General features: G+C 69.2%; 647 protein-coding genes, 1 tRNA gene and 3 pseudogenes (1 of these 651 running past the window's edge). 268 read left to right on the top strand and 383 right to left on the bottom strand.

What is annotated here, in order from left to right; translation table 11 throughout:
* The first annotated feature begins 22 nt into the window (after nt 1-22).
* The 3 genes from H4281_RS15205 (at nt 23) to H4281_RS15195 (ending at nt 2211) form a co-directional block, all read left to right on the top strand.
* Entirely contained in the window at nt 23-292 is a 270-nt protein-coding gene (locus H4281_RS15205; RefSeq protein ID WP_182891520.1) for a hypothetical protein, read from the top strand.
* A gap of 40 nt (nt 293-332) precedes the next feature.
* Nucleotides 333-947: a GPR1/FUN34/YaaH family transporter gene (locus H4281_RS15200; RefSeq protein WP_043840322.1), complete on the top strand. Its 615-nt coding sequence runs from the start codon at nt 333-335 to the stop codon at nt 945-947.
* Between the two features lie 61 nt (nt 948-1008).
* Entirely contained in the window at nt 1009-2211 is a 1203-nt protein-coding gene (locus H4281_RS15195; protein ID WP_182891519.1) for an NAD(P)/FAD-dependent oxidoreductase, read from the top strand.
* A 55-nt stretch (nt 2212-2266) separates the two neighbouring features.
* Here H4281_RS15195 and H4281_RS15190 read toward each other — a convergent pair whose 3' ends face one another.
* Together H4281_RS15190 and H4281_RS15185 are read right to left on the bottom strand one after the other, a co-directional pair.
* Nucleotides 2267-2899 carry an MBL fold metallo-hydrolase gene (locus tag H4281_RS15190; protein ID WP_182891567.1) on the bottom strand — a complete coding sequence of 211 codons (633 nt, stop codon included), beginning with the start codon at nt 2897-2899 and terminating at the stop codon, nt 2267-2269.
* Nucleotides 2893-3978, bottom strand: a complete 1086-nt coding sequence (locus tag H4281_RS15185; RefSeq protein ID WP_182891518.1) for an S-(hydroxymethyl)mycothiol dehydrogenase — start codon at nt 3976-3978, stop codon at nt 2893-2895. Before H4281_RS15185 ends, H4281_RS15190 begins: the two co-directional genes overlap by 7 nt.
* A 149-nt stretch (nt 3979-4127) precedes the next feature.
* Here H4281_RS15185 and H4281_RS15180 point away from each other — a divergent pair, with 149 nt between their 5' ends.
* The gene (locus tag H4281_RS15180) at nt 4128-5384 is read left to right on the top strand and encodes a LuxR C-terminal-related transcriptional regulator (protein ID WP_182891517.1); all 1257 of its coding nucleotides are present in this window, start codon (nt 4128-4130) and stop codon (nt 5382-5384) included.
* A gap of 36 nt (nt 5385-5420) precedes the next feature.
* Here the strand turns inward: H4281_RS15180 and H4281_RS45575 are convergent, their stop codons facing one another.
* Nucleotides 5421-5825, bottom strand: a complete 405-nt coding sequence (locus H4281_RS45575) for an integrase core domain-containing protein (protein ID WP_312872118.1) — start codon at nt 5823-5825, stop codon at nt 5421-5423.
* Nucleotides 5826-6602: 777 nt separating this feature from the next.
* On the opposite strand from H4281_RS45575, the gene H4281_RS15170 reads away from it, so the two are divergent.
* Nucleotides 6603-7013 carry a peptidase inhibitor family I36 protein gene (locus tag H4281_RS15170; RefSeq protein ID WP_043838119.1) on the top strand — a complete coding sequence of 137 codons (411 nt, stop codon included), beginning with the start codon at nt 6603-6605 and terminating at the stop codon, nt 7011-7013.
* A 235-nt stretch (nt 7014-7248) separates the two neighbouring features.
* Here the strand turns inward: H4281_RS15170 and H4281_RS15165 are convergent, their stop codons facing one another.
* The 4 genes and pseudogenes from H4281_RS15165 to H4281_RS15150 all read right to left on the bottom strand — a co-directional run bounded on the left by H4281_RS15165 (nt 7249) and on the right by H4281_RS15150 (nt 10475).
* A complete protein-coding gene (locus H4281_RS15165) occupies nt 7249-7686 on the bottom strand; it encodes a dihydropteroate synthase (protein WP_182891516.1) in 438 nt (145 codons plus the stop codon).
* Nucleotides 7687-7720: 34 nt separating this feature from the next.
* Nucleotides 7721-7996: pseudogene (locus H4281_RS46800) on the bottom strand (outer membrane protein assembly factor BamB family protein); the annotation flags it as partial.
* 617 nt (nt 7997-8613) lie between these two features.
* Nucleotides 8614-9855, bottom strand: coding sequence for an MFS transporter (locus H4281_RS15155; RefSeq protein ID WP_220507184.1), 1242 nt, complete (start codon nt 9853-9855; stop codon nt 8614-8616).
* 371 nt (nt 9856-10226) lie between these two features.
* Complete coding sequence (locus H4281_RS15150) at nt 10227-10475, bottom strand: hypothetical protein (RefSeq protein WP_246411781.1); 249 nt, start codon at nt 10473-10475, stop codon at nt 10227-10229.
* Nucleotides 10476-10704: 229 nt separating this feature from the next.
* Between H4281_RS15150 and H4281_RS15145 the strand changes: the two genes are divergently transcribed.
* From H4281_RS15145 to H4281_RS15125, 5 genes are all read left to right on the top strand, one after another.
* A complete protein-coding gene (locus H4281_RS15145) occupies nt 10705-10938 on the top strand; it encodes a hypothetical protein (RefSeq protein WP_182891515.1) in 234 nt (77 codons plus the stop codon).
* Complete coding sequence (locus tag H4281_RS46795; protein ID WP_237596784.1) at nt 10917-11255, top strand: hypothetical protein; 339 nt, start codon at nt 10917-10919, stop codon at nt 11253-11255. Before H4281_RS15145 ends, H4281_RS46795 begins: the two co-directional genes overlap by 22 nt.
* An 86-nt stretch (nt 11256-11341) precedes the next feature.
* The gene (locus H4281_RS15135; protein ID WP_182891514.1) at nt 11342-11548 is read left to right on the top strand and encodes a hypothetical protein; all 207 of its coding nucleotides are present in this window, start codon (nt 11342-11344) and stop codon (nt 11546-11548) included.
* A gap of 5 nt (nt 11549-11553) precedes the next feature.
* Nucleotides 11554-12621: a serine hydrolase domain-containing protein gene (locus tag H4281_RS15130; RefSeq protein WP_182891513.1), complete on the top strand. Its 1068-nt coding sequence runs from the start codon at nt 11554-11556 to the stop codon at nt 12619-12621.
* 25 nt (nt 12622-12646) lie between these two features.
* A complete protein-coding gene (locus H4281_RS15125) occupies nt 12647-13708 on the top strand; it encodes a serine hydrolase domain-containing protein (protein WP_182891512.1) in 1062 nt (353 codons plus the stop codon).
* A gap of 161 nt (nt 13709-13869) precedes the next feature.
* Here H4281_RS15125 and H4281_RS15120 read toward each other — a convergent pair whose 3' ends face one another.
* A complete protein-coding gene (locus tag H4281_RS15120; RefSeq protein WP_182891511.1) occupies nt 13870-14151 on the bottom strand; it encodes a hypothetical protein in 282 nt (93 codons plus the stop codon).
* Nucleotides 14152-14794: 643 nt separating this feature from the next.
* Nucleotides 14795-15202: a winged helix-turn-helix transcriptional regulator gene (locus tag H4281_RS15115; RefSeq protein ID WP_182891510.1), complete on the bottom strand. Its 408-nt coding sequence runs from the start codon at nt 15200-15202 to the stop codon at nt 14795-14797.
* Between the two features lie 62 nt (nt 15203-15264).
* On the opposite strand from H4281_RS15115, the gene H4281_RS15110 reads away from it, so the two are divergent.
* On the top strand, nt 15265-16164 hold the full coding sequence (locus H4281_RS15110; RefSeq protein WP_182891509.1) for an MBL fold metallo-hydrolase: 900 nt from the start codon (nt 15265-15267) through the stop codon (nt 16162-16164).
* Between the two features lie 17 nt (nt 16165-16181).
* Here H4281_RS15110 and H4281_RS15105 read toward each other — a convergent pair whose 3' ends face one another.
* On the bottom strand, nt 16182-16844 hold the full coding sequence (locus tag H4281_RS15105) for a TetR/AcrR family transcriptional regulator (RefSeq protein WP_182891508.1): 663 nt from the start codon (nt 16842-16844) through the stop codon (nt 16182-16184).
* Between the two features lie 124 nt (nt 16845-16968).
* Between H4281_RS15105 and H4281_RS15100 the strand changes: the two genes are divergently transcribed.
* From H4281_RS15100 to H4281_RS15090, 3 genes are all read left to right on the top strand, one after another.
* Nucleotides 16969-17469 (top strand): cupin domain-containing protein, encoded by a 501-nt coding sequence (locus H4281_RS15100; protein WP_182891507.1) that lies wholly within the window; start codon nt 16969-16971, stop codon nt 17467-17469.
* 907 nt (nt 17470-18376) lie between these two features.
* Nucleotides 18377-18541, top strand: a complete 165-nt coding sequence (locus H4281_RS15095) for a hypothetical protein (protein ID WP_093572809.1) — start codon at nt 18377-18379, stop codon at nt 18539-18541.
* Nucleotides 18542-18623: 82 nt separating this feature from the next.
* Nucleotides 18624-19268 carry a carbonic anhydrase gene (locus H4281_RS15090; protein ID WP_182891506.1) on the top strand — a complete coding sequence of 215 codons (645 nt, stop codon included), beginning with the start codon at nt 18624-18626 and terminating at the stop codon, nt 19266-19268.
* A 265-nt stretch (nt 19269-19533) separates the two neighbouring features.
* Here the strand turns inward: H4281_RS15090 and H4281_RS15085 are convergent, their stop codons facing one another.
* From H4281_RS15085 to dnaK, 8 genes are read right to left on the bottom strand one after another with little or no spacing between them, the layout of a single operon-like run.
* Complete coding sequence (locus tag H4281_RS15085; protein ID WP_182891505.1) at nt 19534-20919, bottom strand: glucose-6-phosphate dehydrogenase; 1386 nt, start codon at nt 20917-20919, stop codon at nt 19534-19536.
* Nucleotides 20920-20949: 30 nt separating this feature from the next.
* Nucleotides 20950-21282: a hypothetical protein gene (locus tag H4281_RS15080; protein ID WP_182891504.1), complete on the bottom strand. Its 333-nt coding sequence runs from the start codon at nt 21280-21282 to the stop codon at nt 20950-20952.
* Nucleotides 21279-22463 carry a PucR family transcriptional regulator gene (locus H4281_RS15075; RefSeq protein ID WP_182891503.1) on the bottom strand — a complete coding sequence of 395 codons (1185 nt, stop codon included), beginning with the start codon at nt 22461-22463 and terminating at the stop codon, nt 21279-21281. Before H4281_RS15075 ends, H4281_RS15080 begins: the two co-directional genes overlap by 4 nt.
* Before the next feature lie 22 nt (nt 22464-22485).
* The gene (gene clpB, locus H4281_RS15070; RefSeq protein WP_182891502.1) at nt 22486-25119 is read right to left on the bottom strand and encodes an ATP-dependent chaperone ClpB; all 2634 of its coding nucleotides are present in this window, start codon (nt 25117-25119) and stop codon (nt 22486-22488) included.
* Between the two features lie 2 nt (nt 25120-25121).
* Nucleotides 25122-25436, bottom strand: coding sequence for a chaperone modulator CbpM (locus H4281_RS15065; protein ID WP_182891501.1), 315 nt, complete (start codon nt 25434-25436; stop codon nt 25122-25124).
* Nucleotides 25433-26362, bottom strand: coding sequence for a DnaJ C-terminal domain-containing protein (locus H4281_RS15060; protein WP_182891500.1), 930 nt, complete (start codon nt 26360-26362; stop codon nt 25433-25435). The genes H4281_RS15065 and H4281_RS15060 overlap by 4 nt, the downstream gene beginning before the upstream one ends.
* Entirely contained in the window at nt 26362-26841 is a 480-nt protein-coding gene (locus tag H4281_RS15055) for a nucleotide exchange factor GrpE (protein WP_182891499.1), read from the bottom strand. The genes H4281_RS15060 and H4281_RS15055 overlap by 1 nt, the downstream gene beginning before the upstream one ends.
* Nucleotides 26842-26846: 5 nt before the next feature.
* Entirely contained in the window at nt 26847-28730 is a 1884-nt protein-coding gene (gene dnaK, locus H4281_RS15050; protein ID WP_182891498.1) for a molecular chaperone DnaK, read from the bottom strand.
* 460 nt (nt 28731-29190) lie between these two features.
* Between dnaK and dmpI the strand changes: the two genes are divergently transcribed.
* Nucleotides 29191-29379, top strand: coding sequence for a 4-oxalocrotonate tautomerase DmpI (gene dmpI / locus H4281_RS15045; protein WP_182891497.1), 189 nt, complete (start codon nt 29191-29193; stop codon nt 29377-29379).
* 88 nt (nt 29380-29467) lie between these two features.
* Nucleotides 29468-31045, top strand: a complete 1578-nt coding sequence (locus H4281_RS15040; protein WP_182891496.1) for an MFS transporter — start codon at nt 29468-29470, stop codon at nt 31043-31045.
* 85 nt (nt 31046-31130) lie between these two features.
* On the opposite strand, the gene H4281_RS15035 is transcribed toward H4281_RS15040, so the two are convergent.
* Nucleotides 31131-31787: a response regulator transcription factor gene (locus H4281_RS15035; protein ID WP_182891495.1), complete on the bottom strand. Its 657-nt coding sequence runs from the start codon at nt 31785-31787 to the stop codon at nt 31131-31133.
* A gap of 318 nt (nt 31788-32105) precedes the next feature.
* On the opposite strand from H4281_RS15035, the gene H4281_RS15030 reads away from it, so the two are divergent.
* The 11 genes from H4281_RS15030 to H4281_RS14980 all read left to right on the top strand — a co-directional run bounded on the left by H4281_RS15030 (nt 32106) and on the right by H4281_RS14980 (nt 43439).
* Entirely contained in the window at nt 32106-32858 is a 753-nt protein-coding gene (locus H4281_RS15030; protein WP_182891494.1) for an SDR family oxidoreductase, read from the top strand.
* Complete coding sequence (locus H4281_RS15025) at nt 32855-33874, top strand: phosphotransferase family protein (RefSeq protein ID WP_182891493.1); 1020 nt, start codon at nt 32855-32857, stop codon at nt 33872-33874. The genes H4281_RS15030 and H4281_RS15025 overlap by 4 nt, the downstream gene beginning before the upstream one ends.
* Before the next feature lie 19 nt (nt 33875-33893).
* Complete coding sequence (locus H4281_RS15020; RefSeq protein ID WP_182891492.1) at nt 33894-34349, top strand: nuclear transport factor 2 family protein; 456 nt, start codon at nt 33894-33896, stop codon at nt 34347-34349.
* A 156-nt stretch (nt 34350-34505) separates the two neighbouring features.
* Nucleotides 34506-35771 carry a beta-ketoacyl-[acyl-carrier-protein] synthase family protein gene (locus H4281_RS15015; RefSeq protein ID WP_182891491.1) on the top strand — a complete coding sequence of 422 codons (1266 nt, stop codon included), beginning with the start codon at nt 34506-34508 and terminating at the stop codon, nt 35769-35771.
* Nucleotides 35768-37474 carry a CoA-transferase gene (locus H4281_RS15010; RefSeq protein ID WP_220507183.1) on the top strand — a complete coding sequence of 569 codons (1707 nt, stop codon included), beginning with the start codon at nt 35768-35770 and terminating at the stop codon, nt 37472-37474. The genes H4281_RS15015 and H4281_RS15010 overlap by 4 nt, the downstream gene beginning before the upstream one ends.
* Complete coding sequence (locus tag H4281_RS15005) at nt 37458-38468, top strand: ketoacyl-ACP synthase III (RefSeq protein ID WP_182891490.1); 1011 nt, start codon at nt 37458-37460, stop codon at nt 38466-38468. Before H4281_RS15010 ends, H4281_RS15005 begins: the two co-directional genes overlap by 17 nt.
* Nucleotides 38469-38479: 11 nt before the next feature.
* A complete protein-coding gene (locus H4281_RS15000) occupies nt 38480-39964 on the top strand; it encodes an FAD-dependent monooxygenase (RefSeq protein WP_182891489.1) in 1485 nt (494 codons plus the stop codon).
* A 16-nt stretch (nt 39965-39980) separates the two neighbouring features.
* Complete coding sequence (locus tag H4281_RS14995) at nt 39981-40649, top strand: HAD family hydrolase (RefSeq protein WP_220507182.1); 669 nt, start codon at nt 39981-39983, stop codon at nt 40647-40649.
* Nucleotides 40650-40665: 16 nt separating this feature from the next.
* A complete protein-coding gene (locus H4281_RS14990; protein ID WP_182891488.1) occupies nt 40666-41646 on the top strand; it encodes an AfsA-related hotdog domain-containing protein in 981 nt (326 codons plus the stop codon).
* Nucleotides 41643-42665 carry a ketoacyl-ACP synthase III family protein gene (locus H4281_RS14985; protein ID WP_182891487.1) on the top strand — a complete coding sequence of 341 codons (1023 nt, stop codon included), beginning with the start codon at nt 41643-41645 and terminating at the stop codon, nt 42663-42665. The genes H4281_RS14990 and H4281_RS14985 overlap by 4 nt, the downstream gene beginning before the upstream one ends.
* Complete coding sequence (locus tag H4281_RS14980; RefSeq protein WP_182891486.1) at nt 42666-43439, top strand: SDR family NAD(P)-dependent oxidoreductase; 774 nt, start codon at nt 42666-42668, stop codon at nt 43437-43439. It begins immediately after the preceding gene.
* A gap of 92 nt (nt 43440-43531) precedes the next feature.
* On the opposite strand, the gene H4281_RS14975 is transcribed toward H4281_RS14980, so the two are convergent.
* Both H4281_RS14975 and H4281_RS14970 read right to left on the bottom strand, forming a co-directional pair.
* On the bottom strand, nt 43532-44740 hold the full coding sequence (locus H4281_RS14975; protein ID WP_182891485.1) for an acyl-CoA dehydrogenase family protein: 1209 nt from the start codon (nt 44738-44740) through the stop codon (nt 43532-43534).
* Nucleotides 44741-44857: 117 nt separating this feature from the next.
* A complete protein-coding gene (locus H4281_RS14970; protein WP_182891484.1) occupies nt 44858-45778 on the bottom strand; it encodes a zinc-binding dehydrogenase in 921 nt (306 codons plus the stop codon).
* A 214-nt stretch (nt 45779-45992) separates the two neighbouring features.
* Here H4281_RS14970 and H4281_RS14965 point away from each other — a divergent pair, with 214 nt between their 5' ends.
* The 5 genes from H4281_RS14965 to H4281_RS14945 all read left to right on the top strand — a co-directional run bounded on the left by H4281_RS14965 (nt 45993) and on the right by H4281_RS14945 (nt 50515).
* On the top strand, nt 45993-46406 hold the full coding sequence (locus H4281_RS14965; RefSeq protein ID WP_182891483.1) for a winged helix-turn-helix transcriptional regulator: 414 nt from the start codon (nt 45993-45995) through the stop codon (nt 46404-46406).
* Between the two features lie 161 nt (nt 46407-46567).
* On the top strand, nt 46568-48112 hold the full coding sequence (locus tag H4281_RS14960; protein ID WP_182891482.1) for a sensor histidine kinase: 1545 nt from the start codon (nt 46568-46570) through the stop codon (nt 48110-48112).
* Nucleotides 48105-48782 carry a response regulator gene (locus H4281_RS14955; RefSeq protein WP_182891481.1) on the top strand — a complete coding sequence of 226 codons (678 nt, stop codon included), beginning with the start codon at nt 48105-48107 and terminating at the stop codon, nt 48780-48782. Before H4281_RS14960 ends, H4281_RS14955 begins: the two co-directional genes overlap by 8 nt.
* 48 nt (nt 48783-48830) lie before the next feature.
* Complete coding sequence (locus H4281_RS14950; protein WP_312872117.1) at nt 48831-49688, top strand: amidase family protein; 858 nt, start codon at nt 48831-48833, stop codon at nt 49686-49688.
* Nucleotides 49685-50515, top strand: coding sequence for an LLM class F420-dependent oxidoreductase (locus tag H4281_RS14945; protein WP_182891479.1), 831 nt, complete (start codon nt 49685-49687; stop codon nt 50513-50515). The genes H4281_RS14950 and H4281_RS14945 overlap by 4 nt, the downstream gene beginning before the upstream one ends.
* Before the next feature lie 84 nt (nt 50516-50599).
* Here H4281_RS14945 and H4281_RS14940 read toward each other — a convergent pair whose 3' ends face one another.
* The 5 genes from H4281_RS14940 to H4281_RS14920 all read right to left on the bottom strand — a co-directional run bounded on the left by H4281_RS14940 (nt 50600) and on the right by H4281_RS14920 (nt 58240).
* A complete protein-coding gene (locus H4281_RS14940; RefSeq protein ID WP_220507181.1) occupies nt 50600-51358 on the bottom strand; it encodes a glycoside hydrolase family 75 protein in 759 nt (252 codons plus the stop codon).
* 158 nt (nt 51359-51516) lie between these two features.
* Nucleotides 51517-53049, bottom strand: a complete 1533-nt coding sequence (locus H4281_RS14935) for an eCIS core domain-containing protein (RefSeq protein WP_246411779.1) — start codon at nt 53047-53049, stop codon at nt 51517-51519.
* A 128-nt stretch (nt 53050-53177) separates the two neighbouring features.
* A complete protein-coding gene (locus H4281_RS14930) occupies nt 53178-54296 on the bottom strand; it encodes a serine hydrolase domain-containing protein (RefSeq protein WP_182891476.1) in 1119 nt (372 codons plus the stop codon).
* A gap of 112 nt (nt 54297-54408) precedes the next feature.
* Nucleotides 54409-55437 carry an alpha/beta fold hydrolase gene (locus tag H4281_RS14925; RefSeq protein WP_182891475.1) on the bottom strand — a complete coding sequence of 343 codons (1029 nt, stop codon included), beginning with the start codon at nt 55435-55437 and terminating at the stop codon, nt 54409-54411.
* A 91-nt stretch (nt 55438-55528) separates the two neighbouring features.
* Nucleotides 55529-58240, bottom strand: a complete 2712-nt coding sequence (locus H4281_RS14920; RefSeq protein ID WP_182891474.1) for a helix-turn-helix transcriptional regulator — start codon at nt 58238-58240, stop codon at nt 55529-55531.
* A 113-nt stretch (nt 58241-58353) separates the two neighbouring features.
* Between H4281_RS14920 and H4281_RS14915 the strand changes: the two genes are divergently transcribed.
* The 8 genes from H4281_RS14915 (at nt 58354) to H4281_RS14880 (ending at nt 65954) form a co-directional block, all read left to right on the top strand.
* On the top strand, nt 58354-59874 hold the full coding sequence (locus H4281_RS14915) for a tannase/feruloyl esterase family alpha/beta hydrolase (protein WP_182891473.1): 1521 nt from the start codon (nt 58354-58356) through the stop codon (nt 59872-59874).
* A 114-nt stretch (nt 59875-59988) separates the two neighbouring features.
* Nucleotides 59989-60477, top strand: a complete 489-nt coding sequence (locus H4281_RS14910) for a DUF6130 family protein (protein WP_220507180.1) — start codon at nt 59989-59991, stop codon at nt 60475-60477.
* Between the two features lie 45 nt (nt 60478-60522).
* Nucleotides 60523-61464 carry a LysR substrate-binding domain-containing protein gene (locus H4281_RS14905; RefSeq protein ID WP_182891472.1) on the top strand — a complete coding sequence of 314 codons (942 nt, stop codon included), beginning with the start codon at nt 60523-60525 and terminating at the stop codon, nt 61462-61464.
* Nucleotides 61465-61519: 55 nt separating this feature from the next.
* On the top strand, nt 61520-62068 hold the full coding sequence (locus H4281_RS14900) for an SCO family protein (RefSeq protein ID WP_220507179.1): 549 nt from the start codon (nt 61520-61522) through the stop codon (nt 62066-62068).
* Nucleotides 62068-63648 (top strand): linalool dehydratase/isomerase domain-containing protein, encoded by a 1581-nt coding sequence (locus H4281_RS14895; RefSeq protein ID WP_182891471.1) that lies wholly within the window; start codon nt 62068-62070, stop codon nt 63646-63648. The genes H4281_RS14900 and H4281_RS14895 overlap by 1 nt, the downstream gene beginning before the upstream one ends.
* The gene (locus tag H4281_RS14890) at nt 63645-64496 is read left to right on the top strand and encodes a fumarylacetoacetate hydrolase family protein (RefSeq protein ID WP_182891470.1); all 852 of its coding nucleotides are present in this window, start codon (nt 63645-63647) and stop codon (nt 64494-64496) included. Before H4281_RS14895 ends, H4281_RS14890 begins: the two co-directional genes overlap by 4 nt.
* 1 nt (nt 64497) lies before the next feature.
* Nucleotides 64498-65418 carry a VOC family protein gene (locus H4281_RS14885; RefSeq protein WP_182891469.1) on the top strand — a complete coding sequence of 307 codons (921 nt, stop codon included), beginning with the start codon at nt 64498-64500 and terminating at the stop codon, nt 65416-65418.
* 20 nt (nt 65419-65438) lie between these two features.
* On the top strand, nt 65439-65954 hold the full coding sequence (locus H4281_RS14880) for an SRPBCC family protein (protein WP_182891468.1): 516 nt from the start codon (nt 65439-65441) through the stop codon (nt 65952-65954).
* A gap of 60 nt (nt 65955-66014) precedes the next feature.
* Here H4281_RS14880 and H4281_RS14875 read toward each other — a convergent pair whose 3' ends face one another.
* The gene (locus tag H4281_RS14875; RefSeq protein ID WP_182891467.1) at nt 66015-66407 is read right to left on the bottom strand and encodes a hypothetical protein; all 393 of its coding nucleotides are present in this window, start codon (nt 66405-66407) and stop codon (nt 66015-66017) included.
* 284 nt (nt 66408-66691) lie between these two features.
* Between H4281_RS14875 and H4281_RS14870 the strand changes: the two genes are divergently transcribed.
* A complete protein-coding gene (locus H4281_RS14870) occupies nt 66692-67900 on the top strand; it encodes a hypothetical protein (RefSeq protein ID WP_220507178.1) in 1209 nt (402 codons plus the stop codon).
* A gap of 5 nt (nt 67901-67905) precedes the next feature.
* Here the strand turns inward: H4281_RS14870 and H4281_RS14865 are convergent, their stop codons facing one another.
* The 5 genes from H4281_RS14865 to H4281_RS14845 all read right to left on the bottom strand — a co-directional run bounded on the left by H4281_RS14865 (nt 67906) and on the right by H4281_RS14845 (nt 73730).
* Nucleotides 67906-68358: a hypothetical protein gene (locus H4281_RS14865; protein WP_182891466.1), complete on the bottom strand. Its 453-nt coding sequence runs from the start codon at nt 68356-68358 to the stop codon at nt 67906-67908.
* Between the two features lie 266 nt (nt 68359-68624).
* Complete coding sequence (locus H4281_RS14860; RefSeq protein ID WP_246411777.1) at nt 68625-70454, bottom strand: MFS transporter; 1830 nt, start codon at nt 70452-70454, stop codon at nt 68625-68627.
* A gap of 26 nt (nt 70455-70480) precedes the next feature.
* Entirely contained in the window at nt 70481-71383 is a 903-nt protein-coding gene (locus tag H4281_RS14855) for an NADP-dependent oxidoreductase (RefSeq protein WP_182891465.1), read from the bottom strand.
* Nucleotides 71380-72888 (bottom strand): carboxylesterase/lipase family protein, encoded by a 1509-nt coding sequence (locus tag H4281_RS14850; protein WP_237596815.1) that lies wholly within the window; start codon nt 72886-72888, stop codon nt 71380-71382. Before H4281_RS14850 ends, H4281_RS14855 begins: the two co-directional genes overlap by 4 nt.
* Before the next feature lie 125 nt (nt 72889-73013).
* Nucleotides 73014-73730: a TetR/AcrR family transcriptional regulator gene (locus tag H4281_RS14845; RefSeq protein WP_182891464.1), complete on the bottom strand. Its 717-nt coding sequence runs from the start codon at nt 73728-73730 to the stop codon at nt 73014-73016.
* Nucleotides 73731-74101: 371 nt separating this feature from the next.
* Between H4281_RS14845 and H4281_RS14840 the strand changes: the two genes are divergently transcribed.
* Both H4281_RS14840 and H4281_RS14835 read left to right on the top strand, forming a co-directional pair.
* Nucleotides 74102-74440: a CU044_2847 family protein gene (locus H4281_RS14840; protein WP_182891463.1), complete on the top strand. Its 339-nt coding sequence runs from the start codon at nt 74102-74104 to the stop codon at nt 74438-74440.
* Complete coding sequence (locus H4281_RS14835; RefSeq protein WP_182891462.1) at nt 74437-78432, top strand: nSTAND1 domain-containing NTPase; 3996 nt, start codon at nt 74437-74439, stop codon at nt 78430-78432. The genes H4281_RS14840 and H4281_RS14835 overlap by 4 nt, the downstream gene beginning before the upstream one ends.
* 52 nt (nt 78433-78484) lie before the next feature.
* Here H4281_RS14835 and H4281_RS14830 read toward each other — a convergent pair whose 3' ends face one another.
* Both H4281_RS14830 and H4281_RS14825 read right to left on the bottom strand, forming a co-directional pair.
* A complete protein-coding gene (locus H4281_RS14830) occupies nt 78485-79357 on the bottom strand; it encodes a cyclase family protein (protein ID WP_182891461.1) in 873 nt (290 codons plus the stop codon).
* Between the two features lie 21 nt (nt 79358-79378).
* Complete coding sequence (locus H4281_RS14825; protein WP_182891460.1) at nt 79379-79735, bottom strand: winged helix-turn-helix transcriptional regulator; 357 nt, start codon at nt 79733-79735, stop codon at nt 79379-79381.
* Nucleotides 79736-79821: 86 nt separating this feature from the next.
* Here H4281_RS14825 and H4281_RS14820 point away from each other — a divergent pair, with 86 nt between their 5' ends.
* On the top strand, nt 79822-81117 hold the full coding sequence (locus H4281_RS14820; RefSeq protein WP_182891459.1) for an MFS transporter: 1296 nt from the start codon (nt 79822-79824) through the stop codon (nt 81115-81117).
* Here the strand turns inward: H4281_RS14820 and H4281_RS14815 are convergent.
* From H4281_RS14815 to H4281_RS14805, 3 genes are all read right to left on the bottom strand, one after another.
* Complete coding sequence (locus tag H4281_RS14815) at nt 81101-82708, bottom strand: ABC-F family ATP-binding cassette domain-containing protein (RefSeq protein WP_182891458.1); 1608 nt, start codon at nt 82706-82708, stop codon at nt 81101-81103. The two genes, H4281_RS14820 and H4281_RS14815, sit on opposite strands and share 17 nt — an antisense overlap.
* 352 nt (nt 82709-83060) lie before the next feature.
* Nucleotides 83061-83477, bottom strand: a complete 417-nt coding sequence (locus H4281_RS14810; protein WP_182891457.1) for a Dabb family protein — start codon at nt 83475-83477, stop codon at nt 83061-83063.
* A 12-nt stretch (nt 83478-83489) separates the two neighbouring features.
* Nucleotides 83490-84332 carry an SDR family oxidoreductase gene (locus H4281_RS14805; RefSeq protein ID WP_182891456.1) on the bottom strand — a complete coding sequence of 281 codons (843 nt, stop codon included), beginning with the start codon at nt 84330-84332 and terminating at the stop codon, nt 83490-83492.
* A 112-nt stretch (nt 84333-84444) separates the two neighbouring features.
* Here H4281_RS14805 and H4281_RS14800 point away from each other — a divergent pair, with 112 nt between their 5' ends.
* Nucleotides 84445-87111 carry a helix-turn-helix transcriptional regulator gene (locus H4281_RS14800; protein WP_182891455.1) on the top strand — a complete coding sequence of 889 codons (2667 nt, stop codon included), beginning with the start codon at nt 84445-84447 and terminating at the stop codon, nt 87109-87111.
* Nucleotides 87112-87233: 122 nt separating this feature from the next.
* Nucleotides 87234-87677, top strand: a complete 444-nt coding sequence (locus H4281_RS14795; protein WP_237596820.1) for a hypothetical protein — start codon at nt 87234-87236, stop codon at nt 87675-87677.
* 145 nt (nt 87678-87822) lie between these two features.
* Here H4281_RS14795 and H4281_RS14790 read toward each other — a convergent pair whose 3' ends face one another.
* The 5 genes from H4281_RS14790 to H4281_RS14770 all read right to left on the bottom strand — a co-directional run bounded on the left by H4281_RS14790 (nt 87823) and on the right by H4281_RS14770 (nt 91163).
* Nucleotides 87823-88473 (bottom strand): response regulator, encoded by a 651-nt coding sequence (locus H4281_RS14790; RefSeq protein ID WP_182891453.1) that lies wholly within the window; start codon nt 88471-88473, stop codon nt 87823-87825.
* Entirely contained in the window at nt 88461-89702 is a 1242-nt protein-coding gene (locus H4281_RS14785; RefSeq protein ID WP_182891452.1) for a sensor histidine kinase, read from the bottom strand. Before H4281_RS14785 ends, H4281_RS14790 begins: the two co-directional genes overlap by 13 nt.
* A 65-nt stretch (nt 89703-89767) precedes the next feature.
* Nucleotides 89768-90013 (bottom strand): hypothetical protein, encoded by a 246-nt coding sequence (locus tag H4281_RS14780; RefSeq protein ID WP_312872115.1) that lies wholly within the window; start codon nt 90011-90013, stop codon nt 89768-89770.
* Nucleotides 90014-90045: 32 nt separating this feature from the next.
* Nucleotides 90046-90495 (bottom strand): hypothetical protein, encoded by a 450-nt coding sequence (locus H4281_RS14775; RefSeq protein WP_182891450.1) that lies wholly within the window; start codon nt 90493-90495, stop codon nt 90046-90048.
* Entirely contained in the window at nt 90492-91163 is a 672-nt protein-coding gene (locus tag H4281_RS14770) for a DJ-1/PfpI family protein (RefSeq protein ID WP_220507177.1), read from the bottom strand. Before H4281_RS14770 ends, H4281_RS14775 begins: the two co-directional genes overlap by 4 nt.
* Nucleotides 91164-91285: 122 nt before the next feature.
* Between H4281_RS14770 and H4281_RS14765 the strand changes: the two genes are divergently transcribed.
* From H4281_RS14765 to H4281_RS14725, 9 genes are all read left to right on the top strand, one after another.
* Nucleotides 91286-92245, top strand: coding sequence for a GlxA family transcriptional regulator (locus H4281_RS14765; RefSeq protein WP_220507176.1), 960 nt, complete (start codon nt 91286-91288; stop codon nt 92243-92245).
* A 98-nt stretch (nt 92246-92343) separates the two neighbouring features.
* Nucleotides 92344-93369 (top strand): ABC transporter permease, encoded by a 1026-nt coding sequence (locus H4281_RS14760; protein WP_182891447.1) that lies wholly within the window; start codon nt 92344-92346, stop codon nt 93367-93369.
* Nucleotides 93366-94331: an ABC transporter permease gene (locus H4281_RS14755; protein ID WP_182891446.1), complete on the top strand. Its 966-nt coding sequence runs from the start codon at nt 93366-93368 to the stop codon at nt 94329-94331. Before H4281_RS14760 ends, H4281_RS14755 begins: the two co-directional genes overlap by 4 nt.
* Nucleotides 94328-95335, top strand: coding sequence for an ABC transporter ATP-binding protein (locus H4281_RS14750; protein ID WP_220507175.1), 1008 nt, complete (start codon nt 94328-94330; stop codon nt 95333-95335). Before H4281_RS14755 ends, H4281_RS14750 begins: the two co-directional genes overlap by 4 nt.
* Complete coding sequence (locus H4281_RS14745) at nt 95335-96345, top strand: ABC transporter ATP-binding protein (protein ID WP_182891445.1); 1011 nt, start codon at nt 95335-95337, stop codon at nt 96343-96345. The genes H4281_RS14750 and H4281_RS14745 overlap by 1 nt, the downstream gene beginning before the upstream one ends.
* Nucleotides 96338-97282 carry a LysR family transcriptional regulator gene (locus H4281_RS14740; protein ID WP_182891444.1) on the top strand — a complete coding sequence of 315 codons (945 nt, stop codon included), beginning with the start codon at nt 96338-96340 and terminating at the stop codon, nt 97280-97282. The genes H4281_RS14745 and H4281_RS14740 overlap by 8 nt, the downstream gene beginning before the upstream one ends.
* Nucleotides 97279-98979 carry an ABC transporter substrate-binding protein gene (locus H4281_RS14735; protein WP_182891443.1) on the top strand — a complete coding sequence of 567 codons (1701 nt, stop codon included), beginning with the start codon at nt 97279-97281 and terminating at the stop codon, nt 98977-98979. The genes H4281_RS14740 and H4281_RS14735 overlap by 4 nt, the downstream gene beginning before the upstream one ends.
* 36 nt (nt 98980-99015) lie before the next feature.
* Nucleotides 99016-100086: a zinc-binding metallopeptidase family protein gene (locus H4281_RS14730; protein WP_182891442.1), complete on the top strand. Its 1071-nt coding sequence runs from the start codon at nt 99016-99018 to the stop codon at nt 100084-100086.
* Nucleotides 100087-100132: 46 nt separating this feature from the next.
* Nucleotides 100133-101158, top strand: coding sequence for a LysR family transcriptional regulator (locus H4281_RS14725; RefSeq protein WP_182891441.1), 1026 nt, complete (start codon nt 100133-100135; stop codon nt 101156-101158).
* Here H4281_RS14725 and H4281_RS14720 read toward each other — a convergent pair.
* The 4 genes from H4281_RS14720 to H4281_RS14705 all read right to left on the bottom strand — a co-directional run bounded on the left by H4281_RS14720 (nt 101126) and on the right by H4281_RS14705 (nt 104531).
* A complete protein-coding gene (locus H4281_RS14720) occupies nt 101126-101809 on the bottom strand; it encodes an ABC transporter ATP-binding protein (RefSeq protein WP_182891440.1) in 684 nt (227 codons plus the stop codon). The genes H4281_RS14725 and H4281_RS14720 overlap by 33 nt on opposite strands.
* A gap of 3 nt (nt 101810-101812) precedes the next feature.
* On the bottom strand, nt 101813-103120 hold the full coding sequence (locus tag H4281_RS14715; protein ID WP_182891439.1) for a bacteriocin-associated integral membrane family protein: 1308 nt from the start codon (nt 103118-103120) through the stop codon (nt 101813-101815).
* Complete coding sequence (locus H4281_RS14710) at nt 103117-104070, bottom strand: hypothetical protein (RefSeq protein ID WP_182891438.1); 954 nt, start codon at nt 104068-104070, stop codon at nt 103117-103119. Before H4281_RS14710 ends, H4281_RS14715 begins: the two co-directional genes overlap by 4 nt.
* A 113-nt stretch (nt 104071-104183) precedes the next feature.
* Nucleotides 104184-104531: a lactococcin 972 family bacteriocin gene (locus tag H4281_RS14705; RefSeq protein WP_182891437.1), complete on the bottom strand. Its 348-nt coding sequence runs from the start codon at nt 104529-104531 to the stop codon at nt 104184-104186.
* Between the two features lie 597 nt (nt 104532-105128).
* Between H4281_RS14705 and H4281_RS14700 the strand changes: the two genes are divergently transcribed.
* Complete coding sequence (locus H4281_RS14700) at nt 105129-105725, top strand: TetR/AcrR family transcriptional regulator (protein WP_182891436.1); 597 nt, start codon at nt 105129-105131, stop codon at nt 105723-105725.
* Between the two features lie 4 nt (nt 105726-105729).
* On the opposite strand, the gene H4281_RS14695 is transcribed toward H4281_RS14700, so the two are convergent.
* Nucleotides 105730-106299 (bottom strand): TetR/AcrR family transcriptional regulator, encoded by a 570-nt coding sequence (locus tag H4281_RS14695; RefSeq protein ID WP_182891435.1) that lies wholly within the window; start codon nt 106297-106299, stop codon nt 105730-105732.
* Between the two features lie 31 nt (nt 106300-106330).
* Between H4281_RS14695 and H4281_RS14690 the strand changes: the two genes are divergently transcribed.
* Nucleotides 106331-106768, top strand: a complete 438-nt coding sequence (locus tag H4281_RS14690; RefSeq protein ID WP_220507174.1) for a PaaI family thioesterase — start codon at nt 106331-106333, stop codon at nt 106766-106768.
* Here H4281_RS14690 and H4281_RS14685 read toward each other — a convergent pair.
* Entirely contained in the window at nt 106665-108104 is a 1440-nt protein-coding gene (locus H4281_RS14685; RefSeq protein ID WP_312872114.1) for an MFS transporter, read from the bottom strand. The two genes, H4281_RS14690 and H4281_RS14685, sit on opposite strands and share 104 nt — an antisense overlap.
* Here H4281_RS14685 and H4281_RS14680 point away from each other — a divergent pair.
* Complete coding sequence (locus tag H4281_RS14680) at nt 108066-108635, top strand: hypothetical protein (RefSeq protein ID WP_182891434.1); 570 nt, start codon at nt 108066-108068, stop codon at nt 108633-108635. The genes H4281_RS14685 and H4281_RS14680 overlap by 39 nt on opposite strands.
* Before the next feature lie 3 nt (nt 108636-108638).
* On the opposite strand, the gene H4281_RS46200 is transcribed toward H4281_RS14680, so the two are convergent.
* The 5 genes from H4281_RS46200 to H4281_RS46190 form a co-directional block, all read right to left on the bottom strand.
* Nucleotides 108639-108851, bottom strand: coding sequence for an SDR family oxidoreductase (locus tag H4281_RS46200; protein ID WP_255750829.1), 213 nt, complete (start codon nt 108849-108851; stop codon nt 108639-108641).
* A gap of 65 nt (nt 108852-108916) precedes the next feature.
* Entirely contained in the window at nt 108917-109276 is a 360-nt protein-coding gene (locus tag H4281_RS46195) for an SDR family NAD(P)-dependent oxidoreductase (RefSeq protein WP_255751379.1), read from the bottom strand.
* A gap of 92 nt (nt 109277-109368) precedes the next feature.
* Complete coding sequence (locus H4281_RS14670) at nt 109369-110013, bottom strand: O-methyltransferase (protein ID WP_182891433.1); 645 nt, start codon at nt 110011-110013, stop codon at nt 109369-109371.
* On the bottom strand, nt 110010-110591 hold the full coding sequence (locus H4281_RS14665) for a nuclear transport factor 2 family protein (RefSeq protein ID WP_182891432.1): 582 nt from the start codon (nt 110589-110591) through the stop codon (nt 110010-110012). Before H4281_RS14665 ends, H4281_RS14670 begins: the two co-directional genes overlap by 4 nt.
* 174 nt (nt 110592-110765) lie before the next feature.
* Complete coding sequence (locus H4281_RS46190; RefSeq protein ID WP_255750830.1) at nt 110766-110894, bottom strand: hypothetical protein; 129 nt, start codon at nt 110892-110894, stop codon at nt 110766-110768.
* 145 nt (nt 110895-111039) lie between these two features.
* Between H4281_RS46190 and H4281_RS14660 the strand changes: the two genes are divergently transcribed.
* Nucleotides 111040-111822 carry an AraC family transcriptional regulator gene (locus H4281_RS14660; RefSeq protein WP_182891431.1) on the top strand — a complete coding sequence of 261 codons (783 nt, stop codon included), beginning with the start codon at nt 111040-111042 and terminating at the stop codon, nt 111820-111822.
* A gap of 3 nt (nt 111823-111825) precedes the next feature.
* Here H4281_RS14660 and H4281_RS14655 read toward each other — a convergent pair whose 3' ends face one another.
* Together H4281_RS14655 and H4281_RS14650 are read right to left on the bottom strand one after the other, a co-directional pair.
* The gene (locus H4281_RS14655; RefSeq protein WP_182891430.1) at nt 111826-113121 is read right to left on the bottom strand and encodes a carboxylesterase/lipase family protein; all 1296 of its coding nucleotides are present in this window, start codon (nt 113119-113121) and stop codon (nt 111826-111828) included.
* A gap of 10 nt (nt 113122-113131) precedes the next feature.
* Complete coding sequence (locus tag H4281_RS14650) at nt 113132-114037, bottom strand: MBL fold metallo-hydrolase (RefSeq protein ID WP_182891429.1); 906 nt, start codon at nt 114035-114037, stop codon at nt 113132-113134.
* A gap of 102 nt (nt 114038-114139) precedes the next feature.
* Between H4281_RS14650 and H4281_RS14645 the strand changes: the two genes are divergently transcribed.
* Nucleotides 114140-114997: a helix-turn-helix domain-containing protein gene (locus H4281_RS14645; protein WP_182891428.1), complete on the top strand. Its 858-nt coding sequence runs from the start codon at nt 114140-114142 to the stop codon at nt 114995-114997.
* 27 nt (nt 114998-115024) lie between these two features.
* Here the strand turns inward: H4281_RS14645 and add are convergent, their stop codons facing one another.
* On the bottom strand, nt 115025-116062 hold the full coding sequence (gene add, locus H4281_RS14640; protein ID WP_182891427.1) for an adenosine deaminase: 1038 nt from the start codon (nt 116060-116062) through the stop codon (nt 115025-115027).
* 158 nt (nt 116063-116220) lie between these two features.
* Nucleotides 116221-116619 (bottom strand): hypothetical protein, encoded by a 399-nt coding sequence (locus H4281_RS14635; protein WP_182891426.1) that lies wholly within the window; start codon nt 116617-116619, stop codon nt 116221-116223.
* A 949-nt stretch (nt 116620-117568) separates the two neighbouring features.
* On the opposite strand from H4281_RS14635, the gene H4281_RS14630 reads away from it, so the two are divergent.
* From H4281_RS14630 to H4281_RS14615, 4 genes are all read left to right on the top strand, one after another.
* Nucleotides 117569-117799 (top strand): DUF397 domain-containing protein, encoded by a 231-nt coding sequence (locus H4281_RS14630; RefSeq protein WP_182891425.1) that lies wholly within the window; start codon nt 117569-117571, stop codon nt 117797-117799.
* A 158-nt stretch (nt 117800-117957) separates the two neighbouring features.
* Nucleotides 117958-118860, top strand: coding sequence for a Scr1 family TA system antitoxin-like transcriptional regulator (locus H4281_RS14625; protein ID WP_182891424.1), 903 nt, complete (start codon nt 117958-117960; stop codon nt 118858-118860).
* Between the two features lie 39 nt (nt 118861-118899).
* Nucleotides 118900-119769 carry an SAM-dependent methyltransferase gene (locus H4281_RS14620; RefSeq protein ID WP_182891556.1) on the top strand — a complete coding sequence of 290 codons (870 nt, stop codon included), beginning with the start codon at nt 118900-118902 and terminating at the stop codon, nt 119767-119769.
* A gap of 151 nt (nt 119770-119920) precedes the next feature.
* Nucleotides 119921-121501: a hypothetical protein gene (locus H4281_RS14615; protein ID WP_182891423.1), complete on the top strand. Its 1581-nt coding sequence runs from the start codon at nt 119921-119923 to the stop codon at nt 121499-121501.
* Here H4281_RS14615 and H4281_RS14610 read toward each other — a convergent pair.
* The 3 genes from H4281_RS14610 to H4281_RS14600 all read right to left on the bottom strand — a co-directional run bounded on the left by H4281_RS14610 (nt 121476) and on the right by H4281_RS14600 (nt 125562).
* Nucleotides 121476-123665, bottom strand: coding sequence for a hypothetical protein (locus H4281_RS14610; protein WP_182891422.1), 2190 nt, complete (start codon nt 123663-123665; stop codon nt 121476-121478). The genes H4281_RS14615 and H4281_RS14610 overlap by 26 nt on opposite strands.
* A gap of 150 nt (nt 123666-123815) precedes the next feature.
* Complete coding sequence (locus H4281_RS14605) at nt 123816-124451, bottom strand: response regulator (protein ID WP_182891421.1); 636 nt, start codon at nt 124449-124451, stop codon at nt 123816-123818.
* Nucleotides 124444-125562, bottom strand: a complete 1119-nt coding sequence (locus H4281_RS14600; protein WP_182891420.1) for a sensor histidine kinase — start codon at nt 125560-125562, stop codon at nt 124444-124446. Before H4281_RS14600 ends, H4281_RS14605 begins: the two co-directional genes overlap by 8 nt.
* Before the next feature lie 184 nt (nt 125563-125746).
* Between H4281_RS14600 and H4281_RS14595 the strand changes: the two genes are divergently transcribed.
* Nucleotides 125747-126307 (top strand): GlcG/HbpS family heme-binding protein, encoded by a 561-nt coding sequence (locus H4281_RS14595; RefSeq protein ID WP_182891419.1) that lies wholly within the window; start codon nt 125747-125749, stop codon nt 126305-126307.
* Between the two features lie 153 nt (nt 126308-126460).
* On the opposite strand, the gene H4281_RS14590 is transcribed toward H4281_RS14595, so the two are convergent.
* Nucleotides 126461-127039, bottom strand: a complete 579-nt coding sequence (locus H4281_RS14590) for a TetR/AcrR family transcriptional regulator (protein WP_312872112.1) — start codon at nt 127037-127039, stop codon at nt 126461-126463.
* An 81-nt stretch (nt 127040-127120) separates the two neighbouring features.
* On the opposite strand from H4281_RS14590, the gene H4281_RS14585 reads away from it, so the two are divergent.
* Nucleotides 127121-127894 (top strand): SDR family oxidoreductase, encoded by a 774-nt coding sequence (locus H4281_RS14585; protein ID WP_182891417.1) that lies wholly within the window; start codon nt 127121-127123, stop codon nt 127892-127894.
* Nucleotides 127895-127919: 25 nt separating this feature from the next.
* Nucleotides 127920-128252, top strand: a complete 333-nt coding sequence (locus H4281_RS14580; RefSeq protein WP_182891416.1) for a VOC family protein — start codon at nt 127920-127922, stop codon at nt 128250-128252.
* Between the two features lie 139 nt (nt 128253-128391).
* Here H4281_RS14580 and H4281_RS14575 read toward each other — a convergent pair whose 3' ends face one another.
* The 5 genes from H4281_RS14575 to H4281_RS14555 all read right to left on the bottom strand — a co-directional run bounded on the left by H4281_RS14575 (nt 128392) and on the right by H4281_RS14555 (nt 132903).
* On the bottom strand, nt 128392-128847 hold the full coding sequence (locus tag H4281_RS14575) for an NUDIX hydrolase (protein WP_182891415.1): 456 nt from the start codon (nt 128845-128847) through the stop codon (nt 128392-128394).
* The gene (locus H4281_RS14570) at nt 128847-129344 is read right to left on the bottom strand and encodes a nitroreductase family deazaflavin-dependent oxidoreductase (protein ID WP_237596839.1); all 498 of its coding nucleotides are present in this window, start codon (nt 129342-129344) and stop codon (nt 128847-128849) included. Before H4281_RS14570 ends, H4281_RS14575 begins: the two co-directional genes overlap by 1 nt.
* On the bottom strand, nt 129341-130540 hold the full coding sequence (locus tag H4281_RS14565) for an FAD-dependent monooxygenase (protein ID WP_182891414.1): 1200 nt from the start codon (nt 130538-130540) through the stop codon (nt 129341-129343). Before H4281_RS14565 ends, H4281_RS14570 begins: the two co-directional genes overlap by 4 nt.
* Nucleotides 130541-130556: 16 nt before the next feature.
* A complete protein-coding gene (locus H4281_RS14560) occupies nt 130557-131123 on the bottom strand; it encodes a TetR/AcrR family transcriptional regulator (RefSeq protein ID WP_182891413.1) in 567 nt (188 codons plus the stop codon).
* Nucleotides 131124-131508: 385 nt separating this feature from the next.
* Entirely contained in the window at nt 131509-132903 is a 1395-nt protein-coding gene (locus H4281_RS14555; protein WP_182891412.1) for a cytochrome P450, read from the bottom strand.
* Nucleotides 132904-132981: 78 nt separating this feature from the next.
* On the opposite strand from H4281_RS14555, the gene H4281_RS14550 reads away from it, so the two are divergent.
* The 4 genes from H4281_RS14550 to H4281_RS14535 all read left to right on the top strand — a co-directional run bounded on the left by H4281_RS14550 (nt 132982) and on the right by H4281_RS14535 (nt 135585).
* Nucleotides 132982-133575 carry a TetR/AcrR family transcriptional regulator gene (locus H4281_RS14550; RefSeq protein WP_182891411.1) on the top strand — a complete coding sequence of 198 codons (594 nt, stop codon included), beginning with the start codon at nt 132982-132984 and terminating at the stop codon, nt 133573-133575.
* A 210-nt stretch (nt 133576-133785) separates the two neighbouring features.
* Nucleotides 133786-134028 (top strand): hypothetical protein, encoded by a 243-nt coding sequence (locus tag H4281_RS14545; RefSeq protein WP_182891410.1) that lies wholly within the window; start codon nt 133786-133788, stop codon nt 134026-134028.
* Nucleotides 134021-134566, top strand: coding sequence for an RNA polymerase sigma factor (locus H4281_RS14540; RefSeq protein WP_182891409.1), 546 nt, complete (start codon nt 134021-134023; stop codon nt 134564-134566). Before H4281_RS14545 ends, H4281_RS14540 begins: the two co-directional genes overlap by 8 nt.
* Nucleotides 134563-135585 carry a hypothetical protein gene (locus tag H4281_RS14535; protein WP_182891408.1) on the top strand — a complete coding sequence of 341 codons (1023 nt, stop codon included), beginning with the start codon at nt 134563-134565 and terminating at the stop codon, nt 135583-135585. Before H4281_RS14540 ends, H4281_RS14535 begins: the two co-directional genes overlap by 4 nt.
* Before the next feature lie 26 nt (nt 135586-135611).
* Here the strand turns inward: H4281_RS14535 and H4281_RS14530 are convergent, their stop codons facing one another.
* The 8 genes from H4281_RS14530 to H4281_RS14495 form a co-directional block, all read right to left on the bottom strand.
* Nucleotides 135612-135989, bottom strand: coding sequence for a Rieske (2Fe-2S) protein (locus H4281_RS14530; RefSeq protein ID WP_182891407.1), 378 nt, complete (start codon nt 135987-135989; stop codon nt 135612-135614).
* Nucleotides 135986-136270: a hypothetical protein gene (locus H4281_RS14525; RefSeq protein ID WP_182891406.1), complete on the bottom strand. Its 285-nt coding sequence runs from the start codon at nt 136268-136270 to the stop codon at nt 135986-135988. Before H4281_RS14525 ends, H4281_RS14530 begins: the two co-directional genes overlap by 4 nt.
* Complete coding sequence (locus H4281_RS14520) at nt 136267-137535, bottom strand: amidohydrolase family protein (RefSeq protein ID WP_312872111.1); 1269 nt, start codon at nt 137533-137535, stop codon at nt 136267-136269. Before H4281_RS14520 ends, H4281_RS14525 begins: the two co-directional genes overlap by 4 nt.
* A 22-nt stretch (nt 137536-137557) precedes the next feature.
* On the bottom strand, nt 137558-138718 hold the full coding sequence (locus H4281_RS14515) for an ABC transporter ATP-binding protein (RefSeq protein WP_182891404.1): 1161 nt from the start codon (nt 138716-138718) through the stop codon (nt 137558-137560).
* A gap of 38 nt (nt 138719-138756) precedes the next feature.
* Nucleotides 138757-139872 (bottom strand): ABC transporter substrate-binding protein, encoded by a 1116-nt coding sequence (locus H4281_RS14510; protein WP_182891403.1) that lies wholly within the window; start codon nt 139870-139872, stop codon nt 138757-138759.
* 16 nt (nt 139873-139888) lie between these two features.
* The gene (locus tag H4281_RS14505; RefSeq protein ID WP_182891402.1) at nt 139889-141649 is read right to left on the bottom strand and encodes an ABC transporter permease; all 1761 of its coding nucleotides are present in this window, start codon (nt 141647-141649) and stop codon (nt 139889-139891) included.
* 160 nt (nt 141650-141809) lie between these two features.
* Nucleotides 141810-142859: a pyridoxal phosphate-dependent aminotransferase gene (locus tag H4281_RS14500; RefSeq protein ID WP_182891401.1), complete on the bottom strand. Its 1050-nt coding sequence runs from the start codon at nt 142857-142859 to the stop codon at nt 141810-141812.
* Between the two features lie 87 nt (nt 142860-142946).
* Nucleotides 142947-143627: a FadR/GntR family transcriptional regulator gene (locus H4281_RS14495; protein ID WP_182891400.1), complete on the bottom strand. Its 681-nt coding sequence runs from the start codon at nt 143625-143627 to the stop codon at nt 142947-142949.
* A gap of 167 nt (nt 143628-143794) precedes the next feature.
* Here H4281_RS14495 and H4281_RS14490 point away from each other — a divergent pair, with 167 nt between their 5' ends.
* Nucleotides 143795-144970, top strand: a complete 1176-nt coding sequence (locus H4281_RS14490; RefSeq protein WP_182891399.1) for a M20 metallopeptidase family protein — start codon at nt 143795-143797, stop codon at nt 144968-144970.
* Between the two features lie 356 nt (nt 144971-145326).
* Here H4281_RS14490 and H4281_RS14485 read toward each other — a convergent pair whose 3' ends face one another.
* Entirely contained in the window at nt 145327-146937 is a 1611-nt protein-coding gene (locus H4281_RS14485; RefSeq protein WP_182891398.1) for a thiamine pyrophosphate-binding protein, read from the bottom strand.
* Nucleotides 146938-147011: 74 nt separating this feature from the next.
* On the opposite strand from H4281_RS14485, the gene H4281_RS14480 reads away from it, so the two are divergent.
* Together H4281_RS14480 and H4281_RS14475 are read left to right on the top strand one after the other, a co-directional pair.
* A complete protein-coding gene (locus H4281_RS14480; RefSeq protein WP_220507172.1) occupies nt 147012-148163 on the top strand; it encodes a PucR family transcriptional regulator in 1152 nt (383 codons plus the stop codon).
* 55 nt (nt 148164-148218) lie between these two features.
* Nucleotides 148219-149595: an aldehyde dehydrogenase family protein gene (locus H4281_RS14475; protein WP_182891396.1), complete on the top strand. Its 1377-nt coding sequence runs from the start codon at nt 148219-148221 to the stop codon at nt 149593-149595.
* Nucleotides 149596-149654: 59 nt separating this feature from the next.
* Here the strand turns inward: H4281_RS14475 and H4281_RS14470 are convergent, their stop codons facing one another.
* The 10 genes from H4281_RS14470 to H4281_RS14425 form a co-directional block, all read right to left on the bottom strand.
* Entirely contained in the window at nt 149655-151265 is a 1611-nt protein-coding gene (locus H4281_RS14470) for an FAD-dependent monooxygenase (protein WP_220507171.1), read from the bottom strand.
* An 11-nt stretch (nt 151266-151276) separates the two neighbouring features.
* Nucleotides 151277-152239, bottom strand: a complete 963-nt coding sequence (locus tag H4281_RS14465; protein ID WP_182891394.1) for a flavin reductase — start codon at nt 152237-152239, stop codon at nt 151277-151279.
* 5 nt (nt 152240-152244) lie between these two features.
* Nucleotides 152245-152883, bottom strand: a complete 639-nt coding sequence (locus H4281_RS14460) for a 4-carboxy-4-hydroxy-2-oxoadipate aldolase/oxaloacetate decarboxylase (protein WP_182891393.1) — start codon at nt 152881-152883, stop codon at nt 152245-152247.
* The gene (locus H4281_RS14455; protein ID WP_182891392.1) at nt 152880-153527 is read right to left on the bottom strand and encodes an RraA family protein; all 648 of its coding nucleotides are present in this window, start codon (nt 153525-153527) and stop codon (nt 152880-152882) included. The genes H4281_RS14460 and H4281_RS14455 overlap by 4 nt, the downstream gene beginning before the upstream one ends.
* Nucleotides 153527-154195, bottom strand: a complete 669-nt coding sequence (locus H4281_RS14450) for an RraA family protein (protein WP_182891391.1) — start codon at nt 154193-154195, stop codon at nt 153527-153529. Before H4281_RS14450 ends, H4281_RS14455 begins: the two co-directional genes overlap by 1 nt.
* 2 nt (nt 154196-154197) lie before the next feature.
* Nucleotides 154198-155214 carry a DODA-type extradiol aromatic ring-opening family dioxygenase gene (locus tag H4281_RS14445; RefSeq protein ID WP_182891390.1) on the bottom strand — a complete coding sequence of 339 codons (1017 nt, stop codon included), beginning with the start codon at nt 155212-155214 and terminating at the stop codon, nt 154198-154200.
* 9 nt (nt 155215-155223) lie between these two features.
* Complete coding sequence (locus H4281_RS14440) at nt 155224-156225, bottom strand: amidohydrolase family protein (protein WP_182891389.1); 1002 nt, start codon at nt 156223-156225, stop codon at nt 155224-155226.
* Nucleotides 156226-156242: 17 nt separating this feature from the next.
* Nucleotides 156243-157697 carry a 4-hydroxyphenylacetate 3-hydroxylase family protein gene (locus H4281_RS14435; RefSeq protein WP_182891388.1) on the bottom strand — a complete coding sequence of 485 codons (1455 nt, stop codon included), beginning with the start codon at nt 157695-157697 and terminating at the stop codon, nt 156243-156245.
* 151 nt (nt 157698-157848) lie between these two features.
* Nucleotides 157849-159297 (bottom strand): aldehyde dehydrogenase family protein, encoded by a 1449-nt coding sequence (locus H4281_RS14430; RefSeq protein WP_182891387.1) that lies wholly within the window; start codon nt 159295-159297, stop codon nt 157849-157851.
* A 123-nt stretch (nt 159298-159420) separates the two neighbouring features.
* Nucleotides 159421-161031: a thiamine pyrophosphate-binding protein gene (locus H4281_RS14425; protein WP_182891386.1), complete on the bottom strand. Its 1611-nt coding sequence runs from the start codon at nt 161029-161031 to the stop codon at nt 159421-159423.
* 137 nt (nt 161032-161168) lie between these two features.
* On the opposite strand from H4281_RS14425, the gene H4281_RS14420 reads away from it, so the two are divergent.
* Both H4281_RS14420 and H4281_RS14415 read left to right on the top strand, forming a co-directional pair.
* Nucleotides 161169-162077: an SAM-dependent methyltransferase gene (locus H4281_RS14420; RefSeq protein WP_182891385.1), complete on the top strand. Its 909-nt coding sequence runs from the start codon at nt 161169-161171 to the stop codon at nt 162075-162077.
* A 360-nt stretch (nt 162078-162437) separates the two neighbouring features.
* A complete protein-coding gene (locus H4281_RS14415; RefSeq protein ID WP_182891384.1) occupies nt 162438-164132 on the top strand; it encodes a bifunctional diguanylate cyclase/phosphodiesterase in 1695 nt (564 codons plus the stop codon).
* Here the strand turns inward: H4281_RS14415 and H4281_RS14410 are convergent, their stop codons facing one another.
* Both H4281_RS14410 and H4281_RS14405 read right to left on the bottom strand, forming a co-directional pair.
* Nucleotides 164133-164654 carry a phosphoribosyltransferase family protein gene (locus tag H4281_RS14410; protein WP_182891383.1) on the bottom strand — a complete coding sequence of 174 codons (522 nt, stop codon included), beginning with the start codon at nt 164652-164654 and terminating at the stop codon, nt 164133-164135.
* Nucleotides 164655-164702: 48 nt separating this feature from the next.
* On the bottom strand, nt 164703-165101 hold the full coding sequence (locus H4281_RS14405; RefSeq protein WP_182891382.1) for a VOC family protein: 399 nt from the start codon (nt 165099-165101) through the stop codon (nt 164703-164705).
* An 84-nt stretch (nt 165102-165185) separates the two neighbouring features.
* On the opposite strand from H4281_RS14405, the gene H4281_RS14400 reads away from it, so the two are divergent.
* Entirely contained in the window at nt 165186-166184 is a 999-nt protein-coding gene (locus tag H4281_RS14400) for a helix-turn-helix transcriptional regulator (RefSeq protein WP_182891381.1), read from the top strand.
* On the opposite strand, the gene H4281_RS14395 is transcribed toward H4281_RS14400, so the two are convergent.
* Complete coding sequence (locus H4281_RS14395; RefSeq protein WP_182891380.1) at nt 166127-166546, bottom strand: MarR family winged helix-turn-helix transcriptional regulator; 420 nt, start codon at nt 166544-166546, stop codon at nt 166127-166129. The two genes, H4281_RS14400 and H4281_RS14395, sit on opposite strands and share 58 nt — an antisense overlap.
* Before the next feature lie 67 nt (nt 166547-166613).
* Here H4281_RS14395 and H4281_RS14390 point away from each other — a divergent pair, with 67 nt between their 5' ends.
* The 8 genes from H4281_RS14390 (at nt 166614) to H4281_RS14355 (ending at nt 176949) form a co-directional block, all read left to right on the top strand.
* On the top strand, nt 166614-167375 hold the full coding sequence (locus H4281_RS14390; protein ID WP_182891379.1) for an alpha/beta fold hydrolase: 762 nt from the start codon (nt 166614-166616) through the stop codon (nt 167373-167375).
* 346 nt (nt 167376-167721) lie between these two features.
* Nucleotides 167722-169800 carry a hydantoinase/oxoprolinase family protein gene (locus tag H4281_RS14385; protein ID WP_182891378.1) on the top strand — a complete coding sequence of 693 codons (2079 nt, stop codon included), beginning with the start codon at nt 167722-167724 and terminating at the stop codon, nt 169798-169800.
* Entirely contained in the window at nt 169797-171509 is a 1713-nt protein-coding gene (locus H4281_RS14380; RefSeq protein ID WP_182891377.1) for a hydantoinase B/oxoprolinase family protein, read from the top strand. The genes H4281_RS14385 and H4281_RS14380 overlap by 4 nt, the downstream gene beginning before the upstream one ends.
* Nucleotides 171510-171549: 40 nt before the next feature.
* Nucleotides 171550-172878 carry an MFS transporter gene (locus H4281_RS14375; RefSeq protein WP_182891376.1) on the top strand — a complete coding sequence of 443 codons (1329 nt, stop codon included), beginning with the start codon at nt 171550-171552 and terminating at the stop codon, nt 172876-172878.
* Nucleotides 172875-173426, top strand: coding sequence for a cysteine hydrolase family protein (locus H4281_RS14370; protein ID WP_182891375.1), 552 nt, complete (start codon nt 172875-172877; stop codon nt 173424-173426). Before H4281_RS14375 ends, H4281_RS14370 begins: the two co-directional genes overlap by 4 nt.
* The gene (locus tag H4281_RS14365; RefSeq protein WP_312872109.1) at nt 173423-174586 is read left to right on the top strand and encodes a glycine C-acetyltransferase; all 1164 of its coding nucleotides are present in this window, start codon (nt 173423-173425) and stop codon (nt 174584-174586) included. Before H4281_RS14370 ends, H4281_RS14365 begins: the two co-directional genes overlap by 4 nt.
* On the top strand, nt 174583-175377 hold the full coding sequence (locus H4281_RS14360) for an SDR family NAD(P)-dependent oxidoreductase (RefSeq protein WP_182891374.1): 795 nt from the start codon (nt 174583-174585) through the stop codon (nt 175375-175377). The genes H4281_RS14365 and H4281_RS14360 overlap by 4 nt, the downstream gene beginning before the upstream one ends.
* 84 nt (nt 175378-175461) lie before the next feature.
* Nucleotides 175462-176949: a CoA-acylating methylmalonate-semialdehyde dehydrogenase gene (locus tag H4281_RS14355; protein WP_182891373.1), complete on the top strand. Its 1488-nt coding sequence runs from the start codon at nt 175462-175464 to the stop codon at nt 176947-176949.
* Between the two features lie 44 nt (nt 176950-176993).
* Here H4281_RS14355 and H4281_RS14350 read toward each other — a convergent pair whose 3' ends face one another.
* Nucleotides 176994-177752: a GntR family transcriptional regulator gene (locus H4281_RS14350; protein ID WP_182891372.1), complete on the bottom strand. Its 759-nt coding sequence runs from the start codon at nt 177750-177752 to the stop codon at nt 176994-176996.
* Nucleotides 177753-177860: 108 nt separating this feature from the next.
* Between H4281_RS14350 and H4281_RS14345 the strand changes: the two genes are divergently transcribed.
* Nucleotides 177861-179006: a pyridoxal phosphate-dependent aminotransferase gene (locus H4281_RS14345; protein ID WP_182891371.1), complete on the top strand. Its 1146-nt coding sequence runs from the start codon at nt 177861-177863 to the stop codon at nt 179004-179006.
* 84 nt (nt 179007-179090) lie between these two features.
* Nucleotides 179091-179936 (top strand): SAM-dependent methyltransferase, encoded by an 846-nt coding sequence (locus H4281_RS14340; protein ID WP_182891370.1) that lies wholly within the window; start codon nt 179091-179093, stop codon nt 179934-179936.
* Between the two features lie 98 nt (nt 179937-180034).
* On the opposite strand, the gene H4281_RS14335 is transcribed toward H4281_RS14340, so the two are convergent.
* Both H4281_RS14335 and H4281_RS14330 read right to left on the bottom strand, forming a co-directional pair.
* Nucleotides 180035-181561, bottom strand: coding sequence for an MFS transporter (locus H4281_RS14335; protein ID WP_182891369.1), 1527 nt, complete (start codon nt 181559-181561; stop codon nt 180035-180037).
* Nucleotides 181562-181662: 101 nt separating this feature from the next.
* Nucleotides 181663-182301, bottom strand: a complete 639-nt coding sequence (locus H4281_RS14330; RefSeq protein ID WP_182891368.1) for a TetR/AcrR family transcriptional regulator — start codon at nt 182299-182301, stop codon at nt 181663-181665.
* A 96-nt stretch (nt 182302-182397) separates the two neighbouring features.
* On the opposite strand from H4281_RS14330, the gene H4281_RS14325 reads away from it, so the two are divergent.
* From H4281_RS14325 to H4281_RS45565, 5 genes are all read left to right on the top strand, one after another.
* Complete coding sequence (locus tag H4281_RS14325) at nt 182398-183027, top strand: DUF5701 family protein (RefSeq protein ID WP_182891367.1); 630 nt, start codon at nt 182398-182400, stop codon at nt 183025-183027.
* A gap of 54 nt (nt 183028-183081) precedes the next feature.
* Nucleotides 183082-183690, top strand: coding sequence for a CatB-related O-acetyltransferase (locus H4281_RS14320; protein WP_182891366.1), 609 nt, complete (start codon nt 183082-183084; stop codon nt 183688-183690).
* An 18-nt stretch (nt 183691-183708) separates the two neighbouring features.
* On the top strand, nt 183709-184548 hold the full coding sequence (locus tag H4281_RS14315) for an aminoglycoside adenylyltransferase domain-containing protein (RefSeq protein WP_182891365.1): 840 nt from the start codon (nt 183709-183711) through the stop codon (nt 184546-184548).
* Nucleotides 184549-184669: 121 nt separating this feature from the next.
* Nucleotides 184670-186100 carry a pyridoxal phosphate-dependent decarboxylase family protein gene (locus H4281_RS14310; protein WP_182891364.1) on the top strand — a complete coding sequence of 477 codons (1431 nt, stop codon included), beginning with the start codon at nt 184670-184672 and terminating at the stop codon, nt 186098-186100.
* Between the two features lie 116 nt (nt 186101-186216).
* Nucleotides 186217-186336, top strand: a complete 120-nt coding sequence (locus H4281_RS45565) for a VOC family protein (RefSeq protein WP_237596861.1) — start codon at nt 186217-186219, stop codon at nt 186334-186336.
* Between the two features lie 50 nt (nt 186337-186386).
* On the opposite strand, the gene H4281_RS14300 is transcribed toward H4281_RS45565, so the two are convergent.
* Nucleotides 186387-187724 (bottom strand): aminotransferase class I/II-fold pyridoxal phosphate-dependent enzyme, encoded by a 1338-nt coding sequence (locus H4281_RS14300; RefSeq protein WP_182891363.1) that lies wholly within the window; start codon nt 187722-187724, stop codon nt 186387-186389.
* A 78-nt stretch (nt 187725-187802) separates the two neighbouring features.
* On the opposite strand from H4281_RS14300, the gene H4281_RS14295 reads away from it, so the two are divergent.
* From H4281_RS14295 to H4281_RS46790, 5 genes are all read left to right on the top strand, one after another.
* Nucleotides 187803-188831 carry a DNA polymerase III subunit beta family protein gene (locus H4281_RS14295; RefSeq protein WP_237596863.1) on the top strand — a complete coding sequence of 343 codons (1029 nt, stop codon included), beginning with the start codon at nt 187803-187805 and terminating at the stop codon, nt 188829-188831.
* The gene (locus H4281_RS14290) at nt 188828-189313 is read left to right on the top strand and encodes a hypothetical protein (RefSeq protein ID WP_182891361.1); all 486 of its coding nucleotides are present in this window, start codon (nt 188828-188830) and stop codon (nt 189311-189313) included. Before H4281_RS14295 ends, H4281_RS14290 begins: the two co-directional genes overlap by 4 nt.
* The gene (locus H4281_RS14285; protein ID WP_182891360.1) at nt 189314-190219 is read left to right on the top strand and encodes a phosphotransferase; all 906 of its coding nucleotides are present in this window, start codon (nt 189314-189316) and stop codon (nt 190217-190219) included.
* Between the two features lie 171 nt (nt 190220-190390).
* A complete protein-coding gene (locus H4281_RS14280; RefSeq protein ID WP_182891359.1) occupies nt 190391-190876 on the top strand; it encodes an AraC family transcriptional regulator ligand-binding domain-containing protein in 486 nt (161 codons plus the stop codon).
* On the top strand, nt 190800-191270 hold the full coding sequence (locus tag H4281_RS46790) for a helix-turn-helix transcriptional regulator (protein WP_376771868.1): 471 nt from the start codon (nt 190800-190802) through the stop codon (nt 191268-191270). The genes H4281_RS14280 and H4281_RS46790 overlap by 77 nt, the downstream gene beginning before the upstream one ends.
* Here H4281_RS46790 and H4281_RS14270 read toward each other — a convergent pair whose 3' ends face one another.
* Complete coding sequence (locus H4281_RS14270) at nt 191271-192890, bottom strand: sigma-54-dependent Fis family transcriptional regulator (RefSeq protein ID WP_237600939.1); 1620 nt, start codon at nt 192888-192890, stop codon at nt 191271-191273.
* A gap of 183 nt (nt 192891-193073) precedes the next feature.
* On the opposite strand from H4281_RS14270, the gene H4281_RS14265 reads away from it, so the two are divergent.
* Nucleotides 193074-195410 (top strand): molybdopterin cofactor-binding domain-containing protein, encoded by a 2337-nt coding sequence (locus tag H4281_RS14265; protein WP_182891357.1) that lies wholly within the window; start codon nt 193074-193076, stop codon nt 195408-195410.
* 8 nt (nt 195411-195418) lie between these two features.
* Nucleotides 195419-195895, top strand: a complete 477-nt coding sequence (locus H4281_RS14260) for a (2Fe-2S)-binding protein (RefSeq protein ID WP_037817840.1) — start codon at nt 195419-195421, stop codon at nt 195893-195895.
* On the opposite strand, the gene H4281_RS14255 is transcribed toward H4281_RS14260, so the two are convergent.
* Entirely contained in the window at nt 195870-196838 is a 969-nt protein-coding gene (locus H4281_RS14255; RefSeq protein WP_182891356.1) for an EamA family transporter, read from the bottom strand. The genes H4281_RS14260 and H4281_RS14255 overlap by 26 nt on opposite strands.
* A gap of 187 nt (nt 196839-197025) precedes the next feature.
* On the opposite strand from H4281_RS14255, the gene H4281_RS14250 reads away from it, so the two are divergent.
* Nucleotides 197026-197505, top strand: coding sequence for a carboxymuconolactone decarboxylase family protein (locus tag H4281_RS14250; protein ID WP_182891355.1), 480 nt, complete (start codon nt 197026-197028; stop codon nt 197503-197505).
* 75 nt (nt 197506-197580) lie between these two features.
* Here the strand turns inward: H4281_RS14250 and H4281_RS14245 are convergent, their stop codons facing one another.
* The 8 genes from H4281_RS14245 to H4281_RS14210 form a co-directional block, all read right to left on the bottom strand.
* Nucleotides 197581-197814: a biotin/lipoyl-containing protein gene (locus H4281_RS14245; RefSeq protein ID WP_182891354.1), complete on the bottom strand. Its 234-nt coding sequence runs from the start codon at nt 197812-197814 to the stop codon at nt 197581-197583.
* A complete protein-coding gene (locus H4281_RS14240; protein WP_182891353.1) occupies nt 197811-198845 on the bottom strand; it encodes an alpha-ketoacid dehydrogenase subunit beta in 1035 nt (344 codons plus the stop codon). The genes H4281_RS14245 and H4281_RS14240 overlap by 4 nt, the downstream gene beginning before the upstream one ends.
* Before the next feature lie 23 nt (nt 198846-198868).
* Complete coding sequence (locus H4281_RS14235) at nt 198869-199849, bottom strand: thiamine pyrophosphate-dependent dehydrogenase E1 component subunit alpha (protein ID WP_182891352.1); 981 nt, start codon at nt 199847-199849, stop codon at nt 198869-198871.
* 89 nt (nt 199850-199938) lie between these two features.
* Nucleotides 199939-200676, bottom strand: coding sequence for an IclR family transcriptional regulator (locus H4281_RS14230; protein WP_182891351.1), 738 nt, complete (start codon nt 200674-200676; stop codon nt 199939-199941).
* Between the two features lie 80 nt (nt 200677-200756).
* Nucleotides 200757-202382, bottom strand: coding sequence for an ArnT family glycosyltransferase (locus H4281_RS14225; RefSeq protein WP_220507167.1), 1626 nt, complete (start codon nt 202380-202382; stop codon nt 200757-200759).
* A gap of 124 nt (nt 202383-202506) precedes the next feature.
* Nucleotides 202507-203463, bottom strand: a complete 957-nt coding sequence (locus H4281_RS14220) for a hypothetical protein (RefSeq protein ID WP_182891349.1) — start codon at nt 203461-203463, stop codon at nt 202507-202509.
* Between the two features lie 67 nt (nt 203464-203530).
* On the bottom strand, nt 203531-203875 hold the full coding sequence (locus tag H4281_RS14215) for a PadR family transcriptional regulator (RefSeq protein WP_199818003.1): 345 nt from the start codon (nt 203873-203875) through the stop codon (nt 203531-203533).
* 51 nt (nt 203876-203926) lie between these two features.
* Nucleotides 203927-204328, bottom strand: coding sequence for a RidA family protein (locus H4281_RS14210; protein ID WP_182891348.1), 402 nt, complete (start codon nt 204326-204328; stop codon nt 203927-203929).
* A gap of 92 nt (nt 204329-204420) precedes the next feature.
* On the opposite strand from H4281_RS14210, the gene H4281_RS14205 reads away from it, so the two are divergent.
* Complete coding sequence (locus H4281_RS14205) at nt 204421-205395, top strand: helix-turn-helix transcriptional regulator (protein ID WP_182891347.1); 975 nt, start codon at nt 204421-204423, stop codon at nt 205393-205395.
* A gap of 105 nt (nt 205396-205500) precedes the next feature.
* Nucleotides 205501-206808, top strand: a complete 1308-nt coding sequence (locus H4281_RS14200; RefSeq protein WP_182891346.1) for a lipase family protein — start codon at nt 205501-205503, stop codon at nt 206806-206808.
* Nucleotides 206809-206857: 49 nt separating this feature from the next.
* On the opposite strand, the gene H4281_RS14195 is transcribed toward H4281_RS14200, so the two are convergent.
* A complete protein-coding gene (locus tag H4281_RS14195) occupies nt 206858-207682 on the bottom strand; it encodes an LLM class F420-dependent oxidoreductase (protein ID WP_182891345.1) in 825 nt (274 codons plus the stop codon).
* 63 nt (nt 207683-207745) lie between these two features.
* On the opposite strand from H4281_RS14195, the gene H4281_RS14190 reads away from it, so the two are divergent.
* Nucleotides 207746-208309 carry a TetR/AcrR family transcriptional regulator gene (locus tag H4281_RS14190; RefSeq protein WP_182891344.1) on the top strand — a complete coding sequence of 188 codons (564 nt, stop codon included), beginning with the start codon at nt 207746-207748 and terminating at the stop codon, nt 208307-208309.
* 113 nt (nt 208310-208422) lie between these two features.
* Here the strand turns inward: H4281_RS14190 and H4281_RS14185 are convergent, their stop codons facing one another.
* The 5 genes from H4281_RS14185 to H4281_RS14165 all read right to left on the bottom strand — a co-directional run bounded on the left by H4281_RS14185 (nt 208423) and on the right by H4281_RS14165 (nt 216006).
* The gene (locus H4281_RS14185) at nt 208423-211161 is read right to left on the bottom strand and encodes a bifunctional YncE family protein/alkaline phosphatase family protein (protein WP_182891343.1); all 2739 of its coding nucleotides are present in this window, start codon (nt 211159-211161) and stop codon (nt 208423-208425) included.
* A 4-nt stretch (nt 211162-211165) separates the two neighbouring features.
* A complete protein-coding gene (locus tag H4281_RS14180) occupies nt 211166-212524 on the bottom strand; it encodes an ABC-2 transporter permease family protein (protein ID WP_182891342.1) in 1359 nt (452 codons plus the stop codon).
* Nucleotides 212521-213450: an ABC transporter ATP-binding protein gene (locus H4281_RS14175; protein ID WP_182891341.1), complete on the bottom strand. Its 930-nt coding sequence runs from the start codon at nt 213448-213450 to the stop codon at nt 212521-212523. Before H4281_RS14175 ends, H4281_RS14180 begins: the two co-directional genes overlap by 4 nt.
* 131 nt (nt 213451-213581) lie before the next feature.
* Nucleotides 213582-214583, bottom strand: a complete 1002-nt coding sequence (locus tag H4281_RS14170; RefSeq protein WP_182891340.1) for an MsnO8 family LLM class oxidoreductase — start codon at nt 214581-214583, stop codon at nt 213582-213584.
* Between the two features lie 28 nt (nt 214584-214611).
* Nucleotides 214612-216006 (bottom strand): APC family permease, encoded by a 1395-nt coding sequence (locus H4281_RS14165; protein ID WP_182891339.1) that lies wholly within the window; start codon nt 216004-216006, stop codon nt 214612-214614.
* 163 nt (nt 216007-216169) lie between these two features.
* Here H4281_RS14165 and H4281_RS14160 point away from each other — a divergent pair, with 163 nt between their 5' ends.
* From H4281_RS14160 to H4281_RS14095, 14 genes are all read left to right on the top strand, one after another.
* The gene (locus H4281_RS14160; protein WP_182891338.1) at nt 216170-216781 is read left to right on the top strand and encodes a TetR/AcrR family transcriptional regulator; all 612 of its coding nucleotides are present in this window, start codon (nt 216170-216172) and stop codon (nt 216779-216781) included.
* Nucleotides 216778-217845 (top strand): DmpA family aminopeptidase, encoded by a 1068-nt coding sequence (locus H4281_RS14155; RefSeq protein ID WP_182891337.1) that lies wholly within the window; start codon nt 216778-216780, stop codon nt 217843-217845. Before H4281_RS14160 ends, H4281_RS14155 begins: the two co-directional genes overlap by 4 nt.
* Before the next feature lie 770 nt (nt 217846-218615).
* Complete coding sequence (locus tag H4281_RS14150; protein WP_182891336.1) at nt 218616-220061, top strand: fumarylacetoacetate hydrolase family protein; 1446 nt, start codon at nt 218616-218618, stop codon at nt 220059-220061.
* Nucleotides 220049-220723 carry a GntR family transcriptional regulator gene (locus H4281_RS14145; RefSeq protein WP_237596881.1) on the top strand — a complete coding sequence of 225 codons (675 nt, stop codon included), beginning with the start codon at nt 220049-220051 and terminating at the stop codon, nt 220721-220723. Before H4281_RS14150 ends, H4281_RS14145 begins: the two co-directional genes overlap by 13 nt.
* 16 nt (nt 220724-220739) lie before the next feature.
* On the top strand, nt 220740-221684 hold the full coding sequence (gene dapA, locus H4281_RS14140; protein WP_182891334.1) for a 4-hydroxy-tetrahydrodipicolinate synthase: 945 nt from the start codon (nt 220740-220742) through the stop codon (nt 221682-221684).
* A gap of 2 nt (nt 221685-221686) precedes the next feature.
* Nucleotides 221687-223195, top strand: coding sequence for a 5-carboxymethyl-2-hydroxymuconate semialdehyde dehydrogenase (gene hpaE, locus H4281_RS14135; RefSeq protein ID WP_182891333.1), 1509 nt, complete (start codon nt 221687-221689; stop codon nt 223193-223195).
* The gene (hpaD, locus tag H4281_RS14130; protein WP_182891332.1) at nt 223192-224244 is read left to right on the top strand and encodes a 3,4-dihydroxyphenylacetate 2,3-dioxygenase; all 1053 of its coding nucleotides are present in this window, start codon (nt 223192-223194) and stop codon (nt 224242-224244) included. Before hpaE ends, hpaD begins: the two co-directional genes overlap by 4 nt.
* An 80-nt stretch (nt 224245-224324) precedes the next feature.
* The gene (locus H4281_RS14125) at nt 224325-225272 is read left to right on the top strand and encodes an AraC-like ligand-binding domain-containing protein (RefSeq protein WP_220507166.1); all 948 of its coding nucleotides are present in this window, start codon (nt 224325-224327) and stop codon (nt 225270-225272) included.
* A 395-nt stretch (nt 225273-225667) separates the two neighbouring features.
* Nucleotides 225668-226435, top strand: a complete 768-nt coding sequence (locus H4281_RS14120; RefSeq protein WP_182891331.1) for a MoaF C-terminal domain-containing protein — start codon at nt 225668-225670, stop codon at nt 226433-226435.
* 11 nt (nt 226436-226446) lie between these two features.
* Entirely contained in the window at nt 226447-226833 is a 387-nt protein-coding gene (locus H4281_RS14115) for a nuclear transport factor 2 family protein (protein WP_182891330.1), read from the top strand.
* Nucleotides 226834-226927: 94 nt separating this feature from the next.
* Nucleotides 226928-228106, top strand: coding sequence for an ABC transporter substrate-binding protein (locus H4281_RS14110; protein WP_237596884.1), 1179 nt, complete (start codon nt 226928-226930; stop codon nt 228104-228106).
* Between the two features lie 30 nt (nt 228107-228136).
* Complete coding sequence (locus tag H4281_RS14105; protein WP_182891329.1) at nt 228137-228997, top strand: branched-chain amino acid ABC transporter permease; 861 nt, start codon at nt 228137-228139, stop codon at nt 228995-228997.
* Entirely contained in the window at nt 228984-230702 is a 1719-nt protein-coding gene (locus tag H4281_RS14100; RefSeq protein ID WP_182891328.1) for a branched-chain amino acid ABC transporter ATP-binding protein/permease, read from the top strand. Before H4281_RS14105 ends, H4281_RS14100 begins: the two co-directional genes overlap by 14 nt.
* Nucleotides 230699-231394: an ABC transporter ATP-binding protein gene (locus H4281_RS14095; RefSeq protein WP_182891327.1), complete on the top strand. Its 696-nt coding sequence runs from the start codon at nt 230699-230701 to the stop codon at nt 231392-231394. The genes H4281_RS14100 and H4281_RS14095 overlap by 4 nt, the downstream gene beginning before the upstream one ends.
* Before the next feature lie 46 nt (nt 231395-231440).
* Here H4281_RS14095 and H4281_RS14090 read toward each other — a convergent pair whose 3' ends face one another.
* Both H4281_RS14090 and H4281_RS14085 read right to left on the bottom strand, forming a co-directional pair.
* Entirely contained in the window at nt 231441-231770 is a 330-nt protein-coding gene (locus tag H4281_RS14090) for a nuclear transport factor 2 family protein (RefSeq protein WP_182891326.1), read from the bottom strand.
* A 27-nt stretch (nt 231771-231797) separates the two neighbouring features.
* Nucleotides 231798-232553 carry an SDR family oxidoreductase gene (locus H4281_RS14085; RefSeq protein WP_182891325.1) on the bottom strand — a complete coding sequence of 252 codons (756 nt, stop codon included), beginning with the start codon at nt 232551-232553 and terminating at the stop codon, nt 231798-231800.
* A 64-nt stretch (nt 232554-232617) separates the two neighbouring features.
* Here H4281_RS14085 and H4281_RS14080 point away from each other — a divergent pair, with 64 nt between their 5' ends.
* Nucleotides 232618-233304: a TetR/AcrR family transcriptional regulator gene (locus H4281_RS14080; protein ID WP_237596887.1), complete on the top strand. Its 687-nt coding sequence runs from the start codon at nt 232618-232620 to the stop codon at nt 233302-233304.
* Here the strand turns inward: H4281_RS14080 and H4281_RS14075 are convergent.
* Genes H4281_RS14075 through H4281_RS14060 form a run of 4 tightly spaced genes read right to left on the bottom strand, consistent with a single transcriptional unit; the run spans nt 233296 to nt 235771 of the window.
* Nucleotides 233296-233757, bottom strand: coding sequence for a hypothetical protein (locus H4281_RS14075; protein WP_182891324.1), 462 nt, complete (start codon nt 233755-233757; stop codon nt 233296-233298). The two genes, H4281_RS14080 and H4281_RS14075, sit on opposite strands and share 9 nt — an antisense overlap.
* Nucleotide 233758: 1 nt before the next feature.
* On the bottom strand, nt 233759-234226 hold the full coding sequence (locus tag H4281_RS14070; RefSeq protein ID WP_182891323.1) for a hypothetical protein: 468 nt from the start codon (nt 234224-234226) through the stop codon (nt 233759-233761).
* Between the two features lie 15 nt (nt 234227-234241).
* On the bottom strand, nt 234242-235039 hold the full coding sequence (locus tag H4281_RS14065) for an SDR family NAD(P)-dependent oxidoreductase (RefSeq protein WP_182891322.1): 798 nt from the start codon (nt 235037-235039) through the stop codon (nt 234242-234244).
* A gap of 15 nt (nt 235040-235054) precedes the next feature.
* Entirely contained in the window at nt 235055-235771 is a 717-nt protein-coding gene (locus tag H4281_RS14060) for an SDR family NAD(P)-dependent oxidoreductase (protein WP_182891321.1), read from the bottom strand.
* A 142-nt stretch (nt 235772-235913) separates the two neighbouring features.
* Between H4281_RS14060 and H4281_RS14055 the strand changes: the two genes are divergently transcribed.
* Genes H4281_RS14055 through H4281_RS14045 form a run of 3 tightly spaced genes read left to right on the top strand, consistent with a single transcriptional unit; the run spans nt 235914 to nt 240198 of the window.
* Nucleotides 235914-237785 (top strand): primary-amine oxidase, encoded by a 1872-nt coding sequence (locus H4281_RS14055; RefSeq protein ID WP_182891320.1) that lies wholly within the window; start codon nt 235914-235916, stop codon nt 237783-237785.
* Between the two features lie 10 nt (nt 237786-237795).
* The gene (locus H4281_RS14050; protein WP_182891319.1) at nt 237796-238584 is read left to right on the top strand and encodes a molybdenum cofactor biosynthesis F family protein; all 789 of its coding nucleotides are present in this window, start codon (nt 237796-237798) and stop codon (nt 238582-238584) included.
* A 3-nt stretch (nt 238585-238587) separates the two neighbouring features.
* Nucleotides 238588-240198, top strand: coding sequence for an amidohydrolase (locus tag H4281_RS14045; RefSeq protein ID WP_182891318.1), 1611 nt, complete (start codon nt 238588-238590; stop codon nt 240196-240198).
* A gap of 51 nt (nt 240199-240249) precedes the next feature.
* On the opposite strand, the gene H4281_RS14040 is transcribed toward H4281_RS14045, so the two are convergent.
* Nucleotides 240250-241689 (bottom strand): GMC family oxidoreductase, encoded by a 1440-nt coding sequence (locus tag H4281_RS14040; protein WP_182891317.1) that lies wholly within the window; start codon nt 241687-241689, stop codon nt 240250-240252.
* Between the two features lie 142 nt (nt 241690-241831).
* Here H4281_RS14040 and H4281_RS14035 point away from each other — a divergent pair, with 142 nt between their 5' ends.
* Nucleotides 241832-243268, top strand: coding sequence for an aldehyde dehydrogenase family protein (locus tag H4281_RS14035; RefSeq protein ID WP_182891316.1), 1437 nt, complete (start codon nt 241832-241834; stop codon nt 243266-243268).
* 45 nt (nt 243269-243313) lie between these two features.
* On the opposite strand, the gene H4281_RS14030 is transcribed toward H4281_RS14035, so the two are convergent.
* From H4281_RS14030 to H4281_RS14010, 5 genes are all read right to left on the bottom strand, one after another.
* Entirely contained in the window at nt 243314-244288 is a 975-nt protein-coding gene (locus H4281_RS14030) for an alpha/beta hydrolase (RefSeq protein WP_182891315.1), read from the bottom strand.
* A complete protein-coding gene (locus H4281_RS14025) occupies nt 244285-245565 on the bottom strand; it encodes a hypothetical protein (RefSeq protein ID WP_182891314.1) in 1281 nt (426 codons plus the stop codon). Before H4281_RS14025 ends, H4281_RS14030 begins: the two co-directional genes overlap by 4 nt.
* Nucleotides 245562-249326: a serine/threonine-protein kinase gene (locus H4281_RS14020; RefSeq protein ID WP_182891313.1), complete on the bottom strand. Its 3765-nt coding sequence runs from the start codon at nt 249324-249326 to the stop codon at nt 245562-245564. Before H4281_RS14020 ends, H4281_RS14025 begins: the two co-directional genes overlap by 4 nt.
* 60 nt (nt 249327-249386) lie before the next feature.
* Nucleotides 249387-250742: a serine hydrolase domain-containing protein gene (locus H4281_RS14015; protein ID WP_182891312.1), complete on the bottom strand. Its 1356-nt coding sequence runs from the start codon at nt 250740-250742 to the stop codon at nt 249387-249389.
* A gap of 87 nt (nt 250743-250829) precedes the next feature.
* Nucleotides 250830-252017, bottom strand: a complete 1188-nt coding sequence (locus H4281_RS14010) for an amidohydrolase (protein ID WP_182891311.1) — start codon at nt 252015-252017, stop codon at nt 250830-250832.
* Nucleotides 252018-252169: 152 nt separating this feature from the next.
* Between H4281_RS14010 and H4281_RS14005 the strand changes: the two genes are divergently transcribed.
* On the top strand, nt 252170-253039 hold the full coding sequence (locus tag H4281_RS14005) for an oxidoreductase (RefSeq protein ID WP_182891310.1): 870 nt from the start codon (nt 252170-252172) through the stop codon (nt 253037-253039).
* Between the two features lie 192 nt (nt 253040-253231).
* On the top strand, nt 253232-253783 hold the full coding sequence (locus tag H4281_RS14000; RefSeq protein ID WP_182891309.1) for an HAD family acid phosphatase: 552 nt from the start codon (nt 253232-253234) through the stop codon (nt 253781-253783).
* A 48-nt stretch (nt 253784-253831) separates the two neighbouring features.
* On the opposite strand, the gene H4281_RS13995 is transcribed toward H4281_RS14000, so the two are convergent.
* Nucleotides 253832-254566, bottom strand: coding sequence for an SDR family oxidoreductase (locus H4281_RS13995; protein ID WP_182891308.1), 735 nt, complete (start codon nt 254564-254566; stop codon nt 253832-253834).
* Nucleotides 254567-254700: 134 nt separating this feature from the next.
* Between H4281_RS13995 and H4281_RS13990 the strand changes: the two genes are divergently transcribed.
* The 5 genes from H4281_RS13990 to H4281_RS13970 all read left to right on the top strand — a co-directional run bounded on the left by H4281_RS13990 (nt 254701) and on the right by H4281_RS13970 (nt 257858).
* A complete protein-coding gene (locus tag H4281_RS13990) occupies nt 254701-255567 on the top strand; it encodes an RNA polymerase sigma-70 factor (RefSeq protein WP_182891307.1) in 867 nt (288 codons plus the stop codon).
* A gap of 20 nt (nt 255568-255587) precedes the next feature.
* On the top strand, nt 255588-255950 hold the full coding sequence (locus tag H4281_RS13985; protein ID WP_037817763.1) for a DUF5313 family protein: 363 nt from the start codon (nt 255588-255590) through the stop codon (nt 255948-255950).
* Between the two features lie 41 nt (nt 255951-255991).
* Nucleotides 255992-256348 (top strand): metalloregulator ArsR/SmtB family transcription factor, encoded by a 357-nt coding sequence (locus H4281_RS13980; protein ID WP_182891306.1) that lies wholly within the window; start codon nt 255992-255994, stop codon nt 256346-256348.
* Nucleotides 256345-256848 (top strand): SRPBCC family protein, encoded by a 504-nt coding sequence (locus H4281_RS13975; protein WP_182891305.1) that lies wholly within the window; start codon nt 256345-256347, stop codon nt 256846-256848. Before H4281_RS13980 ends, H4281_RS13975 begins: the two co-directional genes overlap by 4 nt.
* A 212-nt stretch (nt 256849-257060) precedes the next feature.
* Complete coding sequence (locus H4281_RS13970; RefSeq protein WP_237596897.1) at nt 257061-257858, top strand: sigma-70 family RNA polymerase sigma factor; 798 nt, start codon at nt 257061-257063, stop codon at nt 257856-257858.
* A 51-nt stretch (nt 257859-257909) separates the two neighbouring features.
* Here the strand turns inward: H4281_RS13970 and H4281_RS13965 are convergent, their stop codons facing one another.
* Nucleotides 257910-258632, bottom strand: a complete 723-nt coding sequence (locus H4281_RS13965) for a TetR/AcrR family transcriptional regulator (RefSeq protein ID WP_182891304.1) — start codon at nt 258630-258632, stop codon at nt 257910-257912.
* A 51-nt stretch (nt 258633-258683) separates the two neighbouring features.
* Between H4281_RS13965 and H4281_RS13960 the strand changes: the two genes are divergently transcribed.
* Together H4281_RS13960 and H4281_RS13955 are read left to right on the top strand one after the other, a co-directional pair.
* Nucleotides 258684-260114 (top strand): DHA2 family efflux MFS transporter permease subunit, encoded by a 1431-nt coding sequence (locus H4281_RS13960; RefSeq protein WP_237596898.1) that lies wholly within the window; start codon nt 258684-258686, stop codon nt 260112-260114.
* 13 nt (nt 260115-260127) lie between these two features.
* Complete coding sequence (locus H4281_RS13955) at nt 260128-260934, top strand: SDR family NAD(P)-dependent oxidoreductase (protein ID WP_182891303.1); 807 nt, start codon at nt 260128-260130, stop codon at nt 260932-260934.
* Here the strand turns inward: H4281_RS13955 and H4281_RS13950 are convergent.
* Together H4281_RS13950 and H4281_RS13945 are read right to left on the bottom strand one after the other, a co-directional pair.
* Nucleotides 260928-262229 carry an IniB N-terminal domain-containing protein gene (locus H4281_RS13950; protein WP_220507165.1) on the bottom strand — a complete coding sequence of 434 codons (1302 nt, stop codon included), beginning with the start codon at nt 262227-262229 and terminating at the stop codon, nt 260928-260930. The two genes, H4281_RS13955 and H4281_RS13950, sit on opposite strands and share 7 nt — an antisense overlap.
* A 530-nt stretch (nt 262230-262759) precedes the next feature.
* A complete protein-coding gene (locus tag H4281_RS13945; protein ID WP_182891301.1) occupies nt 262760-266203 on the bottom strand; it encodes an indolepyruvate ferredoxin oxidoreductase family protein in 3444 nt (1147 codons plus the stop codon).
* 174 nt (nt 266204-266377) lie between these two features.
* Here H4281_RS13945 and H4281_RS13940 point away from each other — a divergent pair, with 174 nt between their 5' ends.
* Both H4281_RS13940 and H4281_RS13935 read left to right on the top strand, forming a co-directional pair.
* On the top strand, nt 266378-266836 hold the full coding sequence (locus H4281_RS13940) for an Lrp/AsnC family transcriptional regulator (RefSeq protein WP_182891300.1): 459 nt from the start codon (nt 266378-266380) through the stop codon (nt 266834-266836).
* Nucleotides 266837-266919: 83 nt separating this feature from the next.
* Nucleotides 266920-267537, top strand: a complete 618-nt coding sequence (locus H4281_RS13935; protein WP_182891299.1) for a cupin domain-containing protein — start codon at nt 266920-266922, stop codon at nt 267535-267537.
* A 4-nt stretch (nt 267538-267541) separates the two neighbouring features.
* On the opposite strand, the gene H4281_RS13930 is transcribed toward H4281_RS13935, so the two are convergent.
* A complete protein-coding gene (locus tag H4281_RS13930; protein ID WP_182891298.1) occupies nt 267542-268147 on the bottom strand; it encodes an acetate uptake transporter in 606 nt (201 codons plus the stop codon).
* Nucleotides 268148-268436: 289 nt separating this feature from the next.
* Here H4281_RS13930 and mftR point away from each other — a divergent pair, with 289 nt between their 5' ends.
* A complete protein-coding gene (gene mftR / locus H4281_RS13925; RefSeq protein WP_182891297.1) occupies nt 268437-269072 on the top strand; it encodes a mycofactocin system transcriptional regulator MftR in 636 nt (211 codons plus the stop codon).
* A gap of 388 nt (nt 269073-269460) precedes the next feature.
* On the opposite strand, the gene H4281_RS13920 is transcribed toward mftR, so the two are convergent.
* The 5 genes from H4281_RS13920 to H4281_RS13900 form a co-directional block, all read right to left on the bottom strand.
* Nucleotides 269461-270216 carry a vWA domain-containing protein gene (locus H4281_RS13920; RefSeq protein WP_182891296.1) on the bottom strand — a complete coding sequence of 252 codons (756 nt, stop codon included), beginning with the start codon at nt 270214-270216 and terminating at the stop codon, nt 269461-269463.
* Between the two features lie 182 nt (nt 270217-270398).
* On the bottom strand, nt 270399-271337 hold the full coding sequence (locus tag H4281_RS13915) for an AAA family ATPase (RefSeq protein WP_182891295.1): 939 nt from the start codon (nt 271335-271337) through the stop codon (nt 270399-270401).
* A complete protein-coding gene (locus H4281_RS13910) occupies nt 271334-272455 on the bottom strand; it encodes an NDMA-dependent alcohol dehydrogenase (protein ID WP_182891294.1) in 1122 nt (373 codons plus the stop codon). The genes H4281_RS13915 and H4281_RS13910 overlap by 4 nt, the downstream gene beginning before the upstream one ends.
* A 28-nt stretch (nt 272456-272483) precedes the next feature.
* The gene (locus H4281_RS13905; protein WP_101438301.1) at nt 272484-273983 is read right to left on the bottom strand and encodes an aldehyde dehydrogenase family protein; all 1500 of its coding nucleotides are present in this window, start codon (nt 273981-273983) and stop codon (nt 272484-272486) included.
* Nucleotides 273984-274046: 63 nt separating this feature from the next.
* Complete coding sequence (locus H4281_RS13900; protein ID WP_182891293.1) at nt 274047-275693, bottom strand: sigma-54-dependent Fis family transcriptional regulator; 1647 nt, start codon at nt 275691-275693, stop codon at nt 274047-274049.
* A 128-nt stretch (nt 275694-275821) separates the two neighbouring features.
* Between H4281_RS13900 and H4281_RS13895 the strand changes: the two genes are divergently transcribed.
* Nucleotides 275822-276391, top strand: coding sequence for a YdcF family protein (locus H4281_RS13895; RefSeq protein WP_312872107.1), 570 nt, complete (start codon nt 275822-275824; stop codon nt 276389-276391).
* A 111-nt stretch (nt 276392-276502) separates the two neighbouring features.
* On the opposite strand, the gene H4281_RS45180 is transcribed toward H4281_RS13895, so the two are convergent.
* Complete coding sequence (locus H4281_RS45180) at nt 276503-277534, bottom strand: TetR/AcrR family transcriptional regulator C-terminal ligand-binding domain-containing protein (RefSeq protein WP_312872106.1); 1032 nt, start codon at nt 277532-277534, stop codon at nt 276503-276505.
* Nucleotides 277535-277619: 85 nt separating this feature from the next.
* On the opposite strand from H4281_RS45180, the gene H4281_RS13885 reads away from it, so the two are divergent.
* The 11 genes from H4281_RS13885 (at nt 277620) to H4281_RS13835 (ending at nt 292089) form a co-directional block, all read left to right on the top strand.
* Nucleotides 277620-279086, top strand: a complete 1467-nt coding sequence (locus tag H4281_RS13885) for an FAD-dependent oxidoreductase (protein WP_182891292.1) — start codon at nt 277620-277622, stop codon at nt 279084-279086.
* A gap of 9 nt (nt 279087-279095) precedes the next feature.
* The gene (locus tag H4281_RS13880; protein ID WP_182891291.1) at nt 279096-279524 is read left to right on the top strand and encodes a MarR family winged helix-turn-helix transcriptional regulator; all 429 of its coding nucleotides are present in this window, start codon (nt 279096-279098) and stop codon (nt 279522-279524) included.
* 387 nt (nt 279525-279911) lie between these two features.
* Complete coding sequence (abc-f, locus tag H4281_RS13875; protein WP_182891290.1) at nt 279912-281534, top strand: ribosomal protection-like ABC-F family protein; 1623 nt, start codon at nt 279912-279914, stop codon at nt 281532-281534.
* On the top strand, nt 281531-283147 hold the full coding sequence (locus H4281_RS13870) for an ABC-F family ATP-binding cassette domain-containing protein (protein ID WP_182891289.1): 1617 nt from the start codon (nt 281531-281533) through the stop codon (nt 283145-283147). Before abc-f ends, H4281_RS13870 begins: the two co-directional genes overlap by 4 nt.
* Before the next feature lie 79 nt (nt 283148-283226).
* Nucleotides 283227-284351, top strand: coding sequence for a serine hydrolase domain-containing protein (locus H4281_RS13865; protein ID WP_182891288.1), 1125 nt, complete (start codon nt 283227-283229; stop codon nt 284349-284351).
* A gap of 65 nt (nt 284352-284416) precedes the next feature.
* Complete coding sequence (locus tag H4281_RS13860) at nt 284417-285598, top strand: SPFH domain-containing protein (RefSeq protein ID WP_182891287.1); 1182 nt, start codon at nt 284417-284419, stop codon at nt 285596-285598.
* 25 nt (nt 285599-285623) lie between these two features.
* On the top strand, nt 285624-286757 hold the full coding sequence (locus tag H4281_RS13855) for a TFIIB-type zinc ribbon-containing protein (RefSeq protein ID WP_182891286.1): 1134 nt from the start codon (nt 285624-285626) through the stop codon (nt 286755-286757).
* 173 nt (nt 286758-286930) lie between these two features.
* A complete protein-coding gene (locus tag H4281_RS13850) occupies nt 286931-288031 on the top strand; it encodes a methyltransferase (protein ID WP_182891285.1) in 1101 nt (366 codons plus the stop codon).
* 63 nt (nt 288032-288094) lie between these two features.
* Nucleotides 288095-289363 carry a sensor histidine kinase gene (locus H4281_RS13845; protein ID WP_182891284.1) on the top strand — a complete coding sequence of 423 codons (1269 nt, stop codon included), beginning with the start codon at nt 288095-288097 and terminating at the stop codon, nt 289361-289363.
* Nucleotides 289364-289662: 299 nt separating this feature from the next.
* The gene (locus tag H4281_RS13840; protein WP_182891283.1) at nt 289663-290034 is read left to right on the top strand and encodes a helix-turn-helix domain-containing protein; all 372 of its coding nucleotides are present in this window, start codon (nt 289663-289665) and stop codon (nt 290032-290034) included.
* 87 nt (nt 290035-290121) lie between these two features.
* Nucleotides 290122-292089: a tetratricopeptide repeat protein gene (locus tag H4281_RS13835; RefSeq protein WP_182891282.1), complete on the top strand. Its 1968-nt coding sequence runs from the start codon at nt 290122-290124 to the stop codon at nt 292087-292089.
* A 221-nt stretch (nt 292090-292310) separates the two neighbouring features.
* Here the strand turns inward: H4281_RS13835 and H4281_RS13830 are convergent, their stop codons facing one another.
* Nucleotides 292311-293525, bottom strand: a complete 1215-nt coding sequence (locus H4281_RS13830; RefSeq protein WP_182891281.1) for a hypothetical protein — start codon at nt 293523-293525, stop codon at nt 292311-292313.
* A gap of 191 nt (nt 293526-293716) precedes the next feature.
* On the opposite strand from H4281_RS13830, the gene H4281_RS13825 reads away from it, so the two are divergent.
* On the top strand, nt 293717-296695 hold the full coding sequence (locus H4281_RS13825; RefSeq protein ID WP_182891280.1) for an AfsR/SARP family transcriptional regulator: 2979 nt from the start codon (nt 293717-293719) through the stop codon (nt 296693-296695).
* A 309-nt stretch (nt 296696-297004) separates the two neighbouring features.
* On the opposite strand, the gene H4281_RS13820 is transcribed toward H4281_RS13825, so the two are convergent.
* Genes H4281_RS13820 through H4281_RS13800 form a run of 5 tightly spaced genes read right to left on the bottom strand, consistent with a single transcriptional unit; the run spans nt 297005 to nt 300079 of the window.
* Nucleotides 297005-297202 carry a ferredoxin gene (locus tag H4281_RS13820; protein WP_182891279.1) on the bottom strand — a complete coding sequence of 66 codons (198 nt, stop codon included), beginning with the start codon at nt 297200-297202 and terminating at the stop codon, nt 297005-297007.
* Nucleotides 297199-298305, bottom strand: coding sequence for an NADH-ubiquinone oxidoreductase-F iron-sulfur binding region domain-containing protein (locus tag H4281_RS13815; RefSeq protein ID WP_182891278.1), 1107 nt, complete (start codon nt 298303-298305; stop codon nt 297199-297201). Before H4281_RS13815 ends, H4281_RS13820 begins: the two co-directional genes overlap by 4 nt.
* 3 nt (nt 298306-298308) lie before the next feature.
* The gene (locus H4281_RS13810) at nt 298309-298872 is read right to left on the bottom strand and encodes a ferric reductase-like transmembrane domain-containing protein (protein WP_182891277.1); all 564 of its coding nucleotides are present in this window, start codon (nt 298870-298872) and stop codon (nt 298309-298311) included.
* A complete protein-coding gene (locus H4281_RS13805; RefSeq protein ID WP_182891276.1) occupies nt 298869-299795 on the bottom strand; it encodes an FAD:protein FMN transferase in 927 nt (308 codons plus the stop codon). Before H4281_RS13805 ends, H4281_RS13810 begins: the two co-directional genes overlap by 4 nt.
* Complete coding sequence (locus H4281_RS13800; RefSeq protein WP_182891275.1) at nt 299792-300079, bottom strand: hypothetical protein; 288 nt, start codon at nt 300077-300079, stop codon at nt 299792-299794. The genes H4281_RS13805 and H4281_RS13800 overlap by 4 nt, the downstream gene beginning before the upstream one ends.
* 104 nt (nt 300080-300183) lie before the next feature.
* On the opposite strand from H4281_RS13800, the gene H4281_RS13795 reads away from it, so the two are divergent.
* The 3 genes from H4281_RS13795 to H4281_RS13785 all read left to right on the top strand — a co-directional run bounded on the left by H4281_RS13795 (nt 300184) and on the right by H4281_RS13785 (nt 304936).
* Entirely contained in the window at nt 300184-301275 is a 1092-nt protein-coding gene (locus H4281_RS13795; protein WP_182891274.1) for a glycosyltransferase, read from the top strand.
* A gap of 491 nt (nt 301276-301766) precedes the next feature.
* On the top strand, nt 301767-303215 hold the full coding sequence (gene argG, locus H4281_RS13790) for an argininosuccinate synthase (protein ID WP_182891273.1): 1449 nt from the start codon (nt 301767-301769) through the stop codon (nt 303213-303215).
* A 119-nt stretch (nt 303216-303334) separates the two neighbouring features.
* Complete coding sequence (locus H4281_RS13785; protein ID WP_182891272.1) at nt 303335-304936, top strand: DUF885 domain-containing protein; 1602 nt, start codon at nt 303335-303337, stop codon at nt 304934-304936.
* Here H4281_RS13785 and H4281_RS13780 read toward each other — a convergent pair.
* Complete coding sequence (locus tag H4281_RS13780; protein WP_182891271.1) at nt 304933-305355, bottom strand: Fur family transcriptional regulator; 423 nt, start codon at nt 305353-305355, stop codon at nt 304933-304935. The genes H4281_RS13785 and H4281_RS13780 overlap by 4 nt on opposite strands.
* 117 nt (nt 305356-305472) lie before the next feature.
* Here H4281_RS13780 and H4281_RS13775 point away from each other — a divergent pair, with 117 nt between their 5' ends.
* Nucleotides 305473-305877, top strand: coding sequence for a Fur family transcriptional regulator (locus H4281_RS13775; RefSeq protein ID WP_051172835.1), 405 nt, complete (start codon nt 305473-305475; stop codon nt 305875-305877).
* A gap of 3 nt (nt 305878-305880) precedes the next feature.
* On the opposite strand, the gene H4281_RS13770 is transcribed toward H4281_RS13775, so the two are convergent.
* Complete coding sequence (locus H4281_RS13770; protein WP_182891270.1) at nt 305881-306720, bottom strand: NAD(P)H-binding protein; 840 nt, start codon at nt 306718-306720, stop codon at nt 305881-305883.
* A gap of 82 nt (nt 306721-306802) precedes the next feature.
* On the opposite strand from H4281_RS13770, the gene H4281_RS13765 reads away from it, so the two are divergent.
* From H4281_RS13765 to H4281_RS13755, 3 genes are all read left to right on the top strand, one after another.
* A complete protein-coding gene (locus H4281_RS13765; RefSeq protein WP_182891269.1) occupies nt 306803-307159 on the top strand; it encodes a winged helix-turn-helix transcriptional regulator in 357 nt (118 codons plus the stop codon).
* A gap of 72 nt (nt 307160-307231) precedes the next feature.
* A complete protein-coding gene (locus H4281_RS13760; protein ID WP_182891268.1) occupies nt 307232-308098 on the top strand; it encodes an alpha/beta fold hydrolase in 867 nt (288 codons plus the stop codon).
* Nucleotides 308099-308102: 4 nt separating this feature from the next.
* Nucleotides 308103-308696 (top strand): TetR/AcrR family transcriptional regulator, encoded by a 594-nt coding sequence (locus H4281_RS13755; protein WP_182891267.1) that lies wholly within the window; start codon nt 308103-308105, stop codon nt 308694-308696.
* 2 nt (nt 308697-308698) lie between these two features.
* Here H4281_RS13755 and H4281_RS13750 read toward each other — a convergent pair whose 3' ends face one another.
* The gene (locus H4281_RS13750) at nt 308699-310054 is read right to left on the bottom strand and encodes an NAD-dependent succinate-semialdehyde dehydrogenase (RefSeq protein ID WP_182891266.1); all 1356 of its coding nucleotides are present in this window, start codon (nt 310052-310054) and stop codon (nt 308699-308701) included.
* 237 nt (nt 310055-310291) lie between these two features.
* On the opposite strand from H4281_RS13750, the gene H4281_RS13745 reads away from it, so the two are divergent.
* Complete coding sequence (locus H4281_RS13745; protein ID WP_182891265.1) at nt 310292-310807, top strand: lytic polysaccharide monooxygenase auxiliary activity family 9 protein; 516 nt, start codon at nt 310292-310294, stop codon at nt 310805-310807.
* Nucleotides 310808-310862: 55 nt separating this feature from the next.
* On the opposite strand, the gene H4281_RS13740 is transcribed toward H4281_RS13745, so the two are convergent.
* The 5 genes from H4281_RS13740 to H4281_RS13720 all read right to left on the bottom strand — a co-directional run bounded on the left by H4281_RS13740 (nt 310863) and on the right by H4281_RS13720 (nt 320055).
* Nucleotides 310863-311660 (bottom strand): nuclear transport factor 2 family protein, encoded by a 798-nt coding sequence (locus tag H4281_RS13740; protein ID WP_246411766.1) that lies wholly within the window; start codon nt 311658-311660, stop codon nt 310863-310865.
* A 36-nt stretch (nt 311661-311696) separates the two neighbouring features.
* Entirely contained in the window at nt 311697-311939 is a 243-nt protein-coding gene (locus tag H4281_RS13735; RefSeq protein WP_182891264.1) for a PLD nuclease N-terminal domain-containing protein, read from the bottom strand.
* A 120-nt stretch (nt 311940-312059) separates the two neighbouring features.
* On the bottom strand, nt 312060-313175 hold the full coding sequence (locus H4281_RS13730; protein WP_182891263.1) for an FAD-dependent oxidoreductase: 1116 nt from the start codon (nt 313173-313175) through the stop codon (nt 312060-312062).
* A 1533-nt stretch (nt 313176-314708) separates the two neighbouring features.
* The gene (locus H4281_RS13725) at nt 314709-318059 is read right to left on the bottom strand and encodes a TM0106 family RecB-like putative nuclease (protein ID WP_182891262.1); all 3351 of its coding nucleotides are present in this window, start codon (nt 318057-318059) and stop codon (nt 314709-314711) included.
* Between the two features lie 1024 nt (nt 318060-319083).
* Nucleotides 319084-320055 carry an alpha/beta hydrolase gene (locus H4281_RS13720; protein ID WP_182891261.1) on the bottom strand — a complete coding sequence of 324 codons (972 nt, stop codon included), beginning with the start codon at nt 320053-320055 and terminating at the stop codon, nt 319084-319086.
* A 304-nt stretch (nt 320056-320359) separates the two neighbouring features.
* Here H4281_RS13720 and H4281_RS13715 point away from each other — a divergent pair, with 304 nt between their 5' ends.
* Nucleotides 320360-320890: a GNAT family N-acetyltransferase gene (locus H4281_RS13715; RefSeq protein ID WP_220507163.1), complete on the top strand. Its 531-nt coding sequence runs from the start codon at nt 320360-320362 to the stop codon at nt 320888-320890.
* 159 nt (nt 320891-321049) lie between these two features.
* Here H4281_RS13715 and H4281_RS13710 read toward each other — a convergent pair whose 3' ends face one another.
* The 7 genes from H4281_RS13710 to H4281_RS13680 all read right to left on the bottom strand — a co-directional run bounded on the left by H4281_RS13710 (nt 321050) and on the right by H4281_RS13680 (nt 327167).
* Nucleotides 321050-322267 carry an RNA polymerase sigma factor gene (locus H4281_RS13710; protein WP_182891259.1) on the bottom strand — a complete coding sequence of 406 codons (1218 nt, stop codon included), beginning with the start codon at nt 322265-322267 and terminating at the stop codon, nt 321050-321052.
* Nucleotides 322264-322587 carry a YciI family protein gene (locus tag H4281_RS13705; protein WP_182891258.1) on the bottom strand — a complete coding sequence of 108 codons (324 nt, stop codon included), beginning with the start codon at nt 322585-322587 and terminating at the stop codon, nt 322264-322266. Before H4281_RS13705 ends, H4281_RS13710 begins: the two co-directional genes overlap by 4 nt.
* A gap of 19 nt (nt 322588-322606) precedes the next feature.
* On the bottom strand, nt 322607-323227 hold the full coding sequence (locus H4281_RS13700) for a dihydrofolate reductase family protein (RefSeq protein WP_182891257.1): 621 nt from the start codon (nt 323225-323227) through the stop codon (nt 322607-322609).
* Between the two features lie 108 nt (nt 323228-323335).
* Nucleotides 323336-324163: a phosphotransferase family protein gene (locus H4281_RS13695; protein ID WP_182891256.1), complete on the bottom strand. Its 828-nt coding sequence runs from the start codon at nt 324161-324163 to the stop codon at nt 323336-323338.
* 16 nt (nt 324164-324179) lie between these two features.
* Complete coding sequence (locus tag H4281_RS13690) at nt 324180-325088, bottom strand: ribonuclease Z (protein WP_182891255.1); 909 nt, start codon at nt 325086-325088, stop codon at nt 324180-324182.
* Between the two features lie 148 nt (nt 325089-325236).
* On the bottom strand, nt 325237-326202 hold the full coding sequence (locus tag H4281_RS13685; RefSeq protein WP_182891254.1) for an NAD-dependent epimerase/dehydratase family protein: 966 nt from the start codon (nt 326200-326202) through the stop codon (nt 325237-325239).
* Nucleotides 326199-327167 carry a ScbA/BarX family gamma-butyrolactone biosynthesis protein gene (locus H4281_RS13680; protein ID WP_182891253.1) on the bottom strand — a complete coding sequence of 323 codons (969 nt, stop codon included), beginning with the start codon at nt 327165-327167 and terminating at the stop codon, nt 326199-326201. The genes H4281_RS13685 and H4281_RS13680 overlap by 4 nt, the downstream gene beginning before the upstream one ends.
* A 182-nt stretch (nt 327168-327349) precedes the next feature.
* On the opposite strand from H4281_RS13680, the gene H4281_RS13675 reads away from it, so the two are divergent.
* Complete coding sequence (locus tag H4281_RS13675) at nt 327350-327976, top strand: ScbR family autoregulator-binding transcription factor (RefSeq protein WP_182891252.1); 627 nt, start codon at nt 327350-327352, stop codon at nt 327974-327976.
* 345 nt (nt 327977-328321) lie between these two features.
* Here the strand turns inward: H4281_RS13675 and H4281_RS13670 are convergent, their stop codons facing one another.
* Nucleotides 328322-328939 carry a ScbR family autoregulator-binding transcription factor gene (locus H4281_RS13670; RefSeq protein ID WP_237596930.1) on the bottom strand — a complete coding sequence of 206 codons (618 nt, stop codon included), beginning with the start codon at nt 328937-328939 and terminating at the stop codon, nt 328322-328324.
* Nucleotides 328940-329215: 276 nt separating this feature from the next.
* Here H4281_RS13670 and H4281_RS13665 point away from each other — a divergent pair, with 276 nt between their 5' ends.
* Nucleotides 329216-329983 (top strand): AfsR/SARP family transcriptional regulator, encoded by a 768-nt coding sequence (locus tag H4281_RS13665; RefSeq protein WP_182891250.1) that lies wholly within the window; start codon nt 329216-329218, stop codon nt 329981-329983.
* A 154-nt stretch (nt 329984-330137) separates the two neighbouring features.
* Here the strand turns inward: H4281_RS13665 and H4281_RS45555 are convergent, their stop codons facing one another.
* The 11 genes and pseudogenes from H4281_RS45555 to H4281_RS13610 form a co-directional block, all read right to left on the bottom strand.
* Complete coding sequence (locus H4281_RS45555; protein ID WP_237596931.1) at nt 330138-330710, bottom strand: hypothetical protein; 573 nt, start codon at nt 330708-330710, stop codon at nt 330138-330140.
* Nucleotides 330711-330860: 150 nt separating this feature from the next.
* Nucleotides 330861-331688, bottom strand: coding sequence for an ABC transporter permease (locus H4281_RS13655; RefSeq protein WP_182891249.1), 828 nt, complete (start codon nt 331686-331688; stop codon nt 330861-330863).
* A complete protein-coding gene (locus H4281_RS13650) occupies nt 331688-332611 on the bottom strand; it encodes an ATP-binding cassette domain-containing protein (protein ID WP_182891248.1) in 924 nt (307 codons plus the stop codon). Before H4281_RS13650 ends, H4281_RS13655 begins: the two co-directional genes overlap by 1 nt.
* Nucleotides 332612-332715: 104 nt before the next feature.
* The gene (locus H4281_RS13645) at nt 332716-343116 is read right to left on the bottom strand and encodes an SDR family NAD(P)-dependent oxidoreductase (protein WP_376771861.1); all 10401 of its coding nucleotides are present in this window, start codon (nt 343114-343116) and stop codon (nt 332716-332718) included.
* 10 nt (nt 343117-343126) lie between these two features.
* The gene (locus tag H4281_RS13640; protein ID WP_376771874.1) at nt 343127-347815 is read right to left on the bottom strand and encodes a type I polyketide synthase; all 4689 of its coding nucleotides are present in this window, start codon (nt 347813-347815) and stop codon (nt 343127-343129) included.
* Nucleotides 347816-347856: 41 nt separating this feature from the next.
* A pseudogene (locus H4281_RS13635) lies at nt 347857-352872 on the bottom strand (type I polyketide synthase); the annotation flags it as partial.
* Nucleotides 352873-353090: 218 nt separating this feature from the next.
* Nucleotides 353091-353969: a nucleotide disphospho-sugar-binding domain-containing protein gene (locus H4281_RS13630; protein WP_220507162.1), complete on the bottom strand. Its 879-nt coding sequence runs from the start codon at nt 353967-353969 to the stop codon at nt 353091-353093.
* 100 nt (nt 353970-354069) lie between these two features.
* Entirely contained in the window at nt 354070-356622 is a 2553-nt protein-coding gene (locus H4281_RS13625) for an ABC transporter permease (protein WP_312872105.1), read from the bottom strand.
* Nucleotides 356619-357359, bottom strand: coding sequence for an ABC transporter ATP-binding protein (locus H4281_RS13620; RefSeq protein ID WP_237596938.1), 741 nt, complete (start codon nt 357357-357359; stop codon nt 356619-356621). Before H4281_RS13620 ends, H4281_RS13625 begins: the two co-directional genes overlap by 4 nt.
* A gap of 23 nt (nt 357360-357382) precedes the next feature.
* A complete protein-coding gene (locus H4281_RS13615; protein ID WP_116206740.1) occupies nt 357383-357613 on the bottom strand; it encodes a hypothetical protein in 231 nt (76 codons plus the stop codon).
* 111 nt (nt 357614-357724) lie between these two features.
* Nucleotides 357725-358144 (bottom strand): hypothetical protein, encoded by a 420-nt coding sequence (locus H4281_RS13610; protein WP_312872104.1) that lies wholly within the window; start codon nt 358142-358144, stop codon nt 357725-357727.
* 70 nt (nt 358145-358214) lie between these two features.
* Here H4281_RS13610 and H4281_RS13605 point away from each other — a divergent pair, with 70 nt between their 5' ends.
* Nucleotides 358215-358925, top strand: a complete 711-nt coding sequence (locus tag H4281_RS13605; RefSeq protein WP_182891241.1) for a TetR/AcrR family transcriptional regulator C-terminal domain-containing protein — start codon at nt 358215-358217, stop codon at nt 358923-358925.
* 110 nt (nt 358926-359035) lie between these two features.
* Here the strand turns inward: H4281_RS13605 and H4281_RS13600 are convergent.
* A pseudogene (locus tag H4281_RS13600) lies at nt 359036-368488 on the bottom strand (SDR family NAD(P)-dependent oxidoreductase); the annotation flags it as partial.
* A 248-nt stretch (nt 368489-368736) separates the two neighbouring features.
* On the opposite strand from H4281_RS13600, the gene H4281_RS13595 reads away from it, so the two are divergent.
* The 3 genes from H4281_RS13595 (at nt 368737) to H4281_RS13585 (ending at nt 371752) form a co-directional block, all read left to right on the top strand.
* On the top strand, nt 368737-369420 hold the full coding sequence (locus tag H4281_RS13595) for a PIG-L deacetylase family protein (RefSeq protein WP_182891239.1): 684 nt from the start codon (nt 368737-368739) through the stop codon (nt 369418-369420).
* Between the two features lie 64 nt (nt 369421-369484).
* A complete protein-coding gene (locus H4281_RS13590) occupies nt 369485-370777 on the top strand; it encodes a nucleotide sugar dehydrogenase (RefSeq protein WP_182891238.1) in 1293 nt (430 codons plus the stop codon).
* 15 nt (nt 370778-370792) lie between these two features.
* The gene (locus H4281_RS13585) at nt 370793-371752 is read left to right on the top strand and encodes an NAD-dependent epimerase/dehydratase family protein (protein ID WP_182891237.1); all 960 of its coding nucleotides are present in this window, start codon (nt 370793-370795) and stop codon (nt 371750-371752) included.
* A gap of 60 nt (nt 371753-371812) precedes the next feature.
* On the opposite strand, the gene H4281_RS13580 is transcribed toward H4281_RS13585, so the two are convergent.
* Nucleotides 371813-371977: a LuxR C-terminal-related transcriptional regulator gene (locus H4281_RS13580; RefSeq protein WP_182891236.1), complete on the bottom strand. Its 165-nt coding sequence runs from the start codon at nt 371975-371977 to the stop codon at nt 371813-371815.
* A complete protein-coding gene (locus H4281_RS13575; protein WP_182891235.1) occupies nt 371974-374562 on the bottom strand; it encodes a helix-turn-helix transcriptional regulator in 2589 nt (862 codons plus the stop codon). The genes H4281_RS13580 and H4281_RS13575 overlap by 4 nt, the downstream gene beginning before the upstream one ends.
* Before the next feature lie 288 nt (nt 374563-374850).
* Here H4281_RS13575 and H4281_RS13570 point away from each other — a divergent pair, with 288 nt between their 5' ends.
* The 3 genes from H4281_RS13570 to H4281_RS13560 all read left to right on the top strand — a co-directional run bounded on the left by H4281_RS13570 (nt 374851) and on the right by H4281_RS13560 (nt 377567).
* Nucleotides 374851-376206, top strand: coding sequence for an HNH endonuclease signature motif containing protein (locus H4281_RS13570; RefSeq protein WP_182891234.1), 1356 nt, complete (start codon nt 374851-374853; stop codon nt 376204-376206).
* A 271-nt stretch (nt 376207-376477) separates the two neighbouring features.
* Entirely contained in the window at nt 376478-377188 is a 711-nt protein-coding gene (locus H4281_RS13565) for a thioesterase II family protein (protein ID WP_312872102.1), read from the top strand.
* A gap of 109 nt (nt 377189-377297) precedes the next feature.
* Nucleotides 377298-377567, top strand: a complete 270-nt coding sequence (locus tag H4281_RS13560; RefSeq protein WP_182891233.1) for a hypothetical protein — start codon at nt 377298-377300, stop codon at nt 377565-377567.
* A 160-nt stretch (nt 377568-377727) separates the two neighbouring features.
* Here the strand turns inward: H4281_RS13560 and H4281_RS13555 are convergent, their stop codons facing one another.
* Nucleotides 377728-378330 (bottom strand): TetR/AcrR family transcriptional regulator, encoded by a 603-nt coding sequence (locus H4281_RS13555; protein WP_182891232.1) that lies wholly within the window; start codon nt 378328-378330, stop codon nt 377728-377730.
* Nucleotides 378331-378423: 93 nt separating this feature from the next.
* Between H4281_RS13555 and H4281_RS13550 the strand changes: the two genes are divergently transcribed.
* Nucleotides 378424-379236: an MBL fold metallo-hydrolase gene (locus H4281_RS13550; RefSeq protein ID WP_182891231.1), complete on the top strand. Its 813-nt coding sequence runs from the start codon at nt 378424-378426 to the stop codon at nt 379234-379236.
* A gap of 229 nt (nt 379237-379465) precedes the next feature.
* Nucleotides 379466-380449 carry a glycosyltransferase gene (locus tag H4281_RS13545; RefSeq protein ID WP_182891230.1) on the top strand — a complete coding sequence of 328 codons (984 nt, stop codon included), beginning with the start codon at nt 379466-379468 and terminating at the stop codon, nt 380447-380449.
* 43 nt (nt 380450-380492) lie between these two features.
* Here the strand turns inward: H4281_RS13545 and H4281_RS13540 are convergent, their stop codons facing one another.
* From H4281_RS13540 to H4281_RS13505, 8 genes are all read right to left on the bottom strand, one after another.
* Nucleotides 380493-385862, bottom strand: a complete 5370-nt coding sequence (locus H4281_RS13540) for a type I polyketide synthase (RefSeq protein WP_182891229.1) — start codon at nt 385860-385862, stop codon at nt 380493-380495.
* Nucleotides 385859-401626 carry a type I polyketide synthase gene (locus tag H4281_RS13535; RefSeq protein WP_220507161.1) on the bottom strand — a complete coding sequence of 5256 codons (15768 nt, stop codon included), beginning with the start codon at nt 401624-401626 and terminating at the stop codon, nt 385859-385861. Before H4281_RS13535 ends, H4281_RS13540 begins: the two co-directional genes overlap by 4 nt.
* Nucleotides 401627-401734: 108 nt before the next feature.
* A complete protein-coding gene (locus tag H4281_RS13530; protein WP_182891227.1) occupies nt 401735-402931 on the bottom strand; it encodes a cytochrome P450 in 1197 nt (398 codons plus the stop codon).
* Nucleotides 402928-404196, bottom strand: a complete 1269-nt coding sequence (locus tag H4281_RS13525; RefSeq protein ID WP_182891226.1) for a methylaspartate mutase — start codon at nt 404194-404196, stop codon at nt 402928-402930. Before H4281_RS13525 ends, H4281_RS13530 begins: the two co-directional genes overlap by 4 nt.
* Nucleotides 404193-404669 (bottom strand): cobalamin B12-binding domain-containing protein, encoded by a 477-nt coding sequence (locus H4281_RS13520; protein ID WP_182891225.1) that lies wholly within the window; start codon nt 404667-404669, stop codon nt 404193-404195. Before H4281_RS13520 ends, H4281_RS13525 begins: the two co-directional genes overlap by 4 nt.
* Complete coding sequence (locus H4281_RS13515; RefSeq protein ID WP_182891224.1) at nt 404666-405880, bottom strand: type III PLP-dependent enzyme domain-containing protein; 1215 nt, start codon at nt 405878-405880, stop codon at nt 404666-404668. The genes H4281_RS13520 and H4281_RS13515 overlap by 4 nt, the downstream gene beginning before the upstream one ends.
* Complete coding sequence (locus tag H4281_RS13510; RefSeq protein ID WP_237596950.1) at nt 405877-407346, bottom strand: AMP-binding protein; 1470 nt, start codon at nt 407344-407346, stop codon at nt 405877-405879. Before H4281_RS13510 ends, H4281_RS13515 begins: the two co-directional genes overlap by 4 nt.
* A 122-nt stretch (nt 407347-407468) precedes the next feature.
* Nucleotides 407469-408965, bottom strand: coding sequence for an AMP-binding protein (locus H4281_RS13505; protein ID WP_182891223.1), 1497 nt, complete (start codon nt 408963-408965; stop codon nt 407469-407471).
* 131 nt (nt 408966-409096) lie between these two features.
* Here H4281_RS13505 and H4281_RS13500 point away from each other — a divergent pair, with 131 nt between their 5' ends.
* Complete coding sequence (locus H4281_RS13500; RefSeq protein ID WP_037810574.1) at nt 409097-409342, top strand: phosphopantetheine-binding protein; 246 nt, start codon at nt 409097-409099, stop codon at nt 409340-409342.
* Here H4281_RS13500 and H4281_RS13495 read toward each other — a convergent pair.
* Both H4281_RS13495 and H4281_RS13490 read right to left on the bottom strand, forming a co-directional pair.
* Nucleotides 409335-410294 carry an ACP S-malonyltransferase gene (locus H4281_RS13495; protein WP_182891222.1) on the bottom strand — a complete coding sequence of 320 codons (960 nt, stop codon included), beginning with the start codon at nt 410292-410294 and terminating at the stop codon, nt 409335-409337. The two genes, H4281_RS13500 and H4281_RS13495, sit on opposite strands and share 8 nt — an antisense overlap.
* Nucleotides 410287-411219 (bottom strand): proline iminopeptidase-family hydrolase, encoded by a 933-nt coding sequence (locus tag H4281_RS13490; RefSeq protein WP_182891221.1) that lies wholly within the window; start codon nt 411217-411219, stop codon nt 410287-410289. Before H4281_RS13490 ends, H4281_RS13495 begins: the two co-directional genes overlap by 8 nt.
* Nucleotides 411220-411451: 232 nt before the next feature.
* Here H4281_RS13490 and H4281_RS13485 point away from each other — a divergent pair, with 232 nt between their 5' ends.
* Genes H4281_RS13485 through H4281_RS13475 form a run of 3 tightly spaced genes read left to right on the top strand, consistent with a single transcriptional unit; the run spans nt 411452 to nt 414497 of the window.
* A complete protein-coding gene (locus tag H4281_RS13485; RefSeq protein WP_182891220.1) occupies nt 411452-412714 on the top strand; it encodes a nucleotide disphospho-sugar-binding domain-containing protein in 1263 nt (420 codons plus the stop codon).
* Nucleotides 412705-413820 carry a sensor histidine kinase gene (locus tag H4281_RS13480; protein WP_182891219.1) on the top strand — a complete coding sequence of 372 codons (1116 nt, stop codon included), beginning with the start codon at nt 412705-412707 and terminating at the stop codon, nt 413818-413820. Before H4281_RS13485 ends, H4281_RS13480 begins: the two co-directional genes overlap by 10 nt.
* A 23-nt stretch (nt 413821-413843) precedes the next feature.
* Nucleotides 413844-414497, top strand: coding sequence for a response regulator transcription factor (locus H4281_RS13475; RefSeq protein ID WP_067580506.1), 654 nt, complete (start codon nt 413844-413846; stop codon nt 414495-414497).
* A 327-nt stretch (nt 414498-414824) separates the two neighbouring features.
* On the opposite strand, the gene H4281_RS45550 is transcribed toward H4281_RS13475, so the two are convergent.
* From H4281_RS45550 to H4281_RS13460, 4 genes are all read right to left on the bottom strand, one after another.
* A complete protein-coding gene (locus tag H4281_RS45550; protein WP_312872101.1) occupies nt 414825-414983 on the bottom strand; it encodes an acyl-CoA carboxylase epsilon subunit in 159 nt (52 codons plus the stop codon).
* The gene (locus tag H4281_RS45545; protein WP_246411764.1) at nt 414941-415084 is read right to left on the bottom strand and encodes a hypothetical protein; all 144 of its coding nucleotides are present in this window, start codon (nt 415082-415084) and stop codon (nt 414941-414943) included. The genes H4281_RS45550 and H4281_RS45545 overlap by 43 nt, the downstream gene beginning before the upstream one ends.
* A gap of 249 nt (nt 415085-415333) precedes the next feature.
* Entirely contained in the window at nt 415334-416902 is a 1569-nt protein-coding gene (locus tag H4281_RS13465; RefSeq protein ID WP_182891218.1) for an acyl-CoA carboxylase subunit beta, read from the bottom strand.
* Entirely contained in the window at nt 416895-417665 is a 771-nt protein-coding gene (locus H4281_RS13460) for a thioesterase II family protein (protein WP_182891217.1), read from the bottom strand. Before H4281_RS13460 ends, H4281_RS13465 begins: the two co-directional genes overlap by 8 nt.
* Nucleotides 417666-417828: 163 nt before the next feature.
* Here H4281_RS13460 and H4281_RS13455 point away from each other — a divergent pair, with 163 nt between their 5' ends.
* The gene (locus tag H4281_RS13455) at nt 417829-418671 is read left to right on the top strand and encodes an alpha/beta hydrolase (protein ID WP_182891216.1); all 843 of its coding nucleotides are present in this window, start codon (nt 417829-417831) and stop codon (nt 418669-418671) included.
* On the opposite strand, the gene H4281_RS13450 is transcribed toward H4281_RS13455, so the two are convergent.
* Nucleotides 418650-419336: a GNAT family N-acetyltransferase gene (locus tag H4281_RS13450; RefSeq protein ID WP_182891215.1), complete on the bottom strand. Its 687-nt coding sequence runs from the start codon at nt 419334-419336 to the stop codon at nt 418650-418652. The two genes, H4281_RS13455 and H4281_RS13450, sit on opposite strands and share 22 nt — an antisense overlap.
* 151 nt (nt 419337-419487) lie before the next feature.
* Between H4281_RS13450 and H4281_RS13445 the strand changes: the two genes are divergently transcribed.
* Together H4281_RS13445 and H4281_RS13440 are read left to right on the top strand one after the other, a co-directional pair.
* Nucleotides 419488-420210, top strand: coding sequence for a VOC family protein (locus H4281_RS13445; protein WP_182891214.1), 723 nt, complete (start codon nt 419488-419490; stop codon nt 420208-420210).
* Between the two features lie 37 nt (nt 420211-420247).
* Nucleotides 420248-420736, top strand: coding sequence for a GNAT family N-acetyltransferase (locus H4281_RS13440; protein WP_182891213.1), 489 nt, complete (start codon nt 420248-420250; stop codon nt 420734-420736).
* 7 nt (nt 420737-420743) lie between these two features.
* On the opposite strand, the gene H4281_RS13435 is transcribed toward H4281_RS13440, so the two are convergent.
* Nucleotides 420744-421175, bottom strand: coding sequence for an Lrp/AsnC family transcriptional regulator (locus H4281_RS13435; protein WP_037715277.1), 432 nt, complete (start codon nt 421173-421175; stop codon nt 420744-420746).
* A 161-nt stretch (nt 421176-421336) separates the two neighbouring features.
* On the opposite strand from H4281_RS13435, the gene pdhA reads away from it, so the two are divergent.
* The 3 genes from pdhA to H4281_RS13420 are packed head-to-tail and all read left to right on the top strand — an operon-like array spanning nt 421337 to nt 424688.
* Nucleotides 421337-422437 (top strand): pyruvate dehydrogenase (acetyl-transferring) E1 component subunit alpha, encoded by a 1101-nt coding sequence (gene pdhA / locus H4281_RS13430; RefSeq protein WP_182891212.1) that lies wholly within the window; start codon nt 421337-421339, stop codon nt 422435-422437.
* The gene (locus tag H4281_RS13425; protein WP_182891211.1) at nt 422434-423450 is read left to right on the top strand and encodes an alpha-ketoacid dehydrogenase subunit beta; all 1017 of its coding nucleotides are present in this window, start codon (nt 422434-422436) and stop codon (nt 423448-423450) included. The genes pdhA and H4281_RS13425 overlap by 4 nt, the downstream gene beginning before the upstream one ends.
* A complete protein-coding gene (locus H4281_RS13420; protein WP_182891210.1) occupies nt 423450-424688 on the top strand; it encodes a dihydrolipoamide acetyltransferase family protein in 1239 nt (412 codons plus the stop codon). Before H4281_RS13425 ends, H4281_RS13420 begins: the two co-directional genes overlap by 1 nt.
* 6 nt (nt 424689-424694) lie before the next feature.
* On the opposite strand, the gene H4281_RS13415 is transcribed toward H4281_RS13420, so the two are convergent.
* From H4281_RS13415 to H4281_RS13395, 5 genes are all read right to left on the bottom strand, one after another.
* Entirely contained in the window at nt 424695-425963 is a 1269-nt protein-coding gene (locus H4281_RS13415; RefSeq protein WP_182891209.1) for a glycosyltransferase, read from the bottom strand.
* Complete coding sequence (locus H4281_RS13410; RefSeq protein WP_182891208.1) at nt 425960-426133, bottom strand: hypothetical protein; 174 nt, start codon at nt 426131-426133, stop codon at nt 425960-425962. The genes H4281_RS13415 and H4281_RS13410 overlap by 4 nt, the downstream gene beginning before the upstream one ends.
* A 22-nt stretch (nt 426134-426155) precedes the next feature.
* Complete coding sequence (locus tag H4281_RS13405; protein ID WP_182891207.1) at nt 426156-427838, bottom strand: DUF2334 domain-containing protein; 1683 nt, start codon at nt 427836-427838, stop codon at nt 426156-426158.
* Nucleotides 427835-429028 (bottom strand): non-hydrolyzing UDP-N-acetylglucosamine 2-epimerase, encoded by a 1194-nt coding sequence (wecB, locus tag H4281_RS13400; RefSeq protein WP_182891206.1) that lies wholly within the window; start codon nt 429026-429028, stop codon nt 427835-427837. The genes H4281_RS13405 and wecB overlap by 4 nt, the downstream gene beginning before the upstream one ends.
* A 368-nt stretch (nt 429029-429396) precedes the next feature.
* Entirely contained in the window at nt 429397-429882 is a 486-nt protein-coding gene (locus H4281_RS13395; RefSeq protein ID WP_182891205.1) for a carboxymuconolactone decarboxylase family protein, read from the bottom strand.
* Nucleotides 429883-429928: 46 nt separating this feature from the next.
* On the opposite strand from H4281_RS13395, the gene pdxR reads away from it, so the two are divergent.
* From pdxR to H4281_RS13375, 4 genes are all read left to right on the top strand, one after another.
* Nucleotides 429929-431326, top strand: a complete 1398-nt coding sequence (pdxR, locus tag H4281_RS13390) for a MocR-like pyridoxine biosynthesis transcription factor PdxR (protein WP_182891204.1) — start codon at nt 429929-429931, stop codon at nt 431324-431326.
* A 90-nt stretch (nt 431327-431416) separates the two neighbouring features.
* Nucleotides 431417-431593: a CsbD family protein gene (locus H4281_RS13385; RefSeq protein WP_116198546.1), complete on the top strand. Its 177-nt coding sequence runs from the start codon at nt 431417-431419 to the stop codon at nt 431591-431593.
* Between the two features lie 111 nt (nt 431594-431704).
* Entirely contained in the window at nt 431705-432313 is a 609-nt protein-coding gene (locus tag H4281_RS13380; protein ID WP_182891203.1) for a TetR/AcrR family transcriptional regulator, read from the top strand.
* 18 nt (nt 432314-432331) lie between these two features.
* Nucleotides 432332-433867: an FAD-dependent monooxygenase gene (locus tag H4281_RS13375; RefSeq protein WP_182891202.1), complete on the top strand. Its 1536-nt coding sequence runs from the start codon at nt 432332-432334 to the stop codon at nt 433865-433867.
* On the opposite strand, the gene H4281_RS13370 is transcribed toward H4281_RS13375, so the two are convergent.
* Both H4281_RS13370 and H4281_RS13365 read right to left on the bottom strand, forming a co-directional pair.
* A complete protein-coding gene (locus tag H4281_RS13370) occupies nt 433839-434648 on the bottom strand; it encodes a class I SAM-dependent methyltransferase (RefSeq protein WP_182891201.1) in 810 nt (269 codons plus the stop codon). The genes H4281_RS13375 and H4281_RS13370 overlap by 29 nt on opposite strands.
* 23 nt (nt 434649-434671) lie before the next feature.
* Nucleotides 434672-435493 (bottom strand): class I SAM-dependent methyltransferase, encoded by an 822-nt coding sequence (locus H4281_RS13365; RefSeq protein ID WP_182891200.1) that lies wholly within the window; start codon nt 435491-435493, stop codon nt 434672-434674.
* A 36-nt stretch (nt 435494-435529) separates the two neighbouring features.
* Between H4281_RS13365 and H4281_RS13360 the strand changes: the two genes are divergently transcribed.
* Both H4281_RS13360 and H4281_RS13355 read left to right on the top strand, forming a co-directional pair.
* Entirely contained in the window at nt 435530-436960 is a 1431-nt protein-coding gene (locus H4281_RS13360; RefSeq protein ID WP_182891199.1) for a xylulokinase, read from the top strand.
* A gap of 13 nt (nt 436961-436973) precedes the next feature.
* A complete protein-coding gene (locus H4281_RS13355; protein ID WP_182891198.1) occupies nt 436974-437645 on the top strand; it encodes an alpha/beta hydrolase family protein in 672 nt (223 codons plus the stop codon).
* Here the strand turns inward: H4281_RS13355 and H4281_RS13350 are convergent.
* The 3 genes from H4281_RS13350 to H4281_RS13340 all read right to left on the bottom strand — a co-directional run bounded on the left by H4281_RS13350 (nt 437638) and on the right by H4281_RS13340 (nt 440100).
* Nucleotides 437638-438342 (bottom strand): anti-sigma factor family protein, encoded by a 705-nt coding sequence (locus tag H4281_RS13350; RefSeq protein ID WP_182891197.1) that lies wholly within the window; start codon nt 438340-438342, stop codon nt 437638-437640. The two genes, H4281_RS13355 and H4281_RS13350, sit on opposite strands and share 8 nt — an antisense overlap.
* On the bottom strand, nt 438339-438878 hold the full coding sequence (locus H4281_RS13345; RefSeq protein WP_182891196.1) for a sigma-70 family RNA polymerase sigma factor: 540 nt from the start codon (nt 438876-438878) through the stop codon (nt 438339-438341). The genes H4281_RS13350 and H4281_RS13345 overlap by 4 nt, the downstream gene beginning before the upstream one ends.
* Nucleotides 438879-439863: 985 nt before the next feature.
* Entirely contained in the window at nt 439864-440100 is a 237-nt protein-coding gene (locus H4281_RS13340; RefSeq protein ID WP_101438212.1) for a hypothetical protein, read from the bottom strand.
* A 128-nt stretch (nt 440101-440228) separates the two neighbouring features.
* Between H4281_RS13340 and H4281_RS13335 the strand changes: the two genes are divergently transcribed.
* Nucleotides 440229-441113 (top strand): hypothetical protein, encoded by an 885-nt coding sequence (locus H4281_RS13335; RefSeq protein ID WP_182891195.1) that lies wholly within the window; start codon nt 440229-440231, stop codon nt 441111-441113.
* An 18-nt stretch (nt 441114-441131) separates the two neighbouring features.
* Here the strand turns inward: H4281_RS13335 and H4281_RS13330 are convergent, their stop codons facing one another.
* Nucleotides 441132-441551 (bottom strand): DUF5709 domain-containing protein, encoded by a 420-nt coding sequence (locus tag H4281_RS13330; RefSeq protein ID WP_182891194.1) that lies wholly within the window; start codon nt 441549-441551, stop codon nt 441132-441134.
* A gap of 71 nt (nt 441552-441622) precedes the next feature.
* Between H4281_RS13330 and H4281_RS13325 the strand changes: the two genes are divergently transcribed.
* The 3 genes from H4281_RS13325 to H4281_RS13315 are packed head-to-tail and all read left to right on the top strand — an operon-like array spanning nt 441623 to nt 444716.
* A complete protein-coding gene (locus H4281_RS13325) occupies nt 441623-442696 on the top strand; it encodes a VanZ family protein (protein ID WP_182891193.1) in 1074 nt (357 codons plus the stop codon).
* A 50-nt stretch (nt 442697-442746) separates the two neighbouring features.
* Nucleotides 442747-444228: an AlkA N-terminal domain-containing protein gene (locus H4281_RS13320; RefSeq protein ID WP_182891192.1), complete on the top strand. Its 1482-nt coding sequence runs from the start codon at nt 442747-442749 to the stop codon at nt 444226-444228.
* A complete protein-coding gene (locus tag H4281_RS13315; RefSeq protein ID WP_182891191.1) occupies nt 444225-444716 on the top strand; it encodes a methylated-DNA--[protein]-cysteine S-methyltransferase in 492 nt (163 codons plus the stop codon). The genes H4281_RS13320 and H4281_RS13315 overlap by 4 nt, the downstream gene beginning before the upstream one ends.
* Before the next feature lie 692 nt (nt 444717-445408).
* Here H4281_RS13315 and H4281_RS13310 read toward each other — a convergent pair.
* Together H4281_RS13310 and H4281_RS13305 are read right to left on the bottom strand one after the other, a co-directional pair.
* Nucleotides 445409-446233: an isocitrate lyase/PEP mutase family protein gene (locus tag H4281_RS13310; protein ID WP_182891190.1), complete on the bottom strand. Its 825-nt coding sequence runs from the start codon at nt 446231-446233 to the stop codon at nt 445409-445411.
* Nucleotides 446234-446319: 86 nt separating this feature from the next.
* Nucleotides 446320-446952, bottom strand: coding sequence for a peptide deformylase (locus H4281_RS13305; RefSeq protein ID WP_237596966.1), 633 nt, complete (start codon nt 446950-446952; stop codon nt 446320-446322).
* Nucleotides 446953-447045: 93 nt separating this feature from the next.
* Here H4281_RS13305 and H4281_RS13300 point away from each other — a divergent pair, with 93 nt between their 5' ends.
* Together H4281_RS13300 and H4281_RS13295 are read left to right on the top strand one after the other, a co-directional pair.
* Nucleotides 447046-448242: a cysteine desulfurase-like protein gene (locus H4281_RS13300; RefSeq protein WP_182891541.1), complete on the top strand. Its 1197-nt coding sequence runs from the start codon at nt 447046-447048 to the stop codon at nt 448240-448242.
* On the top strand, nt 448243-448977 hold the full coding sequence (locus H4281_RS13295) for an enoyl-CoA hydratase-related protein (protein ID WP_182891188.1): 735 nt from the start codon (nt 448243-448245) through the stop codon (nt 448975-448977).
* Here the strand turns inward: H4281_RS13295 and H4281_RS13290 are convergent.
* Together H4281_RS13290 and H4281_RS45540 are read right to left on the bottom strand one after the other, a co-directional pair.
* Nucleotides 448974-449522: a TetR/AcrR family transcriptional regulator gene (locus tag H4281_RS13290; RefSeq protein WP_446680387.1), complete on the bottom strand. Its 549-nt coding sequence runs from the start codon at nt 449520-449522 to the stop codon at nt 448974-448976. The genes H4281_RS13295 and H4281_RS13290 overlap by 4 nt on opposite strands.
* On the bottom strand, nt 449422-450015 hold the full coding sequence (locus tag H4281_RS45540; protein ID WP_246411762.1) for a GNAT family N-acetyltransferase: 594 nt from the start codon (nt 450013-450015) through the stop codon (nt 449422-449424). The genes H4281_RS13290 and H4281_RS45540 overlap by 101 nt, the downstream gene beginning before the upstream one ends.
* 318 nt (nt 450016-450333) lie before the next feature.
* Here H4281_RS45540 and H4281_RS13285 point away from each other — a divergent pair, with 318 nt between their 5' ends.
* The 4 genes from H4281_RS13285 (at nt 450334) to H4281_RS13270 (ending at nt 453339) form a co-directional block, all read left to right on the top strand.
* Nucleotides 450334-450756 (top strand): hypothetical protein, encoded by a 423-nt coding sequence (locus H4281_RS13285; protein WP_116198529.1) that lies wholly within the window; start codon nt 450334-450336, stop codon nt 450754-450756.
* A 591-nt stretch (nt 450757-451347) separates the two neighbouring features.
* Nucleotides 451348-451902 carry an Rv1733c family protein gene (locus tag H4281_RS13280; RefSeq protein ID WP_237596969.1) on the top strand — a complete coding sequence of 185 codons (555 nt, stop codon included), beginning with the start codon at nt 451348-451350 and terminating at the stop codon, nt 451900-451902.
* A gap of 448 nt (nt 451903-452350) precedes the next feature.
* Nucleotides 452351-452800 (top strand): helix-turn-helix domain-containing protein, encoded by a 450-nt coding sequence (locus tag H4281_RS13275; RefSeq protein WP_182891185.1) that lies wholly within the window; start codon nt 452351-452353, stop codon nt 452798-452800.
* Entirely contained in the window at nt 452797-453339 is a 543-nt protein-coding gene (locus tag H4281_RS13270) for a toxin (RefSeq protein WP_037810612.1), read from the top strand. The genes H4281_RS13275 and H4281_RS13270 overlap by 4 nt, the downstream gene beginning before the upstream one ends.
* Before the next feature lie 423 nt (nt 453340-453762).
* On the opposite strand, the gene H4281_RS13265 is transcribed toward H4281_RS13270, so the two are convergent.
* Entirely contained in the window at nt 453763-457152 is a 3390-nt protein-coding gene (locus H4281_RS13265; protein WP_182891184.1) for an aminotransferase class I/II-fold pyridoxal phosphate-dependent enzyme, read from the bottom strand.
* Between the two features lie 107 nt (nt 457153-457259).
* A complete protein-coding gene (locus tag H4281_RS13260) occupies nt 457260-458201 on the bottom strand; it encodes an NAD-dependent epimerase/dehydratase family protein (protein ID WP_182891183.1) in 942 nt (313 codons plus the stop codon).
* Between the two features lie 265 nt (nt 458202-458466).
* Here H4281_RS13260 and H4281_RS13255 point away from each other — a divergent pair, with 265 nt between their 5' ends.
* Complete coding sequence (locus H4281_RS13255) at nt 458467-459597, top strand: MAB_1171c family putative transporter (RefSeq protein WP_182891182.1); 1131 nt, start codon at nt 458467-458469, stop codon at nt 459595-459597.
* Here H4281_RS13255 and H4281_RS13250 read toward each other — a convergent pair.
* From H4281_RS13250 to H4281_RS13230, 5 genes are all read right to left on the bottom strand, one after another.
* Nucleotides 459579-460229, bottom strand: coding sequence for a DUF998 domain-containing protein (locus H4281_RS13250; RefSeq protein ID WP_182891181.1), 651 nt, complete (start codon nt 460227-460229; stop codon nt 459579-459581). The genes H4281_RS13255 and H4281_RS13250 overlap by 19 nt on opposite strands.
* Nucleotides 460230-460308: 79 nt before the next feature.
* On the bottom strand, nt 460309-460617 hold the full coding sequence (trxA, locus tag H4281_RS13245; RefSeq protein WP_182891180.1) for a thioredoxin: 309 nt from the start codon (nt 460615-460617) through the stop codon (nt 460309-460311).
* Complete coding sequence (locus H4281_RS13240; RefSeq protein WP_182891179.1) at nt 460614-461006, bottom strand: MerR family transcriptional regulator; 393 nt, start codon at nt 461004-461006, stop codon at nt 460614-460616. The genes trxA and H4281_RS13240 overlap by 4 nt, the downstream gene beginning before the upstream one ends.
* Before the next feature lie 29 nt (nt 461007-461035).
* Entirely contained in the window at nt 461036-462235 is a 1200-nt protein-coding gene (locus H4281_RS13235; protein WP_182891178.1) for an FAD-dependent monooxygenase, read from the bottom strand.
* An 84-nt stretch (nt 462236-462319) separates the two neighbouring features.
* Nucleotides 462320-462775, bottom strand: coding sequence for a MarR family winged helix-turn-helix transcriptional regulator (locus tag H4281_RS13230; RefSeq protein WP_182891177.1), 456 nt, complete (start codon nt 462773-462775; stop codon nt 462320-462322).
* A 55-nt stretch (nt 462776-462830) separates the two neighbouring features.
* Between H4281_RS13230 and H4281_RS13225 the strand changes: the two genes are divergently transcribed.
* Together H4281_RS13225 and H4281_RS13220 are read left to right on the top strand one after the other, a co-directional pair.
* Nucleotides 462831-463646, top strand: a complete 816-nt coding sequence (locus H4281_RS13225; protein WP_182891176.1) for a class I SAM-dependent methyltransferase — start codon at nt 462831-462833, stop codon at nt 463644-463646.
* A gap of 80 nt (nt 463647-463726) precedes the next feature.
* Entirely contained in the window at nt 463727-465211 is a 1485-nt protein-coding gene (locus tag H4281_RS13220) for an alpha/beta hydrolase (RefSeq protein ID WP_182891175.1), read from the top strand.
* 60 nt (nt 465212-465271) lie between these two features.
* Here the strand turns inward: H4281_RS13220 and H4281_RS13215 are convergent, their stop codons facing one another.
* The 3 genes from H4281_RS13215 to H4281_RS13205 all read right to left on the bottom strand — a co-directional run bounded on the left by H4281_RS13215 (nt 465272) and on the right by H4281_RS13205 (nt 467781).
* Nucleotides 465272-465679, bottom strand: a complete 408-nt coding sequence (locus H4281_RS13215; protein ID WP_009082327.1) for a hypothetical protein — start codon at nt 465677-465679, stop codon at nt 465272-465274.
* A 65-nt stretch (nt 465680-465744) separates the two neighbouring features.
* Nucleotides 465745-467127: an aspartate aminotransferase family protein gene (locus tag H4281_RS13210; RefSeq protein ID WP_182891174.1), complete on the bottom strand. Its 1383-nt coding sequence runs from the start codon at nt 467125-467127 to the stop codon at nt 465745-465747.
* A gap of 168 nt (nt 467128-467295) precedes the next feature.
* Entirely contained in the window at nt 467296-467781 is a 486-nt protein-coding gene (locus H4281_RS13205; RefSeq protein ID WP_182891173.1) for an Lrp/AsnC family transcriptional regulator, read from the bottom strand.
* 188 nt (nt 467782-467969) lie between these two features.
* On the opposite strand from H4281_RS13205, the gene H4281_RS13200 reads away from it, so the two are divergent.
* Nucleotides 467970-469340, top strand: coding sequence for an APC family permease (locus H4281_RS13200; protein WP_182891172.1), 1371 nt, complete (start codon nt 467970-467972; stop codon nt 469338-469340).
* A 101-nt stretch (nt 469341-469441) separates the two neighbouring features.
* Here H4281_RS13200 and H4281_RS13195 read toward each other — a convergent pair whose 3' ends face one another.
* The 5 genes from H4281_RS13195 to H4281_RS13175 form a co-directional block, all read right to left on the bottom strand.
* The gene (locus tag H4281_RS13195) at nt 469442-469933 is read right to left on the bottom strand and encodes a GNAT family N-acetyltransferase (RefSeq protein ID WP_220507154.1); all 492 of its coding nucleotides are present in this window, start codon (nt 469931-469933) and stop codon (nt 469442-469444) included.
* Between the two features lies 1 nt (nt 469934).
* Entirely contained in the window at nt 469935-471002 is a 1068-nt protein-coding gene (gene rho, locus H4281_RS13190; RefSeq protein ID WP_182891171.1) for a transcription termination factor Rho, read from the bottom strand.
* Between the two features lie 308 nt (nt 471003-471310).
* Nucleotides 471311-472075 carry an ArsR/SmtB family transcription factor gene (locus H4281_RS13185; protein WP_237596978.1) on the bottom strand — a complete coding sequence of 255 codons (765 nt, stop codon included), beginning with the start codon at nt 472073-472075 and terminating at the stop codon, nt 471311-471313.
* Nucleotides 472076-472182: 107 nt separating this feature from the next.
* The gene (locus H4281_RS13180; protein ID WP_182891170.1) at nt 472183-473637 is read right to left on the bottom strand and encodes a M81 family metallopeptidase; all 1455 of its coding nucleotides are present in this window, start codon (nt 473635-473637) and stop codon (nt 472183-472185) included.
* Nucleotides 473634-474779, bottom strand: a complete 1146-nt coding sequence (locus H4281_RS13175; protein WP_312872100.1) for an ROK family transcriptional regulator — start codon at nt 474777-474779, stop codon at nt 473634-473636. Before H4281_RS13175 ends, H4281_RS13180 begins: the two co-directional genes overlap by 4 nt.
* 150 nt (nt 474780-474929) lie before the next feature.
* On the opposite strand from H4281_RS13175, the gene H4281_RS13170 reads away from it, so the two are divergent.
* From H4281_RS13170 to H4281_RS13145, 6 genes are all read left to right on the top strand, one after another.
* Nucleotides 474930-476726 carry a peptide ABC transporter substrate-binding protein gene (locus H4281_RS13170; protein WP_182891168.1) on the top strand — a complete coding sequence of 599 codons (1797 nt, stop codon included), beginning with the start codon at nt 474930-474932 and terminating at the stop codon, nt 476724-476726.
* 4 nt (nt 476727-476730) lie between these two features.
* Nucleotides 476731-477690, top strand: a complete 960-nt coding sequence (locus H4281_RS13165; RefSeq protein ID WP_182891167.1) for an ABC transporter permease — start codon at nt 476731-476733, stop codon at nt 477688-477690.
* On the top strand, nt 477687-478517 hold the full coding sequence (locus H4281_RS13160; RefSeq protein ID WP_182891166.1) for an ABC transporter permease: 831 nt from the start codon (nt 477687-477689) through the stop codon (nt 478515-478517). Before H4281_RS13165 ends, H4281_RS13160 begins: the two co-directional genes overlap by 4 nt.
* Nucleotides 478514-480139: a dipeptide ABC transporter ATP-binding protein gene (locus H4281_RS13155; protein WP_182891165.1), complete on the top strand. Its 1626-nt coding sequence runs from the start codon at nt 478514-478516 to the stop codon at nt 480137-480139. Before H4281_RS13160 ends, H4281_RS13155 begins: the two co-directional genes overlap by 4 nt.
* On the top strand, nt 480136-481053 hold the full coding sequence (locus H4281_RS13150; protein WP_182891164.1) for an ROK family protein: 918 nt from the start codon (nt 480136-480138) through the stop codon (nt 481051-481053). The genes H4281_RS13155 and H4281_RS13150 overlap by 4 nt, the downstream gene beginning before the upstream one ends.
* Before the next feature lie 226 nt (nt 481054-481279).
* Complete coding sequence (locus tag H4281_RS13145; RefSeq protein ID WP_182891163.1) at nt 481280-482224, top strand: MBL fold metallo-hydrolase; 945 nt, start codon at nt 481280-481282, stop codon at nt 482222-482224.
* Nucleotides 482225-482511: 287 nt separating this feature from the next.
* On the opposite strand, the gene H4281_RS13140 is transcribed toward H4281_RS13145, so the two are convergent.
* The 4 genes from H4281_RS13140 to H4281_RS13125 form a co-directional block, all read right to left on the bottom strand.
* Complete coding sequence (locus H4281_RS13140; protein ID WP_182891162.1) at nt 482512-482913, bottom strand: histone-like nucleoid-structuring protein Lsr2; 402 nt, start codon at nt 482911-482913, stop codon at nt 482512-482514.
* Nucleotides 482914-483212: 299 nt separating this feature from the next.
* Complete coding sequence (locus tag H4281_RS13135) at nt 483213-484838, bottom strand: phospholipase C (protein ID WP_182891161.1); 1626 nt, start codon at nt 484836-484838, stop codon at nt 483213-483215.
* 43 nt (nt 484839-484881) lie between these two features.
* The gene (locus H4281_RS13130; protein ID WP_182891160.1) at nt 484882-486078 is read right to left on the bottom strand and encodes a Dyp-type peroxidase; all 1197 of its coding nucleotides are present in this window, start codon (nt 486076-486078) and stop codon (nt 484882-484884) included.
* Nucleotides 486075-487244 carry an EfeM/EfeO family lipoprotein gene (locus tag H4281_RS13125; protein WP_237596984.1) on the bottom strand — a complete coding sequence of 390 codons (1170 nt, stop codon included), beginning with the start codon at nt 487242-487244 and terminating at the stop codon, nt 486075-486077. Before H4281_RS13125 ends, H4281_RS13130 begins: the two co-directional genes overlap by 4 nt.
* 298 nt (nt 487245-487542) lie before the next feature.
* Here H4281_RS13125 and H4281_RS13120 point away from each other — a divergent pair, with 298 nt between their 5' ends.
* Together H4281_RS13120 and H4281_RS13115 are read left to right on the top strand one after the other, a co-directional pair.
* Nucleotides 487543-488250: an RraA family protein gene (locus tag H4281_RS13120; RefSeq protein WP_182891159.1), complete on the top strand. Its 708-nt coding sequence runs from the start codon at nt 487543-487545 to the stop codon at nt 488248-488250.
* 362 nt (nt 488251-488612) lie between these two features.
* Nucleotides 488613-489005 carry an NUDIX hydrolase gene (locus tag H4281_RS13115; protein WP_182891158.1) on the top strand — a complete coding sequence of 131 codons (393 nt, stop codon included), beginning with the start codon at nt 488613-488615 and terminating at the stop codon, nt 489003-489005.
* Here the strand turns inward: H4281_RS13115 and H4281_RS13110 are convergent.
* The 5 genes from H4281_RS13110 to pucL all read right to left on the bottom strand — a co-directional run bounded on the left by H4281_RS13110 (nt 488983) and on the right by pucL (nt 493492).
* Nucleotides 488983-490083, bottom strand: a complete 1101-nt coding sequence (locus H4281_RS13110; RefSeq protein WP_182891157.1) for a glycerate kinase — start codon at nt 490081-490083, stop codon at nt 488983-488985. The two genes, H4281_RS13115 and H4281_RS13110, sit on opposite strands and share 23 nt — an antisense overlap.
* Nucleotides 490080-490457, bottom strand: coding sequence for an allophanate hydrolase-related protein (locus H4281_RS13105; RefSeq protein WP_009082380.1), 378 nt, complete (start codon nt 490455-490457; stop codon nt 490080-490082). Before H4281_RS13105 ends, H4281_RS13110 begins: the two co-directional genes overlap by 4 nt.
* A gap of 17 nt (nt 490458-490474) precedes the next feature.
* Complete coding sequence (locus H4281_RS13100; protein WP_182891156.1) at nt 490475-491917, bottom strand: NCS2 family permease; 1443 nt, start codon at nt 491915-491917, stop codon at nt 490475-490477.
* A 175-nt stretch (nt 491918-492092) separates the two neighbouring features.
* Complete coding sequence (locus H4281_RS13095) at nt 492093-492581, bottom strand: nucleoside deaminase (protein ID WP_182891155.1); 489 nt, start codon at nt 492579-492581, stop codon at nt 492093-492095.
* A 38-nt stretch (nt 492582-492619) separates the two neighbouring features.
* Nucleotides 492620-493492 (bottom strand): factor-independent urate hydroxylase, encoded by an 873-nt coding sequence (pucL, locus tag H4281_RS13090; protein WP_182891154.1) that lies wholly within the window; start codon nt 493490-493492, stop codon nt 492620-492622.
* A gap of 161 nt (nt 493493-493653) precedes the next feature.
* On the opposite strand from pucL, the gene H4281_RS13085 reads away from it, so the two are divergent.
* The 5 genes from H4281_RS13085 (at nt 493654) to H4281_RS13065 (ending at nt 498547) form a co-directional block, all read left to right on the top strand.
* Entirely contained in the window at nt 493654-495174 is a 1521-nt protein-coding gene (locus H4281_RS13085; protein ID WP_182891153.1) for a PucR family transcriptional regulator, read from the top strand.
* Nucleotides 495175-495354: 180 nt separating this feature from the next.
* Nucleotides 495355-495654: a YciI family protein gene (locus H4281_RS13080; protein ID WP_037815164.1), complete on the top strand. Its 300-nt coding sequence runs from the start codon at nt 495355-495357 to the stop codon at nt 495652-495654.
* 141 nt (nt 495655-495795) lie between these two features.
* Nucleotides 495796-496665, top strand: coding sequence for a dihydropteroate synthase (gene folP, locus H4281_RS13075; RefSeq protein WP_182891152.1), 870 nt, complete (start codon nt 495796-495798; stop codon nt 496663-496665).
* Nucleotides 496665-497477: a pyrimidine reductase family protein gene (locus tag H4281_RS13070; RefSeq protein WP_182891151.1), complete on the top strand. Its 813-nt coding sequence runs from the start codon at nt 496665-496667 to the stop codon at nt 497475-497477. Before folP ends, H4281_RS13070 begins: the two co-directional genes overlap by 1 nt.
* Nucleotides 497478-497491: 14 nt before the next feature.
* Nucleotides 497492-498547, top strand: a complete 1056-nt coding sequence (locus H4281_RS13065) for an amidohydrolase family protein (protein ID WP_312872099.1) — start codon at nt 497492-497494, stop codon at nt 498545-498547.
* On the opposite strand, the gene H4281_RS13060 is transcribed toward H4281_RS13065, so the two are convergent.
* Nucleotides 498544-499047 (bottom strand): GNAT family N-acetyltransferase, encoded by a 504-nt coding sequence (locus H4281_RS13060; RefSeq protein WP_182891150.1) that lies wholly within the window; start codon nt 499045-499047, stop codon nt 498544-498546. The two genes, H4281_RS13065 and H4281_RS13060, sit on opposite strands and share 4 nt — an antisense overlap.
* Nucleotides 499028-499783, bottom strand: coding sequence for a hypothetical protein (locus H4281_RS13055; RefSeq protein ID WP_182891149.1), 756 nt, complete (start codon nt 499781-499783; stop codon nt 499028-499030). Before H4281_RS13055 ends, H4281_RS13060 begins: the two co-directional genes overlap by 20 nt.
* A 93-nt stretch (nt 499784-499876) precedes the next feature.
* On the opposite strand from H4281_RS13055, the gene H4281_RS13050 reads away from it, so the two are divergent.
* The 3 genes from H4281_RS13050 to H4281_RS13040 all read left to right on the top strand — a co-directional run bounded on the left by H4281_RS13050 (nt 499877) and on the right by H4281_RS13040 (nt 502690).
* Entirely contained in the window at nt 499877-500701 is an 825-nt protein-coding gene (locus H4281_RS13050; RefSeq protein ID WP_182891148.1) for a LuxR C-terminal-related transcriptional regulator, read from the top strand.
* A complete protein-coding gene (locus H4281_RS13045) occupies nt 500698-501057 on the top strand; it encodes a VOC family protein (RefSeq protein WP_182891147.1) in 360 nt (119 codons plus the stop codon). Before H4281_RS13050 ends, H4281_RS13045 begins: the two co-directional genes overlap by 4 nt.
* 106 nt (nt 501058-501163) lie before the next feature.
* Entirely contained in the window at nt 501164-502690 is a 1527-nt protein-coding gene (locus H4281_RS13040) for an AMP-binding protein (protein WP_182891146.1), read from the top strand.
* On the opposite strand, the gene H4281_RS13035 is transcribed toward H4281_RS13040, so the two are convergent.
* Nucleotides 502687-502974 carry a DUF8617 domain-containing protein gene (locus H4281_RS13035; protein ID WP_512698986.1) on the bottom strand — a complete coding sequence of 96 codons (288 nt, stop codon included), beginning with the start codon at nt 502972-502974 and terminating at the stop codon, nt 502687-502689. The genes H4281_RS13040 and H4281_RS13035 overlap by 4 nt on opposite strands.
* The gene (locus tag H4281_RS13030) at nt 502941-503387 is read right to left on the bottom strand and encodes a MarR family winged helix-turn-helix transcriptional regulator (RefSeq protein ID WP_182891144.1); all 447 of its coding nucleotides are present in this window, start codon (nt 503385-503387) and stop codon (nt 502941-502943) included. Before H4281_RS13030 ends, H4281_RS13035 begins: the two co-directional genes overlap by 34 nt.
* A gap of 98 nt (nt 503388-503485) precedes the next feature.
* Here H4281_RS13030 and H4281_RS13025 point away from each other — a divergent pair, with 98 nt between their 5' ends.
* Entirely contained in the window at nt 503486-504700 is a 1215-nt protein-coding gene (locus H4281_RS13025; RefSeq protein ID WP_182891143.1) for an amidohydrolase family protein, read from the top strand.
* Nucleotides 504701-504750: 50 nt separating this feature from the next.
* Here H4281_RS13025 and H4281_RS13020 read toward each other — a convergent pair whose 3' ends face one another.
* The 5 genes from H4281_RS13020 to H4281_RS13000 form a co-directional block, all read right to left on the bottom strand.
* The gene (locus tag H4281_RS13020) at nt 504751-505296 is read right to left on the bottom strand and encodes a dihydrofolate reductase family protein (protein ID WP_182891142.1); all 546 of its coding nucleotides are present in this window, start codon (nt 505294-505296) and stop codon (nt 504751-504753) included.
* An 86-nt stretch (nt 505297-505382) separates the two neighbouring features.
* Nucleotides 505383-506420, bottom strand: a complete 1038-nt coding sequence (locus H4281_RS13015) for an LLM class flavin-dependent oxidoreductase (protein ID WP_182891536.1) — start codon at nt 506418-506420, stop codon at nt 505383-505385.
* Nucleotides 506420-506932, bottom strand: a complete 513-nt coding sequence (locus H4281_RS13010; protein ID WP_182891141.1) for an SRPBCC family protein — start codon at nt 506930-506932, stop codon at nt 506420-506422. The genes H4281_RS13015 and H4281_RS13010 overlap by 1 nt, the downstream gene beginning before the upstream one ends.
* 139 nt (nt 506933-507071) lie before the next feature.
* Complete coding sequence (locus H4281_RS13005; protein WP_182891140.1) at nt 507072-507578, bottom strand: winged helix-turn-helix transcriptional regulator; 507 nt, start codon at nt 507576-507578, stop codon at nt 507072-507074.
* 40 nt (nt 507579-507618) lie between these two features.
* The gene (locus tag H4281_RS13000) at nt 507619-508008 is read right to left on the bottom strand and encodes a cupin domain-containing protein (protein ID WP_182891139.1); all 390 of its coding nucleotides are present in this window, start codon (nt 508006-508008) and stop codon (nt 507619-507621) included.
* Between the two features lie 51 nt (nt 508009-508059).
* Here H4281_RS13000 and H4281_RS12995 point away from each other — a divergent pair, with 51 nt between their 5' ends.
* The 3 genes from H4281_RS12995 (at nt 508060) to H4281_RS12985 (ending at nt 511380) form a co-directional block, all read left to right on the top strand.
* Nucleotides 508060-509025, top strand: a complete 966-nt coding sequence (locus H4281_RS12995; protein WP_182891138.1) for a helix-turn-helix domain-containing protein — start codon at nt 508060-508062, stop codon at nt 509023-509025.
* Between the two features lie 217 nt (nt 509026-509242).
* Nucleotides 509243-510415, top strand: a complete 1173-nt coding sequence (locus tag H4281_RS12990; RefSeq protein ID WP_182891137.1) for a lytic transglycosylase domain-containing protein — start codon at nt 509243-509245, stop codon at nt 510413-510415.
* A 50-nt stretch (nt 510416-510465) separates the two neighbouring features.
* Nucleotides 510466-511380 carry an SDR family NAD(P)-dependent oxidoreductase gene (locus tag H4281_RS12985; RefSeq protein ID WP_182891136.1) on the top strand — a complete coding sequence of 305 codons (915 nt, stop codon included), beginning with the start codon at nt 510466-510468 and terminating at the stop codon, nt 511378-511380.
* An 8-nt stretch (nt 511381-511388) separates the two neighbouring features.
* On the opposite strand, the gene H4281_RS12980 is transcribed toward H4281_RS12985, so the two are convergent.
* Nucleotides 511389-512024 carry a LysE family translocator gene (locus H4281_RS12980; protein ID WP_182891135.1) on the bottom strand — a complete coding sequence of 212 codons (636 nt, stop codon included), beginning with the start codon at nt 512022-512024 and terminating at the stop codon, nt 511389-511391.
* Between the two features lie 48 nt (nt 512025-512072).
* Nucleotides 512073-512876 carry a TetR/AcrR family transcriptional regulator gene (locus H4281_RS12975; protein ID WP_182891134.1) on the bottom strand — a complete coding sequence of 268 codons (804 nt, stop codon included), beginning with the start codon at nt 512874-512876 and terminating at the stop codon, nt 512073-512075.
* A 118-nt stretch (nt 512877-512994) separates the two neighbouring features.
* Between H4281_RS12975 and H4281_RS12970 the strand changes: the two genes are divergently transcribed.
* The 4 genes from H4281_RS12970 to H4281_RS12955 all read left to right on the top strand — a co-directional run bounded on the left by H4281_RS12970 (nt 512995) and on the right by H4281_RS12955 (nt 516361).
* Nucleotides 512995-513411, top strand: a complete 417-nt coding sequence (locus H4281_RS12970; RefSeq protein ID WP_182891133.1) for a DnaJ family domain-containing protein — start codon at nt 512995-512997, stop codon at nt 513409-513411.
* Between the two features lie 207 nt (nt 513412-513618).
* Nucleotides 513619-514749, top strand: coding sequence for a metallophosphoesterase (locus H4281_RS12965; protein ID WP_182891132.1), 1131 nt, complete (start codon nt 513619-513621; stop codon nt 514747-514749).
* Nucleotides 514750-514868: 119 nt separating this feature from the next.
* Nucleotides 514869-515669 carry an alpha/beta fold hydrolase gene (locus H4281_RS12960; RefSeq protein ID WP_182891131.1) on the top strand — a complete coding sequence of 267 codons (801 nt, stop codon included), beginning with the start codon at nt 514869-514871 and terminating at the stop codon, nt 515667-515669.
* Between the two features lie 35 nt (nt 515670-515704).
* Nucleotides 515705-516361: an HAD family hydrolase gene (locus H4281_RS12955; protein ID WP_182891130.1), complete on the top strand. Its 657-nt coding sequence runs from the start codon at nt 515705-515707 to the stop codon at nt 516359-516361.
* Between the two features lie 367 nt (nt 516362-516728).
* On the opposite strand, the gene H4281_RS12950 is transcribed toward H4281_RS12955, so the two are convergent.
* A complete protein-coding gene (locus tag H4281_RS12950) occupies nt 516729-517181 on the bottom strand; it encodes an NUDIX hydrolase (protein ID WP_182891129.1) in 453 nt (150 codons plus the stop codon).
* Nucleotides 517182-517315: 134 nt separating this feature from the next.
* On the opposite strand from H4281_RS12950, the gene H4281_RS12945 reads away from it, so the two are divergent.
* On the top strand, nt 517316-517756 hold the full coding sequence (locus H4281_RS12945) for a DoxX family protein (protein WP_182891128.1): 441 nt from the start codon (nt 517316-517318) through the stop codon (nt 517754-517756).
* 27 nt (nt 517757-517783) lie between these two features.
* Here H4281_RS12945 and H4281_RS12940 read toward each other — a convergent pair whose 3' ends face one another.
* The 6 genes from H4281_RS12940 to kynU form a co-directional block, all read right to left on the bottom strand.
* Nucleotides 517784-518383, bottom strand: coding sequence for a GTP-binding protein (locus H4281_RS12940; protein WP_182891127.1), 600 nt, complete (start codon nt 518381-518383; stop codon nt 517784-517786).
* Nucleotides 518364-518738: a DUF742 domain-containing protein gene (locus tag H4281_RS12935; RefSeq protein WP_182891126.1), complete on the bottom strand. Its 375-nt coding sequence runs from the start codon at nt 518736-518738 to the stop codon at nt 518364-518366. The genes H4281_RS12940 and H4281_RS12935 overlap by 20 nt, the downstream gene beginning before the upstream one ends.
* The gene (locus H4281_RS12930) at nt 518735-519151 is read right to left on the bottom strand and encodes a roadblock/LC7 domain-containing protein (RefSeq protein WP_182891125.1); all 417 of its coding nucleotides are present in this window, start codon (nt 519149-519151) and stop codon (nt 518735-518737) included. The genes H4281_RS12935 and H4281_RS12930 overlap by 4 nt, the downstream gene beginning before the upstream one ends.
* Nucleotides 519151-521646 carry a nitrate- and nitrite sensing domain-containing protein gene (locus H4281_RS12925; protein WP_182891124.1) on the bottom strand — a complete coding sequence of 832 codons (2496 nt, stop codon included), beginning with the start codon at nt 521644-521646 and terminating at the stop codon, nt 519151-519153. The genes H4281_RS12930 and H4281_RS12925 overlap by 1 nt, the downstream gene beginning before the upstream one ends.
* Nucleotides 521647-522022: 376 nt before the next feature.
* On the bottom strand, nt 522023-522313 hold the full coding sequence (locus H4281_RS12920; RefSeq protein WP_182891123.1) for a hypothetical protein: 291 nt from the start codon (nt 522311-522313) through the stop codon (nt 522023-522025).
* 212 nt (nt 522314-522525) lie between these two features.
* A complete protein-coding gene (gene kynU, locus H4281_RS12915; RefSeq protein WP_182891122.1) occupies nt 522526-523716 on the bottom strand; it encodes a kynureninase in 1191 nt (396 codons plus the stop codon).
* 144 nt (nt 523717-523860) lie between these two features.
* Between kynU and H4281_RS12910 the strand changes: the two genes are divergently transcribed.
* Nucleotides 523861-525684: an AMP-dependent synthetase/ligase gene (locus H4281_RS12910; protein WP_182891121.1), complete on the top strand. Its 1824-nt coding sequence runs from the start codon at nt 523861-523863 to the stop codon at nt 525682-525684.
* Between the two features lie 47 nt (nt 525685-525731).
* Here the strand turns inward: H4281_RS12910 and H4281_RS12905 are convergent, their stop codons facing one another.
* From H4281_RS12905 to H4281_RS12885, 5 genes are read right to left on the bottom strand one after another with little or no spacing between them, the layout of a single operon-like run.
* A complete protein-coding gene (locus tag H4281_RS12905; protein ID WP_220507152.1) occupies nt 525732-526028 on the bottom strand; it encodes an HPr family phosphocarrier protein in 297 nt (98 codons plus the stop codon).
* Entirely contained in the window at nt 526021-527490 is a 1470-nt protein-coding gene (locus H4281_RS12900) for a PTS fructose transporter subunit IIC (protein WP_182891119.1), read from the bottom strand. Before H4281_RS12900 ends, H4281_RS12905 begins: the two co-directional genes overlap by 8 nt.
* A gap of 1 nt (nt 527491) precedes the next feature.
* On the bottom strand, nt 527492-527944 hold the full coding sequence (locus H4281_RS12895) for a PTS sugar transporter subunit IIA (RefSeq protein ID WP_182891118.1): 453 nt from the start codon (nt 527942-527944) through the stop codon (nt 527492-527494).
* Nucleotides 527941-528885 (bottom strand): 1-phosphofructokinase, encoded by a 945-nt coding sequence (pfkB, locus tag H4281_RS12890; protein ID WP_182891117.1) that lies wholly within the window; start codon nt 528883-528885, stop codon nt 527941-527943. Before pfkB ends, H4281_RS12895 begins: the two co-directional genes overlap by 4 nt.
* A complete protein-coding gene (locus H4281_RS12885) occupies nt 528882-529643 on the bottom strand; it encodes a DeoR/GlpR family DNA-binding transcription regulator (protein ID WP_182891116.1) in 762 nt (253 codons plus the stop codon). The genes pfkB and H4281_RS12885 overlap by 4 nt, the downstream gene beginning before the upstream one ends.
* Nucleotides 529644-529746: 103 nt before the next feature.
* On the opposite strand from H4281_RS12885, the gene H4281_RS12880 reads away from it, so the two are divergent.
* The gene (locus H4281_RS12880) at nt 529747-531345 is read left to right on the top strand and encodes a phosphoenolpyruvate--protein phosphotransferase (protein ID WP_182891115.1); all 1599 of its coding nucleotides are present in this window, start codon (nt 529747-529749) and stop codon (nt 531343-531345) included.
* Between the two features lie 13 nt (nt 531346-531358).
* On the opposite strand, the gene H4281_RS12875 is transcribed toward H4281_RS12880, so the two are convergent.
* Nucleotides 531359-532246, bottom strand: a complete 888-nt coding sequence (locus H4281_RS12875; RefSeq protein ID WP_182891114.1) for an SDR family NAD(P)-dependent oxidoreductase — start codon at nt 532244-532246, stop codon at nt 531359-531361.
* A 352-nt stretch (nt 532247-532598) separates the two neighbouring features.
* Here H4281_RS12875 and H4281_RS12870 point away from each other — a divergent pair, with 352 nt between their 5' ends.
* The 5 genes from H4281_RS12870 to H4281_RS12850 all read left to right on the top strand — a co-directional run bounded on the left by H4281_RS12870 (nt 532599) and on the right by H4281_RS12850 (nt 540844).
* Nucleotides 532599-533807 (top strand): MFS transporter, encoded by a 1209-nt coding sequence (locus H4281_RS12870; RefSeq protein ID WP_182891113.1) that lies wholly within the window; start codon nt 532599-532601, stop codon nt 533805-533807.
* A gap of 464 nt (nt 533808-534271) precedes the next feature.
* The gene (locus tag H4281_RS12865) at nt 534272-535636 is read left to right on the top strand and encodes a GGDEF domain-containing protein (protein ID WP_246411756.1); all 1365 of its coding nucleotides are present in this window, start codon (nt 534272-534274) and stop codon (nt 535634-535636) included.
* Between the two features lie 474 nt (nt 535637-536110).
* Entirely contained in the window at nt 536111-538282 is a 2172-nt protein-coding gene (locus H4281_RS12860; protein ID WP_182891112.1) for a phospholipase A2, read from the top strand.
* 164 nt (nt 538283-538446) lie between these two features.
* Nucleotides 538447-540129 carry an LCP family protein gene (locus H4281_RS12855; RefSeq protein WP_376771859.1) on the top strand — a complete coding sequence of 561 codons (1683 nt, stop codon included), beginning with the start codon at nt 538447-538449 and terminating at the stop codon, nt 540127-540129.
* A gap of 124 nt (nt 540130-540253) precedes the next feature.
* A complete protein-coding gene (locus H4281_RS12850) occupies nt 540254-540844 on the top strand; it encodes a helix-turn-helix domain-containing protein (protein ID WP_182891111.1) in 591 nt (196 codons plus the stop codon).
* A gap of 334 nt (nt 540845-541178) precedes the next feature.
* Here H4281_RS12850 and H4281_RS12845 read toward each other — a convergent pair whose 3' ends face one another.
* A complete protein-coding gene (locus H4281_RS12845; protein ID WP_182891110.1) occupies nt 541179-542639 on the bottom strand; it encodes a flavin-containing monooxygenase in 1461 nt (486 codons plus the stop codon).
* A gap of 71 nt (nt 542640-542710) precedes the next feature.
* On the opposite strand from H4281_RS12845, the gene H4281_RS12840 reads away from it, so the two are divergent.
* Both H4281_RS12840 and H4281_RS12835 read left to right on the top strand, forming a co-directional pair.
* On the top strand, nt 542711-543310 hold the full coding sequence (locus tag H4281_RS12840) for a TetR/AcrR family transcriptional regulator (protein WP_037815230.1): 600 nt from the start codon (nt 542711-542713) through the stop codon (nt 543308-543310).
* Between the two features lie 220 nt (nt 543311-543530).
* Nucleotides 543531-544016, top strand: a complete 486-nt coding sequence (locus H4281_RS12835; protein WP_182891109.1) for a hypothetical protein — start codon at nt 543531-543533, stop codon at nt 544014-544016.
* A gap of 376 nt (nt 544017-544392) precedes the next feature.
* Here the strand turns inward: H4281_RS12835 and H4281_RS12830 are convergent, their stop codons facing one another.
* A complete protein-coding gene (locus H4281_RS12830; protein WP_037358573.1) occupies nt 544393-544614 on the bottom strand; it encodes a DUF3618 domain-containing protein in 222 nt (73 codons plus the stop codon).
* 124 nt (nt 544615-544738) lie between these two features.
* Between H4281_RS12830 and H4281_RS12825 the strand changes: the two genes are divergently transcribed.
* Nucleotides 544739-544812 (top strand) — tRNA-Leu (locus H4281_RS12825).
* Between the two features lie 138 nt (nt 544813-544950).
* On the opposite strand, the gene H4281_RS12820 is transcribed toward H4281_RS12825, so the two are convergent.
* On the bottom strand, nt 544951-546165 hold the full coding sequence (locus tag H4281_RS12820; RefSeq protein ID WP_182891108.1) for a helix-turn-helix domain-containing protein: 1215 nt from the start codon (nt 546163-546165) through the stop codon (nt 544951-544953).
* A 29-nt stretch (nt 546166-546194) separates the two neighbouring features.
* Complete coding sequence (locus tag H4281_RS12815; RefSeq protein WP_182891107.1) at nt 546195-546686, bottom strand: NUDIX domain-containing protein; 492 nt, start codon at nt 546684-546686, stop codon at nt 546195-546197.
* Between the two features lie 133 nt (nt 546687-546819).
* On the opposite strand from H4281_RS12815, the gene H4281_RS12810 reads away from it, so the two are divergent.
* From H4281_RS12810 to H4281_RS12795, 4 genes are all read left to right on the top strand, one after another.
* A complete protein-coding gene (locus H4281_RS12810; protein ID WP_182891106.1) occupies nt 546820-547050 on the top strand; it encodes a hypothetical protein in 231 nt (76 codons plus the stop codon).
* The gene (locus H4281_RS12805; RefSeq protein ID WP_182891105.1) at nt 547051-547347 is read left to right on the top strand and encodes a hypothetical protein; all 297 of its coding nucleotides are present in this window, start codon (nt 547051-547053) and stop codon (nt 547345-547347) included. It begins immediately after the preceding gene.
* A gap of 5 nt (nt 547348-547352) precedes the next feature.
* Nucleotides 547353-547517 carry a hypothetical protein gene (locus tag H4281_RS12800; RefSeq protein WP_182891104.1) on the top strand — a complete coding sequence of 55 codons (165 nt, stop codon included), beginning with the start codon at nt 547353-547355 and terminating at the stop codon, nt 547515-547517.
* A 485-nt stretch (nt 547518-548002) separates the two neighbouring features.
* Nucleotides 548003-548431: a hypothetical protein gene (locus tag H4281_RS12795; RefSeq protein WP_182891103.1), complete on the top strand. Its 429-nt coding sequence runs from the start codon at nt 548003-548005 to the stop codon at nt 548429-548431.
* Between the two features lie 66 nt (nt 548432-548497).
* Here H4281_RS12795 and H4281_RS12790 read toward each other — a convergent pair whose 3' ends face one another.
* From H4281_RS12790 to H4281_RS12505, 59 genes are all read right to left on the bottom strand, one after another.
* Nucleotides 548498-548806, bottom strand: coding sequence for a hypothetical protein (locus tag H4281_RS12790; protein ID WP_182891102.1), 309 nt, complete (start codon nt 548804-548806; stop codon nt 548498-548500).
* Nucleotides 548803-549729 carry a glycoside hydrolase domain-containing protein gene (locus tag H4281_RS12785; protein ID WP_182891101.1) on the bottom strand — a complete coding sequence of 309 codons (927 nt, stop codon included), beginning with the start codon at nt 549727-549729 and terminating at the stop codon, nt 548803-548805. Before H4281_RS12785 ends, H4281_RS12790 begins: the two co-directional genes overlap by 4 nt.
* A gap of 3 nt (nt 549730-549732) precedes the next feature.
* Nucleotides 549733-550443 carry a hypothetical protein gene (locus tag H4281_RS12780; protein WP_182891100.1) on the bottom strand — a complete coding sequence of 237 codons (711 nt, stop codon included), beginning with the start codon at nt 550441-550443 and terminating at the stop codon, nt 549733-549735.
* Nucleotides 550440-550685: a hypothetical protein gene (locus tag H4281_RS12775; RefSeq protein WP_182891099.1), complete on the bottom strand. Its 246-nt coding sequence runs from the start codon at nt 550683-550685 to the stop codon at nt 550440-550442. Before H4281_RS12775 ends, H4281_RS12780 begins: the two co-directional genes overlap by 4 nt.
* Before the next feature lie 37 nt (nt 550686-550722).
* Entirely contained in the window at nt 550723-550980 is a 258-nt protein-coding gene (locus H4281_RS12770; protein ID WP_182891098.1) for a hypothetical protein, read from the bottom strand.
* A 12-nt stretch (nt 550981-550992) separates the two neighbouring features.
* Nucleotides 550993-551730, bottom strand: coding sequence for a hypothetical protein (locus H4281_RS12765; protein ID WP_182891097.1), 738 nt, complete (start codon nt 551728-551730; stop codon nt 550993-550995).
* Nucleotides 551731-551740: 10 nt separating this feature from the next.
* On the bottom strand, nt 551741-552892 hold the full coding sequence (locus tag H4281_RS12760) for a hypothetical protein (protein WP_182891096.1): 1152 nt from the start codon (nt 552890-552892) through the stop codon (nt 551741-551743).
* Nucleotides 552889-554088 (bottom strand): hypothetical protein, encoded by a 1200-nt coding sequence (locus tag H4281_RS12755; protein WP_182891095.1) that lies wholly within the window; start codon nt 554086-554088, stop codon nt 552889-552891. Before H4281_RS12755 ends, H4281_RS12760 begins: the two co-directional genes overlap by 4 nt.
* Nucleotides 554089-554100: 12 nt before the next feature.
* Complete coding sequence (locus tag H4281_RS12750) at nt 554101-555015, bottom strand: phage tail family protein (protein WP_182891094.1); 915 nt, start codon at nt 555013-555015, stop codon at nt 554101-554103.
* 10 nt (nt 555016-555025) lie between these two features.
* The gene (locus H4281_RS12745; protein ID WP_182891093.1) at nt 555026-558631 is read right to left on the bottom strand and encodes a hypothetical protein; all 3606 of its coding nucleotides are present in this window, start codon (nt 558629-558631) and stop codon (nt 555026-555028) included.
* On the bottom strand, nt 558624-558848 hold the full coding sequence (locus H4281_RS12740) for a hypothetical protein (protein ID WP_182891092.1): 225 nt from the start codon (nt 558846-558848) through the stop codon (nt 558624-558626). Before H4281_RS12740 ends, H4281_RS12745 begins: the two co-directional genes overlap by 8 nt.
* Nucleotides 558849-558931: 83 nt before the next feature.
* Complete coding sequence (locus H4281_RS12735; protein WP_182891091.1) at nt 558932-559519, bottom strand: hypothetical protein; 588 nt, start codon at nt 559517-559519, stop codon at nt 558932-558934.
* Between the two features lie 88 nt (nt 559520-559607).
* Nucleotides 559608-560078, bottom strand: coding sequence for a phage tail tube protein (locus H4281_RS12730; protein ID WP_446680386.1), 471 nt, complete (start codon nt 560076-560078; stop codon nt 559608-559610).
* A gap of 14 nt (nt 560079-560092) precedes the next feature.
* Nucleotides 560093-560338 (bottom strand): hypothetical protein, encoded by a 246-nt coding sequence (locus tag H4281_RS12725; protein ID WP_182891089.1) that lies wholly within the window; start codon nt 560336-560338, stop codon nt 560093-560095.
* A 3-nt stretch (nt 560339-560341) separates the two neighbouring features.
* Nucleotides 560342-560680, bottom strand: coding sequence for a hypothetical protein (locus tag H4281_RS12720; protein WP_182891088.1), 339 nt, complete (start codon nt 560678-560680; stop codon nt 560342-560344).
* 3 nt (nt 560681-560683) lie between these two features.
* On the bottom strand, nt 560684-561100 hold the full coding sequence (locus H4281_RS12715) for a gp17 family tail completion protein (RefSeq protein WP_182891087.1): 417 nt from the start codon (nt 561098-561100) through the stop codon (nt 560684-560686).
* The gene (locus H4281_RS12710; RefSeq protein ID WP_182891086.1) at nt 561100-561471 is read right to left on the bottom strand and encodes a hypothetical protein; all 372 of its coding nucleotides are present in this window, start codon (nt 561469-561471) and stop codon (nt 561100-561102) included. Before H4281_RS12710 ends, H4281_RS12715 begins: the two co-directional genes overlap by 1 nt.
* A gap of 16 nt (nt 561472-561487) precedes the next feature.
* Complete coding sequence (locus H4281_RS12705; RefSeq protein ID WP_182891085.1) at nt 561488-561889, bottom strand: DUF6093 family protein; 402 nt, start codon at nt 561887-561889, stop codon at nt 561488-561490.
* On the bottom strand, nt 561886-562470 hold the full coding sequence (locus H4281_RS12700; protein ID WP_182891084.1) for a hypothetical protein: 585 nt from the start codon (nt 562468-562470) through the stop codon (nt 561886-561888). The genes H4281_RS12705 and H4281_RS12700 overlap by 4 nt, the downstream gene beginning before the upstream one ends.
* Before the next feature lie 15 nt (nt 562471-562485).
* On the bottom strand, nt 562486-562914 hold the full coding sequence (locus tag H4281_RS12695) for a hypothetical protein (RefSeq protein ID WP_182891083.1): 429 nt from the start codon (nt 562912-562914) through the stop codon (nt 562486-562488).
* A 3-nt stretch (nt 562915-562917) separates the two neighbouring features.
* Nucleotides 562918-563937: a major capsid protein gene (locus tag H4281_RS12690; protein ID WP_182891082.1), complete on the bottom strand. Its 1020-nt coding sequence runs from the start codon at nt 563935-563937 to the stop codon at nt 562918-562920.
* Nucleotides 563938-563967: 30 nt separating this feature from the next.
* On the bottom strand, nt 563968-564681 hold the full coding sequence (locus tag H4281_RS12685) for a hypothetical protein (RefSeq protein ID WP_182891081.1): 714 nt from the start codon (nt 564679-564681) through the stop codon (nt 563968-563970).
* 45 nt (nt 564682-564726) lie between these two features.
* Nucleotides 564727-565836, bottom strand: a complete 1110-nt coding sequence (locus H4281_RS12680) for a VG15 protein (protein ID WP_182891080.1) — start codon at nt 565834-565836, stop codon at nt 564727-564729.
* Entirely contained in the window at nt 565820-567319 is a 1500-nt protein-coding gene (locus H4281_RS12675; protein ID WP_182891079.1) for a phage portal protein, read from the bottom strand. The genes H4281_RS12680 and H4281_RS12675 overlap by 17 nt, the downstream gene beginning before the upstream one ends.
* Before the next feature lie 10 nt (nt 567320-567329).
* On the bottom strand, nt 567330-568994 hold the full coding sequence (locus tag H4281_RS12670; protein WP_182891078.1) for a terminase large subunit domain-containing protein: 1665 nt from the start codon (nt 568992-568994) through the stop codon (nt 567330-567332).
* Complete coding sequence (locus tag H4281_RS12665) at nt 568978-569532, bottom strand: hypothetical protein (RefSeq protein ID WP_182891077.1); 555 nt, start codon at nt 569530-569532, stop codon at nt 568978-568980. The genes H4281_RS12670 and H4281_RS12665 overlap by 17 nt, the downstream gene beginning before the upstream one ends.
* 591 nt (nt 569533-570123) lie before the next feature.
* Nucleotides 570124-570360, bottom strand: a complete 237-nt coding sequence (locus H4281_RS12660; RefSeq protein ID WP_182891076.1) for a hypothetical protein — start codon at nt 570358-570360, stop codon at nt 570124-570126.
* Nucleotides 570361-570564: 204 nt separating this feature from the next.
* Nucleotides 570565-570777: a hypothetical protein gene (locus H4281_RS12655; RefSeq protein ID WP_182891075.1), complete on the bottom strand. Its 213-nt coding sequence runs from the start codon at nt 570775-570777 to the stop codon at nt 570565-570567.
* Nucleotides 570774-570989: a hypothetical protein gene (locus H4281_RS12650; RefSeq protein WP_182891074.1), complete on the bottom strand. Its 216-nt coding sequence runs from the start codon at nt 570987-570989 to the stop codon at nt 570774-570776. Before H4281_RS12650 ends, H4281_RS12655 begins: the two co-directional genes overlap by 4 nt.
* A complete protein-coding gene (locus tag H4281_RS12645) occupies nt 570986-571306 on the bottom strand; it encodes a hypothetical protein (protein ID WP_182891073.1) in 321 nt (106 codons plus the stop codon). Before H4281_RS12645 ends, H4281_RS12650 begins: the two co-directional genes overlap by 4 nt.
* Nucleotides 571307-571338: 32 nt before the next feature.
* The gene (locus H4281_RS12640) at nt 571339-571623 is read right to left on the bottom strand and encodes a hypothetical protein (RefSeq protein ID WP_182891072.1); all 285 of its coding nucleotides are present in this window, start codon (nt 571621-571623) and stop codon (nt 571339-571341) included.
* A gap of 92 nt (nt 571624-571715) precedes the next feature.
* Nucleotides 571716-571841, bottom strand: a complete 126-nt coding sequence (locus H4281_RS46180) for a hypothetical protein (protein ID WP_281390345.1) — start codon at nt 571839-571841, stop codon at nt 571716-571718.
* Nucleotides 571838-572518, bottom strand: coding sequence for a hypothetical protein (locus H4281_RS12635; protein ID WP_182891071.1), 681 nt, complete (start codon nt 572516-572518; stop codon nt 571838-571840). The genes H4281_RS46180 and H4281_RS12635 overlap by 4 nt, the downstream gene beginning before the upstream one ends.
* Nucleotides 572515-572748, bottom strand: coding sequence for a hypothetical protein (locus H4281_RS12630; RefSeq protein WP_182891070.1), 234 nt, complete (start codon nt 572746-572748; stop codon nt 572515-572517). The genes H4281_RS12635 and H4281_RS12630 overlap by 4 nt, the downstream gene beginning before the upstream one ends.
* Complete coding sequence (locus H4281_RS12625; protein ID WP_182891069.1) at nt 572745-572951, bottom strand: helix-turn-helix domain-containing protein; 207 nt, start codon at nt 572949-572951, stop codon at nt 572745-572747. The genes H4281_RS12630 and H4281_RS12625 overlap by 4 nt, the downstream gene beginning before the upstream one ends.
* Entirely contained in the window at nt 572948-573433 is a 486-nt protein-coding gene (locus tag H4281_RS12620) for a hypothetical protein (protein WP_182891068.1), read from the bottom strand. Before H4281_RS12620 ends, H4281_RS12625 begins: the two co-directional genes overlap by 4 nt.
* Nucleotides 573426-573731, bottom strand: coding sequence for a hypothetical protein (locus tag H4281_RS12615; RefSeq protein ID WP_182891067.1), 306 nt, complete (start codon nt 573729-573731; stop codon nt 573426-573428). The genes H4281_RS12620 and H4281_RS12615 overlap by 8 nt, the downstream gene beginning before the upstream one ends.
* A 171-nt stretch (nt 573732-573902) precedes the next feature.
* Complete coding sequence (locus H4281_RS12610) at nt 573903-574562, bottom strand: hypothetical protein (RefSeq protein WP_182891066.1); 660 nt, start codon at nt 574560-574562, stop codon at nt 573903-573905.
* A gap of 2 nt (nt 574563-574564) precedes the next feature.
* On the bottom strand, nt 574565-574876 hold the full coding sequence (locus H4281_RS12605; RefSeq protein ID WP_182891065.1) for a hypothetical protein: 312 nt from the start codon (nt 574874-574876) through the stop codon (nt 574565-574567).
* Between the two features lie 219 nt (nt 574877-575095).
* The gene (locus H4281_RS12600) at nt 575096-576379 is read right to left on the bottom strand and encodes a hypothetical protein (protein WP_182891064.1); all 1284 of its coding nucleotides are present in this window, start codon (nt 576377-576379) and stop codon (nt 575096-575098) included.
* Nucleotides 576372-576584, bottom strand: a complete 213-nt coding sequence (locus tag H4281_RS12595) for a hypothetical protein (protein ID WP_182891063.1) — start codon at nt 576582-576584, stop codon at nt 576372-576374. The genes H4281_RS12600 and H4281_RS12595 overlap by 8 nt, the downstream gene beginning before the upstream one ends.
* Nucleotides 576581-577327, bottom strand: a complete 747-nt coding sequence (locus H4281_RS12590) for a hypothetical protein (RefSeq protein ID WP_182891062.1) — start codon at nt 577325-577327, stop codon at nt 576581-576583. The genes H4281_RS12595 and H4281_RS12590 overlap by 4 nt, the downstream gene beginning before the upstream one ends.
* A gap of 63 nt (nt 577328-577390) precedes the next feature.
* Nucleotides 577391-577816 (bottom strand): hypothetical protein, encoded by a 426-nt coding sequence (locus H4281_RS12585; protein ID WP_182891061.1) that lies wholly within the window; start codon nt 577814-577816, stop codon nt 577391-577393.
* Nucleotides 577816-578313 (bottom strand): DUF6011 domain-containing protein, encoded by a 498-nt coding sequence (locus tag H4281_RS12580; protein ID WP_182891060.1) that lies wholly within the window; start codon nt 578311-578313, stop codon nt 577816-577818. The genes H4281_RS12585 and H4281_RS12580 overlap by 1 nt, the downstream gene beginning before the upstream one ends.
* Nucleotides 578310-579080: a DNA cytosine methyltransferase gene (locus H4281_RS12575; protein WP_182891059.1), complete on the bottom strand. Its 771-nt coding sequence runs from the start codon at nt 579078-579080 to the stop codon at nt 578310-578312. The genes H4281_RS12580 and H4281_RS12575 overlap by 4 nt, the downstream gene beginning before the upstream one ends.
* Complete coding sequence (locus H4281_RS12570) at nt 579077-579346, bottom strand: hypothetical protein (protein ID WP_182891058.1); 270 nt, start codon at nt 579344-579346, stop codon at nt 579077-579079. The genes H4281_RS12575 and H4281_RS12570 overlap by 4 nt, the downstream gene beginning before the upstream one ends.
* Nucleotides 579343-579714 (bottom strand): hypothetical protein, encoded by a 372-nt coding sequence (locus H4281_RS12565; protein WP_182891057.1) that lies wholly within the window; start codon nt 579712-579714, stop codon nt 579343-579345. The genes H4281_RS12570 and H4281_RS12565 overlap by 4 nt, the downstream gene beginning before the upstream one ends.
* A complete protein-coding gene (locus H4281_RS12560; protein WP_182891056.1) occupies nt 579711-580043 on the bottom strand; it encodes an HNH endonuclease in 333 nt (110 codons plus the stop codon). The genes H4281_RS12565 and H4281_RS12560 overlap by 4 nt, the downstream gene beginning before the upstream one ends.
* Nucleotides 580044-580126: 83 nt before the next feature.
* On the bottom strand, nt 580127-580750 hold the full coding sequence (locus H4281_RS12555; RefSeq protein ID WP_182891055.1) for an ERF family protein: 624 nt from the start codon (nt 580748-580750) through the stop codon (nt 580127-580129).
* Nucleotides 580750-581505 (bottom strand): hypothetical protein, encoded by a 756-nt coding sequence (locus H4281_RS12550; RefSeq protein WP_182891054.1) that lies wholly within the window; start codon nt 581503-581505, stop codon nt 580750-580752. The genes H4281_RS12555 and H4281_RS12550 overlap by 1 nt, the downstream gene beginning before the upstream one ends.
* On the bottom strand, nt 581502-581915 hold the full coding sequence (locus H4281_RS12545; protein ID WP_182891053.1) for a hypothetical protein: 414 nt from the start codon (nt 581913-581915) through the stop codon (nt 581502-581504). The genes H4281_RS12550 and H4281_RS12545 overlap by 4 nt, the downstream gene beginning before the upstream one ends.
* Nucleotides 581912-582127 (bottom strand): hypothetical protein, encoded by a 216-nt coding sequence (locus H4281_RS12540; protein WP_182891052.1) that lies wholly within the window; start codon nt 582125-582127, stop codon nt 581912-581914. The genes H4281_RS12545 and H4281_RS12540 overlap by 4 nt, the downstream gene beginning before the upstream one ends.
* A complete protein-coding gene (locus tag H4281_RS12535) occupies nt 582124-582390 on the bottom strand; it encodes a hypothetical protein (protein WP_182891051.1) in 267 nt (88 codons plus the stop codon). The genes H4281_RS12540 and H4281_RS12535 overlap by 4 nt, the downstream gene beginning before the upstream one ends.
* A gap of 155 nt (nt 582391-582545) precedes the next feature.
* Complete coding sequence (locus H4281_RS12530) at nt 582546-582842, bottom strand: hypothetical protein (RefSeq protein WP_182891050.1); 297 nt, start codon at nt 582840-582842, stop codon at nt 582546-582548.
* The gene (locus H4281_RS12525) at nt 582839-583165 is read right to left on the bottom strand and encodes a hypothetical protein (RefSeq protein WP_182891049.1); all 327 of its coding nucleotides are present in this window, start codon (nt 583163-583165) and stop codon (nt 582839-582841) included. Before H4281_RS12525 ends, H4281_RS12530 begins: the two co-directional genes overlap by 4 nt.
* Complete coding sequence (locus H4281_RS12520; RefSeq protein ID WP_182891048.1) at nt 583162-583449, bottom strand: hypothetical protein; 288 nt, start codon at nt 583447-583449, stop codon at nt 583162-583164. Before H4281_RS12520 ends, H4281_RS12525 begins: the two co-directional genes overlap by 4 nt.
* Nucleotides 583446-583859, bottom strand: coding sequence for a hypothetical protein (locus H4281_RS12515; RefSeq protein ID WP_182891047.1), 414 nt, complete (start codon nt 583857-583859; stop codon nt 583446-583448). The genes H4281_RS12520 and H4281_RS12515 overlap by 4 nt, the downstream gene beginning before the upstream one ends.
* Nucleotides 583860-583973: 114 nt before the next feature.
* Nucleotides 583974-584189, bottom strand: a complete 216-nt coding sequence (locus tag H4281_RS12510; protein WP_182891046.1) for a helix-turn-helix domain-containing protein — start codon at nt 584187-584189, stop codon at nt 583974-583976.
* On the bottom strand, nt 584186-584503 hold the full coding sequence (locus H4281_RS12505) for a helix-turn-helix domain-containing protein (protein WP_182891045.1): 318 nt from the start codon (nt 584501-584503) through the stop codon (nt 584186-584188). The genes H4281_RS12510 and H4281_RS12505 overlap by 4 nt, the downstream gene beginning before the upstream one ends.
* Nucleotides 584504-584715: 212 nt before the next feature.
* On the opposite strand from H4281_RS12505, the gene H4281_RS12500 reads away from it, so the two are divergent.
* From H4281_RS12500 to H4281_RS12490, 3 genes are all read left to right on the top strand, one after another.
* Nucleotides 584716-585132: a helix-turn-helix domain-containing protein gene (locus H4281_RS12500; RefSeq protein WP_182891044.1), complete on the top strand. Its 417-nt coding sequence runs from the start codon at nt 584716-584718 to the stop codon at nt 585130-585132.
* A gap of 234 nt (nt 585133-585366) precedes the next feature.
* Complete coding sequence (locus tag H4281_RS12495; RefSeq protein WP_182891043.1) at nt 585367-585636, top strand: hypothetical protein; 270 nt, start codon at nt 585367-585369, stop codon at nt 585634-585636.
* A complete protein-coding gene (locus H4281_RS12490) occupies nt 585623-586957 on the top strand; it encodes a tyrosine-type recombinase/integrase (protein WP_182891042.1) in 1335 nt (444 codons plus the stop codon). The genes H4281_RS12495 and H4281_RS12490 overlap by 14 nt, the downstream gene beginning before the upstream one ends.
* A gap of 211 nt (nt 586958-587168) precedes the next feature.
* On the opposite strand, the gene H4281_RS12485 is transcribed toward H4281_RS12490, so the two are convergent.
* The 6 genes from H4281_RS12485 to H4281_RS12460 all read right to left on the bottom strand — a co-directional run bounded on the left by H4281_RS12485 (nt 587169) and on the right by H4281_RS12460 (nt 591610).
* Nucleotides 587169-587738, bottom strand: a complete 570-nt coding sequence (locus H4281_RS12485) for a hypothetical protein (RefSeq protein WP_182891041.1) — start codon at nt 587736-587738, stop codon at nt 587169-587171.
* Between the two features lie 177 nt (nt 587739-587915).
* Entirely contained in the window at nt 587916-588272 is a 357-nt protein-coding gene (locus tag H4281_RS12480; RefSeq protein WP_182891040.1) for a MerR family transcriptional regulator, read from the bottom strand.
* A gap of 18 nt (nt 588273-588290) precedes the next feature.
* On the bottom strand, nt 588291-589046 hold the full coding sequence (locus tag H4281_RS12475; RefSeq protein WP_182891039.1) for an SDR family NAD(P)-dependent oxidoreductase: 756 nt from the start codon (nt 589044-589046) through the stop codon (nt 588291-588293).
* A 45-nt stretch (nt 589047-589091) separates the two neighbouring features.
* Nucleotides 589092-589682 (bottom strand): dihydrofolate reductase family protein, encoded by a 591-nt coding sequence (locus H4281_RS12470; RefSeq protein ID WP_182891038.1) that lies wholly within the window; start codon nt 589680-589682, stop codon nt 589092-589094.
* The gene (locus tag H4281_RS12465; protein WP_182891037.1) at nt 589679-590488 is read right to left on the bottom strand and encodes a metalloregulator ArsR/SmtB family transcription factor; all 810 of its coding nucleotides are present in this window, start codon (nt 590486-590488) and stop codon (nt 589679-589681) included. The genes H4281_RS12470 and H4281_RS12465 overlap by 4 nt, the downstream gene beginning before the upstream one ends.
* Nucleotides 590489-590545: 57 nt before the next feature.
* Nucleotides 590546-591610 carry an FAD-dependent oxidoreductase gene (locus tag H4281_RS12460; RefSeq protein ID WP_182891036.1) on the bottom strand — a complete coding sequence of 355 codons (1065 nt, stop codon included), beginning with the start codon at nt 591608-591610 and terminating at the stop codon, nt 590546-590548.
* Nucleotides 591611-591685: 75 nt separating this feature from the next.
* Here H4281_RS12460 and H4281_RS12455 point away from each other — a divergent pair, with 75 nt between their 5' ends.
* A complete protein-coding gene (locus H4281_RS12455) occupies nt 591686-592285 on the top strand; it encodes a TetR/AcrR family transcriptional regulator (protein WP_182891035.1) in 600 nt (199 codons plus the stop codon).
* Here H4281_RS12455 and H4281_RS12450 read toward each other — a convergent pair.
* On the bottom strand, nt 592272-593171 hold the full coding sequence (locus H4281_RS12450) for an MBL fold metallo-hydrolase (protein WP_182891034.1): 900 nt from the start codon (nt 593169-593171) through the stop codon (nt 592272-592274). The genes H4281_RS12455 and H4281_RS12450 overlap by 14 nt on opposite strands.
* 116 nt (nt 593172-593287) lie before the next feature.
* Here H4281_RS12450 and H4281_RS12445 point away from each other — a divergent pair, with 116 nt between their 5' ends.
* The 4 genes from H4281_RS12445 (at nt 593288) to bcp (ending at nt 595606) form a co-directional block, all read left to right on the top strand.
* Nucleotides 593288-594163 (top strand): LysR family transcriptional regulator, encoded by an 876-nt coding sequence (locus H4281_RS12445; RefSeq protein WP_182891033.1) that lies wholly within the window; start codon nt 593288-593290, stop codon nt 594161-594163.
* Nucleotides 594164-594194: 31 nt separating this feature from the next.
* On the top strand, nt 594195-594377 hold the full coding sequence (locus H4281_RS12440; protein WP_037358542.1) for a hypothetical protein: 183 nt from the start codon (nt 594195-594197) through the stop codon (nt 594375-594377).
* Nucleotides 594378-594574: 197 nt separating this feature from the next.
* On the top strand, nt 594575-595114 hold the full coding sequence (locus H4281_RS12435) for a DUF4352 domain-containing protein (protein WP_182891032.1): 540 nt from the start codon (nt 594575-594577) through the stop codon (nt 595112-595114).
* A 15-nt stretch (nt 595115-595129) separates the two neighbouring features.
* Nucleotides 595130-595606: a thioredoxin-dependent thiol peroxidase gene (gene bcp, locus H4281_RS12430; protein WP_182891031.1), complete on the top strand. Its 477-nt coding sequence runs from the start codon at nt 595130-595132 to the stop codon at nt 595604-595606.
* 50 nt (nt 595607-595656) lie between these two features.
* On the opposite strand, the gene H4281_RS12425 is transcribed toward bcp, so the two are convergent.
* The 10 genes from H4281_RS12425 to H4281_RS12380 form a co-directional block, all read right to left on the bottom strand.
* Nucleotides 595657-596235: a dihydrofolate reductase family protein gene (locus H4281_RS12425; RefSeq protein WP_182891030.1), complete on the bottom strand. Its 579-nt coding sequence runs from the start codon at nt 596233-596235 to the stop codon at nt 595657-595659.
* Between the two features lie 66 nt (nt 596236-596301).
* Nucleotides 596302-597135 carry a helix-turn-helix domain-containing protein gene (locus H4281_RS12420; protein WP_182891029.1) on the bottom strand — a complete coding sequence of 278 codons (834 nt, stop codon included), beginning with the start codon at nt 597133-597135 and terminating at the stop codon, nt 596302-596304.
* A gap of 33 nt (nt 597136-597168) precedes the next feature.
* Nucleotides 597169-598914 (bottom strand): sensor histidine kinase, encoded by a 1746-nt coding sequence (locus H4281_RS12415; RefSeq protein ID WP_182891028.1) that lies wholly within the window; start codon nt 598912-598914, stop codon nt 597169-597171.
* Complete coding sequence (locus tag H4281_RS12410; RefSeq protein WP_182891027.1) at nt 598904-599593, bottom strand: response regulator transcription factor; 690 nt, start codon at nt 599591-599593, stop codon at nt 598904-598906. Before H4281_RS12410 ends, H4281_RS12415 begins: the two co-directional genes overlap by 11 nt.
* Before the next feature lie 66 nt (nt 599594-599659).
* Nucleotides 599660-600268: an RdgB/HAM1 family non-canonical purine NTP pyrophosphatase gene (gene rdgB / locus H4281_RS12405; RefSeq protein ID WP_182891026.1), complete on the bottom strand. Its 609-nt coding sequence runs from the start codon at nt 600266-600268 to the stop codon at nt 599660-599662.
* On the bottom strand, nt 600265-601041 hold the full coding sequence (rph, locus tag H4281_RS12400) for a ribonuclease PH (RefSeq protein WP_182891025.1): 777 nt from the start codon (nt 601039-601041) through the stop codon (nt 600265-600267). Before rph ends, rdgB begins: the two co-directional genes overlap by 4 nt.
* Nucleotides 601042-601134: 93 nt before the next feature.
* A complete protein-coding gene (locus H4281_RS12395; RefSeq protein WP_182891024.1) occupies nt 601135-601902 on the bottom strand; it encodes an MBL fold metallo-hydrolase in 768 nt (255 codons plus the stop codon).
* Nucleotides 601903-601938: 36 nt separating this feature from the next.
* The gene (murI, locus tag H4281_RS12390; protein WP_182891023.1) at nt 601939-602739 is read right to left on the bottom strand and encodes a glutamate racemase; all 801 of its coding nucleotides are present in this window, start codon (nt 602737-602739) and stop codon (nt 601939-601941) included.
* Entirely contained in the window at nt 602736-603422 is a 687-nt protein-coding gene (locus tag H4281_RS12385; protein WP_370648124.1) for a rhomboid family intramembrane serine protease, read from the bottom strand. The genes murI and H4281_RS12385 overlap by 4 nt, the downstream gene beginning before the upstream one ends.
* 171 nt (nt 603423-603593) lie before the next feature.
* A complete protein-coding gene (locus H4281_RS12380; protein WP_182891022.1) occupies nt 603594-604916 on the bottom strand; it encodes an MFS transporter in 1323 nt (440 codons plus the stop codon).
* Between the two features lie 22 nt (nt 604917-604938).
* Here H4281_RS12380 and H4281_RS12375 point away from each other — a divergent pair, with 22 nt between their 5' ends.
* A complete protein-coding gene (locus H4281_RS12375) occupies nt 604939-605583 on the top strand; it encodes a TetR/AcrR family transcriptional regulator (RefSeq protein ID WP_182891021.1) in 645 nt (214 codons plus the stop codon).
* A 43-nt stretch (nt 605584-605626) separates the two neighbouring features.
* Here the strand turns inward: H4281_RS12375 and H4281_RS12370 are convergent, their stop codons facing one another.
* The 3 genes from H4281_RS12370 to H4281_RS12360 all read right to left on the bottom strand — a co-directional run bounded on the left by H4281_RS12370 (nt 605627) and on the right by H4281_RS12360 (nt 607336).
* Complete coding sequence (locus H4281_RS12370) at nt 605627-606577, bottom strand: PLP-dependent cysteine synthase family protein (RefSeq protein WP_009082493.1); 951 nt, start codon at nt 606575-606577, stop codon at nt 605627-605629.
* A 4-nt stretch (nt 606578-606581) separates the two neighbouring features.
* Entirely contained in the window at nt 606582-606860 is a 279-nt protein-coding gene (locus H4281_RS12365) for a MoaD/ThiS family protein (RefSeq protein ID WP_009082495.1), read from the bottom strand.
* A 68-nt stretch (nt 606861-606928) separates the two neighbouring features.
* Nucleotides 606929-607336, bottom strand: coding sequence for a M67 family metallopeptidase (locus tag H4281_RS12360; protein ID WP_043827849.1), 408 nt, complete (start codon nt 607334-607336; stop codon nt 606929-606931).
* An 81-nt stretch (nt 607337-607417) separates the two neighbouring features.
* Between H4281_RS12360 and H4281_RS12355 the strand changes: the two genes are divergently transcribed.
* Nucleotides 607418-607789 carry a hypothetical protein gene (locus tag H4281_RS12355; RefSeq protein ID WP_182891020.1) on the top strand — a complete coding sequence of 124 codons (372 nt, stop codon included), beginning with the start codon at nt 607418-607420 and terminating at the stop codon, nt 607787-607789.
* A 1-nt stretch (nt 607790) separates the two neighbouring features.
* Here the strand turns inward: H4281_RS12355 and H4281_RS12350 are convergent, their stop codons facing one another.
* Genes H4281_RS12350 through clpS form a run of 3 tightly spaced genes read right to left on the bottom strand, consistent with a single transcriptional unit; the run spans nt 607791 to nt 609642 of the window.
* Complete coding sequence (locus H4281_RS12350) at nt 607791-608828, bottom strand: P1 family peptidase (RefSeq protein ID WP_182891019.1); 1038 nt, start codon at nt 608826-608828, stop codon at nt 607791-607793.
* Nucleotides 608789-609346, bottom strand: coding sequence for a DUF2017 domain-containing protein (locus H4281_RS12345; RefSeq protein WP_037715369.1), 558 nt, complete (start codon nt 609344-609346; stop codon nt 608789-608791). The genes H4281_RS12350 and H4281_RS12345 overlap by 40 nt, the downstream gene beginning before the upstream one ends.
* Nucleotides 609343-609642 (bottom strand): ATP-dependent Clp protease adapter ClpS, encoded by a 300-nt coding sequence (clpS, locus tag H4281_RS12340; protein WP_037718267.1) that lies wholly within the window; start codon nt 609640-609642, stop codon nt 609343-609345. Before clpS ends, H4281_RS12345 begins: the two co-directional genes overlap by 4 nt.
* 74 nt (nt 609643-609716) lie before the next feature.
* Here clpS and H4281_RS12335 point away from each other — a divergent pair, with 74 nt between their 5' ends.
* Nucleotides 609717-611021, top strand: coding sequence for a nicotinate phosphoribosyltransferase (locus tag H4281_RS12335; protein ID WP_182891018.1), 1305 nt, complete (start codon nt 609717-609719; stop codon nt 611019-611021).
* Between the two features lie 10 nt (nt 611022-611031).
* Nucleotides 611032-611607 carry an isochorismatase family protein gene (locus tag H4281_RS12330; protein ID WP_182891017.1) on the top strand — a complete coding sequence of 192 codons (576 nt, stop codon included), beginning with the start codon at nt 611032-611034 and terminating at the stop codon, nt 611605-611607.
* A 133-nt stretch (nt 611608-611740) separates the two neighbouring features.
* On the opposite strand, the gene H4281_RS12325 is transcribed toward H4281_RS12330, so the two are convergent.
* Nucleotides 611741-612397 (bottom strand): choice-of-anchor P domain-containing protein, encoded by a 657-nt coding sequence (locus H4281_RS12325; RefSeq protein WP_182891016.1) that lies wholly within the window; start codon nt 612395-612397, stop codon nt 611741-611743.
* Nucleotides 612398-612584: 187 nt separating this feature from the next.
* Here H4281_RS12325 and H4281_RS12320 point away from each other — a divergent pair, with 187 nt between their 5' ends.
* The 3 genes from H4281_RS12320 to H4281_RS12310 all read left to right on the top strand — a co-directional run bounded on the left by H4281_RS12320 (nt 612585) and on the right by H4281_RS12310 (nt 615708).
* Entirely contained in the window at nt 612585-613175 is a 591-nt protein-coding gene (locus tag H4281_RS12320; RefSeq protein WP_182891015.1) for a biotin transporter BioY, read from the top strand.
* 91 nt (nt 613176-613266) lie between these two features.
* Nucleotides 613267-615318, top strand: coding sequence for an ATP-dependent DNA helicase (locus tag H4281_RS12315; protein WP_182891014.1), 2052 nt, complete (start codon nt 613267-613269; stop codon nt 615316-615318).
* Between the two features lie 57 nt (nt 615319-615375).
* Nucleotides 615376-615708, top strand: coding sequence for a hypothetical protein (locus H4281_RS12310; protein WP_009082506.1), 333 nt, complete (start codon nt 615376-615378; stop codon nt 615706-615708).
* Nucleotides 615709-615965: 257 nt separating this feature from the next.
* On the opposite strand, the gene H4281_RS12305 is transcribed toward H4281_RS12310, so the two are convergent.
* The 4 genes from H4281_RS12305 to ctaD all read right to left on the bottom strand — a co-directional run bounded on the left by H4281_RS12305 (nt 615966) and on the right by ctaD (nt 620663).
* The gene (locus tag H4281_RS12305) at nt 615966-616370 is read right to left on the bottom strand and encodes an OsmC family protein (RefSeq protein ID WP_182891013.1); all 405 of its coding nucleotides are present in this window, start codon (nt 616368-616370) and stop codon (nt 615966-615968) included.
* A gap of 51 nt (nt 616371-616421) precedes the next feature.
* Nucleotides 616422-617195, bottom strand: coding sequence for a peptidyl-tRNA hydrolase (locus tag H4281_RS12300; protein WP_182891012.1), 774 nt, complete (start codon nt 617193-617195; stop codon nt 616422-616424).
* Nucleotides 617192-618421, bottom strand: a complete 1230-nt coding sequence (gene serB / locus H4281_RS12295) for a phosphoserine phosphatase SerB (RefSeq protein ID WP_182891011.1) — start codon at nt 618419-618421, stop codon at nt 617192-617194. The genes H4281_RS12300 and serB overlap by 4 nt, the downstream gene beginning before the upstream one ends.
* 469 nt (nt 618422-618890) lie before the next feature.
* Nucleotides 618891-620663 carry an aa3-type cytochrome oxidase subunit I gene (gene ctaD, locus H4281_RS12290; RefSeq protein WP_182891010.1) on the bottom strand — a complete coding sequence of 591 codons (1773 nt, stop codon included), beginning with the start codon at nt 620661-620663 and terminating at the stop codon, nt 618891-618893.
* 135 nt (nt 620664-620798) lie between these two features.
* On the opposite strand from ctaD, the gene H4281_RS12285 reads away from it, so the two are divergent.
* A complete protein-coding gene (locus H4281_RS12285) occupies nt 620799-621629 on the top strand; it encodes a phosphotransferase (protein ID WP_182891009.1) in 831 nt (276 codons plus the stop codon).
* Here the strand turns inward: H4281_RS12285 and H4281_RS12280 are convergent.
* Nucleotides 621622-622359 carry an alpha/beta fold hydrolase gene (locus H4281_RS12280; protein WP_182891008.1) on the bottom strand — a complete coding sequence of 246 codons (738 nt, stop codon included), beginning with the start codon at nt 622357-622359 and terminating at the stop codon, nt 621622-621624. The genes H4281_RS12285 and H4281_RS12280 overlap by 8 nt on opposite strands.
* A 62-nt stretch (nt 622360-622421) precedes the next feature.
* On the opposite strand from H4281_RS12280, the gene H4281_RS12275 reads away from it, so the two are divergent.
* Nucleotides 622422-622934 (top strand): GNAT family N-acetyltransferase, encoded by a 513-nt coding sequence (locus H4281_RS12275; protein ID WP_237597028.1) that lies wholly within the window; start codon nt 622422-622424, stop codon nt 622932-622934.
* 306 nt (nt 622935-623240) lie between these two features.
* Here the strand turns inward: H4281_RS12275 and H4281_RS12270 are convergent, their stop codons facing one another.
* On the bottom strand, nt 623241-624770 hold the full coding sequence (locus H4281_RS12270) for an MFS transporter (protein WP_246411751.1): 1530 nt from the start codon (nt 624768-624770) through the stop codon (nt 623241-623243).
* Between the two features lie 65 nt (nt 624771-624835).
* On the opposite strand from H4281_RS12270, the gene H4281_RS12265 reads away from it, so the two are divergent.
* The gene (locus H4281_RS12265; RefSeq protein WP_237597030.1) at nt 624836-625330 is read left to right on the top strand and encodes a CGNR zinc finger domain-containing protein; all 495 of its coding nucleotides are present in this window, start codon (nt 624836-624838) and stop codon (nt 625328-625330) included.
* Between the two features lie 10 nt (nt 625331-625340).
* Here the strand turns inward: H4281_RS12265 and H4281_RS12260 are convergent, their stop codons facing one another.
* Together H4281_RS12260 and H4281_RS12255 are read right to left on the bottom strand one after the other, a co-directional pair.
* Complete coding sequence (locus H4281_RS12260; RefSeq protein ID WP_182891006.1) at nt 625341-625646, bottom strand: Rv1322 family protein; 306 nt, start codon at nt 625644-625646, stop codon at nt 625341-625343.
* A 376-nt stretch (nt 625647-626022) separates the two neighbouring features.
* Entirely contained in the window at nt 626023-627147 is a 1125-nt protein-coding gene (locus tag H4281_RS12255) for an alkaline phosphatase family protein (RefSeq protein WP_182891005.1), read from the bottom strand.
* 45 nt (nt 627148-627192) lie between these two features.
* Here H4281_RS12255 and H4281_RS12250 point away from each other — a divergent pair, with 45 nt between their 5' ends.
* Complete coding sequence (locus tag H4281_RS12250) at nt 627193-627396, top strand: FmdB family zinc ribbon protein (RefSeq protein ID WP_078870550.1); 204 nt, start codon at nt 627193-627195, stop codon at nt 627394-627396.
* A gap of 55 nt (nt 627397-627451) precedes the next feature.
* Here the strand turns inward: H4281_RS12250 and H4281_RS12245 are convergent, their stop codons facing one another.
* On the bottom strand, nt 627452-628564 hold the full coding sequence (locus tag H4281_RS12245) for a trans-sulfuration enzyme family protein (RefSeq protein WP_182891004.1): 1113 nt from the start codon (nt 628562-628564) through the stop codon (nt 627452-627454).
* Between the two features lie 59 nt (nt 628565-628623).
* Here H4281_RS12245 and H4281_RS12240 point away from each other — a divergent pair, with 59 nt between their 5' ends.
* Complete coding sequence (locus H4281_RS12240) at nt 628624-629139, top strand: Lrp/AsnC family transcriptional regulator (protein WP_037815315.1); 516 nt, start codon at nt 628624-628626, stop codon at nt 629137-629139.
* Between the two features lie 18 nt (nt 629140-629157).
* A complete protein-coding gene (locus tag H4281_RS12235; protein WP_182891003.1) occupies nt 629158-629592 on the top strand; it encodes a GNAT family N-acetyltransferase in 435 nt (144 codons plus the stop codon).
* On the opposite strand, the gene H4281_RS12230 is transcribed toward H4281_RS12235, so the two are convergent.
* The 7 genes from H4281_RS12230 to H4281_RS12200 all read right to left on the bottom strand — a co-directional run bounded on the left by H4281_RS12230 (nt 629586) and on the right by H4281_RS12200 (nt 636881).
* Nucleotides 629586-631352: a 3-hydroxyacyl-CoA dehydrogenase family protein gene (locus tag H4281_RS12230; protein ID WP_182891002.1), complete on the bottom strand. Its 1767-nt coding sequence runs from the start codon at nt 631350-631352 to the stop codon at nt 629586-629588. The two genes, H4281_RS12235 and H4281_RS12230, sit on opposite strands and share 7 nt — an antisense overlap.
* 115 nt (nt 631353-631467) lie before the next feature.
* Nucleotides 631468-632154, bottom strand: coding sequence for a dihydroxyacetone kinase phosphoryl donor subunit DhaM (gene dhaM / locus H4281_RS12225; protein ID WP_182891001.1), 687 nt, complete (start codon nt 632152-632154; stop codon nt 631468-631470).
* Nucleotides 632151-632774: a dihydroxyacetone kinase subunit DhaL gene (dhaL, locus tag H4281_RS12220; protein WP_182891000.1), complete on the bottom strand. Its 624-nt coding sequence runs from the start codon at nt 632772-632774 to the stop codon at nt 632151-632153. The genes dhaM and dhaL overlap by 4 nt, the downstream gene beginning before the upstream one ends.
* Nucleotides 632774-633775, bottom strand: a complete 1002-nt coding sequence (dhaK, locus tag H4281_RS12215; protein ID WP_182890999.1) for a dihydroxyacetone kinase subunit DhaK — start codon at nt 633773-633775, stop codon at nt 632774-632776. The genes dhaL and dhaK overlap by 1 nt, the downstream gene beginning before the upstream one ends.
* Before the next feature lie 79 nt (nt 633776-633854).
* Nucleotides 633855-634850, bottom strand: a complete 996-nt coding sequence (locus H4281_RS12210) for a DUF3558 domain-containing protein (protein ID WP_312872098.1) — start codon at nt 634848-634850, stop codon at nt 633855-633857.
* 47 nt (nt 634851-634897) lie between these two features.
* Nucleotides 634898-635173 (bottom strand): hypothetical protein, encoded by a 276-nt coding sequence (locus H4281_RS12205; protein WP_037815322.1) that lies wholly within the window; start codon nt 635171-635173, stop codon nt 634898-634900.
* 10 nt (nt 635174-635183) lie between these two features.
* Complete coding sequence (locus H4281_RS12200) at nt 635184-636881, bottom strand: sodium:solute symporter family protein (RefSeq protein ID WP_182890998.1); 1698 nt, start codon at nt 636879-636881, stop codon at nt 635184-635186.
* 285 nt (nt 636882-637166) lie between these two features.
* On the opposite strand from H4281_RS12200, the gene H4281_RS12195 reads away from it, so the two are divergent.
* Nucleotides 637167-637595: a hypothetical protein gene (locus H4281_RS12195; protein WP_182890997.1), complete on the top strand. Its 429-nt coding sequence runs from the start codon at nt 637167-637169 to the stop codon at nt 637593-637595.
* On the opposite strand, the gene H4281_RS12190 is transcribed toward H4281_RS12195, so the two are convergent.
* A complete protein-coding gene (locus tag H4281_RS12190; RefSeq protein WP_182890996.1) occupies nt 637584-638306 on the bottom strand; it encodes a TetR/AcrR family transcriptional regulator in 723 nt (240 codons plus the stop codon). The genes H4281_RS12195 and H4281_RS12190 overlap by 12 nt on opposite strands.
* An 89-nt stretch (nt 638307-638395) precedes the next feature.
* On the opposite strand from H4281_RS12190, the gene H4281_RS12185 reads away from it, so the two are divergent.
* Nucleotides 638396-638980 (top strand): flavodoxin family protein, encoded by a 585-nt coding sequence (locus H4281_RS12185; RefSeq protein ID WP_182891530.1) that lies wholly within the window; start codon nt 638396-638398, stop codon nt 638978-638980.
* Nucleotides 638981-638992: 12 nt separating this feature from the next.
* On the opposite strand, the gene nucS is transcribed toward H4281_RS12185, so the two are convergent.
* Nucleotides 638993-639652, bottom strand: coding sequence for an endonuclease NucS (nucS, locus tag H4281_RS12180; protein ID WP_101438079.1), 660 nt, complete (start codon nt 639650-639652; stop codon nt 638993-638995).
* A gap of 93 nt (nt 639653-639745) precedes the next feature.
* On the opposite strand from nucS, the gene H4281_RS12175 reads away from it, so the two are divergent.
* Complete coding sequence (locus tag H4281_RS12175) at nt 639746-640285, top strand: NUDIX domain-containing protein (RefSeq protein WP_182890995.1); 540 nt, start codon at nt 639746-639748, stop codon at nt 640283-640285.
* Nucleotides 640286-640345: 60 nt separating this feature from the next.
* Here H4281_RS12175 and H4281_RS12170 read toward each other — a convergent pair whose 3' ends face one another.
* Together H4281_RS12170 and H4281_RS12165 are read right to left on the bottom strand one after the other, a co-directional pair.
* Entirely contained in the window at nt 640346-641119 is a 774-nt protein-coding gene (locus H4281_RS12170; protein WP_182890994.1) for an enoyl-CoA hydratase-related protein, read from the bottom strand.
* A complete protein-coding gene (locus tag H4281_RS12165) occupies nt 641092-642090 on the bottom strand; it encodes a GlxA family transcriptional regulator (RefSeq protein ID WP_182890993.1) in 999 nt (332 codons plus the stop codon). The genes H4281_RS12170 and H4281_RS12165 overlap by 28 nt, the downstream gene beginning before the upstream one ends.
* Before the next feature lie 70 nt (nt 642091-642160).
* Here H4281_RS12165 and H4281_RS12160 point away from each other — a divergent pair, with 70 nt between their 5' ends.
* On the top strand, nt 642161-642718 hold the full coding sequence (locus H4281_RS12160; protein ID WP_182890992.1) for a cysteine hydrolase family protein: 558 nt from the start codon (nt 642161-642163) through the stop codon (nt 642716-642718).
* Nucleotides 642719-643046: 328 nt separating this feature from the next.
* Here H4281_RS12160 and H4281_RS12155 read toward each other — a convergent pair whose 3' ends face one another.
* The 4 genes from H4281_RS12155 to H4281_RS12140 form a co-directional block, all read right to left on the bottom strand.
* A complete protein-coding gene (locus H4281_RS12155; RefSeq protein ID WP_182890991.1) occupies nt 643047-645068 on the bottom strand; it encodes an ethylmalonyl-CoA mutase in 2022 nt (673 codons plus the stop codon).
* A gap of 50 nt (nt 645069-645118) precedes the next feature.
* On the bottom strand, nt 645119-645436 hold the full coding sequence (locus H4281_RS12150) for a DUF6191 domain-containing protein (protein WP_312872097.1): 318 nt from the start codon (nt 645434-645436) through the stop codon (nt 645119-645121).
* A 3-nt stretch (nt 645437-645439) separates the two neighbouring features.
* Nucleotides 645440-645973, bottom strand: coding sequence for a hypothetical protein (locus H4281_RS12145; protein WP_182890990.1), 534 nt, complete (start codon nt 645971-645973; stop codon nt 645440-645442).
* 66 nt (nt 645974-646039) lie between these two features.
* Nucleotides 646040-646588 (bottom strand): hypothetical protein, encoded by a 549-nt coding sequence (locus H4281_RS12140; RefSeq protein WP_182890989.1) that lies wholly within the window; start codon nt 646586-646588, stop codon nt 646040-646042.
* A gap of 122 nt (nt 646589-646710) precedes the next feature.
* Here H4281_RS12140 and H4281_RS12135 point away from each other — a divergent pair, with 122 nt between their 5' ends.
* Nucleotides 646711-647340, top strand: coding sequence for a LysE family translocator (locus H4281_RS12135; RefSeq protein WP_182890988.1), 630 nt, complete (start codon nt 646711-646713; stop codon nt 647338-647340).
* Between the two features lie 42 nt (nt 647341-647382).
* Here the strand turns inward: H4281_RS12135 and H4281_RS12130 are convergent, their stop codons facing one another.
* From H4281_RS12130 to H4281_RS12120, 3 genes are read right to left on the bottom strand one after another with little or no spacing between them, the layout of a single operon-like run.
* Nucleotides 647383-648573: an alpha/beta hydrolase family protein gene (locus tag H4281_RS12130; protein WP_182890987.1), complete on the bottom strand. Its 1191-nt coding sequence runs from the start codon at nt 648571-648573 to the stop codon at nt 647383-647385.
* Nucleotides 648570-649376 (bottom strand): NmrA family NAD(P)-binding protein, encoded by an 807-nt coding sequence (locus H4281_RS12125; protein WP_182890986.1) that lies wholly within the window; start codon nt 649374-649376, stop codon nt 648570-648572. Before H4281_RS12125 ends, H4281_RS12130 begins: the two co-directional genes overlap by 4 nt.
* Nucleotides 649369-649764 carry a nuclear transport factor 2 family protein gene (locus tag H4281_RS12120; protein ID WP_182890985.1) on the bottom strand — a complete coding sequence of 132 codons (396 nt, stop codon included), beginning with the start codon at nt 649762-649764 and terminating at the stop codon, nt 649369-649371. Before H4281_RS12120 ends, H4281_RS12125 begins: the two co-directional genes overlap by 8 nt.
* A gap of 93 nt (nt 649765-649857) precedes the next feature.
* Here H4281_RS12120 and H4281_RS12115 point away from each other — a divergent pair, with 93 nt between their 5' ends.
* Nucleotides 649858-650448, top strand: coding sequence for a TetR/AcrR family transcriptional regulator (locus tag H4281_RS12115; RefSeq protein ID WP_220507147.1), 591 nt, complete (start codon nt 649858-649860; stop codon nt 650446-650448).
* Between the two features lie 215 nt (nt 650449-650663).
* On the opposite strand, the gene H4281_RS12110 is transcribed toward H4281_RS12115, so the two are convergent.
* Both H4281_RS12110 and murA read right to left on the bottom strand, forming a co-directional pair.
* The gene (locus H4281_RS12110; RefSeq protein ID WP_246411749.1) at nt 650664-650927 is read right to left on the bottom strand and encodes a PDDEXK family nuclease; all 264 of its coding nucleotides are present in this window, start codon (nt 650925-650927) and stop codon (nt 650664-650666) included.
* A gap of 45 nt (nt 650928-650972) precedes the next feature.
* The gene (murA, locus tag H4281_RS12105; protein WP_182890983.1) at nt 650973-652247 is read right to left on the bottom strand and encodes a UDP-N-acetylglucosamine 1-carboxyvinyltransferase; all 1275 of its coding nucleotides are present in this window, start codon (nt 652245-652247) and stop codon (nt 650973-650975) included.
* Nucleotides 652248-652308: 61 nt separating this feature from the next.
* Between murA and H4281_RS12100 the strand changes: the two genes are divergently transcribed.
* Both H4281_RS12100 and H4281_RS12095 read left to right on the top strand, forming a co-directional pair.
* Nucleotides 652309-652875 carry a cob(I)yrinic acid a,c-diamide adenosyltransferase gene (locus H4281_RS12100; protein ID WP_182890982.1) on the top strand — a complete coding sequence of 189 codons (567 nt, stop codon included), beginning with the start codon at nt 652309-652311 and terminating at the stop codon, nt 652873-652875.
* On the top strand, nt 652857-653897 hold the full coding sequence (locus tag H4281_RS12095; RefSeq protein ID WP_182890981.1) for an alpha/beta fold hydrolase: 1041 nt from the start codon (nt 652857-652859) through the stop codon (nt 653895-653897). The genes H4281_RS12100 and H4281_RS12095 overlap by 19 nt, the downstream gene beginning before the upstream one ends.
* Here the strand turns inward: H4281_RS12095 and H4281_RS12090 are convergent, their stop codons facing one another.
* The 17 genes from H4281_RS12090 to H4281_RS12010 form a co-directional block, all read right to left on the bottom strand.
* The gene (locus H4281_RS12090; RefSeq protein ID WP_182890980.1) at nt 653898-654068 is read right to left on the bottom strand and encodes a hypothetical protein; all 171 of its coding nucleotides are present in this window, start codon (nt 654066-654068) and stop codon (nt 653898-653900) included.
* Nucleotides 654069-654157: 89 nt separating this feature from the next.
* A complete protein-coding gene (locus H4281_RS12085; RefSeq protein WP_037815359.1) occupies nt 654158-654592 on the bottom strand; it encodes a DUF2550 domain-containing protein in 435 nt (144 codons plus the stop codon).
* Nucleotides 654593-654619: 27 nt separating this feature from the next.
* Entirely contained in the window at nt 654620-654985 is a 366-nt protein-coding gene (locus tag H4281_RS12080; RefSeq protein ID WP_009082582.1) for a F0F1 ATP synthase subunit epsilon, read from the bottom strand.
* A 114-nt stretch (nt 654986-655099) separates the two neighbouring features.
* On the bottom strand, nt 655100-656527 hold the full coding sequence (gene atpD, locus H4281_RS12075) for a F0F1 ATP synthase subunit beta (RefSeq protein ID WP_182890979.1): 1428 nt from the start codon (nt 656525-656527) through the stop codon (nt 655100-655102).
* Nucleotides 656527-657459, bottom strand: coding sequence for a F0F1 ATP synthase subunit gamma (locus H4281_RS12070; protein WP_182890978.1), 933 nt, complete (start codon nt 657457-657459; stop codon nt 656527-656529). Before H4281_RS12070 ends, atpD begins: the two co-directional genes overlap by 1 nt.
* Before the next feature lie 11 nt (nt 657460-657470).
* Nucleotides 657471-659108, bottom strand: coding sequence for a F0F1 ATP synthase subunit alpha (atpA, locus tag H4281_RS12065; RefSeq protein ID WP_182890977.1), 1638 nt, complete (start codon nt 659106-659108; stop codon nt 657471-657473).
* Between the two features lie 54 nt (nt 659109-659162).
* Nucleotides 659163-659987: a F0F1 ATP synthase subunit delta gene (locus tag H4281_RS12060; protein ID WP_182890976.1), complete on the bottom strand. Its 825-nt coding sequence runs from the start codon at nt 659985-659987 to the stop codon at nt 659163-659165.
* A 6-nt stretch (nt 659988-659993) separates the two neighbouring features.
* A complete protein-coding gene (locus tag H4281_RS12055; protein WP_182890975.1) occupies nt 659994-660542 on the bottom strand; it encodes a F0F1 ATP synthase subunit B in 549 nt (182 codons plus the stop codon).
* Nucleotides 660543-660570: 28 nt separating this feature from the next.
* Entirely contained in the window at nt 660571-660825 is a 255-nt protein-coding gene (locus H4281_RS12050) for an ATP synthase subunit C-like protein (RefSeq protein WP_037815373.1), read from the bottom strand.
* A gap of 58 nt (nt 660826-660883) precedes the next feature.
* Nucleotides 660884-661669 carry a F0F1 ATP synthase subunit A gene (atpB, locus tag H4281_RS12045; RefSeq protein ID WP_182890974.1) on the bottom strand — a complete coding sequence of 262 codons (786 nt, stop codon included), beginning with the start codon at nt 661667-661669 and terminating at the stop codon, nt 660884-660886.
* Between the two features lie 384 nt (nt 661670-662053).
* Nucleotides 662054-662533 (bottom strand): Cg1360 family ATP-synthase-associated protein, encoded by a 480-nt coding sequence (locus H4281_RS12040; protein ID WP_182890973.1) that lies wholly within the window; start codon nt 662531-662533, stop codon nt 662054-662056.
* 51 nt (nt 662534-662584) lie between these two features.
* On the bottom strand, nt 662585-663742 hold the full coding sequence (locus H4281_RS12035) for a glycosyltransferase family 4 protein (RefSeq protein ID WP_182890972.1): 1158 nt from the start codon (nt 663740-663742) through the stop codon (nt 662585-662587).
* A 91-nt stretch (nt 663743-663833) separates the two neighbouring features.
* A complete protein-coding gene (locus H4281_RS12030) occupies nt 663834-664484 on the bottom strand; it encodes an L-threonylcarbamoyladenylate synthase (RefSeq protein WP_037815380.1) in 651 nt (216 codons plus the stop codon).
* 141 nt (nt 664485-664625) lie between these two features.
* Complete coding sequence (locus tag H4281_RS12025) at nt 664626-665822, bottom strand: hypothetical protein (RefSeq protein WP_182890971.1); 1197 nt, start codon at nt 665820-665822, stop codon at nt 664626-664628.
* 115 nt (nt 665823-665937) lie between these two features.
* Nucleotides 665938-667974, bottom strand: a complete 2037-nt coding sequence (locus H4281_RS12020; protein ID WP_246411747.1) for a M6 family metalloprotease domain-containing protein — start codon at nt 667972-667974, stop codon at nt 665938-665940.
* A gap of 513 nt (nt 667975-668487) precedes the next feature.
* Nucleotides 668488-669354 (bottom strand): peptide chain release factor N(5)-glutamine methyltransferase, encoded by an 867-nt coding sequence (prmC, locus tag H4281_RS12015; RefSeq protein WP_037815384.1) that lies wholly within the window; start codon nt 669352-669354, stop codon nt 668488-668490.
* Between the two features lie 75 nt (nt 669355-669429).
* Nucleotides 669430-669774, bottom strand: a complete 345-nt coding sequence (locus H4281_RS12010) for a MerR family transcriptional regulator (RefSeq protein ID WP_182890970.1) — start codon at nt 669772-669774, stop codon at nt 669430-669432.
* A 56-nt stretch (nt 669775-669830) separates the two neighbouring features.
* Between H4281_RS12010 and H4281_RS12005 the strand changes: the two genes are divergently transcribed.
* Nucleotides 669831-670568, top strand: a complete 738-nt coding sequence (locus H4281_RS12005) for an alpha/beta fold hydrolase (RefSeq protein ID WP_182890969.1) — start codon at nt 669831-669833, stop codon at nt 670566-670568.
* Nucleotides 670565-671338: a TIGR03619 family F420-dependent LLM class oxidoreductase gene (locus tag H4281_RS12000; RefSeq protein ID WP_182890968.1), complete on the top strand. Its 774-nt coding sequence runs from the start codon at nt 670565-670567 to the stop codon at nt 671336-671338. Before H4281_RS12005 ends, H4281_RS12000 begins: the two co-directional genes overlap by 4 nt.
* A 95-nt stretch (nt 671339-671433) precedes the next feature.
* Here the strand turns inward: H4281_RS12000 and prfA are convergent, their stop codons facing one another.
* Together prfA and rpmE are read right to left on the bottom strand one after the other, a co-directional pair.
* Nucleotides 671434-672504 (bottom strand): peptide chain release factor 1, encoded by a 1071-nt coding sequence (prfA, locus tag H4281_RS11995; RefSeq protein ID WP_182890967.1) that lies wholly within the window; start codon nt 672502-672504, stop codon nt 671434-671436.
* An 81-nt stretch (nt 672505-672585) separates the two neighbouring features.
* Nucleotides 672586-672810, bottom strand: a complete 225-nt coding sequence (rpmE, locus tag H4281_RS11990; protein ID WP_037364783.1) for a 50S ribosomal protein L31 — start codon at nt 672808-672810, stop codon at nt 672586-672588.
* A gap of 233 nt (nt 672811-673043) precedes the next feature.
* Between rpmE and H4281_RS11985 the strand changes: the two genes are divergently transcribed.
* Complete coding sequence (locus H4281_RS11985) at nt 673044-673568, top strand: hypothetical protein (protein WP_037817404.1); 525 nt, start codon at nt 673044-673046, stop codon at nt 673566-673568.
* A 160-nt stretch (nt 673569-673728) separates the two neighbouring features.
* Here the strand turns inward: H4281_RS11985 and rho (H4281_RS11980) are convergent, their stop codons facing one another.
* Nucleotides 673729-674416: the final stretch of a transcription termination factor Rho gene (gene rho, locus H4281_RS11980; RefSeq protein ID WP_182890966.1), read on the bottom strand. Its footprint extends 1337 nt past the window's final position; only the last 688 of its 2025 coding nucleotides appear in the window; its start codon lies beyond the right edge, outside the window — the gene reads right to left on this strand; the stop codon is at nt 673729-673731.

Below are 674416 nucleotides of genomic sequence, written 5' to 3'. Positions count from 1 at the left end.
ATCGGAACAGAAGGGAGTCGGCGTGGAAGTCCAGAACCCAGCCGCGGGCAGCACTTACGGCTCGTTGCTCCTGCAGGCCGCCGGAGTGCTGCGGCTGCGCTACGTGGAATGCCGGCGGGACACCAGCTTGTCCCCGGAGGCGGCGGCCGAACTCGCGACCGTCTTCGAGGCGCTCGCCCAAGGCGAGCCCGCGTTCGACCAGATCGACCCGAAAGAAGCGATCGCCTTGGCGAACCGGCTGATCGACGACGACCATCCGGAGCTTTCCCACCTGTGGCCCACGACCCGGTAACCCGTCCACGGATCATTCGCAACTCAACGAGGAGTACACGATGACGACTGCCGAAGCCACCGAAGCGCCCGCACGCACCATTCCCGAGGGGGATCCCGCTCTGATCGGCGTTCCGACCTTCATCGTCGGCGCCACCGCGCTCGGCCTGGTGCTGACCGGCTACGTCCCGGCCGGCGCCGTCGGGGCCTCGATCGCGATCATCCTGCCCGCCACCGGCCTCGGCCAGCTCGTCGCCGCGGTATGGGCCGCCGCACAGGGCCAGAGCGCCGTCGCCTCCGTGTTCGGCATCTTCGCCGGGTTCTGGCTCAGCTACGCGGTGCTGGTGCTCGGCCTGACCCACAACTGGTTCGGCATCCCCGCCGACGCCGCGGTGTCCACCCAAGGGCTGTTCCTGACCGCCTGGCTGGTCATGATCGTCCTGCTGACACTGGCCAGCCTGCGGCTGCCCGCCGCGTTCACCCTTCTCTTCGCACTGATCGACCTCGCGCTCGCACTCGTGCTGTTCGGCACCGTGAACGGCTCCGCGGGCCTCACCACTGTGGGCGGATACGTCGTGTTCGCGTTCACCGCGGTCGGGGTGTATCTCTTCCTCGGCGCGATGTCCGCGGCGACGGGCGGCCGCTCGCTGCCGCTGGGCCGGCCAGTACTGAGCTGACCCGGAACGGGGCGGCCGCCCGGCCGCCCCGTTTTCGCGTGTACCGCAAAGGAGTTGATCTGTGACCTCGCCGACCTTCGTCGTCATCGGAGCCGGACTGGCTGGGGCAAAAGGGGCGGAAGCGTTACGGGACAAGGGTTTCGACGGGCGGATAGTCTTGATCGGAGACGAGGAGCACCTGCCCTACGAGCGGCCGGCGCTGTCGAAGGACTATCTGTCCGGCAACGCCTCCCGCGACAGCCTGTACGTCCACGACGCGACCTGGTACGCCGAGCAGCGCATCGAGCTGCGCCCGGGTGTCCGCGCGACCGGCATCGACCGGGCGGCGCACGAGGTGCGGCTTTCCGACGGCACCAGCCTCAGCTACGCGAAACTGCTTCTGGCCACCGGTGCCAGCGCACGCACGCTCCCCGGTGCCACCGGGGTCCGCTACCTGCGCCGTCTTGAAGATTCCGATTGGCTCAAAGGCCTGTTCACCACCGCCGGCAGCATGGTCGTGCTCGGCGCCGGCTGGATCGGGCTGGAGACCGCGGCCGCTGCCCGCCGAGCCGGGCTCGACGTGACCGTTGTCGAACCACTCCCCCAGCCGCTGGTGCCCGCGCTCGGCCGCGAAGTCGCCGCTGTTTTCGCCGACCTGCACCTGCAGCACGGCGTCGATCTGCATCTCGGCGTCCAGGTCGACCAGGTCGAGCGAGGCAAGCGCGTCAAGCTCGCCGACGGCACCGTGCTCGAGGCCGACGCAGTCGTCGCCGGGATCGGCGCTCAGCCCAACACCGGCATCGCGCACGCCTGCGGGCTGCGAGCCGGCAACGGCGTGCTGGTAGACGCGAGCCTGCGCACCAGCGACCCCGACATCTTCGCCGCCGGGGACGTGGCCAACGCCTACCACCCGCAGCTGCGCCGCCACGTACGGGTGGAACACTGGGCGAACGCGCTCAACCAGCCCGCGGTCGCGGCCGCCGGCATGCTCGGCAAGAACGACGTCTACGACGAACTGCCGTATTTCTACACCGACCAATACGACCTGGGCATGGAATTCCTCGGCACGATCGACGGCTACGACCGCGTCGTGTTCCGCGGCGACGTGCCCGGCCGCGAGTTCATCGCCTTCTGGCTCAAGGACGACCGGGTCCTCGCCGGGATGAACGTCAACGTCTGGGAAGTCACTGAGCCGATCAAGGCGCTCGTCCGCTCCCGCCGCCCGATCGACCCGGACCTCCTCGCCGACCCCGACGTTCCGCTCGACCGCCTCGCGGCCCCCTGACCACGCGATGGCCGGGTTCCGTCCACCGTGGACGGAACCCGGCCTTCCGCTGTCCTCAATGCCCGCGGGCGATCCATTCCGACAAGTGCGGCGCCTCGTCGCCGATCGTCGTGGCGTCGCCGTGTCCGGTGTGGACCTTCGTGGCGGCGGGCAGTTCGAGCAGCCTGTCGCGGATCGACGAGACGATCGTCGGAAAGTCCGAAAAGGACCGTCCGGTGGCGCCTGGCCCGCCGGAGAACAAGGTGTCACCGGAGAACAACGCGCCTGCCTCGGGCAAGTACAGGCACACCGAGCCGGGCGAATGCCCCGGAGTGTGGACGACCCGCAGCTCCGTTCCCGCGACCGCGATCCGTTCTCCGTCCTGCACCGGCCAGAATTTCCGGTCCGGATGAGTCATCTCCCACAGCTCCTGGTCGCCGGGGTGCAGCAGCGCCGGCGCGTGGAGGTTCGCGGCCAGCGCCGGTGCGACGGTGACGTGGTCGTTGTGCCCGTGCGTGCACACCACGGCGACGACGTTCCGGCCGTCGACCGCGTCGGTGATCGCCTTCTCGTCGTGGGCGGCGTCCACGATCACGACCTCTTCGTCGTCTCCGACCAGCCAGATGTTGTTGTCCACCGCCCAGCTTCCGCCGTCGAGCTCGAAAACGCCGGAAGTGACTACACGCTCGATGCGCAGGCCGCTCACCAGACCACCACCGAGCGCAGCACGTCGCCGGCGTGCATCGCGTGGAAGGCCTTCTCGACGTCAGCGAGCCCGATGCGTTCGGAGACGAACTTCTCGAGCGGAAGCCGGCCCTGCCGATACAAATCGATCAGCATCGGGAAGTCGCGCTCGGGCAGGCAGTCGCCGTACCAGGACGACTTCAGCGCCCCGCCGCGGGAAAAGAAGTCGATCAGCGGCATCTCCAGCCGCAGGTCCGGCGTGGGCACGCCGACCAGCACGACCGTGCCGGCGAGGTCGCGGGCGTAAAACGCTTGCTGCCACGTCTCCGGACGGCCGACCGCGTCGATGACGACGTCCGCGCCGAACCCACCGGTGAGTTCCCGCACCGCCGCGACCGTGTCGGTTTCGGACGCGTTGACGGCGTGCGTGGCGCCGAGATCGCGTGCCCATTCGAGCTTCCGCTCGTCCCGGTCCACCGCGATGATCCTGGTCGCTCCCGCGAGCCGGGATCCCGCGATCGCCGCGTCGCCGACTCCCCCGCAGCCGATCACCGCGACCGAGTCGCCGCGGCCGACGGCGCCGGTGTTCACCGCGGCACCGAGGCCCGCCATGACCCCGCAGCCCAGCAGACCCGCCACGGCCGGGTCCGCGGACGAGTCGACCTTGGTGCACTGTCCCGCGTGCACGAGCGTCTTGTCGGCGAACGCGCCGATGCCCAGCGCGGGGGTCAGCTCGGTGCCGTCGGCGAGCGTCATCCGCTGGGCCGCGTTGAACGTGTCGAAGCAATACTGCGGGCGGCCGCGCTTGCAGGCCCGGCACTGGCCGCAGACCGCGCGCCAGTTCAGGACGACGAAATCGCCTGGCCGCACGGAGTCGACCCCGGCGCCGACGCTTTCCACCGTGCCCGCCGCCTCGTGCCCGAGCAGGAACGGGAACTCGTCGTTGATCCCGCCTTCGCGATAGGTCAGGTCGGTATGGCAGACCCCGCAGGCCGCCACCGCGACGACCACCTCGCCCGGCCCCGGATCCGGGATCACGATGTCCGTCAGTTCCACCGGACTTCCCTGCGAACGGGCGATCACCCCGCGTACCTGCTGTGGCATTCTTTCTTCCTTCGTGCCGAGCGACAAACCATGTGCCAGAGCGCATGCCGATCCCGACGCTAGTGGCGCGCCGGCCCGCCGCGACCCGGTCGTCCGGCGAGGAATTCCTGGTCTTTCGGCTAGGCACCCGACGGGTTATCCTGAGCCGGATGCCTGCCGACCCCCGCGCCGCCGTCGACCTGCCGGGGCTGCGCGACGTCGTGGACGGCCCGCTGCACGACATCGCCGGCCGCTTCTCCCGCTTCCTCGCCGAGACCTGGCCGCACTGCGCCCTCGTCATTTTCACCAAGGAGTGCACCGGTCGGCCCCGCAAGGTCGCCGGCGACGCGGAGACGACGGACAAGATCGCGATCGCCGAACTCGAAGCGCTGAAGGCGGCCGTGCATCCCGGCCGCGCGACGAGCACGACCGCGCAGCTCGGCGGTGCGGCCCGGCCGGTGTGGGCCGTGCACGACCCCATCGGCACGCTGCTGGTCCTGATCCCCCGGACCGCGCGGAAACCAGTCCCGCGTCCGGTGCCGCTCGCCGAACTGTTCGGCATCGTCGCGACATCCATCCGGCAGCAAGTCACGCAAGCGAGCCCCGATTACCTCACCGAGTCCCGGGCGGCGTCGAGCGAACGCGCGCGCACGATCGTCGAAATGGCCGCAACCCAGGAAAGAACCCTCGTCACGGTCCTGAACGCGCTGCGGTCGACCAAGCTGGACGCCGAGGGTGCCCGAGCCGCCGCCACCGACGCCGCCTCAGCCGCGCTGGTGGCTCTGCGGTCAGCCCACAAGACCGATCTCGCGCTGTCCGAAGAGCCGGTGCACACCGCCTTCGCCCGGCTGCGCCGGGAAGTACGGCAGGTTCTGCGCCACCACGACGCCGAACTGGAGTTCGTGGAGCCGCAGCCCGACACGCGTCCGCTGTGCGGAGAGCTCGCGCCCGCCGCGCGAGCCATGACCTGCACAGCGGTCCTGGCGTTCACCGCACAGCCGACGTTGACCCGGCTGCGCGTCGCGTGGTCCTGCGACGATTCTTCGCTGCGGCTGGACATCCGCGACCACGAGTCCGGACGCCTCGACGTCGACGCGCTGCACCTCCAGCTCGACGGACGCGCGAAGGCACTCGGCGGCAGCGTCGAGGTCGACGCGGTGTCGGGCTGGGGAAGCCGGGTCTCGATCGTCCTCCCCCGCTCTGTCGCCCGGGACAGCACGGACACGACCAGCCTCTCGAAACTCAACCGCCGAGAGCTGGAAGTCCTGCGACACGTTGCGCACGGCTTGCGGAACAAGGCGATCGCCGAGCGGCTCGGCATCACGGAGAGCACCGTGAAGTTCCACGTCGCTAATGTCTTGAAGAAGCTGAAGACAGGATCCCGAGGGGAAGCTGCGGTCCTGGCGTTGAATGCCGGGGTCGCATGACTGCGTCGTCGTATGGGTGCCGAAAACCGTGTCACATCACGCGACCTGCTGATATTCGTAGATCAGACCGCCAAGGCGACCGTGCCGACGTACCAATCCGGCATCACGCATCCGGACCGGAACCTGCCGTTCGGGCGGTCGTCGGCCCAAGGAGCGATGAGGACGACGGTGATTGACGTACTCGGCCAGGACCTGTTCGAGATGAGGCCGGTTGACGATAAACAGCCGATCCAGACACTCGCGGCGACCGCTGCCCACCCAGCCTTCAGCGATCGCGTTCGCCCGCGGCACCCGAACAAGACTGCGCAGGACGTCGATGCCGACCGAGGCGAATACCGCATCGAACGCGGCCGTGAACTTCGCGTCGCGGTCACGGATCAGAAACCACAAACTGTCCACTCGGTCGCCGAGTTCAACCAGCAGGTTCCGGGCCTGCTGCACCAGCCACTCCGCAGTCGGACGAGCCGGCGCAGCAACACCGTCTCTACGTGAAAGAAATCCATCGCCAGAATGCCGCTGGCCTGGACAGTGAGGAACTGCTTCCACGTCGGTCCCGGTCGGCGCGGTGGCGGGTCCACTCCCCCATCCTTGAGGATCTTCCACATTGTCGACGGCGCAATCGTGTATCCCAGCCCGACGAGTTCGCAATGGATTCGGCGGTAACCCAACCCGGATCGTCCCTCGCCATCTCCCCCACCAACCGGCGGATCACACGGCAACAGCCGGCCGACCCGGTCGACTCCCGTAGGTCCACCGACGTCGCACCAATGCCGTCAATACCGCACGATCAGCCCAGGTCAAACGCGGTCGCGACGCCTGACGCTGAAGCACCGCGAGCTGATGACGCAACACCAAAATCTCCGCATCCTTCGCAGCATTCGACCGCGAGCACAGCACCAGCCAACCGAACACCCGCGTCACCAGCAGATACAGAAACCTCATGACCACAAGTCGTGATCATCGACCACCAAGCAGCCACCCCATCAACCACCCGCCCACACGCCGCAACCAGCTGGTCGGCACTCATAACAACGTTGCCGGCAGCCACAGGGCCTCGTCAGCAGACACCGCGCGGTTCCGAACCTCCGCGGAGACGCGATTTCATCGGGCTGACCTGCGGGAGGACGGCGCGAGGACGAGACGGGGACGGTTCCCGGCAGCGTTGTACTCGTCCGGCCGCCCGCTCCGGTGGCGGCCGCTTCGAGGGGAGAAACCCGCATGCCCACGATCCGCTCCGCAGTGGCTCTCGCGGCCGCCGTGGCCGGTGCCGCCGCCGGCACCGTCCTTGCCGCGGCCCCGGCCTCCGCCGCCACCGCACCGTGTCCGGCCGGTTACTACTGCTTCTACCAGGACGCCAACTACAACCGCGGCACCACCGGTTGGCATCTCAACTACAACAGCACGCAGTCCGGGGACTTCAACAACCCGCCCGCGTCCAGCGGAAACAAGCGCAACCAGCTGTCGTCGATCATCAACAACGGCAACCGCACCATCTGCGTCTACAACGACGTCGTGCTCGCGCCCGACAAGCTGCTCATCAAGGTCCCCCCGTACGGGGACGTGCCGAACCTGGCCAACATCCCCGGCGCCAACGACAACGCCGACTACTGGAAGATCAACGCCTGCTGATGAAAGACGCGGGAGCCCTTGCCGAGCAGGGGCTCCCGCGTCTTTCATCAGCGACTTTCCGCCGCACCGGGCCAAAGCACCGATTCGGTGCCGAATCGGTCCGCAAGCTCCTGCGAGACAGCCTGACACCGATAACGCAACGGCACCGCCAGGACGGGATCCAGCGGTTCGTCCGAGGACAAGACTCTGGCCACCCTGAGAAACTGCGACGCAGCGGCGACATCGTGCACACAGGCTACCGCCCCGGCAGCCCGGCCAGCTGTGCAAGTGCCGCCAAAGTTCCCGGCACCCGTTCAGCGGGCGGCGACGGCGACAGCGCTCCGATGAAGTCCTTTCGGGAGATCGCGATCAGCAGCGGGAGCTTGAAGCTGGTCAGTGTCCGCAATCCGCGAAGCATCTCGATCGACTGCGGCGGCGTCTTCGCCAGGTCGATCCCCGGATCCAACCACACCCACTCGACCGGCAGGCCCGGTGCGGCGATTTCCCCCAGTTTGCCTTCGCAACCATGCGCTCGCCTCGTCGACGACATGCGTGTAGCCGCGGGGTCCAAGACTTTGTTCCTGACCCCGGCAGGGTTGTGTGTCAAGACAAGGTCGGCATCGCGAAGCCGGCCCGCCGCGAGATCGAACGCGCGAAGCGGCGTGTACCCGCGCCAACCGCCGACAAGCACCACGGTCGCTGAAACGACCAGATGCCCCGGGAATATCGGGAACGTCAGCGGACCAGATCGGCCGCCCGGTCGCGAGGTCCAAACAGGACAGTCGAGAGCGGTCCTGCGGGATCACCAGACAACGACCGCCGACGATGGCGACCGCACGCGGCCACGTATCGACCGGAGCATCCCACCGCACCGAACCATCCGCCGGATCAAGACTCACCAATCTCGTGCTGCGCTCGTGAACGACGACATGACCGCCCGTCACCGCAAGGCCCGAGACAACGCCACGCCGGTGCAGCGGCCGCTCCCACCCAATTTCGATCACCGCATCAGACCACCACGATCACGTGACCGTCAGCAAACACATTCGACGTACCACAGACAAGATTTTGCTGCGGCGAAATGCTTCTCGCGGGCCGCTCGACGTCTGATCCCCACCAGGACCCCGTCCAGTCACGTCGACCTCATCGCCGGCGTCGCACCCGTCTGGCCTCGACTCACCTTGCTCGCTGGTCGGACGACATCGACGTCCCCGGCGACGTGACTGCCGCAGGATCGACGCCCAATCCCCTGAGCCTCTGGCAGCAGGGCCGCGTGGCCACCGCTGATGATCTCTCCGCCCCGTTGCAACTCCTCGTCGGCCGCGAGGTCAGCGCGGTCTGCTTCGTCCGCGACTACGTCGAACTGCACTTCGACAGACCATCTTGCGCGCTCTCACCAACCCGTGCGTCGGACCAACTGTTCGTGTTGAGCGGATGCACGGGCTCGTGGCAGGGGAAAGTGAAGCCGACTGCGGCCAGGCTTCGCAGGCTCATACTCGCGCAACGCCGCGGTGCCGCTGCCGAAACCTGGTATGCGCCGCCGGGCATTTCAACCGCGAGTAGCGTGGCTAGCACCATCGTCCGCGGTCCTTGTTCAGACGATGCCCTCCAGTACAAACCATTAAGAACGCACAACTCGGCCGGCCGGTCGAGAGATTCTGCGAATGGGGCGGCTGAAGAGTCCGGCTGCGGCGCAGATGAGCAACGCGGCCGTACACACGAGGGTCCCGGCTTGAGGTCCGAGCGCGTGGGCAACCGATCCGATGATGTTGTTGGTCGCCAACAGGGTGACACTTTGCATCACCGAGAGGATTGCCTGGACACGAGCGAGATGAGTATCAGGAGCGGCACTGAGGAGCAGCGGGCTGAGGTGGCTGACGAACATGCCGCTCGCCGCGCCGACACCTATCGCGCCCGTGATGGCCATCGGCAGCGCCGGCGCGAGGCCGACCGCCAGTTCGCCCACGGCGACCACAGCCAGCGCGAGTGCGGCAACAACGCCGGGGCGGGCGAGGATCCCGCGGCGACTGATGATCAGAGTCGCGACAATCGTGCCCATGCTCTGGGCTCCGACCACAAACCCCGCACCGGTCGAACCCCATCCGTGCTCTCGCGCCAGCAGCGGGATCAGCAGAGAAACAAAAGGCAGCACAAACCCCGCCGCACCCGCCACGAGCAACAGTACGGGTCCCAGTCCGGAGGTCCTGCCCGCGACCTGGATCCCTTCCCACACCTCGCGCAAGATGTGCTTGCGCTGCGCGGGCGACGGCGGGGTGAACGGCGGCCGCACCATAACCAGCACGACCAGCACCACAGCGAAGGTGATCGCGTCGGCCCATGCCGCCGCGGAGAGCCCGGCGAATGCCACCAAGGCACCACCGACAGGAGCACCGACCAGACTAATCACCTGGGTTCCGCTCTGACGAAGCGCGACTGCCCGCGGGAGCAGTTCGGGCTCGACGAGCCGGCGGGGCATCGATCCGGACGAGGGCAGGTAGAAGGCATCGTTCGTGCCGACTATGAGAGCGGCTATCACGAGAATGGCCAACGGCGCCCCAGCCGCCCCCGACACGACAGCCAGTGTTACGGCGACAACCAGCATCACGGCGTCACCGACGATCATGACCTGTCGGGCTCCGAGCCGATCACCGACGGCACCGCCGAACAGGAGCAGAATCGTCCGCGGCAGCGCGACCGCCGACAGCACCCAACCGGCCGCCAAACCGCCGTGAGCCGATGCCGCCCAGCCCAGCGCGAAGTACAAAGCAGCGTCGCCGAGCTGCGACACCAGAGCACCGCCCAGCCAGACGTAGAAAATACGGGGAAGCACGGTTTTCTCCGCCGTACTGGACGATGGTGTCACCACGAATCTCCCCCACTGGCGCACGTGCGCCACCGGCAATCCGGCCGCCGCCCACAGCGTGCTCGACCTCGGCTGCAAATACCAAGAGCGACCGAGCATATCCACGGTGTGCGGACAGCATTACAGCGGATGGGCCCGGGTGGGCCGGTAGCCCAAACGGGGACTGTGATGCTTGGTCTGCCTTCGACGTTGGCAGGGATCGGCGTGCGTCGCTGTCGCGGGCCAACGCCAGTGCGTCGGAATTGGTCTGCACGACGGCGTGCAGCTTCGGATTGAGCTCGTCGACTCGCTTCAGGTAACCGCGGGTCAGCTGTTCCGCCGACAGGGTCGCCACCGCAAGCGTCTTCAGCTTGGTGGAAATGTGCATTCGACTACTCCCGAAGTCCGATGGCTTCAATAGGCTTGGCGCGCAAGGTGATGCGAGTGGACAGTCCGAGCGAAAGCAGGCTGAGCAGGAACGCGCCGCCGACGATTCCGACGAGCACCATCGGAGTCCCGGACGGCAACGGGGTTCCGCGCAGCGCGATGTTCAGCAGTGCCAGCGGAATCGTCCGCATGATCTGGCCTCGGGTGGTGCCGATCAGCCGCAGCAACGCGAATTCCCGCGCAGGCACCACCATGCGGTATGCACTGTCCTACTGGGACACTGTTCGGGTCAAGAAACGGCTTCGTTCGTGGCAGTCCGGCGTCTGGTACCTCACGATCGGGGCCGGCACCGGATCCTGCTTTTCTGCGAGCTGACGGTCGTCACGGCGATGGCGTTGACCGGTGTCAAGGCCCGGCGGTTCAGGTGGTGATAAAACTGCTCCGCTACCCGCTGCGGTCGAGCGGCGGCGGCTCGGCGAGCCGGTGCCGGAGCCCTACCTCAACGGCTCGCTGGTCCGGGATCCGGCGAGGCCGCGCAAACGCGGGCTGGCTGGCGCTGCACGGCTTGGCCGGGTTCTTCATCGGCGTTTCGCTTTCGCGCTGCCGCCGAGCGGGCCGCGGCAGTTGCTCACCGCCGCGGCCCGGTGGCTAGTACTGGGCGGCATTCCCCGCTCGACCACGTTCCAGGTGGACTCGTGGCCGAGCGCCGCGCGCTGACCGGGAGCAATGATCGCGCTCTCGCTCTGGGTCTCGCCGTTCGCGAACTGGCAGGCGAAGACCGCCAAGGCCCTGCTCGGCCCGCGCCCGATGTGAAGATGACCGACCCGATCGTCGAGCTGGCCGCCATCCGCTGGACGCGCTCACCGCGCAGGGTGCTCAAGCTGATGGCGGAAGGGTACGACAACGCCACCATCGCGGAACTGCTGGCGTCAGCGCCGGGACCGCACTCAAGCACATCCGCAGTATTTTCGCGAAGCTGGGACTGCCGGAGGACAACGGACGCCGGCGAGTGCCGGCGGTGCCAGCCTGTCTGAACGGCCGACGGTAGCGCTGGCGCTACCGTGTAGTCGGGGGTTTAAGGCATGGTGGCGGGGCACCGGCGGTCAGTAGCTTTCCCGGCATGGAAAAGGAAGTTTTGCGCAGCCGCCAGATCGGCGGCCCGGCAGTCACTAGCCTGCTCTGGCTGATCTTCATCGCCGGCGCCGCGACGAACTCGATCGGTGGCTTCACCGGGCTGGACCACACGTTCGGGATGATCGCGGGCGGGATCGCGGTGGTGTGCCTGGTGATCCTGGTCGTGCGGTTCGCCGCGCGGAACAAGGACTGACGCCGATGTTGCCCGCCATGCCGCTGGCGCTGGCCGCGTCGTTGCTCGCGCCCGCCGCGCCGGCTGCCGCCGTCGCGGACCCGGTTCGCACGCTCGCACAGGAGATCGTCTCCTCCGGCGCGACCGGCGTGCAGATCCGGACAGTCCACAACGGACACGCCCGTACCGTGACCGCCGGTGTGTCCGAATTGGACTCGCAGCGGCCGGTGTCGCCGACCGGACGATTCCGGATCGGCAGCGCGACCAAGATGTTCACGTCCACTGTGGTCTTGCAACTCGTCGCCGAACGCCGTCTCCAGCTCGACGCCCCGGTCGAGCGCTACCTGCCCGGACTGCTGCCGCACGGCAATGAGATCACCGTGCGGATGCTCCTGCAGCACACCAGCGGGCTCTACGACTACACCGAGTCCCTGCCTCTGCGCGGGGCGGACTTTCAGAAGATCCGGTACCAGCACCGTTCGCCGGAGTCGATGGTCGCGGTCTCGACCGGCAAGCCGCTGGACTTCCCGCCCGGCAGCAAACACGCCTACTCCAACACCAATTTCATCGTGCTCGGGATGCTGATCGAGCGGACCACCGGACACGCGTGGGGCGTGGAAGCAACGCAGCGCATCCTGGTCCCGCTCGGGATGCACCGCACGTCGGTGCCCGGCGACCGGACCGGGATCCCGGGGCCGCACGCGCACGGCTACCAGGAGATGGACGGGAAACTGGTCGACGTCACCGAGCTGAACCCGAGCATGGCCGGGTCGGCCGGCGAGATGATCTCCACCACCGCGGACCTGGACAAGTTCCTCTGCGCGCTGGCGGCGGGGCGGCTGGTGCCGCCTGACTTGCTGGCGCAGATGACCAAACCATGGTCCGCGACCGATCAGTACGGGCTCGGCTTGCGCACCCCGGCCACCGCGTGCGGCGCGCGGGTGTTCGGGCATTCCGGCGGGATTCCCGGGTTCCAGACCGTCGCGTTCACCAGCCCGGACGGCAAACAGCGTGTCGAGGCTTCGGTGACATTGGGCCGGGGCCTTGACCTCGACTTGAGGAGCGCCGTGCTCGACACAGTTTTTTGCCGCTGAATACCGATACGGAACGAGGAAACCGATGCTCACCACTGTGCCGTTTGTACTGACCGCTGCCCTGCTCGCCCCCGCTGCCCCCGCCACGACTGACCCTGTTCGCACGGTCGCGCAGGAAGCGGTTTCGGCCGGTGCCACGGGCGTGCAGATCCGCTCGGTCCGGGACGGACACTTCCGTACCGTGACCGCCGGAGTGTCCGAACTGGACTCCCGGAAGCCGCTCTCGCCGACCGGACGATTCCGGATCGGCAGCACGACCAAGTCGTTCGTGGCCACGGTGACCATGCAACTCGTCGCCGAGCACCGCCTCGGGCTGGACACCCCGGTCGAGCGGTACCTGCCCGGACTGCTGCCGCACGGCAATGAGATCACCGTGCGGATGCTCCTGCAGCACACCAGCGGGCTCTACAACTACCTCCGGACGATCTCGCTTGCCGGCACCGATCTGGAGAAGGTCCGCTACCAGCACTTTTCGCCGGAGCAACTGGTCGCCGTCGCGACCGCACAGCCGCTCGATTTCCCGCCGGGCAGTAAATACTCGTACTCCAACACCAACTACACCGTGCTCGGCATGCTGATCGAACGGACCACCGGGCACGCGTGGGGCGACGAGGTGGCCAAGCGGATCCTGCGCCCGCTCGGCATGCACGACACGACGGTGCCCGGCGACCGCACCCGGATTCCCGGCCGGCACGCACACGGGTACCAGGAGATGAACGGGAAGCTGGTCGACGTCAGCGAGCTGAACCCGAGCGTCGCCGGCGCCGCGGGCGAGATCATCTCCACGACCGCGGACCTGGACAAGTTCGTCGAAGCGCTCGCGACGGGGCGGCTCGTTCCGCCGGCGCTGCTGGGGCAGATGACCACCCCGCGATCGGCGATCGACGAGTACGGCTTGGGGTTGCAGACCCGGACCACGCCGTGCGGGATTCCGGTTTTCGGGCACACCGGCGGGATTCCCGGCTACGGGACGGTCGCGTTCACCAGCGCGGACGGGAAGCGCCGGGTCGAAGCCTCGCTGACGTTGGGTCGCGGCCCCGACAACGACACCTTTTATGCGCTGATCGACAAGGCGATCTGCGCCTGAGCCGGGACGCGGCGTGGGGTCCGGCCGGGGAAGCCGGCCCCCAAGCCGCGCCGGGTCAGGACACCTTGGGCGTCGCCCGCACCCCGAAGTGCAGGCACGGCTCGCCGGTCGCCAGCGGGCGAGCAAGATCGGCATCCAGAACCGCGCGCCCGGCGGCCGGATCAGGAACAGCGTGTCCGGCAACGGCACCAGGTCGTAGTTCTCCTCTTCTCCGCCACCAGTTCCGCCAACCCTCCGGTCACGGTGGTCTTCAGCCGCAGGCCGCCCGGGCTTTGCGAGAGCTCGATCCGCGAACCCGCCCGCTCGTAGACGCCGAGATGCCGGCTCGCGTCCACCTCCACCGGGACGGCCGGCGGCTCCGGCGGACGCGGCACCGCTACATCCGCCAGTTCGGCGTACCGGCCGCCGTCCGGGTACTCGACCACGCCGATCTCGTCGCGCACGGCGGAAGGTCCCCAGCCCGGAGTTGCGCTTCTTGCGATGGGCGGGTCAGACCGGGCGACCGCGACCAACGGCCCCGTCCCGAACTGCCGACGGCAAGATGTCATGCGCACAACCGGGGTCCGGACCGTCCACAACAGACTGGACTTCTGCGGCTGCGCGCCGAGATCACGACATTCCAGGGCGAGCAGATCGTCGACGAGGAGATCAGCGTCGAGACACCCGGACTGGCCTCACAGGTCGTGTGGTCGGCGAACGCCGACCGGGTTCGGCCGGGATCCGACCGATACGCGTGGGTGTCCGACGACCTCGACGTGATCTAACCCAACCGGCTGTTCTTCGCCCCCGTCAAGGATCTCGGCCTCGGCGGTCATATGGATTCGGTCATCACACCGGGGCCGGACGGCACCGCCGAGGTCGAGTTGCGTGCGCACGGCTTCAATACCTGACGCGCATCTGCGCTCCCGTCGCGGGAATCTCGTTCAGCGACAACTACTTCGATCTCCGCGACGGCGAACGGAAACGCATCGGGATCTCGGGGATTCCCGGCGGGTTCGACCCGCATCTGCTCGAGATCGCCACGTTCGCCGGGAATTGACGTTGCGGGGCAACGGGAATTCGCCTGACGGGCGAGCGACTCGCCCGTCAGGACCGGTGTCGTTTGTCGAATTCGCACTGTGCCGCCGCGACGCTGTCAAGATGACGGCTGGTCCAGTCGTAGAGCGCGCGCATCGGCTCGTAGAGACTCCGGCCGAGGTCGGTGAGGTCGTAGCTGACCGCCAGCGGACCGTCGGCCGCGATGTGCCGCCGCACGATTCCGTTGCGCTCCAGGCGCCGCAGCGTCTGCGTCAGCACCTTCTGCGTGATGCCGTCGACCCTGCGGCGCAGCGAGTTGAACCTGGCCGGCCCCTCGTCGAGAACGCTGATCACGAGGACCGTCCACTTGTCGGCCAGTTGATCGAGCAGGAACCGCGCCGGGCAGTCGCGGTACAGCGCCGACAACGGCGCCGGCCGAGCCTCTGCGGTTTCCCCGGGGATACCTGGTGACTTCATAGTTCCTATTTTATACCAAGTTTCCTTCAGATACCTTTGATAAGGCGAAAGGAGCAGCACATATGCCAGCTACCAGCCCAGGTGCCTACGCCAGCGCGGTCCACTGGACGATCGGCGACCAGACCCTGACCACCATCAGCGACGGGTACTTCGAGACTGACTTGTCGGTGGTGTTCCCCGAATTCGACAACGAAGAAGCTGCGCGGCTGCAACGCACCGCACACCGCCCTGCGACGCCGAGGATCACGCACAACATGTACGTCGTCCGTGGCCCCTGGCACGCGCCCGTGCTCATCGATGTGGGCATGGGCGACGGCTGGGGGCCGACGATGGGGCACGTTCCCTGCGCACTGGCGTCGATCGGCGTACTGCCCGAGGAGGTCGGCACGGTCATGCTCACCCATCTCCACCTGGATCACAGTGCCGGCCTGATCAACGCCGACGGCACCCCGCGCTTCCCCAACGCCGACGTCGTGATGCACGCAGAAGAGGCGGACTACTGGCTGACCGACACGCCGGACAAGATGCCGGTCGACGTCCCGCCGTGGGCCGAAGAGATCACCAGGTTCAGCGTCGCGAAGGCGGTCGCGCCCTACCGCCACAGCATCCGCACGTTCACCGGCGAGAGGGAGCTCGTCCCCGGCATCACGGCGGTGCCGCTGACCGGACACACGCCGGGCCATTCCGGCTACCGCGTCGGCACCGGCGAACGATCGGTACTGACCGTGGGCGACATCGTCCACCTGCCCGCCGTCCAGGGACCTCGCGCGGACGCGACCGTCGTGTTCGACGTCGACCCCGCCGCGGCGGCCAAAGCCCGCGAGGACCTGCTCGACGACGCCGCACGAAACGAGTATCTGATCGCGGGCGCACACACCGAATTCCCGGGTGTCGGCCGAGTCAGCCGGCAGGGCGACGGCTACGAAATCACCCCGGAGCTGTGGGTCGCCTCACTCGCCTGACCGAGGCGGCGCGATGGTCATCCGGCCGGGCTGCGGAGCAGGGCAGCCGACACCTGCGCCGCCAGCCATTCCTGCGTTTCGTCCCAGGTCCAGCCGCAGTCCGCGACGTAAAGCCGCCAGGACTGATGACCCAGGAAGAACCACAGGACATCGGTCGCGCGGTCCTGCGTCAGGCCCTCCCGCAAAGCCCGCAGGTCCCGCAGGCGCCCGGCGACTTCCGAGAGGGCCTCGCGGTAGAGGCGATCCGTCTGGACGAGGGTCTGCCTGGCGGCCTCGTCGACCGCGGCGCTCGTGACCAGCACCCGCAGGAGGCCGAAATGTCCTTCGTTGTCGACCCGCACGCCGTGCACAGTCACGGCTACCACCTGTAGCGGATCGCGCGAGGCACGGACCGCCGCGAGTGTCTGATCGACGACCGAGTCGCCGAGGCCCTTTCCGATGAGGCGCCTCAGGATCGAGGACTTGCCGCCGGTGCTCGCATACACGGTAGGAATGGCGGTCTCGGCTTCCCGTGCGATGTCGGCGACAGTGACCTTCGCGTAGCCGTGCTCGACGAACAGTCGCCTGGCGGCATCGAGGATGGCCGTCCGGGTCTCCTCGGCCGCTTTGGCTCGCCTGTCGGCGCGGTACGGGCGGCGCTCGACCTGGGGCTGGGAACTCATGGCTTCGTGGTCGGTCAAACCGCACCGCGTCCTTTCAATATGGGGACCCTATATCGAATATAGATACCCTGGATTATGATCCCGGGCACCCGGCGCCTGGGTGACAGCCGGTGCCCCCATCGTCTCTGAGGAGTCACGCACTATGAGCGTCTTCCCGCCGACCGCCGACGGAGCCTCGGCCCGCCAGTACGTCCTGGGACAGGAACTGCAGGTCACCATCCTCACCGCCGCCGCGGAGACCGAGGGCCGCCACGACGTCACCGACTCCGTCATGCCGGCTGGCGCGGCGACACCGCTCCACCTGCACACGCGATACGAGGAACGATTGTGGGTGGTGTCCGGCTCGCTGACCGTCTGGGCCGGGCCAGACACGGTGACGCTGCGCTCCGGAGATTTCTTCACCATTCCCAAGCACGTGGCCCACGCGATCAAATCCGGCCCCGAAGGGGCTCGGGCGCTCAACATCACCTCGCCGGCCGGGTTCGCCGAACTCATTGAGCGGGCAGGCACCCCGCTGGCTCTCGCGACGTCCGAGACCGAACTCGACGCGGAGCGGTTCGCCGCGGTGGCCGAGGAACTCGGCGACACCGTCCTCGGCCCGCCCGGCATGATCCCCGCCGACCTGGACCGCCCGGGCCGGTAGTCCTGCTTCCCTTCTGTCGGCGATACCGGCTGAAGGGAAGGGAGTGTCGCGACCGTGCGCATGTGTCCACAACGGAATAGCGTGCTGCACCGGATGGACGGACGGCCCCTGTGCCCGCCGCTCGGTTCGCCCCCGATCCCGCATGCCCTGACCGACTGGCCACGACGGCGGAAACCGGCGCAGCTCAGACAACTGCTATCGGAGCTGAGCCAGTCAGCACCTCCGCCGAAACCGGACGCTGATGCCGCGCTCGATGCTCCGAGCCAATCTTCCGAGACCGCTCCCCCAGACCTGGATCAAGCCCAGCGGTGCTCTCGCCCGGATTATCCGACGACACCCCATGTCGATCGTCCGCTGCCGCGGCAAGATGACCGCCGGCAGCGACGTGTGCGCCGGCGAGAGCGTGCAGAAGACCCGGCCCGACCTCAGCCCAACCGATCAGCGTCAGCCCACAACGATCCCCACCATGATGCTCACCGCCGAGACGACCGGATCACGCCGAGCACTCCGCCCGGTCACTTCGACCCCCTCACGATGCTGCGCCAGACCGGGAGTGGACCAGACAAACAACCTGGCATTCGCGAGTCCGAGACCTCCATCACACGACGACAGCAGCCGACACCGCACGACACCACCGAGGCCCCGCGACCACATGGAAGGTCTTGTCCGACATCACTACAGGTCGGCCGCGAACTCTTAACCAGCGGGTTCGGGGTTCAAGTCCCTGCTGGCGCACCCACCCTCCCCAGGTTCGAGAAGTTTCGGCCTGGGGATTTTTGGCGTCCGGACCCGATTGCCGGTTCCGCGGGGGGGGGGCTTCGCGGACGGACTGGGCCGCATAGACCGGCCGCGGCTGGGTATCCCTTCCGGAGAATCGCGGTTTCCCGGCGATGGTCAGGAGGGCTCCATGCTGGCACTGCTCGGTCTGCTTCTGGTGATCTGGCTGGTGTGCATCGTGCTCGGGGTGGTGATCAAAGGCCTGTTCTGGCTCGTCGTCGTGGGCGCCGTCCTGTTCCTGGCGACCGCCGCGGTCGGCTTCGTGAAACGGGCCGCGCTCGGACGGGGGCGCTAAACCGTCCGCGAACTGTTCAAACCTGAGCTCGGCGAGACGATCGCAACACCGCTTGCCGTCGCCGTCGGCTTAGGCTGAGGTCATGGCCGACACGACACCGCCGACTCCGCAAGAAGCGTTCGACCTGCTGATGGCAGGCAACCATCGCTTCGTCACCAGCGCCCCGGAACACCCCAACCAGGACGCTGCCCGCCGCGCGGCGATCGCGCCGAACCAGCACCCGTTCGCGGTCCTGTTCGGGTGTTCCGACTCGCGCCTCGCCGCCGAGATCATCTTCGACCGCGGACTCGGCGACCTGTTCGTCGTGCGCACCGCCGGCCAGGTGATCGGCGGGGAGGTCCTTGGCAGCATCGAGTACGGCGTCGACCTGCTCGACTGCCCGCTCGTCGTCGTCCTCGGCCACGACTCCTGCGGTGCCGTCGGCGCGGCTCGCGCAGCCCTCGAAGACGGGCTCGCGCCGGTCGGGTACGTCCGCGACGTCGTCGAGAAGGTGACGCCCAGCGTCCTCGCCGCACGGGCCGCGGGCCGGGTCGAACCGCACGAGATTCTGGCTGAGCACGTCAAGCACACCGTCGACCTGCTGCTGGACCGCTCCCGCGTGCTCGCGGACCGGGTCGCGGACGGGCGGGCGGCTGTGGTCGGTCTGCGTTACCGGCTGGCCGACGGGTCCGCTGAAGTCGTGGCCGCGCACGGTATCGACGCTTCTGCCGCCAAGTCGGTGTCCTGACTGCTGCGCAGGCGTTGCTGAGGAGGTTCGCCGAGGCCATCATGGCCTCGGCGAACCGAACTGGGTGGGTCGACACTGGGCGGCAGTGAATGCCCGAGCCGTCCTTCGTGGGACTCCAGCTTGAGGGCACGCTGTCGATCGAACCACCAGAGATCGCCTATGGTCAGTTTTCTGCACATGGAATGGGTTGGCGCGGACAAAATCTTCCTTGTCGCGGCGGTCGATCTGTCCGGCGACGCGCCCGAATCGGCGGTCGCGGCACGGATCAACGAGGTGCGGGCAGCCAGGGCGGCTGCCACGCCGGATACCCGTCCACCAGGTCGTCCGCGGCGGAAGGACCCCACGTTCCCGGTGCGTACCACCGTGCCGGGCGGGGATAAGCCAGCGCCGGCCGCAGAATTCGCCAGCTTTCCGCTACCGCGTCCTGCCAGGCGAAGAGCCGGTCGTCGCCCGCGAGGGCGTCCGCCAGCAGCCGTTCGTAAGGCGAACGCGGGGCGCCCAAGTCCCGTTCGAAGGTGGTGTCCAGGCGGACCGGACGCCATTGCCGCGCACTGTCCAAGCCGGACAGCCGGAGCCGGAACGCCGGGTCCGGCGAGATCCGCAGGACCAACTGGTTGGCCTCGACCTGTGCGGCGTCGGGCAGGAACCGCAGGCGTGGGGTGTGCTTGAAGATCAGCCGGACCTCGGTGGCGCTGGCGGGCAGGCATTTGCCCGCACGCAGGAAGATCGGCACTCCGGCCCAGCGCCAGTTGTCGATCGCCAGTTTGAGTGCGACGTAGGTTTCGGTGTTCGACCCGGGCGCCACCCCGGGCACGCCCTGGTAGCCCTCGTATTGTCCGCGCACGCAGTCGGCAGGCTCGACGGCCGGGATCGCCCGGAAGATCTCGAGTTTCTTCGCGCGCAGGTCCGCCACGCTCGACCCGACCGGCGCGTCCATCGCCACCAGCGCCAGCAGTTGCAGCAGATGGTTCTGCACGACGTCGCGCAGCGCCCCGACCTGGTCGTAGAACCGGCCGCGGCCGGCGACGTCCAGGTTCTCGGCCATCGTGATCTGGATGGCGGTGACGCTGTCGCGGTCCCACAGTTCGGCGAGCACGTGGTTCGCGAATCGCAGGTATTCGATTTCGGTGACCGGTTCCTTGCCGAGGAAATGGTCGACCAGGAGCACGTGCTGTTCGTCGAGGATCTCGTTCAGGCGTCCACGCAGTTCCCGCGCTGAAGCGAGATCGCTGCCGAAGGGTTTTTCCAGCGCTACGCGGGCGTCGGTCAGCAGACCCGCGGCGGCCAGGCGCTCCGCGACGGTGGCGAACAGCGAGGGAGGCAGCGCCAGGTAGTACAGCGGTCTGGCGGTCAGGTGCGAGGCAAGTGCTTGGTACAGCTCGGGATCGGTGGCTTCCCCGCTGAGGTAGGACAGCCGCCGGGACAGCCGGGCGAACACGGCGGGGTCGAAGTCGTCGACGGCTTTCTCGACGGAGCGGCGGGCGAGTTCGGTGAACTCGGCCCGGGACAACGAAGCGGTGGCGGTGCCGATGACCGGACAGTGCAGTTCGCCGCGTTGTTCCAGCCGGTAGAGCGCGGGAAGGGTCATTTTCGCCGCGAGATCCCCGGTGATCCCGAAAATCACCAGGGCGCCGGCGTTCCAGTCCGCCATCGGTTCAGTCCTGCCGGACCGGCGGGGTGGTCACAGCAGGCCCGCCTCGTCCGGGTCGATCTCGCAGGTGCGTTCGCGGCCCAGCGGTGCCGACACCGACGTGACCGTGCCGGTGCCGCAGCCGCGCCAGGCCACGGTGACGCCTTGCGGCTCGTCGTGGCTCGATCCGAGCGGGCCTTGCGCGGCGGTTTCGGCGGGGCCGGCGTGATACGTGCGGATGTCTTGGCCGGTGCCGTCGACCCGGGTGACTTCGTAGGCGAAGATCGCGACGCGCTGTCCGACGGCCGGGAAATCCGGCGGCCACGGGTTGTCGAAGAGCCCGCCGCTCGGGGTGCCGAGGGTTTTCGCGGTGATCTGGTTCATGGTCTATTCCTTTGAGAGTGGGTTTGCGTGTCGACGCGCAGTGCTTGCATCGCGGTGACCAGCTCGGCCAGGTCGCGAGGGTCGGTCAGCGACCGGTCGGTGAGTTCCCGGATCCGCCGCAGCCGGTAGCGGACGGTGTTGGCGTGGCAGTGCAAAGTCTGTCCGGCGCGTTCGGAGGAGCCGCCGCCGGCGAAGTAGGCCTCGATGGTCTCCAGGAGCAGATCTCGTTCGTCGGCGGGCAAATCCAGGACCGGGCCGAAGACCTGGTCGCCGAGCCGACGACCCTCGTCGGGGTCATAGGCGACGAGCGCGGCCAGCGGGCTGGGATCGAACGCGCGGACCTCGACGCGTTCGGGCGAAGCACCGGCCAGTGCGGTGCGCGCCAGGTGCAGCGCGCGCGGGGTGTCGGCGAGCGACGTGTACAGCGGGCTGACGCCGGTGCGGGTCAGCGCCACCTCGTTGAGCACGGCCAGCACCGCGCTGTATTGCTCGTCGCGCAACGAAACCAACCCGGCCTGCGAAACCGGAGTGAGCTGCCACGCCGACACGATGCCGAGCTGCCCGAGCCGCCGTTCGATGCCGACCAGGCTCTCCTCCGCCAACCCACGAGTCTCCGCCGCGACGACGGCGAGCTTTCCTTCAGGAGGCAGGCCGAGCAGCCGTCCGGCTTCCCACGGTCCGGCTTCGGAGAGGCGCTGGCCGGTGAACAGCGCCTCGGCCAGCGCGGAGCGACGTCGTTGCTGGGCAACGAGAAGCTCCGCGCTCGCGGTCCGGTAAGCCTCGGTCACGTGCACCGCGTGCTCGTCGGTGACCTGCCAGAGCAGACTTGCCGCGTCGATCAGCACCTCGGTTTCGCCGGTCTCGCGGGCGTGCGCGGCCAGGAGGTCCCACAGCATCGCGGTGCCGATCCGGTACACCTGCAGCACCTCCGGCAACGGCGCGCCCTGGTGCGCGCGCCGGCTGCCGGTCTCCTGCGGTGCGCCCTGGTCCGGGTCTTCGATCCCGCCGAGCGCGTCGACCAGGAACCGCACGTTGACCGCGACCGAACGGTGCAGGTCGGCGCGCGGCACGATCTTCTCGTCCCGGTAGAGGTCGATCCGTTCGCACGCCGCCGCGCAGATGTCGTCGATCAGCCGCGGCAGCCGCGGCTGGACCCACGCGGCGAGCCCGCCAGCAGTCATCGGCCCGCCCGCGAGGCCGCGATCATGCCGCTGCCTCTCGGTCCCGGCAGGTCACGGTGAGCACGCCGTCGTCGAGGCTGACGTCGACGACCGTGTTGTCGTGCGCTTCGCCGCCGAGCAGCGCGCGCCCGATCCGGGTCTCGACCTCCCGGGCGAGGAACCGGCGCAGCGGCCGGGCCCCGTACACCGGGTCGAAGCCCTGTTCCGCGATGAAGCGCAGTGCTTTGTCGGATACTTCCAGGGTCATGTTCTGCTCGGCGAGCCGTTTGCGCAGTTCGCCCAGCATCAGTTCGACGACCCGTTCGATCTCCGGCAGCGTCAGCGGTTTGAACAGCACGATGTCGTCGATCCGGTTGAGGAACTCCGGCCGGAAGTGCCCGCGCAGCGCCGCCATCACCTCGTCGCGCGCGGACTCGGTGATCTCGCCCTCGTCGTTCACCCCCTCGATCAGGAAGTGCGCGCCGATGTTGGAGGTCATGATGATGACGGTGTTGCGGAAGTCGACCGTGCGGCCCTGCGAATCAGTCAGCCGTCCGTCGTCGAGCACCTGCAGCAGAGTGTTGAACACGTCCGCGTGCGCCTTCTCGATCTCGTCGAACAACACCACCGAATACGGCTTCCGCCGCACCGCCTCGGTGAGCTGGCCGCCCTCGTCGTAGCCGACATACCCGGGCGGCGCGCCGACGAGCCGCGAGACCGTGTGCCGTTCCTGGTATTCGCTCATGTCGATCCGGACGATGTTGTCCTCGGTGTCGAACAGATCCGCGGCGAGCGCCTTCGCCAGTTCGGTCTTGCCGACGCCGGTCGGGCCCAGGAAGAGGAACGAACCGATCGGACGGCGCGGGTCCTTGATCCGCGACCGCGCGCGGATGATCGCGTCCGCGACCAGCTGCACCGCCTCGTCCTGCCCGATGACGCGCTCGTGCAGCAGTTCGTCCAGCCGCAGCAGCTTCGACCGCTCGCCCTCCTGCAGCCGGCTGACCGGAATGCCGGTCCACCGCGACACGACCGCCGCGATCTCCTCCTCGGTCACGACCTCGCGCAGCAACCGGGTGCCCGCCTGCCGCGTGGCGAGCAGTTCTTCTTCGCCCACCAGCCGTCGCTCCAGCTCGGGAAGCTTGCCGTGGCGCAGTTCGGCGGCCTTGTTCAGGTCGTAGGCGCGTTCCGCGGAGTCGGCGTCGCGACTGACCTGTTCGATTTCCTCGCGCAGCGCCTGAACCTTGTGCAGCGCGGACCGTTCCGCCTCCCACTGCGTCCGCATCCCGCTCGCCTCGGCGCGGAGGTCGACCAGCTCGCGACGCAGTTCTTCGAGCCGGGTCTTGCTCGCCGCGTCGGTTTCCTTCGCCAGCGCGGCTTCCTCGATCTCGGTGCGGGTCAGCCGCCGGCTCAGCTCGTCCAGTTCGGCGGGCATCGAGTCGATCTCCGTGCGCAGCATCGCGCACGCCTCGTCCACCAGGTCGATCGCCTTGTCCGGCAGGAACCGGTCCGAAATGTAGCGGTGACTCAGCACGACCGCGGCGACCAGCGCGCTGTCCTGGATCTTCACGCCGTGGAACACCTCGAGCCGCTCGCGCAGCCCGCGCATGATCGAAATCGCGTCCTCGACCGACGGCTCGTCCACCAGCACCGGCTGGAACCGTCGTTCGAGCGCGGCGTCCTTCTCGATGTACTTGCGGTACTCGTCCGCCGTCGTCGCCCCGATCAAATGCAGTTCGCCACGCGCCAGCATGGGTTTGAGCATGTTGCCGGCGTCGAGAGAAGACCCCGCACCTTCGGTGGCACCCGCGCCGACGACGGTGTGCAGTTCGTCGACGAACAAGAGGATCCGGCCCTCGGCCGCGGTCAGCTCGTTGAGCACGGCCTTCAGCCGCTCTTCGAACTCGCCCCGGTACTTCGCGCCCGCGACGAGCGCCCCGAGGTCGAGCGAGAACACCGTCTTGCCCTTGAGCCCTTCCGGCACGTCGCCGCGGTCGATGCGCTGCGCGAGCCCCTCGACGATCGCGGTCTTGCCCACGCCCGGATCCCCGGTGAGCACCGGATTGTTCTTCGTCTTGCGCGACAGGATCTGGATCACCCGGCGGATCTCCGCGTCCCGTCCGATGACCGGGTCCAGCTTGCCCGCCGCCGCGTCGGCGACGAGATCGCGGCCGTACTTTTCCAAAGCCTCGTAAGCGGATTCCGGCGTCGCCGAGGTGACCCGCTGGTTGCCGCGCACCTTCCGCAGCACCTCCAGGAACTTGTCCCGGGTCAAGCCCGCGCCGCGCAACAGCCGCCCGGCCGCGCTCGAACTGCCCTCCTCCAGCAATGCCGCGACGAGGTGTTCGACGGACACGTAATCGTCCTTCAGCCGTCCCGCTTCGCGATCGGCCGCGTCGAGCACGCGGGCCAGCCGGGCGGTCACGCGCGTTTCGCCGGGTGTAACGCCGGGTCCGCTTACCTTCGGGCGGCGTCCGAGTTCGGCTTCCAGCTCTTGCTTGAGCCGGGCCGGATCCGCGCCCGCTTCGGCGAGGAGCCGCGACGCGAGCCCGTCGGGCTGGTCGAGCAACGCGAGCAGCAGGTGTTCGCCGTCGACCTCCGGCTGGCCGTACCGCAGCGCGGCGGTCTGCGCGTCGTGCAGGGCTTCCTGGGATTTCTGGGTGAGCCGGTCGGGATCCATGGTCAGCCTCCGCTGCGTCGGGATCGGGTACGGAGGTCCGCTTCGAGGTCCGCGATGCGGTCGAGCAGGTCGGCGACCAGACCGACCGCGGCGTAGTTCAGCGAGAACCCGGCACGCAGCCGCTGGATCCGGGCCGCCGCCGACACCTGCGCGACCGGGTACCACCACTCGCCGCGCGCGTCCTCGACCGGTTCCAGCAGGCCCAGCACAGTGAACCGGCGGACCAGCTCCGGATGCAGGCCGGTCGCGTGCGCGAACGTCGGCAGGTCCAGGTGCGCCGCGGCAGGGTTGCGGCGCACGAGCGCGTAGGTGGTCATCGCGGCCTCCTCGGGTTGTCGTCGGTGGCCGCGGCCAGGTCCTCGTAGAGCTTCCGCTGCTCGTCGGTCAGTTCATTCGGCACGACGATCTTGACCGCGGCGTACAGATCGCCGGGGTTGCCGCGGGAATTCGGGATGCCGCGGCCGCGCAACCGCAGCTTGCGTCCGCTCGACGTTCCCGCCGCGATCTTCAGCTTCGCTTCGCCGCCGCCCGGGAGATCCATGGCCACGGTCGCGCCCAGTGCCGCTTCCGACGGCAGCAAAGGAAGATCGACGGTCACGTCCCGTCCGTCTATTTGGTACCGCTTGTCGTGCACCAGATGCACCACCAGGTACAGGTCGCCGCGCGGTGCGCCTTCGCCGCTGCCGTAGCCGCCCTGCCCCGCCAGCCGGATGCGTTTGCCGTCGATCACCCCGGCCGGGATGTTGACGTCGACGGTGCGCGCGCCCTCCGGGCCGTTGAGGGTGAACGCACGCCGTCCGCCCTGGTAGGCCTCGTTCAGGCTGATCTCGACGCCGGCTTCCTGATCGGCGCCGGGGACCGGGCCGCGCGGCTGACGCCCGAAGCCTTGGAAGCCGCCGCCGAACATGCCGCCGAAGAGGTCTTCGAAGTCGACTCCTTCGGCGCTCTGGAAACCGCCCTGAAAACCGCCGCCTGCCTTGGCACGGGCGTAGGTTTCCGGGTCCATGTCCGGAGGAACCTGCCGGAAGTCCTTGCCGAACGCGTCGTAGCGCTTGCGTTTCTCCGGTTCGGAAAGGACGTCGTACGCCTCGGAGACGGCTTTGAACTTCTCCTCCGCTCCCGGGTCTTTGTTCACGTCCGGGTGGTATTTGCGGGCGAGTTTGCGGTACGCCTTCTGGATTTCGTCCTGGCTTGCTGTCCGGGAGACGCCGAGCAGCTCGTAAAAGTCCTCGCTGTCGCTCATCAATCCGCCTTCGCGACCACGACCGCCGCGGGCCGCAGCTGGTTCTCGGCGTCGCCGTAACCGGGGCGCACGACCTGGACCACCGTGCCCGGCTTGACGCCCACCGCCGGAACGACCGATACCGCTTCGTGCAGCTGCGGGTCGAACGGTTCCCCCTGGTCGTCCCCGTACCGGGGGAAGCCGAGGTTGGACATCGCCAGGTCAGCCTGCGCACGCACCGCTTCTACCCCGGCGACGATGGTTTTGGGGTCTGCCTCGGCATGCCCGATGGCCAGGTCCAGATTATCCAGCACAGTGAGCAGTTCCTTGGCGGCCCGCTTGCGTTCCTGTTGCCGCACTTGCACGGTGTCCCGCACGGTGCGCTTGCGGAGGTTGTCCAGATCGGCCATCGCCGTGCGCCAGTTGTTCTCCAGCTCGGCGACCCGCGACTGGAGCCAGGAGTTGTCTTCCGGTTCGGCGTCTTGCTGCTGGTTCTCCATGGCGGTCAGGAGGTCGTGAACTCGGCGTCGACCACGTCGTCACCGTCGCCGCCGCCGCCCGGGGAACGCGCGCCGGGCGCGTCGCCGGCCGCGGTCGCGACCGCGGCCAAGCCGTGGAACAGCTGCTGGAGTTCCGAGGTCATCGACCGCAGCTTCGCCAGGCTCGGCTCGTCCTGGTCGAGGAGGTCCCGGGCATCCACGGCAAGGTTCTCCGCGCGTGCTTTTTCGTTGACCGGCACCGCGTCGCCGATTTCCGCGACGCTTTTCTCCACCTGGTAAACGGCGCTGTCCAAGGTATTGCGGGCGTCGACGATCTCCCGCAGCTTGGCGTCCTCGGCCCGGTGCGCCTCGGCGTCGGCGACCATGCGGTCCACGTCGGCAGAGTCCAAATTGGAGCTTTCGGAGATGGTGATGGCCTGTTCCCGGCCGGAGTTGGTGTCCTTGGCCGAGACGTTGAGGATGCCGTTCGCGTCGATGTCGTAGGTGACCTCGATCTGCGGCACGCCGCGCGGGGCGGGCGGGATGTTCTCGAGCCGGAACCGGCCGAGCACCCGGTTGTCCGCCGCCTTCTCCCGCTCGCCTTGCAGAACCACGACGTCCACCGCGGACTGGTTGTCCTCCGCGGTGGAGAAGGTTTCCTTGCGCCGGGCCGGGATCGTGGTGTTGCGGTCGATGACCTTGGTCATCACGCCGCCCATCGTCTCGATGCCCAGCGACAGCGGGGTGACGTCGAGCAGCAGGACGTCTTTGGCCTCGCCCTTGATGATGCCCGCCTGGATCGCCGCGCCGAGAGCGACGACCTCGTCCGGGTTGACCGTCATGTTCGGGTCTTTGCCGCCGGTCATGCGGCGCACCAGCGCCTGCACCGCCGGAATCCGCGTCGAACCGCCGACCAGGATCACCTCGTCGATGTCGTTCGCGGTGAGCTTCGCGTCGGACAACGCTCGCTCCACCGGCACCTTGCAGCGCTCGACAAGATCGGAGGTGATCTGGTCGAACGTCGAGCGCATCAACGTCGTGTTCAGATGCTTCGGCCCGGAGGCGTCCGCGGTGATGAACGGCAGGTTGATCGTGGTCTGCGTGACCGAGGACAGCTCTTCCTTCGCCTTGGACGCGGCCTCGAACAACCGTTGCAGCGCTTGCGGATCCTTGCGCAGGTCGATGCCATTGTCCTTTTCGAACTGATCCGCCAGATAGTCGACGACCCGGCGATCGAAATCGTCGCCGCCCAAATGCGTGTCCCCGGCCGTGGAACGCACCTCGACCACACCGTCACCGATGTCCAGCACGCTCACGTCGAACGTCCCGCCGCCGAGATCGAACACCAGCACCGTCTCGTGCTGTTTCTTGTCCAACCCGTAAGCCAGTGCCGCCGCGGTCGGCTCGTTGATGATCCGCAGCACCTCCAGCCCCGCGATGCGACCCGCGTCCTTCGTCGCCTGGCGCTGCGCGTCGTTGAAATACGCCGGAACCGTGATGACCGCCTCGGTGACCTTCTCCCCCAGGAACTTCGACGCGTCGTCCACCAGTTTGCGCAACACCAGCGCCGAAACCTCCTCCGGCGCGTACTTCTTGCCGTGCACGTCGAACCGCACCGCGTTGTCCGGCCCCGGCACGACGTCGTAGGACACCGCGTCGATCTCGCTGGCCACCTCGTCGTAGCGGCGCCCGATGAACCGCTTCGCCGACGAGATGGTGCCCTTCGGATTCATGATCGCCTGCCGCCGCGCGAGCTGCCCGACCAGCCGCTCGCCCGAATCGGTGTACGCGACCACCGAAGGAGTCGTCCGCGCGCCGTCCGAATTGGCGATCACCGCGGGCTGACCGCCCTCCAGCACCGCGATGACCGAGTTGGTCGTCCCCAGGTCGATGCCCACCGCTTTCGCCACGACGCCGTTCCTTTCCGGGTTTTATTTCCTGTCCGAGAGCCTCGGAACGGGAGAAGTTCGAGGTCTGGTGTACTGAAGGAGGAAAGGGGCGTCAAGGCGAAATGATCTTTGCTGGTGCGTTTTCCTGGGCAATTGCCTTGGGATTGTGGGAGGCGCCAAAGAATATTGTTTCGCGACACAATCGGACGGGTTCGCCGTGGGCCAACTGGTGCGTGCGGCTAGCCGGCATCCGACGGGACGCTCGCGCAAAACTGAACGGGATGCGATCTTCACCCTTGGGGCCCAGCCGCGCGAGTAGCATAGGAACCGCTCCGGCACCGAGCCGGTCACTTTCCGCCCGTTGGTTACCTCAAGGTGGCCTAGCCACTGTCAGGTGCCGTCTTCCTGGGGCGGGCTCCGATGAGCATCATGGATCCGTCCCCGATTCGAGGGATGACAATCCGCAACTGGAGGAGTGGCGATGCCGGTCGTGACGGTCCTGCAAGGACCTCGTGATGTCCAGCTCAAACGTGATCTCATCAGCAAGATCACGGACGCTTTCGTGGACGCGTACGGCATTCCGGCCGACACTGTGCAGGTGTGGTTCAACGAGGTGCCCGCGGACAGCTGGGGTGCCGCCGGCAAGCTGATCGCCGACACTCCGAAGTAGGCCGGGTTCCAGAGGCGAGGGAGCCGGCGGACTCGAATTCCGGCTCCCCCGCATTCTTTTCCTATTCTGGTTGACGAGGGGATTTCTCGTGTCCACGAATTCCGATTCGGGCACCGCCGTGAAGCGTCCGGGACTCGGGCTGTTCGTCATCGCGGTGGCCTGTGTTCTGCTGCCGGTGTCGCTCGCCGGGCCTTCCGTCGCTTTGCCGGAAATCGGTGAATATCTGCATGCGGACCTTACTTCGGTCCAATGGGTGATCAACGGCTACGACCTCACCTTCGCCGCCTTCATGCTCGCCAGCGGAAGCCTCGGCGACCTGGTGGGCAGGCGCCGGGTGTTCCGGATCGGCATGGCCGTGTTCGCAGGTGCGCTGCTGATCTCGGCCGTCGCGCCGAACATGCTGATCCTCGACCTCGCCCGCAGCGTCGCCGGAATCGGTGCGGCCGGCGTGCTCACGTGCGGAGTGGCGAGCCTTGCCGCGATGTTCGAAGATCCAGCGGCCCGGGCGAAGGCCTTCGGCGTGTTCGGCACCTCGGTCGGGGCCGGACTCGCGTTCGGCCCCTTCGTCTGCGGAACGCTGAACACCCAGTTCGGCTGGCGAGCGGTGTTCTATGTGCCCGCGCTGATCGGGATCCTTTTGCTGCTCGCCAGTTCCACGATCGGCGAGTCCAGGAACCCGCGCGCGGGCAAGATCGACTGGGCAGGCACGACGACGTTCACGCTGGCGTTGTTCGCGTTGATCCTCGGTTTGCTGGAGGGACCTCAGCTCGGCTGGGGCAGTGGGCTCGTGCTGGGCTGCCTGATCGCCGCGGTGGTGCTGCTGGGGTTGTTCGGCGTGGTCGAACGGCGCGTCGCGGATCCGATGTTCGACCTGTCGCTGCTGCTCCAGCGCCGCTATGCCGCGCTGTGCCTGGCTGTCCTCGCACTGGTCTTCGGGTTCACGCCGCTGCTGGTCTACCTGCCCGCGTACTACAGCGCGGTGGACGGGCTGAGCGCCGCGCAGGCGGGCCTGGTGCTCATGATGCTGACCGTGCCCACGCTCGTCTTGCCGCTGGTGACCGGTTACCTGGCGAAATGGGTTTCGGTCCGCGTCCTGGTGCTCACCACCGTCGTGCTGACCGGAGCCGGCGTCGCCTGGCTGACCGTCATCCATCCGGGAGCCGGTGCGCTGGCCGTGCTCGGGCCGTACCTGGTCGTCGGGATCGGGATCGGCATCTCGTTCGGGGTGATGGACGGGGCCGCGGTGAGCGCGGTCGACCCAGCTCGCGTCGGCATGGCCGCGGGAATGTTCAACACGGTCCGCCTCGGCGGCGAGGCGACCGGCATCGCCGTGGTCGGAGCCATGCTCGCGGGCGTCACCGGGGCGAAGATCGCGGGGCGGACCGGCGGTTTCGACACGCGTTATCGCGCACAGGAACTGGCGAACATGGTCAACCAGGGCGACATGGCGACGGCGACGAGTTCGGTTTCGCCGAGCGCCCGGCCTGCTTTCCAGGAGCTGCTCAGCGGCGCCTACACCAACGCGCTGCACATCGTTCTCTGGTCGCTTGCCGGTCTCTGCGCGCTTGCCGCGCTGATCCTGCTGGTCCTCGACCGCCCGGACAAGGCGGCGTCGACAGCGGGAGAAGGCGTTCCGGCCGGCGACCCGGCAGAAGCGCCCGCGTAACCGGTCGAAACGAAAGCCGGTCTCGGACCACTGCTCCCCGGTGGTCCGAGACCGGCTTTCGTTTCCCGGCAAGAAACCGGAGAGATCAGCAGACTCCGGCCGGAACAAGGCGATGGACAACATCGTGGTACTGCGCGCCGAAAGGGCTCGCGAACAACTCGGCCCTGCTGGCGAAGCCGAGCTTTTGCAGGGTCGAACTGACGTAGTTCTTCACCGTCTGCTTGGCCAGGTGCAGGCGGGCGGCGATCTCGTCGTTGGAGAAACGCAGCAGGACCAGCGAAAGCACCTCGCGCTCGCGGCTGGTCAAGTTCGCCATGGCCGATACCGCGGTCAGCGTTTCCCCCTCCTGGCGGCGGCCGGTCGCCCCTCCGCCGACAAACCAGATCGGCTGCCGGGCCTCGATCATCGTCGTGATCGCGACGACGACGACATCCGGGTTCGCACTTCGATGCACGAAGCTGTCCGCACCGCTGGAGACGCAATCCGCCACGATCTCCGGCGTGGTCACGCTGGACAGCACCAGCACCCTCGGCGGCTGCGGAACGCGCTTGATCTGGCGGCACAGCCTTATTCCGTCGTGGCGACCGGTCAAGTCGACATCTGTCACGACGATGTCGACGCGGCGCGCGGCGCATTTGGCGAGTGCCGTCTCCAAATCGCCGGCATGCTCCACGAAACCGGCTACCCCGCTTGCCGAGAGTAATCCGTCGAGCGCGTCGCGCAGCAACGGAAACGGATCCACCACCAGGATTCTCGGCCCGGCGGCGCTCTTCCTGTCGTGGACAGTCTCCCCCATGAGCATTCCCCCTCGTTCGGCGAACAGGGCGTACCTCGTCCTGAGCCTGAAGATAGACGGCTCGGAGGACGTTCCGGGTTTGTGTTCATATTGACGGAGCCGGCGCTTCGCGGAACATTCGATCCGGTACCCGCGGTACTCGTTGCGCGGCCGATTCCGGACGTGCGGTACGGCGGTGTCGCGCCTGCGCGTCGTTAGAGTCGGCCAGGTGCCGGAGATCGGCAATTCACCCAGCACTCAATTCGGATTCGGGGTCGAGGACGGATGAACCGGTTTGCCGGCCAGGTAGCCATCGTGACCGGAGCGAGTCGCGGCATCGGCATGGCAGTCGCGCGACGGCTGGCGAGAGAAGGAGCGGTCGTCTGCGCGACCGCTCGCAAGGCCGGGCAACTGGCCGCGGCCGTGTCGAGTATCGGGCCGCCGGGAAAGGCAATCGGCATCGCGGGCAATGCGGCCGAACCCGGGCACCAGGACGAAGTGGTCGCCAGGGTGATGGCCGAGTTCGGGCGCATCGACGTGCTCGTGAACAACTCCGCTGCGAACCCCGCGTTCGGGCCGGTGCTGGAACTCGAAGACGCGACGCTGCGGAAGGTGCTCGACACCAACCTGGTCGGCCCGCTCGGCTGGATCCGCAAAGTCGTCGCTGCTTGGCAAGGCGACAACGGCGGCACCGTGGTCAATGTCGCCGCCGTGGCCGGTCTGCGGCCGGTCCCGGGCATCGGAGGCTACGGCGCGAGCAAAGCCGCACTGATCCGCCTCACCGAACAGCTCGCAACCGAACTCGCGCCCACCGTGCGCGTGAATGCGGTCGCCCCGGGCGTGATCCGGACCCGATTCGCACAACGGCTGTACGAAGGCCGGGAGGCCGAGGCGGCCGCGGGCTATCCGTTGCAGCGCCTCGGCGAACCGGACGACGTCGCGGGGTTGGTCGCGTACCTGGCCTCGGCGGAGGCGTCCTGGGTGACCGGGCAGACGGTGGTCGTCGACGGCGGCCTGACCCTCGTCGCGAACGCGTGAGAACCGCGACGGACGCGCTCGACACCGGCCGGTTGATTCAGTGGCTGGCCGGGCCTGCGCCCGACTTCGATCCGTCCACGGCGTCGGTAAGCCTCATCTCCGGCGGCCGGTCCAACCTGACCTTCGAAGTCACTGACGGCAAGTGCGCACTGGTGGTGCGGAGGCCGCCGCTGGGCCACGTCCACGCGGCCGCGCACGACATGCGCAGGGAGTTCCGCGCCATGGTCGCGCTCGCCAAGACCGGCGTGCCGGTGCCTGAGGTGATCGGATATTGCGACGACCGATCAGTCCTCGGTGCGCCCTTCCTCGTCATGCGCAAGTCGCCGGGACGGATCTACCGGACCGACGACGACCTCGGCGAACTCGATCGCGTGCAGGGCACGCTCATCGCGCACGCACTGGTCGACACGCTGGCGAACCTGCATTCGGCGCCCTGGGCCAGCATCGGCCTTGCCGATTTCGGCCGCTCCTCCGGATATCTCGACCGCCAGCTCCGGCGCTGGGCCGCCCAGCTGGCCGGAGCGCGCGAACGCCCGCTGCCTGGCATCGACCGGTTGGCGGACCTGCTTGCCGAACACCGTCCGGCACCTCGTCCTAGCGTGCTTGTGCACGGTGACTATCGCCTCGACAACGTGCTGATCGGCACCGGCGGCGAAATCACCGCGGTGCTCGACTGGGAAATGTCCACGATCGGCGACCCGCTCGCCGACGTCGGCACGTTCTGCATGTATTGGGACGGCTTCGCCGACCTCGGCCTGTCCGTGCCGTGCTCTCCCGGTGTCCGCCACGGCTGGCCGGCGCGAGAGGAATTAGCACGCCGTTACACGGCCCGGTCCGGGAACTCGCTGTCCGACCTCGGATGGTACGTCGCGTTCGGCTATTACCGGATCGCCGTGATCCTCGAAGGCGTGCACGCGCGCCATCGGCGCGGGCTCACCGCGGGATCGGGATTCGACGGGGTCGGCGACGCCGTGCCGCAGATCGTGGCCCGCGGCCTCGAGGCCTGGGCCGAATGACATCGACAAGGGAGGAAGAATGGAACTGACTGTCGATCGGGTGGGCCTCGCGTTCGAGGCGCTCGCCTCGGGCGACCGGGGCAAGATGCTCGAATACTGGGACGAGAACGTCCGGTTCGAGATACCCGGGAACCACGGACACGCGGGCTGGTACGAAGGACTTGACGAGTTCCTCGGTTTTCTTGCCACGGTTGGCGAGTATTCCGCGGGAACGTACCGCGCGGAAAATGTGACGGTGCTGGTCAATCCGGACTCCGGCTATTCCGTGGACATCAACAAGAATTGGGCCGTCCGGGCGGGCGCGGACCACGACAGCACGTCTCCGTACGACAAGCTCGACGTCGACGCGCTCCACGTGCTTCGCTGGCGCGACGGGAAGATCGTCGAAGGGCGCGGAGTGCTGATGGGGGACGGCGGCACCACTTCCGCGCTGTGGTGGTCGCCGATCCGGGCTGACGGCACCCGGGCGCACTGAAATTCGCACATGTTTCCGTTGATCGGCCGCTGCCCGAACCGGCAGCGGCCGATGTTCTTTTCGGCTGCCTTTCCGAGTACGCCGAGTACTGATTACCAAGGGATCGAGTACCGGTTGTCCTGCGGTTTTCCGGCGTGGCACGGATAGCGTGGCAGCATGGTTGATTCAGATACCGTCGTGGTCACCGGAATCGGCGTCATGCTCCCTCATACGACAGATGTCGCCGAGTTCTGGGACAACATCGCCGGCGGCCGGTCGCAGGTCGGCAGGCTGACCAGGTTCGAACCCGGCGCCGCAGACCTGCCGGTGCGCGTCGCCGCGGAGATCGGGTCCTTCGACCACCACCGCTACCTGCCGGAACTGGCGGACGCGCACGCCGCCAAGTACTCGCGCGACGTGCTCATCACCATGTCCGCCGCCGCCGAGGCACGGCGGGACGCGGTCCTGGCAAGGGGCGACGTCGATCCGCGGCGGCTGAGCGTTGTGTTCTCCTCGTCCAGGGGGCCGCTCGGGTGGTGGCAACAGGCCATCCTCGGCGAGGATCCCGCCGCGTTCTCCGACAAAGGAGCCATGTTCCGCGGGCTGCCCGGCTCCCCGGCCAGTCTTTCAGCGATCTACCTCGGCGCGCAGGGATTGGTGACGACGATCAGCAACGCCTGCGTCGGCGGGCACCAGGCGATCGGCACGGCAGTGCGCGAACTGCGGAGCGGCACCAGCGACGTGGTGCTCGCCGGCGGGCACGAATTCCCGATCCTGCCCGAGGTGGCCAAATGCTACCTGGCGTTGGGCAAAGGGGTGCTGTCCGAAGAGGAAACCGACCCGGCCAACGCCGTACGCCCCTACAGCGCCGACCGCAACGGTTTCGCATTAGGCGAAGGCGCCGTCGTCCTGGTGCTGGAGCGGCTTTCGCACGCCGAGAGACGCGGGGCCACTCCGTACGCGACGGTGCTCGGCCACAAGTCGTTCAACGAGGCGGACCATCCGACCACAATGGACCTGAGCGGCAAGGTGACCGCAGGCGTCGTGCACGATCTCCTCGCCGAGGCGGGTCGTAAACCGGACGAGGTCGGCTACTTCTGTGCGCACGGCACCGCGACCCGTTACAACGATCTCGCGGAAAGCCGGGCGCTGCGGGCCCTCTATCCGGGCCGGCGGGTTTCCGAGTTGCCGCCGATCAGCTCGAACAAGCCGATCTACGGGCACACGTTCGGCGTCGCCGGCATCATCAACGCCGCGGCCACCAGCCTGATGCTGCGCCACGGCCGCATCGCGCCGACGATCAACCTGCGCCGCCCCGATCCCGAGTGCGACCACGACCACGTGGCTGAGGGAAGCCGCGCGGTCGACGCCGATCTCGCGGTGTCCATGTCATTCGCGTTCGGCAGCCAGACCTCGATGCTCGCGTTGGGAGCGCTGTCGTGAACCCGGTCATCGCGTCCGATGTGGACGACCTGGTCCGCCGGTTCGTGCGCCCCGGCGAACATCTGCACCTCGCGGCAACGCAGTCCCGGCCGAACGCGCTGACCTACGCGCTGTGCCGCCAGTTCGGGGCGGCGGGCCGGTTCACGATCAGCACGACCGCGATCCACACCAGTGCGCACGCGCTGACGATCGCCGGGGCTGTGCGCAAGGTGATCGCGGGCTTCGTCGGGGACACCTATCCTTCCCCCCGGCCGAATCCGCTCTACCGCGACCTTTCCGAGGGCACGCCGTTCGACTTCGAAGCGTGGTCGCTGCTCAGCTACGTGCAGCGGCTGATGGCCGGGGCGATGGGGCTGCCCTACGCGGTCACCGGATCGCTGGCCGGCACCGACCTCGCCGAAGGCAAGGGCTCCGACCTGCACCGAATCCCCGATCCAGCCGACCCGCGGCGGCAGCTCACGCTGGTGAGCGCGCTTCGGCCCGATCTCACCCTCGTCCATGGCGCCTGCGCGGACGAGGCCGGGAACGTGGTGCTGTTCCCGCCTCTCGGCGAAGGGCAGTACGCCGCCTACGCGGCCCGCCGAGGCGTGCTCGCGTCGGTCGAGCGAATTGTCTCCAGCGAGGAAATGGCCAGCCTTGCCGACCGGGTGATCGTTCCCGGCCAGCGGGTGCTGGGCCTGTGCGAAGCGCCGATGGGCGCGCATCCGCAGTCGCTGCGAGCCGCCGAGGCCCCGGGCGTCTCCGGCTATCTCGAGGATTACGAGTTCATCGAGGACATCGTGGACCGGTGCGCGGCGGAGGAACGCGGCCGGGACTGGTACCGGGAGTGGGTGCTCGACGTGGGCTCGCACGACGGTTACCTCGACAAGCTCGGTTCCGCACGACGTACCGCACTGCGCTGGGACGGATCCGCGCTTCCGAGCGCCGCGACGGACCTCCGCGAGCCCGCGAGCACCCAGGAACGGGTCATCGTGCTCGGCGCGCGGGCGGTCGCCGATCGCGTGCGTTCGGGCGGATACGACACGCTTCTCGCCGGCATCGGAGCCTCGCACATGGCCGCGTGGCTTGCCGCCGAACTGCTGCGCCGGGAGGGCTGCCCGGTCAAGATCGCCTCGGAACTCGGCGCGTACGGGTTCACGCCCGAACCGGGCGACGTATTCCTGTTCAGCCTCCGGCATGCCGAGCGGGCGGAAGGGCTCGGCGGAATCGCCGAAATCCTCGGCGGCATGGTCTCGGCGAATCCTCGGGCGCTCGGCGTGCTCGGCGCGGCCGAAATCGACCGGTACGGCACGATCAACACCAGCCGTTCGGCGAGCGGCCGCTGGCTCACCGGCTCCGGCGGCGCCAACGACATCGCTTCGAGCACCGACTGCGTGGTCGTGGCGCAGGCTTCCCCGCGCCGGTTCGTGCCGAAAGTGAGCTACCGCACCAGCCCCGGCGATCGAGTGGTCGAAGTGGCCAGCCAATTCGGCAGGTTCACCCGATCCGAGAGCACCGGAGAGTTCCGGCTGACGAATGTGCTCACCAGCGAACCGGCCGGCAACCCGATCGCGCTGGCGAAAGTCGCCGCCGAACTCGTCGCCCAGAACACCGGCTGGGCCGCCGCCGACCTGCCGCTGGGCGAAACGGCGGTGGAGGAACCGATCACCGGCGAGGAACTCGCCTTACTGCGCACGCTCGACCCCGATGGCCGTTACCGCTGACCCGCACCTGTCTCAGGAGGAAACGCTCATGTACGCACACGCGTCCCCGGCTTGGACCGGCTCAGGACTGAGCTTCACCGGTCTCGGCCATTACTACCCGCGCACAGTCGTCCGGCACCACGACGGGATCGAGGTCGCCGGGCGCACGTATCACCAGGAAGAAATCGACGAGCTGGGCGTGCACAGCCTGCACCGCGCGGAGGAAGACGAGACGGTCGAGTTCATGGCGGCGCGGGCCGCGACCGCCGCGCTGGGCAAGGCAGGCCGTGAACCGGGCGAGATCGACTTGCTGGTGCTCGCGAACTGGACCGACCGGCAATGGATCCCGGAACTGGCTCCCGCCGTGGCCGCCTCGATCGGGGCGGCGGAAGCGCTCGCCTTCGACGTTTGCGGCGCCTGCACCGGTTTCGTGCACGCGGTGCAGATCGCTTCCGCGATGCTCACCGCCGATCCGTCCGCCCGGCGCGCGGTCGTGGTGGCCGCCGACCGGTTCACCCGCAGGGCCCGGATCGGCACGCGCGGGCAGCTGGTGTTCGGCGATGCGGCCGGGGCGGTCGTCCTCGAGAAGGGCGATCCCGAAACCGGCGGGCTCCGTGATTCGATCCTGGCCTGCGACGCGAGCGAGGCGGACACCGTTGCCGCCCGCGACGGCTGGCTGCGGCCGAAGCCCGAGCTGATCGACCTCGCCGTGCGTTCCAGCCTGTCGGTCGCCGAACGCTTGCTGGAACGCAACCAGCTCAAGGTTTCCGACATTCAGTGGCTGGTGCCCCATCCGGGCAACAACGCCATCCACACCGGGGTGCGCGACGGCCTCGACCTGCCCGGGGAAAAGTTCGTCACCAACTTCGCGGACCGCGGCAACACGGGCTGTGCGTCGATCCCGATCGCGCTGTCCGAATACACCGAAAGCGGGCGGTTGCGGCCGGGCGATCTGGTGCTGTCCACCGCCGTCGGCTCGGGGTGGTACTACGGCGGGCTGCTCTACCAGCTGTGAAGGAGCGACGGATGACCGTGCTGATCGTCGGGGCCGGTCCGGTCGGACTGGTGCTGGCTTGCGAACTGCTGCGTCGCGATGTCGACGTCCGGGTGATCGACCGCTCCCGGACGCCGGTCGCGCAGTCCAAGGCGATCATCGTCTGGCCGCGGACCCTGGAACTGCTTGCGGGTACCGGAATCGCCGCGGAAATGGTCCGCAGCGGACACCGGCTCGACGGCGTGCGGTTCCACGCGGACGGTTCGGTGCTGGGTTCGGTCACCGTGGCCGACCTGCCGGACAGCAGGTTCAACCACGTGCTGATGCTCCCGCAATGGGAGACCGAACGGATCTTGCAGGACCGTTTCGCCGAGCTCGGCGGGAAAATCGAATGGGGCGTCGAACTGGTTCGGACGACCATGGGCACGGACGGAGCGGAGACCGTGCTGGCCGGCCAGGACGGCCGCGAAGAAACGACCACGGCTTCCTGGCTGGTCGGCGCGGACGGCGCGCACAGCACCGTCCGCAAGGCGCTCGGTGTCGGGTACGCCGTGCACACCCCGAACCTGACGTTTGCCATCGCGGACGCCCCGGTCACCGGGCCGATCGACGACCGGTACCTGCATTATTGCTATTCCGCGAAAGGAGCGCTCGGCATCGGCCCGCTCGGCGACGGCGTGTTCCGTTTCGCCGTGAGCGCCAAGGAAGGACAGCGAGCGAACCGCGAGTTGTTCCAGTCCGCGCTCGACGAACGCGCCGGAGGCATGGGGACCGTAGGCGAACCCCTCTGGAGCGCGTTGTTCCAGGTGCGATGCGCCACGGCGGAGCGATTCCGCTCCGGGCGGGCGTTCCTGGTCGGGGACGCCGCGCATGTGGTGAGCCCGGCAGGAGGGCAAGGCCTCAACGCTGGCATCCACGACGCGGTGAACCTCGGCTGGAAGCTGGCCGGCGTGATCAACGGCCTGCTGGCCGAGCGCGTGCTGGACACCTACCACGCGGAGCGGCACGAGGGGGTGCGCCGGGTCAGTGCGGTAACCGACCGGCAGACCCGATGGGGACTGCTCGTCGAGCCGAGGAAGGCATTGGCTCGCAACGTTCTGGTCAGAGCTGCCGCTGCGTCCGGGATCCTGCAGCGCTTCGGAGCCCCGTTGTTCAGCGGGACGGAAGCAACCTGCCGTCCGCGGCGGTTCGCCTGGGCAGCACTGCGCTATCCCGCGGTGCGGGTGGGCGGGCGGCTGCCGTTCCTTGCCGAGGAATGCGGCGCCGGGCCCAGCTCGCTGCCCATGCTCGTGCTCAGCCCCGGATCCGGGTGGAGCGCGATCCGCCGGGCGCTGCCGGCCGACCTCGTCGTGCACCGGCTCGGCCGGAATCCGCGAACCGCCGACGGCAGGCTGGTCGCTTTGCTCGGCCGCCGTCCGGTGGCGCTGCTCGTGCGTCCGGACGGCTACGTCCTCGCCAAGACGACCGGGGATCGCCCCGGCCCGTTGCTGCGCGCCCTGACCACGATTCGCCGATGAAAACTGGAGGAGATCGATGATGGAGACCGGAAACGGCCATACGCCGGAAATCGCGGTCTGGACCGACTTCGGCGGCGTGCTGACGCCGCCGGTCGCGGAGACGTTCCGCACCTTCGAACAACGTTTCGGCGTTCCTCGGCACGCGTTGCAGGAAGCCATGGCCGCGGTCGGCCGGGCCTACGGCACCGACGCGATGGGCCCGCTCGACATCCCGCTGGTCGACGAAGCGACGTGGGCCAAGGAGGTCGAGCAGGTGCTCGCCGACGAGTACGGCCTGGTCGCCGACCTCTCCGATTTCGGAGCCGGGTGGTTCGAAGGCCGTCCTCCCAATCATTCCTGGGTCGCCTGCCTGCGCATCCTGCGACGGCGCGGGGTGTTCGTCGGCATGCTGTCCAACATGCCGCCCGCGTGGGAGCCGCTCTGGCGGCGGATGGTCTCGGAGAGCGAGTTCGACGCCGTAGTGGTCTCGCATTTGGCGGGCAGCCGCAAACCGCAGCGGGAGATCTTCGAACTCGCCGCTCGAACCGCCGGGCTTCCGGGCGAACGATGCGTTCTCGTGGACGATCTCGAGCGCAACTGCGAAGGCGCGCGGGCCGCGGGGTGGCGCGCGGTGTGCTTCGCGAATGCCGCGCAGGCCGCGGAGGAACTCCAGCCGCTGATCACCGGTGCCACCGCCCGTTCCTGATTTCTCGAGGAGACCCATGACCACGCCCACCGCGCTGGAGCCGCTCGGCACCGCCGCCACGATCGATCGGAAGCTGGTCCACCGGACCGCGCTCGAAGAGGTCTTCCTGACCGGCTTCCGATCCCTGCCCGACGGCCGGTTCGCGGGCTCGGCCCGGCTGCCGCGCGCGCACCGGTACTACAACGACCACACCAATCACCCGGCGGTGCACGACCCCGTCGCGATTTTCGAATGCGTGCGCCAGATGCTGCTGTGCGCACTGCACCTGCACCATGACGCGCCTGCCGGGATGAAGGCCATCACGGCGGCTTGCCGGATGGACCTGACCGACCCGCTGGCGCTCAAGCTCGACAAGGGTTACGACCTCGATCTCCTCGGCACGGTCGCGATGCACAAGGAACGGGAGGGCGTCACTGTTCGTGTGCTGCACGAAGTCGAGGTTCGTCTCGGCTCGACGGTGCTCGGCACGATCGCCGTCGACACCGCGCAGAAGGACGAGCAGCGCTATCAGGACCTGCGCATGGCGTTCCGCGACACGAAGCCGCCTATGTCCGACGACCTTCTCGCGAGCGAACCGCTGTCGCGGGTGCCGCCCTATCTCGTCGGCAGGCAGGAGCGGGACAATGTGCTGCTGCTCGGCCCCGAGGTGAGGGACGGGACGCTGACCGGACGACTGCGCGTTCCGGTTTCGCACCCCGGCATGTTCGACCACCCGCAGGACCATGTGCCAGGCCCGGTGATGATGGAGGCGGCTCGCCAGGCGGGCACGCTGCTGGCAGGCGAACTCTTCGGGCAGGCATCGAGCAAGACTGTCCTGGTCGGACTCGACGCGGCTTACACCCGCTTCGCCGAACTCGACTCGGACATCCTGATCACCGCGACAGCGGGTTCGGGGGCGACCGAGCCGATCGCCGTGCGGTTCCTCCAGGAGGGGGAACCGGTCGCCGAGATGACAATCAGGATGGCAAACACCGTCGAGTATCGCCCCGCGTCATGAAGTATCCGGAATCGCTGTATCTCAGCAACCCGGCGGTGTATCTCGGCGAACGCGTTATGTCGGCAGAAGAAGCGGTGGCCGCCGGCTCCATCACCGGGCCGTCCGCGCGGAAGTACGGCTACGCCGAACTCCGCACGAGTGATCTCGCCCCCTGCGACATGGCCGTTCTCGCCGCGCACACGACGTTGACGGGTTCTTCCGCGGATCCGCTCGACCTCGGCGAGGTCCTCCATGCCTGGACTTACTTCCAGGGCCACGATTTCTGGTCGCCCGCGCACTACGTCGCGGCACGGATCGGCGCGGAGAACGCGGTGCCGATCGGCATCCAGCAAATGTGCAACGGCGGCATGGCGGCCGTCGACGCGGCCGCCGGGCACCTGCTTGCGGACCCGGCGGCAGGCCCGGCCTTGATCACCACGGGGGATCGGTTCGCTCCGCCGGGTTTCGACCGCTGGGGCAGCGATCTCGGCGTCTGCTACGGCGACGGCGCGACCGCTGTGGTGCTCGACCGCGTCCCGCGCGGCCGGGCTGTGCGGTTGCTCGCCGTGGAAACAGTGGCGGCGGCGCGGCTGGAAGCCATGCATCGCGGCAATCGGCCGTTCAGTCCCGTGCCGCGGGGCGGAACGGAAGTGCTGCGACCCGCGTTGACGAAGCGGCAGTTCGCGGCCGGGCCGTTGGCGGCGGACCTGGCCAAGGCGGCCTATTCGGCGATCGCCACAGCGCTCGGCACCGCTCTGGCAGCCGCGTCGGTCTCGCCTGACGATCCGCGACTCGCCGGGGTCGCGCTGCCAAGGCTCTCCCGCAACGGGCTCGACGAGGTGTACCGGCCGGTCGTCGAAGACAGCTGTTCAGCTCCGGTGCTGGACCTCGGAAGCCGCACCGGCCACCTCGGTGCGGGCGACGCGATGGCGAACCTGACCGACCTGCTGGCCGGGAACCCGGCTCCGGGTTCGGTGTTCGTGCTGATCAGCGCGGGTGCCGGCTTCACGTGGAGCACAGCCGTCGCGGAGGTGGTCTAGATGCGGCAAGCGGCGGAGCCGAATGAGCTGTTTTCCCTGGACGGGCTGGTCGGGATCGTGACCGGCGCGTCCAGCGGCCTCGGAGCAAGAGCGGCCGGGGTGCTGTGCCGGGCCGGCGCGCGGGTCGTGCTGGCGGCACGCCGCCGGGAGAGGCTGGAACAGGTCGCGCGGGATTGCCCCGGCAGCTTGGCGGTGCCGTGCGACGTGCTTTCCGCCGAGCAGCGGGCGCAACTGGTCGACACCGCGGTCGAGCGGTTCGGCCGGGTTGACATCCTCGTGAACAGCGCGGGAGCCGCCCGGGTGGCTCCCGCGCTCGAACAGGGAGTCGACGAGTTCGCCGAGGCGGTCTCGCTGAATCTCACCGCACCGTTCGCCTTGTGCCGTGAGGTGGCTCCGCACATGATCGCCGCGGGCGGAGGCGTCGTGGTCAATATCGCCTCGGTGTACGGGCTCGTGGCCAGCGGAAGCCTTCCCCAAGCCGGATACGCGGGCAGCAAGGGCGGGGTCGTGAATCTGACCCGCGAACTCGCGGCTCAGTGGGCGAGTGCCGGGATCCGGGTGAATGCGCTGTGCCCCGGCTGGTTCTACTCGGAGATGACAGCGTCGATGATCGACGACGAGAAAGGCCGCGCGTGGATCGAGCGGCGCACTCCGATGCGCCGGGTCGGCGAGCCCGGAGAACTCGACGGCGCGCTGCTCTTTCTGGCGAGCGCCGCGAGTTCTTACGTGACCGGCGTGGCATTGCCGGTGGACGGCGGCTACACGGCGGTGTGAGCACGAAGCCGCGGACGTCCGGGAGGAAGCAGATGCGGCCAACGCGCTGAAGGATGCCTTCAGCGCGTTGGCCGTCGTTGCCCGGTCCGGGTTCAGCGGTAGCGGGCGAGTTCTCGCCGAGCCAGCGAACGCCGGTGCACTTCGTCCGGCCCGTCCGCGAACCGCAACGTCCGGGTGTGTGCCCACAGCTCCGCCAACGGGAAATCCTGGCTTACCCCGGCGGCGCCGTGTACCTGGATCGCCTTGTCCACCACCCATTCCGCCATGCGCGGGGTCACGATCTTGATGGACTGGATCTCGGTGCGGGCGCCCTTGTTGCCGACTGTGTCCATCAGCCACGCGGTCTTCAGCACCAGCAGTCGCGCCTGGTCGATCCTGACCCGTGCTTCGGCGATCCATTCGCCGACAACACCTTGTTCGGCCAGCGGGCCGCCGAACGCCGAACGCCGCCATGCTCGTGTGCACATCAGGTCGAATGCCCGCTCCGCCATCCCGATCAAACGCATGGCGTGGTGGACGCGGCCGGGCCCCAACCTGGCTTGCGCGACGGCGAATCCCGCTCCCGGCTCGCCGAGCAGGTTCTCGCTCGGCACCCGGACGTCGGTGAACTCGATCTCCGCGTGCCCGCCGTGCGCGCCATGGTCATAGCCGAACAGAGTCATGCCGCGGACGACCCGGACTCCCGGAGCGTCGCGCGGGATCAGGATCACGCTGTGCCGGCGATGGCGCGGCGCGTCCGGAAAGGTCTCGCCCATGACGACCAGCAGGGCACAGTCCGGGCTCAAGGCCCCTGACGACCACCACTTCCGGCCGTTGACGACGTAATGGTCGCCGTCCGGCTCGATCCGGGTGGCGATGTTCGTGGCGTCGGAGGAGGCGACGTCCGGTTCGGTCATGCAGAAAGCGGAGCGGATCTCGCCGTTCAGCAACGGCGTGAGCCATCGCGCGCGCTGAGGTCCGGTGCCTGCCAGCGCCAGCAGTTCCATGTTGCCGGTGTCCGGCGCCGAGCAGTTGAGCGCTTCAGGGGCGAGACCCGGACTGCGCCCGGTGATCTCGGCGAGCGGGGCGTACTGGAGATTTGTCAGGCCCGCACCGGATTCGTGCCTCGGCAGGAACAGATTCCACAGCCCGCGCTCGCGGGCGAGTTTCTTCAGTTCGTCGACCACCGGCGGACGGGCCCATGGCTCGTCCGGATCCCGTTGTGCGGCGAAAATCCGCTCAGCGGGGTAGACATGTTCCTCCATGAACCCGGTCAACCGCCGGCAAAACTCCTCGGTGATGCCGTCCATCGCGAAATCCATTGCCGTCCTTTCCTCGCAATCCTTGCCCAAAACGGTAATTTGGCAAACACGCGACGGGAAATGACGACGGGTACCGAAAATCGCCCGGAACAGTACCTCAGGTACCGTTCCGGGCCTTCACGCCCCGATCCGGAGGACGGCTTTGCCGCGGATCCGACGTTCACGCAAATCGGTCAGAACGGCGGAAGCGTCCGCCCAATCGGCAATCCGGCCGATCTCCGGGTGCAGCCGCCCGGTTTTCACCAGGCGGACGAGCGCGGCGAGATCCGCGCCGTCTGGCGTGTCACTGTCGGCGTAGTGGAAGTGCCGGATGACGCCTGATTCGGGGCCGGGAAAGAACTCGAAAAAGCTGAACGTCGACGGCTGCCGACTCGCCTGCCCGAACCAGATGAACGTCCCCCGTTTGACGAGCTTCCGCAGCGCTTGCGGCGCGGAGGCGTCTCCCACGGATTCGAGCACGATGTCGAACGGGCCTCGCGCGTCGGCGACGTCGTGCACGACCTCGGCTCCGAGCTCGGCCAGCCGCGTTCCGCGCTCGGCGGTGGCGCTGACGGCGGTGATCTCGGCTCCCGAGGAATAGGCCAGCTCCGTGAAGTAGTGGCCGACTCCCCCGGAGGCGCCAGTGATCAAGATCCGTTTGCCTGCCACGCTTCCGGCCGCGCGCAGCAGCCGGATCGCGGTGAGACCGGCGAGCGGGAGCGCGGCCGCCGTCTCCGAGCCGACGCCGTCCGGCAGCTCCGCGAGGGCGGACGTGGCTACCGCGACCCGTTCGGCCCAGCCGCCCAGCGGTGGATGCGCCACGACGCGGGTGCCCGCCGCCGGCCCAGAGCCGTCCGCGGCCGCGGCCAGGACGCGCCCTGCGACGTCCTTGCCGGGGCGCAACCCCTCGCGCGGCCGCAGCAGCAAAAACATCTCGCCGCGGTTGACCGAGAACGCCTCGACAGCGATCACCGCCTGGTCCGGCCGAGGCTCGGGCTCCCCCACTTCGCCGAATTTCACGAGCTTGTCGTCCTGCCAGGTGGGCAGCAATGCTTTCACGTCGTCAACTCCCTGAAGATGGCTGCGGGTCAACCCGCGGCCAGGCTAGGAATCACTGCCCGGAGCGGAAAGACAGCACTTTCGGGTGCCTTGGGAACCCCGGGGAAACCCAGCCGGTCAGCTCTTCCGAGCATTTTCCCGCCGGTGATGCGGATCACACCTGGTTGCCGCGAAGCGGGACACCGCCACCACGGCGTTTGCTAGCATCGCCACTATGTCGGACCATGGCGTGCTCCGCTGGAACATGATGAAGTCGGCCTGCCCCACCCGGCAGGTGCTTGACCGGATCGCGAACAAATGGACCATGCTCGTGATCATGTCCCTCGAGGACAAAACGCTGCGCTTCTCCGAATTGCGGAGCCGAATTGAGGGCGTGTCGCAGAAAATGCTGACACAGACCCTTCGAGGCATGGAATCCGACGGTTTTGTGCTCCGGACCGTGTATCCGACGGTCCCGGTGACAGTCGAGTACTCGCTGACCGACCTCGGCGAGAGCCTCGCGAAGACAGTCGACGTCCTGCGGGGTTGGGCGTACGGTCACATGTCGGCCATCGAAGACGCCAGGAAAGAATACCTGGCGCGCACGGAAACCCTGCCTTCCGAAGCGCAGATGCGCGACGCTGGCTAATCCGCGATACCCGGGGGGATCGAACAGTGATCGCACGACAAGTTCCTACGATCGGTCGCGCCCGCACGGCTCGCCCGGACTGAGGCCGGGCCGTGCTGCCCGGCAGACCTCGCCGCACCTGGAGCGTGGCGAAGCAGTTGCTGGTACTTCAAGCGGTGCTTATGGCTGTCCTCGTCGCGAGCGGCGCCCTTCTGGTGTATCTCGACGAGTCTGGGAACCAGGAACGCGCCGCCACGGACACCGTGACCGCGCTCGCGGTCGAACTCGCCGGCCGGCCTGACGTCCAGGCGGGCTTCACCCTCGCGAATCCCGCCGGCGCGCTGCAGCCGCTGGCCGAACGCGTCCGAGCAGAGACGCACGTCGACTTCATCACGATCATGAATACGGACGGAGTTCGGTACAGCCACCCGAATCCGCAACAAATCGGGCAGCATTACCTGGGCAACACGGAGCAAGCGCGCGCGGGCCGGGTCTTTTCCGAGACCTACACGGGGACTCTCGGCAGATCGGTGCGCACGGTCGCCCCGGTTTTCGATGCGGAACGCACCGAGATCGGCATGATTTCGGTCGGCATCACGGTCCAGGCGATCGGCGCGCGGCTACAGCAGCGGCTCAGCCTGCTGGTCGGAACGGCGCTGCTGGTGCTCGGTGTCGGGATGACAGGCACCTGCCTGGTCACGGCCCGGCTGGGCAGGCACACCCGCGGCGTTTCTCCCGGAGATTTGTCCCGCATGTTCGATTACTACGAATCAACCCTGCACGCATTCCGGGAAGGACTGCTTCTGATCGACCGGGAGGGCCGGATCACGTTGTGCAACAACGCGGCCAGGGAACTGCTGGGAATCGGCGAGGAATCCCCTGCGACCGTGAGCGGCCTGAAAGTGCCCGAGGAGTTCTCCGCGGCCATGACGGACGGACGGACGAGGACGGACGAGGTGCACGTGACCGGTCAGCGCATCCTGGTGATCAACACGTCTCCGGTCTGTTCCAGGGGCGACGCGATGGGCACCGTGGTGACGTTGCGAGACCGGACCGAATTGCTGGAGCTGACGGACGAACTGAACTCCGCCCGCCGCATCGCCGACGCCCTGCGCGCATATGCGCACGAAGCCGCGAATCGTTTGCACACAGTGGTTTCCCTGGTCGAACTGGGACGTCCGGAACAAGCTGTCGAGTTCGCGACCACGGATATCACCACGGCTCAGGAGCTCGCGGACCGCATCCTCGAAGCAATGGCCGAGCCGGTGCTGGCCGCGCTGCTGCTCGGCAAGTCCGCGGAAGCGCATGAGCGCGGCGTCGCGTTGGCCATCAGCGAGGACACGGAATGGGACGGGCACTGCACCGTCGAACCGGGCGATCTGGTCACAGTGCTCGGCAATCTCATCGACAACGCGGTGGACGCGGCGTCGGCCAATGCCGGCTCGAGCACGCGCAAGCCGACAGTGACGGTGACCGTGCGGGCCTCGGGCGAGGAACTGATGATCCGGGTCGCTGACACCGGTGCCGGCGTGGACCCGGAATCCCTGCCCCAGCTGAGCTATCGCGGGTGGAGCACCAAGACCGTGAGCCGTGCGGGCGGCCGCGGGCTCGGTCTCGCATTGATCGGGCAGGTCGTGTTGCGCTATCGCGGGCACATCGAAGTCGCCAGGGACGACGGCGCGGTGTTCACTGTCCGGCTTCCGTTGCGCAGGTGCCTGGATGATTGACGTGCTGGTGGTCGAAGACGACCTGGCCGCACAAGAGATCCACGCCCAGGAGGCCCGCAAGGTTCCAGGGTTCCGGGTCGTCGGCGTGGCCGGTACCGCCCGAGACGCCCTGCGGTTCTGCGAGCAGCACCACGTCGACGTGATTCTGCTCGACTTCCGCCTGCCCGACGCGGACGGACTGAGCGTCTGCCAGGCCCTGCGCGCGGAGAACAAGCACATCGACGTCATCGCCGTGACGTCAGTCCGCGACCTCGCGACCGTGCGCGCGGCGGTCTCGCACGGGGTCGTGCAGTATCTGCTCAAGCCGTTCAGGCCGGCTTCCTTGCGCAACAAGCTGGCCAGCTACGCCGAGTTCCGCAGACAGGCGACCCGGCCGGGCGAGGTGACCGGCCAGGCCGAAGTGGACGCGATTCTGGGGACGTTGCGCAAGCCGGCGGCGACCACGCTGCCGAAGGGAATGAACGTCGACACGCTGAGCGCCGTGGTAGCTGTGGTGAAAGCGAATCCGGAGGGCTTGTCGGCGGCTTCCGCGGCAGCAGCCGCCGGGGTGTCCAGGGTGACGGCACGACGTTATCTGGAGCACCTCGTCGAGCAGCATGCGGTGGAACGAAGACATCGATACGGGAAGGTCGGCAGACCGGAGGTGATGTTCTACCCGTCGTCGAGGTAAGCGCTCCCGTTCCCCTGAAACTTGCGTGGTGCCAGCGCAGGGCACAGCGTGAGCGCAAGCAGTGCGGCCGGTTCGGTCCGCATCCCGGCCGCTTTCTGCGGGGTGGTGGGTTTCAAGCCCACACACGGGCGCATCCCGATGCACCCGCCCAGCGTCCTGGGCACCCTGGCGCACGCTGGACCGATGGCCCGTTCGGTCGCCGACGTCGCCGCGCTGACCGACCTCCTGGCTGCCCGGGACCACCGCGATCCCTCCTGGACACCGACGATCGGCGAGCCGGCGGACCCCGTCCGGATCGCGTTCTCGCCGGCGCTGGGTCGCGTGGACGTGCAGCCGGAGATCGCGTCACTTGTCGCGGACACCGTCGCCGCTTTGGCTGAGGCGGGCTTGCCCGTCGAGGAAGCCGATCCTGATTTCCCGGACCCCGCACGCGCATTCGACGTACTGTGGTCCGTCGGCGTCGCGCACATCGTCCGGCGCTACGGCGGCACGGAACCGCTCGATCCAGGGCTGCAAAGGTTGATCGAACGAGGCGCTCGGCATTCGACGGCCGACTATCTCGACGCGCAAAGCGAACTCGCCGCACTCGGCGTCGCCATGGGGGAATTCCACACCCGGTTCGACGTCCTGATCACGCCGGCCGTGCCGATCAAACCCTTCGCCGCGGGTTACGACGTGCCACCGGGCAGCGGACTGACCGACTGGCCACAGTGGACTCCGTTCACCTACCCGTTCAACATGTCGCGGCAACCCGCCCTGAGTGTCCCGGTTGGACTCACCTCGCGGGGCCTTCCGGCCGGCGTCCAGATTGCCGGGGCCCGGCACGCGGACTCGACAGTGCTCGCGGTCGGCGCTCTGATCGAGAAATTGCGACCCGCGCTCAGCTATCCGCAGGAGGACGCATGAAGTTCGGCGTCAACACTTTCGTCACCGACGAGAGCATCCGCCCGGACGCATTGGGCCGCGCCCTGGAGGAGCGCGGTTTCGAAACGCTTCTCGTCACCGAGCACTCGCACATCCCGGTCAAGCGGGAGACGCCCTGGTCCGGCGGCGGCGAACTGCCGCGCGAGTACTACCGCACCTACGATCCGTTCGTCGCCCTCGCCATCGCTTCCGCGGCAACGACCACGCTCACCCTCGGCACCGCTGTCGCCTTGCTGGCCCAGCGCGATGTGTTCCAGACCGCCAAGGAGGTCGCGACGCTCGACGTCCTGTCCGGCGGCCGAGTCCTCTTCGGAGTGGGAGTCGGCTGGAACCGCGAAGAAATGCGCAACCACGGCGTCGAACCGCGCCGTCGCGGTCCGCTGCTGAACGAGAAAATCGCCGCGCTCAAAGCGATCTGGACCGCCGACGAGGCCGAATTCCACGGCGAGCACATCGACTTCGACCCGGTCTGCTCGTGGCCGAAACCCGTGCAACGCCCGCATCCGCCCGTCGCGATCGGCGGCGAAAGCCCGGCCGCGCTCGACCGGCTCGTCCGCTACGGCGACGAATGGCTGCCCCGCGCCAAAACCCCGGTCGAGGACCTGCGCCGCGTCGTGTCTTGGCTCGCCGGCCAGGGCCGGGCCGACATCCGCGTAACCCTCTGCGGAGCGACCGGCGACTCCGATCTCGCCGCCTACGCCGAGTCCGGAGTGGACCGGGTGACCTTCACCCTGCCGCCCCTGCCGGACCGGGAAACGCGGCAATACCTGGACAAACTGGAGGACCACATCGAACGCCAGACGCGCTGAGGCCGAGGCAATGTCCGTGAAGGGCCCCTTGAGGGAATCCGATTCCCTCAAGGGGCCCTTCACGGACCTTACGGAGCGCCGAGATCAGATGCCCATGCTCGCACCGAGGCTGTCCAGCGCCTTGGTGACCATGCCCTGGGCAGTGGCGTTCAGGGTGGAGTTCGTGCCGTTCACGACCCAGTCCGAACCGGAGAAGATCACCACGGTCACGCCGTTGTCGACGCCGCCGTCAGTGCCGCTGCTGTTCATGCCGAGCAGCGAAGCCGCCTTCACCGACGCCTCGCCCAATTCGCGCGAGTCGTTGTCCGAAGTGTCCTGGTCGTTCGCGGTCTGCGTGTCGCCGAAGATCGCGCCGATCACCTTGCCCTGGTAGAACATCAGCGCGAACTGACGGCCCTTGATGCCGTGTTCCTTGTAGAAGAAATGCGGGCAGGGGCTCTTCTTGTCGTAGCAGTCGTCGCCGAGGACGTAGAACGGCACGTGGTGCGCGCCGAGCGACTTTCCGTTGCTGTCCTTGAAAGTCGTCGAACCCTGGTGGTCGGGATCGGGGTCGGGGTCGCTGCCGTCGGTGTCGACGGCCAGCCCGGAACCGTAGGCGTAGACGCCCTTCGCCACCTGGTAGACGTTGACGTTCTTGGCCCGCGTCATGGTGTTGATGTGCGGTTTGGAATTGACCTTGTTCGCGTCCGTGCTGTTCTTCTTGACGCCGGCCAGCACCTGCGCGGCCGTATAGGACTTTGCGGCGGCATCAGCGGTTTCCGCGTGCGCGGAGTTGACCGCGAGCGGCACGGCGAGCGCCAGAGCGGCGCCGACCACCGCGAAACGCCTACGGGAGGATGACATGACCGGGCGACCTCCAGCCTTCATTAGGAAAACTTCCTAACATAGTGAACCATCCGTGACCGGTCCATGTCACGAGGTGACCCGGAGAAAATCGGCGGCGGCCCCCTGGTGCTGGGAATCCACGCGGGACAGGTGCCGCTGACCGGAACGGCGCCGCGCTAATGCAGCTCGAAGCTGTACACCTGGCGTCCTTCCACCAGCAGATAAATCTGGACGACCTGGCTGGCATGGTGCGGCAGGGCATCGCGCATCGCGAAGAAGATCTTCTTCATCTCCTGGAAAAGCGCGGTGCGGTCTTTCACCGCCCGGTAACTCGCCGGGAGGTCCATGCGGACGCTGGATCGCTTGTTCTTCTGCGCGTCATCGAGAAGCGTCGCGACGGTGGTGGCGAACTCCGCCGGCAAGGCGTAGTCGCCTTCTCGCTCGGTACCGCGCGCCTCCGGTGGCGTCAGCACCAACCGGTCGAACTGCCGGGCCGCGGCCACGACAGCCGGACTCGGCGGAGCCGGCGCGAGGGCCGGTTTGGGCGGGTCTTTGCGAGGAGAGAAGTCGAACGGGATCGACGGGCCCTTGACGATTTGCTCGCCGGGCGCGGACGGAACCGGCGGCGCGATCGACGGCGGCACGATCTGCGCGTACGGACTGCCCGCTCCCTCCTGCTGGCGCTCCATCGGCTTGCCCGGCTGCTGTTTGATCAAGCCCGCCACGGCGCTGTGGATCGAGCCCCGCTCCGCATCGGTGATCCGTGCCTGCGCCATCGCCGTGTCGACCAGGTCGAGCAAACCCGAGGCGACCGCCGATTTGGCACCGTCCACGATGAGCTTCTTCAGGCCGTCGGACAGCTTCATCCGGCGGAGGATCGGCGCGAGGGTCGTATCGACGATCACCGCACCGGCCGCTTCTCCCGCGTTCTTCGGCCGCTTGTCCGCGTCCGGCTTCACCGGAGTACCGCGCACCTGCTCCAGCCGCCCCGCCGGGATGGCGGCGGGCAACTGCCGGACGACCGCGTGCGCGAAGCTCGCCGGCGTGCCGGGCACCGGCCCGGACAACCAGGCCTGAACGGACGCCATCCGCACCGGGTCGCCGGCGAACAGCGACAGGACCGCGAACTTCACCTGGTCGGTATTGTGCAGCGTCTGCCCGCCCTGGTCCTGCTGCACCTGCTGGAGGTAGGCGGTGAGCACCTTCTCGACCTCGTCACGGGTCGCGGCGGCTTTTTCTCCGGTGCGGTCGACCTGCCGCTGGATCGCTGCCACCCGCCCGCCGGGAACCGCCACCGCCCCCGCTTCGGCCGCCCGCTCGGCGGGATCTCGTGGGGAACTGACACCGGGCACGAGGCGGCTGGCGTGCCGCTGCTGCACCACGTGGGCCGCCTCGTGCCTCAGCAGGTGCTCGTCGGGATCGCCCGCCACGACGATGTCCTCGCCGGAGGTGTACGCGACCGCGCCCAGGTCCCGCGCGGTCCGGGCCGCCTCGGGACCGGTGTGCACCCGGACGCCGCCGAGGTCCTCGCCCCACCGTTCCTCCAGCCGGCGCCGCACCTCGGCCGGCAGCGGTACGCCAGACGAGTGCGCTGGGATATTACTGAAATCCGCGGCCGCGGCGGTCGGCGTCTCCTGGGCTTCCTCCGGCGCGACCCGGGGCGCCGGACCAGGCGAGTGCTTCCTCGGACGGTGGCCATGAGCCCGCATACCGCGCCTCGCTTCCGATCGCCTGACCGCGTTTTCGCTCCAGGATCGGACTGGCCCGTCACCGCGGCATCACGCTGGTGCCACTCGCCGGGCGGCCGCCCGCCTTCCCGGCCGGAACTCGACGAGGCTCAGGACGCGCAGTAGGCCTTCAGCGCCGCGTTGCCGAGCGTGGTCTGCCCCCGGGTCGCGGCTCCGGCCAGATGGTTCTCGTTGGCCGCGACCAGCACCTGTTTGCTGCCGTCGTCGCTGGTCAGCCACAGGTTGTAATATCCCAGCACCCCGCCGCTGTGATTCCAGGCCAGCCCGCAGGCCGTCGGCGACAGGCCGATTCCCAGCCCGTACCGGTTGCCCGCGTCGTCGGCCGGCACCGTCGTCTTCAGCTCGGCCTGCTGCTGCGGCGGCAGGAGTTTTCCGCTCAGCAGCGCGCGTTCGAAGGTCGCCAGATCGTCCTCTGTGGACACAATGGCGCCCGCGGTCCCGAACGCCTGCACATTCGAGACGGTGACGTCGTTGTAGAACGCGCCGAACGAGATGTAGTAGCCGTTCAGGTAGTTGCCGCTCAAGCCGGGATCGGCGGTCGGGAACGAGGTGTTGCGCAACCCGAGCGGTTCGAAGACGCGCCGCTGGATCTCCGCGGCCGGTTCGTTCCCGGTCACCGCCTTGATCACCATGCCGGCGAGGACGTAGTTGGTGTTCGAGTAGTGGAACGACGTGCCCAGCGACGGATGCGACGTCGCGATGTCCACCAGCGTCTGCGGCGGCCACGCCTGGCGCGGGTTGGTGTTGGCGACATAGGAGTTGAGGAACCGCGGGTCGCCCGCGTACTCCGGCAGCCCGGAGGTTTGGTGCAGCAGCTGCCGAACGGTGATCTTGGTTCCGTCGTTCCCGTTGGCGTTCACCGCGCCGGGCAGCCAGCGGGCGATCGGATCGTCGAGGGAAAGCTCGCCCTCGGCTTCCAGCAGCAGCAGGACGGCGGCGGTGAACGCCTTGGTGTCGCTGCCGATCCGGAACTGCGCTTTCGGGTCCGCCGGAGTCTTGGTGGTGAGATTTCCGTACCCGGCGTGGATGTATTGCGCGCTTTCGCCGTTCCGGACCAGCCCGATCACGCCGGGGTATCCGGCGCTGACCCCGGCCTGGGCGCCCGCTTGAAGGATTTCGGCGGGAGTCTCCGCGGAAGCCGGGCCGGCCAGACCGGTCAAGGCGGCGACGACAGCCACCGCGACGGCTCCGAAAGCTTTGCGTCTCATCGCACTCCTCGGTTCGACGGTCGCCGGGATTGCCGATTCCCCCACGGGCACAGCAGTTTCCGGCGAGAGGCGTGCGCACAGTATCCGCTCCCGATCAAACTTCGATGAATCGTCAGAGCTTCGCCGCGTCCGCGATCGCCTGTGCGAACGGCCGCGGCGCTTCCTGCGGCACGTTGTGCCCGATGCCGTCGAGGATCCGGTGCTCGTACTTCCCGGTGAACTTGGCGCGGTAGCCCTTGCCGTCCTTGGCCGCGCCGTCGAAGTCGCTGGCCAGGGTGATCGCCGGGACGCCGATGGTCGCGCCCGCGGCGAGTTTCTGTTCGTGCGCCTCGTACCGCGGTTCTCCGGGGGCGAGGCTGAGCCGCCAGCGGTAGTTGTGGATGACGATCGCGACGTGGTCCGGATTGTCGAACGCCGCGGCGCTGCGGTTGTACGTCGCGTCGTCGAAGTGCCACGTCGGCGAAGCCGTTTTCCAGATCAGCTTGTTGAAATCGTGCCGGTTCGCCGCGTAGCCCGCGCGGCCGCGCTCGGTCGCGAAGTAATACTGGTACCACCAGCCCAATTCGGCGGCCGGCGGCAGCGGCTGAAGATTGGCCTTGAGATTGGCGACGATGTACCCGCTCACCGGGACGACCGCCTGGCACCGTTCGGGCCACAACGCGGCGATCACCGCAGCCGTCCGCGAGCCCCAGTCGTAGCCGCCGAGAATGGCTTTGTCGATTTTCAGCGTGTCCATCAGCGCGACGACGTCGAGCGCGATGGCCGTCTGCTGCCCGTTGCGAACCGTGTCCGCGGACTTGAACACCGTCGGACCGAACCCGCGCAGGAACGGGACGATCACCCGGAACCCTTGCGCGGCCAGCAGAGGCGCGACATCGGCGTAGCTGTACGGGTCATACGGCCAGCCGTGCAACAGCAGCACCGGCTTTCCGTTGGCCGGGCCGAACTCCGCGTATGCCATCGAAACGACACCGGCGTCGGCGTGCTTGAGCGTGCCCAGCGAGGTGTGCTCGCCCGAACCGGCACGCAGGTCAACGCCAGCGGCGGCGGGCCGCGGGGCGGCAGGCGACGAGCAGGCGGCGAGCGAGGTCGCCGCCACACCGGCGGCGAACATCTGGGTGAATCGTCTCCTGCTGATCATCTGAACTCCTGTGCGCGAGACCGTGGGACGGCCTCGACGCTAAGGAGCCCGGCCGCCGCCCGCGCCCGTCGGATGACGCAACCGGGGTAAGTCAGTCGCCGAGGGCCTGCACCGCGTCGGCCAGCTCAGCGCGGGAGCTCACGCCGAGCTTCGGGAAGATCCGGTGCAGGTGAGTCCCGACGGTCCGGTGCGAAAGATAGAGCCGCTGCCCGATCTCGCGGTTCGTCAGCCCCTCGGCGGCCAGCTGCGCGATGCTCAGCTCGTGCGGGGTCAGCTTGTCGCGGGCGTCCGGGCTCCGGTTCGGGCTCGACTCCCCCGCACTGCGCAACTCGCGCCGCGCCCGCTCGGCCCACGCCGTCAGGCCGAGTGCGTCGAAGGTCTCCCGCGCGGTACGCAGGTGCGCCCGCGATTCGACGACCCGGCGCTGCCGCCGCAGCCACTCGCCGAACGCCAGGTGGATCCGCCCGCGTTCGGCAGGCCATCCGCTCAGGTCTGCTTGCGATGCCGCGGTGAACAGGTCTTCGGCGGTTTCCTTCGGTGCCAGCACCGCACGCGCGTACCGCAGCCCGATGTGCAGCGCCGGTGCCTCGGACACGGCGCCCAACGGCTCCAGCTCGGCCAGGATTTCGCGCATCGCGCCGGTTTGCCCGGCCCGGACGGCGGCTTCGGTCAGCTCCGTGACGCAGTAGGCGCGCAGGGCCAGCTGGTAAGCCGGATCGGCGGGGTCGAGCAACCGGCGCAGGTCGGCGAACGCGTCCTCGTACCGGCCTTCGCTCGACGCCACGATCCCGCGCGCGAGCTGGACCGTGGCCAGCACCGGACGCGCACCGGCGGCGAGCCCGGCGCGTTCGGCCTCGTCGGCGAGCGCGCTGGCCTGCTTGTGGTCACCGCGAAGCGCGGCGATCTCGGCTTGGACCGCCAGCGCCAGCCCGCCCATGAACGGCTGCCCGGTCTCCTGGGCGAGCCGGACCGCCTCCGCGGCGGACGGCGCCGCACCAGCCAGGTCGCCGAGCCGGACCCGGCTCCACGCCTGGACGGCCAGCGCCCGCGGCAGCAACCCGAGCCTGCCCTGCGCTCGCAGGCCCGGCACCGCGGCGGTCGAGAAGCGGGCGGCCAGGTCGAAAGCGCCTACCTGCAAGGACGCGCTGCCCAGGTACCGGTCGGTTTCCGGATCGGCTCCGGTCGCGCCCGCGAGCACCCGAAGCTGCTCCAGCACTGCGGTGCCGCGTTCGAACGGCGCGACGTACGCGGCGACCGCGATCAGGCGCGGGTCGTCGTCTGAAATCGGCAGGCCGGCCGCGACATCCAGGAGCGTCCGGCGAGCTGTCGCGCCGGGTTCGGCCCAGAAACACCGCATCGCCGCGCCCCACAGGATCCGCGTCGCCGCGTCGTCCTGACCGTCCGCGGCGACGGATTCGGCGAGCGCCGCCAGCTCCCCGATCCGGGCGGGATCCTCGCGGACGCCGTCCTCGAAACCGCTGAGCAACTGGCTCGCGGTCGCTTTCCGGCGCGCGGAAAGCGGCCCGTTCCGGGCTTCGCGCACCAGCCGTTCGGCGGTTTCGCGGCGACCGGATTCGACCGCCAGCTCGGCGGCCCGCAGCCACCGATCCGCCCGCGCGTCCGGGTCTTCGCTGAGCCGCGCCGCCTGCTCCAGCGCCGCGATCGCCGCCGCGGCCCCGCCTCGCCGCCGCGCTCGGTCGGCGGCCGTTTCCAAGGCCGCGGCCACGGTTTCGTCCGGACCGGCGGCCGCCCGGGCTTGGTGCCAAGCACGCCGATCCGGCTGTTCACGCACCGTCTCGGCCAACGCGAGCTGCGCCCGCCGCCGGTCGCCGAGCGTCGCCGCGGCGGGAATGGCCGACCGCATCAGCGGATGCCGGAAGCTCACGCAGCCGACCGCGAACTCGACCAGCCGGGCGTCGACCGCGGGGCTCAGCACGTCGGGCTCGACCGGCGTACCGAGCACAACCCCCGTCGCGGCAAGGGTTTCGGCGATCGAGCCGGTTTCGTTGAGCGCCGCGACCAGCAGCGCGGCGCGGGTGGCTTGGGGCAGCGTCGCGACCCGGGAGGCGAACGTCCGCTCGAGCCGTTCGGTCAGCGGCAGGACCGGATCGAGCACGTCGAGGTCGGCCACCGCCGCCGGAAGCTCGGTCAGCGCGAGCGGATGGCCCGCGGATTCGGCGAGCAGCCGGGTACGGACCATCGGGTCGAGCCTCGGCGCGACCGAGTCCAGCAGTTCCGCGGCGGCGTCGTCGGGGAGGCGGTCGAGCGGCATCGGGGCGAGCCCGGCGTCGAGCAGCGGGCCGGATCCGTCCCGGAGCGTCACGAGCAGCGCGACCGGTTCGGTCTCGATCCGCCGGGCGACGAAAGCCAGGACGTCCGCGCTGGCGCGATCGAGCCAGTGGGCATCCTCGGCGATGACCAGCACCGGCTTGGCAGCGGCAGTGTCGGCCAGCAGCGTCAGCGCGGCGAGCCCGACCAGGTACGCGCTGGGTTCCGGCCCCTCGGCGAGCCCGAGCGCGGTCTCCAGCGCCGTCCGTTGCGGCGCGGGCAGCCCGGCGACACCCGCGCGGACCGGATGCAGCAGCTGGTGCAGCCCGGCGTACGCGAGGTCCTGCTCGGCCTCGGCGCCGGTCGTCCGCAGCACCCGCGTCCCCGCGACCGAAGCAGCCGCGGCCGCCGCGGCGACGAGCGCGGACTTCCCGATGCCCGCCTCGCCCCAGACGAGGACGCCGACGCGTCCTTCCGGGCCGTCCACCAGCTCGGTCAGCTCCTTGAGCTCGGCGTCCCGTCCGTGCAGCGTCATGATCCCTGACGATACCGCGAGACGACGTACGTCAACGGCGTCGTCCGACGGGCGCGAAGGCCGCGGCGAACGCCTTAGTTTCGGGCGAAAGCGACCCTCCACAAAGGAAAGCGATGAGACGCACCCGAACACTTCTCCCGGCGTTGCCGCTCGCGGCGCTGCTGGTGACCACCGTCACCCAGCTCGCGCCCAGCGCCGCCGCGGCCGAAACCACCGCCTGCGCCACCGTGCCGGTCACCGCGCCCAGCGGCGCGAAGATCGAATCGGTCCAGGCCGAACCGAAGCCCGGCTACTGCGAAATCACCGTCACGCTGACCCATCCCGGGGCCGATGACCACGTCAAGGTCGGGGTGGCCCTGCCGCAGACGGGCTGGACCGGACGGCTCCAGGCGGTCGGCGGAAGCGCGTACGCCGCCGGGGACTTCGGCGCGCCGCTGGCCCAGGCCGCCAAGGACGGCTACGCGGGCGTGACCACCGACGCCGGCGTCCTGACCGGGCTCGACACCTCGTGGGCGCTGACCGCGCCCGGCAAGGTCAACCGGCCGCTGCTGACGAACTTCGCCACCCGCTCGGTGCACGAGGCCGCGCTGATCGGCAAGGACGTCACGCAGCGGTTTTACCACCGGCCGGTGACCTACTCGTACTGGAACGGCTGCTCGACCGGCGGCCGCCAGGGCTATTCCGAGGCGCAGAACTACCCCGGCGACTTCGACGGCATCCTGGCGAACGCGCCCGCGGTCCACTGGACGCAGTTCGCGGTCGCGACGCTCTGGCCGCAGATCGTGATGAACCAGGAGCACGACTTCCCGAGCGCCTGCGTCTTCACCGCGTTCCGGCAGGCCGCGGTCAAGGCATGCGACGCGAACGACGGCGTCCGCGACGGCATCGTCGACCGGCCGGACGAATGCAGCTACGACCCGCGGTCCCTGATCGGCACGAAGGTGCTCTGCGACGGCAAGGAAATCGCCGTCACCGCGAAGGACGCCGACGTCATGCGCAAGATCTGGGCCGGACCGACCGACGAACGCGGCCGGAAGCTGTGGGACGGCCTCCCGAAGGGCGCCGATTTCACCTGGCTGGCCGGAACCGGTGACAGCCCGTACGCCACCGGGTTCCCGGTCGCGGTCAAATGGGTCCAGTCGTTCCTGGCCAAACAGGCCGATTTCGACGTTTCGAAGCTCAGCTACTCCCAGTTCGCCCAGGTGTTCCGCCAGTCGGTGCGCGAGTACGACGACGTCATCGGCACCGCCGACCCGGACCTGTCGGCCTTCCGCCGGACCGGCGGCAAGCTGCTGACCTTCGTCGGCACGGACGACCAGCTCATCCCGCCGGGCGGCACCCTGCGCTACCGCGCCGAGGTCGAACGGGCGATGGGCGGCTCCCACCGGGTGAACGACTTCTACCGGCTTTTCCTGGCCCCCGGCGTCGAACACTGCGGCGGCGGGACGGGGGCGACGCCCACGAACCCGCTCGGCGCGCTGGTCGACTGGGTCGAACACGGCAAGGCCCCGGCCACTTTGGCGGCCGCGACCGCGGACGGGAAGCAGACCCGCGACCTGTGCGCGTATCCGCGGGTCTCGCGGTACAAGGGCTACGGCGACCCCGCCGTCGCGTCCAGCTACCGCTGCCGCTGACCTGTGCCGTGCGTGCCGACCCCAGCGGCACGCACGGCACTTCCCTCCCGACGTACAGCGATGAGGTCGTCCGACAGACGCGAAGATGATCAACGGCTGCCTAGTTTTCCTTCTATGCCTCATCTTCTTCGCACCACGATCCTCGGTTCAGTCGCTTTCCTGGCGACCGCGTGCTCCGCTTCCGCTGCCCCGCCGGTCGTCTCCGCCCCTCCTCCAGCCGCTTCGCCCGCCGCGGCTTCGGGTTGGCCGCCCGCCCCCGTCGTGCCGCTGCCGTCCCAGCCGCCGCCCGCGCTCGTCGTCGACGCGCCGCTTCCGGAGCAGCTCGCCAAAGGCCTGGTCGTCCTGCGCTACCGAGCGGAGAACCTGCGCATCGTCCCGGTCTACGGCCTGGCCGCGCTCGACGTCTCCCCGCGCATCGGCCACATCCACGTCACGGTCGACGACGCGCCGTGGCACTGGGCCGACGGCAGCGGCGAACCGCTGATCATCCAGGCGCTGCCGCCCGGCCCGCACAAGGTGTGGATCGGGCTGGCCGACCCGACGCACAAGGTCCTGGACAGCAAAACCGTCAGTTTCGTCGTGCCGGTGGGCGGCCACCACTGAGCGGACCGGCAGAATCGGCCGCATGCCAACAGCCGAGCGTTCCCGATGACCGACCTCGCCGACGGCAGGCTCAAGCTGCGCCATCTGCGCTACGTCGTGGCGATCGCCGAACAGGGTTCGCTGGTCGCCGCGGGCGAACGGCTGCACATCACCCAGCCGGTGCTGACCCGCGGGCTGCGCGAACTCGAATCGATCCTCAAGGTCGAACTGTTCGAACGCAGCCCGCGCGGGATGACGGCGACGCTGTTCGGCGAGGTCTTCGTCGACCACGCCCGGGCAGTGCTCGCCGAACTCCGCCAGGCCGGGCGACATCTCGAAGAGCTGGTCGACGGCCACGCCGGCACCGTCACGATCGGCACCTTCCTCGCCGGGGCGAGCGTGCTGCTGCCCCGCGCGGTCGCGCGAGTGAAGACTGTCGCCCCCGACCTGACCGTCGTCATCCGGCACGGCGGCCCGGAAGCGCTGTACGAGGCGCTGCTCGCGGGCGACGTCGACCTCGTGGTCGGCACGCTCGAACCGGCGAACAACGACCGGCTGCGCCAGCACCACCTCTACTACGAGCCCGCCCGCGTGGTCGCGCGCAGCCAGCATCCCGCGCACCGGCGGCCGGGGCTCACGATCGCCGACCTGATCGGCGAGCTCTGGTCGCTGCCGCCCGCCGACAACCCGCAGCGGCGGCAACTGGAGGAACATCTCCTGAGCCGCGGCCTCTCGACCCCGGCCAACCGCATCGAATGCGGGTCGTTCCTGGCCGTGCGCGCCATCGCGCTGGAAACCGACACGCTCGTCGTGATGCCGCAGCTGGTCGCCGAGACCGAACCGGAGCTGGCCGCGCTGCCGATCGACCTCGGCATCGTGGAATCGGTCGGCGTCACGCTGCCCGCGGGCAGGCAGCTCACCCCGACGATGCTGCTGATGATGCGGAAACTGGACGAGGCGGCGGCCGAGATCCGGGCCGCCATCACCAGCTATACCCAACCGGCATAGCCGCGCGCCAACGCGGCATTGGACGGGCATGACCGCGCCTCCTAGCGTGTGAGTCATGGAAATGAATTCCTCCTGCTGCACTCCTCCCGGATCCGGTTCGGCGACGATTGTGCGCCCGGTTCCGACAGTCGGCGGAAATTTCCGGCTGATCGACGATTCCGGAACTGAGGTCACCGAGCAGTCCTATTTCGGAAAATACCTGCTCGTCTTTTTCGGCTTCACGCGTTGCCAGACCGTGTGCCCGCCCGCGCTGGCCCGGATCGACCGGGTGCTCGACAAACTCGGCGAACTCGGGAATCGCGTGCAGGCCCTTTACGTGACGGTCGATCCGGAGCGCGACACCCCGGACGTCCTGCACGCTTTTCTCGCTGCCCGGCACCCGCGGATCACCGGCCTCACCGGATCCGCCGAGGAAATCGAGTCGATGAAGAAGGCGTATCACGTGCACGCCCGGCGGGTGGACGACCCGGACGGCTACCGGATGCCGCACAGCGCGTTCACCTTCCTCATGGGACCCCAAGGCGAATACCTCACACACTTCGCGGACACGGTGGACAGCAAGGACATCGCCGCCGCTGCCGAGCGATTCCTGGCGGTCCGGTGATGCTCCCCGCACCGGACATCTCGGGGTACCCCGCGCTCGACGACTTCCAGGCGGGACACGTCCAGCACGTGCGCAATCTCGTCGCCCAGCAGGACAACGAGTGGGCGAACATGGGCAGCATGCTGTGGGGCCAGGAATGGACCGACGCCTACCGCTACCAGCTGACCCAAATGGCCTACACCCTGGGTTTCGCGCATTTCCACCATCTTCCCGCCGCTCCCGGAGCGTTCCGTCCGGTCTTCGAAGAGATCATCCGGAAAATGCAGCTCCCGGAAGTGTGGGCGTACTGGCGCGAGACCAGCCGGGGCAGCATTCGCAACAATCCGGACAGCACCGCGTTGCGCGAGGGCTGGCGCGATCCGGTGATCAAGGAAAACATCATGTACAGCGGCCGCTTCTTCGCGATGCTCGGCATGCACAGCATGCTGTTCGACAGCGACCAGTACGACCGCGAAGGCGCGCTTTCCTTCCGCTGGGACCCGCTGTTCCAGGGCCTCGGCACGGAAATCTACGAGTACTCGCTCAGCTCGCTCGCCGACAACCTGTACTGGCAGATGGCCGACCAAGGCTGGTACGGCATCGTCTGCGAACCCAACTGCCTTTTCCTCGTCTGCAACCAGTTCCCGATCCTCGGGTTCCGGTTCCTCGACCTGCGCAAGGGCACGGCGGTCGCCGAGGAGGTCACCCAGTCCTACCAGGCGGCGTGGGACAAACGGGGCATCCTCAACGAATACGGCGAGTACTGGCGGCTCTGGCTGGTCGAGCAGAACCGCCCGGAAATGCCGCTCGAAGGCGGCGGCAACGCCTGGACGGCGCTGAACCTGAACGCCTGGAGCCGCGACCTGGTGCACCGGCTCTACCCGGACCAGATCCGCGACGAGATCCGGCGCACCCCGGACGGCCTGGTCACCCTCGCCGAGCCGACCGCGGCGCTGGAAGCCCGCAAGGCTCGCCTCGCCGGCCGCGAGCCGGAGTTCACCCGCGACCTGGATTTCGTCTGGCGCGCCCCGGCTTTCGGCTACGTCGCCGGATGCATGGCCGAGGTCGGCGACGAGGAGAACCTCCGCGGCCTGCTCGGCTACGCCGACGCTTATCTGAACCCGACCTGGGAGAACGGCGGGCTGTTCTACCCGCGCCAGGACCGTTCGTTCGACGAGAACGGCAACCCGGTCTTCATGGACCGGCTGACCGGGAACGCGATGCTCGGCTACGCCCGGCTGAACGTCCCGGACGGGCTCTGGAAGATGTACCACCACCCGTGGACCGCGGCGCATTTCCGCGAACCCCGGGTGACCGCGATCGACGGCCCGGCCGAGGTTCTCCGAGCCTGGTACGACCGGGAGAAATCGCTGCTGGCACTGACTTTGCGCCCGGTCGCCGGAAAACACGCCGACGTGACGCTGCGGATCGGCAACGCCGAAGCGCCCTGGACGCTGTTCCGCGACGACGTGTTCGCCGCCGATTCCGCCGGGGCGGGTACCCCGGGGCTCCGTGCCCGGCGCGAGGGGAACGACCTCGTCGTCAGCCTCCCGCTGCCGGTGCGGACCAATCTGACGCTCTGTTTTGAGGAGAAACCGTGAAACTGGCCAATGTGGACGGCCGGGCCGTCCTGCTCACCGCCGAGGACAAGGGAATCGACGTCGCCAAGGCGTCGGGCGGACTCTTCGGCCTCGGTTCCGTCTACCGGAACTGGTCCGAATTCCAGGTTTGGGCGGAGAAACTCACCGCCGAACCCGATGTCGCCTTCACCCGCGCCCAGCTGGGTCCGCCCTCCCCCGAACCGCGGCAGATCGTCGCGATCGGACTCAACTACGACGCGCACGCCGCGGAATCCGGCTTCGCCGCGCCGGACGGCCTTCCCCCGGTGTTCACGAAATTCGTCTCCGCGCTGACCGGCCCCGACGCCGAGGTCGTGCTGCCGCCCGGCGGAAACGTGGACTGGGAGGTGGAACTCGTCGCGGTCGTCGGCCGGACCGCCCATCGCGTCGACGAATCCGAGGCGTGGGACCGCCTCGCCGGGGTGACGATCGGGCAGGACCTCTCCGAGCGCGTCTCGCAGCTGGCCGGCCCGGCCCCGCAATTCAGCCTCGGCAAGTCCTTCCCGAACTTCGCGCCGGTCGGACCGTGGCTGGTCACCCCGGACGAGCTGGCGGATCGAGACGACCTGGCGCTGTCGTGCGCGATCGACGGCGAGACCGTGCAGGACGGCCGGACCCGCGAGCTGATCTTCCCGGTCGCGAAGCTGATTTCCGCTCTGTCGCAGACGATCACCCTGTATCCGGGCGATCTCGTGTTCACCGGAACGCCCTCCGGGGTCGGCGTCGGCCGTACGCCGCAACGCTTCCTGCGGGCCGGGCAGGAGCTGGTCAGCCGGATCGAAGGCCTCGGCGAAATGCGGCAGACCTTCGTCGCGGAACCGGAGGCGTGACATGGGGACGCACCGGCTGACCCGGGTCACGATGGGCGTGCCGAACGTCGCGGAAACCGTTGCCTACTACGCGGATTTCGGGCTGACCCACGTCGGCGACGGATCCTTCACCACCCTCGAAGGCGGCGAACAGCTGCGCGTCCGGCACGCGCCCTACCGGCAACTGCTCGAACTCGGCGTGGGAGTCGACGACACCGACGACCTCGCCCGGACCGCGGCGCGCCTGAACCGGCTCGGCGTTGTCAGCACCGAGTCCGGCACCGCCGTCTGCGCGATCGAACCGGTCTCCGGATTCACCGTGCGCGTGGAGATTTCACCGCGGATCACGCAGCGACCGGTCTTGGCCACGCCGTACAACGGACCCGGCCGCATCGAGCGGTCCGGCCGCGCGCCCGGCGTCGTGCGCACCGGCCCGGTCTTGCCCAAGAAACTCGGCCACTGCGTGGTGGGCACCACCGATCTCGACGCCACCATGCGCTTTTTCACCGAGGCGCTCGGCTTCAAGGTCAGTGACTACATCGGACACAAGGGCGCTTTCCTGCGCTGCTCGGTCGATCACCACAACGTCCTGGCGCTCGCGGCCCCGGTGAACTTCCTGCACCACACGTCGTGGCAGGTCGACGACATCGACGACGTCGGCCGCGGTGCCGCCGCGATGCTGAACGGCCATCCCGACCGGCACGTCTGGGGCCTCGGCCGCCATCACGCCGGTTCGAACTTCTTCTGGTATCTCAAAGACCCGGCCGGGAACTTCAGCGAGTACTACTCCGACATGGACTGCGTCCCCGAGGACGAGATCTGGACGCCGGAGGTTTTCGAAGGCGCGCAAGGCCTCTTCAGCTGGGGCCCGCCCCCGCCGCCGTCGTTCCTCGAACCGGACGACCTCGGCGCCCTCATGACCGGACAGCATTCCCCCAAATAACCCCGAAAAGGAGAGAAATCATGTCTGCAGCCCTCTACGTTCGGCAGATTCCGGACAACCTGAACATCCGCTTCGTCGAGAACCGCATCGTGGTCAACCGCCCGGCGCAGGAGGTCTACGACTGGGCGACCACCTGGTCTAACCTGCCGAAATGGCTGCCGATGGCGTCCGGCACCGAAGTACGCCGCGGCACCCCGGACGTCCCCGCGGAAATGGGCGACGTGCTGCTCGAGACCATCGTGCCGGACCTGAACGAAAAGCCGAAGCTGTACACCGTCGTCGCGCGGGTCCCGGGCAAGCTCTGGACAGTGGTCGGCCGCGACGTGCTCGACGACGGAACGCTAGCGCCGTCGATGCACGCGATCGCCACCTTCACCACCTTCGACCTCGGCGACGGGACGACGCTGTTCTGCCGCCTGTTCGAGCGCCTGGTCCCGCCCACCGAACCGGCGGGCCCGCACCCGGTCGAGGACCCGGCCCGCATCCAGCCCGGGCTGGAGCTGCTGAAGGCGCACATCGAGGGCGCCGCCGCGTAACACCCGGGTTCGCGAGGGAGCCCGGGGGGGAATCGGATTCCCCCAGGGCTTCCCTGCTTGCTATCGCGACACGGTGACCGTGGGGCCTTCCACCGTCTCGTAGGAGTAATTGTCTCCGACGAACTGGTGCTCAATCACATACTGGCCGAGCTGTGCGTTGGCGAAAACCCCGATCGAGAAAGTGAAGGTTTTGCTGCCGTTGACCGGGACGTCGCCCACGTCGTAGCGAATGGTGTTTCCGGCCTGGTAGCACAACGCGCAGGTGCTGACGTCGAAGAGCTGATTGATCGCGCCGTTCGCCACGCCGAGGCCCAGCTTGCCGCCTTTCAGCGGGTCGGCGTCCGCGTTCGACAGGGTTACCGAGAAGGTCACGGCCGCGCCTGGCGCGACGGTGGCCGGGGCGATGCTCACCGTGCTCGACGGCGCTGGATCGGCGTTCGCGACGGAACCCATCCCCAGCAGGGCAAGAACACACATCAGTGCGACAACAGCTTTTCTCATGACAGCTGATCACCCACTCCATGCTCGACAAAAGGGATTAGCCCGTCCCGGCCGCACCGCGCTCGCCCGGCCATTCGGAGCATTGCTGCTCATTCTTTCGGTCGCGCTTCTGAGCCAGACCACCGACAGTTCGACGTTAGCCCGGAAATGATAGCGGGAATCAAGCCGGTTGCGCGAGAACTGTTCGCCGATCACGGCTATCGTCGAAAACGGGACCAATCGGCGAAAGGGCCAGCATGGAGCGCAGTCCGCGGACGATCGCCTTGCCCGGCCAGATCTGGGGCGTGGCCGCGCCCGGTCCGGACGGCCCGCTCGTCGCCACCTCATATGACGGCGACGAGTTGTCCCGCACAGTGCTGACCGCGCTCGACTTGTCGGGGGCGGTGGTGTGGCAACACCGGGCTGACGGCCATCCGTACCCACCGCTGGTCAGCGCCAACGACACGGTGTGGATCGCCCGCCGGGACGCGCGCGGCTGCGTGCTGACTGAACTCGACCTCACCGGCAGGGTCGTCCGCTCGGTCGCGCTCGAACACGAACCGCACGAGCATCTCGGCGCGTTTGTCCTGCTGGCGAATGGTTTCTGCGGGTCGTGGCTGCCCGCCGACCCGTTCCGCGTCGTACCGCCCGATCACCTGCCGCGGGTCGCCCGCCACGACGAGCACGGCCGGACGCTCTGGTCCGCCACCATTCCGGTCGGCTCGCTGAAGCCGGCGGACACCGGCCCTCCCGAGACCCGCCCGAACGTGCCGCCGGAGCCCCGGACCCTCGCGGCGGCGCATTGGCAGCCGCTGCTGATTTCCGCGGACCGCGTCGCGGCCGGTTTCGCCGACGACGGCAGCGGGATCGGCGTGACCTTCTTCCTCGACCTCGCCGACGGGACCGTGCTCGCCCGGACCCCGCCGGGCCCGCGTTGCCGCTGCGCCATCGCGGCACCCGGCGAATTCCTGATCGGCGAACAGGGCTACGGGATCTTCCGCACCACGCGATACGACCGCGCCGGAACGGCCGTACAACAGTGGCCCAGTCACGCATTGCTGCTGATCGATCGAAATGGCGGCATCCGCGGTCCCGAATCCGAAAACATTCGCCGATTACGTTCGCGATTCCGCGGCCTGGCCGAGGACGGCACACTGTTCGGCGGACCGCTCTTGCGCGATTACTACACCACGTACCCGGCGCTGGACCGCAACGGCACGGCCGTGTTCTGGAGAGAAGGACAGCTCATCGCCGTCGATACGGATTTTTACCTGCGCGTGCTTTTCGCCAGCGAGGACGAGCGCGCGGTGATGAGCCGGGTCCTGCTGCTCGCGGACGGGCAGGTCGTCTTCAGCCTGGGCAGCGACCTGCTGATCTTCCGCGACACCGGGCTCGGCCCGCTGGACGACGGACCCTGGCCGTGCGACGGCGGAGGTCTCAACGGCAACCCGGTGAGATACCAGTAGCGCCGTCACCGAACCACGACGTAGTCGCCATCGCGCCGGGCCTCGGCGAGGTCGGCGTGGGTGGACGCGCTGGTCAGGAACCGCCCCCGGACGACGCGAATCCACGAACCGTCGAGCGGAAAGACGAGCGCGCCGTCAGTGCCGCGCAGCATCGCGCCCGTCCGCAGGTTGCCGAGAAACTCGATGATGTCGCGTTCGATCTCCGCAGCGAACTCGCGGTACTTGTCGTGCGAGATGTCGTAGAGATCGGTGTCGATGTCGTACGTGACAAGCTTGCCGGTCGCCGGGTCCCTCGCCTCGAACTCCACCCCCAGCCAGCGCCGTGGATCGACGATCACCGTGGCCTGCCAGGTCAATCCGCTGAGCTGCCATCTCACCGAGGCGTCGTCGACGGCCACCGGCCACGGGGTGGTCGCTCGCAGTTCGCGAAGGAAGGCTAGAAGCTCCTGGCCGGTCACGCGGTCCAGTCTATTGCGGCGGGCCGTCCCATCGGACCGTGAACTGTCCAGGCTTCTGGTGCTTCTGCTGAACCGGCGGTTCCGCAGGTTCGGCGGAGGACGCCGGTTCGGGAAGTGCACGGTCAGGCCGCCGGGATCCTGTCCGTGCACGGGCACTTCGAGTGAGTATCCGGCCGGAACCGCACCTCCCCCGGCATCAGGGACGAGACCGCGGTATACCGCTGCCAGGGACGGTACAACGTCTGTGTTTCCCTCACGACCCACGGCTAAGCAGACAAAGCTGGGAGCGCTCGGTCCATCAGCGCCGCCATCTCCGGGGCCGCGGCTCGTAGCCGAAAGCCGCCCGCAGACAGATCGGCGCGAGCACTGCATCGAAGACATGGCCGGCGGCTTGCTGCCCGCCTCCGCGACTCGGTCCGGCGCCCGCGGCGACTGCGCGGTTCGCCGCCGCAGGCGCCCGGCCGCATCGACGGCGGTCGGCTCGCCCCCGAGCGGAGAGATCGCCGCGGCCACGCGCGGAACAAGGCGCCCCTCGCGCACGGCGTTGTGCGCCGCCGCACGTACGGGCGGTACGGCTCCAGGACAGGTGTCTGCCCGACGACCAGGCGCTCGGCCGCCGGGTCAGCAGGCAACGGCAAGGGACCGCTGCGGAACAGCAGCGCGGACAGCACCGCGCTGCCGAGGAATACCGCCGACGCGATCCAGAACACCAGGTGATACCCGGCGAACGTCGCCTCGGCGAGGGTCCCGGTCGTCGGATGCGCAGCCAGGTACCCGGCGACCGCGGACGTCGCGAGCGAACTGAACACCGCGGTCCCGATCGACCCGCCGATCTGCTGGGCCGTCGTCACCAACGCGGACGCCACCCCCGCGTCATGCTCCCGGACGCCGCTGGTCGCGGCGTTCTGCACCGGACCGAAGATGAATCCGAAGCCGATCCCGGTGACGAGCAGGGCGGGCAGGATGTTCGCGGCGTAACTCGAATCCGCGCCGATTCCGGTGAGGACGGCCATGCCGGCGGCGGCGAGGAGACAGCCGAGCGGGACGATCGGCCGAGGTCCCCAGCGCGGCAGGAGCACCGCCCCGGAGAACACCGCTCCCGCCATGACCAGGCCGATCATCGGAAGGAACGCGACGCCGGTCCGCAGCGGGCCGAACCCCAGCGTGTTCGCGAGATAGAAGGTGAGGAACAGGAAAACCGCGAACATCCCGGTCCCGGTGATCCCCAAGGTCAGGTACGCGGCTCCGCGGACCCGGTCGAGGATCACCCGCAGCGGCAGGAGCGGACGGGCGGTGCGACGTTCGATGACGACGAACGCGGCGATGAGCGCGACGCCCGCGAGCACCGGTCCGAGCGTCCCGATGTCGTGCCAGCCGTTCCGTTCCGCGGTGCCGAGGCCGAAAACGATCCCGATCAGGCCGAACACCACCGCGGCCGTGCCCGCGACGTCGAGCCGGACGCGCTGCGGCCGATCACCGTCGCGCAGGAGAATCAGCCCGCCGACGAACGCGACCGCCGCGATGAACAGGTTGACGTAGAGGCACCACCGCCACGACAGGCCCTGTGTGAGGACGCCGCCGAGCAGCAATCCCACGGCGCCACCCGCACCGGAGATCGCGCCGAAGATGCCGAACGCGCGGCCGCGTTCCTTGGCGTCGTCGGCGAAAGTGATGGAAAGCAAGGACAATGCGGCCGGGGCGAGCATCGCGGCGAACGCGCCTTGGCCGACTCGCGCGGCCAGCAGCGTCGCGAAGTTCCCGGCAGCACCGCCGACAGCGGAGGCGACCGCGAACCCGCCGACGCCGACGAGGAACAGCCGCTTCCGTCCAAAACAGTCAGCGAGCCGGCCGCCGAGGAGCAGGAGGCTCCCGAACGCGAGCGCGTAGCCGGTCAGCACCCATTGCCGGTCATCGGCGGGGAATCCGAGGTCGTGCTGTGCGCTCGGCAGGGCGATGTTGACGATCGTGGAGTCGAGGATGTCCATCAGCTGGGCGAGGCTCAGCACGACGAGCGTCAGCCAGCGGTGCTGGGGTTTTCCGGGCGCGCTTCGGGGAGCCGGCCGGGCGATCCCGGTCGGCGAGAAGTCAGGATTCATGAGGTTCTCTCGAGTGAATTGGCCCGTCAACCGGGCAGAAGGACAAGCTTTCCGCGCACCCGGCCCGATTCACCGACCCGGTGCGCCTCCGCGACCTCGGACAACGGGAACGTCTGCCCGACAGGCAGGGTGAACTTTCCGGCTTCCACCAGCTCGCCGAGTTGAGACAGCACATAAAGCGCATGCCCGCCGTCACCGCGGCTGAAGCGCACGCCGTGTTCCTGGGCACCGGCGAAGTCGGCGACGGTGATGACGTGTTCCGGGCCGCCCGCGAGCACTATCAGCTCCGGCAGGACGCCGCTTCCGGCAACGTCCAGGGCCAGGTCGACGCCCTCCGGTGCGAGTGCACGGACCCGATCTGACATACCAGGTCCGTAGGCAACGGGTTCGGCGCCGAGCGAGCGCAGAAAGTCATGCGTGGCAGTGCTTCCCGTGCCGATCACTCGCGCGCCCCGAGCCACGGCGAGCTGAACCGCGGCACCGCCGACGCTGCCGGAAGCACCGTTGACCAGCACTGTGGTGCCGCTCTCGACGCCGAGCTGATCAAGCGCACGCGCGGCCGTCTCGGCTGCGGCGGGCAATGCGGCCGCCTCGGCGAAGCTGAGCGACGGCGGGATGGGCGCGTAGCAGAACAACACGGTCAATTCCGCTTGTGCGCCACCGGAAGCGGCGAAACCGAACACGCGGTCGCCGATCGCGACATCCGTGACGCCATCGCCGAGTCGATCCACGACGCCCGCCGCCTCGTGCCCCATGGTCTGCGGGAGTTCCTGGTCCATCAGGCCCTGGCGTTTCTTCCAGTCGCTCGCGTTGATTCCCGCTGCGCGCACCGAAATCCGAATCTCGCCAGGCCCCGGACGCGGATCCGGGAGGTCGACGAGTTCGAGGACTTCCGGGCCGCCGAAGGTGCTGAACCGGACCGATTTCATGAGTCAATCCCTTCCCGGCCCGGGGCCGAGGATCGAAGAGGCAGGCACGGGAAGTCGTGACCTGCCCACAGGTTCGCGGACACCTGCTCCGGATAGGACCGCACGATCGGGTCGGCGCCGATCACCCAGGTCGTCCACGCGGCGTCGAATTCGCCCCATCCGGGACCCGCGCCGCGGGCGAAGCCGGTCCACGCCGCTCTCATCGCCGCCGAGAGTGCGGTGAGTTCCGCATTCGGTTGCGGTCCCAGCATTTTCTCGACCAGCGGGCCCGTCAGATTGCCGAACGTCAACGCGACGTCGGCGCCGTGGCAAGCGCCGAGCGCCCCGCCGGATCCAAGTGCTTCGAGGACGAACTCGTACAGATACGAGCGGCCGGTGTGGTCCCGGGCGAGGTTCACCGAAGGCATGCGGAACAGCCAGTCGGAATGGAGGGTTTCGTAGCGCAGCTCTGGCGTCGCATCCGGGAAAGCCGCGCGGTAGCCGTCCGGTGCCAACGCGGCGAGTGCGCCTGTGGTCATTTCTTCGGTGACCCGGCCGAGCAGTCCGCGTCCGGCGAGCATTTTGCGGAATTCGTCGCGGGTGTGTCCGACGATCAGTTCGACGTCCCGGGAAGCCCCGTTCCGGAGCGCCTGCCAAGGCGTGGCAGGAAGAACGTCGCCGTCGACGACCGGCGAGAACGGCGTCACCCCGTACGCGAAAGCGCCCCAGCGGCCGGCGTGCTCTCGTATATCAAGCGCGTCGACTGCCGCAGTCAGCGAGATATCACGGAGCCCCTCGACGGTGGCCGTGGTCCCGGCACTCGCCGCGATCGTGGCCATGACATCCGCCGCCAACTCCGGCGAGACGAACGTGCCCAGCACGCTCTGCGCGATCGCCCGGTGGAACAGCCCGGCCGCACACGGCATCGCGAGCAGCGCGGCGACCCCGCCCGCGCCCGCGGACTGGCCGAAGACCGTGACCTGGCCGGGATCGCCGCCGAACGCGGCCACGTTGTCCCGGACCCATTCGAGGGCCGCGACCTGGTCGAGCAGCCCGCGGTTCGCCGGAGCCCCCGCGAGCTGCCCGAACCCTTCGACGCCGACGCGGTAGTTGAAGGTCACCACGACGACGCCTTCCTGAGCGAGGACCGCCCCGTCATATCCGGGATCGGCCGCGCTGCCCGCGAGGTAGCCGCCGCCGTAGATCCACACCATGACCGGGCGGGCGCCGGACAGATCGGCGGTCCAGACATTCACGGTGAGACAGCCGCGCCCGTCGTCGAACGGACTCGGCGGCGGCGCGACCGCGGACGAGGGCACCTCCGCTTGGACCGGGATCGGCCCGAATGCCTCGGCGTCGAGGACGTTTTCCCAGGCACGGGGCGGCTGCGGCGCCGCGAAGCGCAGGTCGCCCACGGGCGGCGCGGCGAAGGGGATGCCGCGGAAGACCGCGAGGGTTCCCTCGGCCGTGCCGCGCACCTGGCCGCGGGAGATCGTCGCCACCGGCCGCTCTGTCCGTGCTTCCACGAACACCGTTCTACCAACGAACAGTGTTCCTGTCAACGCGCACGAAACCCCGCCCAGGTGGGCAAGATGTGTTTTCAGCCGGTCAAAGAGGGCCCTGACCTGCGCCGGAACGCCTCCGCGTCCGCCTAGCGGCGCGCCAGACCGTCGATCATCACCTCGAGCGTGAAGTCGAACCGGTCATGTCCCTCACCGGCCGTCAACTCGACAGCATGGCTCGCGGTATACGGAAAATCCTCCGCCGGCAGCGAAGCGAGACGCCGCTGCATCTCGTCCCGCCCGACGACCCACACGGCGTCCTTCTCCTCCACTCGCCGTTGCACGATCGACGTCTCGAGGCAGTAAGCGGCCACGTAAAGCAGCAGGGAATCCACGCCCCATGCCGCGGCCTGCGCCGGGACGCCGCCGTTCAGCAGGATCGCCAGCATCCCCTCGTTGAGCCGCGCGGTCTCGAGGTCGGTGGGCGCCACCGCGAACGCCGCGCCGGAGATCCCGGGGTAGGCCAGGTACAGGTCGCGCAACTGCGCGCACACGTCGCGGATCTGCTCACGCCAGTTCGCGGCGTCCGGCTTCGGCAGGACGATTTTCGCGCACAGCCGCGCGATGAGCAGCTCATCGAGGTCGGTCTTGTTGACCACGTGCGCGTAAAGCGAGGCCGGACCGGTGTTCAGCGCGTCGGCCACGCGGCGCATGGACAACGCCTCGTACCCCTCGGTGGCGATGATCTCCAACGCCGCGTCGACAACCTGCTCGACGGTGATCGGCACCGTGCGCCGCCGGGGCTTCGGAGCGGTTCCGGGTTTCGGTGGCTGGTGCCGCGCCGCGCGTCGTTCCTTGGGGTCCACCGGTGCACCTTATCTCGGCGTGTTCGTTCGCCGAACACCGTTCGCCAGGAAGCCGGGCCTGGTCGTCAGCGGGAGATCCGAAGCGTGGCCCCGCTGGGCCCCTGCTCGGGGCGCGCGGCAAGAGTCGCGCCTCGGTGATCTTTGGTTCCCGCTGCCCTCACGATGACTGCTTCATTCGGCCGAGCCGTGGTTTCGCTGTACCGGGCCGCCTGCGGCTGTCCATTCTCCTCGGCCCGGTCGCGTGCTGCTTGCGCCTGCGCCGAACGCCCCGGGGCCGAACGCGGATTCTTCGATTCCGCCCTCCCCGGCCCGCCCGTTGTGCTTCACTGACCGGCACGAAGCGATCGCGGGTCCGAAGGGGTACCGAGGCCATGACGCAGTGGGTCAGAATGCCGGTCGGCGACGGCGACACCATTCTTTTCGAGACCGATCCCGCTGACGGCGGAAGCCGTGCGGCCAGCGGAAACCAGCCGGTCGGCCGCGGTCCGTCGGTCGAGCAGGCGTCCGAGTCGGTCCAGGAGGCGCTCCGGCGCGTCCGGCCCGCCGCCGAGGCCGTGCTCGCCGAGTTCCGGGCGATGGAGCAGCAACCGTCCAAGATCAGCCTGCAGTTCGGCATCAAGGTCACCGGCGAGGCGAACCTGGCGATCGCCAAAACCGCGGGCGAAGCGAACTTCACGGTCAGCATGGAGTGGACCGCGCCGTCGTCATGAGCGCTGATCCGCTCGTCGCGGCGGTCGTCCGGATCAGCGGGGCGGCGGGAGTCGGCGGGGCCGGTTTCCTGGTGGCTCCCGGCCGGGTCGCCACGTGTGCGCACGTGGTGGCCGACGCGCTCGGCGAACGCCGCGACGCCCCGCTCCTGGACAGCCTCGTACAGGTCGAATTCCCCTTGCTGGCAAAGGCTTCCCGGGTTCCGGCGCGCGTGGTCGACTGGCAGCCGGAGAGCGAGGACGGGGCCGGCGACATCGCGGTGCTCCGGCTCGAAGCGCCTGCCCCGCCCGGCGCGCTGCCCGCTCCTGCGCGGATCACCGACGACGTCCGCGGGCATTCGTTCCGCACGTTCGGATTCCCGTTCGACCAGGAAGCCGGGATCTGGATCGAGGGCAAACTGCTCGGCGCGCAGAGCACCGGCCGGATCCAGGTCGAGACCGACGCGCGGCAGTGGCGCATCGAGCCCGGGTTCAGCGGCGCACCGGTGTGGGACGACGACGCGGACGGCGTCGTCGGCATGGTCGTCACCCGGGCCAACCGCCACGACACCACCGCGCACCTCATCCCCGCCACCGCACTCGGCGACACCTGGACCGTCGCGGCGGAAAACCCTTACCGCGGGCTGAAACCCCTCGAAGAACGCGATGCCCCGCTGCTGCACGGGCGCGACGCCGAACTGGCCGGACTCGCCGGGCAGGCGGCCCGCGAGGACCTCGTCGTCGTGGCCGGTCCGTCCGGTTCGGGCAAGTCGTCGCTGGTCCGCGCCGGTCTGCTGCCGCGCCTGCGCAGCGAGGGCGTGCGGGTGCTCGACATCCGCCCGGACACCGCAACCGAACCGGTCGCCATGTTCGCCGCCGCGATCGGGCAACCGGTGGAAGACCCGCGAGCAGCGGCGAACGCGCTGGTCTCCGACGGTGCCGCAGTGCTTTTCGTCGACCAGTTCGAGGAGATCGTGGTCGCGGACCGCGACGGGGCGCGCCGGTTGCTCGAACTGCTCACCCGGATGATCGCGTCGCAACGACGAGAGCCGGGCCAACCGGCTCCGCTGCGGGTCGTGCTCACCTTGCGCGCCCGGTCCCTCGACGCGCTCATCACGCGCGAGACCGCGGGCCGGCTGAACAAGGCCGTCCGCTTCCTCGAGCCGATGTCCCGCGAAGAGCTGGCCGAGGCGATCACCGGGCCCGCCGCCGCGGTCGGCGGCCTCGCCTTTGAAGCCGGCCTGGTGCAGCGCATCCTCGACGACGCGATGGACCAGCCGGGAACACTGCCGCTGGTTTCGCTGGTGCTGGAACGGCTCTGGCAGAAACGGCACGGCGGCTGGCTCACCCACGCGGCGTACGAAGAACTCGGCCGGGTGCCCGGGGCGCTGGGCCAGGCCGCTGACGAAGCACTCGAAGCCTTGCGTCCGTCCGAAAAGGACGCTGCACGCAGGCTGCTCGTCCAGCTCGCGAGACCGGACGGCGAAGCGGGATTCGCCCGGCGTTCGGTCCGGTTGGCCGAACTCGACGCGGAACTCCAGGACATCGCGCACGAACTCGCTGCCCGCCGCCTCGTGGTGCTCGACGAACACCAACGCGCGGATCTGGTACACCAAGCGCTGATCGACTACTGGCCCCAGCTTCGGGGTTGGCTGGACGAAGACCGGGATTTCCTGGTTTGGCAAGCAGACCTGCGCCAGGACATCGACCAGTGGGAGCAGTCCGGCCAAGACCACGGCGGCCTGCTCCGCGGTGCGGCACTCGCCACCGCCCGGCAATGGCTCGCCCAGCGCGGCTCGGATATCACCGCGCCGCACAAGGAATACGTCGAACGCAGCTACGCCGCCGAACGACGCGGCATCCGGCGCTGGCGCATCGTCACCGCCGTCGCACTGACCTTGGCGCTGGCCGCGAGCGTGCTCACCGTGGTGGTGCTGCGCAACCAGGCGACGATCAACGACAATCTCCACACCGCCAACGCCATCCTCCTGGCCCAGGAATCCTTGCGCGACGCGAACGGCCAGGACACCTCGGCGTTGCAGATGGCGCAGGCGGCTTGGCGGGAAAACCCGCACAGCAGCGACGCCTATGGTGCGCTTTTGCAGCAGGAGTTGTATTGGCGGGGGATCGACCGGATCCTTCCGCCTCAGCACATCGCTCCGACCGACCGGATCCTGTCCACCGCGGACGGTCAGCGATTGATCATCAAATCCGCTGACCCGACGACCCCGGTCTCGCTCTGGCAAGGGCTCGCCGGTCCCGCGCCCCAGTCGCGCGCACTTGCCGTCAACCCCACCTCGTTTCTGGAGCTGAGCCCGGACGGCCGTCTGCTCGCCGAGTCCGGGAACGAACCCGGGGTCAAGATCTGGGATCTGGACAGCCCGGCCCCGCCGCTCGTCCTCCGTGCCGACGACGCGACAGCGTTCCAATCCGTCTCGTTCAGCGCGAACGGCCGGTACCTCGCGGGAGTGCCCAACGAGGTTGCCCGGCCCCGGCATCTCCAGATCTGGGATCTCCGAACCCGCCGCGCGGCCGCGACGACGCTGCCCGCCACCCTGGCGACGGGCATGGTGAACACGGTGTACCCGACCGACGACGGACGCCAAGTGGTCCTGTTCGAGCAGCCAAGCGATCCCAACGCCAAAACCGAGGCAGTAGTGCGCGACACCGCCACCGGTGCGCTGGTCCGGTCGCTCGGCCGCGGCGTCCTTCTCGACCACGGCCGGAAGATCGCCGCCTGCGACCCCGAAACAGCCACCCTCGTCGACCTCTCCGGCACCCGGCTGGGGCAGCTCGCGAGCGGCGTCGACTGCTCCAGCCTGGACACCGACCTCACCGGACAGTTCGTGCTCCTGAACAGACCGGGAGCGGGACCGCTGGGCGCCGTGCACTGGCCGGACGGGAAGCGGTACTTGTTCGCCGATCCCACAGTGACGGTGAACTGGGCGACCGCGAGCACCTCGCCGACCCCGGTCCTCCTCCCCGCCCCGGACGGCCGGCTGACCGCGCTGACCGTGCGGAACGGGTCGATGCAGCTCAGCACGGTGCCCACGACGGACGCCAAGCCCGCCGACACCACCTCGTGGAACCCGTCCGCCCGGTCCCCGGACGGCCAGCGCTGGGCAGCCCGCACCAAGACCGGAGAACTCGCTCTCCTGGACGCGCACCAGCAGGTGCTGAAGCAGGTCTCAGTGCCGTCGCCGACCGCGCTTTCCTTTGACGCCAGCGGAAAACACGTCCTGTCCGTCGGCAACGGCATGCTGCGGACCTACCGGGCGGACGACCTCGCCCTCGAACACGAAGCGCCGCTCCCCGGAGGCCCTTCCCCCAACGAGAACGGCACGGTCATCGCCGTCCCTGGCCAGAACGCGGTCGTCGTCTACGCGAAAACGGCCACGTTCTGGGACCCGGCCACCGGGCAGCAGACCGCGGCGCCACTGCCGCTGACCACGCAAGCCGATGTCGCCGAGGCGAAGGCCAGGCCAGGCCATCCCGGGCAGATCTTCGTCTACGGCGGGAAAACAGCCGCGGTCTGGGATCTCCCGAGCCGGAAAGCGGTCGAGACGTTCCGCTCGGACTTCTTTCCCGGCACCCCGGCCATCGACCCCACCGGCTCGTTCGCGGCCATGGTCAACGGGGTGGGCAGCGGCGTGGTCCTGCTCGACCTGAACGCGAACCGGATGCTGCCGACGATGCCCGCGTCGATGAATACCCTGCACGGCATCGACGGCGAGTACCTGTTCGGGGAAGCCACCCTGGACTTCCAAGTGTGGCATTGGCCCGACCACAAACTGGTGACCGACGCGAAGCTCGGCGATCTCGCGGAGCACCGGTCGGTCGAGAACGGGAAGCTGTTCCTGGACACCATACCTGGCCGCAGCCCTGCGGTCCCGCTCGACGGCGCCGCCTGGATGCGGCATCTGTGCGGCATCAACGACCGGGACTTCACTCCGGCCGAGAAGACCCGCCTGCCCGCGGGTGCGGAGCAAAGCCGTCCCTGCGCGCAAGGCTCGTAAGCAATGCCCTTCCAGCCAGCAGAATCTGACCGTCGGGGCACCGCGAACCCGCTCAGAAGACCGCGACCGGATTGACCGGCACTCCCGTCAGCCCGAGAATCCGCGGCGGTGCGGCCACGAACAGGAAGCTGTACCGCCCAAGCTCCGCGCAAACCGAGGCCAGTTCGTCGGCGTCCACGGCGTCGATCAACGGCATCCCCAGCCGCGGGAGGGCCACCCCGTGCATCGCGGGAGGGGAGCTCACCGGCGGGTAGGCGTCCGAGAGATCCCCGGCGTACAAGGACACCCCTCGCTCATGCATCCACCGCGCCGCGTCGAGGGTCATGCCGGGCATGGGGTTGCCGCGGTATCGGGTCCGCACCCAGCCGAACCGGGCGACGAGGGCGTCTCCGGGTTCGACGTGGACGGTGAAGCGTTCTTCCGCGGCCTCGAGGTCCTGTGCGGTGAGCGCGCGGTCGCCGGGAACCGGGCCGTCGGCGGCGAAATCCAGCAGGATGCCCCTGGTCACGATGCCTGCGGCGAAGGCAGTGGTCGATCCGTGCACGACGCCGCCCATCGTGACGCTCTCGTTCGCCGGGCGGCCGGGGTACACCTGCCCGTCTTGCGGGATGTGCGCCAGCGCGTCCAGGTGCGTGGACAGGGTGTGGTGGTTCGTCACGGTCAGGGCGTCCGCGTACGCGATCGCGGGGCTTCCGGTGTACAGCATCATCTGCTGGACCGGCGATTCCTCGGCGGTGCGCGGCGGGAAGGGACCGCTGAGCACCGGGGCCGGCTGGATCGGCACCGCCAGCGACACCGAGCGGCCGGTGCGGACTTCCCGCGCGGCTCGTTCCCGGACCTCGTCGGTGATCAGGTTCAGCGTGCCGAGTTCGTCGTCGGCGCCCCAACGGCCCCAGTTGCTCGGCAGGTCGTTCCGCTCGCTCATGGTCATGATCGTACGGAGAAACTACCGCTGCTCCGCGGCGTGCGAGGCGTAGGAACGGCCCCACGCCGCCATCGCGTTCAGCACCTCCTGCGCGTTCTCGCCCAGTTCCGTCAGGCTGTATTCCACCTTCGGCGGCACCTGCGGGTACACCACGCGGCGCAGCAGGCCGTCGGATTCCAGTTCGCGCAATTGGCGCGTCAGGACGCGGTCAGTGAGATCTGACAGCAGGCGCGAGAGTTCCCCGAAGCGCAGCACGCCGTGTTCGGCCAGTGCGTGCAGAATGCTCGGCTTCCACGCGCCGCCCAGCACCATCGTCGTGATTTCGGCGGCGCAGCTTGTTCGCCACGCTCGTACGGCCTTTTCCGTTTGCGGGCGCATCCGGCCTCCTCACTATCCATTCGGTGAGTACTGGACGGTAAAGTCCGTACTTGTCGATCGCGGGGGTGTCCGGACAGGATCGTCGCATGGCGTTGACCCGGGTGGAGCCGCGGCGCGGGCTCGTGCTGATTCCTTTGCTGGCTGGGGTCCTCGGCGGAAGTCTCGCCCTCGGCATGGTCAACACAGCGCTGCCGCGGATCGCGGACGAACTGCAGGTGTCGGCGCCGGCACGGGCATGGATCGTCGACGTGTACCCGCTCGCGCTGGCGGTCGCGATGGTCGGGGCGGCTCGCGCTGGCGACCGCTACGGGCGGAAGCGCGTGCTGCTGCTTGGTGTGAGTGCGATGGCGGTGCTGAACGCGGTGGCCGCGGCCGCCCCCAGTTCGGCGTTGCTCATTGTGTGCCGCGGATTGCTCGGGGTGGCCAGCGCGTTGATTCTCGCCGGGGTCGTCGGCACGATCGGATCGCTCTTTTCCGGGCGGGATCTCGCGTTCGCCAACGGTATGTGGGTCACCGTGCTGGGAGCGGGCAGCGCGCTGGGGCCGGTCGTCGGCGGAGTGCTGACGGAAGGGCCGGGCTGGCGCTGGGTTTTCCTCGCCCTGGTGCCGCTCGCGGTGCTTACGATCGCGTTGGCGGTGTGGCTGCTGCCCGAATCGGCCGGACAAGCGGCTGCCGGATGGGAGATCCCGAGTCTGCTGTGGTCGGTGACGGCGATCGGCGCGATTGTGTACGGGCTGCAGGAAACCACCGTCGCACCGGTACGCGGGGTGGTGTGCGTCGCGGCGGGCATGATCGCCGGAATTGTGTTTGTCCGCAGACAGCTTCGGCTTCGGCAGCCGTTGTTGCAGGTCCGGCTGTTTCTGCGGCCGGCTTTCGCGTCGGCGTTCGCGCGGATCGTCGTTTCCGCCGCGACGGCTGCGGCCTGTCTCTATCTCGTCAGCCTCGAACTCCAGCACGCACAAGGGCAAACGCCGATCGAGGCGGGTTTCGCGCTCGCTCCGCAAGCCGTCGCCACCGCGGTCGGCGGATTGGTCGCGCCGTTCAGCTTGACCTGGTTGCGCAGCCGGACAGCAACGTCCATCGCATTGGTGATGCAAGCTGCCGGACTAGCGGCGGTCCCGTTGAGCCACACGGTGTTTCCGGTCGCACTGGTCGGATTCGGGTACGGCGCGATCGGCACCTTGGCGACCACCGCGCTGTTCGAGGCCGCGACCGCCGAGCACGCCGGAGCGGCCGGGGCGACGCAGGAAGCGGGGTTCGCCATCGGTGCGGGCGGCGGGGTCGCGGTGTTCAGCACGATCGCCGATCTCGGCGGCGGGACGGGATTCGCCGCCGCGCTGATCGCGGCGGGAGCGGTCACGCTCCTCACCGCGATCCGCTGACCGTTGTTTCTTCCACAGTGGACCCGAGCTGCACCCACCTCGTCGCCCCGATCGTGCGCAGGAACGGGAGATCGTGACTGACCACGATCAGCGCGCCCGCGTACGATTTCAGTGCCTGCGACAGCTGCCGAACGCTGGCCAGGTCCAGATTGTTCGTGGGTTCGTCCAGCAACAGCAGCTGCGGCGCCGGTTCCGCCAGCAGCAATGTCGCCAGCGTGGCCCGGAAACGCTCGCCGCCGGAAAGGCTTCCGGCGGGCTGGTCCGCCCGGCTGCCGCGCAGCAGGAACCGCGCGAGCTGAGCGCGGATCTCGTTGTTCGACGCGGAAGGAGCCGCACGGGCCACGTTCTGCGCGGCGGACAGTGTGTCGTCCAGGACGTCGAGCCGTTGCGGCAACCAGCGCACCGGCACCGGGAGCTCGACCGTCCCCGATCGCGGTTCGATCGCCCCGGTGATCGTTTGCAGCAGCGTGGTTTTGCCGGAACCGTTCGGACCGACCAGCGCGATCCGTTCCGGTCCGCGCAGGGCGAGGTTCACCGCGAGCCCGTTGCGAAGCTCCACATCGGACAATGTGAGCACTTCTTTTCCGGACGGCACCGAGGTTTCCGGCAGCTCGATCCGGATCTCGTCGTCGGCTCGGATCGCTTCCTCCGCCTCCTTCACCCGGTCCTTGGCCTCCGCCACCTTGTCGAGATGCATCGTGCGGTGCTTGCCCGCGGCGATTTCCGCGTCCTCCTGCCGTTTGCGCATCCGCACTTTGGGCTCGCGCTTGTTCTCCCACTGCTTCCGGCCGTACCGGGCGCGCCGGTCCAGCTTCGTCCGCGCCTCGATCAGCTCGCGCTGCTGCCGTTTGAGATCCGACTCCGCGGCACGCAGCATCCGCGAAGCCGCCTCCTGCTGGACGGCCACCGCTGCCTCGTAGTCCTCCAGATTTCCGCCGTAGAAGGTCACCTCCCCGGACCGCAGATCGCCGATCCGGTCGACGTGGCGCAGCAACTCGCGATCGTGAGATACCAGCACCAGCACGCCTTTCCATGCCCGGACCGCCTCGCCGACCAGCCGCCGGGCCCGCAGGTCCAGGTTGTTGGTCGGTTCGTCGAGCACGAGCACGTCCGGCTGCCGCAGGAACTGCGCGGCGAGACCGAGCAGGATCAACTCGCCGCCGGACAGCTCCCCCGCCCGCGCGTCGAGGGCGACATGCGAGAGGCCGAGCTGATCGAGCGTCGCGCGGGTGCGTTCCTCGACGTCCCACTGGTCGCCGACGGTCGCGAAATGCCTCTCGTCAGCGTCCCCGCGCTCGATCGCGGCGAGCGCGGAGCGCACCTCCGCCACGCCGAGCACGTCGTCGACGCGGCGTTCGGCGCCGAGGATCAGGTTTTGCGGCAGGTAGCCGAGTTCGCCGGACACGCTGATCGAGCCGGCGGTCGGCCGCAGTTCGCCGGCGATCAGCCGGAGGAGGGTGGATTTCCCGGACCCGTTCAGGCCGATCAATCCGGTGCGGCCCTCGCCGATGGCCACGGAGAAGCCGTCGAAGACGACCTCGCCGTCCGGCCAGGCGAAACCGAGGTCCGCGCACACAATGGAGGAAGACATAGGCGTAACTCCCCGTTCGCGAGTGGACAAGAACGCGGAGACACCGCGGCGCGGCGAGGACGGATTCAGGGTGCCGTCATCCGAGGCCAGACGCGCGACGGGCGGAAGAGCCCGGGTTCGCGGTGTCTATACACCTCAGAAGATCAATGCACCTCTCCGATGAACGGCGACAACTGACGTCAGCTTACCCAGCGGGCCGGACCGCGCGCCAACGAATTAACGCAGCGGGCGCTGCCTCCTGCCCGCGTGGCTCTTCGGCTCCGCCGAGGTCCGTGAGGGAAACCCGGAGAGAGGCAGACTCCCTCAGGGTTCCCCGCACGAACATCCGCGGCGCAGGCCGCGTCGCTGTCGGTCAGTGGCCGTGCTTCCCCGGTGCCGCGCTGCCGGTGTACTCGGCGAGCCCGGAGACGAGGTCCGCGATGTCCGGCACCTTCTCGAACCGGATCCGGTGGACCTCGGCGATCTTCTCGCCGATCTCCGGGTCCGGGTCGTCAGTGATGTCGGAGGACATGAACTCCTCGACCAGCGGCAGCCCCAGCCGGTCCAGTTCGAGGTGTGCCGGATGGTTCATGTACTCCGCGTACCCCTCGATGTCCTCGACCACCAGGACGGCGCCCAATTCGTACTTCCCGCCGAAATCAGGGCCGACAACGCGTGCCTTGATCGCCGGGATCCGGTCGAACAGCTCGCGCATTTTCGCGGTGACCTCGGCCCTCTCCCGGGCGGTGACCTCGGGCTTGAGGACGAGGCGAATGCTGTGGTAGATCATCGGAATTCCCTTTCAGAGGGCCGCGAACGCGGCGGAGTAGTCGAGGGCGAAATCGGTGAGATCACGGGCGGGGCGGCCGGTGAGGTCGGCGACGGCACTGTGCACCTCGGCGGCCTCGCCGCGGGCGTAGTGGGCGTAGTCCTCGACCAGGCCGCCGATCTGCCACGACGGGAGCAACCCGTTGAGCGCGGCGGCGAACTGGTCGGCGGGTGCGTCGTGGAAGGCGATGTCCCGTCCGGTGGCGGCGGAGAGCGCGTCGGCGATCTGCGCGTGAGTCACGGCGCGCGGACCGGTGAGCGGGTAGGTGCGGCCGGAGTGTCCGTCCGTGGTCAGTACGGCAGCGGCGGCGGCTGAGATATCTCTGGTGTCGATCGCGCTGACGGCCGCGTCGCCGATGGGCGCGGCGATGAATCCCTGCGCGATGGTGGCGGAGAAGTTGAGCAACGCCTGCAGGTAGAGGTTGGGCCGAAGCACGGTGTAGTCGAGCCCGAGCTTCTCGACGTGTGCCTCGACTTCGGCGTGCCAGCGCAGGAAGCGCACCGGCGAATCGGCGCGGGCGGCGTACTGGGAGAGCAGCACGAGCCGGTGGACGCCGGCGTCGCGGGCCAGGTTCGCGAACTGGATCTGCAGCTCAGCGGCATCGGGCGCGGAGGGGCTGTTGAGGAAGACCGCGTCGACTCCCTTCAGTGCCACGGCGATCGAGGCCGGATCGCGCAGGTCGGCGATCACGGTCTCGACGCCGTCGACGGGGCGGCCTCTGGTCATGGCACGGACGGCGCTGCCGCGGGCTTGCAGAGCGGGAATCAGCGCGGACCCGACGGTTCCGGTCGCGCCGGTGACGAGCACGGTGTCCATTGTGGATTGTCCTTTCCTCAGGTGACCTGTCACCACCTTCGCCCGGGTGCCGCTGCGCTCGCGTCGGTGACTATCGCCTACTTCGCCTACGCGTTGTCCTAAGGTTCCGACCATGCCCACCACGTCCTCCCTCATCGGCCGGCCCGACGAGATCGACCGCCTCCTCGCGCTGGTCCGGTCGGCGGAGCGGGGCGAGGGCGGGGCGCTCGTCCTGCGCGGCGAAGCGGGCATCGGCAAGAGCGCGCTGCTGGACCACGTCGAGCGGACGGCGGAAGAGTGTCAACGGATCCGTGCGTCCGGTTCGGAGTTCGAGGGCGAGATGCCGTTCGCGGCGCTGCACCAGCTGTGCGTTCCCGTCCTGGCGCATCTCGACACTCTCTCGACGCCCTACCGCGACTCCCTGCTGATCGCGTTCGGCCTGGCCGACGGCGCGCCGGACCCGTTCCGCGCCGGTCTCGCCGCTCTCGAACTGCTGGCCACGGCCGCGGCGGAACGTCCGTTGCTGTGCGTGATCGACGACGCGCATTGGCTCGACGCCGCGTCGGCGCGGGCGTTGACGTTCCTGGCCCGGCGCATTTCGGCGGAGCCGATCGCGATGGTCTTCGCCGCCCGCGACCCCGAGCCGATCCCCGGGCTCGACGAACTGCCCGGGTTGACCGTCGGCGGGCTCAGCGACGCGCACGCACGCGAACTGCTGGCCGAGCAGAAGACCGTGATGCTGGACGAGCGGGTGCGCGACCGCCTGCTCGCCGAGGCGCGCGGCAACCCGCTGGCCCTGATCGAGCTGCCGAAAGCAGGCGGCTTCGCGCTGCCGACGCCGTCGCCGATCGCGAGCCGGATCGAGCGGAGTTTCCTCTCTCGCATGGCGGATCTGCCCCCGGACGCGCGGGAGCTGCTGATTCTCGCCAGCGCCGACCCCACCGGCGACCCGGGCCTGCTGTGGGCGGCCGCCCGGCAGCTGAACCTCGACGTGCCCGCCGCGAGCGCCGCGGCTGAGGCGTCCGGGCTGTTCCAGTTCGACACCCGCGCGCGGTTCTGCCATCCGCTGGCGCGCTCGGCCGCTTACCGCGCGGCTGAGCCGAAACAGCGGCAAGCCGCGCATCGGGCGTTAGCCGATTCGACCGATCCGGACACCGCTGGCGACCGCCGCGCCTGGCACCGTGCGCAGGCGACCGCCGGGCCGGACGAGGAGATCGCGGCGGAGCTGGAAGTGTCGGCGTCCCGCGCGCAGGCCCGCGGTGGCGTAGCGGCCGCCGCGGCGTTTCTCGAACGGGCCGCCGCGCTGTCACTCGACCACGGCAAGCAGGTCGAACGCACACTCGCCGCCGCAAGGGCAACGCTCGCCGCAGGCCGGACCGACGCGGCCGCAGACCTTCTGACCAGCATCGACACCTCGACGTTGGCGGTCCCGCAACGCGCCTCCGCCGACCTGCTGCGCGGGCAGATCGCCTTCGTCCAGGGCCCGGACGGGGCGGTTCGCGGTCCGGAGATCATCCTGCGGGCCGCGCAGCTGCTCGCCGACAGCGATCCCGGACGGTCGCGCGAGTTCTTGGTGGCGGCGCTGGAAATGGGCCTCGTCGTCGGGCGGGCCGCCGGCGTGCTGGACCAGGTGCTCGCCGCCGCGCCGCCGACCGGACCGCCGGACCTCCTCACCGCCCTGGTCCGCTTGACCGCCGAAGGCCACCGCGCCGGGGTTCCGGCGATCCGGCAGGCCCTCACTGGCGACGACGAGGGCTGGATCCGCACGCCCGCCTTGGCCACCGTGCTCGCGGGCGAACTGTGGGACCTCGACTTGCACCGGACGATCGTCGGCTGGCTGGAACGGACCGGACAGTCGACCGGATCGCCGATGACCGTCCGGCTCGGGCTGTCGCAGGCCGCGCTCTACGCGGTGTTCACCGGGAACTTCGGCCAGGCGATGGCCGCGATCGCCGAGGAAGAAGCGATCGCCGACGCACTCGGCGATCCGCCGCAGCTGTATCCGCGAGTGCACCTGGCGGCGATGCGCGGGCGCCGGCAGGAGGTGCTCGACCTGTTCGCCGAGGCCACGAGCCGACGCACCGGCCAGCTGACCGCGAACGCCCACTGGGCGATGGCCGTACTGCACAACGGCCTCGGCGAATACCCGGCGGCGCTTGAGGCCGCGACACACGCGATCGCGAGCGGCGACCTGTTTCTCACCGGCATCGCGCTGCCCGAGCAAATCGAAGCCGCCGTGCGGTGCGGGGAGGACGCCGTCGCCCGGTCTGCTTTGGATGCGTTGGCCGAGCGCACGGAACCCGCTGGGACCAACTTCGCCCGCGGCATCGCAGCGGGCGCACGGGCGATGGTCAACGACGCGGAGGACGAGTACGTCGCGGCGCTCTCGTATTTGACGGACAGCCCGCTTTCCGTGCAGATCGCGCGGGCGCACTTGCGGTACGGGGAATGGCTGCGCCGCGCTGGCCGTCGTCGAGATGCGCGCGAGCAACTGCGTGCGGCACATGAGCAGCTGTCGAAGATCGGGGTGGAGGCGTTCGCCCGACGGGCTGCTGACGAACTGCGCGCGACGGGGGAGGTGGCGCGCAGCCGTTCGTCGCATACCTATGACCGGTTGACCATGCAGGAAATGCACATCGCCCGAGAGGTCGCTGCGGGAGCCACGTCGAAGGAGGTGGCGACGCGGCTGTTCCTCAGTCCTCGGACGGTGGACGCGCATCTGCGAAATATCTTTCGCAAGCTCGGTATCACTTCACGGAGGCAGCTCAGAGATATGCCTGATCTCCGCGACGCGGATTAGCCGGCTCGAAGGTGTAGCCAGGACCACCGTCAAGTCGGATAGGAGCGTTACTGCCTCGGGCAAGCCGCGACGACATGCTGATGTCGTGCCCGAGGGGCGGGCACCGGAGGGAGTCAGGTGCCATGGCGAGCGGTGTCCCGCGGATCCTTCCGAAGACCGCGGCCGCTTCGGCGCTTCGCCGAGTGGCCACGGTTCTCACCGTGCTCGGGCTGGCGATGATTCCCTGGCTGGTCTACCTGCACACCGAACTGCCTGCTACCGCGCAGGCCTCGCACTGGGCCTGGACGTGGACGGGTCTGGACAGCTTCGAGGCGCTCGGCTTGCTCTCCACCGGACTGCTCCTCAGATGCGGCGACCGCCGGGCCTGCCTGAGCTCCGCCGCGACCTCGGCCCTGCTGCTGGCCGACGCCTGGTTCGACACCATGACGGCTGCCCCTGGCCCGGATTTCACGCTGGCGGTGCTGATGGCCGTCTTCGCCGAGTTGCCGCTGGCGGCGGCCTGCGCGGTTCTCGCGACCCGGGCCTTCCCCCGGCCGGGCCGCCGAGCGGAAGAGCTCACGGCGTGACCAGGAGCTCGCGGTCCAGTCCGTTTCGGGAAGTCCCGGCCTGCCACAACGACGGCTCACGAGCGGTTCGTTCGGCCGACGTCCGTGCGGAGCAGCCGACACCGCCTGGCACTCCAGCCGCAGATCGTGATCGCCGACGGGAAGGTCAGGACCGGGACGCTCCAAGGAACCGCAGCACGGCCAGCACCCGGCGATGGTCCGCGTCGGCCACCGGCAGGTCGAGCTTGGCGAAAATGCTGTTGATGTGCTTCGCCACCGCACTCTCGCTCACCACCAGCGCCTGCGCGATGCCGGCATTGGAGCGGCCCTCGGCCATCAGCCCGAGCACCTCCCGTTCACGGGGAGTCAGCCGCGCGAGCGGGTCGCTGTCGCGCCGCAGCAGCAACTGGGCGACGACCTGCGGATCCAGGGCCGTGCCCCCGCCGGCCACCCGCCGGACCGCCGCCACGAAGTCGGCGACGTCGGCTACCCGCTGCTTGAGCAGGTAGCCCACCCCGCTGGTGTTCGCGGACAGCAGGTCGGCCGCGTACCGCTCCTCCACGTACTGCGAAAGCAGCACCACCGGCGACCCCGGCCAGCGGCGGCGGATCTCCATCGCCGCCCGCACTCCCTCGTCGGTGAAGCCGGGCGGCATCCGGACGTCGATCAGGGCGAGTTCGGGCCGGTGCTCCGCCACCGCCGCCAGCAGCCCCTCCGCGTCGCCTGCTTCCGCGACGACCTGGAACCCGCCCGTCTCCAGCACCTTGGTCAGGCCGACCCGCAACAACACCGAATCCTCGGCGATCACCGCGCGCACGGCAGCTCCGCGGTGACGGTGGTGGGCCCGCCGGCGGGGCTGCTGACGCGGAAGGCCCCGTCGAGGGAACCGACCCGCTTGGCCAGCCCAGTCAGCCCCGTGCCGGCGGCGTCGGCACCGCCCAGCCCGTCGTCGGTGACGCGCACTCGCAGCACCTCGCCGACCTGACGGACGATCACCTCCGCACGCATCGCGTTGGCGTGCTTGGTCGCATTGGCCAGCGCCTCGGAGATCACGAAGTACGCGACTGACTCCACGGTGGGCGCCATCCGCTCCGCCAGATCGACCCGAAGCCGCACCGGCAGGGGCGTGCGGGCGGCCAGCCCGGACAACGCCGCGTCCAGACCTCGGTCTTCGAGTACGGCCGGGTGCAGCCCCCGCACCAGGTCGTCGAGTTCGGCGATCGCTTCCTTCGCCTCCAGGTGCGCCTTCTCGATCACCTCGCGGGCGTCGCTCGGCAGGTCCGGGCGGGTGGCGATGGCCAGACCCAGGTTGACCGCGAGGGACACCAACCGCTGCTGAGTGCCGTCGTGCAGGTCGCGTTCGATCCGGCGGCGCTCCGCGTCGACGGCCTCGATCAGCTCGGTCCGGCTTCCGGCCAGCTGATCGACCCGCTCCTGCAGCCGCTGCGCACGGCTGGGCCCGAGCAGGCCCGACGCCAGCCGCGTTTCGGCCCGGGCCGCTGCCCTCGCGGTCCAGGGCAGCGCGCACAGGAGGAGGAGCCCAGCCGCGGTGTAAGCCGGGAGCTGGGTCAGGTAGCCGAACCAGTCCTGGCGGATTCCGGTCGGCAGCGCCCATGCCCAGGCGTAGGAGGTGACGCCCGCCAGGCACGCCGCTGCCGCCGCGAGCACCAGCAGCTCCAGCAGCGCGAGCGGCGGACCCAGCAGGAGGTGGTAGCCGATCTTGCGCCAGGGCCGCGTCGCCGCGAGCCATCGGGCGGTCGAGGCCCACGTCCGCTGTTCCGGTGCGGCGGCGAGCCGGGGGACGTCCACGCCGATGAGCACCCGGTAGCGGGCGCGCTGAACGGCCGTCAGCACCGGGGAGCCGAGCAGGACCAGGGCGGCCGGCACGGAAACCGCGAGGAGCCAGCTCCCGGTCCTGGCGACGGTCGCCGCCGCCCAGGCCCACCCGGGGACCAGCGCCAGGTGCGGCAGCACCCCAGCGGCGAGAAAGCCGGTGTCCCGCCGCGCCCGGAGGACCGCACGGCTCAGTCCGGCGGGAATCTTCATGGCATGACGCTAAGGCACCGGGTGAGGACGGTGCCATGAAGCCCGTGCCCGGTCTCGTGGTGAACCTAGTGCCACCTGTCGCGCTCGGTTCCCTGACGCACGGGCGAAGCAGCCCGTGCCGCGAGAAGACCGCCGATTCCCGGAATCAGCGCCAGCAGCCAGGTCCGATGACGGCCTCCCATGACCAGCACGGCAGCGATCACCGTTGCCGTATAAGCCAATCCGTGCACCGGGCCGAGCACCTGCGAGACCTGCGGCTGATGCACGGTCACGATATTGCCCAGCATCAGCACCAGCGTCGTCAATTCCACCGCGCCGATTATCTCCAGAATCCGTCGCGGGCTCACAACCCGACTCCCGTCGTCGAGCCGGGACGGTAGATCATCAGTACGACCACCACCGCCCAGAGCAGATTGAAAACGCCGGTCGTCATTCCCAGGCGAACGGTCACCGGCTTCTCTGCCCCGAGTGCGTCGACTACGCGTTTCTGACCGGGCAGGATCACTGCGATCAGGATTCCGGCGGCGGCGACGGTCAGAATCAGCGAGACGATCAGCCACGTGTCCCCCAGCACGCCCATCCGGGCGCCGGTCGCGATACCGAACACCGGGACGAGCGCGCCGAGCACCGCGTACACGCGGGTCGTGCGGTGGAGAACCTGCAGCGTGGCAGCTTTTTTCGGGTCGTCGGTGGCGAGCCGGGCAGCGCTGGGGAACATGCTCGCGGCGACGGCGACCGGGCCGATGGCGAGAATGGCCGCTAACACGTGAATCGACAGCAGGAAAGCGTTCACTCGTTTTCACCGACACCGCTAGTGCTGCCCTGGAGTACACCGTCGCGCTCAGCTTTCCAAGCGGTACCCCGGCGTTCGTATTCGAAAAGCTCCTCGACGGCATGCGCGGCGTGCGAACCGAAATCGCGCTCCAGCACGTAAAGAGCCACATCAAGACCGGAAGTAACGCCACCGCCGCTGATCACATCGCCGTCGTCCACGACCCTGGCGCGGACGGCGTTCACTCCGGCGGCGCTGAGCTGGTCGATGCCGAGCACATGCGTCGTCGCGGTGCGGCCCTCGAGCAAACCGGCCATCGCCAGCGCGAGCGACCCGCCGCAGATGGTCACGACCGTGTTGTCCGGATTGTCGAACGCGCGCCGCAGCAACGGCTTCGCATCCCCCGAAGCGAAGCGCGACAACAGGGCCGGAATGGTCTCGACGCCCGTGTCGGGATCGCCGTCCACCGGGCCGGCGGCCCCGGGGATGAGTACGTAGCCGACCGCGTCCGGGTCGAAGGCGGCGGTCGCGGTGAGAGCGAGCCCGGGGACGCCGGAGCGCACGACGCCGGGGCCGTCCGCGCTCACGAGCTCGACGGCGAGTTTGCCGCTCGCCGCCAGCACTTCGAACGGAGCGACGACGTCGAGCGGGTCGAACCCGTCGAAGAGCACGAACTGGGCCCGCAGCATGGGTGGTTCCTTTCGATGGACGCTTTCGTCCATCGAAAGCCATCCGCGATGATCTCCACAATGGCTATCAGGACACCTCCCACCTATATCTGGCCACGTGGCAGATGCCTTACGCTCCAGGGATGTACACCACAGCGGTGCTCGCCCTCCCGGACTCGATCCCATTCGATCTGGCCACGCCGATCGAGACCTTCGGACGCGTCCGGCTCCCCGACGGCCGCCCGGGGTACCGCACGCTCGTCGCCGGTCCGGAGCGCGACATCGAGGCAGGCCCGTTGCGATTGGCGGTCGACGAGAACCTCGACGCCCTCCAGCGAGCCGACCTCGTCGTGGTGCCGGGACGGGAGAACCCGCTGGCACCCGCACCGCTCGCCGTACTGGAAGCATTGCGGGCCGCCGCGGACCGAGGCACCCGAATCGCGTCGATCTGCGTCGGGGCATTCACGCTCGCCGAAGCAGGATTGCTCGACGGCCTGGATGCGACCACACATTGGCTCGCCGCCGACGAATTCGCGAGGAAATACCCGGCCGTCCGTTTGAATCCCGACGTGCTTTACACCGACAACGGGAAAATCCTCACTTCCGCGGGCGCGGTCGCCGGAATTGACCTGTGCCTGCACATCGTCCAGAACGATTACGGAACCGCAGTCGCGGCCGACGCCGCCCGCCTCGCTGTCGCGCCATTGCACCGGCCAGGCGGACAGGCGCAATACATCGTCCGCAACCGCGCCCCCAGCCGTCCGGCCACGCTCGGCCAGATCCTGCCGTGGATCGAGGAAAACGCGTACCGGGACCTGGCGCTCGCGGACATCGCCGCCGCGGCCGGGCTGAGCGTGCGCACGCTCACCAGGCGATTCAAGGACGAAACCGGCCAAAGCCCCATGCAATGGGTCGCCGGAGTGCGCATCCGCCAGGCACAGGAACTGCTCGAAACGACCGATCACACCGTCGACCGGATCGCCGCGCAGACCGGATTCCCGACGACCAGCAACTTCCGTTCCCAGTTCGGCCAGGTGGTCGGAGTGACGCCCGGCGCGTACCGGAAAGTATTCCGGGCGGGGCCGCATCGCCCAGCCGATTAGGCCGTCTTATCGAATGCGATGCCGGTCTTCTTGCCGGAAAACGCGACCCTTCTCTAACTTTTGCCGACAGGAACGGTGAAATCCGAGGGGGTGGCCAGGTGACCGAGCTCCATGCCGCCGCGACGCGAGCGGAACCCGCACCCGGCGGCGGACCGTGGCGACGCGGCCTCCGCGCCCTGCTCGGCAACACCCGGGTCATGGTGTCCGCGGCGATCCTGGCCGTGATCGTGGCGCTGTGCCTGCTCGCGCCGCTGTACGCCAGCCACGTCTCCGGCACCGACCCGTTCGTCGCCGACCCGGTCGGCAGCACGGTGCTCAACGACGGAACCGTGGTGCCGCTGCTGCAACCAGCGGCCCAGGGCGTCGGCGTGCTGCCGATCGGTCCCACCGGACAGGCGCATTTCCTGCTCGGCGCGGACGGAGACGGCCGCGACGTCGCCGCCCGGATCCTCTACGGCGGCCGGAACACCCTGGTCATCGGAGTGCTCGCCGGCCTCGTCGCCTGTGCGGGCGGCCTGGTGGTCGGGCTGATCGCCGGATACGTCGGCGGGGCTGTCGACGGCGTGCTGTCCCGGGTCCTCGACGTCGTGTGGGCGTTTCCGGTGCTGATGCTGGCGATCTCGATTTCCGCGATCAGCTTCGCGTCCGGGATCAGCCTCGGTTTCGTCCGGGTCAGTTCCGGCAGTCTCGCACTGCCGGTCCTCATTATCGGTGTGGTCTATGTGCCTTATGTCGCGCGACCGGTGCGCGGCGCGGTGCTGTCCGTGCGCGCCGCGGACTACGTCGGCGCGGCGACGTCCTACGGCGCCGGGCACGGCCGGATCATCCGCCGGGAAATCCTGCCGAACGTGCTGTCCCGGGTGATCGTGCTGTTCCCGCTGATGGTGGCGACCGCGATGCTCCTGGAATCCGGCCTGTCCTTCCTCGGCATCGGCGTGCATCCGCCCGCCGCGAGCTGGGGCACGATCATCGAGGACGGCACGCAACTGCTGCGCAACCGGCCGCTGATGGCGATCGTGCCCGGCGCGCTGCTCGCGATCACCGTGTGCGTGCTGAACATCCTCGGCGACGCGATCCGGGACGCCTTCGACCCGAAGGCCGAACTGCGGATGCGTGCCCGGTGATCGGCTACGTCGTGCGCCGCGTGTTCTCCGCGGCGGGAGTGCTGATCGCGGTGAGCATTCTGGTGTTCCTGATCTTCTTCAAGACCCCGGGCGTCGACCCGGCGCGGCAGATCGCGGGCAAGCAGGCGACCCCGCAGGTGATCGCGCAGATCCGGACCGACTTCGGCCTCGACAAACCGTTGCCGGTGCAGTACTTCGCCATGATGAAGCGCCTGGTCATCGACCGGGACCTGGTCTCCTACACCGATCGCGGCCCGGTGCTCTCCCGCGTGGCCAAGGCGGTCCCGGTCACGCTGTCGCTGGTCGGCGGGGCCGCGGTGATCTGGCTGCTGCTCGCGCTCGGGGCGGGCACGCTCGCCGCCGTTTTCCGCGGCCGGGCGGTGGATCCGCTGCTGATGGGCCTCGGCCTGGCGGGCATGTCGCTTCCGGTGTACTGGCTAGGCGGCGTGGTTAATCTGCTCACCCAGGGCACCTGGCATGCCAGCGTCTTCAGCTGGTTGCCGGAACTGGGCTACACGCCGATCAACGTCGACCCGCTGAAGTGGTTCGGGCAGCTGCTGTTCCCGTGGATCACGCTCGCGATCGGCACCGCCGGACTGTACGCGCGCGTGCTGCGGGCCGACCTGATCGAGGTCGACCGGTCCGAGTTCGTGCTCACCGCGCGGGCGAAGGGGCTTTCCGAATCCCGGGTGCTGTTCCGGCACGTGCTGCGGAACTCGCTGATCCCGTTCGTCAGCCTGTTCGGCCTCGACCTCGGGGCCATGCTCGGCGGGGCCGCGGTGCTCACCGAGCAGGTGTTCGGCCTGCCCGGGGTCGGCAACCTCACCTTCCACTCGCTCAGCCGATTCGACCTGCCGGTGCTGATGGCGGTGACGCTGTACGGCGCGTTCGCCGTCGTGCTGGTGAACCTCCTGGTCGACCTCGGTTACGCGGCCCTTGACCCGAGGATCCGAGTGCGATGACGAGCCTGCCCGCGAAAGTCCTGTCCGCAGAAGGCCTGACCGTGGAGTTCCGCACGCGCAGCGGTTCGGTGCGGGTGGTGGACGACGTGTCGTTCGAGCTCCCTCAGGGCGAAACCCTCGGCGTGGTCGGCGAATCCGGGTCCGGGAAGTCGGTCACCATGCTCGCGCTGCTCGGCCTGATCCGCGACGGCAACGCGGTCGTCGGCGGCCGGGTGCTGTTCGACGGGCAGGATCTCCTCGCCCTCCCGCCGAAGCGGATGCGCGACTACCGCGGCAACCGGATCGCGATGATCTTCCAGGACCCGATGACGTCGCTGAACCCGGTGTACCGCGTGGGATGGCAGATCGCCGAACAGATATGCCAGCACCAGCGCATCGGCATGCGGGCCGCCCGCCGCCGCGCGGTCGAACTGCTCGACCTCGTCGGCATCCCGAGCCCGGGCGCACGCGCGCGGGACTATCCGCACCAGTTTTCCGGCGGCATGCGGCAGCGCGTGATGATCGCGATGGCGCTGTCCTGCGAACCCGACATCCTGATCGCCGACGAGCCGACCACCGCGCTGGACGTTTCGGTGCAGGCCCAGATCCTGCGCATCATCCGCGACCTGAGCGCGCGCACCGGCACCAGCGTCATCCTGATCACGCACGACCTCGGGGTGCTCGCCGGGATCGCGTCGCGGGTGCAGGTGATGTACGCCGGACGGATCGTCGAGCAGGCGCCGACCGCGCAGTTGTTCGCCCGGCCGCGGCATCCCTACACCGTCGGGCTGCTCGGCTCGATTCCCCGGCTGGACGCGCCGCGGCCGGTCCGGCTGCCGTCGATCGACGGCCTGCCCCCGCTGGCTGCCGACATCGGACCGGGCTGCGCGTTCGCGCCGCGCTGCCCGGAGGCGGAGGCGGTCTGCGTGCGGAAGCGGCCGGTACTGCTGCCCTCGGCGGTGGAGCATCTCGACGCCTGCCTGCTGCGGCACGCGTCAACGCCGGACGAAAAGAGAACCGCCTGATGTCCGCCCTCCTCAGCACCACAGACCTGGTCAAATGGTTCCCGGTACGGCGATACCGCCTTGGCCGCCCCGGTCGGCTGCACGCCGTCGACGGGGTCTCGCTGTCCGTGCGACGCGGCGAAACGCTCGGCCTCGTCGGGGAATCCGGCTGCGGCAAGTCGACGCTCGGCCGCTGCCTCGTCCGGCTGTACCAGCCGAGCCGCGGGTCGATCAATTTCGACGGCAGAGATATCAGCCGGACCGGCCGTCGCGGGCTGCGTCCCGTCCGCCGGTCGGTGCAGATGATCTTCCAGGACCCGTACGCCAGCCTGAATCCACGACGCCGGATCGGCGATTCGGTCGCCGAACCGCTGCGCGTGCACCGCCAGCCCGCGACGCGCTCGGACATCGCCGAACTCCTCGTCCTGACCGGGCTTTCCGCCGAACTCGCCGACCGGTTCCCGCACGAGTTGTCCGGCGGCCAGCGCCAACGCGCGGTGATCGCACGAGCCTTGGCGCTGCGGCCGCGGGTCGTGGTCGCCGACGAACCGGTCTCCGCGCTGGACGTCTCGGTGCAGGCGCAGATCCTGAACCTGTTCGACGATCTCAAGGAACGGCTCGGCCTCACCTACGTGTTCATCGCGCACGATCTCGGCGTCGTGCGGCACACCTCCGACCGGGTCGCGGTGATGTATCTCGGCCGGATCGTCGAACAGGCGCCGGTCGCTGAGATCTTTGCCGCGCCGCACCATCCCTACACCGCGGCGCTGCTGGCGTCGGTGCCGATCCCGGATCCGGCGGCGGGCGCGGGCTGGCGGGACACCACGCTGGCCGGGGACGTGCCGAGCCCGCTCACCCCGCCGAGCGGCTGCCGCTTCCACCCGCGCTGCCCGCGCGCCACCAGCGTGTGCCGGACTACGGAACCGGTGCTGGCCACGGAAACCGCGGGACACGACGTCGCCTGCCACCACCCGCTCGAGCCGGCGGTCCAGGCCGCGCCCGCCGAACCGGAGGCCGCTCTCGATGACTAGCGCCGAAACCGATCAATCCGCCCGCCCGACCCTCCCCCAGCTCGCCGCGCTGATCGCCATCTCCGCGACCGGTTCCTTCGCCGGCGCCGCCACCGCGCTGGGCTGCACCCAATCCGCGGTGAGCCAACGGGTCGCCAGCCTCGAACGCGGACTCGGCGTGCTGCTGGTGCACCGGTCCCGGCAGCAGCGCCGCGTCTCGCTCACCGAAGCGGGCGACACCCTGGTCGCCGCCGCCGAACAGGTCGGCGGGATTCTCTCGGTCGCGCTGAGCCAGGTGGAGACGATCCGCAAGGGGCTGAACGCGACCGTCCGGATCGGCTTGTTCACCAGCGCGAGCGAGCGGGTGATCCCGCCGATGATGGCGGCACTGCGGCGGCAGCCGGTCGACTACCGGATCGAACTGGTCGAACTGGATCAGCAAACCGAGGTCTCCCGGCTGGTGCGCAACGGGGACATCGACCTCGCCTTCGTGAAGCTGCCGATCGCCGATCCGGCGCTGCACACCGCGGAACTCCTCACCGACCCGTTCGTGCTGCTCATGCCCGCAGCCGCCGCACCGCTCCCGGCCGGACGGCTCGCCGGGCTGCCGTTGATCGGACTGCGCGGCCAGCGGGATCCGATGGAGGCCTGGGCCGCGTCCGTCGGCGCGGAGCTGAACTGGGTGCTGGAGATGGAAACCAACCACGCTGTCGAGGCGATGGTCGCCGCCGGGCTCGGCTACGGCGCGGTGCCGCGGCTCACCCTCGGCGGCCGGACCCCGAGCGTGCGAAGGATTTCCCTCGCGGGGACCGTCCCGGCGCGGACCGTCGGCATCGCTTGGCGGCGATATCACCCGCGGCTGGCGTTCATTCGCGGCGTCATCGACATCATCCAGCGGGTGTGCGCCCGTTCAGCGGAGATCCTGCCGCCGGTCGACAGTGAGGGACTGGCGCGATGAAGCGGAAATCAGCGGTGCTCGCGTCTTTGGTGCTCCTCGCCGCGAGCGGATGCGCCGTGGACGACACGCTGGACCTGACGTCGATCGCCCCCGGCGATCACGGACATCAGGGCGGGATCGAGGTCCTGCTGTCGTCCGGCAATGTCGGCACCGCGGACCCGATGGTCAACTTCTCGACCTCGTCCTGGACGCTTTTCACCGCGACCTACGACGGTCTCACCGCGTTCACCAAGTCCGGCCCGGAAACCGGCCAGCACGTGACCCCGGATCTCGTCACCGAAATCCCGAAGCCCACCGACGGCGGTCTCAAGTGGACGTTCACCCTGCGGTCCGGGATCCGGTTCAGCGACGGGCGCGAGGTCCGGCCGAAGGACGTCAAGGCGTCGTTCGAGCGGATGTTCAAGGTGCACGGTCCGACGACGTCCTCGCAGTTCGACGTCCTCGCCGGGGCGAAGGAATGCCTCGACACCCCGGAAACCTGCGATCTGTCGAAAGGCATCGCGATCGACGAGGCCACCAGGAAGATCGCCTTCACGCTGACCGAGCCGGATCCCGAACTCCCCCAGCAGCTCGGCCAGCCGCTCGCGTCGATCCTGCCCGCGGACACACCGCCGGCCGACGTCGGCTCGGACGTGTCGAAACTGCGCTCGACCGGGCCATATTACTGGGCGAGCTACGATCCGACCGACCGCGTCGTACTGAAACGCAATCCGTATTTCCGGTCGTGGTCGCCGCTTGCCGCGCCCGAGGGATATCCGGACCAGATCGTCCAGAAATTCGGCCTCGAACCGACCGACCAGATCACCGCGGTGATCAACGGACAGGCCGATCTCGCGGGCGACCAGCCGCCGCCGGACCGATTGAACGAGATCAGCCTCGACCATCCGCGGCAATTACACACCGACCAGCTCGGGCACGTCTGGTATTGGGCGCTGAACACCCGGATTCCGCCGTTCGACAATCTCAAGGCGAGACAGGCGGTGAATTACGCGTTCGACCGCAATTCGGCGGTGCTGCAGGCGGGCGGTCCGGGACTGGCCATCCCGACCTGCCAGGTCCTGGTGCCGAACATCCCCGGCTACCAGCAGTACTGCCCGTGGACGAGCAACCCGGGGCCGAACGGCCGCGGACCGTGGCGCGGACCCGATCTCGCGAAAGCGAAACGGCTGGTCGCGGAATCCGGCACCGCCGGGGCAGCCGTTTCAGTGGTACCGGGAAACAACCGGATGCATATCGCGATGGGCGAATACATGCAGACCCTGTTGACGGATCTGGGGTACCGTGCGACGCTGAAACCGATGGACGAAGGATTGCAGTACCCCTTTGTCCAGAATTCGGGAAACCGCGTCGAAGCCGCCTTGACCGACTGGTCCCAGGACTATCCGGCGCCGAGCGATTTCCTGAAAGTGCTGACGTCCTGCGCCGCGTTCGTGCCGAATTCGGACGCGAGCCCGAACGTCGGCGGATTCTGCGATCCGGCCATCGACGCCCGGATGACCGACGCGCTGCGGCTGGCGAACACCGACCCGGACGCGGCGAACGCGAAGTGGGCCGAGATCGACCGCGCGGTCACCGACCAGGCCCCGTGGGTCTCCCTGTACGTGCCGAAATGGATCGATTTCACCTCGGCGCGGCTCGGCAACTACCGGTTCAGCGGCCAGTTCGGCTTCCTGCCCGGCGTCGCCTGGCTGCGCTGACTTCTCCCGGAAATCCCCGTCCAGCAAAGGAGTGGCATGCCGAACCCCGACGGTTCCCCGCGATACGCGCCCGACGCCGCCACGTTGCGCAGGCGTCTCCTGCCGCTGCTCGCCGCGCGCGGGCCGTCGGGCTACGAGGAAGAACCAGTGCGCGCCTGGGTCGCGCTGGCGGGGGAATTCGCGGATGTGCACGTCGATCCGCTCGGCAGCGGGCACGCGGTGGTGAACCCGGGCAGCACTCCGCGGATCACCCTGATCGGGCACATCGACGAAATCGGGCTGAGCGTCAGCCACATCGACGACGCCGGACGGCTGTGGGCGGTCAGCATCGGCTGCTGGGACGCCGCGATCCTGTACGGCCAGCATGTCGTGGTGCTCGCCGAGAACGGCCGGGTGCCGGGCGTGATCGGCACCGCGCCGCCGCATCTGAACGACGGGGATTCCTCGCCCAAGATGGCCGATCTGTGGATCGACATCGGCGCCACCAGCCGGGCCGACGCGCAATCGGTGATCACCGTCGGCGACCCGGTGGTGTTCGGCGCGTCCCCGGTCGACCTGCGCAACGGCCGGATCGCCGCTCCGGCGCTGGACAACCGGCTCGGCGCGCTGGCGGTCCTCGAAGCGGCACGCGCGGCAGCAGCGGCGTCGGTCACCGCCGAGATCTCCGTGGTCGCCAGCGTGCGCGAGGAAACGAGCTACCACGGCGCGATGGGAGCCGTGTACGCGACGGAACCGAACTTCGCGCTCGCGATCGACACCACCTTCGCCAGCGACATCCCGGAGGACGGCATCGAACACAAAACCGGCGACCACCGGCTCGGCTCCGGCCCGGCGATCGGCCGCGGCGCCGTCACCGACGAACCCATGGCCCGCAGCCTGCGCACGCTGGCCAAGGAGCTCGGAATCCCTTACACCATCGAGGCGTACGGCGACGAAAGCGGCTCCGACGCCGACGCCATGGCCGCCGTCGCCGCCGGGATCCGGTGCGGCGTCATCAACATCCCGATCCGGCACATGCACAGCTCCGGCGAGGTGGCGGATCTCGCCGATCTGGCGAGCACGATCGAGCTCGCCACCGCGTTCTGCCTCGCCGGAGGGACCCGATGAGCCGCACGCGACGGGAAGCCTGAGTTCCTGGCAAGGAGGCCAGCCCATGATCGGCGCGGAACGACGGAACCGGCTCGGCCGGGTTGTGCTGGACGCCATCTGGTCCGACGGCGGCCGCCTCACGCTGCTGCAGCTGAGAGCGCTGTACGCGGTCGCGAACGAAGGCTCGTTCGCGGCCGCCGCGGTGGAGCTCGGCTGCAGCCAGCCCGCGGTCAGCCAGCGCATCGCGTCGATCGAACGGCGGCTCGGCGTCGTGCTGGTCCGCCGGACGTCCGGGCAGCGCCAGGTGCGGCTCACCGACGCCGGGATCGCGCTGGTCAACGCCGCCGAACAGGTGCAGGTCATCCTCCGCACCGCGACGAGGCACATCCAGGACATGCGCGACGGCCGCGAACCGACCGTCCGGATCGGCGTGTTCTCGAGCGTCGCGGTGCGGGTGATGCCGCTGGTGCTGGCCGCGATGCGCACCCAGCACCTCCCGTGCCGGATCAAACCCATCGAGGTCGACGACGACGTCCGCCTTCAGGAATTGCTGCGCTTCGGCGAGATCGACATCGCGTTCGTCATCTTCCCCCTGCAAAGCGGGGAAGCACACGGGCTGGAACTGTTCAGCGACCCGTTCATCCTGCTCGCGCCCCGGAACGCCCCGCTGGCCTCCGTCGACCGCGTCCGCCCGGCTGACCTGCGCGGTCTGCCCATGGTGTGCCTGACCAGCGAACAACTCGAGGTCGCCGCCGAGCTTCGCAGGCAGGGCATCGAGCCGAACTGGGTCTTCGACACGGACAAGATCCACGTCGTGGAACCGCTGGTCGCCGCGGATGTCGGGTATTCGATCGTGCCGCAACTGGCGTTGGGGCAACGGCATCCGGGCGTCACCCGGTTCTCGCTGAGCGAGATCGTGTCGCCGCGAGAGATCGGGATCGCCTGGCCGCCGCATCATCCGCGGCTCGGTTTGCTGCTCCGGGTCGCCGATGTCATCCGGGGCGTGTGCGCGGACCCGGCGCACATCCTGCCGCCGATCGACGCGCCCGGAGACGCCTCAGTGACCGCTGGCGACGCGCTCCTGCGTTGATTCCGCTGCGGGGCCGGAAAGATCCACCACCCGCGAACACCGCTCAGCCACCACCTCGTCGTGCGTCGCCACGATGATCGTCTTGCCCGCCTCGTTGAGCTTCTCCAGGAGATCCAAGACCCGGTCCCGGTTCCTGGCATCGAGCGAACCCGTAGGTTCGTCCGCCAGGACGAGATCGCACGGTTTGAGCAGCAGCCGCGCCACCGCGACGCGTTGCTGTTCGCCGCCGGACAGCGAGTGGATCTTCCGGTGTTCCGACCGGCGCAGCCCGACCTGCGCGAGCGCCTCCTTGACGCGGTCCCGCTTCGGCGTCCCCCGCTTGGCGTAGGTGAGCGCGACCTCCAGATTGTGCTCGACCGTCTCGCTGTCGATGAGCGCGAAATTCTGGAACAGATACCCCAGCCGGTTGCGGCGCAGCAGATTCGCCGCCCGCGAGCGCGGCCGCGGCGCGCGCTCGCCGAAAAGGCGGACCTCGCCTGCGTCAGGCGATTCCAGCAGGCCGAGCAGGTTCAGCACGGTCGACTTCCCGGCCCCGCTCGCGCCGGTCAGCGCGGTGAACTCGCCTGGCTCGACGCCGAGCGCGAAATCGTCCAGGACCGGGTGGAGATCGTACTGTTTCCGGATTCCGCGGAGTTCGCACAAGAATTCCATGGGTCACAGCTCCTTCAAGCGTTTGACCGTGTTCCGGCGCTCCAGGATCCGAGCGGTCACGACCACGAACATCGCCTCGATCGCCAGCGAGAGCACTGATACCGCGGTGAGTTCCGGAAGCCGGTCCAGCGGGCCCGCCGCGGCGTCGGCCGGCGACAGGGTGTTCATCGCCAGCACTGCCAGCCCGATCCCGGCCAGCACGGTTTGGCCCAGCCACGTTCCGCCCAGGGCGATCAGCAGTTCCCGGTACGAACGGGCGAAGCCGATCCCGTGGAGTCTGCGCACCGTGAGCCGTCGGCGCAGGCGGTCGGAGCCGATGAGCACGATCACCGCGGTCAAGGCGACCAGGACGAGCAGCGCCGCGCCGGCGAACACGGCGATCCGCGTGATCCCGCCGCGCACCTGGTCGAGCTGCGCGGCCATGGCCTCGTGCACGGTGACGAGATGCTGGAGATTGTCGTCGAGCTTGAGTTCCTTCAGTTTCGGACCGAGCGCGGCCAGTGTGCCCGCCGGATCGTCGCCGACGCGGACCTTCAGCCCGGTGTCCAAACCGCCGGTGATCGCGTTGAGCCGGTCGACGGCGAGGCTGTTGGCCGGGGTCATGATCTCGACGATCGGGTCGGTGATCAGGTTGCCGTGCCCGGGATTGACCTGCGGGTCGTAGCTGAACACGCCTTGCCCGGAGGCGGTCCAGACGATCCGGACGCGCTGGCTCGTGAACCGCGGCTGGTCGCCGGTGATGCGTTGTTCCGCTTGCGTCGCACCGGTGATTCCCGGACCGCCGGTGCGTGTTTCCTGAAGAAGCTGGCGGATCTGCGCTTCCCTCGGCTTGAATTGCTCGGGAACGGCGACGACCCACGCCGGGTCGTCGGCGGCGACCGTGATCGGCTTCCGCGCAGTGTCCAGGATCGGGTACTGCTCAAGGTAATGCGTGTTGACCCGGATCGGCGGCACCGGCCACCGCGACGTCGGGTCCGGCGGCGTGCCCGGCTCGTAGTTGGCGGCGTCGACGAAGAGCGCGCCTGCCCGGTCGAGCACCGGATAGAGGTCCCGGGCTTCCGCGACCGACGAGGCGTTGCCGCCGGTCTCCATTTCCTGCTGGTCGTTTCCGATCAAGCGCGGGTAGAAGACCCCGTAGCCCTGGACTTTCTCCCACGGAGACAGCAATTGCTGTTGCTTCGCCAGTTCGGAGAACTGCTGCCAGACCACCACGGCCAGCACCGCGAGGATCGCGCCGCATACCGCCTTGACCACGGCCGGTGCGGCGATCGCCAAACCGAACGGCGAACGGTGTCGCGTCCTGTGATTCACTGCAGACTTCCTTTGACGAGATCCGAAATGCGCACCCGGTGGACGACGAGCAGCCCGATGCCCAGCGTCGCCGCGAATCCGGCTGCCGTCACCGGCGCCACCGCGTACAGGAACGACGAGTCGACGCCGGGCACGACGAGGACGACCGCGGCGCACGCGCCCAGCCCCGCGAGAGTGGTACCGATCTGCATTCTCCCGACGACGTCGTACCAGATCCGCGTCGTCGGATGCCCGATCAGGCGGAGCACGCCCACCCGTTTTCCCTCGCGCAGCAACCGGAACGCAATGACCACAGTGGACGCGCCCGCCAGCAGATACGCCAGGATTCGCAACCCTGGACCGGTTTCCGACGGCTGCTCACCGCGGTTGGGCGGAGTCAGATCGGAGACCGTGACACCCGCTTCGGCCAACCGCTCGCGGACAAGTGCGAGGAAGCGGTCCGTCGCCGGTCCCGCGTCGACCACATACCGGCCGGAACTGGGCAAGAAATCGAACGCCTGACGCAGCGGCGCGAACGCGAGCTCGTACCGGTCCGCGAAAACCGCTGGGACACCAACGTTTCCACGGCTGCCCGACGTCGAAACCGTCGCTGCCCCGCTCCGCGACTCCACGGGACTCAGCCAACGTCCTTGCGCTAGAGCGAATTCGCTGAACAACGCCGTCCGATCGCCGCCGAGCAACACGTAATGCGTAATGCGCTTGCGGTCCGCTTGAGTGCTCACGGTGGTGCGCACAACCGTGGCTCCAGTCGCCTCCGCCGCTCCGGCGAGAATGCGCAGCGTCGTCTCCGGATCCGCGACCTGTGGGCGTTCCGGCCAGACGAAAGGCACTCCGACCCGGTCCGCCGCGGTCTCGCTGTGCGCTTCCTGCTCGAGAACCACGTCCATCAGGACGACCGCCGGAATGGCGAACAGGATTCCCGCGAAAAGGAGAGAGAGGATCAGTCGCACGGAAAGCTCGCTCTCGTCGCTGCTGCGTGCCTGCTGCGGTGGAGGTGCGGTGCCGGGACCCCGTCGGCCCGGCACCGCACCGTGGTGATCATGCCCGGAGCGTCAGGCCACGATCACGCGTTGGGGTTGTAGTACGTGTAGCAGGTGTAGGCCCAGCCCGCCCTGGCGTGCGCGTTGGACCAGGAACCCGCGGACGCGTACCGCTTGTCGTTGGCGGCGCCGATGGCCGCCGTCGAGCTGTGGTAGTTCCGCGGGTGGTTGTAGTTCGAGTAGCAGCCCTTCCAGACGCCGTCACGGCCGGAACCGTGGCACCAGGTGCCGCCGCCGGCGCTGCCGCAGCCCGCCGGGACAGCTTCCCGGGACGGCGACGCATTCGCGGCCGAAACGATTCCCGCGGACATGACGACCGCGAGCGAAGCGACCGAAGCCACCCTGGCGATCTTCAGAGACGCAGACCCCATTGTCATGATTTCCCCATTCTTTTTCCTGATTTCCCCTGAGCGGACCGCTCCCCTGCCCTGAGCGAAAAACATTCAGGTTCTGCCCTCGGCGCGGTAATGCGAGGACGGGAACAGCCGCGTCGTCCCCGCCGGCCCCCGACGCCGGCGGGACGTATGCGCCGGACCATTCCGGCAAGCAGGCACGGTCGGCCGGGACAGGTGCGCACGCACCCGCAGGCAACCCGCTGACCTGCGGAAACAGCTATTTCGTCACAGAGTTGTGCTCACCGAGTGCCGCGTCTCGTGCGCGGCGCGAAGAAAAACGGTGAAAACACCTGGATCCCCCTAGCGCTCGACTCCCCAATCTGACGCTGGAACAAAACACTACCGAACGTACCCGCAATCGGCCAAACGTCTTTCCGCTATGTCACTGAGATGGCGTAGCCGCTCCCGGAGCGTCGCCGGCGGTACTGCCACCCGGACCAGCCAGCGCCGCCGAATGCCGCCGCGCTCTTTCCTTCCCGGAATTCCGCGGATATCCCGCTCCCGTTTCGGAATACCGGCCGCCGCCGGACTGGTAGAATCGCCGGACAACCGCGGACAGGAAGGACCCGCGCGGTGTCACGCGCTGCAGAGCCGGAAACGCCCGTCGAGCGCCCCGGCGCCTACCGGAGCCGCTTCACCGGCGCGCTGGAGTCGCTGCTCGCGGAAAAACGCTTCCCGAAGATCACGATCGGCGACCTCGTCGGCCGCGCGCACACCTCCCGCCGCGGCTTCTACGAACAGTTCGATTCCAAGGAAGCCTGTTTGGTCGCCCTGCTCAAGGAAGCCGCCGCGACCGGCTCGGCACAGGCAGCCGCGGCGGTCGACCGCACCGCGCCCTGGCAGACGCAACTCCGCCAGCTCGTCACCGCGTGGATCGGCGTCGTCGACGCCCGGCCCGCCCCCATGCTGAGCTACATCCGCGACGTGCCGCTGCTGGACGCCCCGATCTCCGCGGACCTGAACCAGGACGCATACGTCAACGTCGCCCGCGCCATCTCGGCTGGTGCCGAATTCCGCGAGTCCGGCGGCGTTGCGCTGACGCGGACCCGCGCCCTGATCCTGTTCGGCGGCTTGGAAAAACTGGCCGAGGACGCACTGCAGCACGGTGCCGCGGTGCACGAGCACACCGAGGAAGCAGTGCGGGCCGCGATTCTTCTTGCCGCTGCGTGATATCTCAGTTCACCTGAACTGACACCGCGTCCACTAGCGTCCGATATACCTGCTGACACCGCCGAATCCGCACCGGACGCGGATCGTGGGCGATTTCCTGTCCCAGCGCGGTAAGCGATCCCAGCAACGCGACCGCGAGCTCTTCGGGACCGCCCGCCTCGCGCAGCAACGCGACAGCCGGTCCCCGCCACCACTGTTCGTCCAAGTTTCGCCACTTTTCCTGGCCCAGCACGGACGGACCGTCGACCAGCAGGATCCGCCCCACCGCCGGGTCCGCGCACCGGCGGAGAAAGAGCGAGCCGGACGCCTTGAGCCGATCGGCCGGCGTTCCCGTGCCACCGGAGCGGGCGGGCAACACCCGGTGCAGATCGGCGTGCACCTGCTCGACCACCGCGTGGAACAACTCCTGCTTGTTCTCCCAGTGGTGGTACACCGCGCCAGTGGTGGTCCCGGCCGCCGCGGCGATCTGGGCCAGCGAGGTGCCCGCGTAGCCGTGCTCGGCGAAGAGCCCGCGCGCGGCCTCGACCAGGTCGTGGCGAGTGGCCCGGGACCGTTCCTCGTTCGTTCGCCGCATCCACCTACCTAATCATGTTATGTTTCTGCGCGTGGACACGGTGCGGGCGCAGGAAATCATCGACAGCAGCCCGTTCGGGCCGTGGTGGGGTTTGGTGGTGAAGTCGGTCGAACCGGGCGTCGCGACCCTTTCCCTGCCCGCCCGTCCGGAGTTCTTCCGTCCCGGCGACGTTCTGCAGGGCGGCTGCGCCATGACGCTCGCCGACGTCACCTGCTGGATCGCGATCCTCTCCGCTCTCGGGCCCGAGGAACCGGCCGTCACGGTGAACATGACGACCGCGTTCCTCGGCGCGGCACGGTCGGATCTGACCTGCGAGTCGTCCCTGACCCGAACCGGCCGCCGGACGATCTACGGCACCGCGACGGTCACCGACGACGCGGGGCGGCAGGTGTCCCATCACACGCTGACCTACCTTCGTCCGGGGCGACAGCCGTCGACTCAGCCGGGCTCTCCCGAGCGAGCAGAGTGACAACCCCCGCGGCCACGAGCACCGCAGCGGTAACCAACGCCGTCAGCGGCCACCCGATCCGCTCAGCCGCGGTAGCACCGAACGCGGTGCCAAGGCTTCCCCCAGCGAAATACACCACCATGTAAGCACTATTGAACCGCGCAGGCGCACCAGGCTCGATCGCCAGCACCGTGCTCTGATTCGCCACCTGCGCGGCGAACAGCCCCGCGTCAAACAGCGCCAAGCAGATCAACGTCGAAACAGTGCTGGGCAAGGCAACGGCAAGCACCGCGCTGGAAACTCCAGCAAGGCCCAGCCCGCAAAGGACAACCCGACGGGCCCCCACGCGATCAGTCCACGCACCCGCGATTCGAGTGGCCAACATCCCGAGAATGCCAGCAAAAGCGTACAACCCGATCTGCTCGGCAGTATACGAAAAGGGCGGCCTGGACAGAGCAACCGCGATCCCAGACCACACCGCACAGAACGCGAAGAACCAAAGCGTCCCCCGAACCGCCGCGAGCCGAAGCACCGGATAGCGCAGGTATAGCCCCGGAATCGTGCGCAACGTGGCGAGGTAGCCACGATTGTTCCCACCGGACACCGAAGGAAGCACGAGCAGCACCGCCACCGCGACCACCGCGCATCCGGCAGCGAGAACGCCCAGCATCGCGCGCCAGCCAAGCAGGTCGGACAGCCAACCGCCGACGATGCGGCCCGCGAGGATGCCCGCTGAGATCCCAGCGGTGACGATTCCCAGCGCGGTGGCTCGCCGGTCCGGGCTCGCTAACCGAGCGGTCACTGAACTCAGCCCGGCGCCTGCCGACGAGCACGCACCGAGCACGCCGAGCACCAAGCCGAGCAACCAGACCTGGCCGACCATCGCGTTCAGCCCCAACGCGACCGCGAGCGCGCCGAACTGCGCCGACAGGACGTAGCGCGGCGGAAACTGGTCGACGAGCGGCACCAGCAACGCGAGTCCGCACAGGTAGCCGACCGGTCCGCAGGCGAGTGCGACGCCGACCGAGCCGAGCGACGTGCCGAGTGCTCCGCCGACCTCGGCGATCGCGGGCTGCAACGGGTAGATGGCCGCGGTGCCCAGCGCGGCGGCGAGTGAAATGAACCAGACGACGGGGCCGCGAATGTGATCCGAATGCACGGGTCGAGCGTAGAAAGGGCGGAGCGGGAAACGCTGGCGAAAAACCGCCATCACCCGAAGCACCGGACAAGGCGGCGCGGTTGTGGGACGATCGAGTTCCATGACGATCCCACCGCGGGCGCCGCGCTCCAGACAGTTGCCGAGCCGACCGGCCGGGTCATGACCGGCGAGCGGGCGCGGCAGATCGACGTCAGCCACCTTCCCAGGGACGTCGTGGACCTGATCGACGCGCTCGGGCCGGGCGAAAACCTGATCCTCACCAGGGACGGCGACCCGGTCGCGACGATCTCCAGCGCCGGCCGCGCGCCCGAACCGCCGCGGACGGACTACGACGACGTGACCGTGGTCGCCACCGCGATGAAGCTGTCGGCCTCGGCCCGGATGTCGCTGTCCGCCGAACTCGGCTCCGACTACCTCGTGCTGGACCTGCACTCGGCGCCGGCCACCGCCGACGTGCTGCTCGTGCCGCCGGTCAGCCCGCAGCTGATCGGCGGCCTCCGGGCGCAGTTCCCGAAGGCGCGGGTCGTGCTCGCCGAGGTCGAGGACGCGGAGCTGGGCGTCAGCTACCACGGACCGGTCCGGCGGCTGCTCGACGCCGGCGCGGAGACCTACCTGACCTCGGCGAACGTCCCGCATCTGGCGCGGCAGCTCGACCACGCGGTCACCCAGCGGCAGCAGCTCGCCGGCGGGGCGGCCGCGCCGCTGGAGATCAGCCCCGCGGACTCGTGACCGCTACCGGCCGACGCCGCCGGACACGTCGAGTTGCGTGCCGGCGATCCAGCGAGCGTCGTCCGAGGCGAGAAAGGCGACCGCGTCCGCGATGTCCTCGACCTCGCCGATGCGGCCGAGCGCGGTCCGGCTGAGGTTGTGTTCCAGGTTGTGCGGGACTTCCAGCAGCGCTGCTGTCAGGTCGGTCCGCGGGTAGCCGACCCCGACGGAATTCACCGTGATCCCGCGGGGAGCCAGGTGCTAGGCCAGGGTTTGGCTGAACATGTCGAGCGCGCCCTTGGTCATCGGATACGCGATGCCGTCCGGCGCCGTGACCCGGTGGCGACCGACGAGACGGCGATGATCCGCCCGCCGTCGCGCAGCCGGGGCAAGAGTCGCTGAGGCAAGAAGAACGGGGCTTTGACGTTGACCGCGAACATTTCGTCGAATTCCTCCGGGGTGAGGACCTCGATCGGCCGGTGCAGGAGGTAGCGGCTGGCGTTGTGCACCAGGATGTCGAGGTCTGTGTCCAGTGCGGCGGTGAGGGCCGCCGCGTCATCGGGAACGCCGAGCTCGGCACCCAACGGAAGGCCCGGTCGCCTGCCTCGTTGATCGCAGCGACCGTCTCCCCGGGCAGCGGTCTCGTTGCGGCCGTAGTGCACCGCGACCAAGGCGCCATCGCGAGCCAGGCGTCCGGCCGACGCCCCGGCTGCCCCCGGTGGCGAGGGCGACCTTGTCGCTGAGCTTCCCCATCTCAGCGTTCCCGCTCGGCTGCCTTGACGCACAGCTCGGTGCCGCCGTGCAAAGGCAGCGCGACCGACACGAATCCGTTAGCCGGGTCGCGAATCCAGGCGAGGAAATCGGGTTCGGCGTTGTCATTCAGCACATAGCCGCCGATCCGGAGGTGCGGTGCGACGAGTTCGATTACCTCGCGGGCAAGCGACGGCTCAGCGCCCAGCCACCCGTCGATCAGCGCGAAGTCGATCTGGCCGCCGAGGTCGCGCAACGTCACCCGGGCGTCGCCTTCCCGGATTTCGGCGTAGTCGGCCAGTCCGGCGTCGGCGAGGTTCCGGCGGGCCGCGGCGACCTTGGCGGGCACCAGCTCCGCACCGATCACCGTGCCTCCGCCGTTGTCGCGCACCGCGGCCGCGGCATAGAGCGTCGACAGGCCGACCGAGGTGGCGAATTCGACGGTGCGGGTGGCGCGGATGCCGCGGCACAACAGATAGATGAGGTCGCCTTGTTCCGGGGAGATCGAGAACCCGTAGTCGCTGTATTCGTGCGGGTCTCGTTCGAGGCCGTTGCGGGGGTCGCCAGCCGGGTATTGTTGAGCCGCGACGAGCTTTTCGATGACGGCGTTGACGGCCGGATCGCGGAGCGGACGGTGGATGCCAGTCATGCGGAGACTCCCGTCAACCAGGTGCGGCCTTCTCGGAGGATTTCTTGTTCCCGTTCGCTGAAGCGGGTTGGACAGGTAGCGGGCACTTGATGTCCGCTGTGTTCCAGCAGATATGCCAACGCGGCGTACTCGCGCGGATGAGCTAGTTCATCGGTGGGGCGAACCCCGAAGGGGTAGGTGAAGCCGCCCATGTCGTAAACGGAATCGCGACGCACGATGCGCCAGCTGCCGTTGCGCCGCTCGACCCGGTCGAGGAATCTGTTGTGGACGGTCACGCCGATCCCGAGTTCCAGGTGATCGGCGACAAGCATCGCATTGGTCTCCACGAAGGCACGATCGCCGACGGCCTCGATCACCGGAGCGCCGATGAAGTGCTTGCTGCGCAACGGTCCGCCGCTCATCCGGCGTGCCCCGTCGACAAAGTGCTCGGCCGGACCGGAAAACCAGAGGATCGTCAGGGTCGCGTCGCCGTGGAAGAGGTTCGCGAGCGCGTCCCAGTCCTCGCGATCGCGATGGATCCAGCCGGTCATCAAGTCGGCGATCGCCTGCCGGTCGGCGGTGGAAAGTTCCTCTGTCATCGGGGATCTCCTAGTCTCGGACGGACCCGAAGGCCCACCGGAACGGACTGCACGCACAGGTCAGCAGAGCCGGGAACGCGATGCTGAAACCGAGCCCCTGAGCCCGAGGCTGGTCCTCATGTCGTGCCGACGGCCGTGCCAAAGAGCCAGGCAGCCGAATCCAGCTGCGGTGACCTAGGCGCCGAGAACGAGCGTGGCGGCGGCACCGATCCGGGCGGCGAGGCGCCCGGCGGTGAGCGCGCCCAGCACCAGTTCCATCCGGACGCCGTCCTCGGACCGCTTTTCCCGCACCGCGATCGTCATTCGGCCCCCCTGCCTCAGCACGCTAATCCGGCTTTCCTGACCAGCATCGCCGGGCGGAGAATCCGCTGCCACCGCCCGCCGGACAGCCGATACCGGGATCCCGCCAAGATCACCGGCAGGCCGTCCGGCGGTATCCTGGGAGCCGATGCCGAAACGCCGCCACCTCTGCTGGTCGGGCGACGATCCCATCCAGGGCCGCTGGTCGCTGGCCCACGGGGAAGGGGTCGCCGCGCATCAGCACGCCCGGGGACAGCTGCTGTACGCGGCGAGCGGGCTGCTGGCCACCACCACCGAACGAGGCACGTGGGTCGCGCCCGCGGATCGCATCTCCTGGACGCCGCCCTCCTTCGACCACGGGCACCGCGCTTACGGCGAGACCGAGATCAGCATTCTCGAAGTGCCCGCCGAACTGTGTTCCGCACTCCCTGCCACGCCGACTGTCTTCACAGTGTCCGCGTTGCTGCGCGCCGCGGTCTTGAAACTGACCGGCGGCACGACCTTGCGGCCGGACGTCGGCGACCGGCTGCTCCGGGTGCTGGTCGACGAGCTGACCGAAGTCCCGGAGCAGGCGATCTACCTGCCCGAACCCGCCGACGACCGGCTCCGCGCGGTCACTGATCTCCTGCGCGGGAACCCGGCCGAGACGGCCACCCTCGGCGAGCTCGGCCGGGCGGCGGGGGCCAGCGAGCGGACACTCAGCCGGCTGTTCCGCGTCGAGCTGGGGATGAGCTTCTCGCAGTGGCGCTCGCAGCTGCGGATCCAGCACGCGCTGGTGTATCTCGGACAGGGCTGTTCGGTGACCGATACCGCGCTGCGCTGCGGATGGGCCAACCCGACCAGCTTCATCGAGACCTTCTCCGCGATCCTCGGCCAGACGCCGGGGAGTTATCAGGCTGATCTTCGACGCCGGGGCGCCACCGCTCGGTGAGGTTCAGCCGAATCGATGCGGTTCAGCCTCTGCCCAGCCTGGCTCGCCGGTCCGGGCGAACGCGACCCACGCACCATGCACCTCCGCCGCGAGACCGGCCGGAGCAGCGTCCGGTCCCAGCAGGCCGGTGTCGCCGTGCAGCCACGGTTCGTCCGCGAGATCGAAGACGAACGGCAGCTCGACGGTATGCGCCGCGCCGAGCCGTCCGTCCAGTGCCGTGGAGCGGTAGCTGAACGAATAGACATACGTGCGACCGATCTCACCGTGCGCCTGTGCCATCTCAGCGGTGCCAGCGCCGAACAACAACTCGCCCAGCTGGTCGGCGGCAGCGTCCGGCTTTCCTTGCGGCACGACGTAAAGCCGACCTTCCTCGGTGTTCGTGCCGATCAGCAGGTCGACGTCGCTGACCAGGCTGCCGGCGGGCTGCACCGGCAGAACCAGGCTGAACGGGCTGAGCCCGGCGAGCGGATCCGCAGCGGTCGCGGTGCGCAGGTCCAGCCCGGACAGCGCGGGCAAGATCTCGAGGAACCGCTCGTCGGAGATCTCCCCGAATGCCGCCGCAGTCGGTTCAGTACCCAATGCGGCGGCCGCGGCCGTGGTGACCCGGTGCGCTTGCTCCGGCGTGAACGCACCTGTGCCGTTTCCGCTTTGGACAATCGCGCGCCGGAACAATCCGGCGGCCTCCGGCATCGCGAGCAGTGCACAGGTGAGGGTCGCCCCCGCGGATTGCCCGAACACCGTGACGTTCCCCGGATCCCCGCCGAACGCGGCGATCGAGTCGCGCACCCAGCGGAGCGCGGCGAGGACGTCGAGCAGCCCGCGATTGTCCGGAGCTCCTTCCAGCGCAAGGAAACCGGGAATGCCGAGCCGGTAGTTCACCGTGACGAGGACGATTCCGTCGCGGGCGAACGCGCTGCCGTCGTAGAGCGCCGCACGGGTCGAGCCGGTGACAAACCCGCCGCCGTGCACGAAGACCATGACTGGACGGTTGCCAGCGTCCGCGGCTGGTGTGCGCACGTCGAGGGTCAGGTATTCCTCACCGGGAACCCAGCCCGGCCCGAAATACGGAGTCATGTCGAGCCGCCCGAAGTCACGCGTGGGCTGCGGAGCGGTCGGCGACGGCTGCGTGCCGTCGCGTACTCCGGACCAGCCCGGGTGCGGCTCCGGCGCGGTGAACCGGCCTGGACCGATCGGAGCCGCGGCGTAGGGAATGGCCCGGTAGAGCTCGCCCGCCTCGTCGCGAAGGCCGCGCACCGCGCCCGCTGCGGTCTCGATGACCGGATTTTCTTGCTGAGACACGAGAATCCCTTCAGGAGATCCGGGAGAACCCGGCCCACTTCTTGATGGCGAACTTCGACCCGTCCCGCTCGACCTCGGCCGCGCCGGAGCCGGGAAAGTGCGCGGGGAAAAGCAGTGCGTTGTCCTCCGCGGCCCGGCCGAGCAGGGTGCGCCGGGTCGCCCGCGCCTCCGCCGGGTCCTCGCAGAAGCAGGAGTTGGTCTCCGGCTCCGCGATCTGCAGCGGGGTGTGCACCAGATCGCCGACGAACAGCGCCCGGTCGCCGCCGGAGTCCAGCGTCAGCACGGACGAGCCGGGAGTGTGCCCTGGCGCGAGGTCGAGCCGCAGATTCCGGTCGATCCGGCAGGTCCCGTCCCACAACTGGACCTGCCCCGCCTGCCGCACCGGCGCGACGCTGTCCTCGAAGACGTTCTGGTTCCCGCGCCCGAGCACGGTCTCGTTTTCGTTGGCCGGATCCCAGAACTCGAAGTCCCGCAACGGCATGAGGTACGTGGCGTTCGGAAAGGTCGGCACCCAGGCGCGGCCGTCGAGGCGCGTATTCCAGCCGACGTGATCGATATGCAAGTGGGTGTTGATGACGACATCAACGTCCTCAGGTGAGATCCCAGCGGCGGCGAGGTGGTCGAGGTAGCCGGTGTCGAGGCGGCTCCACACCGGCGCGTACGGCCGGTCCTTGTGGTTGCCGACGCCGGTGTCGACGAGGATCGTGCGGCCCTCGCTGCGCAGCAGCCACGACTGGATCGCCGACTGGCACTCACCGGTCTCCGGATCCCAGAAATCGGGGGCCAGCCAGCCGCGATGCTCCTCCCACGAGCCCGCCGGACTGTCCGGGAAGAACTGGTCCGGAGTCATCTCCACCGAACCGGAGAACTCTTTGACGCGGGTGACCGTGACGTCGCCCAGCATGATCTCGTCCATGCGACCGAGCCTGCGCGGACCGGCGAGCCCGGACCACTCCCGCGTTTTCCTACCCCGCGCAGGGTGTGGCAGCGCTGTGCGCCGCGGCGGATAGTGGAGCCCATGACCGCTGGCCCGCTAGGAGACTTCCTGCACGCCCGACGCGCCCGGCTGCGCCCCTCCGACGTCGGCTTGCCGGACGTCGGACCGCGCCGCCGGGTCGCCGGACTGCGCAGGGAAGAGCTGGCGCACCTGGCCGGCGTCAGCGTCTCGTACTACACGCGGCTGGAGCAGGGTCTCTCGCGCGGCGCGTCAGCCGAGGTGCTCGACGCGATCGCCCGCGCCCTGCAACTGGACACCCACGAACGAGCCCACTTGGACCGCCTCGCCGACGCGGCCCGCCGCACGCTCAAGCCGCGCCGTCCACGCCCGGAGAAGCTCGCCGACGAAACGCGCGACCTCCTCCGCGCGCTCGACGGCGTCCCGGCGCTGGTGCTCGGCCGCCGGACAGACGTCCTCGCCTGGAACCCTCTCGGGCACGCCCTGCTGGCCGGGCACCTCGACCTGGCCCAACGCCCCAACCTGAGCCGGATGCTGTTCCTGGACCCGCACTGTCGCGAGCTGTACGCGGATTGGAAACGCAAGGCCCGCGCGGTGGTCGGCAACCTGCGCATCACCGTCGGAAAACACCCGGACGACCCGCTGCTCGCCGAACTGATCGGCGAGCTGACGATGAAAAGCCCGGAGTTCGTCTCCCTGTGGCGAGACCACCGCGTCGGGCCCTGCGATGCCGATTCCTACGAGCTGCGGCATCCGGTGGTCGGACGGGTGACGGTGACCCAGCAGACGCTGTCGGTGGCTCGGTCGCCGGAGCAAGTGCTGATTGTGTGCACCACTCCGGAAGGATCGGCTTCGGAGGAGGCATTGACCTTGCTTCGGCAGGTCAGCGACCGGAAAGCGACCCAGCCGGTGCGAGCCTGACCGGCCTTCGCAGCCGATCTCCTCCGGTCAAGCCTCGGCACCCGTTCCGCTCGCGACCACCTGATCGATCTCAGCCGCCATCGCCGCCTTGGCCGCATCTTCCAGGAACGAGGCCGCCACCGCGTTCTTCGCCAGCCGAGCCACCTCGGCCGCGCGCAGCCCGAGACTCGTCGCGACCGCCAGGTACTCGCCTTCGAGGGTCGCGCCGAACATCGGCGGGTCGTCAGTGTTGAGCGTGACGACCAGGCCGTGGTCGAGCATGCGCCGGACCGGGTGGGCGGCGATCGAGGGCACCTGGCGGGTCCGGACGTTCGACGTCGGGCACACCTCGACCGGGATCCGGTGTTCGGCGAGCCAGGCCAGCAGCGCCGGGTCCGCCGTGCAACTGGTGCCGTGGCCGATGCGTTCCGCGCCGAGGTCGTGCACGGCCGACCAGATCGTGGCGGGACCGCTCGTTTCCCCCGCGTGCGGCACGCTGTGCAGGCCCGCCTCGCGCGCGGCGGTGAAGAACGGTTCGAACTGCGCCCGGCCGACACCGATCTCCGGGCCGCCGAGGCCGAAGCCGACCAGTCCGTCCGGACGTTCCCGCAGTGCGAACACCGCGGTCTCCCGGCCGGCCCGGACGCCCTTCTCCCCTGGAATGTCAAAGCACCAGGCCAGTTCCACGTTGTGCTCCGCCCTCGCGACGGCGCGGCCCTCGACGAGTCCGGTGAGCAGTTCGTCGCCGGGCATGCCGTCGAGGAGGTGGTTGTACGGCGTGACAGTCACTTCGGCGTAGCGGACGTTCTGGCGCGCGAGTTCGGCGGCGAGACCGATCACGAGCGCACGGATGTCGCGGCGGTCTTTGAGCATCGATTGCACGGCCCAGTAGACCTTGAGGAAATGGTCGAAATCGCGGAATTCGAAGAATTGCTCCAGTTCCGCGCGATCCGCGGGCACGCCCGCTTCCGGATGGCGGCGGGCGAGGGCGAGAACCGTGTCCACGCCGGCGGAACCGACGAGGTGGACGTGCAACTCGGCTTTGGGCAGGGCATGGATGAACGCGCGCAGGCTTTCGCCGGGCATGAGGAAGCTCCCTGAATGGTGAAAAGTGTGCTGGAGGACGGAAAACGGGACGACTCAGGGAGCGAGGTCGCCACGGTCGAGGTCGGCTCCGTAGAGCGGCAGCTGAAACTCCGGCACGGGTTCAGCGTACCGGAGATCGGGCGGCTCGCGCCGGAAAGCTACCGGCGGTGGCTCGGCCGGGCCTGGTTGAACAGCACCGCGCTGCAGATCAGCACCAGCCCGGCGACCGCGACCCCGACCACCGGGCTGATCAGCAGCACCACCGCGCTGATCACGCTCGCGGCGAAGGACAGCTGCAAGCACCCCCACAACACCGGGGCCAGCCACGACAGCATTTCGGACGCCGCGCACACCCATCGGTCCCTCGCGACCGGCTTGCGGTGCCGTCCCGGACCGCGGCGGGCGAAGACTTTCGTGGCGGCGGCCAGCATCTCGTCGCGGGTCGCGATCCGTTTCCCGCCGCGGGCTGGGGCGACGGCGGCACCGAATTCGACGCGTTCCACCCGTCCGGCGCGGTCGTCGTCTAGCGGGCCGGTGTTCTCCAGCGGTAGAGTCATTTCGTCTGGTCCTTAGCCTCGAAGCGAGTTTCAGACATCCCCGTGGCCCCCTGTTCCCGCAGGGGGCCACACTTATCTCTCCGGGCGCGCGACCCAGTTCGATGCTTCTCATCTTGGCCACGAGCGCACACAGACCTCGATACCCACTGACGGTCGTCTCGCCGAGCGGCGGGCAGCGGTCGGTTAACGGCAAAGAGACACGAAGAACTACCGTGCGCAATATCGTCCGCCGGTTCTGCCCGACGGCACCGGTAACTTCAGCGAAAACGAACACCCCGGCCGAACTCCCGTTCGCCGCCGTCTCATCCCGCTCCGACCTGCGTCTACCTGCGCTAACAGGCACGGCGAAGCATTGCACGCAAGGCAATGACAGGGAGTGAAACGCTCATCGAGCCGAAAGTCGGCGGTGATTCCTAGCGCATCGGGAACAATCTTTCATCACTCACAAGAGTGGTAACATACGCTCGACGAGAACCGATCACCGAGAACTGCGACCGCAGCGCCACCAGACGCCACAGGGAGCTCTGACCAGTGATTTTCCCGAAAAAACCAGATCGGCGCCGAAAATTGACATTCAGCCAATCCGCCGCGAGGTTCTCCGTTCGTCGCATGCCCCACGGCATCTGCCGACTGGAATATGCATGCCTGCCCGGCCGAGACAGAATATTCTGACATGCCTTGCCCGCGCGGCTTCCGGCACCCCGGACACGACTCGCCGGAAAGCTGCCGATCAGCCAATAACGCTGAGGCGCTGGACAAATCCCGGCCAGGAAAAGGACAGCTTCCGCCGCCGCGATCACCGCCAGAAAACTGTCCCGACGCCAAACAGGTGAACCTATCGGCCCATTTCGGCATTGTGCAAGTCAGCGCCTTGCTTCGGCATATTCCATCCCCGATCCTGAGGTTTGAATATTCCGAAGAAAGTCAACGGCTTGACAAGGACGAAACCATGAGTTCTTACGATCCGAACACCGTGAGTTCCTCGCTCGACGACGCGGCCTGGCAGCGGCCTTCGGCGTGCGGCGGCAACGGCGGCGACTGCGTGGAGATCAATCTCAGCGATCCCGACGTCGTCGCGGTACGGGATTCCAAGATCGGCCGTTCTCCCGCGCTCGTCTTCGACAACCAGGAATGGGCCGCATTCGCGGGCGCGCTGCGCGAGGGGCAGTTCGACCGCTGATCGCGCACAGATCGCCCGCCCCGGTCCCCCATTCGGCACAACGTCCCGGACAACCGGGCGAACCCGTCCGTCTTGGCCGCCGGTAATGCGAGGGACTATCATGATTTCGTGCCCGGAAAAGGTGTGGTTTCCTCCCCTGATCGGACGGCTCGCGCCTCGTGAGCCGGCTTTCCGTCGAAGCCCAGCTTGTCGAACTGGGCAAAATTCTCGTCGCCGCCCGCGTCGAACGCGGGCAGACCCAGGGCGAACTCGGCGACGCCCTCGGCTACACGCAGCCGAACATCAGCAAGATGGAGCGCGGCAAGACCCGGATCCATCCGCATTTGCTCGACAAATGGATCGACGTCCTGGAGATCGATTCCGCCGACGCGGAGCGGATGCGCCGGTACAACCTCGCCGCCCGCGCCGACCGGGTGTGGAACGCGCGGCGCCTCGCGGCCAGCCCGGCCTGGTTCCATCCGGTGTTCGAGGCCGAGCAGGAGGCCGCGATCGTCCTGAAGTGGACCGGCGAGCGCATCAGCGGGATGCTGCAGACCGAGGACTACATGATGGAGCAGTTCCAGGCCTACGGCCGCACGGACGTGAGCGACGCCGTGCACGAGCGCAAACTGCGGGCGAAGCTCCTCGACGACTACCCGGACCGGACGTACAAGTTCATCCTCAGCGAAAGCGCGGTCCACCGGCTGACCCGGGCGCGCACGGACAATCCGTACGTCGCGCTCGGCCAGGTCCGGCATCTGCTGAACCTCGCCCGCACGCACCCCGCGGCGACGATCCGGTTCGTGCCGTTCGGCAACGGCCCGTTGCACGTCGGCCCCGATTTCACCATTTTGCAGTTCGTCAACAGCAAGCTCGACCGTTCATTCGCCGAAACGTCGAACGGCGTCCAGACTTTCATGAACGACACCGAAACCTACGACACCGATCTGCAATCGTGGGAATCCCTTTCGAGTGTCGCCCTTTCGGCGGAGGAATCAGCGATTCTGCTCGAAGAGGCCGAAGCGGATCTGATCAGCACCCGTCCGAATGCTGTCCGCGGGCCAGGAGAGCCGCTACGCTGATCCCGCGCCGTCGACCACGAGGAGAAACTGGTGACTGGCCTGGAGCACGAGTCTTTTCCGCCGCCGGGGATCGATCTCAGCAAGCCCAGCGTGGCCCGCGTCTACGACTATTACCTCGGCGGAACCGCGAATTGGGAAATCGACCGGCAGTTCGCCGAACGCATGCTGCGCGATTATCCGATGGTGCGCCCGATCGCACTGGCCAACCGCCGGTTTCTGCACCGGGTGGTCCGGCATCTGGTGCGCGCCGGAATCCGGCAGATCGTCGACCTCGGTTCCGGCGTCCCCACGATGGGGCACGCGCACGAAATCGCCGAGCAGATCGCGCCGGGCGAGGTGAAGGTCGCGTACGTCGACTGCGAACCGGTCGCGGTCGCGCATTCCACCAGCCTGCTGCGCGAAAAAGGCGACCCCGCCCGGCAGGTCGCCCTGCACGCCGACCTGCGCGACCCGCGTCGGCTGTGGTCCCTGCTCGCCGGTTCGGGCGTCATCGACGTCGACCGGCCGATCGCGCTGCTGCTCATCTCCGTACTGCACTTCGGACTGCCGCCCGCGCCCGGCAGCGAAAGCACCGCGGACCTCGGCCCCAGCGTCACCGCCGAGTACCGCGATCTCCTCGTCCCCGGCTCGTATCTGGCGCTGTCGCACGTCACCGACGAGGGTGTCCCGCCGCAGTGCGAGCGGTTGCTCGCCGACGCCAAGGAGCGGTACGCCGCCGCGGGCACCGACCTCGTCTATCGTCGCCGCGCCGAGATCACCGCGTTGTTCGGGGACTTCACCCTGCTCGAGCCCGGCGTCACCTGGACCCCGCTGTGGCATCCGGAGGAAGCCGGCCCGGACGACCGGACCGTCCCGCTCGACGCGGCCAACGAGTCGCTGCTGCTCGCCGGAGTGGCCCGCAAGGACTGAGCGCGGCATCCGCGACCACGGGCAGTGGTCACGGGCACTCCCTCGACCGGCCGGGCGCGGCAGGTAGGCTTCACCAGTGTTTCGCCAGGTGATGTGCCCAGTCTGATGGCAAATACCTACCCCCCCCGGACTTTTGTCACGGAGAGTGCCCGTGGATCCTGGGTTTGACCACTGGCTGACCGTCGGTTTCGAGCGCCGCGTCCTGGTGGTTGTGCGGACCGTGACGACGCTCAACCGGCTGCTCGACGTGCTCACGCTCTTCAGCGGAGACCACCGCGTCCAGACCGTTTTCACCTTCGACCGCGAACGTCCGGCCATCCTCGGGGCCGGGGTCCCCCGGCTGCTGGAACGCCTCGGCGCCGCGGTAATCCCGTGGCAGCAAGCGATCGCGACCGAGTTCGACCTCGCGATCGCGGCCAGCGAAAACGACGATCTCCACCTGCTTCGCGCCCCAGTCGTCCTGCTGCCGCACGGGATCGGGCACCAGAAGTACTATCCCGGCAGCTCAGTCGTCGCCGGCCTCAACCCGGAACGGCTCGTGCACCGCGGCCAGGTCGTCCCAGCGCTGATCGCCGTCGCCCACGCCGAGCAGCGCGATCAACTCCGCGCGGCGAGCCCCGAAGCAGCCGAGCGAGCGGAGGTCGTCGGCGATCCGTGCCTCGACCGGCTCGTGGCCGGTGCGCACCGGGCAGCCGAGTACCGCGCAGCGCTGGCCGGACCGGGCAAACAGCTCGTGACCATCGCGTCCACTTGGGGTTCGTCGTCGGTTCTCGGACAGCATCCCGACCTTCCGCTCCGGCTGGTCGCCGAACTTCCGGTCGACACCACGACGGTGTGCGCGATCCTGCATCCCGGCATCGCGGCGGCGCACAGCTCGTGGCAGCTCGACGCATGGCTCGCCGAAGCGAAACAGGCCGGACTGCTGGTGATTCCGTCCGAAACCGGGTGGCAGGCCGCGGTTACCGCATCCTCCTGCGTGATCGGCGACGAAAGCTCCGTGTCGCTCTACGCCGCAGCGCTGGACCGGCCGCTGCTGATGGCGGGATGCCCCTCTCCGGCAACGGTTCCCGGCTCTCCTGCCGCGATGCTCGCCGCGCGCACGGACACGCTTGCCGCCGGCCGTCCCTTGGCCGCGCAGATCGACGACGCGATCGACCGGCATGTTCCCGGCGGCTACGAACCTGTCGCCAAGCAAGCGGTCGCGGTTCCCGGGCAGTCGGCTGAACTGTTGCGTGCCGCGTGCTACCGCCTGATGAAGCTGCCGGAACCGAGTGGACCAGCGGAATTCACCAGCTACCCGGTCACCGCGCCGGCCCGGGCGGAACCAGTCGCGTTCGTCGCCGGCATCCGCGAACACGGGTCGACGGATGTGCTCGTCCGGCTGCCCGCGACCGACGTGCCGCAGCGACTGCACCATCTGCACGTGATCGCGCACCACACCCGCGCGTCGCTGCGGGAACTGTCGGCGGCCGCCATCGTGTTCACCGACGACGCCGAGGTCGACTTCCCCGACTGGGCCGCCGCCGTCCTCAAGCAGTGGCCGGACGCCCGATTCGCCGCCGCCCGGCTCGAAGACCGTTGCCTCGCCGCGGATCGGAGCGGCCGACGCTACGAACTGGTCCCGGACTCGCGTCAGGTCGATCCCTTGGCGGCGGCGTCGATGCTCTGCTTGGGACGGACCGACCTGGAGTTCGGACGGCACCGGGTCAGGGTAGCGATTCGAATTCGGTGACGTATTCGTTCGTCCGGGGATGACCGAGCTTCCAGGCGTCGCCGATCAGCTGCCCCCACGCCGTCCGCGCGGCCTCCGGCCGGCCTTCCGCGGCGAGGATGCGCGCCTCGATTTCCCGGACTTCCCACTGGTATTGGTCCGCGCCAGTGGATTTCAGCTCAGCGCGGGCGCGGCTCCAGCATTCCCGGGCGCGTACCAGGTCGCCCAGCGCGAGAAACGCTCGCGCAGCCACCATGTCCAGCCGACTGAGGTTGCGCCCGGTCGCGTGCTGACGCCCGCTCTCGATCTCGGCCATCGCTTCTGCGGGACGTCCCGCCTTGATCAGGACCGAAGCGAGCATCCGATGGTGGATGCCAAGCGCGTAGCCGTGTTCGAGGTGCTGGTCGAGCGCGATCGCTTTCCGCAGCCAGACTTCGGCTTCGGCGAGCAAGCTGGCGCGCTCCGCGGGGAACGTGTCGGCCCGCTCCTCGAAGAACCGCGCCCGGAACTCCGCCACGGACGATTGCAGCCGCTGCCGTCGGGCCGGACGGATGGTGACGGCCTCAGCCAGCTCCCAAGCCTGCTGAAGATCCGCGGCGGCGGTGTCGAAAGCCCTTGCCAGGAACCAGGTTTTGGCCCGCATGGACAGTGTCCGCGCGTAGAGCGCCTGCGGCTCGCCATCGGCCAGCGCCGCCGCCGCACGCACCGCGAGGTCGCTGATCTCGGCGTACTCGCGCCACAGCCAGCGTGCGGTGATCAGCACTTCCAGCGCACCGGCGAGCTGGCACACCTCCGCATGCCGTCCCCGCCGAGCCGCGGCGCGGACCACCTCGGTGATCAACCCCAGATGCCGGTGCAGCCAGTTGATCCGGTCCTCGGGAAGCGTCCACGACAGACCGGGCGGAACCACGTACTCGCGCAACCGCCCGGCATCCCCCGCGAGGTCCGCGGCGACCGCCCGATCCCGGACATGGCTCAACAGCCGCAGAAACGCCGCGTCCCGATCTGCCGAAAGCTTGGCCGCGTACTGAGACACCAGCGCGGTGAGCCGATGCCAGCCGCCGACCTGCTCGGTCAGCATCGCGCTGACGACCTCGTCGAAAACGTCGTCCGGCATCCCGAGGTAGGCCACCGCGGTTTCGCGGGTGAACCAATGCCCGGGAAATCCGGACAACAACGCGACCGCCTCGACGGTTTCCGGCGCGAGCGTGGCGAAAGTCTGCGCGAGCGAGTCATTGATGACGCCCTCAGCGTCCGTAATCCCGTCCGCCTGGTAGCGCGCGAGAAGCCCGCTGACCGGATACGGCTCCCCGCTGTGCCGCGCCAGGCTCAACCCCACCTCGCGAATCGCGGCCGGCATCCGGCCGGACATTTCCAGCAACGCGTCGGCCGCGTCGGGTTCCGCGTCGAGCCGGACCGCGCCGCAATAGTAGGCGAGCATTTCCCGCGCGCCCTCGAGTTCGAGCCCGCCCAGCAGAATCGGCGACGGATCGAGCGCGTCGAGGTCGCGGGTGCGTGCGGATGCGGTCGCCAGCACGAGGTTCATCCGGAACGGCCGGAACAGCTCGACTTCGCGCGCCGACACGACGTTGTCGAGGATGACGGTGAACAACCGGGTGGCCAAGACGGAACCGAACTGCTGGTCCAGACCAGCGTCGTCGGCAGCGATCTCGCCGCCGGGAATGCCGAGTTTCAGCAGCGCCTGCCGTTTGACGAGCGCCAGATCGACCACCGCGCCAGTACACGACTCCGCGACATCGATCTCGATCCAGCCGCCCGGAAACCGGTCCCGCACCAGCCCGGCGATCTGCCGGGCAAGCTCAGTCTTCCCGGACCCGACCGGCCCGTAAATGAGACAGGTCCCGGATTCACGCGGCGCCCGGAGATGCTCAGCATGATTGAAAAACGGCTCAACACCCTCGACGGCAGGCGGCCGCTGCCCGGCCGCGTTCAACACCGCGACGGCTTCCATCAGCTCAGCGCGAAACACCGGATCGTCCTGGCAAGCGGCCAGCACCCGCTCGCGAAGCTCCGCCACGGCGACCGGCCCGGAGCCGAATTTCGCCCCGAACTTGGCCCTGGCGATGCCCGCCAGCTGCCCCAGCCCCTTGTCGACCCGCCCGACCAAGGCGGTGGCCAGCAGTTTTGCCGCCTCAGTGGAAAACACCGCAACCGCGTCGATCAAGCCCCACCCCTAGTTCCCGGTACGCGCGAAACCACGCTAGCAGCGCGCGGTGTGCACGTCACCCCACGTCACACTCCCCTCGCCCCGATACGAAGCGCCCCTGCCCGTCAGCGCAATCAAGCTTCGGGGCGCCCCACTCAACCACGGCCATCAGGAAAGCAACCGCTGCTCCTTGGCCACAGCCACCGCCCCAGCCCGAGTATCCACCCCCAGCTTCTCGTAAATCCGCCCCAAATGCGTCTTGACTGTCGCCTCGCTGATAAACAACCGACGGGCGATCTCGCGATTCCCCACCCCCTGCGCCAGCTGTTCGAGAATATCCCGCTCCCGATCAGTCAACGCAGGCCGAGGCGCCCGCAACTGCGCCATCATCCGATCCGCCACCGGAGCCGACAGCGCGGTCCTCCCAGCCGCAGCAGCCCGAATAGCCGCATACAACTCATCCGCGGACTCAGCCTTCAGCAAATACCCCGTAGCCCCAGCGGCAATAGACCGAGTGATATCAGCATCAGTGTCATAAGTGGTCAACACCAGCACCCGAGGCGGCTCAGCGGCGGCCCGAATCCGCCGGATAGCCTCGACTCCGTCCATCCCGTCCCCGAGCTGCAAATCCATCAGAACCACGTCCGGCCGCAACGCGGCAGCGAGATTGATCGCTTCCTGCCCCGTCGCAGCCTCGCCGATGACCTCGATCCCGCCGGCGCCAGCCAGCAACGCGCGAAGGCCGGCGCGAACCATGGCGTGGTCGTCGCACAACACGACACGGATGAGCTGGTCGTCAGACATGGCTTGGCCCCAGCGGAATCGCGGCCGAGATGGCGGTGCCCTGTCCGGGCGCGGATTCGACGGTCAACCGGCCGCCGAGCTGCGTCGCCCGTGCGCGCATGGCGGGCAGGCCGTGGCCGCGGCCGTCGGCGGCCGGGGCGGCCGGGTCGAAACCGCGGCCGTCGTCGGTGATGTCCAGCACGACCTCATCGTCTAGGTAGGTGAGAGTGAGCGCCACTCCCGACGCGTCGGCGTGTTCGCGCGCGTTGGCGAGCGCTCCCTGCGCGATCCGCACCAAAGTGGACTGGACCCGGCCGGGCAGCGGCCGCGCGGGCCCGTCGACCTGCACGCGCACCGGCCGCGGTTCGCGTTCGGCGACGTTCCGGAGGGCTTCCTCGACCGAATGCCCGTCGAGGTCGGCGGGAGCCAGATCCTGGACGAGACCGCGGGCTTCGGCCAGGTTTCTGGTGCCGATCTGTTGTGCCGCATGCAAATGCTCACGGGCCAGATCCGGATCGGCCCACGCGCGGTCGGCCGCCTGGAGCAGCATCGCCTGGCTCGACAGACCTTGCGCCAGGGCGTCGTGGATCTCGCGCGACAGCCGCTGGCGTTCGTCCAGCATCCCCGCACGGCGTTCGGTTTCCCGCAGCCGCACCGCCTGCCGCCGCAGGTACGTGATCACCGCGGCGGTCACAGCGGCGACGGCCACCGGCACGATCGTCAGGTTCGGGTCGAAGCCAGTCGAGAGCCGGTTCTGCGAGAGCACCACGAGCGCGGTCACCAGCGTGACCAGCACCAATGCCGGCCCGGTCGGCAGTGTGCGCAGGCCGGTGACGAACAGCGGGACCGCACACCACGCGAAGCTCGGCGCGAGCAGCACCAGCACCACCCACAGCACGGTCACGACGGTCAGCCAGGCCAGATACGGCACGGTCACCTGCTCGGGACCGGTGATCCGCAGCACCAGGCCGACCGCGTAGACCGCCGCCAGGCAGCCGGTCAGCGCGATCACCCAGGGCGCGGCCGGTTCGCCGTGATGGTGGTCGAGGAAGCGCACGATCGACGCGACCAGCAGCAGGAAGAACGCCGTGTGCATGGTCGCGGCCAGCCACCGCGCGTCCCGATCGGTCATCGCCGCCCTCCGTTTTCCGGTCCGAGATGGAGCTTGACCTGTGCGAACCCGGGCGACATCAGCCGATCGGATGACATGAGTGTCGGCCGTTCCGCGCCGGGAGGCGAGCCGAGACTCCGATCCGGTGAAGGCGGTCCCGGACGCACGATGAATCCATCAAGCCGGACAAGCCGAGGAGCACCCGATGAAGAACTTCACCGCCAAGACCCGCATCGCCACCGTCGTCGGCGGACTCGCCGTGATCGGGGCCGCCACGACCGGCGCGCTGGCCGCGAACGCCGCCACCCCGGCGGCCGCCGCCGCGGCCGCCGCCGCTACCGCCCAGGCCGCGCCGAAGGGGCTGGTCCAGACCACGCACCTGTCGATCGCCGCCGCGCAGAAGGCCGCGCAGGCCGCGCTCAACGCTGCCGAAAAGGCAGGCCAGAAGGTGTCGGTCGCGGTGGTCGACCGCGACGGCAACACCATCGTGACCCTGCGCGGCGACGGCGCGGGCCCGCAGTCGTACTCGTCGGCCGAGGAGAAGGCGTTCACCGCGGTGGCGTGGAACGCGAAGACCTCGGAGCTGACCGGCCGGCTGCAACAGACCCCGACACTGAAGGACATCAAGGGCACCCTGTTCCTCGCCGGAGCGGTCCCGGTGGACGCGAACAACGCCCCGATCGCGGCGGTCGGCGTTGCCGGTGCGCCGTCGGGTGCACAGGACGAGACCTTCGCCCAGGCCGGAGTGGACGCGCTCGGCAAGTAAGACTCGCGCGAAGGCGGCCAGTTGGTCCGGCCCTGGCTCGGTGTGCCTCGTCGTTGACGGCGAGGCCCACCGGCAGGTCTTTGGCTGGAGCCGCCGATGTCGCTCGCTTCAGGTCCGGGTTTCGAGCCAGGCCGGATTCCCGAACCGGGCTGGTCACGAGGTCCGCACGGCCCCGTATCGCAGTCCGTCCAGGAGGATCTCGGTGATCCGGACCGCCTCGTCCTTCCAGCCCTCCGCGATGCGCATGCCGCAAATCCCGCCGAGCGCGCGCAGCACGGTGCGTCCGCCGATGTCAGCGCGGAGCGATCCGGCCGCGGCACCGGCTTCGAGCAACTCGTCGAGCGCACCCGCCATCTGTGCACGGGCGTCCTCGAACACTGGCGAATCCGTCGCCATGATGCTCTCCAGCGCGACCGCCATCCCCTTGCCGACGGCCGCGTGGTCCACCAACCGCAGCAGGAAATATCTCAACGCCTCGTCTGGCGTGTGCTGCGCAAGCAGTTGAGATGGCAGAGCGCACAGCTGATCGACCTCCTGCCGGTAAACCTCCTCCACGAGGGCTTCGCGCGTCTCGAAGTGCCGATAGAGCGTGCCGACCGCTACTCCGGCCCGCTTGGCGATTTCGTCGACATGCGCGTCGGCCTCTCCGGCGAGGAACGCTTCCCGCGCGGCAGCGAGGAGCGCATCGCGGTTGCGCCGCGCGTCGGCGCGCAGTGGGCGGGTGGACGGCACCAGCACCTCCATAAAGTGAGTCCGGTTCAGCTTAGTGTATCGTTTCCGGAGTCAGACTCACCTTAGTGCGGGAGCGATGCCATGACAGTTCCGGACGAGGGTCTCGCGGGCCTCCGCGTGCTGGTCACCGGCGGCAGCCGGGGCCTGGGCGCCGCGACGGTCCGCCGCTTCTCCGCCGCCGGCGCGACCGTGTTGACGGCTTCGCGCAGCGCACCGCCGGACGACCTGCCCGCGACCTTTCTCCCCGCGGACCTCTCGACCGAAGCCGGCGCGGCTGAGCTTGGCCGCCGGGTGACCGAAAGCGTCGGCGGAGTCGATGTCCTGGTCAACAACGCGGGAGCCGCGACCGGCCCGTCGCCGACGCTGAAGCGGACCGACGAATCCTGGCTCGCAGATCTTGAGATGAACCTGCTGAGCGCGGTCCGTCTCGATCGCGCGCTAGTGCCGGGGATGGTCGAACGCGGCTCCGGCGTGGTCGTGCACGTGTCGTCGATCGCGAGTCACCTGCCGCAGCGCGGTGAAGCTTCCTACGCAGCGGCGAAATCGGCGCTCAACACCTACAGCCGTTCGCTGGCGACGGAGGTCAGCGCACAGGGCGTGCGGGTCGTGTGCGTGTTGCCGGGGTTTGTGGTCACTGAGGGCGCGGCCGCGCATCTTCAGCGGATCGCGTCGCAGGAAGGCGTTGGGGCGGACGAGATTCAGCAGCAAATCGTGGACCGGCTGGACGTGCCGATGGGACGGCCGGGCGCCCCCTCGGACGTGGCGGAAATGATCGCGTTTCTCGCGTCCAGCCGGGCGAAATGGCTGACCGGTGCGGAGTTCCGCGTCGACGGCGGGATCATCCCAGCGGTCTGAGCGCGGAGACGGAAAGGAGTTCTCAATGAGCTTGAAGCTCGGCGCGGTGATCATCGACGCGGCGGCACTCGAAGAGGAAAGTACGTTCTGGCACCAGTTTCTCGGCGGTTCTGTCGCCGCGACGGAAACGCACCATTTCCTGTCCGCGGAAGGTTTTCCGACGCTGGTGATTCAGCACGCCGCCGGACAGGCGCCACCGGAGTGGCCGGACGGAGCGTCGCAGCAGGTGCACCTGGACATCACTGCGGCCGACCTCGCCGCGGCGGAAAGCCGGGCGGTGGAAGCGGGCGCGCGCCAGCTTTCCGGTCACGTGTACGCGAGCCCGGCGGGGCATCCGTTCTGTCTCCGGCAGGCTTGAAATCCCGATTCCCTCGCCATGGATTCGCCTGTCGGCCGCGGTGGGGCGCTCGACCGGCGAGGTCCTGGTCTCGGCAAGATCGCGAACAGGAACGGCGCGGAGCTCAATCAGCGAAAGCCGCGCACCCGGCACCGGCAACCTAGCCGCCGAACCGCTTCACGTAATCCTCGACGATGGGCCTTTCCGGCGCGATGATGTCGTCCGGAAGCCGGTCCAGCGGGAAGAACTCGTAGCCGGTGATCTCCGTGCCGTCCACGGTGACCTCGGTGTTCCCGACGGTCGCGGTGAACGCGGCGGTGACGTTGTGGACCTCGTCGCCGTGCGGGTACCGGTAGAAGTATTCCGGTCCGGAGTAGACGCCGAGCAGTTCGAGGTCCCGCACCTCCAGGCCGATTTCCTCCCGCACCTCGCGGCGGCCCGCGTCCTCGTAGGACTCGCCGGGGTCGAGGAATCCGCCGGGCAGTCCCCAGTCCTGGCTTTCCTCGCGGAACACCAGCAGCAGCCTGCCGCGCTCGTCGGCGATCAGCACTGACGTGCCGGGCAGGATCAGCGGACGGGTGCCGACAAGCTGGCGCAGTTCGGCGATGTAGTTCATCAGCGGTCAGTACCTTCTCGGTCGGGTTCGGCTCCGTCGCGGGGACGGAAGGCGACGATCGGCAATTGCCGGACCATCCGGTGCCGTGCCGCGTCGGAGCCGTCGTAGCGCCAGCCCAGCAGTTTGCTCAGCACCGGATGCAAAACCGGGCGCAGCAGCAGATTTCGGCGTTCGTAATCGGCGATCGCGTCGGCCGCTTCGGGTTCGTCGAGGGTGCGGTACGCGGGGACGAACTTCCGGCGGCCGATCACGACCTCCGCCGCGGGGGCCGCCTGGATGTTGCGGTACCAGTCGGACGACGGGCCAAGGCCCGCGATGGCCAGCACTTCGCCGGACTGGGGACGGAGGCCGATCACCTCCAGGACCGTCCGGTACTCGCGGCCGGATTTGCGGCCGACGTGGGTCAGGCACAGGAACCGCTTGCCCAGCAACCATCCCAGGTCGCGGTCGTACAGCTTCGCCGGCGCCTTGAAGACCGTGCGTGCGATCGGTTTCACGGTCGGGCTCCTTCCCTTGCCGAATGGTGCAGGTTCGTGATGAGCGCCGTGGATTTCCCGGTCAAACTCCCGGCCACGACTCGGTCAATTCCGGGCAACCGGGCGAGTTTGAGCGCGAGCCGCCGCAAGCAGAGCTGAGGTTTGCTGCCGGGGAGGAACCAGCGTGCGCCGTTGCGGGCCAACTGCTGTTTGCCGGCTGCGACGGGACGCCACAGCCGCTCGTATTCCGCCAGTCCTCCGGCGATCGACGACGCGCGGTTCAGTTGCTCAGCCAGCACGTACGCGCCCGCGATTCCGAGCGACGCACCCTGTCCGGCCAGCAGCGACACCGCGTACGCCGCGTCTCCGACCAGCGTGACGCGGCCCTTGCTCCACGCTGGCATCTCAATCTGGGCGACCTGGTCGTAGTAGATCTCCCCGGACGGCGGGCAGTGCCGCAACGCTTCCGGCACCATCCAGCCGAGCGAGCCGTAGGTGTCCAGCAGCGACTCCCGGAGGTCGCCGGGCAGGGCGGGATCGGGCGTGCGATGGACGGCGAAGGCGGCGACCGTTCCGGCGCGCAAGCCGTAGAAACCCATCTGCCTGCCGACGGTGTCGGTGAGGCAGAACCGTCCGTCCGCCACCGCGTGGATCTCGGGCGATCTGAACAGGAACGCCGCGGTGTGGAAGCCGAGGTAGCGCAGGAACCGGGATTCGTCTCCGAACACCAGCCGCCGGACCGTCGAATGAATGCCGTCGGCCCCCACCAGCAGATCGGCCTCGAGCACGGAACCATCCGAGAGGGTCGCGGCGACCCGGTCGCCGTCGTCCTCGACTGCGACTGTCCCGCTGTCGTACCGAAGCTCGACTTCGGCGGGCAGCGACGTGCGCAAGGCCCGTTCCAGATCCGGCCGCAGAAGGCTCAGCAACCGGCCGCCTACGGTGCGCGCGAACTGGCCGAACTGGATATCGGACCGACGCTTTCCCTGTGCGTCGAGGAGAATCGCTTCGGAAATCGGGTACGCCGCCTCCTTGATGGCAGGCAACGCGCCCATCGCCTCGGCCGCGTCGTAGCCGGGACCGAAGAAGTCGATCATGTAGCCCTGCGGACGCGGCCCGGGCGCGCGCTCAACCAGCGTGACCTCGTTGCCCAGCGCCGACAGCCGGTTCGCCGCGGCCAGCCCGGCGATGCCGGCGCCACAGACCAAGATCCTCATCGCACTTCTCTCCCCCCTAGGGCAGCGTGACCAGCCCGCGCAGGACGGCGGTGACCGCCGCTGGGTCTCCGCCGGGAGCGAGGCCGCGGTGCAGCAGCAGGCCGTCGACAGTCGCCACCAGCACCTCCGTGGTCGCCTCCGGATCCGGGAGGCCGCGTTCGGCGAGCCAGGTGCTGACCTGTGCGCGGAACGCCAAGAGCAGTCCCCCGATCTGGTCCCGCAGTTCGTCGTCGCGCCGGGCCGCCAGATACGCCTCGATGAACAGCACCGACAACGGGTCCACCCCGGTGTACGGCTCGACCGACCCGAACAGCGCGGACACCAGGTCAGCCGGGTTCTGCGTCGCGGCCAGCGCCGGTCCGACGCTTTCCAGCACCTCGCGCATCGCGTCGAGAACCGCCTCCCGCAGCAGCGCCTGCAGCGACGGGAAGTGGTAGTGCACGACGCTCGGCGTCACCCCCGCCCGATCCGCCAGCACGCGGGTGCTCACCGCCGCCCAGCCGCGTTCCGGCACCAGCTCCCTCGCCGCCGCCAGCAACCGCTGCCGCACGTCACGCCCTCGTGCCGCTGCCGGTGAGTTCATCCGCGTTTCTCCTGGCCGACCGTCCTGGGCAGTCGTTCAGGGCGATCGTCCTGTACGACTGCCCTGATAGTAGCGCGATCTCCAGTGACCGGGAAGCGGAGTGATCCACAAACCACCTGAAGGCGGGAGACGGCGGCGATATTCGACCTGCCCGCCAGCGTCGGCTTTTCTGCCTTTCCCGGAAAACGACAGGTGCCTCACCGGCGCCTCAGCACGCGCTGCCCTCGGCACGGCCGGTTCCGGGGATACCTGGCGTGCCGTTCGCGTTCGACACGCTCGGCCTGGTCGCGCCGTTCGCGTTCGCTCTGGTCGCGGTCATGGCGCTGGTCGCGTTCGGCACGCCGTGACCGGGGGCGCGGCGAGGCACCGGACGCTGTCCGGAAAACTAGCGGCCAGCTGAGGTCAGCTCCGCCGCCCGCTCCCGGATCCGCGGCCGGAGAGTGAACCCGCTCGGCTTCAGCGTCAGCGATTCGACGATCTTCAGCTCATACGCCGGATCTGCCTCGAAGTCATAGCGCTGCAACATGATTCCCAATGCCAGCACCGCTTCGTGCAACGCGAACTGGCGGCCGATACACGCGCGCTCCCCAGTGCCGAAGGGTTTGTACGCCTGAGCCGGACGCTTCCGCACCGCCGCCGGTTCGAAGCGGTCCGGGTCGAACTTCTCCGGATCCGGCCCCCACACGGCCGGATCGCGGTGGAGCATCGGCAACGGCACGATGATCGAATCGCCCTTGCGCATCGGATACTTCCCGCCCAGCACCAGGTCTTCGCGGGCTTCCCGCGAGTAACCGGGCGCAGTCGGCCACAACCGCATCGCCTCGTCGAGCACACGGCGGACGTACCGCAGCTTCGCGACGTCGCCGAAGGCCGGTTCACGATCGCCCCATACCGCATCGACTTCAGCGCGGGCCTTCTCCAGCAGCTCCGGATGCCGCGTCAGGTAGTACAGCGCGAACGACAGCGCGCCTGACGTCGTCTCATGGCCGGCGACCACGAAAGTGATGGCCTGATTGCGAATGTTCACCGGATCGAGGTGTTCCCCGGTCCTCGGGTGCCCCTCGGCGAGCATCAGCCCGAGCAGATCACGCGCCTCGCCGCCTTCCCGGCGGCGCGCCTCGATCACCTCGTCGACCAGATCCGTCATGGTCGCGATGTCAGCCTGATTCTGCGCGGACGACCCGGCCAGCGCACGCCGCACGAACGGCAGCTTGACGTTGTCCAGCTGCGCGAACCGCAACGCGCGAATCATCGCCGTGACGAACGGATGCGGCTCGGCCCGCTCGAACGACCCGAACCGATACCCGAACCCGGCGAGCCCGATCGTCTCGAGCGTCAGCCGAGTCATGTCGGCAGCGACGTCGACCGGGCCGGTCGCCCTGTCCCACGCCGCGGTCAGCTCGTGGGCGACCTCGAGCATCGTCGAGTGATACCGCCGCATCGCCTCGGCGGAAAACGCGGGCTGCAGAATGTCGTGCGCCAGCCGCCAGTTGGGCTCGCGCGTGTGCGCGGTGAACAGCCCGTCGCCGGCAACACCGCGCAACCGCTCGACGCCAAGCCCGACGTGCTTGCCGAACCTCGACTCGTCGTTCAGCTCGGTGACCAGGTCGATCCCGCAGGCGAACACGATCTCAAGGCCGAAGAACTTGCGCGTGAAAATCGGCCCGAGCCCGGCACCGGCCCGCATGGTGCTCTGCAGCGGCGTCCGCACATTGGTCCCGATCAGGTCCCCCAGCACCGGCAACCGGCCCGGCCGGTGCGGAATCGCGGTGGTGTCCACAGTTCGCTCCCTACTGAACCCACATCCAATAAGGTCACCATCCCCCGCTACTGAACCGGTGTCAAGTAAGCTGGGAGGATGCGGACGCGCCTGAGCACCGAACAGCGCCGCGAACAGCTGCTGACCATCGGAGCAGGCCTGTTCGCGGGCCGCCCGTACGACGAGGTGTGGATCGAAGAAGTAGCCGAAATCGCCGGCGTCTCACGCGGCTTGCTGTACCACTACTTCCCCACCAAAAAGGATTTCTTCGCCGCAATCGTGCGCGGCCAGCGCGACCAGCTGCTGGCGATGAGCGAACCCGACCCGGCGCTGCCGGTGGCCGAGCAACTGCGCGCGGGGCTGGAGGTATACCTGGAATTCGCCCGCACCCACCCCGACGGCTACCGCATCGTGCACCGCAGCGCGGGCGACGCGGACCGCGAAATCCGGGAAATCCGCGAGGCCGGGATGGCGGCGAACGCCGACCGCATCCTGTCCGCGGTGAGCTTGCTGCGGCCGGTGACTGCCACCACGCGGCTAGCGGTCCGGGGATGGCTCTCGTTCGTGGCGACGCTGATCCTGGACTGGCTGGACGAGCCGAAGATCAGTACGGAGGAACTGCGCGATCTCTGCGCGCGGACTCTTTTCGCGGCAGTAGACGTGGATCCCCACAACATTCCGAATCCGGCCTGAGCAAGCCAGGAGATTCCGGTTCCAGAACACCGATACCTGCGTCGGGGCGGATACCGTCACACTTCACGGTCTGCGAGCGTTGATAGTCCGGTGATGTGGAAGGGGCACAGCGACGCCTGAGCGTCCCGCTGAACCAACTGAAGTTCACGCCAGCAGCGCCGCCCGCCTCTTAACTTCCGACCGATGCCCCTCGCCCGGAAGCGAGCCGCCATGGATTCGATCACCACGCTGGCATCCTGCCTCGCCAGCGCATTGGCTGCGCTGTCGGCGCTGGCGCTGCGACTGCGCTGGCAAGCCGACTGGGAGCGACGACGTCAGGAAACCCTCGATGCGATCACCGCGCGACTCCCGCCGGACGGGGCAATCGAACTGGACGAGCTTCGAAGCGACGGCAGCCGCATAAAAATGCGGATCGTCGCACGGCAGACGGCCGCGGCGGACAACCATGCCTGAACGCAACCGCGCTCGTTCGTCCGCCGCGCCGACATCGGATACGAGCAGCGACTACTCCCGAAACGACGAGTTCAGCCAGTTCTACTACTCGACAGTCCGGGATCTGACCGGGTTCCTGATCATGCAGGGTGCGCGACTGGCAGACGCCGCCGACATCGCGCAAGACACGCTCTGCAGTGCCTACCGCCTGTGGTCCGCGATCAACAACCCGCGTGCCTGGTCGTATCGGACCGCCTCCCGTGCCCTGCTCCGCAGGCTCGTCAGCGGTCGAGAAGACCTGGTCGGCGAACTGCCAGAGCCAAGCCCGCTACTTCGCGCGACCGCCATCGACGGGTGGGAACAGCAGCAGGACATCGTGGTCCTGCTCGACCGGCTGCCGCCACGGCAACGGCAAGTCATGGCTTGGACGCTGTACGGATACACCCCGAAGGAGATCGCCGACGAACTCGGAATCAGACCGGAAGCCGTCCGCGCCAACCTGATGAAAGCTCGACGTGCGCTCGCCCAGCACCTACCGCGCGAGGAGGGAAGCCGATGACTCACCATCCAGAGCGAGAATTCGATCAATGGCTCGGCGAACGTCAGCGCGGGCTGAGCGATTCCCTCGACGCAGTGCTGAACCTCCACTCCGGGTTGCGCGACGCACTCCTCCCCGACCGTCGGGCCGATCTGGACCGCGCGCTCAGCAACGCGGTCGACCCCGGAGCGGGATTGGCCGCGATTCTGACCTCCCGACCGGAAACGGCCCCTCGGGCACCGGCCGCAGGTGGACCGGACGGCGGCGACCTGACCGCCTACTCGCTGGCCCTGATGGCGCGGCCGGAGCAAACAAGACTCGCTCTGCGCGCTCGAATTCCTTACAACGAGCTCAACGAGATCGACTCGGAACTGTCCTGGCAAACCACCTTCCGAGAGCTTGCCGATGACCTGAAGGCAATCCACGAGTCACTCCAGCTGAAAAATCCGGTCGAACCCGAACTTCGCCGCCAAGCTCTCGACCTCTTAAAGACCTCGGTAAAAGCCGTCGACCAGTACCGCATCGCGCCGCGCTACGGCCCTCTCAACGGACTAGTCCTTCGCGACAACGAGAAACTCGCCTACGCACGACGTCTCGCGTCCACTTGGATCAACCTGATCGAAGCCGACCGTCTCCACGACACCCGGCTCGACTTCATCGCGCGCCGTTTCGAATCGGCCGTCGATGCCGGGCTCTCCATCATGCACGCTTTCTCCCGGGTGGATCGAGTCGATATCGATCTAGCCGAAGCCCTCAAGAACGAGCTGCGCCGGCTCCGGGAACGCGGTGCCGACGGACGGTTTTCGTCGTCGATTACCAAAGCCGTCAACCGCATTCGCCGGGCCACCACTGACTTCACCGGAGCAGATCTTGCTTCAGCCGACCTCACTGACATCCCGCTCGTTGGTGTCCGCTGGTCTGCCGCTACCCGATGGCCAGCGGAATGGGCAGAACACGTCCGGCGCAACTCGACAGAAATCAAGCCCGGGGTCTTCGAGATCCGCCGGCGTCCACGCAACCTCAGCCACTCGACCCTCTGACCGCCGACGACTCGAACGCCCCATGCTCAAATCCTTACCACGACCTCATCCCCCACCACCCGCACCGGAACCCCGCTCAACCCCACCCGCCGATCAGCCGGATGCCGCCCGGTCAGAACATCGAACTCGAACCCGTGCCAAGGGCAGACAATATTCCGATCAGCCGGATGAAACGCGGGCCCGGCGCTCTTCCGATCCTCCCGAACCGGCTGAATGGTCCGAGGCATGATCTTCCCCTGGCAAACCGGCCCGCCCTGATGCGGACATACGTTATGCCAAGCCCGCACCTCCCCGGCATGGAAGTAAAGCCCTACCTCGAACCCGTCAACCTCCACCACGATCCGCCCTCGCGCGCGAAGATCCGCGAGCCCGGCGACAACGACGTCCCGCTGCACGGCACTCATACGGCCCTCCGGTACCAGATCGCCATGTCGAACAGGTTCACATCCGCCGCGTCCAGCAACGCGGTAACCAGGACCACAGTCTCCGTAGCAGTCAACGCATCCGCACGGATCGGCCAGGCAATCTTCCCCACCCGATCAGTCTTGGCGGAGAACAACCGAGCCGCCGCATACAACAGCTCAGCGATCTCTTCATCGGCGACCGCGGCAGCCTGGTCACCCGAAGCGATCTCAGATGTCAACGGACCCAGCCGAGATACCAGCGATGTCAGTTCAGATGTCATGAAGAGACCCCAGGACGCTCATGAAGCACGCTCTTCGCAGCAGGCTTCCGCCGATCAGCAGGAAGATTGAACACCCGAGCAGCATTAAGCCCAAGAATATTCCGCTTAGCCTGCTCAGACAAAAACGGCAACCGGGTAATAGTGGAAGGCGCATCCCAATCCCAATGCGGCCAGTCCGAGGAATACAACAACTGCGTCTCCGCGTTGAACGCCTTCATCCCAGCCTCGAGCAACTCCATGCTCGTCCGCTCCATAGGCTGGCTCGTGTACCACATGTCCTTCATGTACTCACTGGGCAACCGGGTCAGCCCAGGAGCCTCGCTGGGCCGCATCAGCACCTCGTGGTCAAGCCGCTGCATCAGGAACGGGATCCAAGCCAGCCCGCTTTCCACCCAGACCATCTTCAACCGGGGAAACCGCTCCGGCATGGCATTGACGATCCAGTTGGTCACATGAATCTGATTGTAATGCGTAAACGACAACGCATGCATTGACAGGAACCGGTTCAGCTGGGCAAACGACGGATCGCCCCAATGATATCCGGAGTGGAACGCGAGCGGCTTCCCGCTGTCCTCGATCAGTTTGTACAACCGGGTATAGACATCCGAATGCACCGGATTGTTGCGCGTCGAACACACCGTAAACCCGATGATCCCGGCATCACCGGCATACTTCTCGACCAGCTCCTCGCAGACCTCCGGCGTGTTGTACGGCAGATACAACATCCCCTTGAGCCGATCATCCTGCGGCAGAACGACTTCGGTCAGCCACCGGTTGAACGCCCGCCCGAGCACCACCTCGATCTCGTCCTGCGGATGCATCCCCAGCAGCAACATCGCACTGGGGAACACCACCTGGTAATCCAGGCCCATCGCATCCATACCGCGCCGGGCAGCAGCGACGAACGGGTGCCCGGACACCCCGTCAAGCGGTTCCTTGCGACCTTGATGCCCGATCCGCCCGCCGACACTCTGATGCGACATTCCCGGCTGGATGTTCAGCAACGCGTTGTTCCCAGCGAACTTGCCGAACTGATCCATGCCGATCTGGCGCCACACGTCATTGTCGATGAGTTCCAGCACCTCGCCCCAGAAATGGTCTTCCGAGACATGCGCGTCGATATCGACGATGAAGTAGTCGTCGTACTCCCGCTCGGCCTGTCTGGTCGCGTGGGCGAGGACGTCGCGGGTGTCGGTGCGCCCGCCGATCTCGGCGAGTTCCCGGATCCGCGGCCCGTCGGAACGAGGACTGGAGAAATCGGGCACGGATTCTTCCCTTCGTCCGGCGTCAGCGGGGCGCGACGGCGGCATCGGTCATCGTGGTCAGGTAGTCGTCGTCAGCGGGGGCCGCGTTCTCGTGCGGGATGACGACGGCGCGGTCGGGGCTCACCGCGAAAGTGTGTTCCTCGCCCGCGGTCGGGACGGATTCCGCGGACAGTTCGGCCGTTTCCGTGCGCACCCGCATCGGAAGACCGTCCGCACGGACGAGAAGATTGACGGCACTTCCGAGATAAGTAGTGCGCTCGACGGTTCCGCGGAACTGTCCCGCACCAGAACCGTCCGGGGACAGCCGGGCATGCGCCGCGCGGAACGCGATGTCAGCCCGGTCGCCCAGAGAAACCTCGCCAGTCGCGATCCCGGAAAACACCAGCGAAGTGTCATCGACCCGCACATCAGCAGTCTTGCCGTGCACGCCGGTGACCGTTCCGGGCAGGATGTTCTGAAAGCCCATGAAGTCCGCGACATACGCCGAATTCGGGCGGTCGTACAGGTCGCTCGGCGTACCGGACTGGACGATGACACCCTCGCTCATCACGATGATCCGGTCGGACAGCGTGATCGCTTCCTCCTGGTCGTGCGTCACGTAGACCGACGTCGTCTCGAAGCGGTTGTGCAGCGAGCGCACCTGCTGGCCCATCTGGTACCGCAGTTTGCTGTCCAAATTGGACAGCGGTTCGTCGTAGAAGATGATCCCCGGCCGGGCGGCCAGCGCACGGGCAAGCGCCACGCGCTGCTGCTGACCGCCCGACAAAGCGGTGACCGAACGCTTCCCGAGATCGGAAAGACCCACCGCGTCCAGCATCTCCTGCACTCGCTGCGCACGCTCCCGGCCGGGCATCCGGGCGACCTTCAGCGGGTACGCGACGTTGTCGGCGACGCTCAGGTGCGGCCACAGCGCATAGCTCTGGAACACCATGCCGACCTGGCGTTTGTCCGCGGGCACGAACGTGCGGCGCGCGGTGTCGACCACAACCCGGTCACCCATGACGATCCGGCCCGAACTCGGCCGTTCCAGCCCGGCCAGGCAGCGCAACGTCGTGGTCTTGCCGCAGCCCGAGGGGCCGAGCAGCGTCACGAATTGCCCCGACTCGATCGTCAGATCCAGTTCGTGCAGCGCCGCCTTCGCGCCGTACTTCTTGGTGAGTCCGGTTACCTGGACCTCGGTCATCGTGACCTGCGCTTTCTCTTCGGCCGGGAGGCGAGGTGCTACTTCTTGAACGCCTGGGTGATGAAGTCGAAGTACGGCTTGTTGAACGCGGGGTCCGGGTTCGAGAACGGCAGCCGCGGCAGTTTGTCCAGCGACGGCAGTCCGGGCGGGCCGGGCGCGGTCGGCGTGCGGCCGTAGGAATTGTCCTTCTCCGCCAAGGCTTTCTGACCTTCCGGCGAGTACAGCCAGTTGACATACAGCTGCGCGGCCTCGGAATGCGGCGCGTCCTTGATCAGGCACAGTGCCGAACGCGCCATGTAGTTTCCGCCGTCCTCCAGCGGGAACACCATGTCGATCGGCGCACCCTTCTGCTTCTGTGCCTCGAAGTAGCCCTGATATACCGCGATGCCGACCGGGAACCGGCCACTGGCGACATCTGTGGGCACCATCGGTTCGGATTGAGATATCTGCAGGTCCTGCGCGGCCAGCTTCTCCAGGTAGGAGCGGCCCCACTTCTTCTCGTTCTCGGGCAGCATCAGCGATTCGAGGATGTACCGGATGCCGCCGGGCACGGTCATGTCGCCGACCGCGATCTTGCCCTTCCACTTCGGGTCGAGCAGGTCGTGCCAGTTCTTCGGCGCGTCCTGCTTCTGCACCTGGTCGGTGTTGTAGACGAACCCGAAGTAGCGCAAGGCGAAGTAGGTGAGCCTGCCGTCGTTGTCGGTCGGGACCTTGAACCCGGGATCGGCGGTGCGCACGTCCGCGGTGGTGCAGATGTTCGGCTTCGCCGCCGCCTGCGGGGATTCGCCGCCGACGTAGATGTCCGCGATCCGGTTCCCGCTCTGCGCCTCGGTGTCGAGCTTGGTGAGGATCTGCGCGTCCGCCTGGTCCTGCGGGAGCAGTTTGATCCCGGGGAAGCGTTTGGTGAACACGTCGTTCATCGCCTGGTTCGCGGTCACCCCGGGCCCGTACAGCACGAGCTGAGTGTGGTTGGCCGCGAACGCCTTGTCGTACAGCTCGTTCATATATTTGTTGGCTGCGGCTGACGCGCCAGGGACCTCAACTGGTGTACTCGACTTCGTCGCGCCCGCCGACGCACAGGCGGTCAGCGCGGCGAGCAGACCGGCGGTGAGCGCCAGGGCCGGCGCGCGCAGTTTCGTACGGGAGAACTTCATTGTTCTTCCTCTCGGGTCAGGGGGTGAGGCGGGAGAGCGGACCTGCGGAACGGTCGCGGCCGAGGAGCCGGCCGCCGAGCTTGACGGACGCCGCGGCGAGCGCGAGGACGACGAACGCGGCGAGCAGGATGATCATGAACAGCGCCGCGCCGCGGGACATTTCGCCAGTGAGGAACTGCTGGAACGCGGTCAGCGAAACGGGTTCCAGACCGGGCGGGGCGAGCAGCATCGGCACGGCGAGGTTGCCCGAGATGAACAGCGCGGACAGGAACCAGCCGGCCAGGAAACTCGGGATGACCAGGCGCAGCACGATGGTCGCCAGCACCCGTGCCGCGCTCGCGCCGGACATCCGGCCGGCTTCCTCCAGTTCGGGCGACAGTTGCGCGAGCGCCCCCTCGGCGATCCGGCTCGACACCGGGATCGTCGCGACGACCAGCACGAGCGTCATCAGGAACGCCGAACCGTAAAGCCCGCGGAAGGCCGGCAGGTACAACACGGCGAACATGTAGGCGAGACCGAGCACGACGCCGGGCAGCGCCCACGGAATCCAGACGGCAAACGACGTGTAGCTGCGCAGGAATCCCCGGCGCCGCGCGGTGACATACGTGGTGAGCAGCGCGATCGAGATCGAACCGAAGCCGCCGATGACCGCGAGCCACGCGGTGAGCGCGAGGCTTGAGCTGAACTGCGGGTCGGTCAGCATCGTGACGTAGTTGTCCAGGGTCAGCCCGGTGCTCATCACGCCGAAGATCGGCTGGAGGCTGCCGAGCACCATCGCGAACAGCGGCAACAGGAAGTTCAGCAGCACCACCACGACGATCAGCGCGGCCAGCACCCAGCGGATCGGGCCCAGCTCCTGCGGATCGCGCCGCGACGTCTTGCCGGTGAGCGTGGTGAAGCTGCGGCCGCGCAGCATCCAGCGCTGCGCCAGGAACAGCAGCAGCACCAGCAGGATCAGCACGAGAGACAGCGCGAACGCCTTCGTGTACTCGGCTGGCGCCTCATCCCGGACGTAGTGATATATCTGCGTCGAGAAGACGTAGATGCCCGCCTGGCGGCCGATCAGCTGCGGTCCGTCGAACGACTGGAACACCAGCACCGCGATCAGCAGCGCCGCGCCGGTGATCGCCGGGCCGACCGACGGGATGGTGATGGTGAAGAACGTCCGCACCGTGCCCGCGCCGCTGATCGCCGCGGCCTCGTCGAGCGACTGGTCCCGGTTCTTGAACGCGCCGAGCAGCAGCAGGTACGCGAACGGCAGGTAGCCGAGCGACGTCAGCAGGATCAGCCCGCCCCAGCCCTGGATGTTGATCAGCGGGCCGTGCGTGCCGAGCGAGCGGCCGAGCTGGTTGAGCAGGCCGTTCTGGGCGTTGCCGAGCATGATCCAGCCGAGGGTGTGAAACAGCGGCGGGACGAAGAGGTTGATCACCATGATCGGCGTGAGCAGCTTGCGGCCGGGCACGTTCGTGTTGGCCGCGATCCAGGCGAACAGCCCGCCGCCCGCCACCGAGATCGTGCCGCACACGACGACCAGCACGATCGAGTTCCACAGCGTGTGCCACGTTTCCGGAGCCTCGAACGCGGCGAGCAGGCCGCTCATCGTGAACGGCATGTTGTCCGAAGGCAGTCCGTCACGGAAGGCGCCGAGCACGATCATCGCGACCGGATAGACGAAAATCAGCGTGAGCCCGGCGAGCAAGGTCGCTTTGAGCACACCGCCGGTCACCGAGCGGCGCATCGAGGCCCGCCGGTCGTGCTCGAATAGGCGCTCGGTCACTGCACCGTTCCTTCCTGCGAGCGATCGGTTACCCGCCGCGGGGACGAACCGCTCCGTCCGTCCTGCCGGTTAGCGTAAGAACTCGGGTGCGGCGGCTCATCGAGCGGCTCTCCGAAGTCCTTCCGGTTTCCTCCGACACGGTGTCGGAGGAAACCGCTGATCAGACAAGCGCGGCGAGCACCGCGTCGTTTTCTTCGGGCAGCCCGATCGTCACGCGCGCCCCGCCCGCCTTCGGGAACGGCCGCGCGAGCACGCCGCGAGCCTCCAAACGGGACAGCAGATCGGCCGCGTCTCCGGGCAGGAAAAGGAAATTCGCCTGGCTCGGCACGAACGCGACGTTCGCCGCGGTCAGCGCGGCCTCGACGCGAGCGCGTTCGGAGACGATGACGGCGGTTCTTTCCTTCGCCACAGCCAATCCTTCCGCGCTCAGCGCCGCGATGACCGCCGCCTCGGCCACGCTGTTGAGCGCGAACCCGACGGACGTGCGGCGCAGCGCCTCCGCGATCCGCGGTGCAGCAGCGGCATAACCGACGCGGATGCCGGCCAAACCGTGCGCTTTGGACAGTGTCCGCAGCAGCACGAGATTCTCGAACTCGTCGAGCAATCCGACAGTCGCGTCCACTGGTTCGGCGGACACGAACTCGCGGTATGCCTCGTCGACAACAACCAGCACGCGCGACGGGACGCTTTTCAGGAAATCGCGGATATCCTCGACCCCGCGCAGCCCGCCAGTCGGGTTGTTGGGATTGCAGAGGTAGACAATGCGGGTTTCCGGGCCGACCGCGGCGAGCATCGCGTCGAGATCCATCGCGCCGTTCGCGTCGAGACCGACCTCTGTGGACTCAGCGCCGGCGAGCGAAAGCGCCGCCGCATACGCCTCGAAGGACGGCGCCGGGCGCACACCGTGCACGCCGGGTTCGCAGACCAGCCGGGCGAGCGCGTGCAGCAGCGTGCCGGAACCGTTGTCGATCGCGATCCGTCCCGCGTCCAGACCCATCGCCTCGGCGACAGCGGCGCGCGCCGCGGCACGGTGGTAATCGGGGTAGCGATGGGCATTCCGGGCCGCTTCGGTCATCGCGGCGACGATGACGTCGGCGGGAGCCCACGGCATTTCGTTCTGGGACAAGCGGATCGGCGGCTGCGCACCGCGGGACGAGCGATCGGGGGCGGCGAGCACGCGGTCGACCACGCTGCGGAGCTCCAGCAGCATGCATCCTCCTCAAGCCGGACGATTAACTGTAATGAATATACATAATTCTGAGCGCGTGTACATCCATCAGTTCTCCGGCTTGAGATATCAGGAAGGCCGGGCCGCTACCGCGGGACGGCGATGCCGCGAGATCGCCGACTCCGCCAGCTCGTGGTCGCGCTTCATGACCGCCTCGGCGAAGTCGAGGTGCGTGCGCAACCGCGCCTGCGTGGTCGGCGCGGTGACGCCTTCGAGCCGCGCGGCGATGATGTAGTCGACGAGATTCGTATACAGGCTGCGCAAAAGCTCGTTCGGCGACACCCGCGCGATCCGTGCGTGCAGCGCCCAGATCGCCGTAGGCGCCTCGGCGGAATCCCAGGCCGCCTTCAACGTCTCGGCGCACGCTGAGATATCAGCGATGTCCTCGTCGCTCGCGTTCTCGACCGCGTCGTGCAGGACCGAACCGTCGAGCGCGTCCAGGACGCGCAGGCAGTTCTCCACCGTCGCCTTCCCCTCGCGCAACTGCAGCAGCTGATCGCTCAGGTGCGTAAAGGGCGAGCGCGTCGCGACGAAGATCCCGCCGCCAGGGCCCGGCTTCGCGTCGACGATGCCGCGGGCGCGCAGCAGCTGGATCGCCTCGCTCAACGTCGCCGGCGCGACCCCGAAGCGCGCCATCAACTCCTGACGGCGCCCGACGAAGTGACCGGCGCTCCAGCCCTCCGAGACGATCTCGTCCTCGAGCGCGCGAGCGACCTGGACGGCAGCGGCGGTGTTCGTGATCTGCGGCAAGGGTCCTCCGAAGTACTCGGTCCGGTGACGTCGCCGACGCGGGTCACGCGTAGTGACAGATTAGAGGCGCACCGGAACCCTGAACACCCGGCATCGTCTATATTGATTGTAGACATTAGACGCATGCGTCACCAGCGCGGCACGCACCGTTGCCTAAGGAGCCCACTTTGCCGGTTTCCGCCCCCGCTGCCCTTCACTCAGAACTGGTCGCACTCCGCCGCACCCTCCACGCCCACCCCGAAGCCGGGTTCGCCCTTCCGCGGACCCAGCGTTCCGTGCTGACCGCGATGGCCCCGTTGGACCTGGAAGTCACCCCCGGCCCGCACGACTTCGCCTCAATCGTCGCAGTACTGCACGGCGCGCGCCCCGGCCCGTCGGTCCTGTTGCGCGCGGACATGGACGCACTGCGCGTCACGGAGGAAACCGGGCTGCCGTTCGCATCTCAGACGCCCGGATTGATGCACGCCTGCGGCCACGATCTCCACACAGCCGCACTCGTTGGGACAGCAAAGCTTTTGAGCGCCCGCCGAGACGAGATCGCAGGCTCGGTGGTGTTCATGTTCGAACCAGGCGAGGAAGCAGGCGGCGGCGCGCAACGCTTGATCGACGAGGGAATCCTTTCCGGCGTCGAAGCGGCCTACGGCATCCACGTCCTGCCCGGCCCGGCCGGCGTATTCACGACGCGGGCCGGCTCGGTCATGGCCGGGGCCAGCAGCCTGACCGTGCGTGTGCTCGGCCGCAGCGGACACGGCTCACGACCACACCAAGCAGTGGACCCGGTTCCCGCTGCGGCACAGATCATTTCGGCGCTGCACACGTACGTCACCCGACGGTTCCCAGTGTTCGATCCAGTTGTGCTGTCGGTGACCAAAATGCAGGCGAGCGACATCATCAACGCCATCCCCGACGAGGCAACGCTAGCCGCGACGATCCGCGCGCTTTCCGCTGAGAGCGTGGACATCCTGGCCCGCGAACTGCCCTCGCTGGCGGACGGGATCGCGTCAGCGTTCGGTTGCCGTGCCGAAACGGAATTCCGGTCGGTCTACCCGGTCACCGCGAACGACCCAGAGACGGCAGCACACGCGCTGACCGTGCTCGGCGATCTCTTCGGCCCGGAACGGGCTGTCCCGCTGGAGCACCCGATCATGGCGTCGGAGAGCTTTTCCGCAGTACTCAAAGAAGTCCCCGGCGCCTTCGTCTTCCTGGGCACCACCCCGGAGGGGATCGACCCCGACACAGCGGAAATGAACCACTCCCCGCGCGCGGTCTTCGACGACAGCGTCCTCAGCGACCAGGCCGCCGCTCTGGCAGCCCTCGCACTAAGCCACGTCAGCCGTCCGTGAACGCCACCTTGAGGGGACTCTGAGTCCCACAAGGAGCCCTTCACGACCCGTCGCACCTCCGCGACGCCCCAATGCGGCATTGGTTGCGTCCCACTCACCCAACGCCACATCGGGGTGCTAAACCACACCCCGCGAACCCCACCGCAACCACCCACCCGACCTCAGCCGACGCACCCAGCCCAACAAGGCACCCACACACTCCCCCGCCCCCGATACGAAGCCAAAACACGGCGCCGGGGTGCTGGTCAAGGCATCGTTCCCGCCTTGACCAGCACCCCAGCGCCGTAGTCACCGATCAAAAACCGGGGTGCCCGCAACCATTCACGAGGCAATGCCGCCGCCAGGCGACGAGCCGCTCAGTGCTTCTCGTGAATCAACGGCCAAGGCGAAGGAAACACATCCACCGGCACCTTGACCACCGCGGGCCGCCCAGCCGCGATCGCCGCGCCCACCGCCTTCTCCACCGCCCCAGCATCCTCCGCAAGCGCAAAATCCAACCCGAACGCCCGAGCAAGCAACTCGAAATCCGGATTGGTCAAATCCGACCCAATGAACCGCCCACCATAGGTATCTCGCTGAATCCGCCACACATTTCCGAACCGGGAGTCCTCAAACAACACAGTCACCAGCGGAATCCCGTACTTCTTAGCCGTAGCGAACTCCTGCATCGACCACCCGATCCCCCCATCCCCAGTCACCGCGACGACGGACCGCCCGCCCGACCCCACGGCAGCCCCCAGCGCAGTAGGCATCGCATACCCCAGCGTCCCCTGATATCCCGGCCACACGTACGACCGCGGCGCCCGCACAGGAAACCCGTACGTCGACACATACCCAATCTGCGTCAACTCATTGACGAAAACGCCATCCTCAGGCAACGCAGCACGGATCGCGTCCACGAACTCCATCTGCGGCCCAGCCTGCTTCCGAATCCGAGCTTCGCAATCCTCGCGCAGCCGAACCAGCTCAGCACCCCAAGCAGCACGAGGCGAGAGCCGCTCAACCAACGCCCCCAACACCGCCACCGCGTCCGCATTCACCGCGAGGTCCGGCCGTCGCGGCGCCCGAAGATCAGCGGCGTCAATGTTCACCAACGCAAGCCGAGCATTCCCGATGTTCAACTGGCGCCCAAACGGCGTCAGGAACCGGCTGCCGAACGAAACCACCAGATCCGCCGAAGACCGCAGTTCCCACAATGCGAACGCAGGCAACGCGTGCGGGTCCCGAGCATCAATAGCCCCCCGCCCGTTCTCGCTCATCACCACCGGCGCGTCCAGCAGTTCAGCAAGCCGAGCGAGCAACTTGAACGCCCGAGGATCCCGCATGCCCCCACCGACATGGATCACCGGCCGCGCAGAAGCCGCCAGCAACCGCACGAGATCGGCAACATCCCGCTCCGGCGCTTCCGGCTCCCGCACCCCGAACGGCTCGCCCGGGTTGAGATCCGCGACCGCGTGCAGCAAATCCGGCCCCAGTTCGAGCGCGACGGGCCGAGGCCGTCCAGTCCGCATCTGCCGGAAGCCCTCGTGCACCAGATCCGGGATCTCCTCGACCCGTTTGGGTCGGGCAGACCACTTCGTCAGCCCCTGAACCGTGTCAGTCTGGCGGGGAATCTCGTGCAGCGCCCCGAGCCCGGATCCCACGAGCGGCGACGGGATCGTCCCCGCCAGCAACATCACCTGCGACGAACAGGCGTAGGCCGTCGCCATCCCAGCTCCGGCGTTCAGCACCCCAGGACCAGGCACGACCATCGCCACCCCGGGCCGTCCGGAGGCCCGGTAGTACCCGTCCGCCATGTAACTGGTCGCCTGCTCGTGCCGCGGGACGACCAGGTCCAGCTCGTCGCGCTTGCGGTACATGCCGTCGGTGAGCCCGTCCAGCTGGACCCCGGGAATGCCGAAGACCGTGTCGACGCCCTCGCTGATGAGCGCCCTGGCGAGCGCGTCACCGCCTGTCATCTGTGCCATGCGGATCCCTCTCGTCAAATGTCTATAATGAATATAGATCAAATCTCCGGCGGCTGGCAACGGAAGAGGCGAGCATGACTCTCGAAGGACAGGTGCAGGCCTACGCCGACCGGCTCGGGCGGCCGATCATCGTGTTCGACGTCGACTTCACGGTGATCGCGTTCAGCGTGCACGACCAGGACGTCGACCACGCCCGGCTGGCGATCATCTTGTCCCACAAAGGATCTTCGCGCGCCCGGGAGTCCATCCGGGACTACCGGGTCGGCCAGGCGCGGGACCCGGTCCGGATCCCGCCGCTCGACGGCGGGCAGTCCCGGCTCGTCGCACCGGTCCGGCACGAGGGCCGGCTCGTCGGCTACCTCTCCTCGACGATCCCCGAGGACGACGAGTCCGCCTACGAGGACGACGACGAACTGCGCGAACGCCGGGCGCAGATCGGCTTGCTGCTGGCCGCGACGGCGCTCGGCAACCGCGAGAACGAGGACCGCGCGCGACGCCTGCTCGCCGCACTCCTCGAAGGCGCTGACGACCAGCGCGTCCGAGCCGCCGACGAACTGCTCGCGAGCGGCCTGCTTTCCCCGGTCCCGCACTACACGGTCATCTCGATCGCGACCCCGCCGCGGGCCGAGCCCAGTTCGGCGACGCTCCGGCTCGTCCTGGACCGGGCATTGTCGAGCATCCCCGTTTTCCCCACGCTGAAAGCCGCTGGCGCAGTGCTCGGCAGCGAAGCCGTCTTGCTGGTGCCATACGAAATCGACACCGAGCGACTGTCAGCTCTCCTTGCGCAGCCCGCCTTTTCCGGCCTGCACGCCGGAGTCGGCGGAGCGCACGCGCCGCTGTCGGGAGTGCATCGGTCGCTGCGGGAAGCCCGGATCGCCTTGCGCGGCGGCGACGTCGGCCGCGTGGCCCACTGGTCAGAGTTGGGATTGGACCGGCTGCTCCTGCAACTCCCCCTCGCGGACCTTGATATCTCAGATCTCCCCGATGCCGTACGACGGCTGCTCGACGCGCAGTCCGGACCGGACCTCGCGCAGACCCTGGAGACCTACCTCGACTGCGGCTGCGACGCCCAGCGCACCGCGCTGGCCCTGCACGTCCACCGCAGCACCCTCTACTACCGGCTGGATCGCGTGCGCGCGGTCACCGATGTCGATCTCGCCGACGGGAAGGTGCGCCGCGAACTCCACACCGGGCTGCGGGTCGCGACCCTCGCCGGTCTCCGCTAGGCGCCTTGCCTTGAATTGACTATATTCAATGTGAACTTTTACGGAAGGGTCCCGCATGAACGCACTGCTGACCACCGTCTCGGTCTCCGACGACCACGGGCGGCCGATCCTGGACGCCGCGACCCGGGAAGTCGTCGGCCACGCACCGGTGCACACCGTCGACCAGCTCAACGCCGCGATCGCCGCTGCCGTCAAGGCACAACCGTCCTGGGCCGCACTGGGACATGCGGAACGCTCGCGCATCTTGCACGTCATCGCGGACGACATCGACGCGCACGCCGAAGAACTCGGCGAGATCATCACTGCTGAACAAGGCAAAGCCGGCGGTTCCGGTGAGGCGCACGGTGCCGCGCACTGGCTCCGGTCCGCCGCGGACACGGTGCTCGAACCGCAGTCGCTGCCAGACGGCGCGGAGCAGCATTACGTCCCGCTCGGCGTCGTCGCGTCGATCGGCCCGTGGAACTTCCCGGTGATGATCGCCGTGTGGCACGTCGCGCCGGCGCTGCGCATGGGGAATACGGTGGTGCTGAAGCCTTCCGAGAACACGCCGCTGAGCGTGCTCGCGCTCGCGGAGATCTTCCGCCGCCACCTTCCCGCGGACGTGCTGACCGCGGTTTCCGGGGATCGCGAGGTCGGCGCCGCGCTGGCCGCGCATCCCCGGATCGCCAAGATCGTGTTCACCGGCTCGACCGCGACCGGCCGCCGGATCGTCGAAAGCTCGGCGGGCAACCTCGCCCGGCTCACCTTGGAACTGGGCGGGAACGACGCCGCGATCGTGCTGCCCGGCACGGACGTGGACGCCGTCGCGGACAAGCTGTTCTGGGCGGCCTTCATGAACACCGGCCAGGTGTGCGCCGCGCTCAAACGGCTCTACGTGCACGAATCCATCTATGACGACGTCGTCTCCGCACTGGCCGAACGCGCGGAGAAAGCACCGATGGGGCCAGGACAGGACAAGGCGAACCGGCTCGGTCCGGTGCAGAATCCCGCGCAGTTCGAGATCGTCTCCCGGCTGGTCGAGGAGGCCAGGGCGCGCGGTGCCCGGATCGTCACCGGTGGTACGCCGGCGACGGAACTGGGGCCGCTGTTCTACCGGCCGACGATCATCGCGGACGTCGAGGACGGTGCCGCCGTGGTCGACGAGGAGCAGTTCGGGCCGGTGCTGCCGGTGATCCGGTACTCCGATGTGGACGACGCGGTGCGCCGGGCCAACGGCACTGACCAAGGGCTGGGCGCTTCGGTGTGGGGTGCCGACGCGGACGAGGTCGACGCGGTGGCGCAGCGGATGGAGGCGGGCACCGTGTGGATCAACCAGCACGGCGGCGTCGATCCGGCGATCCCCTTCGGCGGGACGAAATCGTCGGGCTACGGGCTGGAGTTCGGTGTCGAGGGCCTGAAAGCCATGGCGGCCAGCAAAATCATCCGCCGGTGAAACCCGTGAAGGCCTCCTCGGGGGATTTCCTCGAGGAGGCCTTCACAGTGGGCCGGGGGTCAAGCGCCGCGAAGCTTTTCCCACAACTCGGCCGCGGCCGCCCGGTCGGGCGGAGCACCTCGCCACACCACGGTCTGGTCCTGCCGTACCACCGTGAGGGGGCAAAGATATTCATCCGGCAGCGTGTCCACTTCAACGACCGCGAGTGGGATACCTCGCTCTGCCGCTTCACCGGCCAGCACTGAGATATCAACTCCGCGACTGGCAATTACCGTGTAGCCGGGCGAGAAATGGTCGTACAGCGAGGATCCGTCCGCCAGCGTGAAGTGTGGTGCACGGCAACCGGGCACAGTGGACGGCGTGTAGCTGCCCATCGTGTAGCTCGGCGCGTTTTCTCCGTCGTACGCGATGATCGGGGAATCGTGGTACGCGTACCCGTAATTCAGCCCTGCGGCGGCAAACTGCGGTTCGTTCAACTCGCGTACAGCGGCGCCGAAGGACGAACGTGCGGCTTCGCCGGCGAGGGTGTCGTCTTCGAGTTCGGCCGGGAGTCCGGGTCGAGCGAGCTTCCGCTGGTGGTTCATCGCGAAGTGCGACACCTGTTCGGTGATCGGCCGCCGTTCGGCTTCGTAGGCGTCCAGAATCCCTTCCTCGGCCCAGCCAGCGAGATGCGCGCCGAGCAGCCAGGTCAGGTTGAGCACGTCCGCGATGCCCGCGTTCATCCCGAATCCGGCGAACGGCACCCACAGGTGCGAGGCGTCCCCGGCGAGGAACACCCGCCGGTCGCGGAACCGGTCCGCTAGCAGACGGCGGGCGACCCAGTCCTCTTTGGACACGATGTCGTACTCGAACGACTCGTCCACGCCGAGGATCGCGCGGATCGCTTCGTCTCGGTCGACGGCTTCTTCTGCCGAGGATAGATAGGTGTGCACGAGAAAGGTTTCCGTGCCGTCGATCGCGTACACGTGTCCGACCCGGCGAGAGTTGAACGTGTAGTAGCCCCACGCCCGCGGTTCGTCGGCGGACATCAGCGAGTACAGCTTCGGTGCGCGGATGCACGTGGACTGCACATGCTGGAGCACCGGATCACCGCTGAGCTTCGCACCGATCTGCTTGCGCACCGCCGAGCGGCCGCCGTCCGCGCCGATGAAATACCGGGCGTGCAGAGTGCGTTCGCCCGAGTCGTCGGACACTACTGCCGAGACGGACGATGAGTCCTGCTCGACCGAGTGGAACCGGGTGCGGTTGAGCAGTGTCACGCCGGGCGCGGCAGCGGCGTTCCGCGCAAGGATCGGTTCCAGGAACGTCTGGTTGATCCGGTGCGGCGGTTCCGGCGTCGCCCAGCTCGTGTCGGGGCCGACGCGGGAGGTGTACCGCTGCCCGCTCGCCGGGATCGGGATGCGCGACAGTTCCCGTCCCGTGAGCGAAATCCGGAACGCGACGTCCTGCGGGTAGTCGCGCGGCAGTCCGGCGGCGCGCACCTCGGCCGCGATGCCCAGCCGTCGGAAGCTTTCCATGGTGCGCGAGGCGACGTGATTGCACTTGACGTTCGGCGGTTCCAGGAACTCCCGTTCCTCGACGACGATCACCGACACGCCGCGGCTGCTCAGGTCGAGTGCCGCGACGAGGCCGACCGGGCCTGCCCCGACGATGAGGACGTCTGCGTCCATGGCTTCTCCGTTCAGCACGGCATTCCTTGCGCCACCACGCCAAGGTGCTCGGTCATCAGCCGGCGGGCAGCATCCTCGTCACGGTCCTCAATGGCCTGGAGGATGCGACGATGCGCATCAACGGCCCGGGCCGCGCGCGCAGCGTTGGTGTGCACGGCATACACGCTCTCCCGTGGCCGGTTGAGCGCGCCGACCGACGCGGCGATTGCCGGGTTTCCGCTGAGCAAGCCGAGCCGGGCATGGAATTCCAGTGACAGCGGGTTGTACCGGCTGGCGTCGTGGACGTGTTTCTCCGATTCCTCGACCAGCGCCCGCAATTGCGCGACTTGGTCGTCAGCCGCGGCACGAGCGGCGAGTGCGGCAGCCGCGGGTTCGACCGCGTGCTGCGCTTCCAGCAGCTGCTCGGTTCGCATCCCGTGCAAATGCAGTTGGATGGAAAGCGAATCGGCGATCCGGCCGATGTCCGCCTCTGCCTCTTCCGCCGTGTTGAGTTCGCGGTATTCCCCGGACCAGTACAGCAACGGCTGCCCGGTCCCGCCGCCCGCGGAAACGACTTCGCCGACGAGGATGATGTGGTCGCCGCCGCCGAGCATCGTGTGCACGGTGCAGTCGAACCAGCTCAGCGCGCCGGTGACGACTGGTGCACCGGTGGTCTCGGTGTGCGTCTCGACCTCGTCGAACCGTTCCTTGCTCCGGCCGCGCCCGCGTCGGGCGAAACACGCGGAAACGTCTTGCTGATGGCGGCCGAGCACGTTGATCGCGAAGACCCCGCTCGCGCGGATCTCGTCGAGAATCGGGCTGTGCGAATTGATCGACACCGTCACCAGAAGCGGGTTCAGGGAAAGGGAGACGAACGAGGTCGCGGTGATCCCGTAAAGGTGCCCGTCGAGTGCCGTGGTGACGACGGTAACGCCGGAAGCGAACCGTCCGGCGGCTTGCCGGAAGCTGTCGATTCGTTGCTGGTCGGAGGTCATGGGGTTCACCTCGCCCCGTCCGGAACGCCGAGCTGGCGGAAGTCGTAGACGTCCAAAGTGGTCTCCCCGGAACGGAGCCGGTCCAAGTAGGACGCTTCCTTCTCCGCCCTGGCACGGGCCGCGGCGAGTACCCGGTCGTATTCGTCCGCCGGGAACACGACGATCCCGTCCCGGTCGGCCACGACGATGTCGCCGCGGCGCACCACCCGGCCGCGCAAGGTGATCGGGCGGCCGACGGTTCCCGGCCAGTTCTTGATCGTGCCGCGGATCGAGATCGCCGTGCTGAACGCCGGGAACCCGAGCGACGCGAGCTGCTGGGTGTCACGGACGCCGCCGTCGATGACCAGGCCGCTGATGCCGCGTGCCTGCGCCGCGACCGCCATCACCTCGCCCCAGTACCCGAACGGCGCGCCACCGGCGTCGACCACGAGCACGTCGCCGGGCCCAGCGGCTTCGATGCCGTGGTGCAGCGCGAGGTTGTCGCCGATCTGCGCGGACACCGGCACCGCGCGGCCGACCATCTGCGCACCGTCCCAGGAGGGCCGGAACGCGGGGTCCAAGAAGCAGTCGAGACCGGAAGCCTCGTACAGCGTTGCCGTGCCGAGCGTCAGCAGTTCCTTGGTGTCTTCAGCCAGCGCGGTCATGCGTCCGCCCGCTGCAGATCGTGGTAGCCGTACTTCGCGCGAGCTTCGGCGATCGTCGCGCCGCCGAGCGCGGCGGTGAGGATCGCTTCCTCGCGCGCCTGGATCATCTCGGCGACCTCCAGCACGTCGTCCTCGCAATCCTGCGGGATCGCCACGACTCCGTCCGAGTCGCCGAGCAGGATGTCCCCGTGGCGGACCGTCACGCCGCCGATGGTCACTGGCCCGCGTTCCTCGGCCACCTCGACCCGGTCCTTGCCGGTGCGCATGAAGCGGCCGCGACTGTAGATCGGGTAGCCGATGGACAGCGCGCGATGCGTGTCGCGGCAGACGCCTTCGATGACCGTTCCTGAGATACCACGCTGGTGCGCCACGGCGGTCAGGATGTCGCCCCACACCGTGCAGTCGACCCGGCCGTCGTTGTCGAGCACGATCACCTGGCCCGGTTCGACCTGGTCGATGAAATCGCCGACGGTACCCGCCGGGATCTGCGCGCTGACGTAGCGCACGGTGAACGCGCGGCCGACCATGCGTTGTCCGTCCGAGAGCGGGGCGAGGCCGAGCAGGCTGCCGGGGCGCTTGAGCTTGTCGAGGGCGTCGGACACCGTTGCGGTGCCGAGCACGGAGAAGCGGTCAAGGAGAGACATCAGCGCTGCTCCACGGTGACTGAGGGGAATTGGGAATCGTGCATGACTTCTTGCACATCGCGGCCGGACCGGACCGCCTCCGCCATCCGGGCCTCACGCTCGGCGATCCGCTGGGCGAGCTCGACTACGCGCTCGGCGTCTCCCGCGGCGACGAAGACGACGCCGTTGCCGTCCGCGAGCACAAAGTCTTGCGAGGCAACTGAGATACCAGCGATCTGGATGCGCTCGTCCATCGCGGCCTGCACGATGCGGCCCCGCGCGCTGACCGGAACGGCCGTGCGCGCGAAGACCGGGAGCTTCAGCGCTTCGCTCTCCTGGACGTCGCGGCAGGCACCGTCCACGATGACGCCGGCCACGCCGCGCCGGACCGCGGCCTCGGCGAGCAGGCCGCCCCAGCAGGAGACGTCCGTGCGGCCGTGATTGTCGATCACCACGACATCGTCCGGTTCGGTGATCGCGACCAGCGGGGTGGCGATGTGCGTCGCCGGTCCGGCGGTCGCTTTGGGTGCGGCGGTTACGGTGCGCACGCGACCAGCGAGGACGGTGCCGACGGGCCACATCGGCTTCAGCGCGGTGACCGCGCCGGGCAGCTTGAGGGTGTCCAGTGCGTCGGACACCGCGCAGCTGTCGAGCCCGCGCAGCGCGGAGACGATCTCTTCGGGAGACATGGTCACTTCCGTTCCCAGGCAAGGAAGCCCATCGCGTTGCCGGTGCCGGCTTCCGTTCGATAGCACGGCTCGTAGTCGACGCTGGTCACGGCGAGACCTGCCTCGTCGGCGATCCCGGCGACCGCGATCCAGTTGCGCAGCTCCGAGGCACCGGACCGCATCTCGGCGGCCGGGACGCTCGAGAGGTAGCCGGCGTCCTGATCTCGCAGTGCCTGGAGGAACTCCTGGTCCAGTTTCTCGTCGATCACGAAGTGGCTGAGCCCGCCCGACGCGACGATTCCGACGCGCAGGTCGCCGGGGAACGACCGGATCGCCCGGCCGACCGCGCGCCCGAAGTCGTAGCAGCGTTTGGCTCCCGGCGGATTCGGCTCCCAGAAGGTGTTGATGAAGATCGGCACCATCGGCAGCGTCGACTCCTGGCCGAGGAATCGCTGGTAGATGAACCCGAAGCCGTGCGGAATCGTGTGGTTCTCGTACCGCCCGGCCGGGATGACCTCGGTGGCGCCGGTGTCGAAGTCCTCGGCCTGGGTGGACTGGATGATGTGCTTGCCGAGCGCGCGGTGGGTCGGCCGCATGATCGTGCGGTCCGGGACGTCGCCGGTCGCGGCCTCGGCCAGGCCCGGGGCCATCGCGTCGAGCTGCGCCTGGGTGAACGGCACGTGCGCGACCTCGTCGCCCCAGAACACCGAAAACGGGGCGAGCCATTCGTCGCCGTAGGTTTCCTTGTGGTCGCTGGAAACGATGACGAGGACGTCGACCTCCTGGGTGCGGATGAATTCCGCGAGCCGATCCATCGACCGCTGGCAGCGTTCCCAGCGACGCGCCATCACCTCGGGAGTGATCTCGTTCGAGAAGTCCTCCCGCAGTTCGCGCAGTTCCTCGTAGCGGTAGGTCTCGCCGCGGAACTTCAACCCTTTGCTGGCGCGGTCCGCCGTGCCCCTGGTATCCCAGGCCTGCGGCGGTGGCGCCTTCAGCTGCGGTCCGTGCGAGGTGCCGATCCCGGCGACGATCTCGGTCATGATCTCCCCTCAGAGCTGGAAGAGCGCGCGGGCGTTGTTCTCGAGGACGTCGGCGCGCTCCTTTTCGCCGAGCCAGGCGATGTCGTCGATGAGCAGGTGGATGTCGTCGAACCAGCGGCCGGTCTCCGGGTCGATCTGCGAGCCGGTGCCCGGTTTCTCCGAGCCGAACAGCACGCGGTCGGTGCCGACGACCTTCATCAGCAGCTCCAGGCTGTCCTGGGTGTACAGGCAGGAGTCGAAGTGCAGCCTGCGCAGTTTGTCCAGATAGGACACTCCGGTGCGCACCACCGACGGCAGGAACCGGCCCACCTGATACGGAATCGCGCCGCCCCCGTGCGACACGATCACCTTGAGGTCCGGGAAGTCCTTCAGCACTCCTGAGTTCACGAGGCTCCACACCGCGATGGTCTCTTCCTGGATGAAATGCAGGCTGTACGGCTCACGCGCGGGCGGCTTGCATCCGGCGGCGTGCAGCAGCACCGGCACGTCGAGTTCGCACAGCACCTCATACACCGGGTACCAGTAGCGGTCTCCGAGCGCGAGCGGGGTTTCCGTGCCCTCATAAGGGTCGGTGTTGAGCATCGCGCCGACGAAGCCGAGTTCGGTCACCGTGCGGCGCAGTTCGGCGGTCCAGTCCCGAGGCGTCAGGTCCGGGCTCTGCGGGAGTCCGGCGACGCCCTTGAAGCGGCCGGGAAACAGCTCGGTCGCGCGGTGGATGAGGTTGTTGGTCTCCTCGGTGAACCACTGCACGAGCTTGGCCGGCCGTTCGCTGTGCATCATCTGGAACGGGCGGGGCGAGATCATCTGCAGGTCGATCCCGGCACCGTCGAGGTGCGCGAGATGAGAGATGTCGCCGAAGCTCGGGTGCGGGTGGTGATACGCGGCGGCGAGCGCGTCGTCGCTGATGGCCGGGGGCTTGCCGCCGTGCGCGCCGCGGTGCGAAAGCAGCGAGGCTTTCCAGGCGTAGTAGGCGTCCGGCGCGGACATGTGGCCGTGGACGTCGATGATCACGGGCTGCTCCTTGCGTCTCAGACGAGCGGCTTGCTGATGAGTTCGTCGACGCGCGCGTCCGTCGCCGACGTGTCGTAGAAGCGCAGCAGCCGGGTGCGGCCGGCGCCGGGGTCGCCGCGGTGCAGGTACTCGTAAAGTTCCTGGCGCATCCCGAAACTCGAGCCGGCGAGCTCCCAGCCGAGCCGGAACAGCCGCGCCTTCTCCGCCGCGCCGATGTCGTGGCCGCGCATGTAGAGGTCCAGGAACGGGCGCAGTTCCGGGTTCGCCAGGTCGGCTTCGGTCGGCTGCATGATGAGGCCGGACGCGGCGACCTGGCGCAAGATCTGAACCATCCGCGCTGAGATGTCAGCCGACCAGAAGCCGACGCCGTTGGTATTGCTCGGCGCGAGGTGCCCGCCCGGCGTCACGACAGCGGCGGCCTCCGCGCCCTTGATCGCCAGTTCGAGCGTCTGGACGTAAGAGATGAGTTCGCCCAGCTGTTCCTGGATGCCGCGGAAGGTGTCCACGCCGATGGAGTGCGCGAGTTTCTTCGCGACCGAGGTGAAGAACTTCATCCGGGCGAGGAAGCGGATGTGTGTGCTCTGCAGGCTCCAGACGTTGATCCGGCCGAGGCCCTTGAGCGCGCGCAGGGAGTCGCCGAGCAGGAAGATGCGTTCGCGCGGAAGGAAAACGTCGTCGAAGAACAGCATCGCGTCCTGTTCGTCGTACCGGTTGCCGAGCGGGTGCGAGTGCCCGCTCTCCGGTGCGCCGAGCGGTTCGCGCAGCAGGATCTTCAGGCCCGGCGTGTTCATCGGCAGCGCGAACCAGATGACGAAGTCCTCCGCGCCGCGGGCAGCGGTGACGCCGTTGAGGTACACCAGCACCTCGTGGGAGAACGGCGCGAGAGTGGCGAGTTGCTTCGCACCGCGCAGAATTACGCCGTCCTCGCGCTCCTCCACGACGCGCAGGGCGAGATCCGGATCGTCGAGCGGACTGGCGCTGCGGTCGATCTGCGGGTCGCCGAGAGCGTGGGTCAGGACGAGGTCGTGTTCCATCGCGAACCGGCGGTAATCCCGGGCGTTCTGGCCGAAACCCGCGCGGTTCTGGTCGAGTTCGTCGGCGTAATCGGCGAGTCCGGCCGCGACATTCGACATGAAGTCGGGAGAACGGCCGAGCTGCCCCAGACTTTCCCGCATCCACCATTCCGACGCGGCGAATTTGGCGCGCAATTCCTCCGGGGTCTTCGGCAGCGAAAACGCGTAGCTGACCTCGTTGCCGGTCTCCTCGGACTTGAACAGGGTCGCCGCCCGCCCCTCGGGGGTGGCGAACCGCAGGTCGAGCAGCCGGGCGAACTCGTCGACGGTCGGCTTGAGCGCGGGGTGTTCGGCGACGTTCCCGATGCGCTTGCCGTCGAGCCAGACCTCGCGGCCGTCGTTCAGGCTCTTTTTGTACTGTTCGCCGGTGAGCGCCCCGGTGGCACCGGAAATGTCCATGTACTCCGACTCCTTTGGCTGTGACGGGCCCGCACCGGGCGACGATTCGAAGCTACGGAAATCGCGGCGCCGGGGAATCGGTCCGCTGCGGGAATCTCCGCGGCGGACCTCCGACACCGTGTAGGAAAGTCCGACGCGGTGTCGGAACCGCTTACGACTGGATCGTCGGGACCGTCACCCATTGCCAGTAGGTGAACTCGTCCAGATTCCAGTGCCCGCCGTGCCGTCCGCCGTTGCCGGACGCGCCGAGGCCGCCCATCGGGATGTGCGCGGCGTCGTAGATGGTCTGGCCGTTGAGGGCGACCATCCCGGCCCGCAACCGGGACGCGAAACCGAGGGCGCGCGCGACGTCGCGGCTGTGGATCGCCGCGGACAGGCCGTATTCGGTCGCGTTGGCGAGTTCGAGCGCTTCTTCTTCGGTCGAGAACCGGGTTACCGGGGCGACCGGGCCAAAGATCTCACTTCGGAAAGCTGCGTTGTCAACTGTTACGCCGTCGAGCACGGTCGGCTGGTAGAACGCGCCGTCGTGCGTGGCCCCGTGCACGACCCGCGCGCCGTCGGAGACCGCGGCCTCGACGATGCCGTGCACCCGCTCGGCCTGCGCGGTCGTGATCAGCGGACCGAGCGTCGTCCCGGGAGTCTTCGGATCGCCGAGCCGCAGTTTCTCCGCTGCCGCTTTGAGCCGCGCGACGTATTCGTCGGCGATGCTTTCGTGGACGAGATGCCGTCCGGTCGCCATGCAGATCTGGCCCTGGTGCCGGAAAGTTCCGCCGGCTCCAGCGGCCACCGCGCGGTCGAGGTCCGCGTCGGCCAGAACGATGAACGCGTTGTTGCCGCCGAGTTCGAGCACCACCCGCTTGAGCAGGCCGCCCGCGATCTCGCCGACCCGGCGGCCCGCGGCGGACGAGCCGGTGAACGAGACCGCGTTCGTGTGCGGCGAACGCACCACCGCCTCGCCGGTCGCCGCACCGCCGGGCAGTACGTGCACCACGCCGTCCGGCAGACCGGCTTGTCCGAAGACGCGCGCGAGCACCGCACCGCCGGAGAACGCGGTCTTCGCGTCCGGTTTGACCAGCACCGCATTGCCCAGCGCGAGCGCCGGCGCGACCGAACGCATGGCGAGCATCAACGGCGCGTTCCAGGGCGCGATCACCCCGACGACGCCGACCGGGATCCGCCGAGCCAATCCCAGCGTCGCCGGGTCTTCCACCGGAAGCAGATCGCCCTGCGACATCGTGACCAGTCCGGCCCCGGCGATCAGTTCGTCGATCGCTTTGTCGACTTCGTGCTTCGCCTTGGCCGGAAGCGAGCCGCTTTCACGCACGAGCACGTCCTCGACGTCAGCGCGGATGTCGCGCAAGGCGTCCGCGGCCCGGGTGAGGACGTCGGCCCGCTCGCGGTACGACGCGCGGCCCCACTCGGCTTGCGCTTGCGCGGCGCGTGCTCCGGCCCGTTCGACGTCGTGCTGGTCGGCGATGCCAGCCAGACCCACTTTCCCGCCGTCGCCCGGTGAGACAACCGGTTCCGTGCCGCCCCCTCCGGTACGCCAGCCGCCGGAGTAGATATGCCCGTCTGCCTCGCTGAGATCCCATCGGGCCATGTGCGTCGCCTGCCAATCCTGGTGCGGGTGCGGAGATCGCCGCGATGCTAGGTCGGCGCGAGCCCTCGGTTCATCGCCTCGGCGACGCAAATCCCGCGCCCGCGACTGAACACGGTGTCGGAATCACTGCCACAGCTGGTCGTTCACACGGACCTCGATCAACCGAGGTCCGTCCTCCGGCCCCGCTTCCTCGGCGAGAGCGGCCCGCAGCCCAGCGGCCCCGTCGACCGTCGTCGCCTTGATGCCGAACGCGGTCGCCAGCGCGGCGATCTCCACGCCGCTGATGTCAGTGAGCGGATAGTCCGCCCGCTCACCTCCGCTTTTCCGCATCCCGGCGACCACTGCTTGGTACTTCCCGTTGTTCACCACGAGATAGGTCACCGGCAGCCGGTAGCGCGCCACGGTCCAGAACGCGGGCACGCCGAACTGGACCACGCCGTCGCCGACCACCGCGAGCACGCGCTCGCGTCGCGCCATCGCCACACCCGCCGCAGCGCCCATTCCCCAGCCAAGCGAACCGCTCGCAGTGGCGAACAGCGAATCCGCTCGCGTGCGCTGGAGAAACCGCAGCAACGGCAGCGTCGAGGTGACCGCGTCGAGGACCAGCAGCCGTTGCCCGCCAATGACATCTGCGAGGGTGCGCATCGCCGCCGCAGCACTGAATTCCCCGTCCAGCGGGACTTCAGCCGCCCAGCGAGCTCGCCGGTCCTCGCTGTCCTTGAGCACCCGGGCAGGCCATTCGCTCCGCGAAGGCGCGCGGACTCCTTCAGCCAGTCCGCGCAGCGCCGCCGCGGTATCGCCGACCACCGCCCCGGCTGGGACATACCGACGGCCGGGCTCGGCGGCGTCTTCGGAGAGATGCAGGATCGGGACGCCGGACGGCAGCGCCGCGACCTCGGCCGAGAACTCCAGCGGCGTCGGCATGCCCGCCAGCACCAGCAGGTCTGCTTCCGCCGGCATCGGCGCGCGAGGATCGAACAATCCGGCGTACAACGGATGATCCGTGCGGAAGGACCATCGTTCGAGGTCGCGCCGGGACTCCACGAACACCGGTGCGCCGAGCCGCTCGGCCAACCGCGCCAAATCCGCCTCGGCCCTGCGCCGGCCGACGTCCGATCCCGCGACGATCACCGGCCGTCGTGCCGCATCGAGCAGTGCGCTCGCGTGCCGGACCGCCTCCTCGGCCGGGCCCTGCCGCGCACCCCAGCGGACCGGTGGCGCGACACCAGGTTCCGCGGCCAGATGGTCTTGCGGGATCGTGAGAATCGCCGGTTGCTCCGGGATCACCGTGGTATGCCACAGCGTCCGGCTGACATCTTCAAGCAGGTCCTCGGCGCGGAGGTTCTGCCAGGCATGCCCCACGTAGGGCGCGGCTGTTTCGAGCAAACGCGGCGCAGTCGTCAGCGCGCGGTGCGGGAGTGTCGCCGTTCCCTTGATCCCGGCGAGAATCGCGACGCTGCTACGCGCGACTTGTGCCGCGTACAGATGCGCCAAGCCGTTCGCGACCCCGACGTTCGTGTGCAGGTAGGCGACACCGATCCGACCCGAGGCACGCGCGTAGCCGTCGGCCATGGACACCGAGATCGCCTCGTGGGTGGTCAGCACGAACTCGGGTCCGCCCGGTCTGGTGGCAAGAGCGTCGAGCACTGGTATCTCACTCGTGCCGGGACAGCAGAAAACGTGCTCGACTCCCCACTGCGCCAAGGTTTCCAGCAACCGCACAGCAGCCGTCATGCCCTGGCACGCTACGCAGCGCGCCGGGTCGGGCGCTTCGACGCGGCGCCGGAAGAAACTGGGCGGACTGTGCGACACGGTGTCGGGATCGGAGTAGGTTGCGGATCTCGGCACCCGGCGAAAGGCAAGGCGGCGCAATGACTTCTGCCCGGCACGACGGAGACACCTGGGACCTGGCGTCCAGCGTCGGAGCGACCGCGACGATGGCCGCGGCGGCGCGGGCGATCGCGACCCGCGAGGACAGCACACTGTTCTCGGACCGGTTCGCCGAACCGCTCGTCCAGGCAGTCGGCGTCGACCTGCTCGCCAAACTGGCGTCCGGCGAGACCGAGCCGGGTGCTCTGGTCGGGCAGATCTGGATCGACGCGGCCAAGATCCGCGGCAGGTTCTACGACGAGTTCTTCCTCGACGCGGCCGCCGCGGGCATCAGCCAGGCCGTGATCCTGGCGTCCGGATTGGACTCCCGTTCGTACCGGCTGCCCTGGCCGAACGGAACCGCGGTGTACGAGATCGACCAGGAGCCGGTGGTCGAATTCAAGGCCCGCACCCTGGCCGGCCTTGGCGCCGTGCCCACCGCCGACCGGCGGCCGGTCGCCGTCGACCTGCGCGAAGACTGGCCCGCCGCCCTGCGCGCCGCCGGTTTCGACCCGGCCCAGCCGACCGCGTGGAGCGCCGAAGGCCTGCTCGGCTACCTGCCGCCCGAAGCGCAAGATCGCTTGCTGGACACCATCACCGAACTGAGCGCGCCGGGAAGCCGCGTCGCCACCGAAAACCGGCCCAACCCGCGCCCCGGCGACGAGGCCAAGACGAAGGAACGCCTCGACCGCATCTCCGAACAATGGCGCGGCGAGGGTTTCGACACCGACATGACGAGGTTGCGCTACTTCGGCGAGCGCAACGAGGCGGGTCCGTATCTGAGCGGGCTCGGCTGGACGGTGCACGGAAGCACGGTCCGGGAACTGCTCGCGGCCAACGGTCTCCCGCCGCTGCAAGACGACGATCTGCGCATGGGCGACCTTCGGTACATCCGCGGTGTCCTGGCCTAGCGCCTCGGCGCGCCGTGAGGGACTCTGATTCGTTCAGGGCGGCCCTCGCGAATATCAAGAACCGGCCACGTGGCAACAAACCGGGCATTTCACGGATCCTGGCGCACCCGGCAGTAAACGCCGACCCCCTCGCCGCAGCCGCCTCGCTCCAGTGGCCGAGCCGTCACGCCTGGTCAGCGCCCTGCGTAGCCGGTTTGTGATGGTAGTCACGGGCCATACCGGGAGTTTGTTCCGCGCGGTCGCGAATCCCAAGCACAGCACCCGATCCCGAAGACTTTTCCGGTTCAGCCGCCGACTGGGCAGGTCAACGGGAGATAACGGTTTCATGGAGATCCGTGCGTTCCAGGCGAGGATCTGCGTGTGCTCGCCCCCGCCGACCAGGTTCGTTTCGCCTTCGAGCCGCTGTACAGCCTCTACAGCGGCTCGGCTGTCGCAGTCGAAGCGGTCGGGCATCCGGGCGCCGGCTGGGTACAGGATCTCCTCGACGCGGCGGGCGACCAGGCCCAGCTGATCGACGCCGACCTCGACCTCGTGGCACGCGCGGCCGCGGCGGTCCCGCCGAACGCGGCCGGGGTGTCCCTGCACCTGAACCTGAGCGCCAGCGCCGCCGGCGCGCCCGCCGAGCGGTTCATCCCGCTGCTCCAGACCCTGGAACGCACCGGCCGCCGGGCCGCCGACGTCGTGCTGGAAATCACCGCTCCGCTCGCGATCCCGAATCCGGGAACCCTGCTGCAGGGCCTGAACCGGCTCCGCGACCTGGGCTTCCGGCTGGCCTTCGACCGGCTCGGCGCGGCAGGCCTGCCGATGAACCTGCTCGCCGAAGCGCCGATCGAGATGATCAAGCTGGACCGCGCGACGCTGCGCCGGCTCCCGTCGAACGCGGCGACCGTCGCGCTCGTCGAGGCGCTGGTGCAGTTCGCCGCGCAAACCGACCTGCGGCTCGTCGCGACCGGGATCGAGAACGACGCGGAGCTCGACCTCGCCCGGCGCTCCGGAATCCGCCTGGTTCAAGGGAATCTGTTCGCGACCGCCGCTCCCGAGCGAGTGCTGCCCGCCGCCGAACGCGGCGACCAGCCGGGCGCCGCGGCCGTTTCGCCCGCCGCCGGACTGCGGATCCCGGAATTCCTCCGCCAGGCCAAGACCCTCCCGGACGACGCGACGTGCGACGACGTCCACGCGATCCTGTCCGCCGAGCACGCGCCGAAGGCCATCGTCGGGCTCGACCAGCAGGCGCGTCCACAGTGGACGATCGACCGGATGCGGTTCCTGCTCGCGGTGACCGGCCGGTACGGGCACGCGTTGTATTCCGGGAAGCCCGCCGCGAAACTGGCCGGCCCGCCGCGGCTGGTCCGGATCGACACCGGCACCCGGGAACTGCTCGAGCTCATCGCCGACGGCGGAGCCGAGAACAGCGGCGACGACCTCGTCGTGACCGACAAGTCCGGCCGTTACCAGGGCGTGGTGCGGCCGAACGAGGTGATGCGCCGGATGGCCGCGGTGAAGGTCGAGGCCGCGGTCGCGCTCAACCCGCTGACCCGGCTGCCCGGCAGCGACGCGATCGCACAGGACGTCGCCCGCCGGGCAGGAGCCGGACGGCCGTTCGTCGTGGCCTGGCTGGACATCGACCACTTCAAACGGCTCAACGACACCGCCGGGTTCGCCGCGGGCGACGACCTGATCCGCGCCATCGGCCGGGGGCTGACCGACCACGCCCGGCGGCTCGGCGACGTCACCGTCGGCCACGTCGGCGGCGACGATTTCCTGGTCGTGTGCGGCGTCGAAGACATCACGGCCCTCGCCGACGCCGTACTCGGCCACGACTGGTCCGCCGACGGGGTGCCGGTCACACTGTCCCTGGCGAGCCTCGTCCAGACCGGCGCGTCAACGGGTACGTATCGCGAAAGCGCCCGGCTGCTGGCTCCGTTGAAGAAGCAAGCCAAGGGGATCCTGGGCTCGAGCTGGGTCAACAGCTGGCCCGGTGCCGGACGGGCGCAGGTCCTCCGCGGCGGCAAGGAAACGAGCGGCCGGTCGCCGGAGCTGCTGCGCCAGCGTTAGTCACTCCTCCGGCAGTTCGTCCTTGGCCAGCAACGAATGCAGCCGCCCGAAGCGCGAGCGCAGCGCCGGGTCGAGCTGATCGACCAGCACCGCGCAGCCGACCAGCTCCGCGCCCGCCTCGCTCACCAGGTCGCGCACCGCCGACGCCTGGCTGCCCGTCTCGATCCAGTCGTCCACCAGCACCAGCCGGTCGCCGGGCGACAGCGCCGACCGCTGCATCCGCAGGACGTGTCGGAGACCCCGGTAGTCCGGGTCGGTTTCGCGGGTCAGCTTCTCGCCGGGGAACAGCCCGGCGGCCTTGCGGACCGCGGCGAACCCGACGCCCAGTTCCACCGCGACGGCGCCGCCGAGCAGGAAGCCGCGCGATTCGATCCCGCACACCGCGGTCACGCCCGCGTCCCGGAACGGCTCGGCCAGCGCCTTGACCACCTCGGCGAACGCGACGGCGTCCCGGAAAACCGGCCAGAGGTCGGCATGTCCGTCGACCCAGCGGAACCGGTCCAGCAGAAGCGCACGTGTCATGCGGCGATCCTGGCCGGTCGCCGGGCGTTCAGGCGAGGCGTTTTCCCGTTACCTGGCGAGCCGGGCGCGGGCCTGCTCGGTCTGCGGCGCGAACAGGTTGACCAGGTTGCCGTCCGGGTCGCGGAACAGCAGCGAACGGTTGCCCCACGGCATCGTCGTCGGCTCCTGGACGACCTCGGCGAGCAGCGGGCGGAGCCGCGCGAACTCCCGGTCGACGTCCTCGACCAGGAACTCCAGGATGACGGTCCGGTTCGATTGCGGCACCGCCGCGCCCGCGCTGAACAGCGCCATCGTCTCGGCGCTGCCGATCGCCAGCGTCGCGGCCGCGCCGGCGAACTCGGCGAACTGCTTCGCCGGACGGCTCGCCACGAGGCCGGTCACCTGCTCGTAAAAGGACGTCAGACGGTCGACGTCACCGGTGATGATGCGGACAGAAGTCACCTGCACGGCCACATTCCTCTCTGGTTGCTTGGCGGCCACGCTAGAAGCAATAGTGGACAGGATCCGCCCGGTATTGCGAGAATTCTCCGCATGACCCGGCCGATCGCCCGCGTGCTGGCGCTGCTGGAGATCCTTCAGGGCGGCGGCACCCGGACCGTCGCCGAACTCGCCGGGCGGCTGGACGTGGACGAACGCACCGTCCGCCGGTACGTCGAGCACCTGCTCGACCTGGACATTCCGGTCCGCTCCGTACGCGGCCGCTACGGCGGGTACCGGCTCGCCCCCGGCTACCGGATGCCGCCGCTCATGCTCACTGACGAAGAGGCGCTCGCGGTACTGCTCGGACTGGTCGCGGGACGGCGCGCGGGACTGGTCACCACGTCAGTCGCGGCTGCGGAGAGCGCGGTAGCGAAGGTCCGCCGGGTGCTGCCCGAAGCACTCGGCCGTCGCCTCGACGCCTTGCTGGAGGTCGCCGACTTCACCACGCCCGCCCGTCCCTCGCTCACTGCGGAGGCAGAGGTGCTCCTCGCGGTCGCGGAGGCAGCGCGCGACCAGCGTCCGGTCAAACTCGCCTACACCGCGGCGCACGGCCGAAGCAGCGAACGTGTCGTCGAGCCGTACGGTGTCGTGGCACATTCCGGGCGTTGGTATCTCACCGGCTTCGACTCAAGTGCCGGACAAGTGCGCACCTTCCGCGTCGACCGGATCGAGCGGGCCGAACCGCAGGACGGAACTTTCAGCGCCCCAACGGATTTCGACCCCGCCCACCAGGTGCTGACCGGCCTCGCCGAAGCACCGCACCGGCACGACATAGCAGTGCGGATCCGCGCGACCGCAGAGGAAATCCGCGCCGTGTTCCCGCCGTCCATCGCCATCCTGGAAGCCGATGACCGGTGGGTCCGCGCGCGAATCCGGGCCGAACGCCTCGACTGGATCCCGCCGCGGCTCGCCGCACTCGACCGCCCGTTCGTCATCGAGCGGCCGGACGCGCTCCGCGACCAGACGCGCGCCTTCGCCGACCGGCTGACCGGTTACGCCGGATCCTCCTCGAGCGCGACATCCAGCAACGCGCCCAGTTCATTGAGCTGAGCCGCCGAAAGCCGGCTCAACGACGTCTTCACCACGACGTCCACCAGTTCCTGTCCCGCCGCCCGCAGCTCCGCGCCCTTCTCCGTGAGCCGATGCCGCACCGCGCGACCCGGTCCCGGCACCCGCTCGATCAGGCCGCGATCGACCATTCGCGCGGCCAGCGTGCCGAAGGACTGGTCGGTCTGGAAGGTCAGCACGGCGAGGTCGTGCAGCGACGCATCCGGGTGATTGGCCAAGTGCCGCAAGGTATCCCACTGCACGAGCGACAGCCCGAGCGGCTGCAGCGCCTGGCTCAGCGCGCGGTGATGACGATGCTGCAGGCGCTTGACGGCCAGAGCGACGTCGGCGTGGCGGTACCTCATGGCCGGGGAGCCTACCCTCGTCCACCACAGGTTGCTTATATCAGCTTCCTTATATAAGGTTCCTGATATGACTTCTTCCCGGACACTCCAGTTCCCCTTGGCCGGACCGGTCGAGATCACTGTCGAAGACCACGACCGGACCCGGACATTCCTGCTGCTGCACGGCGGAGGCGGCGTCGCGACGATGGCCGGCTTCGCCGAGTTGCTGGCCGACCGCACCCGCTCGCGAGTCCTGCTGCCCACCCATCCCGGCTTCAACAGCACGCCGAAAGCCGCCGAACTCACCGACGTCACCGCGCTGGCCAAGGCGTACGTCGCACTGCTCGACCACCTCGACGTCTCGGACGTCACCGTGGTGGGCAACTCCTTCGGCGGCTGGCTGGCCGCGGAAATCGCCCTGCTGCACAGCCCGCGCGTCAGCCGCGCAGTGGTCGTCGACGGCATCGGCATCGAGGTCGCCGGGCATCCGCTGGCCGACGTCCGCGGCAAAACCGTCGCCGAAATCCAGCAATTCTCGTTCCATGACCCGGCGAAAGCGCCGGTCCCGCCCGCCGGCGGCACCGGCCCGAGCCCGGATGTCGCCGCACTGGTGGGCTATGCCGGCCCGGCGATGACCGACCCGACGCTGGCCGAGCGACTAGGCAAAGCGGACATCCCCGTCCACGTCCTCTGGGGCGAGAGCGATCGCATCGCCGACCCGCAGTACGGCAAGGCGTACGCCGCCGCGATCCGGGGCGCGACCTTCACCGTGCTTCCCCGCACCGGGCATCTGCCGCAGGTCGAAACCCCGGAGGAACTGCTCGACGCGGTGCTCGCCTTCGACGCATAACCACGGCGGAAGCCCTCCTGGCCGAGCACTTCACCACGAACGACGCCACGGCCGCGACGCCCTCGCATCGAACCTCTGCCGCGCTCACCGCAGCTCCCCGGACCGCTTGTCACCCACGCTGCCGACCGCGACCTGACGAGCGACCGGAGGTGGCCGACCGAGCGGCAAGACCGTAAACCTCGCAGGTCCAGGCACTGAACCACGCCGCATCCGAGCGCCTCCGCACTACTTGCCGACCACCTCTGCTACGACCAGTTCTGAATTAAAAAATGGCAACTGCTGCTTGCTGATATCTCAACTCAGTCCTACTGTGATCCCAGTCGCTCGCTGAACGAAGGAGATCGCAGTGCCTCGCAGTCACGATCCTCGACCGGCCGGCTGGCGGGTCGGCGCCGACATCGGCGGCACGTTCACCGACGTCATCGCGCTGGGCCCGGCAGGCGAGGTCGTCCCGATGAAGGTGCCGTCGACGCCGCCCGAGTACGGCGCGGGCGTCGTGACGGCGACGACCGCGGTGCTGGCCTCCGCTGGAACGCGACCGGAGTCAGTCGTCGCGATGCTGCACGGCACGACCGTGGCCACCAACGCGATCCTTTCGATGAGCGGCGTCCGGACCGCGGTGGTCACCACCCGGGGCTTCCGCGACGTGCTGGAAATCGGACGGCTGCGGCGTCCCGCGCTCTACGACCTCTCGTGGTCGAAGCCGCAGCCGCTGGCGCGCCGGAGGAATCGCTACGAACTCGACCAGCGCATCACGGCCGACGGGCAACTCTCCCCCGCGACCGACGCGGACGAAGTCCGGGCGCTGGCCGCACAACTGCGCGTGGACGGCATCGAGGCGATCGCCGTGTGCCTGCTCAATTCCTACGTCCGGCCGGACGAGGAGCGGCGGGTCGCCGAACTGCTGCGTGCCGAACTGCCGGAGGTCTACGTCACCGCGTCGGTCGACGTTTCCCCGCAGCCGCACGAATTCGAACGCACCAGCACGGCGACGGTCAACGCTTACGTCGGCCCGGCGGTGCACGGTTACCTCACCCGGCTGGAAGCGGGACTGCGCGCCGAAAACGTCCAGGCTCCGCTGCTGGTCATGCAGTCCAGCGGGGGTCTGCTCGACGCGGCTTCGGTCGCGCAACGGCCGGTGCAGATCATCGAGTCCGGCCCGGCCGCCGGGGTCACCGCGGTGCAGAAGCTCGCGCAGCTGATCGGTCTGTCCACAGTGGTCGCTTTCGACATGGGCGGAACCACGGCGAAGGCCTCGCTGATCGAGCACGGGGAACCGTTCGTCTCGGCGGATTACGAGGTCGGCGGCGGGATGAACGTGGCGCGCGGGCTCAGCTCCGGGGCCGGTTATCCGGTGCGGGCCCCGTCGATCGACATCGCGGAGGTCGGGTCCGGCGGCGGCAGCATCATCTCCGTCGACCCGGCGGGCGCGCTGCACGTCGGACCGGCGAGCGCCGGGTCCCGGCCGGGCCCGGCCTGCTATGGCCAGGGCGGCGCACTGCCGACCCTGACGGATGCCAACGTCACACTGGGATATCTCAGTCCGCAGTCTCTGGCAGGCGGCCGCGTCGCGCTCCACCCGGACCTCGCCGAAAAGGCACTGTCCACAGTGGCCGGACAACTGGGCGACGACATCCCCGGAACGGCGCGCGGGGCATATCAGGTCGCCGTCTCTAGTATGACAACCGCGGTCAAAGCGGTGACCAGCGAACGAGGCAGGGATCCGCGAGAGGCCACCATGGTCGCGTTCGGCGGCGCGGGTCCGCTGTACGCCGCCGCGCTGGCCCGTGAACTGGGCATCGACACCGTGCTCGTACCGGTGCATCCCGGGCTCTTCAGCAGTCTCGGCCTGCTCGTCGCCGACACCGAACGCCACGAACTTTCGCCCTACCGCGCCGAATTCGCTGAGATACCAGCGCTCGCCGAGGAATTCGCGCGGCTGTCCGCGAAGGTACGCGAGGAACTCGGCGAGGACGCGGCCGTGGACCGGCTGCTGGACATGCGCTACCGCGGACAGCGCTTCGAACTGCGGATCCGCGTCCCCGACGGCGAACTGACCGAGGACTTGCTCGCCGAAACCCGCGCCCGGTTCCACGCCGAGCACAAGCGCACCTACGGCCGCGCGGGCACCGACGGCCTGGTCGAGCCCGTGAACCTCCGCGTGCGCGGCAGGCAGCCGACTCCAGTGTCCATTTCGGACGTACTGGCCCTGCCGGAGACCGAGAGCACGGCACCGAAGACACGCGAATGCCGGTTCGCCGAAACAGTTTCCGCACCAGTCATCACCAGGTCCGCGCTCGGCGCCGAACCGACGGACGGACCGATGATCATCGAGGACATGGACGCCACCACCCTCGTCCCGCCCGGCGCGCAGGCGCACCGCGACCGGTTCAACAACATCGTGATCACCTGGAGTGCCGCATGATCCGCGACGCCGTGACGTTCGAGGTCTTCCGCAACGCCGTCACCGGGATCGCCGACGAAATGGCGATCACCATCCTGCGCACCGCGCATTCGCAACTCGTCGCGTCCAGCATGGACTTCTCCGCCGCGCTGTGCGACGCCCGCGGCCGGGTCATCGCGCAGGCGAACACGCTGCCGGTGCACCTCGGGTCCATTCCGGCCGCGATGGAAGCGATCTTCGCCGAGTTCGGCGACTCGGTCCGGCCCGGCGACCTCTACCTGCTCAACGACCCGTCGCTCGGCGGCATGCACCTGCCGGACATCTTCGCTGTTTCCCCGGTGTTCGCGGACGAAACGCTGCTCGGCTTCGCGGTCACTGTCGTCAACCACACCGACGTCGGCGGCTGGGCGGCCGGGTCGATGGCAGTCCAGTCCACTAATATCTTCGCCGAGGGAATTCAGATCCCACCGGCGCGGCTGATCGACGCGGGCACCACGAACGAAACCTTCCTGCGCGTGCTGCTGCGCAACGTCCGCGAACCGGAACTCCTGCGCGGCGACTTGGAATCCCAGCTGGCCGCCTGCCACACCGGAGCCGAAGGACTGCGCGCCCTCGCCGCCCGCCACGGCGCCGAACGGCTCGCTGACCTGATCGACGAACTGCTCGACTACTCCGAAACGCTTCTGCGCGCCGCGCTCGCCGACGCCGTGCCCGGCACGTACGAGTTCACCGACCACATCGACGACGACGGACTCGGCTCCGGGCCGATCCCGATCCGCGTCAAAGCGACGCTGTCGGACGCCGGGATCGAACTCGACTTCACCGGTTCCTCTCCGCAGGTCGGCTCCGCGCTCAACGCGACCGAATCGTTCACCCGCTCCGCCGCCTACGCCGCGCTGCAAGGCGTCCTCGCCTCCGACATCCCGGCGAACAGCGGGTTCTACCGCCCGTTCAGCTTCGTCATCCCGGAAGCGTCCATCCTCAATGGACAGCGCCCGGCCGCGCGCGGCGCCCGCGGGCTGGTCGGTTTCCGGATCATCGACGCGGTGCTCGGCGCCCTCGCGCCGGTGTTCCCGGACCGGGTGCCCGCCGCGGGCGAGGGCGGTCCGGACGGAATCGCGATCGGGCTGGTCGGACCGGACGGCGAATCCATGGTGCTGTGGGATCCGCTCGCCGGCGCGTGGGGCGCCCGGCCCGACCGCGACGGCGTCGACGGGATCAGCTCGCTGGGCGCGAACCTGACCAACACCCCGGTCGAAGAACTCGAACGCTCCGGCCACCTGCGCATCGACGGCTACGGCTACCTGCCCGACAGCGGCGGTGCGGGACGCTGGCGCGGCGGGCTCGCGACGTTCCGCGACATGACGCTGCTGGCCTCCGAGGCCAGCGTGCAGATCCGGTCCGACCGGCGGAAGTTCCTGCCGTACGGGCTGGCCGGCGGCGCGCCGGGAACCCCGTCGCTCAACGTCCTCGACCAAGGCGGTCCGGGAGAACGCGTGCTGGCGTCCAAACCGCATTTCGCCATGACCGCAGGCACCCGGCACCGGCACGTGACCGCGGGCGGGGGCGGGCACGGACATCCGTTCGGCCGGGAGCCGGAGCGGGTGCTCGAAGACGTCCTGGACGGCAAGGTCACCCGCGAGGGGGCTGCCCGGGACTACGGCGTCGTCATCGACGACGGGGGGATCGACCAGGTCGCCACCGCTGCCATACGAGGCGGGGCGCGCTGACGCACCACCACTCCCATTCCCCGACAGATCGGACTTCGCCATGAGTTCCCATGTCGCCGCCGGCCGGAGCACTGTCGCACCGCGCACCTGGCGGAAAGCGGGCCTCCGGATCATCCCGCTGGTCGGCCTCGCCTACGTGGCCAGCTACATCGACCGCGCCAACGTCGGCTACCTCGCCGCCCCGATGTCGCGCGACCTGCACCTGAGCACCGGCCAGATCGGGCTCGCCGCCGGACTGTTCTTCATCGGCTACATCCTCGTCGAGGTGCCGAGCAACCTGGCGCTGCGACGGTTCGGCGCGCGGAAGTGGATCGCGCGCATCATGATCACGTGGGGCCTGGTCACCGCGGCCACCGCCGCGGTGAACTCGGCCGCGACGCTCTACCTGGCCCGGCTGCTGCTCGGGTTCGCCGAGGCCGGGCTCGCCGCCGGGATCCTGCTCTACCTGACCCTGTGGTTCCCGCGCCGCCAGCGGTCCTGGGCGTTGTCGGCGTTCTTCCTGATGACGCCGGTGGCTTCGATCATCGGCTCGCCGCTGGCCGCCGCGCTGCTCGAATGGGGCCAGCAACTGTTCGGCATCGCGGGCTGGCGGTCGCTGTTCCTCGTCGAGGGTCTGCTGACGGTGGTGGTCAGCATCCTGGTCTTCGTCTTCCTTCCCGACCGCCCGGCCACCGCGCGCTGGCTCGACGACGACGAGAAGGCGGCGATCGAGGCGACGCTGGCCGCGGAAGCCGAGGAACACCGGGCCCACGGCGCGCTTTCCGGGCTGCGCGAGGCGCTGACCAGCCGCCGGGTCTGGGTCATGGCCGTGACGTGGTTCGCCATCGCGTTCGGGCTCTACCCGCTCCAGTTCTTCCTGCCGACGATGCTCCGGTCCATCACGCACAGCATCGGCGGCGCCGGAGACGTCAGCAGCGTCTTGCTGTCCGCGATCCCGTACGCGGTGGCCTTGCTCGCGCTGCTGGTGTGGGCTCGGTTCGCGGCCCGGCGTACTGCAGTGACCGCCACTGCCATACCAATGGCGCTCGGTATTGTCGGCCTGCTGCTCGCGACGTTCACCAGCAGCGGCACGCTGTTCGTGATCGCGGTCTGCCTGAGCGTCTCCGGGATTCTGACCGCGATGCCGCAGTTCTGGCGGATCCCGGCGATCGGGCTGACCGGCGCGGCCGCCGCGTCCGGGATCGCGCTGATCAACTCGGTCAGCAACCTCAGCGGGTTCATCGGCCCGTACTTCACCGGCGCGGTCGCGTCGGCGACCGGCAGTTTCACCTATGCGCTGCTCGCGATCGCGATCATCATGACGGCAGGACTGGCCGCCCTGCTCACCACGGGGCGGCGGATGGAACGACTGGACGGGAACCTTTCATGACCACTGCACTGATCGTCGGCGACATCCAGCGGGGCATCACGGACGGCTACCCGTTCGCCCGCCAGGTCGTGCCGCCGCTCACCGGCCTGCTGCCGCGGGCCCGGAAGGCCGGCGTGCTCGTCGTCTTCGTGCACTTCGCCATGCGGGACAACGGAACCGACCTGCCCGGCGGCGCGCTGTACCGCTCGTTCTTCGACGCCGGGGACGCGTTCCACGAGGGTTCGCCGGGAACCGGACTCGCACTGCCGGTCAGCGCGGAAGACGTTGTCGTTCTGAAGCGCCGGGCCAGCGCGTTCGCCGGCACGGACCTCGACCTCGTGCTCCGTGCCCGGGGCGTCCGCGACCTCGCGGTCGCCGGGGTGGCGACCAGCGCGATGGTCACCGCCACCTGCTACGACGCGGCTGATCGCGGCTACCCGGTGACCGTGCTGCGCGACGGATGCGCGGACGGCGACCAGGACGTCAACGACTTCTTGCTGGACAAGGTCTTTCCCAGCCGGGGATTCGAGGTCGTGTCCTGCACCGAATGGATCGGAGATACCGCGTGAACACGGCGTTGCTCGACCGGCTGCGCACCGAACTCGATGGCCGCAGACCTCGGCGCGACCTCGTCGTTTCCGGTGCACAGGGCCCGACGGTGAGCGTGGACGGCGAGAAGCTGGTCAACCTCGCTTCCAACGACTATCTCGGTCTCGCTCAGTCTCCGGAAGTCCTTGCCGCGGCCCAGGAAACGATGCGCGGCCAAGGACTCGGCGTGGCCGCGGGCCGGGTGCTCTGCGGCACCCGGAATGTCCACAGTGCACTCGAAGCGGCCATCGCCGACCTGGTCGGCGCCGAGGACGCGGTGTTGTACGGCTCGTGCTTCGACGCGAACCTCGGCGTCTTCGCCGCTCTGTTCGGCCCGGACGACGTGATCTTCAGCGACGCGCTCAACCATGCCAGCCTGATCGACGGCATCCGGCTGGCACAGGCCCAGCGGCGGGTCTACGCCCACTCAGATCTCAACGAGCTGGAGCGATATCTCACTGAAAGCACGGAGGCACGGCACCGGCTGATCGTGACCGACGGTGTGTTCAGCATGGACGGCGACTTCGCGGCGCTCCCCCAGCTCGTCGAACTGGCACGCCGCTACGACGCGGTGCTGCTGGTCGACGATTCGCACGCGACCGGGGTCCTCGGCGGCGGCACCGCCGAACACTTCGGACTCCGCGATGAGGTCGACCTCGTCACCGGAACGCTCGGCAAGGCACTCGGCGGCGCGGCCGGAGGCTTCGTCGCCGGTCCGCGCGCGGTCACCGAAACCCTGCGCCAGGTTTCGCGGCCCTACATCTTCACCAACGCGATGGCTCCTCCGCTCGCAGCCGCCGCCTTGACCGCGATCCACCTTGCCGCTCACCGCCCGGAGCTGCGGGAACGCTTGGCCGCCAACACTTCCTGGCTCCGCGCCGCGCTGCGGGATCTGGGGTACGAGGTGCTGCCCGGCGAACACCCGATCGTCCCGGTGATGCTGCGCGGTGGAACGCTCGCGGTTGAGATGGCAGCGGCGCTGCGACGGGAAGGCGTTCTCGTCTTCGCGCTCTCTCATCCAGTTGTCCCGATTGGGGAAGAGCGAATCCGGGTGCAGGTCTCGGCCTCGCACACGCGGGAGCACCTCGAACAGGCAGCCGCCGCTTTCGGCCGGGTCCGCGGCCTGCTGGCGGCCGCATGAGCACCGTCGACGGCCTCCGCGCTCCGACCAGCACCGACAGCCGCGAACTCGCCGGCCGGGTCGCGATCGTGACCGGCGGCGCGAGCGGCATGGGCCTGGCGACAGTGCACGCGCTGGCCAGCCGGGGCGCGACAGTCACGGTATTCGACCCGGCCGCGCGCGACGTCGAGGAACTGGCGGCGACGCTGTCGGTCCCGGCAGAACGGCTTCAGTCGATCGCGGTGGACGTCACCGACGCGGATCGGGTCGGCCGCGCGTTCGACGCGGTGCTGGCCGGCCACACCGGGCTCGACATCCTGGTCAACGCGGCCGGTATCGCACCACCGACGCCGTTTGAAGATATCACCGAAGCCGAGTGGAATCGCGTGCTCGCGGTCAGCGTGCACGGGACGTTCCTGTGCTGCCAGCGCGCATTGCCCGCGATGCGGACCGGCGGCTGGGGCCGGATCGTCAATTTCTCGTCCACCGCGGGCAAAACGATCAGCACCGCGGGCGGCGCGCACTACACGACGGCCAAGCACGGCGTCCTCGGCCTCACCCGGCACCTCGCGAAGAACTACGGGCCGGACGGGATCACGGTCAACGCCGTCTGTCCCGGCCTGATCGACACCCCGATGGTCCGCGGCCTGCTTTCCGCGGCCGCGCTCGACGAAGCCACCCGATCGTTCCCTGTGCCGCGCGCCGGGCTGCCCTGGGAGGTCGCGGAACTCGTCGCGTTCCTCGCGTCCGACCGCGCGGCCTACATCACCGGCGCCGCGATCGACATCAACGGCGGCGACCTCATCGTCTGAGCTGTCCACGCCGAAAACCCTTGCCAGCACTCAGCATCGGCGGCCGATGCTGCCTCACCCCCTGACCAGAAGGCGAGTTCCCTCGTGCACCCCATCATCCGACACCGCATCGGCGGCCGGGAAACCACCGGTCATTCGACCCGGACCGCGCCGGTGTGGAATCCCGCGACCGGCGAGCGCCAAGCCGCCGTGCTGCTCGCCGAGCCCGCCGACGTCGACGCCGCGGTGCAAGCCGCGCGCAGCGCGCTGCCGGACTGGGCAGACACCTCGGTCATGCGCCGGGCGCGGCTCATGTTCGCGTTCCGCACCCTGGTCGAGAAACACCTCGACGAACTGGCGCGGATCGTTTCCGCCGAACACGGCAAGGTTTTCGAGGACGCGAAAGGCGAACTCGTCCGAGGCCTGGAGGTGATCGATTTCGCCTGCGGCATCCCGCACCTGCTCAAAGGCGAATACTCCGACCAGGTCTCGACCGGCGTCGACCTCTTTTCGTTCCGGCAGCCGCTCGGCGTGTGCGCGGGCATCACGCCGTTCAATTTCCCCGCCATGGTCCCGATGTGGATGCACCCGATCGCCATCGCGACCGGCAACACGTTCGTGCTCAAACCGTCCGAACGCGACCCTTCCGCGGCCGGCTTCGTCGCCGAACTCTACGCCGAGGCGGGGCTGCCCGACGGAGTTTTCAACGTCGTGCACGGCGACAAGGTCGCGGTGGACGCGTTGCTGGACCATCCGGACGTCGCGGCGGTGTCGTTCGTCGGCTCGACGCCGATCGCGCGGTACGTGCACGAGCGCGCGACCGCGAACGGCAAGCGCGTGCAGGCGCTCGGCGGCGCGAAGAACCACGCCGTCGTCCTGCCCGACGCCGACCTCGAAAACGCTGCCGAGCACCTGGTTTCCGCCGCGTATGGATCGGCCGGCCAGCGGTGCATGGCGATTTCCGTCGCCGTCGCGGTCGGTGATGTGGCCGAGCCGCTGGTCAAGCTGATCGGCGAAAAGGCCCGCGCCATCAAGGTCGGCCCGGGGCTGACGCCGGGGTCCGAGATGGGACCGGTCGTGTCGCCGGAAGCGCTCGAGCGCGTCAAGGGCTACCTCGACGCAGGGACCGCCGCGGGTGCCGAACTGGTGGTCGACGGACGGGACAGCACCGTGGACGGGGACGGATTCTTCGTCGGGCCAACGCTTTTCGACGGCGTGACCCCCGAGATGAGCGTGTACCGCGACGAGATCTTCGGCCCGGTGCTCGCGGTCGTGCGCGTCGATTCGCTGACCGAGGCGATCGACCTGATCAACGCGAGCGAGTGGGCCAACGGCACCGCGATTTTCACCGGCAGCGGCCGGTCGGCGCGGCAGTTCCAGCGGTCGGTGCAGGTCGGGATGATCGGCGTGAACGTCCCGATTCCGGTGCCGATGGCGTTCTACTCGTTCGGCGGCTGGAAGCAGTCGCTGTTCGGCGCGCACCACATGCACGGTCCCGAGGGCGTCGCTTTCTACACCCGCGCCAAGGCCGTGACCAGTCGCTGGCCGGAATCGCCGGAGGCGGCGAGCCTGCATTTCCCCACCGCGGTCTGACCGGATCGCGGCCCGGGGAGAACGCGCTCCCCGGGCCGCACCGGTCAATTCAGCGGGATTTCGATGTTCGCGCGGCTGACCGACGTGCTCTTGGTCAGCACCTGGAGCACGTCGCGGCGCACCCGCTCGCACCGAGCCTGCATCGAGGCACGCGCTGCTTCCGCGTCACGCTCGCACAGGCTCTCGAAAATCGCGCGCAGTTCACCCGGCGGGCTCGCGACGTCCGGAGCGATCATCAGCACCAGCCGCAGCACGCGTTCCAGTTCGTCGAGGACGTCGACGAGCGATTTGACGAGCCGGTTGTTGCCGCTGAAATGGGCCATGATGGCCTCGAATTCGATCCCGACCGGCAGCCAGTCGTCGAGTTCCGTCTCGCCCGCCACGTAATCGGACGAGATCTTCGACAGAATTTCGAGCCGTTCGAGCGCCGGCACCGAGATGCCGTTGCGCGCCGCTTCGGCAGCCGCCTCGCCGGCCAGCAGCGACCGCAGGCCGCACAGATCGCCGGTGTCCTGCAACGTGATCGAACTGACGACGTAGCCCGCGCGCGGCAATGCGCTGACCAGCCCGTCGCGTCGCAGCCGGGCGAGCGCCTCGCGCACCGGCGTCTTGCTGATCTGCCACTGCTGCGCGAGCGACGTCTCGGTGAAACTGCTGCCGGGACGCAGCGTCAGATCGATGATCTGGCGCCGGATCGCCCGGTAGGCCTGACTGGTCCGGTCGAGGCCGGATTCGTCTTTGCCGACCAGCAGCAACGCGGGAATGTGCGGCGCGCCGGAGAGGACGTCGTGGATGTCGGACACCCGCTCAGAATACCAGTACTGCTGGTTGATATGGCACGAGAGCATCTTCAGGCCTCCTAAAAGATATCTACTATTGTCACTGATATCTCAGTGTGGGAAGCTGTTCTCATGCCGCGAAGCAGCTCGACCTCCACGGTTCTCCCCGCCTCCCGCGACGTCCCGGCGCTCGGCGCGTTGAGCGCTCGCGACCGGGCCCGCCGGACCGGCGTCCCGATGCTTCCGCTCATCGGAGCCCCGGTCCTGCCGATGCCCGGGCACGTGCGCGACGCGGTCCTGCGGGCAATGGACAAACCCGACCCGCGCGACAGCCGGGGCCTTCCCGAACTCCGGTCGGCCATCGCCGCGGAACTGGGCCCGGACATCGACCCCGAGCGCCGGCTGCTGGTGACGCACGGCGCGCAACACGGGCTTTCCCTTGTGCTGCGCACCGTCCTCGAGCCCGGCGACGAGGTGATCGTGCCGACCCCGACATACTTCTTCGACGGCGCCATCCGCGAATCCGGCGCGGTGCCCGCGTATGTCCCGTCCCGAGAGGACTGGACCTTCGATCTCGACGGCATGGCCGCCGCGGTGACGCCCCGCAGCCGTGCCATTCTCCTGTGCAATCCGGTCAATCCCACCGGCTACCTCCCCAATGCCGCAACCATCGCCGCGGTGGTCGGCCTCGCCGCCCGCCACGGACTTCTCGTGATCTCCGATGATTCGTGGCGGCATTTCGCCTTCGATCGGAACGAACACCATCCGATCGAGGGACTGGCCGAGGTCTGGCCGCACTTGATCACCGTCACCAGCCTCAGCAAGTACTACGCGCTCGCGACCTGGCGGATCGGCTACGTGCTGGCGCCGCCGGAAATCGTCGACGCGATGGAACGCCGCCTTCAATGGGAAGCCGTGTGCTGCGGCGCGGTCGCGCAGTACGCGGCGACGGCCGCGCTCACCGGGCCGCGAGAATGGCTCGACCGCGAGCGTTCGACGTATCAGCGAAAACGCGACCTCGTGTGCGACGGCATCGCGGCCAGCGGCCTGCCCGCCCCGGTACGCCCCGGCGGCGGCGCGTTCCTGCTCGCCGACTGCGGCCGCCTCGGCGACACTCCGGAAGACATCGACCGGGCTTTGCTGCGCAACGGAGTCACGGCGATCCGCGGCGCCGATCTGCACGCCCCGGACACCCACGTCCGGCTCACCTTCGGCGCGGCGGAACCTGTCCTCGAAAAGCTGATCAGCGCGGTGAAACACGCCCTCCTGGAGACATAGCCGAACCGGTTTCGCGGTCTGGGGCGAGTCCGCTACTCTCGGTACGGCATCTATCACCGTGTCAACACGCGGGAGGTACGCGTCGTGGCCGACGCAGTCAACGCACCGCCGGGGGTCAACCCGAACCAGTCGAGCGCCGCCCGCGTTTACGACTATCTGCTGGGCGGGAAAGACAATTACGAGATCGACCGGCAGGTCGCCAGGGAAGCCGCCAGGGTGATGCCGGACATCGCGGAAACCGCGCGGGTCAACCGGCACCTGATGACCCGGATCTGCCGGTTCCTCGCCTACCACGCGGGCGTCCGGCAGTACATCGACTGCGGTTCCGGCATGCCGACCTCGGAGAACGTGCACCAGATCGTGCAGCGGGCCGACCCGCAGGCGAAGGTCGTCTACGTCGACTACGACCCGGTGGTGGCCAGCCACGGGCGGGCGCTGCTCGACGAAAACGAATTCACCGAATACATCCAGGCGGATTTCTTCGACCCGCCGAGCATTCTCGACCATCCGACGGTCAACGAGCACCTCGACTGGAACCAGCCGATCGCGGTCCTGTTCCTGCTCGCGCTGCACCACCAGACCGGCGACCGCGAGGTTCCGGCGAAGGTGACGAAGGAATTCATCGACCGGCTCCCGTCCGGTTCGTACGTAGCGATCTCGCACCTGCTCGACGCCCACGACGGTTCCGAGGACGACGAAGCGGTGCAGGGCATCATCGAATCGGTCCACAACGGATCGATGAAGGACGTCTCGTCCCGCACCCGCGCCGAGATCAAGGCTCTGTTCCACGACCTGGAGCTGATTCCGAGCGGGCCGAACAAACCCGCGGAAATCGTGCCGGTGGTCGAATGGTGGCCCGACGGCCCGCTGCTGGGCGAGCCGACGGTCGCGCAGCGGATCGTGGCGGTCGGCGTCGCGCGGAAACCCTGATTCTCACGACTGCGGGCCGGTGTTCCCGCCGAGCGTTCAGCTCGGCCAGAGCACCGGCCCGCAGTCGTGTCACGGGAAAACCCTGACCGCGCAATAGGTTACGACGCGACTGGCACCGGCTCTTCCGTCTTCGCCGCCGCCGGGGAACGCCGCAGCGCGACCATTCCCACCACTGCGAACACCACCACGATCGCCGCCCCGATCCCGGCGACGGTGTGCAGCCCCGAACTGAACGCGTCGCGCGCCGTGGCCAGCAACTGTTCGCCCGTCGCGCCGGGCAGCGTCGCCGACGCCTCCATCGCACCGGCCATGCTGTCGGTCGCCTGTGCGGCCGCCGCGGCGGGCACGGCGGACGGGAGCGCGATCTGGTCGCGGTACACCGCCGTAGCGACGCTGCCGAACACCGCGATCCCCATGGCGATCCCGAATTCCGCGCTGGTCTCCGACATCGCCGAAGCCGCGCCGGCCCGCTGCGGCGGGACCGAACCGACCACCATTTCGGTGCACAGCACGCCCTGCGGCCCCATGCCGAAGCTGGCGATCGACATGCCCAGCACCACGAAAGCCACCCCGCCGGACCCGCTGGCGAGCGTGAACAACAGGATCCCGCCCGCGGCGACGAGCATTCCGAAGCCCAGCACGAATTCCGGCCGGAACCGGCGCGCCAGCCGCGGCGCGATCGTCGACCCGGCGACCACCGCGAGCGCCTGCGGGACCAGCAGCAGCCCCGCGTCGACCGTGCTCAGCCCGGCGACCATCTGCAGGTACTGGCTGACCAGCATGAACACCCCGCCCATGGTGACCGCGCCGACCAGCATGATCGCCACCGCCGCGCTGAACGCGCGCACCCGGAACAGCTGGAGGTCCAGCAGCGGATGCTCCAGCCGCTGCTGCCGCCGAACGAACACCGCACCGACCGCGAGCCCCGCGGCGAGCACGCCGATTTCGGTCAGGGACAGACCGTTTTTGGCGATTTCCTTGAGCGCGTAGATGACCGGCAGGATCGCGGCGAGCGAGAGGGCGACGCTGGCGAGGTCGAGGCGTCCGGCACTCGCGTCGCGGTATTCGGGCAGCAGCTTCGGCGCGGTCGCGAGCAGCAGGACCATCACCGGCACGCCCATCAGGAACACCGAACCCCAGCGGAAATGCTCCAGCAGGAACCCGCCCGCGACCGGGCCGGCCACCATGCCGCCCATGAAGCAGCTCATCCACACCGCGATCGCCGTGCCGCGCTGTTGGGGGTTCGGGAACATGTTGCTGATCAACGCGAGCGTCGACGGCATGAGCGTCGCCCCGGCGATCCCGAGCACGGCCCGCGCCGCGATCAGCATCTCCGGGCTGGTCGAGAACGCCGCCGCGACCGACGCGAGCCCGAACGCGCCGCCGCCGATCAGCAGCAGCTTGCGCCTGCCGATCCGGTCGCCGAGGGTGCCCATCGTGACGAGGAACCCGGCGATCATGAAGCCGTAGATGTCGATGATCCACAACAGTTGCGTGCTGGAAGGCCGCAGGTCCGCGGCGAGGTGCGGAACCGCGAGGTGCAGCACGCTCATGTCCAGCGACAACAGCACGGTCGGCAGGGCCAGCACCGCCAGGCCCAGCCACTCGCGTCGTCCGGCGCTCATTTCTGTCTCCCCTGGTGTCTTTCCGGTCGTCTCACTCAAGCGACGATCGGGGTGCGCGCGGATCGACATCGCAGGGAAAAACTTCTTCGGACGGACGTCGCCTAGGACGGCGCGGAGGCCACCGCGTAGTTCCCGAGCGAAGGTTCCAGCAGGTCGAACGCCCGCGCCGCCTCCGCCTCGACCGTCGCCGCGACTTCGTCGACGGGCCGTCCGGCCAGCGTCAGCTCCTCGATCCGCTCGAACAGGCTGTGGTGCACCGCTCCCAGCACCGCGGCCGCCGTGCGGACCGTGATGTCCGTGCGGGGGCTGCCGACCGCGTCCGCCAGCGCCTGCGCCAACGCCCGTTCCCGCTGTTCGTGCAGACCGCGCAGGCACGCGGACAACGTCGGGCTCTCGGCGATCATCCGGCTGAACTCCAGCCCGGCGAACCCGACCACCGGGTCCTTCGCCGCGACCGCCGCCTCGAACGCCCGCCGCAGCGCCGCGAGCGCCGACTCCCCCGGTTCGCGCGACGACACCGCGGCCGCCAGGGTCGCGACGAACTCGTCCTGATGGTCGAGGACCAGGTCTTCCTTGCGGGCGAAGTAGTTGGTCACCGTCTTCTTCGCGACCCGTGCGGCCGCCGCGACCTGGGCGATCGTCGTCTCCTCGAAGCCCTGCTCCAGGAACAGCCGCGTCGCGTGGTCGGAGATCAGCCGGCGCGTCTCCTGCTTCTTGGCTTCCCGCAGGCCCACATCCATCAAGAACTTACCTCCGACGTAATTTTACCTTGACACCCGTTTTGACTCTCGGCATACTTTTACTATCGACGTAAATATAACCCGAAGGAGAACCACTTGTCGATCGCTGCCCTTCCGTCGCTCGCGGACCAGGCGAACCACCTCATCGCGCTGGGAGTGCCGGAGATCGCCCAGCTCCCCGCCGGTGACCTGCGTGGCTTCGCCGCGGAGCACAGTGCCGCGGACGGCGCGCTGCTGGCGGTCCACCCGGACCGGGCGCCCGCGTCGGCGCTTGCGCCGCTGCTGCGTCGCGAAGGAAAGGCCGGGTTCGTCGTCACCGACATGGCGGACGTCGACCAGTTCGCGCCGCGCGACATCGATCTGCCCGACGCACCGCTGTACCTCGTCACCGGAATCGACCGCGGCGACGAGATGGCGAACTGGAGCCCCGAGGAAGCCCTGCCCGCGATCACCAAGGCCGGGCGCAGTCCGCTGCTGCTCACCGAGGGGATCCACTGGGTGCTGCAGCAGCCGTCGGCGCTCGAGCGCAATCATTGCTTCATGACCATCGGCTCCCGGCTGCGCAAGGAGAACGGCAAGTTCGACACCCGCACGCCGGCGCTGTGGATCAGCAACGGCACCGGCCGCGACGGCAGCGAGCGCCGCAACGCCCCGAAGGTCGGCTGGTGCTGGTGGGGCAACCGGCACACCTGGCTGGGCTTCGGGTCCGCCGCCGCCCGCCGCTGAACCCGTCACCACGAGGAGAGACCCATTTACCCTGACCCGAACGTCCTGCACCCGATGCCCGGGCAGCCGCGAGTGGTGCTGCTGAAACCGCTGGTCACGTCGCCGCTCATCGACGTCGGCGAGTTCTCCTACTACGACGACCCGGACGAGCCGACCGCCTTCGAGACCCGCAACGTGCTGTACCACTACGGGCCGGAGAAGCTCGTGATCGGCAAGTACTGCGCGCTCGGCGAGGGCGTGCGGTTCATCATGAACGGCGCCAACCACCGGATGGACGGGCCGTCGACGTTCCCGTTCCCGATCATGGGCGGCGACTGGGCCGGACACTTCGACGCCATCACCGGCCTGCCCGGTCGCGGCGACACGGTGCTGGGCAACGACGTCTGGCTCGGCTACCGGGCGATGGTCATGCCGGGCGTCCGCATCGGGCACGGCGCGGTCGTCGCGTCCGGGGCGGTCGTGGTCGACGACGTGCCGGATTACGGCATCGTCGGCGGCAACCCGGCCAAGCTGATCCGCCGCCGGTACCGCGACGAGGACGTCGAGCGGCTGCTGGCGATCGCGTGGTGGGACTGGCCGCTGGACCACCTCACGAAGCACGTCCGCACGGTCATGTCCGGCAGCGTCGACGACCTGGCGAGGGCCGCCGCCGAACTCTCGTGACTCGGTAGCGTGGCAGGCGTGCCGAGTGAGATCCCAGCGGAAGTCCGCCGAAGCACCGACCTGTTCCTGTCCACTGTGGACCGAGCCGCGCCCGGGCTGGTGACCGGTTTCTACCTGGTCGGCTCGGTCTGCTTCGGCGACTTCCACGCCCGCGGCGCCGGACGCGGGCGGCTGAGCACGGCCAGCGACATCGACTTCGTCGCGGTCGCTGATCGACGTCCGGGCCCGGGTGAGATCTCGGCGCTGGCGCAGGCTCATGCCGCCACCGTCGACCGGTTTCCGAAGCCGCATTTCGACGGCTCCGTGCTCACCTGGGCCGACCTCGCCGCCGGGCCCGACGACTGTCCGGACGTTCCGTGCGCGCAGGAAAACCGGTTCACCGCGGCGGGCCGGGACGGCTTGAACCCGGTGACGTTCTGCGAACTCGCCACCCGCGGGATCGCGCTGCGCGGGCCCGAACCGTCCGATGTGGACGTGTGGGCGGATCGGGATGCCTTGCGCGCGTTCACAGTCGACAACCTGAGCAGCTACTGGCGGCCGTGGTGGGAGAAAAACCGGCGCGCCCGTGCGTTGCCGCTCGCGGTCGGGATGAGCCCGCTGTTCCCGGTGTGGGCAGTGCTCGGGGTGAGCCGGCTGCACCATCTGGTGGCCACCGGGGAACTGACCTCCAAGAGTGGTGCGGGGCGTTATGCCGCAAGGGAATTCGACGCGCGATGGCAGCGCATCATCGCGGAAAGCTTGAGCTTGCGCACCGGAGGCGCGGAAGGGTGTCGCAGCTACCGGAATCCCCTCGCCCGGCGGCGCGACACCCTCGCATTCCTGGACGCCGCGATCGACGACGCGCTCGCCCAGGCCTAGCGCACGAATCGGGCCACAACTGGCCGGAATTGCTTTCTTGCGGCCCTGTTCCGGGCCACCTAGCCTCATCTCAAGCTAGTACAAAACGAGTTACGTACTAGCACAATTTGGGGGTGGCTTGATGGCGAGGGAGCAGGACCGCGGCGGGGTCGCGACGGACGCGGAATCGGCGGCAAAGCTGCTGCACGGCGTGGTGGATCAGCTGGTCGACGGGTGGCGCACGCGCCCGGAACGCCCGGCGAGCCCGGTGAGCGCGGACGCGGCGGAAATCCGCTCCTGGCTTGAGAACTACCCGCTGGAGAAGCCGGAAGACCTTGCGCAAGCCGTCCCGGAGGTGCTCACCGCGCTCGATCGCTGGACCGTGCACACCGACCACCCGGGGTATTTCGGGCTGTTCAACCCGTCCGCGACGTGGGCGGGCGTCGTCGGAGACCTCATCACCGCGGCGGTGAATCCGCAGCTCGCCGCGTGGAGTCACGCACCGTTCGCGGTCGAGGCCGAACAGCGGTGCATCGACCTGTTCTCCGGACGGCTCGGCCTCCCGGCCACCGCGGGCGGCCACTTCACCAGCGGCGGCGCGGAGGCCAACGCGACCGCGGTGCTGACCGCGCTCACCCACGCGTTTCCTGAGTACAGCACCGGTGGCCTGCGCGCTCTCGACGCGGCACCGGTGTTCTACGCCGGTGCGGATTCCCACCTGGCCTGGCTGAAAATCGCCCACGCGACCGGGCTCGGCCGCGACGCGTGCCGCCTGGTGCCTTCCGACGCGAGCGGCCGGATGGACGTCGCCGCGCTCGAAATGCTGCTCGCCGAAGACCGGCGGGACGGCAAAGCACCGTTCCTCGTCGTGGCCACGGCCGGGACCACCGGGGCCGGGATGATCGACCCGTTGCCGCGCCTCGCCGATCTCGCGGCCGGGGCCGGGCTGCGGTTCCATGTGGACGCGGCGTGGGGCGGAGCCGTCTGTCTGTCGGATCGGCTGCACGGGGTCCTGACCGGGATCGAACGCGCGGACACGATCACCGTCGACGCGCACAAGTGGCTGTCAGTGCCGATGGGCGCGGGGATGTTCTTCACCCGCGACCGGGCCGAGCTGAGCTCGTCGTTCACCGTGTCGACCTCGTACATGCCGGGCCGAGTGGACGACACCGCCGATCCGTACACGACGAGCAATCAGTGGTCGCGGCGGTTCACCGGGCTGAAACTGTGGCTGAGCTTGCTGGCATACGGGGTTTCCGGCTACCGCGACCAGATCGAGCACGACACGGCGCTCGGGCAGGATCTGCGGGATCAGCTCACCAGCGCGGGCTGGCTCGCCATCAATGACACGCCGCTGCCGATCGTGTGCGTGACCCGCGCGGACGCACCGGCCGATCCGGCGGACTCCTGGCGGTGGCACAGCGATCTCGCGGATCGGGTCAACGCCACCGGCTCCGCGTGGGTGAGCCCGGTCCGCGTCGCGGGACGGCCTGCGTTGCGGGTGTGCGTCATCAGCTGGCGTACGCGAACCGAGGACATCGTTCGGCTGCGCGAGCTTCTGGACCGGGTCTGACCGCGGTATGTTGCCGGGCTGCGGGTGAGATACCAGGTCGTCGTCTTTGACGCGGCAGATCTCGCCGCGGAGAGCGCGTTCAGGGCCAGAGTGGCCGGGGGCCGACCAAGCAGGAGGTGCACCTCGATCTGTGGGCCGAAGATTTCGCCGAAGCCCACGATCACGTCATGGCTCTCGGTGCCACTGTGCTGAAGCAGGCCGAAGGAAATCCGTCCGGCGACGACTTCCAGGTGTAGGCCGGGCACCCCTTCTGCCTGTGCTGGCTGGTCGCCGAGCAAGCGAGCAATCAGGCAGGATAACCGCGCCCGTCGCCCTGCGAAATCGAGTGCAGTGTCGCCGCGAAGTCCTCCGCTTCCGCAGGTGACAGGTTCGCGAACGTCACCCGCAGGCCCGGCGGAACGTTCGTCCGGAACGCCTCCCCGGTGCGCACTGCCCAGCCGCGCGCGAGGAGCGCCTGTGCCACCGCACCCTCGGCAGGAGTCGGGATCCAGCCGTTGAATCCGGATCGGCCGGACAACGTGATACCCCGCCGCCCCAGCGCATCCGCGAGGACGCGCCGCCGTTCGCGGTAGGTCTCGCAGGCCGTGGTGAGCAGCTTGGGCGTCGCGGGATCGAGGAGGATCGTCACGGCCAGTTCCTGGAGGAGACGGCTCGCCCAGCCCGCGCCGACCTGCTGTCGCCGGAGCACCCGGTCCACGGTGAACTGATCGCCGCTCACGACGCTGAGCCGCAGGTCCGGCCCGAGGTATTTGGTCACCGACCGGATCACCGCCCAGTGCCGGAACTCCCCTTTCCCCGCAACAGTTTCCGGTTCCGTGCCAGCGATGGCGGCAGCGTGGTCGTCCTCGATCAGCAGGACGTTTTCGTGGCGCTGGAACACTTTCCGCAATTCGGCAGCACGTTCCGGGCTGAGCGCGGCCCCGGTCGGGTTCTGCGCTCGCGGCGTGAGGACGCACGCCGCCGGACGCTGTTCGAGCGCGCGTTGCAGGAGGTCCGCGCGCAGACCGTCGTCGTCGACCGGTACCGCGATCGGACGCAATCCCAGCGCGGCCACAAGGTCCAAGACGCCGCTGAAAGCCGGATCCTCGACGATCACCGCGTCGCCGGGCCACAGGTGCGCTTGCAGCACTCGCTCGATGGCGTCCATCGCGCCACCGGCGACCGCAAGGTGCTCGGCGGCGAGGCCGTCGCGCTCGAAGTCGAGACGGAACCAGTCCAGGAGCGCGGGCAGCGCGCCAGCTTCGCCGTAGAGCCATTGCCTTCCGGACAGCTTGGCGAGCGCAGGCCGCAACGGCGGGAGCAGCGCGGGATCAGGGTTGCCGTCGGCAAGGTCCCGCACGCCCGGCCCGACCGGCGCACCGAGCGCCCGGTTGGCCGGCGCGGTTCGTTCCAGCACGCGAGTCCCCGCGCGGCCAGCGGCTGCGACCAGACCGCGGTTGCGCAGCGTCCGATAGGCGGCGTTGACAGTCGCCGGGCTCACCGCGAGCCGCGCGGCGAGTCCGCGCACGGTCGGCAACCGCGCGCCGGCCGCCAGCCGTCCGGCGGAGATGGCCCTCTCGACCGACAGTGCGATCTCAGCGGCCGTCCCGCCAGACAACGCCGCCTCGTCGATCGGGTCACTCATTCGTCTGTACTAGCACAATCTCGTGATCACAGCGCCGCGGGTTGACCTTCAAGCTGCTTGAAGCCTGATGATGGGCGGGTGCCCGACCTGCTGACCATCGGAGCGTTCGCCCGCCGCTGCGGCCTCACCGCCAGCGCGCTGCGCTTCTACGCCGATTCCGGCCTCGTACGACCGATCCGGGTCGACGAGGAATCCGGCTACCGCTACTACTCCCCCGGCCAGGTCTCGGCCGCACTGCTCGTCCGGCGGTTGCGGGAGATCGGCCTGCCGCTGGAACGGGTCGGCGCGGTCCTCGCCGCCGACCCCGCCGAAGCTTCGCGGATCATCGACGACCACGTCGCCGGGCTGGCATCTCAGGTGCAGCAAGCCCGGGAAACCGCCGCGGCGGTCAAGGCCACGCTGGGCTCCCCACCGCCAGCACCGCCGGTCCGGCTCACCGGCCCGGTCTTCACCGCCGCCATCGAGCAGGTGCTGACCGCGACAACGCAAGACCTCCCCGTGCTGAACGGCGTGCACCTGGAAGTCTCCCCCGAGGCGATCGTGCTCACCGCCACCGACCGGTACCGCCTCTCGACCCGCACGCTGGTCCCAGCCGAGCCGAGCGCGTCCACCTGGACCGCGACCGCCGACGCCGACGACCTGCGGCTCGCAATGCCGTGGACCCGCCGTCAACACGAACTGCACCTGAGCCTCCGCGCCGACGAGATCTCCTTCCAGGGCGACGGGGTACGAACCTGCCGCACGCTGGCCGACGACTTCCCCGACTACCGCCTGATGCTCGCGTCCCTGCCAGAAGTCCTTACGCGGGCCGTGATATCTCGCAACGCGCTCGTGGCATGCCTGGAGCGCCAATACACCCCGCAGATCCGACTGGACCTCTCCGCCGCCGCAGTCACAGTCGGCACCGAAGCAATCCCCGCCGACGTCACCGGCCCGCCGATCTCGCTCTCCTTCGCCGTAAGCACGCTGCACCCGGCGATCAGCACCGCCGTCGGCCCGGACGTGATGCTGGACGTCGCGGGCCCGCACCTGCCAGTCGTCGTGCGCTCCGCCGACGACGGCGATCTGACCACCCTTGCCATGCCAGTGAAAGGAGCTGCCATATGACGGACACGATGGCCGAGATCACCGCCGCGGTTACGCAAGGCCGATCAGGCGCGACGGACGCCGCGCGGGCGCGGCTGCAGGAACTGTGGGACGAACTCGGCCCGGGCGGCGATCCGTTCTATCGCTGCGTTCTTGCGCACTACCAAGCAGATCTGTTCGCTGACCCGGCAGAGGCACTGGTCTGGGATATCAGAGCGCTGGACGCCGCCGCGACGGTCACCGACGAGGACGTCCAAGCCCACTCCGCCGGGCTCGGGATCGCGGGCTTCTACCCGTCACTGCACCTGAACCTGGCCGACAACTTCCGCCGCCTCGGCTCGTTCTCCGCCGCAGCGGAACAGATCGCGGCCGCGCGAGAACGCCAGGACGCGCTGGCCGATGACGGATACGGTGCGATGATCCGACAGGCGATCGACGGGGTCGCGGAAGCCATCGAACGCCGGTCCACTGAACGACGCACTACCGCACCGGGGGTCGGATAGTTGGAGCAATGGCTGTCTGATTGGTGCCTGACTCACCTCGGCACCGCACCAGTCGGCGTGCTGTTCGAGGCACGGCAAGTCTCGACAGTGCACGGTCTCCGACTCGCCGACGGCCGGAAGATCGTGCTCAAAGCCCGCCCGGACGACGGTCGCGCCGACTCGTGCGTCGCGGCGCAAGCTCAGCTGTCTGCGCTGGACTTCCCTTGCGCACGCCCGCTGACGCCGGTCATCTCCGTAGGGTCCCTGGCCGTGCACGCCGAGGAATACCGCCCCGGCGGCGAAGTAATCCAGGGCGGCTCGCCGGAGGCAGCTACCCGTTATGCCGAGGTCTTCGCCCTGCTGCTGACCGCACTCGGCGGGATCTCCGTCACTCCGCCGCTGCCGAACCCCCGCTGGCTGCGTTGGGATCACCGTGACCCCGGGCTATGGCCGGCAATCGGCTTCCTGGACGAACGAGACCAGCGTCTTGTCCCCGAGGAGGTAACCGAAACCGCCGACCGCGCCCGACGCCGTCTGCTCGCCGCCGAGCTCCCGAACGTCCTCGGCCACGGAGATTTCGAAGCACAGAACCTCCGCTGGGATATCAACGACGGCTGGACCGTACACGACTGGGACAGCCTGGCATGGCAACCGGAAGCAGCCCTGGCGGGCGCAGCGAGCGGAATGTTCGCGAGCACGACCCCGCCGACGCTGGCACCCGTCGAGAGTTCCGCGATGTTCCTGGAGTCCTATCAGGACTTCCGCGGCCGCCGGTTCTCGCCGGCCGAACAGGAAGTCGCGTGGGCGGCGAGCTTGTGGCCAGCCGCGCACAACGCTCGATGGGAGGCGCTGCACGACGACCCGCCGATCTGCGGTGCCGCGCTTCGGGAGCAGGCACCGGAACGCCTGCGCCTGGCGAACGCCTGAAGCACCGGGCGGTTGCCGCGCTCGGGGACGCCGCAAGGAGCCGGTGCCGACCAGCCGGGATCCGGAGCTGGGCGCGTGGCTCTGGGCGGAGACCGAGCGGCTGCTCGGCGCGCGGATCCCGTCACCCGATCGGGTGGAAACCGCCGGTTAACCGCCAGCTAGCCTTGAACCGTGGACGACCCGGCGGTTCTGGACGCCTTGGCCCAGCGGCTGGCGCGGATCGGCGAACGCCGGAACCTCGACGTCCCCGCGCTGTTGCACCGCCTCGGGATCCGGCCCGACCGGACCGGCGTCACCCGCCGGCAGGTCTCGGAACTGACCCGCGAACTGTGGCTGCGGACCGACGACGGACTCTTCGCCCTCGGCCCGCGAGCCCCGCGCGGACTGTTCCGGCTGGTAGTCCGGTCGGTGGCCCCCTCGCCCGATCTGCGCACCGCATTGCACCGGTTGGAAGAAGCCGCCGAGGTCTTGCCCGGGATGCCCGCCGTGGCCGTTCGCACGACAGATCCGCTGGTCGAGGTGGAGAATCGACGTCCGTCAGCTCGACGACCCGCATCGCCCTGCGCGAACTGCTGCTGCCGTGGCCGAAACCAGACCACGCGCCGCACTACGAGGCGATCTTCGGCCGCCACCCGCAATTCGACGCGGACTCGCTGATCCTCGCCTTCGACCGCGGACTCCTGCCCGCCCCGGTGATCCGCAGCGAAGCCGAACTGGCCGAATTCCTGGACGACCAGCCGGACGCCTGGCTCGCCACCCGCGACTACGGCTCCACCCACGCGGACCAGGTCCGTGCCATCGTCGAACAAGGCACCACCGCGCCGGACGGCTCGGGATCAGCGCCCAGCACCTGCGCCGGTTGTTGCGCGCGGAGAAGACGTCGATCGGCGAAATCCGAGACGCAGTCCGCCGCGGCGCCGCGATCGCGAGCCTCCGCCGCGGCGACGAATCCATCGAAGAACTGGCCCGCCGCCTAGGTTTCTCCGAGGCCAGCGCATTCCGACGAGCATTCCGCCGGTGGACCGGGCAATCACCCGGCCATTACCGCTGATTAACCCAGCACCTTCAACGCCCGCATCCGCGCGTACAACGTCGTCCGCGAAATGCCCAGCGTGCTAGCCGCCCGGACCTTGTTCCCGCCGGCCGACCGCAAGGCCGCGACGATCGCGTTTCGTTCCGCCCGTTCGATCGGTGCCAGCTCGTGTCCCGAAGCGTCAGCCACCAGCGCGGGCGGCAGATCTCCCGGGCCGATCGCGCCCGCCGAGCGTTTGCGGATCGCCTGGCTCAGCACGCCGCGCAGTTCGGGCAGGTTTCCCGGCCAGTCGTACGAGCCGAGGATCCGCAGCGCGCCGGGCGTGATGTTGTGCGTCCGCGCGGCACCGAGTTCGGCCAGCATCCGGGCCGCGACCTCGGGAAAGTCCGGTCGGTGCGCCAACGGCAGCAGTTCGGCGTTCTCCCCGCACGACGCGATCAGCGCCCGCTCCGGTCCGGTCAGTCCCTCGCGCGGGCCGGTGGTCAGCACGAGGTGCGGGCGGACGCCGCGGGCGGCGTGGGTGGCGACCAGGTCGACCAGTTCGGCGGGCAGCAGGTCCGCGCCGTCGACGCAAATGCTGCCGGACGCGGTCTCGACGGCGGCGGTGAACCTCGCGGCCCAGGCCGCCGACCCGCCGAGCACGGCTTCCGAGCCGGTCAACGTGGTGCACGGTTCCTCGGGCACCCGCAGCCGGGCCTCGGTGGTGCGGCCGGTCCCGGGCGGGCCGGAGATGTGCACGTGCCCGGCCACCGGACCGGGCGCGGCAGGAACGAGCCGCCGCGTCCGCCGGACCTCGGTCGCGGCCAGCGGGCGGATTTCGACCAGCACCCCGCCCCTGGCGCCGGGCACTGGTTCGGCCCGGACCCGGGCGCGCTGGCCGGAGCGCAGTTCGGTCTCCATTTCGGACGGTCCGACGGCCTCGCCCGCCAGGTTCCACAGCAGCGCGACATCCGCTCCTTCCAGCAGGTCCGCGGCGGCTTGGTTGCACAGCAACAGATCCGGGCCGATCGCGACCACCGGCCGGGTCGGGCGGGACGTCGACTGGAACGCGGCGAGCAGCGACCGTTCGGACACCCGGCTGCCTTCCAGCAACTGCCGTTCGATCTCCTCGACAGCCTTCGCGACCAGCGGCGCGAGCAGCGGATTCGCCTCGGCGGCCAGGAGCGTGATGTCGAGCGCGCCTTCCAGCCTGCGGGTGACCGGATGGAAAATCGGATGCCCGTAACAGCTGAACCCGCGCAGCGCCTCGGCGTAGTGCTCTTCCCCGTGCACCACGATGCTCGACCGGGTTTCCAGCGCGGTGCCCGGTCCGGTGGTCCCGACCTCGTCCTCCAGCAGGCAGGCGCCGACCCCGATGCCCAGCTGCTCGAAGCAGTTCTCGGCGGCGCGGTCCGCGCTCCACCGGTGGACGAGCTTGCCGTCGTGGTCGACGAGCACAGTGGACATCGCGGTTCCGGCGAGCCGCTCGTCGAGGTCCGCCAGCACCGGCGCGGCCGCCGCGAGCAGCTTGCTGGCCGGGTCGACCTCCTCGAACCGCATGCCGAGCAGCGCGGTTTCGGGACGAACCCCGGCGAGCGAGGCACGCCGCCAGGACTGGGCGATCGGTTCCCGCAGCACCACGCTGCGCGAGGACGTCATCGAGCTCACGCGATCTCCACCTTCGTTGGTGACGCGCAGCAGGATAACCATCGCTCTCCGCTGCCGCTGTACAGAACTTGAACACTCAAGCCCGGATTCACCCGGCAAGGTGGTCCATCACCACCACCCGCGTGCACGTGTTGCCATCCGGCACGCGGTCCTTACCTCGAAAGGGGAATCAGCGTGACTCTCAGTCACTCCGAGCCGGACACCGGGAAGGAGCGCGCCGGCGTTTCCCGGCGCGGGTTCCTCGGGTACGTCGTCGCGGCCGGGACCCTCGTCGTGGCCGCGGACGTCGGGCTCGCGAGCTCCGCGTCCGCCGCCGTGCCGTCGGCTCCGCAGCCGCCCGAGCTGTACGACCTCAACGACGCGCTCACCGACGCCGGCCTTCCGACGTCGCAGCTCATCACCGTCACCATCAACAAGGACGGCAGCGCCTCGTTCGAGATCCCGCGCGCCGAGGTCGGCCAGGGCATCACCACCTCGACCGCGATGATCATCGCCGAGGAACTGGACCTTCCGGTCGAGAAGGTGCACGTCACGCTCGCCCCGGCGCGTCCGGAACTGCTGTTCAACCAGCTCACCGGCGGATCGAACACCACGGTCTCGACCTACACGCCGATCCGCGTGGCCGCCGCGATCGCCAAGCAGCAACTGCTCGAAGCGGCGGCCATCCTGCTCGGCGGGACCGCGGAGCGGTTCATCGTCAAGGGCGGCGTCGTCACCGCGCCGAACGGCAAGACCGCGACGTACGGCGAACTGGCGACGAAGGCCGCGTCCAGCACCACCAAGCAGGTGCAGCTGGACCCGAGCAAGCTCAAGGGCTCCAACGAGTTCAAGGTGCTCGGCAAGCCGCAGACCCGGCTCGACGCGCTCGACATCGTGACCGGCAAGAAGCAGTTCGCGATGGACCTGGACGTCCCCGGCGCGCTGCCGACGATGATCTGCCGTCCGCCGACGCTCAACGGCACGCCGAAGGCCGTCCGCAACAAGGCCGACGTGCTGAAGCTGCCCGGTGTCACCGACGTCGCGATCATCCCGACCGGGGTCGCGGTCCGCGCGGAGACGTTCGGTCAGTGCATTGACGGCGTGCGCGCGCTGCAGGTCGACTGGGGCCCCGGCAGCGTCGAGGGCGAAAACGACGAATCCGTGCTCGCCAATCTGCGCCGCGCCGAGCTCCCGCTCGCCGTGCCGAAGGTTCCGGTGCTGGCGAAGACAGTCGAGGCGGACTTCGAGTTCATGTTCCGCTCGAGCGCTGCGCTGGAGCCGTACTGCGCGGTCGCCGACGTCCGCGACGGCAGCGCCGAGATCTGGGCCGGGCTGAAGTCGCCGATCGTCACCCAGGGCGAGGTCGCGCAGGCGGTCGGACTGCCGCAGGGCAAGGTGAAATGCCACGTCGTCACCGGCGGCGGTTCCTTCGGGCACAAGCTGTTCGGCAACCACGCAATCGAAGCGGCGCAGGCGTCGAAGGCGTTCGGCAAGCCGGTGCGGCTGATGTGGCACCGCGCTGACGAGCCGCGCCAGGGCCGGCTGCACCCGATGGCGACGTCGCGGATCCGGGCCACCGTGCTCGCCGGGAACGTGCTCACCTTCGAGCAGCGGCACACCTCGGTCGAGACGTCGTTCCGGCACGGGCTCGGCGAAATGCTCACCTCGGTCGCCACGAAACTGCCGACCGGACTGGGCAACCTCGGCGTCGCCGAGGCGGTTTTCGTGCTGAGCCAGGAAATGCCGTACAACTTCGGCGTCGTCGACCAGACGCTCACCGAAACCGACCAGCGGTTCAACACCGGGTCGATGCGCAACGTCTACTCGCCCGACGTCGGCTGCGCCAACGAACTGGTCGTCGACATGCTCGCGAAGGCGATGGGCAAGGACCCGTACGACTTCCGGATGGAATTCCTCAAGAACGACAAGGTGAAGGGCGTCCTGCGCAAGGTCGCCGAGGTCGGCGGCTGGGGCAAGAAAATGGCCCCGGGCACCGCGCAGGGCATCGCGATCCACAAGGAATACAAGGGCGCCAGCGCCTGCCTCGTGGAAATCGACTGCCGCCCGGAGACGGTGAACCGCAAGGTGCGCGACGGCGTCACCGGGCCGCGCGTGACGAAGGCGGTCATCGCGCTCGACGCCGGACTCGTGATCAACCCGCGCGGCCTCGAGGCGCAGATCATGGGCGGTTTCGCCGACGGCTTGGCGCTCGCGCTGACCAGCAGTGTCCACCTGAAGGACGGACATTTCCTGGAAGCCAGCTGGGACAACTACTTCTACACCCGGCAGTGGAACATCCCGCAGGACTTCACCGCGATCGCGATGCCGTCCAACGGGGAGCAGCCGGGCGGCGCGGGCGAAGCGGGCGTGGCCTGTTCCGTCGCCGCAGTCGCGTGCGCGTACGCCCGGGCGACCGGGAAGGTGCCGAAGCGGTTCCCGATCAACCACGACGACCCGATCGGTTTCGAGGTCAAGTCGTTCGTCCCGCCCGTTCCCGAATCGCCGACCGACGGCCTGAGCCACACCTACTGAGGAGCACGATGAGCAAGCACACCTTCATCCTCAACGGGAAGCCGGTGTCCGTCGACGTCGACGACAATGTGCGGCTGCTGTGGGTCCTGCGCGACGTGCTCGGCGTCCGCGGCCCGAAGTACGGCTGCGGCATCAACGTGTGCAAGGCCTGCACGTCGCACTTCAACGGCAAGGCGTTCAACCCGTGTTCGGTGCGGGTGGCCGACATCAAGGCCACCGACGAGATCACCACGATCGAGGGCCTGCCGGACACCGTGAAGGCCGACCTGCACCCGATGCAGGAAGCCTGGCTGGAGAACGACGTCGCGCAATGCGGCTACTGCCAGCCCGGCCAGATCATGGCGGCGGTCGCGAAGGTCAAGGAGGCCAAGGCGAAGGGCCGCGAGATCAACGACGCCGACCTGGACGAGATCCGCAACGTCTGCCGCTGCGGGACGTACTCCCGGATCCGCGAGGCGATTAAGGCGGGGGCGGCGAAGATGTAAGGGGTTGTGAGTGTTTATGCCGGTTAGAACCGGCATAAACACTCACAACGCCCCGCGCCGTGCCCGCCCCGCCGGCGAGCAGCAGCACCGCCCCCAGCAATTGCGCCAGCCCCAGCTCCTGCCCCAGCAGCGCCCACGCGAGCACGGCCGCGACCAACGGCTCCGCCAGCGCCAGCAATCCAGCCAGCGTCACCGGCAACCCGCCGAGCGCGTGCAGCCCCGCCAGGTACGGCAGCACGGTGCCGAAGACGGCCAGAATCGGCAGGGCGAGCCATACCGGGATCGTCGCGTGGCCCAGCGACACCGGGCTCGACGCGATTCTCATAGTCCACAATAGACTAATCGCGATGGTCGCCGCCGCCCCGATCGCCAGGCCCGCAGCAGTCATCCCGAGCGGATCGTGCCGCCTCGCACCGCGTTCGCCGAGCAGGAAGTACCCGGCGGAACAGACCGCCGACGCCAATCCGGCCGCGACGCCGAGGAAATCCAGCTTCGCCCCAGGCCCGAGACCGGCGATCAGCACCAGCCCGGCGATCGCCAGCGCGATTCCCAGCCATACCGCCATCGGCAGCCGCGTCCGACGGACCACGCGCACCCACAGCGCGACCAGCACCGGCGACAGGTTCACCAGCACCATCGCCACCGCGACCGGAATCCGGGACACCGCAACGAAAAAGAACAGTTGCACGCCCGCGACGCCGAGCAGTCCGTAGCCGAGCGGCAGCCACAGTTCAGCGCGCCGGAACCGCAACGCCCGCGGCCGCAGCAGTGCGACGCCGGGCGTCAGCAGAACCGCGGCGAGGCCGATCCGCACTGCGGTGACCGCGGCCGGGCTCCAGCCCGCGTCCAGCACCGCCTTGGCGAGCGGACCGGAGCTCGCGAACAGCGTCCAGGAGACCAGGCTCAGCCCGGTCGCCCGCGCGGTACCGCCCCGGTCGGCCATATCCGCATTCTGCGTCCCGGCCTCATGCGCGAGCGACCCGTTTTCGGCAGCCGCCGCGTACTGGTGCGCGGAAAGTCCGTGAGATCGCGTAGCGGGCCGGGTGCGACGCGGGTCACATCCGGGGTTGTCACATCCTGCGGGCGGCCGGCATCTCATGGGCATCCGCTTCACCACACTGGAGGATCTGATGAACGCACGCTTCGACATGATGAACAACGACCTCGGCAAGTCGCTCGGCAAGCGGTTCGCCGGGCTGAGCATGCTGCTGCGCAACTCGTCGCTGCCGACATCCACGCAGGAGCTGGTTTCGCTGCGGGCCAGCCAGATCAACGGCTGCGGCTTCTGCACCGACATGCACACCAAGGACGCCACCGCGGCGGGCGAGACCGCGGAACGGCTCCACCTGGTGGCCGTCTGGCGCGAGGCGACCGTCTTCACCCCCGCCGAGCGGGCCGCGCTCGCGCTGACCGAGGAGGGCACCCGGATCGCGGACGCCGGCGACGTTTCCGACGCGACGTGGGCGCAGGCGCGCGAGCACTACGACGACGACCAGCTCGCCGCGCTGGTCATGCTGATCGGCCTGATCAACGCGGCCAACCGGATGAACGTCATCGTGCGCACGCCCGCCGGGATGTACCAGCCGGGCCAGTTCGCGAACGTCAGCTGAGGCGAACACGGGCCGCCGCCGGGCAACGGTGGGACCCGGCGGCGACCCGTTGCCAGCACGGGGCGACCCGTGCGCTTACTCGATGCGGGCGATCGGCGCGCCCTGTTTCACCACGTCGCCCTCCCCCGCCAGAAACCGCACCACGCCGGAAGCCGGAGCCGGTACTTCCGCGTCGACCTTGTCCACCGCGACCTCCGCGATCAGCTCGCCCTCGCGGACGGTCGCGCCGTCCGTCGCGAACCAGGTGGCCAGGACCCCCTCGCCGTCCGGGTCGTTCTCGGACAGGACGGGGAACAAGACGTCGGTCATGCGCCCACCAGATCGAGGACGGCCTGCCGGATCCGCGCCGGCGTCGGCAGCACCGCGTACTCCAGCGGGCGCGCGTACGGAATCGGCACGTCCGGCACCGCTACGCGCGCGGCTGGGGCACGCAGCAGGCTCGGGTCCCGTTCCGCTATGCGCGCGATCACCTCGCCGGACAGGCCGAACGACAGGTAGTCCTCGTCGACCACGAGTATCCGGCCGGTCTTGCCGACTGAGTCGAGGATCGTGTCAGTGTCCAGCGGCACGAGGCTGCGCAGGTCCACGACCTCGCAGTCGATGCCCTGCCCGGCGAGCTCGTCGGCGACATCGAGGGCGTGGTGCACTGAAAGCGACAGCGTCACGATGGTGACGTCGCTGCCCGGGCGCACGACGTTCGCCTTGCCGATCGGGACCTCGTGGTCGCCTTCCGGCACCGGGCCGATCGACCGGCGGTTCTTCGCCATCCACGGCAAACCCATGACTCCCTTGTGGAACAGGTACACCACCGGGTTGTCGTCGCGGATCGCGGAGGTCATCAATCCTTTGGCGTCGGCGGGATTGCTCGGCACGACGACCTTCATCCCGGGCAGATGCGCGAACGTTCCCCACAGGCACTGGGAATGCTGCGCGCCGTCCGAATATCCGCCGCCGACCGCGGCGGTCAGCACCATCGGCACGGACACATTGCCGCCGGATTCGTAGTGGATTTTCGCCATGTGGTTGTAGATCTGGTCCATGCAGACGCCGAAGAAGTCGACGAACATCAGCTCGACCACCGGCCGCAGCCCCTCGACCGCCGCGCCGATCGCGGTGCCGATGAAGGCGGTCTCGGAGATCGGCGTGTCCAGCACCCGGCGCGGGCCGAAGCGGTCGAGCAAACCCGTGGTGGAGCTGAAGATCCCGCCGTAGGACCCGACGTCCTCGCCGAGCACGAACACCCGTTCGTCGCGGTCCATTTCCTGGGCGATGGCCTCGACCATGGCCTTCGCGGTGCTGAGTTTCCGCCCGGCGGGCGCGGAGGGTTCGGTGAGCGTCATTGCTGCTTCTCCTCGCTGTGTCGTCAGGCTCGCGCGAACACGAAATCCAGCGCTGTGTCGGGATCCGGCTCGGGGCTTTCTTTGGCGAACGCGATCGCCGCTTCGACTCGTTCGCTGGCCGCTGTTTTGTATTCCGCGACTTTCGCGTCGTCGAGATCGCCATCAGCGCGCAGCTGGGTCTCATAGGCAGGCAACGGATCCCGGCCCGGCACACCGTCCAAATCGGACCGGTAACCTTGTGCGTCGCCCTCGAAATGCCCCCACAGCCGCAACGTGTGCACCTCGATCAGGCTCGGTCCTTCCCCGGCACGAGCCCGCGCGACCGCCTGGCCCGCCGCTTCGTGGACCGCCTCGACCGAGTTGTCCTCGACGCGCACGCCGGGAATCCCGTATCCGGCGGCGCGGTCCGCGTTCGACGTGACGCACGTGGACGCGCTGCGCGGCACCGAGATGCCCCAGTCGTTGTCCTCCACCAGGAAGATCACCGGCAACTGCCACAACGCCGCGAGGTTGAGCGATTCGTGGAACGCCCCCTGGTTCGCCGCGCCCTCGCCGGTGACCGCGACAGCGACCCGGTCCGTCCCGCGGCGCTGGAACGCGAGCGCCTGCCCGAGCGCGGGAGGGTAGCCCTCGGCGATGATGCCGGAGCAGGAGAAGTGCACGGCGGGGTCGAACAGATGCATATGCCCGCCGCGCCCTCTGCCCAGTCCAGTCGTCCGGCCAAAGATCTCAGCGGTCATCCGGTTCAGGTCGACGCCGTGCGCGATGGCGAAGTGGTGCGGCCGGTGCGTCGCGGTGACCGCGTCGTCGCCGGTGAGATGCGCGCAGACGCCCGCCGCCACCGGTTCCTGCCCCGCGGACAGGTGCATCTCGCCGGGGACGAGCCCGGCGCCGATGTCGAAGACGGGTTTCTTGTCGGCGTGGTACTCGCGGAGGATGGCCTCCTCGTAGGTGCGGATCAGGACCATCGTGCGGTACAGGTCCAGCCTGTCCTGCGCTTCCATGGGACCTCCCGTTCGCTCTGGAGGCCACTTTCGCCGGGCGCGGTCCGCCGGACAACGGGCTGGATTTCAGATGGTGATAACGGGCCGGTTCAGCGCGTGACGGCCAGGGCGCGGGACACCCGTTGGGCTGCTCGGCGCAAGGACTGCAGGGGTGCGGAACCCAGGCGGCGCGCGGGCAGGGAGATCGCTACCGCACCCAACGCACCCGGCGTACGGACCGTCGTCGCCAGGCACGCGGTACCGAGCAGATACTCCTCGCGATCGTTGAACACATCCCCGCTCTGCGACAGCCGCTGCTCCAGCACCCGGCTGTCCGTGATGGTGTGCGGCGTGAGATCGGCCAGCTGGTGCCGCGACAGGTAGTCCCGGCGTCCCTCGCTGTCGAGGCCGGACAGGATGCACTTGCCGAATGCCGTCGCGTGCGCGGATTCGTGGACGCCGACCCACAGATCGACCGAGGGGGCGGTCGGCCCGTCGGCGATGTCGATGAGCTTGATGTCTCCATCGGAGTAGAGCGAGAGGTAGGCCGCGCCGTGGACCTCGTCGCGCAGGGCTCGCAGCACCGGGCGGGTCTTCGGCAGCAACGCGTGCAGCGACGTGTGCTGGCGCAGTTCGCTGACCTGGCTGCCGAGCGCGTAGCCGTCGTCGAGCTTGCAGAGGTATCCCTCGTGGACGAGGGTGCGCAGCAGGTGATACGTCGTGGGCAGCGGCAGCCCGACCGTGCGGGCGAGCACCTTGGCCGGCACCGGCCGTTCGCTCGCGCCGACCGCGTCGAGCAGATGCAGCGCGCGCCGCACGGACCCGATCAAGGTCGGCTCAGCCGCCATTCCCCTCACCTCCGCGTCGCTGCGGACTCCAGCATGCGCTACCGCTCTGACCTGGGCAAGAGCAGTTCCGCCGGAGAAGATCACGGGCCTCCGCAGAAGGTCCGCTCCGCGACGAACGGGTCCGGCGGGACGGTCACCCCGGTCCGGTGCACGGCTCCGGTGAGGTTGGCCCAGAACCGGCCCGGCGACATCGGCTCGCGGGTGGACCGCTGGATCTCCGCCAAGTCCCCGCAGCTCAGCGCGTGCCGGGCGGCGGCGACCTGGTCCGCGGTGATGTCGGCGCGCATGGCGAAGTTGCCCGGAGCGAGAACCGGGGCCGACGGGTCCGCGTAGTCCGCCAGCAGCCAGGCGTTGCTCAGCGGTTTCGAGTGGCCTGGTTTCACCGTCGGGAATTCGAACCGCGCGCCGATCGGGTTGGCGAGGCCCCAGAAGTCGACCACGCCGGCGTCCACCGGCGACATGACGCCGACCGTCCCCAGATACACCCCGGTGACCATGGACTTCGACGGGACGTCCGCGCGCAGCCGGGTCGTCAGGATCCGCCCCCGCGGATCCTCGTAGGTCAGGGCGCGCGGGCTGACGGCGTCCTTGAGATATTTCATCTTCGGGGTGAAATCCGCCGACTCGGTGGGATACCTCTTGCCGGTCCACGCGTGGTAGTAGCCGCGCTCGTCGTCGATGAGCTTGCCGTCTTGCGGGACGAACTGGCCGATGCCGGCGCAGAAAACCGCCCACGCCAGCAGGACGGCGCCGATCACCCGCGTCTTCTTCGCCGCCGGGAGCACCAGCACCGGCAGCATCAGCAGGAAGAAGATCGGCAGCGCCATGCGCGCGTGCATGTAGTCGCCGCCGACCTTCAGCAGGTATCCCAGCGACAGCACACCGGCGGCCACCGGAGCGAGGGTGACGATCCGATCGGTGCGCTGCCTCCGGAGCGCCCCGGCGAGCAGGACGGTGCAGAGGACCAGCGGCAACCACAGCAGGTACGGGTTCACGAAATCGCCGACGTACCCGAATCCGCGGCCCCAGAAGGATTCGCTCGCGTTTTTGGTGAGCGCGGGCATCGGCACGAGGATGCCGTAGAAGCCCATGCGGAAGATCTCGTACCCGACCGGCAGCGCTCCGGCGGCCGCGACCGCGGCGAGGACGACTCGCCAACTCGGCTTTGTCACCAGCCAGAGTGCCACCAGGAATACCGCGGCCACCAACGCCTGTTCCGGACGGACCAGCGGGCCCAATCCGATCACGAACGCTGCTGCGACAACAGATCTGGCGGAAGTGCTTTCGCGCAAGCGCACGAGCAGCCACCAGCAGAGCGCCATCCAGAACGTGTTCAGCCCGGTCTCCAGCCCGGACGTCGCGTACTGCCACACCGGCCGCACTCCCAGCAGCACGAGGACGCCGCACGGCACCATCGCCGCGGCGCGCCCGCCGTGCAACCGGATCGTCGCGCTGACCGCGAATCCGAACCCGGCGGCGCTGAGCAGGAGACCGAGCATCCAGGACAGGGTCGAGGTGTCCGATCGGCCGAACACGAATCCGGCGAAGGCGAGCAGCCATTGCCACAGCGTGCTCGTGGAAGCCTCGGCTCGTTCACCGAGATTGTAGACCGGACCGTTTCCGGCGAGGATTTGCTCGACAATTCTGGTGAAGATTAGCGCGTCGTCGCAGATCCAGCGGGTGAAGTAGCCGAGAATGGCGATCAAAAGGATAGAACCGATGACTATCCAGCTGTTTCTTCGCCTGTTATTGAGCGCGTAATTGGGCTGATTCAAGGCGCGCGGAAGCGCCCTTGGCATGGTGTCCATGAGAATCCTTGTTGAAAGAGCGCTATGCGGTTTGACGGCGGTAATCGATGATTCCGGCTGCGGTCAGCGCTGCGATGCCCGCGCCCGCCAGGAAGACCTGCACTAGATCCAGTGCCTGGAACGTGCCCGCGGCCATGGTCGCGACGAGGACAAGCGGCTGGATCAGCACCAGCGAACAGCACACCGCGAGCGAGAACGACCACGCGGCCGAACGTCGCCGGAACGCGAAATAAGCGAGAATGACAAGCACGGCCGCCCATGCGAACCAGGAAATCCCGCGCAGGTCCGCTTCGACGAAGGAACCGAAGTAAAACACGGAAGCCGCACCCCCGGCTAATGCGGTCCACCAGTTACGCGCGGCCGGCAGCGGGGCTCCGAGATGGAATCCGGCGATCAGGAGCAGCAGCGGCAGCCATTGCGGGACGAAGTAGCCGAGCAGGTCAGGGCTGAAACTGAATGAATACTGATACAGGAACGCCGCGAATCCGGCGACCAGCACGATTCCGGCGACTACTCGCGCGGCTCGGCGCCGTCCGGAGAAAAGGAGCGCGAGCGGTACGACGGCGGCGGCGGCCAGCGCGACGTCCCGCCCAAGCTGCTGAGCCAACGGGGAAGGGTAAAGCGACAGGCCGGTATCGGTCGCGGAGGCGTGGAGGCCGCTCGTTCGCGGGTAGCCGAGCGCGTCGCACAAGTCGTGGCCGAGGGAGAAGACGCCCTTCATCGCTGCCCAGAAGAGTCCGAGCAGGGCGACCAGCCGGACGGTGTCGCCGAAAGCGACCACGCGAGCTGGGGCTGAGCAAGCGGCCAGCCTGGCACGCAAGCCCAGCCCCAGCATCGCGAGCAGTTCACGCCCGGCCGCGAGACGACCGGCTTCCCGCGCGTCCAGCAGGGCGCCGACCATTTCGTCCTCGCGGTCGGCGCGGTACCAACGAGGGAGAATCCGCACCATCCGGCGGTACCGCAGTTCCGGCGCGGTCATGCCCAGCCGCCCAGGTCGGCGAATCCGCCAGGGCGAGGCAACCCTGCCGGCCGGGCCTCGAGAACGCTCATGCCCCACCCCCGAGCGCCCAGCCCCGCGCCCGCAACACCGACTCCGCGGCAGCGGCGTTCGCGGCCAAGCGCCGGGTCTGCTCGGCCAAAGTACGGCCGCCCAGATCGGTCAGCCGGTAATACCGGCGGAGCCGCCCCTGGTGGATCTCCTCCTTGTCCCGTTCCGCCCAGCCGTCGGCGACCAGCCGGTCCAGCACGCCGTACAGCGTGCCGACCCGCAGCCGGACGCGGTTTTCGGACAGCTTTTCGACGGCCTGGACGATGCCGTAGCCGTGCTTCGGTTCGTCGGCGAGCGCGGTGAGGATCAGGAAGACCTGCTCCGACATGCCTCGTTCGGTCACCCGTCCATATATATCACGTCGCGATATATGCGGGCCGCCGAAGCAACGAACCTACTGGTCAGCGACTGCGGTCCCCTCCAGTTCGACCAGCAGGGCCGGGATCGCCAGCCGGATCACGCCGAGCATCGTGGTCGACGGGGCGACGCCGGCCTCGGCCAGGCGACCGGCGAGGACGCCGTAGTGCTGGAAAAGCAGGTCGACGTCGGTCGTGTAGACGTTGAGCCGGACCAGGTTTTCCAGCGACATGCCCGCTTCGGCGAGCACTGCTTCCAGATTGTCGAGACTCAGCGCCATCTGTTTCGCCATGTCCCCGGCGTGCTGCGGTTCGCCGTCGCCGTTCACCGCGGTCTGCCCGGAGCAGTACAGGGTCCGGACCGGCCCGGACACCAGATCGCCCTGGTTGTAGCCCATCGCCGTCGACCACGCCCACGGGTTGACAGTCGTTCTCTCCACCACTTGCTCCCCTTCGCTTCTCAGCAGTACGCGGAGCAGCCTCGCAAGCAATACGCGACATCCTGTGTCGTGTATTGGGTAGAGTTTTCGGCATGCGCGCCGACCGGTTGGTCTCGCTGGTTCTGCTGCTGCGCCAGCGCGGCCGGCTGTCCGCGGCCACCCTCGCCCGCGAACTCGAAGTGTCCGCTCGCACCGTTTTGCGGGACATCGACGCGCTGTCCGCGGCGGGCGTCCCGGTGTACGCCGAGCGCGGGCGGAACGGCGGTTTCGCGCTGCTGCCTGGATTTCAGACCGAACTCACCGGGCTGAACCACGACGAAGCGCTCGCCCTGCTGGTCGCCGGATCGCGGCGCGGCGCGCAGGCGTTCGGTCTCGGTTCGGCGCTCGCTTCGGCCATGCTCAAGGTGGTCGACGCACTGCCGGAAAGCCATCGGACCACCGCCGCGGGCGTGGCCGAGCGGTTGCTCATCGACCCGGAAAACGACCTCCTCTCGCGTCGCGCGGTCGCCGACGACGTGCCTGACGTCGTGGTCGCCGAGATCCGGCGCGCGGTGTTCGCCGGACATCAGGTGCGCATCCGCTACCAAGCGGTCAGTCAAGCCCCGAAGTGGCGCACAGTGCACCCGATTGGACTGGTCACCGTGCGGGAGCAGGGATATCTGCTGGCCACCCGCGATGGCGAGGACCGGACTTACCGGCTGTCCCGGGTGCTGGCCGCCGAGGAACTCGACAAGCCCGCACAGCGGCCGGATCGCGTGGACCTGGGCCGAGCGTGGCAGGAACGCAGCACGCGGTTCCGGACCGGCGGAGACCAGATCGTCACGCTAGTCCGAATTCGCCCGGAGCGGCGGGAAGAATTGGCTCGCACCGCGCTCGCCATTCACGCCGAAGAAATCGGCCCGGACGAATGGCTTCAGCTGGAGATGGTTTTCCAGGATTCCCGGCACGCCGAATGGGCGCTGTGGCAGCTCGCCGCGGCCGCGGAAGTCCTTGCGCCGCAATCATTGCGTGCCGCGTTGCACAAGCGCGCCACCGCGATCGCCGCGACCTACGCCGGGCCCGCCTGAGCCGTCGGCACCGGCCCGGCCTGCACCTTCCGTAGTTGTGCGGATACCTACTCGCTGGTAAGTTACCGGCCAGTCGTGATCCACTTCATGGTTCAAAGGGGAGTCATGATCCGGAAACCCGTCCGTGCGCTGATCGCCGCCGCCGCTCTCGCGATCACGTCCGCCGTCGCGCTGCCCGCCGCGGCTTCGGCCGATTCCTTCTACAGCTACGACGGCAGCGCGCCGCTTTCGTCGTACGCTCCGGGCACCGTACTCAAGACGCGGACGTTGACATATCACGTCTTCGGCTTCCCGACTCCAGTACAAGCCACGCAGCTGCTCTACCGGACCGCCGACGCACAGGGCAATCCCACCGCGAACGTCACCTCAGTCGTCCGCAATCCCTTGAGCAACAACGGAAAAGCCGTGTCGTACCAGTCCGCGTACGACTCGCTCGATCCCGCCGACGCACCGTCCCGCGCGATCGCGGGCGACGTCCGGCTCGGCGGCGTGCTGCCGAACGCCGAGTCGCTGCTCATCGCGCCGGCGCTCGCGCTCGGGTACAGCGTCGTCATCCCGGATACCGAAGGGCCGACTGCCGATTTCGCGGCCGGTCCGGAATACGGCAAGACCACTTTGGACTCGATCCGTGCCGCGACGCACGCGTCCGGCACCGGAATGACCGAGTCCACCAAATTCGGCCTCCTCGGCTATTCCGGCGGCGCGATCGCGACCGGCTGGGCGTCGGCGATCGCCGGAAGCTACGCGCCCGAGGTCGAGAAGAACCTCGTCGGGTTCGCCGAGGGCGGGGTGCTCGTCGACCCCGCGCACAACCTCAAGTACGTCGGCGGCAGCCCGGTCTGGTCCGGCGTGATCCCGATGGCGCTGATCGGCGTCTCGCGCAGCTACGGCATCGACCTCAAGCCGTACGCCAGCGAGTACGGCCTCAAGGTGCTTGCCGAGCTCGAACACGCGTCGATCGTCAACGCGCTCGGCCACTACCCCGGGCTGACCTGGCAGAAACTGGTCAAGCCGGAGTACGCGGACCCGGATTCGGTGCCGCCGTTCGTCGACGCGGTCAACAAGGTGAACATCGGCTCGGCGGCGACGCCCTCGATCCCCGGGTTCATCGCGCAGGCCAGCAACGGCGCGCTCGAAGGCACCGTCAGCAACGAACCCGGCATCGGCGGCGGCGACGGCGTGATGGTGGCCGGGGACGTCCGCGCGCTCGCGAATCAGTACTGCGACACCGGAAACACCTCGATCAAGTACACGCAGTACGACGCGCTCAGCCACGCCACCGCCGTCCCGGCATGGGCCCCGGCCGCGATCGCCTGGCTCAACGACCGGTTCGCGGGCAAGGCCGCGCCGTCCAGCTGCGGGCACATCCCGCCGGGGAACTCGCTGGAGCCGGAGCAGCACACCGGTTCCTGAAGCGCGAAGCCTCGTGAGTGTTGGCGCCGGTCAGAACCGGCGCCAACACTCACGAGGCCAGCTCCGCCAGCCGGTCAAGCTGGCGCAACGCATCCGCCGGGTCCTCGTGGTCCTCGAGTTCGAACAGCACCCGGTCGACCCCCGCCTCCGCGTAGCCCGCCAGCTTCTCCGGATCCGCCCCGTACAACGTCACCGGGACATGACGGCCCGCGCGCTCGCGCAGTTCCATGATCCGCGTGCGCAGGAAATCAATCGGGTACAGCGGCAGCGGAAGCCAGCCGTCGCCGTGGCTGAGGACCCGGTCCAGCACCTTCACCCCCACCCCGCCGATCAGCACGGGCAGCGGCCGCGCGGGTTTGGGCCAGGACCAGATCGGGTCGAAGTCGACGAACTCGCCGTGGAACTCCGGTTCGTCCTCCGTCCAAATAGTCCGGACGGCGGCGATGTGTTCCAGCATGCGCGCGAGCGGACGCGCCGGGTCGACGCCGTGGTTGGCCATTTCCTCGGCGTTCCAGCCCGGGCCGGCCCCGAGTTCGAACCGGCCGCCGGACAGCACGTCGACGCTCGCCGCCTGCTTGGCCAGCGTGATCGGGTGATGCTGGCTGACCAGCGACACCGCGGTGCCGAGCCCGATCCGTTCGGTGCCGGCCGCGATGGCGGCGAGCGCGGTGAACGGGTCGAAGGTGTGCGAGTAATGCCGCGGCAGCGGTTGCGGTTCCGCCGCGCCCACCGGGTACGGGGTGCGCCTGCTGGCCGGGATGTGCGTGTGTTCGGTGAGGAACAGCGAGCCGAACCCGCGCTCCTCCACCGCTCGCCCGAGCCGCACGGGGGCGATGCCGTAGTCGGTGAGGAAGGTGACGATTCCGTGGTCCATGCGACCACCGTAGCCTAAATGTCAGTCGACTGACATTTAGCTCGGCGATGCTAGCGTGGCGCCGTGCCCCGAACCGAACGCCCGCGAGCCGACGCCCAGCACAACCGGCGCGAGATCCTTGCCGCGGCGCGGACGGCCGTCCAGGGCAGCGGCGACGTCTGGCTCGACAAGATCGCGCAGGCCGCGGGGGTCAGCGCACGCACGCTCTACCGGCACTTCCCGACCAAAGACGACCTGCTGACGGCCGTGCTCGAGGAGTACTTCGCCGAACAGGTGGAGCCGATCCGTCGTCGCGTCGCCGCCGAGCCGGATCCGCGGCGGGCGTTGGAAATCGTGTTGGAGAGCGGGGTCGAGGCGTTTCGCGAGCACCCGGGGATCCTCGCGCTGGTCAACGGGAACGCCCTCGCGGCCGAGATCGCCGGACGGCATCTCGGGGCGTTCGGCGAGGTGCTGTCGCGCGCGCAAGAGGCCGGCGCGGTGCGCGCGGACCTGACGCTCGATGATCTCCCCTGCCTGATCACCATGGTCACTGCCGTCGCGGGCACCAGCTGGCCCCGCTGCCTCGCCCTGCTCCTCGACGGGCTTTCTCCAGCCGCCGTCAGTGGTCCACTACCGCACGCACGGTGAGATATCACGACAGACCAGGATCTCTCCCTGTCCGCGGCGACCCCGCTGCCCAGCTAAAAGAAAGCCCCTGCCCGCACGAAGCGGACAGGGGCTTTTCCTTACCAGCTAACGAATCAGCCGTCCGAGTCGGCCGACGGGATGAACGCTCCCGGCACCTGGTCCGGGGCGAAGATCTTGTCCTCGCCCGGGTACGGCTGCGTCCATCCGTGCACCTGGTACCACGTGAAGTGGTCCATCTGCGCGGGATTGGCGTAGTCCGCCGTGGCGTTCGGGCCGGTCAGCTTCTGTTGCGACTGCCATTGCTGCCACTGCTGCGCCAGCTGCTGCTTGTCCGCGGGCACCGCCGCCGAGGCCGCCGCGGTGGAGGCCGTCGGGACGTTGTCCGTGCCGCACGACGGCAGGGTCTTGAGGCCCGCGGTCAGCGACGTCTGGTTCGGCACCGCGGTGAACGGCGTGTTGTCCGGCTTCGGCGTGAACGCGGTCGCCATCGGGGTGGCCGCGCTGTCCTTCTGGTTCATCGGGTGGATCCCGAGGATCTGCTCGATGGTGCGGATCATGGTGATCTGCGAGTAGTACCGGCTGTCGGTCACGCCGCGCTGCGCGTACGGGCTGATGATCTGCACCGGGGCCCGGTGCCCGTCGACGTGATCGAGCCCGGCCTGGGAGTCGTCTTCGACCACGAAGATCGCCGAGTCCTTCCAGTACTGGCTGTGCGAGATCTTGTCGACGATCTTGCCGACGGCCAGGTCGTTGTCAGCGACCTGCGCGGCCGGGCTCGGCGGCCCGCCGGTGTGGTCGCTCGACAGCCAGAACATGTTCAGGTCCGCCGGGCCGTTCTTCTCGAAGTCGTTCTTCCAGATCTCGTACCGGTACTGGTCCGGCACCGCGGTGTCGAACTTCGGGAAGCCCGGCACCGAAACCTTGTTCAGCGACGGGATCGGCGACGACGAGACCAGCGGGTAGGCGGTCGGCTCGCCGGTCGCGGCCATGTTCTTGGAATCGCAGTACAGGTTCTGCCAGCTCGCGTCCGCGGGCTTGGTCAGGAACTGGTGGAACTCGCCGAAGTCGCGGACGCTCTTGCCCGCCGCCTGGGCCCCGGTCCACAGGAAGCCGCTGCGCTGGTGGCCCAGTGCGTCGTCCTCGGTGTCGTAGCTGCGCTTGTACTCGCCCGCGGACGACTCGGTGTACTCCGGGTTGTCCGCCTGCATCAGCCAGTTGTGGCCCTCGGCCGAGTTCGTGCCGATGTCGTAGGTGTTGTCGTACAAGCCGAACTGGTTGGCCAGCGCGTGCTGGTTCGGCGTGACCGCCTGGCCGAACTGCGCGAGCGCCGGGTCGCCGTTGCCCTTCGCGATGTCGCCGAAGAGCTGGTCGTAAGTCCGGTTTTCCTTGACCAGCAGGAAAACGTGCTTGATCGTGGACGGGTCGCCGAGGCGCTGCGGCACCGGAACCGGCTTGACGTTGCGGTTGCCGTACGCCTTCTGCACCGACCCCGGCGTCCAGCCGTTCTGCTTGAACACCTGCGACGTCTGCGCCCAGGTCTGCCAGTCGGTCGGCAGGGTGAAGCGCTGCAGGCTCGACGTGGTGTCGTGCGTGGCGTGCCCGGCGGCAGTGGTCGGGCGGCGGGCGTCGATGCCGCGGGTGTTCGCGACAAGGATGTTATTGCCCGACGCTGAGATACCAGACGGGAAGTAGTCCGTCGGCAGCAGTCCGATGAAGGCGGCGGGAGCCTGCGGGAACCAGTAGCGGTAGACCGCGACCGCGTTGGCCCGGCCGAGGGTCACCAGCAGGTGGCCGTCGTCGGTGAGCGCGATGTCGGTCGGCTCGTACCCGACCTGCGCCTCCGGCCACGGCTGCGTCGCGATGGTCTGCACCACGGCGCCCCGCTGGGTGTCGATCACCGAAACGCTGTCGCCGCCGGTGTTCGCCACGAACAGGGTGTTGTTCTTGGCGCGCAACGCGGTCGGGTGCAGGCCGACGTCGATGCTCTTGACCGGAGCGGCCGGGTTCGCCAGGTCGATCACGCTGACCGTGCCAGTCGTGGCGGCAGCGGTCTTCGGGTCCGCGACGATGTCGGTGCCGTACGAGTTGATCGTGGTGTCGCCCGGTTTGGCCGCGCGGCCGCCCTCGTTGCTGACGTAGATCCGGTTCCCGATCCGCACCAGCGCGCGCGGCGCGTTGCCGACGGTCCAGCTCTGCTTGATCTGGCCGCTGGCCGCGTCGATCGCGACGACCCGGTTCTGGCCGTTCACCGCGGAGTACACAGTGGACCCGTCGGGCGAGAAGATCGCGCCCGCGGCAAGGGAGTGCTTGTCCCCGTCCGCCGGAATCGGGACCCAGGCCGGGTTGGCGACGGTGCCGTCCGGGTTCACCGCGAACTTGCGGTAGCCGTCGATCTGGCCCAGCCACAGCGTTTTGCCGTCCGGCGAGTACGAAGGGCCTTCCTGGCCGACGTCGTTGCCGGGCAGTTGCAGGTCGGCCTTCTTGTCCTTGCCGACGAGCTGCTGGACCTTCCAGGTCTTCAGGTCGACGATGGTCAGCGCGATGCCGCCGTCGGTGGTCAGCGCGGCGAGGTGGCTGCCGTCCGGGCTGACCGTCGACGACATGATCTTGCCGTTCGGCAGGACCAGCCGTTCGCCGATCGGCTTGAGGTACTGGTCGCTGGAGATGGTCAGGCCGTTTTCGGTCTCCTGGCCGACCTGGTCGGTGCCGAACTGCTTGGTGGAGGCGAGGCCGATGCCCGAGCCCGCGGCGACGAGAGCGACCGCGGTCGCCCCCGCCGTGACGAAGCGCAGCTTGCGGGATCTGCGGAGTTCTTTCTTCCCGCCACGCCGGCGACGGCGCGTTACTTGCATGTCCTCATCCCTTCGTGGAGGAGAGCAGCTCGACGTTGCCGTCGAACTGCCACAGCGGGTTGGGCCGGTCCCCTTCCGGGGTCCGCACCTGGAAGTAGCCGTTCACTTCCTTCGGTCCGTCGCCGTCGGCGACATACCGCCCGTCCGAGGTGACATCGAGCTGGTAGATCGCCTGTCCGGTCGCTGAGATACCAGGGAGGTGCCAGGAGACGACGCAGCGCCAGTCGTTGCCGGGGCCCTCGGCCTCGACGAGGCCGCCGCCCTTGGTGCATTCCGTGCTCGCCGCGAGCTGCTCCTCCGCGACGTCCGGACGGTGCAGCTGCGCGGTCTGGATCCGGTAGAGGTGCGCGAACTCGGTGGACAGCGACTGCTGCAGTTTCGCCCGGTCGATGCCCGAACCCGACGCCGGAGTCGCGACCGCGACGACCGCGACCGTGACGCCGATCAGACCGGCGAGCGGCAGCAAGCCCGCGGTTAGTACGCGACGACCGGCACCGTCATATGTCAGATCGGTGAAGTCGCGTCTCACGAACAGCACGTAGGCCAGTGCAGTCGAGACTGCTGCCCACACCAGGCTCACTCCGACGCCGATCAGCAGCGGACCGAGCTGGGCCGGGTCGGTGAAGAGACCGTTCCACGAGATGAAGGCGTACGTCGGCAGCGCGAGCCGCACGACGACCGGCAGCGGCAGCAACTGCGCCACCGCCATCACCAGCGCGACTACCGCGGGCAGCAGCAGGCCCATCGGCGACCGTCCTAATGCGACAGAGCCGAGCAGGCCGATCCCCGCCAGGGCAAGGGTCGGGGCGAGCACGCAGATCCAGGCGAGCGCGACCTTCACCGCAGCGTCGCCCGAGGACAGCAGATGCCCGTCGAGGCCGACCAGTGGCTTTCCGCCGACCGCGATGAGACCGCCGACGGTGCTGGACGCCGCCAAGCCGAAGACCAGCAACAGGATCACGGTGAGGCTCGCGAGTGCTTTCGAGACGAAAATCCGCCGGTACGACCGCATCGCGACCAGCAGGTGCCGCCAGGTGCCGAGCCGGTCTTCGGCGGCGAAGACGTCTCCGGCGACCAGCGAGGTCAGCAGCGGAAGCGCGTAGCTGCCGGCAAATCCGAGCAGGACCAGCGGCCCGGCCCAGCCGGTGGCGTTCATCAGACGGCCGAACAGGGTGTCCACCGGCAGGTCGCTCTGCTGGCTGACCGCGGCGACGAACACCGCGGGCGCGAGCCAGCAGGCCAGCAGCAGCACGCGGATCCGCCACTGCGACACCAGCTTCACCAGTTCGAACCGGTAGCCGCGGCCCAGTCCGACCGGGCGGACGGAGGCCCGCTGTTCGGCGGGCGCCTCGGTGACGGTCATCTCTTCTCCCCCTGCTCCGTCAACTCCAGGAACGCGGCCTCCAGCGGCGAAACGACCGGAGACAGTTCCCGTACGCCGATGCCCTTGCCGACGACGCGCGCGACCAGGTCGTCCAGCGCGGGCACCAGGCCGCTCACCACCAGGACGTCGGCCTGTCCGCGCGGGGTCTGGGTGTCGTCGATCCGCAGCCCGGGCACGTTTTCGGCGATCTCGCGCGCGGTCTTCTGGTCCGAGGTGAGCAGGCGGTAAGCCAGTTCACGGTCCTCGGCGGACAGTTTCGCCAGCGGGCCGGTGAACACGACGCAGCCGGCGGACAGAATGGTGACCTCCGAGCAGAGCGCTTCGAGGTCGTCCATCCGGTGGCTCGACAGCACCACCGCGGTGCCCTCGTCGGCGAGCCGGGTGAGCACGCCGTGCACGTGCTTCTTGCCCGCCGGGTCGAGGCCGTTGGCGGGCTCGTCGAGGATCAGCAACCGCGGCTGGGTCAGCAGCGCGGCGGCGAGGCCGAGGCGCTGGCGCATGCCGAGGGAGAACCCGCGCGCCCGGTCGTCGGCGACATCGGAGAGCCCGACCTGCGCGAGGAGGTCGTCGATGTCGACGGTCTGGCCGCGCAGCGAGGCCAGCGCGGCGAGGTTCTGCCGCGCGGTGAGCGACGGGTACAGCCCCGGCCCGTCCACGAACCCGGAGATGCCGTCCGGGGTGGCGAGCGCCCGGCCGACCGGGCGGCCGAGGATCTCGAGTTCGCCCTCGTCCGCGACCGCGAGTCCGAGCAGCAGGCCGAGCAGCGTGGTCTTGCCCGCGCCGTTCGGGCCGACGAGCCCGTGGATCTCGCCGTACGCGACGTCGAGATCGACGCCGTCGAGCGCGATCACGTCGCCGAAACACTTGGTGATCGCGCGGGCTCGCACCGCCTCGCTGGTTTTCATCCGTCCCCGCTTTCCGAAGCCGTGAGGAACTTAGGCACGACAAGTGACATGCGAACCCGCGCCAGGTTGAACGTTGGGGAAACCCCGTGCGCCGCAGCGGGTTCCCGGCGGAATAACCGGACAAAACGGGATCAAGCACGCGGCGGCAAAGTGTCCGAGATCTCCCGGACCAGCGCATAGGACCGTTTCCGCTCCGCGTGGTCGTGGATCGGAGTGGTGATCATCAGTTCGTCCGCACCCGTTTCGGCGATGACTGTGCGCAACGAATTGCGCAGAGCCGCCGGGGCTCCGGCAAGGACCGGGCCGGGGCCGATCGCGGGGTCGACGGTCGCGTCTTCCGGTCGTGGCAACAAGATCCGCTCGCCCCGCGAACGGCTCAACGCCTTAGCCCGAATGGACCTGGCGAGCCATTCGGCGCGCTCCTCGGTCGCGGCGGCGACTACCGCGACGCTGACCACAATGGACGGTTCGAGGGTCCGGCCGGGGCGGAAGGTCTCGCGGTAGATCCGGGTCGCGGCGGCGGCTTCGGCCGGGCGGAGGTGATAGGCGAAGGCGTATGGCAGGCCTAGTTCGGCGGCTAGGTGCGCGTTTGCCGTGCTTGAGCCGAGCAGCCAGACGTCCGGCACGTTTCCTTGGGCGGGAGTCGCGCGCAGCGGCTGGTCCGAGTCGGAGAAGTAGGTCAACAACTCCTTGATGCGGCTGGAAAAGCTTTCCGCCGGGCCGGGATTCAGCGCGTCCGCCACCCGTTGCGGACCGCCGAGCGCGCGGCCGAGCCCGAGGTCGATCCGGCCCGGGTGGAACGCGGCGAGCGTGCCGAACTGTTCGGCGACCACGAGCGGCGGATGGTTGAGCAGCAGGACGCCGCCGGCGCCGACGCGGATCCTGCGCGTGGCATCCGCGACGCGGGCGGCTGCCACGGCAGGCGCGGCGCTCGCGACACCACGCATGCTGTGGTGTTCGGGCAACCAGTAGCGGTGATATCCCAGTTCGTCGGCCAGCGCGGCGAGGTCGACGGTGCGCTGCAATGCCTCGCGCGCGGTCGACCCCGCGACGATCGGCGATGTGTCCAGCACTGAAACCCGCACCCGGGCATCATCCCGGACCGGGTGCGCCACGACAACCGGACCGTCCACGGTCTCAAGTGGACGGTCCAGCCGCGGCTTACGAGGTCTCCCGCACCGGCGCGGGCGCCGGCTCCTCTTCTTCCACCGCCTCGCTCAACTGCCAGCCGCCCCGGCGACGCAGCACCACGAGATAATACCCCAAGGCCAGCAATGCAATCGCAGCCGTGACAATGAGACTCGGCCGCCCGATCACCGGGTCGGTCGCGTTCACGTACAGCACGAACGCCAGCGCGATCAACGCCACCGCCGGCGCGATCGGGAACCCGGGCATCCGGTACTTCGCACCGGCCGTCGCGCCGGAGCGGCGGCCCAGGATCGCGCCGAGACACAACGCCGCGTACACGACGACGATCGATGTGCTGGTCACGACGGTCAGGATCTGCGGGTCCACAAAGCACAGTGCGGCAGCGATGAAACCGGTCGCCAGCGTCGCGACCCACGGGGTGCCGAACTTCGGGTGCACCGCGGCAAGCGCTCGGTTCATCGCCTTCGGCCATGCGCGGTCCCGTCCGCTGCTGAACACCAGGCGCGAGCTGATGAGGACGATCGCGAGGACCGCGTTGATGATGGCGAGCGCGACCGCGAGGCTCAGCACTGTGTCGAGCGTGCTGCCGCCGCGGGCTTGCACGAAGTACGACAACATGTTGGGAGAGCTGAACAAAGTGCCGAGATCCGGCGCGCCCATCAGCACCGCGGTGACCGGGATGAGCTCGGCCAGCACGGTGACCCCGAGTCCCATGAGGACAGCGCGCGCCACCCCGCGTCCGGCGTCCTTGGTCTCCTCTCCAAAGTAGACAGCCGAACCGTAGCCGTTGTAGGCGAAGATCGCGATGGCGGTAGCGATCATCACCGCGCTGATCGTCGCCGGACCGCCGCCCGGGGCGACCGGATGCGCGAGCAGGTCGGTGAACGGACGGGCCGGCTTGGCCAGCCCGAGCACCGCGACCACGGCCAGCGCCAGCAGCTCCACCGCGAGGAAAATGCCGGTGACCCACGCGTTCAGCTTGATGTCGAACACCGCGACGATCGCGGCGAGCACGCACGTCACCGCCGCCACGACCGCCGGGGACACGCCGGGCAGCACCACGCTCAGGTACTGGCCGACGCCGAGCGCGATCACCGCGACGATCAGCACCTGCGTCACGATCATGATGCCCAGCACCATGAATCCGGGCAGTTTGCCCAGCGTGCGGGCGGCGATCGTGTACTCCCCGCCCGCGCTCGGGAAGGCCGAGCCCAGTTCGGCGTACACGAAGGCCATGAAGACACCGACCACGGCGGCGGCGAGGAAGGCGTAGAAGGCGCCCGATCCGGCGCCGGTGAGGACGCCCGGTGCGATGACGAACACCGAGGACGCCGGGCTGATCGCGGAAAGCGTGATCAGCAGCATGCCGAGGGTGCGCAACCCGCGGCGCAAGACGGGGGTGGACAACGCTGGCCTCCATCAAGTCGTTGCTCAGGTACGTTGTTTGAATGGAACTCAAATAACCAGCCGGGCGTTCAGCTAAGGCCCTCACGTCCGCTACGTCAAGGGTTCAGCGGTCTCGATCCGTCCAGGGGTTGCATTTTTCGAGATTTATTCAAAGAATCAAGGCATGGCAAGACCGAGCAAGGCCCCCGAGCGGCGGGCGGAACTGGTGGCCGCGGCGCGGCACACGGTCGTCGAACGCGGCGTGCTGAACCTGAAGCTGCGCGACGTCGCGGACCACGCCGGCATGTCGCCGGGTTCCCTGTTGTACTACTACCCTTCCCTGAGCGACCTGCTCGAAGACGTGCAGCAAGAGGCTGTCGAACGCTTCTGCGTAGCGCGCGAAGCCGCCGTCGCCGCCGAGGCCGACCCGCGCGCCCGGATGCGCGCGATGATCGGCACCGGACTGCCGAACGGCAAGAACGACGAACTGTGCGTGCTGCTGTACGAACTCGGCACCATCGCCCGCCGCGAACCGGCGTACGCCGCGCGGCACATCGCCCTGTACGAACGCCAGGTCCGCGGCTACGTCGGCATCCTGGAAGCCGGTGCCGCGACAGGGATTTTCGACCTGACCGACGACCCAGTCACCATCGCCCGCAACCTCGTCACCCTCGAAGACGGCTACGGCCTGCACCTGACCCAAGCAGTGCCGCCGCTCGACCGATCCGTCGCCGAGGCAATGGTGCTCTCGTACGCCCGCGTTTCGACCCGATGCTCCCTGGAGGACCCCGCATGACCCGCGCCCGCGACCTAGGCCTCGCCCTCGGCGGCAAGCCCGGCCCGCACAACGCGATCACTGACATCCCAGGCGTCGAGGTCGGATATACCACCCTGATCGAGGGCTCGTCGGTGCGGACCGGCGTCACCGCGCTCCTCCCGCGCGGCCGTTCCCAGTTCGATGTGCCTTGTTCTGCGGGCACTTTTTCCTTGAACGGCAACGGGGAAATGACCGGCCGTGCCTGGCTCGCGGAGACCGGTTCGCTGACCCTGCCGGTGCTGATCACCAGCACCCACTCCGTCGGGCAGTGTCATCGGGGCGCGATCGATTGGGTGGTACGGGAACGCCCGGACGCCGCGGCGGAGTGGCTGCTGCCGGTGGTGGCGGAGACGTGGGACGGGTACCTCAACGACGTCAACGCCCCGACGATTCGGACTGAACACGCAGTCGCCGCCATCGATGCGGCCGCTTCCGGGCCTATCGCCGAGGGTTCGGTGGGTGGCGGGACCGGGATGACCTGCTATGGGTTCAAGGGCGGGACCGGGACGTCGTCACGGGTTGTTTCACACGGCTCGGACAGCTACACGGTTGGGGCCCTGGTGCAGGCGAACTTCGGGAGCCGTCCGGAACTCACCGTGGCTGGGACTCCGCTGGGCGCCGAACTTCTAGACGACAACCCGATGGCAGACACGAGTTGGCTCGCCCCCGCTGGTGCTGGTTCGGTGATCGTGGTGATCGGGACCGATGCGCCTCTGCTGCCCGGTCAGTGCACCGCCCTGGCCCGTCGGGTGCCTTTGGGGTTGGCCCGGACCGGGACGACTGGGTCGCACTTCTCCGGCGACCTGTTCCTGGCCTTCAGCACGGCCAATGCGGGTGCTTTGACCAGCCATTTCCCGCGGCCGGACGATGAACCTTACGAAAGCATGCGGTTCATCCCGTGGGGTGCGATCGACCCGTTCTTCGAGGCTGTGGTGCAGGCGGTGGAGGAGGCGGTGTTGAACGCTTTGGTGGCCAACGAGGAAATGACCGGGCACCGGGGGCACCGGGTTCCGGCGCTTCCCTTGGCGCGCTGGGGGGCCTAGAGCAGGCGCGGCGGGCTCGCCTGGACGCTTGGCTGGGTACGCGCCGCGTCCGGGCGAGCCGGAGCTTCACAGACCCGCCCCCGCCGCAAGAAGGGTCTCGCGTGTGCCGACCCCCTCCCCGGCACGCGCGAGACCCGCGGCCCCGGCGAAGCGAAAGCCAGGCCTGCCGAAAGCCTCGTGAGTGCCTGTCACGGTTCTAACCGGGATGGGCACTCACGGGGCCCATACGCGCCTAACCCGTTTCACGCCGATCCGAAACGTCCGGCAACGAACGCCGACGCGCAAGCCGCCAGGACGGGCGCAGAGCGCGGATCAGGACGGCGAGGTCTCTGAGCCCCTTGGTATCTCCGGTCTTGTGCACGATGAACGCCGCGAGACCGAGCACTGCGACGAAGGCAGTCAGCGTGCACAGGGGAACCACCAGCAACAGCAAGTCAACTCCGCAACGACGTACACCGGCCCCGGTGCCGGTGTTGCTGCTCCGAGTTGTCTGCAGTTGCTGCGGCTCACGTCCATCCGACCCTGGAACTGAGCAGCGATCCGGGTGCCGCTCAGTGGCTGTTAGAGCCGCGCGGCCAAACACGGCGCTTCCAAGGCTCCCCCCTTGCAGGGGGCATGAGTCGCAAGTACCGCAGATAGTACTGGCCAACGCACGGCAGTGCGACGCTGCTTCCGCCCGACCGTCCCGCACCCCTTGCCCCACCCCGCCAGGATCGTATATCTTTTGAGATATCTTCCTCTCCCGACGACATCCGGGCAGGTCAACCCCCATGAGTCCCGTATCGAGCACCACCCCGCCGGAGCGGCCGGGCAAGGTCATCGCGCTTCATCTGAACTACCCGTCCCGCGCGAAGCAGCGCGGGAGGACCCCGGCGAAGCCCTCGTATTTCGTCAAGCCCACCACCTCGATCAGCGCCTCCGGCACCCCGATCGAGCGTCCGGCGGGCACCGAACTCCTCGCTTTCGAGGGCGAGATCGCGCTCATCATCGGCAAGCGGGCCCGGCGCGTCTCCCCCGAGGACGGCTGGAACTGCGTCGAGAGCATCACCGCCGCCAACGACTTCGGCGTATACGATCTGCGGCACGCCGACGGCGGTTCCAACCTCCGTTCCAAGGGCGGCGACGGCTTCACCCCGCTCGGCCCGGCGACGATCCCGGCCGCGGAGGTCGATCCCGCGAAACTCCGCGTCCGCACCTGGGTCAACGGGGAGATCGTCCAGGACGACACCACCGAAGACCTCATCTTCGACTTCGGCACCCTCGTCGCCGACCTCTCCCAGCTGAGCACCCTCGAACCCGGCGACGTCATCCTCACCGGAACCCCGGCGGGATCGTCGGTCGTCAAGCCGGGGGACACGGTCGAGGTCGAGGTCAGCTACGGCACGAAGACCACCGGGCGTCTCGTCACACCGGTCGTCGAGGGCACCGCGCCGCTCCCGGAGTTCAGCGCTCAGCCCAAAATCGACGACAACCAGCGCGAACAGGCTTACGGTGACCGGGAATCCGCGGGGCTTCCGGCGGAATTCGTGCTCACCGACGAACTCAAGACCAAGCTCACCAGCGTAGGCACGGCCACGCTTTCCGCCCAGCTGCGCAAGAACGGCTACAACCACGTCTCCATCGACGGCCTCGGCTCGACCCGTCCGGACACGAAACTCATCGGCCGCGCGAGGACGCTCCGCTACGTCCCCTTCCGCGAGGACCTCTTCAAGTCCCACGGCGGCGGCTTCAACGCCCAGAAACGCGCCATCGACTCGCTCAACCCCGGCGACGTCCTGGTCATGGAAGCCCGCGGCGAAAAGGGAACCGGCACCATCGGCGACATCCTCGCCCTGCGCGCCCAGGTCCGCGGCGCGGCGGGAATCGTCACCGACGGCGGCGTGCGCGACCTCGCAGCGGTGGCGGCGCTGGACATTCCGACCTATCACTCCGGCCCGCACCCGGCGGTGCTCGGCCGCCGTCACGTTCCCTGGGACGTCGACATCACCATCGCCTGCGGCGGCGCAACAGTTCAGCCGGGCGACGTCATCGTGGGCGATTCCGACGGCGTCCTGGTGATTCCGCCGCACCTGGCGGAAAAAATCGCGGACGCGGCGATCGAGCAGGAACGCCAGGAAACGTTCATCGCGGAGCAGGTCGCGAACGGCGAGAGCGTCGACGGCCTCTATCCGATGAACGAGCATTGGAAGGCCAGGTACGCCCAGTGGCGCCCGTAGCAGGCGAGAGCAAATCCCAGCGCGCGTACCGCTGGATCAAGGACCGGATCGCCGACCGGACCTTCGGTCCCGGCTATCGCTTGGTGCTGGGGCAGATCGCCAAGGAACTGGACGTCAGCGTCGTCCCCGTGCGCGAAGCGATCCGGCTGCTCGAAGCCGAAGGACTGGTCACGTTCGAGCGCAACGTCGGCGCGCAGGTGGTGATGGTCGACGAGACCGCCTACGAGCACACCATGCAAACCCTTGCCCTGGTGGAAGGTTTCGCCACCTCGCTGTCCGCGCCGAAACTGTCCGCTGAGGACATCGAACGGGCACGCGCGGTGAACGAGCAGATGCGCCTGTCGCTGGAGAACTTCGAACCGCACCGGTTCACCGAGCTGAACCAGGAATTCCATTCAGTCCTTTTCGAACCGTGCCCGAACCCGCACGTGCTCGACCTCGTGCACCGCGGCTGGCACCGGCTGGCGTCGCTGCGCGATTCGACCTTCAGCTTCGTCCCGGGCCGCGCGCACGAATCGGTCAAGGAACACGAACAACTGCTGGTGCTGATCGAGCAGAACGCCGATCCGCTGGAACTCGAACTGGCGGCGCGCAGGCACCGCACCGCCACTCTCGACGCCTACCTCGACCGGCGGGCCGCCCCGCCCGCTGAAGCTCCCTAGGAAGGACCCCCACCCCATGAGGTTCCGCAGTACCCCGAACGCCATCACCGGCTCGATCGCGCCGCTGATGACCCCGTTCACCGCAACCGGCGAGGTCGACCACGACAGCCTGACCAACCTGGTGAACTGGCAGCTCGCGTCCGGTTCGCACGGCGTCTCGATCGGCGGTTCCACCGGCGAGCCCGGCGCGATGACCGTGGCCGAGCGCGCGGAGACGATCCGCACGGTCGCCAAGGCGGTGGACGACAAGGTGCCGTTCATGCCCGGCACCGGTTCGGCAAAGCTCGACGAGACGCTGGAGCTGACCTCCGAGGCACGCGACGCGGGCATCGACGCCGCGCTGATCATCACCCCGTACTACGCGCGGCCCACCCAGGAAGCGCTCTACCAGTGGTACGCCACGGTCGCGAAGGAATTCCCGGACCTGCCGATCGTCGCCTACAACGTGCCGAGCCGGACGTCGGTCGACCTCGCCCCGGAGACGGTCGCGCGGCTGTTCCGCGATTTCGACAACTTCGTCGGGATCAAGGAGACCACCAAGGACTTCGAGCACTTCTCCCGCGTGCTTCACTTGTGCGGCAAGGAATTGCTCGTCTGGTCAGGCATCGAACTGCTGTGCCTGCCGCTGCTTTCCCTCGGCGGCACCGGTTTCGTGAGCGCCACCGCCAACATCGCCCCGGCCGCCAGCGCCGAGATGTACCGCGCGTGGACCGAGGGCGACTTCGACCGCGCCCGCGAAATCCACTACGGCCTGCACCCGCTGGTCGACCTGCTGTTCGTCGAGACCAACCCGGCGCCCGGCAAATGGGTGCTTGAGCAGCGCGGCCTGATCAAGTCGGGCTTCGTGCGCCCGCCGCTGATCACCCCGACCGAACCGGGCATCGCCCGGATCACCGAACTGATGCGCCAGGGCGAGCAGTACCTCTCGCCCGTCGACGGCTTCACTGTGGAAGGAAAGTGACCATGACCGCGCACTACGTTCCGGAGAACCTGCCGGAGCACATCCGCCACTACATTGGCGGAGCGCCGGCCGACAGCGTCTCGGGCGAGACCTTCGAGGTGCTCGACCCGGTCACGAACAAGCCGTACATGACGGCTTCGGCGGGCAAGGCCGAGGACATCGACCTCGCCGTCGCCGCGGCGAAGGAGGCGTTCGACCACGGCCCGTGGCCGAAGATGCTGCCGCGCCAGCGCGCCCGGATCCTCAACAAGATCGCCGATCTCGTCGAGAGCCGCGACAAGCAGCTGGCCGAACTGGAAACCTTCGACACCGGCCTGCCGATCAAGCAGGCGCTCGGCCAGGCGCAGCGCGCCGCGGAGAACTTCCGGTTCTTCGCCGATCTGATCGTCGCGCAGGCCGACGACACCTACAAGGTGCCCGGCAAGCAGGTCAACTACGTCAACCGCAAGCCGGTCGGCGTCGCCGGGCTGATCACGCCGTGGAACACGCCGTTCATGCTGGAGAGCTGGAAGCTCGCGCCGGCGCTGGCGTCCGGCTGCACGGTGGTGCTCAAGCCGGCCGAGTTCACGCCGCTGTCGGCGAGCCTGTGGGCGGACATCTTCCGCGAGGCGGGCGTGCCGGACGGGGTGTTCAACCTCGTCAACGGCCTCGGCGAGGAAGCGGGCGACGCGCTGGTCAAGCACCCGGACGTCCGGCTGATCTCGTTCACCGGCGAGACCACCACCGGCGAAACGATCTTCCGCAACTGCGCGCCCGGCCTCAAGGGCATGTCGATGGAGCTGGGCGGCAAGTCCCCGGCCGTCGTGTTCGCCGACGCGGACTTCGAAGCGGCGCTGGACTCCACGCTGTTCGGCGTCTTCTCGCTCAACGGCGAACGCTGCACGGCGGGCAGCCGCATCCTCGTCGAGCGCTCGATTTACGAGGAGTTCTGCACCCGGTACGCCGAACGCGCCCGCAACATCGTGGTCGGCGACCCGCACGACCCCGCCACCGAAGTCGGCGCGCTGGTGCACCCGGAGCACTTCGACAAGGTGATGAGCTACATCGAAATCGGCAAGACGGAAGGAAAACTGCTCGCGGGCGGCGGCCGTCCGGAGGGCCTGGACACCGGGAACTACGTGGCCCCGACGGTGTTCGCCGACGTGAAGCCGGACGCGCGGATCTTCCAGGAGGAGATCTTCGGCCCGGTCGTGGCGATCGCCCCGTTCGACACCGACGAGGAAGCGCTCGAACTGGCCAACAACGTCAAGTACGGCCTGGCCGCGTACGTCTGGACCGCGGACCTGACCCGCGCGCACAACTTCGCGCAGAACATCGACGCCGGCATGGTCTGGCTGAATTCGCACAACGTGCGCGACCTGCGCACGCCGTTCGGCGGGGTCAAGGCGTCCGGCCTCGGCCACGAAGGCGGCTACCGCTCGATCGACTTCTACACCGAACAGCAGGCCGTGCACATCACGCTCGGCGACGTGCACACGGCGCGCTTCGGGGCCGGGAAGGACAAGGCATGACCACGACCCCGCCGGACGTCATCCGCTGCGCCTACGCGGAACTTGTCGTCAGCGATCTGAAGGCGTCGCGAGAGTTCTATGTGGACGTTCTCGGTCTCGTCGTGACATACGAGGACGACCAGGCGATATATCTGCGAGCGTTCGAGGAATACCTGCACCACTCGCTGATCCTGCGCAAGGGCGCGGAACCGGCGCTGGCCGTGCTCGCGTACCGCGTGCGCGGCGAGGGCGAACTCGACGTCGCCGAGGCGTACTACCGGGAACTCGGCGTCGAGGTGCGCCGCGTCCCGGCGGGCACCACGCGCGGCATCGGCGAAGCGGTGCGCGTGCTGGACCCGCTCGGCTTCCCGATCGAGTTCTTCTACGAGGCCGAACACGTCGAGCGCTTCACCCAGCGCTACGACGTGCACGGGCCGGGCGCGCTGTCGCGGTTGGACCACTTCAACGTGAACACGCCGGACGTCCCGGCCGCGCGCAAGTACTACGAGGGGCTCGGCTTCCGGGTGTCGGAAGACATCGTGGACGACGAGGGCACCGTGTACGCGGCGTGGATGTTCCGCAAACCGACCGTGCACGACGTCGCGCTCACCGGCGGCGCGGGCCCTCGCCTGCACCACATCGCGTTCGCGACGCACGAGCGGCACCAGATCCTGCACATCTGCGACCACCTCGGCGCGGTGCGGAAATCGGACCAGATCGAACGCGGCCCCGGCCGCCACGGCGTGTCGAACGCGTTCTATTTGTACGTGCGTGACCCGGACGGGCACCGGATCGAGATCTACACGCACGACTATTACACCGGCGACCCGGACAATCCGGTGATCAGCTGGGACGTGCACGACAACCAGCGTCGCGACTGGTGGGGCAATCCGGTGGTGCCGAGCTGGTACACCGAGGCCTCGCGGGTGCTCGACCTCGACGGCAAGCTCCAGGAGGTCGTCGAGCGCACGGAAACGAAGGAAATGGACGTGACCATCGGCGCGGACGGGTTCTCCTACACCCGCGCCGACGGGGCCGACCAGGGTTTCAAACTGGGCGAACAGGTCTAAGGTGCGTCCCGTCCGGGGAAGGAGCCCGAGGTTCCTTCCCCGGGCACGCAGCGGTACCGGCACTTCGACGGAGAGGTGACATGATGACGGCAATCTTGCAGACGCCGACCACGGTCGCGCAGGACTTCACGGAGTTCCGGTCCGCTGTCCTGCGATCGTTCGTGCCGCTGCAGGTGAGCACCGAGCACCGCGACCGGTTCCACGGCAGGCTCCGCACGCACGAGGCGGGCGAGATCGCGCTCACCGAGATCACCGCGTCGCCGCACGCGGTCGAGCGCACGCCGGAACTGATCGCCCGCGCGGACCGGCCGTGCTACAAGCTGAGCGTCATGCTGGCCGGCACCGGCATCCTCACCCAGGACGGCCGGGAAGCCGTGCTGCGCCCCGGCGACGTCGCGCTGTACGACACCAACCGGCCGTATTCGCTCGTGTTCGAAGAGAATTTCCGGACGCTGGTGCTGATGTTCCCGCAGCAGCAGGTTGACCTTCCACGGGATCTGGTTGGCCAGCTCACCGCGGTGCGGATGTCCGGACGCTCCGGGGTCGGGAACGTGGTGGTGCCGTTCCTCGCGCAACTGGGCGGGAATCTGGACGTGCTGACGAGCCCGGTCGGAGTACGGCTGGCCCACAACGCGGTCGACCTGCTGACGACGATGCTGGCCACCGAACTCGACCTGGACCGCACCGCGGCCGACCCGCACCATGATCTGATGCGGCGGATCCGGAGCTATATCGACGCCAATCTGTCGCGGTCTGATCTCGGGCCCGCGCAAATCGCCGCGGAGCATTACATTTCCACGCGGCATCTGCACGGGTTGTTCCAGGAGCAGGGGACGACGGTGGCGGGGTGGATCCGGCAGCGGCGGTTGGAGCATTGCCGCCGGGATCTGCGGGATCCGTTGCTGGCAGCTCGTCCGGTCGCGGCAATCGCTGCGCGGTGGGGATTTGTCGACGCGGCGCACTTCTCGCGGGTGTTCCGGGCGGCGTTCGCACAGTCGCCTAGCGAGTTGCGCGCGCGGGCCTCGTGAGTGTTTATGCCGGTTAGAACCGGCATAAACACTCACGACGTCCCTAAAGCCAAGCCCACCCAACCGCCGCACGACGCCGCCACGACGCCCCGCCCACACCTCGCCCCCCGCCCCGCGTCCCGGCACCCACTCCCGCACGCCCCCGCCCCCGCACGCCTGCGCTCCCGCCCGCGTTTCCCGCGTCCCGGCCTGCCCTCCCGCCCGCGTTTCCCGCGTCCCGGCACGCACAGCCGCGCGCCCGTTGCCCACACCCAAGAGACGAGGCGGCGGAGCGGCAGCGCGAAGCGGGCGGTAGAGACCTGCCGCTCACGAGGGGTTGACCGCGAGCGTCCGGCAGTTGCCCGCCAGCGCATGAACGTTCGCTCACGGGGCAAGGCGCGGCGAGCATGATGGGCATGTCCGACCCTTCCCCTGACGAATGGCGCACCTACGACGAGTTCGCCGCCGGGATCGACACCTACCGGCTGCCCAACGCGGACCTTACCGGGCGGGAACTCACCGTCACGCTCGATGACGGCGCGAAGCTCGAGCTGCGGTTCCTCGACGGCGAACGGCTTACCCTCAACGGCGTCGAGGACCCCTACGACGCGGTCGCCGTGCGTCCCGACGTCTTCTTCGTGAACCTGCCGCTGACGAGCGTCGAAGGCGAAGCCCTCACGATCGTCTACTCGACCACCACGCACCGCGCGATGACCGTGCGTTCGGTGATCGGCGACGAGGACGTCGAAGGCACGCCGCGGGTTTCGCAGACTTTCCACGCCGGCACCACCGACGGCGGCGAGCCGACCGGTGACGTGCCCGGTCCGTCGCGGGACCTCATCGGCAAGCGCAACGTCTACCGCTACAGCCCGAACCACCTGTACGAGCACGTTTACCTCTCCTCCGAACGCTACTGCTGGCAGTGCGTCGAGGGCGTGCAACGCGGGCACGGCGACGTTGATATGTCAACCGTCTGGAAGTTCGCCGACGGCCTGTACCTGTTCTGCTTCCGGGAGTTCCGGATCGCGGTGGCCAGCGTGTGGCTGCACGACCTCGGCTACGACCTGCGCACCACCGGCGTTTTCCTCGGCATCACCGGCGACGGCCGGTCCGAGCATTCCCGTGCGGGCGGGCACATCTACCCGCTCGGCTCGATCAGCTACCCCGACGTCCAGCCTGTCTAAGGAGTTCCCCCGTGTCCAATTTGGACGTGATCACCGCGCATTACGAGGCGAGCGACCGCGGCGACCTCGACGGCATGCTCGCCCCGATCGGCCCCGAGACCACTTGGACCGAGGCCGCCGGATTCCCCTACGCGGGCACCTACACCGGCCCGGACGAGGTGAAGCGCAACGTCTTCGAGGCGATCGCGCGCGACTGGGACGGCTATCAGTTCTCCCTGTCCGCGTTGCTGGACGCCGGCGACTCGATCGTCGGGCTCGGCACCTACAGCGGCACGAACCGCAAGTCCGGCAAGGCTTTCACCGCGCGCGTGGCGCACGTGTGGAAGTTCGACGGCGACCAGGTCGCGAGTTTCGAGCAGATCGTCGATTCCGCCCCGGTCGCCGCGGCGACCGACTGAGTCTCCCGCGAAACGGCGGTGCCGGTCCTTCCCCCGGCACCGCCCCCGTTCTCTCCCCTCCCCCTCTGGTCACTGTGGACCGGAAAGCCGAGCCATGATGAGAAAGTTCCTGCCCGCGCTCGCCTCGGCCGTGCTCGTCACGCTGGTCGCGGCGGGCTGCGCGGGCACCGCCGATCCGAACGGACCGATCGTGGTCGGCTCGGTCAACGCGCTGAGCGGACCCGCCACCTTCCCGGAATCCTCCCAGGCCGCCAAGGCCGTCTTCGACGCGGCGAACGCGGCGGGCGGCGTGCACGGGCGCAAGATCGAATACCACGCCATCGACGACAAGGGCGACCCCGCCGCCGCGGCAGCCGCGGCCCGCGAGATCGTGGGCGGCGATCAGGCGGTCGCGCTGGTCGGTTCGTCCAGCCTCATCGAATGCCAGATCAACGCCAAGTACTACCAGCAGGAGAAGGTGCTTTCCATCTCCGGCATCGGCGTCGACCCGTCGTGCTTCACCAGCCCGAACATCGGGCCTGCCAACGTCGGGCCGTTCCACGACATGACGCTGACCCTGCTGTACGGCTCCGAAGTGCTGCACCTGCAAGACATGTGCGCACTGCTGGAAATCGCCGGGAACACGTTGCCATACTACCGCGCGGCCATCGACGAATGGTCGAAAATCACCGGCAAGAAGCTCAAGTACGTCGATGCGACCGTGCCGTACAACGGTTCCGACTACACGCCCTACATCGTCAAGGCGCGCGCCGCCGGGTGCAAAGCGGTGACGGTGAACCCCGTGGAGCCCGACTCGATCGGCCAGCTGAAAGCCGCGCAGGCGCAGGGCTGGAAGGACGTGACCTGGCTGCTGCTCACGAGTGTCTACAGTGAACAGTACGCGAAGGCGGTTTCCGAAGCGGGCAAGGGCGTTTACGTGCCGGCCGAGTTCTACCCGTTCACCGACCCGTCGAGCCCGCGTACGAAGGAATGGCGGGATCTCATGACCCGCAACAACATTCCGCTGACCTCGTTCAGCCAGGGCGGCTACCTCGCGGCGAAGTACTTCCTGAAGGTGCTGGAAGGCATGCCGGGTGACATCACGCGGGAATCGGTGACGAAGGCGCTGCGCGAAATGAAGCCGATCACCGACCCGATGGTCGGCACGCCGTACGTGTTCGGACCCGGACAGACACATCACGACAACATCGCGGGCTGGCCGGTGAAGCTCGCGACGGGCACGAACCGGTGGGAGATCGCCGGTACCGACTGGCTGCGGATTCCGCGGCGCTAGCCCGATCCGCTTTGGATAGAGGAGACTGCAATGGTGCAGGGAGCGCTGGCCGGGCTTGCCGCCGGCGGGCTTTACGCGGTGCTGGCGGTGTGCCTGACCTTGATGTCCAGGCTGGTCCGGGTCGTCAACTTCGCCCAGGCGGCCACCGGCATGTTCGGCAGTTACGTCGGGGTGGCCCTGTCCGTCCACGGCGGACTGCCGGAATGGCTGGCGGTGGTGCTCGGCGTGCTGCTGGGCGGAGTGCTGAGCGTGCTGATCGGCTGGGTCGTCTCGACCTGGCTGGCCGAAGCAGGCACCGGCACCCGCTCGGCGGTCACCGTCGCGGTGCTGCTGCTGTTGATCTCGCTGTCGTTCATCCTGTTCGGCAACAAACCGCAGCCGTTCCAGGCGTTGCTGGCCGGCCCGGCCTTCACCGTCGGCGGCGTGGTGATCAGCCAGGTGACGGTCGTGACCGTCGCGCTGGCGGTGGTGATCGCCTTCGCCGCCCGGCTGATCCTGACAAAGACGCCCGTTGGCATCTCACTGCGTGCTTTGTCGGAACGTCCGACGACAGCTGAGCTGTTAGGCATCCCCGCGAAACGTCTCAGTGCCGCCGTCTGGGGCGCCACCGGCCTGATCAGCACCATCATCATCGTGATCGTCGCCCCGTCCCAGTCGAACGACGCCACCTCGCTGGCCATGCTGGTCGTGCCCGCCGCTGCGGCGGCCCTGCTCGGCGGGTTCCGCAGGCTGGACCTCGCCGTGGTCGGCGGGCTCGTGCTCGGCATGCTGCAGGGCGCGCTCGCGCAGGTCGACCAGCTTTCGGTAGTGCGGAATTTCGTCCCGTTCCTGGCCATCGTCGGCCTGCTCGTGTGGTCTCAGCGCAAGGAGGTGTGGGATGCAGCTCGCTGACCGGGGCGCAGTGTCCCGCTTCGGAACCCCACTGGTCGTCGCGGTGGCCGCGGTACTGGTCGGCATCGGCCTGACCGTCGGCCTCAACGGCTACTTCGCCTACCTCGGCGTGAGCGTCGTCGTAGCCGCGATCGCCTTGCTCGGCCTCGGTGTCGTCACCGGCAGCGCCGGCATGATTTCCTTGTGCCAGTTGACCTTCGGCGCGATCGGCGCGTGGGTCGTCTCTGCGCTGAACAAAGCCGGCGCTCCCGGCGGCTTCTTTTTCTGGCTGCTGCTGGGCGGTCTCGCGGCAGGCTTAGTCGGCGTCCTCATCGGACTTCCCGCGCTGCGCCTGCGCGGGATCAACCTGGCCGTCGTCACGCTCGGCCTGGCCGCGGCCGCCGACGTGACCCTGGTGGAAATCCAGTTCCCCGGCACCACGGACGGCGTCTCGGTCGACCGTCCGTCCTTTGTGGCCGACGACAACGCCTATTTTCTGCTCTGCGTCATCGTCCTGATCATCTGCGCGTTGGCGGTGCACTTCCTCCGGCGCGGTCCGTGGGGCAGCAGCTGGGCCGCGGTGGCGTTCTCCGAACGCGGCACCGCCGCGGCAGGCGCCAGCGTCCGCACCGCGAAGCTCTCCGCCTTCGCCGTAAGCGCCACCTTGGGCGGCATCAGCGGCGGCCTGCTCACCGCACAGGTCGGATTCGCTTTCCCTACCAGTTTCGCCCCGCTGCAGTCGCTGGCGTTGTACGTGCTGGCGATCATGTCCGGCGCACACCTGATTGACATGGCGGTGTTCGGCGCGGTCCTGTGGGTCGCGGTGCCGGAGCTGCTGAAGCGATGGGGCGTCCCGCAGGACTGGGGTTACGTGATCTTCGGTCTGCTTGGCATCCAGGCGCTGGCCGGACGCGGCAACCTCGGCACGGCGATCCGCGAGCTGTGGCGTCGTCGGCAGAGGGCCAGCGCCGGGGTCCAGATCACCGCGCTGGACGAAGAACCGCCGCGGCTTCCGCCCGGCGAACCGGTGCTGGTGGTCCGGGGACTGAGTGTCACCTTCGGCCAAGTCAAGGCACTGTCCGGAGTGGACTTAGCCGTCCCGAAGGGCGGGGTTCTAGGTGTCATCGGCCCGAACGGCGCGGGAAAGTCCACTTTGGTCGACGCCATCAGCGGTTTCCTGCCCCAGGCGCAAGGAACCGTCGAACTGGCCGACCGGCCTCTCACCGGCAATCCGACGCGACGGGCCCGCTCCGGTCTGCGCCGAACCTTCCAGCAGGACCGGGTCCCGGCAGGTCTGACCATCGAGGCGTACGTCCGCTTCGTCGCCCGCCGGCGACCGGACGCCGCCGAAGTCGCTGCCGCGCTGGAGTTCTTCGGCTGCCCGCCGGCCGCGACGCCGCTGGACCGGGTCGACGTGGGCGCGCGCCGGCTGGTCGAAGTCGTCGGCCACCTCATGGCCAAGCCCCAGGTGCTGCTTCTCGACGAACCGGCGGCGGGTCTCCCGCACGAGGAACACGTCGCGTTCGGCGAACGCCTGCGGCAGGTCCCGGCCAGGTTCGGCGTTTCGGTGCTGATCATCGAACACGACCTCGACCTGGTCCGGTCGGTCTGCGACACGCTGACCGTGCTCGACTTCGGCGAGGTGCTGGCGAGCGGCCCGCAGGCGGAAGTGCTGGCGGATCCGGCGGTTCTGAAGGCCTACCTGGGCGAAACGGAGATGCTGTGAGCACGCTGCGAATCGAGAACCTGACCGTCACGCGCGGCGCGGGCCCAGTCATCGCCGACGTCGGGCTGACCCTGGAACCGGGCAAGATCACCGCGCTGGTGGGCCCCAACGGAGCGGGCAAGACCAGTCTGCTGGAAGCCCTCTCCGGCGTGATCCCCGCGGCGGCCGGGACTATCCACGTTGGACACACCGACGTCACGAAACACTCGCGGGTGGCCAGAGCACGGCTCGGACTGGCGCACGTCGAACAAGGACGCGCGGTCTTCGCCAGCCTGACCGTCTTGGAAAACCTGCGCCTGACCGCCAAGACCCCGGCTGGCGTGGACGAAGTCCTCGCCCTCTTCCCGGAATTGGAGAAACGCAAGAACTCGCCCGCCGCACTGTTGTCCGGCGGCGAGCAGCAGATGGTGGTGCTGGGCCGGGCCTTCGCCGCGAAACCGAAGTTCCTGCTCATCGACGAAATGTCGCTCGGCCTGGCACCGGCCGTCTTCACCAGGCTTCTCCCGGCAGTCACCGAATTCGCCGACGCGGGCGCGGCGATCCTCCTGGTGGAACAGTTCACCCACCTGGCATTGAAAGTCGCGCAGGAAGCCCTGGTCGTCTCTTCCGGCAAGGTCACCTACGCCGGCGAGTCGCAGCCCCTGCTGGACAATCCGGACACCTTGCACCAGGCGTATCTGGGCACCAACTGACCCGGGGTGCGGGCGTTCCGCGGTGGGACGCCCGCACCCCGGCCGGTCAGCCTTCCCGGATGGTCATCTTGGCGATCCGGTCGCCGTCGACGGCGAAGACGAACTTCGACCGGCCGTTGGCGTGGTTGCTCCGCCAGTCCCCGACCACGGTGATCTCCTTGCCGGAGACGGTGACCTCTTCCGGGGTCAGGACGCCGTGCGAGCCGATGAACTCGACGTCGCTCCATTCCTTGATCGCGGCGCGTCCGGAGAACGACCGCCCCCAGTCGTCCACCACGCCGGTTTCGGTGAACGCGTCCAGGAACGCGGCGTCGTCGTGCCGGTTCACCGCGTCGACGAACGACGCCACCGGTTCCGGAATCTCCACTTCGGACATTGCGCTTCCCTTGCTGTCTCGGCGAAATCAGCGGGTAGTGTAGCCCCCGTTGGCGAAAATCGTCTGCCCGGTGATCCACCAGCCGGAGGTGGCCAGGAACGTCACGATCGGCGCGATGTCCTCGATCTTCGTCAGCTGGCCGCCCATCGCCTGCGACTTGTGGAATTCCACCCGTTCCGGGGTTTCCTGGCCGTAGAAGAACGGCGTGTCCATCGGGCCGGGCCCGACCGCGGTGACCGAGATCCCGCGCGGGGCGAATTCCTTGGCCGCGGCGCGGGTGAAGTGCTCGACCGGGCTCTTGCCGCCCGCGTAGGTCGAGTACCCGTCGGTGAACGCCGCGAGCAGGCTCGTCACGATCGTGATGATCTTGCCGCCGTCGGCGACGTTCTTGCCCGCTTCCTTGATGAAGAAGTACGCCGCCTTCGAGTTGATGTCGAACATCGAGTCGTACTCGTCCTCGGTGGTCTCGGTGATCGGCTTGCGCAGCACCTTGCCCACCGTGTTGACCGCGACGTCGATCTTCCCGAGCGCGGCCTCCGCGTCCGCGAACAGCTTCTCCACGTTCGCCGGGACGGTCAGGTCGCCGGTCAGCACGACGCCCTTGCCGCCCGCCGCCTCGACCGCGGCGAGCGTCTCCTCCGCCTGCGGCCGGGTCGATTCGGAGTTGTAGTGGATCGCCACGTTCGCGCCGGCCTCGGCCGCCTGCCTGCTGATGAGCCCGCCGAGGTTCTTCGCCCCAGCGGCGACGAGGACGTTCTTGCCTTTGAGGGTGTGGTCGGTCATGCGTACCTCTCTTTATCGCTGATACGCCTCACTGTATCACTGCAACAGCGGCTACCATAGCGGTGTGACACAGATTGCGAACGCGGATACACGGACCCGGCTCCTGGACGCGGCTGCCGAGCAGGTCGCGGCGACGCCGGGCGAGGACATCTCGCTGCGCGCGATCTGCGCCCAAGCCGGGGTGAAAATGCCGACGCTGTACCACTTCTTCGGCAGCAAACAGGGCCTGCTGGACGCGGTCGTCGAGCGCGGCTTCGACCTGTACCTCGCGGAGAAGGGCGCGCACGAACCGTCCGGCGACCCGATTCAGGACCTGCGCGACGGCTGGGACGCCCACGTCGCCTTCGGGATCGCGAACCCCGGCTTCTACACGCTCATGTACGGCCAGGTCCACCCCGGCCACGCCCCCGAGGCGCAGGAACGCCCGAGCGCGATGCTGCGCGCCTTAACCCAAGCCGCCGCCGACCAGGGGCGTCTGACGGTCCCGCCGGACCAGGCGGCCGCGCACATCCTGGTGGCGAACATCGGCGTCACGTTGCGGCAGATCATCCTCGCCGAGGAGGACCGCGCGTTGTCCGTGGCGGTGCGGGAAGGCGCGATCGCCGCGATCACCGGCACTGGGGCGACTGAGGACCGGCACGCCGAAATCCACCGTGTATTGGAACACGCCGCGGCGAACCCGGAAATCCTGGGCACGACGGAAACCCAGCTGCTGACCAAGTGGCTCCGGACGCTCGCCGAATCAAGCTGATCCGACGGCAGGCCAGTCGATCCGGCCGGGAAGCGGGTCGCCCTCGGGCGAGTCCGCGGGGAAGACCGGCGTCGTCCCCGCCATGCTGAGATATCCGTTGAGGCTGCGCCTGATCGCGAACCCGTATCCGTCGGCGGTTCTCGCGTACCCGGCGGACAAGGACGGATCCGCCTCGAACTCCGTCGCCCAGCCCCGGTCGCGCCACGAACGCATCGTCAGGTCGAGGTACTCCTCAGACGTCTCGGCGGCGGCTCCGAGCACCCAGTAGGCGATGTCGAAGAACCGCCGGGTTTCGTCGCGGCCGTAGTCGTCGGACAGGGCCACCCCGTTGTGGAACACCGCTTTGGGCAGGTCCGGATGCCGCAGCACCAGGGCCGATCCGGACGGCAGCGCCCGGAGGGTTTCGGTGAAGTGGCCGAGCAACCGGACCCGGACCTCGGCTTGCGTCGGCACGTCAGCCTGCCGCGGTTTCGGGGCGTCCGCTCGCCTCGCGGAGGACGTCGGCGGCTGCGTTTCGGACGTCGTCCAGGACACCGGTGAACCACTGTTGCGTGTCAGCGTCCTTGAACTGGCTGTCCACCACGCCGGTGAGCACGGTGGCGGCCCGGGCCATCGCGGCAGCCAGCGTGCCGGCGGCGTCGGCCACCTTCTCGACCCAGTCGTCACCGTAAGAATCGGACACGATCGCCACCGGCACCCGTTCGACGTTGTAGAACGTCGTGCTGGCGTCGCGCGCCGCGGCGAGCAGCGCGAACACCCGGTCGGCGAGCGCCTCTCGGGCGCGCTCGACCGGGTGCCGCGGATAGCTCATGGCCTCGCGGCCGAGCAGGACTTCGACTTCCCGGGCGATCGCGACGGCCTTGTCCGCGAACCGCTGATTGGCCGTCGCGGTCTTCTCCGCCCAGTCCCCCTCGAACGTCATCCGGCCATTATGGGACTACATCCCGGCGCGCTCAAAGGCCAATGTGGGCAAGTCGACCGCGTGCGCCCCGCCGTCCGCCACCAGCACCGCACCGGTGATGTACGAGGACTCGGAAGACCCCAGGAACCGCACGATAGAAGCGATTTCCTCCGGTTCGGCCGGACGCCGCAACGGCACCTCGGCAGTCACCCGCCGGTACCCCTCGTCGTGCCCGCCGTCAAAACCGGCTGCCTCGGCGAACTGCTCCATCTCGCCATCCGCCATCGGCGTCCGCACCCAGCCCGGGCACACCGCGTTGGCCCGAACCCCGCGAGGCCCGTAATCCCGGGCAATGGACCGAGTCAGCCCGATCAACGCGTGCTTCGCCACCGTGTATCCCGCGACATTCGGGCCGGCGAACAACCCTGCCAGCGACGAAACAATCACGACCTGCCCGCCGCTTTCCACGAGGGAAGGCAACGCGGCCCGGCAAAACACGAACGCGCTCGACAAATTGGACCGAAGCGCGATTTCCCATTCCTCGTCCCCGGTGTCCACCACCGAAGAAAGCCCGTGCCCGCCGGCATTGGCCACGATCACGTCCAGCCGCCCGTACTTCTCGAGAATCTCGGAGATCGCCGCCTCCGCGTCCTCGCGAACACTGGCGTCGCAAGCGATCACGTGCGCACCAGTCTCCGCAGCGACCTTCTCCAGCGGCTCGCGCCGCCTGCCAAGAACCACGACCTGTGCGCCTTCGCCGGCGTACCGCCGAGCAACCGCAGCCCCAATGCCCGTCCCTCCGCCGGTAATCGCCACGACCCGCGTGTCTGCCATCGTCATTTCTCCCTTTCAAGCAGGAAACCCAGACCGAGCCGAATAGCCGAAGTCGGCGAGCAAGGCCTGTCCGTTCACCGTCCGCGCCCGCGCGGAAGCCAGATACACCACCTGCTGGGCGACCTCGCCGGCCGCCTGCACCGGGAATCCCGGTTCGTCCAGCAGGTCTCCCAAATCCCCTCGCGCCATCGGCGTGTCCACCACCGACGGGCACACGCAATTGACCCGCACGCCGTCGAACTCGACCGACAACGCCCGCGTCAACGACACCACCGCGCCCTTCGACGCGCAGTAGGGCACCATCCCCGGCGCGCACACGAAGGCCGAATCGCTGGCCAGGAAGACGATCGAACTCCCGTCTCGCAGCCACGGCCGCGCGTGCTTCGCGACCAGGAACTGGCCCAGCACGTTCACCGCCATGACCGCGGTGAAGTCCGCCGCGCTGGTCTCCGCGAGCGGCCGTCCGACCGGTCCTGATATCCCAGCGCAGCCGACTACCACGTCAATCCGGCCGAGCGACTCCGCCACGAGCCGCACCGCCGCGGCCACCTGGTCCTCGTCGGTGATGTCCGCCCGCGCCGCGACGACGTCCCCCGGCAGCGACGGCGGCCGGACCCGGTCGACCACCCCGACCCGCGCGCCCTCCTCCAGGAACGCCCGCGCGCAGGCCAGCCCGATCCCGGACGCGGCCCCGGTGATCAGCACGGCCTTGTCTTCGAGGTCGAGTCGCATGCCGCAATCCTGCAACAACGGCGCCGCCGGGGATTGGCAACGAGTGCATCCTTGTTGTCAGCGGCCGCACGACCCGCCGAACCCGGCTACCGCTACCCCCTGGCCGCCGCGAACACTGCGGCGAGGAGCGCGAAGGGACACCATGAGCAACGCACACCCCCACCCCCTTGACCCGCTGACCGCCGACGAACTCGCCGCCGGCCGGGCAGTGCTGGAGGCACAGGGGCTGATCACCGAGACGACGCGGTTTCCGCAGGTCCTCCCGGTGGAGCCGGACAAGGCCGCCGTGCTGGCCTGCGCCGCGGCCGACCGGCGGATCCAGTTCACCCTGCTCGACACCGCGACCGGCGAATCGGCCGACGCGGTCGTGTCGGTGACCGCCGGGGAGCTGGTCAGCCACGAGAAGTGCGGCGAGGGCCAGCCCCCGTATCTCTTCGAGGAGTACGACCTGGCCGAGGCCATCACCAAGGCCTCACCCGAGTGGCAGGCGGCCATGGAGCGGCGCGGTCTCGGCGACCGCGTCGAGCACGCGTTCTGCGCCCCGCTCGCCCCCGGCTGCTTCGGCCGTGAGGACGAGACCGGCCGGGTCATTCGCTCGCTCACCTTCCTGCGCGAGGACGACACCGACAACCCCTGGTCACGGCCGGTCGAAGGCCTGGTAGCGCACCTCAACCTCACCGAACAGCGCGTACTGCGGGTCGAGGACGAGGGCGACACCCCGGTCCCGGAGGACTCCGGCCGGTACGGCCACCACCCCGCGCGCACGACGCTCAAGCCGATCGAGATCACCCAGCCGGAAGGCCCGAGCTTCCAGGTCGACGGTTCGCTGGTGACGTGGGAGGGCTGGCAGCTGCGCGTCGGGTTCAACGCGCGCGAGGGCCTGACCCTGCACCAGCTGACCTTCCAGGACCGCTCGGTGCTGTACCGCGCGTCGGTGCCTGAGATGGTTGTTCCCTACGGTGATACGTCAATCGGCCGGTTCTGGATCAGCTACTTCGACGCGGGCGAGTACCTGCTCGGCAAGAACGGCAACAGCCTGCGCCTGGGCTGCGACTGCCTCGGCGTGATCCACTACTTCGACGCCTTCCTCGCCGACGACCACGGCCAGCCGGTGCGCGTGCCGAACGCGATCTGCATGCACGAGGAGGACTACGGGATCCTCTGGAAGCACACGGATCTCGACGGCAAGGCCGAGGTCCGCCGTTCGCGCCGGCTGGTGATCTCGTCGATCTCCACTATCGGCAACTACGACTACGGCTTCTTCTGGTACCTCTACCTCGACGGCACCATCGAATGCGAGGCCAAGGCGACCGGCATCGTCTTCTCCGGCGCCGGTGAGCCAGGGTCCGCGAATCCGCACGCGTCCGAGATCGCGCCCGGCCTGTTCGCCCCGGTGCACCAGCACCTGTTCTGCGCCCGGCTCGACTTCGCCGTCGACGGCCAGCGCAACTCGGTGTACGAAGTGGACACTGTCGGGATTCCGATCGGCGAAAAGAACCCGTACGGCAACGCCTTCACCTGGACGGCCACCGAACTGCGCACCGAAAAGGAGGCGAAGCGGCACGCCAACCCGGCGACCGCGCGTGTGTGGGAAGTCCGCAGCACCGAGCACACCAACCGGCTCGGCGCGCCGACCGCGTACCAGCTCGTGCCGCGGCCGTCGGCGACCCTGATGGCGCAACCGGAATCGACGGTGTACCAGCGCGCGACGTTCGCCACGAACCACCTGTGGGTCACGCCGTACGCACCCGGCGAACGCTTCCCGGCGGGCGACCGCCCCAACGCGCACCCGGGCGGGGCAGGCCTGCCCGCGTGGACGGCGGCCGACCGCTCTGTCAGCGACACCGACGTCGTGCTGTGGCACGTCTTCGGCCCGACGCACATCCCGCGTCCAGAGGACTGGCCGGTCATGCCGGTCGACTACTCCGGATTCATGGTGCGTCCCTACGGGTTCTGCGACCGGAACCCGGCACTCGACCTGCCCTCGGCCGCCCACGGCCACTGCGAACACTGAGGAAGGCTCCATGCCCGCGACCAATCTGTCCGACACCTCCACCTGGCTCCCGCTCGACGGTCTCGCTCCCGGCTTCGACGCCAACAAAGCGGCCACTGTGGACGATCTCGACAACCAGTCGTTCACTTTGGACTGTGCCGACGGCGGCACGTTCTCGATCAGCTTCTCCGGCGGCCGCGCGTCGTGGGACGAGGACGGCGCCACCGGCGAGACCGCTTCGGAGACGTTCCTCGTCGACGCCGGCCTGTTCTACGTGCAGTTCCACCCCGGTGCGGAAACCTCGTACAGCCTGCTGCTGGACGTGCGCCAGGGCCGCGCGCTGGTCATCACGAGCACGATCGGCGACGGACTTCCCCGGGTGACACAACGGTTCCGTCCCGCGACCATCCAGGGCCGCGAGGCGCACGGCGACGAAATCGCGCCCAGTACGGCGTTGATCGGCCGCCGCGTGCAGTGGGTTTACAGCGAAGAGCACGCGTACGAGCACGTTTACCTCACCCCGCACTGGTACACCTGGCAGTGCCTTTCCGGTCCGGAGCGGGGCCTCGCCGACACCGACGAGAACTCCGTCTACCAGATCCGGCCCGGGATCTACGTGTTCACCTGGCGCGAGAAGGTCATCCCGTGCGCGTCGGTGACCGTGGCCGACCACCGGAACGTGCGGGAATTGCGGTCGCACGGTTCGCTGTTCGGACTGGGCGAGGACGGCAAGTCGCCGACGCACTTCACCTTCGGCGCGTACGGCAGGCTGCTCAGCAACACCGTTTATTCGCCGGACTACGACCCCGCTGGACAGTGACCCGTGGCGCCTGAACTGCTCCTCACCAACGCCACTGTGTACACAGTGGACGAAGACCGGCCGTGGGCGACCTCGCTCGCGGTGGAGAACGGCCGGGTGAGCACCGCCGAGGCCGGTCCCGACACCGAGGTCGTCGATCTCGGCGGCGCGTTCGTGCTGCCGGGTTTCGTCGACGTGCACAGCCACCATGCCCTCGCCGGACGGGAATTGTTCGAACTGCGCTTGGAAAGCGGCGCGGGCTTGGACGAAATCCTCGTCGCGGTAAGGGAATGGGCTGCGGGTCTCGGTCCTGACGAATGGGTCGTCGGCGGCGCCTGGCCGTCCACTTTGGCCCCTGAACTCGGCCACGAGTCCGTGCGGCGAGCACTGGACGAAGCGGCAGGCGGACGTCCGGTCGTGCTGATCGAGGACAGCAGGCACAACCGGTGGGCGAGCAGCCGGGCGCTGGAACTCGCCGGGATCACCGCGGACACGCCGGATCCGGCCGGCGGGACGATCCACCGCGACCTCGACAGCGGCGCGCCGACCGGTCTGCTGATCGAGACCGCGGGATTGGCGGTGGAGCGGGCGATGCGGGACACGCGCACGCTCACCGCCGAGCAGCACGCCGAGGCGTCGCGGCGGGCGATCGCGATCCTGCACTCCTACGGCATCACGGCGTTCCAGGACGCCGGAGCGACTCTCGACATCCTCGCCGCGCTGAAAACCCTGGACGACGCTAAGGAACTAGCCGCGTGGGTCGTGTCGTCGATGCTGGTCAACGACCCGATCTTCGGCGCGGACCCGATCGGCAAACCGCTGCTCGACCGGGCCGCGCAGTACCGCAGCGAGCACCACCGGCCGGACTTCGTGAAGATCTTCCTCGACGGCACCCCGCCCGCGCACACCGCGGCGTTCCTGGAGCCGTACCTGCACCACGAGTGCTTCTGCGGCGACACGACGATGCCGCCGGAGGAACTCGCGGACTGGCTGGACGTCGCCGTCTCGGCCGGGCTTTCGGCGAAGATCCACTGCGCGGGCGACGCAGCCGTCCGGGCCACTTTGGACGCTGCAGGCGCACTGCGGGCCCGCGGCGACTACACGACGAAAATCCAAGTGGCGCACGGGCAATTCATCCACCCGGACGACCTGGAACGGTTCGCGACGCTCAACGTCTCGGCGGACATCTCGCCGTTCCTGTGGGTGCCCGGCGTGATCCCGGACGCCATCGCCCAGGTGATCCCCGCCGAACGCGCGGCGCGCATGCAGCCGAACCGCACGCTGCTGAACACCGGCGCACTGGTCGCCGGGGGTTCGGACTGGCCGGTGAGCGAATCCCCGAACGCCTGGGAAGGCATCGAGGGCCTCATCACCCGGCAGGACCCGTACGGCAAACACCCCGGGAGCCTGTGGCCGGAGCAGGCGATCACGCTGGCCGAAGCGATCCAGGTGTTCACCCTGAACTCGGCCCGCGCCTGCGGACTGGACGACGTCACGGGGTCGCTGACGCCGGGGAAGTCGGCGGATTTCGTGGTGCTGGACCAGGATCCGTTCAAGACCCCGGCGAACGAGCTCGCGGGGATCACAGTGCGGGAGACGTGGTTCGGGGGGAAGCGGGTGTTTTCGCGGGGCTAAGGGTTGTGAGTGTTCATGCCGGTTAGAACCGGCATGAACACTCACGACGTCTTACGCCAGCAGAAACTCCGCCACCCGCTCCCCCATCAGCACCGCCGGCGCGTTCGTGTTCCCGCTGATCACCCGCGGCAGCACCGAGGCATCCGCGACGCGCAGCCCGGACACCCCGCGCACCGCCAGCGTCGGGTCCGTCACCGCCAGTTCGTCGGTTCCCATCCGGCACGTGCCCACCTGGTGGTGATACGTGATCGCGGTCCGTCGCACGTACTCGCGCACATCCGCCGGTCCCGGGTACAGCTCCCGGGCGCCCCATTCCTCCGCCAACGCCGGGGCGCTGCCGATCAACCGGCACTGCTCCACCGACGCGACCAGGCTTTCGAAGTCCGCCGGGTGTGCGAGCGCGGCCAAGTCGATCAGCGGCATCTCGGTCGGATCCGCGCTGCGCAGCCGCAGCGTTCCCCGGCTTTGCGGCGTGATCATGCCCGCCATCAGCGAGAACCCGGTCGGCGGCCCGGTCATCCACGACTCGTACATCGGCACGCTGAAGTGGATCGGCTGGGTGTCCGGCACCGCCAGGCCCGGACGGCTGCGCCAGAACAGGTGCGTCTGCGTCACCGAAAGCCCGGTCTGCGGCGGCGCGACCGCACGCCGGTCGGTGGCGAAGATGACTGGCGACAGCAGATGGTCGTGCAGGTTCTCGCCGACGCCCGGCAGGTCCGCGACGACGTCAAGGCCCAGCGCGGCGACGTCGTCGGCCGGGCCGATTCCGCTGCGCAGCAGGATGGCCGGGGACGCGAGGGCGCCAGCGGCGAGCACCACTTGGTCGGCGAACAGCGGCTCCAGTTCGCCGTCGATCTCCGCCAGGACACCGATGCAACGGTCGCCCTCGAACAGCACGCGATGCACCAGTGCACCGGTGTGCACGGTCATCCGGGCGGCGACCGGTTCGGCGTAGCAGAGCCAGGTGTTGCGCCGCCGTCCGCCGGTCATGGTTACCTGCTGCACGGAGATGCCGTCGAGGGTTCCGCCGTTGTAATTGTCGTTGAACGGCAGGCCGATCTCCTGTGCCGCGTCCACAATGGACTGCTGGATCGGCTGCAGCGGATCGTGCTGCTCCAAGTCGAGCAGGTCGCGTTCGATCCGCTCGTACACCGGGCGCACGTCGTCCCAGGTCCAGCCGGGCAGTTCCCATCCGTCGTAGTCCGCCGCCGCGCCGCGGACCCAGATCATCGCGTTCAGCGAATGCGAACCGCCGAGCACCTTGCCGCGCGGCAGGTGCAGCCTGCGGTTCCCGGCGTGCGGCTGCGGCACCGTGTAGTAGTCCCAGTCCTCGGCGGCGTGCCACAGCTCCGCCGCGCGCGACGGGTCGTGGATCGCCGCGTTCGTGTCCGGTCCGCCCGCTTCCAGCAGCGTCACCTTCGCACCCGCGTCCACCAGCCGCCGGCACACCACCGAGCCCGCCGAACCCGCACCTACCACGATCACGTCCATGTGCTGATCCTGACCGGTCCCCCGGCCGCGCCCGGAATTGTCTTCACTCGCCGACAACGGGCGTGCCCTCGCGGACAAGACCGCCCGCCCGCCGCGCGCCGATACTCGGATACGACCAGAAGATAGGGACTAGGGAGCACCGATGCCGACACGCCTGTTCATCGACGGTCAGTGGACCGAGGCCGGCGGGGAGCCCATCCCGACCCGCGATCCGGCCACCGGCACGGTTCTCGAAGACGTCGGGACGGCAACGCAGGCCGACGTCGACGCCGCGGTCGCCGCCGCGCGCCGCGCGCTGAGCTCGCCGGAGTGGGCCGGGCTCGCGCCGGTGCGGCGCGCGAAACTGCTGTTCCGCCTCGCCGACCTCGTCGACGAGCACCACGAGGAACTCGCCGCGCTGGAAACCCGCGACCAGGGCCAGCCGATTGGTATCTCACGGCAGGTGAGCGTCACCGGCGCGGCCGAGCACCTGCGCTATTTCGCCGGCTGGGTCACGAAAATCCAGGGAACCACGAACCCGGTTTCGTTCCCGGACACCCTGCACTACACCCGCCGCGAGCCGGTCGGCGTGAACGCGCTGATCACGCCGTGGAACTTCCCGCTGATGATCCTCGTGTGGAAGCTCGCGCCCGCGCTCGCCACCGGCAACACCGTGGTGATCAAGCCGAGCGAGGTCACGCCGCTCACCAGCATCCGGCTGGTACAGCTGGCGGAGCAGGCTGGTATCCCAGCGGGCGTGGTCAACCTGGTCACGGGCGACGGTCCGGTGGGCGCGATGCTGAGTTCGCACCACGACGTCGACCACGTCTCCTACACCGGCTCCACCGCGGTCGGGAAGCTGATCACCGCGGCGAGCGCGGAGTCCAACCTCAAGCGGCTGACGCTCGAACTCGGCGGCAAGGCCCCGAGCATCATCGCCGCGGACGCCGACCTGGACGCCGCCGTCGCGGGCAACCTCGCCGGCGCGACGCTGAACACCGGCCAGGTCTGCGCGGCGTACACGCGGTTCTACGTCGACCGCAAACGCGAGCAGGAGTTCGTGGAGAAGATGGCCGCCGGACTGGCGGGGCTGCAGGTCGGTCCCGGTTTGGAGGAGACGACCCAGGTCGGGCCGCTCGTGTCGGACAAGCACCGCAGGCACGTCGCGAACCTGGTGGCGACCGGCCGTTCCGAAGGCGCGGACCTGATCACCGGCGGCTCGGAAGTCGACCGCGACGGCTACTTCTACCAGCCGACGCTCTTCGCGGGCGTCACGGACTCGATGACGATCATGCGCGAGGAGATCTTCGGCCCGGTGCTGGCAGTGACTCCGTACGACGACCCGGACGAACTGGTCGCGCGCGCGAACGACACGCAGTACGGCCTCGCCGCGACGGTGTGGACCCGCGATATCCGCACGGCACAACGTTATGCGGACGGGATTCGCGCCGGCGCGGTGTTCGTGAACATGCCGCCGATCCCGGACATGGCCGCTCCGTGGGGCGGGTACAAGGCGTCGGGCTGGGGCCGCGAGATGGGCCCGTGGGCGCTGGACGCGTACACCGAGACGAAGGCGGTTTGGCTGCACTACGGCTACTGAACGCTTTCGGGGCTCGGCAGTCCGATGTGGACTGCCGAGCCCCGTTCAGCGGGCCAGTTCGGCCAGCGACAGCAGCAAATGCGCCGACTCCGGGTACCAGATGTCCGAATGCGCCCCGGCTGGATTCCACCACCGCCCGCGCCGGAACCGCCACCCCGACTCGACATTGACGATCCGCCGGTCCAATTCGGACCGTGAATACTCCACATCTGTCTTGCACAGCACAGTGTTCGCGACCTCGTCGACCGGAGCTTTCACCCCGACATTCCCGATCCCCGCCACCCCCTCCGCCAACCGGTGCCACAAACCGGTGGCTCGGTCGAAGCGGGAGCGGGTCACCACGATCGGCCCGTTGATCGGAGCGTCACGCAACACCGGAGCGAACCGGCCGGTGAAGATATCCGGCCGCGCGGCCATCTGGAACACCAGCAGAGTGTCCACAGTGTATGGATAACGCGGATCGGCTCGATCCCATCCGAGAACCGGCGGACCGTCCCCCGCGGCGGCCTGCACCGCTTCGACGACGAAACGGCCGCCGAAGGAATGGCCGACACAGTGCAGGTACTGCCCGGTGACGGTCCGCAGACTCGGCGCACTGCCGGGCAATTGGCGTTCCGCGTTCAGGTACCCGAGCAACTGGCCGAGCGCCTCCGCGGCCCGCCCCTCGGTGGTCATCGCATGCGCCCGGTCGCGGATCCGCCGGTACCCGGTCAGGAACGGGTTGCTCATCGAGGGCCACCGCACCATGACGTAAAACCCTTGCCACGAACCGAGCCCTTCGTAGGACCCGGCCGCATACCGGTCCTCCAGCAGCCCGAAGAACTGCCGCGCCCGCCGGTCCGCCGTCTCGCGGTTGTTCTGCCACCCGTGCACGAAGACGACGATGTCGGTCGCCGTCGCCGGAACGTTCAGCCAGCGCGCCAGAAAGCGCGACGTCGCCTCGGCGGGCACCGGTTTGCCGGTTTCCGGATCCACGAAATCGCCGTGCTCGTCGAGGTCCAGGATCACCGGTTCGGTCACGGTCGCCCTTCCTGCCACAGATGCACGTCGATCCCGCGGTACAGCGAAAACATCAGCCCGAGCGGATTGTGGTGCTCGTCGGCGAACGAACGCGCCAGCGAACGCACGATGTCGCCCAGTTTCGCGCCCGAATCGATGAATTCGGTGAACAACCGGCGCGAATACTCGCACGCGAACGCGGGCGGCAGGTCGATCTGCGGGCCGATCAGGCAGCGTCCGCCATTGCCCAGCAACGCTTTGCCGAAAGCCGAATAGAACGCCGAGGTCACCTGCCCGCCCTGGCACGCCCCGACGTACACGAACGGCCGCGTCGGCAGCGGCGCTTCCGCCAGCCACGCCGTCAGGTCGGTGCCGTAGATCCGTTCGCCGTCACCGAGTTTCAGATACGGCTGCTCGACCAGCCCGCCGGAGCCGCTCACCTTGCCGTGGCAGCCGAAGTACGTGACATGGTCGGCGAAATCGCGGCTGCGGAAATGCGCGGCGAGCGTTTTCTTGTCCGGGCGCAGCACTACTTCGGCCCGGCCGTGGAAGAAGTCGACGACCGGCGCGATGTAGGGCGTGTCCGGGAATTGCCGGTCGACGCCGTGGTCGACGTTCAGCCCGACGACCGGTTTGCCGCCGTCGACGGTGATCCGCGCGTCGAAGTCGTCGACCCGGGAGAAGGTGTGCTCCACGACGTGCCGGTAGCCCCAGAACCCGTCGAGCGACCAGTTCTCGTCGTCCGGGTACACGTGCGGCTGCCGCGGCGACGTGTACAGCATGCCCCACGGCACGATCAGGCTGTCCGATTCGATGCTGATCACGTTCTCGCCCTCGGCGAGCGCCAGTTCCAGCAGCGCGCGGATCCGCTGGAGACCGCGATCCGGACCGGCGAACAGCAGCCGGTACATCACATGGCCGGCGTCGGCGAGTGCGAAACCGGCCCGCCGCAACAGTTCCGGCCGCTGTGACAGGTCCCAGCCGTCGGCGAACGGATACCGGCGCGGGCCGCGGTCGGTCTGCTCGGCGAGGTCCACGACGTGCCGCTGCCAGGCTTCGCGAAGGATGTCGATCCGGGAGTTCAGCTCGTCGAGGCTGAGCGCGATCCGGCCCTGGTACCCGCCGCCGCCGTCCTCCGGGAACGCGCTGCCCCAGGCCTGGACGAGAATCCCCGGCGCACCGGGGAACTCGAGGAATCGCAGGTTGACCGTCCGCGCCCGGTTGTACGGCGGCACCGCGACGCGGCTCAGCCCCGCGGTGTTGTCGACGGTCACCTCGGCGCTCAGCTGACGGGTCATGACGGCACCTCCACCGGCAGCGCGGCCGCGATTTCCAGGAGCAGCTGGGCGTCGTGCTCGCGGTAGATCCGGAACACCAGCCGCAGCGGCCCCGGCGCGGCCGGGACGACGTCGAACTCGGCGGGATCGAGCAACCGGTCGCCGGCGATCCAGCCGATCCGCGACACCGGTTCGGCCGCCCCGGGCACGGCGTCGAGCAGCACCCGGACCCGCACGACCCCGGTCGCCGCGGCTGCGGGTTCCTTGCGCCGCACCGAAACCGCGACCCGCACCGACCGCCCGACGACCACCGGATCGTCGGACCGGCATTCGACAGTCGCCAGCAGGTCCGGCCCCGGCGGCGGGACGTCGTCCGGCGGTTTCGCGCCCGGCGGGCGTCGGCTCGCCCAGAGCACGCGCCGGGAGTACAACGGCGGCATCGCCGCGATCTCGCTCGGCGGCGGATACCCGGTCCGGCTGGTGCGCCAGGTAGCGGGGCGCGAATCCACCCGCCGCGAATCCACCCGCCGGGAGTCGACCCGCCTGGAGTCGACGCGCCGCGAATCGGCCCGCCGGGAGTCCGCCCGGCGCGAGTCAACGCGGCGAGAATCGACCCGAACGCTGGACACCGCTCCTAAAATCGCCGAATCAGGTGCCTCGACCTCGTAATCCTCCTCAGCAGGCGCCTCGACGTCAGCAGCGACCGGCTCGCGCGGCTGCGACGGCACCGAAATCCGCTCCGAAAGAAACTCGTCCCCCGCCAGCAGCCCGCGAAGGCTGACCAGCCCGCTCTCCGCGTCGACGATGTCCACGAGCCACCGCAACCGGCCCAGCACCGCCTCGTTGCCCTGCGCGGTCGCCAAGGCCACCGCAGCGCCCAGCGCGTCCAGCGTGGCAGTGAGATTTCCGTTGCGGTGCGCGGAAAGCGCGGCATCGACGGCGGCCCCGAGGCCTAGGTGCTGGCCGACCGGCACTTGGGCCAGGTGCACCGGATCGTCGGTCAAAAGCACGGAAACGGTCTCCGCCTCCGACTGCACAGCGCCCTGCTGCGCCCACATCGCGACCAGCTGATGCTCCCGCTCGATCGCCAGCCCCGACGGCACGAGCAAGCTCAGCGCGTAATCCCGGATTTCCCCCGCCGCCCAGTGCCCGAGATCGAGCACCACTTCGCCGATTCGCCGCTGCGGCAAGGGTTTCGACAGTTCCCGCGGAGCCAGCTGGCTGACCCGGTACACCACGCACCCCGGAGAATCCCGCACGAACAGCCGCACCGAACCCCCGTCGGAACCAGCCGTGACGGTGACCTTCACCGTCGTGCTGGAGCTGCGCGACGGCAAGTACCGGGGATAGTGCACCACGACCTTCGGCCGCGCGGCCGAGACCGGTCGCGGCACCTCGAGGCCGCGCACCCGGCCCGCGTGCTCCCGCAGCGCCGGCCACCCCCGATTCGCTTGCTCCCAATAGATCTGCGCGAGGTCGTGCTGCACCTGGCGCAGGTCAGGCAACCGGCCAGCGGCCGCGGGATGCTCGGCGGCCAGCCGCAGCAGCGTTTCCCCGACCACCGCGGTGAGCCGGTCCCGCTCGTCCTCGTCCAGGTCCAGTTCACCGAGCCGGGACCAAGCGGCGGCGGCTTCGTCAAGGCTCGGCAGCCCCCCTTCGCCCGGCACGATCGAGGCGAGCGCCCGCACCGCGCCGGCCCGAGCGGCGCTCTTGGCTCTCCGGTCCGCTGCTGGCACCTCGTCCAATGCCGCCGCCGCACCCACGCGGTCGTCTACCGCGAGTCTGGTCCGGGCGAGTCCGAACGCCGCAGCGGCCATGGTCGGGTCGCACGCCCACACCGCTTGGTAGTAACGCGCCGCATTCGCCGAAGCGCCCCGCAGTTCCGCGCAAAACCCCAACGCCAGCAACGGCGCCAGCTCGCCCTGCACCAGTCGCGTGCACCGCCTGTACTGGCCCTCGGCTTCGTCCAGCCTTCCCGCCTCCAGCGACGTCGCCGCACTGTGCCAGGCCGCCGCGACCTCCTTGGGTGCGGTGGAACGGGCGACGGGCAAGACCGTCCGCAGGTGGTCCTCCAGCAGGCGATCGTCCGCGCGCAACGGCGGTTCCGGCCCCCAGTCCTCCCACCCTGGCGCCCCGAGCCCCGCAGTGGCGAGTTCGCCAGATTCGCCGAACACTCTCGACGCGGCCGGATGCGGCACGCGGGTCCGCGCACTCAGGAGCAGCCGCAGCACCCCGCGCAGCTGTTCGGCCATGTCGTCGGCGGTGGCGAACCGATCCTCGTAACCAGCGGTGGCCCGGTCGATCAGCTCCTGCAGCTGTTCCCGGCCAAGACCGCCGTACGGCCCGGAACACGCCCGCAGCAGCTCTTCCAGGGTGCGGCCGACCGAATAGAGGTCCGACCGGACGCTGATGCCTTCGCGTTCCAACTCCGACCGCGGCGGCTGATAGCCCGGCGTCCCGACGATCGCGCTGTCCCGGTCGTCCTTCCGCCGCACCGAACCGAGGTCGACGAGCGTGATCCGATCGCCGTCCTGGAGCACGTTGTCCGGTTTCAGATCGACGTACAACAGCCCTTGCTGGTGCAGATACCCGACGGCCTCAAGCAACTGCAGGCCGTACGCGGCGACATGTTCCGGACGCAGCCGCTTCGCGCGCTGGAAGACCGTCCGCAGCGAAATCCCGCGCACGTACTCCATCACCAGATACCCGCTGGATCTGCCGGTTTCCGGGTCCGGGTGTTCGACGTGCGCGAGGGTGCGGACGACGTTCGGATGGTCCAGTTCCAGCAGTCGCGGGACGACGGCGGATTGCGCGGCGGCCAGCGCGCCGCCGCGGTCCCGTTCGCCGATCAGGGTTTTGAGCACCACGAACCGGCCGCCCTCGGCCTCGTCGCGGGCGAGGTAGATCCAGCTGAACCCGCCGTGCGCGATGCAGCCGAGCACCGCGTACCGGCCGGCGACGACGGCGCCCCGTGCCAGGGTCGGCAGGAAGGTGAACGGCGTGCCGCAGTTCACGCAGTAGCCGCGCGCCCGGCCGGGCCGCCCGGCCTCGCCGCGGCCCACCGGACTGCCGCATTCCACGCAAAACCGGTGCCGTTCCGGCAGCGCCGCCTCGGGCAGCACGGCGTCGAACGGGTCCGGCGGCGTCGCTTTCGGCAGCCCGACCCGCAGGTCTCCGGCACCGGGCACCGGCTGGCTGCCGGTGCGGACGAGGAGTTCGTCGAGCCGGTCCTCGATCACCGAATCGTCGGTCACCCATTCGCGCAGCTGCGGGAAGTACGCCAGCACGGTGTCCGCCGGAACCAGCCGCACCGCGTGGTCGACCACCACGATGCCGAGCAGCCGCCCGGTGGTGCGGTCGAACGCGGGACAGCCGGACAGATCCGGGTCGACGGGGCCCTCCAGGAGCGTGAGCGGCACCCGTTCGCCATCCGCCGCTCCGGTGGTGGCGCGCACCCAAATGCCGTAGCCGAGGCGGAGCGGAAGGCTGTGGATCCGGATTTCCCGGCCGGATTCGACCTTTCGCCGGAGCGTGGCGCCATGCCGCACCGGAGTCTCCAGTTCCAGCAGCGCCAGGTCGCCGCGCGCGCCCGCGAGCGGCGGGACCAGCCCGGCCAGCGCGGCGGAGCCCGCCGATCCGACCCGGAACTCGGTCGCGTCGCGGGCCGCCCGGGAGCAGGTCAGGACGTACCGGCCGCCGATCAGGACGCCGGCGCCGAGGAGACGGCCGTCGGCAGCGTGGATTCGCGTCTGCCCCGTATTCCACCCCAGATCAACGGCCACGAGGTAAAACCTTACCCGGGAACGGCCTCCGCATCGTTCAGTTCGGGCAAAGCCGTCCGGTCACCCGGCGCGACGGGTCGCCCTCCCCGAATGGACGTATCGCGCACGGCCGGATCCGTCGTCGCCCAGGAAGACCAGCGGCAGATGGATTCCGCCCTGCGCTTCGCGCAGGATCAGCGTGTCGCCTTCGAGAAAGACCAGTTCGGATTTGCTGGCGGCGCTCAGTTCCGCGGCTGTCCCTTTAGGACGTTGCTCGAGCCAGACCCGGCCGTCGTCGTCCTGGGAGATCACGAGATCGGCGACCGTGCTGGCGTAAGTGCCGAGATACCGGTCCGCGGCGAACGGCTCCGGCTCGGCGGGCGGACGCGGCGGCAGCGACACCTCGACGCCGCCGAATTCCTTGAGCAGCGCGGGAACGAGGTCGGCGTACAGGCTCATCGCGTCGCCGCCGTTGGTCAGCAACGCCACGACGAGATCGCTTTCGGGCACCAGCCGCAGGAACGCCGCCTGGCCGATGGTGTTGCCGTCGTGGCCGTAAACCTGGCCGGCCGGAGTGTCGAACAACTCCCAGCCGAGGCCCCAGGCGTCGCCCATGATGCCGAGCGGCGGAAGGCTGACCTGCCGCTGAAGCATGGCCGCGGCGCTCTCCGCACTCAACACTCCGGCGCCGCCCGCGAGGTGCATGCGGGCGAAGGCGAGCAGATCCGCCGCGGACATCGCGAGCGACGACCCGGCCGGTCCGTTGGACCGCAGCATCGACCAGAACGGCGCGGGCACGAGGTCCGCGCCCGGCTCGGGTTCGAGGTGCCCGATCGCGGCGCGGAAGCGGATCGCGTCGAGGGCGTTCGGGGCGAAATGCCGGAGCTTCAGCGGCGCGGCGAGGCATTCGCGAAGACAGTCCTCGTAATGCTTGCCGCGCAACACTTCCACCAGCCGCCCGAGGACGACGTACCCCGCGTTGTTGTACGAGAACAATTCTCCGGGCGGGAAAAGCTGAGCGACGCCGTCGAGGGTCGCGACGAACTTCTCCACCGCGTCGTCGCCGGGTCCGGTGTCGGTGAAGAGGTCGCCCTCGAACCCCGCGGTGTGGCTGAGCAGCTGGCGCACGGTGATGGCCGCGTCGCCCAGGTTGAGTTCGGGGAGGTACTGCCGGATGGGAGCGTCGAGGTCGACCAGGCCCTCGTCCACGAGCTGCAGGACGAGGGTGGCCGTCCACACCTTTGTGATCGAGCCGATTTGGAATACCGAATCGGTGGTGGCGGTGACGCCGGTGTCCAGATTGAGCACCCCGGCGGCCGCGGCGGCCGTCTCCTCGCCGACCGCGACCGCGATCACCGCGGCGGGGACTTGGTGGTGTTCCAGCAGCGCGGGAAGGTCCTGCTTCAGCCGCCTGCGGAGAGCGTCGAGCTTGTCCATCCCGGGAAGGTAGCGCCGCGCCGAGACCAAAAGTTCGTCTCCGGACACGGAAAAATCCGCGCTCGGCTGGAGCCCCGGACGAACCGCTCAGACGAGCACCTCGCCGTCCTTCGCGACCACCCGGCCACCGGCGATCACCAGCGAACGCACCGGCGCCCGCAGCAACGCGTCCGGCACGTTCTCCGCCGCCACCAGCACCACATCCGCCCGGCACCCCGGTGCCAGATCATGCCGCTCCCGGCCCGCGAACGACGCCGCCCGCCGCGTCGCCAGCTCCACCGCCGCCGTCAGATCCTCGTCCTTCCGCAGGCCGTGCAGGCGGGCGAAGCCGAGTGCGATCCGCAGGATGTCGCCGTCGCCGTACGGGGACCACAGGTCGCGGATCCCGTCCGTGCCGAGGCCGACCGGGACCTCGCGCGCGGACAGCTCGGCCCACGGCAGCGGAGCCGTCCGCACCGGCGCGACGGTCGCCAGCGAGATGCCTGCCTCGGTGATCCGATCGAGCAGTGCCGCCTGCCGCGACGGGGGAACCTCGCCGAGGGCGAAGCCGTGCGAGACGGTGACCTTGCCCTGCAGCCCGGTGCGCACGGTCCGGTCCGCGATCAGCTCGTACTGGAACGCGCCCAGCTCACCGCCGTCGTGCAGGTGGATGTCGAGGCCGACGCCGCGGCGCTCGGCGATCTCGAACAGCCCGTCGAGCTGGCCGACCGGGTCGCGGTCGATGCCCGCCGGGTCGAGGCCGCCGATCCAGCCCGCGCCCGCCGCCGCGGCTTCGTCGAGCAGTTCGAGCACGCCCGGCCGCCGCAGCACGCCGTCCTGCGGGAAGGCCACGATCTCGACCTCCACCGCGCCGCCCAGCCGTTCCGCGGCTTCCCGCACGATCTCGATGCCGCGCAGGCCGAGCCCCAGGTCGACGTCCACGTGGCTGCGTGCCGCGGTGGTGCCGTGCCGCAGGAATTCGCGCAGCACGGTCTCGGCGATCTCGACGCTCGGGATCCCCAGCGCGTCCCGCTCGGCCCGCTCGTGCGCGATCCGGCCTTCGGTGCTCGCGACGCCGCCGTAGGAGACCCAGGGCTTGCCCCACCAGCTCTTGTCGACGTGCGCGTGCGAGTTGACGAACCCGGGCAGCGCGAGCAGCCCCGCGCCGTCGATCCGCTCGCCCTCGGCCGGGGCCGAGCCCGCGGGCCGGACGTCGGAGATGCGGTCGCCGTCGAGGACGATGTCGGCCGGGTCGCCGCCCCACGGGCGCACGCCGGTCAGAGTGAGAGAAGCCATGTTAATGGTATACCAAATGATCGGACGGCTGTCCCGCGAGCCTGGCCCTGACACTCCCAGGACCGAGGGGTACTGGCCGCACCGCGCCGCGCGCCGCACCATGGACGGCAGCCGCGGCGGGACCGGCGCGGCGAGGAAAGAAGGGCGGAACATTGACCGACAACCTCCCCGGCGGGACGTTCACGTTGGCCGGGCGCACCGTCGCCCGCCTGGGATACGGCGCGATGCAACTGGCCGGACCCGGCGTCTTCGGGCCGCCGAACGACCGCGACGAGGCGATCGCGGTCCTGCGCACGGCCGTCGAACTGGGCGTGAACCACATCGACACCGCCGACTTCTACGGGCCGTACGTCACGAACGAACTGCTCCGCGAAGCACTCGCGCCGTATGACGGGCTGCAGATCGTCACCAAGGTCGGTGCGGTGCGCGACGACCAGGGCGGCTGGATCCACGAGCGTTCGCCCGAGCAACTGCGCGACCAGGTGGAGTCGAACCTGCACAACCTCGGCGTCGAGGCGCTCGACGTGGTGAACCTGCGGGTCGGCGGCGGTCCGGACGGGCACTCGCCGGTGCCGGGTTCGCTGGCCGAACCGTTCGGCGCGCTCGCCGAACTGCGCAAGGAAGGCAAGATCAAGGAACTCGGCGTGAGCGTGGTCGACGCCGAGCAGGTGGCGCAGGCGCAGTCGATCGCGCCGGTGGTCACCGTGCAGAACTGGTACAACGTCGCGCACCGCGGGGATGAGAAGCTGATCGAATCCCTTGCCGCCCAAGGGATTTCCTACGTCCCGTTCTGGCCGCTCGGCGGGTTCAGCCCGCTGCAGTCCTCGACGCTGGACGACGTCGCCGCCCGGCTCGGCGCCAGCCCGAAGGCGGTCGCGCTGGCCTGGCTGCTGCACCAGTCGCCGAACATCCTGCTGATCCCCGGCACGTCGTCGGTCGCGCACCTGCGGGAAAACGTGGCGGCGGCCGATCTGGAACTGCCCGCGGACGCTTTGGCCGAATTGGACACGATCGCCGGATAACGACGGATTCGGGGTGCTGGCAGCCAGTGCTCAGCACCCCGGATCTCAGGGGAAAACTGGCCGATAGCGTCCGGTGAACGGACAGCGAATTCCGCTCGCGAAATTCCCCGACGAACGACGGTGCACCGGAAGTCCCGGCGCGATTAGCGTGCTCTACGGCAGTTTCCGCCACGCTAAGGAGAAAACGCGCCGATGAACGTCAAAAGCGCCTGCGCCGCGATTCTGGCCGTCGCCGGGCTGATCGCCGCGCCGGCCACCGCCTCGGCCGCGGCGTCCGAGTTGCCCAGCTACGAACAATGGCAGGCCGACGTGCGCGAAGCCGTCGACCCGGCGATTCCGTGGCTGACCGACCGGGTCGCGAAGGGCGGGTCCGGGCTGGCGATCGTGCTGGACATCGACAACACCTCACTGGAAACCGAATACCACCCCGGCGAGCCGAACCGCCCCGTGCTCGCGGTCGCCCAATGGGCAGGCCAGCACCACGTGTCCGTCCTCTTCGTGACGGCGCGAACCAGTTCTTCCTCCGCGCGCACGCAACTGAGCGACGCGGGCTATCCGATCGACGCGATCTGCACCCGCAAATCCGGCGAGGGCACCGCGGAAGGCAAACAGCGCTGCCGCGCGGACCTGACCGAACAGGGCTACACAATCACGGCGAACATCGGCAACCGGTCCACCGACCTCGAAGGCGGGGACTACGAAAAGGGCTTCAAACTGCCGGACTACGACGGCCAGCTTTCGTAACCCGGGAGCGGCGATCCCGGCGAGCACGGGAATCGCCGCTCACCGGCTTCACCGGCTCAGCCACTCCGCCAGCCCGACTTTCCCCCGCCACGCGCCTTCCGCAGGCACCAGGCTGTTCTTGCCCAGCACCGTCCCGAAGTACTTCGCGGCCGGGTCGGTCACCACCTCGCGCGGGTCGTTCCGCGCGGTCAGCACTCGCCGGATCCACTCGTCCATCGGCAGCACGTCCGGCCCGCCGATCTCGACGATCCCGCCGGCAGGCGGTTCGCCCGCGGCCCGCGCGACCGCCACCGCGACGTCCTCCGCCGCGATCGGCTGGGTGCCGCCGTCGGAAAGCCGCACCACGCCGTCGACGGTCGAGGTGTCCGCGATCGCGACCGCGAACTCCAGGAACTGCGTCGCGCGCACGATCGTGTAGTTCAGCCCGCTGTCCTGGATCAGTTTCTCCTGCGCCGCCTTCGCCCGCAGGTACCCGGAATCCGGCAGCTCGTCGGCGCCCACGACGGACAGCGCGACGAAATGGCCCACCCCGGCTTCGCGCGCCGCCTCGACCAGATTCCCGGTCGAACGCTGGAAGAACTCCATGACGTCGTCGTCCGCGAACGACGGCGAGTTCGACACGTCCACCAGCACGTCGGCACCCTGCAGCACGCCGGACAGCCCTTCGCCGGTCAAGGTGTTCACGCCAGTGCTCGGCGCGGCCGCCACGACCTCGTGCCCCTCCAGCAGCTGCACGACCTGTGAGCCGATCCGCCCGGTTCCGCCGATGACGACGATCTTCATGCTCGTTCCCTCCGTTTCCGCCGCGGCGGCCGCCGCGAGCGTCGCCAATCAGGACCGGACAGCGCGCCGATTTGTGACACCCCTGCCCGCTAAGCTCGCGAATGCCCGCCGGACCAGGAAGGAACGCGCCGCTGATGGAGGAAATCGCCGAGGCCGCCTCGGTGTTCGCACAGGTCCGGCCGCGGCTGTTCGGGATCGCCTACCGGATGCTCGGCAGCGTCGCCGACGCCGAGGACCTGGTGCAGGACGTCTGGCTGCGCTGGCAGACCTGCGATCGTTCGGCCGTCCGCAATCCGGGCGCGTTCCTCGCCACCACCACGACCCGGCTGGCCATCACCGCGAGCCAGACCGCGCGCGCCCGGCACGAAACCTACGTCGGCCCGTGGCTGCCCGAACCGGTCGACACCTCCGCCGACCCGCAGCTCGGCGCCGAACGCGCCGCCGCGCTCGAGGTCGCCGTGCTGTTCCTGCTGGAGAAGCTGCCGCCGACGGAACGGGCGGCGTACGTGCTGCGCGAGGCGTTCGATTACCCGTACCAGCAGATCGCCGACATCGTGCAGACCACCGAGGTGAGCGCGCGCCAGCTGGTCAGCCGGGCGCGCAAGCACCTCGCCGCGGAACGCCGGGCACCCGTCGAACCGGCCGAACAACGGCGGCTGCTGAGCGCGTTCGTGGACGCCGCGCGCTCCGGCGACCTGGCGACGCTGGAGAAACTGCTCGCCGAGGACGTCGTCAGCTACTCCGACGGCGGCGGCGCGGTCCGCGCGACGCGGATCCCGGTGGTCGGCGCGGTCACGGTGGCGAAGTACGTCCGTGCGTTCGCCAGCCGGTTCTGGTCCGGCACCGAGGTGCGCTGGAGCGAGGTCAACGGCCAACCCGCGGCGGTGGTCAGCCACAGCGGAACCGTCACGGCGGTGCTGACCGTGTCGGCGTCGGCCGAGGGCATCCACCGGGTGTTCTGGCTGATGAACCCGGCCAAGCTCGGGGCGTACACCGCCTGAGCCCGGGGTACCCGGCGGGGATGAAGCGACCCGGCCCGGTGCGCTGGCTGCACTACGTCTACGGCGGAGTACTCCCCGAGGAGTACCGCGAGTGGGTGCTGTACGACGCGACCGCGAAAACCTGGGTGCTGCGCTTCGCGTTCCGGATCTTCGCCGAGGCGCTGCCCTGGCTGATCGCGGGCTACGTCGTCCTCACCCTCGTCACGCCGATGCCCGCCGGGATGATCGTCGCCGCGCTGCTGATCAGCCTGCTGCTGAGCTTGTTCCTCACCGTCACCAGCGCCGACGAACTCGCCGAAGTCCGGCTCACCAAGCACGGTTTCCCGCCCGGCACCGGAAAAGCGGTCCGCAAACGCCGCGGCGGCGCGTCGACCTGGCCGTGAGCCGGTTGCCCGACGCGTAACCGCTGGGTTACGCTTTCGCCGTGGACCTGGCCGCCAGCGCGATCGCCGACCCGGTGCGCCGGGACATCCTGGCGCTCCTGCAACACCAGCGCCTGCCCGCCGGGGAGATCGCCGCGCGCTTCGCCATCAGCCGCCCCGCGGTGTCCCGCCATCTGCGCGTACTGCGGGAAAGCGGACTGGTGCGCGACGAACTCGTGGGCAGGCAACGGTTTTACGCCCTCGACCCGCGGGGCTTCGCTCAACTCGCCGCCTGGCTCACCCAGCTTCTCGCCCCGCCTGCCTGGCAGCAGCGGCTCGACGCGCTGGAGACCGAGGTCCACCGCACCCGCCGCGAACGCCGCCGGGGCACCTCCGCCGGAGAGGAACACACCGCATGAAACCCGTGCCCACCGCGAGAGCGCACCGCCTCGCCGACAGCATCGACCTCGTCCTGCCGCGCATCTTCCGTGCGCCGATCGACGACGTGTGGGCCGCGATCACCGAACCCGAACGCACCGCGCGCTGGTTCGGCCCCTGGGAGGGCGACGCGACACCCGGTCGGATGATCCGCGTCCAGATGCTGTTCGAAGAGGAGGAGCCCTGGATGGACCTCCGCGTCGACGCCTGCGAGCCGCCGCGCCGGCTGGCTGTTTCGTCCACCGACGAATCCGGCGCCTGGCGCATGGAGATGCTGCTCGAGTCCCGGGACGCGACAACGGAACTCCGGCTGGTGCACCACCTGGACTCCGCGGACAAGATCCCGGAAGCCGGCCCCGGCTGGGAGTACTACCTCGACATGCTCACCGCCGCCTTCGACGGCACGCCGCGGCCGGACTTCGCCGACTACCACCCGGCGATGACGCCCTATTTCACCGAATTGGCCGGAAAATCTTCCTGACCGTCCGTCAATAGTCCACTTCGGACAGTCGGCGGCCGAACGAAATGTCCTTGACCGGCCACGACTTCCCCATTCGGCTGACAGCGGCGACCGGCGCGGAATCGCACCGCCGACTGCCGGATCCTCGGCGGCATATGGAGTACACTGCTGTACCAGTTACTTTCAGTAGTCCCGCGTGACGAGGTGTGGACCAGTCCGGTGGGAGGTGCACGGTGGACGCGACACTGGGCAGCACGCTGGCCGCCGAGGCGAACGAGGACGAGCGCACCGACGCCGAACTCCTCGCCGCTGTACGTGCCGGAGATTGCCAGGCCGGCGGGGAATTGTTCCGGCGGCACGTCACGCTGATGCGCCGCGTGGCCGCCGGTTTGGTGCGCCAGCAAGCCGAACGCGACGACCTGGTCGCCGAAGCCTTCGCGCGCGTGCTCAGCACGGTCGCGGCGGGCGGCGGCCCGGAATCGAACGCGCCGGCGTATCTCGTGGCCACTATGCGAAATCTCTTCGCACGATGGAGCCGCTACGAAAACCGTATCGATCTCTATGCGACAGTTCCGGAACCCGTAACTCTCGACGGCGGCGCTGACGAACTCGCCGTCATGCGTTCCGAAGACCGTCTCGTGTGGTCGGCTTACCGGACCCTGCCCGGCCGCTGGCGAACGGTGTTGTGGCGGATGTCCGCCGAAGGCGACACTCCGGCGGAACTCGCGCCGCTGCTCGGCGTTTCCCCGAACGGCGTCGCGGTGCTCGCCCGCCGCGCCCGCGAAGGATTGCGGCAGGCGTACCTGCAAGTCCAGGTGCCGGACGCGGAATTGCCGCAGTGCCAGGAAGTTCGCCGCCGCATGGGCGCGTGGCTGCGCGGCACCCTGCCCGCGCGCCGGGCCGGAGTCCTCGCCGGACACCTCGCGGCGTGCGAACCGTGCCACGCGGTCGCCGCCGAACTGGCCGAGGTCAACCGCGAACTGCCCCGGATGACCGGCTGCTGCGATCCGGCGATCCCGGAGCCCCGCTAGCCAGCGCCCCAGGCGAGCACACCCGGCACCTCCGCCCGTGGTGCTTTCCCCTCACGCACCTTCCGCTGCCCCGTCGGCGAGATTCCGCGTGATCAGGTTGACCATGAAGGCGAACCGGTCATGTCCGGCGCCGGCCGTCAGCTCCGCCGCGTACCGCCGCGTCTGCGGGAACTTCTCCTCCGGCAGCGCGCTGAACCGCTCCATCAGCTCCTCCTGGCTGAGCACCCACTCGTCGCCGTGCTGCTGCCGCTGCTGGACGAGCGACCGTTCCCAGGCATACGCGGTGACGTAGAGCGTGAGCGAGTCCAGCGCCCACGCGGCGGTCCGCGGTTCGATGCCGCCGGCCAGCAGGATCGCGAAAATCCCTTCGCTGATCCGGAGTGTCTCCAGGTGCGTCGGGACCATCGCCAGCGCGGCGCGGGAGACGCCGGGGTACTTCAGGTACAGATCGCGGATCTGCCCGTAGACGTCCAGGACCTGCTGCCGCCACTTCGCCGGGTCCGGTTCGGGCAGTTCGATCTGTGCGCAGAGCCTGCCGATGAGCAGATCGTCGAGGTCCTCTTTGTTGACGATGTGCGCGTACAGCGACGACGGTCCGGTGCCGAGCACGGCGGTGACCCGGCGGACGGTCAGCGCGTCGTAGCCCTCGGTCGCGACGACCTGCAGCGCGGCGTCGGTAATCCGGTCGACAGTGATGGGTTCTTTCCGCGGCTTCGGCGCGGCCTCGGCGGACGCGTGCCGGGCGGCGCGGCGCTCTCGTGGGGCGGCGGGCATGGCGTCACTATAGCTTGACACGAACTTAGTTCGTCATTTAGAACTTAGTTCGTGACTACTGAACTTAGTTCGTTCCCTCGCGCCGAGCCGCTTCCGCTGGTCAAGACGTGGCTCGTGCTGGCGGTCGTCGTGATCGCCGACCTGATGGACCTGATCGACACCAGCGTCGCCGCCCTCGCCGGCCCCTCGATCCGCGCCGACCTCGGCGGCGGGCCGATGACCCTGCAGTGGGTGCTGTCGGCCTACACCGCGGCGTTCGCGCTCGGCCTCGTGACCTCCGGCCGCCTCGGCGACCGGCTCGGCAGGCGCAGGCTGTTCCTGCTCGGCATGACCGGCTTCACCCTCGCGTCGCTGGCCTGCGGCCTCGCCCCCGGCCCCGGCTTCCTGATCGGGGCCCGCGTGTTCCAGGGCCTGTTCGGCGCGGCGATGATCCCGCAGGGCATCGCGCTGGTGAAGGTCGTCTTCCCGCCGGACCAGCTGCGCAAGGCCCTGATGCCGTTCGGCCCGATCATGGGCCTCGCCACCGTCGCCGGTCCGATCCTCGCCGGATGGCTGCTGCACCTGAACCTGTTCGGCAGCGAATGGCGCTCGATTTTCCTGATCAACGTCCCGTTCGGCGTCCTCGCCGGGCTGCTCGCCCTGCGTGTGCTGCCGCGACACAGCGGCGAGGACCGCGACGCCCGCCTCGACCTGCGCGGCGTCGGCCTGCTCACCACCGCGTCGGCACTGCTCATCGTCCCGCTCATCCAGGGCCGCGAACTCGGCTGGCCCGCTTGGACGTACGTGCTGATGGCCGCCGGCGTGGTCGCCTTCGTCCTGTTCGCCAGATCTGAACGCCGCAGCAGCCACCCGGTCATCGCGCCGTCGTTGTTCGCCAAGCGCGGCTTCGTGTTCGGCCTGCTGATCACCGGCGGGTTTTACGCCTCGCTCAGCGGATTCGTGCTCGTCGTGAATCTGCTGCTGCAATCCGGTCTCGGCTGGACGCCGCTGCAATCTGGATTCGCCCTGCTTCCCTGGGCCGCCGGCACCGCGATCGCAACCCTGGTGTCCGGCGCTGTCCTCGCCGCGAAACTCGGCCGTGCGTCCCTCCACTTAGGACTGGTCAGCGCGGTCGCCGGTCTGCTTGTCCTGTGGTGGTCAATCGCGCACTGGGGCGCCGCCATCACCAGCTGGCAGCTCGCCCCCGCCCTCTTCATCACCGGTGCCGGTTCCGGTCTGCTGTTCATTCCGCTCTTCGATTTCATCCTCGGCGACGCGACGCCAGAAGAAGTCGGCAGCGGTTCCGGAATGCTCAATGCCGCGCAGCAATTCGCTGGCGCCATCGGCGTCGCCGCGCTCGGCACGGTGTTCTTCGCCCGCGTCGGACCCGCTGCCACACCGTCCTGGATCCCTGCCGCTGAACTGGTTTTCGGCCTCTGTGCCGGTCTTTACCTCGTGGCGCTGGCCCTCGTCGGATTCCTCCCGAAACACACCGCCCACTGAAACGAGCGACGCAGTGTCGAAAACCGCCCTGATCACCGGAACCAGCCGCGCTGCCGGCCTCGGCTTCGCCGTCGCCCGGCTGCTGTCCGAGCAGGACTACCACGTAATCCTCACCGCTCGGGACCTGGCCCGAGCCGAATCCCTTGCCGCGCGACTCCCGGACGCCACGGCGTTACGGCTCGACCTCACCGATCTCTCCACCATGACCGCCGCCGCCGGCTATGTGGCCGAAACCTTCGGCCGCCTCGACGTGTTGATCAACAATGCCAGTGACGCCGTCGATTTCGCCACGCTGTCCGCGCTCGACGCCGATCTGCCCGCCGTCCAGTCCGCATTGGACATCGACGTGCTCGGCCCGTGGCAGTTGACGCAGTTGCTGCTTCCTTCGCTGAAAGCCGCTCCGGCCGCCCGGATCGTCAATGTTTCCAGCGTTTCCGCGCTCCAGATCTCCACCGGACTCGACCTCGGGGCGAGCCTGCGCGCTCCGGCGCATTCCTTCGCCAAACACGCGCTGAACACCCTGACCGGCGTACTCGCCTCGGCGCTGCGGAACACGCCGATCCTCGTCAACGCCGTCGATCCAGGAGAAACCGCCACGCATCCCGAACGCGGCGACGAGGACACGGCCCGCCCGGCACGCGAAAGCGCCCGCGGCGTGGTGTGGGCCGCGACGTTGCCGGGCGGCGCCCCGACCGGCGGCCTTTTCCGGGACAGCGACCTGGTGCTGTCGCTGCTGCCCGGCACAGAAAACACCGCGGGCCCGGACCGTGACCGGTCCGAGCCCGCGGCGGGAAAACCCTTAGCGCGCCAAGATCAGTGACCCAGGTGCAGGCTGTCCAGGTGCACGTTGCTCGCGTGCGACTCGAGGCCGCCCGCCACGTCGTGCAGGTGGTTCTGGACCTCGTTGAGCGGCGCGGCGTGCGCGGCTTCCGGCAGGTCGCCGGCCGACACGTGCTGGGTGCCGGTCTCGACGGCGTCCTGAACGGTGCTCGTGACGTGCTGAGCAGCCGCGTTGACGGCCGGCGCGTGCGCGGTCGCACCCTCGATCGCGTGGGTCAGCGAACCCGCGTTCGGGGCGGCGGGCAGCGCCGGAGCGTGCGGCAGCTCGCCGACGCCCGGAACCTGCGGGAGCGAACCGACGCCCGGGACCTGCGGCAGCGAACCGACCTGCGGCAGCGAGCCGACGCCCGGAACCTGCGGCAGCTCGCCCGCACCCGGCACCGCCGGGAGACCCGGGACCGCGCCGGCGACGTGGTCCAGCGTGCCGGACAGGTCGCCGGCCTGGGTCAGGTCGCCGGTCGCCTGGGTCAGGTCGGCGCGGAGGTCGTTGTCGTGCACGCCGACCGGGGTCGAGCCGATCGCCTCGTTGACGGTGCCCAGCAGGTGCGAGCCGCCCTGGCGGACGTCCTCGACGATGCCGCTGACCGGACCGCCGACCGCCGGGAGCTTGCCGGACTCGGCCACGACGGCCTTCCAGGTCAGCGCGTCGCCGAGGTGGTTGGTGGTCGCGTCCACCGCGGAGCCGACGAGCTTGCCGTCGAAGACGTGCTCGCCCACCGCGTTGACGGTGTTCTGGGTGTCGATCGCGGCGGCGTCGACGATCGGGCCGACGACCGGGACCGAGTGGGTCGCCTCGGCGACGTGGTCCAGCACGCCGGAGACCGCGCCCAGCGCGCCGTGGGTGACGGTGTTCAGGCCGGTCGCGTCCGCGACGTTGCTGACGCCCTCGAAGACCGGGCTCAGGTTCGGCAGGGCGCCGGCGAGACCGCCGAGGCCCTCGCCCGCCTGGTGCGCCACCGGCTCGGCGGCGGCGTTCGCCTGGTCGAAGGCGCCGCCCAGGTCAGCGGACGGGATGCTCGGCGCGGCGGGCACGCCCGGCACGGCCGGGATGCTCGGGGCGGCCGGGACGCCCGGCACCGCGGGAACGGCCGGGACGGCGGGCAGCGGGGCGCTGTCCATGACGAGCGGCATGATGTCCTGCACGTCCGACGGGTTCAGCTCGCCGAGGCCGGCGCCGTTGAGCACCCCCTGCGGGTCGGCCTTGTAGTCCGCCAGCGACTGCGGGTCGTTCAGCAGGTTCAGCGCGAATTCGTGCAGCGTCTGCACCGGGCCCATAGTTCGTATTCTCCTGTGGTGACAACGGATCGGGGTGGGGTGTCCGAGAAACGGACGAGCCGGCCCCAGAGCCGGCTCCTTTTCCGAACATAGGACGCCGCCGAATGCCCGCCATCGGGGGGTCACCCGGGTTAGCCGGGGCACCCACTAGGGACTTCGCCGCTCCCCCGATTAGGGGCATTAGGGGATTCGGCGCGTCCGCGCTGGTCACAGGGCCGCCGTCGCGCCACCCCGCCGGACGCCGCCCACCCCACCGATCGGGGGACGGACGCGGGTCGCCCGAAGAGGTTCGCCAGGACCACCCGTTGGTGTGACACCTACAAGGCTTTTCGCGCCGGACCGGGCGCGACGGGAAAGCCGAAACGGCGAGGAAGCGGGGTTGCCCGGCTTCTCGCCGTTTCGGAGTCCGCGCGGAAGATGAGCACGGAATCCGCGTTGAATTCCGTTTTCCGACGTTGATCACGCTTCGATTAGGGGGATTCCGCGTGGAATCCGCTGCGGGACGGGGCTGTCCCGCAGCGGCTCCCGGCTCAGGCGGTGGCGACCCGCACCGAGTCCGGCATCTCCAGCTCGCGCAGCAGTTCCTCCTGCCGCCGCCGGTAGGCCGCGACATTCGCCAGCTTGATCTCCTCGTACCCGCGCACCGAGTCCGGCAGCGCGGCCAGTTCGACCAGCCGGGCGTCGCCCCGGTCGGCCACCTCGAGCGCACGCGTCAGCGCCTGCCGGTACTCGCCGATCAGCGCCCGCTCGACCCGCCGGACCTCGGCGCGGCCGAACGGGTCCAGCTTCGTCCCGCGGAGCTTGCGCATGGCCCGCAGCGCCGCGAACGCGGGCCGGAAGCTGCGGCCGCCGAGGCTGATCTTGCGGTTCATGCCCAGCGCGCGCAGCACCGGCGGGTGCAGCCGGTGCGCGAAGCGCGTGCCGGCACCGAACTGGGCTTCGATTTCCGCGGTCAGCTGCGGGTCCAGCGACAGCCGCGCCACCTCGTACTCGTCCTTGTAGGCCATGAGCTTGTAGAGGTTCCGCGCGACCGCCTCGGTCACCGAAGCACTGGCTCGGGTGCGGACCCGCTCGACGAACTCCGCGTACTCCCGCGCGTAGCGCTCGTCCTGGTAGGCGATGAGGTCCGGGATCCGCAGGTCGAGCACCCGGGCGAGCTCGCCGTCGGCCCGCACCGAAGCACGCACCCGGCGGACTGCTTCCGCGTCGGCAACGGCCGGGGCCGCGGCCTCCGCCGACGGCGAGAGTTCCGCGTTGAGCGCGTCCGGGTCGGCGACCAGCTGCCTGCCGCGCCGGAACGCCTGGAGGTTCGTCTCCACCGCGGTCCCGTTGATCTTGATGGCCTGTTCCAGGCTCTCCGCGGTGACCGCCAGCGAGCCGGTCTGATAGGCCGCGCCGAGCTGGAGGATGTTCGCGAACTGGTCGTCGCCGAAGATCTGCTCGGCGAGGCCGCGCGCGTCGAGGTAGTGCCCGGCGGCGGTCGCGTCGCCGAGCGCGCCGCGGATGCTCGACTGGTCCGGGTAGGAAACTTCCTTGTCCACCACCATGCGCCCGGTCGGGACCTCCGAAGTGGACACCACGGCGACCGTCCGCCCGGCGTCGGCCACACCGAGGTACGCCGGGTCGGCGGCGACCAGCGCGTCGCACGCGAGGTAGAGGTCGCACTCGCCGTTGGCGAGTTTCGGCGCCTGCTCGACCGCGCCGGTCGAGATCTTCACGTCCGAGACCACCGCGCCGCCCTTTTGCGCGAGACCGGTCTGGTCGAGGGTGCGCACCTGCTTGCCGTCCAGAACCCCGGCGACACCCAGGATCTGCGCGACGGTGACCACGCCGGTGCCGCCGATGCCAGTGATCCGCACGGCGACGTCGGACAGGGTTTTCGCCGGTTCCGGCAGGACCTCCGCGCTGATCGGGGCGAGATGCCGCCGCTTGACCTCGCCGGTCGGGACGACAGTCAGGAACGACGGGCAGTCGCCGTCGAGGCACGAGTAGTCGACGTTGCACGAAGCTTGGTGGATCTGGGTTTTACGGCCGAACTCCGTCTCGACCGGTTGCACTGAAAGGCAATTCGACTTCACGCCGCAGTCGCCGCAGCCTTCGCAGACGCGTTCGTTGATGAACACCTTGCGCGCAGGCGTTTCCTGCTTCCCGCGCCGACGCTTGCGCCGCTTCTCCGCCGCGCACTCCTGCTCGTGGATCAACACCGTGACCCCGCGGTGCGCCGCCAGTTCTTCTTGCGTGCGAAGAAGTTCCGAACGGTCGCGCACCTCGACCCCGCGCGGCAGCTTGCGCTTCCGCAGCCGTCGCGGTGCGTCCGAGGTGATGATGACCTTCGCCGCGCCCTCGGTCAGCAGCAGCGCAGCGACCTTCTCCACGGACAGTCCGCCGACAGCGTCCTGACCGCCGGTCATCGCGACCGCCGAGTTGTAAAGCAGCTTGTAGGTGATGTCGACGCCGGCCGCCACCGCCGCGCGCACGGCGAGGCTGCCGGAGTGCATGAACGTGCCGTCGCCGATGTTCTGCATCAAGTGCGGCGTCTCCACGAACGGAGCCATGCCGATCCATTGCGCGCCCTCGCCGCCCATCTGGGTCAGCCCGACGACCTCGCCGACCTGCTCCGGTTCCATGAACAAAGCCATGGTGTGGCAGCCGATTCCGGCGCCGACGAGCGTGCCGTCCGGGACCTTGGTGGACGAGTTGTGCGGGCAGCCGGAGCAGAAGTACGGCGTACGCGCCAGCAGCGGCACCGAAATCCGCTCGCGGCGACGCCGTTGTTTCCATGCCGCAACGGGTTCCGCGTCCGGGAGGCGCTTGGCCAGTCCGCTCGCGATGCGGTCCGGGTCCAGTTCGCCGAGTTCGGTGAACAGCACCTGGCCGTGCGGGTCGGACTTGCCGTACACGCGCGGCGCGCCGGTGCGGCCGTAGAGGATCTCCTTGATCGCCGGTTCGACCAGCGCGCGCTTTTCCTCGATCACCAGGATCTCGTCGAGGCCCTCGGCGAATTCCTTGACGATGCCCGGTTCGACCGGGTACACGACGCCGAGCTTCAGCAACCGGATGCCGTAACGGGACAGTTCGGACTCGTCGAGGCCCAGCATCCGCAGCGCCTGGCGAAGGTCCAAATAGGACTTCCCGGCGGTGACGATGCCGACGCGATCGTCCGGTCCGGATCGGACGATCCGGTTGATTCCGCTGGCCCGCACGTATTCCATCGCGAGCGGCAGCCGTACCCGGTGCAGGCTGTGCTCGAGCGTGATCAGCTCCGGACCGAGAAGACGGCTGTTCGGCTGGTGCTTGTACGCGCCCTCGGGCAGCTCCGGCGCGGTCCACTCCGAATCGACCAGCGCGGTGCCGCCGGAGTCGGCGACGTTCGCGACGATCTTCATCGAGGACCACAGCCCGCTCGCGCGGGAAAGTTCGACGGCGTGCCTGCCGTGCTCCAGCACGTCCTGCGAATCGGCCGGGAAGAACACCGGCATCGCGAGGTCGGCGAGCGCGTGCTCGGACGCACACGGGATGGTCGAGGATTTCGCGTTCGGGTCGTCGCCGACCAGCGCGACCGCACCCCCGCGCGGATCGGCGCCGGCGAGGTTCGCGTGCCGCAGCGCGTCGGTGGCGCGGTCGAGGCCGGGGGCCTTGCCGTACCACATGCCGACCACGCCGTCGTGTCGCATCGTGCCTGCTCGGGCGGCCAGCTGGCTGCCCATGACCGCGGTCGCGCCGAGTTCCTCGTTGACGCCCGGCTTGTGCACGATGTTGTGCTCGGCCAGCAATCCCGACCGCCGCGCCAGCTCCAGGTCGAATCCGCCGAGCGGCGAACCCTGGTACCCGGACACGAAGGCCGCCGAATCGGCGCCGTTCCGCCGGTCCAGCCGGATCCGGTCGAGCAGGACGCGGACCAGCGCCTGCACCCCGGTCAAGTAGACAGTGCCCGCTTCGCGCACGTACCGGTCTTCCAACGTGAAGGCGTTCATCCGCACTTCCCTTCCGCACGCCATCAAGCCCACGGGCACCCGCCGCTGGGACGTGAGCCACCTCACCCCACGCCTGAGCCCGGCGCAACGTGCCCGGCCACTGTAGTGGCAAGGACGCAAAGGATGACGCGCGAGAGGGCCGATCGGGCAGATCCGTTGCGTACGATGCCGCTCATGGCCGAAGAACTGCTGGACGCGACCGACCACGAGATCATCGCGTTGCTCCGCGAGGACGCCCGGCGCACGTTCTCGGACATCGCCGGGCGGGTGTCGCTCTCCACCGCGGCGGTGAAGCGGCGCGTCGACCGGCTCCGGGAGAAGGGCGTGATCACCGGCTTCACCGTGCAGGTCGACCACGCGAAACTCGGCTGGGGCATCGAGGCGTTCGCACAGCTGCGGTTCTTCGGCAGCACGAACGTCGCCGAGATCGTCGAGACCACCACCCGGATCCCGGAGGCGCAGGCGGTCTTCACCATCGCGGGCGACCCGGACGCGGTCGTGTGGCTGCGCAGCCGCGACATGGCGCATCTGCAGAGCACGATCGACGAACTGCGGCGCAGCCACCGGATCACCAGCACGCGCACCCTGATCGTGCTCGACTCGTGGGTGCGCGGCGAGGACCGGCCGGAGTGACCTTCGGGCAGCGTCCCGGCGATCCGGTTGCCGCTCGGTCCCGTTTCCCGGCATCGTCGGGGCGACGCCGGGAAAGGGAGCCGATGCCGAACCACACCGCGACCTTCTCCCCCGTCGGCTGGACCGAGTCCGGGCCTGGGGCCTGGACGAAGGAACTGCTGCAGTCGCCGGGCGACTCGTTCACGCTGGTCCGGCTGGGTGCGGGTGCGACGCTGGCCGACCCAGGAGACCGGGTGTTGGTGCTGGAAGGCACTCTCGCGCACCATCGCGCCGGTGCGTACCTTGCCGCTGACGGCGCACTGTCCAGTCCGGACGGCTGTCTCGCGCTGAGCATCAGCGGCGAACGGCTCGGGGAACCGGCCGAGGACCTGTTCGGGCCCGCCGGCTGGCGGAAATCCAGTCCCGGCCAGTGGTTCCGGTTGCTGCTCGACGTGGCGTTCGACGAAACCTTCGACGAACGCGTGGTCGGACTGTCCTCTTTCGAACCGGGCTCGTTCTCGCCGCGGCATCCTCATCCGACCGCGCACCGGTTCCTGTTCCTCGACGGGGAAGCCGACGACGAGATCGTCCACCCGGACGGCACCCGCGTCACGGCCCGCCGCGCACGCGGGGACTTCGTGGACTATCCGGCCCAGGTCGAGCACCAGACGTTCAGCCGAAGCGGCTGCCTGATCCTGTTCCTGCACGAACCGGTGCGCTGAGCGGTCAGCGCTTGCCGATCGCCCCGGTCGGCAGCAGCGTGCGGCCGAAGGTGGCGTTGGCGACGACCGCGAACGAGCCGTACCAGGCGACCACCGCGGTCGCGAGCCCGAGCCAGCCGCCGATCTTGCCCGCGCCTTCCGCGCCGCCCAATTCCCCGATGGTGAGGAAGAGGAAGGTCAGGAACAACAGGACGAACACTCCGATCAGGACGGCGTTCGTGCGCAGCGACGCGATCATCATGTATCCGGTGAAAATGGTGAACACCAACAGGAACATCCCGGTCGCGGTCGCCGCGTCGGCGGGCGGGATCTTCGCCGAGAACTGCCAGACGTAGAAGGCGAAAGCCAGCCAGAACGCGCCGTAGGTGCCGAACGCGGTCGCGCCGAAGGTGTTGTTCTTGCGGAATTCCCACATCCCGGCCAGCAACTGCGCCAGTCCGCCGTAGAAGAGGGCCAGCGGCAGGACGACCGGTTCGACGGCTTTGGGGATGAGTCCGGCGTTCACCGCGCTGAGCACGAAGGTGGTGGCGGCGAAACCGGCCAGGCCGAGCGGGCCGGGGTCGGCGATGCCGGTGGCGGTTGAGGTCGGGCGAGCAGCGGTCTCACTCATCGGATCCTCGATTCTGCTTTGCGGCAGGATCTTCACATCTGACACCTGGCGCAACAGACTTGTCCACTGTCCACAACGTCCCTCTTTCGAGTGGCAATCGCGGAATTCCGCTTCGCGAATCGGTGAATGCGGTCAGTTTCGGGCGTTCTGGGTTTATCGCACATTATTCGTGAATTTGACCGTCCATTGTGGATATCGCTTCGGCGGTCCCTCGGGGGTCGCAGGTGCGGCTGGGGGCGGGTGGACGAGTAGTGTCACCGGGTGACAGAAGCGTCCGGGAGGGGGAGGCATGCCTGCTGAACCGGTTGGCGAGGCTCGGCCCCGGCGGGGGCGGCCTCGGGGGACCAGCGCGCGGCAACTGGAGGAGATCGCGCTGCGGCTGTTCACTGAGCAGGGGTTTCACGAGACGACGGTGGACCAGATCGCGGCTGCGGCCGGGGTGAGCCGGCGGACGTTCTTTCGGTATTACGACGCCAAGTCGGATGTCTTGTGGAACGAGTTCGACTCCGAGGTGGATGCGATCCGGGAGTTGCTCGCGCAGGCTCCAGAGGATGTGCCCGTGCTGGAGGCGGTGCGGCGGGCGGTGCTGGCGGCGAATCATTATCGGGCTGAGGATGTGCCTGAGCTGCGGATGCGGATGAATTTGCTCAGTACGGTGGCCGAGCTGGCGGCCAGTGCCACCCGGCATTACGACGATTGGGAGCGGGCCGTGATCGGGTTCGTGGCTCGGCGGACTGGGCAGGATGAGGATTCGTTGTATCCGCTGGCGGTGGGGCGGGCTGTGCTGGCTACCTGCCGGGCGGCTTATGAGCGGTGGTCCGCTCGGGCGGATGCGGATCTGACGTTGTATTTGGATGCGGGATTGCGGGCGTTGGCTGCTGGGTTCGCTGATGAGGTGTTGGTTGGGGAGCCTGGGTCGCTGTGACTGGGCGGCTCGTCGCCTGGCGGCGACATTGGCCCGGGGGTTGCGTGGGGCACCCCGAAGCTTGATTGTGCTGACGGTCTGAGGGTGCTTGCCAAGGCGGGAAAGATGCCTTGGCAAGCACCCTCGGACCGCATTGTGGCTTCGTATCGGGGTGCGGGGGTGGTGTGGGTGCATCGATCGTTGAGTGCACTGGCTGCGGTTTCGCGGGTGGGTCGGGGCTAGCGCCCCAATGTGGCATTGGGTGCATGGGACGCACCCAATGTGGCGTTCGGTGCGTCTGACGCACCCAAAGTGGCATTGGGGCGCGCCGGAGGCGGGACGGCGAGCGGTGGGCGGGCGGCGGGGCGGTGGGGCGGGGCGTGAGGGAATGAGAGTTCCTGAGGGTCCCTCACGGACGGTCTAGCAGGGTGGCTAGTGCGGCGGGGGCGGCTGCGGCGCCGCTGAGTGGCTGCCAGCGGGCGCCCGCTTCGCGGGCGAAGCGTTCGGCTTCCTCGCAGTCCTCGGCTGGGGCGAGGATCAACAACTCTTCGCAGGCGCGGGCTGCCGGCAGCGGATCCTGGTCATCTGTGGCACGGCAATCCGATAACAGGAGGACCGTTTTCCTTGCCGCGCGGGAGGATGCCAGTTGTTCGTTCGCCTTTCGCAGAGCTGCTGCCAGTGCGGTGACTCCGTGTCCTCGCAAGGACAACACTGACTCCACCACCGCAGCCTTCGACCGGGAGGACCGTAGTGGGCGGATCACCTCCGCGTTTCGGGCGAAAGACACCACTGCGTGTTCGACCGGTGCTCGCCATGAACAAGCTGCCGCCGTCAGCGCGGCTGCGGCCAACCGGGCACCGGTCATGGAGCCGCTGGTGTCGATTACCAGACATAGCGCCAATTCTGGTCGTGCCCAGCGGCGGGACACCAGGTCGTCCAGTGCTGGGACCTTGCCGACCGCAGCCGCATCTACCAGTGCTGGCAAGGAGCGGTCCAGGTCTAGTTCGCCGCCTCGGTCGGCTCGGTCGCGACGTAATTTTCCCACGCCTCTGCCCCGCGCGACGCCGCGTCTTGCGACGTCGATCATCAGGCGTCGGGCTAAGCCTCGTGCGGCTGCGCGCAGGGACTCGTCGGTCGCCTTGCTCATTTCGACCAGCAACGCCATTGCTTCGTCTGCGTCCTCGCGGAAGACCGCGCTGAAGGCTTCCTCGTCCAGTACACCGACTTCGGGCGAGATTTCCGCGAAGCGGCCGTTACGGGAAAGCTCAGAGCGTGGCGTGGTGCTGCTCCGCGCTGAGCCTGGGCGTGGTGGGCGTTGTTGCTGCTGTGGGCCCGCCGGCGGCGGGCTCAGGCTTCCCCCGGCGGGTCACCGCCTTCGGAATCTGGCGGAGGGCTTTCGGCACCGAAGACGGCTACATACAGTTCGTCGATCACCGATTCCGCGGTGCGTCCGCTGGATTCGTGCAGGCCGATTCGGCCGGACAACGCGGCCAGTGCGGCGTCATGGCCGATTCGCCAGTTTGTGGTCGAGGACTCGCGGATGCGGGCCAGTGAGACTGCCAGCCGTACAACGTCGATGGCGCCGCGTACTGAGGAACCGACTCGGACGTCGGCGTGGTTGCGGGTGCGGCGTACCAGGTCTACGACTTTGTCGCGCCATTCGGCGGGCACCGCGGGGCCGCGGCGGGCGACGATGTCGCTTTCTTCGTCTTGGGTTTGGTAACCCATCACGATGCGGCAGACGCGGTCGTAAATGGCCGACGAGATTCGGGCGGTGCCGACCGCGTCGAACGGGTTCATCGCGGCTACCAAGCGGAATCCGTCCGCCGCGCGTACTCGGCCCAGGCGTGGCACGTGCAGTTCGGCTTCGGACATGACGGTGATCAGGACGTTGAGTGTTTCCTCCGGGATCCGGTTGACCTCTTCGACGTACAGCAGACCGCCGGTGCGCAGTGCTTCGATGAGCGGACCGTCCACAAAGGTCTCGGGCACGTAGCCTTCGGCCAACACGCGCGAGGGGTCGAACTGTCCGACTAAGCGGGCGGGCGTTAGTTCGGCGTTGCCTTCGACGAATACGAACGGTGAGCCGCCTGCCTCGGCGACGGCGCGCAGCAGGGTGGTTTTGCCGGTGCCGGGCGGGCCTTCCAACACGACGTGCGCGCCACAGTCGAGACCGGCCAGCAGGAGTTCGATTTCGCGGCGGCGGCCGACCACGTCCGCGGTCAGGAGGGGAACCGCGGACTGCGGACCGGAAACCGGCCCGCAGTCCGCCGACAATGCCGTCACGGCGCGTCGTGGACCAGCACGCCGCGCACGTTCCGGCCCTCCAGCAGATCGTCGTAGCCCTGGTTGACCTCTTCCAGCGTGTACGTGCGGGTGATGATCTCGTCCAGCTTCAGGTCCCCGCTCTGGTACAGCCCGAGGATCTTCGGGATGTCCGTGGTCGGGTTGCAGTCGCCGAACAGGCTGCCCTTCACCGTCTTCTTGAACAGCGTCAGGATCGAACCAGGCAGATTGACGTTGTTCACCGACAGCTTGTTCAAGCCGGTCAGCACGATCGTGCCGCCCTTGCCGGTGGCGTTGAACGCGCCGGTCACGATTTCCTCGGTGACGATGCCCGCGGTGACGATCGTCTTGTCCGCACCGTTGCCGTTGGTGAACGACTGCGCCAGCTCGGCCGCTTCCTCCGGCGTCGCGACCGCGTGCGTCGCGCCGAGTTCCATCGCCTTTTCGCGCTTGTTCTCCAGCGGGTCCAGCGCGATCACGTTCTTCGCGCCGGCGTAGCGCGCGCCCTGCACCGCGTTGATCCCGATGCCGCCGACGCCGGACACGATCACCGTCTCGCCGGGGCGTACGCCGGCCGCGTTGACCGCCGAACCCCATCCGGTCGGGACGCCGCAGCCGACGAGCACCGCCTTGTCGAGCGGGAGGTCGTCGTCGACCTTCACGACCGAGTTCTGGTGGATGGTCGAGTACTGGCTGAACGTGCCGAGCATGCACATCGCGCCGTACTGCTTGACCGGGCCGGGGCCGCTGAAGGGGAACCGCTCGCCGGGCAGGTAGCCCTCGAGGATCGTGGCGCCCATGTCGCAGATCGCCTGCTGACCGGTGGCACACCAGCGGCACACGCCGCAGTTGGGGATGAACGAGCACACCACGTGGTCGCCGGGCTTGACGCGGGTGACGCCGGGGCCGACGTCCTCGATGACGCCCGCGCCCTCGTGGCCCAGCACCATCGGCAGCCGGGCCTCCAGGTCGCCGTGCGCGATGTGCACGTCCGAGTGGCACAGCCCGGCGTGGGTGTACCGGATCAGCACCTCGCCCTCGCCGGGGCCTTCGAGGTCGAGCTCGACCACCTCGATCGGCTTGCCCACCTCGTAGACGACCGCTGCTTTCGTCTTCATCGGGAACTCCTTTGTTCGAGCGGGCGGATCACAGCGCGATGTTCACGGACTTGGTCTGCGTGTAGAGGTCGAGCGCGGCCGCGCCCAGTTCCCGGCCCCAGCCGGACTGCTTGTAGCCGCCGAACGGCATCGCCGTGTCGAAGCCGTTGTACTGGTTGACCCACACCGAGCCTGCCTTCAGTTCCTTCGCAGTACGGTGCGCCTTCGCGACGTCGCGTGTCCAGACCCCGGCGGCCAGTCCGTACTCGCTGTTGTTGGCCGCGGCGGCCACGCCGGCTTCGGCGTTGAACGGCATGGCCGCCACGACCGGGCCGAAGATCTCTTCCCGGACGATGCTGAATTCCGGTTTCACGTCAACGAAAACGGTGGGCTCGATGAAGTATCCGGTGTCGCCCCAGCGTTTTCCGCCGGTGAGCGCGCGGGCGCCGTCGGCGAGCCCTTCGCCGAGATAGCGCGACACCCGGTCGAACTGCTCCTGGGAAACCATCGGGCCCAGCTGGGTTTCCGGATCGAGGCCCGGTCCGATCTTCACCTGGCTCGCCGCCTGCGCGACCGCCTGGGTGAACTCCTCGAAGATCGTGTCCTCCACGTACAGCCGCGTTCCGGCGACGCAGCACTGGCCGTGGTTGAACATCCACGCGTTGACCGAACCGGGCACCGCGAGGTCGAGGTCGGCGTCGGCGAACACCACGTTCGGGCTCTTGCCGCCCAGCTCCAGCGAAACCTTTTTCAGGTTTCCGCTCGCGGCCTGGACGATCTTCTTGCCCACCTCGGTCGAACCGGTGAAGGCGACCTTGTCGACGCCGTCGTGCGCGGCCAGCGCGGCCCCGGCGTCGCCGAAACCGGTGACGATGTTGACCACGCCGGGCGGGAATCCGGCTTCCTCGAACAGCTTGCCCAGCAGCAGCGCGGTCAGCGGTGTCTGCTCGGCGGGCTTGAGCACCACGGTGTTGCCCGCGGCGAGCGCGGGCGCGATCTTCCACGCCGCCATCAGCAGCGGGAAGTTCCACGGGATGATCTGCCCGCACACGCCGACCGGCTCGCGCAGCGTGTAGGCGTGGAACTGCGCGTCCGGCGCGAACGGCATCGACACGTTCACCGTGCTGCCTTCGATCTTGGTCGCCCAGCCCGCGTAGTAGCGGAAGACGTCGGCGGCCCAGCCGGTGTCCACGGCCGTCGCGATCGCCGCGGACTTGCCGTTGTCGAGCGCTTCCAGCTGGCCGAAGATCTCCGCCCGCTCGGACAGCAGATCGCCGATGCGCCAGATCAGCCGTTCTCGCTCGTTCGGCTTCATCGCGGCCCACGGGCCCTCGTCGAACGCCTTGCGCGCGGCGGCGACGGCGCGGTTGACGTCCTCGGCCTCGCCGTGCGCGACCTCGGCGATCTTCTCCCCGGTGGCCGGGTCGTAGGTCGGGAACGTGCGGCCCGACGCGGCAGGCACCCAGCGCCCGCCGATCAAGAGCTCCAGCGGGCCGGACACGAACTCCCGGACCTGGGTGTGCAGGGGGAATTCCACCGTTGCGGTCACCTGGCGCCTCCTCACTTCGTTGTGACGGAGGTCATCGTCACCCGGCGGACCGGGGGCGAAGTGTTACAGAAGTGGACAGTCGTCGGTCACGCCCAGCGCCTGCATGCGGCGATACAGCGTGGTGCGGCTGATGCCGAGTTCGCGGGCCGCGCGCAGCTTGTTGCCCTCGCTGGCGCGCAACGCCGTGACGATCGCGTTCCGTTCGGCGAGTTCTCTCCCGCCGAGCTGCCTCGTGCGGGAGCTGCCGCGGCACGCGGGCGGCAGCTGGGCGAGGTCGATCACCCCCGTGTACGGAAGTCGGGACACCTCGCGCATCGCCGCGCGCAGCTCGTGCAGGTTGCCCGGCCAGGGATGCGTCCGCAGCGCGGCCAGCGCGGTACCGGTGAAGTGCGGTTTCCGGTCCGGGTATTCGTCGCGGAGCATCGCCACGGCGATCGCGGGCAGGTCGTCGAGGCGTTCGCGCAGCGGGGCGAGGGTGACGGTTTCCGCGCATCTGGCGGCGATCGCCGCGACGGCTGGGGACATTGCGTCCGATGGGACGGAAGTGAGCAGCAACCGGGCCGATTCCGGATTGTCGAGCGCCTCGCCGACCAACGGGAGCAGGCTTTCCGGCAGCAGGTGGACGTCGTCCAGGACGACGGCGGTGCGCGGCTGCGCGACCAGGTCGGTGAATCTTGTTGCCCAGGCTCGTGGTTCTTCGCGGAGCGCGGCGGCGGCGTGCAGGACGACCGGATCGTCCACGCCGGCTCGCGCTCGGGCTTCGGTGGTGCGACCGGTTCCGGGTTCGCCCGTGATGAGGACCGAGCGGGCAGTTTTCGCCGCCGCGGGGGCCGGTTTTCGGCTGCTGCTCTGGCTCTTCGCGATACGGAAGACGGCGCCGTCCGTCGAACCCTCGACGCGTTCGGCTACGACCGAAAGACTGATCCCGTCACCCACATCGAGGCGAGTGTCGAATACTCCGCGTTCCGGCACTTGCGGCAGCAACGTGCGCAACAGGGTCGGATCGGCGGGGCGAAGGTGTTCGATACAGGTTTCGTTGGCGAACACCAGATCGCCGCCGAGCACCGCGACCGGCACGCTGCGATGGTGCGTGGCCTGCTGGAACGCCAGGAACAGCCGCCGTTCGCAGGCGCGGGCGCTCTCCAGGACGAGCTGTTCGATGTCGCCCACGACGCGCTTCACCAGCGGCCCGAACAGCGGGTTGCCGCTGTCGCTTTCGCCGGTGATGTCGAGGACGCCTTCGATCCGGCCGGTGAGCGGATGCCGGATCGGATGGCCGTAGCAGCTGAACCGCTTCAACGCGTCGGCGTAATGCTCCTGGCCGTGGATTTCCACCGCCTGGCGCGATTCGTGCGGCGTGCCCAGCGCGTTCGTGCCGACGCGGCCCTCGCTGAGCTGCGAACCGTCCAGCACTCCGATCTCTTCCAGCTGACGCTGCAGTCCCCGGTCGCCGAACCAGCGGAAGACGAGGCGGCAGTCGCGGTCGGCGAGCAGGATGGAGAACCGGGTGCCGGTCAGCTGCTCGACAAGCTGGTCGAGCACCGGACGGGCAGCGGTCATCAGCCTGCTGCGCGGATCGACCTCGCCGATCGAAATCGCGCCCCGGTCCAGCTCCGGCTCGACGCCGAACAGCCGGGACCGGCGCCACGAATCGGCGATCGGCGGCCGCAGGACAGCGGAGCCCTGCGACGGTATCCCTCCGAGCGACACTGCTCCTCCCGACTACCGGACGGCGACGTAGCGGTTCGTGTGACAGTACCTTCGCGGATCGACAAGTTCCAGACGTGCGTCTTTCCGCTTCTCCTCTGTCCTTTGTGGACAATGGTATGATCGGGTGAGTGCCGGGTCGTTTTCTGATGTTTTTCGTCGTGCTGTTCGGCTGGGCCGAATGGGAACACTGGCGCTCCTCGCGCCGCGGCATGGGCGGCCGCCCCGGAACGTCGGGCACCGGCGAGGCAGTGGTCGTGCTCGGCTACCGCAACGGCGGGTCGCGGGCCAATTTCGTCAATCGCTGGCGAGTGCGAGCGGCAGTACGTTCACAGGCGCCCGGACCGTCCCGGCTGGTGTTGTGCGGCGGAGCCGTCGGCGGCACGGAGACGGAGGCCGCGCTGATGGCCCGGTACGCCAGGGAGTACGGCTGCCGCGGCCCGCTCGTCCTCGAAACCGAGAGCCGGTCGACGTGGGAGAACGTGCTCCACGCGGTGCCGTTGATCGAGGACGCGGACCGGATCAAGATCGTCTCGGATTCCTTGCACGCGGAGAAAGCGCGGCATTACCTGCGACGGCACCGGCCGGATCTGGCGGAGCGGCTGGTGCCCGCTCGCGACTACCGGTTCGGGGAGTGGCTGGCGATGAAGCCGCTGCTGGCGGTGATGGGGAAGCGGAGCCTGCGCCGGCTGCAACGGTAAGCCGGGGCGTCTCGCCGGGCGACTGGGCGCGGAGCAGCGACCCACCCCGCCGAAGGGCGCGCGCGTTCAGGGCTCGTGAGTGGCGATGCCGGTTCTAACCGGCATCGCCACTCACGAGCCGCCGGTCAAGTGCGCGTTGATCTTGCCCACCAACGCTTCCAGCCCGGCCCGCTCGTCCCGGCCGAGCGGAGCGAAGACCATCTCGTCCGCCTCGGCCAGCACCGCGTCGAGCCCCGTGACCAGGTCGATCCCGGCCGGGGTGACGTAGACGCGCTTGCGCCCGCCCTCGGTGCGGCGCTCGACCAGTCCCCGGCGTTCGAGCCCCTTCAACAGCAGGGAGACGTTCGCGGGCGTCGTGTAACTCATCTCCGCGACATCCCGCTGGATAACGCCAGGCCGCCGCTCCAGGTAGCCGAGCACCATGGCCTGTTCGAAAGTGAGGTCGCGCGTACGGCTCCATTCCTCGATCCGCTTGCGCTGCACCCAGCGAATCGACCGGAAAAGGTCGCCGGAAGCCGGTCGCGGCGGACCGCTCCGACTTTGAGTTAAGTCTTTAACTTCTAACTGGACAAGCGGAAGGAAAAGCTCGTCGACGATCGACCGGATCCGCGCGGGCCGGAGCGGGGCGAGGGTCAGCAGCAGGTCGTGCCGCACCAGCTGGAACGGCATTTCGAGCACCGCCCCGGAGAGGCGCGTCAGGTCGATTTCGCCGCGAGCGTGGGCGCGCTCGTAGATGTCTCGCGAGAGCGGCCGGTCGCCGATGATGCGGTCCCGGACCTGGCCGGGACTGGCGCCGGTGCTCGCCGACAGCCCGGAGATGGCAGCGGCGGCCGCGATGGCGAAGAATCCGGCCAGCGCTTCGCTCGCCGAGGTCAGGTACGCGAGCAGATCGCCGCGCAGACTCCCGGTGTCGGGAACGGCGATCGGGCGGTCGTCGCGGTGCCGCCGCATCGCCGCCAGCACGAGTTCGTCCTTGTTGGCCCACCGCCGATAGAGCACGGCCTCGCTCGTGCGGGCGCGGACGGCGACCGACTCCATGGTCAGCCGCGCGTATCCGCCTTCGACCAGTTCGTCCCACGCGGCGGCCAGCAACGCGGATTCCAGCTGCTCGCCTTGCCGGCGGCGGACGGTTTCAGGGGCCACTCCGCCCACGATAGAAAGGTTTGTCTTTCTTAGCAAGTTTCCCTACTCTTGCGGACAGGAGTTCTTCGGAGCCAGGGGGTTGGAAATGCCGAACACAAACCTGTCCACACCGGAATTGCCGGTCTTGATCGTCGGCGCGGGACCCACCGGGCTGACGCTGGCGTGCGAACTCGCCCGGCGCCACGTCCCGTTCCGGCTGATCGAAGCGTCCCCCGGCCTCCGCCCGGGCTCGCGCGGCAAGGGGTTGCAGCCGCGCAGCCTGGAGGTGTTCGACGACCTCGGCGTCATCGACCGCATCCTCGCCAACGGCCGGTCCGCGATGCCGATCCGGCTGACCGATCCCGACGGCCGGACGAGCGGCGGCCCGGCCTACGAGGAGCGTCCCGACGTTCCTTACCCCGCATCGGTCATCACCCCGCAGTGGCGCGTCGAAGAAACCCTCGGCCTGCGGCTGACCGAACTCGGCGGCGCGGTCGAGTTCGGCACCGCACTGGAGAGTTTCGACCAATCCGCCGACGCCGTCACGGCAGTGCTGCGCACCAGCGACCGCGTCGAAACCGTCCGCGCGGAGTGGCTGGTCGGCTGCGACGGCGGGCGCGGTGTCGTCCGCAAACAAGCCGGGATCGCGTTCGAAGGCGAGACGGACGAGCGGATCCGGATGATCGTCGCCGACCTGGCCGTCGACGGCCTCGACCGCGACGCCTGGCACATGTGGCGCTGCGAGGAGGGGTTCGTCAGCCTCTGCCCGCTTCCGTCCACCGACCTGTTCCAGTACCAGGCGCCCGTCCTCGACGAAACCGGCCTCGACCTCGCAACCCTGCAATCGATCTTCGACCGGCGAAGCGGCCGCACCGGGCTGCGGCTGCAGAACCCGGAATGGACGTCCGTGTGGCGCTCCAACACCCGCCTGGCCGAGCGTTACCGCGACGGCCGCGTCTTCCTCGCCGGCGACGCCGCGCACGTGCACTCCCCCGCGGGCGGCCAGGGCATGAACACCGGCATCCAGGACGCGCACAATCTGGGCTGGAAACTCGCCGCCGGAGCACCGGAGCTGCTGGACACCTACGAGTCCGAACGCCGCCCGATCGCCGCCGGCGTACTGCGGCTCTCGACCGCGCGGATGGCCGAAGCCGCCGAACAGAAAAGCATCCCCATCCGCAGCGACCGGGCCACGACCCAGCTCAGCGTCAACTACCGCGGCTCCGCACTGGCGCGCGACGACCGCAGCGAGTCCGCCCAGCTCCGAGCGGGCGACCGGGCCCCCGATGCCCCCGGCCTCACCACCACGACCGGCAAACGCCGCCTGTTCGACCTCACCCGCGGCGGCCGCTTCACCCTGCTGAACTTCGGCCCTCGCTTCGACTCGTCCGTCCGCACCTTCCACGTCGTTCCCGAGCCCGCCGCCGCCGACGAGATCGCCGATTCCTCCGGCCATCTGACCCGCGCGTACTCCCCCGCCGACCGCACCCTGGTCCTGCTGCGCCCCGACGGCTATGTCGGCCTGATCTCCGACGCGGGCGACTTCTCCGCCGTCAAGGAGTACCTGCTCTAGCCTCTTCCCATGTCCGCCCCCGACGAACTGGCCGCGACGCTGTACGGCGCGGTCAGCCTGATCGCCCGCAGGCTGCGCCAAAGCCAGGTCACGGCCGAGCTGTCCCTCCCGGAACGCTCCGCCCTGTCCCGCTTGGACCGCGACGGCCCGGCCACCACCGCCGCGCTGGCCCGCGCCGAGCAGATCACCCCGCAGGCGATGAGCTCGACCATCAGCGGCCTGTCCGCCCGCGGCTTCGTAACCCGCGACGCCGACCCCGCGGACGGACGGCAGATGATCGTGTCGCTTACGCCCGAGGGCAGCGAGGTGCTGCGGGCCCGGCGGGATGCGCGGATGCGCCAGTTCGCGGCTTCGCTCAGCTCGGGGTTTTCGCCGGAGGAGCTGGCGGTGCTGGAGGAGGCGGCGCCGTTGCTGGAGCGGTTGGGCCAGACGTTCTGAACCGCTGTCCGTCCACTGTGGAACTCGGATGCGCATCCCCGGCTTCCTGGTATCCTCGCCAACGGACAGCAGACTCGATCAAGAGGATTCCTATCGTGGCAGGTGAAGACGACATCTCCGGGTGAGCCCGGGGCACGGGCCGTCACGGCACCGGCCCCTCGCTGATCCCTGCGCGGTCTCAGGCCGCGCTTGGAGGTTCCCGTGCTGGTCAGGCGACCTACGCCACCGGACCCACGGGCTGCGAGGCAACCGATCGCAGGCGTACGCGCCGATCGGTTGAAGCCCAGGCGCCAGCCGGGCGGCAGGTCGCGAACGGCCCCACTCATGTCGTCCACACCACCACCAGCAGAGGCACCCCGCCCTGCCGATCCACCGCGAGGCCGCACCATGTCCGATCTTCGTATCGTCCTGTCCGGGATCTCCTTCTCCTGGCCCGACGACACCCTCGTCTTCGACCAGCTCTCCGCCACTTTCCCGGCGGGCCGCACCGGGCTCGTCGCGCCCAACGGGGCCGGGAAGTCCACTCTGCTGAAGCTCATCGCCGGGCAGCTCAAACCGGCCGCGGGCAGTGTCACCGTCGACGGGGTGCTCGGGTATCTCCCGCAGGACCTGCCGCTCACCGCGGAGCGCACGGTCGCCGAGGTGCTGGGCATCGACGCGATCCTCAAGGCCATCACGGCCGTCGAGGGAGGCGACGCGGCCGAGGAGCACTTCACCGCCATCGGCGCGGACTGGGACATCGAGGACCGCACCCGGGCGCAGCTGGACCGGCTCGGGCTCGGCGATCTCGCGCTCGACCGGCTGCTCGGCACGCTCAGCGGCGGACAGGTCGTCTCGCTCGGCCTCGCCGCGCAGCTGCTGCGCAGTCCGGACGTCCTGCTGCTCGACGAACCCACCAACAACCTCGACCACACCGCCCGCCAGCAGCTCTACTCGGTGCTTTCCGACTGGTCCGGCTGCCTGCTCGTGGTGAGCCACGACCGGGCGCTGCTCGACCGGATGGACCGGATCGCCGAGCTCGGCGCGGACGAAATCCGCTTCTACGGCGGCAATTTCACCGAATACGAACAGGCAGTGCGGGCCGAACGCGAGGTCGCGGAGAAGAATATCCGCAACGCCGAACAAGAGGTCAAACGCGAGAAGCGCGAAATGCAGCAAGCCCGGGAACGCGCGGACAAACGGGCGAGCAACGCGAAGCGCAATCTGTCCAGCGCTGGTCTGCCGAAGATTTTCGCGGGCACGATGAAACGCAACGCGCAGGAGTCCGCTGCCAAGGCGGACGGTACGCACGCGGCGCGGGTCAGTGCGGCGAAGGCCAAGCTCGACCAAGCTGAACGGTCGTTGCGGGAGGAGCAGAAGATCAGCCTGGAGCTGCCGAAAACAGCGGTTCCGGCGGGGCGGACGTTGTTTGCCGGCAAGCAACTCCGGGTGCGCGGGCTGTTCGCGGGCGAGGGTGCGGACCTGTCCGTCCGAGGTCCGGAAAGGATCGCGCTGACCGGTCCGAATGGCGCAGGAAAGTCGACGTTGCTGCGGCTGATGCACGGCACCCTCGCACCGGACTCGGGCGAGATCAGCCGCGCGGACGGGCGCATCGCGTATCTGTCACAGCGGCTTGATTTGCTGGATTCCGAACGCACGGTCGCGGAGAATCTCGCTGACGCCGCGCCGGAAATGCTGCCCGCGGACCGGATGAATCTGTTGGCGCGCTTCCTGTTCCGCGGCGCGCGGGCGCATCTGCCGGTCGGGGTGCTGTCCGGCGGAGAACGGCTGCGCGCGACGCTCGCGTGCGTCCTGTTCGCCGAACCTGCCCCGCAACTGCTGCTGCTCGACGAGCCGACGAACAACCTCGACCTGGTCAGCGCCGGCCAGCTGGAAAGCGCGCTCAACGCCTACCAGGGCGCGTTCGTGGTGGTCAGCCACGACGAGCGGTTCCTGGCCGAGATCGGCGTCGACCGCTGGCTGCGGCTGGAAAACGGGCAGCTCCGGGAAACGGCCGGGATCACCGAATGACCGCCCTGCGCGCGCACGAGATCGTGCGGGTGCTCGGGGAACGGCGCGTGCTCGACGGAGTGTCGGTCACCGCCGCCCCCGGCCGCCGGATCGGGGTGATCGGCGAGAACGGCACCGGGAAATCGACGTTGCTGCGCGTGCTCGCGGGCGTGGACGCGCCGGACCGCGGCGAGGTGGAGCGGCCGCCGGATCTTGGTTTCCTGCATCAGGAAATGCCGTTCGACCCGGCCGAGACGGTCGCCGGCGTCCTCGACCAAGCCCTCGCCGCGGCCCGCCAGGTGCTGGCCGGACTCGACCGGGTCGCGGCACTGCTCGCCGAAGCCCCCGAAGACGCCGCGCTGCTGACCGAGTACGCCGAATTGCTCGACCTGGCACAGCGACACGAGGCGTGGGACGCGGACCGGCGCGCGGAGATCGTGCTCACCGGGCTCGGGCTCGCCGAGATCGACCGCGAGCGCACGCTCGGCTCGCTTTCCGGCGGTCAGCGCGGCCGGCTCGCGCTGGCGGACCTGCTGGTGCGGCGTCCGTCAGCGGTGCTGCTCGACGAACCGACCAACCACCTCGACGCCGAAGCCGCCGCGTTCCTCGAAGCGCAGTTGCGCGAACTGCCCGGCACCGTCGTGTTCGCCAGCCACGACCGGGCCTTCCTCGACGCGGTGTGCACCGACATCCTCGACCTCGACCCGGCGCCGGACGGCCCGGTCCGGCACGGCGGCACCTATACCGAATACCTCAGCTGGAAACGCGCCGAACGCGAGCGCTGGGAACGGCAGTACCTCGAAGAACAGGAAGAACTGGAGGAACTGCGCGACGCGCTCGGGGTCACCGCGCATCGGGTCGCGCCGGGCAGGCTCGCGCCGGACAACGAGAAAATGGGCCTCGGCCGCAGGTCCGGCCGGGTGCAGAACCAGATCTCGCGCCGGGTCCGGGCCACGACCCGGCGGCTGGACGAACGGGAACGCGCCCAGCTTCCCGCGCCTCCGCCGCCGCTGCGGTTCCGCCCGCAAGCGCTGGCGGTCGAGAACCCGGAAGAAACCCTTGCCACGCTGGACAATGTGCGTCTTCCGGGGCGGCTTTCCCTGGACCGCCTGGCGATCCGGCCGGACACCCGGCTGCTGGTCACCGGCCCGAACGGCGCGGGAAAGTCAACGCTGCTTCTCCTTCTCGCCGGAGAACTCGACGCGGAAGGCATCACGCGCCGACCCGGCACAACCACCGGAATCCTCAGCCAGGACACCGCTTTCGTCCGACCGCAACGGACCGCACGCGCGACCTACCTCGCAAAGCTAGGACCGGAACGCGTCGCGGCCGTACCGCTGCACTCGCTGGGACTGCTGACGAATCGCGAAGCTTCCCGACCGGTCGGCGAACTGTCCGTCGGGCAGCGCCGCCGCCTCGCGCTCGCACTCCTCATCGCCGACCCGCCGCACCTGCTGCTGCTCGACGAGCCGACCAACCACCTCTCCCCCACCCTGTGCGACGAACTGGAGGACGCGCTCGGCACCAGCCCGGGCGCGATCGTCGCCGCCACCCACGACCGGCGGCTGCGCGAAAACTGGACCGGGCAAGTCCTCCGCATCGGACCAGACCACCGCGCTAGGCCGTTAGAGTGATCCGCGCCGGGCGGATGTCCAGCGGAAGGCCCGGGCGACGACCACTCCGCGGACCATCCGCCCGCGAAGGGAACGAACGATGCACGAAGCTCTGCGCCGCCACGTCGACTCCGGATTCATCCCGGGCGCGGTAGCCCTCGTCGCGCACGGCGACGACGTCGAGGTCACCGCACTGGGGCATCTCGACGTCGAACGCACCGCGCCGATGACCCGCGACACCATTTTCCGCCTCGCTTCCATCACCAAACCGATCACCGCGGCAGCCGTGCTGATGCTGGTCGAGGACGGGCGCTTCGGCCTGGACACCCCGATCGCCGAATGGCTGCCCGAACTGGCCGATCCGGTGGTCGTGCGGACGCCGCAGAGCCCGGTCGACGACGTCGTTCCCGCGGAACGGCCGATCACCGTCGGCGACCTGCTGAGCTCTCGCGCCGGTTACGGCTTCCCGTCGGACTTCTCGTTGGCGCAGGTCCAGGAGCTGTCCACGGTGCAGACCGACGGCCGCGAGGTCCGGCTGCGCCCGGAACCCGACGAGTGGCTCGCCCGGCTGGCCCGCATCCCGCTGCTGCACCAGCCCGGCACGGCCTGGCTCTACGACACCTGTTCCGACCTGCAAGGCATTCTGATCGCCCGCGCGTCCGGCCAGTCGCTGCCGGACTTCCTCGCCGAGCGGGTGTTCGAACCGCTCGGCATGGCCGACACCGCGTTCGAGGTCCCGGCCGCCAAACGGCACCGGTTCGCCAGCTACTACCGCTCCGCTGGCGACGGCCTCGAGCTGGCCGACGCGCCGGACGGCCAGTGGCGCGAGGCGCCCCCGTTCCCGGCCGGATCCGGCGGGCTGGCCGGGACCGCGGACGATTGGCACCGCTTTGCCCGGATGATCCTTTCCGGCGGGGAAGGACTGCTGTCGAAGGAATCCGTCCGGCAGATGACTGCCAACCACCTGACCGCGGAGCAGATCGCGGCCAACCCGGTCTTCCTCGAAGGCCAGGGCTGGGGATTCGGCGGCGCGGTCGACGTCGCGCCGACGCGGCCGTGGCAGATCCCCGGCCGCTACGGCTGGGTCGGCGGCACCGGAACCAGCGCTTACCTGACCCCGTCGACGGGTTCGGTCGCGATCCTGCTCACCCAGCGCGGGGTGGACGGACCCGGTGGCATACCGCACATGCAGGACTTTTGGCAGGAGACCGCCGCGCCGGAGTGATCCGGCACGGGCCGCGCACTGTACTGTGGCCCGCGGGCACGAGGCAACGCGACGAGGGGTCAGACGTGGGCATCTTCGACAAGATCCGCGGCGAGTTCATCGACATCATCGAGTGGACCGACGACAGCCGGGACACCATCGTGTGGCGCTTCCCGCGCTACGACAACGAGATCAAGATGGGCGCCAAGCTCACCGTCCGCGAATCGCAGGCCGCGGTGTTCGTCAACGAGGGCCAGGTCGCCGACGCCTACCCGCCGGGCATGTACACGCTGCAGACGCAGAACATGCCGATCATGTCCACCCTCAAGGGCTGGAAGTACGGCTTCAACTCGCCGTTCAAGGCCGAGGTGTACTTCGTCAACACCCGGCAGTTCACCGACCTCAAATGGGGCACGCAGAACCCGGTCATCCTGCGCGACGCGGAGTTCGGCATGGTCCGGCTGCGCGCGTTCGGCGGCTACGCGGTCCGCGTGGTCGAGCCGGTCGCGCTGCTGAAGGAGCTCGCCGGCACCGACCCCCAGTTCCGCACCGAAGAGGTGTCGGACTACCTGCGCAGCATGGTCATCAGCAAGCTCGGGCCCGCGATCGCGGCCGCGCAGGTCCCGATGCTCGACCTGGTCACCCAGCAGGACCAGATCGCGGGCAAGATCTCGAACGCGCTGAACCTCGAACTGCGCGAGGTCGGCATCGAGATCTCGAAGTTCATGATCGAGAACATCTCGGTCCCGCCCGAGGTCGAGGCCGCGATGGACAAGCGGACCCAGATGGGCGTGGTCGGCGACCTCGACCAGTACACGAAGTTCCAGTCCGCGAACGCGATCGAGGCGGCGGCGAACAACCAGGGCGGCGCGGGCGAGGGGCTGGGCATCGGGCTCGGCATGGCGCTCGGCCAGCGCGCGGCCGGACCGCAGCAGCAGCCCGCCCCGCAGCAGTACCAGCAGCAGGCTCCTCAGCAATACCAGCAGCCGCAGTACCAGCAGGCCCCGCCGCAGCCGCAGTACCAGCAGCAGGCGCCGCCGCAGATGCCGCCGCCGCTGCCGCAGAGCGAGCAGTGGTTCATCGGCGCGAACGGCCAGCAGCTCGGCCCGTTCGACCGCGCGGGCCTCGGCCAGCAGATCTCCTCGGGCACGCTCGCGCAGGACACCCTGGTGTGGAAGGCGGGCATGGCGCAGTGGACCCCGGCCGCCCAGGTGCCGGAGGTGTCGGCGCTGTTCGGCGCGGCCCCGCCGCCGCTGCCGCCGTCCTGAGCCGCGTCAACCTTCTGGGGGACCCATGACTGACCCGCGCTTCCAGCAGGAAGGCGTGGCCAACACGACCTATCCGTGCGGCGGTTGCGGCGCGCGGCTGGAGTTCGCGCCGGGCACGACGGCCATGCAGTGCCCGTATTGCGGGTTCCGGCAGGAGATCGCCGCCGGAGAGCGGCAGATCCGCGAGATCCCGTTCGCGGAGCTGGCGAACCTCGCGCGCAAGCCGGTGGGGTCGATCGGCAAGTACGTCTTCGTGTGCCAGCGGTGTGCGGCGCGGACGGAAACGAACGAGACCGCCAGCATGTGCCAGTTCTGCGGCGCGCCGCTGGTGATCGACCCCGGCGCGTCCGGGCAGCTGGTGCCCGAAGGCGTGCTGCCGTTCGCGTTCGACCGTCCCGCGGTGAGCACGCACCTGAAGAAGTGGACGTCCTCGCGCTGGTTCGCGCCGACCGCGCTGAAGAAGGTCACCACGGCGGAGTCCACCAAGAGCACGTACATCCCGCATTGGACGTACGACTCGCAGACCGTGTCGGTGTACACCGGCGCGCGCGGCGAGTACTACTACGTCACCGAGAGCTACTACGAGAACGGCGAGCGCAAGACGCGCCAAGTGCGCCATACCCGCTGGTATCCGGCGCGCGGACAGGTCGCGCGGAACTTCGACGACGTCCTGGTGCCGGCGAGCACCCAGCTGCCGCTGCCGGAACTGGACAAGCTCGCGCCGTGGCCGCTGCTCGATTCCGCGCCGTACCAGCCGCAGTTCCTCTCCGGGCACTTCGCGCTGCGGTACGACGTCGAACCGGAGAACGGCTTCGAAGAGGCGAAGAACCGGATGGCTCCGGTCATCGCGGACGACTGCAAGTACGACATCGGCGGCGACACGCAGCGGCTGAATTCGGTCGACACGCAGCACAACAACGTCACCTTCAAGCTGATGCTGCTCCCGGTGTGGGTCGCGACCTACGTGTACGCCGGAAAGAACTGGCAGATCCTCGTCAACGGCGTCACGGGCGAGATCCACGGCCAGCGTCCGTGGAGCAAGGTCAAGATCGCCATCGCGGCGGTGCTCGCGCTGATCGTGATCGCGGTGATCGTCTACTTGATCGCGACGAAGGGGCACAGCACCGGCACCACGCACCATTCCGTTACGCACCACTGAGTTTTCGAAGGAAGTGATGTGCCGTGCTGATGGGCATGGTTCTCGGCGACCGCCGCTCCCGCGTTTCGCGGGAGCACGCGGGTTCGCCGCTGTCTTGACCGGCGGGAATCCTCGCCTGCTCGCTGCGAAGCGTCGACGGCTGACTGGCCCTTCGACCCTTCCCGGGAGCATTCATGTCCACCGTCACGTGGACCGAAAACGGAACCACCCGCACTGCCCGCTGGCATTCCGAAAACGGAACTCCGCCGCCGGGCCGCATTGTCGTCGTCGATGACCGGCTGACCGCTGCCGCCGCGCTGCGTTTCGCGCGTGGTGGCACCGGAATGCTGTGGCGCGGCGATTTTCCCAACGCACGGCAGCTCGTGCGTGCCATGGACCGACGGCTCCCGCAACGCGCGGGATCTTTCGCCGAGGTGCGCTCCGCTCGTTCACAACGCGCGACGCTGCTCGGAAAAGTCCTGGTCTCCGTGGAAGCTGACCATTCGCTTCAGCTCCGCCGAGCCCCCGACATCCAGGCCGCGTGCGAGCAAGCGTTCGGCGGTTTGCCCGGCACGCTGCTCTCGTTGCGTGAGCTGCTCGGCGCCCTGAGCGCTTATCAATGGCAGCAGAAAGGCATCCAGATCAAGGCATTGGGCACGCGGGTGTATCCGTCGTACAGCGTGTTCGCGCCGACACGGAGCGAATACCTCGATCTCGTCGCGCAGGAACCGTTGCCGGGCAAGGAGTCTCCGGTCGTCTTCGATATCGGCACCGGCACCGGCGTGCTCGCCGCCATTCTCGCCCAGCGGGGCGCCGCCGAGGTGGTCGCGACCGACCTCAACCCGCGCGCGGTGCGCTGTGCCCGGGACAATCTGCGCCGGCTCGGCCTTTCCGATCGGGTCCAGGTCCTCGAAGCCGACCTGTGGCCCTGCGACCGGCGCGCTGACCTGGTCGTCTGCAATCCGCCCTGGCTGCCGGGAACCCCGGTCTCCGCGCTGGAACTCGGGATCTACGACGCCTCGTCCGCCATGCTGCACCGGTTTCTCGACGGCCTGCCCGGGCATCTGACGCCGCGCGGCGAAGGCTGGCTGATCCTGTCGGACCTCGCCGAACATCTCGGTCTGCGGACCCGCGCCGAACTGCTCGACCGGATCTCCGCGGCCGGCCTCGCGGTCGCGGGACGTCGCGAAACCACGCCAAGGCACCGGCGCGCCACGGACAGTGCCGATCCGCTGCACGTCCACCGTTCCCGGGAACGCACGATCCTGTGGCGGCTGACCATGTCCAGAGCGTGACCCGGCGTTTCCACACTGGACTACACCAATCGAATATCCTCGCCGAAGACACGGGGAGGGACGATGCCCGTACCGGGTTTTGCCGTACCGCGCCGGGAATTCGTGCGGACGCTGCTGCATCGCGGCAGCCCGCCGGAGCGGCCGGACACCGGGGAGGACCTCGCCGAGGTCGGCGACGCGACGCTGGCGCGCGCCGCGCGGTACTGGGTCGTCGTGCCGGTCGCCTACCGGATCGCCGCGTTCGTGAAGGTGTTCATCGGGTTCGCCGCGGCCAACGGCAGTGTCGGATTGTTTCCGGTGCTGCCCGCGGCCGCGCTGGGCGTCGCGGCGAACGCCGGGTTCCTGTGGTGGCTGCTGCGCTCCGGCGGCCTGCCCGCGCGGCGCACGCGGCGGGTGCTCACCGCGGACCTCGGTGCGGGACTCGGGCTGAACCTGCTGATCGCGGTGCTCGCGCCGGACGCGGTGCAGCCGTTCGCGATCGACGTCACCTGGACGTGGCTGGTCGGCTCGGTCGCTATGTGGGCTGGGACGTCCGGGCTGCCCGCGGCGCTGCTGCTGCTCGCCGCGGCGGTCCCGGTACGCGTCCTGCTGACTCTGGCGGGCGGGCTGCGGCTGGACAATCCGCTCGCGCTCAGCCGGTCGATCGGCTGCCTGGTCGCGCTGGCGGTGTCGATCGTGGTGGCGTGCGGAATCCTGGTGCTGCTGGGCGTCGGCACCCGGTTCGCCCTCGACATCGGCCTGCGCCGCGGGCAAGAGGCCGAACGCAAGCGCACCCAGCGGCTGCTGCACGACAGCGTGCTGCAGACCCTGGAAGCACTCGCGATCGCCCCGTCCGACGACGCCGACCACGCCGCCGAACGGCTGGCCCAGCTGCGCTCGGTCGCGCACGCCGAGGCGGCCGAACTCCGCCGGAGCATCACCGAGCCGATCGAACCGCGCACGGGACGCAGCTTCGTGGTCGAACTCGCCGACGTCGCCGCCGAAATGGCCCGCGAAGGCCTGCGCACCCAGCTCGTAGCCGCCGACTTCGCCGACGACGACCGGCTTTCCGCTGACCGGCGCACCGCGATGTGCGAAGCCGTGCGGGAAGCACTGCGCAATACGGTGAAACATGCCGGGACGAGCCGGGTCGTGCTGCGGGTGGAGGAACGCGACGGCGGAACGGCGGTGGTCGCGCGGGACCAGGGCCGCGGCTTCGACGTGCGCGAACGGGGGCCGGGGTTCGGCATCCGGCAGTCGATCGAAGCCCGGCTGGCGGAGGTCGGGGGCACCGGGCAGGTGGAATCGACGCCGGGCAACGGGACCCGGGTGACACTGTGGGTGCCGCACTGAGGTCTTCTCAGACGTACGTGAGGGGGACCCGCATTGACTCAGCTTCCCTCAAGGTTCCCTTCACGTACGTTCTCCTCGAGCAGGCAGCGGATTCTTCCCGGCGGCAGGGAAACCGCTGCGCTTTCCGGAGCCGCTCTCTAGATTTACTGAATATTCAATTCCGCGCACCCGCTTGGTGTCACCAATTGCGGACAAAGAACCTCCCGCACATGCACCCCGTTCGTAGGTTCACATTCCGCCTCCGCGACGCCGATAATGGCGGGTCGGGGACCTTAAGGCCCAGCAGCGGGAGCGCTTGCATGGACACGCCGGACGAGGCACGCACGAATCGGATCGAGCGGAATCGCCGGATGCTCGAATCCTGGCGGGCGGGCGCGTCGATCACCGAGATCGCCAGGGAACACGGGCTGTCCCTGAGCTGGACCGGTCGCCTGCTGCGGCAGGAAGGCGCGGTGCTGCCGGAGATCCGCCAAGGCGTGCGCCGCGAACTCGATGTGCCGAGGATAGTCCGGGAATACGAATCCGGCGCGACTATCCAGAGCATCGCGGACGCGCATCGGGCGTCCTATGGCACGATCCGCCGCTTGCTGCTGCGGGGAAAAGTGGCCATCCGCCCACATGGCGGCCAAAACGCTCTCGATCGACGCAAGCCCGGCACCCCTGGTCACTGATCATCACATCGGGGCGGGTGATTCCCGACTCGTTCCGGTTTCCTTTGCGCTCCGGAGCAGGTAGAGAGGAATAATCGGGGGTGGGGAATGACTGAAGCGCGGCCAGGGGCAGTGACGTCCGACAGACCCGTGCGGGCACCGGTCCAGCTCCCGCCCGCACCCTCCGTGCTGCTCGGCCGCTCCGCGGAACTGCGGCGGCTGGACGACATCCGGCTCCGCTCCGACCCCGCCCCGTCCGTCGTCGTGCTCACCGGAGTCGGCGGGATCGGCAAAACAGCGCTCGCCCTGCACTGGCTGCACACCCACCGCGCCCAGTTCCCCGACGGCATCCTCTGCGCGCGGTTTTCCGCCGAAGGCACCGAAACCGCGGAATCCGCGAGCGGGGTACTGCACGGTTTCCTTGCCGCACTGGGCATTCCCGCCGACGACATCCCCGCCTCGCTCGCCCAGCGGGCCGCCGAATTCCGTGCGGTGACCGCGGATCGCCGGTTCGCCGTGCTGCTCGACGACGTCGTGCACAGCGCCGACGCCCGCGCCGTGCTGCCGTCCAGCGCGCACGCGTTCGTGCTCGTCACCAGCCGGTCGCAGCTGACCAGTCTCGCACTGGACGGCGCGGAAATCCTTCCGCTGAGCCCGCTTCCGGACCAGCCTGCCCGAGAAGTGCTCGTCCGTGCCGGGCAACGGCAGATCAGCCAGGCCGACGCGAAAGACCTGCTGACCGCCTGTGCCGGCCTCCCGCTGGCGCTGGCCATCACCGGAGCCAGACTGCGCACCCGGCCAAGACGCAAGCCCCATCAGGAAGCCCGCCGGGGACGCGTCCGCCCGGTCGGAGATTTCCCTGCTCTCGCAACAGTTTTCGACGCCTCGTACGCCGCGCTCGACGATTCGGCGGCCCGCCTCTACCGAACCTGCGGCATCCTGCCCGGCCCGCACCACGCCGTCGACGCGCTCGCCGACACCCCGCAAAGCTCGCCCGCCCGCCTCGACGACGCCGTCGACGAACTAATCGAAGCCAACCTCCTCCACGAACTGGAGGACGAAACCGTGGCACAGCACGACGTCGTCCGCCACGACGCCCGCGTGCGCGCGGAACGCCAGGACGCCGAGACCGACCGGCGCTATCTCGTCCACCGGTACATCCGCTGGTACCGCGACCAAACCGTCACCGCCAGCGCGCTCATCCACCCGTTCCGCCCGAATTTCGCCGCCGAAACCGTTGCGGCGACGGGCTCTTTCGCCGACCGGGACCACGCGGTGAACTGGTCGCGCCGGGACCGGCCGGTCATCAACGCCGTCGCGAAAGCCGCCTCGGCACACGGCTGGGACGAGGAACTGTGGCAGCTCGCCGAAGCGTCGTGGGGATTCTTTCTGCACCACCGGGATTACGAACCGTTCCTCGAACTGTGCACGGCGGGGATCGAGGCGGCCCGGCGGTGCGAACAGCCGCTGGTGGAAGCCCGGATGCACAGCCAGGCCGGGTTTGTCTGCGACCAGCTCGGCCGTTACGACGAAGCCGCCGCGCACAACGCCGTGACTCTCGAAATCGGCGAACGAGAGCAGCACGGCCCGACCCAGGCCTCCGCGCTGTCCCGGCTCGCCAGGAACGCGCGAAGGCAGCAAGACTGGGAAGCCGCGCTTGAGCTGTACGAGCGCAGCGCCCGGAAACACGCCGAGGCCGGGCTTCCCCGCGGCGTCGGCCAGGCCCGCTATCGGCGCGGCGAAGTCCTGATCAAGCTGGGCCGCGACGACGAAGCATTGCGCGAACTGGCCGAAGCCACCGTGATACTGGACGAAGAAGGCGACGTCGTCCAGCACGCGCGCGCGGTCATTTCGCTCGCCGCGATCCACGCCCGGCGGGGCGGCTACCGCCGGGCGCGCACCGAACTGCTGGAAGCGCTCGAAGACGTCAAACGCCTCCAGTCACCGCATTTCCAGGCCGAGATCCTCACCGCGCTCGCCGATCTCGAACGCGGCCACGGCGACGAGACAAGCGCCCAGCGCCATCTCGACGAGGCCCGCCGCCTCCGCGGGGATTCCGTCGAGCCGCCGCACTGACCACACCGCACCGCCCGGCCAGCACACCGCCGCGGCGATCGCTCCCGGCCACTCCGCCCGCAGTTCGTCGGCCTCCCCTCTGGGCGCGGCCCGCGTACTGCGCCGGACCACCACGTCCGCCTCGGCCGAGCACCGCGGCCCGGCGCGATCGACGTCGGCGACCAGCACCGGCAGTGTCCGCCGCCCCGGCAGCGCGAGCCGCACGCGCGCGACCCCGGTGCTCACGCGTCCCACCCGGGCAGCGGCCTGGGCATCGCCGGCAACGGCGGATACGCCAGCGTGCTCGGTTCGGACAGCTCCAGCAGCCGGTACATCGCCGACCGCAGGATTCCCGCCGAACAGTCGAGCCTCGTGCTCGCGACCGGCAGCACCTCCGCGGCAAGCCTCGGAGCCACGGCGATCGCGGCTTCTTCCTGGGCTTCGAGCGGCGCGTCCAGATCCAGCGGTTTGGCGTGCGCCCGCACGACGTCCGCGACGCTCCCGGCCTGCGGCCGCCCGTCCGGCAACGACGCGAGCGTCACCGGTTTCCCGATGGCCGCCGCGTAGCCCGTGGTGGAGCCGTGGTCGCCGATCACCCAGTCAGCCGCAATCATCGTCGCCTGCCATCCCTGCTCGGGCGGGATCACCCGCAGCCCCCGGCACCCGGCGAGCCAGGCCGCGACCTGACGCCGCCCGTGCACCGCCCAGACGTTCGGATGCAACACCGCCGCCACCGCGTACCGGTCGTCCGGCAGCGCGTTCGCGATCGCTTCGTACATCCTCGGGACGCGGCCGAACGCCGAGTCAGTGAACCAGGTCGAACTCAGCACCACCAGCCGCCGAGAGCCGACGCCCAGCGCCCGCCGGTACCGCTCCCGCTGCCCGCCCGCCGCCCGCATCCCGTCAAGGCAGAGGTCCCCGGCCACCACGGCCGCGGGCACCGCCTCCGGACAACGCTCGCGCAGTACTTCCACCTCCGCTTCGGTACCGAGGCCCAGCACCGCCGGAAGCACCCGCCCGCGAAACGTGAGCAACTCCCGGTCCAGCTCGGTCGTTTCGATCGTCGCACCGCCCGCTTTCCGGCTGAACCGGCGTCCGGGGACCTGCCCGACCCCGTGTCCGACCAGCATCAGCGGCCCGCGCACCTGGTCGAGATTCCGGTGACTGGCCGCCAAGACCAGATCGAACCGATGCGCCGCCGCCTGTTCCCACGGCAGCAGGAGGCCGTGCTGCGCCCGCACGTACTCCTCGACCCCGGCCCATCGGTCGGTGCTGTGCGGGACGGTGAACATCACCTGCACCCGCAAGTCCCGTTCGAGCAGCGAGAGCAGCTCGACCAGCCGCGTCCCCGCGGTCACGGTCGGAACGACCGCCAGCACGGTCCGGCAGCCCGGCCGCGTCACCCGCGACGCGGCGTCGAGACCGATCGGACCGCGTACCCACACGTCCTGCGCCATCTTCATCCCCTCCGTCCGGAAACCGACGAACCGAGGCTGCGGCGCGGTCCTGACCGGGGACTTCCCGTCGCTGGACACAAAGCGGACCGAAACCGGACAAGACAATTCCCCCGATGATCGTTATCCCGAAAGCGGTCGCCGATCCCCCGGATCAATGCGAAACTGGGCAATCGACGAGGGAGGGGCGTCGAATGGACTTCGCCTACGGAATTCTCGGGCAGCCTGCGGTGCGGATGCACGGGAAGATGAATGAGCAGTGGGGTCAGCGGCAAACCCGGAATATTCTCGGAATCCTGCTCACACGGCCGGGCCGGCGCTTTTCCCAGGACGCCCTCATCTCCTGGCTCTGGGACGACGACCTGCCGGGAAACCCGCAAGAAGCCCTGTACAAGGCGGTGCACCGGCTGCGTCCCGCCCTCGCCGACGCGGACGTTCCCGCCACCGTCGCACGGTCCGGCGACGGCTACTCGGTCGACCTCGACGAGGGTCTCGTGGACGTCGCCGCCTTTCGGAAAACAATGCGCAAAGCACACGAGGCGGCGCGCGACGATGATCATGAAGCAGCGTATGAATCAGCCTCCTCCGCGCTTTCCTTATGGCGCGATGAACCGCTGCCGGAGCTCCGCACCGAACGCGCGAACAATTGGCGCGAGGACAAAATAAAGTCCATGTTGCTTCCCGCGCGAGAATTCCTGACGAGCCAATTGCTGGTACTCGGCCGTCCCGACGAGGCCGCGGGATGGATGCAGGAACTGTCCCCCGAACACGCCGGCCGGCTGGCGTTCGTCAAGCTCCAGATCCGGATCTACTACGCGCTCGGGCAGTCCGAGCAGGCCCAGGCCCACTACCTCGACGCGCACCGCCGATTCCACGAAGCCGCAGACGACACCGCCAAGGTCTTGTTGCGCGCCTTCCACGACGAACTCCGGGACCGCCACGAAAACCCGCCCGCTCCGGCTGCCGCCCCGGTGCGCCGGGCCGCGCCGCCGTCGCATCCGCTCCCCCGCGACCTCCGCGGATTCATCAGCCGCACCCGCGCACTGGACACCCTCGACCAGTGGCTCCGGCCAGGCTCGCCGACCCGCTCACCCGCCGTCGTGCTCAGCGGCCCGCCCGGAATCGGCAAGACGAGCCTCGCGGTGCACTGGGCGCACCGCTGCGCGGACTGGTTCCCAGGCGGATCGATCTACCTCGACCTGCACGGCTTCGGCCCGGCACCGCGGCTCGAACCGTCCGACATCGTCGACCGGCTGCTGCAGGAACTCAGCTACCCAGTCGACCACGTGGTGGACGCGACAGCGCGCGCCGCGGTCCTGCGCCAGCAGCTGACCGACCGCTCCGTGCTGGTCATCCTCGACGACGCGGAGAACTCCGACCACGTCGACCAGTTGCTGAACGTGCTGTCCGAATGCGCGGTGATCGTCACCTCGCGCCGCCGCCTCAGCGCACTGGTCCGAAGGCACGAACTCGCCGAACTCAGCCTCGACCGCCTCAACGACCGCGACTCGCTGGAACTGTTCGTCCGACGCCTGCGCGGCCGAGGAGACCGGGAACCCGACGCGGCCCGCCGAATCGCCCACCTCTGCGACGGCTTGCCGCTGGCACTCACCTTGATCGCCGAGAGCGCCGCGCGCCGTCCGGGGCTGAGTCTCAGCACGATGCTCGACCAGTTGCGCGATCCGGAGATGCTGCTGAGCATCGGCGACGATGGCGACGACCAAAGCCTGCGCGCCGTGTTCTCCTCGTCGTACCGGATGCTCGAGCCTCCGAGCCAGGCCGTTTTCCGGCTCTTCGGGCACCATCCCGGCGCGGAAATCCACGTGGACACCCTGCTGTCCGCGGCCGGACGCCCCGCCTCGGAAACCCGGCGGGCGCTCGAAACCTTGGTCGCACTGCACTTGATCGACCAGCCCGGTGATACGGACCGCTACCGAATTGTCTCCATTTTCCATCGGTACGCCCAGACGCTGAGCGATCAAGACCACGACTCGCGGCCGTTGCGGCGCTTGCTGTCGCATTACTACAGCACCGCGTACCGCGCGCACCGGAAGGCGCACCCACACCGCGACCGCCCGCCGCAGCCCGACCCGGAACCTGGCATCCGCCCCACGGGGTTCACGACGCCGGACGCCGCAACGCAGTGGTTTTTGCGCGAGCGCACCAATATCGTCGCACTCACCGCACTGGCTCTGGAGCGCCATCATTTCGAAATAGCGTGCATGCTTCCCCATCTCATTGCCGATACCCTTGACAAGTATGGTTTTTACGACGAAATGAGCACCGGGTTCGCTATCGCGGCACGGGCCGCGCGGGCAAACCAGGATCCGCACGCGGAAGCGTCGACCCTGAACGATCTCGGCGAACTCAACCTCACGCTCAGCAACCACAAAACGGCCGAGCAAGCACTGACCCGAGCACTGGAACTCGCCACGGCCGAGGGGTCGCCCATCGGAGTGTTGACAATCAACATCAACTTCGCGCAGTTGTACCGGCACACCGGGCGTCCGGCCGAAGCGATCGCCCTCTTCCGCCGCTGCATCACGCACGCGCAACGCAACCGCGACCTGGTCCGCGAGGCGAAGGCAGAGCAGTATCTCGGCGAGACCCTCGCCGACCTCGACCAGTACGAAAAGGCGCTGCCGCACTACCACCGCGCACTCCACCTGCGAGCGCTCGCCGGCGACACCGCCGGACAGGCCACGACCTACACAACGCTCGCGGAACTCCATCTCCGAGAGGAAGAATTCGCGGTGGTGCACCGGCATTGCCTGCTGGCACAAGCCCAGATCGCCGGTGATCTCACCGCCACGATGCGACTGCGCACCGTGGAGGCCCGGCTCGCCGCGGCCGAACGAGACGACCGTGCCGCGCTGCGGTTGTCACAGGAAGCGGTCGAACTGGCCGAACGCGCCCACAACGCGACCGGTCAGGCCCGGGCCCTGGAAGCATTCGCCGAAATCCTTTACTCACGCGGGAATCATGAAGACGCTGTCGACGCGTGGCGGCGCGCCGCGGCCTTCTACCGAGGTCGCGGCAAGGACGCCAAAGCGGACCGCGTCGAAGAACGGCTTGCCGCGGCCCGGAATCCCCATGCGATTCCGCAGGCCAGGGACGGAGAACGCACTGTCGCCATGCCTGCGCCGCGGCGGTCCACCATCACGAATGGGTGAATCACTTCCAGCTACTAGATGAAGCCCCGATCCTGCGAGAGGATTCGCTCCGCTGGGTTGTCATCAAGTGCAGACACCACCCTCAGTAGAGTCGCTGACTCCGGGTTTCGTGCGGCACGATAGCTTGGCGCTGCAAGATCCATGTTGCTGGCCGGGAGCCCGTCCAGTCTCGCTTTTAGGAGTCATTGTTGATGCACTTCGCCTCGTCCTACGCCGAATATGCCCCGTGGATCGCAGCCTCCGCGGCAGCGATTTCGGCGTGGTGGCGTTGCTGATTCACAGCTGAATCCGGCGTTGGCGTTGCGCTTATTACGATTTCCGTAACCGCAACGCCAGCGCCGGGCAAGCCGCAGCAGCTCGCCGCGCCTCGGCCAGCAGCGATTCGGTCACCGGGCCCCCGTGTACTACCGGGTAACCCCATTCGTCCACAGTGATCAGCTCCGGCAGCACGTCCGCGCACAAACCGTGCGCACGGCAGGCGATCGGGTCCACCGTCAGGCGGCTCATGCCGCACCTGCCGTGATCCGGCACGAGCCAACCGTCAGGTGCGCGCGGACATCGGCGGCGAAGACTCGTAGTGCGCTCGCGGCCAGGCGGACGGCTCCGTCCGGGTGTGCGCACGCGCCGCGTCCACTGAGGAGCGGGAGGCGGTGCGCAAGGCGGCCGGTCGCGTCCCGTCCGGACAGCAGGTCGGCGAAATCCGCGGCGATGGCCGGGAGTCCGAACATGCACGGTCCACATTGGCGGGCCGATTCTCCCGCCAGGGCAAAGAGAATATTCCGAGTCAGCTCGAGGCCGCAGTTCGGTTCCGGGAGCAGGTGGAGCGAAGACAAGCCCGGCTCGCGACCGAGGGGCAACGGGTCGGCCAAGGCGCGAGGCATCCAGGTACCGCCATAGCCGCCGATCAGGACTGCTCGCGCGGTAACGGATCCGCCGGCGCGGGCGAGGATCGCGGAGATCGGAGTGTCGGCTGGCACTTCCAGCACCCCGGGGCGGGCGACGGCTCCGGTGACGGTGACCAGGTCAGTGTGGACAGAGCGGTCCGCGCCGGTTCGGGCGACGATCGCGAAGCGGGCCAAGGTTTCGACATTGTGGACCAGCGTCGGGCGTCCGCGCAGGCCGCGTTCGGTCGGGCGGGGGAATTTGCCGGTCGGACGAGCATCGCCGGTGGCCAGGAAATGCACTAGCGCGGTTTCTTCGCTGGCGACGTATCGCGGCGGGACTGCAACGACCTTCACCGGCACGGCGTCGCGCCGCTCGGCTAGAGCGGCCATTACGCTTCGGTTTCCCTCGTGCAGGCAGAGGTAAGCCTCGGTAGCGCCGACGGCACGAGCGGCAACCTGGATACCGTCCAGCACGAGGTGTGGCGCGAGTTCCAGGAGGGCGCGATCTTTGCTGCTGAATGGATCGCTTTCGCAGCCATTCGCGACCACAATGGATCGTCCCGGTGAGACAGAGCGCAGTTTCGCCGCAGCGGGGAAGCCAGCGCCGCCTCGGCCGCGGATACCGGCGGCGTCGATTGCGTGGATCAAGGCGTCGCGATCCAGAACGGGAAGTCTGCCGTGGACGGACAGGTGAGCGGCAAGGTTGTTACGGTGCAAGGGAAGCACGAGTCACCTCTGAAGGGGAGAGAGGCGGCGGGCCTCGGTGTCGGGGCTGGTACTGCCGAACCGCACGCTCGCGGCAGCCAAAACAGCGACCAGGCAAACGATGTCGAGCGCGATGAGCAACGGGCGTGCGCTGTCGGAAGCGACCAGGCCGACGCTGTGCGCGAGCGCGACCGGCCAGCACAGGTAGGCGAGCCAGTGCACGGCGCGCCACAACCGCGGCGGGATGCGAGTCCGCAGCAGGCTCGTCACGACGATGGCGAGCAGCAGATCCACTGCTACCGCACCGATGCCGATCCAGAACGGTTCGTAGCTTGAGACGAACGGGACGACGACGGAGAGCCAATTGAGGTCCACATAGCCGTCGACGACCGCGAAACCGATGTGGGCGCCCAAAAAGACGAGGCTGGCCAGGGCGAGGTTCCGGTGCAGATCGGCGAGGGCGAAGCGGGGCCAGCGCCGGGTCGCGAATCGGCCGGAGTTGAGGAAACCGAGTGCCACCACGGCCGTCGAGAACACCAGCGAGACGATTCCGGTGGCGCGGCTGAAGTACCAGAGCGCGGAACTCATGACGCACGCTCCCGGCGATCCTCCGGCCAACCGGCAGTAGTCCGGACAGCGCCGCGCGAACTCGCCAATCGCGCGGGCAATCCCCGCGACCTCAGCCAGTCCAACGCGGCAACGCCCAATACGACCGACGCCGTGCTCGCCGTGTTGGCGTCCACACAGGACTCAGCTGCTACCGATACCGTCCGCCAGCACGGATCCGCCGATTCGCCGGTGCGCGGGTCGACGATGTGGTGCACCACGCGACCACCGCGTCGCCAGGTTCGCCGAGCGACGCCGGAGGTCGCCAAACCGCCGCTGGTGAGCGTGATCGTCGTGTCCGGGTGGGCGACCGAATCGGTGTGGTCGTCACCGATCGCTACCTTCCAGCCGCCTGCCGGGGCGGGACCCGCCACCGCGAGATCGCCGCCGAGGTTCACTAGCACGCCGCAGCCGGTGCGGTGGGCGATTTCGGCGGCGGTCCGGTCCGCGGCGAACGCTTTCGCGGTCGCGCCCAAGTCCAGCAGCACGCCGCGCGGCAGCACGACGATTCGGCGGGCCGGTTCGAACAGCACCCAATGCGAACCCGGCGCGGGGACTGGCGTCGCAGCGGGGCCGTCGGCGATCTCGGCGAAATCGCGGTCGTAGCCGAGTGCTGCCATCGACCCGCCGACCGTCGGATCGACCAAACCGCCGCTCAGCCACGAAGCCCGCAAAGCGGCCGACAGCGCGTCGGCGAGCAGGGGGCTCACCTCAACCTCCCGGCCCGCGGCGCGGTGGAGGGCCGAAATTTCCGAATCCGTCCGGAAACGGCTGCATGCCCGATCGAGTTCGGCGAGCCGCGTCCGCAACAGTTCGGTCGCCGGGCCGAGCGCGGCCTCCTCGGTGACGAGCACCCGTGCGGTCGTGCCGAGCGCCGGAAACGCCGCCGAGTACGGCCCGGTCACGACGCGCCCGATCCGGTGTGGGCGTGCCCGGAGCCCGATCCGGGATCCTGCGCGGGCACCTGCAACTGGTCCTGGCCAGAGGTGCTCGATCCAGTCCCGCTGTCGGTCGAGGCGGTGCCGTTGCCGGTCGACGTCGTGCCGCCGGTCGAGCCGGCCGCGGTCAGTCCGTATCCGATGCCGCCTGCCGCCGCGACTCCGAGCACTGCCGCGACCGCCGTGACGACCGCGGTCCGGTGCCGGACGCGCGTCCGTTCCTCTTGCCTTCTCCTGATGTCCGGGTCCATGCCAGGTGTCCTCTCCGGTGGTGGGAACACCCAGTCTCAGCCGCGAATCTATGAGTCCGCTGGGAGCGACCTGTCAGTTTGCTGCCAGTCACTACACTCCGCGCATGAGCACGGTCCTCGCGTGGGCGACGCTGGCGGTGTGGGCCGGGCTCGCGTTGTGCCACAGCTGGTTCTGGCGCACCGACCAGCGGCTGCCCGAACTGGTCCGGCCGGAGCGCTGGCCGTCCGTCGCCATCGTGGTACCAGCCCGCGACGAGGCCGGACTGCTTCCGGAAACCCTGCCCACCCTGCTGCGCCAGAGCTATCCGGGCGACGCGCGAGTCATCTTCGTGGACGACGGAAGCAGCGACGGCACCGCGGAAGTCGCCCGCTCGCTGACCGTCCCCAATGGACTCCCGCTCACCGTCACGAGCCCCGGCGAACCACCGGACGGCTGGACCGGGAAACTCTGGGCCGTCGCACACGGCGTCCGCGAAGCCGGAGACGTCGACTTCCTGCTCCTGACCGACGCTGACATCGCACACGCCCCCGATTCGCTGGAAGCTCTCGTCGCGACCAGCGGCAGGGACTTGGTGTCGCAAATGGCCGTTCTGCGCACCGAGACGTTCTGGGAACGGCTGATCGTGCCCGCTTTCGTCTATTTCTTCGCGATGCTCTACCCCTTCCGCCGCGTGAACTCCGCGCGCTGGCGCACCGCCGCCGCGGCCGGCGGTTGCGTCCTCGTCCGCCGCACAGCGCTCGAACGCGCCGGCGGAATCGCCGCGATCCGCGGCGCGGTCATCGACGACGTCGCGCTCGCCCGCGCAGTCGCGCGGGCGTCTCCACAGGGAGGCCGGATATGGCTGGGCTACGCGTCGAAGGTCTGGAGTGTCCGGCCGTACCCGCGGCTCGCGGACCTGTGGCAGATGGTCGCCCGCAGCGCCTACACCCAGCTCCGGCATTCGCCGCTGCTGCTGGCCGGGACTGTTGTCGGGATGATCGTCGTTTTCCTCGCCCCGCCGGTGCTCGCCCTGACCGGCTCGTGGCAGGCCGCCGTCGCCTGGCTGCTGATGGCCGCGACGTTCGTCCCGGTCGCCCGGTATTACCGGCAACCCCTGGCCGCGGGGCTGATGCTGCCGTTCACCGCGGCGCTCTACACCTTGATGACGATCGACTCCGCTCGGCGCCGGACGGGGTGGAAGGGCCGCACGTACTGAGCAGCTGGCTGACCGAAAATGTGGCATCCTCTCGATATGACGTCGACCCGAAGGGGCAATGCCTCGTAGGAAGCCCGGCGCGATACGCGCCGCCCAACCCGAAGCCCGCGATCTGTGGGCCGAATGCGTTTCCCCGGCACTCGACCGGTATCAGCGCTTCCTGCGCCAGCCTGGCCGCTGGCTGTATGTTCCGTGGACCGACTGTCCGTGCTGCGATCCGGTCGAAGCCCGCGACGAGCTGGAGCTCGCCCTGCGAGCCCTCCCTTTCCGCGCACGGGCGGAGCTGCGTCGAGTCCTCGCTCCCCTCGACGCCGAGTTCAGGCGAAGAACCCTGCCCGACCCGGCAGCGAGTTCCCGCAGCCTCTGGCATGCCGCTGCGTGGTGGCGGCAGCGGCTGCAAGAGCGGTGAAAGAGCCATCGCAGAACCCGGGAGAGCGAGTTCACACCACCCAGTGATGCACGTTCATACACAGTCGTGCATAATCATTCCTATGTCCAAGGTGCTCACTTCCCTTCCCGTCGGCGAGCGGGTCGGCATCGCGTTCTCCGGCGGCCTCGACACGTCCGTGGCGGTGGCGTGGATGCGCGACAAGGGTGCGGTTCCGTGCACCTACACCGCCGACATCGGCCAGTACGACGAACCCGACATCGCCTCCGTCCCCGGCCGCGCGCACGCCTACGGGGCGGAGCTCGCGCGGCTGGTCGACTGCAAGGAAGCCCTCGTCGAAGAGGGGCTCGCCGCGCTGACCTGCGGGGCCTTCCACATCCGCACCGGCGGCCGGGCCTACTTCAACACCACCCCGCTCGGCCGCGCGGTCACCGGCACCCTGCTGGTGCGCGCGATGCTGGAGGACAACGTCCAGATCTGGGGCGACGGCTCCACCTACAAGGGCAACGACATCGAGCGGTTCTACCGCTACGGCCTGCTGGCCAACCCGGGCCTGCGGATCTACAAGCCGTGGCTCGACGCGGCGTTCGTCGGCGAGCTCGGCGGCCGCAAGGAGATGTCGGAGTGGCTGCAGGCGCACGACCTGCCCTACCGCGACAGCACCGAGAAGGCCTACTCCACCGACGCCAACATCTGGGGCGCCACGCACGAGGCGAAGTCGCTGGAGCACCTCGACACCGGCATCGAGATCGTCGAGCCGATCATGGGCGTGCGGTTCTGGGACCCGGAAGTCGAGATCGCGACCGAGGACGTCACGATCGGCTTCGAGCAGGGCCGTCCGGTGAGCATCAACGGCAAGGAGTTCGGCACCTCGGTCGAGCTGGTGCTGGAGGCCAACGCGATCGGCGGGCGGCACGGGCTCGGCATGTCCGACCAGATCGAGAACCGGATCATCGAGGCCAAGAGCCGCGGCATCTACGAGGCCCCGGGCATGGCGCTGCTGCACGCGGCTTACGAGCGGCTGGTCAACGCGGTGCACAACGAGGACACCATCGCCAGCTACCACAACGAGGGCCGCAGGCTCGGCAGGCTGATGTACGAGGGCCGCTGGCTGGACCCGCAGGCGATGATGCTGCGCGAATCGCTGCAGCGCTGGGTCGGCACCGCGATCACCGGCGAGGTCACGCTGCGGCTGCGGCGCGGCGAGGACTACTCGATCCTCGACACGTCCGGCCCGGCGTTCAGCTACCACCCGGACAAGCTGTCGATGGAGCGCACCGAGGACTCCGCGTTCGGCCCGGTCGACCGGATCGGCCAGCTGACCATGCGGAACCTCGACATCGCCGACTCGCGCGCCAAGCTGGAGCAGTACGCGAGCCTCGGCATGGTCGGCGGCAACTCGCACCCGAAGCTGATCGGCGCCGCGCAGGCGGCCTCGACCGGCCTGATCGGCGCGATGCCGGAAGGCGGCGCGGAGACGATCGCGTCCCGCGGCCGGGCCGACGACGTCGAACTGCTCGACCGCGCCGCGATGGAATCCGGCACGGACTGAGGCTTTTCTCCCGCGGATGCCCGCGCCGGCTCACCGGCGCGGGCATTCTCTCTATACCAGCGACTGAACCCCGCTAACGTCTCTATATTCAGGCGGCGGCTCCCGGCTAACGTGGCGGCGTGACCCCGATTTTTCAGCTGTCCGCCGACCACGTCACGGCTGAGGCAGCGCTCGACCCGATCGCCGCGACCCTGGACGGCGTGACCACCGACGCGACCGCGCTCACCGACCTCACCCCGGACGGTTTCGCGGCGCGCGCCGACCTGGCCCGGCGCACGCTCGCCGCTCTCGCGAAGCTGACCCCCGAGTCCCGCGCGGACCGGATCGCGTCCGCGCATCTGCGGAACAGCCTCGAGGCCGAACTGGCCTGGCACGAGCTCGACGAGCCGTTCCGCCAGGTACAGGCACATTTCGGCACGCTGAGCTCGATCGCCGATTCGGTCCGGCTGCTGCCGCGCCGCGACGCGGACGACTGGCACGTCCTCGCGGTCCGGATGACCGGCGTCGAAACGATGCTCGCGGGCTGGCAGAAGACGCTGCAGGCCGGTCTCGACCGCGGCCTGCGCGCGGCCCGCCGGCAGGCGCTGGAGACCGCGGCGCAGGCCGAGCGCTACGCCGGTGTCCACAATGCACTCGTCGAGGAGTACGGCGACGGACCGCAGGCCGACGAACTGCGCGCCGGTGCGGACGCCGCCCATCGCGGTTACGCGGCGCTCGCCCGGTTCCTGCGCGAGGAATACGCCCCGCACGCCACCGAAACCGATGGCGTCGGCGCGGAACGCTACGCCGTCGCGGCCCGGCTTTCCCTCGGCGCGGATCTCGATCTCGCCGAGGCTTACGAATGGGGCTGGGCGGAACTTCAGCGCATCGAAACGGAAATCGCCGCCGAGGTCGCGAAAATCCAGCCCGGCGCGAGCGTAGCGGAAGTCCTCGCACTGCTGGACAAAGAGTGCGCGGTCAACGGCGAAGAGTCCTATTTGGACTGGCTGCGCGCCGCTCACGACCGTTCGCTGGAAGCGGCGAGCGAGCACTTCGACATCCCGGAACCGTTGCGCGCCTTGGACGTCGTGCTCGCGTACGGCTCGGCGTCAGGTTCGCCGTACTACACCGGGCCCGCCGAAGACGGCACTCGTCCCGGCCGCACGTGGTGGCCGCTGGGCGGACGGGAGCGCTTCGCGACCTGGTCCGAGCTGACCACGGTGTTCCACGAAGGCGTTCCCGGACACCATCTGCAGATCGGCGTCGCGGGGCTGGCCGGCGACTCGGTGAGCCGGTACGCACGCGTCCATTCAGTGAGCGGGCACGCGGAAGGCTGGGCGCTGTACGCCGAACGCCTCGCCGACGAACTGGGCTGGTTCTCCGAACGCGGCACGCGGCTCGGCATGCTCGCCGGTTCGGCGCTGCGGGCCGCGCGCGTCGTGATCGACCTCGGCTCGCACCTCGACCTGCCGCTGCCGGACGGTTCCCGCTGGGACTTCGACGCCGCGCGCCGGTTCCTGCATGAGCGCGGATTGGCCGCGGAACACCGGGTGCACGCCGAAATCGTGCGCTATCTCGGCTGGCCGAGCCAAGCGATCTCGTACAAGATCGGCGAACGCGCGTGGCTTCAGGCGCGTGCCGAAGCCGCCGCAAAACCCGGATTCACGTTGCGCCAGTGGCACGCGGACGCGCTCGCCGTCGGCCCGGTCGGGCTCGCGGCACTGGAGGACGCGCTGCGTTAAGCCTTGGCCTCGCACTCGGCGCACATCCCCCACCACGTGACCTCCGCCTGGTCCACCCGGAAACCGGGCACCGGACCGGGGTCGAGGCACGGCGCGGCTCCGATCGCGCACGGCACGTCCTGGATCCGGCCGCAGCCGCGGCAGACCAGGTGGTGGTGGTTGTCGTGGGTTTCGAGTTCGAACCGCGCGGGCGAGCCCGCCGGTTCGAGCGGGCGCAGCAGCCGGGCGCCGACGAGGTCGTCGAGCACGTTGTAAAGGCCCTGCCTGGACAACGCGCCGACGGCCCCGTCGGCGTCGAGCACTGTCGCGATCTCCGCGGCCGTGACGTGCGGGGTCCGCGCGACCGCGGCCAGCACCGCACGCCGCTGCGGCGTGTTGCGCAGGCCCTTGTCGCGCAGGCGTGTCCCGAACTCGTCCATGGCCGGATCGTACCCCCAGACTTGACCGAATCAATTCTGGCGTGCAGTGGCTCACAGTCCCAGAGTTGACCCGTTCTTACAATTGACTGGATCAACTTTAGGGACTACAAAGGAGGCGTGCTCACGACCTCCGCACCCATCCCGTCCAGCGCCGACGCCGGAACCCGGCTCCGGCGCGCCGGCCTGCGCGTGACGACCGCCCGGCAGGTCGTGCTGGAAGTACTGGCCGAAAACCCGCACGTCACCGTCGCGGAACTGCTGCCGCTGGTCCGCGAACGGCTGTCGATGGCGTCCACGAGGGGCGTCCACGACGTGCTGACCACCGGCGTCACCGCCGGTCTCGTCCACCGCTTCGACCACGTCGGCGTCGCGCAACGCTACGAGCTTTCCGGTTTCGACCACCGTCACCTGCTGTGCCGCCAATGCGGCAGGCTGGAGGCGATCCCCGGCGCGCCAACGGAATCCGCCGAGGAAGCGGTGTCCGGCCTGTGCTCGCGCTGCGATCCGGCTTCGGCTGAGTAGGTCTCAGCGGAACGCGGCGACATTGCGGGCCGCCCAGTCGGCGAACGACCGCGGCGCGCGGCCGAGAACCCGCTCGACGTCCGGGCTGACGCGCAGTTCGGCCGGGGTCGGCGAACTGAGGATGTCCAAGGTGTCGTCGGCGAGTTCGCCCGGCATGCTCTGGACCATCCCCGCCTTGGCCTCGGCGCGGGTCAGCTCCTGGAACCGCACCGGCTTGCCCAGCGCGGCGGCCAGCGCCTCCGTTTGCCGGCGCGGAGTGATCACCTCCGGCCCGGTCAGCTCGTACACGCCGCCGACGTGCCGGTCGTCCCGCAGGCAAGCCGCGGCGACCTCGCCGATGTCCGCCGGATCGACGATCGGCACCCCGGTGTCGCCGAACGGCGCGGCGACCATGCCCTGTGCACGAACGGATTCCGCCCACCACAGCGCGTTGGAGTCGAACCCGCCCGGCCGCAGGATGACCCAGTCCAGGCCAGACTCGCGCAGTACGTCTTCGAGTTCGCGCATGGCGATCCGCGTCGTGCCGAACGGCCTGGTCGCCACGCCCAGGGTGGAGAGCAGGACGACCCGGCGGACCCCAGCGTCCACGGCCTTCGCGATGAGGTCGGCGGGGTTCGCGCCGACCGCGTGCAGATCGCCGGACAGCAGCAGGAACAACGCTTTCGCCCCGGTCAGCGCGGGTTCGAGACTCGGCGGATCCGCCAGGTCGGCCACCACGTGCCGGACCCCGTCCGGCACCTCGCCGACCCGTCGCGACACCGCCGTCACCTGCTCGCCCGCGTCGACGAGCGCCCGCACCAACGGCCTGCCGATGTTTCCGGTCGCCCCGGTCACCACGATCATGAACAGCTCCTTTCGCAGACGGCCGACGCTAGGGCGATTCGCTTACTCCTGGTAAGGACGTACCTTTCGGTAAGCTCGGTACGTGACAGGAAGCGCGCAGTTCACCCCGGCCGGCTCGCCACCGCGTTATGAGGTGTTTCACACCGACTGCCCCGCTCGCGCCGTGATCGACCACGTGACCAGCCGGTGGGGCATCTGGATCCTCATCTCGTTGCGGGACAAGGAACTCCGGTTCTTCGAACTGCGCGAAAGCATCCGGGGCATCAGCGAGAAGATGCTCGCCCAGTCCCTGCGCGCACTGGTCGAGGACGGCCTCGTCTGGCGGCAGGTCGAGCCGACCACGCCGCCCCAGGTCACCTACGGCTTGACCGAGTTCGGCCAAGACCTCGGCGAACCGCTGGACGACCTGTTCGACCGGATCACCCGCCGCTTGAGCTAACCGCCCTGGTCAGGCCGTCCATTACCGCAGAGGTAATTTACATACAGACTGCATGTATGTATCTTTGCCGGCATGAGCGCATACGAACAACTGGGCACCGCCCGGCACGTCAACCTCCCCCAAGGCGAACTCCGGTACTTCGAACGCGGACGCGGACGCCCGGTCGTTTTCGTGCACGGCGTACTCACCAACGCCCTGCTGTGGCGCAAGGTCGTCCCGACCGTCGCGGGCGCCGGATTCCGTTGCCTGGCCCCAGATCTTCCGCTGGGCGCGCACCCGGTCCCGATGCGCTCGGACGCTGACCTCAGCGCCGCCGGCCTCGCCACGCTCCTCGGCGACTTCCTCACCGCGCTGGACCTGGAAGACGTCATCCTGGTCGCCAACGACACCGGCGGCGCCATCACGCAGTTGCTGCTCGCGCGGTATCCGGAGCGGGTCGGACGGGTCGTGCTGACGCCGTCGGACAGCTTCGAGTACTTCTTCCCGCCGATCTTCCAGCCGCTGCCGGCCATCGCCCGAGTTCCGGGTTCGATGGCGGTGCTCGGCCAGTTGCTGCGGATCAAGGCGCTGTACCGGCTGCCGCTGCTCTTCGGCTGGGTCACGAAGCGCCCGCTGCCGCCGGACGTCGCCGAGGAGTACCTGGGCAAGCTGCGGAAATCCCCTGGTCTGCGAAGGGATTTGCGCAAGTTCCTGCGCACCGTCGACTCGAACCACACCCTCGCCGCGGCGGAGAAACTGAGGCAGTTCAAGCGTCCAGTGCTGCTGGTCTGGCCGCCGGAGGAGAAGCTGTTCCCGATCAGCCTCGCGCACCGCCTGGCGGAGGTGCTGCCGGACGCGGAACTCGTCGAGGTCCCGGACTCCTACACCTTCGTCTCGGAGGATCAGCCGGACGCACTGGCCGGGCACATCACGCGCTTCGCCGCCGCCATGGCAGATTAGGTGCGTGCGACGTACCCAGCAAGAACGCTCCGACGCGACGCGAGCCGCACTGATCAAGGCCGCCCGAGACCTCTTCGGCGCACGCGGCTACCACGACGTGCCTGCTGAAGAAATCACTCGCACGGCAGGCGTCACACGGGGCGCGCTGTACCACCACTTCGGCGACAAACAGGGCCTCTTCCGGGCCGTCGTCGAAGTGCTGGAACGCGAGCTGACCGCCGAGGTCTCGGAAGTCCTCGACGGCGCAGCGGACCCGCTTTCCGGCCTTTCGTCCGCGCTGGGAGTGTTCCTGGACGCTTGCCTGCGGCCGGACGTCCGGCGGATCTCGCTGACCGACGCCCCCGCCGTGCTGGGCTGGGACGCCTGGCGCGACCTCGAGGCCGAGTACGGCTTGGGGCTGGTCGCGGAAAACCTGGCGGCTGCGCGGGATGCCGGGTTGATCGTCGACACCCCGGTGGATGCTTTGGCGCAACTGGTCTTGGCCGCGGTGATGGAGGCGGCGCGGATGATCGCCAACGCGGACGACCCGGACCGGATGCGAGGGGATGTGCAGCAGGTGTTCGCCGGGTGGTTGAGCGGGTTGTTGCGGGCTTCTTAGGGTCAGAGCCGGATCGACTTCTGGTTCATGAACTCCGCGATCCCCGACGGCCCCAACTCCCGCCCCATCCCCGACCGCTTGATCCCGCCGAACGGCAAATCCGCCTGCGACCCACCGGATTTGTTGAAATACACCATTCCCGCCTCCAGCCGATCCGCGGCCCGGCGCAACCGAACCGGATCGGTGCCGAACACGGCCGCACCCAAACCGAACGGCGAGTCATTGGCGATCTCAATAGCATGATCATCCGATTCGGCCTGGAACAAGATCGCCACCGGCCCGAAGATCTCCTCCCGGTAAGCGTCCATCTCCGGTGTGACCTCAGTCAGGACCGTCGCCTCCAGATACGCACCCTCACCGCGACGCCCGCCCGTCCGCAAGGTCGCGCCCTGCTCCACCGCGCGGGCCACCTGGCCGGCGACCTCGTCCGCAGCGGCGACGGAAGCCAGTGGAGGCAGCTTCGCCGACGGGTCAGCCGGATCCCCGGGGACGTAATAGTCCGCGACCCGCTTGGTGAAGCGGTCCACGAATTCCTCATAAAGGTCAGATTGGACAATAATCCGCTTAGGCGCGTTACAGGACTGCCCGCAGTTACGCATCCGCGCGGTCGCGACAGCGCGCACTGTTTCGTCCAGATCCGCCGTGTCGAGCACCAGCAACGGGTCCGCGCCGCCTAGCTCCAGCACGCATCGCTTCAGGTTCCGGCCCGCTTCGGCCGCCACGGAGATGCCAGCTTGTTCGCTGCCCGTCAGGGAAACGCCTTGAATGCGCGGATCAGCGAGTATCATCGGCACCTGCCGGCTGGACGCGAAGGTGTTCACGTACACATCGTCCGGTACGCCCGCTTCATGCAGAATCTTCTCTATCGCCAGCGCTGAACGCGGGCAAATCGACGCGTGCTTGAGCAGAATCGTATTGCCCAGAACCAGATTCGGCGCGACAAACCGGGCCACCTGATAGCACGGGAAGTTCCACGGCATCACGCCCAGCAGCGCGCCGATCGGTTCCTTGCGGATCACCGCGGAGCCGCCGCGGATCGGGAGCGGCTGGTCGGCGATCAGGCCCGGGCCTTGTTCCGCGTAGTAACGGAAGATGTCCACGACGATCCCGACCTCGCCGCGGCCCTCATTGATCCGCTTGCCCATCTCCAAGGTCATGATCGCGGCCAGCTCGTCGGCACGCTGCTCGAACAGGTCCGCGGCACGGGCGACGATCCCTGCTCGTTCCGCTACCGAACGAGCCCGCCAACTGCGATATCCGTGGCCGACGCGCTCAATCGCCGCGCGAACCTCCTCGTCGGTCGCGTTCTCGATTTCCTCGAACAGCTGGCCCGTGACTGGGTCGGTCACCGTGTACATCGCGGTCTCCCTGCGGTCGGCATCCTCGGCGACATCTTATTGCATACAGTATCCCGTGTATAGATAACGCAGGGTAGCCGATTCTTGACCGAGCGCGGGCGGTCGAGTATGGTCTAGACCACAAATCTCCCCACCCCCTCCGCCCGCGCTCCACCCCACCGCGGGCTCGTCGGTCGTGCCGTGGCTCGTCCGGCCGCCCTCCGGCGCGGGAGCGGGCCCGGCTTCGAAGGAGCCACCATGCCCCGCAAACGCACGATGCTCGCCGCACTCGGCGGCGCGGTCCTCGCTCCGGTGCTGATGCTGATCGGCCCCGGCATCGCCAGCGCGCACGGCTACGTCAACTCCCCGCCGAGCAGGCAGGCCCAGTGCGCGGACGGAACAGTGTCCTGCGGCGACATCAAATGGGAACCGCAGAGCGTCGAGGGTCCGAAGGGGCTGCGCAGCTGCAGCGGCGGCAACGACCGGTTCGCCGACCTCGACGACGACAGCAAGGGCTGGAAGGTCACCCAGGTCGGCAGCCAGGTGACCTTCAACTGGGTGTTCACCGCGCGGCACGCCACCCTCGACTACGAGTACTTCGTCGGCGACACGATGGTCGCGAGCTTCGACGGCGGCGGCCACGCACCGGGGGAAACCGTGTCGCACCAGGTCGACCTGAGCGGCTACACCGGACAGCAGAAGGTGCTCGCGGTGTGGAACATCGCGGACACCGGCAACGCGTTCTACGCCTGCATCGACCTGAACGTTTCCTGACCGCGCGAAACGCCGGGCAGCCGGGCGGGATCCCTCGCTCCGGCTGCCCGGCGCTTCATCCGGCGAACGCCTCGGCGACGGCGAGGCTGTCTTCGTAAACGTGGTATCGCGTGATCAGCCCGCCGCTGACGGTCAGGCACACCGCCACGCCGGTCGCGAAACGGTTGCCGGTCAGTTTGACTGTTTGGGCACTCGTCCCTAAGACCACCGCGTCCGTGCCGTCGACCAGGATCCGGTCGACGCGGACATCGCTTTCCTCTGGCACACAAGCGCTTCCGAGCATCCGGAAGTGATCCGCGACATCCGCCCGGGTGGAACGCGGGCGGATCCACGGCACCACGGGATGCTCCGGTTCCGGCCAGCTCAACCGCCAGTCGACCGGTTCCGCGAAAAGCTCCGCGATCCGGTCCGGGTCGCCCTGCCCTACCCGGTGCACGAATTCCTCCACGACTGCACGAGTGCCCGAGAACGAAGGAAGGGGCGGTTCGGCGAACTGGCAATCGCGCCGGATCCGACCGTCCTCGCCAAGTTCGGCTACCACGAACCCGGTCCAGGCGACCTCCCCGCCCGCAGCGGGAACCATGCAGGTGCTGAACCGGACCGTGCTGTGACGGCCGACTGCGTCTCCGGCGGTCCGGAACGCAAATCCCGCTCCGCCGACGAATTCCTCGAACGCCTCGCCGACCCGGCGCTCAAGCTCATCGTGGCCCCGGTACTCCGCGGACTCGGTGAACTGCACCCCGTCCTCGGCCCACAACGACGCGATCGCCGCGCGCCGAGCGGCCGGATCGGACTCGTTCCACACCGCGACATAACGGCTGGCGAACTCGCCAGCGTCGATCTCCTGATCCATGCCCGGACGCTAACCGCGCTCCACTGACATCTTGTGTCAGCGAAATGAGGCTTCCGCGCTCTTCTTGCCGACCAGGAACCACAACATCGGCCCGAGGAACGGCGCACAGAACGCGAAGACCACCCAGACGAACTTCATCCCGGCGCCGAGCCGGCTGCCGAGCACACTCACCAGCGCGCCGATGAACAGCAAGACCGGAAACGCCACGAGCACCGCGATCCCGGCGACGGCGGCGAACCGCAAGCCTTCATGGACAGTGTCGGCCAGGACGGCGGTCATCAGAAAATTCCTCTCTCACAGCGGGCTGAAACCCATTGTGCGAGCGGAACCGTCCAACCCGGATCGGCTTGACGGCTCGATCCGGGTACCGCTTAAGTCGTACCCCGTCCACTATGGACGTCAGGCTCCGAACAGCTCGAGCAACGCCGCCGGGGCGTCCGCGCGGAAACAGCTCTCGAGGCTTTGCGCCGACTCCGCCGCCGATTTCGCGCTGCGCGGGAACAACGCGGCCTCGTACTCGGCGAGCGCGCGTTCGACGTCGTCCGGGTGCCGGGCGAGCGCGAGTCCCAGCTCAGCACCGTCGAGCATGGCGAGGTTCGCGCCCTCTCCGGCGAACGGCGACATCAGGTGCGCGGCGTCGCCGAGCAGCGTGACGCCGGGCACTCGCGGCCACGAATGCTCGATCGGGAGCGCGTGGATCAGCCGCGGGATCAGCTCGCCGTCCGCGTCCTCGACCAGGGCGCGAAGCCGATCGGACCAGCCGTCGAAGTGACTCAGCACGGCAGCCTTGGCAGCAGCGTGATCGCTGAAGTCGAGGGACGCGGTCCAGGTTTCCGGGACGCGCACGGCGGCGTAGACGTGCAGGCTGCCGTCCGGTTCGCGGTGTGCGAGAAAACCTTTGCCCTCGCCGAGCGCGAAACTCATGCCGCCGCCGAGGAGAGCTGCCGCGTCCGGGTGTCGGGAGTCCGCGTCGAGGAGGTCGATCTCGATGAACGAGATCCCGGTGTACGCCGGTTTTTCCGGTGAGACCAGCGGACGGACCCGGGACCAGGCACCGTCGGCTCCGACGAGCACGTCCGTGGTGAGAGACGTGCCGTCGGCAAGCGCGAGGCGATGCCCTCCGTCAGGCAGCGGTTCCGCGGCGGTGACCTTCGTGCCCCAGCGGACGGTGCCCTCCGGCAGCGAGTTGAGGAGGAGATCGCGCAGGGCCCCGCGGTCGACCTCCGGCCGGCCTCCGCTGCCGTCGTCCGCCTCGGAGAAGAGGAGGGCGGCGGTGCGGTCGTAGACGCGGGTTTCCTGGCCGCCGGAGTGGATCAGGGCCTCGAATTCGGCGTGCAGACCGGCGGCGCGGAGCGCGACCTGGCCGGAGTCGTCGTGGATGTCGAGCATGCCGCCCTGCGCACGGGCGGACGGGGAGGCGTCCAGGTCGAGGACAGTGGCTTCGATGCCGTGGACGTGCAGGACGCGGGCGAGGCTGAGACCGCCGAGGCCGGCGCCGACGATGGTGATGGTCATGGGGTTGCTCCTTTTCTTCGTGTCTTCCGTCAGCTTAACGAACATGTTCGTTACGAACAAGTTCGCTACTGGGTGACGCCGGTCAACCGCGATGCCCGGCTCCCTGGGGGGTCGACTGGGTACCGGCGTTCGGGCTCGCGGCGAATACACAACGATTCGCCAGGCAACGCAACCTGTTCGAGGTTCACCCGTCGCCCGGCTTCCCGAGCCGACCAAACGGTCACTCGATTGGCGGCGATCCAGATCACCTTATGGGGCCGGAACATTCGCGCGGTTCGAGCGTTGTACAGGGTGTCGGTACGGAGGTGCCCCCGGGCCTCACCTTCTGCCTTCCAGGAATACCGGTCCGGCCGGAGCCTGGTCGTGCCACTCGCCGCGAGGCGGCCCCCGTACCGGCGCAGAACTACCCGCTCCGCGTGACTGCTCCCCCCAGACGCGGAACGGGATCCGGTGCTCCTGCTCCCGCCGGCCGGTAACCCCCAGCCGGTCCGGACGGAGAGCGGGAGCACACCCCCGGCCGCGGGAATGTTCTTGGCCCGCAACGAGTTGTACTGAACAGAGTGATACTGGGAAGCCCGCTTCGCGCACCGGATAGGTCTCGTCCAGCAGGTGCGCGTCGGCAGTCCGGATGAGTCGGGTCCCGCCAGTGCTCGCCGGTGTGCCGTCCGGATGAGACCGTCCGAACACACCGTTTTCTCCAGCCACCCCGTCCGCTGCGGCATCTCTCCCCCAGTGCCCCGCACGGACGGGGATCCCGCGCCCCCGCTCCGGCTCCCGCAGGCCGGACGCGCGGGGCGCCCCGACCACCTCGCTCGCCGCGCCACCCCCTCCCCCACGGTCGCGCGAGCGGGGACATGCGCCCGCCCGGCCACCGGATCCCGACCGGATCGGCCGGGCGGGTGCCCGCGCAAGTGCCCGATGACCGCGTCGCGACGCAGGCGGGCGTGGCTCCCGCTGGGCGATGGCATCGCCGCGCAGACGCACTCACCGCGCGGCGCGTCACGGCTGCACCCGTCCTTCCTAGAGCGACTGCGGGGCGGCGCGGGAACACCCGCGCCTAACCCGGCAACGCATTCCAACCCGGGCCGCACCCTTCACCGAGCAACGCACCGCGCGCACACCACATACCAGGCAGCGCACCCCGGCACAGGTAGCGCCGCGCCCTTATGCTGAGCAACGCATCGCGCGCCGCAGGCATGCATGTCCCGCACCGGCCAACACATCCGGCGCGGACAGCTCGCCCTTCGCCAAGCAACGCACCGCGCCGCAGGTACGCGCGTCCCACACCGAGCAACGCATCCGAGCGCGGGCGTGCGCCCTCGCGACACCCAGCGCCCCACGGCTCAGGCGAGCTCGCCCTTCGCCAAGCAACGCGCCGCGCCGCAGGTACGCGCGTCCCACCCCCAGCAACGCATCCCAGCGTGGGCAACGCACCTTTCACCGAGCAACGCATCGCACCGCAGGCATGCGCCCTCGCGACACCCAGCGCCCCGCACAGCTCAGGCGAACTCGCCCTTCGTCAAGCGCCTGGGCTCAGCCGATCCACTCGCGGGCGTCGCGGAGCAACCCGAGCATTCCGGAGACCAGCCGCATCTGGTCCACCGTCCTGATGTCGGCTTCGAGCAGCTTCGGAGAGCACACCAGGACAGCGACGGACTGCGCGCGGGAGAGAGCGACGTTCAACCGGTTACGCGACAACAAGAAATCAAGGCCTCGCGGCAAGTCTACCGCCGAAGAGGACGTCATGGTCGTCACCACAACGGGTGCTTCTTGACCTTGGAACCGGTCCACTGTGCCGACCCGGACGTCGCCGAAGCCAGCGTCGGACAGTGCGCGCGTTACCACTCGCGCCTGGAGGTTATACGGGGCTACGACAAGGAAATCGGCATCAGTGAGCGGCCGGCCTTCCCACGAACGGCCGTGCAGCGACTTGATCACCGACACTACTTGCTCAGCTTCCTCCACCGAGCGCGTGGTGTTCCCGCGATGCTCGACCGATGCCAGATAGAGACCTGACGGAAAACCGTCGATCGAACGTTCCGCGGTGGGATGCGAATGCAGCAGGCCCGCGTACGACAGGGTGGAAACCGGCGCGCAGACAGCGGGATGCATGCGGCGGGTCAGGTCGAGGAAGTAGCCCAGTTCCGCCGGAATGATGTCCGCTTCGCCGATCAGGTGCCCCAGCGCCGACGCCTCCGCACCGGCCGGGTGCGTGCCCTGCACGACCTGCGGCAGCTGTTGCGGATCCCCCAGCAGCACGAGGTTTTTCGCGCACATCGACACCGCCAGCGCGTCCGCGAGAGCGAACTGGCCGGCTTCGTCGATGACGAGAACGTCGAAGGGTTGCTCGCGCACGGCAGCGTTGGCGAAGGTCCACGCCGTGCCGCCGACCAGATGGCCGGTGTCGTGTTCTTCACGCCAGCGTACCAGCGCTGTGTTGTTTTTCGGCTGTTCCCAAGGCAACGACGGATCCGGCGTCCGCTTCGCGCGCTTGGCGCAGGCCATCTCCGGCGCGTTCTCCATGGCCGCCGAAAGGACGTTCTCAACCGCTTTGTGGCTGTTCGACGTGACGCCGACGGTCCGGCCGGACCGCACCAGATGCGCGATGAGTTTCCCGGCCAGGTAAGTCTTTCCGGCCCCGGGCGGGCCCTGGACGGCGAGCACGGAGCCGTCGAGCTGATCGACCGCGGTGATCACCGTGGCGACCAAATCCTCGCCCGGTTCGGGCAATCCGCCGCGCAACCGGGGGATGCGGCGCAGCAGATCGACGCCGGGGTGTGAGGGCAGCGCGGGCAGTGTTTCCCCTGCCAGACGGGCGAGATCGGCTACCGCCTCGTCCTTCGGCGACGGACGGACCGGGCTGCCCGGCAGGACCGCCGCGGGGAGGTCATTGGACGTCCGGTCCGGGGCGCTGCTCTCCTCCAGCGTCACTTCGACTGCGGTCGCGGACACGACTTTCGCGTCGCGCGCATCGGCGCCGTAGCGCAAGCGCACGTCGTCACCGGGCGCGTACGGATGCGGACGGTCCGGGTCGCACCTCACGACCAGCGTGCGTTTCGCAGTGCGCAACCGGCCGGACGGCGGGACCCACTCGCCCGCGGTCACCGACACCGGCACCGCGCAGGTTGTGTCCACTTCGAGGTCGCTGATCGGGGCCGCCAGCTGGCGGAAGAACTCCCACCAGGCCGGGTTCGTCTCGCGGCGGTGGTAGCCGACGGATGCGGCCAGCAGCGCGCGGGCGCGGTCGTCGGGGGTGAAATCCGCGGGGTCGTCGGGGAGGCTGTCCAGGAGCGGGTCGACCAGCGCGGCCATCGCGGCGGCGCGTTCGGCGCGGCGCTGGGCGGCTTCCTCTTCTTCGGTGCGGCGGAGCAGAGCGTCCACTTCGGACTCGGGATCCGGCTCGGCAAGGTCGATTCCGGCTTCGACGCGCACGCGGTGCAGGAATTCGTGCAGGCGCAAGGTGGAGACGCAGTCGTACTCGTTGTAGTCCGCGATGCCGCGCAGCACTTCGTCGGCCTGCTCGGTGTTTCCCGCGGAGGAGAGCGTCAGGTAATCCTCGTACGCCTCGATGCTCGACGCCGCCGTTTTCACCTCGCCAGCGCGGGCTTCCGGCATGTACAGTGGTTCTAAATACTTGATCGAATACGACCGCTGTCCTACCCGCAAAGCCTTGCGTACCACGGCATACAGGTCGATCATCGCGCCGCTGCGCAGCAGTTCGTCCACGGCTTCCTCCCGCGTGCCGTGGACGGCGGCGAGCCGCTTGATCGCCGTGACCTCGTACGGCGCGTAGTGGTAGACGTGCGCGTCGGGGTGTTCCGCGAGCCGTGCGGTGGCGAAGTCGACGAACTCCTCGAACGCTCGTTTCTCCTGCGCGCGCGAGTGCGCCCAGAACGGGGTGAAGCGCTCGTCCGGGGTGACCGCGCCGAAGAGGTACTCCAGGCCGGTGCCGGCCAGGGCGTACGGGTCGCCTTCCATGTCGAAGAAGACGTCGCCCGGGCTGGCTTCGGGCAGTTCGGCGAGCGCGTCCGGCGCGATGATTTCGTAGGCCAGCTCACCGGTTTCGTCCTGCCGGACCTGGATCGCGGCCTGCGCGCGCAACGAGGCGAATGTGCCCTCGGACATGTCGCGCGGACGGTCGGCCGGTTCGGCTCCGGCGAGCGCGTCGATGGTGCCGAGCCCGGCGGTCACCAGCTTGCGCCGCTGCTCGCTGCGCATCCCGGCGACCAGCGACAGGTCGCGGTCCGCCTCGCGCGCGGACGAACAGTGGTCGGCGAACGCGCATCCGGTGCACGCCGGACGCTCGTCTGCCCAGATGCGGTCGGGCAGCTGCGGCGGACGGTCCTCCAGCCGGTCGCGGAGCCGGTCCACGAGCGGGAGGAAGTCGTCGACGCGGAGGCTGCGCGTGCTGCCGTCGCCCAGCAGCAGGTGCATCTCCGGCCCGGCGGGCCAGCCGCCGCGGCGCAGAGCGTCGGCGTACGCGGTGAGCTGCACGACCGCCGACGGTTTGGCGTGCCGGGCGAGCTTCGTGTCGTAGACCTCGTAGCGGCCCTGGTCGTCACGCAGAAGGAAATCGGCGCGGCCGGAGAACTCGCCGTCGTGGAACACCGCCTGGTAGATCACCGGCGCGCCCGCGCGCAGCGCTTCCTCGGTGGCCTTCGCCGCGACGACCGGATCGTGCTCCTCGATCTCGACGACCTGCGTCCGCTCGCTGCGCAGGCGTCCGAGCGTGGCCGCTTCGTGCGCCCGCCCGTGCTTCACCGCCAGCCGATCGGGTGCGGAAGTGGGCCGCGGCGCGCCGGGTATCCCCGCCGCCAATGCCTGTTTGAGGATGCTCCGGTGCTCGCATTCGAGCAGGTCAGCGAGATCAGACGGCGTGTACATCGCCCGGCAGTCTGTCACGGTCGGCGGAGGGCTCTGGCGAGGCGGGTGCCGACACGCCGCCCGGAATTGTCGGTGGCGGGTGGGATGATCTTGGAGTGGGCGGGAACGGGTGCGATGGGAGGTGCGAGCTGGGGTTTTGGGAAATTGGAGGCGGACTGGTGATGCCGGCGGCTGGAGGTGGAGCTGGATTGGCGGGATCTCGGTGAAGGCGGGTTTGGGGTGACGGGCTCTGGTTTGGGGTCAGTGCTTAGTGGCGTTCGGTGAGCTGCTCGCTGGCGGCGACCTCACAGGCTGGCCGTGACCTCGCGGGCTGGCCGTGACCTCGCAGGCTGACAGCGACCTCACAGCCTGGCACCTACCTCACAGCCTGGCAGTGAGCTCGCAGCCTGGCAGTGAGCTCGCAGGCTGATAGTGAGCCGCGGGGTTGCCGGTGAGGTCGTTCGGCGGGGTGCACACCGTCCCGACGGCCTCGGCAGAGCGTCGACGCACGGCCGCTAAGGTGCGGACCGGCCGAGCGCGCCCGATGGCAGTCCTCTCGGGCCGCGACGCGCCTTGACCAGCGCGGGCGGGTGGTCCGGGTCCTGCGACGCGCGGGCCGGTGACGTTGTCGCTCGCGTCCGCTGAGTGCTCGCTATCGCGACAGCCTCGTCAGGAAGGCCGCCGCGAGACCCGCAACAGCCGGACCAGCGACGCGGTCGATCAGTGCTGCGGGGTGCGCGCCGCCCCGGCGGCCTCGCCCCGCGCCGGCGGGCGGCGTGAGGTCCTGCGACGCGGAGGCCTGTGACGCGGTCGATCCCGCTTGCTGTGCGCAGGACCCGGCAGCCGCGGCACAGCAGCCGACACGAGGCCTGCGACACGCGAGTCGCGGACATCGTCGACCACGTGCTGCCGAGCGCGCCACCCAGACGGCTTCGACAGAGCTACCAACGCGAGATTCTGCGACGCGCGGGCCAGCGATGCCATCGTCCGCATGCTGCGCGGTGCGCGCCACCCGACTGCTTCGGCCGGGCGGCGCGCGGTCCCGCTACGGCGTCGGGCGGCCTAGCAACCGCTCGAGCCACGACTCGCGAGCCGCGACGCAAGCTTGGGCCAGTGCGGATTCTGGGGCGAGGTCGTAGAAACCGTGGAACGCGCCGCCCCAGACGTGGAGTTCCGCGTTGCCTCCTGCGGCCCAGATCGCGCTCGCGAAGGCGACGTCCTCGTCTCGGAACACCTCTGCCGCGCCGACGTCGATGAAGGTTGGCGGGAGGCCGCTCAGGTCGGTTGCTCGTGCGGGGGCTGCGCAGGGCGAGACGTCGGTAGTCCCGCGGCGGTCGCCGAGAACTGCTGTCCACGCGGTCAGGTTGCTTGTCCGGTCCCAGACGCCGGTGCCGTCGTACTGGTGAGACGACACCGTCTCGTTGCGGTCGTCGATCATCGGGCATTGCAGCAGCAGGCCGAGCAGCGCGGGGGTGCCGCGGTCGCGGGCCAGCAGCGCGGTGCCTGCGGCTAGTCCTCCGCCGCCACTGCCGCCGAACATCACTAGGCGCTGGGGGTCGAGGCGCAGGGTGTTCGCGTTGGCGACCGTCCAGCGCAGGCCCGCGTAGCAGTCCTCGACGGGCACCGGGTCGGGATGTTCCGGGGCCAGCCGGTACTCGACGGTGACGGCGACCGCGTCGTACTTCAGTACCCACTCGATCAGCGGGGCCGCTCCGGCGAACCGATCCCCCATCACCATTCCGCCGCCGTGGAGGAAGTAGATGCCAGGGCCGGGGGTTTCGTGGTCCACGCGGGACAGGACGGAGATCTCGATCTCCGCGCCGTCGTAGCCGGTGATCGTGTGGTGCGCGCAGTGGACCGGGCGGGTGCCGATTTGTTCTTCGATGCTGGGGAAAGGGAGGTTCCGGTAGTGCGGCAAGCGGTCCGCGGTCATGCCGACCGGCGCGTAGCCGTCGAGCGTCGGCAGCACGGCGGCGAGTTCTGGGTCGAACGGCGGACGCGGCGAATGGGGCGTCATGAGTGCTCCTGGAGGTCATCGTTCCCCTTCGGCGGCGACCAGCGCACAGCGGAGCGCGCGTCGGGGCGCGAAGGGGGAAATCGGTGGGAAAGAGTCGTGCCAGGGCACCGTCGGCCGGTACGCCGCCGAGAGCCCGGCGGCTAGCCTCTGTCCACCTCGATGAGCATGCGACGAGATTACCCTGCTACGGGGGCATCCGGGGCCAAGTTATCGAAGAGTGCACCTGAGTTCGTTGTCTGCCAAGGACATCGCGGAGGCTTTCGCAGCTGGCCGAGACGAGGCTGGACAGTGCAGAATGGAAGCCGTGACAGTCGTTTTGCCCATTCCCCGGACCGCAGCCGCGCCTGCTCTGCGATTGCGTCCGTGGCGGGCGGAAGATCGGCGGGCGTTGGTCGACGCCCATCGTGACCCGCTGTTGCGCCGACGGTTGACGACGTCCCTTGCCAACGACGCCGAGGCGGGGCGGTGGCTGGACGCGCAGGCAGCCGGCTGGGACACCGCTACGCAGTTCAGCTTCGCGGTGGTGGGCGACGACGACACACCTCTCGGGCACGTCGTCGTGAAGGTTCGGGACGCTGGCACCGCTGAGGTCGGCTACTGGACGGCTGCCCAGGCCCGGGGTCGAGGCATCGCTGCCCGGGCACTGGAAACCACGTCGCGGTGGGCGCTCGACACGCGGCGGTTGAGCCGTCTGGACTTGCTGCATGCCGAGGACAATCCGGCGTCCTGCCGGGTCGCGGAGAAATGCGGCTACGTCCTTGACGAACTGCTGCCGCCCGCGCCGCCGGACTTCCCGGTCAGCGGGCACCGGCACGTACGCGCCCCTGGCCGCTGACTGCTACCCGTTTCTTGCCTCGGCGGGGCGGGCAACGGGCACATACCGGGCGAGCATGATCGTCGGCGGCGAATGGCACCACTCATCGCCCGGCCCCGGTCGCGGCTCATCAGGGTGGCGAGACGGGCCGCCGCTCAGCACGCCGACGAGACCCAGTTGCTACCCCAGCTCCTCTCGTCGGCGAGACAGCGCAGCAGTCTCCGCGGTATTGCCCGCCAGCTCGATCGCGCGGTCGTAAGCCGTCCGCGCCTCGTCATTGCGGCCTAACCGGCGGAGCAGGTCAGCGCGAGTGGCGTGGTACGGGTGATATCCGGCCAACCGGTCCCCCAGCCGCTCGACCGACTCCAGCGCCGGCTCCGGGCCGTCGAGTTCGGCGAGTGCGATGGCGCGGTTCAGGGCGACGATCGGCGACGCGTCGATGCGGACGAGCTGGTCGTAGAGGGCGAGGATCTGCGACCAATCGGTCTCCCGCATGTTCCGCGCGGACGTGTGCACGGCGTTGATCGCGGCCAGGATCTGGTACCGGCCCGGAGCGACCCGGGTGGCGAGGCGTTCGCGCACCAGGCGGTGGCCTTCGGCGATCAGCGGTGCGTCCCAGAGAGCACGGTTCTGTTCGTCCAGGGCGACCAGTTCGCCGTCGGCGGACACCCGGGCCGGGCGGCGGGCTTCGGTGAGGAGCATCAGGGCCAGCAGGCCGGTCGCCTCGCCGTGGCCGGGCAGCAGGGCGCAGACGAGGCGGGTCAGCCGGATCGCTTCGGCGGTCAGGTCTTGGCGCACGGGGCCGGTGCCGGGGCCGGTGGCCAGGTAGCCCTCGTTGAAGGTCAAGAACAGCACGGCGAGGACGCCGGAGACGCGAGCCGGCAGGTCTTCGGCGGAGGGCACTCGGTACGGGACGCGGGCGGCCTTGATTTTGGCTTTCGCGCGTGTGATCCGTTGTCCCATAGTGCTTTCCGGCACCAGGAAAGCGCGGGCGATCTCGGGCACGGTCAGGCCGCCGACCATGCGCAGGGTCAGGGCGACCCGGGATTCGGCGGCCAGAGCCGGATGGCAGCAGGTGAAGATCAGGCGGAGGCGGTCGTCGTCGATGAGGTGGGGAGGCGTGGTGTCGTGCACCGGCTGGGCCTCCCGTTGCTTGTCGTCGCGTTTGTTCTCGCGGCGGATGCGGTCGATGGCTTTGCGGGTGGCGGTGGTGGTCAGCCAGGCGCCGGGGCTGGGCGGCACGCCGTCGGCGGGCCACCGCTGCACCGCGGTCGCGAACGACTCGGCGGCGGCTTCTTCGGCGATGTCCAGGTCGCCGAAACGCTTGGTCAAACCGGCGACCACCCGGGCCCACTCCTCGCGGTGGGCGCGGGTGAGCGCCTCCCGGACGTCGCTCACCGGAACGGTCGCACCTCGACCTTCCGGTTGCACGCCTTCGAACCCTCGGCGGCGAGGGTGAGCGCCACGTCAAGATCCGGGGCCTCGATGACCCAGAAACCGGCCAGGTATTCCTTGGACTCGAGGAACGGGCCGTCGGTGACCATCCCCGCCGCGTCCCGGTTGTCGATGACGGTCGCGGTTTCCGGCGCGGCCAGGCCGCCCGCGAAGACCCAGTGATTGTCCGTCTGGAGGCGCTCGTTGAAGACGTCGATCGCCGCGTCTTCCTCCGGCGTGGCGAGCGTGGCCTGGTCGTGGACCACGGAAATCAGGTACTGCATCGCAGGATCCTTTCTGAGGTCAGCGGCCCGCGTACTGCGGACGCCCGGCGGGGCGCCAGACCTGCGTCGTCACGCCCTTCGTGTCCACGCGCGACTCAATCAGATCCAGGGCCAGATCCGGGCCGTTCCGCGGGAAAAGCCGCTTGCCCTGTCCGAGGACCACCGGGATCACGAGCAGGATCATCTCGTCGACCAGGCCCTGTTCCAGCAGCCACCGGACCAGGGTGCCGCTGCCGTGCACCTGCAGCTCGCCGCCCGGTCCGGCCTTGAGGTCCGCGACGGCGCTCGCCAGGTCGCCGGACAGGACGCTGGCGCCGGACCAGGCCGGGGCGGCGAGCGTCGTCGAGGCCACGTACTTCGGCCGCTCGTTCAGTGCCCGCAGGATGGGTTCGCGGCCGGGGGCGGCCGCGGCGCTCATCGAGCCCCACGAGCCCGCGAACAGGTCGTACGTCCGCCGGCCGAACAGGAAAGCGTCAGCGCGCTGGTAGGTCTCGTTGATGAACGCCAGCGTGTCCTGATCGCCCTTCCCCCACGCCCATCCGCCGCGTTCGAATCCGTTCCGGCGGTCCTCGTCGGACGCGCCGCCGTTGCCTTGAACGACGCCGTCGACGGTCAGCTGGGTCACGGTCGTGAGCTTCATGGTCGCGGTTCCTTCGCTTCGGTGCCGCCCCTCGCGGGCGGCTTCACCACTGCTACGAACACCGGCGACCCGATCCGACAACGCGGCCAGAAATCTTTGAAAAAATCTTCAGCCGCGCGTCTCCAGCCAGGCCGCGACGGAGCGGACGAAGCCGTCGACGCTGGTCAGCGGCTTACCGGTGAAGACTGCGTGGAGGTGCTCGACGCCGATCGGGTCGTTCCAGGCCTGTGCGCGGCGGTAGGTCTCCTCGTCGGTGGCTGCGCGGAGCACGTCCCAGCCGTGCCAGGTCGCGACTAGTGCGGCGTCGATCGCTGGGTCGGCCAGGGTCGCCAGGTCCCAGTCGAGGACGCCGGTCAGCTTGCCGTCCGCGGCGAAGTGGACGTTGCTGCCGCCGAGGTCGCCGTGGACGAGTCTCGCGGGGACGTCTTCGAGCGCGAGCAGCGTGTCGAGCCGTTGCCGGACGTCGTCCTGCCGCCTCGCCGGCAGCCGGGGGATGACGTCGTGCAGGATCGCCGCCCAGTCCAAGCGGCGCGGGCGGTGGAGGACGGCTTCGAGTTCCGGCGAGATCTCGACCTCATGCAAGGCGGCCAACAGCGGGCCGAACGCTGCCGGGTCGCCGACGCCTTCCGGGAGTCCCTCGCCGTCGATCCACGAAACCGCGACGGCTGCGCGGTCGCCGAAGGCGGTGACTGGAGTCAGCGGCTCCGGCACGGCGAAGGGCAGCCCGGCTGCCGCGACCGCGCGGAGGATCTCGGCTCGGCGAGGCAGTTCGGCGGCGGAATCGGGACGCTTGCTGATCCGGACCGCGGCGACGCCGGGCAGCAGCACGACATGGTGCATATTCCCTTGCGCGGCAAGGCGAGCAGAGCCGATCGGGGCGTCGGGGAGGAGTGCTTCGGCGATTTCCAGCAGGTCAGCGGGGACCGGTTGAGGCATGCCGCGATTCTGCACCTCACCGGCGCGGCGGCAACGGCACCACGTCCAGGTCGCGGGCCACGTGGATCTCGCCGTCGAACACTTTCGCGGCCTCGTCGCGGAACCGGTCCGCCTCCTCGTAGGGGTAGCGCTGCGAGAAGTGCGTCAGCAGCAGCTCCCGGGCACCCGACTCCGCGGCGAGCCGCCCGGCGTCGGTGCTGGTCAGGTGGCCGTAGCGGTAGGCAAGGTCGGCGTCGTCGGCGCGGAAGGTCGATTCGGCGATCAGCAGGTCCGCCTCCCGCGCGCAGGCGAACGCGCCCGCGCACAGACGCGTGTCCATCACGAACGCGACCACCTGACCCCGGCGCGGCACGCTCACGTCCTCGAGCCGCACCACGCCGGTCGCGGTTTCCAATACGCCGTCGGCCTGGAGCTTTCGCACAGCGGGCCCCTGGACGCCTGCCGAGGCGAGCGCGTCCGGCAGCATCCGGATTCCGTCCGGTTCGGCGTAGCGGTAGCCGAAGCAGTCGATGCGGTGTTCCAGCGGGTACGCCGACAGCGCGCCGCCGAGCGGGCCCGGCGCGGAGATCGGCAGCGGGACCAGTTCGGCGCGTTCGTGGAACGACGTCGAGTGCCGCAGCCGGTCGAAGTACTCCTGGCCGGACGCCGGGTAGTGGCAGCGCACGGGATGCGGGACGCCGTCCAGGGACAGCCGCTGGATGAGGCCGGCGAGGCCGAGGCTGTGGTCGCCGTGGAAGTGCGTCACGCACAGGTGCGTGAGCTCGCTCGCCGTCGCGCCGGCGTACATCATCTGCCGCTGGGTGCCCTCGCCCGGATCGAAGAGGATGCCGTCGGTGTCGAAGCGCAGCAGGTAGCCGTTGTGGTTGCGGTGCCGGGTCGGCGTCTGGCTCGCCGAACCCAGCACGACTAGCTCGCGTCGGGACATGACGATCATCTTCGCGCCGCGCCCGGGCGCGGCGCCACCGAAATGAACTCCGCGGAAACGGCGGCGGCCGTCCGGGATGAATTTCCGGACGGCCGCCCTCAATTATCGCCGAATGAATTCGTTCGATCACTTTCCGCGAATTCGATCTTCAGCCCGCCCCGGGAATTGCCAGCGTTTCCCGATACCAGTTCCGGGATTGGGCCATCCGGACGCGCAGTCCCGGTCCCGGGGATACTCCGGCGGTCTTCCAGACCCGTTCGCTGTCGTACCAATGGTCCCGGGTGAGCAGCGACCATTGGTGCTCGCTGAGCCAGGGCGTGCGCGCCCGGTGCTCGGCGAGCGGCAGATCAGAGTCGGGAACCCGCAGGTCAAGCATGGTGCAGACGGCTTCGAGCAGCTCGCGCATCCGCACCGGTCGCGGGTCGGCCACGTGGAACACCTCGCCGGGGCTGCCCAGTGCCGGGTCCAGCGCGAACGCACTGAGCACGGCAGCGAGATCCCACGACGAAACCACTGACGTCCGAGCCATGCCGCCCGCGGCCCACGCCGGCACCGCCCGCAGCCACTTCACCAGCGCCGGGACCACATGCCGGTCTCCGTCGCCGTACACCAGGTGCGGCCGCAGGACGATCCCGCCCGCGGCGCGGACCTGCTGTTCTCCGGCCAGCCGGGTGCGACTGGTGGCCGAGGCGGGCCCGAGGTCGAGCATGTCCTCGGGCTCGCCTCGATGCTCGCCGTCGCGGTAGACCGCGCAGGTGCTGAGGTACACGACGCGGCGCGTGCCCGCGCGGTGCGCCTCCGCGAGCAGCCGGGTCGTGCCGCGGTCGTTGACCTCGGCGCATTCCTCTTCGGCGCCGCCGATCCGGGACGCGGCGTGCACGAGCGTCGCGACGCCCGTGCACGCCCCGGCCAGCCCGGCGGCGTCGGTGAGATCGCCTCGGTGGATCCGCGCGCCGGATCGCGTGATCCACTCCGGCACCGCACCGCGCGCCAGCACCCGCACCGCGGCGCCGCGGGCGAGCAATGCCCGCAGCACCGCCGAACCGATGAACCCGGTCGCTCCGGTGACGAGGATTTCCCCGGTCGTACTGTCCGCCCCCAGGCCGGCAGTCATGACCTGCGCATCGCCAGGATGCCGGTGGCGGCCGCGCGGCCCTTCTGCTCCAGGACCACCCGCACCACGCGGCACCCGTCCGCGTCCGGTTCGAGTTCGTCCGCCACCAGCAGGCATTCGGAGTCGAACTCGACGTAGGCGGAGAACTCGAAATCCGACCGCAACGGCAGCGCGTGCGGATCTCCGAGCGTCAGCAGCGCCGCCTGCCGCGCGCCCTCCAGCAGCACCATGCCCGGGACATGGTCCACCGAGTGGTCGAACAGCACCGGGTGGTCCGGGTCGAACTGCAGCGACCAGGCGCCCGGAGCCGCGGTGTCCGCGACCAGCACGTCCTCCTCGCGGTCCCGGCCGACGAGCACCGGGTCCACCGTGGGCAGCGCACGGGCCTGGAACGGCGTCGCCGCGAAGTGGTCGCCGCGCAGCCGGCGGTAGACCGCCGGGGACACGCAACGCCAGGTTTCCGAAGCGGTGCCGACCAGTTCGTCGTCGCGGAAGCAGCCGAACTCGGTCCGCATGCCGACGAGATTCTTGCCGCGGAACACCGGGTCGTGCGCGCTCGCCCGCAGCACCACGTCGATCGGCCGACCCTCGGTGACCAGCCCTTCGGGGGTGATAGAGCTGGTCTTCCAGTCGGAGATGAACGCGTTGCCGAGCGAAACGCCGTAGGCGCGGTGCGCGATCAGCAGCGACGCCTGGCGGGTGGTTTCCGCGTACAGCATGGGGTCGTGCGACCCCGGGGTGCGCGGGCCGAAGAAGCCGTGCCGGCGCGGCCACTGCGCGCCGACCTCGAACTGCCCCTCGCCCACGATGTTCAGATCGGTGACGAAAACTTCCGAGACGGCCGCGCGGTGCACGAGATTGCGCGGGATCGTCTGCTGGAAGTCGACCGGACGTCCGCCCGGCGAACTTTCGCCATCGGTGATGAAGGTTCTTCTGACAGACTCCTCTAACAACGTACCGACCATGTCGGTCCTCCCAGAAAAAAGAACTTCCCCAGTACCCCCACAACATTTTTAGCGGAAACGGGCGGACAAAACCATACCTACCTACCGGTTTTTTTCTCTGGCTCCGATGGCCGGGCCGGAGGTAGACTGGCGTGTCAGCGTGGCCGGTCCGGGCCCGCGGCTTCCCGAAAGGAGTGTGCGCAGTGGCTCGCCAGGAACGCGCGGAGCAGACCCGCAAGGCCATCCTCGACGCAGCCGCGTCCAGGTTCGACGCGGTCGGCTTTCTCGGCGCGAGCCTGTCGGACATCCTCGCCGAGGCCGGGGTGACGAAGGGCGCGCTGTACTTCCACTTCAAGTCCAAGGAAGAACTGGCGGACGCGCTGATCCGCGAGCAGTTCACCGTGTGGGACCCGCTGGCCGACATCGACAACCCGGGGCTGCAGACCGCCATCGACCTCACCCAGAACATGGGGCACAGCCTGCGCACCGACGTGCGCGTGCGCGCCGGCATCCGGCTGGTCATCGAGCAGGGGTCGTTCGTCACCCCGGCCGCGAACGCCTACAAGCAGTGGATCGACACCGTGCACGGCCTGCTGCTCGCCGCGAAAGCGGCGGGCGACGTGCGGAAAGACGTCAACGCGCACGATCTCGCGCAGTACGTCGTCGCGTCGTTCACCGGGAGCCAGCTCAGCTCGCAGGTGCTGACCGGGCGGACGGACCTGCACGAGCGGATCACGTTCATGTGGCAGACGATCCTGAACGCGGTGGTCCCGCCGCGGCGGCTGCACAAGTTCGATCCGGCGGGGACTCCTCCCGACGACGCCGAGTGAGACCTGGGCCGGCCAGGAAAACCGGACAGTCGGTCGGCTTGGCGACCCTGGACGAATATGGTGCTGCGCAACGGGTTTCGGCGGGCTCGGTTCACTGGGCCGCGCAACTCGCGATAAACAGGGCGGCCGGTCGGTCTGCTTGACGAACGCGCTGCCGCACCACGGGCTTCGGCGGCTCGCGCCGCTGACAGGGCGGATGGTCGGACTGCTCGGCGAATATGCCGTTGCGCAACGGACTTCAGCGGCTTCGGCTCACTGGGCTCACGGCCAAGCAGAGTGCCCAGCCAGCTCGAACCCCTCGCAGCGCGGGTACTTCTCGACTTGCGGCGCGGCTGGCGCAGCCGCTCAGGTGCCCGTCGCTTCAGCAGCGGTCGGATCCGCCGGTTGCGCGGCCTCGATCACGCGCCACAGCTCGGAAAGCGTGCTCACCAGATCCGTGCCCGCCGGGATGGTGCCGCTCGCCGCCGCCGATTCCAGGCCCACGCAGGTCACCACGACCAGCAGCGCCGCCATGTCCGGGCGGACGTGCGGGCTCAGTTCCCCCGCCCCGTGCGCCGCGGCGATGTGTGCGCGCACCTGGCCCAGCCACGCGCGGACGAAGGCCACGAACCGCGGGTCGTTCGAGCCCATTTCGCGGGCCAAGCGGAAGCTCGCGCCCACTTTGGCGTCCTCGGCGAGCCAGCCCATCAGCGCCCGGCTCAGGTCGGCGAGCCTGCGCAGATGCGGACGGCGCCCGCGGGCTCGCGCGACGTGCCCGTGCAAGACCGCGACGGCCGCCGACTGCACCTCGTCGCAGATCTCGTCCTTGGACGAGAAGTGGAAGTACAGGCCGCCCTTGGTCACGCCCGCCTCGCGGGCGATGTCCACCATGCTCGTGGCCGCGTAGCCGTCGCGGTGCAACAGCGCCGCCGCGGCGTCCAGCAGCAGGAGCCTGGTCAGCTCCGCACGGGCCTGTTTAGTCACCGTCTTCCCCATCGTCTCGCGCCGGGAACGGCACACGGCGTGCGTTCCGGCCGTTCAATCATGACATACCGACCGCCCGGTTTACCAGAGTTCATGGCCGATTACCTGGCAACACCGCCCTGTTCAAGATCGAAACAGACCAACCTCCCGGTTTTGTCTTGAAAACCGACCTCCCGGTTTGCTATGGTCCAGTGGTGGACCCGGCTCGGACCGGCAGGCAGCGGCGCTGGGGGCGCCGCCGGACGGGTCCGGCGCGAGAGACACCGGAGGGCAGTCATGCTGAACTACGAAATCCTCGGACAGATCAGAGTGAGCGGCCGGCCCGGCGTCTGCGCCCCGCGGGCCCGCAAGATCGAGACCTTGCTGTCCGTGCTGCTGGCGAAGAACAACCAGGTCGTGACCGCTGAGCATCTGATCGGCGAGATCTGGGGCGAACATCCGCCGGCGCGGGCGAGCGCGGCGCTGTACGTGTACGTGTCGCAGCTGCGGAAACTGTTGCGCGGCACCAGCAAGGACGCGGAAGAGAGCCCGGTGGTCACCAGTCCGCGGGGGTATTCGCTGCACGTCGGGATCGACGAGCTTGACGCCGACCGGTTCACCCGGCTGTACGAGCAGGGACGGACGTTGCACTGGGACCGCGGCTACGGGCAGGCGGCGAAGGTGTTGCGGGAGGCTACGAATCTGTGGCGCGGGGCGGCGTTCGGCGGGTTCACCGACTCGCCGGATGTGCAGGCTTATGCCACGTTGCTCGAGGAGAGCCGGCTTGGGTGTCTCGAGCTGCTGATGGAAACCGAGCTGCTGATCGGGCGGCATCGCGAGGTCGTCGGGCAGCTGTCCGCGCTGGCGAAGGAACATACGCTTCGCGAGACGTTCACTGAGTATTTGATGACGGCGCTGGCCCGGTCGAACCGGCGGGCTGAGGCGTTGGAGACGTTTGCTTCGGCTCGGCAGAATTTGGTGCAGCAGCTGGGGATCGAGCCGGGGAGCTCGTTGCGGAAGCTGCATCACAGCATTCTTGTCGGGGAGATGTCGGACGCGGTCTGATCCCGATCGCGGCCGATCCGGCCCGGTCCTTCCGTCATGAGCGGGGGGGCCGGGCCGTTTTCGTGCGCGGGCGACGGTGGGCGGGGTGGGTGAAAAGCCGTGAGGGGAACCCTCCGGGACGCTGAGTCCCTCAGGATTCCCCTCACGGCACCCCTCAGCTGCGGTAGACCGAGACTACGAAACCGCCGCACGTAACGGGTTCTCCGTACCAGCCGCCCCACCGGCTGTCCAAGGCCAGGCCTGCCAGTTCGGCCATCAGGTCCAGTTCGGCGGGCCACACGTAACGCAGGGGCAGCGACGCGTCGGTCAGGTGCACGATCTGCCGGACGTCGTCTACCGCGCGTACGCGGGCGTCCGCGGTCCAGCAGGCCGGATCCGGGTGGCGGCCCTGCACGACGAGTGCGCCGCCGGGGCGCAGGAGGCGGCTGTAGCGGCCGATCGCGCGCAGCTGGTCTCGCTGGTCGGGCAGGCGGGACAGCACGTCCGCGCCCAGGTAGCCGGCGTCGAAGCGCGGGCCGGGTTCCAGGTGGACCTCGTAACCTTCTCCGGCCAGTGCGTCCGCTACCGGGCCGCCGCCGGGGACCAGGACTCTGCCGGAGCCGCGGCGCCGCGATACGCGGTCGGCCACTTCGGAGAGGAACGCGACCGCGCCCGCGGGGTCGTCCGCCAGCGGGGCCAGCCACGCGGCCACGGGATCGACCGGCTTTTCCATTACCCGGGTCGGCATTGCCGCCACCTCACTTCACGCAGTGGTCCTCTCTACTCCACAGAGAGTGCCGGAGCGATCTAAAGCGGATCTAGCGGAATCGGGGTCCCCTAGGCAAGCCTGAAGGGCGACCCGCGGCGTGCGGGTCGCCCTTCAGCGGTGAAAAGCGGTTCAGCCCTTGGTGCGCCGGTTGAACTTGCGCACCGCGAGGAACGAGGCCGAGACGGTGATCGCGCCCCACCAGACGAGCGCGAGCCACGCCGTGCCGCCCGCGGGGGTGCCGTTCATCAGTGCCCGCACCGCGTCCATCAGCACGGTGAACGGCTGGTTGTCCACGATGACCCGCAGCACGCCGGGCATCGCCTGGGTCGGCACGAGAGCGCTGGAGGCGTACGGCACGAACACCAGAATCATGCCGAGACCGCCGGCGCCCTCAACGGTCTTCGAGATCGAGCCGAGCAGCACTGCCAGCCAGAAGACGCCTGCCGCGAACAGGACCAGGAGACCGATCGCGGCGAGCCAGCCGAGCGCGCTGCCGCCGGGACGGAAGCCGATCGCGAAGCCGATCGCCACCATGATCACGAACGACACCAGGCTGCGCAGCATCCCGGCGGCGACGTGGCCGACGAGCACGGCCGGGCCGAACATCGGCATCGAGCGGAAGCGTTCCACGAGGCCCTGGGTGAGGTCCGCGGCGACGCCGACCACGGTGGTCGTCGAGTTGAAGCCGATGCTGATCGCCAGCAGGCCGGGCACGAGGTAGTCGATGTAGGCCATGCCGGGCACGTTGATCGCGGGCCCGAACATGAAGCGGAACAGCAGCAGCAGCACGACCGGCAGCGACACCGCCTGCAGCAGCATCTCCGGGTTCCGCGTGATGTGCTTGACGTTGCGCCCGATCAGCACGCGGAAGTCGGACAGCACCGAGGCCAGCCCGGCGCTCTCGGGCGCCGCGGGGATCTGCGCCCCCTCGGTTTCCCTGGACAAGGTCTGGGTCATCACTTCGCTCCCGCGGTTGAGGTGAGGGTGTGGAACACGTCGTCGAGCGTCGGTTCGGACAGCTCGATTCCGCCGGGTTCGAGCCCGGCGTCGGCGACCCGGTTGAGCGTCGCCCGCACCTGGCCGGGGTGGTCGATCGGCACGCTGACCGTCTCGTCCAGCAGCACGCCGCCGGTGACCTGCTGCGCGCGGCCCGCTTCGGCGACCGACGCGAACGTCAGCTTGAGGCGTTCGGTGCCGACGCGGCGCTTGAGCTCGGTCGCGGTGCCCTCGGCGACGACGCGGCCCTTGTCGATGACCGCGATCCGGTCGGCGAGCTGGTCGGCCTCGTCGAGGTACTGCGTGGTGAGCAGGACCGTGGTGCCGCCGTCGAGCAGCTTGCGGATCGCGTCCCACATCGCCGAGCGGCTGCGCGGGTCGAGACCCGTGGTCGGCTCGTCCAGGAACAGCACCGGCGGCGACGTGATCAGGCTGATCGCGAGATCCAGCCTGCGCCGCATGCCGCCGGAGTACGTCTTGACCGGGCGCTCCCCCGCTTCCACGAGGTCGAACTGCGCGAGCAGTTCGGTGGCCCGCTCCTTCGCCCGCGCGGCGGGCAGGTGGAACAGCCGCCCCATCATTTCCAGGTTTTCGCGTCCGGTGAGCAGTTCGTCGACCGCGGTGTTCTGTCCGGTGAGGCCGATCTGCTCGCGGACCTTGCGGGTGCGCTTGGCGACGTCGTGCCCGTTGACGGTCACGGTGCCGCCGTCGGCCTCCAGGAGGGTGCTGAGGATCCGCACCGTCGTGGTCTTGCCGGCGCCGTTGGGGCCCAGCAGCGCGAACATCGTGCCCCGCTCGACGCTGAGGTCGACGCTCTCCAGGACGTCGACATCGCCGTAGGACTTGCGCAGCCCCCGTGCTTCGATTGCGTAGCCGGTGACCATCGGGTTACCTCTCCTCGGTTCGGTCAAGCGGGGAAACTGTCGGGATCAAGTGGGCCACAGCGGCCGCGAGAGCGGCAATACCGGCCGGGCCCGATAGGGGTGGGCTAATCGTCGTCCCCACCCCCGATTGCCATGCTGATCAACGCGTCGGTGTCCAGCTCGTCGATCGTGTTCTCGTCCACCGCGGACGATTCCAGCTCCTCGTCGGCGACGGCCTGTTCCGGGATCTGGATGCCCGCCAGTTCGAGCAGTCCGTCGAGCAGGCCGGCCGAACGCAGCCGCTCCAGCGGGATCGCCGCCAGCGCGTCGCGGATTCCCTGGTCCGACAACGGTTCCGGCTCGGCCTCGGCCGGGGCCAGTTCGGCGACCAGATGCTCGGCGAGGATCCGCGGCGTCGGGTAGTCGAAGATCAGGCTGACGGGCAGCTTCAGGCCGGTGACGAGGCTGAGCTTGTTGCGGAACCCGGTGGCGGACAAGGAATCGAAGCCGACCTCGTTGAACGAGCGGTCCGCTTCCACCGCCTCCGGACCGGCGTGCCCGAGCAGCGTCGCCGCGTGCGTGCGCACCAGGGTGAGCACGGTCGGCACCCGCTTGCCCGGCGGGAGCGCGCCGAGTTTCTGCGCGAGCGATTCGGTGTCCTCCACGGCGTCCTGAGCCGCGCGTCGGCCGCGAGAGCCGGCGAGTTCGCGCAGGACGGCCGGGAGGTCGTCGTCGCCCGAGGACGCCAGTACGCGAGTGTCCAGCGCGATCGGCACGAGCAGCGGTTCGGGTGAACCCGCTGCCGCGTCCAGCAATCGCAAACCGTCCTCAGTGGACAGCGCGGTGATGCCGGTTTCGCCGATGCGGTGGGCGTCCGCGTCCTCCAGTGCCGCGCCCATGCCGCCGCCCCACAAGCCCCAGGCGAGCGACGAGCCCGCGAGACCCTCGCGACGGCGGCGGACCGCCAGCGCGTCGAGGTAGGCGTTCGCCGCGGCGTAGCTGCCCTGCCCCGGTGCGCCGAGCACGCCGGCGGCCGAGGAGAACAGGACGAACGCGGTCAGGTTGTGGTCGCGGGTCAGCTCGTCGAGCGTGGCCGCGGCGTCGGCCTTCGAGCGCAGGACGTTGTCGAGACGTTCTGGAGTAAGGGAAGTCAGCACCCCGTCGTCCAGGACGCCAGCTGCGTGCACGACTCCGCGCAGATCGATTCCTTCCAGAAGCACGGAAACCGCGGCACGGTCTGCCACGTCGCAGGCGGCGAGGGTGACCTCCGCGCCGAGACCGGTCAGTTCGTCCCGCAGGTCCGTCGCGCCCGGTGCTTCCGCGCCGCGACGGCTGACCAGCAGCAGGTTCCGCACGCTGTGTTCGGTCACCAGGTGTTTCGCGACCGCCCCGCCGAGCGCACCGGTAGCGCCGGTGATCAGCACCGTGCCGTTGGGATCCCAGACCGGGGCGGCTGCCGCGTCAACGGCCCGCTGCAGGCGTGGCACCAGTACCGCTCCGGCGCGGAGAGCGACCTGCGGTTCGTCCGACGCCGACACCGCGGCCAGAGTGCGGCCGCTAGGGGTACCAGTGCCGAGGTCGACCAGGGTGATCCGGTCCGGATGCTCGGCCTGCGCCGAACGGACCAGTCCGGCAACCGCGGCTCCGACCGGGTCGGGGCTTTCCTCCGCGTCGGCCGCGACCGCGCCTCGGGTGACCACCAGCAGGGAGCCTTCCGGACGGCTGAGGAACGTCTGGAGTTCGCCGAGGACCCGGTGCAGTTCCGCGTGCACGTCGTTGCCCGCGGAGGGCAGCACGACCAGACCGGACGCGTCGCCGATGCTGGGCGCGGCGGTGGCGCCGAGGGCCTCGGTGAGGCCGAACGGGTCGTCGCCGACCACGGTCCAGTCGGTGACCTCGGCGACCGCGTCGAGGTCGGTTTGCTCCCACGCGAGGCGGAACAGCGACTCCGCGCCACCGGTTTCGGCGGCTCGCGGCTGTGCCGACATCGGGCGCAGCAGGAGCGAATCCACCGAAGCGACCGGCGCGCCGGTGCCGTCTGCGATCTTCAGTGCTGCCGCACCCGAGCCGATCTGCTTGACGTGCACCCGCAGCGTCGTCGCGCCGACTGCGTGCAGCCGGACGCCTTCCCACGCGAACGGGAGCGCCGGTTCGTCCCCGACCGCGCCGGAGACGCCGATGGTGTGCAAGGCGGCGTCGAGGACGGCCGGGTGGATGCCGTAGCGGTCCACATCGGACACCGATGCGGGCAGCTGGATCTCCGCGAACGCTTCCCCGTCGCCCTTCCAAGCGGCGACAAGGCCGCGGAATGCCGGACCGTACGCGAGACCGTCGGCGGCCAGTTCCTCATACGTGCCATCGAGTTGCACCTGCTCGGCAGCGGGCGGCCACGCGGAGAGATCGAACCTCTCCGACTTGCCCGCCTTGGCGAGACGGCCGGTGGCGTGCCGGGTCCACGGGACGCCGTCCGCCGCGCCTTCCGGGCGCGAGTGGACAGTGAACGCGCGAACGCCGTTCTCCGCGGCGTCGAGTGCGAACTGCACGCGGACGCCGGTCCGCTCCGGGACCACCAGCGGGTACTCCAGGGTCAGTTCGTCCAGGCGCGGGCATCCGGCCTCGTCCCCAGCGCGGATCGCCATTTCGACGAAACCGGTGCCGGGGAACAGGATCGAGCCGCCGACGACGTGATCGGCCAGCCACGGGTGCGTGCCGACAGAAAGGCGTCCGGTGAACAGGAGACCTTCCGCACCGGCCAGCTCCGTCGCGGTGCCGAGCAGCGGGTGGTCTTCCTGACCCGGGGCAGCCGCAGTGCTCTCCAGCCAGTAACGCTGGCGCTGGAACGGATACGTCGGCACCGGCACCGGGTGCGCGCCGGTCGGTGCGTAGATCGCCGACCAGTCGACGTCGACGCCGCTGACGTGCAGCTGCGCGACCCCGGTCAGCGCGGCGACCGCTTCGTCCTGCTCCTTGTGCAGCAGCGAGGCGAGCACGAGACCGTCCGGACGCTCGTCGAGGCAGGCGTCGGTCATCGCGGTGAGCGTGGTGTCCGGACCCAGTTCGAGGAACCGGTTCACGCCGTCCGCGGCGGCCCGGGTGACCGCGTCGCGGAACTGCACGCCTGCGCGGACCTGGTTCACCCAGTATTCCGGCGAGGTCAGGTCGGCCGGGCCGCCGGTGACGGTGGAGATGATCGGGATCCTCGGTTCCGCATAGGACAGTCCTTCCGCGACAGTGCGGAACTCGGCGAGCATCGGGTCCATCAGTCGCGAGTGGAACGCGTGCGAGACGCGGAGTTGCTTGGTGCGCTCGAACTTCGTCGCTACCTCGGCAACCGCTTCCGCGGCACCGGAAATCACGACTGCCGCCGGACCGTTCACTGCGGCAATGTCCACAGTGTCCCCGGCGGCTTCGCGAACTGCCTCGGGAGTTCCGTCGATCGCGACCATCGCGCCTCCGGTCGGCAGTGCTTGCATCAGCGCACCGCGGGCGACCACGAGCTTCGCCGCGTCAGCCAGCGAGAACACGCCTGCGCAGTGTGCGGCGGCGAGTTCGCCGATCGAGTGGCCAGCGAGCAGGTCCGGCTTGACGCCCCAGGACCGGACCGTGCGGAACAGCGCGACTTCCAGTGCGAACAGCGCCGGTTGCGTCCAACGGGTCTCGTCGAGGCCGTCGCCGCTTTCGATCACTTCGCGCAGCGGCCGGTCGAGGTGCTTGTCGAGTGCGGCGCATACCTCGTCATAGGCATCGGCGAACGCCGGGTACCGCGCCGCCAACTGCGTGCCCATCTGCGCTCGCTGCGAACCCTGGCCCGCGAACAGGAACGCGGTTCGGCCGCTGCCGGTGGCGATACCGCGGACGACGCCGCGGGCGTCCTCTTCGTCGACCAGTGCTGCTAGGCCGCGCACAAACTGCGGCGAACGGCTGCCGATCAACACTGCCCGGCGGTCGAACGCACTGCGCGCGGTCGCCAGCGAGAGGCCGATGTCGGCGAGGCTGCCTTCCGGCTCTTCGTCCACATAGGCCATCAACTGCTCGGCCTTGGCCCGCAACGCGGCCGCGCCGCGACCGGAGACCGGCCAGGCGACCGGACCGTCGTACTCCGGACCAGTCGAGGCGGTGACCTCGCGACGGTCGCCTTCCTCCAGAATGACGTGCGCGTTCGTGCCGCTCACGCCGAAGGACGAGACACCGACGCGTCGGGTGTGGCCGTTCGGCAGCCATTTCACCGGCTCCGCCAGCACCCGGACGGCACCCGTGGACCAGTCGATCTCGCTTGACGGCTTGCCCACGTGCAGCGTCGCGGGGAGTTCGCCGTGCCGCATCGCCTCGATCATCTTGATCACGCCTGCCGCACCCGCGGCGGCCTGCGTGTGTCCGATGTTCGACTTCACCGATCCGATCCACAATGGACGGTCCGCCGACGTCTGCGTGCCGTAAGTGGCCAGCAGTGCCTGGACTTCGATCGGGTCGCCGAGCTTCGTACCGGTGCCGTGTGCCTCAACGGCGTCTACTTCGGACGGTTCCAGGCCGGCGTCGGCCAGCGCGGCGCGGATCACCCGCTGCTGCGCGGGGCCGTTCGGCGCGGTCAGGCCGTTGGAGATGCCGTCCTGGTTCACCGCGCTGCCCTTGAGGATCGCGAGCACCGGGTGGCCGTTGGCGCGGGCGTCGGACAGACGTTCCAGCACCAGGACGCCGACGCCTTCGGACCAGGTGGTGCCGTCGGCGTCGTCGGAGAACACCTTGCACCGGCCGTCGGCCGCGAGGCCCTGCTGACGGCTGAATTCCACAAAGGTCTCCGGCGTGGCCATCACCGTGACGCCGCCGGCCAGCGCGAGCGAGCAGTCGCCGCCGCGCAGTGCCTGCGCCGCCATGTGCATCGCGACCAGCGAGGACGAGCACGCGGTGTCGACGGACACGGCCGGGCCCTCGAGGCCGAGGGTGTAGGAAACGCGGCCGGTGACGATGGAACCGGCGCTGTTCGCGCCCACGTAGTCGTGGTACTGGACGCCCGCGTACACACCGGTCGGGCTGCCCTTGAGCGAGACCGGGTCGATCCCGGACCGCTCCAGCGCCTCCCAGGACGCTTCGAGCAGCAACCGCTGCTGCGGGTCGATCATCGGCGCTTCCTTCGGCGAGACGCCGAAGAACGTCGGGTCGAAGTCACCCGCGTCGTAGACGAATCCGCCGCGTGCGACGTAGGTCGTGCCGGGGCGGCGGCCGGTCGGGTCGAGCAGGCCGTCGATGTCCCAGCCGCGGTCGGCCGGGAAGTCTCCGATCCCCTCGCGGCCGTTCGCCACCAGTTCCCACAACTGTTCCGGCGAAGCGACGCCACCCGGCAGCCGGCAGGCCATGCCGACGATCGCGATCGGCTCCGCCGAGTTGTCCTTAGCGGACACTGTGGCGATCTCTGCTGAAGTGCCGGCCAGTTCGTCGAGCAGGTGCGCGGCGAGCGCGGTCGGCGTGGGGTGGTCGAAGATCAACGTCGCGGGCAGTCGCCGGCCGGTGGCCGCGGTGAGGCCGTTGCGGAGTTCGATCGCGGTCAGCGAGTCGAAGCCGAGCGACTGGAACTGCGCCGACGGCTCGATCTCGTGCGCCGCGCGGTAACCGAGCACGGTGGCGGCGTGACCGCGTACCAGTTCCAGCACCGCGTCGCGACGGTCTTCCGCCGGCAGTCCCAGCAGTCGTGCCGCGAAGGAGTCCACTGAGGACTCGGCAACGGCGGCGACCCGGCGGGTGGCGCGGCCGACGAGTTGCTCCAGCGTGCGCGGGAGCCGGTCGAGTTTGCGCAGCACGGGCAGGTCGAGCTTCGCCGGGACTGCGGTCGGCTTGCGGACGGCGATGGCGCGGTCGAACATCGCCAGCCCCTCCGCAGTGGACAGTGGCACGATGCCGCTGGCCGCGAGCCGCTGCACCTCCTCTTCGGTGAGCGTGCCGCCCATGCCGCCGACCTCGCCCCACAGGCCCCAGTCCAGCGACAGACCCGGCAGGCCGTGCGCTACACGGTGCGAGGCGAGAGCGTCGAGGTACGCGTTGGCTGCGGCGTAGCTGCCCTGGCCGGGCGCGCCGAGGACGCCGGAGACCGACGAGAACAGCACGAACGCGGACAACGCGGTTTCGCGGGTGAGTTCGTGCAGGTTCAGCGCACCGTCGACCTTCGGGGCGAGCACCGCGTCGACCCGCTCCGGGGTCAAAGCGGTGACCACGCCGTCGTCGAGAACGCCAGCGGCGTGCACGACTGCGGTCAGCGGGTTCTCCTCGGGCAGCGACGCCAGCACACTGGCCAGCGCCTCGCGGTCGGCGACGTCGCAGCGCTCCAGCCGGACGTCGACCTCGCTTTCGCGCAGCTCAGCGGCCAGTTGGTCGAGCGCGGGCGTGATCCGGCGGCTGAGCAGCAGCAACCGGCGGACGCCGTGCTCGGCGACCAGGTGCCGGGCGAGCTTTCCGCCCAGCGCGCCGGACGCGCCGGTGACCAGCACCGTGCCGTGCGGGCAGAAGTACGGCCGTTCCAGCTCCGGCGTCGTGCGGACCAGCCGCGGCACCAGGACCGTGCCGAGGCGGACCGCTGCCTGTGCCTCGCCCGAGGCCAGGACCTGCGGCAACACTGCTTCCGGAGTGGTTTCGGCGTCGAGGTCGAGCAGGACGAAAGCGTCCGGGTTTTCCTCCTGCGCGGAGCGGACCAGGCCCCAGACCGCGGTGGCGGCGAGGTCGGTGACGTCCCCGGCGGCCGGGACCGCGCCGCGAGTGACGACGACGAGCCGGGCGTCCGACGGATGTTCCTCGGACAGCCACGACTGCAACGCGGCGAGCACCCGGTGCGTCAGCTCATGGGTCTCCGCTGCGGTGCCGGATTCGCCGACGCACTCCAGAATCTGCACTTCGGCAGTGTCCACAGTGGCTTCGAGGTCCGCGGACCGCTGCCATTCGATCCGGTACAGCGGAGCGGCCTGCTCGGCGACCGGTGCGGTGAACGCGCGGAACACCGTCTCGGCGACCGTCGCGACCGGGGCACCGGTCGGGTCGGCGAGGGCGATCTTGAAACCGTCCTCTGTGGTCGGGGTGAACCGCACGCGTAGCGCGGACGCGCCGGTGGCGTGCAGCTCGACCCCGGTCCAGCAGAACGGAACCCGGCCGACTCCGCCGTCGCCGCCACCGGCGACGCGGAGCGCGTGGGTGCAGGCGTCGAGCGCGGCCGGGTGCAGGCCGAAGCGGTCAGCGTCGCTGTCCTCCGGCAGCGCGACTTCAGCGAAGATCTCGCCGTCGCGCTGCCAGACTGCTTGCAGGGAGCGGAACAGCGGACCGTACGTGAGGCCGGTGTCGGCGAAATCGTCGTACAGGCCGTCGATGGCGACCGACTCCGCACCGGCGGGCGGCCATTCGGTCAGCTCGGCGCCGCCGTTGGCCGACTGCGGGGCGACGCTGCCGCTCGCGTGCAGGGTCCAGTCCGCGTCCTCGTCTTCGGGTCGCGAGTGGACAGTCACCGAACGGACGTCGCGCTCCCCCGCCGCGCCGACGGTGACCTGCACCTGGATGCCGCCGCGGGCGGGCAGGACGAGCGGGCTGCCGAGGGTCAGTTCCTCGATCCGGCCAGTGCCGACCTGGTCGCCGGCACGGACGACCAGTTCCAGGAACGCCGTCCCGGGCACGGTCACCGCGTCGCCGAGCTGGTGTTCGGCCAGCCACGGGTGCGTTTCGACGGACAGCCTGCCGGTGAGCACGACGCCGTCGGTGTCGGCGAGCGCGACGGCCGCGCCGAGCAGCGGGTGCCCGGCGGACGTCAGCCCAGCGGCGGTGACTTCGTCGCGATTGGCACGGGCGTCGAGCCAGTACCGCTTGCGCTGGAAGGCATACGGCGGCAGGTCGACGCGCTGGGCGCCACGGCCGGCGAAGACCGCGGCCCAGTCCGGGGTCAGTCCGCTGACGAACAGTTCGGCCAGCGCGGTGAGCGCGGCGGCCGGTTCTTCGCGGTCCTTGCGGAGCACCGGAACCACGAGCGCGTCGGACGTCTGGCGGACCAGCGCGGACAGCACGCCGTCCGGACCGACCTCGACGAATCGCCCGACGCCTTGCGCGGCAAGGGTTTCGACTCCGTCGTGGAACCGGACCGCGGCACGGACCTGCCGCACCCAGTAGTCCGCTGCGGACATGTCGACATCCGGGCCGACCGTGGAGACCAGCGGGATTTCCGGCTGCTGGTAGGTCAGGCCGCGAGCCACCGCGGCGAACTCCGCGAGCATCGGCTCCATCAGCGGCGAGTGGAACGCGTGCGACACCTTCAGCTTCGAGGACTTCCGTCCGTCGAACTTCGCCACCACCGCGGCGACCGCGTCTTCGGTGCCGGAAAGCACGACAGAGTCCGGGCCGTTGATCGCGGCGATGCTCACGTCGTCAGTCAGGTTCGGGGCGACCTCGGCCTCGGTCGCCTGCAGCGCCACCATCGAACCGCCGGACGGCAGCGCCTGCATCAGGCTTGCCCGGGCGGCCACCAAGGTGGCGGCGTCGGCCAGCGAGAAGATTCCGGCGACATGGGCGGCGGCGAGTTCGCCGATCGAATGGCCGAGCAGGAAGTCTGGCTTGATCCCCCACGACGCGAGCAACCGGAACAGTGCCACCTCGATCGCGAAAAGCGCGGGCTGGGTGTAGCCGGTTTGGTTGATCAGCCGCGGTTTCTCGAACAGGACCGTCTTGAGCGGACGGTCGAGGCGCCGGTCCAGTTCGGCGCAGACCTCGTCCAGCGCCTCGCGGAAGACCGGGAACGCGGCGGCCAGGGCGGCCCCCATCCCGGCCCGCTGCGCGCCCTGTCCGGAGAACAGGAACGCGGTCAGCCCCTCCACCTGGGTGCCTGTGACGACGTCCGGACTGGCGACGCCGTCCGCGAGGGCTGCGATGGCCTGCTTCGGGTCCGCAGCCAGGACGACCGCGCGGTGCGACAGCGGAGAGCGCGAGGTGGCGAGCGAAAAGCCCAGGTCAAGCGGGGTCGCCGCCGAGGACGCCAGCTGCGCGGCTTGAGCCCGCAGCGCCGCGCTCCCGTGGCCGGCCAGCGGCAGCGGAACCGCGACGCCCTCCGGCCAGCTCGGGGTGACCGGCGCAGCGGCCTCCGCCGCAGGCGCTTCCTCCAGGATGATGTGCGCGTTGGTGCCGCTCACGCCGAACGACGAAACACCCGCGCGACGCGGCCGGTCGCCCGCTGCCCACGGACGTTCGGTGCGCAGCAGCTCGACCGCACCGGAGGTCCAATCGACCTCAGTGGACGGTTCGGTGACGTGCAGCGTGCGCGGCAGCAGACCGTGCCGCATCGCCTGCACCATCTTGATCACACCGCTGACGCCCGCCGCGGCCTGCGCATGGCCGATGTTCGACTTGATTGACCCGAGCCACAGCGGTTCGGTGCGGTCCTGGCCGTAAGTAGCCAGCAATGCTTGTGCCTCAATGGGATCGCCCAGTGTGGTGCCGGTGCCGTGGCCCTCGACAGCGTCCACATCGGACGCCGACAGCCGGGCATTGGCCAGCGCCTGCCGGATCACCCGCTGCTGCGAAGGACCGTTCGGCGCGGTGAGGCCGTTCGAGGCGCCGTCGGAGTTCACCGCGGAGCCGCGGACGACCGCGAGCACCGGGTGTCCGTTGCGCTGGGCGTCGGAAAGCCGTTCCAGCAACAGGGTTCCCGCGCCCTCGGCCCAACCGGTGCCGTCCGCGCTGTCCGAGAACGCCTTGCACCGGCCGTCCGGAGCCAAGCCGCGCTGACGGCTGAAGGCGAGGAACGGACCCGGCCGGGACATCACCATGACGCCGCCCGCCAGCGCGAGCGAACAATCCCGCTGCCGCAGCGACTGCACCGCCAAGTGCAGCGCCACCAGCGAGGACGAGCACGCGGAGTCGATCGTGACGGCCGGGCCCTCCAGACCGAGCGCGTAGGCGATCCGGCCGGAGATGACCGAGCCGGCGTTGCCGGTGCTCAGGTAGTCCTCGACCTCGCCCGCGAGCACGGACGGCGGCAGCTCGTCGTAGTAATCCTGCCCGCCGCTGCCGACGAACACGCCCACCTGCTGTTTCGCCAGCGAGTGCGGTGCGATGCCGGCCCGCTCGAAGGTCTCCCACGCCAGCTCCAGCACGAGCCGCTGCTGCGGGTCCATCGCGAGCGCCTCCCGCGGCGAGATGCCGAAGAACGGCGCGTCGAACTCGCCCGCGTCGTGCACGAACCCGCCTTCGGAGACGTAGCTCGTGCCGGGGCTGTCCGGGTCGGCGTCGAACAGCCGGTCCAGCGCCCAGCCGCGGTCGGACGGGAACTCCCCGATCGCGTCGCGGCCCTGTGCGACCAGCTCCCACAGGTCGTCGGCGGACCGGACGCCGCCGGGGTAGCGGCAGCCCATCGCCACGATCGCGATCGGCTCGGATTCGGCGGCCTCGACCGCGCGCAGCCGCGCCCGCGTCTCTTGCAGGTTGGCGGTGACCCGCTTCAGGTAGTCGACCAGCTTGGTTTCGTCGGTCCTGGCTTCGTCAGACATCTGGAGAACCTCTTGTCGCAGAATCAAGGGCGGGTGGTCAGGCGCCGAGCTCGTCGTCGATGAGGGCGAACAGTTCGTCGGTGGTGGCCGCTTCGAGCGCTTCGGAGCCGGATTGGCCGCCCGACAGCGTCTGGTGCAGCGCGGCGACGACCGCCTGCAGCCGGGGCAGGATGCGGGACCGGTCGATCTCCGCGGCGTCGAGCGCGGCGGCCGCCGCTTCGAGCCGGTCGAGCCCGGCCTCGAGCGGGACCTCTGTCTCGCCCGCGCACAGCTGGCTCCACAGGTGCTCGGCCAGCGCCTGCGGATTGACGTGGTCGAACGCGACCGTGGCGGGCAGCTTCAGGCCGGTGCCCGCGCCGAGCCGGTTGCGCAGGTCGACCGCGGTCACCGAGTCGAAGCCGAGTTCCTTGAAGGCCCGCGCGGGTTCCACCGCGCCGCCGTCGTCGTACCCGGCCACTGCGGCGACCTCGCCGCGCACCAGGTCCAGCACGGTCCGGCGCTGTTCGGCCGGGCTCAGCGAGGCCAGCCGGGCGGCGAGGTCGCCCGCGCCCGCCGGTTCGGCTTCGGTCGCCTCGGCCGCGGCCTCGGGGATGCCGCGCAGCAGCGGACGGGGCCGGGCGAGCTGGTAGACCGGCGCGAACGCGGTCCAGTCGATGTCCGCGACGACCAGCTGGGACTCGTCGTGGTCGAGCGCCTGGCCGAGGGCTTCGACGGCCAGCCGCGGGTCCATCTCGGCCAATCCCATGCGGCGCAGCAGATCGCTCGCGTCCGCGTCGACCATGCCGCCCCCGCCCCAGGAACCCCAGGCCACCGCGATCGCGGTACGCCCGGCCGCGCGCCGGCGGCGGGCCAGCGCGTCGAGGTAGGCGTTGCTGGCGCCGTAGGCGGGCTGGCCGGTGGTGCCCCACACGGCGGCGCCGGAGGACATCAGGACGAACGCGTCGAGTTCGGTGTCGCCGAGCAGCCGGTCGAGCAGGGCGGCCCCGGTGACCTTCGCCCGGATCGCGGCGGTGAACTCCTCCGGTGTGACGTCGACCAGCGCGGGTTCGCGGGTCAGCACCCCGGCGGCGTGCACCACCGCGGTCGGCGGGTGTTCTGCGAGCAGTTCGGACAGCGCTGTCTCGTCGGCGACGTCGCAGGCCACGACGGTGACGCGAGTGCCGGACAGCTCTTCGACCAGCTCACGCGCGCCTTCGGCGTCGAGGCCGCGACGGCTGGTCAGCACCAGGTGTTCCGCGCCCCGTCCGGCGAGCCAGCGCGCGACGTGGCCGCCGACCGCGCCAGTGCCGCCGGTGATGAGCACGGTGCCGCGCGGCCGCCACGGCTCGGCGGCGTCCGGGCCGAGCGGAGCGTGCACCATGCGCTTGGCGAACACTCCGGACGGCCGGATCGCGACCTGGTCCTCGTCGTTGATACCGGACACGATGGCGGCCAGCTTCGCCGCATCGGACGCGTCGGCGACGTCGACCAGACCGCCCCAGCTGCCAGGCTGGTCCAAGGCGACCACGGTGCCGAGGCCCCACACCGAAGCGGCTTCGGGGTCGGCATCGGAGAAGGCGTCGACCGCGACCGCGCCTCGGGTGACAACCCACGCCGGAGCGTCGATCTCGTTGTCCCGCAGGGCTTGCAGCAGCGCGATGGTGTTGAGCGTCGGGTTCTCGTCGAAGGCGAGCAACGACAGGACACCGTCGAACGGACGGACTGCGGTCGCCTCGCCGAGCAGCTCGGCCAACGCTGTGCGGGTGTGGTCGGCGGCGACCAGGCGGACGACGTCGCCCTGCTCGGCCAGTGCGTCCGCCAGGTCGGCTGCCTGCGGGACCCCGGCGGGGACGACGACCAGCCAGCTGCCGGTGAGTCCGCTGGTCACGCCGGACAGCGGGGACCACGACACGCGGTACCGCCACGAGTCCACCGTGGACAGTTCGGTGCGGCGGCTGTGCCAGGCGGCCAGTGCCGGGACGACCTCGGCGAGCGGACCGGCGCCGACGCCGAGCCGGGCGGCGAGCGCGTCGACGTCGCCGCCGGTCACGTCCTGCCAGAACTCCTGGTCGGCTGCCGGGACTGAGCTTTCCGCGGTCGCGGTTTCCTCTTCGTGCCAGAAACGCTTGTGCTGGAACGGATAGGTCGGCAGGTCGGCGATCCGGCCGCCGGGGACCAGCGAGAGCCAGTCGACCGAGCCGCCGCGGACGGAGTACTCCGCCATCGACGTCGCGAACCGGGTCAGACCGCCCTCGTCGCGGCGCAGCGTGCCGGCGACCGAGCCGGGGTGGCCGGTTTCGTCCAGCGTCTCCTGGATGCTCATCGCCAGCACCGGATGCGGGCTGATCTCGATGAAGCGCGTGTAGCCGGCCTCGGCGAGCTGCGCGACGACCGGTGCGAACCGGACCGTGCGGCGCAGGTTCGCGAACCAGTAGGCGGCGTCCACAGTGGACTCGCCGACCGCGTCGAGGGTGACCGTGGAGGTCATCGCGACCTCGCCGCGCCTCGGCTGGATCGGGCCGAGGTCGGCGAGCAGCCGGTCCGAAAGGTGTTCGACGTGCGCCGAGTGCGACGCGTAGTCCACCGGGACCAGCTTCGCGCGGAAGCCTTCGGCGACTAGCTGATCACGCAGTTCTTCAAGGGCTTCGGTGTCGCCGGACAGCACGGCGGACGTCGCGCCGTTGTCGGCCGCGACCGAGATCCGGCCGTCCCAGGCGCCAAGCCGCTCTTCCAGTTCGGTCGCCGGGAGACCTGCCGCCAGCATGCCGCCCCCGCGTCCGCCGAGGACGTCGCCGATTGCCTTGCTGCGCAGCGCGACCACCAACGCACCGTCCTCAAGCGACAGTGCACCCGAGACAGTCGCGGCGGCGATCTCGCCCTGCGAGTGGCCGATCACCATGTCCGGCTCGACACCGTGCCCACGCCACAGCGCGGCCAGCGAAACCATGACCGCCCACAGCATCGGCTGCACGACATCGACCCGGTCAGCCGGCGGAGTACCCGGTTCGCCGCGCAGGACCTCGATGACCGACCAGCCGGTGAACTTCCGCAGCGCGGTGTCGCATTCGGACATCCGGGCGGCGAAGACCGGGGACTGCTCGATGAGGTCGAGCGCCATGCCAGTCCACTGTGAACCCTGGCCGGGGAACACGAAGACAGTCCGTCCGCGCACGTCCGCGGCACCGGTGATCACGTCCGGACGGGAGGTGCCGGAAGCCAGCGCGCGCAACGCTTCCTCGGCCTGCTCGCGGTCCTGCGCCACTACCACCGCACGGTGGTCCAGCGGTGCGCGGCCGGTGACGAGCGTGTGCACGATGTCGGCGAGGTCATTGTCCACTGGTGCCAGTTGCCCAGCGGACTCAGCCAGCGCGGCCGGAGTCTTCGCCGACAGGGCCAGCGGGTAGACCGGAGCCGGTGCTGTGGCGGCTTCCTCGGCGGCCGGAGCCTGTTCCAGGATCACGTGCGCGTTCGTCCCGCTCACCCCGAACGACGACACCGCCGCCCGCCGCGGCCGGTTCACCTCGGGCCACGCCTGCGGTTCGGTGAGCAGTTCGACCGCGCCGGAGGTCCAGTCGACGTGCTTCGACGGCGTCCCGACGTGCAGCGTCTTCGGCAGCCGGGCGTGCTGCAGCGCCTGCACCATCTTGATCACGCCAGCGACCCCGGCGGCGGCCTGCGGATGGCCCATGTTCGACTTGATCGAGCCGAGCAGCAACGGCGCACCGCTGCTGCGCTGTCCGTAGGTTTCCAGCAGCGACTGGGCTTCGATCGGGTCGCCCAACGCGGTTCCCGTGCCGTGTGCCTCGACAGCGTCCACATCGGACACCGAAAGCCCAGCATCGACGAGCGCGGCTTCGATCACGCGAACCTGGGAAGGACCGTTGGGCGCAGAGAAACCGTTGCTGGCTCCGTCCTGGTTTACCGCCGAGCCACGCAGCAGAGCGAGCACACGGTGCCCGTTGCGCTGTGCGTCGGAGAGCCGCTCCAGGACCAGTACGCCGACGCCTTCCGCCCAAGAGGTGCCGTCCGCGTCGTCGGAGAACGACTTGCTCCGGCCGTCCGCCGCGAGGCCGCGGCGGCTGCAGAAGTCCACGAACATCTCCGGCGTGCCCATCACCGCGACGCCGCTGGCCAGCGCGAGCGTGCAGTCGCCGCGCCGCAGCCCCTGAGCCGCCATGTGCAGCGCGACCAGCGAGGACGAGCACGCGGTGTCCACCGACACCGACGGTCCTTCGAGACCGAGTGTGTAGGAAACCTGGCCGGACACGAGGCTGCCGTCCGGACTGCCGCCGCTGTAGTCGTGGTACATCACGCCCGCGTAGACGCCGGTTGGGCTGCCCTTGAGCCCGTGCGGGTCGAGGCCTGCGCGCTCGAAGGCCTCCCACGACGCTTCGAGCAGGATCCGCTGCTGCGGGTCGGCGCGGCGGGCGTCGCGCGGGCTGATGCCGAAGAACTCGGCGTCGAAATCCGCTGCGTTGTAGAGGAAACCGCCGTGCCGGGTGTAGGTCTTGCCAGGCCGCTCCGGCGTCGGGTCGTAAACGCCCTCGATGTCCCAGCCGCGGTCGGCGGGGAACTCCCCGATCGCGTCGCGGCCCTCGTCGACGAGGTCCCACAGGTCGTCCGGCGTCCGCACGCCCCCGGGGTAGCGGCAGCTCATGCCGATGATGGCGATCGGCTCGGTGTCGCGCGCCTCCAGTTCGTGCAGCCGGCGGCGGGCCTGCTTCAGATCGGCCGTCGCACGCTTCAGGTAGTCGCGGAGCTTGTCCTCGTTGCTCATGGTCTGCCCGTTCATGAGATGCCCAATTCGTCGTCCAGGACGGCAAACAGCTCGTCGTCGGTGGCCTCGTCCAGATCGGCTTCGGTTGCGGCTCCGGCGTGCGCGTCGGCCCACTTGCGCACCAAGGCGTCCAGCCGCGCGGCGACCTTGGCGGTCGACCCGTTCAGCGTTCCGGCCGCGCCGCCGAGGAGGGTTTCCAGCCGGTCGATCTCGCTGAGCAGCGGTTCGGCCGGGCCGCGGCCCACGCCGAGCAGCTCGTGCAGCCGCCGCGCCAGCGCGGCCGGGGTCGGATGGTCGAACACGATGGTCGCGGTCAGCTTGAGCCCGGTGCGCGCGCCGAGCTGGTTGCGCAGTTCGACGGAGGTGAGGGAGTCGAAACCCATCTCCTGGAACGCGCGTTCCGGCTCGACCGCCGTGGCGCCGGCGAAGCCGAGGATCGCCGCGACCTGCTCCGACACCACACCGAGCAGGTACGCCTCGCGCTCGGCCTCGGGGACGGTCGCCAGCCGGGTCGCGGGCGCCGGAGTCTTCTTGACCGCACGGCGCACCATGCCCCGGAGCACTGGCGGCAGGTCGTCGGTCCGCGCGCGGAGTGCGGACTGGTCCAAACGGACCGGGGCGAGCACGGGTTCGGACGAGGCGAGACAGGCGTCCAGCAGCGCGAGGGCTTCGGCGGTCGCCATCGGCGGCGTGCCCAGCCGGCGGAGGCGGCGGAAGTCCGCTTCGGACAGTTCGCCCGCCATGCCGCCGTCTTCGGACCACGCGCCCCAGCACAGCGAGGTCGCCGGAAGTCCTTGTGCCCGACGGTGTTCGGCCAGTTCGTCCAGGAACGCGTTCGCCGCGGCGTACCCGGCCTGCCCGGCGGCGAGGATCGTGCTGGCGGCAGACGAGAACAGGACGAACGCGTCGAGGTCGCCTGTCAGCTCGTGCAGGTTCCAGGCACCGTCGACCTTCGGGGCGAAGACGCGGGCGGTCTCCTCCTCGGTGAGCGTCTCGACGCGACCGGCCGACGGCACGCCCGCCGCGTGGATGACCGCGGAGAGCGGGCCGACCTTGGCGAGGAGGTTCCGCACGGACTCCGCGTCAGTGACGTCGCAGCTCTCGACCGCGACGGTCGCGCCGAGTGTGGTCAGCTCATCGCGCAGCTCGGACGCCCCGGGTGCGTTCGCTCCTCTGCGGCTGGTCAGCACGAGGTTCCGTACGCCGTGCTTGGTCACCAGGTGCCGGGCGACGACCGCGCCGAGTCCGCCGGTACCACCGGTGACCAGCACCTTGTCCCAGTTCAGCTCGGTCAGTTCCGCGGCGACGGTGGCGAAGCGCGGAGTGAAGACCTGGCCGTCGCGGACCGCCGTTTCGGGTTCGCCGGTGGCCAACGCCGCTTCCGGATCGCCGTCGGCCAGCGCGAACCGGCCGGGGTTTTCCGCCGCGGCCGCGCGGACGAGGCCCCAGGCCGAGGCCAGCGCCGGGTCGACGTCCTCGCCGTGCACGGACACCGCACCGCGTGTGACCACCGCGAGCCGGCCGTCGCCGTCGAGCGTTTCCTGGATCGCGGAGCGCACTTCCGCGGCGACGGCACGCGCTGCCTCCGGTACTCGACACTCCGGAGTGGACACTTCAAGGATCCGGAAGTCGTGCTGCTCACCGGTGTTCGCGACGGGCTCCCAAGTGACGCGGTACAGCGCGTCCTTCGCCGGGGCCAGCTTCAGCGCCCGCGCGGCGAGTGCCTCGACGGTGAGCACCGGGCCGCCGGTGGCATCCGCGATCTGCAGGGTGATCGCGTCGGTGCCCGCCGGGGCGACGCGGACTCGCAGCGACGATGCGCCCGGCGAGTGCACCGTGGTGCCGCTGAACGAGAACGGCAGCATCGGTTCGGCACCGCCTTCGGGAGCCGGGCCGAGGAGTTGCGCGTGCATGGCAGCGTCGAGCAGGGCGGGGTGAACACCATAGTCGCGTGCCTCGGCACCGTCGGGCAGCGAGACCTCCGCGTAGATGACGTCGCCGTCCTGCCACATCGCTTGCAGGCCCTGGAAAGCCGGGCCGTAGTCGTAGCCCAAGGCGGCAAGGGTCGCGTACGGGTCGTCCAGCTCGACCTTGGCGGCACCGGCGGGCGGCCATTCGGTGAGGTCGAATGACGGTGGTTCCGCAGTCGGGGCAACGAAACCGCTCGCGTGGCGGGTCCAGGATCCGGCGCTGTCTTGTCGCGAGTGGACGGTTACGGCGCGGCGGCCGTTCTCGTCCGGTCCTTCGACGGAGACCTGGAGCGATGCGCTTTCGGTGAGGGTGAGCGGTGCTTCGAGGGTGAGTTCCTCGATGTGTGCGCATCCAGCCTCGTCGGCGGCGCGGTGCACTAGCTCGACAAATGCCGTTCCAGGAACCAGAACCGTGCCGAGGACGACGTGGTCGGCGACCCAGCCGACGCTGCTGGTGGACAGCCGTCCGGTGAGCACCACGGCGTCGGTCTCCGGCAGGCGGACGACGGAGCTCAGCATTGGGTGTTCGGCGGGCTGCTGGCCGTGTTCGGTCGCGTCGCCGCTGGTCGTGTCGGCAGGGAGCCAGTAGCGGGTGCGGCGGAAGGCGTAGGTCGGCACCTCCACGCGGCGCGCGCCCGGGTAGAACGCGGTCCAGTCGACCGGGACGCCGCGGGCGTGCAGCGTCGCGAAGGCGGTGACCGCCGTGACCGCTTCTCCTCGGTCCTTACGCAGGGCCGGGACGAACGCGAGAATGTCGTCGTCGAATCCGTTCTGCGCAGCGGCGGTGAGCACCGCGGACGGTCCAATCTCGACAAACGTCCGGACGCCTTCGTCCACCAGAGTCTGGACCCCAGCGTGAAACCGGACTGCGGCGCGCACCTGACGCACCCAGTAGTCCGGAGTGGACAGATCCTCGTCGGCACCGACCGTGGAGACGATCGGGATCTGCGGCTTCGCGTAGGTGAGTTTCTCGGCTGCGACGGCGAATTCCGCGAGCATCGGCTCCATCAGCGGCGAATGGAACGCGTGCGACACCTTGAGCTTCGAAGACTTCCGTCCGTCGAACTCGGCCACCACTTTCGAAACAGCCTCTTCAGTGCCGGAGAGGACCACCGAGTCCGGGCCGTTGATCGCGGCGATGCTGACCTGAGCGGTCAGGTGCGGCGTGACCTCGTCCTCGGTCGCCTGCAGCGCCACCATCGATCCGCCGGGCGGCAGCGCCTGCATCAGCCGCGCCCGCGCACCGACCAGCGACGCCGCGTCCGCGAGCGAGAGAATCCCGGCAACGTGCGCGGCAGCCAGTTCGCCAATCGAATGGCCGAGCAGGAAGTCCGGTTTGATCCCCCACGACGCGAGCAGCCGGAACAGCGCGACCTCGACCGCGAACAACGCGGGCTGCGTGAAGCCAGTGCGCTCCAGTTCGGCGGCATCATCGAGGACTGTCTTCAGCGGACGGTCCAAGTGCGGGTCGAGTTCGGCGCACACAGCGTCGAAAGCCTCGGCGAACACCGGGTACTTCGCGGCGAGTTCGCTGCCCATCCCCGCGCGCTGTGCACCTTGTCCGGTGAAGAGGAACGCGGTACGGCCGTTGGTGCGACGATCCCGGACTTCGCGCAGCTCATCTCGCGTGGCACCGACGAGCACGGCGCGGTGGTCGAGCATGGACCGGGTGGCGGCCAGGGAGAAGCCGATATCGGTCGGCGAGCCTTCGACAGCCGCGAGTTGCTTCAGCTGAGCGTCGAGCGTGTCGGCGGTGTCCGCGGACACCGGCCAGGCAAGCACCGGAACCTCGGCTGGTGCAGCGGCGTCCTCGGCCGGCTCGGCCTGTTCGACAATCACGTGCGCGTTGGTGCCGCTGATCCCGAACGACGACACCGCGGCGCGCCGGGCGCGCCCGGTCTCCGGCCACGGGCGGGCCTCGGTGAGCAGCTCGACCTCGCCAGCCGACCAGTCGACGTGCGGCGAGGGCGCGTCAACGTGCAGCGTCTTCGGCAGCACGCCGTGCCGGATCGCTTCCACCACCTTGATCACGCCGCCGACCCCAGCCGCGGCCTGAGTGTGTCCGATGTTCGATTTGAGCGAGCCCAGCCACAGCGGCTCAGCACGGTCCTGGCCGTAGGTCGCCAGCAGCGCCTGCGCCTCGATCGGGTCGCCGAGCTTCGTGCCGGTGCCGTGGCCCTCGACGAGATCCACGTCCGCCGTGGTCAGCCCGGCGGATTCCAGCGCTTGGCGGATCACTCGCTGCTGTGCCGGTCCATTAGGGACAGTCAGTCCGCTCGACGCGCCGTCGGAGTTCACCGCGGAGCCGCGGATCACGGCGAGCACCTGGTGACCGTTGCGGCGGGCTTCGGAAAGCCGCTCCACCACGAGGACACCCGCGCCTTCGCCCCAGCCCGTTCCGTCGGCCGCGGCGGCGAAGGCCTTGCACCGGCCGTCGTCGGAAAGCCCGCGCTGCTCGGAGAAGTACACGAAAGTTTCGGGAGTGGCCATCACCGTGACGCCGCCGACCAGTGCCAGCGAACAGTCGCCGCGACGGAGAGCCTGCGCTGCCCAGTGGAGCGCGACGAGCGACGACGAGCACGCGGTGTCCACGCTCACCGCCGGGCCCTCAAGGCCGAGCGCGTAAGCGACCCGGCCCGAGACGACGCTGCCGGCGGCCGCGTGCCCGGCGTAGTCGTGGTACATGACGCCGGTGAACACACCGGTTTCGCTGCCGCGCAACGTCTCCGGCACGATCCCGGCGCGTTCCAGGGCGGTCCACGAGGTCTCCAGCAGGATCCGCTGCTGTGCGTCCATGGCGAGCGCCTCGCGCGGCGAGATCCCGAAGAACTCCGGGTCGAATTCCGCCGCGTCGTAAAGAAAACCGGCTTCGCGCGTGTTCGTGGTGCCGGGCCGTTCGCCGGCCGGGTCGTACAGCGTGTCCAGCGGCCAGCCGCGGTCCTCCGGGAAGCCGCCGATGGCGTCGGTTCCGGTGGCGACGAGGTTCCACAGGTCCTCGGGCGACGTGACGCCGCCGGGGTACCGGCAGGCCATGCCGACGATCGCGATCGGCTCGCCGTCGCGCTCGCGCGTTTCCTGCAATGCCCGCTTCGCTTCGCGAAGATCAGTCGTCGCGCGTTTGAGGTAGGCGAGCAGTTTGCGCTCGTTCTCGCCGCCGGACTGGAAGTCGCTACTCACGCCAATCGCCCCGCCTAACCGCGAAAAAGGGTGGAAAGTGCCACGTCGGGAACGCTACCGACGGCGCTGGCGTGCCCCCACCCCTAGCGGCCCCACATTCAGCTGGCCAGGGCGGCGGCGACCGCGCGAGGGGCTGGCAACGCGGCCACCTCCGCGCGCAACGCGTCCGCACCGGCGCGAAGCGTTTCGTCCGTCAGCCGGGAAATCCCTTCCGCCGCACCGGAAATTCCCGCGCCCGCGGCGGTGACGCGAGTGCCGAAAGCAGACTCGGCCAACGACAGCTGCGGCAGCCCGTACGCCACCGCGGCAAGCGCCAACGTCTCGTTACCGTCGTGCACCACTGCCGCACACGTCGGCAACACGGCGGCCGGAGGCGCGGAGTCGACGAGCTTCACCTTCTGCGGCAACGCAAGCCCGGCTGGCAACTCCGCGGCACAAACCAGCTCTGCGTCCACATCGGACAGTACACTGAAGACAGACTCATACCAGGAAGGATCGTCCAGCGACAGGAGAATGCGAGCGCGGCGGGCCTTGCGGCGCAGCCAGTTGGGGATCTCGACCGGACCGAAGTACGGCACGTGCCGCAGCGGGTCGCCTGACGGACCGTTGTCGCGCAACGAAGGCGGCACGAGGTCGAACGTGTGGTCCGCAGCGGCGTCGAGTTCGTCCTGAGGCCCGAGCACGCGAACCGCCTTGGCACCGACCTCGCGGGCGGCGGCGATTCCGGCCGGCGCGTTCGACACCACCACGGCGGGCCGCCACAGCCGCGCGAACTCGGCCAGCGCGGCGGATTCGGTCAGCTCCGCGTCGCCGTCCTCGAGCTCGGCCGCGACGCAGCCGGTACGGAGGATGTCCTCGACGAACGCGGGCCGTCCGGCGATTTTCACGTCGTGCCCGGCGGTCCGGAGCGCCCAGGCGAGCGGCACCAGGGTGTGCAGACGGGCCGTCGAGGACGGCGCGGCCAGGAGTACACGCATGGGGATCACTCCAGATACGACGAAAACCGGGCCGGCCCGGCGTGGACAGTCCGCACGAGACTAACCACCCCGGGCCGGCCCGGCGTACCCCTAGAAACCGTTACTGGCCGGGCATTTTCACCGCTTCGATGGCGTTGCGGCGCATCGCCAGCCTTGCCGAGAGCGAGGTCGCCGGCCACACGATCAGGAAGATCGCGAGCACCACGGCGAGGAACACCCAGACCGGTCCGGACGGGATGATCTCGCCGGTGGTCAGCGCCATCGGCACCACGGTGAAGAGCGAGATCACGATGCCGAGCACGAGCCCGGTCACCGCCACGATCCCGCCTTCCACGAACAGCATCCGCTTCACCTGTCCGCGATCCGCACCGGCGAGCCGTTGCGCGCCGAACTCCCGCCGACGGGCCAGCACGGCTACCGAAAGCGTGTTCACCGCGGCGATCGCGGCGTACGCGATGGCGAGCACGGCCAGCAGGTAGTTGATCAGCGCCTCGACGTCGGCACTCGCCTGGAAACTCGCGGCGAGCGCACTGTCGTCGCCGACCGTGACTCCGGGCCAGTCCTTCGCCCGGTCGGACAGCGCCGACACGATCGCGCCGGCGTCGCCGCCCCGCACGAGCACCTGCGACGCGAGGCCGCTGGTGGTGTGCGCGGCCAGCAGATCGGCGGGCAGCACCATGCTCGCGTAACTGGACGGGCTGTCCAGCAGCGCGACCACGGTCACCGGGACCTGCGCCCCGTCGCCGAGCCGCATCTTGATCTGGGAGCCGACCTTGACCTCGAGCTTCTCGGCGACCGACGCGGGCAGCGCCACGGAATTCCCGCGCAGTGCCGTGAGCGAGCCTTCGGTGACCTCGGTGGCGAGCACCGTGCCGCCCTGGTCCTGCGCGGCGACGCCCAGCAACCGCAACGGGTCGCTTCCGTTGCCGTCGTAGGGTTCCTCGACCCAGCCGGAGCTGATGACGAGCGGCGACGAGGTCGAAACCCCCGGCGTGCTGCGGATCTGCGCGAGCTCGTCCGGCGAGAACCCGCCCGCGGCCGAGGTGAGCACCGCGTCTGCCTTCAGCTGCCCGGCATAAGCGGCGATCTGCGCTTTTTGGGCGGTGGTCTCGGAATACACGTTGCCGAGCGCGACCGCGCTGGCGAGCGTGATCGGCGTGAGCACCGCGGCGAACGCGACGGCCCGCGCCCGGGTGTTGATGACCGCGAGCGTGGCGTCGCGGCCGGCGACCCGGCGCACGAACGGACCGAACCGGTCCACCACCCACGCGATGATCTCCGGCCCGAGCAGCGCGACGCCGATCGCGCCGGTGAGCACCGCCGGACCGCCGATCGCCGCGGCGGTGTCGGCGGGCATGAAGATCGTGGTCGCGGCGAGCAAAACCGTGGCCGCGCCGCAGATCAGCGCACCCATGCGGCGTAACGCGTTGACCTTGACGCCCGGGATCGCCGCTTCGGCCAGTGCCTGGATCGGCCGGGCCCGGGCGGCGGCCAGCGCGGCGAACCACGCGGCCCCGAAGGTGATCGCGAGCGTGGCGACGATCCCCGCCGCGAACGCGATGATGTCCTGGGTGAAGGCGAGTTCGTCCGGCACGATGCCGAGCGAGCCGCTGGTGCTGAAGATCCAGTTCCCGAGCAGGCTGCCCAGGAACGCCCCGCACACCGCGGCGATCGCGCCGACCGCCATCGTCTCCATGACGACCATGCGGTGCACCTGTTTCGGCGTCGCGCCGGTCGCCCGCAGCAGCGCGAGTTCCTGCTGCCGCTGCCGGACGGTGAGGCTGATCGTCGCGGAAGCCACCAGCGCCATCACGACCAGCACCATGCCGCCGAACACCGCGGCGAGCAGGATCAGCGGCAGCTGGCTTCCGCTCACGCCGAGGAATTCCGCCGAACCGCGATCGTCGCCGGTCAGCACGGTGAGCGAAGGAACCTGTTCGGAGATCTTGCCCGCCAGCTCGGTCGCGTCGACGCCGTCGGCGGGGAAAACGCCGACGAGCCCGACCGTGCCGGGATGCGGGTTGAACCGCTGGGCGTCCGCGACCGAGAAGAAGAACGCGGGCGACTTCACGGTTTGGGCGGGCTCCGCGACGCCGGAAATCTGGAACGACTGCCGCTGCCCGTTCACCGCCAGGTCGACGGCCGAACCCGCGTGCAGGCCGGCCGCCGATGCGGTGGCCGCGTCGAGCACGACCTGGCCCGGCGTGTTCGGAGCCGCGCCTTCGGTGAGCTTGTATCCGCCCAGCGAAGCCGAATCCCAGCCGTGTCCGGAAAGGACAGACGCACCTGGCTCAGGCGCGCCGTCGTGCAGCAGGACCGTCGCGAACGACACGTCCGGCACCGCCTGCCCGACCCCCTGCACCGCGGTGATCTTCGCGATCTGGTCCTCCGGCAGCACCGCGCGCTCGGCGTACGGTACGACCTGGGATTCCTCGTCCGGCAGCTTGAACCCGGCGGACCCGCCGACGACGAGCGGAGCCGCGGACAGCCGCTGCGGCGCCGCCTTCAGCACGATCGCCGTCTCGAAAAGCCCGGCGCACGCGATCAGCAGACCGCAGCCGATGAGGATCGCGACGAACGACGCGAGCGAAGCCGCCGCGCGGTACCGGAGGCTCGACAGCGCGAGCGCGAGCACCACTCGCCGCGAGTTCACCGCTGCCTCCTCGCTTGCTCGCCGAGGTGCGCCAGGGTGCTCGCCACCTGGTCGACGGTCGGCGTGGCCATCTGCGTGACGATCTGCCCGTCGACCAGGAACAGCACGTTGTCCGCGTGGGACGCCGCGACCGGGTCGTGGGTGACCATCACGATGGTCTGGCCCGCGCCGACCAGCTCGCGCATCAGGCCGAGGACCTCGAGCGCGGTGGTGGTGTCGAGCGCGCCGGTGGGCTCGTCGGCGAACACCACGGCCGGACGGGCGGCGAGCGCGCGGGCGATCGCGACGCGCTGCTGCTGCCCGCCGGACAGCTCGCCGGGCCGGTGCTTCACGCGCTGGGACAGCCCGACGCGCGCGATCACCTGGTCCACCCACGCCTTGTCCGGCGTGCGGCCGGCCAGCAGCGTGGGCAGCGTGACGTTCTGCTCCACGTTCAGCGCCGGCATCAGGTTGAACGACTGGAAAATGAACGCGACGTGTTCCCGGCGCAGTTCGGTGAGCTGTGTTTCGTTCTTGCCCTTGAGATCGGTCCCGACGAGGGTCACCGTGCCCGAGGTCGGCGTGTCCAGCCCGGCCGCGCAGTGCAGCAGCGTGCTCTTGCCGGAACCGGACGGGCCCATCACCGCGGTGAAGGTGCCCGCCGGGAAGGCGACGGACACGCCGGCGAGCGCTTCGACCGCGCTCTCGCCGCGGCCGTAGGTCTTGCGCACCCCGTCCAGCTGGACGGGCGTTGCCACGGAAGTAGTGGTGGGCACGTCGTTCACTCCGATCCGTTCCCGGAACCGCGGCGGTCGAGCGACCACCACACCGCGAGCACGATGGCGCCTCCGCCCAGCGTCCACAGCCAGAAGGGCGATTTGAACGACATGCTGATGAGACTCATCAGCAGCCAGATCACGAACTGAACGCCGGTGACGGCGGCCCAGGCGATCGTGACGATGCGGCGAGCGAGTCCGCTCCCGGAGCGGGTCTTCTCGGTGCTCTCCGACATGAGGCCCCCCAATACGGCTTCGACGGAGTCGGGATTAATTGTGTAAGGCTTGAACAGTTTAGCGGACCCCCGCTGATCGGGGAACCCCAGACCCCCGGGGAGGGGTTTGCCTCAGGACGCGCCGCCCGCCGAGGCGCGGGCCCGCCGGTCGAAGTCCCGGACGCTCCACACGCCTCCGGCCAGCAGTCCGCCGCCGAGCAGCACCCAGAGCAGCCACAGCGGGTCCCACTGCCCGCCGATGACGCCGATGCCGAACCAGACCAGCGTGTTCACCGCCGCGACCGCCACCCAGAGCACGAACGCGAGCCTCGGCGCGGCCTCCAGCAGCGGAGGCGGCGACGCCGAGGTACGCCCTTCGACAGCGGCCCGCAACGCCGCGTGCGAGCCGGCGAGCCGGATCCGGGCCAGCCTGCGTGCGGCTTCCTGCCCATCGCAAGCGCCCTCGGAGCGGGCGTGCTCGACCTCGGCCGCCGCCAGCTTCCGGTCCAGCTCGGTGACCTTCCCGAACCCGAACCGGTTGGTCTCGCTCACGTTGGCTCGCCCCCAGACCAGATCAGTGTAAGACTTGCACAGTTTACTGAAAGACGTACCGGAGCGAAAGATGCCGATCGAGCCCGATCCCCGAGCCCTGCCGCCGGGCCTGGCCCCGGCCTGGCTGGGAGCCCCGCGCCCCCGCCGAGGACCGAAGCCGTCGCACACCGTCGAAGCGGTGGTGGCGGCAGCCGTCGAGCTGGCCGACACCGAAGGCCTGACAGCCGCGTCGCTGCCCAACATCGCGTCCGCGCTCGGGCTCACGACCAACGCGCTGTACCGCTACGTGAGCTCGAAAGACGAACTGCTGATCCTCCTGGCCGAATCCGGCTTCGGCCCGCCCCCGCCGACCCCCGCCGACCTGGATTGGCGCTCGGCCGTCCGCGCCTGGGCAGACGCGGCATCGAAACGCTACGCCGCCCGCCCTTGGCTCCTGGACGTCCGCGCGGGCCTGACCCCGCACCGCCTCCGCTGGACCGAACAACTCCTGGCCGTCTTCACCGAGGCCGGTTTGTCCACAGTAGACGCCTTATCGTGCGCGGAACTGGTCTCCGCCGTAGTCCGAGCCACCGCGGACCGCCGCAGAACGACTTCCGACCCGGACTCGCCGGAGTCGACCGAGTACGCAGCTGACGTCCGCGCCTTCCTGCAACCACGCTTAGCCGAAGGCGATTACCCGCACCTGGCGGAACTAGCGGAATCCCACCACTACCCAGCCGCCGCCCCCGAGGACTTCGCCCTGGAGCGAGTCCTGGACGGAATCGCCGCACTGCTCCCGTAACCAAGGTCGTGAGGGAACTCTGCGGGAATCAGCTTCCCTCAGAGTTGCCTCACGACCCTAAAACCGCACCACTGCGCCCCACGGTTCGAGCCACCCCACCACCACGCGGCTCACCCCAAACTCCCCAACCACCCCTCCACGGCCTTGGCGGTGGTCTCCACATCACCGTCCACAATGCTGAAATGATCCCCGGGAACAGTCACCACGACATCAGCCCGATCCCACGTAGTCCGCCACAACCCGGGATCCTCCTGCGCCCGGTCCGGCCCGTCCCCAGCAGTGACAAACCGCCGATCCGGCCGCACCAGCACCGTGGGAACGGCGACCTCGGGCAACGAAACCCCGTCCAGCAACCCGAGGTAGTAAGCCATGGCAGTCAGCTTGTCGCGATCAAACGGCCCATACTGCTCTTCCCGCTCGACCATTCCCGCGGCCATATCTCGGACGGTGCCGCCGACATCCCCACCGTCGTCCATCGCGTACGTGTCCAGCAAAACAACCCCGGCAGCCTTAACCCGGGCAGCCAACGCGTACGCAAGCACCCCACCGGAAGAATGCCCCACCAACGCGAACGGCCCGTCGCCGGACAACCGAACGCTCTCCGCCAAAACATCGAGCAACGCATCAAGATCAGCAGGCAGCAATTCCCCAGTCACAAACCCTGGTGTAGGCAACGCGGCGACCCGCCGCACCCCCCGGAACCGAGCGGCCAGCTTCGCGTACTGATACGCGCCACCCATCCCAGCCGGAGTAGGCACCGCCAGCAACTTCAGCTCAGCAGGCCCGGCAGCCAGCTCCACCGGCCGCGGCTCCTCCCGAAGCTCGGCCACCGTCTGGAAAGAAGACCGCAACCGAGCCGCCGCTCCCAGCAACGCTAGACCGTTCTCCACCTGCCCGTCCCGGACAGCCTCGAAGAACATCTCCGTAACCGGATCCCCGCCAGCCTCGACCGCGGGCCCGGTCAGCACCGTGAGCAGATGCTTCGCCAGCCCAGCCGGAGTCCGGTGATCGAACGCGATCGACGCGGGCAGCGAAACCCCCGCCGCGCTGCCGATCCGACTCCGCAACTCCACCGCGGTAAGCGAATCGAACCCGATCTCCAGGAAGTGCGCGTCCTCGTCAAGCTCGGCGGTATCGGCATACCCCAGCAGCCCGGCGACCTGCTCCAGCACAAACGCCTGAAGCCCCTTCTCGGTCAACTCGAGCTCCGAGACATCGTCAGCCACCGCACGCCGCTTCTTCACCACGGCCTGTGCTGACGCAACCGCCGCCGGAGCCACCAACTGCCGCAACGTCACCGACTCAGCCGCGGCGACCGGTCGCCCAGAACGATCCGCGAACAACACCGCCACCCGATCGTCCCCGAGCGGAGTCAACCGAACCCGCAGCTTCGCCGCGCCAGTAGCGAACAACCGGAAGTCCCGCCACTCCACCGGATCCCCGCCCACAGTGGACAGTGCCGCATCAAGCACGACCGGATGCAGGCCAAACTGCTCGTCCGGAGCGACTTCGATTTCCCCGAACACCACTCCGCCGGCAGTCCAAGCCGCGTCGAGCCGCCCAGCACTCACGGGTTCCGCACCGGCAGGCGGCCACTGGCCAATGCCCTCCGGCTCGACCCCGTCGTCCACCGCCAGCACGCCCTCGGCATGCCGGGTCCACGCGCCGCCGTGTCGCGAGTGGACAGTCACCGAACGATGCCCAGCGCCATCCGGCTCGCCCACCACGATCTGCACGTGTTCAGAAGCCAACGGCGACTCGACAGCCAACCGAACGACGCGTCCGAACCCGACCTCGTCCCCAGCCCGAGTAGCCAGCTCCGCGAAACCCGCCACCGGGAACGCTCCATCCGCGGGCAAGGTGCCGCTCAGGACCACAGTGGACGATCCAGCGACAGTCAAGGCAGGCCCGAACCATGTGCCAAGCCCAGTCCCGGTAGCCCGCCGAGCCTCCATATCGACCGACGGCCAGTACCGCGTCCGGTGGAACGCATACGGCGGCAACGGAACGCTCACCGCGGCCCGCCCGGCAAACATCCGCCGGACATCCAGCCCCGCACCCAAGACGTGCAACTGCCCCGCGGCCAGGAGCGTCGAAGCGACCTCGCCACGATTGCGTCGAAGCACCGGAACGAACTCCGCGTCCTCGATCACGGCTTCAGCAGCCGCGGTGAGCACACCGTTTGTGCTGAGCTCGACAAACCGGGTCGCCGCCGAAGCCTGAACCGCGTCGGCAAAACGAACCGTGTCACGGCAGTTAGCCACCCAATGCGCAGGGTCGGAGAGTTCGTCTGACACTTCGGCACCAGTGACTGTCGAGATCACCGGCACAGTCGGCTTCTCGAACGTCAGCTCCTGCGCGATCTCTTCCAGCTCTTCGAGAATCTCGTCCAGCAACGGCGAGTGCACCGCGCAGTCGATCACGAGCCGGTTGGTCCGTCGGCCCAGCTTCTCGAAGTGCTCGACGATCGCCTGGACCGTACCGTCCACACCGGACACCACGACCGAACGCGGCCCGTTCACCGCGGCCAGCGCGACATCGTCGCTCAGCATCGGCCGCACCTCGTCCGCGCCGGCCTCAACCGCGACCACCGCACCTGCCCGGGTCTCGGCCATGAGCTGACCTCGGTTGGCGACGAGCTTCACCGCGTCGTCCAAAGAAAACACTCCGGCCAGATGCGCGGCCGCGATCTCGCCGACCGAGTGCCCCACCAGGACGTCCGGCCGCTGCCCCCACGACTCCAGCAGCCGGTACAGCGCCACCGAGAAGGAGAACACCGCGGCCTGGCTGAACTGAGTCCGGTCGAGCAACTGCGCGTCCACCGACCCGGCCTCGGCAAACATCACCGTGCGCAACGAACGACCGAGATGCTGATCGAACTTCGCCGCAACGCGCTCCAGTTCGTAGGCGAACACCGGGAACGCGGCGGACAGCTCCGCCCCCATCCCGGCCCGCTGGCTCCCCTGCCCCGGCAAGAGATACGCGGTCCGGCCGCCGGAGCGAGCCCGCCCGGTCACCGCAGAGTCCGAAGCAGACAAAGCTTCGAGCGCAGTCCGGAGTTCAGCCGCGTCCGAACCGACCACCGCAGCCCGATGCGAGAACAACGGCTGCCGATTGGCCTGCGAGTACACGACATCCAGCGTCGGATACGCGTCGAGGTGCGCCAGCAACGCCCGCGCCTGATCCGAAAGCGCCGCCGCGGTACGAGCCGAGAACACGAGCGGCGGCAACACCCCGCCGGCATCGACCGTCTCCGCAGCTTCCGGCACAACTTCCGGAGCCTGCTCGAGAATCACGTGCGCGTTGGTCCCGCTGTACCCGAACGCCGACACCGCGGCCCGACGCGGACGGTCCACCTCCGGCCAGTCCCGAGCCTCGTCCAGCAACCGCACAGTCCCGGCAGCCCAGTCGACATCGTGCGTCGGCTCGGCGGCGTGCAAGGTCGCCGGCAACACTCCGTGCCGCATCGCCTGCACCATCTTGATCACCCCAGCGACACCCGCCGCCGCCTGAGTGTGCCCGATGTTCGACTTCACCGAACCAAGCCACAGTGGACGGTCCGCCGCCCGCTCGCGGCCGTAGGTGGCCAGCAGTGCGGAAGTCTCGATCCGGTCGCCCAACGGAGTGCTCGCGCCGTGCCCCTCTACAGCGTCCACATCGGACGCCGTCAAGCCCGCCGCCGACAAAGCGCGCCGGATCAACTTCTCCTGCGCCGGAGCGCTGGGTGCGTTGAGCCCGTTGGAAGCGCCGTCCGCGTTGACCGCGCTGGACTTCACCACCGCAAGCACGTCGTGTCCGTTGCGCTGCGCATCGGACAGCCGCTCGATCACGAGCACGCCGACGCCTTCGCCCCAGCCAAACCCGTCCGCCGCGGCCGAGTACGGCTTGCACCGGCCGTCGCGAGCGACCGCACCGTCGACGAACTGCGCGAACGGAGCCGGGGAAACAAGCGCCGAAACACCCGCCACCAACGCGAGCGAGCAGTCGCCGCCGCGCAACGCCTGGGTCGCCTGGTGCAAAGCCACCAACGAAGACGAGCACGCGGTGTCCACGCTCACCGCCGGGCCTTCGAGCCCGAACGCGTACGCGACCCGTCCGGAGACGACACTGCTCAGGGCACCGGATCCGCGATAAGCGCCGCCGCCCTGTTCGAGCGCGTCACCCGGGTCGTAGTCGGACTGCATCACGCCGACGAACACCCCGGTCGTGCTTCCCTTGAGCGCCAACGGGTCAACGCCCGCGTTCTCCAGCGCGACCCACGACGACTCCAGCAGCATCCGCTGCTGCGGGTCCATCATCACCGCTTCGTTGGGGCTGATGCCGAAAAAGGCCGCGTCGAAATCGGTGGCGTCCGGCACGAACCCGCCTCGCGGGGTGCCGCCGTCCGGCGCGACCTGCTCCAGCCAGTGGTCCATGTCCCAGGCGCGGTCGGTCGGGAAGTCGCTCGTCCCGTCCTGACCGGCGGCGACCAGCTGCCACAGCTCCTCGGGCGTGCTGACCCCGCCGGGGAACCGGCAAGCCATGCCCACGATCGCGATCGGCTCGTCGCTGCCCACGACGGTGGTCTCCGGCCCGGCCGCATCCGCGTCCAGATCGCCGAGCAACTCGTTGTGCAGGTGCGCGGCCAGGTCGCCAGCTGTCGGGTAGTCGAAGACGAGCGTCGCGGTGAGGCTGAGGCCGGTGACCTCGTTGAGCGTATTGCGCAGTTCGACCGCGGTCAGCGAGTCGAAGCCAAGATCCTTGAACGCACGGTCGGCGTCGATCACCTCTGTCGACGCGTGCCCCAGCACTGCGGCCGCGTGCTCGATGACCAGGTCACGCAGGTGGTCGAGGCGCTTGTCCGCGGGAAGACGGACCAGCTTGCCCAGCAGCGAGTCCGTACCGGCCTCGCGGTCGGAGACGGTACGCCGGGCCGTCGGGACCAGGCCGCGCAGCAGGTCCGGCACCGCGCCGGCCTCGCGCCACGCGGGCAGGTCAAGCTTCACCGGCACGAAGACCGCGCCGGTCGAGCTGACCGCGGTGTCGAACAGCGCCAGTCCCTCGGCCGCGGTGAACGCGCCGAGCCCGCGTTTGCCGGTCGTTTCGCCGGCCATCCCGGCCGCCGATTCCCACATGCCCCACGCGAGCGAGTGCGCCGGTTTGCCCTCGGCGCGACGATGCGCGGCGAGAGCGTCGAGGAAAGCGTTTGCGGCGGCGTAGTTCGCCTGTCCGGGGGCGCCGAGCACCCCGGCGGCCGACGAGAAGGTGACGAACGCTTCGACGTCGCCGGCCAGCTCGTGCAGGTGCCAGGCGGCGAGCGCTTTCGGGTTGAAGACGCCGTCGATCCGCTCCGGAGTCATCGACGGCAGCACACCGTCGTCCAGCACACCGGCGGCGTGCACCACTGCGGTGACCGGGTGCTTCTTCAGCAGCCGGGCCACCGCTTTGCGGTCGGTGAGGTCGCACGCGACGACGGCGGTCTCCGCACCGAGCCCGGTCAGCTCGGCGACGAGTTCCGCGGTGCCGGGCGCCTGGTCGCCACGGCGGCTGACCAGCAGCAACTGCCGCGCACCCTGCTTCGCCAAGTGCGTGGCGACGATCCGGCCGAGCGCTCCGGTACCGCCGGTGAGCAGCACAGTCCCGGCCGACCAATCGACCGGCTCGCCCAGTTCCGGTGTCGCCCGGACAAGCCGGGGCACGCGTACCTCGGTCCCGGAAACCCGCACCGCCGATTCGTCCGCCGCCGCGATGGCCGCGAGTTGCTCGTCGGTCGCGTCGCCCTCGACGAGCACGATCCGGCCCGGGTTCTCCACCTGCGCGGACCGGACGAGACCAGCAACCGCGGCCCCGGCGAGGTCGTTGCCGGTCACCACGAGAAGCTTCTCTTTGCTGTCCGCCTGCAGTTTGGACAGTGCACTGTGGACGGCCTTCTTCGCCGAAACCGCGTTGTTCCCTGCCTTCGCCGAGTAGACCTCGTAGGCCGCTTGAGCGTCCGGCAGAGTCGTGGGGACCCAGTCCACTTCGTACAGTTCGTCCGAGCCAGTCGGAGCCGCCGCGGCCAGCTGTTCCTCGCTGATCTGCCGCAGCTTCAGCGTGCCGACCCGCGCGACCGGCGCACCAGCGCTGTCGGCGAGCCGCAGCTCGACAGCCTGCTCACCGGTCGGTCGCACGTGGACTCGCAGCGAGGACGCGCCAGTTGCGAAAAGCTCCACTTCGGACCAGGCGTACGGCAGCGTCGTCCCCTCGCCAGCTGCCGCGCTGAGCCCGACAGCGTGCAGGGTCGCGTCGAAGACCGCCGGGTGCAGGCCGAATGCCTCGGCACCGATCCGCTCCTGTTCGGGCAGCGCGACCTCGGCGTACACGTCGTCACCGCGCTGCCACGCCGCTTGCAGGCCCTGGAACACCGGCCCGTAGGCCATTCCGTGCTCGGCCAGCAGGTCGTACATGCCCTCGACGTCGACTGTCTCGGCCCCGGCCGGCGGCCATTCGCTGAGGTCGAAGTTCGTTCCGGAAGCGGCGGGCGCGAGCGTGCCGTCCGCGTGCCGGGTCCAGCCGGCCGCGGTGGCGAGATCGTCGGGTCGCGAGTGGACACTGATCGGCCGGGTCCCGTCCGCGGCCGGAGTGCCGATGCGCACCTGGATCCGCGCGGCCCCCTTCGCGGGCAGCACGAGCGGGGCGTGCAGGGTCAGCTCCTGGACGCGGCCGCAGCCGACCTCGTCCCCGGCGCGCACGGCGAGTTCCACAAACGCCGTGCCCGGCAACAGGATTGAGCCGCCGACCGCGTGGTCAGCCAGCCACGGGTGGGTCGCCGTGGACACGCGGCCGGAGAGGACCACGCCGTCCGCGTCGGCGAGCAACGTCGCCGCGCCGAGCAGCGGGTGGTCGACCGGGTCGAGGCCCATCGACGAGACGTCCCCGGATTCGGACGAAACCTCCAGCCAGTAGCGCTGGTGCTGGAAGCCGTACGTCGGCAGGTCCGCCCGGTTCGCGCCGCGGGAGGCGAAATGCGCGGCCCAGTCCGGCACCACGCCGCGTACGTGCAGGGTCGCCAACGCGGTCAGCAGCGCCACGTCCTCGGGAACGTCGCGACGCTGACCGGGCACGGCGACGGCGTCATCGGCGGACTGCGGAACGACGGCGGTGAGCGGCGCGTCCGGCCCCAGTTCGAGGAATCGGTTCACGCCCTCGGCAGCGAGCGCGCGGACCGCGTCGGCGAACCGGACCCGCTCGCGGACGTTGCGCACCCAGTACTCGGGGTCGGTCAGCTCGACGTAAACCTCTTCGCCGGTCACGCTGGAGATCACCGAAATGGCCGGCTGCGCGTAAACGATGCTCTGCGCGACCGTGCGGAACTCGGCGAGCATCGGCTCCATCAGTCGCGAGTGGAACGCGTGCGAGACCTTGAGCTGCGTCGTCCGCCGTCCGGCGTCGCTGAACTTCGCCGCCACCGCGAGAACGGCGTCTTCCGCACCGGACAGTACGACCGAGCGCGGCCCGTTCACCGCGGCGATGTCGACCGTCGCTTGTGGATTGTGCGCGGCGACCTCGTCCGGAGTTCCTTCGACGGCCACCATCGCGCCGCCCTTCGGCAACGCCTGCATCAACCGGCCACGAGCGGCGACCAGCTTCGCCGCGTCCGCCAACGAGAACACGCCCGCGCAATGCGCGGCGGCGAGCTCGCCGATGGAGTGGCCGCACAACGCGGCGGGCGTGAGCCCCCACGACTCGACCAGCCGGAACAGCGCGACCTCGAACGCGAACAGCGCGGCCTGCGTGTTCGCGGTCTGCCCCAAGGCGTCCGCGTCGCCGTCGATGACCGCCCGGATCGGCCGGTCGAGATGCCGGTCCAATTCCGCGCACGCCGCCGCGTAAGCCTCGGCGAACACCGGGAAGACTTCCAGCTGACGGCCCATCCCGACCCGCTGAGATCCCTGACCGGAGAACAGGAACGCCAATGACGCCTCACCGCGCGCCAGGCCGCTCACCGCGCCGAGTTCACCGTTCGCGAGCGCGTTCAACGCGGGCAGAACGTCCTCAATGGACTTTCCGATCACCGCGGCCCGATGGTCCAGATGCGTCCGCGACGCGCCCAAGGTGGCGGCGACGTCAAGCAGGTCCAGCTCCGGCTGTGCCGCAAGGTGTTCGGCCAGCCGCGCCGCCTGCGCCCGCAGCGCCTGCGGAGTCCGGCCAGACACCACGACCGGAACCGCGGCCTCGTCGCGCGGGTTCTCCGTCGCCTCGGGCGCAGGCGCCTCCTCAAGAATGATGTGCGCGTTGGTCCCGCTGAGCCCGAAGCACGACACCGCACCGCGTCGCGGCTGTTCCCCGCGCTCCCACGGCCGGGCCTCGGTCAGCAGCTCGACCTTCCCCGCCGTCCAGTCCACGTGCCGGGTCGGTTTGTCGACATGCAGCGTCTTCGGCAGCAGGTCGTTGTTCAGGGCCAGCACGATCTTCAGCACGCCAGCGACGCCGGACGCGGCCTGCGTGTGCCCCACGTTCGATTTGATCGAACCGAGCCACAGCGGCTCTTCGCGCTCTTGACCGTAGGTCGCGAGCAGCGCCTGCGCCTCGATCGGATCGCCGAGCTTGGTCGCGGTGCCGTGCGCCTCGACGACGTCGACCTCGTCCGGCCGCAGCCGCGCGTTCGCCAGCGCCTGCCGGATCACGCGCTGCTGCGCGGGCCCGTTCGGCGCGGTCATGCCGTTCGACGCGCCGTCCTGGTTGATCGCGGTGCCGCGAACGAGCGCCAGCACCGGGTGCCCGTTGCGTCGTGCGTCCGAAAGCCGCTCGACCAGCAGCATGCCGCAGCCCTCGGACCAGCCGGTACCGTCCGCCGAATCGGCGAAGGTACGGCAGCGGGCGCTGCGGGCGAGCGTGCCGTCGAGGGAGAACTCGACAAACGTGCGCGGCGTCGACATCACCGAGACACCGCCGGCGAGTGCGAGGGTGCATTCGCCGTTGCGCAGCGCCTGTACCGCCAAGTGCAACGCGACGAGCGAGGACGAGCACGCGGTGTCGATGGTCACCGCGGGTCCTTCGAGCCCGAACGTATAAGCGAGACGGCCGGAAATGACGCCGGAAGAGCCGTAACTGCCCTGATAGTTGTGGTACATCGTGCCCGCGAAAACGCCGGTCGGGCTGCCCTTCACCGAATGCGGCGCGATCCCGGCGCGTTCGAACGCTTCCCAGGACGTTTCGAGCAGCAGCCGCTGCTGCGGGTCCATGAGCAGCGCCTCGCGCGGGCTGATGCCGAACAGGTCGGCGTCGAAATCGAGCGCGTCGTGCAGGAAACCGCCCTCGCGCACATAGCTCGAACCCGGCCGTTCCCCGGTCGGGTCGTAGAGCCGGTCGAGATCCCAGCCGCGGTTCGACGGGAACTCGCCGATCGCGTCGACGCCCCCGGAAAGCAGTTCCCACAACGCTTCCGGGGTGCCCGCGCCGCCGGGCAGCCGGCAGGCCATCCCGACGATCGCGATCGGCTCCCGTGCGGCTTCGGTGAGCTTGCGGTTCTTCTCGCGCAACCGCTCGGTTTCCTTCACCGAAGCCCGGAGCGCACCGACCAGCTTCTCCTCGGAGTTGCCCACGTGCCCACGTTCCTTCCGCGTCGCATGCCCATCCGACTTCGTGACGATACGAGCGCGCCCGCGCGCCGACCCACCCCTAACGGCCCCTGCCGCGCCGGTCCGCCTGCCCGGCCAAGGTCCGCTTTAGACGGTCTTTAGGGGTTGTCGCAGGCACCGGCGGGTGTCAGATTTTGCTGGCGTTCCAAGCCATTTCGCACGGCTCGTTTCCGCTGGGGGTTTCACCGCCCGGACAAGGACTGGGGAATCGTATGCACACGTTGACACGCAGGCTGCTGGTGGTGGGAGCCCACGGCGACGACGAAACGCTCGGCGCGGGCGGGACCATCGCCCGGCTCGCCGACGAGGGCGTCACCGTTTCGCTTTGCATTCTCACCAACGACGACGGTTCGCGTTCGGCCGCCGGCACCGAGGTCACGAACCGCACCGACGCGATCGAACTGGCCGCGAAAACGCTCGGCATCGAGCGCGTGCGAGTCCACGAATTCGGCGACAACCGGCTCGACACGGTCAGCCATCTCGCGCTGAACCAGGTCGTCGAGCGCGAGGTCCGCGAATTCGAGCCGGATACCATTTTCGCCACCAGCATGTGCGATCTGAGCACCGACCACGCGCTGGTCAGCCGCGCCGCGCGGGTCGCCGGACGGCCGGGCAAGGGCCCGGTGCGCGAGGTCCGCACGTTCGAGATCCGCTCCGCCACCGACGTCGGAGAGGCTTCCGGGCTGCCGGTCACGTTCCGGCCGAACTGCTGGCAGATCCTCGACGAAAGCCACCTCGAACGCAAGATCGAAGCGCTGCGCGCCTACGGAAAAGAGCTCGAGCCGTGGCCGAATCCGCGCAGCGAACGCGGCGTCCGCGCTTTGGCCGAATACCGCGGCTCCCAGGTCAGCGCCGGCCTCGCCGAGGCCTTCGAAATCGTCCGCTCGGTCCGATGACCGGCTTTTCGACCGCTTTTTCCGCTCGCTTTTCCCCAGCCCATCCAGAAACGGGTGACCAGGAATGACCAGTACTGTCGCTGAATTCGAGACCATCGCCGAACGGAACGAACTGACGTCGGTCGCGGTGATCGGGATGGGCTACGTCGGCCTGCCGACCGCGCTCGGCCTGCACGCCGGCGGCGTCGGCGTGATCGGCATCGACCTGTCGCAGAACCGGCTCGACTCGATCCGCTCGGGCGAGGTCGACCTCATCGAAGCCGACCACCGCAGACTCGAGAAAGCCGTGCACCAGGAGGATTTCCAGCTCACCACGGACTCGGCGCGGATGGCCGAGGCGGACGCGGTGCTGGTCTGCGTGCCGACCGGGCTCGACGAGTACCTGATGCCCGACCTCGGCCCGCTGGAGGCGGCGTGCGCGGCGCTCGTCGCGAACGCCCGCCGCGGCCAGACGTTCATCCTCACCTCGACCAGCTACGTCGGCACCTCGAACCGGCTGCTGGTGAAACCCCTGGTGGCCAAGGGATTCACGATCGGCCGCGACCTGTTCGTGGCGTCCAGCCCGGAGCGGATCGACCCCGGCAACGTCACGCACACCCAGGCCGAGACGCCGCGCGTGCTCGGCGGCGTGACCCCGGTGTGCACCGCGATGGCGCAACGCGTGATCAACGTGCTCACCCCGAGCGTGCACTGCGTCAGCTCGCCGGAAGCGGCCGAGATGACCAAGCTGTACGAGAACACCTTCCGCGCGGTGAACATCGCGCTGGCCAACGAGTTCGCCGAGATCAGCGACGGTTTCTCGATCGACCCGATCGAGGTCATCGACGCGGCGGCCAGCAAACCGTACGGCTTCATGGCCTTCCACCCCGGCCCCGGCGTCGGCGGACACTGCATCCCCTGCGACCCGCACTACCTGCTGTGGCAGCTGCGCGCGACGCAGAGCAACGCGCCACTGGTCACCCAGGCGATGCACGCCATCGCGGAGCGGCCGAAGCAGGTCGTCGACCGCGTACTGAACACACTGTCGCGCGAAGGCAAGGGCATGGCAGGTACGCGCGTGCTGGTAGTCGGCGTGACGTACAAGCCCGGTGTGCAGGACGTGCGTTCGTCGTCCGCGCTCGACATCCTCGACCTTCTCGCTGCGAAGGGCGCGAAGGTCGGCTACTACGACCCGCTGGTCCCGAACGTCCGGGTGACCGGCGGTTCGCTCGACACCGTCCCTGAGCCGGAAGGCCAGGACTGGGACGTCGCGCTCATCCACACCGTCCAGCCGGGCCACGACTACGAATGGCTCACCGACTGCTCGACCGTCATCGACGCTACGTACCGCTTCGACCGCGCGCTCTTCGCCAACTGAGAAAGGGACATCAACGTGCGTTACCTGATCACCGGAGGCGCCGGGTTCATCGGCTCCCACCTCACCGAGCACCTGCTGGCCCGCGGCGACGAGGTCGTCGCACTGGACAACCTCAGCACCGGCACCCTCGACAACCTCGCCGACGTCGCCGGGCACCCCGGCTTCCGGTTCGTGCGCGGCTCCATCACCGACCCGAACGCGGTCGAATCGTGCATGGCGGGCATCGACGCGGTCTTCCACCTCGCCGCCGCGGTGGGCGTGTTCACCATCCTCGACAAGACGATGGACAGCCTGCGCACGAACCTGCACGGCACGGAGAACATGCTCGACGCGGCGCTGCGGCACGACGTGCCGATCCTCGTCGCGTCCACGAGCGAGATCTACGGCAAGAACACCGCGGACGGCCTGCGCGAGGACGACGACCGGATCATCGGGTCGCCGCTGAAGAACCGCTGGTCCTACGCCGAGGCGAAGGCGCTGGACGAGACGTTCGCCCACCTGTACGCGGTGGAGCACGGCCTGCGCACGGTGATCGTGCGGCCGTTCAACACCGTCGGCCCGCGCCAGACCGGACGCTACGGCATGGTCATCCCCCGGTTTGTGCAGCAGGCCCTGGCGGGCGAGCCGATCACGGTGTTCGGCGACGGACAGCAGACCCGCTGCTTCTGCCACGTGCACGACGTCGTGCCCGCGCTGGCGGACCTGCTCGCCGACGATTCCGCGTACGGCAAGGTGTTCAACCTCGGCAGCAACGAGCAGACCACCATCTCGCAGCTGGCCGAGCGCGTGATCGGCGCGACCGGATCGAGCAGCACCATCACGAAGGTGCCGTACGAGGAGGCGTACGGCGACGGGTACGAGGACATGCAGCGCCGCATTCCCGACTGCACCCGCGCGTACAACCAGATCGGCTTCGTGCCGACGCGCTCGCTGGACGACATCATCGAAGCGGTGGTCGCCGACCGCCGATCCTGACCCTGCTTCCGGTTCCGGTTCCGGTGAAGGGCCTCTCGCGTAGTTCGAGCGAGAGGCCCTTCACGCGTTGCGGAGCTTGACGTAGACGGCCGTCAGGTGACGGTCGGCGGTGTTCGCGGACACTCCCAGTACCTCCGCGATCACCGCCACCGGCGTGCCCTGCGCGGCGAGTTCCGCGACCCGCAGCTCTACGTCGGTCAGCACCTTCGCCCCGTTCTCCCTCACTGCCCGGCACCGGCCAGTTCGCCCGCCAGCGCGCTTCGCCCGGCTACGCCGAGTTTCCGGTACACCCTGGTCAGATGTTGCTCCACAGTGGACACCGTGATGTACAGCGTTTCGGCGATCTGGCGGTTGGTCCGCCCGTGCGCCGCGAGCTCCGCGACGCGCAGTTCGGCCTCGCTCAACGCGGTCGCCGCCGCTCCCTCCGGATCCGCGCGAGGCGGCTCCGGTCTCGACACCACCGGACGCGGCGCGAGCGGACGCATCGGCTGTCGCGGCACCTGCACCGGTTTCACCAAGCCTGCCGAACGTTCCGCGCGCTGGCCGAGCTGGTTGATCGCGCGGACCGTGCGGGCCAGCTCGAGCCGGTCGCCGGATTCCTTGAACGCTTCCGCCGCCCGGTTCAGCAGGCCGGACCGCGCGCCGCTGTCCCCGGCGAACGCGAGCACCCGCAGCGCCACTGCCTGCGAGAACGCGTCCGTCGTGGCCGCCAGCTGCTGTTTCGCCAGCTCGACCGCCAGGGTCGGGTTGCGCAGCCGCAGGTTCGCCTCGGCGAGATCGGTGCGCCACGGTGCCACCGCGGGCAGGTCGAGATTGCGGTCACGGAGAATCCGTTGGCACTGCTGGAAATCACTCACCGCAGAGAGCCCGCGGTTCGTGGCCAGGTGGAACTGCCCGCGCGCCCTGAGGAACCGTACGCCGCCGAGTGTCGTGTACACGGTTTCAGGCAACGCGTGTCGCAACACTGCTGCTGCGGCCTTGAACGCGCCTGCTGCGGTGTACGCGGTCAGCATCGTCGCCAGCGGGTACGTGATCGCTACGCCCCAGTTCGGCTCGTCAAGCAGCGCAAGTGCGCGGCTCGCCGCTTCGGCCGCTTCGGCAGGTTCGCCGCGACGCAGCAGCAGGCTTGCGCCGAGAGCGTCGAGCATCGCCTTCCACGTCACTGCACCGCGATACTCGGCTTCCTCGGCCAGCGAAGTGCACCAGCCCTCCGCGCGGTCCGCCTTGCCGTCGTACGCAAGCGCGAGAATCGCCGTAGCCAGCGCTTCCAGCGAAGTGTCGGAGAGCCGGCAGTTCTGGAGAATCCGCTCCGCGCACACCGAGGTCTCTTCGCTGCCGCCTACGCGCCACACCGATGCGAGCGTGGTCGCCGTGCGCATCCAAGGATCCGATGCGTCAACCGACAGCTCTGGCGCGGTGCCGTAATGCCAGTGCGCGGCGAGCGTCAGCTCCGCGGCCGTTCGCGGATGCAGCGGCTCGAGGTCGTCACCCAGCCGGACCAGCGCGGACTCGAACGTTTCCCGGTCACCGAACCACAAGGACTGGCGCACCAAGGCGATCCGGTCCGATTGGTCCAGCGAAGCGGCTTCGCGCAACGCCGCGAGATGCGGTGCGGCCGCCGCCGGGTTGACCCGCCACGTGATCTTGGCCAGGAGCTGCGAAATCATCTGCTGCTCCCACGACGCAGTGGTCGTCGCTGCCGCCAATTGCAGACAGCGGGTCGCGAAGTCGACGTCGTCGCCGAGCATCACCTGCTCCGCCGCCGCGACCAGCACCGGCAACGCCCACTCCGCCTGAGCTTCGCCCGCCGCCACGAGATGCCGCGCGACCTCCGGTGCCGACAACCCGCGTGCGTGCTTCACCTCAGCAGCCCGGATGTGCAGTTGCACCTTCTCAGACCCGCGCAACCCGCCGACGACGGCCGCCGCGGCCGGTTGCTGCCGGAACCGCACGCCGTCGACCAGCCCAGTCTCCACGAGCAACCCCGCGGACGCCTCCGCCTCGACCGGGTCCACGCCCGCGACAGTCGCGACCGCGTCCGTCGTCACGTCGGTATCCAGCACCGCGATCGCCGTCGCCACTTCCCGCAGCGGCGAACCGTAACGATGCAAAAGCCGTTGCACCGCATCGGAATACACCGCGCCGTCGTCCACCGAACTGCGGCGTGCGTCGACCAAAGCGCTGACCAGCAACGGATTTCCCGCGCTCAACCCGTGAATCCGCTCGGCCTCGCCGTGATCCGCGACCAGCTGTGCGATCGCCTCCACGGTGAACGGCGTGAGATGCACGTACCGATGCGGCTGCGCGGCGAATTCGACGCCCTCGCCGGAATACCAGCCGTCCGGCTGCGTAAGCACCAGCAACATCGCGGCCGACCGCGCCCGCCGCTGCAATCGCAGCAACAACCGCGCCGACGTCTCGTCCACGTGCTGCAAATCGTCGACCGCGATCAGCAGCGGCCGCTCGCGCGCCAGCCGGTGCAGCGCACTGCACAACGCGGCGATGCGGTCCTCGCCGTCCGCCGCGGCCAGCACTTCGCGCGGCAACGCCGGACTTGCCAGCAACTGGTCGAGCACGCCTCCGTCGACGTCACGCTCGTCGGCCGCTCCCGCCGCAGTGAGCGTCAGAACGCCCAGCTCACGGGCTCGTGCCACGACTTGGTTCTGTACTTGTGTTTTTCCGCTGGCCGGTCCTCCGCCGACCACTACCGTGTCTCCTGCCCCCGCATCGCATTCGATCAGCAGGCCCTCAAGGAGGGACACTGCTTCGTTCGGCTCGGTGCGGCGGTTCTGCCCCCAGTTCACGCCCATCGCAAGCTCCTCGACCCAACGGTCATCTTCCTGCGTGTGCCACAGTCGCAGCCGCCCCCTAAGCACAGCCAACCGCGATCTAAAGTCACTCAATCAGGTGATCACGATTACCTTGCGTTGTTTCCAGCTGGACCTCGTTACGATGCCGCCTGGTCGTGAGGGGCATTGGCGCGCCGCCGTTGCCGCTTTTTGGCTCCGGACAGTGATCTTGCTCGGCTTGGTCCCGCAGTCGGGGTTGACCGCTTCGAGCGATAGAGTAATCGAACGCGCGTTCGATTCAATGGAGAGGTGTCCACGACTACCACGCTCCCCGCCTGGCAGCTGTCAGACCGGGACCTGACCAGCAGACTCCTGACCACGCAAAGACAACAGAACGTCGCCTACGCCGCCCAACTGGAGACAATCCGGGAATTGGAAGCGCGCGGTGCCTTGCCGGAGGGCTACACCTCGACTTCGGCCTACCTGGCGACGATCCTGCACGTGACCCTGCGCGAGGCGCGCGCCCGGATCGCCCAAGCCACCGGCACGCTGCCGCTGACCTGGAAAGCGCTGTCCGCGGGCGAAATCACCGCCCAGCACGCCGCCGTCATCGCCGAATTCCTCGCTGACGCACCGAGATGGCTGACGCCCGAGGACTACACCGTCGCCGAGGACACTCTCGTGACCCTCGCGGCGCAGGCCAACCCCAGCGTCGTCCGGCGCGCCGCGACCCGGCTGAAGATCTACTGGGACAACGATCCCGCCGACGTGCCCGGCTCCCCCGACTTGGACCACGGCTTGGACCCGGACTCGGTTCCCGACGCGGGCTCGGACTCCGACTCGGGTTCGCGTCGCGAGGAAGCCGCCCGTCCCTGGCGGGAATTCCGCTGGCAGTGGACCCAGGCCGGCCGTTTCCGCTTCAGCGGCAACGTAGACCACGAAACCGGCACCCTGATCGAACAACTGCTGGTTCCCCTTGCCGCACCGGACCCCGCGACCACGCCGGACACGCCTGACCCCCGCACCCCGTCCGAACGCCACGGCGACGCCCTCGCCGCGATCGTCGACCTGGCCGCCCGCACCCCGGACCTGCCCGCCAAAGCCGGCGAACGAGCAGTCGCGACGGTCACGGTCGACTTGGAAACCCTGCGGAGCACGGCTAAAACGGTCGTCGCGGAAGACGAATCCGTGCTGTCCGCGGCCGGCCTGCGCCGAATCCTGTGCGACGCCAAGGTCTACCCCGCGGTCCTGGGCACCGAAGGCCAGGTCCTGGACCTGGGCCGCTCCGCCCGCACCGCCACGAACGCCCAGCGCCGCGCCCTGGCGATCCGCGACCGCGGCTGCACCTTCCCCGGCTGCGACCGCAGCCCGAAGTGGACCACCCCGCACCACATCGTCCACTGGGCCCACGGCGGCCCCACCGACCTGAACAACCTCGCCTCGTGCTGCGAACGCCACCACCGTCTCCTGCACCACAGCGGCTGGAAAATCGTCCTCCGCGACCAGGCCGTGCACTGGATCCCGCCGTCCATCCTCGATCCGGAGCAGAAACCGCTCCGCAACACCGCCCACAACCCACCGCCCGCCCCGCTAGGCCACTCACCACGGCAAGCCGCGAGACCACGCCCGGCTCCCGCTCCGCCCCCGTCGGCCGCAGCCTCATGAGCGCCACGCCGAACGCCACTCGCGCCGGACTCGCATCCACAACCACGAGTCCGGCCAGTGGTCCTGCCCGGGCTCAGAACCCCGCGCGACCGCGTTCAGCGCGCCTCCCGCCAACACCGCCCCTCCCCTGCGGCACCCCAGGCCGCTAGGGGTTGCCGCACGCGGCCGCGCCCCGAACACTCCTGGTTTTGTGACCGCAGTGGACGAAACACCCGCGAACGCCCGCACAAGCCGGTGGATCCGCCGTTTCCACCCGACCGAAGGGGCACGAGTGCGCCTGGTGTGCCTCCCGCACGCCGGCGGGTCGGCGACCGCCTACTTCCCGCTCTCCGCCACCGCGGCCGGGCAGGACTTCGAGGTGGTCGCCGTCCAGTACCCCGGCCGCCAGGACCGGCGCGCCGAACCATGCCTGGACACGGTCGCCGCCATCGCCGACGCGATCGCCGACGACCTGGCCGGCTGGTCCGACCTGCCCGTGGCCCTGTTCGGCCACAGCATGGGCGCCACCGTCGGCTACGAGGCGGCCCGCCGCCTTGAGGCGCGCGGCAATCCCCCGCTGGGCCTGTTCGCGTCCGCTTGCCGGGCCCCGTCCGCGCACCGGATCGAGTTCATCCACCAACGCGACGACGACGGCCTGATCGCCGCGCTGAAGGAACTCAGCGGCACCGACGCCGGCGTACTGGGCGACGACGAACTGCTGCGCATGGTCCTGCCCGCGATCCGCGGCGACTACACCGCCGTGGAAACCTACCGGCACCTCCCAGGCGTGGAACCGAGCTGCCCGATCCAGGTCCTGGTCGGCGACACAGACCCGGTCACCGACCTGGACGAGGCCGGCGCCTGGCGCAACCACACCACCGGCCCCTGCCAGGTGAAGATCTTCCCCGGCGGCCATTTCTACCTGAACGACCAGCTCAACGCCGTCCTGAAGACGATCACCACAACCCTGGCCGCTTGGCAACCGGGAATCTACCGGGGATAAGGGTGGGGAAACCCCAGGGAAGCTTCAGGAGCACACCCCATGGCTCCGGCTCCCCCGTTCCGAGAAACTAGGTACATCAAGGAAACACCCCCTCAACCAGGAGGCCATCATGATGGCGATCACCACCGCCCCCGGCGTCACCCAGCGCATGCTCGCCAACGGCCACCTGGAGCTGACCTGCCGCACGACCAACCGCCACATCGAGTGCGAGCCGGTTGCCGCCGCGATGTGGATTGCGTTGAAGCAGCACAACGGTGACGTCGACCAGGCCGCCACCACCCTCTCCGCCCTGTGGGAAACGAACGAGGACGACACCCGCTACGACCTCATCGCCCTGGCCGGTTCCCTGTGCTCGCTGGGCATGGCCACCGAGTCGTAACCCCGGGCGCGCCTCGAGCCCGGCGCGGGTCGATCCGCAGCAACTCTCCCCGTCTGGTCCGACATCCGCGTCGAGGATCTGCGGCCAAAACGGAAACCACGGCCGCATCTCCCCGACGCACGGCCAGCCCAATGCACCACCGCTCCGCCAAACGCAGCCCTCAGGTCTGTGCCAAAGCCCGCTCGATCGCGCGACGCGCCCGCCCGGCAGCAGTCCGGTCGTGCTGAAGCTGCATCGCCGCGTTCAGTGCCAGCCCGGCGGCGATGATCTCGAACAACGCCTGATCGACATCGAACCCAGCAGGCAGCTCACCGCTCTCCACTGCCTCGGCCAGGTCCGCACGCAGCTGGCCCCGCCAGCGCGACCACACCTCGGCCACCGCGTCGCGCACCCGGCCCGGGCGGCCGTCGTACTCGCTGAGCGCCGCGGTCATCAGGCAGCCGCCGGGCAGCAGCGGCGCTTCCAGGTAGTCCACGGAGTTGGCGCACACCGCGCGCAGCCGCCGGAGCCCCGGCGGTTCGGGCAGCGCGGGTTCGACCACCCGGTGCCAGAAGTCGACGAACGCCTTGTCCAGTGTGCAGATCTGCAATGTCTCCTTGGTGCCGAAGTGCTTGTGCACTCCGGACTTGCTCATCTCCAGTTCCTCAGCGAGCCGGCCGATCGTGATCCCGTCCAGCCCCTCCGCGGAGGCGATCTCGGCCGCGCGGTCGAGGATCCGGCCTCGGGTGGCCTGTGCTTCGGCCGCTGAGCGTCGCGGTGACATGCGAGAAGTATAGCGTACGTGCGTTCTCTATTGATTAGAGAACGCCCGTACGCTAAATTTCCGGCAACCAAGACCACGACGAAGGAGCACGAGATGCGGGCGCGCCGCCTGGGCTGGGCCGGACTGGAAATTGAAGCGAGCGACGAGCGACTGGTGATCGACTACGTGCAGGACCTGTCCCCGCTGTTCACCGGATGGAAGTCCGGCGAAGGACTGGCGACGCCGAGCGGGAAGGCCATGGCCGCACTGGTCACCCACTTGCACCGGGACCACACCGACGCGGCCGCGCTCGCGGAGGTGCTGACACCGGGAGCGCCAGTGCTCCGCCCGCCACCCGGCTATGGGGACGACGCGGACAACGTGACGACATTGCCCGCCGAGCGCGAGTTGACCCTGCACCGACTGCCCGCCGAAGTCGTCGAGCCCTGGTCCGCCAGGGAAATCGGACCGTTCCGACTCACCGCGGTCCCGGCCGTCGACGGGCTGGGCGACCCGCAGCTGAACTGGGTGGTCGAAGCTGCCGGGCAACGGATTTTCCACGGCGGCGACACGATGTTCCACGGTTACTGGTGGCTCATCACCCGCCGGTTCAGCCCGTTCGACGCGGTGTTCCTGCCCGCGAACGGCGCGGTGGTCGACGCACCGCATCTCCAGCCGCCGAGCCCCGTGCCCGCCGCGTTGGACCCGAGGCAAGCCGCCGCGGTCGCGGATATCCTCGACGCTCGGTACGCGGTGCCGATGCACTACGAGACGGAGCAGTCGGACAAGGTCGCCGGATACGTCGAGATTTCCGATCCGGAGGCCGAGTTCCGCGCACATGCCGGGCGGCGGGCACACGTGCTGCCGGTCGGGGAATGGCTGGACCTCGCTCAGGCAACCGAGAACTCCGGCGTGACAGCGGGTTGAGACAGCAGGACACCAACCCAGCCGAGCCAGCGCACCCGCGGTGGCGAACCGTCGATCCGCCGTCCGAGAATCCATTGTGGACACGCCAGAGCCCCAAGGGACAGGGCACCGCGAACCCCGCCGTTGCCGTGCCCGCCTCAAGCAGGCTAGGCTCAGATGGTATTAACATCTGACGTGAGCATCACAGTGACCGGCCATCGCACTGGCCAAGAAAGGAGCTGGTCAGCAGGTGCGCGTGCTCTTCACCAGCCTCGCTTCGGTCGGTCACACCTACCCGCTCATCCCGCTCGCGGTCGCCGCCCGAGAGGCCGGGCACGAGGTGCATTTCGCCGCCGGGGAGAACGTCCACGCGTGCTTGCACCGCAACGGGCTGCGGCCCTTTCGGCCCGCGGATTCGTTCTACGAGATCTATGCCGAAGACCTCGAACCCGAACTGACCCGGTTGCGCCCTGATCTCGTCGTTCACGAATGGGGGCAGCCGGGTCCGGCTGTCGCGGCGGAGCGGGCGGCGATCCCCGGGCTCTGGCACGGGTTCGGCCGCATGTTTCCCGCCGGGATCGGGTTAGAGCGGCCCACGCTAGGGCGGCCGCATCTCGATATCTGTCCGCCGTCCTTGCAGGACAAGGACTTTCTCGCGACAGCTGAGCGAATCGAACTGCGGCCCGTCGCCTATTCCGAGCCGGCGCTGCCCGAGTGGCGTGCCGGGACGAGTTCGCGACCGTTGATCTACCTGACGCTCGGCACCGCCTTCGGCACGACGGAAGTGCTCGGCACAGCCGTCCAAGGCTTGTCGGCGCTGGGTGCCGACGTGGTGGTTTCCGCCGGGAACGTCCGGCTTGGCGAGGTGCCGAAGAACGTCGCGGTCCACAGCTGGGTCCCGCAGGCGGAGCTGCTGCCGCAGGTCGACGCGGTCGTGCACCACGGCGGCAGCGGTACGACGCTCGGCGCGCTCGCGGCCGGGGTGCCGCAGTTGGTGCTTCCGCAGGGAGCGGACCAGTTCGCCAATGCGGAAGCACTCAGCGCTGCGGGCGCTGCGTTGCAGATCCTTCCCGGAAAGCTGAGTGCGGAAAGTGTTGCCGAGAGCGTGCGGAAGCTGTTGCCCCGGAGCAGCGGTTATCGCGACGCGGCCCGCGCGGTCGCTGAGGAGATCGCGCAAATGCCGTCGCCGGGCGAGGTTGCGCGGGAGTTGCCTCGGTGGGCCGGCACCGAGTAGGGAGCAATGGGGCCGCCCGGTGGGGCGGGCGGCCCCAAAGCGGTTAGCGCGCTTCCAGCTCTTCGTCGAGTAGCGCGAAGAGCTCGTCCGCGCTGGCCCCTTCTACCTCCTCGTCCGGGGCCAGGGACGCCAGTACCGCCTTCAGCCGAGTCACCACGCCGGAGACCTCGTCCGGTTCCAGGCCGCGCACGACGTCTTCGAGGGCGTCCAGCTGGATCTCGACCGCAGACGGGGCGCCGTCCGCTACGAGATGTTCTCCCAGGACCTGCACGGACGGGTAGTCGAAGATCAGCGTCGCGGGCAGGCGCATCCCGGTGAGGACGTCCAGGCGGTTGCGCAGTTCGATGGCGGTGAGCGAGTCGAAGCCGAGTTCGATGAAGCCCTTTCGGGGGTCGACTGCGTCTCGGCGTTCGTGGCCAAGGACTACGGCGGCGGTGCCGCAGACCAGGTCGACGGCGGCTCGTACTCGTTCGGCCCCGGACAGGCGCAGTACCTGGTTCCAGGAATCGTCGACGACCTCGACTCTGCGGCGGCCTCGGATCAGGCCGCGCAGCATGGCGGGGACGCTGTGGGCGTCGGCGCGCAGGCCGGACATGTCCAGTCGTACCGGCACCAGCGACGGTTGGCCGGCGGCGACGGTCGCGTCGAAGAGTTCCAGGCCGTCGGCGAAGGACAGGCCGAAGACTCCGGACCTGGCCATGCGGATCAGGTCGGTGTCGGCCAGATCGCCGGACATGCCGCCTTCCGACCACAGACCCCAGGCGAGCGACACGGCTGGCAGGCCGCTCGCTGCGCGGTGGTGTGCGAGGGCGTCCAGGAAGACGTTCGCCGCGGAGTAGTTCGCTTGGCCTGCAGCGCCCAGGGTTCCGCCTGCCGACGAGTACAGCACGAAGGCGGACAGGTCCAGGGACGCGGTCAGTTCGTGCAGGTGCCACGCGGCGTCGACCTTCGGGTGGAGGACGGCGTCCATCCGTTCCGGGGTCAGCGAGAGGAGCACGCCATCGTCGACGACGCCGGCCGTGTGGATGACCGCGGTCAGCGGGTGGTCGGCCGGTACGTCGGCGATGAGGTTCGCGACAGCGTCTCGGGAAGCCAGATCGCAGGCGACCAGTGAGACTGAGGCGCCCAGTTCGGTCAGGGAGGCGGCGAATTCGTCGGCTCCGGGGGCGGCGGGACCGCGGCGGCTCGTGATGAGCAGGTTGCGGACGCCGTGTTCGGCGACCAGGTGCCGGGCGATCAACTGGCCGAGCACGCCGGTGCCGCCGGTGACCAGGACGGTGCCGTCCGGGTCGAAGGCGACGGTGCCGGACGGCACGTACTTTGCCAGGCGGTGCACCAAAACCGCGCCGTCGCGGACTGCGACGCCGGGTTCGTCGGCGTACATCGCGCCGAGGACCGAGCCGATCGGAAGCGGGCCGTTGTCGAGGTCCACCACCATGAATCGGTCGGGGTACTCGAGTTGCGCGGTACGGATCACGCCCCACAGCGCCGAGTGGGTGAGGTCGGGCGCACCCTCGTCGGGGCGAGTGGCGATCGCGCCGGAGGCGACGACGACCAAGCGCGAAGCGGCCAGTACATCCTCGGTGACCCAGGATTGGGACAGGGAAAGGAGGTTGTGGACGGCCGCGCGAGCGCCTTCGGGAGTGGCGGTTTCCGGGGCGGCGAAGGGTACGTAGACGACGTCGGGGACCAACGCGCCGTTGTGGATTGCTTCCAGCAGGGCGTTGAGGTCCACATAGGACTCTCCGCCGAGGCCGAAATGGTCGTCGCCCAGGATTGCGGTGGTCACCGCGGTGACGTCGTCGCCTTGCCAGGGGATCCAGTCGACGCGGAAGAGCGAATCGTCCACGGCCGAACGCGCGGCGGTGGCGAATGCGTCGTCGGCGATGGGACGCAGTGCCAGTGAATCGACGCGCAGCACGGGTGCGCCGGACGCGTCTGTCGCGGTGAGCGAGACGGTGTTCTCGACGTCTGATGAGATCAGCACGCGCAGGGTTGCCGCGCCGCCGGCGTAAAGCGAGACGCCGGACCATGCGAAGGGCAGCACTGGCTTGTCCTCGGTGGGCCCGGCGAGGCCGATCGTGTGCAGAGCAGCGTCGAGCAGTGCGGGGTGCAGCCCGAAGGCGCTGCCGTCGGCGTGCTCGGGCAGTGCGACCTCGGCGGCCAGCACGTCGCCTGCTTGCCAGGCTCGACGCAGGCCGGCGAAAATCGGGCCGTAGTCGAAGCCCTGCGCGGCGAGCTCGTCGTACCGTGCGGTCACGTCGATCTCGGTGGCTCCGGCGGGCGGCCATTGCGTGGCCGTCGCGGACGGCGAACCGGCTGGGGAGAGCCGTCCGCTGCCGTGCTGGATCCATTCGTCGGCGTCCTCGGCCTGGGAGAAGATTCCCAGGGCTCGGGTGCCGTCGTCTTCCTCCGCGCCGACGGTCACCTGCAACCGGACCGCGCCTTGTTCGGGCAGGATCAACGGCGCGGCGAGGGTGAGTTCGTCGACTCGGCCACAGCCGACCTCGTCGCCCGCGCGGACGGCGAGTTCGACGAACGCCGTGCCGGGGAACAGTGCGTTGCCTTGGACGACGTGGTCGGCCAGCCAGGGTTGCGCGGCCAGCGAGAGCCGTCCGGTGAGGACGACGCCGCCGGAGTCCGCCGCGCCGACGACCGCGCCGAGCAGCGGGTGCCCGGCTTCCCGTTGTCCGACCTCGGCGACGCCGCGTGCCCGCGCGCCGGTCGGGTTGTCCAGCCAGTAACGCTTGCGCTGGAAGGCGTAGGTCGGCAGCTCGACGACGTGCGCGCCGGCGTAGAACGCGTCCCAGTCGACCGTCCCGCCGAGCGTGAACAGGGTCGCGACCGCGGCGGCAGCCGATTCCGCTTCAGCTCGGTCCTTGCGCAGGACAGGGACGAAGACGGCGTTGGCGAGCGCACTGGCCCCGCCGGGCCCTCCCGGCCCGCCCTCCCCACCCACCCCAGCACCATCAGCACAGCTCTGGCCCATCGCGGTCAGCACCGCGCTCGGGCCGACCTCGACGAACGTGTCCGCTCCGGCCTCGGCCAGCGCTCGGACGCCGTCGGCGAAGCGCACTGCCGAGCGGACCTGGCGCACCCAGTAGTCCGGCGTCGCCACCTTCGCCGAGAGTTCCACTGTGGACACGATGGGCACCGAGGGCTCGGAGTACGTCAGCGTGCGCGCCACCGCGGCGAACTCGTCCAGCATCGGGTCCATGAGCGGCGAGTGGAACGCGTGCGACACCCGCAACCGCGAAGTTCGATCAAATTTCCCAGCAACCGCAAGTACTTCTTCTTCTGTCCCCGACACTACCACCGACCGGGGGCCGTTTACCGCGGCGATTCCTACACCATCGGTGAGTAGCGGAAGGACCTCGTCCTCGGTAGCCTGCACCGCCGCCATCGCCCCGCCGGCCGGCAGTGCTTGCATCAGCCGAGCGCGGGCGACGACCAGTTTTCCGGCGTCCGCAAGGGAAAGCACCCCGGCGACATGGGCGGCGGCGATTTCCCCGACGGAGTGGCCCAGCAAGTAGGAAGGCTGGATGCCCCACGACTCCAGCAATCGGTACAGGGCGACTTCCACCGCGAACAGAGCGGGCTGCGTGTAGCCGGTCTGATCGAGCCGGTCAGCGTCGGCAAGCAGGGTATGCAAGGGAACATCGAGGTCCAGCGCAGCACCGACCTCGTCCAGAGCCGCGGCGAAGACCGGGTACGCAGCGGCCAGGTCGAGGCCCATGCCAGCCCGTTGAGCGCCTTGCCCGGTGAAAAGGAAGGCGATGCGGCGAGCGGAAGCCACCCCCTCGACTACCGCGGAAGAAGCTCGGCCTGCCGCATAATCGCCGAGAGCGCGCGCAGCCGCTTCCCGGTCAGCAGCAACTACGCCAGCCCGGTGCTCGCCGAGGGTTCGCGTAGCGGCAAGGGAAAGTCCGACGTCAGAGGCGGAACCCGAGGCAGTGAACCCGGCCAGTTGACCGGCCTGAGCTCGCAAAGCGCCCGGCGAAGAGGCCGAGAGCAGCCAGGTAACCGGGCCTTCGGCAGAGGAGGGTCCGGGGACCGGATCGCCTTGCTCGACAATCACATGCGCGTTCGTCCCGCTGATGCCGAACGACGACACCGCGGCCCGCCGGGGACGGTCAGCCGACGGCCAAGGCGTCGATTCGGTCAGCAAAGCGACGGTGCCATCCGCCCAGTCCACGTGCGGTGAAGGTTCGTCCGCGTGCAGCGTCGGCGGCAGCACGCCTCGCCGGAGTGCCTCGACCATCTTGATGACTCCGCCGACCCCGGCCGCGGCCTGCGTGTGCCCGACGTTCGACTTGAACGAACCGACGTACAACGGCCGCGAAGGAGTAGCGACCTTGCCGTAGGTGGAGATCAGAGCCTGCGCCTCGATCGGGTCCCCCAGTTTGGTACCGGTCCCGTGCGCCTCCACTGCGTCCACATCGGACAGTTCCAAGGAAGCGTCGGCCAGCGCGGCCCGGATCACCCGCTGCTGAGCCGGACCGTTCGGCACGGTGATCCCGCTCGAAGCGCCGTCCGAGTTCACCGCGCTGCCGCGCAGCACCGCGAGCACGTGGTGCCCGTTGCGCCGAGCGTCCGAAAGCCGTTCCAGCAAGAGCATTCCGGCACCCTCAGAACACCCGACGCCATCAGCACCGCTGCCGAAGGCCTTGCAACGGCCGTCCGAAGACAGGCCGTGCTGTTCGCTGAAGTACACGAACATGTCCGGCGTGACCATCACCGTCACCCCGCCCGCCAGCGCCAGCGAGCATTCCCCGCGCCGAAGTGCTTGTGCGGCAAGGTGCATCGCGACCAGCGAGGACGAACAGGCGGTGTCCACCGACACCGACGGGCCTTCGAGGCCGAGCGTGTACGAGACTCGCCCGGAGATCAGGCTGCCGTCGCTGCTGCCCGCGCCGTAGTCGTGGTACATGACGCCGGTGAACACCCCGGTCGCGCTGCCCCGAAGGGTCGACGGCACGATCCCGGCGCGTTCGACGGCCTCCCACGCGGTCTCGAGCAGCAACCGCTGCTGCGGGTCCAGCGTGACCGCCTCGCGCGGGCTGATGCCGAAGAACTCCGGCTCGAAATCGGCGGCGTCGTATAGGAAACCGCCTTCGTTCGAGTACGTCGTGCCAGGGCGGGTGGCGGTCGGGTCGTGCAGCGTGGCGGTGTCCCAGCCGCGGTCGGCCGGGAACTCGCCGATCGCGTCGACACCGCCGGCCACCAAGTCCCACAGCTGTGCGGGCGTGGCAACCCCGCCGGGGTACCGGCAGCCCATGCCGATGATCGCGATCGGCTCGGACTGCCGGGCGGCCAGCCGCTGGTTGTCCGCACGGAGCCGTTCGTTGTCCGTCATGGACTGCCGCAGCGCGGCGACGATCTGCTCGGTCGAAGGAGCGGACTTGTCGGTCACTGGGATTCACCCCGTTCGTCGGTGCCGCCCATCGCGGAGCGGACCAGGTCGGCCAGGTCCATCGAGGCGACCGCGGCCGCCGCGTCGTCGGTGCCGTTCAGTTCTTCCGCCGAAACCGCGGGCTCAGCGGGAGCGGGAGCCAGTTCCGCCAGCAGGTGCCGGGCCAGCGGCAACGGGCTCGGGTAGTCGAAGATCAGCGTCGCGGGCAGCCGCAGCCCGGTCGCGGCGCCGAGCCGGTTGCGCAGCTCCAGCGCGGCGAGCGAGTCGATGCCCAGGTCGGTGAAGCCCTTTTCGACCCCGACCGCGGACGCGTCGTCGTATCCGAGGACTGCCGCCGTGTGCTCGCACACCAGGTTCAGCGCCGCCGTGTCCCGCTCGTCCACCGGGAGCGTGGCGAGCCTGTCGGCGAACCCAGCTTCCGGCGCCGCCGTCGAGGCAACAGCTGCCCGTCGCGGCGCAGCGGTGACGAGACCCTTGAGCAGTGCCGACGCCCGGTCGGCGTCCTTGAGGTCGAGCTTCACCGGCACCAATGCCGCCGACGAAGCAGCCAGCGCGGCATCGAACAGCTCCAGCCCCTCCGCCGCGGACAGTTCCGCGACCCCGGACCGGGCGATGTGCGCCAGGTCCACCTCGCCGTCGGTGCCTTCCCACGGACCCCATGCGAGCGACGTCGCCGGGAGGCCGAGCGAAGCGCGGTGCTCGGCCAGCGCGTCCAGGAACACGTTGCCAGCCGCGTAGTTCGCCTGTCCCGCGGCGAGCAGCAGACCGCCCGCCGAGGAGTAGAGGACGAACGCCGCCAGGTCCCGCGCGACTGTCAGCTCGTGCAGGTTCCAGGCCGCGTCGACCTTGGGCCGCAACACGTTCTCGACCTGCTCCGGCGTCAAGGCGCTCAGCACCGCGCTGTCCATCTGCCCGGCCGCGTGCACCACGGCGGTCAGCCGCGGCAGCGTGTCGAGCAGCTTCGCCAGTGCGTCCCGGTCGGTGACGTCGCACGCGGCGACAGTCACCTTCGCGCCCTCGCCGGCCAGTTCGTCGACCAGTTCCCGCGCTCCCGCCGCGTCGAGACCGCGACGGCTGGTCAGGACCAGGTCACGGGCACCGCGAGCGACCAGGTGCCGGGCCAGCAGCCCGCCGAGCAGGCCCGCGCCGCCGGTGATCAGCACCGTGCCGTCCGGATCCCATTCGACCGTCTCGCCGACCTCGGTGACCCGGGTCAGCCGCGGCACGCGCACCTCGCCGTTCCGCACTCGCGCCTCCGGCTCGCCGGACGCGACGACCGCGGGCAGCGCCCGGGCCGACGCGGGCGAAGCGTCGAGGTCCACGACCTGGATCCGGCCCGGGTTCTCCGCTTGCGCGGCCCGCACCAGGCCCCAGACCGGTGCCTGTGCCAGCTCGTCGCGAGTGACCACGACCAGCTTGCCGTCCCCGGCCGAAAGCCAGTTCTGCAAGTGCCGCACCGTTTCCTGCACGACTTCGTGCACCTGAGAAGGCACCGAGCCAGAACCCGAACCGACCGGCAGCACCAGCACATCCGCGTCGACCGGCTCGGCCTTCAACGGCACGCCCAAACCGAGGTCGTCGGTGCCGAGCACTGCCCAGCCATCCAGCGAAGGCACCAGCCGGACGCCGGAAGCGGGCTGCCATTCGATCCGGTACAGCGAGTCCGGCACCTTGGTGCCGAGCTGGCCTTCCGAAACCGGCCGGGTGACCAGCGAGGCGATCTGCGCCACCGGAGCACCAGCACCGTCGGCCAGGTCGAGCGACGAACCGCTCTCGGTCTTCCGGACTCGCACTCGCAACGCGGTCGCGCCGCTGGCCTGCAACGAAACCGAGTTCCACGCGAACGGGATGGTCGTCTCGGTCAGCGCCTTCGGACCGCCCGGGATCAGGAAGTCGGTCGCGCCGAGCGCCGAGTCGAGCAGACCCGGGTGCAGGCCGAACTCGTTCGCCGCGGTGCCTTCCGGCAGCGCGACCTCGGCGTACACCTCGCCTTCGCGCAGCCAGATCGCCCGCAGGTTGCGGAACGTCGGCCCGTAGCCGAAGCCGAGGCCGGCCAGGTCGTCGTACAGCCCGGTCAGGTCAACCGATTCGGCGCCGGACGGCGGCCACTCGCCCAGCGAGAAGTCCGCGGCCGCGCCATTGGCCAGCGTGCCCGCGGCGTGCTGAACCCAGCCCGCCTCGGTCCGCGAGTGCACCGACAGCTCCCGGCGACCGCTGCCGTCCGGCGCGCTGATGACCACGCGCAGGTCGACCCCGTCGTCGGCCAGCAGCAACGGTGCCTGCTGCGTCAGCTCCTCCAGCAGGTTGCAGCCGACCTGGTCACCGGCGTGCACTGCCAGTTCGACGTACGCGGTGCCGGGCAGCATCGTCCGCCCCATCACCACGTGGTCAGCGAGCCACGGCTGCGTCGCGACCGACAGCCGTCCGGTCAGCACCGCGCCGCCGTCCGGAAGTTCCACCAGCGCACCCAGCAGCGGGTGTCCAGCGGACTGCGCGCCCAAAGTGCTGACGTCACCGGTCGGCTTAGTCGCGTCGAGCCAGTACTCCTTGTTCTGGAACGCGTACGTCGGCAAGTCCACAGTAGACGCGCCCTGACCGGCGAACAGCGCCTTCCAGTCGATCTTCGCACCTCGGGAGAACAGCGTCGCCAGAGCGGTGAACACGGTCGGCACCTCGGCCCGGCCGCGCCGCATCGCGGGCACCTGGACGACCCGGTCCGGCCGGTCGGCGACCGCGGTGTCGCATTCGCGCGCCATCCCGGTGAGCACCGCGTCCGGACCCAGCTCGACGAACCGGGTCACCCCGGCGGCGAGCAGCGACTCGACCCCGTCGGCGAACCGGACGGCCTCCCGCACGTGGCCCACCCAGTACTGCGGCGAGCACAGTTCGGCGGCGGTCGCGATCTTGCCGGTCACGTTCGACACCACCGGAATCGACGGTGCGGAATAGGTCAGTTTCTCCGCCACCACCGAGAACTCGGCCAGCATCGGCTCCATCAGGGACGAGTGGAACGCGTGCGACACGACCAGTTGCTTCGTCCGGCGACCGGCTTCCTTGAAGGCCGCCATCGCCGCCTGCACCGCATCTTCGGGCCCCGAGATGACCACCGACCGCGGCCCGTTCACCGCCGCGACGTCCACCCCGGCAGGAAGCGAGGCGCGCACCTCTTCTTCGGTGGCCGCGATCGCCGCCATCGTGCCTCCGGCCGGCAGCGCCTGCATGAGCCGGCCGCGAGCGGCGACCAGCGAGCAGGCGTCGGCCAGCGAGAACACTCCGGAGACGTGCGCCGCGGCGAGTTCGCCGATGGAGTGCCCGGCGACGTAATCCGGCGTGACTCCCCAGGACTCGACCAGCCGGTACAGCGCGACCTCGATCGCGAACAGCGCGCATTGCGTGTACGCGGTCTGGTTGAGCAGCGGCGAGTCTTCCCAGATGACCTGCTTGAGCGGGGTCTCCAGCTCGGCGTCGAAGAGTCCGCAGATCTCGTCGAACGCTCCGGCGAAGGCCGGGAACGCCTCGTACAGCCCGCGTCCCATGCCCGGCTGCTGCGCGCCCTGTCCGGTGAACAGGAACGCCGTCAGGTCGGCCGCGCTGACCGTGCCGCCCACGGTGCCCGCCGGGGTCCGGCCGTCGGCCAGTCCGTCGAGCGCCTTCAGCGCCGCTTCGCGGTCGGCCGCCAGGACCACCGCGCGGTGGTCGAGCGCGGCCCGCGCAGTGGCCAAGGTGTAGCCGACGTCGGTCAGGCTGACGTCCGGGTTGGCCCGCAGGTGCGCGGCCAGCCGAGCGGCCTGATCGGCGAGCGCCGGGGCGACCGAACCGGCCAGCGGCAACGGAATCGCCGGGAGTTCCGGTGCGGTGCGCCGGGTTTCGTTAGCCGGAGCGGGTGGTGCCTCCTCGATGATGATGTGTGCGTTGGTGCCGCTGATGCCGAACGACGAGACGCCGGCGCGACGCGGGTGTCCGTTTGGCAGCCACGGCCGCGGTTCGGTGAGCAGCTCGATGTTGCCGGTGGTCCAGTCGACCACCGGCGACGGCGCGTCGACGTGCATCGTCTTCGGCAACATGTTGTGCCGCAACGCCTGCACGACCTTCATCACGCCGGCCGCACCACCGGACGCCTGCGCGTGGCCGATGTTCGACTTCACCGAACCCAGATACAGCGGCCGGTCGCGGTCCTGGCCGTAGGTGGCCAGCAGTGCCTGCGCCTCGATCGGGTCGCCCAGCTTGGTACCCGAACCGTGCGCCTCGACAGCGTCCACATCGGACGGCTTCAGCCCGCCGGCGGCGAGGGCCGCGTGGATCACGCGTTCCTGCGACGGGCCGTTCGGGGCGGTGAGGCCGTTGGACGCACCGTCCTGGTTGACAGCGCTCGACCGGACCACCGCGAGCACCTCGTGCCCGTTGCGCTGCGCGTCGGACAGCCGCTCCAGCAGGAGCAGACCCGCGCCCTCGGCCCAGCCGACGCCGTCGGAAGCCGCGGAGAACGACTTCGACCGGCCGTTGGGCGAAAGCACGCCCTGGCGGCTGGAGTCGACGAACAGGTCCGACTGCGACAGCACCGTGACACCGCCGGCCAGCGCCAGCCCGCACTCCCCCGCCCGCAGCGCTTGCACCGCGAGGTGCAGCGTGACCAGCGAGGACGAGCACGCGGTGTCCACCGTCATGCTCGGCCCCTCAAGGCCCAGCAGGTACGAGATGCGGCCGGAGACGACCGCGCCGGAGCTGCCGTTCGGGATGTAGGCGGCGACGTCGGCCGGAGCGCCGGGAGCGCGGCTGCCGTAGTCGTCGTACATCGCGCCGGTGAAGACGCCGGTCAGGCTGCCGCGCAACGCCGTCGGGTCGATCCCGGCGCGCTCGATGGCCTCCCACGCGGTCTCCAGCAGGAGCCGCTGCTGCGGGTCCATCGCCATCGCCTCGCGCGGACCGATGCCGAAGAACGCCGGGTCGAACTCCGCCGCGTCGTGCAGGAAGCCGCCCTGGTTGGCATACGTCTTGCCGCGTTTGCCGCGTTCCGGGTCGTAGATGCCTTCGACGTCCCAGCCGCGGTTGGTCGGGAAGCCGGAGACCGCGTCGACCTCGTCGACCAGCAATTGCCACAGGTCCTCCGGCGACCGGACGCCGCCGGGGTAGCGACACGCCATGCCGACGATCGCGATCGGTTCCTGCATCGACGCGTTCGTCCGGGCCGTCGTCGCCGGGGTCTTCGCGACCGCGCCGAGCAGCTTGCCCTTCACGAAGTCCGCGACGGCCTTGGCGGTCGGGTGGTCGAAGATCAGCGTCGCGGGCAGTGTGAGGCCGGTCGCGGTGCCGAGGAGGTTGCGGAGTTCGACCGCGGCGAGCGAGTCGAAGCCCAGCTCCTTGAACGCCCTGGTTCCGTCCACTTCGGACTTGTCCGCGTAGCCGAGCACGGTGGCCACCTGCGTGCGGACGAGGTCGAGCAGCACCCGGTCCCGTTCGCTTTCGGCCAACGCGGCCAGTTCGTCGGCGAGCGCGTTGTCCGCCGCCTTGGCCGCCTTCGCCACGCGACGCGCCTTGGGCGGCACGAAACCACGCAGCAGCGCGGGCAGTTCGTCGGTGCGCGCCCGCAGTGCCGGAACGTCCACGCGAAGCGGCGCGATGACCGCGTCTTCGGTGGCCACGGCGGCGTCGAACAGGGCGAGCCCCTGCTCGGCGGTCACCGCGGGCAGGCCGAGGCGGGCCATCCGGGCGAGGTCGGCTTCGGCGAGGTCGCCGCCGAGTCCGGTGTTCTCCGCCCACAGACCCCAGGCCAGCGCGGTGGCCGGAAGCCCGGCCGCGCGCCGGTGTTCGGCGAGCCCGTCGAGGAACGCGTTGGCAGCCGCGTAGTTCGCCTGTCCGGCGGGCAGCACCTGGCCGCCTGCCGAGGAGAACATGACGAACGCGGACAGCTGCCGGTCAGCGGTCAGTTCGTGCAGGTGCCAGGCCGCGTCGACCTTCGGCCGGAGCACCGCGGCAAGCTGCTCCGCGGTGAGCGAATCGAAGACGCCGCTCTCGGCGGTGCCGGCGGCGTGCACGACCGCGCCGAGGTCTGGCAGGCCGTTGATCAACTGCTCGACCGCCGCGCGGTCCGCGACGTCGCAGGCCGCCACCTGGACGGTCGCGCCCAGGTCGGTCAGTTCTTCGGCCAGCTGCGCGGCACCCGGTGCGTCGAGACCGCGACGGCTGGTGAGCACCAGGCTCCGCACGCCGTGCTCGGCCACCAGGTAACGCGCGAGCAGGCTGCCGAGACCGCCGGTGCCACCGGTGATCAGGACTGTGCCGTCCCACGACGCGGCACCGGCCGATTCGGTGCGGGTGTAGCGCGGAGCGAGCACCGAACCGGCGCGAATCGCCGATTCCGGCTCGCCCGAGGCGACCACCGCAGTGATCGTTTCGACCTTCGTGTCCGCGTCCGCGTCGATCAGGAACACGCGTCCGGGGTGTTCAGCTTGCGCCGCCCGGGCGAGGCCCCACAGCAGACCCTGGGTGACGTCCACGGCGGACTCTCCCGCCGGGACCGCCGCCTGCGTGACGATGGCGAGTTTCGTGTCGGTCAGCCGTGATTCGGCCAGCCACGCCTGGATCTCGGCGAGCAGCCAGGTCGCGTTGGCCCGAGCCGCTTCCGGCACCGCGCCTTCCGCGACCGGCACCGAGAGCGTCACGAGACCGGGCACCGGCTCGCCGCGGTCCACCGCGCCGAGCAGATCCGCGAACCCGCTGTAGGTGGCGGCCACGCCGACTCGGCCGCGGCCGATCGCGACGACGTCGCCCGGCTCCGCGGCCGGGACCGGCACGGACTGCCAGCCGATCTTGAGCAGCGCACCGTCCGTGGTCTCCGCCTGCGCCGCCAGCTCGGTCCGCACTGGGCGCGAGACCAGCGACTCGACCGAAGCGACCGGGTTGCCTTCGCCGTCCGCGACCTCGATCGAGGACAGTTCGTCGCCGTCCAGCCGCACGATCCGCACCCGCAGCACCGAAGCGCCGACCGCGTGCAGAGTGACCCCGTTCCAGACGAACGGAAGCAGCGTCGACCCGCTCGGGTCGCCGAGGAGGTCGGCGTGCATCGCGGTGTCGAGCAGCGCCGGGTGCAGGCCGTAGGAACCCGCCGTGGACGCGGCCGGTTCCGGCAGCGCGACCTCGGCGAACACCTCGTTGCCCCGCCGCCACGCGGCCGTGAGCCCCTGGAACGCCGGGCCGTAGCCGTAGCCGCGCTCGTTGAGCAGTTCGTACGCGCCCTCGACCGGGATCGGGGTCGCGCCCGCCGGCGGCCATTCGGTGAGGCCAGCCGGTTCCGGCCGCGCGGTGGCGGACAGGGTGCCCAGCGCGTGCTGGGTCCAGTCGCCGTCCGATTCGGCCGGGCGCGAGAACACGGTGACCGGGCGGCGGTCGCCGTTCGCGGGGCCGACCACGACCTGCAACGCGACCGCGCCGTCCGGCGCCAGGATGAGCGGTGCTTGCAGCGTCAGCTCCTCCACCGTCGGGTGGCCCACCTGGTCGCCCGCGGCGACCGCCAGCTCCACAAACCCCGTGCCGGGCACCAGGATCGCGCCCTTCACCACATGGTCGGCGACCCACGGCACCGAAGCCGCGGACAACCGTCCAGTCAGGACAGTCGTGTCCGAACCGGACAGTGCCACGACCGCGCCCAGCATCGGGTGCGCCAGCGGTTGCTGACCGACCGAAGTGACGTCGCCGGAGGGAGTCGCGTCGAGCCAGTAGCGCTTGTGCTGGAAGGCATACGTCGGCAGGTCGAGCCGGACCGGACCGTCGCCAAGCAGCGGGCCGAGCTTCACCGCGCCGCGGATGTGCAGGCGACCGGCCGCGGTGAGCGCGGTCCGTACCTCGTCCTGATCCCGTCGTCCGAACGGGACGAACTCGGCTTCGACGCTCTGCTGACCGAGCGCGGACAGCACACTGTCCGGCCCGATCTCCAGGAACGTCTGGACACCGCTCTCCGCCAGGGTCGTGACCGCAGCGCCGAACCGGACGGTCTCGCGGACATGGGTGACCCAGTACTCCGGCGAACGCAGCTCGTCGTCGGTGGCGAGTTTCCCAGTAACCGTCGAAACAATCGGGATCTTCGGCGCGTCATAAGTCAGCCCGGCGGCGATCTCGCGGAACTCGTCGAGCATCGGCGTCATCAGCGGCGAGTGGAACGCGTGGCTCACGCGCAACCGTCGCGTTTGGACATCGCCAGCAGCCCGCTCGATCTCGGCGACCACGTCCGCGTCGCCGGAGACGACCACGGCGGCCGGACCGTTCACCGCTGCGATGCTGACCGCGTCCTCGTGGCCCCGCAGCAGTTCCCGGACCGCCTCTTCGGCGGCGGCGAACGAGACCATCGCGCCGCGCCGGTCGTTCAGCGCACCCATCAACCGGCCGCGCGCAGCGACCAGTTTTGCCGCGTCGTCCAGGGAGAGCACGCCCGCGACGTGGGCCGCGGCGAGCTCGCCGATCGAGTGCCCGGCGAGCGCGTCGGGCCGGAAGCCCCACGACTCGGCGAGCCGGAACAGCGCGACCTCGACCGCGAAAAGCCCGGTCTGGGTGTACTGCGTCTGGTCGAGCAAACCGCGGTCGGCGAGTTCGGTGGTGCCGAACACGACGTCCCGGAGCGGCACGTCGACCAGCGGGTCGATCGCCGCGCACACCGCGTCGAAGGCGGTCGCGAAGGCCGGGTACGCGTCGTACAGCTCGCGTCCCATCCCGACCCGCTGCGCGCCCTGGCCAGAGAACAGGAAGGCGAGCTTCCCGTCCACGACCTGACCGGTCGGCGCGTCGCCGCCAGCCAGCGCATCGAGTCCGTCGGCGAGTTCTCCCGCAGTCTCGGCGACCACCACCGCGCGGTGTTCGAGCGAGGCACGCGTCGCCGCCAGCGAACGCGCGATCTCTGCGACGGAAACGCCCTCAGCGAGCCAAGAACGCAGCCGCGCCGCCTGTCCGCGGACCGCAGCGGCGGACCGGCCGGACAGCGCGACCGGAACGATCGTCTGCGTCTCCGAAGGCCGCTCGACCGGGAGCGCCGGTGCCTGCTCCAGGATGACGTGCGCGTTCGTGCCGCTGATGCCGAACGATGACACCGCGGCGCGGCGCGGCCGGTCGACCTGCCACTCCCGCGCCTCGGTCAGCAGCCGGACCGCGCCGGTCTCCCAATCGACCACAGTGGACGGACGGTCGACGTGCAGCGTCTGCGGCAACTGGCCGTGCTGCATCGCCATGACCATCTTGATGATGCCCGCGACGCCCGCCGCGGCCTGCGTGTGGCCGATGTTGGACTTGATCGACCCAAGCCAGAGCGGCTGGTCCTCGGAACGGTCCTGACCGTAGGTGGCCAGCAGTGCCTGCGCCTCGATCGGGTCGCCCAGTGTGGTGCCGGTGCCGTGGCCCTCGACAGCGTCCACTTCGGACGGCCGCAGACCAGCGTCAGCCAGCGCCTTGGCGATCACTCGCTGCTGCGAGGGACCATTCGGCGCGGTAAGGCCGTTCGACGCGCCGTCGTGGTTCACCGCGGAACCGCGAAGGACCGCGAGCACCGGGTGCCCGTTGCGGCGTGCGTCGGACAGCCGCTCGACGAGCAGCATGCCCGCGCCCTCGCCCCAGCCGGTGCCGTCCGCCGCTTCGGCGAACGCTTTGCACCGGCCGTCGGCGGAAAGCCCGCGCTGACGACTGAAGTCGATGAAAGTGTCCGGAGTGGACATCACCGTGACACCGCCGGCCAGCGCCAGCGTGCATTCCCCGCGACGCAGCGCCTGCACCGCCCAGTGCAGTGCGACCAGCGAGGACGAGCACGCGGTGTCCACCGTGACGGTCGGGCCTTCCAGCCCCAGCGCGTACGACACGCGACCGGACACGACGCTGGCGAGGCTGCCGTTGCCGAGGTAGCCCGCGATGTCGTCGGAAACCGTGCCGAGGCGGGTGCCCCAGTCGTGGTACATCACACCGGCGAACACACCGGTCGCGCTGCCGCGCAGGCCGACCGGGTCGATTCCGGCGCGCTCGAAGGCTTCCCACGAGACCTCCAGCAGCAGCCGCTGCTGCGGGTCCATCGCCGCCGCCTCACGCGGGCTGATCTCGAAGAAGTCCGCGTCGAACTCGGCCGCGTCGTGCAGGAAGGCACCGTGCTTGACGTAGGAGCGGCCGGGCTTGCCGGGCTCCGGGTCATACAGCGAGTCGACGTTCCAGCCGCGGTCGACCGGGAAGCCGGACAGCGCTTCCTCGCCCTCCGAAACCAGCCGCCACAGGTCTTCCGGCGTCGCGACGCCACCCGGGTAGCGGCAAGCGATGCCGACGATCGCGATCGGCTCCTCCGGATCCACAGTGGTCACCGGAGCGACCGGACTCGTGGGTGCCAGCCCGGCCAGGCGCGACGCCAGGTACTCGGCGAGCGCGCGCGGCGTCGGATAGTCGAACACCAGTGTCGCGGGCAGCCGCATGCCGGTGACCGAGTCCAGGATGTTGCGCAGTTCCACCGCGGCCAGCGAGTCGAAACCGATCTCGCCGAACGGGCGGGCCGGGCTGATCGCGTCCGCGCTGTCGTGGCCGAGAACGGCCGCGACGTGCGTGCGCACCAGGTCGAGCAGCGCGCGGTCCCGGTCGGCCTCGGCGAGGTGCGCGAACCGCTCGGCGAACTGCTGCTCGGGCGTCACTTCCCCGCTGGCGACGGCGATCCGGCGACGACCGGCGGGCACGAGCCCGCGCAGCACGGCCGGAACGTCCTCGCCGCGGGACCGCAGCGCGGCGCGGTCGACGCGGGTCGGCACGACCGTCGGAACGCCGGTGCCGAGCGCCGCGTCGAGAGCAGCAAGGCTTTCCGACACGGTCAGCGGAGCGAGACCCAGCCGCGCGATGCGGTTTCGGTCCACTTCGGACAGTGTCGCGCCCATGCCGATCGCCTGACCGGCGTCGGGTGCCCACAGACCCCAGGCCAGCGACGTCGCGGGCAGGCCAGCGGCGTTCCGGTGCTCGGCCAGCGCGTCGAGGAACGTGTTGCCAGCGGCGTAGTTCGCCTGTCCGGCGCCGTCGGCGAGGCCGGCCGAGGAGGAGAACAGGACGAACGCCGACAGGTCCAGCTCCGCCGTCAGCTCGTGCAGCGCCCACGCCGCGTCGAGCTTCGGGGCCAGCACTGCGTCGAGTTGCTCGGCGGTCAGCGAGCCGATCATCGCGTTGTCGAGCACGCCTGCGGTGTGCACGACGGCCGACAGCGGATGCTCGGCCTTCTTGATCGCCGCCGACAGCGAACGCTTCTTGCTGGCGTCCGAGGCGACCACCTTCGCGGTCGCGCCCAGCTCCGCCAGCTCTTCGACCAGCTCAGCAGCGCCCGGCGCGTTAAGCCCGCGACGGCTGAGCAGCAGCAGGCTGCGGACACCGTGCTTCGTGACCAGGTGCTTCGCGACCTGGGCACCGAGACCGCCGGTGCCGCCGGTGATCAGCACGGTGCCGTCGGCGCGCCAGGTCGGCTCGCCAGCTTCCGCGGTCAACCGGACCATCCGACCGGCCGAAACCGTGTCTCCGTCGATGCGCAGCTCCGGCTCGCCCGAGCCGAGCGCGGTGGCCAGGGTCGCCGCGGCAGCCGCGCCCTCGACCAGGACCACGCGACCCGGGTGTTCAGCCTGCGCCGAACGCACCAAGCCGCGGACGGCGGAGTCAGCCAGCGAGCCGCGCGTCAGCACGACCAGCCGCGCACCGGCGTACCGGTCGCCTTCGAGCCACTGCTGCAGCACAGTCCGCACGCGGTGCGCGGTCTGCTTGGCCGCGGCGACGATGTTCTTGCCCGGCACGGAAACCGGCAGCAGCACGACCTCGGGCACGTCGACCAGCGACACCAGCGAGTCGACCACCGGAACGTCGAAACCGCTGATCGAGCCCAGCGAAGCCAGCGTCGGCAGCTCGGAGGAACCGGTGACCGGCGTCCATTCAACGGTGTACAGCAGGTCGCGCGCCTGAGTGCCGAGGTCGGCTTCGCGGACCGGCCGTGAGCGGAACGACTCGACGGACAGCACCGGCGTACCGGCCACGTCCGTCACGTCGATCGAGACGCCGCCAGTGGCCGGGGAGGTGATCCGCACCCGGACCTCGGTCGCACCGGAAGCGTGCAGCCGCACGCCGGTCCACGCGAACGGCAACCGGATCTCGTCTGGCTCGCGTGCCTCGCCCGGGGCGAAGTCGGTGGCGTGCAGGACCGCGTCGAGCAGCGCCGGGTGGACACCGAACGCCGCGTCGCGTCCGGTCGCGGGCAGCGCGACCTCGGCGAACACGACGTCGTCGCGCTTCCACGCGGTGCGCAGGCCCTGGAAGAGCGGGCCGTAGCCGTAGCCCTGCTCGGCCAGTTCGGTGTACAGCTCGCTCGTCGCGACCACTTCGGCGCCAGCAGGCGGCCATTCGCCCCGCGGCGCGGGCTCGACGACTGGGCCGGCGGCGAGGACACCGACGGCGTGCCGGGTCCAGGCCGCGTCGGCGTCGTGGTCGGGACGGGAGTGGAACTCGATCGTGCGGCGGCCGTCGACGTCCGGGCCGACCAGCGTTTGCAGCGCGACGCCACCGGTTTCCGGCAGCGCGAGCGGCGCTTGCAGCGTCAGCTCGTCAACCACGCCGTAGCCGACCTGCGCGGCGGCGTGCAGCGCCATCTCGACGAACGCGGTGCCCGGCAGGACCGGGGTGCCCGCGATCGCGTGGTCGGCCAGCCACGGGTGCGTGCGGAGTGCGACGCGACCGGTGAGGACCAGGCCGTCGTCACCGGCCAAGCCGATCTCGGCAGCCAGCAACGGGTGCCCGGAAGCCAGCTGGCCGAAGTCCGCCGCGTCGCTGTGGCCGGTCGGTGCGGTGAGCCAGTAGTGCTTGTGCTGGAAGGCATACGTCGGCAAGTCGACCACTTGAGCCGGGCCGAAGAACGCCGTCCAGTCGATCGCCGCGCCACGGGTGTGCAGGCGGCCGAGCGCGGACGCGAGGGTGGTGACCTCGGGCCGATCGCGGCGCTGCGCGGGAATGAACGCGATGGCGTCGCTCGTGCCGGCGGCCATCGCCGACAGCACAGCGTCCGGACCGACCTCGATCGCGGTCGTCACGCCGGCGTCGACCAGGGCCTGGACCCCGTCGGCGAACCGCACCGCACGGCGGACATGCCACAGCCAGTACCCCGGCGAGCAGAGTTCCTCGGCGGTCGCGATGCGGCCGGTCACGTTCGAGACGACCGGGGTGGCCGGGGCCGCGTAGTCGACCACCTCGAGGATCTCGCGGAACTCGGCCAGCATCGGCTCCATCAGCGGCGAGTGGAACGCGTGCGACACGCGCAGCTCGCTGATCTTGCGGCCCTGCATGCGGAACACCGACACGACGGCTTCCACCGCTTCGCGTTCGCCGGAAACGACCACCGACGTCGGACCGTTCACCGCGGCCAAGCTGACCTGATCGCCCAGCAGCGGCTGGACCTCGTCCTCGGTCGCCGCGACGGCGACCATCGCCCCTCCCTCGGGCAGCGCTTGCATGAGCCGTCCGCGCGCGGCGACGACCAGGCACGCGTCGGCGAGCGACCACACGCCCGCGATGTGCGCGGCGGCCAGTTCGCCGATCGAGTGGCCGAGCAGGATGTCCGGCCGCACGCCCCACGATTCGAGCAACCGCGCCAACGCGACCTCGACTGCGAACAGCGCGCACTGGGTGTACTGCGTTTCGTTCAGTTCCTCGGCGTTGTCGCCGAAGAGGACGTCGCGCAGCGGGGTCTCCATCTGCACGTCGAGGTGGTCGACGGCCTCGTCGAAGACCTCGGCGAACTTCGGGTACGCCAGGTACAGCTCTCGTCCCATCGCGAGGCGCTGCGAACCCTGTCCGGTGAACAGCATCGCGAGCTTGCCCGGGGTGCGTTCGCCGATGACGACGTTCGGATCCTGCTCCCCCGCCGCCAGCGCCTGCAGCCCGCGCACGGCGTCGGCGACGTTCTCCGCGACCACCACGGCGCGCTGATCGTGCGCGGCACGCGTGGTGGCGAGCGAGAAGCCGAGGTCAGTCAGATTGCCGCTTTCTACAGTGGACACCAGAGCGGCGGCCTGTGCCTTCAGCGCTTCCTCACTGCGCGCCGAGACAACGAGCGGCACGACCGGCAGCTCGTCACTGGTGATTTCCGCGGTCTCGACGACCGGAGCCTGCTCGATGATGACGTGCGCGTTGGTCCCGCTGACGCCGAACGACGAAACGCCAGCGCGGCGCGGACGCTCGATCGAGGGCCATTCCCGCTGTTCAGTCAGCAGCTCGACGGCACCCGCGGTCCAGTCGACATGCGGCGTCGGCTCGTCCACGTGCAGCGTCTTCGGCAGCACGCCGTGTCGCATCGCCTCGACCATCTTGATCACGCCCGCGACACCCGCCGCGGCCTGCGTGTGACCGATGTTCGACTTGATCGACCCCAGCAGCAGCGGCGTCTCGCGGTCCTGCCCGTAGGCGGACAGCAGCGCCTGCGCCTCGATCGGGTCGCCGAGCCGGGTGCCGGTGCCGTGCGCCTCGACCGCGTCCACATCGGACGCTTCCAAACCAGCGTCCGCCAGCGCGCGCTTGATCACGCGCTGCTGCGAAGGACCGTTCGGCGCGGTAAGGCCGTTCGACGCGCCATCGGAGTTGATCGCCGAGCCGCGGACCACGGCGAGCACCGTGTGTCCATTCGCGACTGCGTCGGAAAGCCGTTCCAGCACCAGGACACCGACACCCTCGGCGAAGCCAGTACCATCCGCAGCGGCGGCGAAAGCCTTGCACCGACCGTCTTCCGCGAGACCCCGCTGGCGGCTGAAGGCGGTGAACGTGCCCGGCGCGCCCATCACCGCGACGCCACCGGCCAGCGCGAGCTGAGTTTCGCCGCGCCGCAACGCCTGCACCGCCAAGTGCAGCGCGACCAACGAACCAGAGCAAGCGGTGTCAACAGTCAGCGTCGGCCCTTCCAAACCGAGCGCGTAAGCGACGCGACCGGAGACGACGCTGGGCGCGTTGCCGGTGAGCATGTAGCCGTCGAGGCCGTCGGGAGCTTCGTGCAAGCGCGGGCCGTACTCCTGTGCCTCGGCACCGATGAACACGCCCGCCGGGGTTCCGCGCAGCGCGGACGGGTCGATCTTAGCCCGCTCCAACGCTTCCCACGCGGTCTCCAGGACGAGCCGCTGCTGCGGGTCCATCGCGGACGCCTCGCGCGGCGCGATGCCGAAGAACCCTGCGTCGAATTCCCCGGCACCGGGCAGGAATCCGCCCGAGGTGACGTAGCTGCTGCCCGGCTTGTCGGGGTCCGGGTCGTACAGGCTGTCGAGGTCCCAGCCGCGGTCCTCCGGGAAGCCGGAGATGGTGTGCACCTCGTCGGCGACCAGCTGCCACAACGCTTCCGGCGACACCGCGCCGCCCGGGTAGCGGCAGCCGATGCCGACGATGGCGACCGGTTCGTCGTTCGCTCCGCCGCTGGCCAGCGTCGCGACGGACTCCTGCCCGCCGAACACCTCGGCGTGCAGGAAACGGGCGACCGCGGCCGGGGTCGGATAGTCGAAGGCCAGCGTCACCGGCAGCTCCAGCCCGGTCGCGTCGGTCAGCTGCGCGTGCAGCTCCACCGCCGCGAGCGAGTCGAAACCGTGGTCGGAGAACGCTTTCTCCGGGTCGAGGACGGCCGGAACCTCGGGCAGCGCGGCCTGCAGCGCCGCCCGCGTCGCGTCGTGGACCACGCCGGCGAGGAACCCCGCGCGGTCCGCCGGCGGCAGAAGCGTCAGCCGCTCCGCGAAGCCGGATTCCCGATTCTTCTCACTCTCACGCATTGCGCACTCCACCGCGGTAGCCAGGCAGCATTCATGGGTCGTCGGTCGGATCGTATGGCGGGCTCCTGCCGCGCCGGATCCCCAGAAAACGTCGTTAGGGGCGGGAAATCACCAGGCGATGCGCAGCAGCGAAGGGCCGCGCACGATCACCCCGTACTCCCATTTCACGCCCTCGCGGCCGTCGGAGAGCCGCAATTCCGGAAAGCGCTCCAGAATCGCTTTCAGCGCCTCCTGCAGTTCCAGCCGCGCCAGCTGCGCCCCGATGCAGTGGTGCGGGCCGTGCCCGAACGCGACGTGCGGGTTCGGACTGCGGGTCAGGTCGATGACGTCCGGATTCGCGAAGACCTCCGGATCGCGGTTCGCCGCGTGCAGCGCGGGCAGCACCGGATCGCCCGCCCGCACCACGACGTCGCCGATGCGGATATCCTCGCGGGCATACCGGGCGAACATCGCCGCGGTGTTGATCGGCACCCACCGCAGCAGTTCTTCCACCGCGGTCGGCAGGATCTCCGGCTGCGCCCGCAGCTGTGCGAGCAGTTCCGGCTGTGTCAGCAGGGTGAAGACGAAGCTCGGCAGCGCCGAGGACACCGTCTCCACGCCACCGGTGAGCAGCCCCGCACCGGCGATCGAAATGAGCTCGTTCTCGCTGAGCTTGTCACCGGCGTCGCGGGCGTAGACGAGCGCGCCGAGGAGGTCGTCGGTCGGGTCCTCGCGGCGTTGCGCGACCAGCTGCGCCACGTAGTTGTCCAGCTGATCGCCGTAGACGTCGAGCACGTCGCCCTTCGCCGTGGCGTCGCTGACCAGCGCCTGGGTCCACTCGCGGAAGATCGTGTGGTCTTCCTTCGGCACTCCGAGCAGGTTGCAGATCACCGTGACCGGCAGCGGCCGAGCGAGATCCTCGACAATGTCGCCGGGCGCGCCCTTCTCGATCATCGCGTCGATCAGCTCGTGCGTCAGGGTGCGGACGCTCTCGCGCATCGCCTCCAGCCGGCGCGCGGTGAACGCCTTCATCACCAGGCGGCGCAGGCGGGTGTGGTCCGGCGGGTCCATCCCCATGATGCCGTCGCCCATCTGCTGGCGGCGCATCCGCGGCTGGTCGAGCCCCTGTGCCAGCTCGCGGCTGAACCGCGGGTCGGCGGTCACCAGCTTGACGTCGGCGTACTTCGTCGCCAGCCAAGCCGGTTCGCCGAACGGCAACTGCACCCGGCTCATCGGCTCGTCGCGCTGCAACTGGTGGTAGATCTCGGAAACGGACGTCTCGTGCATGTCGAACGGATACGCCCGGACAGTCCGGCGAGTGCTCATCGCGGTTCCCCTCCGATCGCGGTCATCGGCTGCTCCAATGCCTGGGTGTCATGGGTGTGCTGGACGTAGGACAGCGCCGACATCAGCGTCGACGAGGTGATCCGGCCGCTCGGCGCGCGCTCGGCGATCCCGCGCAACGGCAGTGAACCGAGCTCGGACCAGCCGAGCCTGCCGTCCGCGTCGAGCGTGCTGCGCGCCTGGCCCGCGTTGTCCGGATGCAGGCAGTACGGCACGTCGAGCAGACCGCGTTTGAAGGCGACCACGAGCGCGCGGTCGAGATCGGCGTGGCTGTTGAGTACCGCGTCGACCAGGGCGTAGGCCTCGCGGTAGACCTGGTTGTCGTCGTCCACCATGGCCTTGATGCCTTTCGCCGAGGCAGCCGCGTGTTCGAGTGCGGTCACGTTCTCCGCGACGGTCGGGATGCGGTGCGCTTCGGCGGCGGTCTTCACTATGAGCCGCTCCGAACCGGTGCTCATCGCGAGCTCGGCAGCCTTGCCCAGCAACAACATCGCACCGTCCGGCGTGCGCGGGAAGAGACCCATGTACGCGTAGATCACGACATGCCAGGTCGCTTCCGGCAACAGCTCGGCGCACAACCGGCGCAGCGCGGCGACGGCTTCGCGGTCCTGGTGGAGGTTCGTCTGCTGCGCGTAGCTCACGGAGATGCTGCGCACGCCCTTGCGGTAGAAGAACAGCGCCTCCAGCACGCTGATCGCGACGAGTTCGCTCGGCGGGCACAGCTGTCCCAGCATGCAGCCGCCGAACGTCTCCAGATGCGGACGGCCGCCCGGGTGGTCCGCCTCGACCAGAAGATCGCAGCAATACGCCCAGTTCCGCACGGATTCGTCGAGCGGCGTGCGGCTGTAGGGCAGGCAGTAGGAAATCGGGCCGCCCTCGGTGGCGTGCAGACCAGCCGCGATCATCGCGCGGAAAATGTCCACCGGACGCGCCGACCCGTGCCGGACCTGCACCGGGAAGTCCGGGCCTTCGAGGCCGTCGAGCATCGCCCGGGTCACCTCGGGCGGATGATTGACGATCGGGTAGCCGTTGAGCGGAATTCCGTTGCGCAAAGCGTGTTCCGCAGACTCGGTGTCGCGGACGCGAGTGTAGCTGTCGAGCGTGAGCGTGCCGACGGTCGCGGCGTTCGCGTGCTTGGTCGCGACAAGACCGGCGCGCATCGCGGCCGGACTGTCGAAGCCCATGCGCGGTTGCACGACCAGTTCCCCGGCCGCGTGCCGCTGCGCGACGAACCGCTCGAAGCTCACGCTCCCTCCAACTGGCCGACCCCGCCGGGAAGCGTGGCCGCGAAGTGCCGGAAGGCGGCGGCGTTCTGCTCGTCGAAGACTCCGTCGAATCCGGCGAACAGCAGTTCCGCGGTCTGCTCGTCAGAAAGCGGACCGCCGGTGCCGAGCTTGCCGCCGATGACGATCGGCAGCCGTCGCAGCTCCGGCTGCGCGCGAAGCCGTTGCACGACTCGCAGTCCGTCCTGATAGCCGTGCCCGTTGACGCTGCTCAGCACCAGCATCGCCGGACGGCGGCTGACGCATTCGGACTCCAGCAGCTCGTCCGGTACGCACGCGCCGAGGTTCACGACGTCGAAACCGAGTTCTCCCACCAGAAGTTCGAGGTAGACAAGGTTCCAGGTGTGCGAGTCCGAAGCCATGCTGCTCACGATCACCGTGCGCGCACTGGGTTCTTCAATGATGCTGCTGCCGTAAGCGCGGACTTCCTCGCTCATGGCGACACCTCGTAAGCCCGCTGATAGTCCAAACGCGACACTGAGATGACCTCGTCGCCGCGGACCACGACCTCGGTCGGCGCGGGACGGCCGAGGAAGCTGATCAAGCTCGCGGTAACGCCGTACGCACCGACGTTCGGCACGGTCAGCAGGTCTCCAGCGGACAGCTCGGGCAGCTTCGCGGCCTTCGAGAGCGAGTCCCCGGGAGTACACAGTGGACCGACAAGCTGTCCCGGGTTGTCCCCGGCCTGGTCGACGCCGACCGCGGCGGGCAGCAGACGTCCGATGCCGGAAAGGCCGCCGACCACGTTGATCCCGGCGTCGAGGATGACGAACCGGTGGCCGCGGCTCTCCTTCACGTTCACGACGCCAGCCAGCAGCGTCCCGCAGGTCCCGGAGAGATACCGGCCGGATTCGCACGCCAGCTCGACCGCGCCGCTGCGCCATTCCGGCAGGTAGAGGTCGAGAAGCTGCTCCAAACCGTTGCGCAGCTTCGGGTAGTCGGTGCGCTCGCCGGGAACCGCGTACGGCGAGGAAAACCCGCCGCCGATGTCGAGCAACTCCAGCGGCAGCCCGACTTCCTGGCGCAGCTGCGCGGCCGACTGCAGCACGAACTCGTACTCGCCGAGCAGTGCGTCCTCGTCCTGCGCGTTGCTCATCGTGAAGAAGTGCGCGCCGACGATCTTGGCTCCAGTAACCGCCTTGAACAGCGGCATCAGCTCCGGCAAAGTCTCGGCGTCGACGCCGAACTGCGACGGGCGGCCCATCATCCGAATCCCGGTCGACGCACTGCCTTGCGTGGTGTTCACCCGCAGCAGGCAACGCGCGACGGTGTCCTGCCGTTCCGCCGCGGCACCGACATGCTGCAGGTCAGTCAGCGATTCCACGGAGAACAACCGGACGCCGGCGGCGATCGCCGTGTCCAGCTCCCCGTCGGTTTTGCCCGGGCCGGTGTAGAGGATGTCCTCCGGCGCGAACCCGGCGGTCAGCGCGTTGGCCAGCTCGCCGGTCGAACTGATCTCCGCGCGGCAACCGCCCTCGCGGAGCTCACGGGCGATCTCCGGATGCGGGTTGGCCTTCAGCGCGTAGTAGACCGCGAACCCCTCGGGCAGCAGCCCGAACAGCTGAGCACGCGACTGCGCGGTCACGTCAAGGTCGTACACGTAAGCCGGCGTGCCGAACCGTGCGGCCAGCTCGTCGTACTTGCTCATTTGCGGGCACCTTCCACCAGCAGGGCGAGTTCCTTCGTCGCGTTCTTGCCGTGCGCGGTGAGCGGGAACTCGTCCACGACGTGGCACAGCGCGGGCACCTTCTGCGGCTCGAGCCGCTGCGCCAGTTCCTTGAGCACCGTGGTCGGCGGCAGCTCGCTCTCCACGCAGATCGCCAGGTCACGCGTCTCGCTCGGCGGGATCGCGCCAGCCGCGCGCACGCCGGGAATGTCCATCGCGGCCGCCTCGATCTCCAAAGTGGACATCCGGATTCCCTTGCGCTTGAACATGTCGTCGCGGCGGCCCTCGAAGTAGAGGTAGCCGTCCTCGTCGAGCCGGCCGTAGTCGCCGGTGTGCAGGCGCAGTTCGCCGGTGGCCTCGTCGCGGCGGAACGCTCGTGCGGACAGCTCCGGGGCGCGCCAGTAGCCGGGCATCACGTGCGGACCGGCGGCCACGATCTCGCCTATTTCCCCAGCGGGCAACGGAGTTCCGTCGGCGGCGAGGATGTGCACGGTCGTGCCGGGCAGGGGAAGGCCCGACGAACCCGGACGCTCGGTGTCTTCCTCCGGCGGCATGACGGTGATCCGCTTGCACTCGGTCTGCCCGAACTGGCGGACGACGCGGACGCCGGGGAACGCGTCGCGAAGCTTCGCGATGGTCGAATCCGGCAGCGCCGCACCCGTGTTGGTGAACAGCCGCACCGGAGCCGCTTCGCCGCGGTCGCGCTCGGCGAGGGTGGCGATCATCGTCGCGAGCGAAGGCACGATCGGGACGACCGTCGCGCCGACCTCGCGCATCCGTTGCAGCAGCCGAAGATCGGACTCGGCGTCGGCCAGCACGATCTCGCTGCGGCCGAGCGTCGAGAGGAGAACCTTGTACAGGCCGTAGTCCCAGGACATCGGGAACCGGCAGAAAACGACGTCGTCCTGGCGGTAGCCGAGCACCGCCTGGATCGCGCCCGCGGCGAAGGTGACCTGCCGGTGCGGCCCGATGACACCCTTGGGCGCGGCCGTGCTGCCGGAGGTGTAAACGAGAACCGCGACGTCGTCCAGGTCCACGTCAGTGGGCTCGACGCGCGTCCCCTCGCGGTAAGCCGCTTCGACTTCCGTCCACAGTGGAGCGAACTCGGCGGGCTGCAGGATCAGCACCGGTTCGGCGTTCTCGACGACGGAATCGAAGTGGAACTGCTTCATCGCCGGGTTGATCGGCACGAACACCGCACCCCGGCGGGAAGTCCCGTGGAAGAGCGCGACCAGCGCCCGGTCAGTCGGCAACTGCACGACTACGCGATCGCCGCGCCCGACCCCGCGCCGCGCGAGGACCGCCTCCACCGCGTGACTCCAAGCGGCCAGCTCGGCATACGTCCACACCCCCGCCCGGTCGCGCACCGCGGCGGCGTCCGGCGCACTGGCCACCGCCGCGTCGAGCAGGGCATGGACGAGAGAACCGGATTCGTTCACGACTGCCACTCCCGAAAGGATTCGTAGAATCACCGTGCCTGCGCGGGATAGCTCCCCGACGTCGCAGAAAGTTATCCGCGCGCAGGCGGTGATCCACACCCCTAACGGCCCCTAGCTGGCAGTCTGGCGGCTCAGGCAGGCACCGGACTGAGGATCTCCGCGGCCCGCGCCGCCAGGGTTTTCCGGTCGATCTTGCGGTTCGAATTCAGCGGGAACTCCTCGACGTGTTCGTACCGCCGCGGGATCACGCCCTCGGGCAGCACCGCCCGCAACGCCCGCACCAGTTCGATCACCGGACGCTGCGGCCCGGTGTAGAAGACGAACAGCTCGGTCCCCGCGTCGCCTTGGACGCCGAGCGCCACCGCCTGCACCCCGCACGTCTCCAGCGCGTGCTCCACCTCGGTGAGCTCCACGCGCCAGCCGAGCACCTGCACCTGCGAATCGAGCCGCCCGAGGTAGGCGAGATCGTCCCCGCCGAGCCGTCGCACCCGGTCGCCCGTGCGATAGAACCGCTGCCCGTCGCGGTCGAGGAACCGGCCCTTCTCGTCGGCCGGGTCGAGGTAGCCCGGCGTCAGCTGCGGTCCGGCGATGGCGAGTTCGCCCTCTCCCGCCTCGTTCTCGTCGATGAGCAGGTACTCGTGCCCCTCGTGCACCGCGCCGATCGGCACCACGCCGTTCACCGCGATCCGCGGGCTCTCCTCGTCGTCCCACCGGTACCCGGCGACGGTGATGGTCAGCTCCGTGGGGCCGTAGAGGTTCTCGGTGACGGAATTGCCCGCCGCCGCCCGCCAGTCCGCGGTGTCGCGCACGGTCAGCGCTTCCCCGGCGAAGAAGCTCCACCGGAGACCGGGCATCGCACCCGGGGTGAGCCGTCCGGTGCGACGCACCAGGTCGATCGCGCTCGGCGTGGAGAACCACACGGTGAGTCCGCGTTCCGCCACGAACGCCGGCACGTTCCGGTACGCCGCTCCCGGCAGGACCACCGCTTCCGCGCCCGCGCCCCACGCGCAGAAGAGGTCGAACATCGCGCAGTCGAAGTTCAGGTCGAACGTCTGGGAGAAGACGTCGTCCGGGGTGAAGTCGTACCGCGCGTCGAGCAGGCCGAAGTAATGCTCGGTGGAGCCGTGGCCGATCCGGACTCCCTTCGGCCGTCCCGTGGAGCCCGAGGTGAACAGCACGTACGCGGAGTCCTCCGGGCGCACGTGCCTGGGCTCGCTGAGCGCGCGTGCCGCTTTCAGTACTTTCGGGCTGGCTTCCGGAGCCAGCAGGGTCTGCACCGGCGGAGCCACGGTCAGACCGCGTTCGTCGGCGATGATCGCGTCCACCTCCGCCGCCTCGACCATCTGCGCGGTCCGGGCCGCCGGGAAATCCGGCCGCAGCGGGACAACCGTCGCCCCCGCGTACAACCCGGCCAGAATCCCGGCGTAGGCGGTGACGCCCTTGCCTGCCAGCACCCCTACCGTGCGGGCGCCGGACTCCGCCAGCGCGCCGCCCCACAGCAACGCCCGCTCGTGCAGCTCGCCGTAGGTCAGCGTCCGCCCGCCGACGCTGACCGCCGGCCGGGACTCGGAACGGGCCAGCCCGCGCAGAAACCGCGCGTGCAGTCCCGAGGTGGTCGTGGTGTCCATCATGGTCCTCCGCCTGAATAGGGGTCCCGACGCGTCGCTCAGGAGCGGCGGCGCGGGGTAAGGTTCAAAACCGAACCGGGCGGTCGGTTTCCCTGCCTGGTGAAGTGCCCGACCCAGCCACCGGAGTAGCCATGTGGGACAGCTCTTTCGACGAAGCCCTCCGCCCGTACCTTCCGTTCCTGCCCGCCGACGAAGCGCTGACCGCCGAGACCCCGCTCAAGGAGTACGGCCTCGACTCGCTCGCCACGGTGGAACTGCTGGCGGTGCTGGAGGAGAAGTACAACGTCCGGTTCTCCGACGACGCGCTGAACCTGGAGACGTTCGAGAACCCCGGACGCCTCTGGACGACGCTGTCGAAGCTGCAGCCGGCTAGCTGACCCGCGAGGGACCCGCGCCGCGCCGCCGCGGCTGCAGCGCGAGCCGCGGGTTCACCGTGGTCACCTCGAACCGGCTGGTGGTGGCACGGACGCGGCCGAACAGCGTGTCCGGCCCGGCCACCCACAGCTTGCGCACGCCGAGCTGTTCGAGCGACGAGACGACGTCCGGCCAGCGCAGCGGCTCGACGATGCTGTCCAGCAGCATCGTGCGGACCTGCTCGCCGGACCGCAGCACCGAACCGTCCTGGTCGGCGATGATCGGAAGGAGGGGATCATGGAAGTCGAGGCCGCCGAGCACCTCGTCCTCGGCCTTGCGCCGCAACGCGCCGAACGCGCGCGAGTGCAGCGGAGGACGCATCGTGTACAGCGACAGCCCGCCCATGCCCCGCACGGTCTGCTTGAGCCAGTCGAGGTTCCGCTCCCGCACCGAGACCATGTAGAAGTCGTGGTCGATGTAGCAGGAGATGTCCGACCATTCGCCGCGCCCGTCCAGTTCGGTCAGCGCGTCGCGCAGTTTCTCTTCCGGCGTGCGGACGAACGAGTGCGTGACGACGTCGGTGTGCTCGGTCGCGAAGAACTCGTCGAGGCACTGCGCGAGCTTCGCGGTCATCCACACCGCATCCGGGAAAGTGAGCGAACCGGCGTACACGCTGGCCGGTTTCTCGCCGAAACTCGGGCCGGTGCAGTAGTCCGGGCTCATCCCGTACTCCTGTTCGGCCCACTCGGCGAGCGCGACGCAGGTGAGCATGAACCCGACCTGAGCGTACTCGGAGTAGTCGCCCTCGGCCTCGCGGAAGCGGTCGACCAGCGAGTAGCCCAGCCGGTCGTCGGCGTCCTTGATGAGCCTGCGCGCGAACGGGTTGATGAGCAGGAACTTGCCGAAGTCGACGAACCGGCACGGGCTCATCCCGGGGAACACGACCGCCGATCCGGCCTGGCTGGCCTCATCCATGACTGGCGACCTCTCTTTCGGCGGGGGAATGGACTTGCTGAAGGAATCCCAGCAGGATTTCGCGGAACCGCTCCGGTTCCTCGAGATGGGGGACGTGGCTCGATTCCGGGAGGATCTCCCAGCGCACGTCGTGGATCCGGTCGTAGTACGGCTGCACGGTGGCCGGGGTGGCCTCGTCGTGCGCGCCGGAGATGAGCAGGGTCGGCACCTCGATGTCGTCGAGGCGGTCGATCACCGAGTAGTCCGCGAGCGTGCCGGAGACGGTGAACTCGCTGGGGCCGTTCATCACCGAGTAGACGGTGTTGTTGTCGGCCATCTCCATGAACGAGGCGACGTAGTCGGCCGGCCACGGCAGCACGCGGCAGACGTGCCGGTCGTAGAAGACGCGCATGAGGTCGAAGTACTCCTGCGTGTCCGTCGTGCCGGCGGCCTCGTGCGCCCGCAGGCCCTCGTCGACGCCGGGCGGGAGCAGCGCGCGCAGCCGGTCCATCTCGCTGCGCCACAACTCGTACGACGCGGGAGAGTTGGCGATCACCAGCCCGCGCAGGCCGTCCGGACGTTCGGCCGCGTGCCGCGCGACGACCAGCCCGCCCCAGGACTGTCCATAGAGGACGTAGTTGTCCTCGATGCCCAGCCGGTGCACCAGATTGTCCAGCTCGTCGCCGAACAGCTCCGGGTTCCAGAACCCAGGATCGGCGTCCGGCAGCCTGCTCGATCCGCCGCTGCCGAGCTGGTCGTAGTGCACGACCGGGAATCCGTGCCCGGCGAGCTCGGTCAGGCTCAGCAGGTAGTCGTGCGTGCTGCCCGGCCCGCCGTGCACCACGACCACAGCGGGAGCCGCTCCTCCCGGTTGCCCGGTGACCCGGTACCAGGTGCGGTGCTCGCCGAACGGGACCCAGCCTTTCGCGGTGGGCTCCATGGCCATGCTCATCACCTCGTTCGCCTCCCTCGTCCGTCTCCGGCGCAGCGCGGCCGGATCCGATTACCTGTCTATCTGCCGCGGCCCGCGCGCCATAGCCCCTAAGGGGCATCTAAAGCCGAGCCAAATCCTCCTTGCCCGCGCCGGATTCAGGGGTCCCCTACCGGGTGGGCCCGGACGGAGCACGGCCCTACCGTTTCCCTTGTTCTCCCGTGCCTACGAACCCGGAGCTGCCGCGATGCGCGTGATGCTGATGGTCTTCCCGACGAGGACGCACGTTTACAGCATGGCTCCGGTGGGCTGGGCGCTGGCCGCGGCCGGGCACGAGGTGCGCTTCGTCGGGCAATGCAACCCGCGCGAGGTCGCGTCGTTCGCCGAAACCGGGCTGGACGCCATGTGGTTCGGCGACGAACTCGACATCGCCCGGCACCGCCAGCTCCAGGTCGACGGCAACAACGCGATGCAGGGCGACTTCCGGATCTCCGAAAGCCGTCCCGAGCGCTACACCGACGAGTACGTGCGCAACGTGTACGAGCACTGGGTCGACGTGTTCCGCTGGACCACGCCGGATTCGCTGCTCGACGAACTCGTCCGCTTCGCCCGGCAATGGCAGCCGGACCTCGTCGTGTGGGACCCGATGATCTACGCCGCGCCGATCGTCGCGCACGCGCTCGGGGTACCGCACCTGCGGATGATGTACGCCGCCGACCAGACCGCCCGCATCGGCGCGCAGTACCGCGACCTCAGAGCCAGCCGCCCCGAGGACACGTCGCCGGACCCGTTCGTGACGTGGATGTCCGTCGCGGTCGGCCGGTTCGGCGCGGACTACGACGAAACTCTCCGCTACGGCGTGCGGACCATCGACTGCCATCCGTCGTATCTGCGGTACGACGGCGTGGACGTCGACTACGTCCCGGCCCGGTTCGTCCCGCAGAACAAGCCGATGGCAATCCCCTCCTGGGTGCTGGAGCAGCCGGAGCGGCCGCGGGTGATGCTCACCCTCGGCATCTCGAACCGGCAGGTGCTCGGCATCGAGGAGACCTCCGTCGGAGACCTGCTGGACGGCCTCGCCGACCTCGACATCGAAGTGATCGCCACGCTGAACGCGAGCCAGCTCGCGTCCGTGCGCACAATCCCGGACAACGTCCGTGCGGTCGATTTCGTGCCGATGAACGAACTTCTCGCCTCGTGCTCCGCGATCGTGCACCAGGGCGGCGGCGCGACGATCAGCAACGCGGTCGTGAACGGCGTCCCGCAGCTGGTCATCCCGGGCACCACGTGGAGCGAACGCGGCTCGGCGGTCGCACAGGTGAAGCGCGGCAACGGGCTGCTGGTGGACCTCGAGGACGTGACGCCCGCGAGCGTCCGGGCAGGAGTGTGCCGGCTGCTGGAAGAACCGTCCTTTCGCGAATGCGCGCTCGAGGTGCGCGACGAGATGCTGGCGACGCCCACGCTCGACGACCTCGTGCCGGAACTGGAACGGATCGCGCTATGCCCGTGACGCGGCCGCCGACCATGCGGGCGATCGGGTTTCTCGTGCTGAGCCTCCCGATCCGGCTCGCCGCGTTCGTGCTGATCCTGGTGACCATGCTGGCCGGCGTCGCGACGACGATGCTGTGGATCGGCATCCCCGTCCTGCTGGTCGCGACCTCGCTGATGCGGTCGTATTGCGCCTTCGAACGACGCTGGGCGCACCGGATGCTCGGCGTGACCATCTCCGAACCCGCGCGCAGGCGACCGGCCGGACCGGGCCTGCTCGCGGTGTGGCAGGCGCGGTTGCTCGACCCCGCCACCTGGCGCGAGTTCGCCTTCGTGCTCATCGCTTTTCCTTTGGGCATCGTGGAATTCGTGGCGGGCGTCGTGTCCATCGCAGTACCTCCTTTCGGGATTTTCGTGGCGCCGCGCATCGGGACGATGCACGGCGAACTGGCGGCGTCGTTCCTCGGCCCGAACCGCACCGCGCAACTGGAAGCGCGCACGCAGCAGCTGCGGAACTCGCGAGCGCGCGGAGTCGACGCGGTGGAGGCCGAACGGCGCCGGATCGAACGAGACCTGCACGACGGCGCCCAGCAGCGGCTGGTGTCCGTCGCGATGAGCCTGGGCCGCGCCCAGCTCAAACTCGACCTCGACGACCCGACCGCGGTCCGCGAACTCATCGGAGCCGCGCACGCCGACGCCAAACTCGCTGTCTCGGAGTTGCGTGACCTCGCGCGCGGCATCTACCCGCCGGTGCTCCAGGACCGCGGCCTGGACGCGGCGTTGTCTTCTCTTACCGCAAGAATGCCTATCCCTATTGAGGTCGAGGTTACCGTACAACCCCGGCCGCCCGCACCCGTCGAAACGACGACGTACTTCATCGTGAGCGAAACGCTCACCAACGTGACCAAACATTCCGGCGCCGACCGCGCGTCCGTGCGAGTGACCCGCGACGACGACACCGTGGTCGTCGAGATCACCGACAACGGCCACGGCGGCGCCTCGATGCGCCCCGGCGGCGGCCTGGCCGGATTGGCCGACCGCGCCGCCACGATCGACGGCGTGCTCACCGTCGTCAGTCCCGCCGGCGGCCCCACCGTCGTGCGGGCCGATCTGCCCGTCCGCTGGTGAATCCTGTTGTGGAGGCAAGAGAAATGCGCGTCGTGATCGCGGAAGACTCGGTGCTGTTGCGCGCCGGAGTGCAAAGCCTGCTCGCGGACGTCGGCATCGAAACCGCCGCCGCGGTCGACAATGGCGACGACCTGCTGGTGGCGATCCGGGACCACCGCCCCGACTTGGTGATCGCCGACGTCCGCATGCCCCCGACCTTCACCGACGAGGGCCTGCGCGCGGCTTTGGCCGCGCGCAAGGAAATCCCCGGCCTGCCGGTGCTGGTGGTGTCGCAGTACGTCGAAGGAAGCTATGCGGTAGACCTGATCGCGGAAGGCACGTCCGGCGTCGGCTACCTGCTTAAGGAACGAGTCGCCGACGTCGCGGACTTCCTGGAAGCGGTCCGCCGCGTCGCCGGCGGCGGGTCCGCCATCGACCCGGACGTAGTCGCACAGATGCTGTCCCGCAGCCGGGATCCGCTGGAGGCGTTGACCGCACGGGAAACCGAGGTACTGGCGCAGATGGCGCAAGGCTTGTCGAACACGGCCATCGCCAAGGCTTTGGTGGTGACGCAGGGAGCCGTGGAAAACCACATCAGCAACATCTTCGCGAAGCTCGGCCTGGAAGCCAGCCGGGACCAGAACCGCCGCATCCGCGCCGTCCTCACGTACCTGGACAGCACCGCGGTCCACGCCTGATTCACCGGATCGATACCGTGCAGATGTTCGACCGGCGGCGGTAGCTTGGGGATATGGATCTTGGACCCGTTCCCCTGTCGTCCGTTGTGGACGAGGTAGTCGTTCTCTTGTGGCGCAAAGCTTCCGCCACCCGCACTGGCGCCACTCGCGCTTCTGTCCCCCGCCGCCGGTCGCTCCTGCCTTCCAGACCGTCCTTCCGCCCGAGCCGACTGTTCCGAAGACCCGTCTTCCGCGCAGTCGCCGAAACCACAACCGCGGTACTGCGAAAAGCCCGCATCGCTGTGCACCGATGCGGGCCCCGCTCCCTCACCCCATGGACGGGACGAGCTACCGCGCCCGCCAGCTCGTCGCCGGAACAAACCTTGCCAACGGTCGCCGAGGTGACGGCACAGCAATTTCCTCGTGCCCACCCCCCGCTGCCTGCCCGACAGCGGCCAATGCCACTAGCAGTGCAGCAACTTCAACGTCATCCGGATTCCCACGCACCACACGTACTGCGGGCGCTGCCACCGCAGCGCGTTGTTCACCGCGCACTCCAACGGCATCCCGCTCAGCCGCATCCGCTGCCGCCGCGGCACGTCTTTCATCAGGCGCAGGAGCAGACTCCAGCCCAGCAGCTTCCCGCGACGCCTCAGCAGGCTTCGTCCTGGCCGAATCTGCGTACCCTGCCGTCACCGCGCACCGTTCACCGTGCGTCCCGGCAGCCTGGCGCACATCGTCCGGCACCCCGCCGGGCTCACCGCGCGCACCCGACTCGCCAACCGAAGCAAGAACCTCCAACCCCGCACCCGCCGTCATCACATCCCCCACGCCTGACCGCATCCCCGGAACCCCCATCACATCGGCGGGTTCCCGTGCTTGCGCGCCGGAACCTCGGCGTGCTTGGCCCGCAACATCGCCAGCGACCGGATCAGCATCTCCCGCGTCCGGCCGGGCTCGATCACGTCGTCGACCAGGCCGCGTTCAGCCGCGTAGTACGGGTGCATCAGCTCGGTCTTGTACTCCTTGATCTTCTGCCGCCGCACCGCCTCCGGGTCGTCGGCCGCGTTGATCTCGCGGCGGAAGATCACGTTCGCCGCGCCTTCCGCGCCCATCACCGCGATCTCGTTCGTCGGCCACGCGAGCGAAACGTCCGCGCCGATCGACCGCGAGTCCATCACGATGTACGCGCCGCCGTAGGCCTTCCGCAGGATCACCTGCACCCGCGGCACCGTCGCGTTGCAGTAGGAGTACAGCAGCTTCGCCCCGTGCCGGATGATGCCGCCGTGTTCCTGGTCCACCCCGGGCAGGAACCCCGGTACGTCGACCAGCGTCACCAGCGGGATGTTGAACGCGTCGCAGGTTTGCACGAACCGCGCGGCCTTCTCGCTCGCCTCGATGTCGAGCACGCCGGCGAGCGTCGCCGGCTGGTTCGCCACGATCCCGACCACCTGCCCGTCGAGCCGTGCCAAGGCGCACACCACATTCGTCGCCCACGCGGCGTGCACCTGAAGGAACTCGCCGTCGTCGACGATTTCCTCGATCACCGCACACATGTCGTACGCGCGGGCCGCGTCCGTCGGCACCACCTCGAGCAGCTTGTCCGTGCGGCGGTCCGCCGGATCGGCCGTCGGCTCCACCGGCGGCGCCTCGTTGTTATTGGACGGCAGCAAGGAAATCAGGTACCGCACGTCCTCGAGACAGCTGGGTTCGTCGTCGTAAACGAACGCGGCGACCCCCGACGTCGAGGCGTGCACGTCCGCGCCGCCAAGACCGTTCTGGGTGATCTCCTCGCCGGTCACCGCGTGCACCACGTCCGGGCCGGTGATGAACATCTGCGAGGTTTCGCGCACCATGAACACGAAATCCGTCAACGCGGGCGAATAAGCGGCACCGCCCGCGCACGGGCCGAGCATCACCGAGATCTGCGGAATGACCCCCGAAGACCGGGTGTTGCGCTGGAAAATCCCGCCGTACCCGGCGAGCGCGGTCACGCCCTCCTGGATCCGCGCGCCCGCACCGTCGTTGAGCGAAACCAGCGGAGCACCGGCCGCCGCGGCGAGATCCATGACCTTGTGGATCTTCTGCGCGTGCGCCTCGCCGAGCGCGCCACCGAAAATGCGGAAGTCGTGGGCGTACACGAAAACCGTGCGTCCGTGCACTGTCCCCCAGCCGCACACCACACCGTCCGAGTACGGCTTGCGGTGTTCGAGCCCGAAGGCCGTCGCGCGGTGCCGGCGCAAGGACTCGATCTCGGTGAACGAGCCAGGGTCAAGAAGCAGTTCGATGCGCTCGTGCGCGGTCAGCTTGCCGCGGTCGTGCTGCCGGGCGGTCGCGGTGTCGTCGGGACCGCGGCGCGCGGCCTCCTTGATCTCCCGCAGTTCCTCGAGCTTGCTGTCGAATCCGACCGCCAGTGCCTCAGACATGTGCACGCCCCTTGTCGACAAGCCGATCGGTCAAGTACTGGAGAATCACGTCCTGGTGACGGGTCAGGAAGAAGTGCCCGCCGGCGAGCGGGACCAGCTCGAAGCCCGCCGAAGTGTGGTCGCCCCACGACCGGACCTCGTCGACCGAGGCGACCGGGTCGGCGGTGCCGGTAAACGCCACCACCGGGGCGGCCAGCGGCGAGCCCGGCCGGTACCGGTAGGTCTCCACGGCACGATAGTCGTTGCGCACCACGGGAAGGATCATCCGCACGACGTCGTCGTCGCCGAGCAGGTCCATTTCGGTGCCGCTCAACCGGCGCAGTTCGTCGATCACGCCGTCGTCGGTGCGGGTGTGCACGTTCTCGTCCCGATGCCGCGACGGAGCCCGGCGGCCGGAGACGAAAAGCGTGTCCACCTCGGTGCCCGCGGCCTCCAGCCGCCGGGTCACCTCGAAGGCGATCATCGCGCCCATGCTGTGCCCGAACAGCGCGAGCGGAAGGTCGTCGCGGCCGCGCAGCAGCTCGGCGATCCGGTCGGCCAGCGCGTCGATGGTGGTCAGGAAGGGTTCGTGCCGCCGGTCCTGGCGGCCCGGGTACTGCACCGCCAGCACCTCGATGTCCGGCGTCAGCGCCCGCGAAACCGGGAAGTAGAACGGAGCCGAACCTCCGGCGTGCGGCAGGCACACCAGCCTTGCCTTCGCCTCGGGCGACGTGTGGAAGCGGCGAAACCAGCTGTCCTCGTCGGAATTCGCGCTACCCGTCATGTCGTCCCACCGCCTTTCCGACGTCTGCGCCGGGACGACCCGGCCACGGATCCTTCTTCGCCGACCCACGGTAACCGCGCCCACCACGCGCAACGACCCCTAGCTCCCCCTAGATCCACAATGGACAGTCACGCCCGCCCCCTAGCCCGGAAGAATCATTCGCATGCAGCCAACGTTCGTCCTCGTCCCCGGCTCCCACGCCACCGGACGCTGCTTCACCGCGCTCCAGAGCGAACTGGCCCTGCGCGGCCACCGCAGCCTGGCCGTCGACCTTCCCGGTCACGGCACCGCCGGGTTCTCCACCGCCTACCAGGCCCAAGACCTCGCAGCCTTCGCCGAATTACCGTCACCGATGGCTGGCATCACGCACGCCGACAACGTCGCGCACGTCATCGACCTCATCCGGCGCGTACGCGAACACGGTCCGGTCGTCCTGGTCGGCCACAGCCGAGGCGGCTTCACCGTCACGAGTGTCGCCAACGCGGTGCCAGATCTGCTGGCCCGAACCGTCTACGTCTCTGCCTGGTGCTGTGTCACCGGCACCGCGGCCGACTACCTCGCCACGCCAGCCTTCAGACCACCCGACGTCGGCCTGATCCCCGTCAGCGACCCGAAACGCCTGGGTGCCGTCCGGATGAACTGGCGCACCACCGATCCCGCGCACCTGACCGCGCTCAACCACGCGTGGACCACCGACGGCGCCGACGCAGAGATCATCGCTTTCCTCTCGACCCTCGACCCCGACGAATCGCGAGACGCCGGCACCGACCTCGTCGACCGGGCAGCCTGGGGCAAGGTCGCGCACAGCTACGTCCGGCTGACCGAGGACGCCAGCATGCCCCTCGCGCTGCAAGACCACTTCATCGAAGAAGCCGACGCCCTAACCCCCGACAACCCCTTCGACGTCCACTCGCTGCCGGTCGGCCACATCGACCCGCTGCTCCGCCCGACGGGCCTGGCCGAAATCCTCGCCGGAACCGCCGACTACAGCGAGGGGGCCCGATAGGCGCCGAACTGCATCTCGCGGGCGAGCCGGAAGCCCAGCTTCTCGTACAACCGGATCGCGCCGGTGTTCGTCCCGGCCGCGTGGAGAAACGGCCGCTCCCCGCGTTCCCGGATTCCCGCGGCCACCGCCAGGACCAGCCTGGCCGCCAAACCTTGCCCTTGGAACGCCGGGTCGGTGCACACCGCGCTGATCTCCGTCCACCCCGGCAGGCGCATCCGCTCGCCCGCCATCGCCACCAGCGCACCGTCGCGGCGGATGCCCAGGTAGGCGCCCAGGGCGATGGTCCGGGGCAGGAACGGGCCCGGCTTCGTCCGCGACACCAGATCCAGCATCTCCGGCACGTCCGCCTCGGTCAGCCGCACCGCCTCCGGGTCGGCGGCAGCGGGAGCGGCCGAACCGTCCATCTGCACACCGGTCAGCTCGGCTTCCACCGTCCAGCCCGCGGGCGGCGGCGTCCCGATCCGGCCGACCACGAGCGTCGACGCGCCCGGTCCGATGAGGTCGGCGATGTCGTGCCACACGTGTTCGTCCGGCTGGTCCGGCACGGCGAGGAACGGAGAGACATCCACCGGATACCGCAACACCTGCCCCTTCTGCTCCGCGAACGACGCGTGCGGGCCGCTCAACGCGGCCCAAGCGGGGTTTTCGAGCGGGGACGTGCTCATTCTCGCCTGCCATTCCAAATCCAGGGTGCTCCTCCAGAATGCGTGCGCCATCCCGGGTCCGGCCACCGCCTCCCACATGGTGAGCGGCCGAGGACCGCAGCTGTCCGCAATCCGCCATACCGTCGCCGCCATCACCGACGAAGGGACCTCGATGAGCACCGTCGACCGCAACCAGCCGCTCGGCACTCCGACCTGGATCGACCTCGCCGCGCCGGACCTTCGCCGCGCGCAACGCTTCTACGGCGCCGTCCTCGGCTGGACCTTCGACGGCGGCCACTGCCTGCTGCGCGACCTCCCCGTCGCGGGCCTGCGCCAAGCAGCCGGCCCCCGGCCGGTCTGGACCGTCTACTTCGCCACCGACGACTGCGACGGCACCGCGAAAGCCGTCACCGCCGCAGGCGGCAAGCTCGTCGACCAACCCCGCGACGACGGAGAGCACGCCCGCGTAGCCGTCGCGGAAGACCCGACCGGCGCGCGGTTCGGGCTCTGGCAAGGCCGCGAGCTCCCCGGCGCCCGGCTCGTCAACGAACCCAGCACCCTGATGCGCAACGACCTCGTCACCCCAGCGCCCAAGCCAGCACGCGACTTCTACTGCGAGGTCTTCGCCTTCACCCTCGACGGCAACGAAGACCTGACCGGCGTCGACTTCACCTTCCTGCGCCGCCCGGACGGCCACGAAATCGGCGGCATCATCGGCGACCCGTCCGCTGCGGCACCGGCGTGGGGCACCCTGTTCCTCGCCACCGACGCCGACGCTGCAGGCGCGCGGGCGGTCGAGCACGGCGGCGAGATCGTCGAAGCACAGGACAGCCCGTACGGCCGCATGGTGACCATCAAGGACCCGTTCGGCGCGGAGTTCGTTCTTGGTTCCTGAGCCCCAACTCCGTTGAACCGGTGCTAGAACAGGACAGGTGGACCTCGAAACCCTCCCCGGCGCGACCCTGCTCCCCGCGACCCCCGACGACGCCGCCGAGCTGATGGTGCTCCAGCGGTGTTGCTGGGTGCAGGAAGCCCTGCTCAACAACACCCTGGAGCATCCCGCGCTGCGGGAGGACCTCGCCGAGGTCCGCGAGGCGATCACGACCTGGCGCAGCTGGGTCGTCCGGCAGGGACACCGGCTCGTCGGCGCGGTCCGCGCCCGCTCGGTCGAGGACGGCGGCTGGGAAATCGGCCGCTTGATGGTCGCGCCGGACCTGGCGGGGCGCGGCCTCGGGCGGCTCCTGCTAGAGCACGCTGAACGGCACGCTCCGCCGGAAACGAAGCAGTTCGTCCTCTTCACCGGCGCGGCCAGCGAACGCAACATCGCCCTCTACGAACGGGCCGGCTACCGCCGCGCGCCGATGCCGTTCGAAGCGACCGGGATCTACCGGCTCGCGGTCTACCTGGTCAAACCGGCCTGACGAAGGCTCACAGCTCGTCGAAGACCAGCACGGTGTGCGTGGAGAGCACGTCCGGCATGTTCTGCAACCGTTCGAACACCAAGTCGCGCAGGCTGTCCGCGTCGCGGGTCCGCACGAACAGGATCAGGTCGTTGTCCCCGGACACCAGGCCGCCGTGTTCGATTTCCGGGATGTGCTTGAGTTCCGCGCTCACCGTGCGCCACGAGTTCTGCGTGACCTTCAGGTACACGTACGCCGCCAGGCCCTGTCCCATCCGGCGCGGATCGGTGACCGCCGCGTACCCGGTGATCACTCCCTCGCGGTGCAACCGCTCCACCCGCGTGTAGCAGCCGGCCCGCGAAATGTGCGCGCGTTCGGCGAGGGCGCGCATCGAGGCGCGGCCGTCTTTCTTCAGCTCGGCGATCAGTTTCAGGTCGACCTCGTCCAGCGCTGCTGCCATTTGTCCACCCGGCTGGGACATCCGCGCCACCTCGTAAGCCAATCATCCAACCAAGACTCCACAACCGGGCCATCATTCCACAGTTCCCCATCAAGCCTGGATCCCTGATCGCCTGAGAGCGAGTATCAGGGCCTACTCGTCTTCGTCGATGGGAGCTGTCGGTGACCACTACGGAACGCACTGCCGCGTCCTGTTTCCTGCCCAGCGACGAGCCGCTCGGCCTCGTGACCGCCGACGGCACGCCCGCGCCCGACCCGGCGCTCGCGATGCCCGCCGGCGACGTCCTCCTCCGCCTCTACCGCGGCATGGTTTCCGGCCGCCGCTTCGACACCCAGGCCACCGCGCTCACCAAACAGGGCCGGCTCGCGGTGTACCCGTCGGCGCGTGGGCAGGAGGCCGCCGAGATCGGCTCGATCCTCGCGCTTCGCCCGCAGGACTGGCTTTTCCCCACCTACCGCGACTCGATGGCCGTCGTCGCGCGCGGTGTCGACCCGGTCGAGGTGCTCACGCTGCTTCGCGGCGACTGGCACTGCGGCTACGACCCGTATCGCGCCAACGTCGCCCCGCAGTGCACGCCGCTTGCCACCAACACACTGCACGCGGTCGGCTTCGCGCACGCTGCGCGCGTGAAGGGCGAGGACACGGTTTCGCTCGTTCTCGTCGGCGACGGTGCCACCAGTGAAGGCGACACGCACGAGGCGCTGAATTTCGCCGCTGTCTGGAAGGCACCGGTGGTCTTCCTGGTACAGAACAACGGCTACGCCATCAGCGTCCCGCTCGAGAAGCAGACCGCTGCGCCTTCGCTCGCGTACAAGGGCGTCGGCTACGGCATGCCCTCCGTACTCGTTGACGGCAACGACGCTGCCGCCGTACACGCTGTCGTCGAGCAAGCGGTCGCACGCGCCGCGGCTGGCGAAGGACCGACGCTCATCGAAGCTGTCACCTACCGCATGGAGTCGCACACCAACGCCGACGACGCGACGCGCTACCGCGAGGAGACCGAAGTGGAGCAGTGGCTCACGCGCGACCCGATCAGCCGCCTCAAGCAGTATCTCACCGACCGTGGCCTCCTCGACGACCAGACGCAGCAGGAAATCGACGCGCGCGCCGAAGAGGAAGCAGCGGCGCTGCGCGAGCGGATGAACGTCGACACCGAGCTCGACCCGGCGGATCTTTTCCGGCACGTCTACGCCGAACCGACCGCCGCGTTGCGGCAGCAGGCCGCCGAACTGGCGCACGAGTACACCGAGGACCAGGCATGACCGCCACTCTGGACACCACGCTGTCGCTCGCCGGGGCGCTCAACCGCGCGCTCGCCGACGCACTCGCTGAGGACGAGCGCGTGCTCATTTTCGGCGAGGACGTCGGCACGCTCGGCGGCGTCTTCCGCGTCACCGACGGACTCGCCGCGCGCTTCGGCGACGCTCGCGTCTTCGATTCGCCGCTCGCCGAATCGGGCATCGTCGGCACCGCGATCGGGATGGCGATGAACGGCCTGCGCCCGGTGATCGAGATGCAGTTCGACGCGTTCGCCTACCCCGCGTTCGAGCAGATCACCAGCCACCTCGCCAAACTCCGCAACCGCACCAAGGGCCAGGTCGAACTGCCCGTGGTGATCCGCGTGCCCTACGGCGGCGGCATCGGCGGCGTCGAGCACCACTGCGACTCGTCCGAGGTCTACTACACGCACACGGCCGGCCTGCGGGTCGTCACCCCGGCCACGCCGGACGACGCCTACACCCTGCTGCGCGAAGCGATCGACAGCCCGGACCCGGTCATTTTCCTGGAGCCCAAGCGCCGGTACTGGGAAAAGGGAACCGTTGACCCGCAACGCCGTTCGCCCGGTCTCGACAAAGCGGTGATTCGCCGCGAAGGCAGCGACGTCACCCTCATTTCCTACGGCGGCGCTCTCGGCACCACTCTCGAAGCTGCCGAGGCAGCCGCCGAAGAGGGCTACAGCGCCGAAGTGATCGATCTGCGCAGCCTCGCGCCATTCGACCTGGAAACGGTCGCCGCGTCCGTGCGGCGCACCGGTCGTGCGGTCGTGGTGCACGAGGCGAGCCGATTCTGCGGTTACGGCGCCGAAGTCGCCGCACAGTTGTCCGAGCGCTGTTTCCACTACCTGGAAGCGCCGGTCCTGCGCGTCGCCGGATTCGACATTCCTTATCCCGCACCGAATCTGGAACAGCACCACCTGCCGGGCGTCGACCGGATCCTGGACGCGATCGAACGCCTCCAGTGGGACGACGCGGCACCGCTCGACGGGGAGAAGTGATGGCCGTCTTCAAACTGCCTGACCTCGGCGAAGGACTGACCGAGGCGGAGATCGTCGCGTGGCACGTCGCGGTCGGCGACACCGTCACAGTGGACCAGACCGTCGTGGAGGTCGAGACCGCGAAGGCGAGCGTCGAGGTTCCGGTGCCGTTCGCGGGCCGAGTCGCGACGCTGCACGGAGCAGCGGGCGAAGTGCTGACCGTCGGCAGCCCGTTGATCACAGTGGACAGTGCCGCGGACTTCACCGAACCCGGCGTCGTGACGCCGGAGGGCAGCGGGAACGTCCTGATCGGTTACGGCACCAGCCAAACCCGCACCCGGCGCGCGCGGCGGCCGCGGGGCAGCAAGGCACCAGCGACGACCGCCCCGGCTCCAGCGCCGAAGTCCGCTGCGGACCGCGTCCGCGTCGTGTCACCGCTGGTCCGGCGTCTCGCCCGCGAGTCCGGAGTGGACCTTCACGCGCTCACCGGCACAGGCGCCGACGGCATCGTGAGCCGCGCCGACGTCGAGCGCGCGATCGCCGCCACCGAAACCCCAGCAGTCCCCACCTCGGACGAGCAACGAATCCCCTTGCGCGGCCTGCGCAAAACCGTCGCCGACAAACTCGCCCGCTCCCGGCGCGAGATCCCCGAGGCGACCGTCTGGGTGGACGTCGACGCGACCGAACTGCTGCAGCTGCGCACCGCGCTCAACAGCGATCCGCACGCCCCGAAGATCAGCCTGCTCGCGCTCATCGGCCGATTCGCCGTCGCGGGCCTGCGCCGGTTCCCGGAACTGAACGCGCATCTGGAAGGCGACGAGATCGTCATCCCGTCCGCCGTACACCTCGGCTTCGCCGCGCAGACCGACCGCGGTCTGGTCGTCCCGGTCGTCCAGAACTCGCACCAGCACACCCTGGAGGACCTCTCCGCCGCACTCGCCGACCGCACCGAACAGGCCCGTGCCGGACGCCTCGCCCCGGCCGAACTCACCGGCGGCACGTTCACCGTGAACAACTACGGCGTGTTCGGAGTGGACGGTTCGGCCGCCATCATCAACTACCCGGAGGTCGCGATCCTCGGCGTCGGGCGGATCATCGACCGGCCGTGGATCGTGGACGGCCAGGTCACCGCCCGCAAGATCACCGAACTGACGCTGGCGTTCGACCACCGCGTCTGCGATGGCGGCACGGCAGGCGGATTCCTCCGGTTCGTCGCCGACTGCATCGAGAACCCAGTCCGGTTGCTGCGCACTCTCTGAGGACGGTCAGGCTGGCAGCTCTGCCAGCCTTTCCGTCTTCGCCCACACGTTCCGCTTCAAGACGATCCGGAACACCGCGCGCCACGTCGCGAGCACGCCGAGCAACAGGAACGCCGGATAGCACAATCCGGCCAGCAACGCCCGGCTCAGCGACTCCTCGCGCAACCGGACAAAGTAGACGATCGCCCACACGATCCCGGGCAGCAGCAACGCGGCCAGCCACCACGCCACCGCCTGCGACAGGTTTCCGGTCTCCGCGACCAAACCACCGAACGTGTTCCCGGTCAGCAACGCCACCGGCACGATCACCAGCAGCGCCGCGGCGAGCAACGACAGCGGAACAGTCAGCCACGGCACGACGAGGTAGACCAGGAAGTCGAAAAGCCCGGTCCCGGCAATGAACCGAGAGGTCGCGAGACTGCGCAAATGCCGTGAGCACTGGAGATTCCCCTGCGCCCACCGGGTCCGCTGCCGCAGCAGGCGACGCGTGTCTTCCAGCCCCTGCTGAGTCACCCAGGCCCGTTGCGTGTATCGGATCCGCACCCCGGCCAGGTGCAGCCGCAGGCCTAATTCGAGATCCTCGACCAGGCAGTCGCTCCACGGTGACGGCCCGAACTTCCGCAGCACCGACAGCCGCGTGAACTGTCCGTTGCCGCCCATCCCGACGCTGCCGAGCACGTCCCGCAACGACTGCGAAGCATCCGCGATCGCGCCGAACTCCAAGTCCTGCAACAACGCCAGCAACCGGCGTCTATTGTGGATCCGCACCCGGCACTGCACCGCACCGACGCCGCGGCTGCGCAGCATCGCCGACACCTCGGCGAGCAACCCCGTGCTGCCGCGCCCGTCACCGTCGATAATGCCCACGACGGTCTGCGAAACAGTGCCCTCCCGCTCGGCAATGGCATCGATGTAGCGGTAGCCCGCGTTGAGCGCTTCGCCCTTTCCCTGCCGAGCATGCGGCAAGTCGCGGCGGAGCACATGCAGCCGTTCGTCAGCAATGCCCGCGACGATCTCCGGTGTCGCGTCATCGGATCCGTCGTCGATGACCAGCACTCGCACCGGGGTTTCGGGAGTTCCCAGGCATAACGCGTTTCGCACAGTGTTGGCGATAACGCGTTCTTCGTTCAACGCCGGAATGGCAATCCAGAAGAGCAACGGACGCGACGAGCGGTCAGTCGCGGGCCGCGGCGCGCGCCAGGCGAAGGCCGCCAGCACCAGGTTGTGGACCGGCCACCAGCACAGCAGCAGCACGAACCACCACGGCTGCGTCATGCCGAGTGCCGGCCCCGGGATCCGCTGGCACGCAGCCGGACCGAACGGACGGTGAACGCCATCGCGACGAATCCGGCCACCGGCAAGACAACCCACAACACTCCGTGGAACGGCGCGACACCGATCGCGGCGGCGGCCACGACCGCAGGAGCGACCCGGGTGACAGACATTTCTTTTCCTTCCAGAAGAAACTCAAGCAGCGACAGCGGCCGGGGACACGAAGCGATAGCCGAGCCCCTCGGTTCCTTCGACCACCTTCCGAAGGTCGCCGATGCCGAGAAAGGGGTGATAGTAGAAACTGACGACGCTGTCGGTCACCACGCGATGGGTTTTCGCGTCGGCCAGGATGTCGTCGGCGGTGCGGGCAGCGTGCTGGTTGAACTTGGCCGGAGCGACGTTCCCGACGTTCTCCGGCACCACGACAGTCCCGTAGACGTCGCGGACCGGATACGGGAAGAACTGGCCGTATACCTCGCGATAGGACACGTCGGTCCGTCCGCATCGGCCGCCGTCGCACTGGCCGGCGTAGTAACTGCCCCGGTCGTACCGCATCGGGAAGACCCGGCCGGCCTCCTGATAGTCCACAGCGGACCCGCCGTAATGCGGGAACTCGAACGCGTCCGGGCGCGGCAACCCGACCCGGTCGAACTCGGCGAGCCCGGTCGCGACGCGGCCGCGGAACCACTCCGGCGAGTCTTGCGGAACCGGTCCGCTGAGCCGCACATTGTCCTGGTGGTCCACGGTCGCGCGGTAGAACTCGTAGTCGGCTCCGCTGGTACCCGAGTACGGGTTGTCCGTCTCGCCGTACTGATGGCTGTAGCCGTGCATCACCAACGTTCCGCCCCGTGCGACCGCTTCACGCAGTGCCGCGACGAGCTCCGGACTGTCCACCAGTCGCGCGAACGTCGGCTTGCCGCCATTCGCCGCACCACGCGGATCCGCGTAATACGGATATACCGCCAACGAGAACGGCACGCCGCGTCCGCTGAGGTAGTCGGTGATCGCCCGGACCTCAGCGGGCGGTGTGCGCGGACCGATGTCCTCGATCCGTACCAGCGCACGTCGACGTTCCGGAGCGTCCGGTGCGAGCACGCCGAGGAGAATGTCCGCAGCCGCCAGGTAACGATCGCCCGCGCCGACGTAGGAATACGGCATTTCGGCGAGATAGGTGAATGATCCACTGTGGACCGCCCACGGCGACGCCGCTCCGTCAGCGGACTTCGCCTCCGCCAGCACCTTCGCCTTCGGCGACGTCACCCGCACTCCCACGACATCGACCCCGGCATGGGGATCACGCCGTAAGTCAGTGTCCCGATAGGACACCGTCGTGACCTTGTCCTCCCGGAACGGAGCCCACGTCCAACCCCACTTCCCGGCTAGCGCGGGCGCGTGCTCGAACAGCTGCCAGATGTTGCTGCCCATCCACACCACCGGCAGCCGGGTCCGGCTTATATCGGCCAGCAATGCGGACGGGAGCTGCGCGTCGTAGACCGTGCCGACGTAAACGACCGCCTGGTACTCGTTCAGCTCGCCGCTGCGGTAGTCAGCGGCGGGCAGCATGCGCCAAGCAGTAGAACGGGAAACCAGATTCGCCGTCTGAATCGCGTTGACCTGCGCTTCCTCGGCGACCTGCGTCGCAGGCGGGCTCGGCCGCAACCGCCGCCCGTCGTCGAAGAGCACCAGCGTCCGCCGGTCGTCGCGCCCGCCGGGACCGGCCAGACCGATTTTCGGTTGCCGCAGAACCGGTTCGATCGGAGAAGCCGCTTCCGAACCGGAGCCCTCGTCCGAGACCACCACGACGATCCCGCCCACCAGGCTGACCACCGCGACGACAATGATCCCGAGCCGCAACCACGCCGGGAACCGCTGAGTCACTGCACGACCTCGACCTGCTCCGGCACGAACGGCTCCGGCGCCTCAGCGGTCAGCCCGAGCAGCCAGGCCACCGCTTGTTCGGTGCGTTCTGCGGCCCGGCCGTCGCCGAAGGGGTTGGCGCGCGTGCTCATCGCCGCCCGCTGCGCCGGGTCGGTCAACAGCCTCGACGCAGTGTCCGCAATGAGGTCGGCGTCCGTTCCGACGAGCATCGCACAACCGGCGTTGACGGCTTCCATCCGTTCCGTCGTGTCCCGCAGTACCAGCACCGGAACCTTGAACGTCGGCGCTTCCTCTTGAATACCACCGGAATCGGACAACACGAGCGAACTTGCCGCGATCGCCGCCGCAGTCTGCTCATACGGCAACGCCGGGGTAAGCACCACGCGCGGGTGGCCGGCCAGCGCATTGAGCACCGCCTCCTGCACAGCCGGGTTCGGATGCATCGGCAGCAGCACACGAACGTCGGGATGCCGCGCCAGCAGAGCGTCCACAGCGGACAGAATGCGCGTCAGCGGCTCGCCCCACGACTCCCGGCGATGTGCGGTCACCAGAACCAACCGGCACTCGCCCCGCGTCGCCGATTCGACCACGTCGGCGACCGCACTGTCGGCAAAGGACACTCCCCGGTCCGTCACCCGGGAAATCGCGTCCACCACAGTGTTTCCGGTGACCAGGAGAACGCTGTCGTCGACGCTCTCGGCACGCAGGTTCTGCGCGGCCGCCGGGGTCGGGGCCAAATGCAGGCTCGCGGTCTGGCTGACGAGCCGCCGGTTCAGTTCCTCCGGGAACGGCGACCGCAGATCGAACGAGCGCAGCCCGGCTTCCAGGTGCACCACGGGAATCTTGCGCCAGAACGCGATGAGCGCACCGGCCACAGTGGACGTCGTGTCGCCCTGCACCAGCACCGCCGCGGGCGGACGCTGCGCGGCGAGCGCGTCGAGACCGGTGACCAGCTGCGAGAACAGCTCCGGCTGACCGCCGCCGACCCGGTTCAGGGTCAGCCGCAAGTCCGGGGTCAGCGAGAACGCGCCGAGCACCTGGTCGACCAGTTCCGGATGCTGCCCGGTCGCGACGAGCACCGGCTCCAGCCGTCCGGACCGGCGCATCTCCTGCACGACCGGCGCCATTTTGATCGCCTCCGGCCGGGTGCCGGCAATCAGCCACACCACCGGTGCGTCACCCCGGGTCATCACGGAACTCCATTTCAGCGAGAGCGGACGCGATCCGGGAAACAGTCCCTGGATCGCGCCGACCACGCTAACTACGGCATCCGGAATCAACCTCACCCTCGCGGGTCAAACTCACCGTCAGTAGTCGCCGTCACAAGCCGTCAAGAAGACACCAAACCGCCGACCACCTCGGTTTTAAGCAGCTGCTTACATAGCCGAACCTCGATGCACCAGACGCGCTGCGCACCCTCAGTAATCACACTGGATCGGTTAAGTCACGAGCCGCGGAAAAGAGCATCCGGAACCCCGGATGCCCTTTTCCCATTCCCCGGTCAAACCGCCGGAATGGCGACCCGCGATCCTGCTCACATAGTGGTCCAGACCACCAGTCAGTGCTTCCCCGGAACGTATTCGCCGGGCACCATCCGCGTCGTGACCGCGAACCGGTTCCACGCGTTGATCACCGTGATCGTCGCGATCAGCTGGGCCAGCTCCGCCTCCTCGAAATGCTCGGCGGCGCGAGCGAAGACGTCGTCGGGCACGAAGCCGTCGGTAAGCACAGTGACCGCTTCGGTCAGCTCCAGCGCGGCAACCTCCTTCGCTGTGTAAAAGTGTTTCGACTCCTGCCATGCGGAAAGCTGGATGACGCGCTCGCTCGTTTCGCCCGCGGCCAACGCGTCCTTCGAGTGCATGTCGATGCAGAAGGCGCAGTGGTTGATCTGCGACGCCCGGATCAGCACCAGCTGCCGCAGCGTCGGGTCGAGGCCGTGGCGAGTCGCGGCGTCGAGACGGATCATCGTCTTGTAGGCCTCCGGCGTCAGTTCCGCCATCTTGAGGCGGGGCGGCTGCACCGGAAGTCGTTCTGTCGTCGTCATAGCTTCGACCCTACGAGCGATTGGCACTCTGTTATGGTCCATTTCCGTGCGCGCGGAGTGGGCCAGTTCGCTGAGTGAAGACCTCCACCTCGACCTGCGCGGGCCTCGCCTGCGCGACGGCCTGATGGAGGCCCTGCGCGACGCCATCCGCACCGGACGGCTCGTCCCAGGCGCGAAACTGCCGTCCAGCCGCACACTCGGCGCGGATCTCGGCATCGCCCGGAACACTGTGGCGCAAGCGTATGCGGAACTCGTCGCCGAAGGCTGGCTCACCGCGCGGCAAGGTGCCGCAACCCGGGTTGCCCCGCGCGCCGAGATCGCGCCCGCACCGCCTGCGCCGAAGCCCGCGTCGCGACACCGCATCGTGCACGATCTACGCCCCGGCCAGCCCGATCTGTCGGCGTTCCCCCGCGCGGACTGGCTTAAGGCCGCGCGCCGCGCCCTGACCGACGCGTCCGACGACGCGTTCGGCTACGGCGGTCCGTACGGCCGCCCAGAGCTACGAGAAGCCGTAGCCGCCTACCTCGCCCGTACGCGCGGCGTACGTGCGCACCCAGACCAAATCATGATCTGCACCGGTACGTCGCACAGTCTCATCGTGCTCGCCGAAGTACTGAAGCAACGTGAAACTCGGGCAGTCGCCGTAGAGTCGTACGGCCTGCAAGTACATCGCGCGCATCTCGCGAAGGTCGGCCTCGAGACTCCGCAGTTGCCGGTGGACGCCGAAGGCGCGAAGGTCGAACGCCTCAACGACCTCCCCGACGTCGGCGCGGTACTACTGACGCCGTCGCACCAGTTCCCCACCGGCGTCGCGCTGCATCCGGACCGCCGCGCCGCCGTGGTGGACTGGGCACGCCGGACCGGCGGCCTGGTGCTGGAAGACGACTACGACGGCGAGTTCCGCTACGACCGCGGCCCGGTCGGCGCGATGCAGGGGCTCGATCCAGAACACGTGATTTACCTTGGCACCACAAGCAAAGCTCTCGCCCCGGGCCTGCGGCTGGGCTGGATGGCGCTGCCGCCGCGGATCGCCAGGGCCGCCGCCGAGGCCAAGGGCGAACGCGACCCGTTCTCCGGTGTGCTCGACCAGCTCACGATGGCCGAGTTCATCACTTCGGGCAGCTACGACCGGCACATCCGCGCGATGCGGGCGCACTACCGCCGCCGGCGCGACCAACTCGTCGCGGCACTGGCCGAGCACGCGCCGAACACCCGGGTGACCGGGCTGTCCGCCGGTTTGCAGGTGCTGCTGAACGTCCCGTCCGGCGAGGAAGACGCGGTGGTGCAAGGGTCCGCGTGGCAGGGGCTGGCCATGCACGGGCTCGGCGCGTTCCGCCACCCCGACGCGCCCGCGGACCGCGACGCGCTGGTGATCGGCTACAGCACCCCGTCGGCCAGCGCGTGGTCGAGCGCGCTGGAGGCGCTGTGCCGGGTGCTGCCCTGACCGGTCGAGCAGACCGGCAGCTTTCGCGAGTTTGCCGCGCCGCGGAGCGGGTAGCCGAAGCGCGAGGGGCACGAGAAGGGAGGACCCATCGTGAACGACAAAGCCGAGAACAAGGCCGAAGAACTTAAGGGTCGCGCCAAGGAAGCCGTAGGCAACGCCACGGACAACGAGCAGTGGCAGGCCGAAGGCAAGGCGGAGCAGGGCAAGGGCAACCTCAAGCAGGCTGCCGAGAAGGTGAAGGACGCGTTCAAGAGCAACAAGGACTGACGCGCCGCCAGCGAAGCCCGGGGCATTCGTGTCCCGGGCTTCTTCTTGCCACCGAACTTGCGTAACACGCAAACATTGCGCGTCACGCAAGAAGTGCGCTACCGTGGTCTCATGACCGAGCGACCGAACCTGCGAGACCGCCGCCGCCAAGAGACCCGGGTCGACATCTCCTGGGCGGCAGTCCGGCTCACTGTCGAGCGCGGTCTCTCGAACGTGACGATCGAGGACATCGCCCGCGAAGCGGGAGTTTCGCCGCGCACGGTCAACAACTACTTCTCCAGCAAAGCCGAAGCGATCGTCGCGCGGCACCAGGACCGGGCTCGCGGGATCGCTGATCATCTCCGCGCGCGCCCGGCGTCGGAGCCGCTCTGGACCGCGCTGCGGGAAGCGTCGCTAGCGCAGCTCGACGCCGACCGCGGCACCTCCCCCGGCGGCGGGAACGATCCACAATGGACAGCTGGGGTCCAGGTCATGATCGCCGAACCCGCGCTGGCGGGCGAATTCCTCAAAGCCAATGCGGCGGCCGAAGAAGCACTGGCCGAGGCGATCGCGGAACGCCTCGGCGCGGACGTCCACGATCTCCGCGTCCAGCTCATCGCCACCACCGCCGGCGGCGTGCTGCGGGCAGTCATCCAGGAATGGCTGCGCACCGCCCCGTCCGCGGACCTGACCTCCATCGTGCACCGGGCGTTCGACACGCTCGCCGAGGTGCTTCCCTGATCCCGCAAGGAGATCTCCATGTCCGACATCGTCATCGCGGGCGCCGGGCCGAACGGCCTGATGCTCGCCGCCGAACTCTGCCTCGCCGGGGTCCGCCCCGTCGTACTGGAACGGCTCGCCGAACCCGACGGGGTGCGCCGTGCCAACGGTCTCGTCGGCCAGGTGGTGCCGCTGCTGCACCGTCGCGGGTTGTTCGAGAAACTCGCCGGAGTCCCCGAACCCACGCCGGCACCGCGGTTCGTCTTCGGTGCGTTCCCGGTCGAATTCGCCGATCTGCCCAGTAATCCGATGTATCTGCTGCCCCGGCCGCAGCACGAAATGGAGCAGATCCTCGGCGAGCACGCCGGGACACTCGGAGCGGAGATCCGCCGCGGCCACGAAATCACCGGCTTCACCCAGGACGAGAATTCGGTGACCGTGCAGGTGCGAGGGCCGGACGGGCCCTACGAAATCGCCGCCGGGTACCTGGTCGGCGCGGACGGCGGACGCAGCACGGTGCGCAAGCTCGCGGGCATCGACTTTCCCGGCGTCAGCTGGGACGAAACAGTGGCCCGCAGCGCGAACGTCCGGATTCCGCACTCTTTCGTCGACCCCGCGACCGGCGGGCTGAAGCTGGAGACCGGCGTCATCCCGCCGTTTCAGCACCACCGGACGGAAACCGGGTTGTTCGTGTTCGCGCCGTTCGACCCGGCGAACCCGGCGCTGTCGACCAATGAACGCGGCGGTGCCGCCGATTTCGCCGAAGACGATCCGCTGACCATGGAGGAACTGCGCGCGAGCGTGCACCGGGTGCTCGGGGTCGATCTGCCGCTCGAACCGCCGTCCGGACCCGGTCCGTTCCTGCTGCGCAGGCTGGCGGGCGGCAACACCCGGATCGCCGAGACCTACCGGCGAGGCCGGGTGCTGCTGGTCGGCGACGCGGCCCACGTGCATTCCGCGATCGGCGGCCCGGGGCTCAACCTCGGTCTGCAGGACGCGGCGAACCTCGCGTGGAAGCTCGCCGCGGAAGTCCGCGGCTGGGCTCCGCCGGGGCTGCTCGACAGCTACGAGGCCGAACGCCGCCCGGTGAGCCAGCGCGTCGTGATGCACACCCAGGCGCAGAGCGCGCTCGTCGCGCCCGGGCCGGAAGTCACCGCGCTGCGCGAATTCTTCGGCGAACTGCTCGCCTCTCCGGATGCCCGGCAGCACATCGCCGACCTGATGTCCGGCGCGGACATCCACTACGGCACCGACCCGAACAGCGGCCGCTGGGCTCCCGACCTGCCGCTGGCCGACCCGGGCCCGCTGACCGCCGCGTACCGTGCCGCGCGTCCGGTGCTGCTGGATCTGACGCCCGGCGCTGTGCTCGCCGACGTGGCCGAGCCGTGGCACGACCGCGTGACCACCGTGTCCGCCACGGCAACTGGCGATGCGCCCACCGCGCTGCTCATCCGGCCGGACGGTTACGTCGCCTGGTCCTCCGCCGACGCCGAGCCAGCTGTCGAAACGCTGCGGACCGCACTTGCGCAGTGGTTCGGCGCACCGGTCAGGTCAGCCGTGTCGTCGCCACGTTGACGAGCGCTCCGGCCGGCAGCGTGCCGTCCGGGGCCACCAGCGACCGGGACGCCACCTTGAACGCGGTCCGCAGCCCCATCAGCTGCGTCTCGTCCAGGGCTTCGACCTGGTAATAGGTGTCGTGGCAGACCTGCCAGACCGAATCCGGCGTGCCGGAGAGGTCCACCAGCAGCTGGTGCCATCCGACCGGCGCGAATCCGGCCGGGCCGAGCAGCGCGTCGAGGCCTTCGCGGGTGCGGCTGCGCGGGTCGCCGGAGGTCGGCACCTGCCGGTCCTCGGCCACCACCGCGAAGAGCGGCCGGGCGACCTTCAGGAACACCTCGAGAGCGTCGGTCCCGCCGCCGCCCACGCCGATCACGAAGGCACCGCCGGGCCGCAGCACTCGAGCGGTCTCGGCGATCACCTTTTCGACGTCGGACATGAGCATCAACGCCATGTGCGACACGACCGTGTCGTAGCTGTCGTCCTCGAACGGCAGTTGCTGCGCGCGGCCTGGCCGCAGGTCCGCGTCGGCGAGCCCGGCCCGGCCGCGCGCGACCTCCAATTGCTTGGCGGAAAGGTCGATGCCGGCGAGCTTTCCGGCACCGCGACCGGCGAGCACCGCCAGCAGCGCGCCGTCCCCGCAGCCGAGGTCGAGCACGCTGGCCGGCTGACCGACGTGGTCGGCGAACGCCTCGTACACCGAGCGTCCGTCGACCCGGCCCCGTTCGGCCAGTTCGGACGCGGCTGCCGGGTTCCGGTCGTGATAATCGCGGAGGAACTCTTCGGCGGGCGTCATCATGCCCGAGACGGTAGCGCGAACGGTCACCTCAGCAGTTCGGTTTTGGCCAGGTTGACGCACAACCCCGCCGGAAGCCTGCCGTCTGCGGTGCGCAGATGCTCGGTTTCGGCGAGAAAGGCCGAGCGCAACCGGGCCAGCTGAGCGTCGTCGAGGGTGTCGGTCGAGTAATACGATTCACAGCACGACGTCCACACCTCGTCCGGCGCGGCGGTCAGGTCGATCTCGTACGGCTCCCAGGAAACCGGCGCGAACCCGGCCGGAGCGAGCACCTCGTCAATCCCCTCGCGCTTCGTCGTGCGCCGCTCGGCGGTGTAGGTGGCGCGCCGCTCCTCCGGCACCTCTCGGAACAACGGCCGGGCCAATTCGAGAAACACCGGAGTCGCGCCCGTCGATTCGGGACCGCCGACGACGATCGCGAAGGCCCCGCGCGGAACCAGCACCCGCGCGATCTCGGCGGCGACCGCCTCGGGGTCGTCCATGAGCATGAAAGCCATGTGCGACACGACCGCGTCGTAGCTGTCGTCCTCGAACGGCAGCTCCTGCGCCCGTCCGTGACGCAGGTGCGCACCGGCCAGCTCAGGCCGTTGCCGGGCGAGGTCGAGCTGCCCCGAAGACAGATCCACGCCGGCGAGCTTTTCCGCGCCGCGGCGGGCGAAAACGGCCAGCAGCGCACCGTCGCCGCAGCCGAGGTCGAGCACCCGGCGCGCGGGCGCGACCCGATCGGCCAGCACCTCGTAACTCGTCCGGCCGTCCCCGGTCACCCGGCCGGACTCGATCAGCACGGACATCGCGTCCGGTTTGCGATCGTGGTACTCGCGCAGGTAGTTCTCCGCGGCGGAGGTCATGCTCCGACGGTAGCGAATTCCTGGTACCCCTGTGCCATGGACGAAGAAGCTCTGCTCGGCATCGACGTCGGCACGACCGCGGTAAAAGTCGCGGCGTTCGCGCCGGACGGCCGGGAACTCGCGGCGCACTCGGTGCCTTACCCGATCGCGCGACCGCGTCCCGGCTGGGCCGAACAGAACCCGGAAGACTGGTGGCACGCAACGGAAACCGCGCTCCGCACGGTCCTTTCCGGACTCCCCGCCGGCACGGTGCGCGCGGCCGGGATCGTCAGCCAGGTCAACACCCACCTCCTCGTCGACCGTGACCTGCGGCCGCTCACCCCGGCGGTGATCTGGCAGGACCAGCGCTGCGCGGAGATCGCCGCGGAACTCGACGCGCGCTTCACCGACGACGACAAAAACCGCATCTGGGGCGGGCCGGTCGTGCTCGATGCGTCGTTCGCCGGGGCTCGCGCCGCGTGGTTCGCACGCGAGCAACCGCAGCTGTGGTCCCGGGCGCGATGGATGCTGAGCCCCAAGGACTTCATCGGCGCACGGCTCACCGGACGAGTCGCCGCCGACCTGCTGTCCGGCGTGCGCATCGCGGGCGCGTCCGGCTATCTGCCCGAAGCGGTCGCGCTCGTGGACGGACTCGGCGACCGTCTGCCCGAACTGCTCGCTCCCGAAGAACCCCTCGGCCACGCTGCTCTGCTGGGCGACGCTCCGGTCGTAGTAGGAACCATGGACGCGTTCGGCGCCGTTTTCGGCACCCGCACAACAGAACCGGGCCGCGCGATGGTCACCTGCGGGACGTCGCTGGTCGTCGCGGCCGCCTCGCCCCGGCACGAACCGGTCCGCGGCCTGGTCGCCTTCCCGCCCCGCGGCGACCTCGTCGTGCACGCCGGGCCGACGCAGGCAGCGGGCGACGCGGTGCGCTGGTGGAGCCGAGCGTCCGGACTGTCCTTGCCGGACGTGTTCGCTTCCGCCGCGGAAGGCAGTCCCGGCGTCGTGTTCCTGCCGCACTTGCAAGGCGAGCGCGCCCCGCTGTGGGATCCGGATCTGCGCGGCAGTTTCCTCGGGCTGGCCTCGTCCACCACCACCGCGGACCTGTCGCGAGCCGTCCTCACCGGAGTCGCGTTCTCCGCCCGGCACGTGCTGGAAACCGTCGAGGAAGCTTGCGGCGAAACCCTTCCGTCAGTGACGTTCTCCGGCGGCGGCGCTCGCAGCGACCTCTGGACCCGACTCCACGCCGACGCGCTGTCCCGCCCGGTCGAACGCCTCCGCGTGCACGACAGCGCCGCGCTCGGAGCCGCATTGCTCGGCGCAGTCGGCGCGGGCCGGTACCCGGACGTCGAAACCGCCGCGGCCACGACCGTCGCCGTCGAGCGCACCTTCACCCCTGAGACAGACCTGACCGGCCTGTACGAGGCGTATCGCGCGGCACACGAAGGGCTCGCAAGAGTGCACGAACGGCTGGCGCGATGGTGATCTAATGGCCGGCATGGAAACCCTCCGCTACGGCAGCGAGCCCAGCCAGTTCGTCGAACTCCACGGGACCCCTGGCGGGCGGGGCACCGCGATCCTGCTGCACGGCGGATGGTGGCGCGCCCGGCACGACCTGCACCAGCTCGACCCGATGGCCGCCGACCTGGTCGCCGCGGGCTGGTACGTGGCGAACGTCGAGTACCGCCGCATCGACGGCGACACCGGCGGCTGGCCGCGAACACTGGACGACGTGCGAGCCGCGATCGCCGCCGTCGAACGCCCGGCCGCATTGCCGACGGTCGCGATCGGACACTCCGCGGGCGGCCACCTGGCGCTGCTGGCGGGCGGACTCTCCGGGGTCGTCGCGTTGGCCCCGATCACCGACGTCCCGCGCGCCCGAGCCGAGGAACTGGGCGAAGGCGCCGCCGGGCTGTTCCTGACCGGCGACGACCCCGCGGCGTCGCCCATCCGGCAACTCCCGATCGGCTGCCCGCAACTGGTCGTCCAGGGCGACGCCGACGTCCGGGTCCCGGCTGCGCACAGCCGCGACTACGTGGCGGCGGCAAAGGCGGCTGGCGACGACGTGGACTACGTCGAGCTTCCCGGCGTCGACCACTTCCGCCTGATCGACCCGGCGGATCAGCCGTGGCAGCCCGCCCGCGAATGGCTCGACCGGCGGTTCAGCTGACGTCCGCCTCGACGAACCGGTGCCCGGCGGTGTTCTCGATGACCACCGCCGCCACCTGCGCCGGGTCGACGACCGCCGTTCCGTAGAGGTACGCGCCGTCCCGGGCCGCCCGCTCCGAGACCATCCAGCCGCCCGCGACCTGGCGCCTGCCGTCCTTGCTGAGGACGACGAGCAGGCATTTCTCCCCGGCCGGAATCCCGGTCACCGAACCGTCCACGCGCACCCAGCCGGTCTGCGGAACGATGTTCGCGGTGAGCCGGGTCTTCCCGCTGGCATCCGCGCCGGAAACGACCTTCGTGCCAGGAACCGCGCTCGTCGGCGGCGGCGCAGCCGGCACCGCCACCGCGGGCCCGGACGAACCCCGCCCCACCATCACCCCGACGCCCAGCGCGACCGCGGCCACCACGACCGCGGCGGCGATCGCCATCGACCGTCCACGCCCAGCCCGCGCGCGCGACTCCGCGCGAACCTGGTTCACGGTCCGCTGCATCACCAGGTCCGCCCCGACCGGCGGCCCCTCCAGCAACGCCTCCGGCGGCAGCTCGCCGAGGAAACTCTGCACCTCGCGCAGAGACGCGGCCTCCGCGCGGCACCGCTCGCAGCCGTCCAGATGCGCCTCGACGTCGCGCTGCTCGCCCGACGCGAGCTGACCGGACAGGTATCCCGCCAGGTCGACGTGTTCGTCGGCTGTGTTCATCCGGCCACCCCTTCCGCTCGCCGGAACTCTTCCCGCAACGCCCGCAACCCGTAATACGAGCGGGACTTGACCGTCCCCGGCGGAATCCCGAGCCGCTCCGCCGCCTCCGCGACGCTGCGTCCCTGCAGATACATCTGCTCGAGCACCTCGCGATGCTCCGGAGAAAGCCCGTCGAGCGCGGCGAGCACCACCATCGAGTCCACGACCTGATCGGCATGATCCCGCTCGACCGGCCCGCCCGACGGCGACTCGGCCACCTCCTGCGGCCGCGCCTCCTTCGCCCGGAACCGGTCGATCACCAGGTTCCGCACGACGGTCAGCAACCATCCGCGCACCGACCCGCGCCCGTTGACCAGGCTGTCCGGACTCCGCCACGCGCGGACGAGCGCCTCCTGCACCACGTCCTCCGCCGCCGCGCGGTCGCCGAGCAGCCGGGTGGCGTAGGCGAGCATCGCCCGCCCGTGCTCCTCGAAAAGCGCGCGGACCAGCGCCTCGTCCGCAACCGCCCGCCGGTGACGGGTCCTGAACCCGGCCATGCCCCGATCATCCTCCCGGTCAGGGCCGATTGTCGCGCAACCGAGGCGTGTTGCTTCCCGCTGGCTCTTCGTCCCCGCGCACCGGACGCTTCCGCTGGCGCCGCTCCCCGGCCCGGCGCTCGTTGTTCCCGGACCGGCCGACGGCCCCCGATCGATACCCGCCCACCAGCGTGGTTCCGCCGACACGATCGGGGAACGCACCGCCTGCGGGCCCCGGACCTGGGCTAAGTTCGCAACTGATCCAGCCGGAAGGCTTGCTCACCAGGTCGGCGCACGCCGGTGCCGTGCACTGGGATCACCGTCCCGGCCGCCCGACCGCCCTGGAGCCGCCGGGAGCGCTGCGCACACCGCCCTCCCGGCGGCTCCGGGGCACCTTGGGCCTGTTTCGCTCCCGGCCTTCCCGGCTGCTTCGGTTCCGCCGGCCTGCGACGGTGCCGAGTCGCAACGCCCGGACGGGCACTGCTGCCGCGTGTTCCGGGCATCCGGGGTTGCGCCACCATGGCAACTCTCGACGGAAGGCAGCCCACCCCAGCACATTCGGGCACCTCTCGTCAGCACCGCGATTCTGAACGGGCAGCTCTCGCCAGGACCGCGGCAAGCAGCCGTCGCGTCCAGGCAATTCTCACCAATGCAGCGATCCTGGCCCCCTCAGCCAGGCAGCCCAGGCCGGAACGGCGGCCATCGCACCACGCCCGATCTCGCCAATGCCGCAATAGTGCGCCATCGCAACCAGTCAAACTCTGGCCGAAACCGCAGCCATCACATCCGGGCATTTCCGGCCACTGCGGCGGTCCTGAACCGTCGCATCCCCCAAACCCCGATCGAAGCGACCCTGCGACCGCACCGGAACGCAGCGGAGCCCCGGCAAACGTCCGCGGGCAGCTCGCGGCGGCGGTCATCCACACCCCGGCGGCTTCCCCACAGCCCGCCGTTCAACCGCCCAGCCACGCTGATCCATCCCCGCGCTATTCAGTCCACAAAGGACTCAAGCGGCGGCCGCGCCGAGGTCGGTCAGCACCACCGGGCTCGCCGGCGCTCCTCGGCGGCGGGCGATTCTCACCAGGCCCCGGCGGCGCAGGCGGTCCATCGCCTGCGTCTCCCACAGCGGGACCCGCCCGCCGACCGACCACAGGTAGCACTCCCCGGCGAATCCGTTGTGGACCACCACCAGCCCGCGCCGGACGTCGTCCAGTGCGTGTACGTCCTCCTCGACGAGCACCATGACCGGCTCCCTCCGTCCCCTTCATGGTGAAACGTCCGGGGCCCCCGGCACATCCGGGAATCCACCTCAGGGGTTCCCTGGAGAAATGGGGTCGCCCTCGCCTCGCAGACCTGGCAGGATCGGACTTCGTGCGGCCGCCGACGATCGCGTGCGACGAGTCCGGCTCCGAGGGCGGGAACCTGATCGGCGCGAACACGGCGGTATTCGCGCACGCCGCCGTCCGGCTGGAGTCCGCGGCAGCGACGGAATGTGTTGCGCGGCTGCGGGAACTCATCGGTTCGCCCGCGCTCGAGTACAAAGCCAACCATCTCCTGCGCGCCAAAAACCGCGCTGCCCTGGAGTGGCTGCTCACCGAACCCCTCGCCGACGCCGCCAGCGTCCTGCTCGTCGACAAAGCCTTGTTCCTCGCGGGCAAAATCGTCGACCTGCTCGTCGACCAGACCCCCTACCCGGAATGCCTTCGACACCGTCCGGACGCCCGCGCTCGTGCCTTGCACCAAGACGGTCCGCGCATGCACGGCGCTCAGCGCTGGACCGAATTCCTGCGCTCGTTCACCGGACTGCTGCGCACCTCGAACCGCCGCCTCCCCGCGACCACTCCCGCCGAGTTCTTCGCCCAGACGGACGTCCTCGGCGAATTGGTCGCGGCTCGCCCGCAGATGACCGCGTTGCGCGACGAACTCCTCGCCGATCCCGGTCTCGTCTCGCCGATCGATCCGTTGATGCCCGCCCTCGCCGACACGATCGCGTTCTGGCGTCCGGAAGAGGTCGTCCACGACGAGCAGCCGTCCCTCACGCCAGCCCGGCTCGCCCAGCTGCTCGATCCGGTGCCGCGGTGGCGATTCGTCGACTCGAGGTCCGAACCGCGGGTGCAGACAGCTGATTTCCTGGCGGGAGTCGCGCGGCGGCTGACCGAGGAAACCCTGCATGGCGGCGGGGACCCGGAACTGGTCAAACTGCTGCGGCCGTATGTGCTTCCCGCGTCGGTCTGGATCGGGGATCCGGCGGACTAGCCGGCAACACCTCAGTGGTCACCAATCCCGCGGGTTGACGACGTGCACCGCGGCTTCCTCCGCCGAGGCCGCGCCACCGTCGATCCCGATGTCCGAGGCGTACAGCTCGGCCTCGGTGTCCGGGCCGAAGCCCGCGTTGCCAGCCACCAGACGGCCCGCGCGGAGATCGCCGACCTCGTCGTCGACAAGTTCGCCGTCGGTGTCGTCCGTATCGCCAAGGCCGTCGCCGTCGGTCGCGCGGATTTCCGGGAGCTCGCGGGCCAGCCTGCCCGCCCAGCTTTCCCCGGCGGCTTCTTCGGCGGCGGTGGTGCCCCAGTCGCGAGTCGCGAGTGGACGTTCCGGCGGCGAATAGCCCTCGTCGTAGGGGTCGCCGTCCTCCAGGGTGTCTTCGGGATCCAGCACGCCGGTGTCGGCGTTGTCTTCGATGTCGTCGTCCACTGCTCCTCCTTTCCGCGTGCCCAGGTTACTGCCGCCCGCTAGCCTGTGCGCTCACGCCGGGTGGAGGAACGATGACTCAGTGGAGCGGTCCCACGCTGATCGCCGTGTTCGCCGGATTCGGGCTGGCGTTCGTTTTGGTGGTCCCGTATGTCGCGATCAGTTATCGCAAACGCGGCGAACTCGGCCTGCTGCGCGCGATCGCCGCGCCGGCCTTCCTCGTGTATTGCTTCGCACTGGTCACGTACACGCTGCTGCCGCTGCCGGACGTCGACGCGGCGTACTGCGCGACGCATGAAGCGCTGCGGCACCCGGTGTGGAATCCGCTCCAGTTCGTGGAAGACATGCGCCAGTTCAACACCGGGTTGCTGGACAATCCCGCGCTGCGCCAGGTGCTGTTCAACGTCGCGTTCTTCGTGCCGTGGGGCGTGTTCATGCGGCGATTGTTCGGGCGGAGCATCGGTTTCGCCCTCGTCAGCGGGTTCTTCGTGTCGCTTGCCATCGAGACGACCCAGCTGACCGGTGTGTGGTTCCTGATGGAGTGCCCGTACCGGCTGTTCGACACCGGCGACCTGCTGGCCAACACCGTCGGCGCGTGCGTCGGCGCGCTTCTCGCGCCGGTGCTGCGGCGCTCTGGACGGCTGCGTCCGGCTGACGAACCGCGTCCGGTCCTCGTCCGGCGGCGGCTGCTGGGCATGGTGCTCGACCTGATTTCGGTGACGCTGGCGGGCGTCGTGCTGAGCATGATCGCGCTCGCCGTGCAGTACGTCACGAAGGGCACGCTGCAGAACAACACGCTGATCGACGACGTCCTCGGCCGCTGGGTGCCCACCGTCGTCCTGCTGCTGCTCGTGCCCCTGGCAGGCAATGGCGCGACGCCTGGTCAGCGCGCGGTTTTGCTGACGGTGGTGCGCGCGGACGGACGGCCGCCGTCGATGCTGCAGTCGATAGCCCGGTTCCTGATCGGTTCGGGCGGCTACTTCATCCTGGTCGGCTTGGACTCCGGGTGGACGTCGCTGTGGCTGCTGGCGCATCTGGTGTTCATGATCTTCACCCGGGGACATCGAGGCCTGACCGGGCTGGTGTGCGGGCTGTCCGTCGTCGACACGCGGGCGGTGGATCGGGAGCCGGTCGCCCCGCCAGGGTGATGTCGTTTTTTCGCGAGGTTTCGCGCGCGGGGCGGGGCAGACTGATCGGCGTGTACGAGGAGACCGAACGCTGTATCCGCGCGGTGCAGTCGAAGGACGACCGGTTCGACGGGTGGTTTTTCACCGCGGTGCTGACCACGGGGATTTACTGCCGGCCGAGCTGCCCAGTAGTGCCGCCCAAGGTCGAGAACATGCGCTTCTATCCGAGCGCGGCCGCCGCGCAGGCCGCCGGATTCCGCGCCTGCAAACGCTGCCGGCCCGACGCGTCGCCCGGTTCGCCGCTGTGGAACGAACGCGCCGACGTCGTGGCGCGCGCGATGCGCCTGATCGGCGACGGGGTCGTCGACCGCGAAGGCGTGCAGGGGCTGGCTACGCGACTGGGGTACAGCGTCCGGCAGATCGAACGCCAGGTGCGTGCCGAACTGGGCGCGGGCCCGCTCGCCCTAGCCAGGGCACAGCGCGCCGAGACCGCCCGGTTGCTGATCGAAACCACGACGATGCCGATGAGCGATATCGCGCACGCGGCGGGGTTTTCGAGTATCCGGACGTTCAACGAAACCGTGCGGGCAGTCTTCGCCCTGACGCCGAGCGAGTTGCGCTCCCGCGTCCGCGGCGGCAAACGGACCAAGTCGCAGGGAGTGCTGTCGGTGCGGCTCCCGTTCCGGCGGCCGCTGTGCCCGGACAACCTGTTCGGGCACCTGATCGCCACCGCGGTCCCGGGCGTCGAGGAATGGCGCGACGGCGCTTACCGCCGCACCCTGCGACTGCCGCACGGCCACGGCGTGGTGTCGCTTCGCCCTGAACCGGACCACGTCGCGTGCCGCCTGAGCCTGACCGACCTGCGCGACCTGGCCGCCGCGATCAGCCGGTGCCGCTGGCTTCTGGACCTGGACGCCGACCCGGTAGCCGTCGACGAACAACTCGCCACGGACCCGACCCTCGCCCCCCTGGTCGCCGCCGCGCCCGGCAGGCGCGTCCCGCGCACGACCGACTCAGCCGAGTTCGCCGTGCGAGCAGTGCTCGGCCAGCAGGTCTCGACCGCGGCCGCCCGTACGCATGCGGCGCGCCTGGTCCTGGCGCACGGCGCCCCGATCGAGGACCGGGAAGGCGGCCTGACGCACCTGTTCCCGTCGCCTGGGTCGCTGGCGGAACTGGACCCGGAAACGCTGGCCATGCCGAAGTCCCGCCGCGCGACCCTGCTGGGTCTCGTGTCAGCCCTGGTCTCCGGCGACGTCGACCTGACCGCAGGCGGCGATTGGGTCCACGCCCGCGCGCAACTGGCCGCGCTGCCCGGCTTCGGCCCGTGGACGGTGGAGAGCATCGCCATGCGCGCCCTCGGCGACCCGGACGCCTTCGTCGCGACCGACTTGGGCGTGAAGATCGCCGCCGAAACCCTAGGCCTGCCACCAAGTCCAGCCGCCTTGACCGCGCACGCCAGCCGGTGGCAGCCGTGGCGCGCGTACGCGGTCCAGCACCTCTGGGCGACCGGCGACCACCCGATCAACCGGATCCCCGCGGAGGAATCGGCATGACCGTGGTGCACACCGTCATCGACAGCCCCGAGGGCCCGCTGACCCTCATGGCCCGCGACGGCGGCCTGGCCGGCCTGTACATCGGCGACGAGCAGTACCGCCCGCCACGCGCCGCTTTCGGCGACCGGGACGACCGCCCGTTCGCCGCGGCGACTCGTCAGCTGAACGAGTATTTCGCCGGCGACCGGGTCGAGTTCGACCTTCCGTTAGCTTTCAGCGGCACTCCTTTCCAAGAGACGGTGTGGCGGGCACTCCTGCAGATCCCCTACGGCGAGACGACGACGTACCGAGAGCTGGCGGAGTCGATCGGCCGCCCGACGGCGTCCCGTGCGGTCGGCCTGGCGAACGGCCGGAACCCCATCGGCATCGTGGTGCCGTGCCACCGGGTGCTGGGCAGCAACGGATCGCTGACCGGCTACGCGGCTGGGGTGGAGTGCAAGCGGAGGTTGCTGGAGCTGGAGCGGGGTGGGCGGGCGGCTGCGGGGTGATGTGCGGTCGGGGCGGGCTGCCGGGGTGCAGCTTGGGTGGTGGGTTCGGCTGGGATTGGCTGGCTCGGGGCGGCACCGGATCGGCTTGGGTCAGAGCGGGGCTCGCTCGGTTCGGCGCGGGGCTGGCCGAGTCGGCGCAAGGCTCGCCCGCCCGCAGTTGCTTCCGCGACTGGCGACCAACCCGCAGGACAGAGCACAGCCCGCCAAAACCGCGCGCACCCAGCACAACTGGCAGCAGCTCCCGAGCCGAGGCCCGGCCGACGCGGGTCAGCGCTGGGCGAGCCAGCTTGGGACTGGTCCCCTAGCTGACGACCGACCCGCAGGGCACGGCTCGCCGAATCAGCGCGCACTCGGCGCAGCTTCCCGCCCGCCACCGAGCCGAGCCCCGACAGGCTCGGGGCGAGCCGGACCGGGTTACCTCGAGCCGGACCGGGTTACCTCGAGCCGGACCGGCTTACCTCGAGCCGAGCTCGCTTGAGCCTGGCCGAACAAGGCGGGGATGGCTCGGAGAGATCGAGCCGCCGCCTGATGTCGTCCCATCTGCGCGGTCACATTGCCCAGCTCGCCTGAAGGTCGGGCCCGGCTCGAGCACGGGCCCGCCCAGGTTGTCTCGTTCGCTCGCCGTCAGCCGCTCGGGCGGTGCGGTTCCGGCTCGTCTTGCGCCGTGCGGTTCGGTCGTTCCGCGATAGCCATCAGCTGAACCAGCCGTTCACCGTTCCAAAGTCCAGAGCGCCCGTCACCTCCCCATAAGTCCCCTGCTTCAGCACCTCGGCAGCCGCGTGGTGGGCCAGGGAGTAGGCCGCCTGGGCGATGGACGTTCCTACGCTCACCCGGCGCACGCCAGCGGCTGCCAGGTCTGACACCGGCGGTGCACCAGGGCCGGCCATGGCGCTCACCGGGACCGGGGAGGACTTTGCCAGTTCCGCCAGGACCTCCACGTCCACCAAGCCGGGGACGAAGATGCTGTCCGCTCCGGCGTCGGCATAGACGCGGGCTCGGGTCAGGACATCGTCGAAGCGGCCAGCGCGGTCGCCGATTCCGAAGAGGTACACGTCGGTGCGGGCGTTGATCCATAGCTCCGAAAGGCCAGCCGTCGCGGCGGCGGCTCGGGCTGCGGTGAAGCGTTCTGCCTGTTCATCGGGAGCGAAGAGGGTGGCGGTTCCAGCGCGGGAGTCTTCCAGGTTCACGCCTACGGCACCCGCCTCGACTACGCCTCGCACGGTTTCGGCGACGGCTGAAGGGGCCAGGCCGTAGCCGCCTTCTACGTCGGCGGTCACCGGTACTTCTACAGCGCTCGCGATTTGAGCGATCACCGACAACATTTCCGCGCGGGATAGCTGCTGACCGTCGCCTCGGGCCAGGGCCCAGGAGACGCCTCCGCTGGTGGTGGCGATCGCCGGGGCGCCGGCTCGTTCGATGGCGACTGCGCTGCCCGCGTCCCAGGCGTTCGGCAGCACCAGTACATCGGTGGCGTGTAGTTCGCGGAAGAGATTTGCCTTGTCTTGCAACGAGTTCATGTGGGTTCCTCCCCAGTGGCAAGCCCCGGCGGGGCAACTGCGGAGGAACGTATCAGCGGGCACCGACAAAAACCGGCGCGAAAGGATCAAGGGAGGTCGAAGCCGAGTTCGCGGGCGGCGTCGGCGGGGGTCGGCTGGGTCCAGCGGCGAGCGACTGCCTCGTGGGTGGACAGCGAGCGCGATTCAGCTCGGTCCAGGTACAGGATGCCGTGCAGATGGTCCGTCTCGTGCTGGACGATACGTGCTGGCCAGCCGGACAATTCCTCGTCCAGTGCCGCACCGGTTTCGTCGGTGCCGCGAAGCCGGATCCGCAAGGGGCGCGCGACGACGGCCTGCCATCCGCGCACGCTCAGGCAGCCCTCGAAGAACGCGGCGGTTTCGTCGCCCACTCGGGTGTATGCGGGGTTCACCAGCACCCGGAACGGCAGCGGGACGATCCCGCGGGTGGCGAGGGTGGATTCGGCGACGCCGGGACGTTCGCGGGCGCCGTCCTCGACGACCGCGATCCGGACGGACAGGCCGATCTGCGGCGCTGCGAGGCCGACGCCGGGCGCGGCATGCATGGTCTCCTTCATGCCCTCGATCAGCGCGGAAAGCAGTTCATCGCTCAGTTCTCCCTCGTACGGGCGGGCGGCGGCGCGCAGCACGGGGTCGCCTGCCTGCACGATCGGCCACGGCAACGGCTGGGCGAGCAGTTTCTCGACCTGTTCGGCAAGCACCGGCGAACCCCTCTCCAAGGGCAACGGGACAGCGGCATGATCGCACCCGCGCGGAGCACGACACTCGCCCGGGGATCAGGCAAGCTGGCAGCCGTGGCCTACGACGTGAACGCGATCCGCAAGCACTTCCCCGCGCTCGAGAACGGCGCCGCCCACTTCGACGGACCCGGCGGTTCCCAGGTCCCGGACGTGGTCGGCGAAGCAGTGTCCTCGACCCTCTGCGCCGCCATCGCGAACCGCGGCACCGTCACGGCGGCAGAGCGCCGCGCGGACGGCGTCGTGCGCGAAGCCCGGCAAGCTGTCGCGGACCTGCTCGGCGCACGTCCGGACGGCGTCGTGTTCGGGCGCAGCATGACGCAGGTGACCTACGACTTCTCCCGTACGCTCGCGAAGAGCTGGGGGCCGGGCGACGAGGTTGTGGTCACCCGGCTGGATCACGACGCCAACGTGCGGCCCTGGGTACAGGCTGCTGAAGCGCGCGGTGCGACTGTCCGCTGGGCGGACTTCGATCCCGAGACGGGCGAGTTGCCGACGTCATCGATCACGGAACTGCTCACTGATCGGACGCGGCTGGTCGCGGTGACCGCTGCCTCTAACCTGCTGGGCACGCGCCCGGACATCCCGGCGATTACCGAAGCGGTCCGCGAAGCAGGTGCGCTGAGTTACGTAGACGGCGTGCACCTGACGCCGCACGCGCTGGTCGACATCGCCGAACTGGGCGCGGACTTTTACGCCTGCTCGCCGTACAAGTTCCTCGGACCGCACCTAGGCCTTCTCGCGGCCGCACCGGATCTTCTGGAGACACTGCAGCCGGACAAGTTGCTGCCGTCGAGCAACGCGGTTCCGGAGCGTTTCGAGCTGGGTACGTTGCCGTACGAGCTCCTCGCGGGCGCTACTGCGGCTATCGACTTCCTCGCGGGGCTTGTGCCGAGTGAAGGCAGCCGTCGCGAACGTTTGCGTACGTCGCTGACGGCGCTTGAAGAGCACGAAGACGCACTGCTGCAGCGCTTGGAAGACGGGCTCGCGGCGCTGCCGCGCGTCGTTCGGTATGGCTCGCCGACGCGTCGCCGTACGCCGACAGTGTTGTTCTCAGTCACCGGATTGACGCCTCAGGCGGTGTACGAGCGTCTCGGCGCGCGCGGGATCAACGCACCTGCTTCGACGTTCTACGCCATCGAGTGCGCGCGGCACCTCGGTCTTGGCGACACTGGTGCCGTACGCGCTGGCATCGCGCCGTACACGACTGCGGCGGAAGTCGATCTGCTGCTCGCTGCTGTTGCGGAGCTGTGAATGAGCATCGAGACGACTGTCGACGGACAGGTCACCACCATCACCATCAACCGGCCGGAGAAGCGGAACGCACTCACGAAGGCGATGTACGTCGCCCTCGCGGACGCCTTCGACGCTGTCCGTACGCCGATCGCCGTACTGAGCGGCGCCGGCGGTGCGTTCACCGCGGGCAACGACCTCGGAGACTTTCTCGCGCACGAAGCCGGTGACCGCACGAAGACGCCCGCGCGGGTCTTCCAGGAGGCGCTGCTCGCGACGCAGGCAGTAGTCGTCGCATCCGTCGACGGTCCCGCTGTCGGCATCGGCGCGACCCTGCTGCTGCACTGCGACCTCGTCTACGCCACCGAACGCAGCTACCTGCAGTTCCCCTTCGTACCGTTGGGGCTGGTGCCGGAGTTCGGCAGCAGTTACGCACTGCCGCGCCGCGTCGGTCCGCAGCGTGCGACGGAGCTGCTGCTGTTCGGAGAACGCCTGTCTGCGGTCGAAGCAGCGCAACTCGGGTTGGTCAATGAAGTGCTCCCTGACGAGACAGCACTCGGTAAGCGCGTCTCGGAACGCGTCGCGACTCTCGCCGAACGGTCAGTACGCGCGGTGACGGCGACACGCGCGCTGCTGCACGACCGCACTGATGAGAGCGTCGAAGAGCGCATGGAGTCCGAGTCCAAGCACTTCGCTGAGCTGCTGCACGACCCGGACACTGTCGCCACGTTGCGCGCGAAGCTCGACAGGCGTTAGCGGCGGCGGCGCTTGTCCACCGCGGCGTCGAGGACTGGACCTAGCTCTTCGACAACGGTGTCGAGCGCCGTCACTGAGTGCTCGACCCGAGCCAGTACTAAGGCTCCTTCAAGCGCGCTGATCATCAACACGGCCAACGAAGCAGCGCGCGCCGCCGGTACGCCCATCTGCTGCAGCGCGGAAACGATGGGCTTCCGCCACTGCGCGAAGGCGTCGTTCGCGCGCTCACGCAACGGCTCGCTCGACGCCGCAGTGTCGGTGACTGTGGCTACTAACGGGCAGCCGTAGTCGTAGCCGATGTCGAGGAACTCCGCGCGCCAGTACTCGACAACCGCCGCGAAGAGCGCGGACGGCGTCGGGTCCGTCAGCGAGTCCATCGCGCGCGTCACGCGACGTGCGGCGTAGCGGCCCGCCCAGTCGATCGCTTCGCCAAACAGCTGTTCCTTACCGCCCGGGAAGTAGTGCTGAAGCGATCCCCGCGGCGCTTCGGCATGCGCCACCACCTCGCGCATTCCGGTGCCGCTCAAGCCCTGCGTACGCAGCAACTGCGCAGCGCTGAAGACCATCCGCTCGCGCGCCGGCCGTTCCGTCATCGAGCGTCTCCTCCGTGACTGTCAGCTCGTACTCGTTCTCGCCGCCGTACCCGGGCACGAAGCGGAACCCGCACGCCCGCAGCAATCCTTCCGCAGCGACGTTGCCCTCCTGCACGGTGGCGTGCAGCTTCCAGCCGCGCCACTGCTCCGCAGCCAGCCGGACCAAGCCGCGACCAATGCCGCGCCGCTGCCACCGGTCGGCGACGAGCAGCCCCAGTTCGACGCGGCGGCCGTCCTCCGGGACCGCGTTCAGCAGCCCGGCGGGCACGCCCGAAGCCTCAGCGACGAGGGCCGTCTCAACCAGGAGGAATCGCTGGTACCGGGACAGGACCGCGTCCGGCTCGATCGGGCCGCCGAGGGTGAACCGGCGGCTCAGCGATTCCGGCGAGCAGGCGCGGACGAGATCGGCCACGGAACCGGCGGTGGCCGGTCGCACGGCGGTCATGACAGTCGTCATAACCCGAGGGTGGCACACGGCCGCGGCTATGACAAGCGTCATGGGAGATGTCACGCTGCCGACACGACCACCGCGGCTCGCCGGTCCCGGGACCGGCGAGCCGCCACCGGTTTCGGGCAAGCAGAATTCACTTATCGTATCCGCGATACCCCATCGGCGGTAATTCCACCGATTAATCGGGGCTTGACCACGATGCGTGTCCACTGGGCCTCTTTGGGTGAAAACGGTTCCCGATACCTGCCGGGAACGCGTTTCTTCCTTATATTTTCCTGGACGCTCCGGCATGCGAGCAAAGGAGACACGGCCATGACCCAGTCGCTCGAGGTTCCGACGAAGGAATTCTGTCTCGACTGGACGATGGACGGGGCCAATGGCGGCAGGGTGCACTTCACCCTGTCCGGCCAGGTGAGCCTGTTGGACGGCAAGCGGTTCTACAAGGTCGACGGCGTGCTGTACATCGCGGACGGCAGCGCGTACTGCCGGGAGATCGGGAACCCGCGGCTGCACGTGCGGCGCAACGGCGTCGAGGAGACCGGACGGCAATGGGGCTGGGAAGCGATCAGTTCCCGCAAGAGCGCGAACCGGCTCTGCACAATGGACGGTTATTTCGTGCGCACGGGCTACTGGGCGCCCGCCGATCGCAGTATCCAACTCGGAATCGTCGCCGAACACGGGATCACCCGGCGTCGTTCGCACAGCCCGACGGCAACGATTCGACTGGTCGACTGAATGGTTCCCGGATATCGGGAGCGCTCCCTCGGTTCGCGCTTCGCAATGACCCGATTCCGGGTCGGACGACAGTGAACGTTTTCGCGAGCAGCCCGGGCAGGCACGTCAGCCCGGGCTGTCCGCGATGGAAACCCCTGGTTGCCCGCCGGCGAACTTCCGGCGCACAGTCGCGTCAGCCGTCGAGGCCGCAAGATCGCTTGCCCGCCAACGCGAACCGTGCGAATCAGACGATCCGGCGAGCGACCGCCGCGGCGAACCGCCGGTACCGCAACCCATCCGCGGCCGAACGCGGCGAAAGATCAATCCCGGCAACGCGTACCGGACCCGCGAGACATTGGCCTGGACCACTCGCCGCACGCCGCGAAACCGTGCCCGCGCGGCCGCAACCTCCGCTCGTCGTCACCCACACGGGTAAACCCCTGGGCTGGAGGTAAGCGAAAACACACCGGATCCCCAGGAAAAACATGAAAAACGTTGTGCGGGACACAGCGCTCGCGCGCGCGAAAGAGGACCATGAGAGGCATGCGGAACAGGACTCGGGCAGGCAGACCACCACACCCTGGTAAACGATTGCTCCGACGGCTCGGCGCCGTGCGCAACCCGCTCGTGCGACGGTCGGACCGGATCGAAGGCGTGCTCGCCGGGATCGTCACGCTGCTGGCGCTCATCGCGATTCCCTTCGCCATGATGATCGGCGGCGAGGACATCGCCGCGGAGACCGCCGCGTCGGACGCGCAGCTGCAGTCGCGGCACCAGGTGACCGCCACGGTGCTGACGACGGCCGCGCAGCCGGTCGCTTCCGTCGGCGACAGCGCGCCGATCGCCAACACCGCGCGCGTGAACGCGGTCTGGAAGCCGCCGCACGGCGTGCAGCGCACCGGCGTCATCACGGTCCCCGCAGCCTCCGCGACCGAGGGTTCGACCACCGACATCTGGCTGGACGACAGCGGCAAACAGACCACTGCCCCGCTGACGCACGCGGACGCGGTCACCAACGGCGTGCTCGTCGCGGCCTTCTGCTGGCTGTGCGCGGTCGGCGTGCTGGGCGGCGCGTTCTGGATCGCGCGGCGGGTGCTCGACCGCCGGCGCGCGGCGCGGTGGGCTGACGAATGGGCGCAGTTCGCCGGACCCGAAGCGGTTCGCTGACAGCTCTGCCTGCCACGTACTTGCCGGAGGTTCCGCACCGGAAGACCTCCGGCTCTAGTGCGGTCGGCTGCCGGACGGGCGCGATCCGCCAGTCCGGCGCCGACCGCTCATACCCTCCGTACGCAGGTTCGCTGCCCACCGGAGTTCCGCACAGCAAGTATCGGCGAGCCCGGCCGGCGGCGTAGTGCGCCGGGCCCGGAGGCAGTTCGCTGACACGTCTGCTGCCTCCGGACCCGGCCTCGGCGGACCGAGCGGGGCGACACCCCCAGCGTCGCCCCGGGCCGGTACTACGCCTGCCGCTCTGCCCGGATTATGTGGCGAGTTAGCCACCAGCTATCTCGTTGAGGCACAGTCTTGTGGAGCCCTCCGGCGATTGTCAACTGTGAGCTAATCTGAGATAGTCGCCTTAGCTGAGAGCAATCAGCTGCAACTGGAGGGGCGTAGCAGCATGTCCGAAGACACTCAGCCGGCGGAAGCCCGGCCCACCCTGGCCTCCAGACTCGACGACCTGTTCCGCACGGTGCGCCCGCAAGGGAGGCACTGGACGAACGCCGAGGTGGCAGCCGAACTGAAACGGGCCACCCCGGAGCTGAAGGTCGGCGCGGTATACCTCTCTCAGCTGCGCACGGGCAAACGGACCAATCCGTCTCAGGAGCTGCTGGCCGCACTGGCGAAATTCTTCGGCGTCTCGGTCGCGTACTTCTTCGACGACGAGGTCGCCGGGTCGGTGCTGTCGGAGCTGGCAGCCGTGGAGGCGATGCGTCAAGCAGGCGTCCGCGCGGTCGCCATGCGCGCCGCGGGCATGCGCGAGGAAAACCTCCAGGCGATCACCACGATCATGGACCAATACCGCAAGATGCAGGGGCTGCCCCCGGTCACGGACGAAGCGGCGCGGTGACCGGCACCCCGTCCGAAGCCCCGCAGCGGCGCGAGCAACTGCGGCGGATGCGCGACGAAGGCGCCCAGCGAATCGCCGAACTCGACCTTCCGCCGAAGTACGACCTGGCCACCCTCTGCGCCCGCCTGGGCGAGATCCGCGAACGGCCGATCACCCTCGTGCCGCTGCCGATGCCGGCGTCGCACCCGTGCGGCATGTGGGTGGCCGCGCGGGGCGAGGACCTGATCTTCTTCGACGCCAACACCACCGGGGCGCACCAGGAGCACATCATCTTGCACGAGCTGGGTCACATCATCTGCTGTCATCGCGGCTCGGGTCTCCTTGACGACGAGAGCGCCCGCTCGCTGTTCCCCAACCTGGACCCGGACATCGTCCGGGACATGCTGATGCGCGCCACCTACGACGACGCGCAAGAACAGGAAGCGGAGATCATCGCCTTCCTGCTCTCGGAACGCATGGGCACCCCGTCGAAACCCATCGCCGAAACCCCCAAAGCAGGGGAAAAACCGATGGACCGAATCGAACGCTCGCTCCTCTAGCACCACCGCGCCTGAGGGCCACCCTTCACCGCCCACCCCACCGCCCGCCGGGACGCGCCCCAATGTGGCATTGGGTGCATGCGACGCACCCAATGTGGCGTTCGGTGCATCTGACGCACCCAATGCCACATTGGGGCGCTAGCCCCGCCCACCGCGCAACCGCAGCCGCAGCCGCAGCACCCAACCAGCGACGCACCCGGCGGCGAACCGCAGCCGATGCACCCACCCGCGGAGGCGCCCACCTGCGGAGGCGCCCACACCGCCCCCAACCCCGATCCGACGCCTCTCTGCGGGCGGCGGGTGCTGGTCAAAGCATCTTTCCCGCCTTGACCAGCACCCGCCGCCCGTCAGCACAATCAACCTTCGGGGTGGTGGCCCAAACCCGAGCGCAATGTCGCCCGCCAGGGCGACGAGCCGCCCCGCCTACCGCAACAACCCCAACTCGGCCCCCGCAACCCCTACCGCATACCGCAACTGATCCACCCGATGCTCGCTGGTGATGAAGAACCTCAACCGAGCCAGCTCCTCATCCACCGCCGGATACAGAATCGGATCCACCACCACCCCCCTCTCGTACAACGCGGTAGCCAGCCTCAGCGCGACATCCGAACTCCCCACCACGCAAGGCACGATCGGCGTCCCCCCAGCCGACCCAGTCGGCAACCCCGCATCAGCAGCCAACTCCAAAAACACCCGGGAATTCTCCCGCAACCGCAACAACCGCTCCGGCTCCGCCCGCAAAACCCTCAACGCCGCAAGCGAAGCCGCCGCATTGGCCGGAGTAATCCCCACGCTGTAAACAAACCCAGGCAACGAATACCGCAACCACCGCACCGTCCGAGCCGACCCGGCCAGATATCCTCCGCACCCGGCGAGCGACTTCGACAGCGTCCCCATCCAGAGATCAACCCCGGACCGATCCACCGCGAAGTGGTCGCCGATCCCGGCCCCGCGCGGCCCGATCGTCCCGATGCTGTGCGCCTCGTCCACCATCAGCAACGCCCCATAGCGCCGCTTGAGTTCGATCAACGCAGGCAGATCGGCGATATCCCCATCCATGCTGTAAACGCCTTCAACCACAATCAGCACCCGCCGGAACCGCGACCGCGACCGACGCAGCACGTCCTCCAGTCGTGCCATATCGTTGTGCGGAAACGGTTGCCGCGTAGCACCGGAAAGCGCACAGCCCTGCAGAATGCTGTCGTGCGCCAGCGAATCGTGCACGATCAAGTCCCCGGGGCCGACCAGATGGCCGATCGCACCGACATTCGTCGCGTGCCCGCTCACCAGCACGAGACTGTCCTCGACTCCCAGGAACGCGGCGAGTTCCGTCTCCAGGTCGCGAGACAAATCCCGGTCCCCGGCAAGCAATCGGCTGCCGGACACGGAAGTCCCGTACCGCTCGACAGCATCGTGCACCGCCGCGGTCACCGCGGGATGCCCGGCCAGCCCAAGATAGTTGTAGCTGGAGAAGGACAGGTACTCGCGCCCGGACACTGACGTCGTAGCGTCCATCCGCCCCTGATGCTTGCGGAAGTACGGGTTGGGCACCCCGAGATCGTCGAACTCCTTCAGCCGCGCCTCGATCGCCGCGGCCTCGGGAAACTCCTCGATCGCCGCGCTGGCCGGATCCCACGCCGGAGCCGGAGCGGGCGAAACCGGAGCGGCAGGAATCAAATCCATTGCCGGAGCGAGCATCCCGGCCACCGCCCCCACCGTCAGCGCCGCCGACTGTTCAATCTCCACTGGCGCACCCGGGAACCGCTTCCGCAGCCGCCCTTCCAACTCGGTGAGCATCAGCGAATCGAACCCGAGGTCGTCCACAAGCAACTGCCCGGCGTACAACTCGCTGGCCGGAAACGCCGTCGTCCGCGCGACTTCTTCGAGCACGACCGCCAACACATCCCGCGCGGAGGTCGTCTCCTCCGGCTCTTCAACCGGTGCCGCGGCAGCCCCGAGCGGCTCCAGCGTCTGCGCCTTGACGAGTTTCGCGTCGTCGACCACCCAGTGCCGGCGCGGGCTGAGCGGGCTCGGCGGCAGCGTGCAGCGCGGCAGGCCGTCCGCCACTGGCCGCAATCCTGATCCGGTCACCGCGCGCGGAGCCAGTTCGGCCGGCGGACCGTCCTCGACCGGCTCCTCCCCCGGTGACACGACACCAGCGAACACGCCCGGCACAAGCTCGCCGCCTTGCCCGGATTCGAGCGCGACCGACGCGGCGACGAGCTTGGCAACCGCGTCGGCGACGTCGTCCGCGGCCACCGCGAGCCGCTCCGGGAAGAGCGTCCGGCGGGCGAGCGTGCCCGCGACGGCGGCCAGCGGCGGGTTCTCGCTGCCGAGCGCCTCGGCCACCTCGCGGGCGTGCCTGGCCAGCCCGGCCCGGTCCCGTGCGGTGAGCAGCAACAGCCGCGGCGTCTCGGCGGGCGGCGTTTCCTGTTCCGCTTCCTCGACGACCACGTGCACGTTCGAACCGCCGAAGCCGAACGCGCTCACTCCGGCCCGGCGCGGTCCGTCGCTGTCCCACGGCGTGACCTGGCCCGCCACCTGAAGCCCGGCGTCCCGCAACGGCAGGTGATCAGCCGGTTCGAAATCCGGCTGCGGCAGAATTTGTCCCTTGTGGACGGACAAAATGGACTTGATCAGCCCGGCGATTCCCGCGGTGCCAAGGGAATGCCCGACGACCGACTTCGCCGCACCGAGATAGGCCGGGTTCTCCGCGCCGCGCCGCAGCTCGGTCAGCGCGCTGATCTCCACGTCGTCGCCGACCGAGGTCGCGGTGCCGTGCGCCTCGAGGAAACCGACCGACGCCGGGTCGACGCCCGCGTCCCGGTAGGCCCGCCGCAACGCCAGCAACTGGCCGGACTCCTGCGGCATCATGCCGCCCTTGACCGTGCCGTCGTTGGACAGCCCGACGCCGCGGATCACCGCGTACACCCGGTCGCCCGCCGCCCGTGCGTCCGCGAGCGGGCGCAGCACCAGGACGCCGGCTCCTTCGCCGAGCACGAAGCCGTCCGCCCGGCGGTCGAACGGACGGCATTCGCCGGTGCGCGAGATCGCGCCGATCCGGCACAGGCCCACGAACAGGTCCGGAGCCAGGACCAGCTGTGCGCCGCCGGCGACAGCGATCCGGCAGCGGCCCGCCCGCAGCGCGAACACCGCGTTCGCCACCGCGGTCAGGCCGCCGGAGCAGGCGGAATCGAGCGCGTAGCTCTCTCCGTGCAGGTCGAAGACGTTGCTGATCGAACTCGGCCCCATGTTGAGCAGCAGCCCGGCCATCGCGGTGGCGTGCAGGCCGCTGACCGCGGACGCCGCCTCGGCCATCGCCGGATCTCCCGCCCGGCCGAATTCGCCGCCGATCAGCTGCTTCAGCCGCAGGTGCAGCGTGCTCATGTCGCGGTAACCGCTGTCGCTGAGCGACATGATCACCGACGTCTCGTCGCGGTCGAAACCCTCGGCTTCCCATCCCGCGTCCTGCAGCGCTTCGCGGGTCAGGTCGACCAGCAGCCGGTGCTGCGGGTCGAGCGATTTGGCCCGTCGCGGCGGGATCTTGTAGTGCCCGGCGTCGAAGTCGCCGACGTCCTCGAGCAGCGCCATGCGGTCGGAGTAGACCGCGCCGCTGTCCCGGAAATCGTCATTGTAGAACGCTTCGCGCCGCCACCGCGAATCCGGCACCCGCCGAAACTGCGGTTTGGGCTCGCTCAGCAGATCCCAGTACTCGTTGACGTTGCGCGCTCCCGGAAAACGGCATCCCATTCCGACAACGGCGATGTCCTGGCTATTTTCGGATTCTTCCCACCCAGATCTTGCAGACCCCATGGCATGACTTCCTCGTGCCGATCCCCACCCAGTCGACACCGAGATTGCCCGTTCTTACCCAGTTTTTCAAGGGCATTGGGCAAGGTGCGGAGGAATGCACAGACAACTCAACTCACGGTAGCCAAGCGATCACGCCACCAGCCCACGGTACTGGCTAATTGATCTTTCTCCGGCGTCGGCGTAATCTTGAATAATTCCTGTGCCGCACGGGAATCGAGCACATACGGACGGTCGAACTGGTACCGGACCTCGCCCAGTTCACGCAACATCGGCGAAACAAGCGCGGCCGCCTTCAGTAACATCGGGGAAAGGCGCTGCACAGGCACCGGAGGCACTCCGGCCGCCTCGCACAACAGCGCGACCATCACCCGAGCGGACCGCGGCGGACCAGTCGGCACATGCCACGCCTTGCCCCACGCCTTTTCTTCCCGCGCGGCCGCGACCAGCGTGCGCGCCACATCGGAAATGTACGTCCAACTGTGCGGGGCGTCCGGATCGCCGAGTACCTGCACCTTTCCGCCGCGCAGCACGTTCGGCACCACCCGGGCGGCGAGATGGCCGCCGTCGGTCACTCCGGGACCGAAGAAATCGGAGGCCCGCACCTCGACCGCGCGGATGCGGCCCTCGTCGTGCAATGCGTGCAGTTGTTCCGACAGCAAAGCCCGGACCCGGCCCTTGGTTCCGGTGGCCGCGAGCGGCAGGTTCTCGGTGAGCGGACCATCGACCGGGCCGTAGCCGTACAAATTCCCCAGCGACACCAGCAGCGCGCCGTTCGCTTCGGCCGCGGCGCAGATCGAGGCCTGCAGCGGCGGCCAATCGGTCGCCCACCGATGATAGGGCGGGCTCGCGCAACTGTAGATCGCTGCCGCGTCCTTGGTCGCTTCGGCGAGTGCTGCCTGGTCAGCGGCGTCGAGCGAGACGTGTTCCAGCCCCGGTTCGGGCTCCCGCGGCGAACGGCTGATCACCCGGACTCGCTCTCCTTGTTCAACCAGCAGCGCGGCGGTGGCCGCCCCCGCCGGTCCGTGCCCGATCACCACCTGAAGACTCATGGCGACACCCTAGCGACGAGCGCATCCCGTTGCGGCCGTTCACGACCCGGTCGCCCGCCGTTCACCGGAAGATCACCTCCAGCGGTTCTCGAGCAGGCCCCCGACACCCGGGATCCACTCGGAATTCGCCCAGGCCAGAACCAGTTTTCCGGCCCTAGTTCCGGCACTTGCGGTGGTGTATGGTCGCCGATCGTGAACAATTCCGCCAAGGTTGCCGCGCACACCGTTCCGCCCGCCGGGCGCTGAGGCCGTTCCGGGGGCGCGAGTGAACACTCTGAAGATCATCTTATTCTCGCTGTCGGCGGTCTCCTCGTACGCGGCCTTGCTGTACAAGCTTTTCTCGATGCGCCGCTCGTGGCGCGACCCGGCCTACATCGTGCTGATGACGACGCTGATCCTGCAGTGCGTCACCTTCACCCTCGGCGCGCTCTCGCTCAGCATCGGCTCGCTGTTCGGGATCCCCAATCTGGCGATCTTGATCTTGCACCTGGCCGCGGTCGCGTACTGCATCAGCGCGCAGCTGCTGCTGATGCTGTGGGCGAATCCCCCGGCGGAAATCCGCACGCGGATCCGGGCGTGGATCGTTTCCGGCGCGGTGCTGTTCGTCGTGCTGACCGTGCTGTTCTTCATCGGCAACAAACCGGGCACCCCCGGCACCGCCTTCGCGGTGGGCAGCAGCGACCCGGTGATCCTCACCTACCTGCTGCTCTTCATCATTTCGCAGGCCGTGCCGTGCGTGACGATCTACCTGCAGTGCCTGCCGTACGCGCGGAGCACGTCGCGCGTGTGGCTGCGCCGGACGCTGCGGACGCTCGCGGTCGGCGCGGTCGTGCTGTTCCTCTACTGCGCCACGCGCGCGGTGAACATCGTGAGCCCGGCGCTCGGCTGGCACCTCGGTGCGTGGGCGATCGCGCCGTCGGTGTTCAGCGCGCTGGGCATCGTGATCGTGTCGTTCGGGCTGACCATGCCGTCGTGGGGCGAGCACGTCTCGTCGGTCGCGCGATGGCAGCGCAATTACCGGTCTTATCGCGCGCTCTACCCGCTTTGGCATTCGCTGTACGAATCCTCGCCGGGCATCGCACTGGAGCCGCCGACCGAGGGAGACACCGATCGGCGCTGGTCGGACCTGCACTACCGGCTGCATCGCCGGGTGATCGAGATCCGCGACGGCTGGCGCGCGCTGCGGCCGTACATGGACCGCGCCGACACCCCGGACGGCGACCAGGCGATGGCCGAGGCCCGCAAGATCCGCCAGGCGCTGGAGGCGAAGACCTCCGGCCTGGCCCCGGCGGAAAGCCAGGACAACGGCGCGTTCGACGACCACGACGCGAAGACGTTCGCCGCCGAGGTCGCCTGGCTCACCCAGGTGTCGGAGGCCTACGGCAAGCTGGCCTGAGCCTCGGGCCGCGGCTGCGGCTGGTCGCTCAGCAGCGTCTGCCCCTTCGTCAGCCACGCGAAACCGAACGCGAACACCGCGAGCGATTCCAGCCAGAGCGTCGGATGCAAGGCGGCTGTGGCGGCGCTGAAGAACAGGCCGTTGATCACGATCAGCACCAGGCAGGCGAGCATCACGATGCCGCACGTCCGGTAGACGGCATTGCGCGAACGTTTGCGCTGGGTCGGGGCGCCGTCGTCCTTGGTGAACAGGACGAGGCAGAAGAACGCGAGGGTGAGGAAGAAGATCGCGGCGAACACCAGATGCGCGATGCCGATCGCGTGCTCGGCGGGGGTCGGCGAGACCGGCTGGGTCGGGAACAGCGCGACGCAGATGCCGGCGATCGCCGCGACGTTGGCCGTGATGTCGTCGACGCGGCCGTACCCGCGATAGGCGATCAGGAAGACGCCGATCGCGCACAGCGTGCCGACGAAGACGTTCCGGAGATCGCTGTAGTAATAACCGCTCAGCGAGCCGAGCAGACCGCCGCCCTCGAGCAGTTCCTTGCCGACGATCACGACGATCGGCAGCAGGATCCCGAGCACCCCGATGGCGCGGCGAAGGAACAGGTAAGAGCGCACGAAAGCAGTCATGGCACGGCTCCCCGAAGTCGTGCACTCTTTGTACCTGTTCCGTCACCGGATCACCGGGCAGACGGGGAAATCCACCGGTTCAGCCCAGAAGATCGTCCAAATCCGCGAGCAGTTTCGCCTTCGGCCGGGCTCCGACGAACGACGCGACCGGGGCGCCGTCGCGGAACAGCATCAGCGTCGGCAGCGCCATCACCTGGTACGCGCGCATGGTTTCGGGGTTTTCGTCGGTATTGAGCTCGCGCACGGTGAGACCGGGCCGTTCCGCGGAGATCTCGGCGAGCACCGGCGCGATCATCCGGCACGGCGGGCACCAGTCGGCGGTGAAATCGACCAGGACGGGCTGGTCGTGGTCCAGTACGTCGGCGGCGAAGGTGGCGTCGGTGGTCATCGGGGCTCCTCGGATTCGGCAGTGCATGGGTCAGCCGGGCGCGTGGCAGCGGCGGCGAGCTTGTCGAGCAGTGCGGAGCGGACCGCGGCGAGGTCGCGCATGCAGGCTTCGACCTCCTCCAGCTTCCGCCGGTACACCTCGACCGACGCCGGGCACGCGTCGCCCGCGTCGTGGCCGGTCCGGAGGCAGTCGACGAACGGGCGGGTGTCGTCGAGGCTGAACCCGACCGTGCGCAGGGTCTGGATTTCCTCGACGAGCCGCAGGTGGTCCTCGTCGTACTCGCGATAGCCGTTCGCCGCGCGCGCCGCCGGGAGCAGGCCCTGTGCCTCGTAGAAGCGCAGGGCCCGCGTCGTGGTCCCGGTCCGCTGGGCCAGTTCGCCGATCCGCATGTCCCCGACGCTAAACCTTGCCGTCAGCGTCAAGGCAAGGCGTGCGCGCGGGGCTGGGGGTATTCGCGGTACTTGACCGCGTTCGCCGCGCGGTTGCCCATGTACTCGAAGACGCGGCGGCCGATCGGACCGGCCAGCGAACGGTACATCCGGTTGCGTTTGCGCAGCTTCTCCTCGGTGGCCGGGACCAGGAAGTCGCCCGAACCGGCTCCGTTGCGCTGCCCGACCCGGGCGGGTTTGCGCAGCCGCTGCTCGTAGCGGGCGAACGCGGTCGCGTGGTCGCCGCCGGCCGCGGCGAGTTCCCCGGCCAGGACCTGCGCGCCCATCATCGCGAGCCCGGTGCCGGATCCGCCCGGCCCGGCGCACCAGGCGGCGTCGCCGAGCAGCACGACCCGGCCGCGCGACCAGCTGTCGAGCTTGATCTGGCCGACGGTGTCGAAGTACAGGTCAGGCGCGTCGGCGACGGCGGTCAGCAGCCGCGGGAGTTCCCATCCGGCGTTGGCGAAGACGCTGGTCACGATGTCCTTCTGCCGGGCCAGGTCGGGACGGCCGTATCCGTCGGGGTCGCCGCGGAAGGTGAGGCCGACGGTGACCGTCTCCGGGTCGCGGTGGCTGGTGACGATCGCGCCGAGGCCGGGTTCGTTGTAGAGCAGGCCCTCGTGGTCGAGGCGGAGGTGATTGGGTGCGGTGAACCCGGCGACGTGGTAGCCGAGGTCGGTGCGGAATTTCGCCTCCGGGCCGAACGCCGCCGTGCGGACGCCGGAGTGGATCCCGTCCGCGCCGACGACCAGGTCGAACCGTCGTGGGGCGCCGTGGCGGAAGGTGACGTCGACGCCGTCGGGGGTCTCGGCGAGCGAGGTGACTCGGTCGCCGAAGACGTACTCGGTGTAGTTCTTGGTGTGGTCGTAGAGGACGCGGGCGAGGTCGCCGCGCAGGACCTCCAGCTCGCCGTTGGTGAACCCGCTCGGCAGAGTGAAGGCGGGCTGACCGGCCGGGTCGAGCTGCACCTGCTCGCGCAGCGCGGTCTCGCGCTCCCGCAGGTCGTCGAGCAGGCCCATCGCTTCGACGAGCTTCATCTGCTCGCCGCGGAAGTCGACGGCCTGCCCGCCCGGCCGCAGCTGCGGCGCGGCCTCGACGACGGTCACCGAATAGCCGTAACGGTGCAGCCAGTAGGCGGCGGACGGGCCCGCGACGCTGGCGCCGGACACGAGAACGGTCTTGCCGGTCATCTCTGCTCCCCTGGATCGGTAGGCGATGCGGCAAGACTGCGGCGCACCGCTTACCGCGCCCGCACGGAGCGCTGACGATCTTGGTCAGTCCTGTGCCAGCCGGGTGAGCATCCGGGAGAAAACGCGGCCGAGCAGCTCCAGCTCGGGGCCGCTGACCTGGTCGAAGAAATACCGGCGCACGAGTTCGCCGTGCTGTTCCCGTGCCGCCGCGACCGCCTCCCGGCCGGCGTCGGTGAGCCGGACATTCGCCCCGCGCGCGTCCTCGGTGCAGTTCTCGCGCGTGACCAGCCCGCGCTTGCACATCCGGCTCACGTGATGCGACAACCGGCTGCGGTCCCATTCGACGGTCGCGCCGAGCTCGCGCATCCGCAGCACGCCGTCCGGTTCGTTCGCGAGCGGGACGAGCAGGGCGTAGTCGGCTCCGGAGATCCCGGCGTCGCGCTCCAGCTGCCGGTCGAGCGCGCTGCCGAGCGCCCGCTGCACGCGCTGGTAGGAACACCAGACCTCAGCCTCGCGCCGATCGGTCGCCACGTCCGCCATCCGGTGATTCTACAAAGCCGAGGCGGGATTTCGCGCCGGTGCGTAAGTTGGGAGAGTGACCAGGTCTGCGCAAGAAACCTTCTTTCGTGCCTTCCACGCAAGCCATCCGGCGGTTACGTCGCGCGCGTTCGGCGACGGGCGGAGCGCCGGCGGACGGTCGAGTTACGAGCTTCTCCGGGACGAGATCGCCTCCCCTGGACGCGTGCTCGATCTGGCTTGCGGCGACGGATTTCTCCTTGAACTCCTTGCTGCGGCTGGACATCAGGCGATCGGGGTTGATCTCTCAAGTGTCGATCTGGCTCTTGCGAGGCAGCGTTCGGCGGCGGTGGCGGAGGGGCGGGCGCAGCAACTGCCGTTCGCGGACCACGCGTTCGATGCCTGCGTATCGCACATGGCGTTCATGCTGATGACTGACATCGACGAGGTGGCCGCGGAACTGGCCCGTGTGCTGCGGCCGGGCGGGCAGCTGTCGCTCGTCCTCGGCGGCGGGCCGGCGGGAGGCGAAGCGTACGCGCTGTTCGGCAAGCTGTTGCGGGAAATCCTCGCCGAAGTCCCGGCTGAACAGCGGATCCCCCGGCTCGGCGATCCGCGCACGCGGGGTCGGGCAGGCCTGGACGAAATCCTCTCCCCGGCCGGGTTCAGTCCCGTCCAGTGGCGTACCGAGGAGATCGACTTCAGCGGGTCGCTCGATCAGGTCTGGGATTTCGTCTCGACCGTCTACAACCTCTTCCCGCTCGCCGAATCGGCTTCCAGCGCGCTGAAAACCGCCTTTCTCGCCGAAGCGCCCGCACTGGCCGCACCCGATGGGCTGATTCCGCTTGTCTTCCAAGTACATCTGGCCAGCACCCGCATCGTCCACAAAGGACAGTAAACCCGCACTAGTGGCACCCGTCACCTTCTGGCAAGATCGGGGACTCTGACGTCTCCAGTTCACGCCGAAGGGGCAGGGCATTGGGTCTGGGCAGGAAACTGGCCGTCGCCGCCACCGCGGTCACCGCGGCGACGGCGTTGTTCACCGCGGCACCGGCGAACGCCGCCCCCGCGGCCATCGACTGGAAACCGTGTCCCACCGGGCAGGGAGCCGAATGCGGCAAGCTCACCGTGCCGCTCGACTGGGACCGTCCCGGCGACGGCACGATTCAGCTCGCGCTCGCGCGGCGCAAGGCCACCGATCCCGCGCACCGGATCGGTTCGGTGCTCATGGATCCCGGCGGGCCGGGCGGCGCGGGCGCGGGCGAGGTACAGAGCGGCTGGACGCTGTCGCCGAAGATCGCCGCGCGGTTCGACACGGTCGGGTTCGATCCGCGCGGGGTCGGGGAAAGCACCGCGATCAAGTGCGGGCTCGACGAGCTCACCGCGAAAAACCCGGTGCTGCCGAAGGATTCCGGCGAATTCCGGCAGCTGCTCTCGTACAACCGCGCGCTCGGGCGCAGCTGCGACCGGATCACCGGGCCGCTCGCCAGCCGTTCGGACACCCGCGGCGTCGTGCGGGACATGGACGCGATCCGCGCCGCGCTCGGCGACGAAAAACTCACTTATTACGGCGTTTCCTACGGCACGCTGATGGGCCAGCAGTACGCCGAGGCGTACCCGGACCGGGTGCGCGCGCTCGTGCTCGACAGCAACATGGACCACTCGATCCGCAGCACCTGGGAGTTCCTGAAGACGGAAACCGAGGCCACGCAGGAGTCGTTCGAGCAGTTCACCGGCTGGTGCGACCGGACGACGTCGTGCGCGCTGCACGGCCAGGACATCAGCGCCCTGACCGCGGACCTGTACGCCCGCGCCGAACGCGGCGAACTCGGCACCCCGGACGACAAACTCGACCCGATGGCGTTCGTCGGCCTCTTCTCGCAGAATTTCTACGGTCCCACCTGGGACAAGCTCGCGAAGACGCTGGTCGACCTGCGCGACGGGAAACCGGCCGAGTCGTCCTTCGCCAAGGACGACATCCCCATTCCGAACCCGTTCAACAGCATCTTCTGCTCCGACTGGCGGCTTCCGGTCACCAGCTACCCGCAACTCGACAGCTACCGGCGTGCGCTCACCAGGGTGTCGCCTGACCTGCACTTCTCGCCGCTGGGCTGGAGCGCTGCGGCCGGTTGCGCGGGCTGGCCGAGCCCGGTGCGCAACCCGCAGCATCCGCTGTCGGTCCGGCCAGGCGTGCCGATGCTGATGCTGAACAGCCGTTACGACCCGGCCACGCCGTACGACTGGGCGGTGCACGCGTCGCAGCAGTCCGGTGCGCCGCTGCTCACCTACGAGGGGTGGGGCCACGGCGCGTACTTCAAGAAGAGCCAGTGCGTCACCGACGCCGCGGACGCCTTCCTGATCGACGGCACGAGCCCGGGTCGCGGCAAGCACTGCCCGGCGGTCGAGCCGAGCGTTCAGTCCAGGATGGACGGTGTGCGGCCGCCGGCTGCGCAACCGTACTGAGCCAACGCGAAGCGGGGCCCTGATCGGATCAGGGCCCCGCTTTTTCGTGGCCGCGGCCGCTCAGTAGTCGTCACGGCCGGTGAACTGCTGTTCCAGCAGCTCGGCCGAACCGGCGACGAGTTCGAGCGGATCGGTGAACTCGTTGAGGTCGAGGTTCAGCAGCGGCAGCGAATGCCGCAGCACGAGATGCTCGCCCATCACCACGAGCCCGCCGACCACCAGCGTCTGGCCTACCTCGGTCAGCACGGTGAGCAGATCGACCTCGTCCACGCGGGCGAACGGGGTCGCGATCTGCACCCAGTCCTCGCGCTGGTCGAAAATCTCCCTGGCGATCACCACGACCTGCGCCCGCCCGGTCGTCTCCGCGTCGTCGCCGAACAGGACCCGGATCCGGATTTCGCCCGGGTCGTCCCGGATCACCCGGTAGGTCTGCCTGATGTAGGCGACCAGGTCATTCCACTGCGCCACGCGCTTCCTCCCGTTGGTAGGCAACGAAGATCAGCGTAGCGGGACAACCGGGGCGGCAGCGGGCGTCAGAGCAATTTCCACGCTCCGGTGAGCGCCTCGCGCAGGATCTGCTCCATCTCGTCGAATTGCGGCTGGTCGCAGATCAGCGGCGGCGACAGCTGGACCACCGGCTCGGCGCGGTCGTCGGCGCGGCAGTAGAGACCGCCCTCGAACAGTGCGTTCGAGAGATGACCGCGCAAAACGCGTTCCGATTCCTCGGCGGTGAAGGTCTCCTTGGTCGCTTTGTCCTTGACGAGTTCGATGCCGTAGAAGAATCCGGTGCCGCGTACGTCGCCGACGATCGGCAGATCGCTCAGCCGGTCGAGGGTCGCCCGGAAGGCGGTTTCCTTTTCCAGCACATGGCCGTACAGGTTCTCCCGCTCGATGAGGTCGAGGTTGGCCAGCGCGACCGCGCACGAAACCGGGTGCCCGCCGTAGGTCGAACCGTGCATGAAGGTCGCCTCGCCGCCGGCGAACGGCTCCATCAGGCGGTCGCTCGCGAGCACCGCGCCGAGCGGGGCGTACCCCGAGGTCAGGCCCTTGGCGGTGGTGATGATGTCCGGTTGGTAGCCGTATCGCTTGGCCGCGAAGTCGTAGCCGACCCGGCCGAAGGCGCAAATCACCTCGTCGGACACCAGCAGCACGTCGTGTTTGTCGCAGATCTCGCGTACCCGCTCGAAATAGCCGGGCGGCGGGACAAAACAACCGCCGGTGTTTTGCACGGGTTCGAGGAATACCGCGGCGACGGTGTCCGCGCCCTCGAATTCGATCGCCTGCTCGATTTGGTCCGCGGCCCATCGGCCGTAAGCCTGGTAATCGTCAGCGTGTTCGGGTGCGCGGTAGAAGTTCGTGTTCGGCACCCGCAGCGTACTCGGCACCAGCGGCTCGAAATCGGCCTTCGCGCCGGGAATTCCGGTGATGGAAAGCGCGCCCTGCGACGTGCCGTGATACGCCAGCGCGCGGCTGATCACCTTGTGCTTGGCGGGTTTTCCGGTCAGCTTGAAGTACTGCTTGGCGAGTTTCCACGCCGTTTCCACGGATTCGCCGCCGCTCACGGTGAAGAACACGCGGTTGAGATCGCCCGGCGATGCGGCGGCCAAGCGTTCGGCCAGTTCGAGCGCGGGCGGATGCGCGTGCCCCCAGAGCGGGAAGTACGCGAGCTGTTTCGTTTGCCGCGCAGCGGCTTCGGCCAGTTCCGCACGACCGTGACCGACTTGCACCGCGAACAGCCCGGCGAGACCGTCGAGGTAACGCTTGCCGGTGTCGTCCCAGATGTAGGCGCCCTCGCCGCGCACGATCACCGGGAAGTGCTCGGCCTGGCTGTGCCGGGTGAAGTGCAGCCAGAGGTTGTCGTGTGCGGCGGCGCCCTGGCCGGTGGCGATCCCGGCGGGTTCGGCGGTCGTGGTCATGGCTCCTCGAAACGGGCCTCGAAGCTGCCGGCACGCACCGTGGCGTACCGGCCGGACTTCTCGGTTATCGCACGAGCCGACGCCGGTTGGCAAGCGGATCAGTCGTCGCTGCCACTCACAACGACTAATTTCAGCAGTCCCATCGAGACAGACCTTCGGATTTCGTCGTCACCGGCGGTGCGTGCCCCACTGGTACGACTGCTTCCGCAGCTTGAGGTACACGAGCGTCTCCGCGGTGCGCACTCCGGGCAGCGTCCGGATGCGATTGGAGATCACGTCGAGCAGTGCCTCGTCGTCGGCGCAGAGCACCTCGCACAGCACGTCGAAGCGACCGGCGCAGAGCACGACGTACTCGATCTCGTCCATTTCGGCCAGTGCGTCGGCGACCGGATCGAGCGGGCCGTCGACGGTGATCGCGACCATCGCCTGGCGGAAAAGCCCGATCTGCAAGGGATCCGAGACCGCGACGATCTGGATGACGCCCGAATCGGACAGTCGCTGCACCCGCTGGCGGACCGCCGCCTCGGACAGCCCGACCGCCTTGCCGATCGTGGCGTACGGCCGCCGTCCGTCCTCTTGCAACTGGGCGATGATCTGCTTCGAAATGTCGTCGACCACCGGCGGCGCCGGCCGGTTCGGGTCCTGGCTCTGCATCCCGGGATCATCTCGGGTCACCCCTCCCGCAGGCAACCGGGAGCGTGGCAAACAGGCACCCTGAGTGTCCGGATGGACCGTCGGCCAGGGTGCCCGACAACGGATTTCGTCGTCTTTCGGCCGTTGACAACGACCGACCCGTCCTGTTCCATCCGTCGAATTCCAGCGCCGCCGACGGAGGGATCCCCATGCCGCCTCATCCGGTCCCCGTCCAGACCGACACTGCCGCCGGTTCGCCCGCGCCCCGCTCGCTGACCAGATCGATCGGAGTCGGCGGCGGTACGCTGCTGACGCTGAGCTGCGTGACTCCCGCCTCGTCGCTGTTCGTTCTCGTCCCGCCGCTGTTCGGTTCCCTGGGCACCGGCACCGCGCTGGCCATCGGGCTCGCCGTGCTGCTGTGCGTGGGCATCGCCTTCTGCTACTCCGAACTCGGCACGCTGGTCCCGAGTTCGGGCGGCGAGTACGCCATGGTGTCCACAGTGGTCAGCCGGTTCGCCGGGTGGATCACGTTCGTGCTGTCGTTCATCGTGATCCTGGTGGTGCCGCCGATCATCGCGATCGGAGTGGCCGACTACCTGACAGTGCTCGTGCACGTCGATCCGTCCGTGGCGGGTGCGCTGGTGATGCTGGCGTCCACCGGGATGGGCCTGGTGAACCTGCGGTCGAATGCCTGGCTGACCGGGATTTTCCTGGTGATCGAGATCGTCGCGATCGTCGTGGTGTCCGTGCTCGGCTTCGCGCACGCGGACCGTCCGGCCACAGTGCTCGTGCGTCCCAGCATGGACGGACTGCATCCCATCGCACTGGTCTCGGTGATCGCCGGACTCGCAGTGGCGTTGTTCGTGGTGCAGGGGTTCTCGACCGCGGTGTATCTGGCGGAGGAAATGCGCGAACCGCACAAGACGGTGTCGCGGACCGTGTTCTGGACGCTCGGCGTCAGCGCGGTCGTGATTCTGGTGCCGGTCGTCGCGATCACGCTGGGTGTGCCGGATCTCGCGACGCTAGGAAACCTCGATCTGACCGCACTCGTGGTGAGCTGGAGCAGTTCGACCTTCGGCACGATCGTGAGCTTGTGCATCGCGGCGGCGATCGTGAACGCGGTGATCGTGATGGTGATCCAGAACTCGCGCGTGCTGTACGCGTCGGGGCGGGATCGCGCGTGGCCGGAACCGGTGAATCGCGCGTTGAGCGTGGTGAGTCCGCGGTTCGGTGCGCCTTGGGTGGCGACGCTCGTGGTCGGCGTCTCGGAAGCAGTGCTGTGTTTCGTGCCAGTGGAAACGCTGAGCGGCGTGACCGGGGTGGCCGTGGTCGCGTTGTATCTGGCGATTTCGGTGAGCGTGCTGTGGGCGCGGCGGCCGGCACACCGGCGTCCGCAGGTCTGGCGGATGCCCGGGTGGCCGGTCGTGCCTGTCGCGGCGGTGCTGGCTCTGGGGTACGTGCTGGTGTCGCAGAGCCTGCTGGACCTGGCGATCACGGCCGGGGTGCTGGTGGTTTCGGCCGGGTACTGGTGGGGGTACCTGCGGCGGCGGACGGATCGGTGGCTGGTGACGATTCCCTGACCCTTGCCCAGGTGACGATGGGCGGCTCGCGGTGCGACGGAGAGAAGGCAGAATCCGAAAGAGCGGAGCGGTTCCGTCTAGGCGACAGTGGCGAACTCGGCTCAGGTATCAAGCGAGATTGCGTAAAGCGCGAACGGTTCGCCTCGATGCGGGAAATCGTGGCAGTAGGCGAAGCCGAGTCGTTCCATCACCGCACGCGAACGAACGTTGTGCACCTCGGTGAAGGCGACGACTACCGCAGCGCCGAGTTCTCGTGCGCGGGCCAGGCCAGCAAGACCAATCTCGGTGGCGTAGCCGCTTCCCCAGTGCGCCTCGCGTACTGCCCAGCCGATCTCCAGCCGTCGTACACCATCGACGTCCTGATAGGACAGTCCGCCGCGGCCGATGAGTTCTCCCGATTCCCGGTGGTGGGCAAGCCATTTGCCGACGCCGTCGCGTTGCCAGCTTCGGCCGATCTCCGCGGCGCGGGCTTCCGCGTCGGCGCGGGTCCAGCCGCCGTACCAGCGGGCGATTCCAGAGTCCAGGTGCAGGCGGTACAACTCGTCGGCGAGATGCGGACCGATCGGGGTGAGGCGGAGGCGTTCGGTCTGCAACTCAGGCAGCCGCCGTAGCCGGAACGGCCAGGGAAGCGTTCACCCGGGCGATGAATTCCGCGTTGGACTTCGTCGTGCGGACCTGTTCCAGAAACTGTTCCGCGGCCCGCTTAGGATCCTGCGCGGACAACGCCCGGCGGACTTCGTTCATGACGGCCAGTTCCTGCGGCGGGACGATCAACTCGTCACGGCGAGTCCCGGAGCCGAAGAAGTCTACGGCGGGGAAAACGCGGTGGTCGGCGAGCATGCGGTCCAGGCGGAGTTCCGAGTTGCCGGTGCTTTTCAGTTCCTCGAAGAACACTGTGTCCGCCAGCGAACCAGTGCCGACCAGTGCGGTGGCGATGATGGTGAGCGAACCGCCGCCCTCGATGTTCCTTGCCGCGCCCAGGATTTTCTTCATCGGATGCAGTGCGCTGGCATCGACACCACCGGACAGGATGCGACCGGAGGTGCGGGCTGCCAGGTTGTATGCGCGGCCCAGCCGGGTCAGGGAATCCAGCAGCAGTACGACATCACGGCCGGTTTCGACCAGGCGTTTCGCACGTTCCAGGGCCAGTTCGGCGACGGCGGTGTGTTCGGCGGGCTTGCGGTCGAAAGTGGACGCTACGACCTCGCCGTGCACCGAGCGGGTCATGTCGGTGACTTCTTCGGGGCGTTCGTCGGCGAGCAGCACCATAAGGTGCGCCTCGGGGTGGTTGACTGCTACCGCTTGCGCGATCGCTTGCAGCACAGTGGTTTTGCCGGTGCGCGGCGGGGCGACGATCAGCGCGCGCTGGCCTTTGCCCAGGGGTGCGACGAGGTCCAGGACGCGCGTGGTGAGCTGGTGCCTGCTGGTTTCCAGGACCAATCGCTGGTCCGGGTGAATGGGGGTGAGTTTCTCGAAATCGGGGCGCTTTTCCCCAGGCGGGCGGCCGTTGACCGAGATGAGTTCGCCGTCGTCGAGGACGAGTTCGTCGCCGCGGCGCAGGCCGTGAGTGCGGATCACTGAAAGTGGCACCGACGGGCCGCCGGGGGTGTAGCCCAGGGCGGCGGTCTTGCCGTGGATGTCGAGAATTCCTTGCTGTGTCATGGTTTGTGGCTCCTTGAGCAGTGACAGTCGACGCGAAAAGGCGGACCGCCGGATGAGACGAAGCGGGTCAGGCGACGGGCTTCGGAAAGAACGCCGATCCGCGTCGCGTTGATTCACGCTGGCGGAGAGGGCGGAACCCCTGGGCGGCGGGGCCGACTTCCTGGGGTATGCGCTGAGAGTAGCGCATCGGTTCCGGCCGCACAACCGGCACTGCACGCGAAAGGGGCCTCGTGAGCGACTGCCCGGCGAAAAGCCGACGCTCACCAGACCCCAACAAACCTGGCCGCGGGTCTATTCCCGCGCGACCGTCACGGCATCTCCCACGGAGCCTGCGGCAGCACGTGCCCGGTCTCCAGCAGCGACTTCAGGTTCGACAGCACCGCCGCCCAGCCGCCGGACACGTCCTGGTGCGCCTTCTCGTCCGGCAGGTCCTCGTGGGTCACCGTCAGCCGGACGATGCCCTCGTGCTGTTCGATGTCGAACGTCGCGCGAGACGGCTCCTGGTCCTCCGGGCCGTTCGGGTCGAACCAGGTGGTGACCAGCCGCTTCGGCGGAACCGCTTCGACGACCTCGCCCCCGACGTCGGCGATCCCGGACCCGTCGGTCCGCACGTGCGCCCACCTCGAACCCACTTTCCAGTCGGACTCGTTGCGGTGGCCCCAGTACTGCCCGGTCAGCTCGGGGTCGGTGAGCGCGTGCCACACCTTCTCCGGCGTGCTCTCGATGTAGGTCACATACACAAAACTCGGCTTCATGGCTTCCTCTGCTCGACGTTTGACGGCACTGAGCATCCGCAGCCGCGGCTGCTCGAACCGGTCCACCCACCGCTCCTGCATCTCGTGCAGCGGCACCGGATTGAGGTAGTGCAGCTTTTCCCGGCCGCGGCGGACGCTGCTCACCAGATTCGCCGCCTCCAGCACGGCGAGGTGCTGGGTCGCGGACTGCCGCGTCATCTCCAGCCGGCGGCACAGCTCGCCCAGCGTCTGCCCGTTGTCCTCGCGCAGCTGGTCGAGCAGGTACCGGCGGGTCGGATCCGCCAGCGCCTTGAACACTTTGTCCAGGTCGGGTTGCACACTTACAGTAAGGCAGGCAAATGCCTGCATGTCAAGTCGGCGGAGGTAAACACAGGTCAGCGCCGAGGCGAGTTACTGACCGCCTCGGCGCCGACTACTCAAAGTGTTCAGAAGACCTCAGAAGTGAGCGAAGGGGCCGCCATGTCGGGGTCGAAGGGGAACATCGGGCGGACGATGCCGGAGTGGCCGAGCCGGAGCAGGTCCTGGTCTACGCCGCCGGGGGTGAGCGCCAGCAGCCAGTCCGCGGCCATGTCGTACAGCTCCGGTTCGAGGTAGCCGATCTTCACGATCACCACGTCCGCCTCGCGCGGGTGCAGGCCGAGCGCATGGAAGTCGGATTCGAGGTGGTAGGGCTTGCGGCGCGCGGTCACGATCACCCGCAGGCCGCCGACCGCCAGCGCCACCGCGGTTCCGGCGACCGGGTCGTCGGTGCCGATCGCGGCCACCTGTGCGGTGAGCGCGACCGGACCGTGCGGGCCAGAGTCGACTTTTCCGCCCAGCTCAACGGAAATCGTCGCGCCGACGCCAGCTGCGACCGCCGTCGCGACGGCTTCGGGATCCACAATGGCCGCGTACAAAGTGGTCAACGAGGAGTCCACAATGGCCGGAGTGTTCAGCAGGACGTCCAGGCTCCACGACGTGTCCCCGGCACCGCCAGCGGTCGGGTTGTCGCCGGAATCGCTGATGAAGAACGGCCGCGAGGTCGAAGTGACCGCCTGCGTGAGGCATTCCTTAAGGGTGCCGGTCGGGGCGACGAACGCGAAGTCGTGCCGAGCGTCCCAATAGGACTGGGCCAGGTACTCCGCTTCCTTGGTGATCACCGAAACGTCGTCGCCCATCACCACTACCGCGGCCTGGCAGCGTGGTTCGTCGGCCCACGCGTAACCGACCCAGATCGCCGCGTCCAGGACTCCGTCGAGCGCTTCGACGTCGTCCACCGCCGCGTAAATGCTCTTCGCCGGTTCGAGCCGGGTGCTGGTCTTCTCCCCCGGCAGCAGGACCGGAACCTGCACCCAAGCCTTCTTCGGCCGACCGCCGGACCGCAGCCGCGCCACCAGGTTCCGCGCCGCCCGCTCGCGGGTCTCCCACGCGTCCTCATGCGGGGCCATCCGATAGCAAGTGATCAGGTCCAGCGCGCTGACCAGTTCCCGGGAAACGTTGCCGTGCAAGTCCATCGACGCCGACACCAGGACGTCCGGGCCGACGATGGAACGGATCTCCTGCGCGAGCGAAGCCTCCACATCGGACCGTCCGACGACGCTCATCGCACCGTGGATGTCGAAGAACAGCCCGTCCAGCTCGCCCGCCGAACGCAACCGGTCCAGGATTTCCCCGGACAGCTCGGCGTAAGCCTCCTCGGTGACCGCACCACCGGGCAGCGAACGGGCGTCGACCAGCGGCACCCACTCGACATCGCGCGCCCAGTCCGCGTCGAGAAAGTCATAGCGGGCAAGCAAATCGGAACCGCGCAGCACCCGGAAGTCGTCCACAGTGGACCGATGCGGCGAGAAGGTACTCGATTCGATGGCGATTCCGGTAATCCCGATCCGCAGCTTCTTCATCGTCCACTCCGTTTGATCGCTTGCTCGAACACCGCGTCCAGCGCGAGCGCACCCGCGCCGCAAAGCCCCGCGTCCGCACCGAACCGCACCCGGTCGATCCGCAGTTCCCGGGTAGCCAAGGGAAGGCACCGTTCGTACAGCGCACCGCGCACGGCCGCGACGAACGCTTCCGAACCGGACAGCGCGCCGCCGAGCAGCACCTCGTCCGGGTTGCTGAAGTTGACCACCGTGGCGAGCACCTCGCCGAGCCGAAGTCCGGCGCGCCGCACGGCCGTGGTCGCTTCGGGATGTCCGTCCTCGGCGGTGGCCATCACCTGCGCGGTGGTCTCCAGGTTCAATCCCTGCGCCCGCAACTGCCCGACGAGCGCGGCGCCGCTGGCCACCACTTCCAGACAGCCGCGGTTCCCGCAGGTGCACGGCCGGTCTTCGGCGGCGGGCACGCGCACGTGGCTGATGTCGCCCGCGACTCCGGCCCGCCCGCGGTAAAGCTCGCCGCCCAGCACTATTCCGGACCCGATGCCGGTGCCGGCCTTCACCACCAGCAACGTCCGGCCGGGCGCGCCGGCCACGGATTCGCCCAACGCCAGCAGGTTCGCGTCGTTGTCCACGAACACCGGCAGCTCGAAGTGCTCGGCCAGCGCGTCCCGGACCGCGAAACCGCGCCAGCCCGGCATCCGCGACGGCAGCGTGATGGTGCCCGCGTCGACGTCCACCGGGCCCGGGAACGCGACGCCGAGACCGAGCGCGCGGCCCGGGCAATCCGCGTCTGCCATCACATCGCGCACCGCGGCCGCCAGCCCGGCGACGAGTTCGCGCGGCTCCTGGCTGATGTCCAGCGGACGCTCGTGCACTTCCAGCAGATTGCCCGCGATGTCCAGCGCGCCGATCCGCACGTGCCGCGAGCCGACGTCGGCGCCCCAGACGTGGCCGAACTCCGTGTTGACCGACAGCAGCTTCGGCCGCCGTCCGCCGGCGGACCGGCCCTCGCCGGATTCGCTCAGCACCCCGGCGGACATCAGCGCCTGCGTGCGCACCGACACCGTCGATTGCGGCAGCCCGAGCGCTCGCGCCAGGTCCATGCGCGACTTCGCGTGGCCGTGCGCGACCAGCCACAACAGCCGCAGCGGTCCGGCCGGATCCACCGCGCCACCTCTTTCATCAAGATTGATGTAACTAAACCGTTCGACAAGACTCTTGGCAATTCCCGTCTCGCGTGCAAGATTACCCGACAGCCAGGACACCGCATAGCGCCTGGCAAAGGTCTTTCATCATAGTTGTTGGAAGTGATGCGAATGGCTCGACGCCCGTGGCGCGCCGCGCTCGGGGTCACGCTCGCCGCGCTGGCGCTGTCCGGCTGCGCGGCGAGCCGGGAACCGCACGGCGGCGGTTCCGGCACCCCGAAAACCGGTGGGACCGTGCGGTTCGCGATGCCCCCGTCGGCGACGCCGAACTGGATCATGCCGTTCTCGATTCCCGGCTACAGCGGGTCGTACAACGGGATGATCCGGTCCACCATGTACGTGCCCCTGTACAGCTACGACGCCAGTTCCGGCTCGGTCAACCTCGACGACGCCGCGAGCGCCGCCAACGTGCCGCGCTACTCCCCCGACGGCAAGACCGTGACGATCACGCTCAAGCCGCTGACCTGGTCCACCGGCGAGCCGATGACCAGCAGGGACGTCGAGTTCTGGCTCAACCTCGCCCGCGCGGGCAAAGACAACTGGGGCAAGTACTCGAAGGGCCTGATCCCGGACAGCATCACCGGGTTCCACGCCGTGGACGACCACACGTTCACGTTCACCCTGGACAAGGCGTACAACCCCGACTGGTTCACCGCCAACCAGCTCAGCCTGATCGTCCCGATGCCGCACTCGTGGGACCGCACGAGCGCGGCGGGCCCGGTCGGCGACCACGACCGCACGCCGGACGGCGCGAAGCAGGTCTTCGATTTCCTGGTCAGCCAAGCGAAACAGCTCGGCACCTATGCGACGAATCCACTGTGGAAAGTCGTGAACGGACCGTTCGCGTTGGCCGGGTTCACCACCTCCGGCGAGGTGACGCTGCGGAAGAACCCGAAGTACACCGGCCCGGACCCGGCGAAGATCGACACCGTCCGGTTCCTGACCTTCACCAGCTCCTCGGCGGAGTACAACGTGCTCCGCGCGGGCGGCGTCGACTACGGCTACCTGCCGACGTCGAACCTCGGCCAGCGCTCGAAGCTGGAGGAACAGGGCTACCGGGTCGAACCGTGGAACGGCTGGTCCATCACGTACTCGCCGTACAACTTCAACAATCCGAAGCTGGGCAAGGTGTTTTCCCAGCTGTATGTCCGGCAGGCGATCCAGCACGCGGTCGACCAGGACGCCATCACCTCGGTGATCTGGCGCGGTGCCGCGCGCGTCGGCTACGGCCCGGTCCCGCAGGACAACGACACGAAGTACCTGTCGCCCAAGCAAAAGACCAATCCGTACCCGTTCGACCTGAACAAATCGAAGCAGCTGCTCGCCGACCACGGCTGGAAACCCGGATCAGACGGCGTTCTCCTTTGCGCAGAAGCCAAACTATGCGGCGAGGGCATCGCCGAGGGCACCCGGCTGTCGCTGACCATGCTGACCGAATCCGGTTCCGACGAAACCGACGGCACCATGCAGGAACTGCGCTCGGAGCTGTCCAAGGCCGGCATTGAGATGAAGATCAACGCACAGCCGCTGAACACCGTGCTGGCCAACGGAACCACGTGCAAGCCGACGGACCCTTCGTGCAGCTGGCAGCTGTCCTACTTCGGCACACAAGGCAGCTGGTACTTCTCGGCGAACCCCAGCGGCGAGGAACTGTTCGCGACCGGCGCGGGCACGAACTTCGGCGGCTACACCGATCCCAAGGCGGACAAGCTGATCTCGGCCACCAACCTGGCGTCGGACAACGGGGCCATGCTCGAGTACAGCGCCTACCTGGCCGAGCAGCTTCCGGTGCTGTGGCTGCCGAATCCGCCGTATCAGGTGTCGGCGATCGACACCGCGCTGCACGGCGTTTCTCAGGACCCGATGGCCGGGCAACTGCTGCCGCAACGCTGGTTCTGGACGAGGTGAGGACATGACGCGCTACATCCTCCGCCGGCTCGCGCTGGCCGTGGTGGTCGTGCTGCTGGTCACCGTGGTGACGTTCGTGCTGCTGCATTTGCTGCCCGGCGGTCCGGCTCGCGGCGTCCTCGGCGTGAAAGCCACCGAAGCGCAGATCGCCGCGTTCAACCACGCGCAGGGCTTCGACCAGCCGCTTCCGGTGCAGTACTGGGATTACCTGCTGCGGTTGCTGCACGGCGACCTCGGCGAGTCGTACACGCAGAACTCGCCGGTGAGCACCCTGCTGGCCGAGCGGATGCCGAAAACCCTGCTGCTCACCGTGTTGTCCACCGCGCTCGCGATCCTCGCCGCGCTCCCGCTCGGCGTGTGGCAGGCGGTCCGCCGCGGCCGTACCGCGGACGTGCTCACCACGGCCGTCACCTTCGTGCTCTACGCGACGCCGGTGTTCTTCCTGTCGCTGGTACTGATCATCCTGTTCGCGCAGGTCCTGCCCTGGTTCCCGGCGCAGGCCGCGCAGGGCGAAACGATCGGCGAACTGCTGTCTCAACCGGGCGCGCTGGTCCTGCCAGTGCTCGCCGGGACCGGAGCCGCGCTCGCCGCGTTCAGCCGGTACATGCGGGCGTCCACTCTGGACAGCCTGGCCGAGGACTTCGTGCGCACCGCGCGGGCCAAGGGCACGCCGGAGCGGACGATCATCTGGCGGCACGTCTGGCCGAACTCGCTGACCTCGGTGGTCTCCATGCTCGGCTATTACGTGCCGGTGGTGTTCGGCGGTTCGCTGGTCGTCGAATCGATGTTCAACTACCCCGGCATCGGCCTGCTGTTCTGGACCGCGACCCGCACCGCCGATTTCCCGGTGCTGCTGGGCGTCGTGCTCGTGATCGCCGTGGCGACCGTGCTCGGCTCCCTGCTCGCGGACCTGGTCCAGCTGGCGATCGACCCGCGGGTGCGGGTGAAGGGAGCGCGGTCGTGACTGTCCTTTCGCGGCTGGTTGCCCGCAAAACCGCTGTCGCGGGCGCGATCCTGCTGCTGCTCGTCGTGGCGTTCTGTTTCCTCGGGCCGCTGGTCTACGGCACCGACCAGTCGCACACCGACCTCGCCTCGGCCCGCCTCGGACCCGGCGGAGGGCATCCGCTCGGCACCGACGACCTCGGCTACGACGTGCTCGGCAGGCTCATGGTGGCCGGTCGCACGTCGCTGATCATCGGCGTGCTCGCCGGGCTCATCGCGACCGCGATCGGCGCGGTGTGGGGCGCGGTCGCCGGGTACACCGGCGGCTGGCTGGACACCGTGCTGATGCGGATCGTCGACACCGGCGTCGCGATCCCGGCACTGTTCCTGCTGCTGGTGGCGGCGACGCTGGTGACGCCGAGCGTCGGCGTGCTGGCACTGCTGATCGGCGCGGTGTCGTGGCTGGTGCCCGCGCGGCTGATGCGCGCGGAAACGGTGAGCCTGCGGGAACGCGATTACATCCGGGCCATCACCGTGCTCGGCGCGAGCCGCACGCGCGTGGTGTTCCGGCACATCATTCCCAACGCGATCGGCACCGTGGTGGTGAACGCGACGTTCCAGATCGCCGACGCGATCCTGCTCGTGGCGTACGTCAGCTTCCTCGGTCTCGGCGTGCCCGCGCCCGACACCGACTGGGGCGCGATGCTCTCTAAAGGAATTACCTACACCTTCGACGGCGCGTGGTGGCTGATCCTGCCGCCGGGCATCGCGATCGTCCTGGTGGTGTGCGCGATCAACTTCCTCGGCGACGGGCTGCGCGACGCGTTCGCGGTGAAGGGGCGACGATGAGCGAAGCAGTGCTGGACATCCGTGACCTGCGGGTGTCCTATTCCGGCGGTGCGGCGGCGGTCGACGGGCTGAGCCTGTCGGTCGCGCCCGGCGAGATCGTGGCGGTGGTCGGCGAGTCCGGCTCCGGCAAGAGCACAGCCGCGCTCGCGGTGCTCGGGCTGCTGCCGGGCTCCGCGCGGGTCACCGGGTCGATCGGGCTGGCCGGGCAGAACGTGCTCGACCTTCGCGGCGAGGACCTGCGGAAACTGCGCGGCCCTGGCGCCGGGATGGTGTTCCAGGAACCGATGACCGCGCTGAACCCGTTGCGGACCATCGGTTTCCAGCTGGCCGAGGCGATCCGCAACCACGACCCGGAGAAACTGCGCCACCGCCGCTACTACGACCGGTGCGCCGCACTGCTCGACCGCGTCGGCGTTCCGGAACCGGCCGCGCGGCTGAAGCAGTACCCGCACGAACTGTCCGGCGGTCTGCGGCAGCGCGTGATGATCGCGATCGCGCTCGCGGCCGGGCCGAAGCTGATCATCGCGGACGAGCCGACCACCGCGCTCGACGTCACCGTGCAGCAGCAGATTCTCGACCTGCTGCGCGACATCCGCGAGCACGAAGGCACCGCGACGCTGCTGATCACGCACAACATGGGTGTCGTCGCCGATGTCGCGGATCGCGTCGCGGTGCTGCGGAACGGCAAGCTCGTCGAAGAAGCTCCGGCGGCGGAACTGTTCGAGTCGCCGAAGGCGGATTACACCCGGGAACTGCTGGCCGCGGTTCCGCAACTGGGTTCGTTCTCGCACGAACCGGCCGCGGGGGAAACCCGGAAGCCGGTGCTCGCGCTGTCGAATGTGGTGGTCGAGTACGGCGGACGGCAGGTGGTAAACGACGTTTCCCTGTCCGTCTCACCCGGTGAGATCGTCGGGTTGGTCGGCGAATCCGGTTCCGGGAAAACGACGCTCGGGAACTGCGCGCTGGGCCTGGTCACGCCGAAATCCGGAACCGTCGAAGTGCTCGGCGGACCGCTGCCGAAAGGCACCGGACGCTCGGCGCGGGCGGTCCGGCGGCAGATCGGCGCGGTGTTCCAGGACCCGGCGTCCTCGCTCGACCCTCGCATGACGGTCGCGCAGACCGTCGCCGAACCGCTGGTGGTCCACACCTCGACCGGCCGCGGCGAGCGGCAGCGGCGGGTGCGGGAACTCCTCGACGCGGTGGAACTGCCGGAAAGCCTGCTGGGCCGGTACGGGCACGAGCTGTCCGGCGGGCAGCGCCAGCGCGTGAGCCTTGCCCGCGCCCTGGTGCTGGGGCCCAAGCTGCTGATCGCGGACGAACCGACGAGCGCGCTCGACGTATCCGTGCAGGCAGCGGTGCTGGAGGTGTTCCGGCGGCTGCATCGCGAGTTCGGTTTCGGCTGCCTGTTCGTGAGCCACGACCTCGCGGTGGTCGACAGCCTGTGCGACCGGGTGGCGGTGCTGCGCGCGGGCGAACTGGTGGAGGAAGGCCCGGCGGAAACGGTGTTGCGCACTCCGGAACACCCCTACACCCAAGCGTTGCTCCTGTCCTCTCCGGTGCCGGATCCGCAGTTGCAGCGGAGCCGGCGCGAGGCGCTGGCCGGCGCGGACCCCGCGGCGTGACCGGATTGCGGGCCGGAGTCGACATCGGCGGGACGAAAACCCTGGTGATCGTGTGCGACGAGGAGGGAAGGGAACTGGGCTCGGCGTCCGCGCCGTCGCAGTCGCACCGGGGCGGCGCGGCGATCCTCGACCGGGCGGCGGAGCTGGTCAGCTCGCTGGTGCCGGACCGCGCGGCGCTCGCCGGAGTCGGCGTCGGCGCGGCGGGCGTCGTTGACCCGGTGACCGGAACAGTGCTGGTCACCGGGGATTCGTTCACCGGATGGGCGGGCACGCCGGTCAACGCCGAGTTGTCCGCGCGGCTCGGCGGGGTGCCGGTGCGCACCGTGAACGACGTGGACGGATTCCTTCTCGGCGAGTTGCTGCCGGGCGAGCGGAACGTCCTGGGCGTCGCGGTCGGCACCGGGGTCGGCGGCGCGCTGTTCGTCGACGGGCGGCTGCTGTACGGCGGCGAGACCGGGGCCGGCGAGATCGGGCACATCGGCCGCTATGGGGAAGAACGCTGCACTTGCGGGCAGATCGGACATCTCGAGGCGTACGCGGCCGGCCGCGCCTTGGCCCGCCGTTATGCCGAAGCGACCGGCCGAATTCTCACCGCGGAGGCGGTCGCGGAGGAAGCTCTCGCTGGTGATCAAGCTGCTCAGGCGGTGTTTGCCGACGCGGGCCGGTTCCTCGGCCAGGCGATCGCGCACGCGGCCGGCCTGCTCGGCCTCGCGACCTGCGTGCTCGGCGGTTCAGTGATCAAGTCCTGGGCGCTGCTGGAGAAACCGGTGCGGGAAGCGCTGGAGGAACGGCCGCTGCTGTCCGGGAAACCCGTGGCGATCCGGCTCTCCCGGCACGGGGCGAAATCCGTGGCGCTCGGCGCGGCCGGTCTCACTGCCGGTATTCAGCGGCTACCGGACGTGAGCAACCCCTAAACCAGTCCTCTGTGGACCATCGAGAAAACCGTGGCCTCGGGGTATACGCTGTCGGGCACCGACGGAGCCGGGGGCAACGATGCGCGCGAAGCTGGGCGGAACGGGACGGGCGAGAACTGCGGCGGACCATGCGCGTGAGCGTGGTCTCCACCCCGCTGACAGCAGGTGACTTGGTCTATACCATTCCGGTGATCAATTCCCGTCCGGTGGCCAACGAGGGGATCCCATGCCCGTCATCAGGCGCAATATCGTCCCGCTCCGGTATTCCGACCCGAGCGTCGTCGCGTATGTGCGCAGCCCGAGCGACTGGATGGTGTCCAACTGCGGCTGGATCCGGGGCCGGGAAGGCGTGCTGCTCGTCGACACCTGCGGCACCGAACGCGACACGCTCGACCTGGTCAGCGACGTCCGCAAGTACTCGACCGTCGAAATGCCGCTCACGCTCGTGCTGACCCACGCGCACGGCACCCACCACAACGGGGCCGGGGTCGCGCTGCGCAACGGCGGCCGGATCCTCGCCGCGCCCACCGCGGTGCCGATCATCCGGTCCGGTCCGCAGTGCAACGAGGAGATCTTCGCCTGCGCGAACTGGGGCAAGCTCGAGCCGCCGCGGCCGGAGGCGGTGCACGCGGTGATCGAACCGGTCGAGGTGGATCTCGGCGGCGTGGTCGTGGAGGTCGTCCCGTTTCCCGGGACCGCGCACACCGACGGCGACCTCGTGCTGTTCGAACCGCGCACCGGGACGCTCTTCACCGGCGATCTGCTGTCGGTCGGGTCGACGCCGTTCGCCGTGCACGGTTCGATTCCGGGCTGGCTGACCGCATTGGACTGGCTCGACAAAATGTTCCCGGACGTCCGCACCTTCGTTCCTGGGCACGGCGGGCTCAGCCATCCGGGCAGTTTCCCGGTCGCGGTGCTGCGCACTTATCTGCACTGGCTGCTCGATGCGACCGCGAGCGCGGGCACGCCGGACTTTTCCGAACTCGCCACGATCGCCCGCCGCCGCTGGCCCACGTGGACAGTCCCGGAACGGCACATCGGGAATCTGCTGCGCGCGCACGCCGACCAGCACGGGGAACGGCTCGCGTCCGCCGAAGCGATGCGCGCGATCCGCGACGCCGCGGGCGGCAAGATCGACCTGGACACGCTGCTCGGACTCGGCAAGCCTTAATGCCGGGAAATCGATTCCCCGCACCGGCTCATGACCGCGAGTACGTGAGGGCAACCCCGCGAACCGCCATCCGCCTCGGCCCTGGCATTGCCGCAGCAGTCCGTGAAGGGCTCCTTGAGGGAATCGGATTCCCTCAAGGAGCCCTTCACGGACCTCGGTATCGCGTCGAGGCCGCGGAATCGCTATTTCCCCCGGACAGCCAGAAGGGCGCCGCCGGGAATCCCGGCGGCGCCCTCACCGCTGATCACACGCCGCGGCCCCCGCGGCACAGCTGCCGAAAAGAACGCTCAGGCGCTGGCCTTCTTGCGCGTCGCGCGCTTGCGAGCCGGCTTGGCCGGAGCCTCGGTGTCGCGCTCTTCGTACGCCTTCACGATCTCCGCCGGGAGCCGGCCGCGGTCGGACACGGTGAAACCGTTGTTCTCGGCCCACTCGCGCATCGCCTTGTTGCGCTCGCGGTCCGCGGCGGTCGAAGCCGGCCGCGGGGCCTGTCCGGCAGCCATCCGGACCTTGCGGCCGCCGACCCGGCGCGAGGCGGCGACGTAACGGGCCAGCTCTTCCCGAAGTGCGGCAGCGTTGTCCTCGGACAGATCGATCTCGTAGCTCACGCCGTCAAGACTGAACGGGACGGTCTGTTCGGCGATGCTGCCGTCGATGTCGTCCACCATCTCGACATGGACTTTTTGCGCCATGATTCGCGTTCCTTCACCTTCTACAGGATGTGCCTGCGATTACCCTATCGTGTCGAGTGACGGTCCGCGCAGCGCGACTCCATTCCGGTTCGGCGGCCGCTGCTTTCCCCGCCGGTTCCCGAACACCTTCAGTGCCCAATCCGCGACTGCGCGCACAGTTCCGGCGCACTGGAAATTTCCAGTCTCGCGGTATTCGCACGCGGTTTCCCGCTGAGCGGACTGGGAGACCAGCCTCGGAAACGGCCGAAGGCCACCGGGTCGAAACCCGATGGCCTTCGGTGTTCTCGGCGAAACGCGAGCTAGTTGCGCCCAGTCGGCGCACCCGTCTTCGGGTCGAGCGGGAGCTTGCCCGCCTGCGGCCACCAGAAGTTGAACATGTTCCAGAGCCCGCCCGCGCGAGTGTCGAACGAGCCGTTCCCGACCCGGCCGGAGAACCAGTTGTCCTCGATGAACTTCAGCACCGAGGTCTGGTCGGTCCGGGTGTGGTCGACGTAGTTCGTCTTGCTGTAGGGCGAGATGACCAGCAGCGGCAGCCGCGGGCCGTAGCCGCAGCGGTCGGCGTGCCCACCGAGGCCGGCCGGCTTTCCGGTGCACACGGCCTGGTCCTGCGAAGCGTCCTGCGAACCGTTGACGATCTTCGAGTTCTCGTGGTCGTACCAGCCGTCGGAGTCGTCATAGGCGAGCACGATCGCGGTCGAACGCCACTCCGGCGACTGCTGGATCTTGTTGATCTCGTCCACGACGAAATGCTGTTCGTCGAGCGGGTCGGAATAGCCCGCGTGCCCGTCCTGGTACTCCGGGGCCTTCAGGAAGCTCACCGCGGGCATCGAACCGGCCTTGAGCGCGGCGTCGAAGTCGCTCGTGTCGTACTGGTGGTTGGCCTGGTCGGTCTGCCCGATCGCCTGCACCGAGGACGGCGGCAGGTGGTGCGGGTTCGAAGTGGACTTGTAGTACTGGAACGGCTGGTGGTGCGGGCTGTAGTCCACGGAGGACTGATTGCCGATGTTCGCGTGCTTCTGCCCGCAGACGGCGTAGCCGTTCTGGGTGCCGGTCGGCTTGAAGCCGCCCTGGAACCAGCCCCACGTGACGTGCCGGTCGTTCAGCAGGTCGCCGACGTTGCGACCCCGCATCGCGCCGAGGTTGTCCTTGGAGGTGTGGTTCTTGCCCGAGCAGTCGTCCCACGCCGGGTCCGGGTCGTTGATCACGGTGCCGACGCCGTCCTCGTCCGGCGACGCGACGACGTACGGGTCGCTCTTCGGCTCGTGCGTGACCGGGTCGACCGCCTGGATCCCGTGCGTCTGCCCGGAGATCAGGTTGATCGCGCCCGGGGTGGACGGGCCGAAGACGGTGTTGAACGAATTGTCGCTCATCGAGTAGTGCTGCGCGTAATTCCACATGCCGGTGACGGTGTTGCCGTCGTAGTAGTCCATGACCAGGCCCGGCTCGCCGAAGAGGACCGGCTGTCCGGTGCACTTGTCGGTCTCGGTCTTCTCGACGAACTTGTCCATCTTGCCGCCGTTGAACGCGGCCTGCTCGGCGCCGTAGCTGTGGTTCTGGTCGCAGGTGAGCGCCTGGTCCGGCCCGAGCCGCTTCGGGTTGTAGGCGTTCGGGTTCTGAGTGAGCAGCTTGTCGTCGAGGCCGTTGACCTTCGGCGTGTTCTTCGCGGCCTGGAACGGGGTGCCGTTCTCGTTGGTCGCCTTCGGGTAGGTGCCGAAGTAGTGGTCGAACGAGATGTTCTCGCCGAAGATCACCACGACGTGCTTGATCGGGGTGAGCGTGGGCAGCCACGACGCCGGCAACTGGTGCAGCGGCTGGGCCTGCGCGGACGACGCCGCGGACCCGGTGACGATCGCGAGCACGGCCGCCGAGACGAGCGCGCCCGCACCGAGCAGGCGACGGCGCCGCCTGCCGAATGCTGTGTCCACTGAGGATTCCTCCTGGTTTCGCGGGTGGGGATCGGGGCGCGCCTCAGGCGAGGAGCGCCCGGCCGAAGTGGTCGCCGGGACCGGTGACGCCGGGCAGCGCGAAGAAATAGCCGCCGCCGAACGGGGAGATGTAGTCGACGAGCGGTTCGTCGATCAGCCGCTTCTGCACCGCCTCGAACTGGCGCTCGAGGTCCTGCTGATAGCAGGTGAAGACGAGGCCCATGTCGAGGTTGCCGTTGGCGTCGACACCGCGGTCGTAGTTGACCGCGCGGCGCAGGATCCGCTGCCCGTCGGTCTGCGGGGTGCGCGGATTCGCCTTGCGGATGTGGCTGGTGAGCGGGATGACGGTGCCGATCGGATCGTCTGCGTAGCGGGGTTCGTCCTGTTCGGACGCCCCGTCCAGCGGCGCGCCGGTGTCCCGGCGGCGGCCGAACATGTTCTCCTGCTCGGTGATCGAGACCCGGTCCCAGAACTCGACCAGCATCCGGATCAGCCGGATCACCTGGTAACTGCCGCCTGCCGTCCACGCGGGCTCGCCCGCACCCGACACCCACACCAGCCGGTCCATTTCGGACTCGCCCGGATTCGCGGTGCCGTCCTTGAACCCCATCAGATTGCGCGGCGTGCCGGACGGCCTGGACGGCGAACTGAAGCCGTTGATCTTCCAGCGCAGTTGCATTCCGCCACGAGTCGCGCGGGTCAGGTCGCGCAGCGCGTGCAGCACGGTGTCGGTGTCGCTCGCGGACAGCGTGAGCGACAGGTCGCCATGGCATTGCGGTGCGTCAAGCGCGTCGTTGGGGAACATCGTCATCGGCTTGAGCTTCTTGGGCTTGCGGTCGGCCAACCCGTACCGTCCGTCGAAAAGGGACGATCCGACTCCGACGATCACACCGAGATCGCTCCGCGGAACGACCGGACCGAGGACCCCGGAGTCAGCGGGCGGCGCGGTGATCCCGAGCGCGGCCGGAGCGCCGCCGTTCGTGAGAAACCTCGCGCGGTCGGTGATTTCCTGGAAAAGCTGAGTCAGCTCGGCACGATTCTCGGCGACCACGTCGAAGGACGCGATCACGCTCTGGGCCGGAGGCTGCCGGAGAATCGCCGCCTGCTTGGGACCGTGGAAGGGAACCGTCGCCGGGCTTTCGCTCGCGCTGGCTGTCACCCCCATTCCAGCAGCCGCGGTGATCCCCGCTCCCACGACGGTGCGACGCAGGAAGGAACGGCGAGAGGATTCCGTCGTCACGAGATCCTCCTCGGCTCCGCGATGGCGGCGATCGGAGCGAGCAGCTCGGTCAACTCACTGACGTCGGCATTGAGTTTCTGCCGCTGCGGCGCGGACAACTGACTCACCGGCGTCCAGGAGCCGTCCGGCTTCTTGGCGCTGTCGAGCGTCGCTTTGGTGCGCTTCATCCAGCTGTCCACCTTGGACAGTTCCGGATAACGCGGAGCGAGAACCGGACGCAGCACGTCGAGGACAGCTTGTGTCCCGTCAAGATTCGCCCGTGCGGTGGCGAGGTTGGTGCCGCTGCCGTAATCGGTGCGGGCGGTCAATTCGAATTGCAGGGTGTTCTCCACGATCTCATGCGCGCGCAGGCCGAGGTCGTTCGGATTGACCTGGCTGTCCGCGAAGGACTTGCGGAGCTTCTGCACGTCGCTGTCCAGCTGATCAGCCACCGGCGCGAGGGCGGCGAGGTCTTCGTTGTGCCACAAGCCGGATTCGAGCCGGTGAAAACCGGTGAAGTCCGGACTCTTGACACCGTCCGGCAACCCTGCGGCGGTTCCGTTGATCGCCTTGTCCGAGTCGCCGAAGGCGTTGTAAGCCGCACCGAGGCGTTCGTAATCGAGATGCGCCACCAGCCACGCAGCCTGGCTCGCACCTCGATCATTGCCGCGAATGGCGTTTTTCAATGTGCCGACGTCACCCGCCAACTGGCCGAGCCCTTGCGTCACCTGCGCTTGATAGGACTTCAACGGCCCGAGCAGGTCGTTCTGCGTCACCGGCGCGACACCCGGACCGCGTTCCGCGCCGCCGCTCACCGTGACAGTCGGCCCGACGATCGCCGATGAATCCTCGGGGAGACAACGGAATGCGTAGGATCCGTTGCCGAGTGTCACCTGCATCGGCCGGGCAGTCCCGCTGCCCAGCCCTTCGACCTCGCCGTACACGACACCGGTCGCCGGGTCGATCAAATCCACCTCGGCGGTCACGGATCCGGTGTTGCGCAGATGAAAGGTCTGGACCCCGGCCCGCGGCTCCGCCCAGCCCTGCCCGCACGCCGACCGCGAGATCTGGATCTCCGGGTCCTGTGCCGAAGCCCCGTCCGGCCACACCGCGACCGCGACGCCCGCCGCCACGACCGCAATCGCGACCCCGCCGCCCATCCAGCGGGCACGCACAGACCCCGGCACTTTTTCCCTCCAGCCACACGATCGGACTACTGGGACGGAATTATGCGTGCGGAAAGTGAAGAAACCCTGGTCGAGAACATCACCTACCCGGGAATTCACCAGGACTTCAACCAGGCAACGGAAGAAACCGGATATAGCCGCCAAAACACGGGGTAACGCCCGCCCGGTTCGCCGCTTATGACTCTTTCCGCGAACCTGCCCTCTCTGCGGTCCGGAGCGCCCCGCGCAACCCGAAAACCGGCGGCCAACCCTTTGAATCCCCGCTAGCGTGAACCGACTACGCAAGAAGGGCGGACCCGTGAACCACACCGAACTAGCCACCCGCTTCGCCAGCTTGACCACCGCCCACCTAGCCGACGGCTGCCTGCGCGCCCGCCTGACCGTGAGATGTGCACCGGCCGGGACCAGGGGCGTCATCCCGGAGCTCAAGCTAGGAGGCAGAGTCCTCCCCGCCAGGCACTCCGGCAGCGTCGACGTCTTCCTGGAAGCACTGACCTCCGCCCGACCAGGCGATGTGCTGGTAGTCGACAACCGGGGCCGCCTGGACGAGAGCTGTGTCGGCGATCTCATCACCGCTGAAGCAGCGGCAGCCGGACTGAGCGGCATCGTCATCTGGGGCCTGCACCGCGACACCGCCGAACTCAGGGAAATCGGCCTCCCCGTCTACAGCCTTGGCTCGCTCTCCACCGGCCCCCTGCACCTCAACGACCGCGCCGCGGACGCGCTGGAAGCCGCCACCGTCGGCGAGTGGACCGTGACCACCGACGACCTGGTCTTCGGCGACGACGACGGCGTCCTCTTCGTTCCCGCCGCCCAAGCCGACGAGGTATTCCGGCTCGCCGAATCCATCCGCGACACCGAACACCGGCAAGCGGAGAAGATCCGCGACGGCGTCACCCTCCGCGAACAGGTCCGCTTCAGCGAATTCCTGGCCCACCGGGAAAGCGACCCGTCCTACACGTTCCGCCAGCACCTCCGCGCGAAAGACGGCGCCATTGAAGAATGAGAAAACCGCCGCGGTAACCGGAGTCGGCCGGAAAGCCGGAAGCGCCAGTGCTAGCGCGCTGCGCGTTCGCAGATTCCGGCCAGCTCGACACCACAGTGGACAGTTCCGGCCGGAGCTTCGCGGTGAACGCCCGCGCGAGCTGGCTGTTGATCAGGGAGCCGCCCAGCGCTGCCTCGGACCACGCGGTGCGGGCCGGATCCTCACGCTGACCACCGGCCCGGCCGGACCGACACCGGCTGGATCCCCGAAGCCCACCGCGAAACGTCCGCCCAGTGCGACTGCGCGAGTCTCGTCGCGTTCCTGTGCGGCCCGGAGGGCGGCTGGGTGAACGGTCAGGTCCTCGTATCCAACGGAGGTGCGGCATGAACGACAAACATCTCGCCTACGTCCTGCTCCCCCGCGGCGAAACCGTGCTGCTGATCCGCCGCGCGCCGGGGACTTTCCTCGGCGGGCATTGGGAATTCCCCGGCGGCACGGTCGAACCCGGCGAAGCTCCGGAAACCACCGCGGTGCGGGAAGTCGCCGAGGAAACCGGGCTGCGGGTACGGCTCGCCGGCGAACGGGCCCGGCAATCCTGGCCGGACCGCACCGGCAAACCGTTCACCGTGCACGCCGCCTACTACGACGCGCATCCGGAATTCCTCGGCGACCTTCAGCTCAACCCGGCCGAACACGACGACCACCGCTGGCTGACCCCCGCCGACGCGGCCGGACTCCCCCTGTCCGACCACGTCAGGCAGGTATTGCTCGGCTGAAATCCCGAGCCAGCTGCGCGGCCCGGTCGCGCAGCAATGACCGGGCCTCGGCGACACAGCGATACTCGTCCGGCTCCACGTCGGTCAGCGCGTAGACCCCGGCGAAGCCCGCTTCCCGCCATTCCGGCGCGGACAGCAGACATCGCCCGGCCAAGGCGACGACCGGCGTGCCGCCCGCTGCACGGAGAACGCCCACCGGTGCTTTTCCGTGCAGCGATTGGGTGTCCAGCGATCCTTCGCCGGTGATGACGAGCCGGGCGTCGCGGGCCGCGGCCGGGAAACCCAGCAGCTCCAACAGCAACTCGATCCCGGGCCGAATGCGAGCGCCGAGTCCGGCGAGGACACCGAACCCGACGCCGCCTGCCGCGCCGGCGCCCGGGGTGGTGGCGTGCGCGGAGCCCACAACTTCGGCCCACCGAGTCAGCCCGCGTTCCAGCAACGCGATCTCGGATGGTCCAGCGCCCTTCTGCGGCCCGTACACCGCGGCAGCGCCATCCACACCCAGCAACGGGTTATCCACATCGGACGCCAGGACAATGTCCACTTCGGGCAGTCCGGACAGATCCACTGCGGACAACTCGGTCAACGCCGCACCGCCCGGCGGAAGCGGCGCGCCGGAAGCGTCGAGCAACCGGGCGCCCAACGCGGTCAGCAAGCCTGCTCCGCCGTCGGTGCAGGCGCTGCCGCCGACCCCGAGCACGATCTGCGTCGCCCCGGCGGCCCGGGCGGCCGCGATCAGCTCGCCGGTGCCGTAGCTCGACGCGGTCAGCGGCTCCAACCGGCCGCCGGGCAGCCGGTGGAGGCCGGACGCCTCCGCCAGCTCGACCACGGCGACCGTCCCGCGCAGCGCGTAGTACGCGGTGATCCGGCGGCCGGTCGGGCCGGAGACCCGCACCGGAATCCGCTGGAACCCGGCGGCGACCGCGGCGGCGACTGTCCCGTCGCCGCCGTCGGCCACCGGCAGCTGCCGCACCGGCTCACCGGGCGCGACCTCGGCGAACGCCGCGGCCACGACCTCCGCGACCTCCGCCGCGGTGAGTGAGCCCTTGAACTTGTCCGGAGCGACCAGAACCGTCACGCCGCGGCCTTGAACGCTCGCCAGTCGCCGATTTCCGTGATGTCCCGCAGTTGCACGTGCGAGGTCTGCGGCCGCCGCAGCAGCATCGCGAACGCCGAACTGCCGTCGGCCAATTCGATCACGCCCAGCTCCAGCTCCGGCGGTTCGGACGGGAGCACGCGGTCGCGCAGCTGGTCCAGCGTGAGGTCGTAAACCTCGCCGGAGATCGCCGCGCCGCCGTGCGCTACCGGGACCAAAGCCGGGCATTGCCCGCCGACCGAATAGAACCGGTACTTCGCGGCCGTGGTCGTTTCGGCCACCAGTGGAGCGCCGTCGAGCAGATGGTGCAGAGGTTCGCCGCGCATCGCGCCGCCGTTGAGGAACATCAGAGGCATTTGTCGGTCCCTTTCACTCAGAGGATCGCCTTCACCACGTCGATTCCGAAATAGACGGTGAACACGAGCGCGAGCACGGTGAGGATCCACCCTGCTTCACGCCACTTCCCGCGGAAGGTCTTGATCAGCACGAACGCGATGAGGCCCGCGCCGACGCCGTTGGTGATGGAGTAGGTGAACGGAATGAGCGCGACCGTCAGGAACACCGGGATCGTGTAATCCGGGTCGTGCCAAGGGATATTGCGGCACTGCGCCACCATCATCCCGCCGATCACCACGAGCGCGGGGGCGGCGGCCTGCGCCGGGACGATGCCCGCGATCGGCGTGAACAGCAGCGTCGCCCCGAACAAGAGTCCGGTCACGACACTCGCCAGCCCGGTCCGCGCCCCCTCCCCGACGCCGGCCGCGGACTCCAGGAACACGGTGTTCGGCGACGACCCGGACATCCCGCCCGCGATCGCCCCGGCCCCGTCCACGAACAGGATCCGGCCCATCCGCGGCACCCGGCCGTTCTTCGACAGCCCGGCCTCGGCCGACACGCTGGTGATGGTGCCCATCGCGTCGAAGAACCCGGACAGCACCAGAGTGAACAAGAAGATCGTCGCGGTCAGCGCGCCCGCTTTAGCGAATCCGCCGAACAAATCGACGTGCCCGAGCAGCCCGAAATCAGGCGCGGCGACGACGGAACGCGGCAGCGTCGGAGTCGTCAAACCCCATTCGCCGACACCGAATCCGTCGTGCAGCACCACCGCGAGCACGGTGGCGGCGGCGATGCTGATCAGCACCGCACCGGGTACCTTCCGCGACATCAGCACGGTCATCAGCAGCAAACCGAAGCAGAACACCGCGATCGGCCAGCCGTCGAGATGCCCGTCGATCCCGAGCCGCACCGGGACGGTCGAATGCGCCGCGTCCGGGGTCCGCGTGACGAACCCGGCGCTCACCAGGCCGACCAGCGCGATGTACAAACCGATGCCGACGGTGATCGCGGTTTTCAGCGGCCCGGGAATCGCGTTCATGATGCGTTCCCGGACCCCGCTGACCGCCATCAGCACAATGCAGACGCCTTCGAGCACCACCAGCCCGAAAGCCTGTGCCCACGTCATCGCCGGGGCCATCTGGAACGCGACGATGCCGTTGATGCCGAGTCCGGCGGCGAGCGCGAGCGGCGCGTTGCCGACGAGTCCCATGAGGACAGTCATCACGGCGGCGGCGAGCGCGGTCGCCGTGGTCACTTGCGCGGCGCTGAGCTTCGCGCCGGTGATGTCGGCGGAAGCGCCGAGGATGAGCGGGTTGAGCAAAACGATGTAGGCCATCGCGACGAAAGTGGTCAAACCGCCGCGTACTTCCCGGCCTACCGTGGTTTCGCGGGCGCGTAATTCAAAGAGACGCTCCACAATGGACTTTCGCTGCGGTCCGGGAGCCGAGGTCACCGCTTCGTCGAGGCGTACCTGGGTCATGCGTCCTCCCCTTGCCGGTGGGTGTGCCGAACCGCACCCCTGGCACAGGCAAAGGGCGGCACGGCGGGACGTTTGCGTTTTTCTGGTGCTCCGGTCAGCACCGGGAGGGTGGCCCGGTGGGGTGGGGCGGGGAACGCTGAAGCCGATTCTGACCGGCATCAGCACTCGCCGAGGCTCAGTACTCGATCCGGTCGGATCGGCCGAGCCAGGCGGAGAACGGGGCGAAAGCCTCCGGTGTGGACACTCGCGAAACCGGGGTCTGCCACGTTTCGCGCGGGTTCTCGAACAGTTCGTAGAAGGCCCGGTCGTCGAATCCGGCCCGGGCGGCGTCGTGGCGGTCGGCCGCGTACAGCACGCGGTCCACGCGCGCCCACAGCGACGACGCCAGGCACATCGGGCACGGCTCGCACGAGGAGACGAGCACGCAGCCGGCCAGGCTGAACGTGCTGAGCGCCTGGCAGGCCGCGCGGATCGCGACCACCTCGGCGTGCGCGGTCGGGTCGAGCGACGGGGTGACGCGGTTGACGCCGGTCGCGACGATCTCGCCGTCCTTCACCACCAGCGCGCCGAACGGGCCGCCGCCGTCGGCGACGTTCTGCTCGGCGATCCGCACGCATTCGGCGAGCCAGGCGCGTTCGACGTCGGCATCGATGGACACGGTCATGACAGTACTGCTCCCAACAGTTCGGGTTTTCGGTGTGCTCAGGACCAGGCCGGACCGGCGGGCGGGGCGTCGTCGCGCAGGACGGTGCCCTCGATCAGGCCGTAGGGCCGGTCGGCGGCGTAGAACACCTCGCCGGGGTTGTCGAGGCCGAACGGCTCGAGGTCGACGAGGAAGTGGTGCTTGTTCGGCAGCGAGAACCGGATCTCCGCGATCTCCGGGATCGCCTCCAGGACCGCCTGGCCCATCGCGTACAGCGTCTGCTGCAAGGACTGGCTGTGCGTGCCGCCGAACGCGTCGAGCAGGGTGGCGAGCGCGGTCTCGTGCGCGTGCGCCCAGTCGGCCTCCTCGACCGAGTACCGCCAGGTCGCGGACACGGCGGTGGCGAGAATCCGGTCCTTGACCTCCACCAGCGTGGTGTATTCGTCGCGCGGGAAGCCCCAGAATTCGGATCCGGTGGAGTTGAGCACGGTCAGGTCCTCGACCCCGCCGAGCACCCAGGCCCGCTCGCCGTCGTAGGTGACGCGCGTGGTGCGCGTGCCAGCCCCGGAACGGGCGAACGAGTGATGCGCCGGCCGTCCGCCGACCCGCAGCCGTTCCCACGGATGAGCCACGATCCCGACCCGGGCGGCGTGGATGCTCTCCTGCGTGGACACGAAGTGCCGGGCCAGCCGCAGCGCGAAGTCCTCGATCTCGCCGATGCCGTCGCGGGCGAAGGCGAAGACGGTGTTCTTCTGCGTGTCGGTGGCCAGCACCTTGTCGTTGGCCCCGGTCAGGTGGGTGTCGCTCATGTCGCCCGACAGCGACACGCTCACGGTGAGGTCGGTGATCCGGTGCTCGTCGCCTTCGCGGTCGACGCGGACCAGCCGGTTTTCGGCCTTCCCGTAGCGGTTGTCGCCAAGAACGATCGCCATTGGTCATCCCTTCCGTTTCGCTCGCCGAGTGAGTACACCTGCCGCGGCGTGGCCCGGGCCACGGCAGATCCGCCGAAAGCGGCGAGCGCGAACGGCCGGTTTTTCGTAGTTTCCGCCAAACCCCTCTGGTGTGCGGTACTGATGGGCGGAAGGAGGCGCGCATGCGGCTGGGTGCACTGCTCGACACCCCGGAGCTGGGGTTGCGGCTGCTGGCGGGCGAGAAGGCGCGCGACCGCGAGTTCGGCCGCGTCTTCCAGGCGACCCTGCAAGATCCGACGCGGTACCTCGACGGCGGCGAGATCGTGCTGTGCGGCATGCGCTGGCTGCCGGGGCCCGCGGACGCGGACGCGTTCGTCGGCAAACTCGCCGCCGCGGGCGTGACCGCGCTGGGGGCGGGCACCGCCGAGGTCGGCGGCCCGGTGCCGGACTACCTCGTGACCGCCTGCGAGCGCGTCGGCCTGCCGTTGTTCGAGGTGCCGGTGTCGGTTTCGTTCGCGACCGTGGCCGAGCGGGTGATCCTGGGCCTGGCCGCGGAACGCTCGGCGCCCGCCCGCGATTCGCACCGGCGGCTGGTGGCCGCGGTGACCTCCGGCCACGGTCTGTCCGCGCTGGTCAAGGCCGGCACGGAGGAGCTGGGCGTCGGCTGTCTCGTCCTGAGCGCGACCGGGCAGCAACTGGCGGGCGGCCCCGAACTGCCCGCCGCGCGCCGCACCGCGCTGGCGCGGAAGTTCCTGCGCGCCGAACGGCTGCCGTGCCAGGACGGTCCGGTCACGCTGCTCGGCGCGGCCGGGCGCTCGGGGCATCGGATCGCGAGCTGGTTCCTCGTGGTGGACGGCGATCCGGCGCAGTGGCCGTCCGCGCGCCGGGAGCTGGCGCTGGAACTGGCTGCACTGGCCGGGCTCGAACGGTCCCGGGTGGACGAGACCAGGCGGATCGAGAACCGCGCGGCCGAACCGCTGCTCAGGCTGGTGCTCTCCGACGACGCCGCACCGGGCGAGCTGACCTCCCGGCTGTCCGCCGCCGGGTTCGCGCCGCAGGAACCGGTGACGACGCTGTCCGCCGAGGTGCGCGGCGGCGGGCCCGGACTGGCGCAGGTACTGGTGGAGGAACTGCTTTCGACCACCGGACAGCCGGTGCTGGTGGCGACCGTCGACGGCGAGACGTTCGGCCTCTGCTCCGCACGCGATACCGAAACGTTGCGGGAAGCGGTGCACACGATCGAACCCGCGCTCGGGTCCGCGCGGCTGACGCTCGGCCTCAGCCGGGCCGCGGACGCCGCCGGTCTCCGCGCCGGGGTGCAGGAGGCCCGGCACGCACGCACGCTGGCCGCGATGACGCCGGGCCGCGCGACGGTGTTGTCCGGCGACGAAGTGGCGTCGCATCTGCTGTTGCTGGCCGCCGTGCCGGAAGACCTGCGGCGGACATTCGGCGAAAAAGTACTGGGGCCGGTACTCGCGTACGACGCCGCACACGGTTCCGAATTGATAACGACGCTCAAGGCGTTCCTCGAACATTCGGGATCTTGGACACAGACGTCGGCCACTCTGCACTTGCACGTGAACACCCTGCGATACCGGATCACCCGGATCGGCGAACTCACCGGACGCGATCCGAGCCGCTTCGCCGACCGCGTGGATCTTTATCTGGCGGGCTGCTTCACGCAGAACTGGGGGTGGTCTTGACCATCCGTCCGAAATGTCCAGCGGAAACGCCGGGGCGCGGGGTTTTCCGTACCCCGTAACGGAAATCCAAACAGTACGCTTATCCGTAAAGATTTATTGGGAATACTTGACCATTCGATGAACCACGGCGGCACTCGGGAGGAGGATGCACCATCCGACCGAGCGTCCTACCCTGAGGTCATGTACATCGCATTGCTGTCCTACACAGCCCCTCGAAACGAAGTCGACTACGCACTGGCCGAACACGCCGAGTGGCTGCGAAGCCAGTTCGCGCATGGATTGTTCCTCGTTTCCGGAAAAGGAAACGAGGACGCAGACCAGGTCATCATCTCCCGCCCGTGCCTGCGCGGCAAGCTGGACGCCGTGCTCGCCACCGATCCGCTCGTGCTGCAGCGGCTCGCGCATTACCGCGTGATCGAATTCTCCGCCACCCGCACCGCGGGCGAGTTCCTGACCGTCAACGAGGCGCTCGCCTCCTGATCGCACCGCTGCACGCAGATCGACCGAACGCCCGGACGCAGGTGGCCTCCGGACCGCTCCGCCCGCCACCTGCCGGACGTACTCCCGCCGCGAACTCGCCTATGATCACGCGAGATCTTTCGTTCCGGCCCGGGAGACCGCATGCAGACGCCCGACCTCGTGTTCCGAGGCCGTCGCCTCACCAGTGACCGCGCCCTGGTGATGGCCATCATCAACCGCACCCCCGACTCGTTCTACGACAACGGTGCGACCTTCGAAGAGGCCCCCGCGCAGGCGGCCATCCGCCGCGCGCACGCCGAGGGCGCCGACCTCATCGACATCGGCGGCGTGCCCGCGGGCAAGGGCCCCGAGGTCACCGCGGCCGAGGAGATCCGCCGCGTCGTGCCGACCGTCGAATGGGCCCGGGAGAACTTCCCCGGCCTGGTCATCAGCGTGGACACCTACCGCGCCGAGGTCGCCGACGCCGTCTGCCGCGCGGGCGCGGACCTGGTCAACGACAACTGGGCCGCGGTCGAACCGGAAATCCTCGACGTCGCCGCCCACCACGGCGCGGGCTACATCTGCTCGCACACCAACGGTCTCGTGCCGCGCACCGAAGCGCTCCGCCCGGTGTACGACGACGTGGTGGCCGCGGTGGTCGAAGGCACCACCGCGCTGGCCGAGCGCGCGCTCGCCGCCGGCGTGCCGCGCGAGGGCATCATGATCGACCCCTGCATCGACTTCGGGAAGAACTCCTACCAGTCGCTCGAACTGCTGCGGCACGTCGACGCGCTGGTCGCGACCGGCTGGCCGGTGCTGATGGCGCTGTCGAACAAGGACGTGATCGGCGAAACGCTGGACCTGCCGGTCGGCGAACGGGTCATCGGGACGCTCGCCGCCACCGCGGTGTCCGCGCTGCACGGCGCGGCGATGTTCCGCGCGCACCAGGTCCGCGAGACGCGGCAGGTCGCGGAGATGGTGGCGAGCATCATCGGCACCCGGCCGCCGGCGAACGTTGTACGGTCGGTCTGATGCGCGAGATCTTCCCCGGCAACGCAGACCGCACCGAGGCCGACGTCGAGCAGCTCTACGTCTATCCGGACGGGCCGAAATGGCTCGCGGTGAACTTCGTTTCGAGCGCCGACGGCGGGATCACCATCGACGGCCGCTCGGGCGGGCTGTCGACGCCCGCGGACCGCATCGTCTACCGGCTGGGCAACGACCTCGCCGACGTCGTTCTGGTCGGCGCGGGCACCGCGCAGGCCGAGGGCTTCGAGGGCCTGCGCCCGGACGAGAAGACCGCGGAGCGGCGGAGCAGGCACGGGCTGGCCCCGATCGCGCCGATCGCCGTGGTCAGCACCGGCCGTTCGCTGCCGCCGGACGCGCCGGTGATCACCAAGGCGCTGGTGCCGACGATCGTCATCACGAGCGCGGCGACGGACCCGGAACTGCGCGCGGCGTGGGCGTCGGCCGGGGCGGATGTCCTGGTGGCCGGGACAGGCGACCCAACCCTGCACGAGGCCACCGGCGATCCGGCGTTGCACGCGGACCCGGACGACCAGCGCCCGCGCCCCCGGCACGGCGATGTCGACCTTCGGGCCGCGGTGGCCGAACTGGCCCGGCGAGGCCTCCGTCGCATCGACTGCGAGGGCGGGCCACACCTCTTCGCCTCTCTGCTGGCCGCGGGCGTCGTGGACGAACTCCGCCTCACCGTCGCGCCGATGCTGATCGCCGGGGACGCACCGCGCGTCGCGATGGGCGCGGCCATCGACCCGCAGCAGCTCGAATTAATGTCCGCCCTGGTGGACGACAACTCAGTACTCTTGCGGTATCGCGTCCACTGACCCGGGGAGGGATCGTGGCCAAGACCGCTCTGCGCAACGCGCGCGTCTTCGACGGACGAGGGCTCACCGAACCGCGCACCGTCGTGATCGACGGGGCCGTGCTCGGTACCGATCCCGCTGGGGCACGGGAAATCGATGCAGGCGGGGCGACGCTGCTGCCCGGGTTCATCGACTCGCACCTCCACCTCGAACGGCCGGAGCAACTGGCCGACCTCGCCGAATGGGGCGTCACGACCGGACTGGACATGGCGTGCTGGCCTGCCGAGCGCGTGGCCGCGCTGCGCACCGCGGGCCCGGCGGATTTCCGCAGCGCCGGGCTTCCCTTGATCGGCCCGGACGGCCTCCACTCCACGATCCCGGAGATGCCCGCATCCGCGATCGTCACGACCCCGGAAGCCGCCGTCCGGTTCGTCGAAGCGCGGGTCACGGAGGGCGTCGACTACGTCAAAGGCGTCGCCGAAGCGCCCGGTGACGGCGGGCCGCCCGCGGAGGCGTTGCAAGCGCTGGTCGACACGGCGCGCAAGCGAGGCCTGGACGCTGTCGTGCACGCGGCGACCCCCGGCGCGTACCACGTGGCCGTGGCGACCGGTGCGCGATTCGTGACGCATGTGCCGGTGGTCGGCCGGATCGCCGCCGAGGACGTCGCCGCGATGAAGGCCGCCGGGCAGACGGCGATCCCGACGCTCACCATGATGGAAGGCGCGCTCGCCTTCTTCGCCGGAGCCGCTGGCGATTACCTCGCCAACGTGGCTGCGCTACGCGCCGCCGGGGTCGAGATCCTCGCCGGAACCGACGCCAACGGAGGTTCCGGAGCCCCGGTCGCGGTGGCGCACGGGGCGAGCCTGCACCACGAATTCGAACTGCTGGCCGAGGCCGGGTTGAGCTCGGTGGAGATCCTGCGCGCCGCCACGGTCGACCCGGCCCAGGCGTTCGGGCTGACCGACCGAGGCGAGATCCGGCCTGGATTGCGGGCGGACTTGGTGCTGGTCGACGGAGATCCGGTGGCGGACCTGTCGGCGACGCGGGCTATTCGCGCGGTGTGGTGTGCGGGAAGGGAAATCTCACGCTAGCGGAGGTCCAGGACATACCGGTCGAACACTTCGCCGTCCTCGGCGACCTGGCCGCTCAGCTCAAACCCGGCCCGCCGCGCCACCGCGCCCGAACTCACGTTCTCCGGCTCCACTTTGATCACCGCCCGCCTCGCACCCTCCCCAGCCGCATACCGCACCGCCAGCAGCACTGCCCGCGTCGCGAAACCGCGGCCCCGCCACGCCGGATACAGGCCATACGCCACATTCACCTCGCCTGGCGCGAGATGCTCGCCGGAGAACCGCAGGTCGACCGTCCCCGCCAGGACGTCGTTCACCCGGATGCCGAAGGCCCGCAGCGACCCGCCGGAGGCCCATTCCGCCTGGCAGTGCTGGAAATACTCCCGGGTTCCGGCCAGCGTCCCCGGCCCGCCGTTGAGCCAGCGGATCAACTCCGGGTCCTCGCCCGCGAGGTGCGCCTCCGCGTCGTCCGGATGCAGCGGAGACAACGCGAGTTCGCCGTCAAGAACGCTGGACCGCATCGTCGGCTTCCTCGAAGGTCTTCTGCGCTTTGGCCAGTTCGCCGGCCGCCCGGGCAGCGCGGTGCTCCGCCTCGGCGAGCCGTTCCCGCAATTCGGTCACCCGGTCGTCGGCCTGCTCGGCCGTCCGCTCCGCGCGCTGCAGATTCCGCTCGGCCTCCGCCCGGGCCCGCACCGCCTGCCGTCGTTCCAGCGCCCGGACGCGGGCTTCCTCCTCGGCCTTCCGGTCCTTTTCGGACTGTCGGGTCTTCTTGGCAGGCGCGGGATTCGTCGGCAGCGACAGCCAGCGGTCGGCGTCCTGGCGGGCCTTCGACGTGAGCCGTCCGGCCAGTGCCAGCCGGGCGACGTCGGCGTCCGCGACGATCGCCTCCAGCGTTTCCTCCACCTCGCGTTCGACGGAATCGCTCAAGCCGGTCGCGTCCCGCACGATCCGCTGCACCAGCTCCGCCCGGTGATGCGCCAGCTCGCGCAGCCGGGAGCCGTCGAGCTGCTCGTGCGCGGCGCGCAGCTTGTCGCCGAGCGACGCCAGCTCGGACAGCGGGGCGGAACCATCGCGCGCCAGGCCGTTGACGTACGCCGCGGCCGCGGTCGGCTTGCGCAGCGCGCGGATCCGGCGCGCCAGCTCGACGTCGCCCGCTTCCTTCGCCGCGCGGGCGGCCGCGGTGCGCTCCGCGACGAAGTCGGCCGGTTCACCTGCGTAGAGCCGGTCGGCGACGGTATCGAAATCCGAGGTTGCCACGTGTGCCACCGAACCACACGAGTAGTCCGAACGCGACGCAACGCGTAACGTGGACGTCCACCCAGCAAGGTCGAGTGAAGCGGGACGGTGCCCATGACGCCTCCGGGCCGGCTCGCGCTGACGGCCAGCCCCCTGGTCGCCGGCGCGCTCAAAGCACTGCAAATCGCCACCGAACTGCCGGTCGCGATGGGCGGACCGGTGTCGGCGGCTTCCCGTTCGCATGTCATCGACCAATTGCGCGGCACCGCGACCCGGTCCTTGCAGCACGTGCGGGTGGACACCGGAGCCGGGCTGGGCGGCAAAGCGGTGGCACTGGCCCGTCCGTCGACCGTGGTCGACTACCTCAGCGCACAGGGCATCACGCACAAATACGACCACGCGGTGGAACCCGAACGGCTGCGCGCGATGGTGGCGCTGCCGGTGCGCGTCGGCGAGACCACGCGCGCGGTGCTGTACGCGGCGTCCCGGGATTCGATCACGTTCGGCGATCGGTTATTGCACGCGGCGACCGCGGTGGCGACGCGGCTGGGCCGCGACATCGAGGTCGAAGAGGAAGTGCAGCGCAGGCTGGCCACGCCGACGGCTGTCCCCGCGGCCGAACGCGGCGACCTGCATGCCGAACTCACCGCGATCGCCGGGTCGATCACCGACGAAACCGCCCGGCAACGGCTGCTCGCGGTGTGCGAGCGGCTGCGTCCGGAGCTGGACCTGCCGGGCGTCGCGCTGACCCCGCGCGAGGTCGACGTATTGCGGCTGGTCAGCGAAGGCTGCACGAACGACGAGATCTCCGACCGGCTCGGCCTGCTGCCCAACACGGTCAAGTCGTATCTGAAGCACGCGATGCGAAAACTGGCTGTGTCCAACCGGGTACAGGCGGTGAACCGCGCACGCGCCGCTGGACTGCTGCGGACCCCATGAGACGACTGAGCGGCGTCACGATCGATTGCCTGGAACCGCAGGTGCTGGCAAGTTTCTGGAGCGCGATCCTCGACCGGCCCGTTACCGCGGAACACGACGGACCGGACTGGGCCACGGTCGGCTCCCGGCTCGATGCCGCTCCCCGCCTCACGTTCCAGCGTGTCCCCGAACCGAAGCGCGGCAAGGTTCGGCTGCATCTGGACATCGAGGTTGACGACGTCGACGAGGCGCGCGCGCAGATCGAACAGCTTGGCGGACACTGGACCGGCGTACGCCACGACTACCCCGGGGAGGGCGTCGTGCTGGTGATGGCCGACCCCGAGGGGCACGAATTTTGCGTCGTCCGCTACCTCTGAACTCCCGATGGCCGGACACCCTCCATGTGGGGTGGCTGGATCCGGTCCGGCGAGCGAAAATCACCCGCGCGGGCAGTGCGGCCCGCTGACGCGAAGGGATCGGCACGTGTTCTATGACCTGAGTGTCCGCGATTTTCTCGACCGCGCCGAAACGGTGTACCCGGACCGGGTCGCGGTGGTGGACGAGCCTGCCCAGCCCGCGCGGTCCTGGGGCTCGGTCACCTACCGCGAACTCGCCCGCCGCGCCCGCGCGCAGGCGGCGAACCTCGACGCGCTCGGCGTTCCGGCCGGCGGCCGGGTCGCCATCGTCTCGCACAACTCCGCGCGGCTGCTGACGTCGTTCTTCGGCGTATCCGGCTGGGGCCGCGTCCTGGTGCCGGTGAACTTCCGCCTCGCGCCCGCCGAGGTGCGCTACATCGTCGAGCATTCCGGCTCCGAGGTCCTGATGATCGACCCCGAGCTGAAACCGTTGCTGGACAGCGTAACCGCGAAACACGTGTTCGTCCTCGGCGAGGACGACGACAAGATCTGGGGCGGCGACGGCGAACCGCGGCCGTGGTCCGCCGACGAATCCGCGACCGCGACGATCAACTACACCTCCGGCACCACGGCGCGGCCGAAGGGCGTCCAGCTCACGCACCGCAATTTGTGGCTCAACGCAACGACTTTCGGCCTGCACACCACGCTCAGCGACAACGACGTCCTGCTGCACACGCTGCCGATGTTCCACGCGAACGGCTGGGGCATGCCGTACGCGGTCACCGGTCTCGGCGGACGGCACATCGTGCTGCGCAAGGTCGACGGCACCGAAATCCTGCGCCGCGTGCAGGAACACGGCGTGACGATCATGTGCGCCGCTCCCGCCGTCGTCACCGCGGCCCTCGACGGCGCCGCCACCTGGGACGGCGAAATCCCCGGCCGCGACCGAGTCCGCATCGTCGTGGCCGGCGCCCCGCCGCCGACCCGCACCATCGAACGCGTGCGCGCGGAGCTCGGCTGGGAATTCATCCAGATCTACGGCCTGACCGAGACGTCGCCGCTGGTCACGGTAAACCGCTTCCGCAGCGAATGGGCCGACCTGGACCCGCACGAGCAGGCGAAACTGCTGGGCCGCGCAGGCGCTCCGGCACTGGGCGTCCGCGTCGCGATCGACGCCGACGGCGAGGTCCTCACCCAAAGCAACCACAACCTCGACGGCTACTGGGAAAACCCGGACGAGACCGCGCGAGTGCAAGAGGGCAACTGGTTCCACACCGGCGACGGCGGCAGCTTCACCGACGGCTACCTGACCATCGCCGACCGCAAGAAGGACGTCATCATCACCGGCGGCGAGAACGTGTCGTCGATCGAGGTGGAAGACGCGCTGAATTCGCACCCGGCCGTCCGGGAGGTCGCGGTGATCGGCATCCCGGACGAGAAATGGGGCGAGCTGGTCACGGCGCTGGTGGTGACGGACGGGACCGAGGTGACGGCGGACGAGCTGATCACGCATTGCCGCCAGCACCTGGCCGGGTACAAGTGCCCCAAGCGAGTGGAATTCCTCGCGGAACTGCCGCGGACGGCTACCGGGAAGATCCAGAAGTTCAAGCTGCGCCAGCCGTTTTGGGAGGGGCAGGGGCGGCAGGTGAACTAAACCGTCGGCTGTTCGGGGCGGATCGCCACGCCCTTCACGTATTCGGTCAGGACGCCGTCTTCTGCCCCGAACCACAGCCGCTCGCATTCCGGGCAGCGCACGACCAGTGCGGCCTCGCCGAACAACTCGACGCCGGAAGCTTCGACGTCGAATTCGGCGTTGGTCAGGAAGTACATGCTGTCGTTCGGGTCGTCGTCCCTGACGATGTTCCCGCACATGCACCGAATCTTCGCCGTCAGACGTCTCCCCGTCAGTCCCGGCTCGCCGCCTGTTTCCTCGACCACTCCGCAGCATCGGCGCCATACCGGATCAGCAGCCGCGCGAACTGGGTCCGTTCCTCCGCCGGCCAGGCAGCGGTGATCTCCTCGAACGCTTTTCGCTGTTCGGCCGCGAAACGTTTCCGTTCCGCCTCGCCCTGCTCGGTAAGTTCGAGCACGGTCCGGCGTCCATCAGCCTGCGACGCCGCCCGCCGCAGCAGCCCGTCGGCGATGCACGCGGCGACAGTCCGGCTGGCCACCGGCTGAGCGACGCCCATCTCGACCGCGAGCCCGCCGACGGTCGTCTCGTCCGGCGCGTCGGCGATCACGTTGAGCACGAGATTGCGCGACAAATCCTTGTTCGACGCCGGAGTTCGCCGCCGCAGCCGGGACAGCGCCGGGCCGATCTGGTCCAGTACCGGGTCGGGAGAGCCGCTCATGTGCTTGATCCTAGGCCCGCACCAGCACAGTTGCATACCCGGTCGCAAGTACATAGCATTAGGTATGTAAATGTACTGAGTATGGAAATGAGACGGCCATGACACTCACCGCCATCGCCAACGCCCGGGTCTTCGACGGGGAGAAGTCCCTCGGCGTGCAGGCCGTGGTCCTCGACGGCACGAGGATCGCCCAGGTCGGCGGTGAGATCCCGGCGGGCAGCGAAACCGTCGACGGCACCGGGGCCACCCTGCTGCCCGGACTCGTCGACGCCCACGTGCACTCCGCACCGGGTTCACTGGCGCTGGCCCTGCGGTTCGGGGTGACGACCGAACTGGAAATGCAGGGAATGCACACGCGGGAGAACCGCGCGCACATCACCGACGACGACACCGTGGCCGACGTGCGGTCCGCCGGTTTCGGCATCACCCCGCCCGGCGGGCACCCCAGCGAACTGATGCCCGAACGGTTCCGCCCGAAGTGGGACCTCCCGCCGGTCATGCCGGTGATGCCGTTCTCCACCACTCCCGAGGAAGCGGCCGCCTTCGTCCCGCAACTCCTCGCCCGGGGCTCGGACTTCGTCAAGTTCATGATCGACGACGGCAGCGTGGAGGGGCATCCCGGACTGCCGTGTCTCGACCAGGCCACGGTCAACGCCGGGGTCGCGGAAGCCAAGAAGCACGGCGCTCTCACGGTGGCTCACGCGCTGACCGTGGAAGCGACCAGAATGGCCGTCGAAGCGGGCATCGACGGGCTCGCCCACGTGTTCATGGACCAGCCGCACACCGCCGAGATCATCAGCCTCGTCAAGGACGCGGGCATGTTCGTGATCCCCTGCATCAGCCTCAACGCCTCGCTGATGGGAATCACCGGCAGCGCACTCGCCGACGACCCGCGGGTCGCCTCCCGCCTCGATCGCAAGTGGGAGGAAACCCTGCGCTCCAGCTACAACCGCTACCCGCAGGGCAAGCTCGAAGACGTGTACGACACCGTCCGGGCGCTGGACGCAGCCGGCGTCGACGTGCTGGCGGGCACCGACGTCTCCATGCCCGAGACGTTCTTCGGAGGTCTCGCACACGGCGCGAGCGTGCACCACGAACTGCAGTACCTCGTGGAAGCCGGACTCACACCTGAACGTGCTTTGCGGGCAGCCACCGCGACCACCGCCCGCCGCTTCCGCCTCAGCGACCGGGGCCGCGTCGCCGAGGGACTGCGCGCCGACCTTCTGCTCGTCGACGGCGACCCGACCCGCGACATCAGCGACACGCTCAACATCCGCGCCGTCTGGCGCCGCGGTGCCCGCCTGGCGGAATGACCCGCGCGGCGAGCCGGATCCGGGCCGACAATCGTCCTCTTAGGACAGTCCTAATCGTCCGAAGGCCGGTAAACCAGCCGCAGCACCCCGTTGCGGAAGGCCGTGGTCTCCGCCAGCCGGAAGTCCAGCTGCGGTCCCTCCGCCGGGAACAGCCGACGGCCCTTGCCGACCACCACCGGGTACTGCAGCAGGGTCAGCTCGTCCACCAGCCCGTGCGACAGGAGCCACCGCACCAGCGTCGTGCTCCCGCTGGTCATGATGTCGCCGCCCTCGGTGGACTTCAGCTCCGCGATCGCCTCGCCGAGGTCGCCGCGCAGGAGGGTCGTGTTGTGCCAGTCCGTCGCGGTCAGGGTGGTGGACGCGACGTACTTCGGCACGCTGTTCATGAACTCCGCGCCCGGGTCGTCCGTGCGGCCCGGCCACGCCTCGGCGAAGCCCTCGTAGGTCACGCGGCCCAGCAACATCGCGTCGGCGTCCGCCATGCCGTCGCCCACCGCGTGTTCGAGCTCGTCGTTCCAGTACGAGAGCGACCACTGGTCCGGCGCCTCGACCACGCCGTCGAGCGAGACGAACAAGGTGGACACGATCTTGCGCATCGAGCGACTCCTTGGGGTTCGGGATCGCCGACACTATGGCGCAGCCGGACCCGCCGACGCAGCCGGTTGGCCCAATACTTGGTCTGTCAGGGCACTTCCGTTACCAACTCGAGTGCCCGGCCCAGCGTGGCCAGCCGTTTCTCCAGGGAGTCACCGGCCGGATACAGCCGGACCGTGTCGACTCCGGCGGCGCGCCACACCTTCAGCCGCGCGCGGACCATGTCCTCGGTGCCGATCAGGGTCGTCGCGAGCACCATCTCGTCGGTCACCAGCTCGGCCGCACCGTCGCGGTCGCCGGACTGCCAGCGTTCCCGCACCTCCGCGGCGACGTCCGCCCAGCCTTGCCTGCTGTAGGCGTCGTGGTAGAAGTTCGTGCTCGCCGAACCCATGCCGCCCAGCGAAAAGGCCAGTTCCTTCTTGCGCCCGGCGACCATGGGGCGCAGTTCGTCCTCATCGGACGCGAACGCGACCTCCGCGCCTTGGCACACCACGAGATCGCCGCGGCTCCGACCGGCTTTCGCGAGCCCGGCGTCGAGGTGACGGAAGTAGGCGTCGGCGCCCTCGGGGACGAAGCTCGTGCCCAGCCAGCCGTCGGCGAGTTCGCCGGTGAGCTCCAGCATGCGCGGCGACAGCGTGGCCAGGTAGATCGGGATCTCCTCGTTCGGCGCCGTCGACAGCCGCATCGGGCGGGACTCCCCCGGCAGCGGGATGTGGAAAGCCTTGCCAGCGAAGGAGATTTTCTCCCCCGCGAAGGCACTGCGGACGATCTGCACCGTCTCGCGCATCCGGGTCAGCGGCCGCGCGAACGGCACCCCGTGCAGCCCCTCGATCACCTGCGGACCGGACGGCCCGAGCCCCAGCGCGAACCGTCCGCCGGACATCTCGGCCAGGGTGAGCGCCGCCTGCGCGAGCGCGACCGGCGTGCGCACGCCGAGCTGCATGATCCCGGAGCCGAGCCGGATCCGGTCCGTGCGCGCGGCGAGGTAGCCGAGCACCGACGGCCCGTCCGAACCCCAGGCCTCGGCCACCCAGCATTCGCCGAGACCCAGTTTTTCCGCCTCCAGCACGAAATCCCGGGTTTCCGGCCAGCCGGACGACGCCTCGACGGTGGTCGCCGTGCGCATCATCCGGCGGCTTCCACGCGGTCCTTGATCGCGCCGAGAGTGGCGGTCATCGAGGCCTCGAACTCGCTCAGCCGGACGTGCACGATCTTCTGTTCCTTCTCCGGCATCCGCGCGATCACCTCGGTCACCCCGGACGGCCCCGGCCCCATCTGCGCCCACTGCGTGAGCCGCGTGCCGCCGTTCTCCGGGGCGAGGGTGAACCGCCAGACCGCGGTCGGATTGGCCGGATCGCTGACCGCCCAGGCGAAGACGCGCGGCTCCTCGCATTCGACGATGTAGGACGTGGTTTCCCAGTCGCCGCGCATCTGGTGGTGGTTGCGCCCGATGAAGGACCGGCCGAGCGCGGGCGCCGAACCCTCGTCGCACCACTGGATCGACTGCAGTTCGCCGCTCAGCTCCGGCATCAACGCGACGTCCGAGGCGTACCGCCACACCTGCTCGGGCGAGCCGTTGATCCAGGCGTCCACCTGCACGGTCGGGGCGTCCGCGTACCGCGCGCCGGTCCACTCCATCGCGAGTCCTCCTCCGTTGGCGTCTCGACCAGCATAGTTGCGTAACTAGACTCACCGTGTCAATCGCTCAGGAGACCAACGCCGTGAAGGGCCCCCTTGAGGGAATCCGATTCCCTCAAGGGGCCCTTCACGGACCTGCTCAATGTTCCTGCGGCGCGAACCTCGCTTGGACATCCGGGCGTTGCGCCAGGCGTTCGGGGAAGCCGGGCCCGCGCCGCATCCGGGTGTCGTCGGCGGACAACGGTTCGCCGCAATCCGCGCAGACGACGGCCGCGGTCGTGTCGTGCCCGCAGGCCTCGTGGTGCAGCACGATCGGCGGACCCGCTTCGGTGGCCAGCCACCGGTCGCCCCAGGCCGTCATCGCGGCCAGCACGCTCCAGAAATCGCGCCCCTTCTCGGTGAGCACATAGTCGTAGCGCACCGGTTCGGCCTGGTAGGCGCGCTTTTCGAGCAACCCCTCGTCGACCAGCCGGCGCAGCCGGTCGGCGAGGGTGTTGCGCGCGATGCCGAGCGCCTGCTGGAACTCGTCGAAGCGGCGGACGCCGTAGAAGGCGTCCCGCAGCACCAGCGGCGTCCACCAGTCCCCGAGCAGGTCCATGGTCCGGGCGATCGAGCACGGCCACTGCGCGAAGGAAGTGCGTTTCATGACGGCGAGGATACGCCGTCCCACAGTGCAACCCAGCAGGTCAGACGCGATGCCCGACGGTCACGTCGACAGTGTCGGGCACTTCTTCGTGCTCGTCGCCGACCGAAAGCGTCCCGGACGGCTCCACGAGCAGCACCACCGCGCCCTCCTTCGACGACGGCTTGTGGAACGTGCCGCGCGGAACCACGAACGCCTGCTCGCGGGTCAACCTCACGGTCCGTTCGCCGCCCGCGTCGCGCAGGCCGATCTCGATGCTGCCGTCGATGACGAGGAAGAACTCGTCGGTGTTGTCGTGCTTGTGCCACACGTGGTCGCCGTCGAACCGGGCGAGGCGGATGTCGTAGTCGTTGACGTTGGCGACGATGCGGGGGCTCCACGCGGCGTCGAATCCGGCGAGCACGGCCCGCAGATCGAGAGGCTGAGGTGTCATAGGTCGATCTTGGGCCTGGTCCCGCGCGACCGGGAGTGCTAGGAATCGCATATGCCGAAAGAATCCTCGCACCGCGTCGTCATGATCGCCGGCGACGGCTCGAATCCGTTCGAGATGGGCGTCGCGACGGAGCTGTTCGGCCTGCGCCGGCCGGAACTGCGACGGCCGTGGTACGACTTCGCGCTCGCGGCTCCCGGCGGGCGAGCCCGGATGCACCTCGGCTTCTTCACTCTCGCCGACGTCGCCGATCTCGGGGCGGTCGACGCGGCGGACACTGTGATCGTCCCGAACCGGCCGGATCCAGAGACCCCGGCCGACCCGGAAATCCTCGCCGCGATCCGGCGGGCGAACGTCCGCGGCGCACGGTTGATGAGCTTCTGCACCGGCGCGTTCACCCTGGCCGAGGCCGGCGTCCTGGACGATCGCCGGGCCACCACACACTGGAAATGGGCCGAAGCGTTCACCGCGCGCTACCCGCGAGTCCGCCTTGAACCGGACGTCCTCTTCGTCGACGACGGGACAGTTCTTACCGCCGCCGGAAGCGCGGCCGCACTCGACTTGTCGCTGTACGTCATCCAACGCGATCACGGCGCGGAAATCGCCAACGCGGTGAGCCGCCGCCTCGTTTTCACCGGACATCGCGAAGGCGGCCAGCGACAGTTCGTGGAACGCCCGGTGCCGGAGATTCCGGACGCTTCGCTCGCGCCGGTGCTGGAATGGGCTCGCCGGCATCTCGACCAGCCGCTCGCGGTCACCGACCTCGCCGCCCGCGCGGCGACCAGCGCCGCCACCCTGCACCGCCGGTTCCGCGCCGAACTCGGCACGACACCGCTCGCCTGGCTCACCGCCGAACGCGTGACGCTGGCCCGCAGGCTCATCGAACGCGGCGAACATGGTCTGGACCGCATCGCCGCCCGCACCGGGCTCGGCACCGGCGCGAACCTCCGGCTGCAGTTGCGCAGGCACACCGGCCTCTCGCCGTCGGAATACCGCAAACGATTCGGCCCGGCGGCGTAAAACGCCCGGGTCCACTGTGGACCCGACGAACGGGTTACTCCATTCGGCCTATTCAGCAAAATTCCGGTTAAGCCCCGATGACCGGAACCCGCCAAAGGTTTTATGCCAGACGAACGAAAGTTGGCCGGAACGGACAGAATTCCGCCGACCCCTCACCGGATCGCGGACAGATCCGCTAGCTTGGCCGCAGACCGGCAGAACGAACGGGGAGACGCGCATGGCCAGACGCCGCCTGGAGGGACGGAACGCCCGGAGCCGGGCTTTCGCCGCCCTCGCCGGAGGCGCGCTCGTGGTGCTGCCGACGGTGACGTCGTCCGGCATCCCGGTGGCGTTGCGCGCCGCTGAACCGCCGTCGGCCGCACAGGCCGCGCCGAGCGTCCCCGGCCTGCCGCCGGGCATCACGCTCCCGCCGATCGGCGTCGACGGCAGCCTCCCGCAGCCCCCGGTCCCGCAAGCCCTCGGCGTGCCCGGCTACCCGAACGGCCCCGGCTCGGCGACCACCGCCGGTCCGCTGGGCATCCCGGACAGCATGCTGCGCGCCTACCGCAACGCGGCCGACATCATGGCCCGCGAACAGCCCGGCTGCCACGTCGACTGGGCGCTGATCGCGGCCATCGGACGGGTCGAGTCGAACCACGCCCGCGGCGGCTACGTCGACGCGCGCGGCAACACCCTCGAACGCATCCTCGGCCCGGTACTCGACGGTTCCGGCGGATTCGCCGCGATCCGCGACACCGACCACGGCCGCTACGACGGCGACCCGGTGTGGGACCGCGCGGTCGGAGCGACCCAGTTCATCCCGTCGACCTGGGCGTCCTATGCCTCCGACGGCAACGGCGACGGCGTCTCCGACCCGAACAACATCTACGACGAAACGCTCGCCACCGCGCGCTACCTGTGCTCGGGAGGTCTGGACCTCTCCAGCGACGCCAACCAGCGTCTGGCGGTGCGCCGGTACAACAACTCGCAGTCCTATGTGGACACCGTGCTGGCGTACGCGTACGGCTACCGCAACGGCGTCTCGAAGCTGCCGGACAGCCAGGTCCCGATCGGGGCCCCGCCCGGCCCCGGAGCGGTCGAAGCCGCCGCGGGCAGCCCGGCGGGCGACGTCGCCCCGCCCGCCCCGCCGCCGGTCACCCCGGCCCCGCCGAGCCAGCAGCCCGGCACCCCGACGCAGCTTCCCGGCAGCAGCACCGCGCCGAGCAGCAGCTCCTCCCCGGCAAAGCCGACCAGCTCGGCGCCGACCACGCCGACGACGCCGTCCAGCACCACGCCCACCAGCACCTCGCCGACGACGAGCACGACGCCGTCCAGCTCCGCCCCGGCGAACCCGACGACGTCCAGCACCACGACTTCCAGCACGACCACGGAGGCCGCGCCGACGCACTGACCGCGGCGTTCGTATAGTCCGGACCGAAACCGGACTACGGGGGAGCGATCGTGGCGTGGAATCCTCGGAACCTGCCTGACCTGACCGGCCGGTTTTACGCGGTGACCGGCGGCAACGCGGGGATCGGCTACTTCATCGCCGAGCAGCTGGCCGCCGCCGGAGCCCACGTCGCCCTGCTGGGCCGCGACCCGGCACGACTGCGCGCGGCCGTCGAGATGGTGCGCACCCGGGTCGGTTCGGCTTCGCTGAGCACGATCCCGCTGGACCTCGCCGATCTGGACTCCGTCCCGGCCGCCGTCGACGCGCTCGGCAGGCTGGACCGCTTGGACGCGTTGATCGAGAACGCTGGCGTCACCGCACCCGGGCCGGTGCGCCGGACCACGAAACAGGGCCTGGAACTGGCGGTCGGCACCAACCATTTCGGCCACTTCGCACTCACCGCGCTCGCGATGCCGGCGCTGACCGCGTCGTCCGCGCGCGTGGTGCTGGCGGGCAGCCTGATCACGCGGATGTATCCGTACGACATCGATGATCTGCAGAGTTCGCGCAAGTATTCGGACTTCCGTGCGTATGCGTTGTCGAAGCACGCCGTGCAGTCGTTCGCGATGGAACTCGACCGGCGTCTCCGCGCCGCCGGTTCACCAGTGCGAGCGATCCTCGCGCATCCCGGGTTCAGCCTGGAGCGGACCAGCCCCGCACGGCCGGGAATCACCCAGCCAGTGCCGGTGATGCGGCTGCTCGCGCCTTATACGCACGGAAAGGACCACGGTGCCTGGCCAGCGGTTCGGGCGGCCGTCGACCCCGCCGCGACTGGCGGTGCTTACTACGGTCCTGCGTTCGGCGGAGTGGGCCGGCCCAGGCTGGGGACGGCGATGGGTGCGTCACGGGATCCGGAGCGGGGCCGTCGGTTGTGGGAGCTCTCCGAGGAAGCGACCGGGGTTCGGTTCTCGCTCGGCGGTTCCTGACCGCCTGTTCACACAGCGGGACGCTCGACGGCGAGGCCGATGCCGAACGCCGCCAGGATCGCGCCGCCCGCCCGGAGAATCGCGCGGATCACCCGTGTGTTGCGGAGCATCTCGGCCGCGGCGCTGAAGACCAGTGCATAGCCGGTCAGCGAGAGGAATCCGATCACCGCGAACGCCGCTCCGAGGACCAGCGTGTCGACAGGTCGTGCGCCGTGGTGGAGGAACTGCGGAATGACGCTGGTGAAGACGATGACGGTTTTGGGGTTGGACAAGTCGCTGAGAAGTCCTTCCCGGAACGCACGCCATCCGCTGCGTGGCCGGCCGGTGCTCAACGCCGCCGCGGCGGGCCCGGCGGAGACCGCCGAGGAGCGGGTCGCCAGGAGTTTGACGCCGAGGAAAACCAGGTAGGCGGCACCCAGGTACCGGACCACGTCGAAGGCCGTCTGCGAGGACACCAGCAGAGCCGTCAAACCGGCGACCGACGCGCCTGCCCACACCAAGTCGGCGGCCAGCACCCCGAGCGCGGTCAGCAGCGCCGGGACCCGGCCACGAGCGATCGCGCTCTTGAGAACCAGCATGACCGCGGGGCCGGGAATGACGACCAAGACCACGGACAAGGCCGCGAAAGCCACAATCGACGACATGCCCTCATTATCCCGGTGCACCGCGGATTCAGTCCAGGCCGATCGACCTTATGCGCCAGCCTGGCCGATCCGGGCGGCGATCCCGTCGAGAAGCCGGTCCAATCCGAACTCCGACGCGTCCGACGCCTGCTCCGCCGAAGGCTTTTCGAACCCGCCGGCGAGCCACGTCCGGTTCATCGCCGGATGAGACTCGACGTCGAAATACGTGTGCCAGAAAGAAGAACGCTGTCCCCACCACGCGTCATTGGACTGTCCCGTGGTCCGTTCCAAGTGGACACTCTCGGCCTCGGCCGCCGCGTTCGCGTCCACATAGCCCGCCACCGAATTGGCCGCCGCGACGATTTCGCGCGCGGGCAGGCCCAGACTCTCCATAATGGACAGCAGGTATTCCTGGCCGGCCAGCTGCCCCGGACCGAGAGCGGGACGCACCCGGGACCGCTCCCGCAGCCACGGGTGCCGACGGTAGATGTCGCGCGTGCGGTCGGCGTAAACGCGCACCTGCGCACGCCAATCCGCCGGCCGCGGTTCGCCGGGTCCGGGGAGATTCCGTTCGAGGAGAACGGTGTCGACCATGAGATCGATCAGCTCGGTTTTGCCGGGAACGTAGGTGTAGAGCGTCATCGTGCCCGCCCCGAGTTCCTTCGCGACGCGGTGCATGGACGTCGCGACGAGGCCCTCGGCATCGGCCACCGCGATGGCCGCCACGATGATCCGTTCGATGGTGAGCGTCGGACGCCTGCCGCGGGCCGAGGGTTCCGGGGCTCCCGCGCAGTCGCGCCACAGCAGTGCGAGCGTGCGCGCGACCTCCTCGCGCGCGGCCTCGGGACCGTCGCCCTCGTGCTCGACGATCATCGCGTCCCCTCCCGGCCTCGTACGGTCAGCGTGGGATCTTACCTGCCGTTTCAGGACCTTCGTCCCCTCCGCGCCGCCGCCTTGACCGCTACGCTGGGCAGCGAGGGAGGTGGTTCCCGTGACGGAACGCAAACCACCGGGCGTGTCGTACGGTTCCTGGGTCGACCGGCAAATCGCCGCCGCCGAAGCGCGCGGCGACTTCGAAGACCTTCCCGGAGCGGGAAAACCGCTGCCGCCCCCGACCGGCCGCGACGCCGCGACCGACTGGATGCTCCGGAGCGCCCGCGAAGGAGACATCGACCGGTCCGCGTTCCTGCCGCCGTCGCTCGCCTTGCCGCGCGAAATCCAGGACCTGCCGGGGAAACTGGCGAAAGTCCGCTCCGAACGCAAGGTGCGGGAGATCGTCGAGGACCTGAACGACCGCATCCGCAAGGCACACGCGCTGCCGCAGGACGGTCCCGTGCTCCGCGCCCGTCCGCTGGATGTGGAGGAAACGGTGGCGAACTGGCGCGCGGGCCGGGAAAACGCGAGCTAACCCTGTCCCGCCAGGCACGAGAGTTCCCTTCCCGCAAGCGGCTGACTGCCGGGAAGTCCCGGCCGACGCGCGCCGGAGGCACCTCTCCACTGCCGCTGAATCGCACCGGCACCTGCGACCCGCGACAACCCCACGCGCCCGCCACGCCGATCCCCGCCCGCCAGATGCGGCTACGCTGGGTAGTACGCGGGCGAAGGGAAGAGAACCGTGGTCGGAGTTCGTCGGGTTGCCTTCGTGGTCGCCGCGGTGCTTTTGTTGTTCGGCGAGCCGTGGTCGGTGCTCGTGCTGCTGCCGGATTGGCCGGTCGCGGCCACCGTCTCGGGCACGGTCGTTTTCGCTGTCGCCGCACTGAGTTTCCCGGTGCTCATGGTGCTCGGGCACGGTCCGAAGCAGAACGACGCCGCCGCGCGGATCGGGGACGTCACGCTCGGCACGGTGTGGGTGCTGTTCACCTGGAGCGTCCTCACGCACCTGCTGCGGCTGGTCCTGCTGGTGTCCGGAGTGGACGATCCCGCGCGGCCACGGATCGTAGCCGCGGTCACGCTCGCCGTCGCGGCGGTGCTGCTCGTCAGCGGGAACCGGATCGCCATGCGGGTGCCGCCGGTGAAGCCGGTCGACGTCGTGCTGCCGAAGCTCGGTCCCGGGCTCGACGGATTGCGCGTCGCGGTCATCACCGACACGCACTACGGCCCGCTCGACCGCACCCGCTGGTCCGAGCGCCTGGTCGCGGAACTGAACCGGCTGCAGCCCGACGTCGTCTGCCACGCCGGGGACCTCGCCGACGGATCGGTCGCCAAGCGGCGCAAGCAGGTCGACCCGCTCGGCGGCGTGCAGGCCCCGCTCGGCCGGTTCTACATCACCGGCAACCACGAGTACTTCGGCGAGGCACAGGCCTGGCTGGACCACATGGCGAGCCTCGGCTGGGACACCCTGCACAACCGCTCGACCCTCCTCGAACGCGACGGCGCCCGTCTCCTCTTCGCCGGCATCGACGACCCCACCGGAGCCGCCTCCGGACTGCCCGGCCACGGCCCCGACCTGGCCGCCGCCCTCGACGGCTCCGATCCCGACGTCCCCGTAGTCCTGCTCGCCCACCAGCCGAAACAGGTCGCCCAAGCCCGCGAGGAAAACGTCGACCTGCAGATCTCCGGCCACACCCACGGCGGCCAGATCTGGCCGTTCCACCTCCTGGTCCGCCTCGACCAGCCCACCCTGTCCGGCCTCACCCGGCACGGCCCGACCCAGCTGTACAACAGCCGCGGCTCCGGTTTCTGGGGCCCGCCGTTCCGGGTCTTCGCCCCGAACGAGATCGCGCTGCTGACCCTGCACAGCGCCTGACCCCCAGTTCTACGCCCTCGCACTCGCTCAGGTCCCACCGACTAATTTTTTTGTCTTGACAACTAGAACCATCGGATGCGAAGGTTCTCCGCAACGGCACCACCCCGAGGAGGAACCCCATGCCCACCGTCACATCCGCCGACGGCACCCGGATCGCCTACTCCCGCACCGGCTCCGGTCCCGCGCTCGTCCTCGTCGACGGCGCGCTCTGCTACCGCACCTCGACCCCCAACGACGATCTCGCCAAAGCCCTCTCGGACCGCTTCACCGTCTACACCTTCGACCGCCGAGGCAGGGGCGAAAGCGGCGACACCGGCCCGTACGCGGTCGAGCGCGAGATCGAAGACATCGCCGCGCTGGCCAAGGAAGCCGGCGGGGAGATCGGCCTGTACGGCATCTCGTCCGGCGCCGCCCTGGTCCTGGAAGCCGCCCATCGCGGCGTGCCGGTCAAGAAGGTCGCGGTGTACGAACCGCCGTTCGTCGTCGACAGCACCCGCAAGCCCGTCCCAGCCGACTATCAGGCGAAGCTCGAAGCAGCCATCGCCGAGGGAAAACCGGGCGACGCGATCAAGACGTTCATGGTCGAAGGCGTCGGACTGCCCGCCCTGATGGTCACGATGATGCGCCTGATGCCCGCGTGGCCGCGCATGAAGCGCGTGGCCCACACCCTCGCCTACGACGCCCAGGTCATGGACGACAACCAGGCAGGCCGGCCCCTGCCGGAAGAACGCTGGTCCGGAATCACCGCCCCCACCCTGATCCTCGACGGCGGCAAGAGCCCCGCCTGGATGCGCAACGGCGTCGCAGCGGCAGCGGCCCAACTGCCCCACGCCACCTATCGCACCCTGCCCGGCCAGACGCACCTGGTGAAAACCGCCGCACTGGCCCCCGTGCTGGCGGAGTTTTTCGCCACGAACTGACCCGTCAGCAGTTCGGGTGAGGCAAGCTGCGAGACGTGGCCACGCGAGCATTGATCTTCGACTTCGACGGCACTCTCGCCGACACCGAGGCAGCAGTACTGCGGTCCTGGCAAGAAATGTTCGCCGGACACGGGGTCGAACTGCCCCTGGACGTCTGGCACACAGTCATCGGCACCCAGAACACCGCCGCGACGATGTTCAAACTCCTTGCCGAACAAGTAGAAAACGTCGACCCGGAAACACTGCGCCCGGCAATGCGAGCACGAGTACACGAACTCCTAGCCGAAGACGGCCCGCGCGAAGGCGTACTGGACTACCTAGACGAAGCCGCCCGACGAGACCTGACCCTCGCCGTCGCCTCAAGTTCCTCCGGCACCTGGGTGCACGGCCAACTGGACCGGCTAGGCCTGTCGTCGCGCTTCGCCGCCGTAGAAACCGGCGACCGCCACAAAGCAAAACCCGATCCCGACACTTACCTGGCAACCCTGCGCACCCTGGGCGTGACCGCAGAAGAAGCCCTGGCCTTCGAAGACTCGCCCCACGGCGTCAGCGCGGCGAAAGCAGCCGGAATCACCACCATCGCAGTGCCGAACCCCATCACAGCCACCCTGGACTTCGCCAAAGCAGACCTAGTCCTCCCGTCCTTCACCACCACCCCCCTGAGCACCCTGCTGCAGCGCTTCGGCACGTGAGGGACCCCTGACGGACTCTGAGCCCCCGAGGGCCCCCTCACGCCCCGCCACCCACCCGCCGCGATGCGCCCCAATGCGGCATTGGGTGCATCTGACGCACCGAACGCCACATTGGGTGCATCCCACGCACCCAATGCCACATTGGGGCGCTAGCCCCACCCCCTACGACACCGCAGCCAGTGCACCCAACCATCGAGGCACCCAGCCCCTCCCCCGCACCCCGATACAAAGCCGCCCTGCGGTTCGGGGGTGCTTGTCAAGGCATCTTTCCCGCCTTGACAAGCACCCCCGAACCGTCAGCACAATGGGCCAACGGGGTGCCCCACGCAACCACCACGGCAAGGTCGCCGCCAGGCGACGAGCCAACTCACAACCCCGCAACCCGATCCAAAAACCCCCGCTGCCCCTTGACCAGCTTCTCCCGAGCCACCTCGAGCGAAACCCACTCCACCCGATCCACCTCGGGAAACTCCCGCATCACCCCAGACCGGGGCGGCCACTCCATCTCGAACACCCCCGGCACCACATCAGCCGGATCAAGATCCCCCTCCACCGCCCAAGCAGTCACGACCTTCCCCGACTGCCGAACCTCCCCCAACGCAACCCACTCCCCGTCAGGCACTGGCACCCCCAGCTCCTCAGCGAACTCCCGCCGAGCAGCGCCTTCAGCCTCCTCCCCCTCCTCAATCTCCCCCTTGGGCAACGACCAAGCCCCCAGATCCTTCTTGGCCCAAAACGGCCCGCCCATATGCGCGAGCAACACTTCGACCCCGCCCGCACCCCGTCGATACACCAACACCCCAGCACTACGCCTGACCATCCCCCCACCCTGCCAGCCCCGCTGACCAGCCCAAACACCGCCTCAAAAAACTTCCCGGCAACGTGTCGATCCCAGCCGGCACCGTTCGACGCATAAGCAGAAGGCACCCCACAGCCACCCGGGAGGGACCAGCAATGACCACCACCACCGCCCCCAAGACCGCGACGACCGAAGCCACTAAGTCCCTGGCAGACCGAGCCCGCCCCACCGTCCTGGCCCTCTTCCGCGCCGTGGTGTCCTTCCTCTTCCTCTGCCACGGCCTGATGGGCTTCGGCCTCTTCGGCGGCATCGACAACGCGGGCGGCGCGGTCCCCTTCGGCCAATGGCCCGGTTACTGGGCCAGCCTGATCGAGGTCGTCGGCGCGATCTTCGTCTTCGCCGGACTTTTCACCCGCGTCTCCGCGACCGTGCTCTCCGGCGTCATGGCCTACGCCTACTTCACCGTGCACGCCCCGGAAGGCCTGCTCCCCCTGCACAACATGGGCGAGCCCGCCGCGCTGTACGCGTGGGTCTTCCTCGCCATCGCGGTGGTGGGGCCGGGGGCGGCAGCGCTGGACGGGCTGCGGCGGCGCTGAAAGAAGTCGTGAGTGGCAATCCCGGTTCTAACCGGGATTGCCACTCACGAGCATTGCCCGCCCGAGCGCGTGCTCCATCAACGCCGTCAGCACCTGCTTGGTCGAATCCCGCTCCCGGGCGTCGCACAGCAGCAACGGCACCTGCGGATCCAGGTCCAGCGCCCCGCGGACTTCCTCGGTCCCGTACCGGTAAGCGTCGTCGAAGCAGTTCACCCCGACCACGAACGGCAACCCGCGCTGCTCGAAGAAATCCACTGCGGGAAAACAGGATTCGAGCCGACGGGTATCCGCCAGGACCACCGCGCCCAAGGCACCGTCGGCCAGTTCGTCCCACATGAACCAGAACCGGTCCTGCCCCGGCGTGCCGAACAGGTACAGGATCAGCTCGGGGTTGATGGTGATCCGGCCGAAGTCGAGCGCGACCGTCGTGGTGGTTTTGCCCTCGACGCCGGACAGGTCGTCCACGCCCTCGGACGCGGCGGTGATCACCTCTTCGGTGCGCAGCGGCGGCACCTCGCTGACCGAGCCGACCAGAGTCGTCTTGCCGACCCCGAATCCGCCGGCGACGAGCACCTTCACCGCTTGCGCGGTGAGCGACCGGCGGGGCTCAGAGTTTCCGGATGCCATCGAGAACCGCCTGGAGTACGTGGGGGCTGGGGGCGTCGGTCACCGGCGTCGCGGTGCGGAACAACACGAGGTTGCGTTCTATCAAATCGCTCAGCAGCACCTTCACCACCGGCAGCGGGAGATCGACCCGCGCGGCCACCTCGGCGACCGAAACCGGGCGCTGGCACAGGGAAAGAATCCGCGAGTACTCCGGTTCGAGACCGGGCGTCTCGCTCGCGGTGCGCAGCGCGACGACGAGCGTGATGAGGTCGAGCCCTCGGGTGTCGGACCGGGTCCGCCCGCCGGTGACGGCGTAGGACCGCACCAGCGGACCGGCCTCGTCCTCGTACCAGGACTCGCGGCCCTGCGCCGTCATGGCGAGGTCCGCTGGACCGCTCCGGCCCGCGGCGCCGCGGTGAGCACCGCGCCGACCCGCTTGACCATCAGGTTCATCTCGTAGGCCACGAGCCCCATGTCGGCGTCGACCCCGGCCAGCAGCGCGAGGCAGGCGCCCCGGCCGGCCGCGGTGACGAACAGGAACGCGTGGTCCATCTCGACCATCGTCTGCCGCACGTTGCCGCCGCCGAAGTGCCGTCCGGTGCCGCGGGCGAGGCTCTGGAACGCCGAGGCGACCGCGGACAGGTGCTCCGCGTCCGCTTCGGACAGGTTGCCCGACCGGCCGATCAGCAACCCGTCCGAGGACAGCACCACCGCGCGGTCCGCTCCGGCGACCCGCTGCACGAGGTCGTCGAGCAGCCAGTCGAGCTCGTTGACGCCGTTGTTCGCCATCAGTCGCGATCTCCGTACCTGTTGTCGTGCCCGGGATCGGCCTCGCGGGCCCGCCGGGTGCCCTGCTGGAACGCGCTGAGCCGGGAGCGGGCCTGCTCCGGCGAATCCTCGCGGACGTCGTCGGATTCCGGCGCCGGCCGGTCACTGCGCAGCTGCGGAACGAGGTTCTGCTGCCGTCTCCGCTGCGGCAGCGGGGGACGCCCGGGCGGACGAGGCGGCGCGGCCCGGCCGTTTTCGACCGCCGGACGCGGCACCCGGCCGTTGTCCGCGGGCGGTCGCTGCTCACGGTTTTGCGGCGGACGGACCGGCGGAGCCTCGGCGGCCGGACGCATCGCGCGGCGCGTCGGCAACTCCGGTCGCTGCTGCTCCGGCGCGACCCGCGGTTCCGGCGCCACCCGCGACGGCTGCGGCGGTTCCGCCTGCTGCGGTTCCGGACGCGCCTGCTTCCGTTGCGGCAGTTCCGGTCGCTGCTCAGCCCGCTGCGGTTGCGGCGCGGGCCGCGACGGCTCCACCGCGAGCCGGGAAAGCTCCGGCACGCCGTCCGGCTCCGCGGCCGCTTCCGGCTCGGACGGTTCCGTCTCGCTGAGCGGCGCGAGCAAATCCTTGCGCACCAACACGATCGCCCGGGTCCCGCCGTACGCGGATTCGCGCAGGTGCACCGAGATCCCGTGCCGCGACGCCAGCCGTGCGACCACGAACAGGCCCAGCCGCGGCTCGTCGGACAGCGCCATGATCCCGAAGTCCGGCGGGTCGGCGAGCATCGCGTTGAACTCGTCGGCCTGCTCTTGCTCGATGCCGAGGCCCTGGTCCTCGACCTCGATCACGACGCCCTTGCCGACCACGTTGCCGCGCAATTCGACGCGCGATTCCGGCGGCGAGAACGACGTCGCGTTGTCGATCAGCTCGGCGAGCAGGTGCACGAGGTCGCCGACGACCGGCCCGCGCACCGCGACCTCCGGCAGCTTCGCCGTCTTCACCCGCGCGAAGTGCTCGGTTTCCGCTGCCGCGCCGCGGACGAGTTCCACCAGCGACACCGGATTGCGCCACTGCCGTCCGGGCTGGCCGCCGCCGAGGATGATCAGGTTCTCCGCGTTGCGCCGCGCGCGGGTGGAGAGGTGGTCGAGGCGGAACAGCGTGTCGAGCTGGTCCGGGTCCTCCTGCTTGCGTTCGGCGGCGTCCAGCACCTTCAGCTGCCGGTGCACGATGACCTGGCTGCGGTGCGCGATGTTGAGGAACACCGCCTTCGTGCCTTGCCGGGTCTTGGCCTCTTCGACCGCGGCGGCGAGCGCGGACTGCTGCGCCAGGTTGAACGCCTCGGCCACCTCGCCGATCTCGTCCGTGCCGTGGTCGAGCAGGTGCCCGCCTTCGTCGAGGTCGACCGGTTCGCCCGCGCGGACGCGGTCCACGAGTTCCGGCAGCCGCACCTCGGCCGCGTCGAGGGTGTCCTCGCGCAGCCGGGCGAGCCGGGAGATGAAGCGGTTCGACAGCCGCAGCGCGACCAGCACCACGGCGAGCGCGAAGAGCACCGCCGCCGCGCCCGCGATGATCGAGTTCCGCAGCGTGTCGTCCGCGTCGGTGATCGCCGCGTTGGTCGCGTGCGCGCTCTGCGCGGCGAACATCGTCATCAGCGTGGTGGCGACCTGCTTCGCGTCGGTCCGCCACTGTTCCAGCGGCACTGGAAGCTGTTTCGCACCGGACAGCAAGGCGTTCTCGACCTGCGTCACGGTCGTCCACGCGGGACTCGAGACGAGCTTGTCGTAGTTCGCCCGCACCTCGGGCACCATCTGCGGCACCGACTGTTCGAGCTGCGCGTGGTACGCGCCGATCTGGCCGAGGTACGCACGCTGCTCGTCGCCGGACAGTCCGCCCGCGGCGAGCCCGGCCGACGCCAGCGCGTCGCTGCGCTGCATTTCCTCGGCAGCATTGAAAATCGGGATCGCGGACAGCCGGGCGTAGGCGTTGTCCGCGCCGCGCGCGGCCTGCGCGAGGCCGGCGACGCCCTGGGTGAACTGGTCGATGATCTGGTTGTAGAAGGAAAAAACCTCGAGCCGGGGCACCTGGCCGGAGTCGACTTGCTGGCGCAGCTGCGGCAGTTTCGCTTCCAGCGCGGCGAACGTGGCGATGTTCTGCTTGACGCTCGCGGGCACGTTCGAGTCGCTCGCGAAGTTGCCCTGCAGCACCGAGGTGATCTGCGCGGCGGACGCGTCGGTCTTCGGCCGGGTCGCCAGCAGCGCGGCGCGCGCGGCGTCCTGTCCGGCGAGCACGCTCATCGACAGCTGCCGTTCCTGTTCCGCGGCGAGCAGGAACGGAATGCCGGGGCCTTCCGAACCGCGAATCTTCTGCGCGTAACCGCGCGCCTGCGTCGCGTCGAAAATCAGGTATCCGGCGAGCGCGATACCGACGATCAGCAACGCCACGCTAGGAATCAACGCGATCGCGAGCACGCGAGAGCGAATCGAGGAGCCGCGGCCCTTTCGCCCGGAATTCTGCTTCACCGTGATCCGTTTTCCTTCCGGCACTGCTGTGGTATTCGGGTCCTCGGTGTTTTCGTTGCACCGGTCCGACCAGCCGGATCACAGTTCACCGTGGTCTGCGTTGCCCGCGACGACGGTAAGCAACCCGGACGGGCGAGTCAAGTCCGGACCCGTGTTGCCGTCATCCTCTTGTTACCTGCTAGTAACCCACTGTGGTGCTTGGAAAACTGATCACCACCGGACGTGACCTTGGTCGCACCGGAGTCGCCGCTGCCCGCCGGGCGCCCCTGCGTGAGGTCTGTCACGGCCGCGCACCCGCGAAAACTAACCGGAAACTCATGCGCATTTCCGCATCGGCAGCGAAATTGAACGGAAAACCGAGATCAATTTCCGGAATTCAGCGCCGGACGCCATTCGGCGGCCGATGCGCGGAAAGCCGCGGCACCGGAACGGCTTCGGTTTCCTCGGCTCCGGCCGGACGGTCGCGGCGCAGCAGGTCGTGCAGCATCTCCCGGCACGCCCACGCCAGCACCGCCACGGCCGCGATCAGCACCGCCACCAGCGCCGATTCGACCGGATAGCGCGCGAGCACCCCGCCGAAACGCGCGAGCACGAAGCCGATCGCCACGCCGACGAGCAGGGTCACCACGTACGAGAGCGGCACTTCCCGGCCGCGGTTCTCGATCATTTCGGCCCCTTTCGCCCCGGATCCGCGCGGCGGACACCGCTGCCCGATCGGCTTCGGCCCGCGAAAAAACAGGGACCGAGCATACCCGCCGGGCAGCGCGCGGCGCGCCCGTCGATCACCCAAAGGGGCGAGCCCGACACCGATTGTTCACCCAGGACCCGCGAATCCGGCCGGATCCACGCGAATCCGCACGGATATTGCGCGAATTCTTTTCAGCGCACCTCGCGCAGCACGGCCACCGCCCGCAGCACCTCGGCGTAAGTTGTGTACAGCGGGGCCAGCCCGAACCGCAGCACGTCCGGCGGCCGGAAATCGCCGAGCACCCCGCGTTCGTGCAGCGCGTCCATCGTCTGCTGCCCGCCCGGGTCCCGCACCGAAACCTGGTGCCCGCGCGTGTGCTCGCGCGGCGTCGGGATGTCGGCTCCGGGAAGGAGTTCGTCCGCACACCGGAAAAAGAAATCGCCCAGCGCCAAGCCTTTCGCGCGCAGCACGGAAAGGTCGACGCCGTCCCAGACGTCCAGCGCGGCGTCGAGCGCCAGCATCGACAGGATGTCCGGCGTGCCCGCCCTGGCGCGCGCGATCCCCGCGCTGCCGCGGTAGCCCGGTTCCATTCCGAACGGATCCGCGTGCCCGGCCCATCCGGCGAGCGGCTGATCGAATTCCGCCTGATGCCGCTGTGCCACATAGACGAACGCGGGCGAACCCGGTCCGCCGTTGAGGAATTTGTACGTACAACCCACCGCGAAGTCGACGTCGCACGCGTCCAGCCGCACCGGAATCGCGCCCACGCTGTGGCAGAGATCCCACACCGCGAGCGCGCCCGCCGCGTGCACCGCCTCGGTGACCGACGGCATGTCGTGCAGCCGCCCGCTGACGTAATCGACGTGATTCACGAGCACCGCGGCGGTCCGCTCGCTCACCGCGCCGGGCAGCTCAGCCACCGGCACGCGCCGCACGGTGTGCCCGGTGAGCCGTGCGACCTGGTCGGCCACGTAGCCGTCGGTCGGGAAGGTCGCCGCGTCGACCAGTACCTCGTCGCGACCGGGATTCGCCCGCACCGCCGCCACGAGCACCTTGAACAGGTCCACACTCGTCGAATCCGCCACCACGACCTGTCCGGCCGCGGCCCCGACCAGCGGCGCGATCCGCTCCCCGACGCGCTGCGGGGCTTCCCACCAGCCCTCGGTCCACGACCGGATCAACCGCCGCCCCCACTGCTCGCGGACCACCTGGCTCACCCGCTCCGCGACGTGTTTCGGCGGCGCGCCAAGAGAATTCCCGTCGAAGTACGCGACCTGCGGGTCAAGGTCGAACTCCGCGCGTTTCGCGGCGAGCGGGTCGGCGGCGTCGAGTGCGGCCGCCTCGTCGGCAAGGCTCTCGCTGCGCACGGCGGATTCGGTCATCAAACGCTCCTCTGGTCCCGGTTCCCCCATTCAAACAGCACGCGGACAGTCTTATCGAGCGCCGAGGCTGGCCGGGATTCTCTATCGGCCGCCGCCCCGACGACCTACAGTGACCTCACCAGGCACCACCGGAGGAGGTCAGCGTTGACCCAGTCGATTGCCGAACAAGCCGAGGGCCAGACCATCCCGTCGCTGCTGCGGCGCAATGCCGAGGAGTACGGCGACCGGCCCGCGCTCACTTCGCTCGACATCGAAGGCCGTCCGACGCTCACCTGGAGCGAGTTCCGGACCGCGATCGCCGAGGTGTCCCGAGGGCTGGCCGGGCTCGGCCTCGCCGCGGGCGACCGGATGCTGATCATGGCCCCGAGTTCGCCGGACCACCTCATCGCCGACCTCGCCGCCGTCCACCTGGCGGCCATCCCGTGCACGGCGTACGCGACGCTCAGCCCGGAGCAGATCCGCTACGTCGCCCGGCACAGCGCCGCCCCGGTCGTCGTCCTCGCCGGCGCCGACGAGCTGTCCCGCTGGCTGCCGGTGCTCGACGACCTCCCCGCGCTGCGCCGCGTCGTGGTCATGGACGAATCCGCGATCCCGGACGGCGACCACCGCTTCCTCGCGTACTCCGCAGTGCGCGAGGCGGGCCGCGAAGCACTCGCCGCCGACCCGGAGGCGTTCGACCAAGCGTGGCGGGCGATCCGCCCGGACGACCCGCTCGCGATGATCTACACCTCCGGCACCACCGGCGACCCCAAGGGCGTCGTGCTCTCCCACCGCAACGCGATCCACGAGGGCATCGCCGTGCACACGCTGCACAAGGCCCCGATGCACCCCACGAACATCGCGTACCTGCCGCTGGCGCACATCGCCGAACGCGAGCTGTCGATCTATCTGCCCATCGTCGCGGCGGGCCACGTGCACACGGTCGGCGATCCGTCCGGCGTCGTCGCGGCGCTCGGCCAGGTGCGTCCGCAGAGCTTCTTCGGCGTGCCGCGGGTGTGGGAGAAAATGGTGGCGGGCCTGAAGAACATGCTCGCCGGCGTGCCCGAGGACCGGCGCGAGGCGCTCATCTCAGCGAACGAGCTCCTGCAAGAGGGCTACAAACTCCGCAGCGCGGGCGAGGAGGTCCCGGCCGACCTCGCCGAGCGGATCGCGAAGACCGACGAGACCGTGCTCGCCCCGGTGCGCGGGTTGCTCGGGCTCGACCAATTGCACATCGCGTCCAGCGGCGCGGCCGCGTTGCCGCTGGAAGTGCTGTACTTCCTCGCCGGGCTGGGCGTCGAGATCCGCGAGGTCTGGGGCCTGTCCGAGACCACCGGCGCGGCGACCGCGAACAGCGCCGAAGCGTTCCGCGCGGGCACCGTCGGGCGGCCGATCGACGGCGTCGAGGTGAAGACCGGCGAGGACGGCGAACTGCTCGTCCGCGGTCCGATCGTCTTCCTCGGCTATCTGCAGCCGGACGGCACGATCGAACCGGCCACCGACGCCGACGGCTGGTTCGCCACCGGCGACATCGGCACGATCGACGACGACGGCTACGTCACGATCACCGACCGCAAGAAGGAACTGATCATCACCTCGAGCGGCAAGAACATCGCGCCGACCCGGATCGAGGGCCTGCTGAAGGAACACCCGCTGATCGGCCAGGCGGTCGCGATCGGCGACGCGCGGCCGTACGTGACCGCGTTGATCGTGCTCGACGACGAGATCGCCCCCGGCTGGGCGAAGGCGAACGGGATCGAGGAGGCCGACGTCGAAACGCTGGCCCGGCACGAGGCGGTGCGGGCGGAGATCGACCGGGCCGTCGAATCCGCCAACAGCAGGCTCGCGCGGGCCGAGCAGATCAAGCGCTACCACGTGATCACCACCGCGTGGACGCCCGAAACCGGCGAGCTGACCCCGACGCTCAAGCTCAAGCGCCGGGTGATCAACGACCGCTACGGCTCCGACATCGCCTCGCTCTACGCGTGAAAACGGTGCGGCCGGGGATGTCCCGGCCGCACCGTTTCGCCCGCGGATCAGGCGTCGAGGTCCTTGGCGATGAGATCGACCAGCACGTCGACCGATTCCCGGGCCTGGTCTCCGTCCGCGCTGAGCTCCACCTCGTCGCCGTGCGCGGCGCCGAGCGTCATGAGGCTGAGCACGCTCCCGGCGTCGACCGGGTCGCCTGCCGCTCCGCCGGAAACCTTGGCGATGCGGACCTTCGCGGGCTGAGCGGCGGCGGCTTGCGCGACCAGCCCGGCCGGACGGGCGTGCAGCCCGACGCTGCTGGCGACGACGATGCGGCGTTGGTACACGAGGGCCTCCTCAGGCATTGACCGGATGGGCGGAAACGGCGGGGGTCTCCTCGACGGAGCGAGACCGCACCTGCTTGAGCAGGACCACCGAAGCGGCGGCGACCAGCGTCCCGGCCACGAGCGCGACCAGGAACAGCAGCGGGTTGCCGATCAGCGGCACCACGAAGATCCCGCCGTGCGGCGCGCGCAGCGTCGCGCCGAAAGCCATCGACAGCGCTCCGGTGACGGCCGAACCGGCCATGATCGACGGGATCACCCGGAACGGATCCGCCGCGGCGAACGGGATCGCGCCTTCGGTGATGAACGAGGCGCCCAGCAGCCACGCGGCCCGGCCGTTCTCCCGCTCGGCGGCGGTGAACAGCTTCTTCCGCACGGTCGAGGCGAGCGCGAGGGAGAGCGGCGGCACCATTCCGGCCGCCATCACCGCGGCCATGATCTGCAGCGAACCGGCACTGCCCGTGGTCAGGCCGCCGACCGCGAACGCGTACGCGGCCTTGTTGACCGGACCGCCCATGTCGAACGCCATCATGAGGCCGAGCAGCGCGCCCAGCAGCACCGCGCTGGTGCCGCTCAGGCTGTTCAGCCAGTGGGTGAGGCCAGCGGTGGCGATCGCGATCGGCTTGCCGACCACGACGTACATCAGCACACCGACCACCACTGTCCCGAGCAGCGGATAGACGACCACCGGCATGATGCCGCGCATCGCCTTCGGCACACGGATCTTCTTCAGTCCCAGCACCACGGCGCCGGCGAACAACCCGGCCACCAGGCCGCCGAGGAACCCGGCGCCGATGGCGACCGCGATCGCCCCGCCGACGAAACCGGGCGCGATGGCGGGCCGGTCGGCCATCGCGAACGCGATGAACCCGGCCAGCACCGGCACCAGGAACTTGAACGCGACGCTGCCGATCTGGTACATCAGCGCGGCCCAGCCGGCGAGCGAACCCGCGTCGAAATGCTCGGTGACACTGGGCGCGTCGGCGATCTTGTACCCGCCGAGCGCGAAGCTCACCGCGATCAGCAGACCGCCCGCGGCGACGAACGGGATGAGGTAGCTGACGCCGGTCATCAGCCATTGCCGGATCCGGGAGCCGAACCGGTCGTGCTCGCCGACCTTGGTGGTCAGCTCCGGTTCCGCGGCGGCGGCGGAAGCGGCGGGCTCGGCGGCGGGCGGTTCCGCGGCAGCCGCTTTCGCCCGCTCGAACAGCCCGGCCGCGTCGTTGATCGCGGCCTTCACCGGGGCTTCGACGATCGGCTTGCCGGCGAAGCGTTCCCGGCCCTGCACGGCGAGGTCCGCGGCGAAGATGACCGCGTCGGCGTCCGCGATGTCCGCGGCGGACAACGGTTCGGAACCGGCGGAGCCCTGCGTCTCGACCACGATCGTGTCGCCGTTGGCCTTCGCGGTCTGCTCCAGCGATTCGGCGGCCATGTACGTGTGCGCGATGCCCGTGGGGCACGCGGTGATGGCGACGAACTTCATGTCAGGACACCTCTTCTCCGACGTAGCTCGCGACCGCCGCGGGATCGGTGGCGTCCAGCAGGGTTTGCTTGAACTCCGCGCGGACGAGCCGGCGGGCCAGCGCGGCGAGCACCTTCAGGTGTGCCGAGTCCGCGCCGTCCGGCGCGGCGATGAGGAAGATCAGCTTCGCCGGGCCGTCCGGCGCGCCGAAGTCGATGCCCTCGGCGCTGCGGCCGAAGGCGAGCGTCGGTGCGGTGACGGCGGCCGAACGGCAGTGCGGGATGCCGATGCCGCCCTCCAGCCCGGTGGCCATTTGCTCCTCGCGGGCGGCGACGTCCTTGAGGAACAGTTCGAGGTCGGTCACCCGCCCGGCGGACACGAGCCGTCCCGCGAGCGCGCGGACCGCGGCGTTCTTGTCCGCGGCGGCGAGCTCGAGGTCGACCAGGTCGGCGGTGATCAGGTCTGATGTGGTCATGCTGCGGCTCCGCTGAGGGTGAGGGTGGGATCGGCGGCGAGCAGGCGCACCTGGTCCGGGTGCACGTCCTGCGGGGCGGGCATGCGGCTGCCCTCCTGCGCGACCGCGGCGGTGCCGTAGGCGACCGCGGCGCGCAGGGCTCGGGGGCCGGTTCCTCCCGCGTGGAGGAACCCGGCGAGTGCGGCGTCTCCGGCGCCGACGGTGCTGCGCACGGCGACCAGCGGGCCGAGCGCGTGGCGGGTTTCGGTTTCGTCGACCAGCACGGCGCCGCGTGCGCCGAGGCTGACCAGCACCGCCCCGACGCCGTCGGCGACCAGGGCGCGGCACACCTCGACGACGTCGCCGAGCTGAGTCAGCGGTCGCCCGGCCAGTTCGGCCAGTTCGTCGAGGTTCGGCTTGATCAGGTCGGGACCGGCGGCGAGCGCGGCGGCCAGCGGCGCCCCGGAGGAGTCGACGGCGACCTTCGCTCCGGCGTCGCGGGCGAGTTTGCCGAGCTGTGCGTAGAAATCATCGGGAACCCCGGCCGGAAGGCTCCCGCAGCACACGACCCATTCGGCGCGCGCGGCGAGCTCGGCGGTCCGCTGCTCCAGCACCGCCAGCTCGGCCGGGGAGATCTCCGGACCGGGCTCGTTGATCTTGGTGGTCGTGCCGTCGGCCTCGACCAGAGTGATGTTGCTGCGAGTGGTCCCGGCGATCGGCACCGCGACGACGGGCACGCCCTCCGGCGCGAGCAGATCGGCCAGCCGCTCGCCGACCGGGCCCCCGGCCGGAAGCAGCGCGACGGTCGGCGACCCGGCGGCGGCCAGTGCCCGGGAAACGTTGACGCCCTTGCCACCGGGATCAAGGCGGACCCGGGAAGCCCGCAGCACCTCGCCGCGACGCAGCTCGCTGAGCTGGGCGGTGCGGTCCAGGCTCGGATTGGGCGTGACCGTGACGATCATGCGAGCACCACTTCCGGGCCGGCCTCTTCCAGCTCCGCGACCGCGCCCGCGTCGATCCCGCCGTCGGTGATCAGCACGTCGATCTCCGACAGCCGGGCGAACCGGCTGAGCTGATCCGCCCCGTACTTGCTGTGATCGGCGAGCAGCACCCGACGGCGAGCGGCGGTGACGAGGGCGGCTTTCACCGCGGCCTCTTCGAGATCCGGTGTCGTGCAGCCGTGTTCGGCGGAAAACCCGTTCGCGCCAAGGAAAGCGACGTCGGCGAGCAGCCCGTCGAGCGCGTGCAGCGACGCGGAGCCGACCGTGGCGAGCGTCGTCCCGCGGACCCGGCCGCCGAGGATCTGCAGCGTGATTCCCGGGCGAGCGGCCAGGATCGACGCGATCGAAATGGAGTTCGTGATGACGGTCAGGTCGCGATCGGCCGGAAGCAGCGTCGCCAGGCGGCTGGTCGTGGTGCCCGCGTCCAGCAGCACCGAACCGCGGTCGGGGACCTGGTCGAGCGCGGCGCGGGCGATCGCGTCCTTCTCCGCGGCGTTGGTCTGGTCCCGCTGGGCGACCTCGGGCTCGAAGTCGAGCCGGTCCACCGCGACCGCGCCGCCGTAGACCCGGCGCACGAGGCCCTGGCGTTCGAGGACTCCGAGGTCGCGGCGGATGGTCTCGGGCGCGACGCCCAGTTCGGCGGCGAGGTCGCCCACGTCGACCCGTCCGTCTCGGCGTGCCCGCTGTGCGAGGAGCTGATGCCGTTCGGCGGCGTACATGCCCGTTCCTCTCCGCTGTTTGCCCGTTGTCACTTGATTGTGCCCGTTGTTACCGTACTGTCAATCCCCAGTTACAAGATCCTTTGCTCCCGGAGGTCTCGCCATGTCGTTGTCCGGAGTCGGAGTCAGCCCCGGCCAGGCCGAGGGCCCACGCATCGTCGTAGCCACTGACCTGCATCAACCCGAGAATGGGCCTGCCCCCGCAAACCCGGCCGGGGAAGCCGACCGGATCGGTCCGGCCGCCGCCCGGGTGGCTGCCCGGTTGTCCGATCGTGCCCGCTCTGCGTCCGGCGATGCCCGGTCGGTCTTGGAAACGACCGCGGCGATGGCGGCGGATCCGGCGCTGCTCGCGTCCGCCGAACAGCTCGTCCGGGAGCAGTCGCTTCCCGCGCCGCGTGCGGTCTGGGACGCGGCCGCGAAGTTCATGGCGGCGCTCGAAGCCGCGGGCGGCTACCTGGCCGAGCGCGCTCGCGACGTCGCCGACGTGCGGGACCGGATCGTCGCGGACCTGCTCGGAGTCGCCCCGCCGGGAGTGCCCGAACTGACGTCGCCGAGCGTGCTCGTGGCCCGCGACCTCGCCCCGGCCGACACCGCCGGTCTCGACCCGGAGCTGGTCCTCGCGCTGGTGACCGAAGAGGGCGGACCGACCAGCCACACCGCGATTCTCGCTCGGGCACTGGGAATTCCGGCCGTGGTCGCGTGCACCGGAGTGCTCGCCGCGGACAGCCCAGGCCTCGCCGTGGACGGTTCCGCCGGGACGGTTTCGCTCGCCGACGGCCGTGTGCGCGCCGCGAGCCGGAAACCGCGCGCGGAATGGGACGGCGTCGGCGCGCTGTCCGACGGGCATCCGGTGAAGCTCCTCGCGAACGTCGGTTCCGCAGCGGACGCCCGCGCGGCGGCCGACGCGGGCGCGGAGGGAATCGGCTTGTTCCGTACGGAATTCTGCTACCTCGACGCGACCGAGGAGCCGTCCGTGGAGGCACAGCGCGCGGCCTACGCGGCAGTGCTGGCTCCGTTCGCCGGGAAACCGGTGATCGTCCGGACGCTCGACGCCGGTTCGGACAAACCGTTGGCGTTCCTGGACATGGGCGACGAACCGAATCCGGCGCTGGGCGTGCGCGGCGTTCGGGTCGCGTTCGAACGCCCGGAGCTGCTGGACCGGCAGCTGGCCGCGATCGCGGGCGCCGCCGCCGACACCGGGGCCGAGCTTTCCGTGATGGCGCCGATGATCGCGACCGCCGCCGAGGCACGCTGGTTCGCCGAACGCGCGCGGGCGGCGGGGATCGCCAGGGCAGGCGTGATGATCGAGGTCCCAGCGGCGGCGTTGTGCGCCAAGGAAATCCTCGCCGAGGTCGACTTCGTCTCGCTGGGCACCAACGATCTGGCCCAGTACGTCTTCGCCGCCGACCGGCAGCTCGGCGCGGTCGCCGCGCTCAACGACCCGGGCCAGACCGCCTTGCTCCGCCTGGCCGGGATGGTCGCCGAGGCCGGGGCCGCCGCCGGGAAACCGGTCGGGGTGTGCGGGGAAGCCGCCGCCGACCCGGGACTGGCCCCGGTGCTGGCCGGGCTCGGGGTGAGCAGCCTGTCGATGAACTCGGCCGCGCTCGCCTCCGTCGGCGCGACGCTGCGCGCGATCGACCTGCCCGGCTGCCGCGAAGCCGCCGCTGACCTCGGGTCTCGTGAGTGTTCGTGCCGGTTCTAACCGGCACGAACACTCACGAGGCCTGCCGGGACCACTTGCGCAGCCGCGGCGGCACGCGCTTTTCCAGTCCGTAGTTCTCCAGGTGGGCGGAGAACACCTCGTCGAACGCCTGCTGCACGGTCTCGGTGTCCCAGTCCGGCCGCTCCAGGATCGGCTGCTTCAAATACGGCTGCCCCATGACGTGCAGCTGCGGGCCGTTGCACCGGATCATCTGCCCGGTGATGCCGTGCGATCCCTCGCCGAGCAGGAACAGCACGAGCGGCGCGATCTTCGCCGGCGTGCGCTCCGGCGGGCACGCACGCAGCGCGCGTTCGGACTTCCAGACCATCCGGGTGTGCGCCACCGGGCACACGGCGTTGACCCGGATCCCGGAGTCCTCGAGGTCCAGCGCCCACGAATAGGTCAGCGACGCGACCGCGCCCTTGCTCGCCGAGTACACCCCGAGCTTGCGCTGCCCGAGCGACGCGCCGGAGGAGATGTTCACGATCGACCCGCCGCCGCCCGCGCCGACCATCGCCCGGATCGCGGCCAGCCCGGTGTACATCACGCCGAGCACGTTCACCTCGACCAGCTGGCGGGCCTGCTCCGCGTCGTCCTCCCAGGGCAGCGCCTCGTAGTTGAGCCCCGCGTTGTTGACCAGTCCGTCGATCCGGCCGAACTCGGCGACGCACTGGTCGACGATCGCCTGCGCCTGCGCGGGGTCGGCCACGCTGTGCCCGTTCGCGACCGCGCGCCCGCCGTGGCCGCGGATGGTCGCGGCCGTGCGCTCGGCCAGGTCGGCGTCCACGTCGTTGACCACCACCGCACCGCCCGCTCTGGCGAGGTGCACGGCGAACGCCTCCCCGAGCCCGCGCCCGGCGCCGGTCACGACCACGGCCTTGTCCTGCAACAGTCTGTCCACGCTCACTCCCCGCTGGTGCGCCCGGCGCGAGGACGTCCGCTCCGCCGGGTCTCTCCCAGTGTTGGACCGTTCGGCCCAGTCGCGCCGGAGGATGGCGACGAACGGTGGTCGCGCTGCGCCGAACGAGGAAAGCTGATCAGTGCTACGGATACCCCGCGGCAGGTCAGTCCGAACAGCTCCGCGTTCCGGCCACCGGATTCTTCCCGACTGTTCACCCTGGTGTGATCGGCGGCATACTGAGGGTGCATGCCCTGGCCGGAGCAGTGACACTCCTGGCCAGGAGCGAACCAGGCGAAGGCACAATGCGGGTCACCCGCATTCACTCGATCGGGGAGGGGGCAGTGGTCATCTCGTGACGACCGAAGCGACCTCTCGGCTTACGGCGCCGCTGCGGAATGTCGAATACCGCGTGCTCTGGGCGGCGGAGGCCATCTCGAGCGCGGGCGACCAGCTGGCGAAGGTGGCGTTGTCCATCCTCGTCTACCACCGCACCGGTTCCGCGCTCTGGGCTGCCGTCGTCTACGCGCTGACCTTCCTGCCCGCGCTCGCCGGCGGGCTCGGGCTGTCCTTCCTCGCCGACCGCTACCCGCGCCGCGCCGTCTTGAGCGTGAGCGCCGCGGCGCAGGCGGTGCTGGTCGGGCTGATGAGCCTGCCCGGGATGCCGCTGGCCGCGCTGTGCACGTTGCTCGTCGCGGTGCAGCTCGCCGCGTCACCGGCGAACGCCGCGCAGAACGCGATCACCCGAGAGGTCTTCACCGACGACCATCTGTACCTGCGCAGCCAAGACCTGCGCGGGATCACCACCAACACGGTGCAGCTGCTCGGTTTGGCGGGCGGCGGCGTGCTGGTGACGGCAGTGGGCACCTCGTGGGCGCTGGCGATCGACGCGGTGAGTTTCGCGGTGGCCTCGGTGATCGTGCGGGTGTGGGTGCACGACCGGCCCGCCGCCGGAGGCGACCACAGCACCTGGTTCTCCGCCACGCGCTGGGTGTTCGGGCAGCGCAAACTGCGCGTGCTGATCGCGTTGTCGTGGCTCGTGGGGCTGGCGGTGGTGCCCGAAGGGCTGGCCGCGCCGCTGGCCCAGCAGCTGAACGCGCCGTCCGCGGCGGTCGGCTGGCTGCTCGCCGCCGACCCGCTCGGCTTCGTCGCCGGGGCCTATCTGCTGTCGAAATTCGCGTCCGCCGAGGTCCGGCAGCGGCTGCTCGGCGTGCTGGCGACGACGTCGCTGGCCTTGCTCGCGCTGTTCTGGCTGCAGCCGAATCTGGTGGTCGCGCTGGTGCTGCTCGCGCTCGCCGGTGCGATGGGCGCCTACATCATCACCGTGACCGCGACGTTCTCCACCTGGGTGCCGAACGAGCTGCGCGGCGGCGCCGGCGGGCTCTACCGCACGGGGCTGCGCGTGGCGCAGGGCATCGGGGTGGCTCTCGGCGGGGTGGTCGCGCAGGCGACCGGATCTGCCGTCACCGCCATCGCGCTGGCCGGGCTGGCCGGCGTGGCTCTGGCGATCCCCACCGCGTTCTCGTGGACCCGGGTGCGGCACGCGGTCGCGGCCGGGGCCTGATCGTGGGTTGCGGGATGGAACTGTGGCCGGGGTCGAGGCACCGGCCGAATGGGTCCGGATACGCCGGACGGGAAGTCGTTTCACGCTTCACGGTCACGCACGGAACACACCTCCGTTCGCATTGTCACGAATCCGCAGTGGATCGGTCACGGAACTCACGCTTCACGGTCACGCACAGCTGTCCACCTCCACTCGCTGACAATTCACCGGAAAATGACAACAGCTCGATTCACGCTTCGCGGTCGCGCACGGGAAAACACCTCACTCGGGGGGACGGCGGGGACGCTCCTCCGCAATTTACTTCATGGATGCAGCAGTTGTCGCGGAAGGCGTCTCCGGGTTCGGAGACTACGACCGAATACAGCGTTCGAAGTCGGTGAGTGAGATGATACCGGCAACTGATAACGGCGCAGAACCGGGAACCGTCCGGGAACCGCATCCGACTCCGGAGGAGGCACGGCCCGATGCCCGGAACCGAACCGGCGCGCGGTGAGCACCGCGGCCCCGGGGAGGAACCGCCCGCCGCGACGGGCTTCGCCGGACGGCTGCGCGCGCTGATCGCCGCGAACCCCGTTTCCTCCTGGGATCTCTGGACGAAACCGCGCCGGATGGTGGCGTTCCTGCTCGCCTGGGACGCGATCGCGGTGGCGCTGCTGACCTTCGGCGTGGTCGCGTCGCCGAGCCCGGATCTCGTGGACTGGGGCCGGTTCGCGATCCTCGCCGGCTGCGCGACGGTGCACATCCAGCTCACCCGGCGGCAGGAGGAACGGCGGCGCAACCGGGTCACCGCCGTCCACATCGACCTGACCGGCATCTGGGTGTTCCCGGCCGCGCTGCTGCTGCCGATCCCGCTGACTCTCCTGCTGATCGCGCTCCTGCGCGTCCAGCGGTGGTTCAACTCCCGGCGGCCGCCGCACAAGTTCGTGTTCACCTCGTTCACGCATGCGGTGTCGGCATTGCTGGCGCACCACCTCTACCAGACTTTCGCCTCCGCCGAACTCGCCCGGCTTTCGCCGGCGAACTCGTTGCAGGTCTTCGGGATCCTGATGCTCGTCGGCTTCAGCTACGCGGCACTGCAGGCCATCGTGATCGGCGGGCTGCTCGCCCTCGGCGGCACGTCCGCGCCCACCCTGCGCAACGTGCTGGGCACCAAGGACGACAACCTGCTGGAGCTGTCGACGATCAGCCTCGGCACCATCGCGACGATCCTGCTCGTGAACATCCCGCCCGCGATCGTGATCCTCGTGCTGATCACGGTGCTGGGCAACCGGCTGGCGGAAATCAACCAACTGCAGTCCGAAGCGCGCACCGATCCGAAAACCGGGATCTTCAACGTGCGCGGGTGGTCGGAGTCCGCGGAGCGCGCGCTGGCGAGGGCCGCACGCGGCGGGGAAACCCTGGCGCTGCTGATGATCGACCTCGATCACTTCAAGTGGATCAACGACACGTACGGCCATCCGGCGGGCGACGACGTGCTCCGCACGGTCGCGCAAACCCTCGACGAGATAACGCGCCCCAAGGACATCATCGGCCGCTTCGGCGGCGAGGAGTTCCTCATCCTGCTGCCCGATGTGGACAGCACGGCGGCGAAGGTGACCGCGGAACGGATCCGTACCGCAATCGCCGATCAGCGCATCGTGACGACCGACAAACGCGGCGGTTCCGCATTGATCACCGGCCGTACCGCGTCGATCGGCGTCGCATTGCTCGGGGCGAACGGAACGACACTGGAACAGTTGCTGCAAGCCGCCGACGCGGCCGTCTACACCGCGAAGGAAGGCGGCCGGAACCAGGTCCGCTTCGCGGATGCGAATCTGCCGTCCGAGTGATCCACAATTCCGATCACCGGCACTGTTTGCGATTAATCGCGAAACCGATTCAGCAACTGTGCGCGACTGTCCGCACCCCGTTCTGCCGCCGGGTTAGTCCGCGGGGTTAATTGTCCTCGGCGCCGCTAACCGCGACGGCTGGTTTTCGGGAAGGAACGAAAGCCGCCGGGCCCGCTCGGCCGAGTGCCCGGAATCCGCCGCCGCAGCCCGGACCCGACCGCCGCTCCGTCCCTCCCGTCCCCTCCCGCACCCCTCCGGCCAGAGCGCCCCAATGTGGCATTGGGTGCGTGGGACGCACCGAACGCCACATTGGGTGCGTCAGATGCACCCAACGCCACATTGGGGCGCTCCTCGGCCAGCGGGCCACATGCGGGAGCCGCGGGCCAGGTGCGGAACCCCTGGGGGTTACCCCCCGCGCGGGTGAGGGGGACAGCCGCCTCCCGCGGCGCGCGCCGGGCTGGCACCCTGGTGCGCATGCCAGCCACCGACGACCGTGCCCCGGCCGCCGTTCGCGTTCGCCGACCTTGGTCGACGTCCGGCTGGCTGCTGCTCGTCCTGCTCGTGGTGTTCGGGTTCGGCCTGATCGCCTCGCGGCCCGCGTCCCCGCCCGACCAGGGTCCGCCGACCGGCGGCGTGCTCGCGGCGCAGAACGCGGTCGACGCGCTCGCCCACCCCGACGGGCAAGCCACCGCGCTGGCGCTCCTGCCCAAGGACTTCACCGCGGTCACCGGAGTGAAGCCCGGCGCGCTGCCCGCCCGCGACGGCACCGTCCGCGCGGCCCACCTCGACGGCGGCTGCTCGGCCCCGTGGGGCGACGACAACACGAAGTGGGACTTCTCCGTCCCGTGCAAGGCCCACGACCTCGGCTACGACCTGCTCCGCTACGCCAACGACAAGGGCCACCCGCTCGGCCAGTCCGCCCGCGCCGCGCTCGACGACCGGCTCGAACAGGACATGCACCGCACCTGCGAGCTGAACCCGATGAACTCCGAGCGCACCTGCCAGCTGGTCGCGTCGGTGTTCACCGGCGGGCTGGTGGTCAACTCGTGGCATCAGCGCTGGGGCCCGCCGGTCGGCGACCCGATCGGCCCGATGGTCGCCGGCGTGCTGGTGATCGGCTGTCTGCTCGTGATGCGCCTGCGCGGCTGGCACACCGCCCGCCGCACCACCCCGCGCCCGCGCCTGCCTCGCGGCATTCCCCGGCCGTGGGCGGTGCTCGGCATCGCCGGGGCCGCGGCGCTGATGGTCGGCGAGTCGGCGACCGCGCTGGCCGACTGGGCGGGCGCGCCGCAGGCCTCCTGGTGGCCGCTGACCTGGCTCGCCCAGCTCACCCCGTTGCTCTTCTTCGCGGGCGGGCTCGCCAACGCGGCGGGCTGGCGGGCCGAACGCGACCGCGGTTACCGGCATTACCTCGCCGAACGGTCCAGCCCGCTGCTGCGCCCGGCGTTGATCTTCGCCGTGGTCGCCCTGATCGTGCCTTTGGCGCTGGAACTGCTCGGCATCCCGGCCGGGACCAACGCCACCGTCATGCGGATCGCGCTGCACCCGTTGTGGCTGCTGGGCGTCTACTTGCTGACCGTCGTCGGCGCGCCAATGCTGCTCGCGCTCTACCGCCGTACGCGGCTGTGGTCAGTCGCGGCGCTGACGGCCGTCGTCGTAGCCGGAGAGCTCGCCGCCAGCTGGACGGACGTGTCCTGGCCGCGCTACGCCGCCACGCTCGCCTTGGCGCTCCTCGCGCAGCAGGTGGCGTTCGCGTACGCGGATGGCGTCCGGCTTCGCCGCCCAGTGCTCGCTGTTGCTGCCGTAAGCGGCGTCGCGGCTCTCGCACTCGCGGTGTTCGCCTTCGACGCTTCGCCGGTGCTGCTCGGCAACCCGGGCGCGCCTGCCGCGTTGTCCGCGCGGCCGTGGACCGTGCTGCTGCTGGGTGTGTCGCAGCTCGGCCTCGTCGGGCTCCTCGCGACACCACTGCGTCGCTGGGCCGCACGCGACCGCGTTACCCGCACCGCCGCATTGATGCTGCGTGCCCCGATGAGCCTGTACCTGGCGTTCCTCGCCGCGATGCTGCTGCTCGTCGCCGTCGTGTACCTGCCCGGACCGATCGCGAACGGCCTGAGCTGGCTCCTCCAGCCCCGCATGCTCGCCGCGGTGGCGCTGCTGCTCGTGCCCGCGGCGCTGGTCTTCTGGTGGTTCGAACGCCACCCGGGCAAACCCGGTGCCGAAGCACCTGTCGCACCGCTTCCGTATACGCCGACCGGCCGCCGTCCGGTGCTGCTCACTCGCGCGGCCGCCGCGCTGGGCATCGGCTACGCGACGCTCGGCGTGTTCGGTCTGGCGCTGGCCCGCTTCGGCGCCGAAGCCGCGGACGCCGACGTACTCGGCTTGAGGCTGGACCCGGTCCAGAGCCTCGTGCACCTTCTCCTCGGCGTCCTGCTGCTGCACGCCGTCCGGACCGGCGGGGCGGCGACCTCGGCCGCGACGTGGTTCGCCGCCGCGCTGACCTGCGTTCCGTCTCTCGTGGCCGCCGCCGGCGGTGAAACGCACGGCTCGGCGGTCGTCGTGCTGCACATCCTGACCGCGGTGTTCGCGCTGGTCGGAGCGGGTTCGTGCATGGTTCCGACGAGACGGGCGGCTCCCGCGGCGCCCTGACCCGCGACACGCGTACCGCCGACCGGGCGAAACTGCTTCGGATACCGGAACATAGGTGGTGCGCACCACACCGCCCGGGGGAGGTGCGAATCCGTCGCAACCCCCGCCCGGCACCATGCGTCTCCAGAAGCGGACGACCAGAACGACGAGAAGGAGCCGGCCCCGTGGACTACCCGCCTCGGAACGGGCAAGGCGATCGCCGCCCCGCCCGCTCGTGGCAGGACCAGCCCGGCCGGGGACCGGCGCGGCGGCCCGGGCCACCGCCCCGCTCGCGACGCGAACCGCAGGCCGCCGGACCGCCTCGGCGTCCCGGCCCGCCCCCGCGCCGTCCGCACCGGGGGTCCCGGCGCGGCGGGCTGCGCGGGGCGAAAATCGCTCTCACCGTGGTGTCGCTGCTGGTCATGGGGCTCACCGGATACGCGTGGGCGTCGCTGCAGGGGCTGGTCAACGGCCTGAACTACTCCGACGTGATCGGCGAGGGCGGGGGCGGCGACAAACCGGCCGACGGCGCCCGCGACATCCTCCTGGTCGGCCTCGACAGCCGCACCGACATGCAGGGCAACCCGCTCTCCCCGGAACTGCTCGCCCAGCTGCGCGCGGGCGAATCGGACGGCGAGCTGAACACCGACACGCTGATCCTGGTCCACATCCCGAACGACGGCAGCAAGGCCGTCGCGCTCTCGCTGCCGCGCGACTCGTACGTGGACATCCCCGGCTACGGCAAGCACAAGATCAACTCGGCGTACGCCAGGGCGATGCTGCAGGCGCGTAAGGACCTCCAGGCCCAAGGCGTCACCGATCCGAAGGAACTCGACGTCAAGGCCAACCAGGCCGGGGCGCGGCTGCTGATCTCGACCATCCAGGAGCTCACCGGGTCCACCATCGACAACTACGCGGCGATCAACCTGCTCGGCTTCAGCGACATCACGAAGGCCGTCGGCGGCGTGGACGTCTGCCTGAAGAACAACGTCGACGACGACTACTCCGGCGCGAACTTCACCAAGGGCCAGCACACCATCTCCGGGGTGGAGGCGCTGGAGTTCGTCCGGCAGCGGCACGGCCTGCCGCGCGGCGACCTCGACCGCGTGGTGCGCCAGCAGGTGTTCATGGCGGGCATGGCGCGCAAGGTGCTGTCCGCGGGAACGCTGACCGACCCGAGCAAGCTCAACGCTCTGGTCGACGCCATCAAGAAGTCCGTGGTGCTGAACCAGAACTGGGACATCTTCAACTTCGCCCAGCAGATGAAGGGCCTCACCGGCGGACAGCTGGAGTTCCGCACCATCCCGGTCGACAACGTCGAGTACCGCACGCCGAACGACGGCGTCGCGGTGAAGGTCGACCCGGCGAAGGTGAAGGCGTTCGTGCAGGCCCTCGCCGGTCCGCAGGCCGGAGCCGACGGCGCTCCGGCGCAGCAGCAGCCGCCGAAGCCGGACGAGTCGCATAAGGACACGACGGTCGACGTGCGCAATGCCTCGGACCGCACTGGTCTCGCCGCGAGCGTGTCGAAGCAACTGGTGGACAAGGGCTTCACCGCCGGCGACACGGACAACGCGTCCTCGCGCAAGACGACTGTGATCTGGGTCCCAAGCGGCGGCGAGGCGGCCGGGCAGGCGGTCGCCGACGCGCTCGGCACCAAGGCGACGGTGCAGGAAGACAAGAGCGTGCCCAAGGGCCACGTGAAGGTCTACCTCGGTTCGGACTACCAGCCTTCCGCCGGCGCTTCGAGCGGAACCGGTGCCGCGCAAGCACCTCCGGCGCAGCAGCAGGCCGCACCGCCGTCGACGCCCACCGGTCCGGGGACCGACGACCAGCCGATCACCGCCGACGGGGTGCCCTGCGTCAACTGACGCGTTGCTCCATTCGGGGCAAGTAGAAATTTCTCCCGAAACCCGCGTAATGAGCGGCCGCTTCGGCACTTTCACCACCGGGACGCAAGCCCGCGTCCGCGAAGTTGGTTGAGGGGCAGGGGCCGTGATCGACGCTGAGCACTACCAGCGGGTGCTGGGAGACGAGCTGCGCAAGCTCAGGCGTGGCCGGGGATGGACGCGCAAAGAGCTGAACGCGCATCTGCAGAGCGAAATCTCGCTGCAGACACTGGCGACGTATGAACTGGGCACGCGGCAGTGTTCCGTGGTGCGCCTGGTCGAACTGTGCGTGGCGATGGACGAGCTTCCGCAGGATTTGCTGGCGAAGGTGCACAGCCGGGTCTTCACCGAGGAACCGGGCCGGGTCCGCGTGGACCTGCGCCGGGTCGTCGCGGAGGCCGGTCCGGAACTGACTCCGCTGCGGCGCTGGGCCGAAGGACGGTTGCGGCAGAACGGAGTCGCGATGCCGGGTTCGCCCGCCCGCGCGGGCGCCACTGCCCGGGCTTCCGTTCCGGTAGCCGGATCCTCAAGCACGCCAAGCCCTTCCGCTCCCTCGGCTGCGGGCCAGCCCGCTTCGGCGAGCACCTCGGCCGACGAGGTGTCGTTCGACTTCGCCGCACTGGAGCGGATGGCCGAACTGTGCGGTCTTCCGACGGCCGAGCTGGTTTCGCACCTGCGCAAGCTCGCTCCGGCCTGACCACAGACCACGAGGGGGACCTTCGCGACTCCTCCCCTGCCGCGAAAGTCCCCCTCGTACTGCTCAATCTCCGCACAGGTTTCTTTACTGTCCGACGACGACACCGCTCGACGACAACGCTGCCCGCGTCCGGTCGGCGTCCACTGTGGAGCGCCCGCTCCGCGCTGAACGCTGCCCGCCGGAGCCCACGTACTACGAGGGGAACTTTCGCGACTCCTCCCCTGCCGCGAAAGCTTCCCCTCGTACCTCATAGTCCACTGTGGACTACCGCAGAGACCACGAGGGGGACCTTCGCGGCGCCATCCCCCGCCGCGAAAGTCCCCTTCGTGCCCCCTCAGCCGAGCAGTTCGTAGTCCTCCCGCCGAACCGTCCGGGTGTCGAGCCAGTACCGCCAGGTGAAGCCCGGCCACAGCGTCCGGTTCACGCCCTTGGCGTCGAGATACCAGCTCTTGCAACCGCCCTGAGTCCAGATGCCCTTGTCGAGCTTGTGCTGCACCTGCGCGTTGAACCGCTCCTGCACGTCCTCGCGCGGGTCCAGCGCCCGGTCGCCCGCAAGCCGCAACGCCTGCGCGATATAGGAAATCTGCGCCTCGATCATGAAGACCACCGAGTTGTGGCCGAGTCCGGTGTTCGGCCCGAGCAGGAAGAACAGGTTCGGGAAGCCGTTCACGGTGATCCCGAGATGCGTCCGCATCCCTTCGCTCGCCCATTCCTTCGCGAGATTCCGCCCGTCGCGGCCGACGATCTCGAGGCTGTCGAACGCGTCGGTCACGTGGAATCCGGTGCCGTAGACGATCGCGTCCACCTCGTGCTCGACGCCTGCCCGGTCGACGATGCTGTGCTCGCGCACCTCGGCCACGCCGTCGGTGACCACGTCGACGTTGTCTCGGGCGAGCGCCGGGTAGTAGTCGTTCGAGATGAGCACGCGTTTGCAGCCCATGGTGTAGTCCGGGGTCAGCTTGGCGCGCAGTTCCGGATCCTTCACCGCGCGGTCGATGTTGGCCTTCGCGAGCCGCTGCCCGATCTTCATGATCCACGGCTGGCCGTTGAAGCCGATCGCGCGCGCTTCCAGGGTCCAGTAAAGGAAATTCCGGTACAGCCGCTGCACCGGCGGCACCGCGCGGAACAGCCCGCGCAGCCAGCCCGGCATGTCGCGGTCGGCCTTCGGCATCACCCACGGCGGCGTGCGCTGGAACAGCGTCAGCTCCGCCGTCTCCGGCGCGATCTTCGGCACGAACTGGACCGCGCTGGCCCCGGTGCCGACCACGGCGACGCGTTTGCCGGCGAAGTCGAAGTCGTGCTCCCACTCGGCGGAGTGGAACGCGCGGCCCTGGAACCGCTCGATGCCCGGCAGGTCCGGGATCATCGGCCGGTGCAGCGCGCCGACGCCCGCGACCAGTGCCGGGGCGACGAACTCGTCGCCGCCGCGGGTGCTGACGTGCCAGCGGTTCTCCTCGGCGTCCCAGCGCGCGCCGGTCATCTCCTGCCCGAAGCGGATGAAGCGGCGCAGGTCGTACTTGTCCGCGACCCCGCGCATGTACTCGTAGATCTCCGGCTGCGGCGAATACGCGCGCGACCAGCCGGGGTTCTGTTCGAAGGAGAAGGAGTACATGTGCGACGGGATGTCGCACGCGCAACCGGGGTAGCTGTTGTCCCGCCAGGTTCCGCCGACGTCCTGGGCCTTCTCGAGCACCACGAAGTCTTCGCGGCCGTCCTTGCGCAGCTGAATCGCCATGCCGAGCCCGGAGAACCCGGTGCCGACCACGATCACGCCGGTCTCGGTGCGGTTGCCCATGCGTCCTCCCGTTAACTGTTACCCGAAGTCCAGCTTACTCGGAGTAGGTTACTGGCGGTAGAGTGTGCGCCATGACCACCGCCAAGCGCAAGCGCATGCCCCGAGCCGAGCGGGAACGGCAGATGATCGAGGTCGCCGAGCAGGTCTTCGGCGAGCGCGGCTACGCGATGGCGTCGATGGACGAGATCGCCGAACTGGTCGGTGTGTCCAAGCCGATGCTGTACGAGTACTTCAACTCGAAAGAGGGCCTGCTGCTGGCGTGCATCCGGCAGTCGCGCTCGGCGTTGCAAGAGGCCACCGAGCAGTCGATCGTCGGCGCGGACTCGGCGCAGGAGGCGCTGCGGCGCGGGCTGCTGGCGTTCTTCGTCTTCATCCGCGAGCGCCGCCAGGCCTGGTCGCTGCTGCGGCACGAGATGGCTCTCATCGGCACTCCCGCCGCGGACGAGATCGAAGAAACCCGCCGGCAGCAGACCGACCTGATCACCGCGTTGATGAGCGGCTACTTCGACAGCGAGGACACCCTGCGCGCCGAAGCCTCGGCCGAGTTCGTCGTCGGCGCCTGCGAGCGGCTGGCCATCTGGTGCGAGCGCTTCCCGGAGGTGACCCCGGAGAAGGCCACCGAGTACGCGATGGATCTGCTCTGGGCCGGGTTGTCACAGCGAGCGATCTGACGTGCACGTGAAGATGACCGTGCATTAGGCCATTCGGTCGTCACTCAGCGCACATCTCGTCCCGTTACTTGTGACACAGAGTTTTCTTGCGGTATCGATGACACGGTAGAAAGACACACTGAGTGTCGCGCCAGCGGCCGGCAAGCAGGAATCGCGTCATGAGTTTGCGGTGGCCGGGTCTCGACCTGTGACGCATGCTGATGACGAGAGGGGTGAGGCAGTGGTGGAAACGATCACGGCGACTTACAAGCACGACAACGACGACTGGACGATCACCGTGAGCGGCCGCGGCAAGGAGCTGACCGGCAAGGCGCCGGGCATCATCGCCGCCCGCGACCGGGCCGACCAGCTCGTGGAGAAGCTCGCCCCGAACGAGCGTCCCACGGTCGTGCACCTGCTGAACGGCAACGCACTGGAGTTCACCAGCGCGTACATGGCCGCCCGCCTGACGCTGCCGGAGATCGAGCCGCTGGAAATCCCGCCGTCGGGCGGTGCCAAGGCGGCCAAGGACGCTGCCGCGCCTGCCGAATCCGACAAGGCCGAGGCTCCCGCACCGGCTGCCGCGGAGAAGGACAAGGCCGCCAAGCCCGCGTTGCCGCCGAGCAAGCAGCTCCCCAAAGAGGTCGAAGACCGCAAGCCCGACGAGGCGAGCCGCCCCGGTGTGACAGCGGGCGCGTCGGCCACGCCTCCGGTCGCACGCGCCTGATCTCGCTTTAGTTCCCGTTCAGCCCGCGGTTCTCGCGGGCCGGTTTCGCCTGCGCGCCGCCCTCGCCTGGGGGCCGGTGCAGGCCCTCCTGTTCACCCCCGCAAACAGGTGGCCAGCTCCAGGACAGCGCGGCAAAACCACCGCGTCACCCCTGCGGGGTAGCCCGATTCGGCGAACGTGATGCCGCCAACCGACCCAGGTGAGCGACCGCCAAACAGGTGACCTCTGGTTCAGTGGCACTTCTCACGAAGTTCACCCGGCGTAGCGATCACCGCTGTCCATCCGCCATCCAGGGCGGTATTCGGCGACCTGCCCGCACGCGACCGAAACAGCACCCGGCGTAACCCGAGGCGCTGCTCGCCAACGACGCGAACGGTCAGCGGAACAGCTTCCGCACCAGCAGCACGGCCACCAGCACGCCTGCCCCGATGAGCGGGTACTTGACCTTCGGGTTGTCGAGCTTCGCGCGCACGCCGTCCTTCGCCTGCTCGGCGAGTTTCTGCGGATTGGCCTTCGTGCCCAGCTGGTCGAGGGTCGCCGCCAAAGCGGTCCTCGCCTGCTCGATCTCACGCTCGATGGTCTCGGGGTCGCGAGCCACGTGCCCTCCTCGCCGCAGTCGGACTGTAGGCGGTCCACGGTAGAGGACAACCCCCGCGCGACGGCGACTGGCCACGCCGAGCGAACCCGAACGTGGCGCGCGCTACGATCACACCTGATTCCTGGGGGCCGTAGCCCAATTGGCAGAGGCACACGGTTTAGGTCCGTGCCAGTGAGAGTTCGAGTCTCTCCGGCCCCACCCTCGGGCTCTGACCAGCAGGTTTACGCAGTCAAGTAACTGATCAACAAGTCCGCGTACAGCAGATTTACAGCAACCGACAGCAGAAGGGCGGTCCCGGGCGCTTGCCCGAGACCGCCCTTCCCCTGTCTGAATGGCCTAGTCGGAGATGACTCCGTAGTGCGCGGCAAGGTCGGCGAACGTCGCCCCGCGCCGCCGTGTCGCGCGCTCGGAGAGCTGCCGCATGACTCGCTTCCCGAGCGGCTGGCGGCGGGCCCAGTCGGGAGCGAGGTCGCGTGCCTCAGCGAGCCAGGCGAGGGCTGCCTTGTCCCGGCGCAAGTCGGCGGCCGCGGCAGCGAGGAACAACCGATGGCCGGACTCCCAAAACGCCGGAACGTCGGCACCGGTCGGCGGGGGGACGGCGTCAGCGAACGCGAGAGCACGCTCAGGGTCGCCGGCGCGCACCATCAAGTCGACCCGCTGCAGCGCGGCGACTCGCGGGCCGAAGATCGCAGCCTCGGTGGCCGTGTCACCGCTCGAGCGAATCGCGGTGCCGTGCGCTACAGCGAGCAGGTCCTCAGCGCGGCCCGGACTGCCGTTGTTGAGCGCGGCGGTGGCCGCGTTGAAAAGCAGGTTGCCGAATACACCGGCGCGGATCGGGTCCCGGTCGAGCATGCGCGGTTCGATCGCCGCGGCCGCTTCGGTGGCGACCTTCTCGGCGTCTTCGGGCAGGCCCTGGCGGACGAGGGTCCATGCGAGGTAGCGCAGGGAAATCGCCCGCTCAACCTCTGGGTTGTCAGCGTGCGCCGCGGTCTTCACGGCGAGCCGCGCTGCTGTGTATGCGAGGTCGTCGAGACCGATCCTGCCCGCGATTCCGGCGCCGAGCCGGTACGCAGTCGACAACACCCGATGTCCTCCGGCGCGCTCCTCGTCGCGCGTCTCGCGGACGATGCGGCGCGCATCGGTGAGAACGAGAGGAAGCGCGTGCAGCAGCTCGCCGTGGCGGCCATCGACGTAGGCTCGCCACGCCTCGTGCGCGCTCTCAGCGAGCTCGTCCATCGGCAGGATTTCGCGGGTTTCCGCGAAGTCGAGCCCGGGGATGTCGTCGTCGGCGTTGATTGCCCGGCGCAACGGGGCGACGTCGAGGTCGAGCGAATGAGGGCTGGACTGTTGCCCGAGCAGCATGTCGACCGTCACGCCAAGCGCCTGTGCGAGCTTCCGCAACGTTGCAGGTCGGCTTTGCGTGCGCTTGCCCTGCTCGATCCGAGATACTGTGTCGGGCCCGACCCCGGCGGCCTCGGCAAGCTGTTCTTGCGACAGGTCGCGCGCGATTCGCAAACGAGCGAGGTTCTCCGCGATGGGTCTGCCAGCCACGAATGTTCCTCCCCTGCGGCCGGTCGGTACTACCCCGTGACCGGGTGGCCATCCTCGCAGATCACGGGGGCTTCGCCAGCCTGCACGGCGGCAAGCGCGGCGTGGATCCGCCGACCGAGTGACGGCTTCAAACGCGGTGCGGCGTCGTCGAGCGACAACAGCTGGACCGACAAGATCTCGGGATCGGTGAGCTTCAAGCGCGCCGCATCGTCCGCGGTAATTCGCCCGCCGTCGAAGATGAATGCGAGCCCCTCCGGCATCCGACCGTCGGAAGGGACGTAGTCGATCACCAGCAGCGGACCGAGAGACCGATCGATCCCGATCTCCTCGGCACACTCCCGGCGAGCTGTGCGCCACGGTGCCTCGCCGTCCTCGCACACGCCACCGGGAATGTCCCAGTGCTCCTTGTAGGACGGTACGACGAAAAGGACACGCTCGGCGTCGTCCCGAATCAGGACTCCTGCCGACATTCGCTTCCGAGGGAGCGAGCGTACGTACTCATCGAACGGCAGGAGATCCACAGCCGGGAGGGTACAGAGGCCCAGCCCGTTTGAAAGTTCTAGGCCAATCACGCCTAGTTTGGGTCTGTGCCGCGCGCGAGTTGATCGTTACTGGCTGTGTTACAGGCCATCACTCTCAGAAATACTCGCTCGCATGCAACAACGCGGGTGGCGTCAACAACGCACGATCAGCACCACCGACACCATCGGCCGGAAGGTGAACGTGATTACCGGGATCACGCGCAACGCCGACGGCAAGGAAGTGGTTGCTCTCGGGATCGCGCATGGCCCGACAGCCACCCTCCCCCGCGCCGAGGGGAACGCCCTCATCAAGAACGTGCGCGCTGCGCTGACTGAACTGCTCAGCCACCCGGGAGGTGCCTGAATGGACACCCTGTGCGGCGAGCTGCCCGCCGAGGAAGTAGCAGCGATCACCCGCGCTGTGCATCCAGCACGCACGACGGAACTCACGTTGCGGGTGCACGCCGACCCAACCGCCTCACACCGCCGGACCGTGCATCGCTACTGGAAACGCGAACTCGCGGACCCGTCCGTGCAGTGGCTGATCCCGTGGTGCTCCGGCAACGATCCCTATCCGGAACGCCACGAGCGCAGCGAGCTCGCCTCGGCTGGGTTCGGCGATGCTAACTGGTGCCCCGGCTGCACCGGACTTGCCCGGTGACCACGATGGACGAAACACCCGAGACCGTCGCTCCCGAGACGACGGAGCAGAAACCCGAACCCGTCGAACCGGGTCCGGACGCGAGCGTGGACGCGTGGGTCCACTACATCAACCAAAAGTATCCGCGCCACGGGGTCACTGCGCCCGGCTCGCACATGGGCCGTCGATGAACTCCCAACACGACACCGGCCTCCCACCTTGGTCTGTTCCTGGGCCGTCGTCGTGCTGGGGTGCGCTCTTTCCCGAGAGCGCGCAGGCCGGTGGCTGCTCAAGCGCGGAGCGGCCACCGGCCACCCGGATCACCCCGGTAGCTGCGACGGCTCCCCCGACACCGCTGCGGTATCCGGGTTGCGCCCCACGGGACGGGGCGCGCGGGCGGCGGCCCTCCTCTTTTCCCCCTTCTTTCCTGGAGGGCTGCCGTCCATCCATCTCCCAGTCGCGACGTCGACTGGTGAGCCCCGCGAATGGATCCGCGGGGAAGGGCCGGTGACCGCACTCCTCGGTCACCGGCCCACCAAGCCACCCGCCGGCCGCCGGTCCCGTCACCTTGTAACACCAGAGGTGATCAACGCGAACAATCGGTGGACATAGCCGACAATCAGGAGTCGAGATGGCTGGGGCAGCGGGGACTCAATCGGTTCGACGCAGCAGACGGATGCTTATCGTGGTTGGCGGCGTCGTCCTCGCGGCAGTGGCCGTCGTGCTGGCCTTCATCAACCTGCAGCAGGCGAGCGGTGCATCCGAAAGCCACAACTACCGCGTTGAACTGACCGGCGAGACAGGCTCGACGTTCACCTTCATGCGGAACGACGGCGGCGACCCGAACGCCACGGTTGATCAGAACGGCAGCAAGGTTGTTGGCGGCACCCCGCCGTCCACGCCGCTGGTCGGGGATAAGACGATCGAGTTTGCGACCTCAAGCCCGGCCACCTCTCAGATGATCTCGGTGGCGGTCACAGGCGGCCGAGGCTGGGCGATCGACGGCGTGGACAAGTTGAACGGCTGCAAAATCTATCGCGATGGCGAGCTCGTTGCCTCGTCCTCCCCTCGGGCTGATGGTGTCGACTGCACCGTCCGTCCCTGACCCAGACGCGAATCGAGGGCCCCGCGCATCTGCGCGGGGCCCTCGTCGTTGGTTTGCAGCCAGCGGCTATTCGGGTTTCGGGATCCGGGGTACGTCCTCGGCGTACAGCGGGTCCACGGCCGGCGGGTTCGGCGGTTTGTTCGGGACCGCTGCGACCACGCCGCCTCCGGCGAGCGCGCCGACGACGGTCACGATGGTGGCGAACGTGGCGGCGTCGAGGTGTACGCCCGGGATCAGGTTGATCAGGCCGAGGACGCCGGGGACAGCCGCGATCGTGAGAACCGCGGCGAGGGCCTTGCGGAACCGGGCGGCCCAGTCAGCGAGCCGCTGCGGGAAGCTGGGTGCGCCGATCGGGTCGGCGTGCTGGCCGGTCACTGGCCGGCCTCGGCGTTCGCGCCGGTGATCGCCACGGTTCCGGTGATCTTGACGTTGTTCGCGATGGCTTCGTTCAGCATCGCCTTGAGCGCGTCCGGGGTGATCTCCGGGTCCGCGGCGAGCTTCGCCACGGCCGCGGTCAGCGCGTCGACCTTCGCGTTCAGCGTGTTGATGCCTGCCTTGACCGCGAGCGCGCCGCCGTCGCCGCCGCCCTGGAACTGCGCGAGGTAGGTGTTCACGAGCGCGTCCTTGACCGACACGGTGGAGCCGTCGGCGCGTTTGCCGACGGACGCGTCGAGCAGATCGTTGATGCTGGGCATGTCGTCCTCCGTGGTGGGGATGCGGTAGACCTCGTTGATGTCGCACGGGATTCCGGCGACGGTGATCCGCTGGGGGTCGCGGTTGCGCTGCCAGAAGTTGACCCACTGCTTCTCGGCCTGGGTGGGTTCGGATCCGCAGCGCCAGTACCAGGAACCGATCCCCGCGTTGTGCACGGCGGCGAGGGTTTCGGAGAAGCCGTAGAACCCGCAGCGCGCTTGTCCGACCGCGTCGCGGAATCCGCTGGCGTAGCGGACCACGTCGTCGAGTTGGAACGCCTGCGCGTGCGCGTCGGCCGCGCAGGCGAGCCCGACCCAGTCCGGCACGCCCTGCGCCCGGGCGTCGGCGAGCGCGATCCGGCCGTAGGCGACGCCGCGGGCGTAGTCGTCATCGGTCTCGGTGCCCCACGCGTCGCCCGTCCCGGCCTCGGCGACGAGCAGCACGTTGGCCGCACCGAACTCGCTGACGAGGTCGCGGTACTCGCTGGCGACGAGCTGCTTGCCCTCGCTGCCGAGTCCGATGTAGCGGATCACGCCGGAGAACCCGGCCTTGCGCAGCGCGGCGCCGGACGGTCGTCCGGCGGAGTAGTCGGCCCATCGAGCCATGGGTCATCCTCCAGTCGTGGGCGGCGGGTAGGCGGAGGGCGGTGCGCTGCTGCCCGGGTCGACGCACGCCTTGCCCCGGTAAGTGGTTCCGTCCGGTGCGGTGATCACGGCATCGCGCAGCTCAAACCCCGACGGGCACGCGGGACCCGGAGCGCCGTCGTTGCCGTTCTTCCCGTCGGTGCCAGGTTTGCCGCGGCATTGGTCGTGTGCGTCGCAGTAGGACGCGACCGCCGAGGCCACCAGCGCGGGATAGTCCGGAACCGGTGCGTCGCGTCCGTCGTGGCCGTCGGCGCCGTTCTTCGGGATCGGGATCTTCGCGAGCACCGCGGTGGTGAGCGCGTCGAAATCCGGAGTGGTGCCGTTCGCGCCGCGGCATTGGTCGCGCAGCGAGCAGTAGTCGTCGACCGCTTGCCGGGCGGCCTGGCGCAGCGTCGCCGGATCGACCGGAACCGGCGTCGCCGCGGGCGGCTGCACGACCGGTGTCCCGCCGAGCGCTTTCACCTGCGCGGCCAGCCGCCCGACGTCGGCGCCGCGCGCGTCGCTGGTCTGCTTCAGCGCCGCGATCTCGCTGCCCTGCCCGAAAAGCTGCACCGCCAACCAGACGACGCCCGCGAGGGCGAGCAGCGCGCCGAGCCACAGCAGCCGGTGCGCGCGCCGGTCCCGGCTCTTGTCCGCGGCGGGCTGCACGATGGCCCGGTCGATCTCACCCGTCATGAGTCGTCACCTTCTCGGCGCTTGAGCAGCTCGTCGAGGAGTTCGGCGATCGCCTCGCTCCGGTCGTCATCGTCTTCGTCGTCCTCGTCCGGCCCGTCGAGCAAACGGTCGATGACCTTCTCGGCAGCGCGGCGGCGTTCGCGTTTGGAGCCGCGGTTGATGGCGTAGATGGCAGTGACGATGCCGCCGATGGAGGTGATGACGGCCGCGATGCCGGGAAGCAGCGAGGCGAGATCACTCAACTTCGCCCCCTTTCGTGCACAGTGGACGGTCGCGCCGTCAGTTGGAAACCGGCGAGTACGCGGCGAGGAACTCGACCTCGGTGGCGAACACGCCGATCGGGTACACCCCGCCGGGAGTGCCGACGACGTACACGCCGTGATCCGACGTGATCGGGACTCCCATGCCGGGGACTCCCGGGTACTGCAGGGATCCGTCGGCGGCGACGAACGCGCCGTGCACGAACTCCCCGATCTCGGCGACGTTTGTGCCGTCCCAGACGGCGTACTGCAGTTTGGGGAAGGCGAAGGTGCTCACGTGAGGACGCTCCTAGAACGGGAGGGGCAGGCCGTTGTCGATGTAGTACTGCGCGGCCGAGACGCCGTAGCAGCGTGTCGGCGAGACCTGGATGGTCTGGGCCGCGGACGTGTTGGTGACGAGCAGGGACGCGGTCACCTGGTTGGCCATCGCGCTGGCAGGCAGCAGCAGTGTGGAGCCGATGTAGAAGTTGCCTGTCGCGCCGGTGGTGAGCGGCCCGTACACGGTCCCGCCGTTGTAGGCGATGCTGAACCGCCAGCTCACCAGGCCAGTGCCTCCGGTGCGCACGAGCGCGCCGAGCCGCCATGCCGGGTTGTAGGCGAAGAACTGTCCGGTCGCGACCGAAGTCTCCGCGCCGGTGCCGAATGGATTGAGCCCTTGCCCGTAGAAGTCCGGGGCGAGCCAGCCGGTGAGGCTGGGGTGCGAGATACCGTACCCGGCCAGCTGGTCCTGCGCCCACATCGAGGCTCCGGCCAGGTCCAGCATCCGCGCGGCTTTGCCGTTGTACGTGGTCGAGTAGAACGTCTCCATAATCGGCTGCCCGGATCCATTCAGGATCCGGACCTTCGCGCCGCCGGACGGGTCGGCCGGGTCCGGCAGCACTTCGAAATCGGGCGTCCCGTTGTGGCCGATGGAGAACGGGAATTTCGATTGCCGTGTCAACGCGTCGATCTGCTGTTGCAGGTCGCGGATCCGGTTCTTGAGGAAGTCGATGCTGTCCGGGCGTTCGACCGGGTCGTTCGCGACCACGGCGCACCTCCTAGTCGGCGCGGACGGCTTGCAGTTGGTGGTCGACGCGGTCGCGCGGCGTGGATCCGCCGCGGGACACCCCGATCAACCGCCACCGGTAGTCGCCGTCCGGCAGGTAGATGTGGTCGGTCACCGAGTAGGTGGCGAAGTGGCCGGGAATGTAGCTGCTCAGCTGCGGGTCCGCGTCGGCCAGGACCGTGGCTTGCCACTGTTCGGATTGCCCGGAGGCGAGCGCGACGTTCGCTGCCGCCCATCCGTCCAGAGTGGATTGCACGCTGGCGTCGGTGTGGCTGGTGTTTATGTCGTCGGTCAAGGGCCACCCGGACGAGATCAGGTCCGTTGCGCTCGCCAGCCCGTAGAGCTGCCCGGCTTCATTCCCGCTGCCCTTGACGATCGCCCGGGTCGCGGTGGGCCGGACACCGCCCGCGAGGGCCAGGCTTGTCAGCGTGCGCCGGGAAAAGAACCTCAGGTCCACGCCGGGCTGGGTCAGCCAGGGGTTCCCGACCAGCATCCGGTGCCGGATGTAGCGCACGCCTCCCACCATGGTGAGGTAGGGCTGGAAGATTACGTCCGGGCCGTTGTCGACCTGGGTGAGCTCGCGCAGCCGCTGGCCGCCGGGCGCGATGTCGTACCCGTGATAGGTGCGGGTGTTCGTGCCGCCGGCGGCGATCGTCGGCAGATCGATCGGCAGGTTCGACCCGCTGATGAACTGCATGTTGATCTGGTGGTTCACGATCTCCCTGGCGATGTAGGGCAGCGTCCCGTTGATCGTGATGTCCACCGCCGGGTCGGTCAGCCGCTGCCCGGTCGCCGGGTTCCACGCCGCGTTGTGCAGCGCGCGCCGGTCCAGGATGTCCCAGATCCCCTTGCCCGACACCGTGAACACCGCTTCGTCCGACGAGGGCTCGTACGGGGTGATTGGCCCTGCCTGGCACACCAGGTCGCCGCGCAGCACCGCGACGCTGGTCTTGTCCGGGACGCACCACTCGCGCACCTGCCGGGTGCGTTCCGCGCCGTCGATCGGAACGGTGATTTTCCACGACCCGGCGTCGTTGATCTGGGCCGCCCACTCCGGCTCGGCCGCGAGCTGCAGATCGCGCGCGACCTTCCCGGTGACGGTGTCGTAGGCGACCGCGGCGTATTCGCGCTCGACGGACGTCACCGGCTCAGCCCGGTGTCGAACACGGCGAAGTGCCGCTTGTTCGGCAGTGCCGGGCTCACGCCGTTGTCGCCGCGGACTTGCCAGCCGCTGCCGCCGTTGCCCGCGGTGATGTAGTGCGTGATGGCGGCCCGGACCGTGCCCGCGCTGATGCCCAGCGCGGCGATGGCCGCCCCGCTGATCGGGCACGTCAGATGGGCTTTGTCGAACTTGCCGTTGCCCTGGATCGGCAGCAAGGTGCTGTACATCAACGGCGACGTGTTGGTCACGGTGCCGCCGTTGGCGATGCGCCACCCGATGCTCATGTACGGCCGGTCGGCGGTGGCCGAGATGGTGCCTTGCCAGTCGAACTGGTACGAGCGCGCCGGGTCGAACGTGAACGACGCGCCGTCGCCCACGGTCTCGGTTTGCGTGTCGAACACGCCCTCGCTGTTGTACACGGTCTTCGCGATAAGGCCCTTGGCGTAGCCGAGCGACGAGGAAAGCTCCTGCCAGGCCGTGCCGTCCCAGTACCGATGTCCGTTGAACCACGCGATGTCGCCGGGCATGTACGAGGGATCGGTGAGGCTGTCGCCCGGCAGCAGGACCCGGACGCCGCCGATCAGGCCGGTCGAGCGACGCAGGTCGGTCAGCGTGATCACGCCGCCGGTCGATACCTGCGCCCGCGCCAGGATGATCCCGACACCGCCGCCCGCGGCCTGCGACCCCACCGGTGCGGTAGCCCAGTTGGTGACCGTGCCGGTCGCGTCCGCTGTCACCGGGTCGACCGGCGTGGGTCCCGGGCTGCCAGTGATGACCTGGATCGCGACCGGGCCCTCTGCCGGGACGACGTCGCCGAGCGCCGCGTCGTAAACCCTCAGCACCACCAGATCGTTCCGCGGGTTCGTGGCGGGTGCCGGGTCGCACGTGACGTTGACCGCGGCCGGGACCCGCCACGCCGGGTACGGGCCCTGCCCTGCCCGGTTCACGATCGCACTGCCGGGCTGCACAGTCATCGTCAGTCCGGACGCGACGGTGACCCGGAAGTCGTATGCCTGCGTACCGTCCGACGCGGTCGACAGCACGCCGGAGCGGTTCGCCGACAGCGGCGCGTTCTGCGACGCGCCAAGGAAAAGGCTCTGCGCCAAGGCGCGGCCCTGCCGGGCGTTGTTGCGCTGCTGCAGGGTCCAGGCCCCGGTACCGGACGCGTTGCTCGTCATCCCGACCCCCTTCTATTCGTCGGCGTCGTGCCAGGTCGCCACGACCTGGCCCGCGCCGATGCCGGTGAACTGGACCGCCCGGGACGCACCGGGCGGGAGAGAAATGAACCTGGCGCTGCCGAGCGCGCCGGATCGGTCGACGCCGTCGAGCGTCACCGGGGTCGCGGAGAACGGCGAGCAGTCGATCCGCAGGGTCTGCCCGGCGACGATCGACCCGCTGTAGGCAAGGACACCGCCGGTGGCCGGGTCGACCAACGTCGGGTTCTGCAGCGTCGACGGCGTGCTGAACGTCAGCAGCGGCCATTCCGTTGCCATGCCGTCGTTCTGCATCGCCAGCACGTTCGTGCCCGTACCGCTGACGCCCCAGTCCAGGCCGCCCGGCGAGCCCGCCGCCCAGTCGAGACCGCCCGGAGACCCGGCCGCCCAGTCGAGGCCGTCCGCCGAGACATTCGCCAGCGTCGCCTTCGCCGATCGCTCCACTGTGGACAGCCACCGCGGGTCCGCGGCGTACAGGTCAAGCTGCCAGTCAGCGCCGCCGTTGGCGGGCCACCAGGACCACTTCCGGCCCGCTTCCGCCAGCTCGACCGTGATCTGCCGCGGCTGCACGCCGTCGTCCACGACCAGCAGCTGCTGCGAGCCTTCCGGGAACAGGCCCATGAACCGGCGGCGTGCGGCGACGAGCAGCGGCCACGACGGCTCCACCGTCGGCATGCACCAGCCCTGCAGGGACATCGACCGCCCGGCCAGATACGACCTCGAGCGGTACGCCCCGGCGCCGAAGGGCCGTTCGGTGATGTGGGTTTTGCGGCCCGTGCCGTTGCGGAGATCCGTCTCGGGAACGGACCAGCGGCACCCGGCATCGTCGGTGCCGCCGGCCGCCCACGCGCCGATCGTGTAGGTCTCCTGCATCCGGTCGGTCAGCACCACGAGAGCCCCCTCACCGCAGAATCCATGCGAGCTGGCTCGACACCATCGCCGCGATCCGGTGCGGGTCTGCCTCGGCCGTGTGGATCGTGACGTTCGGCTGCGCACCGCCCCGGCTGTCTGGCGCGGTCGGTTGCTGGATCACGATCCGCGGCGAGTACCGCTGTACCGACGCCATGCCGCCGAGGATCTGCTGCGCGACGCCTCGGAGGTCCGGGCGCCCGAACGCGGCGTTGGTGACGTCCAGAATCGCGTTCGACCGCGGGGAGTGGATCTCCCACGGGATGAACGATTCCCGCACCCTCGGGTTGTCGCCGATCAGCCGCTCCATGCCCGAAGGCACCACAGTGGCGATGTTCGGGATGTGCGGGATCACGCCACCCGCGGCCATCGGCACCACGCCGCGCGGAACGTCGATGCCGCCCTCGGCGCGCGGCCCGTACGCCCGGCTCGTGGAAGCACCTACACCGTCCACGGTGTAGGTGGTGACACCGATCCGGATCACCCGGCGACTCTGGTCAGCGACGAACGCGTCGATCTGGCTGTTCGCGGCGCCGGTCAGTGCTCCGAGGTTGGCCCAGCCCCACTTGCCGTTGGCGAACTGGATCCACGCGGAAACCTGGCCGTTGGCCGGATTGCGGTTGGAGTCCAGGGTGGTCCAACCCCACGTGCCGTTGGCCTGCCGCATCCACGCCTGCACCTTGCCGGTGGCTGGGTCGATGCGGCTGTCGGTCGAGGTCATTCCCCACGTGCCGTTGGTGCGCTCCATCCACTGGACGACCTTGCTCGTGGCCTGGCCGGTGTTGGAGTTGACGTTCACGACGGGGTGGGAGTTGTTGATGTCCTGCCGCAGCTTGTCGGCCGCCGCCTGGCCTTCCTTGGTGTCCGCGAATACCTTGAACGAGCCATCGGGGAGTTGCACGACCAGCTTTCCGAGGTCGCGCAACGCCTGCGCGGCGGCCTTGTCATCGGCGGTGATCGAGATCGACTTGCCCTCGCCGACCTTGTTCAGGTCAGCGATGAGGCCGACCAGGCGCGCCTGCAGCTGCGTGTCGCCCTTCGCGGCGAACTGGACCTCGACCTGGTCGGGCACGAGACCGAGCTTGTTTGCGAGTTCACCGGCCTGGTCCTTGGTGAGCCCGGCGGCGCGCGCGGCTTCGATGAACTTGTCCCGGGTCCGCGCCACGACGCTGCCGACCTTGCCGAACGAGACGTTCAGGCCCTCGCCGGCCGCCTGCGACTGCGCGAACGCTGCCGCGGTTTCGGTGCCCATCGCCTGCGACAAGGTCCCGAAGACGCCTTGCAGGTTCGCGCCGGCGCGGGTGAGCCCGTTGATGCCGCCGTCGCTCGAGACCAGGTCGTTGAACGTGCCCTTGAGTTTCCCGCCCGACTCCTTGATGTTCTTGATCGCTTTGTCGGTGTCGTCGAACGCTTTCGTCGACTGCGCTTGTGCCGCGGACAGGGTGTTCGTCTTGCCCGACAACTGGTCCAGCACGGTGAGCAGCGCGCTTCCCTGGTCCGCCGCGCCCTTGGTTGCGTCGCCGACCGCGGAGAGCGCGCCGGACATCACCGCGGCATCCGCGGCCGACAGTTTCAGCGTTGCACCGGTGAACGAGGTCGCGTTGCCGAGCTGCCGCATCTGCCGTTGCGCCTCGGCGGTCGCCGCGGCCTGGTCCCGGATCGCAGTGGCCAGGTCCCGCTGCCCCTGAGTCGCGGTATTGACCTTGCCCAGCACTGACAGGATCTCCAGCGTTCCCTGGACACCTGCCGCTCCCTTGTCCTGGTACTGGGCGATCGCGTCGCCGAGGTCTTTGAACCCGTGCGCTTGCTTCCCGAGCGCGAGCGTCGTCAGATCCGACGCACTGAGCCCCACTGTCTGCGCGGTCGCGAAGTCCTGCTGCGACAGCTTCCCCGCCAGCACCGAGCTGACATTCCGCTCCAGCGACTTGTTTACGCCGTCGAGAGCGGCCTTGTTGCCGGTCATCGCGTCCGTGGCGAACTGCGAGTTGATGCCGTACTCCGACATCAGATCCGCACCGGTTTTCTGCGACACGCCAAGCTGTTTCGTTGCGAGGGTGTTCGCTGCCAGCACGCGCGTGTTCTGGGTGATCGCGCCGGTCGCTGACAGGGTGCCCTTGATGTCGCCGACGGTCGCCGCGAATTCCGCGGCCTTCTTCGCCGCATCCTGCGACTTCTGGCCCCACGCGTCGAGCAGCAGGCCGCCGCCGACGAGCGCGATCCCGAGCGGGTTGAACCCGCCCGAGATAACAGACTTCAGTCCGGCTTTGAACTTGCTGTTGCCTTCCTTGTCCGCCTTGTTGAGCGCTTCCCGGAACGGCGAGGTCTTGTTCCCGGCCTCGTCGATCTTCGTCGAGAACGCGGACAGCCCGAAGCCGGTTTCCCCCAGCGAGGTGCCGAACAGCTTCGCGATGCTGTTGGTCGCGAGCAGCGACCCGCCCGCGGACCCCAGCGGCGCGGACCACGATCCCAGCCCGGACGCGAATGCACCGACCAGGTTCAGGCCGCCGCCGACGGTGCCGAGGAATGCGTCCGTCGTGGACACCAGAGTCGGCATGCCGTCGGAGGTGAGGTCGTTCGCGACGTCCAGCACCCCGTGCAGCGCGCCGCCGAACTGCGGGAGAACTTGGTGCGCGCCGTTCGCGAGGTTCGCGAACAGCGTCCCGGACTGGCCGAGAAGATCACGGGTGATCCCGCCGAGGTCCCGCATCGCGAGCCCGGCGTCATCGCTGCCCTTGGCGGCGTTGTGGAAGAAGTCGCCGAGCCCTTGCCCGGTCTGGCCCGCGAGATCACGAAACCCTTCGATGGCCGGTTCGGCCGCGTAGACCGCGTCCACGATGCCGGGCATCGCGTTCTCGGCGAAGTCGACCGCAGCACCGGTCAGTTCGCGGACCGCTGGTGCCGAGCCGCGGATCGCCGCCTGCACAGCGGGTTTCACGGCGTCCCAGCCCTGAGCCATGTCATCGATCGCGCCGGTCAGCTCGCCCGCGATCGGCTTCGCCATCTCCTGCACGTCGGCCTGGACGTGCCGGGTCAGGTCGCCGAACTGGTCCTGAACCTGCTGGTTGCTCGACGCCGCCCAGACGCCGAGCGCCGCGAACCCGCCGGCCGCGAGCGCGAGGGCACCGGTGACACCGACCGCTCCGATCGCCGCGGCCGCGGGCAGCCCGACCGACAACCCGAGGAACATCTTCGCGTCGAACATGGCGTTGGCGCGGTTCGCGACCCGGGACAACGTGTTCTCGACGCGCTTCCCCGATTTGTCGACGTCGTCGGCAGAGTCCTTCTGCGCCTTGATGTAGCGTTCGGTCGCTTCCCGCGTCCGGATGGTCGCGGCCTCCGCCTTGCGGAGAGCCGAGGCGTGTTCCTCCTCGGCCGCCGCCAGCTGCGCGACGCTGGCCTTGCCGCTCTTCCGGATCTCCGCGAGCCTCGCCTCGGACACCTTCACGCGGCCGAGCGCGTCGTCTTCCTCGTCGAGGGCCTTCCGGAGGTCCCGGCCCGCGGCCTCCAGTTCGCGGGTGGACTTGCCCGCAAGCCGCGCGTTCGCCACGTAGTCGGCGATCTTCATCCGCAGCGCTACGGAGACGGTCCGGTCAGCCATTCCGCCTCCTCAACTCCGCAGGCCACACCACCAACGCGGATGGCTGCGGCGCGTCTTCGTAGTCCTTGCGTTGCTTCTCGATCGCGGTGCAGCGATGGCAGCGATGCGGGGCACCGGCGACGTAGCTGCCCTCGTGGTCCGCATGCGTGGTTTCCGGGAGGTAGCCGCCGCATCCGGAGCAGACGAGCGCCTGGTAGTCCAGATAGGCCAGGACCATCGACCGGTCCGCCTCTGTCCATTCCGGAGCCCGGATGGTGACCGAGCGGACCAGCCTCCCCTTGTCGTCGTAGTGGTGCTCCGTCAGCTCTTGGGTTTCTTCGCCCGCGAACCGGGACGGGGAGATCCCGAGTTGGATTGCGGCCGCGATGTTTCGCCGGAGTCGGGCGTCAGCTGCGAAGCGGCTCGGCTGAAAACCGGGGAATCCCGGTGCATGCTGCCGAGAGCCCAGGCCGCGTTCGCCAGCTCGTTGTACTGGCGATTCGTGATGACATCGATCAGCGCGTCGACCTGCTTGGCCGTCATCTCCGGTTCGACCATCTGCGCGTGGATCAGCGCGGGCAGGAAGGTTTCGATGTTCGCACCGAAGTTCCCGTCGGCCGGATTGTCCTCTCGCGGCGGGTGCTCGGCCATGAGTTCGACCCACGGCGTGTGCTTGAGCGCCCGCATCCGCACCTGGATGCTGTGCTCTGCGATCTCTTCCTCAAGCGCCTTGATCGCCGCTGCCAGCTCGCGCTCGCGGTCGGTCGGCGCCATCGTGGTCCGCTCGGTCTTCGCGATCAGCAGTGCGCCGTCGAGTTCCTCGAACTTCTTGCGCAGGTCCGGGCGCAGGCACAGCGGCACGGTTTCTTCGGGCAGCGTCGCGCTGGCGATCAGGGCGTCGATGTCCACAGTGGTCTCCTCGACTCAGAAGGTTGTTTGCCTCGACTCGGGAAAGGTCCGGGCCGCCCGGGAGTCGAGGACCGGGCGGCCCGGGGTCTCAGGCGACGACCGCGTCGAGTTCGGGCGCGCCGGTGTTGTAGCCCTGGCTCATGAACTTCTCGACGCCGTTCGCTTCGGGTTTCTGCGGCCGGCGGGCGCCGAACTTCACCGGGTAGATCTCGACCTTGTCGCCGGTCGCGAACGCGGTGTCGTGCGCTACGCCGCGCCGGACCGCGAGGTAGCCGGTGAGGTCGCGCTGCAGCAGCGTCCAGGCGACGTCCTCGGCGGGGACGTCTTTGCGGACACAGGTCAGCTGGATCGTGGTCTTCGACCGGCCCGGCTGCTCGGCGTCGACCGTGTCGCAGAGCTTGGACGCCTGCACCGCGGATTCGTCGGTGGAGATGTCCAGCCCGTCGGCCATGATCAGGCACTCCAGCGACGTGCCCGCCGTCAGCTCGGCGGCGGTGGGTGCTGCGATGTTCGCGATCGACGGCACGAAACTGACTTTGTTCCGCCCGTCACTCAACATGTCGCCCACGGCGGTTACTCCTTCTTCTTGGCCGACGGGGCGTCGGCGGACTGTTCGGTTCCCGCGGAGCTGTCCGCGGTGTCGGTGGTCGACTCGTCCGCCCCGGTCGGCGGGGCGAAAGCGGCGGGCTTCGGCTTGTCGGGCACCGGCCCGTCGGCTTCGGCCCAGCCGGGGCACATTCCGGCTTCGAGCGCGGGTTTGGGCAGCGCGGCGACCGCGCCGGTCTCGTCGCAGCGGGCACGCACGAACACGGCAGCCATGGGTCAGCCCCGGAACGCGTAGAAGGACACCGACGTCGTGCTCGACGCGGTGAGGTTCACGTACCCGTCGGACTGCTTCAGGTCCGACTGGATCGGCCCCAGGACCGCTTTCCCGCCCGCGGGCACGGACACCGACGGGATCGACGGGTTCTGCTGCTGGTACTTGGTTTTGCCCGGGTCCGCGATCGTGACGGTCACCGCGGACGCGCCCGCGTTGTCGACGAGCACGTAGACGGGTGCGCCGCCGTCGCCGGGCTTGACCTTGTCCGGCCCGGCCGTGGCGGCGGTCGAGGTGAGCACGGTCCCGGCGAGTTTCGCCTGCACCGTCGTGAGATTCGCCATGGGTCAGTCCTTCCGGGACTCGAATACGTAGGTCGCCACGCCGTAGACCGGGTGGCGTTTGGTGTCGGTGTCGGTGACTTCCCGGTTCTCCCGCAGCTGGCGCGTGATCTCTTTCCGGATCCTGTTCGCGGACCAGCCGGCCACGACGGGCCGGACGCCGAGGACCCGCGCCCGGGTTTGGTCGACCACGACGAGCGCGGAGGCGGTGGTGAGCCCGACCGAGGTGACCTGGAACCGGTAGGTGGCTTCGTCGGGGTCTCCGCAGAGCTTGGTCGCGTCGTCGTCTCCGTCGTCCATCCACAGCACCGCGTACGGGTACGCGGGCTGGTCGGGGACTTGGCCGTCGTAGACGGTGAACGACGGCGAACCGCCCTGCAGCAAACCGAGGATCGCGGCGTGGTGGTCGGCTACGGGGCCCATCAGAGGATGTCCTCGGCGACGTCGGCGATCGCGTCCTCGAACCGCGGGATTTCCTTCTTCAGCGGCGCGTTCAGGTCGAGCACGCCCGCGGTCTTGTCGGTCCCGAAGTACAAGAGGTTCCCCAGGTCGCCCTGAGTCGCGTCCTTGTCGGGCCCGATCTCCGCGCCGAGGCCCTGGTCGGTGACGTCGTAGCTGATCGACCGGTAGAAGTAGGGGTACGTCGGGTGCCCGACGGCGTCCGCGCGCAACCCCTTCTTGATGTTCACCGCGCCTTTTTCGACGACCTTCTTGAACTTCGGCAGCGTCTCGGCGGGCACTGCTTCGAGGTCCCGCGCCAGCTGGTCCACTTGCGACATGTCCACGTCAGCCACGGGCACCTCCTGAGGGTCAGCCGGTGATTTCCTCCACCTGGCACCGAAGCGCGGTTTGCAGGGTTTTCCGGTCCCCGGAACGGATCCGGAAGATCCGGCCGACGTTCACGGGGTCGACGGACGCGGTGATCTCCGCGACCAGCCCCGTCCCGACCGCCTCGGTTCCATCCACGGGCAGGTGCAGTTCCATCGGGACGACAGTCCATTGGTGTTCGCCCGCGTCCGGAGTGGACGGGAACACCGATTTCTGGGCTTGGATCTTGCATTTCCCGGTGTAGACCGGGTCCCCGTACGCGGGGGTGACGACGCCGGTGTCCGGGTCGGTGGTGTCGCCGGTGACCGCGCGGATCCGGCAGGTGTCGAGCATCAGCGCCTCGGCGGCGCGGCGGCCGCGGAGGGTGGCGCCGTAGGCGGTCACCGGGTCTTCACCACCGATGCGCCGCCGCCGAAGCGTGCCCGCAGGCGTCGGCGGGTGGCGTCGGGCAGTTCCATCGGCCCGGCCAGCCGCCCGGCGGCGGAGGCGTCGAACTGGACCGAGTAGTCGTCGATCCGTTCGGCGGTCTGGTCGCCGCGGGAGGCGTAGCCCTCTTCGGCGCGGTGGAGCGCGAACCCGACCATCGAGCAGACGAGGTCGACGATGTCTCGCGGGACGTCGACCAGGCCGCCGGTGATGGTGAGGGTGACGTTCGACGCGCCGCCGCACGTCCGCCAGCCGCGGGCCCGCCACAGCCGTCCCGCGCGGAGATCCCAGTCGGTGACCGGGACGTCGTCGAGGAGGACGTTGGAGACTGCGGTGACGGGCTGGCCGGGCAGCGACAGCCATTGGTCGGGTTCGCCGACGATGGTGACGGTGAAGGTCCCGGCGGTGATCGGCACGCCGGCCGCGTCCCGGACGGCGTCGCTAGCGGAGCCGAGGAATTCGGTCACCCGCGCGGTGTTGGTGGTGTCGATGCCGCGGTTGTTGAGGTTGGCCACCGTGGCCAGGTCGGGCAGTGCCACGGCGGCCTCCCTCTTCTACTGTGCGTTGGCGCGGTCGATGAGTTCCTGCTTGGTTTCCGCGTCGGCTTCGCCCTCGTCGAGGCCGAGCGCGGCGACCGCGTAGGCGACCCAGTCGGCCTTCGGCGCGGCGACCGGCGGGCGGGTGACCGCCACCGGCTCGTCGTCCTCGTCCTCGGCGGGCTCGTCGTCCTCTTCGGACTCGTCGCTCTCCTCGGGTTCGGACTCGTCCGGTTCGGCCGGGCCGGTTTCCTCCGGCTCGTCCTTCTCGGATTCGCCGGTGGTCTCCTCGACGTCGTCGGCCTGCTCGTCGGCGTCGATGTCGTAGCCGTGGCGGCGGAAGTAGTTGAGGTGGTGGGCGTCGTCGCTGTGACCGACGCCTGCCACGAACTCGACTTCCCCGACACGGCCGGTGAATTCCGGTTCGGGCGCGTAGATCGTGGCCATGGGTCACTGCACCTTGATGTTGCGCAGCACCGCGGCGGCCGTGGTCTTCTTGAGGACCATGGACACCGGGCCGAGTTCGACCTCGCCCTTCTTCACCGCACCGGCGTGCTGGTAGTCCGGCAGCCAGGTGGAGAGCAGCTGGCCGACGGTCGCGACGCCGTGGAAGGCGTCCAGGCCGAACCGGACCGCGTACAGGTCGGTCAGGCCGGTGATGTTGCCGCCCGCCCCGGCGCCGTCGGCGTCGCGGGTCTCGATCGGCACGATGTCGGTCTCGGTCGTGCCGGACACGGTCGTGCCGAGGTCGACGAGCACCGCGTTGCCGTACCGCTCGATCTCGCGGCCGAGCGCGTCCTCCGACCGCGTGTAGTAGCCGGATCGGCGCGCGAGCGAACGGACGCGGGTGATGGACTTGCGGTTGCCCATGATTGCGCCCGCGCCGCCGACCACGAGGGACAGGAAGTCGTCGAGCACGTCGAGCGCGCCCATCGCCTTGTCCTGCGTGTTGACGGTGTTGGCGGACCAGTCCAGGTAGCCGGTGCTGACCCCGTTGTTGATCGGCAGGTACTCGGTGGTGCTGCCGGTCAGGGCCTTGTCCAGGCCGTCGAACCCGTTCGCGTCGACCGCGACGTCGCCGTTGACGACCTCGTTGGCGAACTTCGTGTCCGTGGACTTGATCAGCTCGCCCATCTGGAAGTTCGTCTCGTTCGTGCGCGCGTCGCCGAGCCGGGCGATCACGCGGTCGAGGTCGAACGACCCGCCGAGCGGCTTGAGGTCCGTGGTGTAGCGCTGCCGCTTCGCCTGGCCGGACGTGTATTCGCTGTTGATCGCGCGGAACGCGGCCGGCGCGGCCGAGATCAGCCGGGTGTAGCCGTAGGTCAGGGTCGCGCCTGCGGTGCCCGGCGTGACGCAGTCGTCGAACGTGACCTGGTCCATCAGCCACGAGCTGCGCCGGAACTGGTCGATGACCGCGTAGTCGATGTCGTTCTGGGTGTTGAGCTGCGCGTCGGCAAGGGTGATTGCCATGGTGTGTTCTCCTCAGATGCTCCAGCGCGCTTACTTGCCGCTGTAGTGGCGAGCGAGGGCTTCGCTCAGGTCTTTCGGTCGGCCGGGTTTCGACTGCCTTGCGCCGCCGTCCGCGCCGCCCTGGAACCGCTTGCCTTGCGCGAGCAGGTGGGGCTTCTTCTCGGCGAGTTCCTCGAGAGCGTCCTTGATCGCCTCGACGTCGATCTTCCCGTCGTCGATGAACTCGTCGGCGTCCTTGTTCTTCATCAGGATCGCGACCGCGTCTTCCGGGTCGGCGAACTTCGAGGCTTTGGCCTCGATCTTGTCCAGCACCCGCCCGCGGAGCGCTTCGGCCTGGGCTTCCGCGCGCGCGTCCGCGCGGATCTTCTCCGGGTCCGGCTCGTCGTCCTTGCCGTCCGTCTTCGCGGGCTGTTTGCCGCCGCGGAGCTGGTCGAGCGCGGCCTTGTCCTTTTTGGATCGGCGTTCGAGGGTGCGGTTGATCCGCTTCTGCGCCTCGAACTTCGCCTTCCAGTCCGGTTCCTCGTCCTTGTCCGTGTCGTCCTTGCCGTCGCCGCCCGCATCGTCGTCGTCGTCGCCGTCACCGGCGTCGTCATCGTCGCCGTCGTCTCCGGAATCGTCGTTGTCCGACGAGCCGCCCGCGATCGGCCAGATCGGCTGTGCGCCGGTCTCGCCGGGGCGGGGCTTGCGCCAGCCGACTGCTTGCAGGCCGGTGACCGCGTGCACGGGCAGGATGGTGTTCTTCACGGTGCTCTCCTTGCGAGAGGTCGGCCCCTGCCCTTGCGGCCGGGGTCAGATGATGTAGCCGTAGAGCTTCAGCAGCCGGATGGCGTCCTCGCGGCTGGTCGCGAGCTGGTAGATCGACTCCGGCATCAGCCGCGGGATCTGCGCGCGGTTGCGGGTGACGGTGCGCTGCACCCGGCCCTCGCGCGAGATCCGGGTGACCGTGCGGGCGTCGGTGGTCTGCATCTCCCCGGCGCGGGCGATGAGCCGTTTACCGGCGATGCCTCGCCGCGTCGTGCCCTCGGTGGTCAGGAAGACCTCCTGCCCGTACACGTTGGTCGTGCGCAACCGGCCGCTGCCGATCGCGCGCCGTTCCTCCGCGGTGATCCGGGCCCCGGCCGGGGCGAGCCCGGCGGCGCCGCGGCGGGCGTTGACGACCTGGTTCATGTCCGCGCCGTCGCGAATCGCCTGCGCGCCGTCCTTGGTGAAGATCCGGTTCTGCTCGGCCTCGCTCATCTGCTCGAACCGTTCCTTCGGGTCCGAGACAAGGCCTTCCGACCGCGCGGCTTCTTCGCCGCGGGTCGGGATGTGCGCGCAGTTGCATTGCGGGTGCCGCTCGAAACCCGCGTTGTACCGGTAGATCCGGCCCGCGAGGATGATGCACCGCGAGCAGTCCCCCGGCGGGACCAGCATCCGCACGTACCCGATCGACGACCGGGTGGCCAGCGCAACGCCGTCCGCGACCCGGCCGGCGTCGGACACCTGCGTGCGCACCAGCATCTCCAGCGACGCCTGCCCGGTCGCCATCGCCCGGTCGAGGTTCGCGCCCTTCCGGATCGCGGTTTTCGCCGCCACGACCGGATTCCACAGCGCCGACAGCAGATTCCGCCCGTCCGACGCGATCCCGGCCAGCGCCTCCGGCACCAGCTGCCCCTCCGGTTCCACGACCGCGCCCTGCGCCTGCAGTACCGCTCGCGTGTACGCCTCGGCTTCGGCCGCGGCCTGCAACTGCGCCGACTCGACCCGGGCCATCAGCCGCCCGACCATCCGCAGCCAGCTGACCGTCAGGTTCCCGGGGTCAACCTGCCGCCACAGCGCGATCCCGTGCCCCGCCGTGGCTTTCGCGAGCCGCTTGCGCCGCTCGCCGTGGTCGCGCGCGAGCTCAAGCGGCGTCGGCATTCGCGCCGCCGGTGCTGTCCTGGCCCGGCGGCTGCCGGTCCGCCATCTGGCGCGCGATCGCCGCGGTCGGGTCCATCTCGATCTCGCGCCGCTTCATCTCCAGCACCTCGGCGATCTCGTCCGGCTCCATCCCGATCCGGCGCGAGATGTACTCGAGCGGGTAGCCCATCGCCCACAGCTTCTGCGCCGCGTCGACCGCCTGCGCCTCGGAGCGGATCTCGACGTCTTTCCACAACGTCGCCCCGCCGCGGATCGCCACCGCCCGCTCGGCGTCGCCGGTGACCAGCGCGCACAGCCGGTTGATCTCGCGGACGCCGCGGCCGTAACTTTCGGTCTTCTCCTCGGTCCGCTTCACCAGACCGGTTTCCGCAGTCTTGAGCGTCTCGGCGTTCGCGTTCACGATCTTGGACATCAGGTAGTGCGGCGGCGTCCGCGACTGCGCCGACACGTGCGACACGCTCGTGTCGATCACGCCGGTGTAGATGTCCAGCGGCGTCGGCTTCCACTCGCCGATCTTCGCGTTCGGGTCCTCCAGCCACACCACCCGGTCGACCGCGAAATGCTGCAGGTCGACCTCACGCTCGCCGACCACCTGCCCCTGGTCGTCCAGGATCGGGACCTTCGGCTTCTCCGCGCCGAGGATCACCCGCTGCACGAACGACGCATAGTCCGCGGCGTTGAGCAGGTACGCCCACATCAGGTTGATCGCGTCCTGCATCGCCGCGACCCCGGCCAGGTCCGACAGCGGCGGCCCGAGCAGCCGCGGCCGGTTCGGCAGCTCGACGAGCGGCACCTCGCCCAGCGGGTTCGGCAGCGGCCACGGCTCGCCGTCCACCTCGCGCGGCTCCCAGCCACCGACGAGCGTGCTCCGCGCGATCACGTACAGGCCGTTCTCGGTCCGGCCGTTCTCCATGATCGACTGCCGCCGCTGGAACTTCCACAGCGCCTTCGGCGTGTAGAGCGTCGCGTACTCGAGTTCGGTGTCCTCGTCGACCCACAGCTTCAGCCCGGCACGCCGCCGATTGGTCTCCGGGTCATAGGACACGATCGCCTGGCCGGGGTGCTCGAACGTAATCCGCGGCGTCTTCTCGTCCTCCGGGTTGTTCCACACCAGCCCGTACGCGCGCTTGCCGATGATCGCCTCGAGGAACGCCTGGTCGGAAAAGTAGTCGGCCTCGTTCGCCCGCCACACCCGCCAGAATTCCTTGTCGACCTTGCCGACCCCGCCGTCCGGATTGACCAGCCGGAACCCGGTCACCTTGAGCCGCTCGTTCGGCGCGTCCGCGACAACGCCGCACCAGTTGTCCGAAAACTCGTGGTACCGCTGGGAAAAGTACTCAGCGAACTGGTCGGACGCGAAGTTCAACTTCCCGCGCTCGCCGCGGTAGTACTCGTCGAACTTGACGACGTCCTTCTGCCGCTTGTACAGCCGGAGAGCGAGCTTGTTCAGGGTGGCGACGGCGTTCTGCGTTTCCGGGTCCACTGCCACCCCCTCATGCCGTGTAGGCGTAGTACTTCTTCCGCCAGAGCTTCGCCGCGGTCACATCGCCCGCAGCCTCGTTGCAGATCACCGACACGACAGCCATGTCGATCTTCCGGCCGTCGCCGGGCTTCGTGAGCACGTACCGGTTGCTCGGCCGCGCCGCCTTCCGTGCCGCGCCCATGTGGTCCTTCGTGACCTCGCACCCGTCGTGCGCGAACGCGCTGTCCGCCTTCGCGACGTCGGTCAGAATCCGTTCGCACGCGGCGTGCATCTGCACCGGCCGGTAGGTCTCCCACCGCAACACCCGTTTGACGCCGTACTTCTCCGCCCACGTGTCGATCTCGGTCTCCCAGTACGGCGGGTCCGCGTACATCCGCACCACGTCGTAGTTCGCGAACAGCCAGTCGACCGCCGCCGCGACCTCCAGCCGCGGCACCCGCCCCTCATAGTCGGCCGGATCCCAGATCGTCGGCCCCGCCGGGGTGTCCGGCGTGAACTGGTAGCCGTCGCGCGTCTGCGCCCGGATACCCGTCCAGTCGTCCACATCGGACCCGTCGAACCCGAGCACGATCTGCGACCGCAACGGCACCGTCACCGGCTTCGTGGTCTTGCGCGCCTCCCAGCGCTCGCCGTCCATCCAGGTCCCGAGCCCGGCCACGATCCGGTTGCCGTAAAACCGTTCCGCCTGCCCGGGATCGGTCTCGATCAGCTCCGCGGCCTCGCCCTCGATACCGGCGAGGTCGGCGTGCGGCGATCCGGCGTAGTTGAACGCGTGGATCTTCTTCCGGTCCGCCTTGTTCTTGTACTTCAAATCCGCCGGCGGCGGCTCGTAGAACTTGAACACGTCCTTCGCGCGGCCCTCGTGCGTGCGCTGCGCTACGGACTTCTCCGACGGGTCGTAGCAGTTGGTCGTCTCGACCGACCGGCCGCCCATCGCCGCCGCGCCGCGACGCATCGTCTGCGCAACCTTCACCAGCTTGTTCTGGTCGGTATACAGCCCGGTCTCGTCCTGCGCGCAGAACGTGATCGGGTTGCCCAGCCGCGACATCGCCGACGACGTCACGACGTCGATCCGGTTCGAGTCCGGATCCCCGTCGCCGCCAGTGACCCGGATGAAGCCCTCCCGGACCTTCATCCGGTCGGCCAGCCGCTCCCCGCGCGCCATCGCCTGCAGCGGCCGATAGACGTTGTCCACCTGGTCTTCCGACGTGGCCAGCAACTGGATCAGCGGCGTCGGCCACGCATGCCCCATCGCCTCGCCCGGCTTGTACCGGTAGACCCACCCGCACCCGCACCCGTGGTCCGCGCAGTCGTAGACGTCGTCGTCCCCGGCCCAGCCCAGGAACAGCACCGGCCCGACCGCTTCCGCGGACACGATCGCCGCCGTCCACGGACCCTTGCCCGTCTTCTGCGGAGCGATCACCTGCGACCGGCGGTTGTGGAACGCGCCGGCGCGGATCGGGATCACGTCCGGATCGACGCCCCAGCCCGGAACCTGCTCCGTGCGCGGCTTGATCCGGTAGTGGTTGACCGTGCACCACAGCTGCCAGTCGTACATCCGGAAGTACTGGCCCTTGCGGAACCCGTCCGGGATGATGCAGTGCCGCTCAATCCAGGCCGGAACCACCCACAGCGTGGGGAAGTCGACGACGTACTGGCTACGCCCCGCGGCCATGCGACACGACCGTCAGCCGAGTCCGCGGATCTTCAGCCTCGTCCTCAGGCTCCGGCTCCGCAGCACGCTCGCCGCGCTTGCCGGCCACCTCGTCAGCCGAGATCGCCCAGCCGTTCTCCCGCAACCCGGCCGGAGTCAGCCCGATCTGGTCGGCGAACCGGTGCAGGCTGTTCTTGTCGGCCGCCGTCGCATCCGCCGACTCGCACAGCGCCGAGGTGCGCACCCACATCGCGATCGCGTGCCAACGCCAGCGCTCCCGCGCCCACGCGCACGCCTGCGGAGTCGCCCAAGCCCACTCCCACAGCTCGATTTCCCGCTCCCAACGCGCATCCATCGCCCCAGGATCGAGTTCGCGAACCTTCTGCCCGTCCTCGAAGTACTCGTAGTAGATCCGCAGCTTCGCCAGCGGGTACTCCGGCACCTCGCCGCGGTGGCCCTCCGCGGGCAGCGCCGTCAGCTTCACGCCGAGCCGATCGCTGCGCCCCGAGCCCGGGTCCTTCTGCGGGCCTGACCGGTTCCGCGCACCGCCCTTGGTCATCGCCATCACTCCTCAGCAGCCTTGCGCCGCGTCGCCGAGCCCGGCCTTGCGCCGAACCCGTCGTGGTGGACGACCCGCGTCCGATGTTCTGAACCCTCCGCGCCATCCGGAGCCCTCCCCAGCGGTCCGAGTAAGATCCACTTCGGGGGGTACCCCCCAGGGGGTATGCGAGGTTGGTGATCGACTTTCCGCGCGAGCATGATCATCCGTTGGTGACCAACCATGATCACGGTCTCGCGGCCCAGCCTCCAGGCTGATGCTTCGCGGTCTCGATCGAGTGGCAGCTGTGGCACAGGCCGCGCCCATGTGCCGGGTCGTTCGGGTCCATGCCTCGCAGCACCAGCGTCCGCCTGTCCAGCGGGTGATGGTCAGCGTGCACCGACCATGCCTTGCCGCACAGCTGGCAGATCGGATGCCGTGCCAGCACGCCCGGGCGGAACCGGGTCTCGTGTGCCCGGTCGTACCCGCGATCGCGTGCGCTGCCCCGCTTGCGCTCTGCCTTGCGTGCGCACTCGTCGCACCTGCCCTGCCCTGCGGGTACCAGCTCGGGGCAGCCGGGGGTGGAGCACACCTTGCCTGCCCGCCGTGGCATCAGGTGCAGGGATCGGGGTAGTCGAGAGCGCTGTGGTCCCAGGCGCTGGCCTTGCATCGGGCGCAGCGCAAGCGGATCAGGCCGAGGCGGGACAGTCCACGGTCCAGCCGTGCCGTCCACCACCGGTGGTGCGGGTGGGTGTCCAGCCACCGGGGCGTGGGGATGGGCACGGGCCAGAAGGTGTACTGCCACAGTTCGACGGTGCCGTCGATGCGGGTGCGCTGGTGTGTGGCCATCGGGGGTTGCCCTCCGCGTCCGTGCTCGTGGACGAGCTGTGGGCCGAGGGCTCTGCCCGACTCCGCCGAGCAGCCCCGGGTACGAGAACGGCCCCGCCGGTCTGTGCCTGGCGGGGCCGTGGTGTTCGTGGTGGGCGGTGGGCATAGCTCACGCCCGGGGTAAGCGTTGCACAGCAGTTGACCTTGGGCAATGACCGGGGTGTCCTATGTGGCCCGTGTCGTGCACGGCCACGCCAGTTCGATCGTGACGCCCCAGTCGATCCGGCCGTTCCCGCACGCCCGGTACATCGCAGCGAGGGCGACCTTGCGGGGTGCCCGGGTCGAGGCCATGAGCACGTCGAGCGACCGTGCATCCTCGGCGTGCGCCCGCGCGCAGGCGTCCACCACGGCGTCGTCGGTGATGTCGCTGCGCTTCACGCTGCTTGCCTCCGGTCGAGGTAGGCGAGCACCTCGACGAGGCTGTAGCCGCCGTCACCTCGGGTGATGTGTCCGCGGTGGACCCACGAGCGCAGCGTGGTCGTGGTGATCCGGAGCCGCTCGGCCCCGTCCGGGTCGCCGTTCTCCTCGCGTCGTGCTGCCTCGACGTGAAGCAGCAGGACGACGTCGGCGGCGCGGGCCCGGCCGGTCACCGCTTGCCCTGTTCGTCGGCGAGGCGGGCGTCGCGTTCGGCTTTGCGTCGGGCCCAGTGGGCGTCGACGAGCCGGTTGCGGCGCGCGCGGTCGTCGGCGATGGCGCGGCGGAGCGGGCCGGGCACGCGTTCGACGACGTAGTCGCCGGGCTGTGCGCCGTAGCCGGCGAGCTGGTTGAGCCACCAGTCACGCTCGGCCTCGGTGGCGGCGAAGTCGGATGTCTCGCTGCGGGGGCTGAGGCGTTCGACGAGGAGGTCGTCGCGGGGGCTGATCCGCCACAGCCATTCCGAGTCGTCTTCACGCTGCCAGTCGCTCACGTGTTCGACTGTAGGTAGCGTGACAGCCGAGGTCAACGACCTTCGGCCGCGCGGAATGTGACGCCTGGCGGCTCCTCGCCCTGGCTGATGGCTTCGGCGATAGCCTCCACTACCTGCTCGTCCATCGTCATTGCTCCGCCGAACTCTGCTTGCCACGCCGCCACGATCTCGTCTGCGGGCTGGCCATTGTGGATCTTGGCGAACTCGACCATCGCAGCGTCGTAGCGGCTCTGAGTGTCGGATATCAGCTCAGGCATCTTCGCCTCGATCGCCTTGCTTAGCTCGTTCTCAAGGTTCGGGTTCAGCTCGAACTTCACCTGGCGCTCCCTTGCTGTCGGGGTGGTGGGTAGTCGCGGTGGTCGCATCCGGCGTTACGAGCGGGAGCAGCGCACCCACTGCTGGTAGTCGGTCACGAGAGAAGCTCCTTGATGATCAAGATGCCCACAATGGTCAAGACGAGCAAGGACGGCACGATGCATGCACACGTGATGACGGTGAGCAGGCGGACCTCGCGCCGTTCGTTCTCCTCGTTCACGCTGTTGCTCCTTGTGCTGCTTCGAGACGGACCAGGTCGAGCCCGTCGTAGGTGCGCTTGCAGGCTTCGCATTGGGCGGGTCGCCCGACACCGCCCCAGAACACGCGGCCGTCGCAGGTGACGTTCAGGCACGCGCCGAGCGCCTTCTGCGGTGCGTCGTTGGCGAGGCTGCGGGCCATGTGGTGCAGCTCGGCGAGATCCTCGGCGACGTCGTCCACCCACGGCTGCGCCCCCACCCACCACAGGTTCCGGCGGATGTAGCCGGCGTCCGCCGCGATAGTCCCGCCGGGGCGGGATTCGTCACGCTCGCCCGCGATCGAGTCCGCCAAACTGGACAGGCTCCGCGGGATCGACCGGACCCAGCTGGCCAAATCGTCCGGCCGGCGCGTGATGGCGTCGCCGTGCTCGTCGACGTCGCCCGGGAGCGAGCGCGGGTCGAGCGCGGCGACCACGTCCAGGCGCAGCGGCGGGGTCGAGCCGTACCCGGGCGACATGCGCCCGGTCTGACCGCGGACCGGCTCCACCGAGTCCGGGAGGACGACGGTCGCGTAGTGGACGACGCCGCGCACCAGCTCGATCAGCTTGTTCACGCAGTCGTTGCACGAGTAGGCGACACTGCTCGTGTCGGCGCGGCGGCACACCCGGCACTTGCCGAGAGCAACGGGTTCGGCGGTCACAGAACCTCCACAGGCCAAGGGGCGAACGGGTACTGCTGACTGCGCCGCGCGCCGCTCGGGGTGTCGGTGCGCTCGACCTGGCCGCCGGCGTAGCCCGGTCCGGTCAGGCTCCGCAGTGCGGCGGGCTGCGACGGGTGCGGGCCGGACGTCGTCGAGCCGGTGAACCCGTAGCCGGGCCGGTCGACCATCCATCCGTACGGTCCCTTGTATACGCGAGGCTTCGGCTTCACGGTGCCTCCTTCGTGGGGAATCCGATGTAGACGCGGGCGCCGATGGCGTCGCAGTAGCGGCGGAGCATCTTCAGCCGGGGTTCGCGCGTGTCGGTTTCGATCATCGAGACCGTGCTGTCGGCGCAGCCCATGCGGCGGGCGACGTCCCGCTGCGTGAGCCCGGTCTGCTCACGCAGTCCGCGGAGATGGTTGCCGAGGCTCACCGGAACACCTGATTCAGGGCAGCGGCCAGCCAGCCATGACGGCGTGCCGGTGGCGGTTTCGCGGTCCAACTGGCCGAGCCTGCCGGGCTGTCGTGGTCCTCGACGGCCGCCACGGGGTCACCGGCGAGGTGCGCCGCGCGCCGGGCCAACTCAAATGCTTCCCGGAACTCTGCCTGCAGTCCGACGAGCACCTGCTCGAAGTCGGGCGGCGGCACCGCGGTCCCGATCCCGCCGGGCCGGTAGCCGATGTCGATCGTGAACCCGGAGCTGTCCCGGGCGATCGGGGCGTGCACGAGGCAGACCTCGATGCCGTTGAGTGCGAAGTTCGGGCATGCGCCGTCGTCGGTGTTGCTGCACAAGGGTTGCTGCATGGTGAGCCTCCTCAAAACGGCGGTTCGTCGGGGTTGCTTCGGCGGCGGCCGGTCGTCGTCCCAGTCCTCGAACCATTCGTCGTCGACGTCGTCTCGCCAGTCCTCAGCCACGGTCGGCTTCCTCGGTTCGGTGCCCGTGCCCGGGCAGTCGACGGTGCAGGACGTGCGCGGCGCATCGTGTTGCCTGGTCGAGCAGGCTGTCGCCGGGGAGCCCGTCTGTGACGGGGGTTTCGCACCATTGGCCGTTCGGGTCCCAGACACAGGCCAGCGTCCCGGCGATGTCAGCGGCGATGTCGCAGGCCGGGCAGTCGCGTTCGTGGAGCGGTTCGGTTCGCCATTCGATGTCCTGGAGTACGTCGGCGAGTTCATCGGCCGCTCGTTGCAGCTCCTCTTCGGTGTACTCAGCCACAGTCGTCCCTCTCGCTGTCGATGGCTTCGTGAGCATCCATGTGGCGTCGGTAGCAGTCCCGGCACATCACGCGCGGGCTGCACCGAAGACACGAGTCCATGTCGTTCAGCTCGAACCAGCCGCCGCATTTGACGCAGTCCGCGGGCATTTCCGGCATCAGAGTTTCGAGGCTCACCGGTCGGTCTCCTCGGTGTCCGGCTGGTGCTCCACCACGTGGCCGTGAGCGTGGCGGCGGATGAACGGCCGTGCTTCCGCTGGGTTGCGCACGAACTCTTCGGCTCTTGGGCAGAACTCGCAGTGCATCCGGACGTACGTTCCAGCATGGGTCGTGCCGATGTGGTCGGGCACGGTCAATCCGTACAGCACGGGCTTCTGGATGCAGTCCGCTGCGTGAGGCCGCTGGCAGTTGCCGACTTCGCCGCACGGCTTGCATGGGTCCGGCTTCGGCTCCTCGCGGCCCGGCTCGCGGTCGAGGATGGCGGTGATCATTTCGATCAGGATCAGTTCGTTGGCGTAGATCACGCCGTTTTTGATCAACTTCTCGCGACCGGCCAGCACGGCGCGGATGTCCGCGAGCTTGGCGTCGCGGCGTTCACAGGCGCTGTTGGCGATCCGCAGCGAGTCGGTCAGCTTCGCGACGTCCCCGAGCTTCACGGCGTCGGCGGGCGGCTGCCCAGTGCGGAACGCCTGCCGCCAGGTCCCTGGCGAAATCTCGGTCCACACTTGAGCACCGAACGACGGATGCGCCTCCACGCGGATGCCGTCATGGTCGTAGACCGTCGTGTTCGCGCACGGCTGGTCGGGCACGCGCGGGGTGTCGGCGTCGGTCATCGCTATCGCTCCTCGCATTCGAATCGGACTCCGGCAGCGCCACGGACCTTGTCGCAGACGATCACGGGTTCGCCGCGGTCCATGGCGGTTCGCCACCACCCGACTTCGCCGATTGCGTCGAGCAGGAAGTTGGTGCTGCCGATGCGGTATCGGGCCTCGGCGCTGGCGAGTTCGAGTGCTCGGTAGACGTCGTGGGTACCGAGCACGTACACGTTGTCGCGTCGCGCGTACTCGTCCTCGGCGTAGATCGCGCGGATCTTGCGCGGCCGGTAGATCTTTCCATTGGGGCGTTTGACCGGAGCTAGCTCGCTCATCGCTGTTCCTCGCTGGGTAGTGGCTTGCCATCGAGAGCGGCGCGGAGATCCATCTGCGCGGCGCAGACTCGGCACGTAGCCATCGGGGTGAAGGGCGCCTCCGGGCCGGGACATGCCCAGAAGCTGCAGGCGCCCTTGAGGTCGTCCAGGACGCTGTTTACGACGGCGCGCAAACGGTCGTACTGCTCACGCTTGTAGGCGGGCCTCAGCCACCCTTGTTCAGCCACGACCGGCCTCCTCGTTGCCCGACTGCGCCTCGCTGTCCGCCTGGCGCTCGACAGGCAGGCTGTGCGTGTGCTCGGCGACCCATTCGCCGAACTGGGGTGTGTTGCCCGGCTTCCCCCAGCCTTCCCGGCAGTACTCCGGGTGAGACTCGTGCTCACACACCAGCAGACCGCCTGGCTTCTCGACGATGTACGTCGGGATCGGGACACCGAACAACGTCCGCGGCTTCGTCTCGCCGGCCGGTCCCTCGTGGTCTTCGCTGATGCGGTGCGTGTCCGCTTCGACATCCCAGGCCGGTTCGTCACTGGGTCGCGCATCGGGTCGTAGGACGGTGATTGCCGCGTAGATGGCCTCGTGCCGCGTGTCGAGCTGCTGCAGCGCGCGGTTCAGCCGACGGTCCAGTTCCGCGCCGATCGCGTCGTACAGCGCGTCGTAGCCCTGTGCCGGTTCCTCGCGGTCCGTGACGAGCCCGCGGGTCCGGTCGATAATGCGCTGCACGGCTTCCATTCCGCCAGCGGAAGTCGCCTCGCAGTTGGTCAACCACTCGTCCACAACCGCACGGATGTCGGCGAGTTTCTCCCGGGCCTCGTCACGCTCGGATCGGGGAACATAGTGCGTCTTCATCAACCGCGCGGCCGACTGGGCGTCATCCAACTGTCGCGTCAACTGCTGAATCTTTACTGTTTGGCCGGCGAGCTCCGCCTCCGCGGCATCGGCGCGGGCACGCAATTCCTTGTTGGCCTTGAGGACTTGCTGAACCTCGTCCTCGGCTTCGGCGACGCTGCGACCATGAAGCGGGACCGCGTCGGCAGGCACATCGACCGCGTGGCCGAAGCGGGTGAAGCCGGACCAGTCGTCAGTCACAGCGTCGTAGACGTACACGGCGTCCGTCGATTCGGCATAGAGGTCGCCGTGCTGGCCCGCATTCGGCCGCTCGCTGGCGAGTTCATCCGCCCGACGGTTCAGCATCTGCGCCGCACGGAACCACGTCGCCACTGCGCTCACGGTGTGGCAGTCGGTTCCGTCCTCCGCGCAGGTATCCTCCTCGCGACCGCTGTCGTCGTCACCGATCTCGTCCCGCTCGTTGGCGCGCGCCGTGAGCTTCGCAGCGAGGTCACGCAACTCGGCGACAATGCCGGTTCTGCCCGGCTGAGCGGGCTTGTGGTCGCACGGCACGTCGCCCAGTCCCGCGCAACTGGGGCACCGCGTCGGCGCAGGATTGGCCGTTTCAACCGGCTGGCTGTCCCGCTCGCTGGCGTTCTCGGTCTGGTCAGGCATCTGGTGTCCCTTCGGGGTTTCGGGGCTCCTGACGGAGCTGGTCGGCGTCGAGAGTGGCGCGGCGGAGGACGGCCGGGGCGAGGTGCGGCTTGCACACCAAGCACGGGACGGCGGGGTCGGCGTCGCGGTCGAGCCATCCGTTGCGGCAGCGCGGGTCGTGGCCGTCCTCGTCGATCGGCTCGCCGAAGCGGTCGAGGTTGCTCACGACGCCTCCTGGGCTCGTCGGCAGTGCGCGCACGTCGCGCTCTTGCCGCTGACGGGGTGGATGTACAGGCCGCCGTCGGCACCGTGGCTGCAGCGCATTCGAGGGTCGGTGCGGGCTTGGTCGATCTCGCGGCCGATCTCCTCGGCGCGCTGGACCTCGCGGTCGTCCCAGCTTTCCGCCGAGCGCCGCGCGTCGGCGCAGGCACCGCATGCCGGAGCGTTCGGGTTTCCCCGATGCCGGGGGCATTGGGCGGGGGGTCGCTCGAACCCGCGCGGTGCGTTGGTGACCTCCCCTCCCAAGTCTCCCGAAGGGGTGTGGGTGAGGGTGAGGGTGAGGGAGTCGTGAACGTTCGCCGAACCTTCCGGTCCCGTTCGGTCGAACGTGCGTTCCTTGTTCGCCCGAACACTTCCCGAACGCACGCGGGCCATACGGTCCCTGGCCTTGCGTTTCTCGTCCTCAATGGACGAACGAGACCTCTGGATGTCGGTCCAGTCGTGGTACCGGAATCCCGGAGTTGAGTCGCGCGTCTCCTCCGACCAGAGCCCGACTTCGACCAGTTTTTTCGCCAGTTTTTTGCCGCTACTCCAACTCTGGACGTAGTACAGCGGTACCCAGCCGTCAGTCAGATGGGCCGGGTTCATGCACCACGAACCGGCCGCCGCCCACAGCCCGAACGCAGCGAGCCCGGCGGCGCGCAGCTTCGGATGCTCGGAAGCGGTGTCCGAGACGCGGAAGTCCGGCATGGGCAGTTCCTTTCGGGTAGTGCACGGTCCCGGCCGAATCGGGAACGACCCGGGACCGCGGGATCAGGCATCGGTGCGGGCGAGCAAGAGGACGGTCCGCAGCTCGGATGCGCGGACGCCGAGCTTCGCCAGCTCGCTGGGGCTGACGGTGTCGTCGGTGATGAGGTCCAGCGCGGCGGACATGATCCGCAGGTCGCTCGACGGGCCGCCAACGAACTTTCCCGGCTCGGTCTCGTCGAACGTCGCGAACCGCCCGTAGCCTTTGCGGTCGACCGGGATGTCCTTTGGCGTAATGGGCTTCCCCGCCCGGATGCGGCGGCCGATCAGCGTGCCGAACTGACGCCACGCTTCGGCGTGCTTGTCGAACCACTGGTTCGACAGTTCGGTGTAGTTGGTGATGCGCTGCGCGTGGCGGGTTTCGAGTTCGGCGCGCTCGTTCGCGATCGCGGTCTTGACGGCTTCACGGAGTTTCTGGACGTCGTATCGCATCAGTTCTGTCCTTCCTGGACGGTGTTGGCGGCAGGGTGGCCGTCATCTTTTGCGGACACCGAATCGACTGCGAGGCGTGCGTACGCGGCCTCGTACTGCTCGTCGCTCGGCGCGATGGATTCGGCGATCGCCGATACGCGGTTCAGCACGCTCTCCCAGTCGTCTTCGTCGATGCCCGGGTAGTCGCCCCAGTCGATTTGCCCGGCCGACGTGGCGTAGCTCAGGTGTTGGTGCAGCGCGTGCCGCGCCACGGTGTCGATCGCGGCCTTGCGGGTTTCGGCGTCCACGGTGCGAACCTCCAGCGGTAGCGGGATCTGGTCGGGGTCGACCGGGTGGTGGTCGACGTGCCGGGCGGCGGCCGGGATCGTGGTGCCGCCGCGGGGTTTGGGTACGGGCGGACCGAACACCTTGCGGTAGCAGATCGGGCCGTACTCGCGCTGTTTGCTCACCTCGTCGCGCAGCGGGCGATGGCACTTCTTGCACGCGGGTCCGCTCATGCCGCCGCCCTCGCAGCGCCGGCGCGGTACAGGGCTTGGAGAGCGAGCCCGATGTGCCGGGTGTAGGCGGGTGGGATGGCTTCGTTCAGCTCCTCGATGTCGTCGGTGTGGTAGAGGCCGAGCGCGAGCTGTGCTTCCTGCACGGTGGGTTTGCCTCCGCCGGAGCCGTACACGCCGTAGACGGTGCCGCGGTGCCACACCCCGCACTTCGGACAGTCCCGCGGTTCCGGCGTGGCGAGACACCCGTGCCGCCAGCCGATCGTGCGGTGCCCGCGGTGCAAGCCGGCGTGCGGCCGTGGTGGCGCGACCGTGAACCCGCCCAGCTCGAAGTCCCGATGCCGGAACGTCGGCAAACGGAACTGCAAGCCGCACAAGCGGAGATCGGAACGGATGTGCCGGCTGGGCCCGTTCTCGATCGACGTCGTCACGCCGTACCGGTCGCGCAGCTCGGCGACCATGGCGCGGGTCTGCGGGAGCAGATTCACGTGCTGGTCGGTCCAGCCGTCCCGCCCGCGATTCCCTTGCGTGATCGCGATCTGCCCCTGGCAGGGCGGCGACGTGTGCACGTGGATCGGGCGAGACGGTGCGGCGAGCCGGTAGTGACGGACCAGCTCCGGGACGATGGCGAGCGCGTCGCCTTCGTGGCAGAGGTACGGGTAGTTCGGCGACCAGGACTGCTCGACCCCGACCACCTCGAACCCGGCATCCGCGAACCCGCGCCCGGCACCGCCGGCGCACGCGAACCCGTCGATCACGAGAGGCTTCATGCCGCACTGCCCTTCGCGACCGGGCGCAGCCGCCGCGGCGTGACGCGCCACTGCAGCAGTTCGGCGGGCACCTGGTCGGCGGGAACCATCGCGGCGAGCAACACCACCATCGCGCGGGCACCGGTCAGCGGATCCCCGTACACCATCTCGGCGTCGGCGAGCATCGCGTCGACCATCAGCGAGTCCTCGCGGCGAACCGCGGCGACGAGCTTCTGCGCGGACTCCACGAGAGTCTCGAGCTGGCGGTCGCCGGTCAGGCGGCTCACTCGGCACCGACCGGGGTGAGGTTGTGGCGGTGGTACTGCTCGACTTCGGCCAGCAGCACGCTGCCGAGCAGCGTCGCGTTGCGCATCCGCTCGCCGTCGCTCGTCACGTACACGTGCACGACGTGCCCGGACAGCAGTTTCCCGACCGCGTGCAACAGCCCCGACGTGCGCGGGTAGCCCGCCGACGCCGTGATCAGCACGCCGTCGAGGTGGTGCGCCCACTCGACGAACAACGCGACCGCGTGGTCCGGCAGCGTGATGCTCGCCTGCGCCGCGGTGATGTCGAGCTGCTTGAACCGCTCGTCGCTCAACCGCCACCGCTTGGCGTGCTCGACGACGTGCTGCAGCATGTCGAGACTCGTGATCATGCCGCGTCCTTTCTCTGGTGGTAGTCACCGGCGTTGTCGAGGCACACCGCGCCCCATTGCCAGTGCAGGAACGGGATCTCGTCCGGCGTCCGCAGATCCCACGTGTGGATGAGCCAGCCGTCGTCGTAGTACTGGCCGCGGGTGTTGGTGACCCGGCCATGGCATCCGGCGACACCGTCACCGCAGAGGGCGACGATGTTCGCTGGGGACCACGGCCCGTACTTCCGGGTGAGCCGGTGGTGCATCGACTGCACCGGTTGCTCCCCGCAGATCTCGCACACCCCGCTGCTTCGCGCCGCCACGATCGCCCGGCACTCGCGCTCGGACATGACCTTGCTGCAGATCTGGCAGCACAGGACAGGTCGACCGCACATGCGCTCGGTGACCCAGGCGTGCAGGCACGCCGGCGAGTTCACTTTCGCCCCCGCTGCATCGTCTGCTTCGGGCGCAGGTGGGTGGCGAACCCTTTCAGCGTCTCGACGTCGGCGGCGGTGATGTCGCCGCCGCCGTTCCACTGCGCGAACTCATCCTGCAGCTTTGAGAAGTCGTCGCCTTCGCCGATCCAGCCGCGGTTCTTGGCCTCGGACCAGATCGAATCCTTCAGCTCCCGCTCGGTGCGCTCCCGCGACTGCGCCGCCCGCTCCGCTTGCGCGGCGTCCTGGTCGTCGTTCGCCGGTGCGACGCCGGTGACCGCGCACAGCGCGTACCGGCGGGCGTAGGTGATCGCGGAGCCGATCTCCTGCGGGCGGGACGCGCTCGGCAGCGGGTACGCGCCCTCCAGCATCTCCCCCGAGACGTGCCGAAACTGGTACCGCAGAACGAACTTCCCGTCCTCGATCGTCGGGCGCGTGGTCCACGCCAGCCCGACCTTCGACAGAAGCGGCAGCACGGCCGCGGTGATGTCCGCGAGGTCCGCGTAGCTGTACGTGTAGCTGCCCTTGTCGGACTTGACCGTCGCCTTCTGGTCCTTGCCGACCGACGGGAGCGAGGCTTGCAGCTCGGCCAGCGCCCGGGTGAGTTCGCTCTGCTCGGCCATCACGCGACCTCCCTCACGAGAGGCTCGCCGATCAGCTTGTCGAGCTTGCGGGACTGCACGTTCGCGAGGTAGTTCGCCTTCGCCGTCAGGAACTTCTCGAACACCTCCGGTCCGGCGTCGACCGGCACCAGGTCGTAGGTGTCGGGCTGGATGTGCAGGATCAGCACCCGGTCCAGCTCCGGCATTGGCTGCTCGACCCCGTCGACCACGATCACCTCGGCACCCCGGTAGGCCGCGCACTGCAGCGCGTACTCGCCGTAGACGCCCTTCGATGTCTTGTAGTCCACCAGGCACACCCCGAGGTCCGGGACGTCCTGGATGGAATCGAGCCGCCCCGCGTACCAGTGGGTGCGGGACGCGACGATCGCTTCCTCGTACAGCGACGTCGGGTTCCAGTCGTCGATGTACTGCGCATAGCCGCGCACGTACGGCATCAGCTCGTCCGGGACCTCGATCTCCTCGTGCGCGATGTACCGCTCCGCCAGCGCGTGCACCTCGGTGCCGCGCACCGCCGCCGTGTCCCGCTTCTCGTTCGGGACGTCGGCGAGCATCTTCAACGCCGGGCCGTACCCGAAGCTCTCGATGCTCTCGGCGAGCGTCGAGATGTTGTCCAGCGCATGCGCCGCAACGGTTTTCGCGGCCCACCGCGTGAGCACCCCGTCCTTCGGGATGCCCTTCAGCGCCGTGGTCACGCTGGTCGCCCACCGGCCATCGATCTTGTACCGGTGCGCCGACTCGAAGAACTGGACGCTCACGCCGACATCTCCGCCAGCTTGGGCAGCAGCTCCTGCAGCTTGGCCGCGGTGAGGGTGATCGGGCTGTCTTTGGCGAGCGGCTTCTGCAGCAGCGCGCCGAGCGCGTAGGCGTGAGCGGTGCTGATGTTCTCGGAGATCCTGACCGCGCTGCCGCCGAGCACGAACATGGTCCTCACCTCGCCGCTCCCGCCGTAGAACGAGAGACCGACAATCACCTCGGCGTCGAAGGCGTGCGCCCACTTCAACAGGCTCTCGACGCCGTCCCACGCCCGCCACGAGGTTTCGAGGAACAGGGACACCTCGTCGTTGTGGGCCATGAGACCGCGCAGCTTCGGCAGGTGGTCAAAGGCGGGAAGTTCCTTGGCGACAGCGATCGCGCGTGCTGCGAAGCTCGTTTCGTTGGTGCTCACAGGGTTCCTCCGGGAGCGGTTTCGGTGCCCGAGTACAGGGCGGGGTGGGTGAACAGGAACGGGACAGTCGGCGGGTCGAGCACCACGGTCGGCGACTCGTCCGGCTCGACCGCGCGGTGCCGTCCAGCACCGCGCGGCCACTTCGCGCGGACCGGGCAGGGAGACGGCGGCACGTCAGCCGCGGTCGGCCACGCGATCGCGTCGGCGGTCATTGCCCGCCTGCCGACATGAGCTGCCCGGCGGTCGTCTCGATGTCCAGGCCGAGGGCCTCCAGCTTCCGGCTGACCGCGACGAGGTCACCCATCACTCCGCCGCCCGCCAGCTGCATCCGCACGTTCGCGAGGTGGTCGTGGCCGAGCGCGTTGCTGATGACCTGTAGCGCAGAGGAGATCTCCGCGGACACGGCCTCCACCGCGCCGAGCGGCAGCTTGTCCTTGGCGCTGGCCAACATCGCGGCCTGGTCCTGAACGCTCATGATCTATTCGTGTCCTTCCGAAGGTTGTGGTGCGCGCGGTCAGCGCGCGGTAGCGAAAAGGAGGTAGGGCTGGGTGAAGCAGACGAGGGCGGTCATCGCGCATCCGGCGACGACAGCGGCGACCGTGGCCCGGCGGAGGGCGCGGCGGAGGACGCTCACGGGATCGGCACCGAGTCGACGTCGGCGCGCCACGCACGCAGCACCGCGCCGAGATCGTCGTCCGCGGCGAGCGCCCGCTCGACCGCGTCCCGCTGGCGGTAGGCGTGCCAGGCGAGCAGGAAAGCGCTGTACGCCAACACGATCAGCCCGCCCGCGACCGCGAGCAGCGTCCAGTCGGCGGTGACCCGGAACTGGTGTGCGGGGCCGGTCTGCTCGACCAGCGCCGCCGGAGCGACGTACACCAGCACCGCGAGCGCGATCACGAGCAGCGCGGCGGCTGCGCGGCGCTTCACCGCCCCTCCTTGTCAACCACGAGCGAGGTGACTGACAGGTCATCCACGGCGAACTCGTGATCGCAGGCGTCGATGTACTCCCGTGCAGCGGCATAGGAGGTGAACGCCGCGATCGCGCCGACTCCCTCGGCCTCGACGACGCGGACGATCTGCGCGCCGTCCAGGACCGTGCGCAGCTCGCTCGTCATCTCGGCCAGCTCAGGATTCCGCGCCGCCTTCTCGCTGTGCCTGGCGAGCACGTCAGCAAGACCGGCGCGCATCTTGTCGGCCCGCTCCTCCTGCTCGCGCAGCCGCGCCTCCAGGTGATCGGCGTAGATGCTCATCGCTTCACCGCCGGGTCGTCCAGGCCGCACCGGCGGTTGCCCATGGTGTGGCAGTCCCAGCACGGCTCGTCTTCGTTGCACTGCACCGACACCGGGGCCCGCTCCGGCGAGCCGTTGACCGGCTTGCACCCGGCCAACCCGGCCAGCGCCGCGACCGCGGTGACGGCGACGATCCCGGCGAACCCGAGCAGCTCGCCGAGCCGCTGGAAGCACGACGGTTTCGAGCCGCGCTCGTCGCGCCGGTTGTGCGGCGAATCGCCGGTGACACGGATACGGGTGCTCATGACTCGCACACCTCGACCTCCACGAGCCGGTGCGGACCGGCCTCGATCAGCGCCTGCCGCACCACGCCGGTGCGGGGGTTGACCGCGCACCGGTGGCACACCTCGGCCGCGAACAGCGGCTTGAGGTCGTCCCGGTCGGGGTCGGGGTCGCCGCACACGCGAACCGTCGCCAGCTCCGGCCGCGCGGGTGCGCACCAGGTGCAGTCGGACGGCGTGAAGTGCGGGTCGATCATCACCCGCAGCGCGCCGTGCATCGCCTCGGCGACCGCCTCGATCTCCGCCACCCGCACCGCGGTCGACGGAAGCAGCTGCCAGCTCGCCGGCGTCTGCTCAACCGGGCGGCGACGGCCGCGCAACCACGCGCCGAGCGCGGTCCGGCATCTCTGCCGGGTAGTCTGTGCCGCGATCATGAGAACCCTTCTTTCTCGTGGTCAGCCCGTCTCGTGTGTCCGCACGAGGCGGGCGCCTTTTTCTGTGGGGATCCGGCGGGCCGAGGTGCTGGGGTCACCCGGCCCGCCGGAAGATCAGGCGACGCGGCGCAGGTGCTTCCGGCAGCCGCACGCGGTTTCGCCGTCCATGCCGCGCATCCACGCCTCGACGGACGCGCGGAGCACGGACCAACGGCCACGGCGCTTCTTCTGGTGGCCGTGCAACTCGCCGCATTCCAGCGCCTTGTAGACCGTCATCGGGTGCCGGTCGTACTCGGCGGCGACCTGGTGCGGGGTCATCCAGTCGCTCATGCCGCCGTCCCTTCCGAGACGCGCGTCGGCGGCTTCGTCGGCCTCGGCGGCGGGGTTGGCGTGTGCGGCTTCGGTCCCTCGGTCGGAGCCCGACGAGGTGCCGGCTTCTGCTGCTGCGTGTGCGCGATGTCGGAGAGCTGGACGCCGAACTCGATGGCGATCAGCTGCAAGGTCTCCGTCGCGCCGGTGTTGAACCCGCGTTCGAGGTTGTAGATGTGCTGGTAGGAGCAGTTGACCCGCCGGGCGAGTTCCCTGCGCTTCCAGCCTCGGGCCAGTCGCATGGCCTCGATCTGGGGGCCTTTGGGGTCTGCCATGCACATCACAATGCATCTCTTTGCATCTCTTGTCAACTCTTGACGCATCTTTCTTGGGCACTTATGGTGAGGAAGAGATTTAAAGAGATGCACGACGAGGGGGTCCGATGCGGCACTACCACTGGAGACTCAAGCGAAGACCGCCATCCCGGGTGGACTCGCCGCGACCAGTACGAGATGCTTTGCGTGTGTCGGAGAGAGATTTAAAGAGGTTGGCCGAGGAAGTCGTGAAGGCCCGCACTCGCCTCGACCTGACACAAAAAGAGTTCGCCGCCAAGTGCGGCTTGAGCCACCCCACGATCCAGAGGGTCGAAGGGGCGACGATCTCGCCCCGCAGCAAGACGTACAAGGGCCTCGACCGCGGCGCGGAGTGGCCGGAGGGCACTGCGCGCAGGATCGTCGAGGAAGGCTGGCGGCCCGAAGCGAATCCCGCACCGAAGCACGAGTGGTCCGCAGCAGAGCGCGCCCGCATGCGGGACATGCCGATGACCGAGGTGCGCGAGACCTACGAAATGTTCCGGCGCAAGTCGGAATATCTGGCCGAAATCTGGATCCAAGAGGTGATGCAGGTGAAGGCCGACGCCGAGATTGAAGCCAAGGCCGATAATCAATCGGACACGGAGCGTTAACTAGCGCGCTGACCCGCGATCGAGGCGCCTACCTGCGGCGTTACACGATACGGCCGTTTCAGTGAATTGCCCACTCGGCACGTATCGGGCTGTTAACGCACACTCCGTGATCAACGAACGTACGTACACACATGTTCGATTGGTACTGATGCCTGCCTACAGGAGGCCGCGTTGTCACTGAAACCGCAGAGTTGGCGGCCACCCCGCACGCTTCTCGTAACCTGCACGGCTCTGATGTTGACCGCAGTCCTGGGAGTGCTGCTGGTCCTCAACCTCGGCAGCGACTCGACGCCACCGGCGGTCGTCGTCGCCGCGACCGCGGCCGCGCTGGTGTGGGTCTGGCGCATGCACCTGCACCGGGCGGAGGCCGAGCAGCGCGCCGACGAAGCGTTGATCGCCAGCCTGCGCTGCGCACACGATGACGAGCGCCGCCGCGAAGAAGAAGCGTTCCGCGAGATCACGAGGTATTTCAACGAAGGAGATCACTTGCATGGCATGGACTAGAACCCTGTCGTCCGGGAAGTTCCAGGGGATCTACCGCGACTCCCGTGGCGTCGAGCAGTCCGCCGGCACTTTCACGCAGGAGCCGCAAGCCCTGCGGGAGGCCGGACGCCGCGAGTCGGAGTCGCGAGAACCGGGCGCGCTCGACGTGAAGGGCGCGAAGATCCAATGGGGTCCGTGGTTCGACCTGTGGCACGAATCCAGATCCCTCGCGTTCGCGACAGACGAGCAGTACCGCAGCATCGCCGGAAACTGGCTGATGCCCCACTGGTCGACGGTGCGACTGGCGGACATCACTCAGATGTCGATCGAGCGGTGGAAGAAGAAGATGACGACTCCGCGGAAGAGAGGGGAGAAGCCGCCGTGCCCGCCGTGGACGTTCCGGTCGGCGCTGATGCTGCTGAAAACCAGCCTTAACGCCGCTGTCGCGGATCGTCGGCTGGCTGCTTCCCCGGGGAGGGACGTCACCTACCCGGACCTCCCGACGGGATTGGAACGCTACCTGACACCCGACGAGGTAGACGCGATCACCTGGGCGATGAACGGCCAGAACGCGCTGGTCGTGCGGATGAGCGTCGAGACCGGGTTGCGGTTCGGCGAACTGGCGGGCCTGCACTGGGACCGTGTCGATCTGCAGCGCGGCACGATCCGAGTGATCGAGAAGTTCAACCAGAAGAACTATCTGATCGACCCGGTCCCGAAGGACAAGGATGAGAGAACGGTGCCGATGCCGTCCGACCTGGTCGGGAAGCTGATCGCGCACAGGGAACGCACGCAGCCGGCCGAAACGTGCGGGCTGATGCACGAGGTCGGCGAGTGCCGCGGCGACATTCTCTTCCGGGGCGCGAGGGGCGCCCCACTGAAGTCGAACGACTGGGGCAAGACCATCTTCCAGAGCGCGCTGGAGCACGCGCAGATCGAGGGCCGGGTTCGGGTGCACGACATGCGCCACACCTACGCGTCGTGGCTGATCCAGGAAGGCGTTCCGCTCGCGGAGATCGCGAAGGTGATGGGACACTCCGATACCGAGGTCACGAAGCTGTATGCGCATCTGACCGACGCGGGCTTCGACGACATCCGCGCCGCGTTGGACCGCAAGGCGTTCCGCGTCCAGAGCGAACTGGTGCACCACAGCTCCGAGTACTCAGCCGACGGGATCCGTCAGCTGGAACAGCGGCTGGCGGACGTCGAGCTTGCGATCATCGAGATGAACGAAGCCGCGTTTGAGAAGCTCGGCCTGGACATCGTCAAGATCCGTCAGATCGAGGCGGGCATCAAAGCCGGATTGCCTTCGATCAGCCCGCAAGGACAGGGCGCCAGCTGATTGCCGAACCGCAATCCGTACAGCAGCGTTTACAGCAACTCCCGGCTTAACTAGGCTAATTCCGACTGATTCAATGATCACCGAACAAGCCGTCTGACCTGCATGGGAACACTGAAACTGAGCAGTGCTTACAGGGGCTAATTCGCGGGAATCTAGGTCCGTGCCAGTGAGAGTTCGAGTCTCTCCGGCCCCACCCCTCCTGCGCTGAATTTCACCGCGGACTGAGATCCGGCTCGGGCGGAGCCGACCCGATCCGCTTCCACCGGCCTCCCGCCAGATCCTCGTAAGCGATCTCGATCTTGCTCGTCGACGCGCAGTAGAGCGCGACGATCGCGTCCCCGAGATCCACCCGTGCGAGCCGCCATTCGACGTGCCACGGCTCGCCGGGAAGGAGGACCGGGCAGTCCGTGTTCGCGACGACTTTCAGCGGCGGCCGAGACGGTGGCCGGTTGGTGTGCACCGCCACAACCCGGACGTTCACCATTGGTTCGGCGCCCGCGTGGCGCACCGAGATCGGCGGGAGCTGGCCCTGTTCCCGGCCAGTTTCCCAATCCGCTTTGACGTAGTACGCCTGGATCCGCGAGCGCTCCGCCTCGCGTGCTCGCTCGTGCCGGGACTCGGCACCAGCCAGCCAGAGCGCTGCCACGACAGCAGCGAACGCTCCGACACCGCCGACCCACTGGCCGAGCCCTGCCCAATCAGCCGAACCGAGCAGCGGCCGCGAGGACACGACAACAACGACGACAGCGGCCGCGATCAGCAGCCAAGGCCAACGCCTCATCGGCAGCCGCCGATCTTGCCGGTCCGCAGCCGCATCAGGACGACGCCGGCAACGGTGTGGTCGGGAACCAAGATCAACGGGCTCTCCCCTGTTCGCAGGTATGCCCGCAAGTCGCCGGAACCGCCGCGAGTGTTGCGCTCACTCGCCGTTACCCGGCCATTTCCCGCGCCGCTAACCTCAATCCCCACCACGCACCGCAGCCGCCCGCGAAGACAGTCGCTCCCGAGCCCGCGTCAGCGCCTCGATCCGCTCATCCAGCACAGCCAGCCGCCGATCCACCAAAGCCACCGCGCTTGACGACAAGCGCCGCGAGGGCAGGTCTCCCTGCAGACACGAGCCGAGCGGCCGGATGTCTTCCATCGTGAGCCCCGAGTCGAGCAGGTAGCGGATGTTCGCCACCCGCTCGATCGCGGACTCGTCGTAGTGCCGGTACCCGTTGTGGGAGCGGGCCGCGGTCAGCAAGCCCTGCTCCTCGTAGAACCTCAGCGCCCTGGTCGTCACGCCGGTGGCCTTCGCCAGCTCTCCGATCCGCACCGACCCGAGCGTACGCCGCTAAGCGATCACTGCGCCGCCGTCGACGGGCAGGACCACGCCGGTCAGGTAGTCCGCGTCGGGGCTGGCGAGCTGGACGATCCAGTGTGCGACTTCTTCCGGCCGGGCCAGGCGCCGCAAGGGAACCATCTCCTGCAGAGAGGCGTGCTGTGCTTGGGCTTGTTCGGCGGTCAGGCCCTCGCGGGCGTAGATCTCGGTGGCGACCGGGCCGGGTGCGACGGCGGTGACGCGGATGCCGCGCGGGGCGAGTTGCACTGCCCAGCTTCGGGTCAGCGACTCCAGGGCGGCTTTCGTCGCCGCGTAGAACTCGCGGCCCGCCATCGGCCAGCCGCGTTGGCCGATCGCGGTTGTCACATTGACGACGACGCCGTCGCTCAGGTGCGGCAGCACGGCTTGCACGAGGTAGACCGGCGCGAGCAGGTTCGTCGCGACTACTCCGTCGAACGCTCCGGGCTTGATTTCGCCCAGCGCGGCCGGTTCGACGATGCCCGCGTTGTTCACCAGCACGTCGATCCGGCCGAATTCGGCGAGCGCCGCGGCGGCGATCTCCTCCGCGGCGCCCGGCGAAGTGATGTCGGCGGCGAACGGGCGGATCCGCGAGAAGCCCTCCGCGGTTTCGGCGAGCCGCTCCGCGGTGCGGCCGACGACGAGGACGTCCGCGCCTCGCCGGGCGAACTCGCGTGCGGTGACCTGTCCGATGCCCGTTCCGCCGCCGGTGACGATCACGGCCTTGCCTTGAAACTGTCCTTCACTCATGTCATCCGACGCTAAACATTGCCGTATGCGCGAAGGTCAAGCCGCTCAGCGCACGCGGTCGTAAACCAGGGCCACTTCGCCGAGGGCACCGGCCTCCTGGTGCGGGACTGTCCACTTAGTACCCGGCAGGCCGTCGTCGAACAGGCGCGGGCCGCCGCCGGCGATTTGCGGGCAGATGGTCAGGTACAGGCGGTCGACCAAGTCCTCGGCCAGCAGCGCCTTGATCACGCTGACGCTGCTGTTGACCAGGATGTCGCCCTCGCCCTCGGCTTTGAGCGAGGCGACGACCTCGGCGGCGGGCGCGTTCACGATGCGCGTGCGCTCCCACGGGGATTCGGTGAGCGTGCTCGACAGGACCACCTTTTCCGTGTCCACCAGCCATTTCGCGTAACCGCGGTCGCGCGGGTCGGCGTTTTCGTCGGCGGCGACGGTCGGCCAGAAGCCGAGGAAGCCTTCCGCGTTGCGGCGGCCCAGCAGCGCGGTCGTCGCGTTTTCCCAGATGCGGGTCATCTGGTTGCGAGCGGTTTCCGTGGTGACGTAAGGGATGATCGCGCTCATGTCGCCGGGGCCTTCCGGGCCGTGGTAGCGGCCGTCGAGGGTCAGGGCGAGGTTGGCGGTGACACGACGTTCGGTCATGACTGGGTTTCCTTTCGGGTGATGACTTCGGTGAGGTGGTCGAGGACCTGTCCCCAGCCGGTTTCGATTCCGGCGATGGCGGACACGGCCTCGACGGTCGTCGCACTGATCTCCAGACCCAGCCGCAGCCGGGTGCCGCCGTTCGCCGCGGCGGCGAGGGCGAGGTCGTAGCGGCCGCTGAACGCGACGGCTCCGGCCGCGTCCAGCACCGACAGGTCGAACTCGAGCCGCTCGGTTTCGCGAGCGGTCCGGACCTGCCCTTCCGAGCGGTACGTGCCTTCGGCGTCGCGGTAGACGAGAACGACGCGCCCGCCCGGCTCCGGTTCGAGGACACACTCGGTGACAGTCAGGGACGGCGGGACCCACCACGACGCCAGCAGCCCGGCGTCCGTCCAGTACCGCCAGACCGTTTCCGGCGGCACCGGAAGCGCACGTTCGAAGGAGAACGCGCGGCCGTCGGCCCAGCGATCCCGGTCCGCGGCCGCGGTGTCGGCTTCGATCGCCGCGCGGTAGCGGTCGAGCACGTCGCGCTCCCCGGCGTGCGCCTCGATCGTCGCGGCCAGCTTCTGCAATTGGTCCGCATATTCCCGCAGCGGAGCCACTTCGGCCGCGTAGACCCGCCGTTGCCCGAGCGGGGCCATGGTGACCAGGCCGGCGCGAGCGAGGGTCTGCAGGTGCTTGGTCGTCTGCGGCTGCCGCAGCCCGGTCAGCTCAGCCAGCTCGCCGACCGACCGCGGCCGCTGCGCGAGCAGTTCGACCAGCTGCCACCTGGTGGTGTCTGCGAGTGCTGAGGCGATCCCGTCCATGCGGCAAAGTATTCACCACATCGAATATTCGTGTCAAGGAATTCTTTGTGCCTCGACTCAGCCGGGCAGCAGCCGGGCCGCGAGGTTGCGGACCGTCAGGCCCCGCTTCGTGCGCGGGACCAGCATCGATGCCGCCGTCCGGACCCCTCGCTGCTTGGGTTTCACGCGCGCTCGATGGGCCGCCTCGTAGCGCGCGAACGCCTCGGCGGGTGCGCCTTCAGCGAGCGCCGCGGCCAGGGTGTGCGCGCCGACGATCGCGAGGCTCGAACCGTCGCCGAGCAGGGAGACACAGGAAGCGGCGTCGCCGACCAGAGCGACCCGGCCGCGAGACCAGCGAGGCGGATCGACCACGGCGACCGCGTCGAAGAACACGTCGTCCGCCGCTTCGAAACGGGCCAGCAACTCCGGGACCCGCCAGCCGAGACCCCGGTAGGCGGCGGACACGATTTCCTTGCCCTGCCCGGGATCCGGCGCGCGGAAGATGAACGCGACGCCGGAGTTTCCCCGCACCGGATGGATCGCGACGAGCCTGCCCGGGGTGTTCAGCAGGACCACGTCCTCCGGATAGTCGGACGGCTCGCCAAGCGACACTGTCCCGACGTACAGCCCGGCGTGCCGGACGAACTTCTCCTCAGCGCCGAACACGAGCCGCCGCACCGCCGAGTGCACGCCGTCCGCACCGATCACCAGGTCGAACCGGCGCGGAGCAGCGTGCTCGAAGGTGACGTCGACCCCACCGTCGTCCTGCTGCAACGCGGTGACGGTGTCGCCGAAGAGGATTTCAGCGTCGTCACGCGCGGATTCGTACAGCGCAGCGGCGAGATCGGCTCGCGGAACCTCGATCTCCTTGCGCACCGCCATTCGCACCGTGGCCACCGAACGCCCGCGCGCGTTGAGCACCCGCAGCCGCTTCGCGTGCGTCGCGACTTCGCGCAACCGCGGCACGACGCCCATCGCGTCGGCCACCTCCATCGCGCCCGCGCGGACGTCCACCGGGTTGCCGCTGCTGCGCTGCCCAGCCGCCCGTTCCACGACGGTCGGCCGGAAACCGTTGCGCGCCAGCCAGAACGCGAGGGTCGAGCCAGCGATCCCGGCACCGCACACGAGCACGTCACGAGTCATGCGTCCGAAGATAACCGCACTCAGTGCAGATTTGCAACGAGTGCTTGTTTGCACTCACTGCCGTATGATCGCGGCATGTCGCTCCGTGAACGCAAGCGTGCCCGCACTCGCCAGGCTCTCATCGACGCGGCCATGGACCTATTCGAGCGCAACGGCTACGACGAGACGACGATCGCCGACATCGCCGCAGCCGCCGAGATCGGCACGCGCACGTTCTTCAGCTACTTCGCCAGCAAGGAAGAATTGCTGTTCCCGGACGCCGAAAGCCGGGTCCAAGCGTTGCTCGGCGCCCTCGCGAACCGCGCCCCGGACGACCGGCCGATCGACCTGCTGGTCCGCGTCCTCGCCGACGGCGGCGAGGTCAGCAACGACATCATCGGCAAGCTGACCCCGTTGCGGATGCGGCTGCTCCAGACCGTGCCCGCGATCCAGGGCCGGGCGCTGCACATCCAGTTCAACGCCGAGCGCCGGATCGCCGAAATCCTCGCCGAAGCCTTCCCCGAAGAACTCGACGACCTCACCGCCGCCGCGTTGACCGGCGCGTTCGCCGGCGCGGTGCGCGGAGCGTCTCAGGCCATGCTCGACCGTTCCGACGAACTGACGCCCGAACAGCGAGCCGAAGCGACCAGGCAGGCCATCGTCACGACGCTCGCGCCGCTGCTCAAGCGTGACTGACGTGCTCCGCGCACAGGCATGCCACCGCAGTGTCGATCCACTCTCGGCCTTCCCACTCCGGATGCCGCTTGATCAGCTCGTCCCGCACTTCCGCGATCACGGTCGCCTCGGCCATCCCTGAATCGCGGCGCCGCCAGGTCTCGTCGCGCAGCAGTTCGAGGTAGGCACGCAGGTCGTCGAGCAGTTCCGGACCGCTGATGTCGCCGTGGCCGGGCACGACGATTTCCGGGCGCTGCTCCGAAAGCTTCCGCATGACCTCGATCCAGCGGATCCCGGACACGTCGGTGTCGTGCGGCGGGAACCACGGGAAGATCGCGAACTGGCCAGTCTCGGCGAGGTCGCCGGTGAACAGCACGCCCGCGTCCGGGACCGTGACGACCTGGTCGCCCTTGCTGTGCGCGCGGCCGGTCGCGCGCAGCTGCACGACGCGACCGCCGAGGTCGAGGTCGTGCGCTGAGTCGTAGACGACGTCGGGGGCCGGCAGTTCGACGCCCTCCAGCTCGCGCGCGACCGGCTCCCCCAGACCGCGGAACATCCGCAGGTAACCGGGGCCTTTCTCGGCGAGGTCGGTCGCCTGGGCGCGGTTGACCAGGTAGGTCGCGGCACCGGCGAAAGTCTGGGCGCCGAACGCGTGCTCGGGGTGGAAATGCGTGGTGGTCAAGTAAATCCGGCGTCCGCGCGCATACTCGGTCGCGAAGTTCAGCACGGTTTCCGCGTTGCTCGGCCCCATGCCGGTCTCGACGACGAGCACGGAATGCGTCCCGCCGATGACCCCGACGTTCGGCACCAGCTGCACGCCCTGGTTCGGGACCACGACGAGGTCGCGGGCGAGTTCGCGCACCTGTGCGGTCTGCACGACGGGATCGGGATATGGGTAGTCGGCCATCGCCGGGGCTCCTCGACAAGTGCGGGATCAGTGACGGTTCCAGTCCAGCGCCGGGCCCGCACGGTGTCCAAGACCGATCCGCTTTTCCCGATACCGCGCGGGTATTGTCGCTGGTTGTGGATCTCCGTTCGCTCCGGTACTTCGTCGCGGTCGCCGAGGAACGCCACTTCGGCCGGGCGGCTGCGCGGCTGCACATGACCCAGCCGCCGCTGAGCCGCGCGATCAAACAGCTCGAAACCGACCTCGGCGCGATCCTGCTGGAGCGTTCACCGGCCGGGGTCGCGCTCACCGCCGCCGGAACAGCGCTCTACGACGAGGCCCGCACCCTGCTCGAAGGCGCGGACCAGGTCCGCGCGAAGGTCGCCGCGGCGGCCGGAGCGGGAACGCTCACGCTCGGCACCCTCGCCGACAGCTCGGAACCGGTCGGGATCCGGCTCGCGGGCGAATTCCGCGAACGGCATCCCGGCGTGCGGATCAGCGTCCGAGAGGCCGATCTCACCGACCCGACCACCGGCCTGCGCGCCGGGCTCGTGGACGTCGCGCTCACCCGGATTCCGTTCGACACCACCGGAATCCGCACGCACGTGCTGCGCTCCGACCCGATGGGCGTCGTCCTGCGCGCGGACGATCCGCTGGCCGGACGCGACGAGGTGCGCCGCGAGGACCTCGCCGACCGGACGTGGTTCCGGTTCCCGGACGGCACCGACCCGCAGTGGCAGGCGTTCTGGAGCGGCGGCGGAACCGGCGGCCCGGTCGTACGGACGGTGCACGAATGCCTGCAAGCCGTGCTGTGGAACGGAACCGTCGGGCTCGCGCCGCTCGCGCACTCGTTTCCCGAAGGCGTCACGACAGTCCCGCTCGCCGGCTGCCCGCCGAGCCAGCTCGTGGTCGCCTGGCGCGAGGACTCGACGCCGCCGCTGGTCCGCTCGTTCGTCGAACTCGCCGTGCGCATCGCCGGGCTCGACGGCCGCGAAGCCGCCGCGAACCCGTAGGCTGGGCCCGGACATCGGGGAGGTGTGGGCCGTGCCGGAACGCAATCCGCTGCGGATCCTGCGCAAATGCGCGGACTGGTTCGAAAACCGCGGCGTGTACATCCCCGGCGAGGAAAGCCGCGCGGTCGACCCGGTGCGCGATTTCGGCTGGCTCATGGTCGCCTGGGGCGCGGGGGTCGCGGTGTTCATCCTGTTGTTCGCGTTCGCGGTCTGAATCCCGACCTGCGTCTGTTGACATCGAGGTGACGACTGTCACCCCCCGTGCTCTTTCGATCACGGATCGGCCACGGGTGTACACCAGGTCCGCGTCTTCCGCACCGTGACGGCATTAGTGCCGCCAGAGTGGAGCGGGTCCGCCCGGCAACTACGCCGAACGGCACACCGCCCCACCCCGACTGGAGTACCCCCGCGATGGCGCCCCCGCGCACCCCGAAACTGCTGATGACCGCCTGCCTGCTGTTCTCCGTGGCAGCCTGCGGCGGCGTCAACGCTCGGGAAGGCTCCGCCGCGATGGGCGTCGGCAACCCGGCGGCGCAGCCCGCGGCCGCGCAGGCCTCCGGCGACCTGCAGTTCGGCGCCAACCATCGCTTCGCCAGCGGGATCACGGTCTCGCTGTCGGCCCCGCAGTCCTTCCAGCCGAGCCCGGCCGCGTATCCCCGCAGTGCTCGTGCGGCGGCGTTCTACATCCAGGTCACGAACAACGGCACCGATCCGTACCGGGTTTCCGCGCTGTCGGTCACCGCGACGGTCGCCGGGAAGCCGGCGAAGCAGATCGTGGACGCCACGCAGGGCCTTGGCGGCGTTTCCGACGCCGGGAAAGACCTGATGCCGGGCCGGTCTACGCAGGTCACGCTCGCTTTCGCGGTGCCGGCCGACAGTGCCCGGATGGCCGTGCAGGTGCGGCCGAGCACTGGTGAGCCCGCCGTCGTCACGTATTGCGGAGACGCCTGAATTACTCTCGTCCCCATGACCGACCAGCGACTTGCCGTGGGCGACGAAGCGCCCGGATTCACCCTGCCGGACAGCACCGGCAAGAACGTCTCGCTCAGCGACTTCCGCGGCCAGGCCGTGGTGGTGTACTTCTACCCGGCCGCGGGCACGCCCGGATGCACCAAGCAGGCCTGCGATTTCCGGGACAATCTCGCGGAGCTGAACGACGCGGGGTATCAGGTTCTGGGGATTTCGCCGGACAAGCCGGAGAAGCTGGCCAAGTTCGTCGAGGCGGAGAAGCTGACCTTCCCGCTGCTGTCCGATGTGGACAAAGAAGTGCTGTCCGCGTGGGGCGCGTTCGGGGAGAAGAAGAATTACGGGAGGATCGTGCAGGGCGTGATCCGCTCTACGTTCATCGTGGACGCGGAGGGGAAGATCGCCAAGGCCGCCTACAACGTGCGGGCTACCGGGCACGTGGCGAAGCTGATCCGGGATCTGGGGATTTCCGCCTGAGTTGCTTCCCGCGGCGCGGAGAGGCTGGACCGGCCTCTCCGCGCGATCGGTCAGCGACGCACCTGATAGCGCAGGTGCAGCACCCGGTCGCCCTGAACCGCGTCGGGGTTCTCCAGCAGGTGCTGTGCGGTGACTGAGCCGAAGTAGCGCTTGCCGGATCCGAAGACCACCGGCACCACGTCCATGCGCACCTCGTCGACCAGGCCCGCGGCTAGTGCTTGACCGCCGACGTCGCCGGCCGCGATCTCGACAACGCGGTCGCCCGCGAGTTCTTGTGCCTTGGCCACGGCCGCCTTGACGCCGTCGACGAAGTGGAACGGCGCCTGGGGGTCCCAGCCTTCGGGTGCTGGGCGGTGGGTCACGACGACCACATGGTCGATCCCGCTCGGCGGTTTCCCGTCCCAGCCGTCGGTCAGGTCGAAGACGTGGCGGCCCGCGACGGTCGCTCCGATCCGGTCCCAGTACGAGCGGGTGTAGTCGTACGAGGCCTGCGACACCTTCAGTACGCCGCTCTCGTCCAGCGGGACGTCGCCGCTGGTCAGCCAGTCGAACAGCGGACCGGGCTGGTCGTTTTCGTCGGCGATGAAGCCGTCCGCCGACACCGAGCTGTACATGACGACCTTGCCCACGGGGGTTCTCCTCTGCTTCAGGTGGCCCCAAATTAGCCGGTCGCGCGCGGTCGCTCTTGTAAGAAATCAATCGGCGGGCAGCGGCCAGCCGTCCAGGGTGTGGCCGGGATGTTCGCGCCGGAACCGCCGCCGGACTTCGAGGTACTGGGTCGGCGTGAAACCGGTGAACGCCCGGAACTCGTGGCCGAAGTGGGCCTGGTCGAAGTAGCCCGCGCGACCGGCGAGGTCGCCCCAGTCGATCGGTCCGGCGAGGTCGATCGCGAACACGGTGGCGGTGAAGCGGTGGGTGCGGGCCAAGCGCTTCGGGGTGACGCCGACGAGCGCCTTGAACCGTTGTGCCAAGTGGGTGCTGCTGACCCCGGCGGCCTCGCTCAGAGCGCCGATCGCTACCGCGCCGCTGGTCGCCGCGATGATGCTGCTCGTGTGGCGGACCAGGCCCAAGCCAGCGGTATCGGTCAGCCGTCGCATCAGTTCATCTTCGAGAAGCGCCAGCATTTCGTGCGGTCCGGTCGCCGTAGCTAGCCGGTCGCGCAGTTCCGCGATGGCGGGTCGGCCCCAGACCTGTTCTATCGTCACCGGCCGGTCGCACAGTTCGGCTGCGGGCATCGGCAGGAACGGTGCCAGGCCCCATGGTTTGAAGTGCACGCCGACGGAACAAGTCTCGGGCGGGTAGCCGAATTCGTACGCGCGAGTCGGCATGGTGATCACGCAGCCGTCGGCGTACTCGGCTGTCTCGAGATCGGTGCGGATCCGGAACGGCGCGCCGAGATTGACGATGAGCAGCGCGGAAGGCGCCGGTGGCAACGTCAGCCGGGCGTACGGCGGCGTGCCCGCCAGGCAGTAGAGGTCGTCGATCAGCCCGTCCAGCGGCGGCCTCGGCGCTCGGGACGCGTACTCCACGCACCCAGCATTGCCGAGAAACGCCAGCCAGCGCTACTCCCGGGGGAATCGCAGAGTGAAGGTGGTGCCGTGCCCGGGGGTGCTGGTGGCGGTGACTTCGCCGCCGTGAGCTTCGGCTAGTTTCCGGACGATTGCCAGGCCTAGCCCGCTGCCGCCGGACACTCGGCTTCGGGAAGGATCCGCGCGCCAGAAACGGTCGAAAACCCGGGGCAGATCCTCGGGGGCGATACCGGTGCCAGTATCGGTTACTTCGAAGATCGCGTCGTTCTCGACTTGCTTCGCGGTGACGGTGACCGAACCGCCGGGCGGGGTGTGGCGGATCGCGTTCGAGACCAGGTTGTCCAGGACTTGGCGCAAGCGCACGGGATCCGCGGTGATGGCCGGGTTTTCCATGGGCGGGACGGACAACCGGACGTCGGCGGATTCGGCGCGCGGGGCGTGCGCGGCGGCGAGGTGGGCGAGCAGGGTGTTGGCGTCGACGGGTTCGGGGTGGACGCGCAGCGCTCCGGCGTCGGCCAGGGCCAGGTCTTGCAGGTCGTCCACGATGTGCTGCAAGTGGACCGCCTCTTCCAGCAGGGAGGCGACCAGTTCGTCGTCGAACTGGCTGATGCCGTCCTGCGCCGCTTCCAGCCAGCCTCGGATGGTGGCCAGCGGGGTGCGCAGTTCGTGCGCGACGTCGCTGACCATCGCTTTGCGGGCGTTCTCCAGCTCTTCCCTTGCCCGCGCCATCTCGTTGAACGCGGTGGCCAGCCGGGCGATCTCGTCCTTGCCTTTGACCCGGACCCTGGCGCCCGTCTCGCCGGCTTTCAGGCGCTGGGCCGCGCCGGTCAACGCGCGAAGAGGGCGGATCAGGCGGATCGACGCCAGTGCGGTGACGATGACCGTCAGCAGCAGGATCGCAGCGGTGACGGCGACCAGTTTCGTGCGGTTTTCCGGGGAGAGGGTGAAGCCGGTCGGCGGCTGGTCGGTGCCCTTTTCGGTGATGTAGAGCCAGGCCGCGGGGGCTACGAAGGGGGTCAGCTGCTCTTTGCGGGCCGAGGTCACGCAGTTGGTGATCGTCTGGTCGGTGGCCTGCACGACCGGGCCGTCGAAGGTCCACAACAGACCCAGTTTGGCTACCGGGACCGTGCTGTCGTTGCGGCCGAGACAGGCGTCGATCAGGCCGGACAGCTTGGCCAGGGCGGCTCGCTCGGTCTCGGTCGGGCGTTCGAGCAGAGCGGTGCCGCATTGGGCGGTGCCTGCCGGGGCGATGACCCGCGGGTGGCCGCTCGGGGAGATTTCCAGGCTGCCGAGGCCGGTTCTGCGCTGGGTGCAGGACAGGACCTTGTCGGCAATTTCCTGGAGCTCCTCGCGTTCGTCGGCGGGGAGTTTGTACGGGCCGACCGCGTCGGGGTCGATGCGGTCCGGGGTGGATTTGACGCCCAGCCGGGTGTCGACCGCCAACGGATCGATGACCGCGGACGGCTGCGGCGGGAGTGTGCCCGGATTCTGTTCCGAACTCGCGATCAGCTTTCCCTGCGGGGTGGTCAGGACGATTTTACGGCCGGTTTTCTCCGCGTAGTCACTGATTGTTCTGGTCGCTCCGGACCAGGTCGGATGGGTGGCCGCGTACGAAAGGAGGGCCTGGTAGATCGTGCCGTCGTCGGCGAAGAGCTGGCCCTGTTCCCGTTCGATGGCACCGGAAGTGGTCCGGGAGGCCAGCCAGGCGGTGGCGGCGATGGCACACACCGCGATGGCCGCGGTTACCGCGAAGAGGCGGAAGAGCAGGCTACGGGGCATCGGACTTCGCGGTCAGTTTGTAGCCCACGCCGTAAACCGTCAGGAGTTTCGCGGGTTTTCTGGGATTGGCCTCGATTTTCTTTCTGAGGTTCATGACGTGCACGTCAATGGCGCGCTGAGTGATGTAGCGGTCGAAGCCGTGCAGATGTTCCAGCAGTTGCGCCCTGGTGAAAACCTGGTCCGGCCGGGCGGCCATGACCTCCAGGATCCGGAATTCCCCCGGGGTAGTTTCGATCGGGTTTCCGCTTACCGCGACCTCGTGCCTTTCCTTGTCGACGGTCAGGGTGCCGACTTTGATCGGACCGTCTTTGGCCGAGTGCGTTCTCCGGAGGAGGGTCCGGACCCTCGCCATGAGCTCGCGCGGGCTGTAGGGCTTGGTGACGTAATCGTCCGCGCCAAGGTCGAGGCCCTGGAGCAGGTCGTCCTCGGTCGAGCGGGCGGTGAGCATGAGGATCGGCAGGTCGGACGAGGCCCGGATGGTCCGGCAGACGGTCAGGCCGTTCATGCCCGGGAGCATCACGTCCAGGATCAGGAGATCGGGTTCCGCCGTGCGGATTTCCGCCAGTGCGGCCTCGCCGGTGGGCGCGACGATCACGGTGTGCTGCTCGTGTTCCAGGTAGCGGCGGACCAGTTCCGCTTGTTTGGGATCGTCTTCGGCTAGGACGATATTGGCGCACATGCCTGCCGAGACTAGCCGCAGGCCCACCCCGGAGCCACCAGCGCGGCTCCGGGGCAGGCGCGGCAGTTATGCGTCAGCCAGTTTTCGCAAGGCCGGCAGAAGTGCGCGCAAGGCTTTGCCGCGATGCGAGGCGGCGTCTTTTTCCGCCGGGCTCAGTTCCGCGCTGGTTTTCGTTTCGTTTTCCGGCACGAAGATCGGGTCGTAGCCGAAACCGTTGGTACCGTGCTTTTCCCGCGTCAGCGTGCCGCGCCATTCGCCCCGGACCGTGGTGGTCTCGCCGGAGGGGAGAGCCAGCACGGCGGCGCAGACGAAGGCCGCGCCCCGGCGCTCGTCCGGGGTGTCGGTCAGCTGCGCCAGCACCAGGTTCAGGTTCGCTTCGTCGTCGCCGTGCTTGCCGGACCAACGAGCCGACAGGACGCCGGGCATGCCGTTCAACGCGTCCACAGTCAGGCCCGAGTCGTCCGCGATGGCGGGCAATCCGGTGGCGGCCACCGCGTCCCGTGCTTTGGCCTCGGCGTTGCCTTCGAAATCGGGCGCGGTTTCCGGGGCTTCCGGGAACTCCTCGACGTCGTTCAGGCCGAGCACCTCGACGCCCTGGATGCCTTCCGCCTCCAGGATCCGGCGCAGTTCGCCCAGCTTCTTCGCGTTCCGGGTGGCCAGCAGCAGCTTGGTCACTTCTGGCCCTTCTTCTTGTCCGGACGCGGTTCCGGCAGCTCGCCCGGGTACGGCAGCGCCAGCGCCTCGTTCTGCAGCCGGGTCAGTTCCTCGCAGCCCGCCAGCGCCAGGTCGAGCATGGTGTCCAAAGTGGACCGCGCGAAAGTCGCTCCTTCGCCGGTGCCCTGGACCTCGATGAGGGTTCCGGCGTCGGTGGCGACCACGTTCATGTCGACCTCGGCGCGCGAATCCTCCTCGTACGGAAGGTCGAGGCGCACCCGGCCGTCCACGACGCCGACGCTCACCGCGGCCACCGAGGACGACAGCGGCTGCGGGTCGTTGAGCCGGTTCGCCGCGCCCAGCCAGGTGATCGCGTCCGCCAGCGCCACGTACCCGCCGGTGACCGCGGCGGTGCGGGTGCCGCCGTCCGCCTGGATCACGTCGCAGTCGATGACGATGGTGTTCTCGCCGAGCGCGGCCAGGTCGATGCACGCGCGCAGGGAGCGGCCGATCAGCCGGGAGATCTCGTGCGTCCGGCCGCCGATCCGGCCCTTGACCGCTTCGCGGTCGCTGCGGGTGTTGGTCGCGGACGGGAGCATCGCGTACTCCGCGGTCACCCAGCCGAGACCGGACCCGGCACGCCAGCGCGGCACACCCTCGGTCACGCTCGCCGCGCACAGCACCCTGGTGTTGCCGAACTCGACGAGCACCGACCCGGCAGGCCACTTCTGGAACCCGCGGGTGAGCTTCACTTCGCGGAGCTGGTCGTCGTTCCTGCCATCTTTTCTCACCACGCAGCAGACGATACTGCGTGGCAACGCCACTTCCGTTGAGGGTGGTGGAGGGGAGGAAGGCGGAGCTAGGACGTACCTCTGACACTTTCGCGATCAGAGGTCGTAGACCGCGCCTTGCGTCACCAGTTCAGCGTCCGGGAATACCGCCTTGGCCTCGGCCAAGACAGCGTTGCGATCGGTCCACGGCGCGACGTGGGTCAGCAGCAGGCGACCGACTCCGGCTTCTTTGGCCAGTTCACCAGCTTCTTTCCCGGAGAGGTGCACGCCTTGCGGACGATCGGCGGCATCGGTCCAGGACGCTTCGGAAAGCAGGACATCGACGCCGTCGGCCAATTCGCCGAGGCCGCGGCACAGTCCGGTGTCGCCGGTGTACGCGAGGATGGTGCCGCCGTACGCGATGCGTAGGCCGAATGCAGGCGTCGGGTGGTACACAGCGACAGCGGTCACGTCGAAGGGACCGATCTCGATCGTCTCTTCGCGCAGCTCCTGGAATTCGTACACGTCCGACAGATCCACAGCGGCTCGCTCAGCCGCATCGGCCGCGTACGCGTGCGCAAGGCGCGAAGGCGCGTCTGCTGGTGCGTACACCGGCAACCGTCGCGGCCGCGCGGGATATGGCGGCGCGGGATGGTAGCGGCGAAGCACCGTCAGAGAGTTGACGTCGGCGCAGTGGTCGGCATGCAGGTGCGAAAGGACGAGCGCGTCGAGGTCGAACGGGTCCAGCACGGTCTGCAATTGGGCGAACGCGCCCGAGCCCAGCTCGAGACCGAGCCGGTAGCCCTCCGCCTCCAGGAGGTACCCGGACGCGGCGGCGTTCGGTCCGGGAATGCTGCCCGAACACCCGAGGATCGTCAGTCGCACCCCGTCACCCTAACTCCGCTCAGCGCCACCGCAGCGTCACGCGCTCACCGGGTCGAGCGCACCCGGCGCGAAGCCCATGAACCGCTGCGCCAAGCGGGCGAACGGCTCCGGCGAACCGGTGGCGAGGAACTCGTGCCGCGGCGGCTCGTCGCGTTCGGCGAGCAGGTCGAGTTCGGTCAGCACGCGGTAGAGGTCCTTGGCGGTTTCGTCGGCGCTGGAGACGAGCGTGACGTCCTGTCCCATCACGATCTGCAGCACGCCGGACAGCAGCGGATAGTGCGTGCAGCCGAGGATGAGCGTGTCGACTTCGGCTTCGAGCAACGGCTGCAGATAGCCCTGTGCCAGACCGAGGATCTGTCGGCCGGTCGTGATGCCGCGCTCCACGAAGTCCACGAAGCGCGGGCAGGCGACGCTGGTGAGGCGTACGTCGGGCGCGGCGGCGAAGGCGTCGTCGTACGCCCTCGAACGCACAGTGCCTTCGGTGCCGATCAGACCGACGCGTCCGCTGTGCGTGGCGACTGCGGCCCGGCGCGCGGCCGGAAGGACCACTTCGATGACAGGTACGTCGTAGCGTTCGCGCGCGTCGCGAAGGCAGGCCGCGGACGCTGTGTTGCACGCGATCACCAACGCCTTCACCCCGCTCTCGACCATGTCGTCGAGAGCGGCCAACGCGTACTCGCGAGCGGTGGCGATGGGCAGCGGGCCGTACGGGTTGCGCGCGGTGTCGCCGACGTAGCGCAACTGTTCGGCAGGCAGCAGTTCGAGAATCGAGCGTGCGACAGTGAGCCCGCCGACGCCGGAGTCGAAAACACCGATGGGCGCGCCTGAAGAACTCACATCCCGAGGTTACCCGGGGTCGTCGGCTCGGTCTTCGGGGCTTTGACCCGTTCCCCGCGTGAGGTCAGCCACGCGGCGAGGATGCCGGCCAGCGCGCCGAAGAGGTGGCCCTGCCAGGAGATGCCGGGGTTGCCGGGCAGCAGGCCCCAGAGCATCCCGCTCCAGATGCCGAGCAGCACGACGGCGACCGCGATCTGCGCGAGCGACCGGTGGAAAAGACCGCGCACCAGCAGGTACGCGAGCCAGCCGAAGGCGAGGCCGGACGCGCCGACGGTGTAGGCGTTCGACGGTCCGACCAGCCACACGCCGAGCCCGGAAACCAGCCAGATGATCGCGGTGACCACGGCGAACCGGCCGATGCCCGCCGCCATCGCGAGGAAGGAGAAGACCAGCACCGGCACCGTGTTGGAGAACAGGTGCGACCAGTTGGCGTGCAGCAGCGGCGCCCAGAGGATGCCGTCCAGGCTGGACGCGTCCCGCGACAGGATCCCGCCGTCGGTGAACTTGCCCGGCAGGATCACGTCGAGCAGTTCCACGAGGTACAGCACCGCCACGAACCCCAGCGCGACGAACGCCGCGGCCTTGGGATTGGGCGGCAGGATGCGCTTCGCGGCGTCGACCGGCTTGCCGCTGCCAGCAGCGGGCGGCGGCGACGCCGGCGGGAGGGGAGGCAGTGTGCTCACGCCCTCAGGCTACGTCGGCGGGAGGCGGACGGCCTCGGGAGAAATCCCTGAACTTCACTCCGGGTGAGCGGTCCGTGAAGGACTCCTTCCGGGAATCTGATTCCCTCAAGGAGTCCTTCACAGACCTTCCGGGGCAGCGCGGTCGTGAGTGGGCCCTTCACGGACCGGCGGTCAGACCGTTGCGGGCTTCCGGAGCAAGTTTCCGTAGGCGGCGGCGAACAGGGCCGAAAGCAACGCGGCCACCGCCGCCACCGCAAAGCTCCATCCCGGACCGCCCGCCGACAGCGCCACTGCGCCGACCGCTCCGGCGAGACTGCTGCCCACCACCCGGACCAGCGCGTTGATCCCGCCTGCCGCGGCCGTCTTCGCGGGCTCGACGTGTTCGACCGCCATCGTCCCCAACGCGGCGTACCCGAGCCCGATGCCCAGCCCCAGCACCGCCGCGACGGCATAGAGACCGAGCCCGTCCCCCGGCAACGTCGCGAGCCACAACGCGGCCGCCAGTACCACCACCGAACCGCCCGCGACCAGTGCGGGCGCGCTGAACCGGCGCATCAACGCACCGGCCAGCACCGAAACCACCAGCATCAAGATCGTCGTCGGCAAGAGATAAAGCCCCACCTGCAACACCGACGCCCCGAGCATTCCCTGCGCGTAGGCCGAAAGCGTCATGATCGTGGCGAACAACGCGAAGCCGAGCAGGAATGACGCCACCGTCGCGCCGATCGTCTTTCGGTGCAACAGCATCGGAATCTCGATCAACGGCGTCTTCGCGCGCCGCGCCGTCGCCACCCACGCCGCCGCCAGCACCACGGCCCCGACCACGAGCGCGACGGTTGCCCAGCCCCATTCGGCCCCCTTGCTGATCGCCAGCAGCAGGCAGATCAGCCACCCCGACACCAGCACCGCGCCCAGCAGATCCGGCGAACCGCTCCGGACCTCGGCCGTCCGGTCCTCCCGGACCGCGGCGACCAGCGCGAACGCCACCACGCCGAGCGCCGCCAGCGCCCAGAACACCAGCTGGTGATCACCGCCGGCCAGCCCGGCGAGAATCATCCCGCCGCCGCTGCCCGCGCCGATCGTCGCGCTCAGCACGCCGATCGCGGTCGGCAGCGACCGGGGCGGCAGCACGGTCCTGACCTGGCCGATCGCCAGCGGCAGCAGCGGCGCGGCCGTGCCTTGCAGGATCCGGCCGACGATCAGCAGCGGCAGCGACTCCGCCACCGCCCCCAGCACCGATCCCCCGACCAGCAACGCGAGCACGACCAGCGACATCGTGCGCCTGCCGTAGAGGTCGCCCAGCTGCGCGACCAGCGGAATCGCGACCGCGCCCGCCAGCAGCCCCGCGGTCAGCGCCCACGACGCCGAACTCAGCGGCACCCCCAGCTTGAGCTGCAGCTGCGGCAGCAACGGCACCACCACGGTCATCTGCAAAGTCCCGACCGCCACCGCGAACGCCAGCGCGGCGACCGTCCCCCAGTAGTTTTTGTACATGTATAAAAAGTAGCATGGCGGCATGCCAGCGCGCACCGGCCGACCGCCGAAGATCTCCAGGTCCGACATCGTGGCCGCCGCCCACCGGGTCATCGACGAAGACGGCGTCGACGCGTTGACCATGCGCAGGCTGGCCAAGGAGGTCGGCAGCACGCCGATGGCGCTGTACCACCACGTGCGCGACAAAGAGGGTCTGCTTCTGCTGCTGCTCGACGACTACGCGCACGGCGAAATGCCTCGGCCGGAGAACCTCCCCGAAGAACCGTGCGACCGGATCGTGGCGGTCGCGAAGGCGATGCGGGACGGGCTGGCGAACTGCCCGTGGATCGTGGAGGTACTGCGCTCCGACGACCTGCTGTCGGTCGGCGGGCTGTGGTACCCGGAGAAAATCGTTGCGGCGGCGGAAAAAGCCGGGTTGCCGATCGAGGCGGCGGTGGAGGTCTACCGAGCGGTGTGGCACTACACGCTCGGCGAGATCAGCTCACGCGCGGCCGCCGCGCGCCGACGCGATCAGGGCGGCGACACCTACCGGCAGCGAGTCTTCGCCGACCTGGACACGACGGAATTCCCGACGCTCGCCCAGATCGGGCCGCGCTGGGAAACCCTTACCGCACAAGACAGTTACGAACGAAGCATCCGCGCACTCGTCAACGGATTGCTGCCGTGAGGGGAACCCTGGGGAATCAGAGTTCCCCTCACAGACGCCTCAGTCAGGCCCAGAGCTGACCGTCAAGCCGTTCTGCCGCTTCGTCCAGCGACCCGGAATACGCGCCGGTCGACAGGTACTTCCAGCCGGCGTCCGCGACCACGAAAGCCACGTCCGCCTTCTCGCCGCGGGCAGCGGCCTTCTCCGCGACCCCGAGCGCGGCGTGCAGCACCGCACCCGTGGAGATCCCGGCGAAAATGCCCTCGTGCTCCAGCAGCTCCCGCGTCCGCCGGAGAGCGTCGTACGCCCCCACCGAATAGCGTCCGTTGAGCACACTTTCGTCGTACAGCTCCGGCACGAACCCCTCGTCGAGGTTCCGCAGGCCGTACACCAGCTCGCCGTACCGGGGCTCCGCCGCGATGACCTGCACGTCCGGCTTGTGCTCGTGCAGGTACCGGCCGACCCCGACCAGCGTGCCGGTCGTGCCGAGGCCGCCGACGAAGTGCGTCAGCGTCGGCAGGTCCTTCAGCAGCTCCGGCCCGGTGCCGCGGTAGTGCGCGTCCGCGTTGGCCGGGTTGCCGTACTGATAGAGCATCACCCAGTCGGGATTCTGCTTCGCCAGCTCCTTGGCCCGGCGCACGGCCTCGTTCGAGCCGCCCGCGGCGGGCGAGAACACGATCCGCGCGCCGTACGCCTGCAGCAGCTGCTTGCGTTCGGCCGAGGTGTTCTCCGGCATCACGCACACCAGGCCGTAGCCCTTGAGCTTCGCGGCCATGGCCAGCGAAATCCCGGTGTTGCCCGAGGTCGGTTCGAGGATCGTGGACCCGCGCCGCAGGATGCCGTCCCGCTCCGCCGCCTCGATCATGGCCAGCGCTGGCCGGTCCTTGATCGAGCCGGTCGGGTTGCGGTCCTCGAGCTTCGCCCACAGCCGCACCTCGTCGGTCGGCGACAGCCGGGGCAGTCCGACCAGCGGGGTGCCGCCTAGCGCGTCGAGGAGGGACTCGTAGCGAGCCATCGGCTCAGCGCGCGCCGCCCGCGACGGCGGGCAGGATGGTGAGGGTGTCGCCGTCCTTGACCTCGGCGTCGAGCCCGCCGGAGAAGCGCACGTCCTCGTCGTTGACGTAGACGTTGATGAAGCGGTGCAGCTTCTCCTCCTTGACCAGGCGCGCCTTCAGCCCGGCGTGCCGCGACTCGACGTCGTCGATGATCTCGAGGACAGTCTTGCCCGACGCCTCGACGGACTTCTCGCCGCCGGTGTGGGTGCGCAGGATGGTCGGGATGGACACGGTCACGGCCATGGTTTTCTACCTCCGGGTGGGTTCCTACACGCTGACGTATCGGACGCCGCGCTTTATTCCGCTGGAGTTCAGTCGAGGATCTCGACCGGCTCCTCGGTGATCTCGGCGTCCACGATCCGGTACGAGCGGAACTCGTGCGAATCGGGCTCTCTTGTCGAGACGAGCACGTAGTGCGCGTCGGGTTCCGCGGCGATGTTCGCGTCGGTGCGCGACGGGTAGGCCTCGGTCGCGGTGTGCGAGTGGTAGATGACCACCGGGACCTCGTCGTTCGCGTCCATCTCGCGGTACAGCTTGAGCAGGTCGCCCGAGTCGAACTCGTAGAACGTCGGCGAGCGGGCCGCGTTCAGCATCGGGATGAACCGCTCGGGGCGGTCCGAGCCGGCAGGACCGGCCACCACCCCGCACGCTTCGTCGGGGTGGTCACGGCGGGCGTGGGCGACGATCTCGTCGACGAGTTCACGGCGGATCCGGAGCACACGCACATCTTAGTTCGTGGACCGAACGAGTCCACACTGTGAGAGCTACCGCTCATCCGCAGGTCAGGGCACAATAACGGGATGCCGGTGTCCTCGAAGATCCGCGAACGCTGCCGTGGCCTGCTGGCCGAGGGGGACGTCGTCCAGTACGTGTTCCCCGCCACATCGCTGATGATTTCGATGATGGCCGCGCACCGGAACTTCCTCGTCGTGGTCACCGACCGGCACGTCACGGTGCTCGCGTGCAGCGCTTTCCGCCGGTGGAAGCCGGTTTCGGTGTGGGCGCAGCTGCCGCGCTCGACCGAACTGGGCCCGGTGGACCTGCATCCCTCGCTCGGGCCGACGGTGTCGTTCGGCGGCCTGGTGCTGGAGATCGAAGACGAGTACGTGGCTGCCGTGCGCGCCGCCGACCTCGAACGGAGCGAGGACGCGCTCCCGCAGGACCCGTTCTGACTCAGCCCAGCGCTTCCGGCCACACATCCCGATAAGCCGGGACGCCCGCAGCGGAGGTCGCCGAAAGCAGTCCGTGCACCATCGCCCGCGCGAACACCCGCGCCGCCGCCGCGCACAACGCGTCCAGCGCGCCCGCTCGCGCCGCCACGGCGAACGACCCCGGCTCCCCTGGCAGTTGCTGCGCGCCCGTTGCCAGCGCGAACACGGTGTCGCCGTCGAACATCGAATGCGCCGGCCGCACCGCGCGCGCCAACCCGTCCTGCGCGGCGACCGTCAAGCGGCGTGCCTCAGCCTTCGTCAACGCCGCATCGCAAGCCACCACCCCGATCGTGGTGTTCAGATCGGTCCGCTGCCCCGGCACCTCGCCGGGCCGGTCCGGCCAGCGGACGCCGAACTCGCCGTCGACTTCGTGATCAGCGGCGAAAGCCCGCCCAGTCGCGAAATCCACTGCCTGGCCCGCCGCGTTCACCGCCGCGATCGCGCCCACATTCACGTCGCCGACGACCTCGCTCGCCGTCCCGATGCCGCCCTTGAGCGAACCGACCACCGCACCCGAGCCCGCGCCGACGGTGCCCATCGCGACAGCCTCCCCGGCGGCTTCGCAAGCGGCGTAACCGAAATCGGCGTCCGGCCGGTTGCCCCACGCGCTGCGCGGCAGGTCGAACAGCACCGCCGCGGGCACGATCGGCACCACCTCATACGGCTGCGCGCCAACGGGAAAGCCGAAATTCCGCTCGGACAGCCACCGCATCACGCCGTCCGCCGCCGCGAGCCCGTACGCGCTTCCCCCGGAGAGACAGACCGCGTTCACCTGCTGCACCAGGTTTTCCGGCTCCAGCAGATTGGTTTCGCGGGTGCCGGGCGCGCCGCCGCGCTGGTCGACCGCGCCGGTCGCGCCGTCCGGCACGAGCACGACGGTGGTTCCGGAGGCCCAGCCGTCGCCGAGCCGTTGGTGATGGCCTACGAGCACGCCAGGGACGTCGGTGATTTTCCCGCCGGTCAGCCGGTCAGCGCCTGGATCAGCGTCTCCTGCACCCATGTCAGCCAATGGTAGACGCCGAGATGGGGTGCGCGAGGGTCGTCTTCGGGCAGCTCGTCGGGCATGTCCTCGGTGACGTCGAGCGCCGTGCCGAGCGCCAGCCGGACGTCGTTCAGTGCGCCGAGCCAGGCGTCCGCCTGCTCGAAAGTCAGCTTCACCGAACCGCCGTCGCGCGGGAGCGTGTCGAGCACGATCTTCGCGACGCCGACCTTCTTCTCCAGCAGCTCCGGCTCGTGCAGCGACCGCATCGCCGCCGCCGAATCGAGGTCCTCGCGGCTCGGGTTGTCCGGGTCGAGCCGGTGGAAGTCCGGCAGCAGCCGCGACAGCACCGGGTCGTCCGGCGATTCGGCGGGCCCGGTGCGGATCCCGGTCAGCTCGGCCAGTTCGTCCTGCGGGGCCTCCTCTGCCCGCGCGGTGAGCATGTCCTCGAGCTGCCCGACGAGCCCGCGCAGCACCGCGGCCTCTTGCTGCTCGAACCCGGCGAGGATGGCGTCCCCCTTGCGCCGCCAGGCCTTCACGAGGGCTGTTCCATGGTCGCCCACAGGCCCGCCGCGTGCAGCTTCGCCACGTCGGTCTCCACCTTCTCCTTCGAACCGGACGACACGATCGCCCTGCCCTTGTTGTGCACGTCGAGCATCAGCTTCGTGGCGTGGTCCCGGCTGTAGCCGAACAGCTTCTGGAAGACGTACGTCACGTACGACATCAGGTTGACCGGATCGTTCCAGACGATCGTCCGCCAGGGCTGGTCGGATTCGGCCAGCTCGGCCCCGAGTGGATCGACCTGCGTCTGTTCGGATGCGACAGGCGTGGACATGCACACCATGGTGTCACGGGGCCATCCCGGTACGCCGCGCCAGGTCCGTCCATGTGAGTGAATAGGCTGCTCCCATGGGTTCCCCCGAGCCGGTCACCAGCGCCAGCACGGCGCTGCTCACCGACCACTACGAGCTGACCATGCTGGCGAGCGCGCTCGCGGACGGGACGGCCGACCGGCCGTGCGTGTTCGAGGTCTTCGCGCGAAGGCTTCCCGACGGCCGCCGCTACGGCGTCGTCGCGGGCACCGCGCGCGTGCTCGACGCGATCACCGACTTCCGGTTCACCGACGCCGAACTGGCCATGCTGGAGCAGACCGCGGTCGTCGACCCGGAAACGCTGGCCTGGCTGGCCGACTACGAGTTCCGCGGCGACATCGACGGCTACCGCGAAGGCGACCTGTACTTCCCCGGTTCGCCGATCCTCACCGTGACCGGCAGTTTCGCCGAAGCGGTGGTGCTGGAGACGGTGGTGCTGTCGATCCTCAACCACGACAGCGCGATCGCTTCGGCGGCGGCGCGGATGTCCGGCGCGGCGCACGGCAGGCCGATCATCGAGATGGGCGGACGACGCACCCACGAGTACGCCGCGGTAGCCGCCGCGCGCGCCTCCTACCTGGCCGGATTCGCCACCACGTCGAACCTCGAAGCGGGCCGCCGCTACGGGATTCCGACGCGCGGCACTGTCGCGCACGCCTTCATGCTGCTGCACGACAGCGAGGAAGCGGCGTTCCGCGCCCAGGTCAGCAAAATGGGTGCGGACACCACACTTCTGGTGGACACCTACGACATCACCGCGGGCATCGAAGCGGCCGTGCGCGTCGCTGGCCCGGAGCTGGGCGCGATCCGGATCGACTCCGGCGACGTCGGCCCGCTCGCCCGCAAGGCCCGCGACCAGCTCGATTCGCTCGGTGCGAAGGACACCCGGATCGTGGTATCCGGAGACCTCGACGAGCACGCGATCGCGGCGCTGCGCGCGGAACCGGTGGACGCGTACGGCGTGGGCACCTCGGTGGTCACCGGATCCGGCGCGCCGACCGCCGGGATGGTGTACAAGCTGGTCGAGGTCGACGGCCGCCCGGTCGCGAAACGCAGTGCGCACAAGGAATCCCGAGGCGGGCGCAAGCACGCGCTGCGCCGCCACCGCAGCACCGGAACCGCCGTCGAGGAAGTGGTCTGGACCGCCGCGAGCGGCCGCCCGGAAGCGGGCGAGAACGATCTCGATCTGCAAATCCCCCTGGTGCGCGGAGGCGTGCCGATGGATGATCTGCCCACGCTGGACGACGCGCGTGCCCGCCTGCGGCGCGCGCAGGTGAGCCTGCCGTGGGAGGGCCTCAAGCTCTCGCACGGCGAGCCCGCGATACCGACGACTTTTCTGTAGGGAGCCGACCATGGGGACCGCGCTGATCGTGGTGGATGTGCAGAACGACTTCTGCGAGGGAGGCTCGCTCGGCCTGCCGGGCGGCGCGGCTGCCGCGGCCGCCATCTCGCAGCGGATGGCCGAGGGCGGCTACACGCACATCGTCGCCACCCGCGACCACCACATCGATCCGGGCGACCACTTCAGCGACACGCCCGACTTCAACACCAGCTGGCCGCCGCACTGCGTCGCGGGCACGGCGGGCGCGTCGTTCCACGACGCGCTGGACGTGGTGCCGGTCGAGGCGGTGTTCTCGAAGGGCGAGTACACCGCCGCGTACTCCGGTTTCGAGGGCAAGTCCGGCGACGGCAAGACGCTCGAGGAATGGCTTCGCGCGCACGAGGTGACCGACGTCGACGTCGTCGGCATCGCAACGGACTTCTGCGTGCGCGCCACGGCCCTCGACGCCGCGGGCGCCGGGTTCAACGTGCACGTGCTGCTGGACCTGACCGTCGGCGGCTCGCAGCCGACCGTGGACGCGACGCTGAAGGACTTCGACGAGGCCGGGGTGCGCTACACCGGCACGCCCGCCCTGCCGCCCTCGTGAGTGTTTACGCCGGTTAGAACCGGTATAGCCACTCACGAGCCCTCGTCCGCAGCCCGCCCGACCAGCTCGCATTGGGCGGCGAACCCACGGCAGCCTCGTGAGTGCTAGTGCCGGTGAGAACCGGCGTTGCCGCTCACGAGGCTGGCGCGCCGCCCTTGCCGTACGGATTGCACGCCGCAGTGCCGAGGTAGATGTCCCCGCTCGCCGGACCGCCTTGCGGGAACAGCTTCACGTGCACCGCGTGCGTGACCAGGCTGCCGTCGGCGGGCTGCGGCGTCACGGTCTCGTTCAGCGTGATCGTGGCCAGCGCCGTGCCCGCCGCGCCGCCGGGGATCGTGACGCGGTAGTTCGCCGGGATCGACGACGGCACGGTGAAGCCGGAGACCTCTCCGATCGACATCGAACCGGTGCTGCCCGAATCCGTCGTGGTGGCGCAGCCGACCGAGTACGTGCGGACCTTCAGCTCCGGCCCGCCGTACCGGGTGAGCAGGTCGGATTCGAACCGCTGCCCGCCGGTCTTCACCTGCGCGACCGGGCCTTTCCGCTCGCAGGTGGTGCCGCCGAAGCCGAACACCGCGACCTCGCCCGCCGCACCGCCGGTGGTGCGCGCGGAAGCCGGACCGTCGGCGTCGCAGCGGGCCAACTCTCCGGTGACGACGTGTTCGTGGTCCACCAGCACGTCGAGGCTGCCCGCGGAACCCCAGCCGGTGGAGGTCGGCGGATCGGCGTGCGCCACCGCCGGCGCCGTCGCTAGGAAAACCCCGGTGACCAGCAGGATCCGTCCGCGCATTCGCCCTGTCTCCCTTCGCCCGTGCTTCGACATCGGCAGCGCGGCAGGGGTCCCAAACGTCGACGGTCGCAGCTCACCCGGACGTGTGGCGGAAGACAGGGGTGGTGAGGAACGCAACTTGTCTCGTTCCGTGCGGTCGCTCGACGATAACCTGCCCGGACGTCCGTTTTCCGTGGTTGGAGGTCCCGTGTCGTCACTGTCTCTCCCGGCCCGCCGTCAGGTGCTGGCCGACCTCGTGCCCGGCACCCTGGCGCGCGACCTGGCGCTGGTCGCCGGCGGCGCCGTGCTCACCGGCGCGGCCGCGCAGCTGATCATCCCGCTTCCGGGCACGCCGGTGCCGATGACCGGCCAGACCTTCGCCGCGCTGCTCGTCGGCGCGACGCTCGGCATGCGCCGCGGTGCCGCCTCGATGCTGCTGTACTTGCTCGTCGGCGCCGCCGGCGTGCCGTGGTTCCAGGGCGGGACCTCCGGGCTGTCCGGGGCCTCGGCCGGCTACATCGTCGGGTTCGTGTTCGCCGGCGCGCTCGTGGGCGCGCTCGCCCGCCGCGGCGGCGACCGCACTCCGCTGCGCATGGCGGGGACCATGGTGCTCGGCAACGTCGTGATCTACGCCTTCGGCGTGCCGTGGCTGATGGCCGCCACCGGATTCGACCTCGCCACCGCGTTCGACAAGGGCGTCACGCCGTTTCTCGTGGGTGACGTGCTGAAGACCGTGGTCGCGGCCGGTGTGCTGCCGCTCGCGTGGACCGCGGTTTCGCGTTTCCGCAAGGAAGACTGAGCCGGATTTCCGGGATCTCCGGTCCGGCGCGAGGGGTCCGTTCGCGCCGGATCGAAGATCCTGTCGGACCTGGCGGCTATCGTGTCTCGCTGTGCCCGCCCGAACCGATTTCCCCGGCGTCCTCGAACTCCTCACCCACGCGGTGGAGTCCGTCGGCGGCGCTGAACGCCCCGGCCAGGTGAAGATGGCCGATGCCGTCGGCCACGCCATCCGCACCGGCGAACACCTCGCCGTGCAAGCGGGAACGGGCACCGGCAAATCGCTGGCGTACCTCGTGCCCGCGATCCGGCACGCGGTGGAGAAAGACACCACCGTCGTCGTCTCCACGGCCACCATCGCGTTGCAGCGCCAGCTGGTCGACCGTGATCTCCCGCGCCTGGCGAAGGCGCTCAAGAAGCCGCTCGGGCGCGAACCGACCTTCGCGATCCTCAAGGGCCGCCGCAACTACCTGTGCCTGCACCGGCTCGACACCGGCCCGGCCGACGAGCCCGAGGACGCGCAGCTGTTCGACCCGTTCGCGGTGTCCCGGCTGGGCAAGGAAGTCACGCGGCTGCACGAGTGGGTCTCGGACACCGAAACCGGCGACCGCGACGAACTGGTGCCCGGCGTGTCCGACCAGGCGTGGCGGCAGGTTTCCGTCACCGCAAGGGAATGCCTCGGCGCCGCGAAGTGCCCGGTCGGCACCGATTGCTTCGCCGAACGTGCGCGGGCCGAAGCGGGTCGCGCCGATGTCGTGGTCACCAACCACGCACTGCTGGCCATCGACGCGCTGCAGGGCTACCAGGTGCTGCCCGACCACGACCTGGTGATCATCGACGAGGCGCACGACCTGGTCGACCGGGTCACCTCGGTCGCGACCGGCGAACTCACCAGCGCCATGGTGTCGGCCGCCGCGCGCCGCTGCGGAAAGCTGATCGACGCGGGAATCGCGGACCGGCTGCTGGAGTCGTCCGACGGGCTCGCCCTGATCCTCGACGACATCCCGGCCGGAAGGCTCGACGCGCTGCCCCGTCCGTTGCAGGGCGCGATCCCGGCGGTGCGCGACGCGGCGAAGGAATGTCTCACCGCGCTCGGCTCGGATCGCAAGGAAGACGTCGGCGAGGCCACCGCGCGCAAGCTGGCGCGGTCGCTGCTCGAAGAAGTGCACGACACCGCGGTGCGGCTGCTCGACGCGTACGACGAGGATCTGGCGCACCAGCGCGACGTCGTCTGGCTGACCGGCGACAAGTATTCGGCGAACCCGCGACCGCCGGCGCTGAAGGTGGCGCCGCTGGGCGTCGCGGGGTTGTTGCGGGAGCGCGTGTTCAACCAGCACACCACCGTGCTGACCTCGGCGACGCTCACCCTCGGCGGCGAATTCGACACGATGGCACGGCAATGGGGCCTCCCGCCGAGCGGCGCGCGCGTGGTGAAGTCGCCGGGCACGGCCACCGACAAGGAAGCCCCGTCGGACGAGGACACCGGCCCGAAGTGGACCGGGCTGGACGTCGGCTCGCCCTTCGACCACCGCCGCAACGGCATCCTCTACCTCGCCAAGCACCTGCCGCCGCCGGGACGGGACGGCCTCGCTGAGTCCACAATGGACGAACTGGCCGAGCTGGTCGAAGCCGCGGGCGGCCGTACGCTGGGCCTGTTCTCCTCGATGCGCGCGGCGAAACAGGCCGCGGAAGCCATGCGGGAGCGGCTCGACCACCCGATCCTCTGCCAGGGCGACGACGCGACGCCGTTGCTGGTGCGGCAATTCTCCGAAGACGCGCGCACCTGCCTGTTCGGCACGCTCACGCTGTGGCAGGGCGTGGACGTGCCGGGACCGTCGCTGCAGCTCGTGGTGGTGGACCGGATCCCGTTCCCTCGTCCGGACGATCCGGTGTCGTCGGCTCGCCAGCGCGCGGTGGAAGCCCGAGGCGGCAACGGATTCCTCACCGTCGCCGCGACGCACGCCGCGCTGCTGCTGGCACAGGGCACCGGACGGCTGCACCGCTCGGTCACCGACCGCGGCGTAGTGGCCGTACTGGACTCCCGGCTGGCCACCGCGCGCTACGGCGGTTTCCTGCGCGCGTCGCTGCCGCCGTTCTGGCCGACAACAGATCCGCAGGTCGCCCGCGCCGCACTGAAGCGACTCGACGCGGCCGCGCCCGCCTGACCGGGCGCACCGGACAGGCGGGTACGGTGAGTGGAACGAACACGACAGGGAGCACCGTTGACCCAGGATTCGTCCAGCGCACAATCCCGGACCGTCAGTGTTGACGACACCGGGGTTCGGCGCCGGCTCGCCGATGGCAGCGAAGAAGCTGTGACGTGGTCGGAACTGCAATCGGTCATGGTGAGAGTCATCCCGGACGGCCCCTGGAACGAAGACGTCTTCTTCATGCTGGTCGGCAACGACGGCAAAGGCACCGCCGTCCCGAGCGGCGACCCGGCCGCGGACGCCCTCATCGAACGCCTGCAGACCTTGCCCGGCTTCGACAACGAGAAGTTCATCGAGGCGATGACCACGGACGCCGACCAGGCGTACGTGGTGTGGCAAAGCTGAACCTGATGTGCTGAAGCCCCGCTCCAGGGCGCGGTGCTCATGGCAGGCGGGGTCAGGAATGCTTGCCGGGCAAGGGTACCGAGCGGGGGCGTCGACGGGTTTCCTTGCGGCAGTTCGGCAGCCGGGCGGTAAGGCTGGCTCACCGCTTCGGCTTGGCGCTGCCACGGCTCGCCGCAACCAGCCGCCGTCATCGGCGCTCAGCGGCCCCACGCCACAGCAGGTCGGCATCCCGTCGTACCGGGACCTTTCGCCGTGCCTCAGGCAGTCGGGAAGGTCTCCGTCACCGGAATGGCCTTCTTCAGCGTCCGGCTCACCGTGCACAGCCGCTCGATCGCCCGGTCCACCGCACCCGCCAGTGCCTCCCGCTGAGCTTCATCCAGCGACGACACGTCGACGTCGAACGCGACGTGCACCGCGTCCAGTTCCGAGGCTCCCTCGCGCCGGTCGGCGGTCACGGAAACCCGGAACTTCGAGTCCTCGCCCACGCGCCGCGTGATCAGCTGTTCCGCCGTAACCGCGGAGCAGCCCGCGGCCGCGATCTGCAGCAGCTCCGCCGGGGAAAACGCGCCCTCCGAGCCAGCCCGGCCCAACCGCACTTCCGCGCCGCGCTCGTTGCGGCCCACGAAACTGTGCGTGCCTTCGCGCTGTACTTCCAAGGTCATCCGAGGCGCCTTTCCACCCGTCGGGTCACTGCATAGGCGCAACCGCGCGGGTCACGCCGATGTTCCGGGCTGCTGCGCCAGCACGGTGATCGTGCCGGGATCGACCTCGGTGAATCCCGCGTCGCGGACGGCGACCACGCGATTGTCCCGCCAGCCCGCCTCCGGGTCCTCGACCGGGCACAGCTCCTTCCACCGGGCCGGACTGGGCGTGCGGACCGCGACCCGGTAGTCCTTCGCCGCCCACGCCGCCAGTTCGTCGTCCGGCAGCAGTGCCGCGAGGATCATCGTGGCGTGCCCGACCTGTGCGGACGCCTTGCCGACGGTCATCGGGACGTCCGGGTTCAGCATCAGCAGCGGGACGTCCGCCGGGGCCGGGCCGGGCGTGTCGGCGGGCAGTTCGCTGCCGGAGATCTGCAACCGCGAGACCTCTTTCGGAGCCTCCTTGACCAACCCGGGCACGAGCGCACGCGCCTCCGCGCCGTCGACCTCGATAGTGATGCCCGGCAGGTCGAGCACCGCCTGCCAGTGCGCGCCGCGAGCCCGGCGCGCGACCTTCCGGATGCGGTTGTCGAGCCACGCGTGCACCGGCTCGGCCCATTCACCGCCGGGCTCGACGCGTTCGTCCAGGCACACCGCCAGTGCCGCCGCGGCCGCCGCTTCGAGCAGCGCGGTACGGCCGGGCGGTTCGGCGCGTTCGATCCGCAGGATGATCGGCATCGCGCGGACCTCGTCCGGGTTCTCGTCGGACGTGTCCGAGGTGTCCTCGGCGGGCAGGCCGAGCCACGAGGCGTACCGGCTGCGCAGCGGTTCGAGCAGCGGGTTCACGGGCGGGCCAGTTCGAGTCCGTCGGCCGCGTCCGCCGCCTCGACCTCGGCGCGCGTGACGCCGAGAACGAACAGCACCGCGTCGAGGTACGGGTGCGAAAGCGCGGTGTCCGCGACCTCCCGCAGCGCGGGCTTGGCGTTGAACGCGACGCCCATGCCGGCCGCGGCCAGCATGTCGATGTCGTTGGCCCCGTCGCCGACCGCGACGCACGCGCCCAGCGGAATCCCGTACTCCCCGGCGAACCGGCGCAACGCGGTCGCCTTGCCCGCGCGGTCCACGATGTCGCCGACCACGCGGCCGGTGAGCTTGCCGTCCACGACCTCCAGTTCGTTGGCCGCCGCGAAATCGAGGCCGAGATCGTCCACGAGATGATCGATGACCTGGGTGAACCCGCCGGACACGACGCCGCATCGGAACCCCATGCGCTTGAGCGTGCGGACGGTCGTGCGTGCTCCCGGAGTCAGTTCAAGCTTCGCCGCGACCTCGTCCATCACGCTCGCGGGCAGCCCGGCGAGCAGCGAAACGCGCCGCTCCAGCGACTCGGCGAAGTTCAACTCGCCGCGCATCGCGGCCTCGGTGATCTCGCGGACCTGCTCCTCGACCCCGGCATACGCACCAAGCATCTCGATGACCTCGCCCTGCACGAGCGTGGAGTCGACGTCGAAGACCACCAGCCGCTTCGCCCGGCGCGTGATGCCCGCGCGCTCGACGGCGACGTCAATGTTGGCCTCGGACGCCGCGTCGGCCAGCGTGGACCGCAGTTCGGCGTCCGTCTCCTCGGTGTCTTCGCGCACCGAGACGTACAGCTCAAGGCCGGTCACCGGGTAGTCGGCGACGCTGCGGATCGAGTCGATGTTCGCCCCGACGCCCGCAAGCCGCCGCGCGATTTCAGAGAACGCCCGCGCGGTCACCGGACGCCCGAGCAGCACGAGCACGTGCGACGAATCGCGCCTGCCGAGTGCGAAGGGGTCCGCGCCGATCGCGTCGCCGATCCGGACCTCGACCTCCATGCCGACGGTCGCCATCGCCTGTTCGACGGACTCCTGGAGCCCCTCCGGGTCGCGGTAGACGCCGGCGAGCACGCCGAGCACGAGCTGCCCGCGGATGACCACCTGCTCGATGTCGAGCACGTCCACGTCGTGCCGGGTGAGCACGGCGAACAGCACGGACGAGACCCCGGGCTTGTCCGGGCCGGTCGTGGTGATGAGGACGGGAGTCTGGCTCACTGGTTCGGTATCCCTCGTTCGTCGGCACCGACGCTTAGGCCACGGCGAGTCGGCACGCCCAGTCTGGCCTCCAGCGGCGGCGGGCAGAACGCCCCCGTGCCGCGCTTCACACCGCCGGTGCCACGAACGGGCGACGAGAGGCGAGGCGCGAGGGGGGCGGCGAGGCTGGGGCGGGGCCAGGAAGGGCTCGTGAGTGTTTGTGCCGGTTCTAACCGGCACAAACACTCACGAGCCACGATCAGGACCGCTTCCCGCACGCACCCGGCGCCCCACCGCCACAGTCCCGCTCGCGCCACCCGGCGCGCCCTCGGTCCGGCAGCCCCTCGGTCCGGCAGTTCCCGGCCCCCGGCAGCCCCTCCGGTCTCTCTGCTCCGGCAGCCCGCAGCGCTGGCCTGGTACGAAAACGGCGCGTGCCCGGCCGAGAAAGTCCTCGACCGGGCACGCGCCGGTTAGCTCCTGCGAACGCCGGTTACTGCTCGCTCGCGTTGTCCTTGCTGTGGTCGCCCGGCATGGTGGCGTCCACGAGCTTCTGCGACGGGGCCCCGACGTGCTTGGCCTTGCCGAAGAAGCCGATCTCGCCTTCCGCGTGCAGCCGCTCCACCATGTGCGGGTAGTGCAGCTCGAACGCGGGCCGCTCGGAGCGGATCCGGGGCAGCTCGGTGAAGTTGTGCCGCGGCGGCGGGCAGGACGTGGCCCACTCGAGCGAGTTGCCGTAGCCCCACGGGTCGTCGACCGTGACGATCTCGCCGTACCGGTAGCTCTTGAACACGTTCCAGATGAACGGCAGCGTGGACGCCCCGAGGATGTACGCGCCGATCGTGGAGATCGTGTTCAGCGTGGTGAACCCGTCACTGGCCAGGTAGTCCGCGTAGCGCCGCGGCATGCCCTCCGCGCCCAGCCAGTGCTGCACCAGGAACGTGGTGTGGAAGCCGATGAACGTGGTCCAGAAGTGCCACTTCCCGAGCTTCTCGTCCATCATCCGGCCGGTGATCTTCGGGAACCAGAAGTAGATCCCGGCGAAGGTCGCGAACACGATCGTGCCGTAGAGGACGTAGTGGAAGTGCGCCACCACGAAGTAGCTGTCCGACACGTGGAAGTCGATCGCCGGAGCGGCCAGCATGATGCCGGTCAGACCGCCGAAGAGGAACGTGACGATGAAGCCCATCGAGAAGATCATCGGCGTCTCGAAGGACAGCTGGCCCTTCCACATCGTGCCGATCCAGTTGAAGAACTTCACGCCGGTCGGGACCGCGATGAGGAACGTCATGAAGGAGAAGAACGGCAGCAGGACCGCGCCGGTCGCGTACATGTGGTGCGCCCACACCGCCACCGACAGCGCCGCGATCGACAGCGTCGCGAAGACCAGGCCCTTGTAGCCGAACACCGGCTTGCGGCTGAAGACCGGGAAGATCTCCGACACGATCCCGAAGAACGGCAGCGCGACGATGTAGACCTCGGGATGGCCGAAGAACCAGAACAGGTGCTGCCACAGGATCACCCCGCCGTTGGCCGGGTCGAACACGTGGGCTCCCAGGTGCCGGTCCGCCATCAGGCCGAACAGGGCCGCGGTGAGGATCGGGAACGCGAGCAGGATCAGGATGCTCGTGATCAGGATGTTCCAGGTGAAGATCGGCATCCGGTACATCGTCATGCCCGGTGCGCGCAGGCAGACCACCGTGGTGATCATGTTGACCGCACCGAGGATCGTGCCAAGACCGGACACGGCCAGACCGGCGATCCACAGGTCGGCTCCGACGCCGGGCGAGTGGATGGCGTCCGAGAGCGGCGTGTAGGCGAACCAGCCGAAGTCGGCGGCGCCGCCGGGCGTCAGGAAGCCGGACAGCACGATCAGGCTGCCGAACAGGAACAGCCAGTAGGAGAACGCGTTCAGCCGCGGGAACGCCACGTCGGGCGAGCCGATCTGCAGCGGCAGGATGAAGTTCGCGAACCCGAAGAGGCTCGGCGTCGCGTACAGCAGCAGCATCACCGTGCCGTGCATGGTGAACAGCTGGTTGTACTGCTCCTGGGACAGGAACTGCTGCCCCGGCTGGGCGAGCTCCGTCCTGATGAGCATGGCCATCGCGCCGCCGATCATGAAGAAGGCGAACGACGAGACCAGATACATGATCCCGATCTGCTTGTGGTCCGTCGTGCGGAACAACCGCAGCAGGTACGAACCCTTTGCCGTCTCGCGCGCGGGATACGGGCGCGTCGCGATCGGCTTCGGGGCTACGGCCGTCACTCCTGCCTCCAACACTGCAACCTTGTGGTGGTCAACTCCGGGGCGCTCGGGCTCAGGCGAGCCTGATCCGGGCGGTTAGGGGGATCGTAGCCCTCGCTACCGACAGTCGCGCGCACCGGCTGGTTAGATCACCGCATGACCGACCCGTACCGCGCCGCGGCGGTCTCCTCCGCACTCGCTGCCGGCCGCCGGTTCGGCCTCGCGACGGACGCGGCGAAGGTGCTGCACGAGCGCTCGAACGTGCTGGTGAGGATGGGTCCGGTGGTGGCGAGGGTCCCGGCCACCACCCGGTTGCTGCGGCCGGACGCGACCGCGTGGCTCGAGCGGGACGTCGCCCTTTCGGCCTATCTCACCGAACGTGGTGTGCGCGTCGTCTCACCGTCCGAAGATCCCCCGGCCGGACCGCATTTCGCGGAGGGATTGCCGGTCACGCTCTGGCACTGGACCCCGCACGATCCGGACCATCGGCACGGGCCGGACGAGACCGCCGCGTCGCTCGCCGGGATCCACGCCGCCTTGCGCGACTACCCCGGCGAACTGCCGTCCCGCGGCCCGGTCGGCGAACTCCTGGACACCGTCGACCGCAACGCCTCGCTGCTGGACGGCTTCGCCGACCGCATCCGCACGGAAACCGAACGGCTCGCCGCACTGCTGCCGTCGGGCCCGGTCCAGGCCCTGCACGGCGACGCACACCCCGGCAACCTCATCCAGACCGCCGACGGCCCGTGCTGGCTCGACTTCGAGGACACCTGGCGCGGACCGCTCGAATGGGACCTGGCAATCCTCGCGCGACAGGGCGGCCCGGAGTTCCTCGCTGCGTACCCAGGCGAAGCGGACGAAGCCGTCCTCGCGACGTGTACGCGGCTTCGCTCGCTCTTCGCGGTCGCGTGGCGGTTCCTGATCGCACAGCGCTTCCCGCACCGCCTAGCCGAAGCACGCGCCGCGGCGGCCGACTACTTCAGCTGACCCAGCCGAGGATGGCTTCGACCACGCCCGCCGGGTCCTCCAGCGGCGTCAGGTGCCCGACGTCCGGGAGGACGGCGAGGGTCGCGTCAGGCAGCGCCTCGACCATCGTGTTGGCGGCGTCGAGCGGCGTGATCGCGTCGCGCTCCCCCACGATGACCAGCGCCGGGACGTCGGTTTCCCGCAGCAGGTCAACGGAATCGGGCCGGTTGCGCATCGCCCGCGCGGCCCAGGCGACCCCGGACGCCGGCTGCGCGTCGATCAATTCGCGCACGCGCGCGCGGACGTCGGCGGACGCGGTGTCAGCCAGCAGGTTCGGCAGATTCCCGTCGGCCAGCCAGTCTTTGACGCCCTCGGCTTCCGCGCGATTCGCGACATCAAGCCGGGTTTGCGCGGCTTCGGGAGTGTCCGCGGCGGCTTTGGTGTCGATGAGGATCAGCCCGCCGACGCGTTCGGGCGCCTGCCGCAGGACGGCCATCGCGAGGTAGCCGCCCATCGAACAGCCGCCGAGAACCACCTGATCGAGTTCGAGCTTGTCCAGGAGCGCGACGACGTCCCGCGCCGCGTCCGCCAGATCCGGCTCGGCTTCGGTGTCCGGCAGCGGACTCCGGCCGAGGCCGCGCTGATCAGGCGTGATGACCCGGAGGCGTTCCGCGAGCGGCGCGCGGACCGGGTCCCACATGCGGGCGTCGAGCGGGAAGGCGTGCAGGAGCACCAACGGCAGTTCGGTCATGGCGGAGATTGTCGCTGTTTTTCGCCGCGATTTTTGTCGGACCCCGTCGTTATGGTCGGGGCGTGACAGAGATCGTGACGGAAAGGCTGGTGCTGCGGCACTTCGTGGAGACAGATCGGCAGGCAGTGGTCGAGATCCAGAGCGACCCGGAGACGAACCGGTACAACCCGCGTCCGCCGGACACCGCGACCACGCTGGTGATGTTCGACAGCTGGCTCGAGCACTGGGCGAGGTTCGGCTACGGGTACCTGGCGGTCCGGGAACGGGGCAGGCCGGAGGCCGCCGACGGGTCGGACGTGATCGGCATGGCCGGAGTGCGCAACCGGGAGTTCCGGGGCGAGAAGGTGCTGAACCTGGCCTACCGCTTCCGTCCGTCGGCCTGGGGGAAGGGGTACGCGGCGGAGGCGGCGCGGGCGTCGGTGGAATGGGCGGAGCGGGAGATACCGGCGATTCCGGTGCTGATCAGCGTCGCGGTGACGAATACGCCGTCGTTGCGGGTGGTGGAGAAGCTGGGGTTCACCGACTACGTGGAGGAGGAGTACGACGGGGCGGTTTCGCGGCATTTCCGGCGGTGAGGTTGGTTCGGAGAAGCTGCGGTGAGGTTGGTCCGGGGAGCGGCGGATCGCTGTTGTGATTCGTTCGGCAGGTTGATGAGGGGGAGTTCGGCGCCGGAGGGGCCAATGGTCGCTGAGGGGGTGGGGTTGCTTCGGGTTGAGCGGTCGGCGCTGTCCCCGGGGCGAGCGGTTGGCGTTGCCCTGGAGCGAGCGGTCGGTGCTGTCCTCGATCGAGCGGTTGTTGGCGTCCCGGGCCCGGCGGTCGGCGTTGCCCCGGGCCGAGCGGTTAGTGCCCGCCCTTAACCGAGCGGTCGGTGCCGCCCGGGTCTAGCGGCTGGGGTCCCGGGCCGAGCGGTCGGTGCCGTCCAGGATCGAGCGGTTGATGTCGTTCTGGGGCGAGTTGCTGGTGTTGTCCTGGGGTGAGCGGCTGGTGCTGTGCTGAGTTGAGCGGTTGGTGTTGCCCGGTGGCGGGTGGTTGATGTTGTCCCGCAACAACCATCCGCCGACGAGACCGCTCGCGACCGCGATCGCGCCGCACAGCAGCAGGACCAGCAGCACTCCGCGGGTCGCGCCGTCGCTCCCCTCGCCGCGGGTCGCGTAGACCGCGCCGGACACCGCGATTCCCAGCGCCAGTCCGAGTTGCCGGGAGCTGTTCGCGGCAGCGCCGGCCGTGCCGCCGTATTCCGCTGGCACCGAAGCGATCGCCACCGCCGGGAAGACCGGGGACACGATGCCCGCGCCGATTCCGGTCAGGAGCAACGCGGGCAGCAGGGCGATCCAGGTCGGGCTGAACAGCACCGCGACCGCGGTCAGGCAGCCGACGCCGAGCAACACCGTCGCGCCGCCCAGCACCCGGCCCGGTGATGTGGCATGCAACGGTCCGCTGATCAGTGCCGACACCACGACGAACACCACCACCTGCAGCGCCAGCACCGCCGACGTCGCCGCCGAACTCAGGCCGGTCGCGTCCTGCAGCCACAGCGAGATCACTGGCAGCGCACCGAATCCGGCGAAGTAGTAGCTGAACGCGACGAGCAGCACGCCGAGGAACCGGCGCGTCGCGAACAAGCCGGTCGGCACCATCGGCGTGCTGCTGCGGCGTTCCGCGACCACGAAAGCCGCGATGGCGGCCATCGTGACCAGGTAACCGATCACGGCACCGGCGGAGGACCATCCGCGATCGCCGCCGGTGATGACGGAATAGGCGAGTCCGGTGGCCGCGATCGAGAACGTGGCGATGCCTGGGTAGTCGACACTGCGGCCGTGCGCTCGCGGGCCTTCCTTCAACGAGGCCGCCGCCATGAGGATCGCGACCACGCACAGGGGCAGGGAGGCAAAGAAGATCCACCGCCAGCCGAGCAACTGGGCGATCACGCCGCCGGAGAAGGTGCCGACCGCACTGGCCACTCCGGCGACCGTCCCCCAGACCGCGAACGCCCGCGCCCGATCGCGGCCCTCGTAGGTCAGCCCGACCAGCGGCAGGATCGTCGCGAACATCGCCGCGCCCGCGACGCCTTGCGCGACCCGCGCGGCGATCAGCGCGCCGGGCGTTCCGGCCACGCCGCAGGCGAGCGTCGCGAAGGAGAACAGGACCAGTCCGGCGAGGTAGACGCGCTTGCGGCCGAGCAGGTCGCTCAGTGAGCCGAAACCCAGCAGCAGTCCGGCGAGCGCGACCGTGAAGACGTCCACGATCCATTGCAGCTGGCCGTATCCCGCGCCGAGTTCGGCACCGATCGCGGGCAGCGCGACGGTGACGATGCTGGTGTAGATCAGCAGCAGGAACGTGCCGGCACAAGCGGCGATCAACGGGACCCAGGACGGCGCTTCGGGCTCGGCGCGGCTCGGCACGAGAGACATGCTTGAGATCGTGCTGTAATAGGCTTATGCCGCATAACTCTTACTACCGGAGTTTCCTCAAGTTTGTGACCGGCCTCGCCAATGACCGTCCCGCGGCTCTCGCTGACCTGGTCGGACGCTGGGACGAACCGGAGATGGGCCCGGTCCCGCCGGCCGCGGACGAGGATTTTCCCGAGGTGTGCGCTTTCCTGGACCGGTGGACCGAGGTCGTCGACGCCGCGAGCGAGACGGACCGGGTCCGGCTGCTGAACGCCCTGCTGGCCGAGGCCGTGGCTTACCCGAGAATCACCGAGCACGACGGCTACCGCTGGCACCTGCACTATCAAGACGACGGGATGCGCCTGCCCGCGGTGCTGCGCGCGGTCACGTCAGTGGCGGCGGCGCAGTACCTGACCTCGACCAGCATGCACCGCCTCGGCCGTTGCGCCGCGCCGGAATGCCGCCGCGCGTTCGTCGACTTCACTCGCAGCGGGACCCAGCGCTACTGCACCCACGCCTGCGTCAACCGGGACGCGGTCCGACGGCACCGGGCACGGCGGAAGGAAGCCCTTTCGCAGTAAGGATTCCGCGTCACCAACGCCGATTCGGCCGCCGCCGCGCCCGAGCCTCCCAGCAGGGCCGATGCCAATGCCTGCGGTCCGCGACGCCGCCGGTCTCGTCCGCGGGCCACACGACCAGATGCGGGACGCCCGGACGGATCTCGTGGTCGCACCCGGGACAGCGGTAGGTCTTGGCAGCCTGCGAACCGGGGACGGTGCGCACCAGCCAGTCGCCGTCGGGCGCGGATTCGCTGCGGGCCCAGCCGCTGACCGCCCCGGCATCCGGCCGCTCGGCAGCACCGGAACGGCCTCGGCCGGGTCGATTGCGTCTGGGCACGCAGCCACGGTAACCGGACCTCGGCGGGGTGGCTCAGCCGGTGGGATCGCACTGCTTCGGACGGAAGAAGCCCGCGGAGTTGCGTGGAGTGCCGCGGCGACGAGCAATCCCCCGCTGAGGCGCACGTGAACCAGCGAGGCCGCACTGCCTCGAACGAATCACGCCTGAACTGCTGAAGCGAGCAGTCGCCCACCGCGATGCGCACGGACTACGCGGGCCGCACCGGCCCGAACGAATGGCTCCTGCGCTGCGGCGCACGTGAGCTGGGTGGCTCGGCGCGACAGCCGGACGAACCAGCCCGCGTCACGCCGATGACAGCCGCCTGAACGAGTCGGCTCTGCGATCCCGGCGAACCGGACCAAGCGGTCCGAGCGGATCAGCCCCGGGCGATCGCCAGCGGGACGAGCTGTTCCGCCGACGTCAGCGACCCGTGTTGGCCCACCAGGTTTGATTCCACTGCCTCGGCGAGTTCGCGGACCATGCCGAAGGTTCCCGTCGCCGCGGCGACGACGTCGCCGATCCTCGGGCGCACCCGGTCGCTCACCGCGGCGCCGAACCAGCCTGCCGCGATCGCTTCCTCGCGCGGCAGAACCCAGGCTCGCTCGCCAAGGACCTCGCGCCACGCGGCCACTACGTCCGCCGTCGCGCCGGGTTCGGTGTAGACATGCCGTGCGCGGACTTCACCGCCGAATGCGCGGACTCCTGCCAGCAATTCCGGGGCGTCTTCCAGGTTCAGTTTTTCCTCGACGGCCACCATTCCGTGGTCTGCCACCACCGCGAGGACCGCACCAGCGGGCAGCCCGTCCACAATGGACTCCACCAGCCGGTCGACCTGGCGGAGCTGCATTCGCCATGCGGTCGAGCCGGGGCCGTAAAGATGGCCTAGCAGGTCCAATTCGCTGTGGTAGGCATAGCAAAACGCGCGCGAGGAGAGTACGTCCAAGGTTCGCGCGGCGAGGTCGCCCAGTGCGTGCACGCCCGCGTAGCGGGCGCCGCTTTGCGTGGCTTGGGTCAGGGCTGTGTTGGCGAAGTGCGCTGAGGACACCACTGCGGCTTCGATACCCGCGGCGGCGGCGCGTTCGAAGGTCGTCGGGAGAGGTTGGACGTCGCGGGGCGGCAGAGCTCCCCGGAGGTCGCTGCCGTCGTCGTGGGAGCGCCACCGCAGGGCGTTCATGACGCCGGTTCCCGGGATCTCGAAGGTGTAGCCGACCATGCCGTGCTCGCCCGACGCCAGACCGGTGCCGATCGCGGCGACGCCAGCCGCGGTGGTCGACGGGAAGCCGACTCGCAGGGGGCTGCCGGCGAGTTCGGTGAGAACCGGGGCGTCGGCCGCGTGCTGGGCCAGCAGTTCCCAGCCGAGGCCGTCGATGAGGAGAACGCAGGCGCTGCGGGCTTCGGGCAAGGCCAGGCCGCCGTCCTCGCCGGGCACGCCCAGCGCGCCGAGCAGGGCGGGAACGACCTGGCCGAGGTGCGGAACATCCGCGTACTGGGGCACATCCACCCGGACAGCTTCCCACCAACGCGGCGCGCCAGCGATAATCAACGCATGCCCACCTACGCCTACCGCTGCCGCGACTGCACCGAGACGTTCGAACTCCAGCGCCCGATGGCCGAGTCCAGCGCGCCCGCCCCGTGCCCGGAGGGGCATACGGACACGGTCAAGCTGCTCACGACGGTCGCGCTCACCGGTTCGGCCTCCGCTCCCGCGCCGGCTGGCGGAGGGTGTTGCGGGGGCGGTTGCTGCAGCTGACGCCCGCCAGGCAAGCGGCCGGGCCACTGCCAGGCGGGCGGCTGCCCGCAACCAATCAGCAGGACTTCAGCGCCTGATCCAGATCAAGCCACAAGTCCTCGACATCCTCCAGCCCAGCCGAAAGCCGCAGCAAGCCGTGGGTGATGCCCGAGTCCGTGCGGTCGTCCTCGGCGACGATGCGGTGCGTCAGCGAGGCCGGGTGCTGGATCAGCGTGTCGACGCTGCCCAGGCTCACCGCGGGCGTGATCAGCCGGACCGCGCCGATCACTGCGTGCGGGTCGCCAGTCACCTCGAAGGCCACCAAAGGCCCGCCCAGTTTGGGGTAGTGCACGGCGCTGACCGAAGGGTGTGAAGCTAGCCGCGAGGCCAAAACGGCGGCGGTTTCCGAAGCGGCCTTCACGCGCAGCGGGAGCGTCGAGAGACCGCGCAGGAGCAGGTATCCGGCGAGTGGGTGCAGCACGCCGCCGGTAGCGAAGCGCAGGGAACGCAGGCGCGCGGCTTCTTCGGCGTCGCAGGCCACGATGCCGCCCATGACGTCGCCGTGGCCGCCCAGGAACTTGGTTGCGCTGTGCAGCACCATTCGGGCGCCAAGGCGGCCGGGGCGTTGCAGGACTGGTGTCGCGAAGGTGTTGTCGACCAGGACCGGGACGTCGCCACAAGCCTCCGTCAGGGTGGCGATGTCCAGTTCGCTCAAGGTCGGGTTCGCGGGGGTTTCCACGAAGACCAGGCCGGTGTCGGGGCGCAATGCCTCGGCGACGTCCTCAGGGGCGGTCCAGGTGACTTCGGTGCCCAGGAGGCCGGTGGTGAGCAGGTGGTCCGTGCAGCCGTACAGCGGACGGACGCCGACGATGTGCCGTTTTCCTTGCGATACCGCGGAAAGCAGGCAAGCGGAGACCGCCGCCATGCCGCTGGCGAAAGCCACGGCGTGGTCGAAGCCTTCGAGTTCCGCCAATGCCTGTTCGAACCGTTCGACGGTCGGATTGCCGATCCGGCCGTAGATGCCGGTGACGTTCCCGCCCGCGGCGAACTCGTCGATCCGGCGGGCCTCCTCGGCGCTGTCGCGCGCGGGGTAGGTCGTGGAGAAGTCGAGCGGGGCGGCGTGCAGGCCGAGGTCGGCGAGATCGTCGCGACCGGCGTGGACGGCTCGGGTGCGCAAGGCGGAAGTCATGGCAGTCACGTTCGGACACGCAACGGCGGCAAAGCAACAATCTCGGATAAGATTCAGCGATGAGCGAGACCGTCGAACTGAGTCCGGTTGATCTTGAGATTCTGCGCGTGTTGCAGAACGATGCCCGGACGTCGAACAAGGAGCTCGCGGCCGCGGTCGGGCTCGCGCCGTCGACCTGTCTCGACCGGGTGGCGCGACTCCGGGAGACCGGCGTGATCACCGGCCAGCACGCCAAGGTCGACGCGGCGAAGGTGGGGCGTCCGCTGGAGGCGTTCCTGTTCGTGCAGGTCCGGCCGCATCGACGGCCGCTGGTCGAGCAGTTCGTGGAACATCTCCTGGCACTGCCGGAGATTCGCGCGGTTTACCACCTGACCGGTCCAGACGACTTCCTCGCGCACGTCGCCACCACGTCCGCCGCCGAGTTGCAGCGGCTGGTGCTGGACGAACTCACCTCCCGCGACGAGGTCGCCCGCGTGCACACGAACCTCGTGTTCCAGCAGTGGCAGGGCGGGCCGCTGCTGCCGCCGGACGGCGAACCGGCCCAGGGCGCGCGCATCCGGCGGCGCGACCGGTGAACAGCGCAAGATAGACCCGTGGAGATCAGCGACCTGACCGAATCCGACCGCGCCGAGTGGGAAATCCTCGCTCGCGGCAAAGACGCCTACTTCGACGTCCGACGCACCGACGACAGCTACGACCGGACCTGGCGCCGCCTGCTTGACGACGACCGGATCCGCGGGATCGCCGCCCGGCTCGACGGCACGATGGTCGGCATCGCGCATTATCTGTTCCACGCCAGCGTTTGGTACTCCGGAAAGTGCTACCTCGCCGATCTGTTCGTGCACGAGAACGTCCGGCGCAAGGGCGTCGCGACGGCGCTGATCGAGTGGGTTGCCCGCGACGCCGACGAGCACGGTTTCCCGTCGCTGTACTGGAATACGCTCGAAGACGCCCCGGCACGCGCGCTTTACGACCGCGTGGGCAAATACCACGACGGTTTCATTCTCTACACGTACAAGCGTCAGTAGTCCTTGAAGCCCTTGCCGGTCTTGCGGCCCAATCGTCCGGCCGTCACCAGGTGTTCCAGCAACGGTGCCGGCGCGAAGCCTTCTTCGCGGAACTCGTTGAACAGCGTCCGCTCGATCGCCAGCGAAACGTCCAGCCCGACCACGTCCAGCAATTCGAACGGCCCCATCGGCAGACCGCAGCCGACCTTCATCGCGGTGTCGATGTCGTCCGCCGACGCGTAATGCGCTTCCAGCATTTTCACCGCGTCGTTGAGGTACGGGAACAGCAACGCGTTCACGATGAATCCGGCCCGGTCGCCGCAATGCACCGGGTGTTTGCCGACCGCGGCGCACACGGCCGTCGCGGTCGCGGTGACGTCGGGAGCGGTCGCGATCGTCGACACCACTTCCACCAGCTTCATCACCGGCGCGGGATTGAAGAAGTGCAGGCCGATCACATCGCCGGGCCGCGAAGTCGCCGCAGCGCATTCGATGACCGGCAGCGAGGACGTCGTGGTCGCGAGCACCGCGCCCGGCCGGACGACGTCGTCCAAAGCGGAAAACACCGCCTGCTTGACGGAAAGCTCCTCGGCCACGGCTTCGACCACCAGGTCGACGTCGGCCAGTTCCTCGAATTCCGTCACCGGCCGGATCCGCCCGAGCGCGGCCGCGGCGTCCTCTTCGGACAGTTTGCCCTTCACCACGGCCTTGTCGAGCGACTTCTTCACCTTCGCCACCGATGCTTCGGCCTTCTCCATGCTCCGCGCCCGCAGCACAACGGCGAAACCGCGCTTGGCGAACACTTCCGCGATGCCGGTGGCCATTGTCCCGGTGCCGATCACGCCAACGGACCGCACTTCGCGAGCCACCGACGAGTCCACATCGGACGCAGCGACCGAATCCACCACCACCGGCGAATCCGGCGCGTCGTAGGTGTAGAAACCGTGTCCGCTCTTCCGACCCAGTTGCCCCGCGGTGATCATCTGCTTCAGCAATGGCGCGGGCGCGTGCAGCCGGTTGCGGGATTGGTGGTACATCGTGTCGAGGATTTCGTACGCGGTGTCCAGCCCGATCAGGTCGAGCAGCGCGAGCGGGCCCATCGGGTAGCCGCAGCCGAAACGCATTGCGGCGTCAAGATCTTCGCGGGTGGCATAGCGCTGCTCGTACATCCGCACCGCGTGGTTGAGATACCCGAACAGCAGCGCGTTCGCGATGAACCCGGCCCGGTCGCCCATCACCACCGGCGATTTGCCCAGCCGCTGCGCGAATTCCACGATGTCGGACACCACGTCCGGCTCGGTGACCACCGTGCGCACGACCTCGACCAGCTTCAGCACCGGAGCCGGGTTGAAAAAGTGCATCCCGACAACCTTGCCCGGCCGCGCGGTGTGCACGCCGATCTCGGTGATCGACAGCGAGGACGTATTGGACGCGAACACCACGTCCGGCCGCGTCACCTGGTCCAACTGGGTGAAAACCTCGGCCTTCGCCGCGAGGTTCTCCGGGATCGCCTCGATCACCAAGTCCACTTCGGACAGTTCGGTCAGCGAGGTCGTGGCGCGGATCCGGCCGAGCAGCGCCTCGCGGCCCGCCTCGTCGAGCTTGCCGCCCGCGAGCGCCCGTTCGGTCGAATGCCGCAGGTGGCTGAGGCCGCGTTCGACCCCGGCCTCGTCGAGTTCCACCGCGACCACGTCGAGCCCGCTGCGGGCGAGCACCTCGGCGATGCCCGCGCCCATCGTGCCAAGACCGACCACACCGACCGTCGAGATTTCCCGTGCCACCAGGCCTCCAGAGGTTACCCGCTGGTAATTGCCGCTCACTGTGCCACGCGAGACCCTCGAAAGCACATCGGAATCGAGTCAGTCCCGGCGAAGTCACCCGGTCGGAAAACCGGCGTCACTCCCCGAAGTTCGACTCCACCAGCTCGGCCACCTTCGCGACCGCCTCCGCCGCCTGCAGCCCGCGAGCCCGCACCACGATCCGGTCGCCCTGGCGCGCGCCGAGCGACATCAGTGCCAGCACGCTGTGCGCGTCCGCCTCCTGCTCGCCAAGCCGGATCGACACCTCGGCCTCGAATTCGGCCAGGCTGCGCACCACGACCGCGGCCGGGCGCGCGTGCAGGCCGACGTCGTTGGTCAGCGTGAATTCCTTCTCCACCACGCCTTCCTCGCCCGCGGCCGAGGGCTCCGCGGCGGCCAGGTCGGGGGCGACCCCGGCACTCGCCGCGGCCTCGCCCACCGCCTTGGCGTTCGCGCCGCCCTGCGCCGCGACGGCCGCGGCCACCGCGCCTTCCACCAGCGGCGCGTCGACCACCACCGCGGCGGACGGATCGGCCAGCGATTCGACCGCCAGCTCAGCCGTCATCTGCGCGCTGCCGAGGTCGTACAGCAACACCACGCCGTCGCCGGAATCCGCACGCTGGGTGGCCGCGACGACCTCGTCGTAGTCGGTGCCGATGCCGCCGCCGTCGGGCAGCCCGCCCGCCGGGACGATCCGGACGTCCGGGGCCATCTGGGCAGCCAGCTCGGCAAGGCCTTCGGCCAGTTTCGCGCTATGCGAGACAAGAACGATTCCGACGGTCACCGGGCCGCCTCCGCGAACGCACGCAGCAGCAGCGCCGTCGACCGGGCGCCCGGATCCATGTGCCCAACCGCGCGTTCCCCGAGGTACGAGGCGCGGCCCTTGCGCGGAATCAAGTCCACAGTGGACTCCGCACCGCGGTCCGCTCCGTCCGCCGCGGCGGTGAGCACGTCCGCGATCGTTCCGTCCGCGGCCCCTTCGGCCGCGGAGATGGCCGGGAGCAACGCGTCGACCATCGTCGCGTCGCCGCCAACCGCCTTGCCCCGGGCCTGCACGCCCTCCAGTGCCGCCCGGAGTGCGTCGAGCAGCAGCGGCACATCGATCTCGGACGCGTCGCCGAGCTTCGCCGACGCACGCAGGAAAGCCGTGCCGTAAAGCGGTCCCGCCGCGCCGCCGACCTTGGAAATCAGCGTGGTGGCAGCGAGTTTCACGACCCCGGCCGGGGTTTCCGGCACCGCGGTCTCCAACGCGGAGACGATCGCGGCGAAGCCCCGGTTCATGTTCTCGCCGTGGTCGGCGTCGCCGATCGCGCGGTCCAGGTCCACCAGCTCGGTGCGGTGTTCGGCGATCACTTCGGCGGCGGCGCGCAACGCGGCCGCGACCCCTTCGGCAGTGCAGGCCATCAGATCCCCCACCGCAGCGCGGGCGTGCGCACCGGCGCGTCCCACAGCTGCGTAAGCTCGTCGTCCAATTTCAGCAGGGTCAGGCTGATGCCCTGCATTTCCAAGCTCGTGATGTACGGGCCGACCAGCCTGCGCTCGACCAGGATCCCGCGCTCGGCCAGCAGCCGCTCGGCGATGCCGTGCGCGAGGTACAGCTCCAGCTGCGGCGTGCCGCCCATCGAGTTGGTGAACAGCAGCACCTTGTCTCCGGAGGAGAACGGCAGGTCGGACACCACCGCCTCGACCATCCGGGCGACCAGCGCGTCGGCCGGTTCGGCCGGGATCCGCTCGCGGCCGGGTTCGCCGTGGATGCCGATGCCGAACTCGATCTCGTTCTCGCCGAGGTCGAAGCTCGGTTCGCCGACGTGCGGCACGGTCGGCGCGGACAGCGCTACCCCGATCGAGCGAACCTGCCCGATCACCTTGCGCGCCAACGCTTCCACCGCGTCCAGCGAATCGCCGCGCTCGGCCGCCGCGCCGGTGATCTTCTCCAGCAGCACGGTGCCGCCGACGCCGCGCCGCCCGGCGGTGAAGGTGGAGTCCTTGACCGCCACGTCGTCGTCGATGACCACGCTGCGCACGTCCAGGTCCTCGGCCGCGGCCAGTTCGGCGGCGGTTTCGAAGTTCAGCACGTCGCCGGTGTAGTTCTTCACGATCAGCAGTGCCCCGGCCGGACCGGCAGTGGCGGCGAGGGCCGCCTGCACCGCGTCCGGAGTCGGCGACGTGAACACCGGACCGGGCACCGCGGCGTCGAGCATCCCCGGCCCGACGAACCCGCCGTGCAGCGGTTCGTGCCCGGATCCGCCGCCGGAAACCACTGCGACCTTGCCCGCCACCGGCGCGTCCGCGCGCACGACCAGCGCCGGATCGTCGCGCACCCGCAGCAGGTCCGCGTGTGCGACCGCGAGCCCTCTCAGCGATTCGGCGACGACGGCCGCCGGATCGTTGATGATCTTCTTCATGGCGGACCTCCGGCACCTCGGCGTCGTGGACGGACCCCAACCTATGAGGTCGCCGGGCGCGCCGCAAAGCGCCCCCTGGTCACGCCGCGGGCAGTTTCCCGGCCAGCTGCTTGGCCAGCCCGACGGTCTTGCCGCACGGGTCGTCCTTGTCCGCCTGCGCGTCGGAGTTCGTGTACTCCAGCTGGACAACCTCGACGTGGTCTTCCTTCCACTGCCGGTGCTGCCATTTGACCTGGCAGCTCGACCCGGTGCTGCCCTGCTTCGCGTACGCCTGGCTCGGCGTGCCGACGTCGGCCTTCAGCCAGCCGTCGCCCTCGGACGGCGCGACGCCGGGGAACATCGTCACCCGGACGCTCGGGATGAGGCCCCATTCGCACGAGTGCAGTCCGGACGGCCGCGGCTTCCCGCCCTTCACGACCCCGTCCACGGCGGCCGGGTCGAGCACCGTGCACGGGTCGACGGCGAGCAGCGTGCCCGGGCCGGGCGTGTACTTCTGCGGGTTGTTGTGCAGTTTCTCGACCGCCGTCGCGACGAGTTTGCGGCCGGCGGCGCAGGCGTCGCCGCCGGTGTAGTCGACCCGGAAGGAGACGCCGACGGCCGGGTTCCGCGCGGTGAGCGCGCTGACCACGCAGCCGGAGCCGCCGCCGAGATCGGGCACCTCGACCTGCGGGAGTCCGCCGACCGCGCCGGTGGTCTTGTCCGACGCGAAGGTCACGAGGCCGCCGACGTCGACGCTCGCCCGGATTTCCTTGCCGCCGGGATCGGTCGCCTTCGCGACGCAGGAGTCGAACTGCGTGCTCGACGCGGTCGCCTCGCCCTGCGTCGTGCCGAGCGGGCTCATCGCGGTCTTGTCCACGAACTGGCACGGCAGCAGGTCGCGCAGCACGGCGGGGGCGACCGCGGGATCGGTGATCGGGCCGGACGTCGCGGCGCTGTCCCCGGCGGCGGGGACGGTCGTGCGCGCGAAGTTCTCCTTGCCCAGATTCGGGCCGCCGCACGCGGACATCGCGACCACACCCGCCGCGGCCAGGGCGGACAACTTCAGGAACCGGCCGAACCGGAGATCGTGCACCACGTCCGGCAACCTAGCGGGCGAGGTCGCCGGACGCGCGCACAACCCGATTATTCGGCGGGTGAGGTTTCCGTCGTTTCGGTGCTCGGCGGCACCACGAGCGGCCGCAGCACCGCCCACAGCACGAACATCGCCGTCACCACCAGCAGGCCGATGCCCGACCAGAGGTTGATGTTCACATCCGCGGCCTTCTTCAGATCGTCGTCGCTGGTGAACCCGGCTCCCATGATCGTGAGGATCACGCCGTAGACGCCGAGCAGCAACGCGATGATCAGCCGGATGTCGAAGGCGCCCGCCTTGTGCGGCCGCGAGGTTTTCTCGGTCATGCGGGCCTCCTCAGAAGATGATGTTGAGAGCGATCGTGAGCACGAGGACGATGCCTGCCAGCAGGCCCGGCTTGCGGTACCAGCCCGCGTTCTCGCCGGTGTTGTCGTGCTTGAGCGCGTCGCGCGGCGTGAGCGAGTAGACCAGGCCGACCAGTTGCGCGTCCGGCTTCGGCTGGGTGGCCAGCGAAACCCCGATGCTCACCACGATGTCGACGACGAACGCGGTGCCCGCGGCCACGAAGCTGGTGCCCTGCCCGGCGAGCGACAGCACGTCCAGCTGCGACAGCGCCCAGATCGTGATGGCCGACGCGGTGCCCGCCACCAGGCCGATCCACCCGGCGGCCGCGGTCATCCGCTTCCAGAACATGCCGAGGATGAACGTGGCGAACAGCGGCGCGTTGAAGAACGAGAACAGGTCCTGCAAGTAGGTCAGGATGTTCGCGGACTGCGACGCGACGAACGCGGTGCCGATGGCCAGCACGGTCGCGACGACGGTGGTCTTGCGGCCGAGGTTCAGGTAGTAGCCGTCCGGCTTGTCCTTCTTCACGTACGTCTGCCAGATGTCGTACGTGAAGACGGTGTTGAACGAACTGAGGTTCGCCGCCATGCCCGCCATGAACGACGCGAGCAGACCGGCGATCGCGATGCCGAGGATGCCGTTGGGCAGCAGGTCGCGCATCAGCAGCAGGAGCGCGTTGTTCGCGGTGACCCCGCTCGTGGCCGGTTTGTCGGCGAGCAGAAGTCCCTTGTCCTGCAAGTACTCCGGCACCACGACGCCGGCGATCATGCCGGGGATGATCACGATGAAGGGCACCAGCATCTTCGGGAACGCGCCGATGATCGGCGTGCGCCGCGCGGCCGACATGCTCTTCGACGCCATCGCGCGCTGAACCTCGACGAAGTTCGTCGTCCAGTACCCGAAGGACAGCACGAAACCGAGGCCGAACACGATGCCGAGGACGGACAGGAAGTTGTTGCCGAAGCCGGTCAGGTTGTCGCCCGGCCAGGAGTGCAGTTGTTCGGTGCCGCCGGGGCTGTGCGTGATCTTGTCGACCAGGCCCTGCCAGCCGCCGACCTTGACCAGGCCGACGATGGTCAGCGGCAGCAGCGCCACGACGATCACGAAGAACTGCAGCACCTCGTTGTAGATCGCGGCGGACAGCCCGCCCAGCGCGGTGTAGCCGAGCACGATGGCGGCCGCGACGACGATCGACACCCACAGCGGCCAGCCCAGCAGCAGGTTCACGACGCTGGCCAGCAGGAACAGGTTCGCGCCCGCGATGAGGATCTGCGCCGCGGCGAAGCTGATGCCGTTGACGAGATGTGCCGTCGGCCCGAACCGGCGGCGCATGAACTCGGGGACGCTGCGGACCTTGGATCCGTAGTAGAACGGCATCATCACCAGGCCGAGGAACAGCATCGCCGGGATGGCGCCGATCCAGAAGTAATGGACGGTCGGCAGGCCGTAGAGGACGCCGTTGGCGGACATGCCCATGACCTCGACCGCGCCGAGGTTCGCGGAAATGAACGCCAGACCGGTGACCCACGCCGGCAGCGACCGGCCCGACAGCAGGAAGTCGAGACTGCTCGACACCTGCCTTCGGGCGAGAGCGCCGATACCGAGCACCAGGACGAAATAGAACGCCAACTCGATGTAGTCGATCGGACTCGCGTCGAGCCGCAAGTTCGCGTCGGCGAGGAACGGCACCCTGCCACCTCCGAATCAAACATTCTCACACAGAAAACACCATCGTTCCTGTCAGACCGGCACAGTACTGCATGGATTCCGAAGAGGCACCCCGACACCGCGGTTTTTCACCAACCTGCCGCTGACCTGTGCATTCCGCGTGCCCGGAAGCACCGGTGTTGAGTCCTGTCGCTTCGCCCGCCAACCCCTCACCAACGGGACAGATTCACCCGTTCCGGGGTGCCGCTCGCCGCCGGGCCCATAAGATCCCGGCACCTTCGGCGACCCCGGAAAGGACCTTCCGCCGTGCTGACCGGCCCCGCGCTGCCCATGCCCGGACGGCTCCGTGCCGCCTTGGGCTTCGTGATCCTGCAAGCGCTGCTGAACGGCGTGTTCGGCGTGTTCGCCCGGCGGCAGATCGAGAAGCAGCGCCGCGGCGGCGAGGAGCCGTTTTCGATTCTGTACTCGCTGGAGTACCTGTCGTACGCCTTCGCCGCCGGGCTGGTGGCGGCCGGGATCGTCGTCCTGTTCGGTTACGGCTGGAGCCGGTGGGTGCTGCTGGCATTCGAGGTGGTATCCGCGCTCGCCGGGCTGCTCAATCTGGCGGGCGGCGGCGTGGCCGCGGCGGTGGGACTGGTGCTGGCCGCGATGGTGGTGACGACGTTGTTCCACGCGGAAACGAAGGCGTGGTTCGCGGCGAAGGCTGCTCAGCGACGAGCCGGGTCAACGGTCTGACGCACTGGCTTCCTTGAGGCGAGCGAGCCATTCGCGCAGCAGACCGGCTTCGGACACGCTGAAGCCCGCTTCGGTGACCGGGTCGGCGTCCTCGGTGGGGGTGATGATCCCGAGCAGAGCCTGCGCGCGATCGGCGATCGGGGAACTTTCGGGGGTCGGTTGGTCGATCAGCGCGTCGAGGACCAGGTCGCCCAACGGCCGGATCACCTCGATGTCCCGCGTTTCTTCCGGCTGGGCCAGCAGGAGCAGAACCGCGCCGGTCGTGGACGCCTCGATGGCCACCGCGGCTTCCTCGACCGACACGCGGAGCCGGCCTTGCGCGTTGGCGCGTTCGAGCATGCCGCGCAGGATGGCCCGGTTTTCCGCGGCTGCCTCCGGTTGTCTGCCCGGCCGGACGTTTCCGTACATCAACAGGTAGAGAGCGGGGTTGGCGAGCCCGAACGCGACGTGCACGTCCCAGCCGCGGCGCAGGTCGTCGACCGGGTCCGCGCTGGGTTCGAAGGCGCGTTTCTCCGCGAGGTAGCTCTCGAAACCGAAGGTGGCCACGGCGTCGAGCAGACCGTCCTTATCCGCGAAAAGGCGGTACAGCGTCGGTGTTTGCACTCCGGCCGCCGCCGCGACCGCTCGGGTGGACAGTCCCGACGGCCCGGCCGTGGCCAGCAACTTCACCGCTTCGCTCAGGATGCGCTCGCGCTGGTCGTCCGATGCCATGTGCCGACGATAACAGAATCCTGTTGACGTTGACACTGACAGCGTCACGGTCATAGCGTTATCACCGTCAACAACGAAAGGATCCGCTCATATCCTCTGTTCACGTCGCCATCGCCTACTTCTCCGGCTACGGGCACACCCTCGAGATCGCGAAAGCCGTCGCCGCGGGTGCCGAGTCGGTGCCCGGCACCCGCGCCGACCTGGTCGACGTCGCCGAAATGACCGACGCGAAATGGGAAACCCTCGACGCCAGCGACGCGATCGTCTTCGGCACGCCGACCTACATGGGCTCGGCGTCCGGGGCGTTCCATGTGTTCGCCGAAGCGACCTCGAAGCGCTGGATGTCCCAGCGCTGGCTGGACAAACTCGCGTCCGGGTTCACCAACTCCGGCTCGATGAGCGGCGACAAACTGCACACCCTGCAGTACCTGGCCCTGCTCGCCGCGCAGCACGGCATGCACTGGGTCAGCCTCGGCCTGATGCCCGGCTGGAACACCACCACCAGCAGCGAACACGACGACAACCGGCTCGGGTTCTACCTCGGCGCGGGCGCGCAAACCTGGAACGACCAGGGGCCGGACGCCGTCCACGCCGCGGACCTCGCCACGGCGCGCCACCTCGGAGCGAGGGTCGCGACGCAGGCTGTGCGGTATCAGCAGCCGCTCGCGTCGTAGCCCCGGAGAAACTCAGAACAGGCGGAACTCGTCCGAATCCGTGCCGCGCAACGCGTCGTAATCCAAGACTACGCAGCGGATCCCGCGGTCCTCGGCGAGGACGCGCGCCTGCGGTTTGATCACCTGCGCCGCGAACACGCCCTGCACCGGGGCGAGCAGCGGGTCGCGGTTGAGGAGTTCGAGGTACCGGGTCAACTGCTCGACCCCGTCGATCTCGCCGCGGCGTTTGATCTCCACCGCGACCGAACCGCCGTCGGCGTCGCGGGCCATGATGTCGACCGGGCCGATCGCGGTCGGGTATTCACGGCGCACCAGCGTGTAGCCGTCGCCGAGGGTTTTGATGTGCTCGGCGAGCAGTTCCTGCAAATGCGCTTCGACGCCGTCCTTCTGCAAGCCGGGGTCGACGCCGAGGTCGTGCTTCAGGTCGTGCATGACCTCGTCGATCGTGATGACGAGTTTCTCGCCCGCCTTGTTCTGGACCGTCCAGACGTCCGGGTCCTCGATCAGCCAGCACGGCGGCGACATCCAGTTCAGCGGCTTGTAGGAGCCGCCGTCGGAGTGCACGAGCACCGAGCCGTCGGCCTTCACCATCAGGACGCGGTTGGCCATCGGGAGATGCGCGGTCAGCCTGCCGACGTAGTCGACCTGGCACCGGGCGACGACGAGCCTCATCGGACCCGCCCCGCACGGAGCGGGCTGGCTTGCTGGGAGGGGAGCACGAGACGCACCCGCCGAGGGTAGGACAGGCTCGGCGATACTGGCGAGGTGGACCCCATTCAGCGTGTCGCGACCCGCGAGGTGTATCGGAACAACTGGATGACGGTGCGAGAGGACGCCATCCGCCGCGCCGACGGCAGCGACGGCATCTACGGCGTCGTCGACAAACCGACCTACGCGCTGGTCATCCCCCTCGACGGCGACCGGCTGCACCTGGTCGAGCAGTTCCGGTACCCGCTCGGGATGCGCCGCTGGGAATTCCCGCAGGGCACCGCGCCCGACCTCGCCGAGACCCCGCCCGCCGAACTGGCCCGGCGGGAATTGCGGGAGGAGACCGGATTGCGGGCGTCGGCGTTCACGGAACTGGGGATGCTGGACGTCGCGCCCGGGCTGGCCAGCCAGCGCGGGCACGTGTACCTCGCGACCGGCCTCACCGAAGGCGTGCCGGAGCGGGAACTGGAAGAACAGGACATGCGGACGGCGTGGTTCAGCCGGACGGAGGTGGAGAAGATGATCTCCACCGGGGAGATCTCGGACGCGCAGACGGTGGCGGCGTACACGTTGCTGCTGCTGCACGAACGTCGCTGACCTCCGCTGCGGTTGCCCCGCCGAAGGCATCGCGCCCGGGTCTGTCGGCAGGCGGAAGGATCAATCCGTCCAGTCAGGCTTGCGCTTCTCCAAGAACGCCGCCATCCCCTCACGCGCTCCCGGCAGCTGCGAAGCCGAGGCCATCACCTCGACGGCGATCGCGTACGCGTCCGCTTCCGGGCGGTCCAGCTGCGCGTACAGGGTCTGCTTCCCCATCGCCTTGCTGGCCCGGCTGCCGCGGGTCGCGCGGCCGAGCAGGTCGGCGACCGCCTCGTCCAGGGAATCGTCCGGGACTACGCGGTTGACCAGGCCCCAGTCCAGCGCCGTCGCCGCGTCGATCACGTCGCCGGTCAAAGCCAGTTCCATCAGGCGTTTCCGGCCGATCGCGCGCGCCACCGGCACCGCGGGCGTGTGACAGAACCAGCCGCCCTTGCCGCCGGGCAGCGCGAATCCCGAGGACTCCGCCGCGACCGCCAGATCGCACGACGCCACCAGCTGGCATCCCGCGGCCGTCGCCAGGCCGTGCACCCGGGCGATCACCACCTGCGGGACAGATTCCATCGTCCGCATCAGCGTCGTGCACAGGGTGAGCAGCTCACGCACCCCCATGAGGTCACGGGAGGCGACGTCGCCGAAGTCGTGTCCGGCGGAGAACACCGGCCCCGCGGCGGCCAGCACGATGCCGGTCGCGTCGGACTCGCCCGCCTCCCGGAACGCGGCGAGCAGTTCGCCGAGATGCTCGGCGGACAGCGAATTGCGCCGCGCCGCGCGGTTCATCGTGATGGTGACCGTGTCCCCGTCCCGCTTCACGAGGATGTGCTCGTACTCGCCCATGCCCCGACCGTAACCCCGGCAGCGGGGATGCGGAAAGTGCGCCGATACGAATCCGGCCCGACCCCGACCTCCGCCCGCAGCCGGCGCCGCAGGTTCGCGGCGCTGCCGAGCCCCGCCCGCTCGGCCACCCGGGCGACCGGCAGATCCGTGGTCTCCAGCAGCCGCTGCGCGTGCTGCACCCGCTGCACGAGCAGCCACCGCCCAGGCGTGCTCCCCGTCGCGGCAGCGAACTCGCGATGAAAAGTCCGAGGGCTCATCCCCGCGTGCTCGACCAGATCCGGCACCCCGATCTCGTCCGCGAGCCGAGTCAGCGCCCAGTCCATTGTGGACGCGATCCCCGGCCGGGAAGCGTTGGCAGGCAACGGAGCCTCCGCGTACTGCCGCTGCCCGCCTTCCCGGACCGGCGGCATCACCAGACGCCGAGCAAGCCGCGCCGCCACGTCCGCGCCATGATCACGGCGCACCAGATGCAGGCAAAGATCAAGGCCCCCAACGACACCCGCTGACGTGAGCACCCCGTCCTGCTCGGTGTAGAGCACGTCGCGACGAAGATCGGCGGCCGGCGCGGCCGCCGCGAGCGCGTCCAGGTCACGCCAGTGCGTGGTGGCAGGACGGCCGTCGAGCAGCCCAGCAGCGGCGAGGGTGAAGGCTCCGGAACAGAGTCCAGCGACCACCGCACCCGAGCGGTGAGCACGCCGAAGCGCGGCCGTCGCCGCAGCCGGGACTTCAGCGAGCGGGTTGTCACGACCGGGCGCGAGGACCAGATCGCAGCCTTCCAACCCGGAAAGGCCATGCGTCGCAACGACTTCACCGAACGGCGACACCTGCGTACGCCCTCGCCCAGACGCGCAGACGCGCACGGCGAACGGCCCGATGCCGCTGTCGGTGCGATCCTGAGCCCACACCTCCGCGATCACCGCGAGATCGAACATCCGGCTGCCGGGCAGGAGCAGCACCCCAATCGTGCGCATGGCAGAAAAGTACCGCATCGCGCCTCTTCTGCCACTCCTCTCGGCACGATTTCCCGGCCAGAATCGGGTCATGACCACCGCACTGCTGCTGATCGACGTCCAGCAAGGCTTCGACGACGCCCTCTTCTGGGGCCCGCGCAACAACCCCGGCGCGGAAGCGAATATCAAGGCGCTGCTGGATGCCTGGCAGACCCGCCGAGACCCCGTAGTCCTCGTCCACCACGATTCCGTCAAGCCAGATTCGCCCCTGCGCCCTGGCCAGCCAGGCAACGACTTCAAGCCGGAACTGGCCGACGCCCGCCCGGATCTGGTCTTCGGCAAGAAAGTGAACTCGGCCTTCCTCGGCGACGTAGCCCTGGATGCTTGGTTCACCAGGAAAAACATCACCAGCTTCGTACTGGCCGGAATCCAAACCAACTTCTGCTGCGAAACCACCGCCCGCATGGGCGGAAACCTGGGCTACGACGTGACTTTCGCTCTGGATGCCACCTTCACCTTCGACCTGACCGGCCCAGACGGCAGCACCCTGACCGCGGACGAACTGTCCAAAGCAACCGCGGCAAACCTCCACGGCGGCGGCTTCGCCACAGTGAAAAGCACCAAGGAAATCCTCGCCAGCTTGCCGTGAGGGGAACCCTGATCGACCCTGATCCCCTCGCGACCCGCCCCGCGCCCGCTGCCCCGGTGCCGCCCCAATGTGGCGTTCGGTGCATGCGACGCACCCAACGCCACATTGGGGCGCAAACCCCACCACTCGCGAAACCGCAGCCAGTGCACTCAACGATCGATGCACCCACACCACCCCCGCACCCCGATACGAAGCCACAATGCGGTCTGAGGGTGCTTGTCAAGGCATCTTTCCCGCCTTGACAAGCACCCTCAGACCGTCATCACAATCAAGCTTCGGGGTGCCCCACGCAACCCCCACGGCAATGTCGCCGCCAGGCGGCGAGCCGCTAACCACCCAGCCCGTGCCGCTCCCGAACCAATTCCACAATCCCGGCCATAATGTCGGTCAATTCGTAATCCTTGGGCGTAAACACCCGCGCGATACCGCGTTCGGTGAGCAGCGCGGCGTCGTCGGGCGGAATAATCCCGCCCACAATAACCGGAATATCTCCAGCCCCTGCCGCCCGCAGCCCGTCGACCACCAACGGCACGACCTCCAGATGCGAGCCGGAAAGCACCGACAGGCCGACCACGTGCACACCTTCCTGCACCGCGGCCGCGACGATCTGGTCCGGAGTCAGCCGGATGCCCTGATAAACAACCTCGAACCCGACATCCCGAGCCCGCACCGCCACCTGCTCGGCGCCATTGGAATGCCCGTCCAGCCCAGGCTTCCCGACGAGGATCCGCAGCCGCTCCCCCATCTCGGACTCGGTGCGCCGAACCAGCTCCCGAACCCGCTCCAGCCCAGGATCCCCCTGTCCGGCGGCCGAAGCAGCGGAAACCCCGGTAGGCGCCCGGTACTCCCCGAACACCTCCCGCAAAGCGCCCGACCATTCCCCGGTCGTCACCCCAGCCCGGGCACACTCCAAAGTAGCCTCGAACAGATTGTCCGAAGTGCCAGCCGCATCCTTCAACGCGGCAAGAGAAGCGGCGACAGCGGCGTTATCCCGCTCTTCCCGCCACTTCTCCACCGCAGCGACCGCGGCCTTCTCCACCGCCGGATCAATAGTCTCGATCGCCTTGGCGCCCTCAGCCTGCAACGGCGACGGCTCAGTCGTCTCGAATTTATTCACCCCGACGAGAACCCGCTCGCCGTTCTCCATTCCCCGCCGATACTCCGCGAGCGACGAAACCAGCTGCGACTTCATGTACCCGCTCTCGACGGCGGCCACCGCCCCGCCGAGATCCTGTACCCGCGCGATCTCCTCGCGCGCCCCGGAAACGATCTCGTCGACCTTCGCCTGCACCACGTGCGATCCGTCGAAAATGTCTTCGTACTCCAGCAAATCCGTCTCGAACGCGAGCACCTGCTGCATGCGCAACGCCCACTGCTGGTCCCACGGCCGAGGCAGCCCCAGCGCCTCATTCCACGCGGGCAGCTGAATCGCCCGCGCCCGCGAACCCCGCGACAGCGACACGGCCAGCATCTCCAGCACGATCCGCTGGACGTTGTTCTCCGGCTGCGCCTCGGTCAGCCCGAGCGAGTTCACCTGCACGCCGTACCGCAGCCGGCGCGCCTTCGGGTTCTCGACGCCGTAGCGCTCGCGCGTCAGCTCGTCCCACAGCTGCGTGAACGCGCGCATCTTGCACATCTCTTCGACGAACCGGACGCCCGCGTTGACGAAGAACGAGATCCGCGCGACGACCTTCTCCATGTCGGCCTGGTCGACCTGGCCGGAGTCGCGCACCGCGTCCAGCACGGCGATCGCGGTGCACAGCGCGTACGCGACCTCCTGCGTCGGCGTCGCACCCGCCTCCTGGAGGTGGTAGCTGCAGATGTTGATCGGATTCCATTTCGGCACGTGGTGCACGGTCCACGCGATCATGTCGGTGATCAGCCGGAGGCTCGGCCCTGGCGGGAAGATGTAGGTGCCGCGGGAGAGGTATTCCTTGATGATGTCGTTCTGCGTGGTGCCGGTGAGCTTCGCCAGCACCTCGTCGACGTCGCGGCCCTGCGCCTCGGCCTGTTCGCGGGCCACCGAGACGTACAGCGCGAGCAGCCACATCGCGGGCGCGTTGATCGTCATCGAGGTGTTCGCCTCGGCGAGCGGGATGCCGTCGAACAGCTGCCGCATGTCGCCGATGTGCGAAACCGGCACACCGACCTTGCCGACCTCGCCGCGCGCGAGCACGTGGTCCGGGTCGTAACCGGTCTGCGTCGGGAGATCGAAGGCGACCGACAGCCCGGTCTGCCCCTTGGCGAGATTCCGCCGGTACAGCTCGTTGGACGCGGCGGCGGACGAATGACCCGCATAGGTGCGCATCACCCAGGGCCGGTCGCGCTCGTGGTCGGTGGGGTACGGCACGGTGCACCTCTCTTCGCCGAGACGACCGCCCGAGTGTACCCGCCGGTAACTTAATCGGCGGAGTGGATTCGGCCACGCCCGGGTGACGCGCCGGGCCGGACGACCACTACCCCGCGGTCGAGGTCGACGGTACCCAGCGGAGGCGCTCCCTGCGCGTCCTCCTCGAGGGTCATCTCCGCCGAATCCCGGTGGTCGAGCTCATGGCGCTTGGTGCCGTAGAGGAAAGCGGTGACCTCGTCGAGGTACGTCGAAGACAGCCGCGCCTTGAGCCGGGACGGTTTCTTCTTCCGCCGCAGCTCCCACCCGCCGACGATCAGCAGCGCGATGGTGGCGACCGGCAGCGAGAGACCCAGCAAGGTCAGCAGCATGCTTCACCCAACGACCGGGGCGCGCGGAGCGTTCCGGGAGATCAGGTCGGCGACGTGCGCCGCGTCCGGAACGGCCATCAGCTCCGGCAGGATCGGGTACCAAGCGGGCCGCGAACGGAAGCCCTGGTCGCGCAGCCACTCGCTGACCGTGGGATGGAAGTCGATCGTCCCGGTACCGTCGCCGTGGTCGCGGACTCGCGGTGGGCGGAGGTCGGCGAGCTGGACCCACCGGAACTCGGCGCCGGGCGGCGATTCCGACACGAAGATCAACCTGCGGTCGGTGACCAGGTACGTCGTCACGGCGATGAAGCCGCGACGCTCGCGGTTGCGCTCGATCCCGCCGTTGAAAACAAGGCTGAGCACGGCGATCCAGCCGACCATGACCCAGTAGCTCAGGTTCAGGGTCGCGATCAGCACCGAGACGACGAGGAGCAGGATCCCCACCGTGAGGTAGTAGTGGTAATCGCGGTAACGCCGCACATACCGCTGCGGCCGCCCGGACCAGAGCAGCTGTTCGCCCTCGGCCAGTGGATACATGACGCCCTCCTCGCTCCCGAAGAGAACACGCCGTCCGGTTCGCCCGGGTTGCCCGGCCAGCCGGAATTATTGGTGCGGCAAGGGCGAGCGCGGAGCGTTCTGCGAGATCAGCTCGGCGACGTGCTCCGGATCCTCGATCGCGATCAGTTCGGGCACCATCGTCGCGAGCGACGACTGCGCCCGGAACTGCTGGTCGCGCAGCCAGTCGCGCAGGGACGCCCCGAAGCCGACGGTGCCGGTGCCGTCCCCGTGGTCGCGAACCCGCGGCTCGCCCAGGTCGGGAAGCCACACCCAGCGGAACTCGGCGCCGCTCGGACGGTCGGCGACGAAGACGAGCCTGCGATCCGTGACGAGGTAGGTCAGCACCCCGAGCAGCACCTTGCGCTGCCGGTTCCGTTCGACGGCCAGCCCGAGCACCAGGCCGAAGAAACCCGGCCACAGCGCGAAGAGAGCGATCTCCACGCCGAACTTCACGGTGCCGACGACGCCGATCGCGGCAAGCGCCGCGAAGGCCACGATCGCTACGACGTAACCGTGATAGTTCGCGTACCGGCGGGGGTACCGCTGCGGCCGCCCGGACCAGAGCAGCTGTTCGCCCTCGGCCAGTGGATACATGACGCCCTCCTCGCTCCCGAAGAGAACACGCCGTCCGGTTCACCCGGGTTGCCCGCTGGCCGAAAGCACTGTGACGGAAATCCGCGAGACGCCGGCCGATCCGGAATCTACCGTGGTCAGACGTGACGTGGAGCGGATACGGCAGTTATCTGGTGATCGTGGTCCTCATCGTGCTCGCGCCGGGGCCGGACACGATGGTGATGCTGAAGAACGCGCTGTCCGGCGGGGCGCGCGGCGGCTTGCTGGCCACGGCGGGCATCTTCGCCGGCAACGCGGTCCAGGGCACCGCGGCGGCGCTCGGGCTCGGCGTCGTCATCGCCCGTTCGCAGCCGGTGTTCCTCACGCTCAAGTGGCTCGGCGCGGCGTACCTGCTGTACCTCGGCTTCCAGGCGCTGCGCGGTGCGTGGCGCGGCAACTACGACGCGGTCGCCGACACCCAGCGCAGGCGCACCAGCGGCTTCCGGCGGTGGCGCGAAGGGTTCCTCTCGAACATCACGAACCCCAAGGTGCTGGTGCTCTACCTGTCGGTGCTGCCGCAGTTCCTCGACCCGGTGCGCACGACGACCTGGGACGCGCTGGTGCTCGCGTACACGGTCGCCGTGCTGGGCACGATCTGGCTGCTGGTCCTGCTGTTCTTCGTGCACCGGGTCCGCGCGTGGCTCAGCCGCCGCAAGGTCCGCCGCGCGCTGGACGGGGTGACCGGCACCGCGCTGGTCGGGTTCGGCGCGGCACTGGCCCTGGAATCCTCGTGAGTGTTCACGCCGGTCAGAACCGGAACTAACACTCACGAGGCCTCACAGCACGTCGTCCAGCCAGTCGTAGATCCGGCCGCTCGCGAGCCGCATCGCGCCGACGTGGCAGTGCGCGTCCGCGCCCTCCTCCGCGGTGAAGTTCAGCAGCTTCTTCGGGCCGCTGATCCGGTCGTACAGCTGCTGCGGCTGGCCGGTGAAGAACAGGTCCTCCGGCGCGTCGCAGATCAGCGCCGGGCACGTGATGCGCTCGGCCACGCCGTCGAAGAGGTGGTATTCGAGATACTTCGCCAGGAACTCGCGATCGGACGCGCCGCCCATCACGTAGCGGCCGTGGCCCAATGCCCAGCGGACGGTCGGGCTCTGCTCCTTCGCAGCGGCTAGAAAGGCATCCAGTTCAGGGTCCTCCGGTGCGTTCGCGCGGCGGACGATCTCGTCGCGGTCCCACGGGAGTTGCTGCACGAAAGCCGCACCGGCGTCGAAGAGCCCGTCCACCGCGACGACGGCCGACAGCCGCGGTTCGAACGCGGCGGCGCGCGGCGCGAGCATCCCGCCGAGGCTCCAGCCGATCAGGGCGACCTTCTCCGGGAGCACGCCGGGGAGCGCGAGGGCGTAGTCGAGCACCTGGCCGACGACGTGCTCCCAGTCCGGGCGGAACAGCATTCCGTCGCGGTGGACGGCGCTGGGCTGGCCGGGGCCGTCGAAGGTCAGCACGTGGTAGCCGCGTTCCTGGCCCGCTGTCGCGCCCATGAAGTGCAGGTCCTCGGCGCTGCCGTCAAAACCGTTGTGCACCACCAGAAGCGGCTTCGGACCGTCGCCGGGAGCGCGGTAGAAGTAGCCGCGCAAGACGTGGCCGTCGTAGGGGATTTCGATCCGTTCGACGTGGTCGAGCGTCTCCACCGCGCGCTGGAAGCACTCGACGTTGCGCTCGTAGGCGTAGTTGATTCGCGGGTCTTCCGGGTTGCCGTGCAAGAAGAACTCGGCGCGGCGATAGTACGTCGAGGCGCGCAGGTACGCGTCGCGCGCGCTGATCGGATGCATGGTGGCGGCCTCGGCGTAGAGCCGCTCGGCGGTGGCGAGCCACGCGTCGTGCCAGCTGTCGTAGTCACCGGATTTGATGTTCGACGCGGTCGCGACGATCTCGCCGAAATCCGCGCCCCCGTATGCGATCTCGCCAAGCGCGATCAGGGTTTCGAACCAGAACTGCGGGTCGTCTTCGAACAGCAGCGGCTTCATCGGATCTCCTCTTTCGCGAAGGTGCGGAAGTCACGGGCGGGTCGCCCGGTGACCCGCTCGACGGTGTCGGTCACGCGGTCCTCGGCACCGCCGCGGATCGCCTCGTCCAGCAAGGCGAGCATTTCGGCGTACGACTCGGGGAGGCCGTCGCGGACCAGGAATTGCTGGTACTCGTAAGGCGAAACCGAGGCGTGCACGACCGGATGGCCGAGCCGTTTCCCGACGATCTCGGCCGCTTCGGCGTAACTGAGCGCGCGCGGACCGGTGATGAGGTGGTCGGTGTTGTGCGGTTCCGGATCGAGCAGCGCGCGGACGGCGACCGCGGCGATGTCGCCCGCGTCGACGAACGCCACCCGGGCGTCGCCGGTCGCGGTCACGATCCGGCCCGCGCGGGCGCTTTCGCCGACGAGGTGCCCGGCGGTGAAGTTCTGCATGAACCACGACGGCCGCAACACCGCCCAGCCCGGCTGACGGCGGACCAGGCCGGGCAGACCGCCCACCACCGGGGTGTGCTCGTCCACGGCGGACGAACTGAGCAGGACCACGCGTGCGTCCGGCGCGTGCTTGAGAAACGCCTCGACCAGCGGCTGCGGCTCAGTCCCGACCGGGGCGATCAGGTAGACCGCCGAGACCCCGTCCAGCGCCGGACCGTACGTCGCGGGCTCGTCCCAGTCGAACCGGATCTGGCCTGGCTCAACGGGATTCCGGGTCGCCGCGCGCGGTCGTACACCGGCGGCTTCGAGCCCGCGCACGACGCGACTGCCGGTGGTGCCGGTCGAGCCGAGCACGAGGACGTCAGACACCCGGCACCCCGAGCACCTCGGTAACGGCGAGCGGGCTCCAGTAGTCGCGGTAGCGGCGGATCAGGCCGTCGCGGACAGTCAAAACCACGACGTAGCGCAGGCGGTACGGCTTCTGGGTGGCGACCGCGATGCCGGCCAGTTCGAACTCCGCGATCGAGACCTCCGGGTCGGTCGTCTGGTGCACGGTCTTCGCGACGACCTCGCGGTGGTCGAGCAGGTTCGGATAGTCGCTCAGGTACTCGGCCAGGGCCGCGCGGCCTTCCACGCGCTCGGGCCGCCCGGGCGCGGCGAACGGGAACTCGGTCACGGCGTCCTCGGCGAACAACTGCAGGAATCCGGCCATGTCGTGCTGGACCAGCAGGTCGAGCGCGTGATCGATGAGTGTCATCGAGCCCCTCCTCAGGATCGGACGAGACGGTACCGTCTCGTCGTCAACGTACACGGGACGGGACCGTCTCGTCCACACGCTATGCTCACCGGCATGACGACCCGCCGGACCCCGACCGGGGCTGCCGTTCTGCAGCCCGACGTCACCCGCGCCATCACCGAAGCCGTGATCGACGAACTCGCCGAAGTCGGCTTCGGCAGGCTGTCGATGGAAGCGGTCGCGAAACGCGCGGGGGTCGGGAAGAGCGCGCTGTACCGGCGCTGGCCGTCGAAGGACGAAATGATCGGCGCGGTCATCGCGGAGTTCAGCCTGGCCCGCGCGGCGGACCCGGACACCGGCAGCCTGCGTGGCGATATCCGGGCGACGCTGGAAGCGCTCTACGAATGGATCACGCATCCGCGGTTTTCGCGGATCTTCCCCGGGTTGATCGCGGAGGCCCGCCGAAACCCGGAAATGGCCGAGTTCGCCCGCGAGACCATCGGCGGACCGCGGCGGGCGATCAACCGGGCGGTGTTCACCAGGGCGATCGAGCGCGGGGAGATCCCGGCGGATACGGATCTCGAACTGGCCCTGGACATGGGGGCGGGGATTGTTTACTGGCGGTTGATCGTGCGCGGGGTTCCGGCCGAGGAAGGGTATTTGGATCAGGTGACGGATTTGGTGGTGCGCGCGTTAAGCGCGTAACCGGCTTACCGGAGGGTTTCAGCTCCAGGGACACCTCGACCGGAGCGGCGACCTGGAAAGTGCCCTGGTGCGCGCCGGTCGGAACGTACGAGCGGGTGGTGGCGTCGAGCCGGTAGCAGAAGACCGTGAGCCCGCCGACCTCGTCGGTGGTGTTCTCGATCCGCCAGAACTGCGGAATTCCGGCGGCCGCGTACTCAGCGGGTTTGTCGATCTGATCAACAGTGATCGATCCTGGCGACATTACCTCGACGCCGGAGGTCGACATCGAACTCGACGGCGAGATCGCTGCCGCAGGCGGTTTCGAGTTCGTAAGACAGCCGCCGAATGATTCTCTGATGCATGCGGCGAGGGGCCGGGTTCACGACTATTGCTCCGTCGACAATTTCGACGGTACGGCAGATCTCTTCGTCGAGTGCCTCGTAATCGGCCACGGTCAGGCCTCCGGGCGGAAGCACCATCCAGTCGGGCAGCGCAGTCATCTCCAACCCCGTTCCTCACTGGCAGACCCAGGGCACGGACCTTGTCTACGCCCGCTCCGGCTCCCCCGTCACCCGCTCGATCCGCGCACCCAGCCGGTTCAAGTTCTCCACGAAATGCGGGTACCCGCGGTCGATGTGGAACACGTCCCACACCTCAGTCACGCCGTCCGCGCACAGCCCGGCCAGCACCAGCCCGGCCCCGGCGCGGATGTCCGACGCCCACACCGGCGCGCTCGACAGCTTCTCCACGCCCCGGACCACCGCGTGGTGGCCGTCCGTGCGGGCGTCGCCGGACAGCCGGATCATCTCCTCGATGAACCGGAACCGCGCCTCGTAGACGTTTTCCGTGATCATCGACGTGCCCTCGGACACCGCGGACAGCGCGACCGCGAACGGCTGCAGGTCGGTGGCGAAACCGGGGTACGGCAGCGTCACCCAGTCGACCGCTTTGGGGCGTTCCGGCTGGACGATCCGGAAACCCTTGTCGTCGTAGGTGGTCACCTCCGCGCCGGCCAGGCGGAGCTTGTCCAGGACCAGGTCGAGGTGGTGCGGGTTCACGCCGCGCACGGTCAGGTCGCCGCGGGTCATCGCGGCGGCGAACGCCCAGGTCGCGCCGACGATGCGGTCGCCGATCACGCGGTGTTCGGTCGGGTGCAGCGCCTCGACGCCGTGGACGGTGAGGGTCGAGGTGCCCGCGCCCTCGATCTTCGCGCCCATCTCGGTCAGCATCGTGCAGATGTCGGCGATTTCCGGCTCGCGGGCGGCGTTGTCGATCACCGTCGTGCCCTCGGCCAGCACAGCCGCCATCAGGATGTTCTCGGTCGCGCCGACGCTCGGGAAGTCCAGCCAGATCTGGGTGCCCACCAGCGTTTCGGCCTTCGCGACGACGCAGCCGTGCTCGATGGTGCTCGTCGCGCCGAGCTTGCGGAGGCCGTTCTGGTGCATGTCCAGCGGACGCTGGCCGATCGCGTCGCCGCCGGGCAGCGCGACGACCGCCTGCTTCAGCCTGCCGACCAGCGGGCCCAGCACGCACACCGAGGCGCGCAGCTTGCCCATCGCCGCCGAATCGGCGCGATGCGACAGCTCCGCGGGCGTCGTGATGCGCGCCGTGTCGCCCTCGATCTCCACCTCGCAGCCAACGCTGCGCAGGACGTCGCCCATCAGCGGGACGTCCAGGATCTGCGGGCAGTTCGTGATGGTCGTGGTGCCTTCGGCCAGCAGTGCCGCGGCCATCAGTTTCAGCACGCTGTTCTTGGCGCCGACCACGTCGACCTCGCCGACCAGCCGGGCTCCGCCATGCACGTCGAAGTGCTCGCTCATGGCCGCCAATCATGCCCTCTCGCCCAGTTTTGCCCGAACCCGGGCCGGTAGAGTCGAACGTATGGTGGTTCGTATCAACCGGGTCTACACGAAGGTCGGCGACAGCGGCACGACCGCGCTCGGCGACGGTTCCCGGGTGCCCAAGACTTCGGCCCGGCTGTCCGCCTACGCCGACACCGACGAGGCCAATTCCGTGCTCGGCCTGGCGATCGCGCTCGGCGGGCTCTCCGACGAGATCGCCGCCGTGCTGCGCCGGATCCAGAACGACCTCTTCGACGTCGGCGCGGACCTGTGCCTGCCGATCCAGGAAGACCCGCCGTACGAGCCGCTGCGCATCACCGAGGCGTACCTGGAACGGCTCGAAGGCTGGTGCGACGAGTTCAACGAGCGGCTGCCGAAGCTCACGTCGTTCATCCTTCCCGGCGGCACCCCTGGCGCGGCGTTCCTGCACCAGGCGCGCACGGTCTCCCGCCGCGCGGAACGGTCCGCGTGGGCGCTGATGGAGGCCGAGCCGGACACCTCGAACCCGATCGCGGCCAAGTACCTCAACCGGCTTTCGGACCTGCTGTTCATCCTCGCCCGGCTGGCCAATCCGGAAGGCGACGTACTGTGGCAGCCGGGCGGCTGATCGCCTCCGTTCCCGCCGCGGCAGTCCTCGCCGCCGGCGGCTGGGCGGCTCGCAACCTCAAGACGTACAGCTGGGCACTGGCCCGTACCCGGCGGGCCGGGTTCACCGAACACGACGTGGTGGTCACCGGCTCGAAGCTGCACTACGCCCAAGGCCCGGCGGGTGCCAAGCCGCCGCTGCTGCTGATCCACGGCCAGGCCGTCGACTGGCACAGCTACGCGCGCGTGCTGCCGGACCTGGCGCGGGACTTCACGGTCTACGCGGTCGACGTCCACGGGCACGGCCAGTCCGCGCGGACGCCGGAGAAGTACACGGCGGCAGCGGTCGGCGCCGACCTGGCCCGGTTCGTCGAGGAGGTCATCGGCGCGCGGGTCGTCGTGTCCGGGCATTCGTCGGGCGGCCAGCTGGCGGCCTGGCTCGCCGGCAACCGGCCGGATCTGGTGAGGGCGGTCGTGCTGGAGGACCCGCCGCTGTTCACCACTCTGCTGCCGCGGGCGGAGAAGACCTGGAACTGGGTCGACCTCGCCACGGCCTGCCACACGTATCTGGAGTCCGGCGAATCCGACTGGGGCGCCTATCTCTTCGCGCACCAGAAACTGTGGGACTTCTTCGGCGACGGCGCGGAACGCATCATCCGCTCCGGGCTCAAGCAGCGGTCCAAGCATCCGGACCGGCCGATCACGCTGTTCTTCATGCCGCCGAGCTGGAACGACATGCAGCGCGCGATCGAGCTCTACGACCCGCGTTTCGGCGACGCGTTCTACACCGGCGCGTGGGACGAGGGCTTCGACCACGAGGCGACGCTGCGCAAGATCGAGGTTCCCGCGATTCTCGTCCACGCGAACTGGAAGTACGGCGAGGACGGCGTTCTTCAGGGGGCGATCGACGCCGAGGACGCGCGGCGGATCGCCTCGCTGGTCAACGACGTCCAGGTCGTCCGGGTGGACAGCGGGCACAACGTGCACGGCGAGAAACCCGCACGATTCACGGACATCGTCCGCTCCGTCACCCGACGGCTCTGACTACCGGGCCCAGCCGGCCTCGTGCGCGGCCCAGTACCGCTCGTAATCCACGTCCCACGTCGAATCCCGGCCAGGCTCGACAGCCTGGGCGGCGGTGAGGTCCTCGAGCCGCACCGGTTCCGGCAGGGTCTGCCAGCGGCGGGCGCGGTCTTCCCGTTCTCGGGCGTCCATGCGTCCAGCGTAGCCCCGGCCGACCTGCCGCACGAGAAGCAAAAACCGGGCCCGCCACCGCATCCACGGTGGCGGGCCCGGCTGAAAACTCACGACGCTCGCGGCAGCCTTCGCCCCGGCGGAGCCGATTCGAGCCACGACAGGAACCCGGTCAGCGCACCCGGTCCCATCGCGATCTCGATCGCTTCCTGGTCCGAGGACTCGCATCGCAGCACCGTCGAGCCCTCAGGCACCGCGTACGCCTCGGAACCGGACGGGTCCCGCCGGTCGGCGATCTGCATGCTTTCGCGCTGGAACACGCGATCCGGGCCGGTGCGCAGGCTCCACACGCGATACCAGACGAACTTCTCGCCCTCGTACCGGCCGAGGCCGAGATGCCAGCTCGACCGCGGGCTGTCCGGACGCCACCGCAGCGCCACGCTCACGCCGCCGCCGCGGCGCATCCGGATCCACCGCTGGCCGTACCAGCCGACCACGACGACGAGCACGATCAGGAGCACTAGCACCACCACAGCGATCTGCACGGCCCGGCTCCTGCCCGTCTAGTCCGCTCAGACCGACTGTCCAGCCGCGCGGAGCTGGGCCGTGGCCCTTGTCCGCTCGGCCTCGTCGCCGGTGCTGAGGGCTGCCTTCGCGGCGGCCACGTCGATTTCGTCGGACAGTTCGGCACTCTCCGCGAGCACGCTCACGCCGGTCGCGGTGACGGACAGGAATCCGCCGTGCACCGCGGCGGTCAGCACGTCGCCGTCCGTCGTGTTCACCTTCACCACGCCACCCTCGACGAGCTGGCCCAGCACCGGCTCGTGTCCGGGCATGATGCCGATCTCGCCCTCGGTGGTCTGCGCCACCACGAAGGTGGCGGTACCCGACCAGAGCCGGCGCTCGACGGCAACCAGCTCCACGGACATCTCAGCCACGTAGCACTCCTTCGCTCGGGGTGTCACCACCGAGTGTAATAGGTCTTGCTTCGGTTACGAGAACGGCGGGGGCCGATGTCCACAATGGACAGTGCCCCCGCCGGTCTCACGCACTCACTTGCCGGTGATCTCGTGGTACTTCTTCTCGAGGTCCTCGAGCCCGCCGATACCCAGGAACGCCTGCTCCGGGTAGTGGTCGAAGTCGCCCTTGGTGATGCGGTCGAACGACTCGATGGTCTCGGCCAGCGGCACCGTGGAGCCCGGGATCTGCGTGAAGGCCTCGGCCACCAGCATGTTCTGGGACAGGAACCGCTCGATCCGGCGCGCCCGCTGCACGGTGAGCTTGTCCTCTTCGGGAAGCTCGTCCATGCCGAAGATCGCGATGATGTCCTGCAGCTCCTTGTACTTCTGCAGGATCCGGATGACCTCGGAGGCGACGCGGTAGTGGTCCTCGCCGACGATCGCCGGGTCGAGGATGGTCGACGTCGACGCCAGCGGGTCCACCGCCGGGAAGATGCCCTTCTGGAACACGCCGCGGGAAAGCTCCGTGGTGGCGTCCAGGTGGGCGAACGTCGTCGCCGGGGCCGGGTCGGTGTAGTCGTCCGCGGGCACGTAGATCGCCTGCATCGAGGTGATCGAACGACCCCGGGTCGAGGTGATCCGCTCCTGCAGCTGGCCCATCTCGTCCGCCAGCGTCGGCTGGTAGCCCACGGCCGAAGGCATGCGGCCCAGCAGGGTTGACACCTCGGAACCGGCCTGGGTGAACCGGAAGATGTTGTCGATGAACAGCAGCACGTCCTGGTTCTGGACGTCGCGGAAGTACTCCGCCATGGTCAGCGCGGACAGCGCGACGCGCATACGCGTGCCCGGCGGCTCGTCCATCTGGCCGAACACGAGGGCGGTGTCGTTGATGACGCCGTCCTCGGACATCTCCAGGAAGAGGTCGTTGCCCTCACGGGTGCGCTCGCCGACGCCGGCGAACACCGAGGTACCGCCGAAGTTCCGGGCGACACGGGTGATCATTTCCTTGATCAGCACCGTCTTGCCCACGCCCGCGCCGCCGAACAGGCCGATCTTGCCGCCCTGCACGTACGGGGTCAGCAGGTCGACGACCTTCAGGCCGGTTTCCAGCATCTCCGTCTTGCCCTCGAGCTGGTCGAAGGCGGGCGGGTTGCGGTGGATGCCCCAGCGCTCGAGGTCGTCGCCGTAGCCCGGCACGTCGAGGCACTCGCCGAGCGCGTTGTAGACGTGGCCCTTGACCTTGTCGCCCACCGGCACGGTGATCGGGCCGCCGGTGTCGGTGACCTCCGCGCCGCGGACGAGACCGTCCTGCGGCTGCAGCGAAATCGTGCGCACCAGGTTGTCGCCGAGGTGGCTCGCGACCTCGAGGGTCACCGTCTTGCGCAGCTGCTCGAACTCGATCTCGACCTTGAGCGCGTTGAACTGGTCTGGGATGGAACCGCGCGGGAACTCGACGTCGACGACCGACCCGGTCACCGAGACGATGCGCCCCTTGGCGCGCGGGGCTTCAGTACTGGTCATCAGTCATCACTTCCTGCTGCGGTGAGCGCGTTCGCGCCACCGACGATTTCGGAGATCTCCTGGGTGATCTGCGCCTGCCGGGCCTGGTTCGCCTCCCGCGTCAGCGTGTTCACCAGTTCGTTCGCGTTGTCCGAAGCGGCCTTCATCGCCGTGCGGCGCGCCGCCAGCTCGGACGCCGCCGACTCCAGCAGCGCGGCGTAGAGCCGGGTGTTGATGTACTTCGGCAGCAGCGCGGAGAGCAGCTTGTCGGCGCTCGGCTCGAACTCGTAGCTCGGCAGCAGGCCGGCGGGCTTCTCGTCCTCGCCCTCGGAGTACTCGACCTCGAGCGGCGCGACGCGCTTGGCCACCGGCCGCTGCGTCAGCATCGACACGAACTCGGTGTAGACGACGTGGACCTCGTCCACCCCGTCGGAACCGTCGCCCTCGCCCGCGGACGTGCCGGCGAGGAACCGGTTCACCAGCGTCTCGCCCGCCTCGACCGCGTCGGTGTAGGACGGCCGGTCGGAGAACCCGGTCCAGCTGCTGACGACCTCGCGGCCGCGGAAGCGGTAGTAGCCGAGCCCCTTGTTGCCGGTCACGTAGACCTCGGGCTCCTTGCCCTCCGACCGCAGCAGCGCGAGGAGTTCCTCGGTCGCCCGGAGCACGTTGGAGTTGTAACCGCCGCACTGCCCCTTGTCGCTGGTCACGACGAGCACCGCGACCCGCTTCGGGTTCGCGCGCTCGACCAGCATCGGGTGGTCGAGATTGGCCGCCGCGCCGGCCAGCGCGGAGAGGACCTTGGTGATCTCCTCCGCGTACGGCCGGGAAGCGGTGACCTTCGCCCGCGCCTTGCTGATCCGGGCGGTGGCGGTGAGCTCCATCGCCTTGGTGATCTTGCTGATCGACTTCGTCGCCTTGATGCGAGAGCGAAGCTCCCGGAGTTGTGCGGCCATCGGCTACCAGCTCACTTCTTCGGAGCGGGCTTGTTGACCTTGACGGTCTCCTGCCCGACCTTCTCGGCGTCCATCGCGTCGGCGTTCGACTCGAGCGGCTTGCCCTCGGAGGTGGTGAACTCCTTCTTGAACTCGTTCACCGCCGCGATCAGCGCGTCGCGGGTGTCGTCCTCGAACTTGCCGGTGTCGCGGATCGCGCCCAGCACCTCGGGGTGCTTGCGCCGCGTCGACTCGAGCAGCTCCTGGTTGAACCGGCGCACGTCCTCGGTCGGGACCGAGTCGTAGTAGCCGCCCGTGCCCAGGAACACCGTGGCGACCTGCTCCTCGATCGGGACCGGGGAGTACTGCGGCTGCTTGAGCACCTCGTACAGCCGGGCGCCGCGCTCGAGCTGCGCCTTCGACGCGTCGTCGAGGTCCGAGGCGAAGGCGGCGAACGCCTCCAGCTCGCGGTACTGCGACAGGTCGATGCGGAGCGAACCCGAAACGTTCTTCATCGCCTTGACCTGCGCGGCACCGCCGACTCGGGACACCGAGATGCCCACGTCGATGGCCGGGCGCTGGCCCGAGTTGAAGAGGTCCGACTGGAAGAAGCACTGGCCGTCGGTGATCGAGATGACGTTCGTCGGGATGTAGGCCGACACGTCGTTCGCCTTGGTCTCGATGATCGGCAGGCCGGTCAGCGAGCCGGCGCCCAGCTCGTCCGAGAGCTTCGCGCAGCGCTCGAGGAGACGGGAGTGCAAGTAGAAGACGTCGCCGGGGAACGCCTCGCGGCCCGGCGGGCGGCGCAGCAGCAGCGAGATCGCGCGGTAGGCGTCCGCCTGCTTGGTCAGGTCGTCGAACACGATGAGGACGTGCTTGCCCTCGTACATCCAGTGCTGGCCGATGGCCGAGCCGGTGTAGGGGGCGATCCACTTGAAGCCCGCCGAGTCCGAGGCCGGGGCCGCGACGATGGTGGTGTACTCCATCGCGCCCGCGTCCTCGAGCGCCGTCTTCACCGAGGCGATCGTGGAGCCCTTCTGGCCGACCGCGACGTAGATGCAGCGAACCTGCTTCTTCGGGTCGCCGGTCTCCCAGTTGGCCTTCTGGTTGATGATCGTGTCCACCGCGACCGCGGTCTTGCCGGTCTTGCGGTCGCCGATGATCAGCTGGCGCTGGCCGCGGCCGATCGGGGTCATCGAGTCGATCGCGGTGATGCCCGTCTGCAGCGGCTCGGTCACCGGCTGGCGCTCGACCACCGAGGCGGCCTTGAGCTCCAGGGCGCGGCGGCCGGAGGTCTCGATCTCGCCGAGGCCGTCGATGGCCTGGCCGAGAGGGTTGACCACGCGGCCGAGGTAGCCGTCGCCGACCGGCACCGAGAGGACCTGGCCGGTCCGCTTGACCTGCTGGCCTTCTTCGACGCTCTCGAAGTCGCCGAGGATCGCGGCGCCGATCTCGCGCGCGTCCAGGTTCAGCGCCACGCCCAGCACGCCGCCCGGGAACTCGAGCAGCTCGTTGGCCATGGCCGAGGGCAGCCCCTCGACGTGGGCGATGCCGTCGCCGGCGTCGGCGACGACGCCGACCTCTTCCCGCTCCACCGAAGGGGCGTAACTCGAGACGTAATTCTCGATCGCGTGGGCGATCTCGTCCGAGGAGATCGTCAGCTCCGCCATTTCGTTCCCGCTCTCGCTTCTGTTCTGTCCAGTGTGCAAAGTCTGTTGTGCCGCTCAGGCCCGGCTCAGCGTGCGGCGCACCGCCGCCAGCTGCCCGGAGGTGCTGCCGTCGATGACCTCGTCCCCGACGCGGACGACGAGTCCGCCGCCGAGTGCCGGGTCGATCTCGACGTGCAGCGCGATCGGCCGCCCGTAGATGCCGTCGAGCTTGGTCCCGAGGAGGGTCCGCTGCTCGTCGGTGAGCGCGTTCGCCGAGGTCACGTACGCGACCGAGCGCTCGCGCCGCTCGGCGGCCAGCGCGACCAGCTTGTCGAGCGCGTTGCCGACGCCGCGCCCCTTGGCGCGCCGCACGGCCTGCTCGACCAGGGTCTCGACGACCGCGTCGACCTTGTCCGCGAACAGCCCGCGGACCAGGGTCCGCTTCGCGTCGGCGGGAGCGCTCAGGTCGGACAGCGCCGCCTCGAGTTCCGGGGCGCCCGCGACGATCCGCGCGACCTGGAACAGCTGAGACTCGACGGTTTCGATGTTCCCGGCCTTTTCGGCGGCGGTGAGCAGCGCCGAACGGCCGACCGACTCGAGCCCGTCCACCAGCTCGCGGGGACTGGACCAGCGGCTGCCCGCCACGGTGTCGAGCACCTTCAGGGCCTGCTCGCTCAGCTTTCCGTCGAACAGGCGGCGGACCAGGCCCTGGCGGCTCTCCGGAGCGACCGAAGAATCGCCGACCGCTCGGCGCAGGCCGATTTCGCGGTCAAGGAGGTCGACGACCGAGAGCAGCTCGTCCCCGACCTTCGCGGGATCGGCGCCCGCTCCGGCCAGCACCTCGCCGAGCGAGCGCTCGGCGAGGTCGAGCGCTTCACGGCTCGCAGCATGCAGCGTCATCTCTGGTTACTTCCCCGCTCCGTTAGTGGCCCCGGCGGTGTCCAGCTCCGCGAGGAACCGGTCGACGGTGCCGCGACGGCGCGCCTCGTCCTCGAGCGACTCGCCGACGATGCGGCCGGCCAGCTCGACCGCGTTGCGGCCCATTTCGGCCCGCAGCTCGGCGACGATCTGCGCCTTCTGCGCCTGCAGCTGGGCGTGGCCCTGCGCCACGATCCGCTGGGATTCGGCCTCGGCCTGCTCCCGCAGCTCCGCCTTGATCTGCTCGGCTTCGAGCCGGGCGTCGTCGCGGATCTTCGCGGCTTCGGAACGAGCGTCCGCCAGCTGCGCCTTGTACTCCGACAGCGCCTTCTCGGCCTCTGCCTGAGCCTTCTCGGCCCTCTCGATGCCGCCTTCGATCTTCTGCGCCCGCTCCTCGTACGCCTTCTCGAAACGAGGAACGACGTACTTCTTGAGGATGAACAGCAGGATCAGGAAGGCGACGATGCCGAGGATCACTTCCGGCCACGCCGGAACGATCGGGTTCTCTGATGCGAGTACCGCTTCGGTCTTCAGCACAACGTCTCCTTACGCGAGAGCGGACGACTCAGGCGGAGGCGATGAAGTAGATGACGATACCGATCAGGGCCAGCACCTCGGTGAGCACGAAGGTGGCGTAACCGATGCCCTGGAGCTTGCTCTGGGCCTCCGGCTGGCGCGCGGTGCCGTTGATCACCGCGGCGAAGATCAGGCCCACACCGATGCCGGGGCCGATCGCGCCCAGGCCGTAGCCGATCGCGGCGAGGCCCTTGTTGATGCTGACGGCTTCGGCGGCCTGCTGGGCCAGAACGATGTTGCTCACGTGCGTTTCCCTTCACTTCGGTCCGCGCACTCACGCGGATCGGGGTCTTTAGGTGTTCTCAGTGCTCCGACGCCAGCGCGGCGCCGATGTACCCCGCGGACAGCAGGGCGAAGATGTACGCCTGGAGGCACTGGATGAAGGCTTCCAGGAACGTCAGGCCGATGGCGAAGATCCACGCCACCAGCGACACCGGCTTCAGCGCGATGCTCGAGGTCTCGGTCAGCAGGAAGCTGCCGCCGAGGGTGAAGACCGCCAGGATCAGGTGTCCCGCGAACATGGCGGCGAAAACACGGATGGCGAGCGTGAGCGGGTTCAGGAAGAACTTCTCCGCGAACTCGATCAGCGCGTACAGCGGAAGCACCGCGCCGGGGACGCCGGCCGGAGCGAGTTCCTTCTTGAAGTACCCGCCGAGCCCGTGCTTCTTGATCCCGACGTAGTGGTACATCGGGTAGACCACGAGCACCGACAACGCGATCGGGAACCCGAACCGCGCCATGGTGGGGAACTGCAGGAACGGGATGACCCCGTAGAGGTTGTTCAGCAGGATGAAGGTGAACAACGCGAAGATCACCGGCACGAAGCGCTGGAAGTCTTTCGAGCCGATCTGCTCGCGGGCGATGTTGTTGCGCGCGAAGTCGTAGATGCCCTCGGCCACGAACTGGCCCTTGGTCGGGACGGTCTTCAGCTTGCGCGTCGCCAGCAGGAAGTACCCCGCGATGATGATCACCGAGATGACCACCAGAAGCATCGGCTTCGTGACGAAGCCGAACAACGGCGGCAGCTCAAAGCTTTCGGCGCCAGGGGGCGCGAAGGTCGCACCCTCGGTCAGTACCAGCGCGGCCACTGGGCTCCTCCCGGTTCTCCCGGCCGGCGTTCACTCCGCCGGGGGAATCGTCACGATCTGGACTTAACGTACCCGATACGCATCGGGACGCCGGAGGCGGCGGTACCCACCGTGCGGGAGCCAGTAAGCCGGTCCGCGCACGAGGGAGGTCTCGCGTGAACACTGCCCTGCGGTCTACTTCGGACCAGCCGTTGAGAGAGGCGGAACCATCCGGTCGCCACACTGCTGATCGCGGTTCGTCGTCGGGAGTGCGCGGCCGAGGCCGCCACCCATGACGCGGACCATACCAGCAGGTCAATCACTGCCGTACAGGCGTACTCCTTACCAGCCGAACGGTCCAGGACCTAGGTCCCGGATCCGGCTGGGACCCTTGTCCCGAACCCGTCAATTCGAGGCGGGAATGATGGTCGGGATACGCGCTTTGCGGAATGTCGCGAACTCCACGGCGGCCGCCACGAGAATGGCGACGATCATCGTGATCCCGAGCGAAAGCGGGTGCAGCACGGTGACGCCCTTGAGCAGAGTGAGCGCGAGGAACAGGAGGATGACCTTCGCCGCGTAACCGCCGAGAGCGATGAGCATCACCAGCGACGGGTCCTGTCCGGCGGATACCTTCATCATGCCCAGCGTGGACAGCGAGGCGACCATCGCCAGCACGCCGCCGACCAGTGCGCCGAGGAAGCCGTGCAGTCCGTTGAGGACGGTGAAAAGCACAATGCAGACCAGGATGAACGGCGGGGTGTAGAGCAGCGAGGCGCGCGTCATGGAGCGCGCGAGCTGGCGCACCGGAGCGGCGTGCGGGTTCTCCGGAGCTTTGGCCTGAGCCGGTGCCTGGGACGTCTCGGGCGTCTCGGTGTCGCTCACTGCAATCGCTCCTCGTTCGGTTCGACCCGCCAGTATAGACCGCCCGCGGACTCAGACGCCGTGGCGGTGCCGGGAACGCAGTCGCGGCACCAGGGAAACCAGCACCGCGACCACGAGTGCGGCGCCAATCGCCCAGAACACGACCGGGCTGTCGAAAATCGTGATAGAGACCGCTCCGAAAGAGAGAATTCCGGCCCACAAATAGATCAGCAGCACCGCGCGGCGTTGCGAATGGCCGATTTCCAGCAGCCGGTGGTGCAGATGCATTTTGTCGGCGGCGAACGGGCTCTGCCCGCGCCGCGTGCGCCGGACGACGGCCATCACGAGGTCGAGCACCGGCACGAAAAGCACGGCCACGACGACCACCAGCGGGGACAGCAGGGCGAGCGCGTCCGATGCGGAGAACCGGGTGTAGTTGACTCGTCCGCTCGCCGAGGTGGTGGCCCCGGCGAGCATCAGCCCGATCATCATCGATCCGGAGTCGCCCATGAAAATTTTGGCGGGCTGGAAGTTGTACGGAAGGAAACCGAGACAGGCCCCGGCGAGCGCGGCCGCGATGAGCGCGGGCGGGTACGCGCCGAAGTCGCCGCCCGCGTTGTCGAGCAGGCCGAACGAGAACACGCAGGTGGCCGCCGCGGCGATGAAGCCGAGCCCGCCCGCCAGCCCGTCGAGGCCGTCGACGAAGTTCATCGCGTTGACCATCACCACGACCATGACGACGGTCAGCAGCGCGCCCTGGTTCTTGTCCAGCACCAGCACCGAGCCGATGGAATCGCCGTTGCCGCCCCACGGCACCCAGAACGACACCCACTGCACGCCGAAGATGACGAGGATGCCGGCGCACATGACCTGCCCGGCGAGCTTCGTCCACGCGTCGAGTTCGAACCGGTCGTCCAGGATGCCGATGAGCGAGATGACGCCCGCCGCGAGCAGCACGCCGACCGCGTCGTAGGAGACGTCGAAACCGTGGCTGAGCGCGGGAAGCTGGTGCGCGAGGCCCATCGCGGCGGCGATCCCGAGGTAGATGCCGACGCCGCCCATCCGCGGGATCGGCTTGACGTGCACGTCGCGCGCGCGAGGGTTGGCGATCGCGCCGATCCGGATGGCCACGCGCCGCACGACGCCGGTCAGCAGATAGGTCACCGCGGTCGCGGTCAGCGCGACGAGCAGGTACTCCCGGATCGGGAGAAGTCCTTGGACTACAGGCATGACCGCGTCACGCCCGCCGGGAGGTCGGAGTCACCGCGCCACGCTACCGCGCCCGCGTGCGGCCCCGGCGAACGGCAGTCACTTCCCCGGCTCAGTCCAGCGTCTCCTCGGCGACGCCGATCACCTCGGCGATGGCGGCCTTGGTGACCGCTCCCTCGCGCAGCACGAGCGGCTTGTCGCCGGTCAGGTCCACGATGGACGACGCCACGGTTTCCCCGCTCGATCCGCCGTCGAGGTACACCGACACCGAATCGCCGAGCTGCTCCTGCGCGTCCTCGACGGTCGAAGCGGGCGAACGCCCGGAGACGTTCGCGCTCGACACCGCCATCGGGCCGACGTCGCGGAGCAACTCGAGCGCGACCGGGTGCAGCGGCATCCGCAGCATCACCGTGCCGCGGGAGTTGCCGAGATTCCACTGCAGACTCGGCGCGTGCGGCAGCACGATCGACAGATCGCCCGGCCAGAACGCCTCGATGAGCGCCCGCGCCTGCGGCGGAACGCCGAGCACCAGACCGTCCACAGTGGACCAAGACCCGACGAGAACGCCGACCGGCATGTCCGGGCCGCGGTTCTTCGCCCGCAGCAACGCCTGGACGGCTCCGGAGTCGAACGCGTCGGCGCCGATGCCGTACACCGTGTCCGTCGGCAGGACGACCAGCCGGCTCGACCGCACCGCGGCGGCCGCCGCGGACAGGCCTTCGGCTCGGGATTCGCGCTTGCCGCAGTCGTAGACCGCACTCATGCCGGGAAGCCTATCCCCCGGCGGCCGGGTTCTCGGGGCGGCCCGAGACTGGACGGGCCGCGGCAAACACCGTCGAGGTACGTGAGGAGAACCCTCGCGGAATCAGGTTCCATCAGGGTTCCCCTCACGGACAGTCCTCGGTCAGGCGCCGTAGGTGGCCTGCTTCACCGCGAACACGTTGCGGTTCCCCTTGCCCTCCTGCAGCGACCACAGCAGGTCCGCGTCCTTCGGGTCCTCCCAGTACGAGATGCTCTCCCCGCTGCTCACCCAGGCGTGCGTGGCCGGGCCCGCGGTCGGGGTCCAGTAGTAGAGCTGCTTCGCCGCAGAGGAGTTGAACCACCAGCGGCCGTTGTGGGAGGCGACGCCGTTGAGGTTGTACCAGGGCAGCTTCAGCGCCTGGCTCGCCGTCGTCGAGGCGGCGAACGTCGTCGCTCCCGAGGCGAACGGGAAGCGCACCGCGCGCGGGGCGCGGTTCGGGTAGTCGGTGCAGTCGGCCTTGCAGGTGTACTCGGTCATCACGATCGACTTGCTGACCCGGTCCAGCGAGATGCTCGACCAGGCCAGGTTCGTGCCGGACGTCGTGTGCGCGGCGACCGTGCCCACCTGCGGCAGGACGTAGCGGTAGTTGTGCGCGTAGTACTGGCCGCCGGACTGGCCGATCTGGTCCGCCGTTCCGCCCGAGTTGACCTCGAGGATCTTGCGCATGTCGAAGACCCGCATGCCGCCGCCGGTGTCGGCGACGTAGAGGTAGTCGCCGTACCAGGAGACGCCGCCCGCGTGGATCGGGATGTCCTTGTAGTTCGGCGAGGCGTTCGTGCCGGTCGGTTCGACGAGCAGGATCTTGCGGTACTTGTTCGGGTACGTCGCGTCCCAGTCGGCGAGCGTGATCCGGCTGCGGACCTGCTTGCCGCCGCAGGCATCGCGCGTGTACCAGCTGACCGCGACGAGCTGGTGCCCGTCGTAGTTCCCGCCGTTGTCGCCGCCGACCGCGTCGCGGCTGGTGGTGATGCCCTGCGGGTAGTTGGTGCAGTCGTCGTTGTCGCCGTCGTCGAACCGGAATCCGCCGGTGAGGCCGGCCGGGTTGAAGGTCGAGGGCAGCGGTTTGCGGTCGTGGTTCGCGTTGTCCATGACGGTGTGCACCGGCACCGTGTGCAGCTTCGACGCGAGGCCGGAGTAGACCGCGTCGTACTTGTGGTAATCCGAGGTCAGCGTGTATTCGCCGGCCGGAAGGGTGGTCGGTCCGGCCGCGGCGGACGCGCTGGTCGCGCTCGCGGTGAGCGCGCTGGCAGCGATGAGCACAGCCGCGCAGCCGGCGGTGATGCGATGACGCAAGAACATGACTCCCCCAGAAGTCTGATTGTTCGGCCGCCCCAAGGTAGGGGGTCGCTCGGTGGAGGGCAACCCAGTGGAAAGGCGCCATCCGCCGTTCGGGCGGATGGCGCCTTTCCTTGGCTCAGAACCCGATCGCGGTGCAGGCCGTCGTCGTGGTCTTCGCCGGGTCGGCGATCGATGTCGCGGTCAGCCGCACGCGAGCAGTGTGCGGCGCGCCTGCCGAGCGTTTCGCGTACGCCTGGATTTGCGTCGAGCCGCCGAATTTGGCGGTGGCCAACGCGTTCGGGAGCCGGACCTCCCAGCCGCGGGTGTCCGTGGACGCGGTCAGCCGGTAGGTGTCCTGGTCGTACGGGGCTGCCGCGCCGCGTGCCGAACCCTGGTTCGACAGGCGGAAGTCGCAGGTAGCGAGGCCGCCGCGGGTGAACGCGGGCAGGGCGGGCCACAACCACGCGCCGCGCGTCTGCGGTCCGGCGCCGTCGAGCGACGCGACGGTGACTGTGTACGACAGCACGCCGCGGCTGTCCCGGTCGAGGTCGGTGACGAGGAACCGCAACCGGTTGGCCTCGTCGGTGTACTCGTAACCGCTGGAGGCACCAGTGCCCGCCTTGAACGTGGCGTCGTTGAGCTGCCGGTAGTCGCCGACGGTGATCTTGACCGGAGTGCCGTCCGGGCGGACGTAGTCGGTCAGATTGATGTCCTGCGGGTTCGCGTCGACGATCCATTCGAACGGCGCGGCGTCGCGGCTCTTGGTCTTCGCCAGGAGGACGCCGGAGTCCGGGGCGAACGAGTCCGAACCCATCCGGTCGACGACCTCGACGCTGTAGTGGTCGTACCCGCCGCCGTCACACTTCGGGTCCTTCGCCGGATCGCACTTGGGTGAACGGTCACCGCCGGTGAGCGCGATCGTGATGCCCGCGTACGCGCCCTGCTGCGGCACCGCCTCCCGGGCGGTCACGCGAGCGGTGACCGGACCGGTCGTGGCGAGCTGGTTGCGGTCGAGGTTCAGGACGGACTTCGGATCGACGATGCCGAGCTTGAGTTTGTTGCGCAGCATGTGGTGCGCGCCCATCGAACCGCCTTCGGTGGCCGGGATCTGCCAGCGCGTGTGCGGGCCGCCGGGGCCGTTGAAACTGCCGCGCGACAACATTTCCCACGGTCCGGTGTAAGACCGCCGGGGCGGATCGCCGAATGGGTTGTTGTAGTTGTCGCCGATGCCCAGGATGTGGCTGAACTCGTGCGCGAACACGCCCTGGCCGGAGCTTTCCGCCTGCGTCGAGGATCCGTTGGCCGCGTTGGGCCAGATGGTCGACGCCGAGGCCCACGACGTCCACGGCACGTACCGCGTGTGCGCCCAGTTCTGCTCGCCCGGTTTGCTGCCCGGCGGGCCGAATTCGGCGGGCACGTTCTCCTTCGAGCCGAACTTCATCTCGCCGAATTCCTGCCACGTCGAGCTTTCGTCCTGTCCCGCGGAGAGGAAGAAGATGAAGTCGAACTGGTCGGCCACCGGACCGACGTCGGCGCGCCACGCGTCGCCCGCGTCCTTGCGCAGGTCCCGGGTGCAGTCGGCGTTCGCCGGGCAGTCCTGCGGCTGCATTTCCATGCCGTACTCGAAGGATCTGCCCGGCATCCGGTAGGGGCCGAACGCGGTGAGGTCGACGCCGAACCGGCCGCCGGAGTCCTCCATCCAGTACTCGTTGATGGTGTGGCCGTGGTTCAGGGTTTCGGGTTTGTTGAGGAAATCCTGGTAGTGCTGCGCGACTTTTTCGCGCGGCAGATTGCTCGCCGACGGCGACGGATTGCCGAAGACGGTCGAATGCGGCGGCTTCGTGACGACGAAGTCCGCGTCCGGGTAGTCGGCGAGCACGACGGCGCCCTTGAACTTGCGCACGGTCGGTTGCAGCGACGGGTCGGCCCAGTTCGTGCCGGGGACGTGACGATAGTCCTGCCAGGTCATGCTCGCCTGGTCGGCCCAGCGCGCGGAATCGAGCGGCGCGGGCCAGCCCTGGACGAGCGGATCGGCCGCGGCGGTCCCGGCGAGCAACGCGGGAGCCAGCGCCGCGACCGTCGCGACGACGGCGAGGCGACCGGCCCTCGTGCGGGTGGCCCCTGTGCGGGTGGTCCGGGTGCGGTGATTCCGGCGGGGTAAGGGGGATCTCATCCTCGCTCCTCACTTCTCCGCCGGTCCGCCCGGCGGTCCCGAGGCCTGACGCTAACGGTGATCGTTAGGCGAGCGAACGAAATCCACCCCGCTGCCGCACGACGAAAGTCGGGCAGGACGAGCGCAAAGGTGCGAATGGCGCAGTGCTGCCGGGTGAGTGGCGCCGCGGGAGGTCTGTGAAGGGCTCCTTGCGGGACCCAGATTCCGTCAGGGGTCCCCGCACGGACGCCCGCAGGTCATGCACACACGTCCGGGCAGGGGCGAGGGCCGTGAAGGGCTCCTTGCGGGAATCTAGGTCCCGCAAGGAGTCCCTCACGGACGCCCGCAGCCATGAAGGGGCCCCTCCCGCACGTCCGAGGCAGAGGCAAGAGCCGTGAGGGCCACCTTCAGGAACTCTCAATCCCCCAGAGTTCCCCTCACGAACAACCGCAAGCCATGAAGGGGCCCTTCACGGACCTGGATTCCCGCAAGGACTCCTTCACGGCCCCTGAGCGAACCTGAGCGAAGCGGGCCTCAGCCCAGCCGGCGAGCGGTGACGAACCGCGCTCTTCCGCTGTAGTCGGGATGGTCCTCCACCCCGGTCAGCACCCGGCGTGCCCGGACCAGCGCGGGCACGGCCGAACCGTGCGTGTCGTCGTGTTCGATCGCCAGTCCGCCGCCGGGGCGCAGCAACCGCGCGCCGGCCGCGATCGCGTGCCGGATCACTGCCAGGCCGCTTTCCTCCGCGAAGACCGCGCGGGCCGGGTCGTGTTCGCCGACCTCCGGGGGGACCGGCGTGCCCTCGGGCACGTACGGCGGGTTGCAGAGCACCAGGTCGACGAGACCGTCGAGTTCGGCGAACATCGTCGGGTCGGCGATGTCGCCGGAGTAGAGCCGGATCGGGGTATTGCCCGCCGCGGTGTGCACGTCGGCGTTGTGCCGGGCCCAGGCGAGCGCCTGCGGGTCGACGTCGACCGCGTAGACCACCGCGTCCGGGCGTTCGTGCGCGAGCGCCAGCGCCAGCGCGCCGGAGCCGGTGCACAGGTCGACCACCACCGGGTATTCGCGGCCCTGGAGGAACTTCACGCCCCATTCGAGCAGCAGTTCGGTTTCCGGGCGCGGGACGAATACGCCCGCGCCGACGTTGACTGTGATGTTGCCGAGCGCGGCCCATCCGGTCAGGTACTGCAGCGGGATCCGTTTCGCGCGCTGCGCGACCAGCTGGCCGATCGCGTCGATCACCGGCGGGTCGACCAGCGGCACCATCGGCAGCCTGCCCCGTTCGACGCCGAGCACGTGCGCGGCGATGAGATCCGCGTCCGACCGCGGCGATTCCACGCCCGCCTCGGTGAGGATCCGGGTGGCCTCCATGATGGCCAGGCGCAGCGGCTGCCGATTCACTGGTCGTCCTTCACTCGTCGAAACTGCCCCCGGCGGGGGTGCTGCCCAGCGTATCGACCCCCGGCCGCGCGGGCGTCACGCCTGGCCGAGATACCCGGACAGGACTTCGCGCCGCTGGGCGAGATCCCCGATCCGGCGGTCGACTTCGGCCAGTTCCCCGCGCAGCCTGCGCACCAGTTCGGGGCACAGGTCGAGATGCGCGGCGGGTCCGCTCGCGCAGTCGAGCATCCCGGCGATCATCTCCGTGGTCAGGCCCGCGGCCAGCAGTTTCCGGATCTGGCACACCCGGACGACGGCCTCCTCGTCATACACCCGGTACCCGCTCGTGTTGCGCGTCGAGGCCAGCAGCCCCTGTTCGCCGTAGTACCGCAGCAGCCGCGGCGCGACGCCGGTGCGCTGCGCGAGTTCGCCGATCAGCATCCGATTTTCCCCTGCTTCTGGCCTTCACACTGGTGTCAATCCTTAACGTCGCGAACATGACAGAACATTTCGCGCCCCTCGTCGCGGGACAAGGCCCCGGCCTGCTGCTCGCCCACGGCGCGGGCGGCGGCGTGACCGCCAATTTCGGGCCCCTGCTGGACGACCTCACCCGTACGCACACCGTGGTCGGAGCCGATTACCCGGTCGCGGGCGGCACGCTCGACGAACTGGCCGACGGACTGGTCGCGACTGCCGTCGATGCCGGAATCGAGAAGTTCACCGTGCTCGGCTACTCGCTCGGCACGGCCGTCGCGGTCCGCGTGGCCACCCGGCACCCCGAGCGCGTGAGCGGCCTCATCCTGACCGCGGGGTTCGCCCGGCCGGACGCGCGGATGGAGCTGGCGCTGGATCTGTGGGCGGAGCTACTGAAGGGCGACCGCATCCTGCTCGCCAAGTACCTGATGCTGACCGCCGTCAGCGAGCCTTTCCTCGCCACGCTGACGCCGGAGCAGCTCACCGCGGCGATCGCCGGGCTGGCCGAATCGGTGCCCGCAGGCACGGCGTACCAGGTCGAACTGGTGCGGAATACCGACACCCGGGCGGAACTGGCGTCGATCGCCGTCCCGACGCTGGTGATCGCCACGACGCTGGACTCCCTGGTGCCGCCGAGGCATTCGCAGGAGCTGGCCGACGGGATTCCCGGCGCGGAGCTGGCCGAAATCGCCTCCGGGCACGGCATCGGCGAGGAAGCGCCGGAAGCCTGGCTCACCGCTATTCGGAAGATGCTGTCATGAGCCGCCAGGTGGTCCTGCCGAACGAATCGCCCGACCTGACTCCGCGCCGCCTCGCCGAGCTAGCCCGGCTGGCCGAGGAACTGGGGTACGAATCCGTTTGGCTGCCGGATCACGTGCTGCCGCCGGAACCGTTCGGCGAGGTCTTCGGCGGCGTGTACGAACCGCTGGCGACGCTCGCCTACCTGGCCGCGGCGACCGAACGCGTGCAACTGGGCACGTCCGTGGTGATCGCGCCGCTGCGCGAACCGCATCTGCTGGCCAAACAGGCCGCGACGATCGACCGGCTGTCCGGGCACCGGCTGGTGCTGGGCGTCGGCGCGGGATGGAACGAGCCGGAGTTCGCGGAGATCGGCGCGGATTTCCCTCGCCGCGGTGCGACGCTGGACGAGACGCTTTCGTTGCTGGACCGGCTTTTCACCACTGGACGAGGCCGGTCCGGCGGCTATTTCGCGCCGCGGCCGGAGGGCCGGATCCCGATTCTGGTCGGCGGGAATTCGACGGTCGCGCTGCGCCGGGCGGTCCGCGCCGGGGACCAGTGGCTCAGCGCGGGTCTCTCGCCGGAGGCTTTCGCGGAACGGGTCGCGAAGCTGGACCAGCTCGATCCGGAGCGGCGCGTGCGGCGGATCGCCCGGCAGCAGTACGACGAAGAAACAGCCGTCGAGATCTACCGTGCGTACCGGGACGCCGGGGCGGACGCGGTGGCCGTGCATTTCGGGGATGACAAGGGATACGAGGAGCGGATGACAGCCTTCGCCGCGGCGACCTCGTGAGTGCCTGACCCGAGGAGAACCGCAGCCGCCGATTCCATTGTGGACGGACAGCGCGCCGCTCAGATTACTAGGGCTGGCACCGATTTCGGTGCGGGTCAGCCCGACTGAGCGGCGAGCCGCTCCTCGCGGTCGGCCGACGCCAGTGCGTCCAGCACCCCGTCCAGTTCCCCGTCCAGGACCTGGTCCAGGTTGTACGCCTTGTAGTTCACCCGGTGGTCGGAGATCCGGTTCTCCGGGAAGTTGTACGTCCGCACCCGCTCCGAGCGGTCGACCGTCCGGACCTGTGAACGGCGCGCGTCCGAGGCCTTCGCCGCCGCCTCTTCCTCGGCGACCTGCTGCAGCCGGGCCTGCAGCACCTGCAGCGCCCGCGCGCGGTTCTGGATCTGCGATTTCTCGTTCTGGCACGACACGACGATCCCGGTCGGCAGGTGGGTGATCCGCACCGCCGAGTCGGTGGTGTTGACGCTCTGCCCGCCGGGGCCAGAAGACCGGAACACGTCGATGCGCAGGTCGTTCGGGTCGATTTCGACCTCGACCTCTTCCGGTTCCGGGTAGATCAGCACGCCGGACGCCGACGTGTGGATGCGGCCCTGCGATTCGGTCGCGGGCACGCGCTGCACCCGGTGCACGCCGCCCTCGAACTTCAGCCTCGCCCAGACTCCTTCGACGTCCGCGGTCTTGCTCTTGAGCGACAGCGTGACGTCCTTGTAGCCGCCAAGGTCCGACTCGGTCGAGTCGAGCACCTCGGCCTTCCAGTTGTGCCGCTCGGCGTAGCGCAGGTACATCCGCAGCAGGTCGCCGGCGAACAGCGCGGATTCCTCGCCGCCTTCGCCGGATTTGATCTCCATGACGACGTCGGAGCCGTCGTACGGGTCGCGCGGCAGCAGCAGTTCGGTGAGTTTCGCTTCGAGCTGCGGGATTTTCGCCGTCAGCTCTTCGGCCTCGGCGGCGAACGCCGCGTCCTCGGCCGCGAGTTCCTTGGCCGCGGACAGGTCGTCGCGGGTCTGGTCCAGCTCGCGCACCGCGCGCACGACCGGGCTCAGCTCGGCGTAGCGGCGGCCCAGTTTGCGGGCCCTGGCCTGGTCGGCATGCACCGCGGGGTCGGCGAGCTGCTGTTCCAGCTGTGCGTGCTCGTCGAGCAGCCCCTTGAGCGAACTCGAATCCACTTCGCCGTCTCCCTCTCGCGAACAGGTCCGGACAGAACAACGGCGCCCACCCGGGCGTGCGGGTGGGCGCCGTCGAACGAGCTACTTGGCGTCGGTCTTCTGCCGCTTGCCGTAGCGCTTCTCGAACCGGGCGACCCGGCCACCGGTGTCCATGATCTTCTGCTTGCCGGTGTAGAAGGGGTGGCAGTTGGAGCAGATCTCGACGTGGATCTGACCCGACTCCTTCGTGCTGCGGGTGACGAAGCTGTTCCCGCAGTTGCACGTGACGGTCGTGGTCACGTATTCGGGGTGAATACCGCTCTTCATGGTGTCCTCTCTCGTTGGCCCCGGGTCCCCAGTACGGGGTGAACCGGTGCCGGACTTCAGCGGGTCATTCTGCCAGACGTGCTGGCAAGGGCTTCAACACACCCCGGTGACCAGGTATTCCGCCGCCGGTCGCGACCGTGGGTAGTGAAGGACATTCGCATTGTACGGATTTTGTACCCGCTGACGGGAAGCTGGCCGAGTTCGTGAATCGCTCACTTACTGGAGGTCCGGACATGCGCACGACCGACCTGCTCACCCGGCTCGCGAAGCCGGCCGCGGCGCTCGCGCTCGCCGCTTCCGCCGCGGTCTTCGCGCCTGCCGCGAATGCTTCCGGCGGAATCACCGCCGCGGACGTCAACCCCGCTGCCGGAACGTTCTCGGAGCTGTCCGAGGCGAATCTGACCGGGGCGGGCGACGGCACCCCGGCCGGCGCGGTCGCCTGGTACAAGGCGCACGCCGGAAGCACCGGGTGGGAGCACTACTGCGAGAAGGCCGCGGAGAATTCCTACGGCGTCACCGGGGTCTGGGCGTCCGCCAACGCACATTGGAACGGGGCCAGCCCTAAGCACACCAGCGGCAAGCCGCCCGCCGGTTCGTTCGTGTACTGGAACATCAGCGCGTACGGCCACGTCGGCATCGCGGACGGCAACGGCGGTTTCTACGCCACGAGCGTCGGCGGCAAGATCGGCCACGGCAGCTCCACGAGCTACTTCAACAACTACCGCGGCTGGACCCCGGCCGCCGTCCCCCGCCACTGAGTTTTCTGCCGCGCCACCTCCCCGGTGCGGCAGAAAAGTCCGTGAGGGGACCCTGGGGGACTCAGAGTCCGGGCAAGTTCCCCTCACGGACCTCCACCAACGCGAACCGGCCCGCCCCCGAAAACCATGGGGGCGGGCCGGTTCTGCGTCGAGGCGAGACTCAGTCGTCGTCTCCGCCGCCAAGGGCGGTCTTCGAGACCTGCATCAGGAATTCGATGTTGGTCTTCGTCTTGCGCAGCCGCGAGATCAGCAGGTCGATGGCCTGCTGCGAGTCCAGCGCGTGCAGCACGCGGTGCAGCTTGTGCGTGACGGCCAGCTCGTCCGGCGAGAGCAGCAGCTCTTCCTTGCGGGTGCCGGACGGGTTGACGTCCACCGCCGGGAACACGCGGCGCTCGGAGATCTTGCGGTCGAGCTTGAGCTCCGCGTTGCCGGTGCCCTTGAACTCCTCGAAGATCACCGTGTCCATCGTGGACCCGGTCTCCACCATCGCGGTCGCGAAGATGGTGAGCGAGCCGCCGTTCTCGATGTTGCGCGCGGCGCCGAGGAACCGCTTCGGCGGGTACAGCGCGGTCGAGTCGACACCACCGGACAGGATCCGGCCGGACGCGGGCGCGGCCAAGTTGTACGCGCGGCCGAGACGGGTGATCGAGTCGAGCAGGACGACCACGTCGTGGCCCATTTCGACCAGGCGCTTGGCCCGTTCGATGGACAGCTCGGCGACCGAGGTGTGGTCGGACGGCGGGCGGTCGAAGGTGGAGGCGATGACCTCGCCCTTCACCGACCGCTGCATGTCGGTGACCTCTTCCGGACGCTCGTCGACCAGCACGACCATGAGGTGGGCCTCAGGG

The organism is Amycolatopsis dendrobii, from assembly GCF_014145675.1.
Classification (GTDB): domain Bacteria; phylum Actinomycetota; class Actinomycetes; order Mycobacteriales; family Pseudonocardiaceae; genus Amycolatopsis; species Amycolatopsis dendrobii.
The sequence above is the reverse complement of the archived record's forward strand: the minus strand, read 5'-3'. Positions and strand labels throughout refer to the sequence as shown.

Coding starts and splice junctions, on each gene's coding strand:
- H4281_RS15200 (WP_043840322.1), top strand. CDS start 333: ATGACGACTGCCGAAGCCACCGAAGCGCCCGCACGCACCATTCCCGAG.
- H4281_RS15185 (WP_182891518.1), bottom strand. CDS start 3,978: ATGCCACAGCAGGTACGCGGGGTGATCGCCCGTTCGCAGGGAAGTCCG.
- H4281_RS15180 (WP_182891517.1), top strand. CDS start 4,128: ATGCCTGCCGACCCCCGCGCCGCCGTCGACCTGCCGGGGCTGCGCGAC.
- H4281_RS15170 (WP_043838119.1), top strand. CDS start 6,603: ATGCCCACGATCCGCTCCGCAGTGGCTCTCGCGGCCGCCGTGGCCGGT.
- H4281_RS15150 (WP_246411781.1), bottom strand. CDS start 10,475: ATGGTGGTGCCTGCGCGGGAATTCGCGTTGCTGCGGCTGATCGGCACC.
- H4281_RS15135 (WP_182891514.1), top strand. CDS start 11,342: ATGGAAAAGGAAGTTTTGCGCAGCCGCCAGATCGGCGGCCCGGCAGTC.
- H4281_RS15130 (WP_182891513.1), top strand. CDS start 11,554: ATGTTGCCCGCCATGCCGCTGGCGCTGGCCGCGTCGTTGCTCGCGCCC.
- H4281_RS15125 (WP_182891512.1), top strand. CDS start 12,647: ATGCTCACCACTGTGCCGTTTGTACTGACCGCTGCCCTGCTCGCCCCC.
- H4281_RS15115 (WP_182891510.1), bottom strand. CDS start 15,202: ATGAAGTCACCAGGTATCCCCGGGGAAACCGCAGAGGCTCGGCCGGCG.
- H4281_RS15110 (WP_182891509.1), top strand. CDS start 15,265: ATGCCAGCTACCAGCCCAGGTGCCTACGCCAGCGCGGTCCACTGGACG.
- H4281_RS15100 (WP_182891507.1), top strand. CDS start 16,969: ATGAGCGTCTTCCCGCCGACCGCCGACGGAGCCTCGGCCCGCCAGTAC.
- H4281_RS15095 (WP_093572809.1), top strand. CDS start 18,377: ATGCTGGCACTGCTCGGTCTGCTTCTGGTGATCTGGCTGGTGTGCATC.
- H4281_RS15090 (WP_182891506.1), top strand. CDS start 18,624: ATGGCCGACACGACACCGCCGACTCCGCAAGAAGCGTTCGACCTGCTG.
- H4281_RS15085 (WP_182891505.1), bottom strand. CDS start 20,919: ATGGCGGACTGGAACGCCGGCGCCCTGGTGATTTTCGGGATCACCGGG.
- H4281_RS15080 (WP_182891504.1), bottom strand. CDS start 21,282: ATGAACCAGATCACCGCGAAAACCCTCGGCACCCCGAGCGGCGGGCTC.
- H4281_RS15075 (WP_182891503.1), bottom strand. CDS start 22,463: ATGACTGCTGGCGGGCTCGCCGCGTGGGTCCAGCCGCGGCTGCCGCGG.
- clpB (WP_182891502.1), bottom strand. CDS start 25,119: ATGGATCCCGACCGGCTCACCCAGAAATCCCAGGAAGCCCTGCACGAC.
- H4281_RS15065 (WP_182891501.1), bottom strand. CDS start 25,436: ATGACCACCTACGCGCTCGTGCGCCGCAACCCTGCCGCGGCGCACCTG.
- H4281_RS15060 (WP_182891500.1), bottom strand. CDS start 26,362: ATGAGCGACAGCGAGGACTTTTACGAGCTGCTCGGCGTCTCCCGGACA.
- H4281_RS15055 (WP_182891499.1), bottom strand. CDS start 26,841: ATGGAGAACCAGCAGCAAGACGCCGAACCGGAAGACAACTCCTGGCTC.
- dmpI (WP_182891497.1), top strand. CDS start 29,191: ATGCCGGTCGTGACGGTCCTGCAAGGACCTCGTGATGTCCAGCTCAAA.
- H4281_RS15030 (WP_182891494.1), top strand. CDS start 32,106: ATGAACCGGTTTGCCGGCCAGGTAGCCATCGTGACCGGAGCGAGTCGC.
- H4281_RS15020 (WP_182891492.1), top strand. CDS start 33,894: ATGGAACTGACTGTCGATCGGGTGGGCCTCGCGTTCGAGGCGCTCGCC.
- H4281_RS15015 (WP_182891491.1), top strand. CDS start 34,506: ATGGTTGATTCAGATACCGTCGTGGTCACCGGAATCGGCGTCATGCTC.
- H4281_RS15005 (WP_182891490.1), top strand. CDS start 37,458: ATGGCCGTTACCGCTGACCCGCACCTGTCTCAGGAGGAAACGCTCATG.
- H4281_RS15000 (WP_182891489.1), top strand. CDS start 38,480: ATGACCGTGCTGATCGTCGGGGCCGGTCCGGTCGGACTGGTGCTGGCT.
- H4281_RS14995 (WP_220507182.1), top strand. CDS start 39,981: ATGATGGAGACCGGAAACGGCCATACGCCGGAAATCGCGGTCTGGACC.
- H4281_RS14990 (WP_182891488.1), top strand. CDS start 40,666: ATGACCACGCCCACCGCGCTGGAGCCGCTCGGCACCGCCGCCACGATC.
- H4281_RS14985 (WP_182891487.1), top strand. CDS start 41,643: ATGAAGTATCCGGAATCGCTGTATCTCAGCAACCCGGCGGTGTATCTC.
- H4281_RS14980 (WP_182891486.1), top strand. CDS start 42,666: ATGCGGCAAGCGGCGGAGCCGAATGAGCTGTTTTCCCTGGACGGGCTG.
- H4281_RS14975 (WP_182891485.1), bottom strand. CDS start 44,740: ATGGATTTCGCGATGGACGGCATCACCGAGGAGTTTTGCCGGCGGTTG.
- H4281_RS14965 (WP_182891483.1), top strand. CDS start 45,993: ATGTCGGACCATGGCGTGCTCCGCTGGAACATGATGAAGTCGGCCTGC.
- H4281_RS14960 (WP_182891482.1), top strand. CDS start 46,568: ATGGCTGTCCTCGTCGCGAGCGGCGCCCTTCTGGTGTATCTCGACGAG.
- H4281_RS14955 (WP_182891481.1), top strand. CDS start 48,105: ATGATTGACGTGCTGGTGGTCGAAGACGACCTGGCCGCACAAGAGATC.
- H4281_RS14945 (WP_182891479.1), top strand. CDS start 49,685: ATGAAGTTCGGCGTCAACACTTTCGTCACCGACGAGAGCATCCGCCCG.
- H4281_RS14940 (WP_220507181.1), bottom strand. CDS start 51,358: ATGTCATCCTCCCGTAGGCGTTTCGCGGTGGTCGGCGCCGCTCTGGCG.
- H4281_RS14935 (WP_246411779.1), bottom strand. CDS start 53,049: ATGCGGGCTCATGGCCACCGTCCGAGGAAGCACTCGCCTGGTCCGGCG.
- H4281_RS14930 (WP_182891476.1), bottom strand. CDS start 54,296: ATGAGACGCAAAGCTTTCGGAGCCGTCGCGGTGGCTGTCGTCGCCGCC.
- H4281_RS14925 (WP_182891475.1), bottom strand. CDS start 55,437: ATGATCAGCAGGAGACGATTCACCCAGATGTTCGCCGCCGGTGTGGCG.
- H4281_RS14920 (WP_182891474.1), bottom strand. CDS start 58,240: ATGACGCTGCACGGACGGGACGCCGAGCTCAAGGAGCTGACCGAGCTG.
- H4281_RS14915 (WP_182891473.1), top strand. CDS start 58,354: ATGAGACGCACCCGAACACTTCTCCCGGCGTTGCCGCTCGCGGCGCTG.
- H4281_RS14910 (WP_220507180.1), top strand. CDS start 59,989: ATGCCTCATCTTCTTCGCACCACGATCCTCGGTTCAGTCGCTTTCCTG.
- H4281_RS14905 (WP_182891472.1), top strand. CDS start 60,523: ATGACCGACCTCGCCGACGGCAGGCTCAAGCTGCGCCATCTGCGCTAC.
- H4281_RS14900 (WP_220507179.1), top strand. CDS start 61,520: ATGGAAATGAATTCCTCCTGCTGCACTCCTCCCGGATCCGGTTCGGCG.
- H4281_RS14895 (WP_182891471.1), top strand. CDS start 62,068: ATGCTCCCCGCACCGGACATCTCGGGGTACCCCGCGCTCGACGACTTC.
- H4281_RS14885 (WP_182891469.1), top strand. CDS start 64,498: ATGGGGACGCACCGGCTGACCCGGGTCACGATGGGCGTGCCGAACGTC.
- H4281_RS14880 (WP_182891468.1), top strand. CDS start 65,439: ATGTCTGCAGCCCTCTACGTTCGGCAGATTCCGGACAACCTGAACATC.
- H4281_RS14875 (WP_182891467.1), bottom strand. CDS start 66,407: ATGGGTTCCGTCGCGAACGCCGATCCAGCGCCGTCGAGCACGGTGAGC.
- H4281_RS14870 (WP_220507178.1), top strand. CDS start 66,692: ATGGAGCGCAGTCCGCGGACGATCGCCTTGCCCGGCCAGATCTGGGGC.
- H4281_RS14860 (WP_246411777.1), bottom strand. CDS start 70,454: ATGAATCCTGACTTCTCGCCGACCGGGATCGCCCGGCCGGCTCCCCGA.
- H4281_RS14855 (WP_182891465.1), bottom strand. CDS start 71,383: ATGAAATCGGTCCGGTTCAGCACCTTCGGCGGCCCGGAAGTCCTCGAA.
- H4281_RS14840 (WP_182891463.1), top strand. CDS start 74,102: ATGACGCAGTGGGTCAGAATGCCGGTCGGCGACGGCGACACCATTCTT.
- H4281_RS14835 (WP_182891462.1), top strand. CDS start 74,437: ATGAGCGCTGATCCGCTCGTCGCGGCGGTCGTCCGGATCAGCGGGGCG.
- H4281_RS14830 (WP_182891461.1), bottom strand. CDS start 79,357: ATGAGCGAGCGGAACGACCTGCCGAGCAACTGGGGCCGTTGGGGCGCC.
- H4281_RS14825 (WP_182891460.1), bottom strand. CDS start 79,735: ATGCGCCCGCAAACGGAAAAGGCCGTACGAGCGTGGCGAACAAGCTGC.
- H4281_RS14820 (WP_182891459.1), top strand. CDS start 79,822: ATGGCGTTGACCCGGGTGGAGCCGCGGCGCGGGCTCGTGCTGATTCCT.
- H4281_RS14815 (WP_182891458.1), bottom strand. CDS start 82,708: ATGTCTTCCTCCATTGTGTGCGCGGACCTCGGTTTCGCCTGGCCGGAC.
- H4281_RS14810 (WP_182891457.1), bottom strand. CDS start 83,477: ATGATCTACCACAGCATTCGCCTCGTCCTCAAGCCCGAGGTCACCGCC.
- H4281_RS14805 (WP_182891456.1), bottom strand. CDS start 84,332: ATGGACACCGTGCTCGTCACCGGCGCGACCGGAACCGTCGGGTCCGCG.
- H4281_RS14800 (WP_182891455.1), top strand. CDS start 84,445: ATGCCCACCACGTCCTCCCTCATCGGCCGGCCCGACGAGATCGACCGC.
- H4281_RS14795 (WP_237596820.1), top strand. CDS start 87,234: ATGGCGAGCGGTGTCCCGCGGATCCTTCCGAAGACCGCGGCCGCTTCG.
- H4281_RS14785 (WP_182891452.1), bottom strand. CDS start 89,702: ATGAAGATTCCCGCCGGACTGAGCCGTGCGGTCCTCCGGGCGCGGCGG.
- H4281_RS14770 (WP_220507177.1), bottom strand. CDS start 91,163: ATGCTGCGGGCCCAGTTCGTGCTCTTCGACGGGTTCGACCCGCTCGAC.
- H4281_RS14765 (WP_220507176.1), top strand. CDS start 91,286: ATGTACACCACAGCGGTGCTCGCCCTCCCGGACTCGATCCCATTCGAT.
- H4281_RS14750 (WP_220507175.1), top strand. CDS start 94,328: ATGACGAGCCTGCCCGCGAAAGTCCTGTCCGCAGAAGGCCTGACCGTG.
- H4281_RS14745 (WP_182891445.1), top strand. CDS start 95,335: ATGTCCGCCCTCCTCAGCACCACAGACCTGGTCAAATGGTTCCCGGTA.
- H4281_RS14740 (WP_182891444.1), top strand. CDS start 96,338: ATGACTAGCGCCGAAACCGATCAATCCGCCCGCCCGACCCTCCCCCAG.
- H4281_RS14735 (WP_182891443.1), top strand. CDS start 97,279: ATGAAGCGGAAATCAGCGGTGCTCGCGTCTTTGGTGCTCCTCGCCGCG.
- H4281_RS14730 (WP_182891442.1), top strand. CDS start 99,016: ATGCCGAACCCCGACGGTTCCCCGCGATACGCGCCCGACGCCGCCACG.
- H4281_RS14725 (WP_182891441.1), top strand. CDS start 100,133: ATGATCGGCGCGGAACGACGGAACCGGCTCGGCCGGGTTGTGCTGGAC.
- H4281_RS14720 (WP_182891440.1), bottom strand. CDS start 101,809: ATGGAATTCTTGTGCGAACTCCGCGGAATCCGGAAACAGTACGATCTC.
- H4281_RS14705 (WP_182891437.1), bottom strand. CDS start 104,531: ATGGGGTCTGCGTCTCTGAAGATCGCCAGGGTGGCTTCGGTCGCTTCG.
- H4281_RS14695 (WP_182891435.1), bottom strand. CDS start 106,299: ATGCGGCGAACGAACGAGGAACGGTCCCGGGCCACTCGCCACGACCTG.
- H4281_RS14680 (WP_182891434.1), top strand. CDS start 108,066: ATGACCGGCGAGCGGGCGCGGCAGATCGACGTCAGCCACCTTCCCAGG.
- H4281_RS14670 (WP_182891433.1), bottom strand. CDS start 110,013: ATGACTGGCATCCACCGTCCGCTCCGCGATCCGGCCGTCAACGCCGTC.
- H4281_RS14665 (WP_182891432.1), bottom strand. CDS start 110,591: ATGACAGAGGAACTTTCCACCGCCGACCGGCAGGCGATCGCCGACTTG.
- H4281_RS46190 (WP_255750830.1), bottom strand. CDS start 110,894: ATGACGATCGCGGTGCGGGAAAAGCGGTCCGAGGACGGCGTCCGGATG.
- H4281_RS14660 (WP_182891431.1), top strand. CDS start 111,040: ATGCCGAAACGCCGCCACCTCTGCTGGTCGGGCGACGATCCCATCCAG.
- H4281_RS14650 (WP_182891429.1), bottom strand. CDS start 114,037: ATGGACGAGATCATGCTGGGCGACGTCACGGTCACCCGCGTCAAAGAG.
- H4281_RS14645 (WP_182891428.1), top strand. CDS start 114,140: ATGACCGCTGGCCCGCTAGGAGACTTCCTGCACGCCCGACGCGCCCGG.
- add (WP_182891427.1), bottom strand. CDS start 116,062: ATGCCCGGCGAAAGCCTGCGCGCGTTCATCCATGCCCTGCCCAAAGCC.
- H4281_RS14635 (WP_182891426.1), bottom strand. CDS start 116,619: ATGACTCTACCGCTGGAGAACACCGGCCCGCTAGACGACGACCGCGCC.
- H4281_RS14630 (WP_182891425.1), top strand. CDS start 117,569: ATGAGTTCTTACGATCCGAACACCGTGAGTTCCTCGCTCGACGACGCG.
- H4281_RS14605 (WP_182891421.1), bottom strand. CDS start 124,451: ATGTCTGACGACCAGCTCATCCGTGTCGTGTTGTGCGACGACCACGCC.
- H4281_RS14600 (WP_182891420.1), bottom strand. CDS start 125,562: ATGACCGATCGGGACGCGCGGTGGCTGGCCGCGACCATGCACACGGCG.
- H4281_RS14595 (WP_182891419.1), top strand. CDS start 125,747: ATGAAGAACTTCACCGCCAAGACCCGCATCGCCACCGTCGTCGGCGGA.
- H4281_RS14585 (WP_182891417.1), top strand. CDS start 127,121: ATGACAGTTCCGGACGAGGGTCTCGCGGGCCTCCGCGTGCTGGTCACC.
- H4281_RS14580 (WP_182891416.1), top strand. CDS start 127,920: ATGAGCTTGAAGCTCGGCGCGGTGATCATCGACGCGGCGGCACTCGAA.
- H4281_RS14575 (WP_182891415.1), bottom strand. CDS start 128,847: ATGAACTACATCGCCGAACTGCGCCAGCTTGTCGGCACCCGTCCGCTG.
- H4281_RS14565 (WP_182891414.1), bottom strand. CDS start 130,540: ATGAGGATCTTGGTCTGTGGCGCCGGCATCGCCGGGCTGGCCGCGGCG.
- H4281_RS14560 (WP_182891413.1), bottom strand. CDS start 131,123: ATGAACTCACCGGCAGCGGCACGAGGGCGTGACGTGCGGCAGCGGTTG.
- H4281_RS14550 (WP_182891411.1), top strand. CDS start 132,982: ATGCGGACGCGCCTGAGCACCGAACAGCGCCGCGAACAGCTGCTGACC.
- H4281_RS14545 (WP_182891410.1), top strand. CDS start 133,786: ATGGATTCGATCACCACGCTGGCATCCTGCCTCGCCAGCGCATTGGCT.
- H4281_RS14540 (WP_182891409.1), top strand. CDS start 134,021: ATGCCTGAACGCAACCGCGCTCGTTCGTCCGCCGCGCCGACATCGGAT.
- H4281_RS14535 (WP_182891408.1), top strand. CDS start 134,563: ATGACTCACCATCCAGAGCGAGAATTCGATCAATGGCTCGGCGAACGT.
- H4281_RS14530 (WP_182891407.1), bottom strand. CDS start 135,989: ATGAGTGCCGTGCAGCGGGACGTCGTTGTCGCCGGGCTCGCGGATCTT.
- H4281_RS14525 (WP_182891406.1), bottom strand. CDS start 136,270: ATGACATCTGAACTGACATCGCTGGTATCTCGGCTGGGTCCGTTGACA.
- H4281_RS14515 (WP_182891404.1), bottom strand. CDS start 138,718: ATGACCGAGGTCCAGGTAACCGGACTCACCAAGAAGTACGGCGCGAAG.
- H4281_RS14510 (WP_182891403.1), bottom strand. CDS start 139,872: ATGAAGTTCTCCCGTACGAAACTGCGCGCGCCGGCCCTGGCGCTCACC.
- H4281_RS14500 (WP_182891401.1), bottom strand. CDS start 142,859: ATGCTGCTGGAGCTCCGCAGCGTGGTCGACCGCGTGCTCGCCGCCCCC.
- H4281_RS14485 (WP_182891398.1), bottom strand. CDS start 146,937: ATGGCACAGATGACAGGCGGTGACGCGCTCGCCAGGGCGCTCATCAGC.
- H4281_RS14480 (WP_220507172.1), top strand. CDS start 147,012: ATGACTCTCGAAGGACAGGTGCAGGCCTACGCCGACCGGCTCGGGCGG.
- H4281_RS14475 (WP_182891396.1), top strand. CDS start 148,219: ATGAACGCACTGCTGACCACCGTCTCGGTCTCCGACGACCACGGGCGG.
- H4281_RS14470 (WP_220507171.1), bottom strand. CDS start 151,265: ATGGACGCAGACGTCCTCATCGTCGGGGCAGGCCCGGTCGGCCTCGTC.
- H4281_RS14465 (WP_182891394.1), bottom strand. CDS start 152,239: ATGACCTCCGACCAGCAACGAATCGACAGCTTCCGGCAAGCCGCCGGA.
- H4281_RS14460 (WP_182891393.1), bottom strand. CDS start 152,883: ATGACCGCGCTGGCTGAAGACACCAAGGAACTGCTGACGCTCGGCACG.
- H4281_RS14455 (WP_182891392.1), bottom strand. CDS start 153,527: ATGTCTCTCCTTGACCGCTTCTCCGTGCTCGGCACCGCAACGGTGTCC.
- H4281_RS14450 (WP_182891391.1), bottom strand. CDS start 154,195: ATGTCTCCCGAAGAGATCGTCTCCGCGCTGCGCGGGCTCGACAGCTGC.
- H4281_RS14445 (WP_182891390.1), bottom strand. CDS start 155,214: ATGACCGAGATCGTCGCCGGGATCGGCACCTCGCACGGACCGCAGCTG.
- H4281_RS14435 (WP_182891388.1), bottom strand. CDS start 157,697: ATGGACATTTCCGGTGCCACCGGGGCGCTCACCGGCGAACAGTACAAA.
- H4281_RS14430 (WP_182891387.1), bottom strand. CDS start 159,297: ATGGCCCGATGGGATCTCAGCGAGGCAGACGGGCATATCTACTCCGGC.
- H4281_RS14425 (WP_182891386.1), bottom strand. CDS start 161,031: ATGACGGCTGCTGTGCGGTTGCTGGAAACCTTGGCGCAGTGGGGAGTC.
- H4281_RS14420 (WP_182891385.1), top strand. CDS start 161,169: ATGACTTCTGCCCGGCACGACGGAGACACCTGGGACCTGGCGTCCAGC.
- H4281_RS14410 (WP_182891383.1), bottom strand. CDS start 164,654: ATGACACGTGCGCTTCTGCTGGACCGGTTCCGCTGGGTCGACGGACAT.
- H4281_RS14400 (WP_182891381.1), top strand. CDS start 165,186: ATGACCCGGCCGATCGCCCGCGTGCTGGCGCTGCTGGAGATCCTTCAG.
- H4281_RS14395 (WP_182891380.1), bottom strand. CDS start 166,546: ATGAGGTACCGCCACGCCGACGTCGCTCTGGCCGTCAAGCGCCTGCAG.
- H4281_RS14390 (WP_182891379.1), top strand. CDS start 166,614: ATGACTTCTTCCCGGACACTCCAGTTCCCCTTGGCCGGACCGGTCGAG.
- H4281_RS14380 (WP_182891377.1), top strand. CDS start 169,797: ATGATCCGCGACGCCGTGACGTTCGAGGTCTTCCGCAACGCCGTCACC.
- H4281_RS14375 (WP_182891376.1), top strand. CDS start 171,550: ATGAGTTCCCATGTCGCCGCCGGCCGGAGCACTGTCGCACCGCGCACC.
- H4281_RS14370 (WP_182891375.1), top strand. CDS start 172,875: ATGACCACTGCACTGATCGTCGGCGACATCCAGCGGGGCATCACGGAC.
- H4281_RS14360 (WP_182891374.1), top strand. CDS start 174,583: ATGAGCACCGTCGACGGCCTCCGCGCTCCGACCAGCACCGACAGCCGC.
- H4281_RS14345 (WP_182891371.1), top strand. CDS start 177,861: ATGCCGCGAAGCAGCTCGACCTCCACGGTTCTCCCCGCCTCCCGCGAC.
- H4281_RS14335 (WP_182891369.1), bottom strand. CDS start 181,561: ATGAGCGCCGGACGACGCGAGTGGCTGGGCCTGGCGGTGCTGGCCCTG.
- H4281_RS14330 (WP_182891368.1), bottom strand. CDS start 182,301: ATGGATGTGGGCCTGCGGGAAGCCAAGAAGCAGGAGACGCGCCGGCTG.
- H4281_RS14320 (WP_182891366.1), top strand. CDS start 183,082: ATGCCCGGGCAGCCGCGAGTGGTGCTGCTGAAACCGCTGGTCACGTCG.
- H4281_RS14310 (WP_182891364.1), top strand. CDS start 184,670: ATGGCGAGGGAGCAGGACCGCGGCGGGGTCGCGACGGACGCGGAATCG.
- H4281_RS14300 (WP_182891363.1), bottom strand. CDS start 187,724: ATGAGTGACCCGATCGACGAGGCGGCGTTGTCTGGCGGGACGGCCGCT.
- H4281_RS14290 (WP_182891361.1), top strand. CDS start 188,828: ATGACGGACACGATGGCCGAGATCACCGCCGCGGTTACGCAAGGCCGA.
- H4281_RS14270 (WP_237600939.1), bottom strand. CDS start 192,890: ATGACGTCCTCGCGCAGCGTGGTGCTGCGGGAACCGATCGCCCAGTCC.
- H4281_RS14260 (WP_037817840.1), top strand. CDS start 195,419: ATGAGCAAGCACACCTTCATCCTCAACGGGAAGCCGGTGTCCGTCGAC.
- H4281_RS14255 (WP_182891356.1), bottom strand. CDS start 196,838: ATGGCCGACCGGGGCGGTACCGCGCGGGCGACCGGGCTGAGCCTGGTC.
- H4281_RS14250 (WP_182891355.1), top strand. CDS start 197,026: ATGAACGCACGCTTCGACATGATGAACAACGACCTCGGCAAGTCGCTC.
- H4281_RS14245 (WP_182891354.1), bottom strand. CDS start 197,814: ATGACCGACGTCTTGTTCCCCGTCCTGTCCGAGAACGACCCGGACGGC.
- H4281_RS14240 (WP_182891353.1), bottom strand. CDS start 198,845: ATGACGCTCACCGAACCCTCCGCGCCCGCCGGGCGGAAACTCAGCACC.
- H4281_RS14235 (WP_182891352.1), bottom strand. CDS start 199,849: ATGGAAGCGCAGGACAGGCTGGACCTGTACCGCACGATGGTCCTGATC.
- H4281_RS14230 (WP_182891351.1), bottom strand. CDS start 200,676: ATGGCGGCTGAGCCGACCTTGATCGGGTCCGTGCGGCGCGCGCTGCAT.
- H4281_RS14220 (WP_182891349.1), bottom strand. CDS start 203,463: ATGACCGCGCCGGAACTGCGGTACCGCCGGATGGTGCGGATTCTCCCT.
- H4281_RS14205 (WP_182891347.1), top strand. CDS start 204,421: ATGCGCGCCGACCGGTTGGTCTCGCTGGTTCTGCTGCTGCGCCAGCGC.
- H4281_RS14200 (WP_182891346.1), top strand. CDS start 205,501: ATGATCCGGAAACCCGTCCGTGCGCTGATCGCCGCCGCCGCTCTCGCG.
- H4281_RS14195 (WP_182891345.1), bottom strand. CDS start 207,682: ATGGACCACGGAATCGTCACCTTCCTCACCGACTACGGCATCGCCCCC.
- H4281_RS14185 (WP_182891343.1), bottom strand. CDS start 211,161: ATGCAAGTAACGCGCCGTCGCCGGCGTGGCGGGAAGAAAGAACTCCGC.
- H4281_RS14180 (WP_182891342.1), bottom strand. CDS start 212,524: ATGACCGTCACCGAGGCGCCCGCCGAACAGCGGGCCTCCGTCCGCCCG.
- H4281_RS14175 (WP_182891341.1), bottom strand. CDS start 213,450: ATGAAAACCAGCGAGGCGGTGCGAGCCCGCGCGATCACCAAGTGTTTC.
- H4281_RS14160 (WP_182891338.1), top strand. CDS start 216,170: ATGGCAAGACCGAGCAAGGCCCCCGAGCGGCGGGCGGAACTGGTGGCC.
- H4281_RS14155 (WP_182891337.1), top strand. CDS start 216,778: ATGACCCGCGCCCGCGACCTAGGCCTCGCCCTCGGCGGCAAGCCCGGC.
- H4281_RS14150 (WP_182891336.1), top strand. CDS start 218,616: ATGAGTCCCGTATCGAGCACCACCCCGCCGGAGCGGCCGGGCAAGGTC.
- dapA (WP_182891334.1), top strand. CDS start 220,740: ATGAGGTTCCGCAGTACCCCGAACGCCATCACCGGCTCGATCGCGCCG.
- hpaE (WP_182891333.1), top strand. CDS start 221,687: ATGACCGCGCACTACGTTCCGGAGAACCTGCCGGAGCACATCCGCCAC.
- hpaD (WP_182891332.1), top strand. CDS start 223,192: ATGACCACGACCCCGCCGGACGTCATCCGCTGCGCCTACGCGGAACTT.
- H4281_RS14125 (WP_220507166.1), top strand. CDS start 224,325: ATGATGACGGCAATCTTGCAGACGCCGACCACGGTCGCGCAGGACTTC.
- H4281_RS14120 (WP_182891331.1), top strand. CDS start 225,668: ATGTCCGACCCTTCCCCTGACGAATGGCGCACCTACGACGAGTTCGCC.
- H4281_RS14110 (WP_237596884.1), top strand. CDS start 226,928: ATGATGAGAAAGTTCCTGCCCGCGCTCGCCTCGGCCGTGCTCGTCACG.
- H4281_RS14105 (WP_182891329.1), top strand. CDS start 228,137: ATGGTGCAGGGAGCGCTGGCCGGGCTTGCCGCCGGCGGGCTTTACGCG.
- H4281_RS14100 (WP_182891328.1), top strand. CDS start 228,984: ATGCAGCTCGCTGACCGGGGCGCAGTGTCCCGCTTCGGAACCCCACTG.
- H4281_RS14090 (WP_182891326.1), bottom strand. CDS start 231,770: ATGTCCGAAGTGGAGATTCCGGAACCGGTGGCGTCGTTCGTCGACGCG.
- H4281_RS14085 (WP_182891325.1), bottom strand. CDS start 232,553: ATGACCGACCACACCCTCAAAGGCAAGAACGTCCTCGTCGCCGCTGGG.
- H4281_RS14070 (WP_182891323.1), bottom strand. CDS start 234,226: ATGACGTTCGAGGGGGACTGGGCGGAGAAGACCGCGACGGCCAATCAG.
- H4281_RS14065 (WP_182891322.1), bottom strand. CDS start 235,039: ATGGCAGACACGCGGGTCGTGGCGATTACCGGCGGAGGGACGGGCATT.
- H4281_RS14060 (WP_182891321.1), bottom strand. CDS start 235,771: ATGCGACTCGACCTCGAAGACAAGGCCGTGCTGATCACCGGGGCCGCG.
- H4281_RS14055 (WP_182891320.1), top strand. CDS start 235,914: ATGAGCAACGCACACCCCCACCCCCTTGACCCGCTGACCGCCGACGAA.
- H4281_RS14050 (WP_182891319.1), top strand. CDS start 237,796: ATGCCCGCGACCAATCTGTCCGACACCTCCACCTGGCTCCCGCTCGAC.
- H4281_RS14040 (WP_182891317.1), bottom strand. CDS start 241,689: ATGGACGTGATCGTGGTAGGTGCGGGTTCGGCGGGCTCGGTGGTGTGC.
- H4281_RS14035 (WP_182891316.1), top strand. CDS start 241,832: ATGCCGACACGCCTGTTCATCGACGGTCAGTGGACCGAGGCCGGCGGG.
- H4281_RS14025 (WP_182891314.1), bottom strand. CDS start 245,565: ATGACCCGTCAGCTGAGCGCCGAGGTGACCGTCGACAACACCGCGGGG.
- H4281_RS14015 (WP_182891312.1), bottom strand. CDS start 250,742: ATGGACAAGCTCGACGCTCTCCGCAGGCGGCTGAAGCAGGACCTTCCC.
- H4281_RS14010 (WP_182891311.1), bottom strand. CDS start 252,017: ATGGCTTCTCTCACTCTGACCGGCGTGCGCCCGTGGGGCGGCGACCCG.
- H4281_RS14000 (WP_182891309.1), top strand. CDS start 253,232: ATGAACGTCAAAAGCGCCTGCGCCGCGATTCTGGCCGTCGCCGGGCTG.
- H4281_RS13995 (WP_182891308.1), bottom strand. CDS start 254,566: ATGAAGATCGTCGTCATCGGCGGAACCGGGCGGATCGGCTCACAGGTC.
- H4281_RS13990 (WP_182891307.1), top strand. CDS start 254,701: ATGGAGGAAATCGCCGAGGCCGCCTCGGTGTTCGCACAGGTCCGGCCG.
- H4281_RS13985 (WP_037817763.1), top strand. CDS start 255,588: ATGAAGCGACCCGGCCCGGTGCGCTGGCTGCACTACGTCTACGGCGGA.
- H4281_RS13975 (WP_182891305.1), top strand. CDS start 256,345: ATGAAACCCGTGCCCACCGCGAGAGCGCACCGCCTCGCCGACAGCATC.
- H4281_RS13965 (WP_182891304.1), bottom strand. CDS start 258,632: ATGCCCGCCGCCCCACGAGAGCGCCGCGCCGCCCGGCACGCGTCCGCC.
- H4281_RS13950 (WP_220507165.1), bottom strand. CDS start 262,229: ATGGGCCCGGTGCAGACGCTGCACGAATTCGCGCTGAACCTGCTGAAC.
- H4281_RS13945 (WP_182891301.1), bottom strand. CDS start 266,203: ATGAACGCCTTCACGTTGGAAGACCGGTACGTGCGCGAAGCGGGCACT.
- H4281_RS13940 (WP_182891300.1), top strand. CDS start 266,378: ATGGCCGAAGAACTGCTGGACGCGACCGACCACGAGATCATCGCGTTG.
- H4281_RS13935 (WP_182891299.1), top strand. CDS start 266,920: ATGCCGAACCACACCGCGACCTTCTCCCCCGTCGGCTGGACCGAGTCC.
- H4281_RS13930 (WP_182891298.1), bottom strand. CDS start 268,147: ATGAGTGAGACCGCTGCTCGCCCGACCTCAACCGCCACCGGCATCGCC.
- mftR (WP_182891297.1), top strand. CDS start 268,437: ATGCCTGCTGAACCGGTTGGCGAGGCTCGGCCCCGGCGGGGGCGGCCT.
- H4281_RS13920 (WP_182891296.1), bottom strand. CDS start 270,216: ATGGCGTTGCTGGTCGAAATGAGCAAGGCGACCGACGAGTCCCTGCGC.
- H4281_RS13910 (WP_182891294.1), bottom strand. CDS start 272,455: ATGAAGACGAAAGCAGCGGTCGTCTACGAGGTGGGCAAGCCGATCGAG.
- H4281_RS13885 (WP_182891292.1), top strand. CDS start 277,620: ATGCCGAACACAAACCTGTCCACACCGGAATTGCCGGTCTTGATCGTC.
- H4281_RS13880 (WP_182891291.1), top strand. CDS start 279,096: ATGTCCGCCCCCGACGAACTGGCCGCGACGCTGTACGGCGCGGTCAGC.
- abc-f (WP_182891290.1), top strand. CDS start 279,912: ATGTCCGATCTTCGTATCGTCCTGTCCGGGATCTCCTTCTCCTGGCCC.
- H4281_RS13870 (WP_182891289.1), top strand. CDS start 281,531: ATGACCGCCCTGCGCGCGCACGAGATCGTGCGGGTGCTCGGGGAACGG.
- H4281_RS13865 (WP_182891288.1), top strand. CDS start 283,227: ATGCACGAAGCTCTGCGCCGCCACGTCGACTCCGGATTCATCCCGGGC.
- H4281_RS13855 (WP_182891286.1), top strand. CDS start 285,624: ATGACTGACCCGCGCTTCCAGCAGGAAGGCGTGGCCAACACGACCTAT.
- H4281_RS13850 (WP_182891285.1), top strand. CDS start 286,931: ATGTCCACCGTCACGTGGACCGAAAACGGAACCACCCGCACTGCCCGC.
- H4281_RS13845 (WP_182891284.1), top strand. CDS start 288,095: ATGCCCGTACCGGGTTTTGCCGTACCGCGCCGGGAATTCGTGCGGACG.
- H4281_RS13840 (WP_182891283.1), top strand. CDS start 289,663: ATGGACACGCCGGACGAGGCACGCACGAATCGGATCGAGCGGAATCGC.
- H4281_RS13835 (WP_182891282.1), top strand. CDS start 290,122: ATGACTGAAGCGCGGCCAGGGGCAGTGACGTCCGACAGACCCGTGCGG.
- H4281_RS13830 (WP_182891281.1), bottom strand. CDS start 293,525: ATGGCGCAGGACGTGTGGGTACGCGGTCCGATCGGTCTCGACGCCGCG.
- H4281_RS13825 (WP_182891280.1), top strand. CDS start 293,717: ATGGACTTCGCCTACGGAATTCTCGGGCAGCCTGCGGTGCGGATGCAC.
- H4281_RS13820 (WP_182891279.1), bottom strand. CDS start 297,202: ATGAGCCGCCTGACGGTGGACCCGATCGCCTGCCGTGCGCACGGTTTG.
- H4281_RS13810 (WP_182891277.1), bottom strand. CDS start 298,872: ATGAGTTCCGCGCTCTGGTACTTCAGCCGCGCCACCGGAATCGTCTCG.
- H4281_RS13800 (WP_182891275.1), bottom strand. CDS start 300,079: ATGGACCCGGACATCAGGAGAAGGCAAGAGGAACGGACGCGCGTCCGG.
- H4281_RS13795 (WP_182891274.1), top strand. CDS start 300,184: ATGAGCACGGTCCTCGCGTGGGCGACGCTGGCGGTGTGGGCCGGGCTC.
- argG (WP_182891273.1), top strand. CDS start 301,767: ATGTCCAAGGTGCTCACTTCCCTTCCCGTCGGCGAGCGGGTCGGCATC.
- H4281_RS13780 (WP_182891271.1), bottom strand. CDS start 305,355: ATGGACGAGTTCGGGACACGCCTGCGCGACAAGGGCCTGCGCAACACG.
- H4281_RS13770 (WP_182891270.1), bottom strand. CDS start 306,720: ATGATCGTGGTGACCGGGGCGACCGGAAACATCGGCAGGCCGTTGGTG.
- H4281_RS13760 (WP_182891268.1), top strand. CDS start 307,232: ATGAGCGCATACGAACAACTGGGCACCGCCCGGCACGTCAACCTCCCC.
- H4281_RS13750 (WP_182891266.1), bottom strand. CDS start 310,054: ATGTACACGGTGACCGACCCAGTCACGGGCCAGCTGTTCGAGGAAATC.
- H4281_RS13745 (WP_182891265.1), top strand. CDS start 310,292: ATGCCCCGCAAACGCACGATGCTCGCCGCACTCGGCGGCGCGGTCCTC.
- H4281_RS13740 (WP_246411766.1), bottom strand. CDS start 311,660: ATGGATCAGGAGATCGACGCTGGCGAGTTCGCCAGCCGTTATGTCGCG.
- H4281_RS13735 (WP_182891264.1), bottom strand. CDS start 311,939: ATGACCGCCGTCCTGGCCGACACTGTCCATGAAGGCTTGCGGTTCGCC.
- H4281_RS13730 (WP_182891263.1), bottom strand. CDS start 313,175: ATGACCATCACCATCGTCGGCGCCGGCCTCGGCGGTCTCAGCCTCGCC.
- H4281_RS13725 (WP_182891262.1), bottom strand. CDS start 318,059: ATGTACACGCCGTCTGATCTCGCTGACCTGCTCGAATGCGAGCACCGG.
- H4281_RS13720 (WP_182891261.1), bottom strand. CDS start 320,055: ATGACGCCCCATTCGCCGCGTCCGCCGTTCGACCCAGAACTCGCCGCC.
- H4281_RS13705 (WP_182891258.1), bottom strand. CDS start 322,587: ATGCAGTACCTGATTTCCGTGGTCCACGACCAGGCCACGCTCGCCACG.
- H4281_RS13700 (WP_182891257.1), bottom strand. CDS start 323,227: ATGAAGCTCACGACCGTGACCCAGCTGACCGTCGACGGCGTCGTTCAA.
- H4281_RS13695 (WP_182891256.1), bottom strand. CDS start 324,163: ATGCCTCAACCGGTCCCCGCTGACCTGCTGGAAATCGCCGAAGCACTC.
- H4281_RS13690 (WP_182891255.1), bottom strand. CDS start 325,088: ATGTCCCGACGCGAGCTAGTCGTGCTGGGTTCGGCGAGCCAGACGCCG.
- H4281_RS13685 (WP_182891254.1), bottom strand. CDS start 326,202: ATGACTGCCGGCCTGGGGGCGGACAGTACGACCGGGGAAATCCTCGTC.
- H4281_RS13680 (WP_182891253.1), bottom strand. CDS start 327,167: ATGGTCGGTACGTTGTTAGAGGAGTCTGTCAGAAGAACCTTCATCACC.
- H4281_RS13665 (WP_182891250.1), top strand. CDS start 329,216: ATGCTGAACTACGAAATCCTCGGACAGATCAGAGTGAGCGGCCGGCCC.
- H4281_RS45555 (WP_237596931.1), bottom strand. CDS start 330,710: ATGCCGACCCGGGTAATGGAAAAGCCGGTCGATCCCGTGGCCGCGTGG.
- H4281_RS13655 (WP_182891249.1), bottom strand. CDS start 331,688: ATGACCCAGACCTTGTCCAGGGAAACCGAGGGGGCGCAGATCCCCGCG.
- H4281_RS13650 (WP_182891248.1), bottom strand. CDS start 332,611: ATGGTCACCGGCTACGCAATCGAAGCACGGGGGCTGCGCAAGTCCTAC.
- H4281_RS13630 (WP_220507162.1), bottom strand. CDS start 353,969: ATGCGTGTACTCCTGGCCGCGCCGTCCTCGACGGCCCGTCTGCACACC.
- H4281_RS13615 (WP_116206740.1), bottom strand. CDS start 357,613: ATGTCGGAGAGCACCGAGAAGACCCGCTCCGGGAGCGGACTCGCTCGC.
- H4281_RS13605 (WP_182891241.1), top strand. CDS start 358,215: ATGCCGATCGAGCCCGATCCCCGAGCCCTGCCGCCGGGCCTGGCCCCG.
- H4281_RS13595 (WP_182891239.1), top strand. CDS start 368,737: ATGCACACGTTGACACGCAGGCTGCTGGTGGTGGGAGCCCACGGCGAC.
- H4281_RS13590 (WP_182891238.1), top strand. CDS start 369,485: ATGACCAGTACTGTCGCTGAATTCGAGACCATCGCCGAACGGAACGAA.
- H4281_RS13575 (WP_182891235.1), bottom strand. CDS start 374,562: ATGGGCGTGAACTGGGGGCAGAACCGCCGCACCGAGCCGAACGAAGCA.
- H4281_RS13560 (WP_182891233.1), top strand. CDS start 377,298: ATGATGGCGATCACCACCGCCCCCGGCGTCACCCAGCGCATGCTCGCC.
- H4281_RS13555 (WP_182891232.1), bottom strand. CDS start 378,330: ATGTCACCGCGACGCTCAGCGGCCGAAGCACAGGCCACCCGAGGCCGG.
- H4281_RS13550 (WP_182891231.1), top strand. CDS start 378,424: ATGCGGGCGCGCCGCCTGGGCTGGGCCGGACTGGAAATTGAAGCGAGC.
- H4281_RS13535 (WP_220507161.1), bottom strand. CDS start 401,626: ATGCGTGAGAGTGAGAAGAATCGGGAATCCGGCTTCGCGGAGCGGCTG.
- H4281_RS13530 (WP_182891227.1), bottom strand. CDS start 402,931: ATGAGCACTCGCCGGACTGTCCGGGCGTATCCGTTCGACATGCACGAG.
- H4281_RS13520 (WP_182891225.1), bottom strand. CDS start 404,669: ATGAGCGAGGAAGTCCGCGCTTACGGCAGCAGCATCATTGAAGAACCC.
- H4281_RS13515 (WP_182891224.1), bottom strand. CDS start 405,880: ATGAGCAAGTACGACGAGCTGGCCGCACGGTTCGGCACGCCGGCTTAC.
- H4281_RS13505 (WP_182891223.1), bottom strand. CDS start 408,965: ATGGACACCACGACCACCTCGGGACTGCACGCGCGGTTTCTGCGCGGG.
- H4281_RS13500 (WP_037810574.1), top strand. CDS start 409,097: ATGTGGGACAGCTCTTTCGACGAAGCCCTCCGCCCGTACCTTCCGTTC.
- H4281_RS13495 (WP_182891222.1), bottom strand. CDS start 410,294: ATGGATGAGGCCAGCCAGGCCGGATCGGCGGTCGTGTTCCCCGGGATG.
- H4281_RS13490 (WP_182891221.1), bottom strand. CDS start 411,219: ATGGCCATGGAGCCCACCGCGAAAGGCTGGGTCCCGTTCGGCGAGCAC.
- H4281_RS13485 (WP_182891220.1), top strand. CDS start 411,452: ATGCGCGTGATGCTGATGGTCTTCCCGACGAGGACGCACGTTTACAGC.
- H4281_RS13480 (WP_182891219.1), top strand. CDS start 412,705: ATGCCCGTGACGCGGCCGCCGACCATGCGGGCGATCGGGTTTCTCGTG.
- H4281_RS13475 (WP_067580506.1), top strand. CDS start 413,844: ATGCGCGTCGTGATCGCGGAAGACTCGGTGCTGTTGCGCGCCGGAGTG.
- H4281_RS45545 (WP_246411764.1), bottom strand. CDS start 415,084: ATGAAAGACGTGCCGCGGCGGCAGCGGATGCGGCTGAGCGGGATGCCG.
- H4281_RS13465 (WP_182891218.1), bottom strand. CDS start 416,902: ATGTCTGAGGCACTGGCGGTCGGATTCGACAGCAAGCTCGAGGAACTG.
- H4281_RS13460 (WP_182891217.1), bottom strand. CDS start 417,665: ATGACGGGTAGCGCGAATTCCGACGAGGACAGCTGGTTTCGCCGCTTC.
- H4281_RS13455 (WP_182891216.1), top strand. CDS start 417,829: ATGCAGCCAACGTTCGTCCTCGTCCCCGGCTCCCACGCCACCGGACGC.
- H4281_RS13450 (WP_182891215.1), bottom strand. CDS start 419,336: ATGAGCACGTCCCCGCTCGAAAACCCCGCTTGGGCCGCGTTGAGCGGC.
- H4281_RS13445 (WP_182891214.1), top strand. CDS start 419,488: ATGAGCACCGTCGACCGCAACCAGCCGCTCGGCACTCCGACCTGGATC.
- H4281_RS13435 (WP_037715277.1), bottom strand. CDS start 421,175: ATGGCAGCAGCGCTGGACGAGGTCGACCTGAAACTGATCGCCGAGCTG.
- H4281_RS13425 (WP_182891211.1), top strand. CDS start 422,434: ATGACCGCCACTCTGGACACCACGCTGTCGCTCGCCGGGGCGCTCAAC.
- H4281_RS13420 (WP_182891210.1), top strand. CDS start 423,450: ATGGCCGTCTTCAAACTGCCTGACCTCGGCGAAGGACTGACCGAGGCG.
- H4281_RS13415 (WP_182891209.1), bottom strand. CDS start 425,963: ATGACGCAGCCGTGGTGGTTCGTGCTGCTGCTGTGCTGGTGGCCGGTC.
- H4281_RS13410 (WP_182891208.1), bottom strand. CDS start 426,133: ATGTCTGTCACCCGGGTCGCTCCTGCGGTCGTGGCCGCCGCCGCGATC.
- wecB (WP_182891206.1), bottom strand. CDS start 429,028: ATGACCCGGGGTGACGCACCGGTGGTGTGGCTGATTGCCGGCACCCGG.
- H4281_RS13395 (WP_182891205.1), bottom strand. CDS start 429,882: ATGACGACGACAGAACGACTTCCGGTGCAGCCGCCCCGCCTCAAGATG.
- H4281_RS13380 (WP_182891203.1), top strand. CDS start 431,705: ATGACCGAGCGACCGAACCTGCGAGACCGCCGCCGCCAAGAGACCCGG.
- H4281_RS13375 (WP_182891202.1), top strand. CDS start 432,332: ATGTCCGACATCGTCATCGCGGGCGCCGGGCCGAACGGCCTGATGCTC.
- H4281_RS13370 (WP_182891201.1), bottom strand. CDS start 434,648: ATGATGACGCCCGCCGAAGAGTTCCTCCGCGATTATCACGACCGGAAC.
- H4281_RS13365 (WP_182891200.1), bottom strand. CDS start 435,493: ATGACCTCCGCCGCGGAGAACTACCTGCGCGAGTACCACGATCGCAAA.
- H4281_RS13360 (WP_182891199.1), top strand. CDS start 435,530: ATGGACGAAGAAGCTCTGCTCGGCATCGACGTCGGCACGACCGCGGTA.
- H4281_RS13355 (WP_182891198.1), top strand. CDS start 436,974: ATGGAAACCCTCCGCTACGGCAGCGAGCCCAGCCAGTTCGTCGAACTC.
- H4281_RS13350 (WP_182891197.1), bottom strand. CDS start 438,342: ATGAACACAGCCGACGAACACGTCGACCTGGCGGGATACCTGTCCGGT.
- H4281_RS13345 (WP_182891196.1), bottom strand. CDS start 438,878: ATGGCCGGGTTCAGGACCCGTCACCGGCGGGCGGTTGCGGACGAGGCG.
- H4281_RS13340 (WP_101438212.1), bottom strand. CDS start 440,100: ATGGTGCTCGTCGAGGAGGACGTACACGCACTGGACGACGTCCGGCGC.
- H4281_RS13325 (WP_182891193.1), top strand. CDS start 441,623: ATGACTCAGTGGAGCGGTCCCACGCTGATCGCCGTGTTCGCCGGATTC.
- H4281_RS13315 (WP_182891191.1), top strand. CDS start 444,225: ATGACCGTGGTGCACACCGTCATCGACAGCCCCGAGGGCCCGCTGACC.
- H4281_RS13310 (WP_182891190.1), bottom strand. CDS start 446,233: ATGAACTCGTTGCAAGACAAGGCAAATCTCTTCCGCGAACTACACGCC.
- H4281_RS13295 (WP_182891188.1), top strand. CDS start 448,243: ATGAGCATCGAGACGACTGTCGACGGACAGGTCACCACCATCACCATC.
- H4281_RS45540 (WP_246411762.1), bottom strand. CDS start 450,015: ATGACCGCCGTGCGACCGGCCACCGCCGGTTCCGTGGCCGATCTCGTC.
- H4281_RS13285 (WP_116198529.1), top strand. CDS start 450,334: ATGACCCAGTCGCTCGAGGTTCCGACGAAGGAATTCTGTCTCGACTGG.
- H4281_RS13275 (WP_182891185.1), top strand. CDS start 452,351: ATGTCCGAAGACACTCAGCCGGCGGAAGCCCGGCCCACCCTGGCCTCC.
- H4281_RS13265 (WP_182891184.1), bottom strand. CDS start 457,152: ATGGGGTCTGCAAGATCTGGGTGGGAAGAATCCGAAAATAGCCAGGAC.
- H4281_RS13260 (WP_182891183.1), bottom strand. CDS start 458,201: ATGAGTCTTCAGGTGGTGATCGGGCACGGACCGGCGGGGGCGGCCACC.
- H4281_RS13250 (WP_182891181.1), bottom strand. CDS start 460,229: ATGACTGCTTTCGTGCGCTCTTACCTGTTCCTTCGCCGCGCCATCGGG.
- trxA (WP_182891180.1), bottom strand. CDS start 460,617: ATGACCACCGACGCCACCTTCGCCGCCGACGTACTGGACCACGACCAG.
- H4281_RS13240 (WP_182891179.1), bottom strand. CDS start 461,006: ATGCGGATCGGCGAACTGGCCCAGCGGACCGGGACCACGACGCGGGCC.
- H4281_RS13235 (WP_182891178.1), bottom strand. CDS start 462,235: ATGACCGGCAAGACCGTTCTCGTGTCCGGCGCCAGCGTCGCGGGCCCG.
- H4281_RS13230 (WP_182891177.1), bottom strand. CDS start 462,775: ATGGCGGACGTGGCGACCGATCGGCGCGAGGCTGAGGTCTGGTGTTCC.
- H4281_RS13210 (WP_182891174.1), bottom strand. CDS start 467,127: ATGACCACGACCGCCGAACCCGCCGGGATCGCCACCGGCCAGGGCGCC.
- H4281_RS13205 (WP_182891173.1), bottom strand. CDS start 467,781: ATGCAGAGCCAGGACCCGAACCGGCCGGCGCCGCCGGTGGTCGACGAC.
- H4281_RS13200 (WP_182891172.1), top strand. CDS start 467,970: ATGCCGCCTCATCCGGTCCCCGTCCAGACCGACACTGCCGCCGGTTCG.
- rho (WP_182891171.1), bottom strand. CDS start 471,002: ATGACACAGCAAGGAATTCTCGACATCCACGGCAAGACCGCCGCCCTG.
- H4281_RS13180 (WP_182891170.1), bottom strand. CDS start 473,637: ATGAAGAAGCTGCGGATCGGGATTACCGGAATCGCCATCGAATCGAGT.
- H4281_RS13170 (WP_182891168.1), top strand. CDS start 474,930: ATGGCTCGACGCCCGTGGCGCGCCGCGCTCGGGGTCACGCTCGCCGCG.
- H4281_RS13165 (WP_182891167.1), top strand. CDS start 476,731: ATGACGCGCTACATCCTCCGCCGGCTCGCGCTGGCCGTGGTGGTCGTG.
- H4281_RS13155 (WP_182891165.1), top strand. CDS start 478,514: ATGAGCGAAGCAGTGCTGGACATCCGTGACCTGCGGGTGTCCTATTCC.
- H4281_RS13145 (WP_182891163.1), top strand. CDS start 481,280: ATGCCCGTCATCAGGCGCAATATCGTCCCGCTCCGGTATTCCGACCCG.
- H4281_RS13140 (WP_182891162.1), bottom strand. CDS start 482,913: ATGGCGCAAAAAGTCCATGTCGAGATGGTGGACGACATCGACGGCAGC.
- H4281_RS13115 (WP_182891158.1), top strand. CDS start 488,613: ATGAACGACAAACATCTCGCCTACGTCCTGCTCCCCCGCGGCGAAACC.
- H4281_RS13105 (WP_009082380.1), bottom strand. CDS start 490,457: ATGCCTCTGATGTTCCTCAACGGCGGCGCGATGCGCGGCGAACCTCTG.
- H4281_RS13100 (WP_182891156.1), bottom strand. CDS start 491,917: ATGACCCAGGTACGCCTCGACGAAGCGGTGACCTCGGCTCCCGGACCG.
- H4281_RS13095 (WP_182891155.1), bottom strand. CDS start 492,581: ATGACCGTGTCCATCGATGCCGACGTCGAACGCGCCTGGCTCGCCGAA.
- pucL (WP_182891154.1), bottom strand. CDS start 493,492: ATGGCGATCGTTCTTGGCGACAACCGCTACGGGAAGGCCGAAAACCGG.
- H4281_RS13085 (WP_182891153.1), top strand. CDS start 493,654: ATGCGGCTGGGTGCACTGCTCGACACCCCGGAGCTGGGGTTGCGGCTG.
- H4281_RS13080 (WP_037815164.1), top strand. CDS start 495,355: ATGTACATCGCATTGCTGTCCTACACAGCCCCTCGAAACGAAGTCGAC.
- folP (WP_182891152.1), top strand. CDS start 495,796: ATGCAGACGCCCGACCTCGTGTTCCGAGGCCGTCGCCTCACCAGTGAC.
- H4281_RS13070 (WP_182891151.1), top strand. CDS start 496,665: ATGCGCGAGATCTTCCCCGGCAACGCAGACCGCACCGAGGCCGACGTC.
- H4281_RS13060 (WP_182891150.1), bottom strand. CDS start 499,047: ATGCGGTCCAGCGTTCTTGACGGCGAACTCGCGTTGTCTCCGCTGCAT.
- H4281_RS13050 (WP_182891148.1), top strand. CDS start 499,877: ATGACGCCTCCGGGCCGGCTCGCGCTGACGGCCAGCCCCCTGGTCGCC.
- H4281_RS13045 (WP_182891147.1), top strand. CDS start 500,698: ATGAGACGACTGAGCGGCGTCACGATCGATTGCCTGGAACCGCAGGTG.
- H4281_RS13030 (WP_182891144.1), bottom strand. CDS start 503,387: ATGAGCGGCTCTCCCGACCCGGTACTGGACCAGATCGGCCCGGCGCTG.
- H4281_RS13025 (WP_182891143.1), top strand. CDS start 503,486: ATGACACTCACCGCCATCGCCAACGCCCGGGTCTTCGACGGGGAGAAG.
- H4281_RS13020 (WP_182891142.1), bottom strand. CDS start 505,296: ATGCGCAAGATCGTGTCCACCTTGTTCGTCTCGCTCGACGGCGTGGTC.
- H4281_RS13015 (WP_182891536.1), bottom strand. CDS start 506,420: ATGCGCACGGCGACCACCGTCGAGGCGTCGTCCGGCTGGCCGGAAACC.
- H4281_RS13010 (WP_182891141.1), bottom strand. CDS start 506,932: ATGGAGTGGACCGGCGCGCGGTACGCGGACGCCCCGACCGTGCAGGTG.
- H4281_RS13005 (WP_182891140.1), bottom strand. CDS start 507,578: ATGAAACGCACTTCCTTCGCGCAGTGGCCGTGCTCGATCGCCCGGACC.
- H4281_RS13000 (WP_182891139.1), bottom strand. CDS start 508,008: ATGACACCTCAGCCTCTCGATCTGCGGGCCGTGCTCGCCGGATTCGAC.
- H4281_RS12995 (WP_182891138.1), top strand. CDS start 508,060: ATGCCGAAAGAATCCTCGCACCGCGTCGTCATGATCGCCGGCGACGGC.
- H4281_RS12990 (WP_182891137.1), top strand. CDS start 509,243: ATGGCCAGACGCCGCCTGGAGGGACGGAACGCCCGGAGCCGGGCTTTC.
- H4281_RS12980 (WP_182891135.1), bottom strand. CDS start 512,024: ATGTCGTCGATTGTGGCTTTCGCGGCCTTGTCCGTGGTCTTGGTCGTC.
- H4281_RS12975 (WP_182891134.1), bottom strand. CDS start 512,876: ATGATCGTCGAGCACGAGGGCGACGGTCCCGAGGCCGCGCGCGAGGAG.
- H4281_RS12960 (WP_182891131.1), top strand. CDS start 514,869: ATGCCCACCGTCACATCCGCCGACGGCACCCGGATCGCCTACTCCCGC.
- H4281_RS12950 (WP_182891129.1), bottom strand. CDS start 517,181: ATGGTCAGGCGTAGTGCTGGGGTGTTGGTGTATCGACGGGGTGCGGGC.
- H4281_RS12945 (WP_182891128.1), top strand. CDS start 517,316: ATGACCACCACCACCGCCCCCAAGACCGCGACGACCGAAGCCACTAAG.
- H4281_RS12940 (WP_182891127.1), bottom strand. CDS start 518,383: ATGGCATCCGGAAACTCTGAGCCCCGCCGGTCGCTCACCGCGCAAGCG.
- H4281_RS12935 (WP_182891126.1), bottom strand. CDS start 518,738: ATGACGGCGCAGGGCCGCGAGTCCTGGTACGAGGACGAGGCCGGTCCG.
- H4281_RS12930 (WP_182891125.1), bottom strand. CDS start 519,151: ATGGCGAACAACGGCGTCAACGAGCTCGACTGGCTGCTCGACGACCTC.
- H4281_RS12920 (WP_182891123.1), bottom strand. CDS start 522,313: ATGATCGAGAACCGCGGCCGGGAAGTGCCGCTCTCGTACGTGGTGACC.
- kynU (WP_182891122.1), bottom strand. CDS start 523,716: ATGACCGAATCCGCCGTGCGCAGCGAGAGCCTTGCCGACGAGGCGGCC.
- H4281_RS12905 (WP_220507152.1), bottom strand. CDS start 526,028: ATGCCTGAGGAGGCCCTCGTGTACCAACGCCGCATCGTCGTCGCCAGC.
- H4281_RS12900 (WP_182891119.1), bottom strand. CDS start 527,490: ATGAAGTTCGTCGCCATCACCGCGTGCCCCACGGGCATCGCGCACACG.
- H4281_RS12895 (WP_182891118.1), bottom strand. CDS start 527,944: ATGACCACATCAGACCTGATCACCGCCGACCTGGTCGACCTCGAGCTC.
- pfkB (WP_182891117.1), bottom strand. CDS start 528,885: ATGATCGTCACGGTCACGCCCAATCCGAGCCTGGACCGCACCGCCCAG.
- H4281_RS12885 (WP_182891116.1), bottom strand. CDS start 529,643: ATGTACGCCGCCGAACGGCATCAGCTCCTCGCACAGCGGGCACGCCGA.
- H4281_RS12880 (WP_182891115.1), top strand. CDS start 529,747: ATGTCGTTGTCCGGAGTCGGAGTCAGCCCCGGCCAGGCCGAGGGCCCA.
- H4281_RS12865 (WP_246411756.1), top strand. CDS start 534,272: ATGCCCGGAACCGAACCGGCGCGCGGTGAGCACCGCGGCCCCGGGGAG.
- H4281_RS12860 (WP_182891112.1), top strand. CDS start 536,111: ATGCCAGCCACCGACGACCGTGCCCCGGCCGCCGTTCGCGTTCGCCGA.
- H4281_RS12845 (WP_182891110.1), bottom strand. CDS start 542,639: ATGGGCAACCGCACCGAGACCGGCGTGATCGTGGTCGGCACCGGGTTC.
- H4281_RS12840 (WP_037815230.1), top strand. CDS start 542,711: ATGACCACCGCCAAGCGCAAGCGCATGCCCCGAGCCGAGCGGGAACGG.
- H4281_RS12810 (WP_182891106.1), top strand. CDS start 546,820: ATGCAACAACGCGGGTGGCGTCAACAACGCACGATCAGCACCACCGAC.
- H4281_RS12805 (WP_182891105.1), top strand. CDS start 547,051: ATGGACACCCTGTGCGGCGAGCTGCCCGCCGAGGAAGTAGCAGCGATC.
- H4281_RS12800 (WP_182891104.1), top strand. CDS start 547,353: ATGGACGAAACACCCGAGACCGTCGCTCCCGAGACGACGGAGCAGAAA.
- H4281_RS12795 (WP_182891103.1), top strand. CDS start 548,003: ATGCTTATCGTGGTTGGCGGCGTCGTCCTCGCGGCAGTGGCCGTCGTG.
- H4281_RS12785 (WP_182891101.1), bottom strand. CDS start 549,729: ATGGCTCGATGGGCCGACTACTCCGCCGGACGACCGTCCGGCGCCGCG.
- H4281_RS12780 (WP_182891100.1), bottom strand. CDS start 550,443: ATGACGGGTGAGATCGACCGGGCCATCGTGCAGCCCGCCGCGGACAAG.
- H4281_RS12755 (WP_182891095.1), bottom strand. CDS start 554,088: ATGACGAGCAACGCGTCCGGTACCGGGGCCTGGACCCTGCAGCAGCGC.
- H4281_RS12745 (WP_182891093.1), bottom strand. CDS start 558,631: ATGGCTGACCGGACCGTCTCCGTAGCGCTGCGGATGAAGATCGCCGAC.
- H4281_RS12740 (WP_182891092.1), bottom strand. CDS start 558,848: ATGGTCCTGGCCTATCTGGACTACCAGGCGCTCGTCTGCTCCGGATGC.
- H4281_RS12730 (WP_446680386.1), bottom strand. CDS start 560,078: ATGTTGAGTGACGGGCGGAACAAAGTCAGTTTCGTGCCGTCGATCGCG.
- H4281_RS12725 (WP_182891089.1), bottom strand. CDS start 560,338: ATGGCTGCCGTGTTCGTGCGTGCCCGCTGCGACGAGACCGGCGCGGTC.
- H4281_RS12720 (WP_182891088.1), bottom strand. CDS start 560,680: ATGGCGAATCTCACGACGGTGCAGGCGAAACTCGCCGGGACCGTGCTC.
- H4281_RS12715 (WP_182891087.1), bottom strand. CDS start 561,100: ATGGGCCCCGTAGCCGACCACCACGCCGCGATCCTCGGTTTGCTGCAG.
- H4281_RS12695 (WP_182891083.1), bottom strand. CDS start 562,914: ATGGCCACGATCTACGCGCCCGAACCGGAATTCACCGGCCGTGTCGGG.
- H4281_RS12690 (WP_182891082.1), bottom strand. CDS start 563,937: ATGGCAATCACCCTTGCCGACGCGCAGCTCAACACCCAGAACGACATC.
- H4281_RS12680 (WP_182891080.1), bottom strand. CDS start 565,836: ATGCCGACGCCGCTTGAGCTCGCGCGCGACCACGGCGAGCGGCGCAAG.
- H4281_RS12670 (WP_182891078.1), bottom strand. CDS start 568,994: ATGGCCGCGGGGCGTAGCCAGTACGTCGTCGACTTCCCCACGCTGTGG.
- H4281_RS12665 (WP_182891077.1), bottom strand. CDS start 569,532: ATGACCAAGGGCGGTGCGCGGAACCGGTCAGGCCCGCAGAAGGACCCG.
- H4281_RS12660 (WP_182891076.1), bottom strand. CDS start 570,360: ATGGCCACACACCAGCGCACCCGCATCGACGGCACCGTCGAACTGTGG.
- H4281_RS12610 (WP_182891066.1), bottom strand. CDS start 574,562: ATGACCGACGCCGACACCCCGCGCGTGCCCGACCAGCCGTGCGCGAAC.
- H4281_RS12605 (WP_182891065.1), bottom strand. CDS start 574,876: ATGAGCGAGCTAGCTCCGGTCAAACGCCCCAATGGAAAGATCTACCGG.
- H4281_RS12600 (WP_182891064.1), bottom strand. CDS start 576,379: ATGCCTGACCAGACCGAGAACGCCAGCGAGCGGGACAGCCAGCCGGTT.
- H4281_RS12590 (WP_182891062.1), bottom strand. CDS start 577,327: ATGCCGGACTTCCGCGTCTCGGACACCGCTTCCGAGCATCCGAAGCTG.
- H4281_RS12585 (WP_182891061.1), bottom strand. CDS start 577,816: ATGCGATACGACGTCCAGAAACTCCGTGAAGCCGTCAAGACCGCGATC.
- H4281_RS12580 (WP_182891060.1), bottom strand. CDS start 578,313: ATGAGCGGACCCGCGTGCAAGAAGTGCCATCGCCCGCTGCGCGACGAG.
- H4281_RS12575 (WP_182891059.1), bottom strand. CDS start 579,080: ATGAAGCCTCTCGTGATCGACGGGTTCGCGTGCGCCGGCGGTGCCGGG.
- H4281_RS12565 (WP_182891057.1), bottom strand. CDS start 579,714: ATGATCACGAGTCTCGACATGCTGCAGCACGTCGTCGAGCACGCCAAG.
- H4281_RS12560 (WP_182891056.1), bottom strand. CDS start 580,043: ATGTCCGAGCGCGAGTGCCGGGCGATCGTGGCGGCGCGAAGCAGCGGG.
- H4281_RS12555 (WP_182891055.1), bottom strand. CDS start 580,750: ATGGCCGAGCAGAGCGAACTCACCCGGGCGCTGGCCGAGCTGCAAGCC.
- H4281_RS12540 (WP_182891052.1), bottom strand. CDS start 582,127: ATGACCGCCGACGCGATCGCGTGGCCGACCGCGGCTGACGTGCCGCCG.
- H4281_RS12535 (WP_182891051.1), bottom strand. CDS start 582,390: ATGAGCGTTCAGGACCAGGCCGCGATGTTGGCCAGCGCCAAGGACAAG.
- H4281_RS12525 (WP_182891049.1), bottom strand. CDS start 583,165: ATGAGCATCTACGCCGATCACCTGGAGGCGCGGCTGCGCGAGCAGGAG.
- H4281_RS12520 (WP_182891048.1), bottom strand. CDS start 583,449: ATGAGCACCCGTATCCGTGTCACCGGCGATTCGCCGCACAACCGGCGC.
- H4281_RS12515 (WP_182891047.1), bottom strand. CDS start 583,859: ATGATCGCGGCACAGACTACCCGGCAGAGATGCCGGACCGCGCTCGGC.
- H4281_RS12510 (WP_182891046.1), bottom strand. CDS start 584,189: ATGAGCGACTGGATGACCCCGCACCAGGTCGCCGCCGAGTACGACCGG.
- H4281_RS12505 (WP_182891045.1), bottom strand. CDS start 584,503: ATGGCAGACCCCAAAGGCCCCCAGATCGAGGCCATGCGACTGGCCCGA.
- H4281_RS12495 (WP_182891043.1), top strand. CDS start 585,367: ATGTTGACCGCAGTCCTGGGAGTGCTGCTGGTCCTCAACCTCGGCAGC.
- H4281_RS12490 (WP_182891042.1), top strand. CDS start 585,623: ATGGCATGGACTAGAACCCTGTCGTCCGGGAAGTTCCAGGGGATCTAC.
- H4281_RS12485 (WP_182891041.1), bottom strand. CDS start 587,738: ATGAGGCGTTGGCCTTGGCTGCTGATCGCGGCCGCTGTCGTCGTTGTT.
- H4281_RS12475 (WP_182891039.1), bottom strand. CDS start 589,046: ATGAGTGAAGGACAGTTTCAAGGCAAGGCCGTGATCGTCACCGGCGGC.
- H4281_RS12470 (WP_182891038.1), bottom strand. CDS start 589,682: ATGACCGAACGTCGTGTCACCGCCAACCTCGCCCTGACCCTCGACGGC.
- H4281_RS12465 (WP_182891037.1), bottom strand. CDS start 590,488: ATGGACGGGATCGCCTCAGCACTCGCAGACACCACCAGGTGGCAGCTG.
- H4281_RS12460 (WP_182891036.1), bottom strand. CDS start 591,610: ATGACTCGTGACGTGCTCGTGTGCGGTGCCGGGATCGCTGGCTCGACC.
- H4281_RS12455 (WP_182891035.1), top strand. CDS start 591,686: ATGTCGCTCCGTGAACGCAAGCGTGCCCGCACTCGCCAGGCTCTCATC.
- H4281_RS12450 (WP_182891034.1), bottom strand. CDS start 593,171: ATGGCCGACTACCCATATCCCGATCCCGTCGTGCAGACCGCACAGGTG.
- H4281_RS12435 (WP_182891032.1), top strand. CDS start 594,575: ATGGCGCCCCCGCGCACCCCGAAACTGCTGATGACCGCCTGCCTGCTG.
- bcp (WP_182891031.1), top strand. CDS start 595,130: ATGACCGACCAGCGACTTGCCGTGGGCGACGAAGCGCCCGGATTCACC.
- H4281_RS12415 (WP_182891028.1), bottom strand. CDS start 598,914: ATGCCCCGTAGCCTGCTCTTCCGCCTCTTCGCGGTAACCGCGGCCATC.
- H4281_RS12410 (WP_182891027.1), bottom strand. CDS start 599,593: ATGTGCGCCAATATCGTCCTAGCCGAAGACGATCCCAAACAAGCGGAA.
- H4281_RS12380 (WP_182891022.1), bottom strand. CDS start 604,916: ATGTACAAAAACTACTGGGGGACGGTCGCCGCGCTGGCGTTCGCGGTG.
- H4281_RS12375 (WP_182891021.1), top strand. CDS start 604,939: ATGCCAGCGCGCACCGGCCGACCGCCGAAGATCTCCAGGTCCGACATC.
- H4281_RS12370 (WP_009082493.1), bottom strand. CDS start 606,577: ATGGCTCGCTACGAGTCCCTCCTCGACGCGCTAGGCGGCACCCCGCTG.
- H4281_RS12365 (WP_009082495.1), bottom strand. CDS start 606,860: ATGGCCGTGACCGTGTCCATCCCGACCATCCTGCGCACCCACACCGGC.
- H4281_RS12355 (WP_182891020.1), top strand. CDS start 607,418: ATGCCGGTGTCCTCGAAGATCCGCGAACGCTGCCGTGGCCTGCTGGCC.
- H4281_RS12350 (WP_182891019.1), bottom strand. CDS start 608,828: ATGGGTGCAGGAGACGCTGATCCAGGCGCTGACCGGCTGACCGGCGGG.
- clpS (WP_037718267.1), bottom strand. CDS start 609,642: ATGTCCACGCCTGTCGCATCCGAACAGACGCAGGTCGATCCACTCGGG.
- H4281_RS12335 (WP_182891018.1), top strand. CDS start 609,717: ATGGGTTCCCCCGAGCCGGTCACCAGCGCCAGCACGGCGCTGCTCACC.
- H4281_RS12330 (WP_182891017.1), top strand. CDS start 611,032: ATGGGGACCGCGCTGATCGTGGTGGATGTGCAGAACGACTTCTGCGAG.
- H4281_RS12325 (WP_182891016.1), bottom strand. CDS start 612,397: ATGCGCGGACGGATCCTGCTGGTCACCGGGGTTTTCCTAGCGACGGCG.
- H4281_RS12305 (WP_182891013.1), bottom strand. CDS start 616,370: ATGACCTTGGAAGTACAGCGCGAAGGCACGCACAGTTTCGTGGGCCGC.
- H4281_RS12285 (WP_182891009.1), top strand. CDS start 620,799: ATGACCGACCCGTACCGCGCCGCGGCGGTCTCCTCCGCACTCGCTGCC.
- H4281_RS12280 (WP_182891008.1), bottom strand. CDS start 622,359: ATGACCGAACTGCCGTTGGTGCTCCTGCACGCCTTCCCGCTCGACGCC.
- H4281_RS12270 (WP_246411751.1), bottom strand. CDS start 624,770: ATGTCTCTCGTGCCGAGCCGCGCCGAGCCCGAAGCGCCGTCCTGGGTC.
- H4281_RS12250 (WP_078870550.1), top strand. CDS start 627,193: ATGCCCACCTACGCCTACCGCTGCCGCGACTGCACCGAGACGTTCGAA.
- H4281_RS12245 (WP_182891004.1), bottom strand. CDS start 628,564: ATGACTTCCGCCTTGCGCACCCGAGCCGTCCACGCCGGTCGCGACGAT.
- H4281_RS12240 (WP_037815315.1), top strand. CDS start 628,624: ATGAGCGAGACCGTCGAACTGAGTCCGGTTGATCTTGAGATTCTGCGC.
- dhaL (WP_182891000.1), bottom strand. CDS start 632,774: ATGGCCTGCACTGCCGAAGGGGTCGCGGCCGCGTTGCGCGCCGCCGCC.
- dhaK (WP_182890999.1), bottom strand. CDS start 633,775: ATGAAGAAGATCATCAACGATCCGGCGGCCGTCGTCGCCGAATCGCTG.
- H4281_RS12205 (WP_037815322.1), bottom strand. CDS start 635,173: ATGACCGAGAAAACCTCGCGGCCGCACAAGGCGGGCGCCTTCGACATC.
- H4281_RS12190 (WP_182890996.1), bottom strand. CDS start 638,306: ATGGCATCGGACGACCAGCGCGAGCGCATCCTGAGCGAAGCGGTGAAG.
- nucS (WP_101438079.1), bottom strand. CDS start 639,652: ATGAGGCTCGTCGTCGCCCGGTGCCAGGTCGACTACGTCGGCAGGCTG.
- H4281_RS12170 (WP_182890994.1), bottom strand. CDS start 641,119: ATGGGCGAGTACGAGCACATCCTCGTGAAGCGGGACGGGGACACGGTC.
- H4281_RS12165 (WP_182890993.1), bottom strand. CDS start 642,090: ATGCGCACGATTGGGGTGCTGCTCCTGCCCGGCAGCCGGATGTTCGAT.
- H4281_RS12160 (WP_182890992.1), top strand. CDS start 642,161: ATGACCACCGCACTGCTGCTGATCGACGTCCAGCAAGGCTTCGACGAC.
- H4281_RS12150 (WP_312872097.1), bottom strand. CDS start 645,436: ATGCTGCTGACCTTGCTGGGTCTCTCGCTGCCGGTCGCCACCATCGCG.
- H4281_RS12145 (WP_182890990.1), bottom strand. CDS start 645,973: ATGTATCCACTGGCCGAGGGCGAACAGCTGCTCTGGTCCGGGCGGCCG.
- H4281_RS12140 (WP_182890989.1), bottom strand. CDS start 646,588: ATGTATCCACTGGCCGAGGGCGAACAGCTGCTCTGGTCCGGGCGGCCG.
- H4281_RS12130 (WP_182890987.1), bottom strand. CDS start 648,573: ATGAAGCCGCTGCTGTTCGAAGACGACCCGCAGTTCTGGTTCGAAACC.
- H4281_RS12120 (WP_182890985.1), bottom strand. CDS start 649,764: ATGACACTCATCGATCACGCGCTCGACCTGCTGGTCCAGCACGACATG.
- H4281_RS12115 (WP_220507147.1), top strand. CDS start 649,858: ATGACGACCCGCCGGACCCCGACCGGGGCTGCCGTTCTGCAGCCCGAC.
- H4281_RS12110 (WP_246411749.1), bottom strand. CDS start 650,927: ATGACTGCGCTGCCCGACTGGATGGTGCTTCCGCCCGGAGGCCTGACC.
- murA (WP_182890983.1), bottom strand. CDS start 652,247: ATGAGCGAGCACTTCGACGTGCATGGCGGAGCCCGGCTGGTCGGCGAG.
- H4281_RS12100 (WP_182890982.1), top strand. CDS start 652,309: ATGGTGGTTCGTATCAACCGGGTCTACACGAAGGTCGGCGACAGCGGC.
- H4281_RS12090 (WP_182890980.1), bottom strand. CDS start 654,068: ATGGACGCCCGAGAACGGGAAGACCGCGCCCGCCGCTGGCAGACCCTG.
- atpD (WP_182890979.1), bottom strand. CDS start 656,527: ATGACCAGTACTGAAGCCCCGCGCGCCAAGGGGCGCATCGTCTCGGTG.
- H4281_RS12070 (WP_182890978.1), bottom strand. CDS start 657,459: ATGGCCGCACAACTCCGGGAGCTTCGCTCTCGCATCAAGGCGACGAAG.
- atpA (WP_182890977.1), bottom strand. CDS start 659,108: ATGGCGGAGCTGACGATCTCCTCGGACGAGATCGCCCACGCGATCGAG.
- H4281_RS12060 (WP_182890976.1), bottom strand. CDS start 659,987: ATGACGCTGCATGCTGCGAGCCGTGAAGCGCTCGACCTCGCCGAGCGC.
- H4281_RS12035 (WP_182890972.1), bottom strand. CDS start 663,742: ATGCCTGTAGTCCAAGGACTTCTCCCGATCCGGGAGTACCTGCTCGTC.
- H4281_RS12030 (WP_037815380.1), bottom strand. CDS start 664,484: ATGAGTGCGGTCTACGACTGCGGCAAGCGCGAATCCCGAGCCGAAGGC.
- H4281_RS12025 (WP_182890971.1), bottom strand. CDS start 665,822: ATGTTCTTGCGTCATCGCATCACCGCCGGCTGCGCGGCTGTGCTCATC.
- H4281_RS12020 (WP_246411747.1), bottom strand. CDS start 667,974: ATGAGATCCCCCTTACCCCGCCGGAATCACCGCACCCGGACCACCCGC.
- H4281_RS12010 (WP_182890970.1), bottom strand. CDS start 669,774: ATGCTGATCGGCGAACTCGCGCAGCGCACCGGCGTCGCGCCGCGGCTG.
- H4281_RS12005 (WP_182890969.1), top strand. CDS start 669,831: ATGACAGAACATTTCGCGCCCCTCGTCGCGGGACAAGGCCCCGGCCTG.
- H4281_RS12000 (WP_182890968.1), top strand. CDS start 670,565: ATGAGCCGCCAGGTGGTCCTGCCGAACGAATCGCCCGACCTGACTCCG.
- rpmE (WP_037364783.1), bottom strand. CDS start 672,810: ATGAAGAGCGGTATTCACCCCGAATACGTGACCACGACCGTCACGTGC.
- H4281_RS11985 (WP_037817404.1), top strand. CDS start 673,044: ATGCGCACGACCGACCTGCTCACCCGGCTCGCGAAGCCGGCCGCGGCG.